This window comes from Ruegeria sp. HKCCA6837 (genome assembly GCF_013034475.1).
In the GTDB taxonomy this organism is placed as follows: domain Bacteria; phylum Pseudomonadota; class Alphaproteobacteria; order Rhodobacterales; family Rhodobacteraceae; genus Ruegeria.
This window is the reverse complement of record NZ_WQGD01000001.1, coordinates 112,807-874,144: the sequence shown is the minus strand read 5'-3', so window position 1 is coordinate 874,144 and position 761,338 is coordinate 112,807. Positions and strand designations below refer to the sequence as shown.

738 protein-coding genes, 13 tRNA genes, 1 other RNA gene and 3 pseudogenes (1 of these 755 cut by a window edge) are annotated in these 761,338 nt (G+C 56.8%); 382 read left to right on the top strand and 373 right to left on the bottom strand.

Annotation, left to right across the window (positions count from 1 at the left end):
• The first annotated feature begins 312 nt into the window (after positions 1-312).
• The 6 genes from GOV91_RS04310 to GOV91_RS04285 all read left to right on the top strand — a co-directional run bounded on the left by GOV91_RS04310 (position 313) and on the right by GOV91_RS04285 (position 5,658).
• On the top strand, positions 313-1,455 hold the full coding sequence (locus GOV91_RS04310; protein WP_171234560.1) for a Coenzyme F420 hydrogenase/dehydrogenase, beta subunit C-terminal domain: 1,143 nt from the start codon (positions 313-315) through the stop codon (positions 1,453-1,455).
• Between the two features lie 255 nt (positions 1,456-1,710).
• On the top strand, positions 1,711-2,706 hold the full coding sequence (gene dusA, locus GOV91_RS04305) for a tRNA dihydrouridine(20/20a) synthase DusA (protein ID WP_171234559.1): 996 nt from the start codon (positions 1,711-1,713) through the stop codon (positions 2,704-2,706).
• Positions 2,707-2,721: 15 nt separating this feature from the next.
• Positions 2,722-3,546, top strand: a complete 825-nt coding sequence (locus tag GOV91_RS04300) for a sulfite exporter TauE/SafE family protein (RefSeq protein ID WP_171234558.1) — start codon at positions 2,722-2,724, stop codon at positions 3,544-3,546.
• Positions 3,543-4,325 carry a hypothetical protein gene (locus GOV91_RS04295; protein WP_171234557.1) on the top strand — a complete coding sequence of 261 codons (783 nt, stop codon included), beginning with the start codon at positions 3,543-3,545 and terminating at the stop codon, positions 4,323-4,325. Before GOV91_RS04300 ends, GOV91_RS04295 begins: the two co-directional genes overlap by 4 nt.
• Positions 4,326-4,361: 36 nt before the next feature.
• Positions 4,362-5,090: an STAS/SEC14 domain-containing protein gene (locus tag GOV91_RS04290; protein WP_171234556.1), complete on the top strand. Its 729-nt coding sequence runs from the start codon at positions 4,362-4,364 to the stop codon at positions 5,088-5,090.
• Between the two features lie 367 nt (positions 5,091-5,457).
• Entirely contained in the window at positions 5,458-5,658 is a 201-nt protein-coding gene (locus GOV91_RS04285) for a hypothetical protein (protein WP_171234555.1), read from the top strand.
• Between the two features lie 4 nt (positions 5,659-5,662).
• Here the strand turns inward: GOV91_RS04285 and GOV91_RS04280 are convergent, their stop codons facing one another.
• Genes GOV91_RS04280 through ccmI form a run of 3 tightly spaced genes read right to left on the bottom strand, consistent with a single transcriptional unit; the run spans position 5,663 to position 7,596 of the window.
• A complete protein-coding gene (locus tag GOV91_RS04280; protein WP_171234554.1) occupies positions 5,663-5,896 on the bottom strand; it encodes a DUF1289 domain-containing protein in 234 nt (77 codons plus the stop codon).
• A gap of 18 nt (positions 5,897-5,914) precedes the next feature.
• A complete protein-coding gene (gene ruvX / locus GOV91_RS04275) occupies positions 5,915-6,379 on the bottom strand; it encodes a Holliday junction resolvase RuvX (RefSeq protein WP_171234553.1) in 465 nt (154 codons plus the stop codon).
• Entirely contained in the window at positions 6,376-7,596 is a 1,221-nt protein-coding gene (ccmI, locus tag GOV91_RS04270; protein ID WP_171234552.1) for a c-type cytochrome biogenesis protein CcmI, read from the bottom strand. The genes ruvX and ccmI overlap by 4 nt, the downstream gene beginning before the upstream one ends.
• A 176-nt stretch (positions 7,597-7,772) precedes the next feature.
• Here ccmI and GOV91_RS04265 point away from each other — a divergent pair, with 176 nt between their 5' ends.
• From GOV91_RS04265 to GOV91_RS04250, 4 genes are all read left to right on the top strand, one after another.
• Positions 7,773-9,017 (top strand): sarcosine oxidase subunit beta family protein, encoded by a 1,245-nt coding sequence (locus GOV91_RS04265; RefSeq protein ID WP_171234551.1) that lies wholly within the window; start codon positions 7,773-7,775, stop codon positions 9,015-9,017.
• Between the two features lie 76 nt (positions 9,018-9,093).
• Positions 9,094-9,426, top strand: a complete 333-nt coding sequence (locus tag GOV91_RS04260; RefSeq protein WP_171234550.1) for a sarcosine oxidase subunit delta — start codon at positions 9,094-9,096, stop codon at positions 9,424-9,426.
• Between the two features lie 64 nt (positions 9,427-9,490).
• Entirely contained in the window at positions 9,491-12,505 is a 3,015-nt protein-coding gene (locus GOV91_RS04255; protein WP_171234549.1) for a sarcosine oxidase subunit alpha family protein, read from the top strand.
• Complete coding sequence (locus tag GOV91_RS04250) at positions 12,498-13,064, top strand: sarcosine oxidase subunit gamma (protein WP_171179484.1); 567 nt, start codon at positions 12,498-12,500, stop codon at positions 13,062-13,064. The genes GOV91_RS04255 and GOV91_RS04250 overlap by 8 nt, the downstream gene beginning before the upstream one ends.
• Positions 13,065-13,599: 535 nt before the next feature.
• Here the strand turns inward: GOV91_RS04250 and GOV91_RS04245 are convergent.
• Complete coding sequence (locus GOV91_RS04245; RefSeq protein WP_171179486.1) at positions 13,600-14,358, bottom strand: FkbM family methyltransferase; 759 nt, start codon at positions 14,356-14,358, stop codon at positions 13,600-13,602.
• A 100-nt stretch (positions 14,359-14,458) separates the two neighbouring features.
• Here GOV91_RS04245 and GOV91_RS04240 point away from each other — a divergent pair, with 100 nt between their 5' ends.
• The 3 genes from GOV91_RS04240 (at position 14,459) to GOV91_RS04230 (ending at position 16,622) form a co-directional block, all read left to right on the top strand.
• The gene (locus GOV91_RS04240; RefSeq protein WP_171234548.1) at positions 14,459-15,058 is read left to right on the top strand and encodes a superoxide dismutase; all 600 of its coding nucleotides are present in this window, start codon (positions 14,459-14,461) and stop codon (positions 15,056-15,058) included.
• 4 nt (positions 15,059-15,062) lie between these two features.
• Entirely contained in the window at positions 15,063-15,941 is an 879-nt protein-coding gene (locus GOV91_RS04235) for a metallophosphoesterase (RefSeq protein WP_171234547.1), read from the top strand.
• Between the two features lie 219 nt (positions 15,942-16,160).
• Positions 16,161-16,622 (top strand): host attachment family protein, encoded by a 462-nt coding sequence (locus GOV91_RS04230; RefSeq protein ID WP_171179490.1) that lies wholly within the window; start codon positions 16,161-16,163, stop codon positions 16,620-16,622.
• Between the two features lie 42 nt (positions 16,623-16,664).
• Here GOV91_RS04230 and GOV91_RS04225 read toward each other — a convergent pair whose 3' ends face one another.
• Positions 16,665-17,216 (bottom strand): TIGR00730 family Rossman fold protein, encoded by a 552-nt coding sequence (locus GOV91_RS04225; protein WP_171234546.1) that lies wholly within the window; start codon positions 17,214-17,216, stop codon positions 16,665-16,667.
• Between the two features lie 127 nt (positions 17,217-17,343).
• Between GOV91_RS04225 and GOV91_RS04220 the strand changes: the two genes are divergently transcribed.
• From GOV91_RS04220 to GOV91_RS04210, 3 genes are all read left to right on the top strand, one after another.
• Positions 17,344-18,717, top strand: coding sequence for a LysM peptidoglycan-binding domain-containing protein (locus tag GOV91_RS04220; RefSeq protein ID WP_171234545.1), 1,374 nt, complete (start codon positions 17,344-17,346; stop codon positions 18,715-18,717).
• Positions 18,718-18,794: 77 nt separating this feature from the next.
• Complete coding sequence (locus GOV91_RS04215) at positions 18,795-20,600, top strand: ABC transporter ATP-binding protein/permease (RefSeq protein ID WP_171234583.1); 1,806 nt, start codon at positions 18,795-18,797, stop codon at positions 20,598-20,600.
• Between the two features lie 57 nt (positions 20,601-20,657).
• Positions 20,658-21,056, top strand: coding sequence for a DUF2147 domain-containing protein (locus tag GOV91_RS04210; RefSeq protein WP_171234544.1), 399 nt, complete (start codon positions 20,658-20,660; stop codon positions 21,054-21,056).
• Positions 21,057-21,099: 43 nt separating this feature from the next.
• Here GOV91_RS04210 and GOV91_RS04205 read toward each other — a convergent pair whose 3' ends face one another.
• A complete protein-coding gene (locus GOV91_RS04205) occupies positions 21,100-24,888 on the bottom strand; it encodes an efflux RND transporter permease subunit (RefSeq protein ID WP_171234543.1) in 3,789 nt (1,262 codons plus the stop codon).
• Positions 24,885-26,111: an efflux RND transporter periplasmic adaptor subunit gene (locus tag GOV91_RS04200; RefSeq protein ID WP_171234542.1), complete on the bottom strand. Its 1,227-nt coding sequence runs from the start codon at positions 26,109-26,111 to the stop codon at positions 24,885-24,887. The genes GOV91_RS04205 and GOV91_RS04200 overlap by 4 nt, the downstream gene beginning before the upstream one ends.
• A gap of 227 nt (positions 26,112-26,338) precedes the next feature.
• On the opposite strand from GOV91_RS04200, the gene GOV91_RS04195 reads away from it, so the two are divergent.
• From GOV91_RS04195 to GOV91_RS04175, 5 genes are all read left to right on the top strand, one after another.
• Positions 26,339-27,010: a hypothetical protein gene (locus tag GOV91_RS04195; protein ID WP_171234541.1), complete on the top strand. Its 672-nt coding sequence runs from the start codon at positions 26,339-26,341 to the stop codon at positions 27,008-27,010.
• A gap of 45 nt (positions 27,011-27,055) precedes the next feature.
• Complete coding sequence (locus GOV91_RS04190; protein WP_171234540.1) at positions 27,056-28,378, top strand: PQQ-like beta-propeller repeat protein; 1,323 nt, start codon at positions 27,056-27,058, stop codon at positions 28,376-28,378.
• Between the two features lie 49 nt (positions 28,379-28,427).
• Positions 28,428-29,891 (top strand): ribosome biogenesis GTPase Der, encoded by a 1,464-nt coding sequence (gene der, locus GOV91_RS04185; protein WP_171234539.1) that lies wholly within the window; start codon positions 28,428-28,430, stop codon positions 29,889-29,891.
• Positions 29,892-30,053: 162 nt separating this feature from the next.
• Complete coding sequence (locus GOV91_RS04180; protein WP_171234538.1) at positions 30,054-31,037, top strand: fatty acid desaturase; 984 nt, start codon at positions 30,054-30,056, stop codon at positions 31,035-31,037.
• A gap of 89 nt (positions 31,038-31,126) precedes the next feature.
• On the top strand, positions 31,127-31,723 hold the full coding sequence (locus GOV91_RS04175; RefSeq protein WP_171234537.1) for a helix-hairpin-helix domain-containing protein: 597 nt from the start codon (positions 31,127-31,129) through the stop codon (positions 31,721-31,723).
• 52 nt (positions 31,724-31,775) lie between these two features.
• Here GOV91_RS04175 and serS read toward each other — a convergent pair whose 3' ends face one another.
• On the bottom strand, positions 31,776-33,071 hold the full coding sequence (gene serS / locus GOV91_RS04170) for a serine--tRNA ligase (protein WP_171234536.1): 1,296 nt from the start codon (positions 33,069-33,071) through the stop codon (positions 31,776-31,778).
• A 72-nt stretch (positions 33,072-33,143) separates the two neighbouring features.
• On the bottom strand, positions 33,144-34,808 hold the full coding sequence (locus tag GOV91_RS04165) for a mechanosensitive ion channel family protein (protein ID WP_171234535.1): 1,665 nt from the start codon (positions 34,806-34,808) through the stop codon (positions 33,144-33,146).
• 201 nt (positions 34,809-35,009) lie between these two features.
• Between GOV91_RS04165 and yajC the strand changes: the two genes are divergently transcribed.
• The 10 genes from yajC (at position 35,010) to GOV91_RS04115 (ending at position 41,952) form a co-directional block, all read left to right on the top strand.
• Positions 35,010-35,297 carry a preprotein translocase subunit YajC gene (yajC, locus tag GOV91_RS04160; protein WP_171090782.1) on the top strand — a complete coding sequence of 96 codons (288 nt, stop codon included), beginning with the start codon at positions 35,010-35,012 and terminating at the stop codon, positions 35,295-35,297.
• Between the two features lie 33 nt (positions 35,298-35,330).
• A complete protein-coding gene (gene secD / locus GOV91_RS04155; RefSeq protein WP_171179520.1) occupies positions 35,331-36,992 on the top strand; it encodes a protein translocase subunit SecD in 1,662 nt (553 codons plus the stop codon).
• 1 nt (position 36,993) lies between these two features.
• On the top strand, positions 36,994-37,962 hold the full coding sequence (gene secF, locus GOV91_RS04150) for a protein translocase subunit SecF (RefSeq protein ID WP_171179522.1): 969 nt from the start codon (positions 36,994-36,996) through the stop codon (positions 37,960-37,962).
• Positions 37,955-38,701 carry a TSUP family transporter gene (locus GOV91_RS04145; protein WP_171234534.1) on the top strand — a complete coding sequence of 249 codons (747 nt, stop codon included), beginning with the start codon at positions 37,955-37,957 and terminating at the stop codon, positions 38,699-38,701. Before secF ends, GOV91_RS04145 begins: the two co-directional genes overlap by 8 nt.
• A gap of 9 nt (positions 38,702-38,710) precedes the next feature.
• Entirely contained in the window at positions 38,711-39,067 is a 357-nt protein-coding gene (locus tag GOV91_RS04140) for an Mth938-like domain-containing protein (protein ID WP_171179526.1), read from the top strand.
• 95 nt (positions 39,068-39,162) lie between these two features.
• Positions 39,163-39,777 carry a heme ABC exporter ATP-binding protein CcmA gene (gene ccmA, locus GOV91_RS04135; protein WP_171234533.1) on the top strand — a complete coding sequence of 205 codons (615 nt, stop codon included), beginning with the start codon at positions 39,163-39,165 and terminating at the stop codon, positions 39,775-39,777.
• Entirely contained in the window at positions 39,774-40,430 is a 657-nt protein-coding gene (gene ccmB, locus GOV91_RS04130) for a heme exporter protein CcmB (protein WP_171179531.1), read from the top strand. The genes ccmA and ccmB overlap by 4 nt, the downstream gene beginning before the upstream one ends.
• A gap of 61 nt (positions 40,431-40,491) precedes the next feature.
• Positions 40,492-41,265 carry a heme ABC transporter permease gene (locus GOV91_RS04125; RefSeq protein WP_171234532.1) on the top strand — a complete coding sequence of 258 codons (774 nt, stop codon included), beginning with the start codon at positions 40,492-40,494 and terminating at the stop codon, positions 41,263-41,265.
• Positions 41,262-41,420 carry a heme exporter protein CcmD gene (ccmD, locus tag GOV91_RS04120; protein ID WP_171179535.1) on the top strand — a complete coding sequence of 53 codons (159 nt, stop codon included), beginning with the start codon at positions 41,262-41,264 and terminating at the stop codon, positions 41,418-41,420. The genes GOV91_RS04125 and ccmD overlap by 4 nt, the downstream gene beginning before the upstream one ends.
• Positions 41,413-41,952: a DsbE family thiol:disulfide interchange protein gene (locus tag GOV91_RS04115; RefSeq protein ID WP_171234531.1), complete on the top strand. Its 540-nt coding sequence runs from the start codon at positions 41,413-41,415 to the stop codon at positions 41,950-41,952. Before ccmD ends, GOV91_RS04115 begins: the two co-directional genes overlap by 8 nt.
• A 26-nt stretch (positions 41,953-41,978) precedes the next feature.
• Here GOV91_RS04115 and GOV91_RS04110 read toward each other — a convergent pair whose 3' ends face one another.
• The 3 genes from GOV91_RS04110 to acnA form a co-directional block, all read right to left on the bottom strand.
• Entirely contained in the window at positions 41,979-42,680 is a 702-nt protein-coding gene (locus tag GOV91_RS04110; RefSeq protein ID WP_171234530.1) for an SDR family NAD(P)-dependent oxidoreductase, read from the bottom strand.
• A gap of 139 nt (positions 42,681-42,819) precedes the next feature.
• Positions 42,820-44,322, bottom strand: coding sequence for a BCCT family transporter (locus GOV91_RS04105; RefSeq protein ID WP_171234529.1), 1,503 nt, complete (start codon positions 44,320-44,322; stop codon positions 42,820-42,822).
• A gap of 119 nt (positions 44,323-44,441) precedes the next feature.
• The gene (gene acnA / locus GOV91_RS04100) at positions 44,442-47,132 is read right to left on the bottom strand and encodes an aconitate hydratase AcnA (protein WP_171234528.1); all 2,691 of its coding nucleotides are present in this window, start codon (positions 47,130-47,132) and stop codon (positions 44,442-44,444) included.
• A 226-nt stretch (positions 47,133-47,358) separates the two neighbouring features.
• Between acnA and GOV91_RS04095 the strand changes: the two genes are divergently transcribed.
• On the top strand, positions 47,359-48,060 hold the full coding sequence (locus GOV91_RS04095) for a thioredoxin family protein (protein WP_171234527.1): 702 nt from the start codon (positions 47,359-47,361) through the stop codon (positions 48,058-48,060).
• Here GOV91_RS04095 and GOV91_RS04090 read toward each other — a convergent pair whose 3' ends face one another.
• The 4 genes from GOV91_RS04090 to purB all read right to left on the bottom strand — a co-directional run bounded on the left by GOV91_RS04090 (position 48,061) and on the right by purB (position 52,507).
• Positions 48,061-48,984: a lysophospholipid acyltransferase family protein gene (locus GOV91_RS04090; protein WP_171234526.1), complete on the bottom strand. Its 924-nt coding sequence runs from the start codon at positions 48,982-48,984 to the stop codon at positions 48,061-48,063.
• Between the two features lie 126 nt (positions 48,985-49,110).
• Complete coding sequence (locus tag GOV91_RS04085; protein WP_171234525.1) at positions 49,111-50,205, bottom strand: flagellar motor switch protein FliG; 1,095 nt, start codon at positions 50,203-50,205, stop codon at positions 49,111-49,113.
• 69 nt (positions 50,206-50,274) lie between these two features.
• Positions 50,275-50,823, bottom strand: coding sequence for a hypothetical protein (locus tag GOV91_RS04080; protein WP_171234524.1), 549 nt, complete (start codon positions 50,821-50,823; stop codon positions 50,275-50,277).
• A gap of 379 nt (positions 50,824-51,202) precedes the next feature.
• Positions 51,203-52,507 carry an adenylosuccinate lyase gene (purB, locus tag GOV91_RS04075; protein ID WP_171234523.1) on the bottom strand — a complete coding sequence of 435 codons (1,305 nt, stop codon included), beginning with the start codon at positions 52,505-52,507 and terminating at the stop codon, positions 51,203-51,205.
• Between the two features lie 88 nt (positions 52,508-52,595).
• On the opposite strand from purB, the gene GOV91_RS04070 reads away from it, so the two are divergent.
• From GOV91_RS04070 to GOV91_RS04060, 3 genes are all read left to right on the top strand, one after another.
• The gene (locus GOV91_RS04070) at positions 52,596-52,928 is read left to right on the top strand and encodes a hypothetical protein (protein WP_171234522.1); all 333 of its coding nucleotides are present in this window, start codon (positions 52,596-52,598) and stop codon (positions 52,926-52,928) included.
• A gap of 166 nt (positions 52,929-53,094) precedes the next feature.
• The gene (locus GOV91_RS04065) at positions 53,095-53,655 is read left to right on the top strand and encodes a hypothetical protein (protein ID WP_254440589.1); all 561 of its coding nucleotides are present in this window, start codon (positions 53,095-53,097) and stop codon (positions 53,653-53,655) included.
• A 12-nt stretch (positions 53,656-53,667) separates the two neighbouring features.
• Entirely contained in the window at positions 53,668-53,997 is a 330-nt protein-coding gene (locus tag GOV91_RS04060) for a hypothetical protein (RefSeq protein ID WP_171234521.1), read from the top strand.
• Positions 53,998-54,027: 30 nt separating this feature from the next.
• Here the strand turns inward: GOV91_RS04060 and GOV91_RS04055 are convergent, their stop codons facing one another.
• On the bottom strand, positions 54,028-55,242 hold the full coding sequence (locus tag GOV91_RS04055) for a bifunctional alpha/beta hydrolase/OsmC family protein (protein ID WP_171234520.1): 1,215 nt from the start codon (positions 55,240-55,242) through the stop codon (positions 54,028-54,030).
• Between the two features lie 272 nt (positions 55,243-55,514).
• Between GOV91_RS04055 and GOV91_RS04050 the strand changes: the two genes are divergently transcribed.
• Positions 55,515-55,709, top strand: a complete 195-nt coding sequence (locus tag GOV91_RS04050; RefSeq protein WP_171234519.1) for a hypothetical protein — start codon at positions 55,515-55,517, stop codon at positions 55,707-55,709.
• 10 nt (positions 55,710-55,719) lie between these two features.
• On the opposite strand, the gene dddP is transcribed toward GOV91_RS04050, so the two are convergent.
• Entirely contained in the window at positions 55,720-57,063 is a 1,344-nt protein-coding gene (gene dddP, locus GOV91_RS04045; RefSeq protein ID WP_171234518.1) for a dimethylsulfonioproprionate lyase DddP, read from the bottom strand.
• A gap of 122 nt (positions 57,064-57,185) precedes the next feature.
• Between dddP and GOV91_RS04040 the strand changes: the two genes are divergently transcribed.
• Positions 57,186-57,929 (top strand): DUF3445 domain-containing protein, encoded by a 744-nt coding sequence (locus GOV91_RS04040; RefSeq protein ID WP_171234517.1) that lies wholly within the window; start codon positions 57,186-57,188, stop codon positions 57,927-57,929.
• A gap of 35 nt (positions 57,930-57,964) precedes the next feature.
• Here GOV91_RS04040 and GOV91_RS04035 read toward each other — a convergent pair whose 3' ends face one another.
• The 5 genes from GOV91_RS04035 to GOV91_RS04015 all read right to left on the bottom strand — a co-directional run bounded on the left by GOV91_RS04035 (position 57,965) and on the right by GOV91_RS04015 (position 62,452).
• Positions 57,965-58,876: a hypothetical protein gene (locus tag GOV91_RS04035; RefSeq protein ID WP_371732261.1), complete on the bottom strand. Its 912-nt coding sequence runs from the start codon at positions 58,874-58,876 to the stop codon at positions 57,965-57,967.
• Between the two features lie 199 nt (positions 58,877-59,075).
• Positions 59,076-59,864 carry a lytic transglycosylase domain-containing protein gene (locus GOV91_RS04030; protein WP_171234515.1) on the bottom strand — a complete coding sequence of 263 codons (789 nt, stop codon included), beginning with the start codon at positions 59,862-59,864 and terminating at the stop codon, positions 59,076-59,078.
• A 66-nt stretch (positions 59,865-59,930) separates the two neighbouring features.
• Positions 59,931-60,566: an MSMEG_1061 family FMN-dependent PPOX-type flavoprotein gene (locus GOV91_RS04025; protein WP_171234514.1), complete on the bottom strand. Its 636-nt coding sequence runs from the start codon at positions 60,564-60,566 to the stop codon at positions 59,931-59,933.
• Between the two features lie 107 nt (positions 60,567-60,673).
• Entirely contained in the window at positions 60,674-62,080 is a 1,407-nt protein-coding gene (glnA, locus tag GOV91_RS04020) for a type I glutamate--ammonia ligase (protein WP_171179577.1), read from the bottom strand.
• A gap of 33 nt (positions 62,081-62,113) precedes the next feature.
• Positions 62,114-62,452, bottom strand: a complete 339-nt coding sequence (locus tag GOV91_RS04015; RefSeq protein ID WP_171179579.1) for a P-II family nitrogen regulator — start codon at positions 62,450-62,452, stop codon at positions 62,114-62,116.
• A gap of 169 nt (positions 62,453-62,621) precedes the next feature.
• Between GOV91_RS04015 and GOV91_RS04010 the strand changes: the two genes are divergently transcribed.
• From GOV91_RS04010 to tig, 3 genes are all read left to right on the top strand, one after another.
• Positions 62,622-64,226 carry an NAD(P)H-hydrate dehydratase gene (locus tag GOV91_RS04010; RefSeq protein WP_171234513.1) on the top strand — a complete coding sequence of 535 codons (1,605 nt, stop codon included), beginning with the start codon at positions 62,622-62,624 and terminating at the stop codon, positions 64,224-64,226.
• Between the two features lie 308 nt (positions 64,227-64,534).
• Positions 64,535-65,659: a porin gene (locus tag GOV91_RS04005; RefSeq protein ID WP_171234512.1), complete on the top strand. Its 1,125-nt coding sequence runs from the start codon at positions 64,535-64,537 to the stop codon at positions 65,657-65,659.
• A gap of 185 nt (positions 65,660-65,844) precedes the next feature.
• Entirely contained in the window at positions 65,845-67,176 is a 1,332-nt protein-coding gene (gene tig / locus GOV91_RS04000; RefSeq protein ID WP_171179584.1) for a trigger factor, read from the top strand.
• 98 nt (positions 67,177-67,274) lie between these two features.
• On the opposite strand, the gene GOV91_RS03995 is transcribed toward tig, so the two are convergent.
• The 6 genes from GOV91_RS03995 to rpsF form a co-directional block, all read right to left on the bottom strand.
• A complete protein-coding gene (locus GOV91_RS03995; RefSeq protein WP_171179586.1) occupies positions 67,275-68,123 on the bottom strand; it encodes an acyl-homoserine-lactone synthase in 849 nt (282 codons plus the stop codon).
• Between the two features lie 96 nt (positions 68,124-68,219).
• Positions 68,220-68,921, bottom strand: coding sequence for a LuxR family transcriptional regulator (locus tag GOV91_RS03990; RefSeq protein ID WP_171179589.1), 702 nt, complete (start codon positions 68,919-68,921; stop codon positions 68,220-68,222).
• Positions 68,922-69,159: 238 nt separating this feature from the next.
• Positions 69,160-69,642, bottom strand: a complete 483-nt coding sequence (locus GOV91_RS03985; RefSeq protein WP_371732260.1) for a transglycosylase SLT domain-containing protein — start codon at positions 69,640-69,642, stop codon at positions 69,160-69,162.
• A gap of 156 nt (positions 69,643-69,798) precedes the next feature.
• Positions 69,799-70,419 (bottom strand): 50S ribosomal protein L9, encoded by a 621-nt coding sequence (gene rplI / locus GOV91_RS03980; protein WP_171179592.1) that lies wholly within the window; start codon positions 70,417-70,419, stop codon positions 69,799-69,801.
• Between the two features lie 12 nt (positions 70,420-70,431).
• Positions 70,432-70,659, bottom strand: coding sequence for a 30S ribosomal protein S18 (gene rpsR, locus GOV91_RS03975; protein ID WP_005608650.1), 228 nt, complete (start codon positions 70,657-70,659; stop codon positions 70,432-70,434).
• Between the two features lie 28 nt (positions 70,660-70,687).
• The gene (rpsF, locus tag GOV91_RS03970; RefSeq protein WP_171179594.1) at positions 70,688-71,041 is read right to left on the bottom strand and encodes a 30S ribosomal protein S6; all 354 of its coding nucleotides are present in this window, start codon (positions 71,039-71,041) and stop codon (positions 70,688-70,690) included.
• A gap of 283 nt (positions 71,042-71,324) precedes the next feature.
• Between rpsF and GOV91_RS03965 the strand changes: the two genes are divergently transcribed.
• The gene (locus GOV91_RS03965; RefSeq protein WP_171234511.1) at positions 71,325-71,843 is read left to right on the top strand and encodes a hypothetical protein; all 519 of its coding nucleotides are present in this window, start codon (positions 71,325-71,327) and stop codon (positions 71,841-71,843) included.
• A gap of 125 nt (positions 71,844-71,968) precedes the next feature.
• Positions 71,969-72,541, top strand: a complete 573-nt coding sequence (locus tag GOV91_RS03960) for a YceI family protein (protein ID WP_171234510.1) — start codon at positions 71,969-71,971, stop codon at positions 72,539-72,541.
• Between the two features lie 91 nt (positions 72,542-72,632).
• On the opposite strand, the gene GOV91_RS03955 is transcribed toward GOV91_RS03960, so the two are convergent.
• Complete coding sequence (locus GOV91_RS03955) at positions 72,633-73,853, bottom strand: cytochrome b/b6 domain-containing protein (RefSeq protein WP_171234509.1); 1,221 nt, start codon at positions 73,851-73,853, stop codon at positions 72,633-72,635.
• A gap of 174 nt (positions 73,854-74,027) precedes the next feature.
• Between GOV91_RS03955 and fabD the strand changes: the two genes are divergently transcribed.
• The 7 genes from fabD to mltG all read left to right on the top strand — a co-directional run bounded on the left by fabD (position 74,028) and on the right by mltG (position 80,351).
• The gene (gene fabD / locus GOV91_RS03950; RefSeq protein WP_171234508.1) at positions 74,028-74,966 is read left to right on the top strand and encodes an ACP S-malonyltransferase; all 939 of its coding nucleotides are present in this window, start codon (positions 74,028-74,030) and stop codon (positions 74,964-74,966) included.
• Positions 74,967-75,008: 42 nt separating this feature from the next.
• A complete protein-coding gene (gene fabG, locus GOV91_RS03945) occupies positions 75,009-75,746 on the top strand; it encodes a 3-oxoacyl-[acyl-carrier-protein] reductase (protein ID WP_171234507.1) in 738 nt (245 codons plus the stop codon).
• A 208-nt stretch (positions 75,747-75,954) separates the two neighbouring features.
• Complete coding sequence (locus tag GOV91_RS03940; protein WP_050602116.1) at positions 75,955-76,188, top strand: acyl carrier protein; 234 nt, start codon at positions 75,955-75,957, stop codon at positions 76,186-76,188.
• 138 nt (positions 76,189-76,326) lie between these two features.
• Positions 76,327-76,866 carry a GNAT family N-acetyltransferase gene (locus tag GOV91_RS03935; RefSeq protein ID WP_171234506.1) on the top strand — a complete coding sequence of 180 codons (540 nt, stop codon included), beginning with the start codon at positions 76,327-76,329 and terminating at the stop codon, positions 76,864-76,866.
• 123 nt (positions 76,867-76,989) lie between these two features.
• Positions 76,990-77,733, top strand: a complete 744-nt coding sequence (locus tag GOV91_RS03930; protein ID WP_171234505.1) for a HisA/HisF-related TIM barrel protein — start codon at positions 76,990-76,992, stop codon at positions 77,731-77,733.
• Between the two features lie 194 nt (positions 77,734-77,927).
• A complete protein-coding gene (gene fabF, locus GOV91_RS03925; RefSeq protein ID WP_171234504.1) occupies positions 77,928-79,193 on the top strand; it encodes a beta-ketoacyl-ACP synthase II in 1,266 nt (421 codons plus the stop codon).
• Positions 79,194-80,351: an endolytic transglycosylase MltG gene (gene mltG / locus GOV91_RS03920; RefSeq protein ID WP_171234503.1), complete on the top strand. Its 1,158-nt coding sequence runs from the start codon at positions 79,194-79,196 to the stop codon at positions 80,349-80,351.
• An 85-nt stretch (positions 80,352-80,436) separates the two neighbouring features.
• Here mltG and GOV91_RS03915 read toward each other — a convergent pair whose 3' ends face one another.
• Entirely contained in the window at positions 80,437-81,702 is a 1,266-nt protein-coding gene (locus GOV91_RS03915) for a DEAD/DEAH box helicase (protein ID WP_171234502.1), read from the bottom strand.
• A 591-nt stretch (positions 81,703-82,293) separates the two neighbouring features.
• On the opposite strand from GOV91_RS03915, the gene GOV91_RS03910 reads away from it, so the two are divergent.
• Genes GOV91_RS03910 through GOV91_RS03900 form a run of 3 tightly spaced genes read left to right on the top strand, consistent with a single transcriptional unit; the run spans position 82,294 to position 85,315 of the window.
• Entirely contained in the window at positions 82,294-82,563 is a 270-nt protein-coding gene (locus tag GOV91_RS03910; RefSeq protein WP_254440588.1) for a hypothetical protein, read from the top strand.
• Positions 82,560-85,019, top strand: coding sequence for a glycoside hydrolase TIM-barrel-like domain-containing protein (locus tag GOV91_RS03905; RefSeq protein ID WP_254440587.1), 2,460 nt, complete (start codon positions 82,560-82,562; stop codon positions 85,017-85,019). Before GOV91_RS03910 ends, GOV91_RS03905 begins: the two co-directional genes overlap by 4 nt.
• On the top strand, positions 85,019-85,315 hold the full coding sequence (locus GOV91_RS03900; RefSeq protein ID WP_171179643.1) for a hypothetical protein: 297 nt from the start codon (positions 85,019-85,021) through the stop codon (positions 85,313-85,315). The genes GOV91_RS03905 and GOV91_RS03900 overlap by 1 nt, the downstream gene beginning before the upstream one ends.
• On the opposite strand, the gene GOV91_RS03895 is transcribed toward GOV91_RS03900, so the two are convergent.
• Positions 85,296-85,634 carry a TraR/DksA C4-type zinc finger protein gene (locus GOV91_RS03895; RefSeq protein ID WP_171234501.1) on the bottom strand — a complete coding sequence of 113 codons (339 nt, stop codon included), beginning with the start codon at positions 85,632-85,634 and terminating at the stop codon, positions 85,296-85,298. The two genes, GOV91_RS03900 and GOV91_RS03895, sit on opposite strands and share 20 nt — an antisense overlap.
• 84 nt (positions 85,635-85,718) lie before the next feature.
• On the opposite strand from GOV91_RS03895, the gene cysE reads away from it, so the two are divergent.
• Entirely contained in the window at positions 85,719-86,528 is an 810-nt protein-coding gene (gene cysE, locus GOV91_RS03890) for a serine O-acetyltransferase (RefSeq protein ID WP_171234500.1), read from the top strand.
• Between the two features lie 7 nt (positions 86,529-86,535).
• On the opposite strand, the gene GOV91_RS03885 is transcribed toward cysE, so the two are convergent.
• From GOV91_RS03885 to pgk, 7 genes are all read right to left on the bottom strand, one after another.
• Positions 86,536-86,778, bottom strand: coding sequence for a hypothetical protein (locus tag GOV91_RS03885; protein ID WP_171234499.1), 243 nt, complete (start codon positions 86,776-86,778; stop codon positions 86,536-86,538).
• Between the two features lie 154 nt (positions 86,779-86,932).
• A complete protein-coding gene (locus tag GOV91_RS03880; protein WP_171234498.1) occupies positions 86,933-88,243 on the bottom strand; it encodes a pyruvate dehydrogenase complex dihydrolipoamide acetyltransferase in 1,311 nt (436 codons plus the stop codon).
• A 14-nt stretch (positions 88,244-88,257) separates the two neighbouring features.
• Entirely contained in the window at positions 88,258-88,743 is a 486-nt protein-coding gene (locus GOV91_RS03875) for a hypothetical protein (protein WP_171234497.1), read from the bottom strand.
• A 3-nt stretch (positions 88,744-88,746) separates the two neighbouring features.
• The gene (locus tag GOV91_RS03870) at positions 88,747-90,111 is read right to left on the bottom strand and encodes a pyruvate dehydrogenase complex E1 component subunit beta (RefSeq protein WP_171234496.1); all 1,365 of its coding nucleotides are present in this window, start codon (positions 90,109-90,111) and stop codon (positions 88,747-88,749) included.
• 15 nt (positions 90,112-90,126) lie between these two features.
• Complete coding sequence (gene pdhA / locus GOV91_RS03865) at positions 90,127-91,116, bottom strand: pyruvate dehydrogenase (acetyl-transferring) E1 component subunit alpha (protein ID WP_171179657.1); 990 nt, start codon at positions 91,114-91,116, stop codon at positions 90,127-90,129.
• 176 nt (positions 91,117-91,292) lie between these two features.
• Complete coding sequence (locus GOV91_RS03860; RefSeq protein ID WP_171234495.1) at positions 91,293-91,592, bottom strand: septum formation initiator family protein; 300 nt, start codon at positions 91,590-91,592, stop codon at positions 91,293-91,295.
• Positions 91,593-91,742: 150 nt separating this feature from the next.
• On the bottom strand, positions 91,743-92,933 hold the full coding sequence (gene pgk, locus GOV91_RS03855) for a phosphoglycerate kinase (RefSeq protein ID WP_171234494.1): 1,191 nt from the start codon (positions 92,931-92,933) through the stop codon (positions 91,743-91,745).
• A 133-nt stretch (positions 92,934-93,066) separates the two neighbouring features.
• Here pgk and GOV91_RS03850 point away from each other — a divergent pair, with 133 nt between their 5' ends.
• Both GOV91_RS03850 and GOV91_RS03845 read left to right on the top strand, forming a co-directional pair.
• Entirely contained in the window at positions 93,067-93,573 is a 507-nt protein-coding gene (locus GOV91_RS03850) for a peptidylprolyl isomerase (protein ID WP_171234493.1), read from the top strand.
• Complete coding sequence (locus GOV91_RS03845) at positions 93,566-94,123, top strand: peptidylprolyl isomerase (RefSeq protein WP_171234492.1); 558 nt, start codon at positions 93,566-93,568, stop codon at positions 94,121-94,123. Before GOV91_RS03850 ends, GOV91_RS03845 begins: the two co-directional genes overlap by 8 nt.
• Positions 94,124-94,188: 65 nt before the next feature.
• Here GOV91_RS03845 and aqpZ read toward each other — a convergent pair whose 3' ends face one another.
• The 6 genes from aqpZ to GOV91_RS03815 form a co-directional block, all read right to left on the bottom strand.
• On the bottom strand, positions 94,189-94,878 hold the full coding sequence (gene aqpZ / locus GOV91_RS03840; RefSeq protein ID WP_171234491.1) for an aquaporin Z: 690 nt from the start codon (positions 94,876-94,878) through the stop codon (positions 94,189-94,191).
• Positions 94,879-94,990: 112 nt separating this feature from the next.
• Positions 94,991-95,800: a zinc-dependent peptidase gene (locus GOV91_RS03835; protein WP_171234490.1), complete on the bottom strand. Its 810-nt coding sequence runs from the start codon at positions 95,798-95,800 to the stop codon at positions 94,991-94,993.
• Between the two features lie 121 nt (positions 95,801-95,921).
• On the bottom strand, positions 95,922-96,422 hold the full coding sequence (locus GOV91_RS03830) for a polymer-forming cytoskeletal protein (RefSeq protein ID WP_171179672.1): 501 nt from the start codon (positions 96,420-96,422) through the stop codon (positions 95,922-95,924).
• Positions 96,412-97,743 (bottom strand): M23 family metallopeptidase, encoded by a 1,332-nt coding sequence (locus tag GOV91_RS03825; RefSeq protein ID WP_171234489.1) that lies wholly within the window; start codon positions 97,741-97,743, stop codon positions 96,412-96,414. The genes GOV91_RS03830 and GOV91_RS03825 overlap by 11 nt, the downstream gene beginning before the upstream one ends.
• Before the next feature lie 174 nt (positions 97,744-97,917).
• Positions 97,918-98,736 carry a ferritin-like domain-containing protein gene (locus GOV91_RS03820; protein ID WP_171180055.1) on the bottom strand — a complete coding sequence of 273 codons (819 nt, stop codon included), beginning with the start codon at positions 98,734-98,736 and terminating at the stop codon, positions 97,918-97,920.
• A 90-nt stretch (positions 98,737-98,826) separates the two neighbouring features.
• Positions 98,827-99,288 carry a peroxiredoxin gene (locus GOV91_RS03815; protein ID WP_171234488.1) on the bottom strand — a complete coding sequence of 154 codons (462 nt, stop codon included), beginning with the start codon at positions 99,286-99,288 and terminating at the stop codon, positions 98,827-98,829.
• 68 nt (positions 99,289-99,356) lie between these two features.
• Here GOV91_RS03815 and GOV91_RS03810 point away from each other — a divergent pair, with 68 nt between their 5' ends.
• From GOV91_RS03810 to GOV91_RS03795, 4 genes are all read left to right on the top strand, one after another.
• Positions 99,357-102,728 (top strand): DUF3971 domain-containing protein, encoded by a 3,372-nt coding sequence (locus GOV91_RS03810; protein ID WP_371732258.1) that lies wholly within the window; start codon positions 99,357-99,359, stop codon positions 102,726-102,728.
• A 42-nt stretch (positions 102,729-102,770) separates the two neighbouring features.
• Positions 102,771-103,817 carry a tRNA preQ1(34) S-adenosylmethionine ribosyltransferase-isomerase QueA gene (queA, locus tag GOV91_RS03805; RefSeq protein ID WP_171234486.1) on the top strand — a complete coding sequence of 349 codons (1,047 nt, stop codon included), beginning with the start codon at positions 102,771-102,773 and terminating at the stop codon, positions 103,815-103,817.
• Positions 103,818-103,928: 111 nt separating this feature from the next.
• On the top strand, positions 103,929-105,200 hold the full coding sequence (locus GOV91_RS03800; protein ID WP_171179682.1) for an MFS transporter: 1,272 nt from the start codon (positions 103,929-103,931) through the stop codon (positions 105,198-105,200).
• Positions 105,201-105,309: 109 nt separating this feature from the next.
• Complete coding sequence (locus GOV91_RS03795; protein WP_171179684.1) at positions 105,310-105,885, top strand: DUF924 family protein; 576 nt, start codon at positions 105,310-105,312, stop codon at positions 105,883-105,885.
• 47 nt (positions 105,886-105,932) lie between these two features.
• On the opposite strand, the gene GOV91_RS03790 is transcribed toward GOV91_RS03795, so the two are convergent.
• Positions 105,933-106,367 (bottom strand): hypothetical protein, encoded by a 435-nt coding sequence (locus tag GOV91_RS03790; protein WP_171234485.1) that lies wholly within the window; start codon positions 106,365-106,367, stop codon positions 105,933-105,935.
• Positions 106,368-106,581: 214 nt separating this feature from the next.
• On the opposite strand from GOV91_RS03790, the gene lpdA reads away from it, so the two are divergent.
• Complete coding sequence (lpdA, locus tag GOV91_RS03785) at positions 106,582-107,976, top strand: dihydrolipoyl dehydrogenase (protein ID WP_171234484.1); 1,395 nt, start codon at positions 106,582-106,584, stop codon at positions 107,974-107,976.
• A gap of 134 nt (positions 107,977-108,110) precedes the next feature.
• On the opposite strand, the gene GOV91_RS03780 is transcribed toward lpdA, so the two are convergent.
• Positions 108,111-109,496, bottom strand: a complete 1,386-nt coding sequence (locus GOV91_RS03780; protein WP_171234483.1) for a M20/M25/M40 family metallo-hydrolase — start codon at positions 109,494-109,496, stop codon at positions 108,111-108,113.
• Positions 109,497-109,817: 321 nt separating this feature from the next.
• Here GOV91_RS03780 and hemA point away from each other — a divergent pair, with 321 nt between their 5' ends.
• The 4 genes from hemA to GOV91_RS03760 all read left to right on the top strand — a co-directional run bounded on the left by hemA (position 109,818) and on the right by GOV91_RS03760 (position 114,048).
• The gene (gene hemA, locus GOV91_RS03775) at positions 109,818-111,041 is read left to right on the top strand and encodes a 5-aminolevulinate synthase (RefSeq protein ID WP_171234482.1); all 1,224 of its coding nucleotides are present in this window, start codon (positions 109,818-109,820) and stop codon (positions 111,039-111,041) included.
• A gap of 129 nt (positions 111,042-111,170) precedes the next feature.
• The gene (locus tag GOV91_RS03770) at positions 111,171-112,376 is read left to right on the top strand and encodes a helix-turn-helix domain-containing protein (RefSeq protein WP_171234481.1); all 1,206 of its coding nucleotides are present in this window, start codon (positions 111,171-111,173) and stop codon (positions 112,374-112,376) included.
• Between the two features lie 71 nt (positions 112,377-112,447).
• Complete coding sequence (ispG, locus tag GOV91_RS03765) at positions 112,448-113,569, top strand: flavodoxin-dependent (E)-4-hydroxy-3-methylbut-2-enyl-diphosphate synthase (protein ID WP_171234480.1); 1,122 nt, start codon at positions 112,448-112,450, stop codon at positions 113,567-113,569.
• 62 nt (positions 113,570-113,631) lie between these two features.
• Entirely contained in the window at positions 113,632-114,048 is a 417-nt protein-coding gene (locus tag GOV91_RS03760; protein ID WP_171234479.1) for a VOC family protein, read from the top strand.
• 115 nt (positions 114,049-114,163) lie between these two features.
• Here the strand turns inward: GOV91_RS03760 and GOV91_RS03755 are convergent, their stop codons facing one another.
• Both GOV91_RS03755 and GOV91_RS03750 read right to left on the bottom strand, forming a co-directional pair.
• Positions 114,164-114,922 (bottom strand): DsbA family protein, encoded by a 759-nt coding sequence (locus GOV91_RS03755; RefSeq protein WP_171179700.1) that lies wholly within the window; start codon positions 114,920-114,922, stop codon positions 114,164-114,166.
• Positions 114,919-116,301, bottom strand: coding sequence for a M48 family metalloprotease (locus tag GOV91_RS03750; protein ID WP_171234478.1), 1,383 nt, complete (start codon positions 116,299-116,301; stop codon positions 114,919-114,921). The genes GOV91_RS03755 and GOV91_RS03750 overlap by 4 nt, the downstream gene beginning before the upstream one ends.
• Here GOV91_RS03750 and GOV91_RS03745 point away from each other — a divergent pair.
• The 3 genes from GOV91_RS03745 (at position 116,300) to GOV91_RS03735 (ending at position 121,334) form a co-directional block, all read left to right on the top strand.
• Positions 116,300-117,463, top strand: a complete 1,164-nt coding sequence (locus GOV91_RS03745; protein WP_171234477.1) for a pyridoxal phosphate-dependent aminotransferase — start codon at positions 116,300-116,302, stop codon at positions 117,461-117,463. The genes GOV91_RS03750 and GOV91_RS03745 overlap by 2 nt on opposite strands.
• A gap of 66 nt (positions 117,464-117,529) precedes the next feature.
• Positions 117,530-118,750: an N-acetylmuramoyl-L-alanine amidase gene (locus GOV91_RS03740; RefSeq protein ID WP_171234476.1), complete on the top strand. Its 1,221-nt coding sequence runs from the start codon at positions 117,530-117,532 to the stop codon at positions 118,748-118,750.
• A gap of 94 nt (positions 118,751-118,844) precedes the next feature.
• Positions 118,845-121,334: a PBP1A family penicillin-binding protein gene (locus tag GOV91_RS03735; RefSeq protein WP_171234475.1), complete on the top strand. Its 2,490-nt coding sequence runs from the start codon at positions 118,845-118,847 to the stop codon at positions 121,332-121,334.
• Here the strand turns inward: GOV91_RS03735 and GOV91_RS03730 are convergent.
• Positions 121,328-122,158, bottom strand: a complete 831-nt coding sequence (locus GOV91_RS03730) for an aminoglycoside phosphotransferase family protein (protein WP_171234474.1) — start codon at positions 122,156-122,158, stop codon at positions 121,328-121,330. The genes GOV91_RS03735 and GOV91_RS03730 overlap by 7 nt on opposite strands.
• 77 nt (positions 122,159-122,235) lie before the next feature.
• Between GOV91_RS03730 and prfB the strand changes: the two genes are divergently transcribed.
• From prfB to GOV91_RS03715, 3 genes are all read left to right on the top strand, one after another.
• Entirely contained in the window at positions 122,236-123,363 is a 1,128-nt protein-coding gene (prfB, locus tag GOV91_RS03725) for a peptide chain release factor 2 (protein WP_171090621.1), read from the top strand.
• A 262-nt stretch (positions 123,364-123,625) separates the two neighbouring features.
• Positions 123,626-125,026: an amidase gene (locus GOV91_RS03720; RefSeq protein ID WP_171234473.1), complete on the top strand. Its 1,401-nt coding sequence runs from the start codon at positions 123,626-123,628 to the stop codon at positions 125,024-125,026.
• A 25-nt stretch (positions 125,027-125,051) separates the two neighbouring features.
• The gene (locus GOV91_RS03715) at positions 125,052-125,825 is read left to right on the top strand and encodes a DUF2189 domain-containing protein (protein WP_171234472.1); all 774 of its coding nucleotides are present in this window, start codon (positions 125,052-125,054) and stop codon (positions 125,823-125,825) included.
• A gap of 20 nt (positions 125,826-125,845) precedes the next feature.
• On the opposite strand, the gene GOV91_RS03710 is transcribed toward GOV91_RS03715, so the two are convergent.
• The 3 genes from GOV91_RS03710 to GOV91_RS03700 form a co-directional block, all read right to left on the bottom strand.
• Complete coding sequence (locus GOV91_RS03710) at positions 125,846-126,565, bottom strand: helix-turn-helix domain-containing protein (RefSeq protein ID WP_171234471.1); 720 nt, start codon at positions 126,563-126,565, stop codon at positions 125,846-125,848.
• Between the two features lie 316 nt (positions 126,566-126,881).
• On the bottom strand, positions 126,882-127,442 hold the full coding sequence (gene ilvN / locus GOV91_RS03705) for an acetolactate synthase small subunit (RefSeq protein WP_171179724.1): 561 nt from the start codon (positions 127,440-127,442) through the stop codon (positions 126,882-126,884).
• 69 nt (positions 127,443-127,511) lie between these two features.
• Positions 127,512-129,263: an acetolactate synthase 3 large subunit gene (locus tag GOV91_RS03700; RefSeq protein WP_171234470.1), complete on the bottom strand. Its 1,752-nt coding sequence runs from the start codon at positions 129,261-129,263 to the stop codon at positions 127,512-127,514.
• A 422-nt stretch (positions 129,264-129,685) separates the two neighbouring features.
• On the opposite strand from GOV91_RS03700, the gene GOV91_RS03695 reads away from it, so the two are divergent.
• Both GOV91_RS03695 and GOV91_RS03690 read left to right on the top strand, forming a co-directional pair.
• On the top strand, positions 129,686-130,531 hold the full coding sequence (locus GOV91_RS03695) for a hypothetical protein (protein ID WP_171234469.1): 846 nt from the start codon (positions 129,686-129,688) through the stop codon (positions 130,529-130,531).
• A gap of 47 nt (positions 130,532-130,578) precedes the next feature.
• Positions 130,579-130,962, top strand: coding sequence for a VOC family protein (locus GOV91_RS03690; RefSeq protein ID WP_171234468.1), 384 nt, complete (start codon positions 130,579-130,581; stop codon positions 130,960-130,962).
• 86 nt (positions 130,963-131,048) lie between these two features.
• Here GOV91_RS03690 and GOV91_RS03685 read toward each other — a convergent pair whose 3' ends face one another.
• Complete coding sequence (locus GOV91_RS03685; RefSeq protein WP_171234467.1) at positions 131,049-131,696, bottom strand: response regulator transcription factor; 648 nt, start codon at positions 131,694-131,696, stop codon at positions 131,049-131,051.
• On the bottom strand, positions 131,693-133,126 hold the full coding sequence (locus tag GOV91_RS03680) for a cache domain-containing protein (RefSeq protein ID WP_171234466.1): 1,434 nt from the start codon (positions 133,124-133,126) through the stop codon (positions 131,693-131,695). Before GOV91_RS03680 ends, GOV91_RS03685 begins: the two co-directional genes overlap by 4 nt.
• Before the next feature lie 246 nt (positions 133,127-133,372).
• Between GOV91_RS03680 and GOV91_RS03675 the strand changes: the two genes are divergently transcribed.
• The 3 genes from GOV91_RS03675 to GOV91_RS03665 all read left to right on the top strand — a co-directional run bounded on the left by GOV91_RS03675 (position 133,373) and on the right by GOV91_RS03665 (position 137,874).
• Positions 133,373-134,455, top strand: a complete 1,083-nt coding sequence (locus GOV91_RS03675) for a TRAP transporter substrate-binding protein (RefSeq protein ID WP_171179737.1) — start codon at positions 133,373-133,375, stop codon at positions 134,453-134,455.
• A 120-nt stretch (positions 134,456-134,575) separates the two neighbouring features.
• Complete coding sequence (locus GOV91_RS03670) at positions 134,576-135,502, top strand: TRAP transporter small permease subunit (protein WP_171179739.1); 927 nt, start codon at positions 134,576-134,578, stop codon at positions 135,500-135,502.
• Between the two features lie 17 nt (positions 135,503-135,519).
• Complete coding sequence (locus GOV91_RS03665; RefSeq protein WP_171234465.1) at positions 135,520-137,874, top strand: TRAP transporter large permease subunit; 2,355 nt, start codon at positions 135,520-135,522, stop codon at positions 137,872-137,874.
• Between the two features lie 130 nt (positions 137,875-138,004).
• Here the strand turns inward: GOV91_RS03665 and GOV91_RS03660 are convergent, their stop codons facing one another.
• The 4 genes from GOV91_RS03660 to GOV91_RS03645 form a co-directional block, all read right to left on the bottom strand.
• Positions 138,005-138,394 carry a VOC family protein gene (locus tag GOV91_RS03660; protein ID WP_171179743.1) on the bottom strand — a complete coding sequence of 130 codons (390 nt, stop codon included), beginning with the start codon at positions 138,392-138,394 and terminating at the stop codon, positions 138,005-138,007.
• A 7-nt stretch (positions 138,395-138,401) separates the two neighbouring features.
• Positions 138,402-139,226, bottom strand: coding sequence for an arginyltransferase (locus GOV91_RS03655; RefSeq protein ID WP_171234464.1), 825 nt, complete (start codon positions 139,224-139,226; stop codon positions 138,402-138,404).
• 75 nt (positions 139,227-139,301) lie between these two features.
• On the bottom strand, positions 139,302-139,733 hold the full coding sequence (locus GOV91_RS03650) for an RDD family protein (RefSeq protein WP_171234463.1): 432 nt from the start codon (positions 139,731-139,733) through the stop codon (positions 139,302-139,304).
• 65 nt (positions 139,734-139,798) lie between these two features.
• On the bottom strand, positions 139,799-140,221 hold the full coding sequence (locus tag GOV91_RS03645) for a DUF2852 domain-containing protein (protein WP_171234462.1): 423 nt from the start codon (positions 140,219-140,221) through the stop codon (positions 139,799-139,801).
• 141 nt (positions 140,222-140,362) lie between these two features.
• Here GOV91_RS03645 and GOV91_RS03640 point away from each other — a divergent pair, with 141 nt between their 5' ends.
• Genes GOV91_RS03640 through GOV91_RS03620 form a run of 5 tightly spaced genes read left to right on the top strand, consistent with a single transcriptional unit; the run spans position 140,363 to position 145,633 of the window.
• Entirely contained in the window at positions 140,363-140,752 is a 390-nt protein-coding gene (locus GOV91_RS03640; protein ID WP_171234461.1) for a nuclear transport factor 2 family protein, read from the top strand.
• A gap of 49 nt (positions 140,753-140,801) precedes the next feature.
• Positions 140,802-143,597, top strand: a complete 2,796-nt coding sequence (locus GOV91_RS03635) for a glutamine-synthetase adenylyltransferase (protein WP_171234460.1) — start codon at positions 140,802-140,804, stop codon at positions 143,595-143,597.
• A complete protein-coding gene (locus GOV91_RS03630) occupies positions 143,581-143,853 on the top strand; it encodes a hypothetical protein (protein WP_171234459.1) in 273 nt (90 codons plus the stop codon). The genes GOV91_RS03635 and GOV91_RS03630 overlap by 17 nt, the downstream gene beginning before the upstream one ends.
• 38 nt (positions 143,854-143,891) lie before the next feature.
• Positions 143,892-145,094: an RSP_2647 family RNA methyltransferase gene (locus tag GOV91_RS03625; RefSeq protein WP_171234458.1), complete on the top strand. Its 1,203-nt coding sequence runs from the start codon at positions 143,892-143,894 to the stop codon at positions 145,092-145,094.
• Positions 145,091-145,633, top strand: coding sequence for an RSP_2648 family PIN domain-containing protein (locus tag GOV91_RS03620; protein WP_171234457.1), 543 nt, complete (start codon positions 145,091-145,093; stop codon positions 145,631-145,633). The genes GOV91_RS03625 and GOV91_RS03620 overlap by 4 nt, the downstream gene beginning before the upstream one ends.
• A gap of 70 nt (positions 145,634-145,703) precedes the next feature.
• On the opposite strand, the gene GOV91_RS03615 is transcribed toward GOV91_RS03620, so the two are convergent.
• From GOV91_RS03615 to GOV91_RS03585, 7 genes are all read right to left on the bottom strand, one after another.
• Positions 145,704-146,390 carry a M48 family metallopeptidase gene (locus GOV91_RS03615; protein WP_171234456.1) on the bottom strand — a complete coding sequence of 229 codons (687 nt, stop codon included), beginning with the start codon at positions 146,388-146,390 and terminating at the stop codon, positions 145,704-145,706.
• 97 nt (positions 146,391-146,487) lie between these two features.
• Positions 146,488-147,201, bottom strand: a complete 714-nt coding sequence (locus GOV91_RS03610; protein ID WP_171234455.1) for an FkbM family methyltransferase — start codon at positions 147,199-147,201, stop codon at positions 146,488-146,490.
• 173 nt (positions 147,202-147,374) lie between these two features.
• Complete coding sequence (locus GOV91_RS03605; protein ID WP_171234454.1) at positions 147,375-148,559, bottom strand: VWA domain-containing protein; 1,185 nt, start codon at positions 148,557-148,559, stop codon at positions 147,375-147,377.
• A gap of 4 nt (positions 148,560-148,563) precedes the next feature.
• On the bottom strand, positions 148,564-148,734 hold the full coding sequence (locus GOV91_RS03600; protein WP_171234453.1) for a hypothetical protein: 171 nt from the start codon (positions 148,732-148,734) through the stop codon (positions 148,564-148,566).
• 7 nt (positions 148,735-148,741) lie between these two features.
• A complete protein-coding gene (locus GOV91_RS03595) occupies positions 148,742-150,118 on the bottom strand; it encodes a DUF2927 domain-containing protein (protein ID WP_171234452.1) in 1,377 nt (458 codons plus the stop codon).
• Positions 150,115-150,564 carry a GNAT family N-acetyltransferase gene (locus GOV91_RS03590; RefSeq protein ID WP_171234451.1) on the bottom strand — a complete coding sequence of 150 codons (450 nt, stop codon included), beginning with the start codon at positions 150,562-150,564 and terminating at the stop codon, positions 150,115-150,117. Before GOV91_RS03590 ends, GOV91_RS03595 begins: the two co-directional genes overlap by 4 nt.
• A gap of 102 nt (positions 150,565-150,666) precedes the next feature.
• Complete coding sequence (locus tag GOV91_RS03585; protein WP_171234450.1) at positions 150,667-151,512, bottom strand: MoxR family ATPase; 846 nt, start codon at positions 151,510-151,512, stop codon at positions 150,667-150,669.
• Positions 151,513-151,894: 382 nt separating this feature from the next.
• On the opposite strand from GOV91_RS03585, the gene dksA reads away from it, so the two are divergent.
• Together dksA and GOV91_RS03575 are read left to right on the top strand one after the other, a co-directional pair.
• Positions 151,895-152,317, top strand: coding sequence for an RNA polymerase-binding protein DksA (dksA, locus tag GOV91_RS03580; RefSeq protein ID WP_050602554.1), 423 nt, complete (start codon positions 151,895-151,897; stop codon positions 152,315-152,317).
• A gap of 71 nt (positions 152,318-152,388) precedes the next feature.
• Complete coding sequence (locus GOV91_RS03575) at positions 152,389-153,540, top strand: FAD-dependent monooxygenase (protein WP_171234449.1); 1,152 nt, start codon at positions 152,389-152,391, stop codon at positions 153,538-153,540.
• A 4-nt stretch (positions 153,541-153,544) separates the two neighbouring features.
• On the opposite strand, the gene xth is transcribed toward GOV91_RS03575, so the two are convergent.
• Both xth and GOV91_RS03565 read right to left on the bottom strand, forming a co-directional pair.
• A complete protein-coding gene (gene xth / locus GOV91_RS03570) occupies positions 153,545-154,324 on the bottom strand; it encodes an exodeoxyribonuclease III (protein WP_171179773.1) in 780 nt (259 codons plus the stop codon).
• Between the two features lie 280 nt (positions 154,325-154,604).
• Entirely contained in the window at positions 154,605-154,928 is a 324-nt protein-coding gene (locus tag GOV91_RS03565; RefSeq protein ID WP_171179775.1) for an iron-sulfur cluster assembly accessory protein, read from the bottom strand.
• 76 nt (positions 154,929-155,004) lie between these two features.
• Between GOV91_RS03565 and GOV91_RS03560 the strand changes: the two genes are divergently transcribed.
• Positions 155,005-156,144 (top strand): deoxyguanosinetriphosphate triphosphohydrolase, encoded by a 1,140-nt coding sequence (locus GOV91_RS03560; protein ID WP_171234448.1) that lies wholly within the window; start codon positions 155,005-155,007, stop codon positions 156,142-156,144.
• Here GOV91_RS03560 and GOV91_RS03555 read toward each other — a convergent pair whose 3' ends face one another.
• Complete coding sequence (locus GOV91_RS03555) at positions 156,145-156,489, bottom strand: hypothetical protein (RefSeq protein ID WP_174836450.1); 345 nt, start codon at positions 156,487-156,489, stop codon at positions 156,145-156,147. It lies immediately after the preceding gene.
• Between the two features lie 53 nt (positions 156,490-156,542).
• On the opposite strand from GOV91_RS03555, the gene argS reads away from it, so the two are divergent.
• The 6 genes from argS (at position 156,543) to GOV91_RS03525 (ending at position 162,144) form a co-directional block, all read left to right on the top strand.
• On the top strand, positions 156,543-158,288 hold the full coding sequence (gene argS, locus GOV91_RS03550) for an arginine--tRNA ligase (RefSeq protein ID WP_171234446.1): 1,746 nt from the start codon (positions 156,543-156,545) through the stop codon (positions 158,286-158,288).
• 88 nt (positions 158,289-158,376) lie between these two features.
• A complete protein-coding gene (locus tag GOV91_RS03545) occupies positions 158,377-159,432 on the top strand; it encodes an SPOR domain-containing protein (protein WP_171234445.1) in 1,056 nt (351 codons plus the stop codon).
• Complete coding sequence (gene nagZ / locus GOV91_RS03540; protein WP_171234444.1) at positions 159,429-160,436, top strand: beta-N-acetylhexosaminidase; 1,008 nt, start codon at positions 159,429-159,431, stop codon at positions 160,434-160,436. The genes GOV91_RS03545 and nagZ overlap by 4 nt, the downstream gene beginning before the upstream one ends.
• Positions 160,426-161,220 (top strand): ScpA family protein, encoded by a 795-nt coding sequence (locus tag GOV91_RS03535; protein WP_171179786.1) that lies wholly within the window; start codon positions 160,426-160,428, stop codon positions 161,218-161,220. The genes nagZ and GOV91_RS03535 overlap by 11 nt, the downstream gene beginning before the upstream one ends.
• Entirely contained in the window at positions 161,213-161,863 is a 651-nt protein-coding gene (gene scpB / locus GOV91_RS03530) for an SMC-Scp complex subunit ScpB (RefSeq protein ID WP_171234443.1), read from the top strand. Before GOV91_RS03535 ends, scpB begins: the two co-directional genes overlap by 8 nt.
• Before the next feature lie 65 nt (positions 161,864-161,928).
• Positions 161,929-162,144 (top strand): hypothetical protein, encoded by a 216-nt coding sequence (locus GOV91_RS03525; protein WP_171234442.1) that lies wholly within the window; start codon positions 161,929-161,931, stop codon positions 162,142-162,144.
• A gap of 3 nt (positions 162,145-162,147) precedes the next feature.
• On the opposite strand, the gene GOV91_RS03520 is transcribed toward GOV91_RS03525, so the two are convergent.
• From GOV91_RS03520 to GOV91_RS03485, 8 genes are all read right to left on the bottom strand, one after another.
• A complete protein-coding gene (locus tag GOV91_RS03520) occupies positions 162,148-163,227 on the bottom strand; it encodes a 2'-deoxycytidine 5'-triphosphate deaminase (protein WP_171234441.1) in 1,080 nt (359 codons plus the stop codon).
• Positions 163,228-163,288: 61 nt separating this feature from the next.
• Positions 163,289-163,365: transfer RNA gene (locus GOV91_RS03515), tRNA-Pro, on the bottom strand.
• A gap of 61 nt (positions 163,366-163,426) precedes the next feature.
• Positions 163,427-164,032, bottom strand: a complete 606-nt coding sequence (locus GOV91_RS03510; protein WP_171234440.1) for a MerR family transcriptional regulator — start codon at positions 164,030-164,032, stop codon at positions 163,427-163,429.
• 18 nt (positions 164,033-164,050) lie between these two features.
• Positions 164,051-164,353, bottom strand: coding sequence for an integration host factor subunit alpha (gene ihfA / locus GOV91_RS03505; protein ID WP_152458234.1), 303 nt, complete (start codon positions 164,351-164,353; stop codon positions 164,051-164,053).
• 96 nt (positions 164,354-164,449) lie between these two features.
• Complete coding sequence (locus GOV91_RS03500) at positions 164,450-165,421, bottom strand: beta-ketoacyl-ACP synthase III (RefSeq protein ID WP_171090537.1); 972 nt, start codon at positions 165,419-165,421, stop codon at positions 164,450-164,452.
• Between the two features lie 21 nt (positions 165,422-165,442).
• Positions 165,443-166,531, bottom strand: a complete 1,089-nt coding sequence (gene plsX, locus GOV91_RS03495) for a phosphate acyltransferase PlsX (protein WP_171234439.1) — start codon at positions 166,529-166,531, stop codon at positions 165,443-165,445.
• Positions 166,532-166,555: 24 nt separating this feature from the next.
• Positions 166,556-166,762: a 50S ribosomal protein L32 gene (gene rpmF / locus GOV91_RS03490; protein ID WP_008756996.1), complete on the bottom strand. Its 207-nt coding sequence runs from the start codon at positions 166,760-166,762 to the stop codon at positions 166,556-166,558.
• Positions 166,763-166,967: 205 nt separating this feature from the next.
• Positions 166,968-167,504, bottom strand: a complete 537-nt coding sequence (locus tag GOV91_RS03485) for a DUF177 domain-containing protein (protein ID WP_171234438.1) — start codon at positions 167,502-167,504, stop codon at positions 166,968-166,970.
• A gap of 85 nt (positions 167,505-167,589) precedes the next feature.
• Between GOV91_RS03485 and GOV91_RS03480 the strand changes: the two genes are divergently transcribed.
• The 3 genes from GOV91_RS03480 to GOV91_RS03470 all read left to right on the top strand — a co-directional run bounded on the left by GOV91_RS03480 (position 167,590) and on the right by GOV91_RS03470 (position 170,780).
• Entirely contained in the window at positions 167,590-168,063 is a 474-nt protein-coding gene (locus GOV91_RS03480) for an outer membrane protein assembly factor BamE (protein WP_171179795.1), read from the top strand.
• A 100-nt stretch (positions 168,064-168,163) separates the two neighbouring features.
• Positions 168,164-168,904: a GNAT family N-acyltransferase gene (locus GOV91_RS03475; RefSeq protein WP_171234437.1), complete on the top strand. Its 741-nt coding sequence runs from the start codon at positions 168,164-168,166 to the stop codon at positions 168,902-168,904.
• Between the two features lie 67 nt (positions 168,905-168,971).
• The gene (locus tag GOV91_RS03470) at positions 168,972-170,780 is read left to right on the top strand and encodes an ABC-F family ATP-binding cassette domain-containing protein (RefSeq protein WP_254440585.1); all 1,809 of its coding nucleotides are present in this window, start codon (positions 168,972-168,974) and stop codon (positions 170,778-170,780) included.
• Here the strand turns inward: GOV91_RS03470 and GOV91_RS03465 are convergent.
• Entirely contained in the window at positions 170,777-171,307 is a 531-nt protein-coding gene (locus tag GOV91_RS03465; RefSeq protein ID WP_254440584.1) for a sugar O-acetyltransferase, read from the bottom strand. The two genes, GOV91_RS03470 and GOV91_RS03465, sit on opposite strands and share 4 nt — an antisense overlap.
• 27 nt (positions 171,308-171,334) lie before the next feature.
• On the bottom strand, positions 171,335-172,090 hold the full coding sequence (locus GOV91_RS03460; RefSeq protein ID WP_171234435.1) for a 3-hydroxyacyl-CoA dehydrogenase: 756 nt from the start codon (positions 172,088-172,090) through the stop codon (positions 171,335-171,337).
• Positions 172,091-172,291: 201 nt separating this feature from the next.
• On the opposite strand from GOV91_RS03460, the gene GOV91_RS03455 reads away from it, so the two are divergent.
• Positions 172,292-173,062, top strand: a complete 771-nt coding sequence (locus GOV91_RS03455; protein WP_171233997.1) for a hypothetical protein — start codon at positions 172,292-172,294, stop codon at positions 173,060-173,062.
• Positions 173,063-173,147: 85 nt separating this feature from the next.
• Here the strand turns inward: GOV91_RS03455 and tyrS are convergent, their stop codons facing one another.
• Positions 173,148-174,401: a tyrosine--tRNA ligase gene (gene tyrS, locus GOV91_RS03450; protein ID WP_171234434.1), complete on the bottom strand. Its 1,254-nt coding sequence runs from the start codon at positions 174,399-174,401 to the stop codon at positions 173,148-173,150.
• 243 nt (positions 174,402-174,644) lie between these two features.
• Here tyrS and GOV91_RS03445 point away from each other — a divergent pair, with 243 nt between their 5' ends.
• From GOV91_RS03445 to GOV91_RS03435, 3 genes are all read left to right on the top strand, one after another.
• Entirely contained in the window at positions 174,645-175,766 is a 1,122-nt protein-coding gene (locus tag GOV91_RS03445) for an anhydro-N-acetylmuramic acid kinase (RefSeq protein ID WP_348540094.1), read from the top strand.
• A gap of 78 nt (positions 175,767-175,844) precedes the next feature.
• Complete coding sequence (locus tag GOV91_RS03440) at positions 175,845-176,135, top strand: hypothetical protein (RefSeq protein ID WP_171179807.1); 291 nt, start codon at positions 175,845-175,847, stop codon at positions 176,133-176,135.
• A 10-nt stretch (positions 176,136-176,145) separates the two neighbouring features.
• Entirely contained in the window at positions 176,146-176,607 is a 462-nt protein-coding gene (locus GOV91_RS03435) for a hypothetical protein (RefSeq protein WP_171179809.1), read from the top strand.
• Positions 176,608-176,674: 67 nt separating this feature from the next.
• Here GOV91_RS03435 and GOV91_RS03430 read toward each other — a convergent pair whose 3' ends face one another.
• The 3 genes from GOV91_RS03430 to GOV91_RS03420 form a co-directional block, all read right to left on the bottom strand.
• Entirely contained in the window at positions 176,675-177,565 is an 891-nt protein-coding gene (locus GOV91_RS03430) for a fatty acid desaturase (protein ID WP_171234432.1), read from the bottom strand.
• Positions 177,566-177,629: 64 nt separating this feature from the next.
• Complete coding sequence (locus GOV91_RS03425; protein WP_171234431.1) at positions 177,630-178,361, bottom strand: extensin family protein; 732 nt, start codon at positions 178,359-178,361, stop codon at positions 177,630-177,632.
• A gap of 97 nt (positions 178,362-178,458) precedes the next feature.
• On the bottom strand, positions 178,459-178,878 hold the full coding sequence (locus GOV91_RS03420; RefSeq protein ID WP_171234430.1) for a cupin domain-containing protein: 420 nt from the start codon (positions 178,876-178,878) through the stop codon (positions 178,459-178,461).
• 86 nt (positions 178,879-178,964) lie between these two features.
• Between GOV91_RS03420 and GOV91_RS03415 the strand changes: the two genes are divergently transcribed.
• Positions 178,965-180,383, top strand: coding sequence for a YdiU family protein (locus tag GOV91_RS03415; RefSeq protein WP_171234429.1), 1,419 nt, complete (start codon positions 178,965-178,967; stop codon positions 180,381-180,383).
• A gap of 13 nt (positions 180,384-180,396) precedes the next feature.
• On the opposite strand, the gene GOV91_RS03410 is transcribed toward GOV91_RS03415, so the two are convergent.
• Complete coding sequence (locus GOV91_RS03410) at positions 180,397-181,284, bottom strand: DMT family transporter (protein WP_171234428.1); 888 nt, start codon at positions 181,282-181,284, stop codon at positions 180,397-180,399.
• Between the two features lie 220 nt (positions 181,285-181,504).
• Here GOV91_RS03410 and GOV91_RS03405 point away from each other — a divergent pair, with 220 nt between their 5' ends.
• From GOV91_RS03405 to GOV91_RS03385, 5 genes are all read left to right on the top strand, one after another.
• Positions 181,505-182,209 carry an endonuclease/exonuclease/phosphatase family protein gene (locus GOV91_RS03405; protein WP_171179822.1) on the top strand — a complete coding sequence of 235 codons (705 nt, stop codon included), beginning with the start codon at positions 181,505-181,507 and terminating at the stop codon, positions 182,207-182,209.
• An 83-nt stretch (positions 182,210-182,292) separates the two neighbouring features.
• Entirely contained in the window at positions 182,293-182,706 is a 414-nt protein-coding gene (locus GOV91_RS03400) for a Fur family transcriptional regulator (protein ID WP_050602224.1), read from the top strand.
• 131 nt (positions 182,707-182,837) lie between these two features.
• Positions 182,838-183,716 carry a DMT family transporter gene (locus GOV91_RS03395; RefSeq protein ID WP_171234427.1) on the top strand — a complete coding sequence of 293 codons (879 nt, stop codon included), beginning with the start codon at positions 182,838-182,840 and terminating at the stop codon, positions 183,714-183,716.
• A 136-nt stretch (positions 183,717-183,852) separates the two neighbouring features.
• Positions 183,853-185,130: a phosphopyruvate hydratase gene (eno, locus tag GOV91_RS03390; protein ID WP_171234426.1), complete on the top strand. Its 1,278-nt coding sequence runs from the start codon at positions 183,853-183,855 to the stop codon at positions 185,128-185,130.
• Between the two features lie 48 nt (positions 185,131-185,178).
• Positions 185,179-185,718 carry a GNAT family N-acetyltransferase gene (locus GOV91_RS03385; RefSeq protein WP_171234425.1) on the top strand — a complete coding sequence of 180 codons (540 nt, stop codon included), beginning with the start codon at positions 185,179-185,181 and terminating at the stop codon, positions 185,716-185,718.
• A 302-nt stretch (positions 185,719-186,020) separates the two neighbouring features.
• Here the strand turns inward: GOV91_RS03385 and GOV91_RS03380 are convergent, their stop codons facing one another.
• The 3 genes from GOV91_RS03380 to mazG form a co-directional block, all read right to left on the bottom strand.
• Positions 186,021-186,470: a GNAT family N-acetyltransferase gene (locus GOV91_RS03380; protein ID WP_171179832.1), complete on the bottom strand. Its 450-nt coding sequence runs from the start codon at positions 186,468-186,470 to the stop codon at positions 186,021-186,023.
• Complete coding sequence (locus GOV91_RS03375) at positions 186,467-187,408, bottom strand: nucleoside hydrolase (RefSeq protein ID WP_171234424.1); 942 nt, start codon at positions 187,406-187,408, stop codon at positions 186,467-186,469. The genes GOV91_RS03380 and GOV91_RS03375 overlap by 4 nt, the downstream gene beginning before the upstream one ends.
• Before the next feature lie 61 nt (positions 187,409-187,469).
• On the bottom strand, positions 187,470-188,327 hold the full coding sequence (gene mazG, locus GOV91_RS03370; RefSeq protein WP_171234579.1) for a nucleoside triphosphate pyrophosphohydrolase: 858 nt from the start codon (positions 188,325-188,327) through the stop codon (positions 187,470-187,472).
• Positions 188,328-188,393: 66 nt separating this feature from the next.
• On the opposite strand from mazG, the gene GOV91_RS03365 reads away from it, so the two are divergent.
• The 4 genes from GOV91_RS03365 to GOV91_RS03350 all read left to right on the top strand — a co-directional run bounded on the left by GOV91_RS03365 (position 188,394) and on the right by GOV91_RS03350 (position 192,047).
• A complete protein-coding gene (locus GOV91_RS03365; protein WP_171234423.1) occupies positions 188,394-189,557 on the top strand; it encodes a M20 aminoacylase family protein in 1,164 nt (387 codons plus the stop codon).
• A 12-nt stretch (positions 189,558-189,569) separates the two neighbouring features.
• A complete protein-coding gene (gene speB, locus GOV91_RS03360) occupies positions 189,570-190,544 on the top strand; it encodes an agmatinase (protein ID WP_171234422.1) in 975 nt (324 codons plus the stop codon).
• Positions 190,545-190,631: 87 nt separating this feature from the next.
• Entirely contained in the window at positions 190,632-191,579 is a 948-nt protein-coding gene (speB, locus tag GOV91_RS03355; protein ID WP_171179843.1) for an agmatinase, read from the top strand.
• A 66-nt stretch (positions 191,580-191,645) separates the two neighbouring features.
• Complete coding sequence (locus tag GOV91_RS03350) at positions 191,646-192,047, top strand: DUF1499 domain-containing protein (RefSeq protein ID WP_171234421.1); 402 nt, start codon at positions 191,646-191,648, stop codon at positions 192,045-192,047.
• Positions 192,048-192,062: 15 nt separating this feature from the next.
• Here GOV91_RS03350 and GOV91_RS03345 read toward each other — a convergent pair whose 3' ends face one another.
• A complete protein-coding gene (locus tag GOV91_RS03345; RefSeq protein WP_171179847.1) occupies positions 192,063-192,344 on the bottom strand; it encodes a hypothetical protein in 282 nt (93 codons plus the stop codon).
• Between the two features lie 62 nt (positions 192,345-192,406).
• On the opposite strand from GOV91_RS03345, the gene prfA reads away from it, so the two are divergent.
• The 3 genes from prfA (at position 192,407) to GOV91_RS03330 (ending at position 195,124) form a co-directional block, all read left to right on the top strand.
• On the top strand, positions 192,407-193,462 hold the full coding sequence (gene prfA / locus GOV91_RS03340) for a peptide chain release factor 1 (RefSeq protein ID WP_171180070.1): 1,056 nt from the start codon (positions 192,407-192,409) through the stop codon (positions 193,460-193,462).
• The gene (gene prmC / locus GOV91_RS03335) at positions 193,459-194,304 is read left to right on the top strand and encodes a peptide chain release factor N(5)-glutamine methyltransferase (RefSeq protein WP_171234420.1); all 846 of its coding nucleotides are present in this window, start codon (positions 193,459-193,461) and stop codon (positions 194,302-194,304) included. Before prfA ends, prmC begins: the two co-directional genes overlap by 4 nt.
• Before the next feature lie 241 nt (positions 194,305-194,545).
• Complete coding sequence (locus GOV91_RS03330; protein WP_171179851.1) at positions 194,546-195,124, top strand: DUF4167 domain-containing protein; 579 nt, start codon at positions 194,546-194,548, stop codon at positions 195,122-195,124.
• Between the two features lie 52 nt (positions 195,125-195,176).
• Here the strand turns inward: GOV91_RS03330 and rsmA are convergent, their stop codons facing one another.
• From rsmA to lptG, 5 genes are all read right to left on the bottom strand, one after another.
• Complete coding sequence (gene rsmA / locus GOV91_RS03325; protein ID WP_171179853.1) at positions 195,177-196,019, bottom strand: 16S rRNA (adenine(1518)-N(6)/adenine(1519)-N(6))-dimethyltransferase RsmA; 843 nt, start codon at positions 196,017-196,019, stop codon at positions 195,177-195,179.
• Positions 196,020-196,103: 84 nt separating this feature from the next.
• A complete protein-coding gene (gene pdxA / locus GOV91_RS03320; protein ID WP_171234419.1) occupies positions 196,104-197,069 on the bottom strand; it encodes a 4-hydroxythreonine-4-phosphate dehydrogenase PdxA in 966 nt (321 codons plus the stop codon).
• A complete protein-coding gene (locus GOV91_RS03315; RefSeq protein WP_171234418.1) occupies positions 197,066-198,319 on the bottom strand; it encodes a peptidylprolyl isomerase in 1,254 nt (417 codons plus the stop codon). The genes pdxA and GOV91_RS03315 overlap by 4 nt, the downstream gene beginning before the upstream one ends.
• Complete coding sequence (locus tag GOV91_RS03310; RefSeq protein ID WP_171179859.1) at positions 198,310-200,466, bottom strand: LPS-assembly protein LptD; 2,157 nt, start codon at positions 200,464-200,466, stop codon at positions 198,310-198,312. The genes GOV91_RS03315 and GOV91_RS03310 overlap by 10 nt, the downstream gene beginning before the upstream one ends.
• On the bottom strand, positions 200,466-201,566 hold the full coding sequence (gene lptG, locus GOV91_RS03305) for an LPS export ABC transporter permease LptG (protein ID WP_171234417.1): 1,101 nt from the start codon (positions 201,564-201,566) through the stop codon (positions 200,466-200,468). Before lptG ends, GOV91_RS03310 begins: the two co-directional genes overlap by 1 nt.
• Positions 201,567-201,795: 229 nt before the next feature.
• On the opposite strand from lptG, the gene GOV91_RS03300 reads away from it, so the two are divergent.
• From GOV91_RS03300 to GOV91_RS03290, 3 genes are read left to right on the top strand one after another with little or no spacing between them, the layout of a single operon-like run.
• Positions 201,796-203,262 carry a leucyl aminopeptidase gene (locus tag GOV91_RS03300; protein WP_171234416.1) on the top strand — a complete coding sequence of 489 codons (1,467 nt, stop codon included), beginning with the start codon at positions 201,796-201,798 and terminating at the stop codon, positions 203,260-203,262.
• A 4-nt stretch (positions 203,263-203,266) separates the two neighbouring features.
• Entirely contained in the window at positions 203,267-203,725 is a 459-nt protein-coding gene (locus tag GOV91_RS03295; protein WP_171234415.1) for a DNA polymerase III subunit chi, read from the top strand.
• Positions 203,726-203,756: 31 nt separating this feature from the next.
• The gene (locus GOV91_RS03290) at positions 203,757-204,803 is read left to right on the top strand and encodes an aldo/keto reductase (protein ID WP_171234414.1); all 1,047 of its coding nucleotides are present in this window, start codon (positions 203,757-203,759) and stop codon (positions 204,801-204,803) included.
• Positions 204,804-204,877: 74 nt separating this feature from the next.
• Here the strand turns inward: GOV91_RS03290 and GOV91_RS03285 are convergent, their stop codons facing one another.
• Positions 204,878-205,864 (bottom strand): GlxA family transcriptional regulator, encoded by a 987-nt coding sequence (locus tag GOV91_RS03285; protein WP_171234413.1) that lies wholly within the window; start codon positions 205,862-205,864, stop codon positions 204,878-204,880.
• A 132-nt stretch (positions 205,865-205,996) separates the two neighbouring features.
• On the opposite strand from GOV91_RS03285, the gene GOV91_RS03280 reads away from it, so the two are divergent.
• From GOV91_RS03280 to GOV91_RS03265, 4 genes are read left to right on the top strand one after another with little or no spacing between them, the layout of a single operon-like run.
• Positions 205,997-206,911, top strand: a complete 915-nt coding sequence (locus GOV91_RS03280) for a 3-keto-5-aminohexanoate cleavage protein (protein ID WP_171179871.1) — start codon at positions 205,997-205,999, stop codon at positions 206,909-206,911.
• A gap of 60 nt (positions 206,912-206,971) precedes the next feature.
• Positions 206,972-207,289 (top strand): hypothetical protein, encoded by a 318-nt coding sequence (locus GOV91_RS03275; RefSeq protein WP_171179873.1) that lies wholly within the window; start codon positions 206,972-206,974, stop codon positions 207,287-207,289.
• 8 nt (positions 207,290-207,297) lie between these two features.
• Complete coding sequence (locus GOV91_RS03270; RefSeq protein WP_171234412.1) at positions 207,298-208,764, top strand: carnitine 3-dehydrogenase; 1,467 nt, start codon at positions 207,298-207,300, stop codon at positions 208,762-208,764.
• On the top strand, positions 208,761-209,519 hold the full coding sequence (locus GOV91_RS03265) for an SDR family oxidoreductase (protein WP_171234411.1): 759 nt from the start codon (positions 208,761-208,763) through the stop codon (positions 209,517-209,519). The genes GOV91_RS03270 and GOV91_RS03265 overlap by 4 nt, the downstream gene beginning before the upstream one ends.
• A gap of 1 nt (position 209,520) precedes the next feature.
• Here the strand turns inward: GOV91_RS03265 and GOV91_RS03260 are convergent, their stop codons facing one another.
• Together GOV91_RS03260 and GOV91_RS03255 are read right to left on the bottom strand one after the other, a co-directional pair.
• Positions 209,521-209,703: a hypothetical protein gene (locus GOV91_RS03260; RefSeq protein ID WP_171179878.1), complete on the bottom strand. Its 183-nt coding sequence runs from the start codon at positions 209,701-209,703 to the stop codon at positions 209,521-209,523.
• Positions 209,704-209,782: 79 nt separating this feature from the next.
• A complete protein-coding gene (locus GOV91_RS03255; RefSeq protein WP_171234410.1) occupies positions 209,783-210,652 on the bottom strand; it encodes a helix-turn-helix domain-containing protein in 870 nt (289 codons plus the stop codon).
• A 108-nt stretch (positions 210,653-210,760) separates the two neighbouring features.
• On the opposite strand from GOV91_RS03255, the gene GOV91_RS03250 reads away from it, so the two are divergent.
• Genes GOV91_RS03250 through GOV91_RS03240 form a run of 3 tightly spaced genes read left to right on the top strand, consistent with a single transcriptional unit; the run spans position 210,761 to position 212,783 of the window.
• Positions 210,761-210,964, top strand: a complete 204-nt coding sequence (locus GOV91_RS03250) for a DUF2061 domain-containing protein (protein WP_171234409.1) — start codon at positions 210,761-210,763, stop codon at positions 210,962-210,964.
• Positions 210,957-211,859 (top strand): fatty acid desaturase, encoded by a 903-nt coding sequence (locus GOV91_RS03245; RefSeq protein WP_171234408.1) that lies wholly within the window; start codon positions 210,957-210,959, stop codon positions 211,857-211,859. Before GOV91_RS03250 ends, GOV91_RS03245 begins: the two co-directional genes overlap by 8 nt.
• A gap of 21 nt (positions 211,860-211,880) precedes the next feature.
• Positions 211,881-212,783, top strand: coding sequence for a DMT family transporter (locus tag GOV91_RS03240; protein ID WP_171234407.1), 903 nt, complete (start codon positions 211,881-211,883; stop codon positions 212,781-212,783).
• On the opposite strand, the gene GOV91_RS03235 is transcribed toward GOV91_RS03240, so the two are convergent.
• The 4 genes from GOV91_RS03235 to GOV91_RS03220 all read right to left on the bottom strand — a co-directional run bounded on the left by GOV91_RS03235 (position 212,780) and on the right by GOV91_RS03220 (position 217,650).
• Positions 212,780-214,141: a DEAD/DEAH box helicase gene (locus tag GOV91_RS03235; protein WP_171179887.1), complete on the bottom strand. Its 1,362-nt coding sequence runs from the start codon at positions 214,139-214,141 to the stop codon at positions 212,780-212,782. The genes GOV91_RS03240 and GOV91_RS03235 overlap by 4 nt on opposite strands.
• A 185-nt stretch (positions 214,142-214,326) precedes the next feature.
• Positions 214,327-215,256 carry a glycosyltransferase family 2 protein gene (locus GOV91_RS03230; RefSeq protein WP_254440583.1) on the bottom strand — a complete coding sequence of 310 codons (930 nt, stop codon included), beginning with the start codon at positions 215,254-215,256 and terminating at the stop codon, positions 214,327-214,329.
• Entirely contained in the window at positions 215,253-215,996 is a 744-nt protein-coding gene (locus GOV91_RS03225) for a hypothetical protein (RefSeq protein WP_171234406.1), read from the bottom strand. The genes GOV91_RS03230 and GOV91_RS03225 overlap by 4 nt, the downstream gene beginning before the upstream one ends.
• A gap of 49 nt (positions 215,997-216,045) precedes the next feature.
• Positions 216,046-217,650, bottom strand: a complete 1,605-nt coding sequence (locus tag GOV91_RS03220; protein WP_171234405.1) for a peptide chain release factor 3 — start codon at positions 217,648-217,650, stop codon at positions 216,046-216,048.
• 109 nt (positions 217,651-217,759) lie between these two features.
• Between GOV91_RS03220 and GOV91_RS03215 the strand changes: the two genes are divergently transcribed.
• The 8 genes from GOV91_RS03215 to GOV91_RS03180 all read left to right on the top strand — a co-directional run bounded on the left by GOV91_RS03215 (position 217,760) and on the right by GOV91_RS03180 (position 225,205).
• On the top strand, positions 217,760-218,122 hold the full coding sequence (locus tag GOV91_RS03215) for a nuclear transport factor 2 family protein (RefSeq protein ID WP_171179893.1): 363 nt from the start codon (positions 217,760-217,762) through the stop codon (positions 218,120-218,122).
• A gap of 73 nt (positions 218,123-218,195) precedes the next feature.
• Positions 218,196-218,975 carry an SDR family oxidoreductase gene (locus GOV91_RS03210; RefSeq protein WP_171234577.1) on the top strand — a complete coding sequence of 260 codons (780 nt, stop codon included), beginning with the start codon at positions 218,196-218,198 and terminating at the stop codon, positions 218,973-218,975.
• 2 nt (positions 218,976-218,977) lie between these two features.
• Positions 218,978-220,096, top strand: coding sequence for a hypothetical protein (locus tag GOV91_RS03205; RefSeq protein WP_171234404.1), 1,119 nt, complete (start codon positions 218,978-218,980; stop codon positions 220,094-220,096).
• Between the two features lie 101 nt (positions 220,097-220,197).
• Positions 220,198-221,250 carry a methyltransferase domain-containing protein gene (locus GOV91_RS03200; protein WP_171234403.1) on the top strand — a complete coding sequence of 351 codons (1,053 nt, stop codon included), beginning with the start codon at positions 220,198-220,200 and terminating at the stop codon, positions 221,248-221,250.
• Between the two features lie 45 nt (positions 221,251-221,295).
• Positions 221,296-222,426 (top strand): ABC transporter ATP-binding protein, encoded by a 1,131-nt coding sequence (locus tag GOV91_RS03195; RefSeq protein WP_171234402.1) that lies wholly within the window; start codon positions 221,296-221,298, stop codon positions 222,424-222,426.
• A 114-nt stretch (positions 222,427-222,540) separates the two neighbouring features.
• Positions 222,541-223,323, top strand: coding sequence for a 5'/3'-nucleotidase SurE (gene surE, locus GOV91_RS03190; RefSeq protein ID WP_171234401.1), 783 nt, complete (start codon positions 222,541-222,543; stop codon positions 223,321-223,323).
• Positions 223,320-223,970 carry a protein-L-isoaspartate(D-aspartate) O-methyltransferase gene (locus tag GOV91_RS03185; protein ID WP_171234400.1) on the top strand — a complete coding sequence of 217 codons (651 nt, stop codon included), beginning with the start codon at positions 223,320-223,322 and terminating at the stop codon, positions 223,968-223,970. The genes surE and GOV91_RS03185 overlap by 4 nt, the downstream gene beginning before the upstream one ends.
• A gap of 62 nt (positions 223,971-224,032) precedes the next feature.
• Positions 224,033-225,205: a M23 family metallopeptidase gene (locus GOV91_RS03180; protein ID WP_171234399.1), complete on the top strand. Its 1,173-nt coding sequence runs from the start codon at positions 224,033-224,035 to the stop codon at positions 225,203-225,205.
• Between the two features lie 60 nt (positions 225,206-225,265).
• Here the strand turns inward: GOV91_RS03180 and GOV91_RS03175 are convergent, their stop codons facing one another.
• Positions 225,266-225,937 carry a YafY family protein gene (locus GOV91_RS03175; protein WP_171179907.1) on the bottom strand — a complete coding sequence of 224 codons (672 nt, stop codon included), beginning with the start codon at positions 225,935-225,937 and terminating at the stop codon, positions 225,266-225,268.
• Between the two features lie 21 nt (positions 225,938-225,958).
• Entirely contained in the window at positions 225,959-226,264 is a 306-nt protein-coding gene (locus GOV91_RS03170; RefSeq protein WP_171234398.1) for a hypothetical protein, read from the bottom strand.
• Positions 226,265-226,486: 222 nt separating this feature from the next.
• On the opposite strand from GOV91_RS03170, the gene GOV91_RS03165 reads away from it, so the two are divergent.
• The 4 genes from GOV91_RS03165 (at position 226,487) to GOV91_RS03150 (ending at position 229,003) form a co-directional block, all read left to right on the top strand.
• On the top strand, positions 226,487-226,702 hold the full coding sequence (locus GOV91_RS03165; protein WP_171179912.1) for a twin-arginine translocase TatA/TatE family subunit: 216 nt from the start codon (positions 226,487-226,489) through the stop codon (positions 226,700-226,702).
• A gap of 6 nt (positions 226,703-226,708) precedes the next feature.
• The gene (gene tatB, locus GOV91_RS03160) at positions 226,709-227,167 is read left to right on the top strand and encodes a Sec-independent protein translocase protein TatB (RefSeq protein WP_171179914.1); all 459 of its coding nucleotides are present in this window, start codon (positions 226,709-226,711) and stop codon (positions 227,165-227,167) included.
• A complete protein-coding gene (gene tatC / locus GOV91_RS03155) occupies positions 227,164-228,045 on the top strand; it encodes a twin-arginine translocase subunit TatC (RefSeq protein ID WP_171234397.1) in 882 nt (293 codons plus the stop codon). Before tatB ends, tatC begins: the two co-directional genes overlap by 4 nt.
• A 115-nt stretch (positions 228,046-228,160) precedes the next feature.
• Positions 228,161-229,003, top strand: a complete 843-nt coding sequence (locus tag GOV91_RS03150) for an ATP-binding protein (RefSeq protein ID WP_171179918.1) — start codon at positions 228,161-228,163, stop codon at positions 229,001-229,003.
• Between the two features lie 60 nt (positions 229,004-229,063).
• On the opposite strand, the gene GOV91_RS03145 is transcribed toward GOV91_RS03150, so the two are convergent.
• The 11 genes from GOV91_RS03145 to alr all read right to left on the bottom strand — a co-directional run bounded on the left by GOV91_RS03145 (position 229,064) and on the right by alr (position 238,958).
• Positions 229,064-229,708 carry an SDR family oxidoreductase gene (locus GOV91_RS03145; protein WP_171234396.1) on the bottom strand — a complete coding sequence of 215 codons (645 nt, stop codon included), beginning with the start codon at positions 229,706-229,708 and terminating at the stop codon, positions 229,064-229,066.
• Positions 229,709-229,750: 42 nt separating this feature from the next.
• The gene (locus GOV91_RS03140; protein WP_171234395.1) at positions 229,751-229,999 is read right to left on the bottom strand and encodes a hypothetical protein; all 249 of its coding nucleotides are present in this window, start codon (positions 229,997-229,999) and stop codon (positions 229,751-229,753) included.
• 264 nt (positions 230,000-230,263) lie between these two features.
• A complete protein-coding gene (gene purF / locus GOV91_RS03135) occupies positions 230,264-231,787 on the bottom strand; it encodes an amidophosphoribosyltransferase (RefSeq protein ID WP_171234394.1) in 1,524 nt (507 codons plus the stop codon).
• 654 nt (positions 231,788-232,441) lie between these two features.
• The gene (locus GOV91_RS03130; protein ID WP_171179926.1) at positions 232,442-233,035 is read right to left on the bottom strand and encodes a CvpA family protein; all 594 of its coding nucleotides are present in this window, start codon (positions 233,033-233,035) and stop codon (positions 232,442-232,444) included.
• 40 nt (positions 233,036-233,075) lie between these two features.
• The gene (radA, locus tag GOV91_RS03125) at positions 233,076-234,440 is read right to left on the bottom strand and encodes a DNA repair protein RadA (RefSeq protein WP_171234393.1); all 1,365 of its coding nucleotides are present in this window, start codon (positions 234,438-234,440) and stop codon (positions 233,076-233,078) included.
• Positions 234,441-234,561: 121 nt separating this feature from the next.
• Complete coding sequence (locus tag GOV91_RS03120) at positions 234,562-235,344, bottom strand: DNA repair protein (protein ID WP_171234392.1); 783 nt, start codon at positions 235,342-235,344, stop codon at positions 234,562-234,564.
• Positions 235,345-235,494: 150 nt separating this feature from the next.
• The gene (locus GOV91_RS03115; RefSeq protein WP_171234391.1) at positions 235,495-235,947 is read right to left on the bottom strand and encodes a paraquat-inducible protein A; all 453 of its coding nucleotides are present in this window, start codon (positions 235,945-235,947) and stop codon (positions 235,495-235,497) included.
• Between the two features lie 14 nt (positions 235,948-235,961).
• Positions 235,962-236,405, bottom strand: coding sequence for a hypothetical protein (locus GOV91_RS03110; protein WP_171234390.1), 444 nt, complete (start codon positions 236,403-236,405; stop codon positions 235,962-235,964).
• Complete coding sequence (locus GOV91_RS03105) at positions 236,402-237,148, bottom strand: ABC transporter ATP-binding protein (protein ID WP_171179937.1); 747 nt, start codon at positions 237,146-237,148, stop codon at positions 236,402-236,404. Before GOV91_RS03105 ends, GOV91_RS03110 begins: the two co-directional genes overlap by 4 nt.
• Positions 237,145-237,927 (bottom strand): ABC transporter permease, encoded by a 783-nt coding sequence (locus GOV91_RS03100; RefSeq protein ID WP_171234389.1) that lies wholly within the window; start codon positions 237,925-237,927, stop codon positions 237,145-237,147. Before GOV91_RS03100 ends, GOV91_RS03105 begins: the two co-directional genes overlap by 4 nt.
• Positions 237,924-238,958 (bottom strand): alanine racemase, encoded by a 1,035-nt coding sequence (alr, locus tag GOV91_RS03095; RefSeq protein ID WP_171179942.1) that lies wholly within the window; start codon positions 238,956-238,958, stop codon positions 237,924-237,926. Before alr ends, GOV91_RS03100 begins: the two co-directional genes overlap by 4 nt.
• Before the next feature lie 241 nt (positions 238,959-239,199).
• On the opposite strand from alr, the gene GOV91_RS03090 reads away from it, so the two are divergent.
• Positions 239,200-239,739, top strand: a complete 540-nt coding sequence (locus GOV91_RS03090; RefSeq protein WP_171179944.1) for a GNAT family N-acetyltransferase — start codon at positions 239,200-239,202, stop codon at positions 239,737-239,739.
• A 254-nt stretch (positions 239,740-239,993) separates the two neighbouring features.
• Here GOV91_RS03090 and GOV91_RS03085 read toward each other — a convergent pair whose 3' ends face one another.
• The 6 genes from GOV91_RS03085 to GOV91_RS03060 form a co-directional block, all read right to left on the bottom strand.
• Complete coding sequence (locus GOV91_RS03085) at positions 239,994-241,484, bottom strand: replicative DNA helicase (protein WP_171179946.1); 1,491 nt, start codon at positions 241,482-241,484, stop codon at positions 239,994-239,996.
• Between the two features lie 201 nt (positions 241,485-241,685).
• Positions 241,686-242,363: an orotate phosphoribosyltransferase gene (locus GOV91_RS03080; protein ID WP_171179948.1), complete on the bottom strand. Its 678-nt coding sequence runs from the start codon at positions 242,361-242,363 to the stop codon at positions 241,686-241,688.
• Between the two features lie 136 nt (positions 242,364-242,499).
• Positions 242,500-243,681, bottom strand: a complete 1,182-nt coding sequence (locus GOV91_RS03075) for an ammonium transporter (protein ID WP_171234388.1) — start codon at positions 243,679-243,681, stop codon at positions 242,500-242,502.
• A gap of 204 nt (positions 243,682-243,885) precedes the next feature.
• Positions 243,886-244,353 (bottom strand): CinA family protein, encoded by a 468-nt coding sequence (locus tag GOV91_RS03070; protein ID WP_171179951.1) that lies wholly within the window; start codon positions 244,351-244,353, stop codon positions 243,886-243,888.
• Positions 244,350-244,847 carry a phosphatidylglycerophosphatase A gene (locus tag GOV91_RS03065; RefSeq protein ID WP_171234387.1) on the bottom strand — a complete coding sequence of 166 codons (498 nt, stop codon included), beginning with the start codon at positions 244,845-244,847 and terminating at the stop codon, positions 244,350-244,352. The genes GOV91_RS03070 and GOV91_RS03065 overlap by 4 nt, the downstream gene beginning before the upstream one ends.
• Positions 244,844-245,974: a bifunctional 2-C-methyl-D-erythritol 4-phosphate cytidylyltransferase/2-C-methyl-D-erythritol 2,4-cyclodiphosphate synthase gene (locus GOV91_RS03060; protein ID WP_171234386.1), complete on the bottom strand. Its 1,131-nt coding sequence runs from the start codon at positions 245,972-245,974 to the stop codon at positions 244,844-244,846. Before GOV91_RS03060 ends, GOV91_RS03065 begins: the two co-directional genes overlap by 4 nt.
• Before the next feature lie 182 nt (positions 245,975-246,156).
• Here GOV91_RS03060 and dusB point away from each other — a divergent pair, with 182 nt between their 5' ends.
• The 7 genes from dusB (at position 246,157) to GOV91_RS03025 (ending at position 255,205) form a co-directional block, all read left to right on the top strand.
• Positions 246,157-247,140, top strand: coding sequence for a tRNA dihydrouridine synthase DusB (dusB, locus tag GOV91_RS03055; RefSeq protein ID WP_256369229.1), 984 nt, complete (start codon positions 246,157-246,159; stop codon positions 247,138-247,140).
• A complete protein-coding gene (locus GOV91_RS03050) occupies positions 247,137-248,225 on the top strand; it encodes a nitrogen regulation protein NR(II) (RefSeq protein WP_171234384.1) in 1,089 nt (362 codons plus the stop codon). Before dusB ends, GOV91_RS03050 begins: the two co-directional genes overlap by 4 nt.
• The gene (locus GOV91_RS03045; protein WP_171179962.1) at positions 248,225-249,592 is read left to right on the top strand and encodes a response regulator; all 1,368 of its coding nucleotides are present in this window, start codon (positions 248,225-248,227) and stop codon (positions 249,590-249,592) included. Before GOV91_RS03050 ends, GOV91_RS03045 begins: the two co-directional genes overlap by 1 nt.
• 123 nt (positions 249,593-249,715) lie before the next feature.
• The gene (locus GOV91_RS03040; RefSeq protein WP_171234576.1) at positions 249,716-251,980 is read left to right on the top strand and encodes a PAS domain-containing sensor histidine kinase; all 2,265 of its coding nucleotides are present in this window, start codon (positions 249,716-249,718) and stop codon (positions 251,978-251,980) included.
• The gene (locus GOV91_RS03035) at positions 251,977-253,386 is read left to right on the top strand and encodes a sigma-54 dependent transcriptional regulator (RefSeq protein WP_171090357.1); all 1,410 of its coding nucleotides are present in this window, start codon (positions 251,977-251,979) and stop codon (positions 253,384-253,386) included. Before GOV91_RS03040 ends, GOV91_RS03035 begins: the two co-directional genes overlap by 4 nt.
• Positions 253,387-253,410: 24 nt before the next feature.
• Positions 253,411-254,130 (top strand): helix-turn-helix domain-containing protein, encoded by a 720-nt coding sequence (locus tag GOV91_RS03030; RefSeq protein ID WP_171234383.1) that lies wholly within the window; start codon positions 253,411-253,413, stop codon positions 254,128-254,130.
• A gap of 34 nt (positions 254,131-254,164) precedes the next feature.
• Positions 254,165-255,205, top strand: a complete 1,041-nt coding sequence (locus GOV91_RS03025; protein ID WP_171234382.1) for an MFS transporter — start codon at positions 254,165-254,167, stop codon at positions 255,203-255,205.
• Here GOV91_RS03025 and GOV91_RS03020 read toward each other — a convergent pair.
• A complete protein-coding gene (locus GOV91_RS03020) occupies positions 255,197-255,679 on the bottom strand; it encodes a hypothetical protein (protein ID WP_171179972.1) in 483 nt (160 codons plus the stop codon). The two genes, GOV91_RS03025 and GOV91_RS03020, sit on opposite strands and share 9 nt — an antisense overlap.
• A gap of 96 nt (positions 255,680-255,775) precedes the next feature.
• On the opposite strand from GOV91_RS03020, the gene trkA reads away from it, so the two are divergent.
• The 5 genes from trkA to GOV91_RS02995 all read left to right on the top strand — a co-directional run bounded on the left by trkA (position 255,776) and on the right by GOV91_RS02995 (position 260,661).
• The gene (gene trkA / locus GOV91_RS03015) at positions 255,776-257,152 is read left to right on the top strand and encodes a Trk system potassium transporter TrkA (protein ID WP_171179974.1); all 1,377 of its coding nucleotides are present in this window, start codon (positions 255,776-255,778) and stop codon (positions 257,150-257,152) included.
• The gene (locus GOV91_RS03010) at positions 257,152-258,690 is read left to right on the top strand and encodes a TrkH family potassium uptake protein (protein WP_171234381.1); all 1,539 of its coding nucleotides are present in this window, start codon (positions 257,152-257,154) and stop codon (positions 258,688-258,690) included. The genes trkA and GOV91_RS03010 overlap by 1 nt, the downstream gene beginning before the upstream one ends.
• Positions 258,691-258,821: 131 nt before the next feature.
• Positions 258,822-259,061 (top strand): RNA chaperone Hfq, encoded by a 240-nt coding sequence (gene hfq / locus GOV91_RS03005; protein WP_005982826.1) that lies wholly within the window; start codon positions 258,822-258,824, stop codon positions 259,059-259,061.
• Positions 259,061-260,332, top strand: coding sequence for a GTPase HflX (gene hflX, locus GOV91_RS03000; protein ID WP_171234380.1), 1,272 nt, complete (start codon positions 259,061-259,063; stop codon positions 260,330-260,332). Before hfq ends, hflX begins: the two co-directional genes overlap by 1 nt.
• Positions 260,333-260,352: 20 nt before the next feature.
• Complete coding sequence (locus GOV91_RS02995; RefSeq protein ID WP_171234379.1) at positions 260,353-260,661, top strand: putative quinol monooxygenase; 309 nt, start codon at positions 260,353-260,355, stop codon at positions 260,659-260,661.
• 1 nt (position 260,662) lies between these two features.
• Here GOV91_RS02995 and GOV91_RS02990 read toward each other — a convergent pair whose 3' ends face one another.
• From GOV91_RS02990 to hemB, 4 genes are all read right to left on the bottom strand, one after another.
• Complete coding sequence (locus GOV91_RS02990; protein WP_171234378.1) at positions 260,663-261,058, bottom strand: nuclear transport factor 2 family protein; 396 nt, start codon at positions 261,056-261,058, stop codon at positions 260,663-260,665.
• A 110-nt stretch (positions 261,059-261,168) separates the two neighbouring features.
• Positions 261,169-263,631 carry a penicillin acylase family protein gene (locus tag GOV91_RS02985; RefSeq protein WP_171234377.1) on the bottom strand — a complete coding sequence of 821 codons (2,463 nt, stop codon included), beginning with the start codon at positions 263,629-263,631 and terminating at the stop codon, positions 261,169-261,171.
• 170 nt (positions 263,632-263,801) lie between these two features.
• Positions 263,802-264,377: a YSC84-related protein gene (locus tag GOV91_RS02980; protein ID WP_171234376.1), complete on the bottom strand. Its 576-nt coding sequence runs from the start codon at positions 264,375-264,377 to the stop codon at positions 263,802-263,804.
• Positions 264,378-264,522: 145 nt separating this feature from the next.
• Positions 264,523-265,521 (bottom strand): porphobilinogen synthase, encoded by a 999-nt coding sequence (hemB, locus tag GOV91_RS02975; protein WP_171234375.1) that lies wholly within the window; start codon positions 265,519-265,521, stop codon positions 264,523-264,525.
• A 119-nt stretch (positions 265,522-265,640) separates the two neighbouring features.
• Between hemB and GOV91_RS02970 the strand changes: the two genes are divergently transcribed.
• On the top strand, positions 265,641-266,165 hold the full coding sequence (locus GOV91_RS02970; RefSeq protein WP_171179990.1) for a component of SufBCD complex: 525 nt from the start codon (positions 265,641-265,643) through the stop codon (positions 266,163-266,165).
• 21 nt (positions 266,166-266,186) lie between these two features.
• Positions 266,187-269,645, top strand: coding sequence for a transcription-repair coupling factor (gene mfd, locus GOV91_RS02965; RefSeq protein ID WP_171234374.1), 3,459 nt, complete (start codon positions 266,187-266,189; stop codon positions 269,643-269,645).
• Between the two features lie 145 nt (positions 269,646-269,790).
• Here mfd and GOV91_RS02960 read toward each other — a convergent pair whose 3' ends face one another.
• The 4 genes from GOV91_RS02960 to GOV91_RS02945 form a co-directional block, all read right to left on the bottom strand.
• Positions 269,791-271,449: a tetratricopeptide repeat protein gene (locus GOV91_RS02960; protein WP_171179995.1), complete on the bottom strand. Its 1,659-nt coding sequence runs from the start codon at positions 271,447-271,449 to the stop codon at positions 269,791-269,793.
• A 58-nt stretch (positions 271,450-271,507) separates the two neighbouring features.
• On the bottom strand, positions 271,508-272,716 hold the full coding sequence (locus GOV91_RS02955; RefSeq protein ID WP_171234373.1) for a multidrug effflux MFS transporter: 1,209 nt from the start codon (positions 272,714-272,716) through the stop codon (positions 271,508-271,510).
• A 76-nt stretch (positions 272,717-272,792) separates the two neighbouring features.
• A complete protein-coding gene (locus GOV91_RS02950) occupies positions 272,793-273,452 on the bottom strand; it encodes a DsbA family oxidoreductase (RefSeq protein WP_171234372.1) in 660 nt (219 codons plus the stop codon).
• Positions 273,449-274,966: a class I adenylate-forming enzyme family protein gene (locus GOV91_RS02945; RefSeq protein ID WP_171234371.1), complete on the bottom strand. Its 1,518-nt coding sequence runs from the start codon at positions 274,964-274,966 to the stop codon at positions 273,449-273,451. The genes GOV91_RS02950 and GOV91_RS02945 overlap by 4 nt, the downstream gene beginning before the upstream one ends.
• 65 nt (positions 274,967-275,031) lie before the next feature.
• Here GOV91_RS02945 and GOV91_RS02940 point away from each other — a divergent pair, with 65 nt between their 5' ends.
• The gene (locus tag GOV91_RS02940; protein WP_171180003.1) at positions 275,032-275,655 is read left to right on the top strand and encodes a helix-turn-helix domain-containing protein; all 624 of its coding nucleotides are present in this window, start codon (positions 275,032-275,034) and stop codon (positions 275,653-275,655) included.
• Here the strand turns inward: GOV91_RS02940 and GOV91_RS02935 are convergent.
• Positions 275,644-275,883 (bottom strand): hypothetical protein, encoded by a 240-nt coding sequence (locus tag GOV91_RS02935; RefSeq protein ID WP_171090321.1) that lies wholly within the window; start codon positions 275,881-275,883, stop codon positions 275,644-275,646. The two genes, GOV91_RS02940 and GOV91_RS02935, sit on opposite strands and share 12 nt — an antisense overlap.
• A gap of 542 nt (positions 275,884-276,425) precedes the next feature.
• Positions 276,426-278,255: an extracellular solute-binding protein gene (locus GOV91_RS02930; protein ID WP_171234370.1), complete on the bottom strand. Its 1,830-nt coding sequence runs from the start codon at positions 278,253-278,255 to the stop codon at positions 276,426-276,428.
• A gap of 302 nt (positions 278,256-278,557) precedes the next feature.
• On the opposite strand from GOV91_RS02930, the gene GOV91_RS02925 reads away from it, so the two are divergent.
• Together GOV91_RS02925 and GOV91_RS02920 are read left to right on the top strand one after the other, a co-directional pair.
• Positions 278,558-279,331 (top strand): 3-hydroxybutyrate dehydrogenase, encoded by a 774-nt coding sequence (locus GOV91_RS02925; protein WP_171234369.1) that lies wholly within the window; start codon positions 278,558-278,560, stop codon positions 279,329-279,331.
• A 61-nt stretch (positions 279,332-279,392) separates the two neighbouring features.
• Positions 279,393-280,418, top strand: coding sequence for a patatin-like phospholipase family protein (locus GOV91_RS02920; protein ID WP_171234575.1), 1,026 nt, complete (start codon positions 279,393-279,395; stop codon positions 280,416-280,418).
• Here GOV91_RS02920 and GOV91_RS02915 read toward each other — a convergent pair whose 3' ends face one another.
• From GOV91_RS02915 to GOV91_RS02905, 3 genes are all read right to left on the bottom strand, one after another.
• On the bottom strand, positions 280,419-281,096 hold the full coding sequence (locus tag GOV91_RS02915; RefSeq protein ID WP_171234368.1) for a DUF502 domain-containing protein: 678 nt from the start codon (positions 281,094-281,096) through the stop codon (positions 280,419-280,421).
• A 79-nt stretch (positions 281,097-281,175) separates the two neighbouring features.
• The gene (locus GOV91_RS02910; protein ID WP_171234367.1) at positions 281,176-282,087 is read right to left on the bottom strand and encodes a pseudouridine-5'-phosphate glycosidase; all 912 of its coding nucleotides are present in this window, start codon (positions 282,085-282,087) and stop codon (positions 281,176-281,178) included.
• Complete coding sequence (locus GOV91_RS02905; RefSeq protein WP_171234366.1) at positions 282,084-282,977, bottom strand: PfkB family carbohydrate kinase; 894 nt, start codon at positions 282,975-282,977, stop codon at positions 282,084-282,086. The genes GOV91_RS02910 and GOV91_RS02905 overlap by 4 nt, the downstream gene beginning before the upstream one ends.
• A gap of 169 nt (positions 282,978-283,146) precedes the next feature.
• Between GOV91_RS02905 and GOV91_RS02900 the strand changes: the two genes are divergently transcribed.
• Positions 283,147-284,289 (top strand): HupE/UreJ family protein, encoded by a 1,143-nt coding sequence (locus tag GOV91_RS02900; RefSeq protein WP_171234365.1) that lies wholly within the window; start codon positions 283,147-283,149, stop codon positions 284,287-284,289.
• A gap of 7 nt (positions 284,290-284,296) precedes the next feature.
• Here the strand turns inward: GOV91_RS02900 and GOV91_RS02895 are convergent, their stop codons facing one another.
• Positions 284,297-284,917 (bottom strand): thiamine phosphate synthase, encoded by a 621-nt coding sequence (locus GOV91_RS02895; protein WP_171234364.1) that lies wholly within the window; start codon positions 284,915-284,917, stop codon positions 284,297-284,299.
• Positions 284,918-285,080: 163 nt separating this feature from the next.
• Between GOV91_RS02895 and GOV91_RS02890 the strand changes: the two genes are divergently transcribed.
• The 4 genes from GOV91_RS02890 (at position 285,081) to GOV91_RS02875 (ending at position 289,646) form a co-directional block, all read left to right on the top strand.
• The gene (locus GOV91_RS02890; protein ID WP_171234363.1) at positions 285,081-285,824 is read left to right on the top strand and encodes an RNA methyltransferase; all 744 of its coding nucleotides are present in this window, start codon (positions 285,081-285,083) and stop codon (positions 285,822-285,824) included.
• A 59-nt stretch (positions 285,825-285,883) separates the two neighbouring features.
• Positions 285,884-287,029 carry a heme A synthase gene (gene ctaA / locus GOV91_RS02885; protein WP_171234362.1) on the top strand — a complete coding sequence of 382 codons (1,146 nt, stop codon included), beginning with the start codon at positions 285,884-285,886 and terminating at the stop codon, positions 287,027-287,029.
• A gap of 4 nt (positions 287,030-287,033) precedes the next feature.
• A complete protein-coding gene (locus GOV91_RS02880; RefSeq protein WP_171234361.1) occupies positions 287,034-288,503 on the top strand; it encodes a carboxypeptidase M32 in 1,470 nt (489 codons plus the stop codon).
• 447 nt (positions 288,504-288,950) lie between these two features.
• A complete protein-coding gene (locus GOV91_RS02875; protein ID WP_371732251.1) occupies positions 288,951-289,646 on the top strand; it encodes a THxN family PEP-CTERM protein in 696 nt (231 codons plus the stop codon).
• Positions 289,647-289,753: 107 nt separating this feature from the next.
• On the opposite strand, the gene gyrA is transcribed toward GOV91_RS02875, so the two are convergent.
• A complete protein-coding gene (gene gyrA, locus GOV91_RS02870; protein ID WP_171234360.1) occupies positions 289,754-292,477 on the bottom strand; it encodes a DNA gyrase subunit A in 2,724 nt (907 codons plus the stop codon).
• A gap of 192 nt (positions 292,478-292,669) precedes the next feature.
• Here gyrA and GOV91_RS02865 point away from each other — a divergent pair, with 192 nt between their 5' ends.
• Together GOV91_RS02865 and GOV91_RS02860 are read left to right on the top strand one after the other, a co-directional pair.
• Positions 292,670-292,939, top strand: coding sequence for an usg protein (locus GOV91_RS02865; protein WP_171180035.1), 270 nt, complete (start codon positions 292,670-292,672; stop codon positions 292,937-292,939).
• A 101-nt stretch (positions 292,940-293,040) separates the two neighbouring features.
• Entirely contained in the window at positions 293,041-293,736 is a 696-nt protein-coding gene (locus GOV91_RS02860; protein ID WP_171180037.1) for a hypothetical protein, read from the top strand.
• On the opposite strand, the gene GOV91_RS02855 is transcribed toward GOV91_RS02860, so the two are convergent.
• Positions 293,737-294,690, bottom strand: coding sequence for a radical SAM protein (locus GOV91_RS02855; RefSeq protein ID WP_171234359.1), 954 nt, complete (start codon positions 294,688-294,690; stop codon positions 293,737-293,739).
• A gap of 165 nt (positions 294,691-294,855) precedes the next feature.
• Here GOV91_RS02855 and zwf point away from each other — a divergent pair, with 165 nt between their 5' ends.
• The 4 genes from zwf to GOV91_RS02835 all read left to right on the top strand — a co-directional run bounded on the left by zwf (position 294,856) and on the right by GOV91_RS02835 (position 300,392).
• Complete coding sequence (zwf, locus tag GOV91_RS02850; RefSeq protein WP_171234358.1) at positions 294,856-296,310, top strand: glucose-6-phosphate dehydrogenase; 1,455 nt, start codon at positions 294,856-294,858, stop codon at positions 296,308-296,310.
• Positions 296,307-296,978 carry a 6-phosphogluconolactonase gene (gene pgl, locus GOV91_RS02845; RefSeq protein WP_171234357.1) on the top strand — a complete coding sequence of 224 codons (672 nt, stop codon included), beginning with the start codon at positions 296,307-296,309 and terminating at the stop codon, positions 296,976-296,978. Before zwf ends, pgl begins: the two co-directional genes overlap by 4 nt.
• 4 nt (positions 296,979-296,982) lie before the next feature.
• A complete protein-coding gene (gene pgi, locus GOV91_RS02840; RefSeq protein ID WP_171234356.1) occupies positions 296,983-298,587 on the top strand; it encodes a glucose-6-phosphate isomerase in 1,605 nt (534 codons plus the stop codon).
• Between the two features lie 185 nt (positions 298,588-298,772).
• Positions 298,773-300,392 (top strand): long-chain-fatty-acid--CoA ligase, encoded by a 1,620-nt coding sequence (locus GOV91_RS02835; protein ID WP_171234355.1) that lies wholly within the window; start codon positions 298,773-298,775, stop codon positions 300,390-300,392.
• Positions 300,393-300,410: 18 nt separating this feature from the next.
• Here GOV91_RS02835 and GOV91_RS02830 read toward each other — a convergent pair.
• Positions 300,411-300,485: transfer RNA gene (locus GOV91_RS02830), tRNA-Asn, on the bottom strand.
• Between the two features lie 371 nt (positions 300,486-300,856).
• Here GOV91_RS02830 and GOV91_RS02825 point away from each other — a divergent pair.
• The gene (locus tag GOV91_RS02825; RefSeq protein ID WP_371732263.1) at positions 300,857-301,450 is read left to right on the top strand and encodes a hypothetical protein; all 594 of its coding nucleotides are present in this window, start codon (positions 300,857-300,859) and stop codon (positions 301,448-301,450) included.
• A gap of 130 nt (positions 301,451-301,580) precedes the next feature.
• Here the strand turns inward: GOV91_RS02825 and GOV91_RS02820 are convergent.
• Together GOV91_RS02820 and GOV91_RS02815 are read right to left on the bottom strand one after the other, a co-directional pair.
• Positions 301,581-301,655: transfer RNA gene (locus tag GOV91_RS02820), tRNA-Asn, on the bottom strand.
• Positions 301,656-301,731: 76 nt separating this feature from the next.
• Complete coding sequence (locus GOV91_RS02815) at positions 301,732-302,646, bottom strand: MBL fold metallo-hydrolase (RefSeq protein ID WP_171234354.1); 915 nt, start codon at positions 302,644-302,646, stop codon at positions 301,732-301,734.
• Positions 302,647-302,690: 44 nt separating this feature from the next.
• Here GOV91_RS02815 and GOV91_RS02810 point away from each other — a divergent pair, with 44 nt between their 5' ends.
• The 3 genes from GOV91_RS02810 (at position 302,691) to GOV91_RS02800 (ending at position 305,591) form a co-directional block, all read left to right on the top strand.
• Positions 302,691-304,010, top strand: a complete 1,320-nt coding sequence (locus GOV91_RS02810; protein WP_171234353.1) for an ATP-binding protein — start codon at positions 302,691-302,693, stop codon at positions 304,008-304,010.
• Between the two features lie 98 nt (positions 304,011-304,108).
• Positions 304,109-304,645, top strand: a complete 537-nt coding sequence (locus tag GOV91_RS02805; protein WP_171234352.1) for a hypothetical protein — start codon at positions 304,109-304,111, stop codon at positions 304,643-304,645.
• 793 nt (positions 304,646-305,438) lie between these two features.
• Positions 305,439-305,591, top strand: a complete 153-nt coding sequence (locus GOV91_RS02800; RefSeq protein WP_171234351.1) for a hypothetical protein — start codon at positions 305,439-305,441, stop codon at positions 305,589-305,591.
• 461 nt (positions 305,592-306,052) lie between these two features.
• On the opposite strand, the gene GOV91_RS02795 is transcribed toward GOV91_RS02800, so the two are convergent.
• Positions 306,053-306,129: transfer RNA gene (locus GOV91_RS02795), tRNA-Ile, on the bottom strand.
• Between the two features lie 107 nt (positions 306,130-306,236).
• Here GOV91_RS02795 and purM point away from each other — a divergent pair.
• The 3 genes from purM to rnd all read left to right on the top strand — a co-directional run bounded on the left by purM (position 306,237) and on the right by rnd (position 309,148).
• Positions 306,237-307,283 carry a phosphoribosylformylglycinamidine cyclo-ligase gene (purM, locus tag GOV91_RS02790; RefSeq protein ID WP_171176150.1) on the top strand — a complete coding sequence of 349 codons (1,047 nt, stop codon included), beginning with the start codon at positions 306,237-306,239 and terminating at the stop codon, positions 307,281-307,283.
• Positions 307,280-307,876 (top strand): phosphoribosylglycinamide formyltransferase, encoded by a 597-nt coding sequence (gene purN, locus GOV91_RS02785; protein ID WP_171173794.1) that lies wholly within the window; start codon positions 307,280-307,282, stop codon positions 307,874-307,876. Before purM ends, purN begins: the two co-directional genes overlap by 4 nt.
• A gap of 114 nt (positions 307,877-307,990) precedes the next feature.
• A complete protein-coding gene (gene rnd, locus GOV91_RS02780) occupies positions 307,991-309,148 on the top strand; it encodes a ribonuclease D (RefSeq protein WP_171173796.1) in 1,158 nt (385 codons plus the stop codon).
• A gap of 6 nt (positions 309,149-309,154) precedes the next feature.
• Here rnd and GOV91_RS02775 read toward each other — a convergent pair whose 3' ends face one another.
• Positions 309,155-309,685, bottom strand: a complete 531-nt coding sequence (locus GOV91_RS02775; protein ID WP_171173797.1) for a hypothetical protein — start codon at positions 309,683-309,685, stop codon at positions 309,155-309,157.
• A gap of 139 nt (positions 309,686-309,824) precedes the next feature.
• Here GOV91_RS02775 and GOV91_RS02770 point away from each other — a divergent pair, with 139 nt between their 5' ends.
• The gene (locus GOV91_RS02770) at positions 309,825-310,235 is read left to right on the top strand and encodes a SufE family protein (RefSeq protein WP_171173799.1); all 411 of its coding nucleotides are present in this window, start codon (positions 309,825-309,827) and stop codon (positions 310,233-310,235) included.
• Positions 310,236-310,237: 2 nt separating this feature from the next.
• Here GOV91_RS02770 and GOV91_RS02765 read toward each other — a convergent pair whose 3' ends face one another.
• Together GOV91_RS02765 and GOV91_RS02760 are read right to left on the bottom strand one after the other, a co-directional pair.
• Positions 310,238-310,897, bottom strand: coding sequence for a DUF1638 domain-containing protein (locus tag GOV91_RS02765; protein ID WP_171173801.1), 660 nt, complete (start codon positions 310,895-310,897; stop codon positions 310,238-310,240).
• Between the two features lie 238 nt (positions 310,898-311,135).
• Positions 311,136-311,834, bottom strand: coding sequence for a B12-binding domain-containing protein (locus GOV91_RS02760; protein ID WP_171090262.1), 699 nt, complete (start codon positions 311,832-311,834; stop codon positions 311,136-311,138).
• Between the two features lie 275 nt (positions 311,835-312,109).
• On the opposite strand from GOV91_RS02760, the gene GOV91_RS02755 reads away from it, so the two are divergent.
• Positions 312,110-313,177, top strand: a complete 1,068-nt coding sequence (locus tag GOV91_RS02755; RefSeq protein ID WP_171234350.1) for a PA0069 family radical SAM protein — start codon at positions 312,110-312,112, stop codon at positions 313,175-313,177.
• A gap of 137 nt (positions 313,178-313,314) precedes the next feature.
• On the opposite strand, the gene gltA is transcribed toward GOV91_RS02755, so the two are convergent.
• Together gltA and gltX are read right to left on the bottom strand one after the other, a co-directional pair.
• The gene (gene gltA, locus GOV91_RS02750) at positions 313,315-314,610 is read right to left on the bottom strand and encodes a citrate synthase (RefSeq protein WP_171173804.1); all 1,296 of its coding nucleotides are present in this window, start codon (positions 314,608-314,610) and stop codon (positions 313,315-313,317) included.
• Positions 314,611-314,732: 122 nt separating this feature from the next.
• Positions 314,733-316,133 (bottom strand): glutamate--tRNA ligase, encoded by a 1,401-nt coding sequence (gltX, locus tag GOV91_RS02745; RefSeq protein ID WP_171234349.1) that lies wholly within the window; start codon positions 316,131-316,133, stop codon positions 314,733-314,735.
• Positions 316,134-316,211: 78 nt separating this feature from the next.
• Between gltX and GOV91_RS02740 the strand changes: the two genes are divergently transcribed.
• Positions 316,212-318,260, top strand: a complete 2,049-nt coding sequence (locus tag GOV91_RS02740; RefSeq protein ID WP_171234348.1) for a ComEC/Rec2 family competence protein — start codon at positions 316,212-316,214, stop codon at positions 318,258-318,260.
• Here the strand turns inward: GOV91_RS02740 and lexA are convergent.
• From lexA to GOV91_RS02710, 6 genes are all read right to left on the bottom strand, one after another.
• On the bottom strand, positions 318,254-318,952 hold the full coding sequence (gene lexA / locus GOV91_RS02735; RefSeq protein ID WP_171234347.1) for a transcriptional repressor LexA: 699 nt from the start codon (positions 318,950-318,952) through the stop codon (positions 318,254-318,256). The two genes, GOV91_RS02740 and lexA, sit on opposite strands and share 7 nt — an antisense overlap.
• Before the next feature lie 78 nt (positions 318,953-319,030).
• Positions 319,031-320,203, bottom strand: a complete 1,173-nt coding sequence (glp, locus tag GOV91_RS02730; protein WP_171234346.1) for a gephyrin-like molybdotransferase Glp — start codon at positions 320,201-320,203, stop codon at positions 319,031-319,033.
• On the bottom strand, positions 320,200-320,673 hold the full coding sequence (gene moaC, locus GOV91_RS02725; RefSeq protein ID WP_171173814.1) for a cyclic pyranopterin monophosphate synthase MoaC: 474 nt from the start codon (positions 320,671-320,673) through the stop codon (positions 320,200-320,202). The genes glp and moaC overlap by 4 nt, the downstream gene beginning before the upstream one ends.
• Positions 320,673-321,485, bottom strand: coding sequence for an indole-3-glycerol phosphate synthase TrpC (gene trpC / locus GOV91_RS02720; protein WP_171173816.1), 813 nt, complete (start codon positions 321,483-321,485; stop codon positions 320,673-320,675). Before trpC ends, moaC begins: the two co-directional genes overlap by 1 nt.
• Entirely contained in the window at positions 321,482-322,501 is a 1,020-nt protein-coding gene (gene trpD / locus GOV91_RS02715; protein WP_171173818.1) for an anthranilate phosphoribosyltransferase, read from the bottom strand. Before trpD ends, trpC begins: the two co-directional genes overlap by 4 nt.
• On the bottom strand, positions 322,498-323,079 hold the full coding sequence (locus GOV91_RS02710; protein ID WP_171234572.1) for an aminodeoxychorismate/anthranilate synthase component II: 582 nt from the start codon (positions 323,077-323,079) through the stop codon (positions 322,498-322,500). The genes trpD and GOV91_RS02710 overlap by 4 nt, the downstream gene beginning before the upstream one ends.
• 199 nt (positions 323,080-323,278) lie before the next feature.
• On the opposite strand from GOV91_RS02710, the gene GOV91_RS02705 reads away from it, so the two are divergent.
• Positions 323,279-324,697, top strand: a complete 1,419-nt coding sequence (locus GOV91_RS02705) for a divergent polysaccharide deacetylase family protein (RefSeq protein ID WP_171234345.1) — start codon at positions 323,279-323,281, stop codon at positions 324,695-324,697.
• 56 nt (positions 324,698-324,753) lie between these two features.
• Here the strand turns inward: GOV91_RS02705 and trpE are convergent, their stop codons facing one another.
• The 5 genes from trpE to fabI form a co-directional block, all read right to left on the bottom strand.
• Positions 324,754-326,265, bottom strand: a complete 1,512-nt coding sequence (gene trpE, locus GOV91_RS02700; protein ID WP_171234344.1) for an anthranilate synthase component I — start codon at positions 326,263-326,265, stop codon at positions 324,754-324,756.
• Positions 326,266-326,276: 11 nt separating this feature from the next.
• The gene (locus GOV91_RS02695) at positions 326,277-328,118 is read right to left on the bottom strand and encodes a peptidylprolyl isomerase (protein WP_171234343.1); all 1,842 of its coding nucleotides are present in this window, start codon (positions 328,116-328,118) and stop codon (positions 326,277-326,279) included.
• A gap of 80 nt (positions 328,119-328,198) precedes the next feature.
• Positions 328,199-329,374: an aminotransferase gene (locus GOV91_RS02690; RefSeq protein ID WP_171234342.1), complete on the bottom strand. Its 1,176-nt coding sequence runs from the start codon at positions 329,372-329,374 to the stop codon at positions 328,199-328,201.
• 64 nt (positions 329,375-329,438) lie between these two features.
• The gene (gene gpt, locus GOV91_RS02685; RefSeq protein ID WP_171234341.1) at positions 329,439-329,948 is read right to left on the bottom strand and encodes a xanthine phosphoribosyltransferase; all 510 of its coding nucleotides are present in this window, start codon (positions 329,946-329,948) and stop codon (positions 329,439-329,441) included.
• 4 nt (positions 329,949-329,952) lie between these two features.
• Positions 329,953-330,759: an enoyl-ACP reductase FabI gene (gene fabI, locus GOV91_RS02680; RefSeq protein ID WP_171234340.1), complete on the bottom strand. Its 807-nt coding sequence runs from the start codon at positions 330,757-330,759 to the stop codon at positions 329,953-329,955.
• 135 nt (positions 330,760-330,894) lie between these two features.
• Here fabI and pdxH point away from each other — a divergent pair, with 135 nt between their 5' ends.
• From pdxH to GOV91_RS02660, 4 genes are all read left to right on the top strand, one after another.
• Entirely contained in the window at positions 330,895-331,500 is a 606-nt protein-coding gene (gene pdxH / locus GOV91_RS02675; protein WP_171173832.1) for a pyridoxamine 5'-phosphate oxidase, read from the top strand.
• Positions 331,501-331,642: 142 nt separating this feature from the next.
• Positions 331,643-332,149, top strand: coding sequence for a cold-shock protein (locus tag GOV91_RS02670; protein WP_174836485.1), 507 nt, complete (start codon positions 331,643-331,645; stop codon positions 332,147-332,149).
• Positions 332,150-332,155: 6 nt separating this feature from the next.
• Complete coding sequence (locus GOV91_RS02665; protein WP_171234339.1) at positions 332,156-332,623, top strand: DUF192 domain-containing protein; 468 nt, start codon at positions 332,156-332,158, stop codon at positions 332,621-332,623.
• Positions 332,624-332,666: 43 nt separating this feature from the next.
• A tRNA-Pro gene (locus GOV91_RS02660) sits at positions 332,667-332,743 on the top strand.
• Positions 332,744-332,754: 11 nt separating this feature from the next.
• Here GOV91_RS02660 and GOV91_RS02655 read toward each other — a convergent pair.
• Entirely contained in the window at positions 332,755-333,189 is a 435-nt protein-coding gene (locus tag GOV91_RS02655; RefSeq protein WP_171234338.1) for a hypothetical protein, read from the bottom strand.
• A 542-nt stretch (positions 333,190-333,731) separates the two neighbouring features.
• Here GOV91_RS02655 and GOV91_RS02650 point away from each other — a divergent pair.
• Together GOV91_RS02650 and GOV91_RS02645 are read left to right on the top strand one after the other, a co-directional pair.
• Positions 333,732-337,352 (top strand): vitamin B12-dependent ribonucleotide reductase, encoded by a 3,621-nt coding sequence (locus GOV91_RS02650; protein WP_171234337.1) that lies wholly within the window; start codon positions 333,732-333,734, stop codon positions 337,350-337,352.
• Between the two features lie 540 nt (positions 337,353-337,892).
• Positions 337,893-338,138, top strand: a complete 246-nt coding sequence (locus tag GOV91_RS02645) for a hypothetical protein (RefSeq protein ID WP_171234336.1) — start codon at positions 337,893-337,895, stop codon at positions 338,136-338,138.
• Positions 338,139-338,183: 45 nt separating this feature from the next.
• Here GOV91_RS02645 and GOV91_RS02640 read toward each other — a convergent pair whose 3' ends face one another.
• Positions 338,184-339,728 (bottom strand): trimethylamine methyltransferase family protein, encoded by a 1,545-nt coding sequence (locus GOV91_RS02640; protein ID WP_171234335.1) that lies wholly within the window; start codon positions 339,726-339,728, stop codon positions 338,184-338,186.
• A 435-nt stretch (positions 339,729-340,163) separates the two neighbouring features.
• Between GOV91_RS02640 and GOV91_RS02635 the strand changes: the two genes are divergently transcribed.
• On the top strand, positions 340,164-340,658 hold the full coding sequence (locus GOV91_RS02635) for an outer membrane beta-barrel protein (RefSeq protein ID WP_348540099.1): 495 nt from the start codon (positions 340,164-340,166) through the stop codon (positions 340,656-340,658).
• Positions 340,659-340,661: 3 nt separating this feature from the next.
• Here GOV91_RS02635 and GOV91_RS02630 read toward each other — a convergent pair whose 3' ends face one another.
• On the bottom strand, positions 340,662-341,849 hold the full coding sequence (locus GOV91_RS02630; protein ID WP_171234334.1) for a pyridoxal phosphate-dependent aminotransferase: 1,188 nt from the start codon (positions 341,847-341,849) through the stop codon (positions 340,662-340,664).
• Between the two features lie 57 nt (positions 341,850-341,906).
• Positions 341,907-342,251, bottom strand: coding sequence for an MmcQ/YjbR family DNA-binding protein (locus tag GOV91_RS02625; protein WP_171173849.1), 345 nt, complete (start codon positions 342,249-342,251; stop codon positions 341,907-341,909).
• A gap of 218 nt (positions 342,252-342,469) precedes the next feature.
• Between GOV91_RS02625 and cysS the strand changes: the two genes are divergently transcribed.
• From cysS to GOV91_RS02610, 3 genes are read left to right on the top strand one after another with little or no spacing between them, the layout of a single operon-like run.
• Entirely contained in the window at positions 342,470-343,870 is a 1,401-nt protein-coding gene (cysS, locus tag GOV91_RS02620; RefSeq protein ID WP_171173853.1) for a cysteine--tRNA ligase, read from the top strand.
• Positions 343,867-345,501: a citramalate synthase gene (gene cimA, locus GOV91_RS02615; RefSeq protein ID WP_171234333.1), complete on the top strand. Its 1,635-nt coding sequence runs from the start codon at positions 343,867-343,869 to the stop codon at positions 345,499-345,501. Before cysS ends, cimA begins: the two co-directional genes overlap by 4 nt.
• Positions 345,498-346,280, top strand: a complete 783-nt coding sequence (locus GOV91_RS02610; protein ID WP_171234332.1) for a squalene/phytoene synthase family protein — start codon at positions 345,498-345,500, stop codon at positions 346,278-346,280. Before cimA ends, GOV91_RS02610 begins: the two co-directional genes overlap by 4 nt.
• On the opposite strand, the gene GOV91_RS02605 is transcribed toward GOV91_RS02610, so the two are convergent.
• Positions 346,281-347,507 carry an MFS transporter gene (locus GOV91_RS02605; RefSeq protein ID WP_171234331.1) on the bottom strand — a complete coding sequence of 409 codons (1,227 nt, stop codon included), beginning with the start codon at positions 347,505-347,507 and terminating at the stop codon, positions 346,281-346,283.
• Between the two features lie 97 nt (positions 347,508-347,604).
• Here GOV91_RS02605 and GOV91_RS02600 point away from each other — a divergent pair, with 97 nt between their 5' ends.
• Positions 347,605-348,237 (top strand): DNA-3-methyladenine glycosylase, encoded by a 633-nt coding sequence (locus tag GOV91_RS02600; RefSeq protein WP_171234571.1) that lies wholly within the window; start codon positions 347,605-347,607, stop codon positions 348,235-348,237.
• A complete protein-coding gene (locus GOV91_RS02595; RefSeq protein ID WP_171173859.1) occupies positions 348,234-348,899 on the top strand; it encodes an alpha/beta hydrolase in 666 nt (221 codons plus the stop codon). Before GOV91_RS02600 ends, GOV91_RS02595 begins: the two co-directional genes overlap by 4 nt.
• A gap of 45 nt (positions 348,900-348,944) precedes the next feature.
• Here the strand turns inward: GOV91_RS02595 and GOV91_RS02590 are convergent, their stop codons facing one another.
• Both GOV91_RS02590 and GOV91_RS02585 read right to left on the bottom strand, forming a co-directional pair.
• Entirely contained in the window at positions 348,945-349,370 is a 426-nt protein-coding gene (locus GOV91_RS02590) for a VOC family protein (protein ID WP_171234330.1), read from the bottom strand.
• A gap of 32 nt (positions 349,371-349,402) precedes the next feature.
• Positions 349,403-350,008 (bottom strand): rRNA large subunit pseudouridine synthase E, encoded by a 606-nt coding sequence (locus GOV91_RS02585; RefSeq protein ID WP_171234570.1) that lies wholly within the window; start codon positions 350,006-350,008, stop codon positions 349,403-349,405.
• A gap of 213 nt (positions 350,009-350,221) precedes the next feature.
• Here GOV91_RS02585 and GOV91_RS02580 point away from each other — a divergent pair, with 213 nt between their 5' ends.
• On the top strand, positions 350,222-350,809 hold the full coding sequence (locus tag GOV91_RS02580; protein ID WP_171090203.1) for an HNH endonuclease: 588 nt from the start codon (positions 350,222-350,224) through the stop codon (positions 350,807-350,809).
• Here GOV91_RS02580 and GOV91_RS02575 read toward each other — a convergent pair.
• Positions 350,806-351,273: a disulfide bond formation protein B gene (locus GOV91_RS02575; protein ID WP_171234329.1), complete on the bottom strand. Its 468-nt coding sequence runs from the start codon at positions 351,271-351,273 to the stop codon at positions 350,806-350,808. The two genes, GOV91_RS02580 and GOV91_RS02575, sit on opposite strands and share 4 nt — an antisense overlap.
• Positions 351,270-351,848: a YqaA family protein gene (locus GOV91_RS02570; RefSeq protein WP_171090199.1), complete on the bottom strand. Its 579-nt coding sequence runs from the start codon at positions 351,846-351,848 to the stop codon at positions 351,270-351,272. The genes GOV91_RS02575 and GOV91_RS02570 overlap by 4 nt, the downstream gene beginning before the upstream one ends.
• Positions 351,849-351,996: 148 nt before the next feature.
• Here GOV91_RS02570 and GOV91_RS02565 point away from each other — a divergent pair.
• Positions 351,997-352,082, top strand: a tRNA-Leu gene (locus GOV91_RS02565).
• A gap of 286 nt (positions 352,083-352,368) precedes the next feature.
• Here the strand turns inward: GOV91_RS02565 and GOV91_RS02560 are convergent.
• From GOV91_RS02560 to fumC, 3 genes are read right to left on the bottom strand one after another with little or no spacing between them, the layout of a single operon-like run.
• Positions 352,369-352,590: a ribbon-helix-helix domain-containing protein gene (locus tag GOV91_RS02560; protein ID WP_171234328.1), complete on the bottom strand. Its 222-nt coding sequence runs from the start codon at positions 352,588-352,590 to the stop codon at positions 352,369-352,371.
• The gene (locus tag GOV91_RS02555) at positions 352,587-352,763 is read right to left on the bottom strand and encodes a DUF4169 family protein (RefSeq protein WP_171173868.1); all 177 of its coding nucleotides are present in this window, start codon (positions 352,761-352,763) and stop codon (positions 352,587-352,589) included. The genes GOV91_RS02560 and GOV91_RS02555 overlap by 4 nt, the downstream gene beginning before the upstream one ends.
• Entirely contained in the window at positions 352,763-354,157 is a 1,395-nt protein-coding gene (fumC, locus tag GOV91_RS02550) for a class II fumarate hydratase (protein WP_171234327.1), read from the bottom strand. The genes GOV91_RS02555 and fumC overlap by 1 nt, the downstream gene beginning before the upstream one ends.
• 206 nt (positions 354,158-354,363) lie before the next feature.
• Between fumC and GOV91_RS02545 the strand changes: the two genes are divergently transcribed.
• Positions 354,364-354,927 (top strand): hypothetical protein, encoded by a 564-nt coding sequence (locus tag GOV91_RS02545; RefSeq protein WP_171173872.1) that lies wholly within the window; start codon positions 354,364-354,366, stop codon positions 354,925-354,927.
• Positions 354,928-354,951: 24 nt separating this feature from the next.
• Here GOV91_RS02545 and GOV91_RS02540 read toward each other — a convergent pair whose 3' ends face one another.
• The 9 genes from GOV91_RS02540 to GOV91_RS02500 form a co-directional block, all read right to left on the bottom strand.
• On the bottom strand, positions 354,952-355,410 hold the full coding sequence (locus GOV91_RS02540) for an SspB family protein (RefSeq protein WP_171173874.1): 459 nt from the start codon (positions 355,408-355,410) through the stop codon (positions 354,952-354,954).
• 76 nt (positions 355,411-355,486) lie between these two features.
• Complete coding sequence (gene chrA, locus GOV91_RS02535) at positions 355,487-356,740, bottom strand: chromate efflux transporter (RefSeq protein WP_171234569.1); 1,254 nt, start codon at positions 356,738-356,740, stop codon at positions 355,487-355,489.
• Between the two features lie 235 nt (positions 356,741-356,975).
• Positions 356,976-357,407, bottom strand: coding sequence for an ester cyclase (locus GOV91_RS02530; protein WP_171183320.1), 432 nt, complete (start codon positions 357,405-357,407; stop codon positions 356,976-356,978).
• Between the two features lie 100 nt (positions 357,408-357,507).
• Positions 357,508-357,855, bottom strand: a transfer-messenger RNA (tmRNA) gene (gene ssrA, locus GOV91_RS02525).
• A 36-nt stretch (positions 357,856-357,891) separates the two neighbouring features.
• Positions 357,892-358,254: a DUF4345 family protein gene (locus tag GOV91_RS02520; RefSeq protein WP_171090183.1), complete on the bottom strand. Its 363-nt coding sequence runs from the start codon at positions 358,252-358,254 to the stop codon at positions 357,892-357,894.
• 17 nt (positions 358,255-358,271) lie between these two features.
• Positions 358,272-358,922: a TenA family protein gene (locus GOV91_RS02515; RefSeq protein ID WP_171234326.1), complete on the bottom strand. Its 651-nt coding sequence runs from the start codon at positions 358,920-358,922 to the stop codon at positions 358,272-358,274.
• Between the two features lie 59 nt (positions 358,923-358,981).
• On the bottom strand, positions 358,982-359,635 hold the full coding sequence (locus GOV91_RS02510; protein ID WP_171183317.1) for a hypothetical protein: 654 nt from the start codon (positions 359,633-359,635) through the stop codon (positions 358,982-358,984).
• 13 nt (positions 359,636-359,648) lie between these two features.
• Positions 359,649-361,049: a selenium-binding protein SBP56-related protein gene (locus tag GOV91_RS02505; protein WP_171183315.1), complete on the bottom strand. Its 1,401-nt coding sequence runs from the start codon at positions 361,047-361,049 to the stop codon at positions 359,649-359,651.
• Positions 361,050-361,166: 117 nt separating this feature from the next.
• Positions 361,167-361,898 carry a FadR/GntR family transcriptional regulator gene (locus GOV91_RS02500; protein WP_171173886.1) on the bottom strand — a complete coding sequence of 244 codons (732 nt, stop codon included), beginning with the start codon at positions 361,896-361,898 and terminating at the stop codon, positions 361,167-361,169.
• 115 nt (positions 361,899-362,013) lie between these two features.
• Here GOV91_RS02500 and GOV91_RS02495 point away from each other — a divergent pair, with 115 nt between their 5' ends.
• The 19 genes from GOV91_RS02495 to GOV91_RS02405 all read left to right on the top strand — a co-directional run bounded on the left by GOV91_RS02495 (position 362,014) and on the right by GOV91_RS02405 (position 378,814).
• Positions 362,014-362,778 (top strand): DUF2182 domain-containing protein, encoded by a 765-nt coding sequence (locus GOV91_RS02495; protein WP_171234568.1) that lies wholly within the window; start codon positions 362,014-362,016, stop codon positions 362,776-362,778.
• A gap of 4 nt (positions 362,779-362,782) precedes the next feature.
• On the top strand, positions 362,783-363,487 hold the full coding sequence (locus GOV91_RS02490; protein WP_171234325.1) for a DUF1326 domain-containing protein: 705 nt from the start codon (positions 362,783-362,785) through the stop codon (positions 363,485-363,487).
• Positions 363,487-364,014, top strand: coding sequence for a DinB family protein (locus GOV91_RS02485; RefSeq protein ID WP_171173891.1), 528 nt, complete (start codon positions 363,487-363,489; stop codon positions 364,012-364,014). Before GOV91_RS02490 ends, GOV91_RS02485 begins: the two co-directional genes overlap by 1 nt.
• Positions 364,015-365,118, top strand: a complete 1,104-nt coding sequence (locus GOV91_RS02480) for a dimethylsulfoniopropionate demethylase (protein ID WP_171173893.1) — start codon at positions 364,015-364,017, stop codon at positions 365,116-365,118. It abuts the gene before it with no gap.
• 105 nt (positions 365,119-365,223) lie between these two features.
• Positions 365,224-366,219: an acryloyl-CoA reductase gene (gene acuI / locus GOV91_RS02475; protein ID WP_171234324.1), complete on the top strand. Its 996-nt coding sequence runs from the start codon at positions 365,224-365,226 to the stop codon at positions 366,217-366,219.
• 182 nt (positions 366,220-366,401) lie between these two features.
• Positions 366,402-366,965: a ribosome recycling factor gene (gene frr / locus GOV91_RS02470; protein WP_171173898.1), complete on the top strand. Its 564-nt coding sequence runs from the start codon at positions 366,402-366,404 to the stop codon at positions 366,963-366,965.
• 9 nt (positions 366,966-366,974) lie between these two features.
• On the top strand, positions 366,975-367,706 hold the full coding sequence (locus GOV91_RS02465; RefSeq protein WP_171173900.1) for an isoprenyl transferase: 732 nt from the start codon (positions 366,975-366,977) through the stop codon (positions 367,704-367,706).
• Positions 367,703-368,485, top strand: a complete 783-nt coding sequence (locus GOV91_RS02460; RefSeq protein WP_171234323.1) for a phosphatidate cytidylyltransferase — start codon at positions 367,703-367,705, stop codon at positions 368,483-368,485. Before GOV91_RS02465 ends, GOV91_RS02460 begins: the two co-directional genes overlap by 4 nt.
• Positions 368,485-369,657, top strand: a complete 1,173-nt coding sequence (gene dxr, locus GOV91_RS02455) for a 1-deoxy-D-xylulose-5-phosphate reductoisomerase (protein ID WP_171234322.1) — start codon at positions 368,485-368,487, stop codon at positions 369,655-369,657. The genes GOV91_RS02460 and dxr overlap by 1 nt, the downstream gene beginning before the upstream one ends.
• A gap of 4 nt (positions 369,658-369,661) precedes the next feature.
• Positions 369,662-371,014 carry an RIP metalloprotease RseP gene (gene rseP, locus GOV91_RS02450; RefSeq protein WP_171234321.1) on the top strand — a complete coding sequence of 451 codons (1,353 nt, stop codon included), beginning with the start codon at positions 369,662-369,664 and terminating at the stop codon, positions 371,012-371,014.
• A gap of 79 nt (positions 371,015-371,093) precedes the next feature.
• Positions 371,094-371,237: a hypothetical protein gene (locus GOV91_RS02445; RefSeq protein ID WP_171234320.1), complete on the top strand. Its 144-nt coding sequence runs from the start codon at positions 371,094-371,096 to the stop codon at positions 371,235-371,237.
• Between the two features lie 127 nt (positions 371,238-371,364).
• Positions 371,365-373,725, top strand: coding sequence for an outer membrane protein assembly factor BamA (gene bamA, locus GOV91_RS02440; RefSeq protein WP_171234319.1), 2,361 nt, complete (start codon positions 371,365-371,367; stop codon positions 373,723-373,725).
• 21 nt (positions 373,726-373,746) lie between these two features.
• Complete coding sequence (locus GOV91_RS02435) at positions 373,747-374,310, top strand: OmpH family outer membrane protein (protein WP_254440579.1); 564 nt, start codon at positions 373,747-373,749, stop codon at positions 374,308-374,310.
• Positions 374,311-374,382: 72 nt separating this feature from the next.
• The gene (gene fabZ / locus GOV91_RS02430) at positions 374,383-374,856 is read left to right on the top strand and encodes a 3-hydroxyacyl-ACP dehydratase FabZ (RefSeq protein ID WP_050602398.1); all 474 of its coding nucleotides are present in this window, start codon (positions 374,383-374,385) and stop codon (positions 374,854-374,856) included.
• A complete protein-coding gene (gene lpxA, locus GOV91_RS02425) occupies positions 374,853-375,638 on the top strand; it encodes an acyl-ACP--UDP-N-acetylglucosamine O-acyltransferase (RefSeq protein WP_171173915.1) in 786 nt (261 codons plus the stop codon). Before fabZ ends, lpxA begins: the two co-directional genes overlap by 4 nt.
• A 4-nt stretch (positions 375,639-375,642) precedes the next feature.
• The gene (locus tag GOV91_RS02420; protein ID WP_171234317.1) at positions 375,643-376,437 is read left to right on the top strand and encodes an LpxI family protein; all 795 of its coding nucleotides are present in this window, start codon (positions 375,643-375,645) and stop codon (positions 376,435-376,437) included.
• A complete protein-coding gene (gene lpxB / locus GOV91_RS02415) occupies positions 376,437-377,603 on the top strand; it encodes a lipid-A-disaccharide synthase (RefSeq protein WP_171234316.1) in 1,167 nt (388 codons plus the stop codon). Before GOV91_RS02420 ends, lpxB begins: the two co-directional genes overlap by 1 nt.
• Positions 377,596-378,171, top strand: coding sequence for a hypothetical protein (locus GOV91_RS02410; RefSeq protein ID WP_171234315.1), 576 nt, complete (start codon positions 377,596-377,598; stop codon positions 378,169-378,171). Before lpxB ends, GOV91_RS02410 begins: the two co-directional genes overlap by 8 nt.
• A 97-nt stretch (positions 378,172-378,268) precedes the next feature.
• A complete protein-coding gene (locus GOV91_RS02405) occupies positions 378,269-378,814 on the top strand; it encodes a carboxymuconolactone decarboxylase family protein (protein WP_171234314.1) in 546 nt (181 codons plus the stop codon).
• Here GOV91_RS02405 and GOV91_RS02400 read toward each other — a convergent pair.
• Together GOV91_RS02400 and mnmA are read right to left on the bottom strand one after the other, a co-directional pair.
• Positions 378,811-379,878, bottom strand: a complete 1,068-nt coding sequence (locus GOV91_RS02400; protein ID WP_171234313.1) for a hypothetical protein — start codon at positions 379,876-379,878, stop codon at positions 378,811-378,813. The two genes, GOV91_RS02405 and GOV91_RS02400, sit on opposite strands and share 4 nt — an antisense overlap.
• Before the next feature lie 70 nt (positions 379,879-379,948).
• Positions 379,949-381,094, bottom strand: a complete 1,146-nt coding sequence (gene mnmA / locus GOV91_RS02395) for a tRNA 2-thiouridine(34) synthase MnmA (RefSeq protein WP_171234312.1) — start codon at positions 381,092-381,094, stop codon at positions 379,949-379,951.
• A gap of 130 nt (positions 381,095-381,224) precedes the next feature.
• Here mnmA and GOV91_RS02390 point away from each other — a divergent pair, with 130 nt between their 5' ends.
• The 6 genes from GOV91_RS02390 to GOV91_RS02370 all read left to right on the top strand — a co-directional run bounded on the left by GOV91_RS02390 (position 381,225) and on the right by GOV91_RS02370 (position 387,320).
• Positions 381,225-381,518, top strand: a complete 294-nt coding sequence (locus tag GOV91_RS02390) for a DUF1153 domain-containing protein (RefSeq protein WP_171234311.1) — start codon at positions 381,225-381,227, stop codon at positions 381,516-381,518.
• A gap of 85 nt (positions 381,519-381,603) precedes the next feature.
• On the top strand, positions 381,604-382,320 hold the full coding sequence (gene ctrA / locus GOV91_RS02385; RefSeq protein WP_171234310.1) for a response regulator transcription factor CtrA: 717 nt from the start codon (positions 381,604-381,606) through the stop codon (positions 382,318-382,320).
• Between the two features lie 123 nt (positions 382,321-382,443).
• Positions 382,444-384,696, top strand: a complete 2,253-nt coding sequence (gene ligA, locus GOV91_RS02380) for an NAD-dependent DNA ligase LigA (RefSeq protein ID WP_171234309.1) — start codon at positions 382,444-382,446, stop codon at positions 384,694-384,696.
• The gene (recG, locus tag GOV91_RS02375; protein WP_171234308.1) at positions 384,693-386,783 is read left to right on the top strand and encodes an ATP-dependent DNA helicase RecG; all 2,091 of its coding nucleotides are present in this window, start codon (positions 384,693-384,695) and stop codon (positions 386,781-386,783) included. The genes ligA and recG overlap by 4 nt, the downstream gene beginning before the upstream one ends.
• A gap of 112 nt (positions 386,784-386,895) precedes the next feature.
• Complete coding sequence (locus GOV91_RS22805; RefSeq protein ID WP_256368504.1) at positions 386,896-387,018, top strand: hypothetical protein; 123 nt, start codon at positions 386,896-386,898, stop codon at positions 387,016-387,018.
• A 140-nt stretch (positions 387,019-387,158) separates the two neighbouring features.
• Positions 387,159-387,320 carry a hypothetical protein gene (locus GOV91_RS02370; protein ID WP_171234307.1) on the top strand — a complete coding sequence of 54 codons (162 nt, stop codon included), beginning with the start codon at positions 387,159-387,161 and terminating at the stop codon, positions 387,318-387,320.
• A gap of 70 nt (positions 387,321-387,390) precedes the next feature.
• On the opposite strand, the gene GOV91_RS02365 is transcribed toward GOV91_RS02370, so the two are convergent.
• Positions 387,391-387,843, bottom strand: a complete 453-nt coding sequence (locus tag GOV91_RS02365) for an iron-sulfur cluster assembly scaffold protein (protein ID WP_171234306.1) — start codon at positions 387,841-387,843, stop codon at positions 387,391-387,393.
• 67 nt (positions 387,844-387,910) lie between these two features.
• Between GOV91_RS02365 and hisI the strand changes: the two genes are divergently transcribed.
• Entirely contained in the window at positions 387,911-388,282 is a 372-nt protein-coding gene (gene hisI / locus GOV91_RS02360; RefSeq protein ID WP_171173938.1) for a phosphoribosyl-AMP cyclohydrolase, read from the top strand.
• A 10-nt stretch (positions 388,283-388,292) separates the two neighbouring features.
• Here hisI and gluQRS read toward each other — a convergent pair whose 3' ends face one another.
• From gluQRS to GOV91_RS02340, 4 genes are all read right to left on the bottom strand, one after another.
• Positions 388,293-389,174, bottom strand: coding sequence for a tRNA glutamyl-Q(34) synthetase GluQRS (gene gluQRS, locus GOV91_RS02355; RefSeq protein ID WP_171173941.1), 882 nt, complete (start codon positions 389,172-389,174; stop codon positions 388,293-388,295).
• Positions 389,171-389,785, bottom strand: a complete 615-nt coding sequence (locus GOV91_RS02350) for a class I SAM-dependent methyltransferase (RefSeq protein ID WP_171234305.1) — start codon at positions 389,783-389,785, stop codon at positions 389,171-389,173. The genes gluQRS and GOV91_RS02350 overlap by 4 nt, the downstream gene beginning before the upstream one ends.
• A 37-nt stretch (positions 389,786-389,822) precedes the next feature.
• Complete coding sequence (gene trmFO, locus GOV91_RS02345) at positions 389,823-391,163, bottom strand: methylenetetrahydrofolate--tRNA-(uracil(54)-C(5))-methyltransferase (FADH(2)-oxidizing) TrmFO (protein ID WP_171234304.1); 1,341 nt, start codon at positions 391,161-391,163, stop codon at positions 389,823-389,825.
• A 255-nt stretch (positions 391,164-391,418) separates the two neighbouring features.
• The gene (locus GOV91_RS02340; protein ID WP_171234303.1) at positions 391,419-392,204 is read right to left on the bottom strand and encodes an enoyl-CoA hydratase; all 786 of its coding nucleotides are present in this window, start codon (positions 392,202-392,204) and stop codon (positions 391,419-391,421) included.
• Positions 392,205-392,262: 58 nt separating this feature from the next.
• Between GOV91_RS02340 and GOV91_RS02335 the strand changes: the two genes are divergently transcribed.
• Complete coding sequence (locus GOV91_RS02335) at positions 392,263-392,706, top strand: PaaI family thioesterase (protein WP_171173949.1); 444 nt, start codon at positions 392,263-392,265, stop codon at positions 392,704-392,706.
• A gap of 62 nt (positions 392,707-392,768) precedes the next feature.
• Here the strand turns inward: GOV91_RS02335 and GOV91_RS02330 are convergent, their stop codons facing one another.
• Entirely contained in the window at positions 392,769-392,996 is a 228-nt protein-coding gene (locus GOV91_RS02330; RefSeq protein WP_171173951.1) for a DUF1127 domain-containing protein, read from the bottom strand.
• 99 nt (positions 392,997-393,095) lie between these two features.
• Between GOV91_RS02330 and GOV91_RS02325 the strand changes: the two genes are divergently transcribed.
• From GOV91_RS02325 to rpsI, 3 genes are all read left to right on the top strand, one after another.
• Positions 393,096-394,499 carry a PLP-dependent aminotransferase family protein gene (locus GOV91_RS02325; RefSeq protein ID WP_171173953.1) on the top strand — a complete coding sequence of 468 codons (1,404 nt, stop codon included), beginning with the start codon at positions 393,096-393,098 and terminating at the stop codon, positions 394,497-394,499.
• A gap of 162 nt (positions 394,500-394,661) precedes the next feature.
• The gene (gene rplM, locus GOV91_RS02320) at positions 394,662-395,120 is read left to right on the top strand and encodes a 50S ribosomal protein L13 (protein ID WP_170354147.1); all 459 of its coding nucleotides are present in this window, start codon (positions 394,662-394,664) and stop codon (positions 395,118-395,120) included.
• A gap of 6 nt (positions 395,121-395,126) precedes the next feature.
• Entirely contained in the window at positions 395,127-395,612 is a 486-nt protein-coding gene (rpsI, locus tag GOV91_RS02315) for a 30S ribosomal protein S9 (protein WP_171090107.1), read from the top strand.
• Between the two features lie 66 nt (positions 395,613-395,678).
• Here rpsI and GOV91_RS02310 read toward each other — a convergent pair whose 3' ends face one another.
• The 9 genes from GOV91_RS02310 to GOV91_RS02270 all read right to left on the bottom strand — a co-directional run bounded on the left by GOV91_RS02310 (position 395,679) and on the right by GOV91_RS02270 (position 404,422).
• Entirely contained in the window at positions 395,679-396,839 is a 1,161-nt protein-coding gene (locus GOV91_RS02310) for an ABC transporter substrate-binding protein (protein WP_171234302.1), read from the bottom strand.
• Positions 396,840-396,864: 25 nt separating this feature from the next.
• The gene (locus GOV91_RS02305; protein WP_171234301.1) at positions 396,865-398,751 is read right to left on the bottom strand and encodes a long-chain fatty acid--CoA ligase; all 1,887 of its coding nucleotides are present in this window, start codon (positions 398,749-398,751) and stop codon (positions 396,865-396,867) included.
• A 5-nt stretch (positions 398,752-398,756) separates the two neighbouring features.
• The gene (locus tag GOV91_RS02300) at positions 398,757-399,530 is read right to left on the bottom strand and encodes an ABC transporter ATP-binding protein (RefSeq protein WP_171173959.1); all 774 of its coding nucleotides are present in this window, start codon (positions 399,528-399,530) and stop codon (positions 398,757-398,759) included.
• Positions 399,527-400,291, bottom strand: coding sequence for an ABC transporter ATP-binding protein (locus tag GOV91_RS02295; protein WP_171173961.1), 765 nt, complete (start codon positions 400,289-400,291; stop codon positions 399,527-399,529). Before GOV91_RS02295 ends, GOV91_RS02300 begins: the two co-directional genes overlap by 4 nt.
• Positions 400,288-401,385 carry a branched-chain amino acid ABC transporter permease gene (locus GOV91_RS02290; RefSeq protein ID WP_171234300.1) on the bottom strand — a complete coding sequence of 366 codons (1,098 nt, stop codon included), beginning with the start codon at positions 401,383-401,385 and terminating at the stop codon, positions 400,288-400,290. The genes GOV91_RS02295 and GOV91_RS02290 overlap by 4 nt, the downstream gene beginning before the upstream one ends.
• Positions 401,386-401,388: 3 nt before the next feature.
• On the bottom strand, positions 401,389-402,264 hold the full coding sequence (locus GOV91_RS02285; RefSeq protein ID WP_171234299.1) for a branched-chain amino acid ABC transporter permease: 876 nt from the start codon (positions 402,262-402,264) through the stop codon (positions 401,389-401,391).
• A gap of 73 nt (positions 402,265-402,337) precedes the next feature.
• Positions 402,338-403,366 carry an alcohol dehydrogenase catalytic domain-containing protein gene (locus GOV91_RS02280; protein WP_171234298.1) on the bottom strand — a complete coding sequence of 343 codons (1,029 nt, stop codon included), beginning with the start codon at positions 403,364-403,366 and terminating at the stop codon, positions 402,338-402,340.
• 195 nt (positions 403,367-403,561) lie between these two features.
• A complete protein-coding gene (locus GOV91_RS02275; RefSeq protein WP_171234297.1) occupies positions 403,562-404,086 on the bottom strand; it encodes a hypothetical protein in 525 nt (174 codons plus the stop codon).
• A gap of 246 nt (positions 404,087-404,332) precedes the next feature.
• Positions 404,333-404,422, bottom strand: a tRNA-Ser gene (locus GOV91_RS02270).
• A gap of 183 nt (positions 404,423-404,605) precedes the next feature.
• Between GOV91_RS02270 and GOV91_RS02265 the strand changes: the two genes are divergently transcribed.
• The 9 genes from GOV91_RS02265 to GOV91_RS02225 all read left to right on the top strand — a co-directional run bounded on the left by GOV91_RS02265 (position 404,606) and on the right by GOV91_RS02225 (position 411,994).
• Positions 404,606-405,388, top strand: coding sequence for a DUF2059 domain-containing protein (locus GOV91_RS02265; protein WP_253762614.1), 783 nt, complete (start codon positions 404,606-404,608; stop codon positions 405,386-405,388).
• Positions 405,388-406,188: a DUF2059 domain-containing protein gene (locus GOV91_RS02260; RefSeq protein WP_171234295.1), complete on the top strand. Its 801-nt coding sequence runs from the start codon at positions 405,388-405,390 to the stop codon at positions 406,186-406,188. The genes GOV91_RS02265 and GOV91_RS02260 overlap by 1 nt, the downstream gene beginning before the upstream one ends.
• A gap of 209 nt (positions 406,189-406,397) precedes the next feature.
• On the top strand, positions 406,398-407,012 hold the full coding sequence (locus GOV91_RS02255; RefSeq protein ID WP_171234294.1) for a 50S ribosomal protein L21: 615 nt from the start codon (positions 406,398-406,400) through the stop codon (positions 407,010-407,012).
• An 11-nt stretch (positions 407,013-407,023) separates the two neighbouring features.
• Positions 407,024-407,293, top strand: a complete 270-nt coding sequence (rpmA, locus tag GOV91_RS02250; protein ID WP_039535512.1) for a 50S ribosomal protein L27 — start codon at positions 407,024-407,026, stop codon at positions 407,291-407,293.
• Between the two features lie 97 nt (positions 407,294-407,390).
• A complete protein-coding gene (locus GOV91_RS02245; protein WP_171173977.1) occupies positions 407,391-407,999 on the top strand; it encodes a LysE family translocator in 609 nt (202 codons plus the stop codon).
• Positions 407,996-408,532: a GNAT family N-acetyltransferase gene (locus GOV91_RS02240; RefSeq protein ID WP_171234293.1), complete on the top strand. Its 537-nt coding sequence runs from the start codon at positions 407,996-407,998 to the stop codon at positions 408,530-408,532. The genes GOV91_RS02245 and GOV91_RS02240 overlap by 4 nt, the downstream gene beginning before the upstream one ends.
• A gap of 38 nt (positions 408,533-408,570) precedes the next feature.
• Complete coding sequence (gene obgE, locus GOV91_RS02235; protein WP_171234292.1) at positions 408,571-409,605, top strand: GTPase ObgE; 1,035 nt, start codon at positions 408,571-408,573, stop codon at positions 409,603-409,605.
• A complete protein-coding gene (gene proB, locus GOV91_RS02230; RefSeq protein WP_171234291.1) occupies positions 409,593-410,699 on the top strand; it encodes a glutamate 5-kinase in 1,107 nt (368 codons plus the stop codon). Before obgE ends, proB begins: the two co-directional genes overlap by 13 nt.
• A 32-nt stretch (positions 410,700-410,731) precedes the next feature.
• The gene (locus GOV91_RS02225; protein ID WP_171234290.1) at positions 410,732-411,994 is read left to right on the top strand and encodes a glutamate-5-semialdehyde dehydrogenase; all 1,263 of its coding nucleotides are present in this window, start codon (positions 410,732-410,734) and stop codon (positions 411,992-411,994) included.
• Here GOV91_RS02225 and GOV91_RS02220 read toward each other — a convergent pair.
• Positions 411,991-412,587: a histidine phosphotransferase family protein gene (locus tag GOV91_RS02220; protein ID WP_171234289.1), complete on the bottom strand. Its 597-nt coding sequence runs from the start codon at positions 412,585-412,587 to the stop codon at positions 411,991-411,993. The genes GOV91_RS02225 and GOV91_RS02220 overlap by 4 nt on opposite strands.
• Before the next feature lie 43 nt (positions 412,588-412,630).
• Between GOV91_RS02220 and GOV91_RS02215 the strand changes: the two genes are divergently transcribed.
• The 5 genes from GOV91_RS02215 (at position 412,631) to tsf (ending at position 416,424) form a co-directional block, all read left to right on the top strand.
• Positions 412,631-412,813 (top strand): DUF3553 domain-containing protein, encoded by a 183-nt coding sequence (locus GOV91_RS02215; RefSeq protein WP_171234288.1) that lies wholly within the window; start codon positions 412,631-412,633, stop codon positions 412,811-412,813.
• Between the two features lie 103 nt (positions 412,814-412,916).
• Positions 412,917-413,672 (top strand): GNAT family N-acetyltransferase, encoded by a 756-nt coding sequence (locus GOV91_RS02210; protein ID WP_171234287.1) that lies wholly within the window; start codon positions 412,917-412,919, stop codon positions 413,670-413,672.
• A 5-nt stretch (positions 413,673-413,677) separates the two neighbouring features.
• Complete coding sequence (locus GOV91_RS02205) at positions 413,678-414,514, top strand: lysophospholipid acyltransferase family protein (protein ID WP_171234286.1); 837 nt, start codon at positions 413,678-413,680, stop codon at positions 414,512-414,514.
• Positions 414,515-414,680: 166 nt separating this feature from the next.
• Positions 414,681-415,472, top strand: coding sequence for a 30S ribosomal protein S2 (gene rpsB / locus GOV91_RS02200; protein ID WP_171234285.1), 792 nt, complete (start codon positions 414,681-414,683; stop codon positions 415,470-415,472).
• A 76-nt stretch (positions 415,473-415,548) separates the two neighbouring features.
• Positions 415,549-416,424, top strand: coding sequence for a translation elongation factor Ts (gene tsf / locus GOV91_RS02195; RefSeq protein WP_171234284.1), 876 nt, complete (start codon positions 415,549-415,551; stop codon positions 416,422-416,424).
• Between the two features lie 383 nt (positions 416,425-416,807).
• Here the strand turns inward: tsf and GOV91_RS02190 are convergent, their stop codons facing one another.
• The 3 genes from GOV91_RS02190 to GOV91_RS02180 all read right to left on the bottom strand — a co-directional run bounded on the left by GOV91_RS02190 (position 416,808) and on the right by GOV91_RS02180 (position 419,134).
• Positions 416,808-417,563, bottom strand: coding sequence for an autoinducer binding domain-containing protein (locus GOV91_RS02190; RefSeq protein ID WP_171173992.1), 756 nt, complete (start codon positions 417,561-417,563; stop codon positions 416,808-416,810).
• The gene (gene aroQ / locus GOV91_RS02185) at positions 417,560-418,009 is read right to left on the bottom strand and encodes a type II 3-dehydroquinate dehydratase (RefSeq protein ID WP_171234283.1); all 450 of its coding nucleotides are present in this window, start codon (positions 418,007-418,009) and stop codon (positions 417,560-417,562) included. The genes GOV91_RS02190 and aroQ overlap by 4 nt, the downstream gene beginning before the upstream one ends.
• 129 nt (positions 418,010-418,138) lie before the next feature.
• On the bottom strand, positions 418,139-419,134 hold the full coding sequence (locus GOV91_RS02180; protein ID WP_171234282.1) for an NADPH:quinone oxidoreductase family protein: 996 nt from the start codon (positions 419,132-419,134) through the stop codon (positions 418,139-418,141).
• A gap of 149 nt (positions 419,135-419,283) precedes the next feature.
• Between GOV91_RS02180 and GOV91_RS02175 the strand changes: the two genes are divergently transcribed.
• Both GOV91_RS02175 and GOV91_RS02170 read left to right on the top strand, forming a co-directional pair.
• A complete protein-coding gene (locus tag GOV91_RS02175; protein ID WP_171234281.1) occupies positions 419,284-420,102 on the top strand; it encodes an SDR family oxidoreductase in 819 nt (272 codons plus the stop codon).
• A 14-nt stretch (positions 420,103-420,116) separates the two neighbouring features.
• Positions 420,117-421,151, top strand: a complete 1,035-nt coding sequence (locus GOV91_RS02170; protein WP_171234280.1) for a phosphotransferase family protein — start codon at positions 420,117-420,119, stop codon at positions 421,149-421,151.
• Between the two features lie 18 nt (positions 421,152-421,169).
• On the opposite strand, the gene GOV91_RS02165 is transcribed toward GOV91_RS02170, so the two are convergent.
• Complete coding sequence (locus GOV91_RS02165) at positions 421,170-421,781, bottom strand: 2-hydroxychromene-2-carboxylate isomerase (RefSeq protein WP_171234279.1); 612 nt, start codon at positions 421,779-421,781, stop codon at positions 421,170-421,172.
• A gap of 194 nt (positions 421,782-421,975) precedes the next feature.
• On the opposite strand from GOV91_RS02165, the gene GOV91_RS02160 reads away from it, so the two are divergent.
• Together GOV91_RS02160 and GOV91_RS02155 are read left to right on the top strand one after the other, a co-directional pair.
• A complete protein-coding gene (locus tag GOV91_RS02160; protein WP_171234278.1) occupies positions 421,976-423,208 on the top strand; it encodes a serine hydrolase in 1,233 nt (410 codons plus the stop codon).
• Positions 423,209-423,260: 52 nt separating this feature from the next.
• Entirely contained in the window at positions 423,261-424,130 is an 870-nt protein-coding gene (locus GOV91_RS02155) for an acyl-CoA thioesterase II (protein ID WP_171234277.1), read from the top strand.
• On the opposite strand, the gene GOV91_RS02150 is transcribed toward GOV91_RS02155, so the two are convergent.
• The 11 genes from GOV91_RS02150 to GOV91_RS02100 all read right to left on the bottom strand — a co-directional run bounded on the left by GOV91_RS02150 (position 424,127) and on the right by GOV91_RS02100 (position 434,583).
• Complete coding sequence (locus GOV91_RS02150) at positions 424,127-424,894, bottom strand: SDR family oxidoreductase (RefSeq protein WP_171234276.1); 768 nt, start codon at positions 424,892-424,894, stop codon at positions 424,127-424,129. The two genes, GOV91_RS02155 and GOV91_RS02150, sit on opposite strands and share 4 nt — an antisense overlap.
• A 176-nt stretch (positions 424,895-425,070) precedes the next feature.
• Complete coding sequence (gene phoB, locus GOV91_RS02145) at positions 425,071-425,760, bottom strand: phosphate regulon transcriptional regulator PhoB (RefSeq protein ID WP_171090046.1); 690 nt, start codon at positions 425,758-425,760, stop codon at positions 425,071-425,073.
• A gap of 12 nt (positions 425,761-425,772) precedes the next feature.
• Positions 425,773-426,474: a phosphate signaling complex protein PhoU gene (phoU, locus tag GOV91_RS02140; protein ID WP_171234567.1), complete on the bottom strand. Its 702-nt coding sequence runs from the start codon at positions 426,472-426,474 to the stop codon at positions 425,773-425,775.
• A gap of 25 nt (positions 426,475-426,499) precedes the next feature.
• Complete coding sequence (gene pstB, locus GOV91_RS02135) at positions 426,500-427,297, bottom strand: phosphate ABC transporter ATP-binding protein PstB (RefSeq protein ID WP_171090042.1); 798 nt, start codon at positions 427,295-427,297, stop codon at positions 426,500-426,502.
• A gap of 12 nt (positions 427,298-427,309) precedes the next feature.
• Positions 427,310-428,641 (bottom strand): phosphate ABC transporter permease PstA, encoded by a 1,332-nt coding sequence (pstA, locus tag GOV91_RS02130; protein WP_171234275.1) that lies wholly within the window; start codon positions 428,639-428,641, stop codon positions 427,310-427,312.
• Entirely contained in the window at positions 428,638-430,110 is a 1,473-nt protein-coding gene (gene pstC, locus GOV91_RS02125; protein WP_171234274.1) for a phosphate ABC transporter permease subunit PstC, read from the bottom strand. The genes pstA and pstC overlap by 4 nt, the downstream gene beginning before the upstream one ends.
• A gap of 93 nt (positions 430,111-430,203) precedes the next feature.
• On the bottom strand, positions 430,204-431,244 hold the full coding sequence (locus tag GOV91_RS02120; protein WP_171234273.1) for a substrate-binding domain-containing protein: 1,041 nt from the start codon (positions 431,242-431,244) through the stop codon (positions 430,204-430,206).
• Positions 431,245-431,437: 193 nt separating this feature from the next.
• Positions 431,438-432,484, bottom strand: coding sequence for an ATP-binding protein (locus GOV91_RS02115; RefSeq protein ID WP_171234272.1), 1,047 nt, complete (start codon positions 432,482-432,484; stop codon positions 431,438-431,440).
• Between the two features lie 28 nt (positions 432,485-432,512).
• On the bottom strand, positions 432,513-433,037 hold the full coding sequence (locus tag GOV91_RS02110; protein ID WP_171234271.1) for a gamma carbonic anhydrase family protein: 525 nt from the start codon (positions 433,035-433,037) through the stop codon (positions 432,513-432,515).
• The gene (gene gmk, locus GOV91_RS02105) at positions 433,034-433,675 is read right to left on the bottom strand and encodes a guanylate kinase (RefSeq protein WP_171234270.1); all 642 of its coding nucleotides are present in this window, start codon (positions 433,673-433,675) and stop codon (positions 433,034-433,036) included. Before gmk ends, GOV91_RS02110 begins: the two co-directional genes overlap by 4 nt.
• Before the next feature lie 17 nt (positions 433,676-433,692).
• A complete protein-coding gene (locus GOV91_RS02100) occupies positions 433,693-434,583 on the bottom strand; it encodes a YicC/YloC family endoribonuclease (protein WP_171234269.1) in 891 nt (296 codons plus the stop codon).
• A 245-nt stretch (positions 434,584-434,828) separates the two neighbouring features.
• Between GOV91_RS02100 and GOV91_RS02095 the strand changes: the two genes are divergently transcribed.
• A complete protein-coding gene (locus GOV91_RS02095) occupies positions 434,829-435,503 on the top strand; it encodes a PAS domain-containing protein (protein ID WP_171174021.1) in 675 nt (224 codons plus the stop codon).
• 61 nt (positions 435,504-435,564) lie between these two features.
• On the opposite strand, the gene GOV91_RS02090 is transcribed toward GOV91_RS02095, so the two are convergent.
• Positions 435,565-436,935, bottom strand: coding sequence for a class II 3-deoxy-7-phosphoheptulonate synthase (locus GOV91_RS02090; RefSeq protein WP_171174023.1), 1,371 nt, complete (start codon positions 436,933-436,935; stop codon positions 435,565-435,567).
• A gap of 169 nt (positions 436,936-437,104) precedes the next feature.
• Between GOV91_RS02090 and GOV91_RS02085 the strand changes: the two genes are divergently transcribed.
• Positions 437,105-438,109 (top strand): GlxA family transcriptional regulator, encoded by a 1,005-nt coding sequence (locus GOV91_RS02085; RefSeq protein WP_171174025.1) that lies wholly within the window; start codon positions 437,105-437,107, stop codon positions 438,107-438,109.
• On the opposite strand, the gene GOV91_RS02080 is transcribed toward GOV91_RS02085, so the two are convergent.
• Positions 438,106-439,203 carry a PQQ-dependent sugar dehydrogenase gene (locus tag GOV91_RS02080; protein WP_171234268.1) on the bottom strand — a complete coding sequence of 366 codons (1,098 nt, stop codon included), beginning with the start codon at positions 439,201-439,203 and terminating at the stop codon, positions 438,106-438,108. The genes GOV91_RS02085 and GOV91_RS02080 overlap by 4 nt on opposite strands.
• Positions 439,204-439,358: 155 nt before the next feature.
• On the opposite strand from GOV91_RS02080, the gene GOV91_RS02075 reads away from it, so the two are divergent.
• The 7 genes from GOV91_RS02075 to GOV91_RS02045 all read left to right on the top strand — a co-directional run bounded on the left by GOV91_RS02075 (position 439,359) and on the right by GOV91_RS02045 (position 445,293).
• Complete coding sequence (locus tag GOV91_RS02075; protein WP_171174029.1) at positions 439,359-440,540, top strand: ABC transporter substrate-binding protein; 1,182 nt, start codon at positions 439,359-439,361, stop codon at positions 440,538-440,540.
• A gap of 106 nt (positions 440,541-440,646) precedes the next feature.
• Complete coding sequence (locus GOV91_RS02070) at positions 440,647-441,435, top strand: ABC transporter ATP-binding protein (protein WP_171174031.1); 789 nt, start codon at positions 440,647-440,649, stop codon at positions 441,433-441,435.
• The gene (locus tag GOV91_RS02065; protein WP_171234267.1) at positions 441,432-442,262 is read left to right on the top strand and encodes an ABC transporter ATP-binding protein; all 831 of its coding nucleotides are present in this window, start codon (positions 441,432-441,434) and stop codon (positions 442,260-442,262) included. The genes GOV91_RS02070 and GOV91_RS02065 overlap by 4 nt, the downstream gene beginning before the upstream one ends.
• A 2-nt stretch (positions 442,263-442,264) precedes the next feature.
• On the top strand, positions 442,265-442,537 hold the full coding sequence (locus GOV91_RS02060) for a hypothetical protein (protein WP_171234266.1): 273 nt from the start codon (positions 442,265-442,267) through the stop codon (positions 442,535-442,537).
• Positions 442,537-443,547 (top strand): branched-chain amino acid ABC transporter permease, encoded by a 1,011-nt coding sequence (locus tag GOV91_RS02055; RefSeq protein ID WP_171234265.1) that lies wholly within the window; start codon positions 442,537-442,539, stop codon positions 443,545-443,547. The genes GOV91_RS02060 and GOV91_RS02055 overlap by 1 nt, the downstream gene beginning before the upstream one ends.
• Complete coding sequence (locus tag GOV91_RS02050; protein WP_171234264.1) at positions 443,544-444,857, top strand: branched-chain amino acid ABC transporter permease; 1,314 nt, start codon at positions 443,544-443,546, stop codon at positions 444,855-444,857. The genes GOV91_RS02055 and GOV91_RS02050 overlap by 4 nt, the downstream gene beginning before the upstream one ends.
• A 181-nt stretch (positions 444,858-445,038) precedes the next feature.
• The gene (locus tag GOV91_RS02045; RefSeq protein ID WP_171234263.1) at positions 445,039-445,293 is read left to right on the top strand and encodes a hypothetical protein; all 255 of its coding nucleotides are present in this window, start codon (positions 445,039-445,041) and stop codon (positions 445,291-445,293) included.
• 32 nt (positions 445,294-445,325) lie between these two features.
• On the opposite strand, the gene GOV91_RS02040 is transcribed toward GOV91_RS02045, so the two are convergent.
• Complete coding sequence (locus GOV91_RS02040; RefSeq protein WP_171234262.1) at positions 445,326-446,873, bottom strand: helicase HerA-like domain-containing protein; 1,548 nt, start codon at positions 446,871-446,873, stop codon at positions 445,326-445,328.
• A 446-nt stretch (positions 446,874-447,319) separates the two neighbouring features.
• On the opposite strand from GOV91_RS02040, the gene GOV91_RS02035 reads away from it, so the two are divergent.
• Complete coding sequence (locus GOV91_RS02035) at positions 447,320-447,928, top strand: invasion associated locus B family protein (protein WP_171174043.1); 609 nt, start codon at positions 447,320-447,322, stop codon at positions 447,926-447,928.
• A gap of 62 nt (positions 447,929-447,990) precedes the next feature.
• Here GOV91_RS02035 and GOV91_RS02030 read toward each other — a convergent pair whose 3' ends face one another.
• Genes GOV91_RS02030 through GOV91_RS02015 form a run of 4 tightly spaced genes read right to left on the bottom strand, consistent with a single transcriptional unit; the run spans position 447,991 to position 452,232 of the window.
• Positions 447,991-449,199 carry a beta-ketoacyl synthase gene (locus GOV91_RS02030; protein ID WP_171174045.1) on the bottom strand — a complete coding sequence of 403 codons (1,209 nt, stop codon included), beginning with the start codon at positions 449,197-449,199 and terminating at the stop codon, positions 447,991-447,993.
• Between the two features lie 9 nt (positions 449,200-449,208).
• Positions 449,209-449,466: an acyl carrier protein gene (locus GOV91_RS02025; RefSeq protein WP_171089997.1), complete on the bottom strand. Its 258-nt coding sequence runs from the start codon at positions 449,464-449,466 to the stop codon at positions 449,209-449,211.
• Between the two features lie 32 nt (positions 449,467-449,498).
• Entirely contained in the window at positions 449,499-450,590 is a 1,092-nt protein-coding gene (gene lpxD / locus GOV91_RS02020; RefSeq protein ID WP_171234261.1) for a UDP-3-O-(3-hydroxymyristoyl)glucosamine N-acyltransferase, read from the bottom strand.
• Between the two features lie 34 nt (positions 450,591-450,624).
• Positions 450,625-452,232, bottom strand: a complete 1,608-nt coding sequence (locus GOV91_RS02015; protein ID WP_171234260.1) for a murein L,D-transpeptidase — start codon at positions 452,230-452,232, stop codon at positions 450,625-450,627.
• 355 nt (positions 452,233-452,587) lie between these two features.
• Between GOV91_RS02015 and GOV91_RS02010 the strand changes: the two genes are divergently transcribed.
• Positions 452,588-453,157: a DUF882 domain-containing protein gene (locus tag GOV91_RS02010; RefSeq protein ID WP_171234259.1), complete on the top strand. Its 570-nt coding sequence runs from the start codon at positions 452,588-452,590 to the stop codon at positions 453,155-453,157.
• 62 nt (positions 453,158-453,219) lie between these two features.
• Here GOV91_RS02010 and GOV91_RS02005 read toward each other — a convergent pair whose 3' ends face one another.
• Positions 453,220-453,708: a hypothetical protein gene (locus GOV91_RS02005; RefSeq protein ID WP_171174053.1), complete on the bottom strand. Its 489-nt coding sequence runs from the start codon at positions 453,706-453,708 to the stop codon at positions 453,220-453,222.
• Positions 453,709-454,620: 912 nt separating this feature from the next.
• Here GOV91_RS02005 and GOV91_RS22845 point away from each other — a divergent pair.
• Positions 454,621-454,920 carry a recombinase family protein gene (locus tag GOV91_RS22845; protein ID WP_371732262.1) on the top strand — a complete coding sequence of 100 codons (300 nt, stop codon included), beginning with the start codon at positions 454,621-454,623 and terminating at the stop codon, positions 454,918-454,920.
• Between the two features lie 22 nt (positions 454,921-454,942).
• Here GOV91_RS22845 and GOV91_RS01995 read toward each other — a convergent pair whose 3' ends face one another.
• The 15 genes from GOV91_RS01995 to GOV91_RS01925 all read right to left on the bottom strand — a co-directional run bounded on the left by GOV91_RS01995 (position 454,943) and on the right by GOV91_RS01925 (position 467,907).
• A complete protein-coding gene (locus tag GOV91_RS01995; protein WP_170815628.1) occupies positions 454,943-455,917 on the bottom strand; it encodes a leishmanolysin-related zinc metalloendopeptidase in 975 nt (324 codons plus the stop codon).
• A 293-nt stretch (positions 455,918-456,210) separates the two neighbouring features.
• The gene (locus GOV91_RS01990) at positions 456,211-456,456 is read right to left on the bottom strand and encodes a hypothetical protein (RefSeq protein ID WP_170815627.1); all 246 of its coding nucleotides are present in this window, start codon (positions 456,454-456,456) and stop codon (positions 456,211-456,213) included.
• 461 nt (positions 456,457-456,917) lie between these two features.
• Positions 456,918-457,271 (bottom strand): hypothetical protein, encoded by a 354-nt coding sequence (locus tag GOV91_RS01985; protein WP_171234258.1) that lies wholly within the window; start codon positions 457,269-457,271, stop codon positions 456,918-456,920.
• An 88-nt stretch (positions 457,272-457,359) separates the two neighbouring features.
• A complete protein-coding gene (locus GOV91_RS01980) occupies positions 457,360-457,947 on the bottom strand; it encodes a hypothetical protein (RefSeq protein WP_171234257.1) in 588 nt (195 codons plus the stop codon).
• 179 nt (positions 457,948-458,126) lie between these two features.
• Complete coding sequence (gene xerC / locus GOV91_RS01975; protein ID WP_171234256.1) at positions 458,127-459,449, bottom strand: tyrosine recombinase XerC; 1,323 nt, start codon at positions 459,447-459,449, stop codon at positions 458,127-458,129.
• A 75-nt stretch (positions 459,450-459,524) separates the two neighbouring features.
• A tRNA-Arg gene (locus GOV91_RS01970) sits at positions 459,525-459,601 on the bottom strand.
• A gap of 77 nt (positions 459,602-459,678) precedes the next feature.
• A complete protein-coding gene (locus GOV91_RS01965) occupies positions 459,679-460,899 on the bottom strand; it encodes a cysteine desulfurase (RefSeq protein WP_171234255.1) in 1,221 nt (406 codons plus the stop codon).
• 11 nt (positions 460,900-460,910) lie between these two features.
• Positions 460,911-461,477, bottom strand: a complete 567-nt coding sequence (locus GOV91_RS01960) for a YIP1 family protein (RefSeq protein WP_171234254.1) — start codon at positions 461,475-461,477, stop codon at positions 460,911-460,913.
• Entirely contained in the window at positions 461,474-461,959 is a 486-nt protein-coding gene (locus GOV91_RS01955) for a YIP1 family protein (protein ID WP_171234253.1), read from the bottom strand. The genes GOV91_RS01960 and GOV91_RS01955 overlap by 4 nt, the downstream gene beginning before the upstream one ends.
• A complete protein-coding gene (locus GOV91_RS01950; protein WP_171234252.1) occupies positions 461,959-463,239 on the bottom strand; it encodes a SufD family Fe-S cluster assembly protein in 1,281 nt (426 codons plus the stop codon). Before GOV91_RS01950 ends, GOV91_RS01955 begins: the two co-directional genes overlap by 1 nt.
• Positions 463,239-463,994, bottom strand: a complete 756-nt coding sequence (sufC, locus tag GOV91_RS01945) for a Fe-S cluster assembly ATPase SufC (RefSeq protein WP_171234251.1) — start codon at positions 463,992-463,994, stop codon at positions 463,239-463,241. Before sufC ends, GOV91_RS01950 begins: the two co-directional genes overlap by 1 nt.
• A 47-nt stretch (positions 463,995-464,041) precedes the next feature.
• On the bottom strand, positions 464,042-464,812 hold the full coding sequence (locus GOV91_RS01940; RefSeq protein ID WP_171234250.1) for an FkbM family methyltransferase: 771 nt from the start codon (positions 464,810-464,812) through the stop codon (positions 464,042-464,044).
• A 2-nt stretch (positions 464,813-464,814) separates the two neighbouring features.
• On the bottom strand, positions 464,815-466,335 hold the full coding sequence (gene sufB / locus GOV91_RS01935; RefSeq protein WP_171234249.1) for a Fe-S cluster assembly protein SufB: 1,521 nt from the start codon (positions 466,333-466,335) through the stop codon (positions 464,815-464,817).
• An 18-nt stretch (positions 466,336-466,353) separates the two neighbouring features.
• Positions 466,354-467,397, bottom strand: coding sequence for a cysteine desulfurase family protein (locus tag GOV91_RS01930; RefSeq protein WP_171234248.1), 1,044 nt, complete (start codon positions 467,395-467,397; stop codon positions 466,354-466,356).
• Between the two features lie 51 nt (positions 467,398-467,448).
• Entirely contained in the window at positions 467,449-467,907 is a 459-nt protein-coding gene (locus GOV91_RS01925; RefSeq protein WP_171174068.1) for an Rrf2 family transcriptional regulator, read from the bottom strand.
• Between the two features lie 179 nt (positions 467,908-468,086).
• Here GOV91_RS01925 and GOV91_RS01920 point away from each other — a divergent pair, with 179 nt between their 5' ends.
• The 6 genes from GOV91_RS01920 to GOV91_RS22545 all read left to right on the top strand — a co-directional run bounded on the left by GOV91_RS01920 (position 468,087) and on the right by GOV91_RS22545 (position 473,592).
• Positions 468,087-468,740: an alpha/beta hydrolase gene (locus tag GOV91_RS01920; protein ID WP_171174070.1), complete on the top strand. Its 654-nt coding sequence runs from the start codon at positions 468,087-468,089 to the stop codon at positions 468,738-468,740.
• Positions 468,740-468,985 carry a hypothetical protein gene (locus GOV91_RS01915; protein WP_171174072.1) on the top strand — a complete coding sequence of 82 codons (246 nt, stop codon included), beginning with the start codon at positions 468,740-468,742 and terminating at the stop codon, positions 468,983-468,985. Before GOV91_RS01920 ends, GOV91_RS01915 begins: the two co-directional genes overlap by 1 nt.
• Positions 468,982-470,151: an HD domain-containing protein gene (locus GOV91_RS01910; protein ID WP_171234247.1), complete on the top strand. Its 1,170-nt coding sequence runs from the start codon at positions 468,982-468,984 to the stop codon at positions 470,149-470,151. The genes GOV91_RS01915 and GOV91_RS01910 overlap by 4 nt, the downstream gene beginning before the upstream one ends.
• Before the next feature lie 359 nt (positions 470,152-470,510).
• Entirely contained in the window at positions 470,511-470,846 is a 336-nt protein-coding gene (locus tag GOV91_RS01905) for a multidrug efflux SMR transporter (RefSeq protein WP_171234246.1), read from the top strand.
• A gap of 76 nt (positions 470,847-470,922) precedes the next feature.
• On the top strand, positions 470,923-472,740 hold the full coding sequence (typA, locus tag GOV91_RS01900) for a translational GTPase TypA (RefSeq protein ID WP_171234245.1): 1,818 nt from the start codon (positions 470,923-470,925) through the stop codon (positions 472,738-472,740).
• 300 nt (positions 472,741-473,040) lie between these two features.
• Positions 473,041-473,592, top strand: a complete 552-nt coding sequence (locus GOV91_RS22545) for a collagen-like protein (protein ID WP_217352008.1) — start codon at positions 473,041-473,043, stop codon at positions 473,590-473,592.
• A 122-nt stretch (positions 473,593-473,714) separates the two neighbouring features.
• Here the strand turns inward: GOV91_RS22545 and GOV91_RS01890 are convergent, their stop codons facing one another.
• The 4 genes from GOV91_RS01890 to recA all read right to left on the bottom strand — a co-directional run bounded on the left by GOV91_RS01890 (position 473,715) and on the right by recA (position 478,894).
• A complete protein-coding gene (locus tag GOV91_RS01890; RefSeq protein ID WP_253284715.1) occupies positions 473,715-474,338 on the bottom strand; it encodes a transglutaminase-like cysteine peptidase in 624 nt (207 codons plus the stop codon).
• Between the two features lie 345 nt (positions 474,339-474,683).
• A complete protein-coding gene (locus GOV91_RS01885) occupies positions 474,684-474,971 on the bottom strand; it encodes a DUF1330 domain-containing protein (RefSeq protein ID WP_171089965.1) in 288 nt (95 codons plus the stop codon).
• 1 nt (position 474,972) lies between these two features.
• A complete protein-coding gene (alaS, locus tag GOV91_RS01880) occupies positions 474,973-477,645 on the bottom strand; it encodes an alanine--tRNA ligase (protein ID WP_171234244.1) in 2,673 nt (890 codons plus the stop codon).
• Between the two features lie 181 nt (positions 477,646-477,826).
• Entirely contained in the window at positions 477,827-478,894 is a 1,068-nt protein-coding gene (gene recA / locus GOV91_RS01875; RefSeq protein WP_171174088.1) for a recombinase RecA, read from the bottom strand.
• Between the two features lie 192 nt (positions 478,895-479,086).
• Between recA and GOV91_RS01870 the strand changes: the two genes are divergently transcribed.
• Positions 479,087-479,680, top strand: coding sequence for a sulfotransferase family 2 domain-containing protein (locus GOV91_RS01870; RefSeq protein ID WP_171234243.1), 594 nt, complete (start codon positions 479,087-479,089; stop codon positions 479,678-479,680).
• Here GOV91_RS01870 and GOV91_RS01865 read toward each other — a convergent pair whose 3' ends face one another.
• The 3 genes from GOV91_RS01865 to guaB all read right to left on the bottom strand — a co-directional run bounded on the left by GOV91_RS01865 (position 479,681) and on the right by guaB (position 484,763).
• Positions 479,681-481,972 (bottom strand): ATP-binding protein, encoded by a 2,292-nt coding sequence (locus tag GOV91_RS01865; protein ID WP_171234242.1) that lies wholly within the window; start codon positions 481,970-481,972, stop codon positions 479,681-479,683.
• A 110-nt stretch (positions 481,973-482,082) separates the two neighbouring features.
• Complete coding sequence (locus GOV91_RS01860; protein ID WP_171234241.1) at positions 482,083-483,240, bottom strand: RsmB/NOP family class I SAM-dependent RNA methyltransferase; 1,158 nt, start codon at positions 483,238-483,240, stop codon at positions 482,083-482,085.
• Positions 483,241-483,314: 74 nt separating this feature from the next.
• The gene (guaB, locus tag GOV91_RS01855) at positions 483,315-484,763 is read right to left on the bottom strand and encodes an IMP dehydrogenase (protein ID WP_171234240.1); all 1,449 of its coding nucleotides are present in this window, start codon (positions 484,761-484,763) and stop codon (positions 483,315-483,317) included.
• Positions 484,764-484,969: 206 nt separating this feature from the next.
• Between guaB and GOV91_RS01850 the strand changes: the two genes are divergently transcribed.
• Entirely contained in the window at positions 484,970-487,018 is a 2,049-nt protein-coding gene (locus GOV91_RS01850) for an ASKHA domain-containing protein (protein WP_171234239.1), read from the top strand.
• Between the two features lie 81 nt (positions 487,019-487,099).
• On the opposite strand, the gene GOV91_RS01845 is transcribed toward GOV91_RS01850, so the two are convergent.
• The 8 genes from GOV91_RS01845 to GOV91_RS01810 all read right to left on the bottom strand — a co-directional run bounded on the left by GOV91_RS01845 (position 487,100) and on the right by GOV91_RS01810 (position 493,906).
• The gene (locus GOV91_RS01845) at positions 487,100-487,513 is read right to left on the bottom strand and encodes a universal stress protein (protein ID WP_171174101.1); all 414 of its coding nucleotides are present in this window, start codon (positions 487,511-487,513) and stop codon (positions 487,100-487,102) included.
• A gap of 23 nt (positions 487,514-487,536) precedes the next feature.
• On the bottom strand, positions 487,537-488,517 hold the full coding sequence (locus GOV91_RS01840) for a zinc-binding dehydrogenase (protein ID WP_171174103.1): 981 nt from the start codon (positions 488,515-488,517) through the stop codon (positions 487,537-487,539).
• On the bottom strand, positions 488,514-489,275 hold the full coding sequence (locus GOV91_RS01835; protein WP_171234238.1) for an SDR family NAD(P)-dependent oxidoreductase: 762 nt from the start codon (positions 489,273-489,275) through the stop codon (positions 488,514-488,516). Before GOV91_RS01835 ends, GOV91_RS01840 begins: the two co-directional genes overlap by 4 nt.
• Positions 489,268-490,575 carry a histidinol dehydrogenase gene (gene hisD / locus GOV91_RS01830; protein ID WP_171234237.1) on the bottom strand — a complete coding sequence of 436 codons (1,308 nt, stop codon included), beginning with the start codon at positions 490,573-490,575 and terminating at the stop codon, positions 489,268-489,270. The genes GOV91_RS01835 and hisD overlap by 8 nt, the downstream gene beginning before the upstream one ends.
• Before the next feature lie 12 nt (positions 490,576-490,587).
• Entirely contained in the window at positions 490,588-491,916 is a 1,329-nt protein-coding gene (locus tag GOV91_RS01825) for a TRAP transporter large permease (protein ID WP_171234236.1), read from the bottom strand.
• Between the two features lie 11 nt (positions 491,917-491,927).
• Positions 491,928-492,440, bottom strand: a complete 513-nt coding sequence (locus tag GOV91_RS01820; RefSeq protein ID WP_171234235.1) for a TRAP transporter small permease — start codon at positions 492,438-492,440, stop codon at positions 491,928-491,930.
• 111 nt (positions 492,441-492,551) lie between these two features.
• Entirely contained in the window at positions 492,552-493,697 is a 1,146-nt protein-coding gene (locus tag GOV91_RS01815) for a TRAP transporter substrate-binding protein (protein ID WP_171234234.1), read from the bottom strand.
• A gap of 23 nt (positions 493,698-493,720) precedes the next feature.
• The gene (locus tag GOV91_RS01810) at positions 493,721-493,906 is read right to left on the bottom strand and encodes a hypothetical protein (RefSeq protein WP_171174115.1); all 186 of its coding nucleotides are present in this window, start codon (positions 493,904-493,906) and stop codon (positions 493,721-493,723) included.
• A 136-nt stretch (positions 493,907-494,042) separates the two neighbouring features.
• Between GOV91_RS01810 and GOV91_RS01805 the strand changes: the two genes are divergently transcribed.
• A complete protein-coding gene (locus GOV91_RS01805) occupies positions 494,043-495,077 on the top strand; it encodes a LacI family DNA-binding transcriptional regulator (RefSeq protein ID WP_171234233.1) in 1,035 nt (344 codons plus the stop codon).
• Positions 495,078-495,101: 24 nt separating this feature from the next.
• Here the strand turns inward: GOV91_RS01805 and GOV91_RS01800 are convergent.
• The 6 genes from GOV91_RS01800 to GOV91_RS01775 all read right to left on the bottom strand — a co-directional run bounded on the left by GOV91_RS01800 (position 495,102) and on the right by GOV91_RS01775 (position 500,648).
• Positions 495,102-495,175 (bottom strand) — tRNA-Gly (locus GOV91_RS01800).
• Between the two features lie 69 nt (positions 495,176-495,244).
• Entirely contained in the window at positions 495,245-496,072 is an 828-nt protein-coding gene (locus GOV91_RS01795) for a polyphosphate kinase 2 family protein (protein ID WP_171234232.1), read from the bottom strand.
• 121 nt (positions 496,073-496,193) lie between these two features.
• Positions 496,194-497,255 carry a methyltetrahydrofolate cobalamin methyltransferase gene (locus tag GOV91_RS01790; RefSeq protein WP_171089932.1) on the bottom strand — a complete coding sequence of 354 codons (1,062 nt, stop codon included), beginning with the start codon at positions 497,253-497,255 and terminating at the stop codon, positions 496,194-496,196.
• 9 nt (positions 497,256-497,264) lie between these two features.
• Positions 497,265-498,191: a methylenetetrahydrofolate reductase gene (locus tag GOV91_RS01785; protein WP_171234231.1), complete on the bottom strand. Its 927-nt coding sequence runs from the start codon at positions 498,189-498,191 to the stop codon at positions 497,265-497,267.
• A gap of 25 nt (positions 498,192-498,216) precedes the next feature.
• On the bottom strand, positions 498,217-498,513 hold the full coding sequence (locus GOV91_RS01780; protein ID WP_171234230.1) for a virulence factor: 297 nt from the start codon (positions 498,511-498,513) through the stop codon (positions 498,217-498,219).
• A 248-nt stretch (positions 498,514-498,761) separates the two neighbouring features.
• Positions 498,762-500,648 (bottom strand): PhoX family phosphatase, encoded by a 1,887-nt coding sequence (locus GOV91_RS01775; RefSeq protein ID WP_171234229.1) that lies wholly within the window; start codon positions 500,646-500,648, stop codon positions 498,762-498,764.
• Positions 500,649-500,829: 181 nt separating this feature from the next.
• Between GOV91_RS01775 and GOV91_RS01770 the strand changes: the two genes are divergently transcribed.
• Positions 500,830-501,942 (top strand): Ppx/GppA phosphatase family protein, encoded by a 1,113-nt coding sequence (locus tag GOV91_RS01770; protein ID WP_171174130.1) that lies wholly within the window; start codon positions 500,830-500,832, stop codon positions 501,940-501,942.
• Positions 501,942-502,664 (top strand): RlmE family RNA methyltransferase, encoded by a 723-nt coding sequence (locus GOV91_RS01765; protein WP_171174132.1) that lies wholly within the window; start codon positions 501,942-501,944, stop codon positions 502,662-502,664. Before GOV91_RS01770 ends, GOV91_RS01765 begins: the two co-directional genes overlap by 1 nt.
• Here the strand turns inward: GOV91_RS01765 and GOV91_RS01760 are convergent.
• The 3 genes from GOV91_RS01760 to GOV91_RS01750 form a co-directional block, all read right to left on the bottom strand.
• On the bottom strand, positions 502,661-502,852 hold the full coding sequence (locus GOV91_RS01760; RefSeq protein ID WP_171174134.1) for a hypothetical protein: 192 nt from the start codon (positions 502,850-502,852) through the stop codon (positions 502,661-502,663). The two genes, GOV91_RS01765 and GOV91_RS01760, sit on opposite strands and share 4 nt — an antisense overlap.
• Before the next feature lie 87 nt (positions 502,853-502,939).
• Entirely contained in the window at positions 502,940-504,835 is a 1,896-nt protein-coding gene (locus GOV91_RS01755; RefSeq protein ID WP_171234228.1) for a cytochrome c3 family protein, read from the bottom strand.
• The gene (locus tag GOV91_RS01750; RefSeq protein ID WP_171234227.1) at positions 504,832-505,698 is read right to left on the bottom strand and encodes a YihY/virulence factor BrkB family protein; all 867 of its coding nucleotides are present in this window, start codon (positions 505,696-505,698) and stop codon (positions 504,832-504,834) included. The genes GOV91_RS01755 and GOV91_RS01750 overlap by 4 nt, the downstream gene beginning before the upstream one ends.
• Positions 505,699-505,868: 170 nt before the next feature.
• On the opposite strand from GOV91_RS01750, the gene GOV91_RS01745 reads away from it, so the two are divergent.
• The 8 genes from GOV91_RS01745 to GOV91_RS01710 all read left to right on the top strand — a co-directional run bounded on the left by GOV91_RS01745 (position 505,869) and on the right by GOV91_RS01710 (position 514,304).
• Positions 505,869-506,954: an AI-2E family transporter gene (locus tag GOV91_RS01745; protein ID WP_171174139.1), complete on the top strand. Its 1,086-nt coding sequence runs from the start codon at positions 505,869-505,871 to the stop codon at positions 506,952-506,954.
• A gap of 3 nt (positions 506,955-506,957) precedes the next feature.
• Entirely contained in the window at positions 506,958-508,070 is a 1,113-nt protein-coding gene (locus GOV91_RS01740) for an acetoin utilization protein AcuC (protein WP_171234226.1), read from the top strand.
• Positions 508,071-508,186: 116 nt separating this feature from the next.
• Positions 508,187-509,164, top strand: coding sequence for a MoxR family ATPase (locus GOV91_RS01735; protein ID WP_171234225.1), 978 nt, complete (start codon positions 508,187-508,189; stop codon positions 509,162-509,164).
• Between the two features lie 17 nt (positions 509,165-509,181).
• Positions 509,182-510,129, top strand: a complete 948-nt coding sequence (locus tag GOV91_RS01730) for a DUF58 domain-containing protein (RefSeq protein ID WP_171234224.1) — start codon at positions 509,182-509,184, stop codon at positions 510,127-510,129.
• The gene (locus GOV91_RS01725; RefSeq protein ID WP_171234223.1) at positions 510,126-510,599 is read left to right on the top strand and encodes a DUF4381 domain-containing protein; all 474 of its coding nucleotides are present in this window, start codon (positions 510,126-510,128) and stop codon (positions 510,597-510,599) included. Before GOV91_RS01730 ends, GOV91_RS01725 begins: the two co-directional genes overlap by 4 nt.
• Positions 510,599-511,582 carry a VWA domain-containing protein gene (locus GOV91_RS01720; protein WP_171234222.1) on the top strand — a complete coding sequence of 328 codons (984 nt, stop codon included), beginning with the start codon at positions 510,599-510,601 and terminating at the stop codon, positions 511,580-511,582. Before GOV91_RS01725 ends, GOV91_RS01720 begins: the two co-directional genes overlap by 1 nt.
• A complete protein-coding gene (locus GOV91_RS01715; RefSeq protein ID WP_171234221.1) occupies positions 511,579-513,084 on the top strand; it encodes a VWA domain-containing protein in 1,506 nt (501 codons plus the stop codon). The genes GOV91_RS01720 and GOV91_RS01715 overlap by 4 nt, the downstream gene beginning before the upstream one ends.
• Positions 513,081-514,304 carry a BatD family protein gene (locus GOV91_RS01710; RefSeq protein WP_171234220.1) on the top strand — a complete coding sequence of 408 codons (1,224 nt, stop codon included), beginning with the start codon at positions 513,081-513,083 and terminating at the stop codon, positions 514,302-514,304. The genes GOV91_RS01715 and GOV91_RS01710 overlap by 4 nt, the downstream gene beginning before the upstream one ends.
• Positions 514,305-514,306: 2 nt before the next feature.
• Here the strand turns inward: GOV91_RS01710 and GOV91_RS01705 are convergent, their stop codons facing one another.
• Positions 514,307-514,987: a Crp/Fnr family transcriptional regulator gene (locus GOV91_RS01705; RefSeq protein ID WP_171234219.1), complete on the bottom strand. Its 681-nt coding sequence runs from the start codon at positions 514,985-514,987 to the stop codon at positions 514,307-514,309.
• 199 nt (positions 514,988-515,186) lie between these two features.
• Here GOV91_RS01705 and GOV91_RS01700 point away from each other — a divergent pair, with 199 nt between their 5' ends.
• From GOV91_RS01700 to cls, 3 genes are all read left to right on the top strand, one after another.
• Positions 515,187-516,797: an arylsulfatase gene (locus tag GOV91_RS01700; RefSeq protein WP_171174158.1), complete on the top strand. Its 1,611-nt coding sequence runs from the start codon at positions 515,187-515,189 to the stop codon at positions 516,795-516,797.
• 73 nt (positions 516,798-516,870) lie between these two features.
• Complete coding sequence (locus tag GOV91_RS01695) at positions 516,871-517,845, top strand: HAD family phosphatase (RefSeq protein WP_171234218.1); 975 nt, start codon at positions 516,871-516,873, stop codon at positions 517,843-517,845.
• A 21-nt stretch (positions 517,846-517,866) separates the two neighbouring features.
• Positions 517,867-519,279, top strand: a complete 1,413-nt coding sequence (cls, locus tag GOV91_RS01690; protein WP_171234217.1) for a cardiolipin synthase — start codon at positions 517,867-517,869, stop codon at positions 519,277-519,279.
• Here cls and GOV91_RS01685 read toward each other — a convergent pair.
• Entirely contained in the window at positions 519,276-519,710 is a 435-nt protein-coding gene (locus GOV91_RS01685; protein ID WP_171234216.1) for an ion channel, read from the bottom strand. The genes cls and GOV91_RS01685 overlap by 4 nt on opposite strands.
• Before the next feature lie 173 nt (positions 519,711-519,883).
• On the opposite strand from GOV91_RS01685, the gene GOV91_RS01680 reads away from it, so the two are divergent.
• Genes GOV91_RS01680 through GOV91_RS01670 form a run of 3 tightly spaced genes read left to right on the top strand, consistent with a single transcriptional unit; the run spans position 519,884 to position 523,972 of the window.
• Positions 519,884-520,531 carry an ABC transporter ATP-binding protein gene (locus GOV91_RS01680; protein ID WP_171234215.1) on the top strand — a complete coding sequence of 216 codons (648 nt, stop codon included), beginning with the start codon at positions 519,884-519,886 and terminating at the stop codon, positions 520,529-520,531.
• Positions 520,528-522,942, top strand: coding sequence for an FtsX-like permease family protein (locus GOV91_RS01675; RefSeq protein ID WP_171234214.1), 2,415 nt, complete (start codon positions 520,528-520,530; stop codon positions 522,940-522,942). The genes GOV91_RS01680 and GOV91_RS01675 overlap by 4 nt, the downstream gene beginning before the upstream one ends.
• The gene (locus tag GOV91_RS01670) at positions 522,932-523,972 is read left to right on the top strand and encodes a lipocalin-like domain-containing protein (protein ID WP_171234213.1); all 1,041 of its coding nucleotides are present in this window, start codon (positions 522,932-522,934) and stop codon (positions 523,970-523,972) included. Before GOV91_RS01675 ends, GOV91_RS01670 begins: the two co-directional genes overlap by 11 nt.
• A gap of 22 nt (positions 523,973-523,994) precedes the next feature.
• Here GOV91_RS01670 and GOV91_RS01665 read toward each other — a convergent pair whose 3' ends face one another.
• The 3 genes from GOV91_RS01665 to GOV91_RS01655 all read right to left on the bottom strand — a co-directional run bounded on the left by GOV91_RS01665 (position 523,995) and on the right by GOV91_RS01655 (position 528,099).
• On the bottom strand, positions 523,995-524,426 hold the full coding sequence (locus tag GOV91_RS01665) for a universal stress protein (protein ID WP_171234212.1): 432 nt from the start codon (positions 524,424-524,426) through the stop codon (positions 523,995-523,997).
• A complete protein-coding gene (locus GOV91_RS01660; RefSeq protein WP_171234211.1) occupies positions 524,423-527,032 on the bottom strand; it encodes a TRAP transporter permease in 2,610 nt (869 codons plus the stop codon). Before GOV91_RS01660 ends, GOV91_RS01665 begins: the two co-directional genes overlap by 4 nt.
• 98 nt (positions 527,033-527,130) lie before the next feature.
• Complete coding sequence (locus GOV91_RS01655; RefSeq protein WP_171089876.1) at positions 527,131-528,099, bottom strand: TAXI family TRAP transporter solute-binding subunit; 969 nt, start codon at positions 528,097-528,099, stop codon at positions 527,131-527,133.
• A gap of 396 nt (positions 528,100-528,495) precedes the next feature.
• On the opposite strand from GOV91_RS01655, the gene GOV91_RS01650 reads away from it, so the two are divergent.
• Entirely contained in the window at positions 528,496-528,843 is a 348-nt protein-coding gene (locus GOV91_RS01650; RefSeq protein ID WP_171234210.1) for a hypothetical protein, read from the top strand.
• A 127-nt stretch (positions 528,844-528,970) separates the two neighbouring features.
• On the opposite strand, the gene GOV91_RS01645 is transcribed toward GOV91_RS01650, so the two are convergent.
• The 4 genes from GOV91_RS01645 to GOV91_RS01630 all read right to left on the bottom strand — a co-directional run bounded on the left by GOV91_RS01645 (position 528,971) and on the right by GOV91_RS01630 (position 533,301).
• Complete coding sequence (locus tag GOV91_RS01645; protein WP_171234209.1) at positions 528,971-529,852, bottom strand: fructose bisphosphate aldolase; 882 nt, start codon at positions 529,850-529,852, stop codon at positions 528,971-528,973.
• Between the two features lie 73 nt (positions 529,853-529,925).
• A complete protein-coding gene (locus tag GOV91_RS01640; RefSeq protein ID WP_171234208.1) occupies positions 529,926-531,275 on the bottom strand; it encodes a cytochrome P450 in 1,350 nt (449 codons plus the stop codon).
• Positions 531,272-532,486, bottom strand: coding sequence for a hypothetical protein (locus GOV91_RS01635; RefSeq protein ID WP_171234207.1), 1,215 nt, complete (start codon positions 532,484-532,486; stop codon positions 531,272-531,274). The genes GOV91_RS01640 and GOV91_RS01635 overlap by 4 nt, the downstream gene beginning before the upstream one ends.
• A gap of 62 nt (positions 532,487-532,548) precedes the next feature.
• Complete coding sequence (locus GOV91_RS01630; RefSeq protein ID WP_171234206.1) at positions 532,549-533,301, bottom strand: cytochrome c biogenesis CcdA family protein; 753 nt, start codon at positions 533,299-533,301, stop codon at positions 532,549-532,551.
• A 106-nt stretch (positions 533,302-533,407) separates the two neighbouring features.
• On the opposite strand from GOV91_RS01630, the gene GOV91_RS01625 reads away from it, so the two are divergent.
• Positions 533,408-533,641: a sulfurtransferase TusA family protein gene (locus tag GOV91_RS01625; RefSeq protein WP_171174194.1), complete on the top strand. Its 234-nt coding sequence runs from the start codon at positions 533,408-533,410 to the stop codon at positions 533,639-533,641.
• A gap of 48 nt (positions 533,642-533,689) precedes the next feature.
• On the opposite strand, the gene GOV91_RS01620 is transcribed toward GOV91_RS01625, so the two are convergent.
• The 7 genes from GOV91_RS01620 to purC all read right to left on the bottom strand — a co-directional run bounded on the left by GOV91_RS01620 (position 533,690) and on the right by purC (position 543,240).
• Complete coding sequence (locus GOV91_RS01620; RefSeq protein ID WP_171234566.1) at positions 533,690-536,620, bottom strand: ribonuclease E/G; 2,931 nt, start codon at positions 536,618-536,620, stop codon at positions 533,690-533,692.
• Positions 536,621-537,127: 507 nt separating this feature from the next.
• Entirely contained in the window at positions 537,128-538,462 is a 1,335-nt protein-coding gene (locus GOV91_RS01615) for a sigma-54 dependent transcriptional regulator (RefSeq protein ID WP_050603452.1), read from the bottom strand.
• A 12-nt stretch (positions 538,463-538,474) separates the two neighbouring features.
• Entirely contained in the window at positions 538,475-540,253 is a 1,779-nt protein-coding gene (locus tag GOV91_RS01610) for an ATP-binding protein (RefSeq protein WP_171234205.1), read from the bottom strand.
• Positions 540,254-540,289: 36 nt separating this feature from the next.
• On the bottom strand, positions 540,290-540,958 hold the full coding sequence (purQ, locus tag GOV91_RS01605) for a phosphoribosylformylglycinamidine synthase subunit PurQ (protein WP_171234204.1): 669 nt from the start codon (positions 540,956-540,958) through the stop codon (positions 540,290-540,292).
• 11 nt (positions 540,959-540,969) lie between these two features.
• On the bottom strand, positions 540,970-542,013 hold the full coding sequence (locus GOV91_RS01600; RefSeq protein WP_171234203.1) for a zinc-dependent alcohol dehydrogenase family protein: 1,044 nt from the start codon (positions 542,011-542,013) through the stop codon (positions 540,970-540,972).
• A 4-nt stretch (positions 542,014-542,017) separates the two neighbouring features.
• The gene (gene purS / locus GOV91_RS01595) at positions 542,018-542,248 is read right to left on the bottom strand and encodes a phosphoribosylformylglycinamidine synthase subunit PurS (protein WP_171234565.1); all 231 of its coding nucleotides are present in this window, start codon (positions 542,246-542,248) and stop codon (positions 542,018-542,020) included.
• Positions 542,249-542,484: 236 nt separating this feature from the next.
• Positions 542,485-543,240 carry a phosphoribosylaminoimidazolesuccinocarboxamide synthase gene (purC, locus tag GOV91_RS01590; protein WP_171234202.1) on the bottom strand — a complete coding sequence of 252 codons (756 nt, stop codon included), beginning with the start codon at positions 543,238-543,240 and terminating at the stop codon, positions 542,485-542,487.
• Between the two features lie 187 nt (positions 543,241-543,427).
• On the opposite strand from purC, the gene GOV91_RS01585 reads away from it, so the two are divergent.
• Together GOV91_RS01585 and bmt are read left to right on the top strand one after the other, a co-directional pair.
• Positions 543,428-543,745, top strand: a complete 318-nt coding sequence (locus tag GOV91_RS01585; protein WP_171174201.1) for a DUF1476 domain-containing protein — start codon at positions 543,428-543,430, stop codon at positions 543,743-543,745.
• A 122-nt stretch (positions 543,746-543,867) separates the two neighbouring features.
• Positions 543,868-544,881: a betaine--homocysteine S-methyltransferase gene (gene bmt / locus GOV91_RS01580; protein ID WP_171174204.1), complete on the top strand. Its 1,014-nt coding sequence runs from the start codon at positions 543,868-543,870 to the stop codon at positions 544,879-544,881.
• A gap of 11 nt (positions 544,882-544,892) precedes the next feature.
• On the opposite strand, the gene GOV91_RS01575 is transcribed toward bmt, so the two are convergent.
• The 10 genes and pseudogenes from GOV91_RS01575 to GOV91_RS01530 all read right to left on the bottom strand — a co-directional run bounded on the left by GOV91_RS01575 (position 544,893) and on the right by GOV91_RS01530 (position 556,333).
• The gene (locus GOV91_RS01575) at positions 544,893-545,669 is read right to left on the bottom strand and encodes an enoyl-CoA hydratase-related protein (RefSeq protein ID WP_171174206.1); all 777 of its coding nucleotides are present in this window, start codon (positions 545,667-545,669) and stop codon (positions 544,893-544,895) included.
• 75 nt (positions 545,670-545,744) lie between these two features.
• Positions 545,745-546,200 carry a cytochrome c-type biogenesis protein gene (locus GOV91_RS01570; RefSeq protein ID WP_171174208.1) on the bottom strand — a complete coding sequence of 152 codons (456 nt, stop codon included), beginning with the start codon at positions 546,198-546,200 and terminating at the stop codon, positions 545,745-545,747.
• Positions 546,197-548,161 (bottom strand): heme lyase CcmF/NrfE family subunit, encoded by a 1,965-nt coding sequence (locus tag GOV91_RS01565; RefSeq protein WP_171234201.1) that lies wholly within the window; start codon positions 548,159-548,161, stop codon positions 546,197-546,199. Before GOV91_RS01565 ends, GOV91_RS01570 begins: the two co-directional genes overlap by 4 nt.
• A 75-nt stretch (positions 548,162-548,236) precedes the next feature.
• Positions 548,237-548,815 carry a holin family protein gene (locus tag GOV91_RS01560; protein ID WP_171234200.1) on the bottom strand — a complete coding sequence of 193 codons (579 nt, stop codon included), beginning with the start codon at positions 548,813-548,815 and terminating at the stop codon, positions 548,237-548,239.
• Positions 548,806-549,417, bottom strand: a pseudogene (locus tag GOV91_RS01555) (holin-associated N-acetylmuramidase). The gene GOV91_RS01560 and the pseudogene GOV91_RS01555 overlap by 10 nt, the downstream one beginning before the upstream one ends.
• 144 nt (positions 549,418-549,561) lie before the next feature.
• On the bottom strand, positions 549,562-550,008 hold the full coding sequence (gene ccmE, locus GOV91_RS01550) for a cytochrome c maturation protein CcmE (protein WP_171089834.1): 447 nt from the start codon (positions 550,006-550,008) through the stop codon (positions 549,562-549,564).
• A gap of 7 nt (positions 550,009-550,015) precedes the next feature.
• Positions 550,016-551,044: an N-acetyl-gamma-glutamyl-phosphate reductase gene (argC, locus tag GOV91_RS01545; RefSeq protein ID WP_171234199.1), complete on the bottom strand. Its 1,029-nt coding sequence runs from the start codon at positions 551,042-551,044 to the stop codon at positions 550,016-550,018.
• A 94-nt stretch (positions 551,045-551,138) separates the two neighbouring features.
• The gene (locus GOV91_RS01540) at positions 551,139-551,948 is read right to left on the bottom strand and encodes a glutamate racemase (RefSeq protein ID WP_171234198.1); all 810 of its coding nucleotides are present in this window, start codon (positions 551,946-551,948) and stop codon (positions 551,139-551,141) included.
• Between the two features lie 8 nt (positions 551,949-551,956).
• Positions 551,957-552,835 (bottom strand): lysophospholipid acyltransferase family protein, encoded by an 879-nt coding sequence (locus GOV91_RS01535; protein WP_171234197.1) that lies wholly within the window; start codon positions 552,833-552,835, stop codon positions 551,957-551,959.
• A 78-nt stretch (positions 552,836-552,913) separates the two neighbouring features.
• A complete protein-coding gene (locus GOV91_RS01530; protein WP_171234196.1) occupies positions 552,914-556,333 on the bottom strand; it encodes an indolepyruvate ferredoxin oxidoreductase family protein in 3,420 nt (1,139 codons plus the stop codon).
• A gap of 169 nt (positions 556,334-556,502) precedes the next feature.
• Between GOV91_RS01530 and GOV91_RS01525 the strand changes: the two genes are divergently transcribed.
• From GOV91_RS01525 to grxD, 5 genes are all read left to right on the top strand, one after another.
• Complete coding sequence (locus tag GOV91_RS01525) at positions 556,503-557,411, top strand: LysR family transcriptional regulator (protein WP_171174225.1); 909 nt, start codon at positions 556,503-556,505, stop codon at positions 557,409-557,411.
• A gap of 270 nt (positions 557,412-557,681) precedes the next feature.
• Positions 557,682-559,922 carry a mechanosensitive ion channel family protein gene (locus GOV91_RS01520; RefSeq protein ID WP_171234195.1) on the top strand — a complete coding sequence of 747 codons (2,241 nt, stop codon included), beginning with the start codon at positions 557,682-557,684 and terminating at the stop codon, positions 559,920-559,922.
• Between the two features lie 180 nt (positions 559,923-560,102).
• Positions 560,103-562,262, top strand: coding sequence for a phosphoribosylformylglycinamidine synthase subunit PurL (purL, locus tag GOV91_RS01515; RefSeq protein WP_171234194.1), 2,160 nt, complete (start codon positions 560,103-560,105; stop codon positions 562,260-562,262).
• A 145-nt stretch (positions 562,263-562,407) separates the two neighbouring features.
• The gene (locus GOV91_RS01510; RefSeq protein ID WP_171234193.1) at positions 562,408-562,644 is read left to right on the top strand and encodes a BolA/IbaG family iron-sulfur metabolism protein; all 237 of its coding nucleotides are present in this window, start codon (positions 562,408-562,410) and stop codon (positions 562,642-562,644) included.
• 180 nt (positions 562,645-562,824) lie between these two features.
• Positions 562,825-563,187 carry a Grx4 family monothiol glutaredoxin gene (grxD, locus tag GOV91_RS01505; RefSeq protein WP_171174231.1) on the top strand — a complete coding sequence of 121 codons (363 nt, stop codon included), beginning with the start codon at positions 562,825-562,827 and terminating at the stop codon, positions 563,185-563,187.
• Between the two features lie 6 nt (positions 563,188-563,193).
• Here the strand turns inward: grxD and GOV91_RS01500 are convergent, their stop codons facing one another.
• Genes GOV91_RS01500 through GOV91_RS01490 form a run of 3 tightly spaced genes read right to left on the bottom strand, consistent with a single transcriptional unit; the run spans position 563,194 to position 564,787 of the window.
• The gene (locus GOV91_RS01500) at positions 563,194-563,541 is read right to left on the bottom strand and encodes an MliC family protein (protein WP_171234192.1); all 348 of its coding nucleotides are present in this window, start codon (positions 563,539-563,541) and stop codon (positions 563,194-563,196) included.
• Positions 563,541-563,933, bottom strand: a complete 393-nt coding sequence (locus tag GOV91_RS01495; protein ID WP_171174235.1) for a cell division protein ZapA — start codon at positions 563,931-563,933, stop codon at positions 563,541-563,543. Before GOV91_RS01495 ends, GOV91_RS01500 begins: the two co-directional genes overlap by 1 nt.
• Positions 563,933-564,787 carry a hypothetical protein gene (locus GOV91_RS01490; protein ID WP_171234191.1) on the bottom strand — a complete coding sequence of 285 codons (855 nt, stop codon included), beginning with the start codon at positions 564,785-564,787 and terminating at the stop codon, positions 563,933-563,935. The genes GOV91_RS01495 and GOV91_RS01490 overlap by 1 nt, the downstream gene beginning before the upstream one ends.
• A gap of 236 nt (positions 564,788-565,023) precedes the next feature.
• Between GOV91_RS01490 and tkt the strand changes: the two genes are divergently transcribed.
• Positions 565,024-567,048: a transketolase gene (gene tkt, locus GOV91_RS01485; protein ID WP_171234190.1), complete on the top strand. Its 2,025-nt coding sequence runs from the start codon at positions 565,024-565,026 to the stop codon at positions 567,046-567,048.
• 56 nt (positions 567,049-567,104) lie between these two features.
• Here tkt and GOV91_RS01480 read toward each other — a convergent pair whose 3' ends face one another.
• Positions 567,105-568,067, bottom strand: coding sequence for a DUF808 domain-containing protein (locus tag GOV91_RS01480; RefSeq protein ID WP_171234189.1), 963 nt, complete (start codon positions 568,065-568,067; stop codon positions 567,105-567,107).
• Positions 568,068-568,248: 181 nt separating this feature from the next.
• On the opposite strand from GOV91_RS01480, the gene gap (GOV91_RS01475) reads away from it, so the two are divergent.
• The 3 genes from gap (GOV91_RS01475) (at position 568,249) to gap (GOV91_RS01465) (ending at position 570,552) form a co-directional block, all read left to right on the top strand.
• A complete protein-coding gene (gap, locus tag GOV91_RS01475; RefSeq protein WP_171174252.1) occupies positions 568,249-569,250 on the top strand; it encodes a type I glyceraldehyde-3-phosphate dehydrogenase in 1,002 nt (333 codons plus the stop codon).
• A 71-nt stretch (positions 569,251-569,321) separates the two neighbouring features.
• Entirely contained in the window at positions 569,322-569,465 is a 144-nt protein-coding gene (locus GOV91_RS01470) for a hypothetical protein (RefSeq protein ID WP_171174254.1), read from the top strand.
• An 82-nt stretch (positions 569,466-569,547) separates the two neighbouring features.
• The gene (gap, locus tag GOV91_RS01465) at positions 569,548-570,552 is read left to right on the top strand and encodes a type I glyceraldehyde-3-phosphate dehydrogenase (protein ID WP_171234188.1); all 1,005 of its coding nucleotides are present in this window, start codon (positions 569,548-569,550) and stop codon (positions 570,550-570,552) included.
• Here the strand turns inward: gap (GOV91_RS01465) and coaD are convergent.
• From coaD to GOV91_RS01450, 3 genes are all read right to left on the bottom strand, one after another.
• Positions 570,544-571,035: a pantetheine-phosphate adenylyltransferase gene (coaD, locus tag GOV91_RS01460; RefSeq protein ID WP_171174264.1), complete on the bottom strand. Its 492-nt coding sequence runs from the start codon at positions 571,033-571,035 to the stop codon at positions 570,544-570,546. The two genes, gap (GOV91_RS01465) and coaD, sit on opposite strands and share 9 nt — an antisense overlap.
• 85 nt (positions 571,036-571,120) lie before the next feature.
• Positions 571,121-571,558: a CBS domain-containing protein gene (locus tag GOV91_RS01455; RefSeq protein WP_171174266.1), complete on the bottom strand. Its 438-nt coding sequence runs from the start codon at positions 571,556-571,558 to the stop codon at positions 571,121-571,123.
• Between the two features lie 61 nt (positions 571,559-571,619).
• Positions 571,620-572,522: a LysR family transcriptional regulator gene (locus GOV91_RS01450; RefSeq protein ID WP_171234187.1), complete on the bottom strand. Its 903-nt coding sequence runs from the start codon at positions 572,520-572,522 to the stop codon at positions 571,620-571,622.
• 104 nt (positions 572,523-572,626) lie between these two features.
• Between GOV91_RS01450 and GOV91_RS01445 the strand changes: the two genes are divergently transcribed.
• Together GOV91_RS01445 and GOV91_RS01440 are read left to right on the top strand one after the other, a co-directional pair.
• Positions 572,627-574,126 carry a CoA-acylating methylmalonate-semialdehyde dehydrogenase gene (locus GOV91_RS01445; protein WP_171234186.1) on the top strand — a complete coding sequence of 500 codons (1,500 nt, stop codon included), beginning with the start codon at positions 572,627-572,629 and terminating at the stop codon, positions 574,124-574,126.
• Between the two features lie 201 nt (positions 574,127-574,327).
• Positions 574,328-574,912, top strand: coding sequence for a L,D-transpeptidase (locus GOV91_RS01440; protein ID WP_171089788.1), 585 nt, complete (start codon positions 574,328-574,330; stop codon positions 574,910-574,912).
• Positions 574,913-574,978: 66 nt separating this feature from the next.
• On the opposite strand, the gene GOV91_RS01435 is transcribed toward GOV91_RS01440, so the two are convergent.
• On the bottom strand, positions 574,979-575,455 hold the full coding sequence (locus tag GOV91_RS01435; RefSeq protein ID WP_050603486.1) for a fasciclin domain-containing protein: 477 nt from the start codon (positions 575,453-575,455) through the stop codon (positions 574,979-574,981).
• A 71-nt stretch (positions 575,456-575,526) separates the two neighbouring features.
• A complete protein-coding gene (locus GOV91_RS01430; protein ID WP_171234185.1) occupies positions 575,527-576,378 on the bottom strand; it encodes a class I SAM-dependent methyltransferase in 852 nt (283 codons plus the stop codon).
• Positions 576,379-576,515: 137 nt separating this feature from the next.
• On the opposite strand from GOV91_RS01430, the gene GOV91_RS01425 reads away from it, so the two are divergent.
• The 5 genes from GOV91_RS01425 (at position 576,516) to GOV91_RS01405 (ending at position 581,229) form a co-directional block, all read left to right on the top strand.
• Positions 576,516-577,631 (top strand): carboxylate-amine ligase, encoded by a 1,116-nt coding sequence (locus tag GOV91_RS01425; protein WP_171234184.1) that lies wholly within the window; start codon positions 576,516-576,518, stop codon positions 577,629-577,631.
• 101 nt (positions 577,632-577,732) lie between these two features.
• Positions 577,733-578,875, top strand: coding sequence for an acyl-CoA dehydrogenase family protein (locus tag GOV91_RS01420; protein ID WP_171234183.1), 1,143 nt, complete (start codon positions 577,733-577,735; stop codon positions 578,873-578,875).
• 7 nt (positions 578,876-578,882) lie between these two features.
• The gene (locus GOV91_RS01415) at positions 578,883-579,923 is read left to right on the top strand and encodes an enoyl-CoA hydratase/isomerase family protein (protein ID WP_171234182.1); all 1,041 of its coding nucleotides are present in this window, start codon (positions 578,883-578,885) and stop codon (positions 579,921-579,923) included.
• Between the two features lie 3 nt (positions 579,924-579,926).
• Positions 579,927-580,799, top strand: coding sequence for a 3-hydroxyisobutyrate dehydrogenase (mmsB, locus tag GOV91_RS01410; protein ID WP_171234181.1), 873 nt, complete (start codon positions 579,927-579,929; stop codon positions 580,797-580,799).
• Between the two features lie 106 nt (positions 580,800-580,905).
• Positions 580,906-581,229, top strand: a complete 324-nt coding sequence (locus GOV91_RS01405; RefSeq protein ID WP_245223152.1) for a hypothetical protein — start codon at positions 580,906-580,908, stop codon at positions 581,227-581,229.
• 16 nt (positions 581,230-581,245) lie between these two features.
• Here GOV91_RS01405 and uvrA read toward each other — a convergent pair whose 3' ends face one another.
• From uvrA to GOV91_RS01390, 3 genes are all read right to left on the bottom strand, one after another.
• Positions 581,246-584,104: an excinuclease ABC subunit UvrA gene (gene uvrA / locus GOV91_RS01400; protein ID WP_171234180.1), complete on the bottom strand. Its 2,859-nt coding sequence runs from the start codon at positions 584,102-584,104 to the stop codon at positions 581,246-581,248.
• A 177-nt stretch (positions 584,105-584,281) separates the two neighbouring features.
• A tRNA-Asp gene (locus GOV91_RS01395) sits at positions 584,282-584,358 on the bottom strand.
• A gap of 45 nt (positions 584,359-584,403) precedes the next feature.
• A tRNA-Asp gene (locus GOV91_RS01390) sits at positions 584,404-584,480 on the bottom strand.
• A 180-nt stretch (positions 584,481-584,660) separates the two neighbouring features.
• Between GOV91_RS01390 and GOV91_RS01385 the strand changes: the two genes are divergently transcribed.
• Together GOV91_RS01385 and GOV91_RS01380 are read left to right on the top strand one after the other, a co-directional pair.
• Positions 584,661-584,735: transfer RNA gene (locus GOV91_RS01385), tRNA-Val, on the top strand.
• Positions 584,736-584,846: 111 nt separating this feature from the next.
• Positions 584,847-586,433: an APC family permease gene (locus GOV91_RS01380; RefSeq protein ID WP_171234179.1), complete on the top strand. Its 1,587-nt coding sequence runs from the start codon at positions 584,847-584,849 to the stop codon at positions 586,431-586,433.
• Positions 586,434-586,481: 48 nt separating this feature from the next.
• Here GOV91_RS01380 and lon read toward each other — a convergent pair whose 3' ends face one another.
• From lon to GOV91_RS01360, 5 genes and pseudogenes are all read right to left on the bottom strand, one after another.
• A complete protein-coding gene (gene lon / locus GOV91_RS01375) occupies positions 586,482-588,890 on the bottom strand; it encodes an endopeptidase La (protein ID WP_171174286.1) in 2,409 nt (802 codons plus the stop codon).
• 223 nt (positions 588,891-589,113) lie between these two features.
• Positions 589,114-589,200 (bottom strand): annotated as a pseudogene (locus GOV91_RS22840) (hypothetical protein); the annotation flags it as partial.
• Between the two features lie 15 nt (positions 589,201-589,215).
• Complete coding sequence (locus GOV91_RS01370) at positions 589,216-589,524, bottom strand: hypothetical protein (RefSeq protein WP_254440576.1); 309 nt, start codon at positions 589,522-589,524, stop codon at positions 589,216-589,218.
• Positions 589,525-589,613: 89 nt separating this feature from the next.
• Positions 589,614-590,744 (bottom strand): tRNA guanosine(34) transglycosylase Tgt, encoded by a 1,131-nt coding sequence (gene tgt, locus GOV91_RS01365; protein WP_171174293.1) that lies wholly within the window; start codon positions 590,742-590,744, stop codon positions 589,614-589,616.
• Between the two features lie 63 nt (positions 590,745-590,807).
• Entirely contained in the window at positions 590,808-591,719 is a 912-nt protein-coding gene (locus GOV91_RS01360) for a nucleoside hydrolase (RefSeq protein WP_171234178.1), read from the bottom strand.
• A gap of 175 nt (positions 591,720-591,894) precedes the next feature.
• Between GOV91_RS01360 and GOV91_RS01355 the strand changes: the two genes are divergently transcribed.
• The 3 genes from GOV91_RS01355 (at position 591,895) to GOV91_RS01345 (ending at position 593,520) form a co-directional block, all read left to right on the top strand.
• On the top strand, positions 591,895-592,785 hold the full coding sequence (locus GOV91_RS01355) for an SPFH domain-containing protein (protein ID WP_171174297.1): 891 nt from the start codon (positions 591,895-591,897) through the stop codon (positions 592,783-592,785).
• Positions 592,785-593,063: an NfeD family protein gene (locus tag GOV91_RS01350; RefSeq protein WP_171234177.1), complete on the top strand. Its 279-nt coding sequence runs from the start codon at positions 592,785-592,787 to the stop codon at positions 593,061-593,063. Before GOV91_RS01355 ends, GOV91_RS01350 begins: the two co-directional genes overlap by 1 nt.
• Positions 593,064-593,157: 94 nt before the next feature.
• On the top strand, positions 593,158-593,520 hold the full coding sequence (locus tag GOV91_RS01345) for an SUF system Fe-S cluster assembly protein (protein WP_171174302.1): 363 nt from the start codon (positions 593,158-593,160) through the stop codon (positions 593,518-593,520).
• 36 nt (positions 593,521-593,556) lie between these two features.
• Here GOV91_RS01345 and GOV91_RS01340 read toward each other — a convergent pair whose 3' ends face one another.
• The gene (locus GOV91_RS01340) at positions 593,557-593,898 is read right to left on the bottom strand and encodes a hypothetical protein (RefSeq protein WP_254440575.1); all 342 of its coding nucleotides are present in this window, start codon (positions 593,896-593,898) and stop codon (positions 593,557-593,559) included.
• A 215-nt stretch (positions 593,899-594,113) separates the two neighbouring features.
• Here GOV91_RS01340 and GOV91_RS01335 point away from each other — a divergent pair, with 215 nt between their 5' ends.
• Positions 594,114-594,479 carry an iron-sulfur cluster assembly accessory protein gene (locus tag GOV91_RS01335; RefSeq protein WP_171234176.1) on the top strand — a complete coding sequence of 122 codons (366 nt, stop codon included), beginning with the start codon at positions 594,114-594,116 and terminating at the stop codon, positions 594,477-594,479.
• Here GOV91_RS01335 and GOV91_RS01330 read toward each other — a convergent pair.
• The gene (locus GOV91_RS01330; protein WP_171234175.1) at positions 594,476-595,387 is read right to left on the bottom strand and encodes an isopenicillin N synthase family oxygenase; all 912 of its coding nucleotides are present in this window, start codon (positions 595,385-595,387) and stop codon (positions 594,476-594,478) included. The genes GOV91_RS01335 and GOV91_RS01330 overlap by 4 nt on opposite strands.
• A gap of 125 nt (positions 595,388-595,512) precedes the next feature.
• Here GOV91_RS01330 and tpiA point away from each other — a divergent pair, with 125 nt between their 5' ends.
• Positions 595,513-596,262 (top strand): triose-phosphate isomerase, encoded by a 750-nt coding sequence (gene tpiA, locus GOV91_RS01325; RefSeq protein WP_171174306.1) that lies wholly within the window; start codon positions 595,513-595,515, stop codon positions 596,260-596,262.
• A 9-nt stretch (positions 596,263-596,271) separates the two neighbouring features.
• Here tpiA and GOV91_RS01320 read toward each other — a convergent pair whose 3' ends face one another.
• The 7 genes from GOV91_RS01320 to GOV91_RS01290 form a co-directional block, all read right to left on the bottom strand.
• The gene (locus GOV91_RS01320; RefSeq protein ID WP_171234174.1) at positions 596,272-596,718 is read right to left on the bottom strand and encodes a nucleoside deaminase; all 447 of its coding nucleotides are present in this window, start codon (positions 596,716-596,718) and stop codon (positions 596,272-596,274) included.
• A 65-nt stretch (positions 596,719-596,783) separates the two neighbouring features.
• Positions 596,784-597,095, bottom strand: coding sequence for a multidrug efflux SMR transporter (locus GOV91_RS01315; RefSeq protein WP_171174310.1), 312 nt, complete (start codon positions 597,093-597,095; stop codon positions 596,784-596,786).
• Between the two features lie 151 nt (positions 597,096-597,246).
• Complete coding sequence (locus tag GOV91_RS01310) at positions 597,247-598,623, bottom strand: TRAP transporter large permease (RefSeq protein WP_171234173.1); 1,377 nt, start codon at positions 598,621-598,623, stop codon at positions 597,247-597,249.
• Positions 598,623-599,300, bottom strand: coding sequence for a TRAP transporter small permease (locus GOV91_RS01305; RefSeq protein ID WP_171174314.1), 678 nt, complete (start codon positions 599,298-599,300; stop codon positions 598,623-598,625). Before GOV91_RS01305 ends, GOV91_RS01310 begins: the two co-directional genes overlap by 1 nt.
• Before the next feature lie 116 nt (positions 599,301-599,416).
• Positions 599,417-600,418, bottom strand: coding sequence for a DctP family TRAP transporter solute-binding subunit (locus GOV91_RS01300; protein WP_171174316.1), 1,002 nt, complete (start codon positions 600,416-600,418; stop codon positions 599,417-599,419).
• Between the two features lie 292 nt (positions 600,419-600,710).
• Entirely contained in the window at positions 600,711-601,940 is a 1,230-nt protein-coding gene (locus tag GOV91_RS01295; protein WP_171234172.1) for a sigma-54 dependent transcriptional regulator, read from the bottom strand.
• Entirely contained in the window at positions 601,937-603,718 is a 1,782-nt protein-coding gene (locus GOV91_RS01290; protein WP_254440574.1) for an ATP-binding protein, read from the bottom strand. The genes GOV91_RS01295 and GOV91_RS01290 overlap by 4 nt, the downstream gene beginning before the upstream one ends.
• On the opposite strand from GOV91_RS01290, the gene GOV91_RS01285 reads away from it, so the two are divergent.
• Positions 603,717-604,898 (top strand): cytochrome P450, encoded by a 1,182-nt coding sequence (locus tag GOV91_RS01285; protein ID WP_171234171.1) that lies wholly within the window; start codon positions 603,717-603,719, stop codon positions 604,896-604,898. The two genes, GOV91_RS01290 and GOV91_RS01285, sit on opposite strands and share 2 nt — an antisense overlap.
• A gap of 24 nt (positions 604,899-604,922) precedes the next feature.
• Here GOV91_RS01285 and GOV91_RS01280 read toward each other — a convergent pair whose 3' ends face one another.
• Positions 604,923-605,405 (bottom strand): Lrp/AsnC family transcriptional regulator, encoded by a 483-nt coding sequence (locus tag GOV91_RS01280; protein ID WP_171174323.1) that lies wholly within the window; start codon positions 605,403-605,405, stop codon positions 604,923-604,925.
• A gap of 144 nt (positions 605,406-605,549) precedes the next feature.
• Here GOV91_RS01280 and cobA point away from each other — a divergent pair, with 144 nt between their 5' ends.
• The 7 genes from cobA to infC all read left to right on the top strand — a co-directional run bounded on the left by cobA (position 605,550) and on the right by infC (position 611,173).
• Positions 605,550-606,326 carry a uroporphyrinogen-III C-methyltransferase gene (cobA, locus tag GOV91_RS01275; protein WP_171234170.1) on the top strand — a complete coding sequence of 259 codons (777 nt, stop codon included), beginning with the start codon at positions 605,550-605,552 and terminating at the stop codon, positions 606,324-606,326.
• Positions 606,326-606,640, top strand: a complete 315-nt coding sequence (locus tag GOV91_RS01270; protein WP_171174325.1) for a DUF2849 domain-containing protein — start codon at positions 606,326-606,328, stop codon at positions 606,638-606,640. The genes cobA and GOV91_RS01270 overlap by 1 nt, the downstream gene beginning before the upstream one ends.
• Before the next feature lie 66 nt (positions 606,641-606,706).
• Complete coding sequence (locus tag GOV91_RS01265) at positions 606,707-608,371, top strand: nitrite/sulfite reductase (protein ID WP_171234169.1); 1,665 nt, start codon at positions 606,707-606,709, stop codon at positions 608,369-608,371.
• Positions 608,361-609,122, top strand: a complete 762-nt coding sequence (locus GOV91_RS01260; RefSeq protein ID WP_171234168.1) for a phosphoadenylyl-sulfate reductase — start codon at positions 608,361-608,363, stop codon at positions 609,120-609,122. Before GOV91_RS01265 ends, GOV91_RS01260 begins: the two co-directional genes overlap by 11 nt.
• A complete protein-coding gene (locus tag GOV91_RS01255) occupies positions 609,119-609,526 on the top strand; it encodes a DUF934 domain-containing protein (protein WP_171174330.1) in 408 nt (135 codons plus the stop codon). Before GOV91_RS01260 ends, GOV91_RS01255 begins: the two co-directional genes overlap by 4 nt.
• A gap of 107 nt (positions 609,527-609,633) precedes the next feature.
• Positions 609,634-610,467, top strand: coding sequence for a ferredoxin--NADP reductase (locus tag GOV91_RS01250; protein ID WP_171234167.1), 834 nt, complete (start codon positions 609,634-609,636; stop codon positions 610,465-610,467).
• A gap of 157 nt (positions 610,468-610,624) precedes the next feature.
• Entirely contained in the window at positions 610,625-611,173 is a 549-nt protein-coding gene (gene infC, locus GOV91_RS01245; RefSeq protein WP_171176191.1) for a translation initiation factor IF-3, read from the top strand.
• 68 nt (positions 611,174-611,241) lie between these two features.
• Here the strand turns inward: infC and GOV91_RS01240 are convergent, their stop codons facing one another.
• Both GOV91_RS01240 and GOV91_RS01235 read right to left on the bottom strand, forming a co-directional pair.
• Positions 611,242-612,558, bottom strand: a complete 1,317-nt coding sequence (locus tag GOV91_RS01240) for an aspartate aminotransferase family protein (RefSeq protein WP_171234166.1) — start codon at positions 612,556-612,558, stop codon at positions 611,242-611,244.
• Complete coding sequence (locus GOV91_RS01235) at positions 612,555-613,328, bottom strand: 3-keto-5-aminohexanoate cleavage protein (RefSeq protein ID WP_171234165.1); 774 nt, start codon at positions 613,326-613,328, stop codon at positions 612,555-612,557. The genes GOV91_RS01240 and GOV91_RS01235 overlap by 4 nt, the downstream gene beginning before the upstream one ends.
• A gap of 103 nt (positions 613,329-613,431) precedes the next feature.
• On the opposite strand from GOV91_RS01235, the gene GOV91_RS01230 reads away from it, so the two are divergent.
• Positions 613,432-614,316 (top strand): MurR/RpiR family transcriptional regulator, encoded by an 885-nt coding sequence (locus GOV91_RS01230; protein WP_254440573.1) that lies wholly within the window; start codon positions 613,432-613,434, stop codon positions 614,314-614,316.
• 38 nt (positions 614,317-614,354) lie between these two features.
• Here the strand turns inward: GOV91_RS01230 and GOV91_RS01225 are convergent, their stop codons facing one another.
• Positions 614,355-615,356, bottom strand: a complete 1,002-nt coding sequence (locus tag GOV91_RS01225) for a molybdopterin-binding protein (protein ID WP_171234163.1) — start codon at positions 615,354-615,356, stop codon at positions 614,355-614,357.
• Positions 615,353-616,321, bottom strand: a complete 969-nt coding sequence (locus GOV91_RS01220; protein ID WP_171234162.1) for an XdhC family protein — start codon at positions 616,319-616,321, stop codon at positions 615,353-615,355. The genes GOV91_RS01225 and GOV91_RS01220 overlap by 4 nt, the downstream gene beginning before the upstream one ends.
• A gap of 228 nt (positions 616,322-616,549) precedes the next feature.
• Between GOV91_RS01220 and GOV91_RS01215 the strand changes: the two genes are divergently transcribed.
• Entirely contained in the window at positions 616,550-617,050 is a 501-nt protein-coding gene (locus tag GOV91_RS01215; protein ID WP_171234161.1) for a hypothetical protein, read from the top strand.
• Positions 617,051-617,054: 4 nt separating this feature from the next.
• Here GOV91_RS01215 and GOV91_RS01210 read toward each other — a convergent pair whose 3' ends face one another.
• Both GOV91_RS01210 and GOV91_RS01205 read right to left on the bottom strand, forming a co-directional pair.
• On the bottom strand, positions 617,055-618,314 hold the full coding sequence (locus GOV91_RS01210) for a VWA domain-containing protein (protein WP_171174347.1): 1,260 nt from the start codon (positions 618,312-618,314) through the stop codon (positions 617,055-617,057).
• A 58-nt stretch (positions 618,315-618,372) separates the two neighbouring features.
• Positions 618,373-619,281 carry a MoxR family ATPase gene (locus GOV91_RS01205; RefSeq protein ID WP_171174349.1) on the bottom strand — a complete coding sequence of 303 codons (909 nt, stop codon included), beginning with the start codon at positions 619,279-619,281 and terminating at the stop codon, positions 618,373-618,375.
• Between the two features lie 161 nt (positions 619,282-619,442).
• Between GOV91_RS01205 and pyrC the strand changes: the two genes are divergently transcribed.
• Positions 619,443-620,480, top strand: coding sequence for a dihydroorotase (gene pyrC / locus GOV91_RS01200; RefSeq protein WP_171234160.1), 1,038 nt, complete (start codon positions 619,443-619,445; stop codon positions 620,478-620,480).
• Here the strand turns inward: pyrC and GOV91_RS01195 are convergent.
• Complete coding sequence (locus GOV91_RS01195; RefSeq protein ID WP_171234159.1) at positions 620,477-621,769, bottom strand: MmgE/PrpD family protein; 1,293 nt, start codon at positions 621,767-621,769, stop codon at positions 620,477-620,479. The two genes, pyrC and GOV91_RS01195, sit on opposite strands and share 4 nt — an antisense overlap.
• Positions 621,770-621,806: 37 nt before the next feature.
• A complete protein-coding gene (locus GOV91_RS01190) occupies positions 621,807-622,253 on the bottom strand; it encodes a type II toxin-antitoxin system RatA family toxin (protein ID WP_171174355.1) in 447 nt (148 codons plus the stop codon).
• A 72-nt stretch (positions 622,254-622,325) separates the two neighbouring features.
• Here GOV91_RS01190 and hpt point away from each other — a divergent pair, with 72 nt between their 5' ends.
• Complete coding sequence (gene hpt, locus GOV91_RS01185; protein ID WP_171234158.1) at positions 622,326-622,865, top strand: hypoxanthine phosphoribosyltransferase; 540 nt, start codon at positions 622,326-622,328, stop codon at positions 622,863-622,865.
• A gap of 123 nt (positions 622,866-622,988) precedes the next feature.
• On the top strand, positions 622,989-623,345 hold the full coding sequence (locus GOV91_RS01180; RefSeq protein ID WP_171174359.1) for a hypothetical protein: 357 nt from the start codon (positions 622,989-622,991) through the stop codon (positions 623,343-623,345).
• A 6-nt stretch (positions 623,346-623,351) separates the two neighbouring features.
• Here the strand turns inward: GOV91_RS01180 and GOV91_RS01175 are convergent, their stop codons facing one another.
• Together GOV91_RS01175 and lipA are read right to left on the bottom strand one after the other, a co-directional pair.
• On the bottom strand, positions 623,352-624,509 hold the full coding sequence (locus GOV91_RS01175; protein WP_171234157.1) for an amidohydrolase: 1,158 nt from the start codon (positions 624,507-624,509) through the stop codon (positions 623,352-623,354).
• Positions 624,506-625,456, bottom strand: coding sequence for a lipoyl synthase (gene lipA / locus GOV91_RS01170; protein ID WP_171234156.1), 951 nt, complete (start codon positions 625,454-625,456; stop codon positions 624,506-624,508). The genes GOV91_RS01175 and lipA overlap by 4 nt, the downstream gene beginning before the upstream one ends.
• Positions 625,457-625,717: 261 nt before the next feature.
• Between lipA and GOV91_RS01165 the strand changes: the two genes are divergently transcribed.
• Positions 625,718-626,266, top strand: a complete 549-nt coding sequence (locus GOV91_RS01165) for a peroxiredoxin (protein ID WP_171234155.1) — start codon at positions 625,718-625,720, stop codon at positions 626,264-626,266.
• A 60-nt stretch (positions 626,267-626,326) separates the two neighbouring features.
• On the opposite strand, the pseudogene GOV91_RS01160 reads toward GOV91_RS01165, so the two are convergent.
• Positions 626,327-627,410, bottom strand: a pseudogene (locus GOV91_RS01160) (DUF6456 domain-containing protein).
• A gap of 241 nt (positions 627,411-627,651) precedes the next feature.
• On the opposite strand from GOV91_RS01160, the gene GOV91_RS01155 reads away from it, so the two are divergent.
• Complete coding sequence (locus GOV91_RS01155) at positions 627,652-627,951, top strand: DUF6477 family protein (protein ID WP_171174369.1); 300 nt, start codon at positions 627,652-627,654, stop codon at positions 627,949-627,951.
• Here GOV91_RS01155 and GOV91_RS01150 read toward each other — a convergent pair whose 3' ends face one another.
• Positions 627,952-629,496 carry a trimethylamine methyltransferase family protein gene (locus GOV91_RS01150; RefSeq protein ID WP_171234154.1) on the bottom strand — a complete coding sequence of 515 codons (1,545 nt, stop codon included), beginning with the start codon at positions 629,494-629,496 and terminating at the stop codon, positions 627,952-627,954.
• 137 nt (positions 629,497-629,633) lie between these two features.
• Positions 629,634-630,329 carry an MgtC/SapB family protein gene (locus GOV91_RS01145; protein WP_171234153.1) on the bottom strand — a complete coding sequence of 232 codons (696 nt, stop codon included), beginning with the start codon at positions 630,327-630,329 and terminating at the stop codon, positions 629,634-629,636.
• Positions 630,330-630,487: 158 nt separating this feature from the next.
• Between GOV91_RS01145 and guaA the strand changes: the two genes are divergently transcribed.
• From guaA to GOV91_RS01100, 9 genes are all read left to right on the top strand, one after another.
• Positions 630,488-632,047 carry a glutamine-hydrolyzing GMP synthase gene (guaA, locus tag GOV91_RS01140; protein WP_171234152.1) on the top strand — a complete coding sequence of 520 codons (1,560 nt, stop codon included), beginning with the start codon at positions 630,488-630,490 and terminating at the stop codon, positions 632,045-632,047.
• A 364-nt stretch (positions 632,048-632,411) separates the two neighbouring features.
• On the top strand, positions 632,412-633,275 hold the full coding sequence (locus tag GOV91_RS01135; RefSeq protein ID WP_171234562.1) for a DMT family transporter: 864 nt from the start codon (positions 632,412-632,414) through the stop codon (positions 633,273-633,275).
• A gap of 127 nt (positions 633,276-633,402) precedes the next feature.
• Entirely contained in the window at positions 633,403-634,566 is a 1,164-nt protein-coding gene (locus GOV91_RS01130) for an OmpP1/FadL family transporter (RefSeq protein ID WP_171174378.1), read from the top strand.
• 100 nt (positions 634,567-634,666) lie between these two features.
• Entirely contained in the window at positions 634,667-635,563 is an 897-nt protein-coding gene (locus GOV91_RS01125; protein ID WP_171234151.1) for a DMT family transporter, read from the top strand.
• A gap of 52 nt (positions 635,564-635,615) precedes the next feature.
• Positions 635,616-636,488: an ATPase gene (locus tag GOV91_RS01120; RefSeq protein ID WP_171234150.1), complete on the top strand. Its 873-nt coding sequence runs from the start codon at positions 635,616-635,618 to the stop codon at positions 636,486-636,488.
• Between the two features lie 36 nt (positions 636,489-636,524).
• Positions 636,525-637,442 carry a homoserine O-succinyltransferase gene (gene metA / locus GOV91_RS01115; protein WP_171234149.1) on the top strand — a complete coding sequence of 306 codons (918 nt, stop codon included), beginning with the start codon at positions 636,525-636,527 and terminating at the stop codon, positions 637,440-637,442.
• Positions 637,432-638,385 (top strand): alpha/beta fold hydrolase, encoded by a 954-nt coding sequence (locus GOV91_RS01110; protein ID WP_171234148.1) that lies wholly within the window; start codon positions 637,432-637,434, stop codon positions 638,383-638,385. Before metA ends, GOV91_RS01110 begins: the two co-directional genes overlap by 11 nt.
• A 49-nt stretch (positions 638,386-638,434) precedes the next feature.
• Complete coding sequence (ppk2, locus tag GOV91_RS01105) at positions 638,435-639,304, top strand: polyphosphate kinase 2 (RefSeq protein WP_171234147.1); 870 nt, start codon at positions 638,435-638,437, stop codon at positions 639,302-639,304.
• A gap of 104 nt (positions 639,305-639,408) precedes the next feature.
• On the top strand, positions 639,409-640,023 hold the full coding sequence (locus GOV91_RS01100) for a TetR/AcrR family transcriptional regulator (protein ID WP_171174391.1): 615 nt from the start codon (positions 639,409-639,411) through the stop codon (positions 640,021-640,023).
• 6 nt (positions 640,024-640,029) lie between these two features.
• Here GOV91_RS01100 and GOV91_RS01095 read toward each other — a convergent pair whose 3' ends face one another.
• From GOV91_RS01095 to pyrH, 11 genes are all read right to left on the bottom strand, one after another.
• On the bottom strand, positions 640,030-641,088 hold the full coding sequence (locus GOV91_RS01095) for an adenylate/guanylate cyclase domain-containing protein (protein WP_171174393.1): 1,059 nt from the start codon (positions 641,086-641,088) through the stop codon (positions 640,030-640,032).
• Positions 641,085-641,453: a group 1 truncated hemoglobin gene (locus GOV91_RS01090; RefSeq protein WP_171174395.1), complete on the bottom strand. Its 369-nt coding sequence runs from the start codon at positions 641,451-641,453 to the stop codon at positions 641,085-641,087. Before GOV91_RS01090 ends, GOV91_RS01095 begins: the two co-directional genes overlap by 4 nt.
• Before the next feature lie 307 nt (positions 641,454-641,760).
• A tRNA-Ser gene (locus GOV91_RS01085) sits at positions 641,761-641,850 on the bottom strand.
• Between the two features lie 145 nt (positions 641,851-641,995).
• A complete protein-coding gene (locus tag GOV91_RS01080; RefSeq protein ID WP_171234146.1) occupies positions 641,996-644,419 on the bottom strand; it encodes a DUF3772 domain-containing protein in 2,424 nt (807 codons plus the stop codon).
• Entirely contained in the window at positions 644,419-645,453 is a 1,035-nt protein-coding gene (locus GOV91_RS01075; RefSeq protein ID WP_171174399.1) for a cysteine synthase A, read from the bottom strand. Before GOV91_RS01075 ends, GOV91_RS01080 begins: the two co-directional genes overlap by 1 nt.
• Before the next feature lie 68 nt (positions 645,454-645,521).
• Positions 645,522-646,637, bottom strand: coding sequence for an NUDIX domain-containing protein (locus GOV91_RS01070; protein WP_171234145.1), 1,116 nt, complete (start codon positions 646,635-646,637; stop codon positions 645,522-645,524).
• A 27-nt stretch (positions 646,638-646,664) separates the two neighbouring features.
• Entirely contained in the window at positions 646,665-647,105 is a 441-nt protein-coding gene (locus GOV91_RS01065) for a TrgA family protein (protein WP_171234144.1), read from the bottom strand.
• 15 nt (positions 647,106-647,120) lie between these two features.
• A complete protein-coding gene (locus tag GOV91_RS01060) occupies positions 647,121-648,329 on the bottom strand; it encodes a cyclopropane-fatty-acyl-phospholipid synthase family protein (RefSeq protein ID WP_171234143.1) in 1,209 nt (402 codons plus the stop codon).
• Positions 648,330-648,398: 69 nt separating this feature from the next.
• A complete protein-coding gene (locus tag GOV91_RS01055) occupies positions 648,399-649,823 on the bottom strand; it encodes a deoxyribodipyrimidine photo-lyase (protein WP_171234142.1) in 1,425 nt (474 codons plus the stop codon).
• Positions 649,824-649,870: 47 nt separating this feature from the next.
• Complete coding sequence (locus GOV91_RS01050) at positions 649,871-651,097, bottom strand: aminotransferase class V-fold PLP-dependent enzyme (protein WP_171234141.1); 1,227 nt, start codon at positions 651,095-651,097, stop codon at positions 649,871-649,873.
• Positions 651,098-651,348: 251 nt separating this feature from the next.
• On the bottom strand, positions 651,349-652,101 hold the full coding sequence (gene pyrH, locus GOV91_RS01045) for a UMP kinase (protein ID WP_171174412.1): 753 nt from the start codon (positions 652,099-652,101) through the stop codon (positions 651,349-651,351).
• A gap of 97 nt (positions 652,102-652,198) precedes the next feature.
• On the opposite strand from pyrH, the gene miaA reads away from it, so the two are divergent.
• The 5 genes from miaA to GOV91_RS01020 all read left to right on the top strand — a co-directional run bounded on the left by miaA (position 652,199) and on the right by GOV91_RS01020 (position 659,943).
• Positions 652,199-653,092 (top strand): tRNA (adenosine(37)-N6)-dimethylallyltransferase MiaA, encoded by an 894-nt coding sequence (miaA, locus tag GOV91_RS01040; protein ID WP_171234140.1) that lies wholly within the window; start codon positions 652,199-652,201, stop codon positions 653,090-653,092.
• Between the two features lie 342 nt (positions 653,093-653,434).
• Positions 653,435-655,105 carry an ABC transporter substrate-binding protein gene (locus GOV91_RS01035; RefSeq protein WP_171174416.1) on the top strand — a complete coding sequence of 557 codons (1,671 nt, stop codon included), beginning with the start codon at positions 653,435-653,437 and terminating at the stop codon, positions 655,103-655,105.
• A gap of 135 nt (positions 655,106-655,240) precedes the next feature.
• Complete coding sequence (locus GOV91_RS01030; protein WP_171174417.1) at positions 655,241-656,287, top strand: ABC transporter permease; 1,047 nt, start codon at positions 655,241-655,243, stop codon at positions 656,285-656,287.
• A gap of 13 nt (positions 656,288-656,300) precedes the next feature.
• Positions 656,301-657,764, top strand: a complete 1,464-nt coding sequence (locus tag GOV91_RS01025; protein ID WP_171234139.1) for an ABC transporter permease — start codon at positions 656,301-656,303, stop codon at positions 657,762-657,764.
• 91 nt (positions 657,765-657,855) lie between these two features.
• A complete protein-coding gene (locus GOV91_RS01020) occupies positions 657,856-659,943 on the top strand; it encodes an ABC transporter ATP-binding protein (RefSeq protein ID WP_171174422.1) in 2,088 nt (695 codons plus the stop codon).
• Positions 659,944-660,061: 118 nt separating this feature from the next.
• Here the strand turns inward: GOV91_RS01020 and GOV91_RS01015 are convergent, their stop codons facing one another.
• From GOV91_RS01015 to GOV91_RS01005, 3 genes are all read right to left on the bottom strand, one after another.
• A complete protein-coding gene (locus GOV91_RS01015) occupies positions 660,062-661,048 on the bottom strand; it encodes an MBL fold metallo-hydrolase (RefSeq protein ID WP_171174424.1) in 987 nt (328 codons plus the stop codon).
• Between the two features lie 129 nt (positions 661,049-661,177).
• Entirely contained in the window at positions 661,178-662,140 is a 963-nt protein-coding gene (locus GOV91_RS01010; protein WP_171234138.1) for a LuxR C-terminal-related transcriptional regulator, read from the bottom strand.
• A 97-nt stretch (positions 662,141-662,237) separates the two neighbouring features.
• Entirely contained in the window at positions 662,238-662,816 is a 579-nt protein-coding gene (locus GOV91_RS01005) for a lytic transglycosylase domain-containing protein (protein WP_171174435.1), read from the bottom strand.
• Positions 662,817-663,019: 203 nt separating this feature from the next.
• Here GOV91_RS01005 and ssb point away from each other — a divergent pair, with 203 nt between their 5' ends.
• Complete coding sequence (ssb, locus tag GOV91_RS01000; protein ID WP_171234137.1) at positions 663,020-663,508, top strand: single-stranded DNA-binding protein; 489 nt, start codon at positions 663,020-663,022, stop codon at positions 663,506-663,508.
• 18 nt (positions 663,509-663,526) lie between these two features.
• A complete protein-coding gene (locus GOV91_RS00995; protein WP_171234136.1) occupies positions 663,527-664,597 on the top strand; it encodes a site-2 protease family protein in 1,071 nt (356 codons plus the stop codon).
• A gap of 9 nt (positions 664,598-664,606) precedes the next feature.
• Here the strand turns inward: GOV91_RS00995 and aroB are convergent, their stop codons facing one another.
• Both aroB and GOV91_RS00985 read right to left on the bottom strand, forming a co-directional pair.
• A complete protein-coding gene (aroB, locus tag GOV91_RS00990; protein WP_171234135.1) occupies positions 664,607-665,719 on the bottom strand; it encodes a 3-dehydroquinate synthase in 1,113 nt (370 codons plus the stop codon).
• Positions 665,719-666,306: a shikimate kinase gene (locus GOV91_RS00985; protein ID WP_171234134.1), complete on the bottom strand. Its 588-nt coding sequence runs from the start codon at positions 666,304-666,306 to the stop codon at positions 665,719-665,721. The genes aroB and GOV91_RS00985 overlap by 1 nt, the downstream gene beginning before the upstream one ends.
• A gap of 79 nt (positions 666,307-666,385) precedes the next feature.
• On the opposite strand from GOV91_RS00985, the gene GOV91_RS00980 reads away from it, so the two are divergent.
• The 4 genes from GOV91_RS00980 (at position 666,386) to GOV91_RS00965 (ending at position 670,374) form a co-directional block, all read left to right on the top strand.
• Entirely contained in the window at positions 666,386-666,535 is a 150-nt protein-coding gene (locus tag GOV91_RS00980) for a hypothetical protein (RefSeq protein ID WP_171174444.1), read from the top strand.
• Positions 666,525-668,045 carry a hypothetical protein gene (locus tag GOV91_RS00975; protein ID WP_171234133.1) on the top strand — a complete coding sequence of 507 codons (1,521 nt, stop codon included), beginning with the start codon at positions 666,525-666,527 and terminating at the stop codon, positions 668,043-668,045. Before GOV91_RS00980 ends, GOV91_RS00975 begins: the two co-directional genes overlap by 11 nt.
• Positions 668,046-668,047: 2 nt before the next feature.
• Positions 668,048-669,004 (top strand): site-specific tyrosine recombinase XerD, encoded by a 957-nt coding sequence (locus tag GOV91_RS00970; protein WP_171234132.1) that lies wholly within the window; start codon positions 668,048-668,050, stop codon positions 669,002-669,004.
• A gap of 62 nt (positions 669,005-669,066) precedes the next feature.
• On the top strand, positions 669,067-670,374 hold the full coding sequence (locus tag GOV91_RS00965) for an HlyC/CorC family transporter (protein WP_171234131.1): 1,308 nt from the start codon (positions 669,067-669,069) through the stop codon (positions 670,372-670,374).
• A 52-nt stretch (positions 670,375-670,426) separates the two neighbouring features.
• On the opposite strand, the gene GOV91_RS00960 is transcribed toward GOV91_RS00965, so the two are convergent.
• Entirely contained in the window at positions 670,427-671,995 is a 1,569-nt protein-coding gene (locus tag GOV91_RS00960) for an ABC transporter substrate-binding protein (RefSeq protein WP_171234130.1), read from the bottom strand.
• A 192-nt stretch (positions 671,996-672,187) separates the two neighbouring features.
• On the opposite strand from GOV91_RS00960, the gene GOV91_RS00955 reads away from it, so the two are divergent.
• From GOV91_RS00955 to GOV91_RS00935, 5 genes are all read left to right on the top strand, one after another.
• Positions 672,188-674,605 (top strand): FAD-dependent oxidoreductase, encoded by a 2,418-nt coding sequence (locus GOV91_RS00955; RefSeq protein WP_171234129.1) that lies wholly within the window; start codon positions 672,188-672,190, stop codon positions 674,603-674,605.
• Between the two features lie 31 nt (positions 674,606-674,636).
• Positions 674,637-675,239 carry an NTP transferase domain-containing protein gene (locus tag GOV91_RS00950; RefSeq protein WP_171234128.1) on the top strand — a complete coding sequence of 201 codons (603 nt, stop codon included), beginning with the start codon at positions 674,637-674,639 and terminating at the stop codon, positions 675,237-675,239.
• Positions 675,240-675,984: 745 nt separating this feature from the next.
• On the top strand, positions 675,985-677,421 hold the full coding sequence (locus tag GOV91_RS00945; RefSeq protein ID WP_171234127.1) for a Do family serine endopeptidase: 1,437 nt from the start codon (positions 675,985-675,987) through the stop codon (positions 677,419-677,421).
• Between the two features lie 178 nt (positions 677,422-677,599).
• A complete protein-coding gene (locus GOV91_RS00940) occupies positions 677,600-678,280 on the top strand; it encodes a response regulator transcription factor (protein WP_171234126.1) in 681 nt (226 codons plus the stop codon).
• Positions 678,273-679,643, top strand: a complete 1,371-nt coding sequence (locus tag GOV91_RS00935) for an ATP-binding protein (protein ID WP_171234125.1) — start codon at positions 678,273-678,275, stop codon at positions 679,641-679,643. The genes GOV91_RS00940 and GOV91_RS00935 overlap by 8 nt, the downstream gene beginning before the upstream one ends.
• Here GOV91_RS00935 and GOV91_RS00930 read toward each other — a convergent pair.
• From GOV91_RS00930 to GOV91_RS00920, 3 genes are read right to left on the bottom strand one after another with little or no spacing between them, the layout of a single operon-like run.
• Entirely contained in the window at positions 679,640-680,107 is a 468-nt protein-coding gene (locus GOV91_RS00930) for a CYTH domain-containing protein (protein WP_171234124.1), read from the bottom strand. The two genes, GOV91_RS00935 and GOV91_RS00930, sit on opposite strands and share 4 nt — an antisense overlap.
• Entirely contained in the window at positions 680,104-680,859 is a 756-nt protein-coding gene (locus GOV91_RS00925) for a ParA family protein (RefSeq protein WP_171234123.1), read from the bottom strand. Before GOV91_RS00925 ends, GOV91_RS00930 begins: the two co-directional genes overlap by 4 nt.
• A 3-nt stretch (positions 680,860-680,862) precedes the next feature.
• On the bottom strand, positions 680,863-682,383 hold the full coding sequence (locus GOV91_RS00920; RefSeq protein WP_171234122.1) for a CHAD domain-containing protein: 1,521 nt from the start codon (positions 682,381-682,383) through the stop codon (positions 680,863-680,865).
• Positions 682,384-682,550: 167 nt separating this feature from the next.
• Here GOV91_RS00920 and GOV91_RS00915 point away from each other — a divergent pair, with 167 nt between their 5' ends.
• Entirely contained in the window at positions 682,551-682,898 is a 348-nt protein-coding gene (locus GOV91_RS00915; protein ID WP_171174470.1) for a TfoX/Sxy family protein, read from the top strand.
• A 54-nt stretch (positions 682,899-682,952) separates the two neighbouring features.
• Here GOV91_RS00915 and ndk read toward each other — a convergent pair whose 3' ends face one another.
• Both ndk and GOV91_RS00905 read right to left on the bottom strand, forming a co-directional pair.
• Positions 682,953-683,375 (bottom strand): nucleoside-diphosphate kinase, encoded by a 423-nt coding sequence (ndk, locus tag GOV91_RS00910; protein ID WP_155143779.1) that lies wholly within the window; start codon positions 683,373-683,375, stop codon positions 682,953-682,955.
• A 115-nt stretch (positions 683,376-683,490) separates the two neighbouring features.
• Positions 683,491-684,693: a multidrug effflux MFS transporter gene (locus GOV91_RS00905; protein WP_171234121.1), complete on the bottom strand. Its 1,203-nt coding sequence runs from the start codon at positions 684,691-684,693 to the stop codon at positions 683,491-683,493.
• Between the two features lie 107 nt (positions 684,694-684,800).
• Here GOV91_RS00905 and GOV91_RS00900 point away from each other — a divergent pair, with 107 nt between their 5' ends.
• From GOV91_RS00900 to GOV91_RS00865, 8 genes are all read left to right on the top strand, one after another.
• The gene (locus tag GOV91_RS00900) at positions 684,801-686,651 is read left to right on the top strand and encodes an ABC-F family ATP-binding cassette domain-containing protein (RefSeq protein WP_171234120.1); all 1,851 of its coding nucleotides are present in this window, start codon (positions 684,801-684,803) and stop codon (positions 686,649-686,651) included.
• The gene (locus GOV91_RS00895) at positions 686,648-687,037 is read left to right on the top strand and encodes an ACT domain-containing protein (protein WP_171234119.1); all 390 of its coding nucleotides are present in this window, start codon (positions 686,648-686,650) and stop codon (positions 687,035-687,037) included. The genes GOV91_RS00900 and GOV91_RS00895 overlap by 4 nt, the downstream gene beginning before the upstream one ends.
• 1 nt (position 687,038) lies before the next feature.
• Positions 687,039-687,656, top strand: a complete 618-nt coding sequence (locus GOV91_RS00890) for a MarC family protein (RefSeq protein WP_171174478.1) — start codon at positions 687,039-687,041, stop codon at positions 687,654-687,656.
• Positions 687,657-687,698: 42 nt separating this feature from the next.
• Positions 687,699-688,280 (top strand): TIGR02281 family clan AA aspartic protease, encoded by a 582-nt coding sequence (locus GOV91_RS00885; RefSeq protein ID WP_171234118.1) that lies wholly within the window; start codon positions 687,699-687,701, stop codon positions 688,278-688,280.
• Between the two features lie 59 nt (positions 688,281-688,339).
• Entirely contained in the window at positions 688,340-688,960 is a 621-nt protein-coding gene (locus GOV91_RS00880; RefSeq protein WP_171234117.1) for an ImuA family protein, read from the top strand.
• A 62-nt stretch (positions 688,961-689,022) separates the two neighbouring features.
• Entirely contained in the window at positions 689,023-690,237 is a 1,215-nt protein-coding gene (locus GOV91_RS00875; protein WP_171234116.1) for a CynX/NimT family MFS transporter, read from the top strand.
• A complete protein-coding gene (locus tag GOV91_RS00870) occupies positions 690,234-690,830 on the top strand; it encodes a YceI family protein (RefSeq protein ID WP_171174487.1) in 597 nt (198 codons plus the stop codon). The genes GOV91_RS00875 and GOV91_RS00870 overlap by 4 nt, the downstream gene beginning before the upstream one ends.
• A 79-nt stretch (positions 690,831-690,909) precedes the next feature.
• Positions 690,910-692,130, top strand: a complete 1,221-nt coding sequence (locus tag GOV91_RS00865; protein WP_171234115.1) for an MFS transporter — start codon at positions 690,910-690,912, stop codon at positions 692,128-692,130.
• Between the two features lie 45 nt (positions 692,131-692,175).
• Here GOV91_RS00865 and GOV91_RS00860 read toward each other — a convergent pair whose 3' ends face one another.
• Together GOV91_RS00860 and GOV91_RS00855 are read right to left on the bottom strand one after the other, a co-directional pair.
• Positions 692,176-693,849: a flotillin family protein gene (locus GOV91_RS00860; protein ID WP_171234114.1), complete on the bottom strand. Its 1,674-nt coding sequence runs from the start codon at positions 693,847-693,849 to the stop codon at positions 692,176-692,178.
• 34 nt (positions 693,850-693,883) lie between these two features.
• A complete protein-coding gene (locus GOV91_RS00855; protein ID WP_171234113.1) occupies positions 693,884-694,600 on the bottom strand; it encodes an OB-fold-containig protein in 717 nt (238 codons plus the stop codon).
• Between the two features lie 255 nt (positions 694,601-694,855).
• On the opposite strand from GOV91_RS00855, the gene metG reads away from it, so the two are divergent.
• The 3 genes from metG (at position 694,856) to GOV91_RS00840 (ending at position 701,147) form a co-directional block, all read left to right on the top strand.
• Positions 694,856-696,601, top strand: coding sequence for a methionine--tRNA ligase (gene metG / locus GOV91_RS00850; RefSeq protein ID WP_171234112.1), 1,746 nt, complete (start codon positions 694,856-694,858; stop codon positions 696,599-696,601).
• Between the two features lie 247 nt (positions 696,602-696,848).
• Positions 696,849-698,006 carry an efflux RND transporter periplasmic adaptor subunit gene (locus GOV91_RS00845; protein ID WP_171234111.1) on the top strand — a complete coding sequence of 386 codons (1,158 nt, stop codon included), beginning with the start codon at positions 696,849-696,851 and terminating at the stop codon, positions 698,004-698,006.
• 3 nt (positions 698,007-698,009) lie between these two features.
• Complete coding sequence (locus GOV91_RS00840; RefSeq protein WP_171234110.1) at positions 698,010-701,147, top strand: efflux RND transporter permease subunit; 3,138 nt, start codon at positions 698,010-698,012, stop codon at positions 701,145-701,147.
• Positions 701,148-701,181: 34 nt separating this feature from the next.
• Here the strand turns inward: GOV91_RS00840 and GOV91_RS00835 are convergent, their stop codons facing one another.
• Both GOV91_RS00835 and glpD read right to left on the bottom strand, forming a co-directional pair.
• On the bottom strand, positions 701,182-701,727 hold the full coding sequence (locus GOV91_RS00835) for a DUF2087 domain-containing protein (RefSeq protein WP_171234109.1): 546 nt from the start codon (positions 701,725-701,727) through the stop codon (positions 701,182-701,184).
• Positions 701,728-701,923: 196 nt separating this feature from the next.
• Positions 701,924-703,501 (bottom strand): glycerol-3-phosphate dehydrogenase, encoded by a 1,578-nt coding sequence (gene glpD, locus GOV91_RS00830; protein WP_171234108.1) that lies wholly within the window; start codon positions 703,499-703,501, stop codon positions 701,924-701,926.
• A gap of 179 nt (positions 703,502-703,680) precedes the next feature.
• On the opposite strand from glpD, the gene GOV91_RS00825 reads away from it, so the two are divergent.
• From GOV91_RS00825 to GOV91_RS00800, 6 genes are all read left to right on the top strand, one after another.
• Entirely contained in the window at positions 703,681-704,445 is a 765-nt protein-coding gene (locus GOV91_RS00825; RefSeq protein WP_171234107.1) for a DeoR/GlpR family DNA-binding transcription regulator, read from the top strand.
• Between the two features lie 105 nt (positions 704,446-704,550).
• Positions 704,551-704,706, top strand: coding sequence for a DUF5993 family protein (locus GOV91_RS00820; RefSeq protein WP_171234106.1), 156 nt, complete (start codon positions 704,551-704,553; stop codon positions 704,704-704,706).
• Between the two features lie 10 nt (positions 704,707-704,716).
• Complete coding sequence (locus GOV91_RS00815) at positions 704,717-705,292, top strand: disulfide bond formation protein B (RefSeq protein ID WP_171234105.1); 576 nt, start codon at positions 704,717-704,719, stop codon at positions 705,290-705,292.
• Positions 705,293-705,323: 31 nt separating this feature from the next.
• Positions 705,324-705,686: a DUF3302 domain-containing protein gene (locus tag GOV91_RS00810; protein WP_171234104.1), complete on the top strand. Its 363-nt coding sequence runs from the start codon at positions 705,324-705,326 to the stop codon at positions 705,684-705,686.
• 21 nt (positions 705,687-705,707) lie between these two features.
• Positions 705,708-706,853 (top strand): HlyD family secretion protein, encoded by a 1,146-nt coding sequence (locus GOV91_RS00805; protein WP_171234103.1) that lies wholly within the window; start codon positions 705,708-705,710, stop codon positions 706,851-706,853.
• Positions 706,854-706,864: 11 nt separating this feature from the next.
• Positions 706,865-708,415 (top strand): efflux transporter outer membrane subunit, encoded by a 1,551-nt coding sequence (locus tag GOV91_RS00800; protein ID WP_254440572.1) that lies wholly within the window; start codon positions 706,865-706,867, stop codon positions 708,413-708,415.
• 2 nt (positions 708,416-708,417) lie between these two features.
• On the opposite strand, the gene mprF is transcribed toward GOV91_RS00800, so the two are convergent.
• The gene (gene mprF, locus GOV91_RS00795) at positions 708,418-711,027 is read right to left on the bottom strand and encodes a bifunctional lysylphosphatidylglycerol flippase/synthetase MprF (RefSeq protein WP_171234101.1); all 2,610 of its coding nucleotides are present in this window, start codon (positions 711,025-711,027) and stop codon (positions 708,418-708,420) included.
• 100 nt (positions 711,028-711,127) lie between these two features.
• A complete protein-coding gene (locus tag GOV91_RS00790) occupies positions 711,128-711,556 on the bottom strand; it encodes an Lrp/AsnC family transcriptional regulator (protein ID WP_171174517.1) in 429 nt (142 codons plus the stop codon).
• Between the two features lie 86 nt (positions 711,557-711,642).
• On the opposite strand from GOV91_RS00790, the gene rocF reads away from it, so the two are divergent.
• Entirely contained in the window at positions 711,643-712,563 is a 921-nt protein-coding gene (gene rocF / locus GOV91_RS00785) for an arginase (RefSeq protein ID WP_171234100.1), read from the top strand.
• On the top strand, positions 712,563-713,606 hold the full coding sequence (locus GOV91_RS00780) for an ornithine cyclodeaminase (RefSeq protein WP_171234099.1): 1,044 nt from the start codon (positions 712,563-712,565) through the stop codon (positions 713,604-713,606). The genes rocF and GOV91_RS00780 overlap by 1 nt, the downstream gene beginning before the upstream one ends.
• A gap of 138 nt (positions 713,607-713,744) precedes the next feature.
• Here the strand turns inward: GOV91_RS00780 and GOV91_RS00775 are convergent, their stop codons facing one another.
• The 3 genes from GOV91_RS00775 to dctP all read right to left on the bottom strand — a co-directional run bounded on the left by GOV91_RS00775 (position 713,745) and on the right by dctP (position 716,860).
• Positions 713,745-715,148, bottom strand: coding sequence for a TRAP transporter large permease (locus GOV91_RS00775; protein WP_171234098.1), 1,404 nt, complete (start codon positions 715,146-715,148; stop codon positions 713,745-713,747).
• A gap of 3 nt (positions 715,149-715,151) precedes the next feature.
• Positions 715,152-715,781, bottom strand: coding sequence for a TRAP transporter small permease (locus GOV91_RS00770; protein ID WP_171174525.1), 630 nt, complete (start codon positions 715,779-715,781; stop codon positions 715,152-715,154).
• A 62-nt stretch (positions 715,782-715,843) separates the two neighbouring features.
• On the bottom strand, positions 715,844-716,860 hold the full coding sequence (gene dctP / locus GOV91_RS00765; RefSeq protein ID WP_171174527.1) for a TRAP transporter substrate-binding protein DctP: 1,017 nt from the start codon (positions 716,858-716,860) through the stop codon (positions 715,844-715,846).
• A 405-nt stretch (positions 716,861-717,265) separates the two neighbouring features.
• On the opposite strand from dctP, the gene acs reads away from it, so the two are divergent.
• The 8 genes from acs to GOV91_RS00725 all read left to right on the top strand — a co-directional run bounded on the left by acs (position 717,266) and on the right by GOV91_RS00725 (position 726,664).
• Positions 717,266-719,230 (top strand): acetate--CoA ligase, encoded by a 1,965-nt coding sequence (gene acs, locus GOV91_RS00760; RefSeq protein ID WP_171234097.1) that lies wholly within the window; start codon positions 717,266-717,268, stop codon positions 719,228-719,230.
• Between the two features lie 7 nt (positions 719,231-719,237).
• On the top strand, positions 719,238-719,921 hold the full coding sequence (locus tag GOV91_RS00755) for an adenylate kinase (protein ID WP_171234096.1): 684 nt from the start codon (positions 719,238-719,240) through the stop codon (positions 719,919-719,921).
• 179 nt (positions 719,922-720,100) lie between these two features.
• Positions 720,101-720,385 (top strand): DUF4212 domain-containing protein, encoded by a 285-nt coding sequence (locus GOV91_RS00750; protein WP_171174533.1) that lies wholly within the window; start codon positions 720,101-720,103, stop codon positions 720,383-720,385.
• 15 nt (positions 720,386-720,400) lie between these two features.
• Entirely contained in the window at positions 720,401-722,185 is a 1,785-nt protein-coding gene (locus GOV91_RS00745) for a sodium:solute symporter family protein (protein WP_171174535.1), read from the top strand.
• A gap of 108 nt (positions 722,186-722,293) precedes the next feature.
• Positions 722,294-724,117: a DUF294 nucleotidyltransferase-like domain-containing protein gene (locus GOV91_RS00740; protein WP_171234095.1), complete on the top strand. Its 1,824-nt coding sequence runs from the start codon at positions 722,294-722,296 to the stop codon at positions 724,115-724,117.
• A 24-nt stretch (positions 724,118-724,141) separates the two neighbouring features.
• Entirely contained in the window at positions 724,142-724,660 is a 519-nt protein-coding gene (locus GOV91_RS00735) for a hypothetical protein (RefSeq protein WP_171234094.1), read from the top strand.
• A gap of 2 nt (positions 724,661-724,662) precedes the next feature.
• Positions 724,663-726,075 (top strand): exonuclease domain-containing protein, encoded by a 1,413-nt coding sequence (locus GOV91_RS00730; RefSeq protein WP_171174541.1) that lies wholly within the window; start codon positions 724,663-724,665, stop codon positions 726,073-726,075.
• A gap of 88 nt (positions 726,076-726,163) precedes the next feature.
• Complete coding sequence (locus GOV91_RS00725; RefSeq protein ID WP_171174543.1) at positions 726,164-726,664, top strand: flavin reductase family protein; 501 nt, start codon at positions 726,164-726,166, stop codon at positions 726,662-726,664.
• Here the strand turns inward: GOV91_RS00725 and GOV91_RS00720 are convergent.
• The 4 genes from GOV91_RS00720 to GOV91_RS00705 are packed head-to-tail and all read right to left on the bottom strand — an operon-like array spanning position 726,661 to position 729,027.
• Positions 726,661-727,140, bottom strand: a complete 480-nt coding sequence (locus GOV91_RS00720) for a DUF6505 family protein (protein WP_171174545.1) — start codon at positions 727,138-727,140, stop codon at positions 726,661-726,663. The two genes, GOV91_RS00725 and GOV91_RS00720, sit on opposite strands and share 4 nt — an antisense overlap.
• Complete coding sequence (locus GOV91_RS00715; RefSeq protein WP_171174547.1) at positions 727,137-727,835, bottom strand: biotin/lipoate--protein ligase family protein; 699 nt, start codon at positions 727,833-727,835, stop codon at positions 727,137-727,139. The genes GOV91_RS00720 and GOV91_RS00715 overlap by 4 nt, the downstream gene beginning before the upstream one ends.
• Positions 727,832-728,893, bottom strand: coding sequence for an Mrp/NBP35 family ATP-binding protein (locus tag GOV91_RS00710; protein WP_171174549.1), 1,062 nt, complete (start codon positions 728,891-728,893; stop codon positions 727,832-727,834). The genes GOV91_RS00715 and GOV91_RS00710 overlap by 4 nt, the downstream gene beginning before the upstream one ends.
• Positions 728,890-729,027, bottom strand: coding sequence for a hypothetical protein (locus GOV91_RS00705; RefSeq protein WP_171174551.1), 138 nt, complete (start codon positions 729,025-729,027; stop codon positions 728,890-728,892). The genes GOV91_RS00710 and GOV91_RS00705 overlap by 4 nt, the downstream gene beginning before the upstream one ends.
• On the opposite strand from GOV91_RS00705, the gene GOV91_RS00700 reads away from it, so the two are divergent.
• Positions 729,026-729,754 carry a hypothetical protein gene (locus GOV91_RS00700; protein ID WP_171174553.1) on the top strand — a complete coding sequence of 243 codons (729 nt, stop codon included), beginning with the start codon at positions 729,026-729,028 and terminating at the stop codon, positions 729,752-729,754. The two genes, GOV91_RS00705 and GOV91_RS00700, sit on opposite strands and share 2 nt — an antisense overlap.
• On the opposite strand, the gene GOV91_RS00695 is transcribed toward GOV91_RS00700, so the two are convergent.
• On the bottom strand, positions 729,748-731,700 hold the full coding sequence (locus GOV91_RS00695) for a 4Fe-4S binding protein (protein WP_171234093.1): 1,953 nt from the start codon (positions 731,698-731,700) through the stop codon (positions 729,748-729,750). The two genes, GOV91_RS00700 and GOV91_RS00695, sit on opposite strands and share 7 nt — an antisense overlap.
• Positions 731,701-731,963: 263 nt before the next feature.
• Between GOV91_RS00695 and GOV91_RS00690 the strand changes: the two genes are divergently transcribed.
• The 10 genes from GOV91_RS00690 (at position 731,964) to GOV91_RS00650 (ending at position 741,160) form a co-directional block, all read left to right on the top strand.
• Positions 731,964-732,518, top strand: a complete 555-nt coding sequence (locus GOV91_RS00690) for a DUF3305 domain-containing protein (protein ID WP_171234092.1) — start codon at positions 731,964-731,966, stop codon at positions 732,516-732,518.
• Positions 732,515-733,099: a DUF3306 domain-containing protein gene (locus GOV91_RS00685; RefSeq protein ID WP_171234091.1), complete on the top strand. Its 585-nt coding sequence runs from the start codon at positions 732,515-732,517 to the stop codon at positions 733,097-733,099. Before GOV91_RS00690 ends, GOV91_RS00685 begins: the two co-directional genes overlap by 4 nt.
• A gap of 3 nt (positions 733,100-733,102) precedes the next feature.
• Positions 733,103-733,714 (top strand): molecular chaperone, encoded by a 612-nt coding sequence (locus GOV91_RS00680; protein WP_171234090.1) that lies wholly within the window; start codon positions 733,103-733,105, stop codon positions 733,712-733,714.
• Positions 733,715-733,772: 58 nt separating this feature from the next.
• Positions 733,773-733,961 (top strand): ubiquinol-cytochrome c reductase iron-sulfur subunit N-terminal domain-containing protein, encoded by a 189-nt coding sequence (locus GOV91_RS00675; protein WP_170376587.1) that lies wholly within the window; start codon positions 733,773-733,775, stop codon positions 733,959-733,961.
• 133 nt (positions 733,962-734,094) lie between these two features.
• Positions 734,095-736,989 carry a formate dehydrogenase subunit alpha gene (locus GOV91_RS00670; RefSeq protein WP_171174563.1) on the top strand — a complete coding sequence of 965 codons (2,895 nt, stop codon included), beginning with the start codon at positions 734,095-734,097 and terminating at the stop codon, positions 736,987-736,989.
• A 16-nt stretch (positions 736,990-737,005) separates the two neighbouring features.
• Positions 737,006-737,602: a formate dehydrogenase FDH3 subunit beta gene (fdh3B, locus tag GOV91_RS00665; protein ID WP_039530246.1), complete on the top strand. Its 597-nt coding sequence runs from the start codon at positions 737,006-737,008 to the stop codon at positions 737,600-737,602.
• A gap of 74 nt (positions 737,603-737,676) precedes the next feature.
• The gene (locus tag GOV91_RS00660) at positions 737,677-738,885 is read left to right on the top strand and encodes a formate dehydrogenase subunit gamma (RefSeq protein WP_171234089.1); all 1,209 of its coding nucleotides are present in this window, start codon (positions 737,677-737,679) and stop codon (positions 738,883-738,885) included.
• Positions 738,886-740,148, top strand: a complete 1,263-nt coding sequence (locus GOV91_RS00655) for a c-type cytochrome (protein WP_171234088.1) — start codon at positions 738,886-738,888, stop codon at positions 740,146-740,148. It begins immediately after the preceding gene.
• Positions 740,149-740,161: 13 nt separating this feature from the next.
• Entirely contained in the window at positions 740,162-740,287 is a 126-nt protein-coding gene (locus tag GOV91_RS22800; RefSeq protein ID WP_256368496.1) for a hypothetical protein, read from the top strand.
• Positions 740,288-741,160 carry a helix-turn-helix transcriptional regulator gene (locus GOV91_RS00650; RefSeq protein ID WP_171234087.1) on the top strand — a complete coding sequence of 291 codons (873 nt, stop codon included), beginning with the start codon at positions 740,288-740,290 and terminating at the stop codon, positions 741,158-741,160.
• Between the two features lie 64 nt (positions 741,161-741,224).
• On the opposite strand, the gene GOV91_RS00645 is transcribed toward GOV91_RS00650, so the two are convergent.
• The 10 genes from GOV91_RS00645 to GOV91_RS00600 all read right to left on the bottom strand — a co-directional run bounded on the left by GOV91_RS00645 (position 741,225) and on the right by GOV91_RS00600 (position 750,559).
• Positions 741,225-742,043, bottom strand: coding sequence for a substrate-binding domain-containing protein (locus tag GOV91_RS00645; RefSeq protein WP_171234086.1), 819 nt, complete (start codon positions 742,041-742,043; stop codon positions 741,225-741,227).
• An 18-nt stretch (positions 742,044-742,061) separates the two neighbouring features.
• On the bottom strand, positions 742,062-742,796 hold the full coding sequence (locus GOV91_RS00640) for an ATP-binding cassette domain-containing protein (RefSeq protein WP_171234085.1): 735 nt from the start codon (positions 742,794-742,796) through the stop codon (positions 742,062-742,064).
• Positions 742,789-743,502: an ABC transporter permease gene (locus GOV91_RS00635; RefSeq protein ID WP_171234084.1), complete on the bottom strand. Its 714-nt coding sequence runs from the start codon at positions 743,500-743,502 to the stop codon at positions 742,789-742,791. Before GOV91_RS00635 ends, GOV91_RS00640 begins: the two co-directional genes overlap by 8 nt.
• A gap of 158 nt (positions 743,503-743,660) precedes the next feature.
• On the bottom strand, positions 743,661-744,656 hold the full coding sequence (locus GOV91_RS00630) for an ABC transporter substrate-binding protein (RefSeq protein WP_171174578.1): 996 nt from the start codon (positions 744,654-744,656) through the stop codon (positions 743,661-743,663).
• 63 nt (positions 744,657-744,719) lie between these two features.
• Positions 744,720-745,565, bottom strand: coding sequence for an ABC transporter permease (locus tag GOV91_RS00625; RefSeq protein WP_171174581.1), 846 nt, complete (start codon positions 745,563-745,565; stop codon positions 744,720-744,722).
• Positions 745,562-746,479 carry an ABC transporter permease gene (locus GOV91_RS00620; RefSeq protein WP_171234083.1) on the bottom strand — a complete coding sequence of 306 codons (918 nt, stop codon included), beginning with the start codon at positions 746,477-746,479 and terminating at the stop codon, positions 745,562-745,564. Before GOV91_RS00620 ends, GOV91_RS00625 begins: the two co-directional genes overlap by 4 nt.
• Complete coding sequence (locus GOV91_RS00615; RefSeq protein WP_171234082.1) at positions 746,476-746,919, bottom strand: GNAT family N-acetyltransferase; 444 nt, start codon at positions 746,917-746,919, stop codon at positions 746,476-746,478. The genes GOV91_RS00620 and GOV91_RS00615 overlap by 4 nt, the downstream gene beginning before the upstream one ends.
• Positions 746,909-747,706, bottom strand: coding sequence for an ABC transporter ATP-binding protein (locus tag GOV91_RS00610; RefSeq protein WP_171234081.1), 798 nt, complete (start codon positions 747,704-747,706; stop codon positions 746,909-746,911). Before GOV91_RS00610 ends, GOV91_RS00615 begins: the two co-directional genes overlap by 11 nt.
• Positions 747,707-747,761: 55 nt before the next feature.
• Entirely contained in the window at positions 747,762-749,216 is a 1,455-nt protein-coding gene (gene hydA, locus GOV91_RS00605; RefSeq protein WP_171234080.1) for a dihydropyrimidinase, read from the bottom strand.
• 92 nt (positions 749,217-749,308) lie between these two features.
• Positions 749,309-750,559: a Zn-dependent hydrolase gene (locus GOV91_RS00600; RefSeq protein WP_171234079.1), complete on the bottom strand. Its 1,251-nt coding sequence runs from the start codon at positions 750,557-750,559 to the stop codon at positions 749,309-749,311.
• Positions 750,560-750,730: 171 nt separating this feature from the next.
• On the opposite strand from GOV91_RS00600, the gene GOV91_RS00595 reads away from it, so the two are divergent.
• On the top strand, positions 750,731-751,339 hold the full coding sequence (locus tag GOV91_RS00595; RefSeq protein ID WP_171234078.1) for a TetR family transcriptional regulator C-terminal domain-containing protein: 609 nt from the start codon (positions 750,731-750,733) through the stop codon (positions 751,337-751,339).
• A gap of 47 nt (positions 751,340-751,386) precedes the next feature.
• Here the strand turns inward: GOV91_RS00595 and preA are convergent, their stop codons facing one another.
• From preA to GOV91_RS00580, 3 genes are read right to left on the bottom strand one after another with little or no spacing between them, the layout of a single operon-like run.
• Complete coding sequence (preA, locus tag GOV91_RS00590) at positions 751,387-752,691, bottom strand: NAD-dependent dihydropyrimidine dehydrogenase subunit PreA (protein ID WP_171234077.1); 1,305 nt, start codon at positions 752,689-752,691, stop codon at positions 751,387-751,389.
• Positions 752,692-752,709: 18 nt separating this feature from the next.
• Complete coding sequence (locus GOV91_RS00585; protein ID WP_171234076.1) at positions 752,710-753,546, bottom strand: methyltransferase domain-containing protein; 837 nt, start codon at positions 753,544-753,546, stop codon at positions 752,710-752,712.
• Between the two features lie 46 nt (positions 753,547-753,592).
• Positions 753,593-754,927, bottom strand: a complete 1,335-nt coding sequence (locus GOV91_RS00580; protein WP_171234075.1) for an NAD(P)-dependent oxidoreductase — start codon at positions 754,925-754,927, stop codon at positions 753,593-753,595.
• A 466-nt stretch (positions 754,928-755,393) separates the two neighbouring features.
• Here GOV91_RS00580 and GOV91_RS00575 point away from each other — a divergent pair, with 466 nt between their 5' ends.
• The 3 genes from GOV91_RS00575 to GOV91_RS00565 all read left to right on the top strand — a co-directional run bounded on the left by GOV91_RS00575 (position 755,394) and on the right by GOV91_RS00565 (position 758,467).
• Complete coding sequence (locus tag GOV91_RS00575) at positions 755,394-756,389, top strand: hypothetical protein (RefSeq protein ID WP_171234074.1); 996 nt, start codon at positions 755,394-755,396, stop codon at positions 756,387-756,389.
• A 72-nt stretch (positions 756,390-756,461) separates the two neighbouring features.
• A complete protein-coding gene (locus tag GOV91_RS00570) occupies positions 756,462-757,754 on the top strand; it encodes an O-acetylhomoserine aminocarboxypropyltransferase/cysteine synthase family protein (protein WP_171234073.1) in 1,293 nt (430 codons plus the stop codon).
• 2 nt (positions 757,755-757,756) lie between these two features.
• On the top strand, positions 757,757-758,467 hold the full coding sequence (locus tag GOV91_RS00565; RefSeq protein ID WP_171234072.1) for a GNAT family N-acetyltransferase: 711 nt from the start codon (positions 757,757-757,759) through the stop codon (positions 758,465-758,467).
• Positions 758,468-758,469: 2 nt separating this feature from the next.
• Here the strand turns inward: GOV91_RS00565 and GOV91_RS00560 are convergent, their stop codons facing one another.
• The gene (locus GOV91_RS00560; protein ID WP_371732242.1) at positions 758,470-759,174 is read right to left on the bottom strand and encodes an SIMPL domain-containing protein; all 705 of its coding nucleotides are present in this window, start codon (positions 759,172-759,174) and stop codon (positions 758,470-758,472) included.
• A gap of 155 nt (positions 759,175-759,329) precedes the next feature.
• On the opposite strand from GOV91_RS00560, the gene GOV91_RS00555 reads away from it, so the two are divergent.
• Positions 759,330-761,338: the 5' portion of a hypothetical protein gene (locus tag GOV91_RS00555; protein WP_171234070.1), read on the top strand. Its footprint extends 7 nt past the window's final position; 2,009 of the gene's 2,016 nt are visible here — the first part of the coding sequence; it begins with the start codon at positions 759,330-759,332; its stop codon lies off the right edge, out of view.

Genomic DNA, 761,338 nt, shown 5'->3' with positions numbered 1-761,338 from the left:
CTGAACTGAGCGTCGAAACCGAAAATGTCGAAGTCGACAACTGCGCTCATCAGGTGATCCTGAAGCTTGAGCAAATGGGGTTGATTTCGGGCAGTTGGGGAGAGGGTTGGTGATGGCTGTACCTGCCCTGAAGGCTTTTTGGGGCCCAATCGTCCAATGTAAACCCAACTGCCGGAATGGTGCCGTTATAGCCCTCGGTGATTTTGAGTGAAGAACATGGACCCCAACACACGCTTTTCAAAGATTTTGAAGGACGGATTGTGCATTGGCTGCGGTCTTTGCCAATCTGTGCTTGGGTCAGCAAAACTGCATATGGCAAAGGCGCAGGACGGAGAACTGCGCCCGCAGCTTCGAGGCGAACTGACACGGGCGGATGTTGACCTTGTCTACGACGTTTGCCCTGGTGCGCGTTGCGAGGCGATCCCATCCGAAGAAGCGAATGCCGCCCCCTTTGATGACTTGGTCTGGGGACCTTATCACAGCCTGTCTCTGGCTTGGGCGGCTGATGCCAACACGCGGTACGAGGGCTCTACCGCAGGTGTCTTAACCGCGCTGGCGCAATACCTACTATACTCGGGGAGGGTCTCGTTCATCTTGCATGTGAAAGCCTCGGAACAAGAGCCGACTTTTGGAGAGGCCACGATTTCGACAACGATGGAAGAGGTTTTGAGCGGGGCAGGGTCTCGCTATGGTCCGACGGCACCGCTGATTGGACTGGTTGCGGCTTTGGACCGGAACGAACCCTTTGCCGTTGTTGCAAAGCCGTGTGATCTGAACGCTATACGCAATCTTGCGCACAAGGATGCGCGTGTGAATCGCTTGATCAAGTATATGCTGGCCCCGGTCTGCGGCGGCTTTATGCCCGATCAGGCCATGAACCGCTTTTTGTCGGACAACGACATACTCAAGCAAGATATCACAGCCTTGCGGTACCGTGGCCGTGGGTGTCCGGGCCCGACAACAATCACCACAAATGACGGTCGACGTCGCGATTTTCATTATCTTGATTTTTGGGGCGAAGACGAAAGCAAATGGTCATTGCCTTTTCGCTGCAAGGTTTGTCCCGATGGTATTGGCGAGGCCGCAGATATTGCGGCCGCTGACACCTGGTCCAATGCCACGCCGGACCGAGAAGGGTCCGTAACGGATCCTGGTACCAATTCAGTGATTACCCGCACGCAGCGTGGCGAAGCGCTTTTACAAGCAGCACTTGCGGACGGGTTTTTGGCCGCCGGAGGACAGGTTGACGTTGACTACATGAGTAACACGCAGCCGCATCAGGTATCTAAAAAGCGGTTTATGCATGCCCGATTCAAAGGGCTGAACCGGGCTGGTCAACTAATGCCGGCGACCTTCGGTTTGCGCCTGGAAGAGCTTTCCGATCAAAACACCGCAGAGGAAAACACCGCTCAGGAACAAGGGGCATTCGAGCGCGCTTCGAGGGTAAGTGTTTAAAAATATACGTTTTTCTCTGATGGTCTTTTGTGATCATAGGCACCGTAAACCGGTTTGAGACGGTCTCGTCTGGTATGACCACGACAATCACGAGACGTTGGCTTCTCGCACAGTGCCTTCGGCCTGCTGTTCGCGCCGTCGTGATGTGTTACACCCCAAGAACGCTCGAATCGTGATCTTTGGAAAACCCGAGGAGATACGGCTAAAACCGGGGATATCGCACGCAATGGAGTTTAGAGCTGTGGAGCTGGCGCTTTGAAAAACAACGCACAAAAAGCAGCGCGTTTAAGCGTTGCGCCGATGATGGATTGGACAGATCGACACTGCCGCTTTTTCCATCGACTGCTCAGCACTGAGACCTTGTTGTACACCGAAATGGTGACAGCGCCGGCGCTTGTACGAGGCGGGGCGATGCACCTGTTGGAGTATTCGCCAGAGGAACATCCGGTGGCATTGCAGCTTGGCGGTTCGGACCCGGATGAACTGGCGCAGGCCGCACGGCTGGGGGCCGAGGCTGGATATGATGAGATCAATCTCAATTGCGGTTGCCCATCGGACCGGGTGCAATCGGGCACGTTTGGGGCGGTTCTGATGAAAGATCCGGGCCGTGTTGCCGACTGCGTGTCCGCGATGTGCGCGGCTGTGGATGTGGACGTTACGGTCAAGTGCCGCATCGGGGTTGACGATCAAAACCCTGACGATGTGCTGCCTGCATTTCTGGACCAGATCCGTAACGCGGGTTGTCAAAGGGTGACAATCCACGCACGCAAGGCTTGGTTGCAGGGGCTGAGCCCCAAGGAAAACCGGGATATTCCTCCGTTAGACTATGATCTGGTGCACCGGATGAAGGCGGCGTTTTCGGACCTTCATATCTCGATCAATGGCGGTATCGCTTCATTGGACGCGGCGAAGGCTCATCTGGATGCAGGCCTGGATGGGGTGATGATCGGACGGGCCGCGTACCACCAGCCCGGAGATATTCTGTCAGAGGCTGACCCGCGCATCTTTGGCGTCGGAGACGCGCGAGATCCGATTGCGATCGTTCAACAAATGGTGCCCTATATTGATAAGCATCTTGCCAAAGGCGGGCGGTTGCACCAGATCACGCGCCATATGCTCGGTCTCTTTACAGGCCGCCCCGGGGCCCGTGCATGGCGGCGCGCCTTGTCAGAAGGGGCCGTGCACAAGGGGGCAGGGCCCGAAGTGATGTTGCAGGCGTTGGACCACGTTGCGCCGATGGCAGAGGCTTAACAGGCAGGGGGAACAATGCCCGAGACGATGTTGCTGGCTCAGATGCTGGGCCTTTTGCTTGTGATCGGAGCGCTGGCTGGCGTTCTGGCAGGGTTGCTTGGGGTCGGCGGAGGTATCGTTCTTGTCCCCGCGTTCTTTTATGCCTTCCAAACCCTCGGATATGGCGGCCCGCAACTGATGCAGCTGTGTTTGGCGACATCGCTTGCCACGATCATTGTGACATCGGTTCGTTCAGTTATGGCGCATAACAAAAAGGGTGCCGTTGATTGGGACATTCTGCGTGGATGGGGACCGGGTATCGTCGTTGGCGCAATAGTTGGCGTTATGGTCGCCTCCGCCCTGCGGACCGAGGCCCTGCAGGCTTTGTTTGGCGTTCTGGGTATGGTGATTGGCGCGTATCTTGGGCTGGGCCGTGCTGAATGGCGACTGGGCGATGTTATGCCGGGGGGGATCAAAAGGGCAGTTCTGTCGCCCATGGTAGGCTTTCTTTCGGTTCTGATGGGGATCGGGGGTGGCAGTTTTGGTGTTCCGCTGATGAGCCTTTATAACACCCCGATCCACCGTGCCGTCGCAACAGCGGCAGGCTTTGGTGTGATCATTGCCGTGCCGTCGGTTATTGGCTTTCTGTTTCTCGAAATTGCACCTGAACACCGCCCTCCGTTGACAATCGGGGCCGTCAATCTTGTGGCCTTTGCCGTTGTTGTTGCGATGACGATGATGACCGCACCCTTGGGTGTGAAACTGGCGCATGCGATGGATCCGAAACCCTTAAAACGGGTCTTCGCCGTGTTTCTGACGCTGGTGGCGCTGAACATGCTGCGGAAGGCAATTGGCCTATGAGTGATTTTTGGGCCAAGGGCTGGGTAAAGTTTGCCTATGACCCGTCGCTGGCCGAGTGGGTCAGCTACGCGTTGCCCGCAGCCCGCGCCTCGACTTCAGACCCGGCTCATGCGGAATGGTTAGACTGTGAAGGGACATGGTTCATCGGCGTAGATGCGCTGCCCAATGACGCGCAGGGCAGGGTCGGTCAGTCTGCGCCTCTGGCCGGGCAGGCGGTGTCGTTTATTCGCGAACATTATGGCGATTTACCCCTGCACAAAGGGCAGGTGTCGGTCATTTATCCGGGCTACCCGCGCCCGCGGCGTTGGGAAAACGAAGCCGCCACTCGGTATCGCCGGAATAGGGATGCTGCCCATGTGGACGGTTTGCGCCCAATGGGCCCGGATCGTCGTCGGCGTGTGGATGAGCCACATGCGTGGATATTGGGCATTCCCCTGACCGAGGCCAGCGCGGATGCGTCACCCATGGTGCTGTGGGAAGGCAGCCATCATATTCTTGGTTCTGCCTTCAGGGATGCGTTGCGTGGCACACCAGACGAGGCTCTGCATGAAGTAGATGTGACGGATATCTACCAAGCCGCGCGACGCGAGGTTTTTGAGACCTGCCCGAGGATCGAATTGCCTGCCGTACCGGGGGAAGCTTACCTGTTACACCGCCATTGTCTGCATGGTGTTGCGCCCTGGGCTGACGCGGCCACAGCCGGACCAGATGGACGGATGATCGCCTATTTTCGACCGGAATGTACCGGGGGTGTGGCCGAATGGATCAAAACTGCCTAACCTTCTGTCATTATTTGGCTTTGGAGGTTTTGAAGTATGATTAAGGTCCATACGAATTCTGATGGTGCCCTGATTGAAGTCGAGTTGTCAGGGCAAGTCACAAGCGCCGACTACACAAACACCTTGGTTCCTGCGATCGAGGCCGCGTTGACCGAAAATGATACGGTGCGTCTACTGGCCATCGTGCAGCCTGAATTCAAAGGGTGTGATCTGGGCGCTGCATGGTCGGATACCAAGCTGGGGCTCAGTCATTGGCGTGGCTTCGACCGGATCGCAGTAGTTGCCGATCAGGGCTGGGTGAAAACCAGCGTTCGTCTGGCCGCCCCGATCCTGCCGTGTCCCGTGCAATTGTTTGATCTGGCTGATCTGGAAGCCGCCCGGCGTTGGATGCGCGAGTCGCTGGGCTCGATCCATGTGACCGACTTGGGCGGGCCGGGTGTGCAGATCAGCCTTTTGGGTAAACTGGACCCCGAGGAATACCAGCAGGCAGAGCGTGATCTGGATGCCTTGCTTCAGGACCGCGACGGGTTTCGCTTGCTGATCGACCTTCGGGAATTCGATGGATGGCAGGGACTGTCTGCGTTAGCGGCGCATTTCCGGCTGGCCAGTCGCCATATCGGTCAGTTGGACCGAGCTGCGATTGTTGGCGACAAAAGCTGGCAGCATATGGCCCAAAAAGTCGCCAGTCATGTTCTTGGCACTCGGACTCAGTTTTTCCCGTCTGAAGAGTTCGACAACGCAAAAACCTGGCTGGCTGCCGGATAAGCCCGCGGTGTGCTTAAGGTAGCGGCGATCAATCCCCAGGGCATTGATCGCTGCATCGCGCTCGCGAAATTCATGATGATTCGCCAACAATGGTTGGGTTGCAAAGTGCACACTTGTTATTTGCGTTTTGCTCAGACCTGAACGCCTAATAATGACGTGAGGGAACTTCAGGCGTTTATGGGTTTTTACTGACGGGTGCGTCAAATACGATCTGGACCTGAGTGTTTTCCCCCTAATTTTCGTTGGAAACACCTTTAGCCACACTTTGTCGCTGCGGGTCACCACTTACATAAGACGCGAGCTAGAACCCCTCGGAGCTCGCTTTCGATCCGCAGCGGCAGAAATGTTATTTAGCGGGAATAACAAGATGAAATTGAATGCTCTGTTTGGAAAGCTGTTAAGCCGCGCCGCGTCTGACAATCGGCGTGTGAAACCAAAAAGTGAAACTGTTCGACATGACCGGGCGACGCGATCCGAGATGACGGTTCTGCTCCGCAAAGAATTGCAAAAACCTGTTTCGAAGCGGGCCGGACATGCGCAAATCGACGCGCGAGATAAGCTGGGCTAACTGCTCAGGAGTCGTTTAAGCGACCCGCACGTCCGCCGCGCCGTTTGGAAAGTCGGGGTTTGCGCGCGGGCAAGTTATCCATGATTTCTGCACGCTCAGAGCTGTCCATCTTGGACCAGCGCGAGATTTCGTCAATCGTGCGATAGCATCCGGTGCAGATGCGTTCAGTCGGGTGAACGACACAGATCTGGACGCAAGGGCTTTCGACCTCATTCCGTTTCCACACCATATTCGTCATTGACGGTCTCCGACCTCGTTACAAAAAGCGCAACCTGTCCAGCGCCCCTTGCAAGATATAACCTGCGGCTACGTGATCAATAACCTGTCCGCGACGTTTTCGTGTCGTATCCGCCTCCAGCAGTGCTTTTTCTGCCGCAACCGTGCTGAGCCGTTCGTCCCAGAATCCAATGGGCAGATCGGTCAAACGGGACAGATTTCGCGCAAAAGCCCGTGTCGACTGGCAGCGCGGCCCCTCAGACCCATCCATGTTTTTCGGCAGTCCCAGTAAGATACCACCGATTTCACGATCGGTCACAATCTCGATCAAACGCGCGGAATCCAAGGTAAATTTTTTGCGCCGTACGGTTTCCAGCGGACTGGCAACCCCGCGCATCCGGTCGGACACGGCAACGCCGATTGTCTTTTCACCAAGATCCAGACCCATCAGTGCTGTCATCGGCTGCAACGCTGCAGCGAAGTCCTCGAACGCATCGTGGATCATTGGGCAATCCCTGCCTGCAACGCGGCTGCGTCGAGGATTTCAAGTGCTTCGGAATTCCCGGCAAAGACTTGCATGGCCTCTTTGTGAATATCGATGGCCCTTTGACCCTGACCCAGAACACCCAAAGCTGCAATCAGACGTGCCCATTCCTCGGGCGCGCCGCCTTCGGTGGCCAGACGGTCTGACAGCTGGTTCACCATCCCCTGAATCATCTCTTGCCGTTCTTCGGGCGTCAATTCCGCCGCGGCGGCCATATCTTCCTGACTGGGGCCGGCCGCGGTGCTGAGGTCTGGTGCATTGAAAACACCTGCTCGAAAGGCCAGTTCATCGATCTGCGCCCGAATGGCACCGACCCAGGGCGCGCCGCTTGGGGAATCCTGTAAGGTTTGCACCCACATGCGATAGGCCAGGTCCGGGCGACCGACCTGAGCCAACATCTGCCCCCAGTAGTAACGCGCCGGACCATGGCGACGGTCCCGGTTCAACGCTTCGGTCAGGGCCTGTTCAGCCTCTGGCGAAACATAGCCGCCCGCCGCGAGGATCATCATCTCGGCAAGGTCAGCGTAAGCGTCGGCCGTTGCTGCGTCCCCGGACAGTTCAATCACGCGTTGCTGCGCGGTATATCCTGCCTTGAAGTTGCCAGCGTTGGTCTCGTGCTGTGCCAGCAGCATTTGCCCCTGCAGGTCATCCGGACGGTTGGCGACCGTTTCCCGCAACTGATTCAAAAGCGCTTCATAGCTTTCGTCCAATTGCGCAGGTTGCGGTGGGGTCGCCAGCTGTTCTGCGGCGTTTTGGGGCGGACGGTTGGCGCGAACCTCTTCCGCAAGCTCCAGCCTTGCGGTCAATGGCATGTCAGGCAAACCCACGGCACCGGTCCGATCATACAGTGCCGTCGCACCACCGATCAGGATAAGCGCAATCACGACCACCGAGATGATGGAAACGGCTCGCGAAGGTCCAGATTCGGCGTTGCCCTTTTTCATTTGTTCGTCAGCGGCCAGAATGCGACGGGAAATCTCGGTTCGGACCCGTTCGGCGTCTGCCTCGCCAATCACACCGCGCGCCAGGTCTTTGTCGACCCCGGCCAATTGTTCGCGATAAACCTCCAGATCATAAGCGGCTGAAGGTTTTTCCCCACTGCGATTGCGCAGCAGAGCGAAGCAAAGGAATGCCGCAACCAGGAGTGCGACAATAAAAATCAGAACCCAGAACGTCATGGTCCCTCCGAAGATGTTGCCCTGACTTAGACCCACGGGCCGCCCGACAAAAGGGACAAATGGCCGCGAATGAGCGACATGTCGCAATAGTGCGATATTGCGGCGTTGCGCGGCAGGGGTAAACTGCGCACACACGGCATATCTGCGCCCAATCACCGAACCGGATGGATTCGCACATGAAACACTATTCAGCCTTTGCTGTGGCGCGGGAAGCTCTGCGCTATCACACCGGATGGGAACGCGCCTGGCGTTCGCCCGAACCCAAGAAGAAATATGACGTCATCATCATAGGTGCTGGCGGGCACGGTCTAGCGACCGCGTACTACCTTGGAAAGAACTACGGCATACAGAATGTCGCGGTGATCGAAAAAGGCTGGCTGGGTGGTGGTAACACGGGCCGGAATACCACCATTATCCGTTCGAACTATCTGCAGGATCCATCGGCTGCACTGTACGAAAAGGCGCGGGGGCTTTATGAGGACCTGAGCCAGGACCTGAACTACAACATCATGTTCAGCCCGCGCGGTGTGATGATGCTGGCGCAGACACAGCACGAGATTCGCGGTTATCAGCGCACGGCCCATGCCAATGCTCTGCAGGGTGTTAAAACTGAATGGATCACCCCCGAGCGGGTCAAGGAACTGGTGCCGATCATCAATCTGGACGGTCCGCGCTATCCGGTTCTGGGCGCGCTCTGGCAGGAACGCGGCGGCACCGCGCGTCACGATGCCGTGGCCTGGGGCTATGCCCGTGCCTGTTCTGCCATGGGGATGGACATCATTCAGCAATGTGAAGTCACCGGCGTGCGTTCGGATAACGGTCGAGTGGTCGGCGTCGACACCTCCAAAGGCGCCATTGATTGTGACAAGCTGGGCATCGTCGTTGCCGGCCACTCTGGTCAACTGGCCGAAATGGCGGGCTTCCGTCTGCCGCTTGAAGCGATTGCATTGCAGGCTCTGGTATCCGAACCGATCAAACCCTGCATGGATGTGGTCGTAATGGCGAACACCGTGCACGGTTATATGTCTCAGTCCGACAAGGGTGAGATGGTGATTGGTGGCGGCACCGACGGGTTTAACAACTTTACCCAGCGAGGTTCTTTCCATCACATCGAGGAAACCGTGCGCGCACTGGTCGAAACCTTCCCCATGATCTCACGCCTGAAAATGCTGCGGCAATGGGGTGGGATCGTGGATATGACCGGCGACCGGTCCCCGATTTTGTCCAAGACACCGCTGGGTGGCTGCTTCATCAACTGTGGTTGGGGTACTGGCGGCTTCAAAGCGATCCCGGGATCGGGCTGGGGCATGGCACAGCTGATGGCTACGGGTCATTCGCCGCTGACCGAAGCCTTTACTCTCGACCGCTTTAAAGAGGGCCGCTTCATCGACGAAAGCGTCGCCGCCGGGGTGGCGCACTAATGGGTCTGCCCAAGGTCGCCAAGTAACAGAATTCAGGTCGGCTTCGGTGCCGACCGACCGCCAAAAGGATGACAACATGCTGATCCTGAACTGCCCATACTGCGGCGTTGACGCCGAAGAAACCGAACTGGCCGCTGGTGGCGAAGCGCATCTGAAGCGTTTCGGTCCCGGCTCGTCGGATGATGAATTCCACGACTACCTGTTTATGCGCGATAACCCCAAAGGGGTGCATTTCGAACGCTGGCGTCATGCCAATGGGTGCGGCAAGTGGTTCCACGCCGCGCGCTGCACGCAAACGCTCGAGGTGTTCGGCACCTACTCTGCGCAGGTCACCGAACCGCCGCAAGAGATCAAGGATGCCATCACAGCCAAACGTCCTGACTGGACGTGGAGAGAGTTCTCCGTATGAGCCATCTTTTCAAAAATACTCCCGCCGGAGGCTTTGATGCCTCCACCTGCGAAAGGTCCGCAAAATGAGCACCCGTCTCGCAAAACAAGGCCGGCTGATTGACCGGTCGAAAAAGGTCACGTTTACGTTCAACGGCACTTCGATGCAGGGCTACGACGGCGACACGCTCGCTTCGGCCCTGCTGGCCAACGATCAGATGATGATGGGCCGGTCGTTCAAATACCACCGTCCGCGCGGCGTCGTCGCCAGCGGTGCGGAAGAGCCGAACGCGCTGGTTGGTCTGGGGCAGGGTGCCCGGTTCGAGCCGAACCAGCGCGCCACCACGACCGAGCTGTTCAACGGCTTGACTGCAATCTCTCAAAACCACTGGCCGAACCTCGATTTTGACATCGGTGCAGTGAATACAGCGCTGGCGCGGTTCCTGCCGGCTGGTTTCTACTACAAAACGTTCATCCATCCGAAGCCGTTCTGGAAACACGTCTACGAGCCCTTCATCCGCCAATCTGCCGGTCTGGGCAAAGCGCCCGACAAGGAAACCAAGGACGCGGACACCTATGAACACTTCTATGCCTATACCGATGTGCTGGTGATTGGCGGTGGTGTAGCTGGGCTGCAAGCAGCGAAAACGGCCGCGCAATCCGGTGCCAAGGTTCTGCTGATCGAGCAGACCGCGCATTGGGGTGGTCGCGCTCCGGTTGACGGCGGTACGGTGAATGGCGAGCCTGTGGATAAGTTCGTGGAACAATTGGTTTCCGAACTCGAAACAATGGACAACGTTACCTTGCGCGCGCGCTGCATGGGGGCAGGCGTCTATGACCACGGTTACGTGCTGGGATATGAGCGTCTGACGGACCACACTCCGGGCGTGCAAGGCCCGCGTCATCGGTTGTGGCGTATCCGGGCCAAACAGGTTGTCACCGCCACCGGTGCAATTGAGCGTCCGTTGTCATTCGCGGGTAACGATGTGCCGGGCGTGATGCTGGCTTCGGCGATGCGCGATTATGTTGTGAACTGGGGCGTAACACCCGGTGAACGTGTGATTGTTGCCACCAATAATGACGACGCATACCGCACTGCGATCCAGATGAAACAGGCCGGTGTTGATGTTCTGCGCGTGGTTGACGCCCGTGCATCTGCCGGCCCTCTGGCGCAAGAAGCGCGGGACCTTGGTATCCGCGTTGATCCCGGCAAGGCCATCGCGAAGGTCAAGGGCGGCAAACGCGTCAAAAAGGTTGCCATCTGTAACCAAGAGGGTGTCGGCGGCGCGCGCGAGGAGGTCGAAGCCGATGCGGTCGCCATGTCAGGCGGCTGGTCTCCGGTTGTGCATATGTGGTCGCACTGCGGTGGCAAACTGATCTGGGACGAGGCGCACGCGCATTTCCGACCCGATCCCGACCGCCCGCCGCTGGGTGCCGATGGTGAAGGCTTTGTTATTGCTGCTGGCAGCTCCAATGGTCCGTTGGCTCTGGCAGATGTTCTGAAAGATGCCGACGCAGCGGGCAAAGCCGCGGGCAAGGCCGTTGGTCACACGCCCAAACGCACCAAAGCCCCGGTTGGTGAAACCACCGCCGAGGCACCGATGGAAGCTGTTTGGCTGATGCCTGCCAATGCTGAAATCCAACTGCGGGCTAAGTCCTGGCTGGACTTCCAGAACGATGTCAAAGTGTCCGATGTTCAGCTGGCTGCGCGCGAAGGGTATGAAAGCGTCGAGCACACCAAACGTTACACCACGCTGGGCATGGCGACTGATCAGGGTAAGTTGAGCAATATCAATGGCTTGGCGATCCTTGCTGATGCACTTGAATCAGAGATACCCAAGGTCGGCACCACCACGTTCCGTCCGCCCTATACGCCCATTTCGATGGGTTCGATCGGGGGCGAGGCGCGCGGCGATGTGTTCCAGCCGATCCGCCAGACTCCGATGCACAACTGGCATGACAAGAACGGTGCCGATTGGGAACCGGTCGGTCACTGGCGCCGGACATATGCCTATGTCCGACCCGGTGAATCCGTGCATGATGCAGTGAACCGTGAGGTGAAGAACACGCGCGAAAACCTCGGATTGCTGGACGCATCGACACTGGGCAAGCTGATCGTCAAAGGGCCGGACGCGGGCAAGTTCCTGGACATGATGTACACCAACATGATGTCCACGCTGAAGGTCGGCAAATGCCGCTATGGCCTGATGTGTTCGGAAAACGGCTTCCTGATCGACGACGGTGTTGTCGCCCGCATCGACGAGGATACATGGCTGTGCCACACCACCACCGGCGGGGCCGAGCGTATCCATGGTCACATGGAAGAATGGCTGCAGACCGAATGGTGGGACTGGAAAGTCTATGTCGCCAACGTGACCGAGCAATATGCGCAAGTCGCCGTGGTCGGCCCGAACGCGCGCAAGGTGCTTGAGAAGCTGGGCGGCATGGATGTCAGCAAAGAGGCGCTGCCGTTCATGGAATGGCGCGATGGCAAGATCGGTGACTTCGATTGCCGCGCCTATCGCATCTCGTTCTCAGGTGAGCTGTCTTATGAGATCGCTGTTCCTGCAAGCCAAGGTCAGGCGTTTTGGGATGCCTTGATGGAGGCAGGGAAAGAGTTCGGAGTGATGCCGTACGGCACCGAATGTCTGCACATCCTGCGGGCCGAGAAGGGCTTTATCATGATCGGTGACGAGACCGACGGCACCGTGATCCCGCAGGATCTGGGGCTGCACTGGGCTTTGTCGAAAAAGAAAGAGGATTACCTCGGTAAGCGGGCCCATTCGCGCATCCATATGGCCGATCCAGAACGTTGGAAACTGGTCGGTCTTGAGACTGTGGATGGTTCTGTCATTCCCGACGGTGCCTACGCGGTGGGCGAGGGTGTCAACGCCAACGGTCAGCGCAACATGATCGGGCGCGTGACCTCGACCTATTACTCGGCCAATCTGGGCAAAGGCATCGCCATGGGCCTGATCAAGCACGGGCCAGATCGCATGGGTGAGATTGTCGAATTCCCGGGCACCGACGGTAAAACCTACAAAGCAAAGATCGTGGACCCGATCTTCTTCGACAAGGACGGGGAGAAGCAGAATGTCTGAACCCATCAGCGCACTGAACCACGCCAGCTATGACGGGATCGCTAAGATCGCGGAATGTGGCCTGCAAGGCATGATCACACTGCGCGGTGATCTGTCCGACAAGGTTCTGGCCAAAGCCGTCAAGGATGCAACCGGACAGAAGGTGCCCGGTCAGCGCGAGGCTTCGGTCACTGGCGACACCGGCGTGGCTTGGATGTCCACCGATGAATTGCTGGTGCTGGTGCCTTACGCCGAGGTCGAGGCCAAACTGGCGGCAATGACCAACGCGCTCAGCGGCACACATGCTCTGGCGGTCAACGTCTCGGATGCGCGTGCGGTATTCAGCATCTCGGGTGCCAGCGCGCGTGAAGTGTTGGGTAAGCTGGCTCCGGTTGAGCTGTCGGCAGAGGCATTCCAACCCGGCCAGATCCGCCGGTCGCGCCTTGCGCAGGTGGCTGGCGCATTCTGGATGGACGACGATCAGACCTTCCGCGTTGTGTGCTTCCGCTCCGCTGCGGACTACGTCTTTAAGTTGCTTAAGGTTGCCGCGCAGCCGGGCAGCGAAGTCGGTGTTTACTGATAGAAAGTAGAAAGCCCCGGATCAACCGGGGCTTTTCTTAGCTTTGAACACTGCAGATGCCAACGCCGGATGGCTTGTTCGCAAAGTTACCCTGCAAAAAGGCATGCGCACAGTAACGGACTTATCGGAAGGTTTAAGGTTTGCCTGAGAGCGAACACGAACGTTTCCGCCTGCAGCCATGGTTTGGTCCAAGTGCCAGACAACACGATAGCCTTTCGCGCCTCGATCTTAAAATTGTGCCGCCTCTCATTCCCGGTAAGAGCTGGCTGCCAGTGCAGACGCTTGTGCTGTATCAATCTTGAACCTGTACTCTGGCGCGATCCAGCGGTGGGCGTCCTGTTTTGTCATCTTACATAAGCATATAACCGTTTCGGCTGCTCCTGTTTGTACAAGTACCAGCGCAGAAAACTTCAATAAAAATATTTTATTACAATGATTTATTTATTGAATTCAGGTGGGTGCAAGCACCCCGATACACCCAGAAGAGGCAAGATCTATTCGTTGAAGTTTATAGAATACCGGCCCCGGCGTTTCTTTATTGCAAAAGGATTGTACGATACCGGCTTAACCCCTCTGGCTTCAAAAGCTCCGCCGGTTTCAGCGGTTGCATCTTGTCATCCGAGAGAGAGGGGTAAAAATCCAGCGCCTCCAACAATCCGGCCACCCGGTCGCGTCTTTCAGCCTCGGGCAGCAATGGAGCATGCAGCGACAAAAACAGGGCGGGGCGATGTTCTTTGAGCCACGGTGCGAGGGTTGGTAAGACAAAGAACTCTGCCCCCTCGATATCCATCTTAACCAACGACACGCCGGACAGATCGTTTGCGGTTGCGAACTGGTCCCACGCGATGGTCAATGCATCAGAGCCATGCGCTCCGTCATGCAGAAGCGAACTGGTGGAATCCCCCGGCTCGCCCCGAACGGACGCCATGCGGGCCACGCCAAATTTGTCAGACAAGGCAACGCCCAAGGCCGAGACATTTTGAATGCCATTCAGATCCAGATTCCAAGCCAGATGCCGGTACGCTGTGGGGTCGGGTTCGAAGCACCACACATGCCGCGCTTTTCGCGCGCCATATAGGACCGTGGGACCGATCCAAGCCCCGATGTCCAGATAATCGCTATCTTGGGAAAGGAACTGATCCAGCACCGCAAAGGTTTCCGGTTCCCAAGCGCCAGCAGAGGCTTTGCGCCAGAATTTCGAATGGTAGGGGTCTAGGCGAAATGGCTCGCCGTTCAACGAACCTTCATAGTATCCGCGGGCGCGGTAAAACATCTTGCGCGCCTGTGTCAGCATCGCGGACCTCCGGGTTTTATCGTCTCGCCCCTTGACCTGCGGCGGCTGCCACAGCATTTAACCGTTGGGAACCGCAACTTTTATTTAACAGGGGGCCGACATGGCTTTTGAACTTCCTGATCTTCCTTATGCACATGACGCGCTGGCAGCCAAGGGTATGTCCGCGGAAACGTTGGAATATCACCACGACCTGCACCACAAAGCCTATGTCGACAACGGCAACAAGCTGATCGCCGGCACCGAATGGGACGGCAAGTCGCTGGAAGAGATCATCGTTGGCACCTATGACGCAAACGCAGTTGCGCAGAACGGCATCTTTAACAACATCAGCCAGCTGTGGAACCACAACCAGTTCTGGGAAATGATGGGCCCTGGCGACAACGCGATGCCCGGTGAGCTGGAAAAAGCGCTGACCGAAAGCTTTGGGTCGGTTGACGAATTCAAGTCGCAGTTCAGCGCGGCTGGTGCCGGTCAGTTCGGCTCGGGCTGGGCGTGGCTTGTCAAGAACGCCGACGGTTCGCTGGCCGTGACCAAAACCGAGAATGGCGTAAACCCGCTGTGCCTCGGTCAGACCGCACTGCTGGGTTGCGACGTGTGGGAGCACTCGTACTACATCGACTTCCGCAACAAACGCCCGGCATACCTGTCGAACTTCCTCGACAATCTGGTGAACTGGGAAAACGTCGCATCGCGGATGTAATGAATTGAACCGACGTCGGTTTATAAAGGGCCTGCTGGCGGTAACGCTGGCAGGTCTCATCACGTCAGCCTACGGGTTTTTCATCGAACCCGCAGTGCGGCTGCGCGTGCGTAAATGGCGCGTGCGTCGGGACGATTGGACCGCACCACCGCTCAAGATTGCGGTGCTGTCGGATTTGCACGTGGGTGAGCCCTATGTTGGTCTGGATCGCATAAGGCAGGTTGTGCGCCGTACAAACGCATTGGCACCTGATGTTGTCCTGCTGCTGGGCGATTTCTTCGCAAGCCACAAAGGGGTCTCTGAAACCGTCGAGATGCAGGATCTGGCACCTGTATTGGCGGGGCTAGAGGCAAAGAACGGTGTCTTTGCCGTGCTGGGCAATCACGACTGGTGGGATGACAAGCCAGCACAGCGCCGTGGGGCAGGACCCAATCGCTATACCGAGATTCTGGAACAGAACGGCATTTCGGTTTTGTCTAACACCGCCGTGAAACTCGAAAGCCCTGGCATCTGGCTGGCGGGGCTTGAGGATCAACTGGCGATCTGGCGCAACGGTAAACCAAAAGGGCTTGATGATCTGGAAGGAACTTTGGCGCAGATCACCGACGATGCTCCGGTTGTGATGATGGCACATGAGCCAGATGTTTTCCCTCAAGTGCCAGACCGGGTGGCCTTGACCCTTTCGGGGCATACACATGGCGGCCAAGTGCGCCTGTTTGGGTGGTCGCCTGTTGTGCCGTCGAAATTCGGCAATCGGTATGCTTACGGCCATGTGCGCGAAGGTGCGCGTGATCTGGTGGTGTCGGGCGGTATCGGATGTTCGATCCTGCCGGTGCGTTTTGGTGTGACACCGGAAATCACCGTTGTCGAAATGTCGGCCTAAAAGATTGATGAGCCGCCGGTGAAAACCCGCCGATGGGTTTCATTTCCGTACAACCACATCTTGTTTGCTTCGCTACAGAACACATCTTTGTAGGGCGGAGGGAGAGAACCGCAAACCAATTCAAACAACGACCGGGCTACGCACCGCTGGTGCGTCAACGAACCCGTATGCCCGGCAGGTCGAGGGATACCCAGAGAACAACCTTAACAGGAGATCGCAATGGTCGCACTTACACAGGGAACTTGGGTTATTGTTGCAGACGGAGAGAAAGCGCTGGTGATGGAGAATATCACCGATGCTGACGATCCCAATCTTGTTGTTGTCGCTGTCGAGGAACAGGACAACCCAGCCTCAAAGCCGACTGACCGCGCTGGTCGTCGCAACGACGGCGGGCCAAAGCAGAAATCAGCCTTAGAGGACCCAACGTGGAAGATCCATGCAAAGTCCCTGTTTGTGCAGGATCTGGCGAATTTGTTAAATCGCAAGGGGTTGAAAGGGGCATATAATCGATTGGTACTGGTAGCCAGCCCTCATGTTCTGGGTCTGCTGCGCCGCCGGTTGCACAGTGAAGTGCTGGGAAAAGTCGTGGCCGAGGTCAACAAGACCCTGACCAACCACCCTTTGCATAAGGTTGAGCAGGTCGTGCGCCACAGTTTGCAACACAAGGCGCGTTTGGCCTGATCAACAAGGCGGGCGGTTTTGCCGGCCGCACCGTTTCTGGTGTCAGTTCAGCTTGTTCCGCAAGGTGACCATGGCGGCATCTGCATCTTCTACCCATGTGATGAAATCTGCCAGCGACGCGTCGGCAAAGCCTTGTCCGATCACCTGACCCAACAGCGTCTGCAACGCATCCCAATAGCCATTCACGTTCACCACGACGATGGGCTTGTCGTGCAGTCCCAACTGACGCCAAGTGAGGGCTTCGAACAATTCATCCAATGAGCCCGGCCCTCCGGGCAGAACGACCACCGCGTCGGCGTTCATGATCATGACCTTCTTGCGCTCGTGCATCGTCTCGGTGATCACAAAGTGGGTCAGATCGGTTTTGCCGACTTCCCGCTGAACCAGATGAACGGGGATGACGCCAAAGGTTTCGCCTCCGGCATTTTGCGAGGCGCGGGCCACTTCTCCCATCAAACCCACATCCCCAGCACCATAAACCAGCCGCCAGCCTTCCTGCGCCAGCAGCGTGCCGAAGTGCCTTGCAGTTTCAGAATAAGACTTCTCGGCACCATTGCGTGACCCGCAATACACACACACTGATTTCTGAGACATGAAAGAAGGGCTCCGGGGTTGTGTCAGAGGTTTTGACCCGTGATAGCGGGATTGATAGATTGCCTCAACTGTCCGCCGGAAAGCTTTTGAACGAAAAGCTTTTGCAGCGCGGAGTGAAAGGAAAAGAATGAACGCCAATTCGGGAAACGAAAGCTCGGGCAATTTCATCTGGGGGGTGATTGCAGGGCTTGTTGCAGTATTGGGCGCAGGTGGCTTGTACCTGTCGGGCGTCTTCACCAACGCACCGGAACCTGACGCAAGCACACCGCAGGAAACTGCTTCCGTTCCAGCAATCTCAGAGCCAGCAGATGAGGCACCGAAAGAAGCGGAAGACGTTACTGCCGCAGAGCCGTCCAATCCGGATACTGCGTCGTCAGACGAAACACCCGCACCTGCTGAAGACCTGGCGGAGCAAGCGGAAGAACCTGCTGAAACGGAGGCCGCCGAAGTTGCAGAGGAAGTGGCTGCGCCTGCGCCGGTCGCGCCTCCAGTCCTGGATCAGATTTTTGTAGAAACTGACGGCACCGCGCTTCTTTCGGGTGACGCAGCACCCGGCAGTCAGATAGAAGTTCTGCTGAACGGCGAAGTCGCACATTCTTTTACCGTGGATGGCAGCGGTCAGTTTGCTGAATTTGTGACGATCCCCTTCAGCGACAGCGCGCAGGGACTTGTGTTGCAAAGCACAGACGGGGCGCAAGCAACGCGATCCGACGACTATCTGATTGCCGCCTTGCCCAAACCAATCGAAGAAGAACCTGTTGCCGAAACAGCGCCCGAAGCCGAGCAGATCCCATCCCCGGACACGCAGGAGCAGGTGGTTGCAGTCGAAGAGGTTCAGCCGGATTCTCATGCTGCGGCAGACGTTTCGGAACCTGAAACGTCAGAGCCCGAGGCCGAGACAGTTGAAACTGCTGAACTGACCGATGAAACCCCACAGCAGGATCAGCAGGTCGCCGTGCTGCGATCTGGCGAAGAGGGCGTTGAGCTGGTGCAGCCCCCGGTCGTGCGGGATACCCCACCCGAGCAGGTCGCCCTGGACACGATCGGATATTCCGAAACGGGCGATGTGCAGCTGACAGGGCGCGTTCAGGATGGGGCCGCCATTCGGCTGTACCTGAACAACCGACTGGTCGCGGATCTTGCCCCGGAACAAGATGGATCCTGGCGCAGCGATCTGGAAGGCATTGATCCTGGTGTCTACACGCTTCGGGTAGATGCGGTAAACACGGACGGGACGGTCCTTAGCAGGGTCGAAACTCCGTTCAAACGCGAACCACTTGACGTTCTTCAGGCTGCAACGGGCACGGCTCAGGCAGATACGCCTCAAGCGACCCCTGCAATCCGGTCCGTCACGGTGCAGCAGGGCGATACGCTATGGGCCATCTCACGTGATCGATTTGGCGACGGGGTCTTATATGTGCGGCTGTTCGAAGCCAATCGTGACTTGATCCGCGATCCGGATCTGATCTATCCCGGGCAAATCTTTACAATCCCGGAATAATCAGCCCTTCTGGCCTTTTATGGGCAGGGGTCTATCTCTGGCCGCAGACAAGGCACATGATGAGACGCACATCTCGTATGACTTCAGATGACATGGTGTCGGATGACGAACGCAGTTCGGGCTGGCGGACGATCCGCAAGGTTGCCCCATATCTATGGCCCGACGATGAACCGTGGGTAAAGCGTCGCGTCGTCATCGCCATGGGTATGCTTGTTCTGGCCAAGCTGATCGCGGTTTATACACCCATTTTGTATAAGGGCGCTGTTGACGCGCTGGCGGGTGAGGGTGTGCCGCCATTGGCGCTGGGCGCAGTTGGATTGACTGTGGCCTACGGCGTGGCGCGAATGATGACGGTGGGCTTTCAGCAATTGCGGGATGCCGCCTTTGCCCCCGTCGGACAACGCGCGTTGAGGGCGCTGGCGCTTGAGACGTTTCAGCACATCCACAACCTGTCGATGCGCTATCACGTCACGCGCCGTACAGGCGGGCTGAGCCGTATCATCGAACGGGGTGTCAAAGGGGTTGAATTCCTGCTGCGGTTCCTGCTGTTCTCGATCGGGCCGCTTATTCTGGAGCTGCTGCTGGTCGCCATCATCCTGATGTGGCTGTTTGATGTCTGGTATCTGGTTGTCGTCGCGATCACGATTGGTCTGTACATCTGGTTTACTTTTGCCGTGACCGAATGGCGCGTGAAGCTGCGGCGTGAGATGAACGATCAGGACACCGAGGCCAACCAGCGCGCCATCGACAGCTTGCTGAACTTCGAAACCGTCAAATATTTCAACGCCGAAACCCGCGAAGCTGAACGGTATGACGTGTCGATGAAAGCCTATGCAGGGGCTGCGCTGAAGACGGCCTATTCATTGGCATTTCTGAACTTCGGACAATCGTTCCTGATCACTTGCGGTCTGATTGGGGTGATGGTTCTGGCCGCAATGGGTGTGCAGAACGGCAACCTGACCGTCGGCGATTTCGTCATGGTCAACGCCTACATGATCCAGATCACAGTGCCGCTGAACTTTCTTGGTACGGTCTATCGGGAAATCCGGCAGTCCTTGGTCGATATGGGGCAAATGTTCGACCTGCTTGAACAACCCGCCGAAGTTACAGACAAAGCCTGCGCGCCGAACCTGAAGGTAAATGGCGGCGAAGTCACGCTTGAGGACGTGCACTTTGGCTATGATCCCGAGCGTGAAATCCTCAAGGGCGTGTCCCTGACTGTCCCGGCTGGAAAAACCGTGGCCATTGTGGGGGCGACAGGGTCGGGTAAATCGACCATCGGGCGGCTCTTGTTCCGGTTCTACGACGTGACCAAAGGGGCCTTGAAGATCGATGGTCAGGACATTCGCGACGTGACCCAGACCAGCCTGCATGCCGCCATCGGTGTCGTCCCGCAAGACACGGTGCTGTTTAATGACACGATCCGTTACAACATTGCCTATGGCCGCGACGGTGCCTCCATGGAAGAGGTTGAAGCAGCAGCCAAGGCGGCGCAGATTCACGATTTCATTTACTCACTACCCGAAGGGTATGACACCAAGGTGGGTGAGCGTGGCTTGAAACTTTCCGGTGGTGAAAAGCAACGTGTCGGGATTGCTCGTACCTTGCTGAAGAACCCACCGATCCTGCTGTTGGACGAGGCGACCTCGGCGCTGGATACGGATACTGAGCAGGACATCAAAGATGCGCTGGCACGCGCGGGTGAGGGGCGGACGGTGATCACCATCGCGCATCGTCTCAGCACCATCGCCGAGGCCGATCAGATTGTGGTTCTGGAGGCCGGAGAGATCATCGAACAGGGTACGCATGATCAACTTCTGGCAAGGTCGGGTCGGTACGCTCAACTGTGGAGCCGCCAGCAATCAGATGGGGAAGCGGCCTGAGTCTTAGTTATCATTGCGAATTGTGATTGGATGCGATGAGCGAAAGAGGTGACTGCGATGATTGGTAGACTGAAAAAACAGCTGTTGCCAATTTCGTTCGCAGTTCTTCTTCCTGTTGCCGTTGCGGCTGATCCCATCGTTGGTGTCTGGAAGACCGAGCCGGATCGAAAGAACCTGACCTCACACATCAAAATCTCGGCTTGTGGAGAAAAATTCTGCGGCCAGATCCTTTCGGCCTATGACGCCTCGGGCAAAGAAGTCCAAACGCCAAACATTGGTAAAAAGCTGTTCTGGGATGTCGCCAGCGAAGGCTGTGGAAAATATGGCGGCGGAGAATTCTGGGTTCCTCTGATCAATGTGGATGCTGTGCCGCAAATGACATTGCAGGGGGATACGCTGCTGGTGAAGGGGTGCGAGCATGAAATCTGCGCGCATCAGATCTGGTCTCGTCTGTGATATCGGCCATATGAAAAAGGACCGGAATCTCCGGCCCTTTGATTTATTCAGCTGCTTTCAGGGGTGGCCCTGAAGGATGATCAGGCCGATCAGTGACAATGTCCTGTTCAGGCTGTCCCGATAGCGCTTCATCCTCCCACACAATCTCGGTTGCTTGCATTTGACGGGCAGAGCGTCCAATGGCCATGTCCTGTGCAATCTGGCTTGATCGGCCCGCAGTTACTCGCGCCAGCAAGCGGCTGAGCCACACGGCATAAGTTGTCACCCAAACCCGCAACGCCAAAAGGGAAGGCGTCACGATCAGGGTCAGAACAGTGGCGATGCCCAAGCCAAAGACCACCGCCGTCGCCAGCTGTTTCCACCACAAGGCAGTGGGGCTGTCGATGGAATAGCCGCCATTGATGAAGTCCAGCGAAAGACCGAACATCATGGGCGTCAAACCGGCCATTGTGGTCAAGGTCGTCAGCAGAACCGGACGAATGCGCGATTCTGCGGTTCGAATGATCGCCTCGATCCGGGGCATGTACGTGCTGTATTCTTGATAGGTATCGATCAGAACGATGTTGTTGTTCACCACGATCCCCGCCAAAGCCACGATGCCAGTGCCGGTCATGATGATCGAGAAGGGTTGTTCCATCACGATCATACCGATCAGAACGCCAGTGGTTGATAGGATGACCGCCAGCAACACCAGCACCGAATTGTAGAACGAGTTGAACTGCGCGAGCAGGATCACGAACATGAGCCCCAGCGCGCCCATGAAGGCGTTCACCAGAAAGGCACCGGATTCCGCCTGTTCTTCCTGATCTCCGGTCCATTCCCAACTGATCGAATTGGAAAACGGACCCGTTTCAAGCCATTCGGTCAGAACAGCAATCCGTTCATTTGGGTTGATCAACGCGAACTGTGCGTCTCCGCCCTCAACCGTGCTGATGAGTTGATCCACGCTATCGGCGCCGGTCAATTGAACCAATTCGTAGGACTTTCCGCCCCCGCCGTTCAGGACCGTGCCGGTGGGGGTATAGCCTTCAGCAACTTCCCGAACCACGGCTAGACGGACGAGTTCACCATCTGGTCCTTCGGTCGTAACCTTGCTCAAACCTGGTTCAACGTCGGCTTTGACGTCGTAGTAGCGTTGTTGGTCAACCCGGTTGATCTCGGCCAGTTTGGCCACGGGTTTACGACTCACGAAATTCGACAGTGGTACCAATCCGTCCGGGGTGCGAACCTTGAGCGTGTCCAAAGTCGACAGCACGCGATCTTCTTCTGGCAGGCGCACGCGAATTTCAATCTCTTCATCATTGCTGTCCGGGCGCATCTCGCCCAGCAGAATGCCGCGTGTCACCAACTGTACCATGGCTCCAACCGTTGCCACGTCGGCTCCGAACCGACCGGCCTTGGCGACGTCCACGTCGATCTGCCAGTCGATGCCGGGAAGGGGCAGGGTGTCTTCGATTTTGATCAGGCCCGGCGTGGTGTCGAAAACCTCGCGCGCAGTAAGCGTCGCCGAGGTCAGATCCTCCCACCCGTCACCCTTTATGCGCAAATGTACAGGCTTGGCCGAGGCCGGGCCTTGTTCCAATGGCAGGATCTCGACCACGATGCCGGGGATTTCCGCCAGTTGCGCGTTGAGTTCGTCAATCACGAAGTCACCGTCAAATTCAGGCGCAACAAAGTGACGATCAAACAGGCCCCACAGAACAGATTCCGAAACGTTGGGGCGGTCTTCCCAAGGAATGATCTCGAACTGAACACGGCCCACTGTATCGGCAGGTTCCTGAGCGCCCCCGTTGTTCTGGTTCAGACCGCCTTCACCCGCGAACGAGAACACGTTGATCACGGCCGGGTGGGCCGCGATGACATCTTCTGCCGCCAAGACCATGCCATCTTTTTCCGCCAGCGAGATGTTGCCCCGCGCGCGGACATATGCGGTGGCTTGTTCCGGTTCGCTTTCTACAAAGAATTCAACACCTCTGGACTCTTGCGGGAACCAGACGAAGGCAACGGTGTAGACAGCAAAAAACACTGCGGCCAATGACACGATGGGCATGATCGGATTGCCGACAAGAAAGCGAACCACATGACCGAAGGGCGTGTGTTCGTCGGCTGTATGAACGCGCTCTTCCGCTTTGCGTTCGATCCTGGCTGCGCTCAGGGTGACAGAGCCTGCAAACGCCCCGAACAGGAACAGAAGCGCACCAGCGATTGAACCGCCGGGCAGCAGGTAATCCGGGTTCAGGGTTTGCATCGCGCCCAGAAAGATCATGTACAGCGACGGCGGCACCAGAACTGCCCGCAGCCACCACGGCGTGCGCGCGCGCAACCAGATCGACGAGCGGTCGAAGACGCGGCTTAGCCGCCCTGACACACCGCCCATGACCGGCAGGTAAATCAGCGCCACGATCAGCGACGCCGACAAAACAAAGATCAGCGTGACGGGCAGCATACCCATGAACTCACCCGGTACGCCGGGCCAAAACAGCATGGGCAGGAATGCGCAAAGCGTTGTCGCAGTCGACGACACGATGGGCCAGAACATGCGCTGCGCCGCCTCAACATAGGCGTGCATCGGTCCGACGCCCTGCTTGATGCGTTTATCGGCATATTCCACGACGACGATGGCACCGTCCACCAGCATACCGACCGCCAGAATAAGACCGAACATCACGATATTCGAAATGCTGACGCCCATAACCGCCAGGAAAGCAAAACACAGAAGGAATGAGGTGGGGATCGCGAAACCCACCAACAACGCAGCCCGCGTGCCCAGCGAGGCCAGCACTACGATCATCACCAGTGCAATCGCGGTCAGAACCGAGCCTTCCAACTGGCTGACCATCGAACCCACGATGCGGCTCTGGTCGTTGGACGTGCCCAGATCGACGGCGGCCTGAAGTTCAGGTGGCCACTTTGTTTTCGCTTGCTCGATGGTCTCTTTGACCTGAGCAACAGTATCGATCAGGTTGAAGCCCTTACGCTTTACTACTTGCAGGGCAACAGTTGGTTCACCGTTGAACCGGGCCGTACCGGCGCGGTCTTCGAAGGTGTAATTGATCTGCGCCAACTCACCCAAAGTCACAACCCGGTCGCCATTGACCTTGATCGGCAAGCCATAAACGTCCTGCGCGGTTTTGAACGATGACGGGATCTTGACCGAGAATGTACCCTGCGCGGTTTCAACTTCACCCGCGGCGATCAACTGGTTGTTGTTGCGAACCACATTGATCAGCTCATCTGCGGTGACGTTGTATGCCTCAAGCCGTAAGGGATCGATGACCACCTCGAGCATCTCGTCGCGATTGCCCGCGATACCAGCCTCAAGTACCGAATCCAGTGCCTCAAGCTCGTCCTGCAAGTCTTTGGCAACGCGGGCCATCGTGCGTTCAGGAACTGCGCCGGTCAGGTTGACGATGACGATGGGGAATTCTGAAAAGTTGATCTCGGTCAGCGAATACTGTTCCGCACCTTCAGGAAAATCCGCCTGCGCCGAATTCATCGCGTCGCGGACGTCGGCCATGATCGCGGTTTTGTCCCAGCCGAAATCAAACTCCAGCGCGACCCCTGCATAGCCTTCGGCGGCGGTCGACGTCATTTCCTTGAGGCCATCGAGATCCGCCAGTTCGGTCTCCATCGGCTTGATCAGAAGATTTTCGGAGTCTTCCGCTGAAATGCCGGGAAACTGTACCGAGACAAACAGGGCAGGGATTTCAATATCCGGCTCACCCTCTTTCGGCAATGAGACATAGGCAAACCCGCCGATGACCAACGAGATGGCGATAAACGCCAGGACCATACGGGCTCGATGCGCGGCCCAAGCAACAACGCCCGTCATTGTGATGCTTCCCGATAGGTGGGTTTCACAGTGACGCCGCGGGTCACAAACTCTTGCCCGACTACGATGATGTCGGTCGTTTCCGGCAGCCCGCCGATCCAGACACCTTCTGCAGTGTCGCGCAGAATTTGGACTGGCTTGAAGTCGACAATGTTGCCTGCGCCCACCGTGCGAACCCCCAATTGACCCTCATTGCTGAGCGTCAGCGCGGATTGCGGCAGCAGATGCGCCTTGGCGCCTTCGGCGGCGATTTGAATGGTTGCGGTTTGGCCGTCACGGATGGTCAGATCCGGGTTGGGGACAGTGATCTCTACCTCGAACGTCCGCGTTGTCTCATCGGCCGAACGGCTTAGGAACGTCACCCGCCCATTAAGTTGCCGCCCGGTGACCAACGTCGCGGATGCTTCGGAACCGACAACCACGCGGTTGACCTCGGTCTCGGGCACAAAGCCCACCAGCTTGATCGGATCCAGCTGAATGACCGTCGCGCAGAGCGATCCGGGCTGCATCAGGCTGCCAAGCTCAGCGGTGTCGCTTTCCAGCAGGCCTTTGAAGGGTGATGTGATGACCACGCGACCGGCCTCGCGCTGTGCGGCCTCAACGGCTGCGGATGCGGCTTCAATCCCGGCACGGGTGGCTTCCAATCCGGCCTCTGCCGACTTCACTCCAGCCTTAGCGGTGCTCATCGCGGCTTCGCTGGAAATCCGGCGGGTTTCCGAGGCAAAGCCTGTTTCCGCCAATTTACGCGATGCTGTCAGGTTGATCTCGGCCTCTGCCACCAGCGCATGGGCCTCTTGCAGGCGGGCTTCGGCCTCGGGGATACGGCTTTCGGCTTCAAGCTTGCCGGCCATAGCTTCGGCCAGTTGTGCCGGGCGTGTGCCGGGGTCAAGCTCGCACAGAATGTCACCTGCCTCGACAAAGGCACCTTTGCGCTTGGGTTCTGAGATGACGGTCGAAGTGGTTTCTGACAGAACTTCGACCTGGCGATTTGCTTTGGTCTGACCGCGGAGCAAAACCGCGCTGTCAATCTCGCGGGCTTGCGAACGCAGGGCGACAACACCCACTGCCGCGATGTCTGAAGTTTCCGCAGCGGCAGCCTCACCTTGCGTCGTTTCATCGCCTTCGCCACGCCCCGCGAAGGCAAACAGCGCATCGCGTTCGAATACAAGAAAATACAGAGCAACAATGACCAGAATGGCGTTGATGAATGAAATCAAACGCATACGGGGATTCTCCTAGAATTTTTTGCCCAAGAACGCGAGGCGCTCACTTTTCGAAATGGGACTTATGCTATGTCTTTTCTACACTGAACTGAATAGTTTGGTTCACTTTTTTTCGCAAGAGCAGTACCCGGCGGCGAAAATGTGCAAATTCGGACCCTTGGCTTGGCGTTGGTGCCGGGGTATGACATGGCGCACTTAGACAAGATATACAGCCCAGGGGGCACGGGATGAGCGACACGGACAGTTTCATTGATGAGGTCACGGAAGAGGTGCGCCGCGACCGAATGTATCTGTTATTGCGCCGCTGGGGCTGGGTAGGTGTGGTTGCCGTTGTGCTGATCGTGGGCGGCGCGGCCTTCAATGAATACCGAAAATCCCGCGATGCGGCGCAGGCGCAAGATCTAGGAGACTCGATTCTTGCGGCGCTGACGGAAAACGATTCCGACGCGCGTGTCGCAGGCCTGCAGGGTATCGGGGCGGCGGCTCCGGGCGGAGACGCGGTTTTGAACATGCTGTTGTCCGCCTCGCAGGTCGATGCCGGATCGCGCGAAGACGCGGTCAACAGCCTGAACGCGGTGGCCGTTCAGGGCGACTTGCCTGAAATTTACCGCGCGATTGCAAGCTTCAAAGCGTTGTTGTTGCAAAGCGACACACTTCCTGCAGCCGACCTTAGGCAACAGTTTGAGGCGCTGGCAGCGCCTGGCGCACCGCTGCGTCTGCTTGCCGAAGAACAGTTGGCCCTGATTGATGTGTCCGAGGGCAATGTCGAGGCTGCGCTGGATCGGTTGCAGACGCTGCGGCAGGATGCTGAAGTCGGGATTGACCTGCAACAGCGTGCCGCGCAATTGATTGTCGCGCTGGGCGGGGAACCAGAACCCCTGGTGGCGCAACAAGGTTGATCGGGTGGTGAACAAAGACATTTTGACAGGCGAGTTCGGAATACCATGGTAACAAGACTATTCTCCCGCGTGGGACTGCCGGTCGCGGCACTGGCATTGACCGCTCTGGCCGCCTGTGAAGAACCCGAGACCATTCTGCCCGGTGAACGTGAAGACATCCGCCCCCTGTCGGATTTGGAAACTGTTGAAAGGCAGGGCTCTCAGCCCATCAGTCTGCCGTCGCAGCAGGCAAATGCCAATTGGTCGCAAAGCCCAGGAACTCCGGCCTATCGAACAACAAACGCCGCGCTGCGCGCGACACCGCAGCGGGTTTGGTCGGCCTCGATCGGTCAGGGGGACTCACGCAAGCAACGCATCACCGCCGAGCCAGTCGTTGCAGGTGGGTTGATCTATACGCTGGATGCAGGGGCAACGGTTTCAGCTGTCACACCCCAGGGCCAGTTGGCCTGGAACACGGATTTGATTCCCGCAAGTGATGGAGACTCGGACGCAACGGGCGGTGGAATGGCCTATGCCGATGGAGTTCTTTATGTCTCTTCAGGTTATGGTCGCCTGACCGCACTGGATGCGAGAACCGGTGCCATTCGGTGGCAGAAGCGTCTGCAAGCCACCGGCAGCGGCGCACCGTTGGTTAATGATGGCCTGCTTTATCTGGTGGCCGGAGATGAAACGGGTTGGACCATTGCCACCAAGGATGGACGTATCGCCTGGCAAATCGAAGGTACGCCGAGCGTGGGCAACGTGTTGGGTGCACCAGCGCCTGTGATCGCCTCGGATCTCGCTGTGTTCGCCTTCGGCTCGGGCGATGTTGCGGCGACCTTTCGGCGGGGCGGTATCCGCCGTTGGAACGCATCGGTCGCCGGTGGACGCCGGGGGCGGGCCGCAGCCCAGATTGTTGACGTGACAGGCGGCCCGATGGTGTCGGGAAACACCATCTATATCGGCAACCATTCAGGCCGGACCGTCGCCTTTGACGTTGCGACGGGTGAACGTCGGTGGACCGCCGATGAGGGGGCCGTGGATGCCGTTTGGCCCGCAGGCAACAGCATCTTCCTGATCAGTGATCGCAGCCAGCTGGTGCGTCTGAACGCGGCGGATGGCTCGGTTGTCTGGGCGCAGGATCTGCCGGGTTTCGTGAAAGACAAACGCGGTCGCCGTGGTCCGATCTTTGCGCATTACGGTCCGATCCTTGCGGGCGGTCGCATTGTTATTGCGTCCAATGACGGATATCTGCGGTTCTTCAATCCGGTCAATGGAGCACTGGTTCATCAGGTCGAAGTGCCCGGAGGCGCGACAACAGCGCCGGTTGTTGCCGGGCAAACGCTGTATGTCGTTTCGACCAAGGGTGATCTACACGCTTTCCGTTGACGGCAAGATGCGTTAAAGGGCGCATCTTGAGTCTTGAAAGATGAGTATCATGTCGCTGACCCTCGCCATCGTGGGGCGCCCGAATGTGGGCAAATCCACCCTGTTCAATCGCCTTGTGGGCAAACGTCTGGCCCTAGTCGACGACCAGCCGGGCGTGACGCGCGATCTGCGTGAAGGTGAGGGGCGGCTAGGCGATCTGCGCTTTACCGTGATCGACACGGCTGGGCTTGAGGATGCAACCGACGACAGCCTGCAAGGTCGGATGCGCCGCCTGACCGAGCGCGCGGTGGACATGGCCGATGTGTGCTTGTTCATGATCGATGCGCGCACGGGGCTGACCCCCACGGATGAGATGTTCGCCGAGATCCTTCGCAAGCGCGCAAAGCACGTGATTTTGGCGGCCAACAAAGCAGAAGGTTCTGCTGCGGATGCGGGAGTTCTGGAAGCTTATAATCTGGGTCTGGGTGAACCCGTGCGCCTGTCTGGCGAACACGGCGAGGGCATGACCGACCTTTATTCTCAGCTCATGCCACTGGCTGATGCGGCCGATGAAGCACAGGCAGAGGAAGCCCCCGAGACCGATATTGAACTGGATGAAGATGGCGAGGGAGAAACCCCTCTGATTACTGCCGCTAAGCCATTGCAAGTGGCGGTGGTTGGTCGTCCAAATGCGGGCAAGTCGACATTGATCAACAAGATCATCGGTGAAGACCGCCTGCTGACAGGCCCCGAGGCTGGGATCACGCGAGATGCCATCAGTTTGCGGGTCGACTGGGCTGATCCTGATGGTGACAGCACCCCGATGCGTATTTTCGATACAGCGGGGATGCGTAAAAAGGCAAAGGTTCAGGAAAAGCTTGAAAAGCTCTCGGTGTCCGATGGTCTGCGGGCGGTGAAGTTTGCCGAAGTCGTCGTGGTCTTGCTCGACGCGGCGATCCCGTTCGAACAGCAGGACTTGCGAATCGCCGATCTGGCCGAACGCGAGGGTCGGGCCGTAGTTGTTGCTGTCAACAAATGGGACGTCGAAGAGAACAAGCAGGAAAAACTGCGCGAGCTCAAGGAGTCCTTTGACCGACTGCTGCCGCAACTTCGCGGTGCACCCTTGATTACAGTGTCTGCGAAAACGGGCCGGGGGCTGGAGCGCCTGCGCGCTGCGATTTTGCGCGCACATGACATCTGGAACCGCCGGGTGCCGACTGCTGCGCTGAACCGCTGGCTGACCGCGATGCTTGAACAGCACCCGCCACCAGCGCCGCAGGGTCGCCGGATCAAGCTGCGCTATATGACTCAGGCCAAGACCCGCCCGCCGGGCTTTGTTGTGATGTGTTCACATCCTGATAAGATGCCCGCCAGCTATACCCGCTATCTGGTCAACGGCCTGCGCGAGGATTTCGACATGCCCGGCACGCCAATCCGTCTGACTCTGCGTGGGCAGGGGGATAAGAACCCCTACAAGGGTCGCCGCAAGAAAAACGCGGGCGCACTGGCCAAGCATCTCAAGGGGCGCGCGTAACTGCGCCAATTTTCAGCGTTTTTGCTGCGAGGGCGTGACAGCGTCCGTTCTGCGCGCTAGCATTCACTAGTGTGCATTTGTTTTACTGCGCACGCTTGTACCGGGACCAACGGGGAATATTTTTAGTTTATATTTAACCGGGCCATCGTGGGAGAGGGCTGGATGGATCTGAGGGAATATACACGGCAATACGCTGTTCAGGACAACAGGCTGGCAGCGCTTAGCTATTTTGGAACTTTTGCGGTGTATTTTGCATCGCTGGCGCTTGCGATTGGATATGTAGATCGCTGGTATGTCATGGTTCCCGCAGGCGCGGTCTTTGCCTTTTCGGCGGTGCGTCTTTATGTTTTGCAACATGATTGCGGCCATCATTCGCTGTTTGAGACGCGCCAGCAAAATGAATGGGCGGGGCATGGGTTGTCACCGTTTACCTTTGCGCCCTTTGAGGTGATGAAACAGAACCACAACCTGCATCACGCAGGGATCGGCAATCTTGAGCACCGCGAAACAGGTGAAATTCACACAATGACCCTGCGCGAATGGAATCATGCGGATTGGAGCAAACGTCTGTTCTATCGGCTGTACCGCAACCCTTTCATCCTGGTGCCTGTTGGCGCGTTGTTCACATACTTCATCCGGTATCGCTGGCCTAAGAATACCGTTCGGTTTGGGATGAAGGGCGTGTTGTTGCACAACCTGTCCATCGTTGTTTTTCTGGGGCTACTCTACTTGATTGCGGGCGGCACCGGAATTCTGGTCTGGCTTGTGTTCTCGCTTTTGGGTGGAATGTTGGGGGTTTTCCTAGTCTATCTTCAACATAATTTTGAAGATACCTATTGGGACCGACGCCCGGATCTGGATCCGCAACTTGCGGCGCTACAGGGTTCATCCGCGCTGGATTTTGGATGGTGGTTCGATACGGCGGTTGCATGTATAACATTGCACGACATTCACCACTTCAACGCGCGCATTCCGTCTTATCGCTTGCGTGCGTGCCATTACAGCCTGCCGCCTGAATACACCCCGCGGCGTATCAAATTCCCCGAAGCAGTCGCAGCGCTGAACCTTAAGCTTTGGGACGAGGATAGCAAACGTCTGGTGCCGTTCCCCAAAAAAGGCCGGACGGCTGATTTGGCCCATAGTTAAGCAGAGTCGCGCCATTTGGTGCCGCGGCTTGAAGCCTCGTATATCTTGTGTATATACGTTAAATCAGGGAGACAAAGAAAGGATCCGGAATGACCGCAGTGACCGATGTTAAAGGTGTGGGAGAGGCGCTTGCCGCGGCTTTGTCCGCGAACGGCTTCAAGACAGCCGAGGCGTTAGCGAAGGCCAAACCCGAAGATCTGGTCAAGGTTCCTCGGATCGGTTTGGCAAGAGCTGCCGTGCTGATTGCAGCGGCGAAAGATGCCACGGCTTCAAAACCAGCTGCGCGCCAGGTTCCGGCCCGCAAACCTGCTGCCCGAAAACCAGCCGCCCAAAAACCAGCTGCGCGAAAACCTGCGACGCGACGCCCAGTTGCGCGCAAGACCGTTGCGGCCGCCGCTGCCGAGAAACGCGCCGAAGAGGCGGCGAAGAAGGCTGCAGAAGAGAAAGCAGCCGCTGACGCGGCCGAGGCCAAAGCCCGCAAAAAAGCCAAGGCCAAAGCCAAGGCTGAAAAGGCTGCCAAGAAACGTGCCGAGATGGAAGCTGCGTTTTCGAAAGCAAAGGATAAGGTGAAGGCCAAGTCCAAGAAGGACAAAAAGTCCAAAAAGGACACAAAGAAAAAAGATGCTGGGAAAAAAGACAGCAAGAAGAAAGATAAGAAAAAGGATAAGAAAAAGGCGAAGAAGTAAGACTTCCTCGCCCTTGTCAATTGTCAGACCGGCGCCCTGTTGGGGGCCGGTTCTATTTTGCCAGTGTGCCGTCCAGTTGCAGAGTCAGCTTGCCACCCAGATAAGGGCCAAGAACCTCGGGCAGGGTCACGGTACCGTCAGCGTTCTGACCGTTTTCCAGGACAGCGATCAAGCAGCGCCCCACGGCAAGGCCTGAGCCATTCAGCGTATGGACATATTCCGGTTTTCCACCACCCTCAGGGCGGAACCGCGCATTCATGCGGCGGGCCTGGAATTCACCACAGGTCGAGACCGAGCTGATCTCGCGGTAAGTATCCTGACCGGGCAGCCAAGCCTCGATGTCAAAGGTGCGGCGCGCGCCAAAACCCATGTCGCCGGTACACAGGATGACGGTGCGGTAGGGGATGCCCAGTTTTTCCAGAATGCCCTCGGCGCAGCGCAGCATACGCTTTTGTTCGTCATCCGATTTGTCCGGATGTGTGACCGAGACCATCTCGACCTTTTCGAACTGGTGCTGGCGCAGCATACCGCGTGTGTCCTTGCCCGCGCTGCCGGCTTCGGACCGAAAGCACAGAGAATGCGCGGTATAGCGGCGGGGCAGGTAGCTTTCCTCGATCAACGTGTCGTTGACGATATTAGTCAGCGAAACTTCGGATGTCGGGATCAGCCACCAGCCTTCGCGTGTCTGATAGCTATCTTCGCCAAATTTCGGCAACTGACCCGTGCCATGCATCATCTCGGACAGAACCAGTACCGGGCCGTTCACCTCGGTCAGCTCGTTCTCGTTGATATGCGTGTCCAGCATGAACTGCGCCAGTGCGCGGTGGATGCGGGCAACGCCGCCCGACAGCAGCACAAAGCGCGAGCCAGAGAGTTTGGCTGCGGTTTCGAAATCCATACCGTGCTGGACGGCTTCAATCTCGAAATGCTCTTTGGGCGCAAAATCCAACTCTCGTGGTGTGCCCCAGCGGTTGATCTCGACATTGTCGTTTTCATCGGCCCCTTCGGGCACATCCTCGGCGGGCAGGTTGGCGATGCGGATCAGCTGATCGGTCAGCAGAGCGTCCAGATCTTTGGCTTCGGTCTGCATCCGGGCAATCTCGGCCTTTTTCTCGGCCACCAATGCGCGCAGGCGTTCGAACTCTGCCTCGTCGCCACGACCCTTGGCAGCACCGACTTCTTTGCTGGCCTTGTTCTGTTCGGCTTGAGCTGTCTCGGCGGCCAAGATTTTGGACCGGCGGCTTTCATCCAGCCGCAGCAAATCTGACGACACCGGCGCGTCCCCACGGCGCGCAAGGGCGGCGTCGAAGGCGGCTGGGTTTTCGCGAATGGCGCGGATGTCGTGCATGTCTCAGATCCTTAAATGCGTGAATCACTGAAACCGCTTATGCACCATCTGTCGGGCGGGGTGTAGCACCGGTTACGACTTATCGTCCTCGGCGTGGATTTCATGCGCCAGATGGCCATCCCATTCCTCTGCCGGGATTTTTGGTTCCGGTGGGTCAGCCATATAAGAGGGCGTCATGATCTGTACACCATTTTCATTGAACACGGCGACAATGTTGCGGTGCAGGTCCGAGCGTATTTTTGGAATGATGCTGCCGCGCGTTGTGTAGCCGTTGATCTGATAGTTGATCGCGTAGTCGGCCAAAGCGGTCCACAATACAAAGGGTTCGGGCTTGGCTTTGATCCCCTTGGTGCGATTGGCAGCTTCGATCAGCATCGCCTCGACCTTCTCTGGGGGTTCCTCATATCCAATGCTGACAGTCGTGTGCAGCAACAGCCCGCTGCCATCGGTCTTCTTTGAAAAATTCACCACATCCGAGTTCATCAGCTGGGCATTTGGGATCGAGATCAGTTCATTCTTAATGGATTTCAAATGTGTTTCCATCAGCTTGATCTGTACAACGTCTCCTATGTGATCTCCGATCTGGATACGGTCACCGATTGAGGTGGATCTTCGGTAAATAACGAACAGGCCCGCCAGCATGTTGGACACGACCGAGTTTGCGCCCAGCGAAAGCATCGCGCCGACCAGAATGGTCAGTCCCTGAAACGCGGCCGAGTCCGAGCCAGGGATGTAGGGGACCGCAAAAACCAACGCGATCAGAATCACTATGACACGGGCGATATTGAACGTCGGGTTGACCCAGTGTTTCTCGAAATCACCCATATCGAACGAGCCTGCTTCGACCGCATCGAAGAACACGCGCATCCCTTTGATGATATACATCGTGACCCATGTGATCAGGCCCAGCATGATCAAGTTGGGAATGTAGCTCAGGATACCCTTGAATATCAGCAGTACGGGTTCGGTCAGGTAAGTGAGCAGCAGCTGCGCGAAATACCGTGTTTCAGCAAATGCAAGAAGTACAAAAGACAGATAATAGTAGAAACCCAGAAAGAAGATAATCAGCAGGATGAAATTCAATCCGTACCGGATCAGGGCTGCGATCGCTTCGGCCTGGACGCTTTTGGCAGTCGCCGTTTCAACATCCTTCAAATACCGCTTTACCAGTTTCAGGGTACGCCGCCTGATCCGCCGATGCAGCCATAGGATCAGCGCCACGAAAGCGACAAAGCCAAGTGTCCATCCCGCAGCCTCAATTGCGCCTGACACCCGCGCCTGGTCTGTGCGGTTGGCACGATAGGCGAGGATGGCCTCTTCGATCGCCTGACCATGGAGGAAGCTGAGAACATCAAGCTCCATCTGATCCAATTCGGCGTCAGCGACGGTCACGATTGACACGATCACACCGTCAGCCCGAATGCGAACGCCCAGATCGGTTTCTTCGAACGCGATGTCGACCGCAGGACTTTCTGAAGCTTCGGCAACCTCAATGATCTTGTCCTGAACGCCTTCCGCCCGTTCCGGCGCGGGCAGGGCACTGGACCCACGCAGGAAGAACAACATTTCGCCGTCCACTATGACAGGCGCTTTGAAACTGTCCGCTTCTTCTGCTTCGGGTTCAGCGATTTCAGAGGGTGTTTCTTGCGCCTGCGCCGGGCCGGAAAGCGTCAAACCCACAGATATGGTGATCAGCAAATAACATAGCAAAAGGAAAGGCTTGAATGGCAGTGTCATATGTCCCCCTACGGTTAAACTATAACCGGTTTTGCATGTGTTCCTAGGACATATCTGCAACGCTTTGTCCTTAGTTGATGGGTCGTAGTCTTTTTCAAGTGGGACACATCAACGCCTTTGCTTGCAAACAGGCATCTCAAAGCATAGGTTCCGGCCAAATTTGCGGAACGGTGCCGCAAGATCTGAACAAAGGAATATCCCATGGAAGGTGGCGCAATCGCCCAGTTTCTCCCGCTGATCCTGATTTTCGCGATCATGTATTTCCTGCTGATCCGTCCACAGCAGAAGAAAATGAAAGAACATCAGGCCATGGTCGAGGCCGTGCGCCGGGGTGATCAAGTGATTACTCAGGGTGGGGTGATTGGCAAAGTCTCCAAGGTCAAGGAAGGCGAGAACGAGATCGAGGTCGAGATCGCCGAGGGCGTCAAGATCCGCGTGGTTAAATCGACCATCGCTCAGGTTCTGAACAAGACCGAACCTGCGAAGTAATTTCGCTCGACAATCCCTTGAAAAGGCAGGGTAATGCTGCAAATTGATACCTGGAAGCGGGTTCTGATTTGGCTGGTCTGTGTGACCGGCCTTCTCTTAGCCCTGCCAAACGCGTTTTACACACGGGTCGAACAATCCAACGACGCACAAGCGGCCATTGAGCTTGGTAACGATACGCCTGAATTGCAGGCTCAGGCTGCGGAATGGCCCACTTGGTTGCCATCTTCGCTGGTCAATCTTGGTCTGGATTTGCGCGGTGGTGCGCATTTGTTGGCCGAAGTCCGGGTGCAGGATGTATACGAATCCCGGATGGAGGCCATGTGGCCTGAAGTTCGGGACGCGCTGCGTGACGAACGCGCGACGGTTGGAACGATCCGTCGCCAGGAGTCTGCCCCGGATGAGATTCGCGTACGCATCAGCCAACCAGAGGGAATGCCCAGAGCGCTTGAAGTGGTGCGTGGACTTGCCCGCCAGGTGCAAACCCTGACCGGTGTTGGTGCCACGGATATTGAGGCGCGCGCTGATGGCGACACGATCGTTGTGCAGCTTTCCGAGGCCGAAAAGCTGGCATCCGATGATCGCACCGTGCGTCAATCGCTTGAGATTATCCGCCGCCGGATTGACGAAGTTGGCACCCGTGAGCCCACTATTCAGCGCCAGGGCGCGGACCGGATCCTGATCCAGGTGCCGGGCATCGGCAGCGCCGGAGAGTTGAAAAACATCATCGGAACCACAGCTCAGCTGACCTTCAACCCGGTTGTTAACAGGGGCACCGACCCGGATGCCAGCGTGGGCATCGGCGAAGAAGTTGTACCTTCGATCGACGAAAGCGGTGTCTATTACATTATTGAATCCGCCCCGGTTGTGACCGGTGAAGAACTGGTGGATGCACAGCCTTCGTTTGACCAAAACGGTCGCCCTGCGGTCAGTTTCCGGTTCAACACGTCTGGCGCCCGCAAATTTGGTGATTATACCCGCGACAATATCGGCGCGCCCTTTGCGATCGTGCTGGATGACGAAGTGATTTCCGCCCCGGTGATCCAAAGCCACATCCCCGGAGGATCTGGCATTATCACTGGCAACTTCTCGGTTGAGGAAAGCACCAATCTGGCCATCTTGTTGCGTGCGGGTGCGCTGCCTGCCGGTCTGGAATTCCTGGAAGAACGCACCATCGGTCCCGAATTGGGACAGGACAGCATCGATGCAGGTAAGGTTGCCACAATCGTGGCCTTTGTTGCCGTTCTAACCTTTATGGCGCTCAGCTATGGTCTGTTCGGAATTTTTGCCAACATCGCGTTGATCATCAACGTCGGTTTGTTGTTCGGCCTGCTTTCCCTGATCGGAGCAACCCTGACCCTGCCGGGCATCGCCGGGATCGTTCTGACGGTCGGTATGGCGGTGGATGCCAACGTGCTGATCTTTGAACGCATTCGGGAAGAATTGAAATCTGCCAAAGGGCCAGCCCGCGCCATCGAGCTGGGCTATGAAAAGGCGCTGTCGGCCATTCTGGACGCCAACGTGACAACCTTCATTACGGCGACGATCTTGTTCGCGATGGGCAGTGGCCCGGTGCGCGGGTTCGCAATTACCCTGGGCATTGGTATTCTGACATCGGTCTTTACCGCGATCTTCGTGACACGCCTGATGGTTGTCATGTGGTTCGAACGCCGCCGTCCTAAAACGATCGAGGTTTGACATGAGACTGAAACTCGTACCCCAGAACACCTCGTTCGATTTCTTCAGCCGCTGGAAGGTTTGGCTGGGTATTTCCGGCCTGATGATGGTCGTGGCTTTTGCTTCGTTTATGTTGCAGGGCCTGAATTTTGGCATCGACTTTCGGGGCGGTACGACCATTCGAACTGAAAGCACGCAACCGATTGACGTCGGCACGTACCGCGACGCAATCGCGCCATTGGAACTTGGCGATGTGACAATCACCGAGATTTTTGATCCGACCTTCGGAGAGGATGAAAATGTCGCGATGATCCGCATTCAGGCGCAGGCCGATGCCGAGGCGGTTGAGGCAGCAACGATCACGGCTGTGGAGCAAGCGCTGCAAGCCGTGATTCCGGATATTCAATTCGTATCGGTTGAATCGGTCGGCCCTAAGGTTTCCGGAGAGCTTATCCAGACAGCCGTTATCGCCGTTGCATTGGCCATCGGCGCGGTGCTTGTTTACATCTGGCTGCGGTTCGAATGGCAGTTTGCGCTGGGGGCGGTAGCTGCCCTTGTGCATGACGTGATCCTGACCATTGGCATATTCTCAGAGCTGCAAATCCGGTTCGATCTTGCCATCATCGCGGCGCTTCTGACTATCGTCGGCTATTCGTTGAACGATACGGTGGTTGTTTTCGACCGCGTGCGCGAGAACCTTCGGAAGTACAAGAAGAAAGACCTGAAAGAAGTTCTGAACATCTCGATCAACGAAACCCTCAGCCGGACGGTTATGACCTCGGTCACGACCCTGCTGGCGCTGATCTCGCTTTATGTTCTTGGCGGGGATGTGATCCGAGGGTTCGTCTTCGCGATGATCTGGGGTGTGATCGTGGGTACTTATTCCTCGGTCTTCGTGGCTTCGACCATCCTGTTATGGCTGGGGGTCAAACGCGACTGGTCCAAGCCGTCGAACACGGCAGGCAACCAGTTTGCCAATATTGATGCCTGAGCTTTTTGGCCAGCCCCCGCAAGGGCTGGCCATTATCCTTTTTGCGGCTTTTCTTGGCGGCGTTGTGCGCGGATTTTCGGGCTTTGGAACCGCGTTGGTCTTCCTGCCCCTTGCCTCCCCCTATCTCGGCCCATTCGGCGCGCTGATCGGGTTGACGATCATGGACATTTTTGGCCCGCTGCCCAATCTGCGCCGCGCGTGGAGCGATGTGGACAAAGGCGATCTTGCCCGCTTGACCGGAGGTTGCGCTTTGCTTCTGCCGCTGGGCTTGTGGGTGCTGACCCGCGTCGACCCCGATGTGTTTCGATATGCGGTCAGCCTGCTCGCGCTTTTCATGCTCGCGGTTCTGGTATTGGGGCTGCGGTATAACGGCCAAGTCACTCGCGCGATGGTCTTGGGCATCGGTGCCGCTGCCGGGTTTCTGGGCGGTGTCGCTGGGCTTCCGGGTCCGGCGGTGATCCTTTTTTATATGTCCCGTCCGCTGTCGGTTCAGGTCATTCGCGCCACGATACTGTTGTTTCTCTTCGCGTTCGACTTTCTCATTCTCGGTTACCTGACTGGGATGGGTCGTGTTACATGGGCGGCTGCAGCGCTGGGTCTTGCACTGGCAATACCGAACCTGGCGGGGAATTGGCTGGGCGGATGGATGTTCCGCCCCGAGCGTGAGAGGCTTTATCGTGCGGCAGCTTATATCGCCATCGCACTGGCGGCCTTGTCGGGCCTGCCGCTTTGGGGATAGAAAGCGCATATGCGCCTGAACGAGATCACCTACACCAGTGCAGTACCGGTCGACGGCTACGGCCCCGGCTTCTTCCGCGTCGGCGGGCAAGTCCACGACGGCCCGGTTCTAATCGGCCCAACCGGAACAACAAGATGGGGCGGCTATGATGACACAGTGCCGCTGCTGAACCTTGCAGATGACATCGACGTCCTGTTCATCGGCACTGGCAAGGAAATGTCGCACATTCCCCAAACCCTGCGTGCTATTTTGGAAAATGCCGGAATTGGCGTCGAAATTATGAACTCTCCCGCCGCCTGCCGCACCTATAACGTGCTGCTCTCGGAAGGTCGCCGGATCGCACTTGCCTTAATCCCACTTGGATAGGGTGTTGCAATCCGCCCTTGGCTATCCCCAAGCCAGCTAAGCCCTGCGGCAAATCTTGCCTTTTGCCTCTGAGGACAATCCGCTAAGCGGGTTTCATGACACTGACTGTATCCGACTTGTCGATCACCCGTGGTGGCATTCCCGTGCTGGAAGGTCTCAGCTTTCAACTGCGGCCTGGTAAGGCGCTGATTCTACGTGGACCAAACGGGATCGGTAAAACGACGCTTCTGCGTACTTTGGCGGGTTTGCAGCCGCCGCTTGAGGGTACCATCGAAGGTGCCGAGGACCAGATTGCCTATGCTGCCCACTCGGACGGGTTAAAGCCGACGCTGACCGTGACCGAGAACCTGACGTTCTGGGCCTCGGTCTTTGGCACCAGCGGCATACAAAGCGCATTGGATGCGTTTGATCTGAATGAGCTGGCTGATCGCCATGCAGGCAACCTGTCAGCCGGTCAGAAACGGCGGCTGGGGCTTGCGCGGATGCTTGTGACTGGACGACCGATCTGGATGCTGGACGAACCCACCGTGTCGCTGGACAAAAACGCGGTGCAGATGTTTGCCGACGCGGTGCGGGCACATATGGGGCAGGGCGGGTCGGCCCTAATCGCAACCCATATCGACCTCGGCCTGGACGGAGAGGTTCTGGATGTGGGACCCAACAAGGCCAAACCCAAACCCATTGACGATTTCGACGGAGGCTTCCTGTGATCGCCCTTTTGCTGCGCGACCTGAAACTGGCCTTCCGTGCAGGCGGCGGGTTTGGTTTGGGCCTGGCGTTTTTTCTGATCGTGACCGTGATGGTGCCGTTTGCAGTTGGTCCGCAATCTTCGCTGCTGTCCACCATCGCACCCGGTGTTCTTTGGCTGGGAGCGTTGCTGGCCTGTTTGCTGTCGCTCGACCGCTTGCTGGCTTTGGATTGGGAAGACGGGTCGCTGGACCTGTTGGCCACCGCGCCGCTGCCGCTGGAATCAGTTGTGACCATCAAAGCTTTGGCGCATTGGCTGACCACCGGTTTGCCTCTTGTCCTTGCCGCTCCGTTCCTGGGAGTTTTGTTGAATCTTCCTGTGCCGGGTTTCTTCTGGCTGGTGATTTCACTGCTGATTGGCACCCCGGCGATGAGCGTGATCGGAACATTCGGCGCAGCCTTGACCGTTGGATTGAAGCGTGGCGGTTTGTTGCTGTCACTCTTGGTGCTGCCGCTATACGTGCCCACCCTGATTTTCGGAGCCGAGGTCGCCCGGCGCGGAGCCACAGAGATGGAGGTGCAGACGCCGCTGCTTATGCTGGCCGGCATCACGGCGGCAACGATCGCGCTGTTGCCATTCGCCAGCGCGGCGGTATTGCGGATCAATCTGCGGTGAACCGTCTCAACTTTGACCAAGGTCAATTGAGAACCACCCCAATTCAGACTAGATAGGGCCCATGTCTATTGCAGCCAAAGCCAACGCCCTCTGGGAATATGCCAACCCGCGTAAGTTTCTTGCGACGAGTGAGCGTGTTCTGCCGTTTTTCTGGATCACCTCACTTGCCTGCATCTGTGTTGGCCTGATCTGGGGCTTTTTCTTTACGCCGGACGATTACAAACAAGGGTCGACGGTCAAGATCATCTATCTGCATGTGCCTGCGGCGCTGATGGCGATCAACTGCTGGCTCATGATGTTGGCGACGTCGCTGGTTTGGCTGGTAAGACGTCACCATGTCAGTGCGCTTGCTGCGCGAGCGGCGGCACCGATTGGGATTGTGATGACCCTGATTGCTTTGCTGACTGGTGCGATCTGGGGCCAGCCTATGTGGGGCACCTGGTGGGCCTGGGATCCGCGACTGACATCGTTTCTGATCCTGTTTCTGTTCTATCTTGGATATGTCGCCCTGTGGGAGGCGATTGAAGACCCGGATACGGCGGCCGACCTGACCTCGGTCCTGTGCCTTGTGGGGTCGGTTTTCGCGATACTCAGCCGTTATGCGGTGAACTTCTGGAATCAGGGACTGCATCAGGGCGCATCTGTCATGCGCGCAGCAGCGCTTACCGGGACAGACACCGAAGAGAAGGTTAGCAACATATTCTTCTATCCGCTGCTGGTCTGCATCATCGGCTTTGTTCTGCTGTTCATCGCATTGGTGCTGTACCGTACCGGAACCGAAATTCGCGCACGTCGGATCAAGGCACTGATGGCGCGGGAAAGGGTGGGCGGATGATTCCCGATCTTGGAAAATACGCTGACGCGGTTCTGTCGTCTTATGCCGTGTCGATCGTTCTGCTGGTGGCCTTGATCGCGTTCAGTGTGATGCGAGGGCGGAAAGTGCGCAAAGATATGGAAAAGGTCGAACAAAGGATGTCGCGCAATGGCTAAGATTTCGCCCTTGATGATCGCTCCGCCGCTGATTTTTGGTGCCTTCGCCGTATTAGCCGGGATCGGCATGTTCCGAGATGATCCAAACGCTCTGCCATCCGCGCGGGAAGGGCAGCCCGCCCCGCCTGTGCTCCTAACCGAGTTTCCCGGCAAAACCCCATTCGATGACGCAACCCTGCGCGACGGAGAGGTCAAGCTGGTCAACTATTGGGCCAGTTGGTGCGCCCCTTGCCGGGCCGAACACCCCAATCTTGACGCTTTGGCGAAAGAAGGCGTTCCGGTCTATGGTATCAACTACAAGGACCAGTTGGCCAACGCAGACGCATTTCTGACCGAGCTTGGCGATCCTTACACCGCGATGGGACGGGACGAGCAAGGCCGCATGGCGCTGGATTGGGGCCTATACGGCGTTCCTGAAACGTACGTGATAGACGGCGATGGCACTGTCATCCTGCGCTTTGCCGGGCCTATCACGCAACGGGTGATCGAAAGCACGATCCGCCCTGCCTTGGAAAAGGCTGCGGGTGGCTAAATACCTGAAAGCGGCAGCACTGGTTTTTACAATCGATAGCCTCCGGTAACGCCGAGGACTTCACCCGTTATGAAACCTGCCGCATCAGAGGCCAGAAACCGAACGACCCGCGCGATATCCTCTGGCACGCCGACACGCCCAAGGGCGGTGTCTTTGACGAACAATTCTGTCAGATCATCCGGGCGCGGGGCCTCGGGGATGTTGATCGCGCCAGGCGCAATCGCATTGACGCGAATACCCTGCGGGCCCAGTTCCTTGGCCATGGCGCGGGTCCACAGGTTGAGCGCAGCCTTGCTGGCCCCATAGGTCGCGGCATCGCGCGGCGGAAGGGTCGCATTCATGGACGAAATGTTTACGATGGATGCCCCGGCTTGCAGGTGGGGCAGGGCGGCGGTCAGAAGGGCCACGGGCGCAAGCAAGTTCAGGTCAAGAATGTCCCTGTGGTCCTGTTGATTGAACGCCTCTTTGGGTGTAGCGCGCACAAGCCCCGCATTGTTCACAAGAACGTCCAGCCGTCCGAATTGTGCGATGACCTGTTCAATAACCTGAGCCGGTTGATCTGGCTGCGTCAGGTCTGAGCGGACTGCCAGAACGTCGCCGTCCAACACATCCAAATCGGGGGCGCTGTTTAACCAAGTGAACGCAATTTTGCGATCTCGACCAAGGTCTTCGACGATTGCCCGGCCAATCCCTCGGGCGCCGCCGGTTATCAACGCAACTTTGTCCATAGGCACACCAAATCTGTAAAGTGGATGTGTTTCAACGCTTAATCTGATCGCCTTGGAAAAGCGTCATCTGCGCAGCAAAATCCAGATCATCGCCGCGATGAACGCAAAGGTTACCAGGTTCATCAGAGTATCTGTGAGATCACCGATCAGCATCGTGCTGGCCCTCCTCTCTGAGACCGCGGAACAGGCAGACCATCAGCAGGACTGAAATGAAGACAAAGGGCAAAGCACCCAATGAAATCAGAATCTTGACCGAGTCCACTGACCCAGAAAGGATCATCGCCACGCTCAGCAGCCCCAGCAAGGCCCCCCAAATCAGGCGCACGCGCGGAGGAGGGTTCTCGTCTCCACCTGTCGAGAAGGTGCCCAGAACAAATGCCGCGCTGACAACGCTGGTCACAATGAACAAAAACGCGGCCAGTACCGTTGCGAGCGTTGTAATCAAGGACAGCGGCAACCGGTCGAGCAGAGCAAAGGTCACGCGTTCAATGTTTGTCTGCGTATAGGCCAACAGTTCGCCCGCCCCGTTGAGCGCTTCGAAAAGTCCGATACCGCCAAAAGCGCCGAACCAGAGGATTGAAAACAAAGTGGGGGCGAACAGTACCCCGATCACAAACTCTCGTATTGTTCGACCACGAGAAATACGCGCCACGAAGACACCTACAAATGGCCCCCAGGCGATCCACCAGACCATGTAGGTGAGGGTCCAGTCGCTGAACCATCTGGTGACATCGTCCCCAAAAAACGTGAATGTTTGAAAGCCGCGCGGGATGACATTGGTGACATAGTCGCCAAACCCTTGAACCACGGTATTCAAAAGATATTCGGTCGGTCCAAGAATGATGGTGTAGGCCACGAGGCCGATCGCAATCAGCATGGCAGCGTTAGACAAGCGCGCCATGCCTTGCCCCAGATCAATCAAGAGTGCTGGGATATACGCCCCGACCATTGCCAGAAACACGACGGTAATCAAAAATGCTCCGACCGTTTCCCGACCTCCCAACACCGCAATTCCGTCTGCGACCTGAAAGACGCCCATGGCCATTGAGCCACTCACGCCAATGGCAATCGCAATAATCGCCATGAAGTCTGAAAGCCATCCGACACGTTCGGCCCAGCGTTCACCGGGAAACAGGCTTATGATCGGTGCGCTGACCATCATCCCAGTGCCGCGCCGGAAGCTGAAATAGGCGATGGTTAGGGCTGTTGATCCGTATATGGCCCAAGCGTGCAAACCCCAATGGAAGTTGGTCGCCAGCATGGCCTGCTGCGCCGCGATGTAATCGGGTGCCATGCCTGAGATGAAATTGAAGTGGGTTAATGGTTCGGCCACCGCCCAGAACAAAAGACCGACCCCCATCCCGGCCGAGAACAGCATCGAAATCCATGTGGCGGTGGAGAATTCAGGTTCTTCGTCGTCGCGACCAAGGCGAATGTTCCCGTATTTCGAGAACGCCAGAACCAGACACCCGATCAACATGCCCGAGGCGGCAAGCATCACGAACCATCCCCGGCTGTGAAAGGTCTGTTGGACAATACCACTGGCCCAGGTCACCAAGCTCTGAATGTCGATGACACCCCATACCCCAATCACTGCAATGACACTGAGGGAACAAACCAGCAGGGCGTTTGGTTTTTGCATGGCGCGTGGCTTCCGTGAATGACCTTGCCCAACAGTTTCAGGTTTTCGAATGGATGACCAGATAACAAAGAACCCCCGACGCTAAGCAGGGGGTTTTAATCGCTCGCAACGCTATCGGTTTACGATGCCTTTGCAAGGTTGCGTAGCACATAGTGCAACACGCCACCGTTTTCGATGTATTCAATCTCGGGCGCGGTATCGATGCGGCATTTTAGGGTGATGGTTTTCTCACTTCCGTCGCCATAAACGATTGTGCAGGGCACCTCTTGCAGGGGCTCAACTGAATCCAATCCGTGGATTGAGACGGTTTCATCTCCTTTCAGGCCAAGCGTCTTGCGTGTGTCACCCCCCGTAAATTCGAACGGAATGACGCCCATTCCAACCAGGTTTGACCGGTGGATACGCTCAAAGCTTTCGGCGATGACGGCTTTCACACCCAGCAGCGTAGTGCCTTTGGCTGCCCAGTCGCGGCTTGAGCCCGCGCCGTACTGCTCGCCACCAAACACCACCAACGGCGTGCCGTTCGCCTGATAAGCCATCGACGCGTCGTAGATCGAGGTCTGTTCGCCATCCGGGCCTTTGGTGTAGCCGCCTTCATCGCCCTCCAGCATCTCGTTCTTGATGCGGATATTGGCGAAGGTGCCACGCATCATGACCTCGTGATTGCCGCGGCGTGAGCCGTAAGAGTTGAACTCGCGCGGTTGCACCTGCCGTTCGATCAGATACTGGCCAGCGGGCGAGGTCGTCGCAAATGACCCGGCAGGCGAGATATGGTCGGTTGTGACCATGTCGCCCAGAATCGCCAGCACCTTGGCCCCTTCGATATTCGAGATTGTGCCCGGTTCGGCACCCATGCCCTGAAAGTAGGGTGGGTTTTGAATATAGGTCGAGGTCGGCGGCCAGTTGTAGGTTTCCTGTTGTGGAACTTCGACCCCGCGCCATTTCTCGTCGCCTTTAAACACGTCGGCGTATTTTGATTGGAACGCCTCGCGGGTCACAGTGGCCTCGACCAGTTCAGCGATTTCACTCTGGGTCGGCCAGATGTCTTTCATGAAGACGTCATTGCCGTCCTTGTCCTGACCGATCGGTTCCGAAGTCAGGTCAATATCCATCGTGCCAGCCAGTGCATAGACAACCACCAGCGGCGGTGAGGCCAGATAGTTTGCGCGCACATCCGGTGAGATTCGACCCTCGAAGTTGCGGTTGCCGGACAGAACCGACGTGGCAACCAGATCGCCTTCGGCAATCGCCTCGGATATTTCTTTCTGGATCGGGCCCGAGTTGCCGATACAGGTGGTGCAGCCATATCCCACAAGGTTGAACCCGATCTTGTCTAGATCGTCTTGCAATCCTGCAGCTTCGAGATAGGCCGACACCACTTGCGATCCCGGCGCCAGAGAGGTCTTGACCCAGGGCTTGCGATCCAGTCCCAGTGCCGCGGCCTTGCGGGCCACCAGACCCGCGCCGATCATGACGTAGGGGTTCGACGTGTTGGTGCAGGAGGTGATCGAAGCGATCACGACCTTACCCGACTCCATGCCGTATTCTTCGCCCTTGACTTCGACCTGCTTGCCCATCGGGCGTTTGAAAGTCTCTGCCATTTCCTGCGTAAAGGCCGCTTTGGCGTCGGTCAGCGCAACATAGTCCTGCGGACGCTTCGGGCCCGAGATCGCCGGAACGATCGTGCCCATGTCTAGCGTCAGGGTATCGGTGTAGATCGGAGCGTAGTCCGCGTCACGCCAGAGGCCGTTTTCTTTGGCATAGGCTTCAACCAATGCCAGACGGTCTTCGTCGCGCCCGGTGTTGCGCATGTAGCGTAAGGTTTCTCCGTCAATAGGGAAGAAGCCGCAGGTCGCGCCATATTCCGGGGCCATGTTGGCGATAGTGGCGCGGTCGGCCAATGGCAGGCGGTCCAAACCTTCGCCATAGAATTCAACGAACTTACCGACAACGCCCTTTTCGCGCAGCATCTCCACGACTTTCAGAACGAGGTCGGTACCGGTGGTGCCTTCGACCATCGAACCGGTCAGTTCAAAACCCACAACCTCGGGGATCAACATCGAGATTGGCTGACCCAGCATCGCGGCCTCGGCCTCGATCCCGCCAACGCCCCAACCCAGAACGGCCATGCCGTTCACCATAGTGGTGTGGCTGTCGGTGCCAACCAGCGTATCGGGATAGGCGACTTCTTCGCCGTTTTGATCCGTGTCTGTCCAGACGGTTTGAGCCAAATATTCCAGGTTCACCTGATGGCAAATCCCAGTGCCGGGGGGCACGACGCGGAAGTTGTTAAAGGCATTCTGACCCCATTTTAGGAACTGGTACCGCTCCATGTTGCGTTCATATTCGCGGTCCACGTTCATCTGGAATGCACGCGGATTGCCAAATTCGTCAATCATGACCGAGTGGTCGATGACCAGATCAACCGGGTTCAGCGGGTTGATCTTTTGTGCGTCGCCACCCAGCGCCTTGATACCGTCGCGCATCGCGGCCAGATCGACGACAGCCGGAACACCGGTGAAGTCCTGCATCAAGACGCGGGCAGGGCGGTATGCGATTTCGCGCGGGTTCTTACCGCGGTTTACACCCCATTCAGCAAAGGCCTTGATGTCGTCGGTTGAGACAGAAAACCCGTCATCCTCGAACCGCAGCATATTTTCCAGAACCACTTTCAATGCGGCAGGCAGTTTTGAGAAATCCCCCAAACCGGCCTCTTGCGCGGCGGGGATCGAGTAATAGGAAATGGACTTACCATTCACGCTCAGGCTGCGGCGTGTCTTGGCGGTATCCTGTCCGACTTTGATGGGCATCAGTGGCCTCCCTCTCAAATGACTTGGATAATAGGATTTGCTGTCTGTTATCTGCATCACGAAGGCCCTTGGTTCAAGGTTGAACGGGCACAAAGGAGTAATTTTTGTATACCATTGCACACATTTGCGTAGGTAAACATGTATTCCAGCCTCAAGAAACCTTGATTGGTCGTTGAATGCCAAAGCAGCTATTTCTGAAAATCAACCGCCCAAACCGAGAGTCCACATGTTCAGAACCGCCGCTGTAACCGCCCTGATGTCCTGGCTTATGGCTGCCTCTGCTGCGGCTGAGAGCGGTCCTGTGGTGGTTGAGTTGTTTACGTCGCAGGGGTGCTCCTCTTGCCCTCCGGCAGACCGGTTGATGCACGACCTGGCCAAGCGGGACGATGTGATTGGCCTGGCGTTGCACGTGGATTATTGGGATTACATCGGTTGGAAGGACGAATATGCCGACCCGGATCATACTTTGCGGCAGCGGGTGTATGCCAGGGAAGGCGGTCGTTCGATGATCTACACGCCACAGATGGTGATCAACGGGCAGCATGATGTTTTGGGCGCGCAGTCCCGTGAGCTCAACCGTCTGATCGACGCTCATCTCAAGGCGGCACCCGAAGCGTCGGTGACTGCAACTCGGACAGCAGATGAAGTAACCGTGGATGTGACGCCCGTAGAATTGCCGGAGGGCGAAACCTACGACGTGCGTATCGTACAGTATTCGCCTATGCGCCACGCCTCGATCCGCCGCGGAGAACTGGCTGGGCACGATCTGGACTATGCCAACGTTGTCGAAACATGGCAGATAGCAGGGCAGTGGGATGGGGCTGCACCACAAACCTTCTCGGCCCAGCTTGGGTCAGACCTGCCGGCGGTTGTTTTGGTGCAACGTGCGGGCCATGGTCCCATTGTCGCCGCAACGCGGGTTAAGTGATCAGGGCATCTCGTCCGGTGCAATGCCAAGCCCGTTCCAGTGCTTCCAGCGGCGGTGGATCCAGAACCACTGACCCATATGCTGACGTACCATCTTCTCAAGGTCGTCATTGGTGAATTGAGTCATGGTTTTCGGGTCAGTATGTGGAACCGGATCGTGCAGTATGATTTCGAAATCGATGCCGTTTGGCTGGCGCACGGCATAACATGGGATCAGTTCCGCGTTGTATTTCATCGCCAGTTCCGCGTTCAACACAGATGTTACAGCGGGTTTGCCGAAGAACACAAGCTCTTCCCCGCCCATCGCATGGAGATCGGACACAATTGCAATGATCCCGCCCTTTTTCAGCGTGCGCACCATCTCAACCATTCCGCGCCGCCCCTGCTCGAACATGGGCGCACCGGTCTTATAAAAGGCCTCGACATAAGCGTCGTTGAAGTAAGGGTTCGCCATTCGGCGATACAGGCAGCCAATCGGTTGGCCGCTGTGTTTTTGCAAGGCAATGCGCGCGGCCAGATAGTGCCCAAAATGCGCGGTGATCATCATGACCGGACGCCCTGCAGCGATGGCCGCATCAAATGCTGCAATACCAGGGCCGGAGATTTTCGCTGTACTTTGACGCTCAGTAAATCCTTCTGGCGAGAAATGCTCCATGATCGCCCGACCTGCGTTGTCGGGCACGTCACGGCATATCTTTTTGACCTCGGCGTCGGACAGGTCAGGGCAGGTGAGCTTCAGGTTCCGCCGGATGCGTGTACGAAACCCCACGACAGGGGCCAAAACGCGCATAATCGTGCCCATGGTTGAGATGCGCCGCTCATACGGGAGAAGGCGCATAGCACCGATAACCCCCTGAAGGAACAGATTGGCGACATAGTATTTTCCAAGCTCAAACGTGCTGAGCTCCGACTTTTCGACGGGCATGGAGGCGTCTCACCGCGTGATGGGTATTTCCGTGCCAGACATACAGGCCGATCTTGGCAAGCTCAAGCTTTCAGCAAGACGATGGGCAAACTGAGCATGTTAAGGGGCAAACCTGCTAACCTGATGCTACTCAGCCTCTTCCTCAGTTTTGACCAGAGCGATTGTTCCCGCATCAACCAGTGTTCGAATGGCGCCAACGACCTGAGTCATCGCTTCTTCGGCCTCGGATTGTTTGACTCGTCCGCGTTCACCCATTTCCTCACGCAGGTTTTCCGCCATGCGTGACGAGATATTTGTCAGCAGAAATTCAACCGATGCCTTGTCGTCATCTGCCGCAGCTCCGGCCAGGGCTGTTACAAGCACGGCTTGGTCCACTTCGCGCAGGATGGCCGGAACATCGCGGGCTGTAATGCGGTTCGAAATATGCGCAAAGGTGAAGATCGACTGACGTACGAGTTCTGCAAAGGCGGCATCGTCTTCATCCAATGCGTTCAACAAGTCGTCGCGGGTGGCCGCGGCTGACTGGTTTAAGATCGCACCAACGCGTGCGCTGGGGCCGTCATCAAACGCCTGCACCGGGCGCTGATCCAGTTGCGCGGCCAGAGACCAGCCGATCCGCTCGACCGCCTCTGGGGTAACGTTCGCTGTTTTCGAGACAGCAAAGGTGATCCTACGCGCCACCGGGCCGGGCATTTGCCCAAGCATCTGAGCGGCTTGCGCGGTATCCATCTTTGACAACATCACTGCGGCCACTTCGGTGCTTTCCGCTTGGGCCATGGCTGCAAGATCTTCGACAGGGATGTCACGCAGCCTTTGCCACGGGTCACCAACCTGTCGTATCCCGGCCACCTTGCGCAGGCGTGCCGCTGTTTTCGGGGCAATCTTGCCGGTTACCGCATCCAACGCCCCAGCCAAGCCATGCGGAAAGGCCAGACCGATGTTATCCAGTGCTTCGCCGAACTCCTGCGCCACGGCATCCAGTGTCACGCGGTCCACAAAACCCATTTCGCCAAGCTGATGGGTTAATTTTTCTTGCAGATCGTCAGGGAGTTCCTCAAGCGGAAGATCCGCGCCTTCGCTAAGCAGAAGGCGGACGACAATCGCTGCTTTTTGTCGGTTGCTCAATGTCCGGGGAACAAGCCGTGGTTTATCGTCATTCCCCTTGGCAAGCGGAGCAGCTGCTCCGGGTGCCGTGTGTATCAACGCGTTTGTGTCCTGCATCTGCCTGTGGTGCCAAAATTTCTGAACCACAGGCAGATTACGGAGAATCGGGTTAAATAACCTTGAAGTTTAGTAGTTATAGGTCAGCCCGGTGCGGATGGCTTCGCGCAGGGATGCCTCGGCCCAGGTTCCTTCGCCGCCACGAGCTTTGATCTCGCGCCATTGCTCGATCGCCAGATCGGTTCTGCCTTCGGCGACAAAGCCCTGTCCCATATAACTGCGGGCGAGGATGTTGTCGGGGTTGGATTCGATGGCGTTGGTGTAGAAGGCGTTTGCCAGCTCAAGCTCACCCATTTTGCGGTAAGTAAAACCCCAATATGTCAGGACGCGATCATCGTTCTGATCCATGATGCGCAGAATGTTCTGAGCGTTCTCGAATTGCCCGTCATAAGCCAGCTCGCGCACGGCGTCATACAGTTCATCATCGGTGAAATTGGTCTTGTTCGGTTTGACACAACGCCCCGCGTCCTTGTCGTAGACGCGGCCAAAAAGGCACCTCTTGGTCGTGTTCGTTGGTTTTGGTGGGGTCGTGGTGCTGCCACCGTCGCCGGCTGCATACAAAGCCGGCGCAAAGGCAAAAGCCTGAAGGGCAATAGCTGAAACTAAAACAAGGCGCATTTTCCTACTCCGTTCTCTGGGCTGCTCTGATCAAGCATAGCGCGATTTGATAAAAGGCTAACAATTGCGCTGCCTCTTTTATTCACAAGTAGGAAAGAAAAACCTCAGCTATTGATAGTTTTTACGCAGCTATGGGCTTCGGCGTCCCATTGTGTTCCCGGCGCGCAGGACTGCGTTTGTTCAGTATGGGCGCTGCAGGCCAAGGCGACAGAGGCTGAGCAGCCAAGGGCCAATGCGCAAATCAAAGTCCGGATCATCAAGCTTCTCCTGTTCGGGAATGCGCGGACAAGATAACCGATTTTTGATGATCTGGCAAAAGAACAAGGCCCGGATCGCTGCGTACGAACCGGGCCCCTGAACTGTTTGATCGGCTTGATTTTTATTCGCCAAACACACGGGCAAAGATCGTATCGACATGCTTGGTGTGATAGCCAAGGTCGAATTTTTCTTCGATTTCTTCAGGGCTGAGCGCAGCGGTGACATCCGCATCTGCCAGCAACTCTTGCTTGAAGTCGGTCCGGTGTTCCCAGACCTTCAGCGCGTTGCGTTGGACCATGGCGTATGCGTCTTCACGGCTGACACCGGCTTGGGTCAGTGCCAACAAAACCCTCTGGCTCATGACAAGGCCGGGGAACTTGTTCATGTTCTCGAGCATGTTCTCGGGGAAGATCAGCATCTTGTCGATCACACCTGTCAGCCGTGCCAGCGCAAAGTCCAAGGTGATTGTCGCGTCCGGTCCGATCATGCGTTCGACCGAAGAGTGCGAGATGTCGCGCTCGTGCCAGAGCGCCACGTTTTCCATCGCCGGGATCACGGCCGCGCGCACCATGCGCGCCAGACCTGTCAGGTTCTCGGTCAGAACAGGGTTTTTCTTGTGGGGCATGGCCGAGGAGCCTTTCTGACCCATCGAGAAGAACTCGGCACCCTCCAGCACTTCGGTCCGCTGCATGTGGCGGATTTCTATGGCGATATTCTCGATGCTGCTGGCGATCACACCTAGCGTAGCAAAGAAGGCCGCGTGGCGGTCGCGCGGGATGACTTGTGTGCTGATCGGTTCCGGCACAAGCCCCATCTGGTCGCAGACATGTTCCTCAACACGCGGATCGATATTGGCGAAGGTGCCAACTGCGCCGCTGATCGCGCCGGTGGCGATTTCCGCGCGAGCGTCACGCATCCGAGACAGGTTGCGATCCATCTCGGCATAGAACCGGGCAAAGGTCAGGCCCATGGTGGTAGGCTCTGCGTGGATGCCATGGCTGCGACCGATGCGAACGGTGTTTTTGTGTTCAATCGCGCGACGCTTGAGCGCGGCCAGCAAACCTTCGAGATCGGCGATCAGAATGTCAGCAGCTCGGGTCAATTGTACGTTTAGGCAGGTGTCCAGCACGTCGGAACTGGTCATGCCCTGATGCACAAAGCGTGCTTCTTCACTGCCGACATGTTCCGCAAGGTGGGTCAAGAAGGCAATGACGTCATGTTTGGTGACGGCCTCGATCTCGTCGATGCGGGCCACATCAAATTCCACATCCTTGGCCTTCCATACGGATTCGGCATTTTCGCGCGGAATCACTCCCAGATCGGCCATGGCGTCGCAGGCGTGCGCCTCGATCTCGTACCAGATGCGGAACTTGGTCTGGGGCGACCAGATGGCGACCATGTCAGGGCGGGAATAACGGGGAATCATTGGCGGCAGCACCTTTATGTGGTTGGGATGAGGCGTTGGCGCGGGGTTTAGCCCCGAGCGCGTTAGGGAACAAGACGTGAGAGCGGGTATGAGACGGTTTGCCCTGATTTTGGCCCGTTGGCCGGGTGTTTTGGCCGCAGATGGCTTCCAGAAATTGTCCGGCGAGGAAATCCTTGCAGCTTTGACGGGCCAGAAACTGGAATATGGCAGCGGGGTCTGGCAAACTTTCGACACCAGTATGGTCACGCAATATTTCTCGGGTGGGCCGAGTGCAGGTCGCTGGGTGGTGCGCGAAGACCAGTATTGCTCGATCTGGCCACCTTCGGACCTTTGGGCCTGCTACGACGTTTTTCGAAACGAAGATACGATCCGTTTCGTCGACGATGCCGGGGGGCGGACAGATGGCATATTTGCCCAATAAGCGGGCGTGCTGACCTAACGCGTTCAAGACCTGTTGGCACTGGCCGCAGCGCCAGGAAAGTGGATATGCGCGGGTTCAATCCACCTGATCACGACGCGCCAGCACTGGACAAACCGCGCCTTGAAAGTTCAAGCTGTGCGTGAGGAAACTATCAGGTTATTGAGATATGCGTTTATTTTCAGGTCCATTGCTTGCTGCATGCGCTGCCATTTGGTTGGGTGGGGTAGAGTCCGCAGCAGCTGATACCCCGGTGACTTATACTCAGGATGGCCGCGCACTGTTCGGCTTTAATGTTCCAGACTTTTGGGCGCTGCGTACAGGTGGCCCGCGCGAAATCGAAGATACCGAGTTGGGGGATACGCGTGCCGTGTCCCGCGTCATGGGGATGCGCCCGGTTACTGATGATACTGTCTGGATGGGCTTTGTCTCGCCCGCTGGTGTCGCGACCATTGAGGATGGTGTCCGCTATTTGCAGGATATCGACAAGTTTCTGGTCAAGGACCCGACCATCACCAGCACCAGCGACACCCGCATCGGTGGATTGCCGGCACGTGTTTTTCGGGGAACCGGGCGTCGGGAAAGCAAAGGAGTCAGCTTTACCGCGGCCCTAATTGATCTGCCAAAAAACCGCGTTGCAGTTGCCGTGGCTATCCTTCGTGACGGCGCTAATCCAGATTATGCCGACGATCTGAACGCGGTGTTCGCGTCGTTCCAGTCGTTCCAGTAAGGGGAGGGTGCTATGAGTTTGCGAAACATCAGACGGATTTCTCTTGCGCTGGGGCTGGGGGCTGCGACGTTTTCATTGTCGGCCTGTGATGGTGTCTCGGTCGGGGTCGGGGTCGGTTACGGGTATGACCCGTTTTATGACTCGATGCTCTGGAACGATTACTACCGTCGTGACGTCAATATCGACATCGATCGGCCAGATCGACCAAACCGTCCAGATCGGCCAACGCGCCCTGATCGGCCACAGCCGCCGGTTGCCAAACCGCCTGCACGGCCAAGGCCGCCAACGGCGCGCCCGCCCGCTGCACGGCCACCTATTCACCGGCCATCGCCGCGTCGTTGATCGCAAAGGCCGCCCGGGGGCGGCCTTTTTCTATGGCAGAAGCTCAGTTGTTATATGAGCTGAACCCTCAAGCGTCCGGTGCACAGGGCACTTGTCCGCAATTTCCAGCAAGCGTTGCTTTTGCGCTTGATCCAGCGGGCCGATCAGTCGGATTTTGCGACGGAACTGATCCACCTTTCCTTCATTCGCCAGCCTGGCGTCCTGAGCGTGAACCTTGTCGTGACAGACATCCACGCTCACCTTTGTCAAAGGCCAGTTCTTTCGGCGCGCATACATGCGTATTGTCATGGAGGTACAGGCACCCAGACCGGATGAGACAAAACCGTAAGGCGACATGCCCTTATCCGTACCGCCGTAAGAAGCTGGTTCATCCGCGACCGCGTGGTGATGCGGACCGGCCTGAATATCCTGCATATAACCGCTTGGGTCTGCTTCGGTCACACGGACGACGCCTTCCGGGGCGCCTGGCGGCGGGGCGGGCGGGCACAGTTTCACATACCGCGAAACCCAAGCTGATATCACATCGGCTGCGTATTCGGCATCGGCCGCGCGCGTGATCAGATGATCGGCATCATCAAGGGTCACAAAGCTTTTTGGATGCTTCGCCGCCAAAAAGATGGTGCTGGCATTGTCTATGCTGACCGTTTCGTCGCGCGGCGCGTGCAGGATCAATAAAGCGGCTTTTAGGTCGGTTATCGCTGCGGTCAGGGCGGATTGGGCAATGTCATCCACAAAGGCCTTGCCGATGCGGAACGGGCGCCCACCCAAAGTCACCTCGGCGCTTCCGTCCTGTTCGATCTGAGGCAGCGCCTCTTCGAAGTGATGTGAGACGTGACCGGGATCTGCTGGCGCGCCCAGTGTCACAACAGCCTTTGCCGTTGGAATGCCAGCGCGTGCACGCAAAACCGCCGCACCACCCAGCGAATGGCCGATCAACAAGGACGGTGCCATGTCCCGCCCCGCCAGAAATTGCGCAGCAGCGATCAAATCCTGGACATTCGAGGTGAAGGTCGTATTGGCAAACTCGCCTTCGGAATGGCCCAGCCCCGTAAAGTCAAAGCGCAGTACTGCAATCCCCATGGCCGCCAGGCGCGCCGAAATGCGACGGGCTGCGGGGATGTCTTTGGAACAGGTAAAACAATGGGCAAAGAGCGCCGTGGCCAGCACCGGACCGTCAGGCAGATCCAGTCGTGCGGCCAGTTGGCTGTCGTCATGTCCGGCAAAGGTAATGCGTTCCGTGGGCATGTCGGCTCCTTGAATTGGTTGGGGGAACACCGACAATAGTGGGTTCATGTTGATCTGGTCTCAACCCTTATGTCAGTCGCGTCACGGGAAGGTGAGAACTGAGCACGTGTCGTTTCACCCGAATATCATCACTACGCTGAAGGTTTGAAAGGCGATTTGCATTTCTGGGAGTCACATCAAGTATTGTGAAGTAATGGCGGCCAAACATTCATTTCACTTATTCTCGGTGTGAACACAACTATGCAGCGAAGATGTTGCATTAGGAGATACACATGTCACACGCAGAATTCACCGCCCGCCCGCCCGAGACGCGCCCGCTGTGGGTCATCGCGCTGCTGCTGGCCGGTCTCATTGGATTTGCAATCGGACAGTCCTGGCCCGCAAATCTAACAGGGCCACAGGTTCAAGACGAACCAGTTCTTGAAGACTGGCACGGAAATGTCCGCAGATCGCACTGGTCAGAGTGAGGCTTAGGTCTCACTCCAACCCCATCAAGCGGGGATCAAATGGGTACTTGGTCAGGTTCTCGTACCCGTCTTCGGTAATGAGAACCTGATCTTCTAGCTTGATGCTAAAGTCACCACCGACCTCGCCAACGCAAGCTTCGACACACAAAACCATTCCCGGTTCCAGCGCATAGTCATAGGATCCTTCGACGGCCTTATCCGGATAAGCCACAAGCGGCCATTCGTCACAAAGGCCAACGCCGTGCATCAGGCAGCCGTATTTCTGCGCCTGAAACTTGTCGTCCAACCTGTGAGAGTTTGCTGTCAGTTCCGGAATCATCACGCCGGGTTTGAGCATTTCCATGTTGGTCATGATGTGTTCATGCGCGTGCTGCATGGCATAGATCATGTCTTCACGCGGCTTCTGATCGCCAATCCACCAACTGCGGGAAATGTCGATGCAAATCCCGTATGACCCAATCAAATCGGTGTCGAACGAGATGATCTCGTTCTGCTGGGTGATCCGAGGGCCGCATTCCTGAAACCAAGGATTGGTCCGCTGGCCCGAGGCCAGAAGGCGCGTTTCGATCCATTCTCCGCCACGTTTGATGTTTTCTGCATGCAGGACAGCCCAGATGTCGTCTTCCGAGGTTTTCCCATCGCCCACATTGGCACGCGCGAACTTTTCCATTTCAGCGACCGCTGTCTCGCAGGCGTGGCTGGCGCAGCGCATGGCGAGGATTTCGTCAGGCCCTTTGATGGCACGGGTCTTTTCGGTCAGCTCTTCGCCTTCCATGATCTCGAACCCTTGCGCCTCAAGTGCGCGCAGGCCGTGCAGCATGATCTTGTCGACGGCCAGTCGCTTGTTGCCGCCACTGTGTTCTTCGATCAGCACTCGCACTTCGTTCGAGAACACATCCGCTGCCACGTCGACCTTGTCACCCCGGTCAAAGTAAAACAGATCAGCGCCTGAGCGTTGTTCACGCACCAGCGGGTTGAATGTGCTGAGGAAGGGCGAATTCTTGTAGTCCCAAATCACCATATAACCATCAGCGCACAACAGAACCGCGCGAAACGGGTTATGCGTGTTCCAAAGCTGCATGTTGGTGCTGTCGGTGGCATAGCGAATGTTCAACGGGTCAAACATCAGCAAGCCGCCATAGCCGCGATCTGCAATGGCCTGTGTAAGTCGCTTCCAGCGGTGTTCCCGCATCCGCGTCAGGTTGGGCAGCTCAAGCCCCGCAGCGGCCCATTCGTCAAAGGCCAACTGCGTTGGCCCGATCTCAATCCGATCATTGTCGTTCGGAGTACCGTCGCCCAATGTCGCGCCTTTGCTGGGGTCAATCTTGCGCGTGTCTCGGTAGTGTTGATTCATGGCGGGCCTCTTTAAGTGCTGCGGCAAAACTAAAGAGCCGACCCGTATCGTCTGACAAAATTGCGACGGCGAGGCTGTCGTTTTCGACCGACATGTGGTTCCGTGCGTGCTAAGTCTTTGTCATGAGGCAGATTCTGCAAAATACAATTCCGTATGATGTTGGTAATCCACGTGCTCTGCCGGGGATACAACCCACAACACTTGAAGATTGGCTACATCAGGACGAGGCGTTTTCCGGTCAAATGCAGCGCCGTGAAGAGCTGCTTCGTGATCACCGAGACGACGTTCTGGCCCTTGATCCGCAAGCCGAACCTGCCGCCCAAGAGCTGCTGGATATGGTCTTGGCGCGCGTTTACCCGTCAGCAGCTGAGGCAGTTGTCCGACCCGATGGCGCGACGGTCCTCATTGATAGCAGCCAGCCGTTGGATACGTTGTGCAAATTGGTGCAGGAAGACTTCTGCATTCTTCAAAAACTCGGTGAAGAGCATGTTTTGACCGGGGCGATCCTGTGCTTTCCGGCCAGTTGGCGCTTGTCGGAAAAATTCATGCGGCCTCTGGTCGACATTCATGTGCCGGTTCAGAGTTACGACGCCAATATTGCAAAGCGTGTGCAAAGATTGTTCGACGGAATTCAGCCCGGTCGTCCGTTGTGGCGTTTCAATGCTCTTTGGTATGAGGATTCCGAGCTGTTCCAGCCCCGCAGTGCCCATGCCCGACGAGAAATCCCGGATCGGCGCGAGAACTCGTTTTTGCGGAGCGAGCGGCAAACTCTATTGCGTCTGCCCGAAACAAACGCGGTCGTGTTTTCCATCCACACTTATGTGCTGGCCGCGCACGCAGTTGCAGAAATGGAAAACCCTGCCTGACGGTGGGGCCTCCAAGGAGGGTCTTGGTAATTCAGTTACATGCCCAACGCATCTGCAACATCGGCAAACGCATTGCTGGCGTTCAGTGCTACAATGGCAAAAGTGAACACAAGCACCTGGGTATTCAGGCGGAAATCTTCGCCTCGGATCAGGTTGACGGCGGCCATTGACACAGCGATTGGCGCTGAAACGCTGGCCAGAACACCTGTCATGCACCAGCTGCTCAGCCGCAAGACATCGCTTGGGCGTTCACCATCTTCTGTTATTTTGGCTCCAGGCGCGGTCTGGTCAAACGGGGGCGTGTCTTCGCTGCGGAACGCGATGCTGAGCAATTGCTCATCTGTAAGCTGGATCGGACGTGCCGTCGGGGCGTGAAGTGCACTAACAGTGTCGTCCAGCTCGGGCAGGTTGACGCCGGTGAACTGATCGGTCAGTGACTGAAAAATCTGCTTTCGGTCGCGCGTTGCGGGATTAGGCGCCAGGGTGTCGAAGGCGCTCATGAATTGTTCGACCGTTAGCACCGTGCTCGGCGAAAGCCATTCGACTCGCCGGGTCGAGCAGATATCGACCATGCGATACAAAATGACCACCAGCATCAGTTCCGAAATCTCAGTATCATCCAGTAACGGGGACACGGGGGTGACTGACAGCACGAGCCGGTTTTGAGGATGTGACACGCGGGGTTTTGTTATGGTTTTTAACCCCGCGGCACGGTCCATACGCTCGTAACGGTCTTCCTGCTCGGGTGTGCCTGTATCCAGCGTAAGGCGAACCAAGTATTGGCTCGAAACGATGCTGGCCTCGGAATAACTGAGCAACGCTTTGCGTTCGACCAGATGGCCATAATCTTCAAGCGTTGTGGCAACGATGGTTCCAAAGCGCTCGAGAGCGCCGTTTGCGTCACCATCAAATTGCAGGCCGCCATGGTAGCTGTGCTTCCGAGCCACTGCTTTGTCCTTATTTAAGCTTTGTTCGAAAGACACTCTAGCAACCGTTCTGGGGGAGAATTTGGCGAAAAATGCAAAAAACCGAAATTTTCCCGCGATTGATTACGCTTTGGAAACCAAGAAACTAAAGGCTTTTGTTTGTCACTGTGGCGGAAATGTGGCGAAAACGGGTGCTGCGCATGTTTTCCGTGCGGCGACGTTATTGATCGATTCGGGCGGCCATGATCGCAATGGATTGCTGATACACTGAGGCTGCGTTCCACTGCTGCAATACACGGAAATTTGGCTCTCCTGGCTGATAGCCGCGCCCCGGTTTCCAGCCCTTCTTGCGAAGAAAATTTGCGGTTGAAGCCAGTGCGTCCGTCATGTTGTAGAAATCCACACGCCTGTCGCCAGTGGCATCGACCCCATAGGTCAGAGCATTGCCTGGCAGGAATTGCGTGTGGCCCAACTCGCCATGTTTTGCCCCTTTTGTCGCCATTGTGATACTCCCCTTGTCCACCAATTTCAGTGCCCCAATTGCGTGCGGAATAAAGAACTCTGATCGGCGACAATCATAGGCCAGAGTGGTTATTGCGGACACAACCTGGCTGTCGCCCATGAAGTTTCCAAATCCGGTTTCCATGCCATGAATGGCGATCAGCACGCCTGCTGGTACACCGTATTGGCGCTCGAACGCAGCATAATAGTTGGGGTTGGCGGCTTTGCGTTTGCGCCCTTGAGCGACGATAGTGTCGGCCCCTCGGACCCGCATGAATTTGTCCAGTGAGTATTTAAAGCTTTTCTGATTGCGGTCCGCCGCAATGGTGCGCGTTGCGTATTGCGTTTGCGACAGCGCACGTAATCCCTTTTTTTTCACCCCGGCCTTTCGTGCCTGTTTCGCAAAATCGGTTTTCCACGCCTCAAAGCCAGCGCTGGTATTCCCGCATGGGGCGGCCAAAGCGGGGGCGGTTAGAGACAAGGCAAGGATAGCAGCGAGGCGAAACATAGGTTCAATCCAACGAAGAAGAAATCTGACTTCAGCGTAGCGCCGGTGTCGAGATCGGAAAAGAAGCTAGTAGAGTTCTAGCTCTCCTTTTTTCTTTAGGGTCTCAAACCATTCATCCGGGGTGGCCTTGATGCGGGCATGTTTTACCATCATGGCGTTCATGTTCGGCAGGTTGGACGCATCTGGCCACGCGTCGGGTTGCCACAGGTTTGATCGGATGACGCATTTGGGGCAATGCGCAAACACCGTATGAACGTGGATCAGCAGCGCCAGTTTAGGAGCATGGCCAGAGATGGCCATTTGCTCCAGTAGCTGCGGGTCCGCGCAGATTCGGGCTTCGCCTCGTAGTCTGAGTGTCTCCATCTTGCCAGGCACTAAGAATATCACACTGACACGCGGGTCCTTTAGAACGTTGTGAAAGGTATCCACCCGTTTGTTGCCCGGCCTGTCCGGGATGGCGATCAGTGTGTCAGACACTACCTGAACAAAATCAGCCGGGTCCCCCCTTGGTGAGATGTCCAGGTATCCGTCAGGGTTGGCCGAGGCGATCAAGCAGAACGGAGACGTTGCGATGAAGTCGCGGCACATCTGGTCCAGCGCGTTCAGCTCTTTGGCGAGGATCTGAGGCAGAGGGGAGCCTGTGATACGCTCAAGGTCCTCTGCCGTGGTCACAATGTTGGAAAACTGTGAAAAAGCGTTCATGCGATCTCTCCTGCATTGGGATCGATGGGCAGGAGTGTGAAAGATCAACACTAACGAAACAAGGGCGCCCGATTGGACGCCCTTGCAGATTTAAACCCAAGCCCAGCTTAGCAGCTGTAATACATGCCGTATTCAACCGGGTGCGGGGTGTGCTCGTAGGTTTCGACCTCTTCCATCTTCAGTGCGATATAGCCGTCGATCTGGTCTTTGGTGAACACGTCGCCCTGCAGCAGGAAGTCGTGATCCGATGCCAGAGCTTCCAGAGCTTCGCGCAGGCTGCCGCAAACGGTCGGAATGTCGGCCAGTTCTTCGGCAGGCAGATCGTACAGGTTCTTGTCCATGGCTTCGCCCGGATCGATCTTGTTCTTGATGCCGTCCAGACCAGCCATCAGCAATGCGGCAAACGCCAGATAGGGGTTCGCGGCCGGATCGGGGAAGCGGGCCTCAACGCGCTTGGCTTTCGGGCTTTCGGTCCATGGAATACGGACACAACCCGAACGGTTACGGGCCGAGTAGGCGCGCAGAACGGGCGCTTCGAAGCCGGGGATTAGGCGCTTGTAGCTGTTGGTCGCCGGGTTGGTGAAGGCGTTCAGGGTCTTGGCGTGCTTCAGGATGCCGCCGATGAAGTACAGTGCTTCGTCTGACAGGTCGGCGTATTTGTCACCTGCGAACAGCGGCTTGCCGTCTTTCCAGATCGACATGTTCACGTGCATACCAGTGCCGTTGTCGCCCGCGATCGGCTTCGGCATGAAGGTCGCCGATTTGCCGTAAGCATGCGCAACGTTGTGGATGACGTATTTGTACTTCTGCAGCTCGTCCGCTTGTTTGGTCAGGCTGTCGAAGATCAGACCCAGTTCGTGCTGGCACGAGGCAACCTCGTGGTGGTGCTTGTCGACCTTCATGCCCAGACGCTTCATGGTCGACAGCATTTCCGAACGCAGATCCTGCGCTTCGTCAACCGGGTTCACCGGGAAGTAGCCACCCTTGACGCCCGGACGGTGGCCCATGTTGCCCATCTCGTACTCGGTGTCGGTGTTCCACGACGCGTCGGTCGCATCAACTTCGTAGGATACTTTGTTGATACTATTGGAGAAGCGAACATCGTCGAACAGGAAGAACTCGGCTTCCGGACCCATATAGGCAACGTCGCCGATGCCGGATGCTTTCAGGTAAGCTTCGGCTTTCTGAGCAGTACCGCGCGGGTCACGCTCGTATGCTTCGCCAGTGTCGGGTTCAACAACCGAGCAGTGCAGACAGATGGTCTTTTCCGCGTAGAACGGATCGACATAGGCGCTGCCTGTGTCGGGCATCAGTTTCATGTCCGAAGCTTCGATCGATTTCCACCCCGCGATGGACGAACCGTCGAACATAAAGCCTTCTTCCAAGAAGTCTTCGTCGACCTGATCGGCCATGATCGTCACGTGCTGAAGCTTACCGCGCGGGTCGGTGAAGCGGATGTCGACGTATTCTGCGTCTTCTTCCTTGATCAGCTGAAGAACTGCGTCCTTGCTCATTCTCTTGTTTCCTCTGACTTGAAGATTTGAGTTTTACAGCGCGTCCGAACCGGTCTCGCCGGTACGGATACGGATGGCTTGTTCAATTGGTGAGACAAAGATTTTGCCATCACCGATTTTGTCGGTTTTCGCGGCCGAAACGATGGCTTCGATGGCGGCATCGACCTGATCATCGTCCAACACGACCTCGACCTTCACCTTGGGCAGAAAGTCGACGACATATTCTGCGCCACGGTAGAGTTCCGTGTGTCCTTTCTGGCGGCCGAAGCCTTTGACTTCGATCACGCTGAGGCCCTGGACGCCGACGTCCTGTAATGCCTCTTTCACTTCGTCCAGTTTGAACGGCTTGATGATCGCTTCGATCTTTTTCATCCCGGCTCACCTCGCATGGTTGTCAGACCCGCAGTGATCACGTCTAAGATCAGGCGGCAATGTGATTGCGGAATTGTTGTGCGGCGGGCAGGGCGAATTTCGAGGGTGGGTGAGATTTTGGGCATGTTGCACAAAAAGTAATCGAAATTGAATCGCGAAGAGGATTGAGATGACAGAGTTGCTGACAGCGGCCCAAATGCGGGCGATTGAGCGGGCCGCCATCGAGTCCGGTAAAGTGACAGGTCTGGAACTGATGGAACTGGCCGGGCAGGGCGTTGTCGACGCGATCTTCGAGGAATGGCCGGAATGGAAGGATCGAGGGGCCAGCCCCTCGAGCTCCCCGAGGTATTTGGGGCCAGATGAAGGGGATCCCCGGCGCGCGGTGGTTTTGTGCGGGCCTGGGAACAATGGCGGCGACGGGTTTGTTGTTGCGCGTCTTCTGCGAGAGTTGGGATGGGAGGTTGAGGTTTTTCTGTATGGGGAACCAGAAAAGCTGCCTCCGGATGCGCGGGTGAATTATGAGCGGTGGGCGAAGCTTGGCGAAACACATGCCAGAGTGATCGATCCTGCGCCGTTTCATGACGATTATTTGCGCTTTCCCGACAGATTTGACCTGATTGTTGATGGGCTGTTCGGAACCGGGCTGACGCGTCCCTTTAGCGGCGTGTTTGCTCACTTGGCTCTCGAAGAAACAAGATCTCTAGTTCGAAAGAAGGGCGCGCGCATCGTCTCGATCGACACCCCAAGTGGTCTGTGTGCAGACAGCGGTCATGTGATCGGGAATGCGATTGAAGCCGATCTGACGGTTACCTTCCATGCAAGAAAGATTGGGCATGTGGTGGACGATGGACCGTTGAAGTGCGGCAATGTCAGAAACAAGTCCATCGGTCTTGCTCATTCTGAGCCCAACCGAGTCGTACGCTTGATATCTTCACAGGATGTTTTGGTCGCGAAAGAAGTCTCTGGTCACAAATACACCCACGGTCACGCCCTGATCCTTTCCGGCGGTTCCGGAAAAACCGGCGCGGCGCGGTTAGCGGCGCGGGGGGCGCTACGAATTGGGGCCGGGTTGGTAACATTGGGGGTACCGCCCTCGGCACAGATGGAAGTGGCCAGTCAGATCACGGCTTTGATGATGCAACGGGTTGAGGGGGCGGAGAGTTTGGCTGAGGTCCTGAGCGACACGCGCCTGAATGCGCTTTGTCTGGGGCCAGCGCTTGGATTGCAGCGAGCTCGTACGTTGGTTTCTGTGGCTTTGGCGGCGAGACGGGCGACAGTGTTGGATGCCGATGCCTTGTCAGCTTTTGCAGACGATCCGGGCGTCTTATTTGAGCAGACTCACGAGAAATGCGTTCTGACCCCGCATGGTGGAGAGTTTGCGAGGCTTTTCCCAGACATTGCAGAGAAGCTGAATGCGGTGCCAACCAAAGGCCCGGCTTATTCCAAGGTTGACGCTACGCGGGCCGCGGCGAAACGGGCGGGGTGTGTGGTTCTCTTCAAAGGGCAGGATACGGTGATTGCGTCACCAGATGGACAATGCTCGATCAATGCGGCGTGTTACGAAAGGGCGGCCCCCTGGCTGGCAACCGCTGGGTCCGGCGACGTGTTGGCGGGTTTCATCACGGGTTTGCTGGCTCGTGGGCTTGCACCGATGCAAGCGGCCGAGACGGCGGCGTGGCTGCATGTGGAATGCGCGCGCCAATTCGGGCCCGGTTTGATCGCCGAAGATATTCCAGAGCAACTGCCCGAACTGTTTAGAAAGATGAATATTTGAGTGTGTTGGCGGGGAATGGCTCAATCCACACAAAACCGGCAAAATTCCGCCGATCACGTCTGTATGATGACAGAGCGAGTGTTTGCCAGACACACATTCGGACGGCACAGTTTTTCTGAGCACCTCCGAAACGGATTGGCGGTGACGTGTTTAAGTTAATGAAATACATTGTAAAACTTTCACGACCGCTGTGCCCAGTGTTGCGAATTTGCAATTCCTTTACAAAACAGCGCGCTGTTATCTGGAACGTCGATGCTCGGTAATCAATTAGACGGGGTGAAAGACCCGAACCATTCATGGTGAGTAAAATGACTTTTAAATTCAAAACCCTATCCGTTGCCGCCACGTTGACAGCGACGACGGTCATCCCGGCTGCGGCAGAACTGAAATATGAAAACAACACTGGTGGTTATGTTCTGCTTTACGGGCAACTGCACCCTGCGCTGATCTCGGTCGATGACGGACAAGACACCGAGACCCGCGTTCTGGACAACGATTTGTCGAACAGCCGCGTGGGCCTGCGCCTGATGCAGCCATATGGCAGCAATGAGTTCCAGTTTTGGTTTGAAACGGGTCTTGGTTTGCCGGGGTCCGCGTCGGCCGATCAATTTGGAACCAACGCTGATGGCTGGAATCGCGAAGACATTCGCCACGTGGATTTCTCGCTCAAGGGCGGCTATGGCAAGTTCTCAGCCGGTCAGGGCAGTATGGTCGCTGATGGTGCCGCAGAGGTCGATCTTTCGTATGTCGGAACCGCGCTGTATTCGTTTACCAATGATGAAAACGCCGGCTTCTTTTACCGCGATACGACCGGTTTGCTGAGCGGAATTACAGTCGGCGACAGCGCAAGCAACTTTGACGGCGGGCGCCGTGGGCGTGTGCGGTATGATACGCCATCGTTGAATGGGTTTTCGGCTGGTTTTGCCTATGGTCAGAACATTCTGTCCAGCAGCGACGATGATGACTATTACGACATTGGCCTGTTCTATGAAAACACCTTTGCCGGTGGTGTGAAATTCGCAGCAGCCATTGCTTATGCGGTGAGAGATCGGGATGACAATTCCGGGGATAGCAAAGACACGATAGGCTCTGCGTCGGTTCTGCTGCCGAGCGGTCTGGGATTTACGATCGCGGGTGGTACGCGTGACGATGATCAGGCTGGTGCAACGGATCCGAATTACTGGTACGGCAAAATTTCGTACGAAGGAAACTGGATTTCATGGGGAAAGACGGGTGTCGGTATTGATTACTATGACGGTTCGGATTTCGACAGCAACGGGTCGGACACCAAGGCCTGGGGTATCGCGGTGGTTCAGAAAGTCGACGCGATCGATACAGACGTTTACCTGAAATACCGCAACCACGACTTTGATGACGGATCATCCTTTGACAACAACGAAGCCTGGGTTCTGGGTGCGCGTTGGAAGTTCTGATCGACGTGACAGCGCCAAACGTAAACGCCCCGGTTTCCGGGGCGTTCTTTTTTGCGGTTTAGGCGATCAAATGCTGTTGGATTCCGCCTTTGCCCCTTGCACGTAAGCTGCTGGCCAAATAGAAGGCGTCAAATTTGCCCGGCGCGCCCTTTTTGCGCGCCCCGAATCCTATGGGGACTACCATAATGCAGGTTACCGAGACGCTGAACGAAGGTCTGAAACGTGGCTACAACATCGTTGTGACCGCAGCCGAGCTGGACGACAAGGTCAATGAAAAGCTGACCGAAGCGCAGCCGGAAATCGAAATGAAAGGTTTCCGCAAGGGCAAGGTGCCGATGGCGCTGCTTAAGAAGCAGTTTGGCCAGCGCCTGCTGGGTGAAGCGATGCAGGAAAGCATCGACGGTGCGATGAACCAGCACTTTGAAGACAGCGGTGACCGCCCTGCGCTGCAGCCCGAGGTCAAGATGACCAACGAGGATTGGAAAGAAGGCGACGACGTTGAAGTGGCGATGTCTTATGAGGCACTGCCTGCAATTCCCGAGGTTGACCTGAAGTCGGTCGAGCTGGAGAAGCTGGTTGTCAAAGCTGACGATGCTGCTGTGGAAGAAGCACTGAACAACCTGGCCGAAACTGCGCAGGATTTCAAAGCGCGTCGCAAAGGTTCGAAAGCCAAAGATGGCGATCAGATCGTATTCGACTTTGTCGGCAAGGTTGACGGCGAAGAGTTCGAGGGTGGATCGGCCGAAGATTATCCTTTGGTTCTGGGCTCGAACAGCTTCATCCCTGGCTTTGAAGAGCAGTTGGTTGGTGTGAAGGCTGAAGAAGAAAAGGACGTCAACGTCACTTTCCCCGAAGAATACGGTGCCGAGCACCTGGCTGGAAAAGATGCCGTTTTCACTTGCACCATCAAAGAAGTGAAGGAGCCGGTGGCCGCAGAAGTAAACGACGAACTGGCCATGAAATTCGGCGCCGAAGATCTGGACGCCCTGAAAGCGCAGATTTCCGAACGTCTGGAAGCAGAATACGCCGGTGCATCGCGTGCGGTCATGAAGCGCACTCTGCTGGATGTGCTGGACGAGAAAGTCTCGTTCGACCTGCCGCCGTCGCTGGTGGAAGCCGAAGCCAAGCAGATCGCGCACCAGCTGTTCCACGAGGAAAACCCTGACGTGGAAGGCCATGACCACGGCGAAGTGGAGCCCACGGAAGAGCACACCAAGCTTGCAGAGCGCCGTGTACGTCTCGGTCTGCTGCTGGCCGAGTTGGGCCAGAAGGCCGAGGTTGAAGTGACCGACGCGGAAATGACACAGGCGATCATGAACCAGGCGCGTCAGTACCCGGGTCAAGAGCGTCAGTTCTTTGAGTTCGTTCAGCAGAACGCTCAGATGCAGCAGCAAATGCGTGCGCCGATCTTTGAAGACAAGGTTGTCGACTATGTGTTCGAGCTGGCTCAGGTCAGCGAAAAGGACGTGAGCAAAGACGATCTGCAAAAAGCCGTAGAGGCTCTGGAAGAGGAGTAATCCTCTTCCGCCCATTCCCAATGGGCACAAAGCAACGGAGCCGCCTGTTGATCAGACGGCTCCGCATGGGTGGCTTTTGTATCTATGAGGTGAGGGGGTCAGGCCTCATGAGCAAAAGCGCGGGGGGTTTCTAACAGAGCGGTTCTCTGCTCTGGGGTGAACGTGTCCATCAGCGTCTCTATCAGCTTAAGGACATCCTGCCGCTCAGCTTCGGTTTTTGCGGCGTTCATCTGTTCCACAAAATACTTCTCAAGATCGGTGAGCGGTTGGTGGTTGGTGTTGGCTGGCGCTTCAGTTTTGCCCTGAGCAAACAGTTCCAGCGCCTGTTCATCGGACATAAATACATCGTGATCGATGCCAGCATAGTCGCGGATGCCCGAAATACGCTCGTCTGAGCAATCCATCAGAGCTGCCATTGCCACCACTTTACCCATAGGTTTGGCTGAGCCAAGGTAGTCATATGGAGCGTTTCCTGATCGCTGGAGAACGCGGTTCATGACCGGGTCGATGACGGCGATCGAATCCAGCACGCCAGCGGTTTTTGCATATTCGAACGATCCGATCATGACCTCGCTGGTGACATAGGACACAGAGTTTTTGCCGCGGCCGCGGCCCAGTTTCTTGGTGTCGACGCAGAAACGGGTTGCTTCCCAAACCTGCGAACTGCGGAGTGGTGGCTCTCCGTCCAAGATCGAGTTGAATACGTCCGACAACATGTGTGGACCAGTTGTCTGCAACAGGCGCATACAACCGACGACTTCCCCCTCGTCGTTGATGCTGACCACATGCGCAGGATTTAGGTCGTCGAACATGTCGCGCTCGCGACCGTCCACGATATTAACTTCCCAGCCCAAACGATCCCCGAACACACGAGCCCGAAGCTTGAACATATCGTCCAGGACGTCTTTGAATTTATGTTGGTTGATACCATCAATTACGATGATCATTTCCATCCCCCTGCAGTCTGGTTACCGTGACACAACATTTAACCATATTGTGATCGGGGACTATTGGGGATTTCCCGTATTTTTGCGATTTTTTACTTAACCCGGTGCTATTAAGCCCAGACCTATTGCCCGTCCGATGGCTTGGGGAGTGGTCAGCGCGCCCAGTTTTTCCCGACCCGACCGCATGTGAACCTCAACCGTTCGGTGCGAGATAGACAAAATATCGCCGACATCTTGTTGGGATTTGCCTTCGGCAACCCATTGCAAAATCTCTTTTTCGCGCGTGGACAGGGCAGGGAGGTAAAGCGCTTTGGCCAGAACGCCAGACTGCATAACCATGTCATGAGCATGCACAGCCGCCATTTGCAGATCGCCCATAACATGCTTTTTCAGCTTTTCCCACTCACCGTCTGAACAATCGCGTGTCACGCTGAGAATCCCGCACTCGCCATAAGGACCACGAACAGGGACAGTCAACCCGCGTGGGGTAATGCCAAAGTCATGCGCGTCGCGAAAAACAGCGTTGAAGTTTTCGTCCTGATTAAAGCGGCTCCAATCGACCGGGGCGATGCTTAGAACGGATTGATAGATTGTGGGATCGAAATGGTGATACCCGTGGCTGCCATAATGAATCTTCCACTCGTCAGGATAGTTTGCATATCCTTGCACATCCCCTTTGACAGGGTTCATCGTGGCATAGGACGCGTAGTCGAATCCAAGCTCCTCGCAGACAGAATTTATAACGTCTGCGGTCGACTTTTCCTCGTGGTCAAGCGCGGCCAAGTCTATCAGTTTCACCTGTCCAACCTTTGTTTAGCCCTTCCCATCCCTCAAGAAGTGCCAAGTTTGTCCGTATTCAACGCTACGTTGCGTCAACCGATGCGCAAAGCGCAAGGGAAGTGTTCATATCTCGCAGTTTGGTGCGTGTTTTGCGCAACATTAAACCTCGAATGCGGCTGAATATGGTGATATTGCGGGGGATTTGACGTGAATTCGCGTCGAATGTCCATAGTTAATCGCTAGATTGTGCAGACTGCTACTGCGATTTCAATCCAGTTTCTACCAGCAATCCGCGGGCTTTGGCCTCGGGCCAATACCCTTTGGCATACAGAAAGATCGCGCGTTGCTGGTCTCCATCAGACAGCAACCATGCCCCGCGCAGGTATTTGCCTGCGAATTCTAGGTTGGTATCCGCGTCCAGCAATCCTTCGGCATTGCCTTTGTATCCCATGGACCGTGCTGTGGCTGGGAGGATCTGCAATAGCCCATAATATGGGCGGTTCACTGCCCATGGGCGGTGTGTGCTTTCGCGGATGGCCAGTTTATGCACAAGCTCACGGGGCAGCTCGTAATGGTCTGCCCATTTGTTGATCGACGCTCTGAGTTCAGGGGTTTCGTTTGGATATAGCGGTGGGTTGTATAGGGACGTGTCCGCTTTGGAGACTTCTCCGCCACCACAGGCAAGCAGTGGCGTTGCGAACAAAAGAGCAAGAATGCTGCGGCGAGGGTAAACAGGCATCATGAATCTCCGGTCAATAGGGCGCTATGATATGGAACGTTTGTCCGGTCGCAACACTAGCGATCAATTTGGGCCGAAATTTGCTGGTGTGACTGCGGCGCACAAAAAAGGCCGCACAAATTGCGCGGCCTTTGGATTGGTAGGTTCGAAACCTGATCAGGCTTTCGCTTCGTCTTCCTCAGCAGGAGAGACTTCGGCAGCCAGGTCATCATCATCTGACGCAGCCGAGCCGATGTCGTCGAACAGTTCGGCGATTTCGAATTCAGCAGCGGCTTCTTCTTCAGCAGCCAGTTCCTGGATCGATTTACCCGATGCCTGAAGTTCAGCTTCTTCTTCCGAACGAGCAACGTTCATCTTGATCGCGACTTCGACCTCGGGGTGGAGACGAACACCAACGGTGTGCAGACCCAGTTCCTTGATCGGAGCAAGCAGGACGACCTGTTTCTTGTCGACGGTGAAACCGGCCTCAGTCGCAGCGTCTGCCGCGTCACGCGGGGTGACAGAGCCGTACAGAGCGCCAGCATCGGATGCCGAGCGAATCACGATGAACTGCTGACCGTCCAGCTTTTCAGCCAGTGCTTCAGCTTCTTTCTTGGTTTCCAGGTTGCGGGCTTCCAGCTGCGCTTTCTGGGCTTCGAACGAGGCGATGTTCGCATCGGACGCGCTCAGCGCTTTGCCTTGGGGCAGCAGGAAGTTGCGGGCATAGCCGGGCTTGACGTCAACGACGTCGCCCATCTGACCCAGTTTCGCAACGCGTTCCAGCAGGATAACTTGCATGTCAGTGTCTCCTTACTTCACGGCGTAGGGCAGCAGGGCGAGGAAGCGGGCGCGTTTGATAGCACGGGCCAGTTCACGCTGCTTTTTCGCCGAAACGGCGGTGATGCGCGAAGGAACAATCTTGCCACGCTCAGAGATGTAGCGCTGCAGCAGACGGGTGTCCTTGTAGTCGATTTTCGGCGCGTTCTCACCCGAGAACGGGCAGACCTTACGACGGCGGAAAAATGGTTTTGCGGCCATGGTTTAGTGTCCTTTCCTCAGGCGGTGATCAACGACGCTCGCGGCGGTCGCCACGTTCGTCACGCTTCTGCATCTGAATCGACGGGCCGTCTTCGTGGCCGTCGACCTTGATGGTCAGAACACGCATGACATCGTCATGCAGGCGCATCAGGCGTTCCATTTCCTGAACCGCACCCGAGGGGGCATCGGTCTTCAGGAAGGCATAGTGGCCTTTGCGGTTTTTGTTGATCTTGTAGGCCATCGTCTTGACGCCCCAGTACTCGCTGTCGACGAGGCTGCCGCCATTGTCGGCCAGTACGGTGCCAAAGTGTTCGACGAGGCTTTCCGCCTGCGCGTTGGACAGGTCCTGACGCGCGATCATTACATGCTCATACAGTGGCATGTGCACTCCTGTTTATATCAAGGCGCATTTCATAGGCGGGGCCATCTGGTCCTTCGCGACCCTGCCACGAGAGGCTGCGCGATTCATATGACTGCGAAGGATGGCCCCGTATACACGTTTGAGCGGGCGGGGCAAGCCCTGCCACATATGCCTTTGAGACGCCGCCCAATTTCCTTTAGGGTGCCCAATTGCTGACGCTTTTCGGCTCAAAGTTGTTTTACATACCGGACAATACCCGGAGCCAACTTAATTTCGACAGTAACCTGATAAAAGGTGAAGTGTTATGACCGCGACAAACACAAACACATACCGGGAAGATGCGGCGGGATCGCGTTTTGAGCACTCGGTCCCGGTACTGATCACTTTCGCGCCGAATTGGAAGGCGCGTCTGATCCTGGCGCGGATGGTTGGCGCTTTTCTGATCGTATCGGCGTTTTCCATGTGGCTGATGCCGGGGTCCGTCATTGGGGCTGAAGTCTGGCCCATCAAGATGGCCGCTTCGATGCTGTTTTTGATCGTTGGTGTCAGCCTGCTGACAATCGAGGTTCTTGATCCGCGTCCTGATGCCTATTTCGACCCAATTCGCCGCGAAGTACGAGTGCTGCAGAAGAACGAGGACGGGCGTCCGCAGACTGTTTTGCGCCGCAGCTATGACTCTTTGGGTGGTGCGCGTTTTGAAGAGAATGAAGTTCATCTGTTTGACGTGGACGGAAGCTTGTTGATGAAGCTGCCGCTTGAATCGGCGGATGTCAGCCGAGCCCTGAAAGGACAGCTGAGCAAAAGCGTAACAATTTTCGGCTGATATTTATTCTGTTCAAAAAGGAACAGAAATTGTTAGCCAACAGAGGTTGTGTGCCGCCCTAGGGCGGCACATCTTGTTTTTGAGCAACCCCATCGGCTTGCATTCACAAAAACGCGGAGATTGTTATGAAATCCACCCTTCTTGCTGCTGCTTTGGCCGTTTCGGCGACTGCTTCGTTCGCCAGCGCTGAGAAATACGTGCTGGACCCCAGCCACAGCCAGGTTCTTTTCAGCTATGACCACCTTGGGTTTTCGACCACCTATGGCATGTTCTCGGGCTTTGAGGGCGAGATCATGTTTGATCAGGAAAATCCTGCGGCGTCCAGCGTCAGCGTTTCGATGCCAGTCATGGAGATGTTCACCGGCTGGAAGCCGCGCGAAGATCACTTTATGACCGAGGATTTCTTCGGCGCTGCCGAGGGCGATCTGATCACTTTCACTTCGACCGGTATCGAGGTGACGGGCGACGACACCGCCAACATCACCGGCGATTTGACCATGAATGGCGTCACCAAATCCGTTGTTCTGGACGCCAAGTTGAACAAAGCGGACAGCCACCCGATGGCCAACAAGCCTTGGGCCGGCTTCAACGCAACGACAACTTTGGTTCGCAGCGATTTCGATCTGGGTCAGTTTGCACCGTTTGTCGGTGACGAAGTTCAGGTTCAAATCTCGATAGAGGCCCAAAAGGCCGACTAAAGCCCACATTACTAAAGACGAAGCCGCCGGTGAGCATTTCACCGGCGGTTTTTTGTTGAACCGTCCTTATTCCGCGTGGATAGCCCTAGGATCATTCCGCGCGGGTAGCTGTAAGGTCGACGGAAACAGAGACGGCAAAACCCAGGGATTCCTCGGTGGGCTGTGACGTGCCGACATCAAATTCCAAGCGGTTCAAATCAACCGAGCCAGACATTATGGCTGTTTCACCCTCAACATCCAGCGAGAAGGGCAGCACGATATCAATCGTTTTGTCGCGAATTGTCAGGGGGCCGCGAGCTTCAAACCCGGTTTCGGTCTTGAAGAGGTCAGCAGTGAATTGAGCAGTGGGGAATTGCGCCGTATTGAAGAAATCGGCACCCATGGCCTGCTCGGTAACTGTACCAAGATTTAGCGAGCCAATGGCAATGGTGACGTCCACTGATCCCGCAGGTCCGACTTGCGCGGGGTCGTCGAATGTGATGGCCGCCGTCCAGTCTGTAAAGGAACCAGTGGCGGGGCTGCCCAGTTGCGAGATCGTAATCGACAGAGTGCCTGTCTGAACTTGCCAGTCCGATTGAACCTCGGCCAGTTCGATGTCGGCGTCTCCAGCTTCCCGAGCGAATTCACCCGTGACCCAACCGCCCGTCAAAACTGTAGCCCAGACCGCCAAAGCGGCAACTGCGGGAACCAGAGAATGGTGTTGACGCGGGGGTTCAGGCGCATCCGAACGTCCGGGCAGCATTCTGCGCAACGTGCTGTCTTTATCGACGACATGGTGTTTCAACGCGCCGGCGATGTGCAGAACCAGAGAACCGACCAAAACCCACATAAACAGCCAATGAAGCACGCCTGTAACCTCGGCCAGTACGTCGGACTTGGGAACAAAGGGCAAGTTTTGCCCAAAAGGCCATAGGATCGGAGCAAAGCCTTCTGTTGCGGCGTGGTGAACCCACCCGCTGAGAGGAACAAGAACCAGGGATCCATAAAGAAGCCAGTGAACGGTCTCTGCGGCGAAGGCCTCGGGCTTGTTTTCGGCATTCAAAAGGCCGGGCTTTGTTTGGGTGAGGGCCCACAGGATACGCGCCAATGCGACGAAGAACACTGCGATCCCGACTGTTTTGTGCAGCGAAAAGACGCGCGCTGCGCGGGCGATCTCGGCTTCGGTTGGCGCGGTGTCTGCGTGAAGAACCGCATATGCAAGGTTGTCTGCGACCCAGCCGAGCGGCAAGGCCGTCAGGATCAGCAGGGCTGTGAGCCAGTGAAACGTCTTTGCAACGCTTCCGTAGCTGGAAAAGGAATTGGTCGCGGCCATGGGTCGTGGACTCCGAGATTCTTGGTCTTGTCCAACGTAAAGCTGACAGAATGAGACACAAGTAAGCGCGGGCGCACAGCAACAGTGCCAGAATGCAGAACGCAGGCAGCGCTTGTGCCAGACGAGCAGTCAGTTTACACCCCGCCGCAACCTAACAGCATGCATGAGGTTGCAATGACACTCGCGTTCGTTTTTCCGGGGCAGGGCGCCCAGACAATCGGTATGGGCAAAGCGCTGGCCGAGGCTTACCCAGCGGCGCAAGCCATCTTTGATGAGGTGGACGACGCTCTGGGTGAGAAACTGAGCAGCCTGATCTGGGATGGCGATATCGCTGAGTTGACGCTGACACAGAATGCGCAACCCGCGTTAATGGCAACGTCAATGGCCGCAATGCGTGCCTTGGAGGCCGAGGGTGTTTCAATCAGCAAGGCCGCTTTTGTGGCGGGGCACTCGCTTGGTGAATATTCCGCTTTGGCCGCTGCTGGAGCGTTGTTGGTTGCCGACACCGCGCGCCTGTTGCGCACGCGCGGGCAAGCCATGCAAAGCGCCGTGCCCGTAGGCGAGGGAGCCATGGCCGCTGTTCTCGGGTTGGACCTTGAAGCGGTTCGCGCCGTTGCCGAAGAGGCCGCGCAGGGCGAGGTATGTCAGGCGGCCAATGACAACGACCCAACCCAGGTTGTTGTGTCCGGTTCAAAAGCCGCCGTTGAGCGTGCTGCTGAGATCGCCAAAGAAAAAGGGGCTAAACGTGCAGTTATGTTGCCTGTAAGTGCTCCATTTCACTGTGCGCTGATGCAACCTGCTGCAGATGTAATGGCGGAAGCCCTTGCTGCAGTCGAAATTAAGGCACCTGCAGTGCCGTTGGTCGCCAATGTGCGCGCTGAGGCGGTCAGTGACCCTGATTTGATCCGTCAGTTGCTTGTCGAACAAGTGACGGGCTCGGTGCGCTGGCGCGAAAGCGTGCAGTACATGGCTGCGCAGGGTGTGACCGAGACATGGGAGATTGGCGCCGGTAAAGCACTCTCTGGAATGATCCGTAAAATCGACCGTGCCATCGCCGGCAAAGCTGTGGGTGCGCCGGAAGATGTTCATAAGGCCCTTCAGGCCGAATCGTAAGCTGAATGCGCGTCTTTGCCGACGCACCAAGAGGGAAACTGTATGTTTGATTTGACAGGTAAAAACGCACTGATCACTGGTGCGTCAGGGGGCATCGGTGGCGACATTGCACGCGCACTGCACGGCGCGGGTGCAACGGTTGGGTTGTCCGGTACACGGGTCGAACCGCTGCAAGCCCTTGCTGATGAGCTTGGCGAGCGTGCACATGTACTGCCTTGTAATCTGAGTGATCCCGAAGCTGTGGAGGCGCTGCCGAAGCAAGCGGCCGAGGTGATGGGATCGGTCGACATTCTGGTCAACAACGCCGGTATAACGCGCGACAATCTGTTTATGCGTATGTCAGACGAGGAATGGCAGAGCGTCATTGACGTGAACATGACCTCGACCATGAAACTGTGTAAAGGCGTGATCCGGGGCATGATGAAGGCCCGATGGGGGCGCATCGTGAATGTCTCGTCCATCGTGGCGGCTATCGGTAATCCGGGGCAAACTAACTACGCCGCTTCAAAGGCCGGAATGATTGGTTTTTCCAAGGCCTTGGCCCATGAAGTTGCAACGCGCGGTATCACCGTAAATGCCGTGGCGCCGGGTTTCATCACAACGGCAATGACAGAAAAGCTGAGCGAGGATCAGAAAAAGGGTTTGTTGACCAAGGTTCCGGCGGGCCGCATGGGCGATCCCCGAGAAATTGCTGCGGCGGTTCTGTACCTCGCAAGCCCCGAAGCAGGCTATGTCACCGGAAGCACCTTGCATGTGAACGGCGGTATGGTCATGTTGTAATCGCATCAGGGGCGAGCGCGAAAGCGTTTGCCTCTTGCGTCGACTATGCTATAGGCGGCGCATCTATGCGGGGCCGGTCTTTCAGGTCGGCCTTCTACTTTCCCGGTTTCCCGGGACCCAAACCGCCCGAAACGGGCAAATCAAAGCCAACCCGTGCGGGCAAGGGCACAATCGGGCAGACCGCCCTGTAAAGGAATGAGGAATAGATATGAGCGACGTCGCAGATCGCGTTAAGAAGATCGTTGTTGAGCACCTGGGTGTTGAAGAAGATAAGGTCGTTGAAAACGCGTCCTTCATCGACGATCTGGGCGCAGACAGCCTGGACACTGTTGAGCTGGTTATGGCCTTCGAAGAAGAGTTCGGCATCGAGATCCCCGATGACGCAGCCGAAACCATTCAAACATTCGGCGACGCGGTTAAGTTCATCAGCGAAGCGTCCTAAGCGTTTCTATCTGATCAAAAGCGGCGCTTCCGAGCAACGGAGGCGCCGTTTTTTTGTGCCCGATCAAATTTCGGTCTTGCGTGGTCATTTTCCACTGCGCACTGTTTCCATTGAGGCAAAACTCAAAGTGGACAGGGCATGATAAGATCCACTCCAATGATAAACACCGCGCGTTTGACGCTTTGCGCCATGCGCCCCGAGGATTTTGAGCGGTTCGCCGAAATCTGGCGTGACCCTTGCGTCGTTCAGAATATTGGTGGGACGCCACGGTCACGTGGCGAAGCGTGGGATTCGTTTCTGCGAAATGCTGGGCATTGGCAAATGGCCGGATTCGGCCAGTGGGGCGTAATGCAGCAGTCAACGCGTACGCTGATAGGGCAGGCAGGGTTCTTCTACAGCAACCGACGTATGGGGGAGGATTTTGACGGTTTCCCCGAAGCCGGTTGGATCCTAGCCCCCGAAGCTCAGGGCCAAGGGTTGGGATATGAAGCGGCCAAGGCCGCCCATGATTGGTTTGATCGGGTGATTCCCGGACCTTTGGTTGCAATGGTGAACGCGTCGAATACGTCTTCGCAGAAGCTCGCGAAAAAGCTGGGCTATGTACTGATCCGTGAGGGGGTATATAATGAAACCCCGGTGCATTTGTTGCGGCGCAACGGACCACCCGCCCGCGCTTAATTCCGCCAGTTCGCCTATATGCCGCAAAATGGCCAAACTGTGCCGATCCCGGTAAATCGAGTTTGGAATGTGTGATCTATGCTGCCGGGGATTTTCAGAGCGATTGAGCGGAGGAGCAAGCTCATGAGGATTTACCCCACGATGGAACTGCAGAACGGCCGGTGTGTCACGCTGGATAAAGGCCGTCTGGATAACGCGATGATCTGGCACGTGAATCCGGTTGAAACCGCGCGGAGCTGGGCCGAGGCAGGTGCCGAATGGATGCATCTGACTGATTTCGACGCGATTGAAGGCAAGGACACCAACGCCCAGCTGATTGAGGAAATCATTCGCGGAGCAGAGATTCCCGTGCAACTGGCCGGCGGTATGCGCACACGTGAACAGGTCGAATACTGGATCGACAAAGGGGTGGGGCGTGTCGTTATCGGTACGTTGGCCGCGCTGGAGCCGAATCTGGTCAAAGAACTGGCCAAGCTCTATCCGGATCAGATCGTGCTGTCTGTCGACGTCTGGCAGGGATTTGTCATGACGGATGGCTGGCGTAACCAGAGCGCTTTTACACCCGAGGCATTTATTGACGCGTTTGAGGGCGTTCCGTTTGCAGCTATTGTCGTCACGGATATTGATAGCGACATGGAAGATGTAGACGCGCAGCTTGGTTTGATTTCCGGGATCGCCGGGCATTCCCGGACCCCGGTGATCGCAAGCGGAGTCGTGCGCACGGCGGACGATATTTCCCGTCTGGCCTATATTCCGAACATTTCAGGCGCAATTGTCGGGCGGGCGTTGTTCCGAAAAACGCTGGAATTATCAGATGCTCTGGAGATGGCTAAGGCCGCACACGAGCCAGTGGCGCAGTTCCAATAAGCCGAATAAACAAACCATCCCGCCCTTTCTGCTGCGCGCGTGAAAGGGCGGGTACTGTGTTTTCCTTATAATACGCGTTTCTCTGGGTGATCGGCGGCTGGATGCCGGTGCGGAAATCGCCCTTGCTCTTGCCCCCGGACCCCGGGCCGGGGTATGAGCGGTTCTCATAACAGGAAGCAGGCAAGAGGCACTTCATGCGCAGAGTCGTTGTAACCGGTCTTGGATTGGTCACTCCTTTGGCCAGCGGGGTCGAGGAAACATGGTCGCGGTTGCTGGACGGGGAATCCGGCGCAGGCCCCATCACGCATTTCGACGCTGAGGCAAGCGGGGTCACAACGACCTATGCCTGCGAGGTGCCGCGCGGGGATGGTACCAACGGAACGTTCAATCCTGATGATTGGATGCCGCCGAAAGAACAGCGCAAGATCGAAGACTTCATACTGTATTCGATCGCGGCTGCGGAAATGGCCTGCAAGGACGCAAACTGGTTGCCGGAAGATGAAGAAGACCGTCTGCGAACAGGTGTTCTGATTGGTTCGGGTATCGGTGGGTTGGGCTCGATTGCCAACACCGCTAATCTGATCCGTGACAAAGGTCCGCGCCGGGTGTCGCCGTTCTTTATTCCGGGTGCTCTGATCAATCTGGCCTCGGGTCAGGTGTCGATCCGCCACGGGTTCAAAGGGCCGAACCACTCTGTTGTGACTGCCTGTTCGACTGGTGCCCATGCGATTGGCGATGCCAGCCGTATTATCCGTGCAGGTGATGCGGATGTCATGGTTGCAGGTGGTGGTGAAGGCTGCATCTGCGAGATCGGGATTGCAGGTTTCAACGCCTGTAAAGCTTTGTCAACGAAATATGCCGACGACCCGAAGAAAGCCAGCCGTCCCTATGACGTCGACCGCGACGGGTTCGTCATGGGCGAGGGCGCGGGAATTGTTGTGTTGGAAGATTACGAGCACGCCAAGGCACGTGGCGCCAAGATTTATGCCGAGGTTCTGGGCTATGGCATGTCGGGCGACGCTTATCACATTACCGCACCGTCCGAGGATGGCGATGGAGCCGAACGCTCGATGAAGGCCGCACTGCGCAGTGCCGGGCTGGAGCCGAATGATCTGGACTATATCAACGCGCATGGCACCTCTACGATGGCCGACACGATTGAGCTGGGGGCGGTGGAACGCCTGCTGGGTGATCATGCGGCAAACGCCACAATGACATCGACAAAGTCAGCCACTGGGCACTTGCTGGGGGCTGCGGGCGCGATTGAGGCAATTTTCTCGATTCTTGCAATCCGTGATCAGGTTGCGCCGCCGACGATCAACTTGGACAACCCGGCTGTCGAAACACCGATTGATCTGGCACCGAATGCCAAGCGCGAGCGTGAGATCAACGTGGCTCTGTCAAACTCGTTCGGGTTTGGCGGTACCAATGCCAGCGTGATCTTTGGAAAGGTCAGCTAAATGTGGCGGGCCATTGCTTCGAATGCTCTGACCATGTTGGTGGTCGGCCTGTTCCTGATGGGCGGTCTGATCCTTTGGGGGCAATCCCAGTACAAGGCGGAAGGCCCGCTTGAAACCGCAATCTGCCTGCAGGTCAGAAGCGGATCGAACATGACGCGTGTCAGTCAGGAACTGGAAGATCAGGGCGCGATTAGCAATGCGACGCTGTTCCGGATGGCAGCGGATTACACCGACCGCGCGCAGCAGCTGAAAGCCGGTAGCTTTCTGGTGCGCGAAGGCGCGTCGATGGAGCAGATCATCGCTGAGATTACCAGCAGCGGTGCCAGCACCTGCGGATCCGAGATCGAATACCGCATCGGCGTGACCCGTGCCCAGACACGGGTGCGCGAGCTGAACCCCGCGACGTTGGAGTTTGATGAAATCGCGTCTTTCGATGCGTTGGAGGAAGAGGCGCCAGAAACCTATATCGAAAAACGCAACGAGGCCGATACCAGGTATCGTGTGTCGTTGGCCGAAGGCGTGACCTCGTGGCAGGTGGTTGAGGCGTTGAAGTCCTTCGAGGCGCTGGCCGGAGAAGTGACTGAGATTCCGGCCGAGGGGATGTTGGCCCCAGACAGCTATGACATTGTGGCCGGTCAGGACCGCAATGACGTCCTGCAATCCATGCAAGATAAACAGCAGCTTCGGATCAATGCGGCCTGGGAAAACCGTCAGGATGGCTTGCCGCTGGAAAGCCCCGAAGAGATGCTGATCCTTGCTTCGATCATCGAAAAGGAAACCGGAGTTCCCGAAGAGCGTGGCCAAGTAGCCAGCGTGTTCGTGAACCGCCTGAATCAAGGGATGCGGTTGCAGACGGACCCGACGGTCATCTACGGCGTGACCAAAGGGCAGGGCACTTTGGGTCGGGGTTTGCGGCGCAGCGAGTTGAACCGTCCAACGCCGTGGAACACGTATCAAATCGATGGGTTGCCGCCGACCCCGATTGCGAACCCAGGTTTGGCAAGTCTTGAGGCTGCTGTTGCGCCGGATGACACCAGCTTTGTGTTCTTTGTGGCCGATGGTACCGGCGGTCATGCGTTTGCAGAGACGTTGCAGGAGCACAATCGTAACGTAGCCAAGTGGCGCGAGATTGAAGCCGAGCGGAACTCGGGGAATTAATCCGAACCTTAAACGCTTTCAAAAGAAACGCCGACGTCAGAGGGTTGTCTGACGTCGGCGATTCATTTTGCATTAGGTGTGGGCGTTACGCAGCAGGACGCCTGCGGCGGGGACGTCGACCTTTTGACCCTGAAGGTTTGCCAGCACCATTTGCCGGTTTGGGCTTGAACCCCCGGCGGCGGTTGTTCTGGCGACGCGCCGGTTTTTGAGTTTCTATCCCTTCGGGCATGGAGCCGCTTGCCACCGGAATTTCGATCTTCATCAGCTTCTGAATCTGAAGCAACAAATCGACTTCTTCCGGAGAGCAGAAGGCAATAGCCTCACCTTCGCGCCCGGCACGGGCTGTGCGGCCGATACGGTGGACATAATTGTCAGGGACTTCGGGCAGGTCGAAATTGATTACATAGGCAACACCTGGGATGTCGATACCACGGGCGGCGACGTCGGTGGCCACCAGGACATTGACCTCGCCTGCGCGAAACGCCTTGATCGCGCGGTCGCGTTGCCCCTGGCTTTTGTTGCCGTGGATCGAAGCGGCGTTGTAGCCGTCGGCCACCAGTCCCTTCATCAACCGCTCGGCCCCGTGTTTGGTGCGCGAAAACACCAGCGTTAGGGCATTACTGTCTCGTGAGAGAATCTCGCGCAGTTTGGCTGGCTTTTCGGGTTTTGAGACGAAATGCACGGACTGAGTAATTTTATCGGCGGCCTTGCCCGGAGGCGAAACCTGCACCCGTTGCGGGTTATTCAGATAGGCTCGGCTGAGTTCTTCCATTTGCTTGGGCATGGTCGCGGAAAACAGCATGGTTTGACGCGGCGTTCCCAAAGCGGGTGCAATGCGACGCAATGCGTGAATAAAGCCAAGATCAAGCATCTGGTCTGCCTCGTCCAGCACGAGATGCCGGACCGCTCCAAGGTCAACCGCGCCTCGGTCCATTAGGTCAATCAAGCGACCGGGGGTTGCGACCAGAATATCGGTGCCACGGGACAGGAACATGATCTGCTTGTTGATCGATTGTCCGCCCACAACGGTCGCCACACGCATCTTGGAGCCTTTGGTTAGGACGCGCAGGCTGTCGGCGATTTGGTTCACCAGTTCGCGGGTCGGTGCAAGGATCAGCGCTTTGGCTGTCTTTGGATCAGGTTTTCCCGGCTGAGCCAGCAGCTGGTCGATCAGAGGCAGGCCAAAGGCCAGTGTCTTGCCTGTACCGGTTTGGGCCAGCCCGAGGATATCGTGCCCATCCAGCGCCAGCGGAATGGCCTGATTCTGGATCGGGGTGGGTTGTGTGAAATTGGCGCTTTTCAGTGCTTTGTTGAGTGCGGGGGCAAGGCCCAGCATGTCGAAGTCGAACAAAAAACTATCCTTTATGCCCTGAGCTATTGCCCACGGACAGGTCGTGAAGGGTCGCGCGCGGCGACCAGCAGGGTTGTGCGAGACCTCGGGACGGGCAGGCGCACCCTGCGCTATCCGGTCGTCGCGTCAAGAACCCTGCGTGATGGGGAACTGTAATATGGATCGGGCGCTGTAGGGCGGAAGAGGTCCGCGCAAGCTCACGCAGCAGCGCTTTGATTGGCGGCAAATGGGGGTTGAGGGAAGGATTGTCAAGCTAGCATTTGTAAGTGGAGCCATGCGTTGGCAGCGAGGGTGGCAAATTTAACGCGTTTATTAGCCCGGTTTTGAGTGACTTCCTGAAGCAAGAGGGTGATTTTAGTGGTTTTTCAACGAGAGCAGTATTCGCGAAGCAGCTATGCTGGGGGCTGAAGATCTTACTTCTGCGTACGCTCCCTGTTGCGTTCGTGTTGCGTAACCAATTGACATTGCTAACTTAAATCCATATGAGTTGTGTCATGCTAGAAGAAGTGGGCAGCGGCCACGGGGAAACCCGGCGGCCGTTTTTCGTTTCTCTCGTGCGGAGAAAACTCACGCATGAGGTCACAGGCAAACATGACTTTGATTACCCCGGAAGAGCGGATTTCCCAGACGGCTGATTTGTTGCAGTCGCTTGAGAGGTCCATTCGCGATCTGCGGCAAGCGGCGGAAGACCTGCGCAAACAGATCGGTGCCGGGGAGGATGCAGATCTTGCTGGTTCAGCCAAGCAACTCGGGCAGTTAGAGGGGCTGATCCGAAGTTGTCAGAAAGTGGAGACAAGCTTTGTCGAACAACATCACAGACAAACCGGAATTGCCCAAAGGGGGGTACGCGCTCGACCTTGAGCGCGCTCGATTTGAAATCGGGTGCAGGTTGGCTCGCCTCCGCCGATGCTGCGGTGCGGGAGAGATTTCTGAGTGAGATCGGGGAGGGGGGGCTGTGTGCCCTCCCTTTCCTGTTCGAGTTCTGGGCGCTGCCGCATCAGTTGCCGCCCGAGGGCGACTGGCGGTCATGGGTGATCATGGGCGGGCGCGGCGCGGGCAAGACGCGCGCCGGGTCTGAATGGGTGCGGGCGATGGTTGAAGGGTCGAAACCGTTGGATCGTGGTGAGGCCAGTCGTGTGGCGTTGGTCGGTGAGACTTTTGATCAGGTGCGCGATGTGATGATCTTTGGTGATAGCGGGATATTGCAGTGCTCGCCGCCGGATCGTCGACCTGCGTGGAAAGCGTCGGAACGGAAACTGATCTGGCCCAACGGGGCCGAGGCGCAGGCGTTTTCGGCGCATGACCCGGAGGGGTTGAGAGGACCGCAGTTCGATGCAGCATGGGTGGATGAACTAGGCTGTGCAGCAATTGACAAAGGTACCAACCAGCCCAACAAGTTTCTGGACCCTAAGTCTTCGGAATCGCTTTTGCCTGCGTATTCGAACGGATTGCGGGATGATTTCATTCAGGCGCAATACCTGACGGCGACTCTTGGGTATTGGAACGATCCCGCAGTCAATCCTGTGTCACATATCTATGGCTCTCGGATGCTGGACTTGGCGAACGCTTACGTCTGGGCCTGGGACACTCGTCCATTTCCTACGTTCCCCAATCTGCAAAGACAGTGGGATGATGGTAAGAACTATGCCCGTGGGCATTGGCTGAACGGGCGGTCCGGATCGCGCACGCTTGCATCTGTCGTGACCGAAATATGCCATGGGGCAGGTGTGACGGATATTGACGTCTCGCGGCTTTATGGCGTGGTTCGGGGATATGTCATCGAAGATGTGACCAATGCGCGATCTGCGTTGCAGCCTTTGATGCTGCGGTATGGTTTCGACGCGATCGAACGGGACGGTCAATTACGGTTCCAGATGCGCGACGGCTACGGTGCGGTCACGCTGGACTCCGATCATCTGGCTGTAAGCAGCGATCTGGAGGGTACGCTGGAACACAGGCGCGAGGCCGAAGCCGAAATGACCGGGCGGGTTCGTCTGCGATTTGTGCAGTCAGATTCCGACCATGAACTGGTTGCCGAAGAAGCCGTGCTGCCCGAAGATAAAACCCATGCTGTGTCCGTGAACGAAATGCCCTTGTCGATGACACGCACGGAAGGCCGTCAGACAGCCGAAAGATGGCTCAGCGAAGCTCGGGTTGCGCGTGATACTCTCAGGTTTGCATTGCCACCTTCGCAATTGCATCTGGGGGCGGGGGACCTGGTTCGGTTATCGGATGCTGTAAACAGCCCTATCTATCGCATCGACCGTCTGGAAACATCTGACTTGCAATTGGCCGAGGCGGTCCGGGTTGAACAAGGCGTCTATAAAGCGTCGGAATTGAAAGATGACAGGCCGACAGTCAAACCCTATGCCGCGCCAACGCCTGTATTGCCGATCTTTCTGGATCTGCCGTTGATCACCGGGGCGGAAACGCCGCATGCTCCGTATCTTGCCGTGTCGGGCGATCCTTGGCCTGGTGCCGCTGTTGTTTACTCTTCGTCCAGTGACGAATCGTACACTTTAAGCGACATCATCCAAAGGCAGGCAGTTGTTGGCACCACGGAAACACCACTGCACCGCGCCAAAACGGGGGTTTGGGACGAAGGCCCCGCGCTGCGGGTCAAGCTTGTCTCGGGTCAATTGGAATCGCGTACGCGCGGATCGGTTCTGAATGGCGTTAACCTGGCGGCCATCGGTGATGGGTCGCCCGGTAATTGGGAGGTATTCCAGTTCTCTGACGCGACCCTGGAAGCGCCCGGTGTTTATGCCCTGAGCGGCCGTCTCAGGGGGCAACTGGGTACGGATGCGCTGATGCCGGATGTCTGGCCGGATGGGTCCGTGTTTGTGTTGTTGAACACGCAGATCCAGCAGATCAACTTGCGACGCAATGAACGTCGAATGGCCAAGCACTATAGGATCGGCCCGGCAAACCGACGCTATGATGACCCGTCTTTCCAACATCTGATCGCCTCGTTTGATGGTAACGGACTGCGCCCTTACTCTCCGGCGCACTTGAGTGTGCAATCCAGCTTATCCGGTGATGCATTTAGCTGGATACGGCGCCCGCGTCTTGACGCTGACGATTGGTCGGGATTTGAGATTCCATTGGGCGAGGAAAGCGAATCTTACCTTGTGCGCATCCGTGCCAATGGCACCTTGATGCGCGAAGAACTCATCGCCGAGCCGTACTGGACTTATTCTGCGTCCATGAAGGCGGCGGATGGGGTCACTGGCGCGTACGAGCTTAATGTGGCGCAGGTGTCGGCGATCTATGGCCCCGGTTTGTCGTCGCGTTTGACAGTGGGGCTGGTGATCTGATGCGCCCAGTCCTGCACGGAGATGTCAGCGCAGCGGCGCGCGCGTTGCTGACCGTGCCGCAAGCGGAACGGACCCGTCTATGTGTTCGGATGATCCATGAGGCGGAACTGGCCGACGAGCATCTTAAAAACACCGGGCGGCTTCATCCCATTCACGGCAACGGCTCTCTCATGGCCGTTGCTCGCAACAGAGCCCTGGCAGATGAGCCAGGGTTCGACAACTTGCAATATTGCCAGTGTTTTGAAACGGTTTTGCACCATCTGTCCAGATTTCTGATCACCCGGCAGCGCAGCTAACGCATTTGCTGGCAGCCAAGTCCAAAGACAACCGCCCATCCGGGATACGATCGCCGCAATCTTCGCAATACCCGTACTCTTCCTCCTCAATCCGTACCAAAGCGGCTTGAAGCCGACTCTTTTCAATGTCGCGGTTGGCCTGCTGTGCTTTTGCCATCGCCTGGTTTTGCAAGGCGTCCATTCGGCTCAGCCGCCCAATAGCCTGCTGATCCAATTCGACCACCGCCTGCGCCTTTAGGGCTGACGCAGAAAGCTGCTCAAGCTCGGCCAGCCGCTCGCGAATTTTTGTTTCGAAATATGTGCTTTCGGACTCATTCATTTTTGTTGCGCAGCAGATCATGGGTTTGCGTTTGGTCTTTTTGCCACTAAATGGCATTCTAGGCGCAGCAAAGGATCAAAAGCCATGTTTGAAAAGCGCAGCCATGTGACGCCGGTCGATCCGGTGTGGAACCGCATCACATCCGAGGCCCATGCGGCCGTTGAACAAGAGCCACTTATGGGCGGCCTTGTGCACGCTTGTATCCTGCATCACCGCAGTCTTGAGCGCGCGCTTTCCTATAGGATTTCGGCCAAGCTGTGTTCTAACGAAATGTCGATGATGGTCCTGCGCGAGATTGTCGATGAGGCTTACGGTGATGATCCCAATGTGATCGAAGCGGCGCGGGCCGATTTAATGGCTGTTTACGAACGTGATCCAGCATGCCACCGCCTTTTGCAGCCAATCCTGTATTTCAAAGGCTACCAGGCCATGCAGGCTTATCGCGTCGCGCATTGGCTGTGGAACAAAGGTCGCTATGATCTGGCCTACTTCTTCCAGATGCGCTCGTCCGAGATTTTCGGAATCGACATTCACCCAGCCGCAAAAATCGGAAAGGGTATCATGATCGACCACGCGCATTCGATTGTGATTGGTGAGACTGCTGTTGTGGGTGACAATGTTTCAATGCTGCACTCTGTAACGCTGGGTGGGACCGGCAAGGAAGAGGAACAGCGTCACCCCAAGATTGGTGACGGCGTTCTTATTGGAGCCGGGGCAAAAGTGCTGGGCAACATCGAAGTGGGCCATTGCAGCCGTATCGCTGCCGGTTCGGTGGTATTGCAACCCGTGCCAGCGTGCAAAACTGTTGCAGGTATCCCGGCGAAGATCGTGGGCGAGGCGGGATGTGACCAACCCGCAATTTCGATGGATCATATGCTGGGCAAAGACCAGTAGGTAAAAATCACTTCAAGCGGTTGGTGCGTTTTTCCAACCGCTTGCGCTTGCGTTCCTCTCGTTTTTGCTGACGCAATTCTTTGCGCCGCTTTTGTTCAGCTTTCTGCTCGGCAATCGCCGCAGGATCGTTGGAATTGAATTTCGAGTGCTCACCCGGATAACTGTTCGGTTTCGCAATCGCCTCGTCTGATGCCGTTCCGGTCAGAAAGGCCAAAATTATCAGGCTTTGAACAAGGTTCTTGCGGGTCACAGCGCACTCTCCTTCTGTCTTAATCTCAAAGAACAAGGTGGGAGAGCAGACTGCTTTAGGCAATTGATGCGCCGATCACGTGGGCTCAATTCGGCGCCAAGAGATAGGATGCCCCCGCCCGGCAAGAGCTTGGACGGGGGCATGATTCAGTTCCTCAGGCCAGCATGACCATCGGGTTTTCCAGATTGTCGACGATGGCCTTGAGAAGTTCCGCCCCCAACGCCCCGTCGATGACGCGATGATCCACAGACATTGTGACAGACATCACGGTTGCCACGGTCAATTCGCCATCATCTCCGACAACAGGCTTTTTCACACCGGTCCCTACAGCAAGAATTCCGGCATGCGGCGGGTTCACAATGGCGTCGAAGTTATCGATGCCGAACATGCCTAGGTTCGAGATGGCAAAGGTGCCGCCTTGGTATTCATGCGGGGCCAATTTGCGCTCACGGGCGCGGCCTGCAAGGTCTTTCATCTCGGTAGACAGGGCGGACAGCGACTTCATGTCAGCATCTTGCAGAACCGGGGTGAACAAGCCGCCTTCGATCGCAACAGCAACAGCCACGTCCGAAGGTTTCAATTGCAGCACCCGGTCGCCCGCCCAAACTGCGTTGCAGGCTGGAACCTGTTGCAGCGCGTTTGCGACGGCCTTGATGATGAAATCATTGACGCTCAGCTTCACGCCACGGCCTTCCAACTGCTTGTTCAGTTGGCTGCGGAACTTGAGCAGCGCATCCAGTTTGATGTCGCGACGCAGGTAGAAATGCGGGATGGTCTGCTTGGCTTCGCCCAAACGCGCGGCAATGGTCTTGCGCATACCGTCTAGCTGAATTTCTTCGTACTCGCGACCTTCGTACATGCGTGCGACCATATCTGCCGAGGGGCCGGCAGGTGCCGCAGCAGGAGCCGAAGCAGCCGCAGTTGGGGCCGGTGCCGCAGCAGTCGTAGCAGCGGTCGCCGTGGTGCTTTCAACATCTGCCTTGACGATGCGGCCATGCGGCCCCGAGCCGCTGATCTGCGAAAGATCCAGACCTTTTTGTGCCGCGATCCGACGGGCCAGAGGTGACGCAAAGATGCGACCGCCATCTGCCGTGGCCGAAGCAGCTGGGGCAGGTCCAGGCGCCTCAGTTGTCGCTGCCGTAGAAGCCTCTGTGCCCGCAGCGACCGCTGGTGCAGCCACAGGCGCTGCGGCAGGCGTTGCAGCGATGTCATCCGCGCTTTCGCCGTCTTCCAGCAGAACCGCGATGGCGGTGTTTACCTTGACCCCTTCAGACCCCTCGGGGATCAGGATCTTGCCGATGGTGCCTTCGTCAACGGCTTCGAACTCCATCGTGGCCTTGTCGGTTTCGATCTCGGCCAGCAGGTCGCCGGACGAAACTGCGTCGCCCTCTTTGACGAGCCATTTTGCAAGCGTGCCTTCCTCCATAGTTGGGGATAGGGCGGGCATCAGAATTTCGGTGGGCATGTCTTCATGTCCTCTTACTTCGAAAATGAGTATATCAGCGTTGCGATGTCGATCAGGAGAATGGCCGCGCAGAAGGTGACGAACACCCCCACGACCACAGAGCGCGCCTTCGAGACGCGTGGATGGTTCTTTTCGAGCCACTCGGTGAACAGACCAAGCGCTGCGGCGTCGCTGTGTTCAATGGTTGCCAGATAGTCCATACCCAGTTGCAGGCGCTGTTGCTCGAGTACGATGTAAATGACCGAGGCATAAGACACGACACAGGCAACAGACAGCATGGCTCGGATCGGCCAAGCGCTGGTCAGGTTGCCCTCGACCGATAGCAGATCGAAAGAGATCTGGTCGAGGGCCTCAAGATTGAACGCAATACTGACAAAGGAAACCACCAGGAACGCCGCACAGACATAAAGCAGGTTGCGGTTGTTATCCTTGCGCGCGGAGACGAGGCTTTCAAACAGCCAGTCCACGCCCGCAGGATTATGTACGTTCCCGGGGGTCATCGCCTATCGGTAGGTCACTTGTTTGACGGCGGCGATCACCTCATCGGTGGTGATCAGCGCCAGCTTTTCCAAGTTCGCGGCATAGGGCATTGGCACATCCTTGCCGGTGCAGTTGATGACCGGGGCGTCGAGATAGTCGAACGCTTCCTGCATCACCACCGAGCTGATGTAGCTGCCAACGGAACCCTGCGGCCAGCCTTCTTCCACGGTTACCAGACGGTTGGTTTTCATAACCGAGTTGATGATCGCGCCGGTATCCATCGGGCGGATGGTGCGCAGGTCGATCACTTCGGCGCTGATGCCTTCTTCGGCCAGCTTGTCGGCGGCTTCAAGCGCGTATTGCATGCCGATACCGAAGCTGACGATGGTCACGTCGGACCCTTCGCGCCAAATGCGCGCCTTGCCCAGCGGGATGGCCAGGTCATCCACTTGCGGTACTTCAAAAGAGCGCCCGTAGAGGATTTCGTTTTCCAGGAAAACTACGGGGTTGGGATCACGGATTGCCGACTTCAGCAGACCTTTGGCATCCGCGGCCGAATAGGGCATCACAACTTTCAGTCCAGGTACCTGCATGTACCAGGCAGCGTAATCCTGAGAATGCTGAGCAGCCACGCGCGCGGCAGCACCGTTGGGGCCACGGAATACGATTGGGCAACCCATCTGACCGCCTGACATGTAAAGCGTCTTGGCGGCAGAGTTGATGATCTGGTCAATCGCCTGCATGGCGAAGTTGAAGGTCATGAACTCGACAATCGGCTTCAGACCACCAAAGGCCGAACCAACAGCGATACCTGCAAACCCATGTTCGGTGATCGGGGTGTCGATCACGCGTTTGCTGCCGAACTCGTCCAGCAGACCTTGGCTGATCTTATACGCTCCCTGGTATTCGGCGACTTCTTCACCCATCAGGTAGACGTCTTCGTCGCTGCGCATTTCCTCGGCCATCGCGTCGCGCAGTGCTTCGCGGACGGTTTCAGACTTCATCTCTGCATCAGCAGGCCAGTCAGGCGACAGATCGACCACCGGTGCGGCAGGTGCAGCAGCGGGGGCAGGGGCCGCTGCGGGGCTAGCCTCGGCTGCCGCTTCTGCTGCAGGAGCCGCTGCGGGCAGGGCAGAGGCGTCTTCGCCGTCTTCCACCAAAACCGCGATAGGGGTGTTCACCTTGACCCCTTCGGTCCCTTCAGCGATCAGGATTTTTCCAACGATCCCTTCATCGACCGCTTCGAATTCCATCGTCGCCTTGTCGGTTTCGATCTCGGCCATAATATCGCCTGAAGATACAGTGTCGCCTTCCTTAACCAGCCACTTGGCCAGCGTGCCCTCTTCCATTGTGGGCGAAAGGGCGGGCATGAGAATTTCGGTTGCCATGTCTTATTCGTCCTCTCAGGCGTAAATGTCGGTCCAGAGCTCTTCGACGGAAGGCTCGGGGCTTTCTTTCGAGAATTCGGCGGCTTGATTGACGATCTCTTTGATCTCTTTATCGATCGCCTTCAGATCATCCTCGGTTGCGTGTTTGCCGGTCAGCAGAAGCTCGCGCACATGTTCGATCGGATCGCTCTGCTCGCGGACCTTCTGAACCTCTTCGCGGGTGCGGTACTTGGCCGGATCAGACATCGAGTGGCCACGATACCGGTAGGTTTTGACCTCAAGGATGTAAGGGCCTTTGCCCGCACGGCAGTGGGCAACAGCTTTTTCACCTGCGGCCTTAACCGCCAACACATCCATACCGTTGACGATCTCGCCGGGGATGCCAAACGCTTCGCCGCGCACGTAGATGTCCGGCGACGATGTCGAGCGCGCCTGCGCTGTACCCATGGCGTATTGGTTGTTTTCGATCACAAAGACCACAGGAAGATCCCAGAGAGCGGCCATGTTGAACGTCTCATAGACCTGACCTTGGTTGGCCGCGCCATCACCGAAATAGGTGAATGTCACGCCACCGTTCTCTTTGTATTTGTCAGCAAAGGCCAGACCAGCCCCCAGCGGAACCTGTGCGCCAACGATGCCGTGGCCGCCATAGAAATGCTTCTCCTTCGAGAACATGTGCATCGAGCCGCCCTTGCCTTTGGAAAGACCGCCTTCGCGCCCGGTCAGTTCGGCCATAACGCCGCCCGGATCCATACCGCAGGCCAACATGTGGCCGTGATCGCGATACGAGGTGATGCGTTTGTCCCCTTCCTGAGCTGCCGCTTCGAGGCCGACAACAACGGCTTCCTGTCCGATATAAAGGTGGCAGAAGCCGCCAATCAGACCCATACCATAAAGCTGGCCTGCTTTTTCCTCGAATCGGCGGATCAAAAGCATCTCGCGGTAGTAGGTCTTGAGTTCTTCCGCAGAAACGTTTGGTTTCTTTGTGGTTTTTCGCGCAGCCATTGTGGCGATCTCCCCCTTTTGGACAGATAGTTTAGCGTTAAACTATCTCATAAAGCATTTGATGCTATCTGGCGAGGGTAAATGTGACGCAGCGTCGGATTGCGCTGAGCCACGCTTGTCGAAGCAGGGTAAAATTTTGGACGTGCCAGATTTTTCGACGAAAAATCCAAATCAGGTCAGCGAATGACAATCTCGTCTGCGCGGATCATACCCAGAACCGAACGTGCCTGTTGGTCCAGAAGATCTAGATCAAGGTAGGTATCGGACAGCCTTAGGGTCAGGTTTTCCATCTCGGTGATCTCGGCGTTCAGTTTCGCCAAGTCGCGCGACAGAGCGTCCCGTTCCGCTGCAATCTCGACCCGCCGGAACAGGCCATAGTCTCCTTGCACGGCAGCGAAGGTGAAGTAGACACCCAGCGTGAAAGCCACCGAGAAGAAAGCAACTGCGCCCAAACCAGGCCGATGGGAACGGGACACTCTGTTTACCGCCGTATGAAAACTTGCCTCAATAACGGGTCCTTATTGGACCTCTTCCAGCACTATGTCACAGGTGATTCGGCTTGTGAATCCCCTGACGTGGAAAAATCAGGGGATGAGTCAGAATGTCTCGGCACGCGCAGTAAAACCTTACTGCTCCAACGCTGCAACGCCAGGAAGGGTCTTACCTTCCATCCACTCCAAAAACGCGCCACCCGCGGTGGAAATGTATGAGAAATCATGCGCTGCACCCGATGCGTTCAGGGCTGCAACAGTGTCGCCGCCGCCTGCGACCGAAACCAATTGTCCCGAACGCGTCAAGTCGGCTGCCTTCAGAGCCGCTGCATTGGTGGCTGCATCGAAAGGTTCCAGCTCGAACGCGCCCAGCGGGCCGTTCCAGATCAGGGTTTGGCTTTTTGAAAAGATGTCTGTGATGACAGCAACACTTTCGGGGCCTGCGTCCAGGATCATGCCGTCTTCGGGGCATTGATCTGTGGGCAGCGTTTGATGTGGTGCATGGGCTTCAAATTTCTGTGCGACCACGATGTCCTTTGGCAGAACGATAGTGCAACCGGAGTTTTCGGCTTTGGCCAGAATCTCAGCTGCGGTCCCCTGCATGTCGCGCTCCGCCAATGATTTTCCGACGTTGATCCCTTGGGCAACCAGAAACGTGTTGGCCATTCCGCCACCGATAACCAGATAGTCCACCTTGTTGATAAGGTTGCCAAGCAGCTCCAGCTTGGTCGAGACTTTGGCGCCCCCGACAACTGCCGTTACAGGCCGTTTCGGAGCGCCCAAAGCGCCTTCCAGTGCCTCAAGTTCGGCCTGCATTAGACGGCCTGCACATGCAGGCAGAAGCCGCGCCAGTGCTTCGGTTGAACTGTGGGCCCGGTGTGCGGCCGAGAACGCGTCATTGCAATAGACATCACCAAGCTTGGCCATGCCTGCGGCCAGATCGGCGTCGTTCTTGGTCTCGGCAGCGTGAAAACGGGTGTTTTCCAGCAGCAATACCTGACCTGGTTGAAGCGCTTCGGTCGCCAACTCCGCCTCGGTTCCGACGCAGTCAGCGGCAAACAAGACCGGCGCGCCGAACGCGCCTTCCAGTGTTGGCACCAACTGCTTGAGCGAAAGATTCTCGCGTCGCTCGCCGCCCGGACGTCCAAAATGCGCCAGCAAGATCGGCTTTCCGCCCGCAGCAAGGATGTGGCGCACTGTGGGCACGATCCGTTCAATACGCGTTGCGTCGGTGACAGTGCCGTCCACGACCGGTACGTTAATGTCCACGCGCACCAAGACGCGTTTGCCACCCAAGTCCATATCGTCCAGTGTTTTCCAGCTCATATTGCGATCCTCGTCATTGGCAACCGATTTAGGCGGTTCTTTTCCTGCATTTTGCCCTCAGGTCAATGCGTCACTTGGCATTCACGCGCGTGCGGCATAGGTATTTGCGCAAGACAAACGACAGGAGGGCCAAATGGCCGAGATCAAAGATCCCGAAAACACAATCATCATCGAGCTGAAGGGCGGCAATGTCGTCATCGAGCTGCTGCCGGATGTAGCACCGTTGCACAGCGCGCGGATGAAGGAACTGGCCCGTGGCGGAGAATATGACAACGTAGCCTTTCACCGTGTGATCGACGGCTTCATGGCGCAAACCGGTGACGTTCAGCACGGCGATATGGAAGACGGCTTCAACCTGCGCATGGCGGGCACCGGTGGGTCCTCGCTGCCAAACGTTCCGGCCGAGTTTTCCAAGCTGCCCCATGATCGCGGCACGCTGGGCGCGGCCCGGTCGCAGAACCCGGATTCGGCCAACTCGCAGTTCTTCATCAACTTCAAGGACAACCACTTCCTGAACGGTCAGTATACCGTCTATGGTCGCGTGATCGATGGAATGGAGCATGTGGATGCGATCGTTCGGGGCGAGCCGCCTGAGAACCCGGATCGCATGATCAGCGTCAAGGTGGCCGCCGATGCATAAGCTGGCTGCAGCCTTTGCACTTCTGGCCAGCCCCGCGTTGGCCAGCGGTTTGCAAATCGACGTCGAAGGGGAGGGGGCCAACGGCACCATCTCGATCGACCTGTTCGAGGATGTCGCACCCAAGCATGTGGAACAGATCACCGCCTTGGCCGCCGACGGTCAGTATGATGGCGTCGTGTTTCACCGCGTGATTGACGGCTTTATGGCGCAAACTGGCGATGTGGAATATGGCAACTCCGGCGCGGCCGGTTTCGACATGCGCAATGCAGGACGTGGCGGATCTGACCGTCCTGACCTGCCGGCTGAGTTTTCCGATGTCACCTTTGACCGGGGAGTGGTCGGCATGGCCCGTTCGAATGACCCGGATTCAGCCAACTCGCAGTTTTTCATCATGTTCGAACCCGGCCCGTTCCTAGACGGGCAGTACACTGTGGTCGGTCAGGTGACTGACGGCATGGATGTGGTGGACGCAATCAAGCGCGGTGCCGGTCAAAACGGTGCGATCATTGGCGCACCGGACGTGATGAAGAAAGTCACAGTCACCGAATGAACGAAAAAGCCCGACGCGCGTTACCGCATCGGGCTTTTCCATATTGTGGGTTGCACGAACCGGAATCAATCGTCGGGTGACATCATCTTCCAGATCACCGCGCCGATCGCTCCACCGATCAATGGGGCCACCCAGAACAGCCAGAGCTGCGCCAAGGCCGGGCCATCCGCGAACAGCGCCACTCCGGTAGACCGCGCCGGATTCACCGATGTGTTGCTGACCGGGATCGACACCAGATGAATCAGCGTCAGCGCCAGACCAATTGCAATCGGCGCGAACCCGGCGGGTGCCTTTTCTGACGTTGCACCCAGGATGATGATGATGAAGAAGGCGGTCATCACAATTTCGATCACCAATACGGACATCATCGAATAGCCCTCGGGCGAGGCGTCTCCGTATCCGTTTGATGCAAACCCTCCGACGCCTTCGAAGCCGGGTGCGCCGCTTACGATCAGATACAACACGATGGCAGCTGCAATCGCGCCGATGACCTGAGCGCCCCAATAGGGCAACAGATCTTTGGCCGGAAACCGCCCGCCGATCATCAACCCCAAACTGACGGCCGGGTTGAAATGCCCACCCGAGATGTGACCAACCGTGTAAGCCATAGTCAGAACTGTCAGGCCAAAGGCGAAAGACACACCAAGCCATCCGATGCCGACATCCGCGACACCGGCTGCTAATACGGCACTGCCGCATCCCCCAAGGACCAGCCAGAATGTGCCGAAGAACTCGGCAAGTAATTTCGATGACATGAAAAATCCTCCGCAATGTTATGAGGTTAAGTGTAATTCAAAAATTAGCTTTTGTTAAATTATGACAAACGGGGAACTTGTCGAATGACCTGTCACCTTGGGTAAAAAGCGATCAGCGCCACTGTACGGGGTCCAGATGAAACAGTTTTGACAGCTGTTCATAGACCTCTGGATCAGAGTTTCGCAGCGCCCTGGGCCGTTCAAAAAACACTTCAACCGAAACGGCGAAAAACTCTTCGTGCCCTTCCGCACCGTAGGGATCAATCACAGTTGCGCGCCCCATTTCAACGGCCTGTACATGGGCGTCGTAAGCCGTCAGAAACGCGGCCTCCCACTCGGAAAAGCTCTGGTTGGCGCTGAGAACGGGCACACCATTGGCCGAGCCTGTCAGATCGTCGATCTGATGTGCGAACTCGTGGAAGACAACATTTTGCCCGTCGTGGTCGTTCATCGCGCCGCGCCGGCTGTGCGCCCATGACAGGATCACCGGGCCGCGATTCCAGCTTTCTCCGGTGCGTACAATTTCCTTTTCGGTGACAACATAACCGCTGTGGCGGCTCTGTCTGGATTTGAAGGCGCTGGGATAGATCAGGATGGTGGTGAGGTTGTCGTACCAAAGCTCGGTGTTCACAACCAACAGACAGGCTTGCGCGGCGATAGACATCTGCATGTCTTCGGTAACGTCCAGACCGTCGCAGCCGATGAACTCAACCTGGTCCAAGAACAGGTTGATCTTACCTTCCAGCTTAGCGCGCAAGCCTTGCGGCAATTTCCGCAGGATCGGGACCTGAGCGTCGATAAGGTGCCGTTCCTGATCCGTCAACGGCGCGGCCAACAGGGCCCGGCGCGCCTGTTGTTTTGACCAAAAGTAATAGGCCGCACCACAACCAATCAGCGCAACAAGTGTCAGGAATATCAACATGACCCGACCCTAACGCGATCCCCGCACGATCAAAACCTGTTTCCCGAACTGAACAATGCCCCAAAAGAAAAGACGCCGCGGGTTTCCCAGCGGCGTCTCGGGTTTGACCAGAAAGGTCGCGTTATTGTTTGACGTCAGCCGCTGGGTTCGATCCCGATTTGCTACTGCGGCCAGGGTTCAGCGGGTCGTCCTGACGCTGCACTGAACCTTCAAAATGCGCGCCGCTTTCGATGGCGATGGTCTTGTGGATGATGTCGCCTTCAACACGCGCAGTCGAAGTCAGGCGCACCTTCAGGCCACGCACACGGCCCACGATACGACCGTTGATCACCACGTCATCTGCGGTGACTTCACCCTTGATTGTTGCCGATTCACCAATGGTCAGCAGGTGAGCACGAATATCGCCCTCCACGGTGCCTTCCACCTGAATGTCACCGGAGGTCTTGATGTTGCCGGTGATGTGCAGATCCGAGGACAGAACCGACGCCGGCGGCTTTGGCTTGGGCGCAGTGGCAGGTTTCGTCTCGGTCGGTGCAGGGGCCGCTGGGGTCGCCGGAGCGGCAGGTTTGGCCGCCTCAGGTGCCTTGGATGCGGGCTCGTTGATTTTGCTTTTAGAAAACATTTCTCGCAGCCTTGATGTAAGTCATTGGGTTCACGGGCTTTCCGTTCACGCGCACCTCATAGTGCAAATGCGTGCCGGTGGACCGTCCGGTGCTACCCATATCAGCAATATGATCCCCGCGCGAGACCCTTTGGCCAACCTTCACGTTGATCTTGGTGTTATGAGCGTAAAGTGTCTCAATTCCGAACGCGTGCTTGATTTTAACAAGCCGTCCGAAACCCGACTGCCAGCCTGCATGAGTGACCACACCATCCGCAGTTGCAAAGATGTCAGTGCCGTGCGCACCAGCAAAGTCCGCGCCATTATGCATACGGCGACCACCGGTTTTGGGGTCGCGACGTGTGCCAAATCCGCTGGTATAGCGCACAGCACTGTTGACCGGGCTGGCGAAGGGGGCCTTTTCCGCAGCAATCCGGTACAGGTTTAGTTGGTCCATCTGCTCAAGTAGAATGTTTGCACGGGCTTCTTCAGCGGACAGCTCGTCCTCCTCACCACGCGTGCTAAGGGATAAAGGGGTCAGCGGACCGCCCATACCGCTATATCCGCGCCGGACCTCTTCGATAATGCGATCGGTCGGCATGCCGGCCTTACGGAACATCTTGTCCAAAGGTTCGACCGAGATCACCATGGCTTCTTCCAACTGGCGGAAAATCTCGTCGCTGCGTTCCTGCATCAGACGGATTTCCAGTTCCAGCTCATCCCGTTGGTCCAAAGCCTGACGCGCGTCCGAGGCGATTTGATCGCGTTCTTCCGCGGTGCGGGAAAGGGCATTTGTCATGAAGGCCATCTGCACCGGGGTGCTCGAGGCCGTCACGTACATGTCGGCATCATTGGTTTCCTGCTTCAGAACAGCCAGCTCCGTGCGGGCTTCTTCCCGTTGCTTCATCGTGCTGCGCAGCGTCGTCTGGATGACCTCGATACCGGTCTCAAGCTCGCGGCGGCGGTTTTCCGACGCCAGCAACTCGGACTGCATTGCGGAAATCTGTTCCAATGCGGCGTTAAAGCGATCTTGTGCGGCCAGTGCTTCTTGCGCGCGGGCGTCCCGTTCGGCTGACAGGATATTCAGGCGCTCTTGATATGTCGCCTGATCGCGCTTGGCTTGTTCTCTGAAGTTGCCCGACCCGATGCTGTCCATCAGCAGTATGGCCGTTGCAACCGCTGTCCACCCAACCATCACCGCGACACCGGTGACTGCGATCACCTGCGTTTCCGAACTCAGCCGAATGAACCGCGTGTCCTTGTCAGATTTCAGAAAGACCCGGCGTTCCGGGAAATACCGCTCAAGCAGTGAGTGTAGCTTTATTGCCAGACGTGTTCGCACGCGCCTTACCTCTCGTCCCCAAATTCGGGACCGGTCGTGGTGCAGTAGCCGTCCCTTGGGCCGAGTGCATAAACGGCTCGCTACGATCGGGCAAGTTTGTTGACCTCTTTGCGGCAAACAGCGCAAAAATCCCCCGAAGATCGGCGGGAATTCGCCGAAATTCACATGTAATTGTCAGTTCGTGACTTCACCCGGCGCGGGCAGGTCTTCGGTCAGCGGCCAATAGAAATCGGGGGGCAGGCCAGCTTCGGCGCGCTTCTCCTCGTTAAAGGGCGGTTTCAGGACGCCGTGGAAATACCGCCGGACCAGGGCGTGGAACACGTCCTTCGGGTCGGCGTTTTCCCGACCGCACAGGAAATGAAACCACTTAGAGCCATAGGCGACATGGCCGACTTCTTCCGCATAGATCACCTCCAACGCGGCAATGGCTTGGTCCGCTTTGGCCTTTCGGAAGATTTCGATCATGCCGGGGGTGACATCCAGACCGCGTGCCTCAAGCACCATGGGAACAACAGCCAGCCGTCCCATCAAGTCTTCGGCAGTATCTTCGGCGGCGCGCCACATTCCGGCGTGGGCGGGCAGGGCGCCATAGTGGCTGCCCATCTGCTCTAGGCAGTCGCACACCAGCTCGAAATGCCGCGATTCCTCTTCGGCGCATTTCACCCAGTCATCGTAAAAGCCGATCGGCATCGGCACATGACCAAACCGCGCGATGATGTCCCAGTGCAGATCGACGGCATTCAACTCAATATGCGCCACAGCGTGCAACAGGGCGATACGCCCGGCCTCGGTCCCGGGTTTCCGCTTTGGCACTTCACGAGGCGAAAGAAGCTCGGGCTTGTCCGGGCGGGCGGGGTTCAAGGGGGGCGTTGCCGCGCCAATTTCGATTGGGTCAGCTTCGCCCTTGCGAGCAGCGAACCATGCGGCGGCGTGCGCTTTGGACAGGGCGGTCTTGGCCCGCCCGTCCGCAGTTGTCAGAACCTCTGTCGCCATCTGTGTCAGTGTCTTGGGCACGGGATCACTCCGACTCTGTCGTGTCGAGGCGGGTCATAAACCGGATGGCATGGCAGGTCGAGAGGGCGCTTACAGCGCCTTCACCGCCTCAAGCACCTCGTCCACATGACCGGGCACTTTGACTTTGCGCCAGACCTTAGCAATGCGACCTTCGGCATCTATGACAAAGGTCGAACGTTCGATGCCCATCGACTTGCGCCCATACATGTTCTTTTCCACCCACACGCCATAGTCCTCGCAAACGGTCGAGTTTTCGTCCGATAAAAGCGGTGTGGTCAGACCATGCTTGGCAACAAATTTGTCATGCTTGGCGACACTGTCGCGCGAGATACCGAAAACTTGAGTACCTGCATCCGCAAAGGCCTGAAGCTGTTCTGAAAAACCAATGGATTCCTTTGTACAGCCCGGCGTATCATCACGGGGATAGAAGAACAAAACCACGGTGCCACCGCGCAACGCCGAAAGCGTCACCTCGCCGCCGCCGTCGCGTGGCAGGGTGAAGTCGGGGGCCATGTCTGAAATATCGGGCATTGGAAACTCCGCTAAAGGTTTTTAAAGGCTGCCTGATATCATAGGGCAACACGTGCGGGTTGGAAGGCGTGGACAGCAAATTGAAGCAGCATTACGACGAACAAGACGAACCGGTCCAACCGGTGCGTCGACGGTCGCGTCGGAGGGCCGCTGGTCTTTGGGCCATGCGCGGTACTTTCATGCTGGCGCTTCTTGCGCTGTTCGCCGGTTTCATGGTGGTGGGGCAAAGGATGCACGCGCCTGCCTGGTTGCGGGACAGGGTCGAAACGCGGCTTGAACAGGCGCTGGGTGGTCTGCAAATCCGCTTTGGCGATGTCAGCTTCATCATTCACGAAGGCTGGCGGCCCCGTCTGCGTCTGACCGACGTTGCCATCAGCGACGCGGCGGGCCAGCAGATTGCGCAGGTCTCGGACATGCGTGCCAGCCTTGCCATGCGCCCTTTGTTGCGCGGGCATGTTCGCCCAAAACGCATCATCCTGAGCGGAGCTCAAATCGCCCTGACCCGAGGCATGGATGGGGCGTTGACCCTGACCGTGGGGTCTGGCAGCGCTCCGGTACAAGAGGCACCGAACCTGGCAGAGCTGATCGAGGCGTCCGATCAGGTATTCCTGTCTCCGGCTCTGTCTGCTCTCACCTCGGTCGAGCTTGATGCAATCACGCTGGATTACAGCGATTTGCGGCAGGGTCGGTCCTGGGTGCTGGATGGTGGTCATATTCAGGCCAACCGCAGTGACAACGAAGTACGACTCGCTACCGGGTTTTCGGTTCTTTCGGGGCGGGATTACGTCAGTGCCATCGAGGCCAACTATACCAGCATCCTTGGCACCCCTGCCGCTCAGTTCGGCATCTCGGTCTCGGACCTGCCTGCCGAGGATATCGCCGGTCAAAGCCCTGTTTTGGCGTGGCTGCAGGTCTTGCGGGCCCCCATATCGGGTGCCTTGCGCGGTAGTATCGACGATAGCGGTGCCATCGGAACGGGCTTTGCAACGCTCAACCTTGGGGCAGGGGTCGTGCAGCCCAACCGTGAAACGCGCCCGGTGCCTTTTGAATCTGCCCGCACCTATTTCACCTATGATCCTAAAACGCATGCGCTGGATTTCAACGAAGTGTCAGTGGTATCGGCTTGGGGCGAAGTGCAAGCAGACGGTACGGCGTTCCTGCAGGGGGTGGAAGATGGTGTCCTGGACAGCCTGACCGCGCAATTGCGTTTGTCGGGCCTCAATGTGAACCCCGCCAACCTGTTTCCAGAGCCAATCCAATTGTCCCGCGCCAGCGTGGATTTCAAAATGGTGTTGGACCCTTTCGATTTGCGTTTGGGACAGGTCACTGTTGAAGACCCAGGTCACATCATACGCGCCTTTGGAGTTCTGAGCGGCCGGCCCGACGGCTGGGCAGTGGAATTGGATGCACATCTGGATCAGATGACCTCGGACAAGGTTCTCAGTTACTGGCCCGAACTTTTGGCACCGAAACCGCGCGAGTGGGTTACCAAGAACCTTTACGAAGGCGTTCTGTCGGACATGGATTTTGCCCTGCGGCTTGAGCCCGGATCCAAGCCCGATATCTATTTGGATTTCGGATTCGAAAAGGCCAAGATTCAGTTCGTCAAAACCCTTCCACCGATCGAGGACGCCCAAGGGCAGGCCAGCCTGATCAATCAACGATTTACTGTCACCGCGCAAAAGGGGGTGGTGATCGCGGACGAAGGTGGTGCAGTGGATGCCGCGGGCACGTCCTTCATCATACCCGATACGGACATAAAGAAATCCGCGCCTGGAATTGCGCGTATACGGGCCAAGGGCAGTGTGACCGCTGCACTGTCGCTGCTGGACCGCCCCCCACTTTCATTGCTGAGCAAAGCAGGATTGCCTGTCGAGCTTGCCAACGGCACCGCTTCGCTGACTGGCACGCTGTCATTGCCGCTGAAAAAGGAGCTGAAGTTTCAGGAAACCGAATTCCATTTCGACGGCAATCTGGCAAACCTTTCCAGCGATCGTCTGGTGCCGGGGTTCACGGTCAGCGCCGCTTTGCTGGATCTGTCCGGCAATCAGTCGGGCGTTCAAATACAAGGGCAAGGGCAATTCGGAGATGTTCCTCTTGAGGCGCTGTGGCGGCAGCCGATTGATGGAAAAACGGCGCAGCGCAGTACGCTAACAGGCCAGATCGAACTGTCCCCGCGCTTGATGGATGAGATCGGGGCCGGGCTACCCCCTGGGATGCTGACCGAGTCGGGTGTTGCGGACATTACCCTGGGTCTTGGAGCAGATACCCCGCCGAAACTGTCCGTTGCGTCGGACCTACAGGGTGTGGCGCTGGCGATCCCGGAACTTGGGTGGCGTAAGGCGGCAACCGCACCGGGCTCACTGACGGCCGAAGCGACATTAGGCAAAGAGTTGAAGGTGGACAGTTTGAACATCGAGGGCGCTGGTCTGCGAACAAGCGCATCGATTACCTTTCGCGAAAACGGAGATTTTGACCGCATACGTTTCAGCTCATTCGATCTGGGGAATTGGCTTGCGGTCCCGGCTGAGATGATCGGGCGCGGGGATGCCGTACCTGATATCCGAGTTCTTGGCGGTGTGCTGGACATGGGGAAAGCGACGTTCGGCGAAAGCGGCGGCGGCGGGGCAGGTCCGAAGCTGGACGTTGCCTTGGATCGCTTACAAGTGACCGAAGCGGTTGCGCTTACGGGATTTCAGGGAACGTTTCAGACGACTGGTGGCGTAAACGGAGGGTTTACGGCACGGGTGAATGGGGGGGCGGCGGTCTCCGGGCAGGTGACCCCGCGCGGAAACCGCAGTGCCGTGACCCTGACATCGCAGGACGCCGGGGCGGCGTTGCGTTCTGCTGGCGTGCTGACCCAAGCGCGCGAGGGCACATTGAACTTAAGCCTCGAACCGGTGGCAGCACCGGGAAACTATGACGTGGTCCTGAAAATCATCAACACGCGTATCACCGATGCCCCGGCCATGGCGGCCCTCTTGAACGCAATCAGTCTTGTTGGATTGTTGGACGAGATGGCCGGGCAAGGCATTTTCTTCTCGGCGATCGACAGTCGCATGCGGATTACGCCGACGGATATCAAAGTGCTCAGCGGCAGCGCAGTTGGACCATCCATGGGACTTTCGTTTGACGGCACCATCGACACGGTCAACGAGATGCTGAACCTGCGCGGTGCGATTTCGCCAATCTATCTGCTCAACGCCGTGGGCAGCGTTTTCACGCGCAAGGGCGAGGGTGTGTTCGGATTCAACTACACCCTCACCGGGCCGCTGGCTTCTCCGAAAGTTTCGGTGAATCCGCTTTCTGGACTGGCCCCTTTGTTTTTGCGCGATTTGATGCGTCAACCTGCACCAAAGGTATCGGATCGCCCAAACGCGACACCGCAAAAACCAGATGAGCCCAAGCAGACATTCGGGTCACAGCCCAGCGATCGCTGACGACATATGGCCGAATCTTTTGCGGGGATGTAAGGCGCGCGCATGAAACTCAGCGATTTTGACTTCCACCTGCCTGACGACCTGATTGCCACGCGGCCTGCTAGCCCGCGATCCTCTGCGCGTCTGCTGGTGGCGCAGGGGGATCAGACAACGGACAGCCACGTCCTTCATCTGCCCGATTTTTTGCAACCCGGTGACAGGCTAGTGCTGAATGACACGCGCGTCATCCCGGCACGGCTTAATGGTCGCCGCCATCGGGACAGTGCCCAAGGTCCAGTGTCAGCCGGGATCGAGGCGACATTGCTGGATCCTCAGGCCGATGCAACTTGGTCAGCTCTGATCAAGCCCTTGAAAAAAGTGAAGGTTGGGGAAGAGATTGTCTTCTCGGATGACCTGAGCGCCACGCTGGACCGGGTTGAGGATGGGCAGGCCTATCTGCGGTTTAACCTGAGTGGCGAAGATTTTGATAAAGCACTGGAGCAAGCCGGGGCGATGCCGTTGCCGCCGTATATTGCGGCCAAACGTCCGGCGGATGAACAGGACAAAACCGACTATCAAACCATCTGGGCGCGTAATTCGGGTGCCGTAGCCGCGCCGACCGCTTCGCTGCATTTCGATGATGCCCTTCTGTTGGCTTTGGCCGAGCGCGGCGTGAATTTCACTCATGTAACCCTGCACGTGGGGGCAGGCACGTTCCTGCCGGTCAAAGTTGAAGACGTGACAACCCACAAGATGCACGCGGAATGGGGGCAGGTCAGCCCCGAGGCGGCAGCCGAGATTCAGGCCACCAAAGACGCAGGTGGACGGGTGATTCCAGTGGGCACCACAGCCCTGCGTCTGATCGAAAGTGCGGCCCGGTCCGGCCGCATCCAACCCTGGGAAGGGGATACGGATATTTTCATCTATCCGGGCTTCCAGTTCCATGTCACGGACGCGTTGATGACCAATTTCCACCTGCCGAAATCAACGCTGTTGATGCTGGTGTCCGCGTTGATGGGGCAAGATCGAATGTTTGATTTGTATCATCATGCAATAACACAGAAATATCGTTTCTTTTCCTACGGCGACGCGTCGCTTTTGATCCCATGAGGGGCGCGCATGAAGTATCAAAACAGTTCAATGTCGTAGACAAGCGCGACAGAAGCGGTCTTTGATCGCAGTACACAGCGCAACTTAGTTTGGCATCACTCGGAGACCCCAATGATTCAGGTTCTTTCCAGCGCGTGGGCGTTGCTGCTCGGCATGGGGTTGCTGATGGTCGGAAATGGCCTTCAGGGCACTCTTTTGGGTGTTCGCGGCGAGATCGAAGGGTTTTCGACTCTGCATATGTCTATTGTGATGTCCGCCTATTTCGTCGGCTTTCTGGGCGGCTCACGACTTGCCCCTGAAATGATCCGGCGCGTCGGCCATGTGCGGGTCTTTGCAGCGCTTGCGTCTTTCATCTCGGCCGTCATGATCATGTACCCCATGCTCACGAACCCAATCGCCTGGGCACTTGGGCGGGTGGTGATCGGCTTTTGTTTCTCGGGTGTGTATGTCACCGCAGAAAGCTGGTTGAACAACGCGGCCAGCAACGAAAACCGAGGCCAGGCCTTGTCTTTGTACATGATCGTTCAGATGACCGGAATCGTCACGGCGCAGGCCCTGTTGCTGGTGGGCGATCCGGCAGGGTACGAGACATTTGTGATCGCCTCGATCCTTGTTTCGGTTTCCTTCGCGCCGATCCTGTTGTCGATTTCACCAACACCAGCCTTTGATACAACAAAGCCTATGACACTGCGCAAACTGATGGAGACATCACCATTGGGCTGCGTCGGCATGTTCCTGCTGGGTGGCATATTTTCGGCTCAGTTCGGGATGAGCTCGGTCTACGGCGCGCAAGCCGGATTGTCGCTGGTCGAGATTTCAACCTTTGTGGCCGCGTTTTATGTTGGCTCGGTTCTGTTGCAATACCCGATTGGTTGGTTCTCGGACCGTATGGATCGCCGGATTCTGATTCTGACGGTTTCCGTCGTCGGCGGCTGCGGCGCACTGGTGGGAATGTTTTTCGGGGCGACCTTCTCAATCCTGCTGACCGGTGCATTTGTTATTGGAGGCATGACCAGCCCGCTTTATTCCCTGCTGATCGCCTACACCAACGACTATTTGGAATATGACGACATGTCTGCTGCTTCGGGCGGGCTGATCTTCATCAACGGCCTGGGCGCAATTGCCGGTCCGCTGATAACCGGTTGGCTGATGGGCAACGGCATCATGGGCCCTGCAGGTTTCTTCCTGTTTATTGCGACGCTGATGTTTGCGATGGCGTTCTACGCGCTCTACCGAATGACCCAGCGTGCTTATGTACCTGTTGACGAAACCGGAACAATTGCACCGATTATGCCGACATCGTCGCCAGTTGCTTTGGAAGTTGCGCAGGAAGTTGTGATCGAAGCAGCACAAGATGAGCAAGATACGCAAGAAGTCGCTTAAGAAACGAAAATATGTCGCAAATGTTGCAATATGTTACTGTCACAATTCTGTAAAACATTCTTAAATGACCTTACGTCCCTGGGGAGGGCAAATTACGGAGTTTAGGGCAATGGTAGGTCCTGAAGAAGTATTGAGTTTTTGGTTAGATGAAGTTGGTCCCAAGGGGTGGTATCTGCAGGATGACGCATTGGATGCGGAAATCCGAGACCGTTTCTTGTCAACTTGGGAAGCAGCGGTTGAGGGCAGATTTTCGCTTTGGCTGACATATCCCAGCGGATCGCTGGCGTATATTATCCTGACAGATCAGTTTCCACGTAACATGTTCCGGGGGCAGGCCCGTGCATTTGCGACTGACCGAGCGGCTTTGGCAGCTGCCAAATGCGCGGTCGACAAGGGGTGGGACAAAAAGATCGACGAACCCGCGCGGCAGTTCTTTTATCTGCCGATGATGCACTCGGAAAATCTGTGTGATCAGGAACGTTGTGTGCGTTTGATCTGCGAAAACCTGAGCGGTGACACAAGCAATCTATTGCACGCACGGGCGCATCGCGAAGTGATCCGCAAGTTCGGTCGGTTCCCCTATCGGAACGAAGCACTGTCGCGCCATTCCACACCGCATGAAGTTGCCTATGTCGACATGGGTGGTTATGGGACCACCGTACGCGAGCTTCAGGCAACCGTTTGACCGTTTGAAAATGCTGGCATGCCGCGCATTGTTCGCGCGGCATAACCTTATGAGCCTGTTTCACACCCTTTGAAATCCAAAATGCGCTTGGACACGACGTCCGCGCCGCTATTGATGGTCTGGGCTATCAAAACCTGAGGCTCGTCTGCCAGACTGATCAACCTATCCTGTGCTGTCTGCAACTTTTGTTCCAAGGAATTTAGTCGGGCTAAGGTCGATTGGATATCCTTGGTTGTTTGACTGTCTAAACCAATTGCCTTTTTCGGCAACGCGGCTAATTCGTCTCGTAATGCCGCAAGCTCTGTTCGAATGTTCGTTGTCTCCTCTCTGAGCGGAGCAACGACTTGCACTGCTTCAGAAAACTCCGCCGTGATGCTCTCCACCTTTGACGCCAACAGCCAGCCCAGAAACAGGCACAAGGCCACAAGGATCAACGTGGCGTTGAGCAAAGCAAGCAGCAGGTCTTTGAGTGTTTTCGCCATAGTCAGCCTCTTGAATGTCCTTTGTTAAGAAATGCCCGAACGGTGTCGACAGTTCAGTTCTAGCCATGGAGCGGGCTTGGGTATAGGCTGAAATCCACGTCTTCAGGTGTGGCTTACCTTGCGTCGCTTTTGTCGCGGGGCGCGCCTGTTGATGTGTTTTGAAAAGTAGTTTAATGGTAAACTAATTTTTCAACACCTGCGCCGAGAGGGACACATGGCTGCACAATCTTTTGATCTGATCGTAATCGGGGCTGGTCCCGGCGGCTATGTCGCTGCAATCCGTGCCGCCCAGTTGGGTCTGAAAACCGTCGTTGTTGAACGCGAACATCTTGGAGGCATTTGCCTGAACTGGGGTTGTATCCCCACCAAGGCATTGCTTCGCTCATCCGAAGTGTTCCATCTGATGGAACGCGCCAAGGATTTCGGCTTGAAAGCTGACAAGATTGGTTACGACCTGGATGCGGTCGTCAAAAGGTCACGGGGTGTGGCCGGACAACTTTCAGGCGGGATTGGTCATCTTCTGAAGAAGAACAAGGTCACTGTTGTGATGGGCGAGGCCACGATCCCCGCCAAGGGCAAGGTCAGTGTTAAAACTGAGAAAGGCACCGAAGAACTCACAGCCAAGAACATCATTCTGGCCACCGGCGCGCGGGCGCGGGAATTGCCGGGGCTTGAGGCGGATGGTGATCTGGTCTGGACCTACAAACACGCGCTGCAGCCGCCCCGGATGCCAAAGAAACTGCTGGTCATTGGGTCCGGCGCGATTGGCATCGAATTCGCCAGCTTCTACAATACGCTTGGCGCGGACACGACCGTGGTCGAAGTGATGGATCGCGTTCTGCCGGTTGAGGATGCCGAGATCAGCGCATTGGCGAAAAAGGCCTTCACCAAGCAAGGCATGACCATCATGGAAAAGGCGATGGTCAAGCAATTGGACCGGGGTAAAGGCAAAGTGACCGCTCATATCGAGGTTAAGGGCAAGGTCGAAAAGTATGATTTCGACACCGTGATTTCGGCGGTAGGCATCGTCGGTAATGTCGAAAACCTTGGTCTCGAAGCGCTGGGGGTCAAGATCGACCGCACGCATGTGGTGACGGATGAATTCTGCCGCACCGGTGTCGAAGGGCTGTACGCAATCGGTGATATCGCAGGTGCACCATGGCTGGCGCATAAGGCCAGTCACGAGGGCGTCATGGTCGCGGATCTTATCGCGGGCAAACACGCACACCCGGTCAAACCCGAGAGCATTGCAGGATGTACCTACTGCCAGCCTCAGGTGGCATCCGTTGGCTACACCGAAGCCAAAGCCAAAGAACTGGGTTACGACATCAAGGTCGGGCGCTTCCCGTTCATCGGCAACGGCAAGGCTATTGCCCTGGGGGAACCAGAGGGGCTGATCAAAACCGTCTTTGACGCCAAAACAGGAGAGCTTTTGGGCGCACATATGATCGGCGCGGAAGTGACGGAACTGATCCAGGGATATGTGGTTGGACGCCAGCTGGAGACCACCGAAGAAGATCTGATGAACACGGTCTTCCCGCACCCAACCTTGTCAGAGATGATGCACGAAAGCGTTCTGGACGCTTACGATCGCGTGATCCACATGTAAGGGAAGGGGGCTCTGCCCCCGCCGCGGCAAGCCGCGACTCCCCCGAGGTATTTATAGCCAGATGAAGCAGGGGATCCGCACTTAATCTGGCCGAAAATACCTCGGAGCGCGAGGCAGAGCCTCGCAAAAACACTTTACTTGTTCAAAGCATCCAGAATGCGGGCCCAGGATCGGATGCCCTTGTGAAAGCTTTTGACATCATATTTCTCGTTCGGTGAGTGAATTGCGTCATCATCGTTTGCATAACCGACCAGCATGGAATCGAGCCCGAGAACGGTGTTGAAGTACCCGACCACCGGAATAGAGCCACCCATGCCAGTAAAGACCGCCTCGCGATCCCATTCGTCAGACAAGGCGCCGCGCGCAGCTTCGAACTCTGGGCGGTCCAAATTCATGACAGAGGCTGGTGAGCCTTCAAGGTCATTGTCCCAAATCACTTTGGCGTCCGGAGACAGTCGTTCCTCGACATGTTTGCGGATTTTGTCGCGCAGAGCGTCAGGATCCATGTCACCGACAAGGCGGCAAGTGATTTTGCAATGTGCCTCGGATGGGATCACGGTTTTCGAACCAGCCCCGTTGTAACCGCCCCAAAGCCCGTTCACCTCAAGCGTTGGACGCGCCCATTGCTGTTCGAGTGCCGAATACCCCTTTTCGCCGTGCGGCTGGGTGTAGCCGACCGAATTCAGGTAGTCTGCTTCGTCAAACCCGCAGTTTTGCCACTGGCGGAGTTGATCCTCGGGTACTTCGTGGACGCCTTCGTAAAATCCGTCAACGGTTACGCGGCCGGTTTCGTCATCGTAGAAAGAGGCCACGATTTTCGACAGTTCCCGCAAGGGGTTTAGGCCTGGGCCACCGTAGTGGCCGGAATGCAGATCGATACGGGGTCCGATGATGGTGAATTCATCCTTCAGCATACCGCGCAGTTGGGCAGCTATGGAGGGAACCCCGCGTGAGACCATCGAGGTGTCGCAGACCAGTGCTAGGTCGGCTTTGAGCTCGGCCGCGTTTTCCTTAAGGAACGGGACTAGTGATGGAGACCCCGATTCTTCCTCGCCTTCAAAGAAGAAGGTGATGCGACAGGGCAGGGATCCATGCACAGCCTTCCAGGCGCGGCAGGCTTCGACAAAAGTCATCAGTTGCCCTTTGTCATCCGATGCGCCACGCCCACGGATAACGGGGCCGTGCTCGGTATCTTCGATTGCAGGATCAAATGGGTCGCGTGTCCACAGGTTCAGCGGATCAACCGGCTGCACATCATAGTGGCCGTAGAACAGGATATGCGGAGCGTCTGCGTCTTCTCCCACATGGCCAACAACCATGGGGTGGCCCGGCGTTTCTCGCTTTTCCGCATCTATTCCGATACTGCGAAGGTCGTTGACCAACCAATCTGCGGCGCGGTTGACCTCGTCCTTGAACGCGGGATCGGTTGAAATGGATTGGATGCGCAATAATTCCATCAGGCGGTAGATCGAGGTTTGCAGATCTTCGTCAATCCGGTTCAGCACGGTGTCTAGCGACATAGGGGGCTCCTGCTTTTCTAGTTTGGGCGAACCCTAACAGCGTGATCAGCGCCGTCCAGAGCGGTTTTGACGAAAACCAAAGTATCGCACGACGCATTGTGATGCGACTGTACCTGCGTCGTTTCCACGCGTTCGATAGCCGGAACTTTACTTGTCGTAGGGGGCACAACCTTTTATTTGATGCAAATCAAAGTTGGGTTCACCTGTTCGGCTGTAACCAGCTAAACTAAGGAACGCAAAGCCGCTGAAACACGTTACACTGTGTAAGGTGGCAGACTATTTGCCCAAGGGAAACCAATTTGGGCGCTCAAGGAGGGTCCGTTGGACTATACTGCTCAGCTCGATTCAGCGATTGCCAGGCTGCATGACGAAGGACGTTACCGGACCTTCATCGACATCGAACGTCGCAACGGACATTTCCCTCATGCGGTGCGAACGCGTCCGGATGGGTCGCAGCAGAACATCACCGTGTGGTGTGGCAACGATTACTTGGGCATGGGGCAGCACCCTGTTGTTCTGAATGCCATGCATGAGGCTGTGGACGCAGCAGGTGCAGGGTCTGGCGGGACGCGCAACATCTCGGGCACCACGGTTTACCACAAAAGGCTTGAGGCCGAGTTGGCTGATCTGCACGGCAAAGAAGCCGCGCTGTTGTTCACCAGCGCCTATATCGCCAATGATGCAACGCTCAGCACTCTGCCCAAGCTGTTCCCCGGCCTGATCATTTATTCCGACGCGCTGAACCATGCCTCGATGATCGAAGGTGTGCGCCGCAACGGCAGTTCTAAGCGGATTTTCCGGCACAATGACGTGGCGCATCTGCGTGAGTTGCTTGAAGCTGACGATCCGCAAGCGCCTAAACTGATCGCCTTCGAGTCAGTCTATTCTATGGACGGCGATTTTGGCCCGATCGAAGAGATCTGCGATCTGGCCGATGAGTTTGGCGCGCTGACCTATATCGACGAAGTGCACGCGGTTGGCATGTACGGCCCGCGTGGCGGCGGCGTGACTGAACGTGACCGTTTGGCCCATCGGATCGACATCATCAACGGAACCCTCGCCAAAGCATATGGCGTTATGGGTGGCTACATCGCCGCCAGCGCCAAGATGTGCGACGCTGTGCGCTCTTATGCGCCGGGTTTCATTTTCACCACTTCGTTGCCGCCAGCTGTTGCCGCAGGGGCTGCCGCTTCGGTTGCGCATCTGAAAACCGCGCAGGAGCTGCGTGACCAGCATCAGACTCAGGCCAAGATCCTCAAGCTGCGACTTAAAGGGATGGGTCTTCCCTTAATTGATCATGGCAGCCACATTGTGCCCGTGATCGTCGGCAACCCTGTGCATACCAAAAAGCTCAGTGATATGTTGCTGGATGATTATGGCATTTACGTGCAGCCGATCAATTTCCCGACTGTCCCGCGGGGAACCGAAAGGCTTCGGTTTACCCCGTCTCCGGTGCATGGACCCGACGAAATGAACCGTTTGGTGCAGGCGATGGACGAACTTTGGTCACATTGTGCGCTAAATCGCGCCGAACTTGCCGGTTAACCTCACGCCAAAGTGTGCAACGTGATTGCCGCGTGTTAAGCTTAGGCTAACAAAATTGGCAGACGAATCATTGTGGGGATGATTCGCCGCTAACGCGAAATACGCGACAGGCAGAATGGGGCAGCAGGGATGATTGGGCGCAGATCACAGCGCGAGTCCGAAGAAGACGTGGACGTCAGACCAAAAGGGTTTGATGACTACGAGATTCGTCTTGGTGACAAGATGCGCGGTGAGCGCGCGACAATGGGCAAATCTCTTTTGGATGTTCAGCGCGAACTGAGGATCAAAGCCAACTACATTGCTGCAATCGAAAACGCCGACCCTGATGCGTTTGATACACCCGGCTTCATAGCCGGGTATGTGCGCTCATATGCGCGCTACTTGGGAATGAACCCGGATGAGACCTTTGCAACCTTCTGCCAGGAAAGCGGTTTTGAAGTGGCCCATGGCATGTCGGCCGAGGCATCTGTGGTCCGCAAATCCACTGGCGGTCTTCCGTCGCGCGGTCCTATGGGGCGCGACCCGTTCATCTCGCCCAATACGCCCTATATTCCGGGCAAGGAGCCGCTGGTCAGTCAAATCGAACCGCGCGCCATCGGCTCTTCGCTGGTGTTGCTGGCGGTCATTGGTGGCATCGGCTATGGCGGCTGGGCTGTTTTGAACAAAATCCAGCAGGTGCAGGTCAGCCCTGTTGAGCAAGCCCCTGTGGTCCTGTCCGACCTTGATCCACTGGATGCGGTGCGTGGTGCCGCGTCAGACGATACGGTTGAAGTGGCCAGTACCGAGGCGTTGGATCGTCTTTATCGTCCACAGGCGCTGGACGTGCCGGTTCTGGTTGCTCGTGATGCCCCGATCTCGACCCTTGACCCACGTGAGGTCGGAACTTTCCGTCCGCCCGAGTTGCCGCAACTTGAACTGGCCAAGGTTCACACGGTCGAACGACCCGCGCTGCCGCAGGTCGTGGAACAGATCGATACAACGCTTAAAATTGTGGCTGTTGACCCGGCATGGATGCGTGTGACGGCTGCAGACGGCAGTATCATTTTCGAAGGCACCCTTGGCACGGTTGAACAAGGCAGCGTTTTTGAAGTGCCTCTGACCGAGGAGCCGCCGCAGTTGCGGGCCGGGGCTTCGGGGTCGGTCTACTTCTCTATGAACGGCGAGCATTACGGTCCGGCGGGTGCGCCGGGTACGGTTGCCAAAGGTGTCGTGTTGTCGAAAGAAGCCGTGTCCGAGACGTATGCCGTAGCCGATCTTGAGGCCGAGCAGAACAGCGCTCTCAAGCAACTGGTGGCGGAACTGCAGACCGAGGCGACTGAAACGCCCGCGGAGTGATCTAGCCATTGCGACGCCCCGGTTGTCGGACTATCTAAAGGTCCAACTCTGGCAGACGCGGATCCGTCCTTATGTCCCTCAATCACGTACGCCCTTGGCGCGACATCTATCGTCGTAAATCCCGTCAAATCATGGTCGGCAACGTCCCTGTTGGGGGTGATGCACCCATTGCGGTACAGACCATGACCAATACGCTGACCACCGATGTGGCGGCCACCGTGGCGCAGGTTCAGGCCGCAGCTGAGGCTGGCGCGGATATAGTGCGCGTTTCGGTTCCGGATGAGGCGTCGTCGAAGGCGCTGAAAGAGATCGTCCGCGAAAGCCCTGTGCCGATCGTGGCAGACATTCACTTTCACTACCGCCGTGGCATCGAAGCCGCCGAGGCGGGCGCGGCTTGCCTGCGCATCAATCCGGGCAATATCGGCGATGAAACCCGCGTGAAAGAGGTCATTCAGGCCGCACGCGATCACAACTGTTCGATCCGTATCGGGGTCAACGCGGGGTCATTGGAAAAACATCTGCTTGAGAAATACGGCGAGCCATGCCCCGAGGCGATGGTTGAAAGCGGGCTGGAACATATTCGCATCCTGCAGGACAACGACTTTCACGAGTTTAAGATCAGCGTGAAGGCCAGCGACGTTTTCCTGTCTGCTGCTGCTTATCAGGGCATTGCCGAAGCCACCGACGCGCCCATTCATCTGGGCATCACCGAAGCTGGAGGGCTGGTCAGCGGCACCATCAAGTCCGCCATCGGTTTGGGTAACCTGTTGTGGATGGGGATAGGCGACACGATCCGTGTCAGCCTGTCCGCTGATCCGGTGGAAGAGGTCAAGGTCGGTTTCGAAATCCTCAAGTCACTGGGCCTGCGACATCGCGGCGTGAACATTATCTCGTGCCCATCCTGCGCCCGTCAGGGGTTCGACGTCATCAAGACCGTTGAAGCCTTGGAGCATCGGCTGGAACACATCAAGACACCGATGAGCCTGTCAATTATCGGCTGTGTCGTGAACGGCCCGGGTGAGGCGTTGATGACCGATGTGGGCTTTACCGGCGGCGGCGCAGGCTCTGGCATGGTTTACCTGGCCGGCAAGGCCAGCCACAAGATGTCAAACGATCAGATGATTGATCACATTGTCGAACAGGTCGAGAAAAAGGCAGCTGAACTGGACGCGCAGGCCGAAGCGGCCGAGTAGGCGATTATTCAGTCCACGCTTGCCGCGCGTCTTAGATGTCATGTCCACGAAAGGGCAAAGGAATGATCGCCTATATCACCGTTGGTGTGGACGACATTGCAGCTGCAGAACAGTTTTATTCTGCTTTCCTGCCAGCCCTTGGATATAAATTGGAATGGTATCACGGCGACTTAAGCTACGCTCTTCCATCTCAGCAAGGTCAGTCTCAAGCTTTGCCGGAATTCTATGTGAAATCCCCGTTCGACGGGCATCCGGCCTCGGCAGGGAATGGCACGATGGTTGCATTCGAGGCGCAAAGTCAAAAGCAGGTTCGTGATCTTCACGCGGCGGCACTTGCCGCAGGTGGTTCCAACGAAGGCCAGCCGGGCTTTCGCGACTCCTATGGGGCTGATTTCTATGTTGGCTACCTGCGCGATCCGCAAGGAAACAAGATCGCGCTGTTTTCCAGTAATCCAAGCGAACCCGGTCGGGACGGTTAGATCAGAGGTTCCACACGCAATTTGAGGGGGCGAATGCTGTGCAGAGCCTTCGTGATCTGAAAGAAAGAAGAGCTCTGCAATAATAGGCGGCGGGCTACGCCGCCCCACCATGTGTTTAGCCGCGCTCGGCGCGCACACCATCCGCGATTTGTTGCATCTGATCGGCAGGCAGGAAGCCACGCAGCATTTCGGTACCCAGTACAAAGGACGGCGTGCCCGAAATCTGCATCCGCTGCGCCAGAGCACGGGTACGGGTGATTTCGTCCGTCACGCGGTCACTGTCCATTGCGGCGATGATCGCATCGCTGTCCAGCCCCAGACCATCCGAGATGCGGCGCAAAGACACTTCTGATGGCTCGCCGGTGAACTCCAGCAGGGCGTCATGGACCTGTTTGTAGGCTTCATTGCCCGCCACGTGCTTGGTGGCGACGGCAAAGCGCGAGGACAGGACAGACGCGTCGCCCAGAATGGGGAACTCCTTGATCACCAAGCGGATATTGCCGTCTTCGGCCAACAGGCTGGCTACCTCGGGTACGGCACGGCGGCAATAACCACAGCGGTAATCCATGAATTCGACCAGCGTGATATCCCCGTCCGGGTTGCCGCCCACAAAGCTGTAGCCATCGTTGAACAGTTCTTCTTCATTGGCGGCGATCAGTTCCTTGTCGGCCAGCGCTTCGGCTGCGGCATTTCGCTGTTCAAGGATGTTGATCGCTTCGATGATCACTTCGGGGTTTTCAAGCAGATACTCTCGCACCTGCGCGCCGAATTCGGCCTTTTCGGCATCGCTCATTGCGTTCAAATCCAGCGCCTGCGCTGAAGTCGCAGCCATGGAAAGCCCCAGAAGGGCAGGTGCAGCATGTCTGAGGATCATTTCCGTTTCCTTTTGCTTTTCTTGAATCGTTCTGACGCAATCAGCACGTCTTGTGCCCTTTGCCAACCCGGCGAGCCTTCGGGCAAGCGGGCCACAGCCCGTTTTGCGTGAATTCCGGCATCATCCAGCCGTCCCTGCAGCGCATATCGCTCTGCCGTCACGGTGGATGCCATTCCGTTGTTGCCAACCTTGGCATAGGCAATGCCCAAATCCTGCATCAGGCGCGCATTGCGAAAATCGCGGGATCGGGCCTTTTCCAACGCGGTCAAGGCTTGATCGGTGTTACCCTGCGCCAGCAGCGCACGACCATATCCTGCAAGAATCAGCGCATTGTTCGGGGCCATTTCCACCGCGCTCTGATACGCTTGAACTGCTTTGCTTATTTGCCTGTTTTCCAAAAGAATTTGCCCCTTGAGTTCGTAATAGTAAGGGTCATTCGGGCGAATGGCCAACGCCTCATCTATGGCGGCGCGAGCGCGGGACAAATCGCGGTTTTGATGATGTGCCGACGCCTCTCGCATCATGCGAATGTCACGGTCGGTCTCTTCTTTGGCGCGCCGCAAAGTCCAGCTTGGAGACCGCAGAAAGGCGGAAAGCTTACCTTTGACGCGGGCGAACCAGTAATCGGCGCTGGGGTTTCGGACCGCCTTGTCACCAAACTCGTCCAGAAAGGCCTCGGCGGCACGCAGACGGTCGCGGCTTGTCGGGTGCGAGCGCATATAGGGGTCCTGATTGGCAACGCTCAGCAGCTCCTGACCGGCGAATTTCCGATGCAGTTCGACCATGCCGCTGGGCGAAATCTGCGCCCATCGCAGATAACTTGCGGCACTGCGGTCAGCCGAGGCCTCTTCGGCGCGGGTGTGGCCCAGAAAGCTGCGAAGGGCGGCACCCTGGGTGCCGGCGGCAATACCAAGGGCTGCTTCTCCACCACCCGCAGCAGCAGCCAGCAGGGCCAGAGCGGTGCCAAAGCCGGCATTGCGCTGCGCCGCTTTCAGGTTTTCGGCCCGCCGTGCCAGATGGCCATTCGCGATGTGGGCGGCTTCGTGCGCGATCACAGCCTGCAGCATTTCCGGGCTTTCGACGCTCAGGATCAGTCCGTAGTTCACGTAGATCGCGTTGTAGTCGATGACAAATGCGTTGAACGTGTTGTCATTGATGACCAGAATCTGAACGCGGTTGGTATTCAAACCGGCCGCGCGCAGGATGGGAAATGCCAGTTCACGCAGCCCATGCTCGATGTCGGGATCTCGGATCAGGCTTTGCGCATGGGCTTGAACCACTGCCGCAAGCCAGACGACAGCTGCAAGCATCAGAGCCGGGATTGACGCCAGCCTGGATACGCGTTCAAAAGCCATGGCTGCAACATGGGAGATGGGCATGAGAAACTCAACCCGGTCCGGGGTCGATCCGTTTATTGTGATGGACGTAATGGAGGCCGCGTGCAAAGCGGAAGAGGCCGGACGCCATATCATCCACATGGAAGTCGGCCAGCCGGGGACAGGGGCCCCCAAGGGCGCGACCGAAGCGCTGGCAAAGGCAATGGAGCAAGGCCCTTTGGGTTATACGGTGGCTTTGGGGTTGCCCGCGCTCAGGCAGCGGATCGCGCGGCTTTACGGCGATTGGTATGATGTTGACTTGAACCCGGATCGAGTGGTCATCACCCCTGGATCCTCAGGCGGGTTTCTGCTGACCTTCACGGCGTTGTTCGACAGCGGGGACCGGGTTGGTATCGGCGCGCCCGGTTATCCGTCCTACCGACAGATCCTCAAAGCGTTGGGGCTGGTGCCCGTCGATCTGCCCACTGCCCCTGAAAACAGGTTGCAGCCTGTTGCCGAGGATATTCAGGGAATGGACCTGAAGGGGCTGATGGTGGCCTCGCCCGCGAACCCAACCGGCACCATGTTGGACCATGCGTCCATGGGCGCGCTGATAGACGCGGCGCAGGGGCAGGGGGCTTCGTTCATAAGTGACGAAATCTATCACGGGCTGGAATACGAAGCCAAAGCTGTCACCGCGCTGGAACTGACGGATGAGTGTTATGTGATCAACTCATTCTCCAAGTATTTCTCGATGACAGGCTGGCGCGTCGGATGGATGGTGGTGCCAGAAGATCAGGTGCGTGTGGTCGAGCGGATTGCCCAGAACATGTTCATCTGCGCCCCCCATGCCAGCCAGGTTGCAGCGCTGGCCGCGATGGATTGCGAAGACGAGTTGCAGGCCAATCTGGACGTCTATCGCCGAAACCGGGCGCTGATGCTGGACGGGCTGCCCAAGGCCGGGTTCGCAAACATCGCTCCGCCTGATGGCGCGTTTTATGTGTATGCCGACGTGTCTGACCTGACCAATGACAGCCGTGCCTTCGCGGCAGAGATTCTGGAAAAAGCAGGTGTGGCGGTCACGCCCGGGCTGGATTTCGACCCGCAGCGTGGTCACACGACCTTGCGTTTCTCTTATGCCCGGGCAACGGCTGATATCGAAGAAGGTCTTGAGCGTTTGCGCCTGTTCATGGCCCAGCGCGATGCGATCAGCGAGAAGGCCTGAGCCGTTCACAAAACGCAGCCAGTGGTATAGGCTGCGGTTCAAACGATCTCGGGAAAACTTGAGGCTATGAGCAGGATCTTCTTTTGCATCGCCCTGATTTGGGCGCTGGCGAGTGGTGCAGTTGCGCAGGAGTTCAGCGCGCTGGCGCGTATTCAGCCGGACCAGAGTCGCATAACAGATGTCGGGCGCACTGGCGTGCGAGTGGATATCGGCCTCAGCCAAGGTGTGCCGTACCGGATCTTCACCTTGCAGGATCCTTATCGGATGGTTTTGGATTTTAACGAGGTCGATTGGACAGGGTTGAATACCTCGGACTTCCTGCAATCTGATCGCATCAGCGGTGTTCAGTTCGGGGCTTATGTTCCGGGCTGGTCGCGTCTGGTGCTGGAACTGGGTGCACCGATGGCGGTCGAGACAGCGCAGTTGTCGATCGCAGAAGACTCGGGCGCGGCTTTGTTGTCCCTGAACCTTAAAGGCACGGATTTCGACACATTCAACGCGACATCAGGTGCGCCACGCAATCCGGGTTGGGACCTGCCAGAACCTGCCAACTTGCCGCAAACAGCACCCCGCAATTCTGATCGACCCCTGCGCGTCATGCTGGACCCAGGCCATGGCGGCATAGATCCGGGGGCCGAGGTTGGTGGGGTTGATGAGAAGACCCTGATGCTGACCTTCGCACGCGAGCTGCGTGAAGTTCTTTTGCGTTCGGGCGGATATGAAGTGGTCCTGACGCGGGTTGAGGATCAGTTCGTGTCGCTTGAGCGTCGGATTGCTTTGGCCCACCGGGCGGGCGCAGACCTGTTCATCTCACTGCATGCCGATTCCCTGTCCGAGGGGCAGGCCCATGGTGCGGCGGTCTATACTTTGTCTGATGATGCCTCGGACGTGGCGAGTTCGAAACTGGCGGAACGGCATGATCGGGGCGACCTGCTGTCTGGCGTCGACCTCAGTGGCTCGGATGATCAAGTGGCTGACGTTTTGCTGGACCTGGCACGGCAGGAGACCAGGCCGCGCACGCGGTCCCTCGCCACATCGATTGCCAACGGTATGACGCAGCAGGGCGGTCCCATGAACCGTAAACCCCTGCGCACGGCGTCTTTTTCGGTGCTCAAGGCGGCGGATATTCCTTCGGTTCTGGTCGAGCTTGGGTTTCTTTCCAGTCCTAGAGATCTGAAAAACCTCAAGGATCCGGAATGGCGGTCGAAAATGGCTTTGGGGATTTTTCAGGGGCTTGAGGATTGGCGACAGCAGGATGTGATCCGCAAATCCCTGATTGGCCAGTGACCTTACGGCGCAAACCGGCTAGAATACGCTTGGTGTTTTGACCCTCAGGCGGCGCATCACTATATAGACGGCACCGCGAGAAAAAGGCAGTAACGTGATCCGGTTCATTCTTTCGTTTTTCGGGGCGATTTTCAGCCTCGTCACTTTGGGTATCTTTATGGTCGCACTGGTAATCGGTGCGGTGTTCTGGATGTATGGCCGCGACCTGCCCAGCCATGAATCTCTGGCCCAGTATAAGCCGCCCACCATCAGTCGGATTTATTCGGGCAAAGGGCAGCTGATTGATGAATTCGCGCAGGAACGACGCCTGTTCACCCCGTCCGAGGACATCCCCGATCTGGTGAAACAGGCTTTCATCTCGGCGGAAGACAAGAACTTTTACACCCATCAGGGGTACGATCCGCGCGGTATTGTTGCAGCCGGTGTTGAGGCAGTGCGCACCAAGGGCGAAACCGTGCGCGGGGCATCGACGATCACGCAGCAGGTGATGAAGAACTTTCTGCTGTCAGGCGACCGCCGAGCTGAACGCAAGATCAAGGAAATCATCCTCGCCACAAGGCTTGAGGATACCTTGGACAAGGAACAGATCCTCGAACTTTACATGAACGAGATCTTTCTTGGCCAGAACTCCTATGGCGTGACTGCCGCTGCCCAGACCTATTTCAACAAGACCTTGCAGGAGTTGGCCCCGCATGAGGCCGCGATGCTGGCCGCGATGCCCAAGGCACCTTCGGATTACCACCCGGTTCGTCAAAAAGAACGGCTGCTGGCCCGCCGTAACTATGTGCTGCGTGAGATGAACCAGAACGGTTACATCGATCAGGCGACCTATGAGACCGAAGTCGAGATGCCGCTGCGTTCAGTGCAGAACGGTGACTTTGAAAGTTTCCGCACCGCTTTGCCGCCGCGTGACTATTTCACCGACGAAATCCGTCGCCAGCTGAGCGAGGATTTTGGCGAAGGTGAGTTCTTTACCGGCGGCTTTACGGTCCGTGCGTCTGTGGACGAAGAAATGCAGATCGAAGCTGCCAAAGCTCTGCGCACGGCGCTGCAGAAATACGACCGATCGCGCGGCAGGTGGCGCGGTACGGGCGAAGTGATCCCGGAAGAAGCGCTGGCGGGTGAGGCGCAGTGGCGCGAAGCTCTTTCTATCATGGAAATTCCACGCGATGTGGTGCTGCCGACCCGGTGGTATCCTGCCGTGGTTTTGGGCGTCTCTGACCAGCAACTCACGGTCGGGATCGAAAATGGACCCGCCGATGGCATTATCCCACGCTCGGACATCAAATGGATGCAGGGCGATTTTGCAGCAAACTTCAAACGCGGCGACGTGATCCTTGTGATGGCCGGGGAAGAGGGACAATGGTCTGCCCGCCAGGTGCCCGAAGTGCAGGGCGGCTTTGTTGCGATGGATGTGAACTCGGGCCGTGTTTTGGCGATGCAGGGCGGGTTCTCGTATCAGGACACCGTGTTCAACCGCGCCACGCAGGCGCAGCGTCAGCCCGGATCGTCTTTCAAACCTTTCGTCTATGCCGCCGCACTGGACAGTGGCTATAGCCCCGCAACCATAGTTGTGGACGCCCCGATTGAGGTGAACACGCCACAGGGTCTGTGGCGTCCCAAGAACTCGTCGAACAAGTTCTACGGACCGACGCCGCTGCGCACCGGGATCGAGCAGTCGCGGAACCTGATGACAATCCGTCTGGCGCAAGAGGTCACGATGCCTGTGGTTGCAGGCTATGCGGAACGCTTTGGCGTCTACGACCGCATGGGGGCATTCCTGGCGAACTCCCTGGGGTCCGAAGAGACGACGCTTTACAAGATGGTGGCGGCCTATGCGATGTTTGCAAATGGCGGTCAGCGGGTCGAGCCCACTCTGGTCGACCGTATTCAGGACCGGTTCGGCAAAACCATCTATCGCCACGACGACCGCCAGTGTCTGGATTGCGATTCCACATGGATGGCCCCTGATGAATCTCCGACCCTTGTGACGGACCGCGCACAGGTGATGGATGCGATCACGGCCTATCAGTTGACCTCTATGATGACAGGCGTGGTGGATCGCGGTACCGCCGCGCGCCATGTAAACTTGCCGGTGCCGACAGCTGGCAAAACCGGCACCACCAACGAATCCAAGGATGCGTGGTTTATTGGGTTTACCTCGAACATCGTTGCTGGCTGTTACATCGGCTATGACCGACCGCGCCCGATGGGGCGGGGTGCTTATGGTGGCACGATGTGCGGCCCGGTGTTCCAAAGCTTCATGGAAAAGGCGGTTGAGAAATACGGCGGCGGCCCGTTCGAGGTGCCGGAAGGCGGTCATTTCATCAAGATCGACCGTTTCAGTGGCGCACGGCTGCCTGACGATGCCAGCGGTGACTATGTTGTTGCTGAATTCTTCCGTGATGGCGTCGATGGCTTCATCGACCGCGTCTATGACGGCGGCTTTGCGATCGGTTCGGATCTGCCCTTGTTCGAGGAAGTGCAGCGCGCAGGCGTGCAGGTTCAGACCTCGACAGGTCAGACGGTCACTGTCGGGCCCAAAGCCACGCAGGGCGACCTGAGCACTGGCGGGCTTTACTGATCAGATAGACACAGAAGCAGAGTCAAAAGGTCTGCTTCCGGATCGTTATCGATTGCACCGTCCGATCGCCAGTGGATGGACAAGGCGCATTTGGCGGCGGCCCATTGGGCCAGCCGTTCCTTTGGTACTCTCAGCGCCTTGGAGTAGAGCGACAGGCAGGTTTCGATCTGCTGAGGACCACGCACCAAATCTGGCATCCCTTTTGGGTGTCGTAATGCACTTGCCAGCTCAAACGCCGGATCTCCGACATACCCTTTGGCATCGAAAACCCGTGGGCCCGTCTCGGTCATGATAATATTGTCAGTGTGAAGATCCCCGTGAAGAGGCACGGGCGCTGGTTGGCTATTCAACAGATGCCGGCCCATGGCCATGGCGGACAGCACGTCGTTGGGCAGAAGGGTTGGGCATGTTGGCGCAAAAGCGCAGTTAAACAACGGGGTGAAAACCTGGTCCAGGGGTCTCAAACCCTGAACCCGGACGGTGGGTTTTCCATGCAGACGCGCTGCAGTTTCTGCAAGGAATCTAGTGGTGTCATCGGGGCGTCCCGAACGCGCAATGTCACCCAATGACGGACCATCCAGCCACTCCATCAAAACAGCGTTCCGTTCTTCGTTGAAAATACGAACCGCACCCCGGTCTCGCCACGCATTCAGCAGCGCGCTGCCGGGTGCTTCGTTGCCGCGATCCGGTCTGCGATAGAGTTTCAACGCTGCGGGTCCGTGTTTCGACAACACTTTCCAAACCCGCACCTGACCGGTCTCGGCAACCAGCTCTGGCTGATGCAGGTTCCAATAGTCCAGAAACTCGTCGCATGTGCTTTGCATTCGCGTCCGGCCTGTCTTGTGGTGTCTCGCACCTCTTGCTATCACGCAGGCCTGATTGAGCAAGTTGGGACAAGACCATGCGCGCCGAAACCCAGAACATCGTGGCGGAAATCGAAAAGTCGCTTGAGCTGCTGGCGCAGCGTATGGACTATGAAACCGCACCGCATCGCCTTGAGGAATTCAATGCGCGTGTCGAAGATCCGAACCTGTGGGACAACCCCGAGAACGCGCAGAAGCTGATGCGCGAACGGCAGATGCTGGTCGACGCCATCGAGACCTATGAAACCATCAAGACCGATCTTAGCGACAATATCGAGCTGATCGAATTGGGTGAGATGGAAGAGGATGAAGAGGTCGTTCAGGACGCCGAAGCTGCGATCAAAGCACTACAGGGCAAAGCCGCCAAGAAAGAGCTTGAAGCGCTGCTGGACGGTGAGGCCGACAGCAACGACACGTTCCTTGAAATCAACTCGGGCGCTGGCGGAACCGAAAGTTGTGACTGGGCTTCGATGCTGGCGCGGATGTACGTTCGCTGGGCCGAGAAAAAAGGCTATACGGTCGAGCTTCAATCCGAGACCGCAGGCGAAGAAGCGGGCATTAAATCTGCCGCTTACAAGATCTCGGGCCACAACGCTTATGGCTGGCTGAAATCGGAAAGCGGTGTGCACCGGCTGGTGCGGATTTCGCCTTTTGACTCGGCGGCGAAACGTCATACCTCGTTCAGTTCGGTCTGGGTCTATCCGGTGGTGGACGACAATATCGAGATCGAGGTGAACCCGGCGGATATTCGCATCGACACCTACCGGTCCTCGGGTGCAGGTGGTCAGCACGTCAACACCACGGACTCGGCGGTTCGGATCACGCATATTCCAACCGGGATTGTGGTGACCTCGTCCGAGAAATCGCAGCACCAGAACCGTGACATTGCCATGAAGGCCCTGAAATCGCGCTTGTATCAACAGGAACTGGACCGCCGGAACGCGGATATCAACGCCGCGCATGAGGCCAAAGGCGATGCAGGCTGGGGTAACCAGATCCGGTCTTACGTGTTGCAGCCGTACCAGATGGTGAAGGATCTGCGCACCAACCACGAAACTTCGGACACCAAGGGCGTGTTGGATGGTGATCTGGACGGGTTCATGGCGGCGACTCTGGCGCTGAACGTTGCAGGCAAAAGCCGGTCCGAGGCGCAGGGCGACAGCTAAGGTGCATAGCCAGATCGCTTTTCTGAACGTGCTGAAAAGGTACTGGCGGCGTATCCTGATTACATGATTGGTCTTTCTTCTTTGCAGCACAACTGTTGTGCGGCAGCTGAAGATTTTGATTCTTTTTCTGAATGAGTTGGCCCATGCCGTTTCAATCCTGTTGACCGGTAGCGAGGTCGGGAAAAGATACACTTAAACAGTGGGTTTAAATGAGCTGAACCGCTCGCTAGGCTGTTCAAGACCAACAACAGAATGGCATGTAATGGACCTGACTCGGATATCGGCCGCAGAGCTTGTGAAACAACTGGCAACCCGACAGGTTTCAGCCACCGATGTAATGCGTGCCACCTTGGATCGCATCGCTAAGGTGAATGGCGATGTGAACGCTATAGTAGCGTTACGGGAAGAGAGTGCGTTGGTGGCCGAGGCACAGAACTGCGATAGCGGTCCAATTACTGGCCCGCTGCACGGTCTGCCAATTGCGGTCAAGGATTTGGTCAATGTGGCAGGTGTGGTCTCGTCTCATGGATCGCCTTTGTTCAAGGACGTCGTGCCGGACAGCGACGATCTGATTGCTACCCGGATGCGGGATGCGGGGGCTATACTTATCGGAAAAACCAACACGCCGGAATTCGGATTGGGATCGCACACATTCAACCCAGTCTATGGTGCGACGCGCAATCCGTATGACGCCGACCATACCTGCGGAGGATCGTCCGGTGGGGCGGCGGTGGCCCTGGCCACGGGAATGGTGGTCCTTGCAGACGGGTCCGACATGATGGGCAGTCTGCGTAACCCAGCGGCCTGGAACAATGTTTACGGCTTTCGTCCAAGCTGGGGCAGGGTGCCGTCTGATCCTGTCGGCGACAGCTTTCTGCATCAGCTGTCCACACTTGGCCCCATGGCCCGCGGCCCCGAGGATTTGGGCATCTTGCTTGACGTTATCTCGGGGCCAGACCCGCGCCTGCCCTTGGCCTCTGATAGCGTTCCGGTGTCACCGGTGGAAATTGCAGATATGCAGGGTCTGCGGATTGGTTGGCTTGGGGATTGGGGCGGGGCGTTCCCGACCGAGCCTGGAATTCTCGACCTGTGCAATGATGCTTTGACCGTGTTTGAAAGCCTTGGCGCTGATGTGCAAAAAGTTGATCCGCCCTTCGATGCAGAACAACTTTGGACCAGTTGGATCACGCTGCGGTCGTTCAGCGTGGCGGCGGGGCTGGAGCCCTTGGCCTCGCAAAGGGATCATCTGAAAGATACGGCTCAATGGGAACTGGATCGTGGTCTGGCGATGCGTGCAATGGAGGTGCAGCACGCCAGCGTCATCCGCTCGGATTGGTTCCGTCGCGCTGCATACCTGTTCAAACAGTTTGACGCGTTGGTTCTGCCATCCGCGCAGGTCTGGCCCTTTGGGGTCGAGATACCGTACCCGACCAGTATCGCGGGCCGGACAATGGACACCTATCACCGATGGATGCACGTCACGGTGCCTGTCAGTCTGATCGGTTTGCCTTGTCTGGCCGCACCTGCGGGTTTCGGTCCAAACGGACTGCCGATGGGGTTCCAGCTGTTCGGTCCACGGGGCGCGGATCACAAACTATTGTCGGTTGGGGCGGCCTATCACGCCGAAACCAACTGGCCAAACAAGAGACCGGCGAGGCCATAACGCCGGATCGGGAGGAGGAGACAACATGGATAAGCCTTTTGGTGTGCCGGAAATGCGACCGGTGGATACCGCCATGCTGCGCACGGCATTGCAGCGCGCGTGGACTGATTTTCGCCGCGCACCGCTATTCGGGCTGATCTTTGCTGGCTTTTACGTGCTGGCGGGCTGGGCCATGGCGTGGGTGACTGTGCAGACCGGAACAACCTTTTGGCTGGTACTGGCGGCCATCGGGTTTCCGCTGATCGGACCTTTCGCAGCGGTCGGGCTTTATGAAGTCTCGCACCGGCTTGAGCAGGGTGAGCCCTTGGATTTTGGTGCGATCTTTGGCGTGGTACTGCAGCAAAGCCGCAGGCAGTTGCCTTCGATCTGTGCAATCATCGTAGTCGTCTTCCTGTTTTGGTTCTTTCTCGGGCACATGATCTTTGCCCTGTTTCTGGGCCTGGCCACGATGACGAACATATCAACGTCGACAGAGGTGTTCCTGACGTTGAACGGCCTGACCATGCTGGCCGTGGGTACGGTCGTGGGGGCGGTCTTTGCCACCGTTTTGTACATGATTACCGTTCTTTCGATCCCATTGCTGCTGGACCGCGAGCTGGATTTCGTGACCGCCATGATCACAAGTTTTTCTTACGTGAAAGAAAATCTGTTTGTGATGCTTGGCTGGGGGGCCTTGGTCGCGATTTTGACATTCATCGCGATGGTGCCCTGGTTTTTGGGGTTGTTGATCGTTTTGCCAGTGCTTGGCCACGCCAGCTGGCATCTTTATCGGCAGATTACCCAGGTCGATGCTGCGTAGACACCCACAACTGCAGCAGGTTAGAACTGCTGTGCAAGATTGTTCGTGGACAGGCGCGCAGCGGCAAAAATAGCTGCAGAGTCGTGCCCCAGGTACTTGAGAACAACCGGTTCCGGGTTGGATGTATCCGCGGAATTAACCACCGATCCGCGCCAATGAACCGCAGTTCCGTTTTGATCGGGTGAGATCAGGTAGACCCGGCTGTTGTGGCCGCCCCGTTGGGATGTCAGCATATAAACGGTATCGCCGCTACAGGCGGCGAGCCCTTGGATTTCACGGTCTTGCGGTGTGGCATCTGGCATGGCAGTGCGTGATACATAGCCCCGTATCAAAGTGCACTGGGCCAGCGGCCGTGCGTGCAACAAGGTCATGCGGTGTGTATCCGAAAGGCTTTCGAAGACGGCATAAAACCCAAGTGAAAAGGCGGACTTCCCGATCGCCTCTGCACCCGAACCCAGAAACTCAGTCAGAGTTTTGGTGGCCGGGTGGTTTTCTGACTTCTCGATCTCGTCCAAGGGCTGGAGAAGAATTCGGGCATCTACGTCAAAAAAGCGACAAATCCGATCCAGAACATCCGGGCGAGGAACGCTTTCGCCAGAAAGATATCTGTTAAACTGCGTGCGGTTCACCCCGAGCTTGCGGCACAGGGCTGAGACCGAGCGATGCTGCTGCGCCAAACGCCGCAGGTTCTCGCTGAACATCGCGCGTAACATTTCAGGGCTGCGGGTATCGTCAGTCATGGCCTTCCACGTATTGCTGTGTCTTCGAATGAAACCCATTGAACACCGAGGCAAAAACCGGGTGCACAAAAAGTAATCGTACAGAATAACCCCAAGCAACGTATCCCCACGCCGCGTTGCAGCTTCGACGCTAGCGCTGCAAAGCTCAATGGCAATAGGCTTTATACGAAAAAGACTGATCTTTATCTGGAAAAACAAACCCTATGGCAATTATGGCGCAAAAGGCTCGTGTAGGTTGAGAGCGTGCTGCCTGACCAACCAAAGGTGTGCCCCCGCCCGGAAAGACGCTAAAACGTCAGCGGGCGGGGAACAGATTTTAGTCGCCGCGCAGCAAGGCTGCGACACCTGTACGGGCGATCTCGACCAGACCCAATGGACGCATAAGGTCCGCAAAGGCATCGATCTTGTCCGGTGCACCGGTGATTTCGAAGATGAACGAATTCAGAGTGCTGTCGACCACATTGGCGCGGAAAATATCGGCCAGCCGCAGGGCCTCGACCCGCTTGTCGCCCTCACCCACGACCTTGATGATGGCCAGTTCGCGCTCGACCGAAGGGCCTTCGACAGTAAGGTCATGCACGTCGTGCACGGTTACAATTCGGCCCAGCTGCGCCTTGATCTGCTCAATAACCTGGGGGGTCCCGGTGGTGACGATGGTGATGCGGCTGAGGTGGCCTGTGTGATCAACTTCGGCCACGGTCAGGCTTTCGATGTTGTAACCGCGCCCCGAGAACAATCCGATCACACGCGCCAGAACGCCGGGTTCGTTCTCGACCAACACCGCTATCGTGTGACGTTCCTGCACGTCCGAAAAGGTGGGTCGTAGGTTATAGGCCGAATGGCGGGTGGCACCTTTTTTGATATGTAGGGCAGACATTTATGTCCCTTTCATCATCCTTGAGATATCGGGCGCGGCAAGGCGCCCGACCAAATCCGTCGAATTTTGTTAAACCAGAACCGAACCTTTGGAATCGATCACGCCCTGCGTTTCTGCTTCGCCCAGAAGCATCTCGTTATGGGCCTTGCCCGACGGGATCATTGGGAAGCAGTTTTCGTGCTTTTCAACCAGACAGTCGAAGATCACCGGACCGTCATAGGTGATCATCTCTATGATCGCGTCGTCCAGATCGGCAGGATCGGAACACAGGATGCCCTTTGCTCCGAACGCTTCGGCGAGTTTAACGAAATCGGGCAGGGCCTCGGACCAGCTGTGTGAATAGCGCTCGCCATGCAGAAGCTCCTGCCACTGGCGGACCATGCCCAAACGTTCGTTGTTCAGGATGAACTGCTTCACCGGCAGACGGTATTGCGTGGCGGTGCCCATTTCCTGCATGTTCATCAGCCAAGACGCCTCACCAGCCACGTTGATGACCAGCGCATCTGGGTGTGCCATCTGCACGCCGATAGAGGCGGGGAAGCCATAGCCCATCGTGCCCAGGCCACCCGAGGTCATCCAGCGGTTGGGGTCTTCGAACCCAAGGTACTGGGCGGCCCACATCTGGTGCTGGCCCACTTCGGTGGTGATGTAGCGATCGTGCTTTTTGGTCAGCTCTTCAAGGCGTTGCAGCGCGTATTGCGGTTTGATGGATTTTTCGCTGTTGGCATATGCAAGGCAGTTGATCTTGCGCCATTCCGCGATCTGGTTTTGCCACTGTTTGACATTCGCGGCATCCGTCTTGCGACCGCGTGATTTCCAGATCTTCAGAATGTCTTCCAGTACATGCGCCACGTCACCGACAATGGGTATGTCCACACGGATTACCTTGTTGATCGAGGACGGATCGATGTCGATATGCGCCTTTTTCGAGTTCGGCGAAAACGCATCGATGCGGCCGGTGATCCGGTCGTCGAAACGTGCGCCGATATTGATCATCAGATCGCAGTCATGCATCGCCAAATTGGCCTCGTAGAGACCATGCATGCCCAACATTCCAAGCCAGTTCTCGCCCGAGGCTGGGTAAGCGCCCAGACCCATCAGGGTCGAGGTGATCGGGAAACCAGTCGCGTCCACCAGTTCACGCAGCAACTGGCTGGCTGCAGGGCCAGAGTTGATGACACCGCCACCGGTATAAAAGACCGGTTTCTTAGCGGTTTCCATGGCGGCAACCAGTTCCGTGATCTCTTCCAGGTCGCCTTTCAAAACCGGTTGGTAATGCGACGTCGAAGGTTTGGGGCTGGTGTAGTCGCCCGAGGCAAATTGCACGTCTTTGGGGATATCGATCAACACAGGACCGGGACGGCCCGAGGTGGCGACATGGAACGCCTCGTGCATCGTTTCCGCCAGCGAATCCGTGTCTTTAACCAACCAGTTATGCTTGGTGCAGGGGCGGGTGATGCCAACAGTGTCAGCCTCTTGAAACGCGTCTGAACCGATCATGAAGGTCGGAACCTGACCCGTCAGAACAACCAGCGGGATCGAATCCAACAATGCGTCGGTCAGGCCGGTGACAGCGTTGGTCGCGCCAGGGCCGGACGTTACAAGCGCAACGCCGGGTTTGCCGGTCGACCGGGCATAGCCTTCGGCGGCATGGATTGCACCTTGTTCGTGACGCACCAGAATGTGGCGAATGTCGTTTTGCAGAAAGATCTCATCATAGATCGGTAGGACGGCGCCACCGGGGTATCCGAATACCGTGTCCACGCCCTGATCCTTGAGGGCCTGAACCACCATCTTTGCGCCGGTCATCTCACGTGTCATCTGCTTTGCTCCGTTCGCGACATGTGTCTTGCGTTTTGCCAAAAAAAAGCCCCCGATTTTTCGGAGGCGCATGGGTTCGATTATGGTTTTCCGTTACCGGCCCATGCGCGTTTTTCCTACGATTACGACTAGCGCTTTCATCGCCAGAGGCTCCTTCTTTGCGTGCAGGGACATTATGGTCGGGGGGAAGGGGCGTCAACAGGCAATTGCACCAATTTTCTATCTTGGCGGCGGTTATTTGCGACATTTTATTGCGCAGATTGCCGCATGTTGGGAATTTCCGGGAAAACGATGTTCATTTCACTGGTTTTTTAGACGCATGTGAGGGTCCAAAAGCGTCAGGTCGATGTCTGAAACTGGCATGATCTGCCTATTTGACTGCGTCACGCTGACCCTGTGGCCGCGCATGAAGGAGGCGGAGAATGCTGCAAGACCTTTTGGACCTTGGACGGTATCCGATCGATCGCCCGGATTCGCCCGCGTATGTTCGATTGATCGAAGATTTGAGGCGGGAACTAGATCAAGATGGATGCGCGGTTCTGCCGGGTTTTGTCCATGAAAAGGGCATCGCTCTTTTGACTGAAGAGGCCGAAGCCGTTGCGCCCAATGCGCATCGCTCTTTCAGCCGTACGAACCCGTATTTTACCAAGGACGACCCGCGGTTTGGCATCGGTCATCCTATCCGACAGTTCTATGATCGTTCGAATGCCTTTGTTCCAGCGGATAATTTTCCGCAATCGGGGCCTTTGCGGAGTATATATGAGTTTGAACCCTTTCTGCCGTTCGTTCGTGATGCCCTGAATGAGCCTGCAGAGCGTTTTTTCCGTTATGATGACCCGCTGGCCGATGTGATCATTAACGTGGTCGAGGAAGGGCAGGGCTTTCCATGGCATTTCGATACGAACAATTACACGGTGACAGTGGCCATTCAGAACGGTGAGGAAGGGGGCGTGTTCGAGTACGCGCCAAATCTTCGCACAACGGAAGACGAAAACTTTGCTGAGGTCGCCGCAGTTTTGAACGGGGATATGACGTGCGTCCATCAGTTAGAGCTTCAGCCCGGTGATTTACAGATTTTCAAGGGGCGGTATTCGCTTCATCGGGTGGCGCCGGTGACGGGGTCGCGCCGCCGGTATGTCGGTATCTTTTCATTTGTCGAAGCCGAAGGCATGTGCGGCGGTATCGAACGTACTGAGCAACTGTATGGACGGGTTCTGCCACACCATTACGAACGCGCTGGGTTGCGCAAAGATCAATTACTGGATTGAGACACCACCACCGGTAAACTGAAGGTGCTTCCTTTTCGGAGATTCAGATGCCTGAGATTTTGCAGCTTACCCCGTTTGTGCTGTGTTCGTCCTTGCAGAACCAGATCGATTTCTATTGCAAGCGATTGGGGTTCACATGTGGGTTCAGGCAAGACAACTATGCTTTTCTGTCGCTGGGACCGGTGGCCATACGCTTATTGGAATGCCCGCCGCGCCCGGATGGCAGGCCGTTGGGCGACGACCAGTCGTTTTACATTGATGTGGACGATGTGGATGGCCTGTATGAGAGCCGGCGCGCCGGGTTAGCCGATTTGCCCAAGGGGCGTGTACGACCGCCGTTTGACCAGCCTTATTTGCAGCGTGAGTTTCACGTTCTGGATGAAGACGGGACACTGGTGTTCTTTGGTCAGGACATTAGGCCTCGAGCGTGAACACTCCCGCCCATCGTCGACACGCCAGCGGCGCGTCTTCTCTGGTTGGGCAGGGCAGCGCGTGCCGCGCTGCGGGAGTATGCAGATCAAAAGCCGACGCCAGTGCCTTGCAGAACGCCGTGTTCCAATGCATAGCGGGTCAGACCGGCTGTCGAGGAAATGCCAAGCTTGCGCTTGATGTTCTTCCGGTGGGTCTCGACCGTTCGCACTGAAATCTCCAGCTTTTGGGCAACCTCTTTGTTGGACTTGCCCTGGGCAAGTTCCAATAGGATCGTCTGTTCGCGCCCGGTGAGCGCCTCGCGCGCACTATCCTCTTTGGGTTTCAGGGATCCGCTGGCACCGGTGCACAGATATTGCTTGCCCTGCATGACAGCGTCGATGGCCTGCCTGATCTCTTCCGTAGGTACATCCTTGAGCACATAGCCTTTGGCACCGTGGCTGAGCGCGGTTGTGATGTATTCAGGACTGTCATGCATCGACAGGATCAGGATGCGCGTTTCGGGCAGACGTTCGAGGATGATTTCCGTCGCGCTGAGACCGCCCAGGCCAGGCATGTTCAGATCCATCAAGATCACATCAGGGGCCAGATCAACGGCCTGATCCACTGCCGCCTGACCGCTGCCCAGCGTGCCGACGACCTGGATATCTTCATAGCTTTCCAGAATCGACTGGATGCCCTCGGCCACCATCGGGTGGTCGTCAACGATAAGAACCCGGGTTCTGTCAGAGCTCATGTACCAGCCTTTCGGTTCGGAGTTGCGTCTTCCTGCGGTGGCAGAAGGTGGCTCAGCGGCAAGCTGGCTTCGATCACCGTTCCGCCACGCGGACCGCGTGATGACAGAATCCGCAAGGACCCGTCAAGCTGTTCGATACGTTCCTGCATGTTACGCAGCCCGATGCCCGTGGTTGCTGTTCCGGGCTCAGTGCGCAACCCACGGCCATTGTCGGTGATCCGCATAGTTGCACCTTTCTTATGTCCGCGCAGGTCTATGGTAACATGAGTGGCCCCCGAATGGCGTTCGATATTGGTCAACGCTTCTTGCGCAATTCTATAAAGGGCGATCTTGCTGTCCTGATCCAGCCGGTTTCGGAAGACCACGGTGGAGAATTCGGTCTCGATCCCGGTACGGTCTCGGAAATCGTCGGTCAGGGCCTTCAACGCGGGACCAAGGCCCAGATCGTCCAACACGCCCGGACGCAGGTCACGGCTGATGCGCCGCACCTCGGTAATGGCGGCCCCCAGGTTGTCGATCCCTTTTTCCAGCGGAGCGAGCGCACCTTCGTCATCACCCCGAGTCAGACGCCGCCGCGCGTTGTCCAAAGCATATCGAACGCCGACAAGAATTTGGCTGATCCCGTCATGTAATTCACGTGCGACCCGGCCCCGTTCTTCTTCCTGTGCGTCAAACACACGCTGGGTCAGTTCCTTCAGCTTAGCATCGGCCAACCTGCGCTCGCGAATGTTCAGCAACATGCCCGACGCAAAAACGATGAGGACAGCGGCCAGTACAATCGCGCCGATATACATGAATGTGCTCTGCACACGGGCTTCGACTTCGGCCCGTGCGTTGGCAACGGTGGCCACGATGTCATCGATGAACACCCCGGTCCCGACGACCCAGCGCCAGTCCTGAAGGCCAACAACATAGGCGATCATCTGCGCTTCTTGCCCGGTTGAGGGCTTCTGCCACATGAAACTGTGCCATCCTGCCCCTTGGCGAGCGAGGCGAATGAACTCGTCGACGATTGGCGTGCCTTCGCTATCCTTCAGGCCTTCCCAGTTCTGGTTGATGAATTGCGTCTGGCGGGGGCTCACAAGGTTGTTGCCGTCATAGTCATACACAAAGAAGAATCCGTCCTGACCATAGATCATCGCCGACAGGATCTGCGTGACGAGGTTTTTGGCCACTTCATCATTTGGTTCAGCCCGACCATAGATATAGGCAAAACCGTTGCGCGCCTGCGTTACGTAGTTGCGCAGCTCTTCCTTCTTGGCCTCGATCAGACGGCGTTCCAGGGCCTCGATCTCGCGCTCGGCGGTGGCGCGCGCTTGATAGGCGACCAACACGGCAATTGCCGCAACAGCGACGACCAATGGTATGGCCGCAACCAACGACAATTTCTGCGCATAAGTCAGCGAAACCAGGTTTCTAAGTCTGTGCATGGTCGAATCGATACGCAAGTGGCAGCAAAAATGCAAAAAGATTGAACATTTCCGTACCCAAAGGACGTCAAAAGCCCGGATGAACTTGAACTCATCCAAGGTTTTCCCGCCAAAAATGGTCAGAAACCCGGCTTTCTACGCAGTAGTAGGTATTCCCATTCAAAACTCTGTCATTAGTCTGACGCGCACTGAATGCGACAGGTCCGGCTGTGCCGGATGATGACTATGAAGGGGAGGAACACTCATATGGATCGTCGTTCATTTCTGAAAAAATCCGCGCTGGGCGGATCGGCAGCTGCAGCAACCGCACTGGCGGCACCGGCCTACGCTCAGGGCCAGCGTACCCTGACCATGGTGACCTCGTGGGGTCGCGGTCTGGCGGGCGTGTTTGACAGCGCGCAGCGCTGTGCCGACAGCATCAACGCGATGTCGGACGGAAGCCTGAATGTTGAGATCAAGGCCGCTGGTGAGCTGGTTGGCGCGTTTGAGGTTTTTGACGCGGTGTCGTCCGGTCAGGCCGATATGTACCACGCGGCGGACTATTACTTTGTGGGTCAGCACCCGGGCTATGCCTTCTTCACTGCTGTTCCGTTCGGCATGACCGCGCAGGAACTGGTGAACTGGTATTACCACGATGGCGGCATGGAGCTGCATGACGAGCTGGGTTCGATCTTTGGCCTCAAGTCTTTCCTGGCCGGGAACACCGGCGCGCAGGCGGGTGGCTGGTACTCGAAAGAGATCAACAGCCCCGAAGATTTCCAGGGCCTGAAGTTCCGTATGCCGGGCCTGGGTGGCCAGGCGCTGGGTAAGCTGGGCGCGTCGGTTCAGAACATTCCGGGTTCGGAAGTGTATCAGGCGCTGTCTTCGGGTGCGATTGACGGAACCGAGTGGATCGGTCCCTGGGCTGACGAAAAAGCAGGCTTCCAGGAAATCACCAAGACCTACTATACTGCGGGCTTCCATGAGCCAGGCGCGGGTCTGTCGCTGGCCACAAACCGTGACGTCTTTGACGAACTGACACCTGCACAGCAGAAGATCATCGAGATCGCAGCGGCCGAAGCGCACCAGTGGAATCTGGCGCAGTTCCTGGCCAATAACGGTGCAGCCCTGCAGCGTCTGCAGTCGGGCGGCGTGAAGGTCATGGAGTTCCCGGACAGCGTTTGGGATGCATTTGGCCAGGCGTCGCAAGAGGTTCTGGACGAGAACATGGGCGACGAGCTGTTTAAGAAAATCCACGACAGCGCAATGGCGTCTATGGCGGCTTCGTCTGCTTGGATCAACCTGTCGTCGGGTGCCTACACCGCTCAGCGCGACCGCGTTCGCGGCTAAATTCGAGCCAAATGAGCAAACGGTTTCCCCGCATCAGCGGGGAAGCCTTTCCTGTTGCATATGCGCGGACCCATCATGCCGCTATAATCAGCAATGCAACTGACGAGACCCGGGGACAACATGCAGGACGACAACGGTATTTCGTTTTTCGGCGCCCTGTGGAATGGACTGATCTGGTTCATTCAGAACATTGCCGAAGCCTTCTATAATTTCGGATACGCTATCACGCATCCGCAGCTCTGGCTGAACTGGTCCGACAAAGAGGCGATCATGCGCTTTGTCTACTACGGAGGCTCGGTCGAGTTCTTCTTCGTGGTTTTCACCTTCTTTCTGGTTCTGACCGCGATCGGGCTCTACTACCGGAACTTTATGTGGGCCATCGTGCGCGGGCTGGAGGGGTTTGCAAACACCACCGGCCGTTTCTTTGCGTGGGCAGGTCTGCTGATGGTGATCCAGCAGATCGTGATTGTCTTCATGCAGCGGGTGTTTACGCGCCCTGATATGTCGTTCGGCTTGGGGATCCCGTTCCAGATGGACATCAGCTGGTTTGCGGAAGAACTGAAACTTTACAATGCCATGGTGGTTTGTCTGTGCTGTACCTACACATTTGTGCAGGGCGGGCATGTGCGCGTTGACCTGATCTACGCCGGCATCAGCCACCGCGCCAAGCGCGTGGTTGATATGTTAGGCGCGGTGTTGTTCATGATGCCCATGGCTGTGCTGACCTGGATGTATGGTTGGTACTTCATGTGGCGGCACCTGATCGTGCCGAAACCTTCGGCCAGTGACACGCTGGATCGTCTGGTGGCCAAGTCCCGCGCGCTGCGCTGGAATGTGGAGACCATCGGGTTCAGCCCCAATGGCTTTAACGCATACTTCCTGTTCAAGATCCTTCTGGTTGCCTTTGCGGCCATGGTGTTCCTGCATGCCATCGCATTCCTGTACCGGTCGTATCTTGAGTATGTGGAAGGGCCGGAAAGCACCGGAAAATACCTCGACAAGGACAGCCTTGGTGAGGGTGAAGAAGCCTATGAAGGCGCGCATTAAGGACGGAGAACCAGACAATGCTATTCGGACTTGATGGCGTCGAGATAGGCCTCATTATCGTATTCTTCTGCCTCTTCGGAGGCATTCTTTCCGGGTTTCCGGTGGCTTTTGCCATCGGTGGGGCCGGGGTCATTTCTTTCGGGATCATCGCTGCGCTCGACAGTGCGGGTCTGTTGATCCACCAGGCGATAGACACGGGCTCGCAAGCCTATCGGGATATCGTGAACTCGGGGGTGAAACCCGACACGATATCCGTGTTCCGATACCCTGATTTGCCAAGGATCGCCGAACCGGTCTTTGTGCAAGGCTGGGAAACGGCGCTGGATCGCAACGTCTCCTTCATCGTGAACCGAATGAACGAACGCGTTCTGGCGGGTCAGTCCATCGAGACGCTGTTGGCCGTGCTGATGTTCGTTCTAATGGGTATTACGCTGGAACGCTCAAAGATTGCCAACGACCTGCTGACCACGATGGCGCGTGTCTTTGGCCCGCTGCCGGGCGGTCTGGCCGTATCGATCGTGGTTGTGGGTGCTTTCCTTGCCGCGTCGACCGGGATTGTGGGCGCGACGGTTGTGACCATGGGCCTTTTGGCACTGCCGACCATGCTGCGAAACAACTATGCGCCCGAACTGGCAACCGGTGTCATCGCTGCATCGGGTACGCTGGGGCAGATCATCCCACCGTCGATTGTAATTGTTTTGCTGGGTACTCTGGCCGGGGACTTGTATTCGACCGCACAGGAAACGCGCGCAATTGAGGCGGGGTGTACTGATGCTTTGACCTTCCTGGGCGAGCCTGCTGTTGTTTCTGTCGGGACGCTCTTCCAAGCGGCCTTGTTGCCGGGGATCATGCTGGCCTTGCTCTATGCGCTTTATGCCTTTGGCTATGCGTTACTGAACCCGCACAAAGCACCGGCGGTGGAAATTTCAGGCGGGTCAGGCGAGACAATCACCCGGTCCGAGGGACTGACCTGGCTGCTGGGCGCTCCGGCTGCTCTGATTGTCGGGGCAGTTCTTCTGGGCAATGTCGGCGTGATTGGAAGTCAGAACATTGCGGTCTCAGCCTTCTCGGACGTTGGACAGAGTGCCTCGCTGCGCACGAACGTGTCAGAAGAATGCAAAGCCTCGATGATCGAGCTGCACGGTCAGTCAGCCTGGGATCAGGCTGTTGTCGAGCAGGAAGCAATCGATGCCGCAGGAGGTGTTGCGGATGCTCAACGCCTGAGTGAAGAGGAACTGGCGGCCGCACAGCAAGAGAAGATCGCCGCAGCGGCCCCGATTGGAACGGGCGTGGCAGTGACCATTGTTCTTTTGGGGCTGACACTGGTTCTGGGCCGCGGGATCGCGCCTTCGCGTTCACCGCAGCCGCTGATCCTGGGGGCAATTGGCCTGTTGCTTATGGCTTTGGTCGATATCCTTTTGATTTCGCCGACAACCTCTTCGGGGGCCACTTTCCTTCTGCTGGCTTTGCCATTTGCACTCGCCATCTACGGCTGCAAGGAAGCTGCCGCACGATGCGCCACCAACGATCTGATCCGCGTTGTGTTTCCTCCGTTGGTTCTGATCATCGCGGTGCTGGGGTCGATCTTGGGGGGCGTGACCAACCCGACACCGGCGGCTGCGCTGGGCGCGGGTGGTGCGATCATGCTGGCGGCGTATCGCAAACTTCAGGATCAGGGCCGGTCGGGCAAGGTGATCATCTGGGCAACCTTTGCCGTGATCATTGCCTTGCTGATGGGGGTTAACTTTGATCTGCGCATTTCGCAGGGCAGTGTTTCATTTGAAACTTGGGTTGCGTTTATCGTCGCTTACGGCGCTTACCTTTTTGCCCTGTTCGGCTTGATTTACGGCTGTTGGGTGCTGTTTTCGAGCGGTGTTCTGACGCCTGTTGTTCGCGAGACAGCCAAAGTAACCTCGATGGTCTTCACCATTCTGATCGGATCACAGTTACTGAACCTTGTGGTGATCTCGTTTGGAGGTGAGCACTATATCCAGCAGTTCCTGAAGAGCTTTGACAACGAGTTCACGGTCTTCCTGATCGTGATGCTGGTGCTGTTCATTCTGGGTTTTGTACTGGATTTCCTCGAGATCATCTACATCGTGATCCCCATTGTGGGGCCGGTGATTTATGGTGGATCTTTCGATCCGAAATGGGTGACGATCATGGTGGCTGTGAACCTGCAGACCTCGTTCCTGACGCCGCCCTTTGGCTTTGCGTTGTTCTACCTGAGGGGGGTCGCGCCAAAAGAGGTCACGACGGGTCATATCTATCGCGGGATCATACCGTTTGTGTTGATCCAGGTGGTCGGCATTGCGATCTTGTGGTTCTTCCCCTCGATCGTCACGATCGTCCCGGACCTGATCCCGAATTGATCCCGGTTACCAAAATGCAAAGGGGGCCTAATGGCCCCCTTTTCTTGTTTGTACCGGAGAAGGGGCCAGCCCCTTCTTGGCCTGCGGCCAATTCATCCCCGAGGTATTTTGGGCCAGATGAAGCTGCGGATCAGCTGAACTGGATCAGGTCCCACCGATTGTCGAAGGGATCGCGCCAGACGGCAACCTGGCCATAGGGTTCGGAACGTGGGGCCTCTTCGAATGTGACACCTTGCGCCAGCATGTCAGCATGATCGCGGTCGAAATCATCGGTTTGCAGGAAGAAACCCACACGACCGCCGGTTTGGTTGCCAATAGCGGCTTTTTGGTCGGGGCCGTCGGCTTTTGCAAGAAGAAGGGCGCTGCCTGTCGATCCGGGCGGGGCGACCAGTACCCAGCGTTTGCCGTCGCCGAGCGCGAGGTCTTGCAGGAGCTGGAACTTGAGCGTTTTGGTGTAGAATGAGATCGCGGTATCATAGTCGGGCACCACAAGGGCAACCGCATGCAGGGACTGCTTCATGGTGTGGTCAGCTTTTGGTAGGGTGGCGGTCAGGTAGCTGAATATTCGCTACTTGTTCGGCTATGGGCGCAGATGACAACGGGTGATGCGATGCATCGGAATAGGCACCTGGGTCTTTGATCTTTCGCCATTGCCCCTGAATATAGGCTTCAAGCCCTGTGAACTTGGCCTTGTAACCCATTTTGGGACTGCCGGGGACCCAGTAGCCTAAATAGATATAGGGAAGCCCGGCTTCTCGCGCGATTTCGATATGATCCAGGATCATGTAGGTGCCCAGAGAGTTCTGGGGTTGGTTGGGATCGTAGAAGGAATAGACCATACTCAGCCCGTCATCGAGCACATCGGTCAGGCTGACGGCGATGAGGTTGCCGGTTTCCGGGTCGGCATACTCCACAACGCGGCTGCGGATCGGGGTTTCTTCGATCATGGCGGCAAACTCGAACACATCCATATCGGCCATGCCCCCGTCGGCGTGCCGTGTGTCAAGATAACGGCGGAACAGCTCGTATTGTTCGTCCGTGGCCCAGGGTGACGTTGCGCGGCGTTGCAGATAGCCGTTGCGTTTGGCTGCGCGTTTCTGGCTTTTGGTGGCGCGAAAGGCCGACACATCGATCCGAGCGGACAGACAGGCCGCGCAATCGGTGCACGACGGGCGATAGAGAACATTCTGCGACCGACGAAACCCCTGTTGAGACAGGGAATTGTTCAACTGTTCCGCGCCTTCACCTTGAAGGGCTGTGAACAGTTTACGCTCCATCCTGCCGTCGAGATAAGGGCAGGGTTGCGGAGCGGTAACATAAAACTGTGGCGCTATTGGCAGCGTGTGTCGCATGAAGTTCCCATCTGGCCTCGGGACAGATGATAACAACCGTTCCCGAGACCGCCAAGTGATTCACGCAACTGGTTTTCACGCCCTTTGATTGATCATCACAGTCCCCAGGAAACTGTCGGTCAGGCCCTGACCGCGGGCGCTGGTCAGCATCATGATGACCGAAATGATTTGGATCACGAAAAACGCCATGCTGACGAAATAACCGGCAGTATGGGCGATGGCTTTGCCCATATCCATCCGCTCGCCGAATGCGTCACGCAGTTCGATGCCCATGAAGCGCATACCCAGCGTGGCTGAGCCGTTCGAGATGGTGATGACCCGATACGCAAAGCTGATCACTGCGTAAATCAGGGGCAGGAAAAACAGCCCCGCACCGAATGTCAGGAAGACAGGCACGATGCATAGCAGCGAGATGAAGGCGATATCGAACAGCCACGCGACAAAGCGCTTGGTCGCAACCGAGCTGTAGAATTCTGGTTGAGTATCCGGGTTGGGCAGGTGGTTCATTCGTCACGTCCGAAAGATAAGGTTGGTGCACCCTGACCCGAATAACCGGGGCAGGGCAAGGGCTATCAGGCAGGTGCGCCTGTGCCGTTTTCTTCGTGGTTTTCGCGGGCGCGTTCGTCCATGAACTGGTCGAATTCAGCCTTGTCTTTGGCTTCGCGAAGACGGCGCAGGAAAGCTTCAAAATCCTGCTGTTCGCGCTCCAGGCGGGCCAGAGTGTCAGCCTTGTAGGCGTCAAAGGCGCTGTTACCCGAAGACTTCATTGCGCTCATGTGGCTGTGCCAGGATTTGCGGCGACTGCAGGACTTGCTGAACATGCGTTTGCTCCAGATCATGTAGGCCAGAAGGGCAAGACCAACAGGCCAGAAGAAGATGAAACCAAGGACCATGGCGGCGATCCAGGCCCCTTTGCCTTTGTCATCCAGCCAGGCCTCAATTCGGTAAAGCCATCCCGGATTGGCGGGGACGGCGGGGTCGGACAGTGCAGTCATGAAAGCTCTCCAGGGTTGATGTAAACTGTTTTCACATTGTCTAGATGGGGGCGCCTTCGGGTGATACAAGGGGTAATGTGAAAAAGATTTACATTCCACTATACAGTTGATGGTGAATGTCTCTGACAGCAGGGTGCGGCCATGAATATGACTGAAAACAAAACGGCTCCTTCGCTGAATGACATTCTTGACCTGGAAAAGCAGGTCTGGACCGCGCTGGTTGAAGGAAATGCAAGCGCAGACCGCGCTTTGCTGAGTGCGGATTTTCTGGGAGTTTACCCAACCGGGTTTGCCAACCGAGACGATCACGTCGGTCAGTTTGCGGATGCGCCGACGATGGCAGAGTTTGATCTCAGTGATGCGCAGTTGCGTGTGCTGACACCTGACATTGTGTTGTTGTCCTATCGGGCCGATTACCAGAGACCGGGTGCTACCGAAGGCGACGCAATGCTGATTTCCTCGCTCTGGGAAAGGCGCAACGACGTTTGGGTCAACAGTTTCAGTCAGGATACACCCGTTCAGGACATCTGATCAGAATGCCCCATTGACGATGGCGCATGGCGATGCGCAGGGTGCGCGCATGACTGACGCACTTGCCATTACCCGACTTCCACGTGCTTTTGATCCGTCTCTGGGGGATGAAGCGCGGGCCCTGATGCCAGATTTGCCGCAGGAAATGGGTGAGCTCGTGGCGGGCACTGCCGGGTCCAGCCCTTATCTGAAAGGTCTGATCGAGCGTGAGAAAGGCTGGTTGCCTGAGGCATTGGAGCAGCCGGATCAGGCCCTAGCGAACGTTATGACTGCAGCGCGTGATCTGCCGCCCGATCAGTTGAAACCCGGCTTGCGTCAGGCCAAGCGACGTTTGGCGCTGCTTACCGCCTTGGCTGATATTGCAGGTGCGTGGCCGCTGGAAAAGGTCACGGCGGCCCTGTCGGATTTCGGAGCACTGGCCGCGGATGTTGCGGCCAAGGCCGAGATCGCTGCGTTGATCCGGCGCAAGAAACTGCCCGGAATGACTGAAGATGATGTCGAAAACGCAGCTGGGCTGGTCATTCTTGCGATGGGCAAGATGGGCGCGCATGAGTTGAATTACAGCTCGGACATTGATCTGATTGTTCTGTTTGATGAGACGCGGTTTGACCCAGATGATTTTTACGAAGCCCGGCAGGGCATGGTCCGGGCAACACGAAATTTCTGCGCCACGCTCAGTGATAAGACGGCAGACGGGTATGTGTTTCGGACCGATCTGAGGCTGCGCCCAGATCCCGCCGTGACCCCGGTTTGCATGGCGATGGAGGCGGCTGAACGATATTATGAAAGCCTTGGCCGTACCTGGGAACGGGCCGCCTATATCAAGGCGCGGCCCTGTTCCGGGGATTTGGGGGCGGGTCAAAGGTTCCTGGACAGCCTGCGCCCCTTTGTCTGGCGCCGCCATCTGGACTTTGCGGCCATTCAGGACGCCCATGATATGCGTCTGCGTATCCGCGAAAACAAAGGAACTGGTGGGTCTTTGTCCATCCCCGGCCACGACATGAAGCTGGGTCAGGGCGGCATCCGAGAGATTGAGTTTTTTACGCAAACCCGCCAACTGATCGCTGGTGGGCGTGATGCGGACCTGCGCGTGCGGGGGACTGTTCCGGGGCTGTCGGCGCTGGCGTCAAAAGGCTGGGTGCCAGAGGACGTGGCTGAGAAACTGACCGATCACTACCGGGCGCATCGCGAGGTCGAGCATCGTATTCAGATGATCCACGACGCGCAGACCCACAAGGTGCCAAATTCACCCGATGGGATCGAACGCGTTGCCTGTCTTATGGGGATCAGCAATGCAGAGTTGACACAAGACCTCATGCGCCGCCTGACCGAAGTGCATGAGTTGACCGAGGGGTTCTTTGCGCCGGGTCAATCACCGGCCTCTACGCCGGTGCAGAACGTCGAGTTTGACAAGAATATACTGGCGCGCTGGACGACATACCCGGCGCTGCGAAGCCAGCGGGGCGCGCGGATTTTCGAACGCCTGCGGCCCGAATTGCTTTCGCGCCTCGCCAAGACAGCCAAACCGGACGAGGCGCTTATGGCTTTAGACGGGTTTCTGGCGGGTCTTCCCGCCGGGGTGCAACTGTTTTCCTTGTTCGAAGCAAACCCGCATCTGATTGACCTCTTGGTCGATATTGTTGGCACATCCCATGCGCTTGCTTCGCACCTGTCACGTAATGCGTCTGTATTTGACGCGGTGATCGGCGGCAGTTTCTTTACCGATTGGCCGGGGCAAGAGGCGCTGCAGGGCGAACTGGCACAAGCCCTTTCGGAAGAAACGGATTATGAAACCCAACTCGATCTGGCGCGGCGCTGGTGCAAGGAATGGCATTTTCGCATTGGGGTGCATCATCTGCGCGGCCTTATTCACGGGGCGCAGGCCGGTCAGCAATATGCAGAGCTTGCTCAGTCGGTGATTGCAGCCGTACTTCCCTATGTCACCGAGAACTTTGCCCGCAAACATGGTCCCGCGCCCGGTCGTGGAGCCGCCATTTTGGGTATGGGTTCGCTTGGCGCGGGGCGTATTAATTCGCAGTCCGATCTGGACATGATCGTGATCTATGATCCGCAGGACGAAGAGATGTCAGACGGTCCGCGCCCATTGGCCACGCGCACCTATTACGCGCGCTTTACTCAGGCGCTGATCACTGCACTTTCGGCACCCATGTCACAAGGGCGCTTGTATGAGGTCGATATGCGGTTGCGCCCTTCAGGTAACCAGGGGCCGGTGGCAACAAGCTGGGCCAGCTTTACCAACTATCAGCAAAACGAAGCCTGGGTTTGGGAGCATTTGGCCCTGACCCGCGCGCATGTCGTCGCGGGTGACGCTGGGCTTGCCGAAGATATTGAATCCTTCCGGGCCGAATTCCTGTCGCGGCCAAGGGAACAGAGTAATGTGCTTCGCGAAGTCGCCGAAATGCGCGCGCGCCTTGCTGCCGCCAAGGCACCTGCGGGCATCTGGGATGCCAAGAACGGACCGGGGCGTCTGATGGACATCGAACTGATGGCCGAAACCGGCGCTTTGCTGGCAGGCTCGGCGCAGCGCGATGTATCATCGGGTCTGGATGGGGCCGTCGCAGCCGGATTGCTGAATGTCGCGCAGGCGCAATCGCTGAAAGACTGCTATGATTTATGCTGGTCCGTGCAATGTGCCGCCCGACTGCTGTCGGGCAAGGTCATCGAGGCCGACAAAATCGGCGAGGGCGGCGCGGCGTTTTTGTGCCGCGCGACCGGGTTCGAACATGTCGAGGCCCTACAGGCAGCATTGCAGGAAAGTTACACGACCGCAGCCGATCTGATCGGAGGCGTGATCAACGAGGGCGAAGATGGCGCGCAGCACTGATCCCAACGACCATAAGGGTCTGATCCGCGAAGCTTACCGCATTGAGGGCATTACCTTGCCCGAATGTCGCAGTATCTTTCTGGACTGGGCGCTCAGCCTGCCTGCCGATCGCGATCAGAATACAGCGCTGGCGGAATTGCACGCGGGTTATGTGGACCAAAACCCCGATCATCCCATGACACAGGTCCTGAGCGAGGGTCTTCAGGCGGCAAAGACCCCCAAGCGCCGAGGCGGATGGCGGTCTCGTAACCGCTAGGGCTTTTCCATCGGAGCGTTCATGACTATGAGGGCGCCATGACCCAATCTGCCGACCGCCCCCGTATCCGTCTGAAACCCAAAGCCAATGCGCGCGGCCTGCGTCATGGCTTCCCCTGGGTCTATGCCAACGACATCGTCACCGACCGCCGTACCCGTAAAATCCCTGCCGGTGCACTGGCCGTGCTTGAGGATGAAAAACGCGCGCCCGTCGCGCTGGTGGCGGTCAACCCCGAGTCCAAGATCATGTGCCGGGTGCTGGACCGTGATATTGACGCGCAGCTTGACACCGTGTGGTTCGAAACCCGCCTGCGGCGCGCCCTCGAGATGCGCGAACGCCTGTTTGACGCCCCGTACTACCGCCTGATCCATGCCGAGGCGGATGGCTTTCCCGGCGTGATCATCGACCGCTTTGGTGACGCCTGCGTCATCCAGCCGAACGCGGCCTGGGCCGAGGCACATCTGGACCTGCTGACCGATGCTTTGGTCAAGGTGACTGGCGTGATCACGGTGCTGAAAAACGCCTCAGGCCGCACACGTGGGCTGGAGGGGCTGGACGACGTCAACCAAACCCTGCGCGGCACCACACCCGATGCACCGCTGCCGGTGCCGATGAATGGTGCGACCTACATGGCCGATCTGACCGGCGGGCAGAAAACCGGCCTGTTCTATGACCAGCGTCCCAATCATGCCTTTGCCGCGCGGCTGGTACATTCGGGAGCGCACGTGTTGGACGTCTTCAGCCATGTGGGCGGCTTTGGTCTCGCCATGCTGGCAGGCGGTGCGGGGTTGGCGCTGTCTGTTGATGGCTCTGCCGCCGCACTGGAGTTGGCGGCAAAGGGCGCTGAGGCATCAGGCCTTGCTGACAAGTTCAAAACCCGGCAAGGCGACGCGTTCGACGTGTTGACCCAATTGGGGGAAGAAGGCGCGCAGTTCGACGTCGTGATCTGCGACCCACCCGCTTTTGCACCGTCGAAACAAGCACTTGATGTCGGTCTTCGCGCCTATGAACGGATCGCTCGACTGGCCGCACCTCTGGTCAAACCCGGCGGTTATCTGGGGCTGTGCTCATGTTCGCACGCTGCGGATCTGGGGCGGTTCCGCGATGCCTCATCCCGCGGGATTGGTCGGGCCGGACGGCAGGCGCAATTGATACACACCGGATTTGCGGGTCCAGATCACCCGCAACTGCCGCAACTGGCGGAAAGCGGTTACCTCAAAGCAGTGTTCTATCGCTTATGAAAGCCGTTCTCGACACCTGCGTGATCTACCCCACGGTGATGCGCGAGATGCTGTTGGGGGCTGCGCGTCTGGGTCATTTCACTCCGATCTGGTCTGCACGCATCCTCGAGGAATGGGCCCGCGCCGCCCGCAAACTTGGCCCAACGGGTGAGGCACAAGCCCGTGCCGAAATCTCACTGACACAAGCCAATTGGCCGGATGCCGAGCGCGCGCCGAACGAAGGGTTGCAAAACCGCCTTTGGCTGCCGGATGCCGCAGATATCCACGTGCTGGCGACTGCAATTGCGGCTTCCGCCGATGTAATCGTGACGGTGAACGCCAAGGATTTTCCCAAGAATATCCTGGCCGAAGAAGGCCTTGAGCGCCGTGACCCAGACAGCCTGCTTCACGGTTTCTGGCAAGCAGACGCAATCGGGATGAACGCACTCGCGGCTCAAGTCCTTGCCGAGGCTAACCGTCTTTCAGGTGATCAATGGACCTTGCGCACATTGATGAAAAAAGCCCGCCTTCCACGTTTGGGTAAAGCCCTTACCACGTAAAAGCGATCCTGCTTCATCTGGCTAAAAATACCTCGGAGAGCGCGAGAGGCTGGCCTCTCGCTGCGCGCCCTCAGCCACGCGCCCAACGCTGTTCAAGTTTTTCAAGGGCTGCAATCCGCTCATCCGTCTTGGGATGGCTCATCAACCACGCAGGAACGACCCCGGCGCGCTGCTGCGTCAGGTCCTCCAGCTTGTGAAACAGCGATTTTTGCGGTCCAATTCCGATACCGGCCTTGGTCAGCAAAGCAGCCGCATATTCATCGGCTTCATATTCATCTCCACGTGACAGACGTGAAGCGAATAGGGCGGTCAAAGCATTGGCAATCATCGCGCCGATGAACGGGATGAACCGGTTCAGTACCAATATCAACGCCGTCCGCATTGCGTTCTGACCGGAAAAATCAATCATCCGCCGCCGCGCATGTCCCAAGGCGACATGCCCCAGCTCATGTGCGATAACACTGGCCATTTCCTCGGCCGAGACCTCGCCATTGCGGAACTTCCGATAAAACCCGCGCGTAATGAAAATCCGACCGTCTGGGGCTGCAAGACCGTTCACCGGGTCGATCTCGTAGATAAAAACCGGCACCCGATCGATACCCAAAGCGGCCGCCAAACGGTCCGTCATGCGTTTCAATGCAGGGTCAGCCAGTTCCGTTGATTTCGCATCCAGTTCCCGATGGGTACGCCAGACGGAAATACGGTACATCACAAGACCATAGGCAATGGCCAGCAGGATCGGGGTGAAACGCAACATGGCTTAGATATGGGGCCGCAACGGCGTCAGGGCAATACAAACTTTACTGCAGTCAATAGAAGGATAAGGACAGGGCTGAGCTGCGCCTCGTGCCGTTTCATTCAGAAATGTGGTTGATATTCATAAACGTCAGAACATCACCGGCGCGAGGGGCCCGGATATCCAAAACAAACCCTTGATCCATCACCGCTTGAAACACCCGGGCCAGACCTTTTTGGCCATAAATCCCAGGATGGACCTCGATGACAAGGTGGGACACAGAACGCAGGTCGCACTGTTGGAACAGGTCTGCCTCACCACCTTCAATGTCACATATGATCAGTGTCGGGGCAAATTTTGCGACAATGTCATTGAAGTCCAAAATCGGCACTTCGACTTTTTCGGTATAGGCTCTTTCCTCGCCACTCAGGGATGAGGCCCAGAAATTCTTGCGGATATAGAAATCGACAGTGTTGCCATCATTTGTTTGCCCAAGGATGCCATGAAGACATTCGGCTTTGTCGGACACATCGTTTTCTTCAAAGGTTGCTTGTATCACGTCGATCAGGGCCGGGTTTGCTTCGACCGAAACAACTTTGTCGACACCCTCGATCTGGGCGATCTTTGTGGACAAAAAACCGACCCCGGCTCCGATATCCAGAATCCGCTCGCCTTGTTCGATGCACCGTTCGGCATGGCGCAACTCGGCTGTTTCGTAACGTCCCAGCCTCATGGATCTCAGAATTCTGCGGGTGAACAAACCGGGCTTTTTGTGAATTCTGACGCCGCGATAACAGACCGAGCCACCGTCTTCAGCGAATTCTGTTGCCATGTGCGAACCTCAAGTCTAGCGTGGATGAGCGTGTGCCCCGAAACCCGGGCGGGAATGCCACTTTTCCAGATGCACCTTAGACTGTGCCTCAAGGTGATAGAACCTTAAATTCCAGCCTATTGCAGTGCAACAATCAGTGGCACGCGTTTTTTCTTTCATTTTCGGGGAACGACCTACCGCGTCAGTTCCCGCATGCCCTGTTCCAGTCCGGCAAGTGTCATGGGCACCATGCGATCTTCGAAGATCTCTTGGATCATGCCGATTGAATGGGTGTATTCCCAATACTTCTCGGGCACCGGATTGATCCAGAGGTTGGATGTCCATTGGTCCCGCGCGCGTTGTAGCCAGACTTGTCCGGCTTCCTGGTTCCAATGTTCATTGGCACCGCCGGGATAGGCGATTTCGTACGGGCTCATCGAGGCGTCGCCAACAAAGATACACTTATAGTCGCCACCATAAGTGCGCAGAACTTCGTGGGTGGGGGTTTGTTGATCCCAGCGACGGCGGTTGTCGCGCCAAACACCTTCATAAAGGCAGTTGTGAAAGTAGTAGTATTCCAGATGCTTGAATTCAGTACGGGCGGCGGAAAACAGTTCCTCGACCACTTTGATATGCGGGTCCATTGATCCGCCCACGTCCAGAAACAACAGCACCTTGACCGCGTTGTGACGCTCGGGGCGGGTCTTGACGTCGAGATAGCCGTGTTCAGCCGTGGCGCGGATGGTGCCGTCCAGATCCAGCTCTTCAGCCGCCCCTTCACGGGCCCAGCGGCGCAAACGCTTCAAGGCGACCTTGATGTTGCGGGTGCCCAGTTCAACTGTGTCGTCTAAGTTCTTGAATTCCCGCTTGTCCCAGACTTTGACGGCGCGCTGATGGCGGCTTTCCTTTTGACCGATGCGCACGCCTTCCGGGTTGTACCCATACGCCCCAAACGGAGAGGTTCCGGCCGTGCCGATCCACTTGTTGCCACCCTGATGACGGCCTTGTTGTTCCTTCAGACGCTCGCGCAGGGTTGCCATCAGCTTGTCGAACCCGCCAAGCGCTTCGATTTCGGCCTTTTCTTCGTCCGACAGGTGCTTTTCAGCCATCTTGGCCAGCCAATCGGCGGGGATATCGACAGCTTCCAGAACCTGATCGAAACTGATTTCGTTCAGTCCTTCGAAACTGGCTGCAAAAGCACGGTCGAATTTGTCGATGTTGCGCTCATCCTTCACCATCGACACGCGGGCGAGATAGTAGAACGCTTCGACATCATAGGTGGCCAAGCCCTTCTTCATACCCTCCAGAAAGGTCAGATACTCCCGAAGTGAGACCGGGATGCCTGCTTTGCGGAGGTTTTCGAAAAAGGGCAAAAACATCGCGTCACGCCACCATGCGCACCAGAATCAATGAGATTATCAGCCCAAGAAGCGCAAATGCGATCCCGTAGCCAGCAGCATACTGCGCCATGTCAGCCCCGTTGCCATTGCGTTTTTTTGCGGTCAAAGCGCCCAGGATCGCCCCTAGGATCGCCATTCCCAAAACTACCACCATGTGTGTTTCACCCGTCTGTCCTGCTGCCCGAGCTCCGCTGGCCTGCGCTTTCAACCAAAGACTGGGCCACCAGTTGCGAACCAAACCCGTATCGCGCCCAACCAATGCTGTCCAGCCTGACCGAACGGGCCTGCTGAAGCTGTCCGGCCTGTCTCAAGGCTTCAGACTTCAACAGCAGCAATGTGGCCAGAATCGAGGCATTCTCGGCCCTGGTCATCACGTTGATGGCATTGTTAAGCTCGGGCAAAACACGCGGTCCCTGATCCTGGGCCAGCGCAAATGCGGCAGTTTGAGTGGTCACATAGGCTTGATGAACCTCGGTGCCAGGCGTCGCCTTCAGAAATTGCTGGGCAATCTGAAACTGTCTAAGCGCTTCGTTTGGGTTGCGGAACTGTTCCATCCGGCCAAGCAGATAGTGGGGATAAGCGCGACGGTGATCCGTCCATCTCAATTGCTGACCAATGCGGGCGGCCTTCTTGGCGGCGCGCATTTGCCGCGGTGATCCCGGCCCGGGACCCAGCGATTTTTGAATGGCGTCTACCCATTCACGGGGTGTCTCGGTAGCGGGTTGAACGACCAGCCGGTCGCCACGCGGGTTCAGGCGGCTCAGCACGCCGGGGATCACGGATTTCACCTGTTCCTGGCTCATGCCTGTACGCAGATCTGGCGCATAGGTGGCGCGCAGTATCAGCATGTCAAACCCGGTTAGAACGGTGTGAATATTGTCGTCGTTGAACACCGAATCCGGCAAATGATAGAGGTCATTCAGAGGGCCCAGCGCCTGCGCCAACTCCTCATGAAGGCAATCACGTATTTCCTGAGGGCTGACATCATAAGGAATGAATATCCCTAGCCTTTCGCGTCGGCGTAGCTCGGTCCAACTGCTTTTGGCCTTGCGGCGGTCACGGCGGTATTCGTCCAAGCTTGAGGCATTCGGTACCACGAAACACGCGGCGTTGGGCAGAATCCGCAGGATATCTTCCTGACTGACCGCCTCGATCGTGATATTGGCCTGACCGTCTTGGATCTGCCGAATATTGATCCCGGCTTCACGTTTCAAACGGTTCAGCAGGCGCGTCAGATCCTGTTGCATACTGGCGGTCGGCGCCCCGGTCAGCCGTACTGTGACCGGTGTTTCAAACCGGGTAAACACCGGCAGGGCAGCGCCGCTTTCCAGCGCGAAGTGCAGCGACACAAAATCCTCGGCGATGTTCTTGTTGGATCGGGCGGGTGGCCATGGACGGGGAGCGCCGAAGGATTTGGTGGGTGGCAGAGCCGCCTCAACCGAGCGGATCTCGTCGGATACCGGAACGGTTTGAATAGGTTCAACCGATGTGCAACCCGCCGCAAACAACGCTACAACAAGAGCGGACCAACGCATCATGAGCGGGAATACTTGATGAACGGTGTGACCGTTCCGATGCGGTCATAAAGTTGCCGCGCGGTTTGGTTGAACTCCTGCGTCAGCCAATAAACCGACGGCGCACCTTCCCGGTCGGCCTCGTCGTAAACCGCCTGGATCAGTGCTCGGCCCACGCCTGTGCCACGGGCTTCGGGTCGGGAAAAAAGGTCTTGCAGGTAGCAGACCTTTTCGATCTTCCAGGCATGACGGTGAAACAGGTAATGCGTCAGCCCGACCAGATTGCCATCCTGCTCGGCGACAAAACAGGAAAAATCCTGCGGATCACCGCCCAACAGTCTTGAAAACGTCGTCTCGTAGATTTCTGCGGGCAGTGCGGTTTCATAAAACGCCAGATAGTCCCGCCACATGTCAGCCCACTGATCCTTGTCTTCGGCGCGAAGGGGGCGGATTTTCAGTGTGTTCGCCAAGCGATCTGTCCAATTCTGTGAGGTTGATCCGGTCACTCCTGCGATGCTGACACCCGGGGTGAAGCAACGCAAGCCAAGATCACCAATTTGTTCAGGATTAAGCTACCGTTTGCCGCGCGCCATGAAGGCCAGCCGTTCGAACAAATGCACATCCTGTTCATTTTTAAGCAATGCGCCATGCAGCTTCGGCAGGGCATTGGCCCCATCGCGCTTGAGGTCCTCGGCGGTCAGGTCTTCGGCCAGCAGCAGTTTCAGCCAGTCCAGAACCTCGGAGGTCGAAGGCTTTTTCTTCAAGCCCTGTGTCTCGCGGATTTCATAAAACTGGGTCAATGCGGTGGTCAAAAGCGCGTCCTTGATACCTGGGTGGTGCACTTCGACAATGCGGCGCATTGTGGTCTCATCAGGGAAGCGGATGTAGTGAAAGAAACACCGGCGCAGAAATGCGTCGGGCAGTTCCTTTTCGTTGTTCGACGTGATGATCACGATGGGGCGGTTCTTGGCCCGGATCGTGTCGCCGGTCTCGTAGACATGGAACTCCATCTTATCGAGTTCCTGTAAAAGGTCGTTGGGAAATTCGATGTCCGCCTTGTCGATCTCATCGATCAGAAGAACAACTTTTTCATCGGCCTCAAACGCCTGCCACAGCTTACCCTTGCGGATATAGTTTGACACGTCATGCACGCGCTCTTCGCCAAGCTGGCTGTCGCGCAGGCGGCTGACCGCGTCGTATTCGTAAAGGCCCTGTTGCGCGCGTGTCGTTGATTTCACGTTCCACTCGATCATCCGCAGACCCAGTGCACCGGCGACCTGTTTGGCCAGTTCGGTCTTGCCGGTTCCGGGTTCCCCTTTGACCAACAGAGGGCGCTCGAGTGTGACGGCGGCGTTCACGGCAATGGTCAGATCGTCTGTGGCGACATATTCGGCTGTACCTTGAAAACGTGCTGTCATGGGCCTCTCGTGTGGTTGTGCGGTATGGTCGGGCAAACTGTGTTTTCCGGGTTACAGAGCGGCAAGGTTTTTGACAACCCGCGTCCCTGCGTCGGTCAACAGGAATTTTACTGCGTCTCCAAGCGCTTTTGATTGATTCGTCCGTCGCCGACACCGGCGCATCACGCGACGTGCCTCAAAAAAGCCTGCTGAATTTCATATAAAAACAAGGTTTTCCTGATGGTTGTCTCATATTTAGACAAATCCGCGCGGGCGACTGTTGATGCAACGTTTGTGTAGTGACATTCCACGGCCCGTCGGCTAAACGCTGCGCAGAAGGGAGAGCCAAATGTCAGGTGAAACAACCGCGACCGACGTTTCTGGCCATACCGAGGGAGCAAATATGAAGCAGGAAGTTTTTCTGCCGGAGGACTACCGTCCGGCCGAAGATGAACCTTTCATGAATGATCGTCAGCTTGAGTATTTTCGTCGCAAGCTGCTGGATTGGAAGACAGAACTATTGGCAGGCAGCCGCGACACGATCGAAGGTTTGCAGGACAATACCCGTAACATTCCGGACGTCGCAGACCGCGCAAGCGAGGAAACCGACCGTGCACTTGAACTGCGCACGCGGGATCGTCAGCGTAAGCTGGTCGCCAAGATCGACTCGGCCCTGCGCCGTATCGAAGAGGGCGAATACGGGTATTGTGAAAAGACCGGCGATCCGATTTCGCTGAAACGTCTGGACGCGCGTCCGATTGCCACCATGACGCTTGAGGCACAGGAACGCCACGAGCGCCGCGAAAAGGTCCACCGCGACGATTGATCGCCGGATTTTGGGTAAAATCTTAAGCGCCGGGGCCTGTGGCTCCGGCGTTTTTGCGTTATGGCGGGGACATGAATATCCACGGTTTGAATTTCTGCGTTATTGGTGGGGGCATCGGCGGCCTGGCTGCCGCGCTTGCATTGCAAGTCAGGGGCGCACAGGTCACTGTGCTCGAACAGGCTAGCGAACTGACCGAAGTTGGCGCTGGCCTGCAAATCAGCGCCAACGGCATGGCTGTGCTGAGGGCTCTTGGCGTTGCAAAAGGCAAGCCCGCGTTCGCCCAGAAATCGTTTGGTACGGTGCTGCGTGATTACCGCAAGGGGCGGGTGATCAGCCGCGTACCCAGTCCCGCCGCCGGACTAACTTATTACTACCACCGCGCTGACCTGCTTGATTTGCTGCATAAAGCCGCCCTGCGTGCAGGGGTGGAGTTGCGTCTGGAATCGCGCGTCACCGAAGTGCTCAAACACCCCGGAGAGGCCGAGATTGTTCTGGAAAGCGGCGAAAGACTTCGGGCTGAATGTGCCATTGCGGCAGATGGGGGGCGCAGTGTGATCCGGCCGATCCTCAACGGCCTCGAAACACCCGCGTTCACCCATCAAGTTGCATGGCGGGCCACGATTCCGTGGAGACATTCTGACCAGACGCCGCGTGCCGCGCTGACCATGGGGCCCAGACGTCACGTGGTGACTTATCCTCTGCGCGATCAGAATCAGATGAACATCGTTGCGGTCGAAGAACGATCAGACTGGCACGAGGAGGGATGGCGTCAGGAAGGAAATCCAGACGACTTGCGCGCGCGGTTTGCGGATTTCGGTGGGGAAGTTGGCACGATTCTGGCGCAGGTCGAACAGGTCAATATTTGGGCTTTGTTCCTGCGACCGGTTGCCGAGAAATGGCAAAACGGTCGCATCGTCTTGCTGGGGGATGCGGCACATCCGACGTTGCCCTTCATGGCGCAAGGGGCCTGTTTGGCGTTGGAGGATGCTTGGTGCCTTGCCCGCGCATTCGAATTGGCGTCCGGGATCGTTAAGGCTTTGGCTGCTTATGAAAGTGCCCGAAAACCGCGAGCTCGCAAAGTCGTAGCAGCCGCAGGGTCAAATGCTCGTAACTTTCACCTGAGCGGCCCGATGCGTCTGGCTGCTCAGGCCGCCTTGATGGCGCTAGGTCCAAAGCTGGCGCAGCGATACGAGTGGATATACAGCTACGATCCGACGGTTTGAGAGTTTACAGATCTAGATCAACCCAAACCGGCACGTGGTCTGAAGGTTTTTCATGTCCCCGGATTTCAAAGTCGATACGGCAATCGCGCATCAGATCGGCAGCCTGAGGGGTCAACAGGAAATGGTCGATCCGAATGCCGTCATTCCGGTTCCAGGCACCGGCCTGGTAGTCCCAGAATGAATAATGTCCGGGGCCTTGTGTCGTGGCCCGGAACGCCTCGGTGAATCCAAGATTCATGACTTTGCGAAATGCTGCGCGGCTTTCGGGCCGGAACAGCGCGTCCTCTCGCCATGCCTCAGGACGTTTGGCATCTTCGGCCTGCGGGATGATATTGTAGTCGCCCGCCATGAGTGCCGGCTCTTCACTGTCCATCAGATCACGCGCGCGCTGGTACAGTCTTTCCATCCAAGCCAGCTTATAGTCGTATTTCGGGCCAGGTACCGGGTTGCCATTTGGTAGGTACAGACCGCAGATTCGCAGAGCTTTTTTGCCGATGACTGTCGCCTCGATCCAGCGTGCTTGTTCATCATGGTCATCCCCCGGCAGACCGCGCGAGACATCTTCCAACGGCAGCTTCGACAGGATGGCCACGCCGTTGAAGCTCTTTTGCCCATGGGTTTCCACGTTGTATCCACGCTCTTCAAACATCTCGCGTGGAAAATTTTCATCGATGGATTTGATTTCCTGCAAAAGAACGACGTCGGGTTGCGCGTCATCCAGCCACCGGGGAAGGGCCTCGGCCCGCGCTTTGATGCCGTTGATGTTGAATGTGGCGATTTTCATGCGCGATCCTCCGAAGCCATTGGCAACCTATCGCTCAGAATGAACCCAGCGGCAAGGTGGAGGGCAGGTTTGCGAGGCTCTGCCTCGCGCTCCGAGGTATTTTCAGCCAGATGAAGAAACGGATTCTTAACCAACTCGATCAATGCTGCTGAAGCGGTACAGGCGGAGGCGCCGATGACCGCGCCGTGTGAAGCTCTCTGATCGTTTGGTCAGAGAGCGGATCCCTGCTGCATCTGGCTAGGAATACCTTGGGGGTGTGGGGGCAAAGCCCCCACCGGTTTCACATCGAAAAAGACGTGCCGCATCCGCAGGAGGATGTCGCGTTTGGATTGTCGATCACAAAACGCGCGCCGATCAGCTCTTGTGTGAAATCAATGACTGCGTTCTCAAGGAAAGGTAGCGAGATCGCATCAACGATAACTTTCTGGCCTTTGCCTTCAAGGATCAGGTCATCCTCTCTTGGGGTGTCCAACGCGATTTCGTATTGAAAGCCCGAGCAACCGCCGCCTTCCACTGCAACACGCAGGGCCTGACCCTGGTCTGCGGCGCCAATCTCGGCCAGACGCTCAAAGGCGCGTTCAGTGACTGTTGGGGGCAGATTCATGCCGCTCTCCAAAGGTTTATTTCCTTAGCGCCCTACAATATATGGAACCCAAGGACAGGCGACAAGGACTAGACCTTTGGTCAGAGCGAGTTTTGCCTCGGATCCGGTGCGCGCAAGAGGGCGGCTGGTGCCTGAGGACGAGAGCAGTTTCCGGTCATGCTTTCAGCGCGACCGGGACAGGATCATTCATGCCAGTGCCTTTCGGCGGCTCAAACATAAGACGCAAGTCTTTGTTGAGCATGAGGGCGACAGCTATCGCACCCGTCTGACCCATTCCATCGAAGTGGCTCAGGTGGCGCGAACCATCGCCGGGGCGTTGGATCTGAACCCCGAACTGACCGAGGCTGTGGCTCTGGCCCATGACCTCGGCCACACGCCATTTGGTCATACTGGTGAAGACGCCTTGCACGCCTTGATGGAGCCTTATGGTGGTTTTGACCACAATGCACAGGCCATTCGGATTGTGACCAGGTTAGAGCGTCATTACGCTGAGTTCGACGGCTGCAACCTGACATGGGAATGTCTGGAAGGGATCGCCAAACATAACGGCCCGGTTGTGGGTGATTTGCCCTGGGCGTTGGCCGAATGCAATCGGGGCTTTGACCTTGAACTCCACACCCATGCCAGTGCAGAGGCGCAGGTAGCGGCGCTATCTGACGATATTGCGTACAACAATCATGATCTTCTGGACGGGTTGCGCGCAGGGCTTTTTGAAGATGATGACCTGCGCAATCTTCCCATTGTAGGGGCTTGTTATGCGGATGTAGACGCAAAGTACCCGAAGCTGGACCTGTATCGCAGGCGTCACGAAGCGCTACGGCGGGTGTTTGGCGTTATGGTTTCTGATGTAATCAACTCCTCCCGTGAGTTGATTGAAAATTCGGGGGCGCAGTCTGTCGAGGATATCCGCCATCTTGGCTATCCCGTCATACAGTTTTCAAATGGGGTTTGGGCGCAGCTTCGTGAAATCCGGGCGTTTCTGTTCACTCGGATGTATCGTGCGCCCAGTGTCATGAAGGTACGGGCCGAAGTCGCAACGATTGTAGAAGACCTGTTCCCTATTTATCTGAATGACCCGAAACAGATGCCTGCGCGCTGGCACAATGACATTGAAGCTGCCAAGGATGAGACCGCTTTGGCACGTATTGTTTCGGACTACATTGCGGGTATGACTGACCGGTTTGCTCTGCAGGATCACGCCCGGCTGACAGGCTGATCACTTCACAGCGATGTAAGCGATGCCCCAGACTTGCTGACCCGCTTGTTTCGTCGATTGATCAGCGTCGTCTGTTGGCGGGAATACGATCATCGTGGGGCCATACCCTCCGATCCCTATAGGTGAACCAACAGCGTGCGTGGTGATGGTTGGTTTGTCGGTGTCAATACTGTCCCAAGCGATTTCGGCCTGATACCCTTCTAACGCCATGGGAAGTGCTGTTTTACCTTCCGCACCGGCCATGATCATGACCTCGAAAAGAAAGGGCCCTGAAAACGCATAGTCCCGCTGGTTGCCCCGTGGGCCGTCGGGGATCGTGATCTCAAACTGTTCCAAGGCGTCCATTGACCTTGCCGTGCTGCGTGGTAAACCGCCGGACAAGCAAAAGGACATCCGAAATGAACCTGTTTTCCGAGATCCGCGGCCTTGTATTGGACGCGCTGGCACAGATGCAGTCCGAAGGCGCGCTGCCGGAAGGGCTGAGCTTTGACAACGTGGCTGTCGAACCCCCGCGTGATGCAGCGCATGGCGACATGGCGACCAATGCGGCGATGGTGCTGGCGAAACCGGCCAAGATGAAGCCGCGCGATATTGCCGATGTGCTGGCTGGCAAACTGGCTGCGGATAACCGGATCACCAGCGCCGAGGTTGCCGGACCGGGCTTCCTGAACCTGCGCCTTGCGTCCGCAGTCTGGCAAGGTGTGCTAACGGCGGTGCTGGAGAAGGGCACCGACTATGGCCGTTCGACCATGGGGCAGGGACAAAAGGTCAATGTCGAGTATGTCTCGGCCAACCCGACCGGTCCGCTGCATGTGGGACATACGCGGGGGGCCGTGTTCGGAGATGCTTTGGCAAGCTTGCTGGCCTATTCCGGCCATGATGTGACCCGCGAATACTACATCAACGATGGCGGCGCGCAGGTGGATGTACTGGCGCGCTCGGCTTATGAGCGCTATCGCGAAGCTAATGGCCTGAGCCCCGAGATCGCTGAAGGCCTGTATCCCGGCGATTACCTGATCCCGATCGGTGAGGCGCTGAAAGAGAAATACGGCGACAGCCTGATCGACAAGCCTGAAAGCGAATGGCTGGAAGATCTGCGCAACTTCGCCACGGATGCGATGATGGACCTGATCCGTGCTGACCTGAAGGCGCTGGGCGTTGAGATGGACGTGTTCTTCTCGGAAAAGTCGCTCTATGGCACAGGCCGGATCGAAGCGGCGCTGCAATCGCTGACCGACAAGGGCCTGATCTATGAGGGCGTGCTTGAGCCGCCGAAGGGCAAGAAGCCCGAGGATTGGGAGCCGCGTGAACAGACCCTGTTCAAATCGACCGAGCACGGCGATGATGTGGACCGCCCGGTCAAGAAATCGGATGGGTCGTGGACCTATTTCGCGCCCGACATCGCCTATCACTATGACAAGGTCAGCCGTGGCTTTGACGCGCTGATCGATGTGTTCGGGGCCGATCATGGCGGCTATGTCAAACGGATGAAGGCAGCGGTGTCGGCTCTGTCTGATGGAAAGGTGCCGCTGGATATCAAGCTGACGCAGTTGGTGAAGCTGTGGAAGAACGGCGAACCGTTCAAGATGTCCAAGCGCGCCGGGAACTTTGTCACTTTGCGCGATGTGGTCGATCAGGTTGGGCCGGATGTGACCCGTTTCGTGATGCTGACCCGCAAGAACGATGCGCCCTTGGATTTCGATTTCGACAAGGTGTTGGAACAAAGCCGTGAGAACCCAGTGTTCTATGTGCAATACGCTCATGCCCGTGTGATGAGCGTTCTGCGCCGTGCTGCTGAGGCCGGGATTGCCGCAGATGACGCGACCCTCTCCGGTGCTGATCTGAGCAAGAACGACCATGCCTCGGAACTGACCGTTGCCAAAAAGCTGGCCGAATGGCCGCGTCTGGTGGAAATCGCCGCGCGCACCAATGAACCGCACCGCGTTGCTTTCTATCTCTATGAACTTGCAGGGGATTTCCACGCGCTGTGGAACAAGGGCAATGACGAAACCCAGTTGCGCTTTATCCAGGATGGCGATGTTGCCACAAGCCAGTCGAAAATCGCATTGGCCCGTGCCGTTTCTGTTGTGATTTCAGCGGGCTTGGGTATTCTTGGCGTTACTCCGGCGCAGGAGATGCGGTAACAAATATCGCCCGAACCGCCGGTACGAGGTAGGCAAGAAATGACCCGCGCGCCTTATTTTCAGGTGCGAAACGGGCAGTGAGGCGGACATGGCGAGTTACGATTACTCGGGGCAGCAAAGCCCCGAGCAGATGCATTACCCGAATCAAGCGTACTCTGAGGATGCGTATGATTACCCCGACGATATGCAAGATTATGACGCACCGCGCGGCACGTATGGGCTGGGCCGGGTCGTAAACGTTCTTGGGGCCGTCGCCTCATTGGCGTTGGTCGCTGGTGTAGGAGTATGGGGCTATCAACTGGTCATGCGGGATGTGAGCGGCGTGCCCGTGGTACGTGCCGCCGAAGGTCCAATGCGCGTCCAACCGGAAAACCCGGGCGGGACGCCCGCAGATCACCAGGGTCTGGCCGTCAATGCAGTTGCCGCCAGAGGCACCGCCGCGGCCCCGGCTGATCGCCTGATCCTTGCACCGCGCCCCGTGTCGCTGACCGATGAAGATTTGCCTGGCAGCGATCTGAAGCCAACTCCGGCGCTGCATGTGGTGGAAGAGCCGATCACGACCCAGGAAGCCGCGCGTCTGCGCCAAAGTGCGGTGGACGCGTTGGTGGCTGAACTTGCGGGTGAGGCGGCCAAGACCCAGCAGGAATTCGAAGACGGGACGCAAGTAGCGTCACTGGCCACGCCCGAGGAAGAGCCGGCAATTGATCCTGTTGATTTTGCAGCGGCTTTGCCGGATCCGGCTCTTGCTGAATTGCCAGGGGTTCGCAGGTCTTTGCGTCCGGTTAAACGCCCTGCGCGCAGTCAAATCTCGCCCAGCGAGGCGTCTGAGGGCGCCATCAACGCCGCCGTCAAGGCTGCGGTTGGGTTGGATGTTGACCCCGACACGTTGGCCAAGGGCACCCGACTGGCGCAGCTTGGCGCCTATGACAGCTCGCAGGTGGCGCAGGCCGAATGGGATCGCCTAAGTGGTCGATTCGGGGAATATATGGCTGACAAACAACGAGTTATCCAGAAAACCTCAAGCGGCGGTCGAACCTTTTACCGCCTGCGTGTTTTGGGATTTGAAGACCTGAGCGACTCGCGCCAGTTCTGTGCCGCGCTGGTCGCACAAGGGGCAGACTGTATCCCGGTCGCCGTCCGGTGAAGTTTGGCGCCACGATCACCGATGCCGAAGGGCTGCGTCTGACGCAGGAAGAAAGGGACCTGTTTCGCCAAATGAACCCCTTCGGGTTCATACTGTTTGCCCGCAACATCGAAAGCGCCGATCAAGTCCGCGCCTTGTGCGATGATTTCCGCGAGGCGGTCGGGCGCAATTGCCCCATCACTATTGATCAGGAAGGCGGGCGCGTGCAGCGCTTGCGCGCGCCCTTGGCCCGCGAATGGCTGCCACCCTTGGATCATGTGACCCGTGCAGGCGATCAGGCCGAGCGAGCCATGTATCTGCGCTATCGCCTAATCGCGGATGAATTGTTCAGTCTTGGGATCGACAGCAACTGCGCCCCCATGGTCGATGTGGCACGGTCTGATACGCACGCTTTTCTCAAGAATCGCTGTTACGCTTCTGATCCTGAACAGATTTCCAAAATTGGCAGGGCCGTAGCAAAGGGGCATTTGCACGGGGGCGTTTTGCCTGTAATCAAACACATGCCAGGACATGGCCGTTCCACGCTGGACAGCCACTACGACTTACCTCATGTCGATCTGTCATTGGACGAATTGGACAGCAGTGATTTCGCGCCGTTTCGTGCACTGAACGATTTGCCGATGGGGATGACCGCACATCTGGTCTACGATCAAATCGATCCCCAACCAGCCACGATTTCAGCCACCATGATGCGTGTGATCCGCGACAAGATCGGCTTTGAAGGGCTGATCATGACCGACGATATCGGGATGAAAGCGCTGAGCGGTACACCGTCGGACGTGTCACGTCAGGCCATTCAGGCAGGCTGTGACGTTGTTCTGCACTGCAATGGCAGTTTTGCAGATCGTGCCGCAGTGATGGAAAGTGCCGGAGAGATGACCGATCAGGCACAAGCCCGCGCAGAACGGGCGCTGGCGATGCGCAAACCTCCTCAGGAACTTGACATCCCCGCCGCCGAGGCGGAACTATCTGCCCTAATGGGCGGGCAGGTATATGAACGATAACCTCTTTAGCGAAGACCCTGTCTCGGTCGCGGATCGTCTTGCGGCCGAAGCGCTGATTGTTGATGTCGACGGGTTCGAAGGACCACTGGACGTTCTGCTGACCTTGTCGCGTACGCAGAAAGTGGACTTGCGGAAAATCTCGGTTCTGGCGCTGGCGCAGCAGTACCTGGCTTTTGTAGAAAAGGCCCGTGCGCTGCGGATCGAACTGGCCGCCGACTATCTGGTGATGGCCGCGTGGCTGGCCTTTCTCAAATCCCGGTTGCTGTTACCTCCGGACCCCGATGACGAAGGTCCATCGGGCGAGGAACTGGCTGCGCATCTGGCGTTTCAGCTGGAACGCCTTCAGGCCATGCGCGATGCGGCTGCGCGGTTGATGGCACGCGATCAGTTGGGCCGCGATTTCTTCAAGCGCGGGCAGGGCGAAGATATCACCCGTATCCGCACTGTAACCTATTCCGCCACGCTGCTGGATTTGATGCAGGGTTACGCCCGTATCCGCACCCGCGACGAATTCCGCCCCTTTGTGATGGATCGCGACTCGGTCTTCACGATGGAACAAGCGCTGGAACGGATGCGACCGTTGATTGGCTTTGCCGGAGCGTGGACCGACATGGAGACGTACCTGCCGGAGGGCTGGGACGCCGACCCGGTGCGCCGCAGGTCCGCAACGGCGGCAACTTTTGCGGCCTCGTTAGAGCTGGTGAAAGAAGGACATATGGAGATGAAACAGAGCGAGACATTCGCTCCGATCCATCTGCGAAAGAGGACCGAGACACGTGACTGACGCCCCTGAAGAGACCGGTACTCTGTTCGAAGCTCCTCCGCTGGCGGAACAGGAACGCATGGTCGAGGCTGTTCTGTTTGCCAGTTCTGAGCCGGTGACAATTGCGGATCTGGAGGCCCGGATGCCCCACGGAAGCGATGCGGCGCAAGCGGTTGAATTGCTTCAGAAACGCTATGAAGGGCGTGGCGTGCGCGTGGTGCGTGTGGGCGATGCCTGGGCCATTCGGACTGCCCCGGATCTGGGTTTTTTGATGCAGAAGGAAACGGTCGAGACCCGCAAGCTGAGCCGCGCAGCGATCGAAACTCTGGCCATCGTCGCTTATCATCAGCCTTGCACGAGGGCCGAGATCGAAGAAATCCGGGGCGTTTCGGTTTCACGCGGAACCATTGATCAGCTCTTGGAAATGGAGTGGATCAAGCTGGGCCGCCGTCGCATGACACCGGGACGTCCGGTTACGTTTGTCGTAACGCCCGCATTTCTGGATCACTTCGGATTAGAGAACGCGCGGGACCTGCCAGGGCTGAAAGAACTGCGGGCGGCTGGGTTGCTGGAGAACCGTCCTCCGCCTGGAGCTATTCCGCTGGGCGAAGGTCGCGAAGACGAAGCGGACGAAGATCAGACGGAGCTCTTCGAAGAAGAGTGATCGCCAGGGCCCTTTTGTTGCCGCATAAAACGCTTATCTTTGTTTTGGGGACAGGGTGTTGAGCAATGAATGCAAATCGGATCATTGATATGATCGTGCGACAGGTCATGCGCCGTCTGGTTAACAAGGGCATCGACAAGGGTATTGATATGGCTAGCCGCAAGGGCGGCAATTCGGGTACGTCGAACGGGTCCGGTCACGCCAGCGCACCTCGTCATGCGCAGAACCTTCGGCAGGCGCAGCGCGTGACCCGGCAAATGCGCCGGTTCATGAAGTTCTAGGATTCAGCCAACAACTTTGAAGTGCTTGGACAGTTTCAGGCCCTGGCCCTGATAGTTTGATTCAATGCCCGCGCCGTACAATTGCGTCGGCATGTCGGCCATTTTTTCATAGACCAGACGTCCGACAACTTGGCCGTGTTCCAGAACGAAGGGGGCCTCGTGGCAGCGCACTTCCAAGACGCCGCGCGATCCGGCCCCGCCGGCGGCGGCATGGCCAAAGCCGGGGTCAAAGAACCCGGCATAGTGCACCCGGAATTCGCCAACCATCGCCAGATAAGGTGCCATTTCAGCGGCGTACATTGGCGGGATATGTACTGCTTCACGGCTGACAAGAATATAGAACGCACCAGGATCAAGGATAATACAACCATCCTTGGTGCGCACTTCTTCCCAATAATCCTGCGGGTCGTATTCGCCGATACGATCCAGATCGATGACCCCGGTGTGAGGCTTGGCGCGGTAGCCAACCAGATCGGTCTCGGGAAGCTGCAGATCCACTGAGAAACCCAGTCCGTCCTGAATAACAGCAGGGCCGTCGACCAGTGGCGATTCAGCATGTAAGGCTTTCAATTCAGCGTCCGAGAGCACGGCTTGACCCTGACGGAAGCGAATCTGATTCAGACGCATGCCCGGACGCACCAGCACCGAGAACGAGCGCGGACAGATTTCAGCATAGAGTGGGCCTGCGTATCCAGCAGGTACCCGGTCAAACTCGGTGCCGCCATCGGTGATAGTCCGGGTCAGAAGGTCCAGCCGCCCGGTCGAGCTTTTGGCATTTGCCACGGCGCTCATATCGTCGGGCAGGGCGATTGATTCCATTAGCGGTACTAGATAGACGCAGCCTTTTTCCAGAACGGCCCCGTCCGTGATATCGATGCGGTGCATCTCGAACTCGGTCAAACGATCTGCGACGGTTCGCCCTTCGCCTGCAAGAAACGAAGCGCGGACGCGGTAAGCGACTGTTCCCAGACGTAAATCAAGGCTTGCTGGTTGAATCTGAGCAGGCAGAACGTCCGGGCTGGCCGTGATCTCGCCGCGCGCGATCATCGCCTCAATCTGTTGGTTTGGGCAAACACCTGTCATCTCGATCCCCTCTGGTGCCAGAGCGGGATCTGGCCTTTGTGCCATAAACGTCGGTGTGATTTGGTCGGGCTAGCAGGACTCGAACCTGCGACCTTCCGTCCCCCAGACGGACGCGCTACCAGGCTGCGCCATAGCCCGACGTTGGGGTGTTCATAAAGATTTTCCCGGCAGGGGCAAGAGGAAAACACTGCCTTTTTTCCTAACCCGTCGCCTGTGTCTCGACACGATCCAGCCAGTGGCGCAGGTCTTTTGCAATCGGGGCGATTCGGCGCAACAGGTCGTCGTCAAACTCTTCCCGGTTCCACGCCAACGAGGTGATTCCCCCCAAGATCGGAGAGGCGTCAAGCTGGGGCTCTGCAACCGGCTGCTGGTTGGCAGCTGGTGCCGCGTCGATCTGAGCATCTTCTTTTACCTTGGGCGCAGTTGTTTCGCCCAAATCCATATGAATCTGTTCGGTAACTGGTGCAGGTTTCGGTTCGAAAGGCACCACGGTGTCTTCAACGGGCGAGGATGGGGCCGGGGACGGGTCGTCCAAGGATTGCGAAAGCGACGCAACATGCGCCACGCCTTGCTCGCGCAGAATACGCTGAACACCTTTGATGGTGATTCCGTCTTCGTGGAGAAGCTTTTTGATCCCGCCAAGAAGCCGCATGTCATTGGGGCGATAATACCGGCGTCCACCCGCCCGTTTGACCGGCTTCACCTGCGTGAACCGGCTTTCCCAGAAACGCAGAACATGGGCCTGAACACCAAGCCAATCCGCAACTTCGCTGATCGTGCGAAACGCGTCGGGAGACTTGCTCATATCCGCGCGACCTCGGGGTTACTTGCGATTCCCGGCAGCGACGCGATCCTTCATCAGATGCGACGGGCGGAAAGTCAGCACGCGGCGCGGCTGAATTGGAACTTCTTCACCGGTTTTAGGATTGCGACCAACACGGGCGGTCTTGTCGCGTACACTGAACGTGCCGAAGGATGAAATCTTGACCTGCTCACCGCGCACCAGCGCGTCCGACATGTGGTTCAGAACGCTCTCAACCAGCTGTGCGCTTTCGTTTCGTGAAAGCCCAACCTCGCGAAAGACGGCTTCGCTCAGATCCATTCGAGTCAGTGTTTTATCGCCCATGCCATTTCCCCTGTTGATATCAAAGCATATGGGTATGGCAAATTCGCTGTCAATATCAATGAATTGCGGGCGGCTGTGTAAGCTGGTTTGCGCCGGTTACCAGCGCAGAACAACCGCGCCCCATGCCAAGCCGCCGCCAATAGCTTCGGTCACGATCAGGTCGCCAGGCTTGATCTGCCCACGCTGTTTGCCCACCGAAAGTGCCAGCGGAATCGATGCGGCCGAGGTGTTGCCATGATCCTGAACCGTCACCACGACGTTCTCCATAGGCAAGCCCATTTTCTTGGCGGTGCCCTGAATGATGCGGATATTGGCCTGATGCGGCACGATCCAGTCTACGTCCGAGTTGCCCAGACCCGCGCGTTCGAGCGCAGTTTCAGCAGTTTTTGTAAGTTTTTCAACAGCATGTCGGAACACTTGGTTGCCTTGCATACGCAAATGCCCTGTGGATTGCGTTGATACTCCGCCATCGACATACAGCAGATCCTTGTAGCGACCGTCCGAGTTCAGATCGGTTGCCAGAATGCCGCGATCTTCCGAAGTGCCGTTGCCTTCCTGAGCTTCCAACACCAACGCCCCGGCTCCGTCGCCGAACAGGACGCAGGTGGAGCGATCCGTCCAGTCCATGATCCGAGAGAACGTCTCGGCGCCGATAACCAGCACGCGTTTGGCCTGACCCGAAACAATCAGCGCATTCGCGTTGGAAAGTGCAAAAACGAATCCCGCGCAAACGGCTTGTACGTCAAAGGCAAACCCCTTGGTCATGCCAAGCCGGGCCTGAACCATGGTTGCCGCAGACGGGAAGGTCAGATCAGCTGTCGATGTCGCTACGACGATGGCGTCAATGTCATCCGCACTCAAATCGGCATCTGCCAAAGCCGCCTCGGCAGCTTTTGTCGCCAGATCCGAGGTCGTTTCACCCTCGGCTGCGAAATGGCGGCGTTCAATGCCCGATCGCGTTCGGATCCACTCGTCGGTTGTGTCCAGCGTTTTCTCAAACTCGGAATTGGGAACAATGCGTTCCGGCAAATAATGCCCGACACCTACTACAACTGAACGGCCTGCCATGTTGGGGTACTGCCTTTTTGATTATTTTTCGGTCTGCGGCGCAGCTTGCGCGGCATCTTGTGCAAGCTGGGCTGTGGATGCAACCCGCGCGGCCAATTTTTCGGAAAAGCCCGATTGCGCCAACGTAAAGGCCAGCTTGATTGCGGCCGACACACCGGTCGCATCTGCGCCACCATGAGATTTCACCACGGTGCCGTTCAGTCCCAGAAAAACACCGCCATTCACGCGTCGTGGATCGATGCGTTTTTTAAGGCGGTTCAGCGATGTGATGGCCAGGATAGACGCCAGCCGTGACAGCGGAGAATACTTAAAAGCCTGACGCAGCAGGTCGCCGATCAAGCTGGCTGTGCCTTCGCCGGTCTTGATTGCAACATTGCCTGTAAACCCATCCGTGACAATGACATCTGCCTTGTCACCGGGGATGTCGCTGCCTTCGACAAAGCCCACAAAATCGAAATTTGCCTGCTCTGCGAATTCAGTGATCATCGCATGCGCTTCTTTCAACTCGGCGCGACCCTTGTGCTCTTCGGTGCCGACATTCAGCAACCCGATCCGGGGCCGGGTCAGCGCCATGCCATTGCGCGCGTAAGAAGCGCCCATCAGGGCGTATTGCAGCAAATCCTTGGCGTCGGCGCGGACGTCTGCGCCCACGTCGAGCATCACGTTGAATCCCTGAGGGTTGCGCGAAGGCCACAGAATCGCAATTGCCGGGCGGTTCACACCCGGCAATTTGCGCAAGCGCATCATCGACAGCGCCATCAGCGCTCCGGTGTTGCCACAGGAAACCGCCCCATGTGCCTCACCCCGGCGCACGGCCTCAAGGGTGGACCACATCGAGGTCTGCTTGCCGTTGCGTACAACCTGGCTGGGCTTATCCGCCATCGTGACGACGTCTGGACAATCACGAAAAACGACGCGTCCTTCAAGGACACGCCGTTTGGCGACCAGCTTTCGCAGTACCTGTTCCGGGCCGTGCAGCAAAAACCCAATATCCGGGTTCTTATCGGCCGATTTCGCCAAGCCAGCAACAACAACTGCGGGACCCTCGTCCCCACCCATAGCGTCGACCGAAATGGTGATCCGTCCGGCGTGCGTGGGCTGTTCAGTCATGCCTTGGCCTGCGCTCAATCAGGCTTAGGCTGCGTCTTCGTCCAGGTCGATTTCGTCGGCCTGAGCGACGACTTCACGGTCGTCATAGTGGCCGCAAGATGCGCAAACGTGGTGGGGGCGCTTCAGCTCGCCGCAGTTCGGGCATTCGTTCGGGTTTGCAGCAACCAGAGCGTCGTGTGCGCGGCGGTTGTTGCGACGCGACTTGGAAACTTTGTTCTGTTGGACGGCCATGGTCTCAACCTTTGTCTACTGAGGGTCAGCAGATTCGCCGCCGACCGGGGTTTCATATTTCGTTTATCGTGGTTTGACGCGCGTTTAGGCGACCCGCCTCGCAATGTCCAACCCAAAATCCGATGAGCGCGCGAAAATACTGCGATTCTCCACATGTTCAAGCGATTTTTCTGACCGCCTGCTATGACAGGAAATCAGTTTGATGTCACTCGTCTTTTTTAAGTGCATCGCGCAATCCTGCCAATCCGGCAAACGGCTTGACGTCTTCGTCGGTCATTGGCTGTTTGCCCGGCTCTGTATAGCCGACCTGGCCTAGTTCCGCTCCATCCTTGCGCGGATATTGCGGCAGAGCCAGCGACAGCGCTTCGACCATGACCAGTGCCGGATCAATCTCGGGACCCAGCGGTTCGGATTCGTCATCTTCAGGGATCTCGAACTCGGGTTCATCAGGATCGGTCCAATCGGCCAGAAAGGTGCGATGAACCGGGACATCAATACGGGTTGTGACAGGGTCGAGGGTCACGACGCAGGGCTGGATGACAGTGGCCCCAAGCTTGCCGTTGAGAACCCAGTCGCGCTTGCCCTGCGCTCGGATCTCTCCGACAAAGCTGAGCTTGCGCAAACCCAGCAATCCCAGATCTTGCCGAATCTCGTCTAACGAAGCGGCAGAAGGGCGCAGATCGAACGGAGTTGGAGCGTTCTGAGGCAGATCGGCCACCCGAAGTGATGTAAGGTTGCTCATTTGTGAGCCTTTCTATGTGTTGAACCGTGGCAGCGGTTTCTGTAATCGGATAGAAGCCGCAGAAGGCCAAGGCAAGAGGGTGCGCATGTTGAAGGTAATGAACCGGTTGAAACCAGCGACGAAATCGCTTGTGTTTGTTGCCTGTCTGGCCGCGATCGGGGCCTGTACGCCAATCTTCAAGAATCACGGTTACGTGCCGCCGGCCGAGGATCTGGCCGAAATCAAAGTTGGTGTCGATACGCGCGACACCGTGGAAGAAGCCATCGGCGCTCCGGGCGCTTCGGGTGTGGTGAGGGATTCAGGCTTTTACTATGTCCGCTCGCGGGTGCGCCACTACGGCCCGAAACGGCCCGAGGTTGTATCACGCGAGTTGGTCGCCATCAGCTTTGACCAGCGTGGCGTCGTCAGCAATATCGAGCGCTTTGGCCTTGAAGACGGCCTGGTTATTCCATTGGAGCGCCGTGTGACCGATTCCAACGTTCAGGACAAAGGCTTCCTGCGACAGCTGCTTGGCAATATCGGCAACTTCAACCCGGCCAATATTCCGGGCGCCAACTAATTTTGTCTTCTGCAGTGTGCGGGTCACAAGACAGTCACATGTCTTGTGTTAGCGAGGTCACGACGACAACAATGGGTCAGCAACCGTGGAGGATGCGACCGTGGCGACAGCGGTACTGTTGAGCAAAGGGCGCTATCGCGCCCGATTGGCGCAATCGGCTGTGGATATCAACGCCGCGCAGGCGTTGCGTACATTTGCGTTTGGCACGCAACAATTAGACAGCGACGCATTCGACGGGCGGTGTTGCCACGTCTTGGTCGAGGACATGCGCGATGAAGAGCGGTTGGTGTGCTGTTTTAGGATGCTGATCATCGATCACGGGCGCGAGATCGGGCGCAGCTATTCGGCACAATTCTATGATCTCTCTGCGCTGGCTGGTTTCTCCGGTCGTATGGTCGAGATGGGCAGGTTTTGCGTCCACCCCTATTGTAACGACGCAGATATCCTGCGAGTCGCTTGGGGGGCGATGACGGCATATGTGGACCAAAATGGTGTTGAGATGCTGTTTGGTTGTTCCTCTTTTGCAGGAACCGAGACCGAGCACTATCTGGATGCTTTTGCCATGCTAAAAGACCGCCATCTGGCTCCTAAACGCTGGTTGCCGCGGGTGAAGGCTCCGGATGTGTTTCGCTTTGCTGCGCGTCTGCGGCGCAGACCGGATGTGAAACGGGCCATGTTACGGATGCCGCCCTTGTTGCGAACTTACCTGTTGATGGGCGGCTGGGTCAGTGATCACGCGGTTGTAGATCGGCACATGAACACGCTGCATGTGTTCACCGGGCTGGAGATTGGGGCGATTCCCCCGGCGCGGAAACGTTTGCTGAGGGCGGTGGTCGAATGATTCCGTATTTTTGACGAGAAGAAGCAGGGGCGTTGACGCGCCTGCCTAGCCGGTTTAGCTGGCGGGCATGGCGAGAATTCCTTTGTTGCAGATGTCCGGCATTTCCCTGACCTTCGGGGGCGATCCGGTGTTTTCCGACCTTGATTTGGTAGTCCAGCCCGGCGACCGCGTTGCCTTGGTGGGGCGAAACGGGTCTGGGAAGTCGACTCTGATGAAAGTGATGGCGGGTCTGGTCGAAGCCGATCAAGGTGAGATCGTTGTGCCGCCGGGAAAATCCGTGGGGTATATGGAGCAAGACCCAACCATGGAAGGGTTTGCGACGCTGGGGGATTATGCGTCCAGCGGTTTGGAACTGGGCGAATTGTACAAGGTTGAGCGCGCTGGCGAAGGGTTGAAATTTGACCCGTCTCGCCCTGTTGAGACGGCATCGGGTGGTGAACGGCGGCGGGCGGCCTTGGCCAAGTTGATGGCTGAAGCGCCGGATCTGATGTTGTTGGATGAACCGACCAACCATTTGGATATTGAAGCCATTGCTTGGCTTGAGCGCGAGCTTGGCGCAACACGCGCCGCCTTTGTGCTGATCTCGCACGACCGGGCCTTTTTACGGGCGTTGACGCGGGCAACGCTTTGGATCGATCGCGGCGCGGTGCGGCGGCAAGAGCAGGGCTTTGACGCTTTTGAGGTCTGGCGGGACAAGGTGTGGGAAGAAGAGGATCAGCAGCGTCACAAGCTTAACCGGTTGATCAAGTCTGAAGCCAAATGGGCGGTTGAGGGCATCAGCGCCCGACGCAAGCGCAATCAAGGCCGGGTTAGGGCACTGCAGGCTCTGCGCGCCGAAAAGGCTGCGCAGATCAAGCGTCAGGGTTCTGCTGCCATGACGCTGGAGGCCGGGCCGAAATCGGGTCGTAAAGTGATCGAGGCCAAAGGGCTGTTCAAAGGGTTTGACGACAAGCAGATCGTTCGGAGTTTTGATCTGCTGGTGCAGCGCGGTGATCGCGTGGCCTTTGTTGGGCCAAACGGGGTGGGTAAGACCACGCTGCTGAAGATGTTGTTGGGGCAGCTCCAGCCGGACGAAGGTACGGTGTCGCTGGGCACGAATCTTGAAATTGCAGTGTTTGATCAGACGCGTGTTCAACTGGATCCCGAGATGTCCCTTTGGGACAGCCTGACCGGCGACCCCGAAATGCGGGTGTCGGGTAAGGCCGATCAGGTGATGGTGGGCGGACAGCCCAAGCATGTCGTCGGCTACCTCAAGGAATTCCTGTTTGACGAACGGCAGGCAAGAGCGGCCGTTAAGTCTTTGTCTGGTGGTGAAAAAGCGCGGCTGTTGCTGGCGAAGCTGATGGCGAAATCCTCGAACCTTCTGGTGCTGGACGAACCGACCAACGATCTGGATGTCGAAACGCTGGACTTGTTGCAGGAGCTTCTGGACGATTACGACGGCACGGTTCTTTTGGTCAGCCATGACCGGGATTTTCTGGATCGGGTGGCCACGACGACCATTGCGATGGAGGGCAATGGTCGTGCCACGGTTTATGCCGGTGGGTGGTCGGATTACATCGCGCAACGGGGTGATGTGGTCGGAAAAAAAGAAGAGAAAGCAAAGGCCTCAAAGCCAAAGGTCAAGCAAGAGGCTAAGCCGAAGTCGGGTTTGTCTTTCTCGGAAAAGCACCGGTTGGACAAATTGCCTGACGAGATTGCGCGTCTTGAGGCCGAGATCGCCAAGCTGGAAGAACTGATGTCTGACCCCGAGCTGTTCACCCGTGAGCCTGTCAAGTTCCAGAAGGCCACCGAGGCGCTGGTTGAACGGCAGGAAAAGCTGTCGGCGGCCGAGGAAGAGTGGCTAATGCTCGAAGAAAAGTCTGAAAGCGCTTAGCGGTTCAGGCTTTTTGCTGGGTTTCCCACTACGGTCTCTCCGGCGGCAACGTCCTTGGTAACGACGCTGCCTGCGCCAATCGTGGCATTGTTGCCGATAGAGAGACCGGGCAACAGAATTGCGCCTCCGCCCACCCAAACATGCTTGCCAATTGTGACTGGTAAGCCGATTTCCAGTCCTTGGGCCCGCTCAGCCGGGTCTTTGGCATGTTGGGCGCAATAGATCTGGACATTGGGGCCAAACATCGTGTCGTCTCCGACCCGCACCAGGGCGCTGTCCAGAACGACGCAACCGGCGTTGAAATAAACCCGTTTGCTCAGATGGATGTTCATCCCATAGGCGCAATGAAACGGGGCTTCGAGGAAACAGTCTTCACCTACTTGACCTAGCAAGGCACGCAGCTCGGGTGCCATCGCGCCGCGTGCGTCGGGTGGGCTGGTGTTGTGCGCGTGAACCGCACCTCTTGCCCGTGCACGAAGTTCGTCCAGTTCTGGGTCCAGACAGCAATACCACTGTCCGGACTGCATTTTTTCACGTTCCGACATGCGACAGATTTAGCGCATGCGTAGGGCTCCGTCGATGCGGATCACCTCACCGTTCAGGTAACCCATCTCGACAATGAATGCGGCCAGCCGTCCGTATTCTTTCGGGTCCCCTAAACGGGCCGGGTTCGGGACGTCGGCGGCGAGTTGCTGCTGTACTTCTTCGGGCAGCCCCGCCAGCATCGGGGTCATGAAGATGCCCGGCGCGATGGTCATGACCCGAATGCCGGTCGAGGCCAGATCGCGGGCCATCGGCAGGGTCATGCCGACGACGCCGCCTTTGGATGCTGCATAGGCCGCCTGACCCTTTTGGCCGTCATATGCCGCGATAGAGGCCGTGTTGATGATCACGCCCCGCGCGCCGTCTGGTTCGGGGTCATTCTTTGCCATCTCGGCAGCGGCCAGACGTGAGACGTTGAACGTACCCACCAGATTGATGTCGATTGTGCGCTGGAAGGCGTCCAGAGGGTGGGGGCCTTCCTTGCCAACCGTCTTAATGCCATATGCGATGCCAGCGCAATTCACGGCTGCGGTGATCTTGCCCATCTTGGCCATGCCAAGACCTACAGCAGCGGCCACCGAATCCTCATCGGTCACATCCGTCTGCGCGAAATGCCCGCCGATCTCGGCGGCAACCTGTGTGCCGCGCTCTGCGTCGCGGTCCAAGATCGTGACCTGCGCACCCTCAGAGGCAAAATGGCGGGCCGTGGCTTCGCCGAGGCCGGAAGCGCCGCCGGTGACAAGTGCTGCTGTGGTGGACAGGTGCATGGTGAACTCCTCCCAGAGATATGAACACTTGTTCAATAACTGGTTCGCGGGTGCGGTGTCCATACCTTTGATGAAGACGCTGTCCATCCGGGCTGCGCTTCCGTTCCTGAAGACAAATTAATCCGGTCCTCACGAAAAAGCGCCTTTTCGTGAGCGAAGAGATTTGGACCGTCATGTGTTTTGTCGCCAGGAGGTGCCGATATGGTTACGAGTAAGAAACAAGCGCTGGGTGCGGTTTTTGTCGCGCCTGTTTTGGGATTGGTGATGATTGGCAGTGCATCTGCTGCACCGGAAGTCTGTACTGGAAAAACGGCCCGAAGCCTGGCCAATGCCGGGGATTACGCGGGGTTGTGTGACTGCGTTCAGGTGACGCCGAGTTTTCTGGAGAGGCTTCAGAGACGGTCGGATATTGAAACAACGCTGCAAGTTGTCGGGGCGCAATGTCCGGGGCTTGCCTCGCTTTTGACGGATTTGCCGACGGCAAGCCTGTCGGGGTTAAGCAATAATCGTGGTGAAAGCCGAGGGTCTGAACCGCTTGGTGAGGCGTTTGCGGATGCTGCAAATCCAGGATCGCCGGGCGGTGGAAACGGCGGTAACGGCGGCGGTGGAGATGGAGGCAACGGCGGCGGTGGAGACGGTGGCAACGGCGGCGGTGGAGACGGAGGCAACGGCGGCGGTGGAAACGGTGGCAACGGCGGCGGTGGAAACGGTGGCAACGGCGGCGGTGGAGACGGCGGCAACGGCGGCGGTGGAAACGGCGGCAACGGCGGCGGTGGAAATGGCGGCAACGGCGGCGGTGGAAACGGCGGCCCTGGTAACGGAAACGGCAACAACGGGAACCCCGGTAATGGCGGGGGGAACACCGGGGGCTCTGGGCCTGGCACTGGCAACGGTGGCGGCAACAATGGCCAGGGCAACGGTGCCCAAAACGGCGGTGGCGGAAACGGCAATGGCGGAAGGGGTCTCCGTTAAGCTCCGCCAGGTTCTTCAAAAAGAAACGGCCACCGTCAGGTGGCCGTTTCCGTTGTGTCTTAGGTGTATAGAAGCGGGCGAGCCATCAACCGAGCTGAACCAGCGCATGGCGTTTTTTGCCTGCGCTCAGCTTGATGGGCGATGACAGCGCGCCTGCGTCGATCATCATTCCCGCATCGGTCAGCGGCGCATCATCCAGCTTGGCCCCGTTCTCGGCGATCAGGCGCTTGGCCTCTTTGCCGGATTTTGCCAAACCCGATTTGACTATGATCTGCACGATGGAAATACCGTCACCCAACTCATCAGCGCTGAGGGTCAGTGTCGGCAGATCTCCACCTACGCCGCCTTTTTCGAACACTTCACGCGCGGTGGCTTCGGCATTGGCCGCAGCCTGCGCGCCATGCAGCAGGGTTGTGACCTCATTGGCCAGACGGATCTTGGCTTCATTGATCTCGGACCCGGCAAGCGCGCCCAGACGATCGCACTCATCCACCGGCAATTCAGTGTAGAGCTTCAGAAACCGGCCCACATCCGCGTCGGTTGTGTTGCGCCAGAACTGCCAGAACTCATAGGGCGAGCGCATCTCGGCGTTCAGCCAGACCGCACCGTCCTGAGACTTACCCATTTTCTTGCCGTCACTGGTGGTCAGCAGAGGCGAGGTCAGGCCATAGATCTCGTGATCCAGAACACGGCGGGTCAGGTCGATCCCGTTGACGATGTTGCCCCACTGGTCGCTGCCGCCCATTTGCAGAACACAGCCGTAACGGCGGTTCAGTTCCAGGAAGTCATAGGCCTGCAGGATCATGTAGTTAAACTCGAGGAAGCTCAGCGACTGCTCACGATCCAGCCGCGACTTCACAGATTCAAACGACAGCATCCGGTTGACCGAGAAATGGCGCCCGATATCGCGCAGAAAATCGAGGTAGTTCAGATCACCCAGCCACTCGGCATTGTTCAGCATAAGCGCCTTGTTCTCGGCGTCCGTGTCATAGTCGATATATGCGGCGAACACCTTCTTGATGCCCGAGATGTTCTCGTCGATCTGTTCGGGGCCCAGAAGGGGGCGTTCATCCGCGCGGAACGACGGATCGCCCACCTTGGTCGTCCCACCGCCCATCAGTGTGATCGGCTGGTGGCCGGTTTTCTGGAACCAGCGTAGCATCATGATCTGGATTAGGCTGCCCACATGCAACGACTTGGCCGTTGCATCAAAGCCGATATAGGCCGGTTTACACCCACTGATCAGCGCGTCGTCAAGGCCCTGATAATCGGTGCAATCGGCGAGAAAGCCGCGCTCGATCATCGTGGCGATGAAATCCGATTTGGGGTGGTAGGTCATATCGTGCCCTTTGGGTTAATGTTGCGGGGCACTGTATAGGCGGCAGCGCCGATGAGGAAAAGCCACGTTTTTTAATTGAGGGTGGGTGTCGATCCGGCCACGCGGTTAGCGAAAAATATGAACCGCTACATGAGAACGCTTGCGTTTTTGTGCAAACAAAAGGCAGTTTGACCGGGCTGCAACCCAGAGGTGTACTCAAGGACTCGGATGCGGCGAAGAAGACAGCCAGTTCAGGAGGCAGGCGTGAGCCAGACCATCAGCAAACACGGGGTGATCCGGGCACTGGGCGCGATGTCGGGCACCTCGATGGACGGGGTGGATGCCGCGATGGTCGAAACTGACGGCCACCAGATTATGGGGTTTGGACAAAGTAGCTATCGCGCTTATTCAGACGCAGAGCGAGACGTGCTGCGGGCAGCGCTGGGTCAGTGGCATGGGCCCGATGTCGATGCAGCGGCTGAGATGGTCACTTTTGCCCATGCCGAGGCACTGTCTGAATTCGAAGAGGTCGATCTTATCGGTTTTCACGGCCAGACCGTTGCGCATGAGCCGCGCGGGCGTGGAACCTTGCAGGTGGGTGACGGTCTGGGGCTGGCGCAGGCGCTGGGGCGTCCGGTGGTTTGGGATTTCCGCAGCGATGATGTGGCGATGGGGGGCGAGGGGGCTCCGCTAGCGCCGTTCTTTCATTTTGCCTGCGCCAAGTGGTTCGGCGCGGACCGACCCCTGTGTTTTCTGAACCTGGGTGGGGTCGGCAATCTGACCTATGTTGATCCGTCCTTTGACGGCCCCGAAGCGCCGGGCGCTTTGCTCGCCTTTGACACCGGGCCTGCAAACGCGCCTGTGGACGATCTGATGCAAGCCCGACTGGGGCTGCCCATGGATCGGGACGGGGCGCTTGCGCGGGATGGAACCGTCGAAATGGGCGCGTTGGAGCTGTTTCTGGCTGAGCCATACTTTGCTCGAATGCCACCCAAGTCTTTGGACCGGAATGATTTCGCGGAAATGATCGGTCTGGTGAAGGAATTGAACGATGCGGACGCCGTGGCGACCCTGACCGGGATGTGTGCCGCAGGTGTCGTGCAGGGGATGGAGCATTGTCCGAAACCTCCGTCCTGCGTGCTGGTCACTGGAGGTGGGCGCCACAATCCGGTTTTGATGGAGATGTTGCGCGTGTCGCTGGATTGTCCGGTCGAGCCGGTCGAGGCAGTGGGACTGGATGGTGATATGCTCGAGGCGCAGGCCTTTGCCTATCTGGCGGTGCGTGTGGCGCGCGGCCTGCCGACGTCGTGCCCCGGCACAACCGGCGTACAGGCGCTGGTTGGGGGTGGGGTTGTAAGTTCGGTTTCGATGGACGCTGTTGGCTAGCATCAGCCGAAAACAGTTCAAAATAACAACTTGTTGTGCGACGGTTGCCCCGGACCCACGGATCAAGGGCAAGGCATTATGGCGACCAAGGCAGAGCTTGAAGCTGAATTAGAGAAATTACGGAAGCGCAACGCAACGTTGGAAGTGCGGGTCAACCAAGACCCGGCCCCCAAGGAGCGAGATGAGCATACCAAATCATCGGATGAAATTCGAAAGCTTCTGGAAGAGCATGGGATCGACCTGAGTCAAGCACAGGCTTTGGGCGAGGATGTGGTCGAGGAATTTGGCCGCTTGCAAAAAGAATATCCGATCACAGCGTTACTGATTGCGTTCTCGCTGGGGTATGTCGTCGGGCGCGCGCAGGGTTAGGAGGTAAGCCATGAGCAGATTAAGCAGAAATCTGGTAACGATCTATCGGACAGAACGCCTGATTGCACGCCGTCGCTTGGCCGTGGTGCAGCAGCAGACGATATTATTTGGAATTGCGGGTATTGCTGCGCTGTTGGCCCTCGTGCTTTTGAACCTAGCGCTGTTCTTTGCCCTGCAAAGTACAATGTCGCCAGCTTCAGCTTCTGCGGTATTGGCGCTTGGCAATCTTGGTTTTGCGGGGCTGTTGGTTCTGATTGCACGCCGCAGCAGCGTTGAGGATGAAGTCGCGCCGGCGGTTGAGGTACGTGACATGGCAATCGCAGACATTGAGGATGAGTTGGAGGAGGTGGCGACTGAAGCGCGCGAAGTCGTGCAGGCGGTCAAAAGCATCGGCTCGAATCCATTGGGGTCGGCGACGACGGTTTTGGTGCCTCTGATCAGCATGTTGATCAAAAGCCGAAGCAACGAATAGGGGGCGCTGCCCCCGTCGCGCAAGCGCGCCTCCCCCGAGGTATTTGGGGCCAGATGAAGAGCGGATCTTATGAGCTGAGCGTGCGGGTGTAGTCTTTGGTGAACTCCGCATAGCCGTTGGACGTGGATTTCAGATGCGCGCGCATCCAGTGGTGCAGCGCGGGCAGGTGATGGAATGGCACATTGGGGAAGGAATGATGCTCGGCATGGTATGGCATGTTCCAGGCCAGAAACCGCAAGGCTCGGTTGGTGAAGGTCGTGCGGGAGTTCTCGAGCATGTTTGCCACTGGCGGGCAGAGGCCATGCTCGGCCAGCAGGTAAAGGCGTAAAACGGGTTGAGCGACCAGCACCGGAAGAAGCCAGACCCAGAACAGTATCGTACTGTAAGTCAGACTGATGAGCGTTAACGTATAGAGACCAAGCAGAATGCGGGCTTCGGCCTTCATTGCGTTTTGTTGGCGTTTCGGAAGGTAAGGCGCATCCAGGTGGCCGCGTGCGTTTTGAACCAGCACCTTAGCCATGCCGCTCCAATAGGTCCAACCGCTCAGGTAGATCAGCAGGTCAGACCAGTTATCGGGGCGCGGTTTTCCGTCCAGCTCCGGGTCGCGTTTGGGGTCGTTGGTCCATTTGTGGTGGGCCAGATGGAAGTATCGGAACCATGTAAAGGGCAGGGCAATTGGGACCGAGACCAGATGTCCGACCGCATCGTTTAGCCATCCTGTTCTAAAAGGGGTCTTATGGGTGCATTCGTGGCTGAGTGTAAAGAGAAACACCAACAGAATGCCTTGCGGCAGGATCAGCACCTGCCAGAACGGAACTTGCAAGACAATCCCGGTGCTGGTGGCTGCAAGCAAGACTGAATAGATCAACAGATGCCGAAGGCCCGCAGTGTTCGAGCGGCGTTGCAGGCGGTCTTTGGTCTCGGTGGGCAGAGAAGCAATCAGAGTTTTGTGGTCCATGATCGCATGGTTGCGCCCGGTATGTCACAGGTCAACCCTGAAGCGGCGCGATGGTGTGGGGGGCTTATCGGCAAACGGGCGGGCCCTTGCGTTGGGCGGTATCAAAGTGGAAATGGCCTGCGTGATAACGATCTGCATCCGGGCCTAGCACCGTGCTGAACACACCACAAGCACCGCTGTGCAGTTTGCGTAAAACCGCGCTTTGTGCCTCGTCCTTCCACCCGTCCTGCACAGTGATTTGCGTGCCGTCCTGTAACACAAAGGTCGAGATATCGATGGCGCGTCCTCGCGCATGTTGCGACAGGCGTGCGCGTGGCTGGTTGTTCTGGGTTTTGCAGGCATAGTGCCCCACAACCCGCATACCCTTGAGCCCGCCGCCCATATCGGCAAAGGCGGGTTTGGCGGTGTTTTCAATCCATGTTTTGAGCGTGACCGCCGTCTGGCAATCCATCAGTGAGAATTGGCTGAGCGCAACATCCGATATCCGGTAGACCCTGACCGGATTGGATATGCCACAGCCTCGTGCTTTGCTTTTTAGGGCCTTGCGTGTTTCCCCTAAAATTGTCCAGTCACCACATACCGCGCCGCGATTGCGCATCCTGTCGCGCCCCTGTTCCAGCTGCATAGTTGCGCAAGGGGGAAGGTCCTCGGGCGTCAATGCCGCGGGGGCGGCGTCGGCTGACGTGTCGGGCAGTGACAGATCAAGTTCGGCGTCAGGGTTGGCGCAGTCGATGCTGGCGCTTGTAAGCCCTGTACTTAAGCAGAGAAACAGAATTGTCAGACAGGCCTGCCTCATGTTTACTCGATACTCCGTTACACACGGTTACGGGTACAGGATGGGCAAAGCAGGGCCGTCTGTAAACTCAACTTTTCAGAGATTTACTTTGGTTGGGCTATTCCCTCGGGATGTCAAAGCCTGGCGCGGCCAACTCAAAACCTTGGAAATCAAAGCCGGGAGAGACCGTGCAACTGACCAAGGTGTAGTCGCCCGTGCTGCGTGCAGTCTGCCAATGGCCTTCAGGAACGATCAGCTGCGGCGCGCCTTTTAACAGGTCAGGGGTCAGCAGATGATCGATCGCAGGCCCTTTATCTGTTGCGCTCAGAGACAGGACCAGAGGTGCGCCTGCGTGGTAGAGCCAGATTTCAGTGGCGTCGACCCGGTGCCAGTGGCTGCTTTCACCGGCCTGCAACAAGAAATAGATGCAAGTGCCGGTCGGGCGGCCTGCGTTTTCGGCACGCCATGTTTCGGCATACCACCCGCCTTCGGGATGACGTTGCAGGTTCAGGTGGTCGATAATGTCTTGTGCGGTCATAAGTGCCCTCTTGGTTCGGCGCGATTATGCACGGGACGATACGATCCGCTATGGTATTCGTGCGCCTGAACAATATGTAATGCGATATGACCCTGACGATCCCATTTGATAACACCTATGCCCGCCTGCCGGATGCGTTTTTTGCGCGGCAGGCACCGGTTCCCGTCCGTGCGCCGCAGATGATTGCGTTCAACGATGATTTGGCAAAGTTGCTGCAGATCACCCCAGGAGATGTGCAGGACATGGCCCAGGCTTTTGCCGGCAATCGTCTGCCCGCAGGTGCAGAACCCATTGCGCAGCTGTATTCGGGGCATCAATTCGGACAGTATAACCCTCAATTGGGGGATGGGCGTGCGGTGTTGCTGGGCGAGACCGTGGGCACCGACGGTGTGCGCCGGGATATTCAGTTGAAAGGCTCGGGCCCCACGCCCTTTTCACGCCGAGGCGATGGTCGGGCGTGGCTGGGGCCGGTTCTGCGTGAATATGTGGTGTCCGAGGCGATGCACGCGCTGGGCATCCCGACCACACGTGCTCTGGCCGCTGTAGAAACAGGTGAGACGGTGTTTCGCGAGGGCCCGATGCCGGGGGCGGTGTTGACGCGCGTGGCCAGCAGCCATCTACGGGTGGGTACGTTTCAGGTTTTCGCCGCACGGGGACAACTGGACAGTTTGCGCCGACTGACGGAATACGCCATCGCGCGTCACTATCCTGAGGCCGACGGGCCGATGGGTCTGTTGCGGGCGGTGCGGGACGCACAGGCCAAGTTGATCGCGCAGTGGATGAGCGTGGGATTCATTCACGGTGTTATGAACACTGACAATTGCTCGATCGCGGGTGAGACGATTGACTATGGCCCTTGCGCTTTCATGGACACGTATCACCCCAACACGGTCTACAGCTCGATTGACCGGATGGGGCGCTATGCCTATTCGAACCAGCCCGACATTGCCGTGTGGAATCTGGCGCAGCTTGCGACGTCCTTGATCCAGCAGATGGATGACAAGGAGGCCGCTGTCGAAGAGGCGACTGAGATCGTTCATGCCATGCCAGAGCTTATGCAGCAGAATTGGTTGACCCTGTTCCGGGCTAAGATTGGTCTGACGACTGACGAAGAAGGTGATGTAAAGCTTGTGACGGATCTTCTGAAGCGGATGGCTGAAGGGCAGGCGGACTTCACCAACACTTTCCGGGCTTTGGGCAGCGATTCCGCGCGGGATCAATTTGTTGACCCGGCCAGCTATGACAGTTGGGCCCAGGGCTGGCGCGCGCGATTAGAGCGCGAAGCGCAACCGATGGACGTGATGGCCGCTTCTAACCCGGCGTTCATTCCGCGCAACCACCGTGTCGAACAAATGATCCAAGCTGCGGTGCAAGGGGATTACGCGACGTTCCATCGGCTGAATGCCGTCCTCGCTCGGCCTTACGATGATCAGGATGATGCCGCAGATTTGAGACGGCCCCCGGCCAAGAACGAGGTGGTGCACGCAACCTTCTGTGGGACGTGACCCATCTCGGGCCTTACTTTCGAACAATCTCCAATACTGCGGCGCTGACGATCAGCGCAGCGCCTAGAAACTCGCGCAGACCAAAGGGTTCTCCGGACAGTACGGCAGCCGAGGCTATGCCGACGACCACTTCGCTCATCAGCAGCAGGCCGACCCGCGATGGGGAAAGCTTTGTTGCTGGCCAAATCGTCATGTAGACCATGGGCAGGATGTAGAAGGCCGACAGCAGGGCGAACAGAAGCACGCGGATTGTCTCATGAGGTGCCACGGAAGGGATGTTCTGCTCGCCCAGCAATGGAAGGCTGAACAAGGACAGAATCAGCGCGCCGAATACAAAGGCAAAGACCTGCCCTGAAATTGAGATACGGCTGGCTCGGTAAAGGCCCAGCGTGCCCAGGGCCCAGCATATGCCTGAGGCTAACGCCAGCCAATCGCCTATGTTTTGCGGCCAGGGCACGAAACCCGCGCCGCCCAGAACAACAAAAAGGCCGCCCAACCCGCAGAAGAGACCGGCAAGACGCATAAGGTTGAGGCGTTCACCCAAAAACATGACGCCCAGAAGCGTGCCCCAAATGGGCGTGAGGTAGAACAGCAGGATCGACCGGATAACGTCAGTGTATACAAGACTGATGGAATACAGGCTGAACGCGGCACCCGTGAACATCCCGCTGAGCATCAGGTTTCGCCATTCGCGAACAAGTGTGTGTCGGTCGCTCCAAACAAATGGGAATAGAGCGATCAGGGCCGCGCAATACATGACAATCCCGGGCCAGGGGCCGGTCAGACCCTGATCCAGAAAGAACCGAACCGGGATCCAGTAGAGCCCCCATAGCGCGCCGCCCATGACCAGAACCAGGCTGGCGCGGGTGCTGTTGACCGGCTGTGTCTGATGCAGTTCCATTCAGCCCCTCAAGTTGCGGCGGTTTGGCCGTTCCACTGCAACCGGATAGAGCAGAGGATCAAAAGGAACAATCCTTTGGTGATCGCTTGCGGGTCGTTTGCCAATTAATCGTGCGATTGGCGTTGTTTCTTTCCGAGGCATTCGTTCTGTAACGGAACAGGGGGGTTGCGCGCTGCGCCAGAGGTGGCACATTGAGCGCAAGCCCATTGGTCAAGCCCTTATGAAACAATCTTCAACCCTACGTATCGCCAGCTATAACATTCAAAAATGCCTCGGGCTGGATTTCCGGCGTCAACCGCAGCGTATCCTGCAGGTCATCGAACACATGCGGGCCGACATCGTTGTGCTGCAAGAGGCAGACAAACGCCTGCCGCCGCGCCCGGCAGCCCTGCCGCATTTCATGCTGGACGAGGCGGGTTGGCAGATCGTCGATCTTGGCGGGGCCGGCAGCCTTGGGTGGCACGGTAATGCAGTCATATGGCGCGGGGATGGTATTTCCGTCCGTCAAAAAGGGCATCATGACTTGCCGGGGTTAGAGCCACGCGGCGCGGTCCGAGTCGAGTTCGATACTCAAATCGGGCCGTTGCGGGTGATGGGGATGCATCTTGGGTTGCTGCCCGCATCGCGGCGGCAGCAGATTTCGCACATCCGGCGCTTTGATGATGATCTGGCCAAGATGCCAACCGTCTGGGCCGGGGATTTCAACGAGTGGTCGCGGCAGCCGGTTCTGGACCATCTGGCCCCCGAGATGCGCTTTCTACCGCCCCGACCCAGCTTTCCCGCAGCGCAACCGCTTGGCGCGTTGGACCGGATCGCGCTGGGCGCAGGGGTGAAAGCCACCGCGCACGGAGTTCACGACGCGCGCCCGGCACATATCGCATCGGATCATCTGCCTGTCTGGGCCGATCTGACACGTGCTGCGTAAGAACAGCGGAAAAGCAGAAATCCCTGTGGCGCAAACTGCACAGACATACTAAGACAGATACCCGAGCAAGTCTGAGGGGCATCATGTCGGAAACGATTATTGGGCGTTGTGAGGCCAAGGGCCTGCGCATGACCGGTCAAAGAAGGATCATCGCGCAGGTGCTGGAACAAAGCGACGACCATCCGGATGTCGAAGAGCTCTATTCACGTGCTTCTGCCGTCGATAAAGGTATTTCGATTGCGACCGTATATCGGACGGTGAAACTGTTTGAAGAAGCGGGGATTCTGGAGCGTCTGGAATTCGGCGATGGCCGCGCACGGTACGAGGATGCCGAGCGTGACCATCATGATCACTTGATCGATATGCAATCGGGTGAGGTGATTGAATTCGTCGACCCTGAGATCGAAGCCCTTCAGGAAAAAATCGCGGCAAAGCTGGGGTACAAACTGAAAGGCCATCGGCTGGAGCTGTATGGCGTGCCGCTGGAACAGGATTAAATCATCACGAAACGCGATTGATCCCCTCACGTTAATTCATCACGCGTGACGGGAAATGTCTTGCCAGAGGCCATTGGTTGAGGTTGTTGTGCGCATAGGCACCCAAAGTGCTTTTTCCTGTGGACGCGCATATGAACAACGTTAACGGCATTCTGCTGCTCATTGGGTCGATGGCGGCCTTTGCACTTGAGGACATGTTCATCAAGGTTCTGTCGGTCTCGGTGCCGACAGGGCAGATTATGGTGTTCCTCGGCGTGGTCTGTACGCTCGTGTTTGCAGCTCTGTCAGTGGCCTCGCGCAAACGCGTCTTTGACCCGATGGCCTGGAAGCTATTGCCGTTGGCGCGCGCGGCAACCGAAGGGATCGGGGCAGTAACCTTTGTTACGGCGCTGTCTTTGATCGACCTTTCAACGGTCGCCGCCGTTTTTCAGGTCCTGCCGCTGGCTGTCACCATGGGGGCAGCCATGTTTTTGGGGGAACACGTCGGCTGGCGGCGTTGGAGCGCGATTGGCGTGGGTTTTATCGGCGTTCTGATGATCATTCGTCCCGGTTTCCAAGGGTTCCAGCCCGAGTCTCTTTTTGTGATTTTGTCCTTCCTGGCCATTGCTGCGCGCGATCTCATCACGCGTAAGCTGGATGCGCGAGTCGCCTCGACCGTTGTAGCGATGCAAGCGTTCATTGCAGTTGCGCTGGCTGGCGGGCTGTTGATGGCGATTTCCGGTGCATCTTTTGTGCCGCTTGAGGACGGGCAATCGCTAACGTATCTCGGGGCCGTAGGGTCCGGTGTGATTGGGTATTACGGCATTGTCACCGCGATGCGTGTCGGCGAAGCGTCGGCATTGATGCCGTTCCGCTACACGCGTCTGGTGTTCTCGATCGTTGCAGGAATGCTGGTTTTTGGGGAGCGGCCAGATGCGCTGACGCTTGCGGGCGCGACACTTATCATTGGGTCCGGACTTTATACCTTTGTTCGCGAGCGGCGTTTGGCAAACGAACTGGTTCCGGTCTAATTGTGTTGGCGCAAACAACAGGCTGTTAGCCCTAAAGGTCCGAAAATATGCCTGTTAGCGATAACGGAACCGGTTTACATTTGGGCCGGTGCTGCTATGACGCGTGCAACCGACTGCAGCCATAGGAACGGGCCTCATGAGCACCATTATCGACATCCACGCACGCGAAATTCTGGACAGCCGGGGCAACCCGACAGTTGAGGTTGACGTGATTCTGGAAGACGGCACCATGGGCCGTGCTGCCGTGCCGTCCGGGGCATCAACCGGTGCCTATGAGGCAGTGGAAAAGCGCGACGGCGACAAATCACGGTACATGGGCAAGGGTGTTCTGGAAGCCGTTGCCGCCGTGAACGGTGAGATCGCCGAAGAACTGGTAGGTTTCGACGCAACCGAACAGGTGGCCATCGATCAGGCGATGATCGAGTTGGACGGGACCGAAAACAAAGGCCGTCTCGGTGCAAATGCCATTCTGGGTGTTTCGTTGGCCACAGCCAAGGCCGCGGCCGATTTCACAACCCAGCCGCTGTATCGCTATGTGGGCGGCACCTCGGCCCGTGTTCTGCCGGTTCCAATGATGAACATCATCAACGGGGGCGAGCACGCGGATAACCCGATCGACATTCAGGAATTCATGATCATGCCGACCTCGGCCGCGAATATCCGCGAGGCGGTGCGCATGGGGTCCGAAGTGTTTCATACACTGAAGAAAGAGCTCTCTGCAGCTGGTCTGGCCACCGGTGTCGGTGATGAGGGTGGCTTTGCTCCGAACATCGCAAGCACCCGCGAAGCGCTGGATTTCATTCTGAAATCCATCGAAAAGGCGGGTTATAAGCCGGGTGAGGAAATCCATCTGGCGCTGGATTGCGCCGCGACTGAATACTTCAAAGACGGCAAATACGTTCTGGCGGGTGAGGGCACGACTCTGACCTCGGAAGAAAACGCCGCCTATCTGGCGGCGTTGGTCAACGACTATCCCATCATCTCGATCGAGGACGGCATGTCCGAAGATGACTGGGACGGCTGGAAAGCCCTTACCGACGCCATCGGTGACAAAGTACAGTTGGTGGGCGACGACCTGTTCGTGACCAACCCCGCACGTCTGGCCGAAGGGATCGAACGCGGCTGCGCCAACTCGATGCTGGTCAAGGTGAACCAGATCGGTTCGCTGACCGAGACTCTGCGCGCTGTCGAAATGGCCCACCGCGCGCGTTACACCAACGTCATGTCCCACCGTTCGGGCGAGACCGAGGATGCAACCATCGCCGATCTGGCCGTGGCAACCAATTGCGGTCAGATCAAAACTGGCTCGTTGGCGCGGTCGGACCGGTTGGCTAAGTACAACCAACTGATCCGTATCGAGGAATCGCTGGGCGAGGTCGCGGAATACGCGGGCGCGTCGATCCTTCGCAAATAACACATCTGATGCTAGGCTGACCCCCGGACACAATCCGGGGGCCACGTCTTGCTAAAGATCATTGAACCAGAAACGCCGGACCAGCTGAACGCGGTTCGGCGTTTGTGTTGGGACTATCGGGATTTCCTGCTGACCTTGGATGAAAAATCCGTTCAGATCGTTCAGACCTTTTATCCAAAGGAAAAATACGCCCGTTTGATGGACAACATCGAGGTGGATCACGCACCGCCAAATGGTGGGATCAAGTTGGCTGTGTTGGAAGGTGAGCCTATTGGTTGCGGCATGTTTCATACAATCGCGCCGGGCGTGGCCGAGATAAAGCGGGTGTATGTGACGGATGCGGCAAGGGGCTCTGGCGCGGGCCGTGCCATCATGCTGTCGCTGATTGAAACCTGCAGGGATCTTGGCTTTGACTATATCCGAATGGATACCGGAAAACCGCTGGAGGCAGCGACTCAATTATACCTGTCGTTGGGGTTTACCCTGCACGACGCATACTCTGAGATTCCAGAAATCGCACGGGACCACCTGATTTTTTTCGAGATGTCGCTTACGAAAATCAAAAAAACTAAAAATAACGATAGTTGAATTTAATCAGTGTTTTAGCAACCAAGATTGCCCTGATCTGTTTACGAGAACCCTGCTTTAGTAAAGTTATGTGTGAACTTGTTACTAACCAAGTTCATTCTGAATGCAGTAATCTCGTTTCATTGCAGAAAGGGGAGTACGATGTCTGTATCAAAATTCCTTCTGATAATCACCGCAGCGTCCATTACAGTTCTGTCCGCTTGTTCCGAGCCGGGGACATATCCGATAACCGGAGAACCAGTTTCAGCGAACGATCCGGTTCAGGACATGAATCCAGCCAATATCTTCAGAGGCGAGTCGCGCTAAAGCGCTTTGCTCATCAGCATGTATCTGTCACGCGGTTTGAATCCGGTGCGCAGGTACAGTTTCTGAGCGGCCTCGCTGGTGCGGTCGACTTCCAAGTGCAATGCCGTCAATCCTGCTCCAGCCAGAGCTTTGGGCAGATCTAGCAAAACCTCGGTCGCGATACCGCGGCCTCTGACGGCGGGACGGATATAGATTTCGTCCACGAAACCGTCCATGCCACCAAATTCGACCGACCAGCCGAAGGTCAAGATGATATAACCCAAAGGTGCACGCCCCGGTCCGATCAGATAGACACAGCCATGAGGGATGCCTTCCAGTAAGGGGGCAAGGGCATTTCGGGTTTTGTCGGCGTCCTGTTCTATTCGCGCTTCGGCGTGAAACGCAGTGACCAGCGCCATCAGGCGGTCCAGATCTTCGGGGCGCGCAAGGCGCAGAGCCGCGCTCATAGTCGGCCCAGCCTTTCTGTCAGTAGGTCAAAGAAGCCATCCGCATCGAGATCACCGATGAACAGGGCGTTTGGTGCGCGGTCGGTTACGCCCCACCAATCGGCGACGGTCATGCCCATGGTCAGTTCCGACCGGGTCTCAACCTCGACATTCACGTGGCGGCCCGAGAATAGCTCAGGCCGGATCAGATAAGCGGTCACGCAGGGGTCATGCAACGGTGCACCTGCGCTGCCGTATTTTTCCTTGTCGAAGCGCTCAAAAAAGTCGGTCATTTCAGCCACTGCAATGCCGACCTTGTTTCCCAATGCTCGGAACGCATCATTGCGGGGTTTGGTGACCAGCGCCTTATGCGTGACATCCAGGGGCATGACCACGATGGGCCTGCCGGATCGGAAAACGATATCAGCAGCTTCTGGATCGACGTGGATGTTGAATTCGGCTGTGGGTGTGATGTTGCCTACTTCGAAATAAGCGCCCCCCATCAGCACGATTTCCTGCACCCGATCGACGATGTCGGGGGCCTTGCGGAAGGCCATGGCGATGTTGGTCAGCGGCCCCAACGGGCAGAGTGTCACGGTGCCTGAGTCATGTTTGCGCAGTGTCTCGATGATGAAATCAACCGCATGTCCGTCTGCCAGCGGCATTTCAGGGTCCGGCAGAACGGGCCCGTCTAGCCCGGTTTTGCCGTGCACATGTTCTGCCGTGACCAAAGGGCGGATCAGGGGGCGATCACAACCCGCATAGACTGGAACACCCGTCTGCCCCGCTAGTTCGCAGACAATCCGTGCGTTCTTGGCAGTCAGCGACAAGGGCACATTCCCGGCGACGGCAGTAATACCCAGAACCTCGATCTCATCCGGACTGGCCAAGGCCAGCAGGATGGCGACGGCGTCGTCTTGTCCGGGGTCGGTATCGATGATGATTTTGCGCGGTGCCATTATGCCTCCGGGGTCTTGAAACGCGGACACTCGCAAGTGTCACCGCACTTGTCCAGCAGTTTCAGGCCCCGGTCGGCGCGTCCACCGGCGGGAGTTTGCCATTGGCGCGATGCTCCTCGGTTTTGACTTCGTCCCAAAGCGCATCCATCTCGGCAAGATCGCTTTGCGCGGGGGTTTTGCCCCGCTCGGCCAGACGGGCCTCGACCTGTTCAAAGCGGCGGGTGAACTTGGCATTGGTACGGCGCAGGGCGGCTTCGGGTTCGATACCCAGATGGCGACCCAGATTGACCATCACAAACAGAAGATCGCCGAATTCGTCCTCCAGCGCATCGGCGTCCATCTTGTCCCGCGCTTCTTCCAGTTCAGCCGCTTCTTCGGTGATCTTTGCCAACACATGGCTGGCATCGGGCCAGTCAAAGCCTACGCGTGCAGCGCGTTTTTGCAGTTTGTGCGCGCGCAGCAGGGCGGGCAGGTTCGCCGCGACACCGTCCAACGCGCCCTTTTGTTCCTTGCCTGCACGCTCGGCGGCCTTGATCGCTTCCCAATCCTTGGTCTGCTGATCGGCTGACTTATCGCGGGATTCGTCGCCAAATACGTGGGGATGACGGCTGACCATCTTGTCCGACATGGTGCGGACCACGTCTTGAAAGGTGAAATGCCCGGCCTCCTCAGCCATTTGCGCGTGAAAGACAGATTGGAACAGTAGATCGCCCAGTTCTCCTTTCAGCTCATCATAAGCCTCGCGCTCAATGGCGTCGGCGACTTCATACGCTTCTTCAATCGTATAGGGTGCGATGGTCGCGAAATCCTGTTCGATGTCCCATGGGCAACCGCTTTGCGGGTCGCGCAGGCGGCGCATGATTTCCAGTAACCGTTCGATACCAGCGTCGCTGTTGTGGATTAGAGGATTTTCGGCCATTGCGAACCCTTTCGTTCCGGTGTCAGATGCATCCATCCCGCAGTCCCGATCAGGAGTCCACCCCAGATGCCCGTCGTCAACCGAATTGCCGATTTCTCAGCCGATATGGCTGCGTGGCGTCAGCACTTGCACACGATCCCTGAACTGGAGTTCGAGTGCTATGAGACAGCCGCCTTTGTGGCCGAGCGTCTGCGCGAGTTCGGGGTGGATGAACTGCATGAAGGCATCGCCAAGACCGGAATGGTTGCGATCATCAACGGGCAGGGCGAGGGGCCGACCATCGGCCTGCGCGCGGATATGGATGCCCTGCCGATTCCAGAAGAAACAGGTGTCGAATATGCTTCGAAGAACCCAGGTAAGATGCACGCCTGCGGTCATGACGGCCACACCACGATGCTGTTGGGCGCGGCGCGCTATCTGGCCGAGACACGGAACTTCAGCGGTCGCGTGGCGCTGATCTTTCAGCCTGCCGAGGAAGAGGGCGGCGGTGCCGGCGTCATGGTCGAAGAAGGCATCATGGACCGGTTCGACATCTCGCAGGTTTACGGAATACACAACGACCCGGGAAACCCGGAAGGCGCTTTCTATACCACGGCGGGCCCGATTATGGCGGCGGTGGATTCGTTCGAGATTCATATACAGGGTGTCGGAGGGCATGGGGCGTTGCCGCATCTAACCAAAGACCCCGTTATGGCGGCCTGCGGTATTGCGCAGGCGATCCAGACCATTGTCAGCCGCAACCACTATGCAGTGGAAGATCTGGTGGTCTCGGTCACACAGATACACACGGGAACAGTTAACAACGTAATTCCGGACACTGCTTATCTGAACGGCACGGTGCGCACCTTTGACCCGTCCGTGCAGAAGATGGTCATGGAGCGGATGGAGCAGATCGTTCAGGGGCAGGCCGCGTCTTACGGGGTTGAGGCGCGGTTGGATTTTCAGGTTGGGTATCCCGCGACGATCAATGATGTCGAAAAAACCGCTTTTGCTGCCGATGTTGCGCGCGAAGTCTCTGGGCCTGAACGCGTGGTCGACACTATGGGGCGCGATATGGGAGCCGAGGATTTTTCGTACATGCTTAAGGAACGACCGGGTGCGTATCTGTTCTTGGGGCAAGGCGATGGTGCAGGGCTGCACCATCCCAAGTACAACTTTAACGACGATATAGCGCCTATCGGCGCGTCCTTTTTCGCACGCATCGTGGAAAAGGCGCAGCCGTTGGGTTGATGGGGTAAACAAATGGCACTGGAAGACGCAAAAAACCAGGTGGACGAAGCGTTCACTAATCCCGATCTCAAAGGGTTGTCTTATGAGAACACTTTTGGCGGAGCGACCTCGTTCCTGCGGCGGCTTTATACCAAAGATCTGGACGGGGTGGACATCGCCGTGACCGGTGTACCCTTCGATCAGGCTGTCACCAACCGCCCCGGAACGCGCCTTGGCCCACGTGCGATCCGCGAGGCCAGCGCTCTGCAATCGCCCGATGCGCCCTATGGCTGGCCTTTTGATGCGCTCAGCGAACTCGCCATCGTGGACTACGGAGACATGGCTTATGACTATGCCAATATTCCGGCCTTTCCCGACACACTGACCGATCATATCCGCACCATTCTGGCGGCCGATGTAGCGTCTGTCACGCTGGGCGGGGACCACTATATCAGTTTCCCGATCCTGAAAGCCTATGCCGAGAAATACGGGCCGATGTCGTTGCTGCAATTCGATGCGCATACAGACACCTGGGCCGATGATGATATGTCCCGCGTTGATCACGGAACAATGTTCTACAAGGCAGTAAAGTCTGGGATCGTAGACCCAAAGCGGTCCGTTCAGGTGGGCATTCGCACCACCAATGAGGACACATTGGGCGTCAACATCATCGACGCGCGCGAGGTCTATGAATCCGGCCCAGCCGCGGTCGCGCAGAAGATCAAAGGAATACTGGGTAACAGCCCAGTCTATCTGAGCTTTGACATCGACGGGCTGGACCCTGCCTTTGCGCCGGGCACCGGCACGCCGGTCTGGGGCGGGTTAAGTTCCATTCAGGCACAGATCATCCTGCGTGACATTGCCGGGATTAACATCAAGGGCGGAGACGTGGTCGAGGTCTCTCCGCCTTTCGACACGTCGGGTGCAACAGCGATTGCCGGGGCGCATGTGGCGACGCAGATCATCTGTCTGCTGGGCTGGGGCAAGTTGGCAAATGCGAAAGAGTAAACCCGTTGGGATACGCGTTAACTTCTGGTTAGCCATACTTCCGGTATGTGCTGGAAGACGTGAAAAAAAGGATGGGGCGGCACGCGCATGACAGAATTCAACCAACCGGTCAGTGGCAATGACTTGGCGCGATTTTCGGGGCCGAACACGTTTATGCGCCTTCCGCAGGCCGCTTCACTGGCAGGGCTGGACGTAGCGGTACTGGGGATTCCGATGGATATCGGCACCTCGTGGCGGTCGGGCACACGATTTGGCCCGAAACAGATCCGCAGCGAAAGCGCGATGATCCGGCCCTATAACATGGCCACGTCTGCGGCCCCGTTCGAAAGTCTGCAGATTGCCGATATTGGCGATCTGGCGATCAATACCTTCTCATTGTCGGACAGCCTGAGGATCATCAAAGAAAGCTATGATGCGATACTGGCAAAAAATGTGATCCCGGTCGCGATGGGGGGAGATCATTCGATCACATTGCCGATCCTGCGGGCGATTGCGGCAAAGCACGGGCCGGTGGCGCTGGTGCATGTGGATGCCCATGCGGACGTGAATGAAGAGATGTTTGGCGAAAAGGAAACCCACGGCACCGTTTTTCGCCGCGCGTATGAAGAGGGGCTGATCGTTCCCGACAAGACCTTTCAGATCGGCATTCGTGGATCTGGCTACGCGGCCTCAGACTTTACCGAGGCCAAGGATTGGGGTTTTCGCCAGTTTCCCGCCTGGGAGCTCTGGCAGCAGAACCTGACCCAAATCGGCTCGCAGATTCGCAAGACCATCGGCGAGCAACCGGTTTATATCACCTATGACATCGACAGCTTGGATCCTGCTTTTGCTCCGGGCACCGGCACACCCGAGATTGCGGGGCTGACAACACCACAAGCACTGCAACTGATCCATGCGCTGCAGGGGGTGAACGTGGTGGGATGTGATCTGGTCGAGGTCTCTCCGCCTTATGATCCGTCGGGCAACACGGCGCTTACAGCGGCGAACCTGATATACGAGATGCTGTGCATCCTACCGGGGGTGACGTCACGGTAAAGCGGGGCGGAATGGCTTGTCCCGGCGCTTGATCCGCATAGGGTTTCTCCAAAAGGATAATGCGGGATGAAAAAGATGGTTCTTTGGGGAGTATTCGCGCTTGTGATCGGGCTGGGCGCCTATATCCGACTGGCCCCATCCGACCCCGCGCACTGGAACATTGCGCCGGTCGCACCCGTGGATCAGGACCTGCCCGGCGGTGTGGTGCGCGTTGTCGAAACCGGTCCAGACGGGTTGCAGCGGCTGGACCAGATCATCCGCGCCACGCCCCGCACATCGGTGTTGGCAGGTTCCGTCGATGCAGGCATGATCACCTATATCACCCGCACGAAATGGATCGGCTTTCCCGACTACACCACGGTTCAGCAGGACGGCAACTCTCTGCGCGTTCATGGCCGCTTGCGGTTTGGGCGCAAAGACTTTGGCGTGAACAAGGCGCGGGTTGATGGGTGGTTGAAACAGATGTGACTTTGCGCCTGTGGTTTAAGACGCCCCGTCCGGTGCTGCGTTTCCAAGGGGTGTACTTTGCAACCTTGATGACAGGCACCCTTCCTGAACCTCTCGCCACATTGGAACGTTCAGCGACATCTGACATTGCGCGGTAAACATGCGACCATCGACCTGCAGGCAGATCATCTCGCCCAACTCGATGCGAGACCCCGATGTATCGGTGCAATAGCAATCGCGGGTTTTACCGTCCGGGCCGACGTAATCGGCGAAAACCGGCGTGGATGTCAGCAGTAAAGCAAGCAAAATCCGTTTCATGACAGCGAGCTTAGCATGACGTTGCCCTTGACCAAAGCCCCGGGATGAGAGACACCGCCCGGATGATCCCTGAAGAACGTCTTGAACAGATCACCCAGCGTTTTCAATACCTCGAAGCAGCCATGGCCGATGGCGCGTCGGGGGGCGATATTGCGACGCTGGCCAAGGAATACTCCGACCTCAAGCCGGTGGTTGATCAGATCATGGCCTGGCGTCAGCTGGTCGCGGATTTGGCCGAGGCCGAGGCGATGCTGGCCGACCCGGATATGAAAGAACTGGCCGAAGAGGAAATTCCTCAGTTGCAGGCCAGTATTCCGGCGGCGGAACAAGCCCTGCAGCTGGCGCTGCTGCCAAAAGACGAAGCCGATGCGCGCCCGGCGATGCTGGAAATTCGTCCTGGGACCGGTGGGGATGAGGCCGCTTTGTTCGCAGGTGACTTACTGCGCATGTACCAGCGCTATGCCGAGGCGCGGGGCTGGCGGTTTGAGATCATCGAGGAACAGGCTTCGGATTTGGGCGGCATTAAAGAGGTCGTGGCCCATATCAAGGGCGACAATGTGTTTGCCCGGATGAAGTACGAATCCGGTGTGCACCGCGTGCAGCGCGTGCCCGAGACGGAAAGCGGTGGGCGCATTCATACCTCGGCTGCAACCGTCGCGGTTCTGCCGGAGGCCGAGGATGTTGACATTCAGATCGACGCAAATGACATAAGAATCGATACGATGCGCAGCTCGGGCGCGGGCGGGCAGCACGTGAACACCACCGACTCGGCGGTGCGGATCACGCACCTTCCGACAGGGTTGGTTGTAACGAGTTCCGAGAAGTCTCAGCATCGAAACCGCGAGATTGCCATGCAGGTGCTGAAGACGCGGCTCTATGATCTGGAGCGGCAACGGATCGACAGTGAACGCTCGGCAGATCGGGCCAGTCAGGTGGGCTCGGGCGACCGCTCGGAACGTATTCGCACCTATAACTTCCCACAAGGTCGCATGACGGATCACCGGATCAACCTAACGCTCTATAAGCTTGATCAGGTGATGCAGGGCGATCTGGATGAGGTTATCGACGCGTTGACGGCTGATGATCAGGCGCGGCTGTTGGCCGAGATGGCGCAATGACCGGCCTGCAAACAGCGGCACAGGCCATGGTGGCGGCAACGGCCCGTTTGCGGGCGGCTGGCGTGGATGATCCTGCCCGGGATGCGCGCCTGCTGCTGGCCCACGCGGCGCGTATTGAAGCCAGCCGGGTGACACTGATTGCACCGGAAGAGTTGCAGCCCGAGATTGCCGAGCGTTATGACCAATTGATCTCGCTTCGCGCCATTCGGGTGCCGGTTTCACATTTGTTGGGCGAGCGCGAGTTTTATGGGCGCAAATTTCGGGTCAGCCGAGATGTGCTGGACCCACGCCCCGAAACTGAAACTTTGATAGAAGCAGCCCTGAGCGCGCCGTTTGATCATGTTCTGGACCTCGGTGTGGGGTCGGGGTGCATTCTGATCACGTTGTTGGCCGAGCGCACCAGTGCCTCAGGTGTTGGGGTCGATCTGAGCGAGGCGGCCTGTCTCCAGGCCAGCGCCAACGCCGTTGAGCATCATGTAGAGGGGCGGGTTGATGTTGTACGTTCAAACTGGCTTGAGAACATTGATGGTCAATTTGACCTTATTGTTTCCAATCCCCCCTATGTCTCGGTCGAGGAAATGGCTGATCTGTCGCCGGAGGTGAAAGAGCACGAACCACGCATGGCTTTGACCGACGAAGGTGACGGGCTGGGCGCTTATCGGCGGATCGCTGCGTCGGCCCCGGATTTCCTGTTGCCGGGTGGGCGGATTCTTGTGGAAATTGGCCCAACGCAGGCAAAAAAAGTTGGCGCTTTGTTTGATGCGGCGGGGCTTGTTGATGTCCGGGTGATCCCTGATCTGGATGGGCGCGACCGTGTGGTTGGCGCAAAAATGCCGGGTTGATCGGCGAGATTGCGACCAAAAAGCGCTGCCCAGACTAAAAAAGCTGGTGAAAACCCGAGATTCCTCTTGTCTGCGCGCTCAGGACATGTTTACTCAGGATTAGTCGGCGAGGTTGATGCTGTTGCAGCTCACCCCTGACGCCAAGCCCAAAAAAGTCGAGATCCCGTCACGGCAAACGCCTCAGAGCAGTGCAAGAAACGGGTGGTTCGACAGCGAATTGACAAGGCTGACGTAAAGTAAGATGAGATCTTCCAAATCCCGCTCGCGGGCCAAGAATAACCGCAATCGTCCCTCCGGCGGCAACGTCGTAAACCGTGTTTTTGATAGCTCGGGCCCCGAGGGCAAGGTGCGTGGCACGCCGCAGCAGATCATTGACAAATACAACCAATTGGCTCGTGACGCGCAACTGTCCAATGACCGCGTGGCCGCCGAGAACTTTCAGCAGCACGCCGAGCATTATCTTCGGATGCTGAGTGAAGCGCAGCGCGAAATGGAAGCCCGCCGGGAAGAGCAAGAGCGCCAAAACCGCGAACGCCAGGCAGAGCGTGATCGCGAACGCGCCGAACGGCAGGAACGCGAAGCCGCCCGTCAGGCCGACCCGGCCGAAGCGCCGCAGCCGGATGTGATGGATTTTGCGGCGCCCGAGGCAACGCCGGAAAGCGGTCTGGTCGAGACACCGGAAAGCAAAGGCGCCGAACCTCCGGCACAGGAGAAAAAGGAAAAACCTGCGCGCAAACCGCGCACACGTAAGCCCAAACCGGCGCCAGCGGCGGAAGATGCCCCCAAAACCGATGGGGACGCACCGGAAGCGGCTGAATAAGCAAAAAAGCGGTTTGAACAAAAGCCCCGGTAGAGCCGGGGCTTTTTTGTTTTCAGGTCTTTTGAACTTCGCGGGCCAGCGCGCAGAATGCTTCTAGCGGGACCTGTTCGGCGCGTTCCGTGGGCTGAATTCCTGCCGCCAGCAAACGGTCTTCGATATCGGGGGCCACGCCCTTCAATGAAGCTCGCAACATCTTGCGGCGTTGATTGAAGGCCGCAGCCACAACGCGGGACAAGGTGGCAGCATCGGCGGGATAGCGGGGCTTGGGCAGGGCGGTCAGGTGAACCACGGCGCTGGACACCTTGGGCGGTGGGGTGAAAGCGCCCGGGGGCAGCGACATGGCGATGCGCGCCTCGGCCCGCCATTGAGCGAGGATGGCAAGACGTCCGTATGCTTTGCTGCCGGGTTGGGCGACGATGCGTTCAGCCACTTCGCGTTGGAACATCAGCGTCAGGCTCTGCCAAAAAGGTGGCCACTCAGGTGGTGTTAGCCAACGGACCAGCAATTCGGTGCCCACGTTATAGGGCAGGTTGGCGGCAACACGGATCGGCGGTGTAAGGTGTTCCAGCGGATTGATTTCCAGCGCATCGCCGTTGATGACCTGAAGCCGTCCGGGATAAGCGGCGGCGATGTCGTTCAGGGCAGCAATACAGCGCGTGTCTTTTTCCACTGCCACGACCTTGCGCGCGCCTTCAGACAACAGCCCGCGTGTCAGGCCGCCGGGGCCAGGTCCGATTTCCAGCACATCACATTCTGTCAGGTCCCCGGCCTGGCGGGCGATCTTGGCGGTCAGGTTGAGGTCCAGTAGGAAGTTCTGACCCAGCGATTTGCGTGCTGAAAGCTGATGGGTTGCGATGACCTCGCGCAGCGGGGGAAGATTGTCGATAGCGCTCATGATCCAATTACCGTGACGCAAGGTGGAGGGAGTACGCCAGAGATTTTTTGCCTCCGGCGGAGGTATTTTCAGCCAGGTGAAGGGTCAAGTGCCATTAGCCATGCGTTGGGCAAGTTTCAGAGCTTCGATCAGGCTGGTGGGTGTAGCGATGCCCTTCCCGGCAATGTCCAGTGCGGTGCCGTGATCCGGGGAGGTGCGAATGAAGGGTAGACCGAGTGTCACGTTCACGCCAAGGTCGAAATCCAGCGTTTTGATAGGGATCAGGGCCTGATCGTGATACATCGCAATGGCCGCGTCATAGCGGGCGCGAGCAGCCGCGTGGAACAAAGTGTCTGCTGGGTGGGGGCCTGTAAGAGTTGCTCCGTCCGGATCAAGTTCAGCTATAAGCGAAGTAATCCAGTCGCCTTCCTCGGTGCCCATTTTGCCACCTTCGCCTGCGTGGGGGTTGAGGCCAGCGATGGCGATGCGTGGGCTATCGATTCCGAACTGGTCACGCAGGCCACGCGCAGTGATTTGAATCGTTTCGCGCAGTAGGTCAGGGGTCAGGGCCGCAGGGACCTGAGAAAGTGGAATATGGATAGTGGCGGGCACGACCCGCAGTTGATCGCTGGCCAGCATCATCACGACCCTTTTCGTGCCAGAGAGGGCCGCGAGAAATTCGGTATGGCCGGGATAGGTGAACCCAGCCCCGTCGATCAGAGCTTTTTTGTGGATAGGCGCGGTGCAAAGCGCGGCTGCATCGCCCGTTTTGACCAACTCAACACCCGTTTCGATGGCATCAATCACCGAGGGCGCGTTGGCGGGGTCGGGTTGGCCGGGCACGTTGGGGGCCGGGAAATCCAATTGCAGGACCGGCAGTGCCTGCTCGCAGGAGGCAACGGCCTGAGATGGGTGTTCGATTTGCGCGACAGGCGTGTCAGCAGGCAGGTGGCTGACATCTCCGATATAGAAAAACGGGCAAGTGCCGCGAAGCTCGGCCCAGGCTTTGGCAGCGATTTCAGGGCCGATCCCGGCCGGTTCGCCGCAGCTGAGCGCAATCGGACGTGTCATTCCTGAATGATGACGGCATCGGCCCGCAGCTGTTCCACCAGGCTTTCGGCAAATGCCTGAAGGCGCTGTTGGGCTAGGGCGTTTGCCACATCCGCGCGTGAGGTGTTTTCACCCAGATCGCGCGTGCGGTTGCACAGCATCAGGAACATCAGCGTCTGGCCGTTGTTGCGGGTGAGGTTGGTCGATACCTCAAAGCGGTCCAGCTTGGCCAATTCGACGGCAACGTCACGCGGTACCTGGGAAGGGGCGGCGTCGATGCGTTCCAATACTTCGGAGGGCTGATCTTTGGCGATGCCGTACAGGTCATCACAGGTGTCGATCTCTTCCTTCAGGCGTGCGGCTTGTGACAGAGCGTCGGCGCTGCGCCCTCCGGCGATGTAATAGATTGCATAATCCAGCGTCGAGATTGGAGCTGCCGAAGTTGCAACTTCACGCAGGCCACGCATCTGGAACAGGGCCACAGCATTGGGCAGCGAGATCGGTTCGGTAATCTCGCCGTTTTGCAGACGCAGGATGACCGGTTGCAGGGCGGGGGGGAGGTCGGTGATGTTCAACCATTCCAGCCGACCGCCCTGATCGCGGGTGGCCGCGGCCGAATACTGTGCGGCGGCGGCTGAAAAGGCATCAATGCCTTCCAAGCGCGAGATTTCCTGAGCCAGAAGCTCGGTCTGAGCAACGGTTTGCTGGTTCACCGGGATGATAATTTCCGACAAAAGGACCTGAAGGCCACCGCCTCCGGTCTGCCCCAGAGCGCGGTCAATTTCATCCTCAGTGGGGCGGGCCTGAGACAGATAGCGTGAGCTGATATAGTCGCGCCAGGCCAGCTGGTCCGCCACATAGTCGCGAACCGTCTCTGGATCGACGCCCGATTCTCCCAGCAATTTCAAGAACTGTTCTGATGACAACTGGCCCCTCGACGCAAATTCGTCGATGCCCAGTTGAACGGCCTCGGGGGTGGCCTGCACGCCGGCCTCGCGCATGACCTGTTGGCGCAGTTTCGCATCAATGAGAGCGTCTCGCACATCAGCTTCGCTGCCGCCAGGCAGGCCCAACACGTTCAGAAATTGCAGGCGTTGTTCCAGTTCATACCAGGTTACGATGTCTTGGTTGACCCGGATTGCAGGAGAAAACAGGCTTTGTGCCACGGCCTGCGAGCCCGCAATTGCAAAAACTGCGGCGGTGAGAACCGGCGCGGCCGGTTTAAGCCAACCGGAACGAAGAAACCTGGAGAAACCTGATATCAACTGCATCTTCTCTTGTATGTCTTGCCACCGCCTTCGACGGAGTACCCTGTCAGTGACAGGGTAAAGCCGAATTCTGTCGAAGGCTCAATAGTAGATGTTGAAGTAAAGCGCCGGCTTACAGACATGTTAACCTGCACGCATTCGTTGAGGTATGTCACGCCCAAACCCAGACGGATCGGTTCGGATTGGCCAAGATCATAGCGGGCCAGAGCATTTGTCCGCCAGTTCTCGTCGACCTGATACCGGCCTACAAGCCAAATTTCCGATATCTCATCGACGATGTTTTCGGCGGGATCGGGTTCCTGCCAGACATAGCTGCCGGAAATCCTCGCGAACTCGTTCGACCATGCGCCGCGCAATTCAGCTTTGACAAAGCTGAAATCACTGTCGATCAGTCCTCGCCCACTCAGTGACCAGCCATTGTTGGTTCTGATCTGTCCGGCAACCAGCAGATCTGATGTGGTGCCCTGCAACCCCGAAGTCAGAGTGAAGTTCGGATCGGCATCTGCCCGAAACACTTGACCCACGGTGGCCAAGGCCTGCCAGCCGTCCACGCCGTAACGGGCCCAGTTCAGACCAACGACTCCGGTCGCGCCATCTTCGCGCTGATCCTCTGCTGGAAAACGAGAGAGCGCAAGCAGGTTGCCCTGATCAAACTCCTGAAAGGTGCTCTCGTCATTTGGCACATCCGTATCCGAGACATGCGTCCATCCGATCTGAGCAATGGGTTCAAGGAATTGAACTGCGCCGGATTGCTCGCGTCGCGTCGTGGGATAGCGCAGGGTCAGGGCAGCTCTGGGGGTAGAACGCGTGACTTGCGAGGGGAAGTTGCTGTCGTTTCGAATGTTAAACGTATCGACGGACGCGCCCAGAGTTGCATCGGCGCGTAGGCCCGAAGCGAAGGTCCAGCTGCGCAGCCATTCGGCGTCAAACGTGGCGCGGGCGATGTCGCGGCCGATTACATCCACGTCGCTGGTACGCTCATGTGCATGGCCGACAAAGGCCAATCGCACTTCGCCGCCCAACGCGTTGGGAAAGAAACGCTTTTCGTAATTCAGATCGAAAACACGCGACGGAATCTCGTTTTGGTTTTCGCTTTCTCGAAGCGTTTTGTAGTAGATCAGGCTTGTCTTGAAGGCAGTATCACGTTTGATCCGCTCCAAAGCAACTTCGCTTCGCAAACGGTCCGGGTCAGGAAGGCCGTAGTCCACCAGATACGCGTCGTCCGAAGTGGTTTGCACTTGGAAGGTCAGTCGGAAATCATTTTTTAGGTTGAACCAACCGTTTGCGAAAAGGTAGCCGCGATCCTGGTCTGGCTGAATGTCATCGCGCGTATAGGCGCCTTCCAGCTGAATACGCCCGTTCACAAAGGCCTGGCGGTATCTGTAGCCCAACGTTGTTGTTTTGCCTGATACATAAGGTGTCAGTGTCAGGTCCTTGTGGTCCCCGAGTTTGAAGAAATACGGAATCTGCACGCCTGTTCCCAACTGCGACGTGCTGCGGATCGATGGCACAAGAAAACCGGTCGCGCGGTCCAGTGTGGGGTCGGGCAGTCGCAGATAAGGAAAATAGAAGATAGGGTAGTCCAACACCCGAAGCTGCGCGCCTTCGAAATACAACTGCCGTTCCAATTGGTCATGAGTGACGCGGCGGGCCCGAATCTGCCAGATTGGCGGCCTGCCATTGGCGCAGACATGGCAAGAGGTGGCCGAGACTTTGCTGAATTGCGTGTAACGCCCGGCTGTTCGCTTTGCCTGAACAGATGCGATCTGGACCTGTTGTTCAAAGACCATGCGCGCGCCGACCAGCAAACCGTTCTGAATACCGCTGTCCAGCTGTCCCGAATCCGCAAGCAACGTTGTCTGACCGCCCTGATCGATACGGATGGGGCCGTCCAGCGTCAGCTCGCCTGTTTCTCGGTCATATGTGATGCGTTGGGCAGACAGTTTGATGTCGCCCTGAAAGGCCTCGACATTCCCTTCGGCTACCAGCTTTCTTTCAGGCGTAATAAAAACCTTGTCGGCCACCAGCAGCGCTGGCTGTTCCTGAGCCTGTGTGTCTTGTGCCTGTGTCGGGGTGGATTGGGCCACAAGTACAGCGGGCACGGAAAGCGTCACTGCACTGGTCAACACAACATAAAGGAGGCGCCGCATCAGCCATCCTCCGCGTGAAGCAGTAGGCCCAATGAGAGCAGAATAGCGGCAAAGGGCGGTGCCCAGGCAGCGATATATGTGGACAATTGTCCGTTTTCCCCAAGGATTTGCGCAAAGTTGCGAACGAAGTAGACGGCGAAGCCAAGCAAGACCGCTGTCAGCACCGCGATTCCGGTGCCGCCAAATCGGACGTGGCGCATGGTGAAGGCTGCTCCGATCAGGACCATCGAGACCAGAAAGAATGGGCGTGCCAGTTGAACTTGCAACCAAACCTCATATTGCTTGGTCGAAAAGCCGGCCTCGCGCAGGTCCGCGATCAGTTGGGGCAGGTCATAGACTGACACGGAATCCTGTTGCCCGAGCGTATCCAATATGCGCTGGCGGGTCAGCGAAGTCGGCAGTTCCAGGCGGTCATGAACAACGGAACTGGCTTCGGGGTTCTGCCCTTCCTGCATGGTCCAGATCTTGGCGTTGGACAAGACCCACCTGCCATCTTCCAACTCGGCTCGATCAGCGATGATCTGTTGGGTGGGTTTGCCATCGCGGGCGAAGGTAATCACGGTCACATCGTCCAACCCAAGCGAATCCCCGTTAGAGGTTCCGCGCGCATGGATCACCGCTTGACCGTTTTCCGCTGATTGGCGCAGCCATAACCCTTCGCTACTGATGGACAGGGCCGAACTGCCGTTATTCTTGTAGGAATCTGAAAGGCGTTGGAATTCTTCTGAAGTTGCGGCCGCAATCGGATTCAGCAAGGCTACGGCCAGCGCGCCGATGATCAGCGCAAGAAGCACAGGTGCCACCAGCGCACGAATACCCGAGCGACCGGTCGCGCGTGTCACCACCAGTTCTGAAGTGCGCGCAAGCCCGACGAACAGAGCGATCGTAGACAGGATGATCAGCAGGGGAAGCATTTCGCTGATCGCTGCCGGTGTGTTCAGAAGAGTCAGTTGCAGCAACTGCCCAAAAGACAGGTCGTAATCGTCAAACCGGCGAATCTGTTCGATCAGGTCGATGAGAATCATCAGGGTCAGAAAGATGCCGCCAATGACCAGAAAGCTCTGCATGAAACGACGGGCGAAATAACGGTCGAGGATCACGGGCAACACCCCGCGAAGCTTGCAGAACGGGCATACGGGCGGTCCGCGCGCGCGCGGAAATTCCTGCGCAACGGCTTATGCCTGCCCTCTCGTGCCACGTCTTTCTCCCCCGAGCCTGCCGGTTATTTTTTCGAGACCTTAATGCAATTGAGGCCCGGGGAAAACTGCTATCTGGTCAAGCGGTGCTACGCGGGCTAGGTCTTGGGGAACAGAGTTTGAGGAGTTTACAATGAGCAGTCTGGTACCGATCCTCTTTCAAGAGTTCGACTTGGATGCGATGGCGCAGGCCGAAGGCCGGGTGGTCATCATCATTCCGTCCGACGGCAAGATGAACCCCGCTGCCCGTCGGGCCAATCGCCTGACAAAAGGGGCAGTGGCGCGATTGGTCGAAAGTGGGTCGTTCGAAAAAGCCAAAGCCGCTGATGTGATCTCGCTGGCCTGGCCCGCGGGAATGGCCGCCGAGGCGCTGGACGTTCTGGTGCTGCCGCGCCGCCCGGAAGCGGACGAAGCGCGCAAGGCAGGGTCAGCGCTGGCCAAGCTGGCGGGCGGCAAGGACATGCTTTTGATGGTCGGCAATCAGGTGCGCACTGACGAACTTGCTTTGGGCATCGCTTTGCGCAGCTACGACTTTGACGCGCACAAGACCAAAGAAAGCGACAGCTTGGGCACGGTCACGATCAGTCATTCCAAACCGGACGAAGCCGAGGCCGAATTTGCCCCGCTTTACGCAATTGCTGACGGTGTACGGATGACTCGGGATCTGACCAACGAGCCCGCAAATGTTCTGACAACCACCGAATTCGCCGATCGTCTGGTCGAGATGCAGGAACTGGGTCTTGAGGTCGAAGTTCTGGACGAAGACAAACTTGCGGAACTGGGAATGCGCACATTGCTGAGCGTTGGGCAGGGCTCGGACAGCCCGTCCAAAGTGGTCGTCATGCACTGGAAGGGGGGTGACAAGGGCGATGCGCCGCTGGCTCTGGTTGGCAAAGGTGTGGTGTTTGACACCGGGGGTATCTCGCTGAAGCCCGCGGGCGGTATGGAAGAGATGACCATGGATATGGGTGGCGCAGGTGTTGTCGCCGGAACCATGCGCGCGCTGGCCAAGCGCAAGGCCAAGGCCAATGTCGTTGGTCTGGTTGGATTGGTCGAGAACATGCCCTCAGGCAATGCCACGCGCCCCGGCGATGTGGTCAAATCGATGAAAGGCGATACGGTCGAGATCATCAATACCGATGCCGAGGGTCGTTTGGTTCTATGTGACGTCATGTGGTACGCGCAAGAACGGTTCAGCCCCGTTGGCATGATAGATCTAGCCACTCTGACAGGTGCAATCATCATCGGGCTAGGGCACGAGAATGCCGGTGTGTTCTCAAACAACGACACGTTCTGTGATGCCTTCCTGAAATCGGCCAAAGCCGAAGACGAGGGCGCGTGGCGGATGCCGTTGGGCGATTCCTATGACAAGTTGCTGAAATCGCGCATTGCCGACATGAAGAATGTGGGTGGTCGGCCTGCGGGGTCGATTACCGCCGCGCAGTTCCTGCAACGGTTCGTCAAAGAAGAAACGCCCTGGATTCACCTGGACATTGCGGGGGTGGCCTCGGTTTCCGCTGAGACATCTTATGCACCCAAAGGCGCCACCGGTTGGGGTGTTCGCGCGCTGAGCCGGTTTGTGCAGGACAATTTCGAGTAAGCAGATGGGCGCTGTCTATTTCTACCACCTGACCCGCCAGCCGCTGGAACACACCTTGCCGGTGCTGCTGGACAAGGCGCGGCAGGCCGGGTGGAAGATTGCCGTGCGGGGCACCGACCCTGCGCGGATGGACTGGCTGGATGAAAAGCTGTGGCTGGGGCCCGAAGACGGGTTTCTGCCGCATGGCCGCGAAGGTGGCCCCCATGACGCAGAGCAGCCGATTTTGCTGACCACGGGTTCGCAAGCTGCCAATGGCGCGTCCTGTGTCATGGCCGTTGACGGAGCGCTGGTCGAGGCGGAAGAAGTCACCGCGATGGAACGTGTGTGCATTCTGTTCGATGGCAATGACGACATAGCCGTTCAACATGCGCGGGGGCAGTGGAAATCGCTGACCGCTGCGGGGTGTTCGGCGCAATACTGGTCGGAAGAATCCGGACGGTGGGAAAAGAAGGCCGAAGCCTGACGGGCGACGCCGTTTTCAGGAGATTTGAAAGATGCAAATGAAGCCCTTGGGCCGTACTGGAATTATGGTGAGCGACCTATGTCTTGGAACCATGACTTTTGGCACACAGACCTCCGAAGCCGATGCGCACAGGCAGATGGAAATGGCGCTGGATGCCGGCATCAACTTTGTGGATGCAGCCGAGATGTATCCCGTAAACCCGGTTTCAAAAGAAACGATCGGGCGCACCGAAGAGATTCTGGGCAATTGGAACGCAGCCAATGCAGCGCGGCGTGGGGATTACATTTTGGCGACCAAGCATTCCGGTGAGGGTTTGTCCTTTGTGCGTGACGGTGCGCCTATCACAGGCAAGACGATACCCGAAGCGATTGAAGGATCGCTGAAGCGGTTGCAGACAGAGTGCATCGATCTTTATCAGTTTCACTGGCCGAACCGCGGCAGCTACATGTTCCGTCAGAACTGGGATTTTGCGCCAACCGGGCACAACACCGATGACGTTTTGGGGAACATGCAGGAGTGTCTGGAGGCGTTGCAGGCTCAGGTCGACAAGGGCAACATCCGCGCCTTTGGTCTGTCCAACGAAAGTGCATGGGGCACGGCGCAGTGGGTGCGTCTGGCCGAAAAGATGGGCGCGCCGCGTGTGGCGTCGATTCAGAACGAGTATTCGCTGCTCTGTCGGCTGTTCGACACGGATATGGCCGAGCTATGCGTGCATGAAGATGTCGGGCTGATGGCGTTCTCGCCTTTGGGTACCGGCTTGCTGACGGGTAAGTATCAGGGTGGTGCCGTCCCGGACGGTTCGCGCATGTCGCTTTCACCTGAACTGGGCGGGCGCAAGTCTGATCGAGTGTTTGATGCGGTCGCCGCTTATCTGGACGTTGCTGCGCGTCACAGTTTGGATCCGACGCATATGGCATTGGCTTGGTGTCGTACACGGCCATTCATGATTTCGGCTATTTTTGGCGCAACTACGGTTGAGCAGCTTGAACACGTATTGGCTGGCGCGGATCTGACCTTGTCAGATGAGGTGTTGGCAGAGTTGGATGCAGCCCATAAGGCGCATCCGATGCCATACTGAGGGCAGGGGGCGCTGCCCCCGCCGCCTTCGGCGGCTCCCCCGAGATATTTTTAGCCAGATGAAGTTGGATCCGGTCAGTGATGGCTGGGGTGCGCGCGCTCTTGTCTGAGATCGCGGGCGGACTGGCCGTGTGCGGTGCGAAAGGCACGGGCGAAGCTGGATTGTGAGGCAAAGCCCGTGGCCAGCGCCACATCCATCAGCGGCATGTCGGTGTCAGTGACAAGGCGACGCGCTTCGGCCAGGCGCAGTTGCAAGTAATGGTCCTGCGGCGTGGTGTTCAGGCGCAGACGGAACTGTTGTTGCAACGTACGCGGGCTGGTGCCCAGCCGGTCTGCGATATAGGCAAGCGGCAAGGGGTCATCCAAAGAGTCCTGCATCAGTGAATTGGCCTTGGCGGTCAAAGCTGTGTGGCGGTGTGGTGCGCCAGTGCGGCTTTGCGGTTTGGCAGGGTCGGGTGCGCCTTCGTAGAGGAACAAGCCCGAAACGCGCGCCGCGAAACCCGCTCCGTGACGGGCGGCGATGATGTGCAGCATCATCTCGACCGCCGGGATTGCTCCGCCGGATGTCAGCCGGGTGTCAGACACGGTGAAGCGGTCGGGGCGCACGTCCACTTCGGGGAAACGCGCGGCGAAGTTTTCCAAGTCTTCCCAATGGGTGGTGGCGGCGTGGCCGTCAAGCAGCCCGGCCTCGGCCAGCAGCCAGGGGCCGCCATCGATGCCTGCCATTGTTGCGCCAGTACCTGCGATCCGGCGCAGACCCGCAAGCAGGCTGGGGGTGGCGTGACGGGCCAGTTGGAACCCGGCCACAACGATCATCAGGTCACAGCCTTGCAGACGTGCCAGCGGGATACCCGGCACTTGCAAGGCGCTGGTCAGCATTGCCGGTTGGGGTGTCGCTGTCACGTAGTCCCAGTCAAAGGCCGGGCGATCGGCCAGACGGTTGGCCGCGCGCATTGGGTCGACCGCCGAGGCGAAGCTGAGCGTGTTGCAGTCATCAAGTACCAGCACCGCCGTTTTCAGGGCGCGATGTTCGGGCTGCAGTATGTTTTTTGCGGATTGCATCAAGTTCGATTCGCATTCTGCCAAGTTGTTTTCCCAAGGCTGCGTCAGAGTTGAAAGTAACGCAAATCGGAATCCGGGGAGAAGCCTGGGGAAAACTCAGGTCAAAACCGGGTATAACTTGGGGAAAACGCCATGCCTCTGGAAATGAACCGCGATGTCTTTATCACCTGCGCCGTGACCGGCTCGGGTGGAACGCAGGATCGCAGCCCTCATGTACCGCGCTCGCCGCAGCAGATTGCCGACAGCGCGATTGCTGCCGCTAAGGCTGGAGCTGCAGTTGTGCATTGCCATGTGCGTGACCCCGAAACCGGTGCGCCAAGCCGTCGGCTGGATCTGTATCGTGAGGTCACAGACCGGATTCGCGACGCCGACGTGGACGTTGTTCTGAACCTGACCGCGGGGATGGGTGGCGACATCGTGTTTGGGGGCGTTGAAAGCCCGTTTCCTGTGAATGAGGCCGGCACGGACATGATCGGTGCGTCGGAGCGCGTTGCGCATATTGCCGAGTGTCTGCCCGAAATCTGCACTTTGGACTGTGGCACAATGAACTTTGCCGAGGCCGATTACGTCATGACCAACACGCCTGGAGCCCTGCGCGCTATGGGGCAAATGATGACGGATATGGGCGTGAAGCCCGAGATCGAAGCTTTTGACACCGGCCACCTGTGGTTTGCCAAGCAGTTGGTGAAAGAGGGGATTCTGGAGCCCAACGCCTTGGTTCAGCTGTGCATGGGTGTGCCGTGGGGCGCGCCGGACGATTTGAACACCTTCATGGCGATGGTGAACAATGTCCCCGATGACTGGACCTTCAGCGCATTCTCATTGGGGCGGAACCAGATGGCTTACGTTGCGGCGACGGTTCTGGCCGGCGGCAACGTGCGCGTGGGTCTCGAGGACAACTTGTGGCTGGACAAGGGTGTTCTGGCCGAAAACTGGCAGTTGGTGGAACGCGCGGGAACCATCATCGAGAATATGGGCGCGCGGGTTATTGGGCCGCAGGAAGTGCGTGAGAAGTTGGGATTGGAGAAACGCGCGCCAAAGGGATGATTTGCTTGCGGCCGCTGGCATGGTCGAAGGCTCTGGAGCGTCAGCAAAAGGATGATAACCATGAGATCGGTTGTTGTGATATGCGCGGCGCTACTGATGGCATGCCTGCCCTGCGAAGGGGCAGCGCAAGCCACAGAGGTTGAGTTGGCCCGCCAGCAGTGCGAAGCCAAAGGCGGAAGATATGAGGTGGCTGGGCGACTCCGGGAGTATATCTGCTTTGAACCTTTGCCCGACGCCGGGGCACCCTGCAAAATAGCCTCCGATTGTGCAGGGTTCTGCCTGTCGGACACCAAACAATGCAGTGCCGTCACGCCAAAATTCGGATGCATTCCACATCTGGATGAGGCGGGGCAGGCGCAAGTGATCTGTATCGATTAGAGGACGATATGACAAAAACGGCAGCAATCATCGGGGGTGGGGTCATTGGCGGCGGTTGGGCTGCACGGTTCCTGCTGAATGGCTGGAACGTCCGGGTGTTCGACCCGGACCCTGAGGCCGAGCGCAAAATTGGCGAAGTTCTGGACAATGCGCGGCGGTCTCTGCCAGGCCTGAGCGATGTGCCATTGCCGCCCGAAGGCGTATTGAGCTTTCACGATGAAATGGCCGACGCCGTAGAAGGTGCGGTTTGGATTCAGGAAAGCGTACCGGAGCGTTTGGACCTGAAACTGAAAGTCTACAAAGGTCTGCAAGAGGCCTGCGATCCGGGCGCGATCATCGGGTCTTCGACCAGCGGTTTTAAGCCTTCGGAATTGCAAGAGGGCGCGCTGCGCCCCGAACAGATCGTCGTAACGCATCCGTTCAACCCGGTTTACCTGTTGCCGCTGATCGAGTTGGTGCCCACCGATAGGAACCCTCCCGAAATGGTCGCACGCGCGCAGGAGTTGCTGAAATCGGTCGGGTTTTTCCCCCTGCACATCAAGAAAGAGATCGACGCGCATATCGCCGACCGGTTCCTTGAAGCGGTCTGGCGCGAGGCACTGTGGCTGGTTAAAGACGGTATCGCGACTACGGAAGAGGTGGATGAGGCGATCCGCATGGGCTTTGGCATCCGCTGGGCGCAGATGGGCCTGTTCGAGACCTATCGCGTGGCAGGCGGCGAAGCCGGGATGCGGCATTTCATGGCGCAATTTGGTCCGGCGTTGAAATGGCCTTGGACCAAGCTGATGGATGTGCCCGAGTTCACTGATGAGCTGGTCGATATGATCGCGGACCAGTCCGATGCACAATCTGGGATGCATTCGATACGCGAGCTGGAGCGCATTCGCGACAATAATCTTGTGGGCATGATGCGGGCCCTCAAGGCACAGAATTACGGGGCAGGCGCTGTGCTGAACCAGCATGATGCGCTGTTGAAACCGGGTGCCTTGCCGACATTGGATCAGGCGGACCTGAGCCAGCCGATCCTGACCCTGTCCCGCGCCGTTCCGCTGGATTGGACGGACTATAACGGCCACATGAATGAGGCGAAGTATCTGGAGGCCTTTGCCGCCGCCACGGACCGCTTCATGGAGATCATCGGTTGCGACATGGAGTATATTTCGTCGGGCGGCAGTTACTTCACCGCCGAAAACCACATTCGCTATGTTGATGAGGTCAACGCGGGTGCAAAGATCGAGGTGCGCACGCAGATGTTGCTGGGGCAGGGCAAGAAGCTGCATGTGTTCCACAGCATGTATGAAGGCGACAAACTGCTGGCCACAGGCGAAAGCTTCTTGCTGCATGTCAGTCTTGAGACCCGGCGTCCAAGCTCTCCGTCCCCTGAAATCGAAGCGGCGATGGCGCGCATTGCCGAAGCTCAGTCCGTGCTGCCTTACCCCGAAGGCGCGGGGGCCGCTATTCGGAAACCCTCATGAGCCGAAGGGTGTTGGTAACGGCTGGCGCGTCCGGTGTCGGTCGCGCCATGGCCGAGGCGTTTGATGCGGCTGGCTATGATGTCTGGGTTACAGATATCGATCAGGCAGCGCTAAGCTCCGTGCCCGATCCTTGGACGGCGCATTGCGCCAATGCGTCGGATGAGGCTGATATGCGCGGCGTCTTTGATGCTGTGTCTCAGGCAGGCGGGCTGGACACCCTGTGTGCCAACGCCGGAATAGCAGGGCCAACCGAGGCAATCGAAAACATCGATCTGAATGCTTGGCGCGCCTGCATTGCGGTTAATCTGGACGGTGCTTTTCTGGCGGCCAAATATGCCGCGCCATTGATGAAATCGGCGCGGGCGGGAAGCATCATCCTGACCTCGTCGACGGCAGGTCAGTACGGCTATCCGTTTCGTGCGCCGTATGCCTCGGCAAAATGGGCGGTCATTGGATTGATGAAAACACTTGCGATGGAACTGGGCCCGCATGGGATACGCGCAAACGCAATCTGCCCGGGCGCAGTTGAAGGCCCGCGCATGGAAGGCGTTCTGGCCCGTGAGGCAGAAGCCAAAGGCATGACCCGCGACGCGGTGTACCAAGGCTATGCCTCAGGCACCTCCATGGGGCGCTTTGTCGAGGCGCAGGACATAGCGAATATGGCTGTATTTCTGGCATCAGACGCGGCGCGATTGGTGTCGGGTCAGGTCATCGCGGTCGATGGCCACACAGTCAATCCTGACCCGAAACTATGATTTAGCCCTGGTTGGGGCCCCTGATCTGCCGGATGCTCTGGCGGACGGCCTGCCAGTCCTCTGCTTCCTGCTGATTTCCGGCAGCCTCGCATTCACGCATTTTCTGCGCAGCTTCGGCCTCGGCCCGGTCTCCGTGAGCGGCATAAAGGGCACGTGCGTATTGAGCGGTTTGTATTGCGTCCATTCCTGTGGTCCTCCGTCTGTGATCGGAATGCCCGAAGGTTCGCGCCAAGGGACCATAGCACAGTATTCCAAAGCCTGCATCATGTGCCTTCTGAAATCATGGATCTGAGCTGCCGAAGATGGTTGGGAAAGTTGCGGGCGGTCACGTCTGCCTCGCGTACAAGCGTATCGAAGTGGCGGGTAAATGTTTCGATCCGGTCCCGGTCGCGAAACGCCAAATAGTGACTGCCTGCGTAGAACACGCAAAGCAGTGGGCCGAATATCGTCACCGGGGCGGAATAAAGTCTTTTGGCATCAAACAGATAGATCCGCATTCTGGGGTAAAGCTGATCGCAAAGTGTCAGAAGGTGGTCGATCTGTTCCAGCCGTACCCGCGTGCTAAGGCCGCTGTAATACCCTGTGGCGCTTGCAAAGCTCTCGATTTCGAACAGCGGCATGGCGATTTCATAATCCGACTGCGCACTGCGCATCCAGGCCAACCTGTCCTCGGAGGCGCCGATCGCCTGATCCGCCGTTCGCCCCAGATGCGGGGCATATTCCCATTCCAGCACAGCGCGGGTCTTGAGCATGTCAGGCAGCGTGGCTGGGACATAGCGCAGCTTGTACCCGGCCGCTTCTTTGTGCCACTCGAAAATCTTTTCATCTACCAGCGCGCGGGGTGCTTCGGTGAAGCTTAGGGAACCGGCCAGAAGCTCGGCCGCGCTTTCTGGCCTGTCGGACAGGCTTAGCAACCAGTCGGCTGAAACGCCAAGCGCAGCCGCGCATCCTCCGACCACATGCGCATTGGGCAGGCGCGCGCCATGCCCGGTCAAAAGCTGCGATACGGTCGAGCGGTCAACCCCTATGTCACGCGCAAGCGCGCTTTGACTGATGTTCCGTTGTTCCATCGCGCGGGCAAGTCGCAGTCGAAACTGCGCGGCGCGATCTCGTTTGTCTATTTTTTCCTGCATATGGTGATAAATATCATAATTGATGAATTTTGTTAATCATATTCAGAATTTTCAGAATAACCACCGACTTGTAACTCTTTGAAAAAAGCAAAAAGACTGAGGGTCGGAATGGAAACGCGGCGAAGATCTGTCGTGAAAGCAATCGTTTGGAATGTCATGGGGCTTGTCACCATGACCGCTGTAGGGCTGATTGCCACGGGCTCGGCCACTGTAGGCGGGGTTGTGGCGCTGGTGAACACCGCCATTGGTCTGACCATGTACGTGATTTACGAAAGGGTGTGGGCGGGCATCTCGTGGGGGCGCAATGGCTAAGCGACCCACATCCCAATCCCCTGAATGGGGCACGTTTTTCCTGATCATGGCCTGTTATGCGGCGTGGCTTGCGGGGTTGTTCTGGTTGACGGATGTTTCGTTGTGGTTGGCGGTGCTGGCCTTGGGCCTGGTTGCGGCCCTGCATTCGTCACTGACACATGAGGTCCTTCACGGGCACCCGTTTCAAGCCAAATGGCTGAATGAGGCGTTGATGGTGCTGCCGCTCACGCTTTTCATCCCGTACAACCGCTTTCGGGATCTGCATCTGGCACATCATCAAGATGCCGCGTTGACGGACCCCTACGACGATCCGGAATCGAACTATCTGGACCCCAAGGTCTGGTCGACATTGCCGCGCAGTTTACAAGTGCTGCTGGCGATCAACAACACTCTGCTTGGCCGCATGTTATTGGGCCCGGCCATCGGTCAGGTTTTGTTTCTGCGCGACGAATGGCAGGGGGCGCGGCATTGGGACAAGGATATCCTCTTGGCCTGGGCATTGCACCTGCCGGGTGTGGCGGTGGTACTGTGGATTGTTGCCCAGTCGGCCATGCCGGTCTGGGCCTATCTGATCTCAGCCTATATCGGGCTGGGGCTGCTGAAAATCCGTACGTTCCTTGAGCACCGCGCGCATGAAAAATCCCGGGCGCGTACAGTCATCATCGAAGATCGGGGACCCCTGGCATTTCTGTTTCTGAACAATAACCTGCACGTGGTTCATCACATGAACCCAAGCGCCCCGTGGTATCGCTTACCACAACTGTATCGGGACGGAAAAGACAAGTATCTGGCTTGTAATGAGGCATATGTATACCGGTCTTATGCGCAGATTTTCCGGCAGTACTTGTGGCGCGCGAAAGACCCCGTGCCGCATCCGCTCTGGCCAAAGTCCTGATTTGACGACACAACGGGTGGCATGAGTCTCTGGATCCCTGTCACCATCGCCGCCGCCAGTTTTCAAACTGTGCGTTTCATGCTGCAAAAATCGCTGAGCAGCGTGAAACTATCTGCGGCTGGCGCAACGTTTGCGCGCTTTGCCTATTCCATGCCGTTGGCCGTCGCAGGGTTGCTGGTCGCTTTGCAGGTAACGGGGGCAATCCTGCCAACGCTCAGCCCATTGTTCTGGATATACGCGGTGATCGGCGGGACGGCGCAAATACTTGCGACGATTTGTGTGGTGGCGCTGTTCAAACAGCGCAACTTCGCGGTGGGGATCACCTTCAAGAAAACCGAAGTGATTCAAACCGCGATTGTCGGCTTTCTAGTTCTGGGAGATCGCGTGTCAGCGGGCGCGCTGGTGGCTATTCTGTTGGGTCTTGCCGCAGTTCTGCTGCTGTCGAAAACACCCGGTGGTGACGGGGCATTGTGGCGGCATCTGACCAACAGGGCCTCAAAATTGGGGCTTGGTTCGGGTGTTTTGTTTGCCTTTTCCTCCGTCAGCTATCGCGGCGCCTCGCTGCAACTGGGCGACTTGGACGCATGGTTCAGGGCATTGGTCACTTTGGCTGCCGTTGTGACGTTTCAGTTCCTCAGCATGGGGCTTTGGCTGTTGTGGCGCGATCGGTCCGAGTTGATCGCAGTCTGGCAAACGCGATCTACTGGAGTCTTTGTCGGGCTGACAAGTTTGGGCGGGTCGTTTTGCTGGTTCTGGGCGTTCACTTTGCAAAACGCAGCGTATGTAAAAGCGCTGGGGCAGATCGAACTGCTTTTCAGCTTGATGGCCTCGACATTGTTCTTCCGCGAATCGATCACCCGGCGAGAGATCGCCGGAATGACCTTATTGGGGCTTTCGATACTGGCGCTGGTGCTGGCAATTTAGCCAGCACGACGCTCATCAAAGCTAAGGGCGATAAAGCTGGGCAGATGATCACCCATCCCCACAACAACCGGACCGTTATCGGCCTTGCGGCCTCGACCGCGTCCTTTCGGTTCGCGCTCTTTCCGGTTGTCCTTCGAGCCTTCCTGTTCCTTGGCCCTTTTCTCGGGCTTCGGTTTCTCAGACTTGGGTTTTTCAGGCTTGGGCTCTTCTTTGACCGGATTGTCGATGCGCGGGATGTCTTTCTGGATCAGCTTTTCGATTGCATCCAAAGCCTTCTCATCGCGGCCCGAGCAAATAGTGATGGCCTTGCCTTCGCGCCCGGCACGACCGGTGCGACCAATGCGGTGAACGTAATCCTCGGCATGGCCAGGTACGTCGAAATTGAACACGTGACTGACCGAAGGAATATCCAGGCCACGCGCAGCGACATCCGAGGCCACCAGCAGGCGTAGCGACCCATCGCGGAAGCCGTCCAGCGTTTTCATGCGCTGCGACTGGTCCAGATCACCGTGGATCGCGGCGGCGTTATAGCCGTATTTCTTCAGCGATTTTGCGCAGATATCCACATCTGTCTTGCGGTTGCAGAAGATGATCGCGTTGGTGCATTTCTCACCTTCGGCATCGATCAGCGCACGCAGAACCTTGCGTTTGTTGCTGGCCTCACGATCGCGGCGACCGCCCTTGAACATGACGACGCCCTGTTCAATGGTCTCGGATGCGGTGGCCTGACGGGCAACCTCGATCCGGGCAGGGGCGGACAGGAATGTGTCGGTGATACGCTCGATCTCAGAAGCCATTGTGGCCGAGAAGAACAGGGTCTGGCGCGTGAACGGTGTCAGCGAAAAGATCCGTTCGATATCAGGGATAAATCCCATGTCCAGCATCCGGTCGGCTTCGTCCACCACCATGATCTGAACACCAGTCAGCAACAGCTTGCCGCGTTCAAAATGGTCCAGCAGGCGACCCGGCGTGGCGATCAGAACGTCAACACCACGGTCGATCAGCGCCTCTTGTTCCTTGAAACTGACCCCGCCGATCAACAGCGCTTTGGTCAGTTTCAGGTGCTTGGTGTAGGTGTCGAAATTCTCGGCCACCTGCGCGGCGAGTTCCCGTGTCGGGCACAGAACCAGCGAACGCGGCATGCGTGCGCGGGCGCGACCACGGGCCAGCAGGGTGATCATCGGCAGGGTAAAGCTGGCGGTTTTGCCAGTGCCGGTCTGTGCAATCCCCAGAACATCGCGACCTTCCAGAGCAGGTGGAATCGCACCTTCCTGGATCGGAGTGGGGGTTTCGTATCCGGCTTCCTCAATGGCTTTGAGGACCTTTGGGTTCAGGTTCAGTTCGTTAAACTTTGTCATGTAAGTCCGGTTTTTGCGGACACTTGACCTGGCCCGCGCGTCAAAGATGTGCCGGGCCCGGATGGCCATGCGCGCAATGCGCCTGTTCGGCTTGGGGGCGGACATAACAAAAACGTAGGTCAGGGTCAAATGAAGTCCGCTTAGTGCGGGGCACGCAAAATGTTCGCGGGATTTTCCGCAACAATTCAGCAGGTTCCGGGGAAGTGTTTCTCCAGTTTTTCGTCCAGAGCCAATGGGCGGTGACGCAGTAGGTTGTGCTGTTCCAAACGGGCACGGACTTCGGGGTCTGCTCCGCTCATCTCATCGTAAAACGCGCGCAGCCCGTCTTTGCCTTGTTCGGCTTCGATCCAGTTGAGCAGTTCATTTTTGTTCAAACCACCCTGTTCGCGCGGTACGTTGGGTGCCATGCCTGCCTGATACGAGCCGCGATCAATACGAAACTGGTAATGTCCGATCCAGTGGTCCCAATCCGGTGCGTGCCGGTGGCACAGCTCGACCTCGGGCAACTCGTATTTGCAAGGCAGTAGCTTTTTGTTCTGAAACAGGTTGTGGATGCGGAAGTTCAGGTACTTCAGACCGGTTCGTACGAACAGCTTGCCCTGCACGTGGCTGAGAAAACCGCCCAGAACAAATGCTCCGTAGGTCGGGTAGATGGCTTCGACCAGAGCCTCGCGGTTGGGGCCCTGGGGGATGTGTGCCTTGTACAGATCGTCACCGCCAGCCAAGGCTTCCATAGGGCGGACGCGTGCGGCGTTGAGGTTGGGCGGCACGTTGCCCAGCACTTCGGCGATCGGGGTCGGGGACCAAAGAAACTCGTCTACATCGATATGCGTCAGCCAATCCAGGGGCGTGTTGCGATAGGCAAATGTCGCGTGAACCGTCTGACGGACCTGATGCTTTTCCGGCCTTGCACGTCCTCGCTTTTCCCAAAACGCATCGTCGCAAACCCGCACGCGCACTTTGGGGTGCATCCTGAGCGCTCGAAAGGTGTGCCGGTTGGGTTCGTCCATGTAGATATAAATGAAGTCTGCGCCCAGCTCGAGGTGATGCGCCACAAAGCGCAGTACGTTCTCGGTCGAGCCCCGAACCATCGAGACGATACCCCAGGTGGTCATGCGCGCGTCGCGCGGGAATCGCGCATCCGTTTCAGGCGGCGAAAGATACCGCCTGGGTCTTTGTTAAGTTCCGTCATCAGATGATCGACCAACGGCGCGATGGTCGGGTCGTGCATTGCCCGGGTCCAGATCGGGGCGATAAGATTGACGGCCAACCCACCTTTTTCAAAGGAAAAACCCTTCATCTGAAAGGGCAAATCTACATGGTTTTTGTCTTCGAACCGAAAGGGCGTGTCCGGGGCCAGGCCCGAGAACAGGCGTTCGAATTCATAGAGTTTCATCAGACCAAACAGCATCCGCAACGCGTGACCCACCTCGCGCTGTGTCGCCGTCTGACCGTGGTCCGCAAATGTCTGAGCCGAAGACACCAGCCAGCGCAGGTCGAGTGCGACCAACAGGTGATCGGACTGTTCGTCCCACAACCGGCAGAACAGGGTTGGCGCGTGGCGGGGAAAGGACCGTTTTCTAAGGTTCGAAATCAATTGAGCATTCAGAAAGGCCAATTCCGATTGACCAACGAACTCGCGCGCGATTTGGGCGCGTTTGCGATCCCACGTGGTGCTGCGTCCGGCCGGCACTTCGGTGGCGCTGTCGGGAACCGTGCGTCTGGCTAGATCATCCAGATCAACGTCGGGATCGGGCAGGGTGAGGGTGCCGAACTGAAACGGACTGCGCCGGTTCTCATAGCTGTCCAGCATGTCTGGCAGACCACCGGGAAAGGTCAGTTCGTCGTCACTCATGTGCGCAGGATTGCACAGCCGGGTTCGGCTGCGCAATCAGCCAGTTGGATCACACCATCATCTCTTTTGTCGCGGTCAGGTTTAGCGCCGGATAGTCGCGAACGACCCGGTCGATGTCCCATTGCAGGCGCGTCAGATAGACGATGTCACCGTCATGATCATGGGCGATGTGCTGCTTGTTGGCGTTGACGAACTTATCGACCTCGGCCTTGTCACCGCTGACCCATCGGGCCGAGGTGAATTGCGACGCCTCGAACCGAACGGGCAAGCCGTATTCCATCTCAATCCGGCTGGCGAGCACTTCGAATTGCAGCGCGCCGACAACGCCGACGATAAAGCCCGACCCGATTGAGGGTTTGAACACTTTGGCCGCGCCTTCTTCGGCGAATTGCATCAGGGCTTTTTCCAGATGTTTGGCTTTCATCGGATCGCCCGCACGGACGCCCTGCAGCAGTTCTGGCGCAAACGAAGGAATGCCCGTCACGCGCAGCGCCTCGCCCTCGGTCAGCGTATCGCCGATGCGTAGTTGGCCGTGGTTCGGGATGCCGATGATGTCCCCGGCCCAAGCCTCTTCGGCCAGTTCGCGGTCGGATGCAAGGAACAGAACCGGATTCGAGATCGCCATGGGCTTTTTGGACCGCACATGCGTCAGCTTCATGCCACGTTTGAAGTGACCTGAAGCCATACGGACAAAGGCAACCCGGTCGCGGTGCTTGGGGTCCATATTGGCCTGCACCTTGAAGACAAAGCCTGCGACTTTCTTTTCGTCGGGCGCAATCTGACGCGGTTCCGCCGATTGAACCTGCGGCTGTGGGCCATAAGCACCGATACCTTCCATCAGCTCTTTGACGCCAAACGAGTTGATCGCCGAACCAAACCAGATCGGGGTCATGTGGCCTTCCAAAACCGCCTGCGGGTCAAGTGCTGGCAGCAGTTCACGCGCCATCTCGACCTCTTCCAGCAGTTTTTCCAGCAGATGCTCGGGCACATGTTCGGCCAATTTAGGATCGTCCAGCCCGTTGATCTGGATGCTTTCGGCCACCTTGTTGCGGTCAGCGCGGTCCATCAGTTCCAGCCGGTCACGCAGCATGTCGTAACAGCCGATGAAATCACGGCCCACGCCAATCGGCCAAGCGGCTGGCGTGACGTCGATGGCTAGCATTTCCTGAATTTCGTCGATGATCTCGAACGTATCGCGGCTTTCCCGGTCCATCTTGTTACAGAAGGTCAGGATCGGAAGATCGCGTAGACGGCAAACCTCGAACAGTTTCTGCGTCTGGCTTTCCACACCTTTCGCACCATCGATCACCATGACGGCCGCGTCCACCGCAGTCAGCGTGCGATAGGTATCCTCGGAAAAGTCCGAGTGACCGGGTGTGTCCACCAGATTGAAGCGGAAATTGTCATAGTCGAACGACATGGCCGATGCGGAAACCGAGATGCCCCGATCCTTTTCCATCTGCATAAAGTCCGACCGCGTCCGCCGTGCCTCGCCCTTGGCGCGCACCTGACCGGCCATCTGGATCGCGCCCCCGTAAAGCAGGAACTTTTCCGTCAGCGTCGTCTTGCCCGCATCCGGGTGCGAGATGATGGCGAATGTCCGGCGGCGGGCAATCTCGGGCGGCAGGGTGGGTCGGTTCGAGGTATCAAGCATGAGCGCGCGTATATGCGGGGAAACCTGCCGAAGCAAGACAAAGGGGGTGGTTCGAATCGTGAGGGTATGGCAATAAGAACATATAGTGAACAAATAATGGAGAGGATCAATGAATTTGAAAGAGATTGCAGATGAACTGGTCGCCGGATGCCGTGAGGATCGCGCCAAGGAAAACCTATCAAAGCTATACGCTCCGGATGCCGTTTCGGTCGAAGGGCAGGATTTTCAGGGAATGGGGCGCGAAACCCACGGTGTGGAAGCCATACGTGGCAAGCATGAGTGGTGGGAAAGTGCCCATGAAGTGTCGGGTGCTTCCGTTAGTGACCCGTTTCCCCATGGTGACGACCGTTTTGCCGTGATTTTCGAAGTGCAGGGCACTGTGAAAGAAACCGGAGAAGCCTTCGATATGCGCGAAGTGGCCGTTTACCACGTCGCCGACGGCAAAATCGTACGGGAAGAGTTCTTTTACTGATCAACGATCCGTTTCTGGTCTTCCCTGTCTGGCCGGTGCTAGACATGCGGCAATGACTGACAGGGAGGATCCGATGGATCTGGGAATTCAAGGAAAGCGCGCGCTGGTTTGCGCCAGCAGCAAGGGATTGGGGCTGGGCTGCGCAGAGGCTCTGGCAGAAGCGGGCGTTGATCTGGTGATGAACGCCCGTGGTTCTGACGCGTTGGAGGCTGAGGCCGCGCGACTAAGGTCAGAGCACGGCGTCGAGGTGCAAGCCGTCGCGTGTGACGTGACAACTGCCGAGGGTCAGGCACAGGTGATCGAAGCCGCGCAGGGCGTTGATATTCTTGTGACAAATGCAGGTGGTCCCCCTCCGGGGCTGTGGTCAGACTGGGATCGTGATGATTTCATTGAGGCGTTGGATGCCAACATGCTAACGCCAATTGCGTTTATGAAAGCACTGTTGCCCGGAATGATCGACAAAGGATGGGGGCGTGTCGTCAACATCACTTCACAGTCGGTGCGTGCTCCGATCCCGGCCTTGGGTTTGTCGAATGCAGCGCGTACGGGGCTGACTGGATACGTGGCGGGTACGTCGCGTCAGGTTGCGCCCTTTGGGGTCAATATCAACAACCTGTTGCCGGGCATTCATGCCACCGATCGGGCGGATTCTTTGGATGGCAGTGTCGCAGCGCAACAAGGTATTTCGATCGATCAAGCGCGTGCAAATCGAGCCGCCACTATTCCTGCACGTCGTTACGGTACACGGCAGGAATTTGGTGCTGCTTGCGCGTTTCTCTGTTCGAAACAGGCGGGTTTCATAGTTGGGCAGAACATTCTGCTGGACGGCGGCGCCGGAAACATGACGATGTAAAAATGGCTCAGAATTTCTCTTTGAAGGACCAGTTGTTCAATGCGGAAAAAACCCGCTATCTCGCGGGGTTGTTTGATGCAGCTGACGCGTCTTTTGATGCCGAGGCGTTTCATGCGCAGGTTATGTCGCGCCTGCTGGAACTGGAACTGAAAGAGAGAATGGTGTGGATTTCAGACTGCCTGCAACAGGCAGTGCCGGGCGATTTGCCAGCGGTTGCCCCTGTCATCCTGCGCGCCTTGCCGCCGCCTTTGGACCCCTCGAAGACAGATGATGATTTCGGGGATTTCATTTTTGGACCGTTGGGCGAGTGGGTTGCAGAGATCGGGCTGGATCACGTTGATCTGGCTTTGGATGTGCTGGAAGAGTTGACCCAGCGGTTTTCCATGGAATGGGCCATTCGCCCGTTTCTGAACCATGATCCAGACGCCGTACTAAAGCGAATGCAGACATGGTGCAGCCATGGCAGCTATCATGTACGCCGGTTGGTGAGCGAGGGCACGCGGCCCCGGTTGCCTTGGGGACAGGGGATTGGTCTTGATCTGGCCGATCCGCTGCCGCTGCTGGACCGGCTGCACGAGGACGGCACACGCTATGTTACCCGGTCTGTGGCCAATCATCTGAACGACATCACCAAGAAAAACCCTGATCTGGTTCTGGAACGCTTGGAAAAGTGGCGCGCTGATGGGCGGCAGAACATGGCTGAGTTGGACTGGATGACCTCACATACGTTGCGCGGACTGGTCAAAGCAGGACACCCCGAGGCGATGAAGGTTTTGGGGTATGACCCTGAGGCCAAGGTGGCGGTGTCAGTGGATCTGACCTCAGAGGCCCGGATCGGCGGGGCGCTGGAGTTTTCAGTTGCCCTGACCGGCGCAGGTGAGCAGCCTGTTCTGGTGGATTATATTTTTCATTTCCAACGTCCTGGTGGAAAAATCTCAGCCAAAGTTCACAAACTCAAACAGACGTCGCTTAAAAATGGTCGCTTGCACCTGAGCAAACGCCACAAGCTGAAGGGCGACGCCACAACGTTCAAACTGGTACCCGGCGCGCATCGGCTTGAGGTGCAGGTGAACGGCAAGGTCCGCGCGGGCGTGGATTTCGAATTACTGGGCTCGACCTGAAAAGAAACACTCACGCTTTTGTCAAAAGCAAAGGCTTTGGATTGCTTGGCGCGGCTTGCTGCATTACCTGCGAAGAAACCATGTTTGAGGGGAAGACTGCGATGAAGCACGAGTCGGTGCAGAATTACTATGGTGAGGTCCTGCAAAGCAGCGCGGACTTGCAGACCAACGCGTGCTGTACGCCTGATGACATGCCGGATCATGTCAAAAAGATCCTTTCGAAAATCCATGACGACGTGCTGACCCGGTATTACGGCTGCGGTCTGATCGCGCCTTTGGACCTTGAGGGCATGTCGATCCTCGATCTGGGCTGCGGCGCGGGGCGGGACGTCTATGCCTTGTCGGCTATGGTGGGTGAAAACGGGCGGGTTGTCGGTGTGGACATGACGCCCGAGCAATTGGACGTTGCCCGTGCGCATCTGGACTATCATGCCAAAGCCTTTGGCCATGCCAAAAGCAACGTTGAATTCCATCACGGGTTTATCGAAAAGCTGGATGAGCTGGATTTGGAGCCCGGATCGTTCGACATCATCGTGTCGAACTGCGTGATCAACCTGGCGACCGACAAGGATGCGGTTCTGCGCGGCGCGCATCGGCTGCTGAAAGAGGGTGGCGAGATGTATTTCTCGGACGTCTACGCAGACCGCCGTATCCCGCAGGCGATGGCCGAGGATGAGGTTCTGTATGGAGAATGCCTGTCGGGCGCGTTGTACTGGAATGATTTCCTGTCGATGGCCCGCAAGGCCGGTTTCGGCGATCCACGACGCGAGACTCACCGTCCATTGACTATCGAAAACCCCACACTCGAAGCACGTGTGGCACCGCTTAAGTTCCTGTCGGCCACGTATCGATTGTTCAAACTACCCGCGCTGGAGTCGGCTTGCGAAGACTATGGCCAGGCGGTGGTCTACAAGGGCACCGTGCCCAACGCACCGCATGAGTTTGTTCTGGACGATCACCACATCATCGAAACCGGCAAGGTCTTTCCGGTCTGTGGCAACACGTGGATGATGTTGCAGGATACGCGTTTCGCGCGGCACTTTGATTTTTTCGGTGATTTCTCGACCCATTACGGCATCTTCGAAGGCTGCGGTGGTGAAAGCCCGTTCGAAGCCGTGGGTGAGACAGCATCTTCGGGCGGAGGTTGCTGCTGATCCCTTGCACCTAAGGGGCGGGGTTGCTATCCCCGCCTAAGCCCGATGGATTTGATCGGGAAAGGCAATTGGGGTCCATCGGTGACAGGTAACGCAACTCCTCCACGTCTGGAAATTCGCAATATTATCCGCCGGTTCGAAGGGCGGGTGGTTGTTGATGACGTGTCGTTGACCGTGCAGGCGGGCAAGGTGACGTGTTTGCTGGGGCCTTCGGGCTGCGGCAAATCCACGACGCTGCGTATGATCGCCGGGGTCGAGATGCAGGACTCGGGCGAGATCTACGTAGATGGCAAGCTGATCTGCGACACGGTTTTCCGGGTGCCGCCGGAACGGCGTGAGATTGGCCTGATGTTTCAGGATTTCGCGCTGTTCCCACATTTGAGCGTGGCCAATAACGTGGCGTTTGGCTTGAAGGGCAGCAAGGACGAAAAACGCGCCCGGGTTGAAGAATTGCTGCGCAAGGTAGACCTGATGCGCTTCATCGACGGATTTCCGCATCAGTTGTCGGGCGGGGAGCAGCAGCGTGTGGCACTGGCCCGCGCATTGGCACCACAACCCCGGATCATGTTGATGGACGAGCCGTTTTCCGGCCTCGACAACCGTCTGCGTGATGGCATTCGGGACGAAACGCTGTCTATCCTCAAGGAAGAGGACGCCGCCGTTCTGCTGGTCACGCACGAGCCGGAAGAGGCGATGCGCATGGCGGATGAGATCGCGCTGATGCGGCGTGGTAAGGTGGTGCAGCAAGGCGCTCCTTACAACGTATACACGCGACCTGCGGATAAGGCTGCGGTGGCCTTTTTCAGCGATGTCAACGTTTTGCAGGCGCAAGTGAATGGGGCGCTGGCAGATACGCCGTTTGGTCAGTTTCTTGCGCCCGGCATCCCGGACGGCACGGATGTCGAGATTGTATTCCGCCCCCAGCACGTCAAGTTGGATTTTGACCGCAACGGAAAGGGACCTTTGCCCACGCCGACAGATGGTGTGGCTGCGCGGGGTGTGGTCGAGCGTGCGCGTTTTTTGGGAAATGAAAGCCTTGTCGAGTTCCGCATGGATTATGACGGCTCAATCCTCAAGGCGACGGTTCCAAATGTTTTTGTACCAGGGCCGGGTCGCGTTATGTGGCTGACCATTCGCCGTGACAAATGTTTCGTTTTCCCTGACAGCAAAAGCTGATCTGACGATTTCCGCCTGAGTGGTGCGCGAAAGCCTCAGAATGCAGGCCCGCGTCGCTTGCCGCAACGCAGACCGGGGTCTATCAAGGGCCAAACGCGGGGGTAAATCGAGCACATGCGTATTCTTCTGACCAATGACGACGGAATCAATGCTCCGGGCTTGATCACGCTTGAGGCAATCGCAGCCGAACTTGCCGGACCGGATGGCGAAGTTTGGGTGGTTGCGCCTGCCTTCGAACAATCAGGGGTCGGGCATTGCATTAGCTACACCCATCCCACGATGATCGCCAAGCTCAGCGAGCGACGCTATGCGGCCGAAGGGTCGCCTGCGGACTGTGTATTGGCTGGGTTGCATGATGTAATGGTGGACTGCCCGCCGGATTTGGTCTTGTCGGGCGTAAACCGGGGCAACAACTCGGCTGAGAACACACTTTACTCAGGCACGATTGGTGGTGCGATGGAAGCGGCGCTGCAAGGCGTTCCGGCAATTGCACTGTCTCAGTATTTCGGCCCACGTAACCTGGGGCTGGATGATCCGTTTGAGGGCGCTGCGCGCTTTGGCGCCGACCTGGTCCGGCGTATTCTGGATGCCACTCCGGCAGAGCAGGGCGATTACCGCCTGTTCTACAACGTGAATTTCCCGCCTGTGCCAGCAGATGAGGTGCTGGGCACACGCGTAGCGGCACAGGGTTTCCGGCGTGATACACATTTCTCGGTCGAGCCACACAGTTCGCCCTCGGGGCGGCGGTTCCTGTGGATCAAGGGCGGTTATCAGCACAACCCGACGGCGCCGGGCACCGATGCGGCGGTCAATTTGGAAGGTTACATTTCGGTCACGCCGATGCGCGCCGACTTGACCGCGCATGACATGCTGGAGACATTGAAGGCAGTCGAATGAGCGGACTGGACCCCGAAACCGTAATGCAGTTCCTGTTTGCCCTGCGCAAACGGGGCGTGACCGATACGCGTGTTTTAGCGGCAATGGAGCAGGTGGATCGGGGGCGGTTTGTCACTGGCCTGTTTGCGGATCGCGCTTACGAGGACATGCCGCTGCCAATCGCCTGCGGTCAGACAATCAGCCAGCCTTCGGTTGTCGGGCTGATGACACAGGCGCTGGATGTGCGGGCGCGGGACACCGTGCTCGAGATCGGAACCGGCTCGGGCTATCAGGCGGCGATCCTGTCGAAACTAGCGCGCCGTGTCTATACCGTCGAACGTCACCGGCGGCTGGTGAGCGAAACGGGCAAGCTGTTTACCGATTTGGGCCTGACCAATGTCACCGCCATGTTGTCTGATGGATCCTTCGGTTTACCGGAACAGGCACCGTTTGATCGGATCATTGTGACAGCCGCAGCCGAGGACCCTCCGGGCCCGCTCTTGGCGCAGCTTAAAATCGGGGGTATTATGGTTTTACCCGTGGGGCAGTCGGATGCGGTGCAGCAGTTGATCAAAGTGACACGCACTGAAACCGGTCTGGACTATGATGAATTGACGTCAGTTCGTTTTGTGCCTCTGCTTGAGGGGCTTGGGAAGGACGAGAAGTAACAGGCTTTGTGAGTTGGTCGCCGGAACCCCGGAAAACAGGGGCAGGCTTTGAGGACAGAATTATGAAAGCAGTATCCAAATCATCTATGCGCCGCTGTGCAACCGGACTGGTCGCTGTGGCAGTTCTGGCCGGGTGTGAAGGGCCTTTGGACTATGATTTGCGCGGGCAAGTCGGCGGGTTCTCGACCACCGATGCGGCGCTGTCGGCCACTCCGTCGCGGCCCACACCGGACAGTCGGGGCGTGATCACCTATCCTAACTATCAGGTTGTCGTGGCCCGACGAGGCGACACGGTGCGGGACGTGGCCGCACGGGTGGGCCTGCCGGAAGGGGAATTGTCACGCTTTAACGGTCTGCAGACAACCGACACCTTGCGCGAAGGCGAAGTGCTGGCGCTGCCGCGGTCAGTGGGTGCAGGAAGCGGAGTGGATATCGCCTCGGTGGCCGGAAATGCAATCGATCAGGCCCCGGATACAAACTCGGTTCAGACAACGACGTTGGAACCTGCGAAACCAGCGACATCCCCGGCTCCAGTGACCTCGGGGCCGGAGCCGGTTCGGCACAAGGTGAAGAGGGGCGAGACAGCCTATACCATCTCGCGGCTCTATCAGGTGCCGGTTGAAGCCTTGGCGGAATGGAACGGGTTGGGGCCAGATTTCACCGTGCGCGAAGGTCAGTTTCTGCTGATCCCGGTCAAGAACCAACCAGCGCCAAGGCAAAGCGCTGCTGCCGCAGCACCTGTTGCGGCAACGGAAGTGACCGAGCCGGGGCAGGGCTCGCCCACGCCGACGCCGCCAAGCGCAACTCAGCCTCTGCCTGAAGAAGATGTTGCGCCGCTGGCCGAGGCCCCCGATGTGACAGCCGAAGCCCCAACCAATACGCGGTCTTCAGCTTTGTCTCTGCCGGTAAGCGGCACCATCATTCGTGGGTATAACAAAGGCAAGAATGAAGGTATCGACATCGCAGCGGCACCCGGCACGGCGGTGACGGCGGCCGACGCGGGCACTGTTGCGGCAATTACGGCGGACGCGGATCAGGTTCCGATCATCGTGGTCAAGCACAAGAACGATCTGCTGACAGTCTATGCCAATGTCGATGATATCACCGTCAAGAAAGGCGACCGAGTACGTCGTGGCCAAAAGCTTGCGCAGCTGAGGGGCGGAGACAATGCCTATGTGCATTTTGAAGTGCGCAAAGGGTTCGAGTCAGTCGATCCAGAGCCTTACCTGAAATAAGGGAAATAGCCCGTTTCGGGCCATGCTTTTCGCGCAAAGACTAGGAAAAGATTAAACCTGTCAATCGTTTGGGTCGTAGTCGCTCAGGCGTTTGCCAGGTTCATCGGCAAAGACTTCCGGCAGAGGTAAGACGGATTCGATCAGGTCGATACGGAAGACCCGGAAACCCTGACGCAGCTCGCACCAGGCCGTGAGGGTCCAGACGCGGCCCCAATACTCCATGTGCAGCGGGCGGATAGTGCGGTTGGTGAGAACCCCGTCGATTCTGCGATAGGACAAGCGGAGTTTCTGGCGTGATTTGATGGCCGCGCGGATCGGGGCCATATGTGCCAGCCCGCGGGCGGCATCGGCAAAGGGGTAGACTGCGAATTTCCACGTGTCAGCTTCGGCCACAACCTGCGTCGGTAGAACCGCGTCGATTTTGTCAGCCAGCGCGTTGGCGGCGGCTTTAAGTTCCGGGTCGGCAGCTTCCGCCACGATGGCCATGCCAAGGTTCAGCGCCTCAAGCTCGGCTGGGGTCAGGTTCAAAGGGGGCAGAGTAATCTGCTCGCGCACCATGTAGCCTACGCCGCGCTCGCCTTCGACCGGAACACCCGAAGCCACCAGCGTGTCCATGTCGCGATAGATGGTGCGGACCGACACCTCAAGCCGGTCCGCAATGTCCTTCGCACGGTGCAGTTTGCCGTCGCGCAGGATCTGGATGATATCAAATAGGCGATCCGTGCGGCGCATGTCACGCCGCCCAGACTGCGCCTAGGCAGTCATGTTCCATAGCACATTCTCGTGACGCATCTGAATGCTTTCAGGGTTGATGGCCGCCATCATACCGGCGCAAAAGTCCTGTTGTGGGAATTGTGCGGCGGCGTCCTTGGCCGCCTTCATGTCCGTCCAGATGACATAGTCAGTCCAGCGACCGTCTTCGCCCTGGCTCAACTGGCGGTTGGCAAAGCCCGGTGCGCTGCGCACAAAGGCTTCTGAGGCTTGGCTGAGCTTCACAAACTCTTCCGGTGTAGTGCCATTGGCGAGGGTGAAGGTGACGATTTCAGCAACATGGGTCATTTGGGTCTCCGTTGACCAGGTTTCGATACCGTCTACTTATGCGTACCCAACTGACATAAACCTGTCAGTTGAGAAATACGAGCCCTTAGATTCTTTCAGATCACATCAAATTTTGCCTTCAATCCGCTTCTGATCTCTTTTTACAAAAAGCCTCCGGGCGTAAACACAGAGCCAGTTCATATTCCCGGCGTTCATTCGCGCCGACGAAAAAGGAGAAAAGACATGCTCAACAATATCGGCCTTCCCGGTCTTCTGCTGATCGCCGTTGTGGTTCTGGTTCTGTTTGGTCGCGGCAAGATCAGCTCGCTGATGGGCGAAGTTGGCAAAGGCATCACCGCGTTCAAAAAAGGCGTGAAGGACGGAACGGAAGAGCTGGAACAGGATGCGTCCGAGATCGCCAAGGACGTGACCCCCGAAACCGAGAAAGACAAGGCGTAAGCGCAGATGTTTGATCTGGGCTGGACCGAACTTCTGGTCATCGGCATCGTCGCCCTGATCGTTGTGGGGCCGAAGGACCTGCCGGTGCTGTTCCGCAATGTCGGGCGTTTTGTCGGCAAAGCCCGTGGCATGGCGCGCGAATTCAGCAGCGCCATGAACGAGGCTGCGGATCAGGCTGGCGTGAACGAGATCAAGAAAGGTCTCAACGCCGCCGCGAATCCTGTGGGTTCTGCCGTGGACGGTGTCAAACAAGCCGCGCAGGACATGGCAAAAAGCATCGATCCCACTAAATTCGATCCTGACAGCGAAACCGGCAAACTGGCGGCAGAACGGGCCGAGCAGGCCAAGAAAATTCAGGCCACCACAGCACGTGCCGCTGCCGAGCGCAAAGCCAAGGAAGCCGCCGACGCACTGGCCAAGGCGGAAGAGGCCGAAGCCGCGCTGAATACTGAAAGCAAGACATGAGCAAGACCGACGAGATCGAAGATACCTCGGCGCCCCTGATCGAGCATCTGGCCGAGCTGCGCACACGGTTGATACACTGTGTCGTGGCATTTCTGGTCGGTATGATCATCTGCTTTACCGTGGCCACGCCGCTTTTTAACTTTCTGACAAATCCCCTGTGCGAGGTTCTGACCGAGCGTGGACAGGATTGCGGCCTGATTTTCATCTCGCCGCAGGAAGGTTTTTTTGTGGCTATCAAGGTCTCGTTGCTGGGCGGGTTTATTCTGGCGTTTCCCTATATAGGGATGCAGATGTGGCGCTTTGTGGCGCCTGGTCTCTACAAGTCGGAAAAGAACGCGTTTTTGCCCTTTATGCTGGCCTCGCCCTTCATGTTCCTTCTGGGCGCAAGCTTTGCGTTCTATGTCGTCACGCCACTGGCCTATGATTTCTTTCTTGGGTTTCAGCAGTTCGGCGCCGAAGGTGAAGCCGTAGCAGATGGTGCAACTGCTGCACCCCTGAGCGTGGTTTTCCAGGGCTCAGCACAGGAATACCTGAACCTGACGATCAAGTTCATCGTGGCTTTCGGACTGTGCTTCCAACTGCCGGTTCTTTTGACCCTCATGGGCAAGGCGGGACTGGTCAGCGCCGAAGGGCTGGGTGCCGTGCGCAAATATGCCGTCGTAGGCATTCTGGTTTTAGCGGCCATTGTCACGCCCCCTGACGTGATCACTCAGATCATCCTCTTTGTTGTGGTTTATGGTCTCTACGAAATTTCGATCTTTTTGGTAGCCCGGGTTGAACGGAAGCGAGAAGAACAATTGCGCGCCGACGGCTACTACGACGATGAAGAGGCCGAAGCGGATGAAGACCTTATGCAGGAGTTCGAAGACAAGAAGTAATCTGCTGAGAAAACAACAAAGGCGCGCCACATCTGGGCGCGCCTTTTTCGTTGGTGGGCCTTGTTGCGTCAATCAGAACATGCTTTGAACCCATCAGAATTGACCGGAGGACCCGATGGACGACCAAGCTTTGAACCGCATCGCCGCTGCATTGGAACGCATGGCACCGGCGCCTCTGGCAACGCCGGATTTCAACGCGGCACCGGCTTTTGTCTGGCATGTGGAACCAGAACGTCTGGAACCGGTGGAGCAGGTCAACCGCGTCGATTTGGACTTATTGGTCGGCATCAACCGGTCGCGCGATACCTTGCTCGACAACACACGCCGGTTTGCTGCCGGGTACAAAGCGAACAACGCGTTGTTGTGGGGCGCTCGGGGAATGGGGAAGTCCAGCCTGGTAAAGGCCGTCCACGGCACGCTCAGCACGGATCACCCGGATCTGAAACTTGTAGAGCTACAGCGTGAAGATATGGCTTCAGTCGCGCGCCTGTTGAATCATCTGCGCCCCGCCCCGTACCGGTTCATCCTGTTCTGTGATGACCTGTCGTTCAGTCATGATGACCAGCACTACAAGTCGCTCAAGGCCGTTCTGGATGGAGGCATCGAAGGCCGACCCGAGAACGTGGTGTTCTATGCCACTTCGAACCGCCGTCATCTGATGCCACGGGATATGATCGAAAACGAACGCTCCAGCGCCATCAACCCATCCGAGGCGGTTGAGGAAAAAGTCTCGCTGTCCGACCGTTTCGGTCTTTGGTTGGGTTTCCATCCCTGTGATCAGGACGAATACCTTGCCATGATTGACCGGTATTGCGCGGCCTATGGTGTGTCAGCCGATGCAGATACCCTGCGGGCTGAAGCGATCGAATGGCAAGCTACGCGCGGTTCGCGCTCGGGCCGTGTCGCATGGCAGTTCTTCGTCGATCTGGCCGGGCGCAATGGCGTCCATATCGCCTGATCCCAGCTTCATCTGGCTAAAAATACCTCCGCCGGCGGCATGGCCCGATAGGGCCATTTCCTATAGCAGCGCCAGAATGCGCGCGGCTTCACTTGCCGTGCTGTTCAACGCATCCCGGTCTTCTCCGGGATGAAACCTTGCACGTACAGCGGTGGGCATCGGTGCAGGTTCGACAATTGAAACGCGCGGACCGGTGCGTTCGGTTTCCGCGGCCCAGCTACGGGCCAGAGCCATCTGCGCCGCCTTGGTGGCCCCATAGATGCCATAGAATTTTTCACCAACCTTCGGATCGTCAAAGAACACCGCGTGGCCGTTTTCACCCAGCAGGGGCGTAACGTAGGGTATCAGAACCGAGGTCGCATTGGCGTTGGTGTTAACGGCCTTTGCCCACTCTTTCGGATCAATGAAATGAGTTGGTGTCAGGGCCGAGGTATGGATAGCGGTGTGCAACCAGAGATCCACCTTGCCCCATCGGTCGTGAATTCCTCTGCACAAGGTTGCCATGGCATTTGGATCGGTGATGTCCATAGGGGCCAGCGTTGCCGAACCTCCCTTGGCCTTTATCCGGTCGTCCAACTCTTCCAGTCCGCCAGTGGTGCGCGCGACTGCAACTATGTGATACTCGGGCGCCAACGCTTCGGCCAGGGCAGCGCCCAACCCGCGAGAGGCCCCGGTGACAAGGGCGATTTTGGTCTGATCGGTCATGGCTGCGGTTTGAACTCCTGCGCGCAGGGCGTCAAGTCGCGATTAGCTGCCGGGAATGGTGATCCGCTTGGTCTGGCCGCTTTGTCGCAGCATAATGCCATGTTCATCAATCGCAACAACCGTACCCGAAGCAACTCGGCTGCCGGTTTTCACCTCTTTTACTCGTCCCGACGAAAGTCGCATGAGGGCCCGCATCTCGGCCTTTGGTCCAAAGACGCCAAGGACCGACACGGAGTTCTTCTTCAACGCGCCCCGCTGGGTGGCCGCGCTTTTGACTGTTGCATTCGACATGATCTGCGGTCTGGACCGTAGCCCAAACCCCTTTTAGTGAGTGGTGTGGGCCAACTACCAAAACCAAAGCGCAAGCAAAAGCGCATCACACACAGATGTCATCGAGACAAAAATGCCCTACGAAAAAGCCCCTGAGATCACACGGCATTCACCGCTGAGTTGTGGCAAAAAACCACTCATCGAAACGGCCCGAACTGAATGCTGTCGTCACGTTACCAAAGCGAATCATCCGCCCTTAGCACCGTGGGGTAAAGGTGAACCCGTTTAGCCAGAAGCCAGCTTTGCCGCGTTCCACGACCCGCCGGGCACCTGCATGTCTGCACGCTTCTGGCTGACGCGGCTGCTGTTTTCCAGATTGTCCAGATAATCCTCGCTGACGCTGCCGGTGATATAATTGCCGTCAAAGCACGAACAGTCAAAGGCGTCGATCTCGGGGTTGCCTTCCTTGGCGGCCCAGATCAGGTCATCCAGATGCTGATAGAACAGAGCATCCGCGCCCAGTTCTTCGCGGATCTCCTCGATCTCTTTTCCGTTTGCGATCAACTCGGCCTTGGTCGGCATGTCGATGCCGTAAACGTTGGGGTATTTCACCGGGGGCGAGGCGCTTGCGACATAAACTTTCTTGGCACCCGCGTCGCGACACATCAGCACAATTTTTTTGATGGTATTGCCGCGCACGATGGAATCGTCGATCAGCAAAACGCTGTGGCCATCAAATTCCAGCGGAACGGCGTTCAACTTGCGGCGAACGGATTTCTGCCGTTCTGCCTGGCCAGGCATGATGAAGGTGCGCCCGACATAACGGTTTTTCACCAGGCCTTCGCGATAGGGGATTCCGGTGATCTTGGCTGCTTCCAATGCCACGGGGCGGGCACTATCCGGTACAGGGATGATCCGGTCGATTTCCAGACCAGATTCCTGAATCTGCTTGGCCAGTGTCTGCCCCATACGCATTTGGGTTTTGTACACCGAAACCCCGTCCAGCAATGAATCCGGACGGGCGAGGTACACGTATTCAAAGATACAGGGCGTCAGCTTGCCTTCGACGGCCTGGAATTCGTGCATGTTGCCGTCCAGATCGATCAAGATCGCTTCACCCGGGCGCAGATCGCGCAGCTTTTCAAAGCCGTTGATGCCGAAGGCTACGTCTTCTGAGGCAAACGCATAGTCATCGCCCTGGCCATCGACCTCGCGCTTTGCAACCGACAGAGGACGAATCCCAAACGGATCGCGGAAGGCCAGCATCCCGACGCCCGCGACCAGACATATCACGGAATAGGCGCCCTGAACGCGTTCCATTGTCATCTTCACACCTGCAAACAGGTTGCGGATGGGTTCCGCATTGCCGTTTACCTTGATCGCGTCCGCCACCTTGTCGGCCAGCACGTTCAGCAGGATTTCGGAGTCTGAGGTGGTGCGCAGATGGCGGCTGTATTTGCCGGTAACCTTCTCGCGCTGCTCGGCAGTGTTGGTAATGTTGCCGTTGTGAACCAGATAGATGCCATAAGGCGCGTTTACAAAGAACGGCTGCGCCTCGGCCGCGCTAAGCGAACCTGCGGTGGGATAACGGACATGGCCCATGCCAACATGGCCCAGAAGGGTTTCGGCGTCCTGAGCATTGAACACGTCCTTGACCAACCCGTTGGCCTTCTTTTCGCGGAAAAACTCGCCATTGAAGGTCACGATCCCCGAGGCATCCTGACCTCGGTGCTGCAGCATAAGCAGCCCGTCATAGATCTCGGCAAACACATCATGTGTCCGGCTTGCGATTCCCAAAATCCCACACATGTACGGGGCTCCAACTTCTATGACGATTTTATCTGAGGACTGACCGCTTTTCGGAGTCGGGCCGTCTGCAAAGCGTATGCGGATGTCTTGGTAGCAGGTGAAATTGACGCCAATAGGGCGACTATCATCACGACCAGCGCGCATTCATGCAGAAAGAACAAGATCGGTGGCTCCGATTCCGTGGCGGGTTGGCCTCCACATAAAGCCTAATGACCGGGCTGTCATCAAAGGATCACACTCACCTATTGCCGCAGGCGGAAATATTCGCCGGAATCGTCTTGTGACGAAGGTGATGACATGCACAGACATATATGCTGTCATGCTAAAGAATATCCGCAAGTTTGGAGTAGTAGAGCACGCAGAGGACCCGAATGTGGCAGCATAAGTCTCAACAGAACAAGCAGGAACGCATCAAACAACGGTGTCATCGCTGCCGGGGCATGGGGCGCGCGCCTTGTCAGATCTGCAACGGAGCTGGTGAAGTTGCCAAAGGTCGCGATATTCTGGGTAAACCCATCTTTAGCCGATGCGATGGCTGTTTCGGACTGAAAACCATCCGATGCACCGTATGTGGTGGCGAAGGTTTCAACTGACCGGCATTAAAAAAGCCCGGACAAATCCGGGCTTTTCGGTGAAATCCAAACGAATGAACGCTTAACCTTCGGCAGGTGCCGTGGTTGCAGGCTGGGCGTTGTCTGCGGTGCAGCTGGCTACCAGCTCTTCATATTGCGCCGTAACCCAGCCCAAAGCGGCTTCGGGATTTTGTTCTTCGATCTGACCGCTGAACTGTTCGAACACCTTGGCCGAGCGGCTTTCGTCAACGATTGTGTAAGATTGGCCGGTCATGACGGTGTCGTAGACAAAGAAGGCAATCGCAACCAGCAGAATGCCCCTTGCGATGCCAAAGAACAGACCAAGCGCCTGATCCAGACCACCCAGGGCCGAGCGTTGCACCAGTGACGAAAACAACGGCGTGAAAATGCTGACCACGATCAGCGCCACGGCAAAGACTGCAGCAAAGCCGGTGATGACCGAAAGCTCGCAACTGTCGCGTAAGAAATCTCCGACAACGGGGATCTCCTTTACCAGTGGGACAGCCTGCGGAGCAAAGATGAACGCCAGGACAGCCGCTGCGACCCAGCCTGCAATGGCAAGAACCTCGCGCATGAAGCCACGTGAGTAGGCCAATATGCCCGACACCACGATGATCAGGGCGACGACCCCGTCAATTATTGTAAAACCTTCCATGGCCCTCGCCTGTTCGTTTTCTGCCCCTCAGGGCGCGACTTTAACCTGCTCCGAAGGTTTCGCCAACAAACCCAACCAAATCAGAGGGTCGGGTGAGTGACAGACCTGCCACAGTGCCGGTTTTGCCACCTGCCGGAGCAATTGCCGCTGTGAAACCAAGTTTTTGTGCTTCTTTCAACCTGTTTTCTGCCTGCGGGGCAGGTCTAAGTGCCCCAGATAGCGAGATTTCTCCGAAAACGACGGTGTCGGCGGGCAGGGCGGTGTCTTCACGCGCGCTGAGTAACGCAGCGGCAACTGCGAGGTCGGCGGCGGGTTCGGTGACCTTTAGCCCTCCGGCCACATTTAGATAGACATCGAGGCCTGCAAACGGGATTCCGCAACGCGCCTCGAGCACAGCAAGGATCATGGCCAGCCGCCCGCTGTCCCATCCAACAACCGTGCGGCGGGGCTGGGAATGGGGCGAAGGGGCGACAAGGGCCTGCAATTCGACCAAAACGGGGCGGGTGCCTTCGATGCCTGCAAAGACAGCTGAACCGGGGCTGGGCGTGCCTCGTTCCGACAGGAACAGGGCAGAGGGGTTCGTGACCTGAGCCAGCCCTTTGCCAGTCATCTCGAAGACACCGATCTCGTCCGCCGGGCCAAAGCGGTTCTTGACGGCGCGCAGGATGCGGAACTGGTGGCCGCGCTCGCCTTCGAAATACAGCACCGTGTCGACCATGTGTTCGACCACGCGGGGACCGGCAATCTGGCCCTCTTTCGTAACGTGGCCGACCATTATGATCGAGACACCGTGCCGTTTCGCAAATGTGGTCAGTTCATGTGCTGCGGCGCGGACTTGAGACACCGAGCCGGGGGCGCTGTCCACGTTGTCGGCCCACATGGTCTGGATCGAGTCGATGATCGCCAGACCGGGCTTTTCGGCCTCAAGCGTCGTAAGGATGTCGCGCAGATTGGTTTCTGCCGCTAGTTGAACTGGCGCGTCCTCCAAACCCAGACGACGCGCACGCATCCGGACCTGAGCGCTGGCTTCTTCGCCCGAGACGTAGATGGTTTTGACGCCAGCGCGCGCAAACCGGGCAGCAGCCTGCAAAAGCAGCGTGGATTTACCGATGCCCGGATCTCCGCCCACAAGAAGGGCAGAGGCCGGGACCAGACCACCGCCCAATACCCGGTCAAGCTCCTCGACCCCGCAAAGGGTGCGGGGCGGCGGGGTTTCCTCGGTCGACAAATCCGTGAGTGCAATGGACTGGCCGCGTTTGCCGCCGAGGGATTTCTTGGTCGGGCCAGCCGAAAGCGGCACGTCCTGAACGATGGTGTTCCATTCGCCACACGCGTCGCAACGCCCGGACCACCGCGTATGTGTTGCTCCGCAGGCCGAGCAGGAGAAAGAAGTCGTCTTTGCCATGCGGCCTTTGGTGCCCGAGCTTGGGCTGTTCTTCAAGCCCTTACGGGCTTTCTTCACCGCCGGTGGCGTGCTGTGACCTCAGGCCCGGACGGGCCATCGCCCACAGCGGGCGCTGACGCGCCTATTCCGCCGCCCGAGGGGGAGACATTGCAACCACGCTGGACGCCTTTGAGGCGCTGTCTTTGCGCGGTGTTTGCAACTGAGTCGACAGTTCGGGCAACAGCTCGAACAGTTCATCGCGAAGGCGTGCCAATTGCGATTTGGCGATGGTCTCTTCCATTTCCACGTCGCGCGTCCATTGGCGCAATTCGTTCTGGATGACCTGAGCTTCCTCCAAACGCTGCTGGAACAGCTCAATCTCTTGCTGCCGTTGTTGCAGGAACATCTGCGCACGTTCAACCCGGGCGTCGCCATAGGTCTCGGCCAGTTCCTGGCTGATCTGGCTCATCTGCGCGGCCAGTTCCAGAATCTCTGGTTCCAGCGATTGCAGATCAGGGTGCTGGCGCAGAAACGCCATACGCTCTTTGACCGCGTCGAACTCGGAGGACATCATGAACAGCCCGCCTCGGTCAGCAGCATGGGCCATCTGATACGCGTTTGCGATGTCATGCATATTGAGGGCAAACCTGCGATGGCTGTTTTCCAATGCCATCATTCGTGCGTTTGCGGGCAGGTAGAATGCCAACATAAGAATCAGTGCGGTCAGCCCGATCTGGATGAACATCCCGGCATCCGTCGCCGGTCCGTCGCCGAATCCGGCCTGCATCGAAAGCCAGGGCAACACGCCCGCAGCGGATAAAATCGTGGTTGAAACGGCCAGCAGGGCCGCCATGCAAATCAGTAAAAAAGTCAATCTTAAAAAGGCATTCTGACATTGCAATGTGATGTTATGGAGGGCGGCCATGGTCGTCGAACTCCTTTTTCAAACCGGAACACACCGGGCCGAAGCGGAGGAAGATCAAACAACTTAGGGCGATCCGCTGCGGACCCGAAAACTACAAATCTTAACTGCTCGAAATATAAAGATGATACTTAGATATGTGTTTTCAATCAATTAGGTCTGAGCTTTTCGTGAACCAGATGTCATCTCTGTAATATGACCCAGTGCGATGGAAGCCAGAATGCAGGCCGTGAACAGATAAAGACCCCATGCGGTCTCAACGGTGGCGTAAGAGATGCCCTTGGCCAATGTGATGTAAAGCGCGATCAGAAAAATGTCTGCCATGGCCAGTTTACCGAGGATGTTCAGCGCGGGTTGGACGCGGGCGTCCAGCAGGTTCCATTGGATCAGCGCGGTGCCGATGGTTTTGATGTAGGGGGCGAAGAGGGCGAAGATGGTGACGATCAGTGCGAGGAAGATGTCGGATTTCCACAAGGACTGGAGCCCGGTGATGACGCTGATTTCGCTGAGGCCGAAGATCGGCAGGAACCCCGCGCGCATCAGCGGAGCGAACCACGCGATGGGGTAGAGGATCAGGAGCGAGAGGGTGGCGAGGCGGAGGGTCATTCTCTTACTATTTGTCAAATAAGAAGGAATAAACAGATCAGAAAACAAGCGACGTCCAGATTTAAACGTGAACTATCCCATTTGCGTAAATAGTCTCTGCGCCTGTACAGCCCGACCACGAGGAAGAGTGAACCAATAATAAAGTTAGGTAAGAGCAGTTCTGTAGTTTGAGACCAGAAAATGACAACGAGCGTGAGAGATAAAAGAATTAAGAAGGCTGACCAAGCAAAAACAGCTCTCTTGAGGCTAAATTTGTCCTTAGGCTTAACACTGACAGCTTTTATTTTCTCAGGCCGTTCGAGTGTCGCGGTGTTGGATGACCATAAGCTTTTGTAAGCTGGCTTGGTGCCTTTTGCTATAGAGCCAACGGTTTCGGCGACAACAAGGCTGCCTACATAGTAGATGCCTAAATCTCTGACAAAGTTAGAGGTTTCAAGCAGAGTCACTTCGCCGTTCACCGAACCGCCTCAATCGGCCCCTCCGCACTGCCACTAATGAACTGCTCGACATAAGGATCACCCGAGGCATCCATCTGCCCGACGGGACCGGTCCATTGGATGACGCCTCCGTGCAGCATAGCGACGTTGTCGGCAATCGCGCGGACTGAGCTCATGTCATGGGTGATGGTCATCGCGGTGGCGCCCATCTCGGTCACGATTTCTCGGATCAGGTCATTGATGACGCCGGACATGATCGGGTCAAGGCCGGTGGTGGGTTCGTCGAAAAAGATGATCTCGGGCTCGGCGGCGATAGCACGGGCAAGGCCCACACGTTTTTGCATCCCCCCTGACAGCTCGGCCGGAAAACGGTCGGCCACGTCGGACTTCAGGCCCACGCGCCGCAGTTTTTCGATAGCGATTTCGCGCGCTTCCTCGGTCGGACGTTTCAGAGAACCACGCAACAGGCGAAAGGCGACGTTTTGCCAGACGGTTAGCGAGTCAAACAAAGCCGCGCCCTGAAACAGCATCCCGAAGCGGGCCAGAAACGCGTCGCGGTCGCCTTTGCTGGCGTCTTTGCCGTCCACATAGATCATGCCGCTGTCGGGGTGTATCAGACCAAGGATACATTTCAGAGCCACCGACTTCCCGGTGCCCGACCCACCGATGATGACCATCGAGGTGCCCTTGGGGATCTCAAGGTTAAGTCCTTGTAATACGCGGTTGTCACCAAAGGCTTTATGTACGTTCTCCATCCGGATCATAGCGAGAAGAATACCCCTGTAAGAACGAAGTTTGCGGCCAGGATCAGCACGGCTGCGGCCTCGACCGAGCCTTTGGTGGCGCGGCCCACGCCCTGTGCACCGCGACCGGAATTCATGCCGTAGTAACAGCCCATGATCGCCGCGATCAGGCCAAAAGCTGCGCCTTTGACCAGCGATGAGACAATGTCGCGGGCTTCAAGGAAATCGACCGTGTTCTTCAGATAGGCCGCCGGATTAAAGCCCAGATTTTGAGTGGCAACCGTGTAGCCTCCCGCAATGCCGATGATATCGCCCACTGCGACCAGTGCGGGCACGGTGATCAACGCCGCCAAGACGCGGGGCGCAGTCAGGTATTTCATCGGATGGGTCGACAGCGTGACCAAAGCGTCGATTTGCTCGGTCACTTTCATCGTGGCAATCTCGGCTGCGATGGATGAGGTCACGCGGGCGGCAATCATCAGGCCGACCAGCACCGGGCCAAGCTCTCGCACCATACCGATGGCGACGATTTGGGGTACCACGGCTTCGGCGTTAAAACGCGCGCCGCCGGCGTAGATTTGCAACGCAAGCGCGCCGCCGGTGAAGATAGCGGTCAGGCCGACCACGGGCAGGGAAAGCCAACCGATATTAAGCAAGGCCATTCCGAACTCGCGCGGATAAAAAGGCGGGCGCAGGATATGCGAGATGGCATCCAGCGCAAACAGGGCCACCCGGCCAAAGGCTGCCAACAGGCTCAGTACAGCCCGGCCCAGCCCCCCAAGCGCGGAAATTGGGTTCATTCCACGTAGCCCCGCGAATAGCGATTGCCGAGAGATGTCAGTATTTCGTAACCGATTGTTCCGGCAGCTTCAGCCAGATCGTCGACAGTCTGGTGGCCGTTGAGAATGCGCAGGCGTTCCGGGTCGTTCGGCAAGTCGGTAACATCCACCGTGATCAGGTCCATCGAGATACGGCCGACCACCGGGCAAGGCTGGTTTCCGGCAAAAGTGTCAATCCCACCGCCGATGGCACGATGCAGGCCATCAGCATAGCCTGCCGCGACGGTCGCGATACGTGACGGGCGGCGTGCGACCCAGCTGTTGCCGTATCCGACGGTTTCACCCACCTCTAGTTGGCGAACCTGAATGACGGGCAGATCGACGGTGACAACCGGCTTGGCCCCAGCAAACGGCAGACCGCCATAAAGGCCGATACCCGGGCGGCAGAAATCGAAATGGAACTCTGGCCCCAGTAAGGTGCCTCCGGTTGCGGCCAGCGAACGCGGGGCAGTGATGCCGTCGGTCATCTCGCGGAAGGTCTTAAGCTGCTGATGGTTCATCGGGTGATCCGGCTCGTCCGAACAGGCCAGATGAGACATGACCACCGCCGGGTTCAAGGCCTCAGCCTTTGGGCGCAATTCGGCCCAGTCTGCGGGCTCCAGCCCCAGACGGTTCATGCCGCTGTCCAGTTGAATGCCGAATGTGTGGTCAGGGAGTGCTTGCAGGTGACGCTGGAACTGTTCGGCCGAGTTGATCAGAGGCGTCAGGTCGTGCGCGCACAGCAGATCCGTGTCGCCTTCCATATGCCCAGAAAAGACACCGATCATCGGGCCAGGTCCCACGGCCTCGCGCACGGCAGCACCTTCCTCGGCGGCGGCAACAAAGAATTTGCGAACGCCTTCTTCGGCCAGCGTGTCACTGACAGGCCCGACACCCAGCCCATAGGCATCGGCCTTGACCACGGCTCCGGTTTCAACCCCGGTCTTCGCATCAAGCGCGCGCCAGTTGCTGGCCAGCGCATGAAGATTGATCGTCAAACGTGCAGTACTCATGGCACTGTTCATGACATCGCGCTGTCCAAGGTCAAGAGGGAATGGTGCTTTTCTGTTGCGTATTCCGTTGCACGATGTTGCCAATCATCAGATGGCGCCGAAAACCATGACGTTTTAGCGGTTTTTCGCTGTGAATGGTTCGCTTTGCGATTGTTTTCACATTGGTGTTAAAGCGATCTTGCGAGAATGATCGTTCCATCATTGTTCAGTCAATGACAAAGCAGCGAGAATTGAGGAAGTCATGAAGTTTTCGACCGGGTTGGCTGATAGCCCCTTCAATGTGGCCCAGTTTTTCGAGGATGTTTTTGCGGCGTCTGAAGGCACGGATGAAGGCGTGGTCATTGGTGCCTTTGTGCAAGACCTGATCGACAGCACGCCATCAAAGGACCTGTTGGTCTGCACCGCGCATAGCGAAAGCCAACTGCTGGGCTGTGCCATCTTTTCGCGCATCATGTTTCCGCAGGACGCGCGTTGCGTATTCATCCTGTCGCCCATGGCGGTTAGGACAGACAATCAAAAGACTGGCGTGGGGCAGGCATTGATCTCTTACGGGTTGGACTGCCTGCGCGCAGCTGGTGTGGATGTGGCGCTGACCTATGGCGATCCCGGGTACTATTGCAAAACCGGCTTTGGTCAGATCTCTGAGACAACCGCGCAACCGCCGCTGGCGCTGAGCCATCCGCACGGATGGCTGGGGCAGTCATTGGATGGTCAGGATCTGACACCGCTGAAAGGCCCGTCGCGCTGCGTGCCCGCATTGAACAATCCATCGCTTTGGTGAGGGGAATCGTGCGGTACGCGAAAGGACCTGTCGCCAGTTCAGAGAATAATCGAGCATTGTCTTGTTGTTGTGAACATGGCGCGCCACCAGCTTCTTTTGCGGCCGTTGTCTTGGGATATGGCCGGCCATAATCCGCAGCGCCGGCGGCGATGCAGACCTGTTGCTGTGGAAGCTTTGTTCAGCGGTTCTAACACAGCGTGGCTGATGCGCCATCGCTTCGGCCGGAGGAACAGGAAAAGTCAGAGACCGCCTGTTCAGTAGCCTTCGATCTCGCCACCCTGCTGCCAGGGTTTGACCAGATTGCCAAAGCGTGTGAACTGGGCTTCGAACGAAAGCTCGACGGTGCCAATGGGACCGTGGCGTTGCTTGCCGACAATGACCTCGGCCTTGCCGTGCAGGCGTTCCATCGCCTGCTTCCACTCTTCCATCTTTTCCAGCTCGTGATCACCGGGCTTTTCGCGTTCCTTGTAGTATTCCTCGCGGAACACAAACATCACCACATCGGCATCCTGCTCGATCGAGCCCGATTCCCTAAGGTCGGACAGTTGCGGGCGTTTATCGTCGCGGTTTTCGACCTGACGGCTCAGCTGTGACAGGGCGATGACCGGGATATTCAGTTCTTTGGCGATGGCCTTCATACCCATCGAAATCTCGGCAATCTCGTTCACGCGGTTGTCGGACATTCCTCGGCAAAGCTGCAGATAGTCGATCACCAGAAGGTCCAGACCATGCGTCCGCTTGAGCCGACGCGCACGGGCGGCAAGCTGCGAGATCGGCAGTGCCGGGGTGTCATCGATGAACAGGGGGCAGGCTTCCAATTCCTTGGCCGCGTCCACGAAGCGGCGGAACTCGGCCTCGGTCATATCGCCTTGACGGATCTTGTGCGAGGAAATCTCGGACGCTTCGGCCAGCACACGGCCCGCCAACTGCTCGGCGCTCATCTCAAGTGAGAAGAACCCGACCACACCACCGTCAATCGCGCCTTCCGAGCCATCCGGCTTCTGTCCGCGTTTGTAGGCTTTGGCCACGTTGAACGCTACGTTCGTCGCCAGCGAGGTTTTCCCCATCGACGGACGCCCGGCCAGAATGATCAGGTCAGAGGGGTGCAGGCCCCCAAGCTGTTTGTCCAAGTCGGCCAGACCGGTGGAAATCCCCGCCATTCCACCACCGCGCTGGTACGCTTCATTGGTGACGTTGACGGCTTCTGTGACCGCCTTCAGGAAGGATTGAAAACCTTGTTCGGTCTGGCCCTGCTCGGAAAGCTGATAAAGCTGCTGCTCGGCTTCGACGATCTGTTCTTTGGGCTCGCTGCTGACTTCGACTCGCGCGGCCTTGTCCGAGATATCGCGGCCAAGACGTATCAACTCGCGCCGAATGGCGAGGTCATAGATCATCTGGGCGTAGTCATGCACAGCAAAGGCGCTGATCGAGGCACCGGCAAGCTTGACCAAATAGGCCGGGCCGCCCAGCTCCTTCAAGCCTTCATCTTCGCCCATGAAGGATTTCAGTGTGACCGGTGAGGCCAGCGCGTTTTTAGCGATGCGGGCGGCGGCGACTTCATAAATCCGGGCATGAACCGGATCATAGAAATGCTCGGCCCCGATGATCGAGGCGACCCGGTCATAGAGGTCGTTATTGGTCAGGATCGCGCCCAGAAGCTGCTGTTCAGCCTCAATGGAATGCGGCATGGTTTCTGCGTTTTGAATCTGTGCCGCTGCTTGCTCGATACTGCTGATCTCGTTCATTGCTGCTCTCACCGTCCCTTGGGACATGGTCCATAGCTTAGCCCTGCGAGTCGGGGCAAATTGTATGTTTTCTGGGGATATGCTGTGAATATCTCCGGGCCCCATCATCTTGAAGCATGACGGGGCTGTACGTCAACATGTAGTGCGAATTAAGTCCGCGGACCTGCTACTGTTTCCGCTCAGAAAATTGATTTCGCGACGTCAGCTTTTATTCGCTTCCTGCCACCCCCGCGGGTCATTCAGGAAGGCCTCGACGCCGCTAAGGGTCTCTTCGTCAAAGGCCTTTTGCGCCTTGGCCTCGGCAAGAACATCCCACCAAGTGCAAAGCGAATGCAGCTTTACACCGTGATCGCCCAGTGTTTTCTCGGTTTCGGGAAAGATGCCGTAGTAGAAGATCACCGCAGTATGCCCGCAGGTCGCGCCGGTTTCGCGGATCGCGTCCACGAAGGAAAGTTTCGAGCCACCGTCGGTTGTCAGATCCTCGACCAGCAGCACCCGCTCGCCTTCGTTCATCGCGCCTTCGATCCGAGCGTTGCGGCCATAGCCTTTGGGTTTCTTGCGCACATAGGTCATCGGCAGCGCCATCCTCTCGGCAACCATGGCGGCAAAGGGGATGCCTGCGGTTTCGCCGCCGGCGATGTTATCGAACGCCTCGAACCCGGCCTCGCGCATCACGGTCACGGTCAGGAAATCCATCAGTGTCGAACGGATGCGCGGGTACGAGATCAGCTTGCGACAGTCGATATAGGTCGGGCTGGGCAGTCCGCTTGCCAGGGTAAACGGCTCACGCGAGTTGAAATGGACGGCCTTGATCTCCAGCAGCATCCGCGCGGTCAGGCGGGCGATTTCGGTGCTGTCGGGAAAGGAACTGGGGATCATGGCGCAAACCTCGGGGCTGAAAACACGTTGCGGGCTGATAGCCCGACCGTTGGGCCGGAGTCGAGGGGGCAAAAAAGAAAAGCGGACCCCCAAGAGGTCCGCTTTTCGCCCTTTCGGGCAGAGCGCCAAGGTGGGCTTAGCTGCTCATGTCGTAGGCGCGTTCCCCGTGTACCGAAAGATCGAGCCCGTTTGTCTCGGTTTCGGCGTCTACGCGAAGCGGGGTGATAAGTGCAACCACCTTCACCAACACAATCGTGACAACTGCCGTAAAGGCACCCACGATCACCAGGCCGCCCAACTGCGCGGTCCACGTGCCAAGGCCAAAAGCAGCGATCATGATGGTGCCGAAAATGCCGCCGACGCCGTGTACTGCAAAGACATCCAGTGTGTCGTCGATGTTTAGCTTGTTGCGGATGACATTGACGGCTTCCTGACACAGGACACCTGCGACCGCTCCGATGATCAGCGCTTGTACCGGACCCACAAAGCCGGATGCCGGTGTGATCGATGCCAGACCAGCAATGGTGCCTGTGACCAGACCAACCATGGAAGCCTTGCCAAAGCGGATACGTTCCCACAGGGCCCAGGTCAGCGACGCGGTTGCGGCGGACAGATGCGTAACAGTCATTGCCATCGCGGCCCCGCCGTCTGCGGCCAGCTGTGATCCGCCATTGAAGCCGAACCAACCGACCCACAGCATCGCGGCTCCAACCATGACATAGCCGGGGTTGTGCGGCGGTGTGGTGCGGTTGCGGCGCGGGCCAAGTATGACGGCGATGATCAGAGCAGCCAGACCAGCGGTTTCATGGACTACGATTCCGCCCGCAAAGTCGCGTACGCCGATCTCGCCTAGAATGCCGCCATCAGCCAGCATGCCGCCGCCCCAGATCCAATGGACGACCGGCGCGTAACAGAGCAGCATCCAAAGGGCCGAAAAGGTCAGGACAAAGCCAAAGCCGACACGTTCGACATAGGCGCCAACGATCAAGGCCGGTGTGATGATCGCAAAGGTCATCTGAAAGGCGAAGAACAGGATCTCGGGCAGAGTACCCGCAAGGCTATCGGCATCCACACCATTCAGGAACGCTTTGCCCAAACCACCCCAAACCCCGCTTTCGCCAGGGCCGAAGGCGATCGAGTAGCCCGCAACGAGCCACAAAATGCTCATCAAACAGGCGATTGAAAAGCAATGCATGAACACGCTGAGTACATTTCGGGCACGTACAAGCCCACCATAGAACAAGGCAAGGCCCGGCAATGTCATGAAAAGGACCAGTGCGGTAGCAACGATGATCCAGGCTGTATCGGCTCCATTCATGGGCCGTTCTCCTTTCCCCTGCGTTTGGTTCGGAACGCTTTGTGTCGGCGCTCGGAACCCTTGTGAGTGTGTGCGCAGCCTTGAAACGGAGGAGAGGTGAGGAAAAAAGAGGCAGAGTTGTTAGAGGCGCTTAAAATGTCGCCTTTTCTTCAAGTGATGACAGTTTTTGCGGCTTTTCAGGCATCTTGCCTAAGGAATGGGCGTTTAGGAAAGGCCATCTTTAAGTAGATCTAACGCGTGATCACGCGCTGCCAGCCGGACCGCATCTCGCCCCAATGCGCCAAATTCAACGGTTTCGGTTCGAGTGTCTCTACTGTCTCGGGACAGTCCAAAACACACACGCCCCTCTGGCTTGAACTCGGACCCGCCCGGTCCGGCAATGCCGGTGATCGACACGGCTAGCTGCGCCTGAGAATGACGCAGGGCTCCGTCTGCCATCTCGCGGGCGACCTCCTCTGACACTGCGCCATGCGCGGCCAGCGTTTCGGCCAAAACACCCAGCATGTCCTGTTTGGCTGCGTTGGTGTAAGTGACAAAGCCCCGGTCAACCACAGCGGAGCTGCCGGGAATATCGGTCAGGGCCGCAGCCACCATCCCGCCCGTACAGCTTTCAGCCGTGGCGATCATCACGCCCTGCGCCTTAGCAAAATCCAACAGCTCGCTCACGTTCACAGACCCAGTACTCCGTGTGCTATTCCCGCCAGTATCATCACGCCGATGGCTGCGAAAACGCCTGCGATGACGTCGTCGAGCATAACGCCCATCGGATCGCCACGCCTGTCGGCCCAGCCAACGGGGCCGGGCTTGGTGATATCGAACAGGCGGAACAGGATGAACCCAGCCACCCAACCGGGCCAAAGGGCGGTAATGTTGATCCCATGGGCCCAAGACGGGTAAGAAATCGCCCAAAGCGCGATGAACTGGCCTGCGACCTCATCAACGACGATTTCTGACGGGTCGTGATCATCTTGGCCCTCGGTCATCACGCGGGTTGCCCAAAGGCCGCCAACAAAAACGGCCAGTGTTGCAAGTGCCAGCAGGGGAAACCCACCCAGCGTGTGCAATATCCAAGCCATCGGCAGCGCCGCCAAGGATCCCCAGGTTCCGGGGGCAGGGCGCAAATATCCGACACCGCCGACCGTACCGATCACCTGTGCCGTGGTCATTGTTTCACCAAGCAGGCTGTGGCGAGCGAGGCGATCCCTTCGCTGCGACCAGTAAAGCCCAAACGTTCAGATGTGGTGGCCTTGACCGAGACCTGATCCGCACTTAGCCCCATGATTTTCGCCATTTCGGCGCGCATGGCAGCGGCATGAGGGCCGATCTTAGGATACTCGCAGACCAAGGTGCAATCGACATTCGAAATGCGGTATCCCATTTGCCCCGCCAGCTCGACCGCATGGCGCAGAAAAATCTCGCTGGCAGCACCCTTCCATTGCGGATCTGAGGGCGGGAAGTGGTGACCAATGTCACCCTGCGCCAAAGCGCCGTAGATCGCATCGGTTACGGCGTGCATCCCGACATCCGCATCTGAATGTCCCTGCAATCCGCGCCCATGAGGCACCTTCACGCCACACAGGATAACGTGATCCCCTTCGCCAAAACGGTGCACGTCGTACCCGTTGCCAAGCCTTACATCCATATCCGTTCCTATTATCCGTTCCGCCCGGGCAAAATCCTCGGGTCGGGTGATTTTCAGATTGTCCGCGTCGCCGGGGACAATGCATACATCAAGGCCTGCTGCGCGGGCGACCTCCACATCATCCGCAGCCCCGCCCGAATGGGCTGCGTGTGCGGTTGTGATGGCGTCAAAGTGAAACCCCTGCGGTGTCTGCGCAGCATAGAGGCCATTGCGGTCCTGCGTGCCCGTTACAGCGCCATCCCGCCCAACCCACAGCGCATCCGTGACAGCAAGCCCCGGGGCAGCCGCTTGGTGCGTTTCCAGCGCGTTCAAAACGTCCTTTATGATGCGCGACGAGACACAAGGGCGGGCCACGTCGTGGATCAGAACATGTTGCACACCCAGACCTTCCAGGGCCTTCAATCCGCTACTTACTGAGCCTGAGCGATCTGATCCGCCAGATGCGAGGATCAGATCTGAATTGCGAAACTCTTCCCATGCGGGGGTGTCTTCGTCTGAAAGCACAAGTACGATGTGATCCACCTGTCCGCGGAACCGCTCGATCGTCCAGTCTGCCACGCGACGGCCCGCAAGGATGCGCCACTGCTTGGGTACGCCACCTCCGGCGCGCAACCCGCGCCCTGCGGCGACTATGATGGCGGCTGTAGTCATGTCTCGGGCGCTCCTTCGTATTGGGCTGTGTTTAGGCGGCGGTGAAAGCAGAGGCAATCACCCAAGGTAAAACGATTAAAAGTTAGGCATGTGATGATTTTGCGGGCTTGTTTCGCGCCGTTTTGTTGTTCATATGCGCGGAATTCGATATCAAAACCGCAACTGCCCAAGGATTAAGCACGTTGACTCTGCGCCTCGCTGAAAAAGAAGTAACATCACCGGTCCTTCTGGCTCCGATGGCCGGAATCACTGATCGCCCGTTTCGCGATCTGGTGATGCGGTTTGGTGCCGGCATGGTGGTAAGCGAAATGGTCGCCAGTCAGGAGATGGTGCAAGCCAAGCCTGGCGTGCGCGAACGTGCGGAACTGTCTGCGGACGTAGAAAACACTGCCGTGCAATTGGCCGGGCGTGAGGCGCACTGGATGGCCGAAGCCGCCCGTCAGGTGGCCGACAGGGGCGCGCGGGTGATCGACATCAACATGGGTTGTCCCGCCAAGAAAGTGACCAATGGTTATTCTGGTTCGGCGCTGCTGAAAACGCCGGATCACGCACTGACCCTGATCGAAGCCGTGGTCAGTTCCGTTGATGTGCCGGTGACCTTGAAAACCCGGCTAGGCTGGGACGACTCTCTGCTGAACGCACCAGACGTGGCGCGACGAGCGCAGGACGCCGGAATTCAGATGGTCACGATTCACGGGCGCACGCGGTGTCAGTTTTACAAAGGGCATGCCGATTGGCGGGCGATCCGGGCCGTGAAAGAGGCTGTGTCGATTCCAGTCATCGCCAATGGCGATATCGTGGATACCGCTTCCGCGCAGACTGCGCTGGATCAGTCCGGTGCAGATGGGGTGATGGTCGGGCGCGGCGCGCAGGGCAAGCCCTGGCTCTTGGCGCAGGTATGCCATAACCTATTTGGGGCAGAGGCCCCTGAGGTTCCGATCGGCGCGGATCTGATCGACATGGTGCAGGCGCATTATCAGGCGATGCTATCCTTCTATGGGGCGGACCTCGGCCTGCGCGTCGCCCGCAAGCATCTTGGATGGTACATGGATGAAGCCGCGACACCGGCGCCTTTGCGGCGAGCCGTTCTGACCTCACGCGATCCAAACGAAGTGTTGCGCCTGCTGGCGGATGCGCTGAGCGAGACGGGCGAGGTGGCGGCATGAACTCGAACGCCAGCATCTGGAACTCATTGCCCGTTCCGGCCTTCATCATTGATCCGGACGATCGCATTTCCGATGTAAATGCAGCAGGTGAAGGGTTTCTGAACGCGTCACGCAAGGCTGTGATCGGCCATCCCGTGTGGGATCAGATCGCCGTAGATGCACCGCTTGAAGAGGCTTTCGAGCGCGCGCGCACCTATGGTACGCCGCTTTTTGTCAACGATGTCGACGCCGGATCAGGAAACCGCGCACCGTTGCAATGCGCGTTGCAGATCGCGCCTTTGGTTGGATATCCTGGATCGATGATCATGATCATCTCGCCGCGCGAATTGTCGGGGCGGATGACACGGGGCAACACGGTCAAATCGGCCGCGCAATCGGCCATTGGCATGGCTGAGATGCTGGCCCACGAGATCAAGAACCCCTTGGCCGGGATCACGGGCGCCGCGCAGTTGCTGAGCATGAATATCCCGGCGCAAGATTTAGAACTTACAGACTTAATCGTGGCGGAAAGCCGCAGAATTGTGAAGCTGCTGGAGCAGGTTGAACAATTCGGAAACTTGCAGAAACCCGACTTCAAACCAGTCAATATCCATGACGTTCTGGATCGCGCTCGCCGGTCAGCCTTGCTGGGGTTTGGCGCGGACATGACGATCATTGAAGATTACGACCCATCCTTGCCTCTGGCCTTCGGAGACCCGGATCAATTGTTGCAGGTGGTTCTGAACCTGCTCAAGAACGCATCCGAAGCTGCTGGGCCGCAGGGAGGAACCATCCGGCTTCGGACTTACTTCGAACATTCCTTCCGTCTGCGCCGCAGCGATGGGTCTGGTCATTCATTGCCTTTGCAGATCGAGATTATCGACGATGGACCAGGGTTGCCCGAGGACATTCGCGGGGACATTTTTGACCCCTTTGTCTCGGGCAAGGAAAATGGCACCGGGCTGGGGCTGGCGCTGGTGAGTAAGATCATATCGGACCATGACGGCTGGATTTCGGCCGAGTCCGTTCCCGGGCGAACCGTATTCAAACTGTCGCTGCGCCGCGCGCCGCGCGAGGACGCCGAGCACAAGAAGGAGACCACCTAATGGATGGCACCGTACTGGTTGCGGATGATGACCGCACGATCCGCACCGTTCTGACACAGGCCCTGACGCGTGCAGGGTGCAAGGTGCATGCAACGTCGTCCCTGACCACGCTGATGCGCTGGGTTGGGGAAGGTAAGGGCGATGTGGTGATCTCGGACGTGGTCATGCCAGATGGCAACGGATTGGAAATGCTGCCAAAGATTGCCGAAGATCGTCCCGGACTGCCCGTCATCGTGATCTCGGCGCAAAACACGATCATGACGGCGATTCAGGCGGCAGAGGCGGACGCCTATGATTACTTGCCGAAACCTTTCGATCTGCCTGACTTGATGAAACGAACCGCGCGGGCTTTGGATCAAAAGCAACGGGTACAGCCCGAAACGGCTCATGTAGATGGCGAGCGTCCGGACGAATTGCCTTTGGTCGGGCGCACCCCGGTGATGCAGGCCCTGTACAGGTTGGTCGCACGGGTAATGAACACCGATTTGTCGGTGCTGATTTCCGGTGAAAGTGGAACAGGTAAGTCCCTAATTGCACGCGCTATTCATGACTTCTCGGACCGGCGTACATTACCTTTTGTTACAGTTACGGCGGCGGAGTTGCGGGATCTGGAAGGACCCGCGCGTGTTTTGGCGCGGGTTCGCGGCGGCACGCTGTTGATCGATGAAATCGCAGATATCGAAGATGAGGTTCAGGCCCGTATCGTGCGCATGATGGATACACCCGGCGATCATGTTCCGCGTTTCATGGCCACAAGCCAGTCGGATCTGACGGAAGGGATGGAAACCGGGCGCATTCGTCAGGATTTGTATTACCGGTTGTGCGGTGCCACCATTCATGTGCCGTCATTGCGTGAACGGGTGGATGACATTCCGCTGCTAGCGGAACATTTTCTGGCCCGCGAAGAGCGTGAAAGCGGTGCAAAGCGCTGGCTCAGCCCCGAAGCGGTAGAATTGGTGCGGCGCTATTCCTGGCCCGGTAACGTAAGGCAGTTGGAAAACGCAGTGCGCAGGCTGAGCTTGACAAGCCGGGCGGATGAAATCTCGAAGGCTGAAGTGGAAATGGTTCTGGGCAGCCAGCCCGAAGCGGAACCGGTTCTCAGTGGCGGAGAGCGTGAAAAACTCTCGACCTCGGTCGAGCGACATTTGCGTCGATATTTTGACCTGCACGGCAATATTTTGCCGCCGCCGGGTCTGTATCAGCGCATTTTGCGTGAGGTTGAGGCACCGCTGATCGAAATTGCACTGGACGCAACCGGCGGAAATCAGGCGAAATGTGCCGATTTGCTGGGAATCAACCGAAATACGTTGCGAAAAAAGATTACTGACCTCGATATTCAGGTGACACGCCGTCGCAAACTGATGTAATATCGCCACACAAACCGTGGCATCCCGGCATCTGTCGGGAAAAGATCACGATATATGGCGGTAAGCCGCGAACGCGGCACATCAGGATGAGGGCAGACGGTGGCAACCCGAGCACAGAGCGGGATGATCCCATCGATAAGTCGATGGCGTAAATCACGAAAACTGCGCAACTTCGGCACCTTTGGGCTGGTCCTTTTAGGGCCAGTGCTGGCGCTTGCCACCTATCTTGTGATCGGACCTTTTGACCTTGGTTCGACCGCACCGACCCTGCGCCTGATTCTTCTGGCCGATCTTGTTTACGTTCTGGTTGTTGCTGCGCTGGTGCTGGGGCAGGTGGGTAGCCTGATTGCTGCGCGTCGTGCAAAGTCGGCTGGCTCGCGTCTGCACTTACGCCTGATTGGGGCGTTCACTCTGCTGGCGCTGGTGCCTACCGTAACCGTAGCGATTTTTGCCGGGCTCACTGTGAATATCGGCCTCGAGGGCTGGTTCTCGGACCGGGTGCGGCAAGTGGTTGGATCGTCCCTGACAGCGGCAGAAGCGTATGAACAAGAACACCGCCGCGGGTTGGTTCAGGACGCCTCGGTGCTGGCGCGGTATCTGGACAATGCGCGTTCGCTGGATTTCTACATCTCGGACGCCGAATTGCGCGAAGTGTTGGCGCAGGGGCAGGCCCAAATTCAACGCGGATTGCGGGAAGCTTATGTCATCGACGGCAGTGGCGAGATCAAATCGCGCGGCGATCGATCATATCTGTTCAACTACGAAGCACCCACTTCGGAACAGATGGCTGAGGCCACTGACACAGGGCTGCTGATCATAGCTGATTGGCCAAACAATGAATTCCGCGCGCTTGTGCCTCTGACAGCCTATCTGGACCGTTACCTCTATGTCAGCCGCGAAGTGGATGGGCAGTTGCTGACCCTGCTGGATGACACCAAGGAAACGGCGCAGTTCTATCAACAACTCGAAAGCGAACGGGGCAGGGTGCTGTTCGAATTTGGCCTGCTCTATCTGGGCTTTGCGTTGATCCTGATCCTTGCTGCGATGTCTTTGGGCATGTGGTTCGCCGAACGCCTGTCGCGTCCGGTGGGGCGTTTGACCACGGCGGCCCAAAGGGTCGGGGCCGGGGACCTGAGCGTTCAGGTCATTGAAGAGGCCAGCGATGACGAAATCGCCATGCTAGGCCGGTATTTCAACCAGATGACCCGCCAACTGAAAGGGCAGCGGGACACGCTGCTGGAAAACACACAACAAATCGAAAGTCGCCGCCGCTTGTTCGACTCGGTACTCAGCTCGGTCACATCGGGTGTTGTCGGCGTTGACCCCGAAGGCTGCGTGACCTTTGTGAACCGCTCGGCCGAACGGTTGCTGGACTGGTCGCGGGGAGAAGAGCACCTGGCCATTGGCATCGCGGTGCCAGAGTTTCTCCCTCTGTTCGAAAGCCTGAAAGACAGCGGGCAGGAGGCTGTCCAAGGTGAGGTCAAAGTCACCCGCAAGGGTCGGTTGGAAAACCTTCTGGTACGCATGGCCATCCGGCGCGGTGAAGACGGGGGGCTGGAAGGCTATGTGGTTGCCTTTGATGACGTGACCGATCTGGTCAGTGCGCAGCGGATGGCAGCCTGGGGCGACGTTGCCCGCCGTATTGCACATGAGATCAAGAACCCATTAACCCCGATTCAGCTGAGCGCCGAACGCATCAAACGCAAGTTCGCGCGCAAGCTGGACGAAGAGGATTGCGAAAGCCTCGAGTCGATGACAGGTGTCATTGTGCGCCAGACCAACGATTTGCGCCGTATCGTGGACGAGTTCTCGAAATTTGCGCGGATGCCCGAGCCTGAGCGCCGCGAAGAAAACGTGGTCGAACTCGTCCGTGAAGCAGTTGTTTTGCAACAGGCAGGGCAACCGGACGTGCAGATTGACGCGGATTTGCCGAAGCAACCCATCATGGCCGACCTGGATGCGACGATGTTGCATCAGGCCCTGACAAACCTCATTAAAAACGCCGGAGAAGCGATTGGTACTCTTAAAGAAAAAGGGGCGCCGGATAATCTCAAGCCACAAATAAAAGTGGCAGTTTCCAGTGATGATTCCGGTACGGTCATCACGATTGCAGATAACGGGATCGGTCTGCCCGAGGATCGGGCGCGACTGTTTGAACCCTATGTGACTACACGCGACGAAGGGACGGGGCTGGGCCTGCCCATCGTCAAGAAAATCATCGAAGAACACGGCGGAGCGCTGACGCTTGAGGACGCGCCCGTCTTTGACGGACAGGACCATTTTGGCGCGATGGCCGTAATCCGTTTGCCGGGGGCCAATACGTCCTCGACCGTTGCGCCACAGAAGCAGGCAATTAGAACCAACAAACTGAAAGCAGGCCAAAGATGAGTGACATTCTGATCGTAGATGACGAGCGCGATATTCGCGAGCTGGTGTCCGACATTCTGGAGGACGAAGGCTATTCAACCCGGCTGGCGGCCAACTCGGACGAGTGCATGGCGTCCATCAATTCCGAGCCGCCGGGGCTGTTGATCCTTGATATCTGGCTGAAGGACAGCCGCATGGATGGGATCGACATTCTGAAAGCGGTGAAACGCGACAACCCGGATGTGCCGGTGGTGATCATTTCCGGGCACGGCAATATCGAAATCGCTGTCGCCGCAATCAAGCAGGGCGCGTACGACTTTATCGAAAAGCCGTTCAACATCGACCAGTTGATGGTGGTGATCCGCCGCGCGATGGAGACGTCTCGCCTGCGCCGCGAGAACGCGTCGCTGAAGCGTAAAGAGGTCAACAACTCGGACATGATCGGCAAATCGGCCTCGTTCCGGGCCATGCAGGGTCAACTGGACAAAGTGACCAAGTCAAATGGCCGCGTGATGCTGAGCGGTCCTGCCGGGTCGGGCAAGGAAATCGCAGCGCGCTATATCCATGCCCATTCCAACCGTGCCAATGCGCCCTTTGTGACAGTGAACTGCGCAGGGATCGAGCCCGAGCGCGTGGAAGAGGTTTTGTTTGGCCGCGAATCCGCTGAGCGCGGGGTCGAGCCCGGATTGCTGGAAGAAGCCCATGGCGGTGTTGTCTATTTTGACGAAGTGGCGGACATGCCTTTGGGCACGCAATCCAAGATCCTGCGGGTATTGGTGGATCAGCAGTTTCAACGTGTTGGCGGATCCGACAAGGTGCGCGTGGATCTGCGGGTTATCTCGTCCACCAACAAGGATCTTGACGAAGAAATCGCGGCTGAGCGTTTCCGGGAAGAGCTGTATCACCGCTTGAACGTTGTGCCTGTTGCGGTTCCCTCGCTTGAAGATCGCCGCGAGGATATTCCGGTTCTGGCCCAGCATTTCATCGAAATGTGCAACGAAACCCAAGGTCTGCCGATCCGCGAACTCTCGGAAGAGGCTGTTGCCCTGTTGCAGACAATGACGTGGCCGGGCAACGTGCGACAGCTTAAGAACCTGATCGAACGGGTTCTGATCCTGGGCGACGGAACCGGCCCGATCGAAGCGCGCGAGCTGCCAAGCGAAGAGGAAAAGACCGAAGATTCGGGCCGCGTCGTTCTGTCGGGTGCGCTGGCGACCTTGCCACTGCGTGAGGCGCGCGAAGCGTTCGAGCGCGAATACCTGCTTACCCAGATCAATCGCTTTGGCGGCAATATCAGCCGCACGGCCAGCTTTGTCGGGATGGAGCGCAGCGCGTTGCACCGCAAGCTGAAGTCGCTGGGTGTCGTGACGTCGAACAAGTCCGGTGCACGTGTTGCGCAAATCGATGAGCCGGAACCGGCGGAGTAATCCACCGGGACGGCTGGGCTGGCCATGAGGGCTTCAAACGCAGTGAACCGGCTTGAAACCCGCGGCTATCCAGGTTTCGGAAAGCGCCTGAAACGGCTGCGCCGGTCGGTTGGGTTCAAGCAGGCTCATCTAGCTGAATTGTTGCAGGTGGATCAGGCGACCGTTTCGCGGTGGGAAAGAGGCGGTCAGACACCACCGCCCGAGACCCAACAGGCCGTCTTTGCGGCCCTTGGTCCGACCCGCGCTGACGACAGCGCATTGCGGCGGTTGGTCATGAGCTCGTCAGATTGTGTGCATTTGGTCGAAGAGGCCAGCCACAGATGTCTTGCCTATTCTGCTAGCCGGGCGCGCGATTGGAAAACCAGCCAGAGCGCTTTGCTTGGTGTGTCGCTGTGGCAATTTGCAACGGAGGAAATACAGGCAGCCGAGGCCGAACTCGATGCGGATGGATGGTGGGACATGCATACGCCCGCGCCAAAGTCGTTCCTGACGTCCGAAGCTGTCCATGACCGTATTCGTATCAGCGCTGGCGAAATCATCTGGGAACGTCTCTATCTGTCTGACGGCACGCCTGTTCGTCTGGTCAGCGGTTCCAGACACTTAGGTCGCATAATTTATGCGTTCCGCGACCGGGCGCGGCACGTTAGAAGCGCCCAATGCTACGGGTATTTCAGGTCCTCATTCTTTGGCTGGCCGGATTGGGTGCGGCGACGCAATTTGCAAAATTGCAGTTCCGTTTCCTGAACTTGTCTTACTGTATCCTGATCACACCGAAGCCATGGGATGGTTGCTGTCGATCATCAGCCTGATCGGAGCCTTGCTTGGGGCCTTGTCCGGTGCCATCGTAGGGCGGGTTGGGCCCATGAAGCTTTTGATCTTCGGCTTGTGCCTCGGTGGCGCGATTTCAGTGTTTCAGGCGACATGGCCCGGATTTTACATCATGCTGGCCAGTCGCTTTGTTGAAGGGCTTTCGCATCTGGCCATTGTCGTCGCTGCGCCCACACTGATCGCGCAGATCACGACCGGCAAAGCGCGCAACATTGCGATGGTCCTTTGGAGCACGTTCTTTGGCGCCGCATTCGCGCTGAACGCGTGGATCGGACTGCCGCTGATCGCCTCTTTCGGTCTGACCACTTTCTTCCTTCTGCATGGTTTCTTGATGCTTGGGGTAGCTGGTGTGATCCTGATCTGCCGGATGCGCGTGCAATTTGCCTCTGACACCAAGCCCTGGCGGTGGACAGAAGTGCTGAACGTTCATCTGCGCACCTATCGCTCTCCATTCGTGTCAGCCCCGGCAGTGGGGTGGTTCTTTTATACGCTGACCTTTGTGTCTTTGCTGGCCATTCTGCCGGGGCGGTTGCCGGAAGACATCAGCGCGCATGTCGCCGGGTTGATGCCGCTGGCAGGAATTGTCCTGAGTTGGATAGCTGTTCCTGTCCTATTGAATGTGATGCCCTGTGTCGCGGTGATCAATCTGGGGTTCGGGCTGGGCATTTTTTCCATTTCCGGGGCCTTCCTTGGCCTGCCGTTGGAGTTCGTGTGCGTTTTCCTGTTTGCCGTTTTGGGACTCGTACAGGGGGGCAGCTTTGCTGCAGTACCGATCCTGAACCAAACGGCCGAGGCGCAGGCGCTTAGCTATGGGGCCATGGCGCAGATGGGCAACGCGGGAAACTTGCTGGGCACACCGGTTCTGCTGGCGGTTTTGTGGCGCGTGGATGAGGCCGGGATGCTGCTGAGTATAATCGGAATTTATGCGATCGCGATCCTTGCGCATACCGCGCTGGCCCGCCAGCGCGCAGCACAAACCAACTCAGCCTGACTGACCAGGCGAAATGATCTGAAAAGACCCGTCATCGAATTTTACAAAACACGATTGCGTTGTAAGCGGCGGCAATGTTGTTGTGCGCGTTGCAGGTACGCTTGATTTTACGTTTTGCTTGCAGGGCGGCAGGCTGACTGGGCGGAACCCTTTTTGCGCCATGCACTGCGCCTCGACCGTGTTGCGCAGGCCCTGGTTCACATCCACGGTATAGACCCGACCGGGCTGCCACCATCCCGGGGACTGGTAACACCGTCCCCGACCGTCGCAATAGGTGCGCCCGGGCCAGTATGTTGGCGGGCTCTGGCGGATTTGATTGGCAACCGGCACTTCTTGTACCGCCTTAAGCTGGCACTGTGTCGTCTCTTGTTGCAGGCGGGAAACGGTTGCACCTTCGCGGTAATAAAGCGAAAGCGGCCCGCCGCATGAGGACAGCACCATTAGGGTTGCAAGCATAGGAAACAGCGTTTTCATATGCTTATCTTGCCGCAGCCGCACAGAGATGACAATTCAATTGACCGCTTTGGGGGCATCTGTCATTCAATCCTTTCAGGCAGAAGGGCCAGAAACATGAAGGTCATCATATGCGGCGCGGGTCAGGTTGGCTGGCAGATTGCGCGGCACCTTTCGGGCGAACTGAATGACGTAACGGTCGTGGACAACAATCCCGATCTCGTGCGCCGGGCGACGGAAACGCTGGATGTGCAGGGCATTGCAGGGTTTGCAAGCTATCCTGACGTGCTGGAACGGGCAGGGGCCCGCGACGCCGATATGATAATTGCTGCGACCCATTCTGACGAGGTGAACATGGTTACCTGTCAGATGGCGCATTCGGTGTTCTCGATCCAGCGTAAGATCGCGCGCTTGCGCTCGAAGTCCTATCTGGAAGCCATTCATTCGGACCTTTACCGCCGCGATCACTTGCCCATCGATGTGGTGATCAGCCCCGAACGCGAAGTGGCTGCTGCAGCGATGCGTCGCCTGTCGGCGCCGTCGGCCTTTGACACCGAGATTTTCATGGATGGCAAGGCGCAGCTACTGGGCATCAGGGTGGAAGAGGATTGCCCGATTGTGAATACGCCGCTCCGGCAACTGACTGATCTGTTTTCCACGCTCAGTTCGATTGTGGTTGGTGTTCGGCGCGAGGGTACGCTGTTCGCGCCTGAATCCGAGGATCAGCTGTTCGTAGGCGACGAGTGTTACGTCTTTACCAATGTGAACGACGTGAACCGCACCATGGAAGTGTTCGGAAAAGCCCAAAAGCGACAGGATCGGGTTGTGATCGTTGGCGGCGGCAATGTCGGTTTGGAGGTGGCCAGAACGCTGGAGGAGCGCGAAAGCCGCGTGCGCGCAAAGGTCATCGAACGCGACCGCCAATGCGCCGAGATCGCCGCCGAAGCGCTGGAGCGGACGATTGTTTTGCATGGGGACGGTTTGGATTCCGGCTTGCTGAGCGAGGCCGGGATCGACCGGGCCGACGCGATGCTGGCCGTCACGGATGACGACCGCACGAACATGCTGGCTGCCGTGCGTGCCAAGGCCGAAGGCTGTGCGCTTGCGATTGCGCTGATCAACGATCCCAGCATGGTTGCCCTTATGGGACCGTTGGGCATTGATGCTTATATTAACCCGCGCGCTACCACCGTCAGCTCGATCCTGCGCCATATCCGGCATGGGCGTGTTAGACAGGTCTATTCCATCGGTGACGCCGAGGCCGAGGTGATCGAGGCCGAGGTTCTGTCGACCTCTCCGATGGCGGGGCAGAAACTGCGCGATATCGATTTCCCCGAGGGTGTGCTGGTTGGTGCCGTGCGCAAAGGAGACGAGGTTCTGCGTCCGACGGGCAGTCTGCGGATTGATGAAAAGGACGTGGTCGCAATCTTTGCCATGGCCAAGGACGTGCCCGAGGTAGAACGTCTGATGCAGGTCTCAATCGATTTCTTCTGATGGTGCGCGCAGGGACACAACAGGTTGGGATTCTGCGGCGTTTACCGTTGTTCCTGCTGATCTGGGCTATCGTGTCGCTGGCCATGTGGATTCCGGCAGTCTATGCTCTGGTGCTGGATGATCACGATACATCGCGGTCCTTTCTTTACTCGGGCCTTCTGGGCCTGTTTCTGGTCGCAATAATTGCAATGGCCTCGTCCAATCGCATTCCACGGCGGGGGACTTTGGGGCAGTTAGCGGTGATGCTGGGCTGTTTCACCATCCTGCCGATCTTTCTGGCGATACCGCTCCATGATGCGCTTGGCACGACCACATTTCTGAACGCCTATTTCGATATGGTCAGCGCGCTTACAACGACCGGGGCTGATCTGTTTCCTGACTACAACCGGCTAAGCGCGCCGCTGCACCTTTGGCGTGCGCTGGTCGGTTGGATGGGTGGCTTGCTGATGTGGATTGCGGCCGCTGCGATTCTGGCGCCGCTGTCCCTTGGCGGGTTCGAGGTAACAGCCAAGGGGCAGCCCGGTCGGCCGGTGTCAGGTGTTGCGCAAAGCGAACGCGTGGACCCGCGCGGCCGTTTGCTGCGTGTAGCGCGGGCGCTGGCACCGGTATACGCCGGGCTGACTGTAGTGATCTGGGTTCTTCTGATGATCGCGGGCGAGGCCGGTTTGACCGCCGTTTGCCACGCAATGTCGGTGATGGCCACGTCCGGTATCTCTCCGGTTGGTGGTATGGAGGGGGCGCAGGCCGGGTTTACCGGTGAAGCGATCCTATTTTTGTTCCTGTTCTTTGCCCTTTCGCGCCTGACTTTCTCGACCGATACTGCCGCCACAGGGTTTTCTCGTTTGGACAGAGACCCCGAGTTTCGCATCGGCCTGATGATCGTTCTGGCGGTTGCACTTTTATTGTTTTTCCGGGTGGTGGCCGGCGTCACCGAGATCGGTGGGCAAATCGCTCCACTTCAGGCGTTGCAGGTGATTTGGGGTATGCTGTTCACCGTGCTGGCCTTCCTGACCACTGCCGGGTTCGAAAGTGCGAACTGGAACGATGCGCAGCAATTGTCGGGTCTTGGCACGCCGGGGTTGTTGCTGATGGGACTTGCGCTGATTGGCGGTGGGGTCGCCACCACGGCCGGAGGCGTCAAGCTGTTGCGGGTTTTTGCGTTGTACCTGAACGGTGCGCGCGAGATCGACCGATTGATCTATCCCTCATCCGTCAGCGGTGTCGGGGGCGGCAACCGGCGTATTCAGAGCGACGGAGCCTTTATCGCCTGGATCTTTTTGATGCTTTTCGCTCTGACGCTGGGGGTGTTCAATCTTTTGCTGGCGGCGATGGGGGCCGGATTTGAACAGGCAATGGTGCTGAGCGTTGCCACCCTGACGACGACAGGTCCATTGATCGAGCTGGCGACGGATGTCCCGATCCGGCTGATTGATTTGTCCGCAGGGGCAAAACTTACGCTCTGTGCAGCGATGGTGATTGGTCGTCTGGAAACGCTTGCCATTATTGCATTGATCACACCGTCGCTGTGGCGGGATTGAACCACAACGCCCAGCCAACGTTACCGCCTTATTTTTCATCTGGAATATCTCTGCGCGGCACTCCATACTCGCCCGGAGGGAGCGCGTTGGTCCGCAGCGCGTAGCAAGAACAATGGCGAGATTATAAAAATATGGCTTCGGACAGACAGAATCTTCAGGATGCCTTCCTGAACAATGTACGGAAAGCTAAGGTTCCGGTAACGATCTTCCTGATCAATGGCGTGAAACTGCAAGGTGTGATCACCTGGTTCGACAATTTCTGCGTATTGTTGCGCCGCGACGGACAGTCGCAGTTGGTCTATAAGCACGCGATTTCGACCATCATGCCATCACAGCCGATCAATCTGTATGAGGGCGAAGACGCCTCTTGATGGAACATGACCGGAGGCGCACCCGAGCCTGGGTGCTGCATCCCGAAATCAAATCAGATGAACAGCGCCGTGTTCCCGAACCGGCGCTGGCTGAGGCGGTTGCACTGGCCGCTGCACTACCCGATCTGGATGTGATTGGGTCCGAGATTGTGCGCCTGCAACGTGCCCAACCGGGGCTTTTGTTCGGCAGTGGCAAGATTGAGGAACTGGCCGAACGGTTGCATGACAGTGAAATCGAGTTGGTTTTGATCGACGGGCCGGTCACGCCCGTGCAGCAACGCAATCTGGAAAAGGCGTGGAAGGTCAAGATACTCGACCGAACCGGGCTGATCCTTGAAATTTTCAGCGATCGCGCCCGCACCCGTGAAGGGGTGTTGCAGGTCGAGATGGCGGCTCTCAGCTATCAACGCACGCGATTGGTGCGGGCGTGGACTCACCTAGAACGGCAACGCGGCGGGCTGGGATTCGTTGGCGGACCTGGTGAAACCCAGATCGAAGCCGACCGCCGCGCCATTGACGAGCAATTGGTCAGACTACGGCGTCAGCTGCAGAAAGTCGTCAAGACCCGTACCCTGCACCGGGCTGCGCGCGCCAAGGTGCCGTATCCAATCGTTGCCCTTGTGGGGTATACAAACGCGGGCAAGTCAACGCTGTTCAACCGTCTGACCGGGGCCGAAGTGATGGCCAAGGACATGCTGTTTGCCACGCTGGACCCAACCATGCGTCGCGTCCAGCTTCCTGACGGCCCTGAGGTGATCCTGTCGGACACGGTGGGCTTTATCTCGAATTTGCCGACCGAGCTTGTGGCGGCCTTCCGCGCAACCCTCGAGGAAGTGCTTGGCGCGGACCTGATCGTTCATGTGCGTGACATCAGTCACGAAGAAACGGATGCGCAGGCCCAGGAGGTTGAGACTATCCTGACCTCATTGGGTGTCGATGAAGAACGTCCACGGCTTGAAGTTTGGAACAAGATTGACCTGCTCAGCCCCGAGGACAAGGACGCTGCCTTGGCTCGGGCTGAACGGGACCCGGCGATATTCTCAATCTCGGCAGTAACGGGCGAAGGCGTTAACCCGCTGTTGGCCGAGATCGCCACACTGCTTCAGGGTGCACGGCACGAGGTTGTCTTGGACCTGTCTTATGCCGAGGGGGACAAGCGGGCGTGGCTGTTCCGTCAGGACGTTGTCCAGGGTGAGGATCAAACCGAAGAAGGGTTCCGCCTGACCGTTTTGTGGACAGACAAACAAGCCGCGCAGTTTGCGTCGCTTTGAACAAGGTGGAAAGGTCAGCTATGACGGAAAATTCAGATCAAAGAGTGTTCTTGAACGGCCTTATCGATGTACCGCAGGACCGGCTTGAAGACGTGCGGGCAGCTTTGCCGCTCCATATTGCTCTTACACGCGCGGAAGAGGGCTGTATGTCTTTCGATGTTGTGGAAGATCAGGCAACGCCGGGGCGGTTCATTGTGTCGGAAGTGTTTGCAACGCAAGCGGGCTTTGACGCCCATCAGGTGCGAACCAAGGCGTCAGACTGGTTTCAGGTCACGCAGGGAATACCCAGGAACTACACGATAGAAACAGCTGCGGATCGGACACGTTAAGCTATTTGCCGTCAATCTGCCGTTGATAGTCATCTGCGTCGAACCAGCCCAGCGAAGACTTTACAAGATAGTCTGACGTCAATTCCCACTCTTCCCAGCCGCGTGCCACAACGTGATTGCCGGTTTCGGCGTGGTTCCCCTCTAGAGTCCAAACAAAAATAGCGTGAGATCCGGCCCATCGCATCATATCGCAGCGGACCTCTAGATCAGGAAAGTCGGCGTAAAAGCCACGAGCCATATCGGCAATCGCTGCGCGCCCTTCTATGGGGTCGCCCCGATTGATCGTGATTTGTCCATCAGGTGCAAAGAAACCGGCAACTGCATCGGGGTCACCGGAACTCCAGGCAATTGCGTAATCCCGCGCGAGATTGTTCAATGTATCCCGAATACTGGCCATATTCGGCCCCCCTTTGGTCCCACATAATCGGTGGAATGATCATAGGCGAAAAAAGTCCAAGGTGCCACGACGCCCCAGAAACCGGGGCGAGGAGTTGCCGACTAGGCGGATTATCGCGGGATCAGATTAGTCACGCCAACCGCTGCAGCGCGGGCCAGATCAAGGTCCAATGACATCGGGATATACTCGCCACGCCGCCAAAGCTGTGCCTGATCGTCGTAGTAGCGCGACAGGAAGTGCCCCGATTGACCGGTCGCAGTGATAAAGACCGAGCTGTTGGGATCAGCAAAATCGTACACCCCGCGATACCCGGCACCGTGCACATTCTGGAACGGATCCGGGCCTTCGCCTGACGTGCGCCCGCGCAGCAGCGTATTGTCGCCACCGCTGGTCGATTGGCGGATGTTCACGAAATAGCGCAGGACAGGAACGTCGCCCAGGACCGGGTGATCATGCGTGGCTTGATGCGCATCGCCCCAGCGCAGGGATTCCAACGCGCTGCCGTAGCGCTCAGAAATCCAGATCAGGGCGTCGTCCAGCGCCAGTCGGGCCATTTCGGTGCACGTTTCAACCGGGGCGCTTTGTCGTACATCGCACCAGACGCTTGCTCCGTCGATGTCGCGATAAACGCGCTCGATAAACAACGGTTCCACGTGTTTGTATTCGCTGGCGAGTGGTCCCAGTTCGTCCGCGATCAGGCGGATTTGGAGAGCGCGTAACCATGCCGCATAGATCAATGGCTCGGGCAGGTGTTCGTTCATCTCACCGTTCCAATCCGCTAACAGCGACAAGGCGATCTGGCGTTGTCGTTCCGGCGTGCCCTCGGGCGCAGACGCACCGGTGAACCACAAATCCGCGCCGATCAGTGGCAACAGGGACCGTGCCGTAAAACTAACGGTATCAAGCTGCGCTTCGATAAAGCTGTCGCGGGTATGCACCTCACGCGATTGCATCAGGCGATCCCACCGATGTACCCGCTGTGTATCCCCCCATTCGTAAGAAACATGGTTGGGGAAAGGACGGTCGATAATCTTGTTGTTCGTATTGCCCAGAATACCGCCAACCGGGGCGACGAATTCGGGATTGTCCGTATAGGGCAACCGACCCTGCCAGCGGTTTGTTTCAATCCAGCCGGGGCTTGGAATGCGCCCACGGCTTTGGTTTTGCAAATCGCGCTGCGGCATGGCACCGATCAACTTCATTCCGATGGTGGTCCGGTCAACCAGCGACAGGTTCTGTGACGGGGCAATGTATTGCTCGCCCGCCTGAATGGCCTGTTGCACATTGTCGGAATTCATCAGGGCCATGGATGCGGTCATTGACGTGTCACGGGGGCTCAGCGCAGTCCAGGATAACGACGCCACATGGCCGGGTGGAGTGATTGTCTCAAGCTTGTAGTCCGTGCCGGGCAGCACCGGGCCGTTGTCTGTCCAACGCAGCGTTAGTGTGACTGGTGCCTCGTCCTTGATGGCGATGATCGATGGGCGGGTCAGAAATTCTTTGTAGCCGTCCGGGGTCAGGTATTCCTCTGGGTTGTCCGGGTTCAGTTGTTCTATGTGCAGGTCCTGATCATCCAGATAAGATGAGGTCAGCCCCCATCCCAACCTGTCACTGCGCCCGGTCATAATGGCAGGAACACCGGGTATAGAGGCTCCGATCACACCACCTTTTTCAAGATCAAGATGGGCCAGATACCACACACCGGGGGCTGTGAAACCCAGATGCGGGTCGTTTGCCAGCAAAGTGCCTCCACTTGCCGAGCGAGATGGGGCGGCGGTCCAAGCATTGGACGCTCCGGCCAAGCCGCGTTTGGGAAGCGGTGAGAGAGGTGTTTCGGGTATTTCAGTACCGGCGGCGTAGCGCGGCAGATTGGGAAACAGGGACGCATATTCCGGAAGGGCCGCGATGCCAGGACCGGGGACGTCAGGCAGGATGTCGGCCAGACGCTCGGGGTTGTTCAATATCAAAGAGGTGCGGGCGCGCAGAACCTCATCACTCAGGTGGCCTGAAAGTTGCAAAGCCATCAGCTTGATGACCGCAATGCTGTCGCCCGGTTGCCAGGGCGAGACGGGGGCGTTGAACAGGAACATTTCCGGCGCACCGCGACCCAAAGCCTCCTCATTGATTTCGGTCAGCCTTGCATTGACCCCGGCGGCATAAGCCCGCAAGGCGGCTTTGGTGTAGTCATCCTGCAACTCGACCGAGCGATGGGCGAGGCCATAGAGATCCAGCCGCCGCAGCAACTTGTCGATGCGCAGCGTGCGTGTCCCGAAGACTTCGGACAAACGGCCTTGCGCAGTCCTGCGCATCACAGTCATTTGCCACAGCCGGTCTTGTGCGTGGGCATATCCCAGTCCAAAGAACACATCCGGATCGGTTTGGCCCAGAATATGCGGCACGTTGGCGGTGTCGCGAACGATCTCGACAGGGGCGGTAAGACCATCAACTTCAAGGGTCTGGTCGTAATCCGGCAGCGACTGGCTTGCCAGGAAATAGACAAGGCCTATCGCGGCGAGGATCAGAATAATCAGACCCGACGCGATGCGCACCAGCCAGCGGAAAACAAGACCCATTACTGCCCCATATTATCTTTTGGAATAAGGTTGCGCAGAGATTAGAGGATGGTCGGTCTGACCGAAAGAGGAACGCGGCAAGAACCTGCTTGGAAACGCTTTTAAATAATTGCCCCGCCGCAGTGTCGTGCTGCGACGGGTGCCATGTGTGGGGGAAGTGGTAATTTGGGTTATGGAATAATGCGCGTGTACTTCGTGCCTTCGATGGTCGCGCCGAATTTCAGACCGGCCTGACCAAAGACCGCCGCCAGCACTGGTGTACGCAGTGTAGTTGTGTCCGTGGACAAAGAATTCCCAGTTGAGTCAACTACATAGCCAATATCGGCGCCGGCTGTCCATCCGCTGGAACGGCGGAAATCGTTCAGCGCATCTTCGGTCATAAAGAACAGGACATGCGCATATTGCTGCGCACCAAATTGCAGGCCGGCGGTTCCGGAAATTGCGGAATAGTAATCGACCGTCGCCCCGTTGATGCGCAGCGCGCCTTGCCCGTAGGCACCGCCAAAAATGATCAACCCGGCGTCAGTTATCAGGGGCATGACCAACATACCGTTGGCTTTGTTCGCAATCTCAACCGTGTTGGGATATTTCGCGTACATCTCGGTCAGCGTGGCGTCCACGCGGGCGTCGATTGTTGCCGCGTTCGAATTGCCGACGCCGTTGCCGCAGGCAGCCGTCAGGGTCAGACCTGCCATGCCAAAGGCAAAGCCGCGACGGCTCAGTCGGGGGGAAGGGGAACTGCTCATGGTTTTTATATCTCTGTAACTGTGCCTGATGTTGTCGGGTGAACCCGATCTTGTGGGCAAGGATACGCCGATTGGCCCCATGTGTCACGGGAAAGCTGCTCGCCAACGCCAGTTCGTCGGCGAAAAATTGCGAGTCCTTGGGGTTTTAGCCCTGAAGGATGCGCGCAACCTGCGGCGAGAAATAGGTCAGAATTCCATCGCATCCGGCCCGCTTGAAGGCCAGCAAGCTTTCCAGCATCACCTTCTCTCCATCAATCCAGCCATTCTGCGCGGCCGCCTGAATCATCGCGTATTCACCGGATACCTGGTAAGCATATGTCGGCGCGCCGAAGCCGTCTTTCACACGGCGGCAGATGTCCAGATAAGGCATGCCGGGCTTGATCATCACCATGTCCGCGCCCTCAGACAGGTCACGCTCGATCAAACGTAGAGCCTCGTCCGAATTGGCCGGGTCCATCTGATAGGTCTTCTTGTCACCCGTCAGCGCGCCCGAGGCCCCAACGGCATCTCGGAAAGGCCCGTAAAAGGCACTGGCATATTTTGCGGCATAGCTAAGGATCATTACGTTGTGATGGCCTGCACCTTCCAGCGCACGGCGCATTTCTCCGATCCGACCGTCCATCATGTCTGATGGGCCGATGATGTCAGCACCGGCTTCGGCCTGAGCGAGAGTCATTTTGACCAATGCCTCTACGGTCTGATCGTTGACAATCTTACCGTCGACAACGTACCCGTCATGGCCATTGATGTTGTAGGGGTCCAGCGCAACATCGGTCATCACGGCGATGTCGGGGGCAGCAGCTTTGATTGCGCGGATGGCGCGATTGGACAGGTTGTCCGGGTTCCAGGCTTCGGCGCAGTCTTCGGTCTTCAGTGCGGAATCTGTGTAGGGAAAGATGCAAATCGCAGGTATCCCAAGCGCTTGGGCTTCGACCGCAGCCTTGGCAATCAAGTCAACCGACCGGCGCACCACACCCGGCATCGAGGGCACCGGTTCTTCAATTTCGTCGCCATCGCGCACAAAGACCGGCCAGATCAGGTCATCCGTGGTCAGCGTGTTCTCTCGCACCAGCCCGCGAATTGCCTCAGACTGACGCGCCCGCCGAAAGCGGGTCATAGGGTAGGGGGCAATAGTCGGTTTCATGGCGCGTTCTCCTTGAACATTCGTGCATTGGGTGGCATGAATTCACAAAGGTCTCAAGGGTATCAATGGACGCGCCACCGCGATGAACCCCCCTGAGTGGTTTGAATAAAGGGTTGGGTTTGGACTGGTACTCTTCGATCTTTGAACTCATTGACATGCGCAGCTTTTCGAATCTGTGGTATTGGATTGTGCTGGCGGTATTTTGGTCATCTGCCAGTCATTGGGTGATGGGCATTCCGTATGATTTGGTTGTTCGTGCGCGTCGGATTGGCGGGCAGGTTGAAATCGACCTTCTGGACATTGTGCGCATCCACACGAACCGGATTTTGCTGATCGTAGATATGTCGGGTGCCATCCTTCTGGCGCTTGCGTGCTTTATGCTCACGGGTTTGGCCATGCTGGGTTTCTACTATGACGTAGAGTTTGCACAGGCGGTGTTTTTGTTGGCGTTTCCAATGACTTTGGTGTTGCTGGTGAACATATCGCAAGCAAGACGTCTGCGCCGGCAGGAACTGACGCTGGAAACTGTTTCCAAGACCATTTCACGCTGCAGGCTGTACACGCAGATCATCGGCATGATCTCGATACTGGTCACTTCTTTCTGGGGCATGTATCAGAACATCTCGATTGGCGTTCTTGGGTAGAAAAATCTGAAAGGCGAGGCGATGAAGGCTCCGAACCACGTGACAGTTGGCGGTGCCCCCGAAGGGTTTGACGCGCAGCTCGTGCTGAACGAAATCGCCCGCAGCAACGGACCGGTGGCCCATGTCGCACGAGATGACAAACGGATGGAGGCGATGCGCGCCGCGCTGGCCTTCTTTGCCCCCGACATTCCGGTTTTTGTGTTTCCCGGCTGGGATTGTCTTCCTTACGACCGTGTGTCGCCGAACGCGGATATTTCAGCGGCACGAGTGGCCACTTTGGCGGCACTGGTCCATCAGATGCCGCAGAAATTCGTACTGCTGACCACGCTGAATGCCGCGACCCAGCGCGTGCCCGCGCGCGAGGTGCTGCGCGAGGCGGCGTTTACCGCGCGTGTTGATCAGCGCATCGACGAGACCGCGCTCAGGAATTTTCTGGTGCGTATGGGGTTCACCCAAAGCCCAACAGTGATGGAGCCCGGCGACTATGCCATTCGCGGCGGCATCATCGACATCTTCCCACCGGGCGAATCCGGTCCTGTCCGTCTGGATCTTTTCGGAGACGTTCTGGACGGTGCACGTCGCTTTGATCCGGTATCTCAGCGCACCACTGAAAAGCTGGACGTAGTGGAACTTGCGCCTGTATCCGAGGTCATTCTGGAAGAGGCCGCTATCACCCGGTTCCGTCAGAATTATCGCATCGAATTTGGCGCGGCAGGTACGGATGATCCACTCTACGAGGCGGTAAGTGCGGGGCGCAAACATCAGGGCATCGAACACTGGCTTCCGTTTTTTCACGTCAGACTTGAGACTTTGTTTGACTATCTGCCGGATGCCACGATCACTTTAGATGATCAGGTTACACCTGCACGTCTGGCGCGGTGGGATACGATTGCTGATCAATACGAAACCCGGCGTCTGACGCTGGAAAACCGGTCCCGCATGGACACGGTTTACAAACCCACACCCCCGGGGCTGCTGTACCTTGACGATGCCGCGTGGGAGGCAGCAGTTGCAGATCGCAGGGTGATGCAGTTCAGTCCCTTGCCGCAGGCATCTGGGCCCGGTGTCATTGACGCAGGCGGGCGAATTGGGCGCAACTTTGCCCCGGAACGGCAGCAGGAGAACATCAGCCTGTTTGGCGCTTTGGCCAGCCACATCACAGCCAAGCTCGACAAAGGGCCTGTGTTGATCGCCTCTTATTCAGAAGGTGCGCGCGAACGTCTGACCGGTTTGATCGAAGATGAGGGTCTGGCCGAGGCCATCCCGGTGACGAACGGCACCCGCATCGGTAAACGCGGCTTGCACCTTGTTGTCTGGGCGTTAGAGCACGGGTTCGAAACCCCTGGGCTAACTGTGATCGCAGAACAGGATGTTCTGGGCGACCGCCTGATCCGCCAGCCCAAGAAGCGCCGCAAGGCCGAGAATTTCCTGACCGAGACCCAATCTCTTAGCCCCGGTGATCTGGTGGTGCATGTGGACCACGGGATCGGTCGTTACATGGGGATGGAGGTCGTTACAGCTGCAGGCGCCGCGCACGAATGCCTGCTGCTGGAATACGCCGAGCAAGCCAAGCTGTACCTGCCGGTCGAAAACATCGAACTTCTGTCGAAATACGGCCATGACGAAGGTTTGCTGGACCGTCTTGGTGGTGGTGCATGGCAGGCCAAGAAAGCCAAGCTGAAGGAACGCATCCGCGAGATGGCGGACAAGCTGATCCGCATCGCCGCTGAACGTGCCCTGCGCAAGGCTCCGGTGATGGACCCGCCGCCCCATGCGTGGGAAGAGTTCAGCGCGCGCTTCCCCTATCAGGAAACCGATGACCAGCTACGGGCCATCTCGGACGTGATGGAAGACATGCATTCCGGCGCACCGATGGATCGCCTGATCTGCGGCGACGTGGGCTTTGGCAAAACCGAGGTCGCCATGCGCGCGGCCTTTGTGGCGGCCATGTCGGGCGTGCAGGTGGCCGTCGTGGCACCCACAACACTTTTGGCCCGCCAACACGCGGCAAGCTTCAAGGAACGGTTCCGCGGCTTTCCGCTGGAAGTGCGGCAGCTGTCGCGGTTTGTGTCCGCGAAAGAGGCGCAGAAAACCCGTGATGGTCTGGCACGCGGAACGGTGGACATCGTGATCGGCACGCACGCGCTGCTGGCCAAGAACATTCGGTTTAACAATCTGGGCTTGCTGATCATCGACGAGGAACAGCATTTCGGCGTGGGTCACAAAGAACGCCTGAAGCAACTGCGCAGCGACATTCACGTGCTGACCTTAACCGCGACTCCGATACCTCGGACGCTGCAATTATCGCTGACCGGCGTGCGCGATCTGTCGATCATTGGAACCCCTCCTATCGACCGCTTAGCCATCCGAACATATGTCAGCGAGTTCGATGCCGTCACGATCCGAGAGGCGCTGTTGCGTGAACACTATCGCGGCGGTCAGAGTTTCTATGTGGTATCCCGTATTTCGGACCTGCCGGAGATTGAAGAGTTCCTGAAGGACCAACTGCCCGAACTGACTTATGTGGTGGCGCATGGTCAGATGGCAGCGGGTGAACTCGACGACCGAATGAATGCGTTTTACGACGGCAAATATGACGTGCTGCTGGCCACGACCATTGTCGAAAGCGGGCTCGATATTCCGACCGCAAACACAATGGTTGTTCACCGCGCGGATATGTTCGGTCTTGCGCAACTCTATCAGATACGGGGGCGGGTAGGGCGGTCGAAGACTCGTGCCTATGCTTACCTGACTACCAAGCCGCGTCAGAAGCTGACCGCCACGGCTGAAAAACGCCTGCGCGTTCTGGGCTCGCTGGATACGCTGGGAGCCGGGTTCACTCTGGCGTCGCAAGACCTGGACATTCGCGGAGCAGGTAACCTTCTGGGTGAGGAACAGTCCGGCCAGATGCGCGACGTGGGGTACGAGCTCTACCAATCCATGCTGGAAGAGGCGATTGCCAAGATCAAGGCAGGTGAGATGGAGGGGCTGTCGGATGCCGACGATCAATGGGCCCCGCAGATCAATTTGGGCGTGCCGGTTCTGATCCCGGAGGATTACGTGCCCGATCTGGATGTGCGCTTGGGCTTGTATCGCCGCCTGTCCTCGCTTTCGACCAAGGTGGAGCTAGAAGGGTTCGCCGCCGAACTGATCGACCGGTTCGGAAAACTGCCAAAAGAGGTCAACACTCTGATGCTGGTCGTTCGCATCAAGGCGATGTGCAAGCGCGCCGGGATTGCCAAGCTGGATGGCGGCCCAAAGGGCGCAACCATTCAGTTTCACAACGACAAGTTTGCTTCGCCTCAGGGGCTGGTCGAATTCATCCAGAATCAGCGTGGTATGGCCAAGGTCAAGGACAACAAGATCGTTGTGCGGCGCGATTGGAAGAAAGACAGTGACAAGATCAAAGGTGCCTTTGCGATCGCCCGCGACCTTGCTGAAAAAGTGGTCGCGCAAAAGAAAAAGGCCAAAGCCGGTTGAGATGTGGGCAGGGGGCGCTGCCCCCGCTGCGCGTTCCGCGCATCTCCCCCGAGGTATTTGCGGCCAGATGAAGAGACGGATCCCCGCTTCATCTGGCTAAAAATACCTCCGCCGGAAGCATCGCGCGGCAGCGCGATCTATCCCACTAATAACGCATCGCGGCCTGCGCACAGAAGCAAGAGGCCGCCACCATCCGGTCGGCTCGTGCCAATGCCATGTCGAGCCGCTGTTTGATTTGGCGGATTTCCACCTGTTCGTTGCGCGCCATGAGGCAATCGTGCAACCCCTTCAGGCTCCACACATTGTCGGGGTGGATAGAGGCGCGGCTTAGCGCACCGCCCAAGCCCAGATCTTCGCGATATACATCTTCGGCTTCGGCCATATGGCCTTGTTCAAACAGCAATGCCCCAAGCGCGTGGCGGGTGGGCTGCATCCAACCCCAGGGTTCGTCATAGGGCAAGGTGTCGTCCAACTCGACCGAGCGACGTAGATGAGCAAAGGCGATTTCGAAGTTGCCTTTGCGATATTCGATCTCGCCCCGCAGCATTTCCTGTGCGATCTCGAGCAGATCGACCACACGATTGTTGTGCAGTCTGCGGGTTTCGGGGACGCATTCCTTGGCTGCGAGAAACAGGTTCTCTTCAGCTTCGGCGTGGACGACATCGCCGGTTGCGGCATGAGCGATGGCGCGGGCGTAGTGGGTCGTGGCTGTCAGGGTGCGGTAAAGGTCCGGATCGGAGGGAAGGTCCAGCGCCTTGGCCTCTTCCCAGCGGCCAAACCGGATCAGGATGTGCGGCCCCATGGACATGTAGCTTTCGAAGAAATCAGCCATGGGCGGGCTTTCGATACGCAGCATCTCTTCGGGCGTTGTATCCCAAAGGCCCTGATTGGCGCGCAGGGCGGGTTCGATCTGTCCCAGAAACAGGGCACCGTAAATCGCGAAGTGATAGTTGTGTTGACGATAGCCAGTGTAGATGTTGAACGCGCCTTCACGTTCGTAATACTTCAAGTCAGCTTCCGAGGCTTTTTCATTCCAGTGCACCACATTTTGGTAATGGCCGCACAGCACATCGATATGCGTCGGCATATGCACGAGATGGCCCGCATCCGGTACCAATGTGCGCAAAACATCCCCGGCTTTCAGTGCCTTTTCTGGCGTTGGCGACATCTCCATCAGGTGGACGTAAAGATGCAACAAGCCAGGATGGGACATTGCGTCGGGATCGTTGGCTATGGCCCATTCAAGCACCTCTTGTGCTTCAAGTGTGGCTGCGCCTTCTGCGGGTTGGCCGGTATTCAGATCCCACATCTGCCATGGTGTTAGGTTCAGCAACGCTTCGACATAGATTGTACGAAGGTCGAGGTGATCTTGGTGCGTTGCAAATGCCGCGCGCATTGCGTCAGCAAAGTCATGATCCCACTGGTGCATGTCCTCGATTGGATCGGATTGCGGGTAACGTGCGGGCAGAGCGTGGATCAGAGCCTGCTCAACAGGCGTGCAGTTATCGGCATTTTCCAAAGCCTTCTGCATTGCGTCATGGGCCAGCGTCAGTGCCTTTTTGCGTCCTCGGTCGTCCTGTAAGTCCCAGGGCAGGTTGTAATTCGGACCCGCCGCATAGGCCACACCCCAATGAGCCATGGCGCATTGGGGGTCATGCTCGACCGCGCGTTGAAAACAGGCGACGGCTTCTTCGTGATTATAACCGTAGGTCCAGTTCAGGCCCCGGTCGAACCACCGTTGTGCTTCGGGGTTCGAAGTGGAAACTGGGCAGGTGTATGTACCTAGATCGTAGTAGTCGCTCATTGAAAACCCTCCCCTCAGCTTGAGCGGAGGGTAGCGCGTTTCCAACGGCTTGCACAGGTCAGGCGGGCAGGCGCTCTTCCAAGCGGCCCATATGCAGCATGAGGCCGAAGGCAAGAACGCACATGGTCAGGATGCCGAAAGTCAAAGGTGCGATGGAACCGTCGAACAGCAATCCGATCGGGGCGGCGATGACGGCTGCCAGCACAGTCGAAATTGCCCCGATCACCGAAGCTGCCATGCCTGCAATATGGCCCATAGGCTCCATTGCGATGGCGTTCAGGTTGCCGATTGTCATGCCAGCCATGAAGAAAACCATGGTTTGCCAAAAGACGAACAGCGCAAATGAGGCGTTTGGCGGCAGGTTCGTCATGTTGAGAAGAATGACCAGCGATGTGATGGCGATCTGAGCGCCAAAGGCAAATGTCACCATACGTCGCATTCCGACACGCACGACCAATGCAGCGTTCAGCAAACTTGCCGACCCTGACATCAGGGCGACGAAGCCGAACCAGAAGGGAAAGCTTTCGGCCCGATCATAAATCACATCATAAACCGGCTGCACCATGGTAAGCATAGTAAACAGCATCCCCATGCACAGTGTCTGAACAAAGATCGACAGACGCACTGTGGGGTGGGCAAACATCTCTTGCACGGCGGCGATCATCAGGGGCAGGCGGAAGGGGCGACGGTTTTCTGCGGCGAGGGATTCGGGCAGGCGAACACCCATCCAACTGACAACGATCAGTGCAAACAGGATGAAAGAGACGAAGATGCCGCGCCAGCCGAACAGGGCGATCACACCCGCACCCAGCATTGGTGCGATGGCTGGAACCAGCGTGAAGATCATCATGGCTATTGATACGATTCGGGCCATTTCACGACCGGAATAAAGGTCTCGGATAATAGCCATAGCCACGACCCGCGGACCAGCTGCGCCTAAACCTTGCACAACACGTGCGATCAGAACCAGCTCGAGCGAGGAACTGGCCCACGCAACCGCAGATGCCGCAATGTAAAGAACTGCGCCGCCGAAAATTACGGGTTTGCGCCCCAGCGCATCCGAGATCGGACCGGTAAAGAATGTGCCAATCCCCATGCCCAGCACAAAAGAGGTCAGGATCAACTGTGCCCGATTGATGTCATCGGGGCTGAGCTGCGCGCCGATTTCTGGCAGGGCGGGCAGCATTGAATCGATCGAAAAGGCGATAGTGGCGAACATCATTGCGATTAGCGCAATGAATTCCGCCTTCGACATGCGGTTGGTCATGAAGAACTCCTAACCTGTTCGCGCTATCACGGCGGATCAGGTTAAGCCAGACTGGAAATTCGCACAGACCTCTGTGCTATTCTGCAGAGGAGGCCTCAAGTTGAGACATGATCTCGGCGATCACTTTTTCCCACATCTCAGGGGGTTGCGCCCCTGGAACAGCGTGTTGATTGGCCACAATGTAGGTGGGGACCGAACTGACGCCCATTTCACGCGAATGGCTGTCCCGGTTGCGAATATCTTCGCGGTCGGCGTCAGATTTCAGCAATTTCATGACCACGGCGGCGTCCATACCGGCGCTGTCGGCGATGTCGGACAGTACTTCAGGGTCGCCGATGTCACGGGCTTGCACGAAGTAAGCATCGAAAAGGGCATCGACGACAGCGTTCTGTTTGCCTTCGATTCCGGCCCAATGGATCAGGCGATGGGCGTCCAACGTGTTGGGCGTGCGCTTCATGCCTTCGAAGTCGATCTTCAGGCCCGCATTCTCTGCATGCTCCACCACCGGAGCATAGGCCCGTACCGCACCGTCCTTGCCGCCGAACTTGCGTTCAAGATACTGGCGCCGGTCCATGCCCGCATCCGGCATTTCGGGGTTCAGCTGAAACGGATGCCATTCGATGACAAAGGGGTGATCAGGGACATTGGCCAAAGCCTTGTCCAAATGGGTTTTGCCGATATAGCACCACGGGCAGATCGGGTCGGACAGGATGTCGAGCTTGACGGTCTGGGTCATTTGCTTGGCGCCTCGAAATAGGCCGGCAACGCCCGGCGCAGGAGTTTGCCATTTCCGCCGGTTGGCAGGGCAGGCAGGTGGATGAAGGCGCGCGGTTGCTTGTAGCGGGCCAGATTTGCTTCGACATAGGCGCGCAGGGCTGCATCGTCCAGCTTTTCCGGGCCAGTATAGAAGGCTGCTATCACAAATGTGTCCGGTTTGACCTCGACAGCGGCTGCGCCAACCTGCGTGATGCCGGGAAAGCGGGACAACGCGGCTTCGACCTCGACCGGGGACACGCGATAGCCGCCCGCGTTCATCATGTCATCATCTCGGCCCAGATAGCTGATCTGGCCGTCTACCGCCATCGCGCCCTGATCTCCGGTCAGAAACCAGTCGCCTTGCATCCGCGCCTCGGCTTCGTCTGGTGCGTTAAGATAGGTCAGCATCAGACCGGGGTCCGAGCGGTGTATGGCGATGGTGCCTTCCTGTCCTTGCGGCACCGGGCCGTCCGTCCCCAGAATCGCCACGCGACGCCCGGGTTGCGGCTGCCCTAGCGCGTCGCTGCGCGCGGGGTGGGCCGGGCTTGAAGAGATAAAGGTCGAGCATTCGGACATGCCGTAGGCTTCGAACAGGTCGGTGCCGGAGCAGGTGACCCATTTCTCATGCAAAGCGCGCGACAGTTTCTCACCCGCGCATAAGCCATGGCGTAGGTCGGGCAATTCCATATGTTCGGACGTTTGCAGCATCTTTCGAAAGACACCGGGGGCGGCGGCAAAGATCGTTGCACGGTGCTGGCGCAATAAGGTGGGCAGCGCGTCAATACTGGTGCCGGGTTCCGGGATCAGGGCCGTTGCACCAATGGTCCACGGGTCCATCAGTCCTGTGCCCAGCGTATAGGTCCAGTTGAACGCGCCCGCGTGGCACAAGCGGTCGCTTTCCCGCAGACCGTACCAGCCATCGACCATCATCTGCCGCGCCCAGATTGCCCGGTGGGCATGGGCCACCGCACGTGGCTTGCCTGACGTTCCAGAGGTGTAGACGACATAGGCCATGCGCTCGGGGTCGCCCATGTCAAAACGGGCTGCAGGCAGGTTTCGCATGGTTTTCAAAGCATCCAACCCAATCTGCTTGGGGTGCGCGGCGCAGGCAACGTCGGGGTCGCGCAGAATGGCCGCTGGGGCAAGATCCGCGATCATTTTCGCCGTTTCAGGTTCCGTCAGTTGCGACGACGTCGGCACAGGAACGATGCCCACTGCAATTGCGCCAAGATAGGCGATCGGGAAATCCACAGTATTGCCCAGCCGCATCAAAGCAATGTCGCCGGGCTTCAAGCCTGCTTGCAACAACCCAGCGCCAGTTCCCAAAACGGCTGTTTTCAGATCGCGAAAGCTCCAATCCTGAGCGCCCGTCTCACGCAGCACGGATAGGGCAACCTTTTCGGGGATGCGATCCGCTTGGCCCAGGACATGCGCCGCCAGATTGAAAGGTGTGGGGCAGGGCTCAGGCGCCCCTTTATCAAAGATGGACAACATGGCCTTTGGCTATCGCGGAGCCTGCCGCGTTGCAAGCGCGGCGGACCGGGCCTATAGAGAAGGGCATGAGCACTCAAGATCCCAAATCCCTGATCCGAATTGCCCGTGACACAGGTGATCATACCGAAGTCGAACCACTGGACCTTGGCGCACGGGTGCGCGAGTTGCGCAAAGCGCGGAATTGGACTTTGGAACAAGCCGCCACGCAGGCGGGATTGGCACGTTCGACCCTCAGCAAGATAGAAAATGGGCAGATGTCGCCTACCTATGATGCGCTCAAGAAGTTGGCGATTGGCTTGGAAATATCAGTGCCGCAACTGTTTACGCCGCCACAACGTGATCAGGTGATTGGCCGTATGGCCGTGACCCGATCCGGCGATGGGGCAGCCCATGCCACGGCCACCTATGAACATGAGCTGCTGGCCGAGACGCTGACCAAGAAACACATGCTGCCCTACCGTGCGCGTGTACGGGCGCGGTCAATGGAGGAATTTGAAGGCTGGGTACGTCACGACGGTGAAGAGTTCATGTATGTCCTCACCGGTGTCGTGCGGCTGTTTACTGAGTTTTATGAACCTGTCGAAATGCGCCGTGGCGACAGCGCATATTATGATGGCAGCATGGGGCACAATGTCATCTCCGTCAGCGACGAAGATGCAACGATCCTTTGGGTCACATCACTTGCTTAGTGATGCGTGCGTGAATTCGCGGTTCAGACCTTCGGTAAACAGGAAATCTTCGACCTCTTCATGCGCTTCGTTCATGGTTAGCTGGTGACGCTCTGCCAGATAAGCTTCGAACCCTTTCCGGTCCTTTGACACGCGCATCATGTCCTGATCCCGCAAGTTCGGAAAGCGCCGTTTTGCACGTGCGTAGGCCGCGCTCCAGTCTTGTTTAAGATCCGTCCAGTTCATCATCTTTGAGCTTTCCTTTTGTAGCCATTAGGACTGCTCTCCCCCACAACAGCGTACGGAAAGGCTGCCGTAGGGTAAGACATGACAAAATGTCGCACCTATCTTTCGCGATTGATCAGAGGCGTGATGCCCGCTGCGAAACCTCCGCAACGGGCGGACGGGCCTGCATTTGGTGTGAGTGGTGGCGGGCCCGGTTATGCTTTGTCCGGCATTGCCGGAGCGTTCAGGTGCAGTGCCGAAATGTGTGAAGCCAGTTCTGCACCTGACCTAGTAAGTACAGGGTGTATACACGTTTTGCCTAGTAGATAAAGGATTTTGAACGGCGCCTCGATTTACTTACCAAGTATTGATAGACCTCAACGAGCTTTGTGAACGTCAAATGGCAGACTTGTGTGATTGTGACGATCTTCCGGTGTGCAGCGATCGGCAAATGGGCGCCGGGTGCCGCAAGGTGTGATCAGCAGAAATTCGCCAAACCCCGTGCATTTTCACCAGGCAAAGCGAACCAACCCGGGTTCAGCTGACCCGGGTTGGTTCAAGAGTGTTTATTTCGCGTCGTACCACCAAACGTCGGGCATGTACTGCGGACCGTCACCATAGATCGGCACCGTGTCGGGAAACTTGAGCTCGCGGACATGCGCGATGCGCCCGACATCAAAGCTCCAGATCGGGATCACAAGGCGGCCGGCAGTCAAGACGCGGTCCAGTGCGCGGGTGGCTGTTGTGAAGTCTTCGCGCGTTTCAGATGCCAGCATGGCATCGATCATCGCGTCAACGGCAGGCGAGGATACACCCATCAGGTTGCGCGTGCCCGGTGTGTCGACGTATTCACTGCCCCAATAGAACCTTTGTTCGTTTCCTGGTGACAAGGACAGGGCGCGGCGGAAAGGCGTCATGTCGAAATCAAGCTCGTTCATGCGCGAGGTGTATTGCGCGTCATCGACTTTATCGACCACCAGTTCTATGCCCAAACGTTCCAGCGCGCGGGCATAAATCTCGGCAATGGTGCTGACGTCCTGCACAACATTCAAGCTGCCTTGGCTGATCACCATTTCAATCTTGAAAGGTTGGCCTTCCGCGTTTTTCAGCACACCATCCTGAACGGTCCAGCCCGCGTCTTCCAGAAGCTTGACGGCCTTGCGAATGTTGCGCCTGTTCCGTTCCGATCCGTCGCCTTGCGGCAGTTCATAGCCTTCCAGCGTGCCGGGTGTAAGGTCTGCTTCGAAAGGTGCCAGCAAAGCCTGCACTGGTGCAGGGGCAGGTCCGGGTTGCATCGCCAGATCAGATCCAGAGAAATACGACGAAATACGCGGCTGTGCGCCACCTGTGACAGTGTCGTTGATAAATTCGAAATTGAAGGCAAGGGTCAGCGCCTCGCGCACCCGCCAATCGTCCAGCGGTGGTTTGCGAGTGTTCATCACAAAGCCGGTCATCCCGGACGGTTTGCCATGGGGGATTTCGGTCTTGATCACATCTCCGCGCTGAACGGCCGGGAAGTTGTATTGCTTGGTCCATTTGTCGGCGTTGAATTCGCGCACAGCCGAAAGCTCTCCGGCTTTGAACGCCTCAAATGCGACAGAGCCGTCGCCGTAGAACTCGATCCGTAGATCGTCGAGGTTCATGGTGCCGCGGCGAAACGGGATGTCATTACCCCAATAGTTCGGGTTTCGACGCAGGTTCACATAGCGGCCAGCTTCGTACTCGTCGATCACATAAGGGCCGGTGCCGATTGGAATATCCTGCAACGTGGCGTTTGCAAAATCCTTTCCCTCCCATTGCGCCTTATGCAGGATGGGGCGCATCCCAGCCAGCAAGGCCAGTTCCCGGTCGGGTTCGTTGAATGAAATCCGAACCGAGCGCGGTCCTGTCTGTTCAATACTGTCGATCTTGCCCCACAGCCCGCGATAGCGCAGATGACCCTCGGTCCCGAGGGTCTCATAAGACCAGATCACATCTTCGACCGTAACAGGGCTGCCGTCGGAAAACTGCGCCTCTTCGCGCAGGGTGAATTCGACCCAGGACCGGTCTGGTGCTGCCTCAACTGATTCGGCTAACAGCCCGTAAAGCGTGAAAGGTTCATCCCAAGACCGCCCCATCAGGCTTTCATGGGTCCAAAACGGCAATTGCCACGGGGAGGCGCCTTTTTGCAAAAACGGGTTCAAGCTGTTATAGCCGCCGGTGTTTCCGAACACCGCTTTGCCGCCTTTGGGCGCATCTGGATTGGCGTAGGGGAGAGACACAAAATCCGGTGGTAGGGCCGGTTCCCCATACATAGCTATGCCATGAGACGATTCTGCATGGGCGACAGACGTGAGAAAAATGCTGGCGATTCCCGCCGCAAATTGTCGAAACGGTCGGAGAAAATCCGGGCTCATTTTGGAAACAATCCTGCTCTGGCCTTATTTTGTTGGGGATCACCGTAGTGATGATTTTTCTTATTATCAAACTTTTAGCTTGGACGAAGGCATAGAATTGCTTATAAAGGTCTTACTGCTCGATAGGTTTCTTGCCTGTATGAAACCTGCCTCAATAACTTAACGCCCGCTTCGTGCGGGCGTTTTTTTTTTGAGCAGATCGGGATGTCCAGGACCTGGGTGTCAATTCCATAGTTTCCCCGTTTTCTTTGCAGGTGCAGCATGGCATGGTGCGCCAGGACATCGCATCAGGGAGATCGGTCATGAGCCTTTCCGGCAAAACGGCAATCATTACAGGATCAAATTCAGGCATCGGTCTGGGGGTCGCGCGCGAGCTGGCCAAGGCGGGGGCCAACGTGGTTTTGAATTCCTTTACCGATCGGGATGAAGATCAAGCGCTGGCCGCAGAGATAGCGAAAGAGACCGGAACCAACGCGCGCTACATCAAAGCGGACATGTCCAAAGGCGATGAGTGCCGTGCACTGATCGAGCAGGCAGGAGCCTGCGATATTCTGGTGAACAACGCGGGCATTCAGCATGTCTCTCCGATCGACAAGTTCCCGACCGAAAAATGGGAAGCAATTATTGCGATCAATATGAACTCGGCTTTCCACACCACAGCTGCTGCACTGCCGATGATGCGTAAGGCGGGTTGGGGCCGGATCGTCAATATTGCCTCGGCTCATGGTCTGACCGCCTCGCCTTACAAAGCGGCCTATGTTGCTGCAAAGCATGGTGTGGTTGGGATGACCAAGACCGTCGCGCTTGAGACCGCGCAAGAGCCGATCACCTGCAACGCCATCTGTCCGGGCTATGTTCTGACACCTCTGGTCGAGGCGCAGATCCCGGATACGATGAAGGAATACAACATGAGCCGTGAAGATGTTGTGAAGAACATTCTGCTGGAACGTCAGCCCTCGAAGGAATTCGCCACTGTCGAACAGTTGGGCGGCACCGTGCAGTTCCTGTGCTCGGACGCGGCGGCTCAGATTACCGGGACGACCATTTCCGTTGATGGCGGCTGGACGGCACTCTGAGTTTTTGTGGGGGCGCTGCCCTCATTCCCCCGGAGTAATCAAAAGATGAAGGGGTCGGGACATAAAACGGATCAATCTGGCATTGCAGGGCGGCGGGGCGCATGGGGCGTTCACCTGGGGTGTGCTCGACAGGTTTCTGGATGAAGAAGACGTCGAGGTTGCGGCCATTACCGGGACGTCAGCGGGGGCGCTGAACGGGGCGGCGTTCAAGTCGGGTATGGTGCACGCCGGGCGCGACGGCGCGCGCGCAAGTCTGGATGCGGTGTGGGCGCGTATGGGTGCGATTGGCGATATGCGCATGGCCCATTGGTTCCGAGGAGTGGAGCCTGCAGCGATTTCCAGAGCTATGGAGTATTCAGTCCCTTATTCCATAGGCGAGGCGTGGTCCCGAATGGTGTCGCCTTATGCATATGGTCCGTTTTACAGCAATCCGTTGGAGGCGGTGGTTGATCGGTTCAATTTCGCCGAAGTATGCGCAGATGAAGGCCCGCGCCTGTTTGTCTGTGCCACTTGCGTGCGAAGCGGGAAAATCCGCGTCTTTACGGGTGATGAAATTTCAACCGACGCCATTCTGGCCTCGGCCTGTTTGCCGACCTTGTTCAAGGCCGTTGAGATATACGATCCTGAAACCGAGCGGACCGAGGCGTATTGGGACGGTGGGTACACAGGGAACCCAGCGCTTTACCCGTTGTTCAATGACGATCTGCCCGACGATGTGGTTATCGTTAATATCAATCCGCTGGAACGCGATGAGGTGCCTGTCACACCGCAGCAGATCCAGAACCGGATCAATGAGATCAGCTTCAACTCATCCCTGTTTCGCGAACTCAGGGCGATCAGTTTTGTGCAGCGTTTGCTGAAAGAGGGAAAACTGAAACCCGGGGAAATGAACCGTGTACTGGTTCACATGATTGCGGATAACGAATTGATGAATAGTTTGTCTGTAGCAACCAAAACCGTGCCCAACCCGGTCATCCTGCACAAGTTGAAAGAGGCTGGGCGAAGGGCAGCGGATGACTTTCTTGTCAAACACAAAGCGGATTTGGGGCAGAACAGTACAGTTGATCTGCCCGCAATGTTTGGCTGATCACTCGGGCGGCTGCGTCGGATCTTTTTCGTTGGGGTAAACGAGACCGGCCGAGATTACGAGTTTCGCGGCATCTTCAATGCTCATGTCCAGCAAGATCACGTCTTCGGCAGGAAAAAACAGCAGAAACCCTGAGGTTGGGTTGGGCGTGGTTGGTACAAAGACGCTGAGCAGTTCGCCCCCGGTTTCAGCGCGTTTGCTGACCTCACCGCGCGCGCTTGTTGATACAAAACCAATGGCCCAAATACCGCGACGCGGGTACTGAATCAGGCAGGCTTTTTCAAATGACCGTTCAGTCTGAGCAAAGACCGTTTCCGAGATTTGCTTGATCCCGGAATAAACCGACCGCACGACGGGCATCCGATCGACCAGGCCTTCGGCGAAATGGATCAGTGAACGGCCCAGTATTCCTTTGGCGATCCAGCCTACGAGCACAGTGAAGATCAGGAAGATCACCACACCCACGCCGCGCAGGTTGATGCCAACATATTGTTCCGGTTGGAACTGTTGCGGCACCAGCGGCAGTACGGCGCTGTCGATCCATCCGACCACCGACCAGATCAGCCAGACCGTCAACCAGACAGGTGCAATGACGACGATGCCCGTCAGAAATGAAGCGCGCAGCCGGGACAGCAGGCCGGGGCGGCGGTGGGGCTCGTCGTCGAAAGGTGTGTTCATTGCAGGTCCGAGTGAGCAGTTCCGAATGGTTTCCGTGGTTTAGGTAGTCAATCCCTCGCTTTGGTACAATAGGGCTGCGTCAGCCCTGCTGCACCAGAGATTGCGCGATTTTGGCTGCGAGACGCGCATTGTTGCGAACCAGCGCGATGTTCGCGGTCAACGAGCGGCCTTCGGTTTTTTCGAAAATGCGCTGCAGAAGGTATGGGGTCACGGCCTTGCCGGTAATGCGGTGGGCATCTGCGTCGGCCTGAGCCTCGGCGATGATGGGGGCCAGTTCCTCGGCCGGAATCTGATCGGCGGCGGGGATTGGATTGGCAACCAGTTGTCCGCCGGGCAGACCTAGCGCGCGGCGCGTGGCGTGGGCTTTGGCGATGGCGTCGGCACTATCCATGCGCAGGGGCGCAGCAAACAGCGATTTAGCGGACCAGAACGCTGGGAATTCATCCTGCCCAAATGCGATGACAGGCACGCCCAAAGTCTCTAGCACTTCAAGCGTTTTGGCGAGGTCAAGGATGGCTTTGGCGCCGGCAGCAACCACCGTGACCGGAGTATGGCCAAGTTCGTGCAGGTCGGCAGAAATGTCGAACGTCGTCTCAGCCCCCTGATGCACGCCACCGATGCCGCCGGTGGCAAAAACCTCGATCCCGGCGTAATGCGCGGCGATCATGGTGGCGGCGACGGTGGTGGCCCCGGTGCCCCCGGTCGAAATGCAAGCTGCCATGTCCGCACGTGAGATCTTGGCGACACCTTGCGCCTGGCCCAGCCATTGCAGTTGGTCGGGCTCGAGCCCCACGTGCAGTTTGCCTTCAATCACCGCCATGGTTGCCGGAACTGCGCCCGCATCGCGAATGTCCTGTTCGACCTGAGCCGCAACTTCGACGTTTTGCGGAAAAGGCATTCCATGGGTGATGATGGTGCTTTCCAGCGCGACGATGGGTTGGCCTGCGTCTTTGGCGGCGCGGACCTCGGCTGAGTATTGAATATCGATCACAGTGGGGTTTCTCCGGAAACATAGGTTGCAGCGGCGTGCAGAGCGCGGGTCAGGGCCTCATCACTGGATGCGCCACCGGATTCTGAGGCGATATGGGCCGCCATGAAGGTATCCCCGGCACCGGTCACGCGGGTGACCAGAACGGACGGGGGTGTTTGGGTCAGGATTTCGTCGGAACTGCCGACGGTGGCTGAGTTTCCGCCGTCAGTCACCAGCACGCGTAGCGCACCGCGATCCAGCAGCCCCTTGGCAGCGGATTCGGAGTCGGTGAATTCGCGCTGGCACAAGATGCCGGCCTCTTCGAGGTTCACGTAAAGCGTGGCGCGGGCGCGCTTGAGGAAGGGCAGCAGCCGTTCGGCTTTACCGGGCGAGGCTGGGGCCACGCGCAGGTCGGCGCGGGCAAAAGCGGGGCTCTGGGCGATTTCTTCCAAAAGGTCCAGCGTCAGGTTACCATCCAGCGCGATGGGTCCTTCAAAGGGTGTGTTCTCATAGCCTAAAGGTCCGTGCATCAAAGGGCGTAGGATCTTTGCGCCTGCCGCTTCCAGTGAATGCGCATCAGCAATGGCTGCGATCAGCCCGTTCGCACCCTCGACCGCCATGTAGCGGTCGGTCGGCAAATCCTGTGAGCGGTAGATGTGATCCGTCACCATACCAAGACGCGAACAAGAGTGGACAAGTTCATCGCCTTCGGGATCGCGCCCGATGGCTGTCAGCAAAGTGGGGGTCATACCAAAGCGCACCAGCGTCATGGCGATGTTCATCGCAACGCCGCCAGGCAGGCGCGTGATCCGCCCCGGCACGTCGGAACCTTGCCGCATTGCGCTGGCCGACCGCCCGATCACGTCCCAAAGGACCGATCCGATACATAGGATATTGCTGGTCTGAGTCATGGGGATGTCATGCCGCAGCGGTGATGCCCGTGCAAGTCAGAACGTAACCACCGTCAGATATTCCCGAACCACCCGGCATTTACGCCTTTTGCGCTTGCGATCCGAGACCTGCATGGGAACAATTGACCACAATGATTGGTGATTTGTTTCTTTTTCCGGAGCGTTTCTTATGAACGGCCGTGTATTTCGGGCCATCCTTCGTGTCTTTGCCCTCTTTGTACTTAGCTGTTTCGTCGTTGCGTTCCTTTCTTCAAGCGCGGTGAGGGCGCAATCTGACCAACCTACGTTGATTGATTTCTGGATCGCTGATGAAAAGCTGTTCCTTGAGGTTGGATTGAATGCTGAAGCACTGTTGCTTGGGTTTGATCCAACACGGCATGAAGTTCTTTCCGGGGATCCGCAGTATCTGACACTGCGGCAGATGGCGTCATCGGAACTGGAGCCACAGATCAGAGCGTTTGTTGAAACGTGGGTGCAGGACGTCGAAGTCCAGGTTCCCGAGCGTTTGAAACTGACTTTGGAACGCGTGGTTGTCTCTGAAGGCGGTGGTCAGGAAGAAGCGCGTGTTACCAAGCTGCTGCTAACAGCACCTTTTCCGGATCAAGCTTCGAACCTGAAACTGCGCTGGCCGGTTGATGGCGGGCCGATTGTGCTGCGGCAGCAGGGCGTTGCCGCCCCCTATACCAGTTACTTGGCGGCTGGTGAAACCAGCCCTCTCATACCATTGCGCGGAGGGGCATCCTTGACGCCGCAACAGACACTACAGACGTTTTTTGCGTTGGGGATCGATCACGTCATAAACGCGCCGTTCACACCGTGCTTGCTTGCCCTGGTCCTTGTGTTTCTGTACTTGTCCTTGCGAGCAGTCGTGGCGCAGGTGGTGTTTCTGTCAGTTGGCGTGTTCGTTGGGCTTGGCTTGGCTGTCTACGACGTTTTGAACGTGCCGACCTATGTTGGTTTACATGCGCCGACGGCGTTCGTCATCGGGCTGGCGTTGTGGAACCTCGTGGCACGACGGTTGCAGGTCGCGCGCCTGTTGACGGTGTTTGCTGGCGGAACAGTGTTTGGATTAGCTTTGGCAAGGGCTCTTAGGGCTATCGGCGTGCCGCCGGACCATCAGCTTCCAGCGTTGTTGGGGTTTGGGGCTGGGGTTTTGGTGCCGCTGGTTTTGGCTGCATCGGCTGCGTTTGGACTGGCGCTTTTGTTTGCTGGCGGTTCGCACAGGACCCGCAGCCGGATTGCAGTTCTGGCCTCAATCCTGATTGCAGGGCTCGGGGTGTATTGGCTGGCCGAGCCCTGGATGCTGCGTTGATGCAGGGTTAGGACATCCCTGCTGTCAGAGTGTTAAGCGCGCCAAGCGGATCGTCGCTGTTCCAGATTTCGTCCCCAATTCCGAAGAAATCGGTGCAGGGGGCAAGGTCGCGGATCAGGTCGGGCGTTAGCCCACCTTCGGCCACAACCGGAACTTCGATCATCTCGGACCACCATTGGAACAGGTCCTTTTCTGCGCGGGTACCATCGCCCAACGTGGCCGTGCCAACAGGTCCGAAGGCCACGTAATCGGCCCCGCTTTCACCTGCTGTCATGCCATCATGGCTGGAGGCACCGCAGAAACTACCAACAATTGCATCTGCGCCCAATTCCTTGCGCGCAGCCCTGACGGACCGAGCCGCGTCGTCCAGATGCACCCCGTCCAGACCCAGACGCTGGGCCAGCAGCACGTGGTTCGAAATAACTATGGCCACATCACGCGCATGGGCGACTTCCCGGCAAGCGTCGGCCGCGCGGGCGATTGTGTCTTCGTCGCTTCCGGCCAGCGCCAGGCGGATGCAGGCGATGTCGGCCCCGTCCAGTAACGTTGCCAGCTTGTTTGTGAAGGTGCTCAACTCGATGGTCGGAGGCGTGATCAGGTAAATCTGCGGCTGCTCGGGGGTGTCCATGGGCGCGTCCTTCGGTTTTTGGTCTTTGGCGCGGTTTAGCGGATTGCGGCGGGGAAGCAAACTTTTATGCCTGCCGAGGCGGTATTTGGAAATAGAAGAAAAGGATCGGGTTGCCCTGTTGACGCCGTCGGATTAGAGCGGGCGGAACTTTTCGGAGACAGCCATGCCCAGCGATACATCTCAGCCATCCTTCGTGCTCGTGCGCCCGCAGATGGGCGAAAACATCGGCGCCGCCGCGCGCGCGATGTGGAATTTTGGTCTGGACCGTATGCGCATCGTAGCCCCACGCGACGGCTGGCCGAACCCGAAGGCAGTGGCCATGTCCAGCGGGGCGGGGCGGTTGCTGGATGAGGCGCAGCTTTTTGACGATCTGGCAGGATCGCTGGCTGACAGCACGTTTGTCTTCGCAACAACAGCCCGACAGCGCGGGTTAACCAAGCCGGTTTATAGCCCAGAACGTGCGATGCAGATCGCGGCTGAGAAAGTCGCAGCAGGTGAAAAAGTCGCCGTGTTGTTCGGTCCCGAGCGTGCAGGGCTTGAGAATGAGGACATCGCAAAGGCCAACGCGATCATCTCGGTTCCGGTGAACCCGGAATACGCCTCGCTGAACCTGGGGCAATGCGTGTTGCTGACCGCCTATGAGTGGATGCGCCAGACCGGAGACGTGGTGCATGAGGCCACCGATCTGGGCAAGGGCGACTGGGCCACAGGGATCGAAGTGGAAAAACTGGTCGAGCATTACGAGGATCGTCTGGAAGAGGCCGGGTTCTTCTATCCCCCTGAAAAAGCAGAGGGTATGAAAGTTAATCTACGTAATCTGTGGTCGCGGATGCGGATGACTCGCGCCGATGTGCAGATGCTGCATGGGATCATGCGGCAGATGGTCCGCTGGAAAGACAAAAGCTGAGGCTGGACCTATCTTCCACCAAGCCCTAGCTTGCGACAAAATCAGGACATGAGGACAGCATGAGCGGTAAGCGCAGCATCTTCGAAGAGGTCTCGGACACCGAAAAACAACAAGCCGTGCAACCGGGAATGATCGACCGGGGACGCGGCGGCGCACGTCAGGCGATCCGTGTTTGGCTTATGATCCTGTTTGCCCTGGTCGTTGTGATGATCGCGGTTGGTGGTCTGACGCGCCTGACCGACAGCGGCCTTTCGATCACGGAATGGCGTCCGATCACCGGAGCCATCCCACCGATGAATGAGGCCGATTGGCAGGCGGAATTCGACAAATACAAACAAATCGACCAGTGGCGTATCCAAAACCAATGGATGGAGTTGAATGATTTCAAGTTCATCTACTGGTGGGAATGGGGCCATCGTCAACTGGGCCGCGTGATCGGACTTGTCTGGGCCCTCGGGTTCTTTGGTTTCTTAGCTGCACGTAAAATTCCAACCGGCTGGACCGGTAAGCTGTTGATTCCGGGCGTTTTAGGCGGTGTTCAAGGCGCGGTCGGATGGTGGATGGTCGCCTCAGGCGTGACGCAGGGTGAGGGCATGACCGCCGTTGCCAGTTATCGTCTAGCCACACATTTGGGTCTGGCTTTTGTGATCCTGGGCTTTCTGGCGTGGTACATCTTTGAATTGGGCCGCGAAGAACGCGACCTGATGCAGGCGCGCCGCGCGAAAGAGGCCAAACTGTTCTCACTGTCCACCGGTCTGATGCATTTCGCCTTTTTACAGATACTCATTGGGGCGCTGGTCGCTGGGATCGACGCTGGGCGGTCCTACACCGATTGGCCCTTGATTGGCGGGCAAGTGTTGCCGCCGGATGCCACTGCATTGGAGCCGATGTGGCGGAACTTCTTTGAAAGTCCTGGATTGGTGCAGTTCATTCACCGCTGTGCGGGGTATCTGCTGTTCATCTTCGCCTTCATCGTCTGGCGTCGTGGTGGAACCAGCGCGCATCCGCAGACACGTTTTGCCTTCAATGCCGCCTTTGCCGCGCTGGCGTTGCAGGTTGTCGTCGGAATCGTGACCGTGGTCTACGGCGCACCCTGGCAGATTGCGATCTTCCACCAATTCATGGCCGTTGTCGTCTGGACCCTGATCCTGCGTGCCCGGTTCCTGACCGCTTATCCCATCGCAACATCCCTGCGCGGAGTTTGATCCAATGACCGCTTTCAATGAACTCATGGCCTTTCAGCGTGAAACCTCAGCTTTAGGCCAGATTGCCGGGCGGCTGGGTTGGGATCAGGAAACCGTCATGCCGCGTGGGGCTGCACCGCAACGTGCCGAAGAAATGGCTGCAATCGAGGCCGTTCTCCATGCGCGTCGTTCAGATCCGCGTGTGGCAGAATGGCTTGAGCAAGCCGCGCCACAGGACGAAGTGGGTAAGGCCCAGTTGCGTGAAATCCGTCGGGCCTATGAGCGTGCGGTGAAAGTGCCTGCTGATCTGGCAACAGCGATCGCCCGTGTGACATCCGCTGCGCAGGGGTCTTGGGCGCAGGCGCGGGCGGATGAAGTCGTCGGGGCCTTTCTGCCGGTGCTTGAAGAGGTCGTGTCACTCAAACGGCAAGAGGGCGAAGCCCTTGCTCAGGGTGGTGACGTTTACGACGCCATGGTCGAAGATTACGAGCCCTACACGACCGGCGCGCAGATTGCGGCCATTTTTGATGAGATGCACCCACGTTTGGTTGCCCTACGCGCCGCAGTATTGGATCGCCCGGAACCGGCAGGCCTGAATGGCAGTTTTGATGAACGGACCCAGATGCGCCTGACGCAAAAGCTGGCGACGACTTTTGGGTATGATCTGAACAATGGCCGTGTTGACAAGGCGGTGCATCCGTTCAGCTCGGGCAGTGGGCTGGATGTGCGCATCACCACGCGAACCAGTGAAACGGACCCGTTCAACTGCTTTTATTCCACGATACACGAGGTCGGCCACGCCGCTTATGAACAGGGTATCGACAAAGCTTATTTGCTGACCCCGCTTGGGAACGGCGTGTCAATGGGCGTGCATGAAAGTCAAAGCCGCATATACGAAAACCAATTGGGTCGTTCGCGTGCCTTTACTGGGTGGCTGTTCGGACAGATGACTGAGGCATTCGGCGATTTCGGTATCGCTGACGCGGAGTCGTTTTACGCTACGGTAAACCGTGTTCATAACGGCTATATTCGGACCGAGGCTGATGAAGTGCAGTACAACCTTCACATCATGTTGCGCTTTGATCTGGAACGCGCACTGATGGCCGGAGACCTGCAAGTGAGCGAGCTCGAGGCCGCCTGGAATGACAGGTTTAAAGCTGACTTCGGCTATGCGGTCGACAAACCTTCGAATGGCTGTTTGCAGGACGTGCATTGGTCGGTTGGATTGTTCGGGTATTTCCCGACCTATTCGCTGGGCAACGTTTATGCAGGATGCTTGTTTCAGGCGCTGCGTGCGGCAGTGCCAGGGCTGGATGACCGATTGGCCGAGGGTGACACCTCTGGCGCGACGGGCTGGTTGCGCGAACAAGTTCAACAACATGGCGGGCTTTATGCACCCCGCGATGTCATTGCACGCGCAAGCGGTGTAGAGCCGGGGCCAGAGCCTTTGCTTGCGTATCTGGAAAAGAAGTTTGGGGCTTTGTACGGGCTGTGACCTGAGATTTCGGTCTCCGGACTGCGTACAGAAAGGCCGGATCTCTTTGGTGATGCGGCCGCGACAACGGTGAATTTTTTCGTATTTCACCTTAGACGGACCGTTCCAGAGATGATTGCCGTTGGCGACGTCAATACCGCGCGTGTGACACCATATCGCGATCCAGTACGTGAGGCATCATTGACTTGGTGTTCACGCGTGACAGGCCTTTACAAGATAGGCCCGGATCGATTTTTGGGGTGGAAGGAATTGTATTAGAAAAAGCTGAAAATACTTCCAGTCAGCGTCACCGTTTCAACATAGGTAACAATGTTGAGGGGATTTACCCTAAATGAGGAAAATGGGTGGCCAAATTGTGTCCGGGGTACTACGTATCCTCAAGTCTGTGTAGCACTCTAGTTGGAGTGCGAATTTGTAAAAAGTGTTTCAAGGGTAGGGGTTAAACACGTGACACTGAAACGTAATGTGGCCGCGGTTGCCTTAGTTGGGGTGTTGGCTGGTAGCGCCGCCTCGGCGTTGAGTGTGACAGCTATTTCTCCTTCATGGCAGAACGTGAATCCAACGACTGGTATTACGGAAAGCAGTTCTGGTTCTACTATCTCGCTTCGTTGGGGCGGTGGCAGTAACCCAAGTGGTTATGATTTTACGCCGACGGGAACACCAATATTGAATCTTTCGCCGGACACAGCTTTTGACCTGGGACAGTTCACGCACCTCAACTTTCCGATTCCAGGGGAAGTTCTGAGTTCAGTTGATCTTGCCGTCGATCTGCAGATCGGCGGCGGACCTTTGGTGTCATCAACCTTTTCACTGACACATAATGAGACCTTTAACAGACCGGAAGATTGTCCTCAGGATCCAACGCCTTGCAACGATGTCGTGACAATTGCAAACACACTCGGCTCTCAGAACTTCACCTATGGTGGACAGAACTTTGTGTTCTCGGTGCTTGGCTTTTCACAGGACGGTGGGAACACAATTTCCACTGGTTTCAGTACGGTTGAAGGGGCGCAGAACCACGCAACGCTTTATGGTCAGTATACAGTCGCTCCCGTTCCGTTGCCTGCTGCCGGGTGGCTGCTGCTTGGAGGTATTGGTGGGCTGTTCGCATACGGACGTCGCCAAAAGCGCAAAGCGGCTTAGGCAAGGTTTCTCCACCACGCGTTCATTCGTGCGGTGTAGACTTTTCGAATACAAAAAACCCGAGGTCATCGAACCTCGGGTTTTTCTATTTCCAAAGGTTAGAACGATTACTCTTCTGTCTCGTCTTCACCTTGATCGGCGATCCAGGCAACGCTGACAACCTCTTCGCCCTTACCGGTGTTGAAGACCCGCACTCCGCCCGCGCTGCGGGATCTGAAGGAAATCCCATCCACCGGCACCCGGATCGACTGACCTTTGGACGTGGCCAGCATGATCTGGTCATCGATCTCGACCGGGAAGGACGCCACAAGCTCACCGCCGCGCATCGCCTTGTCCATGGCGGCGACGCCCATACCGCCGCGTCCGCGAACAGGATAGTCATGGCTGGAGCTCAGCTTGCCTGCGCCGCCAGTGGTGATGGTCAGGATCAGGTTCTCGGCTGCCGACATCTGAGCATAGCGTTCCTGCGTAATCGAGCCCGGCGCGGCTTCGTCTTCGTCCACCTCACCGTCATCGGCAATGCCAGCCACGGCGCGGCGCATCTTGAGGTAAGCTGCGCGTTCATCCGGGTCGGCCTCAAAGTGCCGGATCACAGACATCGACACAACGCGGTCGCCATTGGTCAGTTTGATGCCGCGCACACCGGTGGATTCGCGCGAGTTGAACACGCGCACGTCGGTGGTGCGGAAGCGGATTGCACGGCCTGAATTGGTGACCAGCATAACGTCTTCATCTTCCGAACAGATGCGGGCATTCACCAGTTCAACGTCGTCGGGCAGCTTCATGGCGATCTTGCCGTTACGGCGAACATTGGTGAAATCCGACAGGCGATTACGACGTACGTCACCGGCGCTAGTGGCAAATACGATTTGCAGGTTTTCCCACTCTTCATCCGGCACATCCACAGGCATGATCGCGGCGATAGACACACCGGTCGGAATTGGCAGGATATTGACGATGGCTTTGCCTTTGCCGGTCCGGCTGGACTGCGGCAAGCGCCAGGTCTTGAGTTTATAGACCATGCCTTCGGTGGTGAAGAAAAGCAGTTGGGTATGCGTGTTCGCCACGAAGAGGTTGGTGACGACATCCTCTTCCTTGGTCTGCATCCCCGACAGGCCCTTGCCGCCACGTTTCTGAGCACGGAAATCGGCCAGCGGTGTGCGCTTGATGTAGCCGCCTGAGGTTACGGTCACGACCATATCCTCACGCTCAATCAAGTCCTCGTCTTCCATGTCGCCGGACCAATCAACGATCTCGGTGCGGCGGTCGACAGCGAACTTTTCGCGGACGTCGCGCAACTCATCACCGATGATCGACATGATGCGTTCGCGCGAGGAAAGAATATCCAGATATTCCTTGATCTTGGCGGCCAGTTCTTCCAGCTCGTCCGTGACCTCTTTGACACCCAACTGGGTCAAACGTTGCAGGCGCAGTTCCAGAATTGCGCGGGCTTGAACCTCGGTCAGGTTATAGGTGCCATCGTCGTTCATCTTGGACAGAGGATCGTCGATCAGGCGCAAATAGCCTTCGATCTCAGCGGCTGGCCAGCGGCGGGTCATCAGCTTTTCGCGCGCTTCGGCGGCGTCTGCCGAGGATCGGATCGTGGCGACCACCTCGTCCACGTTCGACACGGCCACGGCCAGACCACACAGTATGTGGCTACGCTCGCGCGCTTTGCGCAAGTCGTAAGCGGTGCGACGGGCAACAACATCCTCGCGGAAGTCGATGAAGGACGTCAGGAATCGGCGCAGGGTCAACTGCTCGGGTCGGCCGCCGTTCAGCGCCAGCATGTTGCAGCCAAAGGAAGTCTGCATCGGAGAGAACCGATAAAGCTGGTTCAGAACCACCTCGGGCGTGGCATCGCGCTTCAGTTCGACCACGACACGCACACCGTTGCGGTCGGATTCGTCCTGCACGTGGCTGACGCCTTCAATACGTTTCTCGCGCACCGCTTCGGCGATCTTTTCGATCATCGAGGCTTTGTTTACCTGATACGGGATCTCATCCACGACAATCGCATAGCGATCCTTGCGGATTTCTTCGACACGAGTCTTGGCGCGGATGATGACGCTGCCGCGACCTTCCAGATAGGCCTTGCGCGCACCAGATCGGCCCAGCATGACGCCACCCGTTGGGAAATCGGGGCCGGGGACGTATTCAATCAACTGCTCTGAGGTCAGGTCAGGATCGTCGATCAGTGCCAGCGTGGCGTTGACCACCTCCCCCAGATTGTGAGGCGGAATATTGGTCGCCATACCCACGGCGATACCACCGGCGCCGTTGACCAGCATGTTCGGGAAACGCGCGGGCAGAACGGTTGGCTCTTTGTCTTTGCCGTCGTAGTTGTCCTGAAAATCAACCGTCTCTTTTTCGATATCAGCCAGCAGTGCGGCAGCCGGTTTGTCCATCCGCACTTCGGTATAACGCATGGCCGCTGGGTTATCGCCGTCCATCGAACCAAAGTTGCCCTGACCGTCCAGCAAAGGCAGCGACATCGAGAAATCCTGCGCCATCCGCACCAGCGCGTCATAGATAGCTGAGTCCCCGTGCGGGTGGTACTTACCCATTACGTCGCCAACCGGGCGCGCAGACTTGCGGTAGGCTTTGTCATGGGTGTTCCCGGTTTCGTGCATCGCATACAGAATCCGGCGATGCACCGGCTTCAGGCCGTCACGCAAATCCGGGATCGCGCGGGATACGATGACCGACATGGCGTAGTCCAGATAGGATGTGCGCATTTCGGATTCGATGGAGACCGTCGGGCCGTCATACACTGGGCGCTCTGGCGGGGTTTCGTCCATGTTTTCAGGAATTTCTGGCGTATCGCTCACGTAAACTGCCCGATCTTTGGCTTGGGTCTATATCTTGTGGATGCACCTTATCAGACCCGGCACATAAGGTGCAAGCAAGCAGCGCATTGAGTGCGAAAAACCACGGTAACGTCCCGGTAACATATTGTTATCCAAGAATTAGAAGGTTTCTGTGCTAGCCTGAAGAGACCTTGCAACAAACCAGAGGTCCGCATGAACCCAAGCGAAACCGAATTGATGCTAAAGGGGTACGGTCTGACAACGGCGGAATTCTTCTACCATATGCCCGACTATATCCACGTACTAAACACGTTCATCTGGCAGGACTACGACCTGGCGCCGGATCATCCGAAACTGTTCGAATTCATCGATTTCTGGCAGCGAGAGATTGAAGGTCCGCTGCATTCGGTCAAATTCACCCACCGCAAGATGATTGCACCGGGTGAGTGGCGTAACATGGTTGGCGAGTTTCGCGTGAATTGAGTGGTCGGTAATGCCTGACTGACCATTGAATTACCCGTTTTCATTTAAGGCAAGTCGGGTAAGGTGACGGCCAATCTGTTGCTGCCACAGGAAAACAAACCATGACAAAAGCCTTTCTTTTTGCTGCGGCGCTTTGCCTAAGTGGTCCCGCTTGTGCCGAAGGCGTTCTGGACAAGATAAAGAAGGGTGCTGAAAACACCGCAGAAGCGATCGGTCGCGGCGCGGAAAGCGTCGGTGATACTGTCAACAAAGGCGCTGCGGTCGTCGATGAAACCATCGATTCCACGTCGGACTTGCTGTCCAACGAAGCAACGCCGGAAGAAACGCGTGCCAAGCTGGACGTGATGGCAGGAGAAATCCTTGATCAGTTGCTTGCCGAAAACCCCGAAGCGCAGTCACTCTATGACGTCAGCGCAGGTTATGCGGCCTTCGACTCGCGCAAGATTTCGGTGTTTCCGGTATCGGCAGGGTATGGGCGCGGTGTGGCCGTTTCAAAAGACACTGGTCAGCACACCTATATGAACATGGGCACGGGTGGTGTGGGCGCGGCCATCGGCATTGGCGGCTTTGAGACCAAGTTTGTGATCCTGTTCGAAAGCCCTTCAGATTTGGACAACTTCATTCTCCATGGCTATGACGCGACGGCTGAAACCGGCGCCATGTATGGAGAAGACAAAAAGGGCGAAACCGTGCGCTTTAGCGATGGGCGCTCTTTCTTTGTGCTCAGCAAAAAAGGATGGCGCGTGTCGGCAGGTGCGTCCGGCACCAAGTTCTGGAAGTCGCCCGAACTGAACTGATCAACCCGAGCAGCTTGCGCCGCCAAGAACGCAAAACTTGGCGCAGTGGGGATGGTTAAGGTGAACATCCGCCTCGGCTTCGGCCAGGCTGTGCCCCATCTCGAATTCGGGCTCATAAGGCAGCAACGTGCAGGCCAGAACGGCAGGGCGATCCGCACCTTTGCGTTTGACCACCATGCGCGAATTGGCACACATCACCGCATTTGGGGATTTGTCCAGAATTCCCCAGCACGCCGTCGTAATTTCAGGCACTTCCACGGATTCGTCCATCTCGGGGAATAGAACGGTCTGAGCTGGATTGTTCGGGTCGATGTCAAAGTCATGCCGGGCGAAGAACGCAGCATAACCAGCGCGGCTTTCTGCATCCGTGTCTCCCCAAACCGTCCTGCCTGCGATCGCCATGTTGAAGCCGTGATCGCGCAACCACTCCATCCCGGTAACGGTTTTGTCGAAACTGCCCTTGCCGCGCTCTTCATCATGCAGGTCGGGGCGGTAGTGATCGACTGAGATGCGCAGCGTAAGCTTGTCGTTGTATTTGCTCTGCAACTCCAACAAGCCTTCGCGCATCTTGCGGCGCATCATCGGGGCCATCGCATTGGTCAAGATCAGGACCTCATACCCACGTTCCAGCGCGGCACGAGTCATCTCGATCATCTCGGGGTTCATGAAGGGTTCGCCGCCGGTAAAGCCAATCTCGCGCACGGGCCAATTGCGCTCGTCGATCTGGTCCAGAAAATTACGGATTTCATCTGCGGTCAGATAGACCAAAGCATCATTGGTCGGGCTGCTGGCGATATAGCAGTTCACGCATTCGATGTTGCACAGCGTACCTGTGTTAAACCAAAGCGTGTCTGGCTGGGTCAGTGAAACTGTTGCGCGGGTCTGCCCGTCTGCTGTCACCAGTTTGTCTTGGAACTTGCCGATATTGGCAAGCTGAGGGGCATTGTCTTTCATTCCCGCATCCGGCTTTTGCTGAAATCTTTGGTTCGAACTAGCGTGTTGTCGGGGATTTGGTAAGGGTGACGCGGCGGTTCTAACAGAGTTTTGATGATCTTTGAGTTTTCATTTTTGGTTGCGCTAACATTGGACATGCAAGTTGGGTCGGGTTAAGGACAGCTTATGGTTTCACGCGTCATCCCTGTTGATCCTTTTGATCTGATTATTTTCGGCGGCACTGGTGATCTGGCGCAGCGGAAAATTCTGCCTGCCCTGTATCGTAGGTTCTGTGCCGGGCAATGGCATGATGACACGAAAATCCTTGCAGCAGCCCGGGCGAACCATACTGCGGAAGAGTTTCGCGAGATGGTTGCCGATTCTTTGCGCCAACATGCGCCGAAGCGGGCGCAGGACAGCCGGGCGCTGATCGGGTTTCTGCAGCGGGTTGACTATGTGCCTCTGGATGCAATGACAGCAGAAGGCTGGGATGTTCTGGGCCAAAAGCTGTCATCGGACCGCATAAGGGCGTTCTACTTCTCGGTTGGTCCAAGTTTGTTCGGCCCGCTGGCCGAGCGGGTCAGGGCGAATAATCTGGCGACGGACGACACCCGCATCGTGGTGGAAAAACCGTTTGGCCATGATCTGGACAGTGCGCAGGCCCTGAATGCCACGCTGGCTGCGCATTTCGACGAGAGCCAGATTTACCGGATCGACCATTATCTGGGCAAGGAAACCGTGCAGAACCTGATGGCTGTGCGCTTTGGCAACATGCTGTTCGAACCCTTGTGGAACAGCCAATATGTCGACCACATTCAAATCACGGTTGCTGAAACCGTGGGGATTTCCGGGCGTGAGGAGTATTACGAGCGCGCAGGCGCAATGCGGGACATGGTGCAGAACCACCTGATGCAATTGCTCTGCCTGATCGCGATGGAACCTCCGGCCAAATTTGATCCCGACGCGGTGCGCGACGAGAAACTCAAGGTAATCCGGGCGCTTGACCAGGTAGAGCCGCATCACATTGTGCGCGGCCAGTTCGCTGCAGGGCCCGAGGGTCCGGGATACCGAGACTGCGTTGGCAATCCGCGTTCAACCACCGAAAGCTATGTGGCGTTGAAGGCCCACATCAGCAACTGGCGGTGGGCCGGGACGCCGTTCTATCTGCGCACGGGTAAGCGGTTGGTGGCGCGGTCTTCGGTGATCAATGTGATGTTCAAGGACGCGCCGCATTCGATCTTCGGGGAAGAAGCCGGACGGCACGCCAATGCATTGTCGATCCGTTTGCAACCCAATGAAGGGATCACCCTGAAGGTGACGATCAAGGAACCGGGGCCGGGTGGGATGCGTCTGGTCGATGTCCCACTGGACATGAGCTTTGCCGAAGCCTTGGGACCCGAAAATCAGGACCCGCCAGATGCTTACGAACGGTTGGTGATGGATGTGATCCGGGGCAACCAGACGCTGTTCATGCGCGGGGACGAGGTCGAGGCCGCCTGGGCCTGGACCGATCCAATCATCGCTGGCTGGCTGGCGCGCGGCGACGTGCCGAAACCTTATGACAGCGGCAGCACAGGGCCGGGCGACGCCGAGCTGCTGATGAAACGAGATGGTCGCCGTTGGCAAGGAATCAAGCCATGAATATTCAGGAATATGCAGACCGCGAAATGCTGGCCATCGACGTGGCAAATGCTTTGGCGGGCGATCTGGAGGCTGCATTGTTGCATCATGACACTGTTGCGCTGGCCGTTCCCGGTGGGACAACGCCGGGGCCAGTGTTTGACAGCCTTTGTGCAGCGGACGTGGCGTGGGACCGTGTGCGAGTTTTGCCAACAGATGAACGGTGTGTACCTGCCGATCACGAGCGTTCCAACGAGCGTCTGATTCGCGAAAGACTGCTGACGAACCGGGCGTCTGTTGCGCATTACATTCCGCTCTATGTACCCGGTGCGGAACCCGAGGCGGCGTTGCCCGAAATCGAATCTCTGATTGCGCCGGTGTTGCCGTTGTCGGTTCTGGTTCTTGGAATGGGTGATGACATGCATACGGCTTCGTTGTTTCCGGGTATGGAAGGGCTGGCTCAGGCATTGGGCAGTGATGCGCCTACATTAACCGTCGCGCGCACCGAGGTGCAGCCCGAGGCGCGCATTTCCCTGACCGCGCCGGTCCTGGATGGGGCATTGTCCAAGCACCTGATTATCTACGGCCAGACCAAGCGCGACGCGTTGGAAAAAGCCATGTCGCTGCCACCGGAAGACGCACCAATCGCCGCTGTGCTGAGCGGTATGACTGTCCATTGGTCGGAGTGAACACATGCAACTGGACGCTTTGAAGGCATTGGCAGACGCGGACCGCCGTATCTTGGACCTGTTTGAGGCGGACGCGAACAGGGCTGTGGAATTTTCAGCTTCGGCCGGGGATATGCATTTTGATTACTCCAAGACGCAGATCGACGAAAGCGTGCGCGCGGGGCTGATCCAACTGTGCGAAGACGCCGGTCTTGCGGCGCGGCGCGATGCGATGTTTGCGGGCGAAAAGATCAACGAAACTGAAGGGCGCGCGGTGCTGCACACGGCCTTGCGCAATCTGGACGGTGGGCCGGTCGACGTGGATGGTCGGGACGTCATGCCCGAGGTTCTGGACACGCTGCAACGGATGCGGGTTTTTGCCGAGGAAGTGCGCGGTGGTGCGATTGCGGGGGCAGGGGGCAGCTTTACCGATGTGGTCAATATCGGCATTGGTGGGTCGGATCTTGGTCCTGTCATGGCAACACATGCGCTGGCTCCGTATCATGATGGGCCGCGTCTGCACTATGTTTCGAACGTGGATGGCGCGCATATCGCTGACACGCTGCGTCAGTTGGATCCGACACGGACTTTGGTGATTGTCGCCTCGAAAACCTTCACGACCATTGAGACAATGACCAATGCGCGCACGGCCCGCGCCTGGATGTCCGAAGGCGGAGGCGATCCATCCCGGCAGTTTGCCGCCGTATCCAGCGCATTGGACAAGACGCAGGCGTTTGGCATTCCCGAAGCGCATGTGTTTGGTTTCGCCGATTGGGTCGGTGGGCGCTATTCGGTCTGGGGGCCAGTGGGCCTGCCGGTCATGATCGCTGTTGGCTCAAACGCGTTTGACGCGTTTCTGCGTGGTGGGCAGGCGATGGATCTGCATTTCCGCTCGGCGGATTGGTCTGAGAACGTGCCCGTCATGCTGGCGCTGGTCGGTATCTGGCATCGTCAGGTTCTGGGCCATGCCAGCCGCGCCGTGCTGCCCTATGATCAGCGGCTGTTGCGGCTGCCAGCCTATTTCCAACAGTTAGAGATGGAATCGAACGGCAAATCAGTAGCCATGGATGGGTCTTCGCTGACTATTCCGTCGGGTCCTGTGGTCTGGGGAGAACCGGGTACAAATGGTCAGCACGCGTTCTACCAACTGATTCACCAGGGTACGGACGTTATCCCATGCGAATTCATGGTTGCGGCCGAAGGGCACGAACCCGAGCTGACCCATCATCACCGCTTGCTTTTGGCCAATTGTCTGGCGCAGTCCGAAGCCCTTATGCGCGGCCGGTCACTGGACGAAGCCCGAGACCGCATGGCGGCAAACGGGCTGACAGGTGCGGAACTGGAGCGGCAGGCGCGACATCGGGTTTTCCTCGGCAATCGTCCGTCCACCACTCTGATTTATCCGAAACTCACACCATTCGTACTGGGTCAGATCGTTGCCCTGTATGAGCACCGGGTGTTTGTCGAAGGTGTGCTGTTGGGTATCAACTCTTTCGATCAATGGGGGGTGGAGCTGGGCAAGGAGCTGGCCACGTCGCTTGGCCCCATCGTGGACGGTGAAGAAAGCGCCCAAGGCAAGGACGCATCCACCGCTGCGCTGGTCGCCTATGCGTTGAAACACCGGGATTAACGCCCCAAAACGCAGCCTGCTGCACTAGTGGGTGGCATTCTTTTATTGTCAGACAATTAAATGCTTGGCAGGGTTCCTTCCTAGGAAACGACTGGATTGACGCAATGGGGCACGCCCCTAGCTGTTAATGTCAGATGGATAAGGCAGGGGTCATCTAAGACCCCGCCAACGACGGGAGGATGTCCATGCTGGGACAGATGATGACGCAGCCCCTGCTGATTTCGTCACTTATTGATCATGCAGAACGCTACCACGGCCAAACCGGGATAATCTCGGTCGAAACAGACGGTACGATTTCCGAGACCAACTGGTCTGAGATTGCGATGAACGCCCGACGCCTGGCATCAGCGCTAACAAAACTGGGATTAGAGCCACAGGACAGGATCGGAACCCTGGCCTGGAACAACCGGCGGCATCTTGAGATTTACTATGCAACCTCCGGCGCTGGCTATGTCTGCCACACGGTCAATCCGCGCCTGTTCCCCGAGCAACTGACCTATATCATCAACCACGCTCAGGATCGTGTGCTGTTCTTTGATGCAACATTCATCCCGTTGGTTGCAGCGCTGCACGATGCGCTTACCGAAGTCAGGCACTTTGTCCTCATGGGCCCGCGCAATGAAGAGGCAGCGTCACAGATCCCCGGTCTAGTGTTCTATGACGAACTGATCGAAACAGGCGATACTGGCTTCGCATGGCCTGATCTGGATGAAAACACGGCATCAAGCCTGTGTTATACCTCGGGCACGACGGGCAATCCGAAGGGCGTGTTGTATTCCCACAGGTCAACCCTGCTGCACAGCTTTGCGTCGAACACAAAGGATGTGATCGGGTATTCTGCGATGGACGTCGTCATGCCCGTCGTGCCGATGTTCCACGTCAACGCGTGGGGATCGCCCTATGCCTGTGCAATGTCGGGGTCGCGGATGGTCTTGCCGGGACAGGATTTGCACGGCGAGGCGCTGGTCAACCTGATCGACACCTATGGTGTGACCCTGGCCATGGGTGTGCCGACCATTTGGCAAGGTTTGCTGGCCCATGCCGCCAAGTGCGGGACCGAGTTGAAAAGCCTGGATCGAACTGTGATCGGGGGGGCGGCCTGTCCGCCTTCGATGATCGAAACCTTCCGCGAAACCTATGGGGTCGACACTGTGCATGCCTGGGGCATGAGCGAGATGAGCCCGCTGGGTACAACAAACTACCCTCTGGCCAAGCATCTTGAGCTACCACTTGAAGAACAGCACGCAATCCGCCTGAGTCAGGGCAGGCCGCCCTTTGGGGTCGAGCTGAAAATCGTCGATGATGATGGCAATGATCTGCCGCATGACGGCGAAACTCAGGGCGATCTGATGGTGCGGGGGCATTGGGTTCTGGACAGCTATTTTATGTTGCAAGATCAGCAGCTTCTTCAGGACGGCTGGTTTGCCACTGGCGACGTTGCCACGCTGGACCCGGATGGCTATATGACCATCCGTGACAGATCCAAAGACATTATCAAATCCGGCGGAGAATGGATCAGCTCCGTTGAGCTTGAGAATATCGCAGTCGCGCATCCCAAGCTTGCAACCGCCGCCGTGGTGGGCGTACCGCACCCGAAATGGGACGAAAGGCCGCTGCTGGTTGCTGTAAAGGCTGAAGGGGCAGACCCAAGCGAAGACGAATTGCTGAGCTTCTTCGATGGAAAGATCGCCAAGTGGCAAATCCCGGACAAGGTGGTCTTTGTCGATGCACTGCCGCTGAACGCAACCGGGAAAGTCCTGAAACGCAACCTGCGCGCGGATTTCGAAGACGCCCTGACGGGTTAACATCAGTTAAGGGGAAGATGGCTCCGGCGGTAGGGATCGAACCTACGACCAATTGATTAACAGTCAACTGCTCTACCGCTGAGCTACGCCGGAACGGTTCGGGCCGTATAGCAATCGAATTCCCGGTCGTCCAGTGCAGGCCGCAAGTTTTTTCGAAAAATTCAGCAGCAACAATGCGAGGTCCAAAAACTTGTCAAACAGGAGGGATCAGGGCGGCGCTGAGACTGCGCAAATGCTGCTATCAAATTGCGCGTTTTTGTGTTTTTAAGAGCGCCATGCCGCCAAAATCTGGTGTGGCTTCTGTCTGGGCATAGCATGTTCCCGAAAAAGGTCTCGTTGCGGTCGCTACAGCGAAACTTGCACGGGAATACGTGTTAATCCGCCTTAGTACGGTTGATCCCACTCGCTGAAACTGTCGGACTTTAGGCTTGAATCGTGGAATTCAACAGGAGAACGCCTTGAAAGTGAACGAACTTGAAAAACCTGTTCTAACCATGCCGGAAGACGCGCAAAATGTGCTGCGCGAAAACTACGAAGCGGCCTCTGTGATTCTAGAATACGGCTCTGGCGGATCTACTGTTTTGGCCTCAGAAATGCAAAACAAAACTGTGTTCAGCGTAGAAAGTGACCGAAGCTGGACCCGAAAAATGAGGCGCTGGTTTCGCGAAAACCCACCCAACACCGGGACCAAAGTTAATATATCCTGGGTTGATATCGGTGACACCAAGAAATGGGGGTTTCCGGCAAATCAAGACAAATCAGGACGGTATCCCAGATATCCTTTGTCAATCTGGCAGAGCAAGGGGTTCAAGCATCCGGATGTTGTGCTGGTCGATGGCCGGTTTCGAGTCGGTTGTGCTTTGGCCACCGCATTCAATATTACACGGCCCGTGACCCTTCTTTTTGACGACTATGGAGATCGACCGCGAATGCAAGCAGCGGAAGAATTTCTGGATGCACCAGAACTTGTCGGCCGCATGGCTATATTTAGGGTAGAGCCCATGCAAATCCCGGCGGATCGCCTTATTCGGGTTATTCGCCTGCTAACGGTACCCTGAAGCGACGACTGAAGTGGAAATTGATTTGATAATCCAAAGAGCGCCGGAAAACGGATACTGATATAGCAGTGGACGAAAGTAAGGGTTCTCGACCGATCTATTCGTCAACTTCTTGGATTGTCAGGATTATTGGCTCCGGCGGTAGGGATCGAACCTACGACCAATTGATTAACAGTCAACTGCTCTACCGCTGAGCTACGCCGGAACTGAGGCGCGTATAGCAACCCGGATTCCCGGCGTCCAGAGGGGAAGCGCGCGAAGCATGAAAAAATTTTGACCTGTTATGCGACGCGATGAAAAACGGCCGAGGCAGACATTTTCCCGCGCGAAAGAACCCTGTTTTTCCCATTCAGATCAACAAGGTGCGCAAAGACGTTGCGTTCCGCGGCGGGCAACAGGGCGGCGGGTGTTTCGGTATAGATACGCTCGGCCAACTGTCGGGCCGTGCCATCTGCCTGTTCCAGAGCCGCCAGAATCTGTGCCTCACGGGATTGTCTGTGTTGGATCAACCAATCCAGACGTCCGGCAGGGTCTGTGATTGGCGCGCCGTGCCCTGCATGAAAAACTGACCAGGCGCGGGCGCGCAGGCGGTCGCAGACCGCCATGAAGTCCGTTAAATCTCCGTCCGGGGGTGAGACCAAAGAACTGGCCCAGCCCATCACGTGGTCAGCTGTGAAACAGGTGTCCTGCCAGCCGAGCGCAATATGATTTCCCAAGTGACCCGGGGTGTGGATGACCTCCAACTGCCAGTCATTTCCGTCAATGACTTCGCCGTCTGCAACCTCAACATCAGGACGAAACGTGGTGTCGATCCCTTCGCCGCCCCCTGTCATACCTTGCGCGACCAAACGGGTCATGACATCGCTTCGCCCGGCCTCTGGTCCGCCGAAGGCATAGATGGCTGCGCCTGTCCGCTTCGCCAGTGGGGCGGCAAGCGGTGAATGATCCAGATGCGTGTGCGTTACGATGATGTGGCTGATTCTCTGCCCAGGAGTCAGAGCATCCAGAATAGCGTTCAGATGCGCCTCGTCTTTGGGGCCGGGGTCGATCACCGCGATGTCTCGGTCTCCCAGCAAGTAGGTGTTGGTGCCACGATAGGTCATGGCTGAGGGATTCGGGGCCAGAATACGTCTCAACCCGGGTTGCAGATCGACCGCAACACCTGCGGGTGGGTTGAAATCGTCAGGTGCCTGCATTCTGTGCTCTTTCTCTTATCCGGACGCCCCGCTAGGTTTAGCCCATGTCTTCGCAATGGCTCAAACCCTATCTGCCTCGCAGCCTCTACGCCCGGGCAGCCCTGATTCTGGTTCTTCCGGTGATCGTGCTGCTGCTGGTGGTGGGTATTGCCTTTATCCAAAAGCATCTGGAAGACGTTACCGGGCAGATGACTCGCGCGGCGTCACGCGAAGTGACTTTGATCACGACGATGATCGCCGATGCCGAAACGCAGCAGGACGCTCTGGCCGTTGTGCGCCCCGATTTGCGGGCCCTTGAAATGCAGGCGCGTTTTCTTGACGTGAACGAAGAACCGATGATTGGGGCGCGGCGCTGGTATGATTTCATCGCGCCACAGGTCCAGTCCGACCTTCAGTCAAACCTGCCCGATCTTGTGGCTGTCGCCTTGCCGACAAGTCGCGAAGCGCGGGTGTATTTGCAGACACATCTTGGGGTATTGCAGCTGACCTTTGATCGGCGCAGGTTGTCCCCAGTCGCGCCGCATCAGTTGATCGTGACAATGGTATTTTTCGCCGTGATCATGACTTCGATTTCCTTTCTATATATGCGCAATCAATTGCGGCCGATCACACGGCTGGCCGATGCGGCGCAGGCCTTTGGGCGTGGAAGGGTCGTGCCCTATACACCCGGCGGCGCCATCGAGGTTCGTGCGGCAGGAAATGCGTTCCTGGACATGCGCGCCCGGATCGAACGTCAAATCGAACAGCGGACGCTAATGCTGTCGGGTGTCAGCCATGATCTGCGCACACCGCTGACGCGATTAAAACTTGGACTGTCTATGCTGCCCGAAGACGAGGCCGCGCCTTTGCAGCAGGATGTGACGGAAATGCAATCCCTGCTTGACGCGTTTCTGGATTTCACGCGCGGAGCTGCGGAAGGCGCCCCAGAAGAGGTGCAGCCAGATGTTTTCATTCGCCAGATCGTCGAGGATGCCAAACGCGCCGGGCATCAGGCCGAGCTGATTGGGGTTGAGGGGCAGGGGGCAGTGCTGCTGCGCCCTATGGCCATTCGCAGGGCCGTTGAAAATTTGATCGGAAATGCGGTGCGCTATGGATCACGGGCTGACGTCAGCTTGACACTGAATCCCAAGTCCATGCGTATCCGTGTCGAAGATGATGGCCCGGGTATTCCAGTCGAGGAACGCACCGAAGCGGTCAAGCCTTTCACGCGGCTTGATCCGGCACGGAATCAGAACAAGGGCAGCGGAGTAGGTCTTGGTTTGGCGATTGTGGCGGACATTGCCCGTGCACATGGCGGTACATTGCGCCTGGCAAAAAGCGAGCGTTTGGGCGGTCTTTGCGCGGATATTATCATAGGTCGATAGCAACACGCCTTGTTGCTAAAAAGTGCATGCAATTTTGTGCTTTTGTATAAGCATGTCATTCTGATCCTAGTTTTCTAACGACGTGGGGTTCAGAGAAAATGATTAAAGCAGCTCTCAGCAATATCGAGAAAATAGTCGTTACCGTCACTTCATTGTTTGCTCTTGTTCCGATTACGCAATTCGCGCGGGAAGCCGAAGACCGAAAATTCGAACGTATGGCCAGCTTCATTGCGCTTGGCGACACATGCAGCAATTGGATGCAGGAAGAAGTGATCCAGGGTATGGCGTTTGAGTTAAAGCATTTTGTCAAAGAAGACACAGACGAATTCGCACCAATTCCAGTTCAGGTCAGAGCAAATCAGGTGATCTATTGCTCATATGTTCTAGATTACTTCCAGGCCGAGTTTGCGAAAGTCTATGGCCCGCCAGATCCGGATCAGGACTATTTCGAACCAACTGCGGACGAATACTTGGCCATGCTGTATGACGCATCACATTGGTCCGTTCCGATCGACTTTGAAGACTATCTGGTCACGATCCGAAACCTGCCAAATTCAGCCGGGACACACGCGTTCTATGAAACGCAGAGTCCTTGGTGGCTGGCTGATAGTGTAGAAGAGTTTCTTAAATACTAGCGCCCGAGGTTTAACTTGCAGACAGGCCGCAGGTTGCTCCGAATTGTGGGGCTGGGCTTAAGGGGTTGTCAGGCTACAACGTAAATTCAAAACCGGCATGGTTTATTGTTACTTCGACGAATAGGGGGAGATACTGGGTGACAAGTGAATGAAGTTGCCGAGCGGGTAAAGCGCCTTTGTGAGGAAAACAATGAGACTATGGATCGGCCTCCTTTCAGCTTCATGAGCCAGTTTAAAGAGATGTTTGAGATGTCAATCTGGCTTAATTTCGGTGATGGGAACGGTCCTGCATCCGGTCGTCTAAAAGCGGTACTTAGAAGCCTTGAAAATACAATAGATCACTGCCGCAATTGAGTTCAGAGACGTAAGCAATGAGGAGGCAATTGTCGTCGAATAAGTGTTTTCAACGAAGAAGACTTAACTTGTGCTATGGTGTCTAAATTTGGAGCGCGAAAAATGGAGGTAAATATCGAAGCCTTTAAGCCGATACTTTTCTAAGCATTGTTTGGGTTTTCAGTATTGGCTGTCGGGTTAACGACTGTATTCTGCTTTGCGTTTTGGAAGAATTCCGACGGCACTATTGAGCATATTGGGAAATTGGCAGAAAAGATTCAACTGCTCAAGTTTGCACCTGCAATCCTAATTGTGCTTTCTGCCACCTTGCTTAGGCTTCTCAAGAAAATCGAACCAAAAGCTGTAGTTGCTATCCTCAGCGGCACTAGTGGCTATGTACTAGGTTCTGAGAAAGGCGCGTCTCGTGAAAGCCAAGTGATTTCTCAATAGGGAGTTAATAATGTCTCAAAGAGATGAAGGGAACGGCTCTGATAGCAGCGAGAGCTCAAAGTCGGCCGGGCAACAAAAGCGACAGCAGCAGCAGATCCACCAGGAGCAACAGCTGAAACAAATGCGGGAAAAAGAACAGCAGCAGCATCAGCAACAGCAGTGATCAAATTCGGCTGTAGATGACACATAGGAGGCTTGGCGCGTCCCTGTGCCTACTTCACATCAGAGCGATGAAAGGGTCCAACAGAATCCTTTTCGACCTTCACAAAGAACGTTAGTCACGGTCGCTTCCAGATTGGGAAGCGGCAGCGCATGTTTGGGTAAAAGCCCACGGTTTGAATCGAAGAATCCAGTGGTATTCAAGGTTACAACGCTCAGCTCGTGGATCTGCATTCTCGCCGATGCGTGGCGAAACCCCAAAACCATGGGGCGGCAATCAAAGAGTGGCTGGAGAGAAATGACATTCCGGCAGTGGAAAAACGGCCAGGGTGGTCTGAGGTGGATTCGATAGAAACTACTGAGTTCGTTGGGTGGTACATTAGATAAGTGGCTGCTTCATTTTGAGCAGCATATCGTACCGCGCTGGTGTATTATTTATATAAAACAATAACATAGCGGTGATCTTGGTAGGCCCGGCAGGACTTGAACCCGCAACCAAAGCGTTATGAGCGCTCTGCTCTAACCAATTGAGCTACAGGCCCGCCACGGCGTCTTGCCTATCACGGTGAACGCCCGCGTCAAGCCTGACCGTTGCAACATGATGCACAATCGACTAACCCGCCCGCAAAGCATTCATGAGGGACCGACCATGACAGCGGGTAAGAACGGAATCACCTATGCCGATGCAGGCGTGGATATTGACGCGGGCAATGCTCTGGTCGATCGGATCAAGCCCGCCGCCAAACGGACCAACCGCCCCGGCGTGATGAGCGGGCTGGGTGGCTTTGGTGCGTTGTTCGATCTGAAGGCCGCTGGGTATCAGGATCCGATTCTGGTGGGCGCAACAGACGGTGTTGGCACTAAACTTCGGATTGCGATTGATACCGGTGTTGTGGATGGGGTCGGCATCGATCTGGTAGCTATGTGCGTCAATGACCTGATCTGTCAGGGTGCCGAGCCACTTTTCTTCTTGGACTATTTCGCCACCGGAAAGCTGGATACCGACACGGCAGCGCGGATCATCGAAGGCATTGCCGAGGGTTGCGCGCAATCCGGCTGTGCGTTGATCGGGGGCGAGACGGCTGAGATGCCGGGCATGTATCCCGATGGTGACTTTGATCTGGCCGGGTTCTCGGTTGGTGCGATGGAACGTGGTGCGGATTTGCCCGCTGGTGTTCAGTCGGGTGATGTGCTGCTGGGCCTGGCCTCGAACGGGGTGCATTCCAACGGTTATTCGCTGGTGCGTAAACTGGTTGAGCTGTCTGGGCTGGGCTGGGACGCGCCGTCGCCCTTCAGCGCTGGCACCTTGGGTGAGGCTTTGCTCACGCCCACACGCCTCTATGTCAAACCGGCGTTGGCTGCTGTCCGCGCCGGTGGTGTTCACGCGCTGGCGCACATTACAGGCGGTGGTCTGACCGAAAACCTGCCGCGTGTGTTGCCCGAGGGGTTGGGGGCCGAGATCGATCTGGACAGCTGGCAATTGCCGCCCGTCTTCAGCTGGATGGCGGAAACTGGCGGTATTGTCGAAGCCGAAATGCTCAAGACCTTCAATTGCGGTGTTGGCCTGATTGTCGTGTGCGAAGCAGACAAAGCGGATGAGCTGTCGATCTTGCTAAAAGACGCCGGTGAGACCGTTGCACGGATCGGCACCGTGACTGAGACGCCCGGCGTTGCCTATTCGGGCAAACTGCTGTGAGCCACAAGCGCGTCGCGATCCTGATTTCCGGGGGCGGGTCGAACATGGTGTCGCTGGTCGATAGCATGATCGGTGACCATCCGGCGCGGCCTTGTTTGGTGCTGTCTAATGATGCGCAGGCGGGCGGGCTGAAAAAAGCTGCAGACCGTGGCATTCCGACCGCAGTGGTCGATCACCGCCCGTTCAAAGGGGACCGCGCCGCGTTTGAGGCCGAGCTTTTGAAGCCCTTGCAAGAGGCACAGCCGGACATTGTGTGTCTGGCGGGTTTCATGCGCGTGCTGACGGGGGATTTTGTGTCCAGGTTTCAGGGGCGGATGCTGAACATCCACCCTTCTTTGTTGCCGAAGTACAAAGGCTTACATACGCACGCTCGTGCAATTGAGGCCGGGGACGCCGAGCATGGTTGCTCGGTTCATGAAGTCACCGCAGCGCTGGATGATGGCCCGATTTTAGGCCAGGCTCGTGTGCCTGTTGAGCAGGGTGACACGCCGGATACGCTGGCTGCGCGAGTCCTGGTTCAGGAGCATGTGCTCTACCCCGAAGTGTTGCGCCGTTACGCAGAAGGCAACAGGTCGCCCGTCCTGTTGCCCTGAACCCGCTCTGGGTGATTTACACCCGCCCGATATTCGGCCTATGGTCGTCGGTAACGCTCGGGACGAAGAAAATAACGGGCAGTCACAAAACCAAGAGCGATACTAGTACGGCGCATGAAAACCCTGACGACGACGCAAGAGCTGGCCGACTTCTGTAAGGCCGCCGCAAGCTATCCTTATATCACTGTCGACACTGAATTCCTGCGCGAGCGGACGTATTATTCCAAACTCTGCCTCGTGCAATTGGCGGTCCCTTCCGAAGACGAAGACAGCGCGGTTCTGGTGGATCCCTTGGCTGATGAGCTATCGCTGGAACCGCTGTACAAGCTGTTCCGCAACGAAGATGTCGTCAAGGTTTTCCACGCCGCTCGACAGGATCTTGAGATTTTCTGGGTTGAGGCAGGTGTGTTCCCCAATCCTTTGTTCGACACACAAGTCGCAGCGATGGTTTGCGGCTTTGGTGAACAAGTCGGGTATGAGACATTGGTGCGCAAAATCTGCAAACAGGGCGTCGACAAGACCTCTCGGTTTACGGACTGGTCTAGGCGTCCGCTGACAGACGCGCAGAAATCTTATGCGTTGGCTGATGTCACCCATCTTCGCAAGATTTATGAACACCTGGCGGCTGAACTTGAAAAGACAAAGCGCAGCCATTGGGTAGGGGAAGAACTGCGGACGTTGACGCAACCCACCACCTATGACATCCGCCCGGAAGAGGCTTGGAAACGGGTAAAGACGCGGACAAACTCGGCCAAGTTCCTGGCCGTGGTGCGGGAATTGGCCCAGTTCCGCGAAGCTTATGCGCAGGAAAACAACGTTCCTCGGAATCGGGTTTTCAAGGATGATGCACTGATCGAATTGGCGTCAACCAAACCCAAAACGCCCTCGGATCTGGGCGGATCGCGGCTGTTGCTGCGCGAGGCAAGAAAGGGCGCGATTGCCGAAGGTATTTTGGCGGCTGTAAAACGCGGGGTGAATTGCCCGGCGGATAAGCTGCCAAAGGTCGATACGTCGCGCGATAAGCTGAAGGTCAACCCGGCATTGGCCGACTTGCTGCGGGTTCTTCTGAAATCCAAGACAGAGAGCTCCGGCGTAGCCGCTAAACTGATCGCCACCAGCTCTGAACTGGATCAGATCGCCGCTGGCGAGCGCGACTTGCCCGCGATGTCTGGCTGGCGGTTCGAAGTATTCGGCGAAGACGCGCTGAAGCTATGCGAAGGCAAGATCGCTTTGGCTGCTAAAGGGCAGGCGGTCAAGGTTGTGTCGCTTTAGAAGGTTTTAGCGCCGTCGCGACTCTAACGCGTTCTGCTGTCCAACCACACGCACCAGTCGAATGCCTTCAAGATCCTGACGACTGACATTCACAGCGTCCGACACCATGCGGGTACGTTCGGATCCTTGAGGTGTTTGCGCGCTGGGATAGTTCACGAGGAACTCAAATTCCATTGTGCCGTTTTTCTCGTTCTCTTCCGAGTTCACACGAACCAGGCGGGCATTGTATGCGCCCTGACGGACAGCCGTTCCCGACGCATAAATGATGGCACCGGTTGGGGTGGGATCGATGCGCAGCTCGTCAATCTGACCGATTGGAATGCTGGTGTCCGCGATATTCGGGCGCGAAAACAGGCCCGTGCCTTGTCTTTGCTGAGGAACCAAAGCGTCAGCTGCGTTAGGGTCCGGCGGCGTTTCAGCTTCTACCGATCTGCTTGAGCCAAACCAATTCGACGGGTTCACCCGAGAATCACGCCAGCCGCTGCATGCAGTCAAGGTCAGCGTGGCGATGATAAGAACGGACAGAGATTTTTGCATGGACCCACAGCTTTTCACACGAATACAGGCAATGGGTTAGCGCAAATTCCTCGCGTTGAAAAGCCACCGCGGGGCTGGACAGCAGGTGGTCGTCGGCATAGGTCACAGTTGGTACCGAAACCAAAAGGATCGCCGCACCATGGCCACGCCCGCCTTTGAAGACATTGTCGAGGATTTCGAGTTTCTGGAGGACTGGGAAGACCGGTATCGCCATGTCATCGAACAGGGCAAGGCGATGGACCCATTGGATGACGCGTTCAAAGTTCCAGCAACAAAAGTGAACGGGTGTGCCAGCCAAGTCTGGCTGCATCCGATGATCGAGTCCGGTGTTTTCAAATTCGATGGCGACAGCGACGCGCTGATCGTGCGAGGGCTCATTGCTGTCCTGCGCTCCTTGTATAATGGTCTGCCCGTAGCCGAAGTGCCCAAGGTTGATGCTGGAGCAGAACTGGCGCGTTTGGGGCTGAATGATCATCTGTCTGCACAACGGTCCAACGGCCTTCGTGCCATGATCGAACGCATACGGCAGGTGGCCCAGGAAAACGCGTAAGGTCAGGTCGGACGGTTTGCCCAATCTGACAGCGTGGTTTCCAAATCGCCATAGCCGGTAAAGCGCCGCTCGAACTCCAAACCCATCCTGTCCGCGCATTCTCGCGCACGTTCCGTGAGGTCCGGATCGTCGATCTGCGCTTGATAGATCAGTTTGGTGTAGTTGCCGAAATACATATCCCGCAGCTCTGGGTGTCGATCCAGACCCAAGGGTTTCCAGACAAAGGCGTCAAATTGCCGGGCCAAAAAGTCGGTCAGGTAAAAGGCCGTGGTCTCATCCTCGCCGCGCGCCTCAAAGGCTTGGTTGCCTTCGAAGAACGAGTAACAATGCGGGCCCTTGACCATCTCGACCCCCAGCTTTTCACAGGCTTGTTGAAGCAGGCCGCCGGTCCCGCAATCTGCGTAGACCACATAGATTTTGTCGAATTGGTCCCGGTGCTTGGCCACAGCGTCTTCCACAGCTTGCGTGATCCGTTCCGGGTGGACATGAAGAATCGCAGGCAGACAGGTCAGCGCCATGTGATCCCAGCCGTTGCGCGATTTGATATCCAAAATCTCTTTGGCCAACGCCCCACATGCGATCAGCAGGATACGGCCAGATTCGGTGTCGGTGTAGCCTTTGGTCGTTAGGCTGGCATCATCAGGCAGAGCGTCGTTTGACATTGTATGGCGTCCTCTGGGGTTGCTCACAGAAGAGGATGAATTTGACCTGCCGGCAAGCCTTGTTCCGACCTCTGATCGTAAACTGCCGACGTCTTCGGTTTGGTCCCGCCAAAAGAGGTTGTGGTCAGAAACCTGCGCAACTTGGCGGTCGCGCTTGTTCCAAAGATATGAGCCCGAGCTTCTAAATGAAAAAGGGCCGCCCCAACCGGGCGGCCCTTTTGTGAAAATGTAAGGCGGATTAGCCAGCCAGCTGGTTGTGCTTGCGGCCTACAAAGTCCTTCGCAGTTTCCACGGCAACCGCCGCGTCACGGCAGTAAGCGTCTGCACCGATGGCCTTGCCAAACTCTTCGTTCAGCGGCGCGCCGCCGACCAGAACGATATAGTCATCGCGAACACCTTGTTCGACCAACGTGTCGATAACCACTTTCATGTAAGGCATTGTGGTCGTCAGCAGCGCGGACATGCCAAGAATGTCAGGCTGTTCGGTTTCCAGCGCTTCAAGGTAGTTTTCGACTGGGTTGTTGATACCGATATCAACAACTTCAAACCCTGCGCCTTCCATCATCATCGACACGAGGTTCTTGCCGATGTCGTGAATGTCGCCTTTGACGGTGCCGATGACCATCTTGCCAACGCGTGGCGCGCCGGTTTCTGCCAGCAACGGCTTCAGGATCGCCATGCCACCCTTCATGGCGTTGGCGGCCAGCAGAACTTCGGGCACGAACAGGATACCGTCGCGGAAGTCGTGGCCCACAATGGTCATGCCTCCGACCAGAGCTTTGGTCAGAATGTCATAGGGGGTCCATCCCCGCTCCAGCAGGATGTTGGTTCCTTCTTCGATCTCTTCTTTCAGGCCATCGTAGAGATCGTCGAACATCTGCTCGACAAGTTCGTCGTCGTTCAGTTCGGACAGGATGATGTCTTCTTCGTCGGACATGGGGTATTCCCTGTGCTGGGCGGGCCATCGGCCCGTGTTGGCATTTTTTCCGTTTTGGCCAAAACGTCGCATTCTGACTGTGACGATTGCGACGTCGGTCGTTTCGGGACCGACCTATATGTCAAAAAATCACGTGGCTCGAATGAAAAATCCGCATGATTATCGTGCATTCGGTTTGATCGCGGCTGTTTGGGGCGCTTTCATGAGGAGACTTGTACAAACCCGGGCGCAGGTTTATGTTCCAAGTGGGAACAAAAATAGAACAAAGCGCCAAAATGACTGTTGTACCAACCATAAAGGCCAGAGGAACTAATTCGAACGCCACTGGTCGGTTCGAGCGTTTTGCAACCGTAGCCACCGATGATGGGTGGGAGATTGACGAATCCCCACCGCCTTTGCGCACCGAAACAAGGGACGAGGTGGCGCGCAGTGCGATTACGTACAATCGGTCTCCGGATTTGCCGTTTGATCGATCCATCAATCCATATCGTGGTTGTGAACATGGCTGTGTCTATTGTTTTGCCCGGCCCAGTCATGCCTATCTGGGATTGTCCGCAGGGCTGGATTTCGAAACCCGCCTGACAACGCGTCCCAACCTGAGCTGTGTTCTGCGAAAGGAATTGTCCTCCAAGTCCTACAAGGTTGCGCCGTTGGCCATCGGCACTAACACCGACCCGTATCAGCCGATCGAGAAAGATCTATGTATAACAAGGTCGTGTCTTGAGGTATTGCGTGAATTCAATCACCCGGTTGCAATTGTAACCAAGGGTGCACTGATCGAACGTGATCTGGATGTCCTCGCCGAAATGGCCAGCCGTGGTCTGGCGCGCGTTGGGATTTCGCTGACCACTTTGGATCCCGCTTTGTCGCGTCGGATGGAACCTCGTGCACCGTCACCGCAGCGGCGTCTGCGCATGATCCGCACACTGACCGAGGCCCGGGTTCCGGTGCGTGTGATGACATCTCCGATTGTGCCCGGCCTGACGGATCATGAACTAGAGAACCTGCTTGAGGCGGGACAGGAGGCAGGAGCAGATGCCGCCAGTTGGATCATGTTGCGATTGCCACGAGAGGTGTCGCAGTTGTGGCAGGATTGGCTGGCCGAACACCAACCGGCACGGGCGGAAAAAGTGATGTCCAAGCTGCGCGACATGCACGGTGGGCGGGACTATGACCCGCGCTGGGGCCACAGAATGCGGGGTGAGGGTGAGTACGCCGGAATTATTGCCCAAAGGTTTTCCAAAGCTTGCAAGCGGTTAGGGCTTTCTGTGAAATCTGCCCCACTACGTTGCGATCTTTTTGAAATTCCGCCGCAGCCCGGGGATCAAATGAGCTTGTTCTAAAGCCTAAATACACCCCTGCGCTGACCGCTGAATAATATCGCAAAAGCAATTTCTTATACTGATTTCGAAATGACCGATTGCAAAAAAAAAGACCCCGGTTGAACCAGGGTCTTAAATATTTGTCGAAGTTTGGAGAATCAGCGGTTTTCGATATCCACGTAATCCCGCAGTGTCTCGCCCAGATACAGCTGACGCGGGCGACCGATCTTGTTCTGAGGATCGGCAATCATCTCTTTCCACTGGCTGACCCAGCCTACTGTGCGCGACAGAGCGAAGATCGGCGTAAACATGGATGTTGGGAAGCCCATCGCCTCAAGAATGATCCCAGAATAGAAATCGACATTCGGGAACAGTTTCTTTTCGGCGAAATACGGATCTTCCAGCGCTTCTTTTTCCAGTTCTTTAGCGACCTGAAGCTTGGGATTGTCGTCAATGCCCAACAGGTCAAGAACTTCGTCTGCCGACTGTTTCATCACTTTGGCACGCGGGTCGAAATTTTTGTAGACACGGTGACCAAAGCCCATAAGACGGAACGGATCGTCTTTATCCTTGGCGCGGGCGATATATTCGGGAATGCGATCAACGGTGCCGATCTCTTCCAGCATTTCAAGACATGCCTGGTTGGCGCCCCCGTGGGCAGGACCCCACAAGCACGCAACACCGGCTGCGATGCAAGCGAACGGGTTCGCACCCGAGGACGATGCCAGACGCACGGTCGAGGTCGAAGCGTTCTGTTCGTGATCCGCGTGCAGAGTCAAAATCCGGTCCATCGCGCGGCTGAGGATCGGGTTGACCTCATAATCCTCGGCGGGAACGGCAAAACACATGCGCAGGAAATTCGACGCGTAGTCTAGGTCGTTGCGCGGGTAAACAAACGGCTGACCGATGTGGTATTTGTAGGCCCAGGCCGCAATTGTCGGCATCTTGGCGATCAGACGGTGCGAGGCAACCTCGCGCTGGTGCGGGTCCGAGATATCGGTCGAATCGTGATAGAAGGCCGACATTGCCCCGACAACACCGACCATGATGGCCATCGGATGCGCATCTCGGCGGAAACCGCGATAGAAATACTGCATCTGCTCGTGCAGCATGGTGTGACGGGTGATCGTGGTTTCGAACTTTTCCAGATCCTTTGCCGCAGGTAGTTCCCCATAAAGCAACAAATAGCAAACTTCGAGAAAGTGCGATTTCTCGGCCAATTGGTCGATCGGATAACCCCGATGCAGCAGCTCACCTTTTTCGCCGTCGATATAGGTGATGGTGCTGTCGCAGCTAGCGGTCGAGGTGAAGCCTGGATCGTAGGTGAAAACCCCGGCTTGTCCGTATAGCTTGCGAATATCAACAACATCAGGGCCGGCGGTCGGGGAATGAACTGGCAACTCGTATTCTTTGCCGTGAACAGTCAGAGTGGCTGTTTTGTTGCTGTCAGTCATAGTCGTCCCTTCTTCAATCATGCGCACGCCGGACAGACCTCCGGCGATACGGGCAACGATTGCGCGCGAACGCGCAATCCGGGTGTTAGCGGAGCAGCGTTACCCGACTATGAAGATTGGGTTTATTTCGCTGCCTCAGAAAGCCGCGCCAAGGTTTCATCCCGCCCCAGCACCAGCATCATGTCAAAAACCGAAGGTGTAACGGCCCGGCCTGCCAGTGCGGCCCGTAGCGGACCCGCCAGCTTGCCGAACTTGAGCTCCTTTGACTCGGCAAAGGAATTCAGGGCCTCCTCCAGCTCGTTCCGGGACCAGCTAGCATTTTGCAGCTGCGGCGTCAATTCCGACAGTATACCATCGGATACAGATGACAGCGCCTTCTCCGCCTTCTCATCCGGGACAATTGGGCGTTGGGTTAGCACAAAATGCGCTTTTTCAAGGAGTTCTGGGAAAGTACGCGCCCGATCCTTGAGGCAATACATCGCACGTTCCAGATCACTGGATTGTGTCGAAGTGAGAGCAGGAAGGTTCGCTGCCGCGAGGTAATCTTCAATTTCCCGCCGCAGCGCAGCATCATCTGAGATTGCAATATGCTGTCCGCAGAGATTTTCCAGCTTTTTCAGATCGAAACGGGCCGGGCTTTTACCGATTCCGTCCAGATCGAACCACTCTTTTGCCTGCGCATCCGTGAAGAATTCGTCATCACCGTGACTCCAGCCTAAACGCGCCAGGTAATTGCGCATTCCAGCCGCGGGATAGCCCATGGCCTGGTATTCCTGCGCGCCCAGTGCGCCATGACGTTTCGACAATTTCTTGCCGTCGTGCCCGTGAATCAGCGGGATATGTGCCCAGACCGGAACGTTCCAGCCCATTGCCTCATAGATCATCATCTGACGCGCGGCGTTGTTCAAGTGATCGTCGCCGCGAATAACGTGGGTGACGCCCATGTCGTAATCGTCGACCACCACCGCCAGCATGTAGACGGGTGTGCCGTCCGAACGCAGCAGGATCATATCGTCCAGTTGATCATTGCGGATGGTGACATCGCCTTGAACCTGATCGCGGATCACGGTCGCACCGTCTTGTGGCGCTTTGATGCGAATGACAAATGGCGCATCGGGATGTGTTGCCGGATCAGCGTCGCGCCACGGGCTGCGGAACAGGGTTGATTTACCTTCGGCCCGCGCCTGTTCGCGGAAGGCGGTGATTTCTTCCTGAGTTGAGAAGCACTTGTATGCCTTGCCTTCGGCCAACAGTTGATGCGCAACCTCAGCGTGCCGGTTTGCGCCCTCGAACTGGCTGATCACGTCACCATCGTGGTCCAGTCCCAGCCATGCCATACCTTGAAGGATTGCGGCAGTCGCTTCAGGTGTCGAGCGTTCGCGGTCGGTGTCTTCAATCCGCAGCAGGAACTTGCCGCCACGACCCCGTGCATAAAGCCAGTTAAACAACGCGGTACGCGCGCCGCCAATATGCAGAAAACCTGTAGGTGAAGGGGCAAAACGGGTGACGACCTGGTCGGACATAGTGGGGATTAACCTTTTGGTAACCGTATCTGGCATAGTTTGACGCCTGTCTAACGAGCCCGAAGGACGGGGGCAACCATGCGTGTTCTTGCACGGGTTGAGGCCGCGCTGCTGCACCAGACTGGGTACATGTTCCTATGGACGCCGGTGATGCTGGCAACCGGGATTGGCCTGTATTTCGGCATCCGGGCAGAACCTGCCATGCCGGTTTACGCTGGTCTGGTTTGTCTATGCTTGGCTTTCGTCTTTGCACGCCGCTGGCTTGCGCCGGGGGTGGGGTCGTTGGCCATCGGGGGGGCGCTGATCGCTGCTGGTTTCTGCCTGGCAGGTGTTCGCGCCCATATGGTGGCAGAACCGGTTTTGTCATGGCGGTATTATGGCCCTATCGAGGGGAGGGTCGTCGCTATGGATCGGTCTGCCTCGGATGCGTTGCGGTTGACGCTTGATCAGGTGCGCATAGGGGACGTGCCGCAGGAGCGAAGGCCGCAGCGCGTCCGTCTTTCCGTTCATGCCCCAACCGGACCTATTAAACCGGGGCAGAGGATTATGACGACGGCGCATCTGTCTCCACCACAAGGGCCCGTAGAACCCGGCGGGTTCGATTTCCGCCGTCATGCCTGGTTCCAGAGTTTAGGCGCAGTGGGGTACACCCGCGTCCCTGTTCTGACCATCGCACCAGCTTCGGACGGAATCGAGGGCGTTCGGATAACCGCAATCCGAATGGCCATATCGCAGCGCGTGAAAGAAATACTACCTGGTGAAATTGGTGGCTTTGCAGCAGCAGTCACCACCGGGGATCGCAGTGGTATGGGGCAAGATACGCTATCGTCGCTGCGCGCATCGAACCTTGCACATCTGCTGGCAATCTCGGGGCTGCATATGGGGCTGCTGACGGGATTCGTATTTGTGGCTTGCCGCATCTGTCTGTCGTTACTCCCGGCGCTTGCGCTGCGCTTGCCTGTGCGAAAAGTGGCCGCTGTCTGCGCCTTGTGCGCGGCGACTGTCTACCTGATGTTGTCCGGCGGAAATGTCGCGACCGAACGTGCCTTTGTCATGGTTACGGTCATGCTGGGAGCGGTGCTGATCGACCGCCGGGCGATCTCTCTCCGCGCCGTGGCGGTTGCGGCGGTGATCGTTCTGCTCCTCAGGCCGGAATCCCTGTTAAGTCCGGGATTCCAGATGTCATTTGCAGCAACCACAGCTCTGGTCGCCGTGTTCGGGGCGCTGCGCGAATTGGGTCCCTTGCCCGGACCGAAATGGATTAAACCGATGGTTGGCGTGCTGATGTCCTCGGCCATTGCCGGGCTTGCGACGGCTCCGATCGGTGCCGCGCAATTCAATACCATGTCGCACTACGGTCTTTTGGCGAATCTGCTCTCTGTTCCGGTTATGGGCTTGTGTGTTGTTCCAGCGGCGGTTGTCGCCGCGCTATTGGCTCCTCTGGGGCTTGAGGCGATTCCCCTGACGGTGATGGGGTGGGCATTGCAGTGGATTTTGACGGTGTCACATTGGGTTTCGAATCTGCATGGCGCACAAGGTTATGTGGTCAGCCCGCCGTGGTATGTTCTGCCTGTTATCGCCCTGGGCGTTTTGTGGATCGCGCTGTGGCAAGGACACGCAAAGTGGATTGGGATGTGCCCGATTTTGGTGGGCTTTCTGCTGTGGACTGCGGGGCAACGCCCCGACGCCCTGATCGCCGAAACCGGAGGTTTGGTGGGTGTTATGACTGAAGAGGGTCGCGCGTTGAGCAAAGGCAAAGGCAGCGGGTTTGTCGCAACTGTTTGGCTTGAGAATGACGGGGATGGTGTCGATCAGTCACAGGCCGCGCTCAGATGGCCCGAGACGAACGCAATCCAGCGCTACCTGATGAAAGATCAGGAGATTATCCACCTGACTGGCAAAAGGGCTGCAAACGGGTTTGACGAATGCAAGGCAAACCAGATCATCGTCTCTGCTGTGGCTCTGAATTTGCAGGGGCCGTGCGGGGTCTTTGACCCCGATCGCTTGTACGAAACCGGCAGCTTGTCTGTTCTGAACGGAAAGCTGATATCAAGTGCCGAGCTAACGGGGCAAAGGCTTTGGTCCCCAAACGCGACCGGGGACCTTCCGTCCAAGCAGGATCAGTAAGTCCGGATCAAGCCAACAAGGCGGCCTTGAACCTTGACCTTTTCTTCGGGCAGAACGCGCGTTTCGTAGACCGGGTTGGCAGCTTCAAGCGCGATGGCATTGCCCCGGCGGAAATACCGCTTCAACGTCGCTTCCTGATCCTCGACCAGAGCAACCACGATGTCGCCGTTATCTGCTGTCGACGTTTCCCGGATCACCACTACATCACCGTCGTTGATACCCGCGTCGATCATCGAGTCTCCACGAACCTCCAACGCGTAATGCTCGCCCTTGCCGGAGACCATGGGGCCGGGGACGGCGACATGGTGCGAGACATGGTTGATGGCCTCAATGGGAACACCAGCCGCAATCCGACCCATGACCGGCAGTTCCAGCGCGTCGACTGAAACGGGTTCCACATTCGCGGGGCGGCGACCTTCCGGTTTGTCACCTTCGATCACGCGCGGCGAAAACCCGGTTGTGGGCTCGCCCCCAAGGCTTTCGGGAAGTTTCACGATCTCAATCGCGCGGGCGCGATGGGCGAGGCGGCGGATGAAGCCACGTTCTTCCAGAGCGGTGATCAATCTGTGGATGCCGGATTTCGACCGCAGATCAAGCGCAGCCTTCATTTCGTCGAAACTGGGCGGAACACCGTCCGCCTGCACGCGTTTGTGGATGAATTCCAGCAAATCCAATTGCTTCTTGGTCAGCATCGCTCACACCTCGTCGCTCATGCGTTTTCTTTTGTTCTACGCATGTTCACGTTTTGTGTCAACGGATTTGAGAACATCTCAGATCGGCAGGTACTGAACCGTTTCCCCGATTTCACGGGCGGGATCGTGCGGTTGTCGGACCAAAAGCGCATTTGCTTGAGCCAGAACGCTGAGAAGCGAGCTGTCTTGATCTGCAGAGGCTTCGATGCCCGTGTCGCTTAGAACTGCGCGCATGTAGTGCTCTCGCGGTCCGTTTTCCGACAAGGGAGCCGTGAGCTGCGCTGTACGGAAAGTCGGAACCACGTCGTCCAGGCCAAGCATCCGGCGCACCATCGGTGCTAAAAACAGATACCCGCACACCATGGCGCTGACCGGGTTGCCGGGCAAGCCCACCATAGCCGTTTCGCCGATACGACCGGCCATCAGTGGTTTTCCGGGACGCATTCGGATCTTGTAGAACGACCGCTCCATCCCCAAACCCTGCGAGACATCTGCGACAAGGTCATAGTCACCAACCGAAGCGCCACCGATTGTGACGACAAGATCGGCCCCGTGCGCCAAGCCAAATGCAGTTTCAAGCGAGGGAACGGTATCGCGCGCAATGGGCAGAACGCGTACCGATGCACCCAGACCTTCAAGCAGCGCCTGCAAACCGAATGTGTTGGAGGCAATGATCTGATCTGGGCCCGGCTCTTCTCCGGGCATCACCAACTCGTCGCCGGTGGAGATAAGTGCAATCACCGGTTTGCGCGCAACCGTAACGCGGGGAGTGTTCATTGCGGCCATAAGAGCCACATCTTCGGCCCGGATCAAACGTGGTGCTGAAATGGATGTGCCGATTTCAAAATCTACGCCAGCTGGCCGGATATTGGTTTTGGGGCCGGGTTCGTCGGTGATCGTGATCAGGTCACCACGTCGATCTGTGTCTTCCTGAATGATCACAAAATCCGCGCCCTCGGGCACTGGCGCACCGGTGAAAATGCGCACCGCCTGACCGGGACCGACCTGGCCATCAAAGCGATGGCCAGCCGCGGATTCTCCGACCACCTTGAACATGGCGTGCAGCTCAACTTCGGCGGCCTTTACGGCATATCCATCCATCGACGATGCCGCGAAGGGCGGTTGGTTCCGCCCCGCCACAACATCCCGCGCCAATACACGCCCGGCGGACTGTGCCAGAGGAACCTCTTCCGAAGGTAAAACCCCCACCAGATCGAACAGCAGGGCGCGCGCCTCTTCGACTGTGATCATTTCGCCTCGTAACGCCCTGATTTACCGCCATCTTTCAAGAGAACGCGGATTCCGCCAATCTCCATCGCCTTATCGACGGCCTTTGTCATGTCATACACTGTCAAAGCCGCGGTTGAGACTGCGGTTAGGGCTTCCATCTCAACACCGGTCTGTCCCGAGGTCTTGACCGTGGCCTCGATCTGAACACCCGGCAAATCAGGATCAAGGGTCAGTTCAACCGCCACTTTGGTGATTGGAAGAGGGTGACACAACGGGATCAAGTCGGGCGTCTTCTTTGCGCCCATGATGCCCGCCAGACGGGCGATGCCCAGAACGTCGCCCTTTTTCGCGCGGCCTTCAGAAATGATTTCAAAGGTTTCCGGCGCCATCCTAATGTGCCCGGCAGCAACGGCGACACGGTCTGTCACGTCTTTGTCCGACACATCGACCATATGCGCCTGACCTTGAGCGTCAAAATGGGTCAGCGGCATCACATCACTCCGGGGATCAGAGGGTTGGACAGGATATGACGCGTGGCGGCTTCAACATCATCCTGCCGCATCAGGCTTTCACCAATCAGGAAGCACCGTGCACCATAGCGCGCAATGTCCTTCAGATCATCCGGTGTTCCCAGGCCGCTTTCGCAAACAATTGTGCGGTTCGCTGGTACCAGCTTGGACAGGCGTCGCGTGGTGTCCAATGTTGTCTCGAAGGTCTTGAGATTGCGGTTGTTGATGCCGATCAACGGGCTTTTCAACTGGGTGGCTCTTTCCAGTTCCGCTTCGTCATGCACTTCGATCAGAACATCCATACCCCAATCAAAGGCAGTTTGTTCCAGTTCAGCCGCCTGATCATCACTGACCGAAGCCATGATGATCAAAATGCAATCGGCGCCCAAGGCGCGGGCTTCGATCACCTGATAGGGGTCATACATGAAATCCTTGCGCAAAGCGGGCAGCGAAGTCGCCTCGCGTGCCTGCGTCAGATATTCCTTTGCGCCCTGAAAGCTTGGGGTGTCGGTCAGCACGGACAAACACGCAGCACCACCATCCTCATAGGCTTTGGCCAGTACAGGCGGGTCGAAATCCGGACGGATCAGACCCTTGGACGGGCTGGCTTTCTTGACCTCGGCAATCAGGCCATAGCCTTGCCGCGACGCGGATTGCAAAGCTGTGGCAAAGCCACGGGTTTCCGATGCGGCCCGTGCTTCGCTCTCCAGTGTTTCCAGGGATTTCTGTGCTTTGTCGGCTGCGACCTCTTCCAGTTTGTAGGCTTTGATCTTGTCCAGAACGGTTTCGGTCATGCGGCTTCCTGTGTCTTGCGTGCCAGAGCGGCGATTTTTTCTTTGGCTTTGCCGCTGTCGATGCTTTGGGCGGCCATGGCGACACCGTCGCGCAGATCGCTTGCCGCTTCGGCGACGACCAAAGCGGCAGCCGAATTCAACAGTACTGCATCGCGATAAGCGGATGGGGCACCGTCCAACAGAGCGCGGAATGCGACGGCGTTCTCTTCTGGTGTGCCGCCGATAATGTCTTCGAACGGATGTACCGGCAGACCTGCGTCTTCGGGGTGCAGTTCGACCTCTTTGATCGTGTCATCTTCCAGCGCAGCGACCCAGCTGATTCCCGTGATAGTGAGTTCATCCGTCCCGTCCGATCCATGCACCAGCCACGCGCGGTCTGAGCCCAGCAGACCAAGCGTTTCGGCCATTGGTCGGATCAGGTCGCGACTGAACGCGCCGGTCAATTGCCGCTTGACGCCTGCGGGGTTGGTCAGGGGGCCAAGGATGTTAAAGATTGTACGCGTGCCCAGTTCCTGGCGTGATGGCATTACGTGGGCAATGGCCGGGTGATGCATCGGTGCCATCATGAACCCAATTCCAACTTCTTTTAGAGCATCTTCAACAACTTGGGGGCCAACCATGACGTTGATGCCCATCTGACCCAGGGCATCGGCTGCTCCTGATTTCGAACTGAGGTTCCGATTGCCATGCTTGGCAACGGTGACACCGGCACCGGCAACCACAAAAGCCGTCGCGGTCGAGATGTTCAGTGTGCCTTTGCCGTCGCCGCCTGTGCCCACGATGTCCATCGCTCCGTCCGGAGCTTTGACGGCGTTGCACTTTGCCCGCATCACAGCGGCGGCAGCGGCGTATTCATCGACGGTTTCACCACGTGTGCGCATGGCCATCAAAAGCCCACCGATCTGGCTGGGCGTGGCTTCGCCATCAAACAGGATGGCAAAGGCTTTTTCAGCTTCGTCACGAGTCAATGGACGATCGGCCGAAGCTCCGATCAGCGGTTTCAGCGCGTCGCTCATGCGGGGACTTTCAGTTCTTGTAGGAAGTTCTTGAGCAGGGCGTGGCCATGCTCGGAGGCGATGGATTCCGGGTGGAATTGAACGCCATGTATGGGCAGTTCCTTGTGCTGCAGCCCCATGATGGTGCCGTCTTCCAATTCAGCCGTGATCTCAAGACAGTCGGGCAGGGATTCACGCTCAACAATCAGCGAATGATAGCGGGTCGCTTCAAAGGGTGAGGGCAGACCAGCAAAAACACCTTTTCCGGTGTGTTGCATCGTGCCCATCTTGCCATGAACAATCTCGTGACAGCGCACTACTTTGCCGCCAAAACCCTGACCGATGGTCTGATGCCCCAAACAAACCCCCAGCAATGGTGTTTTGGTTTCTGCGGCGGCTTCAGTCAGCGCCAAGCAAATCCCGGCCTGATCCGGGTCGCAGGGGCCGGGGCTTAGCAGGATACCGGCGGGGTTCATAGCCATCGCTTCCTGTACATCAAGCGCATCATTTCGGCGAATAACCATTTCGGCACCAAGTTCGCCTAAATAATGTACCAAATTGTAAGTAAACGAGTCGTAGTTGTCGATCAGCAGCAGCATATGGGCACTTATCTTCACTTGGGCATTTCAGGCTGGCGATGCAGCCCCGGGCCACGGTATAATGTCCGCACATACATGCTCAGGCTTGGGCGGCAGCGTCAAGAGGACATACCGTTTCTGACGCGTTCAATTGGCCGAGCGCCACACCAGATGGCGCAGAGCTGGACGAGGCAGAGAAAAGAGGCGAAAGGCAGAAAAAATGGGCGGATTTTTCGGAGGAATGGTCGCCGGGGCGATCGTTGTTTTGATCCTGGGCGTGATCGTGTCGCTCAAGACGCCGATGGTCAATACGCCGGTTGTTGTAACCGAAGCACCGGCTCCGGTAATTTCCGAAGCACCTGAAGCACCGACTGAGGTGGCCGAAGCGGTTTCCGATGCCGATGTGGTGGAATTGGCTCCGCGTGGGCTGGAAGCCGCCGATGACTCAACCGAGGATCTGGCTGACTTGTCCGGGCTTGAATCGTCTTCGGACACGCAACCAGAAGTGGGCGCAGCGGCTGAGGCCGTGGACCAACCAGAGGCCGCGGTTGCGACTGAAGTGTCAGTTGTGACCGAAGCGCCTGCAGCGCCGCCAGAACCCAGCCTTGCACCTGCGGCTCCGCAGGACGAGGCAGAGCCAGCCGTAATCGACGATACACCGACCCCTCCCGTGGAAGAGCCCCAAACAACCGAAGTCGCGCTAGTCGAGCCGGAACAAGACCCGTTGCCTCAAACGACGGTGGACACTGAAGAGGTAAATCCGTTTGAAAGCAGTCCGATTGCGGTGGAAGGAGATGAAGAAATTCTTCCGCGCAAGTTACCGCGTATCGCAGCATTGCCTCAGATCGGTGGCGAACAGGAAGTACCTGTCAGCTCAACGATTGGAAAACGCGTTGTTCCTTTGACCGAACGGGATGATGAGCCAATGGTCGAGCAAGCCTCGGCAGAAGAAGCGGCACCAGCGGGCAAGCCGATCGAACGCTATGCGGCGAAGTTCGAAAACCCCGAGGCCAAGCCCTTGATGTCCATCATTCTGATCGATGATGAGGGCGCGTTTGGTGTCGAAGCGCTGCAAGACTTTCCCTATCCAATCAGCTTTGCCGTTAACCCGTCCGATCCTGATGCGGCGGAAAAAATGGCGCGGCACCGCGCGGCCGGGTTCGAAGTCATGGCGCTTGCTGATTTGCCTGAGGCCGCAACCGCTCAGGACGCCGAGGTGTCCCTGTCGGTCTGGCTGGATACTCTGCCCGAAACCGTTGGTATTCTGGAAGGGGTAGACAGCGGCATTCACGGCAATCGCAAGTTGGCCGATCAAGTTGCAGAAATTGCTGCCGGAACTGGCAGGGGATTGATCACGCAGGACAATGGATTGAACACCGTTCAGAAACTCGCGGCCCGAAATGGAACCCCTTCAGGTGTTGTGTTCCGTGACATCGATGGTGCGCGTCAGGATCCGAAGGTCATGCGTCGTTTTCTGGACCAGGCCGCGTTCCGCGCCGGGCAGGAAGGTGCTGTGGTCATGTTGGGGCGGGTCCGCCCTGAAACGATTTCAGCATTGTTGCTTTGGGGGTTGGAAGACCGTGGCAGTCGCGTCGCCATGGCGCCGATTTCTGCGGTCATGATGAAACAGGTACAGTGACTGGCATAAAACAGAAAAAGAGGGCGGCGATCTTTTGATCTGCCGCCCTTTTTCGTTTAGCTGTTTCTGTTTCCGGTGAAACGCGCGGCATCCGCCGCAGCGCGTCGTATCGCGTTGGACTTATGGACGGTTTCCATGAATTCGGCTTCCGGATCGCTGTCATAAACAACGCCGCCGCCCGCCTGAATATAGAGCGTTTGATCTTTCACGATGGCGGTGCGCAGCGCGATACACATGTCCATGTCGCCGCCCGCGCTGAAATACCCCACGCCACCGCCATAGACGCCGCGTTTTTCGGGCTCCAGCTCGTCGATGATTTCCATCGCGCGCACTTTGGGCGCGCCAGACACTGTGCCCGCTGGCATCCCGGCAAAGAACGCGTCCAGCGCGTCTTTGTCTTCGGCAAGTTCACCTACTACGTTTGACACAATATGCATTACGTGGCTGTAACGTTCTATGATGAACTCTTCAGTCGGCCGCACCGTGCCAATCTTGGCCACGCGTCCGGTATCGTTGCGGCCCAGATCCAGCAGCATCAGGTGCTCGGCCAGCTCTTTCTTGTCGGCCAGCAGATCCAGTTCGTTTGCCTTGTCTTCTTCCGGCGTCGCGCCACGGGGACGGGTTCCGGCGATGGGACGAATGGTGACTTCACTGCCGAACACGCGCACCAGAATCTCGGGGCTTGCACCCACAACCTGAAAGCCGCCGAAGTTGAAATAGAACATGAAAGGCGACGGGTTGGTGCGCCGCAGCGACCGATAGAGCGCAAAGGGTGGCAGCGGAAATTCCTGCGTCCAGCGCTGCGCCGGGACAACCTGGAAAATATCACCCGCGCGGATGTATTCCTTGGCCTTTTTAACGGCTTCCATATAGCCGGACTTGGTAAAGTTCGACACGGGCGGTGAAACTTCGCGCGCGTCCCCAAGATCGCGGGTTTCCGCAGGCATGGCACGTTCCAGATCGCGAACCGCATCCATAACGCGCTCTGCAGCTTGTGCATACGCAGCCTTGGCAGATTGACCGTCGCTGGCCCAAGCTGGTGAAACCACGGTCACTTCGCCTTTAACACCATCCAACACGGCGATGACGGAAGGACGCAACATGATCGCATCGGGCAGGCCTAAAGGGTCAGGATTTACGTCCGGTAGGTATTCCACCAGCCGGACCATGTCATAGCCCAAATACCCAAACAGCCCGGCCGCAGCCTGAGGCAGGTCATCCGGCAGGTCGATGCGGCTTTCGGCCAGCAAAGCGCGCAAGTTGTCCATCGGGTTGCCGTCTTGGGCCGAGAACGCCTCGGAATCGAACCGGGCAGAGCGGTTCAACTCGGACGCTTCACCGCGACACCGCCAGATCAGGTCGGGTTTCATACCGATGATCGAGTAACGGCCACGAACTTCGCCGCCGGTTACGGATTCCAGCATGAACGCATCTTTCTGTGCGCCCGTCAGCTTGAGCATCAGTGACACGGGCGTGTCAAGATCAGCGGCAAGCCGTGTGTAGACCACCTGATTTTCGCCCGCTTCATAAGCGCGCGCGAAGGTGTCGAATTCGGGTGTCAGTGCCATTTCGGTCTCGTTTAAAAGCTCGATTGCACGGCATTCAGCGCCTGTTGGTCGACGACCGGACGCGCGCGTGTCTGTGCATCGCGCACATAAGCGTTGAAAATATTCTGTGACAGGGCCTGATTCATCTGAGCGGAAAGGGCTTCACGCAGTTGGCGAAGCTCGTCTGTATCTGCCGGAGGCAGAACTTCATCCAGGCGCACCAGAAACGCTGCACCGTTGCCACCAATGACACGCAATTCGCCAGGTTCCATCTGAAACACTTCGTTCATGAAATCCGCAGGAACGTCATCCAGAAACGCCGTGCGGGTTAGGGCATTTTCAACACGGAAGGGCAGGCCGGTGGCGGTAAAGTCACCATCTGTTGCAAGCTGTATCAGAACCGCATTGGCCCGTTCTTCCAGCGCCTTGTTTGTTTCGGCTTGAAGCCACGCGGCGGCCACGCGATCACGCGCGCTGTCCAGCGGCTCGGGGCGGCGCGGCAGCACCTCATTCAGCCGCAGGGCAAAGATCGACCCATCTTCGAGGAATGCGATTTCTGGGAAATCGCCTTCCTGCACAGCTTCGGCTGCGACGCGGAACCCGTCATAGGCGGCGATTTCATCCGAACTTTCGCGGGTCCAGTCGATCTGACCCAGCTCCATTTCGGTCTCATCCGCCAGTTCTTCCAGTGTAGCGCCGCCAGCAAGCATGTCGTTGATATCTTCGGACTGCGTCTCGATCAGGCGGCGCGCACGCTCGGCCGCCAGCTCTTCCCGCAAGGCCGGTTCAGCTTCTTCGAAGGGTACATTGTTGGCTGCCAGAGATCCGTTGATCCGGAACAGGGCCGGACCAAATACCGACGGCAACGGGCCAACAACAGCATCCAGATCGGCCGCAAATACAGCATCCGCAGCTTCGCCCAGATCCTCACGCGTCACGTCGCCCAGATCGATGTCGTTCAATTCGAGATCGCGGTCGCGGACCAGCTGTTCAAAAGTAGTGCCACCCACCTCAAGCTGGGCCTTAGCTTCGCTTGCAGCTTCCTCGTCCGGGAAATTCAAGCGCTCAACCAAGCGGCGTGCGGGCTGGTTGAACTCAGCAGACCGGCTATCATAGAGCGCGCGCAGGGCGTCCTGATCCACCTCGACACTGTCGATCAGCATCGCAGGGGACAGGATCGCATAGGTCAGTTGCTTGGTGCGGGGCAGTGTGAACAGAGCACCGTTTTCATCATAATAAGCCTGAATCTGCGCCTCGGTCGGATCGGCAATCGAGGATTCCAATGCTTCGGTCCCGACGGTGGCCACCGTAAAGCTGCGCCGGGCGCCGATGTAATCCGTCATCGTATCCGTCAGAGTGGCTGGCATTTCGACGCCGCCCATGATCGCGCCCTGAACGATCGTACGCGCCGATTCCTTGCGCAAATCAGTTTCGAACTCGGAATCGGTCATGCCGATCTGTTCCAGCTGAAAACGGTAGGCTTCACGGTCAAAGCTGCCGTCCACACCCTGGAATGCCGGGATCGCGACGATGTCTTGCTGTAGGTTCTCGTCCCCGATGGAAATACCCAGTTGGCCGACCTCGTTGTCCAATGCCGCCAATGCCGTCAGACGGGCCAGGGCATTCTGATCAAGCCCCAACTCGCGGGCCTGCGACATCTGCAATGGCTGGCCGGTTTGTGCCTCAACCGCGCGGATTTCGCGCTGCAACTCGCGCACATACTCATCGACCGAGATGCTTTCGTCACCCACATGTGCGACGGTTCGGACCGTACCGCTGAGATTGGTGGCGCCAAATCCCGCAAGGCCCAGCATCAGCAGGCCCATCAGAATCCAGACAAAGGTTTTAGAAAGACTTTTAGCGCCTGCGGCCATGGTGCCCTCTTGTTATTGCGGCAGCGTTCTGCCCTGTCGGTTGCGGCCCTGAATACGACGCACACAGCCGAGGGGCAAGCTTAGAAGGACAGGCCCTGCAACCGGTCGAACAATTGACCCAATCCCGCACGGTCCAGATTGGCGAATGCTACACGGACTTGCCGTTTTCCGGCGGGGTCATGAGCGGGCATGAACATGGTGCCGGGCAACAGCAGCACGCCTGCCTCAGTCACCAAACGGCGTGCCAATTCGTCTGACGGCATATCGAAAGGGTGTTCGAGGTAAGCAAAATACGCCCCAAGCCCCAAAAGACGCCATCCTTGCGCCTCAAGGGCGGGCATTCCATCTTTAATTGCAGCTCTGCGGTCGAGAATTTCGTCTCGTTCACCCGCAAGCCATTGTGATAGGTTCTGCATCCCCCAAAGGGCTGCAAACTGGCCGATTTGGCCAGGGCAAATGGCAACAGTGTCGAGGAATTTCTCGACCTCGGCCAGAAGAGAACGGCTTGTGGCTATCGCACCAACTCGGTGGCCTGTCAGGCGATAGGCCTTAGAGAAGGAATAGAGATGAACAAGCGTCTCATCCCAAGCCGGTTTTTGGAACAGATCGTGGGGCGGACCGCTGCGGCTGTCGAAATCGCGATAGGTTTCGTCCACGATCAGGCGAAGACCGCAGTCGCGTGCAAGGTCAAAAAACGCGCGGACCAGATCGGAAGGGTATTCCACGCCGCCGGGGTTGTTCGGCGTGACCAGGGCGATGGCGCGTGTTTTTTCGGTAATCAGAGCGCGCGCCTTCTCTGGATCGGGTAGCAGGTCATCTCCGGTTGTGAGGTCCACAGCCTTCACCCCAGCCATGTCCAACCACATTTTATGGTTGAAATACCATGGCGTTGGCAGAATCACTTCATCATCCTCATCGGTGATTGCCGAGATCACGGCCGAGAATGCCTGATTACAGCCCGAGGTGATGGCGGTCTGAGACGCGTCAACGCGCCCGGCGTAGTGCGCGCTGATCTGGGCCGCCAATTCTGTGCGAAGATCGTCGTTCCCCAAGACCGGCCCATATAAATGTGCGCTGTCTTCCTGCACGGCAAAATCTGCCATTGCCTGTCGCAGAGCAAGCGGAGGCGGGTCAACCGGCGCGGCCTGGCTGACATTGATCAGTGGGCGGTTTGCAGGAAAGTTGACACCTTCAACCCATCGGCGCGCCTCCATCACCGGAGGAGGGAAAGTGGCGCTTGTGCGAGTCTGGGTCATGGTGTGCCAGTCTTTATGCGAGGCTCCGCCTCACGCTTTTAAGTATTTGAGAGCAGAAAAGAGGTTAGTCTGTCCCACGATAGGGTTCGACATATTGCAACGCCATGTCCCAGGGGAAGAAGATCCACGTGTCCTGACTGACCTCGGTGATGAACGTATCTACCATCGGGCGGCCCTTGGGTTTCGCATAAACCGTCGCGAAATGCGCGTTGGGGTACATTCTGCGGACCAACTCCAGTGTTTTACCACTGTCTACCAGGTCGTCGATGATCAGAACGCCAGTTCCATCACCCATCAGATCCGCGTCGGGTGCCTTCAAAACTTCGGCCTCGCCTTGTTCTTGATGGTGATAAGACCGCACGCTGATCGTATCGACGGTGCGGATGTCCAATTCGCGGCTGACAATCATTGCAGGCGCCATGCCGCCACGTGTGATGGCAACAACAGCGCGCCAGGCGCCTTCGTTTGGGCCCTGTCCATCAAGCCGCCAAGCCAATGCGCGCGAATCGCGATGGATTTGATCCCAGCTGATGTGAAAGCCTTTTTCGTGGGGCAGGCGGTCTTTGGCACTCATGATATCAGCCCTTTTCCACGTCGGGTGCATCGACGGTCTTCATGCCGACAATGTGATAGCCCGAATCCACGTGCAGGTTTTCTCCGGTCACGCCGCTGGACAGATCCGACAGCAGGTAGAGGGCTGACTTGCCCACATCGTCGATGGTCACGTTGCGGCGCAGGGGCGAGTTATATTCGTTCCACTTCATGATATAGCGGAAATCGCCGATGCCGCTGGCCGCCAGCGTCTTGATCGGACCGGCAGAGATCGAGTTGACTCGGATGCCGTCTTTGCCCAGATCCTCGGCCAGATACTTTACCGACGCTTCAAGTGCGGCTTTGGCGACGCCCATTACATTGTAATGCGGCATGACTTGCTCGGCACCATAGTAGGTCAGGGTGACGGCGCTGCCGCCTTCGCCCATCATCTTTTCGGCGCGTTGCATCACGGCTGTGAACGAATAAACCGACACATCCATGGTCAGTTTGAAGTTCGCCCGGCTGGTATCGACATAACGTCCGCGCAACTCATTTTTGTCAGAGAAGCCGATGGCATGAACCACAAAGTCCAGTTTGCCCCATTTTTCTTCCAGCGCGGTGAATAGCGCATCGATCGACGCCTCGTCGCTGACATCACAGGGCAGAACGATTTCACTGCCCAATTGGGCGGCCAGCGGGTCGACGCGCTTTTTCAAAGCATCGCCCTGATAGGAAAAAGCAAGCTCGGCCCCGGCATCGGACAAGGCGCGGGCGATTCCCCATGCGATTGATTTGTCATTGGCCAGTCCCATGATGAGGCCGCGTTTGCCGGCCATCAACTGATTTGACATGTGTGGTTCTCCGCCTGTCTTCGCGATGTGTTGAGTTGGTTTATGCCATTGGTAGCGTTGCTTCAAGGCCGTGCGCTCTTGCTCGCAGCGGGTTCTCGCCTTAGGTTCGTCTTTAATACTTTCCAGGGGATGGAAATGACCGAGCGCGATGGCATATTTGCTGGCTCCGATCCGTTTGAAATAGCGGGCCGGTGGCTTGCCGAGGCTGAAAAGACAGAATTGAACGATCCCAATGCGATCGCGCTGGCCACCGTCGACTCGGATGGTTTGCCGAACGCGCGTATGGTTCTGCTCAAGGAAATCGAAGCGGATTCGTTTGTATTTTATACGAACTACGAAAGCGCAAAGGCCACCGAACTGGATGCCGCCGGGAAGGCCGCATTTGTCATGCATTGGAAATCTTTGCGGCGACAATTGCGTGTTCGTGGTACAATCACCCGCGAAGATGGGCCTCAGGCGGATGAATATTACGCATCGAGGTCGCTGAAGAGCCGTTTGGGGGCCTGGGCGTCGAAGCAATCTCAACCCCTATCAAGCCGTACAGCCTTGATGGCTGAGGTGGCCAAGGTGACTGCTAAGCTGGGTCCGAATCCGCCCCGTCCACCGTTTTGGGGCGGGTACCGATTGACGCCTACTGAAATTGAATTCTGGGCCGACGGGGCATTTCGCCTTCATGACCGGTTCAGATGGAAGCGTAATGAGCCGGGATCGGTATGGCATGTGGAAAGGTTGAATCCATGACGTTCACGTGTCGTGAAATGCAACAGACCGAAAATAAACAGTTTTTTCAGCTTGAAATTGCCTGCCATTCCCATAAACAACAAACCCTTAACGAACGGCTAAAATTCGCGATGGGAAAACCGTGCCAGAAGACCTGAACAATATGTATCGCGTCCGTGGACACGTTAAATGGTTCGATCCCGCCAAGGGGTACGGATTTGTCGTGTCCGACGAAGGTGGTCCGGACATCCTGTTGCACGTGAATGTGTTGCGCAATTTCGGCCAGAGTTCTGTCGCCGATGGCGCGGGGATTGAAATCATGACTCATCGCACGGACCGTGGTGTTCAGGCGGTCGAGGTCGTTGCGATTGATCCTCCCGAACGAACCGACTCGATGATGCTGGCCGATTTTGCCGAACTGGACCCGGTGGTTATTGCCGAGGCCCCGTTGGAAGCGGCACGGGTTAAGTGGTTCGACAAAGGCAAGGGTTTCGGTTTTGCGAACGTCTTTGGTCGGGGCGAAGATGTCTTCCTTCATATAGAAGTTCTGCGCCGGTCAGGCCTCGCTGACCTTCAACCGGGCGAAGCGCTGGCCATGCGTGTAATCGATGGCAAAAGAGGCCGGATGGCAGCTCAGGTGCTGGCTTGGGAAGCCGCGCTGGACGGCTGATTTCTCATGAGACGGTTTCTGACGCTTCTGACCCTGTTCTTTACGCTTTGGGCAGGTGGGGCGTTTGCCGCGTGTCGCGCTGATCAGGTTTCTTTGCGGAATGACGCGGCGACGGTACGATTTGACATCGAACTGGCGGTGACACCGCAAGAGCGTTCGCGAGGGTTAATGTTTCGCGAGTCACTTCCGAATCGATCCGGGATGCTGTTTGTTTTTGACCCGCCGCAACCCGTAGCTTTCTGGATGAAGAACACACTGATTCCGCTGGATATGATCTTCGTGGATCGAACTGGCACAGTTACTCGGGTGCATGAGGGGGCGATTCCCGGTGATCTGACCCCAATCGAAGGCGGAGATTCCGTATTTGCAGTGCTGGAAATCAACGCCGGACTGTCCGCTCGCTATTCAATTACGCCGGGCACGCAGATGCAGCATGAAATTTTTTCGCAAGGTCCTGCAATTTGGCCCTGTTAGGGCTTTTCAAATCAGATTGGCATCGTTAGGAAGGCGCACGGTCCGGGGCGTGGCGCAGTCTGGTAGCGCACCTGTTTTGGGTACAGGGGGTCGTAGGTTCGAATCCTGCCGCCCCGACCACTTCCTCAATATCATGAGGGCAATCCGCCCATGGCTTGAAACAGCCTGCTGATCGATTGATCCAGTGTGGGGCTTTCCAAAGGCACTTCGATCACGGATCCGTCTTTCTGCGGAACTTCAAAGAACACGTTTGCATCCACGCGGTATCCCGCTGTGTTCTTGGTCGAGGTTAAGCGCGTGACGCTTTGCGGCAGGTCCTGTGGATTGCCGTCATAGTTCAGAATCAAAAAGGCGGATGCTTTTGCAGGCAGGATTTCGTAACACTCGAACTTCTGGTTTCCTGTTTTCTCAAAAGATTCCCCCGGCCCGGTACAACTGGTTTCGAAGCTTTCGAACAGTCTTTGGGGATAGGCGTCAAACTGTGCGCTGCGTGATGCAATGGGCACATCTTGTGGTGCGCAGGCCACGATACAGATCAGGATCAGGCTATAGGCTAACAGCTTCATCAGGTTGGACCTTTTTAAAATCGAACGAACTGGCGACTCGTGAACGCGATTGGTTGCGAGGAAATGCAATTGATTCCCAGCCAGCTTAATCGGCACCGTCTTGGTTGATCAAACACGGATAACTATGCTGGTAAAAACGGGAATTCGTTTTGAGACTTAAAGGTTTCGGCGGAATTTTGCCGTGGATGATCCTGTGGAGGAATCGCGCGCAATTGGGTGGCGGACTTGAAACGTTCTCAGGTCAACAAAAAAGATTTCAAAAAAGACGGAAAAAGGGCGTTGACCTTCTATGGGTTCATACGTCAAATTGTATGAGCCGAAGAGATTGCCACAATATCTGGTGTTCAAGCTGGAAGAGGCAGCAGGCGAGGGTCGGAAAGCACATCTAATTTAAGTGCGCCGTTTTTGCGGTTTTTCCGCTGTCTTTGACAGCGAAGGATACCCTTGTCCGTAAGACTCTGGGCGTTGTGGGCGGCACCCTGCAACACAAGATTTGGTGTCGGGAACTGAACATTGGGCGGAATTTAACCAGGGCTGCGGACATGAAGATTGAAAGAAAATTCACCAAACCAGATCAGGATGCCTACTCGGACCTGGATTTTGTGTCTGCAACGTCTGAAATCCGCAATCCGGATGGAACGATTGTTTTCCGTCTGGACAACATCGAAGTGCCCGCAAGCTGGTCGCAGGTGGCAAGCGATGTGATCGCTCAGAAATACTTCCGCAAGGCAGGTGTTCCCAGCAAGCTGAAGAAGGTCAAAGAAAAGGACGTTCCAGAATTCCTGTGGCGTTCGGTGCCTGCCGAAGGTGCGGAGTTTGACGGAGAAATTTCGTCCAAGCAGGTGTTCGACCGTCTGGCAGGTGCATGGGCCTATTGGGGTTGGAAAGGCGGCTATTTCTCGGATGAAGAAGACGCGCGCGCCTATTTTGACGAGATGCGTTACATGCTGGCAACCCAGCGCGCCGCACCGAACTCGCCGCAGTGGTTCAACACTGGTCTGCATTGGGCCTATGGGATCGACGGCCCGGCGCAGGGGCACCACTATGTCGACTACAAGACCGGCAAGCTGACCAAGTCGAAGTCCGCTTACGAACATCCGCAGCCGCACGCGTGCTTCATCCAGTCCGTTGATGATGATCTGGTGAACGAAGGCGGCATCATGGACCTGTGGGTGCGCGAGGCGCGCCTGTTCAAATACGGCTCGGGCACCGGAACCAACTTCAGCCATTTGCGTGCCGAAGGCGAGGCGCTGTCAGGTGGCGGCAAGTCTTCGGGCCTGATGGGCTTTCTCAAGATCGGCGACCGTGCCGCTGGCGCGATCAAATCAGGCGGCACAACCCGTCGAGCAGCAAAGATGGTGATCGTTGATGCGGATCACCCGGACATCGAGCAGTTCATCGAATGGAAGGTGATCGAAGAGCAGAAAGTGGCTTCGATTGTTGCCGGATCGAAGATGCACGAGAAGATGCTGAACGGTATTTTCGAGGCTATTCGTTCGTGGGACGGATCTGCTGACGACGCGTATGATCCAAACGCAAACGACGCCTTGAAGAAGGCGGTGCGCGAAGCGAAAAAGGTCGCAATTCCAGAAACTTACATCAAGCGTGTTCTGGATTACGCCAAGCAGGGCCATAACAGTATCGAATTCCCGACCTACGATACGGATTGGGATTCCGAAGCTTATAGCTCAGTCTCGGGTCAGAACTCGAACAACTCGATCCGCGTCACCAATGCGTTCCTGACCGCCGTCGAAAAGGACGCCGATTGGGAGCTAATCAACCGCACCGATGGCAAGGTCGCCCGCACAGTCAAAGCACGTGACCTGTGGGAGAAGGTTGGCCACGCCGCATGGGCCTGTGCCGATCCGGGCATCCAGTTTCACGACACCGTCAACGAATGGCACACATGCCCCGAGGACGGCGAGATTCGCGGCTCGAACCCGTGCTCGGAATATATGTTCCTAGATGACACGGCTTGTAACCTGGCGTCGATGAACCTGCTGACCTTTCTGAAGGATGGTGAGTTCCAGGCAGCGGATTACATGCATGCCTCGCGTCTGTGGACCCTGACGCTGGAAATCTCGGTGACGATGGCGCAGTTCCCGTCCAAGGAAATTGCAAAGCTGTCTTACGACTTCCGCACACTGGGTCTGGGTTACGCCAACATCGGCGGTTTGCTGATGAACATGGGCTACAGCTACGACTCGGATGAAGGCCGTGCGATCTGTGGTGCGCTGACCGCGATTATGACTGGTGTGGCTTATGCAACCTCAGCCGAGATTGCTGGTGAGCTGGGACCGTTCAAGGGGTACGAGCGCAATGCCGACCACATGCTGCGCGTCATCCGCAACCACCGCCGCGCGTCGCAGGGGGTTACCGAGGGTTATGAAAAGCTGGCCGTGAAGCCAGTGCCTTTGGATCACGGTAACTGCCCGGACAAGCGTTTGGTCGATCTGGCCATGTCGGCCTGGGATGAAGCGCTGAGCCTGGGTGAGAAGAACGGCTATCGCAACGCACAGGCCACTGTGATTGCGCCCACCGGCACCATCGGTCTGGTGATGGATTGCGACACAACCGGGATCGAGCCGGACTTTGCTCTGGTCAAGTTCAAGAAGCTCGCGGGCGGCGGCTACTTCAAGATCATCAACCGCTCGGTGCCGTCGGCGCTGGAAAAGCTGGGGTATTCGTCATCCCAGATCGAAGAGATCGTGGGCTACGCAGTCGGCCATGGCACCATCGGCAACGCGCCGGGGATCAACCACACCTCGCTGACCGGTCATGGCTTTGGCCCAAATGAACTGGCCAAGGTGGACGCCGCGCTGGAAAGCGCCTTCGACATCCGCTTTGTCTTTAACCAGTGGACGCTGGGCGAGGATTTCTGCACCGGCGTTCTGGGCATTCCAGCGACCAAGCTGAATGACCCGACCTTCGACCTATTGCGCCATCTGGGCTTCACCAAAGCGGATATCGACGCAGCCAACGACCACGTTTGCGGAACCATGACACTGGAAGGCGCGCCGCACCTGAAGGAAGAGCACTACGCGATCTTCGACTGCGCCAACCCGTGCGGCAAGAAAGGCAAGCGTTTCCTTGGGGTTGATAGCCACATCACCATGATGGCGGCGGCGCAAAGCTTCATCTCGGGCGCGATCTCGAAGACGATCAACATGCCGAATGACGCAACCATTGAGGACTGCCAGAAGGCCTATGAGCTCAGCTGGTCGCTGGGTGTGAAGGCCAACGCGCTTTATCGTGACGGCTCGAAACTGTCGCAGCCTCTGGCGGCCGCGCTGGTCGAGGATGACGACGAGGCGGCTGAGGTGCTGGAAAGCGGCTCGACGCAGGAAAAAGCCGTTGTTCTGGCCGAGAAAGTGATCGAGAAGGTTGTGGTCAAAGAAATGATCCGCAGCCATCGCGAAAAACTTCCTCATCGCCGCAAGGGCTATACCCAAAAGGCAATCGTGGGCGGTCACAAGGTCTATTTGCGCACCGGTGAGTTCGAAGACGGCAAGCTGGGTGAGATCTTCATCGACATGCACAAGGAAGGCGCTGGCTTCCGGGCGATGATGAACAACTTCGCCATCGCCGTGTCGGTCGGCCTTCAATACGGTGTGCCGCTAGAAGAGTTCGTCGACGCCTTCACATTCACCAAGTTCGAACCGGCAGGGATGGTGCAGGGCAACGACTCGATCAAGAACGCAACATCGATCCTAGATTACATCTTCCGCGAATTGGCCGTGTCCTATCTGGACCGTACCGATCTGGCCCATGTAAAACCCGAAGGTGCGACCTTTGACGATCTGGGTCGGGGCGAAGAGGAAGGTGTATCGAACATCTCGGAAATCAGTGAAAGCGCTGCGTCCAAGTCGTTGGAAGTGCTGAAACAAATCAGCTCGACCGGTTATCTGCGCAAACGTCTGCCTCAGGATTTGGCCGTGTTCAATGCGGGTCAGGTAGACTTAGGCGGTATGGCTGAAACGGCCGCTGCTTTCGAGGCACCCGTTGCGGAAAGTGCTGCGGCCACGGGAATGGACGCCCGCACCAAGGCCAAGATGCAGGGTTACGAAGGTGACCCCTGCGGTGAATGCGGAAACTACACGCTTGTCCGCAACGGCACCTGCATGAAGTGCAACACCTGCGGCGCGACAAGCGGGTGTAGCTAAGTTTTAACGCCCTGGCACCCCGGGGCGTAGGGGTCGGACGCTGCCCTAGGTAACCGACCCCGACGAATACGGAGAAAGGACGTAAGACTTACCTGATGACCTTTCTCCACTCGGCTGACATGCCCGTGTTGGCCGGGAACAGGGTGGGGCGGAATATTTGCTCCCTCCCACTCTTTCACGGGGCGGGTGCGCTCGTCCCATGCGCAGTCCAGGCCGCAGGCAAAAAAACACCGGGCGGTCAACGATATGAGCCTGGAAGGCGAAACTGACAGGGGGCTTCGGCCCCCTTTCTTTTTTCGCGCGGTCGCTGTTCTAAGCGGTGTTTCGCCAGATCGTGCGCGGCGCGTGTGGCAAGACCTGCCGATACAGGTCTGGCGGAATTTTGCTCGGCGGCACTTTGCGATGCCGACTCGGTCAAACACGCAAGGATTGGCGCGAATCCCTGCTGGTCGCGCTATGCGGGTGACGTGGTGCGAGGCTTTGTTGTTTCTGGGGCTTGTCCGGACAAAAACAAAACCAACCTATCAGGAGGCACCAAAAATGAAACCGCAGTATTTGATTGGAATTTCCATCGCTGCTCTAACCTTGCCGGGACTGGTCTCGGCCCAATCTACAGCCGATGCCAATGGCGATGGCGTTCTGACCATCGAGGAAGTTCAGGCTGTCGTACCGAATGTAGACGCCGATACCTTCTCGGCGATGGACGCCAATGGTGATGGCGCGTTGGACGCTGATGAGGTGGCCGTTGCGCAAGAGGCAGGGCTGCTTCCGCCCAGCGACGGATAAATCCCAAGGCGGCCCGATAGGTTTCGGGCCGCCTCTCGCTGCCTATTAGGCTGGCAGATGAATCACGAACTTTTCGCGCAGTTCCATGTCCAGCAGCGGATCGAACTTGGCCTCGGATGGCGCAGACAGAATTTCTTCCTTGCGCGCCGTTGCCTTGTCGATCAGGTCCGGTTTGCCAAGCTCGACCCATTCTTTTGGCGACGATCGATCTCCGAATGTGGGATAAACGTAGTCAGCTTGCATCCGGCTGAGCGTAGCTTCCGTTCCAAGATAGTGACCAGGGCCGCCCATGCAGACCTCGGCCATCTGGTCCAGAGCTAGGGTTTCATCGTTCACTTCGATGCCCCGTACGCAGCGCTGCGCCTGACCGATCAGGTCATCGCTGAGGATCAGGCTTTCAAAGCAGAAACCCAACAAAGAGGCGTGCATGCCCGCCGCTTCGTAGACCATGTTCAGACCGGACAGACCCGCCATCACGTTGGAACACATCTGCTCCCATCCGGCTTGCATGTCCGGCAGTTTGGAATCCGACGCTCCGGCTGCTGCTCCGCCGGGTAGGTTGTAGAACCGGTGCATCTGTGCGCATCCAGCCGTCAGCAACGCCTGTTCGCCCGACCCAATGGACATCGCACCTGTCCGAAGGTCCAAGCCAAAGGGCCAGGTCCCAAAAACGGCTGGTGCTCCGGGACTTACGGCGTTTACGTAAACCAGTCCGGCAAGGCATTCGGCGGTCGCTTGAGTGATGGCTCCGGCTATGGTCGACGGCGCTGTGGCACCGGCCATCCCGGCTGAAAGAAGCAGGACAGGCATTCCGGCCTTGATGCACTCCTCCATCACTTCGCAGCTTTCAGTGGCGAACTTCATGGGGGGAACCACAAAGCAGTTCGAATTCGATACAAATGGCCGCTCGCGGTACTTATCCTCACCACCCGCGATCATGTAGATCATCTCCATCGCGGGCGCGACGTGGCTGGGTTCCGTGAACGATGTCCCGATGTGTTTGAAAGTGCCGGAACAGCTAGCATAGATCGTGTTCAGGTCCATTTCCAGGTTGTCGGCGATGTCGCGGCAAACCATAGGGCGTTGAACAAAGTGAATGTTATCAAGTTGCTGGCAGATTCGCGCGGCATCGTGTAGGTCCTGCACAGTTGAATCGCGGTATTCCCGCCCATGCACGTCGACCATGGACACGGCAGCGCCGGCAGTGCCGTAGTGAACTTTGGTGCCTGACAGCTCAAGATCGGTTTTGCCATCACGGCTGTACAATGTAACCGCGCGGTTAGCTTTGGCGATAGTGTCCTCGACCAAAGCGCGTGGAAATCTAATGCGTCCATCGTCCCCAAGGGTGCAGCCTGCATTTACAAGGTAGTCGATACCGCTTTGCGGGGCGTCAGCCAGACCGATGGTTTCCAGCGCGGTCAGTGCGGCCTCGTGAATACGTTCAATTTGTGCCTGCGTCAGAACATTTAGAACTCCGCCCTTCATTCCAGGGCGCACGGGGCGAAGATGGTCGGGCAGGGCCGTTGCGCGGGCGGCACGGCGTGCAGCGCGGCCTCCGCTGCGTGACGTGTTGCGGGATTGGTCGTTCATGTCTTGATCCGGTTGTTGAGTGATGCTTTGGGGCGCGGAATATCCCCTTACGGCCGTCCCCGAGCGGCACGTCCACGATCCGCACCAATGGTGCGGCTGATCAGGCTGATTTTCCAGTCGTGGTCTGTCATTCGGGTTCTCAACTTCTGGCCTTAGCCTTCCAAAACACTACGACACAATCTGTCCTGTTTACGACCTTTGTTGGTTTTTGCAGCTCATCGTGACGGTTTGCTGCCGGATAAAGGAGGATCGGGCAGATTTTCTCCCGTTTTGGAAGAATTCTGTTATACTGCATTCACTTACTTTTGAGTTTTGTGACCCTAGAATTGAATTCTGATGAAGCGAAACGCAGATTAGAATAAGTTTGCGTCTTTAGATCGAAACAAGAGCGACATAATTTTGTACCCGTGCAAAAAACCTCTTTCTGTCCTGTTCGTGGCGACCTGTCTCGCCAGCGCAGGCCCGGTTTTTGCCGAAGATTGGACAGGTGGTTATGTGGGCCTCAGCTTTGGATATGCGGATGCGGATGGACCGGGCGGCTCCAGCGGTGATGACACCGCTTTTGGTGCGCATATTGGTTATGATCAGGACTTTGGGAATTTTGTCCTGGGTGGTGAGCTGGAATACAACCGGCTCTCGTTGGATTTGGGCTCGTCCCAAGGCAGTTTGGACAGCATGACTCGTCTGAAGCTGCGCGGTGGATATGATTTCGGCAACGCGCTTGGCTATGTGGTTGTCGGGGCGGCGCGGGCTGAAACCTCGGTCGACAGCGACACGGCAGCGGTTTATGGCATCGGCGTGGCGTACCCGATTGGAGAAAACTTTGTGATCAGCGGCGAGGCGTTGCGGCAAAATTTCGACGATGTCACCCGTTCCAGCGGCAGTCTGGATTCCAACGTTTTCAATTTACGAACAACGTTTCGTTTTTGAATACTATTCCGCAGCGTGACGCTGCGCGAGCTGTTCGGCAAAAGAGCACAGCGTTTTCAGTGCGCTAGCGAAACGGTTGTCTTCAACAGTCATGGCCACCCGAACATGCCCGGCGGCGGCTGAGCCAAAGCTTTCTCCGGGCATGACGGCAATGCTGTGCGTGTCCAACAAAGCATTGGCAAAACTTTCCCCGGACAACCCGGTCTTGCGCACGTCCAGCATCAGGTACATCGCCCCCTGTGCGGGCACCAGGCCAACGGTGGATTGATCCTGAAGAATCGCCACGGCCTGTGAACGTCGACGACGAAACGGGGCGGCGATCTTTTCCTCCAGCTCGTGTCCTGCGGTCAGAGCATAACTGGACGCGTCCTGTATGAAGCCTGGTACGCCATAGGTTGTGTGGGTGGCCAGATTGATCAGATGGGCGATGACCTCTTCGGGGCCGACAATCCAACCACAGCGCGATCCCGTCATGGCATGGGATTTGGACATGGAACCAATGACAAGCGTCCGATCCTCCATACCGGGTAGAGCGCGCGGCGACAGGTGTTCTCCCTGCCAAACCTGCGTGTCATAGACTTCATCCGAGATCAGCCACAGGTCGCGTCGCTGGCAAATTTCGGAAACGTCTTCAAGCGATTGGCGGGAATAAACAACCCCGGTTGGATTGTTTGGTGTGTTGATCAAAAGTGAAACAGCACCGTCAGCCGCAGCATCGATCCGTTCGGCGCAGGGCTGAAAGGCGTCTTCTGCTGCGGTCTGAATTGCGCGGGCAACTGCTCCGACCCCGCGAATCGTTCCGGGATAGGTGGCGTAATAGGGATCTAGGAACAGCCCCACATCACCGGGATCACAAACTGCCATATGGGCCGCAAACAGCGCAGACTGGCCGCCGGGTGTGATCATAACGTTGTTGCGCGTTGTTGGGACGCCCGTCCGCGTTTGCACCCGTGCCGCCACTGTGTCGCGCAGAAGATCTGTTCCGGGCACCATGGCATAACCCGTATGTCCTTCGCGGGCGGACAGGTCCATGGCATGCAGGATCGATGGATCGGTTCGGATGTCATGTTCGCCGATGGTCAACTCGGTCACGGCCTGACCTTCGCTCAGCATCCGACGGGCCCGATAGAACACGTCCCAGCCGTCGCTGCCGCCGCCTGTAATCTGCGTGATGCGTTTAGAGAGTTTCATACCACTGCTCCGGGATAGCTTTTGGCTGAATGGGACAGAGCGGCAGAGCTTTGTCAATCAGCTTCGCGGCGGCAATGTCGCTTGCAGCTTTTTAGTCAGCGATGCCCGGACAATGTCGTATGACACCGTCAGGCGGTGGCGCAGTTCCTCAGGATCAGCATCAAACGGAAGGCGCACCCAACTGCGGTGGAAATAGGGGGCTTTCACCCCCACACCGGCGTCAATCACCATCTGGGCCGTTTCCGCGTCGGGCGTTTTGACAGAAACCCCGTCATTTGCCGTACCGATGCAGGCAAACATCTTGCCACCGATTTTCCACGCACCGTGCCCGCCGCCCCAGGGGTCCGACAACGCGGCCCCGGGGAATTCCTTGCAAATCGCATTGACGTAATCTCGGTCCATGGTCCGCACGGTGACTGAGGCGGCGCGCAAACTCAATACTTGGCTTGAGGATCAACCCGTGCTAACCGAAGGACATGAACCCGATGACCTGCATCATTATCTGCTGCATTACCTGCTGATTTATCAAGCGGGCCGGTTTCTTTCGTTTTCATCCCTGAGACAAGTTGCTAAGCCCGCGCCAACGCGCAAGCACATGCTGTTTCTGAGGAGCCCGACCGATGACGACGATCAAGCTGCACAACACACGGACGCGGACGAAGGAAGACTTCGCTCCGATCGACCCTGAAAATGTGCGGATGTATGTCTGTGGTCCGACGGTCTATGACCGCGCGCATCTGGGCAATGCCCGCCCGGTGGTGGTGTTTGATGTGCTGTACCGCCTGCTGCGTCATGTCTATGGCGCGGATCACGTGACTTATGTGCGCAATTTCACCGACGTCGACGACAAGATCAACGCCACCGCGCTGGCGCGTAAAAAGGCGGGCGCGGAAGGCTCGTTAGAGCAGTTGGTACAGGAACGATCTGACGAAACCATCGGCTGGTATCTGCACGATATGGGCGCTTTGGGAACTCTTGAACCCAACGAGATGCCGCGTGCGACCCAATACATTGACCAGATGATTGCAATGATCGAGGATCTGATCGTTAAGGGCCATGCCTATGCCGCCGAGGGCCACGTGCTGTTTGCCGTCGACAGTTGGAAAGAGGGCTATGGCAAGCTGTCGGGCCGCTCGGTCGATGACATGATCGCAGGCGCTCGGGTCGAGGTGGCACCCTACAAAAAGAACCCGATGGATTTCGTGTTGTGGAAGCCGTCAACCGACGAACTGCCGGGTTGGGACAGCCCGTGGGGTCGGGGGCGTCCTGGTTGGCACATTGAATGCTCGGCAATGAGCTATGAGTTGCTGGGCGAGAGCTTTGACATTCACGGCGGCGGCAACGACCTGATGTTCCCGCACCACGAGAACGAGATCGCCCAAAGCTGCTGCGCGCACCCGCAAGGTGAGTTTGCGCGGGTTTGGCTGCACAATGAGATGCTGCAGGTCGAAGGGAAGAAAATGTCCAAATCGCTGGGCAATTTCTTCACCGTGCACGATCTGTTGGAACAAGGCGTGCCGGGTGAGGTGATCCGGTTTGTGTTTCTGCAGACCCATTACCGCAAGCCGATGGACTGGACCGAAAAAAAGGCGCGTGAGGCCGAAGCGACGTTGCGCAAGTGGCGGGCGTTGACAGCGGGCGTCGAGCCCGCCGCCAGCGCGGCACCTGCGGTGGTGGTGGCACTGAGCGATGATCTGAACACTGCAGGTGCAATGACCGAGTTGTACCGTCTTGCATCGGACGGTGACGCAGAGGGTCTGTTGGCGAGCGCGCAGTTGCTGGGGCTGTTGCTGCCAGAGATGGGCGCGTGGGCGGATACGGCATCTGTTGACTTGACTGCACATGCTGACCGTTTGGCCAACGCACGGGCGTCCGCCATGCAGAACAAGGACTTCTCGGAAGTTGACCGCCTCAAGGCCGCGTATATCGCGGCAGGGCTTGAAGTGCGCATGAGCAAGGAAGGTGTGGAACTGGTGCCCGGTGCCGGGTTTGATGCCTCCAAGTTGGAGGAGGTCTTATGACCAAAGAACGCCTCTACCTCTACGACACCACCCTGCGCGATGGGCAACAAACGCAGGGCGTTCAGTTCTCCACCGCCGAAAAGGTGCAGATCGCTCAGGCTCTGGATACTTTGGGAGTGGATTATATCGAAGGCGGCTGGCCCGGTGCGAACCCCACCGACAGCGCGTTTTTCGAGGTTGCACCGAAGACCTCAGCCCGTCTGACGGCGTTTGGAATGACCAAGCGGGCAGGGCGCTCGGCCGAGAATGATGATGTGCTTGCAGCCGTGATGAATGCGGGCACGCAGGCCGTCTGTCTGGTGGGCAAATCGCACGATTATCACGTGACCCATGCGCTGGGGATCTCGCTTGAGGACAATGTCGAGAACGTCCGTGCCTCGGTCGCACAAATCGTGGCGCAGGGTCGCGAAGCGCTGTTTGATGCCGAACATTTCTTTGACGGCTACAAGGACAACCCGGATTATGCGGTCGCGGTCTGCCGCGCCGCGCTGGACGCTGGCGCGCGTTGGGTGGTCCTTTGCGACACAAATGGAGGCGCTTTGCCGTCGGACGTTGGGCGGATCGTATCAGACGTGATCGCAGCAGGTCTGCCCGGTGATCGGTTGGGTATTCACACACATAACGACACCGAGAACGCGGTGGCCTGTTCCCTGGCGGCCGTAGAAGCAGGTGCGCGCCAAATTCAGGGCACCCTGAACGGTTTGGGCGAGCGTTGCGGGAATGCCAACCTAACCGCTTTGATCCCGACGCTGCTGCTGAAGGAACCCTATGCTTCGCAGTTTGAAACCGGCGTCAGCCTGGATGCTCTGGCGGGGCTGACCCGTATCAGCCGGATGTTGGATGACGTTCTGAACCGGGTTCCCAGCAAGCAGGCGGCCTATGTGGGGGCGTCTGCCTTTGCGCATAAGGCCGGACTGCATGCCAGTGCGATCCTCAAGGACCCATCGACCTATGAACATGTCGAGCCTGCAAGTGTGGGCAACTCACGCATCATTCCAATGTCGAACCAGGCCGGGCAGTCGAACCTGCGCAAACGTCTGACCGAAGCCGGGTTGAGCGTCGAGGCGGGTGATCCCGCGCTCGGTCGGATCCTTGAACGGATCAAACTGCGTGAAGCGGATGGGTATTCCTATGATACTGCGCAAGCCAGTTTCGAACTGTTGGCGCGGGACGAGCTGGGACAACTGCCCGAGTTCTTTGAAGTCAAACGCTACAAGGTCACGGTTGAGCGGCGGAAGAACAAGTACAACAAGATGGTCAGCCTGTCCGAGGCTGTTGTTGTAGTGAAAGTGGACGGTGAAAAGAAGCTGTCCGTCAGCGAGTCCATGGATGGTTCCGGCAGTGACCGGGGGCCTGTGAACGCTCTGGCCAAAGCCTTGGCCAAAGATTTGGGGCGGTATTCGCAAGTCCTGTCAGATATGCGACTGGTCGACTTCAAGGTGCGGATCACACAAGGCGGGACCGAAGCGGTCACGCGTGTCATCATCGACAGCGAAGACGGGCAGGGGCGGCACTGGTCTACCGTGGGCGTCAGCGCGAACATAGTCGATGCATCGTTCGAGGCTTTGCTGGATGCGATTCAGTGGAAACTGGTGCGCGATTGCGATCCGCAGAAGGCAGCAGCTGAGTGAGCGCGGTCTTTGACGACGACGTCAAAGCCTGTGCCGCGCTGGTGCAACGGGCTGATCCTGACCGGTTCCGTGCCGCAATGGCAGCCCCGGTGGCGGCCCGTGCCGTTCTGTTCCCGTTATACGCGTTGAACGTCGAAGTGGCGCGCGCGCCCTGGGTCACGCAAGAACCGATGATTGCCGAGATGCGGCTGCAATGGTGGCGCGACGCTTTGCAAGAGATTGCCGAAGGCGCCACTGTGCGACGGCATGAAGTTGTAACGCCCTTATCGCGTGTGCTTTCGCCTCATCTGGCCGGTGTTCTGGATGAATATGTGGCTGTAAGGCGTTGGGATATTTATCGGGATCCGTTTGAAGGCCAGGAACACTTTGACGCTTATATCAACCATAGCGCGGGGTCTTTGTTTGTGGCCTCTGCTCAAGCGCTGGGTGTCGCGGACGAGGATGTGTTGCGCGATTTTGGTTATGCCGTTGGTGTTGCAAACTGGCTTCGCGCGACCCCCGAGCTGGAAAACAGGGGTCGGATACCTTTGTTGGACGGCACCCCGGAAGGTGTGCAAACCCTTGCGCAATCTGCGCTGGAGCGTCTTAACAAGGCCCGGGCAAACCGGGTTGCGATCTCTGTCGAAGCCCGTCCAGCGCTTGCGGCAGGGTGGTTGGCTGAATGGGCGTTGAAAGAGGCTGTTGCGCGGCCTGAACGTGTTGCTTCTGGCAGTTTGATACCGGGCGAAATGCGGCAACGCTTGTCCCTGATGTGGACGGTCAGCAGTGGGCGCTGGTGATCAGGCCCGTTCCGGGTCGGCGGGACGCAGCACCAGCCACAGCAACGCGCCACCCGCTAATGTTAGCAACGGAACCATGGCCAGGTTAACCGCTGTCCAGCCTTCGATCGCAGAGCCGCCCGAGCAGTTCATCAACCCGCCCGACGCCAGCGACGCCAATGTGACACCTCCGAAAACCAGCAGGTCGTTCAGACCCTGCATCCGGCCACGCTCTTGCGGGTCATGCGAGTCTGCCAGCATCGAAGTCGCGCCGATAAAGCCAAAGTTCCACCCGATGCCCAGCAGAACAAGGGCGAGGAAGAAGTTCCCAAGTTCAACCCCTTGCAAAGCAACAACCCCGGCGCTTGCTAAAATGGCAAGGCCTAGTGCCACGATCTTCTCTACCCCGAAGCGGGCGATCAGATGGCCGGTAAAGAAACTAGGGATGTACATGGCCAACACGTGGCTTGTAACGATATCCGCTGCGTCGTTGGCCGAGAATCCGCACCCAACGACGGCCAGCGGGGTCGAGGTCATTACAAGATTCATCAGGGCGTAAGACACCATCGCACAGATGACCGCGACTGCGATACGTGGTGTTTTCAGCAACTCAAGCCGTGAACGTCCTTTGGGCTCGTTCTCTGTGGGTTTTGGTGGTGTTGGGATGTCGAGAAAGAAGAACAGGCCAGAGCCCAGAACGTTAATCCCGATCACAGCCAGATAGGTGCCCAGAAACGGAATGACATAGGCCTGAGAGGTGAGTTTCACGATTTGTGGGCCGATAATCGCCGCAGCCAGCCCCCCGGCCATCACGTATGAAATGGCCTTAGGGCGGTACGCGTCTGACGCTGTGTCCGCCGCAGCGAACCTATAGAACCCGTGTGCGCTCATGTAGATACCTGTCAGCAGGCTGCCAACAAGGAAGATAGGGAAAGAGCCAAGGAACAAGCCGTAAGCTCCGATCAGCCCACCCAACGCGCCAGCGGTTGCTCCAACAAGGAATCCGGCACGACGGCCCCAGCGCTGCATGATCGCCGAGATCGGCGTGGCCGCTAGCATGGAACCCAGAACAATCAAGGAAATGGGCAATGTCGCAAGGCAAGGGTTTGAGGCCAACGATTGGCCTGCCAGCCCCCCGACAATGAACATCATGGGCATCTGTGCACCCAGAATGGCCTGTGCGGCCACCAAAACAGCTACGTTGCGCTTGGCCTGACGGTCGTCTGGAAGGGTTGAGGTCATTGTCATGGGCGAATGGTTATCGGCTAAGCCTTTGGGGTACAAGCGGCTTGCATCTGCGGCACATGCGCCTAACGTGCCCATGAACACCGAGCAGGGAGGCCGCATGTCCGTAGGCCGCATCATCGAAACGCCAGATTGCGTGGCCGAAGGCGCCGAATGGCTGGCGCAAACTTGCCCGCGCATGGCCTATGCCATCGAACAAACTGGCCCTTTGCCTCTGCGCCGCCGCCCCGATGGTTTCGCACAACTGCTCAGCGCTATTGTCAGCCAGCAGGTCAGCGTAGCTGCCGCGCGTGCAATCTGGAAACGGTTGCAGGACGCGAAACTGACCGGTCCACGCAAGATTATGTGGGCCACAGATGAAGATCTGCGCGCCGTGGGTCTAAGCCGTCAGAAGATCCGCTATGCACGGGCGTTGGCTGAGGCGCGCATTGACTTCAAAGCATTGCGCGACGCGCCTGACGACGAGGTGGTTAAAACTTTGACGCAGGTGTCCGGGATCGGCGTCTGGACGGCCGAGATTTATGCGATGTTTTCCCTGGGCCGCGCCGACGTGATCGCACCCGGTGATCTGGCGCTGCAAGAGGCCGCGCGTGTTCTCTATGACCTGCCCAAACGCCCCACGGACAAGGAACTGCGCCAAATGGCCGAAGTGTGGTCGCCGTGGCGCTCGGTTGCGGCGCGGGTGCTGTGGGCCTATTACCGGGTTGATAAACAAAGAGAAGGGATCAGATGACACGGGTTTTGAATGCGCTGAGGAAAGAGCCTGTTTCGGGTGACACGCGATCAGTCGTGGTGTTCGTGCATGGCTATGGCGCAAACGGCGCCGACCTGCTGGGGTTGGCCGATCCGTTGGGCGAGCATTTGCCCGATACTCTGTTTGTAGCCCCAGATGCACCCGAGCAGATTCCGGGGATGCCGAACGGCTTTCAGTGGTTCCCGATTCCTTGGATCGATGGGTCGTCCGAAGAAGAGTCGCGCCGGGGTATGGAAATGGCAGTTGAGGACTTCAACGCCTTTCTGGATGCCCTGATGGTGGACGAAGATGTACTGCCCGAGCAGGTTGTGCTGTTTGGCTTCAGTCAGGGCACCATGATGAGCCTGCACGTTGCGCCGCGCCGCGAAGACCCCGTGGCTGGGATCGTCGCCTTTTCTGGCCGGTTGTTGGAACCCGATCTTCTGCCCGACGAAACTGTCAGCCGGATGCCGGTCCTGCTGGTGCATGGTGATGCGGACGACGTCGTGCCACCGCAATCGCTGCCAGAGGCCGCTGAAGCCCTGCAGGCTGCGGATTTCAAAGAGATCTACGCGCATGTCATGAAAGGCACCGGCCATGGCATTGCCCCCGATGGTTTGAGCGTCGCGCTGGCTTTCATGCGCGACAAGCTGAGCCTTTAACTTTACCATCCAGATCAGCGGAACGCCTTGGCGTTCCGTGCAAGATCAAGACCAAAGATGCGCTTCGGCAAACTCGATCGAGTTTCCCGCCGGGTCGCGCACGTACAAAGACCGTGCACCGCCGGGCCAGTCAAACTCGGCATCCACGGGGATGTTCCAATCCAGCAGGTGTTTGCGCATCACTGTGATTTCATCGCGTGACAAAACAAGACACACATGTCCGGGGCCGCGCGCACCATGAGGTGGGACAGGCATGTCAGGGTTGAGGGGCGGCTGTTCTGTTTGGTTGGGGTTAAAGATAAGCAGAACAGATCCGCCGATGCGGTAAAATACATGGCGGTTGTTGATGCGCTGAATACGCTCAAGCCCTAAAACCTCGCTATAAAACTGTTCCGCCGCATCCAGATCGTCTGCGTAAAGCGCGGCCTCCAGAATGGCCGAAGGGGCCGGGATATCTGGCGTGAGTTTCATGCCCCAAGTATAACAGAAAAGGGCGGGTTTTGTCACCGGCGCGGACGTCGGTCACGTTTGCGCTGCGGAGCGGTGTTCAAGGTGGGCATCGGCAGGCTGTCCCATTGACCGGGCCCCAGATCATCCAGTGTCCAGTCTCCGATACGATAGCGGATCAGGCGCAGGGTTGGCAGACCCACTGCCGCCGTCATGCGCCGCACCTGCCGGTTCTTGCCCTCTCGGATGGTCAGTTCCAGCCAACTGTCGGGTACGCTTTTTCGTTCCCGGATAGGTGGGATGCGAGGCCAGAGTCCCTCGGGCTCATCAATCTGCCGTACCTTTGCGGGGCGCGTCTGGCCGTCCTTCAACTCAACCCCGTTCCGTAACGCTTTCAAGGCGGCCTCATCAGGGATGCCTTCGACCTGAACCCAATAGGTCTTTGCCATCTTGTGCTTTGGATCTGATATCTGAGCCTGCAGTTTTCCGTGATCAGTCAGCAGCATCAAACCTTCGCTGTCACGATCCAAACGACCAGCGGGATAAACGCCAGGCAGGTCGATGAAATCGGACAGCGTGCTGCGCGGGCTTTCGGCATCGGCGCGGTCCGTGAACTGTGGCAGCACGTCATAAGGTTTGTTGAAGCGAATGAACCAGGACATGACCCGCCCATAGCCCGAAGGACGCACCCGGTGCAAGTTGTGGATAACTGTCATGTGACTGTCACAGATTCGGCTTACCCAGTCTGCGACATATTGTGGAAAATCAGGGCTTGTCAGAGTTTTAACACGATATATAGTTATCTTAAGGCCGGGGCGGGTGCTCTCCGCTCTGGTGTCACAAACGGGCAGCCGAGAGCGAGGAGCGATTCTGTGATGGACGGGGATTTCAGGACCGAATTTGTAAGAGAGCCGGGTATGCTCAAACAACACCCGGCCCTGGTTTTGAACGCCGATTACCGCCCCTTGTCCTACTACCCGCTGTCATTGTGGCCCTGGCAAGAGGCGATCAAAGCGGCCTGGCTGGATCGGGTCGACATCGTGGCCGAATATGACGAGGTCGTCCGAAGCCCGAGCACCGAGATCCGAATACCCTCGGTCGTTGTTTTGAAAGACTATGTAAAACCCAGAAAGCGCGTGGCCTTCACGCGCTTTAATTTATTTTTGCGGGATGAATTCCGCTGCCAGTACTGCGGCAGCCGCGATAACCTGACATTTGACCACGTGGTCCCACGCGCGGCAGGCGGCGTGACCAGCTGGCAGAACGTGGTGGCGGCCTGTAGCCCCTGCAACCTGCGCAAAGGGTCCAAATCGCTGCGTCAGGCGGGGATGACATTGCGCAAACCACCGCGTCAGCCTGATGCTGAGGCTCTGCGCAATATCGGTCGGAAGTTCCCGCCGAACCACCTGCACGAAAGCTGGATCGACTTCCTGTATTGGGATGCGGAACTGGACGAGTTTTAAGCGCGCGCCCGCCAGGCCGCGATCCAGATCAGCATCAGCACTGCCGAAGCGATGGCGTTCCACCCTGCCATCGAGATACCGAACATCTCCCACGGGATATCGTCACAGCGCACCAGCGGCGCATTCATGATCTGATCGAACAGGTCATCGGTGCTCAACCCACTGATATCGCCCGAGGTGCAGCTGCTGGGGCCTTCCCACCAGCCTTGTTCGACGCCAGCGTGAAAAACGCCGATGGCCGCGGTTGTTGCAGCCGCAACTGCACCCAGCAACGGCAGGATACTAAATCTTGGCAATGCCAGCGCGACCGCACCGATCGCGATAGCCACTGCGTGCGGGTAGCGCTGCCAGATGCACATCTTGCACGGTGCAAGCCCGCCCAAATGCTGAAAGCCGAACGCCGCCAATAAAAGGGTTGCTGAACCAATCGTGGCCAGAGCCACAAGTCCGGATTGTTTTGTCATAAATATTTAACCGCCACGAACCCGCCAAAGAGTAGGATGATGAACAGCGTGAACATAAGACCCAGACGCTTTTCGATAAAGTCCCGGATCGGTTCGCCAAAGCCCCAAAGCAGGCCGGCAACCAGAAAGAATCGCATGGCACGCGCCAGAATCGATGTGGCGATGAAGGTGCCCAGCGGCATTCCGGTCCAGCCGGACATGATGGTGATGACCTTGTAGGGGAAGGGCGTGACGCCCGCAGCCAGCACAGCCCAGAACCCGAAATCGTTAAATCGGGTGTTAAATTCTTCCATCGCGTGTGCCTTACCCATGGATTCCAGAATGGGCTGGCCGATGCTTTCATAGAAAAACGCTCCAATCGCATATCCCAGCATCCCGCCCAACACCGAAGCCACCAACGCGACGGTCGCAATCAACCAGGCGCGCGATGGACGCGCTAGAATCATCGGAATCATCAGGACGTCAGGAGGAATCGGAAAAAACGAGCTTTCGATAAAGGCGACGATGGCCAAGGCCCACAGGGCATGAGGGTGTTCGGCCAGACGAATGGTCCAGTCATAAAGCGATCGTAACATATACAGTACTCAAATCCCGTTTAGCGGCCCCAAGAAGGCAAACCATGCACCTGACGGACCGTCAACCGCCCAGATTGAAACAAATGGAATATGGGATGTTTTTTGCCTCTGGACCTTCCCGCGCTTGGGCGCTAATCCAGTGTCCGTGGCCCAAGTGGCGGAATGGTAGACGCAGGGGATTCAAAATCCCCCGCCTTCACGGGCGTGAGAGTTCGAGTCTCTCCTTGGGCACCACATTTTCTTTTAACCTGCTATTTGTTTCTCGTGATCAGATAGTTGCGTCGCTTTGTTGTCATGGCTTTTGATGCGCTGCCTTGAAACGCGCGATTGATCTGCCTTGCGAAAACTTGGGTGCAAAAAACGAAGCGGCAACGATTTGGTGTGGTTTTCTTCAACGCCTAAAATCTGAGCGGTCCAAGAAAACGAGTCAGGGGAACAGGGAAACAATTACGGCGCTGCGCTTCAATTGTTCACCGCACGTTTTTAACTTCATGGCCAAAGGCGAAGCCGGACATATGCCTCAAACCTTGTTCTGATACCATTTCAGAACAAACACCCGAATGGCCGATGCAAGACCGGTTTCAGGATCGCGTGCAACATCAATTTCAGCGGCCAAAACATTGATCGGAAGATTTTTTTCAGCAGCGATGTCGCGGAAAGCTCGCCAGAATTCATCTTCAAGCGACACGGATGTTCGGTGACCCTTGAGTGTCAGAGAGCGTTTGATTGGGCGGCCGCTCATTCGTCTAACTCGCGCTTGTCGAGTTCGCGCTTCAGCTTGTCCCGTTCGAACTTGACGATTTCTTTCTCGGCCTTGGTGCGTCCGAAAGCGACAGCATTCTGATCCGCGCGGGCTTTCTTTTCAGCCCGCGCTTTTTCTTTACGATACCGGTTCAGGTTAACCGGCTTGCCCATTAGTCTTTCGGACCGATCATCTGTTCCGGGCGGACGACGGCGTCAAAGGTCGCCTCATCCACAAAACCCAGCGCGATGGCCTCTTCCTTGAGTGTTGTGCCATTCTTATGCGCGGTCTTGGCCACGGTGGTGGCGTTGTCGTAACCGATAGTCGGTGCCAGCGCTGTCACCAGCATCAGCGATTCCTTCATCAGCTTGTCTATGCGTGGCTCGTTGGCTTTGATTCCCATCAACATCCGCTCGGTAAAGCTGTCAGAGGCATCACCCAGCAGTTGGATCGATTGCAGCAAGTTGTAGGACATCATCGGGTTGTAGACGTTCAGCTCGAAATGACCTTGGCTGCCTGCGAAAGTCATCGCAGCGTTGTTGCCCATCACGTGGGCGGCGACTTGGGTCAACGCTTCGGCCTGTGTCGGGTTCACCTTGCCGGGCATGATCGACGAACCGGGTTCGTTCTCGGGCAAGATCAATTCGCCCAGACCCGACCGCGGGCCGGAGCCCAGGAAACGGATATCATTGGCGATTTTGTAGCAGCTGCCTGCAATCGTCGCCAAAGCACCGGACAGGAAGACCATGGCGTCATGGGCCGCCAATGCTTCGAACTTGTTTGGCGCGGTGACGAAGGGCAGGCCGGTAATATCGGCCATATGTCCTGCGACGGCCTCGCCCCAACCGTGCTGGGTGTTCAGTCCTGTACCCACAGCTGTACCACCTTGCGCCAGTTCGTAAATCCCAGGCATCGCCGCGTGAACGCGGGCAATTCCCTGACGGATTTGATGGGCGTAACCGCTGAATTCCTGTCCCAGCGTCAGAGGCGTCGCGTCCTGCGTGTGGGTCCGACCGATCTTGATGATATCTTTGAACTCTTCGGCCTTCTGCTCCAGTCCTGCGGCCAGTTTTTCAAGACCCGGAAGCAGCACGTCACGCACGCTGGTCGCGGTGGCCACATGCATGGCGGTGGGGAAGGTGTCGTTCGACGATTGACCCATATTGCAGTGATCGTTCGGATGCACCGGGTCTTTTGAGCCAATCACACCACCCAAAATTTCGATAGCGCGGTTTGCAATGACCTCGTTGGAGTTCATGTTTGATTGCGTGCCCGAGCCTGTCTGCCACACGACCAGCGGGAAGTTGTCGTCAAACTTGCCTTCGATCACTTCACCTGCGGCTTGTATGATTGCGTCGGCGATCTTGGCGTCCAGCTTGCCAGTGGCCTTGTTCTGCATGGCGCAGGCTTTTTTGATCACGCCCAGCGCGCGTACGATAGCGACGGGCTGTTTTTCCCAGCCAATAGGGAAATTCATGATCGAACGCTGCGTTTGTGCGCCCCAATACTTGTCGGCAGGGACCTCTAGCGGGCCAAAGCTGTCGGATTCGGTGCGGGTCTGAGACATCTGTCACTCCGTCTGGTATGCAGTTGTATGCCGTTTAGCCGCAGCAAAGCCATGACGCAATCGGCCAGTTGGGCGCACCTTAAACTCAGGCGTACCAAAGGTATAGGTGCCGGGGTGCGTCACTTTAATGAGAAAGAGATGGATTGTGCCATTGTGCGCAGCCCCCTCTGAGCTACAATAGAAAGGTGAATCCCGTGGAGGACAAAATGCCAAATTTCCATAGATTTGCACTAGCCAAAGCCGTCGCGGTCTTTGCGGTGTGCATGGTTTGGTTGTCCGTGTTCAGCGTGTCCGCGCGCGCGGCGGACATTGCGCCGTTTGTCGGGGATTACATTGGGTCTGCAAACGTTGTGGATGCTGATGGCACCTCTACCCCGCGGGATATGAGCGTTTCTATTTTCGAAACCGAAGACGGGTTTAATGTGAGCTGGCGTACCACAACCTATAAGCTGGACGGGCGAGTAAAGAACCAAAAGTTCTCAATCGACTTTGTGCCTTCGGGGCGTGGGGATTTGTTTTCAGCCGCAATGAAGCGCAATGTGTTTGGCCACGAAGTGCCGTTGGACCCGATGAAAGGGGAGCCTTTTGTTTGGGGTCGAATCGTTGGTGATACGTTGACAGTTTATTCCTTGTTCATTGATTTGGATGGCGGGTACGAATTGCAGCAATACGATCGTACGCTTGCAGAAGGCGGGTTGAACTTGTCGTTCTCTCGTTTCATCGAAGGTGTGAAATCACGGTCGGTCGAGACTTTCCTACAAAAGAAATAACCCCGCGCGTGGCGGGGTTGAGGTCTATTTGCGGAAGCTGTCCAGTGACACGACGTCTGCGTCGTGGTGTGGTTCTTCTTCTTCGACTTCAATCGTCTCTTCTGCGATATGATCGTCATCCATATCGTCCTCAGGGCTCTCAAAGCGCAGGCCGAACTCCACAGAGGGGTCAACAAACGTCTTGATCGCGGCGTAGGGGATATAAAGCGGTTCGGGCGCATCACCGAAATTCAGAGTGATGGCAAAGCCGGTCTCACCAACCTCGAGGTTTTCGAACCAATGCTGCATGACAATTGTCATTTCTTCCGGATAACGTTCGCGCAACCAGTCGGCGATATCCACACCGTCCTCGCGCGTGTCGAAGGTAATGAAGAAATGATGTGCACCGGGTAATCCGGTTTCGGAAACATCTGTCAGCACTTTCTTGATAAGCCCGCGCATGGCGGAGTGCATCAGGTTGCCGTAATCGATGCCTTGCGACATGTGTGATCCTCAAAAGTGGTTATGCCCAGCATAGGGCTTTTGTTCGGAAACGAAAGAGCGGGTATGACCGGATTGATCAGATATTGTGTGCGGCCAGCCCAGCGATGGACATCAGGGCCAACACCGTGCCCATCCCCAATTTTAGTCGAAATATCAAGACCCCAGCCAGAGCGGTTAAGCCCAACGCAGCAAAATTTAACTGGGAAAGCTGTGGGGCAGGTATTGCCAGCGGCCCCCAGGATATGTTCGGCACTGATTCGAATAGAACGTTCAGGGCGAACCACACGGAAAGGTTGAGAATCACGCCGACAACAGCGGCGGTGATGCCATTGAGGGCCGATGACAGGCGCGGTCGCGTGGCAAGCCGATCCAGGTACGGGGCGGCCAGGAAGATCCATAGAAAACAGGGCACAAAAGTCGCCCAGAGCGCAACTGCACCGGCCGCCAACGCCAAGCTGAAGCCTCCGCTAAGTTCACCGGCAAGCATTGCAACAAATTGGGTGACAAGGATCAGGGGGCCGGGTGTTGTTTCCGCAAGACCCAATCCGTCGATCATTTGATCTGTGCTGATCCAGTGGTACTGATCCACAACCGTCTGCGTCATATAGGCCAGCACCGCATAAGCGCCGCCAAACGTGACGACGGCCAGTCGCGCAAAGAACCAGCCCAAGTCGCTGAGCAGTTGATGCCCGCTGAGGGTCAGCGCGAACAATGGTCCAAGCCAAAGCGGCAACCAGATAGCAACTGTTTTGAGTGATCGTTTCAGGTGCGATGGCTGAACTGGGCCAGGCGGTTCCGTTGGGCCACGAAACGTTGCATATCCCCAAAGCGCAGCGGCAAGAATTATCAAGGGAAAAGGCAGGTTCAGCAGAAAAATGGAAGCGAAAGACAGTCCGGCGATTATGCGGTGGTCTTTGTCCATTAAGGCTTTACGCGAGAGATTGCGCAGCGCCTGCAAGACGATCATTATAACCGTTGCTTTGATGCCAACAAATGCGGATTGGACCAACGGAACATCGCCAAACGTGGAATATAGCGCGACCAATACCGCAATAACCAAAGCGCCGGGCAAGACAAACAAACTGCCGGCGATCAGCCCGCCTGTTACGCCGCGCAGGCGCCAACCGGCATAGGTGGCCAGTTGCATCGCCTCCGGACCCGGTAGCAACATGCAAAGTGACAGGGCGCGCAGGTAGGTCTGTTCATCAAGCCATGGTCGGCGCTCGACAAGTTCCTGATGCATCAGGGATATTTGCGCAGCCGGACCCCCAAAGGACAGCAGCCCGATCCTGCCAAAAACCCGGATGAGGTCTTTAATCGACGGCGTCATGGTCTTGCTCACGTCGCAAGATCCGAAATCTTTGACCCGATCCCGAAACTGGAGCCGTTGAAAACACTCAAGGCTATCAGGATCTGCTGTGTAGTATCGGGCGGCCAAGTCACAACATGAAATCCTGCAAGTGTCGAAAGATGCGAAACTTGCGGCACCGCCTTGGGTGTTCGCACTTGGACCCCATGGCGCTTGCTAACGTGCAAGCGCAATTGGGGTCAAGATTGCTTTGGGTTCAGGCCCAGTCCAGACGTTGACCTGTCATGCACACGGGCAGTGTGTCGGATGGAAATTGGCCTAACTCTTCAAAGAACGAGATGAAATCAAAGTGATTATAGGCCTCAACCATCTTGTCGCCTTTGAACCGCGCCATGACCTGTCCCGTGACCTCCAAAGGCGCGCCGTTGTCGGCGCGGAAGGTGCGAACATTCAAAATCGCTGACACCCAATCCCCGTTTTCGATGATCTTGGGCAGTTCAACCTTGATGTCGCCCAGGATATGGCGGAACGCGGTGACCAGGTCGCGGAAATCATCTGCACCAACTTGCATTTCGGGGATCAGCCCTTCGGCCATCGTTTCCGGCGCAAAATATTGATCGATTGCCTCGGTATTTCCGTTTTCCCAAACTTCGGAATACCACGCCCTGAGTATCTCTGAATTTGTCATCCCAGCTCTCCTGTCCAAGTGAGGGCACGATGACAGGCAGGAATGAACAAACTCTGAATGTGCCCTAAAAAAGGGAATTAGGTCAGACATGTCAGGGAATAATGCAGGTTTCTGTTGCCAGGTACCTGCGAACCCCGCCTTACGCGGCTAGGCGCAAGGGCTTAGATTTCGGTCTTGTTACTGCTTACGCAGCAACTGCAACCGGAGCACGATTGTCGTTTGCAATTGTACTAGTTTCGCCGATAACGGTGGCAGACAGCCGAGACAAAGCTAACCCCTTTAGACGTTCGTCGATCCTGTTTCGGCCCCAAAATCCCCAAACGAAGGATGGTTGGTGGAGCCGCCGGGTACCGCCCCCGGGTCCGATCCGCTTATTACGAGCGCGTTTATGTCCATAGTCCCGAAGGACATTCCATATATAGGTGAGGTGATGGTTAGATGCAAACTCAGATTGCACCTCAATCAACCCAATAGTCTCAGTTGGTTAGGTTGTTTTATTAAAGTTTGCAGCAATCAGCCAAACGGCCAGAACCAGTTCGATTCCCCCAAAGATCATCGCCTTGGCCAACGGCGGATTGTCCAGCGCGACCGATACAAATCGGCCTAACGCTGCCCCCGAATAGACGACGCCCAGCATGACATAGGCCATCGGATTGTTCAGCCAGATAACGGCGATTCCGGTGACGACAAACAGACCTCCGACCGAGGCGCGCATCTCAGACAAGCCCATCGTGCTGTTGGTCGGGGCCAGATCAAGAGCCGAGGCAGTGTGGGCTGGGGCCAGAAACCCAAACGCGCCAAACCCGATAGTCAGCAACGCAGCAATCACGTTCAGAGTTGTGACCATTCCGGCCCCCTTATGTTTCAGGCCGCGTAGGCGGCGTCAAAGAAATCACGTTCCAGTTCGACTGCGCGATGGAACAATCGCGTGACCTCGGCCTGTTCAGCCGCATCCAGCGTCGGCCAGACCTTATCAAGCTGTCTGCGAAGATAATCGACCACGCTTTCAAACCCTTCGCCCGCATGTAGCGTGATCCATTCGGCAAACCAGAAGGGCAGGTCGTCTTTGGGCGGGTTTTCCGGGCTGGCCCAACTCAGATAGACCCATTCGGCCACGACCAGCACGGCCAGCATGTTCTGATAACGGCCCGAGGCCACGGCCTCGGCCATCAGGTCCTGAAACGCCCGTGTGGCGGGGGCAGGTTCTGTGCTGGGTTTTGTGCCCAAAGCCTCCATTGCGCGCAGGAAATAAGTGTTCTCGGGGCCTGTGATCACCGCGAGAAACTGCGCGGCTGGTACGCTGTCTGCGAGGGTCGGAGCGTGCGCGATGGCACTGGCAAGCAAGCGCACAAATCCGTCAACGAACTGATAATCCTGTTGAAGGTACCAGCGCATTTTGTCCTCGGGCAGGGTGCCGTCGGACAGCTCGCGCGTAAAGGCGTGGGAGGTGGCGGCTTGCCAGTCATCACTTCTGCCCAGACGCAGCATTTCAGTCGGGCGGGTTTGGTCCAGCATTCGGAAACTCCGTTTTTGTCTTGCCGCAGACAAAGCGCGTTTCAAATCAAAGTACAAGATCAACCAAGTGCAGACCAAAGACCAAGGCCGCCAACCAATATCAGACTTAGCGCCCAGATGAGCTCAAGATTGAACCAACTGCGCGACAGAACCTGCAGGCCCAGCCAACGATAGACGGCAAAAGCCAGCAGACCTCCGCCCAGAACCATGGCAGCTGTGTGAAGCGCGGCGACGCCCAGAACCAGCAGGGTGTTTGTTGTCATGATCTGGGATATCGCTTGATGGCCAGCGTCCAGTTCATCTACGGCACACAGCCCCAGATAGATCGGAACCAGCATCAGGGCGGCCCCGTGCGCAAGGGCCACCAGAAACGACCATAGAGCCAGTTTGCTGGGGGGAATCCTTGACAGAAAACGGGGATGGCGACGGGTGATTGCGATGAACAACCCCATCGCGATGACGAGCAGCGCGGCACCAATTCGGATTTCCTTTTGATAGTCGACCAGAACCGCCATCAGCGCAAAAGGCAGCAGCACTCCTAACATGGCCACAAAATGCCCGCCCGCCAAAGCTGCCAGTGCTTGCCAAAGCGCGGATTGGCGCTGCTCCATCAGCGCGGAAGAGACCGCCAGCGGCCAGCCCATGCCAGGGTTCAGGCCGTGATAGGCGCCGCTCAGAACAACGGCCAGCCAGAGGCCAGCCGTTGATGTCATCAAAACGTCCAACTCAGACCGAGGGGTAGCAGAAGCTGTCGGTTGAACAGTCTCCGCCCTCTAGCCGGATTTGGTGGCTGCGGTAGCCGTCGGGGAACTCGACCCAGAATTTCGGATCCAACGTCAACCCTCCGTTCTCGCCAACATCGGCCTTGACCATGGCAGCGCCGCCTTCGCCCGGATAGAATTGATCGTCCCAGGTGGAATAGAGCGAGTTGGTCCAATAGACGCGTTTGCCGTCACGGCTGATTTCAACCATTTGCGGACCGTAACCAAAACTCTGGCCATTTGGATGCTTGGTTTTCTTAACGATCCCCCCGATTTCAACCATACCAGCCAGCTTGGGGTTCATTGGGTCTGACACATCGTATTGATGCATCTCACCGGTGCCCCAGCACGAGACGTAGAGGTATTTGTCATCCAGGCTCAGGTCGATGTCAGTGACCAACGGTGGCACCGCCGAAAACCCTTTGAGCAGATCTGGCAGATCATCGGGATCGGCTGGTTGCGGATCGATGGTGATGGTTTTCTTGGCCTCGAATGTGCCGTCATCATTGCGCCACCAGGTGAAGATCGCACCTTGAAGGTTGGTGGTATCTACAACAACCCCACAGAACCCGTACTGCTTGACCGGGTCATGGGCCGGGCGGATTTCCAGTGCCATCTGGTGGTTTTCACCTAGATCGATGGTCTGGATATTGGTCCGGTTACGCAGGTTCCAGAAATGGATGCGGTGACCGTATTTGTTCGAAAGCAAGTCTTCGGCCACTATCCCGTTTTCGAACTGAGGCGGCAGACCCCATTCAGAACTGACCATGTAGTCGCGCGGTAGATTCCACCAGAAATCATAGTGCTTGTCCTGCACGCCACGCTCGATCTCATAACGCCCGATGATCTCGAAGCTTTCGCAATCCATAATGAAGATGCCCGGAGGTCCGTCGGTACCATCCGCGCCACCGCCGCCCAGAGTACTGACATAGATGCCCTCAGGCCCGCAATGGATCGTATGCGGGCGTGAATATCCAGTCTTTGCAAAGACTTCTTCGGGTTCGATAATCTTGTGGATCTTCGCCTCAAGCGGGTTTTTGACGTCAATGACGTAAATCCTGCTGGACCGAATGCCGGGGATGATTAGATAACGTCGCTCTAGAAACGCGTGCCCGGTCAGCGGCGACAGGGCGGACGAACATGCATTCCAACCGAAATGGTGAAACTCATCACCTTTCTCAGGCATTATTACCTGATGCACGATCTTTCCGAAGTCGTCAGATGTCGGATCGACATTCACAACCGCCAGCCCGTCTGGTTGCGAAAAATCAGGGCTTAGCATCAAGGTGAAAGCAAGCGTTTCGGTGGGGCCCTCCATTGCCAGTTTGGCGGATGGATAAAAGGTTGGGTCCGGTCTTGTATTCATAACGTCCTCCCGTAAGTCATTGGTCTTCAATTCATATTGAGAGTTCCGGTCTTGTCGCCGGGTGACATTCTACCTGCTCGTCTGCCTTTCGTTCTGGTTGCGTTGCAAGTTTGGCCTTTAGGCCGGTTTACGTTTGCGATCGGCCACGTCCTGGGCCAGTTGTCGGGTGTAATGCTCCAGATCCACCAACGCGGCGTCTACGGCATCCGCATTCTGGGCCTCAAGCGCGTCCACTATTCTTGTATGCAGTCCTATTATCGCCTCTCGAGACCGCGCGGTGAATGTGATCATGTTCATCAACGGTTGCATCGCTTCTACAGCTCCGGCCAGTTGGTAAGACAAAACGGGATTTTCCGCACCATCCACCAACGCACGGTGGAATGTGACATCCGAGGCGCAAAACGCTTCATCCGTAAGGCCAGGTTGCGACTGGCGAAAGATCTCCGCCCGCATGGTGGCCAGTTGATCCGCTGTGCGTCGCTGGGCGGACAAAGGCGCACAGGCCCTTTCCAGTGCATAGCGCGCCTCGCATGCGGTATCGAAGCTGACGGCGTTCATCGATAGCAACAGGGTCGAGGTTGTAACTTGCTGTGAATAGGCGTCCTCAAAACTCAAACGGTTTACAAACGCGCCACCCGATGCGCCACGTTGTGTGCGGATCAAAGACTGAGCCGCCAGCCGTTTTAACGCTTCTCGCACGGTAGGGCGCGAGACCTGAAACTGATCGGACAACTCAGCCTCTGACGGCAAGCGGGCGTCCCCGATAAGCTCACCCGACACAATCGCATCCCGAATGGCTTGAGCGATCTGGGCGGACAGGTCAGCGGTTTTTCGGGGGGCGGCTTTCATGTTCAGAGGACCTTGGGCAAATTTTTATTTGTCTGACATTTAAAAGTCTGACATTTGAAAAGCAAGGGAGTTGAGTCGGGAGGCTGAAGTGAGTCGTACTTGGCTGCGCAGCGGAATGTGGCTGGGCTTTTATGTTCTGATCCTGTGGGCGTGGTGGGTCATGTTCTCGATGAGCCGGGACATGGACCTTGATCTGATCGGTCGCCCCGGACCCATGGGGCAGGCCATGGCGGCCATGGATCCGCGCATGGACATGTATATGCCCATGGCCGAGTTTGGGCCGCTGTTTTCAATGTGGGCGATCATGATGGCGGCTATGATGCTGCCCACGCTTGTACCAACCCTGCGCAGCTATGACGACCTGATCCGCAGCGCCAATGGCAGCCGTGCGGGTTGGCTGGGTGTTCTGGCGGGGTACTCGATCGTGTGGGTTGGGTTTGCGGCTCTGATCGCCGGGATTCAGCTGGCTTTGCTGTTTGGCGGTGCGGTCGATATGCTGGGCATCGCCAAGTCCGGCTGGATTGCGGGCGGATTCATGATTGCAGTGGGGGCCTTTCAGTTCACCCGCGCGAAGGAGGTCTGCCACGGCGTTTGTCATGCCCCGATGACCTATTTTCTGGGCCATTGGAAAACCGGCTTCGCGGGCGGGGTCCGCATGGGTTTGGGCCTGGGCGCGTTTTGCGTCGGCTGCTGCTGGGGTTTTATGGCGCTGGGATTTGTGGGCGGTGTCATGAGCTTGTTGTGGATGGGTCTCGCGACACTGTTCATGGTTTTGGAGAAACTCCCCCAAATCGGGCACGCGATCACGCGGCCCATGGGGTTTGCATTAATTACGGGCGGTCTCGTCCTGCTCGTCTATCCAATTAGCTACGGAGGTTAAGCCAATGGCAAAAAACAGAAAACCAGAAGCCGATCGGTTGCCCATCAGTCAGCGGATTGACAGCCGGATGCCAAACCCGAAACGGCGCGAAATGAGCCCAACGGAATGGTCGATCAAGGGCGAATTGATCCTGAACTGCTCGTGCGATGTATTCTGCCCCTGTGTTGTGTCGCTGGGTGCGCATCCTCCGACCGAGGGCCATTGCCATGCTTGGATGGGCGTCATCATCGATGAAGGGCACTATGAGGGCGAAGATCTGTCTGGGCTGAATGTCGGTCTGTTGGTCGATATCCCGGGCCGTATGGGCGAAGGCCAGTGGAAAGTGGCAGCCTATGTCGACGAGCGCGCCAGCGGAAAGGCGTATAACGGTTTGCTTCAGATTTTCAGCGGGCAGGCCGGGGGAACCACCGGGCTGTTTACCATGCTGGTGAGTGAGATCATCGGGGCCGAGCGTGCCCCTGTACAGATCGAACGCGACGGGACCAAGCGCCGCATCATGATTGGCCGCAAGATACAGGGCGAGATCGAGATGCTTGGAGGCAAGGACCCAGAGCATCCTGTCATGGTTTCGAACTCAAAATACTGGATGGGCCCTGACATTATCGTGGCGCGGGGCACGAAGTCGAAAGTGCGTGATTACGGCCGGGTTTGGGATTTTGGCGGTAAGTCAGCCGAGATTTGTCCGATTGACTGGCATGGGCCTAAGTAATGATCACCGGCGCTTATGCACGTGAGATGGCGCAGTATAATCATTGGCAAAACAAGCAGTTGTCGGAGTTTATGCAAGCTTTGAGTCACGAGGAGCTGATCCTTGAACGCGGAGCGTTTTTTGGCTCGATCCTAGGTACCGCCAACCATCTGCTCTGGGGGGACTGGATCTGGATGTCCCGCTTTGACAAGGGGGACGGGCCAGAAAGCAACATTCACCGCGCGGGCGGCGGTATTCATGAAAGTGTGTATCTGTGCCCCGACCTGTCTGCATGGCTGCCCCTGCGAGAAAAGATTGACGCCCGCATCATCCGATGGGCTGACAGCTTGGGCGACGAACCTCTCACGGGTCCGTTCACGTGGTATTCAGCCGCGAAAGAGGCTGACATTACTTTGCCTTATGCGCGGTGCGTCATCCACATGTTCAATCATCAAACCCACCACCGGGGACAAGTGCACAAGATGCTGACTGAGGCGGGATCTGAAGCGCCGGTCAGTGATCTTGTCTTCATGCCGCAGGAGGATTGAATGCCGCAAATATCTCCTTCGCGCCGTTTGAGGCGCACGCCATTCTCGGATGGGGTCGAAGCTGCTGGGGTCAAAGGATATACGGTATATAACCGTATGTTATTGCCTACTGTTTTCGAAAGCGTTGAGGCCGACTATCGGCATTTGAAGACCCATGTGCAGGTGTGGGACGTCTCGTGTGAGCGACAGGTCGAACTACGCGGGCCGGATGCCGCACGCCTGATGCAGATGCTCACTCCGCGCGATTTGCGTGGGATGTTGCCGGGGCAGTGTTTCTATGTGCCGATCGTCGATGAAACAGGTGGAATGCTAAACGACCCGGTGGCTGTGAAGCTGTCCGAAGATCGTTGGTGGATTTCGATTGCGGACAGTGACCTGTTGCTTTGGGTCAAAGGGATCGCTGTGGGATACCGTCTGGATGTTCTCGTTGACGAGCCGGATGTGTCGCCGCTTGCTGTTCAAGGCCCCAAGGCGGACGAACTCATGGCCCGCGTATTTGGCGACCGCGTGCGGGATATCCGGTTTTTCAAGTTTGACATGTTCGAGTTTGAGGGACGCGATCTGGCCGTGGCGCGCTCGGGTTATTCCAAACAGGGCGGATTCGAGATTTATGTTGAGGGCAGCGACATTGGTATGCCCCTCTGGAATGCATTATTCGCTGCAGGAGAAGACCTTGAGGTGCGTGCCGGCTGTCCAAACCTGATCGAACGGATCGAGGGTGGCTTGCTGTCCTATGGCAATGACATGACGGATGATAACACTCCGCACGAGTGTGGCTTGGGCAAGTTCTGCAACACGCATACCGCAATCGGCTGCATTGGCCGCGATGCATTGCTGCGTGTGGCCAAAGAGGGGCCCATTCAGCAAATCCGGCCTATTGCCATCGCGGGCGATCCTGTGCCGGGTTGCGATAGGCCCTGGGGTCTCTACGCGGATGGAAAATGGGTCGGGCAGGTGACTTCGGCGACCTGGTCCCCTGACTTCAAGACCAACGTAGCCATTGGCATGGTGCGATTGAGCCATTGGGACGCGGGAACGGAACTGGATGTTGAGACACCGGACGGGATGCGTCACGCAACCGTGCAGTCACATTTCTGGATTTGACACGGGGGTTGGGGGCGCTGCCCCCGTCGCTGCGCGACTCCCCCGAGGTATTTTGGGTCAGGTGAAGAACTGGTCCGGGCGCAGAAACTCGAAAGGAATTGAGATATGTTCAATGCTCTTGTCATGGAGAAGGACGAAGAAAGCGGTTTGGCGAGCCCATCGGTCAAGCAGTTGTCGGAAGATGATCTGCCGCATGGTGAAGTCACCGTTGCTGTCGAGTATTCGACGGTCAACTACAAGGACGGGCTCTGCCTGTCTCCTAAAGGTGGCGGGCTGGTGCGGTCCTACCCGCACGTTCCAGGCATTGACTATGCCGGTACGGTAGAGGCTTCGTCAGATGATCGCTACAAGCCAGGGGACAAGGTCGTTCTAACCGGTTGGCGCGTGGGTGAGGCGCATTGGGGCGGTTATTCTCAGAAAGCCAATGCGCGGGCCGATTGGTTGGTTCCGCTCCCGGACGGATTGGACACGCGGCAGGCCATGGCTGTGGGTACCGCCGGGTTTACGGCGATGCTTGCGGTGATGGCGCTGGAGGATCATGGACTGACCCCGGATCGGGGACCGGTTCTGGTGACAGGCGCTGCAGGTGGTGTTGGATCGGTGGCCACGGCAATTCTGGGCAAGCTGGGATATGAGGTCGCCGCAGTAACCGGGCGGCCCGAAACCGGGGACTATCTGAAATCCTTGGGCGCGACGACCATTGTGCCGCGCGAAGACCTGAATGAGACCACCAAACGCCCGCTGGAAAGTGAAACCTGGGCTGGCTGTGTGGATGCAGTGGGTGGCGATATGTTGGCGCGTGTTCTGGGTCAGATGAAATACGGCTGTTCTGTTGCGGCAGTTGGTTTGGCTGGCGGGGCTGGATTGCCGGCGACAGTGATTCCATTCTTGCTGCGTGGGGTGAACCTGTTGGGCATCGACAGTGTAATGCAGCCCTTTGACAACCGGCTGCGCGCCTGGAAACGGATCGCCACGGATCTGCCGATGGACAAGTTGGACGCGATGATCCAACCCGCTGTGTTGTCAGATTTACCTCAGCTGGGGGCCGATATCCTGAAAGGACAGGTCAAGGGGCGCGTCGTTGTGGATGTAAACGCTTAGGTTCGAGCTTTCCAGCAGACCTGGACGGATGATTCCGACCAGGTCTGAGGTCGCAGGTTTGGTACAAAATGGTCGCAGCGCCTCTGGCCATTGATACAATTCCCGATCATGATTGCTATACATCCCATTTGCGATGGCGTAAGACCCATCGAAAGAGTACCTGAATACGGGGAGTGAGCAGCATGTCTGACGACTTCGAACTGGACACCGACGATCTTAAGCGCCGCATGGATGGCGCCATGGCCAATCTGAAAACCGAATTTGCCTCGCTGCGCACGGGGCGCGCATCAGCTTCCATGCTGGAACCTATCATGGTTGACGCGTATGGCTCGATGACGCCGATCAACCAAGTGGGAACAGTGAACGTGCCCGAACCGCGTATGGTGACTGTAAATGTCTGGGACAAGTCACTGGTGGGAAAGGTGGAAAAAGCCATTCGAGAAAGCGGACTTGGCATCAATCCTCAGCTGAACGGCACCATCATCATGTTGCCGATTCCCGAGCTAAATGAAGAACGCCGCCGCGAGCTGGGTAAAGTTGCCGGGCAATATGCGGAAAGCGCGCGGGTTTCGATCCGCAACGTGCGCCGCGACGGTATGGACCAGATCAAAAAAGCCAAGGCGGATGGAATGTCGGAAGATGACCAGAAGCTTTGGGAAAGCGAAGTTCAGGATTTGACGGATGAAATGATCAAGGCCGTTGATGTTGCGCTTGAGACCAAGCAAGCTGAAATCATGCAGGTCTGAGCTGGACTGATGCCCAAAGATCCCCAAATCGATCCGGTTTCCGGCCCACGCCACGTGGCTATCATCATGGACGGCAATGGTCGTTGGGCACAGGCGCGTGGCCGCCCCAGACTGTATGGTCATCATGCGGGCGCGCGGCGTGTGCGAGAGGTGGTTGAGGCCTGTCCTGGCCTTGGGATCAAGTATCTGACTGTTTTCGCCTTTTCGACCGAGAACTGGAAGCGGACGCAGGTTGAGGTTGCAGGTCTGATGAGCCTGTTTCGTCGCTACATCATCAAAGAAACCCGGACACTTGCGGACAACGGAATCCGCGTTCGGTTCATCGGTGATCGCGTCCGGTTGGATTCGAAGCTGACCGATTTGATGGATGCTTTGGAACAGGAAACCAAGGACAACGACCTCGTGCATTTGACGGTGGCGTTGAACTACGGTGGCCGTGATGAGGTGGCGCGCGCCACCAAACGGTTGGCGCGTGATGTTGCCGAGGGGCGATTGAAGCCTGAAGAGGTGGACGAAGAAACTCTTCCTAAGTATCTGGATACGCGTGTTCTTCCTGATCCGGACCTTGTTATTCGCACCAGTGGCGAAGCGCGTATTTCAAACTTTCTTTTGTGGCAGTCAGCCTATTCGGAATACGAGTTTATCGATACTTTGTGGCCGGACTTTACGGCCGCCGAACTGGAAGCGCTATGCCGCAACTATGGCTCGAGAGAGCGCCGGTTCGGAGCGGTGCTGGCATGAGCGAAGGCCGATGGTCTGACCTGACAGCACGGGTTCTTTCTGCAGTCGTGCTGGTTATGGTGGGCGCGGTCGAGGTGTGGCTGGGCGGTGTTTGGTTTGAAACTTTTATCGCTGCAGCTTGCGGTTTGATGACCTGGGAACTGGTTCGGATGATCGATCCAAAAAGCCAGGGTACGGCCATTCAGCTTGGCGTCCTGACAAGCGCTGCGGTTTTGCTGAGTTACCATCTGCCACCTCTGTACACATTACCTGTCATTGTCGCGCCCGCCTTGGTGGGAATGGGGCAGGTGAGCCGATCCAAGATCCTTTATGGGCTGTTTGCTGTCTGGATTGTCGGCGCCGGGTTGGGGTTCATCTCGGTCCGCGAGAATTTTGGCTTTAGTTGGATGGTTTGGCTGATTGCCGTGGTCGTCGCCACGGATGTCGCAGGGTACTTTGTTGGAAAAATGATCGGCGGACCTAAGTTCTGGCCCAAAGTTAGCCCTAAGAAAACATGGTCGGGAACAATGGGTGGATGGGCTGCCGCCGCCTGCGTCGGGGTGGCCTTTGCGGCCCATGCCGGTTTCGGATTCGCGTTTGTTTTTGTTTCGATATTGGCTTCAATGGCCAGTCAAGCTGGTGATATTATCGAAAGTGCAGTCAAACGAAAGTTTGGGGTCAAGGACAGTTCAAACCTGATCCCAGGCCATGGCGGCTTTCTGGATCGCTTTGACGGCATGATGGGCGCTGCCCTGTTTGTCCTTATAGCTGGGCTGTTTTACGCGCCGGGTGGGATGTAATGCGCAGGGTTTCTATTTTTGGGGCCACAGGATCGATTGGGCAAAACACGATCGATCTGATCTCACGCGCGCCAAGCGACTATGATGTCGTGGCTCTGACAGGTGGGGCGAATATTCAGAAACTGGCCAATGACGCGCGCCGTTTAGGGGCCGATCTGGCGGTGACGGCACATGAAGACAAGTTGGACGATCTGCGCGCCGCGCTTACTGGCAGCGAGGTCGAAGCAGCGGCTGGCGCAAACGCCATTGCCGAGGCTGCAACGCGCCCAGCGGATTGGATCATGTCAGCCATTGTGGGCTCAGCAGGGCTTGCGCCGGGGATTGAGGCGCTGAAACAAGGTTCAACGCTGGCGCTGGCCAACAAAGAAACGCTGGTCTGCGCAGGGTCTCTGGTCATGGAGACGGCCAAGGCTCATGATGCGCGACTGCTGCCGGTCGACAGCGAGCATTCAGCCGTTTTTCAAGCTTTGGTCGGAGAAGACATCACTGCCGTTGAGCGCGTGATCATTACGGCCAGCGGTGGAGCATTCCGGGACTGGCCGATGGAAGATTTGGTCAATGCCACCGTTGAACAAGCGTCCAGCCATCCGAACTGGGACATGGGACAGCGCATTACAATCGACAGTGCTTCGATGTTCAATAAAGCCTTAGAAGTGATTGAAACAAGGGAATTCTTCTCTGTTTCGCCTACGCAGATCGAGGTTTTGGTGCACCCTGAATCCATCGTACATGCAATGGTCGGGTACCGGGATGGGGCTGTGATGGCCCATATGGGAGCACCGGATATGCGCCATGCCATCGGCTATGCTTTGCATTGGCCAGAACGGCGCGATCTTCCAGTGGATCGGCTTGACCTGGCGAAGATCGGACAATTGAACTTCAAAGCGCCTGATCTGAAGCGATACCCGGCTTTGAAACTGGCGTGGGATGTAATGGAGCGCGGTGGTCTGGCAGGGGCGGTGTTCAATGCAGCCAAGGAACGAGCGCTGGATCATTTTATTGCGCGCCGGATCTCATTTCTGGATATGGCAGATGCCGTGGCCGCCGTTCTTGACCGATTTGACGCATCAGACGGCCTTATTGATGCCCCGATGACCCTTGATAACGTGCATCAAACGGACCATTTGGCACGTCAATGGGTCGATGACACCGTGGTGGAACGAGCAGGATAGAATTTTGGACGTACTTTCGCTGATACCTCAATTTGGCAATCTTCTTTGGACGATTGTGGCTTTTGTCATCGCGTTGTCCGTTATCGTGGCCGTGCATGAATACGGCCACTACATTGTGGGGCGCTGGTCCGGTATCCATGCCGAGGTGTTCTCGATCGGGTTCGGCCCTGTGCTTTGGAGCCGCGTGGACAAGCGTGGCACCCGCTGGCAGATCGCATTGTTGCCGTTTGGCGGATACGTGAAGTTCCTGGGCGATGCCAATGCCGCGTCAGGGAAAGATGAAGAAGCGATGGGCGAAATCGCCACTCAAAGCCCCGACGAGTTGCGGCGCACCATGCATGGGGCCCCCTTATGGGCGCGGGCTGCTACGGTGGCGGCAGGTCCGGCATTTAACTTTGCGATGTCCATTTTGGTCTTTGGCCTGATTTTCTGGTCGCAGGGGGTGTCGCGCGAACCGTTGACCGTGGGTTCATTGCAGCCTCTGCCAGGGACGGTGCAAGAGCTGCGTGAAGGTGATGTGATCACCGCGATCTCGGGCATCACTACGCCGGACTATGATGAAGAAGGGGCATGGCAGGATTTCATCGATGCACTGCCGGTGCAACCAGTTCTGGATTATACAGTAATCCGAGACGGCGAAACGCTGGACGTTCAAGCGCCTTGGATGTTCCCACCGCTTATCCGGCAGGTCGCCCCGCGCAGCGCCGCTATGGATATCCAGCTGGAGCAGGGCGATGTTATCACTGCGGTGAATGGCGAGCCGATCTTTGCCTTTGATCAATTGAAGGACTTTGTCGAAAGCTCGGATGGCCGCGTTCTGCTTTTGAACGTATGGCGAGACGGATCCGATCTGGAGTTTGCACTTGCGCCTCGACGCACGGACGAGCCTCAACCGGAAGGTGGGTTTGTCACCCATTGGCGGATCGGCATCATCGGTGGAATGATGTTAGAACCTGCTACGGAGCCGGCCGGTCTTGTGGATTCACTGCGCGGCGGTGTCATTCAAACAGGTCGGATCATCGAAGGGTCTTTGTCCGGTATGTGGCACATGGTGACGGGAGCGATCAGCACCTGCAACATTTCAGGGCCAATCGGGATCGCCGAAACCTCGGGTGCGATGGCCAGCCAGGGGGCGCAGAACTTTATCTTCTTTATCGCAGTGCTGTCGACAGCCGTTGGTTTGTTGAACCTGTTCCCGATTCCGGCACTGGATGGCGGCCACTTGGTTTTCTACGCCTACGAAGCCGTCGCAGGTAAACCACCCAGCGACGGCGCATTGAGAATTCTCATGGGGCTGGGCATCACTATTATCCTGACTCTGATGCTGTTTTCGGTTAGCAACGATCTGTTCTGCTGATTGTGGCGTTAGGCGCTAATTTGGGCCGCATTCCTGCCTTATTTCGGGGCTATGCTCTTTGCGTCGAAAGGGTATCACCATGACCGAAGCGCTTAAAAAATCGTACCAGGGGTTCAGCTTGCTTTTCATGCTGAACCGTGACGTGTTGTTGAGCTTTGCGATGACAGCGCTGGCGCTGGCAGGTGCAGCTTATCTGGCCGGGATCTATCTGGCGGGATTCTGATTCTTACCGAAATGCTGGCAGCTTCTGGTCCACCCTTGTGGTGGAATGCTTCTATTTCGCCTTTTGACAAGCTCATTTAATCCCGTTACTCAGCAATAAAGTTCTAAAATTCTGGGTAGAGCACAAAATGACTGACAGGCGAAACGCGGGCACATCCTGCGGGGGGCAAATGCCGACAAACAATATTTTGTGGCAGGCGCTAACGGTTCTTTTCCTTTTTGTTGCAGCGAGTTTGACGGCTTTTCCGAACGCGGCGCAGGCGCAAAACTTCACGATCAACTCCTTCCAGGTTGAGGGCAACCGTCGGATCGAAACCGGCACAATTATAGCCCGAACCGGAATCGAACCGGGCCAAACAGTCACCGCCGGACAGATTAATGATGCCTATCAGCGATTGCTTGACAGTGGTGTATTTGAAACAGTCGAGCTGACGCCGCGTGGCACTACTCTGGTGATCGAAGTTCAGGAATACCCCACGATCAACCAGATCAGCATCGAAGGAAACGCTCGGGTTAAAGATGACGTTTTGTTGGACGTCATCCAATCCGAACCGCGCCGAGTCTTTACCCCTCAGGTGGCGGAAGCAGACGCGGATTTGATTGCCGAAGTTTACTCAGCGCAGGGCAGGGTCGCCGCAACGGTCATTCCACGGATCATCCGCCGAAGTGACAACCGGGTCGATCTGGTTTTTGAAGTCGCGGAAGGCACAACCATCGAAGTTGAGCGTGTCAGCTTTGTTGGCAACCGGGCATTCTCGGACCGCCGTTTGCGCCGGGTTCTCGAAACCAAGCAAGCAACGTTCCTTCGGACCTTCTTCCGTAACGATACGTTTATTGGCGACCGCATCGAGTTCGACAAACAGGTCATTCGCGATTTCTACCTGTCGCGTGGCTACGTCGATTTCCGGGTGAACAGCGCCAATGTCGAATTCACGCGTGAACGGGATGCGTTCTTTCTGGTTATGAACGTCACAGAAGGGCAAAAGTTCTCGTTCGGCAAGATCACTACGGTCAGTGAAATCCCCGGCGTCAACGCCGCAGAATATCAGGATGCGCTGAAGATCAAACCTGGTGTGACTTATACGCCCACGCTGATTGAAAACTCGATTGCCCGGCAAGAACGTTTGGGCGTCAAAAAGGGCGTGGACTTCCTGCGGGTCGAGCCGCGCATCACCCGCAATGACCGTGAACTGACACTGGATGTGGAGTTTGTCCTGACCAAAGGTCCGCGCATCTTTGTTGAACGGATCGACATTGAAGGCAACACCACCACGCTGGACCGCGTCATTCGCCGTCAGTTTGACACGGTCGAGGGTGACCCGTTCAATCCCCGCGAAATTCGTCAGGCGGCCGAGCGGATCAATGCTTTGGGTTTCTTCGCCACCGCAGATGTCGAGCCGCGCGAAGGGTCTTCGCCCAGCCAGGTGATCTTGGATGTGGATGTAGAAGAACAACCCACAGGCTCGCTTAGTCTTGGTGGTAGCTACTCGGTAACGGACGGTTTCGGGATCGCGATTGGTCTGAATGAATCCAACTTCCTGGGTCGTGGTCAGAACCTAGGTCTGACGATTTCGACCGCCCAGGACTCCGAGCAGTATTCGATCAGCTTTACAGAGCCGTATCTGCTGGGCCGTAAGCTGCGTTTTGACTTGGGGCTGGGGCTGTCGGGAACAAACTCGGGCTTTGCAAGCTATGATACCAGTTCGCTGTTCTTCACCCCACAACTGACCTATGCCATCGGGGAACTGTCGTCGCTGCGGTTGCGCTATGGTTGGGATCGCAGTGAAATGACACAGCAGGACAACGAAGTGAACGGCGCAGTTATTTCGTCGGAAATCGCTCAGGGTAAGCGGACGTCCAGCTCTTTAGGTGTGTCTTACGTGTATGACAGCCGTCGCGGTGGTCTGGACCCGAATTCCGGCGTTCTTTTCGAAGTTGGCGTTGATGCTGCGGGTCTTGGTGGCGACAACAAGTACTTCAAAACCACCGCACGCGGTATCGCACAAACCCGCGTTTGGAACGAAGAGGTCGTGCTGCGGGCGTCGATGGAGCTGGGTGCGCTGCACTGGCGGGGGAACGATTTCAGCCGTACGATTGACCGCTTTGTGCTGGGGCCCAATACGTTCCGCGGATTCGAGCCTGCAGGTCTTGGCCCACGGGATCTGTCCAACGGTCAGGATGACGCCATCGGTGGTAACTATTACTGGGTTGCACGCTTTGAAAGCGATTTCCCGCTTGGCCTGCCCGAAGAATTGGGTCTGCGCGGCGGTGTCTTTTACGACGTCGGTAACCTCTATGACATCGACAACGTCAACACCGCCGGTGCGAATATCGTCGGTGCAAACGGCTCGATCCGCCACGTGATTGGCATCGCTGTTCTCTGGGACACACCGTTCGGACCGTTGCGGTTCAACTTCTCGCAGGCTCTGAAAAAAGAGAGCTTCGACAAGGAACAGAACTTTGACTTTACGATTCAGGCTCGGTTCTGATCAGACATGTTGAATAAGATAATGAAAACAGCACTGGGCCCTTTCGGGGCCCTGTGTCTTTTGTCGGTTGTTTTGACCGCATCGTTGGTTTCGGCACAACAACTCGGCGTACCGCAAGCCAGTGTCGTTACCTTGTCCAGCGAAGAACTGTTTTCCAAGTCGGCCTTCGGTCAGCGTGTGCGGCGAGAGGTCGAAAAAGAAAGTGCCCTGCTTGCGGAGGAAAACGAACGGATTGTGGTTGAGCTCAGCCAGGAAGAAAAAGAACTGACGGAACAGCGCGCGACCTTGCCGGCTGAGGAATTCCGCCCATTGGCCGAGGCTTTTGACTCCAAGGTTCAGTCTCATCGCGAAGGCCAGCGCGCCAAGCTGGATGCCTTGGCGCGGCGCAGTGAAGAAGCACAACAGACCTTTTTCGAGATCGTCCGCCCCATCCTTGTAGACTTGTTGCGCGAATTTGGAGCCAGCGTAATGATCGAACGATCCAATGTGGTCGTCAGCACCACCGACATCACTGACGCAGCCATCGCCCGTATCGATGCTGCAATCGGGGATGGCAGTTCCCTCCAAGAGGGCAATGGCGAATAGGGTTGCTTGCCCTTGGGTTGCTGTATTGCTAACCACGCGGAAAAGAAACATCCAAAACGGGATATCTGATCAATGACCACGGAAACCAAAAGCGCCGACATTCAGCTGATCCAGAGGATCTTGCCACATCGCTATCCGTTTTTGCTGGTCGACAAGGTGGTGGACATCTCGGGTTATCAGTCGGCGCGCGGCATCAAGAACGTGACTATGAACGAGCCGCACTTTCAGGGGCATTTCCCCGGCACACCGATCATGCCGGGCGTCACAATCGTCGAAGCCATGGCTCAGACTGCGGGTGTGATGTTGGGTGTTGGCATGGATGTCATCGATACTGAATTGCTGATCTATTTCATGAGCATCGACAAGTGCAAGTTTCGCCGCAAGGTAGTGCCAGGTGACGTTCTGGAAATGCATGTGGAAACAGTGCGCGGTAAAAAAGGCGGCAAGCTGTTCAAATTCAGCGGTCGGGCCACGGTTGAAGGAGAAGTAGCAGCCGAGGCCGAGTTTTCGGCCTATGTTGATTGGGATATGGAAAAAACAACATGAGTGGAATCCATCCCAGCGCAATTGTTGAAGAGGGCGCTCAGATCGGGCAGGGCTGTACGATTGGTCCATTCTGCTATGTCGGCGCGCAGGTCAAACTGGCGGATCGGGTCGAGCTTAAATCTCATGTGGTTGTGACCGGAGATACATCGGTTGGCGAAGACACCGTCATTTTCAATTTCTCGGTGATTGGTGAAATCCCGCAGGATCTGAAGTTCGGTGGCGAAAACACCCGCCTGGAAATCGGTCAACGTAACCGGATTCGGGAACATGTGACGATTAACACCGGCACCGACGGTGGCGGCGGCGTCACGCGCATCGGGGATGATTGTCTGTTGATGGCAGGCGTTCACGTGGCCCACGACGTGCAGATCGGCAACCGCGTCATCATGGTCAACCACGCAGGGGCAGCTGGTCACTGTATCGTGGAAGACGATGTGATTGTCGGCGGCATTTCAGGGCTGCATCAATGGGTGCGCGTCGGGCGCGGAGCAATCATTGGTGCGCTGACCATGGTGCCCAAGGACGTTATTCCCTACGGTCTGGTGCAGGCCTCACGTGGTGAGCTGGACGGCTTGAACCTTGTAGGTCTGAAACGCAAGGGTGTTTCGCGCGAGGATATCTCGGCGCTGCGCGCGGCCTTCAAGGAACTGTCCGAAGGCGATGGAACCTTTATGGACCGCGCCAGCCGGATCGGCGAAGGCAATGAAAGCGATTACGTGCAGCGGATCGTCGATTTTGTCACCGGCCACAGTGATCGCTCATTCCTGACACCGGGGAAATAAACCCATGCTGGCGTTGATTGCGGGAACAGGGGCATTGCCGACCGAAGTGGTGGCACAGTTGACCGAACGACCTTTGATCTGCGCAATGGAAGGGTTTCTACCTGACGATTTGACGGCGGATATTGTGTTTCCGCTGGAACAGCTGGGCAGCTTCATCGCCGATCTGAAGGCGCGGGGCGTGACGCAGATTTGTCTGGCCGGTGCGGTTCAGCGCCCGGCTATCGACCCAAGCCGCATTGACGCCGCGACGCTACCATTGGTTCCGGTGATCCAAAAGGCAATCATGTCCGGAGATGACGGCGCGTTGCGTGCGGTCATCGGAATCCTTGAAGATGCAGGGCTGCAAATGCGGGCCGCACACGAAATTGCGCCGGGGTTGCTTCCTCCATTGGGCTGTCTGACGGATGCCCAACCCTCCGAGGCCGACATGGCCGATGCGGTCCGTGCTTCAGGTATTCTGCGTGCAATGGGGGCCGCAGATACAGGGCAAGCCTGCGCTGTGTTAAATGGCCAGGCCCTGGCGATTGAAGGGATATTCGGCACCGCTTGGATGCTGAAATCTTTGACCCAACGACCAGATGCGGGCGGAGGAATACTGTTCAAAGGGCCCAAACCCGGTCAGGACCGGCGCGCCGATCTACCGGCCATCGGACCCGATACCGTCACCGATGCGGTTGCGGCCGGGTTGTCCGGAATCGTATTGGAAAAAGGCGGCGTGCTTGTGCTGCGGCAAGAGCAGGTCATCGCAGAATGTAACCGTCTGGGCCTGTTCCTATACATCCGCGAGCGGGCGGCCTGATGCGTGTCTTTCTGGTCGCCGGAGAACCTTCGGGCGACCGGCTGGGTGGCGCGTTGATGGCAGGCTTGAAGACTCTGATCCCCGATGTGGAATTTGACGGGGTCGGTGGCCCGCTGATGGAGGCGCAGGGTCTGACCAGCCGGTTTCCCATGTCCGAGCTTTCAGTCATGGGCCTTGTCGAAGTTCTGCCGAAGTTCTTTCACCTCAAGCGCCGAATCTCCGAGACCGCGCAGGCCGTGCTGGATACAAAACCGGATGTGTTGATCACCATCGACAGTCCGGATTTTAGCCTGCGTGTTGCCAAGATTGTAAAGGCCGCAAGCAACATCCGCACAGTTCACTATGTCGCCCCTAGTGTCTGGGCCTGGCGGCCGGGGCGGGCCGATAAGATGGCCAAGGTTATTGACCATGTGCTGGCGCTGCTTCCTTTTGAGCCGCCGTATATGGAACGGGCAGGGATGGAGTGCGATTTTGTCGGTCACCCCGTGGCCAGCGAGCCTGTGGCCACGCCGGAAGACATCGCCGCGTTTCGGAACCGCTTTGATCTGGGGGATGCGCCGATCCTGTTGGCCTTGCCCGGATCACGTCGGGGCGAGATTGAACGGCTGGCAGAGTCCTTTGGCCGTGCATTGCGGCTGTTTATCGAGGCTCATCCGGGCTACCGCGTGGTGATCCCGACCGTTGGCGCGACAACCGAGCTTGTCAAAGAGCGGGTCGCGGGCTGGCCCGGAGACCCGGTAGTGCTGGACCCGCGCTATGAAGGCGCGGATCAAGCGCTTGCCAATAAGCGTTCCGCGTTTGGCGCGGCCAGTTTGGCGCTTGCGGCGTCGGGAACCGTGTCACTTGAGCTTGCTGCGCAGAACACGCCCATGGTCATTGCCTACAAACTCAACTGGCTGACACAGAAGATGGCCGAGCGGATGGTCAAACTGGACACCGTAACGCTGGTTAATCTGGTGTCAGATACGCGCGCTGTGCCGGAATGTCTGCTGGATGAGTGCGTACCAGCAAAGATCGCCGACGCCTTGCGCAATGTGATCAACGCCCCGGATGCGCAGCAGCTTGCCATGAGGCTAACCATGGACCAATTGGGCCGAGGTGGCGAAGCCCCCGGTTTGCGGGCCGCGCGGGCTGTGTTGGACAGAATGCAGGTCGATTATGCTTGATCATGCGCTGTTCGCGGTGTCTGCCGGGATCGCGATGGTATCCACCAATCTCGATAATTTGGCCGTCTTGTTGGGTCTGATTTTGGTGATGGAACAACGTCGCGCCATCATTGGCTTTGCGGTTGCTCAAACCCTTGTTCTGACCCTGGCGATGACCGTCGCGCTTGGTCTGAACCAAAGCGGTGTCCCGTTCTGGATCGGGTATCTGGGCATCGTGCCCCTGGTTTTTGGTTTCCGCGGTATCTGGAAACAGTATCGTGACGCCGAAGCGCAGGACGCGGATTCCAATGCGGCCGTGACTTCGGTAGTGACGCTTTTCCTAAGTCTTTCGATTGACAGTTTCGCGGTCATGACCCCTCTGCTGGCGGACTCTGCGCCCACTTTTCGCGTTGCTGCGCTGGTTGGCGCAGTAGTGGCTGCCACCGGTCTGGTCGCCGTTGCGACGTGGGGTGCGCCCCGCGCCAAAAGCCTCGGCCCTCGCGTCGTACGTCTGGATCGGATCGCGCCGTACATCATGGTCTGTGTTGGTCTCTATATTCTCTTTAATTCGCCCACGGATGTTATGTGACAGAGAGAGGATACGCCGTATATCGCATATGTGATCCTTATCCGGGTGGTGCACCGACACGGGGCTGCGATATCCTCGTCGAAAAAGGAGCTTTGCTATGACCCGCATTCCCCCATTGTCGGATCAAGAAATGACCGAAGAGGCACGCGCGTCTCATTCGGCTTTGGGCGCATATGGGCCGTTCGATAATTGGGCTCGTGTTGCGGCCTATTGCCCTTCGATTCTGGAAAATGTGACGGGAATGCTGACCACATTGCGCGAACAACAGAATCTGCCCCAGCGCGCGCTTGAACTGGCGATGGTGACGGTATCCAAGCTAAACGCCTGCGACTATTGTGTTTCACATCATACACCGATGCTGACCGTCGCGGGCCTAAGTCCCGAGGGTGCTGCGCGTCTGCCGGACGTTGAGGATCATCCAGAACTGGACGCTTGTGACAAAGCCGTGGTGCGCTATGCAGAGGCCGTGACAACACGATCCGGTCGGATGCGGGACGCCGAAGTATCGGACCTGCGGGAGTGGTTCAGTGATGCGCAGATCGTTGAGCTGACCTGGCGCATCGCCCTTTGTGGAGCGTTCAACCGCTTCAACGATGCCCTTCAGATCCAGATCGAAGCAGAGGTCGAACCGGTCTCAGCCTAATTCGCGGTTGCAAGGATTTCCCTGAAAACCCAACCTTCCAATGTTCCAGACGCAATGGCCACGCTGTCCCCATCATGGTCGATGGCGGACACGGTGATCTGATCATAGGTCGTCAGGATATTGCATTCATTTGCTGTCGCCAGTTCAGCAAGCTTTGAATGGCGATCCTTTTGCCCGTCGGCACCGAGTTGCAGTTCGATTGAAGACTGAAAATGCGATACCCAATCCGAAGTTTCGCATAAGGCAAATGTGCCGGGGTGAAGGGTATAAATTCCGTCTTCTGGAGGATGAGCAACGCCATTGGCCGCAGTGATGGGGGTGGCATCCGGAGTGTCGTCATACTGATCGTCCAGTGAGTCGAAGAAACCTCGTTGATCTTTTTCCGGTGCTTGGCTGGGATCGTCCGCGATCCGCAAAAGATGGTCGATCGCATCAGGCAGATCGCCATCTTCTTCGACGAGATCAACAGTGAAGCTGGTCTTTCCTCCATCCCATTCCAACTTGGATTTCACTTTGTAGTAATAAAATTTTGCATATGTCGAGTGACGCAGGATTTGGATCTGCTCATCGCTCAACGGAACCCTGATCGTGACGGCTCCGGTGTAGGCGTCAGGTCGAGCGCATCCACCGCAGACGCTTGCAGGGATGGTCAGTATCTCGGTGTCGTATTCATCAAAAAAAGTAAGTCGATCAAAGCTGGCAATAGCCTCGGGATTGGCCTGATCGAGCATGTCGCTGTCTGAAAGTTTATTCAAAAAATCATGATCGTAAGCGTTCGCAGGTTCGGACCCAAACAGCCCGGCGCCGAACTGTAGCCCCGGGTTGGTTTGAAAGTGGTTTGAATCAATGCCGATCGGCTCCGGGTGGTCCAACCTGAACCACCACCGTGTATCCCGGTCGTCCTCAAGGCGTAGGCTGACATAGAAATCGCGCCATTGTATTCTTGCCTGCCAGCCGTCTGCTTCATCAAGCAGCGCTTTCAGGGTCCATTCTTCTGCATTCTCAGCCAGCGATATTGCTGGAATAGCCAGGAACAAAATAAGAAAACGGTAGAGTCTAAGCATTGTGTATTCCGGTTAAGGTATTACTTTGAAACCGAAATATCCTGTGCGATCTGCTATTTCAATAACTTGTTCAGTATCCACGCCAGATCCAGCCGCCGCCAAAAATGCGGCTGCCTTCACCTGCATAAAACACACATGCCTGACCCGGTGAAATACCTTCCTCGGGTGTCAGCAGTTCGACCTCGGCTGTGGTGTCGGACAGGGGCCTAACAATCGCCTCACGCGGGGGACGGGTCGAGCGGACTTTGACTGACAGATGCCATTCGTCGCGCGAGGTGAAAGGTTCATCGCCCAGCCAGTTGATCTCGCGTACCGGAACGACACGGGTGGCCAGCATCTCCTTGGGGCCGACAACGACCTGTTTCTTGTCGACGTCCAGTTTGATGACATAAAGCGGCTCAGTCAGGCCGCCGATGCCAAGACCGCGCCGTTGACCGATCGTGTAGTGAATCACGCCATCATGCTGCGCCAGAACGCGGCCATCCGCGTGAACGATCTCGCCCGGCTCTGCCGCACCGGGACGCAGCTTTTCGATCACGCTGGCATAGTTGCCATTTGGCACAAAGCAAATGTCCTGACTGTCGGGTTTGTCCGCAACGGACAACCCGTATTGCGCCGCCATTTCACGCGTTGCGTCCTTGGATGGCAGGTGGCCCAGAGGAAAACGCAGGAAATCCAACTGTTCCGGTGTGGTCGAAAACAGGAAATAAGATTGATCGCGGTTCGCATCCTCGGCGCTGTGCAACTCGGGTCCGTTGGGACCCATCTTGCGTTGGATATAGTGGCCGGTGGCCATGCAGTCGGCCTCAAGATCTTTGGCGGTTTCCAGCAAATCCTTGAACTTCACCCGTTCATTGCAGCGAATGCAGGGCACAGGGGTAGCTCCCGCCAGATAGCTGTCGGCGAATTCGTCGATCACAGCATCTTTGAAGATGTTCTCATAATCCAGAACGTAATGCGGAAAACCACGTTCTTCGGCCACACGACGCGCGTCGTGGATATCGATCCCAGCGCAACACGCGCCTTTCTTGGCCAGCGCCGCTCCGTGGTCATAAAGCTGCAACGTAACCCCCACAACGTCATAGCCCTGATCCGCCAGATAGGCCGCCACAACCGAGCTGTCGACGCCACCCGACATCGCAACGACCACCCGCGTTTCCGAAGGCGGCTTTGCAAAACCAAGCGAGTTCAGCGGGGTCTCGGTATCGAGGGCCATGATCAGTTCCGTTTCGGGTTAAGGAAGACCGCCGGAATATAAGAAAATTCTAAACATTCTCAAGGGGCGGTTTCACGCGCTCTTAAGTAGCCTGATGTCAGCTGTGATGCAGTAAGAAAAGGGTTGAAAGATGTTTTTGCACAAAGTGGAAGGCCCTCGGTCTGTGACATTGCCTGACGGTACCATTCTGACACGCGCTGATCTGCCACCTTCTGATACACGGCGTTGGGTGGCCTCACGCAAGATTTTGGTTGTGCGTGGCGTGCTTTACGGCCTGATCAGCTTGTCTGATGCCAAGAAAAATTACGGGATCAGTGATGAGGAGTTCAATGGCTGGGTGTCTCTTGTTGCGGAACATGGTGCCGAAGCACTGAAAGCCACAGCCCTAAAAAAATATCGACAACCTAAGGGAGAGTGTGAATAACTGATTCAACGGTAACGTCAGATTAACCATTCTTGTTCAGGTTTATTTTTAATTGGAATTGTTGACCGAATTGGAGCAGTAAAAAATGCGCGTACTTCTTGTCGAGGATGATCCGACCACGTCTAAAAGCATTGAGCTCATGCTGACGCATGCAAACCTCAACGTCTATGCAACGGATCTTGGCGAGGAAGGAATCGATCTGGCGAAACTCTATGATTACGATCTAATTTTGCTGGATCTGAACTTGCCGGACATGAACGGGCACGAGGTGCTGCGCCAGTTACGTATCGCACGGGTTGAGACACCGATTCTGATTCTGTCAGGGGCCGATGACACTGAAAGCAAGATCAAAGGCTTTGGTTTTGGAGCGGATGATTACCTGACCAAACCCTTCCACCGCGAAGAACTGGTAGCGCGTATTCACGCCATTATCCGCCGGTCGAAGGGGCATTCGCAGTCCATCATTCACACCGGTCGGGTTGCGGTAAACCTGGATGCCAAAACCGTTGAGGTGGACGGAAAGACTGTTCATCTGACCGGCAAGGAATATCAAATGCTTGAACTGCTTAGCTTGCGTAAGGGCACGACCCTTACCAAAGAGATGTTCCTGAATCACCTCTATGGCGGCATGGATGAACCTGAACTGAAGATCATCGACGTGTTCATCTGCAAACTGCGCAAAAAGCTCAGCAATGCGACCGGCGGCGAGAATTATATCGAAACCGTCTGGGGGCGCGGCTATGTGCTGCGCGATCCGCAAAGCAATACTCTCGACGAGACGCGGATGGCTGTCGGTCTCTGATTGGAACCACCCGTGCCGCTGGTGGTCCAGGGCGGCACTTTACACTCACGGCTCAGCACGTCTGGACCTGGCCATGGCCTCGCCCTATCACTGAGGTCCAAGAACGCGTGACAGGGCGAGGCCATGAGCAACTCCATTTCCATATCTGATCTGACCGAAGACCAAGCGCGCGCCGAATTGGCGCGCCTTGCGGCTGTGCTGTCTCGGGCAAACACGCTGTATCATGGGACAGACGCGCCTGAAATTTCGGATGCGGAATACGATGCGTTGAAGCGCCGAAACTCTGAGATTGAGGCGCGATTCCCCAACCTCAAACGTGATGACAGCCCGTCGGACCAAGTCGGCGCCAAGGCAGCGGACGGGTTTTCGAAGGTAACGCATGCTGTTCGTATGATGTCGCTGGGCAATGCCTTCGATGACGAGGACGTGGCCGATTTTGACAGATCGATTCGAAAGTACCTGGGTCTGGGCTCCGATGAGCCATTGTCTTTCACGGCTGAACCAAAGATTGACGGTCTGTCGCTGTCCTTGCGCTATGAAAACGGCCAACTTGTTCAGGCCGCGACGCGAGGGGACGGTGAGGTCGGCGAGAATGTGACGGCGAATGCGCGTACCGTCTCGGATATTCCTCAGCAGTTGAATGGCGCGCTCGAAGTGCTTGAGGTCCGTGGCGAGGTCTATATGTCTCATGCCGATTTCGAGGCGCTGAATGCGCGGCAAGCAGAACGAGGTGGAAAGCCCTTTGCCAATCCACGTAACGCAGCGGCCGGGTCTTTACGGCAAATAGATGCGGAAATCACGCGATCCCGACCCCTAAAGTTTTTTGCCTATGCGTGGGGTGAGGTGTCCGAACCCTTGGCAGACACACAATTGGGTGCGATTGAGCGACTGCAATCTCTTGGGTTTTCGACAAATACACTGACGCGCCTATGTCAGACGACCCAAGAGATGATCGCGCACTATCGGGAAATCGAGGCGCAACGGTCCACCTTGGGATATGACATTGACGGGGTTGTCTACAAGGTCAACAATTTGTCGCTTCAGGCGCGTTTGGGGTTTCGCTCTACTACGCCGCGATGGGCAATTGCGCATAAGTTCCCCGCCGAACTGGCCTGGACGAGGCTAGAGGCAATCGACATTCAAGTTGGCCGCACTGGTGCGCTCAGCCCCGTGGCCCGTTTGCATCCAGTGACAGTTGGCGGCGTTGTGGTTTCGAATGCCACTTTGCATAACGAAGACTACATTGCCGGGCGCGATGCCAAGGGCAGTACGATCCGAGAAGGCAAGGATATACGTGTCGGGGACTGGGTACAGGTTTATCGCGCGGGTGACGTGATCCCGAAAGTTGCCGATGTCGATCTGACCAAACGCCCTGAGAACACTGAGACATTTCCGTTTCCGCAAGAATGTCCTGAATGCGGTAGTGCGGCTATTCGCGAGGAAGGCGATGCCGTGCGCCGCTGTACGGGCGGTTTGATTTGTCCGGCGCAAGCGGTAGAAAAATTAAAACATTTTGTGTCTCGCAAGGCGTTTGATATCGAAGGCCTGGGCGCAAAACAGATTGAAATGTTTTACGATGACCCGGTCCTTCCGATTAACACCCCTGCTGACATCTTCACATTGGAACAGCGCGACAACGGTAATCTGGCCCGGTTGAAAAACCGGGATGGATGGGGCGAGACCTCGGCCGGAAATCTGTTTGCTGCGATTGACGAAAAACGCAAAATTCCATTTGCGCGCCTACTGTTTGCCTTGGGTATTCGGCATGTGGGCGAAGTTGGCGCGCGCGATTTGGCGTTGTATTACCGTGAGTGGGATGCCATGGCGCAGGCGTTGGATGCTGCTCGCCCGGCGGCTTTGGCGCAGCGGCAAGCCGATGAGGCCGAAGATGCGGAACGAGCGACAGCGGCGACCGAGGGCCGTCGTGCCCGCGTCAAGGAAGTGCGTGATGCGGCTATCGCAACGGCCTGCGTTTCTTCAGAGGCCAATGCAGCCTGGGCTGATCTGATCGGGATTGATGGGATCGGCGCGACGCTTGGCCTTTCCCTTTCAGATGCTTTTGCAAATGAGGAAGAGAGGCGCGCATTTGATACGCTACGACAGGAGTTGACCGTCATTGCTCCGGATGCACCCGCATCGGACAGCCCGGTGGCAGGAAAAACCGTGGTGTTTACCGGGACGCTGGAAAAGATGACGCGAGCTGAAGCTAAGGCTCGGGCCGAGGCATTGGGTGCGAAAGTTTCGGGATCTGTCAGCAAGAAAACTGATATTTTGGTTGCAGGACCGGGTGCCGGATCGAAAGCCAAAAAGGCCGCAGAACTGGGTATCGAAACCTTGGACGAGGATGGCTGGTTGCAGCTGATCGAAGGCGCATGAGCGGACGGCCGGAACAGCTTTTTCCGCTTTTTGCGGATTTGGAGACGCTCGATGGTGTCGGTCCCAAAACCGCGCAAGTCATGGCGCAGACCGGCGTGGAAAGTCCGCGCGATGTTTTGTTTGGTTTGCCCTACGCAGTGGTTGACCGTCGTAGGCGTGATACGATCCAAGGCGCTGATTTGCCTTCCACGTTGACAGTTGAGGTCACTGTGGGCACGCATCGCCCGCCACGCAGTAAGGGTGGGGCCTATCGTGTTCATGTCGAAGACAGTCAGGCCGATTTTCAGTTGGTCTTCTTTCATGCGCGCGGAGATTATCTGAAAAAGGTGCTGCCTGAGGGATCGCGCCGGGTGATTTCCGGTAAGTTGGAATTGTTCGACGGTATGGCCCAAATGGTGCATCCGGATCATATGCTGCCAGTAGAAAAGGCCCGAGAGATCCCGGAATTTGAACCTGTCTACCATCTGACACAAGGGCTGACCCAGAAAACCGCGTTCAAGGCCAGTCGCAGCGCGTTGGCGCGGGCGCCTGAGCTTGAGGAATGGATCGAACCCGCTCAGGTGGCGCAACAAAATTGGCCGGATTGGGCTTCAGCCATTCGCTCCGGTCACAATCCGCAGGGGGCAGATGATGTCGCCCCCTTTGCACCCGCGCGGCAGCGTTTGGCCTATGACGAATTATTTGCGCATCAGTTGACCCTGGCATTGGCCCGCCAACGGGAACGTAAATCTCGTGGAATTGTTAGTGTCGCGACCGGGAGGTTGCAATCCAAGGTGTTGGCCAGCCTTCCTTATCATCCGACCGGGGCTCAAAACCGCGCGATCGAAGAGATCGCGGCGGATATGGCTTCGGACGCTCGGATGAACCGACTGCTTCAGGGTGATGTGGGGGCGGGTAAGACACTAGTGGCCTTCATGGCGCTGTTGATTGCGGTCGAAGCAGGCGGGCAGGGTGTGATGATGGCCCCGACCGAGATTCTTGCACGCCAGCATCTGGAAGGGTTGCGGCCACTGGCCGAAGAGGCCGGGGTGGTTTTGGAACTGCTCACGGGGCGAGATAAGGGTGCTGAGCGTCGTGCCAAGCTTGAGGCGCTGAAACAAGGTAGTATTCAGATACTGGTCGGCACCCATGCGGTGTTTCAAAGTGACGTGGAGTTCAAGGCTCTGCGCTTGGCCATCGTCGATGAACAGCACCGCTTTGGTGTTCGGCAACGGATGGAACTGTCGGAAAAAGGGCAGGGTGCCGACGTTCTGGTGATGACGGCAACTCCAATCCCGCGAAGCCTGGCGCTTGCGCAATACGGGGACATGGATGTCTCGGTTCTGGACGAAAAACCGCCCGGGCGAAAACCGATCAAAACGGCGATTGTCAGCACGCAGCGTATGGATGAGGTCGTGTCGCATCTTCGCCGCGCGATTGAAGAGGGGCGACAGTGTTACTGGGTCTGCCCATTGGTCGATGAATCCGAGGTTTCAGACCTGACCGCCGCCGAAGAACGGTTCAAACGTCTGCGTGCCATTCTGGGGGAAGGCGTTGTGGGGCTGGTCCATGGGCAGATGCCGCCCACTGACAAAGACGCGGCGATGAGCGCGTTTCAGAACGGTGACACCAAGGTTCTTGTGGCGACTACTGTGATCGAGGTTGGGGTCAATGTTCCCAACGCCACGATCATGGTGATTGAACGGGCCGAGATTTTCGGGCTTGCGCAGTTACACCAATTGCGAGGGCGTGTGGGGCGTGGCGACGCGGACTCAACCTGCCTGCTAATGTACCAACCGCCGCTCAGCGAAGGTGGGCGCAGACGGCTGGAGGTTTTGCGGGAAACCGAGGATGGGTTCCGCATTTCCGAAACCGATCTTGTGATGCGCGGGGCCGGGGATCTGATCGGGACCGCACAATCCGGCCTTCCTAAGTTCCATATCGCCGATCTTGAACGTCAGGCCGGATTGATGGCTGTCGCCCAATCAGATGCGCGCGCATTGCTGAATGCAGACCCGAAACTGACGTCGGAACGGGGCCGTGCCGCGCGTGTTCTTTTGTGGTTGATGAAACAAGATCAGACTATCCGTTTAATTTCAGTGGGTTAGGTGAAGTGTTCTAAAAAGTTCACAAATGTTCTTAAAAAGTTCTTTACCGACTCGGTTAAATATGAGAACAAAAGGTCAACAAAGGATTAAAGCTCTGACCGGAGGTGACCCTATGCTGACCCAGATCAAGACCGCTTTCACCCGCGCGCAATCGACCATTTTTCAGGATGCGGTTGGCGTGATGTCTTTGGTCGTGATCCTGATGGTAGCTTTGCACCTGCCGGTTGGTTTCTAAGCCTTTCTGCCTGCGATCTCGTGCCGAAAAAACCGCGCTGTCATCCCCATTTCAGTCAAGGGTGACCTGCCTGTCCCAAACCCCTTGAGGGGCCATGCCTCGGCCCCGCGCGGTGAACCGGACCCCACACGAGACACGCAATGCCTGCCGCCGCCCTTTCGCCCGGAAGGAGCGGCGGTTTTTTTCAGCAGACCAGTTTTGAAGATCCCAAGCAGCGCGGACATGACAGAGTTGAGCGCGATAATCGCAGCTATTGTCCCGATCGGGTCAATAACAACCCAAAGCGTGACGAAATGCTCTAGTAGATTGTTCTAACCCATTCCTCCTGAAATCTGACCTGAGGCGGAACAGGTTTACTTTAGTTTGCCAAGTTTATGCGCAATGGGCCTGTTCGGCCTGTGCCATGGCCTCGGCTGTGGCATCCAGCGCCAGAAGGATCGAGGCGTGCCGGTTCTTATAATCCCGTGCCGGCATAAGGACTTCGAGCCCGTCGAAGGGAGCATCTGGAGCAGGTCCATCTTTTTTCAGCATTGCAGCCAACTGATCGCGAGCAGCTTCGACCTGAGCACGCGTCGCGCCAATGATCGCATCCCCCACGACCGCGGCAGAAGCTTGACCCAAGGCGCAGGCTTTGACGTCCTGACCAAAGGCACGCACCCGGCCGTCCTGAACCTTGACATCCACTGTCACGGTCGAGCCGCACAGCGGAGACCGTTTCTTGACCGTTGCATCTGGGTCGTCCAGACGGTCAAGATGCGGAATATCCGCCGCCAGCGCTAGGATGCGCCCGGAATACAACTTTATCAGGTCGTTCTCGCCGCTCATGGCTTTCCCTCGTCGTGTGTTCCTCATACATAGTGGCCAGCCCACCGGATGCAAAAGGTTTTTCGAGATGACTGAGCCTGTCATATTTGACCCATCGACATTGAAATATAACGAGGCGGGCCTGATCCCTGCAATCGCACAGGATGACGCGTCGGGCGAGGTTCTGATGATGGCTTGGATGAATGCTCAGGCCGTTGAAAAGACGCTGGAAACGGGCAGGGTGACCTATTGGTCGCGGTCTCGTCAGTCTTTCTGGATCAAGGGCGAAACATCAGGCCACACGCAAGAGCTTGTGGATTTTCGGATCGATTGTGACCGCGATTGCCTTCTGGTACTGGTGCGTCAGACCGGGGCTGCTTGCCACACAAATCGCCGGACCTGCTTTTATACTGCTGTTCGTGACGGGGCCGAGACAGAATTGATGGCTCCGATGGAATAAGCGCGCCGGATCAAAGCCCGACCATACGCCGAATGTCTGCGGGGCTGGCGCCTTCAGCGCGATATTTTGCGATCGCACGCGCATCGTCGCGCTTGGCCAATCGTTTGCCTGCATCATCACGGATCAGATCGTGGTGAAAATACTCGGGCGTTGGTAAATCCAATAGAACCTGAAGCAGAACATGGATGCGGGTCGCTTCGAACAGATCCCGACCCCGAACAACACGCGTGATTCCTTGCGCCGCGTCGTCCAGGACAACGGACAGATGGTAAGACGTGCCCATGTCGCGGCGGGAGAGAACAACATCTCCGACGGTTGTTTCCATCTCATCCGGAGTGAAGGTGATTACACCTGTTTCCCCGTCGGGGCCGGAACCGAGTTCAGTGAACTGAAGTCTGGACCTCTCCTGAATCGCTTGACAAGCCTTGGAAATGTCCAGCCGTACAGCTTCGTGTTTTGGGCGAAGGTGTTGGGTTAAGTCTTTGCTTGCATTGGATTTACGACAGGTCCCGGGATAGATTATTCCGTCAGGCCCGTGCAGCGGTGCGCCTTCCTGCGGAGCGCTGGCTGCAGCGGCAATATCTTTGCGGTTGCAGGTGCAGGGATACAGAAAGCCCCGCGCCCAGAGTTGATCCAGGGCGGCATCGTAAACCGCCATGCGATCCGATTGGCGCATAACAGGACGTGGCCAATTCAGGCCCAGCCAGGTCAGATCATCATATATCTGATCCTCCCAATGCCGACGCGAACGGGATTGGTCGATATCCTCGATCCGCAGCAGGAACTGACCACTTTCAGCTTTGGCCATGTCGTTGGCCATCAATGCGGAATAAGCGTGGCCCAGATGAAGTGGCCCGGTTGGAGATGGCGCAAAGCGCGTCAGGAAAGTCACGCTTTTTCTATTATATACACGTCAGCGTTAAGGTTGACTCCGGGTAGATGCGGCCCATGTTCACGAAATAGCAAACGTGCGGCCCCCATGTCGACCCAATCCGTAACGCGGCAGGTGAAAGTGTGATCTGCCAGCGCGTGATCATTCAAAGAAAACGCAAACAGCCCTCCTTTGGGTAAAGCATGCATCAAAGCGTCGATTGTCTCTGCCGGGGCAGCGCCCTTACCGATGACACCGATGGCTGTGACAATCGAATATGCACCACGTTTGAGCGGAGCTGGCTTGGTGATATCGAAGCCGGTCAGCTTTCTGTACACACCCTTAGCATTTGCCTCTTCCAGCATTTTGGGAGTGGGATCCATGCCATCGATAGTCTCGAACCCGACTGAGCGCAAAGCCTGACCGGACATTCCGGTTCCACATCCAAAGTCCAGCACCGGGGTTTCAGGGTGGGGGTGGGCAGACCACAACGCCGCCGCCACGCGACCTGGCGTGACATATCCATGATCTTCGACCTCTTTATCATAGGTCGCCGCCCAGTTCTTGTAGTGCGATTCTGTTTCTTGTGGCGTGTCGAGGTTGTAGGTGCTGTCTAGGAACTTGTCGGTCATACCCGCATGCTAGGCCGAGACCGTATTGTGCGTCCAGTCAGCAATGCTCCAACCAGGTGCTCCATTCTGACTTGGCGCGGTCGGTATAGGCCTTGTACCGGTCCTTCCGGCCTCGACGACCACCCTTAAGGCCTTCTACCGGTCGGAACAGGCCAAAATTCACATTCATTGGCTGAAAGGTCTTTGCCTCGGCCCCACCGGTAATGTGATGAATCAAAGCGCCCATTGCGCTGTCCTGCGGCACGTCCGGCAGATCACGCCCAAGTATTTCTGCTGCTGCCAAACGCCCTGCCAGCAAACCCATTGCGGCGCTTTCAACATACCCTTCGACGCCCGTGATCTGCCCGGCGAACCGGATATTCGGCTTGGATTTCAGCCGCATCTGCGCGTCAAGCAATGTGGGTGAGTTGATGAATGTGTTGCGGTGAATGCCGCCCAAGCGAGCAAAGCTGGCGCTTTCCAGGCCGGGGATCATTCGGAACACCTCGGTCTGGGCACCGTATTTCATCTTGGTCTGGAAGCCGACGATGTTGAACAACGTGCCCAGTGCATTGTCGCGGCGCAGCTGCACCACGGCATGAGGTTTGACGTCCGGTGCATGTGGATTGGTCAGGCCGACCGGTTTCATAGGGCCATGGCGCAAGGTTTCGCGCCCGCGTTCTGCCATGACCTCGATGGGCAGGCAGCCGTCAAAGTAACCGGCTGTTTCGCCCTCATGGAACTCGGTCTTGTCAGCAGCCAGAAGTGCGTCGATGAACGCCTCATACTGATCACGGTCCATCGGGCAGTTCAGATAGGCTGTGCGCTCTTCTTCTGTTTCGCCTTTGTCGTACCGCGACTGCATCCAGGCCTTCGACATATCGATGCTCTCGGCATAAACGATGGGCGCAATGGCATCAAAGAAGGCCAGCGCCTCGGCACCAGTTTCCGAGCGGATCGCTTCGCCCAGTGCTGGCGAGGTCAAGGGCCCTGTTGCAAAGATCCATTGGTCGTCATCGGGCAGGGTGGTCACTTCTTCATCCGTGACCGAAACGCGTGGGTGGGCGCGGAGTTTTGCGGTGACGCTTTCGGCAAAAGGGTCACGATCCACCGCAAGCGCCCCTCCTGCGGGCAGGCGATGGGCGTCGGCCGTTGTCATGATCAGCCCGTTGGCAGCCCGCATTTCCCAATGCAGCAGGCCCACAGCATTCTGTTCGTCATCATCCGACCGAAATGAGTTCGAACAGACCATTTCAGCCAGATTGCCGGTTTGATGGGCAAAGGTGCCAACGGTTGGGCGCATTTCGTGAATCATCACGTCAACGCCCATTTCCGCCGCTTGCCACGCCGCCTCGGATCCGGCCATGCCGCCGCCTACAATGTGCAAAACTTGTGTCATGCGCTGCCACATAGGACAGACCACAATCGGGCGCAACTCAGCCAGCGCCAGTTTCGTTAATTTTAAAGGGGGGTCTTGGGGTCGCCGCTGCGGGAATGTCAGCGCTGGTGAGAGAGACCAGCTGGAGGGACCTTCCGCCCACGGCGACCCAAAAGTGTCCTGAGGCCTCAGCCTCGACCCAGCTTTGCCACAGAGTCGCCGTTTTGAAAAGTGCAAAAATCAAAACAGTGGCAAAAAATGTGCAAAACAATTGCCTCATTGGGTCCAATTGGGGGGGCGCTTTTCAATAAAGGCGGAAATGCCTTCTTCTGTGTCCCGGTGCAACATATTCTGCGCCATTACCTCTCCGGTATAGGTGTAGGCCTGATCCAGGGGCATCTGAAGTTGTTGATAAAACGCCTCTTTTCCGATTTTCACGGCAACGCCAAGCTTTGAGGCTACAAGCTCAGCCAATGCATTGGCTTCATGGTCCAGCTGCGATTCCGGGATGACGTGGTTGATCAGCCCAAGTTCTGCGGCCCTTTCGGCTGAAATGAACGCGCCTGTTGTCAGCATCTCAAAAGCTTGCTTTCTGGGGATGTTGCGGCTGAGCGCCACCATTGGTGTCGAGCAGAACAACCCGATATTGACCCCGTTCACGCCAAAGCGCGTACCCTCGGCTGCAACAGCCATGTCGCAGGTCGCAACCAGCTGACACCCGGCGGCGGTGGCAATGCCATGGACCTGAGCGATAACGGGTTGAGGAAGCGACTGGATTGACATCATCATCCGGGCGCAGCGCGCAAACAAATCCTTGAAATAGGCTTTGCCCCCATCTTCGGACTGACGTCCGCCTGTCATTTGCTTCAGATCGTGCCCGGCACAAAAAGCCTTTCCAGCGCCTGATAAGATCACTGCGCGGATGGACCTGTCATCGCGCAAAGCGTCAAGTTCATCCTGAAGCGCAGCCAGCATCTCTTCGCTCAGCGCGTTCAACCGCTCGGGCGCGTTCATTGTAAGCCGTGCCACCGCGCCAGTGTCGTTACGTTCCAGAATTGCCATCTTGCCCTCCGATCCCAAGTTGGGCCAACTCTAGGTCGGGAAGAGCAGGAGGGAAAGTATGGCTTTGGCAATGAACAGGGATGAACTGTCGCAATACCTAAAAGAGGTGTTTCCTCAGGTTCATGAGGATTTTGTTGTCGAAGAACTGGCCGAAGAAAACATTACCATGCGCCTTGTGGTCCAGGACCGGCACCTGCGCCCCGGGGGCACAGTGTCTGGCCCGTCCATGTTTGGTCTGGCGGATGTCAGTGTGTACGCTATGGTTTTGGCGCGAAAAGGGCGGCAATCCCTGGCGGTGACGACCAGCAGTTCGCTGGATTTTCTTCGCAAACCCGCAGGTGGCGCCGATCTGATTGCGACTTGCCGATTGCTTAAGTTAGGTCGAACATTGGCCGTCGGCGATGTTTTGATCTATTCCGAAGGCATGGACGAGCCGGTTGCGCGGGCCAGCATGACGTATTCCATTCCACCGGCAGGCTCGGCCGCGGCGCGGTTCGGCTAAAAAAAGGCCGGGGACTGGCCCCGGCCCAGGAAGAGGTCCCAATAATTGGGACTGGGGATGATTCAGATCTGCCAGAAGTAGCGTTTTACTTCACGGTCCGCCTGCGTGCGGGTCAGGCCAACATCTTTCAACAGCCGATCATCCAGATTGCCCAGATTGACGCGACTGCGACGGCGGCGTTCCCATTGAGTGACCGCAGCCGCAAACCGCACGGCCAGCACAGCGATCAGCGGCAGCCGAGGGCTGGCGTTCAGCAGTATAAGGGCGGGGTTGTGCATTGTGCGTGTCATCTCAGAGTTCCTTTCAAATTGTATTGACACAAAGCAGTGATATTCGGTACAAGATGTTGATACATTCAATATTGTGTCAAAATCAAAGGAAGAATTGTAATGGATACAATTTGGCCGGAAGAGTTGCCGAAAGCCAAGGGGCCAAAGTATACTTTGGTTGCTGACACAATACGAAAAGCAATTGAGAGCAAAGCGTTAGACATCGGATCTAAGCTGCCGCCGGTGCGCGAACTGGCGTATCGATTGCAGATCACACCGGGTACTGTTGCACGGGCCTATACGATTTTGACGGATGAAGGCTTGTTACAAGCAGAGGTCGGACGTGGTACATTTGTAGCCCCTCCGAAATCCCCGATTCTGGATGATGTCTGGTCACGTCAGTTGCATTTGGCCGAAGCACAGAATGCCAATCACGTCAGCCTGTTCAGTCCAAGATTGGCGGATATGGGGCAGGTGTCGTTGATACGGGAGTGTTTGCAGAAAGTTGCGCAGTCCGATCCCGCATTATTTATGAACTATCCAACCCGCGATGCCTATAAGCCAATGCGCCAGGCGGTGGTCGAGTGGCTGTCGGATTTACCGCTGGGTCCGCTGACGGATGACGACATTGTACTGACTCATGGGGGGCAGAACGGATTGTGTCTTGTGTTTCAAAGCATCCTTCAAGGTCCCAAGCCGGTCGTTTTGGTCGAAGACCTGTCTTACGCCGGCTTTCGACGTGCGGGTGAATTGATGCGGGCTGAGGTGGTTGGCATTCGGATGGATAAATGGGGTATCGACCCCACCGCGATGGAACATGTTTTGCGGCAGACACCCGCGCAGGCGATTTGCGTTTCACCCGAGGTGCAGAACCCGACCGCGCTGCACACTCCGCTCGAGCGTCGCAAAGAGGTAGTTGAAGTCGCGCGAAAATTCGATTTGCAGATCGTTGAAGATGATTGTTACCGAATGGGTGAGGCTAAAGAGCCCAGCTATCGTGCCTTGGCGCCCGAGCGGGGCTGGCATGTATCGTCGATCTCAAAAGTGCTGACGCCATCACTGCGCGTCGGGTTTGCCATTGCCCCGAAAGAGCGAAGTGTGGATCTGAGACGCTCGGCAGAGTACGGGTATTTTGGGCTGGCGCAGCCGTTGGCAGAGCTCACCCGATTGCTTTTGTCTGATCCCCGTACGCGGCAGATCGCCAAAGATGTCAGAACCCGAATGGGCGAATATGTACGCGTTACGGTGAACGCGTTGGGTGGTTTTGACCTCACGTGGGCACCAGACGTACCGTTTGTCTGGCTAAACCTGCCATCTGGGTGGCGGGCAGCGGCCTTCAGCCGGGCGGCAGAGCGTGAAGGAATACAATTGCGTTCGGCGGACGAATTCGCTTTGCGCGATGGCCGTGCACCAAATGCGGTTCGCATTGCAATGAACGGGCATGTCTCGTTGCAACGGTTCGAGGACGCAATGCTTCGGCTGCGTGCGTTACTGGACAATCCACCCGAGCAAATCAGCGTTTAGATTGGGGTAAAATAATACCTATTTTGCAAGACATTGTTTTTACTTGTGAAAAACTGATTTACTGCGCTTGACGTGCGCACGGCCACCCCATAGAACCCCACCATCGAATTCGGGCCGCTCTGTCTTGGGGCGGTCTTTCACATCAAACAGGACTATCCTGCCATGAAAACCTTTTCTGCAACACCTGCAGACATCGACAAGAAGTGGATCCTGATCGACGCCGAGGGCGTTGTTCTGGGCCGTCTTGCCTCGATCGTCGCCATGCGCCTGCGTGGCAAGCACAAAGCGTCGTTCACCCCGAACATGGACATGGGCGACAATGTCATCGTGATCAACGCTGACAAAATCCAGATGACCGGCAAGAAGCGCGAAGAAAACTTCTACTGGCACACTGGCCACCCGGGCGGCATCAAGTCGCGCACCAAGCAGCAGATCCTCGAGGGAGCACATCCCGAGCGCGTCGTGACCCAGGCGGTCAAGCGCATGCTGCCGGGCAACCGTCTGGCGCGCAAGCAGATGACCAACCTGCGCGTTTATGCTGGTGCCGAGCACCCGCACGAAGCCCAGGCCCCTGAAGTTCTGGACGTTAAGTCCATGAACAAGAAAAACACCCGGAGCTAATGACCGATGGCTGATCAGATCAATACTCTCGAAGAGCTGAGCGCCGTCGCAGGCGTTGAAACCGTAGCCGAAGAAGTCATCGTGCGTGAACCCGTACGTGACGAGCTGGGTCGCTCCTACGCCACCGGTAAGCGTAAAGACGCTGTTGCCCGCGTTTGGATCAAGCCGGGTTCCGGCAAGGTCACCGTGAACGGCAAAGACCAGGACAAGTATTTTGCGCGTCCCGTTCTGCAGCTGATCCTGCGCCAGCCGTTCCAGGTTGCTGGTGTTGAAGGTGAATTCGACGTTGTCGCAACCGTCAAAGGCGGCGGCCTGACCGGTCAGGCTGGTGCGGTCAAGCACGGCATCTCGAAAGCGCTGCAACTGTACGATCCGAACCTGCGTGGCGCTCTGAAAGCCGCAGGCTTCCTGACCCGCGACAGCCGCGTTGTGGAACGTAAGAAATTCGGTAAGCGCAAAGCCCGCCGTTCGTTCCAGTTCTCGAAGCGTTAATCGCCGGGACAATCCAAAAGAAAGGGCTCGCAACTGCGAGCCCTTTTTCGTTGCATTTACGTTGTCTTATTCTTCGTAGACGAGCTTCCACGCGCCGTCTTCAACGACGTTCACGAATACTGTGTCCGCGCCTTGATGATCATCCGGCCCATAGGTGATGTGGTTGCCGACCAGATCGTCCTGATAGTCCAGCGATTCCATGGCCGCGATGAAACTGTCATGGGTCAGATCAGGACCTGCGGCCTCCAGCGCTTTGACCATCATCTCGGCGGCGGAATAGCCCAGCATTGCAAACCCAACCGGATCTTCACCCGTGGCGGCCTTGTACTCTTCGATGAACGCGGCGGGGGCGGGCTCATCGGCGCGGGCCCACAGATCCTGCCACGAGGCGGCGGCATAGAAGCCGTCGGTCACGCCTCCGGGAACCTGCGCCACGACTGTCAGGAAGCTGGCCGAGGTGCCCAGGAATTTCATATCCGTCAGGCCCATCTTCTTGGCAGTACCCACCACAGTGATCGCCTGACGAACGCCCAGCGCCATCGTGACAATGTCACAACCTTCTTCCTTGAGTTTACTGAGCGAACCCACGAAATCGGTCTCATCTGGTTTATGAGTGGTCTCGGATCCAAATGTGATCCCGGCCTCTTCAGCCCCGGCCTGGCTGCCCTCAAGAATTTCTTCGCCGAAATCGGTAGGCAGGTACATCGTGCAAACGGTTTGTGATCCAAATTCACCTGCGAGGTATTTCACGCCAATGCGGGCTTGATCATAGTAAGTCGAGAATGAGGTGAACTTGTTGCGCATAGGCTCTTGCAACATCTGCCGCGCCGCCGTCAGGGGGGCAACGTTCGGAATTCCCTTTGGATCCAGCAGTTTGAAGCCGGCCATGTTCATCGGTGTGCCCAGTGATTGCAGCATCGCAAACACTTTGTCCCGGTTCAGCAGTTTGTTGTAACCCTGCATTGCACGCGGCATCTGATAGCCATTGTCTTCGACGACAAAGCGGATTTGTCGCCCGTGCACGCCTCCGGCTGCATTGACACGGTCAAACACAACATTTGCGCCTTTGGTGGCCGGAACGCCCACGGCTGCGAAGATACCACTCAGATCGTTGACCGACCCGATCACGATTTCATCGTCGGTTACGCCTTGGGTTTGCGCCAAACCTATGGTCGCCGAGGCGGTCAAGGCCGTGGCGACAGCCAATAGTTTGAATGACTCTCTCATTTCTCTCCTCCCGAAATTCCCTTGTCTAACTGTACATGTCTTCAATCAGATGTCCGTGTTTCTTTTCCACCAAACCCCGTTTCAGCTTCATCGTAGCGGTCAGTTCATCGTCTTCGGCTGTTAAAAGCACGTCGATCAGCCGGAAATCCTTGATCTGTTCGACCCGTGCAAATTGGGTATTCACAGCCGCAACTTCGGCGCCGATCAGATCGCGGATTTCGGGCGCGGCACAGAGTGAGGCGAAATTCGAAAAAGGAATTTTGCGGTCTTGTGCAAATTTCTCGACATTCTCCTGATCAATCATGATCAGAGCCGTAAGGTATTTGCGCCTGTCACCAATCAGGATCGCGTCAGAAATATAATGACTGAACTTCAACCGGCTTTCGATCTCGGCTGGGGTAATGTTCTTACCACCCGCGGTGATGATAATGTCTTTAAGGCGGCCCGTTATGGTGACGTAACCGTTCTTGTCGACATGCCCCATATCCCCCGTGCGCAGCCAGCCGTCAGCGGTAAATGTCTCAGCCGTCTTGGCATTGTTGCGCCAATATCCCTGAAAAATGTTCATGCCTTTCAGCTGTATTTCACCGTCTTCTGAGATACGGATGTCGCAGCCTTCGACGGCTTGGCCGATGGTCCCGATCCTGTTGCTTTCAACGGTGTTGAGCGTGGCCAACCCGGCGGTTTCAGTCATCCCAAAACCTTCGACCAAAGGTACTCCGATGGCCCAGTACCATTTCAGCAAGTCAGTCGAAATCGGCGCAGCTCCGGTGCCGCCACGACGCAGTTGGTCCATGCCCAGCATACGGCGCAGGTTCTTCAGAACCAGTTGATCCCATATCCAGAACTGCACCGCGATACCGATCGGAACGTGTTTCCCTGCCGCCCTGTATTCGGCGCGGCGAGCGCCTGCTTTCAATGCTATCCCAAAGGCCGCGCGCCCCAACGGTGTGGCCTCCTGCGTCAGAATTTGCACATGCGCATAAATCTTTTCCCACACGCGCGGCACAGCCGTGAAGGTCGAGGGCGAGACCTCCTGCAGGTTCGCAAATACGGTTTCCGGGCTTTCCGCGAAATTCACAGTGCAGCGGGCCGCAAGCGGGAAATAGACCGACACGTCCCGTTCCAGAATATGACACAGCGGCAGGAAGCAAAGCTGCTCATCACTGGCAAGAACCGGTAAGGCCCGCGCGCCGGATTCAATGGCAGCAAGGATATTCTCGTGGCTCAGCATCGCGCCCTTGGGCTGTCCTGTGGTGCCAGAGGTATAGACAAGCAGCGCCGTATCCTGCGGTTTCGCCAGCGCGATTTCGGCCTCGAACCGCCCGTGATCGGCTGTTTCCGCCTCTCGGCCAAGCGCGTAAAGGTCGTCGATCATCATGCAGCGTGGGTGCTTGAGGTCGTGCAGACCTTCGTCTTCCAGAATGATCACCTTGATCAGGTCCGGAACTTCGGCTTCGATTTCCAGGAACTTGTCCAGATGTTCTTCATCTTCGACAATCAGGAATTTGCTGCCACTGTCATTGATCAGGTATCGCAACTGACTGGCGGAATCGGTGGTGTAAACGCCCGAGGCTATCCCCCCGACGCCCTGAATACCCATGTCGAACCACGCCCATTCCTTGCGATCCTCGGATAGGATCGAGACCACATCGCCCCGTTCCAGCCCCAGTTTCCGTAGCGCCAAACCAATCCATTTGGCGTGTTGCCAGTAATCGGCCCATGAATAGGATCTCCAAATGCCTAGATCTTTTTCCCTATGCGCGGTGCGTTCGCCCAGCTCGGCGCAGCGGTGTTGAAACAGCTCGCTTATGGTGATGCAGCCGTCCACCCGCAGCGGCCTTTGACCTGTTGTTGCGTTAAAGCGCACGCCGTTGATTGTGGTCTGCGGGGGCAGGGGGCTGGCATCCATCCGTCTTACCTCCACGTCTTTTTCCGTTTCCAGCGCCGGTTTTCCCGCGCGCCGTCTTCACGCACACCAAGATAGAAGTTCTGAATGTCCTCGGATTTCAACAAAGCCTCGGCGCTACCGTCCATGACGATGCGTCCAACCTCCATCACATAGCCATGATGGGCCAGATCCAGTGCCGCATGAGCGTTCTGTTCGACCAGCATCATGGTCATCTTCTGTTCTTGGTTGAGGCGCCTGAGGATCTCAAAAATCTCTTGCACCAGCATCGGCGACAGGCCCAGTGATGGCTCATCCAGCAACATGATGCGAGGACGGGCCATCAGCCCACGTCCGATCGCCAACATTTGCTGCTGACCACCTGACAGTGTGCCAGCCTCTTGCCCGCGTCGATCTTTGAGGACGGGGAAATAGCTAAAGACCAGTTCACGATCCTGCTCGATCTGGTCTTTGTCCTTGCGGGAATAGGCACCAAGGCTGAGGTTTTCATCAACAGTCAGAAGGGGAAAGACCTCGCGCCCTTCGGGGATATGCACGATCCCGCGTTGCACGACCTTATGTGGTTCGGCCCCCTGAATGTCTTGACCATCAAAGGTGATTTGTCCCTTTTCCGGGTCCATCACGCCCGACACGGTTTTCATCAGCGTCGTCTTTCCCGCGCCATTGGCCCCGAGGATCGACACGATCTGCCCCTTGTGCACATCCAATGAAACCCCGCGAATGGCCATGATGGGGCCATAAAAGCTTTCGACATTGCGTATTTTCAGGATCGGCTCGGTCATGAAGCTTTTCCCAGATACGCTTCGATAACAGCCGGGTGGGCCTGCACCTGCGCCGGAGAGCCCAATGCCAGTTCAGCGCCGTCTGCCATGGCCAAAACCCGATCTGACACGCCCGAGACCAGGCCCATGTCATGTTCCACCATCAGCACGGTGATGCCCATCTGACGCCGGATGTCATCGATCCACCACCGCATGTCACTGGTTTCTTCGACCGACAGGCCCGAGGCGGGTTCGTCCAGCAACAGCAGTTTGGGATCAGTTGCCAGTGCGCGCGCGACCTCAACCACTTTTCGCACGCCATAGGGCAGCCCTGCGATCATCTTGTCGCGATAGGCCTGAAGATCGAGGAAATCGATGATCTCTTCGACCTTCTCGCGGTTTTCGATTTCCTGCCGTCGGGCGGACGGAAGGAACAAAAGCTCGGAAAGCAGATTTGTTTGTCGATGCCTATGCCGCCCAACCAGAAGGTTTTGCAGAACGGTTGCGTGCTCGAACAGTTCGATGTTCTGGAACGTCCGTGCCACGCCAAAGGTTGCAACGCCCGAGGGTTTGACACGTAGCAGATCATGGCTGTCGAACCGGATCGACCCGGCGTAGGGCTCGTAGAACCGCGAGATCAGATTGAATACAGTCGATTTGCCAGCACCGTTGGGGCCGACGATGGCAAAAACCTCGCCCTCCAGCACTTCGAACGATAGGTTATCGACCGCAGTGAGGCCGCCGAACTTCAGGGTTACGTTTTCAAACTCCAGCAGGCTCATCTTAGACGCTCTGTCTTTAGATAAGATTTTTGCCGTTTGAACATGTCCTTGCGGTAGAAGGGGAACAGCTCGAACCAGGTGCGGATCTTCAGCCAGCGGCCATAAAGGCCCATGGGTTCGAACAAAATGAAGGCGATCAGGATCATGCCAAAGATGCCGAATTCAAGGCCCGGAATGGCAACTGTGTTGCCGCCGAACACAGCTCCGGCGTATTCTTTGGAGATTGAAAGGAATTGCGGCAGGAACCCGATCACGATCGCACCCAGAAATGCCCCGTGGATCGAACCCAGTCCGCCAATCACGATCATCATCAGCAACTGGATCGAGATCAGAACACTGAAGGTTTCATTGTTGAAGGCACCGGCAAAAAACCCCATCAAAGCCCCGGCCCAGCCCGTCACAGCACAGGACAAGGCAAATGAGATCATCTTGGTCCGCGCAATGTCGATGCCCATCGCCTGAGCCGAAACCTCTGAGTCACGCACGCCGATAAAACTGCGCCCCAGCGGTGCTCGCAGCAGGTTGATATAGCCCAACGTCACAAGGACAGCGACGGTCAGAACCAACCAGAAGAACAGATCCGGCGTACCCCAGCGATCTACCAAATGGCCAAAGATCTCGACCCCGCCGACATACTTGCCCGCGACGCCCCCGGTGATAGGTTCGGAGAGGACTATGATGTCATCCATCAGGATCGAAAGGGCCATGGTGAAGATGGCCAGGTAGATACCGTGAAGGCGCAAGGCAGGGATGGCAACTGTCACGCCCGCGATGCCAGTCAGTATTCCTGCCAGTGGGAATGCGACCAGAAAGGGAACCCCTGCTTCGATCAGTGCAACGTTGGCATAACAGCCAAAAGCCAGAAAAGCGGCATGTCCCAGACTGACTTGCCCGGTATGCCCGGTCAGGATCATCAGGCCCAGCCCAGCAATGGCCCAGATCAGAACGTTTGTCAGCTCGCCAAGATAGAATGCGTCCAGCCACCATGGGGCCGCTGCAACGACGGCCAGAAGGATCAGATAAAGACACAGTTGATACCGGTCTTTCCAAGGCCGGATGTCCTGCATGTAGTTGGTTTTGAACACGATCCGCATCGCTTAGACCTTTTTGACCCGAACCTGACTGAACAGCCCGTTGGGCCGGAAAACCAGCACGGCCAGCAGTAAAGCATAGGGCGCGACCTGGCTGTAACCTGCGGCAATATAGCGGCTGGCAAAGGGTTCAATCACACCGACGATCAGCCCTCCGGCCAGAGCACCGGGTAGACTGCCAAAGCCGCCAATGACCGCTGCTGCAAAGGCCTTGATGCCCAGCAAACCGGTGGTCGGGTCCACCGCTCCCTTGGCGGCAAACAGGATACCGGCGATCCCGGCAACGATCCCGGCCAGTGCCCAGATAAAGCCCTGAACGCGTTTGACCGGAATGCCCATGTAATAGGCCGCCAATTGGTTTTGCGACGCGCCCTGCATCGCAAGGCCTAGCTTTGTGCGGCTGAAGAAGACATATAGCGCCCCGGTCAGAAGGATCGTGACAACAATCACCGCCACATCTTCCATCCCCAGAACCAGACCGCCAAAGCGAACCTCTTTGCCGGCAAGCGGATTCTGCAGCGTTTGCGGCTCGTGCCCCCAGATCAACCCCGCAACAAAGCGGATCACGAACCCCAAAGCGATGGTCAGGATGACGACTGCGGTTTGGCTTTCGCCGAATAGTCGACGGATAATCAGCCGATCCAGCAAATAGCCCAGAGCACCCATAATCCCCAGTGAGATCGGCAAGGCCAGCCAGAAGGGCAGGCCCATATATTCAGTATTCGTCAGGCCAATAGTCACAAAGGCCCCCAGCATCATGAAATCACCCTGCGCGAAATTCACCGCCTCGGTTGCCTTGTAGATCAGAACAAAGCCAAGTGCGATCAGGCCATAGACGCAGCCATTCGCCAATCCGCTGATCAGCAGCTGTGCGTTATCCAAACTGTCCTCCCTCCAACGAGCAACAGGTGCCGTCAGCCTCACGCAAGTCTTCGGGGTGCGTGGGGTTCTTTTACTATGGCGTGATTATCACCTTTCCGTCACTCTTTTTCAGCGCATTGGCTAAATTTGGCACCAGATCTCTGAGTGTAAGGTGTTCAGAAACATCTGTTTTCCAGCGCCCGTCTGCAAAACGCGCCTGAACCTCGGCCACCACCCGCATCTGATCGGCCGGTGGCGTCGACATCATCCATTGCGTCAGCCAAAAACCTTCGATCCGCTTGCCCATAAAGATCAACTGGCCGGTTTGGGTAAGCGTCGGCGCTTCGGTCGAAAGCTTGCCATAGGTGATCCAGCGTGCACGGTTTGGCATGGCGCAAAACAGTTGTTCCGACAGTTGGTCTGTCACGGCGTCAAGGAAGACGCGTGGCTTCATGGACGTGCTCAGTCCGGCAAATTGCTCAACAACATCTGAATCTGTCGTCACCAGGACTTCGGCAGCGCCGAGGCTCTTCAACGTCTCAACGGTCTCCGCGCGCCGCACGAGCGCAATGGGTTTTAGCCCAAGATCACGCCCAAGGCTGCACATCAGTTTTCCAAGCTGGCTGGTTGCGGCAGACACGACAAACGCGTCGCCGTCGGCCTTGGCCATGTCTACCATCGCCATCGCGGTCAGCGGATTGACGATCTGCGCGGCCCCGTCATCGTCCGAGATATCTGGGCGCAGGGGAATGCACATCTGCATCTGCGTGACAACATATTCCGCCCAGGCCCCCGATCCGGCAGCAACAAAGGCAACCCGCTGACCGTGCAGGGCTTCGGCACCTTTTCCGGTGGCTACAACATCACCGCATCCTTCGAAACCTGCAGGGGATCCCTTTACGCGAGGTTGGCCGTACTCGCCCTTTATGAAATGCAAGTCGGACGGGTTGATCGATGCGGTTCTCAATCTGATCAGAACCTGACCGGGGCCAGGCTGTGGCACGGGTATCTCTGCGGGTTCCAACCATTCGGCTGCGTCAGATATGGCTGGCCCGCTGGATGTGCCAGAATATCCTTCAAGTTTTAATAGAGTGGCAAACATGGTCTGTGGCAGTTCTGTCATTTGGTCATCCTCAACAAATCTGAAGTCGAAATCGCCGTATTAAACACGTACCCTTAACAGGCGTGGCGCGTGCCGAGCTTTGGAATGAGCCAATCAAAAGCCGCTCGGGGCGTCAATTCAATGCCGAAATAACGTGGGGGCACCTAAGATGCGCCCGTAGGGTGGGGCCTACCCACAAGGTCGACCCCAAGTATTTTATTGTTGTGTCAACAGGTTGGTCAGTTCCTGGATTTTCTGAGCGATGGTCTCAGGCGACGCTTTGATATCGTTGACGATCTGGATCGCCTGCTTTTTCAGGTCGGCCGCCAGAGTGCTTTCTTCCAGCGAAGCCATGATCCCGTCATAGTCGAAATTGGCTGGGTTTAGCTTGCCTTCCTGAATCCAGGAATTTAGCAACTCCTGCCCCTGATCGGTCAGCGCGGCGACCTGATCGCCCGCCTGTTGCGCAGCTTCTGACGCCTGATCCGCGACCGACGATGCCGCTTCGGCTGCCTGATCGGCCACTGATGCAGCCGCCTCAGAGGCTTGTTCCGTTGCGGTTTTAACGGCATCTGACACAGCGTCTTGAGCGTCAGAGGCAGCGTCGGCCAAGGCATCGCCAGCTTCCTCTGCGGCCGTTTGCAAACGCTCTGCCGGAGTAGGTTCGGGTTGGTTGAGGTAATAGTAGCCGCCAACGCCGATTACAGCGATGATGACGGCCAAAATAAGAGTGCGCGACATATGAATCTCCTTTGAATTTGTGTCGCCGGGATGCCTGAAGACTAACGCAATGACAAAGGGGAATTCCTTTGAATTCTCAGCAGAATAGAGGTTTGAGCCAGCCTACGCTGATACAAGGCTTTGCATACGGGAACATCACGCTGCTTTGGGAAATCGCGCATTGCAATTGCGCAGCCATCCGCTTGCCCCAGTAAAAGCCAGGGCAATGCTCTGCACAACTTTTTAACTCAAGGCCATGCCGGGGAGTGGCGGAGAGACAGGGATTCGAACCCTGGGTGGGCTTGCACCCACAACGGTTTTCGAGACCGCCCCGTTCGACCACTCCGGCACCTCTCCGCGGGGGTCTGTGAGGGGGGGATTTAGTGAGGAACGGGCGGGGGTGCAAGCAGAAAATTCCAGAATTTGACAAAGCCGGGTTTTTCCATTGCCAGCGGACGGAAAACACCTACTCTGAATACTATGACACAGTCTGCACACCGCTTTGCTTTTCTGTTTTTAGCGCCGCTCTTGGCGTTTTTTATGGCTGCTGCTCCTTTGTTTGCGGCCAACCGGGAACGGATCGAAGCGTTTCTGACAACAACCGGATTTGATGTCGCGCTGGAAAGCATCGCGCTGAGTTCTCGGTCTGCACCGCAAATGCTGGGCATCGACCCCGACGGGTTCGGCTCGGACTGGGCGCGCCTGACGGATGAGGTATTTGACGTCGAAGCTATGCATCAAACGGCGGTTTCCATTCTTGAGGAAACGCTGAGCGAAGAGGCATTAGCGCACGCAGTTGAGTTCTACGCGTCCGACCTGGGGCAGCGTTTGGTCGAAGTTGAAAATGCGTCTCATATGAACGCGGATAACGAAGCCAAGCAATTTGAAGGCCAGCAGATCATCTCGGATCTGATCAAAGAAGGGTCACAAAGGGTCGAAAGTTTCAAGCGAATGAGTGCGGCCATCGATTCGACCGATACAGCGCTTCGGGCATGGCAGGAGATACAGTTTCGCTTCCTGCTGGCCGCCAGCGCTTCCGGCGTCATCGAATTGCAAATGGATGCAGAAGATTTGCGAGAGCTTTTGAAAAGAAACGAGCCCGCTCTGCGTCAATCGCTTCAATTGTCCAGCCTTGCAGGCGCGGCTTACACGTACAAGGATTTCTCGGACGAGGACGTGAACGCCTATGTCGATGCGTTGGAACAGCCTTTGATGCAGGAAGTTTATGAACTTCTGAACGTTATACAATTCGAAATCATGGCCCGACGGTTCGAGGTTCTTGCCTCGCGGATGGCAGAATTGCATCCCGCACAGGATATTTGATGCAGCGCTTCGCTCAGGTTCTGGTCTTTGTCCTTTTGGGGTTGCCCGCGCTGGCGAATGAAAAGATAGACCGGTTGGCTCAGGCCATGCACCTGCCCGACGTGATGGAGATTTTGGTACAGGAAGGGCAAGAACACCGGAAAAACCTGGATGAAACCATGCTGAGCAACACCGGAGGGGCGCTTTTCGAAGCTCAGGTCAATGACATCTATGATCCCATGTGGATGCAAGATCACCTGACTGAAGCGTTCGAGACAGGTATGTCGGACGCGCAGCTTGATCAGGCCATTGTGTTTTTTGAGAGTGATCTGGGTCAAACGATCGTAACACTTGAAAACTCGGCCCGTCAGGCGATGTCGGATCCGACAATCGAAGATATGGCGCGCGACGCGTTTGAAGAAACCGCACGCACAACAACGCGGTTTGCTTTGGTTGAGGAATATATCGAAGCGAACAATCTGGTTGAGAAGAACGTTCAGGGGTCTTTGACGTCAGATTATAATTTCTTTCGCGGCCTGGATGTGGATTCAAGAGCAGACACTCAGGACTTACTGACAGAGCTTTTGTCGCAGAAGGACAACAGGACAGCAGACACCGAAGCGTGGCTTTATGCCTTTCTACTGCTGGCATATCGCCCGTTGGACGAGGCTCAAATGCGGGAGAATATAGCTTTTTCCAGAACGGAGACCGGACAAGCGCTGAACGACGCGTTGTTTGATGGGTTTGATCGTATGTTCAACGATATTTCCTATCAGTTGGGACAAGCGGTTGCCCGTGCTCTCAGGGCGTCTGACCTTTGAGGCTTGTTTGGTGTTGACTTTCTTCTGCAATCTATGGATAAGCGCGCATCCCGGCCGGTCATCCGCGCCGGGTCTCGTTATTATTTGACCTTTAAGATACGTCGAAAGGGTCTGTCACACAGCCCGAAAAGGGCGCGCTGTTCGAGGTGGCTTAAGCCAGAAACGCCCGAAAGGGGACCACAGAACGCGGGTATGAAAAGGAAAGACGCATGTTTGCGGTCCTCAAGACTGGCGGCAAGCAGTACAAGGTTCAGGCGGGCGATATCCTCCGCGTTGAAAAACTGGCTGCCGACGCAGGTGAAAAAGTTCAATTCAACGATGTTCTGATGCTGGGCGGTGACGCTCCGGTTGTTGGTGCACCTTTCGTTGAAGGCGCGGGCGTACAGGCCGAAGTGATCGAACAGATCAAAGGTGACAAGGTCATCAAATTCGTCAAGCGCCGTCGTAAGCACAGCTCGAAGCGTACCGTTGGCCACCGTCAGAAACTGACACTGGTCAAGATCACCGACATCCTGTCGTCGGGCGCTGACAAGTCGGGCATCAAAGCTGCAACCGGTTCGGCACCGGCTGGCGAAGCAGCCCCTGCTGCGAAGCCTGCCAAGAAAGTTGAAGCCAAAGCAGAGGCACCCGCCGCTGCTGCTGCCGCTGACGATCTGACCAAGCTGAATGGTGTCGGTCCTGCCGCTGCCAAAAAGCTGGTTGAGGCCGGTATCGAGAGCTTTGCCGCTCTGGCCGCCTTGTCGGACGAGCAGATTGCTGCTATCGACACCATCAAAGTGAAACCCGAATGGGTTGAGCAAGCCAAAGAGCTGGCTCAGGGCTAAGGAGAGAGAGAATGGCACATAAAAAAGCTGGCGGTTCCTCCCGTAACGGTCGCGACTCAGCTGGTCGCCGCCTTGGCGTTAAACTGTATGGCGGCCAGGCTGCTATCGCAGGCAACATCATCGTACGTCAGCGCGGCACCAAGTTCTGGCCGGGCGAAGGCGTAGGCATGGGCAAAGATCACACCATCTTTGCAACCACCGATGGCGCCGTGAAGTTCCATAAGGGACTCAAAAACCGCACCTTCATTTCGGTCCTGCCAGTGGCGGAGGCCGCAGAGTAAGCCGAGACCCAGAAGGTTAATAAAAAATTCATGGGGGACCGGCAGAAAATGCCGGTCCCTTTTTTGGTTTTAACGCAGTTGTGATCCCAAAAAACCGATGCCCGTCGCAACCACCAGTTTTCTAATCTTCGCCGCCTCACAGGTGGGCACGCCGGGACCGGCCAATATGGTTCTGCTGGGAACAGGTGCGCGCTATGGTTTCCGGGCGGCCCTGCCGTTTGTTGCAGGTGTCGTGCTAGGCAAGCAGTTGATTATCTGGCCGGTGGGCTTTGGTCTCATGCAAATTGCGGAACAAGCGCCATTTGTGTTTTCCGCGCTGAAATACGCCTCTGCTGGTTATGTGTGCTGGTTGGCCTGGAAGATCGCCAATCTTCGCTTGTCGCGAAATGGAGCAAGTGGTTCGGTGCCGGGTTTTTGGGCCGGACTGATCGTGCATCCGCTGAACCCCAAGGCCTGGGCCATGATCATTGCTGGGTTTACTGGTTTCGTCGCGGCTGGCACGTCCAGTTTGGACGCAACGTTCACGATCGCTCTTTGTTTGTTTATCTGCCAGGTCGTCTTGCACCCGATCTGGACCTTCGCAGGCGATAGAATTGCTCATGCGGTTGAAGGTCGCCCTGCGGAAAAATATCTAATGTGGACGTTGGCCGGGCTTACGGTTGCGTCCGTCCTTTTTGTGTTGTTCGGAGGAGGAACACACCAATGAAGCTTGAAGCAATAATAAATCAGCCGGTCATAGAAACCGAGCGGTTCGATCTGCGCCCGCTGCGCCGTTCGGACATGGGACTGATCGAGCACTACGCGGGGGATGAGCGCGTGGCACGCATGACCACAAGCATCGCGCACCCGCTGGCGCCCGGCTCGACCGAGGCTTTTGTGACGCGTTCGATGGCAGAAGACCGGGACGAAGATGTTTGGGTTATGGATGCAATGAAAGACGGTGGCCCGGAACTGATCGGTCTGATCACACTGAAACGACTGGATCGGAACCAGTCCGAGGTTGGATATTGGGTTGCGCCTATTTATTGGAACACGGGCATTGCATCTTTGGCCGTTGAAGCATTGGTCAATACCAACCCTCTGCAGAACGCGACCATGTTTGCCAGTGTTTTTCAGGACAATCCCGCCTCGGCTCGGGTGCTGACCCATTGCGGGTTCCAGTATCTGGGCGATGCGGAAAGCTATTCGGTGGCGCGTGATACGAATGTGCCCACCTGGACATACAGTAAAAAACTCTGACTTGTGGCCGATGGGGCCTTTGCAGTAGGGGACAGACCATGAAATTTCTCGATCTTGCAAAGGTCTACATCCGGTCCGGGGCCGGAGGTAGCGGCTGCGTCAGCTTCCGACGCGAAAAATACATCGAATACGGCGGACCTGATGGCGGGGACGGCGGCAAAGGCGGGTCTGTGTGGGCTGAAGTTGTGGACGGGTTGAACACCCTGATCGACTTTCGGTATCAGCAGCATTTCTTTGCCAAGAATGGCCAGCCAGGCCGGGGCCAGCAGCGTACCGGTAAGGACGGAGACGATATTGTTCTGCGCGTGCCCGTTGGTACCGAAATTCTGGATGAAGACGAAGAAACCGTAATCTGTGATCTGACCGAAGTTGGGCAACGGGTTCTGCTGGCCAAGGGCGGCAATGGCGGTTTCGGAAACCTGCATTTCAAGTCCGCTACCAATCAGGCACCACGCCGGGCTAATCCGGGACAAGCCGGTATCGACAGAACCATCTGGCTGCGGCTCAAGCTGATCGCGGATGTGGGGTTGCTGGGTATGCCCAATGCGGGCAAGTCGACCTTTCTGGCAGCCACATCGAATGCGCGCCCGAAGATTGCGGATTATCCCTTCACCACGCTGCACCCCAATCTGGGTGTTGTTGGTGTCGACAACGTTGAATTCGTGGTTGCCGACATTCCAGGCCTGATCGAAGGCGCACATGAAGGGCGCGGCATCGGGGACCGGTTCCTTGGCCATGTCGAACGCTGCGCTGTGCTGTTGCATCTGGTTGATGGCACCTCTGAAACAGTCGCTGACGATTACCGGACTATTATTCACGAGCTCGAAGCATATGGCGGTGAGCTGGCTGAAAAACCCCGGATCACCGTATTGAACAAGGTCGATGCTCTGGACGACGAAGAGCGTGAACTGGTCAAAGCCGAACTGGAAGAGGCCGTGGGTGGCCCTGTCATGACCATGTCGGGCGTCGCGCATCTAGGCGTGACCGAGGTTCTGCGTGCGTTGAGGGCACAGATTGACGACAATCGCGTGAGCCGGAAACCCGCTGAGGAGGCGCAGCCTTGGCAACCCTGACCTCAGCCCGCCGTCTTGTTGTAAAAATCGGATCTGCTTTGTTGGTGGATCGCGATACCGGGTTGCTTCGGTCTGACTGGTTGAACTCGTTGGCGCAGGACGTGGCCTGGCTTAAGGGGCAGGGGACAGATGTGATCCTGGTCTCTTCCGGATCGATTGCGTTGGGTCGCGGTGTGCTGGGCTTGCCAATGGCTACGTTGCCTTTGGAGAAATCACAGGCGGCTGCCGCAGTGGGACAGATCCGTCTGGCGCGCGCCTATGAAGAGGCTTTGACGCCGCACCAGATAACGACGGCGCAGGTGCTTGTGACGCTGGAAGACAGCGAGAACCGCCGCCGCTATCTGAACTCACGTGCCACATTGAAGACCTTGTTGAACCTTGGTGTGGTTCCGATCGTGAACGAAAACGACACCGTTGCTACAGACGAAATCCGTTATGGTGACAATGATCGCCTGGCCGCTCAGATTGCAGTGACGGTTGGGGCCGATCAACTGATCCTGCTGTCCGATGTAGACGGGTTCTATTCGGGCAATCCGAGCGAGGATTCCTCGGCCACGCGCTTCGAGAAAATTGATCGCATTACGCCCGAGATTGAGGCCATGGCAGGCGACGCGGGCTCAGGCCTGTCCAAGGGCGGGATGAAGACAAAACTGATGGCCGCCAAGATGGCCACCGCAGGTGGCTGCGCAATGGCCATTACTGAAGGCTCGGTTTTGAACCCCTTAAAAATGCTTGAAAATGGAGCAAGTTCAACCTGGTTTACTGCCACCTTGGACCCGCATGCCGCCCGCAAACGTTGGATATCTGCGATGAAACCACGCGGAGAGATCACCGTGGATGACGGGGCTGCCAACGCTCTGGCCAATGGCAAAAGCCTGCTGCCTGCGGGTATTCTAGAAGTTACTGGCGATTTCGGGCGCGGTGATCCTGTTGCCGTTCTTGATCCAAATGCCCGCCGATTGGCGCAAGGGATCAGCCGCTATACCGCGCAGGAAGCCGATGCGATCAAGGGGCGCAAGTCATCTGAAATTGAAGCGACTTTGGGGTACCCGGGTCGCGCAGCTTTGATCCATCGGGATGATCTGGCCCTGTAAGCATTGAAAAGACGACCTGAAAGGCACGCGACATGAAAGATTTTGACAGCATCCCCGCATTGATGGCCGATCTTGGGAAACGCGCCAAAGACGCATCGCGTGATCTGGCTTTTGCAAGCGCCGAGCGTAAACACGCTGCCTTGATTGCCGCTGCGGATGCGGTTTGGGCCAATCGTGCGAAGATAATCGAAGAGAACCAAAAAGATCTGGAGTTTGGCCGTGAAAGGGGCCTGAGCCCGGCGATGATGGATCGGCTGATGCTGGATGAGGCCCGTATTCAGGGCATGGTCGACGCGCTGCGCACCGTAGCGGATCAGGCGGACCCGGTGGGCGAAGTTCTGGCTGAATGGGAGCGCCCGACTGGATTGAAAATTCAGCGGGTCCGTACACCTTTGGGCGTCATTGGCGTGATCTATGAGAGCCGTCCCAACGTGACTGCTGATGCCGGTGCTCTGTGTTTGAAGTCCGGCAACGCTGTCATCTTGCGCGGTGGGTCCGAGAGTTTTCATTCCTCGACCGCGATCCATGCGTGTCTGGTCGAAGGGTTGAAGGCGGCCAACTTGCCCGAGGACGCCATTCAACTGGTGCCCACTCGGGATCGCGCAGCGGTGCAGGAATTGTTGACCCTGACCGACCATGTCGACGTCATCGTTCCGCGCGGTGGCAAGGGGCTTGTAGGTCTGGTGCAGCGCGAGGCCCGCGTGCCGGTCTTTGCTCACCTCGAAGGTGTTGTTCATATTTACATCGACAAAGCTGCTGATCCGCAAAAGACGCTCGATGTCGTGCTGAACGCAAAGACCCGCCGCACAGGCATCTGCGGGGCCGCCGAATGTTTGCTGATCCATCAGGACGTTGTTGAAACACTGGGGCGCGATGTGATCGAGGCGCTGCTGGCCGCCGGAGTCGAGGTTCACGCCGAAGGCGCTTTGGCAGTAGATGGTGCACAGGCCGCGACGTCAGACGATTGGGGAAAGGAATTCCTTGATAGCGTGATTGCAGCCAAACCCGTGGCAGATATTGACGCGGCGATTGCGCATATCCAGCAATTTGGGTCCAACCACACTGATTGCATCATGACCGAAGACGATGCGGCGGTGGCCCGATTCTTTGAGCGTCTCGACAGTGCGATACTGATGCACAATGCCTCCACCCAGTTTGCAGATGGCGGTGAATTCGGTATGGGCGCGGAAATCGGGATCGCCACAGGCAAGATGCACGCGCGTGGACCAGTGGGCGCGGCGCAACTGACCAGTTTCAAGTATCTGGTCCGTGGGAACGGAACGACCCGGGCTTAAAACCTGAGCGAAACGCGTGTTGCGGTGGTTTCTACCGCGACGCGTCGTCCCATCGCCTTGGCTGTTTCCGGCAGCAGGGCAAACTGTACCTGCGCGGGCGTCAGTTTGTTTGGGAAACGTCCTGTGACCAAGTGTTTCCATAGGTCGCCGTCCACGTTCAGCTTGTCTGCCGTGCCGGTCACCGTCAAATTCGCGTCCAGACTTGTGATATCGACGGTGCCACCCAGCGGCATCGCGCTTTCGCAACACATCAGTGCCAAAAAGGCGAGTTTGACCTGATTGCGTGGCAAACGTTCGGTCAGGTTCCAGTTGACCCGCACACGACCTGCGCGTTTGACATCATTGAGCAGTTCAGTGATTTCGGCTCTCCCAAGTGGTTGCTCGCTGGCCGACCCGAACGCCACCCGGAAAAAGCGAATACGTGCGCCCGCACTGCCCACACTGCCCGAGATCAGCTCCATCTCGGGGCCGTGCATAGCGCCAACCATATCCAACAGCTCAAGCCCGTTGGTGATGGCCCCGATTGGGCTGATCAGATCATGGCAGATCCGAGAGCCGATCAACTCGGCCAGGTTGACGTCCGAAGCGCCCATGCGTACCTCCTGCTGTATCTGCCGCCGGATTCAGGAGCCCCGCATGACAGACATGAATGCCATTCTTGCACCGGGCATGTTTGTCCGCCACCCGGATTTTCCCGAATGGGGGGTTGGACAGGTTCAGTCCAACATCGCGGGCAAGATCACCGTGAGCTTTCGCGAGCAGGGGAAAGTGGTAATCGACGGAACGCGCATCGCCCTGATGCCGGTCTTTGATCCGTGAAACTGGTTTAGGAAAGGTTAACAACATGGGTCAAACCACCGGTTGTTGCCTTCGGTTGATCAACTGAGGTATCAGCGGCGAAAAGAAAGCGGATACCACCTTTATGCCGGATACAGGCCCAACCTTTACCGTCAAGCTGGCCGAGACCGAGGCGGAGTTAAAAGCTGCGCAACGCCTGCGCTATGACGTCTTCGTGCGCGAACTGGGTGGTGGTGGCGACTTGGTCGATCACGAGGCAGGGTTAGAGAAAGACCGGTTTGATCCCTATTTCGATCATATGTTGGCCTATGACGACGGTACTGGTGAAATTATTGGCGTTTACCGGATGTTGCCGGGTGAACGTGCAGCTGAAGTGGGTCAGTTCTACTCAGAAGATGAATATGATCTGACAGTGTTGAAAAACAGTGGCCGCAAGTTGCTGGAGCTGGGTCGGTCCTGCGTGCATCCCGACTATCGTGGCGGCACCGCCATGTATCATCTTTGGAACGGGCTAGCGGCATACGTCACTGAACGTGAGATCGAAGTGCTGTTTGGGGTCGCAAGTTTCCACGGCACGGATGTCACCGCATTGGCGCAACCTTTATCCATGTTGCATCACAACCATCTGGCCCCGCCCGAATTGCTTGTACGGGCGCAGCCTGACGTATTTCAATCCATGGATCTGGTCGCTAAGGACGCCTTGGACCGACGGGCGGCCATGGTTCAGGTGCCCGCATTGATCAAAGCTTACCTGAGACTTGGCGGTTTCGTGGGCGAGGGCGCCTTTATCGATCACAAATTCAACACCACTGATGTGTGCCTGATCCTCGACACTGCTCGTATGAACGACCGGCAGCGCCGCATCTATGGTGGAGCCTGACACCCGTGGACGACCCGCTTTGGAACAGTGAAGACTCACCTGATCCGATCGAACTTGGAATAGTCGGATGGGTTTTGGTTTTTGTACGCGGGCTGCCCCTTGCCTTTTTGGTCTTTGGTGGCTTGTTCTTGCTTTTAGCCGTTAGACTGGTTGAGTATCCGTTGTGCGGGGTTCGCCGGCCCGTCACGCCTTTCATCACGCAATTTGTCTGCCGGAATGCGTTTCGGATACTCGGCATAGGGTTCCGAACCTCTGGCGTGTTGATGAAAGAGCAGGGGGCGGTGGTTGCAAACCACACCTCTTGGCTGGACATTTTTGCCCTGAACGCGCGTAAGAGGGTCTATTTTGTGTCGAAGGCCGAAGTCGCGAAATGGCCCGGAATCGGATGGCTGGCCCGCGCCACCGGCACTGTGTTTATCGAGCGGGATCGTGCGAAGGCCAAAGAACAGACCAAAGTGTTTGAGACTCGTTTGAAAGCGGGCCACAAATTGTTGTTTTTCCCCGAAGGCACTTCGACGGATGGATTGCGTGTGTTGCCATTTAAAACAACGCTTTTCGCTGCGTTCTTTGCGGATGAGCTGCGCGACTTCATGTATATCCAACCGGTTTCGGTCGTCTTTCATGCGCCCAAAGGGCAGCCCAAACGGTTTTACGGCTGGTGGGGCGATATGGAGTTTGGCCCGCATTTGCTCAAGACACTTGGCGCGCGCAGGCAAGGTTCTGTTGAACTGATTTATCACGCTCCGGCAAAGGTCAGTGACTTTGAGAACCGCAAAGCGTTGGCAGCGCATTGTGAAGAGGCGATCAGGCACGCCCATGCGCTGGCTTTGCTTGAGAAATAAGGGCAATTGGCCCTTGCGTTGCTTCCAAACCTGCCGTATACGCGCGCCATTCAAACCCGCAGGCGGGGTTTGGGCTTTTTGAGGGAGACATCCTCATCAAGACCGCCGGTTGGAGCATCCGCTTCTTTCACCCCCGCCCAGGCGTAAACCGGAAAAGGAAAATAGCATGGCTCTTCCCGAGTTCTCCATGCGTCAGCTGCTGGAAGCTGGCGTTCACTTTGGTCACCAGACACAGCGTTGGAATCCCCGCATGGGCCCGTTCATCTACGGCTCGCGCAATGGCATCCACATCATGGACCTGACCCAGACCGTTCCGATGCTGGACCAGGCTCTGCAAGCTGTTCGTGACACCGTTGCCAAAGGCGGCCGCGTTCTGTTCGTTGGTACCAAGCGTCAGGCAGCTCAGCCGATCGCAGATGCCGCTGAAAAGTCGGCTCAGTACTACATGAACCACCGCTGGCTGGGTGGCACGCTGACCAACTGGAAAACCGTTTCCCAGTCGATCAACCGTCTGAACCAGATCGACGAAGCAATGGAATCGGGCGCCGAAGGCCTGACCAAGAAAGAGCGTCTGGGCATGGAACGTGACCAGGCCAAGCTGCAAGCTTCGCTGGGCGGTATCCGTGAGATGGGCGGCGTACCGGATCTGCTGTTCGTCATCGACGTCAAGAAAGAAGCGCTGGCCATTGCCGAAGCCAACAAGCTGGGCATCCCGGTTGTGGCTGTTGTCGACACCAACTGCTCGCCCGACGGCGTTGACTATATCATCCCCGGCAACGACGACGCAGCCCGCGCAATCGCGCTGTACTGTGATCTGGCCGCACGTGCCGCTCTGGACGGTATGACCGCTCAGATGGGTGCTGCTGGCGTTGATCTGGGTGCCTTCGAAGAGGCTCCGGTTGAAGAAGCCGTTGCAGAAGAAGCCCCCGCCGAAGCAGAAACACCTGCCGAAGCGTAAGCTGCCCGTCACGTAAATGACATATGGGGCAGGGTATGACCTGCCCCAATTCCGTTTGAATTGAGGAGAGCCAAAGATGGCAATCACAGCAGCAATGGTTAAAGAACTGCGCGACTCGACCGGCGCAGGCATGATGGACGCGAAAAAAGCGCTGACCGAAACCGGCGGCAACATGGACGAAGCCGTTGACTGGCTGCGCACCAAAGGCCTGGCCAAAGCGGCCAAGAAATCGGGCCGTACCGCAGCCGAAGGTCTGGTTGCAGTTCACGTGAACGGTGGCAACGGTGTTGCTGTAGAAGTGAACTCGGAAACCGACTTTGTTGCGAAGAACGCTGAATTCCAGGAAATGGTTGGCAAGATCGCATACGCCGCGGAAGGCGTCGACAATGTCGAGGCACTGCTGGCCGCTGATCTGGGTGGCAAGAACGTTGCCGACACCCTGACCGACAAGATCGCCACCATTGGCGAAAACATGTCGGTGCGTCGTATGGCCAAACTGTCGGGCGACACCGTTGTGTCCTATGTCCACAACGCGGCCACCAACGGCATGGGCAAAATCGGCGTTCTGGTTGCTCTGTCAGGTGGCGACGAAGCGATCGGCAAGCAGGTTGCGATGCACATCGCGGCTGTTAACCCCGCTGCTCTTTCTGAGGCCGACATGGATCCGGCTGTTGTTGAGAAAGAAAAACAGGTTCAGATGGACATCGCCCGCGAATCCGGCAAGCCGGAGCAGGTGATCGAGAAGATGATCGAAGGCCGTATGAAGAAATTCGTCGCCGAATCGACTCTGCTGAATCAGTCGTTCGTTGTGAACCCTGACCTGACTGTTGAGGCGGCAGCTAAGGAAGCAGGCGCAACCATCACCGGCTTTATCCGTCTGGAAGTTGGCGAAGGCATCTTGGTCGAAAAAGAAGACTTCGCAGCTGAAGTTGCCAAGGCCGCTCAGGGCTAAGCACGTTATTGAGAAAGGCTCTGCTTGGGGGCCTTATCTCTGCAAAACGAAAGGGTTACGCTTTGCGTAGCCCTTTTTTGTTCGCGCAAAATCAGTCGCGATGAACGTTTGCTTTTCTGTTGTCTGAGAATGAAATGGAGGACCCCGCTTGATGGGGATGGTCGGGGTCCCCCAAAATTCCGACACTGGTACGCGGAAGAATAAACGCCCCTTTGTCAGAGTGATTGGAGAGCTCTGTTATTGCAAAGATCCAATCGAATGTTCCCTGGCTAAAGCCACCACTCACGGAACACTCTCACTTTGCAACTTTTAGGATAGATTTGAAAAGTAGTGATTTCCTTACCTAGGGTAAACTGACGCGGGATGGCGTCAAAAGCTAGCGGTCAGGCTTCCATTATGAACATCTGATTGTGTAGCGATGCCTTGAGAACGGCTTGCGCCGTTGTTTCGACCGACAACGCTTCGCGCGCGAGTCGCAGGTGCTTTTCGACCGTGGCCGATGTCAGCCCCATCAGCAAAGCGATGTCTTGCGTTGTCTTGCCATCACCCACCCACTGCAAGGCTTCCCGCTGCCGTTTTGTCAGCGCGCGGTTTGGCGGGTTGAACGGTAATGTAAGAATTTTCAGGTGTGCGACGTTGTTCATCAACAGAATGTCTTCGCCATGCTCTTCCCAGACCGAGTCAATTTCTTCCTGGCTCAAGCCGGTTTTGGCCGAAAGGGAAATCGCGCCTTTCGATCGCATTGAGACCGAGTTGAAACTGACTGTATAGCCAGCCACAACGCCCATGGACTTGTTGAACTCGTACACTTTGCGTTCTTCGTTCGTCAAAGTGCCGCTGGAGTTCATGTCCTGGAGCATCTTCCAGCTTGCAGCGCCTTCGTTGTCCAATGCCCATTTCAACATCGGGGCGTGAAAGTACAGGCCATCCTTTAGAAATCCGTCGACATAGGCGCGCTTGTGATTGGTCAGAATTACAAAGTCTTCGGGATCGCCCAAAGACGTCGCAGTTCTGTAAAGCGTATATCCATAGATAAGACGTTCGAACCCATACTGGGACATCTGGCGACAATGCGCATCCCACAGGTCTTCCATGGTTTTGGTATAGCTGACAAAACGCAGGTATTCCTTCAAGGTCATACGGCGTCACCTGCTTTCAAATGCGCGGCCAGCGCGTCCAACGCCAGGATATAGCTCTCGGCGCCGAAACCACAAATCTGACCCAGTGCCACCGAAGCGATATAGGACTTGTGCCTGAAGGTTTCGCGGGCATGAATGTTGGACAGGTGCACTTCGACCAAAGGCAGCTCAACCGAGGCAATGGCATCCATCAGGGCAATCGACGTGTGCGTATAAGCGCCCGCATTCAGGATCAGTCCAGACTGCACACCGCGCGCGGCATGGATTGCGTCAAGTAAAACGCCCTCGTGGTTAGACTGTAAGTGCGTCACTTCCAGCCCAATCGACGCGCCATGCTGACGGCAGCGTTCCTCGATCATATGTAAAGTCGTACTGCCGTAGACCTCAGGCTGACGTGTGCCAAGTAGATTGAGGTTAGGTCCGTTTAATACCAGAACTTTATGCATATCTATAAAATCCCCATTAAAGGTTCATAGACAGCAAAAGGCCGGATTGTCCACCTGACATTACATTACAAATTCCAATTTGCGACTTTGGTGCAAACCCTCGCGCAAGGTGGTTGTTTCGCGTTCAGCTCAACCCATTGTGACAACCAGTTTTCCGAGAACCGCGCGCTGCGACATCTGCTCGAGCGCTTCATGCGCGCGTTCGAGTGGGAACCGCGCGCTGATACGAGGTTTTATTTGTCCTGAAGCATAAAAGGCGAACAGATCCGCGACGTTCTGGGCATGGCCTTTGGGGTCACGGAAGACAGAAGCGCCCCAGAAAACGCCGACGATTTGACAGCCCTTCAAAAGCGGAAGGTTTAAAGGGATCTGCGGAATACCTGCGGGAAAACCGACCACAAGATAGCGTCCATTCCAGGCCATGCAGCGTAAGGACGGTTCAGCCAATGCACCGCCCACAGCATCATACACCACATCCACGCCGTTGGGACCGGCGATCTTCTTGACCTCGGCTGAAAAGGCTTTCTGCGCGTCTTTGTTCAAGTCGCGTGGGTAGATGACAACCTCATCCGTGCCAATCTGGCGACAAAACTCGGCCTTTTCGACAGAGGAGACGCCGGCTATCACTCTGGCGCCCATGGCTTTTCCAAGTTCGATAGCCGCGGATCCGACGCCACCAGATGCCCCCAGAACCAATAGAGTTTCGTTAGTCTTCAGGTTCGCCCGATCCTTCAGTGCGTGATAGGACGTACCATAGGTGAAAATGAAACAAGCGGCCTCATCATACGGTATCGCATCAGGTATCTTGATGGCGCTGTCGGCACGGATCGTTGCGTGGGTCGCGAACCCATCATGCCCTGTAAGCGCCAAAATGCGGTCGCCAATCTTGAACCCCGTGACGTTTTCACCAAGGGCTAGCACTTTACCTGCGATTTCGCCGCCGGGTGCAAATGGGCGGGGCGGCTTAATCTGATACAAATCCCGTATGATCAGTGTATCCGGGAAGTTCACGCCGGCCGCTTTTACGTCTACCAACAGCTGCCCTTTACCGGGCTGCGGATCGGGCAGGGTGGTAAGCTTAAGTGTTTCGGGTCCGCCCGGTGCGACGCTGAGTAACGCTTGCATAAGACCTCTGTTCTGCCTGTAACTTGTGATTGGGAAGTTTTGGTGCCGAACATGGGTTTGTCAACGTGAACGACCGCTGACTGCCGTAACGGCATTAAGCGGGTCAGCGCAGGCTCTAACAGGCGCGAACAAGAACGAGGAGCACGATCATGACGCCAGACACCCTGTTTTCTCTTGAGGGCAAGACTGCACTGGTCACAGGTGGCGCGACAGGGATCGGGCGCATGGCGGCCGAGGCGCTGGTCAGGGCGGGGGCGCGCGTTCTGATCGCGTCGCGCAAAGGGGATTCCTGCGCCGAAGTGGCTGCTGAACTGAACGCATTGGATGCGCCAGGCAGTGCTGAGGGGTTTGGCGGAGATATCGGAAGCGAGGAAGGGATTGCCAGCCTTGTTTCTGACATTCAAGACCGAACCGAACGACTTGATATTCTTATGAATAACTCCGGTGTGTCGTGGGGTGCTCCGCTGGGCCAGTTTCCTTATGACGCGTGGGACAAGGTGATGTCCGTCAATGTGACGGGGATTTTCGAGCTGACCCAACGGCTTTTGCCTATACTGATGAAGTCGGGAACGGCCGATGATCCTGCCCGAATAGTCAATGTGGGGTCTGTGATGGGTGAAGTACCCATGGGGGACGGAGCGTACAGCTATTCGGCTTCAAAGGCTGCGGTTCTGCATCTGACCAAGATCATGGCAAAAGAGCTTTCGCCATACCACATCACGGTTAACGCGCTGGCGCCGGGACCGTTTGTCTCTCGTATGACGGCGTTTGCCACGGCGGACGAGGGTACACGCAAAAAGGTTGGCAAATCGGTTCCATTGGGCCGGGTCGGGCGCGACGAAGACATTGCAGGATGTATGCTGTTTCTGTGCGGGCGTGGCGGCAGCTACGTAACCGGTGCGGTGATCCCGGTTTCGGGTGGAATCAATGTGGTAACAGCCGGAAATATCTTTGCAGAAGCCCTGTGACTGGAAGGCAAGCCATGAGCAATGACACCCATCTGGATCTTGCGGCGGTAGACAGGTATCTCAGCGCAAATCTCTCTGGTTACGAAGGTCCGTTAGAGGCGACAAAGTTTTCAGTTGGGCAGTCCAATCCAACATTTGAGCTTAGAACGCCGGGCAAAACCTATGTGCTAAGGCGAAAGCCACCTGGCGTGCTTCTGAAATCGGCACATGCCGTAGACCGCGAGTTCAGAGTTCAAAGCGCGCTGGCAGGCAGCCATGTGCCTGTGCCCGAGATGTTTCTTCTGTGCGAGGACGACAGCATCATAGGCTCGGCCTTCTACGTGATGGAGCGTCTGCACGGCAGAATTTTTCCCGAACCAACGCTGCAGGGCGAAACCAACGAAACGCGCACGGCCGTGATGAATGAGATGAACAGGGTTCTTGCCCAGTTGCACATGGTGGACATTGATGCCGTGGGGTTGTCCGATTATGGGCCGACGGGCAATTACTATGAGCGTCAGATCTCGCGCTGGACCAAACAGTATCGTGCGTCAGAGACTTCGGTGATCGAAGACATGGATGCCTTGGCCTCCGAGCTTGAAAACTCTGTACCGCAAGATGACGGACAGCGAACGCTGGTGCATGGTGACTATCGTATAGACAATCTGATGTTCGCAGCTGAAAGCGCTGACTGTATCGGCGTATTGGATTGGGAACTATCAACGATCGGGCATCCCTATGCAGATCTGGCAGCCGTGATCATGCAGTGGCAGTTGCCTCCGGGAAAACAAGGGCGCGGGTTGGCCGGAATTGATCGGGACAATCTGGGCTTGCCCAGTGATCAGGCCTTTGTCGCCCAATACTGCAAGCGGCGCGGTTTGGATGGAATTGAAAATTTCGGTTTTTACCTGGCTTTCAATTTCTTTCGCATGGCTGGCATTCTGCAAGGTGTCTATAAACGCGCGCTGGATGGAAATGCCTCTGACCCAGAGCGAGCCAAGGCATACGGCGCTTATGTTCCCCTGTTCGCGCAGCACGGTCTGAAAGCGCTTTACGGCACTTTCACATAAACCTGTAAGTTACAGGTTTTACACGCCGTTTGACATTAGAAGCTCAACTTCGACATTGGGCAGACTGTTCTTGCCAAAGAACATCTCGGGCCCGACGAACAGGCTTGGAACACCAAATACTCCGCGTCGCACGTTGGCTTTGGTTTGATCTTTCAAGTCCTGTTTGACGTCAGGATCGCTCATTGCCTCGCGGATCTTGCGAACGGGCAGTTCGTTCTCTTGCAAGATGTCGATCAGCACGGCGAGCTCATCGACCTTTTGCCCGTGCACCCAAATCGCATCAAAAACCGCGCTTATGTATTTACTTTCCCAAGATTTTCCCCTTGCAAAATGCGCGCCGCGCATCGCGAATTTTGTGTTCATCGGAAAATGCGGACTCATGTGAAAACTCAATCCACGCCGACGCGCAAAGCGGTGCAGGTCATGCGTGAGATACGCTGTTTTCTGGCGATTCTCGGAAAAGGCTTGAAACGGGCTTTGGTTATGGGTCGCTTTGAACACGATAGGTAGTAGGACAGGGACATAAGTGAACTTAACATCATACCGTGCCGAAAGCTCTGGCAGCGTTTTATGCGCCAAAAAGGCATTTGGGCTGCAAAAATCATAAACAAAATCTATGTTTTGCGTCATGGTGTTCCTTTCCAGTGGTCTGGTGATACCTGACTCAGTCAGCCCGTTCGAATCCGGGCCAGCCTCAGTTTAACACTTCATCGCAACGCGGGCTTCCGAAGTCTTCGGGGAAGCTACCTATTAGTAAAAAAATCTCTGTTAACTCGCCCCTTAAACCGACACACTCAGCACGGAAACCAGATGGAAGAGGTCGAATGCCCCACCAAAACGTAAGTTTTGATCCGTCGCGATTGGATCATATTCGGACCTGGATGGACCGCTATGTTGAGCAACGAAAATACGCAGGGTCGTCTTTTCTGTTGCGGCAAAGCGGGTCCGAGGCCTTTTATCACGCAAGCGGTCTGCGCAATCGGGAAAGCAACCTGCCATTTCAACGCGATACGCTGGTGCGCATCTATTCCATGACCAAGCCGATCACATCGGTTGCCCTGATGATTCTGGCTGAGCGCGGGTTATTTCATCTGGACGCTCCGCTGTCTGATTTCCTTCCTGAATTCAAAGAAATGCGCGCGCTTGTTGCAGGAGCTGAAACTTTGGAGCAGACGGAAGACGCTCCATCGCCAAGCTTGCATCAGATGATGACTCATACCAGTGGTTTTAGCTATCCCTTCAACCCCGGAATTCTGCCCCAAGCCATGGATGAACAGGATCTTATGTTCAAGCCTGATCAAGGGCTTTTGGAAGATCGCGTCCGGGATCTGGCACGGTTTCCTTTGGCCTTTCAGCCCGGTGCGCGTTGGGAGTATTCGGTCGGCACAGATGTTTTGGGTCGTGTGATCGAGGTGGTATCAGGTCAGACGCTGGATCAATTCTTTCAACAGCACGTATTTGAACCGCTGGACATGCGTGAGACCGGGTTTTCGGTGCCACCTGGGGCAGGGGACCGATTTGCGTCGCTCTATACACCGTTGGCAGGGGACGCGATGGCGCTTAATTCAGCTGATCAGGGCGGCGACAGCTTGCGATTGGTCGACAGCTATGACGGATCGACGTTCAATAGCACAACGACTTTTTCAGGCGGCGGCGGTCTGGTTTCGACACTGGATGATTACGCCAAGTTTGCAGATATGCTGCGCAATCGCGGCACTGGGAACGGCCACCGTTTGCTTGGATCCAAGACCGTAGAGTTCATGATGCGCAATCACTTACCGGGTGATATCGCATCGATGGGTCCAAAAAGTTTTGCGGAACAGCCGATGGAGGGGATGGGCTTTGGCCTGGCGGGGTCGGTGGTTTTGAACCCCGGACGTGTCCGGGTACCCGGTTCGATTGGGGATTTCAGTTGGGGCGGTATGGCCTCGACCTACTTCTGGATTGATTGGCAGAATGACCTGACAGCCGTTTTCTTTACGCAATTGTCGCCATCCAGTTCGTACCCATCGCGGGCCGAGCTTAAAGCGCTGGTTCATGCGGCCATGATTGAATGATTTCTGTCTGCCTGATACCCCGTGGTCGAGTAAATGATCATGCGAGCACAAAATGACCGAAGCAGAACGCATCTTACTGGATCTTCTGGACATTGAACGACTCGAAGTCGATTTGTTCCGTGGTACGGGGTCCGGGGGTGAAACACCAACACGCATTTTCGGCGGACAGGTCATTGCACAGGCTCTGGCCGCTGCATATCGAACTGTGGAAGACCGTCTGTGTCATTCCCTCCATGCATATTTCATTCGTCCGGGAGATCCTGAAAAGCCCGTTATTTATCAAGTTGATAGAGCGCGAGACGGAGGTTCTTTTACAACCCGCCGCGTGGTTGCCATTCAGCATGGAAAACAGATCCTGAACATGTCAGCTTCGTTTCACGTGCAGGACGAAGGCTGGGATCATCAGCACCCGATGCCAACTGTGAACGCGCCGGAAAGCTATCCGTCCCGGTTCGAGTTGCGGCAGTCTTATGTTGACCGAGTGCCCAAGCGCCTGCGCGGAGAGTTGTTGCGAGAACGTCCAATCGAAGTGCGCGATGTGGACCATTTGGATCCGTTCACGCCGAAAGTGTCGGATGATCGGAACCAAACCTGGTTTCGCATGGCTGCTGCGGCTTCGGCGGACGCAATTACGCAGCACCTATTGCTGGCCTATGCCTCTGACATGAACCTCATGTCCTCAGGCTTGCGCCCACATGGATTAAGCTGGTTTACCGGAGAGTTCAACGGCGCAAGTCTGGATCACGCGCTTTGGTTTCATGCGCCTGTTCAGTTTCAGAATTGGCATCTCTATGTAATGGATTCGCCCTGGACGGGGCAGGGACGAAGTTTTAACCGCGGCTCTATCTATTCCGAGGACGGAACGTTGATCGCCTCTGTAGCTCAGGAAGGGTTAATGCGCAGGGTTCAGAAAAAAGGCTAAAGGTCGCTGGTAAATTTTTGATTTAGTTTACCCATTCCCGATAACCACCTGTCATAATCGGCTGATTTGTGCTGCATGTAATCCAGAACTTGCGGATGCGGCAGGACCAAGAATTGTTCTTGCTCAATAGCTCTGACGCAAGCTTCGGCGACGTCACTGGGATCGAGCATACCGTCAATGGATGCAACCGACACGTCATGTCCTTCGGTCATTTTTGACCGGACACCTTGTGGGCACAATACCGAGACCCGTAAACCTTGTGATCTGTAAGTCAGTGCAAGCCATTCTGCGAAACCGATGGCAGCGTGTTTGCTTACAGCATACGGAGCGGCTCCTGGTTGGTTCAGCAAGCCGGCAGCTGAGGCGGTTGTCAGAACGTATCCGCCACCGCGTGCGATCATACGTGGAACCAGATGCCGCGCTGTCCAAACATGTGACATCACATTGATTTTCCAAATCCGCTCCCATTTTTCATCTGGAACGTCGAATCCGCCAAGCGTCAGAATTCCGGCATTTGCGCAAAACAAATCAATCGGACTCACAGTGTCTTCTGAGAACTCTATCAGTGCTTTGATTTGATCCTCGTTGGACACATCGCAGGGAAATGCATGGCCACCGATCTGATCCGCCACAGATTGCGCGCCGGCATCGTCGACATCGGAACACACGACAAGCGCACCTTCATCGGCAAAACGTTTGGCCAGTCCACGACCGATGCCATGCGCAGCACCGGTTACGACAACTGTTTTGTTTCTAAGGTCCATTTTCGTTCCTGTACGCTCGGTTGGAATACAGAGACATTGAATACATGCGTACGGTTAAGCAACCTTAGTGACTATTTACCATAATACAGATTACACGCATTATTAATGAAAGGTATTTAGATGCTGTCATCCCGTCAACAAGTGCTCGCAAGCTCTTGGTTTAAAGGACTTTCAGCTCATCCGAGTGCGTACCCTGCGCCGCGTACGGTCCGCACTGGATCTTCACCGCCATGTTGCGTCAACGCTTTGCGCAGCCGTCCAATGTGGACATCAACAGTTCGGGTATCCACATAGATGTCTCGGCCCCAAACGCGGTCCAGCAATTGTTCGCGGCTCCAGACCCTGCCCGGCTTTTCCATGAAGGTGCTAAGCAGACGGAACTCTGTTGGACCGAGTTTCAAAGGTTTGCTGTCTCGGCTGACTTTGTGTGTCTCAGAATCCAGAACGATGTCGTCAAACTCCAGACGTATCCCAACCGTTGCCGGACGAACCCGGCGAAGCTGTGTGCGAACGCGCGCCATCAATTCGACAACAGAGTACGGTTTGACCACGTAGTCGTCCGCACCGGTTTCCAGACCACGCACTTTGTCGACTTCTTCAGTGCGCGCCGACAGCATGATAATCGGGATCGAACGTGTCTCGGGACGACTTTTCAGGCGACGACAAACTTCGATTCCGCTGAGGTTCGGCATCATCCAATCCAGAACGATGATATCCGGACAATCTTCGTCTACCAGCAGCATGGCCTCATCGCCGCTGGCGGCTTTCGAGACGCGAAACCCTTCTGCTTCGAGGTTGTAGGCCAGCACTTCGCGTTGCGCCAGTTCATCCTCAACCACCAGAACTGTCGGTTGATCTGCGGACATCTCAGTCGTCTCCTACACGGTTTGCGACGTGGTGTCGGCCTTGGGCCGTGCCTCGGTTGGGCGTTCTCCGGTGACCAGATAGACCACCTGCTCGGCAATCGAGGTGACGTGATCGCCCATGCGTTCGATGTTCTTGGCGATGAAATGCAGGTGCATACAGGAGGAGATATTGCGCGGATCCTCGGCCATGAAGGTCAAGAATTCGCGGAACAGACCGTTATACATCTGATCAACTTCTTCATCGCGGTTGATAACGTCGGTGGCAAGTTCGGCATCGCGCTGAATATAGGCATCCAGCGCATCGCGCAGCATGCGTTCAACTTCGCGCGCCATGCGGCGAAGGGCTGCAGCGCTGCCATTGATCTCGCCTGCATCAACCAGAACCGTGGTACGCTTTGCGATATTCTTGGCATAGTCGCCGATCCGCTCAAGATTGCCCGAGACTTTCAGAACAGACAGCACCAACCGCAAGTCGCTGGCTGTGGGCGCACGCAGTGCGATCAGGCGCGCGGTTTCCTCGTCGATGATATCTTCCAGTGCATCAATGGCCTTGTCACCCTGCCGCACTTCTTGCGCCAGTTCCACATCACGGGTCTCGAGAGAGCGCGCAGCGCTCATGATGGCGGCTTCAACCAAGCCACCCATCTTCATGATATGCGCTTGGATCGCTTCCAGATCGCGGTCGAACGCAGACGCTATGTGTTGTTCGGTCAAATCGGACATTTCTGAATACCTGTGCTCAGCCGATACGGCCGGTGATGTAGCTTTCCGTGCGCGGATCTACGGGGTTGGTGAAGATCTGGCCGGTTTCTCCGAACTCGACCAGATTGCCCAGATGGAAAAAGGCGGTTTTCTGGCTGACCCGTGCGGCCTGCTGCATTGAGTGGGTCACGATCACCACCGAATAGCGCGAGCGCAGTTCGTCGATCAGCTCTTCGACTTGTGCGGTCGCAATTGGATCCAACGCCGAGCATGGCTCGTCCATCAACAGAACTTCGGGTTCAGTCGCAACGGCGCGGGCGATGCACAGACGCTGTTGCTGACCACCCGACAGACCTGTGCCGGGCGCGTCCAAGCGGTCTTTTACCTCATCCCAGATCGCGCCGCGACGCAGGGATTTTTCAACGATTTCATCCAGCTCCGCCTTGTTTTTTGCAAGGCCGTGAATGCGCGGACCATAAGCCACGTTGTCATATATCGACTTGGGGAACGGGTTCGGCTTTTGAAACACCATGCCCACCTTGGCGCGCAACTGAACCGGGTCGACGCGCTTGTCATAGATGTCTTCGCCGTCCAGCAGGATATCACCTTCGACCCGGCAGATGTCGATGGTGTCATTCATCCGGTTCAGACACCGCAGAAACGTGGATTTGCCACAGCCCGACGGGCCGATAAAGGCGGTCACAGTCTTGTCTTCAATCGCGACATCCACGTCTTTGATGGCATGGGTGTCGCCGTAATAAACCTGAACCTTTTTGGCGTTGATCTTGATGTCTTTGGAGTCCACGGCTCTCTCCACTCGTGTCATATCGTTCATTGGTGCCCCCTCTTACCAGCGGCGTTCAAAGCGGCGGCGCAGGATGATTGCGATGATATTCATGGTCAGCAGGAACATCAAAAGGATGATAATGCCGCCCCATGCTTTCTCGTAGAACCCAACATCGGCACGCGCGGCCCAGGTATAGATCTGCGCGGGCATGGCCGAGTTCGGCTCGGTAAAGCCAGCGACGAAGCTATCGGGATATCCGCGCGCCACAAAGCCCACCATGCCGATCAGAAGCAATGGTGCGGTCTCGCCCAGGGCTTGCGCCAGACCAATGATGGTGCCGGTCAGAATACCCGGTGCGGCCAGAGGCAAGACGTGGTGGAACACAGCTTGCATTTTCGAGGCCCCTACCCCCAATGCCGCGTCACGGATCGATGGGGGAACTGCCTTCAGCGAGGCTCGTGTCGAGATGATGATTGTCGGCAACGTCATCAGGGTCAGCACCAGACCACCGACCAAAGGGGCCGATTGCGGCAGATGCATGAACTGGATGAACACGGCCAGACCCAGAATGCCGAACACAATCGACGGAACAGCGGCGAGGTTCGAGATGTTCACCTCGATCAAGTCCGTAAACCGGTTCTGCGGTGCGAATTCTTCAAGGTAAATCGAAGCCGCGACACCGATGGGCAATGACAGTGCCAAAACCACCAGCATCATGAAGAACGAGCCGACAACCGAGGCGCCGATGCCCGCTCCTCCGGGGTTGTCCACGCCCGAGTCTGCACCAGTAATAAAAGGCCAGTTAAATGCCTGTTTGATGATCCCCGCCTCTTTCAGCGCATCGACCAGATCCAGATCGCTGAGCTGCAGGAAGCGGCTGTCTTGCAGGGTGTCACGCGAAACGCGACCCTTGAAGTACCCGTCAACCCGGCTTGAGGCGGCCAGATCGAACTGAACCGGTTCCCCCAGTTTGTCGAGATTATCCGCGTAAAAAGTGCGGATCGTGCCACCCACTTTACCCAAAAGACGTTCGATTGCGTCCTGATCGAAATCGACGGTGACACCGCTTTCGGTCAACCGATCGTTCAGCGCACCGATAAAGAGGTCGGAATAGGCTTTGGTCTTGAACAGAGTACCTTCTGCTTCGTCGCGTTGTGCCGGCGACAGAGTGAACTCGACGCTCACGACGGTACGCTGAAAGGCTGGGATGCCCTGAGACAGGATCGAAGCGAACAGCACGATCAGAAAGAAAAGCCCGGTCGCGATTGCAACGATACCATAGGCCCGGAAACGCTTCTCTGCATTCGCACGCTTCTTTGTACGCGCGTCCGTGGCCATCAACGAAGTCGCGTGACGGCCTGCGTTCGGGGTGTCCATGCTTGCGTCGGTCATTCGTACTGCTCCCGATACTTACGCACGATGTAGAGGGCAAAAACGTTGAGCCCCAGCGTGAGGATGAAAAGGGTCATGCCAAGAGCAAAGGCGACAAGCGCCTCGGGCGAGGCGAAGTCCGCGTCGCCGGTCAACTGGCTGACGATTTTGGCGGTGACGGTTGTCATCGCTTCAAAAGGATTGAGGCTGAGACGGGCGGCGGCCCCTGCCCCCAAAACCACGATCATGGTTTCGCCGATGGCGCGCGATGCCGCCAGCAGGATCGCACCCACGATACCGGGCAATGCGGCTGGCAGAACAACTTGGCGAATGGTCTCGGATTGGGTCGCACCCAATCCGTAAGATCCGTCGCGCATCGCCTGAGGTACCGCGTTGATGATGTCGTCAGACAGAGACGAAACAAATGGGATCAGCATGATGCCCATGACAATACCGGCGGTCATTACGGCTGTACCTGCCTTCATCCAGCCCAAACCGTTATCGCCGAACACGTCCAGCAAAAGCGGGCCGACAGTCAACAGGGCAAACAGACCGTAAACGATGGTCGGGATCCCGGCCAGAACCTCAAGCAGCGGCTTTGCGACAGAGCGCACGCGGGATGAGGCGTATTCGCTGAGGTAAATCGCGGCAAACAGTCCGATAGGAACAGCCACCAGCAGAGCCACCAGTGAGATGTAGAACGTGCCCCACAGCAGAGGGATGATCCCCAGATCCGATGCGCCGCCGCGGCCCGAAAAGCTGGGCGCCCAGGTTGTCCCAAAGAAGAAGTCAGACGCGGGATAGAGCTTGAAGAACTCCCACGTGTTGAAGACCAGCGACAGAACGATTCCGATGGTCGTCAGAATCGCGATAGATGCCGCAGCCAGAAGCAGAAAGCGGATCCCCTGCTCGACCACGTTGCGGGCACGGTAGTCGGAATGTGTCTGAAACCAGCTGATTGCGGCTCCAATCAGAGCCACCAGAATGACCGCACCCGTCATGATCGCGTAACCGGTGGAGTTCATGGCGCGGTAGCTTTGTGCAGCTCGCAGAACTGGCTGAGTGATCTCGGACGTCACCACCTGCCCGGCATCTTTCAGGCGCTGCGTCACGTCGGTTACGTCCGCGCGCGCGTTGCGGGCCTGATCTTCCGAGAGCACGCCGGCGGCCACGGCGTTGTTCAGCCCGTCCGCCGTGCGGCGTACTTCAGCCATAACCAGGCTTAGTGACGAGCCTTCTTTGACGGAAGTCTCTGGTATCATTTCGGAAACCTGAGACGACACGTAAAGCGGCTGCGCCAGCAGCCAAATGATCAGCAGACCAAAGGCGGGGACAACGGCCTTGAGGGCGACATTTGCGCCATAATAGATTGGCAGCGAGTGCAGGTTCCTGCTGTCTCCACCGGCGCTTTGCAAGGCGCGTGCGCGTCCTGACACATAACCGACTGCGGCGATCGCAAGCACGATCAGAAAGAGCCATAGTATCGGCATGACACCCCCGTAAGGTCTTGGCTGGGAATTTCGGAAAACACAGTTGGGGGCGGCATAAGCTGCCGCCCCCGGTCATTCAAGCCAAAGGCGGGATTAGCTGCCCGAACCCATGGTAACTTCGTTTGCGATGGCGTCCTGGGTCTTGGCCAGCTCAGGATCTGCAACAAGGCCATAGTTGGCTAGAGGGCCGGAACCGCCTGCAATTTCGTCAGCAGTAAAGAACTGTGCGTATTCTTTCAGGCCAGGGATCACGCCGATATGCGCTTTCTTGACGTAGAAGAACAGCGGACGCGACACAGGGTATTCACCCGACGCGATGGTCTCGGTCGACGGTGCGATACCGCTCATGGTGGCCACTTTCAGCTTGTCGGTGTTGTTCTCATAGAACGCCAGACCAAACACGCCGATGCCGTTGGGGTTGGTGTCGATACGCGCCAGAGTTTCGGTGTAGTCACCGTCGATGTCGACCGATTTGCCATCGGTGCGGACATCCAGGCATGCGTCTTCGGCGTCATCTTCGCTCATGCCGCCTGCTACCATGGCTTCCATCGCGCCAGTGGCTTCACAGCCTTCCAGCAGAACTTTGTCTTCGAAAACTTCACGGGTGCCGTGCTTGGTGCCCGGGATGAACATCGCAATTTCAACGTCCGGCAGATCGGCATTGAATTCGGCCCAGCTGTTGAAGCTGTTGTCGACCAGTGCGCCGTCTTTCATGACTTTTGAACCGATGGCGTTGTAGATGTCGGCAGGCTCGAACGCGGTGAAGGCGGGGCCGGATTGCTGGCTGGCAAATACGATGCCGTCATAACCGATGCGGACTTCCATAATGTCGGTCACGCCGTTTTCGGCACAGGCTTTGATTTCTTTTTCGCGGATGGCACGCGATGCGTTTGCAACGTCGATGGTGTTTTCGCCAACACCCTCACAGAAACGCTTCAGACCGGCCGAAGAGCCGCCGGATTCTACAACCGGGGTCGGGAAGTCGGTGTTTTCACCGAACAGTTCAGCAACAATCGAAGCATAAGGCAGAACGGTCGACGAACCGGCAACCTGTACGTTGTCACGGGCAGCAGCAGTGGTTGCCGAGACGGCAGCAATCGCCAGCGCAGAAGCCGACAGTTTTACAAAGGACATTTCAGTCTCCCTGAAAAGGTATGTTTGATCACCCCCATGATGATCCTGCGCGAACCCCTAGGCCGCATGCGTAAGCCTTTTGTGACAAATGTGTAACGGTTTTATGACAACCTGCGTTTTGTAACGCTTTACGTGTCATAAAGTGATCCGACTGGGCGAAGCGGCGGTTTTTAAAGTCCGCTCTGGCAACGCGTCACCGTGGCAAAATCACCGTAAAAACAGAGCCTTTTCTCAACTCGCTCTCAACTCTTAGCCGTCCCCGGTGCCGGTTGACGATATGTTTGACAATGGCAAGCCCAAGCCCTGTTCCCCCCAGTTGCCGGGATCTGTGGCTGTCCGCGCGATAGAATCGCTCGGTCAGACGTGGCAGATGAATCGGATCTATGCCGGGGCCTTTGTCGATGACCTGAACCCGCACCGACGGCCCCCTCAGCGCAGTGTCTCGTTCCATGGATAAAACGCGAACCGTCACGTTGCCGCCGCTGCCCCCGTATTTTATGCCGTTTTCGACGAGGTTGGTGAAAACCTGACGCAACTGGTCGCTGTCGCCGGTGACCGACACCGGTCCGTCCTGCGCTTCGAGTACCAAGGCCACGCCTGCGTCCTCGGCCAGAGGACGCACCGAGTTCAGAATGGATTGTAACAGCCCCGTTAGTTCTAGCTGTTCAATGGGTCGAACGCGTTCTTCGCTTTCGACCCGATTGAGAGACAGAAGATCGCCAACCAATCGGTTCATTCTGTTGGCTTCATCCGTCATGATCTGAAGAAACCTTTCCCGCGCGCCTGGATCATCGCGCGCCGGGCCACGTAAGGTTTCTATAAAGCCCATCAACGCGGTCAGCGGGGTACGCAGCTCGTGGCTGACATTGGCTACGAAATCGCGCCGCATCTGGCTGGCGTGTTCCAGATGGGTGATGTCCTGAAATGAGGCCAAAACAGCCCCACCTGACACCGCGCCAACACCGTTCATATAGCGGCAATCAACCTCAAACGTCGTATCCTGCGCGCCGTCATTGGACAGGTGGCGCGTCTTTTTTGTGCTTTTGGTTTGGAGGCTTTGTTCAATGGCTTCCAATACCTGCGGTTGCCGCAGGATCGTGGCGAAGTGGCGTCCGACGATATTCTGACCAAGCAGAGTCTTTGCATCGGTATTGGCGGCAATGATCCGTTCCGTCTGATCCACCATCAGCGCGGGCATCGGAATCGCTTGGACAAATTCGTCTAACAGCTCGGTGGACATGACTTAAAACTCAATTGGCCCGAACGCCTTACGAGACAGGTTTTAAAGTTTTGCGAAACTTGCGCATGTTTTCCTGATAGTGAAGCGCGCTGTGTGTGATGCGTTGCGCCGATGCCTCGTCCAACTGTCGCACAACTTTGCCCGGCGCACCCAGGACCAGCGAATTGTCTGGAATTTCTTTGCCCTCGGTGATCAGGGCCCCTGCCCCAATCAGACAATTCCGTCCGATTTTTGCGCCGTTCAAAATGATCGCGCCCATACCGATCAGTGAGTTGTCTCCAATTGTACAACCATGAAGCATGACCTTATGCCCGATCGTGCAGTTTGCCCCGATGGTCAAAGGAAAGCCCGCATCGATATGCATGACGCAATTTTCCTGCACGTTGCTTCCCGCGCCTACGCGGATTTCTTCGTGATCGGCGCGGATCGTACAGCCAAACCAAACCGAGGCACCCTGCTCCAACACCACTTTGCCAATCAGGTTGGCGTCGGGCGCGACCCATGTGTCCTCGTGTAAGTCCGGTGCGTGATCTCCCAAGGCGTAAACGGTCATGACAGGCCCTCGAACTCATTTTGCAATTTGCGCACATGCTGTTGCAGCTTTGGTTGCTGGATACGGCGCATTCGCTCGGCGCTGACAATGGTCTTCAGCTTTTCTTCGGTTGCCTCAAGATCATCATTAATCAGGACATAGTCGTAATAGCCCCAGTGGCTGATCTCATCCCAGCTTTTGAGCATGCGCTTGCCAATGACGTCATCGCTGTCCTGACCACGTGTCTCAAGACGGCGGCGCAGTTCGGGGATCGACGGTGGTAGAATGAAGATCGACAGGGCATGTTTGCCAAGGTCAGAGTTTCTGATCTGCACCTCACCTTGCCAGTCAACGTCGAACAGAACGTCCTTGCCAGTGTTGATCGAATTGCGCACGGGTTCCGCCGGTGAACCGTAGAAGTTTCCGAAAACATGGGCGTGCTCCAGCATCTGCCCTTCGGCCACTTGTTGCTTGAACTCGTCCTCTGACAGAAAGAAATACTCGCGCCCATGTTCTTCACCGGGACGCGGTGCGCGGGTCGTGGCCGAGATCGAGAATTCCAGATCTGTGTCCCAGGCCATCAGCCGTCTGGCCAACGTGGATTTGCCTGCCCCGGACGGAGAAGACAGGATGATTAAAAGGCCGCGGCGATCCGCCATGTCAGATGTTCCCATTCTTATTCTACGTTCTGCACTTGCTCGCGCATTTGATCGATCACCGCTTTTAGCTCAAGCCCAACAGCTGTCAGATCCGAGCTTTGGGCTTTGGAACACAACGTGTTGGCTTCGCGGTTGAACTCCTGCATCAGGAAATCAAGCTTGCGGCCGACGGCACTGTTTTTCCCCAATAGATCGCGCGCGGCTTTGACATGTGCTGTCAATCGGTCGATTTCTTCCGTGATATCGGCCTTAACTGCGATCAGGGCCAATTCCTGCGCAACTCGTTCCGGGTCGGCGCCTTGTGAATTGTCCAGCACCCGCGCCAGATTTTCCCGCAAGGCCTGCGCCATATTATCCCTGCGATGTTCGGCCAGTTCTGCCGCTTTCGCGGTCAGCGTGGCGACCTGATCCAGTTGCGTTTTCAGAACCGCTGCCAAGGCGGCGCCCTCTGTTCGGCGCATATCCAAGAACGCGTCGACAAGAGCGTCAAATTCAGCCGTGAGGTGGGCAACCAGTGGCCCCGGATCATCTGAATCCGATCCCGCATCCAGCATTCCCTTTAACGCCAACAGGTCCGAGGCCCGCGATGGGGCCAGAGTTATGCCACGCGCCGAGGCCATCTGTTCTGCCTGCTCAAGAGCGGTCAGCGCAGCGTTCATGGCTGTCTCGTTCAGAGCCAGTTCTGGGGCCGAGTCCTCGCGGTTCAGGCGCATCGACAGAGTAACATTCCCGCGGCTGAGGGATTTGGACAGTTTTGCCCGCAGCGCGGCCTCAAGCCCGGTCAGCCAATCCGGCACGCGCAGGCGCATGTCGAGCCCCTTGCCGTTCACACTGCGCAGTTCCCACGTCCAGCTATGTGGCCCGTGCTGCCCCTGTGCCGAGGCAAACCCGGTCATGGATCTGATCATACCCGCCCCTTCATTTGGCCCTGATGCGTCTCACTCATGTCGCAACTAATGCCATTGACCGGTGCAGGGCAAGTATTTGCTGAAAGCGCAATTGTTTGGTTCGAGTTAACCATTCGTTAAAGAATTGCTCCAAAATTGATTTAACCCGAGTCAAACTGCCCAGAGCAATGGTTTGCAGGCTGCCGCTGCTCCCGATGTGTTGCATTTTAGAAAAATGGCAGCCTTTTGGCGTAAGGGTAAAGAAGATGAAAACCTTTTTCGGGATTGGTTCCGGGTCAGAATTTGGAAAGATCGTCGCAATGGATCGCTTTGACAATGGGCGCAGCCTTTCGCCGATCCGCCAGGCCGAGGCGTATTGGACCGCATTACTGAATCGTGACAGTGTCCCGATGCGGTCCCAGATTGACCCGCGCGGTCTGGAAAATATCCTGGAATACACGTTTATACTCGAGCGCATTGCGCCTGGCTTGGCCCGTTTTCGTCTAGCCGGAAGCCATTTGAACGCGCTTGCGGGTATGGAAGTGCGGGGTATGCCGTTGACTGCGTTCTTCCAGCCTGATGACCGCGCAGGCATTAAGGATGTTCTGGAACAAGTGTTCGCGGCCCCTGCTGTTGCCGAGTTGGGCATGACTTCGGGTGGAGTACTTGGTCGCACGCCTATGCAAGCCCGAATGATATTGCTGCCGCTGAAAAGTGATCTGGGCGATGTCAGCCGCGTTCTGGGCGTCATGATCGCTGACGGGGCAATTGGAAAAACGCCGCGGCGGTTTTCAATCTCGGATACGCGGATCAAAATGGTGTCTGACATTCACGTCCAAATCCCAGTGAAACCAACGCCGGCCCATGGGTTTGCGGAAGTCGAGGGAAAATTCAAACACCCTGCCAAGCATTTGCGATTGATCGTGTCACGGGACGATTAGCGTTTCCTGAAACGAAAAACAGCGGACCAAAGGCCCGCTGTTTAAATCTGTTTTTACGCGCTTAACTAGCGACGCGCTTGCTGCCGTTGCGGCGCAGATTTGTCAGTTCTTCTGCCACCAGGAAGGCCAGTTCCAGCGACTGTGACGCGTTCAGGCGCGGGTCGCAGGCGGTGTGATAGCGATCTGACAGATCTTCTTCGGTCACCGCGCGCACGCCGCCGGTGCATTCGGTCACATCCAGACCGGTCATCTCAAAATGCACGCCACCGGGGATGGTGCCTTCGGCCTGATGTACGCCAAAGAAGTCGCGCACCTCACGCAAGACTGAGTCGAACGGACGGGTCTTGTAACCGGTCGCCGATTTGATCGTGTTGCCGTGCATCGGATCACAAACCCAGGTGACCTTGGCCCCTTCTTCCTTCACAGCTTTGACCAGACGCGGCAGGTGCTCACCTGCTTTACCCGCACCAAAGCGCGCGATCAGGGTCAGGCGACCCTCTTCGTTTTCGGGGTTCAGTTTGGACATCAGAACCTTAAGGTCTTCCACGGTCGTTGTCGGACCACATTTCAGACCAATCGGGTTCAAAACTCCGCTGCAGAATTCAACATGCGCACCGTCGGGCTGACGTGTACGGTCGCCGATCCAGATCATGTGGCCAGAACCAGCCAGCCAGTTGCCCGAGGTCGAATCCAGGCGCGTCAGCGCCTCTTCATATTCCAGCAGCAGCCCTTCGTGGCTGGTATAGAATTCGACGGTCGAGAATTCATGTGTGGTATCTGCCGTGATCCCGGCCGCTTCCATGAAGTCGATGGTGTCCTGAATACGATCGGCAATCTCGGAGTACTTCTGCACGTCCTGTTCATCTGTGAACCCAAGGGTCCACGAATGAACGCGGCTCATGTCCGCGAATCCACCGGTCGAAAAAGCCCGCAGCAGGTTCAGAGTGGCAGCAGCCTGTGTATAGGCTTGCAGCATCTTCTGAGGATTCGGGATGCGCGCTTCTGGTGTGAATGCCAATTCGTTGATGATGTCACCACGATAGCTGGGCAGTTCCACACCATCCACAACTTCGGTTGGTGCACTGCGCGGCTTGGCGAACTGACCGGCCATGCGGCCGACTTTGATCACCGGGACTTTTGCGCCATAGGTCAGAACCATTGCCATCTGCAGCATCACCTTAAAGGTGTCACGGATCGCATCCGCGCTGAATTGTTCAAAGCTTTCAGCACAATCCCCACCTTGCAGCAGGAAGGCCTCGCCGCGACCGGCGGCACCCAGATGTTGTTTGAGACGCCGCGCCTCACCGGCAAAGACCAGCGGGGGATACTGTGAAAGCTGGGCCTCGACCTTGGCCAGAGCGGCCGAGTCGGTATAGTCTGGCATCTGAACCCGGGGCTTGTTGCGCCAGTTCGATTTTTGCCATTCGGTCATAGCTTTGATCTCCGCTGAAGTGTTCAGGTGGCCTCTATACAAAATGCTTTGAAGAGTGACCATATCCCATTTGCGCCTCTTGACGGCGCAAACAAGCTTTGATCATGGTGAACTCTAAATATGTCGCTGGATAAGGCTGTATTCAGTGCCAAAGTAAGGACAACCCGCCATGCAAGTGCAACGCCAGGCAGTCACAGTGGAAAACGCTGAGGCCATCCCGCGCCATTATGTTTTTGTTCTTCTGGACAAGTTCTCGTTGCTATCATTTGCTTCGGCTCTTGATAGTTTGCGGATCGCAAACCGCATGGCGGACCAGGAATTGTATACTTGGACACTGTCTGGAGAAGGCGGCGGCACGGTCAAATGCTCGGCTGGAACCGAGTTCAAACTCGACACGGATCTAGAAGAACTGCAGCGCGATGATGTCGTCCTCATCTGCGGAGGCGTAAACGTTCAAACAGCGACCACAAAACGCGTCCTGAACTGGGTTCGTCGCGAGGCGCGGCGCGGCCTTCGAATCGGTGGTCTGTGTACTGCCGCGTATACGCTTGCCAAGGCAGGGTTGCTGGACAACAAGAAGGCGACGATTCACTGGGAAAACTCTGACAGTTTTATCGAGGAATTCGATGAGGTCGAACTGACGAAATCGGTTTTTCAGGTTGACGGCAACCGCATGACAACTGCTGGCGGCACATCCTCGATAGACTTGTCGCTTAAACTGATTGCGGATGATTTTGGCGAAGAATTGGCCAATGCCGTAGCGGACCAGATGATCTATTCGTCCATCCGTACTGATCAGGACACGCAACGTTTGTCGACACCGACGCGGATCGGCGTGCGACATCCAAAGCTGAGCCAGGTCATTTTGATGATGGAAAAAAACATCGAAGAGCCAATCTCGCCTTCTATTTTGGCCAAAGATGTCGGCATGTCGACCCGCCAGCTAGAGCGTCTATTCCGCAGGTATCTCAGCCGTTCCCCTAAACGCTACTACATGGAACTGCGACTGCACAAAGCGCGGAATCTTCTTATGCAGACGGATATGAGCGTCATCAACGTTGCGCTTGCATGTGGGTTCGCCAGCCCTTCGCATTTCTCGAAATGCTACAGGGCACATTATAATACGACACCCTACCGGGAACGTGGCGCGCAGAGCACGCGATTGTCGGTTTAGCCCTGCGGGGTCATGCGGTACACCGCGCCCTGCCCGACTGAAATGAACCAGATCGAACCATCCGGTGCTTCAACGATATCGCGCACACGTTCGGTTTCCGGCCCTTTGATCTGTTCGACCTCACGCAGAGACTTTCCGGCAAGTCGCGCGATATAGTCCAATTTCAGAGACCCGACAAAGATATTCCCCTTCCATTGGGGCCAGAGTTTGCCGGAATACACCAACAAACCCGAAGGCGCGATGGACGGATCCCAATACAACTCGGGCTGCTCCATGCCGGCTTTGGACGTACCTTCGCCAATTTTTTGGCCGGAATAATGCGTGCCGTAAGAAATGACCGGCCACCCGTAATTGCGGCCCGCGCGGGGTTGGTTGATCTCATCGCCTCCGCGAGCGCCGTGTTCCGAAACCCACAGCCTCCCCTGCGCGTCCAGTGCAGCTCCCTGCGGGTTGCGGTGGCCGAAGGACCAGATTTCAGGTTTGATGTTTGATTGCCCGACAAAAGGGTTGTCTACAGGGATCGATCCATTCCGGTTTATCCGAATGACCGACCCCATCGGAGAAGACCGGTCCTGTGCGTTGTCGGGCTGGCCGCGATCGCCAATGGTTACAAAAAACGTTCCATCCTGTGCTTCGACGATGCGGCTGCCAAAATGCCGCCCGCCGGAACCGCCGGGTGTTGCTTCGTAGATCACCCGAACGTTGGTCAGACGTTTACCGTTCTCCGACAGCCGCCCAACGGCAATGGCAGTGCCAGCGCCCCCGTTTTGAGGCTTTGAGAAGCTCAGAAATACCTCGCGGCTTTGTCGAAAATCGCGTGGAACCGTCACATCAAGCAACCCACCTTGCCCTCTGGCGGCAACTTTCGGAACGCCCCGCACAGTGGTCGCCTTACCATTCTGAACAAACAGCAAATCTCCGTCCCGCTCGGTGATCAGGAACGCCCCATCCGGCAAGACTCCGACGGCCCAGGGCGTATCGAGACCGCTTACCATCTTGGTCAGTTCAATGCCTCCGGCGGACGTTGACAGGGTTTGTGCGGCAACTGAGAACGCATTGAGCGTGAAAAACAGAAGTGTAACAATGCGAAGCATGTCGGCCCCTTTCGGCGGCAATCACGGAAGAGTTTCTAACAAAACAGTTAGTTTCCCAAACGGTAAAAACACGTTTGCGTTAGGACTTTTCTTTTCCAAACAGCTTGCCTAGGGTCAAGGCCAGAACAAAGACGTTCAATACAGGGAGTAAACATATGAAAAAGCTGCTGACTGCTACTGCAGCCACCGCCTTGCTTGCGGGAACCGCCATGGCCGAGGATGTGAAGCTGGGCGTGCTGTTTGGCTTTACCGGCCCAATCGAATCGCTGGCACCGGCAATGGGCTCTGGCGCCGAAATGGCGATGGCCGAAGTCACCGAGTCCGGCAAGCTGCTGGATGGTGCAACCGTCACCGGAATGCGTGCCGATACAGGCTGTATCGACAACGGTCTGGCCACCTCGAACGGTGAGCGCATGATTGCGGATGGTGTCGCCGGTATCATCGGTGGTGACTGCTCGGGCGTGACCGGTGCGATTCTACAGAACGTCGCGATTCCGAATGGTATGGTTATGATCTCGCCGTCGGCCACCTCGCCCGGCCTGTCGACCATGGAGGATAACGGCCTGTTCTTCCGCACCGCTCCGTCGGATGCGCGTGAAGGTCAGGTTATGGCGGACATCCTGAATGACCGCGGCATCAGCTCGATTGCTCTGACCTACACCAACAACGACTATGGCAAGGGTCTCGCGGACGCGATTCAGTCGTCTTTCGAGGCATCGGGCGGCGAAGTGACGATTGTTGCGGCACACGAAGACGGTAAGGCCGACTATTCGGCTGAAGTGGGCGCGCTGGCCTCGGCCGGTGGTGACATTCTGGTCGTTGCAGGCTATCTGGACCAGGGTGGTCTGGGCATCATCCAGTCTGCACTGGACAGCGGTGCCTTTGATACATTCGGCCTGCCAGGCGGTATGATCGGTGACTCGCTGCCTGCAAATGTTGGCCCCGACCTGAATGGTTCGTTCGGTCAGATCGCCGGATCCGGCGGTGAAGGTGCCGAGAAGTACTTTGCCATGGCAGAAGCCGCTGGCTTCGACGGCTCGTCACCTTACTCGCCCGAAAGCTATGACGCGGCCGCGCTGTTCATGCTGGCGATGCAGGCCGCAGGGTCAACCAACCCGGCCGATTATGGTTCAAAAGTCTTGGACGTCGCTAACGCTCCGGGTGAAAAGATCTATCCGGGTGAGCTGGCCAAGGGTTTGGAACTGCTGGCTGCTGGTCAAGACATCGACTATGTCGGCGCGTCTGGCGTTGAGCTGATCGGCCCCGGTGAAAGCGCGGGTTCCTATCGCGAAATCGAAGTGACCGACGGCGAAAACAAGACCGTCAACTTCCGTTGATCCAACGTTAAAAACCATAAAAACAAGCAGCCCGGTCCTTGTGTCCGGGCTGTTTCAATGACAAAAGGCTGCACCTCGTTTCACGGGGCAAAGGCAAGGGGATAACATGATCGTCGTCGAAGACGTGCATAAGCATTTCGGCGGGTTTCACGCGGTGGACGGGGCATCGCTGGAAATCCAAAAAGGGTCGATCACCGGCCTGATCGGGCCGAACGGTGCAGGAAAAACCACTCTGTTCAATGTGATCGCGGGCGTTTTGCCGCCAACCAGCGGCAAGGTCTTTATGGATGGTGAGGATATCACCGGCCTGCCCCCTCATGAGTTGTTTCACAAAGGTCTGTTGCGCACCTTCCAGATCGCGCATGAGTTTTCATCGATGAGCTGTCGCGAGAACCTGATGATGGTGCCCGGTGCGCAATCGGGTGAATCGCTGTGGAACACCTGGTTTGGCCGTAAGCGCATCGCGGATGAAGAACGCGCGCTGCGTGCTAAGGCAGACGAGGTGCTAGAGTTTCTGACCATCGAGCATCTGGCCGATCACAAGGCCGGTCAGGTTTCGGGCGGACAGAAGAAACTGCTGGAGCTTGGCCGCACCATGATGGTCGACGCCAAGATCGTGTTCCTGGACGAGGTCGGCGCAGGCGTGAACCGTACCCTGCTGATGACCATCGCCGACACCATCCTGCGCCTGAACAAGGAACGCGGCTACACCTTCGTGGTCATCGAACATGACATGGATTTCATCGGCAAAATCTGTGACCCGGTCATCTGTATGGCCGAGGGCAAGGTTCTGGCCGAAGGCACTTTGGACGAGATCAAGGCAAACGAGCACGTGATCGAAGCTTATCTGGGCACCGGCCTGAAGAATAAAGACAAGCTGGAGGCAGGCGCGTGAGCGACAATCCTTATCACGACGACAAGGGGAACAAGGACGCCTCTATCACCAATACGCACGGGGCTGGTACGATGATGCCAGCGCATTCAGCAAGCGGTGAAGCGCGTTACGTTGGCGGCGGCCCTTTTCTGATCGGCGACACAATGACCGGCGGTTACGGCAAAGGTCCGGACATCCTGCATGACTGCACCATTGCCGTCGACAAGGGTGAGATCGCGGTGATCGTTGGCCCCAACGGTGCGGGCAAGTCCACGGCGATGAAGGCTGTGTTCGGCATGCTGGACGTACGTGCCGGTTCGGTGCGGCTGGACGGTGAAGACATCACCAAGCTGTCACCTCAGGACCGGGTGATCAAAGGTATGGGTTTTGTGCCGCAGACCTCGAATATCTTCACGTCCATGACGGTAGAAGAGAACCTAGAAATGGGCGCCTTCATCCGCCGCGACGATATCACCGAGACGATGGAACAGGTCTATGACCTCTTCCCCATCCTGCGCGACAAGCGCAATCAGGCCGCCGGAGAACTGTCTGGCGGTCAACGCCAACAGGTCGCCGTAGGTCGCGCGCTGATGACTCAGCCCAAGGTTCTGATGCTGGACGAACCCACAGCCGGTGTCTCGCCCATCGTGATGGATGAGCTGTTCGACCGGATCATCGAGGTATCGCGCACCGGGCTGCCGATCTTGATGGTCGAACAGAACGCCCGTCAGGCGCTGGAGATTGCGGACAAGGGTTATGTTCTGGTTCAAGGACGGAATGCGTATAGCGGCACGGGCAAAGAACTGCTGGCCGATCCTGAGGTTCGTAAGAGTTTCTTGGGGGGGTGAGGATGTTCTTTGTTCATGCTGGCAAGGTCACCGCTTGGCTTGCGATAGCGCTCGGTTTGATACGTGTTTCAATGGGGCTTTTTGTGGCAACGCAATTTGATGGGCAAGCCGATGCGGTCGCTCGCTATCTTGGAAAAGTAGAGGCGTCGGGTGACGCAATCGACCAAGGGTTAATTACCTTGGTGATTGGTGTCGTGGTCGGTTTGTTGGCGCATTCTGCAGGTCGCCGAAAACGCTCACCTCAATCGGAACTTCTTGCAACAAGAGAAGATTAATGGACTTCCTCAACGCCCTTGTGGCGCTCTCCAACTTCGTCCTTGTTCCCGCAATCGCCTATGGCAGCCAGTTGGCGCTGGGGGCTTTGGGGGTGACGCTGATCTATGGCATCCTGCGGTTCTCGAACTTTGCCCATGGCGACACGATGGCTTTTGGCGCGATGATCGCTGTTCTGGTCACGTGGGGCTTACAAGCCGCCGGGGTCAGTTTTGGGCCTCTGCCAACCGCCCTGCTCGCCCTGCCTTTTGCCATTCTGGGCTGCATCGTTCTGGTGTTGATCACCGACCGGCTTGTCTATCGGTTTTACCGGGAACAAAAGGCCAAGCCGGTGATCCTCGTGATCGTCTCGATGGGCGTTATGTTCATCATGAACGGCCTTGTCCGCTTTATCATTGGGCCAGATGATCAGAGATTCTCGGACGGTGCGCGGTTCATTATCTCGGCGCGCGATTTCAAGGCACTGACCGGCCTGCGTGAGGGGCTTGCGATCAAGACCTCTCAGGGCATCACCGTGATTGTGGCTGTTGTCGCCGTGGCGTTGCTGTTCTGGTTCCTCAACAAGACCCGCACAGGCAAGTCCATGCGAGCCTATTCGGATAACGAGGATCTGGCGTTGTTGTCCGGCATCAACCCCGAGCGTGTTGTGATGATCACATGGATCATCGTCGCTGCATTAGCGACTACGGCCGGGGTGCTCTACGGTCTCGACAAGAGCTTTAAACCCTTCGTCTATTTCCAGCTTCTGCTGCCGATATTTGCCTCGGCCATCGTGGGCGGTCTTGGTAATCCTCTGGGTGCCATCGCAGGTGGGTTTATCATCGCGTTTTCCGAGGTGACCATCACCTATGCTTGGAAGAAGGTGCTGACCTATCTGGCTCCAGAAAACTTGGAACCCTCAGGCTTGGTCCAGTTCCTGTCCACCGATTACAAATTCGCCGTCAGCTTTGTCATCCTGCTGATCGTGCTTCTGTTTCAGCCCACGGGCCTGTTCAAGGGGAAAGCGGTATGACCGAGTCTGTCAAAAACACGCTGCTTTTTGCTGTTGTCGCCGGTTTGATCCTTCTGACAGGGTTCACTCAAAGCTGGAACACCGCCATCCTGATCCTGAACATGGGGTTGATCTCGGCCATCATGGCGATTGGGGTCAACCTGCAATGGGGCTTTGCGGGCCTGTTCAATGTGGGTGTGATGGGCTTTGTCGCGCTAGGCGGTCTGGCCGTGGTTCTGGTATCAACACCGCCCACCCCGGGGGCCTGGAGCGCTGGCGGTTACGGGATTGTTTTGTCACTGCTGTTGGGGGCTGCGACCGTTGTGGCTGCTGTTCTTGTGGCAACCAAGATGCCAAAAGGCCGCGCGCAAACCTTGACCATCATCGCTGTTCTGGTCGTGGGCTTCTTTGTCTACCGCGCAGTTTTTGATCCCAATGTTGCAGCTGTCGAAGCCATTGATCCCGCGATTGCAGGCAATATCGGCGGTCTGAACCTTCCGGTTCTTCTGGCCTGGCCTGCCGGTGGATTGCTTGCGGCGGGCGCTGCATGGCTGATCGGCAAGACGGCGTTGGGTCTGCGGTCGGATTACCTGGCCATTGCGACGCTGGGCATTGCCGAGATCATCATCGCCGTCATGAAGAACGAAGATTGGTTGGCCCGGGGTGTGAAAAACGTCTACGGCATCCCGCGCCCGTCTCCTGTCGTCGGTTACGAAGTTGAGTTGCAGCAAGACCCCACGTTCCTAGCCCGTGCAGAGTGGTTTGGGCTTGATCCGGTCACGGCCTCTACCCTTTCGGTCAAGTTGGGTTATTCGCTACTGTTCCTGATCGTCTTGCTGGCGCTGCTTTGGATGGCCCAGATGGCGTTGAAAAGCCCGTGGGGCCGTATGATGCGCGCGATCCGCGACAATGAGGTCGCGGCCGAGGCGATGGGCAAGGACGTGACCCGCCGCCATCTGCAAATCTTTGTTCTGGGGTCGGCCATCTGCGGGATCGCAGGGGCGATGATGACAACGCTGGACGGTCAGTTGACGCCAAGCGCCTACCAGCCTCTGCGCTTTACCTTTCTGGTTTGGGTAATGGTGATTGTTGGCGGATCGGGAAACAACTTCGGGTCCGTTCTTGGCGCGTTTCTGATCTGGTTTTTATGGGTTCAGGTTGAACCAATCGGCCTATGGCTGATGAACCTGATCACCGCAGGTATGCCGGATGGAAGTTGGCTGAAAGCGCATCTGATCGAAAGCGCTGCCCATATGCGCTTGTTCACTATGGGTCTTATCCTGTTGATTGTTCTCAGATTCAGCCCAAGGGGCCTGATCCCCGAAAAATAGGGCTGATCCATAACCATTTCGTGAAGCCGCGCCTGCACTACGGCGCGGTTTCTTGATTCTTGGCATTTTTTTGAATAGACGGACCCACCGCAGTGTTTTTCTTCTGCGGTCTGTTGCTGGCACTCACACCCGCTCAAGCCGATCTGAAACGATCATTTAAACGTGTTGATAAGAGTAAAAAATGAAAGCACCACGCTTCGGAACTTTTTTCCTGCTTTCGGTTGTTATCGTTACAACAGCCGCCTGCATCCCCAGTCCAGAAGATCTGGAAACAGCACCTGTTAAGGTACAGACGCCCCAAGGCGTAGTCACCTGTCAGCTGTATCGCCAGGATAGAGTCACCTGGGATCGCGCCATCGATTTTCCAGCGACGAAAATGTCGGTACCCCAGGCAGATGCCTATTGCCGACAAGAGGGTCAACGTCGCCTGAAATAACTGTGTCGGCGCCCATTTTGGGCGCCGCGCCGCTATCTGTTTTTGAACAAACCACCCAGAATACCGCGCACGATACGTCGCCCGGTTGTTCCTTTTAGCTCCTTGATGACGGCTTCGGTCATCGCCGTCGCAAACGTGTCTTTCTTGCGCTGCACACGAGAAGACGATCGCCCCACCCTGCTGCCTGAGTATCTGCGAGCTGTAGAAAACTCCCGCTCCATTGGTGACTGAGCCTCTAGCACCTCGTCTGCTTCTGCCTGTTCCGCAGATTTTGCCGCCGCATCGGCCCGAGCCTGCAGGATTTCAAATGCAGACTTTCGGTCCACACCTTTGTCATACTTGCCTGCCATCGGGGACGCCGCCAAAATCGCTTTGCGATTAGCGCCAGAAATCGGCCCCAGCTGAGATCCCGGAGGACGAATCAAGGTGCGTTGGACAATGCCCGGAACGCCCTTCTTTTGCAGCATCGAGGTCACGGCCTCTCCAACCCCGACCTCTCGGATCGCGGCTTCGGTGTCGAAAGCCGGGTTCTCTCGGTACGTTTCGGCGGCCATACGCAGGTTCTTGCGGTCTCGCGCTGTGAAGGCGCGCAAGGCGTGTTGGACGCGATTGCCCAGTTGGCCCAGAATGTCTTCAGGAATATCCGCCGGGTTTTGCGTGATGAAATATACCCCGACGCCCTTCGATCTGATCAGACGCGCCACCTGTTCTACCTTGTCCACCAAAACCTTGGGGGCATCGTCAAACAGCAAATGCGCTTCGTCGAAGAAAAAGACCAGCTTTGGTTTCTCGGGGTCGCCGACCTCGGGCAGTTCTTCGAACAATTCACTCAACAGCCAGAGCAGGAAAGTGGCATATAGCCGGGGCGAGCCCATCAATTTGTCAGAGGCGAGGATGTTCACCATGCCCTGCCCGTTTTCATCCGTGCGCATAAGGTCGGCCAGATCCAGGGCAGGTTCGCCAAACAGTTTCGAGCCGCCTTGGTTTTCCAGCACCAGCAAACGTCTTTGGATTGCGCCAATCGACGATGTCGACACGTTGCCATAGCGCAAGGATAGCTGCGCACGGTTCTCTCCGATCCAGACCAGCAATGCCTGAAGATCCTTGAGATCTAGCAACGGCATCCCTTCCTCATCGGCCACACGGAACGCGATGTTCAAAATACCTTCTTGCGCTTCGCTAAGTTCCATCAAACGCGACAGCAGCAGTGGCCCCATTTCCGTGACCGTCGTGCGCACCGGATGGCCTTGTTCGCCAAACAGGTCCCAGAATGTCACCGGGCAGGCAGAATAGTTGAAATCCGAAAACCCGATACGTTCAGCGCGGTCCAGAAAGGCCTGATGCAGTTTATGTGTCGGACTTCCGGCCAAGGCCAGACCAGACAGGTCCCCCTTGATATCCGAAAGGAAAACCGGAACGCCGGCTTGCGAGAACCCTTCAGCCAGGATTTGCAGCGTTACGGTTTTGCCCGTTCCGGTGGCTCCGGCGATCAAGCCGTGGCGGTTTGCGTAGTTCAACGCCAATTCCTGCGGAGTGCCATACCCTTCGCCACCGCCGCCCAAAAAAATAATTTTGCCCATTAACACTGCCTTGTAGTTCACCGATCCGTGTCCAGCATACAAAGTTAACCTTTGACTGCGATAGTCATTTTGCCCTGCGTAGGTTCCGATCACGTGGGGCAGACTTCCTCCCTGTCGACTGGCCGTGCCTTCGGGCACGGCTTTTTTGTCTGCGCCAATACATGTGTATGTGCTGATTGGCAGATTAAATTTTCAGGATAGCTGTTGACCCACCAGCGCCGCTCTCGTAGGATTTGCGCATAAATAAGTCGGCCAGTCCGACGGGGAGAACCTTTTGAGGGAGGGAGCTGATCAAACGGCTCCCTTTCTTTATGGCCGAAGGACCCTTTTCCGCCGTAAGAGCAAGAATTTGTTCACGTTGATCAGGGCGGGTCTGTTAGTGCCTGACACCGGTTCAGAACAATGCTACATGAGGCAAAAAGCGCAATCATCAAACCGAGGCATTCATGATCAAGCACCTTCTTTCTGCGAATGTACTGGCCGCCGTCTTTCTGAGCAGTGCGGTCAACGCTCAAGAATCCACTGACGAAACCCAACAACAGGCCGAGACACCTCAGACCGAAGCGGCGCAAGAGCTAGACCTGGGGGAAACTGGCCCCCGTGTTGGCGAGCAATACGTTAAGGAAACAAGTGGCGACTGGAACATTACCTGCCTTAAGACCGAAGCAGACAATGACCCTTGTTTGTTGCGTCAAATTCTTTCAGGTGCCGAGGGTCAACCCATTGCGGAAATCTCGATCAACAAGCTTCCCGAGGGTGCTGCAGCCGTGGCTGGTGCCAGCCTGATCGTGCCGTTGGAGACCTTGCTGCAAGCGCAGATCGCCGTATCCATCGATGGGGCACCAAGCAAGCGATACAACTATCATCACTGTAACCCGGTTGGCTGCGTTGCTCAGTTGGGTTTCACGCAAGGTGACATCGACGCAATGAAGGCGGGTAGTACGGCCACCATATCTATGGTGTCCATCCTTGCCCCCAATCAACTGTTGCAAATCGAAATGTCGCTGGCCGGTTTCACCAGTGGATATGATCAGTTGGAAGTCTTGCAAAACTGATTTAATGCAACAAGGGCCGCTTTGTCACAAAGCGGCCTTTCAAAACTGAGCGTCAGGTATTTTCAGACGCGCTTCAAAGCCAAGACGGCATTCAGCCCACCGAACGCAAACGCGTTGCTTAAAGCAACGTCAACCTTTGCTTCACGAGCTTCATTCGGCACCACGTCCAACGCACATTCCGGGTCCGGCTCTTCATAGCCAATGGTTGGTGCAATGACACCGTCCCGCAGCGCCATGATACAGGCCAGAAGCTCTACCGCTCCGGTGCCGCCAATCAAGTGTCCATGCATAGATTTGGTGGACGAGATCATCAGATCATCCGCGTGCGGTCCGAACACATCTGCGACTGCTGCACATTCGGTTTTGTCATTGGCTGCAGTGCCTGTGCCGTGGGCGTTGATATAACAGACATCGCTGGCGTTCAGCCTTGCATCCGCCAGAGCGCCCGCCATTGCACGTGCAGCCCCTTGCTTGCTTGGCATCACAATATCTGCTGCATCCGACGACATCGCAAAACCGACAACTTCACACAGTATTTCGGCGCCGCGCGCGCGAGCGTGCTCATATTCTTCGAAAACAAAGATGCCAGCCCCTTCGCCCTGAACCATTCCGTTGCGGTTGGCGCTGAACGGGCGGCAGGCGTCCTTGGACATCACGCGCAAACCTTCCCACGCTTTGATCCCGCCGAAACACAGCATGGATTCAGACCCGCCTGTGATCATCGCCGGGGCGGCCCCGCTGCGTACCATCTGAAAGGCCTGCGCCATGGCGTGGTTGGAAGAGGCACAGGCGGTCGAGACCGTAAAGCTGGGGCCTTTGAGGTTATGCTCCATGGACACGTGGCTGGCAGCCGCATTGTTCATCAGCTTTGGAACAACAAACGGGTGAACCCGGTTCTTACCATCCTCATAGACCGAACGGTAATTGTCATCCCAGGTCGAAACTCCCCCGCCCGCCGTACCAAGTACAACACCGGATCTGGCGGCCAATTCGCCGTGAAACTCAATACCCGACTGGTCAATCGCTTCTTTGGCAGCAGTCAGAGTGAACTGAGTGAACCGGTCGTACAAGGACATCTGCTGACGATTGAACCGCCCTTCCGCCTCGAACCCTCGAACTTGACCACCGATCTTGATGGCCAGACGTTCGACGTCGCGAAACTCCAGTTCCGAAATGCCACAGCGCCCTTCGCGCATGGCCTCCAAAGTGTCGGGAACCGAATGGCCCAGAGAGTTGATCGTACCTGCGCCGGTAATGACAACACGTTTCATGAGAGCAGGTCAGACCTTTTCCGACACAAGCTGTTCGATCCCGGCGATGATCGCAGCCACATTGGAAATATCGAAATCGTTGGCTTCTGGTTCGTTCGCATTGAATGGTACTGAAATGTCGAACTCTTCCTCGATTGCAAAGATGCTTTCGACCAGACCCAGACTATCGATGCCCAGATCTTCCAGTGTGCTTTCGGGCGTCACATCCGATGGCTCCAGCACGGCCTGCTCTGCAATGATTGCGATGACGCGGTCGCTGATGCTCATGTCGATCCCCTGATTTTCAATCTGTCGATGATTTAGTCGCTTGAGGACTGTTTGAAAACAGCCTTTTTGAGTGCCTCGACGTCGCGGGCCAGACGAGGCAGTCGGCGCTGGGATTTATAGATATTGGTGTGGGTGTCCATCTTGACCGCCGGATAGCCCAAAATAACCCTTCCAGCAGGGACATTAGACAGGATTTTGGTACCCCCACCGGCGATCACGCCGTCGCCTATGAAAATGTTGTCGGCGACCCCGGTTTGGCCACCAAGGACAACATTGTTCCCAATCTCTACAGACCCAGACACGCCGGTTTGCCCACATAGCAGACAATCCCGTCCGACTCGGGTGTTGTGACCGACATGGACAAGATTATCCAGTTTCGAGCCGTCCCCGATCCGGGTGTTTCTGATCGTGCCGTTATCGACCGTGCAGTTCGAGCCAACCTCGACGTCATCTCCGATCTCAACCGCCCCCAGAGAGTGAATGCGCAGCCAGCTTTGTGCCTTGGCTTCGCCCTGATCGCCCATTGTTTTTCGCGCATTCTCAGCACCCGAAACTTCGGGGGTGACATAGCTGAAGCCATCGCCCCCGATCCGCGCACCAGGTTGTGCAATAAAACGGTCTCCGATCTGCGCGCGGGCCCCAATACTGACCATTTCGCGCAGTAACGCACGCTTTCCTAGCGTGGCATCGATGCCTATCGTGCAATGCGCGCCGATTTCGGAACCTTCGCCAATCCGTGCGCGCGCACCAACAACTGTCAGAGGCCCGATAGAAACGTTAGCACCAATCTCTGCCGTTGGATCAATAACGGCTGACGGATGAATGCCCGGCTCGGCCCCCTGCCCGCGATCAAGCATCGAAGTAATGCCTGCCATGGCCATGCGAGGGCGAGTGACAAAGATGGCCGCGCGCAGACCCATCGCTCGCCAATCGGCCCCTTCCCAAAGAACCGCAGCACGCGCCTCTCCACCCGAAAGTGCCTCGGCATAATTCGGAGACATCGCCATCGCCAAATCTGTTGGACCCGCGTCTCCGGGTTCGGCGGCACGCAAAATTGTAAGGCCGCCATCGCCCTGACATTCTGCACCCAGAGCTTCAGCAATGTGTTGAACGGTAAACTGCATGACGGGTTTCCTTTTGGCAGGATTTGACCCGTGCTTACCCCTGAACGTCTTGCAGGGCCACCCCTGCCTTTTGCAGAGCGTCCCAAATCTTGGCATCGCGGTTATAGACGTCGCGACGATACTGCACTTGACCCTTGGGGCCGATATAGGCCGTCCTATAGATCAGATGCACCGGCACATGTTGATCCAGTTCAACTTTGGTTTCCTTGCCGGTCTTGAGAACACGGTGAAAGAACGCCTTGGGGTCTTCCTCTTGTTTTGCCAGCAGCGCATACGCAAACTCGAAAGGCTGCGCCAAACGGATACAGCCGTGTGAGAACGCCCGCACTTCACGCGCAAACAAACTTTTCTGAGGCGTATCATGCAGATAGATGTTGTGCTTGTTGGGAAACATGAACTTCACCAAACCCAGCGCATTGCTTTTGCTGGGGGGTTGGCGCATCGCAAACGGGAAGTTTCGCGCCGTGAACTGAGTGAAATCCACCGCCCCGCGATTAACCTGACGACCGCTGCGGTCGGTGATTTCTATGTGACCCACCGCATTTGGATTGGATTGCAGTTTCGGCAGATATTCCTTGGTTATGATCGAGCGCGGCACATACCAGCTGGGGTTGATCACCATATGCTCCATCACATCCGAAAACTCGGGGCTGCGGCGATCATGGGTGTTTTTGCCAATCACCGCACGGGTTTCAAACGTGACTTGCCCGTCATCGACAATTTTGGCTGAAAAGTCCGCCTGATTCACAAGGATATGGCGCGTGCCACGTTCCCTTGGCAACCAGCGTTCGCGTTCGAGCGCTACGTGAACAGCTTTCAAACGGTCCGATGCTGGCCGGTTCAACTCGGTGATTGTTCCCTTGCCCGCAACGCCGTCAGGCTCCAACCCATGTGCAGTTTGAAACGACTGAACGCCAGCCAGCAGTGCGTCGTCAAAAGACGGGCTGGCCGATGGCTTCATGTAACCCATCATCACCAGACGATTGCGCAGTTTAACAACATTCGGTCCTGTGTCACCGAATTCCAGTTTGGAAACGGGCACAGTTGCGCCCCAACCTCCCTGATTCACCAGGTCCTCCAGCAGCAGCTTTTGCTTCATCAGTGCTCGGTACTGACGCGTTTGGGGCGGCAATTGTTCCAGATATTGCGCGCCTTGATCAGCCAAACCGGCCAAATGCTCGGCCGCGCTCCGACGTTTCAATGTCCGAACAAGGCCATCGTCCACACGTCCGGGCTCAACAGTTCCCGAGTAAAGCGCGTCAGCATATTCGATGAAAGCCCGGCTGAGTTCTGCCTCAACCGCACCAAGATCACGAACTGAACGGGCCTGCTCCATTTTCTCTATCAAGGCTGCGACTGTTGCATCCGCCTGTGGCAGACCGTGCATTCGGGCCTTGGACAACGCATTTATCAGCGCGGTACGACGACTTGCATGCTCAACCGTTTCACCGACCCAAATGGGTGAAAACCCATTCGTGCGATAGAACTCGGCTATGTTCGAGGTCTGCGGAGTGTGTTCCGCAACTGCCATTTGAAACGCGGTGTTCGGCGCGGGGTCAGAAGCCGTGTTCGCAAAGCTTGCCGTCGCGGTAAAACACGCGGTGAGAAGGATACTGGTACTGGTGCGGAAAACAGAAAACATTATAGGGCCTTGAGTATTCAATAGCTTGGACTTGGGATATGTGCGTCAAACAACTATGGATTTGGGCGGCAAAGCTTGTCTATTCACAAATACCTTATTCAATCGCTTCTGTTGGTGGCTGATGCGTGTTTGCATCGGCCTGTCGGCGAAAGCTTCGCAGTTGCACAGTTTCTAAGAAGTACTGTGTCATTTGCGCAAAAAACTGCCGAAATTTCCCCCTTGAAATGGTGAATCTGAAACACTTCTTGGCCACCGATTTCGATTGTGTCATAAAAATCGCATCTGGGATGGGAAAAAATTAATACGGCGCGCGTAACATCGTGCGCAGGCAGGAACAGTACGGGACGAACCAAAAATGACAAAGAGCAGTTCCTCGGGCTTGACCCGGCGTGCCCTATTGGGCGCGTTTGCAGCAACCGCAGTCGCGGCAGCTCCCACCTACTCCAATGCAGCGGGCTTTTTGCGTGGCGGCGGCGATATTCGTCGCATTCGTATGTATTCCGGTCGCACGGGCGAACGGTTGGATATGATTTATTGGGTCGATGGTAAGTATATCAAGGACGCTGTCAAAGAAGTGAACCACTTCATGCGTGATTGGCGTACAGATCAGGTAAAATCCATCGATTTACGCGCGATTGATATCATGGCAGCATCACACAACCTTTTGGATGTGAACGAACCTTATATGCTGCTGTCCGGCTATCGCTCTCCGCAGACCAACGCTATGTTGCGTTCCCGGTCGCGTCGCGTAGCGCGCAAATCGCTCCATATGGAAGGTCAGGCTGCTGACCTGCGTCTAGCTTCGCGCTCGGTCTCGCAGATGGCCAAAGCAGCTATCTCGTGCCGCGCAGGTGGTGTCGGCCAATACTACGGTTCCAATTTCGTTCATATGGATTGCGGAGTCGTTCGCAGCTGGCGTGGTTAAAGCGCACACCAAACGGTTTTCGCGTTTCTGAAACGCTTTAGCAGGAAAACTGGTTTTACCTGCTATATCCCCGCATCTCCACCTCCTCCGCCTGCGTCACCCGAGTCGCTACTGGATGCAGCCTCGGCGGTCGAGCTGCCAGACTCACGCGCCTTTTCCTTTTCGACATCAGAATAAACATTAGACACAGACACATCGCTGCTCTCTGCTTCATCGTCGCTGTTTGGATCGTCGTCGGTCAGCTTGCCAAGGATGAATGCAAGCACCACTCCGACTATTATCCAGCTTATAACGCTGGGGAGGGAATAACCCGAAATAACAGTACAGCCCAAAACCGCTACTGTTACGACCACAACGAAAAACAATTTTTTTGAAGAGATGACTTGCACGTTCTTTCCTCCATCAAAGGTGACGCGAACCAACCCCATCGGGAAAGTGTATAGCAAAATGTGCTGATAAAAAATTACACTTCGAAGAGTGTGCCTGCGGGCGTTCTCAATATCCGACGAAACTGTACTTAGAATCCGTTCAAAGTGGTTGAGAACATGCAAGAAAGTGGCGCACCTGAGATGGCTCTCGTGCAAACCCAACCTCCGCGAAGTCCCTTATTTCATTGGGCAAGTCAGCCGCTAGTTGTTGCTGATGTGGTACTGAAGTGGTACAAGGATTGTCAATAGGCTGTGAGAGAAAAGCAGCAGGTCACGGGTTCCCCCTTCTTTCCATTAAGGGGTAGTTCAACTACCCCCTTTTCTTCAGACGCCATGCCCGACGCTACATGAGTGTCTCGAAAGCAAAAAGACAGCACGCTGTCCTTTTCAACCGCTGCTCATCAATCCGCGAAGTCCTCGCCATAGGGAAGTCCAAGGCAGCCCCTAAGCCCGAGACCCGAGCGGCGACCTTCGACGATCTCCGTAAGGTCGAACGACTACGTGCCCTAAGGGACAACCCAGCGGCCACTGAGCGTGAGACCAGAGCAAAAGTGCATGACCGTGCACATCTCAAGACAGACCAAAGGTGAACCACGGTTCACTTTTCAAGAGAGACCAGGGGGGACAAGTGAGGGACACCTCAAGGGGGCCAAATATTTTGGCAAAAAAATCTGAGTACCAGAGATTATTTATCGTGCCGCGCATACCCCCCCCCCGGTGGGGCCACCACATGATCACCTCTCTCTATCTGCGGGAAAGTCCCTTTAGTGTATATTTTTCAATGGGGTGAATTAATTCTGACGCGAAACCAAGTTGAGCGCATATCGCTCCTGATGCACATCATTTAATGAGGTAGCGACCCATGATCATCTTTGACATTCGCTTTGGTCCTTTTGACTTGCTCATCGAACGTGAGGCCCGTTCAGTTCCTTTTAAAGCCCAGCTACGGGACCACAAGGCTGAGGGTTACGAACGCATCTTTGAGGAGCAAGCCTCTTCAGTGGGCGTGAGGGCGCGAGAAAGGTTCGAAGAGGCATTACCCTTCCTCCGGGAAGGGGACCCACCCTTGTGGTGACAAAGCTCGACCACCTAGCTTTCTCCGTGGCTCACCTGATGGAGATTTGGCAACGGCTCGAGGAGAGAGGGACACGCCTCAAGATCATTGCTCTCAATCTTGACACCTCAACGCCCACCGGGAACCTCATGCTCAATCTTTTGGGCAGCGTTGCTGAGCTCGAACGGGAGATTATTCGGAGTTCACCGCCGATTATGTTTGCACTAGTAAGCATTGATGCGTCCGGCGAACCTCTGAGAGGTTACTCCTCCAGCCCGTAACGAAACGGGCTAGAGAAGGCTATCAAGCAAATGCTATGTCGTCAGCGATGCCGGATGCGTCTGGTGTCAGTACGTAGCCCAGATCTTCAAGCGACGCGACCGACCAATCCGACAGATAACTAGTATCGTCATACGTTCCATCATCTGCGAGATAGCCGATATAGCCAGTCATCAACTCGTCGTAGTAAGTCTCTTCGTCCCAATGTCCGCCGGCAGTACCGGTCCCTCCATCTGTTTCCACCAAAAGGAAATCATCTTCAGCAAGATAATTCACATTGAACTCTGAGTTCGCGGCATCGCCGGTGTAGAGACTGGTCACCGTGTCGTCATTTGGCCTTTTGGTGTTGTTGTCATCCACAACAGTCGTAACGAGACCGTAATAGTCCCAGAGTGTACCGACACCCATGACATGCATCATTTCATGCAGAACAATGTCATCGAACTGTCCTGCGTCATAGTAGGCCTGCGCGTCCGCTTCATCGAACGTCATCTCACCCACGGCCGGCAATCCCGTGTCAGAGCGCAAACCGGTCGGACCGGCCTGACCCAGCACTCCGCCAACACCGTCTATAGCGTCCAGATCGGCAGTAATGACGAGATCGTCGTATACGTTTCCATTTCCGTCCACGGCATCTTCGAGATCCTCTGCTATCAGAGAAGCCAGATAATCTGCCGACGCAATAAATACCGCTTTCAAGTGGTCCGGCCAATCACCGACGAACTGGACTTCGATATTGTATTGAAGGCTGTCGTCGATGCCGTCGTTCTGGCCAGTTATATATGTATCCGTGACTGTTTCGGTGTCACCACCGCCACCGCCAATTCCCGTCGGCGGCCCTTTGCTGCCTCTGGCTGCGGCAGGTTCTTCAATGTAAATAAGATCACCGCTTATACTTCCTACAGTTTGCTTGTCCGCATCCGCTGCGTAAAGACGTGACGCCCCAGCGCCGGATGATTTTACGTATTCAAGGAAATTTCCGCTTTCGTTGGATGGCATATCCTTCTCCCTCGTGGTCTACACAAGTCCCGCCACCCATGGTAATTTGAGGGATACGATAGAAACGAAAGAAAATGACGAAATTGTGACTTGCACAGAAAAATAACTAAAACTTGCGAAACAATCAGATTAATACATCAGACTTAATATTTAATTTTGCCACAATTCAAATCGTAATTTCATAAATTGCACCGTTACTTTATTAATTGCGTATAGCACCTTTGTTGCAGTCAAGTGTGCCAACCACGCCTGCACCTGCGTCGCGACGAGGTGGTCAGTTTCTCGAACGGAAGTCAGACCGGAGCGCCCCGTGCTATCCGCGCTTTGTGGGTCGCAAGACTGCGTTCAAAGGTGGTAAGGTTGTTAAAACTTGCTTCAAATCGCTTTTTGAAATCGAGATACTCAGGACATCGTTTCCCATTTTCCTGACAGTCGATCATTAACTCTTCACCGATCTGATACTCCCGCGTCAGTCGTTCAGTTCTGCTTTCACAAGCAGCGATCACAAACAGCGCAAGAAGGGCCATCATTCTAAGCATCACATTCTCCGGGTCAGGTTATAGCTTAGGGTTGTCATGAAAGCGCTGCTGCTACAAGACGCGCCCTAAACCCGAACCTGATGCGAGTTTACAGCCACCGGCCCAGTCCGCGCCTCCTCTGGCCTCAGGTGCGCGCCAGCTCTTAAATCAAAAATTGGCCTCACCAGTGGGCGCATTGAGACCTCCGCGCTCACGCAATCACACGAACCAAGCCGCCGACCATCTGGGGTTTCGCGCTGCAAGCTTGACGCAGAGGGACCGGGCGAGGTGTTCCTTGACGCTGGGCGCTATGCCCTGACCTTCACGAACCACCGGAAGGCTGCTTGAATATCTGTGTCTCATTTGACCGGGCTCAATTCTTACAAATGTGGACTGGTCTGGAACCAACAGACCTTGACCGCAAGTTGGGCAGCCAAACCTCTTTTTCGGACTGTCGGTGAACGTTTTTGAGAATTCTTGCGCTAGTGAAGGCATATTTTCTTCTCTGGAAATGTCAGGTGGGCGGCGGCGAAAATGCTTTGAACGCGGCCGCGATAGGCTTCAAAGAAGTGGTGGAAAATAGCATCGCATTTTGCATTTAAAACATCATCGTCGTAAACGTCCGGCAGTCCACTGTCCAAATCGATCTTAATGGATTGCCGTACGGCACCTTTTGTTTGCGGTCTGTTGCTCCAGTTTAATACTGGATTGTCGTTCTTCTGCCAGCCCAAGGGGCCGTGTGTAATTACCTTAAGGTGACCTTCAAGAACGTACTTAGCTTCGCTCACGCTCCATTCGATAAAACCACCACTGTTCCATTCATGGTAGAGGTTCACCGTTTTACAGCCCAAGTCCGCGAACAATTTATTCTGGGTGGCTCAAAGGCAATGTCCTCTCTGTAGTAGTGGACTTTGTCGGTTCGGGTCATTTCCGGCAAGTCCCTTTGCGTTTCCTGCCGTTCTTGTCGGCATCCATCTGGTAAAGAATGCGATCGACTTTTTGTGGTGTGAGTTCCGGCTTCCTCAAGTGGTGCATCAGTTCATCAACCGCACTCAAGTAGACCTCCCATTGAATAAAGCCGAGATTTGTCCCTTGCTTACGGCCCGAAACGACTTTGTGATGTTCAAGCGTCCTCCATGCGCGGACATCGATGACCGGCCATTTTTCCGGAAATGTCCATGAGAGAATTGCAGAGGCGCGTGGAATACCCACTCCTCTGAGGGAACAGAGCAAGCTCATCCGTTCCCGTTCCGAAATTGCGACGAACGCCTCACGCGTCACCTTTACAACGACGTTATTGCTGTTTTCTGATAACAATTCCTTGCGACGTGGCGATTTCTCTGTCCCAATCGCTTCCAATTCAGCCAGCGTGAGGTACCCTTTCATTCCCATGGAACGGAATTTAGGAAGGTCTTTCACGCCCTTTAAATTACGTGATACATGCGACCACTCGCCGAGTATTTTTTTGGCAAGCGCAGGAACAGCGGCCTTATTCAATGCCGTTTTGGTCACTCCGCCGCCTCCATTGCACACCGAGCAGCGCTGAGGTCGATCTCGCCGAAGACCAACTTGGGCAGCAATAGATCGCGTCGGTTGCGCCTAGTTTTCTTTACGTTTCCTTCGACCATGCTCGTTCCTAAGGTTTAGTTCTATTTGAGATGTACCCCCCCAAATCATCCTCAGCAAGATAATTACATTACCTTTTCAAAGGCTTCTGGAACCAACTTCAGTCTGGCCTCAGGCCCGCCATATGTCTCACCAACACCTGACGCCGCATGACCAAGCGCGAACTTCTGGACCACTGGATCAACACCTGCAAGCCTGAGCCTGTCCTTCATCGCATGACGTGTTGAATGGACTGTGAGCCTGTTATCTGGGGTGATGGTCCTCAGGTGTTTGATCAATACTTGAGACGCACTGTCTGCCCCCCGAGGACGCCCATAGGACGGGAACAAGGGGTCACCGCCAGAAGCACCTTCCCTGCCCTTCATCGCCCCCTCAATGGCCGCCGGAGCGCGGCCCTTGAGGGGCACCCTACGGACCGAGACCTTGGTCTTGATGGAGCGAATGGAGTTAGGCTTGATGTCGATGTAAGGGATGTCAGCATTGAGGTGGACATCGTCCAATGTGAGACCAGTTATCTCAGCCAGACGACAGCCAGTGTCGATGAGAATATCCCAGATCAGGCGCAGATCGGGCGACCTAGCGTGGTCACTTAGTCGGGTGCTCATGGCCAGCATTTGGCCCATACTCAGAGGCAGCCTCTTTTCTTCTGCGAGGGTTTCCCCTTGGTGGACCTCAAGGCCTTGGAAGGGGTTAGCCGCGTCATTGGTAAGGTCGAACTCTTTGATGCCTACGTTAACCATGGCAGAGATAATCCGCAGTTCCCGCTTCACAGATGAAGGAGAAAGGAGCTTGTCTGGTGTGGTGTGCATCTTGAGCATCTGGTCTCGGAGACGGCGGGCTTGTTCCCTCTTCAGTTCAGTCAGCTTCATTTGGTCAAGCGGACCGAGGACATCTTCAATACGCCTACAGGTTCTGTCCAACTGTTGTTGTGCGGACCTTTTCCCCCTCACCTTTTCTGTCTCATAAACAGCCTTCGCATCTGCCAAGGTGACCGATGGTGGTTTAGCCTCAGGGTCACGGATGGCTTTGAGCAGCATGGGGTCCGACCCTAGCTTGTGCATCTCATCTGCTAGGACGTCTCTGAGGTCTTCATGAGGCAGTTCATCGACAAGCCTCTCAGCTTCTGTGAGGGCGCGATACCATCTCTCTCTAGGTGGCACTTCTTCCGACCCTGTAGCCTGCCTTCTGGCAGCCCTGACGGTATCCTCAAAATCCCTTAGCAAGGCGGCATGTTCACGGAGAAGAGCAGGCCCTTCTTCCTTCACTGCGAACCGAGCCTGAAAAAACTCTCTTCCGGTGACCTGAGCAACGTCCTTAGGGAACCTGCGCTTGAACCGGAAACCTTCCTTGAGTTTGTCGAGGTACTTGATCTTCATCACGATAGCCATGTGGTACTTAAACTCCTGCAAAAGTGGTACAGAAGCGGCTGTTTTTCCCAATAAACCTTAGAAATATGGCGATGGTGGCGCACCTGAGAGGATTCGAACCTCTGGCCTCTGCCTTCGGAGGGCAGCGCTCTATCCAGCTGAGCTACAGGTGCGTTGGTCGTTAGCTAACCTTGATCCGACTTGGGTGCAACTGGAAATCGTGCCCGTTGCGCCCAGTTTCGGATCAAAGTCAGGCGAAAAGATCATGTGCCAATTCAAGGGCATCGATCAGAATGTCGACCTCTTCCGTGGTGTTATACAGACCGAAACTGGCGCGGCATGTTGCAGTTACACCCAGGTGGTCCATCAGTGGCCCGGCGCAGTGATGACCTGCGCGAACAGCGACGCCTTTTTTGTCCAGGATGGTCGACACATCATGGGCATGCCCCGCCCCGTCCAGTGTAAAGCTGAAGATAGCGGCCTTGTCGGGGCGCGTGCCTTGAACCTGCAACCAGTTCAAGCCCATCAATCGCTGCATGGCATAATCGCGTAGACTGGACTCATGCGCCGCAATGTTCGCCATTCCCAGATCCATCATGTAGTCCAAGGCCACGCCCAAACCTATGGTCTGAACGATACCCGGCGTGCCAGCTTCGAACTTCATTGGTGGGTCATTGTAGATGACCTGATCCTTGCTGACCTCTTTGATCATGTCGCCGCCGCCAATAAAGGGGCGCATTTCTTCCATGCGTTCAGATTTGATAAAGATCGCTCCGGAACCTGAGGGACCATAAAGCTTGTGACCTGTGATCGCGTAGAAATCACAGCCGATCTCTTCGACATTCACCGGCATGTGGACGGCACCCTGGCTGCCATCAACCAGAACCGGAACACCTTTGGCATGGGCACCTTCGGTGATGGCTTTGACATCCACGACAGTACCCAGCACGTTTGAACACTGGGTCACCGCGACCAGTTTGGTCTTTGGGCCAATCGCATCAATCACGGCCTGAGGGTCCAGCCCACCCTCTGTATCCACATCAACCCATTTCAGAACAACGCCTTGCCGTTCCCGCAGAAAATGCCAGGGCACGATGTTGGCGTGATGTTCCATAACGCTCAGAACGATCTCATCCCCGGCCTCAAGGCGCGGCATTGCCCAACCGTAAGCGACAAGGTTGATCCCTTCGGTCGTGCCCGAGTTCAGGACGATTTCGTCTTCATTAGAAGCTCCAAGAAACCGGGCAATGGTGCCGCGCACGGATTCGTATTTCTCGGTCGCAAGGTTGGACAGGTAGTGCAGGCCGCGATGGACGTTGGAATATTCCTCGGCATAAGCCCGCGTCACGGCGTCTATGACGACCTGTGGCTTCTGAGCCGAAGCGCCATTGTCCAGATAGGTCAGAGGCTTGCCATTGACCTGACGTGACAGGATCGGAAAGTCAGAGCGGATTTTCTGCACATCATACATAAGCGTATTTCCTAGACAGGTCCGGTTGGGGTGAACATCAGAACAATGGGCAAGGCGACGATCGCGGCCAGCAGGACCACGGCAAAGGCCTTGCCGAGTGAGCCGAACTGATGCGCCTCGTTTAAAAAATGGAGCGTTATGTAAAGGCTCCACCCCAGGGTTGCCAGTAGCAACAAAAGCGTCAGGGCGGGTATTGTCACGCTGGTGATAACCATAGCCAGCAAAGCACCGCTTTGCAGAAAACTCAGCCAGATCATGAGGGTCAACAGGCCGGAAAGCGTTGCATTTCCCCCAAGCACCCGCCCGACCAACAGAAAGGCGACAACGCTCAATAGCATCGCACCGGCTGATCGGATCAGGATGAATGGGATGCTTTCTGCCTCGGGGGTCAGCTGGGCGTCCGGTGTCGGGATGATCAGATCAGTGCTGAGTTGGATCAGGCAATTGAAGACCACCACAAGGAAAAAGCTTAGCCAGACTGCTTCTCGTCCCAGATCCAGGGCCAAAATCTGACGGGCCGCTTCGGCAGGCCGTCTGAGCGTCAGAACAGCCAGTGGACCTAGTGGTGGAATAGTCATTCAGCCGCCCTTTGTACTTGCCTGAGACCGGATAACCAGAACCAGACAAAAACAGCAACCCACAGGAAGCCTACAATTGACAAAGCAGGTCCAGGTCCGATGAACCCGGCCACCAGACCGTTGAGCAAAACCAGCGGTGCAGACGAAAGCAGCGCCCAGAACAGGGCCAGCCTTGCCCCATAAGCAGTGCCCTTGCCGCCAACCAGACGCGCGGCCCAATGCGAGACCAAAGCCAGCGTGTAGAAGAACAACGGCAAGATAAACACGGTGCCCAGCAGCGCACCGCCCAGCAGCATATTCAGTTCAACACCTTCCAGATGAGCCTGCCGTGCGAGCCCTGGCATCTGCGCAATAAACGCGACGATGCAAAAGCCCATCACAAAAACCAGTGCGCGGTCTTCGCGTGGCCCCAATTCCAGAAGCCGGCGCACAACACGCCCCGGCCCCCGGTATGTTGCCAATATATCTGACGAAAGAGCCATCAGCTGCGGCGGGCGAGCCACCCCTCCAGACGGCTGACAATCGCTTCTGCCAACGCGCTGTCTTCGATTTCGTCCACCGCTTCGGCCAGGAATGCAAGTGTCAGCATATTGGTCGCGTCCTTGGTCGGAACTCCGCGCGAACGCAGGTAAAACAGCGCAGTTTCATCAATCGCGCCCGAAGTCGAGCCATGCGAACACGCCACATCATCGGCGTAAATCTCAAGCTCGGGCTTGGCAAGGAACTGGCTGTCGTCATCCAGCAGCAGCGACTGGCTGATCTGGTAGCCGTCGGTTTTCTGAGCCCCTTCTTTCACAAGAATCTTGCCCTGGAACACTCCGGTCGCCCCGTTGCGCAGCACTTTCTTGAACACCTGACGGCTTTCACAATTCACTGCGTCATGCGTGATGAAGACTGTGTCGTCATGGTGAAACTCGCCATCGCCAACGCAGGCCCCCGCCACATGCGCAACCGCATCGTCGCCGGTCAGTTCTACAACCTGTTCATTGCGGGTCAGAACGCCATTCACCGTCAAAGTGAAGGATTTATAGACCGATTCCGTGCCCAGACGTGTGAACATATGGGTCACGGCGCGGCGTTCATGGTCTCTTCCCTGCGCGCGCACGTGATGCAGCGTACCTTTGTCGGCAATGTCGATTTCCATGCACTTGTTAAAGCGCGAGGCTGCTGGACCAGTTTCCAGAATGGTCGCCTCGGCCCCGCTTTCCACCCGAACCACGTGATGCAGGATCGCGTCTGACGTCGGCGAAGCGTGGCGATAGATCAGGTTGATCGGTTTGGACGGTTTGCCTGTCACGTGAATGGCAACACCATCCGACGCAAATGCAGTGTTCAGCGCCGCCAGCGGGCGCTGGACCGGATACTGGCCGCGGGCTTCCAGAACGCCGTACAGGTCCTTGGCCCAGTGTATGTCTTTGCAGCAGATGTCTTCAAGCCGGTCGATGCTTACACCTTCCATCGACAGATCATCCGATTCCTCGGCACTGAAAACACCGTCCACGAAAACGATATTCAGCCGGTCGAACTCACTGAATACCAACGGCTCATCATCTGAGAAGACAGCAGCAGGCATCGCTTCGGGCGACACCAAAGTGTCAGGTTGGGTGTATTTCCAGTATTCGTCGCGACGGTTAGGCAGGCCAGTTTCAAGCACACGTGCCAGAGCGTCTTCGCGCGCGGCACGCGTGCAACCTGCGTCAGGCATGGTCAGCGCAGATAGCCGCGCCTCGGTTGCGGTTTGTTTTGCTTCGGGCAAGGCCATCAGTTCACCTCGGCAAGAATGTCAGCATAACCGTTGTTTTCGACCTCAAGCGCGAGGTCCGGACCGCCGGTCTTGACGATACGACCATTGGCCATAATGTGCACGACGTCCGGTTTGATGTGATCCAAAAGACGCTGGTAGTGCGTGATCACCAGGAAACCACGGCCTTCATCGCGCAGGGCATTCACACCTTCGGCCACCAGCTTCATCGCATCCACGTCAAGGCCCGAGTCTGTCTCGTCCATGATGCACATCTTAGGTTCCAGCATGGCCATCTGAAGTATTTCGTTGCGCTTTTTCTCACCGCCCGAAAAGCCAACATTGACCGGACGCTTCAACATGTCAGCGTCGATCTTCAGAGTTTTCGCCTTCGCGCGCACTTCTTTCAGGAAGTCGGCGGCCGACAGCTCTTCTTCGCCACGTGCCTTGCGTTGCGCATTCACTGCAGTCCGCAGGAAGGTCATATTGCCAACGCCCGGAATTTCCACCGGGTACTGGAACGCCAGGAATACACCCGCAGCGGCGCGCTCTTCCGGTTCCATTACCAACAGGTCTTCGCCGTCCAGCGTGGCCGAGCCTTCGGTCACCTCGTAACCGTCGCGACCGGACAGAACATAGCTGAGCGTCGACTTACCCGACCCATTCGGCCCCATGATCGCATGCACCTTGCCGGCCTCAACCGTCAGGTCCACACCTTTGAGAATTTGCTTGTCTTCGTCTTCAAGCTGCACGTGCAGGTTCTTGATTTCCAGCATATTTTCCTCGGCTCTCATCTCTATTCGCGCGTCATCTTGCGCGGGTGTCATTTCGATTTGAACGTGTCGGCCTTTTCGGCCGGAACGATCAGGAAGTTTTCATTGTCGCGGTCTTGCCCAAAGCTCCGAAGAGTTTCGTAGTTTTGCTCGGCCATACATTTCTGAAAGAACGCGCGGTTTTTGTGATCTACCTCGACAAAGATGATGGGGCGCGTCGCAGCCACCGTGCGGGACAACCCTGCCAACACGTCCAGCTCCATGCCCTCAACGTCGATCTTGATCAGATCCGGTGTCATACCTTCTAAAAGCGTATCACCGGGCTCTACCCGCAGATTTCCAGATCCCAGTGTCAATTGCGTGCCGCCTAGATTGCCCGCCTCTGGCTTAAGCTCAAAGCCAGACGCAGCCTCGCGCCCTGCTCCAACACCCAGTTTCGAACTGTCAACAACATCTTCCAGGCCGTTAAGCTTGATGTTGCGCTTCAAGATGGCGATAGCGTCCGGGTTAACTTCGATCACACGTACGATCTTGGTTGCACACACGCGCCCCCAATACACTGCATGGTTGCCAATATTTGCTCCAATATCAGCGATTTGCGCGTTTTTCGGCAGGTAACGCGATATGTCTTGGAGCAGGCCAAGCTCATACACATCACCCCAAAAATGGCGCCCCTGGATCACATCACGTGGATTGGACACTTCGAACAACAGAAATTGACCGCCGGCATCGCAATACCGCACGAACGGGCCGCATAAGCTGACAAATAGTTTGGCAACCGTGCGGTCAACAAACCGTTTGATCTTGGAACGCGGGCGCATTGTTAGCCGACGCTCCCCTCAAGCGAGATCGCCACCAGCTGCTGCGCTTCCATGGCAAATTCCATCGGCAGCGCCTGCAATACGTCCTTGCAGAACCCGTTCACAACCAGCGCAACGGCCTCTTCCTCGTCCATGCCGCGCTGACGGCAATAGAACAGTTGATCGTCATCCACTTTCGACGTCGTCGCCTCATGCTCAACGCGGGACGAGTTGTTCTTGACCTCAATATACGGAACCGTATGCGCGCCGCATTTATCTCCGATCAACAGACTGTCACACTGCGTGTAGTTCCGGCTGTCTTTAGCTTTCGGATGCATCGAGACCAGACCGCGATAGGTGTTCTGCGCTTTACCTGCGCTGATGCCTTTGGACACAATGCGCGATTTGGTGTTCTTGCCCAGATGAACCATCTTGGTGCCGGTGTCGGCCTGCTGATAGTTGTTGGCAATCGCAATCGAGTAGAACTCGCCTTGGCTTTCATTGCCGCGGAGGATGCAGGACGGGTATTTCCAGGTCACGGCAGAACCAGTTTCCACCTGCGTCCACATCACTTTGGAACGATCGCCCCGGCAATCGGCGCGTTTGGTCACAAAGTTATAGATGCCACCCTTGCCGTTCTCATCCCCTGGGAACCAGTTTTGCACGGTCGAGTATTTCACCTCGGCGTCTTCTTCGACGATGATCTCGACAACAGCCGCGTGCAGCTGGGCCGTATCACGCTGAGGCGCGGTGCAGCCTTCCAGATAAGAGACGTACGAGCCCTTGTCGGCGATGATCAGCGTGCGTTCGAACTGGCCTGTGTTTTCGGCGTTGATGCGGAAATAGGTGCTCAGTTCCATCGGGCACCGAACGCCCGGCGGGATGTAGACAAAAGACCCATCCGAAAACACAGCCGAGTTCAGTGTCGCATAAAAGTTGTCCGAAACTGGGACGACAGTCCCAAGATATTTCTTGACCAACTCGGGGTGTTCTTTGATCGCTTCCGAGATCGAGCAGAAAATCACCCCGGCCTTTTTCAGTTCGGCCTGAAAGGTCGTACCTACTGAAACCGAGTCGAACACCGCGTCCACAGCTACCTTGCGCCCTTCGGCAGGCGCGTCTTCAGCGCCTTCGACACCAGCCAGAATCATCTGTTCTTTCAGTGGGATACCAAGCTTTTCATACGTGGCCAGCAGCTTGGGATCGACCTCATCCAGAGACTTTGGCTTTTCTTCCATCGATTTCGGACGCGCATAGTAATACTGGTTCTGGAAATCGATTTCAGGGTAGTTGACCATCGCCCATTTTGGTTCGTTCATCTTGGTCCAGCGCTCGAACGCGGCCAAGCGCCATTCGGTCATCCACTCTGGCTCTTCGTTCTTCTCCGAGATCAGACGGACGATATCCGGGTTCACACCTTTCGGCGCGTACTCCATCTCAATATCAGTGTCCCAGCCGTACTTGTAGGTTCCGACCTCGCGTACCGCATCCACGGTTTCCTGATCGACACCCTCTTTCACCTGGGTCTGGTCCAAAGCGGCCATAACTTACCCTCCGTCAGATCACGCGGCCCGCGCGCGATGCTTTTTCTCTTTTTCAAGCCACGTTTCGGCGAAACGCAGCACATCTTCTTTCGTTGTCCGAGGGCCCAGCGAAACGCGGATTGCGCTGCTGGCTGTCACCTCGTCAAAACCCATTGCGGTGAGCACCGCGCTGGCACGAACCTTGCCGCTGGAACAGGCAGAGCCCGCACTGATCGCAAAACCCGACAGATCCATCTGCATGACCTGGGTTTCACCCTTCCATCCCGGCGCGGCAAAACACAGGGTGTTCGGCAGGCGTTGCCGCCCTTTCCCGACAAAAATAGGTGATTTTACAGCGCCCTCAAGAGCGTTTTCTAGAATATTTCTAAATTCTTCGATTTGCTCCCAAACGCCATCCGCCAAGTCACGTGCTGCGGCTTCAGCTGCGGCTCCGAAGCCAGCGATTCCAATGACATTTTCAGTGCCGGAGCGGCGCCCCATTTCCTGGCCTCCGCCCTTAATCAGAGCTGGCAGGTCGGTACCGCGCTTCATCACGACGGCGCCAACACCCTTGGGTCCACCAAGTTTATGCGCCGAGACCAAAGCCATCTGGGCATACATCCAATTAAACGCAATCGGCAGCTTTCCAAATGCCTGCGTGGCATCTGTCACAGCCAATCCGGGCGGTAATGTCTGAACGATACCAGTCTCGGAATTTGCCAGTTGAACGGTTGAAGCCTCTGGTGTCTCAACCAGAACCTCTCCGGCCGCAGAAACCGGAAGATCCTCATGGATCCATGCCCTTACCGCATCATGTTCAACTGCGGCACCATGCAAATTGCGCCCAGCCAAAGTTAATGCCGCGCCCTCGGTCGACCCCGAAGTGAAAACGATATCCGCACCATCAGCGCCGAAAGCAGCTGCAACCTGTGCACGCGCACGTTCGACAAGTGCCTTTGCAGCTCGGCCCTCGGCATGAACAGAGGACGGATTTCCGCAGACTTCCATCGCGGCAATCATCGCCTCTCGTGCCTCAGGGCGCAGTGGTGTTGTTGCGTTATTATCCAGATAAACACGATTCATGGATGCATCTTTTTGCCAGCAGATTTCATATGACGGTGCCGCCTTTTCGTCTTACTCGTCCACCACCGAGAACAGGCTCGGCACTGCGGGGCATGGAGCCAGGTCGTTCTTGATCACGTCAGACAGGCGCGTCTGATGCAAAAACACATAGACATGCGCGCTCAGGCTTTCCCAAAGGCGGTTGGTCAGGGATTGCGCCCGGCTGCCTGAAGACGCACCAGAGGCCCCGGCCCCTTTCTGCAAAGCATCTACCGTTTCGTCCACTGCTGCCAAAATTTCGACCACACGGATTTCCGACGCGGGACGCGCAAGACGATACCCGCCGCCCGGGCCACGGACTGAAGACACCAGCTCGGCGCGACGAAGTTTGACAAAGAGCTGTTCCAGATAAGGCAGCGACACATCCTGGCGCTCTGAGATCTCGCCAAGGGTTACAAGCCGGTCTTTTGGCTGCAACGCAATATCCGCCAAGGCAACCATCGCATATCGGCCTTTGGTCGACAGCTTCATATTTAGCCCCTTCTCAGCAGGATTTGCGCGAAATCATTGACGCCGACGCTGCCAGTGCGTATCTCCGACTGACAGCGCTGACGCGCAACGTTATGTAATTAGAACCGTTCTAAGGTGTCCGACGATTATCGTCAAGTATATCCGGGCGCCCGTACGAAAAAGACAGGACCAAAGCACACATGCCCGAGGTGATTTTTCCCGGACCCGAAGGCCGCCTGGAAGGCCGCTACCACCCGCAAAAGGAAAAAGACGCACCGATCGCAATCGTGCTTCACCCGCATCCACAATTTGGCGGGACCATGAACAACAAGGTGGTCTATAACCTGCACTATGCCTTCTACAACATGGGCTTCACCGTGCTTCGCTTCAACTTCCGTGGCGTTGGCCGCAGTCAGGGCGAGTATGATCAGGGTGTAGGTGAGCTGAGCGATGCGGCCTCGGCGCTGGATTATCTGCAATCCATGAACAACAATTCGAAACACTGCTGGGTCGCAGGGTTTTCGTTTGGGGCATGGATCGGCATGCAATTGCTGATGCGCCGTCCCGAGATTACCGGCTTTATCAGTGTATCGCCCCCAGCCAACATGTACGACTTTTCGTTCTTGGCGCCCTGCCCGTCTTCGGGCCTGATCATTAACGGATCAGCCGACCGCGTGGCCCCACCGGCGGATACCACGTCACTGGTGAACAAGTTGCACGAACAAAAAGGCATCACGATCACCCACACCGAGGTCGAGGGCGCAGACCACTTCTTCCAGGATCGCCACATGGACACGCTGATCACCGATGTCAGTGACTATGTGAAACGTCGCCTGACCGAGAACACCCGCTAATGTCCGACACCATCACAACTCTTGCGGCCAAACTGGCCGAAGACACGATGAAGGTTATGGACGAAACTGGCGAAGACCGTTTCTTTGTCGAGGTCGGCGAAGTTCTTGGGGCCGCTTCACAATCGCTGGAAGAGGCCTACTTGACCGAAATCCGCGTGCGCTTGGCGGAACGCAAAGCCAGGCAGTTTGTCATCAAACGCCTGGCTGCGCATCGCTCGAAACAAAAAGCGATCGAAAAACAATGACGGAACGGTTGTCGGCACAAATTGCGTTTTTAAAACGGGCCGACATGTTGAAGATGGTTGAGCGGGCAAATGTCCTGCTCAATCAGTCCCGGCCTGAAAACTCTGCCGAACACAGCTGGCATCTGGCGCTTTGGGCCTTGGTCATGGCCCCCTTGGCGGGGCCAGATGTATCAATTGATCGAGTCATCCGTATGTTGCTGTTACACGATCTGGTCGAGATCGTGGTTGGCGACCATCCTATTCACTTGGAAACCGACTGGGATCATCTGGCTGAGGCGGAACAGGCAGCCGCCTCAGAACTGTTTGGGTTATTGCCCCTGGATCAAGCACAGACATTCCTGTCTTTGTGGCAGGAGTTCGAATCGGATCAGACACCGGACGCGCAATTTTCCAAAATCCTGGATCGGTGTCAGCCGCTGTTTCAGGTTCTGTGCGCTTCGGACCCTCACCCGGACCATGTGAAAATTGCACGGGCCAATCTGGATGGCGGTCGCGCGGCTTATCTTTCACAGGTTTTCCCGCTTGCTTATCACCATGCCACGGCCTTGTTGGCCGGATCACCAACAGAAGAAAACGCATTCTCAACGCGCATCGCGTTTTTGGCCGAGGCGGACAAACTGAAATCAGTTGTCCGCGCGTCGCGTCTGATGGCCGGGGATCGGTTTGAGAACTCTGCCGAGCATTCGTGGCATATCATGCTCTACGCTTGGGTTTTGGCTGAGCACGCGCAATCAGAAATTAACGTGGATCGTGTGCTTCAGATGCTTCTTCTGCACGATATCGTCGAAATCGACGCCGGAGATCACCCTATACACGGACAGGTGAATCACGCCGAACAAGAAGCCAAGGAACAGGCCGCAGCTCAGCGATTGTTTGGCTTATTACCGGACATGCAGCAGGCGCATTTCACGGATATGTGGCTCGAGTTCGAAGCCGCCAAGAGTACAGACGCAAGGTTCGCAAAGGCAGTAGATCGTTTTCAAACACCGATAGCCAATCTGGAAAACGGTGGTGGGTCGTGGGCGGACTACAACGTTACCCTCGCCCAGCTCAAAACGCGGGTTGAACCCTCCATTACGGCCGGAGCACCTGAACTATGGAACTGGCTTCACCCGCAACTTGCGGCATTTTTCCAAAGTTTCGAAGCGACGCCGTTAGACGCATAACAGAAAAAAGGAGCCCAAAGGCTCCTTTTCCCTTCTTAGTTCTGAGTGGCGTTAAAAAACACGACTACCATCAAACTGTTGAACCACACCGGCTGCTTCATTTTCGACGGACCCCCCGTCAGCAAGCCACCCAACTGCCACTATCAGACCAGAAACAAAAACGATCGACTTTGCGAATGTCGTCATCGAACAAAACTCATTAACAATTAATAAAATATGTGGATTATCTTACACTTATTCTAGGCTGATAACAGTAAGGTATACCTGACCCGACGGAAGTTAAACTTTGAGACTGACCTTGCCTTGTCCACACATTCTGTGTTCGAGGTGCTGAAACCCTATAGCCCCGCGAGACTGCAATGCCTCAAGCCTATCTGTTTTTGTTATTGGCCGTTATGGCGGAAACCATTGGCACAACCGCCCTACAGGCGAGCCAGCAGTTCACCCGGGTTTGGCCGTCCGTTCTTGTCATTTTGGGATATGGTGTTGCTTTCTACTTGCTGGGACTAACCCTGAAATCCATGCCCGTGGGCATTGTCTATGCAATCTGGTCCGGCCTGGGCATTGTTCTGATCGCGCTCATCGGGTTTGTGGTTTTCGGTCAAAAGCTGGATTGGCCTGCAATACTTGGACTGACCATGATTCTGGCCGGAATTCTGATCATTCACTTGTTTTCGAAGACTGCTGGCCACTGATCTGCGGTTAGGGCTGGTATATTTTGCCGCGCCGCGTTATGCGCGCGACAACTTCCCGTTCAAAGGCTGACCTCTCATGGACCTGCGCAACATCGCAATCATCGCTCACGTGGACCACGGCAAAACGACCCTGGTGGATGAGCTTCTAAAACAATCCGGTGCGTTCCGGGAAAACCAAGCTGTGGCAGAACGAGCCATGGACAGCAATGACCTGGAACGCGAACGCGGAATCACCATTCTGGCTAAGGCAACATCCGTCGAATGGAATGGCACCCGCATCAACATCGTCGACACTCCCGGTCACGCCGATTTCGGTGGCGAGGTTGAACGGATTCTCAGCATGGTCGACGGCGTGGTTCTGCTGGTCGATGCCGCGGAAGGCCCTATGCCGCAGACCAAGTTTGTGACCTCCAAGGCGCTAGCGTTGGGTCTGCGCCCGATCGTAGTTCTGAACAAGGTCGACAAACCCGATGCCGAGCCTGACCGCGCTCTTGACGAATGTTTCGACCTGTTTGCCAACCTTGGCGCCGATGACGACCAGCTTGATTTTCCGGCCATGTATGCTTCGGGCCGTTCTGGCTGGGCGGATATGGAACTGGACGGTCCCCGCAAGGATCTAAGCGCACTGTTCGATCTGATCGTCGATCACGTCCCTGCCCCCAAGCAGGTCGATCAAAAAGACCAACCGTTCCGGATGCTGGCCACGACCCTTGGCAGCGACCCGTTCATCGGCCGCATTCTGACCGGTCGCGTCGAAAGCGGCACTTTGAAGGCGGGCGACAGCCTGAAGGCCCTTAGCCGCGACGGCACGCTGATCGAAAATTTCCGCGCTTCGAAAATCCTGGCATTCCGCGGCTTGGCGCAACAGCCCATCGACGTAGCCGAAGCTGGTGACATCGTAACCATTGCAGGCATGAGTAAGGCAACCGTGGCGGATTCGCTGGTTTCGCCGCAGGTCGAAGAGGCGCTGCCCGCGCAGCCCATCGACCCGCCAACCATCACCGTGACCTTTGGTATCAACGACTCTCCGTTGGCTGGCCGCGACGGTAAAAAGGTTCAGTCCCGCGTCATCCGAGACCGGCTCATGAAAGAAGCCGAATCGAACGTTGCGATCAGGATCACCGACACGCCGGGCGGTGAAGCGTTCGAAGTTGCCGGCCGCGGCGAATTGCAAATGGGTGTTCTGATCGAGAACATGCGCCGCGAGGGTTTCGAACTCAGTATCTCGCGCCCACAGGTTTTGTTCCGCGAAGAAAACGGCCAGCGGCTGGAACCGATCGAGGAAGTCACAATCGACGTGGACGATGAGTATTCTGGCTCGGTCATCGAAAAGATTACAGGTGCGCGAAAAGGTGAGTTGGTCGAAATGCGCCCTGCTGGTGCTGGCAAAACACGCATCATCGCGCATGTACCTTCGCGCGGTCTGATCGGGTATCACGGCGAGTTTTTGACGGATACACGTGGCACAGGTGTTCTAAACCGTGTGTTCCACGACTGGGCCCCACATAAAGGTCAAATCCCGGGCCGTCGCGCGGGCGTTCTGATCTCGATGGAAAACGGCCAGGCCGTGGCTTATGCGCTCTGGAATCTGGAAGAGCGCGGCCGCATGTTTGTAGGCCCTCAGACCGATGTCTATCAGGGCATGGTGATCGGAGAGCATTCGCGCGACAACGATCTGGAGGTCAATCCGCTGAAAGGCAAGAAACTGACCAACGTGCGTGCAAGTGGTTCAGACGATGCGGTCCGTCTTACACCCCACGTTCAGTTCTCGTTGGAAGAGGCCATTGCCTATATCGACGACGACGAACTTGTCGAAGTAACACCCAACGCAATCCGTCTGCGAAAGCGTTACCTGGACCCACATGAGCGCAAGCGGATGGCCAAATCGGCCTGAACAACCTGCACTTGTGACCGGCTCAATGGGAAACAATGGCATAACTGTGGCATTTTTGCTTCCACTTGATCAAAAAACGATTTTTGAAAGGCCGGGTAAATCGCCCGGCTTTTTCTTGAAAAGATAGGGTTTTCTTTCATGGGTTGTATTATTTTTGGACTTTTCGCCCCGACCACATCTTGCGAATAAGTCGATCTAAAGGTGTAAATGTGCCCGAAGTGTGACGTCGTTCACTCACATAATAGTTTAAATGGTGCATAGGAATGCACGTGTAAGGTGCCGAGTTCCGAGGAGTTAATGATGGTTTTTCGTTCCCTTAAGTTACCAGTCTTTTTTGCCGTAACTGCGGTTTTTGTTTTGCCTGTCAGCGATGCGTTTGCAAGCGGAACGTGTACCGTGAAAACAGCCCGTCAATCCGCAGGGTCGCCGTCAGTCTTGTGCGAATGTGATGCTGTGACCACTGGAATGTTGCGGTATATTCAGCGCCGAGCGGACTTCGATGAAATCGTGGCCCGTCTGGGTGCCGAATGCTCTCCGCTTGCGGATCTGCTGACAGACCTTCCAACGGCATCAGTTGGAGCGTCGGACACACGCGCGGGCGATGGGCCGGCAAATGAAGGCACCGGAACCGACGGCTTTGGCGGATTTGGTGACACACCCGACAGTGATGGCCCACAAGGTGATCCCGGTCCGCAGGGTGATCCTGGTCCACAAGGTGATCCAGGCCAACAAAGTGATCCCGGTCCGCAAAACGATCCCGACCCACAAGGTGAACCGGAACAAGAAGAGCCTGAACAGGAAGAGCCCGAGCAGGAGGAACCCGAACAGGAAGAGCCTGAAGTTCTACGCTAGGGACCTGTCACTTGATGTTTGGGGGTGCTGCGGTCGAAAACAAATGCACCGGACGTGTGGGCGCTGAGGCGATCAATGCCCACACATTCAGAGTGAAACAGATGTTTTCGTAAGCTAACCAATTAGCTCCGCCCGTAGACACCTACCCAACGACCGGGTTGGTTCGGATCCTGCATGCGGAGAAAGAGATACCGCGTTGCTTTCCAAGGCTTGATGCGATTGGTCAAATTGTCCAAAACTAAATCACCGTTGGCTGAACGGTATATAAGGACCGCATGAGGGGTTCGGCGTGTATCCAGAACGGTGGCAATCAGCAATTTGTTCGGATCCACCCCCGCATTTATCAAATCCCGCTTCTTGAGCAGTGCAAAGTCTTCGCAATCGCCACCTCTGGTCGTTGGCAATGCCCACAACTCTCTTGTTTTGTACTGCGACTGATCAGTGACTTCTCGGGTCGAGGCGTTCACACGTCGGTTCACCTGCTTCACAATCTGCATTTCCGACTGACTGGAAAGTGCCGCAGATCGTTTTGCTGTGCACGCCCACCGATATTGGCTGCAAAGATTTCTTGCCCCGCTCGGTGGCGGCGATGAAGCGACAGCGGGAATAAAGCGACCTTCAGATGCTTGGGCATCTGTTGTCCCAAAAGGCGATGCAAGGAACATGGCGCTTAGACCAACAGCACATACAGCAGAGGTCAAAGCCTTTGCAAACCGGCGGTTGGTCGATTTGATCACTGATGTCATGCCCATTCCCCGAGACAGTATCGTTCCAACGACTGCCGATACTCAAGGACCATATTCCACTTTTGGAAACTATCCTTTAACGATCCTCAGTCGCAATCATTGAGAACGTGCAAATGAAAAAGGGCGAAATTTCGTTCCTTAATTTGACAATTTCGAGCAGGAATTGCCAAAGGACCGCCACAATCTTGCGGATCCATCAACGGAAAATTGTGAAGAGTTGTCCGTAAGCATTTGTAATCATAACAAAATAAAAACAGCCCGCAAAAGCGGGCTGTTTTCCAGATACGCGCGTAATGTGTAAGCTGAAAATCGCTGAAATCAGCCAAACGGTCTACGGGCACACACCTATTCGGTGATTTCGACCACAACCAACTCTCTTTCGCTGGCATTGCGGGCGTGATTCAGCGCCTGCTGATACTCATCGGAATTGTAGCATTCGACTGCTGATTCTAACGAAGGGAACCGGGCAACCACATTGCGCGGACGCTCTTTGCCTTCCAACTGAACGTATCGCGCGGCCCGAGCGATAAACTCACCACCATGTTTGGCAATGGCTGGCCCGGCTAGCTCGGCGTATTTCCCATAAGCCTCGGCATCCGTGACCGTGACATGTGCAATCCAGAGTGCAGCCATCTTATCCTCCCAATACCTGCTCTGCGGCTTTGATCGCGGCATCTGCGTTCGAAGCATCTTTGCCGCCGCCCTGGGCCATATCGGGTCGACCACCGCCGCCCTTGCCACCCAGCTCAATAACCGCTGCCTTGACCAGATCCACCGCCGAAACGGTTCCGGTCAGGTCATCGGTCACACCGGCTGCAACCGCAGCCTTTCCACCGGTATCTGCGATAAGCAGTACGGCACCGGTTCCAAGACGGGCTTTATGTTCGTCGATCAGCGCGGGAAGATCCTTACCCGAAACTCCGCTGAGCGTTTGGGCCAAGAATTTTACACCGTTGACGTCACGCGCATCAGCCCCGCCGCCCTGTCCGGCGCCTCCGGCCATTGCCAGATCGCGACGCAGTTGAGCTACTTCGTTCTGCAAGGATTTGCGTTCGTCCAACAGTCCTTTCACACGGGCGACCACGTCATCTGGCTGCGCTTTCAGTTCCAGCGCCACCTGAGCAAGCCGGTGATCTTGGGCCGAGAGGTAACGGTTGGCCTCGTCCCCGGTCAGCGCTTCGATCCGGCGCACACCGGCACTGCTGGCGCTGTCGCTCAGTACCACAAAAGTGCCGATATCCCCTGTCTGGCGCACATGAGTACCGCCGCACAGTTCTATCGACCATGTTTCACCATCCTGTCCCTTGCCGGTCGGGGCCTTGCCCATCGAGACAACACGTACTTCGTCGCCGTATTTCTCTCCAAACAGCGCCTGCGCCCCCAGTTCGCGCGCGTCGTCGGGTGTCATGACCCGGGTTTCGACGGTTGAGTTCTGGCGAATGAAGCTGTTCACTTCGCGTTCGACCTTTTGGATTTCCTCAAGGCTCAGTGCTTTGGAATGGCTGAAGTCAAACCGCAAGCGATCCGCCGCATTCAGCGAGCCGCGCTGCGCCACATGATCCCCCAGCGCCTCCCGCAACGCTTCGTGCAGCAGGTGTGTGGCCGAATGGTTGGCCCGAATGGCGGATCGGCGGGCGTGATCGACCTCAAGCTCGACCGCGTCCCCTTTGGAGAGTGTGCCGTTTTCGACTGTAACCTTATGCGCATAGACTTTGCCATCGGCAAACTTTTTGGTGTCATCCACGCGGCTTAGGTCGTCGCGATCATCAACGCGGCGCAATTCTCCGGTGTCACCGATTTGACCACCGGCCTCGCCATAAAACGGGGTCTGGTTCACGACAACCCAGCCGCTGCCACCGGCCTTGATCGCATCGACGAGAGTGCCTTCCACGACCAACGCGGCAACCTGCGCTTCGGCCTTCTCGGTCTCGTAGCCCAAGAAATCTGTCGCACCTGCCGTATCTAAGACATCAAACCACACGGCCTGATCTGCAGCTTCGCCGGACCCGGCCCAAGCCGCCCGCGCCTTGGCTTTTTGCTCTGCCATCGCAGAATCAAACCCGTGGGTATCCACGGCGCGACCCTTCTCGCGCAGCGCATCCTGCGTCAAGTCCAACGGGAAGCCATAGGTGTCATAGAGTTTGAAGGCCGCAGCCCCTGGCAAAGGCGCGCCTTCGGCAAGCCCGGCTACCTCGTCATCCAACAGCTTCAAGCCGCGATCCAGTGTTTGCTTGAACTTAGTTTCTTCAAGCAACAAAGTCTCTTCAATCAGGGGCTGGGCCTGCGTCAGTTCCGAGTAATGCCCGCCCATCTGCTGCACCAGCGTTGGAACAAGGCGGTGCATCACCGGATCCTTGGCCCCCAATAGGTGCGCATGGCGCATGGCACGGCGCATGATCCGCCGCAGAACGTAACCGCGCCCATCATTGCTGGGCATGACGCCATCGGCAATCAGGAACGAGGTCGATCGCAGGTGGTCCGCAATGACGCGGTGATGCACGTTTTGATCCCCATAGGGATCCACGCCGGTCGCATCTGCAGACGCCTCGATCAGGGTTTTGAATAGATCAGTGTCATAGTTGTCATGGCTGCCCTGCAACAACGCACCGATCCGCTCCAGCCCCATGCCAGTGTCAATGGACTGCATGTCCAGTTCGACCATCGAACCATCTTCGAACTGCTCGTTCTGCATGAAGACGACGTTCCAGATTTCGATGAAACGATCACCATCTTCTTCGGCCGATCCCGGAGGGCCTCCCCAGATGTGATCGCCATGGTCATAGAAAATCTCGGTGCACGGTCCGCAGGGACCGGTCGGGCCCATCTGCCAAAAATTATCATTGGTGGCGATGCGGATGATGCGGTCCTCGGGAACACCGACCTTTTTCCAGATCTCAAACGCTTCGTCATCGGTGTGATAGACGGTGGTCAGCAGGCGGTTTTTGTCTATGCCGAATTCCTTGGTAATCAGGTTCCAAGCGAACGGGATTGCTTCATGCTTGAAATAGTCGCCAAAGGAAAAGTTACCCAGCATCTCGAAAAACGTGTGGTGACGCGCGGTATAGCCCACATTGTCGAGGTCGTTATGTTTGCCACCGGCCCGCACACATTTCTGGGCGGTTGTGGCACGTGTGTAGTCGCGGGTTTCCAAACCAGTGAACAGGTTCTTGAACTGGACCATGCCAGAATTCACGAACATCAGCGTTGGGTCGTTGCGTGGAACCAGCGGGCTGGATGCCACAACCTCATGCCCCTGTTTTTCAAAGTAATTCAGAAAGGTCGATCGGATATCGTTCAGGGTTGGCATTGGGCTCTCTCGGCGCACATAAATCTTGGTCTCCGCAGGTTTATCCCCCTGTCAGAAAAGTGTCCACAGCAGAGGTGTGCCAGAATGCGGCAAGGCGATCCTATGGACCGCCTTGTTACAGGAGTTTCCTATTCTGTTTGAAACGAAACCCACCGAATGATCTTGCTCCGTTCTGCGGCCTTTAAGCTTCCAGGATATCGTCATCCTCAGCAGCACCCGGAGGCATATCGAAATCCAACCCATGCGCGGCGCGGATCTTATCTTCGATCTCAAATGCGATCCGGTTGTTGTCGCGCAAGTATTGCTTGGCATTTTCACGCCCCTGCCCGATCCGTTCATCGCCATAGCTGAACCATGAGCCTGACTTTTCAACCACGCCTGCTTTGACACCGAGGTCCAGCAGCTCACCCATTTTAGAGATGCCTTCGCCGTACATGATGTCGAATTCGACCTGTTTGAACGGCGGCGCAACCTTGTTCTTGACGACTTTGACGCGGGTCTGGTTGCCGACAACCTCATCCCGATCCTTGATCGCACCGATGCGGCGGATATCCAGACGCACCGAGCTGTAGAATTTCAGCGCGTTACCACCGGTGGTGGTTTCCGGGCTGCCGAACATCACGCCGATTTTCATCCGGATCTGGTTGATGAAGATCACCATGCAGTTCGAACGACTGATCGAACCCGTCAGCTTACGCATCGCCTGGCTCATTAGACGGGCCTGAACGCCAACATTACTGTCGCCCATATCGCCTTCCAGCTCGGATTTCGGCGTCAGAGCGGCCACCGAGTCGACCACGACCATGTTGACCGCCCCCGAACGCACCAGCGTATCGGTGATTTCCAGTGCCTGTTCACCAGTGTCCGGCTGCGAGATCAGCAACTCATCCAAATCGACGCCCAGTTTGCGAGCATATTGCGGGTCCAATGCGTGCTCTGCATCAACAAAGGCGCACACACCTCCACGTTTTTGTTGTTCGGCAATACAGTGCAGCGTCAGAGTCGTTTTGCCCGAGCTTTCCGGGCCATAAATTTCAACAATCCGCCCCATTGGCAGACCACCGATTCCCAGCGCGATATCCAGTCCCAGAGAGCCGGTCGAGCTTGCTTCGATATCCTGCTTGGCACCTTCGCCCAGCTTCATGATCGAACCCTTACCGAATTGCCGTTCGATCTGGGCCAGTGCGCTGTCGAGCGCCTTTTGCTTGTCTGCGTTTTTCTTGTCGCTCATTGTCAGAAGATCCGCCATTGTCCTGTCGCCTTCCCTTTTGTCACACCCTTGATCGGGCGGCAATCGCTGCTTTGTTCGCCTCTTGTTCCTTATGGGACCAAAAAGAGAACATTTCAACTAATACTTACAGAACTCACTCTTCTGCAATTGTGTTAAAGAGTCGTTTACGACAATCTGCTCAGAGGATCAGATGGAAGCGGAACGCGATATATGCTTGTTTTTTATGAAGAACGTCTGGCTTTTCTTGCCGTTCCAAAAACCGGCAGCACGGCGTATCACAGTGCATTGCGTGACCGCGCGGATTTTGTTGTGACACATCCTCCTGAGTTGAAACATGCGCCGGTGCGCCGATTTGATCGTTTTTTTCAGAACATCTTCCTGAAAATGTACGATACAGAAATGGAAATAATGGCCGTCGTCCGTGAACCCATCGACTGGCTGGGCAGTTGGTATCGGTTTCGCAACCGCGATGACCTGATTGGACACCCTCATTCCACACATGATGTTAGTTTCGACGCTTTCGTCCAAGCCTATATGCAAGACAAGCGTCCCGAGTTCGCCGATGTTGGCAGCCAAAGCCAGTTCTTCCGCACCCGCAGCAACGGTCGTGGTGCTACGCATATCTTCAAATACGAAAACCAAACCCGGATTCTGGAATTCCTGCAGACACGGCTAAACATGGAAATCGACTTGCCGCTTGAAAACGTGTCGCCTGCCGGAGACCTGAACTTGTCAAAAGATACGGAAAACCGATTCCGCAACAGGTTCGCCGCCGAATTCGCGATCCACGATGCGGCGTTGTAATCAGTTCAATTGTTGAAAAACGGCCTCGGTCAGTTGATTAAGTGAGAACGGTTTGGGCAGGAATGTCGAATTAGCGATACCCGGTCCAGATTCGCCGAACGCGCCCTCGGTATAGCCCGAGACAAACACGACCCGCGCGTCCGGGCGTGTTTCGTGCGCTTTGCGCACCCAGGTTGGCCCGTCCATACCCGGCATAACCACGTCGGTTACAAAGACATCCACATTCAAAGTGGTATCCTCAAGCAATCTGAGCGCCTCTTCCGCCGAGTCCGCTTCAAGCACCGTATAGCCTTTCAAACGCAATGCGCGCGTTGCAAAGGCGCGTACCGGCGCTTCGTCTTCGACCAAAAGCACAACCCCTTCGCCTTGCCGCGTGCTTTGTGGGTCGGGTTGGTCAGAAGTTTTTTCTTCGACCTCGTCAGCGGCGGTGCAAATCGGCAAAATGACCGTGAACTCTGTACCACGCCCCATCACACTGTCGACAAAGATAAAACCTCCGGTTTGTTTCACAATGCCATAAACGGTCGAAAGCCCTAACCCAGTGCCTTCACCCGTGCGTTTCGTTGTATAGAAAGGCTCAAACACTTTTTGCAGCTTGTCAGCCGGTATACCTGAGCCGCTGTCCACCACTTTTACCGTTACATATTCTCCGGGATGCACCGTTGCACGATCTCGGCTGAGAGGGTGTGACAGACGCATGACCTCAGTCTCAATGCGAATCTCGCCACCATCAGGCATCGCGTCTCGGGCATTGACCACAAGGTTCATCAAAACCTGTTCCAATTGCCGCTTGTCAGCGCGCACCGGTTTGAGAACTGGATCGTGGCTGAGCGTCAACTGAACCTTTTCGCCCACCAATCTGTTCAAAAGGTGAATGAGGTCCGAAATCGTGTCGCGCAGATCAAGAACTTCGGGCCTTAGCGTTTGTTTCCGGGAAAACGCCAAGAGCTGGCTGACCAATGCTGCTGCGCGGTTGGCGTTCTGATTGATCTGCACCAGATCTCCATAATCTGGGTCATTTTGATCATGCCGCAGCAGCAACAAGTCGCAATGACCCGAGATTGCCGTCAACAGGTTGTTGAAATCATGCGCGACGCCGCCGGCCAACTGTCCCACGGCTTGCATTTTCTGGCCCTGGACAAACTGCGCCTCCAGTGTTTTCAGCTCGGTGGCATCATTCAAGACGGCGATCAGACCCGCCTTGCCCTCTATCGCAGCTTTACTCAAAGTGACTTGCACAAAGACCTCTTTGTCATCCCGGATCAACTGCAGGAACTCTGATCGCGGCACGTCTTCGTCCGAAGCCGTTTGCGCCAGCCAATCGCGAAGTGGAATGCGCAGCCCCCGCATAATTTCATTGATGCAGGTTCCCTTGAGGCTGTCTTTCCCCAAGAGCTTTGCAGCCAGCCTGTTAGTGCCAAGAATTGTGCCATCCGAAGTCAAGTTAAGGATTGGCACTGGTAGATCCTCAATCGACGCGCCTGCCCCGGGAGGTGAAGACAGTTGTATAGGGATCAATCCCAATCGCCGATGCAACCCGGATGAGGACAATTCGGCAACGGCAACCGAATCCACACCATTGCGGGTTCGAACCTGGTTGATCGCCCCCACACTTGGTGTCCTACCACAAAACAGGTCCTGAATGGCGACAAGATCAGCCCCAAACATCTTTACGGCGACAGAATTGAACTGCAGGATTTCACCTTTGCGTCCAACGGAAAGAACCGGGATGGTTAACTCTCGGCAGCTTTTGTCGTCGCATTCCTGAAAGCGCCAGCAATATACCTCGGGGCTCAATCGGAAAACTGTTACGGCCAACATGTTGGCATTGCTGGGAAATTCCTCGTTAGCACGACCGTTCGAATGTGCCTGCGATTGCAGCCTGAACAAAACTGCTTGCGGGTTCGAAAGTGTCGACCGCAGGCACAAGGTCAGTGGTTTTCCGGCTTCGGCACCAAACCGCCTTTGTGCGTGCGTATTGGCAAGCAGAATATCACCATACCCGTTGGCAACTAGAACCGGAGCATCTTCTAGTTCCGAAAATAAGCGCATAATGGAAATGCTACGCAGTTCGAATCTGAGCTCCGCCTGTTTTTTGGCTACGAAACAAAGCAGAACACCTAGCAGAGAGAGCCCCGCCACTTTCAGGCCTGCGCCCCAGTCGGGCGGTACCAAATCTGTGAAAGGTGCTATCGTGATTAATATAGCCAACACCAGCAACGATCCTACGCGCATCGCTGAGGGTTGATGGGCAGCAGTAGGGTCGCGTAACAAAGCGGCAGTATCAGGCATTAAATAGGCTCAAGGGCAAAGGTATTGGCAGTAACAGCACAAATGGTTAACGCGCGCTTAACAAAACGCGAAAAGCAAAATTCTACCTAAGGTTGTTATTTGCCGAAAGGTCAGCGCGTCAAGTGCGCGGTGAAAAAACCATCAGACCCGTGTGTGACCTGCCATGATTTGCGGAACGTTTCTGTCCATTCGGGGTTTTGTTGCAAAAAGTCATCGACTATAGCCCCGTTTTCGTCAACCAGGACCGAGCAAGTAGCGTAAGCCAAAACGCCGCCTGATCGGATCAAGGGGGAAATGCTTTCCAGAATACCTGCCTGAACAAGCGTGAGGTCATGCAAGCGTTCTTCGGTCAACGACCACTTTCCAGCAGGTGCACGCCGCCATGATCCGCTGCCGGAACAGGGTGCATCAGCCAGCACGATGTCATAGGGCTCGTGTTCAGCAATATCTTTTGAAGTCAATATCTTGACGTTGGCTCCCGCGCGTTCTGCTCGAGCGGGAAGGTCACGCATGCGCCCCGCATTTACATCGTGGGCTAAGACTTCTACCCCCTCATGCCCGGCAATAGCCAGCGCTTTGCCGCCACCCCCGGCGCAATAGTCTAGAACACGCATGCCTGGCTGAAGATCCAGCGCTGCAACAACCCCCTGACTGGCCGCATCCTGCAACTCCACCAACCCATCTTGATAGGCACGACCTTGCGCGATCTTACGCGCGCCATCAGTCACTTCCAAAGCTGTTGTGCAAAACGGATGTGGTTGAGCCGTGACACCATCCGCAAGGAGAGCGGCAATCGCAGACACCGGGTCAGTTTTCAGCAGGTTCACCCGCAGGTGTACCTGCGCGCGAGACCGCAAGGCCTCGGCCGACGCCTGTGTGTCAGGCCCTAACGAGGCGAAAAATCGAGGCCAAAGCCATTCGGGAATATCAAGCCGTTCGGCGTCGGACCGGAAGGCGCGTGGCGTCTCTGTGGGTAGCACCGGCTCAGGCGCGTGACGGTCGCCGGTGAACACTTCGGAAACATCACCACCCTGTGCCCGGATCGCTCCGATCATCAAACCGCGTCCGGTGTCGTCGCCGCCAAGTACTGCAAAGGACCGCTGACATCGCAGGGCGTCAAAAACGTGATCCCGTACTGCCGCGCGATCCTTTGAGCCCGCAAAACGGCTGCGACGGGCCCATCCGGTCAACGCTTTTTCAACCGGAGCACCGTCCAGAATCTCGTTGAGGATTTCAATCGCGGCCTGAACACGAGCTGCCGGGGTCATGTCGACTTCCTTAAGGTGTTAGTGAACGCAAAACGGCGCCCGTATCTGGGCGCCGCATGCAACAGGTCAGCAGATCACATCACCCGGTAATTGGGGCTTTCGCGTGTAATCTGAACATCATGCACGTGGCTTTCCTTAAGGCCTGCACCGGTGATTTTGACAAAGCCGCAGTTCTTGCGCATCTCTTCAACGGTCGCACACCCCGTGTACCCCATCGCTGCGCGCAAACCGCCCACAAGTTGGTGAATCACTGCGCTGGCAGACCCTTTATAGGGCACCTGCCCTTCGATGCCTTCCGGTACCAGTTTGTCGTTGGCCGCGTCCTTCTGAAAGTAACGATCAGCCGATCCGCGTGCCATGGCACCCAGACTGCCCATCCCACGATAGGATTTGAACGAACGACCCTGATACAGAATGACTTCGCCCGGGCTTTCATCGGTGCCTGCAATCATCGAGCCGACCATGGCGCAGGAGGCCCCCGCCGCAATTGCCTTGGCAAAATCGCCCGAGAATTTGATGCCCCCATCTGCAATGACCGGAACGTCACCCGCTGCGGCGGCGCAATCTCCGATAGCAGTTAACTGAGGCACGCCAACACCCGCCACCATGCGCGTCGTACAGATCGACCCAGGGCCGATACCGACCTTGATGGCATCAGCACCCGCATCGATCAACGCTTTGGTCGCCTCGCCCGTGGCGACGTTTCCTGCGATGATCTGAACCTCATTCGACAGGGTTTTTGCGCGTTTGACTGCGTCCAGAACACCCTGAGAATGACCATGCGCCGTATCGACCACAATGATGTCGACGCCGGAATCAACCAGCTGTTCGGACCGCTCAAATCCTGCATCACCCACCGAAGTTGCAGCAGCCACTCGCAAACGACCAAGCCGATCTTTGCAAGCGGTGGGGTTCAGGACGGCCTGTTCTGTGTCCTTCAGCGTCAGAAGGCCAGTTAGTTTCCCCTGACCGTCAACCACAAGCAGCTTTTCGATGCGTCGTGCCCGCATAAGGCTTTTGGCTTCTTCCAGATCAGCGGGTTCTTGCAGCATGGCCAAATTGTCAGCCGTCATCATCGCCTTGATCGGAGTATCGTCCGATGTTGCAAAGCGCATGTCACGGTTGGTCACGATACCCACGACACGACCTTCCGCATCCACAACAGGGAAGCCGGTGAAGTTATAGCGTTCCACCAAGGCCTGTGCATCCGCCAGCGTCTGATCCGCGCGCAATGTCACCGGGTTATAAACAATGCCCGATTCAAACCGTTTGACACGCCGCACTTCACGGGCCTGCTCTTCGACCGAAAGGTTCTTGTGGATGACCCCGATGCCACCTGCCTGTGCCATGGCGATGGCCATGCGGGCTTCGGTCACAGTATCCATAGCTGAGCTTAGCAGCGGGATGTTCATTGTAATTTCACGCGTCACCCGCGTGGTGGTATCCGCCGTTGCCGGCAGCACAGAAGATGCGCCCGGAACCAGGAGAACGTCGTCAAAGGTGAGTGCCTCACGAATCTGCATCTGAAAACCCCATGCAAAAGCCCGTTTGACGGCGACCCTATCGCATGGATTTAACCAAAGGGAAAGCCCCCCAGCGCAACTCTGAGCCATCGCTGTGCAGAAAACGCCGCTAGCTGAGCAAATCGTGCCGCTGATAGCCCTTTCCCTTTGCGCTCAACATCATATCTTGCGCCCCATACGCGCGAATATGAAAAGGTATGTCACTGATGACCACCGATCCTCTTGTAGTCTTTACGCCTTCTGGCAAACGCGGACACTTCCCCGTCGGGACCCCGATTCTCACTGCGGCCCGCCAGTTGGGTGTGGATCTGGATTCGGTCTGTGGCGGGCGTGGTATCTGCTCAAAATGCCAGATCACACCCAGCTATGGCGAATTTCCCAAGCATGGTGTCACCGTATCCGAAAACGCGCTGAGCGAGTGGAACGCGGTTGAACAGCGCTATGACGATAAACGTGGTCTGAAACCGGGCCGTCGTCTGGGGTGTCAGGCGTCGGTGCAAGGCGATGTGGTGATCGACGTCCCTCCCGAAAGCCAGGTGCATCGTCAAGTTGTACGCAAAGCAGCGGCGGCGCGTGCTATCACCATGGATCCCGCGACACGCTTGTATTTCGTGGTCGTCGAAGTACCCGACATGCACTCGCCCACCGGGGATCTTGAGCGTTTGGAACGTGCCCTGCGCGAGCAATGGAAGATCGAAGCTGTCACGGCCGATCTGTCGCTGTTGTCCAAGCTTCAGCCCGTTCTGCGCAAGGGCAAGTGGGAGGCCACGGTGGCCGTTCATAAGGGCCACAACGACAGCGTTGCCCGCATTGTCGAAATCTGGCCGGGCCTGCATGAAGGCGGGCTTTATGGCTTGGCAATCGACCTCGGCTCGACCACCATCGCAGCCCATCTGACCGACCTGGAAACGGGTGAGGTCAAGGCGTCCTCGGGTCTGATGAACCCGCAGATCCGGTTTGGCGAAGACCTGATGAGCCGCGTTTCATATTCGATGATGAATCCTGGTGGCGATCAGGAAATGACCAAGGCCGTACGCGAAGCGATCAACGATCTGACGACCTCAATTGCCCAAGAGGCCGAGATCGACGCATCCCTGATCGTGGAAACCGTATTTGTTTGTAACCCGGTCATGCACCACTTGCTGTTGGGGCTGGATCCGGTTGAGCTTGGGCAAGCACCTTTTGCGCTGGCAACTTCGGAGAGCATGTCCCTGCCCGCGCGTGACATGGATCTGACGACCATGAATCCACGCGCGCAGGTTTATATCCTTCCTTGTATTGCGGGCCATGTGGGCGCGGATTGCGCCGCCGTGGCGCTGTCAGAAGAACCAGGCAAATCCGAGGACCTGGTTTTGATCGTCGACGTTGGCACCAATGCGGAAATCCTGTTGGGCAACACCAGCCGCGTTCTGGCCTGTTCGTCGCCCACCGGGCCTGCGTTTGAAGGCGCTCAGATCAGCTCTGGCCAGCGTGCGGCCCCCGGCGCAATTGAGCGGATTGAGATCGACCCAGTCACAAAAGAACCCCGCTTTCGCGTGATCGGATCCGAGAAATGGTCGGATGAGGACGGGTTTGACCTTGATATCGCAACCACTGGCATCACCGGCATCTGTGGTTCCGGCATCATCGAGGCCGTTGCCGAAATGCGCATTGCAGGCTTGCTGGACGAAAGCGGGTTGATTGGCTCGGCCGAGCAGACTGGCACAGCACGCTGTGTCCCCGAAGGACGAACCCATGCCTATCTGATCCACGACGCCAGCGCCGAAGGTGGCCCGCGCATCACCGTCACCCAAGGCGATATCCGCGCGATCCAGCTGGCAAAATCGGCGCTTTATGCCGGTGCGCGTTTGCTGATGGATGAGATGGATGTCGACCGTGTCGATCGTGTGGTTCTGGCCGGAGCGTTTGGGGCGCATATCTCGACCAAGCACGCGATGGTTCTGGGGATGATCCCGGATGCGCCGCTGGACAAGGTCTCCAGCGCGGGTAATGCCGCTGGTACAGGCGCACGTATTGCACTGTGCAATATCGCAGCACGGACTGAGATTGAACGCGTCGTACGCGAGATCACGAAAATTGAAACCGCTATCGAACCAAAGTTCCAGGATCACTTCGTCGCGGCCAACGCGATTCCACACAAAACTGATCCATTCCCGGAACTGGCGCAGGTTGTCAGGCTGCCCAACCCAAGCTTCAATACCGGCGGTGCCGACGCCGAAGCCGGTGGTGGTCGTCGCCGTCGGCGTCGCGGGTAATCATGCATTGGAGCGACCGGCTTACGTTAGCCGGTCGTTCCTTGCAGAACTTCCAAGTTCAATGGCCGTCAATGCCAGAAATCAAGTCAAACCGCGGTGCACATGCACGGCGCACGGCGCGTGACGAACAACGCGCGAAGCTGTCGATCCTAGGAAATAGTCGCTCAACCCCGGTTGGTGAGAACCAATGACGATACAATCGACACCCTGGCTTGTGGCATAATCAATGATCGTTCGGGCCGTATGGCCTTTGACGATTTCGGACTTCACCCCTTCAAGGCCCTCGACTTTTTCAAGCAATTTCAGTCGCGCTCGTTCAAAACCTTCTGCGACAAGGGATTTGTCCAGATAGGCACTGACAGACCCCTGCGGCATTTCATAAACGTGCAACGCGATTATGTCGGACCCGTTTTCCGACAATGCACGTGCAACTTCCAGCGTGTGCTGCGATATGCCGTGATCCAATGCCATAGGGACAAGAACTTTTTTATACATCGAGGCCTCCAAATCTGGCGGGACTATGCCCAGGGTCTCAGGATAATCTTGGGAGCGGCCACAGCACCAGAGCGGATATCACGAAATGCCTGCGCTCCGTCGGCCAGGGCACGTTCCTCTGCCCAGTCCAACGCACCAAGCCGTCCGTCAAAGATCGCTTCTGCCGTTTGGCGGAAATCCTTAGCCGTATAGGTGTATGTGCCGATGAAGGTGATTTCTTGCAACGTCATGCGACGCACGTCCAGACCGCCGGTGTCTTCGCCAAGACCAACATGCGCAATCACGCCGCCGGGGTCTGCGACAGCTGATGCGACGGATCGTGTTGCCGCATATCCCACAGCGTCGATAACGAGCGGGAAGTTTCCAATCGCAGCGTCCGCGATTTTGAAGTCCTCAACCTTCTGCAGATAAGTCCGGCGCAAGGCATTGGGTTCTGCAATTGTGACATCTTCGACCTCCATCGCACGCAAGGCCAATGCGGCGGCAAGCCCGATCGCGCCGCCGCCAATGACCAGAGCGCGACGGGGCATCGCCGGGTGCAACGCTTCCAGCGCCAGCCGCGCCGCATGCCAACTGACGGCCAGTGGTTCGGCCAAAGCGGCCTTCGCAAACGAGACATGATCCGGTACAACAACCAGATTTCTGTCCTGCATCGAGACAAACTGCGCAAAGGCCCCTTCGCGTGGTGGCATTGAAATGATCTGACGATCCGGGCACAGATTTTCACGACCTGCCACGCAGGCTGGACATTGACCGCAGCTCACCAGCGGATTGATCGTCACGCGATCTCCTGCGCGAAGACCCTCGACAATCACCCCGGCGGCCTCATGGCCAAGGATCAAAGGAGCCGGTCGCCGCGCATCATGGCCAAGATACGCGTGCATGTCTGATCCACAGATGCCTACGGCTTCAATCCGGATCAGATGTTCAGATGCATCGGGTACTGCATTCGGCACATCCCCGAACTCCATCTGCTCTACACCTTTGTAAACCAGTGCTTTCATTTGGCTGTGAACCCCCCATCCACCATCAAAACCTGCCCGGTCACATAGTCCGAGGCCCGTGAACACAGGAAAAGAATCGGTCCGTCGATATCCTGCATCCGACCATTGCGTCCGATGCAGGTTTGCGCCGCATTCCGCTTGGCACGCTCGGGGTCATCGAACACGGCCTGCGTCAGTTCTGTGGGGAAGAACCCCGGTCCGATGGCATTTGCAGTAATGCCAAAGGGCGACCATGCCTCGGCCATCGCCCGGGTCAATTGCCCGATCCCCGCCTTGGTTGCACCATAGGCGATACCGCCGGGAAACGCGCGCGTTGTTTGCAGCGAAGCAAAATTGACAATGCGCCCCCACCCCTTTTCTTTCATCGCAGGCACCATGGCCTGACTTAGAAAAAACGGTGCGCTGAGGTTCACCGCCAGCGAGGCGTCCCACCCTTCTGGCGTCACATCATCGGCGACCTCACGCGTGTTTAGCCCAGCCGCATGTACCAAAATGTCGGGCGCGCCGAACTTGGCGCTGACGGCTTCCGCCACGTGCTCAATTCCGTCACGATCAGCAACATCGGCTTCCACCGAAGCGGCCCGAGACCCAATCTCGGCTTGCAGCTGCGCCAACGCATCTTGGCGTCGAGCCACGCCAACAACCTGCGCGCCTGCGGCTGCAAGCGCGTGTGCCACTTGCCGCCCCAGTCCAGAGCTTGCGCCGGTGACACAAGCCACCCTGCCCGTCAGGTCAAACAAAGCACGCGGGTCATCCATCTGCGGTCAGATCGAACTGCTCATCCGGGAAATACTTGGCCAGACGCACATCTGCGGCGCGCGCATGTCCTTCCATCCCTTCCAGCCGAGAAATCCGCGCGGTTGCAACGGCAATGGGCTTTGACCCTTCGCGTGTTGCCCGCTGCCACGTTACGATCTTCATGTATTTATGCACACTCAGACCACCGGTATAGCTGGCCGCGCCAGAGGTCGGCAGAACATGATTGGTTCCGGTGGCTTTGTCGCCGTAGGATACAGTAGTTTCCTCACCCAAAAACAGCGAACCATAACAAGTCAGCCGGTCCAACCACCAATCCAGATCCTCGGCCTGCACGGTCAGGTGTTCGGGGGCGTATTCATCGGAACACGCAGCCATGTCTTCGCGATTGTCGCAGACGATGACTTCGGCATAGTCCCTCCACGCGGCTGCAGCGTTTTCCTTATTCAATTCGGGCAAATCGTCGATCAGCTGCGGCACCAGGTCCATGACTTTCTGAGCCAGAGCACGATCATCCGTCACCAGCCAAACCGGAGAGTTATACCCATGCTCAGCCTGACTGACCAAGTCTGTGGCGACCACATGTGCATCTGCGCTGCTATCGGCCAGGATCAGGGAGTCAGTTGGTCCTGCGATCATATCGATACCGACTTTGCCGTAGAGAATGCGCTTGGCCTCGGCCACGAACTGGTTGCCCGGCCCAACAAGGATGTTAGCGCGTGGAAGGCCGAATAGACCATAGGTCATTGCGGCCACGCCTTGCACGCCGCCCATCGCCAGAATACTGTCGGCCCCGCAAATATGGGCCGCATAGACGATCGCTGGCGCGACCCCTTCGCCCGGACGGGGCGGAGAGCAGGCGGTAATATGGCGGCACCCGGCAACCTTCGCCGTGGTTACAGTCATGATCGCACTGGCGATATGGCTGTAGCGCCCGCCGGGTACGTAGCACCCTGCCGCATCTACGGGTATGGCCTTTTGTCCCGCCACAACTCCGGGCACAATCTCGGTCTCAACGTCCGACACAGTGGCCTTTTGTGTTTCGGCAAAGCGACGCACATTGTCATGGGCAAAGCGGATATCGGCTTTTAGTTTCTCGGGCACCAACGCTATGGCCGCGTCGATTTCGTCCTGGGTCATCAGGACATTTCCGTCGAATTTGTCGAATTTTTCGGCGTATTCCAATGCCTTGGCGTCGCCTCCGGTCTCGATATCAGACAGGATTGTCTTGACCGTATCATGCACCTCGGTCGCATGAGACTGCGCCGTCAGGGTTGCCTTTTTCAGATAGTCACGGGGCATGTTGCAAAGGTCCTATTGGTAGATTTCGGGAAGCAAGGTGGTCGAGACAGCTGGTACGTAGGCGATCAAGAGCACCACGATCAGCATGGTCAATACGAAAGGCACGGCCCGGGCGGCAATCTTCAGAATCGACTCGCCGGTAATGCCAGACACAACGAACAGGTTCAGACCCAGCGGTGGCGTGATGAAACCAACACCCAGCGCGGTGATCATCATGATGCAGAACTGAATCTCGTTCATACCGATATTGTCGGCCAAGGGTTTAAGGATCGGTGCCAGGATCACGATGTTGGGCGTCGTCTCCATCACGCAGCCTGCCGCGATCAAGATGCCGATCATAAGCAGGATCAGCAGGTAAGGATCATCAGTCAGAGAGGTGACAGAGGCCACGAACCCCTGGGGCACGCCCATGATTGCCAGCGCTTCGGCCAACGGCGCAGAAAAAGCGATGATGGGCAGGATCACCCCGTTCACTTTCGCCGAGCTGACCAACATGGATGGGAAATCAGCCAGCGTCAGCGTGCGCAGAATAAACCCCATGATGATGGTGACCACCACGGCGGTCGCACCGGCCTCGGTCGGCGTCAGTCGGCCCGAAAAGATGCCGTAGAAAATGATGCCCGGCACGATGAAAGCGTACCAGCCTGATTTAAGGGCTTTGCCCAAGTTGGACAACCATTCACCCATAGTCATCATGCCGCCGCCCTCATAGGCGTATAGACGATTCATGATGATGTTGGTGATCAGGATCGATACCAGAATGGCCAGTCCTGGGATCAGAGCGGCCAGAAACAGTGTCGAGGCGGAAATACCCAGAACAAGGCCGATGATGATGTATGCGATAGAGGGTGGGATCAGAATGCCGGTACAGGCCCCGGCGGCCACTAGTGCACAGGCATAAGGGCGCGGATACCCGCTTTCGACCAGACGGTTGATGGTCATCCGGCCCACGGCAGCAGCGCCCGCCGCGTCCGAACCCGAGATCGCCGCGAACATGCCGCAGACAAGCACGGTGGCCGAGCCGAACCCGCCCTTGGCGAAGCAGGTCAGCGCCTCGGCCACGTCCAGAAACTTGCGCGACAATCCTGTACGAACCAGAACGTCTCCGGTCAGGATGAACAGGGGCACAGCGGTCAGCGCGAATGCATCGATACCGGTGAAAAGGCTTTCGCCCACCAAGCTTAGCGGCAAGTCGCCAGACATGATCAGCATTACAATAGCTGCCGACCCAATAGCGGCCCATACAGGCACGGCCATGGCGATCAAAGCAACGAAAAGAATTACAGGGACATAGAAATCCCAGCCGAGTTCAACGGTTTGATTGAGGGAATTCCAAAGCATTCAATTTCTCCTCAGTCAAACAGCTTGTCGCCTTCGAAGACGGGGGTGCCGTCTCGCAGACATTTCAGATCGCGTATCAGGGATTGGATCAGCCGCCAGATCATCAGCGCAAACCCAGTTGGAACGGCCATGAGGAACCAGACTTTGGAAACCCGCAGACCATCCGTCACCGAGCCGAATTTGGCCGAGACATGAACCGCCTCGTAAGACCAATAGAGCGCGATCACGGCCACGACGAACATCACCAGATCGCCGAAGATATAAAGCAACGCCTTGGGGCGCGGTCCAAGGTAATGCATGATGACGTCAATTCGGATATGCGCACGTTCCTTGACCGCAGCGGCGGCCCCGATCCAGGCGAGGTAGATGAAGGAATAGCGCACGATCTCTTCGCCCCAGATCGAGGAGTAAGCGAAGATCTCACGCCGCAGCACTTCGATCGCCATGGTGATCACCAGCATCACGTAGAACACCAGCAACAGCCAACGCTCTGCGTTTCGGTCAATGTTTTGAAGAATGGCCATCTGATCCTCCGGCGACAGCACAGCCAGACCCTCGCCCGTCGTGGCGGGCCGATAACAGACTGACTGCAGAAAACAATCGTGGACGCCCGGATGGCGTCCACGGATGGCGCCTTAGGCGTCGTGAACGTAGTATTTGCCCTGCGTTCCGGCGGCTTCGACCAGCTTTTCGAAGTTTTCCATCGACCCGGCCAGTTCGGTCTTGAACGGATCCCAATCGGCGTTCTGATAGCCGCCCGCATCCTGCCATTCGGCCAGTTGGTCTTCGCTGAGCGAGTGGAATTGGACGCCTGCCTTGTTCAACTCGGCCATGGCGTATGCACGTGCTGACGGAACTTTGGAGAGGTTCTGATGCGCAGTCATTTCAGACCCCCACATGATGCCTTCCTGAACATCAGCGGGCATCGAGTTGAACCACTCGAGGTTACAGGAATAAACCTGACTGTCCGGAACCGCCTGTGTGAAGGTTACATGGCTCAGGATGTCCTTGAAGCCAAAGACAAACAGCGCCCCGACCGAGGGGTCAAGCGCATCCGCGACACCCTGCTTGATGGCCGAAGGCGTCTCACCCCAGGCAACAGGCGTCGGGTTGGCACCAACCATACGGTAATACTGCTGGAGCATCTTAGAGCCGGGAACGCGGAACTTTATGCCACTCATATCGCCCGGCGTGATGACCGCATTGCCACCCTGCCGAACCGCGACAACACGCGGGTCAATGTTAACGTAGAACAGGGCCTTGAAGCCCGCAGCTTCGACCTTGGGATGAACTTCGTTCTTCCACGTGTCAGAATGGACAAGATTGGTAAAACGCTGGTTCGAACCGCACAGATAAGGCATGTTGATCAGGTCAACAGTCGACGCAAAAGGCGCGAAGTTCGAAAGCGAATGCTGCGCCGCCTGAATGGTCCCGCCCTGCACTTTCTGAACGAGGGAACCGCCAGCACCCAACTGCCCGCCCGGTGCCAGTTTGACATAGACTTTGCCATTAGTGGCGTTCTGGATGTTCTCTTTCAGGTCCAGCTGCATGATTGGATAGCTGCGTGAGGCGCCCAGAACGTAGGCCGTGGCGACCGTCATCACATGGTCTGCAGCTTGCTCGCGCTCGCGCTCTTCCTTAGCGGTCTGCGCTGCGGCCTCGGACGACCACAACACCCCGCCTGCCCCGGCTACCAAGGCAGCTGTGAACGCACCACTTGCGCTCAGCTTTAGAAAATTACGGCGTTCGGCTGACGCCAGTTCGGTCTTGTCGTTGTTCATGAATTGCCCTCCCAAGCAAAAATTCAGCTACCGTTTGTTGCGTCGCGGTCAGCTTCCTTTTTCAGAATTGCGACAACGAACAAGATCGACGCCGCGAACAGAACCAACATCTCTCCAACGTCCCCAAGAAACGCGCTGTTCGCATAGGCACCAAGGGCGACGTTGGCGAAGTAGATCGCAAAAACGACAGCAGATGCAGCGACAAACATATTCGGGGCTCCCAATAGAATCGGCTCTCAAATTCATTTGTAAGCGCTTACATGATAAATGCAAGCGCTTACATAACCACTTTCATCACACCCAAAAAACGCATAACTTAGGGCAAACGGAACTAAGAGTTTGAAAATGTCAAAGCACCGATCCGCACCGACGCTGGATGACGTTGCCAAGGCTGCGGGTGTTTCCACCGCCACGGTGTCGCGCTGTCTGAACAATCCGCAACGCGTTGTTGAAACGACGCGCCAGCGTGTTTTGTGCGCGGTTGATGAACTGGGATATACGCCAAACTTTGCAGCCCGAGTGATGGCGGCAAAGCGGTCTTTCACAATCGGTGCAATCATTCCAACGATGGAAAACGCCATTTTTGCGCGCGGTTTGCAGGCGTTTCAAGAAGAGATTCACAAACGCGGTTACACGCTGCTTGTCTCAAGCTCTGCCTACAAACCCGAAGCCGAGGAAGAGCAGATCAGAACTCTGGTTGCGCGCGGCGCTGACGGGCTTTTACTGATCGGTCATGACCGTGAAGAACGGATCTATGACTATCTGGAACGGCAAAAGATTCCAGCGCTGGTTGCTTGGTCTTTCAACCCAAGCAACCGCACACCTTCGGTCGGATTCGACAACCGGCAAGCGATGAAAACCCTGGCACAACAAGTTATCGCGCTTGGGCATCGACGTCTCGCCACGATTTCAGGCATCAGCAAAGGCAACGACCGTGCTCGGTTGAGAATCGCTGGCATCAAAGACGCGATGGCGGAAAGCGGACTGGTGCCAGACGACCTGATCGTAGTGGAAACCACTTATGAAATCGAAAGCGGTGCCGACGCTTTCAAGAATCTCATGTCTCAAACCCCTACCCCGACGGCGGTTCTGTGTGGCAATGATGTTCTGGCCGTGGGCGCAATGCGCCAAGCGCAAGAGATGGGACTGAGCGTGCCTGACGAAATCTCGATCACCGGGTTCGATGACATCGAATTGGCCCGTATAGTTTCACCTACTTTGACAACGGTTCATGTCCCCCATCGTGAAATGGGTCAAAAAGCAGCATTGGAATTGATACATATGATTGAAACAAGCGCGCCCGGACGTTCCGTTGAACTATCCACCCGCTTGGTTGCGCGAGATTCTTTGACCGGGGCAAAGGAAAACCAGATCCGTTAGACTCCGCATGTCCGTGGCGTGCTCTGGAGCGGGTAGCGGGAATCGAACCCGCGCGTTCAGCTTGGGAAGCTGACAGGCTACCATTACATCATACCCGCCGCGCCTATTGAGATACCACCAGTAATGACAGAGGTTCAAGCCGGCGCGCGACAGATCAGGCGAAATTATCACTCAGTCCGGGCGCGCAGGCTATCGATCAACGATTGGTCGACGTCCAGCGCTTCTCCGGCGGCTTCCAAAGTTCGTTTGTCCAAGTGCTGCGGGTTCAGGTCAACGCCATCAGAAAACGCATCAACAATGGCTTGCATCGCCTTGATACGCGCATGTTTCTTGTTGTTCGCAGGTATGACATGCCAAGGGGCCAACTCGGTTGAGGTACGCGCCAGCATTTCGTCAACAGCGACCTCGGCAACATCCCATTTCTCACGATTTCGGAAGTCTTCATAGGTCAACTTCCAGCGTTTCAAAGGGTTTGTCAGCCTTTCGGTAAACCGGCGCATCTGTTCGTCCTGCGAGATATGAAAGAACAGTTTGACGATCCGCGTGCCGTCATCAACAAGCATCCTCTCGAAATCGTTGATTTCCTGATAGGCAGCGCGCCAGCGTTCTTCCGGCGTCAGTTTTTCAATCCGTTCGACCAGAACGCGACCGTACCAGCTGCGGTCAAAAGCCGAGATCGCGCCCGCGGGCGGTAATCGTTCCCAAAACCGCAATAGATAGTGACGGTTGAGGTAGTAGTTTCGCGGGGCACCGATGGGCCAAACCTTGAAACTACGCGGGTCCAGCGCTTGGCTGATCCGGCGAATAGTTCCCCCTTTTCCTGCAGCATCCCACCCTTCAAAGACCAAAACACCCTTGAGGCCATGAAACAGATACGCTTGTTGAATTCTGGCAAGCTTGGCTTGTAAATCGATCAGATGATCAAAATAATCCTTCTTATTGAGACGCTTAGTCAGGTCTGCATCCGAAAGTTTCGGGGGATGATGTTTGCTCATGGTGCCACCTGATCGTTGTGCGAATGATCCGGCTATTGTGAAACCTTCTGCGCAATCGACATTGATCAGAGTCAAAAAGGCCGGGCACTGGGCCCGGCCTTTGGTGTCAGATTAGTTCCGATCAGGCGCGACGGCGACGGCCACCACCGCGACGGCCACCGGCCGCGCCTGCGGCACCGGCTTCGTCAGGCGCTTTGTTGAACCGGATCCACTCGCCGCCATGCGGGTCGTTGTTGGTCAGCAGGTTGGCGGCGCGAATGGCCTCCATCTCTTTACCTGCGCGCGGCTTGGTAGATCCCAGACCAAACATTTGCACAAATGCTTCGTCATCCATGCCTTCAGGCAGAATGATGCCAGCTGCGGCCACGGCTTCTTTCTTCTCGGCGATCTTTTTCTGTGTAACCGGCAACGCGACCGGGTTCATGATGGCCGAGGTCATACCAGCGCCCATTGCCATCGGCAGGAAAGCGTTGTTGATGCCGTGACGGTTCGGCAGACCAAACGAGATGTTCGAGGCACCGCAGGTGGTGTTCACGCCCAGCTCTTCGCGCAAACGACGGACCAGAGCAAACACTTGTTGACCGGCAGTCGCCATCGCACCAATCGGCATGACCAGCGGGTCTACCACGATGTCATGCGCGGGAATGCCAAAATCAGCAGCACGCTCAACGATTTTCTTGGCAACGTCAAAGCGGACATCGGGATCTTCTGAGATACCGGTGTCATCGTTCGAGATCGCCACAACCGGTACGTTGTACTTTTTGACCAGCGGCAGAACCAGTTCCAGCCGCTCTTCTTCGCCAGTGACCGAGTTCAGCAGCGGACGGCCTTCTGCGGCCTCAAGACCGGCTTCCAAGGCACCCGGAACCGACGAGTCGATGCACAGCGGCACTTCGACCAGACCCTGCACCAGCTCGACGATCTTGCGCATCAGCGGCGGCTCGGTTTCGTTCGGGTTGGGGTTCGAGTTGTAGACAACGCCTGCGTTGATATCCAGAACTGTTGCACCAGCCATCACCTGCGCCAACGCGTCTTTCTCAACGGTCGAGAAATCGCCTGCTTCCAGTTCGGCCGCTAGCTTTTTACGGCCGGTCGGGTTGATCCGCTCACCGATCACACAGAACGGTTCGTCAAAGCCCAGAACGGCGGTTTTTGTTTTTGATTCTACGACTGTACGGGTCATGTCCGTTCCTTAGGAGTTTACAGGCTTTGCCGAAGCGCCGCCGTTATTGATCGCCCAGTTGGCATTGGTTTTGATTCCACCCAGCGGGAAGAAATGCACGTTGGTGATGTTGAAATCCGGATTAGCTGCTTTGTGTTCGGCCAATTCGGTAATCACGTCGGTCGGCTCATATGGCAGCAACAGCTTGGACACGTCCATGGCGCGTTTCTGAAGGACTTTCAGTGACGGGCCAACGCCACACGCAATGGCAAACTTGATCAGCGTTTGCAGCTTGGCCGGACCCGCGATGCCGATGTGGATCGGCAGATCGATACCCGCTTCTTTCAGACTGTCAGCCCATGCGATAATCGGCTTAGCGTCAAAGGCAAACTGGGTTGCCAGCGCCATTTCCGCGTCAGTGGTTTCCGAGAATTGTTGCTTCCAACGCAGTGCGTCGCCCACATTCTTGGTCGAACCGTCGGGGTCGATGTCCTTGTTGCCTTCCGGATGGCCTGCCACGTGCAGGCGCTTGAAGCCAGCCTTGTCGAACAGACCGGTCTCCAACAATTGCATCGAGCTGTCGAAATCACCATGCGGGTTGGCAACGCCACCGGCCAGCAGCAACGCCTGATCAACGCCCGCTTCGCCCTGGTACATCGAAATCCAGTTTTCCAGCGTCGCCGAGTCTTTGATGATCCGCGCCGGAAAGTGCGGCATGACCGGATAGCCTTCGGCCGCGATGCGCTCGGCGGTCTGGACCATGTCCTCAATCGGGGTGCCCTCGATATGAGCGATATAGACGCGTGTGCCTTCAGGCAGCAAAGCGCGGAAATCGTCGACCTTTTCAGCGGTACGCGGCATCACCTCGATCGAATAGCCCTGCAAAAAGGCTTCGACGGTTGGGTTCACAGGGCCGGTTTCGACCGCATCACGTTTCTTGAAGTTCAGCAAAGCCATTTCGGCCTCCCATAAAGATTCGGGCTTACGCCCAACCGTCATTGGCGATCAGCGCTTTGATGCGGTCCTGATCGTATTCTGTTTCCAGACGCACCGCCTCGGTCTCGGCAATCTCGGCGGGGTCGCCGTCTACTGCAAAGGGTTCGGCTTTACGCCATTCGGCCAGGTAGGCATCACTGTCCTTGGCGTTCACCTTCATGGCGGCCCGGTCGATGGCTTGTTCGAACCGTTCTTCCAATTGCCGCTTTGCGCCACGACGGCCTTTGCCGACGATGACCTGAGCGGGAATGTCGCGCCAGTATACGATTGTGACGTCAGGCATTGCTGTGATTCCTCCTAACCCGATGGGCCGGTTCTAAACTTCAAACTTAGCTTTGGTCGGTCGGTTTTCGACACACGGCGCTTTTCCAGCGACCTTTTTTGCCCACGATGGTGCACAGGGCTTGTAACCAGTTTTCTGGCAAACACGCATATCATAATTCTCATTGTCACTATGAGAGCGGCGCATAAAAACAAAATGCCCCGAACGGCAGAAGCCATTCGGGACAATAATTTGCGAGTTAAATGGCCTTAACCGACCAGACCGCCGTCTTCTCGCGTTACTGCGATGATGGCCGAACGCGGCACGGAATCACCACCTTCGGGCCAGTGGCTGTTGCCATCCTCACCCGGGTGCTGGATGCCAACGAACATGGTGCGGCGATCCGGTGACCAGCTAAGGCCGGTGATTTCACATTCGTTCGGACCGACCAGGAAGCGGCGGATTTCACCGGTAACCGGGTCACCGGCCAACATCTGGTTGTTGCCCTGACCGGCGAAGTCACCTTCGTTGCCATAGTTGCCGTCGGTCTGGATCCACAGCAGACCATTGCTGTCGAATTTCAAACCATCGGGCGAGTTGAACATGTTGTCTGCATTAACGTTGTCAGATCCGCCATACGCATCCTGATGCACGGTCGGGTTACCTGCTAGAACGTACAAATCCCATGCAAAGCCCGACGCGGTGTGATCTCCGCCTTCCGGACGCCAGCGTACGATTTGGCCGTAGTTGTTGGCCTCGCGCGGGTTCGGGCCGTTGACCGAAGTATCATCACCGCCCGCGTTCGGTTTCACGCCACGGTTTTTGTTGTTGGTCAGGCAGCAATACACCTCGGCTACGTTCGGGTTTGCAGCAACCCACTCCGGGCGGTCCATCGTAGTAGCGCCCACAGCAGAAGCGGCCTGACGGGTGTGGATGCTGACCTCGGCCTGTGACGCCATGCCAGTGGTTTCCGGCGTCAGATCGAGCCATTCACCAGTACCATCATCGTTGAACTTGGCGACAGACAAGGTGCCGTTTTCCAGCAAGGCATTGGTGTCAACGCCAGCGGCGTAAACGCCATCCGAAACAAAGCGATACAGGAACTCACCCCGTTCGTCATCGCCCATATAAACGACAACACGACCGTCATTGTTCACCACCGACTCGGCGTTTTCATGCTTGAATCGGCCCAGAGCGGTCAACTTGCGCGGAGTCGAGGTTGGATCGGTCGGGTCGATCTCGACCACATAGCCGGCACGGTTTGGTTCGTTGGGGTTTTTCGAGACGTCGAACCGATCATCGATCTTGGCCCAGCCATAGCCCCAATCTTTCGACGAGACGCCATAGCGTTTGAGCTCCGCACTAACCTCGTGGTTTTCATCTTCTGCCGAGAAGTAGCCGTTAAAGTTCTCTTCACAGGCCAGATAAGTGCCCCATGGCGTCATGCCATTGCCGCAGTTGTTCCAGGTCCCTTTCGAGGTGGTGCCTGTCGGGTCCGCAGCGGTTTTCATCAAGTCATGAGCAGCCGCAGGGCCGGTGATCGTCATATCGGTCTGCGGTGTGATGCGGCGGTTATAGGGGCTGTCCTTGACGATGCCCCATGAACCGTCCGTGTTGGCAATCTCGACCACAGTCACGCCATGCGCCATCATACCCTTGGCCACATCGTCGTCCGAGGCCGCCTTGGCATCGGGGTTGTTGCCCCAAAGGATGTCACGGTTGGTGTATTCGTTGTTTACGACAAGCAGAACGTGGCCGTCATGGAAGAAAACGTCCTGACCGTCAGTGTTGTCGCCAAAAGCACGCTCCTGGCTGGCGGCGGTGCCACGAGTTGCGTGATCGAACTCGGGCGCGTCAGACCACAGCGGGTCGCCCCAACGCACCATAACCTCGGCTTTGTAGCCTGCAGGAACAACAACATCGTCTGCAGTGGAAACCGGAATCGCTTCAAACGAGAACCGGTCGGCTGCCGCGCGTGCGCCCGTAGGAATCAGTGCACCGCCAACAGCCGTAAAACTTCCCATGGCAAGAACGCCGCCCAGAAAACCGCGACGCGACAATGCGCGTTCAACAACGCGGTCAAATTCGCATTCTTCAGGGCGTGGATTTACGACTTCGTCGAATGCATCAAAGGAAAGGGGGCGCTCATCATTCATGGCAGACTCCGTATCTGGCTGTAAGCTAGTAAAGAATCCCAAAATCGGGATCGGGCACTCAAATCGCATCTCAGTATGAACGACATGTGACACTGACGTTAATTTCAAAATTGAAATCACTTGCACGTCGGCAATCCCCCGCCTAGGGTCAAGTTAACTCGAAAATCGGAGGGCGTGACGAATGGCGCCCAAGCGTCCCAAAGGTGCGGGCGCGTTCCCGAAGGCGGTCGAAAGCCCCGCGCCGGCAAGACCCGATCCGGATGCCCTTTATGCAGCACTGGATCTGGGGACAAATAGTTGCCGCATGTTGATAGCCCAACCCAAGGGGAGCGGGTTCCATGTGGTCGACAGCTTTTCCAAATCCGTGCAGTTGGGCGCGGGTCTGGAACGCACCGGACGGCTGTCACGGGCGTCGATGGCCCGTACCGTACAAGCATTGCGAATCTGCCAGCAAAAGCTGAAACGCAACAAGGTCAATCGAATGCGTTTGATCGCAACTGAAGCCTGCCGTCGCGCTAAGAACTCGCGTGACTTCATCCGGCAGGTGAAGCGGGAAACCGGATTGACGCTTGAGATCATCCAACCCGAAGAAGAAGCGCGCCTGGCGGTGATTTCCTGTGCTCCGCTGGTCTCGACCAAGACTGAACAATTGTTGGTCGTGGACATTGGTGGTGGCTCGACCGAGCTTGTTTGGATCGACATTTCGTCCGTCCCACGCCGTGATCGTCCGGCTGCGATTATGCGGCTTCACAATGGTTTTCATACAGCCGACAGCCCTTTTCCAGCGGCGAAAGTCGTGGATTGGATCAGCGTTCCCTTGGGTGTCGCCACCCTACGAGATCAATTCAACGACGTTGAAGACGACGCGGCCCGTTTCGCACTGATGAGTTGGTTTTTTGAAGAAAACCTTGCTGACTTCGCACCCTACAAAGACGAACAGACACGTGAGGGGTTTCAGATCGTCGGCACCAGCGGCACTGTGACGACCGTCGCAGCCTCGCACCTTGGGCTCAAGCGGTATGACCGGACAAAAGTGGACGGTCTGCGCATGACCAGCGATCAGATTGACAAAGTTATCCGCGGGTATTTAGAACTCGGCCCTCACGGGCGACGCCGGGACCCCAGAATTGGAGATGACCGGCAAGCTCTGATCATGTCCGGCTCGGCCATTTTGCAGGCTTTACTTAGATGCTGGCCCACCGACCGCCTTTCCGTGGCGGATCGTGGGCTGCGTGAAGGTCTGCTCTATGCGCAGATGAGCGCGGACGGGGTATTGGAAGACGGACCGTTCTGATGGCGAAGACACCGAGTGGAAAAAACACCTCAGGCCGCGGCCAGCGCGACCTGAAGGTCAAAGTCAAAACCGCGCGCGGGCGCAAGCTCAGCTCGACCCGGTGGCTTGAGCGGCAATTGAACGATCCGTATGTGAAACGTGCACAGGCCGAAGGGTATCGCGGTCGCGCTGCATTTAAGATACTGGAACTGGACGATAAATTCAGGTTTCTCGTACCGGGAGCGCGGGTCGTAGATTTGGGCTGTGCGCCCGGAGGCTGGCTGCAAGTCGCGGTTAAACGCGTAAACGCGCTGGGCGAGAAAAGCGGTAAACGGATCGGCACAGTTTTGGGCGTAGACTTGCAAGAGGTCGAACCCGTTGCTGGTGCAACCGCCCATGTTCTGGACTTCATGGAAGACGACGCCGACGTAAAGGTCAAAGAGTGGCTGGGTGGCAAGGCCGATGTTGTGATGTCAGACATGGCCGCCGCGTCTTCGGGTCACAAACAGACGGACCATTTGCGCATTATGGCCTTGTGCGAAACGGCGGCTTACTTTGCGTTTGATGTGTTGGAAGACGGCGGCACCTTCGTAGCCAAGGTTCTGGCCGGAGGCGCCGAGGGCGATTTGCAAAAGCTGTTGAAGCAGAAATTCCAGAAAGTCGCCAACGTGAAACCGCCTGCTTCACGCTCGGACAGTTCCGAAAAATTTGTTGTAGCAACAGGGTTTCGCGGCGGAGATTAATCCTCTAGACGAATGCGTTCTTCGGTCAGGCACTGAACGCGGAAAGAGGCGTTTGCCATACCCTGCAACATTAACGCTTCACCATGTGACACGTATACCGGTGCCCGCCCGCGCAGCTCTTCTATGCGTTGGGCAAGTGTAACCGAGTTGACACCCGCAGTTGGTCGCTTTTTCGCATTTTTAGACATATTTCACCTCTGAACAGCACATTCATCCCGTCCGTAGCGTGAAATTTTGCCGTGAAAATGGAGCAATTCGGGCGGGGATGTGCCGGCTCAGGGACCAAGCTGTTGCGACAATTGTTGAAGGTTCGGGTCGTTGGGCAACAGCTCTAGCGCCTCACGCAGAACAGCGCGCGCGGCGCCGGAACCGCGGTTGATATGCGCTAGTTGCACCAACATGGGCCACGCCTCGCCCCTTTGCGGATCCAAAGTTACGACTTCGCGAAAGGCCTGTTCGGCGGCAGGCGCATTGCGCAGTGTCAAAGCCATGCCCCCCAGAACAAGGTGGGTTTCCGGGAAATCCAATCGGTTCGCAATCGCCTGCTGCCATTCTGACATGCCCTGCCCGGCCAGCGATTGTTGCCGAGGTGTAAGTGCTTGCGGTGGTATCGTCAGAAACTCTTTCGCAGCAGCAATACGTACATTGCGCAGAGGGTCCGACAACAAAGGCTCCAATCTCTGAACCTGCTCAACCGGGTTGGCCTGACGCTGCAGGGCGGCTGCGTTGGCGCGGATAAGGGGGTCGTCGTCTTGCAGCAATGACGCAGTCGCCGTGGCCAAGTCCGGGGAAGCGAAGGGTTGCAGCAAGTAGGCCGCTGTCGCCCGCACGATTCCGGCATTGGAGGGGTCCATCGCAACGGCCAGCAAACCTTCGGGCGTGTCCAATCCGCCTTCAGCCGCGGCATTGAAAACTGTCCCAAAATGCGGGCCACGATGAGTGTCATCCGGGAACCACCCTTCGATCAGTTTGGCCGCCCAGTCCTGATCCCGATCTTCATGACAATCGGTGCAGGCATCTACGCCAAGCCCCAGATCAGGCCGTGGGATGCGGAAGCTGTGATCGCGTCGCCCATCGACGCCCATATAGACCCTTTCGATCATATGGCAGCTTTTGCACTGTGCACCGTCACTGTTTTCAGGATGATTATGATGTGCAGGCGTATCATATTCCTTTGCTGTAAGCGTCGGAAAGTCCGGGTTCCCTGCCGGGGAATGACACTGTGTGCAAACACCGTTTCCTTCCGCCTTCAGTTTTGCGCTGTGGGGTTCATGACAGTTCATACAACCGACGCCTTGCGCGTACATCTTGGATTGCAGGAACGAGCCGTAAACATACACCTCATCCAATATCTGCCCGTCCGGGTGGTACGATCCGGGTCTCAACAGCGCTAGATTATAGGCGTCGTGAAAGGGTGTGCCGGGCAAAGGGTTTCCATCGCCATGCGCTTCACGCCGGGAATGGCACCCGGCACATTGCTGAATTTCTGCCTCGGTCTGGCCTTTGCCCCAGCTGATCAAAAAACCAGAAGGTCCAAGATTTTCGGAAGCGCCCTGCCCCTTCACCCAATCGATGTGGGCTGAGCCGGGACCGTGACAGGCCTCGCACCCGACGCCGATTTCAACTTGTTGCGACGAATAGGATTTTGTTTCCGCGGAATAGTTCTTTTCAAATCCCGTGGCGTGGCACTCGGCGCAGCGGCTGTTCCAATTCTTGTAAGGGCCCGTCCAATGCAACCCGTCATCGGGCGGCAAATCCTGATCAGGATACAGATGATACCATTGCTTGCGCTCGGTATCCCAAACCACGTCAAAGCTCTGTAGACGCCCAGCTTCGGTTTCGAACAGGTATTGCTGCAACGGTTCGATCCCGACGACAGAATGCACGTCATAGCCTTTTGTTACGCCGTCCTTTTCGGTGACACGGGCCGAATATCTGCCAGCATCTTCCGCGAACGCGACTGTCATCCCATCAAGGTCAAATCGCGTACCGTCAAAATCTGCAACCAGTGCGCCGTGTTCTACATCTGTCCAGGCCAGCGCGTGGTGCGAACTTGCCCAGGCTGCGGCTTCTGCTTGATGGCAGTCAGCACATTGTTCCGAACCAACATAGTTTTGAGCCTGTGCCTCGCTTGCCAGCATCAGGCAAATTGAAAGAGCTACACGCCTCATGTCACGGCCCCATCTGCTGCGTTTTTCAGATCCATCAACGCACCATTGAATTCAGCACCAAGGATCAGCAACGCCGAGCAAAGATACAAAAAGATCAACGCGGCCATGGCACCCGCCAGCCCGGCATATGTGGCGCTATAGGTGGCGAACTGGCTGATATAGATCGAAAACGCCCATCCTCCGGCAGCCCACAAGGTCAGCGTCAGGATCACACCGGGTAGGATTTGCGTCAGTCTGTGCCGACGGGTCGGCAGTATGAGATGCGCCAAAAGGACCGTGCCCGCAGGAACGCCCACGGTAAAAGTCCAGCGCAGGCGATCGACCGATAGCCACTGCGTCACTGCCACATCAGTATGTGCAGCCACCAAGTTGGTATAGACTGGCAGTATCACCTCCACGGCGGCGATGACCAGAATTGCTGCACCCCCTAGGATAACCAGCACCAGACACAACAGCCGGGTTTTCCAAAACGGCCAGCTGTCCTGATCGTGGTAGGCTTGATTCATGGCGGCGCGCACTGCTGCCACGCCGTTCGAGGCAAAGTAGATTGCCAGAAGACCACCCAAAGTAATAACACCCGTGCCCGACCCGGCCAGAACCGCGCGCAGCTCGGCCACAATTGGGTCAGCGACGTCTTTGGGCCAGGCACCAAAAAGCAGGTCGATCAATTCATCGGTCACATAACCCTGCGAAAGCGAACCAGCGAGAGCAACTGTAAACAGTACAAACGGAAACAACGCCATCATCAGCGACATGGCGACATGACTGCTCATGACGGCTCCGTTCTTGTTGCCAAAGCGGCGGAGCGCCAACCACAGGGCCTGAACAGGACGGCCAAACAGAGGATTCGCAGAATTGGTCATCCTGCAACCCTAACCTGCCGAAATAAAACACAGAACCCGTCATCGGTATCAAATTGACAAAAGCAGTCAGGCGCGAGCGGGAACGCATTGCATCCGAACAGCGCCGCGTGCAGGATTGTGTGGTTAATGACCGAAACGGTCCAATCAGCGTCGAACATGCAGGAAGGTAAATGACCCCGGATCATAATGACACCAATGTTCGACCCAGGCTACGTCTGTCTGTTGTCCGCGACACATGCATCATTGCAACGCTGATTGTTGTGGGTCTCTACGCGGGCGCGGCTTTTCTGATCCCGTTGGCCATGGCGTTGCTGATCAACGTCCTGATCCTTGCGCTCAGCGATCGGGTGTCGGCCCTGACCCGCGCACCCGTTTGGGTGGCCAATATTGCCGGTGTCACTGTGGTCTTGGCCGGTTTGTTCATGATTATGTACGTGCTTGGAAGTCAGGCAACACAATTTGCGCGGTCAATCAGCACATATGAGAACCAGTTCGACGGCGCGGTTGAACGCATCACCGGGCTGGTGGGCAATGACGTAACCCGATTCATCCGGGACAATCTGGTCAATATCGACATGAATTTCGTCGGTCGCCTGCTTTTAGGCAGCGCCACATCGCTGTTGAACCAGTTCTTTCTCATCAGCCTCTATGTCGCCTTCTTGATGGCCGAGCGTCTGGCCTTTCGCAAAAAGATACAACTGGCCGCAGGTGACCCAAAAACCGGTGCTGAGTTTTCTACCATGCTGGACGCAATCTCGATTAGTCTTCAGCGCTATGTTGGCGTCAAAACCCTGATCAGCCTGATTACCGCAGGCATCAGCTATAGCGTGTTCCGGGCCCTGGGTCTGGAATATGCAGAAACCTGGGCTGTCCTGACTTTTGCCTTGAACTTCATACCTTCCATCGGGTCGATCATCGCGGTGTTCTTTCCTGCTATGATCGCACTGGTTCAGTTCGAGACCATCGGTCCGTTTCTGGTCATCGTCTTGGGTTGTGGGACATTGCAATTCCTGATCGGCAATTTTCTGGATCCCGCCATGCTGGGCCGGTCGCTGAACATGTCGACATTTCTGGTTATTCTGGCCCTGACCTTCTGGACAACCGTTTGGGGTCTGATCGGCGCTTTCCTGAGCGTGCCTATGACAGTGTGTATTTTGATCGTCTTCAGCCATATTCCAGCGCTGCGCCCGGTTGCCATCATGATGTCTTTGGACGGCAGATTGGGCGAAGATGATCAACAGGTCCCTGCCCGCTAAGCCATGCAGAGCCCAATTTTCATTGGATCAGAAATTTATCGCAACTCGACTTACGGATCGAAGCACCCGTTGGCCATTCCAAGAGTTTCAACCGTCATTGACCTCTGCCGCGCGTTGGGCTGGTTGACGCCCGAAAACTATCGTGTCAGCCCCTGCGCCAAACCCAGCGCGTTAGAGACATTTCATACCCCGGACTACATCGCCGCATTACAAAAGGCGGAACAGGATCAATACGTCTCGGATGAAACTCGTGAACGCTATGCGCTGGGCACATTGTCGAACCCCGTATTCCCCGAAATGTACCGACGCCCAGCCACAGCGGCTGGCGGTTCTATGCTTGCAGCGGAACTCATCCGAGATGGCGGTATCGTTTTCAACCCGGCCGGTGGCACGCATCACGGGCTGGCTGATCGGGCCAACGGGTTTTGCTATCTCAACGATCCGGTGCTGGCGATCCGGACGCTGCTGAATTCTGGTCTCGACCGCGTGGTTTATATCGACATTGATGCCCATCATTGTGACGGGGTCGAAGCTGCGTTTCATGGTTCAACAAACCTGCGTATGATTTCCATGCACGAAGCGCGGCGATGGCCTTTTACCGGTACTCTAGACGATGACGCAGGCGGGGCCGCTTTCAACCTTCCGGTTGCCCGAGGCCTGAACGACAATGAATTCAGCGCGATCCTGGGCGAACTGATCCTTCCTGCCACGGCAGCCTTCAAGCCGCAGGCCATCGTTCTGCAATGCGGTGCGGATGCCGTGACCGAGGATCCTCTGTCGCGTTTGACCTTGTCCAACTCTTCGCACTGGAACGCGGTCGCCGCGCTGAAGGAGTTCGCACCCCGATTTCTGGTGCTGGGCGGCGGTGGTTACAATCCGTGGTCCGTCGGGCGGTTGTGGACCGGAGTGTGGGCCACTCTGAACGGGTTCGATATTCCCGATAGACTAGACACGGACACCCAAACCATTCTGCGCGCGTTGACCTGGAACCGGTCTGCAGGCCGGAACCCACCTCCACACTGGTTGGACACGCTGCGGGACGCTCCTAATTTCGGGCCGATCCAAGAAGAGCTGAAACAGGACTTGCGCCGATTAACCGCGCGGATTTCTCGGTAGATCGTCCGAAGGAACACTGCTAACTTACGGGCGTCACGACAGATTTTCTGCTCTCAGCACTTTTCTGTACAACCACGCCCTTAACGCCGAATGTGGACGCCAATTGGACCAGCCAAATGAATGCACTTAATCAGATAAATGATCTCAAGGCCCGCATGGGGCAATCCATCATCGGACAAACAGACGTAATCGACCGCTTGTTAATCGGGATATTGGCCAACGGCAATTTGCTGATCGAAGGACTGCCCGGTTTGGCCAAAACCCGCGCGGTAAAGGCGATGGCCCGCAATCTGGACGCAAGTTTCAGCCGCATCCAGTTCACGCCCGACCTTTTGCCCTCGGACGTCACTGGCACCGAGGTCTTTCAGCAAACCGACGATGGCGGAACCTTCCGGTTCGAGCCTGGCCCGATCTTTGCCAATATCGTTCTTGCGGACGAGATAAACCGCGCACCCGCCAAGGTTCAGGCAGCACTGCTTGAGGCAATGGAAGAACGGCAGGTAACTGTCTCAGGAACCACACATAAAATGGAACCGTTGTTCATCGTTATGGCAACGCAGAACCCGATCGAACAAGAGGGTACCTACCCCTTGCCCGAGGCGCAAATGGACCGGTTCCTGATGCATGTCCAGATCACTTACCCCCCAGTCGAAGACGAAGTTGAAGTAATCCGACTAGTGCGCGGAGAAGAGATTGCGGCGGGCCAAAGCGGGGCCAAGGATGCGCCGCCGACGATCCCGCAGGACGCCGTATTTGCCGCACGCGCCGAGATCGGGCAGATCCACGTTTCAGACGCGATGGACCGTTACATGGCCGATCTGGTGCAAGCCACACGGACCCCCGGTGCGCTAAGCGAAGAACTGGCCAGTTGGATAGACATCGGTGCTAGCCCGCGCGCTTCGCTGGCACTGGACAAATGCGGACGCGCCCATGCCTGGATGAACCAGCGTGATTATGTAGACCCAGCCGACGTACGCGCCATCGCCCATGACGTATTCCGACATCGCATCACCCTAAGCTTCGAGGCGCAAGGCAGCGCGAAAACCGCCGACGATGTAATCTCGGAAGTCCAGCAGCTTGTTGCGCTGCCCTGATAGCTAAGGAACGCCGCGTGTCACAGACCGCCGCATATCGCGACGACCCGCGCATCCATGTGGATGCGGACCACCTTCTAAGGTTGGGGCCAAAGTCGCGCGCGATCAGCCTTTTGCCGCGTCAACCCGCCCGTTCTATTCTCAACGGACGGCACGCCTCGCGCCTGCGCGGGCGCGGTTTGAACTTTGAAGAGTTGCGCAACTATCTGCCCGGCGACGACATCCGCACCATCGATTGGAAAGTCACGGCTCGCACAGGAAAACCCCACGTTAGGGTCTATACAGAGGAACGCGACCGCCCGGCCCTTTTGCTGGTCGACCAGCGTGTTTCGATGTTTTTTGGCACGCAAGTTTATATGAAGTCGGTCATCGCGGCCGAGGCTGCAGCAATTTCCGCCCACAGTGTGCTAGGCCAAGGCGACCGGGTCGGAGGGCTCGTCTTTGGCGACACTGATCTGGCGGAACATCGCCCGCAACGGCGGCCTGCCGCGCTGATGCGTTTTTTGGCATCCGTGGGTGCGCTGAACAGTAGTCTGCGCGCCTCGCAGAGCGCCGACGCGACCGTGACTTTGAACGCCGTGCTGAAACAGGCCGCCCAGATTACGCATACCAACACACTGATCTGCGTCTTTTCGGATTTCGATGGGTTGGATGACAGCTCCGAGATATTGATACGTGAACTTTCCGCGTCAAATGATTTGATTTTGTTCAATATTTCAGACCCAAGCTCTCGTGAATTGGTTCCCAACCTCAGGCTGACTGTATCGGACGGAGACAACCAGATCGAACTGGACAGCGCGGACACGGGTTTGTCGGACCGCATCCGTCAAGCGATGGAAGATCGGTTGGCACAGTTGCAAACTTGGTCGCGCCGCTATGGCTTTCCCATCGTGCCTTTGACAACCGCGCAACCAACTCTCGACCAGTTGCTCATGCTGTTTGGTCATACCGGAGGCCGCAGATGAGTGTTGACGTCGAAGGCAAATCACTGGTGGATCTGCTTGACATGCTTGAACCCGCTGCGGCACCGGGCCCGGTTTCCATGGTGCCGCAGACTTGGGGATGGGTCGTTCTTGGCGTTCTTGTTGCAGGGCTGATCGCTTTCGGTGTTCATGCGTATCTTCGCCATCGACGGATGAATGCCTATCGGCGCGAGGCGCTGACTGAACTGTCGGTGGCGAAAGACAATCCCGCAAAGATCGCCGAGATCCTGCGCCGCGCAGCACTTGTTGCCTTTCCGCGTAGCCGGGTTGCTGCCCTGCATGGAGACGAGTGGGTCAGTTTTTTGACGCAAACCTCTGACCATACTCATTTTTCTGATGTAGAGGCTCGCGTACTTACTGCAGCACCCTACACGACCATACCCGCCAGTCCCGAACTGACGAAGCTGGCACAGCAATGGATCAGGTCCCACAAACGCGAAAGGAATACGTAATGTTCTCCTTTGCCGCGCCTTGGGTTTTCGTCCTGCTGCCGCTTCCCGCGTTGGTGTACTGGCTTGCCCCGCCTCACCGCGAGAAAAGCAACTCGATCCGCATTCCTTTTTTCCGCCATGTTGCAAAGGCTGCTGGCGTCGTGCCCCGGTCAGGGTCTGTCATCCCGCGCCGTGCAGTCTTCCAGACTGTGACCGTCGTTGTGATCTGGTGCCTTCTAATCATCGCAATGGCCCGGCCGGAAAAACTGGGAGAGCCGATTGTGATTGAAATGTCTGCCCGAGACGTGGTTCTGGCCCTGGATATCTCGGGTTCAATGGACCAAAGGGATTTCACCTCGTCAGACGGTGTGCCGACCCAACGCCTTGCTGCGGTCAAGGATGTTTTGCGCCAGTTTATTGCGGAACGACAAGGCGATCGGATGGCCCTGATCATCTTTGGTACCCGCGCCTTTGTGCAAGCCCCGTTTACCGAAGACCTCAATAGTTTGAATGGCTTTCTAGACCAAACACAAGTCGGCATGGCCGGTCCGAACACAGCCCTTGGGGATGCCATCGGACTGGGTATCCGCACGTTTGAATCCAGCGAGGTTGACCAACGTCTGATGATCGTCTTGAGCGACGGCGCTGACACCTCAAGCCGCATGACGCCAGTCAATGCGGCGGCTATCGCGGCGGAAAAAGGCGTTGTCATCTATACGGTCGGCGTAGGCGACCCAGACGCGTCGGGCGAGGATCGGGTCGACCTGGATGCGCTAAAGGATATCGCAGACAGAACAGGTGGAGCGTATTTCTTTGCCAATGATCAGGAAGCGCTCGCCGAAACATACGCCCGCATTGATGAGCTCAACCCAAGAATTGTGGAAACGCAAAGCTACCGACCACGTGAAAGCCTTGCGCACTATCCACTTGGGCTGGTCGTATTTTTGATGCTGATGACACTGGCCTTCCAACACGTTGCCCAACGGCGCAGAGGTGCAGCATGATTGGCGTTTTTGCAGATTTCCATTTTATTCGAGTGGTTTGGCTCCTGCTCCTCATACCGATTGCAGCACTGTGGTGGTTGATCCGCCCCAAGCCAAAAACCCGTGCTCAAGCAATGTCCGGTATTGCACCGCACCTTGCCGCTGCACTTGAGTTGGGGGCTGACAATGCGAGACGCCTCTATCCAATTGACGTTGCGATGATTGCGGCGATTTTGGTCACACTGGCTGCTGCGGGGCCAACATGGTCACGGGCACCCAACCCGCTGGTTGCGAACGCCGCTCCATTGGTGATCGCCCTGAAGGTGACCGACAGCATGGAAGAACCAGACTTGGCCCCGTCCCGTCTGGATCGCGCCAAGTTTAAAGTCACCGATCTGATCAATGCGCGCGTGGGTGCCCGAACTGCCCTGATCGCATATGCCGGTACCCCGCATCGCGTCGCACCTTTGACCGAAGACGCCAATATCCTGCGCCCGCTGCTAGAGGGCCTCACCCCCACCATTATGCCTAAACAGGGGGATGCAGCCGCTAATGCGCTGACGCTGGCCGAGACGATTCTGAACGATAGCGAAACGCCCGGCGCTGTCCTTTTTGTGTTGGACGACCTCGACCCCACACAACTGTCGGGTTTTGAGACCGCCACCGTGCCAGTGTTCTTTCTGACCATGCTGCCAAATGGTCACAGCATCGCGCAACTCGACGGCTTGAAAGGGACAACTGTGGTTCCGTTCTCAAGCGATGATCGGGATATCAATCGCTTACAGCGTCACATTCAATCAGCATACACAGCCGCACTGGATGATGATGACCGCCTAGACTGGCAAGACAAAGGATGGTTGCTGGCCTGGCCAGCCGCCTTTCTGTCATTACTTTGGTTTCGCAGAGGTTGGGTGATCCGGTTGGTACTGCTGACCTTCTGCATTTGGTCCCCGTCTGGCCCGGCTTATGCCGATGGCTGGCGGGATTGGTTCTTGACCCCGGACCAACAGGGCCAAATCGCGATGAACCAAAAGCGCTATGCTGAAGCGGCCGAGTTGTTTCAAGACCCGTATCAGGAAGGCTATGCACGCCTAAAGGCCGGGCAATACCCTGAAGCTGCTGCGATCTTTGCCGAGCTGGATACGCCCGAAGCCGCGTTTTCCGAAGGCATGGCACGCATCCGTAACCGCGAGTATCGTCCGGCCATCGCGTCCTTTGAAACCGCGTTGGAACGCCGGCCGGATTGGCCAGAAGCGCAGCATAACCTAAAGGTCTCGAAAGCGATCCTCGACTATGTAGAAACCACGCGCGAACAGTCTGATACAGGTGAAGAAGCCGGGATCGGGGCTGATGACACGGTCTTTGACAACGACGCCGGGCGTGGTGAACAGACGACAATTCAGGCTCCGACAGACGGATCGCAGGCCATGTCCGCTGACCAGTGGATCAGCACAATTGATACCGACATGCAGGATTTTCTTCGAAACCGGTTCCTGTTGGAAAATCAGGAGCAGCAGCAATGAGATACCTCGCTCTTCTCATGCTTCTAATTCCGGCTGAACTGTTCGCGCAGACCGGCGTCCAGCCACAGGTGACCGCCGAAACACCTACGGAACCCGTCATCGTTGGTCAGCCCGCAGTTGTGCGCATCAAGGTACTAGTGCCAACATTCATGCCCTCGCCTCCGGTGTTCCCGTCGCTTGAGCAAGAAAACCTGCTGGTGCGCCTGCCGGAACGTGCTTCGGGACCAGTGAGTGAAACCGTCGAAGACGAAACTTGGTCCGGCGTTCAACGCAGTTATCGCCTCTATCCTCTGAGCGCCGGAGAAGTTGCGTTTGCTGCGCAGGACGTCGTAGTCACCTTTGCCGACCCCGAAACAAATGCGCCGGTTCAGGTCAGCGTGCCCTTGCCGGGCTTGACCCTAAACGCCGTGATCCCAGAGGGCGCACGCGACCTGGATCCGCTTATCATCGCAACCGGTCTTACGGTAGATCAGCAGATCGACGGGGACACAAATATGGAGAATGGTGGATCAATCACGCGCCGCCTGACCGCCAAGATCTCTGGAACAACGCCGTTTCTGGTGCCCGAATTGATCCCGGACAACCCGGACCCACTGCTGCGAGCCTATCCCAAAGAGCCACGCTTTACTGAAAATGAGGACCGGGGTGTTCTGTCCGGGCAGCGTGTGGATGAGGTCGTTTACCTGGCTCAGGAAGGCGGTCAGACGCAGCTGCCTCCGGTCTCGATCCGCTGGTACAATCTGGACAGCGACCAGGTCGAAACCATCGACATTGCCCCGGTCGACTTGACACTGGCCCGACCGAAATGGAAGCCGCCAGACACAGAAACCACTATTAGGTTCGTCGTATGGTTGGTGGCTTTTGCGCTGTTCTTATGGCTTACTATCCGTTTCCTGCGCCCGCGGATCGATCGCTGGCGCCAGCTTCGTCGGGATGCGTTCCTGGCTTCGCCAGACTATGCGTTGAGTGAACTCAAGAAATCATTGCAAAATCATGATATTGCGGCGGCTTATACAGCTTTGGAAATGTGGAAGTCCCGCAGCGGTATGGCCAGTCAAACCACCAGTTTGGACCAACACCTCGCCCAGATTGGAGCCGCCAGATACTCGGCGCACCCCGACACCAAGACCGAGGATTGGGCCGCGGCGTTGTCGGCGCTCGCGTCACTGAAGCAATCCGCGAAATCGCCAGCGAACCCCTTACCGCCGCTCAACCCCTGAGTTCAGCACTGACATGAGGCAATCAACTGCCTTCGGTCATTTAGGCGCACACGCCCATACCCAAGCTCGATCAGCCCCAAATCCGCGAGACGATGCAAGTTGCGATGCAACGTCGGTTGGGACACGGCCACCATTGCGGCCAGCTCATCCTGGGATATCACGATCCACCCATCGGACTTCGCCGTCCCCTCGTCCAAGTGCAATAAGCGCAGAACAAGACGCTTTTCCGTTCCTGTCACCGCAAGATTGGCCATGATACGCAAAGCAGTCTGCATGTTTTCATGCGACAAAGCGTAAAAATCACGGATGTAATCGGGATTGTCGTCGACCAGCCTGTCCAACCGTGACGACGGGAAAAACAGCGTTCGCGTGGTTTGGGTGGCCACGACACTCACAAGCCTGCTGGCTTCGGCAAACAGAGCCAGATCACCGATCCAGAACCCACCGCCTTGTTTGTGAACAACGAATTCCTGACCATCATCAGCGGGGGCCGTGATCTGAACCGCACCTTCCAGAACCGCATAAACCCCATTGGCCAAATCACCATACAGGTAAAGCGCTTCGTCCGCCTTGAAGTTTCTTCCTATCCCGCAGGCCAGCAGATCCGCCTGAAACCGCGCCCCACGCGCACCAAACCAGCCAGAGCCCAACAATCGCTGTCTATCATGCGGATTATCAAACATTAGTATTCTTCAATCTCATCATATGATAGGTTTCAAGACATTGTCATAGCCTAAGGTAAAGCTATCCGATTCTCGACGTAATGCGAATTTTTCCTTTCGGGAATCAATACCTTGTTGGACGATCTAATAAGATAATGATCGCCTTCCATTACTTTTACTTCAACGGGTCATTAAAACCCGGTCAGTTCAGGAGCAAACTATGTCACCACCTCGTTCGATTACAGAAAGTTGGCGCAGCACAATACGCAAATTCGCTTTAGCTTCGGTCGCTGTTGCACTGGCCCTGCCCGCATGGGCACAGGATCAAAAGCCCAACATCCTAGTTATTTGGGGTGACGATATCGGTCAGTCGAACATCTCGGCCTACACAATGGGCCTGATGGGCTACCAGACGCCAAACATCGACCGCGTTGCGAAAGAGGGCATGATCTTCACCGACTATTATGGCGAGCAGTCCTGCACCGCCGGTCGGTCGTCGTACATCATGGGTCAGTCGGTGTTCCGCACAGGTCTGTCGAAAGTCGGTTTGCCCGGTGCCGATCTGGGTATGCAAGTCGAAGATCCAACAATTGCAGGCCTGCTGAAGGACCACGGTTACGTAACCGGTCAGTTCGGTAAGAACCACCTTGGTGACAAAGATGAGCATCTGCCGACAAACCACGGTTTTGATGAGTTTTTCGGGAACTTGTATCACCTGAATGCTGAGGAAGAGCCGGAAAACGAAGACTATCCCGGCGATCAGGTTCTGGCCGATGGCCGCACGTTCCGCGAAGCGTATGGTCCGCGTGGCGTGATCAAGTCCAAGGCGGACGGCACGATCGAGGACACTGGTCCGCTGACTCGCAAGCGCATGGAAACGGTGGATGATGAAACTGTTGCTGCTGCAATCGATTTCATCAAGCGTGCGCATGAGCAGGGTCAACCCTTCTATGTCTGGTGGAACGGAACGCGCATGCACTTCCGCACCCACGTCAAAGATGAAATGCGCCAACAGGCCAACGAAATCTTTGGTGGCGTTGCGGACGAGTACACCGCCGGCATGATCGAGCACGACATGCATGTTGGACAACTGCTTGATCTGTTGGACGAACTTGGCATTGCCGACAATACCATCGTTCACTACTCGACCGATAACGGCCCGCACATGAACACATGGCCGGATGCCGCGGCCACACCGTTCTGGGGTGAGAAAAACACCAACTGGGAAGGCGGCTGGCGCGTTCCTTCGATGGTCCGTTGGCCCGGTCAGATCGAAGCCGGATCGGTTACGAACGAGATCGTGCACCACATGGACTGGCTGCCGACCTATCTGGCGGTTGCTGGCGATCCCGACATCAAGGAAAAGCTGAAAGCAGGTTATAGCTCGTCCGGCATGGGGCGTGACTACAAAGTGCATCTGGATGGCTACAACATCCTGCCCCTGCTGACCGGTGAGACGACTGAAAGCCCGCGCGCCGAGATCTTCTATTTCTCGGATGACGGCGACCTGACAGCGCTGCGCTACGACGACTGGAAGCTGATCTTCCTTGAGCAGAAAGCTTGGGCCACGCTACGCGCATGGATTGAACCTTGGACCGAGTTGCGCATCCCGCTGATCGTGAACCTGCGTCGCGACCCGTATGAGCGCGCCTATCGCACGTCCAACACCTACTATGACTGGCTGCTGGATCGCGCGTATTTCCTAGTGCCGGCACAGCAATACGTGGGCAATTTCCTCTCAACCTTCGAGGAATTCCCACCGCGCCAGAAAGCGGCAAGCTTCAACCTGGATCAGGTTATGGAGAAGCTGACGACACCGACAAACAACTAAGTCGCGTGTAAATCCAAACCGGGCCGCCACTTCGATGGCGGCCCTTTTTTTCTTGAAACTAAACGAGCAATTCATGCGATACCTAGTTCTCAGCGCAGTTCTTGCCTTCGCCCCGCTGTCACTGCTTGCCGACCCGCTGCCTAGTTGGACCAATAGTCATGCCAAAGATCAGATTGTCGCTTTTGTTGACTGCGTGACCAGCCAAGACAGTCCCAACTATGTTACCCCATCCGACCGGATTGCCGTGTTCGACAATGATGGAACGCTTTGGGCCGAGCAGCCGGTATATTTCCAGTTCATCTATGCCATGGACCGTCTTGCAGAAATGGCCGAGCAAGACCCATCGATCCTGTCAACGCCTGCTTTGAAAGCTGCGGCCGAAGGGGATTTGGCCACGGTTCTGCAAGGCGGCCATGACGCCCTGATTGAAGTCGTAAACGCCTCGCACTCAGGCAACAGCGTCGACGCGTTTCAATCTTCCGTGTCGAACTGGCTGGCCACCGAGCGCCACCCGGATACCGGCCTGCCCTATGACCAGATGACCTATCAACCAATGGTAGAACTTTTGCGCTATTTGCGAGATGAAGGGTTCACTACCTATATCGTCTCAGGCGGTGGCCTGCATTTCATGCGTGTCTTTGCCGAAGAAGCCTATGGCATTCCACCCAATCAGGTTTTGGGCACTTATGGTAACACCAGCTATGAGGTGATTGATGGCAAGCCGACGATCGTCAAGGCGCCGGGAATCGCGTTCATTGATGACAAAGAAGGCAAACCCATCAACATCGAACGCACAATTGGCAAGCGCCCGATTCTGGCCGGGGGCAACTCGGACGGTGATTTTGCGATGATGGAGTGGGTGACCGCTGGTGACGGCCCCCGACTGGGCGTGCTGATCCACCACACAGATGCAGACCGCGAATGGGCTTATGATCGTGAAGGCCTTGTTGGCAAGTTGGCTGACGGGCTGGACAAAGGCCCGAATATGGGTTGGGTCATTGTGGATATGGCGCAGGATTGGACTCGGGTCTACACTGGGGCAAACTGACAAACCCGGAGCCTTAACCCTATGTGGACATTGCTTGTTTCTGCCGTCGTCTTTGCCCTCTATGCGACGGCAGCGGTGTTTGTCGTCCGCGCTGCGCAAACAGCGCGGACCCCTCAAGGTGCCGTTGGGTGGGTCGTGTTTCTGGCCTCAGCCCCCTTTATCGCAGTGCCTGCCTACCTGTTTCTAGGCCACCATCGCTTTCGCGGATACCGCATCGCACGTCAGGAAAGCGAACGCGTTGTCGAAGGCATCAAAACCTTCGCCGATTATTCAAAACCCGATCCGTCGCGCATGTCGATCAACCCGCGCCCGTTCGAAGTTCTGGCGCATTTACCAGTTTCACGCGGGAACGGGGCCGAGCTGCTGATTGATGGGCAAGCCACATTTGATGCGATTTTTGACGCCATTGACTCAGCCAAAAGCTATATCCTTATTCAATTTTATATCGTGCGCGCTGATGAATTGGGGCTGAGGCTGCAGGAAAAGCTGATCGCTGCGGCGAAACGCGGGGTGCGCGTCCGTTTCATGGCCGACGCAGTGGGCAGTTACGGCCTCCCCTCGGATTATCTTGGGGCACTTCAGGAGGCCGGGATTGACGTGGCCAATCCGAAGGATCAGCGCGGCCCCAATTTCCGATTTCAACTCAACTATCGAAACCACCGCAAAACCGTGGTCATCGATGGGGAAACCGGATTCATAGGCGGCCACAACATTGGCGTGGAATACCTGGGACAGGACAAGCATTTCGGTCATTGGCGCGATACGCATCTGAAAATGACCGGCCATATCGTCCGCCAACTGCAGCTGATCTTCACCGAAGACTGGCACTGGGCCCGTAACGAAGATCTGATCGACGAATTGGACTGGGCGGGCTCAGAGGCCGAGCAAGACATGAACGCCTTATTGGTTGCCACCGGCCCCGGTGATGAAACGGAAACCGGTGCGATGATGTTTTTTGCCGCCATTGCCGCAGCCAAGGAAAGGCTCTGGATCGCTTCGCCTTATTTTGTGCCGGATATCGACGTAACGACTGCCCTGCAACACGCGGCAATGCGCGGCGTGGACGTACGAATTCTGGTACCGGACATGATCGACCACCGCTTACCCTGGCTGGCCGCGTTCGCCTATTTTGACGAGGTCCGTGACTGCGGCGCGCGTATTTTTCGCTATACCGACGGCTTCATGCATCAAAAGGCCTTTGTGGTTGATGACACGCTTGCGGCGGTAGGCACCACCAATCTGGACAACCGCTCATTCCGGCTGAATTTCGAGGCGATGGCCCTGTTCTTTGATGTCAGGGCCGCGAACCGGGTCGCAGACATGCTGCAAGCAGATTTCGAGAACAGTTATGAACTGACGCGCACGCTGGCCCAGCAACCTGCTCATATCCGCTTTGGCTCCCCTCTGGCGCGGTTGTTTGCACCGATCCTTTAGGAAAAGAACTTTTCCTGAAAGACCCGTGTCATCATTGCGACCAGGTAAGCCGTCGACAGACCAAAGGCCAACAGTCCGGCGACCGACGCGAAAGAGCCAAAGATACGCAACCCTTCACCCAGCACGATGTCGCCGTAGCCCAATGTCGTGAATGTCACCAATGAAAAATAAATGGCCGTATTCCAATCCGGCAGCACCTCAAGCAGTACCCACACGATCGCCCAAATCCAGACCTGTATCGTGTGCGTCGCGACGATGAACGCCAAAGATACTGCAATGGGCGCAGCGGTTCCGACATACACACCTTTGTCCGCCCATTTTTTGTCCCAATTGATAATCGTGACGGTGCACCAGGTCAGCAACAGGATTTCGATCACAAAGCAGAGCCCGAGAAAGGTACTGCCCCAAATGATCTGATGCAGCAACGTCATGTTTTTCATCCTGATTTACGGCAGTGGATCTTCAGGGCAGAATGACCTTTTGAGTTACAAGGCACAACCCCGGCCAATACCAAGTTCACCTGCGGCGAATGGAACCGGGTGATGGTCTGCACTGGACAGTTTGGATTTCCGCCGCAAATTCTTGGAAGAAAAGAAAGCAGATCATGTTGTTGACCATCGACCGTGTCCAGAAAACCTATCCCGGCGGACGACCGGTGCTGCGCGATGTTTCACTGGATCTGGATCAAGGTCAAACGCTGGCCCTGACCGGTGAAAGCGGAAGCGGGAAAAGTACCCTTTTGAACCTTGCCGCAGCTTTAGACAGCTTTGACGGTGGTGAGATCACGTTGGACGGGACGCGTTTGTCCACGCTGGATGACGCTGGCCGGGCGCGATTACGTCGGAATCAAGTGTCGCTGGTGTTTCAGCAGTTCAATCTGATCCCGTCTCTGAACGTTGCGCAAAACCTGTCGTTTCACGCCCGTCTTGCCGGTGTAGAAGATACCACTTGGAACAGTCATCTCGCCGAACGGTTAGGCCTATCCGATTTGCTGGGCCGCTTCCCCGAAAACCTGTCGGGCGGTCAACAACAACGGGTCGCCATCGGGCGGGCCATGGCCGCGCGTCCCAATTTGTTGCTAGCAGATGAACCAACGGGTAATCTGGACGAAACCGCCAGCGAAACTGTGTTGGACTTGATGTTGTCGCTAGTGGCAGATACCGGCGCCGCGCTTCTGTTGGTGACGCACTCACAGAAAATTGCCGGTCGATTGGATCGCCAGGTCAAGCTGAGTGGCGGGCGTATCCAATGACATGGGCCACTGTTCAGGCGTTGCTGTCCCATTGGCGGGTACATCGCTTGCAATTGGCGACTTTGCTGATCGGCATCGCTTTGGCCACCGGTTTGTGGTCAGCCGTCCAAGCCATCAATGCTGAGGCGCGCGCAAGCTATGCCCGTGCCAATGCGCAACTGGCTGTTGGGCAATTTGACGAACTGCGTGACCCCTCGGGGCCTATTCCGATGTCCCGCTATGTCGAACTGCGTCGTGCGGGTTGGCAGGTTGCCGCCGTACTTGAAGGCCCCTACCGCGTCGGTGGGCGAACCTTGCGCCTGATGGGCGTGGACATGGTAGCCTATCCGGCCTTACCCGCCGTGACCGAAGCGGAACAAAGCGCAGAAGCGACCGAGCCCGCCGACATGCTTACCGCTCCAGGTCGCCTACTTGCATCCCCGGAATTACAGCCTTTGCTGAGAGGGCAAACTAACCTTCCGCCTGTTCTAATCACATCGGCCCTGCCCCCGGACGTTATCCTGACGGATATAGGCGTGGCCGAGCGACTTCTGAACCAACCGGGCGCAATCTCGAGGCTGGTCGTGTTGCCGAACCAACCACGTGATCGTTTGCCCTTGAACCAGATCGCACCCGAGCTAAAGCGGATTAGCCCTACAACACAAGTTGACACCGCACGGCTGACCGACAGTTTCCACCTGAACTTGTCAGCCTTTGGCCTACTGTCCTTTGCCGTTGGTCTATTCATAGTGAATGGCACCGTTGGTCTGGCCTTTGCCCAGCGGCGTGGGATGATCCGCACTTTGCGTGCGTTGGGCGTTTCGATGCGGCGTTTGGTTTGGCTGATCCTGACGGAACTGACCGTGCTGGCCCTGATTGGCGGCAGCCTTGGGTTGCTGTTGGGTTACTTTCTGGCCGGAGCGCTGCTGCCTGACGTCGCGGCCACCCTGCGCGGCCTTTATGGTGCCCCGGTAACAGGACAGCTTACGCTGCAACCTAAATGGGTTTTGGCCGGGCTCGCTATGGCCGTCTTTGGGACGTTGCTGGCCAGCGGCCATGCGCTGTGGCGTTTGTCCAAAATGCCTTTGCTCGAAGGACCGGGCGTCCAAGCGTGGCAGAGCAATTCTCGCGCACGCAACATCGTCGGAGCATTTGGTCTGGTCCTGATCGCCAGCGGGGCGCTGGCTTATTTCAGCGTCGGAGGGCTGGTCGCAGGGTTCGTGCTGCTGGCCGGGCTGCTGACTGGTGCCGCGCTGTTGCTGCCCGCGCTTTTGGCCATGGCGCTGTCTGCGTTGGCTCACACGGCGCGCGAACCTGTTTCGCAATGGGTCTGGTCCGATATGCGGGCGCAATTGCCTGGTCTGTCATTGGCCTTGATGGCGCTTTTGCTGGCGCTGGCGGCAAATATCGGCGTGAGCACAATGGTTTCCAGCTTCCGGTTAACATTTGTAGGCTGGCTGGACCAACGATTGGCGGCCGAGCTCTACGTGACCGCGCGAGATGAAGACCAGGCGCGAGAGATCACCACTTGGTTACGCCCACAAGTCGATGCCATCCTGCCGATCCGAAACGTGGAACTGTTCCATGAAACGGGTCCTCTTTTCTTATACGGCGTGGTCGATGATCCCGTGTACCGGCAGCACTGGCCGTTGATTGCCTCAACCTACTCCGTTTGGGATGACGTGATGGCCGGAAACGCGGTGCTTATCAACGAACAACTGGCGCGACGCGCGTCTCTTTGGCCTGGTGATGAACTGAAACTGTCCTCTAAACACTATCTGCCGATTGCTGGCGTCTATTCCGACTACGGCAACCCAACCGGGCAGGCGATCGTGTCAATGGCGCAGCTGGACCAAATCGCACCAGGGGCCGAGATGCGGCGGTTTGGCGTCAGGATGCCCCCAGAGGGCGCGACTGCGATGGCTCAAAACGTAAGGGAACAGTTTGCCCTGTCGCCGCGCGTGGTCGTGCAACAAGCCGCGATGAAGGCGCAATCACGTGCGATTTTCGAGAAGACCTTTGTTGTGACCTCGGCGCTTAACGTTCTGACCCTTGGCGTGGCTGGTTTTGCCATTCTGACCAGCCTATTGACCCTATGGACCCAACGACTGCCGCAAATCGCCCCGGTTTGGGCTTTGGGGCTGAATCGGGCGCAATTGGCGCGGCTGGAGCTATTGCGCAGCGTGCTGCTGGCCGCACTGACCGCCTGTCTGGCCCTGCCGCTGGGGCTGGTTCTGGCCTGGGTTCTACTGGCGGTGATCAATGTACAAGCGTTTGGCTGGCGTCTGCCGATGTTCTTGTTCCCTTGGGACTGGCTGTGGCTGTTCGTGCTGACCTTGCTGGCTGCGCTTATCGCTGCCGCCCTGCCCGCATTACGAATGCTGCGCCTACCCCCTGCTGATTTGCTGAGAGTGTTCGCGAATGAACGTTAAAACCCTTCTACTTTGCTTGATGACCTTTTTCCCGCTACCGCTCTGGGCCCAGGGGTATGCCGGATTGGGTGGGTCCGCCGAGGGCTTTGACGTGCCCAAAGCGGGGTATGCGTTTGATTTCCCGAAGGATCACGGACCTCACCCCTCTTATCGGATTGAATGGTGGTATCTGACGGCCAACCTCAAAGGTGAGGACGGGCGCGATTATGGAATTCAGTGGACCCTGTTCCGGTCAGCACTTAAGCCGTTTGAGACGGATGACTGGCAAAGTCCACAAATCTGGATGGGTCACGCAGCCACAACAACGCCCGACGGGCATTTCTTTGCCGAACGCCTTTCGCGCGGTGGAATCGGTCAGGCAGGCGTAATTTCTCAACCCTTTGAGGCGTGGATCGACGAATGGCGTATGGCCGGTCCAGATTTCGACACCCTGACTCTCACGGCCAGCGGAAAGGATTTTGGCTATGATTTGTCATTGACCGCTCAGGGACCATTGGTGTTTCACGGTGATGCTGGTTATTCAGTAAAGTCAGCCGATGGTCAGGCCAGCTACTATTATTCGCAGCCCTTTTACGCGGTTGAAGGTGTCCTTAGACTGGCGGGCGGTGATGTACGCGTCACCGGACAGGGGTGGCTGGACCGCGAGTGGTCTTCGCAGCCGCTTGCCGCAGATCAAAGTGGATGGGATTGGTTTTCGCTCAGCTTCGAGGGGGGCGACAAGATGATGGCTTTTCGGTTGCGTGGGGGGCGTGGGGATTTCACCTCGGCCACATGGATCAATGCCGATGGCAGTACCGAAGCTATCCCCAACGGCACCGTCCAATTGATCCCACTGCGAACCGATCAGGTCGCAGGGCACGAGGTTCCAACACAGTGGCGCGTTGTATTGCCGGATCGAGGTGTCGAAATCGAGGTCTCAGCCCTGACCCCCAACGCATGGATGGGAACCCGCTTTGAGTATTGGGAAGGCCCTGTCATCGTAACCGGCAGTCATGAAGGTATCGGATACCTTGAGATGACAGGGTATTGAAACGTCAAGCTACGCAATCGGCTCAGCGCACGACGTAAACCGAAACCGTCGAATGTCGCACCACGCGCGAGGCATTGGGGCCAAGAAGGTAATCCTTGAAATCCGGTTTATGCGCGCCGATCACAATCAGATCTGATCCAGCGCTTTCAGCAGTTTTCAGGATCTCCTGATAGGCCGTTCCTGTCGCGACGACGTGGCGAATATGCTCATTCTGCTCTGCCCCAAGAGCCTTGATACACAGGGCGGTCAGAGTGGTCTGCGCCTCTTCCAGTGCCTTGTCGTGGAAGTCGGGCTCAAAGAAACCCGACACCCAGCTCTCACCGAAATCCGGTAACACTGTCACAACATCCAACTGCGCGCCTTCCAAATCCGCAAGCGCGGCCGCCTTTTGGAGGACCGGCACATCAATCTCGCCATTGCTGATGTCAATGGCACATAGAACCGAACGTGTCATGCAAGCACCTCTTGTCTTGCGGCGCGGCCGCGTTGCAACAGCGCGATAAGGCCCAGAAGAACCATCGCGGGAATATAGATCAGCTGCTTAGGTGGCTGGCTGGATGGCAGGCTGACCGAGTTCAAACGCACGGCCTCATCCCCATAATAGTCGAAGTTGCCCAAATCGTCCGCAACAGGTGTGCCAAACAGCGGTTCTTCCAACTTAACCAGACCGTCCTCGGGGAACAGCAGCAGGCCCATCGCCTCGACCCGTGCAGCACCACCTTCTTCTTCGCCCACGGTGACGACAACGGTTGTATCCACCATTTCAAGCGTATCGAAGTCTGGCCCGGACACCACAAGCCGCATCTCTGTTCCGGGTGGAACCTGACCGATTGTTTCTTCGAACGCAGCAGGCTCAACCGTCTGGAACGGAGGTGAAATTCGGTCCATGAAGAAGTCCGGCCTGAACAAGGCAAAGGCCACAAAGATCAGCGCGATGCTTTCATAGATCCGGCTGTGCGTCAGGAAGTAACCCATTGTACCGGCGGTAAAGACCAGAATGGCTATGGTCGCGAATATGGCGACTATTATGCCTTCGACCCATGTCACATCGATCAACAACAGGTCCGTGTTGAAGATGAACACAAACGGCAAGGCCACGGTGCGCAAGCTGTAGAAGAACGCCGTGAAGCCGGTTTTGATCGCGTCCCCGCCCGAGACAGCAGCGGCCGCGAAGCTGGCCAGACCCACAGGCGGCGTCACGTCCGCCATGATGCCGAAGTAAAAGACAAACAGGTGGACGGCGATCAGAGGAACGATCAGCCCGCTTTGCGCACCCAGTTCGACCACAACGCCCGCCATCAGCGAACTGACGACGATATAGTTCGCCGTGGTCGGCAGGCCCATGCCCAGGATCAGGCTGAGGATACCGACCATGATCAGCATCAGGATCAGATTGCCGCCCGAAAGGAACTCGACCAGATCGGCCATAACCTGTCCTACACCGGTCAGCGTCACCGTACCCACGATCACACCCGCCGTGGCGGTGGCCAAAGCGATGCCGATCATGTTCCGCGCCCCGTCGATCAGGCCCTGCCACAGGTCAGCCACACCGTCGATAAAGCGATTGTACACATCGCTTTCGCCGCGGAAGATCGCCTTGAGCGGTTTTTGCGTCAGCAGGATCACGAAAAGTAACGCGGTTGCCCAAAAGGCCGACAAACCGGGAGATTTCTGTTCGATCATCAGGAAGTAGACCAGCACGATAATCGGCAACAGATAGTGCAGACCTGCCTTGTAGATGTCTGCGATGACCGGCAGTGTGACCTCTTTGGCGTTTGGATCGTCGGGCTCAAGATCCGGCACCTGAGCGGCCAGATAAAGCAGCACGACATATATCGCGCAGACAATCAGGCTAAGGATCAATCCCGCAGCCGAAGGTGCCCAACTGGTCACCGCATCCACCGGGAATTGTGAGCTATAGCACAGACCGGCAAACACCAAGAAGAAAGACAACATGCCGACTACGGTCCGCGCCAAATGCACATCCCGGTCGCCAAGGGTCGGCATGTTCCGCTTAACCGCTTCAAGATGCACGATATAGACCAGCGCGATGTAGGATATCGCAGCAGGCAGGAAGGCGTGGGTGATGACCTCGACATACGAGATGCCCACATATTCCACCATCAGGAAGGCCGCTGCGCCCATAACCGGTGGCATAATCTGGCCATTCACCGAAGACGCAACCTCGACCGAACCTGCCTGTTCGCTGGAAAAGCCCACGCGTTTCATCAACGGAATGGTGAAGGTACCGGTGGTTACAACATTGGCAATCGACGAACCCGAGATCAGGCCAGTAGCAGCCGAGCCCACAACAGCCGCCTTCGCAGGACCGCCACGCAGGTGGCCAAGCGCCCCGAAGGCCATTTTGATGAAATAGTTCCCTGCCCCGGCCTTATCCAACAAGGCCCCGAACAATACGAACAAGAAGACGAATTTCGTGGAAACACCAAGAGCGATGCCAAAAACACCTTCGGACGTGATCCACATATGGCTCATTGCCTTTTTCAGGCTCGCGCCCTTCCAGCGGATCACCTCGGGAACGTATTCGGATGAACCAAAGAAAACATAGGCCAGAAAGATCGTCGCGATGATCGCCATGGCTGGGCCAAGCGCACGACGCGCGGCCTCAAAAAGCAACAGCAAACCGCCCAAAGCGACCCACTTGTCCGTATCATCGGCCAGCCCACCCGCATTGACGATCTTGTCGTAGAAGAAATAGCCGTAAAGTGCGACGAACGCGCCCAAAAGACCCATAATCCAGTCCTGGATCGGGATATAACCGCGCGGGCTTGATTTTAACGCCGGGTAAGCCGCAAAGGCCAGGAACATCGCAAAGGCCAGATGGAACTGACGCGAGTTGTTCACAACGCTTCCGGGAAGAACATAGTTCGAAATCGGCGAGGCCAGAACAACCTGAAAAATCGACCAGATCGCCGCCACGATGGCCAGAAATATCCCTACATTCCCGACTGGATTACGCCCACCGGCGTCGGAAGATGCGACCAGATCCTGAAGCTCTTCTTCGGATAGCGGACGATTGGATTGTGTGTCGGAACTCATGCAATGTCTCCCCGTCACGGCCTTTTTCGGCCTTTTGGAACCCCGTTTGACACGGGTTGTGTGCAGGGCGCCCGAGGGCACCCTGCGTCAGGTCTGGCTTACTGAATCCAGCCTTTTTCTTTGTAGTACTTTTCAGCACCCGGATGCAGCGGTGCCGACAGGCCGTCCGCGATCATCTCTTCAGGCTTGAGGTTGGCAAATGCAGGGTGCAGCTTTTTGAAGTCATCGAAGTTCTCGAAGACCGAGCTGACAACCGCATAGACCGCATCTTCCGATACGTCAGCTGACGTCACAAAGGTTGCGCCCACACCAAAGGTCGAGGTGTCGCCATCAGATCCACGGTACATGCCACCGGGAATGGTTGCGGTGCGGTAGAACGAGTTGTCGTTGACCAGTTTGTCCACGGCTTCGCCGCTGACATTCACCAGAACCGAGTCACATGCCGTCGTGGCTTCCTGGATCGAACCAGAGGGGTGACCGACGGTGTAAACCATCGCATCGATCTGGTTGTCGCACAGTGCAGCCGACTGTTCAGCCGCCTTCAGTTCGGTCGCCAGTTCGAAATCGCCCGTGGTCCAGCCCATTTCGCCCAGCAGAACCTCCATGGTGCCCCGCTGACCGGAACCGGGGTTGCCGATGTTGACGCGCTTGCCTTTCAGATCTTCGAAATTGGTGATGCCGGAATCTGCGCGGGCCACAACGGTGAACGGCTCGGGGTGAACCGAGAAGACCGCACGCAGGTTTTCGAACGGGCCAGCCTCTTCAAACTTCGAGGTGCCGTTATAGGCATGGTACTGCCAGTCGGACTGCGCCACACCAAACTCCAACTCGCCTTCGCGGATGGTGTTGATGTTGTAGACCGAACCACCGGTCGATTCGACCGAGCAGCGCACGCCATGTTCCTTGCGGCCCTTGTTCACAAGACGGCAGATTGCGCCCCCTGTCGGGTAATACACGCCGGTTACGCCACCGGTGCCGATTGTGATGAACTCTTCCGCATACGCGGCCGGCGCCATCATGGCTGCGGTCACAAACGCGCCGAGGCTCAGTTTGCTGCTGTTTTTCATGTGTTAACTCCCACTTTTTTATCTGGCAGTTGGAACCCAAATAAGTCGTCCTGCTCAGGGAAGCGTGCCGATAATACAAACCGGCCCGTCCCGCAACAGGTACAACTCTTTGAATTTTCCATTGTCTCCCAACCCTTAAGAGGTTTCATTCAGAGACACCGATTGTCAAGGCCAGCGCCAAGATTGATCCCGCCAATCCGCATATATGAGCTTAAATCCCAAAGTTTCCCCTTCGGCCTGCCAGAAACCATCCTGTTTTCTTGGCAACACTTTAAGTTCAAACATACGCCTCATTCCTGGCGCAAATAACAGGCACCTGCACGCCAGGTTCGGTCATAATGATTGCCCATTTTGCCGGAACGAGCGAACAGAAAACCCCCAAATTTGGAACTCGAAATGGCAAAGAAATACCTCTGCGTGCTCGCAATAACAGCGATGGCGGCCACTCCGGCTTTGGCCAAGAGCACACTACACGACGATGATTTTTCGTTGGAATGTGTCTCGGATGTAGATGGCAGCAACGTTACATTGAAAAGGTCAGGCGGTTCGGACAAAGGTTTCATTTCCACAGGTGATCTTGAAGGTGAGACTTCAATTTACCCTGTCGGTGAATCGATGACATTTCTGCTGATGCAGGACGGACAGGTCGTCACATTTGTGGTGAACTACGACAGTTTGAAATACGACATGATGGTCAAAGGTGCGGCCCAGAAATTTGATCGCGGCACCTGCCCCGAGTCCTGAAGCACGCACAAGGCCGAAGTCTATACTTCTCTTACACTGTGTTGATTTCAACTGGTGGAATTCAGACGCAGGGTTGAAACAGAAAAAGCGGCGCAACTGCGCCGCTTTTATCTTTTATTTCTGAACGTTAGGCCGATGCCTTAAAGATTTTATCTATGTTGCTGCCCAAAGCTGTATTGAACTCGGCATCAGATTGCTGTTTCGACAGACCTTCTGTCAGCGCACGCGAAAACGACGCGATCATCTTGCCGTTGTGACCCAGCAGATCACACGCTTGTTCGGTCGAATACCCACCTGACAAAGCAACGACGCGCACGACACGCGGGTGATCAGCCACTTCATCATAAAGGTTTGCCGTGGTCGGGATCGTAAGCTTCAACATGACGTCTTGCCCCTCGGCCAACTGATCCAGGTTTTTCAGGATTTCAGCCTTCAGGATCTCTTCCGCCTCGGCCTTGGTTTCCGAGTTGATGTTGACCTCGGGCTCGACAATCGGAACCATCCCTGCCGCAACAACCTCGCGGGCCACGTCAAATTGCTGTGCCACAACGGCAGCGATGCCTTCGGCGTTGGCTTCATGAATCACCGAACGTTCCTTGGTGCCAAACACACCCTCTGCCTTGGCCAGCGTTTCGGCCAGACCCGGGATCGGTTTCATCATCTGGACGCCATTGGCAGTCTCTTCCAGACCTTTGTCGATTTTCAGGAACGGAACGATACCTTTGACCGACCAAAGGTAATCTGCAACCTTGCGGCCGTCGATTTCTTCACCCAGCGTACGTTCGAACAGGATCGCACCGATCACTTTATCCTTGGTGAAGTCGTCCGCCAGAATGATCCGCGCGCGCATGTTCTGGATTTCGCCAAACATCTCTTCTTCCGAGGCGTAATCCGATGCGTCCACCCCATACAGCGCCAGCGCCTTGGGGGTCGATCCACCACTTTGATCCAGTGCGGCGATAAAGCCTGCTCCGTTGGACATCTGCGCGCGCTGTTCTGCTTTGGACATAATGATTTCCCGTTCAAGAATGATTCCGATTTCATTCCTCGCATACAGCACGGCGATAGACGATGGTAGTTTGTTAGCGCTCAACCAACCTCAACCATATCCCGTCCTTGGACCGAACGGTCAGATGCGCCACCGGAACCGGTGTTTTTCCGGGGATTGTTTCGAATTTGAATTGGCGCAACAGCATCGACAGGATCAGGGGCCCCTCAACCATCGCAAACCCCGCCCCCGTGCACACTCTTGGTCCGGCAGAGAACGGAATGTAGGCATTGCGCTGACATGTTTTGCCGTTCTCTGTCTTCCAGCGCGAGGGATCGAACCCGTCCGGGTTGTCCCACAACCGTTCCTGCCGATGCAGGTGCCAGAGGCTGACGACAATTTGAGAGCCTTTTGGAACGTCCCTGTCCCGGAACCGTTCGGGACATTGCGACTGGCGCACCATCATCGGCACTGGTGGATAAAGCCGCAACGCCTCTCGAAACGCATCTCGGGTGACGTTCAGCGTGGACATGGCTGTAAAAGACGGATTCTGAAATGCCTGGGCCTCTTCCGCGACTTTCTCCTGCCAGTCGGGGTGCAGAGCCAGAAGATAAAGCGCCCAGGCTAGGGCCGAGGCGCTGGTTTCATGGCCCGCCAGAAAGAAGATCGCGACCTGATCAATCATCTCGTCGGTTTCAAAACACTTCCCCGTGGCGGGATCGGGAGTTGTCATGATTTTCGTGGCCAAATCGTTTGGTGCCGTCCCATCAGCAATGGCTGCAGCACGATCCGCTGTAAGTTTCTGGATCAAATTCCTGATATCATACGCATTCCGCCGTGTGTCTCTGGAATGCAGACGGGGAACCCAATGCGGCAGAGGCACAAAGGCCGCAAGGTTCAAAAGTGGTTGCTGCCGTTGATAGGCACGAAACTTCTGAAACACTTTCGCCGCTGTTTCATGCTCAATTGGTACCGAGAACAGTGTTCTGAAAATGACATCAGCGGCAACATGGCTGGTGATTTCTTCTACTTCAATCTCCGTTCCAACACTGGAGTGCAGCCGATCCGCGCAGGCATGTGAGGCGTCTCGCATCGCCGGAAACGTGTCTTTCAACCGCCCGCCTGCGAAAGCTGGGTCAATGATACGACGTTGTCGCTTCCATGCTTCACCGTTTGTCAGAAAAACAGACTCACCCAAAAGCGGTCGCAATCCTTCGCTGATCCGGTTGGATTTCGGGAAATCATCAGATCTTTTTTTCAACACCAAATCAACAAGTTCCGGCTGATTTATCATGTACGATCTAAAGAACGGCGTTCGAAATTCCGCCATCCACGCGCGATAGAGGCGGTGGGGTTGTGCTGAAAGCAGGTCTTTCCGAAACAGTCTCAGATACTGCCAAAGCGAAACTTTGTCGGGGCGTGGGGTCGGCTTTGGCGGGATCATGCGTGAACCGTAGTGTATTTTGAAACGGGCTGATCAATACGTGACGGTGAAGGCGCGCGCCCGGCAAATCGCGCAGCCAAGGTTTGGGGGCCCGCGGTGATCCGAAAATAATCGTATGCACCCGGTCGGTCAAAGGCGCAGAGATACTGAAAATGCAGCTTGAAGAACCGCCAGCGATCCGCCTTCCAGCGCTCAGGTGACAGTGTTTGAGTAAACGCTGCCGACAAAACCAGTGGCCATTTCTTGTCAGGGCTGCCCACACCGCTGACCGCAACCGGGTCGCATAGCGCAAAGGCGCAGCCATCGCCGGGTGCGGTTATATCGACCCATGCCACGGTGGGTTGCTGGGATAGAAACAGCAAATCCGCGCGTAAACGGTGTGCGTTTGGCAGGAACGAAACCATGGGAACCACCTGCCCCAAAGTCAGAAACGACAAAACCGGGCCTCGGTCATACACGCCACAATCGCGGGTCAGATCGGCCAGCACCGACACACCCAGATGCGCGCCAGAGCTGTGGCCGATCACCAAAACCTCGTCTACCTTTTCAGTCAAAGCGCCTTTGATCAGGTCTTGGAATGTGTCCAGCCGCGCCTGCAACTGCGGCGGCGTTTCCCCCTTCAACTGCGCGGAATACGCGTAGTCATGCATCAGGTAATAGGCAAACAGCCGGTTGTCGATTGTGCGAAACCAACGCAACACCGCATAAGCCAGAATACCCGCCGGAACCAAAGCCCACAGCCCAACCATTGGGACAAGCAGTTTCGCTGTCGCCCACGCAACCAGCAGCGCGACCAGCAATTGCAAAAGCAGCATGCCAACAGGATACAGCGCAGTAATCACCGGCCCTTTCCTCAGCCCCATCAACCGACGCAGAGTACCCGTTGAGATGTAGGTCCAAGCGGTTCGAGCCAGTTGCAGATAGGTGGACAGGATCGATCCCGTCATGCTGTCCCGCACGATGTCCGACCAGACCAGCACATCGACATCCGTGTGCACCCGTTCACCATCCTGAACCGAGGTGACACGCCAGCCAAAAACTTCGGACCGCTGCTTGGCTGAGACAGAAATCTCGTAGCCGGAAATCTCGGCCTGGGCCTGTGACTCAGACCGATACAACTCGCGATATCGTCGGGGTGGAAATGGATCATAACCCGGTATGTAAAACACCCGACGTTTGCGCACCCGAGGCTGATTTGTCTGACTGCTCATGCCCTTACCTTCTGTCGTGCAGGTTAACGCAGGCTTGAGGTCAAGGTAAGGGGGTCAGCGGCTCATCCAAAATTTGCCAAGGCCGGGAAGGTTTCCAGCAACCACCAGCTAAACCTGGTAAAGAGGCCTGTGATCAGCATGATACCCACGAACAACAGCAAGCCGCCCATAACCTTTTCAATCGTGCCCATGTAAGGCTTGATGCGGTTCATGACGGCCATAGAGCGATTCAGAAACATTGCCGCCAGAAGGAATGGAATGCCCAAGCCTGCCGCATAGACGCCCAGTAGCAAAGTACCACGCGCAACTGACGCCTCATTTGCTGCCAGCGAAAGGATTGCACCTAACTGAGGCCCAATGCAGGGTGTCCAGCCAAAAGCAAACGCCAGACCCAGAATGTAGGCGCCAAAAACCGAGCCACCGGAATCACCTGTTTCGATCCGCGCTTCGCGGTCCAAAAACGGAATTCGGAATACGTTCAGAAAATGCAGACCAAACACGATCACCACTGCGCCCGAGAGCTTGGCGAAAAGCACCTGATTTTGCAGAACAAACGCCCCAAAGGCCGACGCGGTGAAGCCCAAAAGCAGAAAGACGGTCGACAGCCCCATCACAAAAAACAACGCTGACAGGGTTGCCTTACGCCGCGCGCGGGCTTCATCCTGCATCTCGTTGATTGTGACGCCGCTCATATACGCCAGATAGGGCGGCACAATGGGCAGCACGCAAGGCGATAGAAAGCTAATCAAGCCGCCCAGAAGGGCGACGAACATGGCGGGGATCAATCCCGCATCTATGATTTCAATTCCGAACATGTCTCTGCACATAAGTGATGAAGGTCGATCCGTCACGGGGCCATTCAGTCACATCCTCGTGGTTGGAATCTGGACAATATTTCAACTTGGTCCTATCCCGAATGACATGACCGAGATTACAGAAACGTTGGACGCCCTTGGGCTTTTGTGTCCTCTGCCCGTCCTAAAAGCCCGCAAACGGCTTAAATCCTTGCCTGCAGGGGCCGTACTGCGTGTTTTGGCCGATGACCCGGCGGCTATCGTCGATGTCCCGCATTTCTGCGCCGAGGCTGGGCATACATTGTTGTCGCAAGATCTTGATGGTGCGCATCAGATTTACTTGATTCAAAAATCTGTCTGAAAACCCCTGCGCCAACGAAAAAAGGCGGGCCCATCAGCCCGCCTTTCTTTATTTACCCAATGACCACCATCCGCGCCGTTTCGGCTTGGCAGGTCCCGGTTCCGGTTCTTCCGCTACGGTTTCCAGCACGGGTTCGGGCGTTTCTTCCACTGGCGCTTCTGCGGCGGGTTCAACTTCATCCGCAGTAGGTTCTTCAACCGCTTTTGCTGCGGTTGATTCCACATCCGCAGCGGGTTCTTCGACGACTGCATCCGTAACGATGGCTTTGTCGCCCGCATCCGCAGCGCTGGCCTCTTCGGCAATCACAGGTTCTTCAACCGCAGGTTCAGGTGCCGCAACAAACGCCTCGCCTTGCTCCTGAGCGACCTCTGTCACGTCACCCTCAGGGGTTTCGGCACCTTTTTCTGCCGCAGGTGCATCCGTTACCGTCTCAGCTTCGGCAACTGCTGTTTCAGCCTGTTCGACCGTTTCTTCTGCTATTGCGTCTTTTTTCCGACGACGTGGCGCGCGCTTGCGCTTGGGCTTGGCAGGTTTTTCTTCGTCAGCGGCTTCTGCCTCGACAACCTCAGTCGCAGCTTCTTCGTCGGCTCCTTCGCTTTCAGCATTCTCATGCATCTCAGCTTCATTGCCGTCGCTGGATTGCTCTGTCGCATCACCATTGCCCCCGCCCTTCTTGCGGCGGCGACGACGGCGCTTGCGCTTGGGCTTGGATTCCTCCTCTGCCTGGGCGACTTCGTCTTCGGCGACTTCTTCGTCCGACGAATCCACCAAATCCATCAGTGATGCATCGACGGATACAACAGGCGCAGTGGCTTCCGGCACAATCCGACTGGCGGTCTTGAATTTCTCCATCGAGAAATCGGGGCTGACCAAATGAACGTCACCCTCGATCCGCACCGACAGACCGTACCGCGCCTCAATCTGTGCAATGTGCTCGCGCTTTTGATTCATAAGGAAGTTGGCGATGCTGACAGGGCAGCGCACCAGAACCTCACGCGACCTACGGCGGGTTCCTTCCTCTTCGATCTGACGCAGAATCGACAGGGCCATATTGTCGTCCGAACGGATCAAGCCGGTTCCATGACAGGCCGGGCATGGCTGAGTCGTGGCCTCGATCATACCAGGGCGCAGGCGCTGACGGCTCATCTCCAACAGTCCAAAGCCCGAAATCCGGCCAACCTGAATACGCGCCCGATCAGTTTTCAGCTTATCCTTCAGACGCTTTTCAACCGCTGCGTTGTTCTTGCGCTCGTCCATGTCGATGAAATCGATGACAATCAGACCGGCCAAGTCACGCAGACGCAATTGACGGGCAACTTCTTCGGCGGCCTCCAGGTTGGTCTTCAGCGCGGTTTCCTCGATCGAGCCTTCCTTGGTCGCCCGACCCGAGTTCACGTCGATCGCCACCAAAGCCTCAGTGACACCGATCACAATGTAGCCACCGGATTTCAGCTGAACCGTCGGGTTGAACATCCCTGCCAGATAGCTTTCGACCTGATACCGCGCGAACAGAGGCAGGGCATCCTCATACCGTTTCACGTTCTTAGCGTGAGACGGCATGATCATTTTCATGAAGTCCTTGGCGATGCGGTATCCGCCCTCACCCTCGACCAGGACCTCGTCGATATCGCGGTTATAAAGATCGCGGATCGACCGTTTGATCAGGTCGCCTTCTTCATAGATCTTTGCAGGCGCAATCGATTCCAGTGTCAGGGCACGGATCTGCTCCCACAAGCGCTGCAGGTATTCGTAGTCGCGCTTGATCTCGGACTTGGTGCGCTTGGCCCCCGCTGTACGAATAATCAAACCGGCCCCGGTCGGGACATCAATGTCCGCGGCAATTTCTTTCAGTTTCTTGCGGTCGGCGGCGTTGGTGATTTTGCGGCTGATACCGCCACCGCGCGCAGTGTTCGGCATCAATACGCAATAGCGACCGGCCAAAGACAGGTAGGTTGTCAGTGCAGCGCCCTTGTTGCCGCGCTCTTCCTTGACCACCTGCACCAGCAGGACCTGACGAACCTTGATAACTTCCTGAATCTTATAGCGACGCGGGCGAGGTTTGCGCGGTGGACGGATGTCTTCGCTGTCATCCTCATCCGCTACGGATTCAATTGAATCATCCTTCGAGGACGCATCGACCCCCGTGCCTTCGGCGCCTTCTTCATCCGCATCCTGATTATCGTCGGAGTCTGAGGAGGTTTCAGCCGAGGTATCATTATCTTCAACAGCCGAAGCCTCTGCCGCTTCCTCATTCGCGTTGTCCGAAGCTTCCTCGGCTTGATCTACGACATCTGCTGACGCCTCATCCGAGGCTTCAGCAGGCTCTTCGGTGGTCTCACCAGCAGCGTCGTTGACCCCTTCAGCTTCATCAGTCGCGTCATCGACCTCAACAACAGCCGCTTGCTCAGCGTCTTCAGATACAGCGTCCGACGGGGTCGCATCGCTGTCTTCCGGCTCTTCTACCGGTGTTTCGGCGACAATCTCCATGGGCGAGGTTCCCTCGGGCACCTCTGCATCCGTATCTTCGCCGTCGGCAAGATCGATGGTTTCCATACCAGTCGGCTCGGATGAAACTTCCATCGTTTCAACCGGATCGTCCAATTTCACATCGGCCGCCTTGGACCGCGACCGAGACCGCCGTTTCTTGGGTTTGGATTCTTCGGCTTCATCACGCGCCTTCATCGCCTCGGCGTAGGCGCGTTCTTCCTCCATCAATGCCTCACGGTCGGCGACGGGGATCTGGTAATAGTCCGGATGAATTTCCGAAAACGCCAGGAATCCATGCCGGTTCCCGCCATAATCGACAAACGCCGCCTGAAGCGACGGCTCAACCCGTGTTACTTTTGCAAGATAGATGTTGCCAGCAAGCTGGCGCTTGTTTTCGGACTCAAAATCGAACTCCTCGACCTTGTTTCCGTCGACCACCACGACGCGGGTTTCCTCCGCGTGGGTGGCATCGATAAGCATTTTCTTAGCCATGTTTCCTTGGTGCACCGCGCCAAACGCGTTGTCCTGACCTGTCCAGGCGGACAGGCGCATTTGGGGAGGTGTCTTGTCAGGGCGATTTCGGACGGCGCGCGGCAAGGTCTGGCGCTGTGGCCCCCTGCCCGTTCTCTCAATCGTTGCGCGCGCGTCATCGCGGTTCTTCTCCGACAGGCGCGTCTGACCGCTGCCTGCCCATTTATTCCTTTCGCCCAAGGATCCTGGGCTCAGGTACTACACTGCCCCGTTCGGGGCACAATCGGCCTGCTGAACCGCGAGGGCTTGATCCTCATCAACAGATCAGCAGCGAAACTCAAAAATTCGGGTCTTATGGGCGTCAAATTCGCCTGGCCCGTTCGCACACCATAAAAGCAACCCTGTGGAAAAGACAATGGGCAAACTGCATTCCGCCAAAATGCGCGCGGGCGGATCCCTTTCATCTGGCTAAAAATACCTCGGGGGAGTCGCCAAAGGCGACGGGGGCAGCGCCCCCATTCGCGTCACTTAAAGATAGTCTGAACGCTGAAGACCATATTTGGCCATTTTTTCATTCAGCGTCCGGCGCGGCAGGCAGAGTTCGTCCATAACAGACGCAATCGAGCCTTTGTGGCGGCGCATCGTGTTGTCGATCAGCATCCGCTCGAACGCTTCGACATATTCCTTCAGCGGCTTGCCTTCGGTGGTCATCACCGGCTGCATCTCTTCATGGTCCGACATCAACAGCGACGCAATCGTTCCCGATCCACGGCGCGATTGCAGCACGGCGCGCTCGGCAATATTGATCAATTGGCGCACGTTGCCCGGCCAGGGCGCTTGCAACAGCTGCGCTGCTTCCTGAGCGCTGACCTGAGGTGCATCACAACCGTATTCCTCGGCAAACTGCTCGCTGAGGCGCGTGAAGAGGGTCAGAATGTCCTCACCTCGCTGACGCAGTGGCGGCATCGTGATCCGCAACGCGGCCAGTCGGTAAAACAGATCAGGGCGCAGAACATCCTCAGAGGTTTTTCCCGCTTCCTGCAGATTCGAGATCGCAACGATCCGGGTCTCGGCCGGCGTGCCCTGCTCGTTCATCACGCTCAGCAGCTTGGCCTGTAACGTATCGCTCAGCGCCTCAACATCTTCCAGCACCAGCGTGCCTCCGCGCGCCTCTTCGATTGCGGGCAATTGCGCATCCTCGGGCATCATCGGGCCAAACAACCGTTTGGCCAGCGCGTCTTCCTCGAGCGCTGCGCAGGATACCAAAACAAACTTCTTACCCGCGCGGCTGCCCACCGCATGCAGTGCGTGTGCAACCAGGGTTTTACCGGTTCCGGTCTCACCATCGATCAACACATGTCCGTCGGCCTGCCCAAGGTCCAGAATATCCTCTCGCAACCGCTCCATCACCGGGCTGGCACCGATCAGCTTATTCATGATCTGCGTGCCACCCGACAGCTCGCGCCGAAGTGCCCGATTGTCCAATGTCAGGCGACGGGCATTGCTGGCGCGCTTGGCCAGTTCGGACATGCGATCGGGGTTGAATGGCTTTTCAAGGAAATCGAACGCACCGACACGCATCGCCTCGACCGCCATTGGAACATCACCATGTCCGGTGATCATGATCACAGGCAGGGTGCTGTCGGCGCCCATCAGCTTTTTCAGAAGCTGGATGCCATCCATCCCCGGCATTTTGATATCCGAAATCACGATCCCCGGGTAATCCGGCCCCAGAACCTTGAGCGCATCTTCCGCGCTAGCAAAGGTTTCAGTGTCGTATCCGGACAAAGCAAGCCATTGGCTGATCGACTGGCGCATGTCCTGTTCGTCATCCACAATGGCAATTTTCATGGCCTGTGCCATAGTCATTCCTCGTTATTCCGCGGCCTCAAGGCCGTCGCTTCCCAGTGCTGGCAACTGCATTTCAAACACCGCGCCGCCGTATTGTGCATTGCGCGCAGTCAGCCGTCCTCCATGGTCGTTCACGATCCCAGACGAGATAGCAAGCCCCAGACCTACGCCATCTCCAGGCTGTTTGGTGGTATAGAACGGCTCGAACAGGTTCTCGATGTCCTCTATGCCGTGCCCGTTGTCACGCACGGTCAGGACCGCCATGTCGCCCGCCGCCAGGATGATTTCCACATCCGGCTCTGCTACTGATTTGGTGGCATCCAGCGCATTTCGCAAGAGGTTGACCATCACCTGCTCGATCCGCATCCGGTCCCCCATCACCATTACAGGTTCTTCCGGCAGGATCTGAGTGATCTTCACATGACGCTGACGCAGTTGGGGCTCCATCATAGACAAGGCCGAGGCCAGCGCTTCACCAAGATTTACAGGCGAAAACGCATCCGCCCCTTTGCGTGCATAAGACTTAAGCTGGCGCGTGATCGCACCCATCCGTTCGATCAGGCCATCGATGCGCCCAAAGCTGGCCAGCGCCTCTTCCGGTCGGTTGCGCCGCAACAACAGACGCGCCCCGGCGAGATATGTTTTCATTGCAGCCAGAGGTTGATTGAGCTCGTGACTGACCGCAGCCGACATCTCGCCCAACGCCGCCAATTTCGAGCTTTGCGCGAGGGTCTGTTCTGCCAAATCCAGCGTCTTTTCAACCCGTTCCCGCTCAGCAATTTCTCGCTGTAGCCGCGCGTTCAATGCGCGAAGCTCTGCCGACTCGCGCTGAAACAGGGCCATGCGCAAGGTGGCCCGACGGCTGAGCGCATAGAACGTAAGCGCCAGAAGAATCGCAAACCCCATGATTTCCAGCGCGAGCACGCTGTTCACCTTTTCGCGGATCGACTCAAAGGTGGTGAAAGATGTCATCTGCCAGCCCCGGAACGGGATGCGTGTTTCCATCCGCATCACCGCCTCGCCTTGCAGGTAGGCATCAGGTGGCAATGCCGTCCAGTCGGTTGTGGCCCGAATGGCGCGTTGGATAGCGCCCTGTGGCGGTTGGCGCAGCATTGCCGTGCTTTCTTCCAAGCCACGCCAACGTGGCTCGGTGGACAGGATGATCGTTCCGGTGCTGTCCGTGACCATCACCGCGTCTGATATACCGGCCCATGCGCGCTCGAATTTCTGAAGATCCACCTCAACAATGATGACACCCAGAATTTCCGATCCATTTTCCAGTCGCCGGGAATACACAAAACTGTATCCGCCGGATTCCTTCGGAATGACGGAAAAAATTGTCGCGTTCGATCGGACGGCGTCCACAAAATATGCGGTATTTCTGTGCCCTTCGCCTAGCCTGTTCCGATCGGTCGCCGCGACTGTCCGACCGTCGCTGTCCAGCAGCATCAAGGATGCGGCGCCGATTTCTTCTACAAAAGAGATCAACCGCTGCGTTGAAAGCGTGTAGTCACTGGATTGGAGGGCGGAAATCAAGGTTGGGTCACGAGCCAGCAACTGCGGCACGATTGAGTTTCGTCGCAATTCGCTGAGCAAGTTTCCGGAATACAAGGCCAGCCGTAGTTCAGCCCGGTTTCGGGTTGATTCCGTGAACCTGTCAGTCAACAGTCGGTTGGTAATCCAGACCGTTGCGATTGTTGCGACTAGCAACACCAGCACAGACAGGCGCAGCCGCCAGCCCAGCGGCGCACCACGAAACGGTTTCAACAGATTTGACCAGGCTGATCGCACGTCCGAGTTCATGTCCAGACGTTACGCGCGGGCGCGCGTGACCTCAAGTCACGCCGCTTCAAACACGCCCGACAATGCGCGGAACAGCGCCGCCCCGTCGGTGCCACCGTGACCTTCGTCAGCGGCCCGTTCGGGGTGCGGCATCATTCCCAGCACACGGCGGTTTTCCGACAGAATGCCCGAAATATCACCCACCGAGCCGTTGGGATTCTCGGTATAGGTGAACGCGATACGGTCTTGATCCTGCAATGCCGACAGCGTTTCGTCGTCCGCAAAGTAATTGCCGTCGTGATGTGCAATCGGAATGCCGATCACGTCACCCGCATTGTAGCCGGCGGTAAACACGCTATCGCTGGTTTCAACCTTCAGGCCCACTGTTTTACAAATGTACTTCAGCCCGGCATTGCGCAGCAACGCGCCTGGCAGGATGCCCGTTTCTGTCAAAACCTGGAAACCGTTACAGATACCAACTGCATATCCGCCACGTTCGGTATGATTCACAACCGCTTTGCAGATCGGTGACTTGGCAGCGATGGCCCCGCAGCGCAGATAGTCGCCATACGAAAAGCCGCCCGGTACGCCCACGATATCTACACCGTCGGGCAACGCTGCGTCTTTGTGCCAGACCATATCAACCTTGAAACCGGCCTGCTCAAAAGCGACGGCGAGGTCTCGGTCACAGTTGGATCCGGGGAATACGATTACGGCTGCGCGCATGGCGGGCCCTCCTACGAGACAAAATCAGTAACCACCGCAACGCCCGGAGGGGTCGGATGATCAAAGGCGGCAAGCTCAGCGCTTACCTGGTTGAGAGATATTTTACGCGTGACCAGTGGGCTCAGGTCGATCCCGCCCCCTGCGATCATCGACAACAAGGACGGATAACGCCAGCTTGGCATTCCCCGTGTACCGAAAACAGAAAGCTGGCCAGAGTACAGCACATCCATTGGCAGTGCCATCTGGGTGTGATCCCCCGCAGGCATTCCGATCTGCACCATGCGCCCCAGTTTGCGAAGGGACCGCATCGCGGAGACAGTCGTCACTTCAATGCCCAAGGCTTCAATTGCAACGTGCGCGCCGCCGCCAGTGATGTCCTTCACGGCTTGCGACGCATCACAGGTCGTCGCATTCACGACCGCGTCCGCGCCCAGAGACATGGCATAATCCAGCTTGTCGTCTGCGATATCGACCACCACAACCCGTGCACCAAGGGCCTTGCCCAACAGCAGGGTCGAGATTCCAACGCCACCGCCACCAAAGACCGCAATCCATTCCCCACCCTGAACCTGCGCCCGTCCGACCAATGCCTGCCATGCTGTCGTCACCCGGCACCCAAGGGCGGCCGCCACTTCGGGCGCAATGCTGTCGGGCAACAATGTAAGGTTAGCATCCGCATGGGCTACAGCAATGTATTCGGCAAAGGCGCCATCGCAGGTGAACCCAGGCACAATCTGATCGTTGCAGATTGTCTGATGCCCCTGCGCACAATCCGCGCAATGCCCGCAAGCCAGAATGAAGGGAGCAATCACCCTGTCGCCAACCCGCCACCGGGTAACGCGCGCGCCGACCGCAACAACCTCGCCACAATATTCATGACCAGGTGTCATTGGCAGAATAACGTCTGGATCTGCGCCGGACCACGCGTGCCAGTCAGACCTACATACGCCACAGGCCAGAACCCGAACCACCACACCGTCTTCGGCGGGTTCGGGGTCGGGTACCGTCGTAACCTCAAGTGGTTGGCGATAGGTGATCAGACGCGCGGCCCGCATTCGGTCAGACCAGTTCGATCTCGTAGCGTTCAATGACCGTGTTGGCCAACAGCTTTTCGCACATTTCGGTGACATCCGCTTCGGTTGCACCTTCGGTCAGTTCAAGGTCGATCACCTTGCCTTGACGTACACCTTCGACCTTATCAAAGCCCATTGCGCCCAATGCGTGCCGAACAGCTTCGCCCTGCGGGTCCAGTACCCCGTTCTTGAGCATCACATGCACCCGTGCTTTCATTTTGGCAACTCCACCTTCGGGCCGCAATCCATGGCCCATTTCGTTGCGCGGGGGATAGCGTGCCTGACCGTTTTCGACAACCCTGTTTCCCAAGCAGTTTGCCGCAGTTGTCATCAAGCGAAGCGACTCTTTCGGTTAATCACCAACAGATGAACCTTCCGATAACGCAAAAACCAAAATGCGCCGCGGTTTTTGCCGCAGCGCAGTTTAGTTGACACATAAGTCTCCGGAACGGATCAGTTGATCAGTGTCGGCTTGGTGACATTGGTATTCGGAAGCACACCCAACCGGCGCGCGACTTCTGAATATGCATCGGTCAGGTTGCCCAGATCGCGGCGGAACACATCCTTGTCCAGCTTCTGGCCGGTCTCAATATCCCACAGGCGGCAGCTGTCGGGGCTGATTTCGTCAGCCACGATCAGGCGCTGATAGTCGCCATCGAACACGCGTCCGATCTCGATCTTGAAGTCCACCAGCCGAATACCAACTGCCAGCATCACGCCGCTCATGAAATCGTTCACCCGCAGAGCAATGCTGAGGATGTCGTCCATGTCCTGCTGGCTGGCCCAACCAAAGGCCGCGATATGTTCTTCTGTAACCAGAGGATCACCCAGCGCGTCGTCCTTGTAGCAATATTCGACGATCGGGCGCGGCAGCTGTGTCCCTTCTGCTATGCCCAGACGTTTTGACATCGATCCGGCGGCATAGTTTCGAACGATCACTTCCAACGGAACGATTTCGCAATTGCGCACCAGTTGTTCGCGCATGTTCAGGCGGCGAATAAAGTGGTTCGGAATACCGATTTGGGTCAGGCCGTTCATAAAGAACTCGGACAGGCGATTGTTCAATACGCCCTTGCCGTCAATAACGTCCTTCTTTTCCGCGTTAAACGCGGTGGCGTCATCCTTGAAATACTGCACAATTGTGCCCGGTTCGGGACCTTCATACAGAATCTTGGCCTTACCTTCGTAAATTTTTTTGCGACGCGCCATAAGCGACCTTTCCAGTCTGAGCAGAGGGATTGAGTCCCCTCTCGTTGGCGTTCTCTTAGTGCAAGCCCCCTTTTCTCGCAAGTTCATGTACCCGAGAGGCTTTGACGCAGCGCAAATACCTTGCGCACGGGACGTCGTATGGTCATATCATCAGGAAACAAGATGTAACCCAAGAGGTCCTCACCCAATGACCACGTTCGACGAACGCGAAAACGCCTTTGAAGCCAAATTTGCTCATGACGAAGAAATGCAGTTCAAGGCCCAGGCCCGCTGCAACAAACTACTGGGCCTATGGGCGGCAGAGAAACTGGGCAAAACCGGTGCCGATGCCGAAGAATACGCAAAGACGGTTGTAATCGCCGATTTTGAAGAAGCCGGGCACGAGGATGTTGTGCGCAAGGTTTCAGGCGATTTGGGTAGCTTGTCCTCGGATGACGAAATTCGGGCGAAAATGGCCGAGCTTTTGCCAGAGGCCAAAGCGCAGGTTCTGAGCGAGACCGACTAAACGATTAGCGCCTGACTCATGATCTTCATGAGTTTTATGAATTTGATTTGACGCCCCTGTCGTGTGACATGGGGCGTCTCTATTTTTTAACGGCGATTTGCGCCTTTTTCTGGAATACCCCAATGACAAATGCGCTGAGCAAGCTTCTGGACACCAATGATGCCATTCTGGCGGATGGAGCGACTGGAACAAACCTGTTCAACATGGGCCTGCAATCCGGCGATGCGCCTGAACTCTGGAACGTGGACGCTCCCGAAAAAATCAAAGCCCTGTATCAGGGTTCCGTCGATGCGGGCAGCGATCTTTTCTTGACCAATACGTTCGGTGGCACATCGGCGCGGCTCAAATTGCATGACGCACAGAATCGCGTGGGCGAACTGAACCGCATCGGTGCGGAACTTGGGCGTGAAGTTGCGGACAAGGCGGGACGCCCCGTTGTGGTCGCTGGATCCGTTGGCCCGACCGGCGAGATCATGGAACCCGTCGGAAGCTTGTCTCATTCCGAAGCGGTGGAAATGTTCCACGAACAAGCCGCAGCACTGAAAGAAGGCGGTGTGGATGTGCTGTGGGTCGAAACCATCAGCGCGCCCGAAGAATTCCGCGCCGCCGCCGAAGCGTTTGCGCTGGCCGATATGCCCTGGTGTGGCACCATGAGCTTTGACACAGCGGGTCGCACAATGATGGGTGTCACCTCGGCTGATCTGGCGCAACTGGTTGAAACGCTGCCAAACCCGCCCATCGCATTCGGAGCCAATTGTGGAACCGGCGCATCAGATATTCTGCGCACTGTTCTGGGCTTTGGCGCACAGGGCACGGAACGTCCTCTGATCTCAAAAGGTAACGCGGGCATTCCGAAATACGTGGATGGCCACATCCACTATGACGGTACACCCGAATTGATGGGGCAGTATGCAGCTATGGCGCGCGACGCAGGTGCTACGATCATTGGCGGTTGCTGCGGGACCATGCCCGATCACCTGCGCAAGATGCGCGAGGCGCTGGACACCACATCCCGCGGCGAGCGCCCCACCCTGGAACAAATCACTGATGCGCTTGGTCCGTTTACTTCGGCCTCGGACGGAACCGGCGATGATGCTGCACCCGAGCGCCGAGCGCGCCGCCGCCGCCGCGCCTAAATTCGACCTATTCAGCGCCCTTCGAATTTCGGAGGGCGTTTTTCCATGAATGCCACCACACCTTCGGCGAAATCGCGCGAGCGACCGCATTCGCCTTGCAGATGCGCTTCGGTCGCAAGCTGCTGAGGCAGGGTGTTTTCATATGTCCCACGAACAGCTTGCTTGATCGCGCCATAGGCGGCGGTCGGACCTTTGGCCAGGTATTCCGCCCGTTTGCGCCAATGCGCAGCGAAGTCTTCATCAGGGATGGCCTCCCAGATCAGACCCCAATCATCTGCCTGCCGTGCGCTGATCTTGTCAGCAAACAAAGCCGCCCCCATCGCCTTGGCCAGCCCCATTTGACGTGGCATGAACCAGGTTCCGCCAGCGTCGGGCAGCAACCCGATCCGAGCAAAGGCCTGCAGGAAATAGGCGCTCTCGGCAGCAATCACTACATCCGCGCACAGGGCAAGGTTGGCTCCTGCCCCAGCCGCAGCTCCGTTCACGGCCGCAATCGTTGGCACCGGACAGCTGTGAATCGTCTCCAGCATCGGCTCATATTCGTCCCGCAACGAACGTTCCAAGTCAATCTTGCCGGTTGACGACGCATCACCCAAATCCTGTCCCGAGCAAAAAGCAGGTCCAGCGCCGGTGATCACGATGCACCGGGCTCGGGTCGCCGCATCTTTCATTGCGTGAGTGATTTCAGCTCGCATCTGAGTTGTCAGAGCGTTCATCTTGTCAGGTCTGTTCAATGTCAGAACTGCCAGCCCGTCAGAAATATCCAGAACAACCGTTTCGTATTTCATGAAAACCCTCCCGTCGCGCCTTGCGTTTTTGCACACTTACTGACCCAAACGGGATGGGAAAAGCAGAACCAAACGTCAGTCTTCAAGAATTCGGCGCAGGCGTTCCTTTTCGTCCTCACTCAGCGTCGTGCTCTCAACTGAAGCGTGGGCTTTGGCGCGGTTGCGCAGAAAGTTCAGCCCGACCCCGGCTGCAATCAGCAACATGATGGGTCCGGCGAGCCAAAGAAACAGGTTCGAACCGCTGGTCGTCGGCTTCAGCAGAACGTATTCGCCATAGCGATCTACGATAAAGGCAATTGCCTCTTCATCGCTGTCACCCGCGACCAAACGCTCACGCAGCAACAGGCGCAAGTCACGCGCAAGATCTGCATTGCTTTCGTCGATGCTCTCGTTCCGGCAAACAAGGCAGCGTAGGCCAGTGCTGAGGTCGCGCGCCCGCTGTTCGAGGACCGGATCATCCAGCACCTCGTCGGGCTGCACCGAAAACACGGGTGTCGCCAGCAGCATTAGGATCAGTACAAGGCGTTTCATTCTGCGGGCACTCCGCCAACCGGGGTTTTTCTGGCCCCAGCCGCAACACGGAATCGTCTGTCACATAGGCTTAGGATACCGCCTAGCGACATTAGAATGCAGCCACCCCAGATCCAGTTTGCGAGCGGTTTGATATAGGTCCGCATGACCCAGCCCCCATCGGCCTGCTGATCGCCGATCACGACGTAAAGGTCGCCCAGGAAACGATAGTCGATCGCAGCCTCAGTCGTGGGCATACGCGCCACCGGATAGTCGCGTTTTTCCGGGTGCAGGGTGCCAATCAGACGTCCATTCTTTTCAACCAGGACATCTGCCGTGGTCGAGAAATAGTTCGGCCCCTCAACCTGTCGCACATCTTGCAGGGTCAGCGTGAACTGCCCCACTTCGAACGGCTGGTTGGGTTGCGCCACGCGAATATCTTCGGCCTCCCACGCAGTCAGACCAGCGACCGCGAAGATGGTGACGCCCAAACCGGTATGAGCAACCGCTTTTCCCCAATCCGCGCCCGGCAAACGGAACAGGCGCTTAAGGCTGCCATTGCGGCCTGTGCGGCTCCACAAATCAAGCGCTGCACCAAAGGTGATCCAGGCCCCAAGGAACAGACCAACCGGGCCAAGCGCGCTGCGTCCCGTCTGCATCGCCCAAACCAGCAGAGCAATTGCAAGCGCAAGGCCAAAGGCATAGCGCAGCGACCACGCGGTCTTGCCAATCCTTCCCCGCTTCCACGGCAACATTGACCCAATCGGCAGGATCAACCCAAGCAGCACCATGAACGGAGAGAACGCCGCATTGAAGAACGGAGCACCGACCGAGAGCTTCCGGTCGAACATCATCTCAGCCACCATCGGCCACATGGTGCCTACGAACACAACAAAACAGCTGACAGCCAGCAGCACGTTGTTCGCCACCAAAGCGCTTTCGCGGCTGACCATACCAAACACACCCTTGGCCTCCATCGCTTGGGCGCGCGCGGCAAACAGCGTCAATGCCCCGCCGATAAAGAACACCAGGATCATTAGGATAAATACGCCACGTTCGGGATCGGTTGCAAAGGCATGAACAGACGTGAGAAGCCCAGACCGCACAATGAATGTACCGATCAGTGAAAATCCGAATGCGATGATTGCCAGCAAAATGGTCCAACTCTTCAGCGCCTCGCGCTTTTCCACAACGATAGCAGAGTGCAACAGCGCGGCTGCCAGAAGCCACGGCATGAAAGAGGCGTTCTCGACCGGGTCCCAGAACCAGAAACCGCCCCAGCCGAGTTCGTAGTACGCCCACCAGGAGCCCAACGCGATCCCGATCGTCAGAAAGACCCATGCTGCCAGTGTCCAAGGCCGCACCCACCGCCCCCAAGCAGCGTCGACGCGGCCTTCGATCAGGGCGGCAACGGCAAAGCTGAACGCCATACTCAGCCCCACATATCCGAGATAGAGAAACGGTGGATGGAAGGCCAAACCGGGGTCTTGAAGCAGTGGGTTCAGGTCGCGCCCGTCAAACGGCGCAATTGCAAGCCGGTCAAACGGGTTTGACGTGAACAAAATGAAGGCAAAAAATGCGACAGCAATTGCAGACTGCACGGCCAACACACGTGCCTTAAGCGTTGGCGGCAAACCGCCACCAAAAAACGCAGCCATCGCACCGAACAAGGTGACAATCAGCACCCAAAGCAACATGGACCCTTCGTGGTTCCCCCATGTCCCACTTATCTTGTAGATCATCGGCTTGGCCGAGTGGCTGTTCTCAACCACGATCCTCAGGGAAAAGTCGGACACGACGAAAGCCCAGATCAGAGCACCGAAGGATAATGCCGTTAGCAGGAACTGAACAATGGCCGAAGGCTCGGCAAATGCCATCCATCCGGTCCAACGTTTCGAGGCACCGATCAGGGGCACCACGCTTTGCACGATGGCGACAAAGAAGGCGAGGATTAGGGCAAAGTGGCCGAGTTCTGTAATCATGCCCCGGAATATACTCCGGGGCCAATCCGGGGGCCAATAACTTTCGCCAGATCCGGGGGCACATAGTGTCGCGGGTCAGGTCCTGCGACGCTTGCGCCAGTCTTCCAGCGCAGGGTTAGCATCAGGGCGCGTGACGTCTTGCGTCAAAGCTGAATCCGGGCCAGGATCCGCAGCCCCCGGGCTGTCGGCTCGCAGGGCGCGCAACTGCTCGATATTGTTCAGGACGGCAGGCAATCGCAGCATTGAAACACCGATATCCCGTTGAAACTCCTGCATCTTCACCTGATGCCGTGCTCCAAAGTAAAACGAAACGATAACGCCCAACAACCACCATAAAGGTTCCGGCACCAAAGCCATGCCTTGCATCCTAGCCGCAAACCACAGCGGGTCGACCATGGCCGCGATGAACAACCCCAGCGTCCCTAAGGCCAAAGCCGGACGTGGCAGTCGATTAACACCATCCATAAACCGGTCAAATGAACCTTTTCGCGCAGTTTGGAATTCACCACCAAATTGCAACATGGCTTGCGCTTGAACCTCGGCTCCTCTCCGCGCGCCTGCTTCGGCGTTCTCGCGGTAAAGCTCAACGGTTTCTCTTACCGCATTGCGTCCATTCCCAAACAACAGCGCCAAGACGCCCGAGATCAATCCCATGCTTCCACCCTTCTTTGAAACGCGTCATCTGACATGTGATAGCGGTGCGACAGAAATTCTTCGGCCCGTTTAATCCAGCCACCTTTGCCCCCTGACCGGCTTTGCGCATATTTTCTTAAGGCCGGTCGTCGATCCGCCAGACGAAAGTAGTAATTCCGCCGCGCAATCCCGTATGCATCCCGCAGTGTGGATGGGTCCGGCTAAGCTGCACTTACACAAGCTGCTGCGGTCTTTGGACCAATCACGCCATCCGCCGCGACATTGAAGCCCATGTGTCGCAAAAGTCGTTGCAGGATTTTCACTGCCTGAGATCCGGCGTTCACATACATGTCAAAGACCGAAGCGTGCAGCACATCCGGCAACGACGAAACACGTGGCTTATCAAAGTAATGCTGAACAAAGATGTCGACCGCTTTTTGCCGCGTGAGCAACCGCACGTCGGCAACATCCACAGCACCATCGCCAGTCAAATCCAATCCCAGACGTCGCATTGTGTGAATGGTCACACCGTATTTCGTGGCACCGCCGGGGTCGTCCGGATCATCCACAAACCCGCCTTCTCGTGCAACGATGTCTTCTGCGATCTGCCGAACCGTTTGCATGACATCCCCCAATTTCAACAATCGCGGCAACGGTCCGACAAACCTGTTAACATCCAGAAACGACAAAGGGCGCTGCAGTTTGAACACGTGCAACGCCCTTTATTCTTTTGTTCAATGGCTACATTTGCCCGAGTAGCCCGACGATCAGCTGCCTTCCGCTTCTTTGTAAACACCTTGCTCTTTCAGCGCGTCCATTACCTCTTTTGGCATGTAAGTTTCGTCATGTTTCGCAAGGATTTCAGTTGCTTCAAACACGCCGTTTACGTAGCTTCCGGTGCCAACCATGCCTTGGTTCTCGGTAAACAGATCCGGCAGAACGCCCGTGAACGAGACCGGGACACTTTCACCGCCATCTGTGACAACAAAATGAACGGTTTCGCCCTGCCCACGAATGATCGAGCCTTCTTCAACAAGCCCGCCTATGCGGAACACCTCGGTCGGTTTGGGCGGCTCCGCAATTACCTCGCTGGGTGAACGGAAGAAATTGATGCCATCCTGCAAGGCCCACCCAATCAACGCCGTCGATGCCACCAAGGCAACGACCGCTACCAAAATGACTTGTACTCGACGACGTTTCTTGAGCGTTTTCATACCGTCCTCACGGAAATAGAGGGGCCATCATCAGACCCACAGTTTCATCTTCACCTAACATCAGGTTGGCGTTCTGCAAGGCTTGGCCACTGCTACCTTTTGTCAGGTTATCCAGCGCGGCAATCACAATCGCGCGCCGTTCGATCCGGTCAGCCACCACACCGATATGACAGAAATTCGACCCGCGTACATGATGGGTCGACGGCGCCTGTCCCATCGGCAGCATCTGGATGAAAGGCTCATCCACATAGGTCTTTGCCAACGTTTCATAGACGCTTTGCGGGTCGCCCTTGACGTAAGTCGTTGCCAGAATGCCCCGGTTAGCCGGGACCAGATGCGGTGTGAATTGCACATGCACTGTCCGCCCGGCCAGCTTCGAAAATTCCTGATCGAATTCACCCAGATGCCGGTGCGCACCGCCGACAGCATAGGCATTGTACCCTTCACTCAACTCAGCGTGCAGCAGGTTTTCCTTGAGCGACCGCCCGGCCCCGGAAACTGCGCATTTCAGGTCCAGAATGATGTCATCAAGATCAATAACCCCGGCCGAGATCAACGGCCGCAGCACATATTGCCCTGTCGCGGCGTTGCAGCCTGTACCGGCGACCAAGTGCGCCGACCTTATCTCATCCCTATAGAACTCAGTTAGGCCATAAACGGCCTCGCCCTGCTGCTCCAAAGCGCTGTGCGGGTTGCCATACCACTTCTCATACTCATCCGGGTCTTGCAGCCGGAAATCCGCTGACAAATCAATGATCTTCAAGTCTTTCGGCAGGTCCCGGATCACCTCTTGGCTGGTTTTGTGCGGCAAAGCACAGAAACACAGATCAACATTGGAAAAATCGATCTCGGAAATCTTGCACAGATCCGGCAAATCCATGTGCCGCAGATGCGGGAAGACCTGCGCCATGCTCATGCCTGCCTTCCGTTCGGCGGCCAAAGCAACAATGTCCATGTTCGGGTGCTCGGCGATCAGCCGCACCAGTTCAGCGCCGGTGTAACCAGAAGCGCCCAGAATTGCGATTTTATGGGTCATGTCAGACCTCTTCTTTGCATATGTCACATATCACGACCGCCGATGTGACGGTCTTTGAATTAGAAAATTCGGGGAAGTGCGTCCTTGACCTAAATCAGGCCGCCTCGAACGAGATTTGTCGTCGGAGGAATTGCGTTGCACGATCACTGACAAAACCCGGCTTGCCCGTGGTCAGATAGCCACCAGCGCCATCGCCCAACATATTGGGGTGGCGTTGCAGATAATCGGCCAGGCTTTCGGCCACCAGATCCCCTTGGCTAAAGACCTGAACATCTGAACCCAAGGCGGCCTGAAACGTCTCTGCCATCAACGGATAGTGCGTACAGCCCAGAATCGCGGCCTGCGGCTCGGGCATTTTTCGTTTCAAAGCATCCACATGGCTCCGCACCAGCGCCTCCGCCAGGATCATATCGCCATCTTCAATGGCATCAACCACACCACCACAGGCCTGCGCTTCGACGTCCACGCCAATCGCGCGGAATGCCAGTTCCCGCTGAAAGGCCCGGCTGGACACAGTGGCAGGCGTCGCGAACAAGGCCACATGCTTAACGGCCACTTCGCGTGGTGGAGAGTTGTCCCCCCATTGCCGCTCGGTCAGCGCTTCGATCAAGGGAACAAAGACGCCTAGCACTCTCTTACCCTCGGGCACGCCCTCTTCCTGCATCCTGCGCAGGGCGGCAGCGCTTGCGGTATTGCAGGCCAGAATCACAAGATTGCATCCGCGATCCCACAGCTCGTGCACGGCCTTGCGGGTCAGCTGATAGATATCCTCGGCATCACGTACACCGTAAGGTGCATGTGCACTGTCCGCAAAATACAGGAATTCCACGTCGGGCAGCCGTTGCTGCGCGGCGTTCAGGACGGTCAAACCGCCCAAACCGGAATCAAAGATACCTACTGCCATTAGCCCCTTCAGGCGCGATGCCGTTCCTCAAATTCATAGCCGTAGTCATAAGAGTCCAACGGCTTCGGAGACAGCTCATACGTGGCTTTGCGCAGGAAATCCATCATCTTGCGCGTATCCTTGCCAAGCGGGTCTAAAACATCGCGCCCAATAGGCTCTCCGATCACCACTTTCACAGGGGTATCGACGCGCTTTTTGAATTCTTTGATGAGCAGACCCATACGCAAAGTGTTGTGCAGATGGCTTGCGATCTGGAACAAGCGCGATGTGTGCCCGTCGAAGAAAACCGGCACAACCGTTGCATTGGATTTCGCCACCATTCGAGCCGTGAAGCCACGCCAGCCAGGATCCATAGGGTGCGCAAACGGCTTGACCCCGGTGCTGACTGTCCCGCCCGGAAAAATGCCAATCGCCCCACCCTCGCTCAGATAGTTGAGAGCCGTTGAGCGAGTCTCCAAATTCAGCTTCATCCCTTCTTTCGTTTCATCAAACGAAATGGGCAGGATGATGCGGTTCAGATCTTCAGCCTTGCGAAACACCCTGTGCGCCAGAATTCGGAAATCTCCGCGCGCCTCAGACAGAATGTGACCCATTATTAAACCGTCCAGAATGCCATAGGGATGATTGGCAATCAGGATCAGGGGGCCATCAGTCGGAATGTTTGCAAGCGATCCCCCCACAACATCCAATGTCAGCCCATAGCGTTCGACCATAACGGCCCAAAAGTCGCGCCCGTTGGCAACGTCTTTTTCGTATCCGTCGGCGCGTTTGATCAGGCGCATACGGCCAGTCGTATTCTCCATAAGCTTAATAACCATTCGCCCGCCTTTGGTCTCGGCAGAATGGGCATAAGAAATGTCACGAACGGCATCACGACGCGATGTCATGTGGGTCTCCGGTTTGTTGCCTGCAAAATAGGTGCAAGTAACAATTTTGCCTAGCCATCGTGACGCCCTTGTGACGATTTACTCCGCCGCTGCCTGCAACTCGGGCCCGCCGCTTCGGATGGATGCCAGCAACTCCTCGCGCCTTTTGGCTGCCTTGGCCTCGTTTTCCTGCAAAACAGGTCCGAAACCACGGATATCCAATGGCAGTCGAGCCAAGGCAGAGATCGCATCACGCGTGTCCTGCGACAATAACGGCAACACTTCGCGCATGTCCTTTTCGTACTGCCGGATCAAAGCACGCTCCATCTTGCGTTCGGACGAATACCCGAAGACATCGAACGGTGTGCCGCGCAGCGCCTTCAACTTTGTCAGCAGCTTCAATGGGCCTATGACAGATTCGCTGAATGCGCGCTTCTTGGGCCTGCCGTTGCTGCCCGATCCTCCGAAAATCGGCGGCGCCAGATGAAACGTCATCTTGAAGTCGCCATCAAACTCGGCGGCTGCCTTTTCCCTACTGGTCAGCAGTAGGCGCGCAACCTCGTATTCATCCTTGTATGACAGAACTTTATGATAGCCCTTTGCAACCACTTCGCGCACCTCAGCGTCCTCAACGCTGTCGAGCAACTTACGATACCGTTTCGCCAACCGGGCGCTTTGGTATTCGATCAGGTGCTGCGCACGGAACTCGATGATCTGGTCCAGCGTTTTAGGCATCTCCGCCACGGTTGGGGACAGAATAGACTGCACTTCATCTGGATGTAGTACTGCCCAGCGGCCGATATCAAACGCACGCTTGTTTCGCTCAACCGCCGTTCCGTTCAACTCGATAGCGTCAAAGATCGCCTGATGGCTGACGGGCAACAACCCGCGCTGCCAGGTCGCGCCAAAGATCATCATGTTGGAATAGATCGAGTCCCCCATCACGGCGCGCGCCAGATCGGTTGCGTCAAACAATGAGACATCTTCTTTCAGCCGCGCCTGCAAGGCCAGTTCCAACTGATCGGCTGGAATGCGAAACTCCGTATTGCGTGTGAAGTCGCCAGTGACCGTTTCATGGCTGTTTACGACTGCGCCGGTGCGTCCGGTGCGCGTCAGGCCCAAGGTCTTCGCCCCGGCGGAAACCACCAAATCGCCGCCGATCAGCGCGTGGGCTTCACCGGTGGCAACGCGGATCGCGCTGATATCTTCGGGACGATTGGCCAGACGGCAGTGGATATGAACTGCGCCACCTTTCTGCGCCAGGCCCGCCATTTCCATCATGCCCGCGCCTTTGCCATCGATCTGCGCGGCCTGAGCAAGAATTGCACCAAGGGTGACGACGCCTGTACCACCAACGCCCGTAATTACCACGTTGTGCGTTCCCTTGATCTCGGGAAGCTCCGGCATCGGCAAATCCGGCAGGTCGATCTCGGTCGTTGCCTCTTTGCGGATCTTAGCGCCCTCAAGCGTCACGAACGAGGGGCAAAAGCCGTTCAGGCAAGAAAAATCCTTGTTGCAGCTTGACTGATCAATCGCCCGTTTGCGGCCCAACTCGGTTTGTTTTGGAACGATAGATACGCAGTTCGACTGCACCCCACAATCGCCGCAGCCTTCGCAGACATCGGTGTTGATGAACACACGTTTGTCCGGGTCCGGGAACGTGCCGCGTTTCCGGCGTCGGCGCTTTTCAGCCGCGCAGGTCTGAACATAGACAATGACCGAGACGCCTTCGATCTCACGGAATTTCTCCTGCACCTGCATAAGGTCCGCGCGCTCATATGTCTGAACACTTGCGGGCAGCGCCTTGAAGTTTACGTCTTCCTTTTCGTCATAGACCAAAGCGACCTCACGGACGCCCATCGCTTTGACCTCTGCGACGATCCGTTCTGCGGTCAGGTCGCCTTCGTTGTCCTGCCCACCGGTCATGGCGACCGCGTCGTTGAACAGGATTTTAAAGGTGATGTTCGTTCCTGCCGACAACGCCGCTCGGATCGCCTGAACGCCCGAATGGTTATAAGTGCCGTCGCCAAGGTTCTGGAACACGTGTTTGGTGGTCGAAAACGGAGCTTCACCAATCCAGTTCGCGCCTTCACCGCCCATTTGGGTGAAACCTGTCGTCTCGCGGTCCATCCACTGAACCATGTAGTGACAGCCGATACCGGCATAAGCGCGGCTGCCATCAGGCACCTTCGTCGAACTGTTATGCGGGCAGCCCGAGCAAAAATACGGAAGCCTCGTCGCGATTTCCTGCGCGTTATCGGCCCGGCGTGCTTCGGACAACGATGACAGCCCAGCCCGAATACCATCGGTTTCGCGCCCCTCTTCGATCAGGATTTCACCCAGTTTTTCGGCGATCATGATCGGATCAAGTGCACCACGCGTCGGGAACAGTTCTTCCCGGTGCAGCGTCCCTGCCCCACCTTTGTACCAGCCATAAACCCTGCGGCCGCGCCGATCGTCAAAGATGGCCTCCTTGACCTGAACCTCAATCAGCTTGCGCTTTTCTTCGACGATCACAATTAAGTCCAGCCCTTCGGCCCAGTCATGGAACCCGGCCATATCCAACGGGAAAGTCTGCCCCACCTTGTAAGTGGTGATCCCCAACCGTTCGGCCTCGGCCTCGTTGATGTTCAGAAGGGACAGAGCGTGTGTCAGATCCAGCCAGTTCTTGCCGGCAGCCACAAAGCCAATTTTTGCGCCCGGTTTGCCCCACATTCGTTTGTCGAGCTTATTGGCATGGGAAAAGGTCTCGGCCGCAAACCTTTTGTAATCGATAACGCGTGTTTCCTGCAGGTGCGGAGTGTCACCCAACCGAATGTTCAACCCACCTTCCGGCATGTCGAATTCAGGCACAACGACCTGCATCCGGTTCGGACTGCCATCCACAACCGAAGTGACCTCGATTGTGTCTTTCATCGTTTTCAAGCCGACCCAGACCCCAGCAAAGCGACTGAGTGCGAAGCCGTATATGCCGTAGTCCAGAATTTCCTGAACGCCAGCGGGGCTGACAATCGGCATATACATATCGACCAGAGACCATTCTGACTGGTGCAGAACGGTCGAGCTTTCGCCGGTGTGATCATCGCCCATTGCCATAAGGACGCCGCCGTGCTTGGCCGTACCGGCCATGTTCGCGTGGCGCATAACGTCACCGGATCGGTCGACCCCTGGACCTTTGCCGTACCAAAGTCCGAAAACCCCGTCGAACTTGCCGTCGCCCCGCAACCCTGCTTGCTGACTGCCCCACAGGGCGGTCGCGGCGAGATCTTCGTTTAAGCCGAACTGAAACGTCACATCGTTTTCGGCCAGCGGTTTTTGAGCCCGCATCATTTGCTGATCAACAGCGCCAAGGGGCGACCCCCGATACCCGGTTACAAGACCCGCCGTATTCAGGCCCGCCTGCCGATCTCTGGCTTTTTGCATCAGCATCAACCGAACAAGCGCCTGAGTTCCGTTCAAAAGAACGGGGTTTTTCTCAAGATCAAACCGGTCGTTTAACGTTATCTGTGGCTGACTCATCAGACGTCTCCCCTCGTCAGATCAGTGTGCTTCATTTCGATGCATTTTAGGTCATAATTTCTGACCTGCATAGGATTTATCCACTGATAAGTAACGATTTCGCCCTTTGAATGTGGAACTTGTCACCTCTTTCATATAGGCATCCAAAAGGATAACGAAAGTTGCGTTGATGGATTGGGACAAGCTTAGAATATTTCACGCAGTGGCCGATGCAGGCAGCCTGACCCACGCAGGTGACAAGCTTAATCTGTCTCAATCCGCCGTGAGCAGACAGATCCGTGCATTGGAAGAATCGCTGGATGCGACCCTTTTTCATCGTCATGCGCGGGGACTGATTCTTACCGAACAAGGTGAATTGCTGTTTGACGCCACATCCGCAATGTCGAAACGGCTGGATGCTGCAGCCGCGCGCATTCGGGACAGCGAAGAAGAGGTTTTTGGCGTCCTGAGGGTTACGACCACATTCGGCTTCGGAACTCTCTGGCTGGCCCCGCGCCTGCCTAAACTGTACGAGCAGTACCCCGATCTCAACATCGACTTAATGCTGGAAGAACGCGTTTTGGACCTTCCCATGCGTGAGGCGGACGTCGCCATTCGCATGAAAGAACCCAGTCAAGCCGACTTGGTTCGCAAGCGTTTGATGACGGTGCAAATGATGCTGTACGCGACGCAGGACTATATCGAGGCTCATGGTGGAACGTTGAATTCGTTGGACGAAATCAAAGACCATCGACTGATTTGCCAAACCCCCGCAGCACCGCAAGTCGGAGCCAGCGCAGCGATGGTGCGCCACCTGATGACCTACAATCCAGGTTCGTTACTCACCGTGAACAACTATTTCGGAGTACTTCAGGGCGTTCTGCACAATCTGGGTATTGGGGTTCTTCCTGATTATGTAACGCAGGATTTTCCGCATCTGGTGCCGGTACTGTCCGACATCGAAACCGCTGATGTTCCTGTATACTTGGCCTATCCCGAAGAGCTCAGGCATTCGAAGCGCGTCGGCGCGTTCCGTGATTTCGTTCAGGATGAGATCATTGCGCAGCGCAAGCAATTGAAACAGATGGGTAAACTCTAGATATGCACCCATAGCATATCGGGCATGAGGTCTTAACAGGGTTAAATTCCTTGAACCTTCACAAACTGACACCTAAATGAGCACTCGAAGGCGGTGATGCTGAAACGCTCATCATCTTCATACCTCCCTGTTGGACTACGGCCGAGCTTATAGCTCGGCCTTTTTTTTGCGCGGCCAAAAGCATTAAGCCAGCGAAAGCTCTGGGAAAAATACACGCATAGGCATATGATCCCCAAAAAACGAAACAATTTCGTGTTCGAGGGAAAATCAATGTTCCACCCACTCCGCCTCATGCTGGCGATCATTTCTGCTTTATTTTTAGCGACCCCACTTCTGGCACAAGGCACCAGCACGCCGTCCTCAGTGACGATTCCCGAAGATCTGACACCCGAACAGGTCGACGATCTTGTTGCGCGGATGTCTGACGACCAGGTGCGCGCGATTCTGTTGGAGCGGCTTGATGCTGTTGCAGAAAAGCGGGCCGAAAGTGGCACGACCGAAAAGGGTATAGTTCAGGCCATCTCGGACACCGTTAGCACCATGGCCGCGTCCTGGATGGATGTTATCAGAAAGATCCCTCTGTTAATTTCAGCTCAGGTTCAAGCATTCTCGAATTTCGGAAGTAGCTTTGGGTCCAGCGGGCTAGTCAGTCTTTTTGGCTTCACTTTCATCGCCCTAGCGGTTGGTTTTGCCGCCGAGAAAATCGTTGGGCTGTGGACGCGCCGATGGCTTAAAGTAGTTGATGGAGATGCTTCTACAAACCTTCGAGGTGCGGCCACCTATTTGTTCAAACGCTTTTGCGGTGAGTTTCTTGGCCTTCTGGTCTTTTATTACACTCTGGTTTTTGTAGGGCGTCGGCTTTTGGACGAGCCGCAGATCGCGCAGGCCGCACCATTTGTTTTCTTCCTAATTTGGTTCCCTCGTTTGGGCGCAGCCATTTCGCGTTTCATTCTAGCCCCGCAACAGCACGATCTTCGTATGGTCAATGTTAGCGACCACTGGGCGAGTTACCTGCATCGCAACTTGATCGGCTTGTTCCTGCTGATTGGGTTCACCATGTTCATTTTGGACTTCAACGCCATCAACGGCGTCCCACCGGGTGAATCCCGTTTGGGTTTCTGGCTGAATACAGCGATTCACATCTACATCGCGGTGATTGCCTGGACGGCACGTGATGGATTGTCCGACATGATGCGAGGTTCTGACCCTGATCGTACACGGTTTGATGAAGAGGTAGCGAGGCTCTACCCTTACATTGCTATCGGAGTTTCCGCCGGCACTTGGCTGCTGGTCGAGTATCTCGCAGCGCAGAACAACCCTGTGGTATTTGGCCTTCTGGCACATGGAGCACACTTCGTCACCATGTTCTGGCTGCTGATCGCTCCTGCTTTGGATACGCTGATCCGTGGCCTGGTACGTCACCTTCAACCACCTATGCTTGGCGACGGCCCTGTCGCAGAACGCGCCTATAAGTCCACCAAGCGAAGCTACATTCGTATCGGGCGGGTTCTGGCCGGTGTTTTGGTCATTCTTATGATCGCCAATGCGTGGGACCTTGACCTTCAGGAAATCGCAGGCGGTGGAACTGAGTCCGGCAGCAAAGTGATCCAGTTCTTTATTATAATCGCGGTCGGGTACATCCTGAACGAAATCGTTTCACTTTGGATAAACCGCCGCCTCGCAAAAGAACAAACAGCCGCCGAACAAAGCCCGGATGAAGAAGCCGGTGAAGGCGGAGGTTCCGGCGGATCACGTCTGGCTACTGTTCTGCCACTGCTACGCGTTACTGCACAAGTAGCCATTGCCGTTATCTTTGTTCTTCTGGCTTTGGGTGCGTTGGGCATCAACATCACACCTCTGTTGGCCGGTGCCGGTGTTCTGGGTCTGGCCATCGGTTTTGGCGCACAGAAACTGGTCGCCGATATCGTGGGCGGGATTTTCTTCCTGATCGACGATGCCTTCCGCGTAGGTGAGTATGTGGATGTGGGCGGCACAATGGGCACGGTTGAGAAAATCTCGATCCGCTCGATGCAACTACGCCACCACCGCGGTCCCGTTCACACCATTCCCTATGGTGAGATTCAGAAACTGACCAATTTCAGTCGCGACTGGGTGATCATGAAGCTGAAGTTCACCGTGCCTTTCGACACTGACCCCAACAAGGTCAAAAAGATCTTCAAGAAGATCGGTGCCGAGATGATGGAAGACGAAACTCACAAGGATGGTTTCCTTCAGCCCTTCAAGTCTCAGGGCGTGTTCGACTTTGACGATGTCGGCATGATCATCCGCGGCAAGTTCATGGCAAAGCCGGGCAAGCAGTTCACCCTGCGCAAGGAAATCTTCAACCGGGTCAAGGCCGCCTTCAAGGAGAACGGCATCGACTTTGCCCGCCGTGAGGTGCGCGTTGCAATCCCGGGCCTGGATGATGCTGAAAACCTGACCCCCGAACAGAAAACAGCTGTTGGTGCCGCCGCGGCAGCTGAACTCAACAAGGACCAGGGACAGGCGTAACCTTCGCGGTTTGTTCCTGCGATCTGCACCAAAGCTTCGGTGCTTTCATACGGAACCGGCGTCGCCGTCGGTTCCGTTTTTCTTTGAAAGACGCAGCCTGCGCCGTCTTGACCCTTTCCACACGCGCGCGCTTGCCCTACAAGGCGCGCAATCTCGGCCCACTTGGACACAGGACAGAAGATGCAAGAGCCCGCCATCACACCCGATCTGATTGCTGCACACGGGCTCAAGCCCGAGGAATACGACATGATCCTCGAGATCATCGGGCGTGAACCGACCTTTACCGAACTGGGCATCTTTTCCGCGATGTGGAACGAGCATTGCTCGTACAAGTCGTCCAAGAAATGGCTGCGCACCCTGCCTACATCGGGGCCTCAGGTGATTTGCGGACCTGGTGAAAACGCAGGCGTTGTTGATATTGGCGACGGTCAGGCTGTTGTTTTCAAAATGGAAAGCCATAACCACCCGTCATACATCGAACCCTATCAGGGTGCGGCAACGGGCGTTGGTGGCATTCTTCGCGACGTCTTCACCATGGGCGCGCGCCCCATTGCATCGATGAACGCGTTGTCATTCGGCGAACCCGACCACCACAAGACCCGTCAGCTGGTGAATGGCGTGGTCGAAGGCATCGGCGGCTATGGCAACTGTTTTGGCGTGCCATGCGTCGGCGGCGAAGTCCGATTCCATCCGGCCTATAACGGCAACTGTCTGGTGAACGCATTTGCTGCTGGTCTGGCCGACAGCGACAAGATTTTCTACTCCGCCGCGTCCGGCGTCGGGATGCCCGTCGTCTATCTGGGCGCTAAAACCGGTCGAGACGGCGTTGGCGGCGCGACGATGGCCTCTGCTGAATTCGACGACACCATCGAAGAAAAGCGCCCGACAGTACAGGTTGGCGACCCCTTCACCGAAAAACGCCTGATGGAAGCGACGCTCGAACTGATGCGGACCGGAGCAGTGATCTCGATCCAGGATATGGGCGCGGCGGGTCTGACCTGTTCTGCCGTGGAAATGGGTGACAAGGGTGGTCTGGGCGTACGCCTCGATCTGGAAAACGTACCCCAGCGCGAAGAGAATATGACAGCCTATGAGATGATGCTGTCGGAATCTCAGGAACGTATGTTGATGGTTCTCAAGCCGGAACTTGAGGCCGAGGCCCGCGCTGTTTTCGAAAAATGGGATCTGGACTTCGCCATCGTCGGTGAAACCATCGCCGAAGACCGCTTCCTGATCATGCATAACGGCGAAGTCAAGGCGGACCTTGTCTTGTCCAAGCTCTCCTCCACCGCGCCAGAATATGACCGTCCGTGGGAGCCGACGCCTGCTGCCGAAGAATTGGCCGATGTGCCTCAGATCGACCCGATCGATGGGCTGCGCGCCCTGCTCTCTTCGCCCAACTACGCTGGAAAGCAGTGGGTGTACGAACAGTACGACACCATGGTGATGGCGGACAGCGCCCGCACACCGGGTCTGGGCGCTGGCATGGTGCGTGTCCACGGCACCGACAAGGTGCTTGCCTTTACCTCAGACGTGACACCGCGCTATGTACGCGCAAACCCGGTTGAAGGCGGCAAACAAGCTGTTGCCGAAGCCTATCGCAACTTGACCGCTGTTGGTGCCAAACCTCTGGCCACCACTGATAACCTGAACTTCGGAAACCCCGAAAAGCCCGAAATCATGGGCCAGTTCGTCGGTGCCATTCAAGGCATCGGTGCCGCCGTTGGCGCGTTGGATATGCCGATCGTTTCGGGCAATGTGTCGCTTTACAATGAAACCGATGGTCAGGCGATCCTACCCACCCCAACAATCGGTGCGGTTGGCCTGCTGAACCATTCAGATGAGATTATCGGCAATGAAGTCCGTGAGGGTCACGTCGCCCTGGTCATCGGTGAAACCAAGGGCCATCTGGGCCAGTCCGCACTATTGGCTGAGGTGTTCAACCGTGAAGACGGTGATGCGCCGCGTGTTGATCTGGATGCCGAAAAGCGCAACGGTGACTTCATTCGCGCCAACCGCGAGATGATCAAAGCCTGTACCGACCTTGGCGATGGCGGTCTTGCATTGGCCGCCTTTGAACTGGCCGAAGCGGCTGGCGTTGGCGTCCATCTCGACGAAGCCCCAACCGAATTCCTGTTTGGCGAAGATCAGGCGCGTTATCTGGTCGCCTGCAACTTTGACCAGGCAGAGGCACTTATGATTGCAGCCGGCCAAGCCGGTGTACCGCTGGTCTCTGTCGGTCGATTTACAGGTGATTGCGTGAAGGTCGGCAGTTCCGAGTCACCGCTGGCCGAGCTTACAGAGACCTTCCGCACCAGCTTTGCCGCGGCCGTGGCCTAAAATACAGGCTTCTTCTCGTCCCAAATACGGAAATCCTGCGCGTCTAAAAAGGCGCAGGATTTACCGGATTTGTCCGCACGTGCCATCTTGCGCGCCCCGCCACACCGCTCTACATCTTGATAAAGACCTTTAGGAGTAAACCTACATGCCGATAAGCGCCCACGAAATTGAAACCCTGCTGCGCGAGAGCTTTCCCAACGCGGAAATTCAGGTTGGCGGCAACGATGGCGTTCACATGTCCGCCATGGTCGTGGACGAAAGCTTTCGCGGCAAGAACCGCGTACAGCAGCAGCGCGCTGTCTACGCGGCCTTGAAAGGCAAGATGGACGGCCCAGATGGTGAGCTGCACGCGCTGGCGCTGACCACCAAAGTACCGGAATAAAAAATTTCTTAGGAATGTGCTTAAATCAATGGGTGGATGGCAACCGCCCCAACCTAATGAGAAACCACCATTGGGAATGGAAGCAACTGACCTAAATCTAGTAAAGAAAACAAACGACGACACGCGTGGCGGCAAGTAGTAATCGACAGCCAAAGACGCGATCTTTGAAGGAAACGCGAAATGACCGATGTGAAGACCCAGATCGACGAAACCGTCAAAGCCAATGACGTGGTGCTGTACATGAAAGGCACCAAGGAGATGCCTCAGTGTGGCTTCTCCTCCCGCGTTGCCGGTGTGCTGAACTATATGGGCGTTGACTACGCTGACGTGAACGTTCTGGCCGACGAGGAAGTTCGTCAGGGTATCAAGGACTACTCTGACTGGCCGACCGTACCTCAGCTTTACGTCAAAGGCGAATTTGTCGGCGGTTGCGACATCATCACCGAAATGACTCTGTCGGGTGAGCTGGACACTCTGTTTGACGAAAACGGTGTCGGCTACAACAAAGATGCAGCCGACAAAATTCGTGAAGCAAACGCGTAAGCCTGCTTATCGGCTGGAACAGTCCTGAAAAATTGCCTGCTCATTGGCGGCGCCCGCCGCCAAATAGCTGATCGATGCGTTCCAGCCTTTTGAGCGCAGAATATAGGTTCCTTGATCTCCGATGGATTCATAGCGGATACCTGACCCGCTTTCCACTTGGCGCATGGCAACCAGAGTATTGTCCACGATCGTCGCCGCAGCGCCTGAACCGTCGGACGCGTTGAAATAGGTCACCGGCAAGGGTATTCCGTTTTCGCAAGTGAATGTGACTGACAGTATGTCAATCTCTGCCAAAGCGGAAGTCGCAGGCACAGCCAGTGCAGCCGCAAACAAGGCGTTTCGCAACACAGTCATCAGGCTTTCTTCTCCTCGACAACGGCCGCAAGCGCTTCTGCCCGCGCGGCCAGCTCTGCCAGTGTATCGGTGACAGATGGCGGAACAACCGCCACTTCGACGCGTTCGGGTTCCGGCGGAGGAGCGTTCCTGAGGTTCTGAAGCTGGGCCTCGACCTCGGCCAACTTTGCCTCAAGCGATTTGACCTTGTCTTCCGTTGCTGCAGTCTTGTCAGCAAGCATGAGCCCGGCCATCAAAAGCATGCGGGATTCAGGCATCCTGCCGATCTGATCGGACAAAACCTGGGCTTCATCGTCCAGCATTTTGGCTGCGGAATGCAGAAAGGGCTCCTCACCGTCCCTGCACGAGACGTCAAAGCCGCGACCGCCGATATTTATGGTCACTTCGGGCATTATTCTACCTCACCTTCTACAAGTTTCGCCTGCGAGAGCAACGGCTCAAGACGCGCAAGAACGGCCTGCGCCTCGGCCGCGTCCGAGGCTTGCGCTGCTCGCGTGGCTTCAAGTTCGGCGACCGTGGCCTTGTTGAGAAGCTCTGCATCCGTCAGGCCCTCAGTTGCGGCCGCGCGCAACTCATCAACGGCATTGCGCAATTGTTCATTTGCCTTTCGCATACGTTGAAGATCGTCGTCCAAACGAGACATTGCGGCACCGTGGCTTGCGCGTTCAGCACGCAGCATTTCCAACTCGGCGCTCAGGTCGCCGACACGTTCCGTGTCTTCTAACTCGGCCTTGAGGCGGCTGTTTTCGGCCTCCACTGCTTTAGCCTGATCCAACATGCCACGCAGCTCTTCCAACTCGGCTTTCAGTGGCTCGGGATCTTCCTTTCCATCAAGCTCTGCCCGTATTTCTTCGTTTTCGGCTTTCAATGCGTCCAACTCGGTGCTGTTGTCCAGTGCCGCCTTGGCTTCGGCCAGCTCGGCGCGCGCAGCTTCGACCGAGGCGATCTTGGCGCGGGCTTCTTCCAACTCCGCGCGCAGTGCGTCGATTTCCGAACCGTCAGACGGTGCCGCACGCAGCTCTTCCAGATCAGCGCGTAAGCCATCCATTTGCTCTTCGTGCTGCTGTTTCAGAGATTTCAGCCGTTCCTGAAGTTGCGCATTGGCAATGCGTTCATCTTCCAGCGCAGTCTGAAGTCCGTCATCCGGCCCGGTGCCCCGAGATTCAGCGCCCAATGCCTCGACCCCCGCGCCAATACGATCCATCGCGGCAATTATGCGGTGCTGTAAGTCTTCTATCTGGCTCATGCCCCTGTCACCTCTTTATCAAGGTTCATTCTGTTTCGATGCGATCCGAATCAAAACCGAATCCCGCCTGCAGACAGTCTAGCGGAATGCGACAGAAAATACCCACTGTTTGCTTTCAAACACTTGAGCCCCGCTCTTCATGCAGTGCGGCCCGATTCACCCCGGTTCCGCTTGCACTTTGGGTACTGAGTGGTATTGAGCCCGCAATCTGCTTCAAACCCAAAGGAACAACGCCCGTGGACCTGACTGCGCTGCGCAAAGCCAACCCCGAACACTGGGACAAAGCTGCGGCCATCCGCACTCTGACCCTTGATGCCGTCGCCGCCGCCAATTCCGGCCATTCCGGTATGCCCATGGGCATGGCCGATGTTGCGACCGTACTGTTCGAAAAGCACCTGAAATTCGACGCTTCAAACCCAAGCTGGCCGGACCGCGACCGGTTCATCCTGTCCGCCGGACACGGCTCGATGCTGGTTTACTCGCTGCTGTACCTCACCGGCCACGCTGACGTGACCCTCGACGAGATCAAAAACTTCCGCCAATTGGGTGCAAAAACCGCCGGTCACCCGGAAAACTTTTTGATCGACGGTGTTGAAACCACAACCGGCCCGCTGGGTCAGGGCATTTCGAACGCCGTGGGCTTTGCCATGGCCGAAGAGATCCAACGCGCGCAGTACGGCAAGAAGGTGGTCGATCACTATACCTATGTGATTGCTGGCGACGGCTGTCTGATGGAAGGCGTCAGCCAAGAGGCGATCACGCTGGCCGGTCGCCACGAACTGAGCAAACTAATCGTCTTTTGGGACAACAACAACATCACCATCGACGGTACCGTCGATATTGCCGACCGCACTGATCAGGTGCGCCGTTTTGCGGCCTCGGGCTGGCATGTAATAGAGATTGACGGCCACGATCCAAATGCGATCGACGCAGCGATTGTGGACGCGAAGAAGTCCAGCAAGCCGACCATGATCGCATGCGAAAGCCACATCGCCTTGGGTCACGCAGCACAGGATACATCGAAAGGCCATGGTGCTCTGACCGATCAGGATCAGTTGAAAGCCGCCAAGGAAGGCTATGGCTGGCCGCATGACGCATTTGAAATCCCGGCCAATGTTAAATCCGCGTGGGAAGCCATTGGCGCACGTGGTGCTGCTGAACGAGCAGCCTGGGAAGAGCGTTTCGCTCAACTTTCTGAACGCAAGCAGGCCGAGTTCAACCGTGCCTACGCGTTTGAAGTCCCTAAAAAGCTGGCTGGCGCCATTCGTTCTTTCAAAAAGCAAGTTTCGGAAGATCAACCAAAGCTGGCTACCCGCGCTTCGTCGGAAAAAGTTCTGAACGTCGTGAACCCGATCATGACCGAAACCGTTGGCGGCTCGGCTGACCTGACCGGCTCGAACAACACCAAATCGGCCGATATGGGTGTGTTCCTGCCGGAAAACCGCAAAGGACGCTACATCCACTACGGTATTCGCGAACACGGCATGGCCGCTGCGATGAACGGCATGGCGCTGCATGGTGGCATCCGCCCCTATGGCGGTACATTCATGGCCTTCACCGACTATGCCCGCCCGTCCATGCGTTTGGCGGCCCTGATGAAAATCCCATCGGTCTTCGTGATGACCCATGACTCCATCGGCCTGGGCGAAGACGGCCCGACCCACCAGCCGGTCGAACATCTGGCTATTTCGCGCGCGACGCCGAACACCTATGTCTTCCGCCCCGCCGACACAGTCGAAACGGCCGAAGCCTGGGAAATGGCGCTGACCTTCAAGGACAGCCCCTCGGTCCTGTCTCTGACCCGTCAGGGTGTGCCGACCGTGCGGACCCAGCACAAAACCAAGAACCTCGTTGCGCAAGGTGCTTATGTCTTGGCTGAAGCCGAAGGCAAACGTCAGGCCATCCTGATCGCGACCGGGTCCGAAGTGTCCCTGGCGATGGAAGCCAAAGCGATGCTCGAAGCCGAGGGCATCGGCACCCGTGTTGTCTCGATGCCCTGTATGGAACTGTTCGCTGAACAAGACGAAGCCTACCGCAAACGCGTGCTGCCTGCCGGTGCGGTTCGCGTCGGCATCGAAGCCGCCGTTCGCGCCGGAGGCTGGGATCGCTGGCTTCTGGGTGAGCGTGGTCGCGAGGCCAAAGCCGGGTTCATCGGCATGTCAAGCTTTGGTGCCTCAGCCCCGGCAGGAGAGCTTTACAAGCATTTCGGCATCACCGCCGAAGCAACCGCAGCCAAAGTCAAAGAACTGCTGGGCCTGTAAAACAGACGCGTCTGATCAAGCAAAGGGCGGCTTAGGCCGCCCTTTTCTTTTGAGTTTCAATGTGTTTGTGATTTCTTCGAAAGCAAAGGCCCAATCAATTTGGTCGCCACCGGGATCAGAACCAATCCCCAGGCCAAACCAAATACGCCATCCATCGTGGCCTTGGACATCCACTCAACTGCGCCAACCCATTGATCGGAAACCGAATGACCAATGGCGTAGGCCCAATCGTGGATGTGATGGCTCAACCATCCGAAGCCCAACACCTCCATCCCGTGGATCACAATCGACCCGCCGACCCACAGCATCGCTGCTGTCCCAACAATGGACAGGGTTTTCATCACGCCGGGCATCGCTTTGACCAACCCACGGCCAAGACCACGACCAATCGGGGTCGGTGCGTTTTGCGCCAGATAAAGCCCGACATCATCCATTTTTACGATCAGCGCAACAGAACCATAAACAGCCACCGTCACCCCGATCCCAACAACGGCCAGAGTCGCCGCCTGCATCCACAGGTTCGGCGCTTCGATCGCCGCCAAAGCAATCGTCATGATCTCGGCCGACAAGATAAAGTCCGTCTTGATCGCGCCTTTGACCTTTTGTTCCTCGAGGTGACCGGGGTCACGAACGTCCATGTCTTGTTCAATGGCGTGGCTGCCATGGGGGAACAGGACGTGAAAAATCTTCTCAGCCCCCTCGAAGCAAAGATATGACCCGCCAATCATGAGTAACGGAGTGATCAGCCAAGGCGCGAAATTGGCAAGCAGCAGCGCCACCGGCAACAACAGTATGATCTTGTTGAAAACCGACCCGCGCGCAATGCGCCAGATGATCGGCAACTCGCGCGCAGGCGCAAACCCCTGAACATATTTCGGTGTGACCGCCGCGTCGTCGATGATCACCCCGGCAGTCTTGGCCCCGGCCTTACCTGCCGCCGCAACCACGTCGTCGACCGAAGCCGCCGCCACTTTGGCAATTCCCGCCACATCGTCCAAAAGGGCCAACAGTCCGCTCATCGCGTGTCCTTTCCTGCCATCTGCCGCACCGGGACCCTACCTGATCTCTCAGCTAGCGCAAGCGTTAGCGCAATCGGCGCAGGTTTGCGCTAACACCTTAAAAATATGCCGTTTTTGCCCTTTTGAGATTCCCATTTCGCCGCTATATGGCCCACAAAGCAAGCGCATCTGGAGACGTCATATGACCATCAAGGTCGGTATCAATGGTTTTGGCCGTATTGGCCGCTGCACCCTGTCGCACATCGCCGCTTCGGGGCGTAACGACATCGAAGTGATCAAAGTCAACGCCACCGGCCCATTGGAAACCTCGGCGCACCTTTTGAAATACGACAGTGTTCACGGGCGTTTCCCGCGCGAAGTCTCCATTGACGGAAACACGATGGATCTGGGTCGCGGCCCGATGCAGATGTTCTCGACCTACGACATGAACGAGCTGGACTGGGAAGGCTGCGACGTCGTTCTGGAATGCACAGGCAAGTTCAACGACGGCACAAAGGCGAAAACCCACCTTGAGCGCGGTGCCGGAAAGGTTCTGCTGTCCGCTCCGGGCAAGAATGTCGACAAGACCATCGTCTTCGGCGTGAACCACAATACGCTGACCGCCAATGACAACATGGTATCGAACGGCTCTTGCACCACCAACTGCCTGGCCCCGTTGGCCAAGGTACTTGACGAAGGCGTCGGTATAGAAAACGGCATTATGACCACCATCCACGCCTATACCGGCGACCAGCCGACACTGGACCGTCGCCACAGCGACCTGTACCGCGCCCGTGCCGCAGCTATGTCGATGATCCCGACCTCGACCGGAGCCGCCAAGGCGTTGGGCGAAGTTCTGCCGAACCTCAAAGGCCGTCTGGACGGGTCCGCGATCCGCGTCCCTACTCCGAATGTCTCTGCTGTAGACCTGACCTTCCGTGCCGCGCGCGATGTAACCGTCGAGGAAGTCAACGCTATCGTCGAAGAAGCTGCCAAAGGCCCAATGCAGCGCGTACTAGGTTTTGAGCCCGCACCGCTGGTCTCAACAGATTTCAACCACACCGAAGAAAGCTCTATCTTCGCACCGGATCAGACCCGCGTTGTAGACAATCGCCTGGTCCGTGTTCTGGCCTGGTATGACAACGAATGGGGCTTCTCAGTCCGTATGGCCGACGTGGCCGTAGCGATGGGGCGTCTTAACTGACCATTCGGACTTCGCTTGTACCTTAATGCCCGCTCAGGTTATCTGGGCGGGCATTTTTGTTCGGAACGGCCATGACCAATCTTATCGCCATCTGGCTCGGCATCCTACTGCTTGGGGGCGCAATGCTGGATATGACCCTGTACGGCGGCGACCACCTGCTGTTCCTTGCCAAGAAGCTCTACGAATTTTTGGACTGGCTCGCCTTCTGGCGCTGATCGAGGTTTCTCTTGACTCTTTCGTTGATCTGGAGTTGTTAGCGCTAACTAATCTGATATAGGTTTTCCGACGGAGCAGACCATGACCCTGAAACTTGCCATCAACGGATTTGGACGGATTGGGCGCGGGGTTCTGCGCGCAGTGATGGAAAGCGGTCGCACAGACGTTGAAATCGTGGCGATCAACGATCTGGGCAAACCTGACATGAACGCACATCTGTTTGAGTTCGACAGCGTGCATGGTCGCTACGCCAACCCGGTTACACTCAGCGACGCAGGTTTGGACGTTGGTCGTGGGCCGATCCGCCTGACCAGCGAACGCAACCCCGAAGACCTACCTTGGTCGGATATTGATGTCGTTCTGGAATGCACCGGTGTGTTCCGTACGCGAGAGGCCGCTGAGCGTCACTTCAAAAACGGCTCGAAAAAGGTTCTGATCTCGGCCCCGGCCCGCGGTGATGGCAACATCAAGACCGTCGTGTTTGGTGTAAACGATCACGAACTGACCGCCGAAGACCTGGTCGTGTCGAACGCATCCTGCACCACCAACTGCCTTTCGCCGGTCGCTGCTGCCCTGGATGCGGGGCTTGGCATCAAGCATGGTAATATGACGACTGTCCACGCCTATACGGCCAGCCAGCCCGTACATGACTTAGTTGGAAAAGACCCTTACCTGTCACGCGCCGCGGCGTTGTCGATGATCCCCACCACAACCGGCGCGGCTGCCGCCGTTGGCTTGGTGCTGCCGCAACTGCAAGGCAAACTGACGGGTCAGGCGATCCGCGTCCCTACCCCGAACGTTTCAGTCGTTGACTTGGTGGCTGAAGTATCCCGCCCAACCACCGAAGAAGAGGTAAATCAGCTGTTCATCGATGCCGCAGCAAAAATCCCCGGCGTATTGGCTGCTGAAAACCGGCCGCTGGTTTCCGTTGACTTCAATCACGACCCGCACAGCTCGACGGTGTCGCTGGCCGAAACCAAAGTCACCGATGGCACACTTGTTCGCGTACTGGCCTGGTATGACAATGAATGGGGCTTCTCGAACCGGATGCTGGACACGGCCGCAGCAATGGGCACCCTAGCCTAAGCGTTCTTTCAGCGCGGCGTTGACGCGGGGCGTGACGAACTTCGACACGTCCCCATTCAATCGGGCGATTTCCTTGACCAGTTTCGAGGCAATTGCCTGATGGCGCGCTTCTGCCATCAAAAAGACGGTCTCGATTGAATCGTCCAATGCACGGTTCATTCCAACCATCTGAAATTCGTACTCAAAGTCGGCAACAGCGCGCAAGCCACGCACAATGATCTGCGCCCCGACATCCCGCGCGCAATCGATCAGCAGGTTTTCAAACGGATGCGCGACAATCTCGGTCCCGGTCTGTTCAGAAAGCTGGGAACATTCGGCTTCAATCATGGCCACGCGCTCTTCTAACGAGAACAAAGGTCCTTTATCCCGGTTGATGGCAACACCAATGACCAGCTTGTCGACCAAAGCTGCCGCCCGACGAATGATATCGATGTGGCCCATTGTGATGGGATCAAAGGTTCCAGGATACAATCCAACCCGCATCACGCCCTCCTGCGCAACAAAATTTCTGCGCAAGCAAACACAACTTTGCTGCAGGTGCAAGTGATTGCTTTGGCAGCTCTGGCCGCTAGTGGCCCATTATCATGCTTTCCAAAGCGTCTTTTTCCATGGCCAATTCGGAAAGCTGGGCCTTCACCACATCGCCCAACGTTACGATGCCAACAAGTTTGCCATCTTCAACAACCGGCATATGGCGGAAACGCCCTTCCGTCATTTGTGACATGATGTCCTCAACTGTGGTCTGACGCGTCGCTGTCACAAGGTCCTGCGTCATGTAAGACTTTACTGGCTGGTTCAGACAGCCACTGCCGCTGGCCGCCAATTCTCGAACGATGTCACGTTCCGACAATATACCTGCAGCGGTTTCGCCACCATCGTCGGAAACCACGACTGTACCGATACGCTTCTCCGCAAGAATCTTCGAGGCCTCTGAGACAGTCGCTGTCGATGCCACTGTCACGACACCATCGGTCGCCTTAGACTTCAGGATGGCCTGTACTAGCATGAAGAATACCTCCGGAAATAATCACACTTATTCCAAAGCGTTGCGCGATTGTCGCGACCTGTCAAGCGTCGGCCACTGCTTCCAAACGAAGCACTTCCTCGCGAATGCCGCGCGTCAGAGCTTCGGCAAAGCGGTTCAACCGTTCGTTGCGTTGGTCACCTTCATGCCGCACAAGATAGAAACTGCGCGTCAAACTCACTTGTTCCGTCAGGATTTTCCGCAGATCGGGATGGAAGGGCAGCGTGAAATCATGGGCCACGCAAACCCCGGTTCCCAGCGTGACCTGCCGCAATTGGACCGAGACCGAGTTCGATGCAAGCGCGACACGGTCAATACCAATGTCGTTCAGGTAATCCAGCTCGCGGTCGAAGATCATGTCGGGGATATAGCCGATCAACCTGTGCCCTTTCAGGTCTGTGACAGAGCGGATCGGACCATGTCGGTGCAGATAGTTTTCGGTCGCAACCATATGCAGTTTATAGTCGCTGATCTTTTTCACACGCAGTTGGCCGGCTGTTGGCGCACTGACTGTCACAGCCATGTCCGCCTCGCGCCGGGACAAGTTGATTACCCGCGGAAGTGCAAGAATCTGAATGTCCAGATCAGGGTTCGCATCGCTGATTTTTGCGCAGACCTGCGGCAGCAGGTAATTGGCGCTGCCATCCGGTGCGCCGATCCTGATTTGTCCGCTGAGTGATTTGGTCGGTCCGGTGACAGCTCCGGCAGCGGCACGCATCGCCTCTTCGGCGTGTAGCCCGTGCTCTAAAAGACGTTGCCCAGCCGGTGTCAGAACATAGCCTTGCTGGGACTTGGTAAACAACGAAGAATCCAAAGTGGATTCGAGCCGCGCTACACGACGCCCGACAGTGGCAGGATCAATTTTCAGGATACGACCAGCAGAAGACAAGCTTTCTTCGCGTGCCACGGCCAGAAAAATCCGCATATCGTCCCAGTTTGGGGTCATCTCACACTCTTTTGCATTTTTGCAAAACTCCTTTGAGACATTGCCTCTGTTCGCGGGATTTCTGCAAGCCTATTCTGCGCGCAAATCTATCGGAGGAGCTATTGATGCAAGATCTGACCCATTTCCTGAACGGCGAAATGGTCGCCGGTACATCCGGTCGTTTCGACGACGTTTACAACCCGGCGACGGGCGAAGTTCAATACAAATGCCCAATGGCCAGCGCGGCAGAAACCACGGCAGCAATTGAAGCGGCAGCAGCGGCCCAGCCCGCATGGGGCGCAACCAACCCGCAGAAACGTGCGCGCGTCATGATGGCCATGGTTGACTTGATGAACCGCGACATGGACAAGCTGGCCGAAGCGCTAAGCCGCGAGCATGGTAAAACCATCCCCGATGCCAAAGGCGACTTGCAGCGTGGTCTGGAAGTGATTGAATACTGCATCGGCGCGCCACAGATGCTTAAGGGCGAGTTCACCGACAGCGCAGGCCCCGGCATAGACATGTATTCGATGCGCCAGCCTTTGGGTGTCGTGGGTTCGATCATGCCCTTCAACTTCCCCGCCATGATGCCGCTTTGGCATGTTGGACCGGCGCTGGCTTGTGGGAACGCCGTGGTCCTGAAACCGTCCGAGCGTGACCCGTCGGTTCCGCTGATGCTGGCTGAACTCTTCATCGAAGCCGGTCTGCCCAAAGGTGTGTTCCAGGTCGTGAACGGTGACAAAGAAGCCGTTGATACGATCCTCGACAGCGAAATCATCCAGGGTGTCAGCTTTGTGGGTTCTACCCCGATTGCGCAATATATCTACAGCCGCGCAACCGCCAACGGCAAACGCGCCCAGTGTTTTGGCGGTGCCAAGAACCACATGATCGTCATGCCCGACGCTGACTTAGATCAGGCGGCTGACGCTCTGGTTGGTGCCGGTTTTGGAGCGGCAGGCGAACGCTGCATGGCAATCTCGGTCGCGGTTCCCGTTGGTGAAGAAACTGCGGACAAGCTGATCGAAAAGCTGATCCCGCGTGTCGAAAAGCTGAAAGTCGGCCCTTACACGGCCGGTGATGATGTCGATATGGGTCCGGTCGTCACCGGGGCCGCAAAAGAACGCATCCTAGGTCTGATCAACTCGGGTGTTGAGCAAGGCGCCAAGCTGGTTGTCGACAACCGTGACTTCAGCCTGCAGGGCTATGAAGATGGCTTTTTTGTTGGCCCCCACCTCTTCGACCATGTCACCCCGGATATGGACATCTACAAACAGGAAATCTTTGGCCCGGTCCTGTCCACCGTACGCGCCGGTTCGTATGAAGAGGCGCTGAAGCTGGCGATGGACCATGAATATGGCAACGGAACCGCGATTTTCACCCGTGACGGTGACACCGCGCGTGATTTTGCCAGCCGGATCAATATCGGCATGGTTGGCATCAACGTGCCGATCCCGGTTCCGCTGGCCTATCACACCTTTGGTGGCTGGAAGAAATCGATGTTCGGGGACCTGAACCAGCACGGCCCTGACAGCTTCAAATTCTACACCCGAACCAAAACCGTGACCTCGCGCTGGCCGTCGGGCATCAAAGAAGGTGGCGAGTTCAACTTCAAAGCCATGGACTGATTGGAACGATCATTACGCTGACAAACCCGGCCTTATCTTGGGCCGGGTTTTGCATTTTTCCGCCGATAAGCAGGCTCACGTGCCAATCTCACGAGAAATTCAGCTTTGATACTCTGGAAAAACTCATCAAAGCAAAATATTTTGTCGGGAAGTGTGTACCGAGCAGTGAAATTATCGGAGGCAGTCTTGTCCCATTCCCGTATGACCCGTCGTTCCGCCCTGTTGGGCGCAGCATCATTGGTGGCAACCCCTGCCCTTGTTCGGGCACAAAGCACAGATGCTTTCCCAGAAACAGAAGACGCCATCAGCACGCAATTGCCAGTGCGCCGCAACGTGTCCTCGTTCTCGCAACAGAACTGGCAGGATCACTTTGATGAGCTTGGTGTTGGCTGCCTGCTGGCCGATATCACAAGCCGCGCCGTGCATTATTGGAGCCCGGACGGAACGTATAAGCTTTACCCAAGTTCGGTTCCGATGAGTGAGGAACTCACCAAACGCGGTTACACAAAAGTCGTACGCAAAACCGAATTCCCAAGCTGGACGCCGACTGCTTCCATGCGCGAGCGGGATCCGTCATTGCCGGTTCGGATGGAAGGTGGCGACCCCGGAAACCCATTGGGCACCCGCGCAATGTATCTGGGCTGGCCAGCCTACCTTGTTCACGGAACTCATGACACGCGCAAAATTGGCCGTCAGAGCTCGTCCGGCTGTATCGGACTCTACAATCAACACGTGGAAGAATTGTATCCGCTTGTTCAGATTGGGACACAGGTTCGCCTGGTCTGATTTGCTGGTCTCAAAAACACAAAAGCCCCGGTCAATCGCCGGGGCTTTGGTATTTTTTGGGGTGGATTATTCTGGCAGGATCACTGCATCGACCACATGAATGACGCCATTGCTGGCTTCGATGTCGGCCTGTACCACTTTGGCATCGTTTACTTTTACGCCATTTTTCGCATTTACGCTCAAGCGTTCGCCCTGAACGGTCAAGACCTTGGCACGCTTGCCGGCGATGTCCCCAGACATAACTTTGGCCGGAACCACGTGATAAGTCAGGATCGACACAAGCTGATCCTTGTTTTCGGGCAGCAGAAGTGATTCAACCGTACCTTCGGGCAGAGCAGCAAATGCTTCATCCGTCGGGGCAAAGACGGTGAACGGGCCATCGCCTTTCAGGGTATCTACCAGACCTGCAGCCTGAACGGCAGCGACCAGGGTGTTAAACGAACCTGCAGCAACGGCAGTGTCGACGATGTCTGCGGCTTGCGCCTTCAGCGGCATGGCAAATGCAAGTGCGGCGGCTGCGCCCATGAATGTGCGACGGAACATAGCTGTCTTCTCCTCTCCAGCGTGTTATGGAAAGGGTTACGGACCTTTTGCCGCACTGGATCACTCTGAGATCAATTTTCTTTGAGCTGAACCCAAATGCTCTGCGCGCGCCCTTCTGTCAGAAAAGGCAACGCAGCGACCGCATCAGGGCAGTCTTGTTGCAGGTAATAACCCGGCCAAAGCATTGAATACGCATCAGATTGTAACAATGCGTGCAGCATGTACTGCTCGCCCCAGCCCGGACAATCATAGAAGAAACGCTTGGGATATTCGTAGGGCAGAAAAACATCGTGCACATGAATGACCACACCGGGTTTCAGCGCTGGAATGATGCGGCAGAACAGATGGGCGACGTCATTGCTCATCCGCACAACGTGGCTTGAATCGATGAACAGAACATCTCCGGCTTCAAGCTCGGTAAAAAGCGATGGGTCAACTTCTTCAAGACGTTTTTGTTCGAAGTGGTCCACGACATGGGCAATGTCGGCACGAGGGTATGGGTCAATGGCAGTGATCGTGGTGTCCAACCCGCCGTCAATAATCGCTTGCCGGGTCACGCGGGTTGAGTTCCCGCACCCCACCTCGATCACGCGCTTGGGCTGAAAGCGGCGGATCATCAGATACAGGGCATCCGCATCCGGGCTGTCGTAATAACCGTTACCCGTGCGATAGCCGGTCTGAGTACGCGCGGGGTCTTTTAACGCCTGTAAATCCTCCTTGTGACGGTTATATTCCGCCACCAATTGCGAGATATCGAACCCTTCCATCCCTGGTGACAAAGCATAGGCCGGACGCGTCAGCCCTCCGGCGGCCTCAAACGCCTCAAGCCTCGCACGTTCATCTTGATCCGTGACTGTATCAACCAGTTTCACTCCCAACTCATCCAAGGCTGCGTTGATCTTTGGGAATTTTCTGGGTTTCACGGCGTTGGCTCCACGTTCTGTGCTGATCCGTTCCTTACAATTGCCGCCCGTACCAGTGCAAGGACAAGCCGGGCAAACCCTTGGCAAAAGGCAAATTTCCGTATTCACTGAAACTTACGACAGCCAAAGGGGGCTCCATGCAGCAAGAATTCACACTGGGCATTGAAGAAGAGTATCTTCTGGTGGATCGCGACAGCCTGCAATTGTCAGAGGCCCCCGAAGCGCTGATGGAGGCCTGCCAGAATGATTTCGAAGGTCAGGTCAGCCCCGAGTTCCTGCAATGTCAGATTGAAGTCGGCACGCGCCCGCACACAACCATAGCCTCGGCGCGGGAAGACCTCAAACGCCTGCGATCCTGCGTGTCGAAACGAGCTGCCGAATACAATCTGTCCCCGATCGCTGTATCCTGTCATCCCTTCGCCAATTGGAAAGATCAACATCACACCCGCAAGGAACGATATGACGCCTTGCAACACGCGTTAGGTGGCGTAGCACGTCGGATGCTGATCTGCGGGATGCATGTACACGTGGGGGTCGAAGACCCCGCCCTGCGCGCCGATCTGATGCCGCAGCTGTCTTACTTTTTGCCCCATCTTTTGGCCTTGTCCACATCCTCACCGTTTTGGAACGGCGAAGATACCGGCCTATCCTCATATCGCTTGACCGTGTTCGACAACCTTCCCCGAACCGGCCTGCCCCCAGTTTTTGGCAGTTGGGCTGAGTATGAACGCACCACAGGTATACTCGTCGAACTGGGCGTGATCGAGGACACGACCAAGATATGGTGGGACCTGCGCCCGTCGCATCGTTTCCCTACGCTTGAAACCCGGATCATGGACGTGCAACCCCGGCTGGAGCACACGTTGTCCCTGGCGGCACTCGTCCAGGCACTGACCCGAATGTTGTGTCGACTGAAAGACCGCAACCTGCGTTGGCGGCAATATGATCGCTTCCTGATCGGAGAAAACCGTTGGCGTGCGCAGCGTTATGGCGTGGGCGAAGGATTGATTGACTTCGGCGACCGCTCGGTCAAGCCGATGTCCGAACTGATCGGCGACCTTATGGGGTTGTTGGCGGAAGACACCGAAGCGCTTGGAACGATGACCGAACTTGCGCGGTTACGGCAGATCGCCGAAAACGGCACTTCGGCCACCCGTCAACGCCGTGTCCACGCCGAGGCCGTCGCGCGCGGGGACGATCCCGGGCAAGCAGTCGTGCGCCATCTGATCGAGGAATTCCACGCGGATCTCTAGACTGCTCCAGCGTTTTGCGCCCCATTGTTGAACCTGCAAAATTTCTGTAAGAATTCGGAAATAAACAACCGTTCAATTCATTGCCGACGGGAGGGAACGCCATGGATTTCGCACTCAGCGAGGAACAGACAGCCATTTTCGACATGGCATATTCGTTTGGGCAGGAAAATATCGCACCCTTTGCGCGGCAGTGGGAATCCGATGGCACCATTCCCAAGACCCTGTGGCCACAGATCGGCGAGCTTGGTTTCGGAGCTTTGTATGTTTCCGAGAACAGCGGCGGCTCGAACCTGACCCGCCTGGATGCCACCTTGGTATTCGAGGCGTTGTCGATGGCCTGCCCTTCGGTCGCGGCATTCCTGTCAATCCACAACATGTGCGCCAAGATGTTGGACAATTTTGCGGATGAAGACCTCAAGGCACGCATCATGCCCGATGTTCTCAGCCTCAACACGGTGCTGAGCTATTGCCTGACCGAGCCCGGTTCCGGCTCGGACGCGGCGGCCTTGAAGACACGCGCCGTACGCACGAACGAAGGCTATACGTTGAACGGCACCAAGGCATTCATCTCGGGCGGTGGGTATTCCGATGCCTATGTATGCATGGTGCGCACCGGTCAGGACGGCCCCAAGGGTATTTCAACCGTTTATGTCGAGGACGGAACTCCGGGTCTTAGCTTTGGAGCACTGGAAGAGAAAATGGGCTGGAAAAGTCAGCCCACCGCGCAGGTGCAGTTCGATGATTGCAAAATCCCGGCAGGCAATCTTGTCGGCACCGAAGGCGACGGTTTCAAATATGCCATGATGGGCCTCGACGGCGGGCGACTGAACATCGCGGCCTGTTCCCTTGGTGCCGCGCAGACCGGTTTGGATATGACGTTGCAATACATGTCCGAACGCAAGGCGTTTGGCCAATCCATCGACCAGTTCCAGGCCCTTCAGTTCCGCTTGGCGGATATGGAGATTGAACTACAAGCCGCACGGACCTTTCTGCGTCAAGCCGCTTGGAAACTAGATAACGGCGCGCCCGACGCCACTAAGTTCTGCGCCATGGCCAAAAAATTCGTGACCGAAACCGGATCGAAGGTGGTGGATCAGTGCCTGCAGCTGCATGGTGGTTATGGCTATCTTGCCGACTACGGCATTGAAAAGCTTGTGCGCGATCTTCGGGTGCACCAGATATTGGAAGGCACAAATGAGATCATGCGCGTGATCGTATCGCGTCAGATGCTTGCCAACCGCTGAGGGCCACATGTCAGACATTGAAATCCGCGCCACAGGCCGTGCCGGACGCATCACCCTGACCCGCCAACATGCTTTGAACGCAATGAGCTACGAGATGTGCATGGCCATCGACGCGGCGATGCGCAACTGGCGCGAAGACGATGCCGTTGACCTTATCATTCTGGACGCCGAAGGTGAAAAAGCCTTTTGCGCAGGTGGAGACATCGCCGAGCTCTACGAAACCGGGACCAAGGGCGACTATGCCTACGGGCAGACATTCTGGCGTGACGAGTACCGTCTGAATGCGATGATCTTCGAATATCCCAAGCCGGTCATCAGCTTTCTTCAGGGCTTTACCATGGGCGGCGGTGTCGGCATCGGGTGCCATGGCAGCCATCGCGTTGTCGGGGAAAGCTCGAAAATCGCGATGCCAGAATGCTCGATTGGTTTGGTACCGGATGTGGGCGGCTCGCTTATGCTGGCCCTCGCCCCCGGTCGGTTGGGCGAGTTTTTGGGAACGACTGGGTTCCGAATGGGCCCTGCGGATGCAATTCTGGCAAGGTTCGCGGACCATTACATCCCTCAATCACACTGGTCCGATTTGACTGAGATGCTTGAGGCCTCTGGCGACGCAGGGCTGATTTCACAACATGCCGAAACACCACCCGCCGGAGAACTGGCCGAGTTGCAGGCCGACATTGATCAGCATTTCTCGGGCGAAACACTTGGCGACATCGTGACGAGCCTGCGCAACAGCGACCACGATTTTTCGCAGAAAACCCTAGCGACTCTGGGAAAAAACGCCCCCCTTTCCACGGCCTGTACGGTTGAAATGCTGCACCGTCTGCGCGGCCCCGCTTTGTCCATACGGCGCGCCCTGGAGTTGGAATACCGTTTCACCCACCGGTCGATGGAACACGGTGACTTTCTGGAAGGTATCCGCGCGCAAATCATCGATAAAGACCGCAGCCCGAACTGGCAGTTTGCCGATATGAACGTCCCTTTGACGGCCGTTTCGAAAATGCTGCAACCGCTGGGCGCGGATACCCTGACATTTGAGGAGGACTAAAAGATGCAGATCGGTTTCATTGGGCTGGGAAATATGGGCGCGCCCATGGCGGCCAACCTGGTAAAAGCCGGGCATCAGGTTCTGGGGTTTGATACGGCTGGCGTCACCGTGGAAGGTGTCACTCAGGTCGAAACGGCGTCTGACGCGGTCGCGGGTGCTGATGCGGTCATCACCATGCTGCCAAACGGCGCTATTCTAAGGGCCGTTGCGGATCAGGTCATTCCCGCCATGTCGAAAGGGGCTGTGTTAATCGACTGCTCGACGGTTGACGTGGACAGCGCGCGTGCGGTTGCGGATCAGACTATGGGAGCCGGACTTTTGTCCGTGGATGCGCCGGTTTCCGGCGGTATCGGCGGTGCAGCGGCAGGTACGTTAACGTTCATGGCCGGCGGATCGGAAGCCGCATTCGCCAAAGCTGCACCGCTGTTCGAGATCATGGGGCAAAAAGCGGTTCACTGTGGCGAAGCCGGGGCCGGACAAGCCGCCAAGATCTGCAACAATATGATCCTTGGCGTCACCATGATTGCCACCTGCGAGGCTTTTGCACTGGCAGACAAACTGGGATTGGACCGGCAAAAGATGTTCGATGTCGTAAGTACATCGTCAGGCTATAGCTGGACGATGAATGCCTACTGCCCTGCCCCCGGCGTTGGCCCGCAAAGCCCTGCTGACAATGACTACACGCCCGGATTCGCCGCCGAGCTCATGCTAAAGGACCTGCGTCTCAGCCAGCAAGCAGCAGACAGCGCTGATGCGGATACACCGATGGGTCAGGTCGCGACTTCGCTATATGAACAATTTGTTGAAAATGAAGACGGATTGGGCCGCGACTTCAGCGCGATGCTGCCACGCTTTGAAAAACGAGGGCGCGAATAGGCAATTCAGCGACCTCTTGCCCAGCCATTTGACAGACAATCGGCAAGGGGCCATCTATCCAGTCATGTTCCGAGGCGTCTTCAGCCTGTTCGCAAGGGAAAGTGACATGACAAGATACCTGGTGACTACAGCGATGCTTGTGGCGATGACGCTTGTACCTGTTACAGCCGTGGCAAAAAACAAAAACGGGCATTGCCCACCGGGTTTAGCCAAGAAGTCCATTCCTTGCGTGCCTCCCGGGCAAGCAAAAAAGATCTATCGGAACGGCGATTTCATCCGCAACGACTATCGATGGGTAGACAATCCGTACCGTTATGGGCTGAACCGAAACTATTCCTACATTCGCGCGGGTGACTACGTGTACCGGGTCGACCCAGACACACGCAAAGTCTTGAACCTGATCGGTGCGGTTGCCGATATTCTGAACTGAACAAACAACGCAACGGCTATTCAGCCGCAACGCGCGCGTTGTCTAACATCGATTTCAGATAGCGACCGGTATGACTGCGCTCGACTGTGGCGACATCTTCGGGTGTGCCCGTAGCCACTATCTCACCTCCGCCATCGCCGCCTTCGGGACCAATGTCGATGATGTGATCTGCAGTTTTCACCACGTCCAGATTGTGCTCGATCACAACAACCGTGTTCCCCTGATCGACCAACTCATGCAGCACTTCCAACAGCTTGCGTACGTCTTCGAAATGCAAACCCGTGGTCGGTTCATCTAGGATATAAAGCGTTCGCCCGGTTGACCGTTTCGACAATTCCTTGGACAGCTTAACGCGTTGCGCCTCGCCACCGGATAGCGTGGTGGCCTGCTGACCGACCTTGATATAGCCCAGCCCAACGCGGGCCAAAGCGTCCATTTTATCGCGGATCGACGGCACAGCCTTGAAGAACTCCTGCGCGTCTTCCACCGTCATATCAAGCACATCAGCGATGGACTTGCCCTTGAACTTGATCTCAAGGGTCTCGCGGTTGTAGCGCGCGCCTTTGCACGTCTCGCAGGTAACGTAGACATCAGGCAGAAAGTGCATTTCGATCTTGATGACACCGTCACCCTGACACGCCTCACACCGCCCGCCCTTGACGTTAAAGCTAAAGCGCCCGGGCTTGTACCCACGCGCTTTCGCCTCTGGCAGCCCGGCAAACCAGTCGCGGATCGGTGTGAAGGCCCCGGTGTAAGTGGCTGGATTAGAACGCGGAGTCCGTCCGATCGGGCGTTGGTCGATATCGATAACCTTGTCCAGATGCTCAAGCCCCTTGATCGTCTCACACGGCGCTGGAGTCTGTCGCGCACCATTCAGGCGCATCGATGCGGTTTTGAACAGTGTCTCAATGGTCAGCGTAGACTTGCCGCCGCCAGACACCCCTGTCACACAGACAAATTTGCCCAAGGGAAATTCAGCTGTGACGTTCTTGAGGTTGTTACCAGTGGCTTTCACCACAGTCACTTTCTGCTTCTTGCCCGCGCGCCGTTCAGCCGGAACCGCGATTTCCCGGGTCCCGGCCAAATATTGCCCGGTGATAGAGGCAGCATCACCCGTAATGTCCGCCGGCGTACCGTGACTGACGACCTGCCCCCCGTGCACACCCGCTCCGGGGCCAATGTCGAACACATAATCGGCCTCTCGGATGGCCTCCTCGTCATGTTCTACAACAATTACCGTGTTGCCCTGATCCCGCAGGTTCTTGAGCGTTCCCAGCAACCGGTCATTGTCACGCTGATGCAAGCCGATAGAAGGCTCGTCCAACACGTAAAGAACTCCTGTCAGACCCGAGCCAATTTGGCTAGCCAAACGAATACGCTGGCTTTCCCCGCCCGACAGTGTTCCACTTGAACGCGAAAGCGTAAGGTATTCCAAACCAACATTATTCAGAAACCCAAGTCGTTCGCGAATCTCCTTCAAAATGGCGCGCGCGATTTCATTCTTCTGGGCGCTCAGATGGTTCGGCGCGTCCTCAATCCAGGCCAGAGCTTCCCGGATCGACATCTGCACCACTTGCCCGACATGCAGGCCCGCGATCTTGACCGCCAGCGCCTCGGGCCGCAGGCGATACCCCTCACATGTGCCGCATGGACGGTTGTTCTGGTACCGTTCAAATTCCTCGCGAATCCAAGCGCTGTCAGTTTCACGATAGCGGCGCTCCATATTCGGGATCACGCCTTCGAAACTGCGCGTCACCTGATAAACGCGTCCGCCTTCGTCATAGCGGAACTGGATCTCTTCATCGCCAGAGCCGCGCAGGAACACCTGCTGCACCTTCTGGGGCAGGTCTTTCCATGGTGTGTTCTTGTCGAACTCGTAATGCCGCGCAATGGCTTCGATGGTCTGAAGGAAATACGGAGACTTACCCTTGCGCCACGGCGCCAAGGCCCCGTCATAGAGTTTCAGCGACTGATCGGGCACCACAAGCCGCTCGTCAAAGAACAACTCGACCCCCAAGCCATCACAATCGGGGCAAGCCCCAAATGGCGCGTTGAAGGAAAACAGGCGCGGTTCGATCTCGGGGATGGTAAACCCGCTGACCGGGCAGGCAAAGTTCTCGCTAAAGGTGATCCGCTCTGGGTCACCCTCACGCGGGGCAGTTTCCAGAATCGCAATACCGTCAGCCAGATCCAAGGCTGTGCGCAGGCTGTCGGCCAAGCGGGTCTCCATACCCTCTCGGACAACCAGTCGGTCCACCACCACGTCGATGTCGTGTCGGAATTTCTTGTCCAGTGTCGGCGGTTCATCCAGTTCGTAGAACTCACCATCGACCTTAACACGCTGAAACCCTTGCTTACGCAGCTCCAGGAATTCTTTTTTGTACTCACCCTTGCGATCGCGCACGATGGGGGCCAGCAGATAACCTCGCGTGCCCTCCTCCATGGTCATGATCCGGTCGACCATGTCCTGTACCTGCTGCGCCTCGATCGGCTGTCCGGTCGCGGGGCTATAGGGTGTTCCAGCGCGTGCGAACAGCAGGCGCAAATAGTCGTAGATTTCCGTGACCGTCCCAACAGTTGAACGCGGGTTCTTGGAAGTTGTCTTCTGTTCGATGGAGATTGCCGGGCTCAGGCCGCTGATATGATCGACATCGGGCTTTTCCATCATATCGAGGAATTGACGCGCATAGGCAGACAAGCTTTCGACATAGCGCCGCTGCCCTTCGGCATAGATGGTATCAAACGCCAGCGAGGACTTGCCCGAACCAGACAAGCCGGTGATCACCACCAACTGATCCCGAGGGATATCAACATCAATGCCTTTGAGGTTATGCTCGCGCGCGCCGCGCACCTCGATATTCTTCAGCTCAGCCATTTCCGGCCCCCAAGAAACAAGTGGTTTAGAGATAGGCGAGCTTGCCTGAGTCTCCAACAGAAAAGTTAGAACATTTAGTGAACATATGGGTTTTAGCCGACCAAATCAAACCGCAGCTGCTTAATCGGGATCTTCGCTGTGAAGTTTTTAGCCGATCGGTTGAGAGTAAGAGGAAAATGGCGCGGTTGACGGGGCTCGAACCCGCGACCCCCGGCGTGACAGGCCGGTACTCTAACCAACTGAGCTACAACCGCGCATCTATTTTCGTGACCCTTGTCTTGGGCCAAGGTAAGCAGCGATGGCGCGGTTGACGGGGCTCGAACCCGCGACCCCCGGCGTGACAGGCCGGTACTCTAACCAACTGAGCTACAACCGCCCGCTGCACGTTCATTGCTGAACGTTGGGGTGTATTATGGCTACGCTCGGGCAGCGTCAAGCGGCGTTTTGAAGTTTTTTGTCAGAATCCAGATTTTTGTTTACCCGCAGATTTTCGCGCGCAGACCCACGTCAAATTCGCTTGCAGCTGAACCACAGGACAGATAACAACGCGTCCCATGGGTGATTAGCTCAGTGGTAGAGCGCTTCGTTCACATCGAAGATGTCAGGAGTTCAAATCTCTTATCACCCACCATTCCTTTTCGCAGATTACGCTTGAAATTGAGGGGCTTGTCAGCGCGCGACCTCGGCGACTATCGTGCCTCATCGGCCGAACCGTGTGCCGATTGCAAAGTCAGGGGTCGTTATGGCAGAGCTAAAGCGAGACATCGGCCTGATCGGACTAACCTTTATTTCGGTTGGAGGAATCATCGGTTCGGGCTGGTTGTTCGGCCCCCTTCTGGCGGTTCAGCATGCCGGGCCTGCGGCCATCCTCTCGTGGGTGATCGGCGCGGCTGCGATGTTCATTTTGGCAATCACTTTCGCGGAAATCTCAGCTATGCTGCCTATTCCGGGCGGGATTGCCAGGGTTCCGCAGTTTTCTCACGGCAATATCGTTTCAATGGCCATGGGATGGACGGCTTGGATTGGCTACAACACCACTGCCCCCATCGAAGTGGAGGCGATGCTGAAATACCTCGCGCCCTACGCGCCCTGGCTGCATGCCGCCGATACAGGCGACCTGACAGGCGCGGGTATATTTGCGGCCCTTGTATTCATGCTGCTTTTCGTTGCCGTCAACGCGCTTGGGGTCAAGTTTTTCACACATGTGAATGCCGCTTTGACGTGGGCCAAGATCGCTATTCCGGTCATTCTGTCTGTTCTACTAATTGCCAACCGTTTCAACGCTGACAATTTTACACATCCGGATGGGTTTGCACCTTATGGCTTGCAGGGAATCATGGCTGCAGTTTCGACCGGCGGTGTCATTTTCTCGTTCATAGGATTTCGTCATGTGGTCGATATGGCGGGAGAAGTGCGAAATCCGAAATTTGCAATCCCCACCGCCCTCGTCTTATCGATCATCATGTGCGCCGCAATCTACCTTGGCCTCCAAGTGGCCTTTATCGGCGCGCTGGATCCATCTTTGCTGGCCAATGGCTGGTCGCAACTGAGCTTTGGGGGCGAAGGCCCGTTAGACGCCGTAATCATGTCGGTCGGATTGGTCTGGTTCATCAGCCTGTTGAATGTCGGATCAGTCGTTGGCCCCTTTGGCAACGGTTTGGTCGCAACCGGGTCGAATGCCCGTATTGCCCTTGCCCTGTCCCAAAACGGCTTTCTGCCGAAACGCTTACAAACCCTGTCTTCGTTTGGGGTTCCGGTATGGGCCTTGGCATTGAATTTTCTGATCGGGACCCTGTTCCTTTTGACCGTTCCCTTTACTACCGTCATCGCACTGAACGGTGCCGCTATTGTTTTATCATTCGCAGTTGGCCCAATCGCCGTGGTCTGCCTAAGGGATCTGCTGCCAGACCAACCCCGTTCAATCCGCATCCCAGCGGTGCGTCTGGTCGCGTTGACTGCCTTCGCCATTGCAACCCTGATTGTGTATTGGAGCGGATGGGACACGGTCTGGCGCCTTGGGATCGCGCTTATCGTTGGAAAAATTCTGCTGCTTATCCGGTTCCGAGGGCACCTTGATGAAATGGACCTGACCGAAGCCGTTTGGTTGATGCCATATTTTGCCGGACTCGGGTTAATCTCATTTCTGGGTCAATTCGGCACCGGGTCTTTGAAGCAGATCCCGTTTGGGTGGGACATTCTTCTGTGTGTTGTGTTTTCCGCAATCATCTTCGCCCTCGCGATACGTTCAGCTCTGTCTGACGAAAAATTCATTAAATACATAGCGGAAGAAGAGATACTTGATCCAAAGCTGCCCGTTATCGGGCTGTAAAAAAGGCAGAGCGTTGCTCTGCCTTTTTCCGTTTTCTATTTTTGCAATTTAATGCGCTGTGGCTGAAGCATCCGCAGATTTGGCCGAAGCGGCGGCCGCAGCGGCTGCTTCCTCTGCCGCTTCGTCCCACTCGATCGACTCAGGCTTACGCACCAGCGCCTGCTTCAGAACTTCCGAGACGTGCTTTACAGGGATGATTTCCAACCCTTCCTTCACATTGTCAGGGATGTCCGCCAGATCCTTTTCATTCTCTTCCGGGATCAGAACGGTCTTGATGCCACCACGAAGGGCCGCCAGCAGTTTTTCTTTCAGCCCGCCAATCGGCATTGCATTACCACGCAGCGAAACTTCGCCGGTCATGGCAATATCCTTGCGCACCGGAATGCCGGTCAGCACAGACACGATCGATGTCACCATCGCCAGGCCAGCGCTAGGGCCGTCTTTGGGCGTCGCCCCATCCGGCACATGGACGTGAATGTCCAATGTGTCGAACTTTGGCGGTTTCACCCCGATCTGAGGTGAAATCGACCGCACATATGACGAAGCCGCATCGATGGATTCCTTCATCACATCGCCCAGCTTACCTGTGGTCTTCATCCGCCCCTTACCAGGCAGTTTCAGCGCCTCGATATGCAGAAGATCGCCACCCACCGACGTCCAAGCCAGGCCGGTCACGACACCGATCTGATCGTCCTGCTCAGCCAGACCATAACGGAACTTTGGCACACCCAGGAAATCATCCAGATTGTCTGGTGTTACGGTGACCGACTCCGCCTCTTTCTTGATGATCTTGGTCAACGACTTCCGCGCCACCTTGGCGATTTCACGTTCAAGGTTACGAACACCCGCTTCGCGGGTATAAGTGCGAATGATCTTCTGCAGCGCCTCATCGGTCAGCTCAAATTCCTTGGCCTTCAGACCATGGTTCTTGACCTGCTTTTCGATCAGGTGCTGTTTCGCGATCTCGCTCTTTTCCTCTTCGGTGTAACCGGCCAGCGGAATGATCTCCATCCGGTCCAGCAGAGGCCCTGGCATATTGTAACTGTTTGAAGTCGTCAGGAACATCACGTTGGACAGGTCATATTCGACCTCCAAATAGTGGTCCATGAAAGTGTTGTTCTGTTCCGGATCCAGCACCTCAAGCATTGCCGAGGCCGGATCACCACGGAAATCCTGACCCATCTTGTCGATTTCATCCAACAAGATCAGCGGGTTCGTGGTTTTCGCTTTTTTCAGCGCCTGGATGATCTTACCCGGCATCGAACCGATATAGGTCCGACGGTGGCCCCTGATCTCGGATTCGTCGCGCACACCGCCCAACGAGATGCGAATGAACTCGCGCCCCGTGGCTTTTGCAACCGATTTACCCAAGCTGGTCTTACCCACGCCCGGAGGGCCAACAAGGCACAAGATCGGGCCCTTCAGCTTTTTCGAACGCTGCTGAACTGCTAGATACTCGACGATGCGCTCCTTGACCTTCTCAAGCCCATAGTGATCGGCATCCAGAATGTCCTGCGCGCGCCCAAGATCCTTTTTGACGCGGGATTTGGTGCCCCACGGCAAAGACAGAATCCAATCCAGATAGTTGCGCACAACGGTCGCCTCGGCCGACATGGGCGACATGTTCTTGAGCTTTTTCAGCTCTCCTTCGGCCTTTTCACGCGCTTCTTTGGATAGTTTGGTCTCGGCGATTTTCTCTTCCAGCTCAGCGACTTCGTTCGATCCGTCTTCGCCATCGCCAAGTTCCTTCTGAATGGCTTTCATCTGCTCATTCAGATAATATTCGCGCTGTGTCTTCTCCATCTGGGATTTGACGCGGGTCTTGATCTTTTTCTCGACCTGCAGAACCGACATTTCGCCCTGCATCAGACCATAGACTTTCTCAAGCCGTTCGCTGACGCTGAGGGTCTCCAGCAGCTCTTGCTTTTGTTCGACCTCGATGCCCAAGTGGCCCGACACAAGGTCGGCCAGCTTTGCAGGCTCGGTGGTTTCCCCCACTGCCGCCAGCGCTTCTTCGGGGATGTTCTTGCGCACTTTGGCGTAGCGTTCAAACTCATCCGCAACGGTACGCAACAGGGCTTCGGTTGTCGTAACGTCGCCGGGGATTTCGGTCAGATATTCTGCCCGAGCCTCGAAAAACTCTTCGTTTTCAAGAAACTCAGTGATCTGCACACGCGCCTGCCCTTCGACCAGAACCTTCACGGTGCCGTCGGGCAGCTTCAGCAGTTGCAGCACATTGGCCAAAACGCCTGCGCGATAAATCCCTTCTTCATCGGGATCATCAACGCCGGGGTCAATCTGGCTGGACAACAGAATTTGCTTGTCATCCTGCATCACCTCTTCCAAAGCGCGGACCGATTTATCGCGGCCCACAAAGAGCGGCACAATCATATGCGGGAACACCACAATGTCGCGCAGCGGCAGGACGGGGTATGAGGAATTCAGAGGCTCTTGCATGCTCTATCCTTATCGTTGGCAAGACGGCACGTGTCCCTCATCGAGGCAACATTTGGCCATCTCCTGTCTTGGACGATAAAGGTGGGGCCTCATCGCCCTTTTTCAACCTTACCGCCGTGTATCGTGTTTCAGCATGAACCGAGGTTTTCGGGACTGCAAGACGTCCAAGGAACATATCCACCTAAATTAGCACGACAAGCATAGGCGACGTGCACTTCAAAGGTCAGAACACCCGCTGTACTGCGCGAGACAGGAAAAACCCGTGACCGTCTTGGTTGCGACATTCCAGACCTTTTGTCGAAGAACTGCAGGTGAATCCTTCGAACTAACCAGTGACCCCATATTCCGCACGGTCATATCCGTCTTTGTTACGATTCAGCGGCTGGCACAACATCTCTACCTGGCCAGTGTCGAACATCAGAAAATCATGCCCCCAGTCGGATTGACAATTCGCGGGGCGTGGCATCGCAGGTGGGCCGGATTTTTCTATGATCGTACATTGTATATCCGAAGACGAAGCACTTTCCCCGACCGAGCACTGAATGTTTTCGGACGGAGTTTCGAAGGTCCAGACATCTGAAATGGCAGGTGTCGCGCAGAAAATTGCTGCGCCGAGAATAAGGCGAAACATCATAAACTCTCCGGGTCACAGACTAAAATGGCATTGCTTGAAGTGGCACTAGACTACCGGAAAACCACGCAATTGTCACCCGAAGGGAAAGGTTACAAGGGTTCGATATCACCTTGCGCACGCTGCGCATGAAACTCGGCCTGCCAGGCGACAAACGTGCCCGCAGCAATCGCATCTCGCATCCCCTGCATGATCTCTTGGAAGTAATGCAGGTTGTGCCAGGTCAGCAACATGCCCGAGATCATCTCATTGGCGCGGAAAACATGGTGCAGGTAAGCGCGCGAATAGTTGGAACAAGCGGGACATGTGCAGTTTTCATCCAGCGGACGCGGGTCATCCGCATGGCGGGCATTCTTGATATTCACCACACCGCGACGTGTGAACACTTGCCCCGTGCGGCCCGAACGCGACGGCAACACACAGTCCATCATGTCGATCCCACGCGCGACGGCGCCGACGATATCGTCTGGCTTACCAACACCCATCAGGTAACGCGGTTTGTCTTCAGGCAGAAAATCGGGGGCGTAATCGAGGCAGCCAAACATGGCCTCCTGCCCCTCACCCACAGCCAGGCCGCCCACCGCGTAGCCTTCGAAACCAATAGATTTCAACGCTTCTGCGCTTTCTTCGCGCAGGTCCTGTTCCAAACCGCCCTGCATAATGCCGAACAGGGCGTGACCCGGACGATCCCCAAACGCGTCACGCGACCGTTCTGCCCAACGCATCGACAACCGCATGGACTCTGCAATCCGATCCCGGTCGGCGGGCAGCGCGGGGCATTCGTCAAAGCACATCACAATGTCCGACCCCAGCAGGCGTTGAATTTCCATTGACCGCTCGGGCGTCAGCTCGTGTTTTGATCCATCGATATGAGATTTGAAGGTCACACCCTTCTCGGTCAGCTTGCGCAGCCCGGCCAAGGACATGACCTGAAACCCACCCGAGTCGGTCAGGATAGGGCGGTCCCAGTTCATGAACTTATGCAACCCGCCCAAACGATCAATCCGTTCCGCTGTTGGACGCAGCATCAGGTGATAGGTGTTGCCCAGCAGAATATCCGCCCCGGTGGCGCGCACACTTTCGGGCATCATCGCTTTGACCGTCGCGGCTGTGCCCACAGGCATGAAGGCTGGCGTCCGCACCTCTCCTCGCGGCGTGCTGATCACACCCGTGCGTGCCTTGCCGTCTGTTGCCTTAAGCTCAAATGAGAATTTCTGCGTCATGTCATCGCCTCGGATCGCCGAACCGGGCAGGCTTTGCCCGATCCGTTCCGTCTTTGCAACCCGTCAGGGCAACGAGGCCACGCGGTCCGTGAACAGACGTACAACCCCTGCCCCGTCCACATCGCGGCACACCCGGATCGCGGGTCGTTCAGGATCTGGTTGTGTCGCCCCCATTTGATCGCCTTCGGTGACAACCCGCAGCCCGGTTTCAACCATATCGAACAGGGCTTGATGGGAACACGCAATCACGGCTGTTGAATCGTGCAGGCCGCAGCCTTCCAGCCCCCCGATCTCTTTGTAAAACTTCAGATAGAATCTGGAGATGTCGCGCAGAAACGCCCCCATATCGGGTGACTTTTGCGCCAATGCTTCGAAGTCCGCCGTTTCGTAAAGCGTCTTCAGGGTCACGTCCAATCCAACAAGAACTGTGTTGGCCGGGGCGGAAAAGACCTCTTCAGCGGCAAGAGCGTCGTGATAGATATTGGCTTCTGCGTATTGGGTAATGTTACCAGGGCAGTAGACCGCGCCTCCCATGATCACCAATTCGCGCAGATTGCCTGCAAATTCCGGGTCCAGACGCATTGCCTTTGCAATGTTAGTCAAGGGACCCACAGCGCAGAGCACAAGTTCGCCCTTATGGGCTCGGGCCATTTCAACCAGAAACTCGGCTGCTGGCAACGCGTGGTTCTGTCCAATCTCCGGGATTTCGGTCAGATCACCAAAACCTTCGGGGCCATGAACATGCTCCGACGGCGCGTGCGTGTCCGCCCCCAGCGGCACCGCAGCCCCTTCGGCCACAGGCAAGTCCAACCCAAGCTTGTGAAGCAAAAACCGCGCGTTGCGACTTGATTGGTGAACATACGTGTTGCCAAAAACCGTTGTCAGACCGATCAGGTCAATTTCTGGCGCGGCGGCAGCGTAAGCAATGGCCATGGCATCGTCGATGCCGGGATCTGTGTCGATAATCAGTTTCATCCCCGCCCGATACCGCAAACGCCGTGGGATGCAAACCGGTCACAGCCACAATATTCCGGGCCGCGTCCACGCGTTCAGGCATTTGCATAACGCTCCAACCCACTCATACCAGAGTTGAAATCGGGCGACTCAATCCCCAAATGTATACCATAGTACACAATAATAAGAGGACAGAATGACCGAAGATCAGATTATCGGATTGCTTTCGTCAAACATCATTTACCTGCTGGCAGCTGTGCTGGTGGTTGTCGTTATTCTCAAAGGCATCAAGATTGTACCGCAGTCCGAAAAATACGTGGTTGAACGGTTTGGTCGACTGCATTCGGTGCTTGGCCCCGGAATCAATTTCATCGTTCCTTTTCTGGATGTTGCACGCCACAAAATCTCGATCTTGGAACGCCAACTGCCGAATGCGACGCAGGACGCAATTACCAAGGACAACGTGCTAGTGCAGATCGACACCTCGGTCTTCTATCGCATCCTTGAGCCGGAAAAGACGGTTTACAGAATCCGCGACGTAGACGGCGCGATTGCGACCACTGTAGCCGGGATCGTGCGCGCCGAAATCGGCAAGATGGATCTGGACGAGGTTCAGTCGAACCGCGCGCAATTGATCACGCGCATCCAGGAAAGCGTTGAAACCGCAGTCGATGACTGGGGCATCGAAGTGACTCGCGCCGAGATTCTGGATGTTAATCTGGACCAGGCGACCCGCGATGCCATGCTGCAACAGCTAAACGCGGAACGTGCCCGCCGCGCGCAAGTGACCGAGGCCGAGGGTCAGAAACGCGCCGTTGAACTGCACGCTGATGCTGAACTTTATGCCGCTGAACAAACCGCCAAAGCCCGCCGCATTCAGGCTGAAGCTGAAGCCTATGCTACGGGCGTCGTGGCCAAGGCCATTCAGGACAACGGTATCGAGGCCGCCCAGTATCAGGTTGCTTTAAAGCAGGTTGAAGCCCTTAATGCGCTGGGCAACGGTTCTGGCAAACAGACCATTGTTGTGCCAGCGAACGCCCTTGAAGCCTTTGGCGATGCGTTCAAAATGCTCAAAGGAGGAAAGTGATGGCAGACCCCTTCTGGCTGACATGGTGGATTTGGCTGGCGGCCGCACTGGCGCTCGGTATCCTCGAGATTGTTCTGCCGGGATTCATCTTTCTTGGTTTCGCAATTGGCGCAGCAATCACGGGTCTTCTCTTGATCATTCCGGGTCTGACAATGTCGCTTCACGTCCTTGCGTTGATCTTTGCGGTGCTGTCGCTTGTCGCGTGGCTTGTCTTGCGCAAGCTCTTTGCGCTGCCGCATGGTCAGGTCAAAACCTTCAAGCATGATATCAATGATTGAATCGCGGTGGCGCTTGTCTGAGCGCCACGCCCCCACTGGACGCTGATACGGCTATTCCCTATATAATCACTCAGGCAACTGACCCGAGGCAAAGATGACTCACCCGAGCGAACAGTTTGAAGGCACACCGCTGATTGCGCCGTCAACAATTGAACACCCATTATACGACGCCGTGGTCGAAGCGTGCCGCACGGTCTATGATCCGGAAATCCCGGTCAACATCTATGACCTCGGCTTGATCTACACTATTGATATTACTGCGGATAACGCAGTTAAGGTGATCATGACCCTGACTGCGCCCGGATGCCCAGTGGCCGGTGATATGCCCGGATGGATCGTGGAAGCGATTGAACCCGTCGCCGGCGTCAAAGAAGTTGACGTTGAACTGACCTGGGAGCCGCCCTGGGGTATGGAGATGATGTCAGACGAAGCACGTCTGGAACTGGGCTTTATGTAAACTAAATCCCCGCGCCTTACATATCTGCGAACACAGTTACTCCAGATCGCAGGTTGCTTTGATCTCTGCGGCACGGGCATCCAGTTCATTGATGTAATCACCAGACAACATTTGCAGGTGTTTGTGTTCGGTTCCTGTAACCAGACCCAGCAGAGCACCGGCGGGCGTGATCGAAGCGATGCTTTCAAGCTGCTTGGTCTCGGCATGTTTCTTTTCGGCCTGAATAGCGCGCAGATCACCTGCCGCTGTCGCACAGTTTACCGGGTGCCTCTCGGCATCTGTGATAGCCAACGCACCGGTTGCAGTGAAACCGGTAAGCAGAAAAGTAAGAGTTGATCCTTGAAAAACCAGCTTAACAGAACGGATCAAGTCATTCATTTTTAGGATCTTTCTGCTGCAATATGAATTCCGGAACACGGGAAGTTGCACCCATTCCAGCAAAGCTAAACCCGCTTTCCTGTTCAATGCAAGGTTTCAAGGAGGAAGCCAATACCAAGTTGGTTTAGCCAAGAGGCACTCTTTGGCACTCGTGACCTTGAGCCCGAGGCGTTTGAGCCCTAAATTGGGGATGACGCGCGACAACGGAGATTTACATGTTCGGCATCCCCGGCAAACAGGCTGTGACCATGACGCCCAAAGCCGCAGAGCAGATTACACGCCTGATGAATTCGGGCGGGCATGCTGGTATGCGCATTGGCGTCAAGAAAGGCGGCTGTGCAGGCATGGAATACACCATGGAATATGTAGACCAGGCAGATCCGCATGATGAGGTGGTCGAGCAAGACGGCGCACGCGTGATGATCGCACCGATGGCGCAGATGTTCCTGTTTGGAACCGAGATCGACTACGAAGTGTCCCTGTTGGAAGCAGGCTTCAAGTTCAAGAACCCGAACGTTGTTGATTCCTGCGGCTGCGGTGAATCAATCAAGTTCGATGCAAACCTCGCGTCGCAGTCCTAACTGGTTCGCAGGTGAACATAGGTTTCGTTGAACCGTTTGGTCAGATGATCACCGGCCGAGATCACTTGGCCTGACCCAGGTGGCGCGACATTGGTGTCAAAAGACGGGTTGAAGAACATTGGGACCGAGATTCGCTCGTGCGATCCGCCAACAACCCTGTGTTCGGTCGCCTTCACCTGGCCTGCTGTCCAAAATTCCAGCATCTCACCAAAGTTGATGATAAACACGCCCGGTTCGGCCTGAACCTTTTCCCATGCGCCATCAGGCATCCGCACTTCCAACCCGGCAGCGCCGTCTGTGGCCAGCAAAGTCAGGCAGCCATAGTCTGTATGCGCGCCAATACCAAAATCCTGCTCTCCGGCCCAGGCGGGCCGTTTTGGATAGTAGTTGCCGCGCAGTAGAGCCATTGGCGTATCGAATGCCTGATCGAAACTGTCCGCTTCCCGTCCCAGCTCCACTGCAATCGCACGCAGCACCCGCATCGCTACACCACAGGCATCGACGTAATAGGCTTGTACAATTTCACGGAAAGCATCGGGTTGCTCGGGCCATTGATTTGGGGCGTACACGCTTAGGTTCTTAACACGGTAGGGGTTGTCCAGCGGCAGTTCGTATCCGCAATCGAACACTTCCTTGAAGTCTGGGTTAACCGTTGGGTCGACCTGTTCGGACTGTGACGCACCCCAACCTCGGTTGGATCCCGTTGCAGCCATGTCCACCAAACGCTTCTGGTGTTCCGGCAAACGGAAGAAACCCTGGTAGGCAGCGATAACGTCGTTGATGCGGTCAGCCGTCAGGCCCGTGTTGCAAACGGTCAAAAACCCGACCTGACCAACGGCTTGGCGCAAGCGGGAAAGCTCGTAAGCGTCTCGGGTGTCCAGCTTTTTCAAGTCGAGGTTGTCGATCATGGCGCTCTCCCAGAATTTGCGACATTCCTGCCAATCACCCGTGGAGCTTGTAACCGGAATTGTATGGAGAGGACAACGATGTTATCCGGTGATTTAAACAACCGAATACGCAGGGAGAAACCGATATGCGGCGCAAGCTGGCGGCTGGAAATTGGAAGATGAACGGAACCGGCTCGGCGCTGAGCGAGCTTGCATCGCTGTCGCAAAGCTATTCTGAAGCCTCGGTCGATATTCTGATCTGCCCCCCTGCGACATTGCTTCACCGCGCCGCTGATGCCGTGGCAGAATCGGCGGTTACGGTTGGTGGACAGGACTGCCACTCAGGCCATTCTGGCGCTCATACCGGCGACATCAGCGCGGATATGTTGCTGGATGCCGGTGCAACTTCGGTCATTCTGGGCCATTCAGAACGTCGCGTGGATCACGGCGAGCATGACGAGGATGTACGCGCCAAAGCCCGCGCCGCAATGGATGCGGGCCTGAAGGCAGTCATTTGCGTCGGCGAAAGTCTGGAACAGCGTGAGGCGGCCAATACACTCGATATTATCGGCGGGCAGATGTCCGGCTCGATCCCGGATCAGTCCACCGGCGAAAACCTGATCGTCGCATACGAGCCGATCTGGGCGATCGGCACTGGAAAGGTCCCCACTCTGGAAGAGATCGGCGAGGTTCACGACTTCATGCGCGCCCGGCTGGAACGTCGTTTTGGCGAAGGCGTGGGCCGGTCAGTGCGACTGCTTTACGGCGGGTCCGTCAAACCCAGCAATGCGGCCGATATCTTTGCGGTCTCGAATGTGGATGGCGCTTTGGTCGGTGGGGCCAGTCTGAAGGCTGCGGATTTCTCGGGCATTATTCAGGCGCTGGAAAGCATCTGACCCCGGTCGTTATTCGGCAATATCTTCGGCCCAAAGCTCTGGTTTTTCTTCGATAAATCGTTGCATCAGCGCGATGCAGTCGGGGTCGTCGGCTATAACCACTTCGACCCCGCGCTCGCGCAGGAAGTCCTCGTTGCCTCCAAAGTTCTTCGTGTCACCTATCACGACGCGCGGGATTCCGAATTGAACGATGGTGCCCGAACACATCATGCAGGGCGACAGCGACGTATAAAGCACCATGTCGCGATAGGTTTTCTGCCGTCCGGCCTTGCGCAAGGCGTCCATCTCGCCATGGGCAATCGGATCACCGCCCTGAACTCTTTGATTGCGTCCGCTCGCCACAACCTCGCCCCCACGGGCCAGGACCGAGCCGATGGGACAGCCGCCCTCATCATACCCGGCTTTCGCCTCGTCAAAGGCGATGCGCAGCAGGCGGCTGTCGGTCTCGGTCAACATGGGGAAAATCCTTGGTTGGGGCGTGTACCGGCAGCCTGCCCAATGACGCCCCGACCGTCAACGGATCAGGCCAGCTTCATGGTGACAATTCCGGCAATGATCAGCAGCGCCGCCAGAACCCGCAGCGGCGTCACCGCCTCGCCCAGCAGGGTAACCCCCACCACAAAAGCCCCCACCGCGCCGATACCAACCCAGATCGTATAGGCAGTGCTCAGCGGCAACTCGCGCATCGCCAGCGCCAACAAACCGAAAGACCCGATCATGGACACTCCCATGATCGCGGTCGGCAAAAGCCGCGTGAACCCGGCGGATTGCTTCATTGCACCCGCCCAGACAACTTCAAGAATTCCAGCAATAAGCAGCATGATCCATGCCATGAGATGACCTCTTGTCAAAGCGGGTCGTCCCGCATGATCTACCCGTGTTGGGGAGGTCGTCCTCTGCCTTTCAAATAAGCACCCGTGCGGCGGTTTCAAGGCATGAAAAGGCCGGGCAGTCGCAACTGCCCGGCGATACGGGTCAGGCCCGCTAGTTGGTGATGATTTCCGGCCCCATGAAGGTGTTGGGCAGGAAGGTCGATATCCACGGTATGTACGTCACCATGATCAGGAAGACGAACAGGACTGCCAGGAAAGGAAGCGCCGCCTTCACAACACCCATCATCGGCATCCCGGCCACGCCAGAAGTCACGAACAGGTTCAGCCCGACCGGAGGCGTGATCATCCCGATCTCCATGTTCACCACCATGATGATGCCCAGATGGATCGGGTCGATGCCCAGTTCGATGGCAATCGGGAACACCAACGGGGCCACGATGACCAGCAGACCCGAAGGTTCCATGAACTGACCCCCGATCAGCAGGATCACGTTCACCACGATCAGGAAAGTGACCGGCCCCAGACCCGCCGACAGCATGGCACTTGCGATATGCTGGGGCACTTGCTCATCTGTCAGCACGTGCTTCAGGATCAGCGCGTTGGCAATGACGAACAGCAGCGTGACCGTCAGCTTACCCGCCTCAAACAGCGTGTGCTTCGTGTCCGGGTGGAAGAACGCCGTCACCAGCGCATATGGCTTCTTCAGCAATGACAGGTTGGATTGACCTTCCTCTGTGCTGAGCGGCCCCATGTCTTTGTAGACAAAACTGGCGATAAAGAACGCGTAGACAGCGGCAACAGCAGCGGCTTCTGTCGGGGTAAAGATACCCCCGTAGATGCCGCCCAGAATGATGACGATCAGGAACAGGCCCCAACCGGCTTCGCGGGCCGAGGTAAAGACCTCTCCCCACCCTTTCCAGTCGCCTTTGGGCAGGTTCTTGACCTTCGCCATAACATAGATGGTAATCATCAGCATCAGACCCGCCATCAGGCCCGGAATGACACCCGCTAGGAACATGCGCCCAACGGAAACCTCGACGGCGGCGGCGTACACAACCATCACGATGGATGGTGGGATCAGGATGCCAAGTGTCCCCGCGTTACAGATCACACCAGCCGCAAATTCCTTGGAATAGCCCACCTGCCGCATCCCGGCGATGACGATCGAACCGATGGCCACAACGGTTGCCGGGGACGACCCCGAAAGTGCGGCAAACAGCATACAGGCAAACACGCCCGCAATTGCCAAACCGCCGGGCAAATGCCCCACACAGGCAATCGAGAACCGGATGATCCGCCGCGCCACGCCGCCGGTTGTCATGAAAGACGAGGCCAGAATGAAGAACGGGATCGCCAGAAGGGTAAAATGCCCTTCAAACGCCTCGAACAAAGTACCTGCGACCGAGGCCAACGAGCTGTCTGAATAGATCAGCAGGAACAAGGTCGAGCTAAGGCCAAGCGCAACCGCAATCGGAACACCAATCAGCAGCAGTCCGATGACCATCGAGAATAGAAGTACAACGTCCATCAGTCATGCATCCCTTGCTGAGCGCGGACTTCTTCGATCTCGTCCTCGACTTCGTGGCTGGCGACAAGGCGGTCGGTTTCGCCCCGCCAAATTTGAACAGCGACCTGCGCGAACCGGATCACGAGCAACAGCATCGAAACCGGCAGAACCAGATACGGTACGACCTTGGGTAGTTTTTCGTAGTACTCGCCGTAGTTGATCAGGTCCTCAAGGAACCGCAAAGGAGCGACCATCGGGATGTCGTCGACCTCATAAAAGCTCTGACTGCGGGCGTCGAAATTGAAACCCGTGGGGAACCAGCGCCCAGATGTGGGTGGCAGATCGGCAAAGACGGCCCAATAGTCATAGGCGCCTTTCAGCAGAAGCAGCGAAAAAACCAGACAGCAGCCCACCGCAATCAGAGCTAAAATACGGCGCGGCGCTGGGGCCAGCATGTTCAGGATGGCGTCTACACCCAGATGCGCATGTTTTTTCACTGCATAAGACGCACCCAGAAGCACCAGCCAGCCGAAGGTGAAAACCGTCAGTTCCAGAGCCCATAGGATATTTGAGTTGAAAACAAACCGTGCAATCACGTTGGCAAATGTTACGACCGTCATAAGGCCCAACAGCAACGCAATCAGGGTTTCTTCGATATGGTCGACCAGCCCGCCTTGGCCGGAATTCGCACCAGACATCTTTCTGTCCCCGCATTTTTTGATGATGAGAGAGTGTATGAGGGCGGGCTATGTCAGCCCGCCCGGCCAGCGCGTCGATTACTCCCCAGTCCCCGGACGCGCGGCCTCGATCCGGTTTAGAAACCGGCGTTGATGGCCTGTGCGGCGTCGATCTTGTCCTGACCCACATCACCGGCGAATTTGTCCCAAACCGGCTTCATCGCATCGACCCAGGCCTGACGCTGTTCGGGGTTAAGCTCACGAATGATGCCCCCCGCGTCGGTGATCGATGCTTTGGCCGCTTCGTTCACGGCAAAGGCTTCTTTGTTTCGAGTCTCGGTGACTTCGCCCAGAATGGTCAGGAACTGATCACGCACTTCGGGGTCCAGGCTATCCAACCAGTCAACCGAGGTCACGACCAGATAGTCGATGATACCGTGGTTGGTCTCAGTGATGCCGTCCTGAACCTCAAAGAACTTCTTGCCATAGATGTTCGACCAGGTGTTTTCCTGCCCGTCCACAACGCCCTGCTGCAGCGCGCCGTAAACTTCCGAGAACGCCATTTTCTGCGGGCTGCCACCGATCGCTTCCATCTGCGCAACCAACACGTCCGAGGACTGCACGCGGAACTTCAGGCCGTTTGCGTCTGACGGATCTTCCAGCGGCTTGTTCGCAGACATCTGCTTCATGCCGTTGTGCCAGAATGCCAGACCCTGCAGGCCGCGGCGCTGCATGCTGTCCTTCATCGCCTGACCATCAGCCGAGGCCTGGAACGCATCCACCGCGTCAATGTTCTTGAACATGAATGGCAGGTCGAACAGGCGGAACTGCTTGGTGAATTTCTCGAACTTGGACAAGGACGGCGCAGCCAGTTGAACGTCGCCTTGCAGCATCGCCTCAAGCACCTTGTCGTCGTTATACAGGGTCGAGTTGGGATAGACCTCCATGCACATCACGCCGTTCATCTCGTCATTGACGCGCTGTTCCAGCAGCGAAGCCGCGATGCCTTTGGGGTGTTTATCGGTGTTCGTCACATGCGCGAACTTCACAACAATCTCACCATCGTCACAGGCCGCCATGCCCGCAGTTGCGGTGACCGTCAGCGCCAGAGCCGTTGCGGCTGTTGTCAAAATCTTCATCTGTTTTCCTCCCAGACTTCCAAGAAACAAGCGATCAGCGCCGGGTTGGCGCCGTATGGCGTGCAGTGAAGCGACTCGGCCGCAACCAAACAACTTTTCCCTCTGAACGCGCGGCTAAGCATTAAAATCACTAATTTACAAAGCCTTACATGGCATCAAACACACGAAGCAGAATCACCTATTCTTCTGTGTGCGAAAATCCGCACAGCCAAAAATGCTGCTTGTGCGGATTTCCGCACAATTTTCGAATCATTCATGCGAATCACTACCCAGCGTACATTCGCTGGTCGGATTACCTTCGGTAATCCTCGGGACGAATTTGGTAACGCGCCAGCTTGTCATAAAAGGTCTTTCGCGGAAGCTTCAGCGCCTTTGCCGCATCTGACGCCTTTCCATTATGACGCCCCAACGCCGCGATCAGCAGCGATCGTTCGACCCGTGCCATCTGTTCGCTCAGGCCCAGATCTGTGGCCTGTGCGACCTCTTCCGGCATTCCCAAAACAAAGCGCATGGCGGCGGACATAAGGGACCGCGCATTCCCGGGCCAATCGTTGGCCATCAACGCCGCCAGATGTTCCGATGAGATTTCAGGAACCGGAATTCCGGCCTGTTCAGCTGCCTGAGCTACATAGTGACGAAAGATAACGGGAATATCGTCAGGCCGCTCTGCCAGCGACGGAATACGCACACGCATCACGTCCAGTCTGTAGAAAAGATCGGCATTGAAACGGCCGTCGGCGCTTAAGACAGACAGATCAGCGGTGGTGCCAGCAATGATCCGACCACCCGGCCCTTGTTCGATCAGTTCAAGCGCTGCAAATTGCGTGGCCTGCGGCATGGCCGAAACCTCGTCTAGAAACAACGACCCACCCGCTGCATCCTCGCAACTGCGGGCCAGATCTTCGGGGCTGAGCGTCGAGGCCGGGCGCTTCACGAACGGCCCCTGCCCGACTGAGGACATCAGGTGCACAACCTCAGCCACTTTTGAGATGCCACTGCCAGGAGGGCCAGTCACCAGAACTTCGGCCTGTGTGGGCGCAACGGCGCGAACCCTTTCTCGCAACGCCTCTGCCTGGGGCGACAGGCCAAACAGCAATCGTGCGGCCGGGTCTCCACGTTCCAGTTCGGATCTCATTGCCCTCTGCTCGATAACCTCGGCTCGGACTGCGAACGCACGCTCCAGCACATCCAGCAGATCGGACGCGGCACAGGGTTTTTCCAGAAAGTCGAACGCGCCCTTACCCATTGCATCAACGGCCATGGGAATATCCCCTTCGCCGGTCAGAAGAATGACGGGAAGATCGGGATCGACCTCTCTGGCATAGTTTAACAGATGAAACCCGTCCCGACCCGGCATTCGGATGTCTGAGATGATGACACCGGGAAAGTCCGCTCGGATATGGTCCTTGGCCGCGACAAAAGAGCCGGCCGTTGTCGGTTGAACATCCGCCAGCTCAAGCGTTTGTGCCAAAGCCTCGCGTACGGCCGCATCATCGTCGACCAAAAGAACTCTTCGGGTCATGCTGCCTCGTCTTCCCGATAGTATTCCAGTTCCACAGTAAACATCGCGCCAGTGGGCGCATTGGTCCCGCGAATGTTTCCACCGAAACTCTGAACCAGACCGTAAGAAATCGAAAGCCCCAGCCCCATTCCTTCGGACGAACCTACGGCCTTGGTGGTGTAAAACGGTTCAAACAGCTTTTCCGTATTCTCGATACCTGGGCCAATGTCACGCACAGTGACAGAAAGTTTTTCACCGGTGTTGATCACCATTTGAATGAGGCGTTCATCCTGCTGGCTCATCGCATCTGCGGCGTTGTTGATCAGGTTCACAAACACCTGCACAAGCCTTACCTCGCCACCCCAAGCGTAAACAGGCGTGTTTGGCGGTTGCCAATCCATGGCGACGTTTTCCGTGTTCAGCCGGGCTTGGGTCAGTTCAACGGCTGTGTTCAGAACCTGCACCAGATCAACCCGCCCCATAGGTTCGCTTTCATTGCGGGCAAAGGCGCGCAGGTTCTTGATAATCCGCGCCATACGCGCAGCCATTTCAGAAATACGGCCCAAGTTCTCGGCCGCTTTTTCAGGTTTTCCGCGTTCCACGAAAGCTGTGCCATTGTCCGCAAACTGCCGGATCGCCATCAGGGGCTGGTTCAGTTCGTGACTGATCCCTGCTGACATCTGACCAAGCGCGCTGAGCTTTCCGGCCTGAACCAAATCCGCCTGTGCGCGACGCAGGGCCGCTTCGGCTTCCTGTCGTTCCGCGACTTCTTTTTGCAAGCTGTCGTTTGCAACCGTCAGGTCGAGGGTCCGTTTGGCCACTCGGCTTTCCAGAACCGCATTGGCTTCGGCCAGCGTCCGCCGCCGCTCCATCGCGAGAAAAAGCATTGCACCAAATGCCAAACAGATCGCTGCGACTGCAGCTGCCTGAAGCCGTGCAAGTTGCAGGGCTGGGGCTACGTCCACCAATACTTCGGCAGTCATATCGAGTACCGGCAATTCGAGGGTAAGGTGCAAAGCATCGCGCGGCAGATAGCGCCCCCAGTTCAATTGCCACAGCTCGTGCCCACCAACGCGCGTTGATGCAAAATCAACGGTCGCGCCATTCGGCGGAGTAAGCCCCGCCTCTCCTTCCTCGCGAGACCAGAACAGCAGGTCCGACCTGTTCGAAATGAACACAACGCCTTCTGCATCAACAAAGAAAACCGCCTCGGTACTGCCACGCCATGTCTGCTCGACATCCTGAACATCGGCAACAACCATCAGTACACCTTTGATCTGGCCAAATGGGCCAAAAGCAGGCGCAGCGTAGGAGTAGATCCGATCATCTCCGACAGGCGTAACCTCATGCGCGCTGCCCAAGGCCCCCTGCATCGCCCGACGGAAAGCGGGGTGTTCGGCCATGTTAAGCTGAGACACCGGTTGCGCTGAAACCAAGACCTGCCCTTTTCGGTCCAGGTACATCATGTTGACTGCTGCTGTTTTGTCAGCAATGTCCAGCAGCATTGCCTCAGCTTGTCGTATGTCGGCTGGTTGATCCAATTCATGCAGAATCGGATGGGTCGCCATCAGCACTGCAAGTTCTTGATACACTTGCATTTGCGTGCTCAGCCGGTCAGCCGCCAGTTCAAGATCGGCCTCGGCCTTTTCACTCAGCTGAGACAAAGCTTGACGGTAGCCATAGGACCAGACGAATCCGGACAGTACCCCAACGGCAAGCAGAAAACCGGCGATGACCCAAACCCTGTGCATATACAGGGTCTTGCATTCAACGCGCCGCGTGGCAAGTGTGCGTCGCATGAAGTCTCTCTCACAATCCCCTACGGACCCGGATTTCGTCCAGAACCCCTATCCGTTTTATGAAACAGCCCGACAAGCCGGAGATCTGTTCTATTGGACTGATTACGGCATGGTTGCCGCTGTATCCTGCCAATCCGTCCGCACCTTGCTGAAAGATCGTCGGTTCGGACGCGAAGTTCCACCCGAATGTGCTACGCAAGGCCCCGCCCATCTGGCCCCGTGGTTGTCAGTCGAAGCTCATTCGCTGCTTGAAGCCGAGCCGCCGAGACACACCCGCCTGAGGGCGCTGGTCATGCGAGCCTTTACCTCGCGGGCGATTTCGGCATTGCAGCCGTCGATTGAAACCCTTTGTCACGATCTGATCCGGGACTTCCCACAAGAGCCGTTTGACCTTTTGCATGCCTATTGCACTCAGGTCCCCGTGATTACGATCTGTCGTCTGCTGGGAGTACCCGAAGAAATGGCACCGGACTTGCTGCGCTGGTCGCACGACATGGTGGCAATGTACCAAGCCAATCGAACGCGGGACACCGAAGACAAGGCTACACAATCGGCGCAGGAATTCACCACGTTTCTGGAAGACTATATCAACCAGAGGCGTCGTGACCCGCGTGACGACTTGATCACACGATTGATTGCTGCCGAGGAAGAAGGTGAGAAACTGTCACGCGATGAACTGGTCGCCACCTGTATTCTGCTTTTAAATGCCGGACACGAGGCAACGGTGCATTCTTTGGGAAACGGGGTCAAAACCCTGCTGGAAACGCGAATTGACCCCGATGCTTTGGGGCCGGACAAAATAGACAGCACCATCGAAGAAATCTTGCGCTTTGATCCACCCCTGCACATGTTTACGCGCTATGCCTACGAGAGTGTCGAGATTTTCGGGCATGGATTCAAACGCGGCGATCAGGTTGCATTGCTTCTGGGAGGCGCGAACCGCGATCCCACTGTCTGGGATGAACCAAACACTTTCCGCCCCGCACGATCCATAGATGTCAACACCAGCTTTGGTGGAGGCATCCACTTCTGTGTTGGCGCGCCTTTGGCGCGGTTGGAAATGCGCATCGCCCTGCCAGTTCTGTTTGAAAGCTGCCCGAACTTGCGGTTGGCCGCACCTCCGGCCTATTCGGACAGTTACCATTTTCATGGCTTGCAACAGGTTCTGGTGCAAATCTGAGGCCGCTTTAACGCGTGTGCCTTTTTAAGCCTTCTCAACCAACGCGTTCAACGGCAGCATTGTTGTGGATTTTATTTCCTCCATCGACAAAAGCGCCGTCACGTTGTGGACCCGCACTTCAGAGATAAGCGATTGATAGAACACGTCATAGGCACGTGCATTCTTGACCCTGACCTTGAGGATGTAGTCGATGTCGCCAGCCAACCTGTGTGCCTCTTGCACTTCGGGGTGATCGCGCAACGCTTTCAGAAACTTGCGCTGCCATTCAGCCTCGTGCTCCGACGTACGGATCAAGACAAAAAATGTCGCCTCGAACCCAAGCGCTTCGGCATCCAGCAAAACCGTTTGCTGCCCAATGATACCTGCCCCTTTTAGCTTACGAATTCGATTCCAGACCGGGGTCTTGGAACTGCCCACACGGGCCGCAATTTCGTCCAGTGACTGACCCGCATCACGTTGCAGCTCGGCCAGAATTTTCCGATCCGTTTCGTCTATTCGAACCGACATTCCAGTATTCCTTCCAATTCGAGGTTTTCGTTCCATTTTTCAAAGCATGCGGAAATAATGTTCTTATTTCGACGCCCACATGGCGCTTTGGTGGGAATATTTCCTATATTGAGGGGCAAGTCAAACTACACCCGAGACGATCCAATGCAGGACATGCTCACAATCAGATCCAAAGGACATGTCGACTTTGTCGGCGCCGGTCCCGGTGATCCCGAATTGCTGACGCTCAAAGCGCTCACCGCGTTTGAGCAGGCTGATATCGTTCTGCATGACCGCCTGATCAGCGCACCTATTCTGGACATTGCGGGCAAGAGCGCCGATCTGTTTGATGTTGGCAAGGCCGGTTTTGGTCCGTCCTGGAAGCAAAGCGATATCGACGCGCTTTTGGTGGACTATGCGCAAAAGGGCAACCGCGTGGTGCGCCTGAAATCAGGGGACCCCACTGTGTTTGGTCGGCTGGATGAAGAAATCGAAGCAGTTCAGTCTGCGGGCATTTCCTGGCAGCTCATTCCCGGAATTACCGCTGCGTCTGCGGCTGTAGCAAGCATCGGGCAAAGCCTGACACGCCGGGGCCGCAACTCTTCGGTACGGTTTCTGACCGGGCACGACATGAAAGGCTTTGCTGATCACGACTGGGCCGCTCTGGCGCGCTCAGGGTCGGTTGCTGCAATTTACATGGGCAAGAAGTCGGCCCGGTTCATTCAAGGCCGCCTGATCATGCACGGTGCAGATCGCGCTACACCCGTCACCCTGATCGAGAACGCCTCGCGCCCTGACCAACGCATTCTGGCCACAACTTTGGACCAGTTGCCCACCGATCTGGCCGCCGCCGAAATGAACGGCCCGGCCCTGACTTTCTTTGGCCTCGCCCCGCGAGAAGCGGCGCAGGCTGTGACCGAATTCAATAAGGAGCTTGCCTGATGGCCCGCGCTTTTACCCCCAAAGTCGTCACCGCAAATGATTTGCTGGAAGGCGACGTGATTTATCAAACCGAAGATGACCGCTGGTCGCGTGATCTGTCTGATGCCGAACTGATCACTGACGAAGCGCATGCACAGGTGCGTCTGCTGGACGCCGCCCGGCAGGCCAGCAAGATTGTGGGTGCATATCTGGCTGACGCTGTTGCAGGCGAAAACGGCCCTGAGCCCACACATTTTCGGGAAGATTTCCGCCGGACTGGTCCGTCCAACTATGCCCACGGCAAACAGGAAACTTCCCCGCAGCCCCGGGCCTGAACTTAGGCCCTCTCTCTCCCCTTCTATGGCCCCAAGGTTCGGGGTTGCAACCAAGGACAGCTAGACATGTATCGCTACTCCGAGTTTGACCACGAGTTTCTGGCAGAGCGCAACGCGCAATTCCGTGCGCAGGTCGAGCGCCGCATTGACGGTTCGCTGACCGAAGACGAATTCAAACCCCTGCGCCTGATGAACGGCCTGTATCTGCAACTGCACGCCTATATGCTGCGCGTCGCCATCCCCTATGGCACCCTGTCCAGCGCGCAGATGCGCCAACTGGCGCTGTTGGCCGAAAAGTGGGACAAGGGCTATGGCCACTTCACCACCCGTCAGAACATCCAGTACAACTGGCCCAAGCTGAACGACGTGCCGGATATGCTGGACGCGCTGGCCGAAGTTGGCATGCACGCCATTCAGACCTCGGGTAACACCATCCGCAACGTGACCGCAGACCACTTTGCTGGCGCAGCCGCGGATGAAGTTGCGGACCCGCGCCCTTATGCAGAACTTCTGCGCCAGTGGTCGACCGACCACCCGGAATTCCAGTTCATGCCGCGCAAGTTCAAGATTGCCATCACCGGTTCGGAAAATGACCGTGCCGTCATCAAGGCGCATGATATCGGCCTGCAACTGGTCGAGCGTGACGGTGTTCTGGGGGCCCGTGTGATTGTTGGTGGCGGTCTGGGCCGTACGCCAATGATCGGCAAAGAACTGTCGGATTTCGTCGCTTTTGACGATCTGCTGGCCTATTTGGAATCCGTTGTGTCCGTCTGGAACCAGATCGGTCGCCGTGACAACAAATATAAGGCACGCATCAAGATCACCGTGCACGAGCACGGCATCGACGCCATCCGCGCCAAGGTCAACGAGCGTTTCCTGCAGGTCCGCCCGCAGTTCAAGGGTGCTGACATGAACCTTCTCGAAGAGATCAAGGATCACTTTGCGGCACCTGCCTTCCGCGAAGGTTCGGTTGCGTCTTTTGAAAGCGCCTACACCAACGATCCGGTTTTCCGCTCGTGGGTCGACACCAACATCGCGCCGCACAAAAACGCAGACCACGCGATTGTCACGATCTCGATCAAAAAGCACGGCGCGACGCCGGGCGATGCAACGGCCGAGCAGATGCGCATAATGGCCGATCTGGCCGAAGAGTTCGCGTATGACGAGCTGCGTATCAGCCATGAGCAGAACGTGATCCTGCCGCATGTTCACAAATCGGATCTGCCTGCGATCCACGCGAAGCTGAAGGAATACGAACTGGCCACCGCCAATATCGGCCTGATCAGCGACATAATCGCCTGCCCCGGCATGGATTACTGCGCGCTGGCCACGGCACGATCGATCCCGGTTGCGCAGGAAATCGCGACCCGGTTTGACGAGCTGAAGCTGGAGCATGATATCGGTCACCTGAAGATCAAGATCTCGGGCTGCATCAACGCATGTGGTCACCACCACGTGGGGCATATCGGCATTCTGGGGCTGGATCGCGCGGGCGTTGAAAACTACCAGATCACTCTGGGCGGCGACGGCACCGAGACAGCGGCCGTGGGCGACCGCACGGGTCCGGGCTTTGCCTATAGTGAAATCGTGCCCGCCGTAGAGCGCATCGTCGACACCTATCTGAACCAGCGGGAGAGCGCCGAAGAAACTTTCCTGGAGACCTATCGCCGAGTTGGCTTGGCTCCGTTTAAGGCAGCCCTCTACCCCGAGGCTCGGGCGAATGCCGCTTGATCTGATCCAGACGGAACTGGGCAAAGACCGCAGCGAACTGACCGAAAAGGTCGAAGAGCTGAACGCCCGGTTCCGCCACCATTCTGCGCATGATGTCATGCATGGTGCCATCGAGGAAATCGACGATCTTGCTCTTGTCTCAAGCTTCGGTGCGGAATCGGTGGTCTTGCTGCATATGGCAGCGGTGGTCGACAAGGCGACCCCGGTGCTGTTCGTGGACACTCAGTTGCTGTTCACTGAAACGCTGGAATACCAACATGAGGTCAGCGAGCGTTTGGACCTGAAGAACGTCAAGATCATTCGTGCGGATGAAGAAGACGTTCAACGAGACGACCCTTACAGTGCTCTGCGCCTACGCGATACAGATGCCTGCTGCAACCTGCGCAAAACCTTCCCACTGCAAAAAGCCCTGTCGGGCTATTGTGGCTGGATCACGGGACGCAAGCGGTTTCAGTCGGGCACACGCGCCGCGCTCGAGTTTTTTGAAGTCGAAGACGGCACGGGCCGGATCAAAGTCAACCCGCTGGCCCACTGGGCGCCCGAAGACGTGCGCACCTATATGGACGAAAACAATCTGCCCCGGCACCCGCTGGTGGCCAAAGGATACCCTTCGATCGGATGTGCACCCTGCACCTCGCCGGTCAAAGAGGGCGAAGACCCACGCGCCGGACGTTGGCGCGATCAGAACAAGGAAGAATGTGGCATCCATTTTGTCGATGGCAAAATGATCCGCATCGGAGAGAAAACATGAACGTAATCGTAACGGATGAGGGCTTTTCGCCTGATGATTGGACCGACGGCTTTGTCACCCTGGATGATGCCGCCAATGACGTAGTGGCCCTTGATGTGGCCTCGGACACCGACCCGGATGAGCTGATTGACCGTTTGGGCAGCGCCAAGATGGTGCGTGTGGACTTCCCCTCCTCTGCGGATGGGCGCGGCTTTACAATTGCACGCGTTCTACGCCTGAAAGGGTATACAGGCCGCCTGCGCGCCAAAGGCCATGTTCTGGCAGACCAATACGCCATGGCCCGTCGCAGCGGGTTCGACGAGGTTGAAATAGATCATGCGCTTGCGGACCGACAGCCCGAAGATCAATGGCTGGCCCGCGCCAATTGGCAAGATAATAACTATCAGGCCCGCCTGCGCGGATAAGACTGCACGCACAAGCTTGTGATACAAGGGGGGCAATCTGTCCCCTTTTCCTGACTTGGATCAAAGATTAAACGGAGATGTCGGTTTAGCTGGCCGGCAGTGAAATGATGACAGAGATGAAATCCGTGAGTGAAGCAACCGCCGTTAAGGCCCCCGTACTGCCAGATGCCCAGACTGTCACCGAGGTGAAGCACTGGACTGACAGCCTGTTCTCTTTCAAGGTGTCGCGCCCTGCCTCGCTGCGATTCCGCTCGGGTGAATTCGTGATGATCGGCCTGCTGGGCGACAACGGAAAACCTTTGCTGCGCGCCTATTCGATTGCGTCGCCGTCCTGGGATGAAGAGTTGGAGTTCTATTCCATCAAGGTACAGAACGGCCCGCTGACTTCGAAGCTGCAACATATCAAACCCGGCGATCAGATCATTTTACGCCCCAAGCCGGTTGGCACACTGGTGCATGACGCCCTGCTGCCTGGCAAACGCCTGTGGTTCTTTGCCACCGGCACCGGTTTCGCGCCATTTGCCTCGCTACTGCGTGAACCGCAGACCTATGGGGATTATGACGAGGTTATAATCACCCACACCTGCCGCGAAGTCGCGGAACTGGAATATGGCCGCCAACTGATCGAAAACATCCGTCAGGATGAATTGCTGGCCGAGTTGATGGGCGAAGGGTTCGCTGACAAAATCCGCTATTACCCAACCACCACGCGGGAAGACAGCCCCAAGATGGGCCGCATCACCACCCTGCTGCAGGACGGCACCGTGTTTGCCGACTTGGGCATCGAAGGCGGCATCAAGCCTGAAACCGACCGCGCAATGGTTTGCGGTTCCTTGGCTTTCAACCTGGACATCAAGGAAATCCTTGAAGGGTTTGGTCTGCGTGAAGGCGCAAATTCCGAGCCAAAGGAATTCGTTATCGAGAAAGCCTTTGTCGGATAATACCAATTTGCGTTCGAAGCTTTGGTGCTTCGAACGCGAAAAACACCCGATAAAACAAGTTTTTTCACTGCAACCTGTATTTATGCCGCTTGAAGTGCGGCGCAGCCCGGTTTAAATTCCGGGCTCGAAATTCTGCAATCATCAAAGGAATGAACCCATAGCTCGCAGACCTCACAACGCGCCGCCTCAACGTGACACCGGCCCGCGCGTCAATGACAGAATCCGTGCCCCCGAAATTCGGCTGATTGGTGCCGAAGGTGAAAACGTCGGGGTGGTTCATCCCGCCAAAGCCATGCAACTTGCTGCAGATGCCGGTCTTGACCTTGTCGAGATTTCGCCCAACGCGAACCCACCGGTCTGTAAGATCATGGACTTCGGCAAATACAAATACGAACAACAAAAGCGCGAAAGCGAAGCCCGTAAAAAGCAAAAAGTCATCGAGGTGAAAGAGGTCAAGTTCCGGCCCAACACCGACACCCATGACTATGACGTGAAGATGCGGAACGTGTTCAAGTTCCTTGAAAACGGCGACAAGGTCAAAGTGACCCTGCGTTTCCGTGGCCGCGAAATGGCGCACCAGAACTTGGGACGCGAATTGCTGGAGCGTGTTGCTGAGGACGTCAAAGACCTTGGCAAGATTGAAAACATGCCAAAGATGGAAGGCCGTCAGATGATCATGATGATCGGCCCACTTCCTCAGAAATAGGCCAAACACCGGCTGAAAGATCTAAGGCTCTCGCAAGTACCGCGAGAGCCTTTTCGTTTCTACCGCCGTTAGATAACTGCGCTCAACGCCCGTTCCAATTTGCTGACAAGTTCTTCAATCTGCGCGTCTTCGATGATAAAAGGTGGTGCCAGAAGAATGTGATCTCCGTTACGTCCATCCCGTGTCCCCGCCATCGGATAACAGATCAAGCCTTCAGCCATTGCAGCCTTCTTCACCTTTCCGGCAATGCCCAAAGACGGATCGAACGGAGCTTTGGTGCCCCGATCGGACACCAGCTCGATCCCGCGGAAAAGGCCACGCCCACGCAGATCGCCGACATTCGGGTGCTGTCCAAACGCAGCCTCAAGGGCTGATTGCACTTTGTCTCCCATGACCCCGGCTCGGGCTGGCAAATCCCGTTCCGTCAGTTCACGGACCACCGCGAGTGCAGCAGCCGTAGCAACCGGGTGACCGATATAGGTGTGCCCGTGTTGAAAAAAACCTGACCCATCCCGAATTGCATCATATATCGCCCCGGTGCACAGCATAGCTCCGATCGGTTGATACCCGGCCCCCAAACCTTTGGCGATGCACAGAATATCCGGCGCAACATCGTCATGATCGCAGGCAAACAGATGGCCTGTGCGCCCCATACCGCACATAACCTCATCCAGGATCAACAGCACCCCGTATTGGTTGCAGATTTCCCGGATACGTTTGAAATACCCCTCAACAGCCGGAACCGCGCCCAGGGTTGCACCGACCACGGGTTCTGCCATGAAAGCCATAACTGTGTCCGGACCCAGGCGTAGTATTTCAGCCTCAAGCTCGTTGGCAACGCGCTGACCATAGTCAAAGCTACCCTCACTTTCAGGTTTTTCGGCGTATTCATAACAAGCCGAAATATGCGTCATCTCAATCAGCATCGGTGCGAACTGAGCACGCCTCCAGGCGTTGCCCCCGGCAGACAAAGCGCCCAGCGTGTTGCCGTGGTAGCTTTGTTTTCGCGCGATGACATGCCGACGCTCGGGCTGACCGGTCTCGAGAAAGTACTGACGCGCCAGTTTGATTGCCGCCTCGGTTGCCTCAGACCCGCCCGATACAAAATAGACCCGGTCCAAATCGCCCGGCGCGTGCTGGATCAACAGATCCGCCAGCGCCTCAGCCGGTTCAGAGGTCATGAAACCGCTGTGGGCAAAGGCGATCTGTTCCACCTGATCCTGCACGGCGCGGATCACTGCGGGGTTGGAATGCCCCAGGCAAGACACGGCCGCGTCACCGCAGTCCAGGTACCGCTTGCCTTGGGCGTCGATCAGATAGCAGCCTTCCCCACCTGCTGCGATGGGAAGGTCCGATTTGGTGTGGCGTGGGAATACGTGACTCATGTTCTGGCCTTTCCAAGCAGTTCAACCAAAGCCGCGACCGAAGCCGCGTTGTCCGCCCACGGCGTGCCATCCGGGCCCGTCAGGCTGTTTTCAAATCCAACGCGCACATCACCCCCCCGCCGCGCTGCTTCGGCCAGACAGGCGTGTTCTTGTGCGCCAAACGCGCAGACCATCCAATAGTTTTGACATTTCGGGAAGGCATCCAGATCTGCCGGTACAGATTGCTGACCTTCGCTATAGCGTCCCAGAACAAACAGCCGGTCCGTCTGATCCTTACGGACAATGTCATCCTGCTGCCACTGGTCCAACAGCCGCGCGTCTTCTTCATCGTAAAGTATATGCTGCACCCGCGTTCCCTGATCAGCACAAAGCGCATAGACACGCGGTGCAAGGTTGGGGTCGCGCGCAATCTCTCGTACCGAAATCGAGGCCCAGTCTGGACGCACCTGTTCCAAGCAGGCCAGCTGCGCGGGAACGTCAAATACTCCGGCCGCTTCGGTTGTTATTTGAACATCCAACCCCGGCGCGATGCGGCGCAACTCGGCGATCGTTTCCAGATACGATCCAGCATCCAGCGAATGCTGACCATTCGCGTCCCGCACATGAACATGAATGCCCTGCGCCCCTGCAAGGTGGCAGGCCCGCGCGGTTGCGACGATCTGATCTATCGTGACCGGAAGGGCAGGATGATCTGCTTTAGTGCGCCGCGCGCCATTGGGCGCGACTAGAATATAGTGGGTTTTGCTGTCGTCGGCAGGGATGGGATTCATCTGTTCTTTCCTCTTACAAGGTTGCAGCTAGTCTCCACTCAATACGTTTTCAATTTACGCTATAGAAAACATATGTTTTATTTTAGCCATGACCCCTACCCTGATGGCACTCACGGATCAGTTGAGGCGCGAGATTGATAAGATGCCTGCGCAAATGCAGGTCGCGGCAAAGTATATCGTCGACCATCCCGGCGACTTTGGACTGAACCCTATCCGTAAAACAGCGGACAGAATCGGCATCAGTTCAAACGTGTTGGTACGACTTGCGCAGCGCATGGGCTTTGACAGCTTCGACGCATTTCGCCAACCATTTCGCCGCGCTCTGACAACTGACAGCGAAGACCGGCTGGGGCAAGGCTGGTTGGAGGCTCCGTCGGGACAAGACCCGTTTCATCTGGCGCAGGTCAAATTCGCTCAGAACGAGATGAATGTGGTTTCGCGATCCTTGCGCCTGATGGATCCGCATCTGACACAACAAGCCATTGGGCACATGGTTTCCGCGCGGCGCTGTTACGTGACGGCGACCCGGTCCAGTCATGCGCTGGCCTACTACTTTCATTACGCAGCCCGCATGGCGCATCCCGGATTGCAGCTGGTGCCCCGTCACATGGGCTCAGCCATTGACGATTTGGTCGAAGCCACGGCTGAAGATTGTCTGTTTGCCATCACCGTCCATCCCTATTCCGCCGATACGATACAATCGATGCGCTTTGCCCGCGACCGGTCCATGCGTATCGTGTTGCTGTCGGATAGCGAGGTGATCGCGCCCGGGGTCGAACCGGATGTAATCCTGTCTGTCAGCACCCGAACTTTGCACCCATTTTCAAGCTTTTCCGGCGCGATGGCCGTGTTGGAATGTTTGCTCGGGCATTTGTTCGAGGCCGGTTGCAAGGACGCCCGGGCACGCGTGGAACAGTACCAAAAAGCACGGGAAGACACGGGGGCTTATTGGCGGCCCGGTGTTTTGCCAAAGCTCAGGAAGCTCTGACGACCTTGCTGAGATGCGGCCAGCGCACGTCAATACGTCTAGGTTTTGCGTTTGGCACGCGGCTGCGGTCTGGTCGGAATTTCCTTTAAAAGCCCGCCAACCCCCATCGCTGCTATGTCAGCACCCGTAGTCTCAATTCCACACGAGATCCGAGACAGAACCCAATCGGCACCGTTTAAGGCTGGAGAACGCGCACAGCCTGGTAATCCAATGACCGGGCGATCCCGCAAGGCGCCCAAAAACAACAGGTTTCCCGGATCCACCGGCATTCCAAAGCGATCCACCTGCCCGCCAGCCAGACGCACAGCTGAAGGTGCCACATCTTCCGGGTCCGACGTCGCAGACCCTGTCAGGATCATCAAAACATCGCCATCGCTTTGCGAAACCGCTTTGGCCAGAGCATCGACCCTGTGCGGAACGATCTGCACATCGCTCAGTTCCATATCCAGCAACTCGACCCGGCCCCGAATAGCGGCAATCCCTTTCTCATTCGATGGCCCGCCCGGAATGTCCGTCACGATCAGTCCGGCTGTTTGGTGAACCGGACGCGCCAAACGGATTGCGCCCTGTGCCAAAGCGGCGGCGCGTTGGACATCCTCTTCGGGCACAGCGTAAGAGATGACCTTGATGGTCGCCACCATACCACCTGGTCCCATTTGCTGATGCTGGGGTACCGTGGCCACTGTGATCATCGGATTGACTTGGTTGAACCGCTCAAGCGCAGCGACATCCAGAACGGCCACCCCCGGTCCATCGGCCAAAAGGTTGACCCGCCCGGTAAACGCCTCGGTCACGCGCAGGTTGGCTGCGGCAGCATCAGGCGCAAGGGCCGCTGCCAAAGCCCGTGCGGCCTCGTCCTCATGGCAGTCACCGGGATCAAGCCGTGCGACAATGACTTCGCTTAGCCCAGCTTGCGTCAACTGCACAATATCTTCGGGCTGCAATGCCAATCCTTTGCGCAGCTTACGCCCGTCTGCCGTCACCGAATGCGCCAGAATGGCCCCTTCGGCTTGCGCTACGGGAACCGGGCCAAACCTCATGCTTTGCCCCGCAAGACCGCCGTCATCTGAGCCAGAATAGCAACGGCGATTTCTGCAGGTCCCGCAGCACCAATATCCAATCCGATCGGGCCGTGAATTCTGGAGATCTGTTCCTCAGTGAACCCTGCGGCTTTCATACGATCTACACGCTTGGCATGGGTCCGCGTCGAGCCTAGAGCACCGATGTAAAAGACACCAGCATCCAGTGACGCCTGCAGCGCCGGGTCGTCCAGCTTGGGGTCATGGGTCAGCAGTACAATTGCGGTGCGCGCGTCCAGCCCCAACTTGGCGACCGCTTCGTCCGGCCAATCAGTCAAAATCGTTTCCCCAGGAAAGCGTGCACTGGACGCAAAGGCATCGCGTGGATCTATGATTGCTGGATCGTAACCTGCAACGCGGGCCATGGGCACAAGGGCCTGTGCGATATGGACAGCCCCCACAACGATCAGACGCAAAGGCGGGTTGTGAACGGCCACAAAGGTCTCGCCGTCCTCTTCAAAACCGGACCGGTCCATGCGCAACCGATCAGCGTAAGCGTTGCGACGTAAGGCCCTGTGTCCAGTATTTGTGTTCACCTCATACGCCACGGGCGCGCGCGCAGCACGGGCTGCGACCAATTCTGCCAGCATGGGCTCGGGCAGGACCTTGCCAATGGGTTCGACCAGAACACGGATCGTTCCGCCGCAGGCCAGCCCCACAGCAAAGGCGTCCTCATCGCTGACGCCAAATTCCAAAAGCCGGGCTTCGCCCTCGTCCAAGGCTTCAAGCGCTTCAACGATCACCGCACCTTCTACACAACCGCCGGAAACCGAGCCTTCAATCCGCCCGTCTCCACCGATCACCAATTGCGATCCTACACGCCGTGGCGCGCTGCCCCAGGTTTCGACAACTGTAGCCAAGGCCGCGCCCCGCCCGCTGCGGTGCCAGTCCAGAGCCGTTTCCGGGCTGTTGTCGAATCGCTCCATCAGACCCTCCAGATGTCGTCCGACTCCAACATAGGCAGGATTGGCGCGATGAAAAGCGCCACCGCCTTGCCAAAAGGTCTATACCGGTTGTTTCCCGAACCCGGCTAAACCTCGGCCTCATTCAATAAATCATAGGATTGATTGTTTGGAGGCCGCGTTTTAGCCTGCCCACGCAACTGGTATTTTGCCAGACCGCGTATCCAAAATTTATATATCGGAGACAAGCAGTTGAAACGTTTTTTAACACTGGGCGCAGCGGTTGGTCTTTTGACCGCGACCGCAGCATGGGCTGATACGTTCGAACGCTATGGTGAAGTCGAAGGCTGGAAGGTCTTTATCGACAATGAAAAGAAATCCTGCCTGATCGAGGCTGTGGACGATGCGGAAAACGTCGTTCAGATGGGTCTGACCGAAGACCGCGGCGTTGGCTATGTCGGTGTGTTCGCCAAAGCCGACACCGATATCAAACGGGGCGAAACGCAAGAAGTCGCTATCCTGATTGGCGACAATATCTATCTGGGTGAAGCCACCGGAATGAAGGGTAATATCACCAAGGGCTATTCGGGCGGTTACGTTCTGTCTGACAACCCCCAATTCGCTGATGATCTGGCCAAGAAAAAAGTCATGATCGTGTTCCCCGAAACCGCGTATGCGTTCACGGTCGACTTGACTGGCACATACAAAGCCATGGAAATGGCGCGCAAGTGCAACGCAGAACAGCTGTCGTAAGTGCCTAACCGGAAAGCGCGGCCATCAGCCGGGCTTTCTGACCCTGGTCGTCGAGTTCTGAGATCACGTCGGCCAGGTCTTCGAGCGAGGCGATCGAATGTCCTGCCCGGAAACTGTCCACATGTGGCAGCATTGCCGCAACGCCCTGTGCTTTCGGGGCGAACCCATCCCAACGTAACAACGGATTGAGCCAGATCAAGCGTCTTGCGGACAGATGCAAGCGTTCAATCTCTTTCTGCAAAATCTCCGGGTCGCCCCGTTCCAAACCGTCCGTGATCAGCAGAACCACCGCCCCTTGCCCCATGACACGACGGGACCAGTCGCGGTTGAATTGGTGCAAACAGTCGCCGATGCGTGTGCCTCCTTCCCAATCCTGCGCCTCGGACCCAGCGGCGGCAAGCGCTGCGTCCACATCTCTTTGATGAAGATGGCGCGTTATATTGGTCAGACGGGTGCCAAATGTGAAGGCGTGAACCTTGGCCCACCCCGCCCCCTTGGCGTTGGACACCGTGTGTAGGAAATGAAGGATGATCCGGCTGTATTGGCTCATGGATCCAGAAATATCACAAAGCGCGACAAGGTTAGGCCAGCGCGGCTTGGGCTGAAGCCTGGCTATAGTGCGCAGCTCGCCGCCTTGTCGCATTGCCGCGCGCAACGTTCGGGCACGGTCGATACGGTGGCCAAGATGGCTGGCCTGCCCACGGCGCGACTCGATGGGTTTAACCGGCAGGGTCATCCGTGCCAAAACGCGTTTGGCTTGCGCGATTTCGGCCGTGCTCATCTGCTCAAAATCGAGATTGCGCAAACGTTCTTCGGATGATGCTGTCTGAGTAGCGTCAATCTCGATTTCGGTTTCGCCCTCATCTTGTATGACGGGTTCCGGCAGATCCTGTTCGACGCCATCCAGCAACGCCTCGGCTGCGCGTTTTTCACCGGCATCGGCCTTGCGCTCTTCCTGAACGCCGCGAATGGCGGGCAGCATCATGGCCATCATGTGTTCCATGTATCGCGGATCGCGCCAGTACATTCGAAAGATTTGCGCAAACACCGTGCGGTGTTCCGGGCGGTTCACGAAACAGGCGTGCAGCGTCCAGTAAAAGTCCCGTTTCTCGGTAAACCCTGCCGCCTGCACAGCGTTGATGGCATCAATCACGCGCCCCGGACCGATTGGCAAACCCGCCTTTCTGAGAGCACGGGCGAAGTGCGTGATATTCTGGGCCAGCTTCGGGTTGTCCGGTATTTCCAGCGGGAGTTGTTCTGCCATCAGCACCCATGGGGGCTCTGCCCCCACACCCCCGGAGTATTTGGGAAAAGGTGAAGCATCAGGCCGGTTCGAGGGTGGCCTTAGCCTCGTCCAGAATGCGCTTCGCCTCGGACCCCTGTAGTTTCTGGATGTCGTCCTGGTATTTCAGGATTGCTCCCAGCGTGTCGCCGATCACCTCAGGGCTCAGGTTCATCACATCCAGCGCCAACAGGCATTTGGCCCAGTCGATTGTCTCGGCCACGCCGGGCTTCTTGAACAAATCTTCGGTGCGCAAACGCTGAACAAAGGCCACAACTTCCCGGCTGAGGGCATCCGCGGCTTCGGGTGCGCGGGCGTGCAGGATTTCGATCTCGCGCTCGAAATCGGGATAGTCGACCCAATGATAAAGGCAGCGGCGTTTGAGGGCGTCATGCACCTCGCGCGTGCGGTTTGACGTGACTATGACAACGGGCGGCTCTGGTGCTTTAACGGTGCCCAACTCTGGGATCGTGACCTGAAAATCACTGAGAGCCTCTAGCAGGAAGGCTTCGAAAGGTTCATCGGTCCTGTCCAGCTCGTCAATCAGCAGGACCGGCGCGCCATGTTCGTCTGGCCGCATGGCTTGTAACAACGGGCGTTCGATCAGGTATTCGTCTGAGAACAGTTCGGACTGCAATGCACCCCGATCCGCCCCGCCCGACGCCTCAGCCGTGCGGATCGCAACCATCTGCGCGGGAAAGTTCCATTCATAGACGGCAGAAGAGGCGTCCAGACCTTCGTAGCATTGCAAGCGGATCAGGCGACGGTTCAAACCCGAGGCCAAGGCTTTGGCGATTTCGGTTTTCCCAACGCCCGCTTCACCTTCCAGAAACAAAGGTCGGCCCAGTTTCAGCGACAGGAAAACAACCGTCGCAAGGGCGCGTCCGCATACATAGCCCTGGGCTCCCAACATCTGCTGCACGGCGTCAATTGAATTTGGTTGCGTCATGGAACCCTCTCTCCTTAGCGTTCAAACAGGTCACGCACAGACCTGTGCGTCAAGACCTCACGCCAAGACACAGCTACGACGTTCGGGTTGGTTGACAAGTTTTTTTGCCAATGAGCGCGGTCGCGGTTGGTCTTTTTCAACAGCTATGCTAGCGGAAAGCCATGACCGATACCCTCACGATCCGCCGCCCCGACGACTGGCATTTGCACTTGCGCGATGGCGCCATGCTGCAGGCCGTTCTGCCCGAAACCGCGCGCCATTTTGGCCGTGCGATCATCATGCCCAATCTGGTGCCCCCGGTTGTCACCGGCGCGCACGCCGCGGCTTATCGCGGCCGCATCATGGCCGCGCTGCCCGACGGAATGTCGTTTGAGCCGTTGATGACCCTCTATCTGACCGAGGATACGAACCCGGACGATCTGGCTGCTGCTCATGCAAGCGGATTGGTCAAAGCGGTCAAGCTGTACCCTGCCGGGGCCACAACCAATTCGCATTCGGGTGTGCGGAACTTCGACAATGTCCGCCCCGTGCTTGAGCGTATGGCTGAGATTGGCTTGCCGCTCTGCGTGCATGGTGAAGTGACGGATTCTGAGATCGACATTTTCGACCGTGAGGCTGTGTTCATCGATCGCGTTCTGGACCCAATCCGAAAGGCGACTCCGGGCCTTCGCGTGGTGATGGAGCATATCACGACCCGCGACGGTGTTCAGTATGTTAAAGCCAATGAGGCAGACCTGGGCGCGACAATCACGGCGCATCACCTGATCATCAACCGCAACCATATTCTCGTCGGTGGAATCAAACCGCATTACTATTGCCTGCCCGTCGCCAAACGCGAAGAGCACCGGCTGGAACTTCTAAAAGCCGCGACCTCGGGCGATCCGCGTTATTTCCTTGGCACCGACAGCGCGCCGCATACGGATGACAACAAGGAAATGGCATGTGGTTGCGCGGGTTGCTTCACGGCAACCAACACCATGTCACTGGTGGCCGAGATGTTCGACCGCGAAGGTGTTTTGGACAAACTGGAAGGTTTTGTGTCGCTGAATGGTCCCGCGTTCTATCGACTGCCCGTGAACGAAGGCACCATTACGCTGACCAAGGGCGAACCGGTCGAATACCCCGACAAGATCGAAACCGGAGACGGGCCCGTAACCGTTTTTGACCCCGGCTTTCCATTGCACTGGCGCGTGGTTTAACCTGTCAGTTTGACAGCCAGATCGCGGGCGCGACCTCCGGTGCGCAGCATCGACCAGATCGCGTCCGCCTCATCCGCTCCGATCAGTTTGGCCGCTTTGGCGCGCACGCGATCCTCGCGGTCAGACAACGACATAGGGGTCAGCAGATCATGAGTTGCCTCACGGCGGATACCATCGCGGCGCAACAAAGCCAGATTGGCTTGCGTTTCTGACAAGTTTTCATCCGCTTCGACCGTGATGCGGTCGCGCAAGGACGTAATCCGCGGGTCGGCGCAAACCTTGTCCGTATAACTGCTCGGTAAAGCCGTATCATACCCCAGCGCCTGCATCGCGATGACTGTACGGTATGAAAACTTGGCACCTAACCCGGTTTCAGGTGTCAGCTGATTGCACACACTCATCCAGCGCGGATGGGTTTTGATCTTGATCTCGGCCACTTCAGGCTCGGCGATGTCCAGTTCACGCGCCGCTTCGAGCGCGGCGTGCAAGCCATGACAACAGGCATGGAATTTGTGACTTACGCTTTCGAACACCCATTCATCACCCAAACCATCCAGCGCGCTTAAATCCGACGCGCCGTTATGAGTTGCACCAAAGCCAAACGGGCCTTCGAGCGCATCGGTATTGGCCTGAAACCCGTGATGCACCAACAAGGCAGTTTCGACACCGGCAGCGGCGGCAAGACCTGCGTTATAAGGCTTTCCCATCGTCCCGAACTGAGCCTTCAGCCCGGCCGCCCGGGTCGCCGTCAGCCCCAGAACGGATCGCATCTGATTTATATCGAAGCCCAACAATCGCCCTGCGGCGACGGCGGCCCCAAATGCACCGGACGTGGCTGTCTGATGAAACCCAACCTGATAATGCCCCCGCCCCAACCACAGGCCGATCCGAATCGAAGCCTCCATTCCGATCAGAGCGGCCTCGAGCAAATCGACCAGTATACGATCATCCCACTCGGCCACAGCAAGCGCTGCCGGCAGGATGGCCACAGACGGATGCCCGATATGAGCAAAATGCGTGTCGTCATAATCCAGCGCATGAGACACGGTGCCATTCACAAGCGCTGCGCCGCGCAATGGCGCTGCGTCGCCGCCAAAAAGATGGGCCTGTGCCTTGCCACCCTCGTCCAAAACCATCTTGCGAATGATGGATGAGACAGGTTCAGTCGCACCTGCACGTCCTACAGCCACCCAATCCAGAACAGACAGTGATGTGACAATCCGCGCCTGCGAAGTCGTTGAAATCGGGCCTGCCGCAAAAGCGGCCAATGATGCTGTGAAATCCTTCATGAGCGCAGTCTAGCGTGCGCCCTTGCCGCGTAAAGACCTAGCCGTAGAGTTCCTGGGCTCGCGCCTCGAACGCGCGCACGATCCGTTGCATGGCTTCGTTGAACACAACGCCAATGATCCCCTGCAGAATCGCATTCTTGAACTCGAAATCCACATGGAACGAGACGTTGCAGCCCCCATCCGGTGCGTCCTCGAACTGCCAGTCGGACTTCATGTATTTGAAGGGGCCATCCAGATATTCGGTATCGATTTTCTTCTGGTCTGCAAACAGAGTCACCCGGCTGCCAAAACGTTCGCGGAACACTTTGAACGAGATCACAAGGTCGGCCTCCATTACTTCGGCCTCGCCCACAGCATATGTCTTGCGGATACGAGCTGCAGCGCACCACGGCAGAAACTGCGGATACTTGGCCACGTCTGCCACCAGATCATACATCTGCTGGGCGGTATATGGCAGGTGACGAGTTTCCGAATGGATAGGCATGACGTCCGGTATTTGCAGGTGACAATGGCGCGTCATGTCGTATGTTGCGCGCCAAAGATCAAGGGGGCTGCGATGACTGACCGCGCATATGTGATAGATGAGATGATCTCGGCCAAGGCCATCGCTGCCAGAATTGAAGAACTCTGTCGCGAGATCACAGCAGAATTCGGCAACACCGACAAGCTGGTTGTCGTGGGCTTGTTGCGCGGCAGTTTTGTCTTCATCGCCGATCTGGTACGTGAATTGGATTTGCCGATTGAGGTAGATTTCCTTGAGGCATCCTCGTACGGAGACTCGATGGAAAGCAGCCGAGAAGTTCGAATTCTCAAAGATTTGCGCGGCGCTATTGAAGGACGCGATGTGTTGGTTGTGGAGGATATTGTTGACACCGGTCACACGCTGAATCACGTCATAAAACTGCTTCAAAGCCGCAAGCCTGCGCGCTTGAAGTCAATCGCCCTGCTCGACAAGCCCAGTCGTCGTGAAGTGGATTTCCGGTCAGACTGGATCGGATTCGAGATTCCAGACGAATTTGTAGTCGGTTACGGCATCGACTACGCGCAGCGGAACAGAAACCTGCCCTTTATCGGCAAGGTACGGTTTACGGGTTAATAGGTTGTCCATCACTCACCGCTTGCTGGGCGGATTCCGAACAAGACATTTCATTATCAGAATATAAATAGACATAAGCTCGTCTTTTCCTCTAGTGTTCCTTAAAACAATGGAGGTCTGTTGATGAAGCGTATTGTCGCGACAGTTGGTGTTGTTATGGCGATCGTGGCCCTAGCCAGTGCAGGGGCTGCAAAGGACAACAAAGGCAAAGGGCAAGGGGCCAACAAAAACAAGGTGGAAAAAGCCATCAAGTCAAACGGCAAGGCGGTGCCACCCGGCCAAATCAAAAGATATACGCGCGGCCAAAAGTTGCCGGATGACTTGCGATTTGACTACATTGACGATCTCGACAATTGGAAGCTCAAGCCACTGGGCCCGGGTCAAAGATATATTCGGGTGGACGACGAGATTTTGTCGATATCAGATGACACGAAGACAGTCATAGAAGCGATTGGAATCGTTGGTGATCTCGCCAACTGAGTGAATTCAAACTGACGATCGCCTTCCAAGAATAGCGTAAATGGCGTTAAGGAAGATCCCAACACCTGCGGGTATCAACGCATCTGGAAAATCATAGTCCGGATTGTGCAGTTGTGGGTGATCCCGACCCGATCCCAACCAGAACATCGCGGCTTTTGCGCTTTTGCCGAATTGGCCAAAATCTTCTGAAAATCGCTGTGGCTGCTCCACGAGCGTGCAGGCAATGCCCTGATCAACACAGGCTTGCTTCAGGATTGAGACCGTTTCTGGGTGATTGACGCAGGCTTCGAACACCTCGTCATAGGTAATCTCGATCGACAAACCTTCGGCCTGCGCGGTCTCACGGACCATCGCTTCGGCGTCAGTCATCAGTCGCATCATCCGCCGGTCTGAGACTGTTCTTAATGTCACCCATAGATCAGCGCGCCCAGGCGCAACACCCACTGTGCGCTCACCCAATTTCGCATGCGTGACCGTGGTCAACGCATAGTCATCATCCAGGCCGCCGCCTGCCCCCAAGCCCGCCAATGCAGGCAACAGTTTGGCCAAAGCACCAGCAGGTGACACCCCATCCTGAGGCGCGGCCGCGTGCGAGGTTTTGCCTGTCAATACAATCTGCATTCCGCGCGAGGCACAATTTGCGGGGCCAGTGCAAAGCTCAACGGTGCCAAGCTCCAATCCCGGCAGGTTATGAAGGGACAGTATGATATCAGGCGAAATCTCTCCAAACTGGGGATCTGCGCGGAACGCAATGGCCCCATGGCCGGTCTCTTCCGCAGGTTGGAAAATCAAAACAACGCGGCCAGATGTCGGGCGTTGGGATTTCAAAGCATCGGCCACGCCCAGCACCATCGTCATATGGCCGTCATGTCCACAAAGATGCCCTTTGCCTTTTGTTTTTGAAGCATAAGGCAGGTCAGACATTTCCTGAATCGGCAACCCGTCCAATTCACATCGGATACCCACGGTGGGCCCCGGACGACCGCTTTCAAACACACCGGCCACGCCGTGGCCCCCGAATCCGGCTAACACATGATCAGCTTTGGCGTTGCGCAACAGAGCAGCGATCCGGGCAGCAGTTTCACCCTCCTGCCCCGAAAGCTCGGGATGTTGGTGCAGCTCGCGGCGCAGGCTGGTGAGCCGTGCAAATAGTTCAGGGCTCACGCTTGCTGCAACTTCTCTTGCCGTGCGGCACGCAGACGGGCGAAATCATCACCTGCGTGGTACGATGACCGGGTCAACGGTGTTGCCGACACCATCAGGAAGCCTTTTCCATAGGCCGCCTTTTCGTAAGACGCGAATTCTTCCGGCGTGACGAAACGATCCACACCATGGTGCTTTGGAGTCGGTTGCAGATACTGACCGATGGTCAAAAAGTCGATATCCGCCGCGCGCATGTCGTCCATAACCTGACGGACCTGCTGTTCGTTTTCGCCCAAGCCGACCATGATACCAGATTTGGTGAAGATCGACGGATCCAGTTCTTTCACGCGCTGCAACAAACGCAATGAATGGAAATACCGAGCGCCCGGACGCACCTCGGGATAAAGGCCCGGTACGGTTTCCAGGTTGTGATTGAACACGTCCGGTTTTGCCTGAACCACAATCTCAAGCACCTCGGGCTCACATTTCAGGAAGTCCGGCGTCAGAATCTCGATCGTGGTTTTGGGAGAACGGTGGCGCACAGCGCGAATAGTCTGAGCAAAATGTTCAGCCCCGCCATCGTTCAGGTCGTCGCGGTCCACCGAAGTAATGACAACGTGGTTCAGCCCAAGTTTTTCCACCGCATGCGCAACGCGACCGGGTTCAAAAGCATCAAGTTCGTCAGGGCGGCCGGTGGCAATATTGCAGAAGGTACAGCCCCGAGTACAAATCTCGCCCATGATCATCATGGTAGCGTGACCCTGGCTCCAGCACTCGCCAACATTGGGGCAACCCGCTTCTTCACATACCGTCACCAGATTGTTGTCACGCATGATCTTTCGCGTGTCTGCATAGCCCTTGCCACCCGGCGCCTTGACCCTGATCCAGTTTGGCTTCTTGGGTTGCGTGTTATCCGGGCGATGCGCTTTTTCCGGATGGCGTTGTTCTGGGATCTTGAGATCTCGCACGGGCAGATGTCCTGACTTTGGGTCAACTTTTGTTACGTATAACATAAACCTGTTACCAGCGTTACACCAGCGACGCATAGCCGCTATGCACCGTATCCAAGCAACCGCAGCAAAACCAACCTCACTAATGGTTTTTATACTATATTTCAAAATCTAACACGCATCCAAAGAATTCGCGACTGCAGAATTTACCCGATTGAATGCGACTTAGAACTGTTTTAACTCACGAAAAAATCACAAGTGAATCACAGGAGCTTGAACATGAAATCTGGCGCAAAACTGCCTGACGTGACCTTTCACACCCGCGTCCGTGACGAGAACATCGAGGGGTCGAACCCCTTCCGCTGGGAAGACAAGACAACCGCCGATTATTTTGCTGGAAAGCGCGTGATCCTGTTCTCGCTGCCGGGCGCGTTCACACCGACCTGCTCGACCTACCAACTGCCCGGATTCGAGAAAGGCTTTGCTGATTTCACCGCCAACGGAATTGACGAGATTTACTGTATGTCCGTCAACGACAGTTTCGTTATGAACAAATGGGCGCAGGACCAGGGTCTGCAAAACGTCAAAGTCATCCCCGATGGCTCGGCAGAGTTCACCCGCAAGATGGGCATGCTGGTCGACAAAGACAATTTGGGTTTCGGCATGCGTTCGTGGCGCTATGCCGCCATCGTCAATGATGGCGTGGTCGAGGCCTGGTTCGAAGAGCCCGGCCTGATGGACAACTGCCCCGAAGATCCTTACGGCGTCTCGTCGCCGGAAAACCTGATGGAACATCTGCAAAAGGCGGTCGAGCCGGAACTGGCCTGAACCGCTGTTTGAATATGAAAAGGCCCGCTTTCGGCGGGCCTTTGGCGTTTTCAGTGACGCTCAACCAATCATGCGGTCGCGTTCGGCTTGTTCCAGGTAATGCCGTTTGAGCCGCTGCAAGGCGATGCGCAGGACAATTTTGCCGGACCGGGCAGACCACCCCATACGTTTCTCTGCCAATTCCAGCCCTTCAAGGTAGCAGCAGCATCGCAAGGCAACATCACTTAGCCCTGGACCCAGATCAGACAACGCGCGTGCCACACGATCGCGTGCATCTGAAAAGCCCCGCCCCCCATGCGCATCGCTGTCGTGATTATTTCGCCCCCCCAGCCGTCAGGAAACGATCCCAATTCTGCGAGACCTGAGGGCCGATTTGCGCCAACTCAAAATCTTCGCGCAAACGTTCGCCCGCTTTGACAAGCGTGTCGTCCAGAAACGGTTTTCCGTCCCTGTCCCTACGCCGGGCCAACGCAGTCAAGGGACTTTCCGTGGCGCTATAGCGAATGCGACTGACGCCCTGCGCGGAACTACCGAACGGTTTGGTCTGAAACCCGCTTTGCGCTTCGGCAAAGCCCGGTCCTGTCCCGGACCGGGATTTATTCTCTGCCTGCGCAATCAAGTGGCTCAGCGCTGTTCGCCCCGTCGTCGTGATCCGATATCGCGAGATACGCCCCGGATTGTCGCAGGCAATCCAGTCTTTCAAGGCCAATGCCTGCGCGATTTTACAATCGACAACCGCTGTTCTGGTTGCCGCGTTATTGCCCGTGTCGCGGACAACAACGGCCTTGTCCATTTCCTCAGCCACTGCAAGCACAGATCCTGCCTCGCTTAGACGTCGCAAGATGCGTAGGGCATCGTGTTCGAACTCCTCCTCCTTTGCCGCCTCGTCTTGCGCAGCAAAGGACCTGCCGCCCTCACACGACACCGAAAAATGCGTTTCAGCAAGCGATTGCAAAGCCGCATCCACCAACGGATCATCGCGACGCATCTCAATACGCCGAATTTGCCTGAGGATCGTTGAAGCATGGCATCCGGCTGACCGCGCAATGTCGCGGATCGAGCGGCCGGTTTCGGTATGGGCAAGGTATCGTTGTGCCCCTTCTGGAACCCATGCCGGAATGGTGAAAGCCATGTTGTTTTCCATCTTTATTTGCCCTCGTCGACAAAACAAACTGTCACTTTTCGCCCTCGGAATGCGGGTTAACCAATTCTAACTAGAGGTCCATTCGTTACTCGTTCGTTAACCGCCCAAGGCACGAACCAGATTTGATTCAAAAAGATAAACAGTCGTGAAACCATCGTTCGGCCAGACTGATACTCAGGCAACACCCGCTTAGGTTGTGTCACAAAGCCCCCAGAATTCTTCACGAAAAGGGATACACCACATGCAGGACCTGATGACGATGATCACAACCCTTCGCCGTCCACGTATGCTGACGCGGGCCGCCAAATTCGGGGCGCAGGATTACAATCGGGACCGGCATCTGCAACGTATCTTGGGATACGGTTCGCTGCCGGGTTCAGGTCAGGCGCTGCTTCGTTTGATAGAGATGGAAAAGGAAGTGAATGCACAACGCAAAGACGACGACGCTGCCTATTCACTGGTGCGTCATCTGGACTTGCTTATTGCATTGTTGGGTGAGGCGCAGCTGTATCAGGCCAGCCGCGCCCACGCTTTTCAGTAATCAGGCGAATGCATCCGGCATGGAAGCTTTTTTCTCAGCAATATAGGCTTCCAACGCCGCTGCTGTATCCGGGTCCATCTGCGGTTGCTGGTAATTGGCCAGCAAATGTTCGACCCGCGCAGTTGCCAGCGTGCGCGTATCCCGTGCGCCCTCTTCCTGCCAGGTTTCATAAGGTTTGTAGTCCAGCAGTTCGGATTTCCAGAAGGCGTCCTTGAAGTTCGCCTGGGTGTGGGCACAGCCAAGATAGTGACCGCCTGGGCCGACTTCGCGGATCGCGTCCATGGCCTGCGCGTTGTCATCATATGCGATACCTTTGGCCAGCGAATGCAGAACGCCCAATTGATCTGCATCCATGACGAACTTCTCGAAGTCGGCCACCAGGCCGCCTTCCAGCCAGCCGCAGGAATGCAACATGAAATTCACACCAGACAACAGGCCCATGTTAAGCGAGTTTGCTGTTTCATAAGCGGCCTGAGCGTCCGGCAGCTTCGACCCGCAGAACGAGCCCGACGACCGGTATGGCAGGTTCAGGCGACGCGCCAACTGGCCTGCACCATAGGTGATGTGGGCTGCTTCAGGCGTGCCAAAGGTGGGCGCGCCCGAGTTCATGTCGATCGACGAGACAAATGCGCCAAAGATTGCAGGTGCGCCTGGACGGACAATTTGGCTGTAAGCCACACCTGTCATAACCTCGGCCAAAACCTGCGTCAGGGTACCGGCAACCGAAACCGGAGCCATCGCACCGCCCACGATAAAGGGCGAGATGATGCACGCCTGGTTGTTGCGGGCATATACCTCAAGCGAGCCCATCATCACGTCGTCGAAGGTCATCGGTGAGTTGATGTTGGTCAGCGAAGTCATCACTGTGTTTTCCTGCACGAACTCCTTACCGAACAGGATCTCGCACATTTCGACCGAGTCCTGAGCCCGGCTGGGGTCGGTCACCGAGCCCATGAAGGGTTTGTCAGACAGCGTCATATGCGCCTTCAGCATGTCCAGGTGGCGCTTGTTCACCGGAATGTCGGTTGGTTCGCATACGGTACCGCCCGAGTGATGCAACCATTTGGACATATAGGCCAGTTTCACGAACTTGTTGAAGTCGTCCATGGTCGCATAACGACGGCCACCTTGCGCATCGCGCACAAACGGAGGTCCGTAGACCGGAGCAAGAACCATGTTGCGACCGCCGATAACCACCGATTTCTCGGGGTTGCGGGCGTGCTGTGTGAACTGGCTTGGAGCAGTCTTGATCAACTCGCGCGCAAGGCCGCGCGGGATGCGAACACGTTCCCCATCAACATCGGCACCGACTTCACGCCAACGTTCAATCGCAGCGGGGTTGTCGACGAAGTTAACACCGATCTCTTCCAACACGGTTTCCGCGTTGTTTTCGATGATTTCAAGCGCCTCTTCATTAAGGACCTCGAAATTCGGAATGTTACGTTCGATGTATTTCGCGGTCTCTATTCTGACTGCGGTGCGCTCGGCTCGGCGGGCGGCGCCACCGCCACCTCTTGCCCTGCGCCGGGTGTTTGCCTCTGCCATGAGAAAATCCCGTCTGGTTGGTTAGATTGCAGCTTTAGATACAGGTTTACCGAATCGCAGGCATCGGGATTGCGGCGCTCTAGGGGGAAAAGCGACATTGCCACCCTACTTGGCGGTGAACATCACGTCAAAGTTCATCAGGCTTCCGAAACGCTATCCCACTCAATACTCTCGATACTCGGTTCCAGCATAAGTGGCGCAACCACCTTGTGCTGAAGCTCTTCGGGGTGGTCTTCCATCGAAACCAAAACCGCGATTGTTTGCGACCCGTCTGCGCCGTCTCCTTTTTCGAACCCCACAATTCGAATGTCATTTTGGGCCAGAGCCTTCAGAACCGCGACACGCGCATCGGCCTGCGTCTCTTCCTTGCATTGCAGCAGAATCTTGAATTCTTGCGTCAACGGAACCCCGGCCCGTGTTGTACGCTTGAGCCATTTTACCAATGGCCTGAGACCCAGGTTCACGAAAATGACGAAGCCCGTCATCATCAAAGCGAACAGCCAAGCCCCCGTCCCCGCCATCATTCCAACCGCCGCCGAACACCATAAGGTTGCGGCCGTATTCAGACCGTGGATCGTGAAGCCGTGACGAAAGATGATCCCAGCCCCTAAAAATCCAATACCGGATACGACCTGTGCCGCCACTCGGGTTGGGCTGACTTCATCCGGAAACAGCGCAGAAAACACAACAAAGGCCGCAGCGCTCAGGGCCACCAGTGCGTTTGTGCGCAAACCCGCCATCCTCTGTCGGACTTGCCGTTCCGACCCGATCAATGCGCCGCAAAACAACGCCAGCGCCAGATTCAACGCAGCAATTTCTATCGAAATCGGCAATTCATGATCCTTATCCAGACGAATCCAGACTAGGATTCCATCCGGTTGTCATATTTTTGTTACAAAACTTTTACAATTGGCTTTTTTCCGGTCCTGAAAATCCACAGGAATTGGATGTCGCCCTTGCGAATTGAGCGGGCTTGCCCTAAGGCGCAGGCATGACCCAGACATCCCATGACCGCCTTCTGATCATCGACTTCGGCAGCCAGGTGACGCAGCTCATTGCCCGCCGCCTACGTGAGCTGAATGTCTACTGCGAAATCCACCCATATCAGAACGTCACGATGGATTTCGTGCGGGAAATGGCCCCGCGCGCCGTGATCTTCTCGGGTGGTCCCGACAGCGTGACACGCGAAGGTTCGCCTCGCGCACCGCAAGAGATTTTCGACTATGGCGTACCAATTCTGGGCATCTGTTATGGCCAGCAAGTGATGATGCATCAACTGGGCGGCAAGGTGGAAAGCGGCCACGGCACTGCTGAATTTGGTCGGGCTTTTGTCACCCCTGAAAACACCTTGGATATTCTGGACGGCTGGTTCGTCGATGGGGATGAGCAGGTCTGGATGAGCCACGGCGATCACGTCAGTGAAATCGCGCCTGGGTTTGAGGTCTTTGGCACCTCGCCCAACGCGCCTTACGCCATCACGGCTGACGCATCGCGCCACTTCTATGCAGTGCAATTCCACCCCGAGGTCCACCACACGCCCAAAGGTGCTAAACTGTACGAGAATTTCGTCAAGCTGGCGGGTTTCAAGGGCGACTGGACCATGGGTGCATATCGCGAAGAGATGATCCGCAAAATACGCGAACAGGTCGGCGATAAGAAGGTCATCTGCGGTCTGTCCGGCGGGGTCGACAGCTCGGTCGCGGCGATCCTGATCCACGAAGCCATCGGGGATCAGCTGACATGTGTCTTCGTGGACCACGGTTTGCTACGTAAAAACGAGGCCGAAGAGGTCGTGGGCATGTTCCGCGACAACTATAATATTCAGCTGATCCATGCAGACGAAACCGAGTTGTTCTTGGGCGAACTCGAAGGTCAGAGCGACCCGGAAACCAAGCGCAAGATCATCGGCAAGCTGTTCATCGACGTGTTCCAGAAACACGCCGACACCATCGAGGGTGCTGAATTCCTGGCTCAGGGTACGCTCTATCCGGATGTCATCGAGTCGGTGTCCTTCTCGGGTGGGCCTTCGGTGACCATCAAGTCGCACCACAACGTGGGTGGCCTGCCGGAAAAGATGGGTTTGAAACTGGTCGAACCGCTGCGTGAACTCTTCAAGGACGAAGTCCGCGCACTGGGCCGTGAACTCGGACTGCCGCAGAGCTTCATCGGCCGCCACCCCTTCCCCGGACCGGGCTTGGCAATCCGCTGCCCCGGCGAGATCACCCGTGAGAAGCTGGAAATTCTGCGCGAGGCCGATGCCGTTTATATCGACCAGATTCGCAAGCATGGCTTGTATGACGAAATCTGGCAGGCGTTTGTCGCTATCCTGCCTGTACGCACCGTGGGTGTCATGGGCGACGGTCGTACCTATGACTATGCCTGCGCGTTGCGGGCCGTCACCTCAGTCGACGGTATGACCGCTGACTACTATCCGTTCAAACATGAATTTCTGGGCGAAACCGCCACGCGGATCATCAACGAGGTCAAGGGCATCAACCGATGCACCTATGACATCACATCGAAACCGCCGGGAACGATCGAGTGGGAGTGAACCTGCCACATTGAGCACGGGCGTTTTCTACTCAACACTCAGGACCAATATTGTTGGGAAATTCGGATTTGCAGATACGTTGGTCGCTTTGATCCACGTTCTGCAAATCGAATGCACCTGCAACCAGAGCCGATGCGCAGTAGATCGGGTTTTGGAAAATCGCTTAAACTCTGTGAGTTATGCCATTTAACTGCTGTCGCCCGGCGGTATTGTTTTTATTGTAGCGCATTTGGGCTTTTCCATACCTAAACGACCATTGACCCGTTGACATTCGGAATGCCTAAGAGTGCTGTGTAGGCGCACCCGGATCAGCAGATTTATCGTGACACAGCCACAAGCAAAAACACTTCAAGCTGCACTCTGGATGACCGGTGCCATTGCTTCTTTTTCATCCATGGCCGTTGCCGGGCGCGAGTTGAGCCTGACCCACGACACTTTCGAGATCATGATGTACCGCAGCATCGTGGGTTTCTTTACCGTGGCTGTCGTTTTAACCGTCACAGGCAACTGGACGCAGGTTTCAACGGAACGCTTGGGATTGCACGCCATACGCAACACACTGCATTTCACAGGACAAAACCTGTGGTTCTATGCGCTTGCGGTGGCCCCGTTGGCGCAGGTCTTTGCGCTGGAATTTACGCAACCCCTCTGGGTCATTCTGCTGTCCCCTCTGTTTCTCAAAGAACGCCTGACCCCGCTTAAGATTGTAGCAGCGCTTATCGGATTTGCAGGCGTTCTGATCGTCACCCGACCCGGCTCGGCACCGCTGAGCCCCGGCCTTGTTACCGCGGCGCTGTCGGCGATTTTCTTTGCCTTTACAACGATCACCACCAAGAAACTCACACGATTCGCCAGCATTGGGTGCATCGTTTTCTGGTTAACGGCCATGCAGGCTGTATTGGGGGCTGTAGCGGCGGGTTTCGATGGTCAGGTTTCACTGCCGAACGCAACCACGGCCCCTTATCTTGTACTTGTAGGGTTGGCCGGATTGCTGGCCCATTTCTGCATCACCAATGCGCTGGCCATTGCCCCGGCCACCGTCGTCATTCCATTCGACTTTGCCCGGCTTCCCACGATAGCGGTCGTTGGCATGATCCTTTATCACGAACCCATCGACCATTGGGTTCTGATCGGTGCTGCGATCATTTTCTCTGGCATCTTTTTAAATACCTGGTCTGAAAATCGTAGCAATTTGGCAACAACTTCAAACATGAGTCGAACCAAGTAACGCTCCGTCACCAGTTGACCTTAAAGTAACCAAAAAGAAAGTATCGTGCGGAATACAACGGGCAAGCGATCTATTCACTCACTACAGTCGCCAATAAAACCCGCAGGAGACCTACAGGGAGGACAGAATGAAAAGAACATTACTAACAACCTGCGCGCTGTGCGTTGGGGCCGCGACAGCCCATGCAGGTGGCCTTGACCGAAGCGGTCAGGGGATCAATTTGATTTTCGAAGAAGGTTCGGTCGTGCAGTTCCGTCTTGGATATACCAACCCAAGCGTGACCGGAACAATGCCTGCATTAGCAGGTCCAAACATTGGTCAACCTCAAGACTCTGGCGAGGTGGCGAACGACTTCTTTACACCGCATTTGGGATACAAGGCGGCGCTGACCGAACAGCTTGATTTCGCGATCATGTATGATCAGCCTTTTGGCGCTGACATCCAATATGCAGCTAATTATCCACTGTCGATCAACCCAATTCCCGGTGGTCGGTCGGACGTTCTGAGGGCAACGGCGGACACGGATGCGATCACCGCATTGTTGCGCTATAAGTTCGACGGAGGCTTTAGTGCCATCGGCGGCATTCGTGCGCAGCGCGTAAAAGCGTCAGTCACCGTACCACTTGCTGCGGGCTATAACGTAGACACGAACGCCGACACAGCATTTGGGTACGTAATCGGTGTAGCCTGGGAAAAGCCTGAGATCGCGGCCCGCGTCTCTCTGACCTACAACTCGAAGATCAGCCATGATCTTTCGCAGACAGAATCTCTGAACCCACCGCCAATTCCCCCAATTCCTCCGGGAACGGTTGCAACCTTCAACACCAACAGCGAAATTGAAACGCCCCAGTCCATCAATCTGGACTTCCAGACAGGTGTTGCCCCCAAAACCTTGCTGTTCGGATCGGTACGTTGGGTCGACTGGCCACAGCTGGTTTACAACCCGCCAAACTATCCACCGACCAGCAACCTTGTTGACTATGACGATGCCACCTTCACCTACTCGCTGGGTTTGGGCTACCAGTTCTCGGAAGAGTTCTCCGGCGCTGTGACTCTTGGCTACGAGTCGTCTCAAGGTACCCCGGTTTCAAACCTCGGTCCGACCGATGGTTTCTGGAGCATCGGCGTAGGCGGCACCTACTCTCTTGAGAATGCACAGATTTCTGGCGGCATTCGCTATACGGATATTGGCGACGCAACAGCAGACGGCGCTGGTCCCGGTGCGCGCGCAACATTCACAGGCAACAGCGCCTGGAGTGTTGGGTTCCAGATCACATACGCTCTGAACTGATCGCCACCATCTCAGTACATGTCAAAGCCCCGCTGTTTCAGCGGGGCTTTTTCGCAAGAACCGGGTCGCGGTATAAGCCCCTGGATGAGACAGTGACGCCATGAGTGCTCAAAAACACCTCTCACCCCGCGCCTGGGTCGAGCTTTTACTGCTTGGCATCATCTGGGGCGCGTCCTTTGTCTCGATCCGAATCGCGCTGGACACGATTCCAGTCATGACGTCCGTTCTGCATCGCACCTTCTGGGCCATGCTGGTGCTTTGGCTTGTCGTATGGGCCCAAGGGCACAAAGTGCCGCGTGCGCCTCGGGTTTGGGGTGCGTTTCTGATCATGGGGCTGCTCAACAATGCCATCCCCTTCAGCCTCATGGCTTGGGGGCAGCTCTACATCGACACCGGATTGACCGCGATTCTGAACGCAACAACCGCCGTTTTTGGAGTGCTGGTTGCAGCACTGTTTTTTCGCGATGAACGCCTGACAAGGTCGCGTCTGTTTGGCGTATGTCTAGGCTTTATCGGCGTCACGATTGCCATCGGGATTCAAAACTTCATTGGGTTCAGCCTGCAAAGCACAGCGCAGCTTGCGGTACTGGCAGGAACAGTTTCGTACGCCTTTGCGGCCGCGTGGGCCCGATACGCTTTGTCCGACCTCCCACCGATTGTTGCTGCGGCTGGCATGTTGACGGGATCGACCATTTTGGTCCTTCCGCTGACACTTATGATCGACGGCTGGCCAAGTCTGGTTTTGCCAGCCGTCACCTGGGCTGCCATCGCATATTATGCGATCGTTGCAACCGCCGGGGCCTATCTGCTGTACTACCGTGTTCTGGCCATGGCCGGCAGTGGCAATCTGATGTTGGTGACACTGGTTATTCCCCCTGTCGCCATCGTTCTGGGGTCATTACTGCGCGGTGAAGCCCTGCCCCCCAATGCCTATTTGGGCTTTGGCATTCTTGCCACGGGTCTTTTGGTACTCAATCGCTCTGGCCGTCGTGATTGACGTCGTCCGTTGCCCGATTTAGCAAAGGCAAAAATAGGGACGACAGCTCACCATGATTTACACCTCCGCCGAAGACTGGCGCACCGCCCGCCGCAAGAAAGTGCTGTTCTTTGGCATGTCTGGCCTGGGCAAGACCTATGTCTCTAACATCCTCAGGGATTCTGGGAACTGGTTCCACTATTCGATCGATTACCGGATCGGCACACGATACATGGGCGAATACATCACCGACAACGCCAAGGCCGAGGCTATGAAGGTTCCGTTTCTACGAGAACTGCTGTTGTCGGATTCGATCTTTATCGGCTCGAACATTTCGTTCGAAAACCTGACCCCAGTTGCCACCTATCTTGGCAAACCAGGCAATCCGGCTCTGGGTGGGCTTGAGATGCCAGAGTACCGTCGCAGACAGGAACAGTTCCGCCTGGCTGAAATTCACGCCCTTCTTGACACCGAGTATTTCATCGATCGTGCTGAACGTTTGTATGAATACCCGCATTTTATTTGTGATACGGGCGGTTCGATCTGCGAATGGGTCGACCCCGAAGACCCCAAGGATCAGATCTTGTCAGAGCTGTCCCGTCACACTCTTATGATCTGGCTGAAGGGTGATGAAGGACACACAACCGAATTGGTACGCCGGTTCGATAAAGCACCCAAACCCATGTCTTATCAAGCCGACTTTCTGACCCGCACATGGGCCGAGTATCTGGATCAAAAAGGGTGCGCAGAATCCGATGTAAACCCCGATGATTTTGTCCGCTGGACCTATGCACAGGCTCTGGCGCACCGACAGCCTCGCTATGAGGCGATGGCCAAAAACTGGGGCGTGACGATTGCCGCAGATGACATTGGTAAGATCCGCGATGCGGCTGATTTCGATGAGTTGATCGAGCGCACCCTTGAGACCGAGCCCAAGAACGCCTAACTAGCAGTTTTCCTTATTCTCTTCGAAGTCTAACACATGCCCATCAAAATCCCATCTGATCTTCCTGCTTTTGACGTCCTGACGAAAGAAGGCGTCATGGTCATGGATGAAGATCAGGCCATGCGTCAGGACATTCGACCTTTGCGCATCGGGTTGTTGAATCTGATGCCCAAGAAAATCCAGACGGAAAACCAGTTCGCCCGCCTGATTGGTGCGACGCCCTTGCAGATCGACCTGTCCCTGATCCGCATGACGGAACATCGTACCAGGAACACTGCGGCAGAACACATGTCGGAGTTTTACCACCCCTTTCAGGAGGTCAAAGACCAGAAGTTTGACGGTCTGATCATTACGGGTGCGCCGATCGAGCATCTGGAATTTGACGACGTCACCTATTGGGAAGAGATCAGCAAGGTCTTCGAATGGACGCAAACGAATGTTCATTCCACCTTTGGTGTCTGCTGGGGCGGTATGGCGATGATCAACCATTTCCACGGCGTGCGTAAACACATGCTGGATGCCAAGGCCTTTGGTTGTTTCCGCCACCGGAACCTGAACCCGGCCTCGCCGTTCTTGCGTGGGTTCTCGGATGATTGTGTGATCCCGGTCAGCCGCTGGACGGAAATGAAACAAGATGAAATTGATCGCGCCTCTGGTCTGAATACTCTTCTGGGTAGCGATGACGTGGGCCCTTGTCTGGTCGAAGATCCCGAGCACCGTGCACTCTATATCTTCAACCATTTCGAATATGACAGCGATACGTTGAAACAGGAATATGACCGGGACGTTGCCAATGGCACGCCAATCAACGTGCCGGTCAACTACTACCCGGATGATGACCCTTCTAAGACGCCACAGAACCGATGGCGCAGCCATGCGCATCTCCTGTATGGCAACTGGATCAACGAGATCTATCAGTCCACACCTTTTGATATGAGTGAAATTGGCAAGTAAAGCTTTGATATCCATTGGTCTTATCGTTTTAAGCCTGGCCGTGCTGACCGCTTGGCGCAGCGCCAGGAATGAAGCGATGGCCGAGGCAGCCTTTCCGCCAGAAGGTCATATCCTGGATGTCGACGGTATCGCTGTTCATGCCGTTGTCATGGGAGAAGGCCCGGATGTCGTTTTGATCCACGGATCCAGCGGGAACACACGTGACATGACCTTCGCGCTGGCCCCCATTCTGGCGCAGAACTTCCGTGTCATCGTGTTTGATCGTCCTGGTCTGGGTTATTCTGAAAGCTTTAACCCCAACGGTGAAACTATCATCGAACAAGCAGATATTCTGCAACGTGCAGCGGCTCAGCTTGGGGCGGATAAACCCATCGTTTCAGGCCAAAGCTATGGCGGGTCGGTCTCGCTTGCCTGGGCTGTGACGCGTCCTGATAACATCTCGGCCCTTGTTTTGATCGCCCCCGCTGCTATCCCGTGGGAAACACCTTTGGATGGGTTCAACCGGCTGGCCTCAACCACCGCTGGCAATGCGCTGGCCCTGCCCCTGATCAGCTCGTTCATACCCGACTGGTATGTCACCCAAGCGCTGGACAGAGTGTTTGCACCGCAAGCCGCGCCCAAGGGCTACGCTGAACACTTCGGCCCTGGGCTAACGATCCGGCAGGGTTCGATGCACGCAAACGCCAAACAGCGCGCCAATCTGTTGGATGAGATCACACGCCTACAGCCAAGATATAGCGAGATTTCCGTACCGACGGAAATCGTTCACGGAACCGCTGACGACACGGTTGGTCTTGAATGGCATTCAGAACGCCTGATCGACCAGATCCCCGGGGCCGAACTTATCGAGTTGCCCGGGATCGGACATATGCCACAGGTGGTCGCCGCCCCGGAAGTTGCAGCCGCAATATATCGTGCGGCACAGCGCGCAGGTTTGCGTTAGTCCGGGCTCTAATCCATAGTAAGATATGGATTTTATCGCGAGGTGACATATGGCCCGGTCCGAAAAAGGTTCAATCGAAAGATATTATCAAAAAGACGCTCCCAAAGCGGTGCGGGAAGAAATCAAGAAATCGGGAAAAGGGGATATTCTGAACGTCTCTTACCCCTATCGCGAGAAAATGAAGACCAAGGACTATGACGATCAGATGGATCTTCTCCAGATCGAGTTGGTCAAGATGCAGTCCTGGGTGAAAGAAACCGACCAGCGAGTGGCCATCATCTTTGAAGGTCGTGACGCCGCCGGCAAAGGTGGCACCATCAAACGGTTCCGCGAAAACCTGAACCCGCGCGGCGCGCGCAACGTAGCGCTTGCCAAGCCTTCAGACGCGGAACGCAGCCAATGGTATTTTCAGCGTTATATCTCTCACCTGCCTGCCGCGGGCGAAATCGTGTTCTTTGACCGAAGTTGGTACAACCGGGGTGTCGTCGAGAATGTTTTCGGGTTTTGTACACAGGAGGAACGTGAGCGGTTTTTCCGTCAGGTTTTGCCGCTGGAAATGGGTCTGGTGAATGACGGCATTCAACTTTTCAAGTTCTGGCTCAATGTCGGGCGCGCTGAGCAGCTGAACCGTTTTTTGGCGCGTGAAACAGACCCGCTCAAACAGTGGAAGCTTAGCCCGATTGATGTGGCGGGCCTGAACAAGTGGGATGAGTATACACAGTCGATCTCGGAAACGCTGACCAGATCGCACACCGACGTATGCCCTTGGACGATTGTGCGTTCAGACGACAAAAAACGCGCACGTCTCGCTGCCATTCGCACGGTGCTGCACGCGTTGGACTATGATGAGAAAGACAAAAAGAGCATCGGAAGGATTGATCCAAAGATTTGCGGTGGCCCGGATATTTGGGATGCATAAACCCTCGTTTCATCGTGGCCATATGGTGGCTAAGGTTGGACGGTCGCACATGTATGCGCTATCTCGTTGCTTTTTAACACTGAATCAAAACAGCTGAGGGCGGGATGACGAAACGCGGTTATCACCACGGGAACCTGAAACAGGCTTTGGTCGAGGCCGCCTTGTCCCTGATCGAAGTAAAAGGCCCGACCGGTTTCACTCTGTCCGAAGCCGCAAAAACCGCCGGAGTGACGCCCGCAGCCGTATATCGCCATTTTCAGGGCCGCGAGGACCTGATTGCCGAGGCCGCGCGGCAAGGGTTCGAGATGTTCGCTGACCTCATGCAATATGCCTATGACAAGGGGCAGCCGTCAGCGCTGGCGGCATTCGAGGCAACCGGACGCGCCTATCTGGCTTTTGCCCGCAAGAACCCCGGCCATTATATCGCGATGTTCGAAAGCGGGATCTCTTTGAACCGCACGACCGAGCTTTCTTTGGCCGCCAACCGCGCCAAGTCTGTTCTGGAAAAAGCGGCGGCGGACCTGTCTCAACATATTCCGCCAGAAAAACGCCCACCTGCATCAATGTTCAGCGCTCATATCTGGGCGATGAGCCACGGTGTTGTTGAACTGTTCGCGCGCAACACGGGCGCGACTTCACCTTTCCCACCCGAAGAATTGTTGGAAAGTGGAATTGGCATTTACCTGCGCGGTCTTGGCCTCATTCCGCAGGACGACTGAAACAGGTCAGAGCAACCTGTTGCCCTGTGGCATGCTCAGACCTGAGGTCACATTGATCAGGTCCATCTCGCCGATACCCTTGATGTCGACACACCCAAGGTCAGAAACCTGAAATTCGTCGATCAGCGCATATTTCATCTCTTCCGGGGCCACGATATTCATCGGGTTGGCAAATACTTGCAAGCGGGAAGCAATATTCACAGCCGGACCAAAAACGTCATAGACATATTTTTGAATACCGACGACCGATCCGACCGCAGCCCCCATCCCCAAACCGATCCTGGCCTGCCATTTATGCGGGTGGCTTTCGTTCCGGCGCTCCAGATAACGCAGAAAACGTACGGCACAATGTGCAACGGCCGTGGCGTGATCCGGGGTTGGGTCAGGCATGCCGGACACCGCCAGATAAGCGTCACCAATTGTCTTTATCCGCTCGCACCCGAATTGCTCGACGATGCGGTCAAAGGCTGTGAAAATATCGTTCAGCTCACTAAGGGTCACGGTCGGATCCGTTTTGGCAGCAAAATCGGTGAACCCGACAAAATCCAGCATGACCACCGAAACCTGCTGGTACAGCTGCGGTGTCACGACACCAAAGGTCTTAAATTCTTCATACACAGCTTTTGGCATCAGGTTCAGCAACAGACGCTCCACCCTCTCCTTTTCGCGCTCAAGTTCTCGGGTATTGCGCTCGACCATAGTGGAATAGCTGTCGATCATGCTTTCCAACTCGCGAATGCGCGTGATGTTTTGACATTCGACAATCAGCACCTGTTCAGACAGGCCATTGGCCAGAGACACTGCCACCGCAAAGATCAATGTTCGGCGTTTTGGTTTGATCTGAAGTTCGACGGAATACCTAAGGCCAGATTGTTTGACATCCTCCAGCTCTTTGGAGTCGAGGTCCGGCAGAATGTCTGTAAGCGTATTGCCTTCTTCTGGTACCCCAAACCATTCCGCGAAAGGTCCGTTGTGAAACACAAACTCCAGATCCGAGGCACGAACCACGGCGACACCAACACCAATGGCACGCAACAGTTGCTCATTGATTGCCAGTATGCTCATGCCGCTGTCCGGACGACGATGATGGACCGTTTGCCCTCAATTGCAGCCAGCGCTGTTTTGATGTCATTGTCCGACATGCCATGAACGCTCAGCGCATCGCCGAACAGTTCCGCCATGACGTCGAATTCATCGTGCGAGATGTTCAGATGCCGATGAACAGCTTCAATTCTGTCGTCGTTGAAGGATGCAGGACCGCCGATTAACGAAGACACAAACTTCGTCTGATGGTCGATCAGACGGGGCATATCGATGTCTTCGAAGTAATGGCCGATTTCGTCAGAATCCAATGCCATCTCATAGAAGGTCATTACTACGCGGCTGATTGTTTTGAAGCCGCCATACTTTTCATAAAGTGTCTGTGCCACACGAATACCCGCGCGTTACTGATCAATAACACCACAAGTCTATATCAATTTGATATTTTTGTTAACGTTTATGATCTACCCGATCCGGCCGACGGAGAACTTTTGGGGAATACAAACCAGAACCGCCACAGGTTTCAGCGGGTGAACAACTTCAAGGGATCAATGCAGCAGATGTAGCAAACGCAAGCGCCGAGATTTAATGACCGCTCCCACCCGTTCGTTCATCACGAAAGTTTCGAAGTTTGCCAACAGTGAAACAACTCGACCAGCACCACTTCGCCTACTGCCGTCAATTTTAGGAAGGTTATGGCGGAGAGACAGGGATTCGAACCCTGGAGACGGTTTCCCGCCTACACACTTTCCAGGCGTGCGCCTTCGACCACTCGGCCACCTCTCCGTGTCGGCGTTATTTGGACCAATGCGGTTAGATTTGCAAGGCCCCAATGTGGTGAAAAATCTGGAACGGACCAAATAAGTTATTCAGTTCTCACGCGGCTTTCACAACGCAAATACCTGCCCGTTCAGAGGCAGCAGTTATGCAATCACACCTCATCCCCGGTATCGGGATCCAAATCAGCCTCTGTCATATCCACGGGCCTGTTCGAATGAGTGTTTGGCGTGCTTGGCTCAGGCTTAACAGGCCCCTGCTTTTCATTTTCAGAAGGTTGGAGAGCTTCAGGATTTCGCAACCAAACATCTCGCTGAGCAAAGGGAATCTCAATCCCGGCTTCCGCGAATCTGCGGTTGATTTCATGGTTCATGTCCGATTTCACGGACAATACCCAGTTCACATCACGCAAGATTGCGCGGATCTCGAAATCTAGGGAATCCGCACCAAACCCTTGGAAAACAACGCTGGGTGCAGGGTTGGCCAAAACCATCGGGTGGCTGTTGGCAACCTCGCCCAGAATGGTTTCAACCTGTCGCGTATCAGTGCCATACGCTACGCCCACAGGAACGATGACGCGTCCGATCGTGTTGCCACGTGTATAGTTGGTCACCACGCCGCTGATCAAATCCGAGTTCGGAACGATAACATCGGTTCGGTCAAAGGTTTCAATCGTGGTCGACCGAACCGAGATGTCACGGACATAACCCATCATCCCGTTCACATCGATCCAGTCTCCCTTCGAGATCGGGCGCTCAACCAGAAGAATGATGCCCGACACAAAATTGGACACGATCGTTTGCAGGCCAAAGCCGATCCCAACAGACAGTGCACCCGCAACAATGGCCAGCGATGACAAATCAAAGCCTGCCACCATGATTGCGATCAGCGCGGCTATCGTAATCCCGACATATCCCGACCCGGACACAATTGCGTTCTGACCACCGGGGTCGATTTTGGTTTTCGGAAGAAGCGAATTGCGCAAGCCGCTTTGCAACAGTCGCGTCAGGGTGTAGCCGATCGCAAAAACAGCAACAAAGGTCAGGAAATTGGTGGGAGAGATTGTGACGCCACCAATGTCAAATCCAAGCAGCAACCGCGACCATGCTTCCAGCAGATCAGTTTTACGCGCGCCCCAGTATATCGCCAGAATAGGCAACGCGATGATGGCCAGTGCAAATCCAACCAGTACCGAAAACAGTGAATCCCGCGCCGCGTCTCCTTGCCCGGTGATCCATCCATAAACTTGGCTGATAAATCTTTGCAGGATGACCAGCGCGCCGATCAGCACGAGTGTTTTTACAGCGGGAAACACGATGGCTTCAGAGGCATTGGTATACCCGAAGATCGCAAGGACAGGAGAACTGATGCCCAAGAAGAACAACGCCCGACGCAAGAACTCTACGACTTGACTGAAACCCGCAGAGCCGGTTGCAGCAGATTGATCTGAGCTGTCTGTTGATCGAATCTGGCGTATTCGCAAAAGCAACAACGCTGTTGCGACGATAATCGGAAAACTAACGACGGCGCGGGTCGCGTCGGAAACGTTTTCAATACGTTCAAACAAAAGCGCCATTCCGTGCAGAACCAACAGCACAGCGAGTAGATCGATATATACGCGAAGTTCGGAAATTCGCGCAGCAGACAACCTTTTGAACCCTTGTGACGCCCCGATCACATATGCTTGACGACCAATCCAGTCATAAAACAAAATGATCGCTGCCCAATAAGGGACGTTTTCCAGAAGCAAGCTTCCCCTCAACCCGGTCACGCCGGTGAGGCTGATTGCTACGACCACGGCCAACACCCCAACCCAAGGCAGCAGAATGCGAAAAAGGGATATGGCAAAAGACCATACACCCGTACCGGCACCACCCAGGGACCTCAGGTAATCCCCACCCCGTTCAGACCAACGTTTACCAAAGATGAGCAGCACAGCCGCAATGACCAACAATACAAAGATCGCCAGTCCGCGATCACGAATCTGTTCACGTACGACGTCTGATCGCAGATTGGTTACCGTTTCATTTGTCAGGCTCTGGATTGCTTCTTTGATATCCACCCATGCTGGGCCCCAGTGTGACGGGTTTATCGGCGATGGGCCCTGCTCAAAGAATTCTTTTTTTTGCCGTGTGCGCAGGATTTGGTCTATTTCGCTGATCAGCCCATTTGCACGGCTGTAAGCCTCTTCAGATATGATACGCGGCACACGCAGGCTGTTTAGCTGTTCTTCAAGATGGGCCCGAAGCTGAGCTATGTCTTCAGGCTCGGGCGCGTCCCCTTCGGGTTTTGGACCCAAAGCCTTGATTTGACTTTGCAACGTGTTGATACGGTCAGTATTTGCCCCGCGAGCGCGATTGAAGTCGTCCCTGTAATTGTTTATTTCGGAACGTAAATTCTCTAACGCCGCGTCCGAAGCGCGGTTCGCTTCGATCACGGATTCAGCTCGGTCCGCCGTTCTTAGCCACCCCTGGTAGTACTCGCTTTGCCGATCGGTCAACTGCGCATTCGCGCTGCTTGTGAACCCAACAAGGCACAAAAATATCAGGACCAGAAACAGGCGGACCTGTGCCAGCATCACACGTCCTCGAATACGCCGGGAATACTACGGGGGGCCTCTGTCATCCAATCCGGCACAGGCAATTCTTTTTCACGCAGGAATTCCGGATTAAACAGTTTGGACTGATAGCGTGTGCCATAGTCACAGAGAATAGTAACGATGGTATGGCCCGGCCCCAATTCTTTGGCCAGACGTACCGCACCGGCCATGTTGATCGCGGTCGAGCCCCCCATGACCAGACCTTCTTCGCGCAGCAGGTTAAAGATATACGGCAGCGCTTCGTTGTCGCTCATCTGGTATGCGAAGTCCGGTTTAAACCCTTCCAGGTTCTTTGTGATGCGAACCTGACCGATGCCTTCGGCAATCGAGCCCCCCTCCATCGCGATTTCGCCGGTGGTATAATAGGAATAAAGCCCTGCCCCCATCGGATCGACGAGACCGATCTTAACACCCTTGGGCTGCAGCGCCTCGGCCACGCCGGCCAACGTTCCACCAGATCCTACGGCACAGACAAAACCATCGACCTTGCCGTCCGTCTGTTCCCAAATTTCAGGGCCTGTTGTTTCCACATGCGCCTGACGGTTGGCCACATTGTCAAATTGGTTGGCCCAAATCGCGCCATTGGGTTCGGTCTTGGCCAACTTCTCGGCCAAACGGCGCGAGTAATGCACGAAATTGTTGGGGTTGCGGTAAGGCGCGGCAGGAACCTGCACAAGCTGAGCGCCTGCCAGACGCAGCATGTCTTTCTTTTCTTCGGACTGGGTTTCAGGGATGACAATCACTGTCTTGAACCCCATCGAAGCTCCGACCAGGGCCAGGCCGATCCCCGTGTTGCCTGCTGTCCCTTCGACAATTGTTCCGCCGGGTTTCAATTCGCCCCGCGCAATCGCATCCCGGATAATATACAGCGCCGCACGGTCCTTGACGGACTGGCCAGGGTTCATGAACTCGGCCTTCCCCAGGATTTCGCAACCGGTTTCTTCACTGATGCGCTTTAACCGGATCAGCGGTGTTTTCCCGACTGCGTCGGCAAGGTCTCGTGCAATGCGCATGGCGCCCTCTTGTCGTTTGGTATCGAAGAAGATTTACAGCCGCGCCGCCGTGACCACAAGCGTGATAGTCATACACGCAGCCTGTCGCGATGACGGGCCAGCCAGTAAGCCAGAGCAACCAATTGTACGTCCTTGAAAACATGACGGTCTGCCATGTCGATGAACGCGTCGAAAGGCAGGATCTGACTGCGAATGTCTTCGCCTTCGGTATCGAGACCGCCGGTGTTTGTCGTATGGGTCAAATCTCCCAATCCGACATACAGATACATGAAACCGGTGGATGACCCGCTTGAGGAATAGGCCCCACCCGCGTATTCCAACCGATCGAATTTTACACCGGCTTCCTCCATCGCTTCACGATGCGCGGCCTGTTCGGGTTCTTCGCCCGGGTCTATCATCCCTGCCACGGCCTCCCAAAGCCACGGTTCGGGGTCGTTAATCAAAAAAGCGGGTGGCCTGAATTGTTCGACCACAAGCACCGTATCCCGCGCCGGGTCGTAGGGCAGAACGGACACGGCACTACCTTGCATCAAGCTGCCCCGATGCAGCACAGGCCCCATTGAACCATCATGCTGGCGGTGTTGAAGGTCGACTTCCTCCATCCCGAAATAGTTGACATAGGCGCGATCGTGACGATGCACGATGACATCCTTATTTGTATCTCTTGGGTCGCCTGTGCGCCGTTTGTCCGCAAGAATTTTGGCCCAAGCCCGGGTTTGAATGGCGCGAATGTTACCTGCCATCACCTCAGGCTCGATCCTGCCAAAATACGCCATCTCTTCTTCAGCGGCCAAAGCCGTGATGTCACCCACCCTGTCTGCCCATCCCTGCAAAGACCATTGTCCATCAGGTTTCCAACTACCGGGTGCGGGAAAAAAGACCTTTGCCTCACGCTTGTTCCCGTCGTGCAGATCAACTGTCACAGGGGTCAGGTCGTAGTCGAACGCTCCTTCATAAAATGCCAACCTGGCCAGATCCTCAGACGACAAATCCTGAACAAACACGCCGTGCGCGCTGTCGCCAGACAAAGGCAGGATCATCGGGAAATCCTGCCCTTTCACTGCGTGAACAGCGTGATCAGGCAGAACCGCCGATTGAACGGAAATATCTTGTAGCGGACGACCCAGAACGCGTTCAAGCAACGGTAAATGTCGAAGCGTTCCGTAGAAAAACAAATCAGACAAATTCAATCTCTCAGGTGGCAGTTCGCATCAGCGCCATTGGCGATGGGCCTGTTCAGTGGCCAGACCAGCGACAACTGCTCCAACGGCAAATGCGATCAAAATTTCGGGGACCATCAGCAACTTGCCATACTCGATACCAATCTGGAAAATGGCCATGACCGCCTCAAACGGACCGCCATATCTATTGCGCATGGCAAGGCGGAACATCTCGTAGCAGCCCTGTACGAACAAGGCCCAAAATACCAACGACGCCACACCTGTCAGGCCGTTGTTGATGCCCGCCGTCCATCCTCGTCCGGCGCGCTTGCCCATGATTGTCCAACCACAGGCCGCGCCAAGCGCCATGTTTACATAGGTAAAGTACCCATAGTCCTTACCCTCTTCACCATTGTCGATGATCATCCCTGAGACGATGAAGGCCAGCACGACAAGGCAAGCAGCGGCAACAAGACGCGAGGCAGTGGGCATATGACGGTCCGTTCGTTAACTTGGTTTTGCTATGGTGATCTGTGTCACATCACAATTGCTTGTGTCAAAGGCCGCGCCACATGCGGTCAAATAATAATTCCACATGCGGCGAAAACGCTCATCAAAACCCATTTCAGCAATCTGGTCCCACTTGGAATTGAACGTCTCGTACCAGCGGCGCAGTGTCAGGTCATAGCTTTTGCCAAACTCTTTGGACTTAACAACGCTCAATCCGGCTTGGTCGATCTGCTGCCGCAGGATCGAGGGGGACGGTAACATACCCCCCGGGAAGATATATTTCTGAATGAAATCAACACCGTTCTTGTAATAGTCCCAGCGATGATCGCCCACGGTGATGATCTGCAATGTCGCTTGTGCGCCAGGCTTCAGCCGGTCACGAACAGTTTCGAAATAGACCGGCCAGTACTTTTGGCCCACTGCCTCGAACATCTCGATCGAAGCAATACCGTCATACAAGCCCTTTTCGTCGCGATAGTCTTGCAACTTGAACTCCACCTGACCATTTAGTCCTGCGTTGTAAATACGTTCCTTGGCGAATTTAAACTGTTCCTGGCTGATGGTCAGACAGGTCACACGCAGACCACGCTCTTTGGCCGCATATTCCGCAAACCCACCCCAGCCGCAGCCGATTTCCAGAATATGATCGCCGGGTTTGACGCCCATCTCATCCACAAGGCTTGCATATTTGGCGGTCTGTGCCTTTTCCAAACTCTCCTGTCCGGTCTCGAAAATCGCACTGGAATAGGTCATGGTTTCATCCAGCCAAAGGCTGTAAAAATCATTGCCCAGATCGTAGTGGTACGAGATATTCTTTTTCGCCTGCGCCCGGTTGTTACGGTGTAGCCAGAACCGGAGCCGCTCATAGGCTTGCACTAGGAATTTGCCGGTAAACCCGTCATACACTGTCTCGGATCCCAGATGCACAAGGTCCATGAACGAACGCAGGTCGGGCGTGCTCCAGTGGCCATCCAGATAGGCATCGGAAAAGCCCAACTCGCCCTCTCGTACCAGGCGCGCAAAGATATCGCCGTCATGAACGTGGACCTCAGCAACCGGCCCCGGCTTGGCTCCTTCGGCACGGAATGTGCGACCATCGGGCAAAACGATATCAAGCCGCCCGTATTCCATTTTGGTCAGCATCTTGAAAACTTGAGCAAAATATCTGGGCAAGTCTTTTTGCCCTTCAGTCGTCGTCAGGATCATCCGCTCTCCCCTTTGCGGTGTCGATATTAAGCTAGGCCGCGATTTTGTTTCTGGCAAGTTTTCAATTCCTTAGTGGGTTTTTCGGGTTTCATATGCGCCAAGCGCGCGGCTTCGACCCTCTGCCAAAGCAACAACTGGCGCTGGGTAGTCTGCGTCCTCGTGCAGGTTCCAGGACCGGGGGACCGCTTTAAAATAGGAACGGGCCGTGTCGCCGGGTTTTCTCTGGCCTTCGGCAATCCAGCGCCTCAGATAAGCGCCGTTTGGGTCAAATTTCTCAGCCTGCGTCTGAGGGTTGAAAATTCGGAAAAACGGCGCAGCATCAGGGCCAGAACCCGCCACCCATTGCCATCCCATCGCATTGCAGGCCGGATCCCAATCGATCAGGCACTCCTCAAACCACTGCATCCCGATTTTCCATTTTGTCATCAGATGCTTGGTCAAATAGCTGGCCACGATCATCCGAGCCCGGTTGTGCATCCGGCCTGTCACATACATCTGGCGCAAACCAGCATCGACCACAGGGATACCGGTTCTGGCCTGTGTCCATGCAATAACGTCCGGATGTTCGGGGTCCGTGTTCCACGGAAAACTATCCCATTCGGGCTTCCAATTGTCGCTAAGCAGGTGCGGCGTGTGGTACATCAGGTGATAGGCAAACTCACGCCACACCAACTGACGCAAGAAAGCCTCGGTGCCCGAAACCCCCATCAAAGCAGCTTGGTGGACCCGATGCCAAACCGTGCGCGGGCCAATCTCGCCCAGCGACAGATATTCAGATAAGTTCGATGTTCCGTCCTGATCCAGCCGGTCACGCTGGCTGGAATACGTTGAAACGCGGTCCAGAAACTCGTCCAGATGATCGCGGGCGGCCTGCTCGCCAGGTTGAACGAAAGGTCGCACAACGGCTGCGCCCCGGTTCATTGCACGCCCCATCCGCCACGCGTTCAGATCCTCAGTTGCAGGCCAGGTGGCAGGTGACTGCAAACGTGTCACCGGCGCAGCGGGCGCAGGAACGTCCCGGCCCTGAACCGCGCGCCACATGGGGGTGTAAACGCGAAAGGGCTGACCGGCCTTGGTTGCGACCGTCCAAGGCTCAAACAGCAAATGCCCGGCAAAGGACTTGGCTGTCACACGTTGCTCGATCAACGCGGCCTTGATCTCTGTGTCACGCTCAATCGAGGCCAGATCATAAGAACGCGACCAATAGACCGAAGTGGCGCCGGTCTCTGTCACTAAGTTTTGCAATTGAGCCAGAGCATCCCCGCTTCGCAGGATCAAGCGGCTGTCCAACCTCGCCAATCCCTCGGCAAGCGCGCCCAATCCCAACTCCAGACGCCATTTTGGTGCCGCACCCAGGCGTTCAACAAGGTCATCACAAACAAAGACCGGAATAACCGGGCGACCACTCTCAGCCGCTGCTGTTAAGGCTGGATGGTCCGACAGGCGCAGATCCCGCCGGAACCAAATAATGATCGGAGTTTGCCCGTGTGCCATGTTTGCCCTGCTGTTTTCTTCGTATACGAAGGCTCAGGGATAATGGATCACAAAACGCGTTCAAGCGCCTCTAAAAGTTGATCAATTTCCTGTTGCGATGTGTAATGCGTAAAGCTGACCCGAAGCACGCCCTGTGCCGGGTCAACCCCCATGGCTTGCAACGGGCGCACGGCATAGAAGTCTCCGCCACCTGCCATAACACCGTGTTGCGCCAACTCTGCGGCAACAGGTTCAGCCGGTCGATTTAACGACACCGCAACTGTTGGCGCGCGCCGAGTGGCGTCAGATGTGCCGATCAAACGCACTGCGTTGCGATCCTTGACCGCATCCAGCACCGGCTGCAGCAAGGACACTTCCTGACCGCGCATCAGGTCATGTACAAAAGCGCCTTGTGCGGCGGCATCAGAGGTCGGCCCGCCATGGTGCGCACTCAGCAATTCCACATAATCCGCCATGCCCGCACAGGCAGCGACCTGCGCGTGATCCGGACCGGCCGGGGTGAACCGTTTATACAAAACGTCACCGTTAAAATAATGCGCCTGATTGGGAAGCAACTCTCCTATTGTGCGTCGGATGACCATGCAGCCCTGATGCGGGCCATAGGTTTTATAAGTCGAAAACAGGTAGATATCTGGCCCAAGGTCACCAACATTCGGAAAACCATGCGGGGCGTACGAAACGCCGTCAACGCAGACAAACGCGCCTGCCGCGTGAGCAATTGCGGTGATTTCCGTCACTGGATTGATCTCACCTACAACGTTTGAACAATGCGGGAAACAGACCAGACGCACCCTTTCGTCCAGCATATTTTCAAGGTCTTCGGGCTTTAACGAACCGGTTTCAGGGTCAATCTGCCATTCGCGAATTTCGATCCCCTCATCGGCCAATCTACGCCAAGGGCCAGAATTTGCCTCATGATCCTGATTGGTCACGACGATGGCTTCGCCGGGCTTCATCCATTGCCGGAACGCCTGCGCCAAAACATAGGTATTTTGCGTGGTCGAAGGGCCGAAACTTAGCTCATCGGTGTCGACCCCCAGGATTGCGGCCATACGCGCTCGTGCTTCATCCATTTCGGCCCCTGCCAAACGGCTGACCTCGTAAGGCGCATAAGGCTGAACTTTGCGTTGCGTGTAGAACCGCGTCAGTCGGTCAATCACCGGTTGACACGTGTACGACCCACCGGCGTTTTCAAAAAAAGCCTGACCTTGCAAGCTGGGTTCGGAAAAAGCTGGGAATTGCGCCCGAACAAAATCGATATCAAGAGAGCTCATGCCTCTTTGCTCCTTAGTTTTTGCAGTCAGATCAATGAGATGCCCGCTCATGTTTCCAGACACCTCAGAAATCATGGCAGGTCTTCCAGCCCAGCCTGTCGTTACGCCGAAGAAAGGCGCACCACACGGCAGCTCTTTGATAAGAAAGAGCAGTAGTACTTAGACAGCCGCTTCCATAACCGTCAAGTCGCTGCAAAAAAAAGAAAACCCCGGAAAGAACCCGAGGTTTACATCGCGCGTTGGAACGGGATTTAGCCCTGAACTTTGGTGTACGTCCCCTCGCCCGCCAAAATGCCACGGAAACCACCGGGCTCATCCAAGCCGAAAACGATCAGGGGCAGGTTGTTGTCCCGCGCCAGCGCAATCGCCGAGGCATCCATAACACGCAGTCGCTTAGCCAGCACATCATCGTATGAGACGGTATCATAGCGTACCGCGTCAGCATGTTCTTTGGGGTCTTTGTCGTATACGCCATCAACACCGTTCTTGCCCATAAAGATCGCCTCACACGCCATTTCATTGGCACGCAGGGTGGCGGCGGTGTCAGTAGTAAAATAAGGGTTACCGGTTCCGGCTGCAAAAATACAGACCCGCTTTTTCTCAAGGTGGCGCACGGCGCGGCGACGAATGTACGGCTCGCACACCTCATCCATACGAATGGCCGAGATCACACGCGTGAACACCCCGATTTCTTCCAGTGCCGACTGCATTCCCAGCGCGTTCATAACCGTGGCCAACATGCCCATATAATCTGCCGTGGTTCGTTCCATGCCCTGAGCTGATCCGCTCAGGCCACGGAAGATATTGCCGCCGCCGATGACCATGCAGATCTCAACGCCCAAATCGTGAACCGATTTCACCTCTTGCGCGATGCGCTGAACGGTTGGTGGGTGCAGACCGAATCCCTGATCGCCCATCAACGCCTCACCCGAGATTTTCAGCATAACCCTGTTATACTTGGTTTTCGGGGTTTCTGCTGTTTCTGACGAAGGGGAAAGGCTCATATTGCGCTCCGGGCTGGCACGGGGTTAATTTCCGCCGCAAAATGAAGCAAAAGCTCCGCAGGTTCAATGCGGTTGGTGAGGATCGAGGCAACCGCACATGGCCCAGCAATCAACAGCGCAATTATTTCGACATTTACCCGCCATCCCCGACGACAAACCGGTGCTGATTGCGGGCCCGACGGCGTCAGGAAAGTCTGCTTTGGCGCTTGAGATTGCCGAACGGTTTGGCGGAATGATCGTTAACGCGGATGCCAGCCAGGTTTATGATTGCTGGCGCGTTGTCTCTGCCCGACCATCCGCCGAAGAAGAGGCCCGAGCCCCGCATCGCCTTTATGGTCATGTCGCATATGATCAGGATTATTCAACAGGTCATTGGCTGCGCGAGGTGATCCCTTTGCTGACCGGGGACAAGCGCCCAATCATCGTGGGCGGCACCGGTTTGTACTTTACCGCGTTGACCGAGGGCATGGCACAGATCCCGGCCACGCCCCAAGCGATCCGGTCTGAGGCGGACCAGATACCGCTGCAAAAGTTAATCGACGGAATAGACAGCGACACGCGATCCGGTCTGGACACACAAAACCGGGCTCGCGTGCAACGCGCCTGGGAAGTCCAACGCGCCACAGGACGCAGTTTGCTGTCTTGGCAGGTCGACACGCCACCACCGGCTTTGAACCTAAGTGACACCGTGCCAATTGTCTTCGACGTTGATAAGGCTTGGCTTTTGGCGCGAATAGAGCGTCGATTCGATCAGATGCTGGATCAAGGTGCCATCGAGGAAGTGCGCGCCATGCAGGGACGCTTTGACCCCAGCTTGCCCGCGTGCAAAGCCATCGGCGTACCCGAGATCAGAGCCTACCTGAACGGGTCAATGACCTTGGATCAGGCGCGTGAACGCGCAACGATTGCGACACGGCAATTCGCTAAGCGTCAGCGCACCTGGTTTCGGGCGCGCATGAAAGAATGGAATCACGTCGAAATCTCACCATGATACTAAGCACATCAACGTTGATGAGATGATCTCCGAAAGCGCCGTCAGGACACTGTTTTTAATGATTTTATTTCAAATCCACAAGTGACCCGTAACAACGGTCGCGCTCGAATCTTTACCGTCTAATGACGACAGACCACGTGTTCAACTTGGCGAGAATGTCGTTTTTGAACGTTTAATGACGAATTCGAACATTGACGTTGGCGGAATTCTGGTGCCGAATACCGTCATGGGGATGCACAGAAACCAAAAATCAAAACCCTTCAATCTGGCGACCGGTAAAAACCGGGTCGCGTAGAACCATAATCAATCAACAAAATCTAATGTCACAGGGAGACATCTATGACGAATGACGTAACCACCAATGACAAGGTGCACTGGGCGGCCGAGATGCACGCACAGGAATACCGTGACGGCAAGCTGAGCCGCCGTGAGTTCCTGACCCGTGCCACCGGTCTGGGCGTCACCGCAGCCGCTGCATATGGCATGATCGGCCTTGCCGCTCCTGCTCAAGCCGAAGGCGAAGACGCCAAGAAAGAAGGCGGAACCATTCGCGTTCAACAAGAAGTACGCGCACTGAAAGATCCGCGCACTTATGACTGGTCGCAAATCGCGAACGTCTCACGCGGGACGCTGGAATATCTGGTCGAGTACAACTCGGACGGGACATTCCGCGGCATGTTGCTGGAAGGCTGGGAAGTCAACGAAGACGCAACGGTCTACACTCTGAAAGTCCGTTCGGGCGTCAAGTGGAACAATGGCGATGATTTCACCGCTGATGACGTGGCCCGCAACATCGCACGTTGGTGTGACAAGAGTTCGGAAACCAACTCGATGGCTGGTCGTTTTGCTACGCTGGTTGACGCAGATACAGGTCAGGCCGTGGAAGGCGGGATCGAAGTTGTCGACGCCAACACCGTTAAGCTGAACCTGCCTGCTTCTGATATCTCGCTGATCGCAGGTATGGCTGACTATCCGGCTGCGATCGTACACAGCTCATTCAGCGAAACTGACCTGCTGAACAACGTCGGTACGGGCCCCTACCTGATGAGTGAGCTGGAAGTCGGTGTGAAAGCGGTTCTGACGCGCAACGAAGATCACACCTGGTGGGGAGAAGAGGTCTTTGGTCGCCCTGCTTTGGACAGCATCGTGTACACCGACTATGGAACCGACCCGTCAGCGTGGCTGGCGGCACTGGAGTCCGACGAAGTCGACATGCTGTATGAATCAGTTGGCGAGTTCATCGACGTGATGGACGGACTTGGCTATGTGAAGTCCGAAGTGGTCACGATGAACACCATTGTTATCCGGCCGAACCAGCTGGCCGAAATTGATGGCAAGCAAGTCTACGCGGACAAGCGCGTGCGTAAGGCTTTGCAAATGGCCGTTGACAATTCGGTCTGCCTGGAATTGGGCTTTGGTGGCCGCGGCACGCCTGCCGAAAACCACCATGTCGGCCCGATTCATCCAGATTATTACGAACTGCCACCGCAGAAAGTGGATCCTGAGGGTGCACGCGCCCTTATGGAAGAGGCCGGAATGGCCGATTTCGAACATGAGCTGATTTCGATCGACGACGACTGGCGCCGGAACACAACCGACGCCGTGGCCGCGCAGCTGCGCGACGCGGGGATCAAGGTCAAGCGGACCGTTCTGCCGGGCAACACCTTCTGGAACGACTGGGCAAAGTACCCCTACAGCTCGACCAACTGGAACCACCGTCCGCTTGGTGTTCAAATCTGGGCACTGGCCTATCGGACAGGCGAAGCGTGGAATGAATTTGGCTGGTCCAACGCCGAGTTCGACTCAATCCTGACGGAAGCTCTGGCGATCGCAGATGCGGACAAGCGCCGCGAAGTCGTCGCCAAGGGCGAGGCCTTGATCCAGGAAGAAGGTGTAACCATCCAGCCCTATTGGCGTGCGCTCTATCGCCATATGAAAGATGGTCTGGTCGGTACTGACATGCACGTGTCGTTCGAACATCATCACTACAAGTGGGGCTGGGCCGCTTAACGCCAGCCTGCTTCTCACAAGGGGCGCCTGATTGGGCGCCCCTTTCCAGCCGCAGACCTGCCGACACGGGGTCGGATGTCCGAGGCCAGAAAATGGTCCACTGATCTGCGGAACACCCGAACAACAGGGGCCAACATGGGACTTTTTATCCTCCGACGGTTTGGCGTGATGCTACTCACAGCACTCTGCCTGACTTTCGTGGTCTTCTTTTTGACCAACCTCTACCCGAACCTTGAAAAGCTTGCCAAAACGCAAGGCAACCAGCGGATGTCTGACGAGCAGGTCGAAACATGGCTGGGGAATCGTGGCTACCTTCAGCCAACGCTGATCAAGTATGGTCAGTGGCTTGGCGTGATGCCGGGCTTCACCAAAACACTGGAAGACGGCACATTCCAGGGCACCTGTGTGCGTCCCGGTTTGACCGAAGAAGATACGCCCCGCTATTGCGGCGTCCTGCAAGGGGATTGGGGGTATTCCACTGTCTTCAAGGATGAGGTCGGAAAGATCGTCGGCGTCCGTCTTGGCAACACCGGCTATCTCATGTTCTGGGTTTTGGTCCTGATGGTTCCGTCTGCACTTTTAGTCGGAGTTCTGGCTGGGATGCGCGAAGGATCCGCGTTGGACCGGTCGCTGTCGACATTCTCTATCATCACGACCGCGACGCCTGAATACGTGTCGGGCGTGATCTTCATCGCGATTTTCACCTCGTCGACCGTTGGACTAAAATGGTTCAAGGGAACAGCGACATCAGCGATGGAAAACCCGACTTTCGAGAACTTCTTCCTGCCGGTACTGACCATCTCACTTTACGGGATGGGCTATATCGCCCGCATGACCCGCGCCTCGATGACCGAGGTGATGACCGCGCAATACATCCGGACCGCGCGGCTCAAGGGGGTGTCCTTCAGCAACATCGTCATGAAACACGCTCTGCGCAACGCGCTGATCGCGCCCTTCACCGTCATCATGCTGCAGTTCCCGTGGCTGCTGAATGGCGTCGTGATCGTCGAGACCCTTTTCAACTACAAGGGCTTTGGCTGGGCACTGGTTCAGGCGGCGGGCAACAACGACATTCAGCTTCTGCTGGCGATCTCGGTCGTGTCGGTCTTTGTGGTTCTGTTGACTCAGCTGATTTCGGATATCGGCTATGTCTACCTTAACCCGCGCATTCGCATTTCTTAAGGAGGGATAGATTATGGAACCACTTACCTGGACCGGCTCTATCGCCTTCCTGAATCCAATCCTGTTGCTCGCACTCGCCGCACTGGCGCTTTCGATCATAGTCTGGATCGTCGCGAGTATCCTTTTGCCTGAACAGCAGATCACCGTAAACTCGGATGGCTCTGTCAGTTCAAGCGGTGGGCTGCGAGGCCTCATCCAAACGGCGCTTCACTACAGCTTTCTCGCCAGCGTCGGATTGTCGGTTGCGTATCTGCTGCTGGGCATTTTTATGGGGACCAATGCAGGGATCATCGGCGCGATGTCGCAACAATTCCTGCCTGTTTGGGTAGCGCTGATCATCATGTTCGCGTCGTCCATCGCCTTTAAACGGCGTCTTGGATTGTACGGCAAACTCTATGACAGCCCCATCGGCATGATCGGTTTCGGTCTTGTGATGTTCTGGGTGTTTACCGGCATCTTCGGCGCAATGGACATGATTGTGACGCATGACCCGCTGACGCAGCTTTCGGGCATGAAGAACAAGGTACCTGGCACGCCTCTGCCAAATCTGGAAGACGGGCAATATGCCTGGTACCTGCTGGGCGGTGACAATCTGGCCCGCGACGTCTTCAGCCGAATGGTAAAGGGCGCGTGGATCGTGGTGCAAATCGCGCCGCTTGCCACGATGTTTGCCTTCATGGTCGGCATCACTCTGGGTCTGCCCGCAGGATATTATGGCGGTCGTCTGGACACGTTCCTGTCGTTCTTGGCCAACCTGATCCTTGCCTTCCCAGTGATCCTACTGTTCTACCTTCTGGTAACGCCCGAGATCGTCGCGACTGGGGTACCGAACTATATGGCCGCGGTGCTGTTTGTATTCCCGATCCTGTTCCTGGCGGTTTTGCTGAACTCTCGGTTCTATACACGTCCGAAATTCCGCACGCCGCTTCTGGTGGCGGTGCTGGGGATCACGGTCTGGCTGTACCTATCGCTGATTTCGACCGGTGGGTATGTGATTAATACCGATGACTATCGCATCTGGGGCCTGCCGACATATCTGGATCTGTTCGACATTCCGGGCGGTATTCTGGTGGTGTTCGTTTCAGTGGTCTTTGTGAACTCGCCCACGGTGTTCCGTATCGTGCGGGGTCTGGCGCTGGACATCAAAACCCGTGATTACGTCGCGGCGGCGCAAACTCGTGGCGAAGGACCGTGGTACATCATGCTGTGGGAAATCCTGCCCAACGCTCGTGGTCCACTGATCGTCGATTTCTGTCTGCGTATCGGTTACACAACCATACTGCTGGGAACCTTGGGTTTCTTTGGACTGGGCCTTCCACCTGAAAGCCCGGACTGGGGTTCGACGATCAACGAGGGGCGCAAGCTTCTGTCGATCTACCTGCACCCTGCCCTTCCGCCGGCTTTTGCACTGTTGTCGCTGGTTCTTGGTCTGAACCTGCTGGCTGACGGTTTGCGCGAAGAAAGCCTGAAGGACTGATGTGATCGAGGCCGGGGGCTCTGCCCCCGGACCCCCGAGGTATTTTTAGCCAGATGAAGGGGATCCCCGCATTTGGTGAGGAGTAAACAAGATGAGCAAAATGGCGGATTATGACGGCCCGATCCTGGAGATCGACAAGCTGTCTATCTCATTCTTTACCCGCCTGCGGGAAATTCCCGCCGTGATGGATTTCTCAGTCAGTGTGCAGCCCGGCGAGGCTGTGGGATTGGTCGGTGAATCCGGGTGCGGTAAGTCAACCGTGGCGTTGGGTGTCATGCAGGATCTTGGCAAGAACGGTCGGATCGTCGGAGGGACGATCAAGTTCAAAGGCAGGGATCTTTCAGAAATGTCGGCGGAAGAGTTGCGCGATGTTCGCGGCAACGAAATCGCGATGATCTATCAGGAGCCGATGGCATCGCTGAACCCGGCGATGAAGATCGGCAAACAGCTGATGGAAGTCCCGATGATCCACGAAGGCGTCAGTGCGGAGGAAGCATATTCACGAGCACTGGAAGTGGTGACGGATGTGCGCTTGCCTGATCCGGAGCGAATGCTGAATTCTTTCCCGCATCAACTATCAGGTGGTCAGCAGCAGCGGATCGTGATTGCGATGGCGCTGATGTCGAAACCGGCGCTGCTGATCTTAGATGAGCCAACAACAGCTTTGGACGTGACAGTCGAAGCCGCCGTTGTTGAGCTGGTCAAGGATCTGGGCAAGAAATACGGCACCTCTATGCTGTTCATTTCGCACAATCTCGGGCTGGTTCTGGAAACCTGCGACCGGCTGTGTGTGATGTATTCGGGCGAAGCGGTCGAACGTGGCTCGATCAAGGATGTGTTCGACGAGATGCAGCATCCTTATACACAGGCGTTGTTCCGGTCGATCCCGCTGCCGGGGGCCGACAAGAATTCGCGTCCGCTGGTGGCCATCCCCGGCAACTTCCCCCTACCCCATGAGCGGCCTCCGGGGTGTAACTTTGGCCCGCGCTGCGACTACTTCGAAGAGGGGCGCTGCGACGCAAAAGACATTCTGATGGAGGCTGTGCCGGGAAATGACCGGCACCATACGCGCTGTCTGAAATTCCAAGAGATCGACTGGAACGCACCGATCACGGTAGGCGAACAGAAAGAGAAAGGCGAAATCGGGCGGACTGTTTTGAAAATGGACAACCTCAAGAAATACTATGAGGTTGCGGCAAACGCTCTGTTCGGTGGCGGCGAGACGAAAGTTGTGAAAGCCAACGAAACGCTCAGTTTCGAAGCACATGAATCCGAGACGCTGGCCATCGTGGGTGAATCCGGTTGCGGCAAATCTACTTTTGCCAAGGTGCTCATGGGGCTGGAAACGGCCACGGATGGTCAAATCCTGTTGGACAATCGGAATATCGAACAGGTGCCCATCGAAGAACGGGATGCCAAGACGGTTGGCGAAGTTCAGATGGTGTTCCAGAACCCGTTTGACACCTTGAACCCCTCGATGACCGTCGGGCGTCAGATCATTCGAGCGCTCGAGATTTTTGGGGTTGGAAACTCTGAGGCCGAGCGCAAGAAGCGGATGCTGGAGCTTCTGGATCTGGTGAAGCTGCCGCGTGCATTTGCGGATCGGATGCCGCGCCAGTTGTCCGGTGGTCAGAAACAGCGCGTGGGCATTGCGCGCGCCTTTGCGGGTGATGCTCGTATCGTGGTTGCGGACGAGCCTGTCTCGGCCCTGGACGTGTCGGTGCAGGCAGCTGTGACCGACCTGCTGATGGAAATCCAACGAGAGCATAAAACCACCTTGCTGTTCATCAGCCACGATCTGTCCATCGTGCGGTATCTCAGTGACCGGGTCATGGTCATGTATCTGGGTCATGTAGTCGAATTGGGCACGACCGATCAGGTTTTTGCCCCGCCCTATCACCCCTACACCGAAGCTCTTTTGAGCGCTGTTCCAATCGCCGATACTTCGGTCGAGAAGCAGCATATCGTGCTTGAAGGTGATATTCCCTCAGCCATGAACCCGCCGCCGGGCTGCCCGTTCCAGACACGATGCCGCTGGAAATCCGAAGTGCCGGATGGGCGTTGCGAGTCACATGTTCCGCCGGTGCAGACCTTGGCAGATGGGCATCAGGTGAAATGCCATCTGGCCGAAGACATTCTGGCGCGGATGGAACCGGTGATCAAAGTCGCCGCGGAGTAACCTTGCCAATAAGACTTAGAAAGGGCCGGTCATTGACCGGCCCTTTCTGGTAGCGCCACGTTTTGCGGGGAGACAGGCGGCGCTTAGGAATATGCGTGAGTGGTGTCCCCGATTGTCCTCAGCCTGTCATGACATTGTTGCCGAAATGCATGAACTCTTGGTTCATTCCGGCAACGTCACCGGCCTCTAGCTGCAAGCTGGCGCTTTCGAGCATTTTGTAGCTTTGCTGCCCCTTCACCCAATCGTCAGCCGATTGCAACGTGGTCAGTGTGTAGGATGTGACTTCGTTCAGGTAATGGGTGGGAATGATAACCTTGGGCTTAAGTTTAGAAACGATATCATTGCCTTGCTCAAAGCTGAGAATATGTTCCGATCCGTCCACCGGCAATGTCAGAACATCCACCTGTCCAATGGCATCCCAGAACTCCTGCGGCGGGTTGTGACGATTGTCGCCCCAGATCAGCGTGCGAATTCCACCGGTTTCCACCAGATAGACCACCATATCCATGTGACCCACATTGTTCGGCGGACAGGCTTCTGCCCCGAACTCGGCCAGCGCATTGGTCCAATCATACCACCCGGGTGCAACGCAGGCGTGCTTGTCTGCAAAACCAGTGATCTTGAGATCGGCGAACTCAAATTTGCCAACCATCCGGTCCAGCACCATGGTCGAGCTTGGCCGTTCGATGGCGTCATGGTCAAAATGCGCGTGGGTCGACAACGTGATATCCACCGGGATCTGAGGAAACTCGTTGCGGAACCACAAACCCCACGCCCCTGATGGATCATCGCGCCACGGGTCAAACAGAACGGTCGCCCCGTTGGGTGACGTGATTTTGATAGCGCAATGACCATAATAATCGATCCCTACCGTTCCGGTGCTGGCCTGCCCGGTCGATCCCTGCAGATCGATGACGTGGTTATTGTTTCCCGGTTGCAACCAGGCTTGAGACTGCGCCTCAGCCGGTTTTGCGCCCAGTACTGAAGCCGTCGCACCAACGCCGGCAGCCCCTGCGGCCATAAAAAATGATCGACGTGAAAGCCCAGGTGCCAGGTGATCCTTGTCCCCGTTCAGGATGGTCGGTTTCAGATCTTTGCGATCCATTTAATGTACCTCTCTGTTGGACGTGTGCGATTTGCCCGCACCCCATCACAGAGGGTAACAAGCCAAAGCATGTTGGCTCAGACCGGAAAATTAGGGGTGGAATATGGGGGCAATCCCCATATTCCACCATCACGAAATTGAGAGAAGATGGCTGCGCAGGTTCTGGTCGCGCCCATCAAGGCCTAATTTGCGGCGGATGTTGTTGCGGTGAAAGTCGATTGTCGAAGTCTCGCGCGACAGCGCCTTTGCGATGTCCTTGGTAGTCTTTCCAAACATCACCATCTGGGCAATTTCCATCTCGGTCGGGGTCATCGCCGCAAACGCATCTGTCAATTTGTCGGACAGCGACGACGTGATCTCGTTCAGGTTATTCTCAACCAGGTCGAGGTAAACACTCTGCGCCTCATCACCTGCCAACTGCGCTCGAACCTTATCCAGATAGGGCAGCACCCGGCTACGCACCTGTTCGACAATCTCCATGTCACGGCTCTTTCGATCATCCTCCAGACTGGACAGCAATACGCGCAACGCCGTGTTGGCTTCCTGTAATTCACGCGTGCGATCCGAGACCCGCGTTTCAAGCTGAGCAAGTGTTTCATTCAGTTTCTCTTCCAACGCGCGGCGCAGATAAACCTCTTGCAACAAGGCCAAATCCGACTCGACCATGCGCGCAAACTGCGTCAGCCCTTCGCGGAACAGCAATGCCCGGCGGTTTTGTTTGCGATCTAGAACGCAGATTGTTCCGAACACGGATCCATCGGGCCATTTCAGCGGCAGACCGATGTAAAACGTCATGCCGTGCTCCAGATCGTCATTGTCCGACCAGACCGGGTCACAGGTGGCATCCTCGACCACCAGCTCTCCGTCCCGCTGCAGAACGCCCTGACAATAGAGTTTGGGATTCAACTGGAAGGTCAATCCGACCGGATAGGGGTTTTCGGGATGATCTGAGGTGATAAGAACCGCATGGTCAGGCGCATCGGTTTTCATGATCAGGCTCGCGGGCACATCTGCCAACTCGGCGACCAGATCAACCAGTTGCTGCCAGTTGGCCAGTGTTTCTTTGGGAATTTGCGGGTGGTCAACAGGCATGAGGGGCCTCACCAGTTACTGGGCGGTACCCTCTCAGGTTAGTTGGACGAGCCGCACGGAATCAAGAATTGGACGCTCTGCGTCGCAGCATCCGGGCTTACCCGCCCCAGATGACCTTCACATAGTTCTGCGTTTCTTTATACGGCGGAATACCACCATGTTTTTCAACCGCTTTGGGACCCGCATTATAAGCAGCCAAAGCCAGTGGCCAGGATTTGAACTTGCGATACTGCCAGGACAGATATCTGGCCCCGCCTTCCAGGTTTTGTTTGGGATCGAGCGGATTTACACCCAAAAGCTCGGCGGTCTGAGGCATCAGCTGCGCCAGTCCCAGCGCGCCTTTGTGAGATTTCGCCTGCGGATTCCATCCGCTTTCCTGTTGTACAAGGCGCAGGAACAAGTCCTCGGGGATGTTGTGAAGCCTCGCAGCTTGCTTCGCCAGGTCCAGATACTGACCCCGGTACTTTCCGGTATAGCGTTTGCTGACCTGCGCGCGGGACGTTTTGGGTTTGAGACGCTCAGAATCCCGATACTGAGTGGCCGCGCGTGAATCCAAAACTTTGGATTGCTTCAGAAAAATATCCTTACGGCTTTTGGTGGACAGCGTTTGCGCCTGCACGGGCGCAACAGCCAGCACAAGGCAGACAACAGTAAACCCAGCAACCCAAGAACGCATCAATGCCAATCCTGCTCGATCAGAAACCAGTCGGAGTATAGGTATTCCCGACAAAAATGAAAGCTTGGTAAACATCAAAGTAAGACTCTTGTTGAACACTGTTGTATCAACTGTGTTTCAACCACGATGCAGGCCGTATAGGGTCTCACGAAACAAGCCGCGCCGGATTCGGTGCATATACGCGAAACAGAACGAGGAATTACATGGCGGGTTCAGTCAACAAGGTCATTCTGGTAGGTAATCTTGGCCGCGACCCCGAGGTTCGGTCGTTTCAGAACGGCGGCAAAGTGTGCAATCTGCGCATTGCCACCTCGGAAAACTGGAAAGACCGCAACACAGGCGAGCGTCGCGAACGTACAGAATGGCATTCGGTTGCCATCTTCTCAGAGCCTTTGGCCCGCATTGCCGAGCAATATTTGCGCAAGGGCAGCAAGGTCTACATCGAAGGTCAGCTGGAAACCCGCAAGTGGCAGGATCAATCCGGTCAGGATCGTTATTCCACCGAAGTTGTCCTGCGCCCCTATCGAGGTGAACTGACCCTTCTGGACAGCCGTGGCGAAGGTGGCGGCGGAAGTGGCGGTGGTTATAGCGGCGGCCAAGCTGGTGGCGGTTACGGCGACCCTTACGGTGGCCCGTCCAGCTCACCAGCGCCTGCATCAGGTGGAATCGACGACGACGAGATTCCGTTCTAATCGAAACGGAGACACGACATGACATGGTCCTTCTCTCTCGGCCGGTTGCTCGGGTCCGAACTGAGGGTCCATGTCACTTTTCTTTTGCTTTTAGCATGGGTCGGCTTTGCAGCCTATTCCGCGGGCGGTCTGCCCGCCGCCATAGACAACCTTATTTTTGTTCTGGCGCTTTTTGCTTGTGTGGTTGCGCATGAATTTGGCCATGCCCTCATGGCCCGGCGCTATGGTATCAAAACCCCTGACATAACTCTGCTGCCAATCGGTGGACTGGCTCGGCTGGAACGCATGCCGGAAAAACCCATGCAAGAGGTCTATGTGGCGCTTGCGGGCCCTGCTGTGAATATTGTCATCTGGATCGTACTTGTTGCCCTTGGCGCAGGGACGCCATTTGAAACTTTTGCGCAGATCGACTCGCCCGGTACCGGGTTGTTGGACAGGTTGGCCTATATCAACCTGCTGTTGGCCGCTTTCAATATGATCCCCGCCTTTCCCATGGACGGAGGGCGGGTGTTCAGGGCCCTGTTGTGCTTGCGCATGGACAGGGTCAAGGCAACGCGTTTGGCCGCAATAGGTGGCCAGATCGTCGCCATCGGCCTTGGCTTTCTTGGTCTTAGCACCGCAAACCCCATCCTTGTCCTGATTGCGGTGTTCGTTTTCATCGCAGCCAACGCAGAAAGCCAGGATGTTGCATTGCGGTCCGCCGCCCGCCGCGTCTTGGCCCGGGATGCGATGATCACCGAGTTTCACGCCTTATCCCCCAGCGACACGCTCAGCACGGCGGCGCAAGCCGTCATTCATACAACACAGCACGAATTTCCTGTCCTGGAGGATGATCGTGGCCTGCTGGGTTTCGTAACCCGGGATCGCCTGTTCGCCGCCCTGGCCAGCGATCAGCCCCGATCAACCTCTGCCCTTTCGGTGATGGATGCCGATATTCCCTCAGTCGCCCTGACCACCGGGCTCGAAGAGGTGCTGGAGCATCTTCACAAAGGCGCTCCGGCCATCGCTGTTGTCACCCATGGCGGGCGCATGGTGGGCTATATCACGCGTGAGAATATCGGTGAACTCATGGTGATTCAGGGCCGCTAGGACCCTGTTTCACACCGTCGCCAAAGCGTCTGACAGGACTGAGAGAACGGCGTCTTTCGGAACATCAGACGTAACAAAAGCCTGACCGAGGCCGCGCGCGAGGATGAAGCGCAACTGCCCATCCACAACCTTCTTGTCCTGCCCCATCAGTTCCACCAGCGCGTCGGCACTGGGAAGGTCTCCAGGAATATCAGCAAGATCGGTTTTCATCCCCATAGCTCGCAGATGCGCCCGCACCCGGCTTGGGTCTTCCTGCGAACACAGGCCAAGACGCGAGGACAGTTCAAATGCAAGCGCACAGCCAATGGCGACGCCTTCGCCATGCAGCAGCCGCTCGGAATAGCCTGTTGCCGCCTCAAGCGCGTGGCAGAACGTATGCCCCAAGTTCAGCAAAGCACGATCACCCTGTTCGGTTTCATCCCGTGCGACGATATCGGCTTTCATCTGCACAGAACGCGTGACAGCCCGCACGCGTGCCGCCATGTCTCCGGCAGACACGCTTGGGCCGTTTTGCTCGAGCCATTCAAAGAATTCCGCGTCACCCAGCAGACCGTATTTCACGACCTCGCCATAGCCCGACAGAAAATCCCTCTGGGTCATGGTCCCCAGAACCGATGTATCCGCCAAAACGAGTGAAGGTTGATGAAACGCCCCAATCAGGTTTTTTCCCTGAGGCGCATTGATCCCGGTTTTGCCCCCAACCGAGCTGTCAACTTGGGCCAACAGAGAGGTAGGGATCTGCACAAACCTCACCCCACGGCGCAGGACAGCGGCAGCAAAACCTGCAAGGTCGCCAATGACCCCACCACCCAAAGCCACAACCACATCCCGGCGTTCGACTTTCTCGGCCAGCAGCCATTCAACCGCGCGTTCGAAATGTGGCCAGCTTTTTGTGGCCTCGCCCGCAGGCAAGGCCAAGGCAGTCATCTCGACACCGGCGGCGTTGAGCCCCGCACGCAGGGCGTCCAAGTGCAACTCAGCCACGTTCTCATCAGTCAGGACGGCCACTTTGGGGCGCGGCAATAGTGGGGAAATCCACTCTCCTGCCCGCGCCAGAAGATCCGGGCCGATCTCGACATCATACGAACGGTCGCCCAGATCCACATGTACTGTTTGATGCATTACTTCTGTTCCAAAACATCGGGGCGCGCCAGCAACGCTGAAACAACCCTGTCCACCATATTCTCGATCGAGGTTTCGCCATCGGACTCGACCGTCAAATCCGCCTCTGCGTAAACCGGCACACGCGCCTCGTAGAGGGCCTTTAACGTCGCATACGGATCTGCGGTTCGAAGCAACGGGCGCGTGTCCTTGTGGCGCACCCGATTCCACAACACGTTCAGGTCAGCCCGCAGCCATACCGAGGCGCCCTGCTGGCTGATCGTTCGCCGGTTTCCCGGTTGCAGAAATGCCCCGCCGCCAGTGGACAGGACACCCTTCTTCTCTTCCAGCAAGCGGCCGATAACCTGCGCTTCCTTTGCCCGAAAAAACGGTTCTCCGTCCCGTTCGAAAATTTCCGGGATGGTCATGTTGGCCGCTGATTCGATCTCGGCGTCGCTGTCCAGAAACGGAACGCCCAAGCGCGCCGCCAAAGCGCGGCCCACAGCAGTCTTGCCTGCCCCCATCATCCCGACCAAAACCACGGTTTTGTGCAGATCAAACCTGCCCTGTGCGTCTGCGATGTGCGTGTTATGCTTAATTTCGCTCATTTCTCTGTGAATGACGTGATCTTAGGAAAAATGCCAGTTATAACTTGGCCAAAATCAAAAATTGAGGCAGCGTGGGGCCATGGGCCGTCTGATCAAATTCGTGATATATGTTCTTTGCCTGGGTTTCATTGGGCTGGTGGCTTATGCCTATGTCGGTCCTTTCTTTGGCGCGGATTTCTCAGCACCCCAAAGTGAAATCCGCGAACCGGTCGTGCTGGATGTCGACTAAACAGGCGCTTTTTGCCGTCTTTCTGGCAGGATCGGCACAGGCGCAGGACCCTTTGTCAGCCATCGATTGGTTGTCGAATCCGCCCGAAAACCTTCCCGGAACCGTTCTGCTAGAGCCCCCGGTCGCCCAAAACGGCGCATTACCGGACATCGAGGTGACGTCGCTTGAGGCTCTGTCGCGGCCGTTGGGTCTTGTTTCGTCCACCGTTACGGGACTGCCGATCGACCTTTGGAAAGGCAGTGAACCCGCTCGCCTGGCTGAATTGATCTCCAAAATACCTGTTCGTGACAACCCTGCCATGCAGCGCTTGCTGTTCACGTTGCTCTTGTCAGAATCCCGCGCCCCGTCCGGACCTGATGCGCAAGAAGTGCTGCTTTTGGCCCGCCTGGATCGGCTGATGCAGTTGGGCGCAGCAGATCCTGTACAATCCCTTGTGCAATTGGCAGGACCGACGGATACCCAAGAGCGGTTTCAACGCTGGTTTGACGCAACTCTGCTGACCGGGGACGAAGATCGCAGCTGCACCGCCCTGATTGCCCAACCTCATCTGTCGCAGAACTATGCGGCGCAGATTTTCTGCAAAGCACGTCGCGGGGATTGGGCGTCTGCGGCGCTGACACTCGAGGCCGCGCACGCACTGGAACTTCTGCCGCCCGAAGACCTTGCTGTTCTTGATCGGTTTCTAAGCCCCGAGCTTTATGAGGGCGCAGCCTATTTGCCGCAGCCCGAAGACCCGGACCCGCTGAGTTTCCGGCTGTTCGAAGCCATCGGGGAACGCCTGCCATCCGCCCCTTTGCCGCGTGCTTTTGCCAATGCAGATCTGCGGGACGTCGCGGGCTGGAAGGCTCAGATCGAAGCCGCAGAACGGTTGACGCGGATCGGTGCTTTGACCCCAAATCAGCTCTTGGGCCTGTATACCGAACGTGATCCCGCTGCTTCTGGCGCAGTCTGGGATCGTGTCGCAGCCATCCAACAATTTGAAAGCGCGCTGAATACGGGCAATGCCGACGCCATCGGAAAGACTCTGCCTACAGCCTGGCAACAGATGCGCAGCGTGGGACTTGAAGTACCCTTTGCCGACCTTTTTGCCGAGCGCTTGTCGCAGGTAACTTTGCTGGTGCCCGCCACCGAAAACCTGCGCTGGCGCATCCTCATGTTGTCCGACATGTATGAACGTGCAGCCCTTGCGACACCGGACAGTTCGACCGACACTTTGTTCCTAGCGGCGCTTGCGCAGGGCGATCCTGGCCGGGCCGTATCGCCTTCACCCAAGGCAGATGCCATCGCACAAGGATTTGAATGGTCGGCACCCGTACCCAGTGATATCGACACACTGCTGTCCAACGGTCAGTTGGGCGAGGCCATTTTGGAAGCAATGCAACTGTTTGCCCATGGCGCGCGCGGTAATCTGGTGGATCTGACCGGAGCAATCGCGACCTTTAGAAAGGTGGGGTTAGAGGATACAGCCCGCCGCGCCGCCCTGACACTATTGATCCTGCAAGAGCAGTGACCATGAACGGTCCGGCATCTAACGAGCTTTGGATCTCAACCTTCCTGCAAGCACAGGCGGCTGAACTTGGCGCGGCGACAAACACGTTGCTGGCTTATGGGCGTGATCTGAAAGATCTTGCCGCTTGGCTGGAGCACAGAGCCACCGGGTTTGAACAGGCCGACCGTGACCAAATCGAAGCCTACCTGATCGACTGCGATGCGCAGGGATTGTCCCGATCAACGCGTGCACGGCGCTTGTCGGCCATCAAGCAACTCTATCGGTTTGCTTTTGAGGAAGGTTGGCGCGACGTGAACCCCGCCATTCAGATCAAAGGTCCGGGGCGGCAGAAACGTCTTCCCAAGACCCTAGATGTGCCCGAAGTGGACCGGCTGCTTGACGCCGCACGGCAAACCGGACGCACCCAGGCGGACCGCTTACGCAACACATGTCTGATGGAATTGCTTTATGCGACCGGCATGCGCGTGACCGAGCTTGTGTCCCTGCCCGTCTCTTCGGCGCGCGGCGATCCGCGTATGCTGCTGGTGCTGGGCAAAGGTGGCAAGGAACGGATGGTGCCCCTGTCCCCACCCGCGCGGGATGCATTGGCCGCTTGGCTGACCTTGCGCGACGACGCCGAAGAGCAGACCGTGGAGAAAGGTGGCCAACGGTCGCGCTTTTTGTTCCCTTCGCGCGGAAAATCGGGCCATCTGACGCGACACAGGTTCTTTCTGCTGGTCAAGGAACTGGCCGTGCACGGTGGTGTTTCACCCGAAAAGGTCACACCGCACACGTTGCGACATGCCTTTGCCACGCATCTTCTGGCCAATGGCGCTGATCTGCGTTCGATCCAGACCCTGTTGGGTCACGCCGACGTCGCAACAACCGAGATTTACACCCATGTTCTGGACGAACGTCTGGCGGAACTGGTGTTGCAGCATCACCCGCTGAGCAAAGACCCCAAGAAAGACGAAGGCTAAGCCCTTGATCCGGCGGGGTGGCATCCCCATAACGGATGCAGAACTCTAACTCTCAAGGACCAATGGAACCCTCACCTTCTCTGATCGACAGCACATTCTGGTTTACCTCTGGTGCTATCCTCCTTTTGCTCGTCTTGTCCGGCTTCTTTTCTGGCTCGGAAACAGCGCTTACGGCCTCTTCTCGCGGAAAACTCAGGGCGCAGGCCGACAAAGGATCACGCGGGGCAAAAAAGGCGCTCGAGATCACCGATGACAACGAGCGTCTGATCGGATCGGTTCTACTGGGCAATAACCTGGTCAACATTCTGGCGGCGTCGCTGGCGACTGCACTTTTCACACGACTGTTTGGTGAAAGCGGCGTGGCCTTGGCGACACTGGTGATGACATTGCTGGTTTTGATCTTTGCCGAAGTGCTGCCGAAGACCTACGCCATCACCAATTCTGAAAAAGCTGCATCTGCGGTTGCACCAATCATCAGCGTGGTTGTGACGGTGTTTTCGCCCATCGTTGCCGCTGTGCGATTGCTGGTGCGCGGTGTCTTGCGCCTGTTTGGGGTGCAGATCGACCCCGACAGCAACATTCTGGCTGTTCGTGAAGAAATTGCCGGCGCCCTGCAACTGGGCCATTCCGAAGGCGTGGTAGAAAAGGAAGACCGCGACCGTATTCTGGGCGCACTGGATTTGGGTGACCGCGCGGTGGAAGAGATCATGTTGCACCGCTCGAACATCGAGATGATTGACGCCGACGCCGCGCCCGAAGCGATCCTTAAGCAATGTCTGGAAAGCCCGCATACGCGCCTTCCTGTCTTCCGTGATGAGCCGGAGAACATTGTGGGTGTTGTGCATGCCAAAGACCTTTTCCGAGCGATGTATGCGCAAGCCGGTGGCAGCGAAGGCGGCACTGACCGTCTGGCCCGCTTTGATATCGGTAAAGTTGCCAATGACCCCTATTTCGTGCCGGAAACCACCACTCTGGACGACCAGATGCGTGAATTCCTGCGGATGCACAGCCATTTTGCACTGGTGGTCGACGAATACGGATCTTTGCGCGGCCTGATCACGCTGGAAGACATTCTGGAAGAGATCGTAGGCGAAATCGCAGATGAGTTCGACATTGATGAAGAAGTGCCTGTCACCCGCACCGAAGACGGGCAGTACCTTGTCGAAGGCGCAATGACCATCCGTGATGCCAACCGGGCGCTGGACTGGTCACTGCCGGATGAAGAGGCCAACACACTTGCTGGGCTGGTCATACACGAAGCACAAATGATCCCCGTCGTGGGTCAGGTGTTTTCGTTCCACGGGTTCCGCTTCGAAGTGACCGATCGCGAAGGCAATCGTATCACCGCTTTGAAAGTCCGCCCGCTGTAAGGCGTCGCGAAAACCGGTGCCCCAAGTCAGGGCACCGGTCGTAGTCTCAACCTCAGGCGAACCAGGTCCGGCTGGCGACATAGCCGTCCATCAGGTCGCCATTCGCGTGCGCGCCCCAGCCGGTCACCTTATCCGAATAGCCATCGATGAACTGGTTGAACATCGGGTTGATCAGACCACCCTCTTCCCAGACGATCCGGGCCATCTGACCATAGAGCTCTTTGCGCTTGGTCTCGTCCAACTCGGAACGCGCCTTCAAGAGCAACGCGTCGAACTGTTCGTTTTTGAAACGCGTATCGTTCCAGTCGGCAGTGGAAAGATAACCAACCGACCACATCTGATCCTGCACCGGGCGACCACCCCAATAGGACGCGCAGAACGGCTTGTTGTTCCACACTTCGGACCAGTACCCATCTGCGGGCTCACGCTGAATCTCCAGCGGGATGCCCGCCTCTTGCGCTGACAGTTGGAACAGTTGCGCGGCGTCAATGGCACCTGCAAAAGCGGCATCCGAGACATGCAGTACGATAGGCGAGCCATCATGGCCCGACGCTTTGTAGTGCTCGGAAGCCTTGGCCAGATCAAAAGCGCGCTGTTCCATCGTATCATCAAACAAAGGATAGGCTTCATTGATCGGTATATCGTTCCCGACCGAGCCGTAACCGCGCAGCACATTCTCGACCATCTGATCACGATTGATCGCGTATTTCAGCGCCAGACGCAGGTCTTTGTTGTCGAACGGAGCGGTGTCGCAATGCATAACAAAGATGTAGTGCCCGCGGCCCGATGTGGCGTTGATGTTGATGCCAGGCGCGCGCCCGAACAGTTTCGCGGTCCGTGGTGGGACGATGTTCATCGCGTGAACCTGACCTGACTGCAAAGCCGCCGAACGAGCGGTGTCATCATTCAGAACCAGAATCTCGTGGCTGTCATAATGGCCGACACTGTCATCCCAGTGGTTGGCGAATTTTTCGAACCCATAGCGTACGCCCGGTTCGTCCGCGACGACCTTGTATGCCCCGGTCGAAATGCCTTCGGCCGGATTGTCCATGCCGCCACCCGGTTGCATGACCAGGTGGTAATCCGACATCAGATACGGCAGGTCCGCATTTGGGGTGGTTAAGGTGACGACCACATAGTCACCGTCGACCCGGATATCCTCGATCCCACGCATGATCCCTAACGCACCGGATTGAGCATCCTCGTTCGAGTGACGCGCCAACGTCCGTTGAACATCCTCTGGCGTCAATGTCTTTCCGTTGTGGAACTCTACTCCCTTGCGGATGCGGAAAGTCCAAACCTTGCCATCCCCGGACGCTTCCCAGCTTTCAGCAATGCTGGGGGCAATGCCGCCATCTACGGTGACAATCGTCAAAGTGTTGCCAAAGGCGCGCAAAGCCTTCGCAGTCACGTGCGACGTCGACAGGGCCGGGTCCAGAGTGTTGGTGCTTTCTCCTCCTTTCATACCCAGAACAAAGTGCCCCCCTTTCTTGGGCGTATCCGCCAGCCCGGATTCAGCCCAAATGGTGCTGGCTACAGCCGCGCTCAGGCCCAGGGCCGCGGATTTCGCCATGAACTCACGGCGGCTCAACGCTTGGGGGTTGAGTTCGAATTTACTCATTTCATTTCCTAACTGAGAGTCTCACGAAGGTGCAGTCGCAGCGCCTTTAGATTGATTCTGTAACGGGCGCGTGACCGACCTTGGGTGCGTTTATCCAGCCTTGCGAATGACTTCCACGACAAGTTTTGTCGCGTTTGGCATTGCGCTCAGTAGCGCCCTGCGCACACTGGCGGAAATCAATCGGAGGTCTTTATGAAACTGCAAACCCGCGTGGTGGTCATTGGCGGCGGTGTCGTCGGTTGTTCAGTCCTGTATCACCTGACCAAGCTGGGCTGGTCGGATGTCATGCTGCTGGAACGCTCCGAGTTAACCAGCGGATCGACCTGGCATGCGGCGGGCGGGTTTCACACCCTCAACGGCGACACCAATATGGCCGCGCTGCAGGGCTATACCATCCGACTGTATAAAGAGCTGGAAGAAATCACAGGCATGTCCTGCGGGTTGCACCACGTCGGCGGCGTGACCCTGGCCGACAATCAGGACCGTTTTGACATGCTGCTGGCCGAGCGCGCCAAGCACCGTTTCATGGGGTTGGAAACAGAAATCGTCGGGCCGGGCGAGATCAAAAAAATCGCCCCGATCACCAATACCGATGGCATCATCGGCGCGCTCTACGACCCTCTCGATGGGCATCTTGACCCCTCGGGCACCACACATGCCTACGCCAAGGCGGCGCGGATGGGTGGGGCCACGATCGAAACCCATTGCATGGTGCGAGAAACCAACCAGCGCCCGGATGGCACATGGGATGTGGTGACCGACAAGGGGACGATTCACACGGAGCATGTGGTCAATGCAGGCGGCCTCTGGGCGCGCGAGGTGGGCGCGATGGCGGGTATCTACTTCCCTCTGCACCCGATGGAACACCAATATCTTGTCACGGACTCGATCCCTCAGATCGAGGCGATCATCGACGCCGGTGGCGAGCATCCCCATGTGATGGACCCGGCGGGCGAAAGCTATCTCCGGCAGGAAGGGCGCGGCCTTTGCATCGGGTTTTACGAGCAACCCTGTAAACCCTGGGCCGTCGATGGAACACCTTGGGAGTTCGGCCATGAACTGCTGCCTGATGACTATGACAAGATCACCGACAGCATCGAATTTGCCTACAAACGTTTCCCAGTTCTCGCCGAAGCTGGTGTGAAGTCTGTAATCCACGGGCCGTTCACCTTCGCACCCGACGGAAACCCTCTGGTCGGGCCGGTTCCCGGAATGCGCAACTACTGGTCGGCTTGTGGCGTGATGGCCGGGTTCAGCCAGGGCGGCGGTGTTGGCCTGACGCTGGCGCAATGGATGATCGAAGGCGAGCCCGAACGCGACGTGTTTGCCATGGACGTGGCCCGGTTCGGCGACTGGATCAGCCCCGGTTATACCCGCCCCAAAGTGATCGAGAACTATCAGAAACGCTTCAGCGTCGCCTACCCAAACGAGGAACTGCCCGCAGCGCGTCCCAACCGCACAACGCCGATGTACGACATCTTCAGTGATCTGGGCGCGGTTTGGGGCCAGCAATACGGGCTCGAGGTCGCCAACTACTTTGCCCAAGGAGAGGAGCCGGGGTTCGAGACCCCATCGTTCCGACGGTCTGACGCGTTCGATGCGACAGGTCGCGAAGTGCGCGCTGTGCGCGAGAACGTGGGTATCAACGAGGTCCACAACTTTGGTAAATACCGGATCACCGGACCATCGGCGCGGGATTGGCTGGACCGGATCATGGCTGGACGTATGCCAAAACCCGGCCGCCTGTCCCTGACACCGATGCTCTCGCCCAAAGGCAAACTGATCGGCGATTTCACCGTGTCGTGTCTGAGCGAAAACGAGTTTCGACTTACGGCCTCATACGGCAGCCAAGCGTTCCACATGCGCTGGTTCTTACAAAATTTGCAGGAATGTATATCCATCGAGAACATCAGCGACCGCTTGAACGGGTTTCAGATCGCAGGCCCCAAGGCAACACAGGTGCTGGCCGCCTGCACGCGTGACGATCTGAGTGATTTCCAGTTCCTCGATGTCCGCCGTATGACAGTTGGCATGACCGATTGTATCGTTCAACGTGTCAGCTATACCGGCGATCTTGGGTACGAGATCTATTGCGATCCAATGGCCCAACGACAACTCTGGTGGGCATTGTGGGAAGCCGGGCAAACACATGGCATGGTTCCCTTTGGGATGCGCGCGATGATGAGCCTGAGGTTGGACAAGTTTTTTGGCTCGTGGATGCGAGAGTTCTCGCCTGATTACACCGCTGCGGAAACCGGGTTGGACCGCTTCATCTCCTTCCGCAAGAACAGCGACTTTATCGGCCGCGCCGCCACCGAGGCAGACCGCGCGGACGGAAGCGCCCGCACATTGGTTGCGTTTGAGGTCGATGCACAAGATGCAGACGTCAACGCCTATGAGCCGATCTGGCTGGACGGTTCGGTGGTTGGCTTCTGCACGTCGGGTGGCTTTTCTCACTTCGCGCAGAAATCCATTGCGATGGGGTTCTTGCCTTCTGAGCGTGTGTCAGACGGGCTTGAGGTCGAAATCGAAATCCTGGGGCAGATGCGTAAGGCCCGGGTGATCTCGACGCCCTTGTTCGATCCGGACGGGGCACGCATGAGGGGATGACACTGCGTTTTACCGGCGGCATGGTGGCTGCATGACTGATGTTCCCATCATACTGCTGGCCGCCGGTCAATCCAGCCGCATGGGCGGCGTGGACAAGTTGATGCAACCAATCGACGACACCCCGCTGCTGAAGCGTTCCGCGCGCACGGCGCGAGCTGTAGGTCCCGTATTAGTCGCCCTGCCCCCAAAACCGCATCCTCGATATGAAGCGCTAAAGGGTTTGGACGTTCTTCCGGTGCCGGTCGCTGAAGCCGCAGAGGGAATGAATGCAAGCTTACGGGCGGCGATGCGACATGTTCCGTCGGGTGCAGAAGCTGTCATGATATTGCTCGCAGATTTGCCTAACCTGACTCAGGTCGATCTGCGCGCGGTTTTACAGGCTCGCGATGCCCACCCGGAAAACCTCATCTGGCGTGGGGCCACTGCAACTGGCAAGCCGGGCCATCCAGTCGTCTTTGACCACTCGCTCTTTGATCAACTCTCGGGCCTACGGGGCGATGAAGGCGCGCAAAAGGTGGTCCAGGCACATGCACAAAAAGTGTACCTGCACCGCCTGCCCGACCGAAATGCGTTGCTGGACTTGGATACACCCCAAGACTGGGACGCTTGGAAAAAAAACCGTGCCCCGGAATAAACTCGGCCCGGTCTGTTAAGACCGGGCCGTTGCCCAAAACAGGACTACCACTTTTCTCAATCCCAAAAGTCCGGCCAGTGCGCCGTCAAAGCACGCTGACTAAATAGCCGCCAAACCTAAACAAGACCCCCTCGTTAACACGCCGCTAAAACTCTCGGTGATCGAGTGAACCAGCAGCGCCCCCTAGCGCTTTTGGCTCCCCCTCACTTGGGCATGTTCATCCTCACTGATCTGATCGTTCAAAACAATGTAAAATTGCAGGGAATGGTTAACTTGGCTCAACTCTGAATGGTTTTTGGGCAACAACGCCATTTACGTCGATCAACCCTAGGGCGATTTCGAATTTATGCACAAGATAACGATTCGAGATTATGCGCAAACTTATTCGCGATTTCACCTCGCACACGTTACATTTTTGGTGTCAAGGCCGACCAGCAGCCTTCAAACACACAACCATTGAGGGAGCAGCTATTTTCCCCATCCTGCTGACCAATCATTGTCAACAAAACAAAAATAATTCAACGGTTTTGAGAGTTTGACGTCGATTTCAGCAACAATCCTCCGATTCGCACGGCTCCGACCCGTCAATTTCGACGAATCCAGTCTGACGTCGACCGTCACAGAACATCGCCTTTGTGGCGAAATTAAGATTTCTTCACGTATCCCTCAGGAAAGACCAATCCTGGTGCTGCATCTCTTGCTTCAACGCGCAGTCGAATCTGCGCGACAAATACAGGAGACAGAAATGAGCATCCGCAAATCATCGCTTTTACTTCCCCGAACCTCCAACTGGATGGGCATCAGCGCCCTGGGGGCCGCGCTGTTGGCGACAACAGCCATTCCGTCCGTGGCGGACGAGGCGCTGGCTGATCTGGTTGAAACCGTTTCCCCTTCGGTGGTGACCATCATCGCGGAACAGGACAATGTACCTAGCGCAGCGCCTGGGCAAAACTTCGACTTTGACGGGCACCCGTTTGGCGAGTTCTTCAAGCGATTTGGTGCGCCCGAAGGCTTCAACGCACCCCAGCGCGGCCCGGCACAGGGCTTGGGCTCGGGCTTTGTGCTGGATGAGGCGGGATATATCGTCACCAATCATCATGTCGTAGACAACGCCTCTACCGTGACCGTTCGGCTGAGTGATGATCGCAGCTATGAAGCCGAGGTGGTCGGCACCGACCCGCTGACCGACATCGCCGTTTTGAAAATCAACCCGGACACCGCGCTTCAGGCCGTTGAACTGGGCGACAGCGATGTCATCCGTGTCGGCGAAGACGTCGTGGCCATCGGCAATCCTTTTGGCCTGAGTTCCACAGTGACCACCGGCATCGTCTCGGCAAAAGGTCGCAACATCTCTGAAGGCCCCTATGCAGAGTTCATTCAAACCGATGCTGCGATCAACAAGGGCAACTCGGGCGGTCCCCTCTTTAATATGGAAGGCGAAGTGATTGGCGTGAATTCAGCCATTTATTCGCCCAGCGGTGGATCCGTTGGCCTGGGCTTTGCGGTGACTTCGAACATCGTCGAGCATATCGCAGCAGACCTGCGTGACGATGGCCAAGTCAGCCGTGGCTGGTTGGGCGTTTCGATCCAAAATGTAAGCCCACAACTTGCTGCCGCTTTGGGTATCGATGCCTCCTCTGGCGCGCTGGTGTCCGATGTTGTTTCCGACAGCCCGGCGGATGGTGTTCTGAAGCAAGGCGATGTGATCCTGACGTTCAACGATGAAGCCGTAGACTCAAGCAGTGACCTCCCCATTCTCGTCGGTACAACCAAAGTTGGCACGGACAGCACTCTGACGGTTTTGCGTGATGGTAAGCAGAAAACGCTGACTCTGACAGTCGGTCAGCATCAGGCGGCGTCTGCCCAACCTGATACACCGGTCGAGGCTGAGGTTGCAGGTACGACACTGGGTGTCACTGTAGCCCCGCTGACTGAAACGGTACGTGCCGAGACGGGCATTCCCGAGACTGTCGACGGTGTTGTCGTCACGGATCTGAAACCCGATAGCCCCGCCGCAAAGGCCGGTCTGCAGCGTGGTGACGTGATCGTCAAACTGGGCAACCAAGAAACGTTCACACCCGATGCTTTGAAGGCGGCGTTGGACAGCGAAAAAACCGATCCGGCCCTGGTGCTGATCAATCGCGGCGGCAGTCAGATCTTCGTCGCAGTCGAACTCGCCTGATCATGAAACCGGGCGCGCCGCTTGATGGGGATTTTCGGCGCGCCTCACCCGGCAGATCAGAATTGTCCACTGCCTGCCGGGCTTGCCGGGTGCGTGCCCAGCACCCGGCAAGATCCCCCAAATTCAATGTGCATCACCTGAAAATTGTGTTTAAATCCCGATAGAAAGGAGCCAGACCATGAGCCGCCGCCTGTTGATCGTGGAAGATGACGCTGACACCAGGGACTTCATCGCCAAAGGGTTCGGCGAAGAAGGCTATGTGGTCGAAACCGCCGCAGATGGGCGCGAAGGGTTGTATCACGCCACAGATGGCGGGTTTGACGCCATTGTACTGGACCGGATGCTGCCGGGCTTGGATGGGCTGTCCTTGATCAAGTCACTGCGGGCAGCCGGTTTGAAAACACCCGTCCTGATGCTGACAGCCATGAGCGCGGTGGATGAACGGGTCAAGGGCCTGCGCTCGGGCGCAGACGATTACCTGGTCAAACCGTTTTCCTTTCAGGAATTGCACGCCCGCATCGAGGCTCTGCTGCGTCGTCCTCAGGAATCCGAAGAAACTCCGACACTCACCTGCAAAGACCTTGAGATGGATCTGTTGACCCGCAAGGTTACCCGCAACGGGCATGAGATCACCCTCACCCCGCGCGAGTTCCAGATCCTCGAATATTTTCTGCGCCGTAAGAACCGTGTGGTGTCGCGCACCATGCTGCTTGAAGGCGTTTGGGATTATCACTTCGATCCAAACACAAATGTTGTCGACGTCCATATCTCAAAGCTGCGGCGGCAGTTGGATGAAGGCGGCGATGCCCCACTGATTGAAACCGTTCGCGGCGCGGGTTACATGATGTCCGATGGATAACCTTCGGCTTTCCCTAAACAATTCCAGAACACGGCTGGTCGCGACCAGCATGTTTCTCAGCACCTTTCTGACTGCGTCAGTACTGGCCGTGGTGTACGTCACCGCGAACCGAAGCATTGAAGCCGAGACACGCTCGGTCGTCTCGGCCGAGTTGACCGGGTTGGCGGATGAATATGAACGGCGAGGTCTGCTTGGGCTGATCACCGCAATCGAACGTCGCCTGCCAAGCGCCTCTGAACGCGACGCGCTTTACCTGTTGACCGACCGGCTTGGGGTCAAGCTGGTGGGCAACCTGAAATCCTGGCCTGTCAATGTTGCAGCAGGCAGTGGTTGGGTCGATCTGGAGCTTCGCCGCGCCGACAATGACCAGCTTGTCCCGGTGTCTGCTGCATCGATCCGCCTGCCCGGCGGAGAGCGTCTTCTGGTTGGGCGCGACGCCGCCACGCGTCAGCAGTTTGACCGCGTCTTGTTCCGATCCGTTGCACTGGCGCTGGGGATTGCCTTTGTGCTGAGCGTGATCACCGGCTGGCTGTTTACACGCCTGGTCTTTGCACGCCTCTCGGACATAGCTAGCACAGCAGAAAACATCGTATCAGGCGATCTATCCAAAAGAATGCCCCTGCGCGGAACCGGCGACGAATTCGACCAGGTCTCGGGCACTTTGAACAACATGCTGGATCGGATTGAGGAATTAATCAGCAACCTGCGCACCACGTCGAATTCCATAGCGCATGACCTGCGGTCTCCGTTGTCACGCCTGCGCCAGCGCGTTGAAGCCCTGTCAGAGCCGGGAAAAACCGATTTGGACCGAGAAGTCGATGTCGCCCGTGCAACAGCAGAAATAGACCACGTGCTGCGCGTGCTGGCACAGCTGACCGAGATTTCGCGCGCCGAAGCCGGGCTTGGGCGCGAACAGTTTGAAACCATCGACTTGCAGCAATTGGTCGGTGATGTTGTTGAACTATACGACCCTGTTGCCGCTGATCAGGGCATAACACTTGAGGTGACTGGCTCAGCCCCCCCAATCGAAGGGCACCGCCCTCTATTGTCACAGGCCCTGTCCAACCTGCTTGAAAACGCGATGCGATATGCGCCTGCGGAGTCGACCATCACGATTTCGCTGGATACCGAAAACGGTTTTGCATGTCTGCGCGTGCGCGACCAAGGCCCGGGCGTCCCACCCGAAGAACTAGACCGCCTGCAACTGCCATTCGTAACGCTTGACCCGGCGCGTACGGAGCGAAACGCCGGACTTGGTCTGGCATTGGTCGCAGCGATTTCGCATATGCATGGCGGTAAGTTTGCAGCCCAAAACTGTAATCCTGGCCTGAAGGCAACGATCTATCTGGCGCAGAATCCCTAATCCGGGATACCTTTTGTCGCCATCGTCTTGTTCTTAAAGCGTTTGTCTTCTGTTACATCCGCCCCGAACCACTCCGGTGGTACAAAAGCCTCGGCATCTTCCTCCGAGTCGAATTCGACCTCAACCAGACGTAACGGCGCCAGATCACCGGAAAAAATATCCAGCTCGAACATGAGCCCATCCGGCAAACGTCCGGTGTACCGCTCTTTCTCGACACGGCGGCCTTCTGTTTCGGGCCAGAAGGTTTCAAACTGTTTCGCCGTGATCTGTGCCTCGCGCTCAACGCGGACCAGACCACCGCCGCCCTTCAGTGTCAGAAAAAACGCATCGTCCTTCTGCCTCAACCGCAACTCGGTCGAGTCGTCAGGCGCGGTCAAGTAACCCTGTCGCACAACGGCTTTCTGCGCGTTGCTCAGGTCCGGCGCGGCTGCCACCAGAAACTTGCGCTCGATTTCTTTGCTCATTGGGTTGAACCCACTCCGTCTTCCAGTTCGTCGAACAGCGCCCGATAGGCCACACAGGCTGCACTGCGCCCGGCATAGGTGCTGACGGGCGCTCGATGCTGACCCATCTTTTCAATATCCGCAGCAAATGGAACCGCCGTTTGCAAAAACCGTTTAGGATATAGCTTGCGCATCGAGGCCATTGTCTCCTGATGCAAAACCTTTCGTTTCTGCACCATCGAAAAGAACGCACGCAACTTCTTCTTGCGCAGCTTGTGTTCGTCGAAAAAGCGCACCAATTGATCAAACGTTCGCTCGGACAGCGTCGTGGGGATGACGGGAACAACGATTTCATCTGCCGCCTTGAAGATGTTTTCAGACAGGGTGGAAAAGTTCGGCGGACAATCCAGAAGGACCACGTCATAATCGCTGCCGGCGGACACCAACGCCTTTTTCAAGCGTGAGCGCTTGTTGCGCATTCGGGACAGGAAAACATCGAAATCGCGGAAGGTTAGATTTGCGGGCAACACGTCCAATCCTTCGAAATCACTGGCCCGGATCGCTTTGGTAAACCGTTCCACGTCCTCGAAAAACCGCGCGTCCGTCAACTTTTTGGACGGCTTCACGCGAAAATAAAAACCCGACGCGCCCTGAGGGTCTAGATCACACAGCAAAACCTGCTTGCCTGCCTGTGCATATGCATGAGCCAGATTCACCGAGGTCGCGGTTTTGCCGACACCGCCCTTGTTGCTGTAGCAGGCAATGATCTTCATTCCTCACTCCTCTTTGTCGTGAAACAAACTGCGGAACAGATTTCGGGTTTCGGGGCTGTCAAAGTGTTGGAAACTGGCGATCACACGGCTGCGTTCGGATTTTTGGCGTTGATCCAGCACGGCAATCAATCCACCAACGGCCAGGCCAACCTGGGCGTCCACACGGCCCTGCGTGTTGCTTTGCTGAGAGACAAAGGCCAGCAAAGCCTCTTGCTGGACGGAATAGTCATTAAACAGACCCAGATTATCCTGAAGCTTTTTCAAAGGCTTGAGGATCAATTTAAACCCCTTTGCGTCAAAGAGAGGTGCAAAGAATTCCATCAGATAGCGCAGTTTCTTACAATCGATGCGCAGGTTATGGACCGTTTCGTCCGGGGTGTCATCGGTGATGCCGCGTGCGATTTTGCATACCTTGCGATAGCGTTTCCAGATCAGTGCGCAGGCATAGTCGTACGCGCCCCTATCCGCGTTTGGCCCGGGTTGCAGCTGGCCGATGCCGTCGAACGTTTCGATCAAATGCTTCATCGAGGTGGCATAGGCTTTGCTGCGCAATCTGCGAGACAAGCGCGACAATTCTTGCCCGCGCTCTGACTGGAATCGGTCGAACATCGCTTGCAAACCAGAATGAAGGTGCTCTGGTATGAGATTGAAATACATGTCTTTTTCCAAAAGATACACATCCAGATCACGCATGCGCCCGGTCGGTGCCATGAGGTCGGAAAACACCCGTTTAAGCTCGACGGTTTGATCTTCGGAAAAGACGCCTTTGAACAGGCTGATCACAGACCGGATCTTACGTAGCGAGACACGGTAATCGTGCAAAAACTCTGTATCAATGTCGGCAACCATACCGCTTTCGTTTTGCCGGGCAACCTTCAGATATGTGTGAATAATATCTGCTGCAACTTCGATGGACGGTTCCGCTTTTCCCAATTGGATATCGGGCTTGGCGCGATAGATCTCCATGCCCGGAAACAACCCGGCATACAGCGCTTCAACATCCTTCGCGCAGTCTGGCAGATTGGCCAAGGCTGCACTGACCTTTTGATATGTCCGTTCGTACCCGCGCAACCTCTGAAGCCGGACAAGCGTGGCCTGCCCCGAGGTTGAAGTCATTGACCAGATCACCCCTCTGACCTGGGTCTTTTGCAATTCATCCAGCACAACAAAGTTTTTTTCTTCTAACTTACCGGCCCCAATCTGCATGAGGGCTCTGAGCTTTGGAAAATCACGCAACGCCGCCTGCACTTCACCGCTCGGCAGATCCTGAATGAACCGCCCCTTGCCTGAGCAGTTCTGGAACAATGGGCGCTGTTCCTTTTGCAGCAATTGCAACGCATCACCGATTTCGATCAGCATCCAACCCTTGGCCCGCAAAGATTGATCATGGCAATCCAGCAATGAAAAAGGTTTGGCCTCGCTGTCCTGTTCAACAACAACAGAGAACCCCGGCAAGGCGGCTTCAACAGCGGACGTGTCCATCACAGAGGGCAGAAAAAACAGGTCTTCAGACGCCCCGGGCATCCTCCTTGCGGTTGATCCACCTCTGGTCTTTTTGTGTTCTGACACTCGACCCTCCGCGATAGCATAGCCTTATGCAATCTCAAGCTTGGAAAAACTTCAAGACATTCCGCTTTGACCATGCGTAATCCCCGGGTGACAGGGGTCAGGGATAAACGTAAAACGAACGAATGAGCGACCCTGTTTCATCGATCCGAAACCTTGGCCCGGCTTTCGAACAAGCCTGCGCCCGTGCGGGTATTCACTCGGCTGAAGAATTGCGTGATCTCGGGCCGGATGAAGCCTATGCCCGCCTGCTCAAAGCAGGCACTAAGGCCCACTTCATCGGTTACTACGTGCTGGTGATGGGCTTGCAGGGCCGTCCGTGGAACGATTGCAAGGGTGAAGAAAAGAAGGCCCTGCGTCAACGCTTTGACGCCATAAAGTCAGGCAACAGTGCCGCGCCGGAAAATAAGATGATCGCCGATCTGGATGCCATTGGCGTGCGCGTTGCACCACAAGATCTAAAGCAAATCTGAACAAAAAAGGCCGCCCCAGTTGGAGCGGCCCAATGATTTGGCAGAAGCGTTGGCTTAGCCAACAAGTTCGATGCCCGAGAAGAAGTACGCGATCTCAACCGCTGCGGTTTCCGGAGCGTCCGAACCGTGGACCGAGTTTTCGCCAACCGATTCCGCGAACTCGGCGCGGATGGTGCCAGCGGCTGCGTCTGCGGGGTTGGTCGCGCCCATGACTTCGCGGTTCTTTGCAATGGCGCCTTCGCCTTCCAGAACCTGAACAACGACCGGAGCCGACGACATGAACTCGCACAGTTCGTCATAGAACGGACGCTCGGCGTGCACTTCGTAGAACTTGCCAGCTTGCTCTTTGGTCATGTGGATGCGCTTTTGCGCGACGATGCGCAGGCCGGCCTCTTCGAACTTGGCATTGATTTTGCCAGTCAGGTTGCGGCGGGTTGCATCGGGTTTGATGATCGAGAATGTGCGTTCCAGTGCCATGTCGGCCTCTCCTTACAATGTGGCGCGGGGCCCGCGCCGAAATCCATCGCGCGCCGCGTATCACGGTCTTTGGCTTATGAAAAGTGTTATGATGGCCCGTTCGCCGCTTTGGGGTTCAGATTGTGTCAGGCAGCGGGTCGATCCAATCCAGACGACGAACATAAACTACGGCCAACAACCCGGCAAAGCTGCACGCCCACATCATGCCCAGAACCAGAAAGGGCCCGTTTTCAGGGCTGACAAATGCACCCGTCACCGAGGTCAGGATAGCCCCAAGCGCCACGATCATTGCCCCAGACAGCCCGGCTGCGCTGCCCGCCAACTTAGGGCGCACGGACATGATACCTGCAGTGGCATTTGCATTGGTCAGGCCATTGCCGAATCCAACGCAGATGGCCGATCCGAAGAACACCCAGATTGACCCCAGGCCAGTGAGAAACAGCAGTAATCCAAGGAATGGCCCGGTCGAAGCCACAACCCGGCCGATCAGGATCATCGTGGTCAGGCGTGTCCGCGCCGCGATCCGGCCGGTGACGAAATTCCCGACCATGTACCCACCGGTTATGATGCCAATCCCAAGACCCAACATCGCCGGGCTTAGATCGAACCAGGCAGCCGCGACCAGAGGCGCGCCAGTGATAAAGCTATAGAATCCACCAATCGAAAACGACGCACACAAGGCGTAACCCCAAAACCTGCGGGCGCGAAACAGATCCGGATATTCGCGCAGTTGGGCAGTAAAGGTAGAAGAACGGTTCGTGTTGGTCTCGCCCATGTCAAACCACAGCAGAACCAGCACCCCTGCACCCAGCAACGTGTAAAGCACAAACCCCGAGCGCCAACCAAAGAGCACATCCAGCCCGCCGCCCAGCATCGGCCCAAGCATCGGCGCCAAAGCCATGGCCATCGTCACATAACCCAGTTTGCTGGCCGCCTCGTTCGGCGGATACCGGTCTCTGATTGATGCGCTGGACAGAACCGACCCGGCCACCACTGCGGCCTGCAAAAGACGGAACCCCAAGAACACCCAGATCGACTGGGCCAGTGTGCATCCGATTGAGGCGATGACGAAGAAGGTCATGCACATCAACAGTATCGGTCTGCGCCCGAAGCGATCAGACAGCGGCCCCATGATCAGTTGCAGCACGGCTGAAACCGCCAGATACCCGGCAACTGACAGGTTCATCAGGCCGTAGTCCACGCCGAAATCTTCGCTCATACGGGCCAGCGACGGCAGGAACAAGTTCAGCGACAGCACCGACAACGCAGTGGCAAAGATCAGCGTGATCAGATGAGGGGGCGTTTGGGCCGCGCGCATTGGAAAAACCGATCAGAAAAGCAAACGACACAGCGCTAACACATTGCATGAGGCTTGAACATGCCAAGTCGCTGGCGGCGGCATCACGCCTCTGCTAAGAGCGGCCCATGCTACGGATCGAAGACATCACCTATGCCGTTGAAGGCCGCCCTTTATTTGACGGCGCAAGCGCGACCATCCCAGACGGGCACAAGGTTGGCCTTGTGGGCCGGAATGGCACCGGAAAGACCACCCTCTTCCGCCTGATCCGGGGGGAACTGGCGCTGGAGTCCGGCAATATCCTGGTCCCCAAACGCGCTCGGATTGGTGGTGTGGCGCAAGAGGTGCCCTCGTCTGGCGTCTCGTTGATCAACACGGTTCTTGCCGCTGATACAGAACGCAGCACCCTGATGGCCGAGGCTGAGACGGCGGATGACCCGGCCCGCATTGCCGAGATCCAGACCCGCCTTGCCGATATCGACGCCTGGTCCGCCGAGGCGCGCGCAGCCTCAATCCTTAAGGGGTTGGGTTTTGACGACGACGACCAGTTGCGCCCGTGTTCCGATTTCTCGGGCGGCTGGCGGATGCGTGTCGCTTTGGCGGCGGTGTTGTTTTCGCAGCCCGATCTGCTGTTGCTGGACGAACCAACCAACTATCTGGACCTTGAAGGCGCGTTGTGGCTGGAAAGCTATTTGGCCAAATATCCGCACACGGTGATCATCATCAGCCACGACCGAGGGTTGTTGAACCGTGCTGTCGGCTCGATCCTGCATCTTGAGGACCGCAAGCTGACCTATTACGCGGTGCCTTATGACAAATTCGCCGAGCGTCGCGCCGAACGTCTGGCGCAGGCGGAATCCGAAAACGCCAAGGCGAAGGCACGCATCGCGCATCTGCAAAGCTTTGTAGATCGCTTCCGCTATAAGGCGTCCAAGGCCGTTCAGGCCCAATCCCGCCTGAAGATGATCGAGCGCATTCAACTTGTCTCGACCCCGCAAGAGGCCGCCCTGCGCGCGTTTTCGTTCCCCGAACCCGAAGAACTGTCGCCGCCGATCATCCAGATCGAGGGCGGTGTGACCGGCTATGGCGAGACTGAGGTTCTGCGCCGCCTGAACCTTCGCATTGATCAGGACGATCGGATCGCATTGCTAGGAAAAAACGGTCAGGGCAAGTCGACCCTGTCCAAGCTCTTGTCTGACCGCCTGCCTTTGATGGCCGGAAAGATGACCCGCAGCAACAAGCTGCGTATTGGCTATTTCGCGCAGCATCAGGTTGACGAGCTTTACGTTGACAAAACGCCGCTGGACCACCTGCGCCGCCTGCGCCCGGACGAAGCGCCGGGCAAGTGGCGGTCCCGTCTGGCCGGGTTTGGTTTGAACGCGGATCAGGCCGAGACCGAGGTTGGTCGTCTGTCCGGTGGTCAGAAAGCGCGCTTGTCGCTGCTGATCGCCACCATCGACGCACCGCATATGCTGATTCTTGACGAACCGACCAACCACCTCGATATCGAAAGCCGCGAGGCTCTGGTCGAAGCGCTGACCGCCTATTCCGGTGCGGTCGTGTTGGTCAGCCACGACATGCACCTGCTTAGCCTTGTCGCGGACCGACTTTGGTTGGTCTCGGAAGGGACGGTCAAACCGTTTGATGGTGACCTTGAAGCATACCGTGCTCTACTGCTGGCGCGCGACAAGCCGGTTAAAGAAAAACCGCAAGTCAGCAAGCCTAAACGCCCCTCGCGCGAGGCGATGCTGGCCTTGCGGGCCGACCTACGCAAATGCGAGGACCGGATTGAGAAGCTGACCGACATGCACGACAAGCTTTCGGCCAAACTGTCGGACCCGGCCTTGTATGAAGACGACAAGATCAACGATCTGGAAACCTGGAACCGCAAATTCGCGGAAGTGACCGAAGCCATGCAAAAGGCCGAGGCCCTTTGGGTAGCCGCCGCCGAACGGCTTGAACAGGCAGAAACAGCATGACAACACCGATCAAGGATACCAACGCTATGATTGCCAGTATGCATCCTGTTTTGCAGCCTGATGAGTTTGCCTTTGTTGTCTGGTCAGAAAACGAACCCTGGCCAGAAGGCACGCGTGCCAGCTGTGTCGAGCCTGAGGGGTTGTCTCTCATCGTGCCAATCGCACAGGCGCCGCAGGATGCCGTCGCAATGCGTTGCATCACATTGCAGGTTCACTCTTCGCTGGAAGGTGTCGGTTTGACCGCAGCCGTATCCGACGCGCTGGCTCAGGCTGGCATTCCTGCAAACATGGTCGCTGGGTATCACCACGATCATGTCTATGTGCCTTCAAACCTGTCGAAAGACGCCCTGAAAATCCTGCAGGCACTGCAACGGAGCAGCAATTAGTATGGACAGTGCATTCTTAATTACCGCGTTCACAACGCTCTTCGTTGTCCTGGACCCACCTGCGCAAACACCGATCTTTGTGGCGTTGACTCAGGGGATGGATTGGCACACGCGCCGATCCATTGCGATCCGGGCGTGCCTGACGGCAGGCTTCATTCTGGCTTTGTTTGCCGCTTTCGGTGAAGCTCTTCTAGGATTTGTCGGCATCTCGATGGAGGCGTTTCGCGTTGCGGGGGGCGTTCTGCTGTTCCTGACCGCGCTCGACATGCTGTTTGAGCGCCGCACCAAACGCCGTGAAAGCAGCGCCGAAGAAGAGGAGCACCCGGACCCATCAGTCTTCCCACTGGGCATTCCGCTGATCGCTGGCCCCGGCTCGATTGCAACGATGATCCTGCTTGCGGGCCAGCAGCCCGGCATTCAGGGTCTTGCCGTTGTTATTGGCGTCATGCTGGTCGTTCTGGCGATGGTATTCGTGATGTATCTGACATCCGGCGCAGTGGCGCGCGTTCTGGGCAAGACCGGGCTGAACGTCCTGACCCGGCTGTTGGGGATGTTGCTGGCGGCGCTTTCGGTGCAGTTCATTCTGGATGGCCTCAAAGCCTTTGGTTTTGCCGCATAAACCCCCATATACCGTAGTACTGACCGAAGTGGGGATACCCGAATGGAAGACGTCAACATAGGACAACTGGTCTATCTGGTCGTGCTTGGCCTGGCGGTTGCTTTCTGGTTCGTCTCGCAAAACCGCCAGTCCCTGAACAAGACGTTGCAGCAGGTAATGGCCTGGGTGTTCATCTTTGTCGGAGTCATTGCCGTCATCGGCCTGTGGGAGGATATCCGGTCCTCGGTTGGCCCCGCCCCGCAGATGACTGTTTCGGGCGAGACGATCGAGGTGCCCCGCGCCTATGATGGCCATTATTACCTACCCGTTTTGGTGAATGGTGAGCCGATCAACTTTCTTGTCGACACCGGTGCCAGCCAGATTGTTCTGAGCGCGCAGGATGCGGAACGTGCAGGTATCGATCCTGATCAACTGAATTATTTCGGGCGCGCCCTGACTGCCAATGGCGAGGTGCGCACTGCTCCGATCCGGCTGGAAACCCTGACGGTTGGACCCATCACCGATCAAAACGTTTCGGCCTGGGTCAATGAGGGTGAGCTGCACAAATCCCTGCTGGGGATGGATTACCTGCATCGGTTTTCGAACATCCAGTTCGCAGACGGGCGCATGATCCTGTCACGCTGACCTCTTCAGGGCTGCATTCGATCATTGAGAACAAAATAAGAACATGCTAATCTGCCCGCATGTCTGCCCATCTTCTCGATCAAAAACCCGCGCGCGCTGCTCCGGGGTTAAACCTGCATAATCAGATCACCCTGCAACTGGGCCGCGTGCACGAGGCATGCGGCCCCGCCCGGCGCAGCTTTGCTATGTGGCTGGCTGGCCAGGCGCAGGGGCCCGTACTGTGGATCTCTCCCGCGTGGGAGCCCGGCCAGCTGAACCCGGACGGGATGATGCCCTTTGCCGATCCGGCCCGGTTCATCTTTGTCCACCCCACCCGCGCCGAAGATCTGTTGTGGTGCATGGAAGAGGCGCTGCGCAGCGGGGCGATCCCGTTGATCATCGGCGACCTGCCGGGCGCGCCGGGTCTGACACCGGTGCGCCGGATGCATCTGGCCGCCGAACAGGGCGGCACGATGGGGCGGGCTCCGCTTGGCCTGCTGCTGACACCCGGTGACGGTGGCGCGCAAGGAGTCGAGACACGCTGGCACATGGCTGCCGCCCATCAGGGCGAAGCAAGACGCTGGACCCTGACCCGCCGCCGGGCCCGCGCCCTGTCCCCGGTCACATGGCAGGCCACCATGACTGCGGCCCGCGCCGGTTTACACCTGAAGCGCACCGAAACAGAAGACGCTGTGACGTGAACACAAATAGCTCACGCAAGATGTGACTGGTCAAAACACCTACCGCACCCTAGCGTCACCGCATGAGCCACCCGATCCACGACAGCCGCTATTCCTGGCTTCGCCTTCTGATCACACTCGCCATTGCAACAGTGGCGAATGTGGGGATGTGGGCGGTGATCGTGGTCATGCCCGCAGTCGAGGTTGAATTCGGCGCTGGTCGCGCAGAAGCTTCGATGCCCTACACGCTTGCGATGATCGGTTTTGCCTTGGGCAATATGTGGTTGGGTCAGTTGGTAGACCGGCTGGGCGTAACCACGGCCCTGATCGGCGCAGCCATCTTGAGTGCCCTAAGCTATGTGCTGGCAACGCTGGCACCAAATATCATGCTGTTGTCTGCCGCGCATCTTCTGCTTGGGTTAGGCACGTCAATTGGATTTGGCCCACTGATCGCCGATATATCGCATTGGTTCATGAAACGACGCGGTATTGCCGTTGCATTGGTGGCCAGCGGAAATTACCTGTCCGGTGCTATCTGGCCCACCATGCTGTCGGGCATTCTGGCGCGCGACGGATGGCAACAGGTCTATGTGACATTAGCCGTTCTAACACTGCTCGTCGTTATCCCACTGTCCCTACTCCTACGCCGCCGGGTCCCGGTCGAGGCACACAGTACGGCCGAAGCCTCTGCCCAGATCAACGCACGCAGTGCAGGTGTATCACCTCGCACAATGCAATATATTCTTGGCTTGGCTGGCATTGGCTGTTGCGTAGCTATGTCCATGCCGCAGGTCCATATCGTCTCTTACTGCGTCGGGTTGGGATATGGCCCCGCGGTGGGCGCCGAGATGCTGTCACTAATGTTGTTGGGTGGTGTCGTAAGCCGCTTGGTCTCGGGCCTTCTGGCCGATCACCTTGGTGGGGTCATGACCCTTTTGATTGGCTCAGTCCTGCAATGCATCGCGCTGTTCTTGTTCCTGCCCTATGACGGGATGGTCTCGCTTTATTTTATCAGCCTGATGTTCGGGCTGGCCCAGGGCGGCATCGTGCCCAGCTATGCCTTGGTTGTCCGCGAGTACATGCCTCCGCAAGAGGCAGGCGCGCGGGTCGGATTTGTTTTGATGATGACCATTCTTGGCATGGCCCTTGGCGGCTGGATGTCGGGCTGGATTTACGACCTCACCGGAAGCTACCAACTGGCATTCGTGAACGGTATTCTCTGGAACGGGCTGAACATCGCGATCGTTCTGATGCTTCTCAAGCGATCCCGCCCCAGACGGGAAAGGGTCATGGCATGACGTTTGTAAACCGCCGTACTGTCCTTGCCGGGCTTGCATCCCTGCCCTTCGCCCGACCGTCGCTTGCCGCACTTAGCCCCTATGTTCTGTCGACAACGGACACCAGGGTTGGCTTCAGTTTCAACCTTTCAGGCGTGATGCAGTCGGGATCCATGCCGATACGCTTCGCCAACGTCCAAGTCGATACGCGCCAACTACAAAACAGCCAGGTCACCGTAGTGCTGGATGTCAGTAAGGCCAGAACTCGGTTGCCCTTTGCCCGAATGCCCATGCTTAGCCCCAGCGTACTGGACGCCAAACAGCACCCGACGATCCGTTTTGTCTCAACAAAAATTGAGCTTGGCGCGCAAGGGCGTATCTCGGACGGGGCCCGCATAACCGGCGATTTGACCGTCCGTGGTGTAACGCGCCCCATCACGCTGAACGCCAATCTCTATCGCAAGGCAGGCACTACGGTTGACGACCTGACAAACCTGTCTATCGGTCTGACGGGGGCCTTGAACAGGCATGATTTTGGCGCGTCGGGTTATCCCGATCTTGTTCGGGACAATGTCGGTCTGAACATCCACGCCGAGATCAGCCGTGCAAGTTGATCCACAAAGCGCAAAAACGACTCGATAAAGTCGAATAGGTGCGCGCATTGTGCGGCAATGACGCCAATCTGAGATCACTATGCGTACCATTATTTCCTTTGCCGCCCTTTTCCTTTCAGCCATTCTATTGCAACTGTCGACAGGCGGGGTTGGCCCGCTTGACGCCATATCCGGCATCACCCTGGAATTCACGACCGAACAGATCGGTCTGCTGGGATCGGCTCATTTTATCGGCTTTTTCGTAGGGTGTTGGTGGGCCCCACGACTGATGGGCAGTGTCGGACATTCCCGCGCCTTCGCCGTCTGTACTGCATTGGGCGCGATGGGGCTGATCGGCCACACCCTAACCAACGATCCCCATATCTGGGCCATCCTCAGGATCGCATCAGGAACATGTATCGCAGGCTGCTACACTGTGATCGAGGCTTGGCTGAACGCAAAGGTCACGAATGAAACACGCGGACGGGCGATGGGCACCTACCGGCTTGTTGACCTGGGCGCCTCGCTTGGCGCACAGATGATCATCGCGGTTCTGCCGCCAGCATCTTACGTGTCTTATAACCTGTTGGCGATCCTGTGCTGTGCCTCGCTGCTGCCGCTGACGCTGACCCGAGCGAACCAGCCGCCAACACCCAACACACAGCGCTTGCGGCCCAAGCTGGCTTGGGCCTGTTCCCCTCTGGCCGTCGCGGGTGTGATCGTTTCAGCGCTCAGCTCTGCGTCCTTCCGAATGGTTGGCCCGGTCTACGGGCAAGAGGTTGGTCTGGGCATTGACCAGATTGCTTTCTTCCTTGCTTCGTTTGTTTTGGGCGGAGCCCTGGCGCAATACCCGTTAGGCTGGCTGGCTGACAAGTATGACCGACGCTGGGTTCTGATCTGGCTGTCGGCCGCTGCTGTACTGAGCTGCGGGATCACGATGGCCGCCAGCGGCGCTGGGACGGTTGGGGTGATGCTGGCCGCCGGGTTCTTTGGTCTGACGACCTTTCCGATCTTTTCGCTGTCTTCGGCCCACGCGAATGACTTTGCCACCAGTGAAGAACGGGTCGAGCTGTCCGCTGCATTGATGTTCTGGTACGCTTTGGGCGCTATTGCATCGCCCTATATTTCCTCGACACTGATCGAACAGTTCGGCCCCGGCGCTTTGTTTGCATTTGTGGCCGTCGGACATCTGGGATTGATCATCTTTGGTCTTGCGCGGATGCGCTCTCGCCCAACGCCAGAAGAGCGGACGAACTATGTTTACGCTCCGCGCACATCCTTTACCGTCGGGCGCCTTCTGAAACGCTCTCGGGAAGAATAATAAAGGGCCGGGAAATCCCCGGCCCTTTTGTTGTTTGTTCGCATATTATTGAGTCGGCAGCGTTTCTTCCTCGACAACATCGACCATTTCTGCGGGTTCCAGCGTCGCCTCTAGCGCGCCGTTCACTACTCCGCCGACACCGTTTTCCATCGACAGACCCAGCTCCTCGCCCAGCTTCTTGAGCGCGGGCATCTGCACAGCCATGCCCATGATCGAATCCAACGCTTGATTGACCACCGGCTTGTCGCTGTTGGCCGCGCCACCGCCTGAAGCACCGGCACCGATCCCACCAACCTGATGGATTTTGATCGAATCGATCTTCTCGGCCGGTTTCACCATTTCCGAGATGATCGACGGCATGGTTTCAATCCTGGCCATATCGACCTTCATGCGGATCTGCGCAGCAGAAAGAGCGTTGTCGGCTTCAACAATGGCGCGCTTACCTTCCGCTTCGGCCAGCATGTCGTTTTTCTTCGCCTCGGCACGGATGTTCAACGCATCTGCTTCGGCCTGAGCTTCTTCACGACGCGCTTCGGCACGGTCTGCGGCTGCCTCTTTCTCGGCCTGCGCGGCCAGACGGATCGCGGTCGCCTGACGTTCCGCTTCGCGCGTCGCTTCGATCAATACGATCTGTTTCTGGCGTTCGGCCTCGGCCACTTCGCGGGCGGTCACGACGGCTTCGGTCGCCTTTGTCGCCTCGGCCCGGGCGAGGTCAGCAGATGCACGCGCACGGCTTTCCTCTTCGGATTTCTGCGCGATGATGATCTGACGCTCCTGCTCGGCCACTTCGATCTCACGTTCTTTCGCAATCTCAGCATCGCGGATCTTGCGCTCGCGCTCGATCTCGGCCCCGCGGATGGCTTCTTCACGGGCGATCCGGGCACGTTCGGTTTCGCGCACCGAGTCTTCGGTCCGCGCCGCAATCTCGGCCTCCTGCGCCACGCGCAGGGTTTCGACTTTCTGGGTCTGCTCGATCCGCGCCTGTGCCTCGTCCTGCTCGATCAGAAGTTTTTGACGCTCGGCCTCCATCGCGGCACGGCGCACCTCGACCTCGGCCTCGGCATCAATCTGTGCGCGCTCTTTCTTTGAAACCGCAATCACCTCGGCCAGCTTGCGCATACCCACCGCGTTAAAGGCGTTGTTCTCATCGAGTGCTTCGAACGGTGTCTGGTCAAGCGCGGTCAGCGACACGGATTCCAACGACAGGCCGTTCTTCAACAGGTCTTCGGACACAGCATTCTGCACCTCTTGCACAAAGTCAGCGCGGTTCTCGTGCAGCCCGTCCATGGTCATCTGCGCGGCCACGGCGCGCAAACCGTCGATCAGTTTACCTTCGATCATCTCGCGCAGTTGTTCGACGTCAAACGTGCGTGAGCCCAGCGTCTGCGCGGCGCGCGCGATTCCCTCTTCCGTCGCCATGACCGAGACGTAGAATTCGACACCCACGTCCACGCGCATCCTGTCCTGAGTGATCAGCGCGGCTTCACCGCTGCGCTGCACTTCAAGGCGGAGGGTCTTCATGTTGACCGGGCTGACCTCGTGCAACAGCGGCACGATGACCACACCGCCGTCCATGATAACTTTTTTACCGCCCGCCCCGGTTTTCACCAGGCTCACTTCCCGGGTCGCGCGTTTATAAAGGCGGCCAAGTACAAGGCCGATGAATAGCAGGACGGCCAGAATGGTGACGACCGTAATCGCCAGGAATGAAACTTCCATGCAAAATCCTCCGATTTAAGAGTTGATAATTTGGTTAGTCCGACAAGCCGACCAGAACGAACCGGTCGCGCCGTCTGTCGCGCAGCACCAGAACGTCGGTGCCTTGCTCAAGGATGTCTTTGTCTTGCAGCGGCTCGGCGCGCAGGTGATGGGTGTTTCCGAACCGGTCCATCACGCGCACCTCGGCAGGGCGTCCGCGAGACGCCGTTCCTTGTGAGATCACGCCGCGACGGCGGGCCAGCTTCCGTTCGGACATCGCCTCAGTCTCGGTCTTCGGCAACAGGCGGGCGAACACGGTACCAAAGCCGCGCGCAAACCACAGACCGAATGCAGCTGCCGGGATCGCAGCCATCCAGCTTGGCAGATCAAAGCCCAACAAATCACGCAGCGCCAATTGCAGGCCGATGCCCGACAGACCAAAACCCGCCAGCAGGACCACAAGCCAAATCATGAATGGCACTTTGCCAATCCCCAACCATGCCATCGGCCCGGCAGCGGCGGCATCAGGCACGTCCGTCTCAATCTCGGCCAGTTCGAATTCGCCCAGATCAATGTCAGCATCTATGTCGAGATCGAAGTCTGCAACAGCCAGATCCGGAACATCCACAGCATCCAGATCGACCTCGCCCTCACCTGCCAGCAGGCTTCCACCCAGCACCAGAGCAATCAGCTCCAGGGCCAGCAGGCCAAACAGCAGCGCAAGCGCCATGGTAAAGGGCACGAATGCACCCTCAAGCAGGAAGTCGAACATTAGGAATATGCCCTCGTTTTTGTATACCTTTGTATACACTCAATATGGGTAGTCATAATAAAAATACAAGAGATCGTGATTCTATTTTCAACCTATGGGTAGTGTAGACACCTGTTTAACTGCAATCGCTACTCAATTGATAAAGCGTTTTTTGACTGGATCGTGGCATTTCAGGACATCCACGCAAAACCCGGCCTTTTGCTGGCGGGTTACATAAGGTAGACGAGCGCGCAGACAGTTACGTGGACACGCAAAATGGCTCGGATTCTCATCACCTCGGCGATCCCTTACATCAACGGGATCAAGCACCTCGGCAACCTGATCGGCTCGCAACTGCCAGCCGACCTGTACGCACGCTACCAGCGCGGCCGGGGGAATGAGGTCATGTTCCTGTGTGCCACGGATGAACACGGCACGCCCGCGGAACTGGCGGCTGCCAAAGCCGGTAAGCCCGTGGCCGAATACTGCGCTGACATGTACGCGGTTCAGGCCGATATCGCCAACCGGTTCGGCCTCAGCTTCGATCACTTTGGCCGCTCGTCCAGTGAACAGAACAAGCGCCTGACCCAGCATTTTGCAGGCAAGCTGGACGACGCCGGCTTGATCCGTGAGGTCAGCGAGAAACAGGTCTATTCCAACGCGGATGGTCGGTTTCTGCCCGACCGCTACATTGAAGGCACCTGCCCCAATTGCGGGTACGACCGCGCACGCGGCGATCAGTGCGAGAACTGCACCAAGCAGTTGGACCCGACCGACCTGATTGAGCCACGCAGCGCGATAAGTGGCTCGACCGATCTTGAGGTGCGCGAGACCAAGCATCTGTATCTGCGCCAGTCGGCGATGAAGGATCAACTGGATGCGTGGATCGACAGCAAGACCGATTGGCCGGTCCTGACCACATCAATTGCCAAGAAATGGCTGCATGATGGCGACGGTCTTCAAGATCGTGGCATCACCCGCGATCTGGACTGGGGCGTTCCGGTCAAAAAGGGTGACCAGGACTGGCCCGGCATGGAAGGCAAGGTCTTCTATGTCTGGTTCGACGCCCCCATCGAATACATCGCCTGTGCCAAGGAATGGGCGGATGCCAGCGGCAGAACCGATGCCGATTGGGAGCGCTGGTGGCGCACCGACAAAGGCGCAGAAGACGTGCGTTATGTGCAGTTCATGGGCAAGGACAATGTCCCCTTCCACACCTTGTCTTTCCCGGCCACCATCCTGGGCACAAACGCGCATAACGAAGTCACCGGATCATCCGAGCGCTGGAAGCTGGTCGATTACATCAAGTCTTTCAACTACCTGAACTATGATGGTGGCCAGTTCTCGACCAGCCAGGGGCGCGGCGTGTTCATGGATCAGGCGCTTGAGATCCTGCCCGCCGACTATTGGCGCTGGTGGCTGCTGAGCCATGCGCCTGAAAGCAGCGACAGTGAGTTTACGTGGGAAAACTTCCAGCAATCGGTGAACAAGGACCTTGCTGATGTTTTGGGTAACTTTGTCAGCCGCATCACCAAGTTCTGCCGCTCGAAGTTTGGCGAAGCAGTGCCGGAAGGCGGCAGATTTGGCGAACGCGAAAACGCTCTGATCGACGAGTTGACCCGCCGCGTCCGCGCCTATGAGGACCACATGGAAACAATGGAGGTTCGCAAATCCGCGCAGGAATTGCGGGCGATCTGGGTTGCGGGCAATGAGTATCTTCAGGCCGCTGCCCCATGGTCAACCTTCAAGGAAGATCCGGAACAAGCTGCGGCTCAGGTGCGTCTGGGGCTGAACCTGATCCGCCTTTATGCTGTTCTCAGCGCGCCGTTCATTCCCGATACCTCGGCCCGAATGCTCAGCGCGATGAACACGCTGGACACGGGATGGCCCGATGACTTGGCCGCCGCATTGGACGCGCTGCCTGCGGGTCACGCGTTTACTGTGCCTGATGTACTGTTCGCCAAAGTCTTGGATGAGCAGCGTGAAGACTGGCAGGAAAAATTCGCTGGCACACGCAACTAATCTTGTTGCATGCTGACAGTATTCGGGGGCCCGCGTGGCCCCTGTTTTGCTTTTGGGCATGATCAAAGTGAACACCTAACATGGTCAAAGCGAAGTAATTTTTCGCACCAGTGCCAACAGGTTCAGGCGTCATCACGCTTGAGAAACCATGTCAAAAAAGTCATCCTGATGCGAAGTTCTTCCGACTCGGGCCTCCAATACGGCGGGCCCGGCATCATTTGTTTCTGTCACGCACGAGGCTTTCGCCATGTTCCCAACACGTTTCTCATCCAACCGGATCAGCAGGCCTCTGGCCACAGCGTCCCTGCTGTTGTCTCTCGGATTGGCGTATCCGGTTGTCGCACAAGAGGAAGGCGCACCCCCCAAAGTCTCAATTGCGGCAGCCTATACCGAAGAAATCACGGATGAAGCCTCGTTCATCGGGCGTGCTCAGGCAATCAACAAGGTCGACATCGTGGCCCGAGTGAACGGGTTTCTCAACAGCAGGGAAGTCGAAGATGGCGCTACAGTCAAAGAGGGAGACCTGCTCTTCACCATCGAACCCGACCTGTATGAAGCGACGCTTGAAGCTCGCAAGGCCGATTTGAACCGGGCCGAGGCCAATCTGGAACTCGCCAAAGTCGATCTTGCGCGCAAGGAAGAACTTTACAAACGCGATGCCACACCAGAGTCGGAACGCGACATCGCGCGCGCCAACGAGTTGGTTGCAGAAGCAGAGGTCAAGGCAGCGAATGCCGCGATCCAACAAGCCGAGCTTGACCTGAGTTATACGCAGATCCATGCGCCATTTGATGGGCGTATCGGCAGCATCACGACCAGCGTTGGTGACGTGGTCGGTCCAACCAACCCTCCATTGGTCAATATCGTTAGCGAAACACCAATTTACGTGAATTTTTCCCTCAATGAAAAAGTATTCACGACGGTTTTGGAATCTTATGGCGAAAACTCGGCCTCTTTGGCGGAAAGCCCGCAAAGCCCCAATGTTCACGTGATCCTGCCAAATGGAAGCGAGTTGGATGAAACCGGAAAAATTGTCTTTGTCGATAACCGCATCGACCCTTTGACCGGCGCAATCAGGGTCCGGGCGCAATTCGACAATGCCGCCCGTCTGATCCTGGACGGTGCCTTCGTGACCGTACAAATCGAAGCACTGGAGCCAACCTTGCAAGTTCTGGTGCCTCAGGCCGCCTTGCAGCGTGATCAGCGCGGCGAGTTCGTTCTGGTGGTCAACGACAAGCAGATGGTTGAGCAACGCTACATCACCACCGGCGACGCTGTTGGCACGGCCATCATTGTAAAAGAAGGCCTGCGCGAAGGTGAAAGTGTGATTGTTGAGGGCCTTCAACGCGTTCGCCCCGGCGTGGCTGTTGACGCGGTCGTTGCCTCTGAACAGCCAGGAGAATAACTGATGTTCTCAGCCCTGTTCATTAGCCGGCCCAAGCTGGCGCTTGTCATCTCGCTTGTGCTGACCATCATGGGCGGCATTGGCTATTTGGTTCTTCCGGTGGCGCAGTTCCCGGATATCACTCCGCCCGTGGTCAACGTCTCTACCACTTACACCGGTGCAAATGCGGAAACGGTGGAAAACACTGTCGCTGCCCCTATCGAGGCGCAGGTCAACGGTGTGGACGACATGATCTATATGACGTCCAGATCGTCTGATAACGGATCCTATTCGCTGGATGTCACCTTCGAGGTCGGCACCGACCCCGACATCGCATCGGTCAACGTGCAAAACCGGGTGGCGCAGGCAATGTCTTCACTGCCAGCCGAAGTGACATCGTCGGGTGTGGTCACACAGAAATCATCGACCAACATGCTGATGCTGGTCACGTTGACGTCGCCCGATGGCACCTATGACAGCGTGTTCCTGTCCAACTACGCCTCGATCAATCTGCGAGACGCGCTGGCGCGTGTGCAGGGCGTTGGTAAGGCGGACGTTCTGACCAACCTTGAATACGCCATGCGGATCTGGATGGACCCGGACAAAATGGCCGCTCTGTCCATCACGCCGGGCGACGTGATCAATGCGATCCGCGAACAGAACATAGAAGTATCTGCGGGTTCGATCGGCGCCCCTCCGGTGCCCGAAGGGCAGACGTTTCAATACACGATCAAGTCCAAGGGTCGCCTCACATCCGCCGAAGAGTTCAGCGATATCGTGATCCGCACAGGTGAAGACGGCGCGATCGTGCGCGTGAAAGACATCGCCCGAACTGAACTTGGCGCGCAGTTCTATTCGGCCTCGGGCTATTTCCAGGCCGTTCCAGCTACTGTGATCGGTATCTATCAGGCACCCGGCGCGAATGCGCTGGCCGTGTCCGAGCGCGTGGAAGCCGAACTGGAACGCCTGTCCCGCTCCTTCCCGACGGACGTGGAATATGACGTGCCCTTCAACACCACCGATTTTGTCGAGGCATCTCTGAGTGACGTGGTCTCGACCTTGATCCTGACCTTTATTCTGGTGATTTCGGTTGTATTTGTGTTCCTGGGCAGTTGGCGCGCCACGATTATCCCGGCCGTCGCAATCCCGGTGTCTTTGATCGGGACCTTTGCATTCCTTCTGGCCTTCGGCATGTCGTTGAACACGATCTCTCTGTTTGCGCTGGTTCTGGCCATTGGAATCGTGGTGGATGACGCCATCGTCGTGGTCGAGAACGTAGAGCGCATCATCGCAGACGAAGGTCTGCCCCCTGCCGCGGCAACGCGCAAAGCGATGGGCCAAATCACCGGTCCAGTCATTGCAACCACACTGGTGTTGCTGGCCGTGTTTGTACCGGTAACTTTCATGCCTGGCATTTCGGGACGATTGTATTCACAGTTTGCTGTCACTATTTCGACCGCGGTTGTGATTTCGTCCATCAACGCCCTGACTTTGTCCCCTGCACTCTGTGGGCTGGTTTTGCGTGCGCGCTCGGGCCCGCCCAAGGGGCTGCTGGCTGTCTTCGAAGGTTTTATCGGCACAATGCGCAACGGCTATGTCGCCATTGTGCGCAAACTGCTGGTTTTTCCTGCCATTGCGCTGGCCATCGTGGTTGGACTTGGCATGGGTACAGGGACGATCATGTCGAACACCTCAGCCGGGTTCATTCCGCTTGAGGATAACGGCTATCTCTTTGTTGATGTCCAACTGCCCGACGCCGCCACGCTAGAACGGACCGAGGCCGTGACTGCACGCCTTGACGATCAATTGCGCGAAATCCCAGGTGTGGCCAGCACGGTTCTGGTCAATGGCTTTTCGCTGCTGAACGGCACGATCACCAATGGCGCTGCGATCTTCGTGAACCTCGACAACTGGAGCGAACGGCAAGAGGAAGACCTAAGCGCCGATGCGATCCTGGCCAAGGTCCTTGCCATCTCCAATGCCGAATCCGCGGCCTCGATTGTGGCCTTCAACCCACCGCCTATTCAGGGCTTGGGCATGTCGGCTGGTGTCGAGATGGAGGTACAGCAAACTGGCGGCGGCTCGCCTCAGGATCTGGCCTCAGCCGTGGGGTCCTTTGTCTATGCTGCGAACCAGCGGCCCGAGATTGGGCAGGCTTACACCACCTTCAGGGCCAACGTTCCACAGCTATTCGTGGATCTGGATCGTGAAAAAGCCAAAACGCTGGATGTGTCCGTCGCCGAGGTATTCCAGACGATGCAGGCACAGCTTGGATCGTATTATGTCAACGACTTCAACCTGTTCGGACGCGTCTATCGCGTCATGATACAGGCTGATGGGACCTATAGGGACAATGTCGATGATATTGCGAACCTTTATGTCCGCTCGCAAAAGGGCGACATGGTTCCGCTGGGCACACTGATTGACGTTGAAAACGTGTTGGGGCCGGTTCTGTTGAAGCGACATAACCTGTTTCGCTCGGCCACAGTGACGGCGGTACCCGCACCAGGCCTTTCCAGTGGTGACGCTATCACAGTGATGACTGAGGAATCGGCCACCGCCCTACCCCCTGGTTACACGTTCGAATGGACCGGTACGGCGCAGCAACAGCTGGCCTCAGGCAGTCTGGTGATCATTATCCTGGGCCTCGCAATCCTGTTCGGATACCTGTTCCTGGTGGGGCAGTACGAAAGTTGGACATTGCCGGTTTCGATCCTGTTATCTGTGGTCGTGGCCCTATTTGGGGCGGTTGCGGCTGTCGCTATCGTCGGCAGTGACATCAACCTTTATACGCAAATCGGCATGATTATGCTTGTCGGGCTGGCCTCAAAAAACGGTATTCTGATCGTTGAGTTTGCAATGGAGCAACGCGCCAATGGCCTGTCAATCAAAGAGGCCGCAACCGAGGCTGCGCATCAGCGTTTCCGCGCCGTGATGATGACCGCCCTGTCCTTCCTCTTGGGTGTTGTGCCCCTCTTGGCGGCGAACGGAGCCGGTGCTGCAAGCCAGAAAGCGATTGGCGTGGCGGTGTTCGGCGGCATGTTGGCGGCGACGCTGATTGGTGTGATCGTGGTTCCGGTGCTCTATGCCCTCATGCAAAGCATGAGGGAATGGCTGAAGGGCAGCAAAAACGATCCCGGCCCGTCCGAGACTGCCACCTGAGCCTCAAAAACCCCGCCTCACGGCGGGGTTTTTCTTAGTGTGATCTTGCGCGACGACGTGTGGTAACCTCGTGGATCACCTGTTTTGCATCGGCTGGGGGTGCCTGCTCGATTCTGCGATACTCTGATCCGTCCCTGCGCCGTGTAAGCAGCCCGCAAGAAATCATCGTGCGCCGCAAGGTGGCCGGATCGTCAAAGCAATGTTCGGCGTTGAGGCACGCGTTAACCTCGGCCTCATGCAAGGATGCACCTGAGGGTAAAGCGGCCCAAACAGCCCAGAGTGCAAGGTTTTGCACCGAACGTTTCGAAGGCCAAAGCTGCAACCTGCCGTTTGAATCGAACAAACGCAGTGCGCGCTCCACTGCTCGCGCATTGGGTGGTGGTGGGTCCGAGCGCGCCTGCAATCGGCGACTGGCGGCGCTGTCGGCTCGCATATGTTGCACATTCTGATAACCGGCTGCGCGTGCCACCATGTTCATCAGTTTTAAGTGCGAAGGGCTGGCCCCTCCCAACTGGATGGCCAGGGTACGAACAAACGGGGTTAGATCATCCACATGCAAAGGGACTGGTGTCTTGCTCATCACACATCCATATCGGGCGTTCTGCGCATTCGTTGGCCGCTGACCTGACGAAGCAACGCCCTGAGTGTTGCGATGTCAATCCTATCCTAAAGGCAGGTTTAGCACTCTGAAACAGAGCAGCGACGCCTCGGTGTCTGCCGACCGTGCCCGATGGCTAGCATAACAGCGGTCGATCGCCAAGGGGCATGCGCCCCTGTTACGCGGCGCGGCGCTCGGCCATCCAACTATCGATCCGCGCGATCTGTTCGTCGTTAAGCCGAAGCCCCAGCTTGTTGCGTCGCCAGACGACGTCTTCGGCGGTGCGCGCATATTCCTTGTCCATCAACCAAGCGACCTCTTGGGCGGTTAGGGTTGCGCCAAAGTCTTCACCCAGGTCAGACGCTTGTTTAGCGCCAGCAATAACTGCGGGCGCCTCGGTCCCATAGGCGCGGATCAACCGAGCTGCCCATGCTGCGTTCAGAAAAGGATATCCCGCCAGCAGTTTGCTTTTCAGTGCATCTACGGCATCCACCGGAAAGTCGCCGCCGGGCAAGGCAACTCCGGCAGTCCAGGGTTTGGGCAGGTCCGGAAAGAACTCAGCCACCTTTTCCAACGCGCTTTCTGCGAGCCTGCGATAGGTGGTGATCTTACCTCCAAATACGTTCAGGACCGGTGCCCCACCCTGAGAGTCAACTTTCAGCGTGTAGTCGCGCGTCGCTGCTGTCGCGCTGCTAGCTCCATCGTCATACAGCGGGCGCACACCGGAATAGGTCCAGACAATATCGTCGCGGGTCACGGCGCGTTGGAAGTATTTCGAGGCGAAGGCGCATAGATACTCCTGCTCGGCCTCGGTACATACCGGCGCGGTGGACGGATCCGGATGATCCTGATCGGTTGTGCCAATCAGGGTGAAGTCCTGTTCATAGGGAATGGCAAAAATAATACGGCCATCTTCACCCTGAAAGAAATAGCACTTGTCGTGATCGTACAGCCTGGGCGTCACGATATGGCTGCCGCGCACCAGCCTGACGCCCTCGCGCGAGTTCACGCGGATCTTCGTCTGTATGATGTCGCCGACCCACGGGCCACCTGCATTGATCAGCATTTTCGCCTGAATTACACGGGTCTGATCGCTGTCACGATCCCGAACAGTTACCCTCCACAGATCGTCCACCCGCTCGGCCGAAATCACCTCGGTCCGCACCATGATCTGCGCACCACGCGCCTCAGCGTCGCGTGCATTCAGAACCACCAGGCGGGAATCCTCGATCCAACAATCGGAATACTCATAAGCCGTTTCGAACCTATCCTGCAGAGGGGTTCCTTCTGCGGCCGTGCGCAAGTTCAGCGACGTGGTTCCGGGCAGAATTTTGCGCCCGCCCAGATTATCGTACAGGAACAACCCCAACCGGATCAGCCAGGCCGGGCGCCGCCCGCGCATCCACGGCATAACCGTGCTGAGCAATCGCGATGTCGGAGTCTCGGAATCGAACCGCATATCTGCGTGGTAAGGCAATACAAAGCGCATCGGCCAGCTGATATGAGGCATGGCCCGCAGCAGGGTTTCACGTTCGATCAGTGCCTCGCGAACAAGCCGGATTTCAAAAAACTCAAGGTATCGCAGCCCGCCATGAAACAGCTTGGTCGAGGCCGAAGACGTAGCAGACGCCAAATCGTTCATTTCCGCAAGCATCACGGACAGGCCCCGCCCAGCAGCGTCCCGTGCGATGCCACAGCCATTAATGCCGCCACCAATGATGAAAAGGTCTGTGATCTGATTATCCGTCGGCTGCATATCCCTTGATTCCTCGCAAGGCCTGATCAGGCGTATTAGCCAGAATACCATTCGCATGGTCAATGTTTATGTTCGTTTATTTTCTTTTTGCAACGCTGATATGAAATTTTCACAGCCCTTCTTGCCAATTTCCTAGAAAAGAACAAAAACGAAAGAGCGCATTGCTTTGGATCTGCCCCATGTCTCTTTCGTTCCGCCAATCCGACATTCTGGACATTGCCAGCATTGAAGGGCGCGTCACGGTCGAAGGGTTGGCCGAGCGGTTTGGCGTCACCGTACAGACGATCCGGCGCGACCTGACGGAACTTGCGGATGCCGGGAAACTTGACCGGGTTCATGGCGGCGCGATTCTACGCTCGGGCGTGTCTAATATCGGTTATGACGACCGGCGCACGCTGAATGCGGATGCCAAAACCCGCATCGCGCAGACCTGCGCCTCGGATATTCCGGATGGTGCCTCAATCTTCATGAATATCGGCACCTCAACCGAGGCTGTAGCACGGCAATTGCTGAGCCATAAGAATCTGATGGTCGTGACCAACAACATGAACGTCGCCAACATCCTGATTGAAAACCCCGACTGCGAGATCGTCGTGGCGGGCGGCGTCTTGCGACGTTCGGATGGCGGGCTGATCGGCAATCTGACTGTTTCGACGATACAGCAGTTCAAGTTTGACCTGGCCGTCATCGGATGCTCGGCACTGGATCGAGACGGAGATCTGTTGGATTTCGACTTCCAAGAGGTTCAGGTCAGCCAAACGATCATCGCACAAGCACGGCGTACCTTTCTGGTGGCAGATCACTCAAAGTTTCAACGTTCAGCCCCTGCGCGGATCACCTCGATGTCCGAAATCGACAGGATTTACACAGACGTTCATCTGCCGGGTGATCTGCCGCAACACTGTCGGGAATGGCGGACAGAGGTCATTCTCTGCGCGCAGTAGCTTTCACGCTTCAACGTTTGGGTGAATTGCGCAGCTTGTCAGATGCCGTCCGGCCTGACACTATTCACTGCAATTATAATGTGCACGGGAGGGAAGGACCGGGCCATGATTGCGTTATTGTTTCTGCTGTTTACCGTCACAATGGGGCTCAACTATTTCAACCTGACAAAGGCCGGGGGCGTGCTGTTTTTCGCCACGTTGGCGCTCAGCATCTATTGGTTGAAATTCCACGCCACCAGCCAATTGACCATTCAACTTTAAGGGGACCGTTTTGACACCTGAACTGTCCCGAACCCTCAATGCGATCGGAATGCTTGCTGTCAGTCTCGTTCTGGTTCTGGCATATGTTTACCAATTTGCGCTCTATGAACTGCCCTGCCCGCTTTGCCTGTTGCAGCGGGTCGGTTTTGTGGCCGTGGGAGTTGGGCTTGGCCTGAACCTGCTATACGGCGCAAGACCCCACCATTATGCGATTGTTCTGATCGCTGCACTGTATGGGGTCTCGGTTTCGATCCGTCAGATCCTGCTGCATATCGTACCCGGAACAGGCCATTACGGATCACCGGTTCTGGGGCTTCACTATTACACATGGGCAGCAATCGCCTTCTTCCTCGTCTTGCTGGGCACTGCAGTCATGCTGTTGTTTGAGCGTCAGTACAACCACGACGCGTCAGCAGAGCCGAAATTTGGAGGCAACAAACTGGCCAAAACTGCCTTTTTCGTCATGCTGGCGCTGGCTGTGCTGAATGCCGGGTCAACCCTTCTGGAATGCGGCCCCGGCATCTGCGCTGACCCGCCGACAAGCTACAAATTGATTGACGAACTGGACGCGGACGACGGAGGATAAGACAACCTTCGCCCGAAGAGGAGGCACGAGCATGGGACTATTGGGGCAGCCGTTAGGCTACTATGACTATCTGACATTTGTTGCGTTGATCCTGCTTCTTGCAGCGGTGATGGGTGTGTTTCTGTTTCTCATGGGGCTTCCGGGACGGATCGCGATCAAGCGCAATCATCCGCACGCAGAAGCTGTCAAGATCATGGGATGGATGGGGTTTCTGGCCGTGGTTCCTTGGGTTCATGCCTTTATGTGGGCATTTCATGACGGCATCACTGTCGACATGCGCCGGGGCCCCGATGAAGAGAAAGACTCCATTCGCGACGAAATCAAACGTCTGGGCGGCAAGGTCAGGCCTGAGTATCAGGATCGTCTGGACACAGACGATACGCAGAAAAGCTAAGGCCGAAGGAAATCAGCAAACATGTTCGTCGCCCTTGGCATCACTCTTTTTTACATCATTTTTGTCTGGCTTATCTTCTTCAAGCTGGAACTTCTGAAATTCAATATTGCCTGGGGCATCGTCTCGTTCTGGGTGGGCGCGCATCTGCTGCTGATCTTTCTGGTGGCGCTTCGGTTTTTTCAGCCCTTCTCGGCAGACAGCCATGTGGTGCGTTCGACCATACAGATCGTGCCCAAACTGACGCAGCCAACAATATTGACCGAGGTACTGGTCGAGCCGAACACTCAAGTCACAAAAGGCGATCCGCTTTATCGCTTTGATGACACGGTGTTTTCTCTGGCGGTGGACAATGCAAAGGCCCAACTGGTCGCGGCCGAGCAGAATGCCAAAATCCTGGAACAGGATGTGATCGCGTCGACCGAAGCTGTGGAACGCGCAAACGCGCAACTGGCCTATGCGCAGACCCAACAAGCCCGCTATGAGAACCTAGTGCCCGCTGGCGGAGCGCGGCAAGACGATCTGGACCGTTGGAACGAGCAGGTGACCGAAGATTTGGCTGCCGTCAAACAAGCGCAGGCCAATCTGGAAAAGGCACAACTGGCTGTGGAATCGCAGATTGACGGCGTGAACACGGGTATTCTTCAGGCTCAGGCCCAATTGGCCGAGGCCGAGTACTTTCTAGAAAACACCACCATCTATGCGCCTGAAAACGGGATGATCGTATCACAGCAGGCACGTCCCGGTCTGGTTGTCGGCGACGTCCGATTGGGCGCAATCGCGAGCTTCGTGACCGAAGACAACCCCTATATCCTTGCCACCTTCCGTCAACAGAACCTGAAATTTGTCGAACCAGGACAAGAGGTTGAAGTAGCGCTGGACCTCTATCCCGGTGAAATCCTGACGGGCAAGGTCGAGGCGATCTGGTGGGCCACCCGGCAAGGGCAACTCATCCCGTCGGGCCGCCTGCCGGGTTTTGAACTGCCTAAACTGCCCGGTCGGATCGCCGTACAGATCACGGTCGACTTGCCTGAAGGCCACACTTTCCCTGCTGGTGGCCATGCGGCCGTAGCGATCTATACCGGTATGGGCAAAAGCTTTGAGTTCCTGAGGCGCATCAATATCCGTCTCTATTCCTTCGCCAACTTCATCCGCCCGCTGGATATCTGAGGATGCGTGCCATGACACTCCGCCAGTTGCTGGGAACTGCCCTTTGCGCTGCTACTCTCGTGGCTTGTGCGCCAGTGGGGCCGGATTTCGTGCGCCCGAACTCTCCGGTCGTGAAGCAATGGATCGAGGTGAACACCCCCAGCACCGGCCAAGGCGGCCTGACATCGCGCAGCGCGCCCGTGGTGAAATGGTGGGAGACGTTCAATGACCCCACCCTCAACAAGCTGATTGCGGAAGCTTATGCGCAAAACCTGACCCTTCAGGTTGCGGGTGCACGTGTGTTGCAGGCCCGTGCACAGTTGGGCATCGCATTTGGTGAGCTTTACCCGCAATCCCAGGCCATTGGCGGGTCGTTGCAGCGCCGACAAATCAGCGACAATCTTGGACCCATCGCCGATATCAACCGCATCATTCCGCTGGATACGGAATTCTCGACCTCGCAAGTCGGCTTTGATGCCCAGTGGGAGCTGGATGTCTGGGGCGCGCAGCGGCGCGGCGTGCAGGCCGCTCGGTCCAACCTGGCACTGCAGGTCGCCAACTACGACGACGCTTTGGTGACACTGACCGGGGATGTGGCGGCATTGTACGTCAATATTCGTGCGCTACAGGAATCGCTGGCGGTCGCCCGCGAAAACATCAAGTTGCAGCAGGAATCTGCAGATCTGACCCAATTGCGTTTCAACAACGGTGTCACCACCGAGTTGGACGTGCAGGAAGCCACCGCCCTTCTCAACAACACCAAAGCTTTGGTGCCCGAGCTGGAAAGTGACTTGCAACAAACCAAGAATGCCCTGGCCGTGCTGTTGGGTGTAACGCCATCCCGGATGACCAGCCTGTTGGGGAACTCGGGCCGCATCCCGTCCGCGCGGACAAATGTGGCCGTGGGTGTACCCGCCGAACTTCTGCGCCGCCGCCCGGATGTGCGGGCCGCGGAGCTGGCCGCAGCAACGCAATCCGCGCAAGTTGGTATCGCGATGGCGGATCTGTATCCGCAATTCGTCCTGTCGGGGGCAATTGGCCTACAGGCTTCGGGCGGGCGCGACCTGTTCAGTGGCAACAGCACTACCGGTCTGGCCAGCGCCGGTGTGGTCTGGAACGTGCTGAACTATGGCCGCATCAAGAACAATGTCCGCGCGCAGGATGCCGCCTATCAGGCGCTGATCGCCAATTACCAGAACACCGTGCTGACTGCGTATTCCGAGGTTGAAAGCGCCATGGTCGCTTATGCGCAGGCACGCAAACAGGTTGGGTTCTATCAGCAAAGCGTCGACGCTTCGCGCAAGGCGGCTGACATTGCGGTCAGCCAGTACACGGACGGCATTGCCAGCTATTCGCGTATTCTGAACACGCAAACCGCGTTGTTACGCTCGCAAGCCAATCTAATCGAAGCGCGTCAGCAAGTGTCCAGCAATCTTGTCGCGGTTTACAAGGGGTTGGGCGGCGGTTGGCAGATCCGTCAAAATCAGGAGTTTCTGCCCGAGACCGTGTTGGCCGAAATGGCCTATCGTACCGACTGGGGGGATCTGCTGCAGAAAACCCCAACCGGTGCCAGCCTGAACTGAACCTACTTTGTCAGTCCGCGCAGCCCACCCGAAATGAGAATATTGACCTCATACAAGATACGCGGCGCGGCCAACCCGCCGGGGCTGGCCAGATAATTCGGGCTCCATTCCGGGTCGAACTTCTGCTTGAAGCTGCGCAAGCCTTCGAAATGATAAAACTGTTCGCCGTGCTCATAGACGAACCCGCCGATCCGGTTCCACAGCGAAGCATGCTGCCGGTTTTCGATGCCTGAAAACGGCGCGGCCCCCAGCGAGAACCAGTGAAAACCCTGCTCTGCACCCCAAACCATCATCTCGGCAAACAGCGCATCCATCACAAAGCTGGGGCTGTCCGGCTCATACCGCATCAGGTCCAGCGACAGTTCGGATTTGTTGCCGCCTTGGAATAGGTTGGCGAACGCCTTGATCTTGCCTGTGTTTCCATCGCGCAATACCGCGTGGTCGAAATAAGACAGGTACTGATCGTCAAAGCCCCCAAGCGCAAATCCTTTTTCGGCGCCGGCCTTTTGCTTGAGCCAATGGTCTGAAATCTCGCGCAATTCTGGCAAGACAGGTACCAGTTTTTCCTTTGGGATAATCTCGAACACATAGCCTTCCCGCTCGGCCCTGTTCTTGGCCTGCCGGAACCGTTTGCGCGACTTTCCGTCCAGCGAGAAATCTTGCAGCGGCACCCGCGCGACCTCACCAATTTTCAGGATCGACAGGCCCAAATCCAAAAAGGTCGGCAGGTATTTGGTCGAGACACTATAGAACGCGCACAGCTTTCCTTCACGGTCCGCCATTTCCCGAAGCTGCCAGATCAATTGGCGGCCAGCGGCCTCATCCCCCACCGGTTCGCCTTTTGAGATGACCGCGTTGCCGGTATCGGCATAAGCGATGAAGGCCGTTTCATCCGGTGAGATCAGGAATTGCTTGTCACCGGTCAACGAGATCTGGGATTCAGTATCATCACTCTCCATCACCAGACGCTCGACGACTTCGGGAATTTCGGTACGTTGCGGTGTCGGGATCTCACGCCCAAACAATGAGTTCACAGCGACCACGCCAACGATCACGGCAACAGCGAGGCTCGAGCGTAAAAAGCGAGAGGCGTCGCCATTCCATGCAAACTCCCACCACAAAGCGTTTTGGTATTCCACATGGGAATACGCGAACAGCCCGATCCAGAAGATCACGGCAAGCAGCACCACGACACTGATCAGCCACGGGATGTTCAGGCGGAAAATTGATGCCCCACTGACCCGGTAGAACGCGCCACGGAACAAGGCCAAAACGCCTATCGTTCCCAACATCGACACCGCTTCGTGCATGTCTAAGCCCTTGGCAAGCGAGGCAAAGAATCCTGCCACCATCAAAAGCATCGCAACTATCCAAGCGCGGTAGAGCTTGCGGAACAATCCGCGTGACACCAGCAAAAGCAGAACTCCGATGGCGCTTCCTACCAGATGCGAGGCTTCAACAAAGGACAGCGGCAAAACGTCTTTCAAAACACCAAGGTTCTGTGAAACGGCAGGCAGCGCCCCTGACACCAGCAGGATCACCCCAGCCACCGCTGCGACTCCGGCGGCAACAATGGGCACCATTGGGCGGATGGCCCGGTATACCCAGGTCGCGGCCCCACTTATCCTTTGGCGTTGCGTCAGCGCCGACGCTACCGCAATTGACAGGCTCGCAACAACAAACGGGACAAACGTGTAAACCACACGATAGAGCAGCAGCGCGGCAATAACATCCGACCGCCCCGATGCACCCAGCCCCGCGATCAGCGTAGCCTCGAACACGCCAATCCCGCCCGGAGCGTGGCTGAGGATGCCCACAGCAATGGCCGCGATATAGATTGTGAAGAAGTACGGATAGCCAACCCCCAGATCGTCCGGCATCAGAACATAGAGCACCATGGACGCGCCAAACAGATCGCCGATCGCGGCCAGTGTCAGAAGGCTGGCAAGCTTTCCACCCGGCAAATCGAAACCAACGCCTGCGAAGGACAACCGCCTGCCCCCGCGCGACAGCCAGATAAACAGGACGACCAATGCCCCCAGCAGCGACAGCCCGATGACTGTTTCCACCGTCGGGCTGACCGGCACCACCTTGGATATGCCGTCAGGATGCAGGGTCAACAGCAGGCCCAGTATCAACACCAGCCCCATCCAGAACGCCACCCAAGAGGTCGCGATCACCCCGGCCACACGTCCCAGATCCAGCCCCAGCGACGCATAAATCCGGTACCGGATCGCAGTACCGGTGATGTAGGAAAAGCCAAGACAATTTGATACGGCGTAACCACTGGCCCCTGCCATTCCAGCCACAGGCAAGGGCACTTTGCCCTCTGCCACGCTTTGCACCGCAAAAACATCATAGAGCGACAGAGAAAGAAAGCTGAACGCCGTCCAGCAAAGCGCAAAGAGCATCAGCTTCCATGACGTTCCAGCGATATCGGTCTGCACATCCGACCATTTCACATGCGCCGACAGATCGTGCAAAACAGTCAGGGCGATTGCGGTGATCACAACGGGTATTGCGATGCGCAGCCAAGGCTTTTCCAGCATCGCCGTCATACGTTCCGCCCAATGCACAGCCAGAGGTTCGTCAGTTTTCTGCGAAGTGGTCATCCTGCACGTCCCTGCCTGTTTGCCGCGCCAGACAGTCTGCTGAATATTCAGACATCATCTGCCCTAAAACTCTGACACAAATTCTTTTCATCTCAAAGTGCTAGAGCCGCCCCTTGCGCGTGGACAGCAGCAAATTCGTCTCGGATCGCGTGATACCGTCAAAGCGGCGGATTTGAAACAGGACCTCATCCAGCTCGGCCAAGGTTTCGGTACTGATTTCTGCGATCAGATCCCAGCTGCCATTGGTCGAATGTATTGCTGTCACCTGCCGCAAGGCTGCTATCCGCGCCATGACGCGTTCTGTCCCGCGCCCTTCAATCTCAAGCATCATCAAACCGCGTACCGGGCTTTGCGCCAGATCCCTGCGAGTCAGGACAGTGAAACCGACGATTTCTCCGGATTGTTTCAGGCGCTGCAACCGACTGCGCACCGTGGTGCGCGTTACACCCAGCGTTTCCGAAAGCTCGGACAGACTGGCACGCGCATCACGTTGCAACGCATTGAGCAGTCTATTATCCAAATCGTCCATATCTTTTTCCCGTTAAGGATTTTCTCGACCCATTTTGAGCAATTTGCTGCCTTCACGCAAGACACTCTGCCAGCCTAAATGGACACATGGACATGAAGAAAATAATTCTCATCGGCGCGCCAATGGACGCTGGAAAACGTCGTCAGGGATGCCGGATGGGTCCGGACGCTTATCGTGTGGCCGGGCTGCAAGAAGCTTTGACCGATCTTGGCCATTCTGTTCAGGACCAGGGCGACGTGACCCCCGAAGAAACTGGCATGCCCGAACACCCGCATCTTTTTGCATTGCCGGAATGCGTTGGCTGGACTCGGGCTCTCAGCCAAGCTGCACAAGCGGCCGCTCGTCGGGGCGTGCCCATCTTTATGGGCGGTGATCACGCACTGTCCATGGGCACTGTCGCGGGTATGGCAGCCTACGCCGATCAGGTGGATCGGCCTCTGTTTGTGTTGTGGTTGGACGCGCATAGCGACTTTCACACACCGAACAGCACAGGCAGCGGCAACCTGCACGGAACGCCCGTGGCATATTTTACTGGAAGACCGGGTTTTGACGCTTTCCCGCCCTTGCCTGCGGTGGTCCCGACGGATCGCGTTGGCATGATCGGCCTACGCTCTGTCGATCCGGCTGAGCGGCTGGCGTTGGAGCAGAATCACGCGATGTTGGCCGACATGCGCAGCATCGACGAACACGGGATCAAGGCCCCTTTGATGGCCTTTCTGGACCGTGTGCGCGCAGAAAACGCTCTGCTGCACGTGTCGCTGGATGTCGACTTCCTCGATCCCGCTATAGCTCCAGCCGTAGGTACAACGGTTCCAGGCGGAGCGACCGAACGCGAAGCCCATCTGGTGATGGAGCTACTACATGAGAGCGGGCTGGTCAGTTCGCTGGACCTAGTCGAATTGAACCCGTTTCTGGATGAACGCGGTCGCACCGCTAAACTTATGGTCGATCTGGCCGCCTCACTTATGGGCCGCCGCATCTTTGACCGCCCCACCCGGAGTTTCTGATGACCCAACCTTCTGACAAGGCCCTCGTACCGTTTGTATCCGTCGACAACATGATGCGATTGGTTCATCACATCGGCGTCGAGCAGATGATCACGCAGATCGCCGCACAGATCGAAGCCGATTTCAAACGTTGGGAGAGCTTCGACAAAACCCCACGCATTCCGGCGCATTCACCGCATGGTGTGATCGAGCTGATGCCAACCTCGGATGGTGAGGCCTACGGCTTCAAATACGTGAACGGCCATCCCAAAAATACTTCAGAAGGTTTGCAAACGGTCACGGCCTTTGGTCTGTTGGCGGATGTTTATACCGGCTATCCAACACTGCTGACCGAAATGACGCTGCTGACCGCACTGCGCACAGCGGCAACCTCGGCACTGGTCGGGCGCTATCTCGCCCCGACAAACGCAACCACCATGGCAATGATCGGCAACGGCGCGCAGTCTGAATTCCAGTGTCTGGCATTTAAGGCAATGTGCGGCATCAGTACGGTCCGGCTCTACGACACTGACCCTAACGCAACCGCAAAATGTTCGAAAAACCTGCGGGGCAAGGGTTTGACTGTTGTTCCCTGCACGACGCCAGAGGAGGCCATCGAAGGTGCCCAGATCGTCACCACTTGTACCGCGGACAAGAAATACGCCACGATCCTGACCGATAACATGGTCGGCCCCGGTGTTCACATCAATGCGATCGGTGGCGACTGTCCGGGCAAAACAGAACTGCATCGCGATATCCTGCTCCGCTCGGACATTTTCGTTGAATACCCGGAACAGACCCGTATCGAAGGAGAAATTCAGGCGCTGGACGAGGATCATCCGGTGACCGAGATGTGGCAGGTCATCACCGGTACCGCAAAAGGGCGCGTAGATGATCGCCAGATTACGTTGTTCGACAGCGTAGGTTTCGCGATCGAAGATTTCTCGGCCCTGCGCTATGTGAAACAAGCGATTGAAGGCACAGGTTTCTTTGAGCCTTTGGACATGCTGGCCGATCCGGATGATCCGCGCGATCTGTTCGGAATGCTGATGCGAGCCGGGTAAGACGCAGTCATGGGGGTTCTGCCCCCGCCGCGCTGCGCGCGCCTCCCCCGAGGTATTTTCGGCCAGATGAAGATCGGATCCCTTGCTTCATCTGGCCAAAAAATACCTCGGAGCGCGAGGTAGAGCCTCGCTCCCTTGCTAACCCGCAAGCGACGGCAGGTAGAGTACAATCCCCGGGAATGCCACAAGCAATGCGATGGTCATCGCATCGGCGATGAAAAACGGCGTCACGCCTTTGAACACGTCCTGAACGCTCAGGTCCGGGCGCACCCCGGCCACGACAAAGCAGTTCAGCCCAATGGGCGGCGTGATCAGGCAGAACTCGGCCATCTTGACCACCAAAATACCAAACCAGATGGCGCACATTGGGCCGGACATGCCAAACGCGCTGTCGGCTGCGCTGACAGTTTCACCTCCGTTTAGGGCCATGACCGCTGGATAGACGACGGGCAATGTTAGCAACAGCATCCCGATTGCATCCATGAACATGCCCAGCACCGCATAAGCCAGAAGGATGCAGATCAGGATCATCATCGGGGACATCTCAAGCCCGGTAATCCAGTCGGAAAACGCACCAGGAAGGTCTGCGAAGCCCAGAAACCGCACATAGATTAGAACGCCCCAGATGATCGAGAAGATCATGGCGGTCAGCTTGGCCGTTTCCAAAAGCGCGGATTTGAATTCCTTCCAGCGCATTCCATGAAACAGGGCGAAACAGAACACAATGAAGGCCCCGATTGCGCCGCCTTCCGTAGGGGTGCCCCAGGCTTTGTCTCCGAACGGGTTGTAGACAAAGCAAATGATGATCAGGATCACGGCCACAATCGGAATGGCGCCTGGCAAAGCGGAAAAACGCTCTTTCCAGGTGAAGCCAGTAACAGGTGGACCGACGGTTTTGAAGATCACTGCAATCCCGACAATCAGCAGGCCATAGATGATTGCTGAGAACGCACCCGGTATGAATCCGGCCAGCAGCAGCTTGCCGACATCCTGCTCGACGATGATGGCGTAGATCACCAGAATGGCCGAGGGCGGGATAAGCGAGGCCAGTGTTCCACCCGCAGCGACAACACCCGCTGCAAAGCGTTTGTTATAACCCACCTTCAACATTTCAGGGATAGCAATGCGAGCAAAAACGGCGGAAGTGGCAACCGACGCCCCGGATACGGCAGCAAAACCGGCGGTGGCGAAAATTGTAGACACGGCAAGCCCACCCGGAACCCACGCCACCCAGCGTTTGGCAGCTTCGAACAATGCGCGCGTCAGGCCAGCGTAGTAGGCCAGATAGCCAATCAGGATAAAGGTCGGGATCAGGCTGAGCGTATGAGCTGCAACCTTAGAATGCGGAACCTGCCCCGCGGTCTTGACCGCAACTGTCAAGGCTTTGCCAAACCGGTCCGGGTCATATCCAAACTTGGCCCAGAATATCCAGATCAGCCCAACCAATCCCGCCAGCCCTGCTGCGAAAGCCACTCGCATACCGGCAACGACCAGAACCAGCAGACCTCCTGTGACCCAGAGGCCAATATCAATCGTGTCCATGTTCTAGTCCTGCCCTTCGAACTGTTCGGCCTCAGCCGCCGCTTGGGCCGCAGCATCCTGAAGAAGCGGTACCGCCACAGGGGTCTCGAGCCCCAGCACAAATGCACGCCCATAGCCCCACACCTGAAGCACCAGCCGCGCGCACAACACTGAAAAGGCCACGGGCGCTAACAGCTTGGCCGGCCACAAGGGAATACCGATGTCGATGGAACTGTCTCTGCTCCAGAGCGGCGCACCAAAGTCGAAGGACCGGTCGAAATGGGACCAACTGCCCCACACAAGTGCCAGCATCAACACCAAGATCAGAAGGACCGAGATCAGCTCGAACAGCCACAAGGCCCGGCCGTGAAGCCGCGAGATGACGATATCCATGCGGATATGCCCGCCGTCGCGCTGCACAAAAGAGATGCCCAGGAAAGCAATCAGTGGCATCGCCTGTTCGATCCAGTCGACATAACCGGGCAACGGCGCGTTGAACGCGTTGCGCCCGCTGACCGAAACGACGGCCAGAACCATCAATCCGAAAACCGCTATACCGCTGATCAATGCAAGAAAGCGTTCAAGCTTTAACAAATGCCGGTCCAGCTGGCTTAGACGGCTACCGTCTTCCAGCACCGTGGCCTGTCCTGCCATTCCGGTGGTTCCTTGTTCTTGAAAGTGAACCGGGCACCCAACAGGGCACCCGGTCTAAAAGATCAGTTACCGCCGCGCTGCTGCTTCAAAGTGGTTTGAACCAGATCATACAGGTCTTGCGCCGGCAGCCCCTGTTCCGTCATGTCTGCAATCCATTTCTCTCGGATCGGATCTGCGGCTTTGGTGCGGAATTCCTCGATCACGGCGTCGTCGATCATCACCTTCTGCACACCCTTTTCTTCGAGGACACTGTCCCACTGTTCGAGCAGACCGCCATAGTTCGCCAGGTAGTGATCAATCGCTTCGTCAATTGAGCTGTCCAGCGCTTCGCGATGCTCGGCAGGCAGTGCTTCATAGGCATCGATATTCACAACCACGGGACAGTTCACCGTGCCAGGGTTCAGGTTGGCCGTCCACCAATCAGCCTCGTTGATCGTGCCGAAAGACAAGTGTGCATGCTGGGCGAAGGCCACTGTATCCACAACACCCGATTCCATTGCATTATAAGCTTCGGTTGCCGGGACTGAAGTTGGCACACCACCCACAGCCTCGAACGCTTGGCCTAAACCGCCCGTTGCACGGACACGCATTCCGTCGAACTTAGCCAATTGGTCGCGGGGTTCGCCCGTACCCACGATATTATACTGCGGCATGGGCGAGGTCATGATGATACGGGCATTCCACTGCGCCATCTCATCTTTGACCGCCGGGTGATCATATACAGCGTGGCTTACAGCAACCTCTTCTTCAAGATTGTTTACACCGAGGAACGGCAGTTCCAGAACGGTGATCGCCCGGTTCTTGTCGCGGTGATATCCAGCGCAGAACTGAGCCATTTCAAAGGCCCCGATTTCGATACCATCCAGGTTTTCGCGTGGCTTGGACAGGCCACCATAGCTGACATTGATCGTGAACTCTCCATTTGTCTTTTCGCTGACAAGCTCGGAAAGCTTTTCGACATGTTCCGTAAATGCGCGGCGCTTGCCCCAGACGGATGCATTCCACTCGGTCGCAGCAGCCTCGCTGACAAACGCAAAGCTCAAGGCGGCGACGGCAGCACCGCTCAACATATTTTTCATGATTTTGTCTCCCTTTGGTGCGCCTCTTCCCGAAGCGCTTGCAACGAAGCTAGCGCCAACATTCGGATGTGCCAACCCTCAGGGTCGCATGTGTTCCTCGATCCGAGGCCACAAGGAACACGAGGCCAAGTTTGCCGACCGTAGAAACGCGCGAAACAACCAGGAGTAATCGTTACATTTATGCCTCTGTTAAATAGTACTTTATTAAATATAGACCGTAAAATTTTACAAAAATAAGCAGCGCGCCGAAATTTCTTTACAAACAAATTCAAAGATTACGGCAATTTATTTATTTATTTTCTGAACCCGGTAATACTTTGACCGGGGAGGAACGGGATCGACTTTGCTGAACAATCGGGCAAAAACGACCCAACGTAATCCAGTCCAGAGGGAGGAGCCTCAAAGATGACCACCGCTGCCCAGGCAGATGCCAAGACCTATCCGCCATCCGCAGACACTGTTGCTCGTGCACATGTCGATGCTGCGAAATACGCCGACATGTACGCCGCCTCAATCTCTGACACCGACACGTTTTGGGGTGAGCAAGGCAAGCGCGTCGATTGGATCAAGCCCTTCTCACAGGTAAAGGACGTCAACTACGACTTCGGCTCGGTCAAGATCAACTGGTATGCCGATGGCACGCTAAACGTTTCGGCCAACTGCCTGGACCGCCACCTGAAGACACGTGGCGATCAAACCGCGATCATCTGGGAGCCGGACGATCCAAATGATCCGGCGCAGCATATTTCTTACGCCGAACTGCACCGCCGCACATGCCGGATGGCCAATATTCTGGAATCGCTGGGCGTGCGCAAAGGCGACCGTGTTGTCATCTACCTGCCGATGATCCCCGAGGCCGCTTATGCCATGCTGGCCTGCGCACGGATCGGCGCCATTCACTCGATTGTTTTCGCTGGCTTTTCGCCCGACGCGCTGGCGGCGCGGATCAATGGCTGCGACGCCAAGGTTGTGATCACAGCGGATGAAGCGCCACGTGGCGGCCGCAAAACACCGCTTAAGTCAAACGCCGATGCCGCCCTGCTGCACTGCAAGGACACGGTGAAGTGCCTTGTCGTCAAGCGCACTGGCGGACAGACCACATGGATCGACGGGCGCGACTATGACTACAACGAAATGGCGCTTGAGGCGGACGACTACTGCGCGCCCGCCGAGATGAACGCCGAAGATCCGCTGTTCATTCTTTATACATCCGGTTCAACCGGGCAGCCCAAGGGCGTTGTGCACACCACTGGCGGCTATCTGGTTTATGCCTCGATGACGCATGAGATCACCTTCGATTACCACGAAGGCGACGTTTACTGGTGCACGGCGGACGTGGGTTGGGTCACCGGCCACAGCTATATCGTCTACGGCCCGCTGGCCAATGGCGCGACCACGTTGATGTTCGAAGGCGTTCCGACCTTCCCAGATGCTTCGCGCTTTTGGCAGGTCTGTGAAAAGCACAAAGTCAATCAGTTCTACACCGCGCCAACCGCGATCCGTGCACTGATGGGACAGGGCAACGAGTTTGTCGAGAAATGCGACCTGAGCGATCTGCGCACGCTGGGCACCGTGGGTGAGCCGATCAACCCCGAAGCCTGGAACTGGTACAACGACGTCGTTGGCAAGGGCAAATGCCCCATCGTGGACACTTGGTGGCAGACGGAAACCGGCGGTCACCTGATGACCCCCCTGCCCGGCGCACATGCGATGAAACCCGGTTCCGCGATGAAGCCGTTCTTTGGCATCCAGCCTGTCGTTCTGGACCCTCAGTCGGGTGTCGAGATCGAGGGCAACGGCGTCGAGGGTGTTCTGTGTATCAAAGACAGCTGGCCCGGTCAGATGCGCACCGTCTGGGGCGATCATGAGCGGTTCGAGAAGACCTATTTCTCGGACTATAAAGGCTACTACTTCACCGGTGACGGCTGCCGCCGTGACGAAGATGGTGACTATTGGATCACCGGCCGTGTCGATGACGTGATCAATGTGTCCGGCCACCGGATGGGCACTGCCGAGGTCGAAAGCGCGCTGGTCGCTCATGCCGCAGTCGCTGAGGCTGCCGTGGTCGGCTATCCCCATGAAATCAAAGGACAAGGCATCTATTGCTACGTCACCTTGATGAATGACCGCGAGCCTTCGGATGAGCTGTTGAAAGAGCTGCGCACCTGGGTCCGCACGGAAATCGGCCCGATTGCCTCGCCGGATGTGATCCAGTGGGCCCCTGGCCTGCCCAAAACACGTTCGGGCAAAATCATGCGCCGTATCTTGCGCAAAATTGCCGAGAACGACTTTGGCAGCCTGGGTGACACGTCGACACTGGCCGACCCGTCGGTTGTCGAAGACCTGATCGAAAACCGTGCGAATAAGTGAGGACGTGATGGACGCTGCCACGATCACCACTCCCGCCGTTCTGATCCTTCTCGGCCCTCCGGGCGCCGGGAAGGGCACACAGGCCCGTATGTTGGAAGAGAAATTCGGGCTGGTTCAACTCAGCACCGGCGACTTGCTGCGCGAGGCTGTCGCGGCTGGTACAGAAGCAGGTCTTGCCGCCAAAGCCGTCATGGAAGCGGGCGACCTGGTCAGTGACGACATCGTCATCGCCATCCTACGCGACCGTATGGCCCAGCCAGATTGCGCCAAGGGTGTCATTCTGGACGGCTTCCCTCGCACTACGGTTCAGGCCGAAGCGCTGGACGGACTGCTTGCGTCGAACAATCAGAAGATCAACGCTGCGATCAGCCTTGAGGTCGAAGACGCTGAAATGGTGATCCGCATCTCGGGTCGCTACACCTGCGCCGGCTGTGGCGAAGGCTATCACGACACGTTCAAGAAGCCTGCCGAAGATGGCAAATGCGACAAGTGCGGTCACACTGAATTCAAGCGCCGTGCGGATGATAATGCCGAAACCGTGGCGTCGCGGTTGGCAGCTTATCACGCACAGACCGCGCCATTGATCACCTATTACAAAGGCCATGGCGTGCTGCAACGCACCAACGCCATGGGCAAGATTGAAGACATCGCCCACGACCTGGAGGCAATCGTCAGCGGCGCGATGAAGTAAGGGGAGGAGATCGGCCGCAAGGCCTTGATCCTTAAAAGAATACTTCAATGAACCGCCTTGGCGGAACAGAGAAGTTTTGCCGGACGTCACGGGGCGTTTGGTACAATCGAGAAGCGGTCCGCGTCACTGGAGGAATTGGGCACGGGCCGCCCAACGAGGAAGCGAAGGAGGAACCCGCGATGGCGGATCATTCAACAAACTCCGCGCAGGCGTCCGAAGCCGATAAGGGCTATTGGCAAGCCAACCTGCGCCTCATTTACATCAGCCTCGCAATCTGGGCGCTGGTGTCGTTTGGATTCGGCATTCTGCTGCGTCCATTGCTGTCGGGGATCGCCGTTGGCGGAACCGATCTGGGCTTTTGGTTCGCACAACAGGGATCGATCCTGGTCTTCTTGGTGCTGATCTTCAACTACGCCTGGCGCATGAACAAGCTGGACGCCGAATTCGGCGTAGACGAAGAATAAGGGAGAGCGGGGATTATGGATCAGTTTACCATCAACCTGCTGTTTGTTGGCGCATCATTCGCGCTATACATCGGCATCGCGATCTGGGCCCGCGCGGGTTCCACATCGGAGTTCTACGCCGCCGGTCGCGGCGTTCACCCGGTCACCAACGGTATGGCGACAGCGGCGGACTGGATGTCTGCGGCCTCGTTCATCTCGATGGCGGGCCTGATTGCCTTTACCGGCTATGACAACTCGACATTCCTGATGGGTTGGACCGGTGGCTACGTGCTGCTGGCTCTGCTGCTTGCGCCTTACCTGCGCAAGTTCGGCAAATACACTGTCTCGGAATTCATCGGCGACCGTTTCTACAGCCAGACCGCACGCGTTGTTGCGGTGATCTGTCTGATCGTTGCGTCGGTGACCTACGTTATCGGTCAGATGACCGGTGTTGGCGTGGCCTTTGGCCGCTTCCTTGAGGTGTCGAACACGTCCGGTCTGCTGATCGGTGCTTGTGTGGTCTTTGCCTACGCGGTGTTTGGCGGGATGAAAGGTGTGACATACACCCAGGTTGCTCAGTACTGCGTGCTGATCACAGCCTACACCATCCCGGCGATCTTCATCTCGCTGCAGCTGACCGGCACGCCGATCCCTGCTCTGGGTCTGTTTGGTGACACCGCAAGCGGTGAGCCCCTGCTGACCAAGCTGGATGCAATCGTGACCGAGCTGGGCTTCAACGAGTACACCGCCCACCATTCGAACACGCTGAACATGGTTCTGTTCACGCTGTCGCTGATGATCGGTACCGCCGGTCTGCCGCACGTGATCATGCGCTTCTTCACCGTGCCGAAAGTATCTGACGCACGTTGGTCGGCTGGCTGGACTCTGGTCTTCATCGCGCTGCTGTACCTGACCGCCCCTGCGGTTGGCGCAATGGCACGTCTGAACATCACCGACATGATGTGGCCCAATGGTGGCATCGAAGGTGGCGCTGTCTCGGTCGAGGAAATCGACACCGATCCGCGCTATGACTGGATGAAAACCTGGCAGAAAACCGGTCTTCTGGATTGGGAAGACAAGAACGGTGACGGCAAAATCCAGTACTACAATGACAAGTCCGAAGCCATGGCTTCCATTGCGGAAGAAAACGGCTGGGTCGGTAACGAGCTGACCAAGTTCAACCGTGACATCCTGGTTCTGGCCAACCCCGAAATCGCCAACCTGCCGGGTTGGGTGATCGGTCTGGTCGCTGCCGGTGGTCTTGCGGCTGCTCTGTCAACCGCTGCGGGTCTTTTGCTAGCGATTTCGTCAGCGGTGTCCCACGACCTTGTCAAAGGTGCGATCAACCCGCAAATCTCTGAAAAGGGTGAATTGCTGGCTGCTCGTATCGCAATGGCCGTCGCCATCGTTGTCGCAACCTACCTGGGTCTGAACCCACCCGGATTTGCGGCGCAAACCGTGGCCCTGGCCTTTGGTCTTGCGGCAGCCTCGATCTTCCCGGCGCTGATGATGGGGATCTTCTCGACCCGCATCAACAACACCGGCGCGGTTGCGGGTATGCTGGCTGGTCTGGTTGTGACCCTGGTCTACATCTTCCTGCACAAGGGCTGGTTGTTCATTCCGGGTACCAACTCGTTCACCGATGCTGACCCGCTGCTGGGTCCGATCAAGTCGACCTCGTTCGGCGCAATCGGTGCGATGATCAACTTTGCGGTTGCCTACGTTGTTGCAGGCGCGACCAAAGAGACTCCGCAGGAGATCAAGGATCTGGTCGAAAGCGTACGCATTCCCCGTGGTGCGGGCGCAGCTCAGAATAAGTGAGCTTGATGCGGTCGTTGGTTCTTGCCTTCGACCGCGTCTTTAGATCCACTGTTCCCGCCCAGCACATCACTGGGCGGGATTTTTTAACCAGAACACCGGAGACAACACATGCCCCTGTCCCATGACGAAATTGCCCGGTTTCTGAAATCCGTTCATCCCTATGACGCGTTGCCTTCCGACGCCCTGGATCAGATCGTCAAACAGATCGAGGTCTGGGAAGTTGAGGAAGACGCCTCGGTCTATGAGCTGGGCCACAAGTTGCCCGGGGTGTTCGTGATCTATGAAGGACAGGTCGAAATTACCGATGAGAACGGTGCCATCGTCTCTCATCTGGGTCTGCGCAATTCCTTTGGCGAAAGGGGCCTGCTGAAAGACGGCAAAGCCGCCACCAAAGCCCGCGCGCATACGCCGTCAGTTCTAATGGTTCTGCCACCTGATCTGGTCCGGAGTTTGATCGATAACCACGATGTTGTGGCGAAGTTCTTTGACCGCACACGTGGCGACCGCAGTGGTCCGCAGAGCCTGGCCACCAGTTCGATCGACGTGCTGATGGCACATAATCCGGCCACCTGCCCCGCTGACACGTCGGTTCAGGACGCCGCGCGGATCATGCGCGACAAACATATTTCGTCGCTCTGCATCACGGACGCTGAAAGCTTGCAGGGCATTGCGACCCTGCGGGACATCTCGGGCAAATACGTTGCAGACGGCCTGCCCGCCTCCACGCCCATTTCTGAAATCATGACACCAAATCCTGTGACCCTGTCGCCCAGCGATATCGGGTCGGATGTGCTGCACATCATGATGGAGCGCGGCATTGGCCATATCCCGATTTCCGAAGGCGGTCGGCTGGTCGGGATCGTGACGCAGACCGATCTGACCCATTATCAGGCCGTGAACTCGGCCGAGCTGGTGCGCCGCATTGCGCAGGCTGACACGGCCGAAGAAATGGCACGCGTGACCGAAGAGATCCCGCAGCTTCTTGTGCAGCTGGTTGCAGGCGGGAACCGGCATGAAATTGTCACCCGACTGATCACCGATATCGCGGATACTGCCACGCGGCGCCTATTAGCGCTCGCCGAAGCTGAACTGGGCCCGCCCCCGGTTCCGTATCTGTGGCTGGCTTGCGGATCGCAAGGTCGGCAGGAACAAACCGGTGTATCGGATCAGGACAATTGTCTGATGCTGGATGACGGCGTGACCGACGCAGACATGGCCTATTTCACCAAGCTGGCGAAATTCGTCTCGGACGGGTTGGACATTTGCGGGTACTTCTACTGCCCCGGCGACATGATGGCGACCAATCCGCGCTGGTGTCAGCCGGTGCGCGTCTGGCGCGATTATTTCAAAGGATGGATCGCCAAGCCAAACCCCGAAGCGCAGATGCTGGCCTCGGTCATGTTCGACCTGCGCCCTATTGGCGGCGCGTTTGAGCTGTTTGCCGACCTTCAGGCCGACACACTGGCAGCGGCCAGAGCGAACTCGATCTTTGTGGCGCATATGATTTCGAACTCGCTGAAACACACGCCCCCGCTTGGCCTGTTGCGCGGGTTCGCCACCATTCGCTCGGGCGAACACCGCAATACGCTGGACCTCAAACACAATGGTGTTGTGCCCGTCGTAGATCTGGCCCGGATATACACGTTGCAGGGCGAGCTGACCGAAGCCAACACCCGTGCCCGCCTGAAAGCGGCCGAGGCCAGCGGTGTCCTCAGCCCGTCTGGGGCTCGGGATCTTCTGGACGCTTACGACCTGATCGCTGAAACCCGCCTGGAGCATCAGGTTCGGCTGGTTAAGTCAGGTGAAAAACCCGACAATTATCTGCCGCCGTCCGATCTTTCGGACTTTGAGCGAAGTCATCTACGCGATGCATTTGTTGTGGTAAAAACAATGCAATCGGCGGTTGGCCACGGCAAGGGTATGCTGGGCTAAGACCCCCTAGAACGGAGAGACCACATGTTTCTGGAATTGATCGGCACTATCTTTGCGGGCTTCGCGTTTGCGGGCGTCGTGCTTGTGCTGAACAAGCTGACCGGTGGGCGCTTGCCGAAATGGACCACTCCGGTTGCGGCGGGTCTGGGCATGATCGGCATGACCATTGCCAGCGAGTATTCCTGGTACGACCGCACCCGCGATCAACTGCCGGATGAAATGGCCATCGTGCAAGAGGTGGAAAGCCGTGCTTTCTATCGCCCCTGGACATACGCGGTGCCCTTCGTAGATCGTTTTGCCGCCATTGACACGATATCGGTTCGCAGCAATGAAAATGTTCCAGATCAAAGACTTGTCGACCTATACTTCTTTGGCCGCTGGGCTCCAGTTTCAAAAGTGCCGGTGGCTGTCAACTGTGTTGAAAATAGCCGCGCCAATCTAGCAGACGGTGCTGAATTCGCTGATGATGGTCGGTTGATTAACGCGGACTGGATTTCAGCCGAGGCCAACGATCCAATCATCGAGACCACCTGCGGGGTCTGATCATGCTCACCAATTTGAGCCTTAGGCTCAGGATTTTTTTGTTCTTCTGCTTGCTGGCATTCGGCGGGATTGCGATCAGCGCAGTTGCGCTGTGGATTTCCTATGCCCGCGCAGGAAATCCCGACCTTTTGGGTGACTTCATTTTTGCAGAAATCCTGATCGCGTTTGGGCTGCTTGCTTTGATCGCAGGTGTCTGGCTGCTGTTTGACGACAATATTGCCAAGCCAATTGAACGCCTGTCGGCCCAACTACGGGCCCGAGCGCATGCCGGGGTCAGTACGGATCTGGACATGCAGGCTGCGCGCTATCTGGGGGATCTGGCCCCCGCAGCGGCAGGTCTGGCGGAACAACTGGCGTCAAACGCCATGCGAACCGCCGAAGCCGTAGCATCGGAAACCGCGTACTTAGCAGCAGAGAAACAACGTCTCACCGCCCTGCTGACCGAGATACCGGTCGCTATGTTGCTGGCCAGCCCAAAGCATCAGATTGTGCTGTATGATGGTCAGGCCGCCGAGGTTCTGGCCCAGATTGCACATCCTCGACTGAACGCGTCGCTTTTCGAGTACATCGAGGCCACAGGCCTGACGGATGCCTATGCCAAAATGGGAAAAACCGGCAAAGACGTGTATTGCACGCTGAACAGCGTAGATGGCCGGCAAACCTATTCTGCGCGGATGAAGCCCTTGGGCGACGCGCCCGGCTATATGCTGGTCTTCGAAGACAGTGCCGCCCAAATGTCCCCTGATGAGGCGCGGCCTCTGGTTTACGATTTTGAGCTGCTCGACACGCCAGGGGATGACGCGTTTGAAAACCGCACCTTGTCGGATCTGTGTTTCGTCGTCTTCGACACCGAGACCACCGGGCTGCTTCCTCATAAAGATGAAATCGTTCAGATCGGCGCGGTGCGCGTGCTCAACGGCAAGATCGTTCAGGGTGAACATTTGGACATGCTGGTGAATCCGGGCATCCCGATACCACCTGCTTCGACCAAAGTGCACAAGGTCAGTGACCGTATGGTTCAGGGCGCACCCGACATCACTGAGGCCGGGCGCGTATTTCATCAGTTCGCCCGCGACGCGGTGATCGTGGCGCATAACGCACCCTTCGATATGGCGTTCCTGCGTCGTCACGCCAAGCGGATGGAGGTCGAATGGGATCACCCGATCCTCGACACGGTTCTGCTGTCTGCCGTGCTGTTCGGAGCCAGCGACACACACACGCTGGACGCGCTGTGTGAACGGCTGGAAATCACGATCCCCGAGGCCCTGCGCCACACTGCGCTGGGCGATGCGGTCGCCACGGCCGAAGCGCTGGTCAAGATGCTGCCGATTCTGCAGGCACGCGGCATGACGACCTTCGGTGAAGTCATAATCGAAACACGAAAACACGGGCGCTTGCTGGAAGACCTGAACTGACAGCTTAAATTGCAAGCAGCAGTCAGCTTTTCATGGACAATCCGAGCCTCGCGTGGCACCTGATGCGCGGCCAAGGAATACGCGCGCAATGACCGAAAAGACTTTCATACCCACCCCGGAACAAAGCCCGGCCTTTCGCGAGGCCCTGGGGTGTTTTGGCACCGGTGTCACTGTGATTACCACGCAAACCGAAGGTGGACCGCGCGCGATCACCGTGAATTCCTTTGCCTCGGTCTCATTGGACCCTCCGCTGGTGTTGTGGTGTCTGGCCAAGGAATCGTTCCGTTTCGACGCTTTCAGCAGCTGCGAACACTATTCGATTCATGTGATGGCACAGGATCAGCAAGAGCAGGCGCTGCTCTTTGCGCGTGACGGCACAGACTTCTCACATGCAGATTGGACTGAGGATGAGACCGGTCGCCCGCAATTGACCCAATGTCTGGCGCGGTTCGATTGCCGTCTGCACGCGCGGCACGACGCTGGTGATCATCTGATCATTGTGGGACAAGTGGAACAGGTTATGTACCGCACAGGAAAGGGCCTGATTTTCAAACGCGGCCAGTTCGGCGGGTTTGTCGATCTGATCTAGTCGTCGAGGGATCCATGAACTGCCAAAGCCTCAAGCTGCGCATCCTGCGGCGTGATCACACGATAGGCTTCGTGCACGCCAGTTTCAGACAGTTCTCTGGCCACGGTCAACAGCGTGTTGGGCGCATGATCTTCGCACAGCTCTGACATATGATCGACTTCCGCCTGCGCCACGCCAAGCGCTGCCTCAACTGAAGGCGCACCATAGAACTGCACAAAATGGTCGGCCAGATTGCGGGCGATCTGATCTTTCTCTGCCGGTTCGATCTGCGTCACGGCCACAAATGTCACGCGGCCAAAGGTTTCAAGACCCAGCCAGCCATTCGCAAAGGCCTGACGCGCCTTGCCTTCAAGATCTGCATCGCTCCAATTCGAGAACTCGAACCCGCCAGACACACACCATTCCCCGGTGCGCGCCGGAGAATGAAACACGTTCATGTCGCTTTCGTCGAAGTGAATTGCTCGGGCCAGTTTCATCTTCCGTTCTCCAACACTTCGGTCAGGGGACGCAGGTGCGTTTCGGATCCGTCCCGGATCAACATTCCAAACCGTTCATCCGTACCCAAAAAAACACCGCCATGATCCAGCGGATCTCCTACACCGCGCAGCAAACCCATCCATTCAGCGTGCAGCGGCGCGTTACCATCTTCCTGCCAGCGGTTCAGCCAGGTCAAAGTATGACGCGACCAGCTTTCTACCAATTGTGTGGCGGATACGTCTGCACATCCCTCGTCGTAAAGCGCGGTGACATCTGGTGTTTCACCCGGGGCCTCGCTGGTTTGCAGCAGCGCCAGTTCCCAACCTACGATCAACCAGTCCGGCTCCTGATCAGCGGACACATCCGAAGAGGTCACCCGAAACTTCCCGCATTTTGCGCCATTCACGCAGATCAATCCGTCCCAGCCCAAATGCACAGCAACCTCTGGCGGGGCCAGAGCGCCCAGCGCGTTCTGAAACCCTACGGCACACAGTGGCAGCATTGCCATCGCGTCCTGCAACGGCACCTCAGGCGCAAAGACGATGGCAACGCGCAGACGGTCGGCCTGAATGTTGTAAACGACCGTTCCCGCGTCGCATCCCAGCGCGGCCATTGCCTGCGCCCTGTCAAACGGGTCTTCCCCACCCTGAACCGGGTGACCCGTCAGCAAAGGGGGAAAGACCGGCTGGCTCATGCGAAACCGTTTGAGATCAGGTCGCGTGCGATCTTGCGGAACGACTCGGCCTGTGGACTATCGGGCTTGCTGACCACGATGGGCGCGCCTCCGTCAGCGGCCACGCGGATGTCCAGATGCAGTGGGATTTCACCCAGCAGCGGTACACCCAGAGATTCCGCCTCGGACGCAACACCGCCATGACCAAACACATGTTCTTCGTGCCCGCAGTTGGAGCAGATATGGGTCGACATGTTTTCGATCATGCCCACGATCGGGGTTTTGAGCTGATTGAACATATCGATCCCCTTGCGGGCGTCGATCAAAGCCACGTCCTGCGGGGTTGAGACCACGATGGCACCGTCCACCTGGAACTTCTGGCTCAGCGTCAGCTGCACATCGCCCGTTCCCGGTGGAAGGTCGACGATCAGAACGTCCAACGCGCCCCACTGCACCTGCCCCATCATCTGTTGCAATGCGCCCATCAACATGGGTCCACGCCAGACAACAGCCTGACCTTCGTTGGTCATCAACCCCATGGACATCATGGTCACGCCGTGATTGCGCAAAGGCAGAATGGTTTTGCCATCGGGGCTGGCCGGGCGACCGGACACACCCAGCATCCGGGGCTGCGACGGACCGTAAACATCCGCATCCAGCAGACCGACGCGCCGTCCTTCAGCGGCCAGCGCACAGGCAAGGTTTGCAGAGACAGTGGACTTACCGACACCGCCCTTACCCGAAGCAACAGCAATAATCCGATCAACACCCGGAACGGCCTGCGGCCCGGTTTGCGACGGTTTGGGTTTCGGTTTCAGATCCGGCGGAGCCTTGTCGGAATGCGCGGTCATCATCGCCGATACATTGGCCACACCGGCGACCATCTGCGCGGCTTTCTCGGCCGTCGCTCGCACGGGCTCCATCTTTTCCGCGTGCTTTGGATCAATCTCAAGCACAAATCGTACGGTATCACCTTCGACATTCAGCGCACGCACGATACCTGCGCTGACAATATCTTGACCAGACACCGGGTCAGTGATCTTTTTCAGGTTCGCCAGAACCGCGTCACGAACACTCATGCCTTGCCCCCTTCGATATGCCCGTGTGACAGGGGCGTGCGTGTCACCAAATTCTGGTCGCCGCTCATTGCATGTGTCTCCGTCTCTTTCAGTTTATTTGACGCACCGCGCCCTGCCCCGTTAGGCTGAGCCATGCGCTTTGTCCTCTTGTGCCTGAGCCTCACGTTCTCTGCCACCCCCTCCTTGTCTCAGGAGGCGATTGGCCTTGCGGCCCCGGCCGAGGTGAAAGACTCGGGTCTGTTGCAACATATTCTTCCTCGCTTCTCTCTCAAGACCGGGATTCGCGTTATTGCGGATGACACAGGTGTTATGGTCCTGAATCCCGCTCCGCCCGGCGATCCGGTCTTTGCCCGCGATGATGTGATCTACCATCTGACCATCGAAGACAATAAGCGGCAGGCCCGCTTTCGCGATTGGCTGCGTTCGGATATTGGAAAGCGCACCGTTGAAAGTTTTGCGCCAGCACAAGGCGCGCCCTTTACCGCCAGCTTCGATCTGACGGTCACTGAGTCGGAGGAAACCGTTGACGGTAATACCGTGCTTGGCGAAGAACTGTCGATGACCCATTGCGGACGATGCCATGTGATCGGACCCAAAAACCGAATGAACGGGCTGGGCTCGACCCCATCGTTTGCCGTCCTGCGCGCGATGCCGGACTGGTCCGAACGGTTCGAGGCTTTCTTTGCTCTCAACCCCCATCCTGCGTTTACACAGATCGACGGACTGACGCCGCCATTTGACCCCGAGCGCCCTTCTCCGATCCATCCTGTTCAGATGACTCTGGACGATCTCGATGCAATCCTCGCGTTTGTCTCGCGGATGAAAGCCGCAGATTTGGGGGCTCCGCTGCAGCTTCAATGATCTTTTCTATCTGAATAATAATCGTCAGTCGTAACGACCCGTGGTTTAGGCTTTGACTGGAAGGGATTGTCCTGCTGCTGAAACTGCACCTTAACCCGGCAATTGTCGCACATCTGGATCATCCGCGCCTGATCCGAACTGGCAAACATCGGGTGTGTGCCCGAAAGCTTTTCCATGATCCGCTCCACAGTGGATTTCACCCCAAACAACGCACCGCATTCAACACAAGCGAAAGGTTCTTCTTCGTTGAGTACCTGCTGGGACAGGGCCGCATCGCTCAGATCAAGCTGTGGAACCAAAGTGATTGCCTCTTCGGGGCAGATCGTCTTGCACATTCCGCATTGCAGGCAGGCATCCTGCTGAAAGTTCAGCTGCGGCTTGTCCGGATTGTCGATCAAAGCCCCTGATGGACACAGCGACACACAGCTGAGGCACAGGGTGCAACTGTCCGTGTTCACCGCAACCGCACCATAAGGCGCGTTATCGGGCAGTGGCAATGGAGTGTCTGCCTGCGGATTTAGCGCCTGCGCGGCCAAGCGTGTGATCTGTCGACGGTTCCCCAATGGAAGAACCGGTTCGGCCAAAGGTTGCGGCACGTCTTGACCATAGAGCAGATCAGACATGGCGTCCGGATCAGCCTCATCAATCAGTCCAATCCCATCAGCGCCTGCGATCGCGCGCGCCAGAGCAATCTCGTGGTCCAGCGAATCCCGTTCGGTTGTGGGTGCAAGCAATACATCCACACGGACAAAACCATGCGCCAAAGCGGCAAGCATCTCGGCGTGGCCAAAACCGGATATAACATTTAGTTCCAGCGGGATAACATCCGAAGGCAAACCACGACCAAAGCGCGCAGCCAACCGGATCATCTCTGCCCCATGCGCATCATGAATCAAAAGCCGGGGCGCGGCCCCTCCTGCTCGTCGATAGGTGCGCGCCAGGACGTGCATCCGGGACAACAGCGCCGAAACGGTCGGATCCTCGTAAGTGATCGCCGTCGACGGACACAGTGCGGCACACGCACCGCATCCGGCACATACCATCGGGTCGATGCTCACATGCTCACCCGCTGGTGTTATCGCCCCGGTCGGGCAGATATCCAGACAGTTTGTACAACCCACCTGTTCCGCCCGTGAATGCGCACACAAGGATTCTTCCAATCTCACGTACAAAGGCTTTTCAAAGGTACCAACAAGCTGAATGGCCTCAAAAGCCAGGCGTTCAACGGCCACCACGTCTTTTGGATCAGCCCTCAGATACCCTTCGCGCTTGTTGGGGGCCTGGACGAACGGCGCGCCGCCTGTCAGGTCCAGAATAATGTCGCAGGCAGATTGTGCTCCGTTCCTGGGCTCGGTCCAGGCAAAGGCACCACGCCCGCCCGGCACGACCTGTTGCACGGCGTCCAGACGCAGTGAAAACCCGCCCAGCGCCCCTGACACGGACTTCACCCGTCCGCGTACCACATCGAAAGCGCGCGAGGTCGGCTCTGCCTGATCCGTAGCCAGAACAGTCACGGCCAAAGTTCCCACCAACTTCTCAGCCAGATCAAAACCCACCGCGCCGGGGCCAACGATGAAACAAGTTCCTTCGCTGATAACATCGACGCTGGGTGTGACGGGCTGCGGCAACAGCGCCTCAGCCGCCAGTGCAGCCATCTTTGGCGTTGCATCCGTACCCTGTTCAGACCAACCCGCACGGTCGCGTAGGTCGAAGAAGCCAGGCACGTCGATATCCAAATCTTCGGCAAGGGACTGGAACACGTCCTGCTCTTGCAGGCAGGCGATCACGGTATCTCCGTCTTGCATCAGTTCGGAAGCAGATTGCAGTTGGGTCGTGCAAAGCGCTGTATGCACCTTAGAACAACTAACACCACAGGCGCTTTCGATCCTGTCGGGATCCAATTCCTGAGTTCCTGCGCAATCGCATAGCAGTAGTTTGGTGCCCATTTTCCCTCCCGCGGGATGCTCTCCCCATCCCATGAACCTTAGGCTGTACGCACATCCCGGCAACTTCAACCCCCTGCCGTGCGCAGTTATTTACCCCTCATTCGCGCAGAAAATCGAAGGAAACAAACGCGTTTTCGGCTCCGTTCACGCAGTTGCGACCAAAACATACGACCAAAGTCTAAGGACACAGGCTTGGCACAAAGACACAATGTGTACCATAGTGTTCATGCAAAGGCAGGGGAGAGCCTTTCGGGGAGGAGCCAGTGGCCAAGGCCGCAAGCCAGATCGAAATGCCAGTTGGCGTCATCGTGCGCAAGACACCCGGGATCACACGTTGGGCCCGATGGAGTTGGCGTGCCATAGCCGTTTTGCCGGGTGCTGGTCCTGCCGATTGGCAGGAATTGCGTCGCGAAGGCGACGCTATTGAATACCATGCAGCCACCCTGCCCCTGACCCTTTGGGCGGATGAGACCGAAGCCTACATGGTCAACCTGTCAGACGGACAACCCTCGCTTTATCTGGTGTTGCGGGATGAATTGAAGGGGGACGTCCCTTTGAACGCGGTGCTTATCACGGCCTCGCCTTTTGAGGGGCAGGACTATGCCGACACAGGTGAAGAGATCGTCGAGAAGATCCCCATGACCGAAGGGCTGATTGCCTGGGTGCGGGATTTCGCGCTCAAACACCATAAAGACGAAGTTTTCATCAAGCGCCGCCGCGACAAGAAACGCATGGATTTGGTCGAGGACGGCAAGGGCGACCCACGGATCAGACAGGCCTCGGATGTCTACCGCGCACCTCGGAGGCTTGTGCAATGACCCAGGCGCGCGATTTCTGGTCGCGTCGCAAGGCCGCCGTACAGGCAGAAGCCGAGGCTGAGGTCATAGCGGCAGAAGAACAGGTCATAGCCGCACAACACGCCGAACTGGAAGAAAAGACTGACGCCGACATACTGGCCGAGTTAAACCTGCCTGACCCGGATCAATTACAGGCGGGCGACGATGTCACGGGGTTCATGGCCAAGGCGGTACCTGATCGGTTGCGACGCCGGGCCTTGCGCCGGTTGTGGCGACTGAATCCGGTTCTGGCCAACGTGGACGGTCTGGTTGATTACGGCGAAGACTATACCGACGCAGCTTGTGTGATCGAAAACCTTCAGACCGCCTACCAGGTGGGCAAAGGGATGCTGGCCCATGTCGAGGCCTTGGCCGCAAGTGAAGACGACACCGAAGAGGAAACCCCCTCGGAGGATGAACCAATGTCCGAACCTGCGGTCGCCATGGAAGAACCAGAAGCCGCCGCACCAACACCTGAAGTGGATCTGGCCGAAGCTTACACGCAGGAAGAGGCCGAACTGCCCCCGTCCCCGCGCCGCATGAGATTTGAATTCGAAGGATAACCCATGACCGCAAATAACGCGCAGACTTTAGACATTTCAGCCGAAGACCGGCTGCGCGCGGATTTTTACAATTTTCTGGGTTTGCTTTTGGCCGGCCCGCCTGATCAGTTGCTTCTGGACCAGATGTCGGGGCTGAGCGGAGACGACACTGATCTGGGCCAAGCCATTCAGGCTATGGCGCGTGTTGCCAAGGTCACCAAGCCCGCCGCTGCCGAGCGTGAGTTCAACGCGCTATTCATTGGTTTGGGACGTGGCGAATTGCTGCCTTACGCCAGTTTTTATCTGACCGGGTTCCTGAACGAAAAACCTCTGGCGCAATTGCGCAATGACATGGCTGTACGCGGGATCACCCGTGCGCAAAACGTGTTTGAACCCGAAGACAATATCGCCTCGCTTATGGAAATGATGGCCGGGATGATCGTGGGTCGTTTCGGATCACCGGCCACACTGGAAGATCAAAAAGCGTTCTGGAACAAACATATCGGCCCCTGGGCCGCGCATTTCTATTCGGATTTGGAAGCCGCCGAAGCGTCGGTTCTCTATGCCTCGGTCGGCACCGCCGGTCGAGTGTTCATGGAAATCGAACGCGAGGCCTTCCGAATGACGGCGACATAACCCGCCACTCGCCAGCGTCTGAATTGGCGCTAAATCGCAAATGGGAGAGGAGAAGCCCATGAGCAAGACCAAGGAAGAAGGCGCAACGCGCCGCGACTTCCTCAAACTGGCCGGAACCGCAGCGCCTGCTGCCGTTGCCGCCGCCAGCCTGAGCGGTCAAGCCGAAGCAGCCGAGCTGCCGACGGATGAAACCCGCATGCAAGATACAGCGCATACCCGCGCCTATCTGGAAAGCGCGCGCTTCTAAGCCGCCCCGACTGCGCCCGGCGTACCAGCCGGACGATGTCACTTACCCGACTGACGGTTGCGATTGGCCCTGACGTTGGTTTCGTAGTTACCAAGCCAGCCATGATCCTCATGGCCAGCAAGGGAGGAAAGAAATGCTTAGGAAAAAGACCAACGGGGTTGCGAGACGCCCCCAGCGGACAAGTATCCTGTCCCAGATCGGCGAGAAAACCGTCGATCGCCGCGCATTCCTGCGTGGCTCGGGCCTGACGATCGGCGGCCTTGCCGCGATCAGCGCCACGGGTGGAACCGTGACGCCTGCCAGCGCCCAAACAGCGGCCAACACCGCCGTTGAGAATATTAAATCCGTATGCACCCACTGTTCGGTCGGCTGTACCGTTGTTGCCGAAGTGCAGAACGGTGTCTGGGTCGGGCAAGAACCCGGCTGGGACAGCCCGTTCAACCTGGGTGCGCATTGCGCCAAAGGGGCCTCGGTCCGCGAGCACGCCCATGGCGAACGCCGCCTCAAGTATCCGATGAAAAAGGAAGGCGGCGAGTGGAAGCGCATCAGCTGGGAAGAGGCGATCAACGAGATCGGCGACGGCATGATGAACATCCGCCAGGAATCCGGGCCGGACAGCGTGTACTGGTTGGGCTCGGCCAAGCACAATAACGAACAGGCCTATCTGTTCCGCAAGTTCGCCGCCTACTGGGGCACGAACAACGTGGACCATCAGGCCCGTATCTGCCACTCGACCACTGTTGCGGGTGTTGCGAATACATGGGGCTACGGCGCCATGACCAATTCGTACAATGACATCCACAACTCACGGGCCATCTTCATCATCGGCGGCAACCCGGCCGAGGCGCATCCCGTCTCGCTGCTTCATGTTCTGCGCGCGAAAGAGCAGAATAACGCACCGCTGATCGTCTGCGACCCGCGCTTTACGCGCACCGCGGCGCATGCGGATGAATATGTGCGGTTCCGTCCCGGCACAGACGTTGCTCTGATCTGGGGCATTCTGTGGCACATCTTCGACAACGGCTGGGAGGACAAAGAGTTCATCCGCACCCGTGTCTGGGGAATGGACCAGATCCGCACCGAGGTCGCCAACTGGAACCCGGAAGAGACCGAGCGTGTAACCGGCGTGCCCGGCTCGCAGCTCAAGCGCGTTGCCCGGACCATGGTCAACAACCGCCCCGGCACAGTCATCTGGTGTATGGGTGGTACGCAGCACACCAACGGCAACAACAACACCCGCGCTTACTGCGTGCTCCAGCTTGCTTTGGGCAACATGGGCACTTCGGGGGGTGGCACCAACATCTTCCGTGGTCATGACAACGTGCAGGGCGCAACGGACCTTGGTGTTCTGTCCCACACCCTGCCTGGCTATTACGGCCTGTCCAAGGGTGCATGGGGTCATTGGGCTCGTGTCTGGGGTGAAGATCCCGAATGGCTGGCGGGCCAGTTCGCCACGATCAAGGACAAGGAAGGCAAGGATAAACCGCTTCAGAACGAGCGCGGCATCCCGGTCTCCCGCTGGATCGACGGTGTTCTGGAAGACCCGGCCAACATGGATCAGGACAACAATGTCCGCGCCATGGTTCTGTGGGGCCACGCGCCCAACTCGCAGACCCGGATGACGGAAATGAAGACGGCGATGGAGAAGCTGGACATGCTGGTCGTGATCGACCCGTATCCCACCGTCTCGGCCGTGCTGCATGACCGCACCGATGGCGTCTACCTGTTGCCCGCCTGTACGCAGTTCGAAACCCGTGGCTCGGTCACGGCATCGAACCGGTCGCTACAATGGCGCGACAAGGTGGTTGAACCGCTGTTCGAAAGCCTGCCGGACGAGGTCATTATGGCCAAGTTCGCCAACAAGTTTGGCTGGGCGGATCGGTTGTTCCGCAATATCGAGATGGACGATCCGGAAACCCCCAATGTTGAAAGCATCACGCGTGAGTTCAACGCGGGTCTCTGGACCATCGGATATACCGGTCAATCGCCAGAACGTTTGAAAAGCCATATGGCCAACCAGCACACGTTCGACAGAACCACGCTGCAAGCCATTGGTGGGCCCAACGACGGCGAATATTACGGTCTGCCCTGGCCCTGCTGGGGAACACCGGAGATGGGTCATACGGGGACACCAAACCTCTATGACATGTCCAAACCGGTGGCCGAAGGTGGCCTGACCTTCCGTGCGCGCTTTGGCGTGGAGCGGGATGGCGACAACCTGTTGGCCGAAGGGGTCTATAGCGTTGGATCGGAAATTCAGGATGGATATCCCGAGTTCACGATGCAGATGCTGATGGACCTTGGTTGGGATGGCGATCTGACGGCCGAGGAACGCGCAGCCATCGACGCCGTTGCGGGACCAGAGACCAACTGGAAAACCGACCTGTCCGGCGGTATCCAGAGGGTCGCGATCGAGCATGGCTGTGCGCCCTTCGGGAACGCCAAAGCCCGCGCGGTTGTCTGGACCTTCCCGGATCCGATCCCACTGCATCGCGAGCCGCTTTATACGAACCGGCGCGACCTGGTGGAGGACTATCCGACCTACGAGGACCGGCACGCATATCGCCTGCCCACCCTTTATGCTTCGATTCAGAAGAACGACTTTTCAAAGGATTACCCGATAATCCTAACGTCAGGTCGTCTGGTCGAATATGAAGGCGGCGGGGATGAAACACGGTCGAACCCGTGGCTGGCCGAGCTTCAGCAGGACATGTTCGTCGAGATCAATCCACGCGATGCCAACAACCTTGGTATTCGCGACGGATCACAGGTCTGGGTCGAAGGTCCTGAAGGCGGCAAGGTCAAGGTGATGGCGATGCTGACCAACAGGGTCGGTGCCGGCGTGGCCTTCATGCCGTTCCACTTTGGCGGCCATTTCCAGGGCGAGGACCTGAGGGAGAAATACCCGAAAGGTGCCGATCCCTATGTGCTGGGTGAAAGTACCAACACCGCCCAGACCTATGGCTATGATTCCGTGACCCAGATGCAAGAGACCAAAGCGACTCTTTGCAAAATCTGGTCAGCGTAAGGGAGGAGAAGAGAACATGGCAGCAAGAGCAAAGTTTCTCTGCGACGCCGAACGCTGCATCGAGTGCAATGCCTGCGTCACCGCGTGTAAGAACGAACACGAGGTGCCGTGGGGCGTGAACCGCCGCAGGGTGGTGACGATCAATGACGGTGACCCGGGCGAACGCTCGATTTCGGTGGCCTGTATGCATTGCTCGGATGCGCCCTGCATGGCGGTGTGCCCGGTCGACTGCTTCTATCAGAATGAAGAAGGGGTCGTCCTGCACTCCAAGGACCTGTGCATTGGTTGTGGTTATTGCTTCTACGCGTGCCCGTTCGGCGCGCCGCAATACCCGCAGGCGGGCAACTTCGGATCGCGTGGAAAGATGGACAAATGTACCTTCTGCGCTGGCGGTCCCGAGGAAACGCACTCGACCGCAGAGTTCGCCAAATATGGTCGCAACCGGATCGCCGAGGGCAAACTGCCCATCTGCGCCGAAATGTGTTCTACCAAGGCCCTGCTCGCTGGTGACGGCGACGTTGTGTCGGCCATCTACCGCGAGCGTGTCGTCGCCCGTGGCTTCGGGTCCGGCGCATGGGGTTGGGGCACCGCCTACGACCAGAAAGACGGCTAAGACCGTCTGTGATGAACTAAACAGGCGACCCGCATCCGTGGGTCGCCTGATCAGGGATTTTGACCGAGGTTCAGATGTTCCGCTTACTCATCGCATTGCTGTTCACCATTGGGCTGGCACAGGCCACCGTTGCGCAAACAAACGAAGCTGGGGAACCAGCCACCACGAATGAGCGCGCCTCGACCGGTGGTGCGACCACGCTTGAGGATATTCTCGCGCGTCAACGCGGCGAAAAAGTAGATAACACCTATCGCTCGGAAAACACTGGCCAAGGCAATGTCGAAGGCCTTCTGGGCCAGTTTGGACCCAGCGGCGTATCGTCCGACAGTGATGTATACCGCGCGCTGCGCTTTGGCTCGGCGGACGTCACCGTGTCCTCGCGCGGACCTGCCGACAGTGTGCTGATCCAAGACGGCGGCATGTGGTGGTGGGAATTCCGCACAGGGCCGTTACGCGAATATGGCGGTTACATCATCGCAGGAATGCTGGCCATCATCGTTCTGTTTTTCCTGATCCGAGGCAAGATTCGCATCGACGGAGAAAAGACCGGCCGTACCGTTCTGCGCTTCACCAGTTTTGAACGTTTCGGGCATTGGCTGTTTGCAGGATCATTCATCGTGCTTGCGATCACCGGCCTGCTGACACTCTATGGCCGCGACTTCCTGATTCCGATCTTCGGCAAGGAAGGTTTCGCAACCATCGCGCAAGGCTGCAAATGGCTTCACAACAATCTGGCATGGGCCTTCATGCTGGGGCTGATCATCATCACGGTGAATTGGATTGCCCATAACATCCCCAACCGCACAGACCTGAAATGGCTGGCTGCCGGTGGGGGTTTATTCAGCAAAAACAGCCACCCACCCGCCAAGAAATTCAACGCAGGTCAAAAGATCATCTTCTGGGCCTGCATACTGCTGGGAGTCTCGATCAGCCTGTCCGGCCTGTCGCTGCTGTTTCCGTTTGAATTGCCGATGTTCGCCAAGACCTTCTCGGTTGCCAATGCCACCGGCATTCCACAGGCGCTTGGTCTGAACCTGCCCGTGCAAATGTCACCTCAGGAAGAGATGCAATACGCCCAAGTCTGGCACGTGATGGTCGCTTATGTCTTCATCGCCATCATCATCGCGCATATCTACCTCGGCTCGGTCGGGATGGAGGGCGCGTTTGATGCAATGGGTACTGGTGAAGTCGAAGAGCAATGGGCGCGCGAACACCACTCGTTGTGGCTGGAAGAGGTGCAGGAAAAAGAGGCTGGCAAGGCAGCGGCCTCACCCGCCGAATAGATGCGCTGGCTGATCCTTGCCTGTGCGTTGATCCCCCTGCCCGCATGGGCGGAGTTCTTCACGCTCAAAGGTCATGGCGGGCCGATCATGGGTATCGCAACGGCCCCTGATGGACGGATCGCAACAGCCAGTTTCGACAATTCTGTCGGGCTATGGTCGGACCAGACACCCGAATGGCTGGAAGGTCACGAAGCAGCCGTCAACGCGGTCGTCTTCAACGGTACAGCAATTTATTCCGCCGGAGACGATTTTACCCTCCGCCGCTGGCCGGGCGGAGAGATCGTCGGCCAACACAAAGGCAAGATCGTTTCTGTGGCTGCCTCAAAAACGCATGTCGCAACGGCCAGTTGGGACGGAACAATCGGATTATGGCCCGTCGATGGCACTGCCCCCGCCCTGTTCGGCCCCACGGGCAGTGGCGTGAATGCGGTCACTTTTTCACCGGATGGATCAAAGCTTTTTTCCGCTGGCGTCGATGGGTCCTTACGCGTGTGGGATGTCGCAACCGGCGAAGAAACGGACCGGCTGGTTGAGCACGGATTTGGCATCAACGAATTGATTTTCAACGCGCAGGAAAACTGGATCGCCTATGGCGCGGTGGACGGGGTGACGCGCATCCTCGATCTGACAACCGGTGAAGAACGCGACTTCACTCTGGACCGCCGCCCGATCCTGGCCCTTGCACTCAGCCCGGACCGAAGCCTTTTGGCGGTCGGTGACGGCGAAGGCTATATCATGATGATCGACACGACCGAATGGCGCATCACGCAGGATTTTCGCGCAACGCTGCGCGGACCGGTCTGGGCGCTGTCATTCTCTGATGATGGCCAGAACATTCATGCAGGGGGCATAGACGCGGCGATGTACAGCTGGCCCGTGGGTGCGCTGTCGGATCAACAGCAAATGGCTTCGACCGAGCCCAGTTTTCTGAAAGATCCCGACGAAATGGAGAATGGCGAACGTCAATTCGCCCGCAAATGCTCGATCTGCCACAGCCTGACACCCGACAGCGAACGTCGGGCGGGTCCAACACTGCACGGTATCTTTGGGCGACCCGCCGGATCGCTGCCGGGATATTTGTACTCGGATACGCTGCAAGACTCTGATATTGTTTGGAATGAACAAACAATAAATGCCCTTTTCGATGAGGGGCCGGATCATTACATTCCGGGGTCGAAGATGCCGATGCAACGGATTACAGAACAGCAGGACCGGGACGACCTGATCGCTTTTCTGCGCCGTGCGACGGACGACCAGAACTGAACCGGAGGAGACTATGAAAGCCTTTTTAGCCGCGGTTGTCGCGATGGTCGTGATTACAGTTGCAGCCCCGACGACGTTGGACCAGATCGGGTTCAGCGCCGCGGACAGCACATCTGGTTCTGCGGTGCGCCTGGACTGAATGTCTCAATACCTGACCACCCGCGAACTGGCCGATCTTTTGCGCATTGGCGAGCGTAAAGCCTATGACCTTGCCTCATCCGGCGAGGTGCCTTGTGTGCGCGCCATGGGCAAGCTTTTGTTCCCACGGGCCGAGATCATCGCCTGGCTCAACGCGTCACGGTCTGGGCCTCAAGTGGCGGAACCGCCCCTGCCCCCGATCGTTGCTGGCAGCCATGATCCCCTTCTGGACTGGGCATTGCGCGAAAGCGGATCGGGGCTGGCAACGTATTATGATGGCTCTTTCGACGGATTGACACGATTGAGCGAGCGCAGCGCGCAGGCCGCTGTGCTGCACATCCACGAGGACGGAGGGTTCAATACCAAATCCCTGCGCGACTCATTGGGCGAAGCCCCGGTGATCCTCTATGAAGTCGCCCGTCGAGAACGCGGTTTGTTACTGGCGCCGGGCGCATTGGACATCAGATCGTTCCAAGACCTCAAATCGCGACGCATCATCCTGCGGCAAGACAGTGCAGCCAGCCAGCACTTGTTCAATGCGCAACTTGAAGCACATGACCTAACTTACGACGATTTTGACATTTTTCCCAGCCGCGCACGCACCGAGGAAGAGCTGGCCATTGCCCTGCACGATCAAAAGGCCGAAGCAGGCTTTGGACTGGGTGCCTTGGCCGGGCTTTACAACCTCGGCTTTGTCCCCACCCATTCCGAAAGGCTGGACCTGGCGATCTGGCGCAGATCGTTTTTCGATCCACCGATGCAAAAACTGATGTCGCTGCTACGCTCGGATCATTTCACTCAACGGGCCCGCGAATTCGGCGGTTATGACCTGTCGGGCCTCGGTACGATCCATCACAATGGTGCCAGCGGCTGATCCTCCGCCAACCGCTTCATCTTTTCAGAAATACTCGCCCCGCAGGTGTTGGCTGCAGGCCAACTTATTGGGCATTGGGGAAAAACACCTGCTGTCCCTCCAGCCTGAAGGACGCGATCGCCTCCTGCCCGTCCGGCCCCGTCAACCAGTCGATAAAGCGTTGACCGGATGCCGCCCGCACATGTTGGTGCTTTTCCGGGTTCACAAGGATCACACCGTATTGATTAAACAAACGCGGATCGCCCTCGACCAACACCTCTAGATTGCCTCTGTTGCCAAAAGACAGCCACGTGGCCCGGTCTGTAAGTGTATAGGCGTCCATGCCCCCGGCCACGTTCAGGGTCGCGCCCATACCCGATCCGGTTTCACGATACCACGTGCCGGAAGCACCCTTTGGATCAAGCCCGGCAGACGACCAATGGCCCAGCTCGGCCTTATGCGTCCCACTGTCATCGCCACGCGATGCAAAAGGGGCTTCGGCCTCTGCAATGGCCGTCAGAGCAACCAGTATATCGGTGCCTCCACGAATACCGGCCGGGTCAGATTTTGGGCCGACCAGAACAAAATCGTTATACATCAGGTCTTTGCGCTCGACGCCCCAGCCGTCCGCGACAAATTTCTCTTCGGCTGGTTTGGCGTGGACCAGCAGAACATCCCCGTCCCCGTTGACTGCATTGCGAATGGCCTGACCTGTTCCAACCGCGACAACGCGCACATCTATGCCAGACTCAGCCTCGAACCACGGCAATATGTGTTCCAACAGTCCAGAATTCTGCGTCGATGTCGTGGATTGAACAACAATGAACGGCGTTTCTGCTGAAACCGCCCCTGCCGACAGGCCAAGTGTAACTGCTGCTGCCCGAATAAATGCCCGAAATATCATGTTCTCCGTCTTTTCTTATTATGTAACCAACCCACCCGCCAGATAGCGACGCGATGCTTCGCTTTCGGGGGCATCCAATACTTGTTTCGCGGGCCCATGTTCGACCACTTGACCGCCCTGCATCATGACAATATCCGCAGCTAAACGTCGCGCCTGTCCGATGTCATGTGTCACCATAACGATCCGCACCCCACGTGCCGAGGCGCGCTGGATCATCCGCTCGATCATTTGTGTGGCGCTCGGGTCCAGGGCACTGGTCGGTTCATCCAGAAACAGAGTTTCGGGCTCAGTCGCCAGGGCGCGCAGGATTGCCAGCCGCTGCGCCTCACCCCCGGAAAGTGAGCGAGCCGGCTGTCGCGCCTTGCCGTCCAGCCCCCCTTCGACCAGCAATTCGGCGATGCGTTTTTTTCTGTCTGTGCGCCCCATACTCTGACGCTTTAGAACAAAGTCCAGATTTGCAGCAACCGAACGACGCAACAAAAACGGTTGCTGGAACACCATAGCCTGACGCGCCTTTTGTGTCGTGCTCAGCGGAAGTCCGTCCTGGACGACGCGCCCGCGATCCGGTGCGATCAGACCATGCAAACAACGCAACAGCAGGCTTTTGCCCGCGCCGTTCGGACCAAGGATGAGGGTTGGTCCGGGACCATCCAGAACCAGCGACGGCACATCCAGCAACGAACGGCCTTTGCTGCGAATCCGAAGATCTTTGACCTCAAGGCGGCTCACCAAGTTGCAGATGCCATCACGCATGGCGCAACCCCTCTTGCTCGGCCTTCAAGCTTACGGCGCTGACCATTGCGTTCACCGCCACAGCAATCCCGATCAGGATCGCCCCCAATGCCAACGCCAATGCGAGGTTTCCCTTTGAAGTTTCCAACGCGATGGTTGTGGTCATCACGCGCGTCACGTGGTTGATGTTGCCCCCGACAATGATCACCGCGCCAACCTCGGCGATGGCGCGTCCGAAGCCTGCCAGCAAGGCCGTAACTAAGGCCAGCCTTGCGTCCCACAACAAAACCGGAACCGAAGCCAGCCTGGACACGCCGAGGGATCGCAACTGTTCCGAATACTCCTCGGCCAGCATCTCGATCACCTGCCGCGTCAATGCCGCGACGATTGGCGTGACCAGCACCACTTGCGCGATAATCATCGCAGTTGGCGTGTACAAAAGTTGCAGTACACCCAAAGGGCCTGAACGGGACAGCATCAGATAGACCAGCAGGCCCACGACCACGGGCGGGAACCCCATCAGTGCATTCATCAGCACGATCAAAATGCGTCTTCCAGGAAACCGGGCAACGGCCAAAGCAGCCCCCACAGGCATCCCAATCAGCGCGGAAATCAGCACGGCAAACAGTGAAACCTTCAGAGACAACAGCACAATCGCCCAAAGCTCTGAGTCCCCATGCAGGATCAGAGAAATTGCAGAGTTGAATTCTGATGCAAATCCTTGCATTTTCTACCATGATGCCTGCATTTCGTACGAAATGCGTTTATTTACAGGTAAATACTACTCTGTTTTTCGAATGAGTACAGACACAAATCCGGCATAGGAAATATGAAACGCGGCCCCAATCGGGACCGCGTTGAAATTGTTCGGATTGACAACTTGGATCAGTTCAAGGCTGCATCCGTGATCTGGTGCGTCCAGGCACCTTCGGGCTGCTTGGTAATTGCCGGGTTCTCTGCAGAAACGGCCGAGAGCAGTGTTTTCACTGTCTGCTCGTAGTCAGCCGGATCCAGCGCACCGTCTGATCCTTCAATCAGTTTTGCGACCTCACCCATCATGTAAACCTGATGGTCCAGCTCCTGCGCGCCGGTCTCATCGAATTCCAGCACGATTTCAGCGGCCTCTTCCTGATTTTCAGCTGCATATTTCCAGCCCTTCATCGAGGCACGAACGAACCGTTCCATCTTGTCGACAAATTCAGGATCACTCAGATTCTCTTCCATGACATACAGGCCGTCCTCGAGCATCCCAAAACCCATCTGAAGATAGTTGAAAGTCACCAGCTCTTCGGGCGTGATACCGGCCTGAAGGATCTGGCGGTACTCGTTGTACGTCATGGTGGAGATGCAATCCGCCTGCCCCTGAATCAGGGGATCTGCGGAAAACGCCTGTTTTAGAACAGTGACCCCGTTCTCGTCCGCGCCATCCGTTTCGATGCCCAAGGACGCCATCCAGGCATAGAAGGGATACTCATTGCCAAAGAACCAAACACCCATGGTACGGCCGGGGAAATCCTCGGGCGTTTCAACGCCGGTGGACTTCAGGCAGTTGACCTGAAGCCCTCCGGTTTTGAACGGCTGTGCAATGTTTACCAGCGGAACACCGCGTTCACGCGCAGCCAAACCAGCGGCCATCCAAGTGGTGATGACGTCGGCACCACCTCCAGCAATAACCTGTTCCGGTGCGATGTCCGGACCGCCCGGTTTGATTGTGACATCAAGCCCTTCTTCGTCGTAGAAACCTTTCGCTTCTGCTACAAAGTAGCCAGCAAATTGCGCCTGCCCGACCCATTTCAACTGCAACGTCACTTCGTCCGCCGCAAGCGCCGTAGTGGCTGCCAAACTGAAGGCGGCAACCGCCCCGCTAAGTAGCTTGTTCATCTTCATATCTCCTAGTTGCTTTTGGTTGCCCCGTTTTCGAGGTCTGTTGAATTATTCCTTTTCTTATCCACGTTGTGACGGATGCCAAAACGTCACGACCTTCTCGATGCCTGCGACGAGGCCATAAAAGGCGGTGCCGGCAAGCGCTGCCACCACGATCTCGGCCCAGACCATATCAAGCGACAGCTGGCCTACGCTGGTAGAAATCCGAAAGCCCATCCCCACGATTGGCGAGCCAAAGAACTCTGCCACAATGGCTCCGATCAAAGCCAAAGTTGTTGAAATCTTCAACCCATTGAAAATGAAAGGCATCGCCGCAGGCAAACGCAGTTTCACAAAACTCTGCCAATAGGTTGCGGCATAAGTCTCCATCAGATCGCGCTGCATCGCCGTGGCTTCACGCAACCCGGCCACGGTGTTGACCAGCATCGGAAAGAACACCATCACAACGACCACCGCCGCTTTGGAATGCCAATCAAACCCGAACCACATGACCAGGATCGGCGCCGTTCCAACGATGGGTAGAGCTGCTACGAAATTCCCCACAGGCAAAAGACCGAGGCGCAGGAAGTCCCACCGATCCACAGCAATGGCCATAAGAAATGCCGATCCACAGCCGATGACATATCCGCTGAGCGCACCTTTCAGAATTGTCTGAACAAAATCCGCCCACAGAATGTCAAGGCTACCGGCAAAGCGCAGCGCGATGGCGGAAGGTGCTGGCAGGATGACCAACGGAACCTCTAGTCCGCGCACCAACAGCTCCCACGCACCTACGACGGTCAGCCCGAAAATCACCGGCGCCAGAAAGCGTACGATCCGACTGTCCGCCTGCGGTCCACTGGCCAGGCGGCTGTTCAACCACCAGCCAAAAGCCCACAGCAGCAGAGCAAAGATAACCAACATCATTGCGCCATCCCCATCCGCTTCAGGACCATCCGCTCAACCAATCCGAGCAATCCAACCAGACAGGCAGCCAGAATGGCGGCCGCGAACAAGGCCGACCAAATCTGCACCGTCTGGCCATAGTAACTGCCAGCCAGCAAACGAGCACCCAGCCCGGCGACGGCCCCTGTCGGCAGTTCCCCCACGATTGCGCCGACCAAAGACGCCGCGATACCGATTTTCAACGACGTGAAAAGGTAAGGCATCGACGCAGGCAAGCGCAGTTTCCAAAAGCCTTGCGACCGGCTGGCATTATAGGTTTGCAACAGGTCCAGTTGCATCGCATCGGGGCTGCGCAGCCCTTTGACCATACCAACGACAACCGGGAAAAAGCTAAGGTAAGCCGATATGATGGCCTTGGGGATTATCCCCTGAACGCCAACCGAATACAGGACAACAATGATCATTGGTGCCAGTGCAATAATGGGGATCGTCTGGCTCACAATGGCCCATGGCATGACAGACAAATCCATCACGCGGCTATGAACGATCCCCACAGCCAGCAAGATGCCCAACCCCGTGCCGATCACAAAGCCAAGCATCGTCGCGCTGAGCGTCACCCACCCATGATAGATCAACGATCGTTTCGAGGTGATTTTCTTCTCGACAGTCGTTTCCCACAATTCAATCACGACCTGATGGGGCGAAGGCAAACGGGGTTTTTTCTGTTCCCACGCGGCGGGGATCGTAAACGTGTTGTTTACCACCAGCCCAAACTCGCCCAAGTCGCGGCGCGCGCTTGCAGTGGGCGGCTGAACCTCGGCCCCGCCACGCTCAAGCTCACTCAGAACACCTTTGATATTCATCGGAACACAAGCCGCGTACCAAATCAGGGCGATTGCAGCGACAACTGTGAGTATGGCAACGACCTGCTTCATGCGTGCCACTCCATGCGATAGACGGGCACAGTGTCTGGCGGTACCGGAGGCTCCTCTGCGGTCACTTCAAACCCTTCGCGGCGATAAAAGCGCTGCGCCGCGGTGTTGGGCCTGTGGGTCGTCAGCCAAAGAAACCCTCTTCCCTCTTTGGCGATATCGATGAACCGCTTGCCGATGCCTTGCCCCGTTCGGCTGCAATACAGCGCGCCAATCTTCTGCTGCTCGGGATCAACCGACATGTAGCAATCGACCGGATCACCGGCGACCCAGATCTCACGACTTTCGAATGCATCCCGGATCAGGTTCGCCAGTTCTTCCACCGGCAATTCCTCGGGCATCCAATCTGTTTGCGTCGCCCAGTCGTGAACGACCTTGGCGCAGGACTTGACGTCACTTGGCACGGCGCGTCTGATCTTATCTGCGTTCAGTTCAGTCGTCATAGGAATGCCCCGCCCGCAGCCCATCCCTCACGCGATGCGCGACCTCGATGAATTCCGGCGTGTCACGAATGTCCAATGGCCGTTCTCTGGGCAGAGGGCTATCAATTACATCCGTGATCCGCCCCGGTCTTGGGCTCATGACCACAATCTTGGTACTGAGATACACCGCCTCGGGGATCGAGTGTGTCACGAAGCCAATTGTCTTCTCGGTCCGCGCCCACAGCGCCAAAAGCTGTTCATTCAGGTGATCGCGCACAATCTCATCCAACGCGCCGAACGGCTCGTCCATCAGCAGGATGTCGGCATCGAATGCCAAGGCCCGCGCGATGCTTGCGCGTTGCTGCATCCCACCGGATAGTTGCCAGGGAAACTTCCCCCCAAAGCCAGAAAGATCAACGAGTTCCAGGACTTTATTCACCCTCTCATCCTGTTCGGCGGCGGAATATCCCATGATCTCAAGCGGCAACTTGATGTTCTTGGCAATGGTGCGCCACGGATACAAACCCGCCGCCTGAAACACATACCCATAAGCCCGTTTCCGACGCGCCTCATCGGGGGTCATGTCATTTACAGTCAGCGTGCCACCCGTAGGTGTTTCCAACGCCGCGATACAGCGTAGAAACGTGGTTTTGCCGCATCCGGACGGCCCGATAAAACTGACAAAGTCACCCTTGTCGATTGTCAGGTTCACGTCCTTGAGCGCGTGAACTGGCCCATCGTTGGTCTGGAACGTCAGGTCCAGCTGCCTTGCCTGGATGACGGGCTGGGTCGTGCTTTCAGTGTTCATTACTTTGCCTTGAAAAGAGTGGTGTCAGGGCCGCCTGCAAAGCGGCCCAAACAGATCAAACACCGGTGGCCGGTATACCCGTCCGCTCAACGGGCCGTGGTGCCGTCAGCTCTTTCCAGGTGCTCAGAGCCTTATGGACATGGGTGTTGGCCTCACGCGCCACAAACTTCCCGTGACCCTCCTGAGCCCTGATCTCTCCATCATGCACCGCCACCGCACCACGGGTCAGCGTGAACCGCGGCAACCCGCGCACTTCCTTACCCTCAAAGACGTTGTAGTCGATCGATGATTGCTGCGTCTCAGCCGAAATCACCTTGGCCTTGTTTGGATCCCAAACCACCAGATCAGCATCAGCGCCGACCAGAACCGCACCCTTTTTAGGGTAGCAATTCAATATCTTGGCGATGTTTGTTGATGTAACAGCGACAAATTCGTTCGGCGTCAGTCGTCCCGTATTCACACCATAGGTCCACAGCATGGGCATTCGGTCTTCCAACCCTCCGGTCCCGTTCGGAATCTTGGTGAAATCCCCTACGCCATAACGTTTTTGCTCAGTCGTAAACGCACAATGGTCCGTCGCAACAACGCTCAGCGTTCCAGATTGCAAACCGTTCCACAGGCTGTCCTGATGCTGCTTGTTGCGGAACGGAGGGCTCATGACCCGCCGCGCAGCGTGTTCCCAGTCGTGATGGAAATACTCGCTCTCATCCAGGGTCAGATGCTGGATCAGGGGCTCGCCCCATACCCGCTTGCCCTGCATCTTGGCGCGACGAATGGCCTCATGTGCCTCTTCGCAAGAAGTATGCACTACATAAAGCGGAACCCCGGCCATATCGGCAATCATGATGGCCCGATTGGTGGCCTCACCCTCAACCTGCGGCGGACGGGAATAGGCGTGCGCTTCGGGTCCTGTATTGCCCTCAGCCAACAGCTTGGCGCTCAACTCGGCCACAACGTCGCCGTTTTCGGCATGAACCATTGCGGTTCCACCCAATTCGGCCAGACGCTTGAACGACGCAAACAGCTCATCATCATTCACCATCAGCGCGCCCTTATAGGCCATGAAGTGCTTGAACGTATTGATGCCCCGCGTCTCAATCACGGTCTTGATGTCGTTGAACACCTGCTCGCCCCACCAGGTGACCGCCATGTGGAACGAATAATCACAATTCGCCCGCGTCGATTTGTTGTCCCAGCGTTTCAACGCATCCAGCAGACTTTCACCGGGGTTGGGCAGAGCAAAATCCACCACCATTGTCGTGCCACCAGCCAAAGCCGCACGCGTTCCGCTTTCGAAATCGTCGCTGGAGTACGTACCCATAAAGGGCATCTCCAAGTGAGTATGAGGATCGATCCCACCCGGCATCACATAACAGCCGGTGGCGTCCAACTCCTTGTCGCCCTTCAGATCCATTCCGATTTCAGTGATCACACCACCTTCGACCAGCACGTCTGCTTTGTACGACAAATCCGCAGTGACGACGGTTCCGTTCTTGATAACTGTGCTCATTTCAAACTCCCTGATGCGGTCTGCACCGCTTGCTTCATCTGGCTATAAATACCTCGGGGGATTCGCCCATCGGGCGACGGGGGCAGAGCCCCCTATTCCACGATTTCAGCCGTCTCGACGACGGCGTGCAACAGAACATCCGCCCCAGCCGAAGCCCATTCCTTGCTGATCTCTTCAGCCTCGTTATGGCTTAACCCGTCCACGCATGGGCACATGATCATCGCGGTCGGGGCCACACGGTTGATCCAACAGGCGTCATGCCCCGCACCCGAAATTATGTCCGTATGCGAATACCCCAACCGCTCGGCCGCGTCGCGCACGGCGGATACACAACCATCATCGAATTTCACTGGATCGAACCCACCGACTTTTTCGAATTCGATCTGCAAGCCCATGTCTTCCACGATGTCTTCGGCCGCCACCCGCAGACGGTTCTCCATGTCCGTGATCACATCCAATTCGGGCGAGCGGAAATCGACCGTGAACACTGCCTTTCCCGGGATCACGTTACGTGAGTTCGGATAGACATCGATATGACCAGCCGCTCCCACTGCGTGCGGCGCATGAGACCACGCGATCTCGTCCACTTTCTCGAGAATACGCGCCATCGCAAGGCCCGCGTTCTTACGCATCGGCATCGGGGTTGACCCGGTATGGGCATCCTTGCCGGTCACGGTGATCTGGGTCCAGCTCAGCCCTTGCCCGTGTGTGACAACGCCAATATCCTTGCCCTCGGCCTCCAATATCGGGCCCTGTTCGATATGCAGCTCAAAAAACGCATGCATTTTCCGCGCGCCGACTTCCTCATCGCCGCGCCAGCCAATGCGGTTCAGTTCATCCCCAAACTTTTTGCCCTCGGCATCCTCGCGATCGTACGCCCAATCCTGCGTGTGCATTCCTGCAAACACGCCCGAAGACAGCATGGCGGGCGCATATCGCGTGCCTTCTTCATTGGTCCAGTTGGTCGCCACGATTGGATGCTTTGTTTTGATCCCAAGATCGTTTAGGGTCCGGATGATCTCGAGCCCCCCCAGAACACCCAAGACACCGTCATACTTCCCGCCGGTCGGCTGCGTATCCAGATGCGAACCGACATAGACCGGCAACGCGTCAGGGTCCGCCCCTTCGCGGTGGGCGAACATATTGCCCATCTGGTCCAAACCCATGGAGCAACCAGCTTCCTCGCACCATTTCTGGAACAGGGCGCGGCCTTCGGCGTCCTCGTCCGTCAGGGTTTGGCGGTTATTACCTCCGGCCACACCGGGGCCAATCTTGGCCATCTCCATCAGGCTGTCCCACAACCTGTCGCCATTGATCCTGAGATTCTGCGCCGGAGCTGCCATGTTCATCTTCCCTGTTTGCTTGCGATTTGGCTCGCTTTTGGTGTCTTGATTTGACCATCTGGTCAAACTCACGCTATCACGGGTTCGAGATCAGTCAAGAAATTGCGCGGCACAGCTTGAATTTTCACTGAATTCCGCGCCTATAGTCGAAAAAAGAGACACGCTGAAAACATGCCGAAAGACCGCGCACCGACTCGCATTCAGAAAAAGAACCGTGCTGCGATCCTCGAGGCCGCCCTGAACGTGTTTTCAGCCCACGGGTTTCGCGGATCGACCGTGGATCAGATTGCCGCCGAAGCCGGACTGAGCAAACCAAACCTGCTGTACTATTTCCCTTCGAAAGAGGCGATCCATACTGAACTGCTATCAGGCCTTCTGGAAACCTGGCTGGCCCCTTTGCACGATCTGGACGAGGATGGCGATCCGATGGAAGAAATCCTGGCCTATATTCGGCGCAAGTTGCAAATGAGTCAGGAGTTACCACGCGAAAGCCGCCTTTTTGCCAATGAACTGGTTCAGGGCGCGCCACGTATCCACGAGGCTTTGTCCAAGGATCTCAAGGAACTGGTCGACAAAAAAACCGTGATTCTTACGCGCTGGATGGATCAGGGTAAAATCGCGCGGGTGCACCCCTATCATCTGGTGTTTTCGATCTGGGCGCTGACGCAGCACTACGCAGATTTCGAAGTTCAGGTGCGTGCCATTTTGGGGGAAGAGGATCCGTTTGAAGGGGCGGACCCTTTTGTGGACACGCTGTATCGAAAGCTTTTGACCCCTTGAAAAAAAGGGCCGCAAGAGCGGCCCCGTAATGATCTTACCAAATCGGTTCATTCGGCCGCCTTGGCCATCGGGTTGTTCGGATGCGTGGTCCAGTTTGCGTAGGTCGGCTGAACCTCTTTGCCTGTACGCGGATCAACCTCGCCTGCTGCCATCGGCACCATCGAGATACAGTCTTCAACCGGGCAGACATCAACGCACAGGTTGCACGCCACGCATTCTTCGTCGATCACTTCGAACACGCGGTCCTCCGACATCGAAATCGCCTGGTGGCTGGTATCTTCACAAGCCGCATAGCAACGACCACATTTGATGCACTGGTCCTGGTCGATCTTCGCCTTGGCGATGTAATTCAGGTTCAGATACTGCCAGTCGGTGACATTGGGCACGGCTCGACCGATCACCTCGTCAATGCTGCTGTACCCTTTTTCATCCATCCATTCGGACAGACCGGCGGTCAGTTCGTCGATGATCTTGAAACCATAGGTCATCGCAGCGGTGCAAACCTGCACTGTGCCACAACCCAATGAGATGAACTCGGCCGCGTCGCGCCATGTGGTGACGCCGCCAATACCGGAAATCGGCAGGCCATGCGTGGCCTCGGCCCGCGCGATCTCGGACACCATCGACAGTGCAATCGGCTTCACCGCAGGGCCACAATAGCCACCATGGCTGCCCTTGCCGTCGATTGAGGGTTCGGGGCTGAACGTATCCAGGTTGACGCTTGTGATCGAGTTGATCGTGTTGATCAGCGACACCGCATCGGCGCCACCGTTCTTTGCCGCAGCTGCCGGTTTACGGATATCGGTGATGTTCGGCGTCAGCTTCACGATGACCGGGCGGTCGTAGTACTGCTTACACCAGCGTGTGACCATTTCGATGTATTCCGGCACTTGTCCCACAGCCGAGCCCATTCCGCGCTCGCTCATACCGTGCGGGCAGCCAAAGTTCAGTTCGATCCCATCCGCGCCGGTTTCGGCAACGCGCGGCAGGATGGCCTTCCATGCCTCCTCCTCGCAGGGCACCATGATCGAAGCGATCAGTGCGCGATCCGGGTAATCCGCTTTGACCCGCGCCATTTCTTCAAGGTTCACTTCCAATGGCCGGTCCGTGATCAATTCTATGTTGTTAAGACCAAGCAACCGCCGATCCGCGCCGTATATCGCGCCATAGCGTGGGCCGTTCACGTTCACGACCGGAGGTCCCTCGGACCCCAAAGTTTTCCAGACAACGCCACCCCACCCGGCCTCGAAGGCACGGCGGACGTTGTATTCCTTGTCGGTCGGCGGCGCAGAGGCCAGCCAATACGGGTTGGGGCTGGAAATGCCCAGAAAGTTTGTCGTCAGATCGGCCATGGCTTCTCCCTTCCCGGCTCAGCCGGATTTCTTGAAAATCATTTCGGTCGGGCGAATGCGCCCGGCTTTGAGGTTTGTGACGTAGTTTTGGAATTTCTCGGGCGCCGTCTCGCCCATCATTAGGTGGATCCCCAGCGGCGCGGGGCCGCTTTCAGCGATCTTGGCAAAGACATCTTCGAAGAACTGAAGCGCGAAATCGGTGCGGTCGGTTTCGGTCTCAAGTTCCAGCCCCGCCGCCACTGCTGCGTCTTTGTACACATCCGGCGCGTGCACGAACGAAGTCTCCGGCAAAGTGGACCAAGGGAGTGGGAAAGCCAGCGGCTCGTCCACGTCTCCGCCCATGACATCGAACAAGGCAAAAGTTCCGCCCGTGGCCAGCACCCGCGACACTTCCGCAAACAGTCCGGCCTTGTCTTCGATGTTCATGCCCACATGCATCATGACTGCAAGGTCAAAACCCGCATCCGGCACAGGCATGTCCAAGGCACTGCCCACATGAAAAGTGGCCTTTTCCGAATGCCCGACCAGATCGCTCAACACGGTGGCCGTTTCCACAAATTCAGGCGTCAGATCGACCCCGGTTACCGACGAGTCAAAACGATCCACGATATAACGCGAGGTGCCACCTATACCGCACCCCACATCCAGAACGCGGGTTGCATGGGTCGGCGACAATTGAGCAAACAGGTTATCGGTCGCCAGAACACCACCCGTGTGGAACTCATCCCCTGCCTTCAGATCAGCAACGGTGGCCGCGTCCGGGTCAATACCGCTGGCCTCAAGCGCCGCGCGGACGCGTTCGGTCAGGGCACCGGTGGTATAGTGTTGAGCAACAGCTTGTTCGATCTGGGACATGAGAATACCTCAGCAGCGAAAGGAATGGGGTGAATACCCCACTCTATCACGAAACGAGTGTCGCGTGGATGTCCATCGCTGCATCCCGGCCTTCAGCAACCGCTGTCACGGTCAGGTCTTCACCCCCCGCCGCACAGTCCCCACCAGCCCAGACACCCGACATTGAGGTGCGTCCAGCCCCGCTGACAGCAATCTTATTGCCGTCCAGCGTCAACCCTTCAGGCGCGCCATCCAGCGTCTGACCGATGGCTTTGAGCACCTGATCTGCAGGCAGGCGGATTGTCTCGCCGGTTCCAGTGAGCTGACCGTTCTGGCTGGAGGTATATTCCAGTTCGATCTCAGCAGCAGTTCCGTTTCCATGCACGGCAACCGGCTGCACATTGGTCAGGATTCGAACGCCGTGCGAGGCGGCAAGGTCCTGTTCATACCGGCTGGCGCCCATGGCGTCGCGATCGCGACGGTAGGCAATGGTGACATGTTCCGCGCCCAGCAACTTGGACTTCACAGCAGCATCTACCGCTGTCATGCCGCCGCCAATGACGACAACGTTGCGACCAACGGGCAGGTTTACCAGTTCATCTGCCTGCCGCACATCCGAGATGAAATCAACGGCAGCACGAACGCCATCCTTTTCAACACCGCCTGCGCGCAGGGCGTTCACCCCAGCCAGGCCGATGGATAGGAAAACCGCGTTGTAATTCTCAAGCAGGCCATCCAGCGAGATACTGTCGCCCAGCACCGATCCGGTCTCGATCGCAATCCCGCCGATTTTCAGCAGCCAATCCACCTCGGCCTGCGCAAAATCATTGGTCGATTTATAAGCGGCAATCCCATATTCGTTCAGCCCGCCCGGCTTGGGCTTGCTTTCATGGATTACGACGTCATGGCCCAACATGGCCAGACGGTGGGCGCAAGCCAGCCCTGCAGGCCCTGCCCCAACAACAGCAACAGTCTTGCCCGTAGGTGCCGCCCTTTCGAATGGGTGCGCGCCAGAGGCCATGATGTCATCGGTCGCAAAACGTTGCAGTCTACCGATCTCAACCGGCTTGCCTTCTGCAGCCTCGCGCACACAGGCTTCTTCACAGAGCGTTTCGGTTGGACAGACCCGAGCGCACATGCCGCCCAGAATGTTCTGTTCCAGAATGGTCCGCCCTGCCGACTGTGGCTGCCCCGCCTGAATTTGGCGAATGAACAACGGAATATCGATATCCGTCGGACAGGCTGTCACGCATGGTGCGTCATAGCAGAAATAGCATCGATCAGCGGCAACGGCGGCCTCATGCGGGGCCAGTGGCGGATGCAGATCGGTGAAATTCGAGGTCAGCTCATCGCTGGAAAGCCGCCCAGCGACGATGCCGGGTGCCATCTGGCCCTGTGCCATCACTCTACTCCCTGTAGATATGTTTGTTATGACCTCAGCTTGCCACAAAAAATTTTTTTATCAATTGGTAAAATTTATCAAAAGGTCAAAAAAGTGAAAAACCCGGGCAAAAAGCCGGTTTTCCTCCGGCTTTGTGTAATTTTGAGGCTAAGAAACCTCAGTCATTGTGATGAGATGATCGGACTCGGTCCAAACCCGCGCGCCGCGATGGCCAGCGTTTGCGTACCAGGCGGTAAGTGCAACCGATCCATTTCTCGAATATCTTGTCCTTTTCGGTTGATCTGCCGTCAATGACAAAGGCCTTTGTGCATTGGTCAGCGCTCAATTCAGCTGTTTCAGATGACCACCTTGAAAAAATGAGATTACCGGGCAGTGCATTCAGCTTTCGGCTTTTGACGGTTAGGGTCAGGTGTTGTACTCCGGGACGAAGGGTGCCGGGTCGCGCACTCATCAGGAACGGGCGCAGATGCAGGCAAATCCACAGAAATTTAACATTGCTGTTGTCGGACAAAATAATCGCCTGCAATACGAAGCCCTGCTGTTTGCCGCATCATTGCGGCACAGCTCACCGCGATTTGAAGGCAAACTGTTTGTCGCCACGCCCAAATCGGGACCACGTTGGAATCAGAACCCCAGCATTCAGGACGAAGACGTTCTCAAAGCGCTGACGCAATTGGATGCCGAAGTTCTTCCCTTTGATTCGCATGTCTTTGGCGAAAGCTACCCATACGGCAACAAGATCGAGGCCCTTTTGGCCTTGCCCGAAAATGAGCCCTTTGTGTTCTTTGACACCGACACGCTGATCACCGGTGACATCACAACTGTACCCTTTGACTTCGACCGTCCTGGCGCATCGTTGAAAGTTGAGGGGACGTGGCCAAAACCAACGCTCTACGGCCCCGGCCTCGACGGCATCTGGCGGGCGTTGTATCAGCGGTTCGGGCTGGATTTTGAAAGCTCATTAGATGTCAGCCAACCCCATGATTACTGGCGGCGGTATCTGTATTTCAACGCAGGCTATTTCTTTTACAAATGCCCGAGGGTTTTTGGTGAACGCTATCTGGACTATGCCAAAGCGATCCGAGATGAACACATACCCGAACTGACGGGCCAAAACCTTGATCCATGGCTGGATCAAGCTGCCCTTCCGCTTGTGATACATTCATTCGGCGGAGGTCGGGATGCGCTGCCCGAAGGCCTGCTTGATGGCTCTGTCAGTTGTCACTACCGCTTGTTCCCACTGCTCTACGCTCGCGAAAGTGATCATGTGATCGACGTTCTGGAGGCCGTTGTGGCTCCGAACAAGGTCAAGAAGGTGCTCAAACAGTATGACCCGCTGAAAAAGTTGGTCCTGCAAGGGAAAGGCGCAAGAATCCGGGCTCTGTTTGATCAGGACAATCTTCCGCGGCGCGAACAGGCCATTCGCAACACGATCAAAAGCAAAGGGTTATGGCTGCGCTGACAGGATCGTTGTGCGCAAGCGCGCATTCACCTAAAGATTCAGCAACACAAATTCCAACAGGAGATTTTCAAGATGTCTGACGGCCCCACCTACGGTTTCGACACGCTGCAGATTCATGCGGGCGCCCGCCCCGACCCGGCGACCGGAGCGCGCCAGACACCGATCTATCAGACCACGGCCTATGTCTTTCGCGACGCCGACCATGCGGCGGCACTGTTCAACCTACAAGAAGTGGGCTTTATCTATTCGCGCCTGACCAACCCAACCGTCGCGGTTTTGCAGGAACGCGTGGCCACGCTTGAGGGTGGTGTTGGGGCCGTGTGCTGCTCATCTGGTCACGCGGCGCAGATCATGGCGCTGTTCCCCTTGATGGGACCGGGCTGCAACGTTGTCGCCTCAACCCGTTTGTACGGTGGAACGGTCACGCAATTCAGCCAAACCATTAAACGCTTTGGCTGGTCAGCCAAGTTTGTCGATACAGATGATCTGGACGCGGTGAAGGACGCAATCGACGAAAACACCCGTGCTGTATTCTGCGAATCCATTGCCAACCCAGGCGGTTATGTCACCGATATCCGTGCCTTGGCGGACGTAGCTGATGCGGCTGGCATTCCGCTGATCGTCGACAACACCTCGGCCACGCCCTACCTATGCCGCCCCATTGAACACGGTGCGACACTGGTTGTGCACTCGACCACCAAGTATCTGACCGGCAACGGAACCGTCACCGGTGGGTGCATCGTGGATTCGGGCATGTTCGATTGGTCGGCAAATGACAAGTTCCCCTCGCTCAGCGAACCGGAGCAGGCCTATCACGGGCTGAAGTTTCACGAAACCTTTGGACCGTTGGCGTTCACCTTCCACGGGATTGCCATCGGTCTGCGCGATCTGGGCATGACCATGAACCCGCAAGCCGCGCATTATACGCTGATGGGGATCGAAACCCTATCGCTGCGCATGGAACGCCACATTGAGAACGCCCAAAAGATCGCGGCTTGGCTGGAAGCGGATGACCGCGTGGAATATGTCACCTATGCGGGTCTGCCCTCGTCTCCGTATCACGACCGGGTCAAGTCGCAATACAAGCGCGGTGCCGGTGCGCTGTTCACCTTTGCCGTCAAAGGTGGCTATGACGCCTGCATCAAACTGGTCAACGCGCTCGAGATTTTCAGCCACGTTGCCAACCTGGGCGATGCGCGCTCGCTGATTATCCACTCGGCCTCGACCACCCACCGTCAGCTGACCCCGGAACAGCAAGAAGCCGCTGGCGCAGGACCGGGTGTTGTGCGCGTGTCCATCGGGATCGAAGATGTTAACGACCTGATCGCCGATCTTGATCAAGCTCTGGCTAAGGCAAGCGCCTGACGATGGCCGGGCACGACACTAACGACCTTGGCCAGCCCATCGGCCTGCCGGTTTCGGGCGAGTTTCCGCGCCCGACCCCGCCGTATACTCCGATGGAAGGACGGTACTGTTCTGTCGTGCCTTTGGAAGTGAACAGGCATACGCCCGGACTTTTCCGGGCGTTTGCCAATGACAGGGATGGTCGCAACTGGACGTACCTGCCCTACGGCCCGTTCGACAGTGAGGCAAAGTTCGAAGATTGGGCGCGCACCACCTGCATGGATGCGGATCCGATGTTTCACACCGTTCTGGACGGCGAAGGCGTGCCGGTTGGCATGGCCTCATACCTGCGGATCGAGCCCGCTGCAGGCGCAATTGAGGTGGGGCATATCCACTTCTCACCTCTGCTTCAGCGCAAACCTCAATCCACCGAAGTCATGTATCTGATGATGAAGCGGGTGTTCGATGAATTGGGCTATCGCCGCTATGAATGGAAATGCGACGCACTCAATGCGCCATCGTGCAGTGCGGCAGAGCGACTGGGCTTTAGCTTTGAAGGGATTTTCAGGCAAGCGACCCATTACAAAGGACGCAACCGTGATACTGCGTGGTATTCGATTATTGATAGCGAATGGCCGCGCATTCGGCATGCGTTCGAAGCCTGGCTTTCACCGGACAATTTCGATGCGTCGGGCCAACAGCGCAAACCGCTGATGGCCCGAGCGAAGAAATGATCTTAGTCCGAAATCTCGAATTCCATCGAGACACTGACCGAGACTGAAACCTCTCCACCTGCAACAGGGACCCCGCCCGCATCAGCCATGCTCATGGCGCGCATCTCGGCCATCGGGCGGACACCAGCCACACGTTCCGAGATTGTCTGGACCGCACCAAGCGTGACACCGGCCGCCTGCGCCAACTGCTCGGCCTTGGCGGTGGCTTCTCCAACGGCTTGCGCACGGGCCTGCGCCTCAAGCGGTTTGGGATCCTGCACACCAAAGCTCAGCCCGCCGAAATCATTGGCACCGTCCTGAATGACCGCATCCATGATCGTCCCCAACTGAGTCAGATCGCGAACCCGCACAAAAACCCGGTTCGACGCGGTGAACCCTGTAATTTCGGGCTTTTCGCCATTCTGCCCATGCCGCCCCGACCAAACTGGTGACAGCGACAAATCTCGGGTTTGAACGTCCCGGTCTTCGATGCCCATATCGGCCAGCCGCGCAAGGACTTTGGCAACCGCGTCCGAGGTCGCCTGCATGGCCGTCCCGGCCTCGGCATTTTCGTTTGTTACACCCAAGGTAATCGTCGCCATATCCGGTGCGACTTGCACCGTTCCGATGGCATCCACGGTGATGCGACGTTCTTCCGCATGCGCCGCGCCTGCGGCTGTTGCTGCCATCATCGCGGCCAGAAAAGCGAATGTCTTCAAGGTTATCACTCCAATTTGTTCTACTTTAAGATGGGTTGGCGGACCGTCGCCATACAAGAGCAGACCCAGCCTTTTTCTTTCCCTCGGCGGGTTCCTGCTTTAATGTCGGTCTGCGAACGCAAAGTCGTTTGCATTGACGATGATAATTATGGTTGCTCCGGATTATGAAACCCGCCTTTGCGCTTTCTTTTTCTACAACCGGAATAACTCTGCATCACCAATCGGATGACGATTGGTATGTTGTCGGCTCGATTCCGCTGGATGCTGAGGACCTGCCCGAACAAATGCAGGCGTTGCGGGAAAAGGCCTTTGCGCTGGAAAACGATCTGAGTTGCAAAGTCGTATTGCCAGCAGATCAGGTGCGCTTTCTGGACGTCGAAACCGGAGAGTTACCGCCCGACGAGCGAGAGGCACGTATTGAGGCTGCATTGGCCGATTCGACCCCGTATGCCCTGTCTGATCTCAGCTACGACAGCCAAACAATCGGCAGCACAAGCCATATCGCTGTTGTCGCCAATGAGACTTTGGCCGAAGCGCGAAGCTTTACCGCAGGCCATGGACTTGTGCCGACACTGTTCAGCGCCGAAGAAAGCGCTGGGTCTTTCCCGCGTGAGCCAGTGTTTACAGAGCAACCTGATCAGCCGCATGCAACACTGACCTCAGAGCCCGATGAAGCGGATTCGCACGATGAGGCAGACACCCCCGGCCTGCCCGCTCATCCTATTGCGGGCACAGTTGCGCCGGAAACATTTCGAGCGCCTGACACGTCCCCCGCAGCACATGCCACCTCAAGCCCTGCCTCCAAGCGGTATGCCATTCCAGCTTTTGCTGCCGTAGTTCTTCTGAGCGGAGCTTTTGGCGCATGGTTGGCTTCTGGACCCACGGATCAACCAGAGCAGGCTGAACTGAGTCCTACTGCACCGGAAGTCTCATCGTCCGAGGCCCCTCCTGAGCCGGAGCCAGAGATCGCGGTCGTCCAGCCAGAACAAACCTTCCTTCCTGAATCGTCAGAGGAAACGTCCGAGCAGGCTGAGCTGAATTCAGATGCACCGGACCCCGAGGTCGCCCCTGAGCCAGACCCTGAGGTGGCAGCTGTCGACGCCCAGCAAAACACGCCCCCCGAACCACCAGCGGAGGAGGCTGAGGCACAGCCAGAGTTGTCACCTACGGACGCGGCGATCCTTGAGGCGCTCAAGGTTGCTCCGACACCGGTCGAACCCATTGCTCAAGACCCCGACGCCCCAAAGGAAATCCTTGCCGAGACTGGCATTGACGTATCACCCCCCGCACCTCTGCAAGAACCGGAAATCGCTGAGCATGAAGACCTGTACCTGACATCCATCGACAAGTCTGATCTGTCCACAGATGCTGTCGCGTTACCACCCGCATCAAGTTTCGACACGGACGAACCATTTCAGAGCGACGATTTACCCAGTGTTGCAGGCTCACGTTTCGATCTGGATGACCGGGGACTTGTTGTTCCCACACCCGAAGGCGCGTTGAATCCCGAAGGGATCACTGTGTACCTGGGCCGCCCTTCCAAAGCGCCGCCTCAGGCACCGCTGCGGTTCGAAGAAGAACCTGTTGTTGAAGAAGTTGATCAACGGCTGGCTGGTTTGCGCCCCAAACCGCGCCCCGGCGACATTGAAGAGACCTTCGAACGTCAGCAACTGGGCGGCCAATCGCTGGCGGAACTTGCCGGAAAACGACCCAAAGCGCGCCCTGCAGGCCTGGAAGCCCCAGAAGAGGTCGAAGTTCCTGTTTCCGAGCTGGCCATTATGCGCGTTCCCCGACCTAAGCCGCGACCGGCTGGACTGGTTGCTGCCAGACCGACCGTCGCGAAGCCGTCCACTCTGGCATCAACAGCGGCACTTGTTGAAAACTCTGACGACGCAGAATCTTTTCAACCCAAGACCGTGGCACCCAAGATACCTTCGACCGCATCAGTCGCCCGGCAGGCTACTATCGACAACGCCATCAATCTGCGCAGGCTGAACCTGATTGGCGTTTATGGCACGCCTGCCAACCGCCGTGCCTTGGTCCGCCTGCCCAGTGGCCGGTACAAGAAACTGAAGGTTGGAGACCGCATCGACGGTGGCAAGGTCATCGCCATAAGCGATAGCGAACTGCGGTATCAGAAAAAAGGCCGTAACGTGACGCTTTCGATGCCCCG

Bases quoted from the DNA above. Each gene is read 5' to 3' on its own strand.
- GOV91_RS04310 (WP_171234560.1), top strand. From the start codon at position 313: ATGGCAAAGGCGCAGGACGGAGAACTGCGCCCGCAGCTTCGAGGCGAA.
- GOV91_RS04300 (WP_171234558.1), top strand. From the start codon at position 2,722: ATGCCCGAGACGATGTTGCTGGCTCAGATGCTGGGCCTTTTGCTTGTG.
- GOV91_RS04295 (WP_171234557.1), top strand. From the start codon at position 3,543: ATGAGTGATTTTTGGGCCAAGGGCTGGGTAAAGTTTGCCTATGACCCG.
- GOV91_RS04290 (WP_171234556.1), top strand. From the start codon at position 4,362: ATGATTAAGGTCCATACGAATTCTGATGGTGCCCTGATTGAAGTCGAG.
- GOV91_RS04285 (WP_171234555.1), top strand. From the start codon at position 5,458: ATGAAATTGAATGCTCTGTTTGGAAAGCTGTTAAGCCGCGCCGCGTCT.
- GOV91_RS04280 (WP_171234554.1), bottom strand. From the start codon at position 5,896: ATGACGAATATGGTGTGGAAACGGAATGAGGTCGAAAGCCCTTGCGTC.
- ruvX (WP_171234553.1), bottom strand. From the start codon at position 6,379: ATGATCCACGATGCGTTCGAGGACTTCGCTGCAGCGTTGCAGCCGATG.
- ccmI (WP_171234552.1), bottom strand. From the start codon at position 7,596: ATGACGTTCTGGGTTCTGATTTTTATTGTCGCACTCCTGGTTGCGGCA.
- GOV91_RS04265 (WP_171234551.1), top strand. From the start codon at position 7,773: ATGAAACACTATTCAGCCTTTGCTGTGGCGCGGGAAGCTCTGCGCTAT.
- GOV91_RS04260 (WP_171234550.1), top strand. From the start codon at position 9,094: ATGCTGATCCTGAACTGCCCATACTGCGGCGTTGACGCCGAAGAAACC.
- GOV91_RS04255 (WP_171234549.1), top strand. From the start codon at position 9,491: ATGAGCACCCGTCTCGCAAAACAAGGCCGGCTGATTGACCGGTCGAAA.
- GOV91_RS04250 (WP_171179484.1), top strand. From the start codon at position 12,498: ATGTCTGAACCCATCAGCGCACTGAACCACGCCAGCTATGACGGGATC.
- GOV91_RS04245 (WP_171179486.1), bottom strand. From the start codon at position 14,358: ATGCTGACACAGGCGCGCAAGATGTTTTACCGCGCCCGCGGATACTAT.
- GOV91_RS04240 (WP_171234548.1), top strand. From the start codon at position 14,459: ATGGCTTTTGAACTTCCTGATCTTCCTTATGCACATGACGCGCTGGCA.
- GOV91_RS04230 (WP_171179490.1), top strand. From the start codon at position 16,161: ATGGTCGCACTTACACAGGGAACTTGGGTTATTGTTGCAGACGGAGAG.
- GOV91_RS04225 (WP_171234546.1), bottom strand. From the start codon at position 17,216: ATGTCTCAGAAATCAGTGTGTGTGTATTGCGGGTCACGCAATGGTGCC.
- GOV91_RS04220 (WP_171234545.1), top strand. From the start codon at position 17,344: ATGAACGCCAATTCGGGAAACGAAAGCTCGGGCAATTTCATCTGGGGG.
- GOV91_RS04215 (WP_171234583.1), top strand. From the start codon at position 18,795: ATGACTTCAGATGACATGGTGTCGGATGACGAACGCAGTTCGGGCTGG.
- GOV91_RS04210 (WP_171234544.1), top strand. From the start codon at position 20,658: ATGATTGGTAGACTGAAAAAACAGCTGTTGCCAATTTCGTTCGCAGTT.
- GOV91_RS04205 (WP_171234543.1), bottom strand. From the start codon at position 24,888: ATGACGGGCGTTGTTGCTTGGGCCGCGCATCGAGCCCGTATGGTCCTG.
- GOV91_RS04200 (WP_171234542.1), bottom strand. From the start codon at position 26,111: ATGCGTTTGATTTCATTCATCAACGCCATTCTGGTCATTGTTGCTCTG.
- GOV91_RS04195 (WP_171234541.1), top strand. From the start codon at position 26,339: ATGAGCGACACGGACAGTTTCATTGATGAGGTCACGGAAGAGGTGCGC.
- GOV91_RS04190 (WP_171234540.1), top strand. From the start codon at position 27,056: ATGGTAACAAGACTATTCTCCCGCGTGGGACTGCCGGTCGCGGCACTG.
- der (WP_171234539.1), top strand. From the start codon at position 28,428: ATGTCGCTGACCCTCGCCATCGTGGGGCGCCCGAATGTGGGCAAATCC.
- GOV91_RS04180 (WP_171234538.1), top strand. From the start codon at position 30,054: ATGGATCTGAGGGAATATACACGGCAATACGCTGTTCAGGACAACAGG.
- GOV91_RS04175 (WP_171234537.1), top strand. From the start codon at position 31,127: ATGACCGCAGTGACCGATGTTAAAGGTGTGGGAGAGGCGCTTGCCGCG.
- serS (WP_171234536.1), bottom strand. From the start codon at position 33,071: ATGCACGACATCCGCGCCATTCGCGAAAACCCAGCCGCCTTCGACGCC.
- GOV91_RS04165 (WP_171234535.1), bottom strand. From the start codon at position 34,808: ATGACACTGCCATTCAAGCCTTTCCTTTTGCTATGTTATTTGCTGATC.
- yajC (WP_171090782.1), top strand. From the start codon at position 35,010: ATGGAAGGTGGCGCAATCGCCCAGTTTCTCCCGCTGATCCTGATTTTC.
- secD (WP_171179520.1), top strand. From the start codon at position 35,331: ATGCTGCAAATTGATACCTGGAAGCGGGTTCTGATTTGGCTGGTCTGT.
- secF (WP_171179522.1), top strand. From the start codon at position 36,994: ATGAGACTGAAACTCGTACCCCAGAACACCTCGTTCGATTTCTTCAGC.
- GOV91_RS04145 (WP_171234534.1), top strand. From the start codon at position 37,955: ATGCCTGAGCTTTTTGGCCAGCCCCCGCAAGGGCTGGCCATTATCCTT.
- GOV91_RS04140 (WP_171179526.1), top strand. From the start codon at position 38,711: ATGCGCCTGAACGAGATCACCTACACCAGTGCAGTACCGGTCGACGGC.
- ccmA (WP_171234533.1), top strand. From the start codon at position 39,163: ATGACACTGACTGTATCCGACTTGTCGATCACCCGTGGTGGCATTCCC.
- GOV91_RS04125 (WP_171234532.1), top strand. From the start codon at position 40,492: ATGTCTATTGCAGCCAAAGCCAACGCCCTCTGGGAATATGCCAACCCG.
- ccmD (WP_171179535.1), top strand. From the start codon at position 41,262: ATGATTCCCGATCTTGGAAAATACGCTGACGCGGTTCTGTCGTCTTAT.
- GOV91_RS04115 (WP_171234531.1), top strand. From the start codon at position 41,413: ATGGCTAAGATTTCGCCCTTGATGATCGCTCCGCCGCTGATTTTTGGT.
- GOV91_RS04110 (WP_171234530.1), bottom strand. From the start codon at position 42,680: ATGGACAAAGTTGCGTTGATAACCGGCGGCGCCCGAGGGATTGGCCGG.
- GOV91_RS04105 (WP_171234529.1), bottom strand. From the start codon at position 44,322: ATGCAAAAACCAAACGCCCTGCTGGTTTGTTCCCTCAGTGTCATTGCA.
- acnA (WP_171234528.1), bottom strand. From the start codon at position 47,132: ATGCCCATCAAAGTCGGACAGGATACCGCCAAGACACGCCGCAGCCTG.
- GOV91_RS04095 (WP_171234527.1), top strand. From the start codon at position 47,359: ATGTTCAGAACCGCCGCTGTAACCGCCCTGATGTCCTGGCTTATGGCT.
- GOV91_RS04090 (WP_171234526.1), bottom strand. From the start codon at position 48,984: ATGCCCGTCGAAAAGTCGGAGCTCAGCACGTTTGAGCTTGGAAAATAC.
- GOV91_RS04085 (WP_171234525.1), bottom strand. From the start codon at position 50,205: ATGCAGGACACAAACGCGTTGATACACACGGCACCCGGAGCAGCTGCT.
- GOV91_RS04080 (WP_171234524.1), bottom strand. From the start codon at position 50,823: ATGCGCCTTGTTTTAGTTTCAGCTATTGCCCTTCAGGCTTTTGCCTTT.
- purB (WP_171234523.1), bottom strand. From the start codon at position 52,507: ATGATTCCCCGTTATTCCCGCCCTGACATGGTCGCCATCTGGTCGCCC.
- GOV91_RS04070 (WP_171234522.1), top strand. From the start codon at position 52,596: ATGAGACGGTTTGCCCTGATTTTGGCCCGTTGGCCGGGTGTTTTGGCC.
- GOV91_RS04065 (WP_254440589.1), top strand. From the start codon at position 53,095: ATGCGTTTATTTTCAGGTCCATTGCTTGCTGCATGCGCTGCCATTTGG.
- GOV91_RS04060 (WP_171234521.1), top strand. From the start codon at position 53,668: ATGAGTTTGCGAAACATCAGACGGATTTCTCTTGCGCTGGGGCTGGGG.
- GOV91_RS04055 (WP_171234520.1), bottom strand. From the start codon at position 55,242: ATGCCCACGGAACGCATTACCTTTGCCGGACATGACGACAGCCAACTG.
- GOV91_RS04050 (WP_171234519.1), top strand. From the start codon at position 55,515: ATGTCACACGCAGAATTCACCGCCCGCCCGCCCGAGACGCGCCCGCTG.
- dddP (WP_171234518.1), bottom strand. From the start codon at position 57,063: ATGAATCAACACTACCGAGACACGCGCAAGATTGACCCCAGCAAAGGC.
- GOV91_RS04040 (WP_171234517.1), top strand. From the start codon at position 57,186: ATGAGGCAGATTCTGCAAAATACAATTCCGTATGATGTTGGTAATCCA.
- GOV91_RS04030 (WP_171234515.1), bottom strand. From the start codon at position 59,864: ATGTTTCGCCTCGCTGCTATCCTTGCCTTGTCTCTAACCGCCCCCGCT.
- GOV91_RS04025 (WP_171234514.1), bottom strand. From the start codon at position 60,566: ATGAACGCTTTTTCACAGTTTTCCAACATTGTGACCACGGCAGAGGAC.
- glnA (WP_171179577.1), bottom strand. From the start codon at position 62,080: ATGAGCAAGGACGCAGTTCTTCAGCTGATCAAGGAAGAAGACGCAGAA.
- GOV91_RS04015 (WP_171179579.1), bottom strand. From the start codon at position 62,452: ATGAAAAAGATCGAAGCGATCATCAAGCCGTTCAAACTGGACGAAGTG.
- GOV91_RS04010 (WP_171234513.1), top strand. From the start codon at position 62,622: ATGACAGAGTTGCTGACAGCGGCCCAAATGCGGGCGATTGAGCGGGCC.
- GOV91_RS04005 (WP_171234512.1), top strand. From the start codon at position 64,535: ATGACTTTTAAATTCAAAACCCTATCCGTTGCCGCCACGTTGACAGCG.
- tig (WP_171179584.1), top strand. From the start codon at position 65,845: ATGCAGGTTACCGAGACGCTGAACGAAGGTCTGAAACGTGGCTACAAC.
- GOV91_RS03995 (WP_171179586.1), bottom strand. From the start codon at position 68,123: ATGATCATCGTAATTGATGGTATCAACCAACATAAATTCAAAGACGTC.
- GOV91_RS03985 (WP_371732260.1), bottom strand. From the start codon at position 69,642: ATGCCTGTTTACCCTCGCCGCAGCATTCTTGCTCTTTTGTTCGCAACG.
- rplI (WP_171179592.1), bottom strand. From the start codon at position 70,419: ATGCAAGTTATCCTGCTGGAACGCGTTGCGAAACTGGGTCAGATGGGC.
- rpsR (WP_005608650.1), bottom strand. From the start codon at position 70,659: ATGGCCGCAAAACCATTTTTCCGCCGTCGTAAGGTCTGCCCGTTCTCG.
- rpsF (WP_171179594.1), bottom strand. From the start codon at position 71,041: ATGCCACTGTATGAGCATGTAATGATCGCGCGTCAGGACCTGTCCAAC.
- GOV91_RS03965 (WP_171234511.1), top strand. From the start codon at position 71,325: ATGACCGCGACAAACACAAACACATACCGGGAAGATGCGGCGGGATCG.
- GOV91_RS03960 (WP_171234510.1), top strand. From the start codon at position 71,969: ATGAAATCCACCCTTCTTGCTGCTGCTTTGGCCGTTTCGGCGACTGCT.
- GOV91_RS03955 (WP_171234509.1), bottom strand. From the start codon at position 73,853: ATGGCCGCGACCAATTCCTTTTCCAGCTACGGAAGCGTTGCAAAGACG.
- fabD (WP_171234508.1), top strand. From the start codon at position 74,028: ATGACACTCGCGTTCGTTTTTCCGGGGCAGGGCGCCCAGACAATCGGT.
- fabG (WP_171234507.1), top strand. From the start codon at position 75,009: ATGTTTGATTTGACAGGTAAAAACGCACTGATCACTGGTGCGTCAGGG.
- GOV91_RS03940 (WP_050602116.1), top strand. From the start codon at position 75,955: ATGAGCGACGTCGCAGATCGCGTTAAGAAGATCGTTGTTGAGCACCTG.
- GOV91_RS03935 (WP_171234506.1), top strand. From the start codon at position 76,327: ATGATAAGATCCACTCCAATGATAAACACCGCGCGTTTGACGCTTTGC.
- GOV91_RS03930 (WP_171234505.1), top strand. From the start codon at position 76,990: ATGAGGATTTACCCCACGATGGAACTGCAGAACGGCCGGTGTGTCACG.
- fabF (WP_171234504.1), top strand. From the start codon at position 77,928: ATGCGCAGAGTCGTTGTAACCGGTCTTGGATTGGTCACTCCTTTGGCC.
- mltG (WP_171234503.1), top strand. From the start codon at position 79,194: ATGTGGCGGGCCATTGCTTCGAATGCTCTGACCATGTTGGTGGTCGGC.
- GOV91_RS03910 (WP_254440588.1), top strand. From the start codon at position 82,294: ATGACTTTGATTACCCCGGAAGAGCGGATTTCCCAGACGGCTGATTTG.
- GOV91_RS03900 (WP_171179643.1), top strand. From the start codon at position 85,019: ATGCGCCCAGTCCTGCACGGAGATGTCAGCGCAGCGGCGCGCGCGTTG.
- GOV91_RS03895 (WP_171234501.1), bottom strand. From the start codon at position 85,634: ATGAATGAGTCCGAAAGCACATATTTCGAAACAAAAATTCGCGAGCGG.
- cysE (WP_171234500.1), top strand. From the start codon at position 85,719: ATGTTTGAAAAGCGCAGCCATGTGACGCCGGTCGATCCGGTGTGGAAC.
- GOV91_RS03880 (WP_171234498.1), bottom strand. From the start codon at position 88,243: ATGCCCACCGAAATTCTGATGCCCGCCCTATCCCCAACTATGGAGGAA.
- GOV91_RS03875 (WP_171234497.1), bottom strand. From the start codon at position 88,743: ATGACCCCCGGGAACGTACATAATCCTGCGGGCGTGGACTGGCTGTTT.
- GOV91_RS03870 (WP_171234496.1), bottom strand. From the start codon at position 90,111: ATGGCAACCGAAATTCTCATGCCCGCCCTTTCGCCCACAATGGAAGAG.
- pdhA (WP_171179657.1), bottom strand. From the start codon at position 91,116: ATGGCTGCGCGAAAAACCACAAAGAAACCAAACGTTTCTGCGGAAGAA.
- pgk (WP_171234494.1), bottom strand. From the start codon at position 92,933: ATGAGCTGGAAAACACTGGACGATATGGACTTGGGTGGCAAACGCGTC.
- GOV91_RS03850 (WP_171234493.1), top strand. From the start codon at position 93,067: ATGGCCGAGATCAAAGATCCCGAAAACACAATCATCATCGAGCTGAAG.
- GOV91_RS03845 (WP_171234492.1), top strand. From the start codon at position 93,566: ATGCATAAGCTGGCTGCAGCCTTTGCACTTCTGGCCAGCCCCGCGTTG.
- aqpZ (WP_171234491.1), bottom strand. From the start codon at position 94,878: ATGTCATCGAAATTACTTGCCGAGTTCTTCGGCACATTCTGGCTGGTC.
- GOV91_RS03835 (WP_171234490.1), bottom strand. From the start codon at position 95,800: ATGTTGATATTCCTGACACTTGTTGCGCTGATTGGTTGTGGTGCGGCC.
- GOV91_RS03830 (WP_171179672.1), bottom strand. From the start codon at position 96,422: ATGTTTTCTAAAAGCAAAATCAACGAGCCCGCATCCAAGGCACCTGAG.
- GOV91_RS03820 (WP_171180055.1), bottom strand. From the start codon at position 98,736: ATGGCGACAGAGGTTCTGACAACTGCGGACGGGCGGGCCAAGACCGCC.
- GOV91_RS03815 (WP_171234488.1), bottom strand. From the start codon at position 99,288: ATGCCCGATATTTCAGACATGGCCCCCGACTTCACCCTGCCACGCGAC.
- queA (WP_171234486.1), top strand. From the start codon at position 102,771: ATGAAACTCAGCGATTTTGACTTCCACCTGCCTGACGACCTGATTGCC.
- GOV91_RS03800 (WP_171179682.1), top strand. From the start codon at position 103,929: ATGATTCAGGTTCTTTCCAGCGCGTGGGCGTTGCTGCTCGGCATGGGG.
- GOV91_RS03795 (WP_171179684.1), top strand. From the start codon at position 105,310: ATGGTAGGTCCTGAAGAAGTATTGAGTTTTTGGTTAGATGAAGTTGGT.
- GOV91_RS03790 (WP_171234485.1), bottom strand. From the start codon at position 106,367: ATGGCGAAAACACTCAAAGACCTGCTGCTTGCTTTGCTCAACGCCACG.
- lpdA (WP_171234484.1), top strand. From the start codon at position 106,582: ATGGCTGCACAATCTTTTGATCTGATCGTAATCGGGGCTGGTCCCGGC.
- GOV91_RS03780 (WP_171234483.1), bottom strand. From the start codon at position 109,496: ATGTCGCTAGACACCGTGCTGAACCGGATTGACGAAGATCTGCAAACC.
- GOV91_RS03770 (WP_171234481.1), top strand. From the start codon at position 111,171: ATGATTGGGCGCAGATCACAGCGCGAGTCCGAAGAAGACGTGGACGTC.
- ispG (WP_171234480.1), top strand. From the start codon at position 112,448: ATGTCCCTCAATCACGTACGCCCTTGGCGCGACATCTATCGTCGTAAA.
- GOV91_RS03760 (WP_171234479.1), top strand. From the start codon at position 113,632: ATGATCGCCTATATCACCGTTGGTGTGGACGACATTGCAGCTGCAGAA.
- GOV91_RS03755 (WP_171179700.1), bottom strand. From the start codon at position 114,922: ATGATCCTCAGACATGCTGCACCTGCCCTTCTGGGGCTTTCCATGGCT.
- GOV91_RS03745 (WP_171234477.1), top strand. From the start codon at position 116,300: ATGAGAAACTCAACCCGGTCCGGGGTCGATCCGTTTATTGTGATGGAC.
- GOV91_RS03750 (WP_171234478.1), bottom strand. From the start codon at position 116,301: ATGCCCATCTCCCATGTTGCAGCCATGGCTTTTGAACGCGTATCCAGG.
- GOV91_RS03740 (WP_171234476.1), top strand. From the start codon at position 117,530: ATGAGCAGGATCTTCTTTTGCATCGCCCTGATTTGGGCGCTGGCGAGT.
- GOV91_RS03730 (WP_171234474.1), bottom strand. From the start codon at position 122,158: ATGCAAAGCACATGCGACGAGTTTCTGGACTATTGGAACCTGCATCAG.
- prfB (WP_171090621.1), top strand. From the start codon at position 122,236: ATGCGCGCCGAAACCCAGAACATCGTGGCGGAAATCGAAAAGTCGCTT.
- GOV91_RS03720 (WP_171234473.1), top strand. From the start codon at position 123,626: ATGGACCTGACTCGGATATCGGCCGCAGAGCTTGTGAAACAACTGGCA.
- GOV91_RS03715 (WP_171234472.1), top strand. From the start codon at position 125,052: ATGGATAAGCCTTTTGGTGTGCCGGAAATGCGACCGGTGGATACCGCC.
- GOV91_RS03710 (WP_171234471.1), bottom strand. From the start codon at position 126,565: ATGACTGACGATACCCGCAGCCCTGAAATGTTACGCGCGATGTTCAGC.
- ilvN (WP_171179724.1), bottom strand. From the start codon at position 127,442: ATGTCTGCCCTACATATCAAAAAAGGTGCCACCCGCCATTCGGCCTAT.
- GOV91_RS03700 (WP_171234470.1), bottom strand. From the start codon at position 129,263: ATGACACGTGAGATGACCGGCGCAAAGATGGTGGTTCAGGCCCTCAAG.
- GOV91_RS03695 (WP_171234469.1), top strand. From the start codon at position 129,686: ATGCTGCAAGACCTTTTGGACCTTGGACGGTATCCGATCGATCGCCCG.
- GOV91_RS03690 (WP_171234468.1), top strand. From the start codon at position 130,579: ATGCCTGAGATTTTGCAGCTTACCCCGTTTGTGCTGTGTTCGTCCTTG.
- GOV91_RS03685 (WP_171234467.1), bottom strand. From the start codon at position 131,696: ATGAGCTCTGACAGAACCCGGGTTCTTATCGTTGACGACCACCCGATG.
- GOV91_RS03680 (WP_171234466.1), bottom strand. From the start codon at position 133,126: ATGCACAGACTTAGAAACCTGGTTTCGCTGACTTATGCGCAGAAATTG.
- GOV91_RS03675 (WP_171179737.1), top strand. From the start codon at position 133,373: ATGGATCGTCGTTCATTTCTGAAAAAATCCGCGCTGGGCGGATCGGCA.
- GOV91_RS03670 (WP_171179739.1), top strand. From the start codon at position 134,576: ATGCAGGACGACAACGGTATTTCGTTTTTCGGCGCCCTGTGGAATGGA.
- GOV91_RS03665 (WP_171234465.1), top strand. From the start codon at position 135,520: ATGCTATTCGGACTTGATGGCGTCGAGATAGGCCTCATTATCGTATTC.
- GOV91_RS03660 (WP_171179743.1), bottom strand. From the start codon at position 138,394: ATGAAGCAGTCCCTGCATGCGGTTGCCCTTGTGGTGCCCGACTATGAT.
- GOV91_RS03655 (WP_171234464.1), bottom strand. From the start codon at position 139,226: ATGCGACACACGCTGCCAATAGCGCCACAGTTTTATGTTACCGCTCCG.
- GOV91_RS03650 (WP_171234463.1), bottom strand. From the start codon at position 139,733: ATGAACCACCTGCCCAACCCGGATACTCAACCAGAATTCTACAGCTCG.
- GOV91_RS03645 (WP_171234462.1), bottom strand. From the start codon at position 140,221: ATGACTGCACTGTCCGACCCCGCCGTCCCCGCCAATCCGGGATGGCTT.
- GOV91_RS03640 (WP_171234461.1), top strand. From the start codon at position 140,363: ATGAATATGACTGAAAACAAAACGGCTCCTTCGCTGAATGACATTCTT.
- GOV91_RS03635 (WP_171234460.1), top strand. From the start codon at position 140,802: ATGACTGACGCACTTGCCATTACCCGACTTCCACGTGCTTTTGATCCG.
- GOV91_RS03630 (WP_171234459.1), top strand. From the start codon at position 143,581: ATGGCGCGCAGCACTGATCCCAACGACCATAAGGGTCTGATCCGCGAA.
- GOV91_RS03625 (WP_171234458.1), top strand. From the start codon at position 143,892: ATGACCCAATCTGCCGACCGCCCCCGTATCCGTCTGAAACCCAAAGCC.
- GOV91_RS03620 (WP_171234457.1), top strand. From the start codon at position 145,091: ATGAAAGCCGTTCTCGACACCTGCGTGATCTACCCCACGGTGATGCGC.
- GOV91_RS03615 (WP_171234456.1), bottom strand. From the start codon at position 146,390: ATGTTGCGTTTCACCCCGATCCTGCTGGCCATTGCCTATGGTCTTGTG.
- GOV91_RS03610 (WP_171234455.1), bottom strand. From the start codon at position 147,201: ATGGCAACAGAATTCGCTGAAGACGGTGGCTCGGTCTGTTATCGCGGC.
- GOV91_RS03605 (WP_171234454.1), bottom strand. From the start codon at position 148,559: ATGTTTTTGCCCTTTTTCGAAAACCTCCGCAAAGCAGGCATCCCGGTC.
- GOV91_RS03600 (WP_171234453.1), bottom strand. From the start codon at position 148,734: ATGGTGGTAGTTTTGGGAATGGCGATCCTAGGGGCGATCCTGGGCGCT.
- GOV91_RS03595 (WP_171234452.1), bottom strand. From the start codon at position 150,118: ATGATGCGTTGGTCCGCTCTTGTTGTAGCGTTGTTTGCGGCGGGTTGC.
- GOV91_RS03585 (WP_171234450.1), bottom strand. From the start codon at position 151,512: ATGACAGCACGTTTTCAAGGTACAGCCGAATATGTCGCCACAGACGAT.
- dksA (WP_050602554.1), top strand. From the start codon at position 151,895: ATGAAGCAGGAAGTTTTTCTGCCGGAGGACTACCGTCCGGCCGAAGAT.
- GOV91_RS03575 (WP_171234449.1), top strand. From the start codon at position 152,389: ATGAATATCCACGGTTTGAATTTCTGCGTTATTGGTGGGGGCATCGGC.
- xth (WP_171179773.1), bottom strand. From the start codon at position 154,324: ATGAAAATCGCCACATTCAACATCAACGGCATCAAAGCGCGGGCCGAG.
- GOV91_RS03565 (WP_171179775.1), bottom strand. From the start codon at position 154,928: ATGAATCTGCCCCCAACAGTCACTGAACGCGCCTTTGAGCGTCTGGCC.
- GOV91_RS03555 (WP_174836450.1), bottom strand. From the start codon at position 156,489: ATGGACGCCTTGGAACAGTTTGAGATCACGATCCCCGACGGCCCACGG.
- argS (WP_171234446.1), top strand. From the start codon at position 156,543: ATGAACCTGTTTTCCGAGATCCGCGGCCTTGTATTGGACGCGCTGGCA.
- GOV91_RS03545 (WP_171234445.1), top strand. From the start codon at position 158,377: ATGGCGAGTTACGATTACTCGGGGCAGCAAAGCCCCGAGCAGATGCAT.
- GOV91_RS03535 (WP_171179786.1), top strand. From the start codon at position 160,426: ATGAACGATAACCTCTTTAGCGAAGACCCTGTCTCGGTCGCGGATCGT.
- GOV91_RS03525 (WP_171234442.1), top strand. From the start codon at position 161,929: ATGAATGCAAATCGGATCATTGATATGATCGTGCGACAGGTCATGCGC.
- GOV91_RS03520 (WP_171234441.1), bottom strand. From the start codon at position 163,227: ATGACAGGTGTTTGCCCAAACCAACAGATTGAGGCGATGATCGCGCGC.
- GOV91_RS03510 (WP_171234440.1), bottom strand. From the start codon at position 164,032: ATGAGCAAGTCTCCCGACGCGTTTCGCACGATCAGCGAAGTTGCGGAT.
- ihfA (WP_152458234.1), bottom strand. From the start codon at position 164,353: ATGGGCGATAAAACACTGACTCGAATGGATCTGAGCGAAGCCGTCTTT.
- GOV91_RS03500 (WP_171090537.1), bottom strand. From the start codon at position 165,421: ATGGCAGGCCGTTCAGTTGTAGTAGGTGTCGGGCATTATTTGCCGGAA.
- plsX (WP_171234439.1), bottom strand. From the start codon at position 166,531: ATGACTGAACAGCCCACGCACGCCGGACGGATCACCATTTCGGTCGAC.
- rpmF (WP_008756996.1), bottom strand. From the start codon at position 166,762: ATGGCCGTCCAACAGAACAAAGTTTCCAAGTCGCGTCGCAACAACCGC.
- GOV91_RS03485 (WP_171234438.1), bottom strand. From the start codon at position 167,504: ATGAGCAACCTTACATCACTTCGGGTGGCCGATCTGCCTCAGAACGCT.
- GOV91_RS03480 (WP_171179795.1), top strand. From the start codon at position 167,590: ATGTTGAAGGTAATGAACCGGTTGAAACCAGCGACGAAATCGCTTGTG.
- GOV91_RS03470 (WP_254440585.1), top strand. From the start codon at position 168,972: ATGGCGAGAATTCCTTTGTTGCAGATGTCCGGCATTTCCCTGACCTTC.
- GOV91_RS03465 (WP_254440584.1), bottom strand. From the start codon at position 171,307: ATGCAGTCCGGACAGTGGTATTGCTGTCTGGACCCAGAACTGGACGAA.
- GOV91_RS03460 (WP_171234435.1), bottom strand. From the start codon at position 172,090: ATGCACCTGTCCACCACAGCAGCACTTGTCACCGGCGGCGCTTCCGGC.
- GOV91_RS03455 (WP_171233997.1), top strand. From the start codon at position 172,292: ATGGTTACGAGTAAGAAACAAGCGCTGGGTGCGGTTTTTGTCGCGCCT.
- tyrS (WP_171234434.1), bottom strand. From the start codon at position 174,401: ATGACCTACCACCCCAAATCGGATTTCATCGCCACGATGATCGAGCGC.
- GOV91_RS03440 (WP_171179807.1), top strand. From the start codon at position 175,845: ATGGCGACCAAGGCAGAGCTTGAAGCTGAATTAGAGAAATTACGGAAG.
- GOV91_RS03435 (WP_171179809.1), top strand. From the start codon at position 176,146: ATGAGCAGATTAAGCAGAAATCTGGTAACGATCTATCGGACAGAACGC.
- GOV91_RS03430 (WP_171234432.1), bottom strand. From the start codon at position 177,565: ATGGACCACAAAACTCTGATTGCTTCTCTGCCCACCGAGACCAAAGAC.
- GOV91_RS03425 (WP_171234431.1), bottom strand. From the start codon at position 178,361: ATGAGGCAGGCCTGTCTGACAATTCTGTTTCTCTGCTTAAGTACAGGG.
- GOV91_RS03420 (WP_171234430.1), bottom strand. From the start codon at position 178,878: ATGACCGCACAAGACATTATCGACCACCTGAACCTGCAACGTCATCCC.
- GOV91_RS03415 (WP_171234429.1), top strand. From the start codon at position 178,965: ATGACCCTGACGATCCCATTTGATAACACCTATGCCCGCCTGCCGGAT.
- GOV91_RS03410 (WP_171234428.1), bottom strand. From the start codon at position 181,284: ATGGAACTGCATCAGACACAGCCGGTCAACAGCACCCGCGCCAGCCTG.
- GOV91_RS03405 (WP_171179822.1), top strand. From the start codon at position 181,505: ATGAAACAATCTTCAACCCTACGTATCGCCAGCTATAACATTCAAAAA.
- GOV91_RS03400 (WP_050602224.1), top strand. From the start codon at position 182,293: ATGTCGGAAACGATTATTGGGCGTTGTGAGGCCAAGGGCCTGCGCATG.
- GOV91_RS03395 (WP_171234427.1), top strand. From the start codon at position 182,838: ATGAACAACGTTAACGGCATTCTGCTGCTCATTGGGTCGATGGCGGCC.
- eno (WP_171234426.1), top strand. From the start codon at position 183,853: ATGAGCACCATTATCGACATCCACGCACGCGAAATTCTGGACAGCCGG.
- GOV91_RS03380 (WP_171179832.1), bottom strand. From the start codon at position 186,470: ATGAGCGCGGCTCTGCGCCTTGCGCGCCCCGAAGATCTGGACCGCCTG.
- GOV91_RS03375 (WP_171234424.1), bottom strand. From the start codon at position 187,408: ATGGCACCGCGCAAAATCATCATCGATACCGACCCCGGACAAGACGAC.
- mazG (WP_171234579.1), bottom strand. From the start codon at position 188,327: ATGGCCGAAAATCCTCTAATCCACAACAGCGACGCTGGTATCGAACGG.
- GOV91_RS03365 (WP_171234423.1), top strand. From the start codon at position 188,394: ATGCCCGTCGTCAACCGAATTGCCGATTTCTCAGCCGATATGGCTGCG.
- speB (WP_171234422.1), top strand. From the start codon at position 189,570: ATGGCACTGGAAGACGCAAAAAACCAGGTGGACGAAGCGTTCACTAAT.
- speB (WP_171179843.1), top strand. From the start codon at position 190,632: ATGACAGAATTCAACCAACCGGTCAGTGGCAATGACTTGGCGCGATTT.
- GOV91_RS03350 (WP_171234421.1), top strand. From the start codon at position 191,646: ATGAAAAAGATGGTTCTTTGGGGAGTATTCGCGCTTGTGATCGGGCTG.
- GOV91_RS03345 (WP_171179847.1), bottom strand. From the start codon at position 192,344: ATGAAACGGATTTTGCTTGCTTTACTGCTGACATCCACGCCGGTTTTC.
- prfA (WP_171180070.1), top strand. From the start codon at position 192,407: ATGATCCCTGAAGAACGTCTTGAACAGATCACCCAGCGTTTTCAATAC.
- prmC (WP_171234420.1), top strand. From the start codon at position 193,459: ATGACCGGCCTGCAAACAGCGGCACAGGCCATGGTGGCGGCAACGGCC.
- GOV91_RS03330 (WP_171179851.1), top strand. From the start codon at position 194,546: ATGAGATCTTCCAAATCCCGCTCGCGGGCCAAGAATAACCGCAATCGT.
- rsmA (WP_171179853.1), bottom strand. From the start codon at position 196,019: ATGAGCGCTATCGACAATCTTCCCCCGCTGCGCGAGGTCATCGCAACC.
- pdxA (WP_171234419.1), bottom strand. From the start codon at position 197,069: ATGACACGTCCGATTGCGCTCAGCTGCGGCGAACCGGCCGGGATCGGC.
- GOV91_RS03315 (WP_171234418.1), bottom strand. From the start codon at position 198,319: ATGCAGTTGATATCAGGTTTCTCCAGGTTTCTTCGTTCCGGTTGGCTT.
- GOV91_RS03310 (WP_171179859.1), bottom strand. From the start codon at position 200,466: ATGCGGCGCCTCCTTTATGTTGTGTTGACCAGTGCAGTGACGCTTTCC.
- GOV91_RS03300 (WP_171234416.1), top strand. From the start codon at position 201,796: ATGAGCAGTCTGGTACCGATCCTCTTTCAAGAGTTCGACTTGGATGCG.
- GOV91_RS03295 (WP_171234415.1), top strand. From the start codon at position 203,267: ATGGGCGCTGTCTATTTCTACCACCTGACCCGCCAGCCGCTGGAACAC.
- GOV91_RS03290 (WP_171234414.1), top strand. From the start codon at position 203,757: ATGCAAATGAAGCCCTTGGGCCGTACTGGAATTATGGTGAGCGACCTA.
- GOV91_RS03285 (WP_171234413.1), bottom strand. From the start codon at position 205,864: ATGCAATCCGCAAAAAACATACTGCAGCCCGAACATCGCGCCCTGAAA.
- GOV91_RS03280 (WP_171179871.1), top strand. From the start codon at position 205,997: ATGCCTCTGGAAATGAACCGCGATGTCTTTATCACCTGCGCCGTGACC.
- GOV91_RS03275 (WP_171179873.1), top strand. From the start codon at position 206,972: ATGAGATCGGTTGTTGTGATATGCGCGGCGCTACTGATGGCATGCCTG.
- GOV91_RS03270 (WP_171234412.1), top strand. From the start codon at position 207,298: ATGACAAAAACGGCAGCAATCATCGGGGGTGGGGTCATTGGCGGCGGT.
- GOV91_RS03265 (WP_171234411.1), top strand. From the start codon at position 208,761: ATGAGCCGAAGGGTGTTGGTAACGGCTGGCGCGTCCGGTGTCGGTCGC.
- GOV91_RS03260 (WP_171179878.1), bottom strand. From the start codon at position 209,703: ATGGACGCAATACAAACCGCTCAATACGCACGTGCCCTTTATGCCGCT.
- GOV91_RS03255 (WP_171234410.1), bottom strand. From the start codon at position 210,652: ATGCAGGAAAAAATAGACAAACGAGATCGCGCCGCGCAGTTTCGACTG.
- GOV91_RS03250 (WP_171234409.1), top strand. From the start codon at position 210,761: ATGGAAACGCGGCGAAGATCTGTCGTGAAAGCAATCGTTTGGAATGTC.
- GOV91_RS03245 (WP_171234408.1), top strand. From the start codon at position 210,957: ATGGCTAAGCGACCCACATCCCAATCCCCTGAATGGGGCACGTTTTTC.
- GOV91_RS03240 (WP_171234407.1), top strand. From the start codon at position 211,881: ATGAGTCTCTGGATCCCTGTCACCATCGCCGCCGCCAGTTTTCAAACT.
- GOV91_RS03235 (WP_171179887.1), bottom strand. From the start codon at position 214,141: ATGACAAAGTTTAACGAACTGAACCTGAACCCAAAGGTCCTCAAAGCC.
- GOV91_RS03230 (WP_254440583.1), bottom strand. From the start codon at position 215,256: ATGACCACCTGGGGTATCGTCTCGATGGTTCGGGGCTCGACCGAGAAC.
- GOV91_RS03225 (WP_171234406.1), bottom strand. From the start codon at position 215,996: ATGAGTGACGACGAACTGACCTTTCCCGGTGGTCTGCCAGACATGCTG.
- GOV91_RS03220 (WP_171234405.1), bottom strand. From the start codon at position 217,650: ATGCTTGATACCTCGAACCGACCCACCCTGCCGCCCGAGATTGCCCGC.
- GOV91_RS03215 (WP_171179893.1), top strand. From the start codon at position 217,760: ATGAATTTGAAAGAGATTGCAGATGAACTGGTCGCCGGATGCCGTGAG.
- GOV91_RS03210 (WP_171234577.1), top strand. From the start codon at position 218,196: ATGGATCTGGGAATTCAAGGAAAGCGCGCGCTGGTTTGCGCCAGCAGC.
- GOV91_RS03205 (WP_171234404.1), top strand. From the start codon at position 218,978: ATGGCTCAGAATTTCTCTTTGAAGGACCAGTTGTTCAATGCGGAAAAA.
- GOV91_RS03200 (WP_171234403.1), top strand. From the start codon at position 220,198: ATGAAGCACGAGTCGGTGCAGAATTACTATGGTGAGGTCCTGCAAAGC.
- GOV91_RS03195 (WP_171234402.1), top strand. From the start codon at position 221,296: ATGGATTTGATCGGGAAAGGCAATTGGGGTCCATCGGTGACAGGTAAC.
- surE (WP_171234401.1), top strand. From the start codon at position 222,541: ATGCGTATTCTTCTGACCAATGACGACGGAATCAATGCTCCGGGCTTG.
- GOV91_RS03185 (WP_171234400.1), top strand. From the start codon at position 223,320: ATGAGCGGACTGGACCCCGAAACCGTAATGCAGTTCCTGTTTGCCCTG.
- GOV91_RS03180 (WP_171234399.1), top strand. From the start codon at position 224,033: ATGAAAGCAGTATCCAAATCATCTATGCGCCGCTGTGCAACCGGACTG.
- GOV91_RS03175 (WP_171179907.1), bottom strand. From the start codon at position 225,937: ATGCGCCGCACGGATCGCCTATTTGATATCATCCAGATCCTGCGCGAC.
- GOV91_RS03170 (WP_171234398.1), bottom strand. From the start codon at position 226,264: ATGACCCATGTTGCTGAAATCGTCACCTTCACCCTCGCCAATGGCACT.
- GOV91_RS03165 (WP_171179912.1), top strand. From the start codon at position 226,487: ATGCTCAACAATATCGGCCTTCCCGGTCTTCTGCTGATCGCCGTTGTG.
- tatB (WP_171179914.1), top strand. From the start codon at position 226,709: ATGTTTGATCTGGGCTGGACCGAACTTCTGGTCATCGGCATCGTCGCC.
- tatC (WP_171234397.1), top strand. From the start codon at position 227,164: ATGAGCAAGACCGACGAGATCGAAGATACCTCGGCGCCCCTGATCGAG.
- GOV91_RS03150 (WP_171179918.1), top strand. From the start codon at position 228,161: ATGGACGACCAAGCTTTGAACCGCATCGCCGCTGCATTGGAACGCATG.
- GOV91_RS03145 (WP_171234396.1), bottom strand. From the start codon at position 229,708: ATGACCGATCAGACCAAAATCGCCCTTGTCACCGGGGCCTCTCGCGGG.
- GOV91_RS03140 (WP_171234395.1), bottom strand. From the start codon at position 229,999: ATGTCGAATGCAACAGTCAAAAGCGCGGCCACCCAGCGGGGCGCGTTG.
- purF (WP_171234394.1), bottom strand. From the start codon at position 231,787: ATGTGTGGGATTTTGGGAATCGCAAGCCGGACACATGATGTGTTTGCC.
- GOV91_RS03130 (WP_171179926.1), bottom strand. From the start codon at position 233,035: ATGGAAGGTTTTACAATAATTGACGGGGTCGTCGCCCTGATCATCGTG.
- radA (WP_171234393.1), bottom strand. From the start codon at position 234,440: ATGGCAAAGACGACTTCTTTCTCCTGCTCGGCCTGCGGAGCAACACAT.
- GOV91_RS03120 (WP_171234392.1), bottom strand. From the start codon at position 235,344: ATGGCCGCCCTCCATAACATCACATTGCAATGTCAGAATGCCTTTTTA.
- GOV91_RS03115 (WP_171234391.1), bottom strand. From the start codon at position 235,947: ATGACCCTCCGCCTCGCCACCCTCTCGCTCCTGATCCTCTACCCCATC.
- GOV91_RS03105 (WP_171179937.1), bottom strand. From the start codon at position 237,148: ATGATCCGGATGGAGAACGTACATAAAGCCTTTGGTGACAACCGCGTA.
- GOV91_RS03100 (WP_171234389.1), bottom strand. From the start codon at position 237,927: ATGAACCCAATTTCCGCGCTTGGGGGGCTGGGCCGGGCTGTACTGAGC.
- alr (WP_171179942.1), bottom strand. From the start codon at position 238,958: ATGAGTACTGCACGTTTGACGATCAATCTTCATGCGCTGGCCAGCAAC.
- GOV91_RS03090 (WP_171179944.1), top strand. From the start codon at position 239,200: ATGAAGTTTTCGACCGGGTTGGCTGATAGCCCCTTCAATGTGGCCCAG.
- GOV91_RS03085 (WP_171179946.1), bottom strand. From the start codon at position 241,484: ATGAACGAGATCAGCAGTATCGAGCAAGCAGCGGCACAGATTCAAAAC.
- GOV91_RS03080 (WP_171179948.1), bottom strand. From the start codon at position 242,363: ATGATCCCCAGTTCCTTTCCCGACAGCACCGAAATCGCCCGCCTGACC.
- GOV91_RS03075 (WP_171234388.1), bottom strand. From the start codon at position 243,681: ATGAATGGAGCCGATACAGCCTGGATCATCGTTGCTACCGCACTGGTC.
- GOV91_RS03065 (WP_171234387.1), bottom strand. From the start codon at position 244,847: ATGACCACGGCACAGGTGATCGGTACGGTCGGCGGTGTCGGATATTTG.
- GOV91_RS03060 (WP_171234386.1), bottom strand. From the start codon at position 245,974: ATGACTACAGCCGCCATCATAGTCGCCGCAGGGCGCGGGTTGCGCGCC.
- GOV91_RS03050 (WP_171234384.1), top strand. From the start codon at position 247,137: ATGAACTCGAACGCCAGCATCTGGAACTCATTGCCCGTTCCGGCCTTC.
- GOV91_RS03045 (WP_171179962.1), top strand. From the start codon at position 248,225: ATGGATGGCACCGTACTGGTTGCGGATGATGACCGCACGATCCGCACC.
- GOV91_RS03040 (WP_171234576.1), top strand. From the start codon at position 249,716: ATGATCCCATCGATAAGTCGATGGCGTAAATCACGAAAACTGCGCAAC.
- GOV91_RS03035 (WP_171090357.1), top strand. From the start codon at position 251,977: ATGAGTGACATTCTGATCGTAGATGACGAGCGCGATATTCGCGAGCTG.
- GOV91_RS03030 (WP_171234383.1), top strand. From the start codon at position 253,411: ATGAGGGCTTCAAACGCAGTGAACCGGCTTGAAACCCGCGGCTATCCA.
- GOV91_RS03025 (WP_171234382.1), top strand. From the start codon at position 254,165: ATGGGATGGTTGCTGTCGATCATCAGCCTGATCGGAGCCTTGCTTGGG.
- GOV91_RS03020 (WP_171179972.1), bottom strand. From the start codon at position 255,679: ATGAAAACGCTGTTTCCTATGCTTGCAACCCTAATGGTGCTGTCCTCA.
- trkA (WP_171179974.1), top strand. From the start codon at position 255,776: ATGAAGGTCATCATATGCGGCGCGGGTCAGGTTGGCTGGCAGATTGCG.
- GOV91_RS03010 (WP_171234381.1), top strand. From the start codon at position 257,152: ATGGTGCGCGCAGGGACACAACAGGTTGGGATTCTGCGGCGTTTACCG.
- hfq (WP_005982826.1), top strand. From the start codon at position 258,822: ATGGCTTCGGACAGACAGAATCTTCAGGATGCCTTCCTGAACAATGTA.
- hflX (WP_171234380.1), top strand. From the start codon at position 259,061: ATGGAACATGACCGGAGGCGCACCCGAGCCTGGGTGCTGCATCCCGAA.
- GOV91_RS02995 (WP_171234379.1), top strand. From the start codon at position 260,353: ATGACGGAAAATTCAGATCAAAGAGTGTTCTTGAACGGCCTTATCGAT.
- GOV91_RS02990 (WP_171234378.1), bottom strand. From the start codon at position 261,058: ATGGCCAGTATTCGGGATACATTGAACAATCTCGCGCGGGATTACGCA.
- GOV91_RS02985 (WP_171234377.1), bottom strand. From the start codon at position 263,631: ATGGGTCTTGTTTTCCGCTGGCTGGTGCGCATCGCGTCGGGTCTGATT.
- GOV91_RS02980 (WP_171234376.1), bottom strand. From the start codon at position 264,377: ATGAGCAGTTCCCCTTCCCCCCGACTGAGCCGTCGCGGCTTTGCCTTT.
- hemB (WP_171234375.1), bottom strand. From the start codon at position 265,521: ATGAAACCGACTATTGCCCCCTACCCTATGACCCGCTTTCGGCGGGCG.
- mfd (WP_171234374.1), top strand. From the start codon at position 266,187: ATGAAGGCTCCGAACCACGTGACAGTTGGCGGTGCCCCCGAAGGGTTT.
- GOV91_RS02960 (WP_171179995.1), bottom strand. From the start codon at position 271,449: ATGAGCGACTACTACGATCTAGGTACATACACCTGCCCAGTTTCCACT.
- GOV91_RS02955 (WP_171234373.1), bottom strand. From the start codon at position 272,716: ATGACCAACCGCATGTCGAAGGCGGAATTCATTGCGCTAATCGCAATG.
- GOV91_RS02950 (WP_171234372.1), bottom strand. From the start codon at position 273,452: ATGACCCAGACCGTCAAGCTCGACATCCTGTCCGACCCGATCTGCCCG.
- GOV91_RS02945 (WP_171234371.1), bottom strand. From the start codon at position 274,966: ATGTTGTCCATCTTTGATAAAGGGGCGCCTGAGCCCTGCCCCACACCT.
- GOV91_RS02940 (WP_171180003.1), top strand. From the start codon at position 275,032: ATGAGCACTCAAGATCCCAAATCCCTGATCCGAATTGCCCGTGACACA.
- GOV91_RS02935 (WP_171090321.1), bottom strand. From the start codon at position 275,883: ATGATGAACTGGACGGATCTTAAACAAGACTGGAGCGCGGCCTACGCA.
- GOV91_RS02930 (WP_171234370.1), bottom strand. From the start codon at position 278,255: ATGAGCCCGGATTTTCTCCGACCGTTTCGACAATTTGCGGCGGGAATC.
- GOV91_RS02925 (WP_171234369.1), top strand. From the start codon at position 278,558: ATGAGCCTTTCCGGCAAAACGGCAATCATTACAGGATCAAATTCAGGC.
- GOV91_RS02915 (WP_171234368.1), bottom strand. From the start codon at position 281,096: ATGAACACACCTTTCGACGACGAGCCCCACCGCCGCCCCGGCCTGCTG.
- GOV91_RS02905 (WP_171234366.1), bottom strand. From the start codon at position 282,977: ATGACTCAGACCAGCAATATCCTATGTATCGGATCGGTCCTTTGGGAC.
- GOV91_RS02900 (WP_171234365.1), top strand. From the start codon at position 283,147: ATGAACGGCCGTGTATTTCGGGCCATCCTTCGTGTCTTTGCCCTCTTT.
- GOV91_RS02895 (WP_171234364.1), bottom strand. From the start codon at position 284,917: ATGGACACCCCCGAGCAGCCGCAGATTTACCTGATCACGCCTCCGACC.
- GOV91_RS02890 (WP_171234363.1), top strand. From the start codon at position 285,081: ATGCCCAGCGATACATCTCAGCCATCCTTCGTGCTCGTGCGCCCGCAG.
- ctaA (WP_171234362.1), top strand. From the start codon at position 285,884: ATGAGCGGTAAGCGCAGCATCTTCGAAGAGGTCTCGGACACCGAAAAA.
- GOV91_RS02880 (WP_171234361.1), top strand. From the start codon at position 287,034: ATGACCGCTTTCAATGAACTCATGGCCTTTCAGCGTGAAACCTCAGCT.
- GOV91_RS02865 (WP_171180035.1), top strand. From the start codon at position 292,670: ATGAACCCAAGCGAAACCGAATTGATGCTAAAGGGGTACGGTCTGACA.
- GOV91_RS02860 (WP_171180037.1), top strand. From the start codon at position 293,041: ATGACAAAAGCCTTTCTTTTTGCTGCGGCGCTTTGCCTAAGTGGTCCC.
- GOV91_RS02855 (WP_171234359.1), bottom strand. From the start codon at position 294,690: ATGAAAGACAATGCCCCTCAGCTTGCCAATATCGGCAAGTTCCAAGAC.
- zwf (WP_171234358.1), top strand. From the start codon at position 294,856: ATGGTTTCACGCGTCATCCCTGTTGATCCTTTTGATCTGATTATTTTC.
- pgl (WP_171234357.1), top strand. From the start codon at position 296,307: ATGAATATTCAGGAATATGCAGACCGCGAAATGCTGGCCATCGACGTG.
- pgi (WP_171234356.1), top strand. From the start codon at position 296,983: ATGCAACTGGACGCTTTGAAGGCATTGGCAGACGCGGACCGCCGTATC.
- GOV91_RS02835 (WP_171234355.1), top strand. From the start codon at position 298,773: ATGCTGGGACAGATGATGACGCAGCCCCTGCTGATTTCGTCACTTATT.
- GOV91_RS02815 (WP_171234354.1), bottom strand. From the start codon at position 302,646: ATGCAGGCACCTGACGATTTCAACCCACCCGCAGGTGTTGCGGTCGAT.
- GOV91_RS02810 (WP_171234353.1), top strand. From the start codon at position 302,691: ATGTCTTCGCAATGGCTCAAACCCTATCTGCCTCGCAGCCTCTACGCC.
- GOV91_RS02805 (WP_171234352.1), top strand. From the start codon at position 304,109: ATGATTAAAGCAGCTCTCAGCAATATCGAGAAAATAGTCGTTACCGTC.
- GOV91_RS02800 (WP_171234351.1), top strand. From the start codon at position 305,439: ATGTCTCAAAGAGATGAAGGGAACGGCTCTGATAGCAGCGAGAGCTCA.
- purM (WP_171176150.1), top strand. From the start codon at position 306,237: ATGACAGCGGGTAAGAACGGAATCACCTATGCCGATGCAGGCGTGGAT.
- rnd (WP_171173796.1), top strand. From the start codon at position 307,991: ATGAAAACCCTGACGACGACGCAAGAGCTGGCCGACTTCTGTAAGGCC.
- GOV91_RS02775 (WP_171173797.1), bottom strand. From the start codon at position 309,685: ATGCAAAAATCTCTGTCCGTTCTTATCATCGCCACGCTGACCTTGACT.
- GOV91_RS02770 (WP_171173799.1), top strand. From the start codon at position 309,825: ATGGCCACGCCCGCCTTTGAAGACATTGTCGAGGATTTCGAGTTTCTG.
- GOV91_RS02765 (WP_171173801.1), bottom strand. From the start codon at position 310,897: ATGTCAAACGACGCTCTGCCTGATGATGCCAGCCTAACGACCAAAGGC.
- GOV91_RS02760 (WP_171090262.1), bottom strand. From the start codon at position 311,834: ATGTCCGACGAAGAAGACATCATCCTGTCCGAACTGAACGACGACGAA.
- GOV91_RS02755 (WP_171234350.1), top strand. From the start codon at position 312,110: ATGACTGTTGTACCAACCATAAAGGCCAGAGGAACTAATTCGAACGCC.
- gltA (WP_171173804.1), bottom strand. From the start codon at position 314,610: ATGACTGACAGCAACAAAACAGCCACTCTGACTGTTCACGGCAAAGAA.
- gltX (WP_171234349.1), bottom strand. From the start codon at position 316,133: ATGTCCGACCAGGTCGTCACCCGTTTTGCCCCTTCACCTACAGGTTTT.
- GOV91_RS02740 (WP_171234348.1), top strand. From the start codon at position 316,212: ATGCGTGTTCTTGCACGGGTTGAGGCCGCGCTGCTGCACCAGACTGGG.
- lexA (WP_171234347.1), bottom strand. From the start codon at position 318,952: ATGCTGACCAAGAAGCAATTGGATTTGCTGGAATTCATCCACAAACGC.
- glp (WP_171234346.1), bottom strand. From the start codon at position 320,203: ATGATCACAGTCGAAGAGGCGCGCGCCCTGCTGTTCGATCTGGTGGGG.
- moaC (WP_171173814.1), bottom strand. From the start codon at position 320,673: ATGCCGCTGACCCATTTTGACGCTCAAGGTCAGGCGCATATGGTCGAT.
- trpC (WP_171173816.1), bottom strand. From the start codon at position 321,485: ATGACCGAAACCGTTCTGGACAAGATCAAAGCCTACAAACTGGAAGAG.
- trpD (WP_171173818.1), bottom strand. From the start codon at position 322,501: ATGAGCGACGCGCTGAAACCGCTGATCGGAGCTTCGGCCGATCGTCCA.
- GOV91_RS02710 (WP_171234572.1), bottom strand. From the start codon at position 323,079: ATGCTGCTGCTGATCGACAACTACGACTCGTTTACTTACAATTTGGTA.
- GOV91_RS02705 (WP_171234345.1), top strand. From the start codon at position 323,279: ATGGGCGGATTTTTCGGAGGAATGGTCGCCGGGGCGATCGTTGTTTTG.
- trpE (WP_171234344.1), bottom strand. From the start codon at position 326,265: ATGGCACTGACACCCGAATTCGACACCTTCGCGCGCGCTTATGAAGCG.
- GOV91_RS02695 (WP_171234343.1), bottom strand. From the start codon at position 328,118: ATGGCCGCAGGCGCTAAAAGTCTTTCTAAAACCTTTGTCTGGATTCTG.
- GOV91_RS02690 (WP_171234342.1), bottom strand. From the start codon at position 329,374: ATGACCCAGACTCGCACAAGCGCCACTTTCCCTCCTCCGGTGATGGAG.
- gpt (WP_171234341.1), bottom strand. From the start codon at position 329,948: ATGAGTGCCAAAGACCGCCTGCCCCACGAAAAAGGCTTTCACATCAGC.
- fabI (WP_171234340.1), bottom strand. From the start codon at position 330,759: ATGTCAAATCAGTTGATGGCCGGCAAACGCGGCCTCATCATGGGACTG.
- pdxH (WP_171173832.1), top strand. From the start codon at position 330,895: ATGACCGAGCGCGATGGCATATTTGCTGGCTCCGATCCGTTTGAAATA.
- GOV91_RS02670 (WP_174836485.1), top strand. From the start codon at position 331,643: ATGTATCGCGTCCGTGGACACGTTAAATGGTTCGATCCCGCCAAGGGG.
- GOV91_RS02665 (WP_171234339.1), top strand. From the start codon at position 332,156: ATGAGACGGTTTCTGACGCTTCTGACCCTGTTCTTTACGCTTTGGGCA.
- GOV91_RS02655 (WP_171234338.1), bottom strand. From the start codon at position 333,189: ATGAAGCTGTTAGCCTATAGCCTGATCCTGATCTGTATCGTGGCCTGC.
- GOV91_RS02650 (WP_171234337.1), top strand. From the start codon at position 333,732: ATGAAGATTGAAAGAAAATTCACCAAACCAGATCAGGATGCCTACTCG.
- GOV91_RS02645 (WP_171234336.1), top strand. From the start codon at position 337,893: ATGAAACCGCAGTATTTGATTGGAATTTCCATCGCTGCTCTAACCTTG.
- GOV91_RS02640 (WP_171234335.1), bottom strand. From the start codon at position 339,728: ATGAACGACCAATCCCGCAACACGTCACGCAGCGGAGGCCGCGCTGCA.
- GOV91_RS02630 (WP_171234334.1), bottom strand. From the start codon at position 341,849: ATGAAACTCTCTAAACGCATCACGCAGATTACAGGCGGCGGCAGCGAC.
- GOV91_RS02625 (WP_171173849.1), bottom strand. From the start codon at position 342,251: ATGGACCGAGATTACGTCAATGCGATTTGCAAGGAATTCCCCGGGGCC.
- cysS (WP_171173853.1), top strand. From the start codon at position 342,470: ATGACGACGATCAAGCTGCACAACACACGGACGCGGACGAAGGAAGAC.
- cimA (WP_171234333.1), top strand. From the start codon at position 343,867: ATGACCAAAGAACGCCTCTACCTCTACGACACCACCCTGCGCGATGGG.
- GOV91_RS02605 (WP_171234331.1), bottom strand. From the start codon at position 347,507: ATGACAATGACCTCAACCCTTCCAGACGACCGTCAGGCCAAGCGCAAC.
- GOV91_RS02600 (WP_171234571.1), top strand. From the start codon at position 347,605: ATGTCCGTAGGCCGCATCATCGAAACGCCAGATTGCGTGGCCGAAGGC.
- GOV91_RS02595 (WP_171173859.1), top strand. From the start codon at position 348,234: ATGACACGGGTTTTGAATGCGCTGAGGAAAGAGCCTGTTTCGGGTGAC.
- GOV91_RS02590 (WP_171234330.1), bottom strand. From the start codon at position 349,370: ATGAAACTCACGCCAGATATCCCGGCCCCTTCGGCCATTCTGGAGGCC.
- GOV91_RS02585 (WP_171234570.1), bottom strand. From the start codon at position 350,008: ATGTCCTGGTTCATTCGCTTCAACAAACCTTATGACGTGCTGCCACAG.
- GOV91_RS02580 (WP_171090203.1), top strand. From the start codon at position 350,222: ATGGACGGGGATTTCAGGACCGAATTTGTAAGAGAGCCGGGTATGCTC.
- GOV91_RS02575 (WP_171234329.1), bottom strand. From the start codon at position 351,273: ATGACAAAACAATCCGGACTTGTGGCTCTGGCCACGATTGGTTCAGCA.
- GOV91_RS02570 (WP_171090199.1), bottom strand. From the start codon at position 351,848: ATGTTACGATCGCTTTATGACTGGACCATTCGTCTGGCCGAACACCCT.
- GOV91_RS02560 (WP_171234328.1), bottom strand. From the start codon at position 352,590: ATGAGCGGCCGCCCAATCAAACGCTCTCTGACACTCAAGGGTCACCGA.
- GOV91_RS02555 (WP_171173868.1), bottom strand. From the start codon at position 352,763: ATGGGCAAGCCGGTTAACCTGAACCGGTATCGTAAAGAAAAAGCGCGG.
- fumC (WP_171234327.1), bottom strand. From the start codon at position 354,157: ATGTCTCAGACCCGCACCGAATCCGACAGCTTTGGCCCGCTAGAGGTC.
- GOV91_RS02545 (WP_171173872.1), top strand. From the start codon at position 354,364: ATGCCAAATTTCCATAGATTTGCACTAGCCAAAGCCGTCGCGGTCTTT.
- GOV91_RS02540 (WP_171173874.1), bottom strand. From the start codon at position 355,410: ATGTCGCAAGGCATCGATTACGGCAACCTGATGCACTCCGCCATGCGC.
- chrA (WP_171234569.1), bottom strand. From the start codon at position 356,740: ATGACGCCGTCGATTAAAGACCTCATCCGGGTTTTTGGCAGGATCGGG.
- GOV91_RS02530 (WP_171183320.1), bottom strand. From the start codon at position 357,407: ATGACAAATTCAGAGATACTCAGGGCGTGGTATTCCGAAGTTTGGGAA.
- GOV91_RS02520 (WP_171090183.1), bottom strand. From the start codon at position 358,254: ATGGTCACAACTCTGAACGTGATTGCTGCGTTGCTGACTATCGGGTTT.
- GOV91_RS02515 (WP_171234326.1), bottom strand. From the start codon at position 358,922: ATGCTGGACCAAACCCGCCCGACTGAAATGCTGCGTCTGGGCAGAAGT.
- GOV91_RS02510 (WP_171183317.1), bottom strand. From the start codon at position 359,635: ATGACATCAACGGCTGGCCTCTGGCTGGCCGTTGTTCTGAGCGGCGCC.
- GOV91_RS02505 (WP_171183315.1), bottom strand. From the start codon at position 361,049: ATGAATACAAGACCGGACCCAACCTTTTATCCATCCGCCAAACTGGCA.
- GOV91_RS02500 (WP_171173886.1), bottom strand. From the start codon at position 361,898: ATGAAAGCCGCCCCCCGAAAAACCGCTGACCTGTCCGCCCAGATCGCT.
- GOV91_RS02495 (WP_171234568.1), top strand. From the start codon at position 362,014: ATGTGGCTGGGCTTTTATGTTCTGATCCTGTGGGCGTGGTGGGTCATG.
- GOV91_RS02490 (WP_171234325.1), top strand. From the start codon at position 362,783: ATGGCAAAAAACAGAAAACCAGAAGCCGATCGGTTGCCCATCAGTCAG.
- GOV91_RS02485 (WP_171173891.1), top strand. From the start codon at position 363,487: ATGATCACCGGCGCTTATGCACGTGAGATGGCGCAGTATAATCATTGG.
- GOV91_RS02480 (WP_171173893.1), top strand. From the start codon at position 364,015: ATGCCGCAAATATCTCCTTCGCGCCGTTTGAGGCGCACGCCATTCTCG.
- acuI (WP_171234324.1), top strand. From the start codon at position 365,224: ATGTTCAATGCTCTTGTCATGGAGAAGGACGAAGAAAGCGGTTTGGCG.
- frr (WP_171173898.1), top strand. From the start codon at position 366,402: ATGTCTGACGACTTCGAACTGGACACCGACGATCTTAAGCGCCGCATG.
- GOV91_RS02465 (WP_171173900.1), top strand. From the start codon at position 366,975: ATGCCCAAAGATCCCCAAATCGATCCGGTTTCCGGCCCACGCCACGTG.
- GOV91_RS02460 (WP_171234323.1), top strand. From the start codon at position 367,703: ATGAGCGAAGGCCGATGGTCTGACCTGACAGCACGGGTTCTTTCTGCA.
- dxr (WP_171234322.1), top strand. From the start codon at position 368,485: ATGCGCAGGGTTTCTATTTTTGGGGCCACAGGATCGATTGGGCAAAAC.
- GOV91_RS02445 (WP_171234320.1), top strand. From the start codon at position 371,094: ATGACCGAAGCGCTTAAAAAATCGTACCAGGGGTTCAGCTTGCTTTTC.
- bamA (WP_171234319.1), top strand. From the start codon at position 371,365: ATGACTGACAGGCGAAACGCGGGCACATCCTGCGGGGGGCAAATGCCG.
- GOV91_RS02435 (WP_254440579.1), top strand. From the start codon at position 373,747: ATGAAAACAGCACTGGGCCCTTTCGGGGCCCTGTGTCTTTTGTCGGTT.
- fabZ (WP_050602398.1), top strand. From the start codon at position 374,383: ATGACCACGGAAACCAAAAGCGCCGACATTCAGCTGATCCAGAGGATC.
- lpxA (WP_171173915.1), top strand. From the start codon at position 374,853: ATGAGTGGAATCCATCCCAGCGCAATTGTTGAAGAGGGCGCTCAGATC.
- GOV91_RS02420 (WP_171234317.1), top strand. From the start codon at position 375,643: ATGCTGGCGTTGATTGCGGGAACAGGGGCATTGCCGACCGAAGTGGTG.
- lpxB (WP_171234316.1), top strand. From the start codon at position 376,437: ATGCGTGTCTTTCTGGTCGCCGGAGAACCTTCGGGCGACCGGCTGGGT.
- GOV91_RS02410 (WP_171234315.1), top strand. From the start codon at position 377,596: ATGCTTGATCATGCGCTGTTCGCGGTGTCTGCCGGGATCGCGATGGTA.
- GOV91_RS02405 (WP_171234314.1), top strand. From the start codon at position 378,269: ATGACCCGCATTCCCCCATTGTCGGATCAAGAAATGACCGAAGAGGCA.
- GOV91_RS02400 (WP_171234313.1), bottom strand. From the start codon at position 379,878: ATGCTTAGACTCTACCGTTTTCTTATTTTGTTCCTGGCTATTCCAGCA.
- mnmA (WP_171234312.1), bottom strand. From the start codon at position 381,094: ATGGCCCTCGATACCGAGACCCCGCTGAACTCGCTTGGTTTTGCAAAG.
- GOV91_RS02390 (WP_171234311.1), top strand. From the start codon at position 381,225: ATGTTTTTGCACAAAGTGGAAGGCCCTCGGTCTGTGACATTGCCTGAC.
- ctrA (WP_171234310.1), top strand. From the start codon at position 381,604: ATGCGCGTACTTCTTGTCGAGGATGATCCGACCACGTCTAAAAGCATT.
- ligA (WP_171234309.1), top strand. From the start codon at position 382,444: ATGAGCAACTCCATTTCCATATCTGATCTGACCGAAGACCAAGCGCGC.
- recG (WP_171234308.1), top strand. From the start codon at position 384,693: ATGAGCGGACGGCCGGAACAGCTTTTTCCGCTTTTTGCGGATTTGGAG.
- GOV91_RS22805 (WP_256368504.1), top strand. From the start codon at position 386,896: ATGCTGACCCAGATCAAGACCGCTTTCACCCGCGCGCAATCGACCATT.
- GOV91_RS02370 (WP_171234307.1), top strand. From the start codon at position 387,159: ATGCCTGCCGCCGCCCTTTCGCCCGGAAGGAGCGGCGGTTTTTTTCAG.
- GOV91_RS02365 (WP_171234306.1), bottom strand. From the start codon at position 387,843: ATGAGCGGCGAGAACGACCTGATAAAGTTGTATTCCGGGCGCATCCTA.
- hisI (WP_171173938.1), top strand. From the start codon at position 387,911: ATGACTGAGCCTGTCATATTTGACCCATCGACATTGAAATATAACGAG.
- GOV91_RS02350 (WP_171234305.1), bottom strand. From the start codon at position 389,785: ATGACCGACAAGTTCCTAGACAGCACCTACAACCTCGACACGCCACAA.
- trmFO (WP_171234304.1), bottom strand. From the start codon at position 391,163: ATGACACAAGTTTTGCACATTGTAGGCGGCGGCATGGCCGGATCCGAG.
- GOV91_RS02340 (WP_171234303.1), bottom strand. From the start codon at position 392,204: ATGGCAATTCTGGAACGTAACGACACTGGCGCGGTGGCACGGCTTACA.
- GOV91_RS02335 (WP_171173949.1), top strand. From the start codon at position 392,263: ATGGCTTTGGCAATGAACAGGGATGAACTGTCGCAATACCTAAAAGAG.
- GOV91_RS02330 (WP_171173951.1), bottom strand. From the start codon at position 392,996: ATGACACGCACAATGCACAACCCCGCCCTTATACTGCTGAACGCCAGC.
- GOV91_RS02325 (WP_171173953.1), top strand. From the start codon at position 393,096: ATGGATACAATTTGGCCGGAAGAGTTGCCGAAAGCCAAGGGGCCAAAG.
- rplM (WP_170354147.1), top strand. From the start codon at position 394,662: ATGAAAACCTTTTCTGCAACACCTGCAGACATCGACAAGAAGTGGATC.
- rpsI (WP_171090107.1), top strand. From the start codon at position 395,127: ATGGCTGATCAGATCAATACTCTCGAAGAGCTGAGCGCCGTCGCAGGC.
- GOV91_RS02310 (WP_171234302.1), bottom strand. From the start codon at position 396,839: ATGAGAGAGTCATTCAAACTATTGGCTGTCGCCACGGCCTTGACCGCC.
- GOV91_RS02305 (WP_171234301.1), bottom strand. From the start codon at position 398,751: ATGGATGCCAGCCCCCTGCCCCCGCAGACCACAATCAACGGCGTGCGC.
- GOV91_RS02300 (WP_171173959.1), bottom strand. From the start codon at position 399,530: ATGACCGAGCCGATCCTGAAAATACGCAATGTCGAAAGCTTTTATGGC.
- GOV91_RS02295 (WP_171173961.1), bottom strand. From the start codon at position 400,291: ATGAGCCTGCTGGAGTTTGAAAACGTAACCCTGAAGTTCGGCGGCCTC.
- GOV91_RS02290 (WP_171234300.1), bottom strand. From the start codon at position 401,385: ATGCGGATCGTGTTCAAAACCAACTACATGCAGGACATCCGGCCTTGG.
- GOV91_RS02280 (WP_171234298.1), bottom strand. From the start codon at position 403,366: ATGACAGAACTGCCACAGACCATGTTTGCCACTCTATTAAAACTTGAA.
- GOV91_RS02275 (WP_171234297.1), bottom strand. From the start codon at position 404,086: ATGTCGCGCACTCTTATTTTGGCCGTCATCATCGCTGTAATCGGCGTT.
- GOV91_RS02265 (WP_253762614.1), top strand. From the start codon at position 404,606: ATGGCTGCTGCTCCTTTGTTTGCGGCCAACCGGGAACGGATCGAAGCG.
- GOV91_RS02260 (WP_171234295.1), top strand. From the start codon at position 405,388: ATGCAGCGCTTCGCTCAGGTTCTGGTCTTTGTCCTTTTGGGGTTGCCC.
- GOV91_RS02255 (WP_171234294.1), top strand. From the start codon at position 406,398: ATGTTTGCGGTCCTCAAGACTGGCGGCAAGCAGTACAAGGTTCAGGCG.
- rpmA (WP_039535512.1), top strand. From the start codon at position 407,024: ATGGCACATAAAAAAGCTGGCGGTTCCTCCCGTAACGGTCGCGACTCA.
- GOV91_RS02245 (WP_171173977.1), top strand. From the start codon at position 407,391: ATGCCCGTCGCAACCACCAGTTTTCTAATCTTCGCCGCCTCACAGGTG.
- GOV91_RS02240 (WP_171234293.1), top strand. From the start codon at position 407,996: ATGAAGCTTGAAGCAATAATAAATCAGCCGGTCATAGAAACCGAGCGG.
- obgE (WP_171234292.1), top strand. From the start codon at position 408,571: ATGAAATTTCTCGATCTTGCAAAGGTCTACATCCGGTCCGGGGCCGGA.
- GOV91_RS02225 (WP_171234290.1), top strand. From the start codon at position 410,732: ATGAAAGATTTTGACAGCATCCCCGCATTGATGGCCGATCTTGGGAAA.
- GOV91_RS02220 (WP_171234289.1), bottom strand. From the start codon at position 412,587: ATGGGCGCTTCGGACGTCAACCTGGCCGAGTTGATCGGCTCTCGGATC.
- GOV91_RS02215 (WP_171234288.1), top strand. From the start codon at position 412,631: ATGACAGACATGAATGCCATTCTTGCACCGGGCATGTTTGTCCGCCAC.
- GOV91_RS02210 (WP_171234287.1), top strand. From the start codon at position 412,917: ATGCCGGATACAGGCCCAACCTTTACCGTCAAGCTGGCCGAGACCGAG.
- rpsB (WP_171234285.1), top strand. From the start codon at position 414,681: ATGGCTCTTCCCGAGTTCTCCATGCGTCAGCTGCTGGAAGCTGGCGTT.
- tsf (WP_171234284.1), top strand. From the start codon at position 415,549: ATGGCAATCACAGCAGCAATGGTTAAAGAACTGCGCGACTCGACCGGC.
- GOV91_RS02190 (WP_171173992.1), bottom strand. From the start codon at position 417,563: ATGACCTTGAAGGAATACCTGCGTTTTGTCAGCTATACCAAAACCATG.
- aroQ (WP_171234283.1), bottom strand. From the start codon at position 418,009: ATGCATAAAGTTCTGGTATTAAACGGACCTAACCTCAATCTACTTGGC.
- GOV91_RS02180 (WP_171234282.1), bottom strand. From the start codon at position 419,134: ATGCAAGCGTTACTCAGCGTCGCACCGGGCGGACCCGAAACACTTAAG.
- GOV91_RS02175 (WP_171234281.1), top strand. From the start codon at position 419,284: ATGACGCCAGACACCCTGTTTTCTCTTGAGGGCAAGACTGCACTGGTC.
- GOV91_RS02170 (WP_171234280.1), top strand. From the start codon at position 420,117: ATGAGCAATGACACCCATCTGGATCTTGCGGCGGTAGACAGGTATCTC.
- GOV91_RS02165 (WP_171234279.1), bottom strand. From the start codon at position 421,781: ATGACGCAAAACATAGATTTTGTTTATGATTTTTGCAGCCCAAATGCC.
- GOV91_RS02160 (WP_171234278.1), top strand. From the start codon at position 421,976: ATGCCCCACCAAAACGTAAGTTTTGATCCGTCGCGATTGGATCATATT.
- GOV91_RS02155 (WP_171234277.1), top strand. From the start codon at position 423,261: ATGACCGAAGCAGAACGCATCTTACTGGATCTTCTGGACATTGAACGA.
- GOV91_RS02150 (WP_171234276.1), bottom strand. From the start codon at position 424,894: ATGGACCTTAGAAACAAAACAGTTGTCGTAACCGGTGCTGCGCATGGC.
- phoB (WP_171090046.1), bottom strand. From the start codon at position 425,760: ATGTCCGCAGATCAACCGACAGTTCTGGTGGTTGAGGATGAACTGGCG.
- pstB (WP_171090042.1), bottom strand. From the start codon at position 427,297: ATGAACGATATGACACGAGTGGAGAGAGCCGTGGACTCCAAAGACATC.
- pstA (WP_171234275.1), bottom strand. From the start codon at position 428,641: ATGACCGACGCAAGCATGGACACCCCGAACGCAGGCCGTCACGCGACT.
- pstC (WP_171234274.1), bottom strand. From the start codon at position 430,110: ATGCCGATACTATGGCTCTTTCTGATCGTGCTTGCGATCGCCGCAGTC.
- GOV91_RS02120 (WP_171234273.1), bottom strand. From the start codon at position 431,244: ATGTCCTTTGTAAAACTGTCGGCTTCTGCGCTGGCGATTGCTGCCGTC.
- GOV91_RS02115 (WP_171234272.1), bottom strand. From the start codon at position 432,484: ATGTCCACCGAGCTGTTAGACGAATTTGTCCAAGCGATTCCGATGCCC.
- GOV91_RS02110 (WP_171234271.1), bottom strand. From the start codon at position 433,037: ATGACCGTTTACGCCTTGGGAGATCACGCACCGGACTTACACGAGGAC.
- gmk (WP_171234270.1), bottom strand. From the start codon at position 433,675: ATGGCGGATCGCCGCGGCCTTTTAATCATCCTGTCTTCTCCGTCCGGG.
- GOV91_RS02100 (WP_171234269.1), bottom strand. From the start codon at position 434,583: ATGATCAGATCCATGACCGGGTTTGCCTCGGCACAGGGGCAGCACGGG.
- GOV91_RS02095 (WP_171174021.1), top strand. From the start codon at position 434,829: ATGAAAACCTTTTTCGGGATTGGTTCCGGGTCAGAATTTGGAAAGATC.
- GOV91_RS02090 (WP_171174023.1), bottom strand. From the start codon at position 436,935: ATGACCGAATGGCAAAAATCGAACTGGCGCAACAAGCCCCGGGTTCAG.
- GOV91_RS02085 (WP_171174025.1), top strand. From the start codon at position 437,105: ATGCAAGTGCAACGCCAGGCAGTCACAGTGGAAAACGCTGAGGCCATC.
- GOV91_RS02080 (WP_171234268.1), bottom strand. From the start codon at position 439,203: ATGCTTCGCATTGTTACACTTCTGTTTTTCACGCTCAATGCGTTCTCA.
- GOV91_RS02075 (WP_171174029.1), top strand. From the start codon at position 439,359: ATGAAAAAGCTGCTGACTGCTACTGCAGCCACCGCCTTGCTTGCGGGA.
- GOV91_RS02070 (WP_171174031.1), top strand. From the start codon at position 440,647: ATGATCGTCGTCGAAGACGTGCATAAGCATTTCGGCGGGTTTCACGCG.
- GOV91_RS02060 (WP_171234266.1), top strand. From the start codon at position 442,265: ATGTTCTTTGTTCATGCTGGCAAGGTCACCGCTTGGCTTGCGATAGCG.
- GOV91_RS02055 (WP_171234265.1), top strand. From the start codon at position 442,537: ATGGACTTCCTCAACGCCCTTGTGGCGCTCTCCAACTTCGTCCTTGTT.
- GOV91_RS02050 (WP_171234264.1), top strand. From the start codon at position 443,544: ATGACCGAGTCTGTCAAAAACACGCTGCTTTTTGCTGTTGTCGCCGGT.
- GOV91_RS02045 (WP_171234263.1), top strand. From the start codon at position 445,039: ATGAAAGCACCACGCTTCGGAACTTTTTTCCTGCTTTCGGTTGTTATC.
- GOV91_RS02040 (WP_171234262.1), bottom strand. From the start codon at position 446,873: ATGGGCAAAATTATTTTTTTGGGCGGCGGTGGCGAAGGGTATGGCACT.
- GOV91_RS02035 (WP_171174043.1), top strand. From the start codon at position 447,320: ATGATCAAGCACCTTCTTTCTGCGAATGTACTGGCCGCCGTCTTTCTG.
- GOV91_RS02030 (WP_171174045.1), bottom strand. From the start codon at position 449,199: ATGAAACGTGTTGTCATTACCGGCGCAGGTACGATCAACTCTCTGGGC.
- GOV91_RS02025 (WP_171089997.1), bottom strand. From the start codon at position 449,466: ATGAGCATCAGCGACCGCGTCATCGCAATCATTGCAGAGCAGGCCGTG.
- lpxD (WP_171234261.1), bottom strand. From the start codon at position 450,590: ATGCAGTTTACCGTTCAACACATTGCTGAAGCTCTGGGTGCAGAATGT.
- GOV91_RS02015 (WP_171234260.1), bottom strand. From the start codon at position 452,232: ATGTTTTCTGTTTTCCGCACCAGTACCAGTATCCTTCTCACCGCGTGT.
- GOV91_RS02010 (WP_171234259.1), top strand. From the start codon at position 452,588: ATGACAAAGAGCAGTTCCTCGGGCTTGACCCGGCGTGCCCTATTGGGC.
- GOV91_RS01995 (WP_170815628.1), bottom strand. From the start codon at position 455,917: ATGCCATCCAACGAAAGCGGAAATTTCCTTGAATACGTAAAATCATCC.
- GOV91_RS01990 (WP_170815627.1), bottom strand. From the start codon at position 456,456: ATGCTTAGAATGATGGCCCTTCTTGCGCTGTTTGTGATCGCTGCTTGT.
- xerC (WP_171234256.1), bottom strand. From the start codon at position 459,449: ATGGCTATCGTGATGAAGATCAAGTACCTCGACAAACTCAAGGAAGGT.
- GOV91_RS01965 (WP_171234255.1), bottom strand. From the start codon at position 460,899: ATGTATGATGTGCAGAAAATCCGCTCTGACTTTCCGATCCTGTCACGT.
- GOV91_RS01960 (WP_171234254.1), bottom strand. From the start codon at position 461,477: ATGACTATTCCACCACTAGGTCCACTGGCTGTTCTGACGCTCAGACGG.
- GOV91_RS01955 (WP_171234253.1), bottom strand. From the start codon at position 461,959: ATGGCTCTTTCGTCAGATATATTGGCAACATACCGGGGGCCGGGGCGT.
- GOV91_RS01950 (WP_171234252.1), bottom strand. From the start codon at position 463,239: ATGGCCTTGCCCGAAGCAAAACAAACCGCAACCGAGGCGCGGCTATCT.
- sufC (WP_171234251.1), bottom strand. From the start codon at position 463,994: ATGCTGGAAATCAAGAACCTGCACGTGCAGCTTGAAGACGAAGACAAG.
- GOV91_RS01940 (WP_171234250.1), bottom strand. From the start codon at position 464,812: ATGCGCCCGCGTTCCAAGATCAAACGGTTTGTTGACCGCACGGTTGCC.
- sufB (WP_171234249.1), bottom strand. From the start codon at position 466,335: ATGGCCGCTTTGGACCAGACCCAGGTGAAAGAGGGTGTCGATCAGGAA.
- GOV91_RS01930 (WP_171234248.1), bottom strand. From the start codon at position 467,397: ATGAATCGTGTTTATCTGGATAATAACGCAACAACACCACTGCGCCCT.
- GOV91_RS01925 (WP_171174068.1), bottom strand. From the start codon at position 467,907: ATGAAGCTGTCGACCAAAGGCCGATATGCGATGGTTGCCTTGGCGGAT.
- GOV91_RS01920 (WP_171174070.1), top strand. From the start codon at position 468,087: ATGCCCGAGGTGATTTTTCCCGGACCCGAAGGCCGCCTGGAAGGCCGC.
- GOV91_RS01915 (WP_171174072.1), top strand. From the start codon at position 468,740: ATGTCCGACACCATCACAACTCTTGCGGCCAAACTGGCCGAAGACACG.
- GOV91_RS01910 (WP_171234247.1), top strand. From the start codon at position 468,982: ATGACGGAACGGTTGTCGGCACAAATTGCGTTTTTAAAACGGGCCGAC.
- GOV91_RS01905 (WP_171234246.1), top strand. From the start codon at position 470,511: ATGCCTCAAGCCTATCTGTTTTTGTTATTGGCCGTTATGGCGGAAACC.
- typA (WP_171234245.1), top strand. From the start codon at position 470,923: ATGGACCTGCGCAACATCGCAATCATCGCTCACGTGGACCACGGCAAA.
- GOV91_RS22545 (WP_217352008.1), top strand. From the start codon at position 473,041: ATGGTTTTTCGTTCCCTTAAGTTACCAGTCTTTTTTGCCGTAACTGCG.
- GOV91_RS01890 (WP_253284715.1), bottom strand. From the start codon at position 474,338: ATGACATCAGTGATCAAATCGACCAACCGCCGGTTTGCAAAGGCTTTG.
- GOV91_RS01885 (WP_171089965.1), bottom strand. From the start codon at position 474,971: ATGGCTGCACTCTGGATTGCACATGTCACGGTCACGGATGCCGAGGCT.
- alaS (WP_171234244.1), bottom strand. From the start codon at position 477,645: ATGCCAACCCTGAACGATATCCGATCGACCTTTCTGAATTACTTTGAA.
- recA (WP_171174088.1), bottom strand. From the start codon at position 478,894: ATGGCGGATCTTCTGACAATGAGCGACAAGAAAAACGCAGACAAGCAA.
- GOV91_RS01870 (WP_171234243.1), top strand. From the start codon at position 479,087: ATGCTTGTTTTTTATGAAGAACGTCTGGCTTTTCTTGCCGTTCCAAAA.
- GOV91_RS01865 (WP_171234242.1), bottom strand. From the start codon at position 481,972: ATGCCTGATACTGCCGCTTTGTTACGCGACCCTACTGCTGCCCATCAA.
- GOV91_RS01860 (WP_171234241.1), bottom strand. From the start codon at position 483,240: ATGACCCCGGCAGCTCGTGTTCAGGCCGCGATTGAAATCCTCAACGAG.
- guaB (WP_171234240.1), bottom strand. From the start codon at position 484,763: ATGCAGATTCGTGAGGCACTCACCTTTGACGACGTTCTCCTGGTTCCG.
- GOV91_RS01850 (WP_171234239.1), top strand. From the start codon at position 484,970: ATGACCACCGATCCTCTTGTAGTCTTTACGCCTTCTGGCAAACGCGGA.
- GOV91_RS01845 (WP_171174101.1), bottom strand. From the start codon at position 487,513: ATGTATAAAAAAGTTCTTGTCCCTATGGCATTGGATCACGGCATATCG.
- GOV91_RS01840 (WP_171174103.1), bottom strand. From the start codon at position 488,517: ATGAAAGCACTGGTTTACAAAGGTGTAGAGCAGATGGAGTTCGGGGAT.
- GOV91_RS01835 (WP_171234238.1), bottom strand. From the start codon at position 489,275: ATGGATGACCCGCGTGCTTTGTTTGACCTGACGGGCAGGGTGGCTTGT.
- hisD (WP_171234237.1), bottom strand. From the start codon at position 490,575: ATGCCCCGTGACTATCTGAAAAAGGCAACCCTGACGGCGCAGTCTCAT.
- GOV91_RS01825 (WP_171234236.1), bottom strand. From the start codon at position 491,916: ATGCTTTGGAATTCCCTCAATCAAACCGTTGAACTCGGCTGGGATTTC.
- GOV91_RS01820 (WP_171234235.1), bottom strand. From the start codon at position 492,440: ATGGCCATTCTTCAAAACATTGACCGAAACGCAGAGCGTTGGCTGTTG.
- GOV91_RS01815 (WP_171234234.1), bottom strand. From the start codon at position 493,697: ATGAACAACGACAAGACCGAACTGGCGTCAGCCGAACGCCGTAATTTT.
- GOV91_RS01810 (WP_171174115.1), bottom strand. From the start codon at position 493,906: ATGTTTGTCGCTGCATCTGCTGTCGTTTTTGCGATCTACTTCGCCAAC.
- GOV91_RS01805 (WP_171234233.1), top strand. From the start codon at position 494,043: ATGTCAAAGCACCGATCCGCACCGACGCTGGATGACGTTGCCAAGGCT.
- GOV91_RS01795 (WP_171234232.1), bottom strand. From the start codon at position 496,072: ATGAGCAAACATCATCCCCCGAAACTTTCGGATGCAGACCTGACTAAG.
- GOV91_RS01790 (WP_171089932.1), bottom strand. From the start codon at position 497,255: ATGACCCGTACAGTCGTAGAATCAAAAACAAAAACCGCCGTTCTGGGC.
- GOV91_RS01785 (WP_171234231.1), bottom strand. From the start codon at position 498,191: ATGGCTTTGCTGAACTTCAAGAAACGTGATGCGGTCGAAACCGGCCCT.
- GOV91_RS01780 (WP_171234230.1), bottom strand. From the start codon at position 498,513: ATGCCTGACGTCACAATCGTATACTGGCGCGACATTCCCGCTCAGGTC.
- GOV91_RS01775 (WP_171234229.1), bottom strand. From the start codon at position 500,648: ATGAATGATGAGCGCCCCCTTTCCTTTGATGCATTCGACGAAGTCGTA.
- GOV91_RS01770 (WP_171174130.1), top strand. From the start codon at position 500,830: ATGGCGCCCAAGCGTCCCAAAGGTGCGGGCGCGTTCCCGAAGGCGGTC.
- GOV91_RS01765 (WP_171174132.1), top strand. From the start codon at position 501,942: ATGGCGAAGACACCGAGTGGAAAAAACACCTCAGGCCGCGGCCAGCGC.
- GOV91_RS01760 (WP_171174134.1), bottom strand. From the start codon at position 502,852: ATGTCTAAAAATGCGAAAAAGCGACCAACTGCGGGTGTCAACTCGGTT.
- GOV91_RS01755 (WP_171234228.1), bottom strand. From the start codon at position 504,835: ATGAGGCGTGTAGCTCTTTCAATTTGCCTGATGCTGGCAAGCGAGGCA.
- GOV91_RS01750 (WP_171234227.1), bottom strand. From the start codon at position 505,698: ATGACCAATTCTGCGAATCCTCTGTTTGGCCGTCCTGTTCAGGCCCTG.
- GOV91_RS01745 (WP_171174139.1), top strand. From the start codon at position 505,869: ATGACCCCGGATCATAATGACACCAATGTTCGACCCAGGCTACGTCTG.
- GOV91_RS01740 (WP_171234226.1), top strand. From the start codon at position 506,958: ATGCAGAGCCCAATTTTCATTGGATCAGAAATTTATCGCAACTCGACT.
- GOV91_RS01735 (WP_171234225.1), top strand. From the start codon at position 508,187: ATGAATGCACTTAATCAGATAAATGATCTCAAGGCCCGCATGGGGCAA.
- GOV91_RS01725 (WP_171234223.1), top strand. From the start codon at position 510,126: ATGAGTGTTGACGTCGAAGGCAAATCACTGGTGGATCTGCTTGACATG.
- GOV91_RS01720 (WP_171234222.1), top strand. From the start codon at position 510,599: ATGTTCTCCTTTGCCGCGCCTTGGGTTTTCGTCCTGCTGCCGCTTCCC.
- GOV91_RS01715 (WP_171234221.1), top strand. From the start codon at position 511,579: ATGATTGGCGTTTTTGCAGATTTCCATTTTATTCGAGTGGTTTGGCTC.
- GOV91_RS01710 (WP_171234220.1), top strand. From the start codon at position 513,081: ATGAGATACCTCGCTCTTCTCATGCTTCTAATTCCGGCTGAACTGTTC.
- GOV91_RS01705 (WP_171234219.1), bottom strand. From the start codon at position 514,987: ATGTTTGATAATCCGCATGATAGACAGCGATTGTTGGGCTCTGGCTGG.
- GOV91_RS01700 (WP_171174158.1), top strand. From the start codon at position 515,187: ATGTCACCACCTCGTTCGATTACAGAAAGTTGGCGCAGCACAATACGC.
- GOV91_RS01695 (WP_171234218.1), top strand. From the start codon at position 516,871: ATGCGATACCTAGTTCTCAGCGCAGTTCTTGCCTTCGCCCCGCTGTCA.
- cls (WP_171234217.1), top strand. From the start codon at position 517,867: ATGTGGACATTGCTTGTTTCTGCCGTCGTCTTTGCCCTCTATGCGACG.
- GOV91_RS01685 (WP_171234216.1), bottom strand. From the start codon at position 519,710: ATGACGTTGCTGCATCAGATCATTTGGGGCAGTACCTTTCTCGGGCTC.
- GOV91_RS01680 (WP_171234215.1), top strand. From the start codon at position 519,884: ATGTTGTTGACCATCGACCGTGTCCAGAAAACCTATCCCGGCGGACGA.
- GOV91_RS01675 (WP_171234214.1), top strand. From the start codon at position 520,528: ATGACATGGGCCACTGTTCAGGCGTTGCTGTCCCATTGGCGGGTACAT.
- GOV91_RS01670 (WP_171234213.1), top strand. From the start codon at position 522,932: ATGAACGTTAAAACCCTTCTACTTTGCTTGATGACCTTTTTCCCGCTA.
- GOV91_RS01665 (WP_171234212.1), bottom strand. From the start codon at position 524,426: ATGACACGTTCGGTTCTATGTGCCATTGACATCAGCAATGGCGAGATT.
- GOV91_RS01660 (WP_171234211.1), bottom strand. From the start codon at position 527,032: ATGAGTTCCGACACACAATCCAATCGTCCGCTATCCGAAGAAGAGCTT.
- GOV91_RS01655 (WP_171089876.1), bottom strand. From the start codon at position 528,099: ATGAAAAACAGCAGCAAACTGAGCCTCGGCGCGTTTGTGACCGCAGCC.
- GOV91_RS01650 (WP_171234210.1), top strand. From the start codon at position 528,496: ATGGCAAAGAAATACCTCTGCGTGCTCGCAATAACAGCGATGGCGGCC.
- GOV91_RS01645 (WP_171234209.1), bottom strand. From the start codon at position 529,852: ATGTCCAAAGCAGAACAGCGCGCGCAGATGTCCAACGGAGCAGGCTTT.
- GOV91_RS01640 (WP_171234208.1), bottom strand. From the start codon at position 531,275: ATGATCCCGCCAAAGCCGACCCCACGCCCCGACAAAGTTTCGCTTTGG.
- GOV91_RS01635 (WP_171234207.1), bottom strand. From the start codon at position 532,486: ATGAGCAGTCAGACAAATCAGCCTCGGGTGCGCAAACGTCGGGTGTTT.
- GOV91_RS01630 (WP_171234206.1), bottom strand. From the start codon at position 533,301: ATGTTCGGAATTGAAATCATAGATGCGGGATTGATCCCCGCCATGTTC.
- GOV91_RS01625 (WP_171174194.1), top strand. From the start codon at position 533,408: ATGACCGAGATTACAGAAACGTTGGACGCCCTTGGGCTTTTGTGTCCT.
- GOV91_RS01620 (WP_171234566.1), bottom strand. From the start codon at position 536,620: ATGGCTAAGAAAATGCTTATCGATGCCACCCACGCGGAGGAAACCCGC.
- GOV91_RS01615 (WP_050603452.1), bottom strand. From the start codon at position 538,462: ATGGCACAGGCCATGAAAATTGCCATTGTGGATGACGAACAGGACATG.
- GOV91_RS01610 (WP_171234205.1), bottom strand. From the start codon at position 540,253: ATGAACTCGGACGTGCGATCAGCCTGGTCAAATCTGTTGAAACCGTTT.
- purQ (WP_171234204.1), bottom strand. From the start codon at position 540,958: ATGCGCGCAGCCGTAATCGTATTCCCCGGATCCAACTGTGACCGAGAC.
- GOV91_RS01600 (WP_171234203.1), bottom strand. From the start codon at position 542,013: ATGCGGGCCGCGCGTCTGATCACCTATCGCCAACCACTTGAGGTTACG.
- purS (WP_171234565.1), bottom strand. From the start codon at position 542,248: ATGAAAGCACGGGTGCATGTGATGCTCAAGAACGGGGTACTGGACCCG.
- purC (WP_171234202.1), bottom strand. From the start codon at position 543,240: ATGGCGCGTCGCAAAAAAATTTACGAAGGTAAGGCCAAGATTCTGTAT.
- GOV91_RS01585 (WP_171174201.1), top strand. From the start codon at position 543,428: ATGACCACGTTCGACGAACGCGAAAACGCCTTTGAAGCCAAATTTGCT.
- bmt (WP_171174204.1), top strand. From the start codon at position 543,868: ATGACAAATGCGCTGAGCAAGCTTCTGGACACCAATGATGCCATTCTG.
- GOV91_RS01575 (WP_171174206.1), bottom strand. From the start codon at position 545,669: ATGAAATACGAAACGGTTGTTCTGGATATTTCTGACGGGCTGGCAGTT.
- GOV91_RS01570 (WP_171174208.1), bottom strand. From the start codon at position 546,200: ATGAAACGCCTTGTACTGATCCTAATGCTGCTGGCGACACCCGTGTTT.
- GOV91_RS01565 (WP_171234201.1), bottom strand. From the start codon at position 548,161: ATGATTACAGAACTCGGCCACTTTGCCCTAATCCTCGCCTTCTTTGTC.
- GOV91_RS01560 (WP_171234200.1), bottom strand. From the start codon at position 548,815: ATGGGATTGATCTCGGGCGTCTTGGCGCTGTTGTTTGGGAATGGACGC.
- ccmE (WP_171089834.1), bottom strand. From the start codon at position 550,008: ATGAAAACGCTCAAGAAACGTCGTCGAGTACAAGTCATTTTGGTAGCG.
- argC (WP_171234199.1), bottom strand. From the start codon at position 551,044: ATGACCCATAAAATCGCAATTCTGGGCGCTTCTGGTTACACCGGCGCT.
- GOV91_RS01540 (WP_171234198.1), bottom strand. From the start codon at position 551,948: ATGGCAGTAGGTATCTTTGATTCCGGTTTGGGCGGTTTGACCGTCCTG.
- GOV91_RS01535 (WP_171234197.1), bottom strand. From the start codon at position 552,835: ATGACATCGCGTCGTGATGCCGTTCGTGACATTTCTTATGCCCATTCT.
- GOV91_RS01530 (WP_171234196.1), bottom strand. From the start codon at position 556,333: ATGAGTCAGCCACAGATAACGTTAAACGACCGGTTTGATCTTGAGAAA.
- GOV91_RS01525 (WP_171174225.1), top strand. From the start codon at position 556,503: ATGGATTGGGACAAGCTTAGAATATTTCACGCAGTGGCCGATGCAGGC.
- GOV91_RS01520 (WP_171234195.1), top strand. From the start codon at position 557,682: ATGTTCCACCCACTCCGCCTCATGCTGGCGATCATTTCTGCTTTATTT.
- purL (WP_171234194.1), top strand. From the start codon at position 560,103: ATGCAAGAGCCCGCCATCACACCCGATCTGATTGCTGCACACGGGCTC.
- GOV91_RS01510 (WP_171234193.1), top strand. From the start codon at position 562,408: ATGCCGATAAGCGCCCACGAAATTGAAACCCTGCTGCGCGAGAGCTTT.
- grxD (WP_171174231.1), top strand. From the start codon at position 562,825: ATGACCGATGTGAAGACCCAGATCGACGAAACCGTCAAAGCCAATGAC.
- GOV91_RS01500 (WP_171234192.1), bottom strand. From the start codon at position 563,541: ATGACTGTGTTGCGAAACGCCTTGTTTGCGGCTGCACTGGCTGTGCCT.
- GOV91_RS01495 (WP_171174235.1), bottom strand. From the start codon at position 563,933: ATGCCCGAAGTGACCATAAATATCGGCGGTCGCGGCTTTGACGTCTCG.
- GOV91_RS01490 (WP_171234191.1), bottom strand. From the start codon at position 564,787: ATGAGCCAGATAGAAGACTTACAGCACCGCATAATTGCCGCGATGGAT.
- GOV91_RS01480 (WP_171234189.1), bottom strand. From the start codon at position 568,067: ATGAGCGGACTGTTGGCCCTTTTGGACGATGTGGCGGGAATTGCCAAA.
- gap (WP_171174252.1), top strand. From the start codon at position 568,249: ATGACCATCAAGGTCGGTATCAATGGTTTTGGCCGTATTGGCCGCTGC.
- GOV91_RS01470 (WP_171174254.1), top strand. From the start codon at position 569,322: ATGACCAATCTTATCGCCATCTGGCTCGGCATCCTACTGCTTGGGGGC.
- gap (WP_171234188.1), top strand. From the start codon at position 569,548: ATGACCCTGAAACTTGCCATCAACGGATTTGGACGGATTGGGCGCGGG.
- coaD (WP_171174264.1), bottom strand. From the start codon at position 571,035: ATGCGGGTTGGATTGTATCCTGGAACCTTTGATCCCATCACAATGGGC.
- GOV91_RS01455 (WP_171174266.1), bottom strand. From the start codon at position 571,558: ATGCTAGTACAGGCCATCCTGAAGTCTAAGGCGACCGATGGTGTCGTG.
- GOV91_RS01450 (WP_171234187.1), bottom strand. From the start codon at position 572,522: ATGACCCCAAACTGGGACGATATGCGGATTTTTCTGGCCGTGGCACGC.
- GOV91_RS01445 (WP_171234186.1), top strand. From the start codon at position 572,627: ATGCAAGATCTGACCCATTTCCTGAACGGCGAAATGGTCGCCGGTACA.
- GOV91_RS01440 (WP_171089788.1), top strand. From the start codon at position 574,328: ATGACCCGTCGTTCCGCCCTGTTGGGCGCAGCATCATTGGTGGCAACC.
- GOV91_RS01435 (WP_050603486.1), bottom strand. From the start codon at position 575,455: ATGTTCCGTCGCACATTCATGGGCGCAGCCGCCGCACTTGCATTTGCC.
- GOV91_RS01425 (WP_171234184.1), top strand. From the start codon at position 576,516: ATGCAGCAAGAATTCACACTGGGCATTGAAGAAGAGTATCTTCTGGTG.
- GOV91_RS01420 (WP_171234183.1), top strand. From the start codon at position 577,733: ATGGATTTCGCACTCAGCGAGGAACAGACAGCCATTTTCGACATGGCA.
- GOV91_RS01415 (WP_171234182.1), top strand. From the start codon at position 578,883: ATGTCAGACATTGAAATCCGCGCCACAGGCCGTGCCGGACGCATCACC.
- mmsB (WP_171234181.1), top strand. From the start codon at position 579,927: ATGCAGATCGGTTTCATTGGGCTGGGAAATATGGGCGCGCCCATGGCG.
- GOV91_RS01405 (WP_245223152.1), top strand. From the start codon at position 580,906: ATGACAAGATACCTGGTGACTACAGCGATGCTTGTGGCGATGACGCTT.
- uvrA (WP_171234180.1), bottom strand. From the start codon at position 584,104: ATGGCTGAGCTGAAGAATATCGAGGTGCGCGGCGCGCGCGAGCATAAC.
- GOV91_RS01380 (WP_171234179.1), top strand. From the start codon at position 584,847: ATGGCAGAGCTAAAGCGAGACATCGGCCTGATCGGACTAACCTTTATT.
- lon (WP_171174286.1), bottom strand. From the start codon at position 588,890: ATGCAAGAGCCTCTGAATTCCTCATACCCCGTCCTGCCGCTGCGCGAC.
- GOV91_RS01370 (WP_254440576.1), bottom strand. From the start codon at position 589,524: ATGATGTTTCGCCTTATTCTCGGCGCAGCAATTTTCTGCGCGACACCT.
- tgt (WP_171174293.1), bottom strand. From the start codon at position 590,744: ATGACGCAGAAATTCTCATTTGAGCTTAAGGCAACAGACGGCAAGGCA.
- GOV91_RS01360 (WP_171234178.1), bottom strand. From the start codon at position 591,719: ATGAAACTGATTATCGACACAGATCCCGGCATCGACGATGCCATGGCC.
- GOV91_RS01355 (WP_171174297.1), top strand. From the start codon at position 591,895: ATGACCGAAGATCAGATTATCGGATTGCTTTCGTCAAACATCATTTAC.
- GOV91_RS01350 (WP_171234177.1), top strand. From the start codon at position 592,785: ATGGCAGACCCCTTCTGGCTGACATGGTGGATTTGGCTGGCGGCCGCA.
- GOV91_RS01345 (WP_171174302.1), top strand. From the start codon at position 593,158: ATGACTCACCCGAGCGAACAGTTTGAAGGCACACCGCTGATTGCGCCG.
- GOV91_RS01340 (WP_254440575.1), bottom strand. From the start codon at position 593,898: ATGAATGACTTGATCCGTTCTGTTAAGCTGGTTTTTCAAGGATCAACT.
- GOV91_RS01335 (WP_171234176.1), top strand. From the start codon at position 594,114: ATGTTCGGCATCCCCGGCAAACAGGCTGTGACCATGACGCCCAAAGCC.
- GOV91_RS01330 (WP_171234175.1), bottom strand. From the start codon at position 595,387: ATGATCGACAACCTCGACTTGAAAAAGCTGGACACCCGAGACGCTTAC.
- tpiA (WP_171174306.1), top strand. From the start codon at position 595,513: ATGCGGCGCAAGCTGGCGGCTGGAAATTGGAAGATGAACGGAACCGGC.
- GOV91_RS01320 (WP_171234174.1), bottom strand. From the start codon at position 596,718: ATGTTGACCGAGACCGACAGCCGCCTGCTGCGCATCGCCTTTGACGAG.
- GOV91_RS01315 (WP_171174310.1), bottom strand. From the start codon at position 597,095: ATGGCATGGATCATGCTGCTTATTGCTGGAATTCTTGAAGTTGTCTGG.
- GOV91_RS01310 (WP_171234173.1), bottom strand. From the start codon at position 598,623: ATGGACGTTGTACTTCTATTCTCGATGGTCATCGGACTGCTGCTGATT.
- GOV91_RS01305 (WP_171174314.1), bottom strand. From the start codon at position 599,300: ATGTCTGGTGCGAATTCCGGCCAAGGCGGGCTGGTCGACCATATCGAA.
- GOV91_RS01300 (WP_171174316.1), bottom strand. From the start codon at position 600,418: ATGAAGATTTTGACAACAGCCGCAACGGCTCTGGCGCTGACGGTCACC.
- GOV91_RS01295 (WP_171234172.1), bottom strand. From the start codon at position 601,940: ATGACCCGAAGAGTTCTTTTGGTCGACGATGATGCGGCCGTACGCGAG.
- GOV91_RS01285 (WP_171234171.1), top strand. From the start codon at position 603,717: ATGAAGTCTCTCTCACAATCCCCTACGGACCCGGATTTCGTCCAGAAC.
- GOV91_RS01290 (WP_254440574.1), bottom strand. From the start codon at position 603,718: ATGCGACGCACACTTGCCACGCGGCGCGTTGAATGCAAGACCCTGTAT.
- GOV91_RS01280 (WP_171174323.1), bottom strand. From the start codon at position 605,405: ATGTCGGTTCGAATAGACGAAACGGATCGGAAAATTCTGGCCGAGCTG.
- cobA (WP_171234170.1), top strand. From the start codon at position 605,550: ATGCAGGACATGCTCACAATCAGATCCAAAGGACATGTCGACTTTGTC.
- GOV91_RS01270 (WP_171174325.1), top strand. From the start codon at position 606,326: ATGGCCCGCGCTTTTACCCCCAAAGTCGTCACCGCAAATGATTTGCTG.
- GOV91_RS01265 (WP_171234169.1), top strand. From the start codon at position 606,707: ATGTATCGCTACTCCGAGTTTGACCACGAGTTTCTGGCAGAGCGCAAC.
- GOV91_RS01260 (WP_171234168.1), top strand. From the start codon at position 608,361: ATGCCGCTTGATCTGATCCAGACGGAACTGGGCAAAGACCGCAGCGAA.
- GOV91_RS01255 (WP_171174330.1), top strand. From the start codon at position 609,119: ATGAACGTAATCGTAACGGATGAGGGCTTTTCGCCTGATGATTGGACC.
- GOV91_RS01250 (WP_171234167.1), top strand. From the start codon at position 609,634: ATGACAGAGATGAAATCCGTGAGTGAAGCAACCGCCGTTAAGGCCCCC.
- GOV91_RS01240 (WP_171234166.1), bottom strand. From the start codon at position 612,558: ATGAGTCACGTATTCCCACGCCACACCAAATCGGACCTTCCCATCGCA.
- GOV91_RS01235 (WP_171234165.1), bottom strand. From the start codon at position 613,328: ATGAATCCCATCCCTGCCGACGACAGCAAAACCCACTATATTCTAGTC.
- GOV91_RS01230 (WP_254440573.1), top strand. From the start codon at position 613,432: ATGGCACTCACGGATCAGTTGAGGCGCGAGATTGATAAGATGCCTGCG.
- GOV91_RS01225 (WP_171234163.1), bottom strand. From the start codon at position 615,356: ATGAGGTTTGGCCCGGTTCCCGTAGCGCAAGCCGAAGGGGCCATTCTG.
- GOV91_RS01220 (WP_171234162.1), bottom strand. From the start codon at position 616,321: ATGGAGCGATTCGACAACAGCCCGGAAACGGCTCTGGACTGGCACCGC.
- GOV91_RS01210 (WP_171174347.1), bottom strand. From the start codon at position 618,314: ATGGCAGAACAACTCCCGCTGGAAATACCGGACAACCCGAAGCTGGCC.
- GOV91_RS01205 (WP_171174349.1), bottom strand. From the start codon at position 619,281: ATGACGCAACCAAATTCAATTGACGCCGTGCAGCAGATGTTGGGAGCC.
- pyrC (WP_171234160.1), top strand. From the start codon at position 619,443: ATGACCGATACCCTCACGATCCGCCGCCCCGACGACTGGCATTTGCAC.
- GOV91_RS01195 (WP_171234159.1), bottom strand. From the start codon at position 621,769: ATGAAGGATTTCACAGCATCATTGGCCGCTTTTGCGGCAGGCCCGATT.
- GOV91_RS01190 (WP_171174355.1), bottom strand. From the start codon at position 622,253: ATGCCTATCCATTCGGAAACTCGTCACCTGCCATATACCGCCCAGCAG.
- hpt (WP_171234158.1), top strand. From the start codon at position 622,326: ATGACTGACCGCGCATATGTGATAGATGAGATGATCTCGGCCAAGGCC.
- GOV91_RS01180 (WP_171174359.1), top strand. From the start codon at position 622,989: ATGAAGCGTATTGTCGCGACAGTTGGTGTTGTTATGGCGATCGTGGCC.
- GOV91_RS01165 (WP_171234155.1), top strand. From the start codon at position 625,718: ATGAAATCTGGCGCAAAACTGCCTGACGTGACCTTTCACACCCGCGTC.
- GOV91_RS01155 (WP_171174369.1), top strand. From the start codon at position 627,652: ATGCAGGACCTGATGACGATGATCACAACCCTTCGCCGTCCACGTATG.
- GOV91_RS01150 (WP_171234154.1), bottom strand. From the start codon at position 629,496: ATGGCAGAGGCAAACACCCGGCGCAGGGCAAGAGGTGGCGGTGGCGCC.
- guaA (WP_171234152.1), top strand. From the start codon at position 630,488: ATGACCCAGACATCCCATGACCGCCTTCTGATCATCGACTTCGGCAGC.
- GOV91_RS01135 (WP_171234562.1), top strand. From the start codon at position 632,412: ATGACCGGTGCCATTGCTTCTTTTTCATCCATGGCCGTTGCCGGGCGC.
- GOV91_RS01130 (WP_171174378.1), top strand. From the start codon at position 633,403: ATGAAAAGAACATTACTAACAACCTGCGCGCTGTGCGTTGGGGCCGCG.
- GOV91_RS01125 (WP_171234151.1), top strand. From the start codon at position 634,667: ATGAGTGCTCAAAAACACCTCTCACCCCGCGCCTGGGTCGAGCTTTTA.
- GOV91_RS01120 (WP_171234150.1), top strand. From the start codon at position 635,616: ATGATTTACACCTCCGCCGAAGACTGGCGCACCGCCCGCCGCAAGAAA.
- metA (WP_171234149.1), top strand. From the start codon at position 636,525: ATGCCCATCAAAATCCCATCTGATCTTCCTGCTTTTGACGTCCTGACG.
- ppk2 (WP_171234147.1), top strand. From the start codon at position 638,435: ATGGCCCGGTCCGAAAAAGGTTCAATCGAAAGATATTATCAAAAAGAC.
- GOV91_RS01100 (WP_171174391.1), top strand. From the start codon at position 639,409: ATGACGAAACGCGGTTATCACCACGGGAACCTGAAACAGGCTTTGGTC.
- GOV91_RS01095 (WP_171174393.1), bottom strand. From the start codon at position 641,088: ATGAGCATACTGGCAATCAATGAGCAACTGTTGCGTGCCATTGGTGTT.
- GOV91_RS01080 (WP_171234146.1), bottom strand. From the start codon at position 644,419: ATGCTGGCACAGGTCCGCCTGTTTCTGGTCCTGATATTTTTGTGCCTT.
- GOV91_RS01075 (WP_171174399.1), bottom strand. From the start codon at position 645,453: ATGCGCATTGCACGAGACCTTGCCGACGCAGTCGGGAAAACACCGCTG.
- GOV91_RS01065 (WP_171234144.1), bottom strand. From the start codon at position 647,105: ATGCCCACTGCCTCGCGTCTTGTTGCCGCTGCTTGCCTTGTCGTGCTG.
- GOV91_RS01060 (WP_171234143.1), bottom strand. From the start codon at position 648,329: ATGATCCTGACGACGACTGAAGGGCAAAAAGACTTGCCCAGATATTTT.
- GOV91_RS01055 (WP_171234142.1), bottom strand. From the start codon at position 649,823: ATGGCACACGGGCAAACTCCGATCATTATTTGGTTCCGGCGGGATCTG.
- GOV91_RS01050 (WP_171234141.1), bottom strand. From the start codon at position 651,097: ATGAGCTCTCTTGATATCGATTTTGTTCGGGCGCAATTCCCAGCTTTT.
- pyrH (WP_171174412.1), bottom strand. From the start codon at position 652,101: ATGAGCCTTTCCCCTTCGTCAGAAACAGCAGAAACCCCGAAAACCAAG.
- miaA (WP_171234140.1), top strand. From the start codon at position 652,199: ATGGCCCAGCAATCAACAGCGCAATTATTTCGACATTTACCCGCCATC.
- GOV91_RS01035 (WP_171174416.1), top strand. From the start codon at position 653,435: ATGACGAATGACGTAACCACCAATGACAAGGTGCACTGGGCGGCCGAG.
- GOV91_RS01030 (WP_171174417.1), top strand. From the start codon at position 655,241: ATGGGACTTTTTATCCTCCGACGGTTTGGCGTGATGCTACTCACAGCA.
- GOV91_RS01025 (WP_171234139.1), top strand. From the start codon at position 656,301: ATGGAACCACTTACCTGGACCGGCTCTATCGCCTTCCTGAATCCAATC.
- GOV91_RS01020 (WP_171174422.1), top strand. From the start codon at position 657,856: ATGAGCAAAATGGCGGATTATGACGGCCCGATCCTGGAGATCGACAAG.
- GOV91_RS01015 (WP_171174424.1), bottom strand. From the start codon at position 661,048: ATGGATCGCAAAGATCTGAAACCGACCATCCTGAACGGGGACAAGGAT.
- GOV91_RS01010 (WP_171234138.1), bottom strand. From the start codon at position 662,140: ATGCCTGTTGACCACCCGCAAATTCCCAAAGAAACACTGGCCAACTGG.
- GOV91_RS01005 (WP_171174435.1), bottom strand. From the start codon at position 662,816: ATGCGTTCTTGGGTTGCTGGGTTTACTGTTGTCTGCCTTGTGCTGGCT.
- ssb (WP_171234137.1), top strand. From the start codon at position 663,020: ATGGCGGGTTCAGTCAACAAGGTCATTCTGGTAGGTAATCTTGGCCGC.
- GOV91_RS00995 (WP_171234136.1), top strand. From the start codon at position 663,527: ATGACATGGTCCTTCTCTCTCGGCCGGTTGCTCGGGTCCGAACTGAGG.
- aroB (WP_171234135.1), bottom strand. From the start codon at position 665,719: ATGCATCAAACAGTACATGTGGATCTGGGCGACCGTTCGTATGATGTC.
- GOV91_RS00985 (WP_171234134.1), bottom strand. From the start codon at position 666,306: ATGAGCGAAATTAAGCATAACACGCACATCGCAGACGCACAGGGCAGG.
- GOV91_RS00980 (WP_171174444.1), top strand. From the start codon at position 666,386: ATGGGCCGTCTGATCAAATTCGTGATATATGTTCTTTGCCTGGGTTTC.
- GOV91_RS00975 (WP_171234133.1), top strand. From the start codon at position 666,525: ATGTCGACTAAACAGGCGCTTTTTGCCGTCTTTCTGGCAGGATCGGCA.
- GOV91_RS00970 (WP_171234132.1), top strand. From the start codon at position 668,048: ATGAACGGTCCGGCATCTAACGAGCTTTGGATCTCAACCTTCCTGCAA.
- GOV91_RS00965 (WP_171234131.1), top strand. From the start codon at position 669,067: ATGGAACCCTCACCTTCTCTGATCGACAGCACATTCTGGTTTACCTCT.
- GOV91_RS00960 (WP_171234130.1), bottom strand. From the start codon at position 671,995: ATGAGTAAATTCGAACTCAACCCCCAAGCGTTGAGCCGCCGTGAGTTC.
- GOV91_RS00955 (WP_171234129.1), top strand. From the start codon at position 672,188: ATGAAACTGCAAACCCGCGTGGTGGTCATTGGCGGCGGTGTCGTCGGT.
- GOV91_RS00950 (WP_171234128.1), top strand. From the start codon at position 674,637: ATGACTGATGTTCCCATCATACTGCTGGCCGCCGGTCAATCCAGCCGC.
- GOV91_RS00945 (WP_171234127.1), top strand. From the start codon at position 675,985: ATGAGCATCCGCAAATCATCGCTTTTACTTCCCCGAACCTCCAACTGG.
- GOV91_RS00940 (WP_171234126.1), top strand. From the start codon at position 677,600: ATGAGCCGCCGCCTGTTGATCGTGGAAGATGACGCTGACACCAGGGAC.
- GOV91_RS00935 (WP_171234125.1), top strand. From the start codon at position 678,273: ATGGATAACCTTCGGCTTTCCCTAAACAATTCCAGAACACGGCTGGTC.
- GOV91_RS00930 (WP_171234124.1), bottom strand. From the start codon at position 680,107: ATGAGCAAAGAAATCGAGCGCAAGTTTCTGGTGGCAGCCGCGCCGGAC.
- GOV91_RS00925 (WP_171234123.1), bottom strand. From the start codon at position 680,859: ATGAAGATCATTGCCTGCTACAGCAACAAGGGCGGTGTCGGCAAAACC.
- GOV91_RS00920 (WP_171234122.1), bottom strand. From the start codon at position 682,383: ATGCCCGGGGCGTCTGAAGACCTGTTTTTTCTGCCCTCTGTGATGGAC.
- GOV91_RS00915 (WP_171174470.1), top strand. From the start codon at position 682,551: ATGAGCGACCCTGTTTCATCGATCCGAAACCTTGGCCCGGCTTTCGAA.
- ndk (WP_155143779.1), bottom strand. From the start codon at position 683,375: ATGGCACTGGAACGCACATTCTCGATCATCAAACCCGATGCAACCCGC.
- GOV91_RS00905 (WP_171234121.1), bottom strand. From the start codon at position 684,693: ATGCGCGCGGCCCAAACGCCCCCTCATCTGATCACGCTGATCTTTGCC.
- GOV91_RS00900 (WP_171234120.1), top strand. From the start codon at position 684,801: ATGCTACGGATCGAAGACATCACCTATGCCGTTGAAGGCCGCCCTTTA.
- GOV91_RS00895 (WP_171234119.1), top strand. From the start codon at position 686,648: ATGACAACACCGATCAAGGATACCAACGCTATGATTGCCAGTATGCAT.
- GOV91_RS00890 (WP_171174478.1), top strand. From the start codon at position 687,039: ATGGACAGTGCATTCTTAATTACCGCGTTCACAACGCTCTTCGTTGTC.
- GOV91_RS00885 (WP_171234118.1), top strand. From the start codon at position 687,699: ATGGAAGACGTCAACATAGGACAACTGGTCTATCTGGTCGTGCTTGGC.
- GOV91_RS00880 (WP_171234117.1), top strand. From the start codon at position 688,340: ATGTCTGCCCATCTTCTCGATCAAAAACCCGCGCGCGCTGCTCCGGGG.
- GOV91_RS00875 (WP_171234116.1), top strand. From the start codon at position 689,023: ATGAGCCACCCGATCCACGACAGCCGCTATTCCTGGCTTCGCCTTCTG.
- GOV91_RS00870 (WP_171174487.1), top strand. From the start codon at position 690,234: ATGACGTTTGTAAACCGCCGTACTGTCCTTGCCGGGCTTGCATCCCTG.
- GOV91_RS00865 (WP_171234115.1), top strand. From the start codon at position 690,910: ATGCGTACCATTATTTCCTTTGCCGCCCTTTTCCTTTCAGCCATTCTA.
- GOV91_RS00860 (WP_171234114.1), bottom strand. From the start codon at position 693,849: ATGGAAGTTTCATTCCTGGCGATTACGGTCGTCACCATTCTGGCCGTC.
- GOV91_RS00855 (WP_171234113.1), bottom strand. From the start codon at position 694,600: ATGTTCGACTTCCTGCTTGAGGGTGCATTCGTGCCCTTTACCATGGCG.
- metG (WP_171234112.1), top strand. From the start codon at position 694,856: ATGGCTCGGATTCTCATCACCTCGGCGATCCCTTACATCAACGGGATC.
- GOV91_RS00845 (WP_171234111.1), top strand. From the start codon at position 696,849: ATGTTCCCAACACGTTTCTCATCCAACCGGATCAGCAGGCCTCTGGCC.
- GOV91_RS00840 (WP_171234110.1), top strand. From the start codon at position 698,010: ATGTTCTCAGCCCTGTTCATTAGCCGGCCCAAGCTGGCGCTTGTCATC.
- GOV91_RS00835 (WP_171234109.1), bottom strand. From the start codon at position 701,727: ATGAGCAAGACACCAGTCCCTTTGCATGTGGATGATCTAACCCCGTTT.
- glpD (WP_171234108.1), bottom strand. From the start codon at position 703,501: ATGCAGCCGACGGATAATCAGATCACAGACCTTTTCATCATTGGTGGC.
- GOV91_RS00825 (WP_171234107.1), top strand. From the start codon at position 703,681: ATGTCTCTTTCGTTCCGCCAATCCGACATTCTGGACATTGCCAGCATT.
- GOV91_RS00820 (WP_171234106.1), top strand. From the start codon at position 704,551: ATGATTGCGTTATTGTTTCTGCTGTTTACCGTCACAATGGGGCTCAAC.
- GOV91_RS00810 (WP_171234104.1), top strand. From the start codon at position 705,324: ATGGGACTATTGGGGCAGCCGTTAGGCTACTATGACTATCTGACATTT.
- GOV91_RS00805 (WP_171234103.1), top strand. From the start codon at position 705,708: ATGTTCGTCGCCCTTGGCATCACTCTTTTTTACATCATTTTTGTCTGG.
- GOV91_RS00800 (WP_254440572.1), top strand. From the start codon at position 706,865: ATGACACTCCGCCAGTTGCTGGGAACTGCCCTTTGCGCTGCTACTCTC.
- mprF (WP_171234101.1), bottom strand. From the start codon at position 711,027: ATGACCACTTCGCAGAAAACTGACGAACCTCTGGCTGTGCATTGGGCG.
- GOV91_RS00790 (WP_171174517.1), bottom strand. From the start codon at position 711,556: ATGGACGATTTGGATAATAGACTGCTCAATGCGTTGCAACGTGATGCG.
- rocF (WP_171234100.1), top strand. From the start codon at position 711,643: ATGGACATGAAGAAAATAATTCTCATCGGCGCGCCAATGGACGCTGGA.
- GOV91_RS00780 (WP_171234099.1), top strand. From the start codon at position 712,563: ATGACCCAACCTTCTGACAAGGCCCTCGTACCGTTTGTATCCGTCGAC.
- GOV91_RS00775 (WP_171234098.1), bottom strand. From the start codon at position 715,148: ATGGACACGATTGATATTGGCCTCTGGGTCACAGGAGGTCTGCTGGTT.
- GOV91_RS00770 (WP_171174525.1), bottom strand. From the start codon at position 715,781: ATGGCAGGACAGGCCACGGTGCTGGAAGACGGTAGCCGTCTAAGCCAG.
- dctP (WP_171174527.1), bottom strand. From the start codon at position 716,860: ATGAAAAATATGTTGAGCGGTGCTGCCGTCGCCGCCTTGAGCTTTGCG.
- acs (WP_171234097.1), top strand. From the start codon at position 717,266: ATGACCACCGCTGCCCAGGCAGATGCCAAGACCTATCCGCCATCCGCA.
- GOV91_RS00755 (WP_171234096.1), top strand. From the start codon at position 719,238: ATGGACGCTGCCACGATCACCACTCCCGCCGTTCTGATCCTTCTCGGC.
- GOV91_RS00750 (WP_171174533.1), top strand. From the start codon at position 720,101: ATGGCGGATCATTCAACAAACTCCGCGCAGGCGTCCGAAGCCGATAAG.
- GOV91_RS00745 (WP_171174535.1), top strand. From the start codon at position 720,401: ATGGATCAGTTTACCATCAACCTGCTGTTTGTTGGCGCATCATTCGCG.
- GOV91_RS00740 (WP_171234095.1), top strand. From the start codon at position 722,294: ATGCCCCTGTCCCATGACGAAATTGCCCGGTTTCTGAAATCCGTTCAT.
- GOV91_RS00735 (WP_171234094.1), top strand. From the start codon at position 724,142: ATGTTTCTGGAATTGATCGGCACTATCTTTGCGGGCTTCGCGTTTGCG.
- GOV91_RS00730 (WP_171174541.1), top strand. From the start codon at position 724,663: ATGCTCACCAATTTGAGCCTTAGGCTCAGGATTTTTTTGTTCTTCTGC.
- GOV91_RS00725 (WP_171174543.1), top strand. From the start codon at position 726,164: ATGACCGAAAAGACTTTCATACCCACCCCGGAACAAAGCCCGGCCTTT.
- GOV91_RS00720 (WP_171174545.1), bottom strand. From the start codon at position 727,140: ATGAAACTGGCCCGAGCAATTCACTTCGACGAAAGCGACATGAACGTG.
- GOV91_RS00715 (WP_171174547.1), bottom strand. From the start codon at position 727,835: ATGAGCCAGCCGGTCTTTCCCCCTTTGCTGACGGGTCACCCGGTTCAG.
- GOV91_RS00710 (WP_171174549.1), bottom strand. From the start codon at position 728,893: ATGAGTGTTCGTGACGCGGTTCTGGCGAACCTGAAAAAGATCACTGAC.
- GOV91_RS00700 (WP_171174553.1), top strand. From the start codon at position 729,026: ATGCGCTTTGTCCTCTTGTGCCTGAGCCTCACGTTCTCTGCCACCCCC.
- GOV91_RS00705 (WP_171174551.1), bottom strand. From the start codon at position 729,027: ATGGCTCAGCCTAACGGGGCAGGGCGCGGTGCGTCAAATAAACTGAAA.
- GOV91_RS00695 (WP_171234093.1), bottom strand. From the start codon at position 731,700: ATGGGCACCAAACTACTGCTATGCGATTGCGCAGGAACTCAGGAATTG.
- GOV91_RS00685 (WP_171234091.1), top strand. From the start codon at position 732,515: ATGACCCAGGCGCGCGATTTCTGGTCGCGTCGCAAGGCCGCCGTACAG.
- GOV91_RS00680 (WP_171234090.1), top strand. From the start codon at position 733,103: ATGACCGCAAATAACGCGCAGACTTTAGACATTTCAGCCGAAGACCGG.
- GOV91_RS00675 (WP_170376587.1), top strand. From the start codon at position 733,773: ATGAGCAAGACCAAGGAAGAAGGCGCAACGCGCCGCGACTTCCTCAAA.
- GOV91_RS00670 (WP_171174563.1), top strand. From the start codon at position 734,095: ATGCTTAGGAAAAAGACCAACGGGGTTGCGAGACGCCCCCAGCGGACA.
- fdh3B (WP_039530246.1), top strand. From the start codon at position 737,006: ATGGCAGCAAGAGCAAAGTTTCTCTGCGACGCCGAACGCTGCATCGAG.
- GOV91_RS00660 (WP_171234089.1), top strand. From the start codon at position 737,677: ATGTTCCGCTTACTCATCGCATTGCTGTTCACCATTGGGCTGGCACAG.
- GOV91_RS00655 (WP_171234088.1), top strand. From the start codon at position 738,886: ATGCGCTGGCTGATCCTTGCCTGTGCGTTGATCCCCCTGCCCGCATGG.
- GOV91_RS22800 (WP_256368496.1), top strand. From the start codon at position 740,162: ATGAAAGCCTTTTTAGCCGCGGTTGTCGCGATGGTCGTGATTACAGTT.
- GOV91_RS00650 (WP_171234087.1), top strand. From the start codon at position 740,288: ATGTCTCAATACCTGACCACCCGCGAACTGGCCGATCTTTTGCGCATT.
- GOV91_RS00645 (WP_171234086.1), bottom strand. From the start codon at position 742,043: ATGATATTTCGGGCATTTATTCGGGCAGCAGCAGTTACACTTGGCCTG.
- GOV91_RS00640 (WP_171234085.1), bottom strand. From the start codon at position 742,796: ATGCGTGATGGCATCTGCAACTTGGTGAGCCGCCTTGAGGTCAAAGAT.
- GOV91_RS00635 (WP_171234084.1), bottom strand. From the start codon at position 743,502: ATGCAAGGATTTGCATCAGAATTCAACTCTGCAATTTCTCTGATCCTG.
- GOV91_RS00630 (WP_171174578.1), bottom strand. From the start codon at position 744,656: ATGAACAAGCTACTTAGCGGGGCGGTTGCCGCCTTCAGTTTGGCAGCC.
- GOV91_RS00625 (WP_171174581.1), bottom strand. From the start codon at position 745,565: ATGATGTTGGTTATCTTTGCTCTGCTGCTGTGGGCTTTTGGCTGGTGG.
- GOV91_RS00620 (WP_171234083.1), bottom strand. From the start codon at position 746,479: ATGAAGCAGGTCGTTGCCATACTCACAGTTGTCGCTGCAATCGCCCTG.
- GOV91_RS00615 (WP_171234082.1), bottom strand. From the start codon at position 746,919: ATGACGACTGAACTGAACGCAGATAAGATCAGACGCGCCGTGCCAAGT.
- GOV91_RS00610 (WP_171234081.1), bottom strand. From the start codon at position 747,706: ATGAACACTGAAAGCACGACCCAGCCCGTCATCCAGGCAAGGCAGCTG.
- hydA (WP_171234080.1), bottom strand. From the start codon at position 749,216: ATGAGCACAGTTATCAAGAACGGAACCGTCGTCACTGCGGATTTGTCG.
- GOV91_RS00600 (WP_171234079.1), bottom strand. From the start codon at position 750,559: ATGGCAGCTCCGGCGCAGAATCTCAGGATCAATGGCGACAGGTTGTGG.
- GOV91_RS00595 (WP_171234078.1), top strand. From the start codon at position 750,731: ATGCCGAAAGACCGCGCACCGACTCGCATTCAGAAAAAGAACCGTGCT.
- preA (WP_171234077.1), bottom strand. From the start codon at position 752,691: ATGGCCGATCTGACGACAAACTTTCTGGGCATTTCCAGCCCCAACCCG.
- GOV91_RS00585 (WP_171234076.1), bottom strand. From the start codon at position 753,546: ATGTCCCAGATCGAACAAGCTGTTGCTCAACACTATACCACCGGTGCC.
- GOV91_RS00580 (WP_171234075.1), bottom strand. From the start codon at position 754,927: ATGGCACAGGGCCAGATGGCACCCGGCATCGTCGCTGGGCGGCTTTCC.
- GOV91_RS00575 (WP_171234074.1), top strand. From the start codon at position 755,394: ATGCAGGCAAATCCACAGAAATTTAACATTGCTGTTGTCGGACAAAAT.
- GOV91_RS00570 (WP_171234073.1), top strand. From the start codon at position 756,462: ATGTCTGACGGCCCCACCTACGGTTTCGACACGCTGCAGATTCATGCG.
- GOV91_RS00565 (WP_171234072.1), top strand. From the start codon at position 757,757: ATGGCCGGGCACGACACTAACGACCTTGGCCAGCCCATCGGCCTGCCG.